Annotated in this window: 785 protein-coding genes, 2 tRNA genes, 3 rRNA genes, 22 pseudogenes, 2 CRISPR repeat arrays and 4 riboswitches (3 of these 818 cut by a window edge); of the genes and pseudogenes, 407 read left to right on the forward strand and 405 right to left on the reverse strand. The window is 71.2% G+C overall.

The features are described from left to right. Positions 1 to 1102: the 3' portion of an argininosuccinate synthase gene (locus O7610_RS05310; protein WP_281554623.1), read on the forward strand. It extends 137 nt beyond the left edge of the window; only the last 1102 of its 1239 coding nucleotides appear in the window; its start codon lies beyond the left edge, outside the window; its stop codon occupies positions 1100 to 1102. A gap of 8 nt (positions 1103 to 1110) precedes the next feature. Continuing rightward, positions 1111 to 2574 (forward strand): argininosuccinate lyase, encoded by a 1464-nt coding sequence (gene argH / locus O7610_RS05315; RefSeq protein WP_281554624.1) that lies wholly within the window; start codon positions 1111 to 1113, stop codon positions 2572 to 2574. A 23-nt stretch (positions 2575 to 2597) separates the two neighbouring features. Here argH and O7610_RS05320 read toward each other — a convergent pair whose 3' ends face one another. Continuing rightward, positions 2598 to 2933, reverse strand: a complete 336-nt coding sequence (locus O7610_RS05320; RefSeq protein WP_281554625.1) for an antibiotic biosynthesis monooxygenase family protein — start codon at positions 2931 to 2933, stop codon at positions 2598 to 2600. Positions 2934 to 2986: 53 nt separating this feature from the next. On the opposite strand from O7610_RS05320, the gene O7610_RS05325 reads away from it, so the two are divergent. Further along, positions 2987 to 3640 carry a DNA-3-methyladenine glycosylase gene (locus O7610_RS05325; protein WP_281554626.1) on the forward strand — a complete coding sequence of 218 codons (654 nt, stop codon included), beginning with the start codon at positions 2987 to 2989 and terminating at the stop codon, positions 3638 to 3640. A gap of 26 nt (positions 3641 to 3666) precedes the next feature. On the opposite strand, the gene O7610_RS05330 is transcribed toward O7610_RS05325, so the two are convergent. Further along, positions 3667 to 3933 carry a helix-turn-helix domain-containing protein gene (locus O7610_RS05330; protein WP_281554627.1) on the reverse strand — a complete coding sequence of 89 codons (267 nt, stop codon included), beginning with the start codon at positions 3931 to 3933 and terminating at the stop codon, positions 3667 to 3669. 266 nt (positions 3934 to 4199) lie between these two features. On the opposite strand from O7610_RS05330, the gene O7610_RS05335 reads away from it, so the two are divergent. Then, entirely contained in the window at positions 4200 to 5522 is a 1323-nt protein-coding gene (locus O7610_RS05335; RefSeq protein ID WP_281554628.1) for a tetratricopeptide repeat protein, read from the forward strand. On the opposite strand, the gene O7610_RS05340 is transcribed toward O7610_RS05335, so the two are convergent. Next, on the reverse strand, positions 5498 to 6328 hold the full coding sequence (locus tag O7610_RS05340) for a sulfotransferase family protein (protein ID WP_281554629.1): 831 nt from the start codon (positions 6326 to 6328) through the stop codon (positions 5498 to 5500). The two genes, O7610_RS05335 and O7610_RS05340, sit on opposite strands and share 25 nt — an antisense overlap. 215 nt (positions 6329 to 6543) lie before the next feature. Between O7610_RS05340 and O7610_RS05345 the strand changes: the two genes are divergently transcribed. Next, positions 6544 to 8019, forward strand: a complete 1476-nt coding sequence (locus O7610_RS05345; protein ID WP_289213567.1) for a hemolysin family protein — start codon at positions 6544 to 6546, stop codon at positions 8017 to 8019. Here the strand turns inward: O7610_RS05345 and O7610_RS05350 are convergent. The 3 genes from O7610_RS05350 to O7610_RS05360 all read right to left on the reverse strand — a co-directional run bounded on the left by O7610_RS05350 (position 7928) and on the right by O7610_RS05360 (position 10170). Beyond that, positions 7928 to 8584, reverse strand: coding sequence for a TRM11 family SAM-dependent methyltransferase (locus tag O7610_RS05350; protein WP_281554630.1), 657 nt, complete (start codon positions 8582 to 8584; stop codon positions 7928 to 7930). The genes O7610_RS05345 and O7610_RS05350 overlap by 92 nt on opposite strands. Positions 8585 to 8665: 81 nt before the next feature. After that, a complete protein-coding gene (locus tag O7610_RS05355) occupies positions 8666 to 9247 on the reverse strand; it encodes a hypothetical protein (protein ID WP_281554631.1) in 582 nt (193 codons plus the stop codon). Between the two features lie 122 nt (positions 9248 to 9369). Then, complete coding sequence (locus tag O7610_RS05360; protein WP_281554632.1) at positions 9370 to 10170, reverse strand: hypothetical protein; 801 nt, start codon at positions 10168 to 10170, stop codon at positions 9370 to 9372. Positions 10171 to 10187: 17 nt separating this feature from the next. Here O7610_RS05360 and O7610_RS05365 point away from each other — a divergent pair, with 17 nt between their 5' ends. Continuing rightward, on the forward strand, positions 10188 to 10361 hold the full coding sequence (locus O7610_RS05365) for a hypothetical protein (protein WP_281554633.1): 174 nt from the start codon (positions 10188 to 10190) through the stop codon (positions 10359 to 10361). Between the two features lie 37 nt (positions 10362 to 10398). Here O7610_RS05365 and O7610_RS05370 read toward each other — a convergent pair whose 3' ends face one another. Both O7610_RS05370 and O7610_RS05375 read right to left on the reverse strand, forming a co-directional pair. Then, complete coding sequence (locus tag O7610_RS05370; protein ID WP_281554634.1) at positions 10399 to 11433, reverse strand: App1 family protein phosphatidate phosphatase; 1035 nt, start codon at positions 11431 to 11433, stop codon at positions 10399 to 10401. 124 nt (positions 11434 to 11557) lie between these two features. After that, positions 11558 to 12061 carry an OsmC family protein gene (locus tag O7610_RS05375; protein WP_281554635.1) on the reverse strand — a complete coding sequence of 168 codons (504 nt, stop codon included), beginning with the start codon at positions 12059 to 12061 and terminating at the stop codon, positions 11558 to 11560. Between the two features lie 227 nt (positions 12062 to 12288). Between O7610_RS05375 and tyrS the strand changes: the two genes are divergently transcribed. From tyrS to rrf, 4 genes are all read left to right on the forward strand, one after another. Beyond that, positions 12289 to 13572, forward strand: a complete 1284-nt coding sequence (tyrS, locus tag O7610_RS05380; RefSeq protein ID WP_281554636.1) for a tyrosine--tRNA ligase — start codon at positions 12289 to 12291, stop codon at positions 13570 to 13572. A 662-nt stretch (positions 13573 to 14234) separates the two neighbouring features. Beyond that, a 16S ribosomal RNA gene (locus O7610_RS05385) occupies positions 14235 to 15751 on the forward strand. A 356-nt stretch (positions 15752 to 16107) separates the two neighbouring features. Continuing rightward, positions 16108 to 19213 (forward strand): 23S ribosomal RNA (locus O7610_RS05390). 71 nt (positions 19214 to 19284) lie between these two features. Next, a 5S ribosomal RNA gene (gene rrf / locus O7610_RS05395) occupies positions 19285 to 19401 on the forward strand. The 16S, 23S and 5S rRNA genes sit together here, the layout of an rRNA operon. 503 nt (positions 19402 to 19904) lie before the next feature. On the opposite strand, the gene O7610_RS05400 is transcribed toward rrf, so the two are convergent. Continuing rightward, the gene (locus O7610_RS05400) at positions 19905 to 20591 is read right to left on the reverse strand and encodes a hypothetical protein (protein WP_281554637.1); all 687 of its coding nucleotides are present in this window, start codon (positions 20589 to 20591) and stop codon (positions 19905 to 19907) included. A 51-nt stretch (positions 20592 to 20642) separates the two neighbouring features. On the opposite strand from O7610_RS05400, the pseudogene O7610_RS05405 reads away from it, so the two are divergent. Beyond that, a pseudogene (locus tag O7610_RS05405) lies at positions 20643 to 21311 on the forward strand (tetratricopeptide repeat protein); the annotation flags it as partial. Positions 21312 to 21313: 2 nt separating this feature from the next. Further along, positions 21314 to 22354 (forward strand): HAD-IIA family hydrolase, encoded by a 1041-nt coding sequence (locus O7610_RS05410; protein ID WP_281554638.1) that lies wholly within the window; start codon positions 21314 to 21316, stop codon positions 22352 to 22354. 104 nt (positions 22355 to 22458) lie between these two features. On the opposite strand, the gene O7610_RS05415 is transcribed toward O7610_RS05410, so the two are convergent. Beyond that, positions 22459 to 22797, reverse strand: a complete 339-nt coding sequence (locus O7610_RS05415) for an SCP2 sterol-binding domain-containing protein (RefSeq protein ID WP_281554639.1) — start codon at positions 22795 to 22797, stop codon at positions 22459 to 22461. A gap of 145 nt (positions 22798 to 22942) precedes the next feature. On the opposite strand from O7610_RS05415, the gene O7610_RS05420 reads away from it, so the two are divergent. The 13 genes and pseudogenes from O7610_RS05420 to O7610_RS05480 all read left to right on the forward strand — a co-directional run bounded on the left by O7610_RS05420 (position 22943) and on the right by O7610_RS05480 (position 37898). Further along, positions 22943 to 23431: a phasin family protein gene (locus tag O7610_RS05420; protein WP_281554640.1), complete on the forward strand. Its 489-nt coding sequence runs from the start codon at positions 22943 to 22945 to the stop codon at positions 23429 to 23431. After that, complete coding sequence (locus tag O7610_RS05425) at positions 23428 to 23685, forward strand: hypothetical protein (RefSeq protein WP_281554641.1); 258 nt, start codon at positions 23428 to 23430, stop codon at positions 23683 to 23685. Before O7610_RS05420 ends, O7610_RS05425 begins: the two co-directional genes overlap by 4 nt. A 26-nt stretch (positions 23686 to 23711) precedes the next feature. After that, positions 23712 to 24530, forward strand: coding sequence for a TlyA family RNA methyltransferase (locus O7610_RS05430; protein ID WP_281554642.1), 819 nt, complete (start codon positions 23712 to 23714; stop codon positions 24528 to 24530). Beyond that, positions 24527 to 25456 (forward strand): NAD kinase, encoded by a 930-nt coding sequence (locus tag O7610_RS05435; RefSeq protein ID WP_370461427.1) that lies wholly within the window; start codon positions 24527 to 24529, stop codon positions 25454 to 25456. Before O7610_RS05430 ends, O7610_RS05435 begins: the two co-directional genes overlap by 4 nt. Positions 25457 to 25503: 47 nt before the next feature. Continuing rightward, positions 25504 to 27261, forward strand: a complete 1758-nt coding sequence (gene recN / locus O7610_RS05440; RefSeq protein WP_281555565.1) for a DNA repair protein RecN — start codon at positions 25504 to 25506, stop codon at positions 27259 to 27261. Positions 27262 to 27357: 96 nt separating this feature from the next. Continuing rightward, positions 27358 to 28536 (forward strand): putative cytokinetic ring protein SteA, encoded by a 1179-nt coding sequence (steA, locus tag O7610_RS05445; protein WP_281554643.1) that lies wholly within the window; start codon positions 27358 to 27360, stop codon positions 28534 to 28536. Between the two features lie 50 nt (positions 28537 to 28586). After that, complete coding sequence (locus O7610_RS05450) at positions 28587 to 29522, forward strand: copper transporter (RefSeq protein WP_281554644.1); 936 nt, start codon at positions 28587 to 28589, stop codon at positions 29520 to 29522. A 26-nt stretch (positions 29523 to 29548) separates the two neighbouring features. Then, complete coding sequence (locus O7610_RS05455; RefSeq protein WP_281554645.1) at positions 29549 to 30406, forward strand: hypothetical protein; 858 nt, start codon at positions 29549 to 29551, stop codon at positions 30404 to 30406. 13 nt (positions 30407 to 30419) lie between these two features. Then, entirely contained in the window at positions 30420 to 32069 is a 1650-nt protein-coding gene (gene murJ, locus O7610_RS05460) for a murein biosynthesis integral membrane protein MurJ (protein WP_281554646.1), read from the forward strand. Beyond that, the gene (locus O7610_RS05465; RefSeq protein ID WP_281554647.1) at positions 32066 to 33259 is read left to right on the forward strand and encodes a glycosyltransferase family 4 protein; all 1194 of its coding nucleotides are present in this window, start codon (positions 32066 to 32068) and stop codon (positions 33257 to 33259) included. The genes murJ and O7610_RS05465 overlap by 4 nt, the downstream gene beginning before the upstream one ends. Next, a pseudogene (locus O7610_RS05470) lies at positions 33259 to 35391 on the forward strand (hypothetical protein); the annotation flags it as partial. The gene O7610_RS05465 and the pseudogene O7610_RS05470, both read left to right, overlap by 1 nt. 153 nt (positions 35392 to 35544) lie before the next feature. Continuing rightward, positions 35545 to 37245: a CTP synthase gene (gene pyrG / locus O7610_RS05475; RefSeq protein ID WP_281554649.1), complete on the forward strand. Its 1701-nt coding sequence runs from the start codon at positions 35545 to 35547 to the stop codon at positions 37243 to 37245. Then, positions 37245 to 37898 (forward strand): NUDIX domain-containing protein, encoded by a 654-nt coding sequence (locus O7610_RS05480; RefSeq protein WP_281554650.1) that lies wholly within the window; start codon positions 37245 to 37247, stop codon positions 37896 to 37898. Before pyrG ends, O7610_RS05480 begins: the two co-directional genes overlap by 1 nt. 115 nt (positions 37899 to 38013) lie before the next feature. Here the strand turns inward: O7610_RS05480 and O7610_RS05485 are convergent, their stop codons facing one another. After that, entirely contained in the window at positions 38014 to 38265 is a 252-nt protein-coding gene (locus O7610_RS05485; protein ID WP_278168812.1) for a TM2 domain-containing protein, read from the reverse strand. A 259-nt stretch (positions 38266 to 38524) separates the two neighbouring features. Between O7610_RS05485 and ald the strand changes: the two genes are divergently transcribed. From ald to O7610_RS05585, 21 genes and pseudogenes are all read left to right on the forward strand, one after another. After that, positions 38525 to 39640 (forward strand): alanine dehydrogenase, encoded by a 1116-nt coding sequence (gene ald, locus O7610_RS05490; protein WP_281554651.1) that lies wholly within the window; start codon positions 38525 to 38527, stop codon positions 39638 to 39640. After that, the gene (locus O7610_RS05495) at positions 39637 to 40617 is read left to right on the forward strand and encodes a site-specific tyrosine recombinase XerD (protein ID WP_475051275.1); all 981 of its coding nucleotides are present in this window, start codon (positions 39637 to 39639) and stop codon (positions 40615 to 40617) included. Before ald ends, O7610_RS05495 begins: the two co-directional genes overlap by 4 nt. 240 nt (positions 40618 to 40857) lie before the next feature. Then, on the forward strand, positions 40858 to 41787 hold the full coding sequence (locus O7610_RS05500; protein ID WP_281554653.1) for a ParA family protein: 930 nt from the start codon (positions 40858 to 40860) through the stop codon (positions 41785 to 41787). Positions 41788 to 41904: 117 nt separating this feature from the next. Then, positions 41905 to 42783, forward strand: coding sequence for a segregation and condensation protein A (locus O7610_RS05505; RefSeq protein WP_289213568.1), 879 nt, complete (start codon positions 41905 to 41907; stop codon positions 42781 to 42783). After that, positions 42780 to 43598: an SMC-Scp complex subunit ScpB gene (scpB, locus tag O7610_RS05510; RefSeq protein ID WP_289212748.1), complete on the forward strand. Its 819-nt coding sequence runs from the start codon at positions 42780 to 42782 to the stop codon at positions 43596 to 43598. The genes O7610_RS05505 and scpB overlap by 4 nt, the downstream gene beginning before the upstream one ends. Beyond that, positions 43585 to 44325, forward strand: a complete 741-nt coding sequence (locus tag O7610_RS05515; protein WP_281554655.1) for a pseudouridine synthase — start codon at positions 43585 to 43587, stop codon at positions 44323 to 44325. Before scpB ends, O7610_RS05515 begins: the two co-directional genes overlap by 14 nt. Positions 44326 to 44424: 99 nt before the next feature. Beyond that, positions 44425 to 45105, forward strand: coding sequence for a (d)CMP kinase (gene cmk, locus O7610_RS05520; protein WP_281554656.1), 681 nt, complete (start codon positions 44425 to 44427; stop codon positions 45103 to 45105). Further along, on the forward strand, positions 45102 to 46487 hold the full coding sequence (gene der / locus O7610_RS05525) for a ribosome biogenesis GTPase Der (RefSeq protein WP_281554657.1): 1386 nt from the start codon (positions 45102 to 45104) through the stop codon (positions 46485 to 46487). The genes cmk and der overlap by 4 nt, the downstream gene beginning before the upstream one ends. Before the next feature lie 108 nt (positions 46488 to 46595). Then, a tRNA-Pro gene (locus O7610_RS05530) sits at positions 46596 to 46669 on the forward strand. A 626-nt stretch (positions 46670 to 47295) separates the two neighbouring features. Further along, positions 47296 to 47535 carry an ATP-binding cassette domain-containing protein gene (locus O7610_RS05535; protein ID WP_281554658.1) on the forward strand — a complete coding sequence of 80 codons (240 nt, stop codon included), beginning with the start codon at positions 47296 to 47298 and terminating at the stop codon, positions 47533 to 47535. 49 nt (positions 47536 to 47584) lie between these two features. Further along, positions 47585 to 48694, forward strand: coding sequence for an LLM class flavin-dependent oxidoreductase (locus tag O7610_RS05540; RefSeq protein WP_289212749.1), 1110 nt, complete (start codon positions 47585 to 47587; stop codon positions 48692 to 48694). Beyond that, positions 48691 to 49413 carry an NADPH-dependent F420 reductase gene (locus O7610_RS05545; protein WP_289212750.1) on the forward strand — a complete coding sequence of 241 codons (723 nt, stop codon included), beginning with the start codon at positions 48691 to 48693 and terminating at the stop codon, positions 49411 to 49413. The genes O7610_RS05540 and O7610_RS05545 overlap by 4 nt, the downstream gene beginning before the upstream one ends. After that, positions 49386 to 50242: pseudogene (gene glsA, locus O7610_RS05550) on the forward strand (glutaminase A); the annotation flags it as partial. The gene O7610_RS05545 and the pseudogene glsA, both read left to right, overlap by 28 nt. Positions 50243 to 50302: 60 nt before the next feature. Beyond that, positions 50303 to 50671, forward strand: a complete 369-nt coding sequence (locus tag O7610_RS05555) for an STAS domain-containing protein (RefSeq protein ID WP_289213569.1) — start codon at positions 50303 to 50305, stop codon at positions 50669 to 50671. After that, positions 50668 to 51393 (forward strand): flavodoxin family protein, encoded by a 726-nt coding sequence (locus O7610_RS05560; protein WP_281554662.1) that lies wholly within the window; start codon positions 50668 to 50670, stop codon positions 51391 to 51393. Before O7610_RS05555 ends, O7610_RS05560 begins: the two co-directional genes overlap by 4 nt. A gap of 47 nt (positions 51394 to 51440) precedes the next feature. Further along, positions 51441 to 52382, forward strand: a complete 942-nt coding sequence (locus O7610_RS05565; RefSeq protein ID WP_289212751.1) for a DUF5996 family protein — start codon at positions 51441 to 51443, stop codon at positions 52380 to 52382. A 206-nt stretch (positions 52383 to 52588) separates the two neighbouring features. Continuing rightward, positions 52589 to 52885, forward strand: a complete 297-nt coding sequence (locus O7610_RS05570; protein WP_281554664.1) for a GNAT family N-acetyltransferase — start codon at positions 52589 to 52591, stop codon at positions 52883 to 52885. Positions 52886 to 52917: 32 nt separating this feature from the next. After that, entirely contained in the window at positions 52918 to 53211 is a 294-nt protein-coding gene (locus tag O7610_RS05575) for a (4Fe-4S)-binding protein (protein WP_281554665.1), read from the forward strand. Then, on the forward strand, positions 53201 to 53338 hold the full coding sequence (locus tag O7610_RS30560) for a CDGSH iron-sulfur domain-containing protein (RefSeq protein ID WP_353850332.1): 138 nt from the start codon (positions 53201 to 53203) through the stop codon (positions 53336 to 53338). The genes O7610_RS05575 and O7610_RS30560 overlap by 11 nt, the downstream gene beginning before the upstream one ends. Before the next feature lie 94 nt (positions 53339 to 53432). Further along, on the forward strand, positions 53433 to 53744 hold the full coding sequence (locus O7610_RS05580; RefSeq protein ID WP_281554666.1) for a MoaF-related domain-containing protein: 312 nt from the start codon (positions 53433 to 53435) through the stop codon (positions 53742 to 53744). Positions 53745 to 53746: 2 nt separating this feature from the next. Beyond that, positions 53747 to 54136, forward strand: a complete 390-nt coding sequence (locus O7610_RS05585; RefSeq protein WP_281554667.1) for a nuclear transport factor 2 family protein — start codon at positions 53747 to 53749, stop codon at positions 54134 to 54136. Between the two features lie 276 nt (positions 54137 to 54412). Here O7610_RS05585 and O7610_RS05590 read toward each other — a convergent pair whose 3' ends face one another. Further along, positions 54413 to 54790 (reverse strand): SRPBCC domain-containing protein, encoded by a 378-nt coding sequence (locus tag O7610_RS05590; RefSeq protein ID WP_281554668.1) that lies wholly within the window; start codon positions 54788 to 54790, stop codon positions 54413 to 54415. 209 nt (positions 54791 to 54999) lie between these two features. Between O7610_RS05590 and O7610_RS05595 the strand changes: the two genes are divergently transcribed. The 4 genes from O7610_RS05595 to ltrA all read left to right on the forward strand — a co-directional run bounded on the left by O7610_RS05595 (position 55000) and on the right by ltrA (position 59715). Continuing rightward, positions 55000 to 55572 (forward strand): ISAs1 family transposase, encoded by a 573-nt coding sequence (locus O7610_RS05595; protein ID WP_289212752.1) that lies wholly within the window; start codon positions 55000 to 55002, stop codon positions 55570 to 55572. Between the two features lie 192 nt (positions 55573 to 55764). Further along, positions 55765 to 57084, forward strand: coding sequence for an IS110 family RNA-guided transposase (locus tag O7610_RS05600; RefSeq protein WP_289212753.1), 1320 nt, complete (start codon positions 55765 to 55767; stop codon positions 57082 to 57084). 143 nt (positions 57085 to 57227) lie between these two features. Further along, the gene (locus O7610_RS05605) at positions 57228 to 57848 is read left to right on the forward strand and encodes an ISAs1 family transposase (protein ID WP_289213570.1); all 621 of its coding nucleotides are present in this window, start codon (positions 57228 to 57230) and stop codon (positions 57846 to 57848) included. 430 nt (positions 57849 to 58278) lie between these two features. Beyond that, on the forward strand, positions 58279 to 59715 hold the full coding sequence (ltrA, locus tag O7610_RS05610; RefSeq protein WP_281551635.1) for a group II intron reverse transcriptase/maturase: 1437 nt from the start codon (positions 58279 to 58281) through the stop codon (positions 59713 to 59715). A gap of 382 nt (positions 59716 to 60097) precedes the next feature. Here the strand turns inward: ltrA and O7610_RS05615 are convergent, their stop codons facing one another. Then, on the reverse strand, positions 60098 to 62866 hold the full coding sequence (locus tag O7610_RS05615; protein WP_289212754.1) for an ATP-binding protein: 2769 nt from the start codon (positions 62864 to 62866) through the stop codon (positions 60098 to 60100). A gap of 194 nt (positions 62867 to 63060) precedes the next feature. Then, positions 63061 to 63875, reverse strand: a pseudogene (locus O7610_RS05620) (IS701 family transposase); the annotation flags it as partial. A gap of 607 nt (positions 63876 to 64482) precedes the next feature. On the opposite strand from O7610_RS05620, the gene O7610_RS05625 reads away from it, so the two are divergent. Genes O7610_RS05625 through O7610_RS05635 form a run of 3 tightly spaced genes read left to right on the forward strand, consistent with a single transcriptional unit; the run spans position 64483 to position 67169 of the window. Continuing rightward, on the forward strand, positions 64483 to 65322 hold the full coding sequence (locus tag O7610_RS05625) for an alpha/beta fold hydrolase (RefSeq protein WP_281554672.1): 840 nt from the start codon (positions 64483 to 64485) through the stop codon (positions 65320 to 65322). A gap of 48 nt (positions 65323 to 65370) precedes the next feature. Further along, a complete protein-coding gene (locus O7610_RS05630) occupies positions 65371 to 66066 on the forward strand; it encodes a GOLPH3/VPS74 family protein (RefSeq protein WP_289212756.1) in 696 nt (231 codons plus the stop codon). A gap of 26 nt (positions 66067 to 66092) precedes the next feature. Then, positions 66093 to 67169 carry an extracellular catalytic domain type 1 short-chain-length polyhydroxyalkanoate depolymerase gene (locus O7610_RS05635; protein WP_281554673.1) on the forward strand — a complete coding sequence of 359 codons (1077 nt, stop codon included), beginning with the start codon at positions 66093 to 66095 and terminating at the stop codon, positions 67167 to 67169. On the opposite strand, the gene O7610_RS05640 is transcribed toward O7610_RS05635, so the two are convergent. Continuing rightward, the gene (locus tag O7610_RS05640; protein ID WP_353850371.1) at positions 67158 to 67619 is read right to left on the reverse strand and encodes a reverse transcriptase domain-containing protein; all 462 of its coding nucleotides are present in this window, start codon (positions 67617 to 67619) and stop codon (positions 67158 to 67160) included. The two genes, O7610_RS05635 and O7610_RS05640, sit on opposite strands and share 12 nt — an antisense overlap. Positions 67620 to 67767: 148 nt before the next feature. Then, positions 67768 to 69156: an IS1380 family transposase gene (locus O7610_RS05645; protein ID WP_281550639.1), complete on the reverse strand. Its 1389-nt coding sequence runs from the start codon at positions 69154 to 69156 to the stop codon at positions 67768 to 67770. Positions 69157 to 69747: 591 nt separating this feature from the next. Between O7610_RS05645 and O7610_RS05650 the strand changes: the two genes are divergently transcribed. Beyond that, the gene (locus O7610_RS05650; RefSeq protein WP_289212757.1) at positions 69748 to 71172 is read left to right on the forward strand and encodes an IS1380 family transposase; all 1425 of its coding nucleotides are present in this window, start codon (positions 69748 to 69750) and stop codon (positions 71170 to 71172) included. A gap of 122 nt (positions 71173 to 71294) precedes the next feature. Here the strand turns inward: O7610_RS05650 and O7610_RS30565 are convergent, their stop codons facing one another. Beyond that, the gene (locus O7610_RS30565) at positions 71295 to 71753 is read right to left on the reverse strand and encodes a reverse transcriptase domain-containing protein (RefSeq protein ID WP_353850333.1); all 459 of its coding nucleotides are present in this window, start codon (positions 71751 to 71753) and stop codon (positions 71295 to 71297) included. 122 nt (positions 71754 to 71875) lie between these two features. Here O7610_RS30565 and O7610_RS05660 point away from each other — a divergent pair, with 122 nt between their 5' ends. Together O7610_RS05660 and tnpC (O7610_RS05665) are read left to right on the forward strand one after the other, a co-directional pair. Then, positions 71876 to 72712 carry a transposase family protein gene (locus tag O7610_RS05660; protein ID WP_502959079.1) on the forward strand — a complete coding sequence of 279 codons (837 nt, stop codon included), beginning with the start codon at positions 71876 to 71878 and terminating at the stop codon, positions 72710 to 72712. Positions 72713 to 72784: 72 nt separating this feature from the next. After that, a complete protein-coding gene (tnpC, locus tag O7610_RS05665) occupies positions 72785 to 74281 on the forward strand; it encodes an IS66 family transposase (RefSeq protein ID WP_289212758.1) in 1497 nt (498 codons plus the stop codon). 634 nt (positions 74282 to 74915) lie between these two features. Here the strand turns inward: tnpC (O7610_RS05665) and O7610_RS05670 are convergent. Then, the gene (locus tag O7610_RS05670; RefSeq protein WP_289213573.1) at positions 74916 to 75803 is read right to left on the reverse strand and encodes a LacI family DNA-binding transcriptional regulator; all 888 of its coding nucleotides are present in this window, start codon (positions 75801 to 75803) and stop codon (positions 74916 to 74918) included. Between O7610_RS05670 and O7610_RS05675 the strand changes: the two genes are divergently transcribed. Then, entirely contained in the window at positions 75702 to 76490 is a 789-nt protein-coding gene (locus O7610_RS05675; protein ID WP_289212759.1) for a transposase, read from the forward strand. The two genes, O7610_RS05670 and O7610_RS05675, sit on opposite strands and share 102 nt — an antisense overlap. Positions 76491 to 76523: 33 nt before the next feature. Here the strand turns inward: O7610_RS05675 and O7610_RS05680 are convergent, their stop codons facing one another. Further along, on the reverse strand, positions 76524 to 77513 hold the full coding sequence (locus tag O7610_RS05680; protein ID WP_281554681.1) for a M20/M25/M40 family metallo-hydrolase: 990 nt from the start codon (positions 77511 to 77513) through the stop codon (positions 76524 to 76526). 309 nt (positions 77514 to 77822) lie between these two features. Between O7610_RS05680 and O7610_RS05685 the strand changes: the two genes are divergently transcribed. The 3 genes from O7610_RS05685 (at position 77823) to O7610_RS05695 (ending at position 81089) form a co-directional block, all read left to right on the forward strand. Beyond that, positions 77823 to 78497 carry a cellulose-binding domain-containing protein gene (locus tag O7610_RS05685; RefSeq protein WP_348650081.1) on the forward strand — a complete coding sequence of 225 codons (675 nt, stop codon included), beginning with the start codon at positions 77823 to 77825 and terminating at the stop codon, positions 78495 to 78497. Positions 78498 to 78626: 129 nt separating this feature from the next. Beyond that, entirely contained in the window at positions 78627 to 79568 is a 942-nt protein-coding gene (locus O7610_RS05690; RefSeq protein WP_289212760.1) for a hypothetical protein, read from the forward strand. Between the two features lie 258 nt (positions 79569 to 79826). Beyond that, positions 79827 to 81089: an MFS transporter gene (locus tag O7610_RS05695; protein WP_281554683.1), complete on the forward strand. Its 1263-nt coding sequence runs from the start codon at positions 79827 to 79829 to the stop codon at positions 81087 to 81089. A 22-nt stretch (positions 81090 to 81111) separates the two neighbouring features. Here O7610_RS05695 and O7610_RS05700 read toward each other — a convergent pair whose 3' ends face one another. After that, positions 81112 to 81795, reverse strand: a complete 684-nt coding sequence (locus O7610_RS05700; protein ID WP_281554684.1) for a nucleoside/nucleotide kinase family protein — start codon at positions 81793 to 81795, stop codon at positions 81112 to 81114. A gap of 303 nt (positions 81796 to 82098) precedes the next feature. On the opposite strand from O7610_RS05700, the gene O7610_RS05705 reads away from it, so the two are divergent. Together O7610_RS05705 and O7610_RS05710 are read left to right on the forward strand one after the other, a co-directional pair. Beyond that, positions 82099 to 83553 (forward strand): glycoside hydrolase family 43 protein, encoded by a 1455-nt coding sequence (locus tag O7610_RS05705; protein ID WP_289212761.1) that lies wholly within the window; start codon positions 82099 to 82101, stop codon positions 83551 to 83553. An 81-nt stretch (positions 83554 to 83634) separates the two neighbouring features. After that, on the forward strand, positions 83635 to 84639 hold the full coding sequence (locus O7610_RS05710; protein ID WP_289212762.1) for a diacylglycerol/lipid kinase family protein: 1005 nt from the start codon (positions 83635 to 83637) through the stop codon (positions 84637 to 84639). A gap of 27 nt (positions 84640 to 84666) precedes the next feature. Here O7610_RS05710 and O7610_RS05715 read toward each other — a convergent pair whose 3' ends face one another. The 3 genes from O7610_RS05715 to O7610_RS05725 all read right to left on the reverse strand — a co-directional run bounded on the left by O7610_RS05715 (position 84667) and on the right by O7610_RS05725 (position 88261). Further along, a complete protein-coding gene (locus O7610_RS05715) occupies positions 84667 to 86754 on the reverse strand; it encodes an amylo-alpha-1,6-glucosidase (protein ID WP_289212763.1) in 2088 nt (695 codons plus the stop codon). Continuing rightward, positions 86702 to 87139, reverse strand: coding sequence for an SCP2 sterol-binding domain-containing protein (locus O7610_RS05720; protein WP_281554688.1), 438 nt, complete (start codon positions 87137 to 87139; stop codon positions 86702 to 86704). Before O7610_RS05720 ends, O7610_RS05715 begins: the two co-directional genes overlap by 53 nt. Positions 87140 to 87286: 147 nt before the next feature. Beyond that, entirely contained in the window at positions 87287 to 88261 is a 975-nt protein-coding gene (locus O7610_RS05725; RefSeq protein WP_281554689.1) for a threo-3-hydroxy-L-aspartate ammonia-lyase, read from the reverse strand. Positions 88262 to 88658: 397 nt separating this feature from the next. Here O7610_RS05725 and O7610_RS05730 point away from each other — a divergent pair, with 397 nt between their 5' ends. The 3 genes from O7610_RS05730 to O7610_RS05740 all read left to right on the forward strand — a co-directional run bounded on the left by O7610_RS05730 (position 88659) and on the right by O7610_RS05740 (position 94933). After that, positions 88659 to 90095: a glycoside hydrolase family 10 protein gene (locus O7610_RS05730; protein ID WP_475053811.1), complete on the forward strand. Its 1437-nt coding sequence runs from the start codon at positions 88659 to 88661 to the stop codon at positions 90093 to 90095. Between the two features lie 256 nt (positions 90096 to 90351). After that, positions 90352 to 92409 (forward strand): DNA gyrase/topoisomerase IV subunit B, encoded by a 2058-nt coding sequence (locus O7610_RS05735; protein ID WP_289212764.1) that lies wholly within the window; start codon positions 90352 to 90354, stop codon positions 92407 to 92409. A 40-nt stretch (positions 92410 to 92449) separates the two neighbouring features. Next, a complete protein-coding gene (locus O7610_RS05740; protein WP_281554691.1) occupies positions 92450 to 94933 on the forward strand; it encodes a DNA gyrase/topoisomerase IV subunit A in 2484 nt (827 codons plus the stop codon). A gap of 79 nt (positions 94934 to 95012) precedes the next feature. Here O7610_RS05740 and O7610_RS05745 read toward each other — a convergent pair whose 3' ends face one another. The 5 genes from O7610_RS05745 to O7610_RS05765 form a co-directional block, all read right to left on the reverse strand. Then, the gene (locus O7610_RS05745; protein ID WP_281554692.1) at positions 95013 to 95930 is read right to left on the reverse strand and encodes an aldo/keto reductase; all 918 of its coding nucleotides are present in this window, start codon (positions 95928 to 95930) and stop codon (positions 95013 to 95015) included. 125 nt (positions 95931 to 96055) lie between these two features. Further along, positions 96056 to 97279: a glycosyltransferase 87 family protein gene (locus O7610_RS05750; protein WP_281554693.1), complete on the reverse strand. Its 1224-nt coding sequence runs from the start codon at positions 97277 to 97279 to the stop codon at positions 96056 to 96058. Between the two features lie 41 nt (positions 97280 to 97320). Then, complete coding sequence (locus tag O7610_RS05755) at positions 97321 to 97956, reverse strand: class I SAM-dependent methyltransferase (protein ID WP_281554694.1); 636 nt, start codon at positions 97954 to 97956, stop codon at positions 97321 to 97323. Beyond that, positions 97956 to 98666 (reverse strand): polysaccharide deacetylase family protein, encoded by a 711-nt coding sequence (locus O7610_RS05760; protein WP_281554695.1) that lies wholly within the window; start codon positions 98664 to 98666, stop codon positions 97956 to 97958. The genes O7610_RS05755 and O7610_RS05760 overlap by 1 nt, the downstream gene beginning before the upstream one ends. Next, complete coding sequence (locus O7610_RS05765) at positions 98663 to 99673, reverse strand: glycosyltransferase family 2 protein (protein WP_348650122.1); 1011 nt, start codon at positions 99671 to 99673, stop codon at positions 98663 to 98665. Before O7610_RS05765 ends, O7610_RS05760 begins: the two co-directional genes overlap by 4 nt. 318 nt (positions 99674 to 99991) lie before the next feature. Here O7610_RS05765 and O7610_RS05770 point away from each other — a divergent pair, with 318 nt between their 5' ends. The 8 genes from O7610_RS05770 to O7610_RS05805 are packed head-to-tail and all read left to right on the forward strand — an operon-like array spanning position 99992 to position 108721. Continuing rightward, on the forward strand, positions 99992 to 101308 hold the full coding sequence (locus O7610_RS05770) for an aspartate aminotransferase family protein (RefSeq protein ID WP_289213574.1): 1317 nt from the start codon (positions 99992 to 99994) through the stop codon (positions 101306 to 101308). Then, on the forward strand, positions 101302 to 102345 hold the full coding sequence (locus O7610_RS05775) for an NAD-dependent epimerase/dehydratase family protein (RefSeq protein ID WP_289212765.1): 1044 nt from the start codon (positions 101302 to 101304) through the stop codon (positions 102343 to 102345). Before O7610_RS05770 ends, O7610_RS05775 begins: the two co-directional genes overlap by 7 nt. Positions 102346 to 102358: 13 nt before the next feature. Then, positions 102359 to 103369: a UbiA prenyltransferase family protein gene (locus tag O7610_RS05780; RefSeq protein ID WP_281554698.1), complete on the forward strand. Its 1011-nt coding sequence runs from the start codon at positions 102359 to 102361 to the stop codon at positions 103367 to 103369. A gap of 29 nt (positions 103370 to 103398) precedes the next feature. Next, on the forward strand, positions 103399 to 104409 hold the full coding sequence (locus tag O7610_RS05785; RefSeq protein WP_281554699.1) for a glycosyltransferase family 2 protein: 1011 nt from the start codon (positions 103399 to 103401) through the stop codon (positions 104407 to 104409). 1 nt (position 104410) lies between these two features. Continuing rightward, entirely contained in the window at positions 104411 to 105430 is a 1020-nt protein-coding gene (locus O7610_RS05790; RefSeq protein ID WP_281554700.1) for a glycosyltransferase family 2 protein, read from the forward strand. Then, a complete protein-coding gene (locus O7610_RS05795) occupies positions 105427 to 106611 on the forward strand; it encodes an endonuclease/exonuclease/phosphatase family protein (RefSeq protein WP_281554701.1) in 1185 nt (394 codons plus the stop codon). Before O7610_RS05790 ends, O7610_RS05795 begins: the two co-directional genes overlap by 4 nt. 23 nt (positions 106612 to 106634) lie before the next feature. Continuing rightward, positions 106635 to 107681: a glycosyltransferase family 2 protein gene (locus tag O7610_RS05800; RefSeq protein WP_281554702.1), complete on the forward strand. Its 1047-nt coding sequence runs from the start codon at positions 106635 to 106637 to the stop codon at positions 107679 to 107681. Beyond that, positions 107678 to 108721 (forward strand): lysylphosphatidylglycerol synthase domain-containing protein, encoded by a 1044-nt coding sequence (locus tag O7610_RS05805; RefSeq protein WP_281554703.1) that lies wholly within the window; start codon positions 107678 to 107680, stop codon positions 108719 to 108721. Before O7610_RS05800 ends, O7610_RS05805 begins: the two co-directional genes overlap by 4 nt. On the opposite strand, the gene O7610_RS30570 is transcribed toward O7610_RS05805, so the two are convergent. The 3 genes and pseudogenes from O7610_RS30570 to O7610_RS05815 form a co-directional block, all read right to left on the reverse strand. After that, a complete protein-coding gene (locus O7610_RS30570) occupies positions 108696 to 109883 on the reverse strand; it encodes a tetratricopeptide repeat protein (RefSeq protein ID WP_502959103.1) in 1188 nt (395 codons plus the stop codon). The two genes, O7610_RS05805 and O7610_RS30570, sit on opposite strands and share 26 nt — an antisense overlap. Positions 109884 to 109892: 9 nt before the next feature. Then, positions 109893 to 111755, reverse strand: a pseudogene (locus tag O7610_RS30575) (AfsR/SARP family transcriptional regulator); the annotation flags it as partial. A gap of 289 nt (positions 111756 to 112044) precedes the next feature. Further along, positions 112045 to 113001: a sporulation protein gene (locus tag O7610_RS05815; RefSeq protein WP_281554705.1), complete on the reverse strand. Its 957-nt coding sequence runs from the start codon at positions 112999 to 113001 to the stop codon at positions 112045 to 112047. A 188-nt stretch (positions 113002 to 113189) separates the two neighbouring features. Here O7610_RS05815 and O7610_RS05820 point away from each other — a divergent pair, with 188 nt between their 5' ends. Continuing rightward, positions 113190 to 114233 (forward strand): sodium:calcium antiporter, encoded by a 1044-nt coding sequence (locus O7610_RS05820; RefSeq protein ID WP_281554706.1) that lies wholly within the window; start codon positions 113190 to 113192, stop codon positions 114231 to 114233. Positions 114234 to 114296: 63 nt separating this feature from the next. Here O7610_RS05820 and O7610_RS05825 read toward each other — a convergent pair. Then, positions 114297 to 114761, reverse strand: a pseudogene (locus tag O7610_RS05825) (ATP-binding protein); the annotation flags it as partial. Next, positions 114715 to 115587 (reverse strand): MEDS and STAS domain-containing protein, encoded by an 873-nt coding sequence (locus O7610_RS05830; protein ID WP_289212766.1) that lies wholly within the window; start codon positions 115585 to 115587, stop codon positions 114715 to 114717. The gene O7610_RS05830 and the pseudogene O7610_RS05825, both read right to left, overlap by 47 nt. 127 nt (positions 115588 to 115714) lie before the next feature. Here O7610_RS05830 and O7610_RS05835 point away from each other — a divergent pair, with 127 nt between their 5' ends. Continuing rightward, positions 115715 to 116737 carry a serine hydrolase gene (locus O7610_RS05835; RefSeq protein ID WP_289212767.1) on the forward strand — a complete coding sequence of 341 codons (1023 nt, stop codon included), beginning with the start codon at positions 115715 to 115717 and terminating at the stop codon, positions 116735 to 116737. 31 nt (positions 116738 to 116768) lie between these two features. On the opposite strand, the gene O7610_RS05840 is transcribed toward O7610_RS05835, so the two are convergent. Next, positions 116769 to 117128, reverse strand: coding sequence for a hypothetical protein (locus O7610_RS05840; RefSeq protein ID WP_281554709.1), 360 nt, complete (start codon positions 117126 to 117128; stop codon positions 116769 to 116771). Positions 117129 to 117472: 344 nt separating this feature from the next. On the opposite strand from O7610_RS05840, the gene sthA reads away from it, so the two are divergent. The 4 genes from sthA (at position 117473) to O7610_RS05860 (ending at position 120224) form a co-directional block, all read left to right on the forward strand. Continuing rightward, positions 117473 to 118876 carry a Si-specific NAD(P)(+) transhydrogenase gene (gene sthA, locus O7610_RS05845; protein WP_289212768.1) on the forward strand — a complete coding sequence of 468 codons (1404 nt, stop codon included), beginning with the start codon at positions 117473 to 117475 and terminating at the stop codon, positions 118874 to 118876. Positions 118877 to 119087: 211 nt separating this feature from the next. Continuing rightward, positions 119088 to 119339 carry a hypothetical protein gene (locus O7610_RS05850; RefSeq protein ID WP_289212769.1) on the forward strand — a complete coding sequence of 84 codons (252 nt, stop codon included), beginning with the start codon at positions 119088 to 119090 and terminating at the stop codon, positions 119337 to 119339. Next, on the forward strand, positions 119336 to 119650 hold the full coding sequence (locus O7610_RS05855) for a type II toxin-antitoxin system PemK/MazF family toxin (RefSeq protein WP_278168906.1): 315 nt from the start codon (positions 119336 to 119338) through the stop codon (positions 119648 to 119650). The genes O7610_RS05850 and O7610_RS05855 overlap by 4 nt, the downstream gene beginning before the upstream one ends. 82 nt (positions 119651 to 119732) lie before the next feature. Further along, positions 119733 to 120224, forward strand: a complete 492-nt coding sequence (locus O7610_RS05860; RefSeq protein ID WP_289212770.1) for a molybdopterin-dependent oxidoreductase — start codon at positions 119733 to 119735, stop codon at positions 120222 to 120224. Positions 120225 to 120448: 224 nt separating this feature from the next. Here O7610_RS05860 and O7610_RS05865 read toward each other — a convergent pair whose 3' ends face one another. Together O7610_RS05865 and O7610_RS05870 are read right to left on the reverse strand one after the other, a co-directional pair. Further along, the gene (locus O7610_RS05865) at positions 120449 to 121219 is read right to left on the reverse strand and encodes an aminotransferase class IV family protein (protein WP_281554716.1); all 771 of its coding nucleotides are present in this window, start codon (positions 121217 to 121219) and stop codon (positions 120449 to 120451) included. 175 nt (positions 121220 to 121394) lie between these two features. Next, positions 121395 to 121919, reverse strand: coding sequence for a GNAT family N-acetyltransferase (locus tag O7610_RS05870; RefSeq protein WP_281554717.1), 525 nt, complete (start codon positions 121917 to 121919; stop codon positions 121395 to 121397). 153 nt (positions 121920 to 122072) lie between these two features. Here O7610_RS05870 and O7610_RS05875 point away from each other — a divergent pair. From O7610_RS05875 to O7610_RS05885, 3 genes and pseudogenes are all read left to right on the forward strand, one after another. After that, positions 122073 to 122486: pseudogene (locus tag O7610_RS05875) on the forward strand (ASCH domain-containing protein); the annotation flags it as partial. A 48-nt stretch (positions 122487 to 122534) separates the two neighbouring features. After that, positions 122535 to 123218: pseudogene (locus tag O7610_RS05880) on the forward strand (maleylpyruvate isomerase N-terminal domain-containing protein); the annotation flags it as partial. A 183-nt stretch (positions 123219 to 123401) separates the two neighbouring features. Further along, entirely contained in the window at positions 123402 to 123998 is a 597-nt protein-coding gene (locus O7610_RS05885; protein ID WP_289212771.1) for a helix-hairpin-helix domain-containing protein, read from the forward strand. A gap of 325 nt (positions 123999 to 124323) precedes the next feature. On the opposite strand, the gene O7610_RS05890 is transcribed toward O7610_RS05885, so the two are convergent. Continuing rightward, a complete protein-coding gene (locus tag O7610_RS05890; protein ID WP_289212772.1) occupies positions 124324 to 124644 on the reverse strand; it encodes a hypothetical protein in 321 nt (106 codons plus the stop codon). A 140-nt stretch (positions 124645 to 124784) separates the two neighbouring features. Between O7610_RS05890 and O7610_RS05895 the strand changes: the two genes are divergently transcribed. After that, positions 124785 to 125408, forward strand: a complete 624-nt coding sequence (locus tag O7610_RS05895; protein WP_289212773.1) for a hypothetical protein — start codon at positions 124785 to 124787, stop codon at positions 125406 to 125408. Positions 125409 to 125679: 271 nt separating this feature from the next. On the opposite strand, the gene O7610_RS05900 is transcribed toward O7610_RS05895, so the two are convergent. Genes O7610_RS05900 through O7610_RS05910 form a run of 3 tightly spaced genes read right to left on the reverse strand, consistent with a single transcriptional unit; the run spans position 125680 to position 127045 of the window. Beyond that, complete coding sequence (locus O7610_RS05900; protein ID WP_289212774.1) at positions 125680 to 126021, reverse strand: hypothetical protein; 342 nt, start codon at positions 126019 to 126021, stop codon at positions 125680 to 125682. 47 nt (positions 126022 to 126068) lie between these two features. Next, positions 126069 to 126827 (reverse strand): CbtA family protein, encoded by a 759-nt coding sequence (locus tag O7610_RS05905; protein ID WP_289212775.1) that lies wholly within the window; start codon positions 126825 to 126827, stop codon positions 126069 to 126071. Positions 126828 to 126844: 17 nt separating this feature from the next. Next, positions 126845 to 127045: a CbtB-domain containing protein gene (locus tag O7610_RS05910; protein WP_281554722.1), complete on the reverse strand. Its 201-nt coding sequence runs from the start codon at positions 127043 to 127045 to the stop codon at positions 126845 to 126847. A gap of 32 nt (positions 127046 to 127077) precedes the next feature. Further along, positions 127078 to 127251, reverse strand: a riboswitch (cobalamin riboswitch). A gap of 111 nt (positions 127252 to 127362) precedes the next feature. Further along, positions 127363 to 127490: riboswitch (cobalamin riboswitch) on the forward strand. A gap of 80 nt (positions 127491 to 127570) precedes the next feature. Here O7610_RS05910 and O7610_RS05915 point away from each other — a divergent pair. From O7610_RS05915 to O7610_RS05925, 3 genes are read left to right on the forward strand one after another with little or no spacing between them, the layout of a single operon-like run. Continuing rightward, positions 127571 to 129559: a VWA domain-containing protein gene (locus O7610_RS05915; RefSeq protein ID WP_281554723.1), complete on the forward strand. Its 1989-nt coding sequence runs from the start codon at positions 127571 to 127573 to the stop codon at positions 129557 to 129559. Then, positions 129559 to 130161, forward strand: coding sequence for a cob(I)yrinic acid a,c-diamide adenosyltransferase (gene cobO / locus O7610_RS05920; protein WP_289212776.1), 603 nt, complete (start codon positions 129559 to 129561; stop codon positions 130159 to 130161). The genes O7610_RS05915 and cobO overlap by 1 nt, the downstream gene beginning before the upstream one ends. After that, positions 130155 to 131579, forward strand: coding sequence for a cobyrinic acid a,c-diamide synthase CobB (locus tag O7610_RS05925; RefSeq protein ID WP_281554725.1), 1425 nt, complete (start codon positions 130155 to 130157; stop codon positions 131577 to 131579). The genes cobO and O7610_RS05925 overlap by 7 nt, the downstream gene beginning before the upstream one ends. Positions 131580 to 131593: 14 nt before the next feature. On the opposite strand, the gene O7610_RS05930 is transcribed toward O7610_RS05925, so the two are convergent. After that, entirely contained in the window at positions 131594 to 132154 is a 561-nt protein-coding gene (locus O7610_RS05930; protein WP_281554726.1) for a TetR/AcrR family transcriptional regulator, read from the reverse strand. A gap of 116 nt (positions 132155 to 132270) precedes the next feature. Here O7610_RS05930 and O7610_RS05935 point away from each other — a divergent pair, with 116 nt between their 5' ends. Then, positions 132271 to 132489: a DUF2277 domain-containing protein gene (locus tag O7610_RS05935; RefSeq protein WP_281554727.1), complete on the forward strand. Its 219-nt coding sequence runs from the start codon at positions 132271 to 132273 to the stop codon at positions 132487 to 132489. A gap of 144 nt (positions 132490 to 132633) precedes the next feature. Beyond that, positions 132634 to 133260, forward strand: a complete 627-nt coding sequence (locus tag O7610_RS05940; RefSeq protein WP_289212777.1) for an SCO2207 family protein — start codon at positions 132634 to 132636, stop codon at positions 133258 to 133260. Here the strand turns inward: O7610_RS05940 and O7610_RS05945 are convergent. Next, positions 133226 to 133972 carry a DUF2306 domain-containing protein gene (locus O7610_RS05945; protein ID WP_281554729.1) on the reverse strand — a complete coding sequence of 249 codons (747 nt, stop codon included), beginning with the start codon at positions 133970 to 133972 and terminating at the stop codon, positions 133226 to 133228. The genes O7610_RS05940 and O7610_RS05945 overlap by 35 nt on opposite strands. 131 nt (positions 133973 to 134103) lie before the next feature. Between O7610_RS05945 and O7610_RS05950 the strand changes: the two genes are divergently transcribed. From O7610_RS05950 to O7610_RS05960, 3 genes are read left to right on the forward strand one after another with little or no spacing between them, the layout of a single operon-like run. Continuing rightward, positions 134104 to 135270, forward strand: a complete 1167-nt coding sequence (locus O7610_RS05950; protein ID WP_281554730.1) for a sensor histidine kinase — start codon at positions 134104 to 134106, stop codon at positions 135268 to 135270. Then, entirely contained in the window at positions 135267 to 135941 is a 675-nt protein-coding gene (locus O7610_RS05955; protein ID WP_289212778.1) for a response regulator transcription factor, read from the forward strand. The genes O7610_RS05950 and O7610_RS05955 overlap by 4 nt, the downstream gene beginning before the upstream one ends. A 41-nt stretch (positions 135942 to 135982) precedes the next feature. Then, positions 135983 to 136822 (forward strand): sugar nucleotide-binding protein, encoded by an 840-nt coding sequence (locus O7610_RS05960; protein WP_289212779.1) that lies wholly within the window; start codon positions 135983 to 135985, stop codon positions 136820 to 136822. A gap of 142 nt (positions 136823 to 136964) precedes the next feature. On the opposite strand, the gene O7610_RS05965 is transcribed toward O7610_RS05960, so the two are convergent. The 5 genes and pseudogenes from O7610_RS05965 to cobN form a co-directional block, all read right to left on the reverse strand. Further along, positions 136965 to 138881, reverse strand: coding sequence for a family 10 glycosylhydrolase (locus tag O7610_RS05965; RefSeq protein ID WP_289212780.1), 1917 nt, complete (start codon positions 138879 to 138881; stop codon positions 136965 to 136967). Positions 138882 to 139096: 215 nt separating this feature from the next. Further along, positions 139097 to 139405 (reverse strand): annotated as a pseudogene (locus O7610_RS05970) (MFS transporter); the annotation flags it as partial. A gap of 22 nt (positions 139406 to 139427) precedes the next feature. Continuing rightward, entirely contained in the window at positions 139428 to 140189 is a 762-nt protein-coding gene (locus O7610_RS05975; RefSeq protein ID WP_289212782.1) for a lytic polysaccharide monooxygenase, read from the reverse strand. A 137-nt stretch (positions 140190 to 140326) separates the two neighbouring features. Further along, the gene (locus tag O7610_RS05980; RefSeq protein ID WP_289212783.1) at positions 140327 to 141301 is read right to left on the reverse strand and encodes a pirin family protein; all 975 of its coding nucleotides are present in this window, start codon (positions 141299 to 141301) and stop codon (positions 140327 to 140329) included. 48 nt (positions 141302 to 141349) lie between these two features. Then, positions 141350 to 144967 (reverse strand): cobaltochelatase subunit CobN, encoded by a 3618-nt coding sequence (cobN, locus tag O7610_RS05985; protein WP_289212784.1) that lies wholly within the window; start codon positions 144965 to 144967, stop codon positions 141350 to 141352. 57 nt (positions 144968 to 145024) lie between these two features. Further along, a riboswitch (cobalamin riboswitch) is annotated at positions 145025 to 145151 on the reverse strand. Positions 145152 to 145268: 117 nt separating this feature from the next. Here cobN and O7610_RS05990 point away from each other — a divergent pair. From O7610_RS05990 to O7610_RS06000, 3 genes are read left to right on the forward strand one after another with little or no spacing between them, the layout of a single operon-like run. Next, a complete protein-coding gene (locus O7610_RS05990) occupies positions 145269 to 146534 on the forward strand; it encodes a ferredoxin-like domain-containing protein (RefSeq protein WP_289212785.1) in 1266 nt (421 codons plus the stop codon). Next, entirely contained in the window at positions 146534 to 147169 is a 636-nt protein-coding gene (locus O7610_RS05995; RefSeq protein ID WP_289212786.1) for a precorrin-8X methylmutase, read from the forward strand. Before O7610_RS05990 ends, O7610_RS05995 begins: the two co-directional genes overlap by 1 nt. Continuing rightward, a complete protein-coding gene (locus tag O7610_RS06000) occupies positions 147166 to 148689 on the forward strand; it encodes a precorrin-2 C(20)-methyltransferase (RefSeq protein ID WP_289212787.1) in 1524 nt (507 codons plus the stop codon). Before O7610_RS05995 ends, O7610_RS06000 begins: the two co-directional genes overlap by 4 nt. Here the strand turns inward: O7610_RS06000 and O7610_RS06005 are convergent. Then, positions 148677 to 149474, reverse strand: a complete 798-nt coding sequence (locus O7610_RS06005; protein ID WP_281554742.1) for a cobalt-precorrin-6A reductase — start codon at positions 149472 to 149474, stop codon at positions 148677 to 148679. The two genes, O7610_RS06000 and O7610_RS06005, sit on opposite strands and share 13 nt — an antisense overlap. A gap of 256 nt (positions 149475 to 149730) precedes the next feature. Here O7610_RS06005 and O7610_RS06010 point away from each other — a divergent pair, with 256 nt between their 5' ends. Continuing rightward, positions 149731 to 150963, forward strand: a complete 1233-nt coding sequence (locus O7610_RS06010; RefSeq protein WP_289212788.1) for an IS110 family RNA-guided transposase — start codon at positions 149731 to 149733, stop codon at positions 150961 to 150963. Between the two features lie 61 nt (positions 150964 to 151024). On the opposite strand, the gene cobM is transcribed toward O7610_RS06010, so the two are convergent. From cobM to O7610_RS06025, 3 genes are all read right to left on the reverse strand, one after another. Further along, complete coding sequence (gene cobM / locus O7610_RS06015) at positions 151025 to 151768, reverse strand: precorrin-4 C(11)-methyltransferase (RefSeq protein ID WP_281554743.1); 744 nt, start codon at positions 151766 to 151768, stop codon at positions 151025 to 151027. Continuing rightward, entirely contained in the window at positions 151765 to 152994 is a 1230-nt protein-coding gene (gene cbiE, locus O7610_RS06020; protein ID WP_281554744.1) for a precorrin-6y C5,15-methyltransferase (decarboxylating) subunit CbiE, read from the reverse strand. The genes cobM and cbiE overlap by 4 nt, the downstream gene beginning before the upstream one ends. 76 nt (positions 152995 to 153070) lie before the next feature. Beyond that, positions 153071 to 153478 (reverse strand): pyridoxamine 5'-phosphate oxidase family protein, encoded by a 408-nt coding sequence (locus O7610_RS06025; protein WP_281554745.1) that lies wholly within the window; start codon positions 153476 to 153478, stop codon positions 153071 to 153073. Positions 153479 to 154058: 580 nt separating this feature from the next. Between O7610_RS06025 and O7610_RS06030 the strand changes: the two genes are divergently transcribed. The 4 genes from O7610_RS06030 (at position 154059) to O7610_RS06045 (ending at position 158651) form a co-directional block, all read left to right on the forward strand. Continuing rightward, positions 154059 to 154514, forward strand: a complete 456-nt coding sequence (locus O7610_RS06030; protein WP_281554746.1) for a hypothetical protein — start codon at positions 154059 to 154061, stop codon at positions 154512 to 154514. Positions 154515 to 154902: 388 nt separating this feature from the next. Continuing rightward, positions 154903 to 156522 (forward strand): hypothetical protein, encoded by a 1620-nt coding sequence (locus O7610_RS06035; protein ID WP_289212789.1) that lies wholly within the window; start codon positions 154903 to 154905, stop codon positions 156520 to 156522. After that, positions 156519 to 157997 (forward strand): NADH-quinone oxidoreductase subunit NuoF family protein, encoded by a 1479-nt coding sequence (locus O7610_RS06040; RefSeq protein ID WP_281554748.1) that lies wholly within the window; start codon positions 156519 to 156521, stop codon positions 157995 to 157997. Before O7610_RS06035 ends, O7610_RS06040 begins: the two co-directional genes overlap by 4 nt. 108 nt (positions 157998 to 158105) lie before the next feature. Then, positions 158106 to 158651, forward strand: coding sequence for a hypothetical protein (locus O7610_RS06045; RefSeq protein WP_281554749.1), 546 nt, complete (start codon positions 158106 to 158108; stop codon positions 158649 to 158651). A gap of 17 nt (positions 158652 to 158668) precedes the next feature. Here the strand turns inward: O7610_RS06045 and O7610_RS06050 are convergent, their stop codons facing one another. Continuing rightward, positions 158669 to 163222 carry an HAD-IC family P-type ATPase gene (locus O7610_RS06050; RefSeq protein WP_289212790.1) on the reverse strand — a complete coding sequence of 1518 codons (4554 nt, stop codon included), beginning with the start codon at positions 163220 to 163222 and terminating at the stop codon, positions 158669 to 158671. Positions 163223 to 163460: 238 nt separating this feature from the next. Here O7610_RS06050 and O7610_RS06055 point away from each other — a divergent pair, with 238 nt between their 5' ends. Together O7610_RS06055 and O7610_RS06060 are read left to right on the forward strand one after the other, a co-directional pair. Continuing rightward, a complete protein-coding gene (locus tag O7610_RS06055; protein WP_281554751.1) occupies positions 163461 to 165299 on the forward strand; it encodes a S8 family peptidase in 1839 nt (612 codons plus the stop codon). A 26-nt stretch (positions 165300 to 165325) separates the two neighbouring features. Further along, complete coding sequence (locus tag O7610_RS06060) at positions 165326 to 166825, forward strand: hypothetical protein (protein ID WP_289212791.1); 1500 nt, start codon at positions 165326 to 165328, stop codon at positions 166823 to 166825. Between the two features lie 12 nt (positions 166826 to 166837). Here the strand turns inward: O7610_RS06060 and O7610_RS06065 are convergent, their stop codons facing one another. Both O7610_RS06065 and O7610_RS06070 read right to left on the reverse strand, forming a co-directional pair. Beyond that, a complete protein-coding gene (locus O7610_RS06065; RefSeq protein WP_289212792.1) occupies positions 166838 to 167551 on the reverse strand; it encodes a methyltransferase domain-containing protein in 714 nt (237 codons plus the stop codon). Positions 167552 to 167621: 70 nt separating this feature from the next. After that, complete coding sequence (locus O7610_RS06070) at positions 167622 to 167810, reverse strand: DUF2795 domain-containing protein (protein ID WP_281554754.1); 189 nt, start codon at positions 167808 to 167810, stop codon at positions 167622 to 167624. A 195-nt stretch (positions 167811 to 168005) separates the two neighbouring features. On the opposite strand from O7610_RS06070, the gene dnaK reads away from it, so the two are divergent. Then, positions 168006 to 169790 (forward strand): molecular chaperone DnaK, encoded by a 1785-nt coding sequence (gene dnaK, locus O7610_RS06075; protein ID WP_289212793.1) that lies wholly within the window; start codon positions 168006 to 168008, stop codon positions 169788 to 169790. 37 nt (positions 169791 to 169827) lie between these two features. Here the strand turns inward: dnaK and O7610_RS06080 are convergent, their stop codons facing one another. Genes O7610_RS06080 through O7610_RS06090 form a run of 3 tightly spaced genes read right to left on the reverse strand, consistent with a single transcriptional unit; the run spans position 169828 to position 174596 of the window. Further along, positions 169828 to 171108 carry a mechanosensitive ion channel family protein gene (locus O7610_RS06080; RefSeq protein ID WP_289212794.1) on the reverse strand — a complete coding sequence of 427 codons (1281 nt, stop codon included), beginning with the start codon at positions 171106 to 171108 and terminating at the stop codon, positions 169828 to 169830. A gap of 28 nt (positions 171109 to 171136) precedes the next feature. Continuing rightward, positions 171137 to 171817: a BON domain-containing protein gene (locus tag O7610_RS06085; protein ID WP_281554757.1), complete on the reverse strand. Its 681-nt coding sequence runs from the start codon at positions 171815 to 171817 to the stop codon at positions 171137 to 171139. 43 nt (positions 171818 to 171860) lie between these two features. Further along, entirely contained in the window at positions 171861 to 174596 is a 2736-nt protein-coding gene (locus O7610_RS06090) for a winged helix-turn-helix domain-containing protein (RefSeq protein ID WP_281554758.1), read from the reverse strand. A 287-nt stretch (positions 174597 to 174883) separates the two neighbouring features. Between O7610_RS06090 and O7610_RS06095 the strand changes: the two genes are divergently transcribed. The 4 genes from O7610_RS06095 (at position 174884) to O7610_RS06110 (ending at position 181814) form a co-directional block, all read left to right on the forward strand. Continuing rightward, a complete protein-coding gene (locus O7610_RS06095) occupies positions 174884 to 175978 on the forward strand; it encodes a glycosyltransferase family 4 protein (protein ID WP_281555573.1) in 1095 nt (364 codons plus the stop codon). 184 nt (positions 175979 to 176162) lie between these two features. Continuing rightward, positions 176163 to 177941, forward strand: coding sequence for a SpoIIE family protein phosphatase (locus O7610_RS06100; RefSeq protein WP_289212795.1), 1779 nt, complete (start codon positions 176163 to 176165; stop codon positions 177939 to 177941). Further along, on the forward strand, positions 177941 to 178978 hold the full coding sequence (locus tag O7610_RS06105; protein WP_289212796.1) for a cobalamin B12-binding domain-containing protein: 1038 nt from the start codon (positions 177941 to 177943) through the stop codon (positions 178976 to 178978). Before O7610_RS06100 ends, O7610_RS06105 begins: the two co-directional genes overlap by 1 nt. A gap of 301 nt (positions 178979 to 179279) precedes the next feature. Then, positions 179280 to 181814, forward strand: a complete 2535-nt coding sequence (locus tag O7610_RS06110; RefSeq protein WP_281554761.1) for a putative bifunctional diguanylate cyclase/phosphodiesterase — start codon at positions 179280 to 179282, stop codon at positions 181812 to 181814. A gap of 110 nt (positions 181815 to 181924) precedes the next feature. Here the strand turns inward: O7610_RS06110 and O7610_RS06115 are convergent. After that, positions 181925 to 182323: pseudogene (locus O7610_RS06115) on the reverse strand (OsmC family protein); the annotation flags it as partial. A 370-nt stretch (positions 182324 to 182693) separates the two neighbouring features. On the opposite strand from O7610_RS06115, the gene O7610_RS06120 reads away from it, so the two are divergent. The 5 genes from O7610_RS06120 to O7610_RS06140 all read left to right on the forward strand — a co-directional run bounded on the left by O7610_RS06120 (position 182694) and on the right by O7610_RS06140 (position 190636). Beyond that, the gene (locus O7610_RS06120; RefSeq protein WP_502959080.1) at positions 182694 to 185078 is read left to right on the forward strand and encodes a HelD family protein; all 2385 of its coding nucleotides are present in this window, start codon (positions 182694 to 182696) and stop codon (positions 185076 to 185078) included. Between the two features lie 368 nt (positions 185079 to 185446). Next, the gene (locus O7610_RS06125; protein ID WP_289213722.1) at positions 185447 to 185605 is read left to right on the forward strand and encodes a hypothetical protein; all 159 of its coding nucleotides are present in this window, start codon (positions 185447 to 185449) and stop codon (positions 185603 to 185605) included. Between the two features lie 14 nt (positions 185606 to 185619). Continuing rightward, on the forward strand, positions 185620 to 187062 hold the full coding sequence (locus tag O7610_RS06130; protein ID WP_289212797.1) for a class I SAM-dependent methyltransferase: 1443 nt from the start codon (positions 185620 to 185622) through the stop codon (positions 187060 to 187062). Beyond that, positions 187055 to 189190, forward strand: coding sequence for a sulfatase-like hydrolase/transferase (locus O7610_RS06135; RefSeq protein ID WP_475049655.1), 2136 nt, complete (start codon positions 187055 to 187057; stop codon positions 189188 to 189190). The genes O7610_RS06130 and O7610_RS06135 overlap by 8 nt, the downstream gene beginning before the upstream one ends. Before the next feature lie 162 nt (positions 189191 to 189352). Next, positions 189353 to 190636 (forward strand): citrate synthase, encoded by a 1284-nt coding sequence (locus O7610_RS06140; RefSeq protein WP_281554764.1) that lies wholly within the window; start codon positions 189353 to 189355, stop codon positions 190634 to 190636. A gap of 57 nt (positions 190637 to 190693) precedes the next feature. On the opposite strand, the gene glgB is transcribed toward O7610_RS06140, so the two are convergent. The 4 genes from glgB to O7610_RS06160 form a co-directional block, all read right to left on the reverse strand. Further along, positions 190694 to 192637, reverse strand: coding sequence for a 1,4-alpha-glucan branching protein GlgB (gene glgB / locus O7610_RS06145; protein WP_289212798.1), 1944 nt, complete (start codon positions 192635 to 192637; stop codon positions 190694 to 190696). Continuing rightward, positions 192634 to 194043 carry a glycosyltransferase family 4 protein gene (locus O7610_RS06150; RefSeq protein ID WP_289212799.1) on the reverse strand — a complete coding sequence of 470 codons (1410 nt, stop codon included), beginning with the start codon at positions 194041 to 194043 and terminating at the stop codon, positions 192634 to 192636. The genes glgB and O7610_RS06150 overlap by 4 nt, the downstream gene beginning before the upstream one ends. Positions 194044 to 194355: 312 nt before the next feature. Next, positions 194356 to 195267, reverse strand: a complete 912-nt coding sequence (locus O7610_RS06155) for a DMT family transporter (RefSeq protein ID WP_289212800.1) — start codon at positions 195265 to 195267, stop codon at positions 194356 to 194358. Between the two features lie 179 nt (positions 195268 to 195446). Further along, entirely contained in the window at positions 195447 to 195995 is a 549-nt protein-coding gene (locus O7610_RS06160; protein ID WP_281554768.1) for a hypothetical protein, read from the reverse strand. A 153-nt stretch (positions 195996 to 196148) separates the two neighbouring features. Between O7610_RS06160 and O7610_RS06165 the strand changes: the two genes are divergently transcribed. The 3 genes from O7610_RS06165 (at position 196149) to O7610_RS06175 (ending at position 198853) form a co-directional block, all read left to right on the forward strand. After that, positions 196149 to 197255, forward strand: coding sequence for a baeRF2 domain-containing protein (locus O7610_RS06165; protein WP_281554769.1), 1107 nt, complete (start codon positions 196149 to 196151; stop codon positions 197253 to 197255). 188 nt (positions 197256 to 197443) lie between these two features. Continuing rightward, entirely contained in the window at positions 197444 to 198592 is a 1149-nt protein-coding gene (locus O7610_RS06170; protein WP_281554770.1) for a SigB/SigF/SigG family RNA polymerase sigma factor, read from the forward strand. A gap of 36 nt (positions 198593 to 198628) precedes the next feature. Continuing rightward, positions 198629 to 198853 carry a hypothetical protein gene (locus tag O7610_RS06175; protein ID WP_281554771.1) on the forward strand — a complete coding sequence of 75 codons (225 nt, stop codon included), beginning with the start codon at positions 198629 to 198631 and terminating at the stop codon, positions 198851 to 198853. A 28-nt stretch (positions 198854 to 198881) separates the two neighbouring features. On the opposite strand, the gene O7610_RS06180 is transcribed toward O7610_RS06175, so the two are convergent. Continuing rightward, on the reverse strand, positions 198882 to 199898 hold the full coding sequence (locus O7610_RS06180) for a glucosyl-3-phosphoglycerate synthase (protein WP_281554772.1): 1017 nt from the start codon (positions 199896 to 199898) through the stop codon (positions 198882 to 198884). A gap of 151 nt (positions 199899 to 200049) precedes the next feature. Here O7610_RS06180 and secA2 point away from each other — a divergent pair, with 151 nt between their 5' ends. The 3 genes from secA2 (at position 200050) to O7610_RS06195 (ending at position 203676) form a co-directional block, all read left to right on the forward strand. Then, positions 200050 to 202347 (forward strand): accessory Sec system translocase SecA2, encoded by a 2298-nt coding sequence (gene secA2, locus O7610_RS06185; RefSeq protein ID WP_281554773.1) that lies wholly within the window; start codon positions 200050 to 200052, stop codon positions 202345 to 202347. Continuing rightward, a complete protein-coding gene (locus O7610_RS06190; RefSeq protein ID WP_475054008.1) occupies positions 202313 to 203110 on the forward strand; it encodes a GAF and ANTAR domain-containing protein in 798 nt (265 codons plus the stop codon). The genes secA2 and O7610_RS06190 overlap by 35 nt, the downstream gene beginning before the upstream one ends. Before the next feature lie 83 nt (positions 203111 to 203193). Beyond that, positions 203194 to 203676: a DUF2231 domain-containing protein gene (locus O7610_RS06195; protein ID WP_281554774.1), complete on the forward strand. Its 483-nt coding sequence runs from the start codon at positions 203194 to 203196 to the stop codon at positions 203674 to 203676. 60 nt (positions 203677 to 203736) lie between these two features. On the opposite strand, the gene O7610_RS06200 is transcribed toward O7610_RS06195, so the two are convergent. Further along, positions 203737 to 204426, reverse strand: coding sequence for a DUF305 domain-containing protein (locus O7610_RS06200; protein ID WP_281554775.1), 690 nt, complete (start codon positions 204424 to 204426; stop codon positions 203737 to 203739). Positions 204427 to 204559: 133 nt separating this feature from the next. Between O7610_RS06200 and O7610_RS06205 the strand changes: the two genes are divergently transcribed. Beyond that, positions 204560 to 206065, forward strand: coding sequence for an LVIVD repeat-containing protein (locus O7610_RS06205; protein ID WP_289212801.1), 1506 nt, complete (start codon positions 204560 to 204562; stop codon positions 206063 to 206065). Positions 206066 to 206300: 235 nt separating this feature from the next. Beyond that, positions 206301 to 206852, forward strand: a pseudogene (locus tag O7610_RS06210) (patatin-like phospholipase family protein); the annotation flags it as partial. 276 nt (positions 206853 to 207128) lie between these two features. Here O7610_RS06210 and O7610_RS06215 read toward each other — a convergent pair. After that, positions 207129 to 208052: an AEC family transporter gene (locus tag O7610_RS06215; protein WP_281554777.1), complete on the reverse strand. Its 924-nt coding sequence runs from the start codon at positions 208050 to 208052 to the stop codon at positions 207129 to 207131. Between the two features lie 277 nt (positions 208053 to 208329). Between O7610_RS06215 and O7610_RS06220 the strand changes: the two genes are divergently transcribed. The 3 genes from O7610_RS06220 to O7610_RS06230 all read left to right on the forward strand — a co-directional run bounded on the left by O7610_RS06220 (position 208330) and on the right by O7610_RS06230 (position 210112). After that, on the forward strand, positions 208330 to 209007 hold the full coding sequence (locus tag O7610_RS06220) for a winged helix-turn-helix domain-containing protein (protein WP_281554778.1): 678 nt from the start codon (positions 208330 to 208332) through the stop codon (positions 209005 to 209007). A gap of 194 nt (positions 209008 to 209201) precedes the next feature. Beyond that, on the forward strand, positions 209202 to 209612 hold the full coding sequence (locus O7610_RS06225) for a TraR/DksA family transcriptional regulator (RefSeq protein ID WP_281554779.1): 411 nt from the start codon (positions 209202 to 209204) through the stop codon (positions 209610 to 209612). A gap of 68 nt (positions 209613 to 209680) precedes the next feature. Beyond that, positions 209681 to 210112 carry a DUF2267 domain-containing protein gene (locus O7610_RS06230; protein ID WP_281554780.1) on the forward strand — a complete coding sequence of 144 codons (432 nt, stop codon included), beginning with the start codon at positions 209681 to 209683 and terminating at the stop codon, positions 210110 to 210112. A 38-nt stretch (positions 210113 to 210150) separates the two neighbouring features. Here the strand turns inward: O7610_RS06230 and O7610_RS06235 are convergent, their stop codons facing one another. Next, positions 210151 to 212562 (reverse strand): beta-xylosidase/alpha-l-arabinosidase, encoded by a 2412-nt coding sequence (locus O7610_RS06235; protein ID WP_281554781.1) that lies wholly within the window; start codon positions 212560 to 212562, stop codon positions 210151 to 210153. 394 nt (positions 212563 to 212956) lie between these two features. On the opposite strand from O7610_RS06235, the gene O7610_RS06240 reads away from it, so the two are divergent. From O7610_RS06240 to O7610_RS06250, 3 genes are all read left to right on the forward strand, one after another. Further along, entirely contained in the window at positions 212957 to 213979 is a 1023-nt protein-coding gene (locus tag O7610_RS06240) for a LacI family DNA-binding transcriptional regulator (protein WP_281554782.1), read from the forward strand. 114 nt (positions 213980 to 214093) lie between these two features. Further along, a complete protein-coding gene (locus tag O7610_RS06245; RefSeq protein ID WP_289212802.1) occupies positions 214094 to 214372 on the forward strand; it encodes a BatC protein in 279 nt (92 codons plus the stop codon). A gap of 68 nt (positions 214373 to 214440) precedes the next feature. Then, positions 214441 to 215703, forward strand: coding sequence for a cupin domain-containing protein (locus O7610_RS06250; RefSeq protein ID WP_281555577.1), 1263 nt, complete (start codon positions 214441 to 214443; stop codon positions 215701 to 215703). Positions 215704 to 215724: 21 nt separating this feature from the next. On the opposite strand, the gene O7610_RS06255 is transcribed toward O7610_RS06250, so the two are convergent. The 5 genes from O7610_RS06255 to O7610_RS06275 all read right to left on the reverse strand — a co-directional run bounded on the left by O7610_RS06255 (position 215725) and on the right by O7610_RS06275 (position 220868). Continuing rightward, positions 215725 to 216390 (reverse strand): hypothetical protein, encoded by a 666-nt coding sequence (locus O7610_RS06255; RefSeq protein ID WP_289212803.1) that lies wholly within the window; start codon positions 216388 to 216390, stop codon positions 215725 to 215727. Then, entirely contained in the window at positions 216390 to 219080 is a 2691-nt protein-coding gene (locus O7610_RS06260) for an FtsK/SpoIIIE domain-containing protein (protein WP_281554785.1), read from the reverse strand. The genes O7610_RS06255 and O7610_RS06260 overlap by 1 nt, the downstream gene beginning before the upstream one ends. Continuing rightward, complete coding sequence (locus tag O7610_RS06265; protein ID WP_289212804.1) at positions 219073 to 220020, reverse strand: hypothetical protein; 948 nt, start codon at positions 220018 to 220020, stop codon at positions 219073 to 219075. The genes O7610_RS06260 and O7610_RS06265 overlap by 8 nt, the downstream gene beginning before the upstream one ends. Before the next feature lie 6 nt (positions 220021 to 220026). After that, positions 220027 to 220287: a hypothetical protein gene (locus tag O7610_RS06270; RefSeq protein WP_278168988.1), complete on the reverse strand. Its 261-nt coding sequence runs from the start codon at positions 220285 to 220287 to the stop codon at positions 220027 to 220029. A gap of 182 nt (positions 220288 to 220469) precedes the next feature. Then, positions 220470 to 220868, reverse strand: a complete 399-nt coding sequence (locus tag O7610_RS06275; RefSeq protein ID WP_281554787.1) for a PIN domain-containing protein — start codon at positions 220866 to 220868, stop codon at positions 220470 to 220472. 190 nt (positions 220869 to 221058) lie between these two features. Here O7610_RS06275 and O7610_RS06280 point away from each other — a divergent pair, with 190 nt between their 5' ends. The 3 genes from O7610_RS06280 to O7610_RS06290 all read left to right on the forward strand — a co-directional run bounded on the left by O7610_RS06280 (position 221059) and on the right by O7610_RS06290 (position 224246). Continuing rightward, positions 221059 to 223602 carry an ATP-dependent Clp protease ATP-binding subunit gene (locus O7610_RS06280; protein ID WP_281554788.1) on the forward strand — a complete coding sequence of 848 codons (2544 nt, stop codon included), beginning with the start codon at positions 221059 to 221061 and terminating at the stop codon, positions 223600 to 223602. Between the two features lie 66 nt (positions 223603 to 223668). Beyond that, positions 223669 to 223860, forward strand: a complete 192-nt coding sequence (locus O7610_RS06285) for a hypothetical protein (RefSeq protein WP_281554789.1) — start codon at positions 223669 to 223671, stop codon at positions 223858 to 223860. Between the two features lie 23 nt (positions 223861 to 223883). Next, positions 223884 to 224246 carry a DUF3140 domain-containing protein gene (locus O7610_RS06290; protein ID WP_281554790.1) on the forward strand — a complete coding sequence of 121 codons (363 nt, stop codon included), beginning with the start codon at positions 223884 to 223886 and terminating at the stop codon, positions 224244 to 224246. 136 nt (positions 224247 to 224382) lie between these two features. Here O7610_RS06290 and O7610_RS06295 read toward each other — a convergent pair whose 3' ends face one another. The 3 genes from O7610_RS06295 to O7610_RS06305 form a co-directional block, all read right to left on the reverse strand. After that, positions 224383 to 225882 carry a S1 family peptidase gene (locus O7610_RS06295; RefSeq protein ID WP_281554791.1) on the reverse strand — a complete coding sequence of 500 codons (1500 nt, stop codon included), beginning with the start codon at positions 225880 to 225882 and terminating at the stop codon, positions 224383 to 224385. Between the two features lie 293 nt (positions 225883 to 226175). Next, positions 226176 to 227162 (reverse strand): LysR family transcriptional regulator, encoded by a 987-nt coding sequence (locus O7610_RS06300; RefSeq protein ID WP_281554792.1) that lies wholly within the window; start codon positions 227160 to 227162, stop codon positions 226176 to 226178. A gap of 100 nt (positions 227163 to 227262) precedes the next feature. Next, positions 227263 to 227895 (reverse strand): hemerythrin domain-containing protein, encoded by a 633-nt coding sequence (locus tag O7610_RS06305; RefSeq protein WP_281554793.1) that lies wholly within the window; start codon positions 227893 to 227895, stop codon positions 227263 to 227265. Between the two features lie 140 nt (positions 227896 to 228035). On the opposite strand from O7610_RS06305, the gene O7610_RS06310 reads away from it, so the two are divergent. Further along, on the forward strand, positions 228036 to 229358 hold the full coding sequence (locus tag O7610_RS06310) for a M20/M25/M40 family metallo-hydrolase (RefSeq protein ID WP_281554794.1): 1323 nt from the start codon (positions 228036 to 228038) through the stop codon (positions 229356 to 229358). Between the two features lie 40 nt (positions 229359 to 229398). Continuing rightward, positions 229399 to 230073, forward strand: coding sequence for a hypothetical protein (locus O7610_RS06315; RefSeq protein ID WP_281554795.1), 675 nt, complete (start codon positions 229399 to 229401; stop codon positions 230071 to 230073). Positions 230074 to 230082: 9 nt separating this feature from the next. Here O7610_RS06315 and O7610_RS06320 read toward each other — a convergent pair whose 3' ends face one another. Together O7610_RS06320 and O7610_RS06325 are read right to left on the reverse strand one after the other, a co-directional pair. Next, positions 230083 to 230274, reverse strand: coding sequence for a DUF5703 family protein (locus O7610_RS06320; protein WP_281554796.1), 192 nt, complete (start codon positions 230272 to 230274; stop codon positions 230083 to 230085). A 91-nt stretch (positions 230275 to 230365) separates the two neighbouring features. Next, positions 230366 to 231337 (reverse strand): aldo/keto reductase, encoded by a 972-nt coding sequence (locus O7610_RS06325; protein ID WP_281554797.1) that lies wholly within the window; start codon positions 231335 to 231337, stop codon positions 230366 to 230368. A 207-nt stretch (positions 231338 to 231544) separates the two neighbouring features. On the opposite strand from O7610_RS06325, the gene O7610_RS06330 reads away from it, so the two are divergent. The 6 genes from O7610_RS06330 (at position 231545) to mshC (ending at position 236990) form a co-directional block, all read left to right on the forward strand. After that, entirely contained in the window at positions 231545 to 232597 is a 1053-nt protein-coding gene (locus O7610_RS06330) for an LLM class F420-dependent oxidoreductase (RefSeq protein ID WP_281554798.1), read from the forward strand. Beyond that, positions 232594 to 233421, forward strand: a complete 828-nt coding sequence (locus O7610_RS06335) for an undecaprenyl-diphosphate phosphatase (RefSeq protein ID WP_281554799.1) — start codon at positions 232594 to 232596, stop codon at positions 233419 to 233421. The genes O7610_RS06330 and O7610_RS06335 overlap by 4 nt, the downstream gene beginning before the upstream one ends. A gap of 71 nt (positions 233422 to 233492) precedes the next feature. Next, positions 233493 to 234215 carry an MSMEG_4193 family putative phosphomutase gene (locus tag O7610_RS06340; protein ID WP_281554800.1) on the forward strand — a complete coding sequence of 241 codons (723 nt, stop codon included), beginning with the start codon at positions 233493 to 233495 and terminating at the stop codon, positions 234213 to 234215. 64 nt (positions 234216 to 234279) lie between these two features. Further along, positions 234280 to 234873: a DUF3090 domain-containing protein gene (locus O7610_RS06345; RefSeq protein ID WP_289212805.1), complete on the forward strand. Its 594-nt coding sequence runs from the start codon at positions 234280 to 234282 to the stop codon at positions 234871 to 234873. A 4-nt stretch (positions 234874 to 234877) separates the two neighbouring features. Next, on the forward strand, positions 234878 to 235696 hold the full coding sequence (locus O7610_RS06350; protein WP_281555578.1) for an SCO1664 family protein: 819 nt from the start codon (positions 234878 to 234880) through the stop codon (positions 235694 to 235696). Positions 235697 to 235745: 49 nt separating this feature from the next. Continuing rightward, positions 235746 to 236990, forward strand: coding sequence for a cysteine--1-D-myo-inosityl 2-amino-2-deoxy-alpha-D-glucopyranoside ligase (gene mshC / locus O7610_RS06355; RefSeq protein ID WP_281554802.1), 1245 nt, complete (start codon positions 235746 to 235748; stop codon positions 236988 to 236990). A 71-nt stretch (positions 236991 to 237061) separates the two neighbouring features. On the opposite strand, the gene O7610_RS06360 is transcribed toward mshC, so the two are convergent. The 4 genes from O7610_RS06360 to O7610_RS06375 all read right to left on the reverse strand — a co-directional run bounded on the left by O7610_RS06360 (position 237062) and on the right by O7610_RS06375 (position 241229). Continuing rightward, a complete protein-coding gene (locus O7610_RS06360; RefSeq protein ID WP_289212806.1) occupies positions 237062 to 238108 on the reverse strand; it encodes a lytic polysaccharide monooxygenase auxiliary activity family 9 protein in 1047 nt (348 codons plus the stop codon). Positions 238109 to 238305: 197 nt separating this feature from the next. Next, positions 238306 to 239097, reverse strand: a complete 792-nt coding sequence (locus tag O7610_RS06365; protein WP_281554804.1) for a GntR family transcriptional regulator — start codon at positions 239095 to 239097, stop codon at positions 238306 to 238308. Between the two features lie 155 nt (positions 239098 to 239252). Next, complete coding sequence (locus O7610_RS06370; RefSeq protein WP_281554805.1) at positions 239253 to 240275, reverse strand: methyltransferase; 1023 nt, start codon at positions 240273 to 240275, stop codon at positions 239253 to 239255. An 84-nt stretch (positions 240276 to 240359) separates the two neighbouring features. Further along, complete coding sequence (locus O7610_RS06375; protein ID WP_123601502.1) at positions 240360 to 241229, reverse strand: PAC2 family protein; 870 nt, start codon at positions 241227 to 241229, stop codon at positions 240360 to 240362. A 256-nt stretch (positions 241230 to 241485) separates the two neighbouring features. Between O7610_RS06375 and O7610_RS06380 the strand changes: the two genes are divergently transcribed. Both O7610_RS06380 and O7610_RS06385 read left to right on the forward strand, forming a co-directional pair. Beyond that, on the forward strand, positions 241486 to 242244 hold the full coding sequence (locus O7610_RS06380; protein WP_281554806.1) for a neutral zinc metallopeptidase: 759 nt from the start codon (positions 241486 to 241488) through the stop codon (positions 242242 to 242244). 144 nt (positions 242245 to 242388) lie between these two features. Then, entirely contained in the window at positions 242389 to 243045 is a 657-nt protein-coding gene (locus tag O7610_RS06385; RefSeq protein WP_475052813.1) for an HAD family hydrolase, read from the forward strand. Positions 243046 to 243087: 42 nt separating this feature from the next. Here O7610_RS06385 and O7610_RS06390 read toward each other — a convergent pair whose 3' ends face one another. From O7610_RS06390 to O7610_RS06410, 5 genes are all read right to left on the reverse strand, one after another. Next, positions 243088 to 245634, reverse strand: a complete 2547-nt coding sequence (locus tag O7610_RS06390) for an ABC transporter permease (RefSeq protein WP_281554807.1) — start codon at positions 245632 to 245634, stop codon at positions 243088 to 243090. Beyond that, positions 245634 to 246401, reverse strand: coding sequence for an ABC transporter ATP-binding protein (locus tag O7610_RS06395; RefSeq protein WP_289212807.1), 768 nt, complete (start codon positions 246399 to 246401; stop codon positions 245634 to 245636). Before O7610_RS06395 ends, O7610_RS06390 begins: the two co-directional genes overlap by 1 nt. Positions 246402 to 246599: 198 nt before the next feature. Continuing rightward, positions 246600 to 247298: a response regulator gene (locus O7610_RS06400; protein ID WP_281554809.1), complete on the reverse strand. Its 699-nt coding sequence runs from the start codon at positions 247296 to 247298 to the stop codon at positions 246600 to 246602. After that, on the reverse strand, positions 247295 to 248593 hold the full coding sequence (locus tag O7610_RS06405) for a sensor histidine kinase (RefSeq protein ID WP_289212808.1): 1299 nt from the start codon (positions 248591 to 248593) through the stop codon (positions 247295 to 247297). Before O7610_RS06405 ends, O7610_RS06400 begins: the two co-directional genes overlap by 4 nt. Before the next feature lie 65 nt (positions 248594 to 248658). After that, positions 248659 to 249543 (reverse strand): RecB family exonuclease, encoded by an 885-nt coding sequence (locus O7610_RS06410; protein ID WP_353850335.1) that lies wholly within the window; start codon positions 249541 to 249543, stop codon positions 248659 to 248661. 161 nt (positions 249544 to 249704) lie between these two features. Here O7610_RS06410 and O7610_RS06415 point away from each other — a divergent pair, with 161 nt between their 5' ends. Genes O7610_RS06415 through O7610_RS06425 form a run of 3 tightly spaced genes read left to right on the forward strand, consistent with a single transcriptional unit; the run spans position 249705 to position 252387 of the window. After that, positions 249705 to 250811 carry a site-2 protease family protein gene (locus tag O7610_RS06415; protein ID WP_475054811.1) on the forward strand — a complete coding sequence of 369 codons (1107 nt, stop codon included), beginning with the start codon at positions 249705 to 249707 and terminating at the stop codon, positions 250809 to 250811. Next, the gene (locus tag O7610_RS06420; RefSeq protein WP_502959081.1) at positions 250808 to 251824 is read left to right on the forward strand and encodes a tRNA (adenine-N1)-methyltransferase; all 1017 of its coding nucleotides are present in this window, start codon (positions 250808 to 250810) and stop codon (positions 251822 to 251824) included. Before O7610_RS06415 ends, O7610_RS06420 begins: the two co-directional genes overlap by 4 nt. After that, entirely contained in the window at positions 251821 to 252387 is a 567-nt protein-coding gene (locus O7610_RS06425) for a hypothetical protein (protein ID WP_281554812.1), read from the forward strand. Before O7610_RS06420 ends, O7610_RS06425 begins: the two co-directional genes overlap by 4 nt. Positions 252388 to 252455: 68 nt before the next feature. On the opposite strand, the gene O7610_RS06430 is transcribed toward O7610_RS06425, so the two are convergent. Beyond that, the gene (locus O7610_RS06430; RefSeq protein ID WP_416555873.1) at positions 252456 to 252722 is read right to left on the reverse strand and encodes a ferredoxin; all 267 of its coding nucleotides are present in this window, start codon (positions 252720 to 252722) and stop codon (positions 252456 to 252458) included. 268 nt (positions 252723 to 252990) lie between these two features. Between O7610_RS06430 and arc the strand changes: the two genes are divergently transcribed. The 5 genes from arc to prcA all read left to right on the forward strand — a co-directional run bounded on the left by arc (position 252991) and on the right by prcA (position 258689). Beyond that, on the forward strand, positions 252991 to 254772 hold the full coding sequence (arc, locus tag O7610_RS06435) for a proteasome ATPase (RefSeq protein WP_281554813.1): 1782 nt from the start codon (positions 252991 to 252993) through the stop codon (positions 254770 to 254772). Between the two features lie 189 nt (positions 254773 to 254961). Next, positions 254962 to 256479 carry a depupylase/deamidase Dop gene (gene dop, locus O7610_RS06440; protein ID WP_348650078.1) on the forward strand — a complete coding sequence of 506 codons (1518 nt, stop codon included), beginning with the start codon at positions 254962 to 254964 and terminating at the stop codon, positions 256477 to 256479. 101 nt (positions 256480 to 256580) lie between these two features. After that, positions 256581 to 256796, forward strand: coding sequence for a ubiquitin-like protein Pup (locus O7610_RS06445; protein WP_123601515.1), 216 nt, complete (start codon positions 256581 to 256583; stop codon positions 256794 to 256796). Positions 256797 to 256927: 131 nt separating this feature from the next. Further along, positions 256928 to 257767, forward strand: a complete 840-nt coding sequence (gene prcB / locus O7610_RS06450) for a proteasome subunit beta (RefSeq protein ID WP_278169020.1) — start codon at positions 256928 to 256930, stop codon at positions 257765 to 257767. Between the two features lie 67 nt (positions 257768 to 257834). Further along, entirely contained in the window at positions 257835 to 258689 is an 855-nt protein-coding gene (prcA, locus tag O7610_RS06455; protein ID WP_281554814.1) for a proteasome subunit alpha, read from the forward strand. Positions 258690 to 258734: 45 nt separating this feature from the next. On the opposite strand, the gene O7610_RS06460 is transcribed toward prcA, so the two are convergent. The 3 genes from O7610_RS06460 to rfbB form a co-directional block, all read right to left on the reverse strand. Beyond that, positions 258735 to 259781: a glycosyltransferase family 2 protein gene (locus O7610_RS06460; RefSeq protein WP_281554815.1), complete on the reverse strand. Its 1047-nt coding sequence runs from the start codon at positions 259779 to 259781 to the stop codon at positions 258735 to 258737. An 86-nt stretch (positions 259782 to 259867) separates the two neighbouring features. Next, a complete protein-coding gene (gene rfbD / locus O7610_RS06465) occupies positions 259868 to 260752 on the reverse strand; it encodes a dTDP-4-dehydrorhamnose reductase (protein WP_289212810.1) in 885 nt (294 codons plus the stop codon). Next, positions 260749 to 261735, reverse strand: coding sequence for a dTDP-glucose 4,6-dehydratase (gene rfbB / locus O7610_RS06470; RefSeq protein WP_281554817.1), 987 nt, complete (start codon positions 261733 to 261735; stop codon positions 260749 to 260751). Before rfbB ends, rfbD begins: the two co-directional genes overlap by 4 nt. Before the next feature lie 207 nt (positions 261736 to 261942). On the opposite strand from rfbB, the gene rfbA reads away from it, so the two are divergent. The 4 genes from rfbA (at position 261943) to O7610_RS06490 (ending at position 265162) form a co-directional block, all read left to right on the forward strand. Beyond that, positions 261943 to 262851, forward strand: a complete 909-nt coding sequence (gene rfbA / locus O7610_RS06475) for a glucose-1-phosphate thymidylyltransferase RfbA (RefSeq protein WP_281554818.1) — start codon at positions 261943 to 261945, stop codon at positions 262849 to 262851. Continuing rightward, entirely contained in the window at positions 262851 to 263474 is a 624-nt protein-coding gene (locus O7610_RS06480; RefSeq protein WP_281554819.1) for a dTDP-4-dehydrorhamnose 3,5-epimerase family protein, read from the forward strand. The genes rfbA and O7610_RS06480 overlap by 1 nt, the downstream gene beginning before the upstream one ends. A 90-nt stretch (positions 263475 to 263564) precedes the next feature. Next, positions 263565 to 264923 (forward strand): Pup--protein ligase, encoded by a 1359-nt coding sequence (pafA, locus tag O7610_RS06485; protein WP_123601522.1) that lies wholly within the window; start codon positions 263565 to 263567, stop codon positions 264921 to 264923. Between the two features lie 17 nt (positions 264924 to 264940). Beyond that, positions 264941 to 265162 carry a hypothetical protein gene (locus O7610_RS06490; protein ID WP_289212811.1) on the forward strand — a complete coding sequence of 74 codons (222 nt, stop codon included), beginning with the start codon at positions 264941 to 264943 and terminating at the stop codon, positions 265160 to 265162. A gap of 46 nt (positions 265163 to 265208) precedes the next feature. Here O7610_RS06490 and O7610_RS06495 read toward each other — a convergent pair whose 3' ends face one another. Further along, the gene (locus O7610_RS06495) at positions 265209 to 266306 is read right to left on the reverse strand and encodes a DUF3866 family protein (RefSeq protein ID WP_289212812.1); all 1098 of its coding nucleotides are present in this window, start codon (positions 266304 to 266306) and stop codon (positions 265209 to 265211) included. 80 nt (positions 266307 to 266386) lie between these two features. Between O7610_RS06495 and O7610_RS06500 the strand changes: the two genes are divergently transcribed. From O7610_RS06500 to O7610_RS06525, 6 genes are all read left to right on the forward strand, one after another. Beyond that, a complete protein-coding gene (locus O7610_RS06500) occupies positions 266387 to 267382 on the forward strand; it encodes a helix-turn-helix transcriptional regulator (protein ID WP_289212813.1) in 996 nt (331 codons plus the stop codon). Further along, on the forward strand, positions 267379 to 268386 hold the full coding sequence (locus O7610_RS06505; protein WP_289212814.1) for a helix-turn-helix transcriptional regulator: 1008 nt from the start codon (positions 267379 to 267381) through the stop codon (positions 268384 to 268386). Before O7610_RS06500 ends, O7610_RS06505 begins: the two co-directional genes overlap by 4 nt. 9 nt (positions 268387 to 268395) lie before the next feature. Beyond that, the gene (locus tag O7610_RS06510; RefSeq protein ID WP_281554824.1) at positions 268396 to 268647 is read left to right on the forward strand and encodes a hypothetical protein; all 252 of its coding nucleotides are present in this window, start codon (positions 268396 to 268398) and stop codon (positions 268645 to 268647) included. 206 nt (positions 268648 to 268853) lie between these two features. Next, positions 268854 to 269156, forward strand: a complete 303-nt coding sequence (tatA, locus tag O7610_RS06515; protein ID WP_123601527.1) for a Sec-independent protein translocase subunit TatA — start codon at positions 268854 to 268856, stop codon at positions 269154 to 269156. A gap of 18 nt (positions 269157 to 269174) precedes the next feature. Continuing rightward, positions 269175 to 270134 (forward strand): twin-arginine translocase subunit TatC, encoded by a 960-nt coding sequence (gene tatC, locus O7610_RS06520; RefSeq protein ID WP_289212815.1) that lies wholly within the window; start codon positions 269175 to 269177, stop codon positions 270132 to 270134. Continuing rightward, positions 270131 to 271060: a diacylglycerol kinase family protein gene (locus O7610_RS06525; RefSeq protein ID WP_289212816.1), complete on the forward strand. Its 930-nt coding sequence runs from the start codon at positions 270131 to 270133 to the stop codon at positions 271058 to 271060. Before tatC ends, O7610_RS06525 begins: the two co-directional genes overlap by 4 nt. On the opposite strand, the gene O7610_RS06530 is transcribed toward O7610_RS06525, so the two are convergent. After that, complete coding sequence (locus O7610_RS06530; RefSeq protein ID WP_289212817.1) at positions 271061 to 271840, reverse strand: HAD family hydrolase; 780 nt, start codon at positions 271838 to 271840, stop codon at positions 271061 to 271063. A 143-nt stretch (positions 271841 to 271983) separates the two neighbouring features. Here O7610_RS06530 and O7610_RS06535 point away from each other — a divergent pair, with 143 nt between their 5' ends. Next, positions 271984 to 274767 carry a DEAD/DEAH box helicase gene (locus O7610_RS06535; protein WP_289212818.1) on the forward strand — a complete coding sequence of 928 codons (2784 nt, stop codon included), beginning with the start codon at positions 271984 to 271986 and terminating at the stop codon, positions 274765 to 274767. Between the two features lie 169 nt (positions 274768 to 274936). Continuing rightward, a complete protein-coding gene (locus tag O7610_RS06540; protein ID WP_289212819.1) occupies positions 274937 to 275836 on the forward strand; it encodes an MHYT domain-containing protein in 900 nt (299 codons plus the stop codon). On the opposite strand, the gene O7610_RS06545 is transcribed toward O7610_RS06540, so the two are convergent. After that, entirely contained in the window at positions 275807 to 276784 is a 978-nt protein-coding gene (locus tag O7610_RS06545; RefSeq protein ID WP_281554830.1) for a 5'-3' exonuclease, read from the reverse strand. The two genes, O7610_RS06540 and O7610_RS06545, sit on opposite strands and share 30 nt — an antisense overlap. 60 nt (positions 276785 to 276844) lie before the next feature. On the opposite strand from O7610_RS06545, the gene O7610_RS06550 reads away from it, so the two are divergent. The 4 genes from O7610_RS06550 to O7610_RS06565 all read left to right on the forward strand — a co-directional run bounded on the left by O7610_RS06550 (position 276845) and on the right by O7610_RS06565 (position 280101). Next, the gene (locus O7610_RS06550; protein WP_281554831.1) at positions 276845 to 278002 is read left to right on the forward strand and encodes a DUF4037 domain-containing protein; all 1158 of its coding nucleotides are present in this window, start codon (positions 276845 to 276847) and stop codon (positions 278000 to 278002) included. Positions 278003 to 278084: 82 nt separating this feature from the next. Continuing rightward, a complete protein-coding gene (locus O7610_RS06555) occupies positions 278085 to 279224 on the forward strand; it encodes an acyl-CoA dehydrogenase family protein (RefSeq protein ID WP_281554832.1) in 1140 nt (379 codons plus the stop codon). Positions 279225 to 279240: 16 nt separating this feature from the next. Further along, on the forward strand, positions 279241 to 279684 hold the full coding sequence (locus tag O7610_RS06560; RefSeq protein ID WP_281554833.1) for an Lrp/AsnC family transcriptional regulator: 444 nt from the start codon (positions 279241 to 279243) through the stop codon (positions 279682 to 279684). 228 nt (positions 279685 to 279912) lie between these two features. Then, positions 279913 to 280101 (forward strand): CsbD family protein, encoded by a 189-nt coding sequence (locus O7610_RS06565; RefSeq protein WP_475053674.1) that lies wholly within the window; start codon positions 279913 to 279915, stop codon positions 280099 to 280101. Between the two features lie 16 nt (positions 280102 to 280117). Here the strand turns inward: O7610_RS06565 and O7610_RS06570 are convergent, their stop codons facing one another. Beyond that, positions 280118 to 281509 carry a KamA family radical SAM protein gene (locus tag O7610_RS06570; RefSeq protein ID WP_289212821.1) on the reverse strand — a complete coding sequence of 464 codons (1392 nt, stop codon included), beginning with the start codon at positions 281507 to 281509 and terminating at the stop codon, positions 280118 to 280120. 182 nt (positions 281510 to 281691) lie between these two features. On the opposite strand from O7610_RS06570, the gene O7610_RS06575 reads away from it, so the two are divergent. The 4 genes from O7610_RS06575 to O7610_RS06590 all read left to right on the forward strand — a co-directional run bounded on the left by O7610_RS06575 (position 281692) and on the right by O7610_RS06590 (position 286892). Then, positions 281692 to 283314 carry an amidohydrolase gene (locus O7610_RS06575; protein WP_289212822.1) on the forward strand — a complete coding sequence of 541 codons (1623 nt, stop codon included), beginning with the start codon at positions 281692 to 281694 and terminating at the stop codon, positions 283312 to 283314. Between the two features lie 568 nt (positions 283315 to 283882). Further along, a complete protein-coding gene (gene lnt / locus O7610_RS06580; protein ID WP_281555582.1) occupies positions 283883 to 285490 on the forward strand; it encodes an apolipoprotein N-acyltransferase in 1608 nt (535 codons plus the stop codon). Beyond that, on the forward strand, positions 285487 to 286290 hold the full coding sequence (locus O7610_RS06585) for a polyprenol monophosphomannose synthase (protein ID WP_278169043.1): 804 nt from the start codon (positions 285487 to 285489) through the stop codon (positions 286288 to 286290). The genes lnt and O7610_RS06585 overlap by 4 nt, the downstream gene beginning before the upstream one ends. 56 nt (positions 286291 to 286346) lie before the next feature. Then, on the forward strand, positions 286347 to 286892 hold the full coding sequence (locus O7610_RS06590) for an FxsA family protein (protein ID WP_289212823.1): 546 nt from the start codon (positions 286347 to 286349) through the stop codon (positions 286890 to 286892). A gap of 104 nt (positions 286893 to 286996) precedes the next feature. Here O7610_RS06590 and O7610_RS06595 read toward each other — a convergent pair whose 3' ends face one another. Together O7610_RS06595 and O7610_RS06600 are read right to left on the reverse strand one after the other, a co-directional pair. Next, the gene (locus tag O7610_RS06595; protein ID WP_123601539.1) at positions 286997 to 287338 is read right to left on the reverse strand and encodes an RNA polymerase-binding protein RbpA; all 342 of its coding nucleotides are present in this window, start codon (positions 287336 to 287338) and stop codon (positions 286997 to 286999) included. A 244-nt stretch (positions 287339 to 287582) separates the two neighbouring features. Then, a complete protein-coding gene (locus O7610_RS06600; protein ID WP_289212824.1) occupies positions 287583 to 288722 on the reverse strand; it encodes a serine/threonine protein kinase in 1140 nt (379 codons plus the stop codon). 139 nt (positions 288723 to 288861) lie between these two features. Here O7610_RS06600 and O7610_RS06605 point away from each other — a divergent pair, with 139 nt between their 5' ends. Next, positions 288862 to 289431: a sugar O-acetyltransferase gene (locus O7610_RS06605; RefSeq protein ID WP_289212825.1), complete on the forward strand. Its 570-nt coding sequence runs from the start codon at positions 288862 to 288864 to the stop codon at positions 289429 to 289431. 8 nt (positions 289432 to 289439) lie between these two features. Here the strand turns inward: O7610_RS06605 and O7610_RS06610 are convergent, their stop codons facing one another. After that, positions 289440 to 290300 (reverse strand): ATP-grasp domain-containing protein, encoded by an 861-nt coding sequence (locus tag O7610_RS06610; protein ID WP_281554839.1) that lies wholly within the window; start codon positions 290298 to 290300, stop codon positions 289440 to 289442. 37 nt (positions 290301 to 290337) lie between these two features. Next, positions 290338 to 290667, reverse strand: a complete 330-nt coding sequence (locus O7610_RS06615; RefSeq protein WP_281554840.1) for a nucleoside triphosphate pyrophosphohydrolase family protein — start codon at positions 290665 to 290667, stop codon at positions 290338 to 290340. Positions 290668 to 290938: 271 nt separating this feature from the next. On the opposite strand from O7610_RS06615, the gene O7610_RS06620 reads away from it, so the two are divergent. After that, positions 290939 to 291718, forward strand: a complete 780-nt coding sequence (locus tag O7610_RS06620; RefSeq protein WP_281554841.1) for a class I SAM-dependent methyltransferase — start codon at positions 290939 to 290941, stop codon at positions 291716 to 291718. Positions 291719 to 291770: 52 nt separating this feature from the next. On the opposite strand, the gene O7610_RS06625 is transcribed toward O7610_RS06620, so the two are convergent. Next, complete coding sequence (locus O7610_RS06625) at positions 291771 to 292220, reverse strand: hypothetical protein (protein WP_281554842.1); 450 nt, start codon at positions 292218 to 292220, stop codon at positions 291771 to 291773. Further along, entirely contained in the window at positions 292217 to 293002 is a 786-nt protein-coding gene (locus tag O7610_RS06630) for a MerR family transcriptional regulator (protein WP_281554843.1), read from the reverse strand. Before O7610_RS06630 ends, O7610_RS06625 begins: the two co-directional genes overlap by 4 nt. Before the next feature lie 86 nt (positions 293003 to 293088). Here O7610_RS06630 and O7610_RS06635 point away from each other — a divergent pair, with 86 nt between their 5' ends. Beyond that, on the forward strand, positions 293089 to 293559 hold the full coding sequence (locus tag O7610_RS06635; RefSeq protein ID WP_281554844.1) for a DUF6194 family protein: 471 nt from the start codon (positions 293089 to 293091) through the stop codon (positions 293557 to 293559). 25 nt (positions 293560 to 293584) lie between these two features. On the opposite strand, the gene O7610_RS06640 is transcribed toward O7610_RS06635, so the two are convergent. After that, positions 293585 to 294751, reverse strand: a complete 1167-nt coding sequence (locus tag O7610_RS06640) for an erythromycin esterase family protein (RefSeq protein WP_281554845.1) — start codon at positions 294749 to 294751, stop codon at positions 293585 to 293587. Between the two features lie 90 nt (positions 294752 to 294841). Between O7610_RS06640 and O7610_RS06645 the strand changes: the two genes are divergently transcribed. Beyond that, complete coding sequence (locus O7610_RS06645) at positions 294842 to 295558, forward strand: MerR family transcriptional regulator (RefSeq protein ID WP_475053688.1); 717 nt, start codon at positions 294842 to 294844, stop codon at positions 295556 to 295558. 43 nt (positions 295559 to 295601) lie between these two features. Beyond that, a complete protein-coding gene (locus tag O7610_RS06650; protein WP_281554847.1) occupies positions 295602 to 295928 on the forward strand; it encodes a hypothetical protein in 327 nt (108 codons plus the stop codon). Here the strand turns inward: O7610_RS06650 and O7610_RS06655 are convergent. After that, positions 295925 to 297157, reverse strand: a complete 1233-nt coding sequence (locus tag O7610_RS06655; protein ID WP_289212826.1) for an RNA-guided endonuclease InsQ/TnpB family protein — start codon at positions 297155 to 297157, stop codon at positions 295925 to 295927. The two genes, O7610_RS06650 and O7610_RS06655, sit on opposite strands and share 4 nt — an antisense overlap. Positions 297158 to 297182: 25 nt before the next feature. On the opposite strand from O7610_RS06655, the gene tnpA reads away from it, so the two are divergent. After that, positions 297183 to 297599: an IS200/IS605 family transposase gene (gene tnpA, locus O7610_RS06660; protein WP_289212827.1), complete on the forward strand. Its 417-nt coding sequence runs from the start codon at positions 297183 to 297185 to the stop codon at positions 297597 to 297599. Between the two features lie 40 nt (positions 297600 to 297639). On the opposite strand, the gene O7610_RS06665 is transcribed toward tnpA, so the two are convergent. Beyond that, positions 297640 to 298122 carry a phosphotransferase gene (locus tag O7610_RS06665; RefSeq protein ID WP_281554850.1) on the reverse strand — a complete coding sequence of 161 codons (483 nt, stop codon included), beginning with the start codon at positions 298120 to 298122 and terminating at the stop codon, positions 297640 to 297642. A gap of 159 nt (positions 298123 to 298281) precedes the next feature. Between O7610_RS06665 and O7610_RS06670 the strand changes: the two genes are divergently transcribed. From O7610_RS06670 to O7610_RS06680, 3 genes are all read left to right on the forward strand, one after another. Then, on the forward strand, positions 298282 to 298707 hold the full coding sequence (locus O7610_RS06670) for an Hsp20/alpha crystallin family protein (protein WP_281554851.1): 426 nt from the start codon (positions 298282 to 298284) through the stop codon (positions 298705 to 298707). A gap of 120 nt (positions 298708 to 298827) precedes the next feature. After that, entirely contained in the window at positions 298828 to 299652 is an 825-nt protein-coding gene (locus O7610_RS06675) for an SDR family NAD(P)-dependent oxidoreductase (RefSeq protein ID WP_281567350.1), read from the forward strand. A gap of 121 nt (positions 299653 to 299773) precedes the next feature. Then, entirely contained in the window at positions 299774 to 300787 is a 1014-nt protein-coding gene (locus tag O7610_RS06680) for a tyrosine-type recombinase/integrase (RefSeq protein WP_281554853.1), read from the forward strand. Between the two features lie 22 nt (positions 300788 to 300809). Here O7610_RS06680 and O7610_RS06685 read toward each other — a convergent pair whose 3' ends face one another. Both O7610_RS06685 and O7610_RS06690 read right to left on the reverse strand, forming a co-directional pair. After that, a complete protein-coding gene (locus O7610_RS06685; protein ID WP_281554854.1) occupies positions 300810 to 301814 on the reverse strand; it encodes a TerC/Alx family metal homeostasis membrane protein in 1005 nt (334 codons plus the stop codon). Between the two features lie 157 nt (positions 301815 to 301971). Further along, a complete protein-coding gene (locus O7610_RS06690; protein ID WP_289212828.1) occupies positions 301972 to 303771 on the reverse strand; it encodes an acyl-CoA dehydrogenase family protein in 1800 nt (599 codons plus the stop codon). Between the two features lie 116 nt (positions 303772 to 303887). Between O7610_RS06690 and O7610_RS06695 the strand changes: the two genes are divergently transcribed. Further along, positions 303888 to 304898 (forward strand): Rossmann-fold NAD(P)-binding domain-containing protein, encoded by a 1011-nt coding sequence (locus O7610_RS06695; RefSeq protein ID WP_281554856.1) that lies wholly within the window; start codon positions 303888 to 303890, stop codon positions 304896 to 304898. A gap of 9 nt (positions 304899 to 304907) precedes the next feature. On the opposite strand, the gene O7610_RS06700 is transcribed toward O7610_RS06695, so the two are convergent. Then, on the reverse strand, positions 304908 to 305552 hold the full coding sequence (locus tag O7610_RS06700; RefSeq protein ID WP_281555584.1) for a thymidine kinase: 645 nt from the start codon (positions 305550 to 305552) through the stop codon (positions 304908 to 304910). 185 nt (positions 305553 to 305737) lie between these two features. Between O7610_RS06700 and O7610_RS06705 the strand changes: the two genes are divergently transcribed. Both O7610_RS06705 and O7610_RS06710 read left to right on the forward strand, forming a co-directional pair. Then, on the forward strand, positions 305738 to 306148 hold the full coding sequence (locus tag O7610_RS06705) for a YunG family protein (RefSeq protein ID WP_289212829.1): 411 nt from the start codon (positions 305738 to 305740) through the stop codon (positions 306146 to 306148). A 57-nt stretch (positions 306149 to 306205) separates the two neighbouring features. Continuing rightward, the gene (locus O7610_RS06710) at positions 306206 to 308929 is read left to right on the forward strand and encodes a hsp70 family protein (protein ID WP_289212830.1); all 2724 of its coding nucleotides are present in this window, start codon (positions 306206 to 306208) and stop codon (positions 308927 to 308929) included. A 35-nt stretch (positions 308930 to 308964) separates the two neighbouring features. Here the strand turns inward: O7610_RS06710 and O7610_RS06715 are convergent, their stop codons facing one another. Beyond that, entirely contained in the window at positions 308965 to 310011 is a 1047-nt protein-coding gene (locus O7610_RS06715; RefSeq protein WP_281554859.1) for a S1 family peptidase, read from the reverse strand. Between the two features lie 182 nt (positions 310012 to 310193). Here O7610_RS06715 and O7610_RS06720 point away from each other — a divergent pair, with 182 nt between their 5' ends. Together O7610_RS06720 and O7610_RS06725 are read left to right on the forward strand one after the other, a co-directional pair. Then, entirely contained in the window at positions 310194 to 310514 is a 321-nt protein-coding gene (locus tag O7610_RS06720) for a hypothetical protein (RefSeq protein ID WP_289212831.1), read from the forward strand. Positions 310515 to 310573: 59 nt separating this feature from the next. Beyond that, entirely contained in the window at positions 310574 to 311557 is a 984-nt protein-coding gene (locus O7610_RS06725) for a threonine/serine dehydratase family protein (protein ID WP_289212832.1), read from the forward strand. Between the two features lie 31 nt (positions 311558 to 311588). Here O7610_RS06725 and O7610_RS06730 read toward each other — a convergent pair whose 3' ends face one another. Together O7610_RS06730 and O7610_RS06735 are read right to left on the reverse strand one after the other, a co-directional pair. Then, on the reverse strand, positions 311589 to 312287 hold the full coding sequence (locus O7610_RS06730; RefSeq protein ID WP_289212833.1) for a S1 family peptidase: 699 nt from the start codon (positions 312285 to 312287) through the stop codon (positions 311589 to 311591). A gap of 84 nt (positions 312288 to 312371) precedes the next feature. Further along, positions 312372 to 312977, reverse strand: a complete 606-nt coding sequence (locus O7610_RS06735; protein WP_289212834.1) for a TetR/AcrR family transcriptional regulator — start codon at positions 312975 to 312977, stop codon at positions 312372 to 312374. 131 nt (positions 312978 to 313108) lie between these two features. On the opposite strand from O7610_RS06735, the gene O7610_RS06740 reads away from it, so the two are divergent. Next, positions 313109 to 313525 carry an FBP domain-containing protein gene (locus tag O7610_RS06740; RefSeq protein ID WP_289212835.1) on the forward strand — a complete coding sequence of 139 codons (417 nt, stop codon included), beginning with the start codon at positions 313109 to 313111 and terminating at the stop codon, positions 313523 to 313525. A 6-nt stretch (positions 313526 to 313531) separates the two neighbouring features. Here O7610_RS06740 and O7610_RS06745 read toward each other — a convergent pair whose 3' ends face one another. Then, positions 313532 to 314611 carry a cation diffusion facilitator family transporter gene (locus O7610_RS06745; RefSeq protein ID WP_289212836.1) on the reverse strand — a complete coding sequence of 360 codons (1080 nt, stop codon included), beginning with the start codon at positions 314609 to 314611 and terminating at the stop codon, positions 313532 to 313534. Here O7610_RS06745 and O7610_RS06750 point away from each other — a divergent pair. From O7610_RS06750 to O7610_RS06775, 6 genes are all read left to right on the forward strand, one after another. Then, entirely contained in the window at positions 314610 to 314966 is a 357-nt protein-coding gene (locus O7610_RS06750; protein WP_289212837.1) for an ArsR/SmtB family transcription factor, read from the forward strand. The genes O7610_RS06745 and O7610_RS06750 overlap by 2 nt on opposite strands. 75 nt (positions 314967 to 315041) lie before the next feature. Beyond that, positions 315042 to 315656, forward strand: a complete 615-nt coding sequence (locus O7610_RS06755; protein ID WP_289212838.1) for a hypothetical protein — start codon at positions 315042 to 315044, stop codon at positions 315654 to 315656. 218 nt (positions 315657 to 315874) lie between these two features. Continuing rightward, positions 315875 to 317356 (forward strand): rifampin monooxygenase, encoded by a 1482-nt coding sequence (gene rox, locus O7610_RS06760; RefSeq protein WP_281554867.1) that lies wholly within the window; start codon positions 315875 to 315877, stop codon positions 317354 to 317356. A 39-nt stretch (positions 317357 to 317395) separates the two neighbouring features. Continuing rightward, a complete protein-coding gene (locus tag O7610_RS06765) occupies positions 317396 to 317755 on the forward strand; it encodes a hypothetical protein (RefSeq protein ID WP_281554868.1) in 360 nt (119 codons plus the stop codon). After that, the gene (locus O7610_RS06770) at positions 317752 to 318414 is read left to right on the forward strand and encodes a nucleotidyl transferase AbiEii/AbiGii toxin family protein (protein WP_281554869.1); all 663 of its coding nucleotides are present in this window, start codon (positions 317752 to 317754) and stop codon (positions 318412 to 318414) included. Before O7610_RS06765 ends, O7610_RS06770 begins: the two co-directional genes overlap by 4 nt. Before the next feature lie 112 nt (positions 318415 to 318526). Beyond that, the gene (locus tag O7610_RS06775) at positions 318527 to 319186 is read left to right on the forward strand and encodes a flavodoxin family protein (RefSeq protein WP_281554870.1); all 660 of its coding nucleotides are present in this window, start codon (positions 318527 to 318529) and stop codon (positions 319184 to 319186) included. Here O7610_RS06775 and O7610_RS06780 read toward each other — a convergent pair. The 7 genes from O7610_RS06780 to O7610_RS06810 form a co-directional block, all read right to left on the reverse strand. Continuing rightward, positions 319126 to 319665 carry a hypothetical protein gene (locus O7610_RS06780; protein WP_281554871.1) on the reverse strand — a complete coding sequence of 180 codons (540 nt, stop codon included), beginning with the start codon at positions 319663 to 319665 and terminating at the stop codon, positions 319126 to 319128. The genes O7610_RS06775 and O7610_RS06780 overlap by 61 nt on opposite strands. Beyond that, positions 319655 to 320047, reverse strand: a complete 393-nt coding sequence (locus tag O7610_RS06785; RefSeq protein WP_281554872.1) for a carboxymuconolactone decarboxylase family protein — start codon at positions 320045 to 320047, stop codon at positions 319655 to 319657. Before O7610_RS06785 ends, O7610_RS06780 begins: the two co-directional genes overlap by 11 nt. A gap of 4 nt (positions 320048 to 320051) precedes the next feature. Beyond that, a complete protein-coding gene (locus tag O7610_RS06790) occupies positions 320052 to 321281 on the reverse strand; it encodes an MFS transporter (RefSeq protein WP_281554873.1) in 1230 nt (409 codons plus the stop codon). Positions 321282 to 321288: 7 nt separating this feature from the next. Beyond that, a complete protein-coding gene (locus O7610_RS06795) occupies positions 321289 to 321801 on the reverse strand; it encodes an aromatic-ring-hydroxylating dioxygenase subunit beta (RefSeq protein ID WP_281555586.1) in 513 nt (170 codons plus the stop codon). A 5-nt stretch (positions 321802 to 321806) separates the two neighbouring features. Continuing rightward, positions 321807 to 323072: an aromatic ring-hydroxylating oxygenase subunit alpha gene (locus O7610_RS06800; RefSeq protein WP_289212839.1), complete on the reverse strand. Its 1266-nt coding sequence runs from the start codon at positions 323070 to 323072 to the stop codon at positions 321807 to 321809. Beyond that, complete coding sequence (locus O7610_RS06805) at positions 323069 to 324235, reverse strand: glycosyltransferase (protein ID WP_281554875.1); 1167 nt, start codon at positions 324233 to 324235, stop codon at positions 323069 to 323071. Before O7610_RS06805 ends, O7610_RS06800 begins: the two co-directional genes overlap by 4 nt. A 90-nt stretch (positions 324236 to 324325) precedes the next feature. Then, complete coding sequence (locus O7610_RS06810) at positions 324326 to 324760, reverse strand: hypothetical protein (protein ID WP_281554876.1); 435 nt, start codon at positions 324758 to 324760, stop codon at positions 324326 to 324328. A gap of 121 nt (positions 324761 to 324881) precedes the next feature. Here O7610_RS06810 and O7610_RS06815 point away from each other — a divergent pair, with 121 nt between their 5' ends. Both O7610_RS06815 and lepB read left to right on the forward strand, forming a co-directional pair. Next, entirely contained in the window at positions 324882 to 325241 is a 360-nt protein-coding gene (locus O7610_RS06815) for a PadR family transcriptional regulator (RefSeq protein WP_281554877.1), read from the forward strand. Positions 325242 to 325243: 2 nt separating this feature from the next. Beyond that, positions 325244 to 325798 (forward strand): signal peptidase I, encoded by a 555-nt coding sequence (lepB, locus tag O7610_RS06820; protein WP_281554878.1) that lies wholly within the window; start codon positions 325244 to 325246, stop codon positions 325796 to 325798. A 56-nt stretch (positions 325799 to 325854) separates the two neighbouring features. Here lepB and O7610_RS06825 read toward each other — a convergent pair whose 3' ends face one another. The 3 genes from O7610_RS06825 to O7610_RS06835 are packed head-to-tail and all read right to left on the reverse strand — an operon-like array spanning position 325855 to position 328436. Continuing rightward, positions 325855 to 326820: an aminoglycoside phosphotransferase family protein gene (locus O7610_RS06825; RefSeq protein ID WP_281554879.1), complete on the reverse strand. Its 966-nt coding sequence runs from the start codon at positions 326818 to 326820 to the stop codon at positions 325855 to 325857. Next, positions 326792 to 327814, reverse strand: coding sequence for a prolyl aminopeptidase (gene pip, locus O7610_RS06830; RefSeq protein ID WP_281554880.1), 1023 nt, complete (start codon positions 327812 to 327814; stop codon positions 326792 to 326794). Before pip ends, O7610_RS06825 begins: the two co-directional genes overlap by 29 nt. 10 nt (positions 327815 to 327824) lie before the next feature. Beyond that, positions 327825 to 328436 carry a TetR/AcrR family transcriptional regulator gene (locus tag O7610_RS06835; protein WP_281554881.1) on the reverse strand — a complete coding sequence of 204 codons (612 nt, stop codon included), beginning with the start codon at positions 328434 to 328436 and terminating at the stop codon, positions 327825 to 327827. Positions 328437 to 328558: 122 nt separating this feature from the next. On the opposite strand from O7610_RS06835, the gene O7610_RS06840 reads away from it, so the two are divergent. The 3 genes from O7610_RS06840 (at position 328559) to O7610_RS06850 (ending at position 331311) form a co-directional block, all read left to right on the forward strand. Further along, positions 328559 to 329806: a macrolide family glycosyltransferase gene (locus O7610_RS06840; RefSeq protein WP_475049242.1), complete on the forward strand. Its 1248-nt coding sequence runs from the start codon at positions 328559 to 328561 to the stop codon at positions 329804 to 329806. Between the two features lie 10 nt (positions 329807 to 329816). Continuing rightward, a complete protein-coding gene (locus tag O7610_RS06845; RefSeq protein ID WP_289212840.1) occupies positions 329817 to 330656 on the forward strand; it encodes an AraC family transcriptional regulator in 840 nt (279 codons plus the stop codon). A 64-nt stretch (positions 330657 to 330720) separates the two neighbouring features. Continuing rightward, positions 330721 to 331311: a dihydrofolate reductase family protein gene (locus O7610_RS06850; protein WP_281554884.1), complete on the forward strand. Its 591-nt coding sequence runs from the start codon at positions 330721 to 330723 to the stop codon at positions 331309 to 331311. Between the two features lie 13 nt (positions 331312 to 331324). Here O7610_RS06850 and O7610_RS06855 read toward each other — a convergent pair whose 3' ends face one another. The 16 genes and pseudogenes from O7610_RS06855 to O7610_RS06925 all read right to left on the reverse strand — a co-directional run bounded on the left by O7610_RS06855 (position 331325) and on the right by O7610_RS06925 (position 347920). Continuing rightward, entirely contained in the window at positions 331325 to 332023 is a 699-nt protein-coding gene (locus O7610_RS06855) for a histidine phosphatase family protein (protein WP_281554885.1), read from the reverse strand. 76 nt (positions 332024 to 332099) lie between these two features. Next, positions 332100 to 332813, reverse strand: a complete 714-nt coding sequence (locus O7610_RS06860) for a D-Ala-D-Ala carboxypeptidase family metallohydrolase (protein WP_289212841.1) — start codon at positions 332811 to 332813, stop codon at positions 332100 to 332102. 591 nt (positions 332814 to 333404) lie between these two features. Then, positions 333405 to 333665: pseudogene (locus O7610_RS30835) on the reverse strand (transposase); the annotation flags it as partial. Positions 333666 to 333740: 75 nt separating this feature from the next. Then, positions 333741 to 333920 (reverse strand): annotated as a pseudogene (locus O7610_RS30840) (transposase); the annotation flags it as partial. 86 nt (positions 333921 to 334006) lie between these two features. Next, positions 334007 to 334582 carry a cob(I)yrinic acid a,c-diamide adenosyltransferase gene (locus O7610_RS06870; protein ID WP_281554888.1) on the reverse strand — a complete coding sequence of 192 codons (576 nt, stop codon included), beginning with the start codon at positions 334580 to 334582 and terminating at the stop codon, positions 334007 to 334009. After that, positions 334570 to 335502: a phosphotransferase family protein gene (locus tag O7610_RS06875; RefSeq protein WP_281554889.1), complete on the reverse strand. Its 933-nt coding sequence runs from the start codon at positions 335500 to 335502 to the stop codon at positions 334570 to 334572. The genes O7610_RS06870 and O7610_RS06875 overlap by 13 nt, the downstream gene beginning before the upstream one ends. A gap of 8 nt (positions 335503 to 335510) precedes the next feature. Further along, positions 335511 to 336704 carry an MFS transporter gene (locus O7610_RS06880; protein ID WP_281554890.1) on the reverse strand — a complete coding sequence of 398 codons (1194 nt, stop codon included), beginning with the start codon at positions 336702 to 336704 and terminating at the stop codon, positions 335511 to 335513. A 14-nt stretch (positions 336705 to 336718) separates the two neighbouring features. Continuing rightward, positions 336719 to 339271, reverse strand: a complete 2553-nt coding sequence (locus O7610_RS06885; protein WP_289212843.1) for a lantibiotic dehydratase — start codon at positions 339269 to 339271, stop codon at positions 336719 to 336721. Continuing rightward, entirely contained in the window at positions 339268 to 340203 is a 936-nt protein-coding gene (locus tag O7610_RS06890) for a PHP domain-containing protein (protein ID WP_281554892.1), read from the reverse strand. Before O7610_RS06890 ends, O7610_RS06885 begins: the two co-directional genes overlap by 4 nt. Beyond that, a complete protein-coding gene (locus O7610_RS06895; RefSeq protein ID WP_289212844.1) occupies positions 340200 to 341249 on the reverse strand; it encodes a hypothetical protein in 1050 nt (349 codons plus the stop codon). The genes O7610_RS06890 and O7610_RS06895 overlap by 4 nt, the downstream gene beginning before the upstream one ends. Beyond that, positions 341246 to 342331 carry an agmatinase family protein gene (locus O7610_RS06900; protein WP_281554894.1) on the reverse strand — a complete coding sequence of 362 codons (1086 nt, stop codon included), beginning with the start codon at positions 342329 to 342331 and terminating at the stop codon, positions 341246 to 341248. Before O7610_RS06900 ends, O7610_RS06895 begins: the two co-directional genes overlap by 4 nt. Continuing rightward, a complete protein-coding gene (locus O7610_RS06905) occupies positions 342328 to 343674 on the reverse strand; it encodes a B12-binding domain-containing radical SAM protein (protein ID WP_281554895.1) in 1347 nt (448 codons plus the stop codon). The genes O7610_RS06900 and O7610_RS06905 overlap by 4 nt, the downstream gene beginning before the upstream one ends. Positions 343675 to 343695: 21 nt before the next feature. Further along, the gene (locus O7610_RS06910; RefSeq protein WP_289212845.1) at positions 343696 to 346230 is read right to left on the reverse strand and encodes a lantibiotic dehydratase; all 2535 of its coding nucleotides are present in this window, start codon (positions 346228 to 346230) and stop codon (positions 343696 to 343698) included. A gap of 206 nt (positions 346231 to 346436) precedes the next feature. Then, the gene (locus O7610_RS06915; RefSeq protein WP_353850373.1) at positions 346437 to 346697 is read right to left on the reverse strand and encodes a DUF6879 family protein; all 261 of its coding nucleotides are present in this window, start codon (positions 346695 to 346697) and stop codon (positions 346437 to 346439) included. Positions 346698 to 346860: 163 nt separating this feature from the next. Then, the gene (locus tag O7610_RS06920) at positions 346861 to 347043 is read right to left on the reverse strand and encodes a DUF397 domain-containing protein (RefSeq protein ID WP_289212847.1); all 183 of its coding nucleotides are present in this window, start codon (positions 347041 to 347043) and stop codon (positions 346861 to 346863) included. After that, complete coding sequence (locus tag O7610_RS06925; protein WP_289212848.1) at positions 347033 to 347920, reverse strand: helix-turn-helix domain-containing protein; 888 nt, start codon at positions 347918 to 347920, stop codon at positions 347033 to 347035. The genes O7610_RS06920 and O7610_RS06925 overlap by 11 nt, the downstream gene beginning before the upstream one ends. A gap of 456 nt (positions 347921 to 348376) precedes the next feature. Here O7610_RS06925 and O7610_RS06930 point away from each other — a divergent pair, with 456 nt between their 5' ends. Beyond that, positions 348377 to 348658 carry a flavin reductase gene (locus tag O7610_RS06930; protein ID WP_289212849.1) on the forward strand — a complete coding sequence of 94 codons (282 nt, stop codon included), beginning with the start codon at positions 348377 to 348379 and terminating at the stop codon, positions 348656 to 348658. Here O7610_RS06930 and O7610_RS06935 read toward each other — a convergent pair. The 4 genes from O7610_RS06935 to O7610_RS06950 all read right to left on the reverse strand — a co-directional run bounded on the left by O7610_RS06935 (position 348621) and on the right by O7610_RS06950 (position 353724). Further along, positions 348621 to 350675 (reverse strand): tetratricopeptide repeat protein, encoded by a 2055-nt coding sequence (locus tag O7610_RS06935; RefSeq protein ID WP_289212850.1) that lies wholly within the window; start codon positions 350673 to 350675, stop codon positions 348621 to 348623. The two genes, O7610_RS06930 and O7610_RS06935, sit on opposite strands and share 38 nt — an antisense overlap. Beyond that, positions 350672 to 351097: a hypothetical protein gene (locus O7610_RS06940; protein WP_281554903.1), complete on the reverse strand. Its 426-nt coding sequence runs from the start codon at positions 351095 to 351097 to the stop codon at positions 350672 to 350674. Before O7610_RS06940 ends, O7610_RS06935 begins: the two co-directional genes overlap by 4 nt. Positions 351098 to 351234: 137 nt before the next feature. Next, positions 351235 to 352026 (reverse strand): pentapeptide repeat-containing protein, encoded by a 792-nt coding sequence (locus O7610_RS06945; protein ID WP_289212851.1) that lies wholly within the window; start codon positions 352024 to 352026, stop codon positions 351235 to 351237. A gap of 483 nt (positions 352027 to 352509) precedes the next feature. Then, positions 352510 to 353724, reverse strand: a complete 1215-nt coding sequence (locus O7610_RS06950; protein ID WP_281554905.1) for a PP2C family protein-serine/threonine phosphatase — start codon at positions 353722 to 353724, stop codon at positions 352510 to 352512. 75 nt (positions 353725 to 353799) lie between these two features. Here O7610_RS06950 and O7610_RS06955 point away from each other — a divergent pair, with 75 nt between their 5' ends. Together O7610_RS06955 and O7610_RS06960 are read left to right on the forward strand one after the other, a co-directional pair. Continuing rightward, on the forward strand, positions 353800 to 354189 hold the full coding sequence (locus tag O7610_RS06955) for a DUF1304 domain-containing protein (protein WP_281554906.1): 390 nt from the start codon (positions 353800 to 353802) through the stop codon (positions 354187 to 354189). A gap of 277 nt (positions 354190 to 354466) precedes the next feature. Continuing rightward, the gene (locus O7610_RS06960) at positions 354467 to 355291 is read left to right on the forward strand and encodes a poly-gamma-glutamate hydrolase family protein (protein ID WP_289212852.1); all 825 of its coding nucleotides are present in this window, start codon (positions 354467 to 354469) and stop codon (positions 355289 to 355291) included. A 32-nt stretch (positions 355292 to 355323) separates the two neighbouring features. Here the strand turns inward: O7610_RS06960 and O7610_RS06965 are convergent, their stop codons facing one another. Next, complete coding sequence (locus O7610_RS06965; protein ID WP_289212853.1) at positions 355324 to 356754, reverse strand: MFS transporter; 1431 nt, start codon at positions 356752 to 356754, stop codon at positions 355324 to 355326. An 18-nt stretch (positions 356755 to 356772) separates the two neighbouring features. Beyond that, positions 356773 to 357708, reverse strand: coding sequence for a glycerophosphodiester phosphodiesterase family protein (locus tag O7610_RS06970; protein WP_289212854.1), 936 nt, complete (start codon positions 357706 to 357708; stop codon positions 356773 to 356775). Here O7610_RS06970 and O7610_RS06975 point away from each other — a divergent pair. From O7610_RS06975 to O7610_RS06990, 4 genes are all read left to right on the forward strand, one after another. Continuing rightward, positions 357692 to 358987 (forward strand): Hsp70 family protein, encoded by a 1296-nt coding sequence (locus O7610_RS06975; RefSeq protein WP_281554910.1) that lies wholly within the window; start codon positions 357692 to 357694, stop codon positions 358985 to 358987. The two genes, O7610_RS06970 and O7610_RS06975, sit on opposite strands and share 17 nt — an antisense overlap. A gap of 65 nt (positions 358988 to 359052) precedes the next feature. After that, positions 359053 to 359496, forward strand: coding sequence for a hypothetical protein (locus O7610_RS06980; protein WP_289212855.1), 444 nt, complete (start codon positions 359053 to 359055; stop codon positions 359494 to 359496). After that, positions 359493 to 360476, forward strand: coding sequence for an MFS transporter permease (locus tag O7610_RS06985; protein ID WP_289212856.1), 984 nt, complete (start codon positions 359493 to 359495; stop codon positions 360474 to 360476). The genes O7610_RS06980 and O7610_RS06985 overlap by 4 nt, the downstream gene beginning before the upstream one ends. 4 nt (positions 360477 to 360480) lie before the next feature. Next, on the forward strand, positions 360481 to 360891 hold the full coding sequence (locus tag O7610_RS06990; protein ID WP_289212857.1) for a thiol-disulfide oxidoreductase DCC family protein: 411 nt from the start codon (positions 360481 to 360483) through the stop codon (positions 360889 to 360891). Positions 360892 to 360953: 62 nt separating this feature from the next. On the opposite strand, the gene O7610_RS06995 is transcribed toward O7610_RS06990, so the two are convergent. From O7610_RS06995 to O7610_RS07005, 3 genes are read right to left on the reverse strand one after another with little or no spacing between them, the layout of a single operon-like run. Beyond that, positions 360954 to 361601 carry a hypothetical protein gene (locus tag O7610_RS06995; protein WP_289212858.1) on the reverse strand — a complete coding sequence of 216 codons (648 nt, stop codon included), beginning with the start codon at positions 361599 to 361601 and terminating at the stop codon, positions 360954 to 360956. Continuing rightward, a complete protein-coding gene (locus tag O7610_RS07000) occupies positions 361598 to 363448 on the reverse strand; it encodes a dynamin family protein (protein WP_289212859.1) in 1851 nt (616 codons plus the stop codon). Before O7610_RS07000 ends, O7610_RS06995 begins: the two co-directional genes overlap by 4 nt. Then, positions 363445 to 364998, reverse strand: a complete 1554-nt coding sequence (locus tag O7610_RS07005) for a dynamin family protein (protein WP_281554917.1) — start codon at positions 364996 to 364998, stop codon at positions 363445 to 363447. Before O7610_RS07005 ends, O7610_RS07000 begins: the two co-directional genes overlap by 4 nt. 213 nt (positions 364999 to 365211) lie before the next feature. Between O7610_RS07005 and O7610_RS07010 the strand changes: the two genes are divergently transcribed. Both O7610_RS07010 and O7610_RS07015 read left to right on the forward strand, forming a co-directional pair. Then, the gene (locus O7610_RS07010) at positions 365212 to 367821 is read left to right on the forward strand and encodes a helix-turn-helix transcriptional regulator (protein ID WP_289212860.1); all 2610 of its coding nucleotides are present in this window, start codon (positions 365212 to 365214) and stop codon (positions 367819 to 367821) included. Beyond that, positions 367818 to 368348, forward strand: a complete 531-nt coding sequence (locus O7610_RS07015) for a LuxR family transcriptional regulator (RefSeq protein ID WP_289212861.1) — start codon at positions 367818 to 367820, stop codon at positions 368346 to 368348. Before O7610_RS07010 ends, O7610_RS07015 begins: the two co-directional genes overlap by 4 nt. A 37-nt stretch (positions 368349 to 368385) precedes the next feature. Here the strand turns inward: O7610_RS07015 and O7610_RS07020 are convergent, their stop codons facing one another. Next, the gene (locus O7610_RS07020; RefSeq protein WP_281554920.1) at positions 368386 to 369249 is read right to left on the reverse strand and encodes a lysophospholipid acyltransferase family protein; all 864 of its coding nucleotides are present in this window, start codon (positions 369247 to 369249) and stop codon (positions 368386 to 368388) included. A gap of 147 nt (positions 369250 to 369396) precedes the next feature. Between O7610_RS07020 and O7610_RS07025 the strand changes: the two genes are divergently transcribed. Beyond that, positions 369397 to 370815, forward strand: a complete 1419-nt coding sequence (locus O7610_RS07025; RefSeq protein WP_123601600.1) for a cytochrome ubiquinol oxidase subunit I — start codon at positions 369397 to 369399, stop codon at positions 370813 to 370815. A 20-nt stretch (positions 370816 to 370835) separates the two neighbouring features. Next, a complete protein-coding gene (gene cydB / locus O7610_RS07030) occupies positions 370836 to 371834 on the forward strand; it encodes a cytochrome d ubiquinol oxidase subunit II (RefSeq protein ID WP_289212862.1) in 999 nt (332 codons plus the stop codon). Between the two features lie 101 nt (positions 371835 to 371935). Here the strand turns inward: cydB and O7610_RS07035 are convergent, their stop codons facing one another. Together O7610_RS07035 and O7610_RS07040 are read right to left on the reverse strand one after the other, a co-directional pair. Then, the gene (locus tag O7610_RS07035; protein WP_281554922.1) at positions 371936 to 372643 is read right to left on the reverse strand and encodes a hypothetical protein; all 708 of its coding nucleotides are present in this window, start codon (positions 372641 to 372643) and stop codon (positions 371936 to 371938) included. 85 nt (positions 372644 to 372728) lie between these two features. Continuing rightward, positions 372729 to 373574 (reverse strand): patatin-like phospholipase family protein, encoded by an 846-nt coding sequence (locus O7610_RS07040; protein WP_281554923.1) that lies wholly within the window; start codon positions 373572 to 373574, stop codon positions 372729 to 372731. Positions 373575 to 373660: 86 nt separating this feature from the next. Between O7610_RS07040 and O7610_RS07045 the strand changes: the two genes are divergently transcribed. After that, a complete protein-coding gene (locus O7610_RS07045; protein ID WP_281554924.1) occupies positions 373661 to 374389 on the forward strand; it encodes an SDR family NAD(P)-dependent oxidoreductase in 729 nt (242 codons plus the stop codon). Between the two features lie 352 nt (positions 374390 to 374741). Further along, positions 374742 to 375740, forward strand: coding sequence for a tyrosine-type recombinase/integrase (locus O7610_RS07050; protein ID WP_281554925.1), 999 nt, complete (start codon positions 374742 to 374744; stop codon positions 375738 to 375740). A gap of 57 nt (positions 375741 to 375797) precedes the next feature. On the opposite strand, the gene O7610_RS07055 is transcribed toward O7610_RS07050, so the two are convergent. Then, the gene (locus O7610_RS07055) at positions 375798 to 376592 is read right to left on the reverse strand and encodes an endonuclease/exonuclease/phosphatase family protein (RefSeq protein ID WP_281554926.1); all 795 of its coding nucleotides are present in this window, start codon (positions 376590 to 376592) and stop codon (positions 375798 to 375800) included. Between O7610_RS07055 and O7610_RS07060 the strand changes: the two genes are divergently transcribed. The 4 genes from O7610_RS07060 to O7610_RS07075 are packed head-to-tail and all read left to right on the forward strand — an operon-like array spanning position 376585 to position 381328. After that, positions 376585 to 376725, forward strand: a complete 141-nt coding sequence (locus tag O7610_RS07060; protein ID WP_281554927.1) for a hypothetical protein — start codon at positions 376585 to 376587, stop codon at positions 376723 to 376725. The two genes, O7610_RS07055 and O7610_RS07060, sit on opposite strands and share 8 nt — an antisense overlap. A 51-nt stretch (positions 376726 to 376776) precedes the next feature. Further along, positions 376777 to 378408 carry an IucA/IucC family protein gene (locus tag O7610_RS07065; RefSeq protein WP_289212863.1) on the forward strand — a complete coding sequence of 544 codons (1632 nt, stop codon included), beginning with the start codon at positions 376777 to 376779 and terminating at the stop codon, positions 378406 to 378408. Then, positions 378405 to 380150, forward strand: coding sequence for an IucA/IucC family protein (locus O7610_RS07070; protein WP_289212864.1), 1746 nt, complete (start codon positions 378405 to 378407; stop codon positions 380148 to 380150). The genes O7610_RS07065 and O7610_RS07070 overlap by 4 nt, the downstream gene beginning before the upstream one ends. Continuing rightward, entirely contained in the window at positions 380147 to 381328 is a 1182-nt protein-coding gene (locus O7610_RS07075; RefSeq protein ID WP_281554930.1) for an alanine racemase, read from the forward strand. The genes O7610_RS07070 and O7610_RS07075 overlap by 4 nt, the downstream gene beginning before the upstream one ends. 48 nt (positions 381329 to 381376) lie before the next feature. On the opposite strand, the gene O7610_RS07080 is transcribed toward O7610_RS07075, so the two are convergent. Beyond that, the gene (locus O7610_RS07080; protein ID WP_281554931.1) at positions 381377 to 381892 is read right to left on the reverse strand and encodes a peptide deformylase; all 516 of its coding nucleotides are present in this window, start codon (positions 381890 to 381892) and stop codon (positions 381377 to 381379) included. Positions 381893 to 382167: 275 nt separating this feature from the next. On the opposite strand from O7610_RS07080, the gene O7610_RS07085 reads away from it, so the two are divergent. Next, positions 382168 to 382368 (forward strand): DUF5999 family protein, encoded by a 201-nt coding sequence (locus O7610_RS07085; RefSeq protein ID WP_278174506.1) that lies wholly within the window; start codon positions 382168 to 382170, stop codon positions 382366 to 382368. Between the two features lie 48 nt (positions 382369 to 382416). Here the strand turns inward: O7610_RS07085 and gcvP are convergent, their stop codons facing one another. The 11 genes from gcvP to O7610_RS07140 all read right to left on the reverse strand — a co-directional run bounded on the left by gcvP (position 382417) and on the right by O7610_RS07140 (position 392018). After that, complete coding sequence (gene gcvP / locus O7610_RS07090; RefSeq protein WP_289212865.1) at positions 382417 to 385245, reverse strand: aminomethyl-transferring glycine dehydrogenase; 2829 nt, start codon at positions 385243 to 385245, stop codon at positions 382417 to 382419. A 68-nt stretch (positions 385246 to 385313) separates the two neighbouring features. Beyond that, positions 385314 to 385411, reverse strand: a riboswitch (glycine riboswitch). Positions 385412 to 385514: 103 nt separating this feature from the next. Continuing rightward, the gene (locus O7610_RS07095) at positions 385515 to 386084 is read right to left on the reverse strand and encodes a MerR family transcriptional regulator (protein ID WP_281554933.1); all 570 of its coding nucleotides are present in this window, start codon (positions 386082 to 386084) and stop codon (positions 385515 to 385517) included. A gap of 158 nt (positions 386085 to 386242) precedes the next feature. Further along, positions 386243 to 386707 carry a bifunctional nuclease family protein gene (locus O7610_RS07100; RefSeq protein ID WP_123604662.1) on the reverse strand — a complete coding sequence of 155 codons (465 nt, stop codon included), beginning with the start codon at positions 386705 to 386707 and terminating at the stop codon, positions 386243 to 386245. Positions 386708 to 386799: 92 nt separating this feature from the next. Next, on the reverse strand, positions 386800 to 387501 hold the full coding sequence (ftsR, locus tag O7610_RS07105) for a transcriptional regulator FtsR (RefSeq protein ID WP_281555587.1): 702 nt from the start codon (positions 387499 to 387501) through the stop codon (positions 386800 to 386802). 123 nt (positions 387502 to 387624) lie between these two features. Beyond that, positions 387625 to 388077 carry an oxoglutarate dehydrogenase inhibitor Odhl gene (odhI, locus tag O7610_RS07110; protein WP_123601610.1) on the reverse strand — a complete coding sequence of 151 codons (453 nt, stop codon included), beginning with the start codon at positions 388075 to 388077 and terminating at the stop codon, positions 387625 to 387627. 218 nt (positions 388078 to 388295) lie between these two features. Then, entirely contained in the window at positions 388296 to 388676 is a 381-nt protein-coding gene (gene gcvH, locus O7610_RS07115; RefSeq protein WP_281554934.1) for a glycine cleavage system protein GcvH, read from the reverse strand. A 69-nt stretch (positions 388677 to 388745) separates the two neighbouring features. Continuing rightward, on the reverse strand, positions 388746 to 389627 hold the full coding sequence (locus O7610_RS07120; protein ID WP_475053248.1) for a DUF881 domain-containing protein: 882 nt from the start codon (positions 389625 to 389627) through the stop codon (positions 388746 to 388748). Between the two features lie 10 nt (positions 389628 to 389637). After that, a complete protein-coding gene (locus O7610_RS07125; protein ID WP_123601612.1) occupies positions 389638 to 389970 on the reverse strand; it encodes a small basic family protein in 333 nt (110 codons plus the stop codon). Then, positions 389967 to 390893 carry a DUF881 domain-containing protein gene (locus O7610_RS07130; protein WP_281554936.1) on the reverse strand — a complete coding sequence of 309 codons (927 nt, stop codon included), beginning with the start codon at positions 390891 to 390893 and terminating at the stop codon, positions 389967 to 389969. Before O7610_RS07130 ends, O7610_RS07125 begins: the two co-directional genes overlap by 4 nt. Further along, positions 390890 to 391522, reverse strand: a complete 633-nt coding sequence (clsA, locus tag O7610_RS07135; RefSeq protein WP_281554937.1) for a cardiolipin synthase ClsA — start codon at positions 391520 to 391522, stop codon at positions 390890 to 390892. Before clsA ends, O7610_RS07130 begins: the two co-directional genes overlap by 4 nt. Before the next feature lie 118 nt (positions 391523 to 391640). Further along, entirely contained in the window at positions 391641 to 392018 is a 378-nt protein-coding gene (locus O7610_RS07140; protein WP_281567346.1) for a hypothetical protein, read from the reverse strand. 129 nt (positions 392019 to 392147) lie between these two features. Here O7610_RS07140 and O7610_RS07145 point away from each other — a divergent pair, with 129 nt between their 5' ends. The 4 genes from O7610_RS07145 to O7610_RS07160 all read left to right on the forward strand — a co-directional run bounded on the left by O7610_RS07145 (position 392148) and on the right by O7610_RS07160 (position 396376). Then, complete coding sequence (locus O7610_RS07145; RefSeq protein WP_281554939.1) at positions 392148 to 392708, forward strand: hypothetical protein; 561 nt, start codon at positions 392148 to 392150, stop codon at positions 392706 to 392708. Between the two features lie 225 nt (positions 392709 to 392933). Continuing rightward, a complete protein-coding gene (locus tag O7610_RS07150; RefSeq protein WP_289212866.1) occupies positions 392934 to 394142 on the forward strand; it encodes a cytochrome P450 in 1209 nt (402 codons plus the stop codon). Positions 394143 to 394247: 105 nt separating this feature from the next. Continuing rightward, positions 394248 to 394475 carry a ferredoxin gene (locus tag O7610_RS07155; RefSeq protein WP_281554941.1) on the forward strand — a complete coding sequence of 76 codons (228 nt, stop codon included), beginning with the start codon at positions 394248 to 394250 and terminating at the stop codon, positions 394473 to 394475. 311 nt (positions 394476 to 394786) lie between these two features. Next, complete coding sequence (locus tag O7610_RS07160; protein WP_289213579.1) at positions 394787 to 396376, forward strand: copper resistance CopC/CopD family protein; 1590 nt, start codon at positions 394787 to 394789, stop codon at positions 396374 to 396376. A gap of 51 nt (positions 396377 to 396427) precedes the next feature. Here O7610_RS07160 and O7610_RS07165 read toward each other — a convergent pair whose 3' ends face one another. From O7610_RS07165 to O7610_RS07175, 3 genes are read right to left on the reverse strand one after another with little or no spacing between them, the layout of a single operon-like run. Beyond that, positions 396428 to 397306 (reverse strand): DUF1775 domain-containing protein, encoded by an 879-nt coding sequence (locus O7610_RS07165; RefSeq protein ID WP_281554943.1) that lies wholly within the window; start codon positions 397304 to 397306, stop codon positions 396428 to 396430. Between the two features lie 33 nt (positions 397307 to 397339). Next, a complete protein-coding gene (locus tag O7610_RS07170; protein ID WP_281554944.1) occupies positions 397340 to 397852 on the reverse strand; it encodes an MSMEG_6728 family protein in 513 nt (170 codons plus the stop codon). 25 nt (positions 397853 to 397877) lie between these two features. Beyond that, complete coding sequence (locus O7610_RS07175; RefSeq protein WP_281554945.1) at positions 397878 to 398081, reverse strand: hypothetical protein; 204 nt, start codon at positions 398079 to 398081, stop codon at positions 397878 to 397880. 204 nt (positions 398082 to 398285) lie between these two features. On the opposite strand from O7610_RS07175, the gene O7610_RS07180 reads away from it, so the two are divergent. Both O7610_RS07180 and O7610_RS07185 read left to right on the forward strand, forming a co-directional pair. Beyond that, positions 398286 to 398948 (forward strand): DUF4142 domain-containing protein, encoded by a 663-nt coding sequence (locus O7610_RS07180; RefSeq protein WP_281554946.1) that lies wholly within the window; start codon positions 398286 to 398288, stop codon positions 398946 to 398948. A gap of 248 nt (positions 398949 to 399196) precedes the next feature. After that, positions 399197 to 399547 (forward strand): STAS domain-containing protein, encoded by a 351-nt coding sequence (locus O7610_RS07185; protein WP_233605831.1) that lies wholly within the window; start codon positions 399197 to 399199, stop codon positions 399545 to 399547. Positions 399548 to 399555: 8 nt separating this feature from the next. On the opposite strand, the gene O7610_RS07190 is transcribed toward O7610_RS07185, so the two are convergent. Further along, positions 399556 to 400107, reverse strand: coding sequence for a hypothetical protein (locus O7610_RS07190; protein ID WP_281554947.1), 552 nt, complete (start codon positions 400105 to 400107; stop codon positions 399556 to 399558). Between the two features lie 319 nt (positions 400108 to 400426). On the opposite strand from O7610_RS07190, the gene O7610_RS07195 reads away from it, so the two are divergent. From O7610_RS07195 to O7610_RS07205, 3 genes are read left to right on the forward strand one after another with little or no spacing between them, the layout of a single operon-like run. Beyond that, positions 400427 to 402211, forward strand: a complete 1785-nt coding sequence (locus O7610_RS07195; RefSeq protein WP_289212867.1) for an N-acetylglutaminylglutamine amidotransferase — start codon at positions 400427 to 400429, stop codon at positions 402209 to 402211. A 49-nt stretch (positions 402212 to 402260) separates the two neighbouring features. Continuing rightward, entirely contained in the window at positions 402261 to 404009 is a 1749-nt protein-coding gene (ngg, locus tag O7610_RS07200; protein ID WP_475054858.1) for an N-acetylglutaminylglutamine synthetase, read from the forward strand. Positions 404010 to 404031: 22 nt separating this feature from the next. Next, entirely contained in the window at positions 404032 to 405222 is a 1191-nt protein-coding gene (locus O7610_RS07205; RefSeq protein ID WP_281554950.1) for an osmoprotectant NAGGN system M42 family peptidase, read from the forward strand. A 22-nt stretch (positions 405223 to 405244) separates the two neighbouring features. Here the strand turns inward: O7610_RS07205 and O7610_RS07210 are convergent, their stop codons facing one another. Continuing rightward, positions 405245 to 406000 (reverse strand): enoyl-CoA hydratase, encoded by a 756-nt coding sequence (locus O7610_RS07210; protein WP_281554951.1) that lies wholly within the window; start codon positions 405998 to 406000, stop codon positions 405245 to 405247. Continuing rightward, the gene (locus O7610_RS07215; RefSeq protein ID WP_289212868.1) at positions 405949 to 406674 is read right to left on the reverse strand and encodes an acyl-CoA dehydrogenase family protein; all 726 of its coding nucleotides are present in this window, start codon (positions 406672 to 406674) and stop codon (positions 405949 to 405951) included. Before O7610_RS07215 ends, O7610_RS07210 begins: the two co-directional genes overlap by 52 nt. Here O7610_RS07215 and O7610_RS30580 point away from each other — a divergent pair. The 5 genes and pseudogenes from O7610_RS30580 to O7610_RS07235 all read left to right on the forward strand — a co-directional run. Beyond that, a pseudogene (locus O7610_RS30580) lies at positions 406648 to 406764 on the forward strand (hypothetical protein); the annotation flags it as partial. The gene O7610_RS07215 and the pseudogene O7610_RS30580 sit on opposite strands and share 27 nt — an antisense overlap. Before the next feature lie 223 nt (positions 406765 to 406987). Beyond that, complete coding sequence (locus tag O7610_RS30585) at positions 406988 to 407230, forward strand: transketolase C-terminal domain-containing protein (RefSeq protein ID WP_353850376.1); 243 nt, start codon at positions 406988 to 406990, stop codon at positions 407228 to 407230. Continuing rightward, positions 407166 to 407300, forward strand: coding sequence for a lipoyl domain-containing protein (locus O7610_RS07225; RefSeq protein WP_353850377.1), 135 nt, complete (start codon positions 407166 to 407168; stop codon positions 407298 to 407300). The genes O7610_RS30585 and O7610_RS07225 overlap by 65 nt, the downstream gene beginning before the upstream one ends. A gap of 108 nt (positions 407301 to 407408) precedes the next feature. Next, positions 407409 to 408494, forward strand: a complete 1086-nt coding sequence (locus tag O7610_RS07230; RefSeq protein ID WP_289212870.1) for an S-(hydroxymethyl)mycothiol dehydrogenase — start codon at positions 407409 to 407411, stop codon at positions 408492 to 408494. Further along, a complete protein-coding gene (locus O7610_RS07235) occupies positions 408494 to 409123 on the forward strand; it encodes an MBL fold metallo-hydrolase (protein WP_281554955.1) in 630 nt (209 codons plus the stop codon). Before O7610_RS07230 ends, O7610_RS07235 begins: the two co-directional genes overlap by 1 nt. 25 nt (positions 409124 to 409148) lie before the next feature. Here O7610_RS07235 and O7610_RS07240 read toward each other — a convergent pair whose 3' ends face one another. The 10 genes from O7610_RS07240 to O7610_RS07285 are packed head-to-tail and all read right to left on the reverse strand — an operon-like array spanning position 409149 to position 413378. After that, positions 409149 to 409778, reverse strand: coding sequence for an oligopeptide/dipeptide ABC transporter ATP-binding protein (locus O7610_RS07240; protein ID WP_281554956.1), 630 nt, complete (start codon positions 409776 to 409778; stop codon positions 409149 to 409151). Then, complete coding sequence (locus tag O7610_RS07245; RefSeq protein WP_281554957.1) at positions 409771 to 410274, reverse strand: oligopeptide/dipeptide ABC transporter ATP-binding protein; 504 nt, start codon at positions 410272 to 410274, stop codon at positions 409771 to 409773. Before O7610_RS07245 ends, O7610_RS07240 begins: the two co-directional genes overlap by 8 nt. Further along, the gene (locus tag O7610_RS07250; protein WP_281554958.1) at positions 410213 to 410470 is read right to left on the reverse strand and encodes a hypothetical protein; all 258 of its coding nucleotides are present in this window, start codon (positions 410468 to 410470) and stop codon (positions 410213 to 410215) included. Before O7610_RS07250 ends, O7610_RS07245 begins: the two co-directional genes overlap by 62 nt. Further along, entirely contained in the window at positions 410467 to 410817 is a 351-nt protein-coding gene (locus tag O7610_RS07255) for an ATP-binding cassette domain-containing protein (protein ID WP_281554959.1), read from the reverse strand. The genes O7610_RS07250 and O7610_RS07255 overlap by 4 nt, the downstream gene beginning before the upstream one ends. After that, positions 410814 to 411290: an ABC transporter permease gene (locus O7610_RS07260; RefSeq protein ID WP_289213580.1), complete on the reverse strand. Its 477-nt coding sequence runs from the start codon at positions 411288 to 411290 to the stop codon at positions 410814 to 410816. Before O7610_RS07260 ends, O7610_RS07255 begins: the two co-directional genes overlap by 4 nt. Further along, a complete protein-coding gene (locus O7610_RS07265; protein ID WP_281554960.1) occupies positions 411290 to 411502 on the reverse strand; it encodes a hypothetical protein in 213 nt (70 codons plus the stop codon). Before O7610_RS07265 ends, O7610_RS07260 begins: the two co-directional genes overlap by 1 nt. Beyond that, entirely contained in the window at positions 411439 to 411753 is a 315-nt protein-coding gene (locus O7610_RS07270; protein WP_281554961.1) for an ABC transporter permease family protein, read from the reverse strand. The genes O7610_RS07265 and O7610_RS07270 overlap by 64 nt, the downstream gene beginning before the upstream one ends. Continuing rightward, positions 411750 to 412157 (reverse strand): periplasmic substrate-binding domain-containing protein, encoded by a 408-nt coding sequence (locus O7610_RS07275; protein ID WP_281554962.1) that lies wholly within the window; start codon positions 412155 to 412157, stop codon positions 411750 to 411752. The genes O7610_RS07270 and O7610_RS07275 overlap by 4 nt, the downstream gene beginning before the upstream one ends. A 39-nt stretch (positions 412158 to 412196) precedes the next feature. Next, positions 412197 to 412790 carry an ABC transporter substrate-binding protein gene (locus tag O7610_RS07280; protein WP_281554963.1) on the reverse strand — a complete coding sequence of 198 codons (594 nt, stop codon included), beginning with the start codon at positions 412788 to 412790 and terminating at the stop codon, positions 412197 to 412199. A 6-nt stretch (positions 412791 to 412796) separates the two neighbouring features. Beyond that, a complete protein-coding gene (locus O7610_RS07285) occupies positions 412797 to 413378 on the reverse strand; it encodes a sigma-70 family RNA polymerase sigma factor (protein ID WP_281554964.1) in 582 nt (193 codons plus the stop codon). 126 nt (positions 413379 to 413504) lie between these two features. On the opposite strand from O7610_RS07285, the gene O7610_RS07290 reads away from it, so the two are divergent. The 4 genes from O7610_RS07290 to O7610_RS07305 all read left to right on the forward strand — a co-directional run bounded on the left by O7610_RS07290 (position 413505) and on the right by O7610_RS07305 (position 416847). Further along, on the forward strand, positions 413505 to 414257 hold the full coding sequence (locus O7610_RS07290) for a zf-HC2 domain-containing protein (protein ID WP_281554965.1): 753 nt from the start codon (positions 413505 to 413507) through the stop codon (positions 414255 to 414257). A 149-nt stretch (positions 414258 to 414406) separates the two neighbouring features. Then, on the forward strand, positions 414407 to 414658 hold the full coding sequence (locus O7610_RS07295; RefSeq protein ID WP_281554966.1) for a helix-turn-helix domain-containing protein: 252 nt from the start codon (positions 414407 to 414409) through the stop codon (positions 414656 to 414658). A 209-nt stretch (positions 414659 to 414867) separates the two neighbouring features. Further along, complete coding sequence (locus tag O7610_RS07300) at positions 414868 to 415455, forward strand: TetR/AcrR family transcriptional regulator (RefSeq protein WP_281554967.1); 588 nt, start codon at positions 414868 to 414870, stop codon at positions 415453 to 415455. A 1140-nt stretch (positions 415456 to 416595) separates the two neighbouring features. Then, a complete protein-coding gene (locus O7610_RS07305) occupies positions 416596 to 416847 on the forward strand; it encodes a hypothetical protein (protein WP_289212871.1) in 252 nt (83 codons plus the stop codon). Here O7610_RS07305 and O7610_RS07310 read toward each other — a convergent pair. Continuing rightward, positions 416838 to 417053, reverse strand: coding sequence for a hypothetical protein (locus O7610_RS07310; RefSeq protein WP_281554969.1), 216 nt, complete (start codon positions 417051 to 417053; stop codon positions 416838 to 416840). The two genes, O7610_RS07305 and O7610_RS07310, sit on opposite strands and share 10 nt — an antisense overlap. A gap of 220 nt (positions 417054 to 417273) precedes the next feature. After that, positions 417274 to 417786 (reverse strand): DUF1707 SHOCT-like domain-containing protein, encoded by a 513-nt coding sequence (locus tag O7610_RS07315; protein ID WP_289212872.1) that lies wholly within the window; start codon positions 417784 to 417786, stop codon positions 417274 to 417276. 129 nt (positions 417787 to 417915) lie between these two features. Here O7610_RS07315 and O7610_RS07320 point away from each other — a divergent pair, with 129 nt between their 5' ends. Further along, positions 417916 to 419643 carry a hypothetical protein gene (locus tag O7610_RS07320; RefSeq protein ID WP_289212873.1) on the forward strand — a complete coding sequence of 576 codons (1728 nt, stop codon included), beginning with the start codon at positions 417916 to 417918 and terminating at the stop codon, positions 419641 to 419643. Between the two features lie 54 nt (positions 419644 to 419697). Here the strand turns inward: O7610_RS07320 and O7610_RS07325 are convergent, their stop codons facing one another. Then, positions 419698 to 420684 carry a GNAT family N-acetyltransferase gene (locus O7610_RS07325; RefSeq protein WP_281554972.1) on the reverse strand — a complete coding sequence of 329 codons (987 nt, stop codon included), beginning with the start codon at positions 420682 to 420684 and terminating at the stop codon, positions 419698 to 419700. A gap of 144 nt (positions 420685 to 420828) precedes the next feature. Between O7610_RS07325 and O7610_RS07330 the strand changes: the two genes are divergently transcribed. Continuing rightward, a complete protein-coding gene (locus tag O7610_RS07330; protein ID WP_281554973.1) occupies positions 420829 to 422091 on the forward strand; it encodes a nucleotide sugar dehydrogenase in 1263 nt (420 codons plus the stop codon). Between the two features lie 70 nt (positions 422092 to 422161). Here O7610_RS07330 and O7610_RS07335 read toward each other — a convergent pair whose 3' ends face one another. From O7610_RS07335 to O7610_RS07350, 4 genes are read right to left on the reverse strand one after another with little or no spacing between them, the layout of a single operon-like run. After that, entirely contained in the window at positions 422162 to 423430 is a 1269-nt protein-coding gene (locus O7610_RS07335) for a glycosyltransferase (protein WP_281554974.1), read from the reverse strand. Positions 423431 to 423488: 58 nt separating this feature from the next. After that, positions 423489 to 424742, reverse strand: coding sequence for a glycosyltransferase family 4 protein (locus tag O7610_RS07340; protein WP_281554975.1), 1254 nt, complete (start codon positions 424740 to 424742; stop codon positions 423489 to 423491). Then, entirely contained in the window at positions 424739 to 425401 is a 663-nt protein-coding gene (locus O7610_RS07345) for a NeuD/PglB/VioB family sugar acetyltransferase (RefSeq protein ID WP_281554976.1), read from the reverse strand. The genes O7610_RS07340 and O7610_RS07345 overlap by 4 nt, the downstream gene beginning before the upstream one ends. Beyond that, positions 425398 to 426552, reverse strand: a complete 1155-nt coding sequence (locus tag O7610_RS07350; protein ID WP_281554977.1) for a DegT/DnrJ/EryC1/StrS family aminotransferase — start codon at positions 426550 to 426552, stop codon at positions 425398 to 425400. Before O7610_RS07350 ends, O7610_RS07345 begins: the two co-directional genes overlap by 4 nt. A gap of 129 nt (positions 426553 to 426681) precedes the next feature. Here O7610_RS07350 and O7610_RS07355 point away from each other — a divergent pair, with 129 nt between their 5' ends. Further along, positions 426682 to 427272, forward strand: coding sequence for an arsenate reductase/protein-tyrosine-phosphatase family protein (locus tag O7610_RS07355; protein WP_281554978.1), 591 nt, complete (start codon positions 426682 to 426684; stop codon positions 427270 to 427272). On the opposite strand, the gene O7610_RS07360 is transcribed toward O7610_RS07355, so the two are convergent. After that, positions 427259 to 428731: a tyrosine-protein kinase domain-containing protein gene (locus tag O7610_RS07360; protein WP_281554979.1), complete on the reverse strand. Its 1473-nt coding sequence runs from the start codon at positions 428729 to 428731 to the stop codon at positions 427259 to 427261. The genes O7610_RS07355 and O7610_RS07360 overlap by 14 nt on opposite strands. A gap of 184 nt (positions 428732 to 428915) precedes the next feature. On the opposite strand from O7610_RS07360, the gene O7610_RS07365 reads away from it, so the two are divergent. Further along, positions 428916 to 430871, forward strand: coding sequence for a polysaccharide biosynthesis protein (locus O7610_RS07365; RefSeq protein ID WP_289212874.1), 1956 nt, complete (start codon positions 428916 to 428918; stop codon positions 430869 to 430871). Between the two features lie 15 nt (positions 430872 to 430886). Here the strand turns inward: O7610_RS07365 and O7610_RS07370 are convergent, their stop codons facing one another. The 15 genes from O7610_RS07370 to O7610_RS07440 all read right to left on the reverse strand — a co-directional run bounded on the left by O7610_RS07370 (position 430887) and on the right by O7610_RS07440 (position 443519). Beyond that, a complete protein-coding gene (locus tag O7610_RS07370; protein ID WP_289212875.1) occupies positions 430887 to 431180 on the reverse strand; it encodes a superoxide dismutase in 294 nt (97 codons plus the stop codon). After that, on the reverse strand, positions 431177 to 431689 hold the full coding sequence (locus O7610_RS07375; RefSeq protein ID WP_289212876.1) for a superoxide dismutase: 513 nt from the start codon (positions 431687 to 431689) through the stop codon (positions 431177 to 431179). The genes O7610_RS07370 and O7610_RS07375 overlap by 4 nt, the downstream gene beginning before the upstream one ends. Positions 431690 to 431781: 92 nt before the next feature. Next, positions 431782 to 432942 carry an alanine racemase gene (locus O7610_RS07380; protein ID WP_289212877.1) on the reverse strand — a complete coding sequence of 387 codons (1161 nt, stop codon included), beginning with the start codon at positions 432940 to 432942 and terminating at the stop codon, positions 431782 to 431784. 203 nt (positions 432943 to 433145) lie between these two features. Beyond that, the gene (locus O7610_RS07385) at positions 433146 to 433562 is read right to left on the reverse strand and encodes a RidA family protein (RefSeq protein ID WP_289212878.1); all 417 of its coding nucleotides are present in this window, start codon (positions 433560 to 433562) and stop codon (positions 433146 to 433148) included. Beyond that, positions 433559 to 434362 carry a 2-keto-4-pentenoate hydratase gene (locus O7610_RS07390; protein WP_289212879.1) on the reverse strand — a complete coding sequence of 268 codons (804 nt, stop codon included), beginning with the start codon at positions 434360 to 434362 and terminating at the stop codon, positions 433559 to 433561. The genes O7610_RS07385 and O7610_RS07390 overlap by 4 nt, the downstream gene beginning before the upstream one ends. Beyond that, positions 434359 to 435372: a 4-hydroxy-2-oxovalerate aldolase gene (gene dmpG / locus O7610_RS07395; RefSeq protein ID WP_289212880.1), complete on the reverse strand. Its 1014-nt coding sequence runs from the start codon at positions 435370 to 435372 to the stop codon at positions 434359 to 434361. The genes O7610_RS07390 and dmpG overlap by 4 nt, the downstream gene beginning before the upstream one ends. After that, positions 435369 to 436295, reverse strand: a complete 927-nt coding sequence (locus tag O7610_RS07400) for an acetaldehyde dehydrogenase (acetylating) (protein ID WP_289212881.1) — start codon at positions 436293 to 436295, stop codon at positions 435369 to 435371. Before O7610_RS07400 ends, dmpG begins: the two co-directional genes overlap by 4 nt. After that, positions 436295 to 437098, reverse strand: a complete 804-nt coding sequence (locus O7610_RS07405) for a 2-keto-4-pentenoate hydratase (RefSeq protein ID WP_502959104.1) — start codon at positions 437096 to 437098, stop codon at positions 436295 to 436297. Before O7610_RS07405 ends, O7610_RS07400 begins: the two co-directional genes overlap by 1 nt. Before the next feature lie 8 nt (positions 437099 to 437106). Then, positions 437107 to 438639, reverse strand: coding sequence for a 2-hydroxymuconic semialdehyde dehydrogenase (locus O7610_RS07410; RefSeq protein WP_289212883.1), 1533 nt, complete (start codon positions 438637 to 438639; stop codon positions 437107 to 437109). Positions 438640 to 438678: 39 nt separating this feature from the next. Then, entirely contained in the window at positions 438679 to 438939 is a 261-nt protein-coding gene (locus O7610_RS07415) for a EutN/CcmL family microcompartment protein (RefSeq protein WP_281554990.1), read from the reverse strand. Then, a complete protein-coding gene (locus tag O7610_RS07420) occupies positions 438939 to 439265 on the reverse strand; it encodes a BMC domain-containing protein (protein ID WP_281554991.1) in 327 nt (108 codons plus the stop codon). The genes O7610_RS07415 and O7610_RS07420 overlap by 1 nt, the downstream gene beginning before the upstream one ends. 39 nt (positions 439266 to 439304) lie before the next feature. Then, a complete protein-coding gene (locus tag O7610_RS07425) occupies positions 439305 to 439598 on the reverse strand; it encodes a BMC domain-containing protein (protein ID WP_278169253.1) in 294 nt (97 codons plus the stop codon). A gap of 75 nt (positions 439599 to 439673) precedes the next feature. Next, positions 439674 to 440510 (reverse strand): DODA-type extradiol aromatic ring-opening family dioxygenase, encoded by an 837-nt coding sequence (locus tag O7610_RS07430; RefSeq protein ID WP_281554992.1) that lies wholly within the window; start codon positions 440508 to 440510, stop codon positions 439674 to 439676. Next, the gene (locus tag O7610_RS07435; RefSeq protein ID WP_281554993.1) at positions 440503 to 441492 is read right to left on the reverse strand and encodes a DODA-type extradiol aromatic ring-opening family dioxygenase; all 990 of its coding nucleotides are present in this window, start codon (positions 441490 to 441492) and stop codon (positions 440503 to 440505) included. Before O7610_RS07435 ends, O7610_RS07430 begins: the two co-directional genes overlap by 8 nt. Next, positions 441489 to 443519 carry a hydantoinase B/oxoprolinase family protein gene (locus O7610_RS07440; RefSeq protein ID WP_289212884.1) on the reverse strand — a complete coding sequence of 677 codons (2031 nt, stop codon included), beginning with the start codon at positions 443517 to 443519 and terminating at the stop codon, positions 441489 to 441491. The genes O7610_RS07435 and O7610_RS07440 overlap by 4 nt, the downstream gene beginning before the upstream one ends. A gap of 134 nt (positions 443520 to 443653) precedes the next feature. Between O7610_RS07440 and O7610_RS07445 the strand changes: the two genes are divergently transcribed. Continuing rightward, the gene (locus tag O7610_RS07445) at positions 443654 to 444460 is read left to right on the forward strand and encodes an IclR family transcriptional regulator (RefSeq protein WP_289212885.1); all 807 of its coding nucleotides are present in this window, start codon (positions 443654 to 443656) and stop codon (positions 444458 to 444460) included. Positions 444461 to 444472: 12 nt separating this feature from the next. Here O7610_RS07445 and O7610_RS07450 read toward each other — a convergent pair whose 3' ends face one another. The 8 genes from O7610_RS07450 to O7610_RS07485 all read right to left on the reverse strand — a co-directional run bounded on the left by O7610_RS07450 (position 444473) and on the right by O7610_RS07485 (position 454532). Then, a complete protein-coding gene (locus tag O7610_RS07450) occupies positions 444473 to 446113 on the reverse strand; it encodes a thiamine pyrophosphate-binding protein (protein ID WP_281554996.1) in 1641 nt (546 codons plus the stop codon). Beyond that, on the reverse strand, positions 446110 to 446871 hold the full coding sequence (locus tag O7610_RS07455) for an enoyl-CoA hydratase/isomerase family protein (RefSeq protein WP_281554997.1): 762 nt from the start codon (positions 446869 to 446871) through the stop codon (positions 446110 to 446112). The genes O7610_RS07450 and O7610_RS07455 overlap by 4 nt, the downstream gene beginning before the upstream one ends. Then, on the reverse strand, positions 446868 to 448226 hold the full coding sequence (gene purB / locus O7610_RS07460) for an adenylosuccinate lyase (protein ID WP_281554998.1): 1359 nt from the start codon (positions 448224 to 448226) through the stop codon (positions 446868 to 446870). Before purB ends, O7610_RS07455 begins: the two co-directional genes overlap by 4 nt. Further along, positions 448223 to 449788, reverse strand: coding sequence for a class I adenylate-forming enzyme family protein (locus tag O7610_RS07465; protein WP_281554999.1), 1566 nt, complete (start codon positions 449786 to 449788; stop codon positions 448223 to 448225). Before O7610_RS07465 ends, purB begins: the two co-directional genes overlap by 4 nt. Continuing rightward, on the reverse strand, positions 449788 to 451806 hold the full coding sequence (locus O7610_RS07470; RefSeq protein ID WP_289212886.1) for a hydantoinase/oxoprolinase family protein: 2019 nt from the start codon (positions 451804 to 451806) through the stop codon (positions 449788 to 449790). The genes O7610_RS07465 and O7610_RS07470 overlap by 1 nt, the downstream gene beginning before the upstream one ends. A gap of 82 nt (positions 451807 to 451888) precedes the next feature. Continuing rightward, positions 451889 to 452713: an ABC transporter permease gene (locus O7610_RS07475; protein ID WP_281555001.1), complete on the reverse strand. Its 825-nt coding sequence runs from the start codon at positions 452711 to 452713 to the stop codon at positions 451889 to 451891. Continuing rightward, positions 452713 to 453576, reverse strand: a complete 864-nt coding sequence (locus tag O7610_RS07480; RefSeq protein ID WP_281555002.1) for an ABC transporter ATP-binding protein — start codon at positions 453574 to 453576, stop codon at positions 452713 to 452715. Before O7610_RS07480 ends, O7610_RS07475 begins: the two co-directional genes overlap by 1 nt. Beyond that, on the reverse strand, positions 453573 to 454532 hold the full coding sequence (locus tag O7610_RS07485; protein WP_289212887.1) for an ABC transporter substrate-binding protein: 960 nt from the start codon (positions 454530 to 454532) through the stop codon (positions 453573 to 453575). Before O7610_RS07485 ends, O7610_RS07480 begins: the two co-directional genes overlap by 4 nt. 321 nt (positions 454533 to 454853) lie before the next feature. Here O7610_RS07485 and O7610_RS07490 point away from each other — a divergent pair, with 321 nt between their 5' ends. Further along, positions 454854 to 455768, forward strand: coding sequence for an ABC transporter ATP-binding protein (locus O7610_RS07490; RefSeq protein ID WP_281555004.1), 915 nt, complete (start codon positions 454854 to 454856; stop codon positions 455766 to 455768). A 61-nt stretch (positions 455769 to 455829) separates the two neighbouring features. Beyond that, a complete protein-coding gene (locus O7610_RS07495; protein WP_281555005.1) occupies positions 455830 to 456336 on the forward strand; it encodes a roadblock/LC7 domain-containing protein in 507 nt (168 codons plus the stop codon). A 54-nt stretch (positions 456337 to 456390) separates the two neighbouring features. Here the strand turns inward: O7610_RS07495 and O7610_RS07500 are convergent, their stop codons facing one another. The 5 genes from O7610_RS07500 to O7610_RS07520 form a co-directional block, all read right to left on the reverse strand. Beyond that, positions 456391 to 457191 (reverse strand): hypothetical protein, encoded by an 801-nt coding sequence (locus tag O7610_RS07500; protein ID WP_289212888.1) that lies wholly within the window; start codon positions 457189 to 457191, stop codon positions 456391 to 456393. 53 nt (positions 457192 to 457244) lie between these two features. After that, positions 457245 to 458579, reverse strand: a complete 1335-nt coding sequence (gene tnpB, locus O7610_RS07505) for an IS607 family element RNA-guided endonuclease TnpB (RefSeq protein WP_289212889.1) — start codon at positions 458577 to 458579, stop codon at positions 457245 to 457247. Then, entirely contained in the window at positions 458576 to 459157 is a 582-nt protein-coding gene (locus tag O7610_RS07510; protein WP_281555008.1) for an IS607 family transposase, read from the reverse strand. Before O7610_RS07510 ends, tnpB begins: the two co-directional genes overlap by 4 nt. Positions 459158 to 459383: 226 nt before the next feature. Beyond that, positions 459384 to 460598 (reverse strand): D-arabinono-1,4-lactone oxidase, encoded by a 1215-nt coding sequence (locus O7610_RS07515; RefSeq protein ID WP_281555009.1) that lies wholly within the window; start codon positions 460596 to 460598, stop codon positions 459384 to 459386. After that, complete coding sequence (locus O7610_RS07520; RefSeq protein ID WP_281555010.1) at positions 460595 to 463078, reverse strand: glycogen debranching N-terminal domain-containing protein; 2484 nt, start codon at positions 463076 to 463078, stop codon at positions 460595 to 460597. The genes O7610_RS07515 and O7610_RS07520 overlap by 4 nt, the downstream gene beginning before the upstream one ends. A 208-nt stretch (positions 463079 to 463286) precedes the next feature. On the opposite strand from O7610_RS07520, the gene O7610_RS07525 reads away from it, so the two are divergent. Beyond that, positions 463287 to 464078 carry an alpha/beta fold hydrolase gene (locus O7610_RS07525; protein WP_289212890.1) on the forward strand — a complete coding sequence of 264 codons (792 nt, stop codon included), beginning with the start codon at positions 463287 to 463289 and terminating at the stop codon, positions 464076 to 464078. On the opposite strand, the gene O7610_RS07530 is transcribed toward O7610_RS07525, so the two are convergent. After that, entirely contained in the window at positions 464045 to 464953 is a 909-nt protein-coding gene (locus O7610_RS07530) for an NAD-dependent epimerase/dehydratase family protein (protein WP_289212891.1), read from the reverse strand. The two genes, O7610_RS07525 and O7610_RS07530, sit on opposite strands and share 34 nt — an antisense overlap. Then, positions 464950 to 465732 carry a sugar transferase gene (locus O7610_RS07535; protein ID WP_281555013.1) on the reverse strand — a complete coding sequence of 261 codons (783 nt, stop codon included), beginning with the start codon at positions 465730 to 465732 and terminating at the stop codon, positions 464950 to 464952. Before O7610_RS07535 ends, O7610_RS07530 begins: the two co-directional genes overlap by 4 nt. Positions 465733 to 465925: 193 nt before the next feature. On the opposite strand from O7610_RS07535, the gene O7610_RS07540 reads away from it, so the two are divergent. From O7610_RS07540 to O7610_RS07600, 13 genes are all read left to right on the forward strand, one after another. Continuing rightward, entirely contained in the window at positions 465926 to 466909 is a 984-nt protein-coding gene (locus tag O7610_RS07540) for an AraC family transcriptional regulator (protein ID WP_289212892.1), read from the forward strand. A 59-nt stretch (positions 466910 to 466968) separates the two neighbouring features. Further along, positions 466969 to 467682: an alpha/beta fold hydrolase gene (locus O7610_RS07545; RefSeq protein ID WP_281555015.1), complete on the forward strand. Its 714-nt coding sequence runs from the start codon at positions 466969 to 466971 to the stop codon at positions 467680 to 467682. Positions 467683 to 467721: 39 nt separating this feature from the next. Then, complete coding sequence (locus tag O7610_RS07550) at positions 467722 to 469167, forward strand: amidase (RefSeq protein WP_281555016.1); 1446 nt, start codon at positions 467722 to 467724, stop codon at positions 469165 to 469167. Between the two features lie 298 nt (positions 469168 to 469465). Further along, complete coding sequence (locus tag O7610_RS07555; RefSeq protein WP_281555017.1) at positions 469466 to 470227, forward strand: DeoR/GlpR family DNA-binding transcription regulator; 762 nt, start codon at positions 469466 to 469468, stop codon at positions 470225 to 470227. After that, complete coding sequence (pfkB, locus tag O7610_RS07560; RefSeq protein WP_281555018.1) at positions 470224 to 471168, forward strand: 1-phosphofructokinase; 945 nt, start codon at positions 470224 to 470226, stop codon at positions 471166 to 471168. The genes O7610_RS07555 and pfkB overlap by 4 nt, the downstream gene beginning before the upstream one ends. A 68-nt stretch (positions 471169 to 471236) precedes the next feature. After that, complete coding sequence (gene mtlA / locus O7610_RS07565; protein WP_281555019.1) at positions 471237 to 472409, forward strand: mannitol-specific PTS transporter subunit IIC; 1173 nt, start codon at positions 471237 to 471239, stop codon at positions 472407 to 472409. A gap of 2 nt (positions 472410 to 472411) precedes the next feature. Then, positions 472412 to 472720, forward strand: a complete 309-nt coding sequence (locus tag O7610_RS07570) for a PTS sugar transporter subunit IIBC family protein (RefSeq protein ID WP_281555020.1) — start codon at positions 472412 to 472414, stop codon at positions 472718 to 472720. Beyond that, positions 472713 to 473180: a PTS mannitol transporter subunit IIA gene (locus O7610_RS07575; protein ID WP_281555021.1), complete on the forward strand. Its 468-nt coding sequence runs from the start codon at positions 472713 to 472715 to the stop codon at positions 473178 to 473180. Before O7610_RS07570 ends, O7610_RS07575 begins: the two co-directional genes overlap by 8 nt. Further along, complete coding sequence (locus tag O7610_RS07580) at positions 473177 to 474217, forward strand: zinc-dependent dehydrogenase (RefSeq protein WP_281555022.1); 1041 nt, start codon at positions 473177 to 473179, stop codon at positions 474215 to 474217. Before O7610_RS07575 ends, O7610_RS07580 begins: the two co-directional genes overlap by 4 nt. Before the next feature lie 74 nt (positions 474218 to 474291). Continuing rightward, entirely contained in the window at positions 474292 to 474603 is a 312-nt protein-coding gene (locus tag O7610_RS07585; protein WP_123601684.1) for an HPr family phosphocarrier protein, read from the forward strand. After that, a complete protein-coding gene (gene ptsP, locus O7610_RS07590; RefSeq protein WP_281555024.1) occupies positions 474596 to 476245 on the forward strand; it encodes a phosphoenolpyruvate--protein phosphotransferase in 1650 nt (549 codons plus the stop codon). The genes O7610_RS07585 and ptsP overlap by 8 nt, the downstream gene beginning before the upstream one ends. Positions 476246 to 476293: 48 nt before the next feature. After that, entirely contained in the window at positions 476294 to 477040 is a 747-nt protein-coding gene (locus O7610_RS07595; protein WP_281555025.1) for an SDR family NAD(P)-dependent oxidoreductase, read from the forward strand. Between the two features lie 106 nt (positions 477041 to 477146). Continuing rightward, a complete protein-coding gene (locus O7610_RS07600; RefSeq protein WP_281555026.1) occupies positions 477147 to 478970 on the forward strand; it encodes a metallophosphoesterase family protein in 1824 nt (607 codons plus the stop codon). On the opposite strand, the gene O7610_RS07605 is transcribed toward O7610_RS07600, so the two are convergent. Continuing rightward, positions 478907 to 479482, reverse strand: a complete 576-nt coding sequence (locus tag O7610_RS07605; protein WP_289212893.1) for a snapalysin family zinc-dependent metalloprotease — start codon at positions 479480 to 479482, stop codon at positions 478907 to 478909. The two genes, O7610_RS07600 and O7610_RS07605, sit on opposite strands and share 64 nt — an antisense overlap. Before the next feature lie 221 nt (positions 479483 to 479703). On the opposite strand from O7610_RS07605, the gene O7610_RS07610 reads away from it, so the two are divergent. Beyond that, positions 479704 to 480057: an ArsR/SmtB family transcription factor gene (locus O7610_RS07610; protein ID WP_281555028.1), complete on the forward strand. Its 354-nt coding sequence runs from the start codon at positions 479704 to 479706 to the stop codon at positions 480055 to 480057. After that, positions 480054 to 481700, forward strand: coding sequence for a SulP family inorganic anion transporter (locus tag O7610_RS07615; protein WP_281555029.1), 1647 nt, complete (start codon positions 480054 to 480056; stop codon positions 481698 to 481700). The genes O7610_RS07610 and O7610_RS07615 overlap by 4 nt, the downstream gene beginning before the upstream one ends. Positions 481701 to 482025: 325 nt before the next feature. On the opposite strand, the gene O7610_RS07620 is transcribed toward O7610_RS07615, so the two are convergent. Beyond that, positions 482026 to 482379: an ABC transporter permease family protein gene (locus O7610_RS07620; protein WP_289212894.1), complete on the reverse strand. Its 354-nt coding sequence runs from the start codon at positions 482377 to 482379 to the stop codon at positions 482026 to 482028. 337 nt (positions 482380 to 482716) lie between these two features. On the opposite strand from O7610_RS07620, the gene O7610_RS07625 reads away from it, so the two are divergent. The 7 genes from O7610_RS07625 to meaB all read left to right on the forward strand — a co-directional run bounded on the left by O7610_RS07625 (position 482717) and on the right by meaB (position 491149). After that, positions 482717 to 483184, forward strand: a complete 468-nt coding sequence (locus O7610_RS07625) for a helix-turn-helix domain-containing protein (RefSeq protein ID WP_281555031.1) — start codon at positions 482717 to 482719, stop codon at positions 483182 to 483184. A 47-nt stretch (positions 483185 to 483231) separates the two neighbouring features. Continuing rightward, positions 483232 to 483786: a M48 family metalloprotease gene (locus O7610_RS07630; RefSeq protein WP_281555032.1), complete on the forward strand. Its 555-nt coding sequence runs from the start codon at positions 483232 to 483234 to the stop codon at positions 483784 to 483786. A 6-nt stretch (positions 483787 to 483792) separates the two neighbouring features. Then, on the forward strand, positions 483793 to 485022 hold the full coding sequence (locus O7610_RS07635) for an MAB_1171c family putative transporter (protein WP_289212895.1): 1230 nt from the start codon (positions 483793 to 483795) through the stop codon (positions 485020 to 485022). Between the two features lie 11 nt (positions 485023 to 485033). Further along, positions 485034 to 485915 carry an oxygenase MpaB family protein gene (locus O7610_RS07640; protein WP_289212896.1) on the forward strand — a complete coding sequence of 294 codons (882 nt, stop codon included), beginning with the start codon at positions 485034 to 485036 and terminating at the stop codon, positions 485913 to 485915. A gap of 97 nt (positions 485916 to 486012) precedes the next feature. Then, entirely contained in the window at positions 486013 to 487905 is a 1893-nt protein-coding gene (locus tag O7610_RS07645) for a methylmalonyl-CoA mutase subunit beta (RefSeq protein ID WP_281555035.1), read from the forward strand. Then, positions 487902 to 490106: a methylmalonyl-CoA mutase gene (gene scpA, locus O7610_RS07650; protein ID WP_289212897.1), complete on the forward strand. Its 2205-nt coding sequence runs from the start codon at positions 487902 to 487904 to the stop codon at positions 490104 to 490106. The genes O7610_RS07645 and scpA overlap by 4 nt, the downstream gene beginning before the upstream one ends. Continuing rightward, the gene (meaB, locus tag O7610_RS07655) at positions 490103 to 491149 is read left to right on the forward strand and encodes a methylmalonyl Co-A mutase-associated GTPase MeaB (protein ID WP_281555037.1); all 1047 of its coding nucleotides are present in this window, start codon (positions 490103 to 490105) and stop codon (positions 491147 to 491149) included. The genes scpA and meaB overlap by 4 nt, the downstream gene beginning before the upstream one ends. Here the strand turns inward: meaB and O7610_RS07660 are convergent, their stop codons facing one another. From O7610_RS07660 to O7610_RS07680, 5 genes are all read right to left on the reverse strand, one after another. Then, entirely contained in the window at positions 491150 to 492016 is an 867-nt protein-coding gene (locus tag O7610_RS07660; RefSeq protein ID WP_475052534.1) for a metallophosphoesterase family protein, read from the reverse strand. It lies immediately after the preceding gene. A 122-nt stretch (positions 492017 to 492138) separates the two neighbouring features. Continuing rightward, a complete protein-coding gene (locus O7610_RS07665; RefSeq protein ID WP_281567343.1) occupies positions 492139 to 494100 on the reverse strand; it encodes an AMP-binding protein in 1962 nt (653 codons plus the stop codon). Positions 494101 to 494387: 287 nt separating this feature from the next. Continuing rightward, complete coding sequence (locus O7610_RS07670) at positions 494388 to 495779, reverse strand: cellulase family glycosylhydrolase (RefSeq protein ID WP_289212899.1); 1392 nt, start codon at positions 495777 to 495779, stop codon at positions 494388 to 494390. 46 nt (positions 495780 to 495825) lie between these two features. Then, entirely contained in the window at positions 495826 to 497625 is a 1800-nt protein-coding gene (locus O7610_RS07675; RefSeq protein WP_289212900.1) for an ABC transporter ATP-binding protein, read from the reverse strand. Next, positions 497622 to 499364 carry an ABC transporter transmembrane domain-containing protein gene (locus tag O7610_RS07680; protein WP_289212901.1) on the reverse strand — a complete coding sequence of 581 codons (1743 nt, stop codon included), beginning with the start codon at positions 499362 to 499364 and terminating at the stop codon, positions 497622 to 497624. The genes O7610_RS07675 and O7610_RS07680 overlap by 4 nt, the downstream gene beginning before the upstream one ends. Before the next feature lie 219 nt (positions 499365 to 499583). Here O7610_RS07680 and O7610_RS07685 point away from each other — a divergent pair, with 219 nt between their 5' ends. Genes O7610_RS07685 through O7610_RS07700 form a run of 4 tightly spaced genes read left to right on the forward strand, consistent with a single transcriptional unit; the run spans position 499584 to position 503698 of the window. Continuing rightward, positions 499584 to 500402 carry an NUDIX hydrolase gene (locus O7610_RS07685; protein WP_281555042.1) on the forward strand — a complete coding sequence of 273 codons (819 nt, stop codon included), beginning with the start codon at positions 499584 to 499586 and terminating at the stop codon, positions 500400 to 500402. Beyond that, entirely contained in the window at positions 500399 to 501409 is a 1011-nt protein-coding gene (locus tag O7610_RS07690; RefSeq protein WP_281555043.1) for a serine/threonine protein kinase, read from the forward strand. Before O7610_RS07685 ends, O7610_RS07690 begins: the two co-directional genes overlap by 4 nt. 28 nt (positions 501410 to 501437) lie before the next feature. Continuing rightward, on the forward strand, positions 501438 to 502406 hold the full coding sequence (locus tag O7610_RS07695) for a hypothetical protein (RefSeq protein ID WP_289212902.1): 969 nt from the start codon (positions 501438 to 501440) through the stop codon (positions 502404 to 502406). A 17-nt stretch (positions 502407 to 502423) separates the two neighbouring features. Then, entirely contained in the window at positions 502424 to 503698 is a 1275-nt protein-coding gene (locus O7610_RS07700) for an adenylosuccinate synthetase (protein ID WP_289213581.1), read from the forward strand. Here the strand turns inward: O7610_RS07700 and O7610_RS07705 are convergent. Both O7610_RS07705 and O7610_RS07710 read right to left on the reverse strand, forming a co-directional pair. Next, entirely contained in the window at positions 503676 to 504641 is a 966-nt protein-coding gene (locus O7610_RS07705) for a hypothetical protein (RefSeq protein WP_289212903.1), read from the reverse strand. The genes O7610_RS07700 and O7610_RS07705 overlap by 23 nt on opposite strands. Positions 504642 to 504765: 124 nt before the next feature. Continuing rightward, a complete protein-coding gene (locus O7610_RS07710) occupies positions 504766 to 505716 on the reverse strand; it encodes a hypothetical protein (RefSeq protein ID WP_289212904.1) in 951 nt (316 codons plus the stop codon). Between the two features lie 264 nt (positions 505717 to 505980). Between O7610_RS07710 and O7610_RS07715 the strand changes: the two genes are divergently transcribed. After that, complete coding sequence (locus tag O7610_RS07715) at positions 505981 to 507408, forward strand: Nramp family divalent metal transporter (RefSeq protein WP_289212905.1); 1428 nt, start codon at positions 505981 to 505983, stop codon at positions 507406 to 507408. 968 nt (positions 507409 to 508376) lie between these two features. On the opposite strand, the gene O7610_RS07720 is transcribed toward O7610_RS07715, so the two are convergent. Further along, on the reverse strand, positions 508377 to 508583 hold the full coding sequence (locus O7610_RS07720; protein ID WP_289212906.1) for a hypothetical protein: 207 nt from the start codon (positions 508581 to 508583) through the stop codon (positions 508377 to 508379). Between the two features lie 172 nt (positions 508584 to 508755). Between O7610_RS07720 and O7610_RS07725 the strand changes: the two genes are divergently transcribed. Then, positions 508756 to 510135: a helix-turn-helix domain-containing protein gene (locus O7610_RS07725; RefSeq protein ID WP_289212907.1), complete on the forward strand. Its 1380-nt coding sequence runs from the start codon at positions 508756 to 508758 to the stop codon at positions 510133 to 510135. Positions 510136 to 510728: 593 nt separating this feature from the next. Here O7610_RS07725 and tnpC (O7610_RS07730) read toward each other — a convergent pair. Further along, the gene (tnpC, locus tag O7610_RS07730) at positions 510729 to 512384 is read right to left on the reverse strand and encodes an IS66 family transposase (RefSeq protein WP_289212436.1); all 1656 of its coding nucleotides are present in this window, start codon (positions 512382 to 512384) and stop codon (positions 510729 to 510731) included. A 168-nt stretch (positions 512385 to 512552) separates the two neighbouring features. On the opposite strand from tnpC (O7610_RS07730), the gene O7610_RS07735 reads away from it, so the two are divergent. Next, positions 512553 to 513173, forward strand: coding sequence for a transposase family protein (locus tag O7610_RS07735; protein WP_289212908.1), 621 nt, complete (start codon positions 512553 to 512555; stop codon positions 513171 to 513173). An 8-nt stretch (positions 513174 to 513181) separates the two neighbouring features. Here O7610_RS07735 and O7610_RS07740 read toward each other — a convergent pair whose 3' ends face one another. The 5 genes from O7610_RS07740 to O7610_RS07760 form a co-directional block, all read right to left on the reverse strand. Beyond that, on the reverse strand, positions 513182 to 513568 hold the full coding sequence (locus tag O7610_RS07740; protein ID WP_289212909.1) for a hypothetical protein: 387 nt from the start codon (positions 513566 to 513568) through the stop codon (positions 513182 to 513184). Between the two features lie 2 nt (positions 513569 to 513570). Next, entirely contained in the window at positions 513571 to 513891 is a 321-nt protein-coding gene (locus tag O7610_RS07745) for a hypothetical protein (protein ID WP_289212910.1), read from the reverse strand. Then, the gene (locus tag O7610_RS07750) at positions 513806 to 515029 is read right to left on the reverse strand and encodes an RNA-guided endonuclease InsQ/TnpB family protein (protein ID WP_289213582.1); all 1224 of its coding nucleotides are present in this window, start codon (positions 515027 to 515029) and stop codon (positions 513806 to 513808) included. The genes O7610_RS07745 and O7610_RS07750 overlap by 86 nt, the downstream gene beginning before the upstream one ends. Before the next feature lie 3 nt (positions 515030 to 515032). Next, positions 515033 to 515167 (reverse strand): helix-turn-helix domain-containing protein, encoded by a 135-nt coding sequence (locus O7610_RS07755; protein WP_289212911.1) that lies wholly within the window; start codon positions 515165 to 515167, stop codon positions 515033 to 515035. A gap of 124 nt (positions 515168 to 515291) precedes the next feature. Next, on the reverse strand, positions 515292 to 515561 hold the full coding sequence (locus tag O7610_RS07760; RefSeq protein WP_289212912.1) for a hypothetical protein: 270 nt from the start codon (positions 515559 to 515561) through the stop codon (positions 515292 to 515294). Positions 515562 to 516014: 453 nt separating this feature from the next. On the opposite strand from O7610_RS07760, the gene tnpC (O7610_RS07765) reads away from it, so the two are divergent. From tnpC (O7610_RS07765) to O7610_RS07790, 6 genes are all read left to right on the forward strand, one after another. Next, a complete protein-coding gene (gene tnpC, locus O7610_RS07765; protein WP_281550504.1) occupies positions 516015 to 517511 on the forward strand; it encodes an IS66 family transposase in 1497 nt (498 codons plus the stop codon). 116 nt (positions 517512 to 517627) lie between these two features. Further along, positions 517628 to 517972: a helix-turn-helix domain-containing protein gene (locus O7610_RS07770; RefSeq protein WP_289212913.1), complete on the forward strand. Its 345-nt coding sequence runs from the start codon at positions 517628 to 517630 to the stop codon at positions 517970 to 517972. Positions 517973 to 518050: 78 nt separating this feature from the next. Beyond that, positions 518051 to 518884 carry a transposase family protein gene (locus tag O7610_RS07775; RefSeq protein ID WP_281551645.1) on the forward strand — a complete coding sequence of 278 codons (834 nt, stop codon included), beginning with the start codon at positions 518051 to 518053 and terminating at the stop codon, positions 518882 to 518884. Positions 518885 to 518927: 43 nt separating this feature from the next. After that, positions 518928 to 520111 (forward strand): IS3 family transposase gene (locus tag O7610_RS07780; protein WP_289211211.1). Its coding sequence is split into 2 segments (ribosomal slippage): positions 518928 to 519195 and positions 519195 to 520111, totalling 1185 coding nucleotides; the frame shifts between segments, so codons are not numbered across the junction. Between the two features lie 43 nt (positions 520112 to 520154). Next, the gene (locus O7610_RS07785; RefSeq protein ID WP_289213583.1) at positions 520155 to 520601 is read left to right on the forward strand and encodes a DUF5753 domain-containing protein; all 447 of its coding nucleotides are present in this window, start codon (positions 520155 to 520157) and stop codon (positions 520599 to 520601) included. Continuing rightward, positions 520598 to 520777 (forward strand): DUF397 domain-containing protein, encoded by a 180-nt coding sequence (locus O7610_RS07790; RefSeq protein WP_289212914.1) that lies wholly within the window; start codon positions 520598 to 520600, stop codon positions 520775 to 520777. The genes O7610_RS07785 and O7610_RS07790 overlap by 4 nt, the downstream gene beginning before the upstream one ends. A 117-nt stretch (positions 520778 to 520894) precedes the next feature. Here the strand turns inward: O7610_RS07790 and O7610_RS07795 are convergent, their stop codons facing one another. Further along, positions 520895 to 521494, reverse strand: a complete 600-nt coding sequence (locus O7610_RS07795) for a DUF5134 domain-containing protein (RefSeq protein WP_289212915.1) — start codon at positions 521492 to 521494, stop codon at positions 520895 to 520897. A 65-nt stretch (positions 521495 to 521559) separates the two neighbouring features. Between O7610_RS07795 and O7610_RS07800 the strand changes: the two genes are divergently transcribed. Continuing rightward, a complete protein-coding gene (locus O7610_RS07800; RefSeq protein WP_289212916.1) occupies positions 521560 to 523008 on the forward strand; it encodes a PepSY-associated TM helix domain-containing protein in 1449 nt (482 codons plus the stop codon). A 107-nt stretch (positions 523009 to 523115) separates the two neighbouring features. Here O7610_RS07800 and O7610_RS07805 read toward each other — a convergent pair whose 3' ends face one another. Further along, on the reverse strand, positions 523116 to 526484 hold the full coding sequence (locus O7610_RS07805; RefSeq protein WP_289212917.1) for a S8 family peptidase: 3369 nt from the start codon (positions 526482 to 526484) through the stop codon (positions 523116 to 523118). Between the two features lie 307 nt (positions 526485 to 526791). Between O7610_RS07805 and O7610_RS07810 the strand changes: the two genes are divergently transcribed. The 3 genes from O7610_RS07810 (at position 526792) to O7610_RS07820 (ending at position 530591) form a co-directional block, all read left to right on the forward strand. Then, positions 526792 to 528624, forward strand: coding sequence for a hypothetical protein (locus tag O7610_RS07810; protein WP_475049868.1), 1833 nt, complete (start codon positions 526792 to 526794; stop codon positions 528622 to 528624). Positions 528625 to 528679: 55 nt separating this feature from the next. After that, a complete protein-coding gene (locus tag O7610_RS07815; RefSeq protein WP_348650118.1) occupies positions 528680 to 529672 on the forward strand; it encodes a glycosyltransferase family 2 protein in 993 nt (330 codons plus the stop codon). Between the two features lie 334 nt (positions 529673 to 530006). After that, positions 530007 to 530591 carry a hypothetical protein gene (locus O7610_RS07820; protein ID WP_289213584.1) on the forward strand — a complete coding sequence of 195 codons (585 nt, stop codon included), beginning with the start codon at positions 530007 to 530009 and terminating at the stop codon, positions 530589 to 530591. Between the two features lie 71 nt (positions 530592 to 530662). Here O7610_RS07820 and alc read toward each other — a convergent pair whose 3' ends face one another. From alc to uraH, 7 genes are read right to left on the reverse strand one after another with little or no spacing between them, the layout of a single operon-like run. Beyond that, positions 530663 to 531766, reverse strand: a complete 1104-nt coding sequence (gene alc / locus O7610_RS07825; RefSeq protein ID WP_289212918.1) for an allantoicase — start codon at positions 531764 to 531766, stop codon at positions 530663 to 530665. Beyond that, positions 531756 to 533081 (reverse strand): allantoinase AllB, encoded by a 1326-nt coding sequence (gene allB, locus O7610_RS07830; RefSeq protein ID WP_289212919.1) that lies wholly within the window; start codon positions 533079 to 533081, stop codon positions 531756 to 531758. Before allB ends, alc begins: the two co-directional genes overlap by 11 nt. Beyond that, positions 533071 to 534357 carry a DUF6986 family protein gene (locus tag O7610_RS07835; protein ID WP_289212920.1) on the reverse strand — a complete coding sequence of 429 codons (1287 nt, stop codon included), beginning with the start codon at positions 534355 to 534357 and terminating at the stop codon, positions 533071 to 533073. The genes allB and O7610_RS07835 overlap by 11 nt, the downstream gene beginning before the upstream one ends. Further along, on the reverse strand, positions 534357 to 535943 hold the full coding sequence (aceB, locus tag O7610_RS07840; protein ID WP_289212921.1) for a malate synthase A: 1587 nt from the start codon (positions 535941 to 535943) through the stop codon (positions 534357 to 534359). Before aceB ends, O7610_RS07835 begins: the two co-directional genes overlap by 1 nt. After that, positions 535940 to 537343: an 8-oxoguanine deaminase gene (locus tag O7610_RS07845; RefSeq protein ID WP_281555083.1), complete on the reverse strand. Its 1404-nt coding sequence runs from the start codon at positions 537341 to 537343 to the stop codon at positions 535940 to 535942. Before O7610_RS07845 ends, aceB begins: the two co-directional genes overlap by 4 nt. Beyond that, the gene (gene pucL / locus O7610_RS07850; RefSeq protein WP_289212922.1) at positions 537337 to 538197 is read right to left on the reverse strand and encodes a factor-independent urate hydroxylase; all 861 of its coding nucleotides are present in this window, start codon (positions 538195 to 538197) and stop codon (positions 537337 to 537339) included. The genes O7610_RS07845 and pucL overlap by 7 nt, the downstream gene beginning before the upstream one ends. A gap of 4 nt (positions 538198 to 538201) precedes the next feature. Beyond that, positions 538202 to 539089, reverse strand: a complete 888-nt coding sequence (uraH, locus tag O7610_RS07855; protein ID WP_289212923.1) for a hydroxyisourate hydrolase — start codon at positions 539087 to 539089, stop codon at positions 538202 to 538204. A 140-nt stretch (positions 539090 to 539229) separates the two neighbouring features. On the opposite strand from uraH, the gene O7610_RS07860 reads away from it, so the two are divergent. Further along, complete coding sequence (locus O7610_RS07860) at positions 539230 to 540783, forward strand: PucR family transcriptional regulator (RefSeq protein ID WP_289212924.1); 1554 nt, start codon at positions 539230 to 539232, stop codon at positions 540781 to 540783. Between the two features lie 34 nt (positions 540784 to 540817). On the opposite strand, the gene O7610_RS07865 is transcribed toward O7610_RS07860, so the two are convergent. Both O7610_RS07865 and O7610_RS07870 read right to left on the reverse strand, forming a co-directional pair. After that, a complete protein-coding gene (locus tag O7610_RS07865; RefSeq protein WP_289212925.1) occupies positions 540818 to 541915 on the reverse strand; it encodes an XdhC family protein in 1098 nt (365 codons plus the stop codon). After that, a complete protein-coding gene (locus O7610_RS07870) occupies positions 541912 to 542565 on the reverse strand; it encodes a nucleotidyltransferase family protein (protein ID WP_289212926.1) in 654 nt (217 codons plus the stop codon). Before O7610_RS07870 ends, O7610_RS07865 begins: the two co-directional genes overlap by 4 nt. 147 nt (positions 542566 to 542712) lie before the next feature. Here O7610_RS07870 and O7610_RS07875 point away from each other — a divergent pair, with 147 nt between their 5' ends. The 5 genes from O7610_RS07875 to O7610_RS07895 all read left to right on the forward strand — a co-directional run bounded on the left by O7610_RS07875 (position 542713) and on the right by O7610_RS07895 (position 549291). Next, positions 542713 to 543549, forward strand: a complete 837-nt coding sequence (locus tag O7610_RS07875; RefSeq protein ID WP_289212927.1) for an FAD binding domain-containing protein — start codon at positions 542713 to 542715, stop codon at positions 543547 to 543549. After that, positions 543546 to 546293, forward strand: a complete 2748-nt coding sequence (locus O7610_RS07880) for a molybdopterin-dependent oxidoreductase (protein ID WP_289212928.1) — start codon at positions 543546 to 543548, stop codon at positions 546291 to 546293. Before O7610_RS07875 ends, O7610_RS07880 begins: the two co-directional genes overlap by 4 nt. Before the next feature lie 37 nt (positions 546294 to 546330). Further along, positions 546331 to 547434 carry an adenosine deaminase gene (locus tag O7610_RS07885; protein WP_281555090.1) on the forward strand — a complete coding sequence of 368 codons (1104 nt, stop codon included), beginning with the start codon at positions 546331 to 546333 and terminating at the stop codon, positions 547432 to 547434. Further along, positions 547424 to 548119: a hypothetical protein gene (locus O7610_RS07890; RefSeq protein WP_281555091.1), complete on the forward strand. Its 696-nt coding sequence runs from the start codon at positions 547424 to 547426 to the stop codon at positions 548117 to 548119. Before O7610_RS07885 ends, O7610_RS07890 begins: the two co-directional genes overlap by 11 nt. Before the next feature lie 116 nt (positions 548120 to 548235). Further along, positions 548236 to 549291, forward strand: coding sequence for a hypothetical protein (locus O7610_RS07895; protein ID WP_289212929.1), 1056 nt, complete (start codon positions 548236 to 548238; stop codon positions 549289 to 549291). A gap of 19 nt (positions 549292 to 549310) precedes the next feature. Here the strand turns inward: O7610_RS07895 and O7610_RS07900 are convergent, their stop codons facing one another. The 3 genes from O7610_RS07900 to O7610_RS07910 all read right to left on the reverse strand — a co-directional run bounded on the left by O7610_RS07900 (position 549311) and on the right by O7610_RS07910 (position 553053). Continuing rightward, positions 549311 to 550402 (reverse strand): glycosyltransferase, encoded by a 1092-nt coding sequence (locus O7610_RS07900; RefSeq protein ID WP_281555093.1) that lies wholly within the window; start codon positions 550400 to 550402, stop codon positions 549311 to 549313. A gap of 45 nt (positions 550403 to 550447) precedes the next feature. Further along, positions 550448 to 551755, reverse strand: a complete 1308-nt coding sequence (locus O7610_RS07905) for a sugar transferase (protein ID WP_475053382.1) — start codon at positions 551753 to 551755, stop codon at positions 550448 to 550450. A 191-nt stretch (positions 551756 to 551946) separates the two neighbouring features. Next, positions 551947 to 553053 carry an LCP family protein gene (locus O7610_RS07910; RefSeq protein ID WP_281555095.1) on the reverse strand — a complete coding sequence of 369 codons (1107 nt, stop codon included), beginning with the start codon at positions 553051 to 553053 and terminating at the stop codon, positions 551947 to 551949. Positions 553054 to 553336: 283 nt separating this feature from the next. On the opposite strand from O7610_RS07910, the gene O7610_RS07915 reads away from it, so the two are divergent. The 6 genes from O7610_RS07915 (at position 553337) to O7610_RS07940 (ending at position 560950) form a co-directional block, all read left to right on the forward strand. Next, on the forward strand, positions 553337 to 556027 hold the full coding sequence (locus O7610_RS07915; protein WP_281555594.1) for a type 1 periplasmic-binding domain-containing protein: 2691 nt from the start codon (positions 553337 to 553339) through the stop codon (positions 556025 to 556027). Positions 556028 to 556082: 55 nt separating this feature from the next. Beyond that, on the forward strand, positions 556083 to 556640 hold the full coding sequence (locus O7610_RS07920; protein ID WP_281555096.1) for an RNA polymerase sigma factor: 558 nt from the start codon (positions 556083 to 556085) through the stop codon (positions 556638 to 556640). Beyond that, the gene (locus tag O7610_RS07925; protein ID WP_281555097.1) at positions 556633 to 557805 is read left to right on the forward strand and encodes a WD40/YVTN/BNR-like repeat-containing protein; all 1173 of its coding nucleotides are present in this window, start codon (positions 556633 to 556635) and stop codon (positions 557803 to 557805) included. Before O7610_RS07920 ends, O7610_RS07925 begins: the two co-directional genes overlap by 8 nt. A 111-nt stretch (positions 557806 to 557916) precedes the next feature. After that, complete coding sequence (locus O7610_RS07930) at positions 557917 to 558222, forward strand: hypothetical protein (protein WP_281555098.1); 306 nt, start codon at positions 557917 to 557919, stop codon at positions 558220 to 558222. A gap of 14 nt (positions 558223 to 558236) precedes the next feature. Continuing rightward, a complete protein-coding gene (locus O7610_RS07935) occupies positions 558237 to 559925 on the forward strand; it encodes an amidase (RefSeq protein ID WP_289212930.1) in 1689 nt (562 codons plus the stop codon). A 230-nt stretch (positions 559926 to 560155) separates the two neighbouring features. Beyond that, positions 560156 to 560950 carry a siderophore-interacting protein gene (locus tag O7610_RS07940; RefSeq protein WP_289212931.1) on the forward strand — a complete coding sequence of 265 codons (795 nt, stop codon included), beginning with the start codon at positions 560156 to 560158 and terminating at the stop codon, positions 560948 to 560950. 66 nt (positions 560951 to 561016) lie between these two features. Here O7610_RS07940 and O7610_RS07945 read toward each other — a convergent pair whose 3' ends face one another. Beyond that, entirely contained in the window at positions 561017 to 562132 is a 1116-nt protein-coding gene (locus O7610_RS07945) for a hypothetical protein (protein WP_289212932.1), read from the reverse strand. 300 nt (positions 562133 to 562432) lie between these two features. Here O7610_RS07945 and O7610_RS07950 point away from each other — a divergent pair, with 300 nt between their 5' ends. Continuing rightward, entirely contained in the window at positions 562433 to 564130 is a 1698-nt protein-coding gene (locus O7610_RS07950) for a S8 family serine peptidase (protein ID WP_281555102.1), read from the forward strand. A gap of 33 nt (positions 564131 to 564163) precedes the next feature. On the opposite strand, the gene O7610_RS07955 is transcribed toward O7610_RS07950, so the two are convergent. The 4 genes from O7610_RS07955 to O7610_RS07970 all read right to left on the reverse strand — a co-directional run bounded on the left by O7610_RS07955 (position 564164) and on the right by O7610_RS07970 (position 565909). Then, a complete protein-coding gene (locus tag O7610_RS07955; protein WP_289212933.1) occupies positions 564164 to 564355 on the reverse strand; it encodes a hypothetical protein in 192 nt (63 codons plus the stop codon). Between the two features lie 77 nt (positions 564356 to 564432). After that, a complete protein-coding gene (locus O7610_RS07960) occupies positions 564433 to 564993 on the reverse strand; it encodes a hypothetical protein (protein ID WP_289212934.1) in 561 nt (186 codons plus the stop codon). Next, positions 564990 to 565763 carry a CHAT domain-containing protein gene (locus O7610_RS07965; RefSeq protein WP_289212935.1) on the reverse strand — a complete coding sequence of 258 codons (774 nt, stop codon included), beginning with the start codon at positions 565761 to 565763 and terminating at the stop codon, positions 564990 to 564992. Before O7610_RS07965 ends, O7610_RS07960 begins: the two co-directional genes overlap by 4 nt. After that, on the reverse strand, positions 565760 to 565909 hold the full coding sequence (locus tag O7610_RS07970) for a hypothetical protein (protein ID WP_281555106.1): 150 nt from the start codon (positions 565907 to 565909) through the stop codon (positions 565760 to 565762). Before O7610_RS07970 ends, O7610_RS07965 begins: the two co-directional genes overlap by 4 nt. A gap of 65 nt (positions 565910 to 565974) precedes the next feature. Here O7610_RS07970 and O7610_RS07975 point away from each other — a divergent pair, with 65 nt between their 5' ends. The 7 genes from O7610_RS07975 (at position 565975) to O7610_RS08000 (ending at position 572086) form a co-directional block, all read left to right on the forward strand. Beyond that, positions 565975 to 566139, forward strand: a complete 165-nt coding sequence (locus O7610_RS07975; RefSeq protein ID WP_289212936.1) for a hypothetical protein — start codon at positions 565975 to 565977, stop codon at positions 566137 to 566139. A gap of 70 nt (positions 566140 to 566209) precedes the next feature. After that, on the forward strand, positions 566210 to 567517 hold the full coding sequence (locus O7610_RS07980; protein ID WP_289212937.1) for a cytochrome P450: 1308 nt from the start codon (positions 566210 to 566212) through the stop codon (positions 567515 to 567517). Between the two features lie 762 nt (positions 567518 to 568279). Continuing rightward, the gene (locus tag O7610_RS30590; RefSeq protein ID WP_353850337.1) at positions 568280 to 568513 is read left to right on the forward strand and encodes a hypothetical protein; all 234 of its coding nucleotides are present in this window, start codon (positions 568280 to 568282) and stop codon (positions 568511 to 568513) included. Further along, positions 568513 to 568683: a PaaX family transcriptional regulator C-terminal domain-containing protein gene (locus O7610_RS30595; protein WP_348650071.1), complete on the forward strand. Its 171-nt coding sequence runs from the start codon at positions 568513 to 568515 to the stop codon at positions 568681 to 568683. Before O7610_RS30590 ends, O7610_RS30595 begins: the two co-directional genes overlap by 1 nt. A 49-nt stretch (positions 568684 to 568732) precedes the next feature. Then, positions 568733 to 569854, forward strand: coding sequence for an effector-associated domain 2-containing protein (locus tag O7610_RS07990; protein WP_289213585.1), 1122 nt, complete (start codon positions 568733 to 568735; stop codon positions 569852 to 569854). Between the two features lie 70 nt (positions 569855 to 569924). Further along, positions 569925 to 570188 carry a hypothetical protein gene (locus O7610_RS07995; protein WP_281555111.1) on the forward strand — a complete coding sequence of 88 codons (264 nt, stop codon included), beginning with the start codon at positions 569925 to 569927 and terminating at the stop codon, positions 570186 to 570188. Beyond that, positions 570185 to 572086 (forward strand): HEXXH motif domain-containing protein, encoded by a 1902-nt coding sequence (locus tag O7610_RS08000; protein ID WP_281555112.1) that lies wholly within the window; start codon positions 570185 to 570187, stop codon positions 572084 to 572086. The genes O7610_RS07995 and O7610_RS08000 overlap by 4 nt, the downstream gene beginning before the upstream one ends. Before the next feature lie 46 nt (positions 572087 to 572132). On the opposite strand, the gene fxsT (O7610_RS08005) is transcribed toward O7610_RS08000, so the two are convergent. The 3 genes from fxsT (O7610_RS08005) to O7610_RS08015 are packed head-to-tail and all read right to left on the reverse strand — an operon-like array spanning position 572133 to position 578208. Next, positions 572133 to 576062, reverse strand: a complete 3930-nt coding sequence (gene fxsT / locus O7610_RS08005) for an FxSxx-COOH system tetratricopeptide repeat protein (RefSeq protein ID WP_289212938.1) — start codon at positions 576060 to 576062, stop codon at positions 572133 to 572135. 55 nt (positions 576063 to 576117) lie between these two features. Continuing rightward, positions 576118 to 577728, reverse strand: coding sequence for a VMAP-C domain-containing protein (locus O7610_RS08010; RefSeq protein WP_289212939.1), 1611 nt, complete (start codon positions 577726 to 577728; stop codon positions 576118 to 576120). A gap of 42 nt (positions 577729 to 577770) precedes the next feature. Continuing rightward, positions 577771 to 578208 carry a hypothetical protein gene (locus tag O7610_RS08015; RefSeq protein ID WP_281555115.1) on the reverse strand — a complete coding sequence of 146 codons (438 nt, stop codon included), beginning with the start codon at positions 578206 to 578208 and terminating at the stop codon, positions 577771 to 577773. 124 nt (positions 578209 to 578332) lie between these two features. On the opposite strand from O7610_RS08015, the gene O7610_RS08020 reads away from it, so the two are divergent. From O7610_RS08020 to O7610_RS08035, 4 genes are all read left to right on the forward strand, one after another. Then, on the forward strand, positions 578333 to 578833 hold the full coding sequence (locus O7610_RS08020; RefSeq protein WP_281555116.1) for a hypothetical protein: 501 nt from the start codon (positions 578333 to 578335) through the stop codon (positions 578831 to 578833). A 50-nt stretch (positions 578834 to 578883) separates the two neighbouring features. Then, positions 578884 to 579987, forward strand: coding sequence for a hypothetical protein (locus O7610_RS08025; RefSeq protein ID WP_289212940.1), 1104 nt, complete (start codon positions 578884 to 578886; stop codon positions 579985 to 579987). A 34-nt stretch (positions 579988 to 580021) separates the two neighbouring features. Continuing rightward, positions 580022 to 580708 (forward strand): hypothetical protein, encoded by a 687-nt coding sequence (locus O7610_RS08030; protein ID WP_289212941.1) that lies wholly within the window; start codon positions 580022 to 580024, stop codon positions 580706 to 580708. A 103-nt stretch (positions 580709 to 580811) separates the two neighbouring features. After that, positions 580812 to 581207 (forward strand): hypothetical protein, encoded by a 396-nt coding sequence (locus tag O7610_RS08035; protein ID WP_281555119.1) that lies wholly within the window; start codon positions 580812 to 580814, stop codon positions 581205 to 581207. A 56-nt stretch (positions 581208 to 581263) separates the two neighbouring features. On the opposite strand, the gene O7610_RS08040 is transcribed toward O7610_RS08035, so the two are convergent. The 8 genes from O7610_RS08040 to cas3 all read right to left on the reverse strand — a co-directional run bounded on the left by O7610_RS08040 (position 581264) and on the right by cas3 (position 591016). Beyond that, on the reverse strand, positions 581264 to 581824 hold the full coding sequence (locus O7610_RS08040) for a hypothetical protein (RefSeq protein ID WP_281555120.1): 561 nt from the start codon (positions 581822 to 581824) through the stop codon (positions 581264 to 581266). A 162-nt stretch (positions 581825 to 581986) separates the two neighbouring features. Continuing rightward, positions 581987 to 583295: a CRISPR direct-repeat array (repeat unit 37 nt; unit sequence GTTGCGATCCTCACCGGGTCCGGGGACCCGGTGCAGC). Between the two features lie 124 nt (positions 583296 to 583419). After that, on the reverse strand, positions 583420 to 583710 hold the full coding sequence (cas2, locus tag O7610_RS08045) for a CRISPR-associated endonuclease Cas2 (protein WP_289212942.1): 291 nt from the start codon (positions 583708 to 583710) through the stop codon (positions 583420 to 583422). Between the two features lies 1 nt (position 583711). Continuing rightward, positions 583712 to 584749 (reverse strand): type I-C CRISPR-associated endonuclease Cas1c, encoded by a 1038-nt coding sequence (gene cas1c, locus O7610_RS08050; RefSeq protein ID WP_289212943.1) that lies wholly within the window; start codon positions 584747 to 584749, stop codon positions 583712 to 583714. Then, positions 584742 to 585386, reverse strand: coding sequence for a CRISPR-associated protein Cas4 (gene cas4, locus O7610_RS08055; RefSeq protein ID WP_289212944.1), 645 nt, complete (start codon positions 585384 to 585386; stop codon positions 584742 to 584744). The genes cas1c and cas4 overlap by 8 nt, the downstream gene beginning before the upstream one ends. After that, positions 585383 to 586246, reverse strand: a complete 864-nt coding sequence (gene cas7c, locus O7610_RS08060; RefSeq protein ID WP_281555123.1) for a type I-C CRISPR-associated protein Cas7/Csd2 — start codon at positions 586244 to 586246, stop codon at positions 585383 to 585385. Before cas7c ends, cas4 begins: the two co-directional genes overlap by 4 nt. Next, the gene (gene cas8c, locus O7610_RS08065; protein WP_289212945.1) at positions 586243 to 588084 is read right to left on the reverse strand and encodes a type I-C CRISPR-associated protein Cas8c/Csd1; all 1842 of its coding nucleotides are present in this window, start codon (positions 588082 to 588084) and stop codon (positions 586243 to 586245) included. The genes cas7c and cas8c overlap by 4 nt, the downstream gene beginning before the upstream one ends. Then, positions 588084 to 588785, reverse strand: coding sequence for a type I-C CRISPR-associated protein Cas5c (cas5c, locus tag O7610_RS08070; RefSeq protein WP_289212946.1), 702 nt, complete (start codon positions 588783 to 588785; stop codon positions 588084 to 588086). The genes cas8c and cas5c overlap by 1 nt, the downstream gene beginning before the upstream one ends. Next, the gene (gene cas3, locus O7610_RS08075; RefSeq protein WP_281555126.1) at positions 588782 to 591016 is read right to left on the reverse strand and encodes a CRISPR-associated helicase Cas3'; all 2235 of its coding nucleotides are present in this window, start codon (positions 591014 to 591016) and stop codon (positions 588782 to 588784) included. Before cas3 ends, cas5c begins: the two co-directional genes overlap by 4 nt. Positions 591017 to 591477: 461 nt before the next feature. On the opposite strand from cas3, the gene O7610_RS08080 reads away from it, so the two are divergent. Both O7610_RS08080 and fxsT (O7610_RS08085) read left to right on the forward strand, forming a co-directional pair. Continuing rightward, complete coding sequence (locus O7610_RS08080; RefSeq protein ID WP_475052568.1) at positions 591478 to 592389, forward strand: Rossmann-like and DUF2520 domain-containing protein; 912 nt, start codon at positions 591478 to 591480, stop codon at positions 592387 to 592389. 25 nt (positions 592390 to 592414) lie between these two features. Continuing rightward, entirely contained in the window at positions 592415 to 594157 is a 1743-nt protein-coding gene (fxsT, locus tag O7610_RS08085) for an FxSxx-COOH system tetratricopeptide repeat protein (RefSeq protein WP_289212947.1), read from the forward strand. Here the strand turns inward: fxsT (O7610_RS08085) and O7610_RS08090 are convergent. Further along, on the reverse strand, positions 594126 to 595019 hold the full coding sequence (locus tag O7610_RS08090) for an IS982 family transposase (RefSeq protein WP_281553035.1): 894 nt from the start codon (positions 595017 to 595019) through the stop codon (positions 594126 to 594128). The two genes, fxsT (O7610_RS08085) and O7610_RS08090, sit on opposite strands and share 32 nt — an antisense overlap. Before the next feature lie 13 nt (positions 595020 to 595032). On the opposite strand from O7610_RS08090, the gene O7610_RS08095 reads away from it, so the two are divergent. Beyond that, positions 595033 to 595878 (forward strand): tetratricopeptide repeat protein, encoded by an 846-nt coding sequence (locus tag O7610_RS08095; protein ID WP_289212948.1) that lies wholly within the window; start codon positions 595033 to 595035, stop codon positions 595876 to 595878. Positions 595879 to 596199: 321 nt separating this feature from the next. Here O7610_RS08095 and O7610_RS08100 read toward each other — a convergent pair whose 3' ends face one another. Next, positions 596200 to 596964: an SDR family NAD(P)-dependent oxidoreductase gene (locus O7610_RS08100; protein WP_289212949.1), complete on the reverse strand. Its 765-nt coding sequence runs from the start codon at positions 596962 to 596964 to the stop codon at positions 596200 to 596202. 20 nt (positions 596965 to 596984) lie between these two features. Here O7610_RS08100 and O7610_RS08105 point away from each other — a divergent pair, with 20 nt between their 5' ends. Next, entirely contained in the window at positions 596985 to 597389 is a 405-nt protein-coding gene (locus O7610_RS08105) for an ArsR/SmtB family transcription factor (RefSeq protein WP_289212950.1), read from the forward strand. A 103-nt stretch (positions 597390 to 597492) separates the two neighbouring features. Then, a CRISPR array of direct repeats spans positions 597493 to 599522; the repeat unit is 37 nt; unit sequence GTTGCGATCCTCGCCGGACCCGGAGGTCCGGCGCAGC. A 200-nt stretch (positions 599523 to 599722) separates the two neighbouring features. On the opposite strand, the gene O7610_RS08110 is transcribed toward O7610_RS08105, so the two are convergent. Continuing rightward, on the reverse strand, positions 599723 to 599920 hold the full coding sequence (locus O7610_RS08110) for a DUF397 domain-containing protein (protein ID WP_289212951.1): 198 nt from the start codon (positions 599918 to 599920) through the stop codon (positions 599723 to 599725). Continuing rightward, positions 599883 to 600830, reverse strand: coding sequence for a helix-turn-helix domain-containing protein (locus O7610_RS08115; RefSeq protein WP_289212952.1), 948 nt, complete (start codon positions 600828 to 600830; stop codon positions 599883 to 599885). Before O7610_RS08115 ends, O7610_RS08110 begins: the two co-directional genes overlap by 38 nt. A gap of 289 nt (positions 600831 to 601119) precedes the next feature. Between O7610_RS08115 and O7610_RS08120 the strand changes: the two genes are divergently transcribed. Next, positions 601120 to 601341: a hypothetical protein gene (locus O7610_RS08120; RefSeq protein ID WP_281555132.1), complete on the forward strand. Its 222-nt coding sequence runs from the start codon at positions 601120 to 601122 to the stop codon at positions 601339 to 601341. Positions 601342 to 601352: 11 nt separating this feature from the next. Continuing rightward, positions 601353 to 602318, forward strand: coding sequence for a hypothetical protein (locus O7610_RS08125; protein WP_289212953.1), 966 nt, complete (start codon positions 601353 to 601355; stop codon positions 602316 to 602318). On the opposite strand, the gene O7610_RS08130 is transcribed toward O7610_RS08125, so the two are convergent. Then, entirely contained in the window at positions 602296 to 603435 is a 1140-nt protein-coding gene (locus tag O7610_RS08130; protein WP_289212954.1) for an AbfB domain-containing protein, read from the reverse strand. The genes O7610_RS08125 and O7610_RS08130 overlap by 23 nt on opposite strands. Before the next feature lie 427 nt (positions 603436 to 603862). Here O7610_RS08130 and O7610_RS08135 point away from each other — a divergent pair, with 427 nt between their 5' ends. The 3 genes from O7610_RS08135 (at position 603863) to O7610_RS30600 (ending at position 608507) form a co-directional block, all read left to right on the forward strand. Next, entirely contained in the window at positions 603863 to 606859 is a 2997-nt protein-coding gene (locus O7610_RS08135) for a hypothetical protein (RefSeq protein ID WP_289212955.1), read from the forward strand. A gap of 231 nt (positions 606860 to 607090) precedes the next feature. Continuing rightward, positions 607091 to 607480, forward strand: coding sequence for a hypothetical protein (locus O7610_RS08140; protein ID WP_282230977.1), 390 nt, complete (start codon positions 607091 to 607093; stop codon positions 607478 to 607480). Further along, positions 607467 to 608507 carry a T3SS (YopN, CesT) and YbjN peptide-binding chaperone 1 gene (locus O7610_RS30600; protein WP_353850338.1) on the forward strand — a complete coding sequence of 347 codons (1041 nt, stop codon included), beginning with the start codon at positions 607467 to 607469 and terminating at the stop codon, positions 608505 to 608507. Before O7610_RS08140 ends, O7610_RS30600 begins: the two co-directional genes overlap by 14 nt. A 73-nt stretch (positions 608508 to 608580) precedes the next feature. Here O7610_RS30600 and O7610_RS08150 read toward each other — a convergent pair whose 3' ends face one another. The 6 genes from O7610_RS08150 to O7610_RS08175 all read right to left on the reverse strand — a co-directional run bounded on the left by O7610_RS08150 (position 608581) and on the right by O7610_RS08175 (position 615020). Then, complete coding sequence (locus O7610_RS08150; RefSeq protein WP_289212956.1) at positions 608581 to 609171, reverse strand: copper resistance CopC family protein; 591 nt, start codon at positions 609169 to 609171, stop codon at positions 608581 to 608583. Continuing rightward, positions 609156 to 609770, reverse strand: coding sequence for a hypothetical protein (locus tag O7610_RS08155; RefSeq protein ID WP_289212957.1), 615 nt, complete (start codon positions 609768 to 609770; stop codon positions 609156 to 609158). Before O7610_RS08155 ends, O7610_RS08150 begins: the two co-directional genes overlap by 16 nt. A 155-nt stretch (positions 609771 to 609925) precedes the next feature. Then, the gene (locus O7610_RS08160; RefSeq protein WP_281567341.1) at positions 609926 to 611080 is read right to left on the reverse strand and encodes a mechanosensitive ion channel family protein; all 1155 of its coding nucleotides are present in this window, start codon (positions 611078 to 611080) and stop codon (positions 609926 to 609928) included. Between the two features lie 32 nt (positions 611081 to 611112). After that, positions 611113 to 612192 carry a potassium channel family protein gene (locus O7610_RS08165; protein ID WP_289212958.1) on the reverse strand — a complete coding sequence of 360 codons (1080 nt, stop codon included), beginning with the start codon at positions 612190 to 612192 and terminating at the stop codon, positions 611113 to 611115. 19 nt (positions 612193 to 612211) lie between these two features. After that, positions 612212 to 612526, reverse strand: coding sequence for an antibiotic biosynthesis monooxygenase family protein (locus tag O7610_RS08170; RefSeq protein WP_289212959.1), 315 nt, complete (start codon positions 612524 to 612526; stop codon positions 612212 to 612214). Between the two features lie 28 nt (positions 612527 to 612554). Next, positions 612555 to 615020 carry a phosphoketolase family protein gene (locus O7610_RS08175; RefSeq protein WP_502959082.1) on the reverse strand — a complete coding sequence of 822 codons (2466 nt, stop codon included), beginning with the start codon at positions 615018 to 615020 and terminating at the stop codon, positions 612555 to 612557. Positions 615021 to 615371: 351 nt separating this feature from the next. Here O7610_RS08175 and O7610_RS08180 point away from each other — a divergent pair, with 351 nt between their 5' ends. The 4 genes from O7610_RS08180 (at position 615372) to O7610_RS08195 (ending at position 616580) form a co-directional block, all read left to right on the forward strand. Next, the gene (locus O7610_RS08180; RefSeq protein WP_289212960.1) at positions 615372 to 615668 is read left to right on the forward strand and encodes a hypothetical protein; all 297 of its coding nucleotides are present in this window, start codon (positions 615372 to 615374) and stop codon (positions 615666 to 615668) included. 160 nt (positions 615669 to 615828) lie between these two features. Continuing rightward, positions 615829 to 616080, forward strand: coding sequence for a helix-turn-helix domain-containing protein (locus O7610_RS08185; RefSeq protein WP_281555597.1), 252 nt, complete (start codon positions 615829 to 615831; stop codon positions 616078 to 616080). Next, positions 616077 to 616340 carry a hypothetical protein gene (locus tag O7610_RS08190; protein WP_281555141.1) on the forward strand — a complete coding sequence of 88 codons (264 nt, stop codon included), beginning with the start codon at positions 616077 to 616079 and terminating at the stop codon, positions 616338 to 616340. Before O7610_RS08185 ends, O7610_RS08190 begins: the two co-directional genes overlap by 4 nt. A gap of 156 nt (positions 616341 to 616496) precedes the next feature. Then, positions 616497 to 616580: transfer RNA gene (locus O7610_RS08195), tRNA-Leu, on the forward strand. Positions 616581 to 616907: 327 nt separating this feature from the next. On the opposite strand, the gene O7610_RS08200 is transcribed toward O7610_RS08195, so the two are convergent. From O7610_RS08200 to O7610_RS08240, 9 genes are all read right to left on the reverse strand, one after another. After that, positions 616908 to 617435, reverse strand: coding sequence for a flavin reductase family protein (locus tag O7610_RS08200; RefSeq protein ID WP_281555142.1), 528 nt, complete (start codon positions 617433 to 617435; stop codon positions 616908 to 616910). After that, positions 617428 to 617841: a Fur family transcriptional regulator gene (locus tag O7610_RS08205; protein WP_289212961.1), complete on the reverse strand. Its 414-nt coding sequence runs from the start codon at positions 617839 to 617841 to the stop codon at positions 617428 to 617430. Before O7610_RS08205 ends, O7610_RS08200 begins: the two co-directional genes overlap by 8 nt. A 125-nt stretch (positions 617842 to 617966) precedes the next feature. Continuing rightward, the gene (locus O7610_RS08210; protein WP_289212962.1) at positions 617967 to 619526 is read right to left on the reverse strand and encodes an MFS transporter; all 1560 of its coding nucleotides are present in this window, start codon (positions 619524 to 619526) and stop codon (positions 617967 to 617969) included. Further along, complete coding sequence (locus O7610_RS08215) at positions 619513 to 620244, reverse strand: methyltransferase domain-containing protein (RefSeq protein WP_281555144.1); 732 nt, start codon at positions 620242 to 620244, stop codon at positions 619513 to 619515. The genes O7610_RS08210 and O7610_RS08215 overlap by 14 nt, the downstream gene beginning before the upstream one ends. Before the next feature lie 54 nt (positions 620245 to 620298). After that, the gene (locus O7610_RS08220) at positions 620299 to 621084 is read right to left on the reverse strand and encodes a thioesterase II family protein (protein ID WP_289212963.1); all 786 of its coding nucleotides are present in this window, start codon (positions 621082 to 621084) and stop codon (positions 620299 to 620301) included. Continuing rightward, entirely contained in the window at positions 621081 to 622298 is a 1218-nt protein-coding gene (locus O7610_RS08225) for a cytochrome P450 (RefSeq protein WP_289212964.1), read from the reverse strand. The genes O7610_RS08220 and O7610_RS08225 overlap by 4 nt, the downstream gene beginning before the upstream one ends. Further along, positions 622295 to 624157, reverse strand: coding sequence for a Gfo/Idh/MocA family oxidoreductase (locus O7610_RS08230; RefSeq protein WP_289212965.1), 1863 nt, complete (start codon positions 624155 to 624157; stop codon positions 622295 to 622297). The genes O7610_RS08225 and O7610_RS08230 overlap by 4 nt, the downstream gene beginning before the upstream one ends. Further along, on the reverse strand, positions 624154 to 625290 hold the full coding sequence (locus O7610_RS08235; RefSeq protein WP_289212966.1) for a saccharopine dehydrogenase NADP-binding domain-containing protein: 1137 nt from the start codon (positions 625288 to 625290) through the stop codon (positions 624154 to 624156). The genes O7610_RS08230 and O7610_RS08235 overlap by 4 nt, the downstream gene beginning before the upstream one ends. Further along, complete coding sequence (locus O7610_RS08240; RefSeq protein WP_289212967.1) at positions 625287 to 630818, reverse strand: non-ribosomal peptide synthetase; 5532 nt, start codon at positions 630816 to 630818, stop codon at positions 625287 to 625289. The genes O7610_RS08235 and O7610_RS08240 overlap by 4 nt, the downstream gene beginning before the upstream one ends. A 125-nt stretch (positions 630819 to 630943) precedes the next feature. Here O7610_RS08240 and O7610_RS08245 point away from each other — a divergent pair, with 125 nt between their 5' ends. Next, positions 630944 to 632650: a (2,3-dihydroxybenzoyl)adenylate synthase gene (locus O7610_RS08245; protein ID WP_289212968.1), complete on the forward strand. Its 1707-nt coding sequence runs from the start codon at positions 630944 to 630946 to the stop codon at positions 632648 to 632650. Here the strand turns inward: O7610_RS08245 and solA are convergent. Beyond that, a complete protein-coding gene (gene solA / locus O7610_RS08250) occupies positions 632628 to 633776 on the reverse strand; it encodes an N-methyl-L-tryptophan oxidase (protein WP_289212969.1) in 1149 nt (382 codons plus the stop codon). The genes O7610_RS08245 and solA overlap by 23 nt on opposite strands. Next, positions 633757 to 634899: an LLM class flavin-dependent oxidoreductase gene (locus tag O7610_RS08255; protein WP_289212970.1), complete on the reverse strand. Its 1143-nt coding sequence runs from the start codon at positions 634897 to 634899 to the stop codon at positions 633757 to 633759. The genes solA and O7610_RS08255 overlap by 20 nt, the downstream gene beginning before the upstream one ends. Before the next feature lie 246 nt (positions 634900 to 635145). On the opposite strand from O7610_RS08255, the gene O7610_RS08260 reads away from it, so the two are divergent. Genes O7610_RS08260 through O7610_RS08280 form a run of 5 tightly spaced genes read left to right on the forward strand, consistent with a single transcriptional unit; the run spans position 635146 to position 647000 of the window. Further along, positions 635146 to 636432: a DegT/DnrJ/EryC1/StrS family aminotransferase gene (locus tag O7610_RS08260; protein ID WP_289212971.1), complete on the forward strand. Its 1287-nt coding sequence runs from the start codon at positions 635146 to 635148 to the stop codon at positions 636430 to 636432. Between the two features lie 32 nt (positions 636433 to 636464). Then, the gene (locus O7610_RS08265) at positions 636465 to 636716 is read left to right on the forward strand and encodes a tautomerase family protein (protein WP_289212972.1); all 252 of its coding nucleotides are present in this window, start codon (positions 636465 to 636467) and stop codon (positions 636714 to 636716) included. Next, positions 636713 to 643519 (forward strand): non-ribosomal peptide synthetase, encoded by a 6807-nt coding sequence (locus tag O7610_RS08270; RefSeq protein ID WP_289212973.1) that lies wholly within the window; start codon positions 636713 to 636715, stop codon positions 643517 to 643519. Before O7610_RS08265 ends, O7610_RS08270 begins: the two co-directional genes overlap by 4 nt. Then, complete coding sequence (locus tag O7610_RS08275) at positions 643516 to 645276, forward strand: ABC transporter ATP-binding protein (RefSeq protein WP_289212974.1); 1761 nt, start codon at positions 643516 to 643518, stop codon at positions 645274 to 645276. Before O7610_RS08270 ends, O7610_RS08275 begins: the two co-directional genes overlap by 4 nt. Beyond that, positions 645273 to 647000 (forward strand): ABC transporter ATP-binding protein, encoded by a 1728-nt coding sequence (locus O7610_RS08280; protein WP_289212975.1) that lies wholly within the window; start codon positions 645273 to 645275, stop codon positions 646998 to 647000. Before O7610_RS08275 ends, O7610_RS08280 begins: the two co-directional genes overlap by 4 nt. 149 nt (positions 647001 to 647149) lie before the next feature. Here the strand turns inward: O7610_RS08280 and rpsN are convergent, their stop codons facing one another. From rpsN to rpmB, 3 genes are read right to left on the reverse strand one after another with little or no spacing between them, the layout of a single operon-like run. After that, positions 647150 to 647455 (reverse strand): 30S ribosomal protein S14, encoded by a 306-nt coding sequence (rpsN, locus tag O7610_RS08285; protein WP_289212976.1) that lies wholly within the window; start codon positions 647453 to 647455, stop codon positions 647150 to 647152. Beyond that, positions 647455 to 647622 (reverse strand): 50S ribosomal protein L33, encoded by a 168-nt coding sequence (gene rpmG, locus O7610_RS08290; RefSeq protein ID WP_289212977.1) that lies wholly within the window; start codon positions 647620 to 647622, stop codon positions 647455 to 647457. The genes rpsN and rpmG overlap by 1 nt, the downstream gene beginning before the upstream one ends. Further along, positions 647622 to 647855 (reverse strand): 50S ribosomal protein L28, encoded by a 234-nt coding sequence (rpmB, locus tag O7610_RS08295; RefSeq protein WP_289212978.1) that lies wholly within the window; start codon positions 647853 to 647855, stop codon positions 647622 to 647624. Before rpmB ends, rpmG begins: the two co-directional genes overlap by 1 nt. Positions 647856 to 647899: 44 nt before the next feature. Here rpmB and O7610_RS08300 point away from each other — a divergent pair, with 44 nt between their 5' ends. Continuing rightward, entirely contained in the window at positions 647900 to 649204 is a 1305-nt protein-coding gene (locus O7610_RS08300; RefSeq protein ID WP_289212979.1) for a CobW family GTP-binding protein, read from the forward strand. A gap of 23 nt (positions 649205 to 649227) precedes the next feature. On the opposite strand, the gene O7610_RS08305 is transcribed toward O7610_RS08300, so the two are convergent. From O7610_RS08305 to O7610_RS08325, 5 genes are all read right to left on the reverse strand, one after another. Beyond that, positions 649228 to 650739, reverse strand: a complete 1512-nt coding sequence (locus tag O7610_RS08305; RefSeq protein ID WP_289212980.1) for an ABC transporter ATP-binding protein — start codon at positions 650737 to 650739, stop codon at positions 649228 to 649230. Continuing rightward, a complete protein-coding gene (locus O7610_RS08310; RefSeq protein WP_281555147.1) occupies positions 650736 to 651572 on the reverse strand; it encodes an ABC transporter permease in 837 nt (278 codons plus the stop codon). The genes O7610_RS08305 and O7610_RS08310 overlap by 4 nt, the downstream gene beginning before the upstream one ends. Then, a complete protein-coding gene (locus O7610_RS08315) occupies positions 651569 to 652531 on the reverse strand; it encodes an ABC transporter permease (protein WP_289212981.1) in 963 nt (320 codons plus the stop codon). Before O7610_RS08315 ends, O7610_RS08310 begins: the two co-directional genes overlap by 4 nt. After that, on the reverse strand, positions 652528 to 654111 hold the full coding sequence (locus O7610_RS08320; RefSeq protein WP_289212982.1) for an ABC transporter substrate-binding protein: 1584 nt from the start codon (positions 654109 to 654111) through the stop codon (positions 652528 to 652530). Before O7610_RS08320 ends, O7610_RS08315 begins: the two co-directional genes overlap by 4 nt. 83 nt (positions 654112 to 654194) lie before the next feature. Then, the gene (locus O7610_RS08325) at positions 654195 to 654404 is read right to left on the reverse strand and encodes a ferredoxin (RefSeq protein ID WP_289212983.1); all 210 of its coding nucleotides are present in this window, start codon (positions 654402 to 654404) and stop codon (positions 654195 to 654197) included. A gap of 485 nt (positions 654405 to 654889) precedes the next feature. On the opposite strand from O7610_RS08325, the gene O7610_RS08330 reads away from it, so the two are divergent. After that, entirely contained in the window at positions 654890 to 657988 is a 3099-nt protein-coding gene (locus tag O7610_RS08330; RefSeq protein ID WP_281555151.1) for a choice-of-anchor M domain-containing protein, read from the forward strand. 125 nt (positions 657989 to 658113) lie between these two features. Here O7610_RS08330 and O7610_RS08335 read toward each other — a convergent pair whose 3' ends face one another. The 4 genes from O7610_RS08335 to O7610_RS08350 form a co-directional block, all read right to left on the reverse strand. Further along, positions 658114 to 658653, reverse strand: coding sequence for a hypothetical protein (locus O7610_RS08335; RefSeq protein WP_289212984.1), 540 nt, complete (start codon positions 658651 to 658653; stop codon positions 658114 to 658116). A gap of 233 nt (positions 658654 to 658886) precedes the next feature. Then, a complete protein-coding gene (locus O7610_RS08340; RefSeq protein ID WP_289212985.1) occupies positions 658887 to 661601 on the reverse strand; it encodes a choice-of-anchor M domain-containing protein in 2715 nt (904 codons plus the stop codon). Further along, positions 661493 to 662284, reverse strand: a complete 792-nt coding sequence (locus tag O7610_RS08345) for a hypothetical protein (protein ID WP_289212986.1) — start codon at positions 662282 to 662284, stop codon at positions 661493 to 661495. Before O7610_RS08345 ends, O7610_RS08340 begins: the two co-directional genes overlap by 109 nt. A gap of 300 nt (positions 662285 to 662584) precedes the next feature. Then, positions 662585 to 663007, reverse strand: coding sequence for a hypothetical protein (locus tag O7610_RS08350; RefSeq protein WP_289212987.1), 423 nt, complete (start codon positions 663005 to 663007; stop codon positions 662585 to 662587). Here O7610_RS08350 and O7610_RS08355 point away from each other — a divergent pair. The 6 genes from O7610_RS08355 to O7610_RS08380 all read left to right on the forward strand — a co-directional run bounded on the left by O7610_RS08355 (position 663000) and on the right by O7610_RS08380 (position 669559). After that, a complete protein-coding gene (locus tag O7610_RS08355; RefSeq protein WP_289212988.1) occupies positions 663000 to 663122 on the forward strand; it encodes a hypothetical protein in 123 nt (40 codons plus the stop codon). The genes O7610_RS08350 and O7610_RS08355 overlap by 8 nt on opposite strands. A gap of 459 nt (positions 663123 to 663581) precedes the next feature. Continuing rightward, complete coding sequence (locus O7610_RS08360) at positions 663582 to 664214, forward strand: TetR/AcrR family transcriptional regulator (RefSeq protein WP_289212989.1); 633 nt, start codon at positions 663582 to 663584, stop codon at positions 664212 to 664214. Positions 664215 to 664408: 194 nt separating this feature from the next. Beyond that, positions 664409 to 666220 carry an ABC transporter ATP-binding protein gene (locus O7610_RS08365; RefSeq protein ID WP_289212990.1) on the forward strand — a complete coding sequence of 604 codons (1812 nt, stop codon included), beginning with the start codon at positions 664409 to 664411 and terminating at the stop codon, positions 666218 to 666220. Continuing rightward, the gene (locus O7610_RS08370) at positions 666217 to 667959 is read left to right on the forward strand and encodes an ABC transporter ATP-binding protein (protein WP_289212991.1); all 1743 of its coding nucleotides are present in this window, start codon (positions 666217 to 666219) and stop codon (positions 667957 to 667959) included. Before O7610_RS08365 ends, O7610_RS08370 begins: the two co-directional genes overlap by 4 nt. A gap of 15 nt (positions 667960 to 667974) precedes the next feature. Continuing rightward, the gene (locus tag O7610_RS08375) at positions 667975 to 668310 is read left to right on the forward strand and encodes a hypothetical protein (RefSeq protein ID WP_289212992.1); all 336 of its coding nucleotides are present in this window, start codon (positions 667975 to 667977) and stop codon (positions 668308 to 668310) included. 19 nt (positions 668311 to 668329) lie between these two features. Next, positions 668330 to 669559, forward strand: a complete 1230-nt coding sequence (locus O7610_RS08380) for an MFS transporter (RefSeq protein ID WP_289212993.1) — start codon at positions 668330 to 668332, stop codon at positions 669557 to 669559. 141 nt (positions 669560 to 669700) lie between these two features. Here the strand turns inward: O7610_RS08380 and O7610_RS08385 are convergent, their stop codons facing one another. Next, entirely contained in the window at positions 669701 to 669898 is a 198-nt protein-coding gene (locus O7610_RS08385; protein ID WP_289213723.1) for a hypothetical protein, read from the reverse strand. A gap of 427 nt (positions 669899 to 670325) precedes the next feature. Between O7610_RS08385 and O7610_RS30605 the strand changes: the two are divergent. Further along, positions 670326 to 671303: pseudogene (locus tag O7610_RS30605) on the forward strand (AMP-binding protein); the annotation flags it as partial. A gap of 54 nt (positions 671304 to 671357) precedes the next feature. On the opposite strand, the pseudogene O7610_RS30610 reads toward O7610_RS30605, so the two are convergent. The 5 genes and pseudogenes from O7610_RS30610 to O7610_RS08410 all read right to left on the reverse strand — a co-directional run. Continuing rightward, positions 671358 to 671867: pseudogene (locus tag O7610_RS30610) on the reverse strand (biliverdin-producing heme oxygenase); the annotation flags it as partial. Positions 671868 to 672430: 563 nt separating this feature from the next. Next, positions 672431 to 673165: a DUF981 family protein gene (locus O7610_RS08395; RefSeq protein WP_289212995.1), complete on the reverse strand. Its 735-nt coding sequence runs from the start codon at positions 673163 to 673165 to the stop codon at positions 672431 to 672433. Positions 673166 to 674418: 1253 nt separating this feature from the next. Beyond that, positions 674419 to 674598 carry a hypothetical protein gene (locus tag O7610_RS08400; RefSeq protein ID WP_289212996.1) on the reverse strand — a complete coding sequence of 60 codons (180 nt, stop codon included), beginning with the start codon at positions 674596 to 674598 and terminating at the stop codon, positions 674419 to 674421. Positions 674599 to 674621: 23 nt separating this feature from the next. Continuing rightward, positions 674622 to 675377, reverse strand: coding sequence for a Gfo/Idh/MocA family protein (locus tag O7610_RS08405; protein ID WP_289212997.1), 756 nt, complete (start codon positions 675375 to 675377; stop codon positions 674622 to 674624). Next, positions 675374 to 675613, reverse strand: a complete 240-nt coding sequence (locus tag O7610_RS08410) for a hypothetical protein (protein WP_289212998.1) — start codon at positions 675611 to 675613, stop codon at positions 675374 to 675376. The genes O7610_RS08405 and O7610_RS08410 overlap by 4 nt, the downstream gene beginning before the upstream one ends. 300 nt (positions 675614 to 675913) lie before the next feature. Between O7610_RS08410 and O7610_RS08415 the strand changes: the two genes are divergently transcribed. From O7610_RS08415 to O7610_RS08475, 13 genes are all read left to right on the forward strand, one after another. Continuing rightward, positions 675914 to 678394 (forward strand): ATP-binding protein, encoded by a 2481-nt coding sequence (locus O7610_RS08415; protein WP_289212999.1) that lies wholly within the window; start codon positions 675914 to 675916, stop codon positions 678392 to 678394. Between the two features lie 608 nt (positions 678395 to 679002). Continuing rightward, positions 679003 to 680994, forward strand: coding sequence for an AfsR/SARP family transcriptional regulator (locus O7610_RS08420; RefSeq protein WP_289213000.1), 1992 nt, complete (start codon positions 679003 to 679005; stop codon positions 680992 to 680994). A 135-nt stretch (positions 680995 to 681129) separates the two neighbouring features. After that, the gene (locus tag O7610_RS08425; RefSeq protein WP_289213001.1) at positions 681130 to 682977 is read left to right on the forward strand and encodes a glycosyltransferase; all 1848 of its coding nucleotides are present in this window, start codon (positions 681130 to 681132) and stop codon (positions 682975 to 682977) included. Positions 682978 to 683053: 76 nt separating this feature from the next. Beyond that, positions 683054 to 684364 carry an aspartate aminotransferase family protein gene (locus tag O7610_RS08430; protein ID WP_281555599.1) on the forward strand — a complete coding sequence of 437 codons (1311 nt, stop codon included), beginning with the start codon at positions 683054 to 683056 and terminating at the stop codon, positions 684362 to 684364. After that, positions 684358 to 685392 (forward strand): NAD-dependent epimerase/dehydratase family protein, encoded by a 1035-nt coding sequence (locus O7610_RS08435; protein ID WP_281555165.1) that lies wholly within the window; start codon positions 684358 to 684360, stop codon positions 685390 to 685392. Before O7610_RS08430 ends, O7610_RS08435 begins: the two co-directional genes overlap by 7 nt. Further along, positions 685361 to 686263, forward strand: a complete 903-nt coding sequence (locus O7610_RS08440) for a UbiA prenyltransferase family protein (protein WP_281555166.1) — start codon at positions 685361 to 685363, stop codon at positions 686261 to 686263. Before O7610_RS08435 ends, O7610_RS08440 begins: the two co-directional genes overlap by 32 nt. Beyond that, positions 686256 to 687257: a glycosyltransferase family 2 protein gene (locus O7610_RS08445; RefSeq protein ID WP_281555167.1), complete on the forward strand. Its 1002-nt coding sequence runs from the start codon at positions 686256 to 686258 to the stop codon at positions 687255 to 687257. Before O7610_RS08440 ends, O7610_RS08445 begins: the two co-directional genes overlap by 8 nt. Next, positions 687254 to 688453, forward strand: a complete 1200-nt coding sequence (locus O7610_RS08450) for an endonuclease/exonuclease/phosphatase family protein (RefSeq protein WP_281555168.1) — start codon at positions 687254 to 687256, stop codon at positions 688451 to 688453. The genes O7610_RS08445 and O7610_RS08450 overlap by 4 nt, the downstream gene beginning before the upstream one ends. Positions 688454 to 688654: 201 nt before the next feature. Next, the gene (locus tag O7610_RS08455; RefSeq protein ID WP_289213002.1) at positions 688655 to 689962 is read left to right on the forward strand and encodes an MFS transporter; all 1308 of its coding nucleotides are present in this window, start codon (positions 688655 to 688657) and stop codon (positions 689960 to 689962) included. Continuing rightward, positions 689959 to 699141: a non-ribosomal peptide synthetase/type I polyketide synthase gene (locus O7610_RS08460; RefSeq protein WP_289213003.1), complete on the forward strand. Its 9183-nt coding sequence runs from the start codon at positions 689959 to 689961 to the stop codon at positions 699139 to 699141. Before O7610_RS08455 ends, O7610_RS08460 begins: the two co-directional genes overlap by 4 nt. Then, positions 699138 to 700625: a condensation domain-containing protein gene (locus O7610_RS08465; RefSeq protein WP_289213004.1), complete on the forward strand. Its 1488-nt coding sequence runs from the start codon at positions 699138 to 699140 to the stop codon at positions 700623 to 700625. Before O7610_RS08460 ends, O7610_RS08465 begins: the two co-directional genes overlap by 4 nt. A gap of 366 nt (positions 700626 to 700991) precedes the next feature. Then, complete coding sequence (locus O7610_RS08470) at positions 700992 to 702452, forward strand: RICIN domain-containing protein (protein ID WP_289213005.1); 1461 nt, start codon at positions 700992 to 700994, stop codon at positions 702450 to 702452. A 20-nt stretch (positions 702453 to 702472) separates the two neighbouring features. After that, on the forward strand, positions 702473 to 703258 hold the full coding sequence (locus O7610_RS08475; protein ID WP_289213006.1) for a spermidine synthase: 786 nt from the start codon (positions 702473 to 702475) through the stop codon (positions 703256 to 703258). Between the two features lie 691 nt (positions 703259 to 703949). Here O7610_RS08475 and O7610_RS08480 read toward each other — a convergent pair. From O7610_RS08480 to O7610_RS08525, 10 genes are all read right to left on the reverse strand, one after another. Further along, positions 703950 to 704285 carry a VOC family protein gene (locus tag O7610_RS08480; protein ID WP_281555174.1) on the reverse strand — a complete coding sequence of 112 codons (336 nt, stop codon included), beginning with the start codon at positions 704283 to 704285 and terminating at the stop codon, positions 703950 to 703952. After that, positions 704282 to 705265, reverse strand: coding sequence for an LLM class flavin-dependent oxidoreductase (locus O7610_RS08485; RefSeq protein WP_281555175.1), 984 nt, complete (start codon positions 705263 to 705265; stop codon positions 704282 to 704284). Before O7610_RS08485 ends, O7610_RS08480 begins: the two co-directional genes overlap by 4 nt. 8 nt (positions 705266 to 705273) lie before the next feature. After that, positions 705274 to 706245 (reverse strand): enoyl-CoA hydratase/isomerase family protein, encoded by a 972-nt coding sequence (locus tag O7610_RS08490; protein ID WP_281555176.1) that lies wholly within the window; start codon positions 706243 to 706245, stop codon positions 705274 to 705276. Positions 706246 to 706260: 15 nt separating this feature from the next. After that, positions 706261 to 707238 carry an LLM class flavin-dependent oxidoreductase gene (locus O7610_RS08495; protein WP_281555177.1) on the reverse strand — a complete coding sequence of 326 codons (978 nt, stop codon included), beginning with the start codon at positions 707236 to 707238 and terminating at the stop codon, positions 706261 to 706263. A gap of 11 nt (positions 707239 to 707249) precedes the next feature. Continuing rightward, entirely contained in the window at positions 707250 to 708854 is a 1605-nt protein-coding gene (locus O7610_RS08500) for a class I adenylate-forming enzyme family protein (RefSeq protein WP_289213007.1), read from the reverse strand. After that, positions 708851 to 709870, reverse strand: a complete 1020-nt coding sequence (locus tag O7610_RS08505) for an LLM class flavin-dependent oxidoreductase (RefSeq protein WP_281555179.1) — start codon at positions 709868 to 709870, stop codon at positions 708851 to 708853. The genes O7610_RS08500 and O7610_RS08505 overlap by 4 nt, the downstream gene beginning before the upstream one ends. Continuing rightward, positions 709867 to 710994, reverse strand: a complete 1128-nt coding sequence (locus O7610_RS08510; RefSeq protein ID WP_281555180.1) for an LLM class flavin-dependent oxidoreductase — start codon at positions 710992 to 710994, stop codon at positions 709867 to 709869. Before O7610_RS08510 ends, O7610_RS08505 begins: the two co-directional genes overlap by 4 nt. A gap of 80 nt (positions 710995 to 711074) precedes the next feature. Next, positions 711075 to 712136, reverse strand: coding sequence for an acyl-CoA dehydrogenase family protein (locus tag O7610_RS08515; RefSeq protein ID WP_281555181.1), 1062 nt, complete (start codon positions 712134 to 712136; stop codon positions 711075 to 711077). A gap of 13 nt (positions 712137 to 712149) precedes the next feature. Next, the gene (locus O7610_RS08520; protein WP_281555182.1) at positions 712150 to 713301 is read right to left on the reverse strand and encodes an acyl-CoA dehydrogenase family protein; all 1152 of its coding nucleotides are present in this window, start codon (positions 713299 to 713301) and stop codon (positions 712150 to 712152) included. Positions 713302 to 713340: 39 nt separating this feature from the next. Continuing rightward, complete coding sequence (locus tag O7610_RS08525; protein ID WP_289213008.1) at positions 713341 to 714891, reverse strand: AMP-binding protein; 1551 nt, start codon at positions 714889 to 714891, stop codon at positions 713341 to 713343. A gap of 69 nt (positions 714892 to 714960) precedes the next feature. On the opposite strand from O7610_RS08525, the gene O7610_RS08530 reads away from it, so the two are divergent. Beyond that, a complete protein-coding gene (locus O7610_RS08530) occupies positions 714961 to 715950 on the forward strand; it encodes an MBL fold metallo-hydrolase (protein ID WP_281555184.1) in 990 nt (329 codons plus the stop codon). A gap of 3 nt (positions 715951 to 715953) precedes the next feature. On the opposite strand, the gene O7610_RS08535 is transcribed toward O7610_RS08530, so the two are convergent. Genes O7610_RS08535 through O7610_RS08585 form a run of 11 tightly spaced genes read right to left on the reverse strand, consistent with a single transcriptional unit; the run spans position 715954 to position 728045 of the window. Further along, positions 715954 to 717525 carry a class I adenylate-forming enzyme family protein gene (locus O7610_RS08535; protein WP_289213009.1) on the reverse strand — a complete coding sequence of 524 codons (1572 nt, stop codon included), beginning with the start codon at positions 717523 to 717525 and terminating at the stop codon, positions 715954 to 715956. Beyond that, positions 717522 to 719045, reverse strand: a complete 1524-nt coding sequence (locus tag O7610_RS08540; protein ID WP_289213010.1) for a class I adenylate-forming enzyme family protein — start codon at positions 719043 to 719045, stop codon at positions 717522 to 717524. Before O7610_RS08540 ends, O7610_RS08535 begins: the two co-directional genes overlap by 4 nt. Continuing rightward, positions 719045 to 719539 carry a VOC family protein gene (locus O7610_RS08545; protein WP_281555187.1) on the reverse strand — a complete coding sequence of 165 codons (495 nt, stop codon included), beginning with the start codon at positions 719537 to 719539 and terminating at the stop codon, positions 719045 to 719047. Before O7610_RS08545 ends, O7610_RS08540 begins: the two co-directional genes overlap by 1 nt. 22 nt (positions 719540 to 719561) lie before the next feature. Then, complete coding sequence (locus O7610_RS08550) at positions 719562 to 720482, reverse strand: SDR family NAD(P)-dependent oxidoreductase (protein WP_281555188.1); 921 nt, start codon at positions 720480 to 720482, stop codon at positions 719562 to 719564. Continuing rightward, positions 720479 to 721663, reverse strand: coding sequence for an acetyl-CoA acetyltransferase (locus tag O7610_RS08555; RefSeq protein WP_281555189.1), 1185 nt, complete (start codon positions 721661 to 721663; stop codon positions 720479 to 720481). Before O7610_RS08555 ends, O7610_RS08550 begins: the two co-directional genes overlap by 4 nt. After that, positions 721653 to 723053: a zinc ribbon domain-containing protein gene (locus O7610_RS08560; RefSeq protein WP_281555190.1), complete on the reverse strand. Its 1401-nt coding sequence runs from the start codon at positions 723051 to 723053 to the stop codon at positions 721653 to 721655. Before O7610_RS08560 ends, O7610_RS08555 begins: the two co-directional genes overlap by 11 nt. 16 nt (positions 723054 to 723069) lie before the next feature. Further along, positions 723070 to 723861 carry an ABC transporter ATP-binding protein gene (locus O7610_RS08565; protein WP_281555191.1) on the reverse strand — a complete coding sequence of 264 codons (792 nt, stop codon included), beginning with the start codon at positions 723859 to 723861 and terminating at the stop codon, positions 723070 to 723072. Next, the gene (locus O7610_RS08570; RefSeq protein WP_281555192.1) at positions 723858 to 724748 is read right to left on the reverse strand and encodes an ABC transporter permease; all 891 of its coding nucleotides are present in this window, start codon (positions 724746 to 724748) and stop codon (positions 723858 to 723860) included. The genes O7610_RS08565 and O7610_RS08570 overlap by 4 nt, the downstream gene beginning before the upstream one ends. 5 nt (positions 724749 to 724753) lie before the next feature. Beyond that, positions 724754 to 725677, reverse strand: coding sequence for an ABC transporter permease (locus tag O7610_RS08575; protein ID WP_281555193.1), 924 nt, complete (start codon positions 725675 to 725677; stop codon positions 724754 to 724756). Next, the gene (locus tag O7610_RS08580) at positions 725674 to 726519 is read right to left on the reverse strand and encodes an ABC transporter ATP-binding protein (protein WP_281555194.1); all 846 of its coding nucleotides are present in this window, start codon (positions 726517 to 726519) and stop codon (positions 725674 to 725676) included. The genes O7610_RS08575 and O7610_RS08580 overlap by 4 nt, the downstream gene beginning before the upstream one ends. A 2-nt stretch (positions 726520 to 726521) precedes the next feature. Next, entirely contained in the window at positions 726522 to 728045 is a 1524-nt protein-coding gene (locus O7610_RS08585; RefSeq protein WP_281555195.1) for an ABC transporter substrate-binding protein, read from the reverse strand. Between the two features lie 192 nt (positions 728046 to 728237). On the opposite strand from O7610_RS08585, the gene O7610_RS08590 reads away from it, so the two are divergent. From O7610_RS08590 to O7610_RS08600, 3 genes are read left to right on the forward strand one after another with little or no spacing between them, the layout of a single operon-like run. Beyond that, on the forward strand, positions 728238 to 728975 hold the full coding sequence (locus O7610_RS08590) for an enoyl-CoA hydratase/isomerase family protein (RefSeq protein WP_281555196.1): 738 nt from the start codon (positions 728238 to 728240) through the stop codon (positions 728973 to 728975). After that, complete coding sequence (locus tag O7610_RS08595; RefSeq protein WP_281555197.1) at positions 728972 to 729781, forward strand: VOC family protein; 810 nt, start codon at positions 728972 to 728974, stop codon at positions 729779 to 729781. Before O7610_RS08590 ends, O7610_RS08595 begins: the two co-directional genes overlap by 4 nt. Positions 729782 to 729787: 6 nt before the next feature. Further along, positions 729788 to 730303, forward strand: coding sequence for a flavin reductase family protein (locus tag O7610_RS08600; RefSeq protein WP_281555198.1), 516 nt, complete (start codon positions 729788 to 729790; stop codon positions 730301 to 730303). 38 nt (positions 730304 to 730341) lie between these two features. On the opposite strand, the gene O7610_RS08605 is transcribed toward O7610_RS08600, so the two are convergent. Beyond that, positions 730342 to 730827 (reverse strand): MaoC family dehydratase, encoded by a 486-nt coding sequence (locus tag O7610_RS08605; protein WP_289213011.1) that lies wholly within the window; start codon positions 730825 to 730827, stop codon positions 730342 to 730344. 93 nt (positions 730828 to 730920) lie between these two features. On the opposite strand from O7610_RS08605, the gene O7610_RS08610 reads away from it, so the two are divergent. Continuing rightward, positions 730921 to 732069, forward strand: a complete 1149-nt coding sequence (locus O7610_RS08610; RefSeq protein WP_281555600.1) for an acyl-CoA dehydrogenase family protein — start codon at positions 730921 to 730923, stop codon at positions 732067 to 732069. 15 nt (positions 732070 to 732084) lie between these two features. On the opposite strand, the gene O7610_RS08615 is transcribed toward O7610_RS08610, so the two are convergent. The 4 genes from O7610_RS08615 to O7610_RS08630 all read right to left on the reverse strand — a co-directional run bounded on the left by O7610_RS08615 (position 732085) and on the right by O7610_RS08630 (position 742159). Beyond that, complete coding sequence (locus O7610_RS08615) at positions 732085 to 732720, reverse strand: TetR/AcrR family transcriptional regulator (protein ID WP_281555200.1); 636 nt, start codon at positions 732718 to 732720, stop codon at positions 732085 to 732087. A 67-nt stretch (positions 732721 to 732787) separates the two neighbouring features. Beyond that, complete coding sequence (locus O7610_RS08620; protein WP_289213012.1) at positions 732788 to 738256, reverse strand: ATP-binding protein; 5469 nt, start codon at positions 738254 to 738256, stop codon at positions 732788 to 732790. Between the two features lie 168 nt (positions 738257 to 738424). After that, positions 738425 to 738883: an ABC transporter substrate-binding protein gene (locus O7610_RS08625; RefSeq protein ID WP_289213013.1), complete on the reverse strand. Its 459-nt coding sequence runs from the start codon at positions 738881 to 738883 to the stop codon at positions 738425 to 738427. 285 nt (positions 738884 to 739168) lie between these two features. Continuing rightward, on the reverse strand, positions 739169 to 742159 hold the full coding sequence (locus tag O7610_RS08630; RefSeq protein WP_289213014.1) for a 3-keto-alpha-glucoside-1,2-lyase-like domain-containing protein: 2991 nt from the start codon (positions 742157 to 742159) through the stop codon (positions 739169 to 739171). Between the two features lie 309 nt (positions 742160 to 742468). On the opposite strand from O7610_RS08630, the gene O7610_RS08635 reads away from it, so the two are divergent. Further along, positions 742469 to 743221, forward strand: coding sequence for a polyamine aminopropyltransferase (locus O7610_RS08635; RefSeq protein ID WP_281555204.1), 753 nt, complete (start codon positions 742469 to 742471; stop codon positions 743219 to 743221). On the opposite strand, the gene O7610_RS08640 is transcribed toward O7610_RS08635, so the two are convergent. Then, positions 743203 to 744141, reverse strand: coding sequence for a DUF2690 domain-containing protein (locus O7610_RS08640; protein ID WP_281555205.1), 939 nt, complete (start codon positions 744139 to 744141; stop codon positions 743203 to 743205). The genes O7610_RS08635 and O7610_RS08640 overlap by 19 nt on opposite strands. Before the next feature lie 262 nt (positions 744142 to 744403). Between O7610_RS08640 and O7610_RS08645 the strand changes: the two genes are divergently transcribed. Both O7610_RS08645 and O7610_RS08650 read left to right on the forward strand, forming a co-directional pair. Next, on the forward strand, positions 744404 to 745222 hold the full coding sequence (locus tag O7610_RS08645; RefSeq protein WP_281555206.1) for a hypothetical protein: 819 nt from the start codon (positions 744404 to 744406) through the stop codon (positions 745220 to 745222). A 166-nt stretch (positions 745223 to 745388) separates the two neighbouring features. After that, entirely contained in the window at positions 745389 to 746153 is a 765-nt protein-coding gene (locus O7610_RS08650; protein WP_289213015.1) for a transglycosylase SLT domain-containing protein, read from the forward strand. A 99-nt stretch (positions 746154 to 746252) separates the two neighbouring features. Here O7610_RS08650 and O7610_RS08655 read toward each other — a convergent pair whose 3' ends face one another. Continuing rightward, positions 746253 to 747752, reverse strand: coding sequence for a SulP family inorganic anion transporter (locus O7610_RS08655; protein ID WP_289213016.1), 1500 nt, complete (start codon positions 747750 to 747752; stop codon positions 746253 to 746255). Between the two features lie 225 nt (positions 747753 to 747977). Here O7610_RS08655 and O7610_RS08660 point away from each other — a divergent pair, with 225 nt between their 5' ends. Then, positions 747978 to 749585: a peptide chain release factor 3 gene (locus O7610_RS08660; protein ID WP_281555209.1), complete on the forward strand. Its 1608-nt coding sequence runs from the start codon at positions 747978 to 747980 to the stop codon at positions 749583 to 749585. Between the two features lie 736 nt (positions 749586 to 750321). Here the strand turns inward: O7610_RS08660 and O7610_RS30845 are convergent. Together O7610_RS30845 and O7610_RS08670 are read right to left on the reverse strand one after the other, a co-directional pair. After that, positions 750322 to 750453 (reverse strand): annotated as a pseudogene (locus O7610_RS30845) (MbtH family NRPS accessory protein); the annotation flags it as partial. Positions 750454 to 750536: 83 nt separating this feature from the next. Beyond that, on the reverse strand, positions 750537 to 751793 hold the full coding sequence (locus O7610_RS08670; protein ID WP_289213017.1) for a glycosyltransferase family 4 protein: 1257 nt from the start codon (positions 751791 to 751793) through the stop codon (positions 750537 to 750539). Between the two features lie 230 nt (positions 751794 to 752023). Here O7610_RS08670 and O7610_RS08675 point away from each other — a divergent pair, with 230 nt between their 5' ends. From O7610_RS08675 to O7610_RS08685, 3 genes are all read left to right on the forward strand, one after another. Further along, on the forward strand, positions 752024 to 753082 hold the full coding sequence (locus tag O7610_RS08675; RefSeq protein ID WP_281567339.1) for a polysaccharide biosynthesis protein: 1059 nt from the start codon (positions 752024 to 752026) through the stop codon (positions 753080 to 753082). Beyond that, positions 753079 to 754065 carry a dTDP-4-dehydrorhamnose reductase family protein gene (locus tag O7610_RS08680; RefSeq protein WP_281567338.1) on the forward strand — a complete coding sequence of 329 codons (987 nt, stop codon included), beginning with the start codon at positions 753079 to 753081 and terminating at the stop codon, positions 754063 to 754065. The genes O7610_RS08675 and O7610_RS08680 overlap by 4 nt, the downstream gene beginning before the upstream one ends. 65 nt (positions 754066 to 754130) lie before the next feature. Beyond that, a complete protein-coding gene (locus tag O7610_RS08685) occupies positions 754131 to 755621 on the forward strand; it encodes an O-antigen ligase family protein (RefSeq protein ID WP_289213018.1) in 1491 nt (496 codons plus the stop codon). A 3-nt stretch (positions 755622 to 755624) separates the two neighbouring features. Here the strand turns inward: O7610_RS08685 and O7610_RS08690 are convergent, their stop codons facing one another. The 4 genes from O7610_RS08690 to O7610_RS08705 are packed head-to-tail and all read right to left on the reverse strand — an operon-like array spanning position 755625 to position 760507. Further along, positions 755625 to 756881: a glycosyltransferase family 4 protein gene (locus O7610_RS08690; protein WP_289213019.1), complete on the reverse strand. Its 1257-nt coding sequence runs from the start codon at positions 756879 to 756881 to the stop codon at positions 755625 to 755627. Continuing rightward, entirely contained in the window at positions 756881 to 758116 is a 1236-nt protein-coding gene (locus tag O7610_RS08695; RefSeq protein WP_281555215.1) for a glycosyltransferase, read from the reverse strand. Before O7610_RS08695 ends, O7610_RS08690 begins: the two co-directional genes overlap by 1 nt. Further along, positions 758097 to 759596: a lipopolysaccharide biosynthesis protein gene (locus O7610_RS08700; RefSeq protein WP_348651194.1), complete on the reverse strand. Its 1500-nt coding sequence runs from the start codon at positions 759594 to 759596 to the stop codon at positions 758097 to 758099. The genes O7610_RS08695 and O7610_RS08700 overlap by 20 nt, the downstream gene beginning before the upstream one ends. Then, a complete protein-coding gene (locus tag O7610_RS08705; RefSeq protein WP_281555217.1) occupies positions 759551 to 760507 on the reverse strand; it encodes an NAD-dependent epimerase/dehydratase family protein in 957 nt (318 codons plus the stop codon). Before O7610_RS08705 ends, O7610_RS08700 begins: the two co-directional genes overlap by 46 nt. A gap of 231 nt (positions 760508 to 760738) precedes the next feature. Between O7610_RS08705 and O7610_RS08710 the strand changes: the two genes are divergently transcribed. Then, entirely contained in the window at positions 760739 to 762766 is a 2028-nt protein-coding gene (locus tag O7610_RS08710) for a hypothetical protein (RefSeq protein WP_289213020.1), read from the forward strand. Here the strand turns inward: O7610_RS08710 and O7610_RS08715 are convergent, their stop codons facing one another. The 3 genes from O7610_RS08715 to wecB form a co-directional block, all read right to left on the reverse strand. Then, positions 762767 to 763273, reverse strand: a complete 507-nt coding sequence (locus O7610_RS08715; RefSeq protein WP_281555219.1) for an acyltransferase — start codon at positions 763271 to 763273, stop codon at positions 762767 to 762769. It abuts the gene before it with no gap. Positions 763274 to 763347: 74 nt separating this feature from the next. Then, complete coding sequence (locus O7610_RS08720) at positions 763348 to 764571, reverse strand: glycosyltransferase family 4 protein (protein WP_289213021.1); 1224 nt, start codon at positions 764569 to 764571, stop codon at positions 763348 to 763350. 36 nt (positions 764572 to 764607) lie between these two features. Further along, a complete protein-coding gene (wecB, locus tag O7610_RS08725) occupies positions 764608 to 765732 on the reverse strand; it encodes a non-hydrolyzing UDP-N-acetylglucosamine 2-epimerase (RefSeq protein ID WP_289213022.1) in 1125 nt (374 codons plus the stop codon). Between wecB and O7610_RS08730 the strand changes: the two genes are divergently transcribed. The 7 genes from O7610_RS08730 to O7610_RS08760 all read left to right on the forward strand — a co-directional run bounded on the left by O7610_RS08730 (position 765643) and on the right by O7610_RS08760 (position 778729). Then, positions 765643 to 766692 carry a serine hydrolase domain-containing protein gene (locus tag O7610_RS08730; RefSeq protein ID WP_289213023.1) on the forward strand — a complete coding sequence of 350 codons (1050 nt, stop codon included), beginning with the start codon at positions 765643 to 765645 and terminating at the stop codon, positions 766690 to 766692. The genes wecB and O7610_RS08730 overlap by 90 nt on opposite strands. 136 nt (positions 766693 to 766828) lie before the next feature. After that, positions 766829 to 767644, forward strand: coding sequence for an ABC transporter ATP-binding protein (locus O7610_RS08735; RefSeq protein WP_289213024.1), 816 nt, complete (start codon positions 766829 to 766831; stop codon positions 767642 to 767644). Between the two features lie 30 nt (positions 767645 to 767674). Next, complete coding sequence (locus O7610_RS08740; protein WP_289213025.1) at positions 767675 to 768703, forward strand: ABC transporter substrate-binding protein; 1029 nt, start codon at positions 767675 to 767677, stop codon at positions 768701 to 768703. 23 nt (positions 768704 to 768726) lie between these two features. Next, positions 768727 to 770835 (forward strand): iron ABC transporter permease, encoded by a 2109-nt coding sequence (locus O7610_RS08745; protein ID WP_281555225.1) that lies wholly within the window; start codon positions 768727 to 768729, stop codon positions 770833 to 770835. 579 nt (positions 770836 to 771414) lie between these two features. After that, positions 771415 to 773388: an OmpL47-type beta-barrel domain-containing protein gene (locus O7610_RS08750; protein WP_289213026.1), complete on the forward strand. Its 1974-nt coding sequence runs from the start codon at positions 771415 to 771417 to the stop codon at positions 773386 to 773388. A gap of 148 nt (positions 773389 to 773536) precedes the next feature. Continuing rightward, complete coding sequence (locus O7610_RS08755) at positions 773537 to 774691, forward strand: multicopper oxidase domain-containing protein (RefSeq protein WP_281567332.1); 1155 nt, start codon at positions 773537 to 773539, stop codon at positions 774689 to 774691. Positions 774692 to 774748: 57 nt separating this feature from the next. Continuing rightward, positions 774749 to 778729 (forward strand): ThuA domain-containing protein, encoded by a 3981-nt coding sequence (locus tag O7610_RS08760; RefSeq protein ID WP_289213027.1) that lies wholly within the window; start codon positions 774749 to 774751, stop codon positions 778727 to 778729. A gap of 44 nt (positions 778730 to 778773) precedes the next feature. On the opposite strand, the gene O7610_RS08765 is transcribed toward O7610_RS08760, so the two are convergent. The 4 genes from O7610_RS08765 to O7610_RS08780 form a co-directional block, all read right to left on the reverse strand. Then, positions 778774 to 779022 carry a hypothetical protein gene (locus tag O7610_RS08765; RefSeq protein ID WP_281555229.1) on the reverse strand — a complete coding sequence of 83 codons (249 nt, stop codon included), beginning with the start codon at positions 779020 to 779022 and terminating at the stop codon, positions 778774 to 778776. A 122-nt stretch (positions 779023 to 779144) separates the two neighbouring features. Beyond that, on the reverse strand, positions 779145 to 779768 hold the full coding sequence (locus tag O7610_RS08770) for a transposase (RefSeq protein WP_281555230.1): 624 nt from the start codon (positions 779766 to 779768) through the stop codon (positions 779145 to 779147). Continuing rightward, positions 779768 to 780310: a transposase gene (locus O7610_RS08775; protein WP_289213028.1), complete on the reverse strand. Its 543-nt coding sequence runs from the start codon at positions 780308 to 780310 to the stop codon at positions 779768 to 779770. Before O7610_RS08775 ends, O7610_RS08770 begins: the two co-directional genes overlap by 1 nt. Continuing rightward, the gene (locus tag O7610_RS08780; RefSeq protein WP_289213029.1) at positions 780297 to 781193 is read right to left on the reverse strand and encodes a glycosyltransferase family protein; all 897 of its coding nucleotides are present in this window, start codon (positions 781191 to 781193) and stop codon (positions 780297 to 780299) included. The genes O7610_RS08775 and O7610_RS08780 overlap by 14 nt, the downstream gene beginning before the upstream one ends. A gap of 100 nt (positions 781194 to 781293) precedes the next feature. Between O7610_RS08780 and O7610_RS08785 the strand changes: the two genes are divergently transcribed. After that, positions 781294 to 782430: a hypothetical protein gene (locus tag O7610_RS08785; protein ID WP_281555232.1), complete on the forward strand. Its 1137-nt coding sequence runs from the start codon at positions 781294 to 781296 to the stop codon at positions 782428 to 782430. A 188-nt stretch (positions 782431 to 782618) separates the two neighbouring features. Continuing rightward, the gene (locus tag O7610_RS08790) at positions 782619 to 785075 is read left to right on the forward strand and encodes a M14 family metallopeptidase (protein ID WP_281555233.1); all 2457 of its coding nucleotides are present in this window, start codon (positions 782619 to 782621) and stop codon (positions 785073 to 785075) included. 19 nt (positions 785076 to 785094) lie between these two features. Here O7610_RS08790 and O7610_RS08795 read toward each other — a convergent pair whose 3' ends face one another. Further along, positions 785095 to 785304 (reverse strand): hypothetical protein, encoded by a 210-nt coding sequence (locus O7610_RS08795; RefSeq protein ID WP_289213030.1) that lies wholly within the window; start codon positions 785302 to 785304, stop codon positions 785095 to 785097. A gap of 131 nt (positions 785305 to 785435) precedes the next feature. Here O7610_RS08795 and O7610_RS08800 point away from each other — a divergent pair, with 131 nt between their 5' ends. The 3 genes from O7610_RS08800 to O7610_RS08810 all read left to right on the forward strand — a co-directional run bounded on the left by O7610_RS08800 (position 785436) and on the right by O7610_RS08810 (position 790761). Next, positions 785436 to 786089 carry a M23 family metallopeptidase gene (locus O7610_RS08800; RefSeq protein ID WP_289213031.1) on the forward strand — a complete coding sequence of 218 codons (654 nt, stop codon included), beginning with the start codon at positions 785436 to 785438 and terminating at the stop codon, positions 786087 to 786089. Between the two features lie 131 nt (positions 786090 to 786220). Further along, complete coding sequence (locus O7610_RS08805; RefSeq protein WP_289213032.1) at positions 786221 to 790030, forward strand: endo-1,4-beta-xylanase; 3810 nt, start codon at positions 786221 to 786223, stop codon at positions 790028 to 790030. Between the two features lie 62 nt (positions 790031 to 790092). Next, positions 790093 to 790761 carry a cysteine hydrolase family protein gene (locus O7610_RS08810; protein ID WP_289213033.1) on the forward strand — a complete coding sequence of 223 codons (669 nt, stop codon included), beginning with the start codon at positions 790093 to 790095 and terminating at the stop codon, positions 790759 to 790761. Between the two features lie 133 nt (positions 790762 to 790894). Here O7610_RS08810 and O7610_RS08815 read toward each other — a convergent pair whose 3' ends face one another. The 3 genes from O7610_RS08815 to O7610_RS08825 form a co-directional block, all read right to left on the reverse strand. Next, complete coding sequence (locus O7610_RS08815; protein ID WP_289213034.1) at positions 790895 to 791059, reverse strand: hypothetical protein; 165 nt, start codon at positions 791057 to 791059, stop codon at positions 790895 to 790897. 111 nt (positions 791060 to 791170) lie between these two features. Beyond that, positions 791171 to 793372 (reverse strand): putative bifunctional diguanylate cyclase/phosphodiesterase, encoded by a 2202-nt coding sequence (locus O7610_RS08820; RefSeq protein ID WP_289213035.1) that lies wholly within the window; start codon positions 793370 to 793372, stop codon positions 791171 to 791173. 120 nt (positions 793373 to 793492) lie between these two features. Next, positions 793493 to 793852 (reverse strand): SDR family oxidoreductase, encoded by a 360-nt coding sequence (locus O7610_RS08825; protein ID WP_289213036.1) that lies wholly within the window; start codon positions 793850 to 793852, stop codon positions 793493 to 793495. A gap of 434 nt (positions 793853 to 794286) precedes the next feature. Between O7610_RS08825 and O7610_RS08830 the strand changes: the two genes are divergently transcribed. Further along, positions 794287 to 794904 carry a TetR/AcrR family transcriptional regulator gene (locus O7610_RS08830; protein WP_289213037.1) on the forward strand — a complete coding sequence of 206 codons (618 nt, stop codon included), beginning with the start codon at positions 794287 to 794289 and terminating at the stop codon, positions 794902 to 794904. A 12-nt stretch (positions 794905 to 794916) separates the two neighbouring features. On the opposite strand, the gene O7610_RS08835 is transcribed toward O7610_RS08830, so the two are convergent. The 12 genes from O7610_RS08835 to O7610_RS08890 all read right to left on the reverse strand — a co-directional run bounded on the left by O7610_RS08835 (position 794917) and on the right by O7610_RS08890 (position 805933). Next, positions 794917 to 795342: a hypothetical protein gene (locus tag O7610_RS08835; protein ID WP_289213038.1), complete on the reverse strand. Its 426-nt coding sequence runs from the start codon at positions 795340 to 795342 to the stop codon at positions 794917 to 794919. 179 nt (positions 795343 to 795521) lie between these two features. After that, positions 795522 to 797126, reverse strand: coding sequence for a polyamine aminopropyltransferase (locus O7610_RS08840; RefSeq protein ID WP_289213039.1), 1605 nt, complete (start codon positions 797124 to 797126; stop codon positions 795522 to 795524). A 33-nt stretch (positions 797127 to 797159) separates the two neighbouring features. Continuing rightward, positions 797160 to 797585, reverse strand: coding sequence for a DUF350 domain-containing protein (locus O7610_RS08845; protein WP_123602248.1), 426 nt, complete (start codon positions 797583 to 797585; stop codon positions 797160 to 797162). Between the two features lie 31 nt (positions 797586 to 797616). After that, positions 797617 to 798042 carry a DUF4247 domain-containing protein gene (locus tag O7610_RS08850; protein ID WP_123602249.1) on the reverse strand — a complete coding sequence of 142 codons (426 nt, stop codon included), beginning with the start codon at positions 798040 to 798042 and terminating at the stop codon, positions 797617 to 797619. Then, complete coding sequence (locus O7610_RS08855; RefSeq protein WP_281555286.1) at positions 798039 to 798590, reverse strand: DUF2617 family protein; 552 nt, start codon at positions 798588 to 798590, stop codon at positions 798039 to 798041. The genes O7610_RS08850 and O7610_RS08855 overlap by 4 nt, the downstream gene beginning before the upstream one ends. Before the next feature lies 1 nt (position 798591). Next, a complete protein-coding gene (locus O7610_RS08860) occupies positions 798592 to 799257 on the reverse strand; it encodes a DUF4178 domain-containing protein (protein ID WP_289213588.1) in 666 nt (221 codons plus the stop codon). A 111-nt stretch (positions 799258 to 799368) separates the two neighbouring features. Further along, positions 799369 to 800016: a dienelactone hydrolase family protein gene (locus O7610_RS08865; protein WP_281555287.1), complete on the reverse strand. Its 648-nt coding sequence runs from the start codon at positions 800014 to 800016 to the stop codon at positions 799369 to 799371. 99 nt (positions 800017 to 800115) lie between these two features. Continuing rightward, on the reverse strand, positions 800116 to 802263 hold the full coding sequence (pabB, locus tag O7610_RS08870; RefSeq protein ID WP_281555288.1) for an aminodeoxychorismate synthase component I: 2148 nt from the start codon (positions 802261 to 802263) through the stop codon (positions 800116 to 800118). A 105-nt stretch (positions 802264 to 802368) separates the two neighbouring features. Next, positions 802369 to 802623: a hypothetical protein gene (locus O7610_RS08875; RefSeq protein WP_281555289.1), complete on the reverse strand. Its 255-nt coding sequence runs from the start codon at positions 802621 to 802623 to the stop codon at positions 802369 to 802371. A gap of 68 nt (positions 802624 to 802691) precedes the next feature. Beyond that, entirely contained in the window at positions 802692 to 803642 is a 951-nt protein-coding gene (locus tag O7610_RS08880; RefSeq protein ID WP_289213040.1) for a DUF8832 domain-containing protein, read from the reverse strand. Continuing rightward, on the reverse strand, positions 803642 to 804979 hold the full coding sequence (locus O7610_RS08885; protein WP_289213041.1) for a choice-of-anchor B family protein: 1338 nt from the start codon (positions 804977 to 804979) through the stop codon (positions 803642 to 803644). Before O7610_RS08885 ends, O7610_RS08880 begins: the two co-directional genes overlap by 1 nt. 165 nt (positions 804980 to 805144) lie before the next feature. Beyond that, the gene (locus O7610_RS08890; RefSeq protein WP_281555292.1) at positions 805145 to 805933 is read right to left on the reverse strand and encodes an SAM-dependent methyltransferase; all 789 of its coding nucleotides are present in this window, start codon (positions 805931 to 805933) and stop codon (positions 805145 to 805147) included. Positions 805934 to 806318: 385 nt separating this feature from the next. Between O7610_RS08890 and O7610_RS08895 the strand changes: the two genes are divergently transcribed. Both O7610_RS08895 and O7610_RS08900 read left to right on the forward strand, forming a co-directional pair. Continuing rightward, positions 806319 to 806477: a hypothetical protein gene (locus O7610_RS08895; RefSeq protein ID WP_289213042.1), complete on the forward strand. Its 159-nt coding sequence runs from the start codon at positions 806319 to 806321 to the stop codon at positions 806475 to 806477. A 25-nt stretch (positions 806478 to 806502) separates the two neighbouring features. Further along, complete coding sequence (locus O7610_RS08900; RefSeq protein WP_281555294.1) at positions 806503 to 807429, forward strand: low temperature requirement protein A; 927 nt, start codon at positions 806503 to 806505, stop codon at positions 807427 to 807429. Here O7610_RS08900 and O7610_RS08905 read toward each other — a convergent pair. Beyond that, positions 807335 to 808534: a PucR-like N-terminal domain-containing protein gene (locus O7610_RS08905; protein ID WP_281555295.1), complete on the reverse strand. Its 1200-nt coding sequence runs from the start codon at positions 808532 to 808534 to the stop codon at positions 807335 to 807337. The genes O7610_RS08900 and O7610_RS08905 overlap by 95 nt on opposite strands. 203 nt (positions 808535 to 808737) lie before the next feature. Here O7610_RS08905 and O7610_RS08910 point away from each other — a divergent pair, with 203 nt between their 5' ends. The 5 genes and pseudogenes from O7610_RS08910 to O7610_RS08930 all read left to right on the forward strand — a co-directional run. Continuing rightward, on the forward strand, positions 808738 to 811002 hold the full coding sequence (locus O7610_RS08910; protein ID WP_281555296.1) for an aminotransferase class III-fold pyridoxal phosphate-dependent enzyme: 2265 nt from the start codon (positions 808738 to 808740) through the stop codon (positions 811000 to 811002). Positions 811003 to 811006: 4 nt separating this feature from the next. Continuing rightward, entirely contained in the window at positions 811007 to 812623 is a 1617-nt protein-coding gene (locus O7610_RS08915) for a xylulokinase (RefSeq protein ID WP_281555297.1), read from the forward strand. 4 nt (positions 812624 to 812627) lie between these two features. After that, positions 812628 to 813995, forward strand: a complete 1368-nt coding sequence (locus tag O7610_RS08920) for an NAD(P)/FAD-dependent oxidoreductase (RefSeq protein WP_289213043.1) — start codon at positions 812628 to 812630, stop codon at positions 813993 to 813995. Positions 813996 to 814337: 342 nt separating this feature from the next. Beyond that, positions 814338 to 814583, forward strand: coding sequence for a hypothetical protein (locus O7610_RS08925; protein WP_289213044.1), 246 nt, complete (start codon positions 814338 to 814340; stop codon positions 814581 to 814583). Positions 814584 to 814615: 32 nt separating this feature from the next. After that, positions 814616 to 815038, forward strand: a pseudogene (locus O7610_RS08930) (GNAT family N-acetyltransferase); the annotation flags it as partial. 3 nt (positions 815039 to 815041) lie between these two features. Here the strand turns inward: O7610_RS08930 and O7610_RS08935 are convergent. Next, entirely contained in the window at positions 815042 to 816424 is a 1383-nt protein-coding gene (locus O7610_RS08935) for an MFS transporter (protein ID WP_289213045.1), read from the reverse strand. Between the two features lie 265 nt (positions 816425 to 816689). Between O7610_RS08935 and O7610_RS08940 the strand changes: the two genes are divergently transcribed. From O7610_RS08940 to O7610_RS08965, 6 genes and pseudogenes are all read left to right on the forward strand, one after another. Beyond that, positions 816690 to 818204: a pyridoxal phosphate-dependent decarboxylase family protein gene (locus tag O7610_RS08940; protein WP_289213046.1), complete on the forward strand. Its 1515-nt coding sequence runs from the start codon at positions 816690 to 816692 to the stop codon at positions 818202 to 818204. Beyond that, a pseudogene (locus tag O7610_RS08945) lies at positions 818191 to 819474 on the forward strand (lysine N(6)-hydroxylase/L-ornithine N(5)-oxygenase family protein); the annotation flags it as partial. The gene O7610_RS08940 and the pseudogene O7610_RS08945, both read left to right, overlap by 14 nt. A gap of 143 nt (positions 819475 to 819617) precedes the next feature. Further along, positions 819618 to 821957 carry a GNAT family N-acetyltransferase gene (locus O7610_RS08950; protein WP_281555602.1) on the forward strand — a complete coding sequence of 780 codons (2340 nt, stop codon included), beginning with the start codon at positions 819618 to 819620 and terminating at the stop codon, positions 821955 to 821957. 59 nt (positions 821958 to 822016) lie between these two features. Beyond that, positions 822017 to 824014: pseudogene (locus O7610_RS08955) on the forward strand (penicillin acylase family protein); the annotation flags it as partial. Positions 824015 to 824029: 15 nt separating this feature from the next. Beyond that, entirely contained in the window at positions 824030 to 824644 is a 615-nt protein-coding gene (locus O7610_RS08960) for a GNAT family N-acetyltransferase (RefSeq protein WP_475048700.1), read from the forward strand. Next, on the forward strand, positions 824641 to 825444 hold the full coding sequence (locus O7610_RS08965; RefSeq protein ID WP_475048676.1) for an FkbM family methyltransferase: 804 nt from the start codon (positions 824641 to 824643) through the stop codon (positions 825442 to 825444). Before O7610_RS08960 ends, O7610_RS08965 begins: the two co-directional genes overlap by 4 nt. Here the strand turns inward: O7610_RS08965 and O7610_RS08970 are convergent. The 3 genes from O7610_RS08970 to ctaD form a co-directional block, all read right to left on the reverse strand. Next, positions 825433 to 826182, reverse strand: a complete 750-nt coding sequence (locus O7610_RS08970; protein WP_281555304.1) for a CDP-alcohol phosphatidyltransferase family protein — start codon at positions 826180 to 826182, stop codon at positions 825433 to 825435. The two genes, O7610_RS08965 and O7610_RS08970, sit on opposite strands and share 12 nt — an antisense overlap. 160 nt (positions 826183 to 826342) lie before the next feature. Next, positions 826343 to 826849 carry a hypothetical protein gene (locus O7610_RS08975; protein ID WP_281555305.1) on the reverse strand — a complete coding sequence of 169 codons (507 nt, stop codon included), beginning with the start codon at positions 826847 to 826849 and terminating at the stop codon, positions 826343 to 826345. A gap of 125 nt (positions 826850 to 826974) precedes the next feature. After that, a complete protein-coding gene (gene ctaD, locus O7610_RS08980; protein ID WP_348650069.1) occupies positions 826975 to 828972 on the reverse strand; it encodes an aa3-type cytochrome oxidase subunit I in 1998 nt (665 codons plus the stop codon). 86 nt (positions 828973 to 829058) lie between these two features. On the opposite strand from ctaD, the gene O7610_RS08985 reads away from it, so the two are divergent. After that, entirely contained in the window at positions 829059 to 829205 is a 147-nt protein-coding gene (locus tag O7610_RS08985; RefSeq protein WP_281567331.1) for a hypothetical protein, read from the forward strand. Positions 829206 to 829248: 43 nt separating this feature from the next. Here the strand turns inward: O7610_RS08985 and O7610_RS08990 are convergent, their stop codons facing one another. The 9 genes from O7610_RS08990 to O7610_RS09030 all read right to left on the reverse strand — a co-directional run bounded on the left by O7610_RS08990 (position 829249) and on the right by O7610_RS09030 (position 849317). Continuing rightward, the gene (locus O7610_RS08990; protein WP_281555307.1) at positions 829249 to 830085 is read right to left on the reverse strand and encodes an ABC transporter permease; all 837 of its coding nucleotides are present in this window, start codon (positions 830083 to 830085) and stop codon (positions 829249 to 829251) included. Continuing rightward, positions 830082 to 831332, reverse strand: a complete 1251-nt coding sequence (locus tag O7610_RS08995; RefSeq protein ID WP_289213047.1) for an ABC transporter ATP-binding protein — start codon at positions 831330 to 831332, stop codon at positions 830082 to 830084. The genes O7610_RS08990 and O7610_RS08995 overlap by 4 nt, the downstream gene beginning before the upstream one ends. Positions 831333 to 831344: 12 nt before the next feature. After that, positions 831345 to 832352: a CE1 family esterase gene (locus O7610_RS09000; RefSeq protein WP_281555309.1), complete on the reverse strand. Its 1008-nt coding sequence runs from the start codon at positions 832350 to 832352 to the stop codon at positions 831345 to 831347. A 16-nt stretch (positions 832353 to 832368) separates the two neighbouring features. Then, complete coding sequence (locus O7610_RS09005) at positions 832369 to 834237, reverse strand: hypothetical protein (protein WP_281555310.1); 1869 nt, start codon at positions 834235 to 834237, stop codon at positions 832369 to 832371. A gap of 50 nt (positions 834238 to 834287) precedes the next feature. Beyond that, a complete protein-coding gene (locus O7610_RS09010) occupies positions 834288 to 835250 on the reverse strand; it encodes a sulfotransferase domain-containing protein (RefSeq protein WP_281555311.1) in 963 nt (320 codons plus the stop codon). Between the two features lie 27 nt (positions 835251 to 835277). Next, on the reverse strand, positions 835278 to 836162 hold the full coding sequence (locus tag O7610_RS09015) for an alpha/beta fold hydrolase (protein ID WP_281555605.1): 885 nt from the start codon (positions 836160 to 836162) through the stop codon (positions 835278 to 835280). A gap of 2 nt (positions 836163 to 836164) precedes the next feature. Then, positions 836165 to 836479 (reverse strand): acyl carrier protein, encoded by a 315-nt coding sequence (locus tag O7610_RS09020; RefSeq protein WP_281555312.1) that lies wholly within the window; start codon positions 836477 to 836479, stop codon positions 836165 to 836167. Positions 836480 to 836547: 68 nt separating this feature from the next. Beyond that, positions 836548 to 841326 carry a type I polyketide synthase gene (locus tag O7610_RS09025; RefSeq protein WP_289213048.1) on the reverse strand — a complete coding sequence of 1593 codons (4779 nt, stop codon included), beginning with the start codon at positions 841324 to 841326 and terminating at the stop codon, positions 836548 to 836550. Between the two features lie 5 nt (positions 841327 to 841331). Further along, on the reverse strand, positions 841332 to 849317 hold the full coding sequence (locus O7610_RS09030) for a type I polyketide synthase (protein WP_289213049.1): 7986 nt from the start codon (positions 849315 to 849317) through the stop codon (positions 841332 to 841334). Between the two features lie 368 nt (positions 849318 to 849685). On the opposite strand from O7610_RS09030, the gene O7610_RS09035 reads away from it, so the two are divergent. The 7 genes from O7610_RS09035 (at position 849686) to O7610_RS09065 (ending at position 860150) form a co-directional block, all read left to right on the forward strand. Then, positions 849686 to 850750, forward strand: coding sequence for a fibronectin type III domain-containing protein (locus O7610_RS09035; protein WP_502959083.1), 1065 nt, complete (start codon positions 849686 to 849688; stop codon positions 850748 to 850750). Positions 850751 to 851091: 341 nt separating this feature from the next. Continuing rightward, complete coding sequence (locus O7610_RS09040; protein ID WP_289213050.1) at positions 851092 to 853722, forward strand: fibronectin type III domain-containing protein; 2631 nt, start codon at positions 851092 to 851094, stop codon at positions 853720 to 853722. Positions 853723 to 853774: 52 nt separating this feature from the next. After that, positions 853775 to 854770, forward strand: coding sequence for an AAA family ATPase (locus O7610_RS09045; protein ID WP_281555316.1), 996 nt, complete (start codon positions 853775 to 853777; stop codon positions 854768 to 854770). A gap of 12 nt (positions 854771 to 854782) precedes the next feature. Next, positions 854783 to 855982 carry a DUF58 domain-containing protein gene (locus O7610_RS09050; protein WP_281555317.1) on the forward strand — a complete coding sequence of 400 codons (1200 nt, stop codon included), beginning with the start codon at positions 854783 to 854785 and terminating at the stop codon, positions 855980 to 855982. Beyond that, positions 855979 to 858348 carry a transglutaminase-like domain-containing protein gene (locus O7610_RS09055; protein WP_289213051.1) on the forward strand — a complete coding sequence of 790 codons (2370 nt, stop codon included), beginning with the start codon at positions 855979 to 855981 and terminating at the stop codon, positions 858346 to 858348. The genes O7610_RS09050 and O7610_RS09055 overlap by 4 nt, the downstream gene beginning before the upstream one ends. A 32-nt stretch (positions 858349 to 858380) precedes the next feature. Continuing rightward, complete coding sequence (locus O7610_RS09060) at positions 858381 to 859037, forward strand: DUF3159 domain-containing protein (RefSeq protein ID WP_281555319.1); 657 nt, start codon at positions 858381 to 858383, stop codon at positions 859035 to 859037. 93 nt (positions 859038 to 859130) lie between these two features. Next, positions 859131 to 860150 (forward strand): hypothetical protein, encoded by a 1020-nt coding sequence (locus tag O7610_RS09065; protein WP_289213052.1) that lies wholly within the window; start codon positions 859131 to 859133, stop codon positions 860148 to 860150. Positions 860151 to 860389: 239 nt separating this feature from the next. Here the strand turns inward: O7610_RS09065 and O7610_RS09070 are convergent, their stop codons facing one another. Continuing rightward, positions 860390 to 863299 (reverse strand): glycoside hydrolase family 48 protein, encoded by a 2910-nt coding sequence (locus tag O7610_RS09070; protein ID WP_281555321.1) that lies wholly within the window; start codon positions 863297 to 863299, stop codon positions 860390 to 860392. Between the two features lie 917 nt (positions 863300 to 864216). Here O7610_RS09070 and O7610_RS09075 point away from each other — a divergent pair. Continuing rightward, a complete protein-coding gene (locus O7610_RS09075) occupies positions 864217 to 865782 on the forward strand; it encodes a GH1 family beta-glucosidase (protein WP_281555322.1) in 1566 nt (521 codons plus the stop codon). A 124-nt stretch (positions 865783 to 865906) separates the two neighbouring features. Further along, entirely contained in the window at positions 865907 to 867421 is a 1515-nt protein-coding gene (locus tag O7610_RS09080; protein WP_281555323.1) for a serine/threonine-protein kinase, read from the forward strand. Positions 867422 to 867425: 4 nt separating this feature from the next. Here O7610_RS09080 and O7610_RS09085 read toward each other — a convergent pair whose 3' ends face one another. The 3 genes from O7610_RS09085 to O7610_RS09095 form a co-directional block, all read right to left on the reverse strand. Then, positions 867426 to 867848 carry a roadblock/LC7 domain-containing protein gene (locus O7610_RS09085; RefSeq protein ID WP_281555324.1) on the reverse strand — a complete coding sequence of 141 codons (423 nt, stop codon included), beginning with the start codon at positions 867846 to 867848 and terminating at the stop codon, positions 867426 to 867428. Continuing rightward, a complete protein-coding gene (locus O7610_RS09090) occupies positions 867845 to 870580 on the reverse strand; it encodes a sensor histidine kinase (RefSeq protein ID WP_289213053.1) in 2736 nt (911 codons plus the stop codon). Before O7610_RS09090 ends, O7610_RS09085 begins: the two co-directional genes overlap by 4 nt. A gap of 101 nt (positions 870581 to 870681) precedes the next feature. After that, positions 870682 to 872097, reverse strand: coding sequence for an FGGY family carbohydrate kinase (locus tag O7610_RS09095; RefSeq protein WP_289213054.1), 1416 nt, complete (start codon positions 872095 to 872097; stop codon positions 870682 to 870684). Between the two features lie 198 nt (positions 872098 to 872295). Here O7610_RS09095 and O7610_RS09100 point away from each other — a divergent pair, with 198 nt between their 5' ends. Then, the gene (locus O7610_RS09100) at positions 872296 to 874353 is read left to right on the forward strand and encodes an anthranilate synthase family protein (protein ID WP_281555327.1); all 2058 of its coding nucleotides are present in this window, start codon (positions 872296 to 872298) and stop codon (positions 874351 to 874353) included. Here O7610_RS09100 and wrbA read toward each other — a convergent pair. Then, positions 874328 to 874948 (reverse strand): NAD(P)H:quinone oxidoreductase, encoded by a 621-nt coding sequence (gene wrbA, locus O7610_RS09105; RefSeq protein WP_281555328.1) that lies wholly within the window; start codon positions 874946 to 874948, stop codon positions 874328 to 874330. The two genes, O7610_RS09100 and wrbA, sit on opposite strands and share 26 nt — an antisense overlap. Before the next feature lie 308 nt (positions 874949 to 875256). On the opposite strand from wrbA, the gene O7610_RS09110 reads away from it, so the two are divergent. Further along, complete coding sequence (locus O7610_RS09110) at positions 875257 to 875691, forward strand: hypothetical protein (protein ID WP_289213591.1); 435 nt, start codon at positions 875257 to 875259, stop codon at positions 875689 to 875691. A gap of 16 nt (positions 875692 to 875707) precedes the next feature. Here O7610_RS09110 and O7610_RS09115 read toward each other — a convergent pair whose 3' ends face one another. From O7610_RS09115 to O7610_RS09125, 3 genes are all read right to left on the reverse strand, one after another. Beyond that, positions 875708 to 876694 (reverse strand): FAD-dependent oxidoreductase, encoded by a 987-nt coding sequence (locus O7610_RS09115; protein ID WP_289213055.1) that lies wholly within the window; start codon positions 876692 to 876694, stop codon positions 875708 to 875710. Positions 876695 to 876879: 185 nt separating this feature from the next. Then, entirely contained in the window at positions 876880 to 877572 is a 693-nt protein-coding gene (locus tag O7610_RS09120) for an AMIN-like domain-containing (lipo)protein (protein WP_281555330.1), read from the reverse strand. A gap of 69 nt (positions 877573 to 877641) precedes the next feature. Then, complete coding sequence (locus O7610_RS09125) at positions 877642 to 878187, reverse strand: thioredoxin family protein (protein WP_281555331.1); 546 nt, start codon at positions 878185 to 878187, stop codon at positions 877642 to 877644. Positions 878188 to 878288: 101 nt separating this feature from the next. Here O7610_RS09125 and O7610_RS09130 point away from each other — a divergent pair, with 101 nt between their 5' ends. Then, positions 878289 to 879167 (forward strand): CPBP family intramembrane glutamic endopeptidase, encoded by an 879-nt coding sequence (locus O7610_RS09130; protein WP_289213056.1) that lies wholly within the window; start codon positions 878289 to 878291, stop codon positions 879165 to 879167. Between the two features lie 99 nt (positions 879168 to 879266). Next, positions 879267 to 880532, forward strand: coding sequence for an FAD-dependent oxidoreductase (locus O7610_RS09135; protein ID WP_281555333.1), 1266 nt, complete (start codon positions 879267 to 879269; stop codon positions 880530 to 880532). Here the strand turns inward: O7610_RS09135 and O7610_RS09140 are convergent. Continuing rightward, positions 880520 to 883192, reverse strand: coding sequence for an MGH1-like glycoside hydrolase domain-containing protein (locus tag O7610_RS09140; protein ID WP_289213057.1), 2673 nt, complete (start codon positions 883190 to 883192; stop codon positions 880520 to 880522). The genes O7610_RS09135 and O7610_RS09140 overlap by 13 nt on opposite strands. A gap of 177 nt (positions 883193 to 883369) precedes the next feature. Here O7610_RS09140 and O7610_RS09145 point away from each other — a divergent pair, with 177 nt between their 5' ends. The 5 genes and pseudogenes from O7610_RS09145 (at position 883370) to O7610_RS09165 (ending at position 889564) form a co-directional block, all read left to right on the forward strand. Then, positions 883370 to 885301 (forward strand): amylo-alpha-1,6-glucosidase, encoded by a 1932-nt coding sequence (locus O7610_RS09145; RefSeq protein WP_281555335.1) that lies wholly within the window; start codon positions 883370 to 883372, stop codon positions 885299 to 885301. 150 nt (positions 885302 to 885451) lie between these two features. Then, a complete protein-coding gene (locus O7610_RS09150) occupies positions 885452 to 886786 on the forward strand; it encodes a glycosyltransferase family 4 protein (protein ID WP_281555336.1) in 1335 nt (444 codons plus the stop codon). Between the two features lie 247 nt (positions 886787 to 887033). Further along, a pseudogene (locus O7610_RS09155) lies at positions 887034 to 887771 on the forward strand (serine/threonine-protein kinase); the annotation flags it as partial. A 136-nt stretch (positions 887772 to 887907) separates the two neighbouring features. Continuing rightward, entirely contained in the window at positions 887908 to 888675 is a 768-nt protein-coding gene (locus O7610_RS09160; RefSeq protein WP_289213058.1) for a TIGR03089 family protein, read from the forward strand. Between the two features lie 82 nt (positions 888676 to 888757). Then, complete coding sequence (locus O7610_RS09165; protein ID WP_281555338.1) at positions 888758 to 889564, forward strand: metal-dependent hydrolase; 807 nt, start codon at positions 888758 to 888760, stop codon at positions 889562 to 889564. A 9-nt stretch (positions 889565 to 889573) separates the two neighbouring features. On the opposite strand, the gene O7610_RS09170 is transcribed toward O7610_RS09165, so the two are convergent. After that, positions 889574 to 890167 (reverse strand): nucleotidyltransferase family protein, encoded by a 594-nt coding sequence (locus O7610_RS09170; RefSeq protein ID WP_289213592.1) that lies wholly within the window; start codon positions 890165 to 890167, stop codon positions 889574 to 889576. A gap of 134 nt (positions 890168 to 890301) precedes the next feature. Continuing rightward, positions 890302 to 891969: a bifunctional 3'-5' exonuclease/DNA polymerase gene (locus O7610_RS09175; protein WP_281555339.1), complete on the reverse strand. Its 1668-nt coding sequence runs from the start codon at positions 891967 to 891969 to the stop codon at positions 890302 to 890304. Positions 891970 to 892276: 307 nt separating this feature from the next. Between O7610_RS09175 and O7610_RS09180 the strand changes: the two genes are divergently transcribed. Continuing rightward, positions 892277 to 892525 carry a hypothetical protein gene (locus O7610_RS09180; RefSeq protein ID WP_281555340.1) on the forward strand — a complete coding sequence of 83 codons (249 nt, stop codon included), beginning with the start codon at positions 892277 to 892279 and terminating at the stop codon, positions 892523 to 892525. Between the two features lie 27 nt (positions 892526 to 892552). Here O7610_RS09180 and O7610_RS09185 read toward each other — a convergent pair whose 3' ends face one another. The 4 genes from O7610_RS09185 to O7610_RS09200 are packed head-to-tail and all read right to left on the reverse strand — an operon-like array spanning position 892553 to position 896937. Next, the gene (locus tag O7610_RS09185; protein WP_475055079.1) at positions 892553 to 893527 is read right to left on the reverse strand and encodes a carbohydrate ABC transporter permease; all 975 of its coding nucleotides are present in this window, start codon (positions 893525 to 893527) and stop codon (positions 892553 to 892555) included. Positions 893528 to 893540: 13 nt separating this feature from the next. Next, positions 893541 to 894482, reverse strand: a complete 942-nt coding sequence (locus O7610_RS09190) for a carbohydrate ABC transporter permease (RefSeq protein WP_281555341.1) — start codon at positions 894480 to 894482, stop codon at positions 893541 to 893543. A gap of 43 nt (positions 894483 to 894525) precedes the next feature. Continuing rightward, on the reverse strand, positions 894526 to 895974 hold the full coding sequence (gene ngcE, locus O7610_RS09195) for an N-acetylglucosamine/diacetylchitobiose ABC transporter substrate-binding protein (protein WP_289213059.1): 1449 nt from the start codon (positions 895972 to 895974) through the stop codon (positions 894526 to 894528). 12 nt (positions 895975 to 895986) lie between these two features. Then, complete coding sequence (locus tag O7610_RS09200; protein ID WP_282231169.1) at positions 895987 to 896937, reverse strand: MurR/RpiR family transcriptional regulator; 951 nt, start codon at positions 896935 to 896937, stop codon at positions 895987 to 895989. 180 nt (positions 896938 to 897117) lie between these two features. Here O7610_RS09200 and O7610_RS09205 point away from each other — a divergent pair, with 180 nt between their 5' ends. From O7610_RS09205 to O7610_RS09215, 3 genes are all read left to right on the forward strand, one after another. Continuing rightward, positions 897118 to 898290: an alpha/beta hydrolase gene (locus O7610_RS09205; RefSeq protein WP_281555344.1), complete on the forward strand. Its 1173-nt coding sequence runs from the start codon at positions 897118 to 897120 to the stop codon at positions 898288 to 898290. A 258-nt stretch (positions 898291 to 898548) separates the two neighbouring features. Further along, positions 898549 to 899376, forward strand: a complete 828-nt coding sequence (locus tag O7610_RS09210) for a DUF5753 domain-containing protein (protein ID WP_289213060.1) — start codon at positions 898549 to 898551, stop codon at positions 899374 to 899376. After that, positions 899373 to 899567: a DUF397 domain-containing protein gene (locus O7610_RS09215; RefSeq protein ID WP_289213061.1), complete on the forward strand. Its 195-nt coding sequence runs from the start codon at positions 899373 to 899375 to the stop codon at positions 899565 to 899567. Before O7610_RS09210 ends, O7610_RS09215 begins: the two co-directional genes overlap by 4 nt. A gap of 406 nt (positions 899568 to 899973) precedes the next feature. Here the strand turns inward: O7610_RS09215 and O7610_RS09220 are convergent, their stop codons facing one another. From O7610_RS09220 to murD, 7 genes are all read right to left on the reverse strand, one after another. Next, complete coding sequence (locus O7610_RS09220; protein WP_281555347.1) at positions 899974 to 900288, reverse strand: hypothetical protein; 315 nt, start codon at positions 900286 to 900288, stop codon at positions 899974 to 899976. 187 nt (positions 900289 to 900475) lie between these two features. After that, positions 900476 to 901042: a Uma2 family endonuclease gene (locus O7610_RS09225; protein ID WP_289213062.1), complete on the reverse strand. Its 567-nt coding sequence runs from the start codon at positions 901040 to 901042 to the stop codon at positions 900476 to 900478. Between the two features lie 73 nt (positions 901043 to 901115). Continuing rightward, positions 901116 to 902618, reverse strand: a complete 1503-nt coding sequence (locus O7610_RS09230) for a CoA-acylating methylmalonate-semialdehyde dehydrogenase (RefSeq protein ID WP_289213063.1) — start codon at positions 902616 to 902618, stop codon at positions 901116 to 901118. Next, a complete protein-coding gene (locus O7610_RS09235) occupies positions 902615 to 903931 on the reverse strand; it encodes an aspartate aminotransferase family protein (RefSeq protein WP_289213064.1) in 1317 nt (438 codons plus the stop codon). The genes O7610_RS09230 and O7610_RS09235 overlap by 4 nt, the downstream gene beginning before the upstream one ends. Before the next feature lie 143 nt (positions 903932 to 904074). After that, positions 904075 to 904314 carry a hypothetical protein gene (locus O7610_RS09240; protein ID WP_289213065.1) on the reverse strand — a complete coding sequence of 80 codons (240 nt, stop codon included), beginning with the start codon at positions 904312 to 904314 and terminating at the stop codon, positions 904075 to 904077. A gap of 75 nt (positions 904315 to 904389) precedes the next feature. Next, on the reverse strand, positions 904390 to 904539 hold the full coding sequence (locus O7610_RS09245; protein ID WP_281555352.1) for a hypothetical protein: 150 nt from the start codon (positions 904537 to 904539) through the stop codon (positions 904390 to 904392). Next, a complete protein-coding gene (murD, locus tag O7610_RS09250) occupies positions 904536 to 905897 on the reverse strand; it encodes a UDP-N-acetylmuramoyl-L-alanine--D-glutamate ligase (RefSeq protein ID WP_289213066.1) in 1362 nt (453 codons plus the stop codon). The genes O7610_RS09245 and murD overlap by 4 nt, the downstream gene beginning before the upstream one ends. 98 nt (positions 905898 to 905995) lie before the next feature. Here murD and O7610_RS09255 point away from each other — a divergent pair, with 98 nt between their 5' ends. Continuing rightward, on the forward strand, positions 905996 to 907351 hold the full coding sequence (locus O7610_RS09255) for a MurL-like N-terminal domain-containing (protein WP_289213067.1): 1356 nt from the start codon (positions 905996 to 905998) through the stop codon (positions 907349 to 907351). Positions 907352 to 907415: 64 nt separating this feature from the next. Here O7610_RS09255 and O7610_RS09260 read toward each other — a convergent pair whose 3' ends face one another. From O7610_RS09260 to O7610_RS09270, 3 genes are read right to left on the reverse strand one after another with little or no spacing between them, the layout of a single operon-like run. Further along, the gene (locus tag O7610_RS09260; protein ID WP_289213068.1) at positions 907416 to 909191 is read right to left on the reverse strand and encodes a SulP family inorganic anion transporter; all 1776 of its coding nucleotides are present in this window, start codon (positions 909189 to 909191) and stop codon (positions 907416 to 907418) included. Next, on the reverse strand, positions 909188 to 909775 hold the full coding sequence (locus O7610_RS09265; protein WP_281555356.1) for a rhodanese-like domain-containing protein: 588 nt from the start codon (positions 909773 to 909775) through the stop codon (positions 909188 to 909190). The genes O7610_RS09260 and O7610_RS09265 overlap by 4 nt, the downstream gene beginning before the upstream one ends. 40 nt (positions 909776 to 909815) lie before the next feature. Further along, positions 909816 to 911144, reverse strand: coding sequence for an MBL fold metallo-hydrolase (locus tag O7610_RS09270; protein WP_289213069.1), 1329 nt, complete (start codon positions 911142 to 911144; stop codon positions 909816 to 909818). Between the two features lie 161 nt (positions 911145 to 911305). Between O7610_RS09270 and O7610_RS09275 the strand changes: the two genes are divergently transcribed. Next, positions 911306 to 911575, forward strand: a complete 270-nt coding sequence (locus O7610_RS09275) for a metal-sensitive transcriptional regulator (RefSeq protein WP_281555358.1) — start codon at positions 911306 to 911308, stop codon at positions 911573 to 911575. Between the two features lie 104 nt (positions 911576 to 911679). On the opposite strand, the gene O7610_RS09280 is transcribed toward O7610_RS09275, so the two are convergent. The 3 genes and pseudogenes from O7610_RS09280 to O7610_RS09290 all read right to left on the reverse strand — a co-directional run bounded on the left by O7610_RS09280 (position 911680) and on the right by O7610_RS09290 (position 915135). After that, positions 911680 to 912339 (reverse strand): peroxiredoxin, encoded by a 660-nt coding sequence (locus tag O7610_RS09280; RefSeq protein WP_281555359.1) that lies wholly within the window; start codon positions 912337 to 912339, stop codon positions 911680 to 911682. A 50-nt stretch (positions 912340 to 912389) separates the two neighbouring features. After that, positions 912390 to 913205: pseudogene (locus O7610_RS09285) on the reverse strand (MBL fold metallo-hydrolase); the annotation flags it as partial. A gap of 181 nt (positions 913206 to 913386) precedes the next feature. Further along, positions 913387 to 915135: a PucR family transcriptional regulator gene (locus O7610_RS09290; protein WP_289213071.1), complete on the reverse strand. Its 1749-nt coding sequence runs from the start codon at positions 915133 to 915135 to the stop codon at positions 913387 to 913389. A gap of 57 nt (positions 915136 to 915192) precedes the next feature. On the opposite strand from O7610_RS09290, the gene O7610_RS09295 reads away from it, so the two are divergent. Then, the gene (locus tag O7610_RS09295) at positions 915193 to 915981 is read left to right on the forward strand and encodes a TrmH family RNA methyltransferase (protein ID WP_281567478.1); all 789 of its coding nucleotides are present in this window, start codon (positions 915193 to 915195) and stop codon (positions 915979 to 915981) included. On the opposite strand, the gene O7610_RS09300 is transcribed toward O7610_RS09295, so the two are convergent. From O7610_RS09300 to O7610_RS09310, 3 genes are all read right to left on the reverse strand, one after another. Beyond that, entirely contained in the window at positions 915978 to 916736 is a 759-nt protein-coding gene (locus tag O7610_RS09300) for a hypothetical protein (protein WP_281555363.1), read from the reverse strand. The two genes, O7610_RS09295 and O7610_RS09300, sit on opposite strands and share 4 nt — an antisense overlap. A gap of 178 nt (positions 916737 to 916914) precedes the next feature. Then, the gene (locus tag O7610_RS09305) at positions 916915 to 918054 is read right to left on the reverse strand and encodes an SPFH domain-containing protein (protein ID WP_281555365.1); all 1140 of its coding nucleotides are present in this window, start codon (positions 918052 to 918054) and stop codon (positions 916915 to 916917) included. 47 nt (positions 918055 to 918101) lie between these two features. Continuing rightward, complete coding sequence (locus O7610_RS09310; RefSeq protein ID WP_281555366.1) at positions 918102 to 918560, reverse strand: NfeD family protein; 459 nt, start codon at positions 918558 to 918560, stop codon at positions 918102 to 918104. Between the two features lie 171 nt (positions 918561 to 918731). On the opposite strand from O7610_RS09310, the gene O7610_RS09315 reads away from it, so the two are divergent. Next, entirely contained in the window at positions 918732 to 920030 is a 1299-nt protein-coding gene (locus O7610_RS09315; RefSeq protein WP_281567477.1) for a serine hydrolase domain-containing protein, read from the forward strand. Between the two features lie 102 nt (positions 920031 to 920132). On the opposite strand, the gene O7610_RS09320 is transcribed toward O7610_RS09315, so the two are convergent. Further along, the gene (locus tag O7610_RS09320) at positions 920133 to 920957 is read right to left on the reverse strand and encodes a DUF3097 domain-containing protein (RefSeq protein ID WP_281555367.1); all 825 of its coding nucleotides are present in this window, start codon (positions 920955 to 920957) and stop codon (positions 920133 to 920135) included. A 120-nt stretch (positions 920958 to 921077) separates the two neighbouring features. Here O7610_RS09320 and O7610_RS09325 point away from each other — a divergent pair, with 120 nt between their 5' ends. Next, positions 921078 to 921869 (forward strand): Rv1486c family protein, encoded by a 792-nt coding sequence (locus O7610_RS09325; RefSeq protein ID WP_123602363.1) that lies wholly within the window; start codon positions 921078 to 921080, stop codon positions 921867 to 921869. Positions 921870 to 921911: 42 nt separating this feature from the next. Here O7610_RS09325 and O7610_RS09330 read toward each other — a convergent pair whose 3' ends face one another. Next, a protein-coding gene (locus O7610_RS09330) for an HAD-IIA family hydrolase (protein ID WP_475049614.1) crosses the window boundary here: on the reverse strand, positions 921912 to 922746 show its 3' portion. The gene runs 2 nt beyond the window's last position; the window shows 835 of its 837 coding nt (coding positions 3–837); only part of the start codon is in view: it crosses the right edge, with 1 base visible at position 922746; its stop codon occupies positions 921912 to 921914. Then, positions 922688 to 922746, reverse strand: the 3' end of a protein-coding gene (locus tag O7610_RS09335; protein WP_281555369.1) for a ferrochelatase. The gene runs 982 nt beyond the window's last position; only the last 59 of its 1041 coding nucleotides appear in the window; its start codon lies off the right edge, out of view; its stop codon occupies positions 922688 to 922690. Before O7610_RS09335 ends, O7610_RS09330 begins: the two co-directional genes overlap by 61 nt.

Below are 922746 nucleotides of genomic sequence, written 5' to 3' on the forward strand. Positions count from 1 at the left end.
CATCCGGCAGCGGGCGCTGGACTGCGGCGCCGTCGAATCCGAGGTGGTCGACGCCCGCGACGAGTTCGCCGCCGACTTCTGCCTGCCGGCGCTGCGGGCGAACGCCCTCTACATGGACCGCTACCCGCTGGTGTCGGCGCTGAGCCGGCCGCTGATCGTCAAGCATCTGGTCGCGGCGGCCCGTGAGCACGGTGGCACCGTGGTGTCGCACGGCTGCACCGGCAAGGGCAACGACCAGGTCCGCTTCGAGGTCGGAATCGGCGCGCTCGCGCCGGAGCTGAAGGTGGTCGCCCCGGCCCGGGACTTCGCCTGGACCCGGGACAAGGCGATCGCGCTGGCCGAGGAGAAGGGGCTGCCGATCGACGTGTCACACAAGTCGCCGTACTCGATCGACCAGAACCTGTGGGGCCGGGCGGTGGAGACCGGGTTCCTGGAGGACATCTGGAACGCCCCGATCGAGGACCTGTACTCCTACACCGCCGACCCGGCCGCGCCGCGCGACGCCGACGAGGTGACCATCACCTTCGACGCCGGCGTGCCGGTGGCGGTCGACGGCGAGACGGTCACCCCGTACCAGGCGGTGGTGGAGCTCAACCGGCGGGCCGGCGCGCAGGGCATCGGGCGGCTGGACATGGTCGAGGACCGGCTCGTCGGGATCAAGAGCCGCGAGGTGTACGAGGCACCGGGCGCGATCGCGCTGATCACCGCCCACCAGGAGCTGGAGAACGTCACCGTGGAGCGCGAGGTGGCCAGGTTCAAGCGGACCGTGGACCAGCGCTGGGGCGAGCTGGTCTACGACGGCCTGTGGTTCTCCCCGCTCAAGCAGGCCCTCGACGCGTTCATCGACGAGACCCAGCGGCACGTCACCGGCGAGGTCCGGATGGTGCTGCACGGCGGGCGGCCGGTCGTCGTCGGCCGGCGTTCCGAGGCCAGCCTGTACGACTTCAACCTGGCCACCTACGACACCGGTGACACCTTCGACCAGAGCCAGGCGAAGGGCTTCGTGCAGCTGTGGGGGCTGTCCAGCCGGCTGGCCACCGCCCGCGACACGCGGCTCGCCGGCCCCGGCGGGCAAACCCGGCTGCCCGGCTCGCAGGCCTGACCCCGACAATGGTCGCTGTGGACGACAAGAGCCTGACCGAGAACACCGCCAGCCCGAACCGCACCAGCCTGTGGGGTGGCCGCTTCGCCGGCGGGCCGGCCGAGGCGCTGGCCCGGTTGTCGGTCAGCGTCCAGTTCGACTGGCGGCTGGCCCCGTACGACATCGCCGGCTCCCGGGCACACGCCCGGGTGTTGGCCGCCGCCGGCCTGCTCGATCCGGACGAACTGGGTCGAATGCTGGCCGCGTTGGACGACCTGGAGGCGGCCTGCGCCTCCGGGTCGTTCCGGCCGACCGTGGACGACGAGGATGTGCACACCGCGCTGGAACGCGGCCTGCTGGAGCGGCTCGGCTCGCTCGGCGGCAAGCTGCGCGCCGGCCGGTCCCGCAACGACCAGGTCGCCACCGATCTGCGGCTGTATCTGCGGGACCACGCCCGTGGCCTGGCCGCACAGCTGGTCGAGCTGGCCGCTGCTCTGGTCGAGCAGGCCGAGCGGCACCTGGAGACTCCGGCACCAGGGATGACCCACGTGCAGCACGCCCAGCCGGTGACGTTCGGGCACTGGCTGCTGGCCCACGTCCATCCACTACTGCGTGACCTGGACCGGTTGCGCGACTGGGACGCGCGTACCGCCGTGTCACCGTTGGGTGCCGGCGCGCTGGCCGGCTCCGGCCTTCCGCTGGATCCGGTAGCGGTCGCCAAGGAGCTGGGGTTCCGGACCTCGTTCGCCAACTCGATGGACGCGGTCGCCGACCGGGACTTCGCCGCCGAGTTCCTCTTCGCCACCGCGATGGTCGGGGTGCACCTGTCCCGACTGGGGGAGGAGGTGGTGCTCTGGACCTCGCAGGAGTTCGGCTGGGTGGAGCTCGACGACGCCTTCGCCACCGGGTCGTCGATCATGCCGCAGAAGAAGAACGCTGACATCGCCGAGCTGGCCCGGGGCAAGTCCGGCCGCCTCGTCGGCGGGCTGGTGGCGGTGTTGACCATGCTCAAGGGGCTGCCGCTGACCTACGACCGGGACATGCAGGAGGACAAGGAGCCGGCGTTCGACGCCGTCGACACCCTGCAACTGCTGCTCCCGGCCCTGGCCGGGATGATCTCTACCATGACGGTACGGGTGGACCGGCTCGCAGCCGCCGCCCCGGCCGGGTTCACCCTGGCCACCGAGGTGGCGGACTGGCTGGTCCGCAAGGGTGTGCCGTTCCGGGACGCGCACGAGGTCACCGGCAAGCTGGTGGCGCTCTGCTCGGCCCGTGAGTGCGCGCTCGACGAGGTCTCCGACGACGATCTGCGGCTGGTCAGCGAGCACCTTGACGCCGGTGTCCGGGACGTGCTCTCGGTACGGTCGGCGCTCGCGGTGCGGACCACGCCGGGCTCGACCGGCCCCGGTCCGGTGTCCGACCAGTTGGCCGCCGTCACGGAGCAGCTGTCCGGGTGGCGCCGGTGGGCGGCGGAGTCGGTGGTGCCCCGCTGACCCAACCGGCGGCCGGGTCCGGGTCACCGGGTGGGCGGCGGGAACCGGTAGGCCCGTTCCACCCGGGCCACGTGCACCGCGAAGCTGGCGTACCACCGGGCCCTGCCGTCGGCCTGGGCGATCAGGTGCTCGACGTGTCGACGCCAGGCGGCGATCGACTCCTCGTCACGCCAGTAGGAGACGGTGATGCCGACCCCGTCGGGGTCCCGGGCGCTGTCCACGCCCAGGAAGCCCGGCTGCGTGGCGGCGAGCTCCACCATCCGGCGGGCGGTGGCCGCGTAGCCGTGGTCGTCGTCGGTGCGGGTGGAGGCGAAGACCACCAGGTAGTACGGCGGTGGCGGGGTGTCGGCGGGACTCATCGGTCGCTCCCGGGCGGTGATGGTGTGCTGGGTCGCTGTGCTGTGCTGGCACCATGAGACCACCCGCGCCGGTCGGCGATCTCGCGACGGTGCTCGCCGGACCGGTCGACGCCGCGGCCCGCGCGTTGCTGGGCTGCCGGGTCGCCGTCAGCGACGTCGAGGTCCGGCTCACCGAGGTCGAGGCGTACGCCGGGGTCGGCACCGACCCCGCCTCGCACGCCCACCGGGGCCGTACGCCGCGTAACGCCCCGATGTTCGGGCCGTCCGGTCACCTGTACGTCTACTTCAGCTACGGAATGCACTGGTGCGGCAACGTGGTCACCGGCCCGCCGGGACAGGCGGCGGCGGTGCTGCTGCGGGCCGGCGAGATCGTCGCGGGTCACGGGTCGGCCCGGCGGCGGCGTGGCCTGTGGGTGTCGGACCGGGACCTGGCCCGTGGTCCGGCCCGGCTGATGGCCGCGCTCGGGCTGGACGGCACGGCGAACGGTACGTCGCTGCTCGACGGCGTCGGTCCGGTGTCGCTGACGCCACCGCCGGTGCCCGTCCCGGCCGGAGCTGTCCGTACCGGTCCCCGGGTGGGGGTGGGCGCGGCCCCGCACACGCCGTGGCGCTTCTGGTTGGCCGGCGAGCCGACGGTCAGCGCGTACCGTCGGGCCGCTCCCCGGCCGCGCGGCGGCCGGACCGGGGCGCCGACCGCGACCGGATGACGGGCGATCGGTGCGGCAGCAGGTCGTCAGCCGGCGCGACGCGACGGCTGCTCCGTCCACGACAGCAGGCCGTCCTCGACCGCCCTCCGGGCAAGCTCCAGTTTCGTCTGCGCGGGGCGGCCGGCGGCGGCGTACTTGCGCTTGACCCGCTCGAGGTACTGCTTGGCGGTGCCGAGACCGACGCCGACGCGGCGGGCGGCGGCGACCATGGTCAGCCCGGACAGGTAGGCGACCAGCACTGCGGTCTCCTGCTGGGAGAGCCGTGGACCGGGGTGGTACGAGGGCTCGGACACAGGCGACCTCCGGAGCGGTTGACTCCGGAAGAGTAGGCAGTTGACTGTCAGGCAGTCAATGAGTTGACAGGATCTGGTGTTCGATTCCGCAGCAGGACGGCCAGCCGCGCGGACCCGACCGACCCGGACAGCGCACCCGGTCCCGCCGTGCCGCCGACCCCGGCCAACACGGCGACGAACGCGACGGCGAACGCCAAGCGGAACAACTTAATCGACACTCCTCGACGGTGGTATAAACCTCCGTGTAGTAGATGAGGGGGCTGGACATGAGTCAACAAGTTCACCCGGACTTCCCCCGACGGCTGCGAGCCCTGCGGGTCGCGCGCAACATGACCCAGCGGGAGCTGGCCCGGGGGAGCCTGTCGGTCAGCTACATATCGTTACTCGAAGCCGGGCGCCGGTCGCCCAAGCCGGAGGTGCTACGCCAGCTGGCGCAGACCCTCGGCTGCTCGGTGGCCGAGCTCGCCGGGGAAGCGGACGCGGTCGCCACCAGGCCCGCCGCACTGACCCTGTCGTACGGTCGGCTCGCCATCGAAGCCGGAGACCCGACCGAGGCGGAACGGCAGTTCAGCAGCGTCCTGGCCACCGCCGCGCCGGACCCGCTGACCCGGACCGAGGCGCAGCTCGGCCTGGCCCGCGCGTTGGCCGAGCAGGGCCGACTGGTCGAAGCCGCCCAGCAGTACGAGTCGTTGCTGCGCGACAACCCCGACGGCCCGGCGTTCGTCGCCTCGCTCGGCATGGTGATCAGCTGGATCCGGTGCCTCTACGAGCTCGGCGAACTGCAGCGGGTGATCGAGGTCGGGATGGGCACCCTGGACCGCGTCGACCGCCTCGGTGCCTGGGAGTCCGAGGACGCCGTCCGGCTGCTCGCCACGGTCGCAGCCGCCCACTGCGAGCTGGGCGACCTGAGACAGGCCGAACGGCTGCTCCACGAAGGCCTGCAGCGCGCCGACCGGATCGGCTCACCCCGGGCCCGGGCCGCGGTGCTCTGGAACGCCAGCCAGGTCGCCTGCGAACAGGGCAGCTACCGCGAGGCACTGGAACTCGCCGAGGAGGCGCTGGCCTTCTTCCGCCAGGACCGGGACCGACGCAGCGCCGCCCGGCTGCTCACCGCGTACGGCTGCATCCTGCTCAGCCACACGCCACCCCGCATCGACGAGGCCCGCACGACGTTCGAACGGGCGCTGCGCGAGCTCACCGAGGTCGGCGGCGGGATCGACCGCGGCTACGTACTGACCGAACTGTCGCGTACCTTGCTACTGGACGGCGACGCGGCCGGCGCGGTGCGCAGCGCCCGGCGGTCGCTGGCCGAACTCGGCGGGCAGGCACATCTGGAGCGGGCCCGGGCGCAGACCGCCCTCGCCGCCGCGCTGGCGGCCGCCGGCGACATCACCGGTTCCCGGGAGATGTTCGCCGGCGCCGCCGCGACCCTCGGCGGGCTGCGCGCCTCGCGGCAGGCGTCCCGGGCCTGGGCCGAACTCGGTGACGTGCTGGCCGACACTGGCGATCCGGTCGGCGCCGTCGAGGCGTTCCGCAAGGCCACCGCCGCGGTGCACCTCGGCCTTCAGTCGTCCCGGCGGGCCGGGTAGCCCCAGCTCTGGGCCACCTCGAACAGCGGAGCCGGCAGCGCCACGTCGGCCGGCAGTTCCCGGGGCGGCTGGACCGTTCCGGTACGGATCCGTCCGGTCCAGTCACCCAGCCCGGCCTTGATCCGGCCATGGTCGAATCGGCCGTACTCCACCATGTCCGGCTCCCACTCCAGACCGAGGAACTCGCAGATGCGCCGGGTCTCGGTCGTCGGATCGTCGGCCAGATCCTCGTAGCGGACCGTGTGTCCGGGAAGCACCCGGCGTGCCTCGGCTAGTTTGGTCAGGTACCGGCCGACGCTTTCAACTGCCTCCTGCGGCGTCTGCTGGGGTCGGGCCCTGGTCCACGAGTCGATGATCGCGGCCGGGTGGCGTAGCAGGAACACGAACCGCGCGTCCGGCCACACCTGGGCGATCCGGGGCCAGATGAACACGTTGTGCGGAGTCTTCTCGACCAGGACCTGTTTCCCGCTGCGCTGCAACGCCGCGTCCAACACCCGGTCCCACAGCAGGTGGGTGACCTCCTGGGCGTCCCAGCCCAACTCGCCCATGCTGTCCGTGATGTAGTGGTCACTGAACTCCACCCGCAACTTGCTCAGATGCAGCTCGTGCGGAGCGTATAGCGAGGAGTGGCTGTTCAGCATCATTCGCAGCAGTGTCGACCCCGACCGGACCGACGACAGAATGAAGACCGGCTGGCGTAGCAGCCGGTGTGGGCGGCGGACGAAGGCGGGACGGCCGCCCCGGCGGGTGATCTGCATTCCGGTCGACCGGGCGATCCGTACGGCAAGGTGATGCTTCCAGCTCATACGACCCGACACTACGAAATCTTCCTGAGAAAATGCTAGGGGTCTTCGCCCACCGGCCGGGCACAGCGACGCCGGATGCCAGGTGACCGGCGGGCCGAGCGGCCCGGAAACCCAGACGGATGGCAGGATTCGCATTCGGCCCAGGTGGGCAAAGCAGGCCGCAGCACACCGGCGACGGAATCCGGGTCACGACGGCGGCGATGGAAGGTGCGTACGTGCAGGGGTACGGAACACAACTCGCGCTGGTCGGGATCCTGGTGGTGCTGAACGCGGTCTTCGCCGGTAGCGAGATCGCCCTGGTGTCACTGCGCGACAGCCAGCTGCAACGGCTGGAACGGTCCCGTCGGACAGGCCGGGTCCTGGCCAAGCTTGCCAAGGACCCGAACCGGTTCCTTGCGACCATCCAGATCGGCATCACCCTGGCCGGGTTTCTGGCCTCGGCCACCGCTGCGGTGTCGCTGGCGCAGCCGCTGGTGCCAGCGCTGGACGTGCTCGGCCGGGCCGCGGAGCCGGCGGCGATCGTGCTGATCACCCTGGTGCTCACCTTCGTCACACTGGTCTTCGGTGAACTGGCCCCGAAGCGGGTGGCCATGCAGCGGGCCGAGCGGTGGGCCCTGGCGGTGGCCCGACCCCTCGACATGATGGCCAGCCTGGCCCGGCCGGCGGTCTGGGCGCTCGGCGCCACCAGTGACATCGTGGTCCGCCTCGCTGGCGGCGACCCGAAGGCGACCCGCGATGAGATCAGCCCGGACGAACTGCGCGACATCGTGGCCGGTCACCGGGCGTTCAGCGCCGAGCAGCAAACCATCATCTCCGGGGCACTGGAGATCGCCGACCGGCGGCTGCGCGCCGTGCTGGTGCCCCGGCTGGAGGTCTTCACCCTGGACAGCGGGACATCCGCCGAGGCGGCCCGAATCGTGCTGGCCACCTCAGGTCACTCCCGTGCGCCGGTAGTCCGCAACGGGATGCTGGACGACACCGTCGGTGTGATCCACCTGCGCGACCTGGTCGGCGTACCCGACGACCGGCCGGTCGACGCGGTCGCCCGCCCGCCCATGCTGCTGCCCGAGTCGCTGCCGGTGGTCGACGCATTGCGCCGGTTCAAGACCCACCGCCAGCACATCGCGCTGGTCGTCGACGAACGCGGTGCCGTCGACGGCATCGTCACCCTGGAGGACGTGCTGGAGGAGATCGTCGGTGAGATCTACGATGAAACCGACCGAGACATCCGCGCGGTACGCACCGAGCCGGACGGCACCATGCTGGTCCCCGGGACCTTCCCCGTACACGACCTGCGGGACATCGGGGTCGATTTGCCCGGCCGGCCGGACGGCGACTACACCACCGTGGCTGGTCTGGTGCTGGCCCGGCTCGGCCACATCCCCACCGACGTGGGCGAGTCGGTCCGGGTCGACGGCTGGGCACTCACCGTCGCTTCCGTCGACCACCACGCCATCAGCGGCGTACGGCTGCGCCGATCCTCGCAGGACGACGGCGACCACACCGACGGCGACCACACCGACGGCGACCACACCGACGGCGACCACACCGACGGCGACCACACCGACGGCGACCACACCGACGTCGAGAACCGCCCGCTCAGCTCGGCCGTTGAAAAACCAGACAGTAGTCGCCGGTCAGCCAGTCGGGCTGGTGGTCCCAACACAGGAACGACTCCTGGAGCAGAGTGAGATGGGCGCGGATCACCCGACCCACGTCCCAGGCGAGGGTGGTCACCCGACCGTCGACCCGCATGTTCGCCACATTGACCACGGCGTGGCCGCCCGGCCGCAGCAACTGGGCGACCTGACCGAAGACCTCACCGATCTCGTCGAGATAGCTGGTGTAGTCACCGTCGAGGGTCTCGTAGGCGTTGAGCGGATTCTCCGGATGGTCCGTCGCGTCCATGTAGGGCGGTGAGGTCAGGCAGAGGTCGAACGGCCCGTCGACCAGGCCGATCAGCTTCCGGGCGTCACCGTCGACGATCTCGGCACCGGCCGCTCCGGCGAGCCGCTGCCGGATCAGCGCGACCCGGTCGGGCAGCAGTTCCACGCCGGTCGCCCGTCGACCCATCCGCGCCGCGGTCACCAGTGTGGTGCCGTAGCCGGCGAACGGGTCGAGCACCGCCTGCCCGGCCGTGGTGTACTCGTCGATCACCGCCTCGACCAGAGCCTCCGGGAAGTGCACCTGCTGGTCCTCGCCTGCCGGGAGTTGGGCGATCAGGTCAGCGCTGGTCAGCTGCAGCCACGGTCTCACCCGACCATTGTCCCTCGCTGCAGTCGCGGCGGCCGGCCGCCCGGGCGTCGGCGGCTGCCGGACTACTCCGACGGTGCCGGACTACTCCGACGCCGCGTCGTCGTGCTGCCCGGACTGGCGACGGTTGCGCAGCGCCACCCAGGTGGCACCGAACACGATCGCTCCGGCCAGACAGACCGCGACCACGTGACCGCTGCCAGTCCAGCCGAACCAGTCCTGCAGCAGCATCCGGGAGCGGGACGTGGGATCCACCAACGTGATCGCCACGAACGCGGCGACCAGCACGCCGGCGCCGAGGGCGAACGCGGTCGCCCACGGCCCGCTCGGCCCGAACCGGCCGTGCAGCACCAGCACAGCGCGCACGATCCGCCGGGCCCGGACCAGCCGCAAGGTGCCTACCGTGTAGATCAAGCGGAACACCTGCAGCGGCCCCAACGCCAGGATGGTGACCGGGACCACGATCAGGGTCAGCGTCACCAGTCCGCGGTTGCGCCGCAGCCAGGCCAGCCGGTCGGCGGAGAAGGCCAGCAGTACGGCGGTCTCGGCGACCAGCACCGCTCCGCTCGCCCAGTGCAGGACCTCACCAACCGTTGCCAGCGCCCCGCCAGCGAGGGTGAGGAACACCGCCGGAACCGAGGCCAGCGCCGCGACCAGCACCGGCACCGCCAGTCGCTGTTCCCACCGGGCGGACCGGTCCCGGCCGGACGCGTCAGCCGGCTGATCGCTCGCAGGTTGGCCGGACGCGTCAGCCGGTTGATCGCTCGCAGGTTGGTCGTCGGCGCCGGTCATCCCGATGCGTCGGCGGCCCGCCGTCCGACTGTCGCCGGCGGAACCCGGACCGCGATCTCCACACCGAGCTGCGCACCGTCGCTCAGCCGGAGTCGGTCACCGCTCCAGAACCGGCCCGGGTCGTACCAGTTGGTGCGCCGGCCCGTTGGCAGCAGCCCCATCGCCTCGTAGGTCACCGCGACCACCTCGGCGCAGTAGACACTTTCCAGATCCGTCCGGCCGGCGGCACTGTCAGCCGACAGTTCGGCGCCGCCCGACACCTCGGCTGCCTCGGCTGCTTCGGCACCGGCCGTGCCCCGACCAACCGGCGGCAACCAGGTGGCCAACCGTTCGCGTACCGCGCCGGCCAGCGGCGCCCGCCGTACCGACGGGGCACGACCCCGCAGCCACCGCCAGGCCAGCGCGGCGGTGGAGGGGAACGGGGTGCCGTCCAACCGGGCGACGGTCCGTAGCACGGCATCCTCCATCGCGCTGTCGGCGGGCGGCTCCAACTGCCGCAGCCAGGCCCGCTGACCGTAGCGCCGTGCCCAGACCGTGACCGCCTCGCGCAGGTCGTGCAGCTGCACACCTCTGTGGTGGGTGCCCGACCACATGTCCGGCAGTGACCGCCCGAGCTCGGCGTGCCACAGCAGCGGCGGGAGATCTTCGATCACCACCGCCATCCCCACATGGTTCACCGGGCTGTTCGTGGTCATCTGGATCGCCCGGTCGGGCATCGTTCGCCCGCGGAACAGCCACAGGTCACCGGTGCGGGTCAGTTCGACCGCCGCGTCGAGGGAGAGTGGTTCGCCGGTCACTCGACTACCCTAGGCGGATGCGTTGGTGGAAGGTAGTGGGCCTGGCCGCGTTCGTCGGGGTCGCCGCGACCGGAGCGGTCGTCGTCCGGGCCGAACGACGCCGTCGGGCCTACACGGCGGAACAGATCCGTGACCGGCTCCGACAGCGGCTCGTCGAGGCCGGGCCAGCGGACGCCCCGCCCTCAACCTGAGTGACCGGTCAGCCGAGCCGACGGCTCGGCTGACCGGTCACAGCAGTCGCGCCTCGCGCAGCAGGTGCGCCAGGCCGGCGCCGTCGGGCGCGGACAACCACCGCCGGCCACCCGGCCCGGCCGCCCTGGAGGTCTCACCGGCCGGTGCCGGCAGATTGCCGGCCAGGACCGCCTGCGTCGGCGAGAGCCGACGGATCGCCACCGCCGCCAGACTGTCCGGATGCTGCGCCGCGAACTCGGCGTAGATCTCCGGGTCGTGCTGCCCGTCGTCGCCCACCAGCAGCCAGCGGATCTGCGGGAACTCCTCCGCCAACCGGGCCAGGCTGGCGCGCTTGTGGTCCCGACCGCTGCGGAACCACCGTTCGGTGGTCGGACCCCAGTCCGTCAGCAGCAGCGGGCCGGCCGGGTAGAGATGCCGGGACAGGAACCGGCGCAAAGTCGGCGCGACGTTCCAGGCACCGGTGGACAGGTAGAGCACCGGCGCACCCGGATGCGCGGTGACCAGGCGTTCGTACAGCACCGCCATTCCGGCGACCGAGGCTCGGGCGTGCTCGTCCAACACGAACGTGTTCCACGCCGCCAACATCGGCCGGGGCAGCGCGGTCACCATGACCGTGTCATCGATGTCGGAGATGATGCCGAACCGGACCTGCGGGTCGACGATGCGTACCGGCGCGTCGACCGGCTCGGAGTCACCGCTGTGCAGCCGTACCGATGTCCAGCCGGGCTCCAGATCGGCCGGCACGACGGTGTCCACGAACCCGCCCCGGTCAGCCTGGACCTCGTGCCGCTTGCCGCCGGCCTCGATCACCACCGGCGCGTCCTTGACCGGCAGGGTGGCGAAACTGCGCCAGCCCCGTACCTTCTTCGCCCGCCGATGCGGGGGATCCGGCCGACCCAGCAGCACCCGCGCCATCACCCGGACCCAGCCCGGCGCCCCGTAGCCGGTGTACGGAATGAGCGTGAGATCCCAACCTCGTCGCCGCAGCCGGCGTTCCAACAGGGCGTGGATGGCATCCTCGAGCCGGACGGCTCGGTGGGCGCCACGCGCCGCCGGGCTCACGGGTGTCATCGCCACGGTGCCACCCTGCCACAGCCGCCCGTTGCGGGCACGGCGTGGTGATCGACCACGCGAAACCCGCTCAGCCGGCCGGTGTCGCCGCCGACACCGGCCGATCCGGCGTCCTCGCCTCAGGTCAGGTAGCGGCCAGTTCGATCTCCACCTCGGGTGGGTCGAGCAAACTGTTGTGCACCGTGCAGTGCGCGGCGACGGCCCGTAGCGCCGCCCGGCGTCCGGCCGGCAGTTCGTCCGGAACGCTCAGCTCGATCCGCACCGCGGCCACCCGGGCCGGCCGGTCGGCCGCCATCACGTACCGGGCACCGACGGCGAGCCCGTCCCGGGACAGCCCGTGCCGGACCAGGTAGCGGCCGGCGTAGTACGCCACACACGACGCGAGCGCGGCGACGAACAATTCGACCGGCGTCGGTGCGCTGTCCGAGCCGCCGCCGCTGACCGGCTGGTCGACCATGATCTGGTGGCCACGGACCTGCACCGCGTACCGCTCGCCGTCGACGTGCCGTACGGTCAGCCCGGGCTGCTTCGCCGGCTGACCAATCGATCCGGTCGGCTCGACCGGGACCGGGACCGGGACCGGCTGCCGGCTGTCGCGCTGCTCGGTCGTCGACTCGATGGTGTTCACCGTCAGCTCCCTCTGCCGGCGCTCGACCGCCCTGCCGGCACTCTCATTGCACCCCGTCCGGCGGTCGGCCGGTCAGAGCCGGGCGGCCCTGCCCGGCGGGCCGGACGCCCTGCCCGGCCAACGCCGGTCAACGACATGTCCCGATGGGCTCGCGGGCTCGGTCCGACCTGCGCCGCAGGTCGGAAACCGGATGTCCGTGCTGGTCCGCGATGAGGGACAATCGCGCCGTGACGGACGAACAAGACCCGGCCGGTACGCCCGACGTGCTGGACGAGCTGCGTTGGCGAGGCCTGATCCAGGATGCCACGGATGTGACCGAACTGGGCCGGCAGCTGCGCGACCCGACCACCTTCTACGTCGGCTTCGATCCGACGGCCCCCAGCCTGCATGTGGGCCACCTGGTTCAGGTGCTCACCGCCCGTCGGCTGCAACTTGCCGGACACCGGCCGCTGCTGCTGGTCGGTGGGGCCACCGGGCAGATCGGGGACCCGAAGGAGGGCGGTGAGCGTAACCTGAATCCGCCCGAGGTGGTGGCGGGCTGGGTCGACCGGATCCGCGACCAGCTCGCGCCGTTCGTCTCGTTCACCGGGCCGGTCGCGGCGCAGGCGGTCAACAACCTGGACTGGACCGGGCCGATGTCGGTCGTCGAGTTCCTCCGGGACGTGGGCAAGCACTTTCCGGTCAACCGGATGCTCGCCCGTGAGGTGGTCCGGGCCCGGTTGGACAGCGGCATCAGCTTCACCGAGTTCAGCTACCAGCTGCTGCAGGCGAACGACTTCTTTGAGCTGCACCGGCGGCACGGTTGCCTGCTGCAGTTCGGCGGCTCCGATCAGTGGGGCAACATCACCGCAGGGGTCGACTACGTGCGCCGGCGTGGAGCCGGCCCGGTGCACGCTTTCACGACGCCGCTGGTCACCCGGTCGGACGGCACCAAGTTCGGCAAGACCGAGGGTGGCGCGGTCTGGTTGGACGCCGCGCTGACCAGCCCGTACGCCTTCTACCAGTTCTGGGTCAACGTCGACGACCGCGACGTCGGGCGCTACCTGCGCTACTTCAGCTTCCGGGATCGCGAGACGATAGCCGAACTGGAGCGGGAGTCGGCGGCCCGGCCGGCTTCGCGGATCGCCCAACGGGCGTTGGCCGAGGAGCTCACCGCGCTGGTGCACGGTCCGGCGGAGGCAGCCCAGGCGGTGGCCGCGAGCCAGGCCTTGTTCGGCCGAGGGTCGCTGGACGAACTGGCTCCGGAGACCTTGCACGCCGCATTGCGGGAGGCAGGCCTGCTGACGGTGACCGGCGAGATGCCGGCGGTGGCAGCGTTGTTGAAGGAGTCGGGACTTGTCGGCAGTCTCAACGAGGCACGTCGGGCGATCGCCGAAGGTGGCGCCTACCTCAACAATCAGCGGGTGTCGGACGTCGAGGCGGTGGTCCAGGCCGAGACGCTGCTGCACGGCCGGTTCCTGGTGCTGCGGCGCGGCAAGCGCACGTTTGCCGGGGTTGAGCTGGTCAGATAGGCGTCAATCGACGTTGTGACGTGGGACGCGTTCGCTCGATTTGACGACTGATCGGGCGGGCGCGTAACTTTCTCTCTGCCCGCAGGGGAACGGACGGAAACACCGGAGCCGCAAACGCAGCCGAGGTGACCGGCCGGAACTGTGGGACAACCTCCAGGTCCGGGTGTTCGCACCGAGCGGAGCTGGCGGGCGGGGCCGCGAGGATCGCACCGGCAGGGCCGGGGCCGATTTGGAGCGGCGGGACCGACCGGCTAGGGTTGATGACCGCAGGGCACCGGGCGAGCCGACGGAGACGTCGCGGCCGGCCTGCAAAACCAGGTTCGAACGCACGGGTAACACGGCGCGCTCGACCAGGTGGTCAAACCGGCACGAAGCACCACGATCCGGAAAAACCCGGGTTGACGGGGCGAAAGAGTCGGAGTAAGGTAGTAAAAGTGCCCGGCGGAAGTCGGGTGGGACGGATGGCCCTGGTGGGGTTGCCTGCTTGGTGTGGGTGGTTCTGCTGGTGTGTGTTTGTTCTTTGAGAACTCAACAGGGTGCTTGATAAGCCAGTGCCAAAGTTTGTTTGGTTCCCGGCTGGTTGACTGCTGCGTTTGTGGTGGTTTTCTGGTTGGTGATTCCTTGGCATTTTATAATGCCGGGTTTGATTTCTTCACAAGTTTTTGTTGGAGAGTTTGATCCTGGCTCAGGACGAACGCTGGCGGCGTGCTTAACACATGCAAGTCGAGCGGAAAGGCCCTTCGGGGTACTCGAGCGGCGAACGGGTGAGTAACACGTGAGCAACCTGCCCCAGGCTTTGGGATAACCCCGGGAAACCGGGGCTAATACCGGATATTACATGCTGCCGCATGGTGGTGTGTGGAAAGTTTTTCGGCTTGGGATGGGCTCGCGGCCTATCAGCTTGTTGGTGGGGTGATGGCCTACCAAGGCGACGACGGGTAGCCGGCCTGAGAGGGCGACCGGCCACACTGGGACTGAGACACGGCCCAGACTCCTACGGGAGGCAGCAGTGGGGAATATTGCACAATGGGCGGAAGCCTGATGCAGCGACGCCGCGTGAGGGATGACGGCCTTCGGGTTGTAAACCTCTTTCAGCAGGGACGAAGCGTAAGTGACGGTACCTGCAGAAGAAGCGCCGGCCAACTACGTGCCAGCAGCCGCGGTAAGACGTAGGGCGCGAGCGTTGTCCGGATTTATTGGGCGTAAAGAGCTCGTAGGCGGCTTGTCGCGTCGACTGTGAAAACCCACAGCTCAACTATGGGCTTGCAGTCGATACGGGCAGGCTAGAGTTCGGTAGGGGAGACTGGAATTCCTGGTGTAGCGGTGAAATGCGCAGATATCAGGAGGAACACCGGTGGCGAAGGCGGGTCTCTGGGCCGATACTGACGCTGAGGAGCGAAAGCGTGGGGAGCGAACAGGATTAGATACCCTGGTAGTCCACGCTGTAAACGTTGGGCGCTAGGTGTGGGGGGCCTCTCCGGTTCTCTGTGCCGCAGCTAACGCATTAAGCGCCCCGCCTGGGGAGTACGGCCGCAAGGCTAAAACTCAAAGGAATTGACGGGGGCCCGCACAAGCGGCGGAGCATGCGGATTAATTCGATGCAACGCGAAGAACCTTACCTGGGTTTGACATGGCCGCAAAACCTGCAGAGATGTGGGGTCCTTCGGGGGCGGTCACAGGTGGTGCATGGCTGTCGTCAGCTCGTGTCGTGAGATGTTGGGTTAAGTCCCGCAACGAGCGCAACCCTTGTTCGATGTTGCCAGCGCGTTATGGCGGGGACTCATCGAAGACTGCCGGGGTCAACTCGGAGGAAGGTGGGGATGACGTCAAGTCATCATGCCCCTTATGTCCAGGGCTTCACGCATGCTACAATGGCCGGTACAATGGGCTGCGATACCGTGAGGTGGAGCGAATCCCAAAAAGCCGGTCTCAGTTCGGATCGGGGTCTGCAACTCGACCCCGTGAAGTCGGAGTCGCTAGTAATCGCAGATCAGCAACGCTGCGGTGAATACGTTCCCGGGCCTTGTACACACCGCCCGTCACGTCACGAAAGTCGGCAACACCCGAAGCCGGTGGCCCAACCCCTTGTGGGAGGGAGCTGTCGAAGGTGGGGCTGGCGATTGGGACGAAGTCGTAACAAGGTAGCCGTACCGGAAGGTGCGGCTGGATCACCTCCTTTCTAAGGAGCGCTCTCCCGGCGAAGGTCGGGTAGGGAGCCTGCCGCCTCCGAGTGTGGGGTGGGGGTGCTCATTTGGCGGAGACACTGGTGAGTTCGTGTCGGCAACGGCTGATGCTGCTAGTACTGCTTCTGCTTTCGGGTGGGGGTGTGGAGGGTGGTGTTGGTGCGGCTGGTGTGGATGGTGGGCATCCTGTTGGGTCCTGAGGGAACAGGCCACGTGGTGGGTTGTTGTCTCTGGTGCCAGGCGCGGCCTGGTCTTGCATACCGGCCATCGTGTGTGGTGGTGCTGGTGTGGGGCTGGGGGTTGCGGGTTGGTCGTTTGTTGAGAATTACACAGTGGACGCGAGCATCTTTGTGGTCAAGTTGTCAAGGGCGAACGGTGGATGCCTTGGCACTAGGAGCCGATGAAGGACGTGGGAGGCCGCGATAGGCCTGGGGGAGCTGTCAACCGAGCTGTGATCCCAGGGTGTCCGAATGGGGAAACCTGGCATCAGTCATGTGGTGTCACCTGCACCTGAACTCATAGGGTGTGTGGAGGGAACGCGGGGAAGTGAAACATCTCAGTACCCGCAGGAAGAGAAAACAATAGTGATTCCGTGAGTAGTGGCGAGCGAAAGCGGATGAGGCTAAACCGGCTGCGTGTGATACCTGTCAGGGGTTGCGTGGTCGGGGTTGTGGGACTCTGCTGATCGGACTGACATTCGGTCGAGAAGTGATAAAGCCAGTTGTTAGCTGAATGGTGTGGAAAAGCCAGCCGTAGACGGTGATAGTCCGGTAGGTGAAAACTTCTGGTCTTCTGTGGATGTTCCCGAGTAGCGGCGGACCCCTGAAATCTGCCGTGAATCTGCCAGGACCACCTGGTAAGCCTAAATACTTCCTAGTGACCGATAGCGGACGAGTACCGTGAGGGAATGGTGAAAAGTACCCCGGGAGGGGAGTGAAATAGTACCTGAAACCGTTCGCCTACAATCCGTCGGAGCCTTTCGGGGTGACGGCGTGCCTTTTGAAGAATGAGCCTGCGAGTTAGTGGCATGTGGCGAGGTTAACCCGTGTGGGGTAGCCGTAGCGAAAGCGAGTCTGAAGAGGGCGTTTGAGTCGCATGTTCTAGACCCGAAGCGGAGTGATCTAGCCATGGGCAGGCTGAAGCGCGGGTAAGACCGCGTGGAGGGCCGAACCCACCAACGTTGAAAAGTTGGGGGATGACCTGTGGTTAGGGGTGAAAGGCCAATCAAACTCCGTGATAGCTGGTTCTCCCCGAAATGCATTTAGGTGCAGCGTCGCGTGTTTCTTGCCGGAGGTAGAGCACTGGATGGTCTAGGGGGCCTACAAGCTTACCGAAATCAGCTAAACTCCGAATGCCGGTAAGTGAGAGCGCGGCAGTGAGACTGCGGGGGATAAGCTTCGTAGTCGAGAGGGAAACAGCCCAGATCACCAGCTAAGGCCCCTAAGCGTGTGCTAAGTGGAAAAGGATGTGGGGTCGCTTAGACAACCAGGAGGTTGGCTTAGAAGCAGCCACCCTTTAAAGAGTGCGTAATAGCTCACTGGTCAAGTGGTTCCGCGCCGACAATGTAGCGGGGCTCAAGCACACCGCCGAAGCTGTGGCATTCACGCGTGTACTTCGCTGATCCTTTTTTGGGTTGGTGCAGGTGTGTGGATGGGTAGGGGAGCGTCGTGCCGGGGGTGAAGCAGCGGGGTGACCCAGCTGTGGACGCGGCACGAGTGAGAATGCAGGCATGAGTAGCGAAAGAAGGGTGAGAAACCCTTCCGCCGGATGACCAAGGGTTCCAGGGCCAGGCTAATCCGCCCTGGGTGAGTCGGGACCTAAGGCGAGGCCGAGAGGCGTAGTCGATGGACAACGGGTTGATATTCCCGTACCCGCGAAGGAGCGCCCATGATGAACCTCGTTGTGCTAACTGCCCGAACTTGGTGAGGTTTTCGGACTGATCTGAGGGAGCGCGGGAACCTGGCGGGTAGTAGTCAAGCGATGGGGTGACGCAGGAAGGTAGCTGATCCCGGCCGGTGGTTGTGCCGGGGTAAGCGTGTAGGCTGCATCATAGGTAAATCCGTGGTGCGTGAGGCTGAGACGTGATGCCGAGCCGATTCAGGTGAAGTCAGTGATCCTATGCTGCCGAGAAAAGCCTCTAGCGAGCTTCTAGCGGCCCGTACCCCAAACCGACACAGGTGGTCAGGTAGAGAATACCGAGGCGATCGGGCGAACTGTGGTTAAGGAACTCGGCAAATTGCCCCCGTAACTTAGGGAGAAGGGGGGCCGGAGACGTGAAGCTCTTTTCGGGTGGAGCGTTGTATGGCCGCAGAGACCAGGGGAAAGCGACTGTTTACTAAAAACACAGGTCCATGCGAAGAAGTAATTCGATGTATATGGACTGACGCCTGCCCGGTGCTGGAACGTTAAGGGGACCGGTTAGCTCTTCGGGGCGAAGCTGAGAACTTAAGCGCCAGTAAACGGCGGTGGTAACTATAACCATCCTAAGGTAGCGAAATTCCTTGTCGGGTAAGTTCCGACCTGCACGAATGGCGTAACGACTTTCCTACTGTCTCAACCACAGGCCCGGCGAAATTGCATTACGAGTAAAGATGCTCGTTACGCGCGGCAGGACGGAAAGACCCCGGGACCTTTACTATAGCTTGACATTGGTACTCGAATTAGCTTGTGTAGGATAGGTGGGAGACTGTGAAGCTGGTACGCCAGTATCGGTGGAGTCGTTGTTGAAATACCACTCTGGTTGATTTGGGTTTCTAACTTCGGACCGTGATCCGGTTCAGGGACAGTGTCTGGTGGGTAGTTTAACTGGGGCGGTTGCCTCCTAAAGGGTAACGGAGGCGCCCAAAGGTTCCCTCATCCTGGTTGGCAATCAGGTGTTGAGTGTAAGTGCACAAGGGAGCTTGACTGTGAGACTGACAGGTCGAGCAGGGACGAAAGTCGGGACTAGTGATCCGGCACTTGCGTGTGGAAGCGGTGTCGCTCAACGGATAAAAGGTACCCCGGGGATAACAGGCTGATCTTCCCCAAGAGTCCATATCGACGGGATGGTTTGGCACCTCGATGTCGGCTCGTCGCATCCTGGGGCTGTAGCAGGTCCCAAGGGTTGGGCTGTTCGCCCATTAAAGCGGTACGCGAGCTGGGTTTAGAACGTCGTGAGACAGTTCGGTCCCTATCCGCCGCGCGCGTAGGATACTTGAGAAGGGCTGTCCCTAGTACGAGAGGACCGGGACGGACGAACCTCTGGTGTGCCAGTTGTCCCGCCAGGGGCACGGCTGGTTGGCTACGTTCGGAAGGGATAACCGCTGAAAGCATCTAAGCGGGAAGCTCGCTTCAAGATGAGGTGTCCCACCCACTTTGTGGGGTAAGGCTCCCAGTAGATGACTGGGTTGATAGGCCGGAGATGTAAGCCAGGTAACTGGTTCAGTTGACCGGTACTAATAGGCCGAGGACTTGACTTCGAAGATGTACGCGTCCACTGTGTGATTCTGGGCAAACGAACACTTGTGTGTGTTTGGTTTGTTGTTAGGGTTACGGCGGTTATGGCGGAGGGGAAACGCCCGGTTACATTCCGAACCCGGTAGCTAAGCTCTCCAGCGCCGATGGTACTGCACTCGTGAGGGTGTGGGAGAGTAGGTCACCGCCGGACATCTTTACAGTTGAGGGCCGCTCCCTGCGGGGAGCGGCCCTCAACTGTGTCTGCCCGCCGTACTTCGGTTGGGCGGCATCAGGGAGGATGGAGTCGTGAACCCAACTGGGCAGGATGGCGACCGACCTCGGCGCGCCGACGAACGATCCGGTCGTGCCGGCGGCTCCAGCCGCGGCTACGGCGGCAGCCGAGCCGACCGTGGCGACCAGACCCCGCGCCGGGACGGCCACGACACCGGGCGGCGCGGTGGTGAGCGCGGTGCGGGGCAGTTCCGTTCCGACCGCCGGCAACCGTTCCCCGACGAGCGTCGAAGTGGTGCCACCGGTAACGACGGTGACCGCCGCCGGGGCGGTTGGGACAGTGACCGCCGACAGCCCGACGACCGCAGGGCCGGCGGCCGTGACCGTGGCTACGTGCGCCGCGACGAGTCCGGCTCAGGCCGCGAACCGTCCGGTTTCCGCCGCCGCGACGATGGCGGTTTCCGGCGACGCGATGACAGCGCATCACGGGCGCCGCACCGGGACCGACGCGGCGACTGGGAGCCGGCCAGCCGCCGTGACGACGACCGCCGGGGCGGCCGAGGGGAACCCGGTGGCGCTGCGGGGGACCGAACCGGCGGTTTCCGCGGCGACCGTGGGCACCGGGCCGACGACGGCCGCCGCAGCGGGCCCCGCGACGACCGCGGCTTCCGCGGCGACCGCCGGACCACGGGTGGGGACGGTGGCGACCGTCGGCCCGACCGTGGCGGGTTCCGGGCCGGGGGACCTCGCGCACAGCATGCCGACGGTGAGCGTCGCTTCGATGCTGGGCGGGGACGGGATGAGCGGCGCTTCGAGCAGCGGGGCGGTGACCGACGCGCCGGGCAGGGAGACGAGCGGCGCGACCGTTCCTACGGTGATCGCCGGTCGGGCAGCTTTTCGACCCCCGGCCGACCGGTTGACCGGCGAAGCCCCCGCTCCGAGGAACGGCGCCCCCGATTCGGTGACGCCGGCCGGTCCCGTGACGACGGCGCGCCGGGGCAGTTCCGTAGGCGTACGGACGGTCCGACCGACCGGCCCTTCCGACGGGACCGTTCCCCGGAGGCCTCCGCCGCGCCGTACCGTCGGCGCGACGAGGACGGTGCCGACCGCGCGGCCGAACGGACGCCGCCGCCGGAGTTGTCCGACGACATCCTCGCCACCGATCTGCACACCGAGATCCGGGCCGAACTGCTCGGGCTGGCCCGACCAGTGGCCGACACGGTGGCCCGGCACCTCGTCGCCACCGGCCAGCTGCTCGACGAGGAGCCGGAGACGGCGCTCGCCCACGCCCTGGCGGCACGTCGGCTCGCCGCCCGCATCGCGGCGGTACGGGAAGCGGTCGGGCTGGCCGCCTACCGGGCCGGGCAGTGGCAGACCGCCGTGGCTGAGCTCCGGACCTACCACCGGATGACCGGACGTCAGACGCACCTCGCCGTACTGGCCGACTGCGAACGCGCCCTCGGCCGGCCGGAGCGGGCGATCGACATCTACCGTGGCGCGGATCGCGCCGGCTTGGACCCCGCTGCCGCCGTCGAGCTGCTGATGGTGGCTGCAGGTGCCCGCAGCGATCTTGGCCAGCCGGCTGCAGCGGTGGCGATGCTGCAGGTCCGGGAGCTGGCCGTGGAGTCCGCCGACCCCTGGGTCTGCCGGCTCCGCTACGCGTACGCCGACGCGCTGCTCAGCGCCGGGCGTAAGGACGAGGCCCGGGAGTGGTTCGCCCGAGCGGCCGAGGCCGACGCGGAGGCAGCAACCGACGCGACCGAGCGCCTTCTGGAGATCGACGGCGTGCTGCTAACCGAGGACGAGTCCGACGATGAGTCCGACGACGAGCCGGCCGCCACGTCGCACCCCAGCAGCTCACCTCCCCTGAGCGCGGAAGAAGAGCGGCCCTGATGACCCGAACCGACGACGCCACCGCTCCGCGCTGTGGGCTGTCCGCCGCATACGATCTGGTGATCTTTGATCTCGACGGGGTGATCTACCTGATCGACCGGCCCATCCCCGGGGCGGTCGAGGCAGTGGATCGGCTGCGGCAGGCCGGCCTGCCGGTCGCGTACGCGACGAACAACGCCTCCAGACGTTCGACCGACGTCGCCGCGTTGCTCAGTGGCATGGGAGTGTCGGCAACTGCCGACGAGGTGGTGACCTCGGCCGGTGCGACCGCCGCGCTGTTGGCACAGCAGTACGGTCCAGGTGCCAAGGCGCTGGTGGTGGGCGCGGACGCGCTGCGTGACGAGCTCACCGAAGCCGGGTTGGCCCTGGTCGCGTCGGCCGATGACAAGCCTGCGGTGGTGGTTCAGGGGTATGGCCCCGGGATCGGGTGGGCCGACCTGGCAGAGGCATCGGTGGCGATCAGGGGCGGTGCCGACTGGGTGGCGACGAACACCGACCGGACCCTGCCCAGTGCCCGGGGACCACTGCCCGGTAACGGCTCACTGGTCGCCGCGCTGCGCACGGCGCTGAACCGGGAGCCTGACCAGGTCGTCGGCAAACCCGAACCGGGTTTGTTCGTCGGTACCGCTCGGCGTGCTGGTGCCGAACGGCCGCTGGTGGTCGGTGACCGGCTGGATACCGACATCGAAGGGGCGAACCGCGCCGGCATGGCGAGTCTGCTCGTGTTGACCGGGATCAGCGACGCTCGGGAACTGCTGGCCGCCCCGCCGGCACGCCGGCCGACGTACCTGGCGGCGGACCTCGCCGGCCTGTTCGCGGCCGATGCCGCCCGGCCAATCGACGACGACCCGACGGACGGTGCCGGGTGGCAGGCCTACCGCCACGGCCCGGCGGTGCTCGTCCTCGACGGCACCGGCGATGACAGCGCGCAGGCGCTGCGGATACTCTGCCGGCACGCCTGGCAGGGTGACCCGGTGACCGAGGTGCGATCCGGGTCCGCCGTAGCCGAATCGGCGCTGCGTGACCTGGCGCTGGCGTGACCCGACGCGCTGAGGTGATTCGCCGCGGGACGCGGCCTACGCTGACCGGGGACCGGGTCGGCGGGTGAGCCGGGCCGGCGGACCTGGCCACGGAGCGGGGCGGTTCACAGCAGCTTCCTGAGCTTCAGCAGGTCGAACGGGCTGGCGCTGACCGACAGTTGTCGGGCCGCCAACGCGCGACCTACGTCGAGGTCGCCACGGACCAGCGCGAGTAGGTCGTCACTGCCGATGCTCATTGCGATCTTGGCCTTCGGGTCGTCCCCGTCGGCGAGGTCGACAAGACGACCATCGGTCAGCCGTCCGTGGAACGCGGTGCCGAGATCGGTGATCCGGCAGGCGAGGGTACGGTCAAGGTTGACTCGTTCGCGCACCTGGTCGGCGTTGCCGTCGAGCCGGGTGGCGAGCTCCCGCAGTGCCTGCCGACATTCGTCGACGCTGGCCACAATCGCACCTCCCGGGCTTCGTGTGGGTCGCGGCGGCCCGGCCGGACACCGCCGACCGGTGTTGCGCACAGGCACCGTACCGCACTGCGGCGTCGCGTCCCGGTAGCGTGTCAACCGAACATTTCCGCGGTGAAGGAGTCGGACCATGCGTGACGCCTGGCGGGCGTACCTGGAACTGGCCCTCGGCCTGACCGAGGCGTCCCGGAAGAAGGCCGAGCAGACCGCGCGGTCGTTGGTCGGCAAGGGCGGGGCGACCGCCGCCCAGCTACAGGCGGTGGCGGAGGACCTGCTGTCGGCCGGCACCGCGAACCGTGAGTCACTCACCCGGCTGGTGCGGGTGGAGGTGGACCGGGCACTCGGTGTGGTGGGACTGGTCAAGGCCGAGGAGGTCGTGGCGCTGCGGGACCGGATCGACCGGCTGGAGGCCGAGATGGAACAGGCCCGGAGCCGGGTGGCTGCAGCTTCGGCCGCCGCCGCAACGGCCGAGGCGGCGGTTCCGCCGTCGGCCGAACCAGCCGTGGCCAGTAAGCCGGTGGCGAAGAAGACCGTGGCCAAGAAAGCCGTGGCGAAGAAGGCTGCGGCCAGCAAGACGGTGGGCCGCAGGTCCGCGGACGGCCCGGCAGGTGGGCAGTGACCGGCCCAGTACCGGGGCCACCACCCGGCGTCCGGGTCGTACCGGCGCCACCCGTCGCGACCATCGCGCTAGCGGACGGCACAGTCGACGGCACCGACGGCAGTGCCGACACCCGGACCGGGCACCCGGCGGTCGACGCGGTCATCGAGGCGGTCCGTAATGCCGCTGGTCTGCCGCCCGCCGACCAGATCGCCCAGTTCGAAGCAGCGCACGGAACCCTGCAGGAAGCCCTCGCCACCATCGACCAGGCCTGACCGGCCGAGATCCTCCCCGGAGTCGCATGGCACGCCGTAACCGCCTCGATGTGGAGCTGGTCCGCCGCGGGCTCGCGCGGTCCCGCGAACAGGCCGCAGAGTTGATTTCGGCCGGGCGGGTGGAAGTGCGCGGAGTCGCCGCCGTGAAGGCCGCTGCGATGGTCGACCCGGCGGAGGCCGTCCGGCTGCTCGGTGAGAACCCGGCGGACGGTTACGTCTCCCGGGGTGCGCACAAGCTGATCGGCGCCCTGACCGGGACCGCAGTCACGGTCACCGGCCGGCGTTGCCTGGACGCCGGGGCCTCGACCGGCGGCTTCACCGACGTGCTGCTGCGGCGAGGCGCGGCCGAGGTGGTCGCGGTGGACGTCGGCTACGGACAGCTGGCCTGGTCGCTGCGGGGCGATCCACGGGTACGCGTCCACGAGCGAACCAACGTCCGTACCCTCACCGCCGACCGGATCGGCGGCCCGGCCGGGTTGACCGTGGCGGATCTGTCGTTCATCTCGTTGCGGCTGGTCCTTCCCTCGTTGGTTGCCTGCACCGAGCCGGACGGCGATCTGCTGCTGATGGTCAAGCCACAGTTCGAGGTCGGCCGGGAGCGGGTCGGTTCCGGTGGGGTGGTGCGCGATCCGCAGTTGCGGGCCGAGGCGGTGCTCGCCGTCGCGCAGGCCGGTGCCCAACTCGGCCTCGGCGTGTCTGCGGTGGTCGCCAGTCCACTACCCGGTCCGCGGGGAAATGTGGAATTCTTCGTCTGGTTCCGGGCCGACGCGCCGCCCGTCGACCCGCTCCGGGTGAGGGCTATCGTCGACGCCGGTCCGGCCACGGAAGAAGGTGGAGCGCGGTGAACGCGACAGTCCCGACCGGCGGGGCGCCGGTGGCACCCCGCGGTGCCAGAGCGGCGCTGCTGGTCACCCACACCGGTCGGCGGCGCAGCACCGATCATGCCCGGACCGTCGCCGCCGACCTGATCGAGGCGGGTTTCGAGGTACGGGTGGTCGCCGAGGAGGCCGACGATCTGGATCTGCCCGGGGTGCACCCGGTCGGTGGTCCGGCGGCTGCCGACGGGGTGGAGATCGTATTTGCGCTCGGCGGTGACGGTACCTTCCTACGCGCCGCAGAGCTGGCTCGCCCGGCGAAGGCCCCGCTGCTCGGGATCAACCTCGGCAAGGTCGGGTTCCTGGCCGAGGCGGAGATCGGTGATCTGGACCGGGCGGTCCGGCAGGTGGTGGCCCGGGACTACACGGTGGACGAACGGTTGACCCTGGATGTGCGGGCCGAGTTGGAGTACGGCGTCACCATCGACTCGTGGGCGTTGAACGAGATCAGTGTCGAAAAGGGGCAGCGCGCCCAGATGCTGGAGCTGATGGTCGACGTGGACGGCCGACCGTTGTCGCGCTACGGCGCGGACGGGGTGGTCTGCGCCACGCCGACCGGGTCGACCGCGTACGCGTTCTCGGCCGGCGGTCCGGTGGTGTGGCCCGAGGTCGAGGCGCTGCTGCTGGTGCCGATCAGCGCGCACGCGCTGTTCAGCCGGCCGCTGGTGACCGCGCCGAGCTCCACCTTCGTCATCACCGTCGATCCGTACACCACGTTCGCGGTGCTCTGCTGCGACGGTCGGCGGGTCTATGACCTGCCGCCCGGCGCGCGGGTGACAGTCCAACGGGGCGACCTGCCGGTGCGGGTGGTCCGGCTGCATCCGCGACCGTTCAGTGACCGCTTGGTCGCCAAGTTCGATCTGCCGGTCAACGGTTGGCGGGGTAACCGGCGCTGACCGCCCCGGGTAGTCAACGTCGCGGCCCGCTACTACTGTCGGTGGCTGTGCTGGAAGAGCTGCGCATCACCGGGCTGGGCGTCATCGAGGACACCACGCTGCCGTTGACCGGCGGCATGAACGTGATCACCGGTGAAACCGGGGCCGGCAAGACGATGGTGGTTACCGGGCTCGGGTTGCTGCTCGGTGGCCGAGCCGACGCCGGGCGGGTCCGAGCGGATCCTGGCCGGGCGGTCGTCGAGGGCCGGCTGCGGCTGGTTGGTGCCAGCGGAGCCGTGGTGCGTGAGCGGGTCGTCGACGCCGGAGGCGAGCCTGACGAGGACGATGTTCTGCTGCTCAGCCGAACGGTGACCGCCGAAGGTCGGTCCCGGGCGCACATCGGCGGCCGCAGTATGCCAGTGTCGGTGCTGAGCGAGATCGGTGCTCAGGTGGTCGCCGTGCACGGGCAGTCCGACCAGTTGCGGCTGCTGCGCCCGGCTGAGCAGCGGGCGTCGCTGGACCGGTTCGCCGGGGCCGACCACGACAAGCTGCTCGCGGCCATGCGGGAGACGTACGGCCGGTGGCGCCAGATCAGCGACGACCTGGCCGACCGGCGGCGCAACGCCCGTGAGCGTAACCAGGAAGCGGACCTGCTCCGGCTGGGTCTCGACGAGATCACCCGGGTCGATCCGCAGCCGGGCGAGGAGGACGCACTCAAGGCCGAGGCGCAACGGCTGGAACACGCCGAAGGGCTGCGTACCGCCGCCCAGCTCGCCGCCCTCGCTCTCGCCGGCGGTACCGAACCGGCCGACGACACGCCGGACGCGACCGGTCTGCTCGGTACCGCCCGCCGGTCGTTGGAGGCACAGGCCGCCGTGGATCCGGCGCTCGGTGAGCTGGCGGCCCGGCTGACCGAGGCGGCGACCCTGGTCGGCGACGTGGCGGCGGAGTTGTCCGGGTACCTGGCGGCACTGGACGCCGACCCGCAGCGGCTGCAGGTGGTCTACGAGCGGCGGATGGCGCTGCGTGGGCTGACCCGCAAGTACGCCGACGACGTGGACGGGGTGATCAGCTGGGCGGAGCGGGCCCGGTCCCGGTTGGCCGAGTTGGACACCTCCGACGAGCTGCTGGACGAGCTGGACCGGGAACGTGCCCGACTGGCCGACGAGGTGGCGGAGCTGGCGGCCCGGGTGTCGGCGGCCCGCCGACAGGCGGCGGCGCGTTTCGCCGAGTTGGTGAGCGTGGAGCTGGCCGGGCTGGCCATGCCGCACGCACGGATCGAGGTCGCGGTGCTCGCCCGGCCGGCGGGCCGGGGCGAGCCGACGCTGACCGTCGACGGTGTCGACGCCGGCGTCGGCCCGGATGGCGCCGACGAGGTCGAGTTGCGGTTGCTGGCGCATCCGGGTGCGCCGCCGCTGCCGTTGCAGCGGGGGGCCAGCGGCGGTGAGCTCTCCCGGGTGATGCTTGCCATCGAGGTGGTGTTCGCCGGCGCCGGAGGCCCGCCGACGTTGGTGTTCGACGAGGTCGACGCCGGGGTGGGTGGGCAGGCGGCGGTGGAGATCGGTCGTCGGCTGGCCCGGCTGGCCCGTAGCCATCAGGTGCTGGTGGTGACGCATCTGCCGCAGGTGGCGGCGTTCGCCGACCGGCATCTCGTGGTGGCGAAGGACACCGGGGGGGCGGTGACGACCAGCGGTGTGCGGATGGTCGAGGACACCGACCGGGCGCGGGAACTCGCCCGGATGCTCGCCGGGCTACCCGACTCGGATCTGGGTCTCGCGCACGCGGAGGAGCTGCTCGCGGTCGCCGCTCGCGATCGACGGGGTTGACCTGTCGGGGTCGGCCCGGTGTGTCTGACCTGCCGGTAGTGGCACAGCGGGCATGTCGTGTCGGTGTTCACCGCCCAACATGCCAGGATGGTAGGGATGCGTTTACCCACCTTGCGCCGGGCTCGTAATCCCGAGCCTGGAACGATCTCCGGCACGGCACGGCTCGATCGCCGGACGAAGCGCCTTGTCGGTCGGCTCCGGCCGGGTGACATCGCGGTCATCGACCACGTGGACCTGGACCGGGTCGCGGCCGACTCGTTGGTCGCCGTCGGCGTGGCCGCGGTCCTCAACGCCAAGCCGTCGGTTTCCGGCCGGTACCCGAACCTCGGTCCGGAGGTGCTGATCCAGGCCGGTATCCCGTTGGTCGACGGCCTCGGTGAGGACGCGTTCGAGAAGATCCGCGAGGGCGACACGGTGCGGGTCGACGGTGCCGAGGTCTTCGTCGGCGACGACCAGGTGACGTCCGGGGTACGCCAGGACGCAGATTCGGTCGCCCGGGCGATGGCCGAGGCCAGGGAAGGACTCTCGGTCCAGTTGGAGGCGTTCGCCGCCAACACGATGGAGTACCTCAAACAGGAACGGGACCTGTTGCTGGACGGGGTCGGCGTACCGGACATCGAGACCAGGATCGCCCGCCGGCACTGCCTGATCGTGGTCCGGGGCTACGACTACAAGGCAGACCTGGACGTGCTGCGGCCGTACATCCGCGAGTTCAAGCCGGTCCTGATCGGCGTGGACGGGGGAGCGGACGCGCTGGTCGAGGCCGGCTACACCCCCGATATGATCATCGGGGACATGGACTCGGTCACCGACGACGTGCTGCGCTGCGGCGCCGAGGTGGTCGTCCACGCCTACCGCGACGGCCGGGCGCCGGGCATGGACCGGGTCCGCGAACTCGGGGTGGAGTCGTTGACCTTCCCGGCGGCGGCTACCAGCGAGGATCTCGCCATGCTGCTCGCCGACGAGAAGGGCGCGTCGTTGATCGTCGCGGTCGGTACCCACGCCACCCTTGTCGAGTTCCTCGACAAGGGGCGGGGCGGGATGGCCTCCACTTTTCTGACCCGGTTGAAGGTTGGCGGTAAGCTGGTCGATGCCAAAGGGGTGAGCCGGCTGTACCGGCAGAGCATTTCCGGCTCGTCGCTGCTGCTGTTGGTGCTCTCCGCGATCGCCGCGATGGCGTCCGCCGTGGCGGTTTCCACGGTCGGTAAGGCCTATCTCGGGGTGGCATCCGAGTGGTGGGACAATTTCGTCTTCCAGTTGGGTCAGCTCTTCTAGCGCGGCCGAAACTTCTGGTCAGCGCAGACGGATCGGAGAAGGCGGCAAGTGTGATCAACTTCCGTTACCACGTGGTGTCGCTCACCGCGGTGTTCCTCGCCCTGGCGATCGGCCTCGTGGTCGGCACCGCTGCGCTGAACGGCCCGGTTGCCGATTCTCTGAGCGACAACGTGAATGCGCTCCGCAAGGACAACACGCAGTTGCGGGAGACAGTCAATTCGCTGCGCGAGGAGGTCAACCGCGAGGAGGACTTCGTCGCCGAGGCCGCGCCGATCCTGCTCGCCGACAAGCTGGCCGGCCGCCGGCTGCTGGTGATCTGCCTGCCCAGCGGTCGGGACCACGCTGAAGGCGTGATGGCCGCGCTCGACCTCGCCGGAGCGACGCTGACCGGCCGGATCGACGTGCAGGACAAGTTCGTCAACCCCGACAACAGCGTGGAGCTGCTGGAGCTCGCCACGGCGGCGGCCCGCCCCACCATCCCCACCACCGGGTTGCCCGGCAACAGCGACGGGGTGGAGACCTCCAGCGCTCTGCTGGCCAGCGCGCTGGTCGACCGGGAGGAGCCGCCGGCGGTCGAACCGGCGGACCTCGCGGCGCTGCTCGACGCGTACGGCGACGCCGGCTACATCACCGTCGAGCAGGAGGTCACCGGACCGGCCGAAGCGGTCGTCGTGGTCAGCGGGCAGCCGTACGTCGACCGGGACGCCGCCAAGAAGGACGCCGCGGTGGTCACCATGGTGGTGCAGTTCGACCGGGTCAGCCAGGTCGTGGTGGCTGGCACCGGCTCCAGCGACGGGAACCTGATCTCCGCGGTCCGCAACGACCCCACGCTGACCCAGTCGATCTCGACCGTGGACAACGGCAACACGACCGCCGGCCAGGCGGTGACGGCGCTCGCCGTGGCCGAGCAGTTCACGCTCGACCAGGCCGGGCATTACGGGCTCGGCGCGGGTGCCACGTCGTTGATGCCGAAACGTCCTGAATAGCGCCCTGTCGACGGAGTGAGCCCCTGATGTCGAACCGTGGCCCGCTGAGCCTGTTACTGCTCGGTGCCGCCGGCACCGTCGCAGCCCGCGTCGCACTGCGCACCGCCAAGCGGGTCGCACCCCGTGGCGCACTGGAGCGCACCAACTTCCGGGGCCGCTCGGTGAGCCTCGCCGGCGGACCGGCGCTCGCCGCCGCCGCGTCGACCGCCGCCGCGTTCGGAGCCGCGAGCCCGCCCGCCGCAGCGGCGGCGCTGGTCGCCGGTGCCGGTTCCGGAGCGGTCGGGCTCTACGACGACATCGTCGGCGCCCGACCGGACCAGCGGGCGGCCAAGGGCTTCGCCGGGCATCTCTCGGCGCTGCGGTCGGGCCGGGTGACCAGCGGGCTGGTCAAGATCGTGGGGGTCGGCGCCGCCGCCACCGTCGCGGCCGCGCTGCTCGCCGTGGACCGCCGGGACACCGCCCGCCGACCGGTCCTCCGGGCGGCCGACACACTACTCGGCGCCGGCGTGATCGCCGGCACCGCCAACCTGGTCAACCTGTTGGACCTGCGGCCCGGGCGAGCGGCGAAGGCCGGGCTGCTGATCGCCGCCCCGTTGCTGGCCGGCCTGACGGCGGGCACCGCCGCAGGGACCAGCGGTGCGGTTCTCGGGCTGCTCCGCGACGATCTCGACGAGCAGGTGATGCTCGGCGACTGCGGCGCCAATGCGCTCGGTGCCCTGCTCGGGGTCGCCGTCGCGCAGCGTACCGGGCCGGTCGGCCGCGCGGTCGTGCTCGCCGGGCTCGCCGGGCTGACGGCGGCGAGCGAGCGGGTCAGCTTCACCCAGGTGATCGCACGCACCCCCGGCCTGCGTGAGTTCGACGCCCTCGGCCGCCGGACACCCTGACCAGGACGCGGCAATGACCAATTCGGCGGTCGGCACCCGGGTCGCCGGTGCCGCGGCGCTGATCGCGGTGCTCACCGTGGCGAGCCGGCTGGCCGGGGTCGGCCGTACCGCGGTTTTCGCCTGGTCGGTGGGGCCGACCGCGCTGGGTGACATCTACACTGCCGCCAACACGATTCCCAACATCATCTTCGAGATCGTCGCCGGGGGAGCGCTGGCCAGCCTCGTGGTGCCGCTGCTCGCCGGTGCGGTGGCCGCCGGTGACCGTACCGCCGTGTCCGCGACCACGTCAGCGCTGCTCACCTGGACGCTCGGCCTGCTGATCCCGCTCGCGGTGCTGCTCGCGTTCGCGGCCGGGCCGATCGTGCGGCTGCTCGCCGCCGACGCCGGTGCCGCGCAGATCGACGCCGGCACGCTGATGCTGCGGCTGTTCGCCCCGCAACTTCCGCTGTACGGGATCGCCGTGGTGCTCACCGGAGTGCTGCAGGCACACCACCGGTTCGCCTGGCCGGTGATCGCCCCGCTGCTGTCCAGCGTCACGGTGATCGGCACCTACCTGACCTTCGCCGCCACCGAGGGACGGCTGGCCGACCTGCCCGGGGTGGGTACGTCAGGCCAGCTGCTGCTGGCCGCCGGCACCACCGGTGGGGTGGCCGTGCTGTCGCTGTGCCTGTTCGTGCCGCTGCGCCCACTGGGTCTGCGGCTGCGACCCGGCCTCCGGTTCGTCGGCGCGGCCCGCGACGCAGTCGGCGGGCTGGCGGCGGCCGGCGCGGTCACCGTCGGCGCGCAGCAGGTCGCCGTGCTGGTCGCGGTCTGGCTCTGCTTCGCCGGTGGCGCGCCGCAGGGCAGCGTCGTGCTGTTCATGCTGGCCCAGACGGTGTTCCTACTGCCCTGGTCGGTGCTCGCGGTGCCGCTGGCGACCGCCGCCTACCCGACCCTGGCCGCAGCCCACAGCCACGGGAACATCGCCGGGTACCGGTCCAACCTCGGTCCGGCCCTGCGCGGCGTGGTCCTGCTCTGCTGTCTCGGCGCGGCCGTCCTGGTCTCCGTCTGCGTCCCGGCTGCGGCCTTTCTGGTCCCGGCCGGGCAGGCCGGGACGCTGGCCGCCGGCGTCGCCGGCTTCGCTCCGGGCCTGATCGGCTACGGTATGTTCGCGATCGGCTCCAGGGCGCTGTACGCGGCCGGCCGCCCGGCACCTGCCACCGCAGCGGTGGCCGCCGGCTGGAGCTGCGTGATGGTCGCCGCCCCGGTGCTGTCACTGGTGCTGCCCGACCGCGACCGGGTCTTCGCCTTGGCGCTGGCCAACGCGCTCGGCATGTCGGTGATGGGGCTGCTGCTGGTCGCGGCCCTGCGCCGGGTCGCCGGTGGCGCCGCGCTGACCGGGCTCGGCCGGGCGGTGGCGACCGGTCTGGTAGCCGGCGTCGTCGCGGCGGCTGCGGGCGCCGGCGTGGCGTACCTGACCGGGCCGGGGTCGACCACCCCGAGCGTGCCCGGCGTGCTGCTGCAGGGCATGCTGTCCGGGGCGACCGGGTTGGCGGTCTTTCTCGCGGTGTCCCTGCCTGCGGACCGCCACGATCTGCGGCCGATGGTCGTTGGCGCGGTGCGCCGGACCCGGCGGCTGGCGGCCGGCCGGCGACGGGACGGGAAGGGGACGGAGTCGCGGTGAGTGATCCGACGGACGATCGCTGGGCCGGTACGGTCCTGCTGCTGATCGGCTCCAGCACGGGCGGTATCGGCCAGCACGTCGCATCCCTGAGCCGGGGCCTGGTGTCTGGCGGGGCGCGGGTGATTGTGTGCGGTCCGCTCGCCGTCGAACAGCAGTTCCGGTTCACCGCGTCCGGTGCCCGGTTCGTCCCGGTGGAGATCCCGGCCAACCCGACCCTGGCCGACGCCCGCGCGGTGACCGCGGTCCGCCGCGTCCTCGCCGACGGGGTCGACGTGGTGCACGCGCACGGACTACGCGCCGGGTTCGTCGCGGCGCTCGCCCGACCGTCCGCGCCGATCGTGGTGACCTGGCACAACAGCATCCTCGTCGGCGGGCTGCGGGGTCGACTGGCGCGGCTGGTCGAGCGGCGGGTGGCGCGGGCCGCCCGGGTGACCCTCGGTGCCTCGGCCGACCTAGTCGAGCGGGCGGTGGCGCTCGGCGCGCCTGACGCCAGGCTCGGCCCGGTTGCGGCGCCGGAGTTGCCCGCGCCGAGACGCAGCCGTGCCGCAGTGCGCGCGGAATTCGGTGTCGGCGCCCATCAACCGCTGGTGCTCTCGGTCGGCCGGCTGCACCCGCAGAAGCGCTACGACCTGCTGGTCGACGCCGCCGCCGGATGGCGCGAACTGACTCCACCGGCGCAGGTGGTGATCGCCGGCACCGGGCCGAGCTACCTGTCCCTGGCGGCGCAGATCTCGGCGGTACGGGCACCGGTCACCCTACTCGGCCACCGTCATGACGTGTCCGACCTGCTGCTCGGCGCCGACCTGGCGGTCGTCTGCAGCGACTGGGAGGCTCGACAGTTGTTCGCCCAGGAGGCGTTGCGGGCCGGCGTACCGTTGGTGGCGACCGCGGTCGGCGGGCTGCCCGAACTGGTCGGCGACGCCTGCCGGTTGATTCCACCCGGCGACCTGGCCGCGCTGGACGGCGCCGTGCGCGAGTTGCTGAGCGACCATCAGCAGCGGGCCGACCTGGCCGACCGTGGACCCCGGCGAGCCGCCGGCTGGCCAAGCGACGCGGACAGTCTCGACCTGGTCCGCGCTGTCTACCGGGAGCTGACCGGCGGGCGGGAGGTAGCCGGCGGGCAGTCGGTGCCGGGCCGCCGTGCCGGGCCGACCGACCGCGACGACCGACCGGTGGACGGGAGCGGCTGATGCGTCACCGGATCGTGCCGCTGCTGCTGACGTCGATGCTGCTGGCCGCCGGCGTGGCGGCACTGGCCGACCGGCCGGCGGTGGGTACCTCCGGTCGCAGCGCGGACTACGTGGTCATTGTCGGAGTGCCGGGCCTGCGCTGGGACGACGTCGACCGGCGGACGACGCCGACGCTGTGGCGGCTGGCGGAGCAGGGCTCGATCGCCGCACTGGCGGTGCGGTCCGCGCAGCGGCCGACCTGTCCGGCCGACGGGTGGGTCACCCTCGGTGCCGGCAACTACGCGGCGTACGACGGGATCACCGGCACCACCGGCGACGGCACCTGCCCGCTGGCGCAGATCGCCGTCGAGCAACCTGACGGCATCGGTGGATACCTGACCTCGCAGCCCGCGACGGTGCGCCTCAATCAGGAACGTCTCACCTGGGGTGCGGTGCCCGGCGCGTTGGCCGAGTCGGTGCGGTGCACGGTGGCCATCGGGCCGGGTGCCGCGCTGACCGCCGCCCGGCCTTTCGGCCGGGTCGACCGCTACGAGCCGCAGCTCCCGCCGGACCCGGCGGACCTGCTCGCCTCCTGCGTGTTGAGCGTCGTTGACGCCGGAGTGGTTGCCGGTTCCGACCCGACCGAACGGGCAGCCGCCGCACGGCGGGCCGACGAGACGCTGGCGCGGGTTCTGGCGGCTCGCCCGCAGCGCTCACTCGTGCTGGTCGCCGGGCTGGCCGACACCGGCGCACCGACCCGGCTGCACGTGGCGGTCGCCGACGGTCCCGGCTGGGAGACGGGTTGGATGACGTCGCCGACCACCGGCCGGGACGGCTACCTGCAGTTGGTGGACCTGGCACCGACCGCGCTGCACGTGCTCGACCGGGATCAACCCGACGGGCTGTTCATCGGCCAGCCGGCGAGTTCGGCACCTGGCCGGCCGGAGGACCTCGCGACGGCGATCGCGTACCCGGCCGACGCGGACCGGGAGGCCCGCGCCCAGCGGCGCGCCGCGGTCTGGTTCTTCGGCCTGCTCGCCGGGTTCCACACCGCACTCGCCGTGGCCGTCGTACCGTTGCTGCGCCGGGTGCGCCGCACCGCAGGGCGGCCTGGCCCGGACCCGGTCACTCGGCGGGCCAACGCCGTCATGGAGGTCCTGCTGATCGCGGCCGCGCTCGCCATCCCGGCGGCGCTGCTCGCCGAGGTGGTGCCCTGGTGGCGCAGCGGCCGGCCCGGCCCCGCGTTGGCCGTGGCGACGGTGCTGGTGGTCGCCGCCGCGACGGCGGCGGTCCGGATCAGCCGTTCCTACCGACGCACGCTCGCCCCGATGACGCTGGTCGCCACGATCGCGGCGGCGGTCGTCGCCGCCGACGTGCTGACCGGCGCCAGGCTGCAACTCAACGGCGTAGCCGGATACTCCGCCTCCGAAGGCGGTCGCTACGCCGGGCTCGGCACGGTGGGACTGGGGGTGCTGATCGCCGGCACCCTGCTGGCCGCCGGCTGTCTGGCCCAGCGGGTCCGGCGTGGTTGCCGGGTGACGGTGGTGGTCACCATCGGTGGTGCCGCGGTGATCCTGGTCGGCAGCCCCTACCTGGGTGCCGACCCGGTCGGAGCGATCGCGTTGACCGCCGGAGTGGCGGTCACGGCGGCGATCAGCACCGGGGGTTGGCTGAGTGTGCCCAGAGTGGCGTGGGCGACGGTCGCGAGTCTGCTGGTGACCGCCGGCTTCGCACTGCTCGATTTGCAGCGGCCGGAGACTGAACGGGGCAGCTTGGGACGGTTCCTCACCGCACTGGCCGACGGCACCGGCGGGCTCACCCTGCACCGTTCCTCGGCGGCCAACATGTCGGCCCTGCTGAGCAGCCCGTTGACGGTGCTGACGCTGGTCGCGGCGGTACTCGTGTGGTTCGCCCTGCTGCAGCCGTGGGGCGGGCTGAAACGGCTGTTCGGCATCTATCCGGCGGTGCGGGCGGCGATGGCCGGCATCGCCGTGTCGTCGGTGATCGGCGGCGGTCTTGCGGGTTCTGCGCTGGACGTGGCCGGTGCGGCGGCGGCGGTGACCGTGCCGTTGGCCGCGTTGGTGGCGTTGCGGGTGCTCGGGCACTCGGCGGACCGGACCAGACCGTCCACCGGCCAGACGGGCCCGCCCGGCCCGGCCGAGCAGAGCCCGGCAAAGGCACCCGACGAGGTCAGCGGGTCCGCTGTTTCGGCAGGTGTTACCGTGGAGTCCCGTGGATCGCGCCAGCAGCTTCATCAGTGACGCGCCGGTCTGCACGACCAGTCAGACGACCCACGGGAGCACGCCTTGGCCCCTTCGACACAGACGGTACGGCACATTTTCGTCACCGGGGGCGTCGCGTCCTCACTCGGCAAGGGGTTGACCGCATCCAGTCTGGGCAACCTGCTCAGCGCTCGCGGACTCCGAGTGGTGATGCAGAAGCTCGACCCGTACCTCAACGTCGACCCCGGCACGATGAACCCCTTCCAGCACGGTGAGGTGTTCGTCACCGACGACGGCGCCGAAACCGATCTCGACGTGGGGCACTACGAACGGTTCCTCGACCGTGACCTGTCCTGCAAGGCCAACGTGACCACCGGTCAGATCTACTCCGAGGTCATCGCCAAGGAACGCCGGGGCGAGTACCTCGGCGACACGGTGCAGGTGATTCCGCACATCACCAACGAGATCAAAGCCAGGATCCGGGCGATGGGAGAGCCCGACGAGCACGGGTTGATCCCGGACGTGGTGATCACCGAGGTGGGCGGCACCGTCGGCGACATCGAGTCGTTGCCGTTCCTGGAGGCGATCCGCCAGGTCCGTCACGACGTCGGCCGGGACCGCTGCTTCTACCTGCACGTGTCGCTGGTTCCCTACCTGGTGCCGTCCGGCGAGCTCAAGACGAAGCCGACGCAGCACTCGGTCGCCGCGCTGCGCAGCATCGGTATCCAGCCGGACGCGATCGTGTGCCGCTCCGACCGGGAGATCCCGGACAAGTTGAAGCACAAGCTGTCGCTCTACTGTGACGTGGACCGGGAAGCGGTCATCGCCGCCCCCGACGCGCCGAGCATCTACGACATCCCGAAGGTGCTGCACCGGGAGGGCCTCGACGCCTACGTGGTGCGCCGGCTGGGTCTGTCCTTCCGCGACGTCGACTGGACCAGCTGGGACGACCTGCTGGAGCGGGTGCACCATCCGCGGCACACCGTCACCGTGGCGCTGGTCGGCAAGTACGTCGACCTGCCGGACGCGTACCTGTCGGTGACCGAGGCGATCCGGGCGGCGGGTTTCGGGCACCGGGCGCGGGTGCAGATCCGGTGGGTGCCCAGCGACGAGTGTGTCAGCCCGAACGGTGCCGCCGCCGCGCTCAGCGGGGTCGACGGGATCGTGATCCCGGGCGGATTCGGGGTGCGGGGCATCGAGGGCAAGATCGGCGCGGCCCGGTACGGGCGGGAGAACGGCGTCCCGGTGCTCGGGCTCTGCCTCGGCCTGCAGTGCATGGCGATCGAGGTGGCCCGCAACGGTGCCGGTCTGGCCGGTGCCAACTCCGCCGAGTTCGACGAGGAGGTTGAACACCCGATCATCGCGACCATGGCGGACCAGGAGCAGATCGTCGCCGGCAAGGGGGACATGGGCGGCACGATGCGCCTCGGCGGGTACCGGGCGCTGCTGGCTGAAGGCTCGATCGTCGCGCAGGCGTACGGGGCGACCGAGGTCAGTGAACGGCACCGGCACCGCTACGAGGTGAACAACGCGTACCGGGAGGTGTTGGAGAAAGCCGGGTTGCGGATCTCGGGCACCTCGCCGGACGGCCGGCTGGTCGAGTTCGTCGAGCTGGACCGGGCTGAGCACCCGTTCTTCGTCGCCACTCAGGCCCACCCGGAGCTGAAGAGCCGCCCGACCCGGCCGCATCCGCTGTTCCATGCCTTCGTCGGTGCGGTGATCACGTATTCGGAGGCCGACCAGTTGCCGGTGGATCTGGCGCCGGCCCCCGGAGGCCAGGCCTGATGCGGGAGCACGGGCCGGACGCCGAAGACGGCTCGGGCGGTCACGTCTACCGGGTGCTGTCGCGGACCGACCGGTTCTCCGGCCCAATCTTCTCGGTGGTCAGCGACGAGGTGACGATGCCGGCTGGCGGTGTGGCCAGGCGGGACTACGTACGGCATGTCGGCGCGGTCGCAGTGGTCGCGCTCGACGAGGCCGGACGGGTGGTGCTGGTCCGTCAGTACCGCCATCCGGTCGGCCGGCAGCTGTGGGAACTTCCCGCCGGCCTGATCGACGTCGCCGGGGAGGAACTGCCCGCCACCGCCCACCGGGAGCTCGTCGAGGAGGCCGACCTGACCGCCGGTCGACTCGATCTGCTCGTCGATGTGCACCCGTCGCCGGGATTTTCGGACGAGACGGTCCGGATCTTCCTCGCCCGGGACCTCACCCCGGTGCCGGAGCAGGACCGGCACCATCGCCACGACGAGGAGGCGGAGCTGCAGGTCCACCTCGTCGACCTCGACGAGGCGGTCCGGATGGTACTGGGCGGCGAGATCACCAACGGTCCGGCGGTAGCCGGTCTGCTGGCTGCGGCCTGCGCCCGGCAGACGGGGTGGGCGGCGTTGCGTGCCGTCACCGAACCTGCCCCGCGCCCGCCCGGCGGCGCGGCGCGCTGACCCGGCGGCCGGCGAACGGCGGCCGGCGCGGATGTCGTCCGCCCGACCGCCGTTCGGCTTGTCGCTATCTCCGCTCGGCCACCGGTTACGCGGTGGTCGCCGAGCGGTCGGGTGGTCAGTCGCGTAGCGGCCGACCCTGGGCGTCGGTGCCGCCGTTGACCAGGACGAGAATCCCGTCGATCAGGCCCCAGAGCGAACCGAGGCCGCAGGTGACGACGCTGACGACCAACTGGAGTACGGCGATCTTGGTGTGGCCTGTGTAGAACCGGCCGACGCCGAAGCCGCCCAGCAGGATGCCGAGGACCCCGGCGATGATCTTGCTCTTGTCGGAGACGCCACCGGCGCCAGGATGCTGAGGAAAGGTCATGGAGCGGCAATGTAGTGACCTTGGTCCAGGTCGTCGCAGCGAAGGTCCGGATCCTGGGAAAACCGCGGACCGCGCTCACCTGGTGGTCCCTGGCCTTCACTCCATGTGATCGCCTGGGCGGTGGTCGCTCGGAATGACACACCGTCAAGCCGTGCCGTCATCGACTGTCAACGTGCCGGCTGTCGGACCTGTCGACCGGATCTAGACTTCGCCGGGAGACAAGTTCGGGCAGCGTGGCCCGCGGAAAGGTGACGGCGACGTGAAGGTTGGCATTCCCCGCGAGGTCAAGAACCACGAGTACCGGGTGGCGATCACCCCGGCCGGGGTGCACGAGTTCACCCGGGCCGGTCACCAGGTGACGGTGGAGACCGGCGCCGGCGTCGGATCCGCCATCACCGACGACGAGTTCGCCGCCGCCGGGGCGAGCATCGCCCCGAGCGCCGACGACGTCTGGGCGAGTGCCGACCTGGTCCTCAAGGTGAAGGAGCCAGTCGCCGAGGAACACCACCGGATGCGACCCGGCCAGGTCCTCTTCACCTACCTGCACCTCGCGGCGTCGCGAGAGTGCACCGACGCCCTGCTGCGCCAACGGGTCACCGGAATCGCGTACGAAACGGTGGAGAACGCCGACCGTTCCCTCCCGCTGCTCGCACCGATGTCCGAGGTCGCCGGTCGGCTGGCCGCACAGGTCGGCGCGTACCACCTGATGCGTCCCGGCGGTGGCCGCGGCGTGCTGATGGGCGGGGTCCCCGGCGTCTACCCGGCGAAGGTGGTGGTCATCGGGGCCGGGGTGTCCGGGATGAACGCGGCCGTGATCGCGGCCGGGATGCACGCCGACGTCCTGCTGCTCGACCGGGACATCAGCAAGCTGCGTCAGGCGGACGCGATCCACCAGGGGCGGATGAAGACGGTCGCGTCGAACACCTACGAGGTCGAGCGGGCGGTGATCGACGCGGACCTGGTGATCGGCGCGGTCCTGGTGCCCGGAGCGAAGGCACCCAGGATCGTCACCAACGAACTGGTGTCCCGGATGAAGCCCGGCAGTGTGCTCGTCGACATCTCGATCGACCAGGGCGGGTGTTTCGAGGACTCCCGGCCCACCACCCACGCCGAACCCGTCTACCCGGTCCACGACTCGGTCTTCTACTGCGTGGCGAACATGCCCGGCGCCGTCCCGCACACCAGCACGTACGCGTTGACCAACGTCACCCTGCCGTACGCCCTCGAACTCGCCAACCGGGGCTGGCGCGACGCGCTGCGTCACGATCGGGCTCTCGCCGCCGGTCTGAACACCCACGACGGCGAGATCACCTCCGGTCCGGTGGCCGAGGCACATGGCCTGAGCAGCCGGTCGTTGGCCGAGGTGCTGGGCTGACCGGCGACGCGCCGCCGCAGACGGTGCCGCCGGCCCCTGCGCTGCGGCACGCGGTCCGCAGCTACCTGGACCACCTGACCGTCGAACGCGGGCTGTCCCAGCACACCCTCCGGTCCTACCGGCGCGACCTGGACCGCTACCTCGGCACGCTGGCGCACCTGGGGATCGCTGAACTTGCCGAGGTGGGGCCGGTGCAGATCACCGGGCACCTCGCCGCGCTGCGGGCCGGCGCCGACGGGCAGCCGCCGCTGTCGGCCGCGTCCACCGCCCGGGCCGCCAGTGCCATCCGCGGGCTGCACCGGTTCGCCGTCCGGGAGGGACACGCCGACTCCGACGCCGGCCGCGACGTCCGTCCCGCCGTCCCGCCGCGCCGGCTGCCCCGGGCGCTCGACGTCGACCAGGTCGAACGGTTGCTGACCGCCGCCGGCGCGGTGGACGGTCCGGTGCCGCCGCTGGCCGTACGCGACCGGGCACTGCTGGAGTTCCTCTACGGCACCGGGGCGCGGATCTCCGAGGCGGTCGGTGCCGCCGTCGACGACCTCGACCTGGACACCGGGACGGTCCTGCTCCGTGGCAAGGGCGGCCGGCAGCGGGTGGTCCCGGTCGGCGGGTACGCGGCCGACGCGCTGCGGGCCTATCTGACCCGGGTGCGGCCGGCACTCGTGGCGGCGGGCCGGGGCAGCCCGGCCGTCTTCCTCAACGCGCGGGGCGGGCAGCTGTCCCGGCAGAGCGCGTGGACGGTGCTGCGGCGCGCCGCTGAGCGCGCCGGGTTGCCGGTGAGCGGGGCACATCCGGTTTCCCCGCACACCCTGCGGCACTCGTACGCCACCCATCTGCTCGACGGCGGCGCGGACGTACGGGTGGTCCAGGAACTGCTCGGCCACGCGTCGGTGACCACCACTCAGGTCTACACGCTGGTGACCGTCGACCGGCTCCGCGAGGTCTACGCCACCGCGCATCCGCGGGCCCGTGGTTGACCCGTTCCGCGAGCCTGCGGTCGATCCGTAGGCGGATGCGGGTGCGGGCGTCGGGCGTACCCGGGTCATGCCGGGTCGACACGCCGGACCGGTGTCCGCCGCACCCCGGCCGGGTGGCGTACAGTCGGGCAACGGCGCGGCTTTCGTACGGCGGCAGGCGAAGGCCCCGCAGCGGCGACGCCGCTGCAGACGCCGGTCGGCTCCGGCGCCGAGCAGTCGTCGGGAGGGGGCGCACAGGACATGGCGGGCAACAGTGACCGTGCCGAGGCGTGGACCTCGACGCTCCGCGAACAACAGGCAGGGCTCGATCTGAGCGCGGAGCTCGGTCCCGCCGATCCGACCGCCTACACCATGCGCAAGCCGATCCCCGAGCCGATGCCGACCGACCGGCACGGCCCGGCGCGGGTCATCGCGATGGCCAACCAGAAGGGCGGCGTCGGCAAGACCACCACGACGATCAACCTCGGTGCCGCGTTGGCCGAGTACGGTCGCCGGGTGCTGCTGGTCGACTTCGACCCGCAGGGCGCGCTGTCGGTCGGGCTCGGGGTCAACCCGCACAACCTCGATCTGTCGGTCTACAACCTGCTGATGCAGGACGACGTCACTGCCGAGGACGTGCTGATCAAGACCGACGTCGCCGGTCTGCACCTGCTGCCGGCCAACATCGACCTGTCGGCCGCGGAGATCCAGCTGGTCAACGAGGTTGCCCGGGAGATGGCCCTGGCCCGGGTGCTCAAGTCGATCCGCAAGGAGTACGACTTCGTTCTGATCGACTGCCAGCCCTCGCTCGGTCTGCTGGCGATCAACGCGCTCACCGTGGCACACGGTGTGCTGATCCCCCTGGAATGCGAGTTCTTCAGCCTGCGTGGGGTGGCGCTGCTGCTGGACACCATCGACAAGGTCCGCGAGCGGCTCAACTTCGACCTGGAGCTCGAAGGCATCCTCGCCACGATGTACGACAGCCGCACCACCCACTGCCGGCAGGTGCTGCAGCGGGTGGTCGAGGCGTTCGGCGACAAGGTCTACCAGACGGTCATCACCAAGACAGTGAAGTTCCCCGAGTCGACGGTGGCCGGCGCACCGATCACCAGTCTCGACCCGGCCTCGTCCGGCGCCCGCAACTACCGGCAGCTGGCCCGCGAGGTCATCGCGCACCAGGCGGAGCGCTAACCTGCGGTGCAGCTCGTCGAGCAGGTGGACTACGGTCGACGGGTGAGCGCTCCGACGGTCGACGTGACAGCTGGGCAGGTTGCCGGGACGGCACCCGGCTCCGGCGACGCCGCCGGGGTGGTCCTGCCCGGCGAGAGCACCGGATTCACCGTCCGGCTGGACAACTTCATCGGACCGTTCGACCTGCTGCTGCAGCTCATCGGTAAACACAAGCTGGACGTCACCGAAGTGGCGTTGCACCAGGTCACCGACGAGTTCATCGCCTACATCCGGGCGATGGGCGACGACTGGGACCTGGACGAGGCCAGTGAGTTCCTGGTCGTCGCGGCGACCCTGCTCGACCTCAAGGCCGCCCGGCTGCTGCCCGCCGCCCAGGTCGAGGACGAAGAGGACCTGGCTCTGCTGGAGGCCAGGGACCTGCTGTTCGCCCGGCTGTTGCAGTACAAGGCGTTCAAGGAGGCCGCGGCGCACATCGCCGAGCTGGAGACCGCTGGGGCCCGCCGCTATCCCCGCTCGGTCACCATGGAGGAGCGGTACGCGCAGGCGCTGCCCGAGCTGGTGCTCGGTATCGGTCCGGAGCGGCTCGCGAAGCTCGCGATCAGGGCGATGACGCCACGCGTCGCACCGGTCGTCTCCATCGACCACGTGCACCAGATCCGGGTGAGCGTGCGGGAGCACGCCACTCTGTTGCGTGACCGGCTGCGCCGGATGGGCACCGCGACGTTCCAGACGCTGTGCCTGGACTGCGAGTCCACCCTGGAGGTCGTCGCACGCTTCCTCGCGCTGCTGGAGCTCTACCGGGAGGGTCTGGTCGGCTTCAGCCAGGAGCAGGCCCTGGGGGATCTGACCGTACGCTGGACCGGAGGCGCCGACGGCGGCGGGGAGCTCACCATTGACGAGTACGCCGGCCACCCGGAGGAACGGGACGCCGCCGCGGCACCGGTCACCCAGCTGAAGGCCGTGCAGCCGGACGCCGTGCAGGAGGAGACCCCGTGAGCACCGACGAGCAGTCCGACTCGCTCGCCGAGCAGGCGGCCGCCTGGGTGCCACCGTGGGCGCGGGCCCCCGTACCAGCGGAACATGCCACCGCGCCCGAACCGCAGCCGCCGCCGACCCCCGAGCCTGAACCGGTCCCGGCGGCGGAGCCGGCCCCCGAGCCGCCGCCGGCGCCCGAGCCGGTGCCAGCCGCTGAACCGCCGCCTACAGCCGGGCCGACACCGGTGGTCGGGCCGTCGCCGGTCCGACCGGAGGCGCTGGCGCTGCTCGACGACGCCGAGTTGCGCGCCGCGCTCGAAGCGATCCTGCTCGTGGTCGACGAACCCGTCGCCGAGGTGGTCCTGGCCCAGGTGCTGGAGCAGCCCACCGACCGGATCGCCGCAGTCCTCGCCGACCTCTCCGCCGGCTACACAGCGGCCGGTCACGGCTTCGACCTGCGTCGGGTGGCTGGCGGCTGGCGGCTCTACACCCGTCCGGAGTACGCGCCGTACGTGGAGCGGTTCGTACTCGACGGGCAGTCGGCACGGCTGACCCAGGCCGCGCTGGAGACCCTCGCCGTGGTCGCCTACAAGCAGCCGGTGACGCGTGGCCGGGTCTCCGCGATCCGGGGTGTCAACTGCGACGGGGTGATCCGTACCCTGTTGTCCCGTGGCCTGATCGAGGAGTGCGGCAGCGAGCCGGAGTCCGGCGCCTACCTCTACCGCACCTCGACGCTGTTCCTGGAGAAACTGGGGTTGGACAGCGTCGAGGAGCTACCCTCGCTCGCGCCGTTCCTGCCCGACGACGTGGAAGAGATTGCCGATGCCCAGCGATGACGACAGCGGTGTACAGCGTCTGCAGAAGGTGCTCGCCACCGCCGGAGTCGGCTCGCGGCGGGCCTGCGAGGATCTGATCTTCCGACGCCGGGTGACGGTCGACGGACGCATCGCTCAACTCGGCGACAAGGTCGACCCGCGTACGGCGGTCATCCACGTCGACGGCGAACGGGTCGTCGCCGACCACCGGCTCGCCTATCTGGCGATGAACAAGCCCCGCGGCGTGGTTTCCACCATGGCAGACGAAAAGGGTCGTACCGCGTTGTCGGACCTGCTCGACCGGGTTGACCAGCGGGTCTACCACGTCGGCCGACTGGATGCGGACAGTGAGGGACTGTTGCTGCTGACTAACGACGGCACGCTGGCCCACCGCCTGATGCATCCGTCGTACGGGGTGCCGAAGACGTACCTGTGTGAGATTGCCGGCCCGGTGCCCCGGGCGGTCGGCCGCCGGCTGCTCGCCGGTGTCGATCTCGACGACGGGCCGGCCAAAGTGGACAAGTATGCGCTGCTGGACACCCTGGGTCGCACCGCGCAGGTCGAGGTGGTGCTGCACGAGGGGCGCAACCACATCGTGCGTCGGCTGTTCGACGAGGTGGGGCACCCGGTCTCGCGACTGGTGCGGACCGCCATCGGGCCGATCCGGCTCGGTGACCTGCGGCCGGGGCGGACCCGGCGGCTGAACAACGCGGAGGTCGCCGCCCTCTTCTCGGCCGTCAGCGACTAACCAGGCATGATGGACCCGGAAAGCGGGCACTCGGCAGGTGCCCTCGTGGATGCTCCCGGGACTGCCGGGGCCGGTGGTACGGAAGAGAGGAAACCGACGGTGGCTGAGCAGGCACGGACCGGGCACTTCGTGGTGGCGGTGGATGGTCCGTCCGGATCCGGCAAATCCACCGTTTCCCGGCGACTGGCCGCCGCGACAGGCGCCCGCTACCTGGACACCGGCGCGATGTACCGGGCAATCACCTGGGCAGTGCTCCGGTCTGGCGTCGACCCGCACGACACGCCCGGGGTCGTCAAGGTCGCGTCGGACGTCACCTTGACCGTCGGCACCGATCCGGCGGCACCGCACATCAGCGCGGATGGCGTCGCGGTGGACGTCGAGATCCGCAGCCAGGAGGTCACCTCCGCAGTGTCCGCGGTGGCGGCCGTGCCGGCGGTACGTGAACGGCTGGTCGCCGAGCAGCGCGCGTTGATCGATCAGCCGTCCCCGATCGTCGTCGAGGGCCGTGACATCGGCTCCGTCGTCGCACCCGATGCTGACCTCAAGGTCTACCTCACCGCGTCGGCCGAGGCCAGGGCGATGCGGCGCAGCGCCGAGACCGCCGCCGACGTAGCGGCGACAGCCGCGGCGCTGGCCCGCCGCGACCGGCTCGACTCGACCCGGGCCGCCGACCCGTTGCAGCAGTCCGCCGACGCGGTCGAGCTGGACACCACCGGGATGGGCATCGACGAGGTCGTCGACCAGCTCCGCGAGCTGCTCGTAGCCCGGACGACCCGGTGAGCGCCGAGGCAGTCCCGGACGAGCGGACCGGGCCGGCCGCCCCGGTCCCGGTGGTCGCCGTCGTCGGGCGCCCCAACGTCGGCAAGTCCACACTGGTCAACCGGATCATCGGCCGCCGGCAGGCGGTGGTGGAGGACACCCCGGGCGTGACCCGGGACCGGGTGCCGTACGACGCCAACTGGTCCGGTCGGCAGTTCGTCGTCGTCGACACCGGCGGCTGGGAGCCGGACGCCCGCGACCGCGCCGCCGCGATCGCCGCCCAGGCCGAAGCCGCGGTGGCCACCGCGGACGTCATCCTGTTCGTCGTCGACGCCACGGTCGGCTCGACCGATGTCGACGAGGCCGCGGTCAAGATGCTGCGACGCAGCGCCAAACCGGTCCTGCTGGTCGCCAACAAGGCCGACAACATGTCCGTCGAGTTGGAGTCGGCCGCCCTGTGGTCACTCGGCCTGGGCGAGCCGTACCCGGTCTCGGCGCTGCACGGTCGCGGGTCCGGCGACCTGCTCGACGCGGTCCTCGACGCGTTGCCTGATCCGCCGCCGGTCACCGAGCCGGGTGGGCCGCGCGGCCCTCGCCGGGTTGCCCTGGTCGGCCGGCCGAACGTCGGCAAGTCGAGTCTGCTCAACCGGCTCGCCCGGGAGGAGCGGGCCGTCGTCGACTCCGTCGCGGGCACCACCGTCGACCCGGTGGACAGCATCGTCGAGATCGGCGGTGAACCGTGGCAGTTCGTCGACACCGCCGGGCTGCGCAAGCGCGCCAACCGGGCCAGCGGCACAGAGTACTACGCCAGCCTGCGCACCGCCGGCGCGATCGAAGCGGCCGAGGTGGCGGTCGTCCTGCTCGACGCCAGCGAAGTCCTGAGCGAGCAGGACCAGCGGGTGCTGTCGATGGTCGTCGAAGCCGGCCGGGCCCTGGTGATCGCGTTCAACAAGTGGGATCTGGTCGACGCCGACCGACGGTACTACCTGGAGAAGGAGATCGAGCGGGACCTCCGGCGCATTCCGTGGGCGATCCGGGTGAACATCTCCGCCCGGACCGGCCGGTCGGTGGAGCGGCTCGCCCCGGCGCTGCGGACCGCCCTGGCCAGCTGGGAGACCCGTATCCCGACCGGCCAGCTCAACCAGTGGATCACCGCCCTGGTGCAGGCCACCCCGCACCCGGTACGCGGCGGCCGCGCACCGCGCATCCTCTTCGCCACCCAGGCCGGCGTGGCGCCGCCCCGGTTCGTGCTGTTCACCACCGGCCCGCTCGACGCCGGCTACCAGCGGTTCGTCGAGCGCAAGCTGCGGGAGGAGTTCGGCTTCGAAGGCACCCCGATCGAGGTCACGGTGCGCCCACGCAAGCAGGTGGGTCCCGGCGGGCGGGGCAAGGCCCACGGCTGAGGCCCGTCGCCGGTATGGCTGCCGTATCTCCCCGGTGGGGGCCGCGGTGTCCTGGCCGACCGGTGCGCTACGCTGTACCGGCTGCCGCCGGCGCTGTGCCGGCTGGAGCGGGACGTGGCGCAGCTTGGTAGCGCACTTGACTGGGGGTCAAGGGGTCGTCGGTTCGAATCCGGCCGTCCCGACAGCGTGAGGGTTTCCGCAGGTCAGCGACTTGCGGGAGCCCTCTTTTCATTGCTTGGCATGGATGCCCGGTCTGGCGTGCCGCTGTTGGACCACAAAACTCGGGCAGGTTGCCATGGCACTGTTGGATCTTCAGAAGCTGACCGTAGGACTGTCCCGGACCTGGGCCGGGTCCCTGCGGGACTGGGACCGGTCGCTGCGTTCGGGGAACTATCCGGAGACGACCCGGTACAACTGTCTCCTCGCGGCGGCGCAGCTGGCGCGGTACCTGGGGGAGCACTCGCCCGACCCGGACGCCGACGACGGCGCCGCCGACCCATGCGTGGTCTGTCTTTCACTTCCACCCGAGGTTGGGATGAGGTCCGACAGGGGCGGAGTAGGTAGTTGTCACCCGTGATCTCCACGCGGAGCGGTTGATGAAACGGATGCCGTAGGTCGAGACAGGCCCGAGCGCGCGGCTTCCATCACTGGTCAACCCGCGTCCCGGCTGCCACGCCGGCTTGCTCGCACCGCCCGTGACCAGCTCGCTTGCGAATCGGTGCGCTGAAGGTGAGGGCTAAGGCGTTTATACCGACGCGAAGGCGCCGCCGAGGACGGAAGTCTTGTGCCGAGACGAGAGGGAGCCGCGATGCCCGTCAGCCCAGTCATCGAAGCCGCCCAATTGAGCGTTACCTACGGCAAGTTCGACCCCGTCGAGGAGATCTCAACCCATGTCGCGCTCTGGGAGCTCTACGCCCTCCTCGGCACCAACGGGGCAGGCAAGACCTCGACGATCGAGGTCATCGAGGGTCGTCGGACGGTGTCGGCGGGCACGGTGCGCGACTTCGGCGAAAGCCCCACGGCCCGGCGAACGGTGGCCGTCACCTAGGTGCTCGGCGGCAACGCCTGCGCGCTGAGCATCACCACATCTGGACCAGATGTCGGAGGCAGCCGAGACATTGAAGGAGTCACCCACGGTGGATGCATCGCAGATCGAGTTCGGTATCGACAGTTTCGGTGACCGCCCTCGTGATGACCGGGGGGAAATCGTCTCGCACGCGAAGGCGATCCGCGCGGCAGTGGCCGAGGCCGTCCTGGCCGACCAGATCGGCATCGACGTGGTCGCATTGGGCGAGCACCACCGGCCGGAGTACGCGATCTCCAGTCCGGAGACTGTGCTCGCCGGCATCGCGACCGCCACGCAGCGGATCCGGCTCGCGTCGGGAGTGACGGTGCTGTCCTCGGATGATCCGGTGCGGGTGTTCCAGCGCTTCGCCACGATCGATGCGCTATCCAGCGGTCGCGCCGAGGTGATCCTCGGGCGAGGGTCGTTCACCGAGTCGTTCCCGTTGTTTGGGTACGACCTGAAGGACTACGAGGTGCTGTTCGAGGAGAAGATCGACCTGTTTCACCGACTGCTGGACGAGAAGCCGGTGACCTGGGAAGGCACCATTCGCGCCGCCCTGCAGAACGCGGACGTCTATCCGAAGACGGAATCGGGACGTCTGAGCACCTGGGTGGGAGTGGGCGGTACGCCGCAGTCGGTGCTCCGCACCGCGCGCTACGGATTCCGGCTCATGCTCGCCATCATCGGTGGCGTACCCGATCGCTTTGCTGCGTACGTGGACCTGTATCGACGGGCGCACCAGCAGCTCGGCACGACCGCTGCGCCGGTCGGGGTGCACTCGCCTGGCTTCGTCGCCGCGACCGACGAGGAGGCCAAGGAGCTGTTCTACCCCGGATACCGGGAGATCCGCGATCGGATCGGCACGTTGCGCGGTTGGCCGCCGCTCCAGCGGCGGGAGTTCGATGCCGACGTGGCGCACGGCTCGCTGTACGTCGGGTCGGTCGAGACCGTCGCGGCGAAGATCGCCCGCGCGGTCCGGATGTTGGACGTGGGCCGTTTCGACATGATCTACTCCGCCGCGGGGACAGTCTCCGCCGCGGCGCGGATGCGGTCGGTCGAGCTGTACGGCACGCAGGTCATTCCGCGGGTGCGTGAGCTTCTGGCTGAGCAGTCCGCAGCCACGGCGCGGGTTGCACGATGACTTCTCGTGTCACAACCGTCGGTATTCTGGGTGCCGGGAAGGTCGGCACCGTCCTGGCCCGTCTGGCCGTCGCCGCCGGCTATCGCGTCCTCATGGCCGGCTCCGGAGATCCTGAGAGGATCGCACTGACCACCGAGGTGCTGACACCCGGCGCCACTGCCGGGTGGCCGACCGAGGTCGCGGCGACCGCGGACGTGGTGATCCTCGCACTCCCACTCAGCAGGCACCGCAACCTCCCGGTAGACGAATTGAAGGGGAAGCTCGTCGTGGATGCGATGAACCACTGGTGGGAGTCTGACGGCCTCCGCGACACGATCGTCCCGCCCGGCGTGTCATCGAGCGATGCCGTGCAGCGGTTCCTGCCGGGCGCGCGGGTCGTCAAGGCGCTGAACCACATGGGCTATCACGACCTCGAAGAGGAGGCTCGTCCCGCAGGGCGGTCCGGGCGCAAGGCGATCGCGGTCGCCGGAGACTCTCCCGAGGACGTGGCTGTGGTGTCACAACTCATCAACGCGTTCGGATTCGACGCCGTGGCGATCGGCTCCCTCTCGGCCGGTGCCCGCGTCGAGCCCGGGACTGCTGCGTTCGGAGCGAATGTCGAGGCCGCCGAGCTGCGAACCCTCACCACAGCCTGCCGGGCCGTTCGGGCGCGGCCCTGCAAACAGCTTCCGCGAGAACCTGAGGAGGACAGATGCGGTCAGTCGTTCCCGACTATCTGACTGACGTACTCGCAGATGTCGAATCGGACACCTCCGGGGAGCCGGCGGGGTACATCCCCGAGCTCGCGGCGGCTGATCCTGAGCGTCTGGCAGCGGTCTTCGCCACGGTCGACGGCACGGTCCATGGTGCCGGCGACCCTGACGTCGCGTTCACGATCCAGTCGATCTCGAAGCCTTTCGTGTACGCGATGGCGCTCTCCGATCGCGGCTTTGATCGAGTGCTCGCCAAGGTCGGGGTCGAGCCATCCGGGGAGGCGTTCAACGAGATCTCCTTGGAGAACGACACGGGGCGCCCTCGTAATCCGATGATCAACGCCGGCGCGATCACCGCTCACTCACTTACCGGTCCGGAAAACGTGACGCCCGTCGAGCGGGTCGACCGCGTCGTCCAGGGGCTTTCGGCGTTCGCTGGCCGTCAGCTGACAGTCGACGAGACGGTGTGCGCATCCGAGATGGAGAACGCGCACCGCAACCTTGCCATCGCGTACATGCTCCGCAGCCACGGCATCCTCACCGAGGACCCAGGGCCGTCGTCGATGGCTACATCCGTCAGTGCTCGGTCCTCGTGACCACCCGGGATCTGGCGATGATGGCGGCGACGCTGGCCAACCGCGGGGTGAATCCCCTGTCGGACGAGCAGGTGGTGGACGGGGCGGTGGTGCGTCAGGTCCTGAGCGTCATGGCCACCTGCGGGATGTACGACGCCGCCGGCGACTGGGCCACGCAGGTCGGCATTCCAGCGAAGAGCGGTGTGGCCGGGGGACTGATCGGTGCACTCCCCGGTCAGCTCGGCATAGCCACTTTCTCGCCACGACTGGACAGGCACGGCAACAGTGTTCGCGGAGTGTCGCTGTTCGAGCGGTTCTCGGCAGACATGGGACTGCATGTGATGGAGGTCCCGCCTGCGGCGCGCGCGGTCGTGCGTTCCAATCGGGTACGGGGTGACGGAGCGGACGCGACCCGGGTTCTCCGGCTGCAGGGCGGAATCCACTTTGCGGGAGCAGAACGGATCGTGCGCGAGGTCGTGGAGAGCGCGCCTTCGGAGCCCCGAGTGGTCCTCGACGTCTCCCTGGTGCACTCTATCGACGACGTGTCCCGACGAATGCTCCTGGAAGTCGCGCGTCGGCTCCGCCTGAACGGTCACGAAGTCTATCTCGTAGATCCGGAGATGATGATCCCGGACCCCGACCCTGGCGACGGGGTCCGGCTCGCGGTCATCGATGTCATTGCTCAATTGCGACCAGGAAGGACATCATGACCGCGAGGATCATCGAGAAGCCCGACTTTACCGGGCTGCATGCGATGTATATCAACTGCACCCTCAACCGTTCCCCCGGCCGGAGCCACACCCAGGGGTTGATCGACCGCAGTGTGGCGATCATGGCGGCGAACGGGGTCAGCGTGGACCAGATTCGCGCCGTCGACCACGACATCGCCACCGGCGTGCGACCGGACATGACCGAGTACGGGTGGGACACCGACGAATGGCCCGCGTTGCTGACCCGGGTGCTGGCAGCCGACATCCTGGTCATCGCCGGTCCGATCTGGCTCGGCGACAACAGTTCGGTGACCCGCCGGGTGATCGAGCGGCTCTACGGCTACTCCGGTGTACTCAACGAGCAGGGTCAGTACGCCTACTACGGGCGGGTCGGTGGCTGCCTGCTCACCGGCAACGAGGACGGCCTGAAGCACTGCGCCATGAATATCCTCTACAGCTTGCAGCACATCGGCTTCACCATCCCGCCGCAGGCCGATGCGGGTTGGCTCGGCGAGGTCGGTCCCGGCCCGTCCTACCTCGACGCGGGTTCTGGCGGGCCGGAGAACGACTTCACCAACCGCAATACCGCGTTCATGACCTACAACCTGCTCCACCTCGCGTCGATGATCCGTCGTGCCGGCGGGTTCCCGGCCTACGGCAACCAACGCACTGTCTGGGACGCAGGAGTCTATCCGGACACGGCCAATCCCGAGTACCGCTGACCCGACGACCGTCACCTCTCGTGACAGCGCCAAGGATGTGAGTAGCGATGACCATTTCGGCAACGACGAGCTGGCCGAGCCTGCGGGTCTCGGACTGGACCGACACGCGTGACACCCTGCACATGTGGACCCAGATCGTGGGCAAGATCCGCATGGCGCACGCTCCGTTGGTCAATCACTGGTGGCAGGTGACCCTGTACGTGAGCCCACGCGGGTTGACGACGTCCGCCATCCCGTACGGCACGGGAGCCTTTGAGATCGAGTTCGACTTCATCGGCCATCGGCTCGACGTGCGCACCAGCAACGGCGGCGTGCGGAGTCTTCCGCTCCGGCCGATGCCGGTCGCCGAGTTCTACTCGCGGGTCATGGCCATGCTCGACGAACTCGGGATCGAGGCGCCGATCCGGCCGCATCCCAACGAGGTCGACCCGGCGATCCCGTTCGCCGAGGACCACCACCACGCCTCCTACGACGGTGAGGCCGCCGCCCTGTTCTGGCGGCAGCTGTTGCAGGCGAACCGGGTGATCGGCGAGTTCCGGTCGCATTTCGTGGGCAAGGTCAGCCCGGTGCACTTCTTCTGGGGCGGGATGGACCTCGCCTGCACCCGCTTCTCCGGCCGGTCGGCCCCGCCGCACCCCGGCGGAGTGCCGAACTGCGGAGACTGGGTCATGGTCGAGGGCTACTCCCGCGAGCTGTCCAGCTGCGGGTTCTGGCCCGGCGGCGGTGAGGAAGGCGCCTTCTACTCGTACGCCTATCCCGCACCCGACGGGTTCGCCGAGCAGCCGATCGGACCCGACGGCGCGTACTTCAGCGCTGAGTTCCAGCAGTTCCTGCTGCCGTACGAGGCTGCCCGCGCCGCACCGAATCCGGACCGCGCGGTCGCTGAGTTCCTCCGCAGCACCTACGTGGCCGCCGCAGACCTCGGGGGCTGGGACCGCTCCGCCCTGGAGGACGACCCGTTTCGTTGGCACCGAACCTCTGCTCGGTGAAGACCACCAAGGTGATCGCACGACCGCCGCGTTACCCCTGCGAACACGACTGGCGGCAACCGGTGGTACGGCCGGCGGTCGAGCCGTATGACGCCTCTGGGAGACAGATGCTCGCCGGAGACGGCGGAAGCGACCTCTGACCTGGCCGCCGCGCCGGTCCGCCCGTATCAGAGATGAGAGCTGATGGAGGACACATGGTAGTTAATGTGAAGGATGTCCCCGAAGCCAAGCAGTACGAGGCTCGGGTCGAGGGAGAGTCCAAGGTTGCGGGTATCGCGCAGTACATCCGGACCAAGGAACTCATCGCGTTCGTGCACACCGAGGTCCCGCCGGAGTACGAGGGCAGGGGAGTGGGGACGGCCCTTGCCCGCGCCGGCCTCGACGAGGCCCGCGCCGCAGGCCTGCTGGTCCTGGCCACCTGCCCGTTCTTCGCGGGGTGGATCGCGCGGCACCCCGAGTACCAGGACCTGGTGTACCAGTCCCGCAGCAGAGTCACCGACTGAACAGCAGGGCGCGGCAACGATGGAGAGGCGACATGAGCAGCGGAACCGCGAAGAAGGCGTACGAGGGTCAGTCGATCACCGTGACCTTTGAGGCCAGGCGTTGCCTGCACGCTGCCGAGTGGGTTCGCGGCTTGCCGGAGGTCTTTGATCCGGGTCAGCGCCCGTGGAGCCGGCCCGACGGTGCCGAGGCCGAGCGCTTGGCCGAAGGGCTCCGACGCTGTCCCTCCGGAGCGTTGCGGTACGAACTCGTATCCGGCGGGGCGGAGGCCCCTGATCGGCCCACGTGGGTCACGCGACTCCACCGGACAGTTGATCGTGCGCGGTGAGTTGAGTGTGGCCACATCGCGAGGTGCGAGCGCTGAGATCAGGGCCGTCCTATGTGGCTGCGGGCAGAGCCGCCTGCAGCCGTACTGCGATCACACCGGGCCTTGCGGTCAGACCCCGCTTGGATGACCCGACACCCGGTCGGTCGATTCCCAGCATGAGCCAAGGAGCGAGCAGGTGGTCTGCAGAGTGCACACCGACCGGCTGAAGATGAAAGGATGTTATGACTGAGCAGGTTATCGGCAGAAGCTACCGGTTCAACCTGGGTGAACTGACGGTCCGGTTCACCTTTGATTCGCAGACACAGGGAAGCTTCGTCGTCGAGAGCGGTGGCGGGCTTGCGCCCGATGGTCACGCGGAGACCGTGAAGCTCGACCTGCGGGAGATTCGCGACGGCGTCTACTTGAATTCGTGGACGGAGGCCAGCGGCGCCACCGTCACCCACGTCGAGGGCTTCGCCAACGCGACGCTGTATTCCAATGTGACTGTCGGCGGCACTCTCTACAACTTCGTCGGGACTATCGAGGAGGCATGACCATGGCCGCGAACACAGCGACTGGCCAGGCTCAACGCAACACCGAAATCGTACTGACCGCCATGCGGGAACTCTTCGTTGAGAAGGACATCACGGCGCTCGACCGGTACTGGTCTGAGCCCTACGTCCAGCACAGTCCTCAGTTGGCCAATGGTCTGGGCACGCTACGCGCTGTGGTGCCGGGCCTGGAGGGCTTCTCATGGGAGCCGAAGCGGATCGCCGCGCAGGGTGACCTCGTGTTCACCCACAGCGTCGTCCATGGGTGGGCGCCGAATCCGGTCGTCATCGTTGACATCTTCCGGCTCGATAACGGACGTATCGTCGAACATTGGGATGTCATTCAGGACCTCACCTCCCCTGAGGCGACCGTCAGCGGTAACCCGATGATCTGACACTCTGAAGGCGGGAGTGGGCGGCATATCGGCTCAGGGAAAACCTAACCACCCCCGGCTGCTGCAACAGGCCTGAGCGCCTCGCGTGGCGTTCCTGGTACAAACGAGCTCACCGCCTGACCGTGGCCTCGGATCGTCCTGATTCGATGGACTACCTGTCAGTCAGGGAGCAGCTGAACCGGGCGGGGCTCATTTCACATACCGACCCGGCGGGCTCGTCGCGGTCGGCGAGCCACTGCCGGGAGTCACCCAGACGCCGGGCTGCGCACACGGCCGTCATGCCTCTGCCCGCGCGGCGAGAGCCGTGTTCATCGTAGCGAAGCCTGACTCGGCCGAGCGCAACAAGCCGGGCAGCATCATCACGAACAATCCAGAGAAGCGTTCGGACTGGGTGAACCGGGTCGATTTGGGAGTGAGCGGTTCGATGTCGAAGGAGTGCGCGCCGTCGAAGATCCCCGGGATGAGCACACGGCCGAGCCACGCGAGCTGCCGCTCGGGCTCGGCGGTGGTGACGGTGGGAGTGAAGCGGCGCGGCTTAGCCCCGGGAAGAGCGATAGTGACCGCCACATGAGAGCCACGGGTCAGGCTGCCGTCAAGCTTCGTGATGAACGGGTTCCATTCCGGGTAACAGCGGTCTCGGTGAGAATCGTCCACACAGGATCCGCAGGCGCGGCGATGTCGATCGTATGGTTGATGGTAGGCATGGTCGTCCGCTCCTGGTCCAGGGCCGTTGCGTAGTCGGTTGAGGGCTGGCTGAGCTGGGAGTTTGGGAGGAATCCGGGGGTCTATGCAGGACGGGCACGGCCCGTTGGTGATCATGAAGTTGCGAAGCCGCATGATCCCGAGGAAGACCGCACCCGCCGATGCCATCATCACCCACCGAGATTCTGCTGCCGCACCGACCCACCGATACGCCTCTCCCGGTAGCGGTCACTGACAGCGAGCAGCTCAGTCTGTTCGTCGCGTTGAGGGCGGTACCCGATCCGCGTGACCCGCGTGGCCGCCGCTACCCCCTGGTCAGCGTGCTCGCGGTCGCGGTGTGCGCGGTGCTGGCCGGGGCGTGCACGTTCGCCGCGATCGCCGACTGGGTACGCGACCTCGACCGCGCCGCGTGGGCGAGGCTCGGGTTCACCGATCGGGTCCCCGCCGCGACCACGGTGTGGCGACTGTTGATCCGCATCGACGCGCAAACGCTGTCGGCGGTACTGGCCCGCTGGCTGCGGGCACGCACCACACCGGACGGCGGGACCGGACGGCGGTGGCGCATCGTCATCGCCGTCGACGGCAAGGTCGTACGCGGTGCCCGGCTCCCCGACGGACGTCAGGTCCATCTGCTGTCGGCCTACGACACCAGCACCGGCATCGTGCTCGCCCAGGTCCAGATCGCCACGAAATCGAACGAGTCACCCTGTGCCGAGCACGCCGCTATGGCGTGAAAAACTGCGGTACGGTCGCCCGCCGACGCCGATGGGATCTTGGCACTTGAAGCCGTTAACGAGTCTGGCGCGGGGCCCGACCTCGATGGGTCGCACACTGTTGCTTCGAGCACGCCGGTCAGATTTCTTGGTTCCCGACCGTGGCCCACGGGCGACCTCCCACCCCCTTCTGCCCGTATGGAGCCCGGTGGCATGTCACGAGAACCTGAAGAGATCCACGACCCCGACCATGAGATCCGGTTGAGCCGGGTCGCGGCCATCGACGTCGCGAAGGCATCCGGCAAGGTCTGTACCCGGCTACCGCATCCGACTCAGCCTCACCGCAGGGTGACGCTGGTCTGGGACGTCGTGTCCACCAACGAGCTCTGCGCCTTGGCCCAGCGGTTGGTCACCGATCAGATCGAACGTGTCGTTCTGGAGTCGACCGGCGACTACTGGCGACCGTTCTACTACATCCTGGAAGCCCACGGGGTGACCGTGTGGCTGGTCAACGCCAACGACGTCAAGCAGGTCCCGGGCCGACCCAAGACCGACAAGCTCGACGCGGTCTGGCTGGCCAAGCTCAACGAGCGTGGGATGCTGCGGCCCTCGTTCGTGCCGCCGAAGGCGATCCGGGACATCCGCGACTACACCCGGCTGCGCCACGACCTCGTCGCGGACCGGACCCGCTACAAGCTGCGCTTGGACAAGCTGCTGGAAGACGCTTTGATCAAGCTGTCCACGGTGGCTACCAACTTCCTCGGGCTGTCCGGAAGAGCGATGATCGACGCTCTCGTCGCGGGTGAACGCGATCCCCGCCGACTGGCCGAGCTGGCCCTGGGCAAGCTACGGGTCAAACGTCCCGCTCTGGTTGAGGCGTTGACCGGCCGTTTCGACGACCATCACGCCACGATCGCTGCCGTCCTGCTGCAGCAGATCGATGCCCTTGACGTCGAGATCGACAAGCTCACCGTGATCATCGACCAGCTAATCGCCGCACTGCCTCCGACGGGTACTGGTGAGGACTGTCCTCCTGCGGCCCATCAGCCTTCGGTCTTGGAGCGGCTCGACGAGATCCCTGGTGTCGGACCTCGGGTCGCTCAGATCATCATCGCGGAGACCGGCGGGAACATGGCCCAGTTCCCCACCGCTGGCCACCTGGTGTCCTGGACGAAACTGTCCCCACGCACCATGCAGTCCGGGTCAAAGACCCGCCGCGGACCCACCGGCCGTGGCAGCCCCTACCTTAAAAGTGTGCTCGGTGACGCCGCCGCGGCAGCCGCCCGCACCGACACCTTCCTCGGCGAACGCTACCGGCGCCTGGTCAAACGCCGAGGCAAAGCCAGAGCCCTGGTCGCGATCGCCAGATCCATCCTGACGATCGTCTGGCACATCCTGGCCGACCCGACCGCTAGCTTCATCGATCTCGGCCCGGACCACTACGCCACCCATATCAACAAGCACCGCAAGACCCGTAGCCTCATCCGCCAGCTCGAAGCCCTCGGCCACACCGTTCAGCTCAACCCGGCCTGACCAGCACCACACCCAACGGACAAATTCAGAACCTCGTCGGGGCTGCGCCCCGACGCTGCCGCCTGCCCACTCACGGTTGTTTTTCCGGTCAGATCCCCGCGTTCACGCCCCTGCTACGCCTGGTCGCCGCCCAGCTGGGATCGCTGACCGACGTCCTGGTCGTCGCGGACGCCCTGCACGCCCAGACCGGACACGCCGAGTACCTGGCCGCCGCCGGCGGACATCTGATGGTCACGGTAAAAGCCAACCAGCCGACCACATTCGCCCAGCTCAAGACGCTGCCCTGGGCGCAGGTCCCGGTCGGAGCGCGGACCCGCGAGACCGGACACGGCCGCACGGAGACCCGCACCGTCAAGGCCGTCACCGTGGCGACCCCCGGCGGGCTCGGCTTCCCCCACGCCCAGCAGGCCGTCCGGATCACCCGGACCCGCACGGTCAAGGGCAGGACCAGCCGCGAAACGGCGTATCTGACCGTGTCCCTTCCCGCCGGAGCAGCCCAACCCGCCGACCTCGGCGCCTGGGCGCGAGCGGAGTGGCATATCGAGAACCGCCTGCACTACGTCCGCGACGTGACGTTACGTGAGGATGCCCATCGAGCCCGGACCGGCAACGGTCCCGCCGTCTTCGCCACACTCCGTAACACCGCGGTTGGCTACCACCGTGCCAACGGCGAACCCAACATCGCCCGCGCCACCCGACGCGCGAACCGACGCTCCACAGACCTCATCGACGCCGTGACCAGCAGTAATCCGACTACGCAATAGCGTGTGCCACGAACGAGGAATGGTGATCGCGATGTAGGAGCGATGTCAGGAATCGATGCTGTGCAGGAGATGAAGGTTTGGCCCTTCGGAGTCGCCTTTCGGGAGGAGGCTTCAAACCACCACATGCTGCGTTGGCTGAAGACCGTCGTGGTGAGCGATGTGGAAAAGGCGCCGTGAGAGGTGTCAGGTAGGGACCAGGAAGATGAGTGAAACCGAACCGCTGTTGACGTGTCGTTACGTTTTAGGTGGCATCAGAACCGTGGTCCTTGCTGTTGGCTGCGGGATGAGTCTGGCGGGTGCCCGATGACTGGCCAGGCGGTGCTCGGCATGGAGGCGGCATGAGCCTGGTCTGCGGCTTCTGCATGGAACGTGGGAAGGCGTGTCTCGATACCGCCCCGGGTAGCCGGGCGAGAGGGAGTAGCCGAGCGGGATGTGCCCGCGAGGTGTGAGTACCGATGCGAGACGCGCTGGCGGACCGGCCCGTAGTAGTGACGAAGCCCTGGTAATCGGGGTGGAGCGAAGGGGCCGGGCCATCCGCAGTTGGTTCGTCTGGTCAACCAGAACGCATAACGGTCTGGGAGGAACTGTGAGGAGCGAGCTGACATTGTCAGAGAAACCGTTAGAGATTTCAAAGTGGGAAGTCTGGGAAGCGTACGAAAGAGTCAAGGCGAACAAGGGAGCACCCGGAGTCGACGACGTCAGCTTGGGGGAGTTCGAGAAGGATCTGAAAGGAAATCTGTACAAGATCTGGAATCGGATGTCCTCGGGCAGTTACTTCCCGCCTCCGGTGAAAGCGGTGCGGATACCGAAACCGCAGGGTGGGGTCAGAACACTCGGTGTGCCCACTGTGGGTGACCGGGTGGCGCAGACCGTGGTGGCCCGCAGGATCGAGGAGAAGGTCGAACCGATCTTCCACCCCGACTCCTACGGCTACCGGCCGCGACGGTCGGCGCTGGACGCGGTAGCGGCATGCCGGCAACGGTGCTGGCGCTACGACTGGGTCGTCGATCTGGACGTCCAGGCGTTCTTCGACAGCGTCGACCACGACCTCATGATCAAAGCGGTGGAGGCGAACACCGACCTGCCGTGGGTACTGCTGTACGTCAAACGGTGGCTCATCGCCCCGATGCAGCAGCCCGACGGTAGCCTGCAACCCCGAGACCGGGGAACCCCGCAAGGGTCCGCGGTCTCACCCGTGCTGGCGAACCTGTTCCTGCACTACGCGTTCGACACCTGGATGGCCCGGACGTTCCCGTCCGTGCCGTTCGAACGCTACGCCGACGACGCGGTGGTGCACTGCGCCAGCGAACGCCAGGCGTACCTGGTGCGCCAGGCGATCGAGGACAGGATGGTCGAGGTCGGGCTGCGCCTGCACCCGGACAAGACCAGGATCGTGTACTGCAAGGACACCAACCGGCGAGGCGCCCATCCGGACACCTCGTTCACGTTCCTCGGGTACACGTTCCGTCCTCGCGGGGCCAAAGATCGTCGAGGGGACGTGTTCACCGCGTTCCTCCCGGCGGTCAGCAAGGACGCTCTCAAAAGACTCAGCCGTACCGTCCGGCGATGGCAGATCCACCGCCGGTTGGACCTCAGCTGGGCCGAACTCGCCGAGATGATCAACCCCGTCGTACGCGGGTGGATGAGCTACTACGGGCGGTTCTACCGCTCCGAGCTCAACACTCTCCTGGCGCGCATCAACTCCTACCTGGTGCGTTGGATCCGCAAGAAGTACCGGCGGCTACGACCCCGACGCAAGGCCCGAGTCGTGTGGGAACGCATCATCGCGCAACACCCGCGCTACTTCGCGCACTGGGCCTGGGTCCGTAACCCTCTGATGATGGCCAGGGTGGTACGAGCGGAGTGACGGGAGACTGTCACGCTCCGTTCCGTGGGAGCCCGGAGGTGAGATCCCTCCGGGCGACCCGACCCTGGCTCCTGGTTCGGCCTGAGGGCGACTCGGCGGCCAAATCGGTTGTGCGGCATGGTGTCGCAGGTTTCCAGGTCATGTCGGGATGAGGTCTTGCGATCCGAACCGCCGTCGGTCATCGGCGTATCGCCAGCCTCGCATCCGTGGCGACGGTTCGCGTCGGTGGAAGGTGCGGAGGCCCCGATCGGTCGCACCGTGCTGGCGCGGCGTATTAGCCCGGCGGACGCTGTCAAAGCAGCCGAACGCAGCTGGTGGATCGAGCACCGACGCCTGGCTGCCCGGCCTTCCCAGGTCTTCTGGCCGTGGTGTGCGCGGCTGGTCAGCGCAGCGGTAGTTCCTTGAGCTGCCGGCGGGAGGTGATCCCGAGCTTACGGAAGATGCTGCGCAGGTGGGCTTCGATCGTGCGAGGGCTCAGGAACAACTGTGCGCCAATCTCCCGGGAGGTGGCCCCGGTGGCGACCAATCGGGCGATGTGCAGCTCGTGGGTGGTGAGGGCGTGGGCCGGCTGGGTGGTGCGTTTGCGCGGGTGCTCACCGGTGGCGCGTAGCTCGCGGGCCGCTCGCTCGGCGAACGCTTCCACACCCATCTCCGACAGCAGTTGGTGGGCGGTGCGGAGTCTCTTGCGCGCGTCCTGGCGGCGGCCTTCGCGGCGCAGCCACTCGCCGTAGACGAGGTGAGCACGAGCCGTGTCGCTGGCCATCCGGGACTTTTCGAGCCGTTCGATCGCCTCGCGGTAGTTCTTCTCGGCATCGGGCCCGGTGCTGGCCAGCGCTCGTGAGCGCGCGGCCAGGCCGAGCGCCCATGAGGTGCCGTACGCATCCGCGCGTGAACTGAGCTGCTCCAGTGCGAGCGCCGCTCGTTCCGGTTCGCCGGCACGGACAGAAGCCTCGATGAGCTCGGGTAGGCCCGCGCTGCTGATCGACTGTTCGTCGGACCTGCACGCCCTCGCCGCAGCTTCCTGCGCGACCGAATAGTTGCCTAAGCCGTTGTGGAGCACCGCCATCGCGTACCGGGCGAGGGAGACCTCCACGCCCTCGTCGGGGTAGGTGCCATCGCTGGCTATGATGGCGTTGAGCGCGGTGGTCTCGGCCTGGTCGCCACGCCAGGCGTTGAGAATGACGCGACCATGGCGCAACGGCACGCCCCCGGTCGCCTGTGTGATCACTGTGGCCTCGGCCGCCAGCTCGTCAGCGTGGGCGAGATCGCCCATCAGGACCAACGTGATGGACAGGAAGTTCAGTGCGGCGGGGAGCGTCGCCAGCGCGCCGGCCTCACGAGCGAGCTGGACGTTGCGGCTGGCCAGCACATAGAGCAGCTCGTCGTCGAGGACCGTCACGGCGTTGCGGCCGGCCAGCCACAGCCAACGGTCGCTCTGGCTGGACTGCACAGATTCCGCCTGCGGGCAGTCGCGGAACGCTGCCAGTGCGAGCTGCAGCCGGGGCGCTCCTGCCGGATGTCCCCTTGTCAGGGTCGTCGCGAGCCCGTCGAGGAGTAGGTCTACCGGTCGCGGCGGCACCTCGGGCGCCGGGGCGGCCAGGGCCGCTTCGGCGATGCGTACCGCGTCGCCCCCGCCATTGATGATCGCCGCGTCCAGCGCATGTAGGTAGGTCTCGCGGGACAACGCGGCGTCCAACGGGGCGAACGCCTTGGCAGCATCCATCAGCATGTCCGGCACCTCGGTGCCGCGGTTCAGGTGGAACACGATCTGGGCTCGCAGCAGGTCGAGATGCGCGCGTTGCAGGGGAGCCAGCGGCCCGAGTGGCGCCGTCGTGAGCAGTTCCAGCGCGCTTTCGGAGGCGCCGGCTTCGTGCTTGGCGCGGGCGGCTTCCAGCGCCCGCCGGGCTCGGGTGGCGTGATCGGGAGTGAGGGTTGCCGCGTGCTGCAGGAACGCGGCTGCGGCGGCCAGCCCACCGCGGGCCCGCGCCCGGTCGGCTGATTGCTCAAGTTCGGCAGCGGCGTCCTCGTCGGTGCCCAAGATCGATTGTGCGCGGTGCCAGGCGCGCCGGTCCGGGTCGGTCTGCGGGTCGATGGCGGCGGCCAGAGCGCCGTGGGCGCGGCGGTGGTCGGGTGGCGTGGCGGCCCGGTAGACCGCCGAACGCGCCAACGGATGACAGAACCGCACCCGGATATCGATCTCGAGTAGCCCGACGGCTTCGGCTGCCTCGACCGCTTCGAGGGCGATGCCTAGCTCGGCGGCGGCGCGCCACAGCAGCGCCACGTCGCCGGTTGGCTCGGTGGCGGCGACCAGCAGTAGCAGCTGGGTGTCGGGGGGCAAGCTGCCGCTGCGGCGCCGGAATGCGTCCTCGACGCGGTGCGGAACGCTGAGGGTGTCGGGCAGCTCGAACCCGCCGGCCAGCTGTGTGGGACGGGTACTGCGGGGCAGCTCCAGCAGCGCCAGCGGGTTGCCGCGTGCCTCGGCGATGATCCGGTCGCGTACTCCAGCGTCGAGCGGTGCGTGGACGGCGGAGGCCAGCAGCGCTCCGGCGTCGGTGTCGTTGAGGCCGTCCAGCCGTAGCTCCGGCAGCTCGGCGAACGTGGTGACAGCGCTGTCGCCGACATCGCGCAGCGCGAAGAGTAAGGCGATTCGTTCGGCGGCGACTCGGCGTGCCACGAACGCCAGGATCTGCGCGGAGGCCTCGTCCAGCCATTGAGCGTCGTCGACGAGGCACAGCAGCGGCTGTTCCTCGGCGATCTCGGCCAGCAGGTTGAGGGTGGCCAGCCCGACCAGGAACCGGTCCGGTGCCGCTCCGGCGCGTAAGCCGAACGCTACGCCGAGGGCAGCCTGCTGCGGCTCGGGCAGCGCATCCGCGTGGTCCAGCAGCGGCGCGCACAGCTGGTGCAGACCGGCGAACGCGAACTGGTTCTCGGACTCCGCTCCGACCGAGTGTTCGACCCGGAACCCCGACGGAGATGCGGTATCGCGGGCGTGCTCCAGGATCGCGGTCTTTCCGATGCCCGCTTCCCCGCGCACCACGAGCGCCCCGCTGCGTCCGGCCTGTGCCTGGGCGAGTAGGTGTTCGACGGCGACGCGGTCTGCGCGCCGGCCCAGAAGGTTCGCCAGTTCGTTCTCACCTGAGTCCGTCGGCACCCGTACAACCAACTTAGAACGTAGGCGATTATCACCGATGCGTACCGCAGCCGCCAGTGTGGGGTCTCAACCGTGGCCGGCACGTCCGCCGACGCCGTTGTTGGTCCCGGTACGCCGCGGGCAGCGACCATCGACCTCGCGCACGGTGACGACCGGCGAAGGCATCAGGGGCTACTACGGCAGCCCGCCAGTTGCTAGTTGACCAGGGCGTATTCGCGGTTGAGGCGGGCGAGTTGGTGGTGCCAGCAGGTGCGGGTCTGGTGGCGTCGTCGCCAGGTGAACCAGTCGATGGCGTGGTCGGGTGGTTGTGGGTGGTGGAGGGTGCGGGCCTGGCACTGGTCCAGGCCGAGGTGGTCCTTGCCCAACTCGAAGCATTTCTCGACCGGCCACCGCAGGCCGGCGGCGCGGACCAGCCGCGACACGACCGCCGGCTGCTCTCGGGCACGTGGCAGTAGTGCATCGCCAGTTCCCCGGTGGCCAGGTGACGGCGCACGAGGAGGTGGTGCCGGGGTGAGGCGGTGGCGATCCACGCCCACGCGTACCAGCGATGTCCCTTCGACCCGGCGTCGGCCGAGCGGACATGCCAGCCGCGGCCGGACCCCGCCGCCAGTTCCGTGACGGCTTGCGCGCTGGTCAGCCGGTCACCGGACGGCATCTGGATCATGAAGGTCGAGGCGACCCGCAGCACGTACGCCTGTCCACGGGATTCGAGGAACCCCCGCGGCTCGGTGCAGTTGCCGTACACCTCGTCACCGCAGATCACGTCGAAGGTCAGCTCGTCGGCGTACGCGTGGGTGCACAGGTCGATCGCGAGTTGGCCCTTCGTGCGGAACTCCAGCCCTGGGGTCAGCCCCGTCCGCGCGGCGGTGGCCGGGTCGGTGATCTGCTCGGTGGGGATCCACTGCCGCGCGGCGATCAGGGCGTGGCCGGTCCGTTCCCGCACATAGGCCAGGTGCACTGTGTTGATGCCGTTGAAGACCCGACCGGCGCAGCCCATGTACTGCCGTTCACCCCGACCGTCGCCACGCCTTATGCCGAGTCGACGGTAATGCCGTGGTCGGTGCGGGATGGTCCACCTGCGGCGGCCGTTGCCGGTCGGGTCCAGGCTCATCAACGCCATGTACACGCACTTGAGTGCGGCCTGCTCGGACGGTGACAGCTAAGGGGCTTGTACCGACGCGAAGGCGTCGACGGTAGCGGGAGCCTGGTGTCAAGACGAAAGGAATCGCGATGTCAGCCAGACCCGTCATCGAAATCGACGAGCTGAGCATCAGGTACGGCGAATTCCACGCCGTCAGGAAACTCGCGTTCCAGATCGAGCGGGGAGTTCTACGCCCTCCTCCGTACCAACAGGGCGGGCAAGACCTCGATGCTCGAGGTCATCGAGGGCCAGCGGACGTCGTCAGCGGGCACGGCCGAGCACCCGCCTGGAACAGCGGAGTTTCACTCGCCGACTCCGTGCTCCTACTGGCTCCGACCTCGGCCTGGGCGGCGGTGGCGATCGTGTTGGCCGCGCGGATGGTCCGCTGGGAGCCCCGTGGACAAGCGCCGCACCACAACAACACCTCCAGCGCGGACGCCACCACGAAGTATCCGACGACAGAAGGGAAACGACGATGGGTCTCATCACCGTCGGGAAAGAGAACAGCACCCCGATCGAGCTGTACTACGAGGATCAGGGCGCAGGCCAGCCGGTTGTCCTCATCCACGGATATCCGCTCAACGGCCACAGTTGGGAGCTTCAGACGCGCGAGCTGCTTGCTGCCGGGTACCGGGTGATCACCTACGACCGACGCGGCTTCGGGAGCTCCTCGAAGGTTGGTTCCGGCTACGACTACGACACGTTCGCCGCTGACCTAAACACCGTGTTGGAGACGCTGGACCTGCGCGACGTCGTCCTGGTCGGCTTCTCGATGGGCACCGGTGAGCTGGCCCGCTACGTCTCGCGGTACGGCCACCAGCGGGTGACGAAGCTGGCGTTCCTCGCCTCGCTCGAACCGTTCCTGGTCGCCCGTGACGACAACCCAGAGGGCTTGCCGCAGAAGGTGTTTGACGGGATCGAGGCTGCGGCGAAAGGTGACCGATACGCCTGGTACATGCAGTTCTTCTCGGACTTCTACAACCTCGACGAGAACCTCGGCAGCCGGATCAGCCAGGAGACCGTCACCGGTAGTTGGAACGTAGCCGTCTCCAGCGCGCCGGTGGCGGCTTACGCCGTCGTGTCCTCCTGGATCGAGGACTTCCGCGAAGACGTCGAGGCGGTTCGTGCCAGTGGCAAACCGGCCCTGATCCTGCACGGCACCGCCGACAACATCCTCCCCATCGACGCCACCGCCCGGCGGTTCCGCCGGGCACTTCCCGACGCCGAGTACGTCGAGATCGAAGGCGCCCCACACGGGCTGCTCTGGACCCACGCCGAGGAGGTAAACGCCGTCCTGCGCACCTTTCTCGGCTGAGCGCACGGGCGAGTGACAACGCGCAAAGAGGACAGGGAAGGAACACCTATGGGCGAAAAGCCGATGTCGGCACGTAACGACCTACTCATCGTCGACGACCTTATGCTGCTCCTAATGGACGACGACGGCGCGTCGATCCAGTCGGCGGGCACCCTGTACTACACGCTTGGGGGCGCGGTGCTCACCGAGCTCGCGCTGCTCAATCGGATTCAGACTGACGACTCCGGGGGGTTGAACGGCCCGCGGGTCACCCCGGCTGGTGAGGGTCCGCTGCCCGACCCGCTGCTGCAGTCGGCCTACGACACCATCGCCGAGAAGACGCAGCGGGTGCAGCCGTTGCTCGTCACGCTCGGCGCCGACCTGTGGCAGGTGGTGGTCGACCGGCTCGTGGCCCGCGGCCTCCTGCGGCGTGAGGAGACGCGGGTGCTGCGCGTGTTCCGCTCCACCAGGTGGCCCGCGGCCGACGGGGAGCACGAGGCGCGGCTGCGAGCGCGGATCCGTCGGATCCTGGAGGCCGGCGAAGCTCCCGATCCCCGCACCGCTGCGATCATCGGGCTGCTCTTCGCCAGCGGCGCCATGCCCTCGCTGCGGCCCCCGTTGCCCTGGACGTCGACGACGGTGACCCGGGCCAGCGAGATCGCCTGCGGCCATTGGGGACCCGAGGCGGTCGCCATCGCGGTGACGCGCACCGCGGCGGCGATCGTCGCAGCCAGTGCTGCCGGCATGGCCACTACCAACAGGTGAGCACCGGTTGGCGAAAGGAGCACGAAATGCCCGCACTGGACCAGGCGCTCGAGTCCGATCAGCTGCGGTCCGACCGGCTTCGGCGGCGGCGATGGCCCTGGATCGCCTCCTGCGTCGCGCTGGTGCTCGCGGTCGGTGTCGGTGTCGGTGTCGCGGTCTTCCAGTTCGGCCTGCCATGGTGGATGGGGGAGGGAGATCGCAATCACAAGTACGAAAGCGACGTCGGCTCCCAGCGTTACCAGGTCCACCTACCGCCACAGTACGACGGCACCACCCGGTTGCCGGTGATCATGGCGATTCACGGGTGCGGGATGTCCGGGTACGGGTGGAACTCGATGAAGTTCACGACGCAGTTTAACAATTTGGCCGACCGCGAGGGCTTCATCGTGGTCTATCCCACGCAACGCCTGTTCCGCAACGCGGTCAACTGCTGGAACTCGGCTGATCCGCGGGAGCAGCACCGCTACGACGGAGAACCCGCGCTGCTCGCAGGCGTGGCTCGGCAGGTGGTCGAAGAGTACAACGCGGATCCGGACCACGTGCACGTCGCCGGCGCGTCCTCCGGGGCGGGGACCGCCGTCATCCTCGCGGCGACCTACCCCGACGTCTTCGCGACCGCGACGTCGGTCGCCGGTGGCGAGTATGGGCTGAACCAGGTGGACCCGGACGACCCCGGTGCCACACCGCCGGACTACACCGCACGTCAGGCGTGGTCCCAGATGGGCGACCGGGCGCGGCAGGTGCCGCTGCTCGTCATCCAGGGCGAGGAGGATGACGTCGTCCCACCAATCGTCGCAACTCGCCTCGTCGAGCACTGGATCGCGGTAAGTGACCTCATTGACGACGGTCTGCTAAACGAGAGTTTGGACCTTGTCGAAGAGACGGCGACGGTGCCTGCGGAACCGGGCAGGCATGCGTACACGCGCACCACCATCAGCACGCCCGACGGCACGTCTGTCGTCGAGTCGTACCTCGTCCGCAGTATGGGGCACGTCTGGCCAGGCCCTGCCGGTGACGGCCTCTTCACCGATGGCGCCGGCCCGGACGCCAGCGCCATCGTCTGGGACTTCGTCCGACGCCACCCGAGAGGATCACCGGCGTAAGTCCCAGGACCTGCCAACCGCCGTCGCGTCGGCGGGACCGCTGGGGATCCGGGCGAAGTGCTCGTCCAGGACCGACAAGGCCACGTTGCTCAGCAGCGGCGAAAGGATCGATCCCCGCGGGGTGCCGGTGTCGGTGGCTCGCGGCTGGCCGTCCTCACCGAGGATGCCAGCTTTGAGCAACGCCTTGACCAGGGCCAGGACGCGTCTGTCCGCGATCCGATCGCGCACCCGGTCCATCAGGGCCGTGTGGTCGATCTCGTCGAAGCACGCCGTGATGTCGCCTTCCACGATCCATTCGTAGCTCTTGGACGTGAGTAGACGGGTCTTGGCGATCGCGTCATGAGCCCGGCGCATCGGGCGGAACCCGTAGGAGCGCCGGTGGAATGGAGTCGGACCGGGGCGCGGTGCCGCCTTCTCAGCCTCGATCCACCGACGCGGTTGCCGCTGAATGTTGGTTGATCATTTCTGTATTGGGTGGTGCGGCGGGCGTGAGGGAGTCGCCGATCACGTGATCGGCTTGCTCCGAGGGTGAGTGTTCGGGGTGGAACGGGATTGTGGCCTGTGGTCGGGCCGCCTGGTTTCGGCTGGTGGGGTGTGGTCAGCCGGGTGCCGGCTGGACGGCGGTGAACAGGTTGTCGAACGCCGCCTGCCAGGGCCAGTACTCGGGCAGGTGTAGGTGGATGGTGCGGGCCCGGTGGGCGAGGCGGGCTGCGACGGTGATGATCCGGGTCCGGATGGTGGCGGGTCTGGCGGTCGACCAGGTGCCCGCGGCGAGGTGTCCGGCGGCGCGGGTGAGGTTGTGCGTGATCGCGGCGCAGGTCAGCCAGGCGTCGTTGGCGCTGAAGTGTCCGGAGGGCAGGTGGGCGAGGGGGCCGGCGATCAGGTCGGCGTTGACCTGCTCGATGATCGCGTGTTGCCGGTGCTGGGCTTCGGCCTGTACGAGGGTGTACGGGCTGTCGGTGAACACGGCGTGGTACCGGTAGGTCGGTAGGAGTTCGTCCTGGCCGGGGATCTGTTGCGGGTCGTCGCGGCGGACGCGGCGCACGATCAGCCGGGCGGTCGCCTCGTGTCGGGTGCCGGCGAACGCGGTGTACGTGGTTTCGGCGATCTGCGCGTCGGAGATCCACCGGCCGGCGTCTTCGTCCCGGACGGCCTGCGGATAGGTGATGTCGACCCACTGGTCGGCGGCGATGCCGTCGCACGCGGCGCGGATCTTCGGGTCGATGCGGCAGGTGACCGAGAACCGCACGCCACGACGCCGGCAGCCGCTGATCACCGTCTTGGCGTAGAACGCCGAGTCCGCTCGCACCATGATCTCCCCCGAAGCGCCGCATGCCCGGGCGGTCGTGATGGCCTCGGCGATCATGGTGGCGGCGCCCCGGGACGAGCCGGCGTTACCCGACCGCAGCCTCGTGGCGGCGATCACCGGCGCGGACAGCGGGGTGGACAGCGTCGCGACCAGGGGGTTGTAGCCGCGCAGGTAGACGTTGTAGCCGCCGACCTTGGCGTGGCCGAACCCGATGCCCTGCTTCTGCTTGCCGTACACCCGCCGCAGCATGGAGTCGATGTCCACGAAGCACAGGGTGTCGGCGCCGGTCAGGATCGGTGCCCGGCCGGTCAGACCGATCAGGGTGTCGCGGGCGGCGGCCTGTAACTGCCGTACGTGCCCGTGGGTGAACGTACGCAGGAACGACCCGAGCGTCGACGGCGCGTACACGCTGCCGAACAGCGACCGCATGCCACCGTGCCGGGCGATGTCGAGGTCGTCGATGCTGTCCGCGCCCGCGAGCATCCCCGCCACGACCGTGGCGACCTTCCCGGCGGGGTTCGCGCCCTTGTCCGTCGGCAGCCGCACCCGGTCGGCGACCGCGTCATGCAGACCGGCCTGCTCGGCCAGGCGCATCACCGGAACGAGACCGGCACACGACACCAGATTCGGATCGTCGAACGTCGCGCGCACCACCGGCGCGTCCTGGCGTATTCTCACCTGCGAGGTGCCCTCTCGAACCGAGCGATAGAAGCGTCAGAACTCCTATCCTTCCAGTTCAGAGGGCACTTTCTATAGCCGGGGTCCTGCCGGTCCGACCTTCATCGGTGGATCGAGGCTCAGACGGTCCGTTTCCCCAACCCGCTCCCCGAACCCAGCGTGCCGGTCGTCCCGGCACCGGGCTCTCCACAGGTGTACGGATGGGCGAGTTACGCCGATGCAGTTGCCGCATCCCACGGCGTGGGGATGTTCGACCCGCGATAGCGATATCGGGTGACCTGGACCTTGCGTTTCGTGGCCTCGAAGTTAGCCTCCGACAGAAGGTGTAGGCGCAGGCGGGCTTGCCTTCACGCGGCCGACGCTGGATGCGGAGGCCGAGAAAGTCGAAACCGCTGTCCACGTGGGTGATGTGCGTCTTCGCCTCCGACAGCCGCAGTCCCTGACCATCCAGGATCTTCGCGGTGTCGGCTTTGACCTCCCCCGTTCAGAGGGGAATTGGTTGATCGAGGGTGATGAAGGAAAGGTGCACCTGACCTGCGAGGATGTGATTGTCTAGATCAAGTCCAGAGCAGAAGCGGGTGCACCTTTCCGGTGAGTAAGAGTAACGGTTGGGATCAACGGCTGGTCGTGGCCTCGGGCGGGAAGGGTTTGGTCGGTCACGCGGGTGCGGTCCTGCTGCGCCGGTGTGCGGACCGGACCGGGTTGACCGGTGGGTTGAACAAGGTGCTGCCGCGGGGGAAGGGGCCGGGCTGGTGGGATCGGGGCACGGTCCTGGTCTGCCTGGCGGTCGCGATCGTGCTCGGCGCGACGAGCATGTCCGACATCGGGCTGCTGGCGCATCAGTCTCTGGTGTTCGCCGAGCCGCCGTCGCAGGCCACTGTGCGTCGCGCCCCGGCGGGGCTGGACGAGGCCGGGCTGCGCCGCGTCGCCAAGGCACGGGCGAAGGTCCGGGCCCGGGTCTGGGATCTGCTCGCCGGTCGGCCGCAGGGTTTCCCCTGGCTTGCCGTGGCGGGCAAACTGCTGTCGGGGTGGGTGGTCATCGACCTGGACGCCACTTTGATCACCGCCCACAGCGACAAGCAGAGCGCGGCCGCGACGTTCAAGCGCGGGTTCGGGTTCCACCCGTTGGGGGCATGGTGCGCGAACACCGGCGAGAGCCTGGCCATGTTGCTGCGCCCGGGTAACGCCGGATCGAACACCATCACCGACCATATCCGGGTCCTCGGTGAGGCGATCGTCCAACTCCCCGTGAAGTACCGGCGCAGGATCCTCGTGCGGGTCGACGGCGCTGGAGCCACCCACGACCTGCTACACCACCTGGAGCAGATGAACCGGCTGTGGCGCACGGTGCGCTTCACCGTCGGATGGACAATCACCGACGCCGACGAGATCGCGATCGCCGCCCTGCCCGAGCGGGCCTGGGACAGCAGCCTGCGTCAGGACGGGACCGCCACCGACACCGCGCAGGTCGCCGAACTGACCGGCCTCAACACCCGCCTCGGCGGCTGGCCCGCCGGGCTGCGGCTGCTCGCGCGGCGCACCCGCCCGGCCGCCCGGCACGCCAAGAAACTCACCGACCTGGAGAAGAAGACCGGCTGGCGGTACGCGATCGTGGCCACCAACATCGGTCGGATCGGCGGCGTGCCCGGCTCGCACCACCCGCAGTGGCTCGACGCCCCGCACCGCTCCCACGCCGGCGTGGAAGACCAGGTACGAACGAACAAGGCCATGGGCCTGCGGAACTTGCCCAGCAAGTCCTGGACCGTCAACCGCGGCTGGATCCTCGCCGCGAACATCGCCGCCGACCTGGCCGCCTGGACCCGGCTACTCGGCCTGCACGACCAACCCGATCTCGCCCACGCCGAACCCGACACCCTGCGCTACCGGCTACTGCACCTACCCGCGAAACTCACCACCCACGCCCGCCGCCGAACACTGTCCATCCCCGACACCTGGCCCTGGGCCGACGCGTTCCTGATCTGCTGGCAACGCCTGCACCTGCCGCTGACCACCTGACCCACCCAACCTGCCCCTACCAGCAGAAAGGCAAGCCCCGGGACCGGAGACCCGGCGCGCCCGCAGCGAGACGCGGCCGGCCCGTACACCCACAAGAGGACAAAACAGTCAAGCCGAAACGGTCAGGCAGGGACCAAACCCCTCTGACGAATCGAGGCTGAGGGCCTCCGTCTGCTCTCGGGTTGCATGCACCATGACCACGAAGTCATCCGAGTACCAAATGAGTCGATAGGTGGCGATCCCCTTCGAGTGCAGGTAGGAGCGCTGTGCGGTATTTCGACGTTGCCGCCCAGGCTGCCTGGATCGGCTCGTCCAGAGCGGACAACGCCAAGGTTGGCGAACAGCGGGCTGTTTGCACCACCCTGCGGCGTGCCGGACACCCGTCGTTCGAGTCGTCCCAGATCGGTAAGCAAACCAGCCTTGAGAAACACCTTGCACAGATTGATCACCTTGCGATCGGCGACGCGTCGACGGATGCGTTCGATCACGGCGCTGTGCCGAATTTCGTCGAAGCAGCCTTCGATGTCGCCCTCGACCAACCACGAGTAGCCGTTGTTGATGTAGTGAGCTGATCTCAGCAACGCAAAAGGTTTGATTGGTGCGACACGGACGAAGCCGGTGAAGCCGGACAGTGCTGGAGAAGGGCGTGGGGCCCTCGGTAGGTAGTTCTCACCACAAGATCACCCACCGGTGAGGACCCCACGTGATCGCATATCGTGCCATGGTCGACGTCCCCAGGGAACTCGTGCAGTACGTCAGCCGGCTGCTCGCCGCCGAACGCCGGACGCGCGGAACCCGTACCGGCGCCCGTGCCCTGACCTGCTTCCGCCAGGCGCTGATGGTGCTCGTCTGGTTCCGCAAGGGCGAGGACGTCGCGCTGCTCGGCGCCGGCTTCGGCATCTCACGGGCGACCGCCTACCGGTACCTCGCCGAGGGCATCACGGTCCTCACCACACAGGCCGAGGATCTCCACACCGCCCTGCGCCGGGTCGCCGACGACGGCTGGTCCCACGTCATCCTCGACGGCAAACTGTTCGACTGCGACCGGCTCACCGAGACCACCCTGTCCGTCAAAGGCGAAACGATCGACGCCTGGTACTCCGGAAAGCACCGCGACTTCGGCGCGAACATCCAGGCGGTCGCCCGCCCGGACGGACTGCCGATCTGGACCTCACCGGCGATGCCCGGACACCTGCACGACCTGACCTGCGCCCAGACCCTCGGTGTCACCGCAGCCCTGAACTGGGCCGCCACCGAACTGGACCTGCCCACCCTGGCCGACTCCGGCTACGAAGGCGCAGGCCAGGGCATCAAGACCCCGGTCAAGCAAAACACCGACGGCAGCCGACTCGCCCCCGACAACCGCTTCTACAACCGGCTGCTACGCAGCCTGCGCTGGCAGGGCGAACGCGGCTTCGCCATCCTGATCGGACGCTGGAGGACGCTCCGTCACACCACCGCCAGCCCACGCAGAATCGGCGACATCGTCACCGCAGCACTACACCTGACCGTAAACATTCAGGTGGTGCGCGAAGAGTGACGGTCAGCGCGGGTTGAGTGACGGGGTTCGACCGGCTCGACGCCGTTCTGTCCGTTGTGGTTTGATCTTGGCGTGTCGGTGTCGGAGGATCTGTCTCGTGAAGAGTTGATCTCGCTGGCACGGACGCAGGACGCTCGGATTGCTGAGCAGGACGCGCAGATCGCGGAGTTGACGGCGGCGTACGAGGCGCTCGCGGTGCGGCTGGCGCGGGTCGAGCATCTGTTGTCGCGGAACTCGTCGAACTCGTCGTCTCCGCCGTCGAAGGATGATGATCCGGGGCGTACGCCACCTGCGGCGAGGAAGAAGCGGGACACCCCGGCGGGTACGCGGGGTAGGCAGCGGGGTGCGCCGGGGTCGAACCTGGCCTGGTCGGATGCTCCTGATCAGCGGCGGGACCGGTTCCCCGAGGGTAGTTGCGGGTGCGGCGCGGAGTTGGTGGACGCGCGGGATCTGGGTGTGGTGGACCGGTATCAGCAGGTCGAGGTTCCGTTGATGACCGCGACGCTGACCCAGTACGACCAGCATGCGGTGCGGTGTGGGTGCGGGAAGCTGCACACCGCGGCCCGGCCGGAAGGCGCGGGGGCCGGTCCGGTGGGGTACGGCCCGAACCTGCAGGCGTGGGCGGTCTATCTGATGGTCGTGCATTTCATCCCGGTGCAGCGGTGTGTACAGATGCTTCGGTCGCTGACCGGTGCGACACCGTCGCCGGGGTTCGTGCACGGCGTGCTGACCCGGGTCGCGGCGCTGACCAGCGAGGTCGACAAACGGATCCGCATGTTGATCACCCTGGCGTACGCGGTGTGCTGTGACGAGACGCCGCTGCGGGTCGGGCCAAAGAAACCGAGGCCGGGCCGGAAGAAGGCCGAGAAGTACCTGCTCGTGGCGTGTACCGAGTTGTGGACTCACTACCAGGTCGGTGACCGGGACCTGGCCACGTTCACGGCGTTCGTGGTCAAGGACCTGACCGGCTCGGTGGTCGTGCACGACCGGTACCAGAACTACGACTCGGCCGAGTTGGGCACGCTGGTCCACCAACTGTGTTGCGCTCACCTGTTACGTGATCTTGACGGTGCGGCCGAGGTGTACCCCGACGCGGTCTGGCCGAAGCAGATCTCCGACGCGCTGCGCGCGCTGATCCACGAGACGAACACGGCCCGTGAGCAGAACCGGCCGGGCATCGACCCCACAGTGAAGGCCGAGTTGCTGTACCGGCTGCACCACGGCGTGCTGGTCGGACTGTCCGACACCAGCACCATCGGCAACCGGCCGGGTGAGCGTAAAGCCCGCCTGCTGTTGGAAGTCTTCCGGGACCGACGTGCCGACGTGCTGCGCTTCGTTGACGACCTGTTGGTGCCGCCGACGTCGAACCAGGCCGAACGGGACCTGCGACCGGCGAAGATCCAGCAGAAGATCTCCGGGCGGCTCACCAGCGAGCAACGCACCAAGGATCGGTACAAGATCCTCGGCTACGTCTCCAGCGCGGCGAAGAACGGCCTCGACAAAATGGCCGTCCTGCGCGACGCCATCCTCGGACGACCCTGGATGCCGAACCTACCCGCACCCACCTGACCCCCACCCCACCCAGGTCAACATCAGCCGGCGGCCACCAACCAACCGGCCATCACGCTATGCCACCACGCGGAATCCCAGCGCGCACCACCTGAATGTTTGCGTTCACCGGCCACCGTTGGGTGGGTCGGGATCGAGCTTCTCCCCGGTAACATCACCACGAGTACGCCGCAGGCCTTCCCTCGTGGTCTCCCTTACCGCGCGGACTGGACGGCCAGGAAGCGGGCGGGCCACCGACTGGAGCCCGCCCAGCACTGCATCGACCCACATCCGCCAGGTTTCGGGTCGTTTTGGAATCACGGGGGATCAGACACTCGTCCGCGATCGCTATCCCTTTCCGCCTCGCTAGGCGGCGTAGCTTGCCGTTCGTCTTGGGGATCATGCGCTCGCGCACCGGGATCGGACGGAAACTGCGGTCCTTGACCTGCGACCGTAGTTCGTCGAGGAAGTCCTCGACGCCTCGCACGTTCTCGATGTAGGAGACGGTGCGTCCGTCCACGCCGGGCGTGCGCGCACCCTTGTTGTCCCGCACCTGCATCCATGGTTGCGTCAACCCTGCCCCCCGCCCGTGAACTGTGTTAGCCCGTTGCCTGCGGAGTCCCTGCCGCCCCAACCGGCTGGCCTGATTCGCTGATCATGCCGAGTCGCGTAGCACCAACTTCGTGGGCAGGATGATGGACAGGGGTTCGTGCCCCGCGATGAGCTCGACGAGCATCCGGGTCATTTCTTTGCCCAGAGCTTGGACCGACTGGTGAACGGTGGTCAACGGCGGATCGGTTCGTTCGGCTATTCCGAGGTTGTCGAAGCCCACCACTGCCACGTCGCCTGGAACCGACCGGCCAGCGTCGATGAGGACACGTAGAGCGCCTGCTGCGGCGTTGTCGCTGGCGGCGAAGACGGCGTCGAGGTCGGGGTGGCTGTCGAGCAGTGATCTCATCGCTGCGGCACCGCCGGTCTCGGTGAAGTCACCTTCCGCCGCCGCGTACGGGGTCAGCCCAGCCATGATCATTGCCTCCTCGTAGCCGCGGTGGCGAGCGAGGCCGACATCGGTGGACCTGGGGCCGGTTATGGTGACGATCCGGGTGCGGCCGAGGCCGATGAGATGTTCGGTGGCCAGTCGGGCGCCGCCGAGGTTGTCGGAGTCGACGTACCACTGTGGTTCGAAGTTTAACGGCCGGCCGCCGTACACCGCGGGCAGGCCGGCCCGCCGCACGATGTGCGTCAGCGGATCGTCGCCGTGCAGCGCCATCAGCATGATGCCGTCGACGCCGCGCGTGTGCAGCAGGTTGGTCAACCGGGACCGGCCCCGCCCGGAGCTGGCAAGGCACAGCAGCAGGTGAAGGTCGGTCTCCTCGAGCGCTGCGGACACGCCGACGATGATTTGGGCAAAGAACGGGTCGGCGAACAGTTCGGGATCGTCATGGGAGACCGCCAGCGCGACGAACTCGACCAGGCCCGCTCCCTGGCCGCCGGGATGCTGCTGTTGGCCGACCGTAACTACGCCGCCGCCGACCTCATCCAGACACTCGCCGCCACCAGGGCCGACCTGCTGATCCGCTGCAAGAACGGCCGCCGCCCGCCGGTGATCCGCCGGTACCACGACGGATCCTGGCTGTCGACCATCGGCACGGTACGGGTGCGGGTCGTGGACGCTGAGATCAGCGTCCAGACCATCGACGGCGTCCGCACGGGCGGCTACCGGCTGATCACCACCCTGCTCGACCCACGCACCCACCCGGCCGGCGGACTGATGAAGCTGTACCACCGCCGGTGGGAGGTCGAAACCGCCTACCTGGAGATCAAATCCAGCATCCTCGGCGGCCGGGTCCTGCGCGCGCGTACTCCCGACGGCATCGACCAGGAGGTCTACGCCCTGCTGGTCGTCTACCAGATCCTGCGTACCGCCATGACCGACGCCACCGACAGCCGGCCCGGCACCGGCCCTGACCGGGCCAGCTTCACCACCGCCCTGAACGCCGCCCGCGACCAGGTCACCCACGCCGCCGGCGTCCTCGCCGACACCGTCATCGACCTGGCCGGCGCCATCGGTCGTGCGGTTCTGGCCCACCTGCTACCTGAGCGTCGGATCCGGGTGAAGACCCGCATGATCAAACGCTCGAACTCCAAGTACCAAGCCCGCGGACCCAACGTAGACCGACGCAGCCACAAAGCCACCATAGCCATCGATATAATCACAAACACTTGCTAACCATCCACCCGCCCTAACCGAGCGGCGTTGCGACTAGTCGAGCCGCTCCGCCAGGATCTCCACGGCCAGGGCGGTGGCTGCGACCACGTCCGCCACCTGCTGCATGCTCACCGTGTCGGGGAGATCGCCGGCCCGGTGGTAGTGCGGGTTACGGAAGTTGGCCGTGTCGGTGATCTGGACCGCGGGTAGACCGGCGTCCCAGAACGGCAGATGGTCGCTGCGCGCGAAGTGCTGGGTGAACGGCACGAAGCGGCCGAGCAGCGGCCCCAGCACCGGCAGGTCGGTGGGTGCACGGAGCAGGACGGTGCCGGTCGGGCCGTTCAGCTGGGTCAGCGCGGCCGCGAACAGGGCCGCCATCGTCCGGCTGGACCGCTGGTAGAGCACTGCGGCGAAGTCCGCTCGCTGCCCGTTGCGCCGGATCCGGCGGATCTGCCCGGGATAGAGCAGGTCGAGCCCGCGCGGCAAATGTTGGCTGCCCGGCTCGGTGCTGGCGAATCCGAGCATCTCGAACACGTAGGCACCGACCACCTTCCGCCTGGCGACCGACATCTGCCGCACCAGGTGACGGGCACCGTGAAAGCCGAGCTCCTCGTGGTCGACCGCGACGAGTAGCACCGTCCGGCGGAATCGCGCCGCACCCAGCAGGCGGGCCAGCTCCAGCAGCCCGACCACGCCGGTGCCGTTGTCGTCGGCGCCGCCGGTGCCCGGGACCGTGTCGTGGTGGGCGAGGACCAGGACCGCGTCGGAGAGCACGCCCTCCTTGACGGCGACGATGTTGACGCCGTCGATGTCGGTGCCGGTCAGGACATCCTCGTACCGCCCACTCGGCCCCCACTGGGCGACACCCCGCGCGTGGAAGTGATCGAGCCGCGCCGTCCATCCCGCCGCCGTGAAACGGTTCCGCAGGTCGATGTCCAGTGCGGCACAGATATCCGGGGTGAGTGCCCGTACCCGGGGCGCCGGAAGGGCTCTGAGCTCGCGGCCGAGGGCGTCGTCGTCGATAGCGGCGCGCAGCTTGCCCACGCGTTCGGTCTGCGCGGGACCGAGAACGGGTAGGCGAGGTTCGGCAGCTCCAAAGATGATCAAGCCTACATCGATTGGCGCCAGTGCATCCAGTTGACAGGGGGTGCACCGGGCGTAACATTTATGAACATCTATTGATGGTGCGTTCGCTGTCTTCCCTTCGGGCGATCCACCACGCCGCGCTGCCCGGTGCCACCCGTGCCGCGCCACACCGGGACACCTCGCGCTCCAGGCCGCCCGGGGTGGTCGACCGTAGGTGACAGCGCGCCCTGTCGATCCGTCCGCACGTCAGTGGAGGAGAGCCAGCACATGCGCTTACACCGGTACCGGTCCCGGCTGTGGTCAGCCGCGACCGTGACAGCCGTCATCGCCGGAAGCGGAGTGGCCGTCACGGCCGCGTACGCTGCCGTCGGATGCGGCGTCACCTACTCCGTCGCCTCGCAGTGGCCGGGTGGCTTCACCGCCAACGTGGCCGTCACCAACCTCGGCGACCCAGTCAGCTCGTGGACGCTGACCTGGAGCTACGGCAACGGTCAGCAGATCACCCAGGCGTGGAACGCCACGGTGTCGCAGAGCGGTGGACAGGTCACCGCCCGCAACGCCAGCTACAACGGCAGCATCGCCACCGGGGCGACCACCTCGTTCGGCTTCAACGGGTCGTGGAACGGCAGCAACACCGCGCCGACCAGCTTCGCGCTCAACGGCACCACCTGCACCGGATCGCCGGCCGACCCCACCACCCCACCGTCCACGACCGCACCGCCGTCCAGTCCACCGCCGACCACCGCACCGCCGACGATGCCACCCGGCGACCCGACCTGGGGTACGGCGTTGCCGCCGGCGAGCGCGCCCAGGAGCCGGGCGTACGAACTGATCGCCACCGCCAACGAGAAGGGCTACCTGCCGCGGGCCGGGGAGTGCTCGGTCGAGATCCACGCCCGGTACTGGACCTACGGCCCCGACGGCAAGGTCTACCCGACCTAGCACCCGACCCGGGACCCGAGCGGCTGCTACTTCGGTCACGAACACGGTGACGATCCGCGGGCCTCGGACCTGTACGGCACCGCCGGCTGGCCCGCCTTCGGCTACACCAGCGAGGTCATGCTGGACAACATGCCCGACCACAGTCACCGCCACGAGGACCACGTCGGGCACAAGGTGCTGGTGGTGAACAACAGCAATGTCATCCAGGGCGACAACGGCACCAGCTTCTTCCCGCCGCAGGGGCCCACGATCGCCGTCTGCGACGTTCTGCTGAAATTCCACCAGGGCACCCACTCGCCGGACGCGTTCACCAACAACGTCCACGAGCTGCTGTTCAACCAGCGCTGCGTCGGGAGCAACGGCGGCCCGGTCACCGAGGCCCGGTACAACGCGATGATCCCGCTCGGTCGACCCGGCGGCTTCAGCCCCAGCGAATGCCCCGGCTTCGGCCGCCCGTTCATCAATGTCGCACCTCCGGTGCCGGCGGACTCGCCGTCGGACACCCGATCGTTGGGCCGGCTGATCGCCGAGACCGGCTGTATCGACGCGATCCGGGAGGGCCGTACCCACTTCGACCCGCTCTACCCCAACCCGGTGCCGTTCACGGTTTCCGACATGGACGACTTCTGGTTCTCCGACGTGCAGGTGACAGGCTCCGGGCTGGACTTTCACCTCGCGCCGCTGTTCTACGTCGTCAACCCGTCCCGGTACTACGACCCGAGCCTGCCGAACAGGATGGGCCGGATCGTGGACCTGTGCTACACGGACCTGGCCGGTGGCGACTATTGCGCCGAGGCTCGGCAGGTGACTCAGCAGACCGGCCAACAGGTCGGCTGGAACGATCCGCGCTCACCGTTCAAGGGCACCCTGCGCGAGTACCGGCCCGGCACCTTCTCGGTGCGCAACAGCGGTCCATCCACGGTCTACACCGACGTGTACGGACGCAACGCCTCCACCATGCCGTTCCCCGGCTCCATCGAACAGTACTCCACCGGTAACACGGGCAGCGAGATGTACGTTCGGGGATCCATCAAGGACTACGCGGCGACCGGAGTCCACGCCCCGAACTGACACCTCTGACCCGGGCACTTCCGGCTGCGGTACGCCGTGAGCCGGCCGGCACCGCGCAGGGCGGGCCATCGGCGACCCCGATGGCCCGCCCGTCGTCTGCGCCCGACACGTCGGCCCGGGCAACGCCGGAGAAGCCCCGCAGCCGCCAGCCGTAAAGAATCTTGACAACGTCCCGCGACAGCCGGCGTCTCGCAGAAGAGGTCAACGCATGTCTGTGCCAGCGCCCAGGGGCATCGTCGTCGAGAGCCCCGGCTGACCATGGTGCCCGCAGCGGTCGAGGCCCGCCGGACCCGGCACCGTCCGATGGTCGCGTTGTTCACCGGCGCGGCGGTGACCCACGTGTCGATGGTCGGTGCGAGCACGGTGAGCACCCTCGTCGGGGCGCAGTTGCTCAGCCCGCTGTGGAGCGGCATACCGAACGCGGCCGGGATCGTCGGCTCCGCCGTCGGCACCCTGACGCTGGCCGCTGTGCTGGCCAGACGTGGCAGCCGTGCCGCGCTCGTGCTGGGCTACCTGGTCGCGGTCATCGGTGCGGTCGTCGCGGGCGGTGCCGTGCTGGCCGACGCGGCGGGCCCGCTGATGGTCGGCATGCTGCTGCTCGGTGTCGGCAACGGCGCAGCGCAGCTGTCCCGGTACTGCGCGGCGGACCTGTACCCGCCCGACCGCAAGGGTTTCGCGGTCGGCGTCGTCGTCTGGGCGGGTACGGTCGGTGCGTTGGCCGGGCCGAACCTGATCGCGCCACTCGCGCGGTTCTCTACGGGGCTGGGGCTGCCGCCGCTCGCCGGGCCGTACTTCCTGGCGTTGGTCGGTGCGGGTGCCGCGGTAGCGGCGTCGGCGACCCTGCCGACCACCCGGGCCGGCACGCGGCGTGGTGACCCGGGGCCCGGTGCCGTGTCGGCCGGAGTGTGGCGACGGCCGGTGGTCCGTACGGCGGTGGTGTCGATGACCGCCGGCCAGGTGTCGATGGTCGCCGTGATGACGATGACGCCGTTGCACATGGACATGCACGGTCACGGCCTCGGCGCGGTAGGTGCGGTGGTCAGCGCACACCTGCTCGGCATGTTCCTGCTGGCGCCGCTGTCCGGGCACATCGTCGACCGATTCGGGGCACGGACGGCGATCCTCGCCGGCATCGGGTTGATCGCCCTGTCCACGATGGTCGCGTTGGTGCCGGCGGCGGCGAGCGCGCAGCTGTACGTCGCACTGTTCCTGCTCGGTTCCGGCTGGAACCTCACCTTCGTCGGCGGCAGCGGCCTGCTCGCCCAGTCGTTGACACTCGCCGATCGCCAGCACGTCCAAGGCGGCGTGGACGCGGTCGCCTGGGGTGCCTCGGCGGTGGCCAGTGTCGGTGCCGGAATGGTGCTCGGCACCGTCGGGTATCCGGTCTTGGCGGTCAGCGCCGGTGCGGCGGTGCTGCTCCCGTTGTTTCTGCTGGCCCGGGCGGACGTCCCGGCGGCCGTCCCGTCCTCCGGCAGAGCCGAGGACCCGCCGGACCGGCGCGGCGGGCAGCCGTGCTGCTAGAGCGCGGCGGTCGGCCGTGCTGCTAGCGCCCGCCGGTCCGGGGCCGGTCAACCGGGCGCGGAGTGTTGCCGTCGGCCGGCCCCAATGTGGTCATGTCGACGACGAGGTCGGCTCGGTCCCGGCCGGCCCCGATCAACCGGGCGTTCGGGTCGTCGACGGTGGCCACCCAGGCGCGGGCGGCGGCGGGTGACTTGCCGAATTCGACGTGCCGGCGGGTGAGACGGTCCCGCCGTACGTCGTCGTCGAGTTGGCAGAACCACACCTCGGCCAGCAGCGCACGTACCGCCGGCCAAGGCTCTGTGTCCGCGAGCAGGTAGTTTCCTTCGGTGACGACCAGCCGCACCGGTGGGTCCACCGCGATTGTGCCGGCCACCGGTTGTTCGAGGTCGCGTTCGAAACCCGGCGCCCAGACGGTCCGGTGTCGTTCGGTCCGCAGCCGGTGCAGCAGGGCGAGGTAACCGTCGCCGTCGAAGGTGTCGATGGCACCCTTGCGGTCGCGTCGGCCGAGCCGGTCCAGTGCCGCGTCGGACAGGTGGAAGCCGTCCATCGGCACCAGCGCCGCCGGGACCCCGACCTGCCGCAGCCCGGCGACCAGCAGCGCCGCCAGCGTCGACTTGCCCGCCGCCGGGCAGCCGGTGATGCCGAGGAGGAGCCGGCCGTCGCGGGGGACAAGCCGGTGGGCGCGTGCGACGAGTTCATCGAGCATGCACCAGCTTAAGCAGCGCCGGGGAGCCGTTGGCCGACTCAGCGGCGGACACGGGTATCCGCCGCCGGCCCTCGACCCATTGACATCGAGACTGCAGGTAGTTAACACTGTCGATTCAATCCGGCAATCGCGCGGCAATCGTGCCGGGTGCCGTGTTAGCGCTAACACCAGAGGAGCTGGATACCTGCCGGCTGCGGCGTCGCTGCCGTCCGGTGCCCGGCAGCGCCACGTCGTGCGCCAGCACGTAGGCGGCGGACCGCCGGCACTGGCCGGACCCGACCAACTCCAACTGAAGGAGACCCGATGCCGAGGACCCTTGCCCGGCTCAGCGCCGTCCTTGCCGCCGCCTGCCTGCTGCTCACCTCGTGGTCGGTGGCTGCGGCGAGACCGGCTGCCGCGCTCGACCCGTTCGCCGGGTACCTGATGGCCCACTTCACCGGTGAGTCGGCCAACGGCGAGCAGATCTATCTGGCGCGCAGCACCGACGGGCTGCACTGGACCGACCTCAACAACGGCAGCCCGGTTCTGCTATCCACAGTGGGCACCCGTGGCGTACGGGATCCGGTCCTGGTCCGCTCACCGGCCGGCGACCGGTACTGGATCATCGCCACCGATCTGCGGATCGCCAGCGGCACGTCCTGGAACGACGCCGCCAACCGGGGCAGCACCTCGATCGTCGTCTGGGAGTCCACCGACCTGGTCAACTGGTCGGCGCCGTGGCTGCTCAACGTCGCTGGCGGTATCGCGGGCGCCGGCAACGCCTGGGCCCCGGAGGCGATCTACAACCCGGCGACCGGGGACTACGTCGTCTACTGGGCGACCAACTCGGCCCGCAACGGGGTCACCAAGCATCGCATCTGGTACGCGCGGACCAGCGACTTCCGCACCATCGGTGCTCCGCAGCTGTACATCGACCGGGGCAGCGGCCAGGGCATCATCGACACCCAGATCATCGAGGTCCCGAACAGCGTCGGCGGCTACCGCTACTACCGGGCGTCCGCCGACGGTCACATCACGATCGAGGCGAGCAACTCGATCCTGGGCAGCTGGACGACCCTCGGCAACCTGTCGCACCTGGGCATCTCGAACGGCGCCGGCGGCGGCAACGTGGTCGAGGGCCCGATGTGGGCCCAGTTCAACGGCCGTGACGAGTGGGTGCTCTGGCTGGACCAGTACGCGACCGGCCGCGGCTATCTGCCGGTCACCTCGACCAACCTGGGCAGCACGGGCAACTTCCGGACCCGGTCGGACTACAGCATGGGCGGCAGCCGTAAACGGCACGGATCGATCCTCAACCTGACCGCGGCCGAGCAGTCCCGGGTGCTTGCCCGCTGGGGCGCGACCACCCCGGTGAACCGGATTCAGTCGTACAACTACCCGGACCGCTACGTGCGGCACGCCGACTTCGACGTGCGCATCGACGCCAACGTCAGCCCGGCGCAGGACGCGCAGTTCCGGCTGGTGCCCGGCCTGACCGGCGGCTCGGGCTACGTCTCGATCGAGTCGGTCAACTACCCGGGCCACTACCTGCGGCACTACGCGTACGACTTCGAGTTGGCGCCCGACGACGGCTCGGCGGTCTTCGCCGCCGACGCCACCTTCCGCCGGGTCGCCGGCCTGGCAGACGCCGGATGGTCGTCGTTCCAGTCCTACAACTTCCCGGACCGCTACATCCGGCACTACGGCTACCAACTGCGCCTCGACCCGATCGCCGACGCGCAGGCACGCGCCGACGGCACCTTCCGCGTCACCGGCTGACCCGGTGGGCGGTGTCGCCGCCGACGGAGACACCGCCCACCGACGGCGCGGACCGGCGTCGACTGGTCCGCGAGGGCTCCGATGGCCCACACTGAGCCGGTGCAGAAGCAGACAGCGCCGGTACGGTCCGCCGTGGTGGTCAACCCGACGAAGGTCACTGACCTCGACGGCCTGCGAGCGGCAGTCGACGCGAGCCTGGCCGAAGCCGGCTGGGCGGCACCGATCTGGCTGGAGACGACGGTCGCCGAACCAGGGCGGACGCAGGCCCGGGACGCGGTCGCGGCCGGGGTCGACGTCGTGTTCGCCTGCGGCGGCGACGGCACCGTGATGTCGTGTGTCGCCGGTCTGGTCGGCACCGACGTGGCGCTCGCCATCCTGCCGGCCGGCACCGGTAACCTGCTCGCCGCGAACCTCGGGCTGTCGACCGACCTCGCGGCCGGGCTGGAGGTCGCGGTGGAACGGCAGACCCGCCGGCTCGACGTCGGTCGGCTCGACGACGAGCGCTGCTTCGTGGTGATGGCCGGCATGGGATTCGACGCGAGCATGCTGGCCGCTACCTCCGAGCAGGCCAAGGCGCGGATCGGCTGGCCGGCGTACGTTGCCGGCGCTGTGCGGCACCTGCGGGACCGGCCGGTGCCGGTGCGGGTCCAGATCGACGACCAGCCGCTGGTACGGACCCGGGCCCGCACCGTGCTGGTGGCCAACGTCGGCCGGCTGCAGGGCGGGATGCCCCTGCTGGCCGACGCCGAACCCGACGACGGTCTGCTAGACGTCGCCGTGCTGACGCCACGGACGCTGCGGCACTGGCTCGCGCTGGCCTGGGCACTGGTACGGGGTCGGCGACGGGTGCCGCGGATGCAGGTGTACCGGGGGCGTGAGGTGTCGGTGGTCAGTGACCGCGACCAACCCCGCGAGCTCGACGGCGACCTGATCGAACCCGGCGCCACGCTGCGGGTGACGGTCCAGCCGGCGGCGTTGCTGCTGTGCGTGCCGCGTCCGGCGGATGACCCGGACCTGTCGGTGGACGCGGGTGCGGCCGCGCGGCGCGGTGCGGCGCTCGTCGAACGTACCCGTCACCCCAGATGACCCGTCCCGGGGCGTGACCGCCCCGAATCAGCCGTTGTCGGTGCGTCCGAGTCGGGCGAGCAGCCCGGTGTGCTGCCGCTGATGACTCTCGGCCCGCCGGCCGAGCGCGTCCGCCCGGCCCCACCGGCCGGGTACGTCGAGCAGTTCGATCCGAGGTATCGACGGCGGGAGATGCGGGTCGACGCCCAGATGGTCCTGGTACGGGGTGAGATCCAGCATGGTACGCAGCAGCAGCAGGACCGCGCCCGCCGACCAGCCCTGTGGGCTGCACGCCGTCGGGTACTCGACCGGGTATCCGGTCAACTCGCGCCGGTAGCCGGCGAAGGCCTCCGGCAGCCGTCCGTCGAAGAACCCGGACGCCTCGATCATCCCTTCGGCGATCCGGGCGGCCTCCTCCCGGAACCCGTACCGGCGCAGCCCCCACGCGATGATCGAGTTGTCGAACGGCCAGACCGACCCCACGTGATAGCCGACCGGGTTGTACCGTGCCTCGGTCTCGGCCAACGTCCGTACCCCCCAGCCGGAGAACATCGCCGGTCCGAGCAGGTGTTCGGCCACCTTGCCGGCCCGGTCCGGCTCGACGATGCCGCTCCACAGCAGGTGCCCCATGTTCGACGCCAGCGCGTCGACCGGGGTACCGTCCGGGTCGAGCGCGAGCGCGTAGTATTCGCCGTCGGCCACCCAGAAGTCGCGGTTGAACCGCTGCTTCAGGTCGGCGGCCTCCCGCTCCAGCCGGTCGGCGTACGCCGGGTCGTTCCAGAACTGGCGGGCCAGCCGGGCGCCACGGATCTTGGCGTCGTAGGCGTAGCCCTGCAGCTCGCAGGTTGCCCTCGGCAGCGCGGACAGCCGTCCGTCGCGGTAGGAGATCGCGTCCCAGGAGTCCTTCCAGCACTGGTTCTCCAGGCCGTTGCGGGTATTGCGGCGCCAGTAGGAGACGTAGCCGTTGCCGACCAGGTCGCCGTACTCGTCGATCCAGTGCAGCGCGGCGCGGGCCTGGCGTTCGAGCCCGCGGACCAGTTCGGTGTCGCCGCTCCACCGTTCGTACTCGTCGAGCAGGATCACGAACAGTGGGGTGGAGTCGGCCGAGCCGTAGTACGGGGTGTGCGGCTGCTCCTCGAACGCCGCCGACTCGCCGTACCGGAATTCGTGCAGGATCTTGCCGGGCTCCTCCTCCCGCAGGTCGTCGAGGCTGCCGCCCTGCAACGAGCCGAGCAGCCGTAGCACCGGGGGAGTCAGCCGGGGCAGGAACGGCATGGTCTGCAGACTGATGAAGATGCTGTCCCGGCCGAACAGCGTCATGAACCAGGGCAGTCCGGCGGTCGGGATCGGGCCCGTGGCGGTCAGCGAGGCGTACCGCATGGCAGCGAGGTCGATCAGGCTCCGCTCGTACGCCGTGGTGAGGTTGGGGTTGTCGGCGAGCAGTTGCGGTGCCCGGTCGATCCAGTGCTCCAGCTCCTGGCGCACCTGCGGTCGGGCCCGGCGTCGGTAGGCCCCCCAGATGGTCGGCGACGCGGTGTCACCGCCGTTGATCACCGGTTCCACCCGGATCTCGGTCTGCCACTGACCGCGCGGCTCCAGGGTGACGTCGAACGTCATGCCGTCGTCGTCGATCCGGGCCGGGAGCGTGCTGGAGATGACGGTGTCCCGCTGAAAGGTTTCCCGCCGGTAGCTGTATCGCAGCCGACCGTCGTCGTGGTGGACCGACTTCGTGCCGCGCTTGTGCTGGACGTCCTTGATCTCGAACAGGTCCGCGAAGTCGGTGTCCATGTCGACTCGCAGGGTCAGGGTTACCGGCGCGATGTCGTGGTTGAGCACGGTGAGCCGCTCGACGAACGCCGCGCCGATCGACTGCTCCCGGATGACGGACAGCTTGGCGTCGATGTAGTGGGTGGGCCGGCCCGGTACGAGGAAGAACCGGGTCTCGAAGAAGTGCAGGTCGTCCTGGGACAGAGCGTTCAACCGGTGGCCGTCGATCCGGAGCACCCAGGTGGACAGGAAGCGCGTGTCGAACGAGAACAGGCCGGTCGGCAGGTCCGGTGAGGCGGTCACGTCACCGCGCTCGTCAGTCACCACGAAGGTGTTCCCGTCCAGGATGCTGACTGTCTTCTCGTTCATTCTCGGCGGCCTCCCTCCGAGTGAAGTCCCTTGGATGCAGCCCGGCCGGGACACTGCCGAAAAGGACCCGGCAGAGCTGGTCCGCGAGCCCCAGGTCTCCCTCGACGACGACCGCGTTGCGGAACAGCAGGGGGATGAACCGGTCCTCGCCCCGGGCCAACCGGTCGAAGCGGACCCGTTCGCTGCGGACGATCGAATCCGGCTCGGCCCCCGTCGACGACACCCGGACCTTCCCCGTTCCCAGGGTGACAAACCAGTGCGTCGTCCTGGTCTCCTCCTGTACGTCGAAGCGAACGGTGCCACGCAGCCTGGGTGGCAGCCGGTCCAGGACGGAGCTTGCGTCGCGGGCCAGCCGCTCCAGCGCATCTTCGACCGTGTCGACCATCCGGCCCCGCCTCCTCACGCCGTGTGACGTCCTGGGTGCACGGTAGGTCGGGTCGGAACCGGCCCGCATCACCCGCGTCGGGTGAGCTCACCGGCGGCCGGTTGCCGGCCGTGCTGGTTCACGGCCTGGGGATCAGCCAGCCTGGGATCAACCGGCGGTGGACAGCAGGTCGATGAAGCGCCGGGTGTCGACATTGCCGCCGGAGACGATCACACCGACCCGTCGGGGAGCCGGGACCGGCCGACCTGCCAGCAGAGCTGCCAGCCCGGTCGCGCCGCTGGGCTCGACGACGATCCGCATCCGGTCGAACGCGAACCGCATCGCCGCCCGGATCTCGTCGTCGTCGACGAGGACGACGTCGTCGAGCAGCCGCTGGTTCACCGAGAAGGTCAGCTCGCCGGGCGTCTCGGCGGCCTGGCCGTCGGCGATCGTGCGCGGCACCGGGATGGTGATCCGCCGGCCGGCGGCCAGCGATCGCAACGTGTCGTCGCCGGCCGACGGTTCGACGCCGACCACCCGGATCCGGGGCAGCAGTCCTTTCGCCGCGACCGCGGTGCCCGCCGCCAGCCCGCCGCCACCGACGGGCACCAGCAGCGCGTCGAGCGGTCCAACCTCCTCGACCAGCTCGAGGGCTGCGGTGCCCTGCCCGGCGATGACGTGCGGGTGATCGTACGGCGGGACCAGGGTCAGCCCGCGTTCGGCGGCCAACGCCGCACCGATGGCGACCCGGTCACCGGTGTACCGGTCGTAGGTGATTATCTCGGCCCCGTAGCCGCGGACCGCTGCCGTCTTGGCCGCCGGCGTGTCCTGCGGCATGACGATCACTGCGGTGCTGCCCAACTCCCTGGCGGCTAGCGCGACGGCCTGCGCGTGGTTGCCGGACGAGTACGCGGCGATGCCCCGGGCCAGCTGGGCCGGGGACAGTCGCGCGATCGTGTTGTAGGCGCCACGGAACTTGAACGCACCGACGCGTTGCAGATTCTCGCACTTGACGAAGACCTCGGCGCCGACCATGGCGTCCAGAGTGCGCGAGCGCAGCACGGGGGTGCGGTGCGCGGCACCGGCTATCCGTGCGGCCGCGTCGCGGACGTCGGGCAAGGTGACCGGTGTCGAGTCTGTCAAGGTGCTTCCTCCCAGGGCGCTCATCTGACAGAGTTCCATACAGCGGCCGGGCGAGTCGCAGCCGGCCGGCTGGTGTCCATGCCGCATTGTCCGGGCGCGGCCGACACCGCCGACCCCGTAGCGCGACTGTGCCGCTGACAGGGTTGCGCGTGGTGTCCGGGTCTGTCCCGGATCTTCTCCGAAAGTTTCGGTACTCTGGCCTTGCCGTCGAGTGCCGAACTGGGTGCTGCCGTGTTTCGGATTAGCTGGTCGAGCAGCGGGTTGCCCGGTATCGGCCTTGGTCATTGAGCTACCGGAAGTTCTCCGTTAGCATCGCTCAACAGCACTTCGATTGAAGTCGATGTGTGGTCGAGGTTCACCTGTCGACCACACTCCGCACCGAGAGGCAACCATCACCATGACCCATCTATCCGACAGCAGACCGAGGAGAAGGGGACCGCGGGCCGCGTTGGCCTCCGCCGCGGTGGTCGCCCTTGCCGCCGGTACCGCGATGCTGTACGCGACCTCCGCCAGCGCCGCCGAGTCCACGCTCGGTGCGGCCGCGGAGCAGTCCGGCCGGTACTTCGGTGCCGCCGTCGCGGCCAACAAGCTCAGCGACTCGACGTACGTGAACATCCTCAACCGGGAGTTCAACAGCGTCACCGCCGAGAACGAGATGAAACTCGACGCCACCGAGCCGCAGCAGGGCCAGTTCAACTTCAGCAACGGCGACCGGATCGTCAACCACGCCATCTCCCGCGGCATGGCCGTCCGCGGTCACACCCTCGCCTGGCACTCCCAGCAACCCGGCTGGATGCAGCAGATGGAAGGTGCTCCGCTGCGCCAGGCCATGCTCAACCACGTCACCCAGGTCGCCTCCTACTACCGGGGCAAGATCCACTCCTGGGACGTGGTGAACGAGGCCTTCGCCGACGGCGGTAGCGGTGCCCGACGCGACTCCAACCTGCAGCGCACCGGCAACGACTGGATCGAGGCGGCGTTCCGGGCCGCCCGCGCCGCCGACCCCGGTGCCAAGCTCTGCTACAACGACTACAACATCGACAACTGGTCCTGGGCCAAGACCCAGGCCGCGTACAACCTGGTGCGCGACTTCAAGCAGCGCGGCGTGCCGATCGACTGCGTCGGCCTGCAGTCGCACTTCAACAGCGGCTCGCCGTACCCGTCGAACTACCGCACCACGCTGTCCAGCTTCGCCGCCCTCGGCGTCGACGTGCAGATCACCGAACTCGACATCGAAGGCTCCGGCAGCAGCCAGGCCAACACCTACCGCAACGTGGTGCAGGACTGCCTCGCGGTGTCCCGCTGCACCGGCATCACCACCTGGGGCATCCGGGACTGCGACTCGTGGCGCAGCGGCGGCACCCCGCTGCTGTTCGAGTGCAACGGCAACAAGAAGCAGGCGTACGACTCGACCCTCGCCGCGCTGAACGCCGGCGGCACCCCGCCGCCCACCACGGCCCCGCCGCCGACCACGGCCCCGCCGCCGACCACGGCCCCGCCGCCCACGACGGCCCCGCCGACTTCGCAGCCGCCGGGCGGGGGCGACTGCTCGGCCTCGGTGATCTCGCTCGACCAGTGGCCAGGTGGCTTCGTGGCGAACGTGCGGGTGACCGCCGGGTCCGCCTCGACCAGCAGTTGGACGGTCACCATGACCCTGCCGTCCGGGGCGGCGGTCACCAACGCCTGGAACTCGCAGGCCAGCGGGAGCAGCGGCACGGTGCGCTTCAGCAACGCGCCGTGGAACGGCCAGATCGGTGCCGGACAGTCGACCCAGTTCGGCTTCCAGGGCACCGGCACCGGCAGCGGGATGACCCCGACCTGCAGCGCCGGCTGACGGCTACCACCCCCACGACGGGGCCGGTACGCGGGACACCCGGCGTACCGGCCCCGTCCGGCGTGTGCGGGCCGGCGCGCAGGGTGCGGCCGGGCCGGTACCGGCGACACCCCGGTACCGGCCCGGCGCGGCGCTGTCGGTGGCTGCGGTTACGCTCGTCGGACGGTGGCCCGCAGGCCACCGTCGTTGCCCTGCCGGTCGGTCCTGCCCGCCGGCGAGGTGGGGCACCGTTGGCCGGCACCGGGAGTTCGACGCGTTGACTGCACAACCTGAGACGCTGTACGGAGCAGACGACCTCACCCACCTGGAAGGGCTGGAGGCCGTCCGCAAGCGGCCCGGCATGTACATCGGCTCAACCGACAGCCGGGGTGTCGGCCATCTGCTCAACGAGATCCTCGACAACTCCACCGACGAGGGCGTCGCCGGTCACGCCAGCCGGGTCGAGGTGACCCTGCACGCCGACGGCTCGGTGCAGGTCGATGACGACGGCCGGGGCATCCCGACCGACGTGCACACCCGGTCCGGGCTGTCCGGGGTCGAGCTGGTGCTGACCCGGCTGCACGCCGGCGGCAAGTTCGGCGGCTCCGGTTACAAGGCGTCCGGCGGCCTGCACGGGGTCGGCGCGTCGGCGGTGAACGCGCTCTCGCTACGGTTCGACGTGCGGGTCAAGCGGGCCGGTCGGGTGTCGGAGATGTCGTTCCAGCGGGGCGTCCCGGGGGCCTTCGACGGCCCCGGCCCGGCCGCCGGTTTCACAGAGCAGTCGGGGCTGCGGGCGGTCGGCCGGATGAAGCGCGGTGAGGCTACCGGCACCTCCATCCGCTACTGGTACGACGCCCGCTACTTCGACGCCGGCGCCGCACTCGACGTGACGGCCGTGCGGACCCGACTGCGCAACACCGCCTTCCTGGTGCCCGGGGTCACCTACGTGCTGCGCGACGCCACCTCCGATGAACTGGTCGAGGAGGTGTACCACCATCCCCGTGGCCTGGTCGAGATGGTGGAGTTCCTCACCCCGAGCGGGGACCGACCGGTCAGCGGCACGCTGTTCATCACCGGCACCGGCACCTACAAGGAGAACGCCGCCGACGCCAACGGCGTGATGCAGTCCGACGTCGAGCGTCGGGCCGAGGTGGAGGTCGCCCTCGGCTGGGGCACCGGCTACGAGCGGACCGTCGAGTGCTTCACCAACACCATCCGCAACGTGCACGGCGGCACCCACCGGCGGGGTTTCGAGCGCGGGGTGACCCGGGCCGTCGTCGACGCGGTACGCAACAGCCGGGGCCTGCTCAAGCCCAAGGAGGATCCGCCGACCGTCGACGACGTGCTCGAAGGCATGACGGCCGTGGTGCACGTGCGGATCCCGGAGCCCCAGTTCACTTCGCAGACCAAGGACGAGCTTTCCACCGCCGGCATCACCCGGGTGGTGCAGACGGTGGTGGAGCGGCACATCAAGTCCTGGGTGGAGGACCGCCGGACCCGTACCGAGGCCCGGACCGTGCTGCAGAAGGTGGTCGACGCGGCCCGGGTCCGGCTCACCCAGAAGCAGCAGAAGGACGCCGCCCGGCGCAAGACCGCCCTGGAAGGGGCGTCCATGCCGCCGAAGCTGGTCGACTGCCGGTCGACCGGCCTGCAGCGCAGCGAGCTGTTCATCGTGGAGGGCGACAGTGCGCTCGGCTCGGCCCGGATGGCCCGGGTCGCCGAGTACCAGGCCCTGCTGCCGATCCGGGGCAAGATCCTCAACGTGCAGAAGGCCAACCTGGCCGACACGTTGCGCAACGCCGAGGTGGCGGCGATCGTCCAGGTCCTCGGCGCCGGCACCGGGCGCACCTTCGACCTGGCCGCCATGCGGTACGGCCGGGTGATCCTGATGGCCGACGCGGACGTCGACGGCTCGCACATCCGGACCCTGCTGATCACCCTGTTCGCCAAGTACCTACGTCCGGTGATCGAGGCCGGCCGGCTGTACGCGGCGATGCCCCCGCTCCACAAGATCACCACCAAGGGCCGGAACGCGGAGACCATCTTCACCTTCACCGAGGCCGAGATGGAGCAGACCGTACGGCGACTGGAACGGGCCGGGCGACAGGTCGTCACCCCGGTTCCCCGGTTCAAGGGCCTCGGCGAAATGGACGCAGACGAGCTGTGGGAGACGACCATGAATCCGGCGACCCGCTCGGTACGCCGGATCACCCTGGCCGACGTGGAGGTCGCCGACCGCACCCTGGAGTTGCTGATGGGGGAGAAGGTCGAGCCGCGCCGCAACTGGTTGATCGACTCGGCCGGCCGGGTCGACCAGGAGAGTATCGACGCCTGAGCATGACCCGCTCGATCGAGGAAGCGCTGGAAACGTAGAGATGGCACGCAGCAAGAGCAAGCAGTCCGGGGTCGACCTGTCCGCGTTCGACCAGGCCGGCGCCCGGATCATGGACAACCCGCTGGAGACCGAGATCCAGGACTCCTACCTGGAGTACGCCTACTCGGTCATCTACGCCCGGGCCCTGCCCGACGCCCGGGACGGGCTCAAACCGGTGCACCGACGCATTCTCTACTCGATGAGCGAGCAGGGTCACCGCCCGGACCGGGGCTACGTCAAGTCGGCTCGGGTGGTGGGCGACGTGATGGGCAAGTTCCATCCGCACGGCGACACCGCGATCTATGACGCGATGGTCCGGATGGCACAGCACTTCTCGCTCAACGTGCCGCTGGTCGACGGGCACGGCAACTTCGGCTCCCCCGACGACGGTCCGGCGGCCAGCCGCTACACCGAGGCGCGGATGTCCCGCCCGGCGATGCTGCTCGTCGGCGAGCTCGACGAGGAGACCGTCGACTTCAAGCCCAACTACGACGGCTCGCTGACCGAGCCGAAGGTGTTGCCGGCGGCCTTCCCGAATCTGCTGGTCAACGGGGCGTCCGGGATCGCCGTCGGGATGGCGACCAACATGATCCCGCACAATCTCGGTGAGGTCGTCGCGGCCACCCGCTGGCTGATCCGCCATCCCGACGCGAGTCTCGACAAGCTGATGGAGTTCGTCCCCGGCCCGGATCTGCCGACCGGTGGTCTGCTGCTCGGCCTCGACGAGGTGCGGCGTGCGTTCGCCACCGGGCGTGGGGTGGTGCGGATGCGCGCCAAGGTGCAGATCGGTCTGCTCGAGGGCAGCCGTGGGCGGCAGGCGATCACGGTGACCGAGCTGCCCTACGGGGTCGGCACCGAGCGGATCATCGAGAAGATCACCGAAGAGGTCAACAAGACCAAACGGCTGCAGGGCATCGCCGACGTCAAGGACCTGACCGACCGGGAGAACGGCACCCGCCTGGTCATCGAATGCAAGATCGGGGTGAACCCACAGGCGTTGCTCGCCGATCTCTACCGGCTGACCCCGATGGAGCAGTCGTTCGGCGTCAACAACCTGGTGCTGGTCGACGGGCAGCCACGTACGCTCGGGCTGAAGGAGCTGCTGGAAGCCTTCCTGGCCCACCGGTACGACGTCGTCACCCGACGCAGCCTCTACCGACGGAGCCGTCGCCAGGACCGACTGCATCTGGTCGACGGTCTGCTGATCGCGCTGCTTGACATCGACCGGGTGGTGCGGCTGATCCGCGGCAGCGACGATGCGCAGGCGGCGCGGGACGCGCTGATGGCCGAGTTCGGGCTGACCGCCGTGCAGGCCGGCTACATTCTGGACACCCCACTGCGTCGGCTGACCCGGTTTGACCGGATCGAGCTGGAGGCCGAGCAGGATCGGCTACGTGGCGAGATCGCTGAGCTGTCGCGGATCCTCGACGACCCCGCGGCGCTGCGCAAGCTGGTATCCGACGAGCTGGCCAAGGTGGCCAAGCAGTTCGCCACCCCCCGGCGGACCACCCTCGTCGACGGTGACCTCAAGGAGGTGCTGGCCGCCTCGGTCCCGGCCGGCCCGCTGGAGGTCGCCGACGACCCCTGCCAGGTGATCCTGTCCGCCACCGGGCTGGTCGCCCGCACCGTCGCCGAGAGCGAGGAGTCGGTCGAGGACGCCCGGCGCAACAGCCGGGCCAGGCACGACGCGGTACAGGCCGTGGTGCCGGCCACCGCCCGTGGCCAGGTGCTGCTGATCACCAGCACCGGCCGGGCGGTCCGTACCGATGTCCTGCCACTGCCGGTGCTGCCGCAACGGTCCGGAACGGTATCGCTGTCCGGCGGGATGCCGGTTGCCGAACTGCTGCCGTTGAGCGCGGGTGAGCAGGTCGTCGGCCTGGCTCCGGCCGCCCAACGGGATACGCCGGGACTCGCGCTCGGCACCCGCCACGGCGTGGTGAAGGTGTGCGCGCCGGACTGGCCGGTACGCGCCGACGAGTTCGAGGTGATCGGTCTGCGCGACGGCGACGAAGTCGTCGGGGCCAGTTGGCTGACCGACGGCACCGAGAGCCTGGTGTTCGTCACCACCGACGCGTCGCTGCTGCGGTTCGCCGCGAAGCTGGTCCGTCCGCAGGGGCTCAAGGGGGGCGGCATGGCCGGGATCAACCTCGCTGCCGACGCCCGGGTGCTGTTCTTCGCCGCCGTGCGGACCGACGACCCGGTACACGGCGAGCCGATGGTGGTCACCTCCACCGGGAACAACGTCAAGGTCACACCGTTCGCCGAGTATCCCGCGAAGGGTCGGGCCACCGGTGGGGTCCGGGTGCAGCGGTTCCTCAAGGGCGAGTCGGGGCTGGAGCTGGCCTGGGTGGGTTCCCGCCCGGTCGGTGCCACCCCGTCCGGGGAGTCGGTGGCGCTGCCGCAGCTCGATCCGCGCCGGGACAGTTCGGGCACCCCGGTGATGCTGGCCCCGCAGGTCGTCGGTCACCTGCTGGAACGCGGCTGACCACCGACCGCAGGTCCGGCGTTGGCGGCCGACCCCGCTCCGACCGGGACCCCGGCCGGGGGACCCGACCGGGACCGAGTCACCAGTCCAGTGGGGTGGCGGCCAGCCGGCGGTCGTACCAGGCGCGGATCGCGGCGACGGTGTCCGCCGGCAGTGGGCCGTCGGCGGCACCGGCGATGCTGCTGGTGAGCTGGGCGACCGACCTGGTTCCCGGGATCACTGTCGACACCGCGTCGTAGCTGAGCAGGAAGCGCAGCGCGCCGGCGAGCACCCCGACACCGGCCGGCAGCAGCGACCGGAACTCGTCGACCAGGCCGGCGCGCACCGCGACGTCCTCTCGCGACCAGCGGTCCCGTACCCCGGCGAAGACGCTGTCGGCGTGGTACCGGCCGGAGAGCCAGCCGGACTCCAGCGGCACCTTGACGATCGTGCCGGCACCCCGGTCGCGGGCCCGGCCCACCGCCGGCCACGGCTCCTGGTAGAGCGCTGACAGCCGGACTTCGAACGCGGTGGAGTCACTGGTGGACAGCACGAGGTCCAGATCGGCGCTCCAGTCCACCGAAGCGCCGTACGACCGGATGACGCCCTTGTCCCGCAGCCGGTGCAGCACCTCGTAGTGGTCGCTGCGGCTGCCGTCGAGGATCTCTGGTGGCGGGTTGTGTAGCACCACGATGTCGACGTGGTCGACGTTCATCCGGCGGGCGCTGCGCTCGACCGACGCCTCAATTTCGCTGGCCGACCAGTTTTCGGTGCCGTCGGGAAGATAGCCAAACTTGGTGCAGATCACTACCTCGTCCCGTCGCCGGCCGGCGAGGGCCCGGCCGATGTTGGGTTCGCTGCGGCCGTCCGCGTAGCCCGGCGCGGTGTCGATGAAGGAGACGCCGTGGTCGAGCGCGGTGTGCACGATGCGGACCGCCTCGGCCTCGTCCGGCCCGTCCGGCCAGTGCGACGATCGGCCCAGCTGCCAGGCGCCGAGACCGATAGCGCTGACCCGCATTCCGGTGGAACCAAATGGTCGTGTCTGCACAGGCGAACCCTTCACGTCGGAGCACCGTTGACTGTTCGACAGCGTATCGACATCGGTGCGTTCACGCGGCCCCGGCGCAGCTGTCCCGGCCGGCCCTATGACCGCCGCCCGGGTCCGGTCCGGCCCGGCCGTACCCGCCAGCCCAGCAGCCCGAGCCCACCGAGCGCCAGCAGCACGTACAGGTTGCTGTAGACCAGCCCCGGCCCGGAGAAGTGCAGGTCCCACCCGCCCGGACTGGCCAGCACCCAGCTCGTGCTGCCCACCAGGACCAGCCAGCCGGCGGCGGACGCGAGGATCGCCCACCGGCGGCCGGACCACCGTTGGTCACCGGCGAGGACCAGCAGCGCCGGCACCCACCAAACCCAGTGGTGGTGCCAGGAGACAGGGGAGACCAGCAGTCCGGTGGCCGCGCAGGCGAGCACCGCCAGCAGTTCGTCGCCGGCACGTGCGCAGCGGACCGCGACCGTCATCCCGGCCGCGCCGACTAGCACCGCGAGCACCAGCCACGGCAGACCGGGCCGTGGTTCGTCCAGCGCCCGGGTCACCGCACCGGACAACGACTGGTTCAGGATGGTCCGGGGATCCCCGGTGACCCGGTCGGTGTCCAGCAGCCCGCCGGTCCAGAACCAGGTCGAGTCGGTCGGCCGCCAGGCGAAGCCGACGCCGATCGTGGCGGCGAACGCGACGGTCGCGGTGGCGGCGGCCCGCAGCCGCCCGGTCAGCACCAGGTAGCCGATGAAGATCAGCGGCGTGAGTTTGATCCCGGCGGCGACACCCACCCCGAGCCCGTGCCACCGGCCGCCCCGGCCGGCGACCAGGTCGACCAGCACCAGCCAGGTCAGCAGCAGACCCACCTGGCCGACCTGCAGGTGACCGGTCACCGCGAAGATCGGCAACGCGCCGACCAGCGCACCAGCCGTCCACAGCGGCCCCAGCCGGGCGGGCGGCCCGATCCACCGCAGGGTCAGCCGGATGATCGCGACCAGCATCACCACACTTGCCGCCGTCCAGCCCGCGACAGCGACCGGCATCGCGACCACGGCCAGCGGCTGCATCAGCAGCGCGGCGAACGGCGGGTAGGTGAAGCCGAGCGCGATGCCGTCAGGGGTATGGTGGACCGCCTGGTACAACTGCCCGTCACCGCTGGCGGCCGCGACCGCACCCGCCCGGTACGCGGCCAGGTCACCCCAGAACAGGCCGGTGGTGTGGTGCAGCACGCCGGCGGCGACGCCCAGCACGGCGGCGAACGCCCCGCCGAGCAGCCAGCTGCGTACTGCCGGCCGTCGCCCGCCCACCGGCGCGGCCCTTACGCGGGCCACATCCGACGGTAGGGCATCCGACGGTAGGGCATCGCGGGCGGTCACGACCGGCCACTGCACGCCGGATCGGCGGCACCCAGCACCAGCACGCTGCCCACGCCGTCCGCCCCGCCGACAAGCTCATCGTGCACCGGCAGCCCGCAGCTACGGGCCCGGGACAGCAGCTCGCGGCCGGTGTCGGTGGTCCCGTCGTACACCCAGACCAGCACCCGGCCACCCGGTCTTAGCAGGTCGGCCGCGCGGTGCAGCAGACCGACCGCGTCGTCGACGCTGAAGTAGTAGAGCACCTCGCGGAACAGAACCACGTCATAGCGCTCATCGGTCCGGTACGTCAGCAGGTCCGCGTCCTCGAAGGAGGTGTCCGGCCGGCGCAGCGCGCGGGCCCGGCGGATCGCCGCCCGGCTGATGTCGACACCGTGGTAGTGCCGGTACCCGCCGGGCGGCAGCGCCAGATTGACGGTCGTACCGCAGCCCAGGTCCAGGATGCGTGGTCGCGACGTGACCCGTTGAGCGAGTTCCAGCGGGACGCGGTCACGCCCCTGGTCGAGATATCGCCACAACCCCAGCGCGTACTGCAGGTCCCACAACACGGCGTTCACCCGGGGGTACGGGCGGACCAGCACCGTCAGCGGCCAGTTGAGCGCCCGAGCGGCGATCCGGAACAACGGGTGGGCCATCACGCCTCCTCGGCGGCGGTAGGGCGGTCAGGGACCGGGACGAACCGCAGCCCGCGGTACAGCAGCCGGGGGATCACGGTGCCCAGCGCGGCGATGGTCTGCGACCGGTCACCGCCGCCGTCGTGGCAGAGCAGCACGTGACCGGAGCCGGCGCGCGACAGGGTACGGGTGATGTGCCCGACGCCGGGTTCCTTCCAGTCGCTGGAGTTGACCGTCCAGTCGACCGGGGTCAGCCCGGCGTCAACGGTGGCCGCCAGCACCCGCGTCGACCATCCGCCGCTGGGTGCCCGGAACAACCGGGCGGTGACTCCGGTAGCGTCGTGAATTCGTTGCTGGGCATGGTTGATCTCGCGGTGCAACCGGTCGGCGTCGAGCGCCGCGAACGGCATCGGGTGGCGCAGCGAATGGTTGCCGATCCGGTGGCCGGCGGCCACGATCCGTCGGGCCAGCTCCGGGTGTTCGGCTACCCGGTCGCCGATCAGAAAGAAGGTCGCCGGCACCCGGTGCCGGGCGAGGAGATCCAGCAGCGCGGGGGTCCAGCGGGGGTCCGGGCCGTCGTCGACGGTGAGCGCGACCGCGCCGGCTCCGACCCGGAACACCGGCCAGCTGCGCCGCGCCGACGGGGTCACCGGCCGTAGCCGGTGAAAGGTCCGTACGCCGAGGAAACCGGCCTCCAGCGCTTTCGCCCGCAGTGTCGGCAGCTGGTTCACCGGCTCGTCCCTGGGGCCAGTCGACGGGTCGGGCCGAAGTCCGAGTCCAGCAGGAACCGCACCCCGCCGACGGTGCCGCCGCAGACGATGGCCAGGTGGACCAGGAAGTGCAGGCAGAGGAACAGGGCGAGGAACGCGGTGCCCCGCTCCCGGCGAACGAAGCCGACCAGCCCGGGGTCGGCGACGACGAACCAGGCCAGGGCGAGCCCCGGCAGGACCAGCAGCACCGGGGTCAGCACGGCCAACGGCAGGGTGCCGAGCACTGCGGCGGCGGCCAGCACGCCGCCCGGCCGGTTGGCCCGCAGCCCGGCGGGGCCCCGTTCCCGTACCGCCACCGGCACCAGCATCTGCGAGCGGCCGAACTGCTTGCGCAGCATCGGCCAGAGCCGGCTGTCGTCGTCGTGTCGGCAGGTCACGTCGGCGGACAGCCAGATGCCGTGCCGGTCGGCCATCCGATCGCTCAACTCGACGTCCTCGGAGGCGCGGAGCCGTTCGTCGAAGAACCCGACGTCGTCGAAGACCGAACGGCGGACCGCGCACAGCGCGAAGATCGCGGTGCGTACCCGGCCGGTGTTGCGGATCCGCCAGTAGTGGGCGTGCAGCAGCCGGTACGCCTCGACCGGGCCGTCGTCGTACAACGGCTGGGTGAGGTACACGCCGTGGACACAGTCGATGTCCGGCTCGTCGGCCATGATCCGCAGCGCGGTGGCGATTGCGGTCGGTGTCGGTGCGCAGTCGGCGTCGACGAAGAAGACCACGTCGCCGGTGCTCGCCTTGATCCCGCGGTTGCGGGCGGCGGCCGGGCCGCTGTTGACCAGGGTCTGCAGCAGCCGTACCGGGAACCGCCGGGCGATCTCCCGGGTCCGGTCGGTGCTCGCGTCGTCGACGACGATCACCTCCACCGGAGGGTGTGTCTGCCCGTACACGGCGCCCAGACAGGCATGGAGGGTCCGTTCGCTGTTGTAGGCGGGAATGACGACCGATACGTGCGGGGGCACGGACACCACCTTGTCGAATGTCGGGACCGCCGGGAAGTGCGTCACCGTGACTGGCCGAGACGATAGTCGTAGTGACGGTCACGGTCAATCTTCTGGATACCGTGCTCCAGTGCCGATCCAGTCGTCTTACAGTCGTCATTCAGTACCCGTCGGCACAATTGCAGGGGCTCCCGGCGGTGCTCCGCGTTCCTCTGGAGTCGCCGCCAGTTCTGGAGAAAGGCTCGATAGGTGTCTGATCTGTTCACCGTCGATGATTGCGACGAGCTCTCCGTCAAACAGGTGCACGATCTGTACCGGCGGTACGTCAACCGGAGCCAGGTCGGTCTGATGACGTCCTTCGGTTTCGGTCGGGAGTTGGTCGACCGCGCCGAAGGCGCCTACCTGTACCTAGGGGACGGCCGTCGCATCCTCGACTTCACCGGCGGGGTCGGCGTACTCAACCATGGACACAACCATCCCCGCATCCTGGCGGCGCGCCGCCGGTTCGCCGAGCGGCAGCGGATGGAGGTGCACAAGACCTACTTCTCGCCGTACGTCGCCGCGCTGGCCCACAACCTGGCCGAGGTGCTGCCCGGTGACCTGAACATGTCCTTCTTGCCAAACTCGGGCGCCGAGGCGGTCGAGGGCGCGGTCAAGCTGGCCTACAAGGTCCATGGCGGGCGACGGAACACCATCCTGCGTGCCGACATCAGCTTCCACGGCAAGCTTCTCGGCTCCGGCAGCCTGACTGGCGGAGCGCAGAACCATTTCAAGTTTCCCGGCATTTCCGGTGTCGTGACATTCGGTTACGACGATCTCGAATCGGTACGCGCCGCGGTCGCAGCGCATCCCGACGACGTCTACGCGATCCTGATCGAGCCGTTCAGTGCCTCCACCATGCGCTGGTGCTCGGAGGAGTTCCTGCGTGGCCTTCGTGACCTGTGCACCGAGCACAAGATCGTGCTCATCTTCGACGAGATCTACACCGGCTGGGGAAAGACCGGCAGCCTGTTCTACTTCATGCGCTATCCCGGACTCCTGCCGGACGTGCTGACCACCTCGAAGTCGTTCGGCGGCGGCAAGTCGTCCATCTCGGCGTACGTCGCCCGGGAAGGAATTTTCCGCAAGGCGTACGACAACCCGATGGACGCGCTGATGCATTCGACCTCGACCACCTACTACGGGTTCGGTGAGGAATGCGCCACCGCGATCGAAGCGGTCAACATCGCCGTCGAGGACGACTACCCGGGCCAGGCCCGCCGAATCGAGCAACTGCTGGCACCCGGCCTGCGGCGGATCGCCAAGCAGCATCCGGACGCGGTCGCCGACGTCGCCGGATCGGGCGCGCTCTGGGGGGTGTTCATCGACGGCGGTCCGAAGGTGCTGGACCTGGCCGCGAAGCTGGCACCCGCCGGCCTGGCCCGGGATCCGCAGCTGCGGACCAAGGTGGTCACCTGCGCGGTGATCAACGCGCTCTACCGCGACCATGACATCTACTCCTACTACACCCTCAACGGCGCCAGCCCGCTCGTGGTCGGCCCGCCGCTGGTCGCCTCCGACGACGACGTCGAGTACTTCCTGGACAGTCTGGACAAGGTCCTCGACCAGGGCCTCAACCGGCTGCTGACCCGGTTCGTGGCGCAGAAGGTCGGCTCGCTGTGGTGATCGCCGTGACCGGTGCCGCCGGCATGCTCGGCTCGTCGGTGGTGGCAAGGCTGGTTGCTGACGGCGTCGAGGTGGTCGGACTCGACCTGCGGGAACCCGCACCGGGCACCGCCCCGCCCGACTACCGGCACCTGATCGGCGACGTGCGGGATTCGGCCGCGCTGAGGCAGGCGCTGACCGGAGCCGACGCGGTCGTGCACTGCGCCGCCGCGCTGCCCAGCTACCCGGCGGCGCAGATCCGCTCCATCGTGGTCGACGGCAGCCGGGCGGTGCTCGACGCGGTGCGTGCCGCACGGGTGCCCCGGCTGGTCTACATCTCCTCCACCGCGGTCTACGGGCTGCCCCGACAGGTGCCGACGCCGGAGGAGCACCCGTACGCGCCGGTCGACCCCTACAGCACCGCCAAGGCGGACGCCGAACGGCTGGCGGTCGGCTACCGTGGCGCCGACCTGGTGCTGCCGGTGCTGCGGCCGAAGACGTTCCTCGGCCCCGGCCGGATGGGGCTGTTCTCGATGCTGTTCCAGTGGGCCCAGGAGGGACGCAACTTCCCGGTGCTCGGCGACGGCCAGGTCCGGATCCAGATGCTGCACGTCGCCGACCTGGTCGAAGCGGTGGTCACCGTGCTGCGGGCACCGGCCGAGGTCGCCAACGACACGTACAACATCGGCGCCGCCGAGTTCGGCACGCTGCGCGAGGACTTTCAGGCGGTGCTGGACGCCGCCGGGCACGGCAAGCGGGTGGTCGCACTGCCGGCCCGGCCCGCCCTCGCCGCCCTCGGCCTGCTGGAACGCACCAAGTTGTCCCCGGTGTACGGCCGGCTGCTGCACAAGCTGATGGACGACTCCTACGTCGATATCGGTCGGGCCCGGCGGCGACTCGGGTTCAGCCCTCGGTACAGCAACCGGGACGCGGTGCTGGAGACGTTCCGGTGGTGGCAGGGGCAGCGGACGAGCGGTACGCCGGCCGGTGCCAGCGGCCGTACCAGCCGCGACCCGTGGCGGCAGGGCGTGCTCGCCGCCGCCAAGGTCTTCTTCTAGCCAGGAGGTGCCGATGCCCGCTGTCGAGGTCGCGGCCGAGCCGACATCGGTGTCCGCGACACCGGTGGCACCGCCGGATGCCCGCCCGTCCCGGACCGGACGGTCCGGGTGGACGGCGCGCGGCGTGGCCGCCCGGATGGTGCGGACCACCGTCGACCTTGCCGCGCTGACCCGGCCGCAGCAGTGGCCGAAGAACCTGCTCGCCGTTCCGATCGCGCTGCTGGACGCCCCGGTCTGGACCGCCGCCACGCTCGGCCGGGTCGGCTGGGCGGTGCTGCTGTTCACCCTGGCGTCGTCGCTGGTGTACGTGGTCAACGACGTCGCCGACCGGCGATTGGACGCCGGTCACCCGTCGAAGCGGTCCCGACCGGTGGCCAGCGGCAGGATCCCGCCAGCCACCGCCTGGCTGTTCGGTGCCGCGCTCGCCGCCGCACTGGCGGCCGGCGTCGTCGCCGGACCTGCCCTGGCCTGGTGGCCGGTCGCCGGCTACCTCGTGCTCAACCTGGCGTACAGCCGGTGGCTCAAACACGTCCCGCTGGTCGACATCTGCGTGGTCGCCGCCGGCTTCGTGCTACGGGTGCTGCTCGGCTACGCGGCGACCGCCGGCCCGGTCTCGGCCTGGCTGCTGACCACCGTCTTCGCCACCTGTCTGCTGCTGATCCTTGGCAAACGCCGGCAGGAGCTCGCCGTCGACGGTGCCGCGCACCGCCCGGCGCTGCGCGGCTACAACCTCAACCTCGCCGACCAACTGCTCACCGTGAACGCCACCGTCGCGGTCATCGGCTTCCTGCTCTACCTGCACTCGGACGCGCCGGTCGGTGTGTACCGCAACGCCCTGCTGCTGAGCGCCGTACCGCTCGTGCTGTTCGGGATCTCCCGCTACCTGCAGGCGGTGCTGGTCCGTCGGGGCGGCGGCGACCCGGTCCGGACCGTACTGCGGGACCGCCTGATCGTCGTCGCCGCCGCGCTGCTCGCCGCCAGCGTCGGTATCGCCCTGCTCGCCGCCCAGTACCCGTCGTCCTAGCGAATCCTTTCCGAAAGTGGTCTCTTCCTATGCCTGACCCGCTCGTGTCGGTCATCGTGCCGAACTACAACTACGCCCGGGCGCTGGGGCTGTGTCTGTCCGCGCTGCGCGCCCAGACGTACCCCCACCTGGAGATCATCGTCGTCGACGACCGCAGCACCGACGACTCGGTGGTGGTGGCCGAGTCGTACGGCGTTCGGGTCGTGCAGACCCCGGTCAACGGCGGTCCCTCGGTGGCCCGCAACCTCGGCGCGGCCAACGCCAACGGGGAGATCCTGTTCTTCGTCGACTCGGACGTGGCCGCCAAACCCGACGCGGTGGCCAACGCGGTGGCGCTGCTCACCGAACGGCCGGAGATCGGTGCGGTGTGCGGCAACTACGACCCGGTGCCGCTGATCCGCGACAGCCTGGTCGAGGAGTACCGCTGCATGCAGCAGTCCTACTGGCTGATCGCCGACGAGGGGCGCATCCACACCATGTACACCGCGCTGCTGGCGATGCGTGCCGAGGTGTTCACCGAGATCGGGCCGTTCAACCCGCGCCTGCGCGAGACCGAGAACGCTGACTACGGGTTCCGACTGGCCAGCCGGTACGAGATCTGGCTGACTCCGGCGGTGCGCGGCGTGCACGACCACGACCACGAACTGCGGGTGATGATCCGTAAGGTCTTCACCCGCACGATGTTGCACATCCCGATGTACGCCCAAAATCCCACCTTCCCCGGCGGGCTGCGCAGCGGCCCCCGGGCGTGGAGCAGCGTCGCCGCACTGCTCACCGTGCTGACCGCCGTCCTGCCGCTGCTGCTCGGTCCCTGGTGGAGCCTGCTACCGGTGGCCGCGTTGGCTGGCTTCGTTGCCTGCGACTGGCCGATGTACCGGTTCGTCGCGGCCCGCCGCAACCCGCTGTTCGTCGGCTACTTCGTCGCCATGCACTTCCTGATGAACGTGGTGATGGGCGTCGCCGCGGCCGTCGGCTTCGCCAGCTACCTCACGTCGCGGGCGTTCCGGCGGCTCTACGACAAGCCGGCCGAGGCGGTGTGACATGTCGACTCCACTGGTCTCGGTGATCGTGCCGAGTTACAACTACGCCGACTCGCTGGCGGTGTGCCTGCAGGCGATCGCCGACCAGAGCTACCCGGCGATCGAGGTGCTGGTTGTCGACGACCGCAGCACCGACGATTCGGTGGCGGTCGCCGAGGCGCAGGGCGTACGGGTGATCGCGTTGGCCGACAACGGCGGCTGCGGCCGGGCCCGCAACATCGGCGTCGCCAGCACCAGCGGCGAGATCCTGTTCTTCGTCGACGCCGACGTGGCGATGGCCCCCGACGCGGTTGCCGAGGCGGTCGCCATTCTGCAGGCTGAGCCGGAGGTCGGCGCGGTCTGCGGCATCGAGGACCCGGAGCCGCTGCTGCACGACACCGCTGTCGCCCGCTACCGAGGGCTGCAGTACCACCACTGGTCGGCCAGCGGCGAGGGCAACGTCACCTTCCTGTTCCCGGCGATGTGCGCCATCCGACGCCGCGTCTACCAGGAGGTGGGGCCGTTCAACCCGGCGCTGAAGCAGACCGAGGAGGTCGACTACGGTTACCGGCTGTCCCGCCGTCACCAGCTCCGGTTGACCTCCCGGGTCCGCGGCCGGCACGATCACGACCACCAGCTGGTGCCGTTGCTGCGCAAGCTCTTTCACCGGGCCCGGCTGCGAATCCCGCTGTACGCCCGGGCCCGCCGGTTCGCCACCGGATTCGAGACGGCGTCGCGAGCCTGGGGCAGCCTGGCGGCGGCCGCCGCAGTGCCGGCGGTGGCGCTGCCGGCGCTGCTCGGTCCGCTGTGGTCGGTGGTGCCCCTCGGGTTGTTCATCGCTTCGGTCGCCGCCGACCGGCCGATGTACGCTCTGGCGCACCGGCTGCGCGGAGTCCCGTTCCTGATCTTCTTCGTCGCAGTGCACTTTGTGGTCAATGTGACTATCACGGCGGGAGTGGCGGTCGGTACGCTGCAGTGGCTGGTGTCCCGGCCGTTCCGACAGCTCTACGACAGCACCTTCCCCGCGGAGGCCACCGTATGACCGCTCAGGCCGCTGCCGCCGGTGACGTCGCACCGGCCGAGGCCGGCCCGGTCGACATGACGCCGGGCACCGGCGACGGTCCGGCCGAGGCGACGCCCACCGGCGGCGGCTCAGCAGGGCTGGGACCGTGGGGACGGTGGTGGCGCCGCTGGCTCGGCCGGGTGTTCCTGACCGGCTCGGCGGCCTGGCTGGCGTACGTGCTGGCCCACCGGCTGCTCAGCGGGCGCGTCTGGTGGTGGGTACTCGCCGAGCTGATGCCGCCGGTGATGTTCGTCGCCGTACCGCTGCTGTTCGTCGCGGCGGCGGCCGGCTGTCGGCGGACCCGGCGCCCGGCGGCGCTGATGTGCGCCGTGTCGCTGCTGGCCGGCGCCGGACTGGCCGGAATCAACCTGCCCGGTCCGCTGCGGTCGACGCCGCAGGTGCCGCCGGACGCGTTACGGGTGCTCTCCTGGAACACCGGGTACTGGCACACCACCGACCGGGCCGACGACTTCTACCGAATGTTGCGCGACCAGCGGGCCGACGTATACCTGCTGCAGGAGTACATCGCCGAGGTCGACGGCGTGATCGTGCCGGTCGACGACCTCGACCGGCTGCGCCGGGAGATGCCGGGCTTCCAGGTGGCGGTCATCGGTGAGCTCGTCACCCTGTCCCGGTACCCGATCGTCGCCCAGACGCCGCTGGAGGCCGACGGACTTCCCCCGGCCCCGGATGCTTTCACCGACTTCTGGCGCTACCAGGTGCTCCGCACCGACGTGCGGGTCGGTGACCGGGTGCTGTCCACCTACAACGCGCACCTGCCGGTGCCGTTGTGGGCCGGCGGCCCCAGCCTGTTCAGCGAGGAGTTCCACCGGACGGTCCGGGAACAGCACCAGCGTCGGATACCGCAGTTCCGGGCGCTGGCCGCGGACGTGGCGGGCAACGACAACCCGGTGGTGCTGGCCGGGGACCTGAACACCAGCCCCGCTATGGGTGACCTGCGCCGCCTGCCGACCGGCTTGCGCGACGCCGAGTCGGCCAGCCGGTCCGTCTACCTCGCGTCGTGGCCCACCGAACAGGTGTCGTCCTGGAGACTGGACTGGGCGCTGGTCTCCGCCGGAGTCACCGTGCACCGGTACGAGTTCGGCGACGCCCGGGGCATGTCCGACCACCGGCCGCAGACGCTGTGGGTGTCATGGTGACCGGGTACCCGACAGTGTCGGTGGTGATCCCGACATACAACAAGGCAAAGACCCTGGCCGACTGTGTCCGCGCCGTGTACCGCCAGACCTGCCAGCCGGTCGAGGTGATCGTGGTCGACGACGCCAGCACCGACGGATCCCGGGAGATCGCCGCCGGGCTGCCCTGCCGGTTGATCTGCCTGCCCACCAACCAGGGGGTGTCCGCCGCACGCAACGCCGGTGCGGCGGCGGCCGTCGGTGAAGTGCTGTTCTTCGTCGACTCCGACATCGCGCTTGCGCCGGACGCGGTCGGCAACGCCCTGAGGGTGCTCCGGGAGCATCCCGGGTGCGCGGTCGTGCAGGGCATCTACGACGCGGAGCCGCTGGCCGCCGACGGCCCGGTGGAGATCTACAAGACCCTGTTCGAACACTACTGGCGGCGGCAGCGTGACGGCGTCGCGGATGCCACGTTGTTCGCGTTGACCGCGATTCGGCGGCAGGCGTTCGACGACGTGGGCGGCTTCGACGAGCGGCTGCGGGACGCGGAGGACATCGAGTTCGGCACCCGACTGCCCGCCCGGTACGAGATCCGGATGAGCGCCGACGTGGTGGGCCGGCACGATGACGTCGACCGGCTGCTGCCGTTCCTGGCCGAACACGTCCGCCGAGCGGTCGGCTACGGGGCGTTGCTGGTCGGCGTGCTCGCTGCTGACGACCGACATCGGGTGCACCGCGCCGGTGGGCACCGGCCCGACACCACGCGTCCCGCTTCAGGCGTCGACGTCGCTGCAGTGACCGCGATGCTGTGCTGCGCGGCGACGGCCGTGACCCTGCCGCTGGCCGTCGTCGCCGGCTGGCTGTTGGCGGTGCCGGCGGCCACCTTCACCGTCTTCGTCCTGGTGGACGGGGCTCTGTTCCGCTTCGTCCGGCGCCGGAAGGGAAACCGGTTCCTGGTGTTCTTCGTCGCGATGCACTTCCTGATGCACACCACCCAACTGGCGGGGATGACCGTCGGATTCGCCGCCGGGCTGGTGCGCTCGACCCGTCGCCGACCGGCCCGGTCGGCGACGGCACCGGAGACGGGCCGGTGACCGCCCGTGTCGACGAGGCCGGCGCTACGGTGCCGGGCCGTCCGCAGAGCGCCGTGACGTCGTCCGGCCGGTGGGGTCGTTGGTTGCGGGTGTTGAACCGGGTGCTCGTCGTCGTGTTCATCGCCCTGCTGGTGGTCGGACTGGTCACTGTGCTGCGGACCCAGGACTGGGCACCGGTTCGTGAGCTGGCCGGGTCCCTCGACCCGGTCGCCGTCTACCTCACCGTCGGCGGTGCCTTCGCGGTCAACTGCGTCGGACTGGTCTTCGGGGTGCTGTCCTGGCGGGCGCTCTTCGTCGACCTGGGCGCCCGGGTCGACACCTGGACCGCGGCCCGGATCTTCTTCGTCGGCTTCCTCGTCAAGTTCGTGCCCGGGCGCTTCGTCGCGTTGCCGGTGCTGGTCCGGATGGGCAAGGCGGTCGACGTCGGTCCGGTCCGCCTGGCCTCGGTGTTCGTACTCAGCTGGAGCATCGTCGCGCTCACCGGGCTCACCGTGGGAATTGCCGCCGGCCCCTCCGTCGCCGGCGGCGGGATGTGGTGGATAGCCGCCGCCGCGCTGCCGGTTGCCGTCCTGCTGATCCGGCCCGACCTGCTCGATCGCGGTATCCGGCTGGCCGCCCGGGTGCTGCGCCGGCCCGAGCCGCAGGTCCGGGCCTCAGCCGGTGGGGTGCGTCGGTCCATCCTGGCGCAGTCGCTGTCGTGGATCATCTCTGGCCATCACCTGTGGCTGCTGGCGGTCGTCGCCGGGGCACCGGCCGGCCGGTCGTACCTGATCTGCGTCGCGGGGTTCGCGCTGGCCACCGTCACCGGATTGCTGGTGATGGTGGCGCCGGACGGCATCGGCGTGCGCGAAGCGGTGCTCGCGTTGGCCCTCGCGTCGGTGATGCCGTTGCCGCTGGCCGGAACCGTGGTATTGGCCAGTCGGTTGGTCTGCGTGCTCAGCGACGTCGCGGTCGGAGCCGGCGGGCTGCTGCTCGCCCAGTACCTGCACCGGCGACGGAGGGCGGGCGCCGTGCTCAGCGACCCGGTGCCGGTGCGCTGAACGCGACCTGGGCGCCTGAGGCGCTACCGGGCTCGGCGTCGGCCCGCTCACGGTCCGCGGCGCTCAGCCGGGCCCGAATCTGCTCGGCCTCGGGAGCGCCGATCGCGCTGAAGTGGGCCAGCGCGTGGCACCAGTGGTCCCATACCTCGTCGGGGGTGGTGCGACCGTGGTCGGCGTCGGCCAACCGCTGCCCGGCACGGGCCAGTCCGGCGTGCGCCCGGGCCTGCTGCGCCCGGTCGCCGATCTGCGCGGAGAGCGACAGCGCCTGCTGGTAGTGGTCGCGGGCCGCGGTGGCGTGGCCGACCTCCATCAGCGCGTTCGCGAGTCCGACCAGCGCGGACGCCGCACCCATCGGCTGACTGGTGTCCCGGTAGATCTCCAGGGCCTGCCCGTGGTGGTCGGCGGCGGCCCGGAAGCTGCCCAGTCGGGCGTGCAGCTGGCCCAGCGAGTCCAGCGCGAACGCCATCCCCACCCGGTGCCCGATCCGTCGGCACAGGGCGATCGCGTCGGACAGGTGCTCGGCCGCCTCGGCGTAACGGCCCTGTAAAACGGCGATCCAGCCGAGGTTGCCCAGCGCCATCGCCTCACCGTGCGCCTCACCAGCTCCCCGGAGCAGGCCGAGCGCCTCCCTCAGATGGGCGGTGGCCTGGTCGTACTGGCCCTGCTGGCCATGGAAGACGCCGAGGTTACCCAGCGCGCGGGCCTTCCCCGCGCGTTCGCCGGTTTGCCGGTAGAGCACCAGCGCCCGCTGCAGGTGGTCGGCGACCAACTGCCGGTGCCCCTGCATCCCGTACAACACGGCGATGTTCGTCATCATGTGCGCCTGCGAGTCCCGGTCACCGATGATCTCGGCCGCGAGTAGACCGTGGTGGTGCACGGTGACCGCTTCCGGGTAGTGGCCGGCGCCCTCCAGGTAGCGGAAGATGGTGAGCACGAGCCGCCGGGCATGTTCCGGCCAGCCGTTCCCGGCGGTGTGCACGACGGCGCCGACCAGGTTGGCCCGTTCCTGCTCCAGCCAGGCCCGGGCCGCAGCGGCGTCGAGCAGCGGCCGCGCGGCGACGCTCGGGCCGGTCACCGCCGGCCGCCGGTGGCGCTCGGCGGGGAAGAGCAGGTCCATGGCAGCTGCGGCGGTGTGCAGGTAGTGGTCGAACAGGATGGTCATCGCCCGGTGCCGGTCGACCGGTGAATCCTGCTGGCCGGCGAGGTCCACGGCGTACGCCCGGAGCAGGTCGTGCATCCCGTAGCGGTGGCCGGGCCCACGTTCGATCAGGTGGGCGCGGGCGAGCAGCTCGAGCAACCGCCGGGCGTCGGGCACCGAGGTGGCGGTGATCGCAGCGGCGGCGTGCGGCTCCAGAGCAGGCCCGGGATGTAGCCCCAGCAGCCGGAACGCGCGGGCGGCGTCGGCCGGCAGGTGCAGGTAGGACCAGGAGAACACCGCGCGTACGCCGGTGCGTCGGTCGCCACCGGCATCGAGCAGATCGAGGCGCCGGTGCTGATCGGCGAGTTCACGGACCAGCTCGACCAGAGGCGCGGTGGGGCGGGTGGCCGCCAGTTCCGCGGCCACCCGCAGGGCCAGCGGGAGACGGGCACAGTGCGCGGCGAGGACCGCGGCGGCGGTGTGTTCCACGGTGGCCCGGGCACCGATCAGTCGGTGGATGAGCGCCACCGCCTCGGCCAGCGGCAGCGGATCGAGGCCGACCCGGCGGGCACCGTGCCGGGCGACCAGCCCGGCGAGCGAGTCCCGGCTGGTGACCAGGACGAGACAGGACGGCGAGCCGGGCAGCAGCGGCCGGACCTGCTCTGCCGACGCCGCGTTGTCGAGCACCACCAGCATCCGCCGTCCGTCGGCCAGGCTGCGGTAGCAGGCTGCCCGTTCGTCGAGGTCCAGCGGCAGGTCCGGACCAGCGACGCCGAGGGCCCGCAGGAAGCCGGCGAGCGCCTGGTTCGGGGAGACGGGCTGCTCGGCGTCGTAGCCCTGCAGATCGACGTAGAGCTGGCCGTCGGGGAACCGGTGCCGGATCCGGTGCGCCCAGCGGACGGCGAGTGCGGTCTTGCCGACGCCAGCGGTTCCGGACACCGCGACGACGGTCACCCCTGACGACCGGTCCGCGTCGTCGTCGGTCCACCCCCGGGCGGCGTCGAGCAACTGGTCGAGCTCGGCCAGCTCGGTGACCCGGCCGGTGAAGTCCGGGATGTCGGCCGGCAGCTGTGCCGGTGCCGGTTGGGGCGTTGCGCGGCCGGGTTCGCCGCCCGAGCGTCGGGCATCTGGGGCCGCGGTCACTTCCTCGTCGTGCAGCAGCGCGGTGTGTGCGGCGGTCAGCTCCGGCCCGGGATCGACGCCGAGCTCGTCGGTCAGGTGCCGGCGCACCCGGTGGTACGCGTGGAACGCCCGGGCACGGTGACCTGCGGCGTGGTACCCCCGGATCAGTCGGGCCTGTGCCGCCTCGTCCAGCGGCTGTGCGGCGGCGGCCTCCTCCAGAGCGGTCACCGCCTCGGCGGCCCGCCCGGCGGCGATCATGATGTCTCCGTACCGTGCCAGGGCGGTGTGCCGCTCCTCGAGCAACGCGACGACCCGGGGATGCTCGGCCAGCGCCGGGATGTCGGCCATCGGCGGGCCGAGCCACAGCCCGAGGGCCTGTTCGAGTTCGTCTGCCGCACGACTCAGCTCGCCGTTGCGCTGCAGACCGGCCGCAGCGGCGAGCCGGTGGCGGAAGACCTCCGCGTCGATCTCCGAAGCGGGTAGCCGCAGCGCGTAGCCGTCACCGACCTGGGGGAGCACCGTGCTCGGAGCGCGGGGCGGCCGGTGGGGCTCGAGTCGTCGCCGGAGGTGTTTGATGTGGGTCTGGATCACGTTCCGGGCGGTCGGTGGCGGCTGCCGCTCGGCCCACACCGCAGCCGAGATCTCTGCCGCTCGCACTGGTTGTCCGGCCGCGATCGCGAGCAGTCCCAGGATGGCCCGTTGAGCCGTTGGTCCGAGATCCAGTTGTTCACCGTCGCGCCAGGCGCAGACCTGACCGAGGACCCGGATACGCAAAGTCGTCACCCTCGCCGGTCGTACCGAATGCCGCCGCTCGGAACGGGGTGGCCGTGTACGTCGGTCGGCTGACCACAACCTACGTCTGTGTCGCTCAGCATTGCAACGCCAGCTGTCGAAAGACCCAGTCGAATTGCCGAACCACCGGTGATCAGATGTCTGCAGTGGATAACCAGGGGGTGCCGGCCGGTTCTCTCTCCATCGTGTGCCGGGCACCGCGGTGACCTGGTGGCATCGCCAGGTCGCCGGGAGTTGGCGCGCCGGTCGGGCGCCAACTCCCGGCGGATGGTCACTCCTCTTCGAACTCCTCACCCGAGTCGTCGTCCCCGCCGAACGAGTCGAGGACCTCGCCGGCGATCATCCCGCCAGCGAAGCCGAGCGCGGCGCCGCCGACCGCGCCGGCGACGACCCCACCCATTCCCGACCCACCGTGATGCCCAACGGGCGCGCCGTACCCGCCAATCAGCGACTGGCGCTGGGAGAGTGCCTGGCGTACCCAGGTGTCGACCTGGGCGGTCCAGTCCACCTGGTCGGCGTCTGCGTGACTGACCCGGTAGCGGCCGTACGAGTCGTGTCCCGGGCGGAAAAGACCGCCGCGCTTGTCGAACTCCAGTACGACGTCGACGCCGTACTCGCTGGCCACGAAGGTCAGCTCGACCTCGTTGATGCCGCCGGCGTACTGGGGTGCGGCGTAGTATTCGATCTCCTGGTAGAACGGCAGGGTCTGGGGCACGCCGTGCAGCCGGCCGTACTCCAGGTCGGCGCCCTTGAAGGCGAAGCCGAGCCGGGCGAACGCCTCCAGGATCCGCTCCTGCAACGGCAGCGGGTAGATGTGCACCGCGTCGAGGTCGCCCCGGTCGATCGCCCCCGGGATGGCGACCTCGGTCCGCAGACCCATGGTCATGCCGTGCAGGCGCTGCCCGTAGAGATCGGTCACCGGGGTCTCCCACGGCACCGGGAACTGGAAGGGCAACGACAACTGCTGGCCTTCGCGCAGGTGGATGCCGCCGGACACGGGGAACCGGTGGAACTCAGCCAGGGCGTTGTGGTCCTCGCCGCCGGCCTCCACCTCCACCCGGGTGACCAAGCTGACGGTGATCTGGTCCAGCTGTACGTCGTGGCTGCCGCCAGTGATGTTCACCTGCCCGGTGAGGGCCAGGCCCGGCCGGGCGTTGGGGTTCTGCAGCACCGTGTCGACGCTGGGAGCGCCGATTCCCAGAGCACCCAGCATCTTCTTGAATACCACGTACGTTCCTCTCGTTCTTGATTGACAGACCCTTGTCCTGCCGGCGTCGGCACATCGGACATCCAGTGTGGAAGTTGTGGGTAGTGTTCAGTTTATCCTGATCGATGGTGACCGGTTGTCGTGGGCGGTCGTCACGTGGTCCGGTGATATTGCATGTGACGGCCGGACAATATGAAAAAATACGTCTTATGCCGAATTTCGTGGCGACGGCGGACTGGCCTGTCACCTGGTCGATAGCCGCGTTCGCGATCGCCGGGGTGGTGACGGTGGTCGGTGGGATCCGGCTCGTCGCCGTGGGTGACGCGCTCGCCGACCGGACCGGCTGGGGAGAGGCGGTCTTCGGCGCGGTCTTCTTCGGACTGGCGACCTCGCTGTCCGGGATCGTGATGACCGCGGTGACGGCGGTCAGCGATGCTCCGCAACTGGCCTACAGCAACGCCGTCGGCGGTATCGCTGCGCAGACCACCGCAGTCGCGGTGGCCGACCTGTTCTACCGGCGAGTCAACCTCGAACACGCTGCCGCTTCGCTGTCCAACCTGCTCTTCGGCTGCCTGCTGCTGGCGCTGCTGGCCCTGGCGCTGCTGGCTACCTACACCCCGGACGGCGCGGTGGTGGGGGTCCACCCGGTTTCGGTGATCATGGTCGGCTGCTACCTCGGCGGCGTCATGATCGTCCACTCCACCGACGTTACGCCCTACTGGCAAGCCGTCGACACCAACGAGACCCGCCAGGATCTGCCGCAGAGCCACGGACTCCTCGACGACCGTCCGCTGCGCCGGCTGTGGGTGCGGTTCGCTCTCGTCGGGCTGGTCGTCGCCGCCAGCGGCTGGCTGACCGCCCTCGCCGCCGAGAGCCTGGTGCAGGCGACCGGGCTACGGGCCGGATTCGTCGGCGGGGTGCTCATGGGCCTGGTCAACGCGTTGCCGGAGACGATCACCGCGATCGCCGCGGTACGGCGCGGCGCGGTGACCCTCGCGGTCGCCGCCATCCTCGGTGGCAACTGCCTCGACGCGCTGAACCTGGTGATCGCTGACATCTTCTACCGCACCGGGTCGATCTACCATGCGGCCGGTCCCGACGAACTGTTCCTCACCTCTGCCGCGCTACTGATGACCACCGTGCTGCTCGGTGGGCTGCTGGCCCGGCAGGTCCGCGGCTGGGGCCGGCTGGGCTTCGAGGGCACCCTGCTGTTCGGCGGCTACCTCGCCGTGGTCGCGGTCCTGGCCTTCTGATGCCAGCACCAGTATCACCGGACCGTCGCCCACCGAGCCGGCCGGCCGCGCCAGGCTGATCACCGCGGTGACCACCGCCCCCGACCCAGGTTCGGCACGGTCGATGATCAACTCGGTGCACAGTTGCCGGCAGATCCAGACACCCCGACCACCGGTCTGCGCCTGGTCCGGTGGAACAGTCCCCACCTGCGGGTCGCGCATCCCCGGCCCGTTGTCGCTGACCTGGCAGTACAGGACATCGTCGCGGCGCCACAACCGGAGCCGGCCGCTGCCGCCGCCGTGGCGTATCGCATTGGTGGCGAGCTCCCCGGCGACGATGAGCAGATGCTCGGTCTGCTCGGCCGAGATGTCCAGCCCGGGAGCGTGTGCGCTGAGCGTGGCCCGCAGGCCGTACAGACCGTCCCGGTCGAACGGCTGGTCGACGGCGCCGGCCGGGGACGCAGTATCCGGCGGCCGTCCCCCGATGCCGAGCGAGGTCGGATCAGGGCTGCTCATGGCGCCTCTGTACCCGGAGTTGAGCGACGTCATCCGCCCCGACCAGGGACAGCACGGTACCGACCAGCCGTCGGCAGGACACCGTCATCCGGCGCGACCTCGGCAACGCCCGTGCGGCAGCCAGGATGATCCCGGCGCAGGCGCCGTCGATGTAGTCCAGCCCGGTCAAGTTGATGTGCAGGTGGCGGTCGATCCGTACCGACTCGGCCAGCGCCAGCTCGAGCACATCCTTGTGCCGGTAGTCCAGCTCACCGGCGATGCGCAGGCCGGTCGGGCTGTACTGCCGGCAGATCCGCAGCAGTGGATGCTCCAGGTAGACCTGAGCCGCGACGGTCCTGGGATGGGCCCGGGCGGCGAAAGCCAGCGTGACAGCGTCGAAGCGCTCCCGGTCGTACTGACAGATCAGACAGAGCTGGCCGTGTGCGAACAGGTCGGCGACCAGCGTCTCGAACTCGACCAGTTGATCGGCTGCGGCGGACGGGCGGGTCGCCCAGCACATGTCGGCGGTCACCCGCAGGCCGGCGTAGCCCTCGTCGCTGGCCTGTCGCGCCTCCCGCGCGAGCGTCCGCACCATCGCCCCGGCGTCGGCCGGTGCCCCGCCGAGCAGTGACGCGGCGGCCGAGGCGATGCGCAGCTGGCCCCGGCGCAGGGCCGAGCCAGGCCGTACCGCGCGGTCGTGCAGCTCACCGGTGAGCTCCTCCGGGCTCACCGAGTCGGTCCAGCAGACCACCTTCTGCCCGGCCCGCAGCCCGCCACGCACGAAGGCCGCCACCAGGTCCAGTCGCTCCTCCCGGTCGGAGAAGGTGAGACAGGCATGGTCGCCGACGCCGAGCGTGCCAACCGCAGCCGTGTCCGCCATCGTCGATCCGCCTTGTCCATCATCGGGAGGATGCCCGCCACCTTATGCGTTGCACCCGGTCGCACCCGGACACGCCCCCCGTTGAGCCGTCGATTTGAACGTCCGCCGTGCGCTGCCCGTACCACCGGTGGCAGAACAGACGGCCCCGGATCTGGTGGGAGCGCACGTGATCATCGGAGCAGGCCCGGTCAGCGGTCGCGTCGTAGATCGGGCCCGTCGACGCGCCCACTACCGTGGCGGCACACCCCGTCGGTCGCTGCTCGGTCTCGGCCTGCTCGCCGCCGGTGGCCTCGGCTACGGGTGGCGGGCTGCCGCCGATTCACCGGTGGCCGGCGGTCGGGTGGCTGCGGGCGGGCCGGGTACGGTTGCGGCCGTGCCGACCTCTGCGGTGCCGACCCCGGACGTCGTGGCGGACCAGCGCCGCCGGGCTGCGCTGGCGGCCCGACAGGTACGCGGGTACGCCGCCGGGCTGCCTGGCCAGTTCAGCTTCGCGGTAGTCGAGCGAGGCACCGGGGCCGGGTTCCGTACCGGCGACGAGCTCCAGTTCCAGACAGCGAGCATCGTCAAGGTGGAGATTCTCACGGCCCTGCTACTGGACCGGGACGGGACCCCGTTGAGCGCCGCGCAACGCGACCGGGTCGAGGCCATGATCACAGCTAGTGACAACGCGGCGGCCAGTGAACTCTTCGCCGCCATCGGTGGCGTCCCCGGACTGAACCGGGTCAACACCGCGCTGGGCCTGACCCAGACCCGACCGAGGTCGGCCTGGGGAACGACCGTCACCACCTCGGCCGACCAGGTCCGGCTGCTCCGTGCGCTGGTCGACGAGGAGAGCCTGCTGCGACCGGCGGACCGGGGCCTGGTGCTGGACCTGATGGGTCGGGTGGTCGTCGGCCAGCGGTGGGGGGTGCCGGCCGGTGCCGGCACGGCCGGCTCCCGAACCTGGGTGAAGAACGGCTGGGACACCGTCGGTGATCATGACGGACGTTGGCTGGTCAACAGCATCGGGCGGATCGTCGAGGACGACCACGACTGGCTCGTGGCGGTGCTGTCCGACCACCACGGCTCCTTGGACGCTGGCATCGCGGCGGTGGAACAGGCGGTGCGCATCGCCTTCGACACGTGGCGCCGTCCGGCGCCGTCCGGCTGAGCCCTCGGCCGGACGGCACCGTACCGGCCGGTCAGGCCGGGCCGAAAGCCCGGTCGCAGGCCTCGCGCAGGTCGACCTGCGCGGCCGAGATCGTCAGGTTGCCCTCGATCGGCTCCTGATCTGCGGCGGCCCGGGCGGCATCCACCAGGTCTTTTCCGCGAGCGGCCAGCGTGGCATCGGTCGACGCCTGCGCCTGCCGGCCGATCTCCCGATTCACGTCGTGGGCAAGCTCGGCCGCGCTGATCTCACGCAGGTCCTGGCATGCCTGCCAGCCTTCGGTGTCGGCCGGTGGGGTCTGCGATGTGCTTTCGCCGACTGTCGGCGTCGGCGTCGCCTGCGACTGCTCACCCCTGGTCAGCGCGCCGATCCCGATGACAAGGACGGCCAGCACGACCGGTGCGGTGATCCACAGCCAGACCGGCCGGCGGCGGGGGCGGCGGGAGGGGGAGAATCCAGAGTGGTCAGCTGGGGTTCGGTACGGGTGGCTCACGGTGATGCCTCTCAGATCCGTCTGTGGCGAGGGGCCCGTCTGGGGCGAGGGAAGCAACGGCCTACGGCATAGCGGACATTGATGCCCGTGCCATCATATATTCATATATGTCGCGTTCGCATGGCGCACATCGTCCCATGGTAGGCCTTTCGCTGCGGAAGGCAACCCGTCTATCTTCCCAGTTCGTCCGGATGGCCGGGGGTGGCCGTAAGCAGCTGGAAACCCGAGCCTGTCAGACTGGGCCGGTGTATGACGTCGACGTGCTCGTGATCGGATCCGGCCCCAGTGGACAGAAGGCGGCGATCGCCGCGGCGAAGCTCGACCGGAGCGTCATGGTCGTCGAGCGCGCGCACATGCTCGGCGGTGTATGCATCAACACCGGCACCATCCCGTCCAAGACCCTGCGCGAGGCCGTCCTCTACCTGACCGGCCTCAACCAGCGCGAGGTCTACGGTCAGAGCTACCGGGTCAAGGATCACATCACGGTCAGTGACCTGGCTGCCCGGACCCAGCACGTGATCGGGCGCGAGATCGACGTGACCCGCAGCCAATTGACCCGCAACCGGGTACGGATCATGACCGGCACGGCGCGGTTCGACGACGCGCACACGGTAGTGGTGACCGATGCCACCGGCCACGGCAACAAGGTCACCGCAGAGAAGATCGTGATCGCCGCCGGCACCCGCCCGGCCCGCCCGGCCAGCGTCGACTTCGACGAGCGGACCATCATCGACTCCGACGGCATCATCAACCTCGAACAGGTGCCGCAGTCGATGCTGGTGATCGGAGCCGGGGTGATCGGCATCGAGTACGCCTCGATGTTCGCCGCGCTCGGCACCGAGGTCACCGTGGTGGAGCGGCGGGACCGGATGCTCGAGTTCTGCGACCTGGAGATCGTCGAAGCGCTCAAGTATCACCTGCGCGACCTTGCGGTCACCTTCCGCTTCGGTGAGGAGGTGGCGTCGGTGCAGCGCCACCAGCGCGGCGCGGTCGCGGTGCTGGAGAGCGGCAAGCGGATCGCCGCCGACACCGTGATGTACTCCGCCGGGCGCCAGGGCGTAGCCGGTGACCTCGACCTGGATCGGGCCAGCCTGACCGCCGACGCCCGGGGCCGGATCCAGGTCAACGAGAACTTCCAGACCGCGGCCGGGCACATCTACGCGGTGGGGGACATCATCGGCTTTCCCGCCTTGGCCTCCACCTCGATGGAGCAGGGCCGGCTCGCTGCCCACCACGCCTGCGGTGAGCCAGCCCGTGGCATGCCGCAGCTACAGCCGATCGGGATCTACACCATCCCGGAAATCAGCTTCATCGGCAGCACCGAGGACGAGCTCACCGATAACCGGGTGCCCTTCGAGGTGGGCGTCGCCCGCTACCGGGAGCTCGCCCGCGGGCAGATCGTCGGCGACTCGTACGGGATGCTGAAACTGCTGGTTGCCCCGGACAGCCGGCAGCTGCTCGGCGTGCACATCTTCGGCACCGGGGCCACCGAGCTGGTGCACATCGGGCAGGCGGTGATGGGCTGCAACGGCACCGTCGACTACTTCGTCGACGCCGTGTTCAACTACCCGACCCTCGCCGAGGCGTACAAGGTCGCCGCGCTGGATGCGATGAACAAGATGCGGCATCTCGCCCAGCTGCACGACTGACAGTCGGCCGTCCGTCCGACGGACCACAGGGTCAGCCGGGCCCGCCGGTGCCGCCCGTGTGTCCTGGGCCACAGGAAGCGCTTGTCGATGCAGCTCGGGAGCCAGTTGCATGCGCCAATGGCCGGCTTGAACGTCACGATTGCGCGACATGCCGGCCGCCCCGGGCCGGGCCGGGGCGGCACACCGGCCGACCGGGTCGTACCATCGCGGCATGGCAGAGATGGTCACCCTGCGGCTGAGCCCGCAGACCCTGGCCAGGGCGCGGGCCGCTGCCGAACGGGACGGGATGACACTCTCCGACTGGATCGACCGTGCCGCCCGCCGGGAAGTCCGCCGCGACGCCGCCCGGGCACACGAGGAGTGGCTGGCCGCCAACCCGGAGGTCCGCGACGAACTGGACGGCTTCGACGAACTCGCCGACACGCTGGAGTCCGGCTGGTCCGACCTGTCTGACGCGGCGTGAACCGCGGCGAGATCTGGACCGTCGGCGAGCGCTCCGACCTGCGCTACCGGGTGGTGGTGCTGTCCGGCGACACGCACAACGAGCGACCCAGGGCAGCCCCGTACTGCGCGCCGATCGTCCGCCAGCGCGGTGCCACCAGCCTGCCGCCGTTCGTGGTGCCGCTGGCCGAGACCGATCCGCTGTCCGGCGTCGTCGTGGTCAACCGGATGCGCCGCATCTCCGGCAGATCCGGGGCGGAGCGGGTCGGCATGGTCACCGGCGCCAGCATGGCCCGCCTGGAAGAGGCGATGCGGGACCTGTTCGACCTCTGAGGGGTCGTGGCCCGGCACCTCGGACGGGTGCAATCCCCACCGATGCTGGCGGGAGCGCCCGGCCAGATGGTACGACGGTCCGATGGGTATCGTGTCGCCCGGCTTGCAGGGCCGTCCACGTTCTTCCGGCGCTGTCACCCTGCCGCCGGGTCAGTATCTGACCGATGACTTTCCGGTGCTGCTCGACCTGCCCAGTGAGGACATCACCGTCGACCTGCACTGCGTGACCAAGTGGTCCAAGCTCGGCACCCGCTGGCACGGCGTCTCCCTCGACACCCTGCTGGCCGACATCGACACCAGCGCCGACTACGCCCTTGCCCACTCGTATGGCGGTTACACCACAAACCTTCCGCTGGCCGACCTGCTCGACGGGCAGGCATGGATCGCCTACCGCTACGACGACGCCGACCTGAGCCCGGAGCACGGTGGCCCGGCCCGGCTGCTGGTGCCACACCTGAATCTGTTGACGTCGTCGGTGAGTTGCCGGCGGGTCAGGCCCAGGCGTTCGCGTGCTGCGGTGAGCGGATGGTTCTGCATGATACCCCCGAAGTGGCGCACGATCGATGTGTGGTAGCGCGAACTGCTTATGGTGGAAATCGAGTTTGGACAGTATCCCGCCTGGCGAATGCCGCCTTGAATCATCTGCGTCGAACAATTCCTGACCCGGCCGGGGACTTACGTCAACGAGGAAATGTCAAGAGGGGAGGCAGGGGATGGTTCCCGCAAAGGGAAGGATCCCTTCCGGTAGCGGGTGCGCGGAACTGCCGGGGCCAGGTGTATGTACCTACCTGCAGCGCATCAGAGCGGCTCGCCGGGGATGGCACTGTAGTCCTTGCGGATCTGCTCGACCAGCGGCGTCATGCCGGACCATCGGATGGCGTCGATCGCGGTGACAGCCCGGACTCCAACCGTGGCGTTGGTGGCGAACGCTGCGGTGTAGCGGTCCAGCTCCGCCACGTTGACGCGGCGCTCATGCCCTGGGCGCTCTTGACGGATCAACGCCATCGCGACTCCCGGCAACACCGGTGCCTGCGGCCACACGATGTCGTCCCCTTCGATCAGGCCGACGTTCCAGGTCGCCCCTTCGGAGATGAAACCCTCCCTGTCTACGAACAGCACGTCATCGAAGCCAGCGAGTTGGGCCTGTCGGCGATGGAACACCGTCGCGAACAGGCCGAGGTGCTTGACACCTGGTACGTCCCGCTCGTAGCAGCGAGTGGTGAGCACCAGCGGTTGTGGTGGGACCGACGACACCGCTCGCGCCGTGACGAGCACCTGCGGGCTTGATGCGCTGGCGGGATGCCCCAGGTCGAGATCTGGGTCGAACACCGTTACCCTGGCGACGGTCGACTCGGCGGAACCCACCACGTGACGGACATAGCTGCGCACCTTGTGCTGATCGAGTTCCGCGCCGAAGAGTGCACGGCAGTCCCTTGTCAGCCGATCGAGGTGAAGCGCGAGTCCGCGTACCCGGCCGGCGTCCACTCGCATCGACGTGAAGTGACCGTAGTTGGTAAGACCCAGGATCTTCAGATGATCCAGATCGACGGGCTGCCCGTTCAGAAGCATGATGTCAGTCTCCGGTCAGCGGGCTGGCAGGGTGGACGCGCGCAGCTCGGCCAGCTCGATCCCCGCCTCCAGCTGGGCTGTGGTGGGGTGGTCTGCAGTTTCGGGTGGGCCGCCCGCCACCCGCCGAATCTCGTTAAGTCCGGCATCGATTTCCCGCAGCGGTACGCCGGTTTCGCTATACCGACTCCTGTGGCACGATACCGATCGGCTTGACCATCTGCTGGGCGGTGACGGTGAATCCGGTCGACTCGTACAGCCGACGGGCCACCAGGTTGTCCCCGAAGACGTTCAACCCGAGCAGGGTGACTCCGCGTGTGGCCAGCACCGGCTCGACAGCGGCCAGGATGGCACGCCCGTACCCGTTGCCGCGCTGGGCGGCGTCCACCTCGATGTTGTAGATCCAGGCCGGCCGGTCCGATTCGGCGGAGTCCGGTAGCCCGATCCAGATCCAGCCGACCGGGCGCGCGTCGTCGACATCCGCCGGCCGCGCCACCAGGAACAGCATCCGCTCGGTGGCCAGCCCGTCGGGCAGTAACTCGGCGTGCTGGCGGCGGGACTCGGTCAGCGCCGTCGCGGTGGTGGCGCGCCCGGACCGCAGCAGGTTGTCGGCATAGCCCGCCACCAGCGCGGGAATGCGTACGTCGTACTCGGCCTGGGTCATCGGGTGCAGCGCCACGGCGCGCCGATCTGACGTCGTCACCGGCCCATCGTGGCCTACCTGGTCGTGGCCAGTCACGTCAATTGCGCGACGGTCGTTGGCGGGCAGCACACGATCGTGGACGGGACCAGGCGGCACCGCAGCCAGTACACTGCGGCTGTGGCGACCGAGGCGGACCGTGATGCCGGGCAGGACGTGCCGCACCGCGTCGACCATGAACCGAAGGCCGAGTTCGCTTTTCCCGGTCCGCTGCGCGACCGGCTGGTCGCGGCGATCCTCACCGGCGAAAAGACGGCCACGTCCGGGCTGCTGCGCGAGTACGAGCTCGACAACGAGCCGCTGCCGGTCGTGGGGGCCCGGTCGGTTCTGGTGGATTCGGCGGACCGGCCCTGCGCGGTACTGGAAACTACCGGGGTACGGGTGGTTTCACTGGCGGAGGTGGACCTCGCCCACGCCGTCGACGAAGGCGAAGGGTTCGTTGACGTCGCCGGGTGGCGCCGCGCCCACGTCGACTTCTGGCACTCGACGCCGATGCGGGCTGCTCTCGGTGACGAGACGTTCACTGTCGACGACCGGACGATGTTGGTGGCCGAACGGTTCCGTGTCGTGCAGCGGATCTGGCGGTCCGACGAGGTGGCCATCGCCTACGCTGCGGAGAGCCGGGCCGCGGTCGACGCGCTACGGGCCGTACCGGGTGCGGACTTCGACCGCCCGACCAGATGCGCCCCGTGGACGGTCAAGGAACTGCTTGCACACACCGTGATCGCGCTGTCCCGTACCGTCGAGATGCTCGACGACGGCGCACCCGCCGCCGGTCCGGACGGTCCGGTGGACGCGGTCGGCTACTACGCGCCCGACGCCCGGTTCCGTCCCGACGCGGACGGCGGGCGGATCGCCGACGCTCAGCGGTGGGCGGCGGCCCGGACGGTCACCGCCGCTGTCGACGAACTGGCGGCGCGGGCAGCGACCGCCGCCGCCCGGGTCACCGCGCAGCCGCCGGACCGAATGGTCGTCACCCGGCACGGTGACCTGATGACGTTGACCGACTTCCAGGCCACCCGGGTCGTCGAGCTCGCCGTCCACGGTGTTGACCTGGCCGACGGCCTCAACATGGCGTCGTGGCTGACTGCGCCGGCGGCGGACCTGGTGGTGGCGCTGTCGGCGGGCACCACACTGGCACCGCTGCGGGCGGCGCGTGGATGGGACCGGCCGACGTTGGTACGCGCGGTCACCGGGCGGGTCGAGTCAGGTGACGTGGACCCGGCTGAACTGCACCCGCGGGGAGTGCGCTCCCCGTTCTTCGGTGGCACGCACCGTCCCACTGTGGTTGGCGAAGAGTAGCGGGACCGACCTGCCCTCGAAGCGCCTTGCGACTGCCCGTAGGTTGACAGCGACAAGGCCACAACGAGACCCTTTCGCGATTCTGACTTTTGGTGCTGGAGGTTTGCCGTGGACTGGTCCCTCGGAAACATACTGATTCTGCTGGTCGTGGTGTTGCTCGGTGCAGTCGCGGGGTGGCTCGTGATGAGCCGCCGGTCCGCCGCCGGCAAGGACGCCCCGGTGAAGCCTGAGGCGGCTGCCGCCGTCGAGCCGCCGACCACCACCTCGGAGGAGCCGTCGCCGGCCGACCCGGCCCGTCCGGAACCCGCATCGCCGGCCGACCCGGTCAAGACCGAGCCCGCCACCGAGACTCCCGTCGAGCCCGCTGCGGATGACACGGCCGAGCCGGTCAGTGTTGAGCCGGTCAGTGTCGAGCCGGCCAGTGTCGAGCCGGCCACTACCGCCGATGCGGCCAGCCCTGAGCAGGTGCCGGCCGTCGACCCGCCCGCCGTCGACCCGCCCGCCGTCGACCCGCCCGCCGCCGTCGAGCCGTCTACCGCTGAGTCGCCCGCCGCCCCCGAGGCTGGGCCGGCGGACGACTTCCGGCGCATCGAGGGCATCGGGCCGAAGATGGCCGCCGCCCTGCAGTCCGCCGGGATCCGCACGTACGAGCAGTTGGGTGCGACCGACGAGGCGGCGCTGCGCGCGGCGGTCCGCGCCGCCGGGGTACGGGCCACTGCCAGCCTGCCGACCTGGCCGGCCAAGGCCCGGGAGTTGGCGGCGGCGCGCTCCACAAGCTGACCGGAAAGTCAAGCGGCCACAGTGGATCGATCGTCGGCTGACCTAGGTCCCGGCGATCGGGCACGTACGGCGGCAGCGACCGATCACCGTACCGGGTGACGATGAGGTCGCGCACCGGCGGCGGGGTGCCGCCGGTGCCGACCGAACGAGGTGATCGGCATGGCCGCAGTGCGCACCGGCCAACCTGCGGATGCCGATGCTCAACGACATGCAGCAGATCATGCGCACCGCGTACTACGGCACCGCCGGTCGCTGATCGTCCCCGGTCCGGCTGTGGCACGCTGCCGCAGCCGGACCTGTCCCGCCTGCCCGACGGCCCCGGCGGTCACTGTTCCTCGGGGAACGCCACACAGTTGGCGCAGCCCGGACTCGGCACGGGCAGTTCCGTCTGATCATCGAAGGTGATCATTTTGACGACCAGCGGGTGGTCGACCGGGATCGGTCGGGCGGCCACCGTGCCGTCCGGCTCACCGACGAGTTCGACGCAGGCCAGGCGGACCTGCTCCGAGCGCATCAGACAGACGCCCCGGTTCGCCGGTGGCACCCCGCCCGGAAACACGATCCGCACCGGTGAGGCGTCGGTCGGGTGGTACGGCACCAACTGGGAGCGGAAGACGAAGGCCGGCCTGTCATCGGGGCGGAACACCGCGACCCCGAACCGGTAGTTGTCCGTGTAGGTGGTGCAGAGCGCCGCCTCGCCCGGGCAGCACCGTACCGAGGTCGGGGTCCGCCACGAGGCCGCTCAACTGGCCGGTGGCGCAGCCAGCCGGAGTCCACCAGTCCGTGATGGTCGGATCGCTGGTGGGGATCGGCGAAGCCGCCCATGACGGCGTCGGCGTACCTGCGGCCACCGGCGTGGCGGACACGCCGCTTGCCGACAGTCACGCCAGGGTAGCTGCCACGAGGATCATAGCGGCTGTGGTCGTCGATGGTGGGCGGCCGCTGCAGAACCCGGACCCGGATACCCCTGTCCAGCTGGCTGCGGTCCAGCGGAATCGCCTCCGCCGAGGCCGCCGCGCTGATCACTTCGGTGTTGATGGTCAGATGTTCGTGCCGTTCGGCGGCGACCAGCCGCCGCACCCGGTCGCGGGCGGCGGCCCGGCTGCCCAGGCTGCGTACCGCCGGATCGTCCGGGCCGGGCAGGTCGATGCCGTGCACGGTACGGAAATGCTGGCGCCAGACGTCCTGTCGCCGTACCGGCTGCGCTGGCCGGCGAAGCCGCGCGATGACCGGACCGGCTGGCAACGGCCGCCAGCCGGCGGCGGTCGGCACGGCCGCCGTCAGGCCGTTCAGTTCGTCGAGTGCGACCTTGACGCGTTTGCGGGTCAGCCCCAGCTCGTGGGCGAACTGACCGCTGCTGCGGGCACCGAGCATGGTCAGCGCCCGGTAGACCAGATCGGCATCGGGTGAGGCGCCCCACCGGGTCAGTGGTGCAACCGCAGTCGGGCCGTGCGTCCTGATGCTCCCCGTTCCCCGTGTCACAGCCGTCAGCTCAGCACAGTAACAACGCCGTAGGGGAGAAGCCACGGCACCGGACGGTTGCACGATTGTGCAATCGGTTCGCGCCGTACCTTGTCGAACGTGCGCCAATGGGTGACCGTGATCCGGGCAGGCGCGCGTTCGGGGGCGTCGCTTGTCGGCCGCCGGAACGCGGTGGCCGGCAAGCGACGGCACTACGCGGTCAGGACGTCGGGGCGGACTTTCCCCAGCGGGGGGCGGCGAAGCGCAGCCCGGCGAGCCGGTCCGGCGGTGCGGCCAGGCCCGGCCCGCCGGTGGCGATCCAGTCGACGACGCTCGACAGTGCCGTCTCGTCGTGCACCCCGCCGAGCCACACCGGGCGGGCACCCAGTCGGCGGGCCAACACCGCTGGCTGCACCACCACCACATTGGACCGGTCACAGGCGTTGAGGCAGTCGGACACCCGTACCGGCGCGGCCGCGCGCAGTAGGTCGAGCTGCCGGTCGTGGTCGACGTCCGGGTGTTTGCGGCGGGTGCCGCAGCAGCAGCCCCGGCAGACGGTCACCCGGGCGGGGTGCCCGGGTGCCGGTCCCGCCGGGCCAAGCTCCGCCGTCACGCGACGTTGGCGAGCGTGGGCCGCCGGTCACCGGTCCGGGCCGGGGTGAGCAGCAGTCCGAACACCACCCCGAAAACCGTCCACATCGTGGCGAGCTGCGCCAGCGAGGCGAGCCGGAACTCCCACAGCAGCGCCGCCGGGATATCGGCGGGCACGTCGACCCCGGTTGCCGGCGAGAACGCCAGCAGCAGGGCGTACCCGACGACGGCCAGCGCCGCCGCGACCACCGTCCGGTAGGGAGCCGGCCGCGCCCAGCCGGTCAGCCGCCGGTGGGTCAGCAGCGCCAGCCAGGTGACGGCGGCCGCGGCGATGATGAACGACAGATACTGCCCGGTGCGCTGGTTGACGGTGTCCGGGTCGCCGACGCCCGGCGGGTTGGCCGGGAAGTGGATCGCCGGTAGCAGCGCCACCACGACGAAGCCGAGCCCGGCGAGCAGCCCCACGCGGCGGAAGTCGTCGCGGCCGGGCAGCAGGTGCCGGGTCGCCGCGAAGACCACGGCGACGATCAACGCCAGGCACAGCGCCACCGCGACGGTGGCGACCAGCCCGCCGAGGACCTGCATGGCCCGACCGACCAACTCCTCGTCGTGGCTGTGTCCGGCCGTCCCGGTCGCAGCGCGGGCCTCCTCGACGACCAGCGCCGACTCGATCTGCGGTTCGACGATCAGCAGGGCCGCCACCGCACCTGCCGCGCCGGCGGCCGTACCGGCGAGCAGTCCGCGGCCCAGCACCGCGCGGAACGGGTAGGTAGTCATCGGAGCTTGGCCGCCGCTCAGTGGCACGGTACGCCGAGGGCGTGCCGGCCGTCGTGGGTGAACTCGTGCATGAACTCGGCGGCACCGGCCAGCACCAGCCCGTTGTCCTGCGCGACCAGGTAGATGACGACCGCCGCGACGGCGGCCAGCAACCAACCGGCGAGCGGTACGCGGATGGCGGTGGTGGTGACCTCTCCGCCGACAGAAGGTGCAGTCATGCCAGGAAATCCCCTCGTCCATGCCTCGTGGCGATGCGGTGCGTGCCACGGCCGGTCTCCTGGCTCCCGGATCGTCGCAGCCGTCCCGCCTTCCCGGACCGTCGTCGGCCCAGTGGCATGGTGGATCGGACACTTCCCGGTCACAGTGGCGAGGACCACGCCGGACTCACACCGGCTTCCCGAACACCGTGGCATGCGCAGCGTACCGCCGTCGTGACCGGCCGGGCAATGGCTGTGGCCGTGGCCGGCAACGGGACCGGCGCCACATTGACGGTGGACCGCGGGTGGGGGAGCATGACCGGCACGAGCGGTGCGCGGAGGAACCCGGTGCGAATCCGGGGCGGTCCCGCCACTGTGACCGGTGAGTCGCGTCCCCCTGAGACAGCCACTGCCCCGATGGCGGGAAGGCTCGGGACGCGACGTCGATCCGGCAGCCAGGAGACTCCGGCCGCTCGCTGGTCCACCGGTACGCGGGCGTGGACACCCGCGGGAGGGATTCACCATGCACACCTGTCGGCCCCTGCCATGACGCCGTACCCGTTCACCGCCGTCGTCGGCCTGCCCGACCTGCGGCAGGCCCTGCTGCTCGCCGCGGTGCACCCCGGCATCGGCGGAGTGCTCATCCGGGGTGAGAAGGGCACCGCAAAGTCGACGGTCGTCCGCGCGCTGGCCGGGCTGCTACCGGAGGTCGACCGGGTGCTCGGCTGCCGGTTCGCCTGCGACCCGGCGGCCCCGGACCCGGCCTGCCCGGACGGGCCGCACACCGCGCCGGTGACCGCGCGTGGCGGCCCGGCCGCACTGGTCGAGTTGCCGGTCGGCGCCACTGAGGACCGGGTGGTCGGCACCCTCGACATCCAGCGGGTGCTCAGCGCCGGCGTGAAGGCGTACGAGCCGGGGCTGCTCGCCGCCGCGCACCGGGGCCTGCTCTACGTCGACGAGGTCAACCTGTTGCCGGACCATCTGGTGGACCTGCTGCTGGACGCGGCGGCGATGGGCCGGGCCCACGTCGAACGCGACGGGGTGTCGGTCAGCCACGCCGCCCGGTTCCTGCTGGTCGGCACGATGAACCCGGAGGAGGGCGAGCCGCGTCCACAGTTGCTGGACCGCTTCGGGCTGATGGTGTCGGTGGCCGCACCGACCCTGGTGGCGGACCGGGCCGAGGTGGTGCGCCGTCGGCTCGCGTACGAGACCGACCCGGTGGCGTTCGCGGACCGCTGGCAGTCCGCCGACAACCAGCTCGCACTGCGGGTACGCGATGCGCGGGCGGCCCTGCCTGCGGTCACGCTGCCCGATGCCGAGATCGACCGGATCGCCCGGATCTGCCTGGCGTACCAGGTGGACGGTATGCGGGCCGACATCGTGATGGCCCGCGCCGCCGTCGCGCTGGCCGCCTGGCGGGGCCAACCGGCGGTCACCGCCGCCGAGGTCGCCGAGGCAGCCCGGCTGGCGCTGCCGCACCGGCGGCGCCGTGACCCGCTCGACCCGCCCGGCGCCGACGAGCAGCGCCTCGACGAGGTGCTGCGTGACGAGTGCGGCGACGATCCCGATCCTCCTCCGCCGCCGGGTCCGCCACTACCGGACGGTGGGCCGCCACCCGGCCCGCCCGACTCGGACGGTGGGCCGCCACCCGGCGCGCCCGACTCGGACGCCGGCCGGCATCCTGAGCCAGCTACGGCAGACGCCGACGGTCCGGCGGTCGGTGCCGAGCAGCCGGACGGCGTACCGCCGGGCGGTCCGGCTCCGGCGGCGGCCGGGCCCGCGTACCGGCCCCGGACACTGCGGCTCCCCGGGCTCGGTGCGGGCGCGACGCCCGGCCGACGTTCGGCGGCCCACGCCGACCGGGGCCGGGTAGTCGGCGCCGGGTCGCCGACCGGACGGCCGTCGACGGTGCATCTACCGGCAACGGTGCGCGCCGCCGCGTCCCGGGGTGCCCGCCGGATCACCCCCGCCGACCTGCGCCAGGCCCGCTACGTCGGCCAGGAGGCGAACCTGATCCTGTTCGTGGTCGACGCCTCTGGGTCGATGGCGGCCCGGCAGCGAATGACGGTGGTCAAGACCGCCGTGCTGTCGCTGCTGCGCGACGCCTACCACCGGCGGGACCGGATCGGGATGATCACCTTTCGGGGTGCCGCCGCCGACGTGGTGCTGCCGCCGACCAGCAGCCACGAGGTGGCCGTCGCCAAGCTGGCGCAGCTGCGCACCGGTGGCCGTACCCCGATCGCCGCCGGGCTGCGCGTCGCCGCGGCCACCGTCGCCGCCGAGCACCGCCGGGACCCGCGCCGTCGGCCGCTGGTCCTGCTGGTCACCGACGGGCGGGCGACCGCCGGACCGGACCCGACGACGCTGGCACCGGTGCTCGCCGGTACGCCGATGGTGGTGCTCGACTGCGAGGCCGGCCCGGTGCGGCTCGGTCTGGCCCGCCGGCTCGCGGCCGGCTTCACCGCGCAGTGGCTGCCGCTGGCCGCGTTGGCGGCGTCGGGTCCGGATGTCCACGACCGGCTGAGGGCGGCCTGATGCCACAGGGAAGACCGGAACACGTTCCCGACGATGGGCTGACCACCCGGGCCCGGCGTCGCCAGCCGGTGCTCGCGGTGCACACCGGCCCCGGTAAGGGCAAGTCGACGGCGGCGTTCGGGATGGCGCTGCGGGCCTGGTCGACCGGCTGGCCGGTGGTCGTCTACCAGTTCGTCAAGTCTCCGAAGTGGAAGGTGGGTGAGGAGGCGGCCCTACGTACCCTCGGTGAGTCGGGCCGAGGGGCGCCGGTGACCTGGCACAAGATGGGGGAGGGCTGGTCCTGGATCCAGCGCCCCGGCACCGAACGCGACCACGCCGCCGAGGCCGCCGAAGGTTGGGCGCAGATCCGTCGGGACCTGGCCGCCGAGGCGTACCGGTTCTACGTGCTGGACGAGTTCACCTACCCGATCAAGTGGGGCTGGATCGACGTCGCCGAGGTGGTGTCGGTGCTACGCGACCGGCCGGGCAGCCAGCATGTGGTGATCACCGGCCGCGACGCCGCGCCGGAGCTGATCGACCTCGCCGACCTGGTGACCGAGATGACCAAGGTCAAGCATCCGATGGATGCCGGACGCAAGGGTCAGCAGGGCATCGAGTGGTAGCCGTACCCCGGGTGGTGATCGCCGCACCCGGCTCCGGCCACGGCAAGACCACGGTGGCCACCGGCCTGCTCGCCGCCTTCGCCGAACGTGGGGTCCGGGTCGCCGGGTTCAAGGTCGGCCCGGACTACATCGATCCCGGCTACCACGCGCTCGCCGCCGGTCGGCCGGGCCGCAACCTGGACCCGGTGCTGGTCGGCGAGGACCTGGTCGCGCCGCTGTTCGCGCACGGTGTCGCCGGCGTCGATCTGGCCGTGATCGAGGGCGTGATGGGTCTCTACGACGGCCGGGTGGGTGCCGGTGACGTCGGTTCCACCGCGCACGTCGCGGCGCTGCTGGCCGCGCCCGTGCTGCTGGTCGTCGACGCGGCCGGGCAGAGCCGGTCGGTGGCTGCCCTGGTGCACGGCTTCCGGTCGTTCGGTCAGGTCCACATCGCCGGGGTGATTCTCAACCGGGTCGGCTCCGACCGGCACGCACAGGTGCTGCGGGACGCCTGCGCGGAGGTCGGCACCCCGGTGCTCGGGGTGCTACGTCGACAGCCGTCGGTCGACACCCCCTCGCGGCACCTGGGTCTGGTGCCGGCGGTCGAACGCACCGCCGAGGCCCGCGCCTCGGTCGAGGCGTTGGCGGCGCTGGTCGCCGCGTCGGTCGACCTGGACGCCGTGGCGGCGGTGGCGCGCACGGCGGCCGTGATGACGGTCGAACGGTGGTCTCCGGCGGCTGCCGTCCACGATGCCCCCGACCTCGGTGCCGGGGTGGGCGCCGGCGGGCAGCCAGGACCGGCCGACGGCCGACCGGTCGTCGCGGTCGCCGCCGGCCCGGCGTTCAGCTTCGGCTACCCGGAGACCGTGGAGCTGTTGACGGCGGCCGGGGCCGAGGTGCGTACCGTCGATCCGGTCCGTGACGAGCAGCTGCCGGTCGGCACGGCGGCGCTCGTCGTCGGCGGCGGCTTCCCCGAGGTGTACGCCGGTGAGCTGAGCGCCAACGTCGGGTTGCGCTCGCAGGTGGCGGCGGTCGCCGCCACCGGAGCGCCGGTCGTCGCCGAGTGTGCCGGCCTGCTGTGGCTGTGCCGCACCCTCGACGGGGCCCCGATGTGCGGGGTGCTGCCGGCGGACGCCCGGATGACGTCCCGGTTGACCCTCGGCTACCGCGACGCGGTGGCGCTGAACGACAGCGTGGCGCTGCCGACCGGCAGCCGGTTGACCGGGCACGAGTTCCACCGCACGGAGGTGTCGCCGCGCGCTGGCGCGGCACCGGCCTGGGGGTGGCGGGGGGCCGCGCCGGAGGGTTTCGTCGCCGCCGGGGTGCACGCGTCGTACCTGCATCTGCACTGGGCGGCACGGCCGCGGATCGCGGCCCGGCTGGTCGCCGCCGCGCGCCGGCGGTTACCCGGCCCGCGTCACCCCCCGGTCGGGCCCTGACGGTCGGGCCCTGATCAGTCGCGCGGCATGCTGGTGACGACCATCGCGATGAGCCGGTCGTACGTCTGCTCCAGGTCCTCGGGCAGGCCGAAGCCGCCGGCGACCTCCAACGCGACGAAGCCGTGTACGGTCGCCCGTAGACAGCGGGTGGCGTGGACGGCTGCGGCCGGGTCCAGCCCGTAGCCGCGCAGTACAGCCAGGAACACCTCCAGCAGCCGGGTGCCGGCGGCGGCCGTGGCCGGCTCGCGCAGCGGGTCGGCGGGCATCGCCGCCCAACGGGCCGGATACCGACGTACGTAGCCGCGGCTGGCGCGCATCAGCGCGGCGACGGCGGCGTCGCGGCTCAGCCCGAGGGTGTGCCGGGTGAGTTCGTCGGCGACCTCGTCGAGCACCCGTACGGCGACGAGGGTGCGCAGTTCGGTGAGTCCGCCGCCGACGTGCTTGTAGAGCGACGGGGCGGCGACGCCGACCCGGCCGGCTAGTGCGCTGAGCGTCAGCGCGTCGAGGCCGTGCTCGTCGATGAGGGCGATCGCGGCGTCCACCAGGGCGTCCGGGGTGAGTCCGACCCTAGGCACACCGGCCGCCGAGACAAGGCGGTATGCTAACTTGCATAGCCATAAGGCTATTTATGCTAGCTAGTGATGTCAACTCGGGTTCCCGTGACGACGCCGGGTCAGGCACGATGGAGCCCATGTGCCGAAGCATCAAGACACTGCGTGAGCCGTACACCCCGGACGTGACCGACGCCGACATCGAGGCCGCCGCCCTACAGTACGTACGGAAGATCTCCGGGTTCCGGCAGCCGGCCGCACACAACGCCGAAGCGTTCGACGCGGCCGTCGCCGCCGTCGCCGCCGCCAGCCGTGACCTGCTGGACCGCCTGGTGGTGCGGACCCCGGCCGCCCGGTAGGTCGCCGTCCGCTGGGCATCACCGTTGCCTCTGTGAGGATTCTTAAGCAAAACTTCAGCCCTGCGGTAGATCCACTCGTCCTCGCCGCCCGTACCGGTCGGTGGGCTGCGTCCTGCGCAGCGGTGAGACGAGAGGAGCGGACGCATGTACGGGTGGGACGTCAGAAGTGGACGGGCACGCAAGGTGTTCATCGGGGTGGCGGCCGCCGCCCTGCTCGGCGGTGGACTGGCGGTCGGCACCGGGCTGGGCAACGCGGGGGAGAACTGCGCCGGGCTGGACACCGCGCTGCGTAACAATCTCAGCTTCATCGCCGACCAGCGCGCCAACCCGGACGCCCTGTCCGCCGACCGGATCGCCAACCGGCAGGCCGTCGTCGACCTGATCCAGCAGCGGCGGGCCGCCGCCGGCTGCACGGCCGACGTACAGGTCGACGTCCCCGTCGCGGCCCCGGCGACGCCGCAGCCGGCACCCACCGGCGGTACGGGCACCGGTGCCGCGCCGGACACCGGTGCGCCCGCAACCGGTGAGGTCGTCTGCGCGGGATCGACGGTCACCCTGTTCAACGAGGACGCCGCGCCGGCCGCCTCCAGCGGCACCTTCCCCATCGGCACCGTGCTCAAGGTGACCAACCTCGACAACGACCGGAGCATCACCGTCATGGTGACCAGCCCGTCGGCCAGCTGCGTGCTGCTCAACGACGCCGCCTTCGAACAGGTCCGGGAACCGGGCAAGTTCGTCATCCGGCGGGTCGTGGTCGAGCGGATCCGCTGACCCGTACCGTGTCGCGCCGCCGGCGAGAGCCGGCGGCGCGCCGCCGGATCACCCACTCCGCCACCACCACGTTGATCAGCCACCCGGCGGCCATGGTGCCGGTCCGGCCCGACGCCGTCACCGGGCCGACCACGGCCAGCCAGGCCAGCTGGGTGAAGAACTGGGTGCCCGCGCCCATCCCGATCGCGTAACCCCGGATCATCCAGGCCCGGTGCGCGGCGAAGTCACGGCGTCGGACCGCGACGAAGCCGACCACGACGCACGCCGCCATCGCCACGCTCACCACCACCCGGATGGCGACCAGCAGCTCGCTGTCGACCGCCGCCGGCGGCAGGAACAGGGTCAGCCACAGACCGGTCCCGGCGGTGAGCAACCCACAGACCACCAGGACTCGCCCGGCGGCCCGGTGCCAGGCCCGGCGGCGTCGCCGCAGACCCGGCGCGAACTGGAACGCCCCGACGAGGCTGAAGATGGTGACACCGACGATGTGCGTCACCAGCGCCACCGGGGCCGAGGTGACCCGGTCGCCGTCGGGCACGATGGGCGGCCCACCGACCAGCTCGGCCAGTCGCAGGCTGCCGGCGACCACCGGTACGACGGCGAGCAGCACCAGCCCGGTGGGGATCAGCCAGTTGGCGGGAGAGGACCGGCCGGCGACGGTGCGGGCGGTGGACCGGGGCATCGACCGTGGATTCGGTACGGCTGTTGGCATGGATCGATCGTCGCGGCGGCGCGGCGAGCGGTCATCGCCGCGTGGGCCGGCGTCGTCCCCGCCGTTGGACGGGGCAGCTCGTCGTACTTCTGGCCGGTACGCCGTGAACGCCCGCTGCGTACGATCGCGGTGTGCGTGCGCTGCTGCGGTCGGTGTGGGCCGAGCCCGCCGTCGCCGACCCACCGACGCGGGTCTGGCGGGACTGGCTGCTGCTCGGCGCGGTCTGGGTCGCGGCGACCCTCGAAGGGCTGCTGCGCACCGACCTGGTGTCGCCCGCGTACTCGTTGATCGTCGCCCTGGTGTTGGCGCCGACGCTGTGGTGGCGGCGGACCAGGCCGCTGCTGATGGTCGCCGTGGCCTTCCCGGTCACCGCCGTGGCCGCGCTGCTGGCCGGCCACGAACCGGAGCTGGTCACCGGCGTCTACCTGCTGATCCTGCCGTACGCGCTGTACCGCTGGGGTTCCGGCCGGCAGATCATCGCCGGAACGGCGGTCATCCTGGCCAAGATGGGCCTGTCGGCGGCGGTCGGCCACCTCGACCTCGCCGACCTGGTCGGCGGGACGGTGGTGGTGTCCGCCGCGATGGCCGTGGCCACCGCTCTGCGGTACCGGGCCACGCTGTGGGCCCGCGAACTCGACCAGGCCAAGCTGGCCGAACGCGAACGACTCGCCCGCGACCTGCACGACACGGTGGCCCACCACGTGTCGGCGATGGCGATCCGCGCCCAGGCGGGCATCGCGGTGGCACCGACCCGACCGGCGGCGGCCCTCGACGCGCTGGCCGTGATCGAGGCCGAGGCGACCCGCGCCCTGGCCGAGATGCGACTGATGGTGCGCGGCCTGCGCCACGGCGAACCCGCCGGACGCCTGGCCCCGGCGGACCTCACCCCGAACCCCGGCATCGGCGACGTCGCGAGACTCGCCAGTCGGGCGCAGCCCGGACCGGTCGTCGACGTCACCCTGCACGGCGACGTCGACGACGTCCCGTCGACCGTCGCCACCGCGGTCTACCGGCTGGCCCAGGAGTCGGTGACCAACGCCCGACGGCACGCCCGGCACGCCACCCGGATCGAGGTCCGCGTCGACGTCGACGCCGACGCGGTACGGCTGCGGGTCAGCGACGACGGCGACACCAGCGCGGCCCGGCCCGCCGCTACCGGCGGCTTCGGCATCGTCGGCATGACCGAGCGGGCGGCTCTGCTCGGCGGCACCTGCGACGCCGGACCGGACCGCGACCGGGGCTGGACCGTCGCCGTGGCCCTGCCCCGCCAGGCTCCGACCGGTCGGGCCGGGACGTGACCGTCCGGGTGGTCGTCGCCGACGACCAGGAGATCGTGCGGACCGGGCTGACGATGATTCTCGACGCCCAGCCGGGCATCGAGGTCGTCGGCGCTGCGGCCGACGGCAGACGGGCGGTCGACCTCGCCCACCGGTTGCGCCCCGACGTGTGCCTGTTCGACATCCGGATGCCCGACGTGGACGGTATCGAGGCCACCCGCCGCCTCGCTGGTCCCGGCGTCGTCGATCCGCTCGCTGTGGTCGTCATCACCACCTTTGACCTCGACGAGTACGTCTACGCAGCGCTGCGCGCGGGTGCCCGGGGTTTCCTGCTCAAGGACGCCGGCACGGCGCTGCTCACCCAGGCCGTCCGGGCCGCCGCCGCCGGTGACGCACTCATCGCGCCGGCCGTCACCACCCGCCTGCTCAGCGCCTTCGCCGCCGCCGGTCCGGTGGCACCGGTCCGCCAGCCGCTCGATCCGTTGACCGACCGCGAGGAGCAGGTGCTGGTCGCCGTCGCCCGTGGCCGCACCAACACCGAGATCGCCGGCGAACTGCACATCAGCCTCAGCACGGTCAAGAGCCACCTGGCCGCCCTGATGACCAAGCTCGGCGTCCGCAATCGCGTCGAGGTCGCGATCTGGGCGTACGAGACCGGCCGGGTGCGCGTCGGCCTCGACCGGTCGACGTAGCGTGCGACGCGCGGGCGGACCGCCGGGCCTACCGTGGTCGCGTGAGGCTTCTCGTGGTGGGTGGCAGTGGGTTCCTCGGCCGGGAGATCGTTCGTCAGACGCGGTGTGCCGGGCACCGGGTGGCCGCGACCTTCCACCGCCGTCCGCCCAGCGATGATCTCGGCGCCGGAGTCGACTGGCACGCGCTCGACATCCGCATCCGTGACGATGTCGCCCGTGTCGCCGCCACGGCCCGGCCCGACGTGATCGTCAACGCCGCCTACCGCCAGAGCGACTGGGCGAGCACCGCCGACGGCGGTGCTCACGTCGCCCTCGCCGCTGCGGCGGTGGCGGCCCGGCTCGTCCACGTCTCCAGCGACGCGGTCTTCGCCGGTGCGGCGGTCGCCTACGACGAGACGTGCCCACCGGACCCGACGACGCCGTACGGTGCGGCCAAGGCCGCGGCTGAGACGGCGGTCGCGGCGATCACCCCCGACGCCGTCATTGCCCGGACGTCACTGATCATCGGGTACGGCGAGTCCGTCCACGAGCGACACGTGCACGCTCTGGCTGCCGGCGTCGGCACCGGTGTGCTGTTCACCGACGACGTGCGGTGCCCGGTGCACGTCGCCGACCTCGCCGCTGCGCTGCGCGAACTCGCCGGGTCGCCGTACTCCGGGATCCACCACGTCGCCGGTCCGGACGCGATCAGCCGGCATCGCCTGGGGGTGCTCATCGCCCGCCGAGACGGCCTCGACCCCACGGCGTTGCCCACCGGCCGACGTGCCGCCAGCGGCGTCCCCGGACCGGCCGAGCTGCGGCTGGACTGCGCCCGGACCCGTGCCCGGCTGACCACCCGGCTACGCGGTGCCCACGAGTTCCTCGCCGCCGCGCGGACCTGACCGCTGCGCGAGCAGGTCCGCCTCGGTCAGCCGGCCGGACAAGCGACCGGCCCCGTGGACGTCGTCCACACTCATCTGCGCCACGAGACCGTGGGCCTCGTGGATGCCTGCCATGCTACGGCGGGCAGTGTAGGACCCCGTGTCAGCCGACCCGGGTCAGGCGTACCGCGTCGGCGACGATGTGGCCGCCGGCCGGTGCCCACCGGCTCACCCCGACCACCGGCCGCCGCCCCGCCGCCAGCGCGAAGACACCCAGCTCCCGCCACCGGCCGCCGCCGGTGCGTTGATCCACCGGCCGGCTGACCAGCCCGGTGGTGGTCTGCACCAGGTGCGGCGCGGCCGGGTGGTAGCCCGACGCCGCCGGATGCCACACGTCGACCCGGTAGCTGCCGGCCGCCGGCACGGTGACGGTGAACCAGGCCGGGTCGCTGACCGGCTGCGGGCTGGTGAACCGGTAGTCGGTGCCGTACCGTCCGGCCGACCAGCTCGACGTGCCCCAGGCGGCGCTGGCGGTGAACCCGTGCGGCGTGCGGTTGTCGACGATCACACTGAACGCGTCGCTGCCGGCGGCCAGCACCCGCGCCGGCCCCGCCGGGCTCTCCCGGTGCTGGCGGTCCAGTGCGGTGACCAGATAGGTGTACGCCGATCCGGGCGCCGCCGTCGCGTCGGTGAAGGAGCCACCAGTGCCGGTGGACCGTACCGTCGCCAGCAGGTGGCGGGCGTCGTCGAACGCGGTCGGGTCGGCCGCGTCGGTGCCGGGGCAGCGGTAGAGCGCGTACGCCGTCGGGACGGCGGCGCCGGTGGCGGCGAGCCAGCCCAGCCTTACCCCGGTCGGGGTGCGGGTCGCGGCGGTGATCGCCGGCGGCGGCGGTGTGCTGCCCGGGGCCGGTACGCCGCCGCGCCCGGCCGCGACCGGCACCAGCGCGGGCCGGGCGTAGTGGTCGGCGACCAGCCGGCTGACCCCGCCGAGCCGGTCGGCGCGCACGTCCTTGCCGCTGAACTGCAGGTCGCCGTGGACCTGCGGGTAGCTGTGGTGCAGCGTCAGGTGCCGGCTCAGCTCGGCCGGGTCCTGCCAGGCCGGGTCCTGCCCGGCGACGCCGACCCGGTAGGTCGACTGCCCGACGAGCAACTCCACACTGGTACCCGAGACCGTCGCCGACCACCAGCGGACCAGCTCGGCGTAGTCGGCGGCCGGGTGGCCGAGGTGCCAGTACAGCTGCGGCGCGATGTAGTCGATCCACTGTTCCCGCACCCAGCGGCGGCTGTCGGCGTGGATCGCGTCGTAGGACTGCAACCCGTTCGTCCGCGAACCGAGCGGGTCGGTGGCGGCGTTGCGCCAGATGCCGAACGGGCTGATACCGAAGCGCACCCACGGCTTGACCGCCCGCAGCCGGTCGCTCGTCTGCGCGACGAGCAGGTCGACGTTGTGCCGGCGCCACGCGGCGAGGCTGTCGAAGCCGGCCCCGTACGCGGCGAAGCTGGCCTGGTCGGCGAAGGTCTGTCCGTCGACCGGGTACGGGTAGAAGTAGTCGTCCCAGTGCAGCGCGTCGATGTCGTAGCGGGCGACCGCGTCGATCATCGCGTCCTGGACGAAGGACCGCACCGCCGGCTGGCCCGGGTCGAAGTAGAGCCGGCCGGCGTACGTGATGACCCATTCCGGGTGGCGGCGGGCCGGGTGGTCGGCGACCAGCCGCGTCGGGTCGGCGTGGTTGGCGACCCGGTACGGGTTGCACCAGGCGTGCAGTTCCAGGTTGCGGGCGTGCGCCTCGGCGACGAGCACGCCCAGCGGGTCGTAGCCGGGGTGCCTACCCTGCTGCCCGGTAAGCACCGCCGACCACGGCTCGTACGGCGACGGCCAGAGCGCGTCGGCGCTTGGACGTATCTGCACCACGACGGCGTTGCACCGTAGCCGCCGGGCCAGGACGAGCCAGTCGCGCAGCTCCGCCTGCTGGGCGTCCGGCGCCAGTCCGGGCCGGCTCGGCCAGTCCAGGTTGGCGACCGTGGCCAGCCACAGGCCCCGGAACTGACGCTTCGGTATCGCCGTCGACGGAGTGCTCATGAGCGAGATGGTGGTTTTGTCAGATGAGTCAGACAAGCAATGATCTGACACGCCCGTGTCGCACCCCGCACTGGAGTGGCATCAGGCGCCGAGAAGCCGGGTCAGGCCGGCCGGGCTGACGGCACGTCGCCCCGGGTGGCCAGCCACCAGCCGGCAGTCGCGACGACGGCGACCAGCCCGGCGAAGCCGAACGGGGCGGCCAGCCCGACCCCGGCGACGAGGGCGATGGTGGCGGTGCCGGTGGCCACCGTCGCCACCAGGGCCACCAGCAGCAGGGCGCGTACCGTGTCGGCGGCGGCGAGCAGCGTACGCGGCGCGACCCGGTCGGCAAGCGTGCCGGCGGCCAGCCCGGCGACGAGCCACGGCAGGGTCTGCGCGGTGGCGACGACGGCCAGCCCGAGCGGGTCCCCGGTCAGCGACAGGGCCAGCAGCGGGAGGGCGGCGAGGCGGATCCCGTCACCGTTGTTGGCGAGGGTGGCGGCGCTCCAGAACCGCCAGAACGGTCGACCGAGCGGTTGCGACATGTGTACATCATGCACCGACCGGTCAGAGCCGTTGCCACAGTGCCGGCACGTTCGGCGGTTCCCAGCCGACGAGGGCGGTGTGTGCCTGCCGGCACCGGTAGTCGACGCCGGCGTAGCTGACGACGGCACCGACCTGGTACGCAGTGCCGGCGGCCCAGGTGCCACCGGGCTGACCGGGTGACGCGGTGGGCGTTGGCGTCGGGGGCGCGGTGGTCGGCGGCGGTGGCGTCGGAGTGGGTGACGGCGGGGGTGGGGTCGGCGACGGGCCCGGACCTCCACCGATCTGGACGTCCACGCAGGAGTAGAAGGCGTTCGTGGTGTCGGCGACATTCCAGATCGCCAGCACTTTGTGCCGGCCGGTGCGGCCACCGAGGTGCACGGTGTGCGACACGGTGGCGTTGGGCTGCCGGCCGCCGTCGTCGAACACGGCGATCCGGGTGCTGCCGACGAAGTACTCCCAGGTGCTGGTGGCATGCCGGGCGGTCAGCGTCCAGGTGAAGGTGGCCGCCCCGCCGACCGTGGTGGCCGGCCAGTTGACGCTGTCGTCGTCGAGAATGGCGAACCGGCTCACCCCGCCGTGGCAGGTGCGCTGCCCCTTGGGGCCTTCGACGCTCTGCGGCTCCCACACGATCGGGCCGCAGCTGGCGACCCGGCCCTGCGCGCACATCGCCTGTCGGCTGGGCGGGTAGGAGACGTAGCCGTGGGCGCTGGCCGGCGTGGCGACCAGCAGGGTGCCGAGGATGGTGCCGGTGGCGAGCAGGGGCAGGAGAAGTCGTCGTTGCATGGGGGCGCTCCGCACGTCGTGGGTGGCGGTGGGGGCGGCCGGCCGTTGCCGACGAAGTTAGCGTAAAGACAGTTAACAGTAAAGATTGTGAACGAAGAATTTCGATACGTCGACGCCCGTGAGTCGCCGTGCGACGGTCAGCCGACGGTGCGACCGTGCCGGTCGCGGGCCTTGATCCGGGTGATCGGCATCTCCGGTGCCGGTAGCGGGGCGTCCACACAACCGGTCACCGTGCCGAACCGGTGGCCGGCCGCCCAGTCGTCGCGGGCCGCCACCAGCTCCTCGTGGCTGCGGGCGACGAAATTCCACCACATGACGAGCGGCTCCTCGAACGGCTCACCGCCGAGCAGGAACAGCCGGGCATCACCGTCGGCGGCGGTCACTGTCGACGCCGACCGACCCTCACCCAGATAGAGCAGCCCACCCTGGGCCAGCTCCACCCCGTCGACCCGGGCCGTGCCGGACATCGCCAGCAGGGCGTACTCGAAATCGTCGCGCAGCGTCAGCTCGACGGGCGCGGGGCTGCCGATGTCGATCTGTGCTCCGACGATCGGGCTGGCCATCCGGGCCGGGGACCGGACGCCGGCGTACTCGCCGACCACCACGGTGATCCCCGCGTCGCCGGCACCGACCCGCGGCAGCGCGGCGTGGTGCTCGAACCGCGGCTCCCCGTGCCTGGCCGACTCCGGCAACGCCACCCACAGCTGCAGCCCGTGCATCACCGGCGGATGGGCCGGCGGCGACTGCTCCGAGTGGGCGATCCCGTGTCCGGCGGTCATCAGGTTGAGCTGCCCCGGCACGATCGACTGCATACTGCCCAGGCTGTCCCGGTGCAGGATCTCCCCGTCGACCAGCCAGGTCACCGTCTGCAGCCCGGTGTGCGGGTGCGGCGGAATCTGCATGCCGGGCCGCCCGGCCACGTCGTCCGGCCCGAAGTGGTCCACGAAACACCAGGCACCGACCATGCGCCGGGGTCGCTGCGGCAGCAGCCGCCGGACCGTCGTGTAGCGGCCCAACGGTACATCGTGGCCGGGTAGCAGGACGCTCTCCGGCTGCGCACCGGCGACCGTGGTCCCGTCGTACCGGATGCTTCCCGACGCCGCCGCACTCATGCCTCGACCCTACGCGGGATGCCGCCGGTCCGCCGCCGGGATGCGCGGTCACCCGGCGCGGTCCTCCAGGTCGCCCTCGGTCCGCAGGAACACCTCCCGCAGCCCGTCCAGCACCGCCGGGTCGGGGTACTCCCACAGTTTGCGGTCGGCCGCCTCCAGCAGCCGCTCGGTGATGCCGTGCAACGCCCACGGGTTCGACTCGGTCAGGAACCGCTGATTGACCTCGTCGAGCACGTACGTCTCGGCCAGTTTGTCGTACATCCAGTCGGCCACCACCCCGGCGGTGGCGTCGTAGCCGAACAGGTAGTCGACGGTGGCGGCCAGCTCGAACGCCCCCTTGTAGCCGTGCCGGCGCATCGCCGCCAGCCAGCGCGGGTTCACCACCCGGGCCCGGAAGATGCGAGCGGTCTCCTCGTGCAGGGCGCGGGTGCGCACCGCCTCCGGCCGGGTGCTGTCGCCGACGTAGGCAGCCGGGGCCGACCCGGTCAGCGCCCGGACGGTGGCGATCATCCCGCCGTGGTACTGGAAGTAGTCGTCGGAGTCGGCGATGTCGTGTTCGCGGGTGTCGATGTTCTTCGCCGCCACCGCGATCCGCCGGTACGCCGACTCCATCTGGTCGCGGGCCGGCGCGCCGTCGAGGTCCCGGCCGTAGGCGTAGCCGCCCCACACCGCGTACACCTCGGCCAGGTCGGCGTCGTCGCGCCAGTTGCGGCTGTCGATCAGCTGCAGCAGCCCGGCACCGTAGGTGCCCGGCTTGGAGCCGAAGATCCGCATGGTGGCCCGCCGGGTGTCGCCGTGGGCGGCCAGGTCGGCGCGGGCGTGCGCGGCGACGAAGTTCACCTCGTCGGGCTCGTCGAGGGCCGCGACCAGTCGGACCGCGTCGTCCAACATGGCCACCACATGCGGGAACGCGTCGCGGAAGAAGCCCGAGATCCGCACCGTCACGTCGATGCGCGGCCGGCCCAGCTCCTCGGCCGGGACCACCGTGACGCCGGTCACCCGCCGCGACGCCTCGTCCCACACCGGCCGGACGCCGAGCAGCGCCAGCACTTCGGCGATGTCGTCACCGGCGGTCCGCATCGCAGACGTGCCCCACACCGACAGTCCCACCGAGCGAGGCCAGTCGCCGGCGTCGGCCCGGTAGCGGGCCAGCAGCGACTCCGCCATCGCCTGCCCGGTCTCCCAGGCCAGCCGGCTCGGCACCGCCTTCGGGTCCACCGAGTAGAAGTTGCGCCCGGTCGGTAGCACGTTGATCAATCCACGCAACGGCGACCCGCTCGGCCCGGCCGGCACGTACCCGCCGGCCAGCGCGTGCGCGACGTGGGCCAGCTCGTCGGTGGTGCGGGCCAGCCGGGGGACCACCTCGGTCGCCGCGAAGTCCAGAATCCGGGTGACCAGCGCGGCCCGTCCGTCGGCGCCGAGCACGCGCTTGGCGACCTCGGCGACGGCGTCCGACCGCCAGCCGTGCTCCTCCATCGCCGCGACCAGCTCCCGGGCGGTCGCCTCGGCCGCGTCGGTGTCGTCACGGTCGGTGCCGGACTCGTCCAGGCCCAGCGCCTCCCGCAGGCCGGGCAGCGCGGCCACCTGCCCGGCCCACATCTGCCGGGCCCGCAGCATCGCCAGCACCAGGTCGACCCGGGCCGCGCCGACCGGCGCCGACCCGAGCACGTGCAGCCCGTCACGGATCTGCACGTCCTTGATCTCGCAGAGCCAGCCGTCGACGTGCAGCAGGAAGTCGTCGAACTCGGCGTCGTGCGGCCGGTCGTTCAGACCGAGGTCGTGGTCGAGCCGGGCGGCCTGGATCAGCGTCCAGATCTGCGCCCGGATCGCCGGCAGTTTGGCCGGGTCCAGTGTGGCGATGTTCGCGTGCTCGTCGAGCAGCTGCTCCAGCCGGGCGATGTCGCCGTAACTGTCCGCCCGGGCCATCGGCGGCACCAGGTGGTCGATCAGGGTGGCGTGTGCCCGGCGTTTGGCCTGGGTGCCCTCGCCGGGGTCGTTGACCAGGAACGGGTAGATCAGCGGCAGGTCGCCGAGGGCGGCGTCCGGCCCGCAGTCGGCGCTGAGTCCGACCGTCTTGCCCGGTAGCCACTCCAGGTTGCCGTGCTTGCCGACGTGCACCACGGCGTGCGCGCCGAAGCTGTGCTCCAGCCACCGGTACGCGGCCAGGTAGTGGTGACTCGGCGGCAGGTCCGGGTCGTGGTAGATGGCCACCGGGTTGGCCCCGAAGCCGCGCGGCGGCTGCACCAGCAGCACGATGTTGCCGGTACGCAGCGCGGCCAGCACGATCTCGCCGTCCGGATCCCGGGACCGGTCGACGTACAGCTCGCCCGGCGGCGGACCCCAGTGCCGTTCGACCTGTTCCCGTAGCTCGGTCGGGAACTCGGCGTACCAGCGACGGTAGTCGGCGGCCGGGATGCGCACCGGGTTGCCGGCCAGCTGCTCCTCGGTGAGCCAGTCCGGGTCCTGCCCGCCGGCGGCGATCAGCGCGTGCATCAACGCGTCGCCGTCGCCGTCGGCCAGCCCCGGCAGCGCGTCGGGGCCGTCGGGCGGCCCCACGTCGTAGCCGGCGTCGCGCAACGTCGACAGCAGCGCCAGCACACTGGCGGGGGTGTCGAGCCCGACCGCGTTGCCGATCCGGGCGTGCTTGGTCGGGTACGCCGACAGCAGCACCGCGATCCGTTTGTCGCCCGCCGCGATGTGCCGCAGCGCGCCGTGGCGGACGGCGATCCCGGCCACCCGGGCGGCCCGCTGCGGGTCGGCGACGTAGACCGACAGCCCGTCGGCGTCGATCTCCTTGAACGAGAACGGCACGGTGATCAGCCGGCCGTCGAACTCGGGGATGGCCACCTGGGTGGCGGCGTCCAACGGGGACAACCCGTCGTCGGTGGCCGCCCAGGTCTGGCGGGAGCTGGTCAGGCAGAGTCCCTGCAGGATCGGCACGTCCAGTTCGGCGAGCGCGCCGACGTCCCAGGCGTCGTCGTCGCCCCCGGCGGAGGCGGTCGCCGGCCGGGTTCCGCCAGCGGCCAGCACCGTCACCACCAGGGCGTCGGCCTGGCGCAGGGTGGCCAGCAGCTGCGGGTCGGGCGAGCGCAGCGAGGCGCAGTAGACCGGCAGCGCCCGACCGCCGGCGGCGTCGACCGCGTCGCACAGGGCGTGCACGAAGCCGGTGTTGCCGGCCAGGTGGTGGGCCCGGTAGTAGAGCACCGCCACGGTCGGCTGGCCCGGTCCGGTCGGCACGTTCGGGCGTTCCAGTACGCCCCACTCCGGGGCCGGCCGCGGCGCGGCGAAGCCGTGCCCGGTGAGCAGCACCGTGTCGGACAGGAATCGGTGCAGTTCGGCCAGATTGGCCGGGCCGCCGTGGGCCAGATAGGCGTGGGCCTCGGCGGCCACCCCGGCCGGTACGGTGGACAGCTCCATCAGGGCGGCGTCGGGTGCCTGTTCGCCGCTGAGTACCACCACTGGGCGTCCGTCGGTCAGCAGCGCGTCCAGTCCGTCCGGCCAGGCCCGGCGGCCGCCGAGCAGCCGGACCACCACGAGGTCGACGTCGGCAAGCAGGGGCGTGAGGTCGTCGACCGACAGCCGGGCCGGGTTCGCCAGGCGCCAGTCGGCACCGCTGGCCCGTCCACTCAGCAGATCAGTATCTGAAGTGGACAGAAGTAGCATCATCGGACGCCTGGTCCTCCCTCGGGGTCCGCGCCCCGGGTCGTCGGTCGCGGCGACCGGAGTCTCCTGGCTCCCGGATCGAGGCTCGCCCCGGCCTTCCCGCCCCGTGGATCGGGGCCGTGGCCGTCGGTGGGGTCCGCTCCCCGGTGACAGTGGCGGGACCGCGCCGGAATCACACCGGCTTCCTCCACTTGCCGCCGCAGTTGGCTACCGACCACTGTCACGACCCGGGGACGTTTCGTCAAGGTGTGATCTATTCGCCGCGAGGGCGTCGCCTCCCGTGGCAGCCCGTAGTATCCGCCGCGTGTCCGCCTCGCCGCTGCCGCCCGTCCGGGGCGGCCCCGATGCCTGCCCCGGCACGCTGGCGCTGCATCCGGCCGCCGACGGGCACCTCGCCCGGGTCCGCTGCCCCGGTGGGCTGCTAGCCGCCGGCCAGCTGACCGTACTGGCCGCCGCCGCCCGTGACCTCGGTGACGGACACCTGGAGCTGACCAGCCGGGCCAACGTACAACTGCGGGGGGTGGCCGCCGACGCCGCCGGGGTGCTCGCCGGCCGGCTGAGCGCGGCCGGGCTGCTGCCCGCACCCGGACACGACCGGGCCCGCAACATCCTCGGCTCCCCACTGGCCGGTGTGGACAGTGTGCCTCGGTGGGACGTCGCGGCGCAGGTCCGCGCCCTCGACGCGGCGATCTGCGCACAGCCACAGCTGACCCGCCTCTCCGGCCGGTTCCTGTTCGCCGTCGACGACGGTCGGGGCGCCACCGTCGCGGCGCGCCCCGACGTGGGCCTGCTGCCCGGGTCGGACGGCCGGGTCGGTATCCGGCTCGCCGGGGTCGACCACGGCCTACGGACCACGCCGACCGACGCGGTCCGGGTGGCGGTCGCCGCCGCCCGGATCTTCCTCGCCGACGAACGTGCCGTGGCCGGCACCATCTGGCGCATCGGCGACCTCGCCGCCGCCGAACTGGCACGGTTCGTCGCGGCGCTCGCCACCACGCCGGGCGTCCACCGGGTCGCGGCCGACCCGCCGACCGCACCGCGACGGTCCGGCGTACCGCCGGTGGGCGTGCTGCGCCGCCCCGACGGCGACCAGGCACTCGTGCTCGCCGTACCGCTGGGTCAGCTCACCGCCGCGCAGGCCGACCTGCTCGCCGCCGCCGCACCGCAGGCGCGGATCACCCCGTGGCGGACCGTGGTGCTGCCTCGGCTCACCGACGCACCCGGCTGGGCGCGCCGGCTGCACCGTGCGGGTCTCGACACCGACCCCGGGTCGCCGTGGCTCGGCGTCACCGCCTGCGCGGGCCGTCCCGGCTGTGCCCGGTCGCGGGCCGACGTACGGGCCGACGCGGCGGCGACGCACGCCGGCCGGCCGGCCGCGGCCAGTGGGGCGCACTTGCCGGTGCACTGGATCGGCTGTGAGCGCGGCTGCGGCACCCCAGCGGGACCGGCGCTGCGGGTCCTCGCCACCGGCGACGGCTACCAGGTGAGCGCGCCCGGCCGCCCCACCGTCCACGTCCTACCAGGGGCGGCGCTGGCCGCCGCCGTCCGCACCGCACGCGAGGAGCCGTGATGGACCACGTCCGCGACGGGGCCGAGATCTACCGGCAGTCGTTCGCCACCATCCGCGCCGAGGCCGACCTGAGCCGGCTCACCGCCGAACAGGCCCGGGTCGCCGTCCGGATGATCCACGCCTGCGGGATGGTCGACCTGGTCGACGACCTGGTCTTCTCGCCGCAGGTGGTGGTGGCGGCCCGGGCCGCGCTGCGCGCCGGCGCGCCGATCCTCTGCGACGCCACGATGGTGGCCGCCGGGGTCACCCGACGCCGGCTGCCGGCCGCCAACCCGGTGCTGTGCACCCTGTCCGATCCCCGGGTGCCTGAGCTGGCCGATCGGCTGGGCACCACCCGCAGCGCTGCGGCCGTCGAACTGTGGGGCGACCGCCTCGACGGCGCGGTGGTCGCCGTCGGCAACGCACCGACCGCGTTGTTCCGACTGTTGGAGCTGGTCGACGTCGGTGCCGGCCGGCCGGCGGCGGTGCTCGGCGTACCGGTCGGCTTCATCGGCGCCGCCGAGTCCAAGCAGGCTTTGATCGACCATGGCGGACTGGAACACCTGGCGGTCCGGGGACGACGCGGCGGCAGCGCGATGGCCGCCGCCGCACTCAACGCGATCGCCAGCGACGACGAGGGACAGGTGGGCAGATGAACGCGCGTCGCGGCGGCCCGGGTCGGCTGTACGGCGTCGGCCTCGGCCCCGGTGACCCGGAACTGGTCACCGTGAAGGCGGCCCGGCTGATCACCGCCGCCGATGTGATCGTGCACCACAGTGCCCGGCACGGCCGCAGCGTCGCCCGGTCCATCGCTGAGCCGTACCTGCGCGCCGGACAGATCGAGGAGGCGCTGGTCTACCCGGTGACCACCGAACGCAGCACCCACCCCGGCGGCTACCGGGCGGCAATGGACGAGTTCTACGCCGACTGCGCGCGACGGCTGGCCGCCCACCTCGACGCCGGTCGGACCGTGGTCGTGCTCGCCGAGGGCGATCCGCTGTTCTACGGCTCCTACATGCACCTGCACAAGCGGTTGGCGCACCGCTACCCGACCGAGGTGGTGCCCGGGGTCACCTCGATGAGCGGGGCAGCCGCCGCACTCGGCCGGCCGCTGGTCGAGGCCGACGAGGTGCTGACCGTCCTGCCCGGCACCCTGTCCGGTGCGGAGCTGACCCGACGGTTGGCCGACACCGACGCCGCCGCCGTACTCAAGCTGGGTCGGACCTTCCCGGCCGTCCGCGACGCGTTGACCGTCGCCGGCCGCCTCGACGACGCCTGGTACGTCGAGCGGGCCAGCACCGTCGGGCAACGCGTCGCGCCGCTGGCCGACGTCGACCCGGCGACCGCGCCGTACTTCTCTCTGGCGTTACTGGCCAGCCGTCGCGGTGGCACTGTCGCGGCGAGCGCCGCCGACCCTGCTCGGTCCGGCGGGGGAGAGGTGGTGGTGGTCGGCCTCGGCCCGGCCGGCCGGGACTGGATCACCCCGCAGGCGCAGGCCGCCCTCGCGGCCGCCGACGACCTGGTCGGCTACGGACCGTACCTGGACCGGGTGCCGGCCAACCCCCGGCAACGCCGGCACCCGTCGGACAACCAGGTCGAGGCGCAGCGCGCCGCCCACGCGCTGCGGTTGGCGGCCGACGGAGCCCGGGTCGCGGTGGTCTCCTCCGGTGATCCCGGGGTGTTCGCGATGGCCACGGCGGTGCTGGAGGTCGCCGCCGAGCCCCGCTGGAAGGACGTGCCGGTCCGGGTGCTGCCCGGGGTGACCGCCGCCCAGGCGGTGGCCAGCCGGGTGGGGGCACCACTCGGGCACGACTACTGCGTGCTGTCCCTGTCGGACCGGCTCAAGCCCTGGCCGGTGATCGAACGGCGGCTGCGCGCCGCCGCCCGCGCCGACCTGGTGATCGCGATCTACAACCCGGCGTCGCGCAGCCGGACCTGGCAGCTGGCCAGGGCCCGGGACCTGCTGCTGGAGCACCGGTCGGCACACACCCCGGTGGTGGTGGGCCGCGACGTCGGCGGTCCGGGTGAACGCGTCGACGTGGTGGCGTTGGCCGACCTGGATCCGGCCATGGTCGACATGCGGACCCTGCTGATCGTCGGCTCGTCGGCGACCCAGGTCAGCCACGACGGCGCCGGGCCGCCGGTGGTGTTCACCCCACGGCGCTACCCGGGCTGAGCGCCCGCCGCCGCGCCCAGCCCGATCAGCCAGGTAAGGGCGGCGCCGACGTCGTTGACCGTCGGCACGGGTGGCGCGGCGGCCCGGTCGACCATCAGCACCGGGAGTCCGAGCTCGCGCGCGGCGACCAGTTTGGCGGACGTCTCGTCGCCGCCGCTGTCCTTGGTCACCAGCACGTCGATGGCGTGCGCGCGCATCAGCGCCCGCTCGCCGTCCACGGTGTACGGGCCGCGGTCGAGCAGCAGCACCCGGTCGGCGGGCAGCGGCGGCTGCGGTGGGTCCACCGTACGGATCAGGAAGAAGATCCCGGCCAGCGGCGCGAAAGCGGCCAGACTCTGCCGACCGGTGGTGAGCATCGCCCGGGTGCCCAACCGGGGCAGGGCGGCGGCGGCCGCGCCCAGGTCCGGCACCCGGTGCCAGACGTCGCCCGCACCGGCGACCCAGCCGGGCCGGCGCAGCACCAGCAGCGGCGTACCGGCCAGCGCGCAGGCCCGCACCGCCGAGGCGGAGATCCGGGTGGCGAACGGGTGGGTGGCGTCGACCACCGCGCCGATGCGCTCGTCCCGCAGCCAGCTAGCCAGCCCGTCCGGTCCGCCGAAACCACCGACGCGGGTCTCGCCGTGCGGCAGCCGGGGCCGGGCCACCCGGCCGGCAAGCGAGGTGACCACCCGCGCCGCCGGGTCGGCCGCCAACGCGGCGGCGAGCTGACGAGCCTGGGCGGTGCCGCCGAGAATGAGCACCCGTGGTCCGCCGTCCGGGCTGGGGCCGGTGCGGTCACCGGTCATCGGATTCCTAATGAGTTCTGGGAGTGAGCCATCCGGCAAACTCCTGGTGGGTAGGTAGCCGCCAGCCGGTGAGCACTCCGGGTTCCTGGACGTCGAGTCCTGACGAAAGATCGTGCCCCGGCTGGTCGGTGTGGAGAGTTGATCGCTGATGGGATGTCGTGCCCGCCCGGTCGCGGCGTGAGCACTGCTTCATTAGGTCGCTGATGGTTCTCCTCCTGGCTACCAGCGGTGATCGACTCAATAGGCGGGAGAGACGTTGCTGTTCATAGGAGATGACTGGGCGGAGGACCACCACGACGTCGAGCTCATGGACGCCTCCGGCCGCAGGCTGGCCAAGGCGAGGCTGCCCGAGGGCATCGCCGGCATCACCAGGCTCCACGCGATGATCGGCACGGCGCTCGGCGACGACATCGACGCCGACGCTGCTGCTGCTCAGGTGAAGATCGGTATCGAGACCGATCGGGGCCCGTGGGTGCAGGCGCTGGTCGCCGCCGGGTACACGGTGTACCCGGTCAACCCGTTGCAGGCGGCCCGCTACCGGGAACGTCTGGCGGTGTCCCGGGCCAAGAGCGACGCCGCCGACGCGCACATGCTGGCCGACATGGTGCGCACCGACTCGCACCAACTGAGCCCGATGGCCGGAGACTCGGCGGACGCCGAGGCGGTCAAGGTCGTCACCCGGATGCACAAGACGCTGATCTGGGAACGCACCCGTGCTGTGCAGCGGCTGCGGCACGCGCTGCGGGAGTACTTCCCTGCGGCGTTGGAGGCGTTCGAGGACCTCGACGCCGCTGACACCCTGCAACTCCTCGCGAAGGCCCCTGATCCGGCCAGCGCCGCCCGGCTGAGTATCAGCCAGATCAGCGCCGCTCTCAAACGGGCCCGGCGCCGTGACGTCGCGGCCAAGGCCGCGTCGATCCAGGCGGTGCTGCGTGCCGAGCACCTCGGCCAGCCGGCCGTGGTCACCACCGCCTACGCCGCGTCGGTGCGCGCCCTGGTCGCCCTGCTGGTCACTCTCAACGAGCAGGTCAAGGCCCTGCAAGGGCAGGTGGAGGACCATTTTGGCCGGCACCCGGACGCTGAGATCATCCTGTCCCAGCCCGGACTGGGTGCCGTCCTCGGCGCCCGGGTGCTCGCCGAGTTCGGTGACGACCACGACCGCTACGCCACCGCGAAGGCCCGGAAGAACTACGCCGCGACCAGCCCGATCACCCGCGCGTCCGGGAAGAAGAGGACCGTCGCGGCCCGGTTCGTCCACAACGACCGGCTCATCGACGCCCTGATGACCCAGGCGTTCTCCGCGTTGAAGGCCTCGCCGGGTGCCCGCGCCTACTACGACCGGCGACGTGCCCGCGGCGCCAGCTACAACGCCGCGCTGCGCCAACTCGCCAACCGGCTCGTCGGCATCCTGCACGGATGCCTGAAGACCGGCACCGTCTACGACGAGGCGACCGCGTGGTCGCATCACCTCAGCAAGGCTGCTGCTTGACATTCAAGCTCCTGGGATGTCTTTCGTGGATACTCCGGCCTTCTTCAGGCGGGGAGGATTGTCAATGCCGGCACCGGTCGGCGCTGTACAGATGGCTGTCGGGGAAATTTTCCGCGCCGAGCACCGCGCCGACGATGATCACTGCGGTACGCCGTACGCCGGCGGCGTGCACCTGGTCGGCGATGTCGGCCAGCGTGCCCCGCAGCGCCACCTCATCGGGCCGGCTGGCCCGGGCCACCACCGCCACCGGACAGTCCGCGCCATAGTGCGGTACCAGGTCGGCGACGACGGCGTCGATCCGTTGCACCGCCAGGTGCAGCACCAAGGTGGTCCGGCTGGCACCGAGGGCGGCCAGCTCCTCACCGGGGGGCATCGGGGTCGACCGGTCCGATACCCGGGTCAGGATCACCGTCTGTCCGACCTCGGGGACGGTCAACTCCCGCCCGAGCGCGGCGGCTGCGGCGGCGAAGGCGGGCACGCCGGGCACGATCTGGTACGGCACCCCGGCGGCGTCCAACCGACGGATCTGCTCGGCGACGGCGCTGAACAGCGAGGGGTCGCCGGAGTGCAGCCGGGCGACGTCGTGCCCGGCGGCGTGCGCGTCGACCATCTCTGCGACGATCTCGTCCAGGGTCAGCCGGGCGGTGTCGACCAGCCGGGCCCCGGGCGGGCAGTGGGCGAGCAGCTCGGTCGGGACCAGACTGCCGGCGTACAGGCAGACCGGGCTGCTCGCGATGACCTCGCGGCCACGGATGGTGATCAGGTCGGCGGCACCGGGGCCGGCCCCGACGAAGTGGACGGTCACCGGCGGTGCACCACCCACTGGGTGACCGGCATGGCCGGCCGCCAGCCGGTGAAGCCGCCGACCGGCGCTGCCCGACTGATCGCGATCCGGGTCAGGTCGCCGCCGTGGCGGGCATACCAGTCGGCGAGGAGCACCTCGGACTCCATGGTCACCGCGTTGGCCACCAGCCGGCCGCCGGGCCGCAGCGCCGACCAGGCGGCGTCCAGCAGCCCGGTGGTGGTGACCCCGCCGCCGACGAAGATCGCGTCCGGGGGGTCCAGGCCGACCAGTGCCTGCGGGGCCGCCGCGGCGACCACCGTGATGCCCGGTACGCCGAGCGTCTCCGCGTTCGCCGCGATCCGTTGAGCCCGCCGCGGGTCGTGCTCTACGGCGATGGCCCGGCACTGCGGGTGGGCGCGGGACCACTCGATGGCGATGCTGCCCGATCCGGCCCCGATGTCCCAGAGCAGCTGCCCGGGCAGGGGACCCAGCCGGGCCAGGGTGACCGCCCGGATCTCCCGTTTGGTCAGCTGGCCGTCGTGCTGGTAGACGTCGTCGGGCAGCCCCGGTATCCGGGGCAGCGGCGGGGTGTCCGGCTCGGCCCGGCACTGCACCGCGACGACGTTGAGCGGGTCGACGTCGAGGCCGCCCCAGTCCTGGGCGGTTGCCGTCCGCAGCCGTTCCCGGGCGCCGCCGAGTTGTTCCAGCAGGGTCAGCGGGCTGGGTCCGTAGCCCCGTGCGGTGAGCAGGTCGGCTACCTCACCCGGGGTGGCCGTGCCGGCGCTGAGCACCAGCAGCCGGCGCCCGGGGTGGACCAGGGGGTGCAGCAGCTGTACCGGGCGGCCGACGGCGCTGACCACGTCGACCTCTTCGACCGGCCAGCCGAGCCGGGCGCAGGCCAACGAGACCACCGACGGGTGAGGCACCGCCCGTACCCGCTCGGGGCCGAGCAGCCGGACCAGGGTGCCGCCGATGCCGTAGTGCATCGGGTCGCCACTGGCCAGCACAGCGAGGTGCTGCCCGCGGTGTTCGTCGAGCAGTCGGGGCAGGTGGGCGAGCAGCGGGGTGGGCCAGGTGCCGGTGGTCGCCGGCCGCTCGGGCGGTGGGATCAGCTCGATCTGCCGGCGGCTGCCCAACAGCGCGGTCGCGGCGCGCAGCGCCGACCGGCCGGCGCCGGACAGCCCGTCCCATCCATCGGCGCCGATACCGATGACGGTGACCACAGCCGGTCCGGATCTGGGGGGCATCGTCCGACGGTAACGGTTCGCCGCGTCGCTCGACATGGCCACCCCGCCGGTGGTGATCCGCGTGACGCCGCCCGGATCAGACGTTGCCGAGCCGACGGGTGACCGTGATGACGAGCACCACCCGATCCGGGTTGGGGCGTGGTACCCGGTACCGCAGGGCGTAGCGCTGCTCCGCATCCCGGACCGTTGGCGGATCGTCGTGCAGCCGGGCCAGGCCTTCCAGCGTCGACCATCGCTTCCCGTCGACCTGGCAGACGGCCACCCGGGCCCCGGTCACGCCGGCGGCCCGCACGTGTGCGGCCTTGCGGGACCGGCCGGAGGTGATCACCCGGGCGACGCCGCCGTCCGGGTCGAAGGTCACTCCCACCGGAACCACGTGCGGGCTTGCGTCCGGGCGCAGCGTGGTCAGCGTGCACAGGTGCCGTTCGCGCCAGAAGTCGCGCAGCGCGTCGCTGACCTTCGGCCCGGAAGCAGATGTCGTCACCCGTCGTATTCTGGCACCGTGGGCGCCGGGCGGCGGTCCCGACGCGCCCGTGTGGGGCTGGCCGGCCGGTCCCGGTGCGGTCGGTGCCGAATCGGCTGCGTTGAGTCGTGGCTCAGCAATGGGGTGCCGTGCTGGCCGTCGAACCAAGCAATTGCTAGTCCGCTACAGCGCGTCCAGCAATCGTTCTCGCAGGGTGCGCGAGTAGTGTGTCTCGGCGGGGCGGCGCGCCTTAACGTCGGTCTCCCGCAAGAGTCGGCTGCGTCGCCCCACCTTCGAAATCGGCCATCGGCGGCGGCCCGGTGGGTGCCCGTCCCGGTGCTGTCGACCCCGCCCCGTCGACGCGGTGCCCGTCGGTCTAACGATCTGTAGACCCGGTTGAACCGTCCCCGTCGGACCGCCGTATGCATGGTCGAGACACCGGCGGAGACCGCCGACGCCTCACCGAACATCCTCCGACAGTGTCTGGCGGCCCCACGCTCGGGGCGTCGCCGGACACGGGCCGTGCGGCCCACCGGGATGCCGTCGATCGAGCGGCGCGGCTACCGGCAACTGTCCCCAGAAGGGTTAGGTTGTCAGTCCCATGTACTCGCGTTCTCCCCGGCGGAGGGTCGACCACCCGGTCGGTCCCTCGCCGTTGAACTCCCGGCGGTGGAAGGTGGCCGGCACGGTCGGCTTGGCGGCTGTGATCATGGGGGCCGGTCTCGGTCTCGCGGCGGCGGACACCTCTGCCGCCAACGATGTCGGGGTGATCGTCTGTCCGAGCGTGGTGGACCGGTTGCCGGCGGTGCCGGCGGCGGCGCAGGCCGAGGTGGACCGGAATCTGCAGGCGCTGGAGACGCAGCTTGCCGAGGCCAACGCGCGGTTGGTGAGCAGTCAGGGTCAGGGTGGTCCCAACTTCGTGGACAACGCGATTCTTGGTCCGTTGGCGAGTAAGCGGGCGGCGGCGATCGAGCGGATCGCGATCTCGATCGGTCGGCAGGGGCAGCACCCGGCCGGTCTGGACCAGCTCGCCACCTGTGAGCTGCGGGAGGACTGACTCCGGCCGACACAGACAGGTTCCCGCCGCTCACCCGGGAACCCGCCCCTCCGGCGCCGCCCTCCTCGCGGTCGCCGGAGGGGCATCTTAATTTCGGCTTAGAATCTATTGTGATCATACGGTGACTTTGTGTGTCGTCAGGTACGTTTTTGCACGTGGATTGAGTGGTAGGTAGCGGGATGATTCCGGCAGCCTGGTGACCTGACAATCAAATCCGCGTGCCGTTCATCCGTCGACGCCTCAACTACGTAGATGCTGAGGGACGGCACTGGAGCGGGCGAAACGACCGGGAAGCGGTACGGTTTCTCCGGCGCCAAGCCAAGGGCAGGGCACTCGCGGTGGACCGGGCGGATCGGTCCGGCCGGTGCGGGTGTGTGGATGGCACCGAGTGGAGATCGAGGAGCAGATGGCGCGGACGAACCAGAACCAGCGACCCGCCGGCCCCAGGGCAGAACTCTCCGGCGGGCGACAGCCGTCCCGCCTTTCGGTCCTGATTCTCTCGGCGTCGGTGCTGGCGGCCTTCTGGGCCCTGGCGATGCTCACGTCGGCAGGCCGGGTCGGGTACGTCTACGCGTTCTTCTTCCTGGATTTCTTCGGTGGCGTCTTCGCCCTGGTCGCGCTCAGCATCACGGTGATGGTCGGTCTGCTGGCGACCGACCGGATCGTGCTGCTGCCCCGGCACCGGGTGCTGCTGCAGTCGGCGCACCGCACCACCGGGATCATGGCGATCACCTTCCTGGTGCTGCACGTCATCACGCAGATCACCACCGGTGCGGTCTCCGCTGTCGGGGCGTTCATCCCGTTCCTCGGCGGCGGTCAGGCGATCTACGTGGGTATGGGCACCCTCGCGGCGTACCTCATGTTCGCCATTATGTGGACCGGTCTGGCGCGGGCCCGGTGGGTCGGTGTGGGCCCGCCGTGGCTGTGGCGAGCGCTGCACAGCGGCGCCTACGTCGCATGGCCGATCGGGATCACGCACGGACTCGGCACCGGCCGACCTCCGGCGACCTGGGTGACGCTCAGCTACGTGATCTGCGTCGTGCTGGTGGTGATCGCTCTACTGGTCCGGTTCGCCACCGGCGTGGGCAAGAAGAAGCCGTTCGTGTCGCAGGCCACCGGCACCTCGATGAAGCCGGTCGGCAGGATGGCCGACGACTCCCGGTCCGGATCCGGATCGTCGCGCCGCCGGGGCAGCCGGGACGACGGGATCAGCCTGGAACCGGCGACCGCCCGCTTCGGGTCGTTCGGCGACAGTGGTGTGGACATGATCGATTCATGGGCGCCGGCCGGTGCCGGGCGCGGCACGTCCACCCGGTCCGCCGACCGGTACCGGGTACCCGAGGTGGGACGACCCGCACCGCGGTCGCGTCCGGCCGCGACCGAGGACTCCCGGGAGTACCGCCGGTCCGACTCCGGCCGCGGTCGCTACGCCGAGGAGGAGACTGGCCGGGGCCGGTACGCCGAGGACGACACCGGCCGGGGCCGGTACGCCGAGGACGACACCGGCGCACGCCGGCGCTACACCGAGGAGCCGGACCAGCGGCGCTACGCCGAGCCGGCCGGCGGCCGGCGGCGCCAGGTCGCCGACGACGGTGGTTACGAGCCTCGCGAGTCACGGCGTTCGGTGGCGGAGACCATCGGCTCCCGGGGCCGCTACGCTGATGACCGTCCGGTCTCGGGCACCGGTGCCCGTAGCCGGTTCGCCGACGACCGTCCGGTTTCCGGGGCCGGCCCGCGCGGCCGGTTCGACGACCGTCCGGTCTCCGCCGAGCCGGCCCGCGGTCGGGCGTCGCGCTACCGGGCCGACCCCGATCCGGCACCGGTGGACCGGGAGCTGGATGACTACCTGCCGGCCGACGACACCCCGACGCTGGTCGATCTGGCCTCCCGGCGGGCCCAGCGGGCGGCTGCGGCGGAGTCCGCGGGCAGCCGGCGGTCCCGGCGACGTCGGGACGCGGAGGATTCCGACGACGAGTACTGGACGCAGCTTCGAGGAGAGGCGAATTGAGCACGGCATCGGTCCCGCCGGTCGCCACCGTCGGCCCGCCCCGGTTGACCGCCGGGTTCGAGGAGTTCGGTCGGCTCGATCTGCGGGCGCACGAACAGGTGCACGGCGGGGTCGGACCACTGTCGGTCGACGACCTGATGCGCTTGGCCGAAGCGATCGACCTGCGGGGACGGGGCGGCGCCGGGTTTCCGTTCCACCGCAAGGTCAAGGCGGTCGTCGAGTCAGCCGACAAGCAGGACAAACCGGTTGTCGTCGTGGTCAACGCCACCGAGGGGGAGCCAGCCAGCTGGAAGGACAAGGTGCTGCTCACCCGAGCCCCGCACCTGATCCTGGACGGCGCCGCGTTGGCGGCGTACGCGCTGGAGGCCGACGAGATCGTCATCGGTGTCGCCGACGACGGCGTCGGCGGCGCGTCGCTGTCGGCGGCGCTGGCCGAACGCCGGATGCCGGTGCCGGCCAGCATCGTCACCGTCCCGCACCGGTTCATCTCCGGCGAGGGCGGGGCGCTGGTCCGGGGCATCAACGGTCTCCCGCACATCCCACCCGGCGTCAAGGTCCGGGCCAGTGACTCCGGGGTGTCCGGCCTGCCGACGCTGCTGTCCAACGCGGAGACGTACTCCCAGCTCGCCATCGCCGCCCGGCTCGGCCCCTACGAGTACGGCGCGGTCGGCCTGGCCGACGAACCGGGGACGGTGCTGCTGACCATCGGCGGGTCCGCCGCCCGTCCGGCCGTGGTGGAGTGCCCCACCGGGACCCCGCTGCGGGACATTCTGGAACTGTGCGAGGCACCGGTCGGACCGGGGCTGCTGATCGGTGGCTTCCACGGCAAGTGGATCACCCCTGAGGCGGTGTCCGTGGTCGACGTGTCCCGGAAAGGTTTCACCAAGGTCGGTGGCACGATTGGCGCCGGCATCACGATCCCGCTCGGCGACAGCACCTGTCCGATGGGCGAGGTCGCCCGGGTGGTGCACTATCTCGCCGGTGAGTCGGCCGGGCAGTGCGGGCCCTGTCGGCTCGGCCTGCCGGACCTGGCCCGCACCGTCGACTCCCTGGTCATCGGCAGCGCGGCGGTCGACATGGTCCGGGCTGCGGCGAGTGTGGTGAAGGGCCGGGGTGCCTGCAGCCATCCGGACGGTACGTCCCGGTTCGCCATCTCGGCGCTGGAGGTGTTCACCGAGGACCTGGCCGCCCACGCCCAGGGCGACGGCTGCGGCAAGCCGGTCAAGGGTGTCCTCCCGTTGCCGGCTGACGCGCCGTCCGGCGGCACCAAGCGGCTGAGTGTGGACTGGACCCGGTGCGACGGGCACGGCCTGTGCGCACACGTGGTTCCGGAGTTCATCCGTCTCGACGCGAACGGCTATCCGGCCTTCCCGCCGTCCCCGGTTCCGGTGTGGTTGGAACCGGGTGCCCGCAAGGCGGTCAACATGTGTCCGGCGCTGGCGTTGCGGTTCGGCGAGGGCAAGGGCGGCCACTGACCGCAGCCGCCGGCCGTCCCGCTTCGCAAACCGGCACGTCGGCGGCTTCCCTTCCCGACCGGCTGCTGAGACACTGCTGTGGTGTTGAAATATGTCAATCTGCCTCGGGTGTCGCGCCGACGCGTCGCGGCGTGGTGGCTGGTACCGGAGCTGCTGGTGCTGATACTGCTCGCGGGTGGCTTGCACTACTCGACCGCGGCGACCGCGCCGGTGCTGACCGAGGCGCAACTGCGCGACGACGCCGCGCTGCGGATCGCGACCACCATCGAGCAGTCCACTGCGGACGAGCACGCCGCGCACGGCCACGAGGTCAACCCGGACGAACGGATGCTGTGCACTGCGGAGGTCTGGCGGCTGGACCCGGCCACCGTCCGATCCGACGACGTGGGCACGGCCTACGGCTACTACCTGTGCGCGACAGGTACGCCGGGCACGCCGTACCTGCTGTCCCGGATGAACGCCGGCCCGATCGTGGCCCGGCTCACCGATCCGCCTGAGTTGACCGTCGCCCAGCTCGACCAGGACTTTCGGACCCAGGTCGAGGCGATGATCCCGGCGGAGTTCGTCGATCAGGCGTTCAAGGGTTTCACCGACCCGCAACGGGCGGACGGTTTACGGCAGCGCTTCGAACGCCAGATCAGCGCGGCGGCGTAGGCCGCCGACTCCGGGTGTCAGACCGGGACCGGGGCGTCGGTGCCGGTAGGCCGCAGCCGGCGCACCGGGCGGACGGCCCGGCGTACCCGGTGACCGGCGCCCCGGTGAGCGACATCCGTTGTCAACCGGCCCAGGCGGGTCCGGCGGAGCCGTTCGATCCGTTCCAGCGGCAGCAGCCCGAGCCCTGCCGCGGCGACCGCCGAACCGCCGACGATCGACCAGCCGACCGGTCCCAGTGGACGGCAGCCGAAGAACTGACTGACCACCGGCGTCTGCACCACCCCGAACAACGCCCCGAGCGACACCCCGGCGGCCGCCAGTACCGTCGGATCACCCTTCGCGGCGACCGCGGTCTGCGCCAACTGGGCGGCCACCAGCGCGGCGAGCGCCACGCTGCCGGCACGGGCGGGGGTGCCGGTGAACCGGGCGGTCAGCCAACCTCCGGTGGTGGCCAGCGCGGTCGCCGCCGCCCGCCGGGCGACCTGCTGGTTGAGACTGGCGCCGAGCGACGACTCCGGTCCCTCGCGGGCGAGTTCGTCGGCGCTGATTCCCCGTGGTGGGCGGGACGCCACGGCGATCGCCGGCAGCAGGTCGGTCATCAGGTTGACGAACAGGATCTGCCGGGGGTTGAGTGCCTGCTGGCCGGCGATGAGCGAGCTGCCGACCGAGAAGAGGATCTCCCCCAGGTTGCCGCCGAGCAGCAGGGCGAGGGCCTCACGCACCGACACCCACATCGCCCGCCCTTCGGCCACACCCTCGGCGATGCTCTCGATCCGGCCGTCGACCACGATCATGTCCGCCGCCTGGCGGGCGGCGCTGGTGCCGTGATCGCCGAGGGCGATTCCGACGTCGGCGAGTTGGATCGCCGGTGCGTCGTTGGCGCCGTCACCGGTCACCGCGACGACCCGGCCCGCCTGGCGCAGCGCCCGGACCACGGCGACCTTGTGGGCCGGACTGACCCGGGCGAAGACCGCTGTCCGGGACACCAGTTCGGGCAGCTGGTCCGGTCCGGCGGCGTCGAGGTCCGCCCCGGTGACTACCGCGCTGCCGTCGAGCAGGCCGAGTTGCGAGCCGATGGACTCGGCGGTGCTCGGATGGTCACCGGTCAGCATCACCACGGTGATCCCGGCGCGGCGCAGCCGCCGGACGGCGTCGGCGGCGGTGTCGCGTGGCGGGTCGGCCAGGCCGAGCAACCCGTGCAGCTCCAACCGGTCGATCCGGTCGTCGTCGAGGTCCCGGCGACCGGACGCGACCCGACCGGCGACGGCGAGTACCCGCAAACCGTTGCGGGCCAGCCCGTCGATGGCCAGGTCGATCTCGCGGCGGCCGGCGTCGTCCAGCGGCACCACCCCGTCGGTGCGGCGCCAGGTCGCGCACCGCGGCAGCACCGTCTCCGGGGCGCCCTTGACGCTGATGACGGCACCACCCGGGCAGGTACCGAGCACCGCGTGGAAGCCCCGGCCCGGCTCGAACGGCAGCTCGGCGAGGGGTTCCCAGCCTTCGGCGCCTTCGCGGATGCCCACCCCGGCCGAGTACCCGCCGTCGACCACCGCCTGGTCGGTCGGGTGAGGCAGTTTCTGATCGCCGTCCGGAACCGGGGTGGCCCGCAGCGCCGCCGACAGAATCCGTCGCAGGTCGGAGCCCAGCGCGTCGACCGGCTCGGTTCGGCGGCCGTCGCAGACACTCTGCAGCCGGATCGATCCCTGGGTTAGGGTGCCGGTCTTGTCGAAGCAGATCACGTCGACCCGGCCGAGCGCCTCCATCGCCCGGGGATCCCGGATCAGCACGTTGTGCCGGGACAGCCGTCTGCTCGCACTGAGCTGGGCGGCGGTGGCGACGAACGGCAGCCCTTCGGGGATGGCGGCGACGGCGAGGGCCACCGAGGACCCGACCGATTCGGCCAGCCGGCCCCGCAACAGCCCGCTGCCGAGGGTCGCCGCGGCGGCGGCGAGCGCGGTCGGTACCGACGCCGAGGTGATCTGACGCAGCCTGGCCTGCACCCCGCCCCGGGGGGACTCGTCCTGCACCTGGTCGACGGAGCTGCCAGCCTCGGTCGATCGACCGGTCGCCACCACGACGGCGGTTGCCGTGCCGGCGGCCACGGTACTGCCCGCGTACACCATGCTGGTGCGGTCGGCGACCGCGTCGGCTCCGGTGCCGTCGACGGTCTTCGCTACCGGCACCGACTCACCGGTGAGGCTGGACTCGTCCATCTCCAGCCCGTTCGCGGTGACCAGCCGGCAGTCGGCGGGCACCGAGTCGCCGGCTTCCAGGCAGATGAGGTCGCCGGCCACCAGGTCCTCCGCCGGTCGGACGTGCTGTTCCCCGTCGCGCTGCAGCCGTACCCGCAGGGCCCCGGCACTGAGCAGCCGGCGCAGCGCCCGCCCGGCCGCCATCTCCTGGGCACCGGCGAGCAGCGCGTTTGCCATGATCACCGAGAGCACCATGACGGCGTCGACGGTCGATCCGGTCATCGCCGACACCCCGGCACCGGCGGCCAGTGGACCGGTCAGCGGGGTGTCCAACTCGGCTGCGGTGGCCTGCCACAGGCCCCGGGCCGGTCCGTCGTCGGATTGACCACCGGACTGTTCAGCCTGTCGCTGTCGGGCCTGTACGTCGCTGAGCCCTTCGGTCGAGGAGCCGAGCCGGGTGAGTACCTCGTCGACCGGCATGGCGTGCCAGGGCGCCCGGCTTCGCGGCGCGGGTGTCGGCCGTCCACGCAGCCCTCGGGCCGCCCGGTGCCCGATCGCCAGGTTGACCAGGCCAGCCACGTTGTCGATCAGCAACGACCGCGAGCCGCCACGGGGGCTACCGTCGAGCACGCCGAGCGCGGCGGCGGCGACGGAGCCGAGCATGGCACGCCGGGCGCTGTCGGTGCTCACCGAACGGGCCAACGCCGTCGCCTCCAGTACCAGCCAGGCGGTCTCCAACCCGGGCGCGCAGATCAGGTGAGCACCCCAGGGCGGGCGCCGGGCGGCGGCCCGGATCACCCCGATTCCGCAGTCTGCGGCGGCCAGGGCGACGTCGTTACGGGCGGCGATCAGGGTGACCCCGTGACCGGCCTGCTGCAACGTCCGTACGGAGGCGGCCAGTTTCGATCCCCCGGCCACCGTCCCCGCCGCCTGGCAGCGGCTGGCGAGCATGCTGCCGGTCGGGCCGGTCGCCGGACTGCGGCCGGCCCGGCTGCGGCCCGCGATGAGCAGCTGGCCTACCCGGCGGGCTGCCGTGGTGAGCGCCTCCGCCAGCGGGTCCAGCTCGGCCTCGGCGCGTACCAGGGCCATCGGCTCTCCGTGGTGGGTGAGCACCAGCAGGTCGCCGCCAGGAGTCCCGGCCCGGGCGCCGTTCGGCGGAGCACTGCTGCCGAGCCGGTCCAGCAGGTCGGCTGGCAACGCATGGGTGAGCCGGTGCGGGGCAGTCAACGCCCAGCCGTCGGTGGCTTCGCCGGCGTCTGCTCTGCCGGGGGGCGGCTGGGGCTGGTCGCGGCCGTCCCCCGGGTCGGTGGCGGGATCGACCAGTCGGGCCGCGACCCGGCGGGCCTGCTCCTCTGTTGCGCTGATCGGGACCACCGCGGTGACCAGGGTGCGGCCGGTGAGTAGAACCGAGGCGTCGACGATCACCGTGTCGACCCGGTCCAGCCGGCGCAGCGCGGCGGCTTCCCGCACCACCACGCCCCGCCGGGCGAGGATCCGGCCGAGCTCCCCGCAGTAGGCGTCGCGGCCGGTCCGGGCGCTGCGCGGGGACGCGACCGCGGTGACTCGGGCGGCACGCTGCCGGCCGCCCGGCAGCATGGTGAGCATTCCGGCGGCGACCAGGGTCAGCGTGCTCATCCGTTGGGCGTACCGCTCGATCGGGCCGTCCGGCAACGGTCGAGGGCGGTCCGGCGCCGGCAGCGCCGGTGCGCGACTGCTGTCCGGGTCGGGATGCAGTTCGTGGGCCCGGGCGGCCCACACCTTGTGGTAGGCGGAATCCTCGGCGATCAGCGCGACCCGCAGTACGGCGTCGGTGAGGCTGGTCAGCGGGCGTTGTGAGGCCGCTGCCACGGCGGTGCTGAACAACGCCTGACCGAGGTCGGCGCCGACCGGGCCGAGAGTACGGCGCAACCAGGAACGCAGCTGCGGCACGTGCTCGAAGGCGGCGGGCAGTGCGGCGAGTTCGTTGGGTAGTGCGGGCAGCCGGAGTACCTTGCCTACAGCTCCGACACCGGCGCCGATCAGATCACCGGCCAGTGACACGGCGTTACCGAGGCCGGCGTCGACGTGGGTGGTGCCGGTCGCTCGCGGGGCGAGGCGCCGCTCCGCGTCGGCGAGCGCGGCGACGAGCCGGGAGTTGCCGAGCACCTCCGGGTCGAACCGGATCACCATCCGGCCCAGCGCGCCGTTCCAGGCCGCCCAGTGCACCCCGTCGACCTCGTGCAGAGCCTGCTCCAGCCGCTGCACGTCGGCGATCGCCCGACCATGGTCGTCCGTGCTGACCTCGAGATGGGCGTGGCCGTCGTAGGCCCAGGCGTGCCGGGCGTGGGCCATCCGGCGGTGCCGTACCGAGCTGATAGTGGCTGCCGGACGCTCCAGCACGGGCGTCACCTCCCTGGCGTCGGTCCGCCCCGGGGGATGACGGTCTGTGATGGCTCTCGTCTCCTCACCGTAGAGCCGGGCGATGCGTAGCTGAGCAGGTTTCCTGTTTTCGGGGCCGGTGGCGGTCCGGAAGTGAGGTCGATTGCTCACTTCAAGTAGTTGTCTCGTCGCTCTATGCTTGAGGTGGCCGCTGCGGTCGTCGATCGGCCGTTCGCGGCGCTGGTGGGAGGGGACCGCCGTGACGCAGCCGGATGACTGGGACAGCCGTACGCTGATCGCGCTCGCCGGCCGCCCCCGGGCCGCCCCCGGGCTCGCTGCGGTGCTGCGCGAGGTGGCCTTCCGGTACGGTGACCGGCTCGGCGACGCCGAGCGTGCCGACCGCGACGGCGAACCGCAGTGGCACCACCGGGTCCGGCAGGCGTTGGACCGGCTGCGCGCCGCCAACCTGGTCACCGGTGGCCGGACCTGGTCGTTGACCGACGCCGGTCGGGCGCGGGCTACGCTGCTGGCCGGCCACCGGGCATCGGCTGTGCCGGCACCCGACGGGCCGCCCGCCACCGTCGGCAACGGCGCGCCCGGTCCGGACAGTCCAGCACCGCTCGCCGCGCCCGGGGTGATCACCGATCCGTTGCGGGCGGTAACCGGGCGGCAGCGCCTCGGCTTCCCACTCGGCCCGGACGAGCCGGTGCCGGTGCTGGTCGCGGTCAACCTGCACTTCGCTGGCGGACCGCAGCGCGCCACCGAGCAGTTGGCCGGACTCTGGTTCCGGGTCACCGCGGGTCGGCACCCCCGGCCACTGGCCGGCGAGTACGTCGTCGGTGAACTCAGCGTCAACCAGATGAAGCGGCTGGTAGCGGCGGACACCGTGATCGGCGATCCGCATCAGCGCAGCGTGCACCGGATCTGGCCGGACTTCCCGGTCCGGCCTCAGATCGACGTCTCGGCGGCCACCATCAAGGCGGACGCGGCCCGGCGGACCTTCAACGCCACCGGCGAACGGATCGTCTGGGCGGTGGTCGACTCGGGCATCGACGCGCGGCACCCGCACTTCGCCAGCTACGCGACGCTCAGCGCACCCGAGGTTCGCGACCTGCACCGCAGCTTCCCGCCCGGGGCGCGGCCCCGGTCACATGACGCGCTGACCGACGACAGCGGCCACGGTACCCACGTCGCGGGGATCATCGCCGGCGGCGTGGACGACTGGGTGCGTCGGCATCCGCAGCGGACGGTACGGGTGATCGAGCACCGCTACGACATCGACGATCCGGCCGTCCCGGTCCCGGTGTCACGCCCGGTGGTCGATCCGGCCTCGATGGTGGGTGTCGCGCCGCTGGCCAGGTTGGTCAGCCTGAAGGTGCTGCACGGCGGGGGTGATCTCACCGAACGGGTGTCCCGGGTGATCGCCGCGCTGGCCTACGTGCGCGAGGTCAACGCGCGCAGCGACCGGGTGATGCGCATCCACGGGGTCAACCTCAGCGTCGGGTACGAGTTCGATCCGGAGTGGTTCGCATGTGGCCAGTCCCCACTCTGCCGCGAGGTGGACAAACTGGTCCGGTCCGGGGTGGTCGTGGTGACCGCCGCCGGGAACTCCGGGTACGGCGCGGTGGGCGCGCCGTTCGGCGTACCGTCGCAATTCACGCTGGGCGCGACGATCAACGATCCGGGCAACGCCGAACGCGCGATCACGGTCGGGTCGACGCACCGCGACATGCCGCACACCTACGGGGTGTCCTACTTCTCCTCGAAGGGGCCGACCGGCGACGGCCGCCGTAAGCCCGACCTGGTCGCTCCCGGCGAGCGGATCGTCTCCTGCGCGGCGGGTGCCCGGCTGGCCACCACCCAGGCCGGCGGCCCGGACCCGCGCACGGCGGTCTACCTGGAGGAGTCCGGTACGAGTGTGGCGGCACCACATGTTTCCGGTGCGGTCGCTGCGTTCCTGTCGGTGCGTCGTGAGTTCATCGGCCAGCCTGAGCGGATCAAGCAGATCCTGCTCGACACCGCCGTGCCGCTCGGCCGCGACCGGCGCTACCAGGGCCACGGGCTGGTGGACCTGATGCGGGCACTGCAGTCGGTGTGACCACCGGTTGCGGCGGGAGGGGCCCGATGATGGACCGACGGATCGGCGGTCTTCCATGGTGGGAGCTGCGCTTCGACGCCGGAGGGGATCCGGACCCGGTGTCGGTGGCCGCGCTGCTGTCCGGTGCCCGCGCCCGTGGCGTCACCGATCTGGTGGTGCTCGCGCACGGCTGGAACAACGATCGGGATGTCGCTTACGCGCTCTACGCCGCCTTCTTCAACCTGCTCGCCGGCCAGGCCCGGCGGGCGGGACCGTGGGCCGAGAGTCTGGGGCTGGTCGGCGTGCACTGGCCGGCGCGCCGGTGGCCCGACGAGCCGGCACCGGACTTCGAGCCGGTCGGCGCGACCTGGCCCGGTCCCGGCCCGGCCGGGCTCGCCGGTGCCCGTGCCGGGGCAGGTCCGGTCGGCCGTCGCGGCACGGGCCGTCCCCGATCGGCGGTTCTGGACGACGAGACGCTGAACGTGCTGCGGGCCACCTTCCCTGCTGGCGCGCCGGCCCTGGACCGGATGGCGCACCTGCTGCGCACCTCGCCTACCCAGGCCCGGGTGCGGGCCTTCGCCAACGAACTCCGCCAGTTCGCGACGGTGACCGACGACGGTTGCGGCGACGACGGTTGCGGCGACGACGGCGACGCGGTACCGACCAGCCCGGTCCGGGCGAGGGCCGGGAGACCTGTGGACGGTCCGGCTCCGGCCGGACCCGCATCGGCGCTGCCCGCGATGCTCGACGTGGACCCGGTCACCTTGTACGCCCGCTTCCTCGACGAGCTGCGGCGCTGCCACACCCCACTGGACGCGGCGGTCGGCGGCGCGGCCGGGCTGGTGGACCCGCTGCGCGGAATCTGGTACGGGGCCAAGGAGGCGCTGCGGCAACTGACCTACTGGCAGATGAAGGGCCGGGCCGGCCGGATCGGGCGGGCCGGCCTGGGGCCGGTGCTGACCCGGCTCGCCACGATGGCGCCGTCCGTGCGGATCCACCTGGTCGGGCACAGCTTCGGGGCTCGGCTGGTCAGCTTCGCCGCCGACGCGGCGCAGCCGGCAGCCGGCGGAGCGGTTCGCCCGGTACGGTCGTTGACCCTGCTGCAAGGGGCGTTCTCCAGGTTCGCCTTCGCCCCGGCGCTGCCGTTCGATCCGGTCCGGTCCGGTGCTCTGGCCGGGCTGCCGGCCCGGATCGACGGGCCGGTCTCGGTCTGCTTCTCGACCAACGACTCGGCCCTGGGCGTGTTCTATCCGCTCGCCTCGCTGGCCGCTGGGGACGACGCCGCAGCGACCCCGGCGCTCGCCGAGCGGTGGGGGGCACTCGGCTTCCACGGTGCCACCGCCGTCGGTGCCCGGTCGTTGCCACTGGCGGCAACAGGCCACGGCGGTTACCGACTGGAGCATCGCCGGGTCCACAACGTGAACGCCACCGCCGTCGTGCGCCGCGGAGGGCCACCGGCCGGCGCGCACAGCGACATCGTCCATCCGGAACTCACCTGGCTGGTCCTGGTGGCCGGCGGACTGGTGCCGCCGCCGGCCGGGGCCTGACCCGGCCGGCGACTAGTCGAAGAACCGGGCGAGGTGGCCGGGTGACGGCTCGGGATCGTTCGGACGGGCGGCGACCAGGTCGGCGAAGACTGTGGCCCCGTCGCAGGAGGCGTGCTGGGGATACCAGCGTCCGGCGGCCCCGGGCTGCTGACAGATGCCCTTGATCGTCTGCAGGTCGAAGAACCGCAGGTGGGTCGGGTCCGCGACCGCGTTGACATGCCGCCACCACGGGGAGAGCACATGCAGCACACCGCCGGGCCGCAGCACCCGGTGGCACTCGTCTATCAGGCGCAGGTAGTCGGTCAGGTGCTCCAGCACGTGCACCGCGAAGATCTGATCCGCCGCGTCGTCGCGCATCGGCAGGCCGTCACGCAGATCGGCGACGACCGCCACCGCCTTGCCCGGTCGCTGGTCCAGGCCGATGTTGCCGGGGTACTGCGGGCCGTCGCCGCAGCCGATGTCGAGGATCACCGGCTCGGCGCCGGCGATCCGGACGCGGTCCCAGACCCCGTGCACCCCCGCCAACCGTCCGATCGCCTCGCGGACCCGCCGCAGTGCCGCCTCGTCGGCGACGTCGCCCGTCACATGCGCGACGCCGCCGTCGAACCGGACCTCGACGTCGAGGTCGCGCAGTCGGGGATCGGCGGCCAGCAGATCGCTGGCGGTGGTGGTCAGGTAACCGTCGTGCAACCGGTGCCGGGTACTGGAGAACTCCGCGTAGAACACCCGACGCCGGTACCCGGCGTCAACCGGACGAAACGCGGTACGTGCACACCGTCCGTCGTGGGTCGGGGGTTCAGCCGGGTGGGCCGATCTCGGCCAGCAACTGCTCGGCGTTGACGAACCGTTCGGCGGGCAGCGCCCGTAGCGCCTGCAGCAACGCGGTGTCCGCGCCGAGTTCCTGTGCCCGCCGGACCAAGTCCTCACGGGAGAGCGGGAAGTCCAGGCCGTCGACGTAGTCGGGGAGCCGCGGTGCGTCGGTCATGGCGGCAGCGGTACCCGGCCCCGGGCCGGTCTACGCCTTCCCGGCGGGCGTCAGATGACCCACGTCCGGTCGCACGCCCGGCCGTCACCCACCCGAGCTCACTCCGCCCGGGTGACGCGGCGTCATCCGGGCGGCTGCCACGATCACGACAGCTCAACCGGCCCGCGCCGGACGCCGGTACGAGGGGGGACGGTCATGCCGCGCGCAGTGGGAATCGACCTGGGCACCACCAACTCGGTCATCGCCGCGGTCTCGGGGGGCCGGCCCACGGTCGTACCGAACCTGACCGGGTCGCGGACCACTCCCTCCGTGGTGGCGTTCACCGAGGCCGGCGCCCTGCTGGTGGGCGACGCCGCCTGCCGGCAGGCGGTGCTCAACCCGCAGGGGACCGTCCACTCCGCCAAACGTTTCGCCGGACGGCGTTACGACGAGGTCGGTCGGGAAGCGGCCGAAGTGGCCTTTGGCGTGGTCGGTGACGGCGGTCTGGCCCGGTTCGACGTCAACGGCCGCCGGTACGCTCCGGAGGAGATCAGCGCGCTGGTGCTACGCAACCTCGTCGACGAGGCGGCCAGGACGCTCGGTGAACGGATCGACCGGGCGGTGGTCACCGTACCGGCGCACTTCGACGACGCCCAGCGCACCGCGACCCGCGAGGCCGGCCGACTCGTCGGCCTGGAGATCCTGCGGCTGATCAACGAACCGACGGCTGCCGCGCTGGCCTACGGGCTGCACCTGCGCCAGCGACAGACGATCCTGGTGGTCGATCTCGGCGGCGGGACCTTCGACGTCAGCGTACTGACCGCCGGTGACGGCACCGTCGAGGTCCGCGCCGCGGCCGGCGACACGCACCTGGGCGGTGACGACTTCGACCACCGCCTGGTGGAGCACCTGGTCGCCGAGTTCCACCGGGACCACGGCATCGACCTGGCGGCGGACCCGCAGACCCGGCGGCGGGTCGTTGAGGCGGCTCGGCGGGCCAAGGAGGAACTGTCCGCGGTCACCGAGGCGGAGGTCAACCTGCCGTTCGTCGCGTCGGACGCCGCAGGTCCCAAACACCTGCGGACCCTGATCGACCGGCCGTCGTTCGACGAACTCACCGGTGACCTGGTGGAACGCTGTCGCAATCCGGTGGAGCAGGCGATGCGGGACGCGCGGGTCACCCCGGCGGACCTCGACCGGGTGCTGATGGTCGGTGGCGCGACCCGGATCCCCGCGGTGCGTGACCTGCTGCGCCGGCTGGCCGACGGTCAGGAGCCGCAGTTGCTGATCAACGCCGACGAGGTGGTGGCGCTCGGCGCCGCAGTGCAGGCCGGGCTGCTCATCGGTACGGGTGGACCGGCCCGGTTGCGGGACGTCACCCCGCTCGCCCTCGGACTGCAGGTACACGACGGGACGATGGCGGCGATCATCGAGCGCAACACCGCCATCCCGGTCCGTCGGACCCAGGTCTTCTCCACCGCGGAGGACGGCCAGACCAGCGTCGACGTCGTCGTCCGGCAGGGCCAGCGCCGACAGGCTGCGGACAACCGGGTCCTCGGGCGGTTCCGGTTGTCCGGAATCCGACCGGCGCCGCGTGGGGTGCCCCGGATCGAGGTCACCATAGACACGGACGCCGACGGAATGGTGACGATCTCGGCGCGCGACGCCGACGGCGGCAGCCGTCAGTCGATCGTGGTGACCGAGATCGTCGAGCCACGGTCGTCGGTGGGTCACGCCGGGCCGGTGGCCGCCGCCACCGACCCTGCCGGGGATCTGGAGTCACTGATCGAGCTGGTCGAGCGGGAGCTGTCCGGACCGGCCACCGGAGCACCCGCCCACGAGCGCGCCCGGGCCCGGATGCTTCTCGACGACGCCGGGGGCGCGTTGCGTGAGCACGCCCCGGTGGAGCGGCTGCGGACGCTCGCCGCGGAGCTGCGACAAGTCGCCGCCGTGTTCGTCCCGGCGATTCCCGGTGCAGTTGGTCGCACCGAGCGCGACTAACTGACGTCCGGCCCGGCGTCGGTTGCCGGCCCGGCGTCTAGTCGCCGGGGCGCGGCGAATCAGCCGCGGCCGAATCGATCGTCCGTTGCCGGCGGTTCGCCGCAGCACTGCCGAACTGCCGGGTGCCGGCGGCGCGGGCCGCTCTTCCGCGCGGTCCGGTGCCGCGGCTGCTTCCCGGATCCGGTCCGCCGGCACCGGGTCGTCCCAACCGGGTCGTGCCCGTGCGGCCGGTCGGCGGGCCGGCGGCTGTGTGCCGGGCCGGCGGCAGTGCTTCCTCTTCGACCGGAGCGGCCAGCTCGCTGCGGGCCCTGGGCAGCCAGTCGGGATGGTGCCGGCGGAGGAACGCGAAGATGCCCTCGCGTAGCTCGCACCGCAGGTCCCACGAGCTTGGCGCGTCGGCGGCCGAGGCGAGCAGCCGTATGCAGATGGTCGTCTCGGTCGCGTCCACCACCTGCATCACCCATTCCCGACGGTCCCACAGCGCGGAGGCGTCGACGATGCGGTGCGCCTCGGCCCGCAGCACGTCGATGTCGGCGGTGAAGTCCAGGTGCAGGATCACGCTGCCCAGCACCTGCGCCTCGTTGCGGGTCCAGTTCTGGAACGGGGTGGTGGTGAAGTAGGACGTCGGCAGAATCAGCCGGCGCTGGTCCCAGACCCGTACCACGACATAGGTGAGCCGGATCTCCTCGACCCGGCCCCACTCCTCGTCGACCACCACGACGTCGTCGAGGCGCAGTTCGTCGCTGAAGGCGAGCTGCAGCCCGGCGAACACGTGGCCGAGCACCGACTGGGCGGCCAGGCCGGCCACCACCCCGGCCACGCCGGCCGAGGCGAGCAGAGACGCCCCCAACGCCCGGAGCTGCGAGAACGTCATCAGCGTCGCAGCCAGCGCGACGATACTGATGATGACCGCGGTGAGCCGGCGGAGCAGACCGATCTGGGTACGGGCGCGTCGCCGCCGTCGGTTGTCCGCCATGTCCACTGGCAGCCGGCGGAACGCGGTGTCCTCGAAGACGAACAGGATCCGGATCACCAGCCAGGCGCCGGCGTAGATCAGCGCGAGCAGCAGGGTGTGCAGTGCCTCGTCTCGGACCTCGCCGGTGATGCCGCTGAACGGCACCGCGAGCAGCAATCCGGTGACCAGCAGCGTCGCGCTCCATGGCCGGTGGCATTCGCGGTGCAGGGTGCTGAGGAACGGTGCGACCCGGCCGCGTGCCGCCTGCCGGACCACCTTGCCGGAGAGCCAGGCCAGGGCCAGCGAGCCACCGACCGCGACGACCACCGTCGCCACCGCCCGGCCCAACTGCTCGTCCCACACCGCCCGGTGACCTCCGCCCGCCGCCCGGTCAGCTACCGGGTTCCACGGTGATCCGGTTCTCCACCGCGGTGACTCCTGGCGCCGACCAGGCGATCCGCTCCGCCTCCTCGCGCTCCAGCCAGGAGCGGACCATCCCCTTGACGATGACCCGGCCACCGTCGGTGTCGACGGTGACCTGCCGGGCGTCGGTGGCGGCGCTGCGCACCAGCGCGTCCTCGATGCTGCGTCGCAGCTCCGGTGCCGAAGGGTTGATCCGGGGGCGGACGGCGATCAGATTGGTCACCCCGCGTACCCCGGACAGCCGACGTACCGCCCGCTCCGCCGCTCGTCGCTGAAACTCCCATTCGACCTCACCCTTGAGCGTGACCCACCCGTGGGCGACGGTCACCTCGAGCCGTTCGATCGGAACGAAAGCGTCCCACTCCAACGCCCGGGTGGCGGCGCCGGCGACATCGGCGTCGGTCCGCTCCGCCGAACTGGGCAGTCGTACCTCGATGTCGTTGGCGACCGCGGTCACCCCGCGTACCCGGTGGGTGGTGCGTTCCGCCGCCCACTTCTTGCCGTAGTTGTCGACCCAGCCCAGCAGCGTCACCACGCCCTCCAGGACGGTCACGCCGATCTCGTTGGGCTGGACCCGGGCGTCCCATTTGAGCTCCTCGAGGACGTCACGCTGGATCTCCTCGTCCGTACGCACGGTCGCGGCGGTCAATGTTCCTCCAACGAATGTCGTCGTGCCGGGGCTGCCGGTGGGCTCAGAGCAGACGCAGTTCACGTGCCCGGCGTACGGCTTCCCGGCGGCGGGGGGCACCGAGCTTCTGGTAGATGTTGCGGACGTGGGTCTTGACTGTGTTCACCGACAGGAACAGCTCGGCGGCGATCTCCCCGTTGGACAGCGTGCCCTGCAGGTACCGCAGTACGGTCAGTTCCCGGTCGGTGAGCGGTTCGGTCAGCGCTGGCGCCGGACGGTGCCGGTCGGCGTGCCGCCGACCGGCACCGTCGACGAGATCATTGACCAGGTTCCGGTGCCGGGTCGGTGAGTCGAGGTGCTCGACCAGCAGCTCCCGCGCGGGAGATCCGGCGTGGTTGAACACCAGCCGGTGACCGTCCGGGGCGGCCAGGTCAAGCACCTGTTCGAGCAGCTCGCGGGCTTGACGCCGGTCGCCCATCCGGTGGGTGGCGACGGCCGCGACCAGCCCGGCGTTCAACCGTTCGAGCAGGGTCATCGGCTGGCGTTGCGTCTGGATCACCAGCGGGTCCGCCGGTGGTTCACCGTCCGGTGCCGACCACTGGGGGAGCACCGCCAGAGCATCGGCCGGTCCGTCGGCGAGCAGATGCAGCCGGGCCAGTGCGATCGTCACCGCCGGTGAGCGGTCGTCGTGGATCTCGTTCGACAGCAGTTCCCGGGCCCCGTCGAGGTCGCCGCAGGCCATTCGGGCCTCAGCGAGAGCCAGCCGGCGCAGCCGGCTGTGCTGACCGTCGGGCGGGTCCCGGTCCACCGGTGCCGTCGCGAGCAGATCGGCGACTGCGGCGAAGTCCCCCTCCGCCTGTCGAAGCGCGGCCCGGACCACCGGGAGCAGCCCGGTGACCGTCCCCGGTGTCCCGGGCACGACCAGCGCTGCGGCCAGATCCAGCTGCCGGGTCGCGGCGGGCAGTTCGTCGCGGCACAGGGCGACCATGGCGAGCGCAAGATGAGCGGCGGCGGCGTGGCCGGCACACCGACGTCCCGGGCAGGCCGCAGTGACCAGGGTCTGCTGGGCGATGCGGTGAGCGGCCGTCAGCTCGCCCCGCCGGGCATGCAACAGCGCCAGTTGACCGGCGGCGTACCGGGTCGGGCAACCGTACCCGTCGGTTGACGGAGCGGTGACCAGGCCATTCAGCATCGCCTCGGCGCCGACCAGGTCGCCGTGCGCGAACCGGACGGTTCCGAGCATCGCCGTCGCCACCGCGCGTGCCCGCTCACCCAGGGTCTCCGTGCCCCCGGCCGGTGCACCTGCGGTCGTCGTGGCCAGGCCGCTGGTGGCGAACAACTCGTCGGCGTAGCTCAGCGTCTCGTCGTGATATCTCCCGTCGATCGCGTCCACGAGCCGGGTGGCGATGCTGGTCGGTTCCTGGCCGAAGGTGTCCGGCGGCGGCCCGGCCGGCGCCTGGCCGGCGGTCTCCAACCGGTCGACGGCGGCAGCCAGCGCCAGGCCCGAATGGCCAAGGTCCCGGCCGGTGGGCACCGGGGTGTGTCGGGCGTCCTCGTGACCGCAGAGCAGCAGTTCGGGCCAGTGCTCGTCAACCAGTTGGCCGGCACCGAGCAGGTCACCGCAGGCCAGTCCGTGCCGGACCGCCGCCAGTGGCCGGCCGTGAGCGCGATGCCACCGGTACGCCCGCTCGTGCAACTGCGGGATCTCGTCAGGGAACCGGCTGGTCAACTCGGCGTACAGCACGTCGCTGAGCATCCGGTGACAGCGGTACCAGGCCGGGTCGCCGCCCGCAGCGACGATGAAGCCGCCGGCGTCGCGGGCGGCCGCGGCCAGTTGCTCCTCGCCGTCGTCGCGCCCGGTCAGTTCGTCGGCCAGCGGCCCGCAGACCCGGTCCAGCACCGAGGTGCGGACGAGTGTCTGGTGTGTCAGCGCAGCCTGCCCGGCGAGCACTTCAGCGGACAGGTAGTCGGCGGCCGGGTCAGGATCGGCACCGACGTACTCCCGTACCGTTGCGGGTCTCTCGCCAGCCTGCAACGCCAGGCCAGCCAGCCGCACCCCGGCCGGCCACCCCTCGGCCCGGTGGTGCAGCTCGCGGATCTGGTCGTTGGCCGGGCCGAGACCCTGCGCGCCGACCAGACGGGCGCTCTCGGTCAAGGTCAGCGCGAGCTCGGCGGCCCGGATCTCGGTCAGCTCACCGGTCAGCCGGTACCGGTGCAGTGCGAGTGCCGGTTCGGCGCGGCCGGCCGCCACCAGACGCAGCCGCCCACGGCAGTGCCGCAGCAGGAACTCGATTCCCCGGACCACCTCGGGATCGGTGATGGTGTGCGCGTCGTCCAGCACCAGCAGGACCGGCTCCGGCTGGGCGGCGATCACCGACGCGAACCGGGGCAGGAAAAGCTCGGGATCGGCACGGCCGGGAGCGGGCGGCGCGGGCCGGTCCGGGTGCCGGCGGGCCGTCTCGGCGGCGAGCGCTGCGTGCAGGTACGACCAGAACCGGTCGCCGCGGTCGGCGGGCTCGAGAGTCAGCCAGATCGCACTGCCCCTGGCCCGTCGGTCGACGAACCAGCCGGCCAGCAGCGCGGTCTTGCCCCATCCGGCCGGTGCGACCAGCAGTGTCAACGGGCCACGCGTACCGATCTCCAACCGGGCGGTCAGCCGTGGCCGGTCGAGCAGGCCGGCCGGTGGAGCAGGCGGGGCGGTTTTCGATCCGAGCAGCGGCACCGGATCGAGGTTCGTCGGGGCGGTCGGCCGGAGCGCGCGATGGTGTCCCGCCACGGTTTCCTGTCCGGCTGTGCGCATCCGCCACTCCCGTCGCCGTGCCGGCGGTGCTGGCTGCGCGCCTGCCGGCCCTGACTGTGTGTCGCGGGTGGCGTTCCCCGACCTGTCCGGTTCTAACGCGCCATCGTCGCAGCGGACCATTCCGGTTGAGTTACCTTGGCCCGTCCGGCGCTGACATATCAGTTTTTATCCCTCCCTACCGGGTACCCGGTGAACATCCGGCCGTGGTGTCGGCTCAGCGCAGGGGGTGCGCCGTGAACGACGTTCCGTCCACGCACACCGAGCAGCACAAGCCGCTGCGGATTGCCATGATCGTGCCGCCTTACTACGAGCTACCTCCGCCCGGCTACGGCGGCGTCGAACAGGTCTGCGCCGCTCTGGTCGACGCGTTGGTCGCCCGGGGCAACGAAGTGACGCTTTTTGGAGCCGGCAGTCGGACCGGGACCGCCGCGAACTTCGTCAGTACCGTCCGGGAGTTGCAGTCCGACCGGCTCGGTCACTCACTGCCGGAACTCGTGCACCTGGCTCGGGTGGACCGGCTGATCGAGGACGACACCTTCGACGTCGTGCACGACCACACCACAGTCGGTCCGCTCGCCGCCGCCCGCCGACGGGTACCGACGGTGGTCACCGTGCACAATTCGCCGGACGGCGAGCTAGGTGAGTATCTGCGTGGTATAGATCGATCCGTCGCATTGGTGGCGATTTCCTACGCGCAGCGTCGAGTGGGTAGCGGCCTGCCGTGGGCAGCGACTGTGCACAACGGATTGGCCGCCGAGGTTCGGCCCAAGCCGGTGCCGGCCGACGGCCCGGTGCTGTGGCTCGGACGTTTCGCCGCGGACAAGGGCCCGGACCTGGCGATCGAAGCCTGCCGCAAGGCCGGAGTGCCGCTCGTTCTCGCCGGCAAGGCGACTGAGCCGTCCGAGCGGCGCTATCTCGAGGACGTCGTCCAGCCGATGCTCGGCCCCGACGTCGAACTGCTGGTCAACCCCGACCGACAGCGGTGTTGGCAGCTACTCACCGAGGCCCGGTGCCTGCTCATGCCGATCCGCTGGGAGGAACCGTTCGGGATGGTGATGCTGGAGGCGATGGCCTGCGGCACCCCGGTCGTCGCCCTCAACCGGGGTGCGGTGCCGGAGGTGGTGCGACACGGCGAGACGGGGATGGTCTGCACCGACCCGGCCGAGCTACCGGAGGCCATCGAGCAGGCCGGGGAACTGGACCCGCAGGTGTGCGCGGAGCACGTACGGCTGTCGTTCTCGCCGGATCTGATGGCGTCCCGGTACGAGCGGATCTACCACCGGTGGAAGTACGCAATGTCGCTCGCGGTGCCGTCCGACGGCGAACCGGAGCTGGCGCGGCGACCGGAGCGCGACCTGTTGCCGCTGGTGGTCGACGGTTGAGCCAGTTGGTGCGGGCGGCTGGCCGTCGCCCGCACCAACTGCGGAGGCGGGCGGCCCACGGCCAGCCGACTGCGCAACTACCGGGTGGCGATTCGCGACCAGCCGCGTAGGGTGGAGCACGAGCAACGGTCCCGGTGCGCCTGTCCGGGCCGGTCGACCGGGACAAGGGAGTGAGGCCTGGCTGGTGAGCACCGCCGAAGTCACGGACCGGGAACCGGGCGATGGGCGGGTCTGTACACCCGAGTCGACGGCGACGGCGCCTTCCGGAGCTGTCCCGTTCGGTGCCACGGCTGACCCGCGACTGCGGCACGGGGAGCCGTCCACCGCGACCCCCGGTGGACCGCCCGGTCAGGCCACCGTCGACAACTTCCGCGAAGGGCTGCTGATCTGCGACGGTGCCGGGGTGGTCCGGCAGCTGGACGCCACCGCCCGACGGCTGCTGCCGGAGCTGGTTCTTGGGCAGGCGGCCTCCGCCAGCGGCATCGCCGGGCTGGACCTGGCTACCTTCGACACCTCCTCTACCGCTGAGCTGACTCACCACGGGCATCGGCTGCGGTTGCGCCGGGTTCCCCTGGCGCACGACCGGATCGCCTGGTATGTCGATGATACGACCGAGCGCACCGCGCGCGCCGACGCTTTGCTCGCCGAGCGGGCCCGCTGGATGTTCCTGGCCAACGCGAGCCAGCAACTCGGCAACCCACTGCATGAGGACCGGGCGGCTCGGGCCGCCGTGCGGCTCGCGGTGCCAACGCTCGGACAGTTCGCGGTGCTGGTGGTCGCACCTCACCGTGGTCGCGCCAGTTGGTGGCGGGCCAGCGACCCGGGTACCGGTGGGAAACCACCGGTCGACGGCGGCACGATCGCGGTGGACGAGTTGCCACCGGCGTTCACCGAGGCGTTGCGTGGCGTCGAGGTGACGTCCCTGGACTGGCTTGCCGAGCAACTCGTCGACCTGGGTTGGCTGTTCCCGCCGCCGGGCCGGGATTTCGCCGTACGGGTCGCCGCCCTGCCGGGCAGCACGCATCCGACCGGTGTGCTGCTGGTCGCCCGACCTGGTCCGGTCGGGTTCGACGACGCCGACCTGCACCTGTTGCGGGGGTTTGCCGCCCGCGCCGGCTCCGCCCTCGACGCCGCGGTGCTCTACCGCCACCAGTCGGAAGTCGCGGAGACCCTGCAGGCTAGCCTGTTGCCGGCGGTGCCCCGACGGGTGCCGGGTGTGCAGTGGGGCACCGCGTACCGGCCGGCCCCGTCGTCGCTGCGTATCGGCGGCGACTTCTACGGCGCATTCGACCTGCCCGAGCGCGGGGTGCTGTTCTTTCTCGGCGACGTCTCCGGGAAGGGCGTTGAAGCGGCGGTGTTCACCGGCCAGGTACGCCAGGCGCTGCAGGCGCTGCGTAGTGTCGAGACCGATCCGAGACGACTGCTCCGGCTGCTCAACGAGTCGGTCCTGGAGACGACTCAGGCCCAGGGGCAGGGCCGGTTCGCGACGATGGTGCTCGGGTCGGCCCGTCCGGCCCGCGACGGTGGTCTGACGCTCACCCTGGCCGGCGGTGGTCACCTTCCGCCGTTGGTGCTGCGCGGCGACGCGACGGTGCAGACGGTGCCGCTCAGCGGCATGCTGATCGGCGTGGTCCCGCAGCCGAGGATCGGCCAGTTGACCGTCGACCTCGCGCCCGGTGAGACGTGCCTGCTCTACAGCGACGGGGTCACCGAGGCCCGTGGCGGGCGGTACGGTACCGAGCAGTACGGTCTCGACCGGCTCACGCAGGCGCTGCAGGGGTGTCATCAGATGCCGGCGCCGGCACTCGCCGAACGGGTGGAGCAGTTGGCGGGGGACTGGCTGGCCGGCCGCGAGCACGACGACATCGCCGTGCTCGCGGTGCGTGCCGATCCGCCTGGCCACCGGCAGCGGGACCGGCATGTGCCCGTGGCGCCCGACCCACGGCGGGAGAACCGACGGTAGTGGCCGAACCGACACCTGTCGAGGTAGGTGGCGCGTACCGGGCACTGCTGGCCTGTCTGGCGGCCGCGGACGAGGTCGCTGCGCTGGCGTTGGCCGACGAATTGCTGGCGGCCGGGGTACCGGCCGAATCGGTGCTGCTGGATCTGATCGCGCCGGCTCAGGTCCAGGTCGGCCGATGGTGGCAGCGCAACGAGTGGTCGGTGGCCCAGGAGCATGCAGCGACGCACATCAGTGAGTTGATGGTCGCCGCGGTCACTACCCGGGCCGCGCCCCGGCCACACCGGGGCAGGGTGATCGTGGCCTGCATGGACGGGGAGTGGCACGCGTTGCCTCCCCGACTGGTCGCCGAGGTCCTGCGGCTGCGTGGCTGGCAGGTCACCTTCCTGGGCGCAAGTGTGCCGGCCGTGCACCTGATGACCTATCTGCACCGGCACGACCCGGTGGCGGTGGCACTGGCCTGCGCGTTGCCGATGCGTCTACCGCAGGCGCATCGCACCGTCCAGGCCTGCCAGCGGGCCGACGTGCCGGTCCTGGTCGGCGGCCGGGGCTTCGGACCCGACGGCCGGTGGGCCCGGGCAATGGGGGTTGCGTGGGCTCCGGACGCCCGTGCCGCGGCGGACCTGCTCGCCGACTCCGACGGTGACCTGGCCCGGACCGTCCGGGCGACCAGCCGGCTCGGCGGTGAGGAGTACGCCGGGCTGGTGAGCCGGCGCGCCGAGATCATCGACGTCGCGCTGGACGATCTGCGGCACCGGGAACCGTCGACGGCCGGCTACACCACCGGGCAGTGGGACGCGACGATCGTCGATCTCGGTCACCTGGTGGACTTCCTCTCCGCCGCGGTCTACATGGACGACTCCACGCTGTTCGTCGATGCCGTCGACTGGACGGCCGAGATACTCGGGTCCCGCGGCGTCCCGGTGATCGGGGTACGACGTACTCTGAGTGCATTCGCGAGTACATTGCGCGACTTTCCTCGGGCCTATCAATTTCTGCTCGACGGCCGGCGAGCCCTTGACCCCTGCGATCCAAGCTGATTTCACTGGCGGGGTCGGCGGATTCGGTGGCTGGCAGTTGATCGGTCTGTCCCCTTTGCGGGGCACTAGTCGCGAACGTGTTCACCGACTGTTCCCAAAAACGGGCGCAAAGTAATTAACGCAATAATAATCGCGTACTGGCGCAAAAGACATTTAGCTATACCAAGCGCAACTTATCTTCCCTATCCTTCGGGTGTATCCCAGGGGACTGAGGGGGTGGCGACATGCGTGACAACGATTGGCTGTGATCCCGGACCTGTTCGATGGACGGTGAGTTATGAGACGCTGACGCGAGGCTCATGTGGATGAAGCTGTCCAGGCGGGAAGTGAGGCGACGGCAACGGTGCGTGGCGACGGGGTGGATCGGCGGCTGACGCCGCTCGTCGGGCTCATCGTCTGCTGTGGTCTGGTGGCGATGGCATGGGCGGTGTCCGGGATCGGCGCACCGCCCAGCCTCCCCGCCCTCTACTACCCCCTGGTGCTCACCAGCCTCGTCGCTGTCGCGAGTGGCTGCACCGTACCGATCCGGATCCGAACCCCGCAGGGCATCTCGCCGACCAGCGCCGCGGTGCTGGTGTCGGTCGCGGTGCTGCCGGCGCACTGGGTCGTCGTGTGCACGGCCGTAGGCGTGGCCGTCGGGCGTTCCGTCGCCCGGTCCACGCCGGTCAAGGTGGCGTTTGCCACGGCTAAGGAATCGATCGGCGCGCTGGCCGCGGCGGCAGCCGCGATGTGGGCCGGTCTCGTGCCGGTGCTGGGCGGCACCAGCCACCTCACCCGCTCCTGGACGGTCACCGTCGTCTCGCTCTGCGTCGCGGCGCTGGCCTACGCGGTGGTCGACGAGACGCTGCCGGTGCCGGTGGTCGCGCTTGCCGACCGGACGTCCTGGCGGCGGGTGGTGCGCCGGGGCGCTCGGATGCGGGCCGGTGTGAAGGTCGCCACGTTGCTGCTCGCCCTGGCCACGGTGGTGGTGGTGGCGGTCGACGCACGCCTGCTGGTGGCCACCCCGTTGGCGGTCCTGCTGCTGCACTCGAGCTTTCGACGGCGGCTGCATCTGGCTGAGGAACGGTCTGCCTGGCGGCAGTTGGCCGAGACCACCGACGCCCTCAACAGTGTGGACCTCGACGCGGTACTGCGCACCGCGTCGTCCGGAGCCGCGCGGCTCTTCTCGGCCCGAACCGTCGAGATCGAGTTCCAGCACGGCCCGCAGCGACGCCTGGTGCGGGGCGATGAGCACGGCCTACGGTACGACGGTCCGGCCGATCATGCGGTGCCCGGTGTCGGTGGTGACCTGGTGACGGTGCCGCTCGGCGCCACCGGTGGCACCGAGTGGGCCGCCGGTGCGCTGCGGCTCGCCCTCGCCGGCGCGGGTCTGTCCGACCGCGAGCGCTACACGTTGCGTACCTTCGGCGCGGCGCTGACCACCGCGATCCGCAACGCCATCGCCTACGCACAGGTGATCGACCTTGCGGCCCGGCACGAGCACGACGCCACCCATGATCCGCTGACCGGCCTGGCCAACCGTCGACACCTGCGGGAACGACTCACCGCCACCTTGGCCGACCGGCACAGCCTGCCGCGTACCGCCCTGACGCTGATCGATCTCGATCATTTCAAAGAGGTCAACGACACGCTCGGGCACTCCGCTGGCGACCAGGTTCTGGTGGAGGTCGCCCGACGACTGGACCGGGCGGCCGCCGGTAACCTTGTGGCCCGGCTGGGTGGCGACGAGTTCGCCATTCTGCTCACCGGACACGCGGCACCGGCCCGCGCCGAGCACCAAGCGGCACGGATCCTGCAGGTGCTGCATGACCCGATGGATCTCAACGGGATCCGGATCAGCCTTCGGGCCAGCGCCGGACTGGCCACGGCGGACGGCAACGCCAGCACCGAGGAACTGTTGCGGCGGGCGGACGTCGCGATGTACCAGGCCAAGGAGAGCGGCCGCGGGCTGACCAGGTACGACCGTAGTCGGGACACCGCTGACCCGGACCGGCTGGCCCTGCGCGGGGAGCTCCCCGCCGCGCTGGCCGGTCACCACTACGCGGTCGGCTTCGACCCGATCGTCGATCTCGGCAGCGGGTCGGCGGTCGCCGCCGAGGCGGTGGTGCGGTGGGGCAACGCCGACCTCGGTGACCAGCCGGCGGCCGGGATACTCGCGCTGGTCGAGCGCTCCGGCTGGCTCGCCGAGTTCACCCGGGGGATGTTCGACCGGACGCTCGCCGCCACCCGGCTGCTACGGGACGCCGGCTTCGAGCTCCCCGTGTCCATCGGCATCTCCGCGCGGAGCCTGCTGGATACCGGGTTCCCCGCCGACGTGCGGCACCAGTTGGATGCGCACCGCGTGCCAGCCGACCAGCTGATCGTCGAACTCACCGAGACGACCGGGATCAGCTGCCCGGACATGGCGCTGAGTGCCCTGCACCAGTTGCATGACGACGGGGTGCGGATCGCGTTCGCCGGATTCGGCACCTCCGACGCGCCGCTCTCCGCGCTGCTCCGCATTCCAGTGCACCTGGTGAAGGTCGACCACCGGCTGCTCGCCGTACCGGAGAACTCGCCTGCCGCGCTGCGGTCACTGGTCGGCCTGGGCCGCGACCTCGCACACACCGTGGTCGCCAACGGGGTGTCCACCACGGGACAGCGACGGACGCTGTGGGAGCTGGGCTGCGCCGCAGGTCAGGGCAGTCTGTTCGGTCCGGCCGCCGCCAACGTCGACGAACTGGTCGCGATGCTGCGCCTTGGCCGAGACGGGGTCGTTGGCGCGCTCGCCCCGAGCCTGCATCCGGGAGCGAACATCGTCCGGATGCCGCGGCTGCGTCGGGCCGGATCAGGGTGACGGTGAGTCGGATCTGGTCAACGCGGCGGCGTCCGGACCGGGTTGCCGCCACTGCCGACTGGATGGTGGTGCTCTGCTGCGGCGCGGTCGTCGTCCGCTCTGGCGGCGACGACGTCGACGGTGTGCCGCGCGCCGTCCTGTCCGGAGAACGGCCAGAGTAGGTCGGCCCGTCGGGCCAGGGCGGAAAGCTGCTCGACGGTCAGCCCGCAGGAGGCGACGCTGGCCCGCACGTCGGCGCGGTACCGGCCGTCGGGGTCGCGTCGTAGCCGGGTCTCGGCGTGCACCTCGACGGTGTGCGACTCGTCGGTGATCTCGGAGGCCGCCTCGACCGCCGCGTGGTGCAGGCAGGACGCGAACGCTGCAGCCAGCAACTGCTCCGGGGTGAGGCCGCCGCCGTGCGGCGCCAAAGGGGAGGCGAGCCGGCTGGAGAACTCGCCGTCGTCGGTGCGGACCCGACCCGCCTCGGCGGTTGCCGAAGCCTGGTGAACCCAGGGTTCCGAAGCACCCATCACGCCTCCTCCGCGTCCTGCCCGGCGGGTGCGTACCCGTGGGTGAACCGGCGAAACACGGGCGGTCGCCTGGCGAACCGGTCGGCAGCACCGAGATCGGGCCGGCGGCGAGGCCAGGCAAGCGAGGAAGACGGTGGCGACGACCAGCGGCTATCGTTGACGTTCCGCCAACGAAGGTGCTCTCGTCAGCGAGATGTCTTCGTCAGCGACGTGGTTCCGTCAGCGATGCGTCCTCGTCGGCGATGTGCTTCGTCAACGCATCCTCACAAGAAAGAAGACGCCTCTGCGGCGTCTGACAATCGCGGCTAACAACAAGGGGGCACACTTGTCAAGTGCGGTGCAGGCACCCGGGCGTGACAACATCAACGGTGTGGATCAGACCGTCACCGACACCGACCGGCCCGAGGAACTGGACCGGGCCGCCGATCTCGCCGCGGAGCAGCAGTACGTCACCATGCTGCATGAACAGCTGGACTCTCTGCGGGGGATGGCGCAACGGCGGCTCGCGACCGCGCTCCGGCAGACCGGTGGCACGCCGCAGGCGCGCTCCGAACGCGAGGCCACGGTAGCACTGCACACCGAACGGATAGCGCAGTACAGCGCAGTGGAGAACGGACTGTGTTTCGGTCGGCTCGATCTGACCGACGAGGGACACCGCTACATCGGCCGGATCGGGCTCTTCGACGAACAGGGCGATTATGAGCCGTTGTTGATCGACTGGCGGGCCCCGGCCGCCCGACCCTTCTACCTGGCGACCGCCGCGGCGCCGGACGGTGTCCGCCGCCGGAGGCACATCCGCAGCCGGCTGCGGACCGTCACCGCGATCGACGACGAGCTGCTCGATCTGGAACTCGCCCGGGACCACCGGACGAGCACGCTGACCGGTGAGGCGGCGCTGTTCGCCGCGATCACCGCGGGTCGGACCGGGCGGATGAAGGACATCGTCCAGACCATCCAGGCCGAACAGGATGAGATCATTCGGGCACCGGTGGACGGGGCGCTGGTGGTCCAGGGAGGCCCGGGTACCGGTAAGACCGCCGTCGCGCTGCACCGCGCCGCGTACCTGCTCTACACCCACCGCCGAGAGCTGTCCAGCCGGGGTGTGCTGGTGGTCGGGCCGAACGCGACCTTCCTGCGGTACATCGCTCAGGTCCTGCCGTCGTTGGCCGAGACCGGGGTGCTGTTGCGTACCCTCGGAGAGCTGTATCCCGGGGTGCGTGCGACCCGGACCGAACCGGACCGGGTCGCGGAGATCAAGGGTCGGGCGGCGATGGCGGAAGTGGTGGCGGCCGCGATCCGGGACCGGCAGGAGGTGCCGGACGAGCCGGTGCTGGTCGACGTGGACGGCCACCAGCTGCGGATCACCGCGCAGATCTGCGCCGACGCGCGCGAACGTACCCGCCGGTCGGGACGGCTGCACAACCTGGCCCGCCCACTGTTCGACACCGAGATCGTGCACGCGTTGGCTGACCAGATCGCCGACCAGATCGGCATCGACCCGTACGCGGACGATCCGCTCGGTGGCGACGACGCTCCCGGTGATCCGCAGGTGCTGGCCGAGGCGGACCTCGCGGAGATCCGACGGGAACTGCGCGCCGACCCGGCGCTGCGGTCGGTCCTGGACCGGTTCTGGCCGGTGCTGACCCCGCAGCGACTGCTCACCGACCTCTTCGCCTCGCCCGAGCGGCTCGCGGCCGCCGCCCCCGACCTCGGTTCCGCCGAACGCGACGCGCTCCGGCGCGCCCCCGGCGGTGGCTGGTCGCCGGCGGACGTACCGCTGCTCGACGAGGCAGCCGAGTTGCTCGGTGTCGACGACAGCGCCCAGCAGGCGCTCGCCGAGGCTCAGCGCCGCCAGCGGCTCGAGTACGCCGAGGGAGCGTTGGACGTGCTGCGCGGGTCGGAGTCCATCGACGTGGAGGACGAGGCGGAGCCGGAGATCCTCGGCGCGACCGACCTGCTCGACGCCGAGGCGCTGGCGACCCGGCAGGTGGCTGGTGACCACCGGACGGCTGCCGAACGGGCGGCGGCGGACCGTACCTGGACCTTCGGCCACGTCGTCGTCGACGAGGCCCAGGAACTGTCCGCCATGGCGTGGCGCCTGCTGATGCGCCGCTGCCCGAACCGGTCGATGACAATCGTCGGGGATGTGGCCCAGACCGGGGCGTTGGCCGGCGCGGAGTCCTGGGCGCAGCTGCTGCGGCCGTACGTGGCGGACCGCTGGAGGCTGGCCGAGCTGACGGTGAGCTACCGCACTCCGGCCGAGATCCTGGCGGTGGCTGGTCGGGTGCTCGGCGCCATCGATCCCGCCGCCTCGGTGCCCCGGGCGGTCCGCGAGTCGGGCGTGCCGGTTCGGTGGGAGCGGGTGCCCCGGGCCGGCCAGCTCGTCGACGGGCTGGTCGAGCTGATCCGGGCGGAACTGTCCACAGTCGGCGACGGGCGGCTCGGGGTGATCGTGCCGGCCGGCCGGCACGACGGGTTGGTGGAGCAGGTACGGGGGGCAGTTGACCGGGTCGCGTCCGGTGAGCAGCCCGACCTCGAGTCGCCCGTGGTGGTGTTGACCGTCGCGCAGGTCAAAGGGTTGGAGTTCGACTCGGTCGTGGTGGTGGATCCCGCCGCGATCGTCGCTGACTCGCCACGGGGCCGCAACGATCTGTACGTGGCGCTGACCCGGGCTACCGCGCGGCTGGCGGTGCTGTACCCCGGGGAGCTCCCGTCGATTCTCGGCGCGGTCGGCTCCGGCGGCGCTGGCGAGTAGATCGGCTAGCAGGCCGGCTGTGGCGCGGTCCCGGGCGCTGTCCGGTGGAGGGGGAGAGCGACCGCGGCCGTTGCTGAACCGTTATCTGACCCGGGCGGTGCGTCCGGCTTGTCCACCAGCTGTGGACGAGCCGGACGCGCCGTTGGTCATAGGAGCGACAAATATCGCCAAAACCAGACAACCTCGGGTCCGTTTCCGATCGTCGGGGGGCGGGGTGCCGGTGGGGCTGGCGGTGTCCACGGGGTCGGCCGCGTAGGGTGTACGGCAGCTGTCCGTAAGATGGCGTGTCAGACAACCTTCGGTGACGTCGGCCCCTGTCCGGGCCGCAGTTGACAGACGCACCGCACGAAACTCGACACAGTTGGGAGGTGGCCGGCGTGGATTACCTGGCCTACCTGGATGCCGGTTCTGGCAGCCTGATCGTTCAAGCGGTGGTGGCTGGCGCCGCCGGCATGGTCGTCGCGACCAAGCTCTACTGGCGCCGGCTGGTCAGCCGGTTCCGTAAGCAGCCCACCAAGAAGGACTGAGCGGCCCGGCACCGATGATCTCCGAATCGACCACCTCGACCCTCCGTGACGAGCCCGGCTCGTTCCGGGACCCGGACAACCAAGTCTTCTACGCCGACGGCGCGGTGCTCCGCGGCCTGGGACCCCAGGCTGCGAGTGACTGGGCGGCAGTCCGGGACAGCGCCTTCCTGGCGCCGCTGATGGCTGCCGGCAAGGTCGTCGCCACCAAGGCCGTCGAGCCGGGAGACCTGCCCGCAACGGTCGCCGACCGGTGGACGACGGTGCTGCGACACGAGCGGGTGCCGTTCGTGTCCTACCCCTACGAGTGGTCCTTCGCCCAACTGCGCGACGCCGCCCGGCTGCATCTGGAAGTGCTGGAGGCGGCGCTCGCCGACGGGGTCACCATGACCGACGGCTCGGCGTACAACCTGCAGTGGCGCGGCGCCGACCCGGTCTTCATCGACGTGGGCTCGTTCCAGCCGGCCGCCACTGGCGAACCCTGGGCCGGCTACCGGCAGTTCTGCCAGACCATGCTCTACCCGTTGATGCTGCAGGCGCATCTGGGCCTGGACTTCCAACCGTTGCTGCGGTCGCGCATCGACGGCATCGAGTCGGGTCAGATGCGGCGGCTGTTCCGCGGTGCCCGGCGGTGGCGGGCCGGTGTTCTCAAGCACGTCCACCTGCACGACGCGATGCAGACCCGGCACGCCTCGGCCAGTACCGGATCGGTGCGGGCGGAGATCCGCGACGCCGGCTTCTCCACCGAGCTCGTCCGGGCCACGGTCCGGGCCGTCGCCAAGCTGGTGGACCGCCTGGACTGGGCGCCGCCGGGCAGTCACTGGGTCGACTACCAGCAGACCTGTACCTACTCCGACGCCGACCGCACGGCGAAGACCACCTTCGTCGACGCCGAACTCGCCGCACACCGCCCGGGGACAGTGTTCGACCTCGGTGCCAACGACGGCACGTACTCCCGGATCGCCGCCGCCCACGCCGAGCAGGTGGTGGCCGTGGAAAGCGACCCGGCGGTCGTCGACCACCTGTACCGGCGGCTGCGCGCCGACGGGCAGCGGCGGATCCTGCCGATCCTGATGGACCTCGCCGACCCGTCGCCCGGCGGTGGCTGGGCCGGCAACGAGCGTACGTCGTTTACCGCCCGGGCCCGGGCGGACACGGTGCTTGCCCTGGCGGTCATCCACCACCTGGCGATCGGGCGCAACGTGCCGCTGCCAAGGGTCTTGGACTGGCTGACCGGTCTGCTGCCGGCCGGCGGCGGCACCGGCCAGATGATCATCGAGTTCGTCCACCCGGACGACCCGATGGCCCGGCAACTGCTTGCCAACAAGCCCGCCGGGCTCTTCCCCGACTACCACCGGGCGGAGTTCGAGCGGCTGCTCGCCGAACGGTACGAGATCACCCGGCGGGAGGAACTCCCGTCCGGCACCCGGACGTTGTACGCCGGGATCCAGCGTGGCTGACTCGGAGCCCGGTACCGCTGCGGCGGTACCGGCCCCGGCCGGCCCGCCGTCCGCCGATTCCCGTCCGTTGTCAGCCGACCCGGCCCCGCCTACCCGCAGGTCGACGGAGCTGCGTCGGCTGCTCGAGATCGTCGCACTGTGCGGCCTGGTCGTTGCGCAGCCGTTGCTGGATGTCGTCGGGCGCAGCCCGGACTTTTTCCTCTTCCACGGTGCCGGGACGGCCGAGATCCTGCTGCTGGTGGCGTTCTACGTGGTCGTACCGCCGCTGGTGTGCTGGTTGCCCGGCGCGCTGATCGGGCTGGCCGGTCCGTCGGTCCGCCGGACCGTTCACCTGGTGACGGTCGGGCTGCTGCTGGTAGCCCTGGCGGTACAGGTCGGCAAGCACCTGTTGCCGGTCCGAGGCCTGCCGCTGCTGGCCGCCGCGCTGCTGACCGGCGTGGCCGTGACCTGGGCCTACCGGCGCTGGCTTGGGCTGGGACAGCTGCTGCGGCTGGCTGCTGTCGGACCAGCGGTCTTCGTGGTGCTGTTCGTGTTCACCTCGCCGGCCTCGGCGGTAGTGCTCGGCAGCGAGCAGACCAGCGCCGGGCCTGGCACGGCCACCGGCGACGGCAGACACCCGCCGGTGGTGGTGCTGATCCTCGACGAGCTGCCGCTGTTGTCGCTGCTCGGCCCAGACGGGCGGATCGACGCCGAACGCTACCCGCACTTCGCCGAGCTGGCCGCCGGTTCGACCTGGTACCGCAACGCCACCGCGGTCAGTGGCTGGACCCCGTACGCGCTGCCGGCGATGCTGTCCGGCCGGTACCCCGAACGCGAAGTGGCACCGCACTACTCCCAGCATCCGGACAACCTGTTCAGCGCGCTCGGCGGTACCTACCAGATACGGGCGCAGGAGAGCATTACCGAGCTCTGCGCGCCGAGTCGCTGCGAGGCGGAGCCCACCACGGCGGCCCTGCCGGTGCTGTTCCAGGAGACCGCCGCCCTGCTCGGCCAGATCCTGTCGCCGGTGGAGAGCCATGACGACCCGACGGCGAGTTTCCGCGAGCCGACCCGCCGCGACGCCGGGCTCACCGGCGCGGCCCTGGTCGGCGCCGACGCCCCGACCGACCCCAGATTCCGGTTCGACGCCCTCGACGACAACCAACCAGCCCGGTTCACCACGTTCCTCGACGGCCTGGCCACCCCGGACCAGGGGCCAACGCTGCATTTTCTCCACCTGCTGATGCCGCACGCACCGTGGAGCTACCTGCCGTCCGGTGTCCGCTACGAGGCTCCCGAGGACTTCCCGAACGAAGGCGCCGGCTGGGTGGAGCTGGCCCGTCAGCGGCACCTGGCCCAGCTCGGCTACACCGACGGCCTGATCGGGCAGACCCTGGCGGCGTTGCGGTCGAGCGGCCGCTACGACGACGCGCTGCTGGTCGTCACCGCCGACCACGGGGTGAGCTTCACCCTTGGGGAGCAGGGGCGGGGCATGGGTGCGGTGCGGGCCGCACCGGCCGAGGTGCTGTGGGTGCCGACCTTCGTCAAGGAGCCGGGCCAGCAGACGGGTCGGGTCGACGACCGCAACTGGGAGCACGTCGACCTGCTGCCGACCATCGCGGCGCACGCGGGCATCGACCTGCCGTTCGAGGTCGACGGCCGATGCGGCACCTGCCCGCCCCGGGAACGGGTGGACAAGCAGTTCCGGGACGTTCCGGGTGAGCCGGTGACGGTGCCGGGCCCGGCGACGTACACCGCCCTGACCACCGGCCAGGCCGGTCCGCCGTTACCCGCGCCGCTGGTGCCGGAGCTGGTCGGTCGCCCGGTCGTCGAGCTGCCGGTCACCGACGACGGCATTCGCGCCACCGTCAGCAACGCGAGCAGTTACACCGACGTCGACCCGGCAAGCGGCAACCTGCCTGCGCTGGCGTACGGCGAGCTGCCCGACCAGGTGGCGACCGGCGCTCCGCTCGCGGTGGCGGTGAACGGGCGGATCGCCACTGTGGTGCCGGCACTGGCCCCCGACGCCGAGGGGCGGCGGTTCGCCGCACTGATCACCGACGAGTCGCTGTGGCGCTCCGGCGACAACCGGGTGGAGATCTTCGAGGTGGTCGATGCCGGTACCGAGCTGCGGCGGCGCACTGACTGACTGGTGCTTTCATCCGTTTCTGGAGTATTTCGTGGTGTCCGACCACCGGATCGGGTGACGCATCCCTCACCCTCACCTGCTCGCTGCGGCAGCGCACCACCGCAGGATTACGGTAAGAAATGAGGCACTCGACGAAGATCTGCCGGCGAAGTGAGGGACCATATGACGGATGTGAAGCTGGACCATCCCGGTGGCCAACTGTCGATGCCGGTGCAGCCGGCCATCGAAGGTCCGCCCGGGATCGAGGTCGGGGCGCTGCTGAAGGAGACCGGTCACGTCACGTTCGACCCGGGCTACGTCAACACCGCCTCCTGTGCGTCGGCGATCACCTACATCGACGGCGATGCCGGGATTCTGCGCTACCGGGGCTACCCCATCGACCAACTGGCCGGCAAGGCGTCCTTCCTTGAGGTCAGCTACCTGCTCATCTACGGTGAGTTGCCGACCAGTGATGAGCTGGCTGCTTTCAGTGAGCAGATTCGGCTGCACACGCTGCTGCACGAGGAGATGCGTCGGTTCTTCGACGGCTTTCCCCGCGACGCGCACCCGATGGCGGTGCTCTCCTCTGCGGTGAGCGCCCTGTCAACCTTCTACCAGGACAGCCTGGACCCGTTCGACACCGACCACGTCGAAATTTCCACGGTGCGGTTGATGGCCAAGGTGCCGACCATCGCCTCGTACGCGTACAAGAAGTCGATCGGCCAGCCGCTGCTCTACCCGGACAACGCGCTCGGCTACGTGGAGAACTTCCTGCGGATGACGTTCGGTGTGCCGGCCACCGAGTACCAGGCCGACCCGGTCATCGCGCAGGTGCTGGACATGTTGTTCGTGCTGCACGCCGATCACGAGCAGAACTGCTCGACGTCAACGGTGCGGCTGGTCGGCTCCAGCAACGCCAACCTGTTCGCCTCGGTCTCGGCCGGGGTCAACGCGTTGTTCGGCCCGCTGCATGGCGGTGCGAACCAGGCGGTGCTGGAGATGCTGCAGGAGATCCACGCCTCCGGCGGCGACGTGCAGGACTTCGTCCGGCGGGTCAAGAACAAGGAGGCCGGCGTCAAGCTGATGGGCTTCGGCCATCGGGTCTACAAGAACTACGACCCGCGGGCGGCCATCGTCAAGCAGGCGGCGCAGGACGTGCTGGGCCGGCTGGACAAACCGGACCCGTTGCTGGACATCGCGATGCGGCTGGAGGAGATCGCGCTCGCCGACGACTTCTTTGTCTCCCGCAGGCTCTACCCGAACGTGGACTTCTACACCGGGCTGATCTACAAGGCGATGGGTTTCCCACCGAAGATGTTCACCGTGCTGTTCGCCCTGGGCCGACTGCCCGGTTGGATCGCACAGTGGCGGGAGATGATCGCCGACCCGACCAACAAGATCGGCCGGCCCCGACAGCTCTACGTCGGTCCGCAGGAGCGTCAGTTCGTCCCGGTCGGCCAGCGCTGAACCTCGTCGGCGGGGGCGCCTGCGCTCGCAGGCGCCCCCGCCGACGGCGTCGGACTGTCAGCCGGCGCGCGTCTCGGCCGTCTCGGTCGCTGGTCGGCCGCCACCGCCGTCGGTCCGCGCCACCGGGTCCGGGCGCAGCCAGACCGTGGCGAACGGCCCGACCTGCAGCCCAGCGGACACCGGCTGACCGTGCAGTGGCGCACCGTCAGCCACGACGGCCCCGAGGTTGCCGACGTTCGATCCGCCATACCACTCGGCATCGGTGTTGATCGTCTCCTGCCAGCGGCCGGGCTGCGGCAGTCCGATCCGGTATCCGTGCCGGGGCACCCCGGAGAAATTGACCACGCAGGCCAGGACGCTACCGTCGCGGGCGCGCCGGAGGAACGAGACGACGTTGGCCTGCCGGTCGGTGTGGTCGATCCACCCGAATCCGCCCGGTGTCACGTCCAGCTCCCACAACGCCGGGCACTGCCGGTAGACCGCGTTCAGGTCCCGGAGCAGATTGAGAACCCCGCCGGCCGCCGGGTCTGCGGCCAGTGACCAGTCGAGCCCGCGCTGCTCGCTCCACTCCTGCTCGTCGGCCAGTTCACTGCCCATGAACAGCAGTTGCTTGCCGGGGAACGCCCACATGTAGGCAAGCAGCCCGCGTAGCCCGGCCAGCCGCTGCCACCGGTCGCCGGGCAGCTTCGCGGTCAGTGAGCCCTTGCCATGCACCACCTCGTCGTGACTGATCGGCAGCAGGAACTGCTCGGTGTGTGCGTACGCCGCCGGCCAGGTCATCTCGTCGTGGTGGTGGCTGCGGTGCACCGGATCGCGGGCGAGGTAGCTCAGCGTGTCGTGCATCCAGCCCATGTTCCACTTGAGCCCGAAGCCGAGCCCGCCCCAGTCGGTGGGTCTGGTGACCCCCGGCCAGGCGGTGGACTCCTCCGCGATCATCACGACGCCCGGATTGAGCCGGTACGCGGTCGCGTTGAGCTCCTTGAGCAACTCGATCGCCTCGGTGTGGGCGTTGCCGCCGGAGTCGTTGGGCAGCCACTGGCCCGGCCCCCGCGAATAGTCCAGGTACAGCATCGAGGCGACCGCGTCGACCCGCAGCCCGTCAACGTGGAACTCCTCCAGCCAGTACAGGGCGTTGGCGACGAGGAAGTTGCGTACCTCCCGCCGGCCATAGTCGAAGATCAGGCTGCCCCAGTCAGGGTGCTCGCCACGGCGCGGATCCGGATGTTCGTACAGCGCGGTGCCGTCGAACCGGGCCAGGGCCCAGGCATCGCGGGGGAAGTGCGCCGGCACCCAGTCCAGCAGGACTCCGATACCCGCGCCGTGCAGCCGGTCGACCAGATGCCGGAAGTCATCCGGGGTGCCGAACCGGGAGGTCGGCGCGTAGTAGCCGGTCACCTGGTACCCCCAGGAGCCGCCGAACGGATGCTCCATCACCGGCATCAACTCGACGTGGGTGAAGCCCAGGTCCGACACGTAGGAGACCAGTTGGTCGGCCAGTTCCCGGTAGCTGAGCCCGGGGCGCCACGAGCCGAGGTGCACCTCGTAGACGGACATCGGCCGGGCGTGGTGGTCACCCCGCCGGTTGCGCAACCAGTCCGCGTCCTGCCAGACGTACCCGGACTGGTACACCACCGAGGCCGTCCGGGGCGGCACCTCGGTGGCCTGCGCCATCGGGTCGGCCCGGTCCGCCCAGGAGCCGTCGCACCCCTGGACGCGGTACTTGTAGCGCTGTCCGGCGACGACGCCCGGCACGAAACCGGCCCACACGCCACCGGATTCGAGCCGGTCCAACTCCTGGCCGTCGTACGGGCCCCAGCCGGGACCGTCGCCGATCACCCGGACCCGGCGGGCGTTCGGCGCCCACACCGCGAACCGGCATCCGCCGGGCTGCGGGTGGGCGCCGAGCATCCGCCACAGTTGTTCGTGGCGTCCTTCGGCGAACAGGTGCAGGTCGATGTCGCCGATCGTCTCGGTCAGGGCAGCCTCCCGGGTAGCGGTCATCTGCTCCCCGCGCCGGCGAGGAGGTTTCCGTCCGGGATGACGATAGTGGCCTGTCCCTGCGCCATTCGGGCGGCTGCCCGTTCGGTGGCGAACGCCGAGGACTGGACGATCGCGGCGGAGTAGGTCACCGCGGTGCGGTGCGCGATCGCAGCCCAGCCGTACTGGTCGTGGACCATCCGGCGGGCCCGCCGGGCAACCTGCCGGGCCAGCGTCGTGTCGGCCAGCAGGGCGCCGACGGCGTCGGCCAGTCCGTCCGGGTCCTTCGGCTGGAAGGTCATTCCGGTGACCCCGGGTTCGACGATCTCGGCGAGCCCGCCGGTGGCCGACACAGCCAGCGGCGCGCCGGCTGCAGCGCCCTCCAACGCCACCATGCCGAATGGCTCGTAGACGCTGGGCACCGCGAAGCAGTCCGACGCCGCCATCAGGGCCGGCAGGTCGGTGCCGCCGAGGAAGCCGGGCAGCGTGACGGCGTCGCATAGCCCGAGCCGGTCGATGTCGGCCTCCAGTTCGGAGCGGTACGGTCCGTCGCCAGCGATCACCAGCCGCAGGTTGGGGTGCTGACGGCGCAGCCGGGGCAGCGCGGCGATCAGGTGCTGGACGCCCTTCTCGTAGACCAGCCGGCCGACGAACGACACCAGCGGCCCGTCGCCGGCGAACCGTGCCCGGGCGGCGGTGACCGCGTCCGTCGGCACCTGCCAGCGGCGGGCGTCCACTCCGTTGGCGACCACGTCGACCCGGTCCGGGCGCACCCCGAACAGGCTCAGCACCTCGTCGCGCATGTACGCCGAGCAGGTGATCACCCGGCACGACTCGTGGCCGAGCCAGTGTTCGATGGAGTGGATGGACTTGTTCATCTCGTCGGGGAGCCAGCCCTGGTGGCGGCCGGCCTCGGTGGCGTGGATGGTGGCGACGAGGGGGATGTCGAGGTGTTCCTTGAGGGTGACGGCGGTGTGGGTGACGAGCCAGTCGTGGGCGTGGATGACGTCGTATTCGGCGGTCTGGGTGGCGCGGAGTGCGGCGCGGGTGAGGGTGTGGTTGAAGGCCATGGTCCAGGCGAGGAGGCTGGGGGTGGCCAGGGGGAACAGGGGTGGGTCCTCGGTGGCGCGGATGATGCGGACGCCGTCGGCGTATTCCTCGAGGGGGGCGCCGGTGGCGTGGCGGGTGACGACGGTGACCTCGTGGCCGGCGTTGGCCAGGGCGACGGAGAGGGCGTGCACGTGCCGGCCCAGTCCGCCCACCAGCACCGGCGGGTACTCCCAGGACAGCATCAGGATCCGTCGGCGTCCGTCGGCGGCGTCACCGCCGGCCGGCAGCGGGGGGTGCGGTCGGGACGTCGGGACCGGACGGCACAGGCCGTCCTGAGTGACCAGTGCGTTGGCGAACTGGTCGCCGACCCGCAGGGGCATCGCGATCTTCTCCATTCATTCGAACAGGTGCGGGTGCGCCGGCGCCGGTGACGGCAGGACAGGCGGTGAGAGGGTGTTGCGGCGGTGATCTGGTGCTGCGCGACGAGGTCGAGCGGTGGCCGATGGCCGTGGCGCGGTTGAGAAGAGGTGGCCGACGGCCGGTGGCGGGTGGGCTGCCACGCTGCGGTGCGTGGTGCCGCCATACTCAAGGAAACGACATCCCGACCGGATTCGCATCCTGTAGGTACCGGAGGTGACCGAAGACACTCGACCTCGGGTCGCCGGTGCCCCTGATGCCCGGCCGGCCGGCGGTCAGCGGCGGCAGAGCGCCAGCGGACGCGGCCGGTCGGAGACCGGGTCCATCGGGTCGGCGATGTCGGTCGCTGCGGTCGGCGGTGCCAGCAGCAGGATCCCGACACCGGCGGTGCCGCAGGCGCTCACCAGCAGCACCATAGCGAGCGGCCCGTCAGCGAAGCGTTCCCCGAACAGCGCCACCCCGATCACCGCTGACGCGACCGGGTTGGCCAGGGTGACCGTGGCCAGCGGCGCGCCAAGGCCGCCGCCGCGGTAGGCGAGCTGTGACAGCAGCACCCCGGCGATGGCCATCGCGGCGATGGCCGGCACGGTCGGGCCGATCAGGGCGGCCACTGAGTGCTCGGCGTACTCGCGGGTCACCGCGTGGGTCAGCGCGGATGCGACGGCGAACGCGACGCCGGCGCCGGTGGCGTAGAGCAGGCTGCGGGGCACCGGGCGCCGCAGCGCCGCAGTGCCGGCGATCATCGCGGTGAGCACGACGGCGCTGGCCACGATCAGGACGGTGCCGTCCGCTGCGGTCATCCCGTCGCCGCTGCCCGGCACTGTCAGGGTGAGTAGCAGGAGCAGACCGAGCACGGTCGCCGCAGCCCCCACCCACTGCCGGGCGGCGACCCGCCGGGCGGTGAACGCGGCGCCGATCGGCAGGGCCAGCACGAGGGTCAGGACACCGAGCGGCTGTACCACCGACAGCGGGCCGTACGCGAGCGCCGCAACGTGCAGCAGCGCGCCGGCAGCGTTCAGCGCCACCGACAGCCACCAGCGCCGGGCCCGGAGTAGCGCCCGGACGATCGCCCGCCAGGGGGTCTGGGCCCCGAGCCGGACGGCGAGCCGTTCCTGGACCACGGCGCCGAGGGCGTACGCGCCGGCGGAGGCGACAGCGAAGGCCACGGAGATCAGTAAGTCGGTCACGACCGGGCCCGTCGGCACCCTTGGCGCGTCATCGTCCCATGATCCCTCACCCGACGCCCGTCACCCTCACCCCGTCGGGGGGCAGTTGTCTCCGTCTCACGAAGTACCCCGGTGCCGGGGTTCCTCCGTCAGGCGGAGGACGGAACCGGAGTGGATCTCCGGGTGGTGGCCACAAACGGTCAGGCCAGTATGACGACCAGCCCGGCGAGTGCGACCAGGAAGAGGAGCCCGAGGACCGCCTGGAACAGCAGCGCCGGACCGAGGTGCGACCAGACGGTCGGGGTCCGTGGGGTGAGGAACTGGCCGGTGGTGAGGTTGACGATGCGTTCCACCCTGGGTGGCAGCTCGGGGTCCTTCTGTCGGCGTACCGTCACCTGCACGTGGTCGGCCGGGTCAAGGGCGCTCTGCGGCACATGTCCGTGGATCTCCATCTCGCACAGCACCCCGGTGGTGTCCCGGATGTGCAGGGGGGTCACCAGGAACTCCGGCCCGTTGCGCAGTTCCTTCCACTTGCGGCGAGCGGCGGTGGAGCCGCTTCCGGCCAGGCGGACCGAGGCGAGCGCCGCCCCGAGTGCTCGGATCACCCCGGCCGCCGCGAGTACTCCGATCAGGACGGGCTGACCGATTTTGATCGGCCGGGAGTAGCCGCCGACCAGACGGACCACGTGTCCGGTGATGATCGGCCCGGGCCGGTGGACGGCTCGCTCAGGGAACAGTTCGGGATCCATCCATCACCACCCAATGTTTGTGTTTGTTCACGCATTGTATCGAGATAGTCGAGTGAATGCCGTGAATGAATGGGTTCATGGGGGAGGTGGTGGTTGATTTGAGGTGATTAGTCGAGCTGTCCGGGTATGCCGGTGGAGAGAGGGGGGTACGTCATGGATCTGTCCTTCCTGCGGCCGCTCTACGCCCGGCCCGGACCGTGGGCGTCGGTATACCTGGACGCCTCACACGACACCGAGGACGCGGTGGACGCGCTCGAACTGCGCTGGCGGGCGCTGCGTGATCAGTTGGACCAGCAGGGCGCCGATCCGGCGTCGGTCGCGGCGCTCGGCGCGGCGGTGACCCGGCATGTGCCCCGCACCGGTGAGTACGGTCTCGCGCTCAGCGCCGCCAGCGGCGAGGTGGTGCTGCACAACTATCTGCCGGCACCGCCCCAGCGTGACCTCGCCACGGTCGGCCCGCTGCCGCACGCGATGCCGCTGGTCGCTCAGCGGGGCGAGGAGATCAGTTGGCTGCGGGTACTGGTTAGTCGCACCGGGGCCGAAATCGACGCGGTCAGCGCCGGCGGGCTGCCCCGGCAGGCCGGCGTCGACGGCCCGGCCGCCCACCCGATCCGCAAGGTGAAACCAGGGGCCTGGTCCCAGGCCCGGTTCCAGCGGGCGGCCGAGGTGTCGTGGCGGCGCAACGCCGGTGCCAGCGCCGCGGCGACGGCAGCGCTGGCCGACCAGATCGGGGCCGAGGCGCTGGTGGTCGCCGGCGACCCGGACGCACGCCAACTTCTGGTCGGCCAACTACCGAGACGCTGGCAGTCGCGTACGGTGCAGACCGATGCCGGGTCGCGCGCGGTGGGTGCCGATCCCGAGCCGTTGACCGAGGCCACCATCCAGGCCATCGCCGCGGTGGCCGCCGAGCACACCGACCGGGCACTGGACCGCTACGGCGCGCAACAGGGCCGGGGCGATGGTCTGCCCGCCGTGGTCGACGCGCTGCAGCGGGCTCAGGTCGACACGCTGCTGCTGGTCGATGACCCCTCCTCGACCCAGCGGGTCTGGATCGGTCCGGAGCCGACCCAGATCGCCCTGGATCCGGCCGACCTGGCCGTCATGGCGGTGGACGAGCCCTGCGAGGTCCGCGCCGACGCGGCGCTGCTGCGCGCACTGGCGGCCACCGACGCCGATCTGGTGCTGGTCGGGCCCGGTGACGCTGATCTGGATGGCGGGGTCGGCGCCGTGCTGCGGTATTCCGATCCGGTCACCAGTTGAACGCACGGCCGGTGCGTCGGACGCCGTCCTCGGCGTGGAATTTTCATGGCATTCGGATCGGGTGGCGTCGTCACTGCCAGTAGGGTCCGGCTTAGTGAGGGCGTCGAGTCCGGTGCCGCACCGGACTCGCGACCCGATCAATGTGCCGGAATGCGGAGCTCAGGGCCGGATCACCGGGGAGGGGCGAAATGTCCGGACAAAGGCGTACGGTAACTCGTTCGGAACACGCGCTGGAGGACCTCGACGGAGCAGCTCTGTCCTACGCGGCCCGGTTCGCCGACCAGGCTGAGAGCCGGCGCCGGGACCTGCGGGAGGAGCTCGTCCAACTGGCCCTGCCGTTCGCCGGTCGGCTGGCCCGACGCTACCGCGGCCGCGGCGAGCCGCTGGAGGATCTCGAGCAGGTCGCCCGGCTCGGGCTGGTCAAGGCGGTGGACCGCTACGACCCGGACCGCGGCTCGTTCACCGCCTACGCGGCGGTGACCATCACCGGAGAGATCAAACGCCACTTCCGGGACCGGACCTGGGGTGTGCACGTGCCCCGCCGGCTGCAGGACCTCACCATCGAGGTGAGCCAGGCGACCGCGGTGCTGACCAGCGAGCTGTCCCGGTCGCCGACCGTCGCCGAACTCGCCGAGCGGCTGGACACCTCCGAAGAGGACATCCTCGCGGCCCTGGAATCCGCCGCCGGCTACACGCCCGCGTCGCTGAACGGGCCGGTCGGCGACGACGGACCCGCCGAGCTGGGCGACATGTTCGGCGCCCTCGACGCCGACCTGGAGTCCGTCGACGACCGGCTCACGGTCAGCGGGCTGCTCTACCGGCTGCCGGCTCGGGAACGCCGGATCCTCGCCATGCGCTTCTACGGCAACTACACCCAGTCGGACATCGCCGCCGAGTTCGGCATCTCCCAGATGCATGTCTCCCGGCTGCTGTCCCGGACCTTGACCTGGCTGCGCCAGGCGATGCTGACCGACGCCCCGCCCCGGTGGGAGTCCGGGATCGCCCAGCCGGAGCCGACCGACGCCGCGCTCACCATCTCCGTGCACCGCGTTGACGGCCGAACCGAGATCGGCCTGACCGGCGAACTCGACCGGGAGGCAGCCGAACGGGTCCGCGCCGGACTGGTCGACGCGGTGCGGGCCGCCGGCAGCGACGCCGAGGTCCTGGTCGACCTGGACGGCGTCGGCTTTGTCGACGCCGCCGGCATCGCCGCGTTGCTGGCCAGCCACGAGGCCGCCCGCCGCGCGGCGGTACGGCTACGGTTCGTCCGGCCGCAGCCCTACGTGCGACGCAGCCTGACCGTGGCCGGCCTGGCACCGCTGTTCGCCGTGGCCTGAGCCGCGTCCCGCTGGTCACCTCGATCGGGGGAACCCGTGCCGGCCGGTGCCGGCGGCGTCACCGGCGCCGATAGCGTGCCGACCGTGAAGCAACGTGGAAACCGCCTGGTCGCAGCGATCGTCGCAGGCGCGGGAACGTTCGCCTTCGGCCTCTCCGGAGCCGGGGACGACACATCGAACTCCGGTGCCATCGCACTGGTCGGGTTGGTGGTCGGTCTGATCGTGTTCCACGCCACCAAGCCGAGCGCGGGAAGCAAATAGCCGGTCGGCGGTCCGGCCGGGCTCGGCGTCAGCCGGCAGCCGCGGTTGCCAGCGCCCGCCGGTGCTGGCCCAGCGGGGGCCGTTCCTGGACCGACACGTCGCTGACGACGACCTCGCGTTCCAGATTGCTCAGTGCCTCGGCCTCGCCGCGGCGGAACTGGGTGAGTAGACCGCCGGGCGGACGTTCCGAGATCACCCAGCCCTTGCGGTAGAGCCGCGACCAGGCGGTCAACAGGATCTGGGCGGACATCCGTCCCAACGCCTCGGTGCTCTGGTGCCGGTGCCGCCGCTCGCCGAGGTCGACCTGGGCCAGGGAGTCCAGCCCACAGACGTCGAGCAGGTCGATCAGCATCGCGGTCTCCACCCCGTAGCCGGAGACGAACGGGATCTGCTCCAGCACGTCGCGTCGGCCGGCGTATTCGCCGGCCAACGGCTGGACGAATCCCGACAGGTCCGGCCAGAAGAGATTGAACAGCGGTCGGGCCATGATCTCCGTGACCCGGCCACCGGCATCCGCCTCGACGTCGCTCGACCGGACCAGCGGCCGGTGGTAGAAACCCTTGACGAAGCTGACCGACTCGTCGGTGAGCAGCGGGCCGAGCAGCCCGGTCACGAAGGCAGGCTGAAACTCCCGCAGGTCGGCGTCGACGAAGGCGATCAGATCCCCGTCGGCGGCGGCCAGCCCGGCCCAGAGCGCGTCGCCCTTGCCCTCCAGCCGCGGCAGGCCCCGGGTCATCTCGTCCTGGCCGACGACTCGGGCGCCGGCGGCCGCGGCCACGGCCGCCGTACTGTCGTCGGACCGGGAGTCGACCACCAACACGTCGTCGACCAGCGGCACCCGGTCCACCAGGTTCCCGACGATCGACTCGACGATGGCGCCGACGGTGGCCTCCTCGTTGCGGGCCGGCAGTACGACGCTCACCCGTCGGCCGGACCTGGCCTTGGCCATGGCCAGTTCCCAGGGCGTCCACCGGCCCGCCGACCCGGTGCGACGGGCGGTCCAGTCCGCAACCGTGGGAGCGACGGCCGTTCGCGCGTACCCCATGATCCACCCCCGTGACGACACTCGATCAGCTGCTGGCTACCCCACCCGGCGGGCGGTATGCGTCGTCCGATCGGGGTTCGGCCGCCACGGCTGAGCGTCCTGGGGCGGGTGGGGCACCGCGAGCCGGACGCGTCGCGTAGCGTTGACGGTCATGGGTGTGTCGCAGCGTCTGAAGAGTCGGTTCCGGCGTTTCCTCCAGCGGCCGGGCAGCACGGTCGACCTCGCTCCGTTGGCGAAACTGCTCCCCGACATCGCCGGCCGGGAGGACGACCTGCGGGCGCTCGACGACGCCGAGTTGACCGCCGAGGCCGGCCGGGCCAGCGAGTTCGTCGACCTCTGCGCAGTCGGCCGGGAGGCTGCCCGGCGGGCCATCGGCGAGCGGCCGTTCGACGAGCAACTGCTCGGCGCGATGTCCCTGCTGGCCGGCAAGGTCGCGGAGATGGCCACCGGTGAGGGCAAGACCCTGACCGCCACGATCGCCGCCTACGGGCACGTGCGGCGGGGCAACGGCCCGGTGCACGTGCTGACGGTCAACGACTACCTCGCCCGCCGCGACGCCGAGTGGATGGCGCCGGTCTACCAGTTGCTCGGGCTGACCGTCGGCTGGGTCACCGAGGCCAGCAGCCCCGAGCAGCGGCGCACCGCGTACCAGCGGGACGTCACCTACGTCTCGGTGAGCGAGGCCGGCTTCGACTTCCTGCGTGACCAGCTGGTCACCGACATCGCCGACCGGGTCCAGCCGCCGCTGTCCACGGCGATCGTCGACGAGGCCGACTCGATCCTCATCGACGAGGCCCGGGTGCCGATGGTGCTGGCCGGGGCGGTCGTCGGTGAACAGGACCCGGTGCACACCGCCGCCGCGCTGGTACGCGGGCTGCGCGCCGGCCGGGACTACGAGGTCGCCGACGACGGCCGCAGCGTCGCGTTCACCTCCGCCGGGCTGGCCGCGGTCGAGGCCAAGCTGGACGGCGTCGACCTGTACGCCGACGACAACGTCGGGCAGCTGTCCGCGATCCACGTCGCCCTGCACGCCCACGCGTTGCTGCACCGCGACGTCGACTACATCGTCCGCGACGGCGCCGTGGAGCTGGTGGACGAGATGCGCGGTCGGGTGGCGCAGCGCCGCCGGTGGCCGGACGGGCTGCAGGCGGCGGTCGAGGCCAAGGAGGGTCTCAACGCCACGGCCGAGGGTGAGGTGCTCGGCACCATCACCGTGCAGGCGTTCGTCGCGGCGTACCGCACCCTGTGCGGGATGACCGCGACGGCGGTCCTCGTCGGCGACCAGCTCCGCGAGTTCTTCAAGCTGGAGGTGGCGGTGATCCCGCCACACACCCCGTGCGTACGGACCGACGAGTCGGACCGGATCTACGCCACCCGCGCGGAGAAGGACGAGGCGCTGGTCGCCGAGATCAGCTCGGCCCACGCCACCGGGCGTCCGGTGCTGATCGGCACCCTCGACGTCAAGGAGTCGGAGAGCCTGGCTGCGTCGCTGGGGGAGGCCGGTGTGCCCTGCGTGGTACTCAACGCCAAGAACGACGACGAGGAAGCCGCGATCATCGCCGAGGCCGGCGCGCTGGGTGCGGTGACGGTGTCCACCCAGATGGCCGGGCGCGGCGTGGACATCCGCCTCGGCGGCAGCGACCAGTCCGACCGGGACCAGGTCGCGGAGCTGGGTGGGCTGTACGTGATCGGCAGCGGTCGGCACGACAGCCGGCGGGTGGACAACCAGTTGCGCGGCCGGGCCGGTCGCCAGGGCGACCCGGGTGGTTCGGTGTTCTTCGTCAGCCTGGAGGACGACCTGGTCGTCCGGCACGCCCCGGACGCGATCCCACCCTCGCCCCGGATGACGCCCGACGGCATCGTCCAGGACGAGCAGGTGGATTTCGCCATCGAACACGCCCAGCGGATCGCCGAGGGTGTCGACTACGAGATCCACCGGAACACCTGGCGCTACAGCGTGGTGATCGAACAGCAGCGCAAGGCGCTCGCTGAGCGGCGGGAGCGGCTGCTGACCACCGAAGTCGCCGCGCTGATGCTGATGGACCGGTTCCCGCAGCGGTGCGCCGAGATGGACGAGGACCTGCTGTCGCGGGCGGCCCGTTCGATCGCCCTCTACCACCTGGACCGGCTCTGGACCGAACACCTCGCCGAACTGTCCGAGGTGCGCGAGGGTGTGCATCTGCGGGCGCTCGGCCGGCTCGATCCACTCGACGAGTTCCACCGGGCTGCCGTGCCCGCGTTCAACCAGCTGATCCCGGAGATCGAGGCCCGCACCGTCGCGACGTTCGAGCAGACCGAGTTCGACGAGGACTGGCAGCCTGACGAGGCCCAGCTGGTACGGCCCAGTGCGACCTGGACCTACCTGGTACACGACAACCCGTTCGGCTCCGAACTGGACCGGCTGATCTCCTCCGTTGGCCGCCGGCTCAGTGGCAGCGGCCGCCGCTGAGCGCGGCCAGGGCGCGATCACGTTGACCCAGGCCGACTCGGCGGACAGCAGGCTGGCCGTACTGGAGACCGCCGCCCTGCTGCGGGAGCTGACCGCCGGCATGATCCGGTGCACCGATTTCGACCAGGCGGTGGAGCATCTCGCCCGCACCACCCGATCCGCGCTGCCCGGGGTGACGTATGCGAGCGTCTGCTTTCTCCGGGCCGGCCGGCCCGCTTCGGTGGCGGCGTCCGATCCACTGGTCAAGGATCTGGATGAGCTTCAGTACGCCTCCGACGGACCGGCGATGACCGCGATCCGGGACCGCGAGATCGTGCTGGCCGATCCGGGTGCCGACTCGCCGCGCTGGCCGCAGTGGAGCCGGGCGGCGGTCGACCGGGGGATCCGTTCCGTGCTCTGCGCGCCGGTGGACGTCGACGACGAGGCGATCGGTGCGATCAACCTGTACGCGGAGCGGGTCGGGGCGCTCGGTGTCGGCGAGCAGTTGACCGCCCTGCTCCTCGCCGAGCACGCCGGACTGCTCCTCGCAGCGGTGCGGGACCGGCGTCGCGGCGGGGCGGCGGGCGGGGCCGACGCCGACCGTCCGGAGTACGGCGACGTGATCGGCCCGGCGATCGGCATCGTGATGACCCAGCGGCGGTGCCCGGCCGCGGAGGCGCTCGCGGTGCTGCGCGAGGCGGCCGAGGCGACCGCGATGCCGTTGCCGGAGGTCGCCGAGCGGCTGGTGGCGTCGGTGCTGCGGGCCGACAGCCAGCAGCGGTGAATGGCGGGTGGGTTCGCGGCGGGAGATACTCGGGTAGCACCGGCGGTGTGACCGGTGCGACCAGTGGGAAGGGCGTGAGGGCGATGCAGGCGCAATTCCGCGTGCCCGGCCAGCCGATCCAGCCGATGCTGGTGACCCTGCCGTTCGGACTGTTCGTCTGTGCGGCCCTGTTCGACATCTCGGTGGTGGCCGGGGCACCCGACCTGTTCGGTGAGGTCGGCTACTGGACGTTGGTCGCCGGGCTGGCCGCCATGGCGCTGACCGTGGCGGTGGGTCTGGTCGATCTCTGGGACGAGCCGTCCGGTCCGGTCCGCTCCTCGCTGGTCCGGTTCAACCTGATCAGTACGGCGATGGGTGGGCTGTTCCTGCTCGCCGGCTTGATCCGTACCTCCGGTCCGACGTCGTTGGCCGGCGTCCCGTTGTTGATCGTGGAGCTGGTCGGCCTCGGCGTGGGGGTGGCGGGCCTGCGTCACGGCACGGCTCTGCTGCGCCACGTCGGGGAGGTGGCGGCCGCCGATGAGGGCATTCGCCGGTCGGACGGGTTGGACGCGCTGGCCCGCCGCTAGCTCGCCGCACAGCGGCCGGTCCCGCGTGACCCGGTCCCGCGCGATGCGGTGGGTGCCGGTTCAGCTGTCCAGCAGGTCCCGCATCCGGTTGATCTCGACGGCCTGTTCGGCCGCGATCGAGGTGGCGAGTTCCTCGACGGTCACGTCGCTGCCGCCGGTGAGCACCCGGTCGGACATTTCGACGGCACCTTGGTGGTGGTCGGTCATCATCGCCACGAAGAGCCGGTCGAACTCGGCTCCCCGGGCGGCCGCCAGTTCCCGGACGGCCTGCTCGGTCTGCATCCCGGGCATCGTGTCGTGGTCGTGTTCACCGGCGGGTAGCCGCCGGTCCTGCAGCCATTGCCGGAGTACGGCGATCTCGGCGGCCTGCCCAGCCCGGATGCGGTCGGCGAACGCCCGTACCCCTGGGTCGGCACTGCGGTCGGCGGCGAGCGCTGCCATCTGCACGGCCTGGGTGTGGTGCGGGATCATCATCTGGACGTACCAGGTGTCCAGCGCGTTGTACTGCGGTGGATCGATGGTCACGTCCGCACCGGGGCGCAGCTCGGCCGGCTCGCCGGGCCGGCCGGGAAGGATCACCGGCGGTGCGTCCGTGCCGGTGGACGTTCCCGCCGACCCGGTCGCTGCGTCGTTGGTGGTGGCCGAGGTCGTTGCGGTGGTCCGTAGCACGACCACCGCGACGACGACCACGGCCGGGATCAGGGCGAGTGCCAGTAGCCGCCGGTGCCGGCCGAGTGACAGTCGGGACATCGGACCTCCCGAGGTGGACGGTCGCGATGCTATCCGGCTAACTCCATGTATCGATGTGATTACTGTCACATCGATGTCGGGAACTCGGCGGTATCGTCGCAGCATCATCAATCCCTTTCGAAGGGTGCCGCACATGATCAGACGTTCCCCACGAGGGCCGCGGCAGCTCCGGACGGTGGCAGTGGCGGCGATCGCCGTCCTGTTCGGCAGCACCGCGTTGGCGACACCGAGTCATGCAGGGACCCCGTTCGACGTCGAGTGCGCCGACGCCACCGACGCGCTGGCGGTCGAGTTGTGCCTGGCCCAGGCGTCGGCGGCGGGCACCGACGACCCCGGACTCGGCGTCGACGAGATCGACAGCAGTCGGAACCTGCGCCAGATCGCCAGCCTGCCCAAGCCCGCGCCGTTCGACACCGAGTCCTCGTTGAACTCGGACCTCGCCTTCCAGGGCAGGTACGCCTTCGTCGGCAACTACAACGGTTTCGTGATCTACGACATCGCCAACCCGCGGCGGCCGCGGCTGGTGTCGCAGGTGGTCTGCCCGGGTGGGCAGAACGACGTGTCGGTCCACGGTGACCTGTTGTTCCTGTCCACAGACTCGTCGCGCAGTGACGACTCCTGCGCCAGCACCTCCCAGTCCGCGTCGGTGAAGGAGTCCTGGGAGGGCATCAAGATCTTCGATATCCGGGACAAGAAGAACCCCCGGTACGTCAAGTCCGTCGAGACGAACTGCGGCTCACACACCCACACCCTGGTGCCGGCGAAGAGCCGTGCGTTCGTGTACCTCTACGTGTCGTCGTACAGTCCGTCGACGAATTTCCCGGACTGCCAGCCACCGCACGACCTGATCTCGATCGTCAAGGTGCCGTTGAAGAAGCCGACCGACGCGGCCGTGGTGGCCACCCCGGCGATCTTCCCGGACGGCGGCAACCCGGGTGGCAACGGCAGTTCCACCACCACCGGCTGCCACGACATCACCGCGTACCCGCAGAAGGACCTCGCGGCGGGCGCCTGCATGGGCGACGGCGTGCTGCTGGACATCTCCGACCGGGAGGCGCCCCGGGTCATCCACCAGGTCCGGGACACCACCAACTTCGCCTTCTGGCACTCGGCGACGTTCAACAACTCGGGCACCAAGGTGGTCTTCACCGACGAACTCGGCGGCGGCGGGGCGGCGACCTGCAACCCGACCATCGGTCCGGACCGGGGAGCCAACGCCATCTACGACATCACCGGTACGGGTGACGCGCGGACGCTGGTCTTCCGCAGCTACTTCAAGATCCCCCGGACCAACGGGTCGACCGAGAACTGTGTGGCCCACAACGGTTCGCTGATCCCGGTCCTGGGCCGCGACATCATGGTCCAGGCCTGGTACCAGGGCGGCATCTCGGTCTGGGACTTCACCAACTCGGCCAGGCCGCAGGAGATCGCCTACTGGGAGCGGGGACCGGTCTCGGACACCCGGATGGTCACCGGCGGACCATGGTCGACGTACTACTACAACGGCTACATCTACTCCAGTGACATCCAGAAGGGCCTGGATGTGCTGGACCTCAAGGACTGGCGGACGGCGAGCGCCAAGCTGGTCCGGTTCCCGGAGCTGAACGTGCAGACCCAGCCCTGGTACCTCAGCTGGTGACACCGCCCTTTTGAGACCGAGCGGGCGGTGGGTGGTCGGACTGCGGTCCGACCACCCACCGCGCCTGACCGACCTGGCTGGTTGTCCGGATGTTCATCCATAGGTAGCCGGGCGTTCGGCTTCGGCGCGTTGCGCTCGGTGGCGGTGCCGCCGGCAGGGCTGGAGTGGTTGGACGGACGGCGGTCCCGTCGTCGAGGTCGACGCGTCGGAGGTGGCGGTGACGGGACGAGCTGTGGTGTTCGGCGCTGGCGGGGACGGCTGGGCCGGCTGGCAGTTGGGGATGCTCGTCGGACTCGATCGGGCTGGCGCCGGACTGCGCACGCCGGACCTGGTGGTAGGGACGTCGACCGGCGCCCTGGTGGCGGCGCTGGTCTACGGCGACGCTGGTCCTGCCGCGGCCGTGCGGACCGTACGGCGGGTCGGGACCTGGCCGGTGACAGCCCGGCAGACCGACTACGAACTGGTCGACGAGACCCGCCGGAGCCTGCGTGCCGGCGGTGCCACGTCGTCGCAGGCCCGGGCGCAGCTTGGGCGGCTGGCACTCGCCGCCGACCCGTCGGACGCCGCCGTGGGTGCCGTTGCGGACCTGCTGCGGGACCACCGCTGGCCCAGCGCGCCCCGGCTGCTGGTCACCGCGGTCGACGCGGACAGCGGTCAGCTGGTGGCGTGGGACTCGACGTCCGGCATCGCCCTGCCACGGGCAGTCGCGGCCAGTTGCGCGCTGCCGGGGGTGACCGGGCCGGTGGTGGTGGACGGCCGCCGCTACATCAGCGGCGCAGTCCGTTCGACGAGCAACCCGGACCTGGCGGCCGGCGCGGCGACGGTGCTGGTTCTGGCCGACGGCGGGCCGGCGGAGGCCGAGGCGGCGGCCGAGGCGGCGGCCTGGCGAGATCGTCCCGCCGAGGGTTGTCCCGCCACGCCCATGTTCCTGACGCCGGATGCGACAGCACGGGCGGCGCTCACCGGTGACCCGGATGATGCTGTCGTGTTCGCGGCGGCGCTCGCCGCCGGTGAGCGTCAGTCGTCGGGGTACGCCGGCCAGGTTCGCGCCCACTGGGGGACGTCAGCCGAGCACGGCGGCGATCAGCATCAGGGTGACGGCGGTGGCGACCGTGGAGAGCACCACCGAGTCCCGGGCGAGGCGTTGACCGCGCTGGTACCGGGTGGCGAAGATGAAGACGTTCTGCGCCGTCGGTAGCGCGGCGGTGACCACTGCGGCGAGCAACGCGGTGCCGCTGAGGCCGAGACCGTGTCGGGCGATCAGGTAGGCCGCCGCCGGCTGGCCGAGCACCTTGAGGGCGACGGCGGTGTAGCGTTCCCGGGCCTGCGGGTCGGCCGCCAGCGGCCGGCTTCCGGGCAGGGACATTCCGAGGGCCAGCAGAGCCAGCGGTACGGCGGCCGCACCAAGCAGTTCGGCGGGGCGCAGCAGCTCGGCGGGTGGCTGCCACCGGCTGATCGCCAGTGCCAGGCCCGCCGCCGAGGCGATCATGATCGGGTTGCGGGCCGGCAGGGACAGCAGCCGACGGACGGACGGGCGGCGGTCGCCGGCGGTGAAGTCCAGGACGGCGAAGGCCACCGGTGCCGCGACGAGCACCTGGAACAGCAGCACCGGCGCGACGACCGAAACGTCGTCGAGCACGTACGCCGCTACCGGGATGCCGAGGTTGGCTGCGTTCACATAGGAGGCGCCGAGCGCGCCGATGGTGACATCGCCGGCCGGCCGCTGCCACAGCCAACCGGCGAGCGCCAGGTAGGCGGCCGCCACCACCACGGTGCTCGCCAGGTAGGCGAGGAACGCGGGGGTGAACACCTCGGTCGGGGACGTGCCCGCCAAGGTGGTGAACAACAGCGCCGGCGTCGCGATGAAGAAGGCCAGCCGGGCCAGGACGGCGGTGCCATCCGGGCCGAGCAGCTCGAAACGGCCGATCAGGTACCCGATCAGGGTCACCGACCAGATCGCGGCGAACCCGGCGACGATGGCGCGCATGTGATCATCCTGCCGGTTCGGCAATAGCACCGAGGTCGGGTATCCAGAGCGAGCAATCGATTACGGTGCGCTTGTCAATCATCACATTCCTGCAACGCCGTCCGGTATTGACCCGGGAGCGTGGGAGCGGCAGCATCGGTTCGTGCGCAGCCGCCGGCGCACCGGGTCGTCCCCTGTGTCCGGTGCTGGCTGCCGCGTCCCAGCCGGCTGCCGTTGCGTACGGACACCAGCCGGCGGCCGGGATACACGCTTCCGGCCGGAACTGTCTAGGAGGACCATGTCGGTCAGCCCTGCCTCGCCGCGCGCCGGCTGGTCCGGTTTGCCACCGTCTGGTGCGGCCCGTCCGCCCGCCGCGCCGCGGCGGGGGACCGGCCCGGCGATGGCGACCGTGACCGTCACCGTGTCGATTCCGCTCACCGCCGGCGAGGAGGCGCTCTCGTCGTCCGCCCGCCGGTTGTTGGAGGCCGCCCGGGAGCTGGTGGAACGGGGTGAGGCGACGGTGGAGATGCCGACGGTCGACGCGACCCGGGCGCAGCCCGGCGCGGCGCTCGACCAGATCGGCGCCGGCCGCGACGCGCCGGGTCCGACGTCGGCGGCCGGTGGGGTGTTCACCGACCCCGCCACCCGGTCACGGCGGACCACCACGGTCGCCGTGCCGGCACTGCACGTCATGGTCGCGTCGCGGACCGTTCTGTTGGACGGCGAGCCGCTGCTGCTGACCCGACTCGAGTTCGATCTCCTGCTGCACCTGGTGGAGAACCCTCGCCGGGTCTTCACCCGGTTGCAGTTGCTCGCCGCGGTATGGGGCTACGAGCACACCGGGGTGCGTACCGTGGACGTGCACATCCGCCGGCTCCGCGGCAAGGTGGGCAACTCGCCCCTGATCACCACCGTGTACGGCGTCGGCTACCGGCTCGCCGACGACGTCCGGATCAGCATCGACACCGCCGGCTGACCGCACTGCCGGGACCGCACTGCCGGCGGCCCCGATCGACGTCGGCGAGGCCCGGAGGCCGCGTGGCTGGCCAGGGGTTGGACGGGGTTTGCCGGCCGTCGGCGACGGGTAAGTGGCGGATCTTCGCGGCGACCCGGTGCCGGAGTCCGAGCCGGTCATGGCTCGCCGTAACCGATCTGAAGGGGGATGGGCGCATGCTGACGCATGACGTGAACCGGCGACCGGGACTCGGCGTACCGGGAACCATCGACAGTGATCGTATCCGCACCGCGCTGACCAGCCGGTACCAGGAGTTGACGGCTGAGTACGAGCAGGCGATGACGCAGAGCCAGGTGCTGCGGCTGGTCGAAGGGGGCGACACCGCCGGCGACGACCAGGCCGACAGCGGCACGAAGACCGCCGAGCGGGACGCGGCCCAGTCTTTGATCCGTACCATCCTGGAGCGTCGCACCCAGTTCGAGCATGCCCTGGCCCGTCTCGCCGCCGGCGACTACGGGCGTTGCGAGGGCTGCGCCGTAGCCATTCCGGTGGAGCGGCTGGAGATCTACCCCTCGGCCACCACCTGCGTCACCTGCAAGCAGTCCCGGGAACGGCGGGCGGCCTGACCGGGACCGTGCGGATCACGAGCGCCCCCCGGATCACCGGCACCACGAACCGACGAGGGAGCACGAAGATGACGACTGCCCAGCTGACTGCCATTGACGCCACCGTGGACAAGACCAACCGGTTGCTCAGCGAGATCGAGCACGAACTCGGCTGGCCGGCGCAGCGCCGCCAACAGTCCTATTCGGCGCTCGCCGCCGTGCTGCACACGTTGCGCGACCGGCTACCACTGGCCGAGGTGGTGCAGCTCGCGGCGCAACTGCCGCTGCTGGTCCGCGGGCTGTACTACGAGGGCTGGGACGCCACCTCGGCTCCGACGAAGCTGGACCGTGCCGAGTTCGTCGCCCGGGTGCGCCGGGACTTCCCGTTCGACGTCGAGGGCGGCGCCGAGCAGGTGATCCGGACGGTCAGCCGGGTGCTTCGACGGCACGTCAGCTCCGGCGAGTGGGACGACGTGCTGGCCACCGTACCGGTCGAACTGCGTGACCTGCTGAGCGACTGACGCCGCTGCCCGCACCGCAGCGGGCAGCGGCACCCCCGTCACCGTACGGTCACCTCGGTGGCCAGCCGGCGTCGGTGGTCGACCTGCCGCTGGGCGCCGACCAGCCGGACCGCGACCCGGTGGCGGACGTCGGTGCTCGACGCGGCCAGCCGCAGCTCCAGATCGCCGGGCTCGACGACCCGGCGCCCGTCCCGCCCGGTGAAACACGACAGGTCGGCGGAGAAGTCGAACTCGACCCAGCGCGCCTGGCCAGCCTGCAACAGCACCCGGGCGTACCCGACCAGCCGGATCACCGGTCGGGTGACCTGCGCCACCGGGTCGTGCAGGTACAGCTGGACGATCTCGCTGCCCGCGCGGTCACCGGTGTTGCGTACCCGCAGTCGGATCCGCAGCGTGCCGTCGGTGCCGATCTGCGCCGGAGCCGCACCCCGGTCGTGCTCGACCCCGTCGACCAGCGGCGTCGACCACTCGAACGAGGTGTACGACAGGCCATGACCGAACGGGTACAGCGGACCGGGATCGACATTGCTCACCTCGGTCCGGTGTCCCAGCAGCGGGCTGAGATAGCTGGTCGGCTGGCCGCCGGCCTGCCGAGGAACCCCGATCGGCAACCTGCCGGACGGGCAGACCCGGCCGCTGAGCACACCGGCGACCGCGCGGCCCCCCTCGGCACCGGGGAAGAACGCCTGCACCACCCCGGCCAGCCGGTCGGCGTACCGGCCGAGCGCGTACGGGCGTCCGGTCAGCAGCACCAGTACCACCGGGGTGCCGGTGGCGACCAACGCCTCGATCAACTCACCCTGCCGTCCGGGCAGTTCCAGGTCGGTGGCGTCGCAGCCCTCGCCGGAGGTTCCGGCGCCGAACAGCCCGGCCCGGTCCCCAACCACCGCGACACAGACGTCGGCCCGCGCCGCAGCGTCTGCGGCCACCACGATGCCCGGAGTGTCCTGCCCGTCCACCGGGCCGGTGGTGACGTGCTCGATGGCCGCTGCAGGCAGCTCGGCCCGCAGCGCGGCCAGGACGGTCCCCATCGGGAGTTGGTCACCGGCGTCGGCCGGGACGGTACCGACGTGGCTGGGGAACGTGTAGCAGCCCAGCAGCCCGTTGACTGAGTCGGCCAGCGGTCCGACCACCGCTACCCGCCCCTGCTCGGGCAGCGGGAGGACGGTGTCGTTGGCCAGCAGGACCACCGATTCCTCGGCCAGCCGCCGGGCCAGGTCCCGATTCACCGGCGGGTCCAGGTCGATACCCGGCCCAGCGGACGGCCCGCCCGCCTCGCTCGGGTGGTCCGCCCCGGCCAGTGCCGGTGGCACCGGATCCCAGTCCGGGTCGAGCAACCCCAGCTCACATTTCTGCCGCAGGACGCGGGTGACGGCCCGATCGACCACCGACTCCGGCACGGCACCCTGCCGGACTGCCTCGACAAGCGGGGCTCCGTAGCACCGTACCGCCGGCAGTTCGACGTCGACCCCGGCGCTGAGCGCCAGAGCGGCGGCGGTGGTGGGACCGTCGGCCACCCGGTGCAGCAGCTCCAGGAACGACACACCGAAGTAGTCCGCGACCACGGTGCCGGTGAACCCCCAGCGGCCACGGAGCAGATCGGTGAGCAGACCGCCGTCTGCCGCCGCCGGTACGCCGTCCACCTCCGCGTACGAGTGCATCACCGATCGAGCGCCACCGTCGCGGACGGCCATCTCGAACGGTGGGAGCAGGACGTCGGCGAACTCTCGCGGGCCGACCGACACCGGCGCGAAGTTGCGCCCGGCCCGGGAGGCCGAGTAACCGGCGAAGTGCTTGAGGGTGGCCACCACCCCGGCCGATTCGAGCCCACGCACGTATGCGGTGCCGATCGTGGCGACCAGGTACGGATCCTCGCCGATAGTCTCCTCGGTACGACCCCAACGGGGGTCCCTGACCACGTCGAGCACCGGGGCGAGTCCCTGGTGCACCCCGACCGACCGCATGTCCTGCCCGATCCGACGCGCCATCTGTGTCACCAGGTCAGGGTCGAAGCTGGCACCCCAGGCCAGTGGGGTCGGGTACACGGTGGCGCCCCAGGTCATGAACCCGGTCAGGCACTCTTCGTGGATCAGCGCGGGAATACCGAAGCGGTTGCCGGCGACGATCTCGGCCTGCAGCCGGTGCAGCGCCCGGGCACCGTCGGCCGGAGTCACCGCCGTGGTGCCGAACGGGCGGGTCAACTGCCCCAAGCCGGTGTGCAGCAGGTCGGCCCAGTCAACTGACTCGTCGACCAGATCATGCTGCAGCGGGGCCATGTCGTCGATCGAGGCATTGGCGCCCCGCCAGTAGCTGTACAGCTGTGCGATCTTCTCCGTCAGCGACATCCGACTAAGCAGGTCGAACACCCGTTCCTCCACCGGTAGGGTGAGATCGCGCCACGGCGCTGACCGATCGAGGGCCTCGTCCAGGGCATGGTTCGTGCCGCTCACCGGCAGCCTCCTGTCGATCGCGCCGCGCCAGTCCAGTACCGGCGTCGCCGGACCGTCGCGCCTGTTCTCCGACATGTTTCCGGAAACTTGCGGCTTCGTCGAGATCTGGCAGTCCACAGTTTGCTGGCAGTGTCCGGGTATGCTCCCGCATCGTGGCAGCCGGATGTGTCCCGTCCGGCCGCCGTTCAGGCAACCGCCGCCCGGGCGGTTCCGGAAAGTTCCGGTCGGTGGCGCGGCCGACTCGGTCGCCGGCATGTGCGACACACTGCCGGCCGGGTCGATGCCAAGCGTTTTCCAACTGCGGCAAGATGGGGCCCGGACTCGGCGTTCGGAGCCGGACCGACTGGCGGAAGGTTCGGCCGTACGCTGAAGCCTCGACGAAGGAGTTGCTGCCGTGACGGTCGATGAAGGACGCAGGATCACGATCACCGCGATCGCCCAGGAAGCCGGTGTCTCCGTGCCGACCGTGTCACGGGTGCTCAACGGGCGCAACGACGTCGCCCCGCAGACCCGTGAACGGGTCGAGGAGCTCCTGCGTCGGCACGGCTACCGACGGCGGGCGACCCGGTCCCGCGCCGGTGCCAGCCTGATCGACCTGGTCTTCAACGATCTGGACAGCCCGTGGGCCGTGGAGATAATCCGCGGCGTGGAGGATGTCGCGCACGCCGCCGGGGTCGGAACCGTCGTCTCCGCCATCCACCGTCGGTCCGCGGCGACCCGGCAGTGGCTGCAGAACCTGCGGACCCGGGCCACTGACGGTGTAATCCTGGTCACCAGTGAACTCGCTCCGCCATTACACACCGAGCTGCGACGGCTGAACGTACCGATGGTACTGGTCGACCCGGCCGGCGTGCCGAGCCTGGACATCCCCACTATCGGGGCGACCAACTGGGCCGGCGGACTGCGAGCGACGGAACACCTCATCTCCCTGGGACACCGCAGGATCGGCTTCATCGCCGGTCCGCCCCGGCTGCTGTGCAGCCGGGCCCGGCTCGACGGCTACCGGGCCGCGTTGGAGGCGGCTGAGATCCCGCTGCGCCCCGAGTACGTCGTCCCCGGCGACTTCTACCACGAGTCGGGCTTCGCTGGCGCGGCCGCGTTGTTCGACCTCGACGAACCACCGAGTGCGATCTTCGCGTCCAGCGACCAGATGGCCCTCGGCGCATTCGAAGCCCTGCGGCAACGCGGCCTGCGGGTTCCGGACGACGTCAGCGTGGTCGGCTTCGACGACCTGCCCGAGGTGCAGTGGTCGTCGCCACCGCTGACCACGGTGCGCCAGCCGCTGGCCGAGATGGGGCTGCTGGCGGCGCGGACAGTACTGCGTCTGGCGCAAGGGGAAGCGCTGGAGACGCCGCGGGTGGAGCTCGCCACCGAGCTGGTCGTGCGGGACAGCTGCGCGCCGTACCAGGAGCTGTAACCCGGCCGGCCCCGCGTTTACCCGAGGTTAGTGACGATCCGCCTCGGGTACCACCCGCAGGCAGGAGCGCGCCGGCGCCGCCGGCGCGTGCCGACCGACCCGCAGGGGGCAGTCATGACACTTGACGACGACGACATCCGCAGCACCGGGCCCGCGACGGGTCACGGCCCGGCTGATGGTGGGGCGAATCCGGCTGGGCGCGACGGTGGTGCCGACGGCGGCGCTGGTCCGAAGGCGCAGGAGGGCCCGGCTGATGGTGGGGCGAATCCGGCTGGGCGCGACGGTGGTGCCGACGGCGGCGCTGGTCCGAAGGCGCAGGAGGGCCCGGCTGATGGTGGGGCGAATCCGGCTGGGCGCGACGGTGGTGCCGACGGCGGGGCGAACCGGCGTTGACTCGGCTGCCCACCGCGACACGTGGTGCCGGCTGCACCGGCGGGCACGGACTTACCGACCCGCCGCAGATCGCCGCGTCACCGGGCTCGCCGGGCGGTGCGGGCGCGTCCCGCCGCCCGGCGGCGCTGACCCGGTGCGTTGCGGTGGATCCGACGACGTTCGCCGATGTCTACTGGGGGCGTAGACCGCTGCTGTCGCGCGCTGTCGACCTGGCCGGCCCCGCCGGCTTCACCGATCTGCTCGACGGCCCCGCAGCCGACCAGCTGCTGAGCCAGCACGGCCTGCGTACGCCGTTCCTCCGGGTGGCCCGGGACGGTGAGGTCTTCGCGGAACGGACCTACACCGGCAGCGCCGGCGCCGGCGCCGAGATCGACGACCAGGTGCTCGACGAGCGGGTGTTGGATCTGTATGCGGACGGTGCCACCCTGGTCCTGCAGGGCCTGCACCGGCTCTGGCCACCGATCATCTCGTTCATCGGCGAGCTGTCCACCACACTGGGCCAGCCGTTGCAGACGAACGCCTACCTCACACCGGCTGGCAGCCGTGGATTCGCCACCCACTACGACACCCACGACGTGTTCGTGCTGCAGACCGAGGGTCGCAAGCGGTGGCGGGTGCACGAACCGGTACTGACCGATCCGCTGCCCCAGCAGACCTGGTCGGGTCGGGCCGATGAGGTGGTTGCCCGGTCCGAGGCCGCACCTGCGCTGGACGTCGTGCTCGGCCCCGGCGATGCCCTCTACCTGCCTCGAGGCTGGCTGCACAGTGCCACCGCGCAGCAGGAGAGCTCGATCCACCTCACCGTCGGGATTCGCGCGTTCACCCGGTACTCGCTGGTCGAGGCGCTGCTCGAGCTCGCCGTCACCGAGCCGCAGCTGCGCACGTCGCTGCCGTTCGGCGCCGACCCGTGCGAACCCGCCGGGATCACCTCGGAGCTGACCGCGACGGTGGCGGTACTGCGTGACTGGTTGGCCTCTGTCGAGCCGGACCAGGTCGCGGCGCCTATGCGCCGCCGGGCCTGGTCGGCGGTGCGCCCGGCCCCATTGCCACCACTGCAGCAGGCGGACCGGATCCGGACGCTGACCGTCGACGACGTCATCCGCCGCCGACCCGGATTGCGCTGGCGGCTCACCTCGCAGTCGGACGAGCGGGTCACCCTGCAGATCTTCGACCGTACGGTGAACTTTCCGGGCAGGTGCGTCCCCGCCCTGCGGGCGGTGCTGGACACCGCCGGTGTCCGGGTCGGCGACCTGCCAGGACTGGACACCACCGCCGACCAACTGGTGCTGGCCCGCCGTCTGCTGCGCGAAGCGGTCGCGGTCGTCGGCTGATCCACCATCGGCCCGGTCGGGTCAGCCCAGCCCCGTCAGCAGGACGGCGGTCGCCGCCAGGCCGGCGACCAGGACGATCGACACGGTACGCAGGTCGAGCTCGGCATGCCGGCGGTCGGCCAGCGCCTTCGCCGGAACCAGCCCGAGTAGCGGACCGACCAGGGTGACGACGAGCGCGATCACCGGCATCCCGACCGCCAGGTCGCCGCCGTAGCGCTGCCCGGCCCACCGCGCGGCAGTGGACAACCCGAACGCGGCGACGGCTCCGGCGGCGCCGAACAGCGCCAGCACCGGATATGCCGCTCGGGACAGGGGACCCACGTCGTTGGACCGCTCGACCAGGGCGCGGGCGGCCGCCAGCCAGTGCTCCGGATCGTCGTCAACGGCGGTACCAGGGGGCGGCGGCAGTGGTGCCGGAAGGCCACCAAGCCGTCCGGCCAACGGCCCGAACCGGTGACCGACCTCGGTCCAGATGTCGGCGGCCGCCCGGTCGACGTCCGCCAGCTCCCGGCTTGCCTGCTCGTGGAGTTGGTGCAGCTCCGCCAGGTCGGTCTCCACCTCGGCCACCGCGGCCTGCGCGCCGTCGCACCGTTGCGCGTACCACTGCTGCGCTTCGTTCCGGCGGTTCTGCAGCGCGGCGGCGAGTTCGGCGAGCCGGCGCATCAGCTCGGGGTAGGAGGCATCCATCAGGTCAGCCCGTACGGGATGATGACCTCGGCGCTGCGGTGCACGGCCCGGTCGAAGAACAGCGCCCGCCACGGCCGGGGATACCACGCCGGGCCGCCGGCCCGGGGGTACAGCGGCGGTCCGAGGTCGGAGCCGTGCACGTCCAACGCCACCCAGGCGCCGATCTGGTCGGTCCGTGAGCCAATCCCGCCGAGGTCGTCACGCATCCGCGCCACACCGCGCCACCAGCCCAGCACATGGGTGTGTCGCTCGGGCCCGAGGTGCAGCACCCGGCGGAGCCGGTCCAGGCCGGAGCGGCCGGCGAACTTCGCCGCCAGCCGTCCGGCGGCGGCGTCGACCGCGTACAGCACCAGGAAGTGTGGGCGGACCGGACCGTCCAGCACGTCACCGGAGAGCCGGTCAGCGGTGTCCGCGAGCAGCCCGCCGACGGTATCCAAGTCGTACAGTCCGGTGCCGGCCGGTAACGCCGCGTGTAGCCGGCGGGCGGCGGCTTCCGCGTCCGGGTCCAGACAGGCGATGTCGAACCGCGCCGCGCCGGGCGGGTACTGCCGGGCCAGGGACCGGGCACCCGCGTCGAGCAGGGCGCACGCCTCGTCCACCCGGGTGCCCAGTACCGCGAGATTGCGTCCGGGCGCCCGGGCCAGGCCGAGCCGGGCGGAGCGGGCCAGCACGTCGATCGTCTCGCCGAGCAACGCCACCGGTACCCGCGGTCCGTCGCTGTCGGCGATGAGCGCCTGGTAGTCCGGCGCCTCGGCCAGCCGGGGTACCACGTCGCCGTCGAACAGCCGCGGCGGGGGCAGGTCGGCGGACCGTCGTCGCCACAGTCGGTGTTGCAGTTCCTGCCAGGTGTCCCGGTCGCTGGCGGGCGGAACCCGGACGACCTGGTTGGCCTCCATCGCCCCGGACTCGGCGTTGACCACGGCGTGGTGGCGGGGCAGTGACTCCGCCGCGGTGTTGGTCTCCGGCAGGACGCGGCGCGCCTTCGGTAGCGCGATCCGTAGTGCGAACTGGGCGATCAGCGCGGTACGCCCCCATAACGCCTGGATACCGGAGACGTCCTGGGACGCCAGGATCAGGTGGATGCCCTGTGACCGGCCACGCCGGGCCAGGTCCTCCAGCAACGTCGCGGCCTCGGTGGCCAGTGCGTCGTTGCCGGCGAGCAGCACCTGGAACTCGTCGATCACCGCCACGATGCGCGGCCACCGGCCCTGTGGGTCCTCGGCGCGCAACTCCGCCAGCTTCGTCACCTCGTGGCGTTTGGCGGCGTCGGCCCGCTGCCGCAGTTGCGCACCCAGGAAGTGCAGCATCGCCAGGCCGAACTCCCGGTCGGTGTTGACGTTCACCCCGACCAGCCGGACATGTGGCAGGAAGCTCGGATCCCGCCGGCCCGGCGCGAACCGGGCGAAGGACACCCCCTCCTTGAAATCCAGCAGGTAGAACTCCAGCTCGGTCGGGGAGTAGCGGGCGGCCAGGGCACCGATCCAGGCGTAGATCAGGTTGGTCTTGCCGGTGCCGGATGGCCCACCGATCAGCGCGTGCGGCGGATAGTCGCTCAGCGTCACCGTCACCGGCCGACCCTGTGGGCTGTCGCCGACCGGCGCGGTCAGCCCGGCGGTGGCGTCCTCGGTCCATTCCTGTTCGGGCAGCAGATCGCTGAACACCGCCGGGACCGGGCCGGCGGCGACCGCGGCGGCGATCTCCCGGCAGGTACGGGTGACCAACTCAGCCGGCGGTGGCGGGTCGATCCGTACCGGCAACTGCGGATAGCCGCTGACCCGGGCCGTGCCGCCGGAGACCGACACGGTGGTCACGGTGGGCGCGGCGCTGAGCCCGACACCGCGGACGATCAGATGGACGCCGCAGGCGGCACCGGCGCGGGTGATCCGGTCCAGCTGAGCCCGTTCGTGCCGGGACAGCTCCTCCCCGGGCCCGCCCAGCAGGACGGCGATCCGCCACGGCTCGGGCCGTCGGCCGGTGGCTGTCGCCAGTTCGCTCAGCGTCCGGAACTCTCCGGCCAGCACCGTCTCGTTGATCCGGCGGATGTGGTCGACCAGGTCGTCCAGGTGCCGGCTCAGCCCACCGGGGCCGGCGAAGGTGAGCAGGCCGGGTCCGGCCAGCGGGGCGAAACCGGCGAGGCCGCCACCGAGCTGTTCCGGGTCGTAGCCGGTCAGTCGGACGGCGCCGGGCGCGGTACGGCCGAGGATCCGCAGCAGTAGCGCGGACAGCACGGCGTCACACCCCGCTCGGTCGGCGCCGTCCAGCGCCACGTGGCCGTGGTCCAGGACCGCGACGAGCGCGGGTACGGCGGCACCCCCGGCCAGCCCGGCCAGCCCGGTCAGGCCGATCCGGCACGATCCCGGTGATTCCGTGCGTGCCGCCGGGGCGGGATGCCACCGGGCCCAGTCGGCGGCGGCGGCTCCCGGTGCCGCCCGGTCCACTGCCGCGACGGCTCCCCGGGTGACGACCGTTATCTGGTCGCGGTACTGCTCGGCGAGGTCGGCGAGCCGGCGGTCGCGGTGCACTGCGGCTCGGTGCGGCACCTGCTCGGCTGCCAGTCGTACCCGGTTGAGCTGTTGTTGCGCCGCGGCGATGTCCTGTTCGACGTCGTCAAGTCGGTTGCGGGCCGCCGCCCGGGCATGCCCGAGCGCCCGGCGGACCGCGGCTACCAGATCGGCCCGCGCGTCAGGCATCGCGCCCCCGCAGCGGTCGGGGCTGCTCCGGGCGCAGCGTCTGCGGCTCGCGGTCGAGCAGCCGCAGCAGTACGCCGGTGAGTACCGCGCCGGCGACGGCCGAGTCGGCCGGATGCGGCGGATCCGGGGGCTGCCCGGCCTGGTCACCGTCGGCCCGGCGACCGTCGTCGCGCCGCTCGTCGGCCGGCACCCGGCAGATCCGGGCGAGCAGGGTCTGCAGCACCGGATCCGGCATGCCGGGGAGCAGCTCGCGTACCCGTCGGGTGGTGGCGGAGGCGAGCTGACGCAGGTCCTCGGCCTGCGGCTCGTGGTCCAGCAGGTCTCCGGCGAGGCGGTGCAGCAGCGGTGGGGTGATCGCGGCGAGATTCAGCCCGGTCGGCGCGGCCACTGCGGCGAGGTCGCGGTGCAGTCCGGCCCGGTCCTCCCGACGGACCGCCGTCGCGACCCTGCGCAGCAGTTCGGGGGTGTCGGTGGCGGCGGCCGGCCGGGTCGTGTCGGTGGCGGCGTCCGGCCCTGGCCAGACCCCGGCGGACTCCCGGTCGGTCAGCTCCGCGACCCGGGCGGCCCACCAGTTGCCGAGCTCGGGCGCGGCGGGCGCACCCGCCCGCCCGCCCGGTGCCGCCGTCGGTTCCTGGTCGCCGTCCAGTGCCGCCCGCCACCCGCTGTCGCCCCCCGCCGCCGGGCCGGCGCCGAAGCCGATCGCAGCCAGGTAGTCGTCCACCGACTGCGCAGCCACCCGCATCGCGTGGCCGGCCTGCTCCGCGTGTTCGGTCGCGCCGGTGAGCTGCGGCACCGCCAGCGGGTCCGCCGACTCCTGGCGGACCCAGATGAGCAACTCGGTCGCGGCGCGCAGCCGCTGCACCGCGACCGCGAGCTGGCCCACCGGCAGGTCGTCGGCGGCCGCCCGGACCCGGGCGGCGAGATTCTCGGCGAGGGACATTGGTGACTACAGCGTCGCGGAGTACGTCTGCGCCTGTTCGACGGCGGCGAGCGTGGCGGCGAGGCACTCCTCGAGCTCGGAGCTGGCCTGGAACAGCGCGGCCTGGGCCGCTCCGACCGCCTCGTGGCCGCTGCCTTCGAAGGCCGCCGCCAAGCTCTGCTGCGCCTCGGCGATCTTTTCGCTGGCTGCCTGGACGGCAGCCTGGCCCTCCGACACCTGCATGATCGCGGCTTCGATGGCGGACTTGACCTCGGCGACACTCGCCACGGGTGAAACCTCCTCAAGGGGCTGGAAGGTTCTATTAGAGCTTACCGCTGGTGGGTGATTGCTGCCCGGCTGTCCGGTCCCGCAGATGGGCTGGTCCGCGACGGACGCGCGGTCATCGGTGCTTGACCGGTGCGACCTGGGCAACTGCCGGCAGCGGATCAGGTATTCAGTCTGAATACCGGTCAGAATTCCGACACCGGACCGGTCAGCTGCCTGGTCAGCCATCGAGGCCCGCGAACCTGCGCGCCCACGTCGGTGACTCGGTCCCGCAATCGGCGGTCGGCCGTGACGACCACCACCCGCCGGTCTGGTCCGCCCTCGGCGGCGATCTCGACGATCAGATCGTCTCCCGACCCGAGAGCCGCGCCGATCCGTACCCCGCCGGCCGGCGGCAGACCGCGGGCCGCCCCCTCGACCACCAGGACCACCTCCAGCGGGCCGGTCAGCTCGGGCAGCCCCCGGCCGGCGACGTCGACCAGCTGATCGCGCAGCCGGACGGCCGCCGCCATCCGGTCGCGCCACCAGCCGTCGGGTCGGGAGCCGACCACGTTCGCGCCGTCCACGATCAGCAAAGTCCGCATCCGCCCAAGCCTGCCAGCATCCGCGGCCGTGGACCCGGCACCGGTTGAGCGCGCCTGTCCCGACCCACGCGCCGGTACCTCAAACGCGGTGCGGTGGTGGTCCCGGACGGCGGGGACGTTTGGCCCGGGGCGGCCCGGGTAGCCACAGTCCGGTTCACAGCCGGCGGGGCGTAACGGCGAGGGGGCGCAGATGAGTGACGGACCGTACGGCCCGGGAGGGCTCGGCACCGATCCCTGGGAGGACCTGCTGGCCCGGTTTCTCACCGGCGGTGAGCCCCGGCTGCCGGTGCACCGGGTCGACATCACCCGGCTGATGAGCGGCGACGCCCGTGACCTGCTGACCGCCGCCGCCCGCCGGGCGGCCCAGGCCGGCACCAGTGACCTGGACACCGATCACCTGCTCTGGGCGGCGTTGCAGCGTCAACCGCTACGGGAGTTGGTCCGCCGGGCCGGGGCCGACCCGAACGGGCTGCTCGCTGAGCTGGGCGGACCGGCGGCCGGCCGGGGCGAGGTGCCGGCGAACCTCTCGCTGACCCCGGCGGCGAAACGTGCCCTGCTGGACGCGCATCAGCTTTCCCGGGCCACCGGCGCGACCTACATCGGACCCGAGCACGTGCTGATGGCGCTGGCGGTCAATCCGGAGTCTGCCGCTGGCCGGATGCTGGCGGCCGGCCACGTCGAACCCCGGTCGCTGCAGAACGCCAGCGCGGAACGCGGCGGTGCGGCCAAACCGCGGACGGCCCGTGGGACCCCGACCCTCGACCAGTACGGGCAGGATCTGACCGAACTCGCCGCCCAGGGCGCGATCGACCCGGTCGTCGGCCGGGGTGAGGAGATCGAGCAGGCGGTGGAGATCCTGTCCCGGCGAACCAAGAACAACCCGGTGCTGATCGGGGAGGCCGGGGTCGGCAAGACTGCGATCGTTGAGGGACTGGCGCAGCGCATTGTCGACGGGGACGTACCACAGACGCTGATCGGCAAGCGGGTGGTGCAGCTGGACCTCGCCGGGCTGGTCGCCGGTACCCGGTACCGCGGCGACTTCGAGGAACGGCTGAAGAAGGTCATTGACGAGATCCGTAGCCACGGCGACGACCTCATCGTCTTCCTCGACGAGCTGCACACCCTGGTCGGGGCGGGCGGCGGCGGCGCCGAAGGGTCGATGGACGCCAGCAACATGCTGAAACCCGCGTTGTCCCGGGGTCAGTTGCGGGTGGTCGGTGCGACTACTTTGGACGAGTACCGGCGCAACATCGAAAAGGACGCCGCATTGGCCCGGCGGTTCCAGCCGGTCCTGGTGCCCGAGCCGACCGTGGCGGACACCATCGCGATCCTGCACGGTCTGCGGGACCGCTACGAGGCGCATCACCAGGTGCGGTTCACCGACGACGCGTTGCTGTCGGCGGCGGAACTCGCCGACCGCTACATCAGCGACCGGTTCCTGCCGGACAAGGCGATCGACCTGATCGACCAGGCCGGGGCCCGGGTCCGGCTGCGCACCCGCACACCGGCGGCCGACGTTCGGGACCTGGAACGGCAGCTCGAGCAGCTGCACCGGGACAAGGCCCAGGCGGTCGCCGACGAACAGTACGAACGGGCGTCCGACCTGCGGGACCAGCTGACGCAGGTGCAACGGCTGATCGAGACGGCCCGCAGCCCGGACAGCGCCGGGGTTCCCCAGGTCAGCATCGAGGAGATCGCCGAGGTGGTCTCCCGGGCCACCGGCATCCCGGTCAGTCAGCTCACCGAGGAGGAGCGGGACCGGTTGCTGCGGCTGGAGGGCGAACTGCACCAACGGGTGGTCGGTCAGGACGATGCGGTCACCGCGGTCGCCGAGGCGGTCCGGCGCTCGCGGGCCGGGCTGGGCGACCCGGACCGGCCGGTCGGCAGTTTCCTGTTCCTCGGACCCACCGGCGTCGGCAAGACCGAGTTGGCCCGGGCCCTCGCGGCGGCCCTGTTCGGTGACGCTGACCGGATGGTCCGCCTCGACATGAGTGAATTCCAGGAACGGCACACCGTCAGTCGGCTGGTCGGGGCACCGCCCGGGTACGTCGGCTACGAGGAGGCGGGCCAGCTCACCGAGGCGGTTCGCCGACGACCGTACGCGGTGGTGCTGCTCGACGAGATCGAGAAGGCGCACGCCGACGTGTTCAACGTCCTGCTGCAGCTGATCGACGACGGCCGGCTGACCGACAGTCAGGGCCGGACTGTCAACTTCCGCAACGTGGTTCTGATCATGACGAGCAACCTCGGCTCGGAGCTGATCACCGGCGGCGGCCGCAGTGTCGGCTTCGGTGGGGTGGACGGCGACAGTCCCGACGACGACCTGCGCGAGCGCCTGCTGCGCCGGCTGCAGGAGGACTTCCGTCCGGAGTTCCTCAACCGGATCGACGAGATCATCATCTTCCGGCAACTGGCCTCGCAGCAGCTGCGCCAGATCACCGACCTGCTGCTGGAGGAGACCCGCCGGCGGCTGCACGCCCAGGACATCGCGGTGGAGGTCACCGACGCGGCGGCCGACTGGATAGCCGGAGCCGGATACCAGCCGGAGTTCGGCGCGCGGCCGATGCGTCGGACGATCCAGCGGGAGGTCGACAACCAACTGTCCCGGTTGCTGCTCGACGGCACGTTGGCGGCGGGGCAACGGGTCACCGTCGACGCGCGGGACGGTGGCCTGCGGTTCGACGTCGACAGCGCCGCCGACCGGGATCCGGCGCCGGCCGGCGCCGGCTGGTGAACCCACCGGGTGGGTGCCGATCCGACCGGGCCCCCGCCGCTCGGCAGACGAACGGAGATGACGACGATGAGCCAACCTGAGGAACAGCGTGAGAAGTCCGCGAAGACCGACGAACTGCTGGCCCGCAACAGCCCTCTCGACACTGGGACCGGACCCGGCGCCGTCCTGGCGGACACCGATGTGCGTCCGGAACCGGCCGGTACGCAGACCCGGGCCGACCGCGACGACCCGGTGAGTAGCACCGAGCCCCCCGACTGACCGTCGTAGTGAGGAGGTTGTCGATGGCGGCGCACCGTCGAACCGACACCGGCACTGATCAGTTGTGGAACGAGTTCCACGCGTACGTGAACATTAGTTCGGAACAGTTGCGTGACTGGCTGCTGACCGAGGCGTCCGGTGAACGGGCGTTCGTCGGCCCCGGCGTCGACCTACCCCAGCCCGGTGGTGCCGTACTGGCGGTGCTGGGCAAACGGCGGGTGGATCTGACCGAACCGGACCGGCAGGTGATGGCGCAGGTCGTCGAGGGGATCCGGGACCTGCTCGCCCGCCGCCCGCCGACGGGCGCGGCGGACGACCGGTGGCGGCGGGCGCTGCTGGATCTGGGGCACGATCCGCTGCGGGCCGACGCGGACACGGCCGGTTGACCGGTCACCACCTGCACCCGTGCGGGACGACACGACCCGCCCCGGCGGCGGGTACCGGGAATCGGTACCCGCCGCCGGTCGCGGACCTGGCAGCCTCAGTCTCCCGGCCCGACCGGCCCGGCCGGGAGACAAACGGCTACGGCCGGGTGATGCCGAGCGAGTAGCTGCCCGAACCGCTGTACGCGTGGACCACGTACCGGTAGTAGCCGGCGGAGCCACTGTAGGTCAGCGTCTCGTCCGGACCGGGGCTGGTGCCGCTGGCCACGCTCACCCACCCGCTGCCGCTCCAGCGCTGCAGGTAGAGGTCGAAGTCACGGCTGGTCGGCCCGTCCAGGCAGGCCCGGTGGGTGCCGGAGCCGGCGGTGAAGTAGCTGCCGTTGGGCTGGATCTGGGTGCCGCCGGAGGAGAGCGACCCGGTGTAGGTGTTCTGGTACCCGCTGCAGGTACCGCTGCCCGGCGGCGGGGTGGTCGGCGGCGGGTTGCCGCCACCGCTGGTGCGCAGCGTCAGGCCGTACACCGAGAGGATCTCGTTGACCGGCTGGAAGTAGGTGGTGCCGCCGGTCGAGCAGTTGCCCGAGCCGCCGGAGGTGACACCCTGGGCCTGCTGGCCGGACAGCCATGAGCCGCCGGAGTCACCGGGCTCGGCGCAGGCGTTGGTCCGGGTCAGGCCGGACACCCGCCCCTGCGGGTAGTTCACCGTCGAGTTCTTGGCCTGGATGGTGCCGCAGCGCCAGCCGGTGGTGGACCCGGACCGGCAGATCGACGCGCCGACCGCCGCCTCGGCCGAGCCGGCGACCGTGACGTTGCCGCCGCTGTAGTTGTTCACCCACGGCTGCGGCGTCCAGTTCGAGTTGGTCTGCACCCAGGCGTAGTCGTTGCCGGGGAACGACGACCCGCGGAAGGTGCCCTGCGACACCTGGTTGTAGCCCTGGGTGGCGGTGCCCACGCTGCCGCAGTGCCCGGCGGTGACGAACCCGCCGGTCACCGAGAAGCCGACCGAGCAGCGGCCGCCCATGTAGTAGGCGTCGCCGCCCCGGACGTCGTACAGGGTGGTCGGGGTCTCGTCGGTGCGCACGATCCGTACCGCGTCCGCTGCGGCGCCGCTGCCGGCGACGAAGCTCTCGGCGACCGTGGCGTTGCCGCGGGCCAGCACCACCACGGTGTTGGTGGCCACGTCGACGTACCAGCCGGCGACGGCGGTCGCCGGCGCCTTCGCCGCAGTGCGGTCGAGCTTGGCCTTGACCCGGTCGAGTTCGGCCGCGCTGCGGTCGACCAGCTTGGCCTTCGCCCCGGCTGCGGTCACCGCTTCGGCCTGGGCCGGGTCGGTGACAGCCACGGTCAGGGTGCCGCCGTCGGGGGACAGCCATGCCCCACCGAAGTCGGCGCCGAGGGTGGCGCGCAGCATCGCTTCCTTCTTGTTGGCGCTGGCTTCCTTGGCGATCCGGGTCCGCGCCTGGTCCGCGGTCAGCCCCAGGTCGCGCTGCATCGCGGCAAGCATCCCGGGTGCGGCCGCGTCGGCGGCCGGCTGGGTGACCGGACCGGCGCTGGGTGCTGCCATCGCGGGCATCGCGGCCAGACCGGCCGCGCCCAGTGGCAGGATAGCGGCCGCGGTGGCCGCGATCAGTGCTCGTCTCATTTGCTCCCCTGACGATCGAACGGAAGTGACTCCGGTGGGCGGCCAGGGATCGCCTGGCTGAGCCGGCCGGAGGCACATGGCAACCCGACGTTTCCGACGCCGACGGGCCGGGCCCGGATGGTCCGCCGGTCGTGGTGTGCCGTCGGGACCCGGATGTCGGTGATCGGGGGAACGTCGAGCTGCTGTCAACTTAATGGCGGTCTATGTCAGCAGGCAGATACCAGCTGGCTCATACCGTCACAGCGACCGGTAGGGCGGAGCGGGGCCGGCAGGGGCGGGGCTGGTCGGCCCGGTCAGCCGTCCGCGACCGGGATCCCGGCCAGGCTCTGCGCCCCGAAACCGGGGTTGTCTGCGAGCCAGCCGAGATACTGCGGGTTACGCGCCAGGGAGTCGGTGTACGCCGTGGTGGCGTGGGTGAACACCCGGTCGGCGAGGGCGGCGGCGGTCGCGTCCGGGTGCCAGCCCAGCAGCAGCCGCCACCGCAGCGGCGCACCGGCCAGCGGTCGGGTCACCAGCCCACTGATCGGCCGGAACGTCGCCTGGCACAGGGCGATCGCCTCGCCAGACTCGACCAGGTCGACGCAGCCGCGGATGTCGGTCTCGTACATTTTGCGGGGAGTGAACCCGGACCGGGCACAGGCGGCGGCGAAGCAGTCGCCGAAGCATCCGTCGCCGGGCGCAGCGACCCACTGTTCGTCGGCGAGCATGCCGAGCTCGATCTCCTGACGGTGCGCCAGCGGGTGGGACTCCGGCAACAAGACGAAGATCGCGTCGACGGCGACCGCCCGCCACGCCAGTCCGAACTCGGCCGACGGGGTGGCGTCGCCGCACACCCCGGTGAGCGCGTAGTCCAGCCGGCCGCTGAGCACCATCCGGGCGAGCTCGTCGACGTACCAGGAGGCGTAGGTGCTGATCTGCGCCTGCGGCTGGTCGGCGGCGAGCCGGTGCACCAGGCCACCCAGGATCGGGCTGTTGACCCCGCCGAGCCGGAACCTGCTCATCACGCTGCCTGTGCCGGCCAGTCGGGCTGCTTCGTCCTGCAGCCCTTTCATCGCCGGCAGCAGCACCCGGGCCCGGGCCAGGACCAGTTCGCCCAGCGCGGTCGGTCGGGCACCCCGCCGGTCGCGCTCGAACAAGGGCCCGCCGAGGGTCCGTTCGATCCGTTGTAGTTGCGCGGTGAGCGCGGGCTGCGCCAACCCCAACATGGAGGCCGCCTTGGTGACGCTTCCCGTCTCCGCGATGGCGCAGACCACCCGCAGGTGCCGCAGCTCCAGGTTCATAACGTGACGGTAGGACCAGAACGGGATCGACGGGAAGACCTTCGATGGGGGAAACGTTCTCCGACATCAATATGAAACAGAACTGAACGGATATTACGGACTAGCTATCGCGATCGACCGGCGTCGTCGTCAGATCCTCGGGATAGGTAGTACGGCCGGACAGCAGATCCCAGGCCTTGTCCAGCACCCCCAGCGCCGGGTCCACCACCCGATTCCACGGCGGCCGCTGCGGGGCGTCGGGATGCGGCCGGGTCGGGGCGGCCTCCTCGGCTGTCTCCGCGCGGTTGCCCAGCCGGATGAGCTCCTCGTCGGTCGCCGCCGCCCGTAGCCGTGGCAGCAGCTCCTGCTCGACGACCGTACGGTGGTGCCGCCAGGCGGAGGCGATCCCGGCCGGTACCCCGGCCGCCGCCACGTCGGATGAGCTGAGCACGTTCCGCAGCGGGCGGTCCGTCGCGATGCCCCGGTCGGCCAGCGGGTCTCCGTCGGGCAGGGCGGTCCGCACAGCCGGGTACAGGTACTGCTCCTCGGCCGACAGATGCCGGCTCACCACGGCGACCAGCACGTCCGCGATCTGGCGCCGCCGGTCCGGGTCGGCCGCCGCGTCGAGCCGCTCGCAGAGCTGCTCGATCCGGCGGTGCTCCTCGACGAGCAGCATGGTGAGCCGAGGTCCGCCCGGGTCGTGCGGCAGGTGGTCGTCGCCGAGTTCGGGGATGGGGGGAAGGCCTACCGACACGGTCGTCTCCTTCGGTGGCGGGCCGGGGACGTCGTACTGCCCGGCGGATGCGGCGATACCCACCACACCGTCGCCCGAAACCGTGAGGCGTGTCGCGGCAGGGCTGGGGCAGCGGCCGGACGGCTGGTAAGAAGAACCGCATGACTGCACCCTCCCCGCCGCCGGCACCGACTGACGAGGTCGTGCGGATCTGCCGCGACCTGCTGCGGATCGACACCACCAACACCGGTGACCCGCTGACCAGCGTCGGTGAACGGGTCGCCGCGGAGTACGTCGCCGACCAGCTCGCCGAGGTCGGCGTCACTAGCACGATCGTGGAGTCCGCGCCCGGCCGGGCCAGCCTGGTGGCCCGGCTCGGTGGCACCGACCCGTCCCGCGGGGCGTTGCTCGTGCACGGCCACCTCGACGTGGTCCCAGCCGACGCCTCCGAATGGTCGGTCCCACCGTTCGCCGGTGAGTTGCGCGACGGCTACCTGTGGGGCCGCGGGGCGATCGACATGAAGGACTTCGACGCGATGGTGCTCGCCGTGGTCCGTGACTGGCAGCGCAGCGGGACCCGGCCACCTCGCGACATCGTGCTGACCTTCACCGCCGACGAGGAGGCCGGCGGCCGGTACGGCGCTCACCACCTGGTGCAGCGGCACCCCGGGCTGTTCGACGGCTGCACCGAGGCGATCGGCGAGGTCGGCGGCTTTTCCTACACGGTCAGTGACGACCTGCGGCTGTATCTGATCGAGACGGCGGAGAAGGGCATCAACTGGCTGCGGCTGCACACCCGGGGCCGTCCCGGACACGGCTCGATGATGCACGACGACAACGCGGTCACGGCGTTGTGCGAGGCGGTGGCGAGGCTCGGCCGGCACCGTTTCCCGATCGTCGTCACCCCGACCGTGCGGGACTTCCTGGCTGAGGTCTCCGACCTGCTCGGTATCGAGTTCGACCCGGACGACCCGGAGACGACGATCGCCAAGCTGGGCCCGATCGCGAACATCATCGGTGCCACGGTCCGCAACACCGCCAACCCGACCCGGCTGGACGCCGGCTACAAGGAGAACGTCATCCCCGGTCGGGCCAGCGCCACCATCGACTGCCGGGTGCTGCCCGGCCAGGAAACCCAGTTCCTGACCGAGCTCCGCCAGCTGATCGGCCCGGACGTGGAGATCGAACACGTTGAGCGGCAGCCGGCGATCGAGACGACCTTCGACGGTGCACTGGTCGACGCGATGGCCGCCGCGCTGCGCCACGCCGACCCCGGTGCCCGGACCGTGCCGTACATGCTCTCCGGCGGCACCGACGCCAAGGCATTCCGTCAACTCGGCATCCGATGCTTCGGGTTCACCCCGCTGCGGCTGCCGGCGGAGTTGAACTTCTCTGCGCTGTTCCATGGCATCGACGAGCGGGTCCCGGTCGAGGGGCTACAGTTCGGCGTGCATGTGCTCGACCGCTTCCTGCGCCAGAGCTGACCGCCGGCGCCCCATCGACGGTGAAGGGAATTCCACCCGTATGACCGACCAGCACACCGACCTCGACGCCGCGCTGGAGCAGGTGTTCCAGGCGGCCCGGGCACATCTGGCCACGGTCAAGGCCGCCGACGGCCGGATCGACGACGACGCCGTCTGGCAGGCGTACGTGACGCTCAACAACGCGTCGTACGCCTACGACGAGCAACTGTTGGACGCCTTCGGTGAGGTGACACCCTGGGACGTCGAGTCGATCGATCCGCAGGAGGCGGACGAACGGTTCGGCGTCGGCGTCGGCGGCGTCGACGGCGCCGAACTGGCCGACCCGCACCCGCAGGTCGTCTCGGTACGCCAGCGTCGGGACTACCGGGTGCCGTCGGTCGCCGCGCTGGTCCGCATCGCCGACGCGGCCCGCCGCCAGGGCAGCCCGTCCGCCGAGGCGGCCGAGCCGGTCGGTGGTGTCGGAGAGGCGGTGCTCGAGCTGCTGCAGGCCGGCGACGGCTCACTCGGCGCGCTGGACATCCCGGAGCTGGAACCGCTCGACGGCGTGGTCATGGTGCACGAGGTCACCACACCGCTGGATCCGGAGGCGTTCAGCGACGGCGATGTCGACGGACCGTTCCGGTCGGTTCCCGGCGACGAGATCGTCGGCCGACTCGACGAGCACGCCTACCTGCCGGACGATGACGACGAGGCCCCGGGCGGCGACCCGCGCTGATCGTACCGACTACGTACTGAGCCCGGGTTGCGGCTGCCGGGCGATTCTGCGCCGGAGCACCACCTGGCGCGTGCCGTCACGGAACAGCCGCACCCGGGCGAGCTCCCAGCCGGAGAACTCGGCCTGGATCGCCAACTGCGCGGCTGCGGTCACCCGGTCGACGTTCGGCGGTAACCGCAGCGGCGCGTACTCGTAGTCCATGACCACCATCCTGCCGTCGGCCCCCGAGCTGTGTCACCCGTCGGCCTCCTTCGGAGGCTCAGTCACCCGTCGGCCTCCTTCGGAGGCTCAGTCACCCGTCGCGTTCCGGGTAGCCGACGGGCGGCGCCGACACGTCGTCGAGTGCCCGGGTGATCTCCGTGGGCAGCGTCATCCGTTCAACCTGCAGCGCCCCGAGCAGCTGCCCCGCCGTGCGTGCCCCGAGGATCGGCGCAGTGACCCCGGGGCGGTCCCGGACCCAGGCCAGCGCGACCTCCAGCGGCGCCACCCCCAGGCCGGCGGCGGCCGTCGAGACCGCCTCGACGATGCTGGAGCAGCGCGGCTCCAGGTAGGTCGCGACGAACAGCTCCAGATGCGGCGACGCGGCCCGGGAGTCGACCGGGCGGCCGTGCCGGTACTTACCCGTGAGCACGCCGCGGCCGAGCGGTGACCAGGGCAGTACACCCAGCCCCAACGCGGCGCAGGCGGGCAGCACCTCCCGTTCGATCCCACGTTGCAGCAAGGAGTACTCGACCTGAGCGGCGACCACGGCGGCCCGGCCGGGCACCGCGGCCTGCCAGGCCGCCGCCCGGGCGGTCTGCCAGCCGCTGAAGTTCGACACCCCGACGTACCGGACCCGTCCGCTGGTCACCGCCGTGTCCAACGCGCCGAGGGTCTCCTCCATCGGGGTGTCCGGGTCGTATCCGTGTACCTGCCACAGGTCGATGTAGTCGGTGCCGAGCCGCCGCAACGAGGCGTCGAGGGTACGCAGCAGATGCCAACGGGAGGTGTCGCGCCGCCGTGGCCCGCCCGGCCGTAGCCCGGCCTTGGTCGCGATGACCAGATCCTCGCGGGGCACCATGCTGTCCAGCAGCGAACCAATGACCGCCTCGGCGTCGCCGTCGCCGTACACGTCGGCGGTGTCGATCAGATTGCCCCCGGCGTCCAGGTAACTCTTCAGTTGCGCCGCGGCGTCGTCGGCGTCGGTGTCCCGGCCCCAGGTCATGGTGCCGAGCGCGAGCCGGGAGACCGCCAGCCCGCTGCGGCCGAGCGGTCGCTGCTGCATGGATGCACCTTAAGCAGATCCTGGCGGTACGGACATCCTCACTCCCGCCGTCGTCCGCTGCCGACCGGCACCGAGCCGGTCGGCGAGTCACCCGGCCGGTTGTCTAATGGCGGCGGACGATTGCGTACCCTGGTGCGGCTTGGCCACGGCCGCTGCCCGGCAGCGCCGTCGACGCCCCGCCTGGCGGGGGATGGGGGATGACTGGGAGTGCGACTCGGACTCAATCTCGGCTACCTCACGGGCGCTGGCTCGCCGGCCGACCAACTGGCGCTCGTCCAGGAGGCGGAGCGGCTCGGCTACACGGTGGTCTGGGCCGCCGAGGCGTACGGGTCCGACTCGCCGAGTCTGCTCGCCTGGCTGGCCGGCCAGACCAGCCGGATCGACGTGGGTTCGGCGGTGATGCAGATCCCGGCCCGGACCCCGGCGTCGACCGCGATGACCGCCGCCACCATCGACACGTTGTCCGGTGGCCGGTTCCGGCTCGGCCTGGGGGTCTCCGGTCCGCAGGTCTCCGAGGGCTGGCACGGTGTACGGTTCGGTCAGCCGTTGGCCAGGACCCGCGAGTACGTGGAGATCGTCCGGCTCGCGGTCGGACGCCAGCGGGTCGAGTATGCGGGCACGCACTACACCCTGCCGCTGCCCGATGGCCCGGGCAAGGTCTTGAAGCTCAACTTCCGCCCGCCCCGGCCGCGGATTCCCGTGTATCTGGCCGCGGTCGGCCCCCGCAACCTCGAACTGGCCGGCGAGATCGCCGACGGCTGGCTGGCGGTCTTCTTCTCGCCCAGCACCGCCGCCGACCAGTTGGCGTTGATCGCCGCCGGCCGGGCCCGCACCGGTCGCGACCTCACCGGCTTCGACGTGGTGCCGGCCGTGCCGGTGGTGGTCGGCGACGACGTCGCCGCCTGCGCCGACCTGCTGCGCGGGTACGCCGCGCTGTACGTCGGCGGGATGGGCAGCCGGACGCAGAACTTCTACCACCAGTTGGCCACCCGGATGGGCTTCGGGGCCGCCGCAGACGAGGTGCAGGACCATTATCTGGCCGGCCGGCTGCGGGAGGCTGCAGCCGCCGTACCGCTGGAATTCATCGATCAGACCGCGCTGCTGGGCCCGCCGGACCGGATCGCGCAGCGCATCGGCGAGTATGCCGCCGCGGGCGTGACCACCCTGTCGGTCAGCCTGTTCGACGCCGACACCGAGGCGCGGTTGGCGACGCTGCGGACTGTGGCGCGGGCCCTCGACGTGGCCGGGGTGGGGCGGTGAGCTGGGTCGAGGTCATCGTGCTCGGCGTGGTGCAGGGGCTCACCGAGTTCCTGCCGATCAGCTCGTCGGCGCATCTGCGGATCACCTCGGCGCTGTTCTTCGAGGCGGACGCGGGGGCCTCCTTCACCGCCGTGACCCAGTTGGGCACCGAGGCTGCGGTGCTGCTCTATTTCGCCAAGGACATCTGGCGGATCACCCGGACCTGGGTCGTTGGTATCTGGGATCCCTCGGTACGCGGCGAGCCGGACTACCGGATGGGCTGGTACGTCATCGTCGGGTCGATCCCGATCGGGGTGATCGGCCTGCTGTTCAAGGATCAGATCCGCGACGGTCTGCGGAACCTGTGGATCACGGCGACCGTGCTGATTGTGTTCGCGCTGGTCCTCGCCGTCGCGGAGTACCTCGGCCGGCAGACCCGTACCCTGGAGCGGTTGACCCTGCGGGACGGCGTGGTCATGGGTTTCGCCCAGGCGATGGCGCTCATCCCGGGCGTCTCCCGGTCCGGTGGCACACTGACCGCCGGACTGTTGCTGAACCTCACCCGGGAGGCGGCCGCGCGGTTCTCCTTCCTGCTGGCCATTCCCGCGGTGGTGATGTCCGGGCTGTTCAGCCTGCCCGACGTGTTCGACCCGCAGGGCCGGGCACCCACGGCGGCCCAGATGGTGGTGGCGACCGCCATCGCGTTCGTGGTCGGCTACGCGGCGATCGCCTGGTTGCTGCGCTATGTCGCGCATCACACCCTGTACGCCTTCGTGCTCTATCGGGTGGCGCTCGGTTCCCTCGTGATGGCGCTGCTGGTCACCGGCACCATTTCCGCCACCTGAGGGACCCGACCCGACTGCTGACCGGGTCGGTCGCCGGCCCGGCACGCAGCCGCCCCCCGTAGGCTGGTTTGGTGGCGACGTTGGTACTTCTGCGACATGGTCGGACGACCGCCAACGCTGCGGGCGGTCTGGCCGGCCGGCAGCCGGTCGAGCTCGACGAGACCGGCCAGGAGCAGGCCCGGGCGGTCGGCGCCCGGCTGGCCGGGCTGCCCTGGGCACAGGTGGTCAGCAGCCCGCTGGTCCGATGCCGGCAGACCCTGGCGCTGACCGTTCCCGAGGCGACCCCGGCGATCGACGACGGCCTGATCGAGTGCGGGTACGGCGAGTGGGAGGGCCAGTCTCTGCGGTCACTGGTGAAACAGCCGCTGTGGCGGGTCGTGCAGGAGCATCCGAGTGCCGCGGTGTTCCCCGGCGGGGAGGCGCTGGCCGCGGTCGCAGCCCGCGCGGTGGCTGCGGTACGGCACTGGAACGGTGTGGTGGACGCCGAACGGGGGCCCGACGCTCTCTGGCTGGCCTGCACCCACGGCGATGTGATCAAGGCCATCGTGGCCGATGCGCTCGGCCTGCACCTGGACCTGTTCCAGCGGATCGTGGCCGATCCCGCCTCGTTGACGGTAATCCGGTACACGGCGACCCGGCCGTTCCTGGTGCGGCTCAACGACACCGGCGGTGACCTGGCCGGGTTGGTGCCGGCGAAACAGCGTCGGCCGAGGCGACGGGGTGGGTCGGCCGATTCCGATTCCGATGCCGCTGTCGGCGGCGGCGCCGGTGCCGGCGGACGTGACCGGCAGTGAGCGTACCGGTCAATCGGGTCGGTGCGTTACCGGATCGACCCGGACGCCCGATAGGGTCGATGACATGACCCACCAGGTGCATGCCTTCGAGCCGCCGGAGCGGTTCGTCGCGGGGACCGTCGGGCCGCCGGGGGAGCGGATGTTCTTCCTGCAGGCCCGGGGTGGCGGTCGCGTGGTCAGCGTGGCCCTGGAGAAGGTCCAGGTGTCGCTGCTGGCCGAGAAGCTCGAGGAGCTGCTGGCCGAGGCGCAGCGGCGGTTCGGTGTCGACGTGCCGGAACTACCGACCGGGCAGTCGGACAACGAACCGCTGGAGACGCCGGTCGACGAGGAGTTCCGGGTCGGCACGCTCGGCCTGGCCTTCGACGTGGACACCACCACCGTCGTCATCGAGGCCATCGCCGCCGGCGAGCCGGAAGCCGGGCTCGAAACCGGCGACGACGACGGCCTGCTCGACGACGATGACGACGACGACACCGAGGACGAGGTCGACGCCAGCCTGGACCGGCTCCGGGTCCGGCTGACCCCGGCGGCGGCCCGCGGCTTCATAGATCGGGCACGCCGGGTGGTGGCCGCCGGCCGTCCACCCTGTCCGCTCTGTGGTCAGCCGCTGGACCCGCGCGGCCACCTCTGTCCACGGCACAACGGCTACCACCGCTGAGGTGATGGAGACGGGCCGGCAGCCGGCGGTGGACCGGGACGCCACCGTGCTGCGATTGCTCCGTACCGGCGAGATGCGGCTCGAAGGCCAGTTGATCGACGCATCGAACACGACGTTGCGGGCTGTCATCGAGGCCGACGGGACAGCGATCCGGTGCGTGTACAAGCCAGTCCGCGGCGAGCGTCCACTGTGGGATTTTCCGGACGGCACGTTGGCCGGCCGGGAGGTCGCCGCCCACCTGGTGGCACAGGCGCTCGGGTGGCCGTTGGTACCGCCGACGGTGTTGCGGGACGGTCCGATCGGTCCGGGTGCCTGCCAGCTGTGGATCGACGAGCCGGACGGATCGGTGCCGCTGGTCGACTTCGTCGCGGCCGACCAGGTGCCGACCGACTGGCTGCCGGTGGCGGCGGCCCGGGACACCGACGGCAGGCCGTACGCCTTGGCGCATGCCGACGATCCGCGGCTGGCCCGACTCGCGGTGTTCGACGTCCTGGTCAACAACGCCGACCGCAAGGGCGGGCACGTGCTGGCCGGGACGGACAACCAGGTGTACGGCGTCGACCACGGGCTGTGCTTCCATGTCGACGACAAGCTGCGTACGGTCTTGTGGGGCTGGTCCGGCCGTCCGTTGCCACCGGAGGCCGGGTCGGCGTTGCGTCAGCTGCGTACGGCGGTCGACGCGAAGCTGGGCGGGCAGCTGGCGTCGCTGCTCACCCAGGCCGAGGTCACCCAGCTGGGCGGGCGGGTCGACGCACTGATCGAGGCCGGGTGCTTTCCGCCGCCGCCGGCGACGCGTAGCGCTATTCCCTGGCCGCCGATGTGATTCGTCTGCCGTTCTCCGGTGCCGCCGGCACCCTGGATAGGGTGGCGGCATGGACTCCTGGACCGGTCATGAGGTGCCCCGGCTGCCCGGCACGGGTGTGCCGTTGGCGCTGTTCGACTCTGCTCGGCGGGCGGTGGCACCGACCCGGCCGGTCGACCCTGCGACGATGTACGTATGCGGGATCACCCCGTATGACGCCACCCACCTGGGGCACGCCGCGACCATGCTCGCGTTCGATCTGGTGCAGCGGATGTGGCGGGACGCCGGGCACCGGGTGCGGTACGTGCAGAACGTCACCGATGTCGATGATCCGCTGCTGGAGCGGGCGGCCCGCGACGGGGAGGACTGGATTGTTCTCGCGATGCGGGAGACCGCGCTGTTCCGGGAGGACATGGAGGCGTTGCGGATCATCCCGCCGGACCACTACGTGGGTGCGGTGGAATCGATCCCGGCCATCGCCGAGCGGGTCGGCGCCCTTCTTGACCGCGGTGCCGGCTACCGGCTGGCCGACGGCACCGGTGACGTGTACTTCGACGTGGCCGCCGCGCCGCGGTTCGGCTACGAGTCGAATCTGTCCCGGGAGCAAATGTTGACCTTCGCCGCTGAGCGGGGTGGCGATCCGCAGCGTCCGGGTAAACGTGACCCGCTGGACCCGCTGCTGTGGCGCGGTGCCCGCGACGGTGAACCGGCCTGGGACGGCGGTGCGCTGGGCCCCGGCCGACCGGGCTGGCACATCGAGTGCGCGGTGATCGCACTGGGTCTGCTGGGTGACCGGATCGACGTCCAGGGCGGCGGCAACGACCTGCTGTTCCCCCATCACGAGTGTTCCGCCGCGCACGCGGAGGTGCTGACCGGCACCGGCCCGTTCGCCGCCCACTACGCGCACGCCGGCATGATCGGCCTCAACGGGGAGAAGATGTCCAAGTCCCGGGGCAACCTGGTCTTCGTCTCCCGGCTGCGGGGCGACGGGGTGCCACCGATGGCTCTGCGGCTGGCGCTGATCTCCGGGCACTACCGGGCTGATCGCCAGTGGACCGACGACACCCTCAAAAGCGGTCAGCAGCGGTGGCACCGGTGGCGCGAGGCCGCCCGGTGTGACGCTGGGCCGTCCGGCGCGGAGCTGCTCGCCGGGGTCCGCGGCCGGCTGGCCGACGATCTCGACACCCCTGGCGCGTTGGCCCTGATCGACGAGTGGGCCGACCACGCGCTCGCCGGCACCGGTGCGGATCCGCAGGCACCGACGCTGATGGCCGAGACCTGCGACGCCCTGCTCGGTGTGCGCCTGCACGACTGACTCGGTTGACCGTACCGGTGTCCGGTCGGGTCCTGCAGCGGCGCCGGACCCGACCGGACTTCGTGGACAGGTCAGTTCGGCGTGCAGGTCAGGGTCGGTGCCACCGGCGTGCCGGTGGCCGAGCCGAGCAGGCCGAAGCTGGTGGACGCTCCGGACCCGATGCTGCCGTTGTAGCTGACGTTGGTGGCGGTGACGGCCGAACCGTTGCTGCTGACCGTGGCGTTCCACGCCTGGGTGACCTGCTGTCCGGTGGGATTGGTCCAGTTCAACGTCCAGCGGCTGATCGGCGTACCGCCGGCAGTCACCCGCACTTCGGCCTGGAAGCCGCCCTGCCAGGTGGCGACGATGGAGAAGGTTGCGGTACAGCCGCCCGGCGCCGGGGTGGTGGGTGGTGCGGTGGTCGGGGCCGGGGTCCCGCCGAAGTTCACGTCGCTGCAGAAGTAGTAGGTCTGGTCGGCGTGGCTGGCCTTCCAGATCAGGTAGACGATGTGCCGGCCGGTCCTGCCGGGCGCGCTGACTGGGATGTCGACCGACACGCCGTTGAGGTTCGGGTTGCTGGTCCGGGTGCCCTCACCGGGGTCCGCGCCGTCGGTGGTCCACACCAGCTCCAGATCGCTCCAGCGCAGTCGCTGGGTGAGTGGGTTGAAACCCTGCCGGGTGACGTACACCAGGTGGTAGTCGGCACCGTGCAGCGCCTGGTCGTGGTACGTGAGCGTGAAGTTCGTGCCGACGTTGGCGGCACGCCAGTTGCCGGGTTGGTCCAGTGCGGCATACCGGACACCGCCGGTGTTGCCGGCGCTGCACAGCTGACCGTCGGGGATGTGTGCCTGGTGCTGGCCGTTGACCCCGTCGATGTAAAGACTGTTCCAGTTCCACATGGCGGTGGAGTCTGCCTGCCAGGCCTGCCAGCACATCGGGTCCTCGGTGGCCATCCGGGGGTTCTGAAAGTCGCTGGCCCAGCGTTCGTAGCACCCGTAGTTGCGTGACGGTGGGGCGATCGATGAGCCGTGTGCGGCGGCTACGTCGGCCAGCGCGGTGGTGAACAGCAACGCGGCGACAGCCGCAACGGTGAGTACCCGGCGCAGGGGTGCCCACGGGGTGACGGTGAGGGAAGGCATGTCTGCTCCCGGACAAGGTTGGACGGCGGTGGCGGGGTTTGCCGGGACACAGGCGTTCCCGCCGGATCGGACGGCGGGTAGCCCGGTCCCGCCGTGCCGCGCGGCCCTCGCGACAGTCCCGTGCCGAGATTCACATGCCTCGATTTTCAAGTCAATAGTTTGAATGGAAAACAAAGTAAGCCGCAAGAAGTACCTGGTCAGCCGAGTACGAGACCGGGATCTGGGTCCGGATCCGGCATGGGTGCCGGGACCCGGTACTCTTCGGTCAAGGTGGTCACCGGGCCGGGCCAGGTCGCCTGGGCCACCTCGATCGGTCGCCGGTCGCCGTCGTAGGCCACGTGCAGCAGATGTAGCACCGGGGTGTCCGGACGAATTCGGAGCAGCTGCGCCTCCTGTCGGCTGGGCTGACGGGCGCTGAGCACGTCGCGCGCCCAGACGTATCGTCGGCCCGTCACCTCCTCGGCCTCCTGGTAGGTGGGTCGGCCGAACGGCTCGGCCCGCTCCAGGCTGGTGCCGGCGGCGTCGGCCACTCGGAACCAGGAGGCTCCCACCTCGACCGGGGAGTCCTCGGTGCGCACCAGGTGCCGGCGGACGATCAGCTCGGTGCCGTCAGTGACGCCGAACGCGTCGGCCACCTCGGGTACCGCCGGAGCGCGGCCGACCTCGGTCAGCTGCTGCCGGTAGCGCGCCGCCAGGTCGGCGTGGTATCCGCGGTGTCCGCCGTACCGGCCACGGGCGAGCCTGTTGAGTCGGCGTCGGGTGCCCCGGACGAACGTGCCGGAGCCCGGCTTGGTGATCAACAGTCCTTCGACGCGGAGCTGATCGACGGTACGCTGGGCGGTCTGCTTGGCCACACCGTACATTTCGGCGAGGGCGGGGATGGCGGGCAGCCGTTCGCCGGGTGCCCACTCGCCGCGGCGGATCCGTTCTCGAATCAGGTCGGCGATCTGGCGGTGTGGAACCTCGGCGGCTCCAGGATTGACCTGCATCTCTACGGACCGACCACCCTTCAACCGATATACCTAGCATCCTAGGATAACAGAGGGAGTGTGTCCAGCCCGACCACCGCCAGACAACACCCATCGGCGTGACCAGTAACCGGACGCACCAGCCCGACCACTCGTCAATCAGCGTCCGACGACGGTCACCGCTTGCGGGCGATCAGTGCGCCGTTCGCCCCGGGGGCGTCGAAGACCACGGTACGGATGGAGCCGAACCCGGCGTCGGCCAACCAATCGGCGTACTCGGTCTCCGAGTAGTTGCGCCCGCCCTCCGTCTCCACCAGCATGTTCATCCCCATGAGGGCGGCCTCGGGTGGACCGGTGCGTTCGGGGTTGAGCAGCAACTCGCAGACGACGATCGTGCCGCCTGACGGCAGCGCGTCGTGGCAGCGGGTCAGCAGCGCCCGGTTGGTCGGTTCATCCCAGTCGTGCAGGATCATGCTGAGCAGGATGACGTCATGTCCCTGCGGCAGCTTCTCGTCGACGAAGAAGTCACCGGTGACCGTGTCGATCCGGTCGGCCAGACCGGCGGCGGCGGCCTTCTCCGCAGCGACCGGCACGACATGTAGCAGGTCGTAGACGCTCGCCCGCAGATGCGGGTACCGCCGGCACAACTCGATGGGGTACGCGCCCGACCCGCCGCCCAGATCGAGTAGCCGGTGATGGGCGCTGAAGTCGTAGGCCTCACCCAGCGCGCGGGCGGTGAAGATCGACGCGGCGTACATAGCCTCCAGAAACAGGTTCAGGATCCGCGGATCCACGTCGGCGAAGAGCGACTCCTGGGTGTCCGGGTCCCAGGTCAGTGGCCGGTCGGTACGCAACGCCTCACCGATGCGATGCCACGGTAGGTAGGTACGTTCGTCGCAGTAGCGAACCTGACCGCCGAAGTAGTAGGGGCGGCCGGCTACCAGGAACTCCTCGGCGATCGGCGCGTTGCGGTAGCTGTCGGAGCCGGGTTGCTTGGTGAGCAGTCCGAGCGAGGCGCAGGCGGCGAGCAGAGTGCCCGCTGGGCGCTCAGCCAGCCCGTACTCGTCGCACAGCTGCCCGACGGTGATGGTCCGTCCGCCGGCGAGCCTGGTGAACAGGTTCAGCTCGACGGCGGCGGCCAGGGTCTTGAAGCTCCAGAAACCGGTCACCAGACGCATAAGAGGGGTGGGGGTTAGCATCCGGACATTTTCCGGTAAAGGGCCGCCCGACTGACGGAGCTGTCAGTTAGCCGATAGATCCGGGTCGGGTATCCGTCCGGCCGGTCACCACGAACCGGCTGTCGGGCCGGCCGACCCACCCCTGCGGCGCAGGTACTTCTCGAACTCCTGGGCGATCTCGTCACCGGTCAGCGGCTGGATACCAGCGTCGCCGACCCGTTCCTCCAACTCGCGGACATACTCGCCCAGCTCGGCGTCCTGCTCGGCGGTGGTCCGTACCCGGGCCTCCCACTTGGCCGCCTCCTCGGCCATGTCGGCCATCGGAACCGGCAGGTCGAGAACGTCCTCCACCCGGTGCAGCAGCGCCAGTGTCGCCTTCGGGCAGGGGGGGTTGTTGGCGTAGTGCGGCACGTGTACCCAGAACGAGACCGCGTCCACCTCCGCGCGGGCGCAGGCGTCCTGCAGCACTCCGACGATCCCGGTGGGACCGTCGTACCGGGTGGGGACGAGCTGGAGCCGCTGTGCCGCCTCCTTCTCCGACGCGGTCCCGCTGATCGGCAACGGCCGGGTGTACGGCACGTCGGCGAGCAGAGCGCCGAGCAGCACCACCCGGTTGACCTCCAGACTGTGGCACAGCTCCAGGACCTGTTCGCAGAAGGTACGCCAGCGCATGCTCGGTTCGATCCCGTGGATCAGCACCACGTCCCGGTCGGTGCCTTCCGGGCTGGCCACCATGAACCGGGTCGTCGGCCACTCGATACGGCGCGCGTCGCCGCTGGAGCCGGTAATGGTCGGCCGGCTGACCTGGAAGTCGTAGAAGTCCTCCGGGTCTAGCGCGGCGATCTCCCGGGCCTGCCAGACCTCCTGCAGGTGCTCGACGGCCGCGGTGGAGGCGTCCGCGGCGTCGTTCCAGCCTTCGAACGCGGCGATAGCCACCGGTGACCGCAGCACCGGCAGACCGTCGAACTCGGTCACCGGGCCTCCTCGCCGTCATACCGACCTGGCAGCATGCTCGCGGTCGTTGCGACTACTCGTCGACGTCTGGGTGCGGGGTAGTTGTCGTGCCTCACCCTGTCAGCCTACGTGCCGGCCGACGACCCGGCCCGGTGGCCGCGCCGGCTCCACCGTCGGCCTGATCCGCATACCGACGCCGTACGTATTGCGCAACTGGGGCAGCATGGACCGCAGACGGCCACGCGTCGCCGTCCGACAACTGAGCGAGGAGGCCGGTATGCGTCAGCCCGGCGACCGTGTCCGCAGCCGGTTTCAGCTGGTGGCGTTGTGTGCCGCCGTCGTCGCGGCGGCGGCCTGCGCCGCGGTGCCGCTGCCCGACGCCGGGCCGGGTGAACCCAACCAGCCGGCGGTGCCCGGGGGCGGTGCCACCGGGGCGGCCGACGGGTCACTCGACGGCACCGACACGGTCGAGGAGTTCGAGCAGGACATCGCGGGGGCCGAAGCTCTCGCCGACCAGTACTGGTCGCAGCGGTTCGCCGGGTTCGGCGCGGCGTTCGAGCCGATCGGGCAGGCGATCGCCTACCAACGCGACGGCGAACTGAGCTGCGGCGACCAGCTCATTCCGCGCAACAACGCGGTCTACTGCCTGACCAGCGGGTCCGAGTTCATCGCCTACGATGCGAACTGGGCATTCGATGTCTTCCAGACGGTCGGCGACTCGTTCCTGTTCTACCTCATCGGCCATGAATACGCGCACGGCATCCAGGTGCGGCTGGATCTGGAGTACCGGTTCAGCATCCAGCGGGAGCTGGCCGCCGACTGTCTGGCCGGGGCCTATCTCGGTGACTCGGTACGCGACGGCACGCTGCAGCTCGACGACGGTGACCTGGAGGAGTTCCAACGCGGTCTGGCGAGCGTGGCGGACGATCCCGACCAACCGTGGTTCGAGGAGGGCTCGCACGGCACCGCCGACCAGCGGAGCGCAGCCTTCTTCAACGGGTATGACCGGTCGCTGGCCGGGTGTGACCTGACCTGACTCACGCCGGCCGGCGACCTGCGCCGTCGCCGTCGCCGGCTGGGCGACAGCGCTGTGATCAGGCAGGATCGTGGGACAACCCGTCGTTCCCGGACCAGGGAGGTTCCGCTGAATACCCCGCCACCCGCCGCCGTCCTGTTCGACATGGACGGAACGTTGATCGACAGCGAGAAGCTCTGGGACGTGGCCCTGCGGGAGCTGGCCGTGCACTACGGCGGGCAACTGTCCGCCGAGGCGCGGTTGGCGATGGTGGGTTCGGACATGGCCACCACGATGGGGCTGCTGCATGAGGACCTGGACCAGCCGTGGCGGGACCCGGCGGCCGGCGCAGCCTGGCTGACCCGTCGGGTCACCGCCCTGTTCAGCGTCGGCCTACCGGCCCGGCCGGGCGCCTTCGAGCTGGTCCGGGCCGTCCGGGCGGCCGGCATCCGTACCGCGCTGGTCACCTCGACCGAACGTGCCCTGGTCGACGTGGCGCTGCACACCATCGGGCGGCACAACTTCGACGTGGTGTGCTGCGGCGACGAGGTGCCGGCGACCAAACCCGATCCGGCCCCGTACCTGGCCGCTGCAGCCGCCCTCGGCGTGTCGGCGACGGACTGCGTGGCGGTCGAGGATTCCCCGGCTGGGGTGGCCAGCGCGCACGCCGCCGGGGCGGCGGTGCTCGCGGTGCCGGCCGAGGCGGCGTTCCCGGTGCCGGACCGGGTCCAGGTACGGGCCAGTCTGTGCGACGTGACGGTGGCCGATCTGACCGCGCTGCTCGCCGCGTACCGGGCCGATCTGCCCGTGGCGGCCGGTTGACGGGCAGCCCGGTTCGGGCTGCCCGTCAACCGGCCTGGTCGGTCACTCGTGCGAGATCGCCTGCAGTACGTTCAACCGGGACGCCCGCCAGGCCGGCCACCAGGCAGCGACCACGCCGGCCAGCGCGGCGGCGACGACGAACCCGACGAGTTGGCCGACCGGCACGCTGACCACCGACAGCACGTCCTGGCTGCGCATTGCGAACGACGCGGCCAGTCCGAGCGCCACGCCCAACGCCACACCGAGCAGGCAGCCGAAGACCGCCATCAGCAGTGATTCGACGCGGACCATCCGGCGGACCTGGCGTCGGCTCATCCCTACCGCGCGTAGCAGCCCGAGTTCCCGGGTGCGTTCGTAGATGCTCAGCACCAGGGTGTTGACGATTCCGATGAAGGCCACCAGCACTGCGAGGGCCAGCAGTACGTAGAAGATGCTGAGCAGGATGTCGACCAGCTGGTTCTGCTGCTCGACGAAGCTGCTGCGGTCGCCGACCGTCACCAACGGGTAGTCGGCCATCAGCGCCTCGGTCTCGGCGACGATCCGCTGCACGTCGGCGTCCGGGGTGGTGGCGACGAACCCCTGGTAGGCCAGCGGCCCGGCGAGGTACTGCACCTGGGACTCGGGCAGGATCAGCCCGGCGGTGAGCGCGGTGCGGTAGACGCCGACGAGTTCGTAGGCCCGTTCGCCGCCACGCGGCATGTCGATGACGATGTCGTCGCCGACCGTCCATCCGTTGGATTGCGCGGTGTTCACGTCGACCACCGTCTCGCCGTCGCCGGCGTCGAGGCGGCCCTGTACGGTCTCGAGAGCGAACATCGGGCCGGCCTGTGACAGGTCGGTGGCGGAGATGAGCTGGTTGGGGCGGCCGTCGGCGGTCAGTATCGCGATGTGGTACGCGACGGTGCCGGTCACACCGTCGATCTCGGCTACCTGGTCGAGGCGTGCGGGATCGAAACCCTCCCGCCCGGTCGGCAGTTGCTGGCCGTTGGTCAAGATGATGATCTCGGCCCCGAGGCCGTTCTCCACCAGGTCGGTGGTGGTTGCCTTCAACGACGACCCGATCACCGCGATGGTGCTGACCAGGGTCACCCCGATCATCAGGGCAGCGGCGGTGACAGCGGTACGCCGCGGGTTGCGCAGCGTGTTGCGTCGGCCGAGACCGGTCGCCGTACCCCAGCTGACCAGGCGACCGACGGTGCCGGCCACCGGACGGGTGAGGGCGGGCGACAGCAGCGCCACGCCGATGATCGACAGCAGCACGCCACCGCCGAGCGCGACGGCGGTCAGCCCGGAGACACCGATCAGACCCACGGCCAGCAGCCCCGCGCCGAGCGCGGTGACCACCCCGCCGGTAGTGGTGAGCCCGGTCAGCGGCCGGTCCGGGCGGACCACGTCGCGCATCGCGGCCACCGGCGGAACCGCCGAGGCGCGGATCGCCGGAATCAACGCCGCGACCATGGTCATCAGTACACCGACCAGGTAGGACGCCAGGATCGCGACCGGTGAGACGATCAACCCGCCAGCGGGCAGCGACAGCGCTTCGACCGCCAGGAACTGCAGGCCGGCGGCGACGCCGATGCCGGCGGCCAGGCCGAGGGTGGCCGCGATCACGCCGACGACCAGCGCCTCGATCAGCACCGCCGAGGTGACCTGGGCCCAGCTGGCACCCAGTGCCCGGAGCAGGGCCAGCTCGCGGGACCGCTGCGCGACCAGGATGTTGAACGTGTTGAAGATCAGGAACATGCCGACCAGCAACGCGATCAGCGCGAACCCGAGGAAGAACCAGTTGACGAAGGTCAGCAGCTGGGTGAACTGGGACGCCTGCTCGTCGGCGAGCTCTGCGCCGGTCACCGCCTCGAACCCGGCGGGCAGCTCGTCGGCCACCAGCCGCTTGAGCTCGTCGTCGGTGACACCGGGGTCGGCGGTCAACTGTGCCGTGCCGAACACCCCGGCCTCGCCGTAGAACAACTGCTGTGCCTGTGGTACGGTGAAGGCGACCAGTGTCTCGCCACCGAGGGTGGACCTGCCCCCGCTGTACTCCAGCAGGCCCACCACGTCGTACTCGCTGGCCTGGTAGGCGCTGGAGACGTACACCCGGAGCTGGTCGCCGACCGTGACGCCGGCCTGCTCGGCGGTCAACCGGGTCACCGCGACCTCGTCGTCGGCGCTGGGCGTGCGTCCCTCGGCGATTTGGAGCAGCGCGTCGTCGTCGCCGGCGGCGGTCAGGCCGATGCCCAGCTGCGGTGCCTGGCTCGGCACCGCCTTGCCGTCGGCGGCCCGGAACGGGATCACCCCGGTAGAGCTGGCGTCACCGGTCACCGACGCCACCCCGTTGACAGCGGCGATGCGATTCAGGTCAGCGTCGGTCAGCAGCGGCGGCTCCGCTTGCTGACCGGCCGTGTCGGCCGCCTGCACCTGTACGGCGACGTCCGCGTTGACGGTCTGGAAGAGCCGTTCGAAGCGGCTGCTCAAGCTGTCGGTGAGCACCGTGGCGCTGGAAACGAACAGCACCCCGAGGACGATCGCCACTGCGGACAGCACCAGCCGCAGTTTGCGGGAGAGCAGACTCTTCAACGTGGCGCGCAGCATCAAACCTGCTCCTGCTCGATCGCCGCGACGTCGAGGCCCTTCAGCCGGTCGAGGACCGCCTCGGCGGTCGGCTGCTGTAGCTCGTCGACGATACGGCCGTCGGAGAGGAAGACGACGCGGTCGGAGTAGGAGGCGGCGACCGGGTCGTGGGTGACCATGACGATGGTCTGCTGGTGGTCGCGTACCGAGTTGCGTAGGAAGCCGAGGACGTCGGCGCCGGCGCGGGAGTCGAGGTTGCCGGTCGGTTCGTCGGCGAAGACGACGTCGGGGCGGGCGACGAGGGCGCGGGCACAGGCGACCCGCTGCTGCTGGCCGCCGGACAGTTGGGTGGGTCGGTGGTGCAGGCGGTCACGCAGGCCGACGGTGTCGATGACGGTGTCGAACCAGGCGGGGTCGGGTTTGCGGCCGGCGATCGCCATGGGCAGCAGGATGTTCTCCTCGGCGGTGAGCGTGGGGAGGAGGTTGAACTGCTGGAAGATGAAGCCGAGCTTGTCCCGGCGGAGTCTGGTCAGCCCGGTGTCGTTGAGTCCGGTGACAGTGGTGTCGCCGATGGTGATGGTGCCGCGGGTGACGGTGTCGAGCCCGGCGAGGCAGTGCATCAAAGTGGACTTGCCCGAGCCGGACGGCCCCATGATGGCGGTGAACCGGGCGGGTTCCAGGTCGAGGGTGACGCCGTGCAGGGCGATCACCTGGGCTTCGCCGGTGCCGTACACCTTCCACACGTCGGCTGCCCGGGCGGCTGGTCCGGTCGCTGTCGTCGTTGTCACGTCGGAGACTCCTACCGTTGTTGTCTGCCGCCAACGGTATGTTCCGGTCGCCCTGCCCGGGTCCTGCCCGGGAACGGTTCACCACTCCGCCCGTGACGGGGGCGCTCCTCCGACCTGAGAATGATCCCGGCGGGCCGGACTCATCCGCCAGGGCAGGCTCGGGCCGGACTCATCCGCCAGGGCAGGCTCGGGCCGGACTCATCCGCCAGGGCGGACCAGGCCGGACTCGTACGCCAGCACCACGGCCTGGACCCGGTCCCGCAGTCGGAGTTTGGTCAGCACGTGTCCGACGTGGGTCTTGATGGTGGTTTCGCTGACCGACAGGGTGCTGGCGATCTCGGCGTTGGACAGTCCTCGGGCCATCTGAATGAGCACTTCACGTTCCCGTTCGGTGAGCACGTCCAGCGCCTTCGGCGGCGCCGCGTCCGGATCGGGCAGGGTGAGCGCGAACTTGTCCAACAGCCGGCGCAGGATCCGGGGAGCCACCACGGCCTCACCGACCGCTACTGTCCGGATGGCGGCCACCAGGTCCTCGGCGGGCACGTCCTTGGCCAGGAAGCCGCTGGCACCGGCGCGCAGCGCCCCCACCACGTACTCGTCGAGGTCGAAAGTGGTGAGGATGAGGACCCGGACCGGCAGCCGGGCGTCGACGATCGCCCGGGTCGCCGCCACCCCGTCCATCCGGGGCATCCGGATGTCCATCAGCACGACGTCGGGCAGGAGCCGGCGGGCCAGGTCGACGGCTTCCGCCCCGTCCGCCGCCTCGCCGACGATGTCCAGGTCGTCCTCGGCGCCGAGGACCATCCGGAATCCGGTGCGCAGCAGCGGTTGATCGTCGGCGAGCAGGATCCGGACCGGACGGGTGGTGGACGGCGCGGCGATGCCGGGTTCGGTCACGGTGCTCCTTGTCGGGTAGCCGCCCCCAGCTGCTCCATCGGCAGCTTGGCGTAGATGCGGAAGCCGCCGCCCGGGCGCGGGCCGGTCCGCAGCGTGCCACCGTACAGGGCCACCCGCTCCCGCATTCCGACCAGACCGTGCCCGACCCGGCCGCGGTCCGGACCGGGACCGCGGCCGGTGTCGAACACCTCGACGATCAGCCAGTAGACGCCGAAGCTGAGCCGCACCTCGGCGGTTGCCGCTCCGGCGTGCTTGAGCGCGTTGGTGAGCGCCTCCTGGACGATCCGGTAGAGGGTCAGCGTCACGCCGGGATCCAGGTCCCCGGGTACCCCGTCGATCCGCAGGGTCACCGGCAGACCCGCCTCGCGGATCTGCTCGACCAGGGACTCGATGCCGCCGAGCCCTGGCTGCGGGGTGAGCTCGGCGTCGGCCGGTTCGGCGTCGGTGCGCAGGACGTCGAGCAGCCGACGCATCTCCCGTAGCGTGCTGCGGCTGGTGTCGGCGATGGTGCCGAGCGCCTCGTCGGCGGCGGCCGGGTCGCGGTGCAGCACCCGACGGGCACCGGTGGCCAGCACCCCCATGACGCTGACGTGGTGGGCCACGACGTCGTGCAGCTCCCGGGCGATCCGCCGCCGTTCGTCGGCGACCGCCTGGTCCGCGGCCGCCCGCTGGTTCTCCTCGGCCACCCGGGCGCGTTCGGCCAGCGTCCGCGTCGCCGACCGACGGGCGTGCACGGTCCGCCCGATGAAGAAGGCGACCAGCATGGTCAGTCCGTTGACGAACAGCAGGTACAACCGGGAGATTCCCGGCATTTCGGCACCCTGTGGCAGCGCCGCGTTGACGGTCAGCACCGGCAGCCACAGTACGGCGGTGGCGACGACCGCCGGGCGCAGCGCCAGCCAGCAGGCCGCGGTGTAGGTCAGGATCATCAGGGCGAGCGCCATGCTCACCGGTTCGTGGCCGGTCAGCAGCGGGACGGCCACCATCGCGGCGCTGGCCAGCACGGCCGGCCAGACGACGACCCGGCGTGCCGCGATCGGCGCCGCCGCGATCAGGCTCCAGCCGACGACGGCCGGCCAGCCGAGGTTCGGGCCGGGCTGACCGGTCGGCCCGAGCGCCTGGAGGGCCAGATCGACCCCGACGACCGTGGCGGCGAGCAGGCCGTCGCGGGCCAGCACCGGCGGCACCGGTCCGGTCGTGCCGGCGCCCCGGGCCGTACGCCACCACCGCCACCACCACCGCCACCACCGCGACCCGTGCGGTCCGGTGGACCGGTCCGGCTCGGTGGGCTCCATGTCGCGACGGTATCCGGTACGGCGGTGGCGTCGCGCCCACCACGGTGCGAACCTGGTCTCCTCCCTCAGGAGGAGACCAGGTCCTGCGCCAGGTCGGGAAAGGGCGGCGGGGTCCCGCCATACACCGGGCAGTACGCCTGGTAGCTGCACCAGTCGCAGAGCCGGCTCTGTTTGGGGCGGAAGTCCCGGCTCTCGGTGGCCTGCAGGATCGCCCGCCACAGCGCCAGGACGGTGCGTTCGAACCGCTGCAGCTCCTCGGCGTCCGGCGTGTAGTCGCAGATCTCGGCGTCGCGCAGGTACAGCAGCCGGAGCACCCGGGGGACGACGCCACGGGTACGCCACAGCACCAGAGCGTAGAACTTGAGCTGGAACAGCGCCCGGGACTCGAACGCCTCTCGGGGGGCACCGCCGGTCTTGTAGTCGACCACCCGCAGGTCCCCGGCGGGGGAGACGTCCAGCCGGTCGATGTAGCCGCGGATCAGCAGCTGCCCGTCGACCACCGCGTTGACCAGGCTCTCCCGTTCGGCCGGTTCCAGCCGGCGGGGATCCTCGACGGTGAAGTAACCGTCGAGCAGGTGTCGGGCGGCGGCCAGGAACTCGTCCAGCTCCGGGCGGCCCGCCTGCTCGTCCGGCGTCGGCTCCGCCGGCCCGGTGGTGACGACGTCGGCCAGCGTCGGGTCGGTGTCCAGCAGCCGTTGCCACTGCGGGGCGACCAGGTCGGCGGCCGCCGCCGGGGTGCGCTGGTCGGCCGGCAGATCGAACAGACGCTCCAGGACGGCGTGGACCAGGGTGCCCCGGGCCTGGTCGACGGTGGTTCGCTCGGGCAGCCGGTCGATGCTGCGGAACCGGTACAGCAGCGGGCAGGTCTTGAAATCGGCCGCCCGCGACGGCGACAACGTGGCCAGCCGGGGTGGTTCGACGTCGGGCGCGATGTCCGGGCCGATTGTCATGCACGCAGGGTATGGCACCGCTGTGACAGTCCGGCCGGCGGCGCGGCGACAAACCGTGCGCGCCGGCCGGTACGGCGTTCCGTAGCATCAACCCGATGGAGGACACCGCGAAACGCCCCGACCGGCGCCCTGACCGGCGGCCGGGGATCAGCCTCGGCCGGGTGCTCGGCTTCCCGGTGCACCTCCACACCTCGGTGCTGTTCCTGGCGATCCTGGTCACCGTGCTGTACGGCGAGTTCGTCCGCACCCAGTTGGACGTGCCGCAGCCGGCCCGCTACGCGGTCGGCCTGGGCTTCGTGGTCTGCCTGCTCGGTTCGGTGCTGCTGCACGAGCTGGGGCACGCGTTGACCGCCCGCCGCTACGGCATCGGGGTCCGCGGGATCACCCTGGAGATGCTCGGCGGCTACACCGAGATGGACCGGGACGCCCCGACCCCCAAGGTCGACCTGCTGGTGTCGCTGGCGGGTCCGGCGGTGTCGCTGGTCCTGGGCCTGGTCTCGGTGGTGGCGACCGTGCTGCTGCCGGACCGTACGTTGATCAACCAGTTGGCGTTCCAGTTGGCGGCGGCGAACCTGCTGGTGGCGGTGTTCAACGCGTTGCCGGGGCTGCCCCTAGACGGCGGGCGCGCGCTGCGTGCCGCGGTCTGGGCGGTGACCAGGGACCGCCACGTCGGCACCGAGGCCGCCGGTTGGGTCGGTCGGGCCGTTGCGGCGGGCACCGCCGGCCTGGTGGTGCTGCTCACGCTGGCCGGTATCCTGTCCCCGTTCGGGCTGATCTTCATGCTGCTGGTGGCGTTCACCCTCTGGCAGGGTGCCGGCCAGTCGATCCGGGTCGCGCGCATCGGCCGCCGGTTCCCACTGGTCGACCTGGCGGCGCTCGCCCGGCCGGTCTTTCCGGTGCCGAGCGGGACGCCGTTGGCTGAGGCGCAGCGCCGGGTCGCCGGCGCCCACCCGGCGCAACCGGGTGGGCGGGAGCCGGCCATGGCGGTGACGAACTCGTTCGGCCGGTTGGTGGCGCTGGTGGACCGGGCTGCGGCCGCTGCGGTTCCGCCGGAGCGCCGTCCGTGGGTGGCGGTCGACACCGTCGCGCGCGGTATCGACGGGGTCCGCCGGATCCCGGTCGACCTCACCGGCGAGCAGGTGGTCCGTACCGTGCAGGAACATCCGGGCGCGCAGTACCTGGTGACCCGGGGCGAGGACGTGATCGGCGTGCTGCACGTCGCCGATCTGGCGCAGTTGTTGGAACCGACCCGAAAGATGAGCCAGTGACCCCTCCGCCGACCGCCGTGGCATCCGGCGATGTCAGTACCACGCCGATCTCCACCCGGCGTGGCCCCTTCCAGCCGGGCGACCGGGTGCAGTTGACCGACCCGAAGGGGCGTATGCACACCGTCACGCTCGCTGCCGGTCGGTCGTTCCACACCCATCGCGGTGCCCTGTCGCACGACGAGTTGATCGGCCTGCCCGAAGGCAGCGTGGTGACGTCGGCCGGCGGTACCGCGTACCTCGCGCTGCGGCCGCTGCTGGCCGACTACGTGCTGAGCATGCCGCGCGGGGCTCAGGTGATCTATCCGAAGGACGCCGCTCAGATCGTGGCGATGGGTGATGTGTTCCCGGGGGCCCGGGTGCTGGAGGCCGGTGCCGGGTCGGGCGCGCTGACCTGTTCGCTGCTGCGCGCCGTCGGCACCGACGGTGAGGTGCACTCGTACGAGGCCCGGGCGGACTTCGCCGAGGTGGCCCGGGCGAACGTGCAGGCGTTCTTCGGCGGCCCGCACCCGGCCTGGCGGCTGCACGTCGGTGACGTCGCGTCCTGCCCGGAGGTCGGCTTCGACCGGATCATCCTGGACATGCTGACGCCGTGGGAGGTGCTGGACCTGGTGGCCCGGGCGTTGCTGCCCGGCGGGGTCTTCGTCGGCTACGTCGCCACCACGCCGCAGCTGAGCGAACTGGTCGAGGCGTTGCGCGCCGCCGGCGGGTTCACCGAGCCTCGGGCGTGGGAGTCGTTGGTGCGGGACTGGCATGTCGACGGGTTGGCGGTGCGGCCCGACCACCGGATGATCGGGCATACCGCGTTTCTGGTGTCGGCCCGCCGGTTGGCACCGGGGGTCAGCGCGCCGCCGCGGCGGCGCAAGCCGAGCAAGGGAGCGGAGGCGTACGCGGCGCGCCGCCGGGACCAGACCGGTGCGCCGGTGCCGCCCGACGCCGCCGGTCCGGCGTCACCCGACCGGGCCGAAGGGCCGGCCCCGTCGCTGGGCACGGTGGCCGGGACGGGGCCGGCATGAGCCGGCCCGCGTTCGGTGGTGGCGAGTTGCCGGCGGTCTTCCCCGACTGGTCGCCCTATCCGGACCTGGACGCGGCCAGCCGGGCGTACCTGCGGGACCCGGACGTCGCGCTGGAGGCGCTCGGTGGCGTACTGGCGGGCGCCGAGGTTCTCGCCTTCACCCTCGAGCGGTTCGTCAACGAGGTCAACGGGGTCTGGCAGGAGGTGGCGATCTGCGACGGCAGCCGGATGGTCCTGTGGCACGGTGAGGACGTCCCGCCGGGGGACGGGCCGGTCGGGTCGATGACGTCGTCGTTACGGGTGGTGCCGTTGTCCACGGTCACCGAGGTCGGCTGCCGCCGTCGGCTGACCCGTACGCCGAACGGGCAGATCCGGGTGGACAGCGTCGACGTCTACCTGCTGCTCAGTTCGCAGGACGAGACGCAACCCGAGGAGCATCTCGGCCCCCGGCACGACGCGCTGCGGTTCGGCAAGACGCTCGACGACGGTGGTTCGGGGCAGATCGCGCGGCTCGAGGAGTTCGCCCGGGTGGTCGCCTCGGTGGCGGGCCGGCCGCTGCTGTGATGTGGGTCACCCATCGCAGGTAGGTGGCCGTACCGGCGGGCAGCGAGCCGTACCGGTAGACCGGGTGGCTAGCCGGCGTCCGGTCCGGACACCTCGGTCTGGTCGTCCGCGCGGACCACGTGGATGCACTCGCCGGGGCAGTCCTTGGCCGCGTCGATCACGTCGAGCCGCAGCCGTTCGGGGACGGCGACCCGGGCGCCCTCGGCGACCTGCAGTTCCCCGGAGGCGTCCTTGACGTAGGCGAGCCCGTCGATGTCGAACTCGAAGACGTCCCGGGCGTACTGCACGCACAGCCCGTCTCCGGTGCAGAGGTCCTGGTCGACCCAGACCTGCAGCTCCGTGTCGGTTGATGCCGTTTCGCCCGGCTCTCCGGGGGACCGGGTCTCGGTCGGGGTCGTCACCGCGCACCTCCCTGGGTCGTGCCCGTCCTCGCGTCCCGACGGTACCCGACACGCCGTGGGACCGGCCGGCCAGGCGTCCGTCGGCCGCTTGTGACGTGCCCGAGCGATCAAGGTTGTGGGACGACTGTGTTGCGTGGGTTCGAAACGTCCGGCAAACGGCTAGTGTTAGGGCAGTACGTTTTAGCCCCCGGGGAGGTGGGACGTGGCACGCAGCGACGACGCGGATTCGCGCGCCGCACGGTGGGAGAAGGAGGCCCACGATCTCTCCACCCAGGTCGCGTTTCTTCAAGAGGAACTCGCTCTGGTGCGGCGCAAGTTGACCGAAAGCCCCCGACACGTGCGGCAGCTCGAGGAACGGCTGGCGGCAGCGCAGGCGCAGCTGGCCCGACTGACCGAGAACAACGAACGGCTCGTGGCGACCCTCAAGGAAGCCAGGGCCCAGATCGTCACGCTCAAGGAGGAGATCGACCGGCTGGCGCAACCGCCCAGCGGGTACGGCGTCTTCCTGGCCCGACACGCGGACGGCACGGTGGACGTCTTCACCGGTGGCCGGAAGCTACGGGTGGCGCTCTCTCCCTCGTTGGACGCCGACGAGCTCCAACGCGGCCAGGAGGTCCTGCTCAACGACGCGCTCAACGTGGTCGACGCGTTCGGCTACGAGCGGGTCGGTGAGGTGGTGATGCTCAAGGAACTCCTCGACAATCCGACCGGCGAGCCGAGTGACCGTGCCCTGGTCATCTCGCACGCCGACGAGGAGCGGGTGGTGCATCTGGCGCAGACGCTGGTCGGCAGCGCGCTGCGGGCTGGCGACTCGCTGATGATCGAGCCGCGGTCGGCGTACGCCTACGAGCGGATACCGAAGAGCGAGGTCGAGGAGCTGGTGCTGGAGGAGGTGCCGGACGTCGACTACACCGACATCGGCGGCCTGCACGCCCAGATCGAGCAGATCAGGGACGCGGTCGAGCTGCCGTTCCTGCACGCGGAGCTGTTCCGTGAGCACCATCTGCGTCCACCGAAGGGCATCCTGCTCTACGGTCCGCCCGGGTGCGGCAAGACGCTGATCGCCAAGGCGGTGGCCAACTCGCTGGCCAAGAAGATCGCCGAGCGGCGGGGTGAGGAGAAGCACACCAGCTTCTTCCTCAACATCAAGGGCCCGGAGCTGCTCAACAAGTACGTCGGTGAGACCGAGCGGCACATCCGGCTGATTTTCCAGCGGGCCCGGGAGAAGGCCGGCGAAGGTACCCCGGTGATCGTGTTCTTCGACGAGATGGACTCGGTCTTCCGGACCCGGGGCTCCGGTGTCTCCTCGGACGTGGAGAACACCATCGTTCCGCAGCTGCTGAGCGAGATCGACGGGGTCGAGGGCCTGGAGAACGTGATCGTGATCGGTGCCTCCAACCGGGAGGACATGATCGATCCCGCGATCCTGCGGCCCGGCCGGCTGGACGTCAAGATCAAGATCGAGCGTCCGGACGCCGAGGCGGCCAAGGACATCTTCTCCAAGTACATCCTCACCGGGCTGCCGCTGCACCCGGACGACCTCACCGAGCACGGCGACGATCCGCAGGCCACCGTGGCAGCCATGATCGACGCCGTGGTGCTGCGGATGTACTCGGAGACCGACGAGAACCGGTTCCTCGAGGTGACCTACGCCAACGGGGACAAGGAGGTCCTGTACTTCAAGGACTTCAACTCCGGCGCGATGATCCAGAACATCGTCGACCGGGGCAAGAAGATGGCGATCAAGGAGTTCCTCACCTCCGGGCGCAAGGGTCTGCGGCTGCAGCACCTGCTCGACGCGTGCGTCGACGAGTTCCGGGAGAACGAGGACCTGCCGAACACCACCAACCCGGACGACTGGGCCCGGATCTCCGGTAAGAAGGGGGAACGGATCGTCTACATCCGTACCCTTGTCTCCGGCGGCAAGGGCGCGGAGGCCGGCCGGTCGATCGAGACGGCCAGCAACACCGGGCAGTACCTCTGACCACGGTCCGGTGTCCCGCACCCCGTTTCGGGGTGCGGGACACCGGTTACGCGGCGCGACTCGACCGCGCCGCGGGACCGGTGTCCGACGCGCCCCGCGTGACCACGCGGACACGCCAACGTCCGGTTCCGTCGGTGCGCGGACTACGCTCGACATGACGGGCGCCGACGGAAGCGATGAGGTAACGGCATGAGTGTGCGGCGGATCATGGGCACCGAGGTGGAGTACGGCATCTCCGTGCCCGGCCAGCCCGGAGCCAACCCGATGGTCACCTCCTCACAGGTGGTCAACGCCTACGGTGCCCGACCCGAACTGAACCGGGGCGGCCGGGCCCGGTGGGACTACGAGGAGGAATCGCCGCTACGTGACGCCCGCGGCTTCACCTACTCGGGGGCCGCCTACGACCCGGCGGAGGCCCTCGCCGACGAGGATCTCGGCCTGGCCAACGTGATCCTCACCAACGGTGCCCGGCTCTACGTCGACCACGCCCACCCCGAGTACTCCACCCCCGAGGTCACCAACCCGCTGGACCTGGTCCGGTGGGACAAGGCGGGGGAGCGGGTCATGGCGGAGGCGGCCCGCCGCGCGGCGACCATCCCCGGTTCGCACCCCATCCAGCTGTACAAGAACAACACCGACAACAAGGGCGCCAGCTACGGCTCCCACGAGAACTACCTGATGCGTCGGCAGACACCGTTCGCCGACATCGTGGCGTACCTGACGCCGTTCTTCGTCACCCGGCAGATCGTCTGCGGGGCGGGTCGGGTCGGCATCGGCCAGGACGGCTCCCAGACCGGGTTCCAGATCTCCCAGCGGGCCGACTTCTTCGAGGTCGAGGTCGGCCTGGAAACCACGCTGAAGCGGCCGATCATCAACACCCGGGACGAACCGCACGCCGACGCCGACAAGTACCGCCGGCTGCACGTGATCATCGGCGACGCCAACCTTTCGGAGATCTCCACCTACCTGAAGGTCGGCACCACCTCGTTGATCCTGACCATGATCGAGGAGAAGGCGCTCGGCGCCGATCTCGGCATCGCCGACCCGGTGGCCGAGCTCAAGGCGGTGAGCCACGACCCGTCCCTGGCGCATCTGATGCGGCTGCGCGACGGCCGCCGGCTCACTGCGCTCGACCTGCAGTGGGCGTTCTACGAACGGGCCAGGGCGTTCGTCGACGACCGGTACGGTACCGACCTCGACGAGGCCACGGCCGACGTGCTGGACCGCTGGGAGGACGTGCTCGACCGGCTGGGACGGGATGTGATGTCCTGCGCGCAGGAGCTGGACTGGGTCGCGAAGCTGCGGCTGCTCGACGGCTACCGGGAGCGGGAAGGGCTCACCTGGGCCTCGCCGAAACTGCAGCTGGTCGACCTGCAGTACGCCGACGTGAGGCCGGAGAAGGGCCTCTACCACCGCCTGGTGGGTCGGGGAGCGATGCGTACCCTGCTCGACGACAGCGCCACCCGCGCCGCGATGGTCGAGCCGCCACCGGACACCCGGGCCTACTTCCGGGGCCGGTGCCTGGCGCAGTACGCCTCCGAGGTGGTCGCCGCCAGCTGGGACTCGGTCATCTTCGACGTGGGCCGGGAGTCGCTGGTCCGGGTGCCGATGATGGAGCCGGAGCGGGGGACTCAGGTCCACGTGGGCGACCTGTTCGACCGGTGCGCCAGCGCGAAGGACCTGCTGGAGGTGCTCACCGGAGGCTGAGCCGGCCAGGTTCGCTTGGCGCGAACGTGGCCGACGCCGGCCGGTTCCGTCGCCACCGCGAGGTAAGTTTCACCTAGGCGATCGTGTGGAGGAGGCACCTGATGGCTACCCGTGACAGCGGCGGTCAGTCCCAGTCCGGCAAGTCCCGCCGGGCCGAGGAAGTCGACGAGACGGTCACCGAGACGGATCCGGAGGCCGCGCAGCGGCACGCCGAGATCACCGAGGACGTCGATGACCTGCTCGACGAGATCGACTCGGTGCTCGAAGAGAACGCCGAGGAGTTCGTCCGCGGCTACGTACAGAAGGGCGGCGAGTAGCTCGCCGGCGGTGAAGATCGCACCCACCGGGTGCGCACGCTAGTCTGCTTCAACACACCGGTGGCCTCGACCGGCGCCGTGCCGGCACGGGCGGCCCGGTCAGGCGATCACGTTATGCAGAGAGGGACCACGTGGCAGCGGGATTCGATCCATCCGGACGCCTTCCGGACGTGTTCACCAACGCGGGAACGTCCTCCTTCACCCAGTTCCTGGCGTCGGCCGCACCGGATCTGCTGCCGGGGCGCCGCCCACTGCCGCCCGGGCTGTCCGCGGACGTCGGCCCGCACGCCACGACGATCGTCACGCTCGTCACCGCCGAAGGCGTGGTGATGGCCGGTGACCGCCGGGCGACAATGGGCAACCTGATCGCCAACCGGGACATCGAGAAGGTGCACCCCGCTGACGCCTACTCGCTGATCGGCATCGCCGGCACCGCCGGCATCGGCATCGAGCTGATGCGGCTGTTCCAGGTCGAGCTGGAGCACTACGAGAAGATGGAGGGCGCCGTCCTCTCCCTGGACGGCAAAGCGAACCGCCTCGCGTCGATGATCCGCAACAACCTCGGTGCCGCGCTGCAAGGGCTGGCCGTGGTGCCGCTGTTCGCCGGGTTCGACCTGGCCGCGACCGATCCGGCCGAGGCCGGCCGGATCTTCAGCTTCGACGTCACCGGCGGTCCGTACGAGACCACCGGTTTCGACGCGATCGGCTCCGGGTCGCTGTTCGCGAAGGCGGCTCTGAAGAAGCGGTACCGTTCCGGGCTGAGTAGCGCCGACGCGGTCCGTCTCGCGGTGGAGGCGCTGTACGACGCCGCCGACGACGACACCGCCACCGGCGGCCCGGATCTGACCCGCCGGATCTTCCCGGTGGTGATGACCGCGACGGCGGCCGGCACCCACCGGCTCACCGACGCCGAGTCGGCCCAGATCGCCGAGGCGGTCGTCGCCGCGCGTACCGAGAATCCGGGCGGCTGAACCCGCGAGCGCCGACTTGTCTCGTCCGCTGTAGTCGTTACCACCTGGTCGAAGGAGAGCCGCCGCCGTGGCAATGCAGTTTTACGCCTCGCCCGAGCAGATCATGCGGGACCGTTCCGAGCTCGCCCGCAAGGGCATCGCCCGGGGCCGTAGCGCGCTGGTGCTGAGCTTCGAGGGCGGTGTGCTGTTCGTCGCCGAGAATCTGTCCAGCGCCCTGCACAAGGTGAGCGAGATCTACGACCGGATCGGGTTCGCCGCCGTCGGCCGATACAACGAGTTCGAGAATCTGCGCCGGGCCGGGGTGCGGATGGCCGACCTGAACGGCCTCAGCTACGACCGTCGCGACGTGACCGGGCGGGCGCTGGCCAACGCGTACGCGCAGACCCTCGGGTCGATCTTCACCGAGCAGTCGAAGCCGTTCGAGGTGGAGATCTGCGTTGCTGAGGTCGGGCTGGAGCCGGCTGCTGACGAGATCTACCGGCTGACCTACGACGGCTCGGTCACCGACGAGCCGGGGTGGATGGCGATGGGCGGTCATGCCGAGACGATCGCCGGTGTGTTGCGAACCGACCATCGGGCCGACATGTCGCTGTCCGACGCCGTCGGGCTGGCGGTGCGGGCCCTCGCCGAAGTGGGCGGTGAGAACGGCGCGACCCGCAGCATCGCCGCCAACCAGTTGGAGGTGGCGGTGCTCGACCGCCGCCGCCGTGGCCGGACCTTCCGCCGGATCGCCGGCGCCGCGTTGACCGCGCTGCTCGACGGGGGTGCCGCCACCTCGGCGGACGAGCCCTCGTCGGCAGAAGCAGGCAGGTCCGGCGGTCCCCGGGTGCCCGAGTCGACGCCGGGAAAGCCGACTTCCTCGGCCGCCTCCGCCGACCTGGAGGATGCCGCCGGCGATTCGGGCCCCACCGAACAGGACTGACCGGGCGCGGTGTGCCGCGCCAGGGCGGCGCTTCGGCCTGGTGCGTCACACCCAGTGTCGTACCGTCCGCCAGTACGCCGCCAGCATCGCGTTGAGTACCTTCCTGCCCGGCGGGTCGATCAGCGGGGTGTCCAGCCGATCGGCGAGGACTCGCATCCACACCCGGTCCGGGACGGTCCGCTCGGCCTGCAGCTGTGCCCGGCGCTGGCGCAGGTGACTGCGGTGCTGCCACAGCCACCGGTAGCCGCGGAGCTTGTCGGGCAGCCAGCCCTGTCGGGCGGCCAGCACCAGCACCGCCAACTCCAGAGCCAGCAGTGGCGGGCCGAGCAGCACCAGCGACCGCCCTCCCCACACCGTGGCCACGAACATCACTCGGTTGCGTTCGACAAGGTAGAACTTGAAGCTGTTGCGGCTGAACTCGTAGCGGTGCAGCGCCACCGCGTCCGGCACGTTGACCACTCGCAGCCCGACCCGCCAGGTTCTGATCGACAGGTCCGCGTCCTCGTGGTACGCGAAGTAGTGCGGGTCGAAGCCCCCCAGCCGGTCCCAGTGCGCCCGGCGGGTCATCAGGCAGGCACCCATCGCACCGGCGGTCTCGGTCGGTTCGGTGCGGGTCTCCCGCTCCCGGAATCCGCCGATCCAACTCAACCCGAGCACGTGCACCTCGTTGCCGCGAGAATTGAGCAGGTCCGGCTCGTCGGCCAGGCGGACCGCGCCGGCGGCGATGCCGACGCTCGGGTCCGCGAGCTCCTCCACCAGCCGGGCGACGGTGGTCGGCTCGACCACCGCGTCGCCGTTGACCAATGCCACGTACTCGCCGACGGCGGCGGCCACGCCGACGTTGCAGCCGGCGGAGAAGCCGACGTTGCGGCCGTCGCCGACCACCGTGACGCCGGGAACCTCACGCAGCACGGTGACATCGTCGGTGGTGCACCCGTTGTCGACCAACACCACGTCGACGTCGACCTTGACCGAGGCGAGCAGGGCTTCCACCGATCGGCGCAGCAGCGGTTCCGCGCCCCAGGCCAGCACGACGGCACTGACCCGGGGCAGGCCGGACGGCGTACGGAATTCACTACTATTTTCCGACATGTCGGTTTCTCTCCTGGGCCGGGGGAATCCGGGCGCCTCTGACGCGGCGTGCCTGTCCTGCCGGCTGGACCGGCGGCCCGGACAGGTCAGCCGCCGAACGCCGGGTCGCGCAACGCGGTGGAGAGCATGCTCCGCCAGTCTGCCATGACCGGTAGGCCGGCGCGCGCCCAACGTTGATGTCCGAGCACCGAGTACGTCGGTCGGGCGGCGGGCCGACGGAAGTTGGCACTGGTGGTGGGACGGATCCGCGTCGGGTCGAGGCCGCGCAGCGCGAACGCCTCCCGGGCCAGCCCACACCAGGTCGTCTGCCCGCTCGCCGTTCCGTGGTAAAACCCGGCGCTCGCCGTGCCGGCGACCGCCGCCGCGGCGAGCGCGACCAGCTGGTTGGCCAGGGCGTACGACCAGGTCGGCTGACCATGCTGGTCATCGACGACCTCGAGGTGCTCCCGCTCGCCGGCCAGCCGCAGCATGGTCGCGACGAAGTTGGGTCCGTGTGCCCCGTAGAGCCACGCGGTCCGGACCACGTAGCCGCGCTCCGGCAGCAGCCGGGCGACGGCCTGTTCACCGACGAGCTTGCTGCGACCGTACGCGTTGACAGGTGAGGTCGGGGCATCCTCCGGGTACGGGGAGGTGCCGTCGCCGGCGAACACGTAATCGGTGGAGACGTGCACCAGGTGCGCCCCACGGTCGGCGCAAGCCTGGGCCAGATGCGCCACGGCGGTGCCGTTGACGGCGGTGGCGGCTTCCTCAGCCGCCTCCGCGCCGTCCACGTCGGTCCACGCTGCGGCGTTGATCACTACCTGATGCCCGTCGACGGCGGCAGCGACCGCCGCCGGGTTGGTGATGTCCAAATCGGTACGGGTCAGCGCGGTCACCGACCGGGTGTCCGGGTGGTCGGCCAACGCGGCCAGCAGGTCCCGCCCCAGCATCCCACCGGCACCGGTGACCAGCCACCGGTCTGCGGCGGTCACGACGACGCCACAGGCTTCTTCAGCGGCTCCCACCAGGGCCGGTTCTCCCGGTACCAGCGGACCGTGTCGGCCAGTCCTTCGTCCAGCGTGACACTCGGGGTGTAGCCCAGCTCGTGGGAGATCTTGCTGATGTCCAGCGAGTAGCGCCGGTCGTGTCCCTTACGGTCGGTGACCGGGACGACCCGTTCCCACCCCACCCCACAGGCGTCCAGTAGCCGGGCGGTGAGCTCCTTGTTGGTCAGTTCGGTCCCGCCGCCGATGTGGTAGACCTCGCCGGCGCGCCCGCCGGCGGCGACCAGCGTGATGCCCACGCAGTGGTCCCGCACGTGCAGCCAGTCCCGGACGTTGCCGCCGTCGCCGTACAGCGGCACCGTACCGCCGTCCAGCAGGTTGGTGACGAACAGCGGGATGACCTTCTCCGGGAACTGGTACGGCCCGTAGTTGTTGGAGCAGCGAGTCACCACGACGTCCATGCCGTGTGTCCGGTGGTAGGCCAGGGCCACCAAGTCGGAGCCGGCCTTGGACGCGGAGTACGGTGAGTTCGGCGACAACGGCCAGTCCTCGGTCCACGACCCTTCGTCGATCGACCCGTACACCTCGTCGGTCGAGACGTGCACGAACCGGTCCGTCCCGTGGCGCAGCGCCGCGTCGAGCAGAGTCTGGGTGCCCACCACGTTGGTGGTCACGAACTCCGCGGCACCGGTGATCGACCGGTCAACGTGCGACTCGGCGGCGAAGTGCACCACCATGTCGTGTCCGGCGAGTGCTCGGTCGACGGCGGCGGCGTCGCAGATGTCCGCTTGGACGAAGGCAAACCGTGGGTCGTCACGGACCGGGGCCAGGTTGGCGAGATTGCCGGAGTAGGTCAGATTGTCCAGCACGGTCACCGTAGCCGGACTGACCGGGGCGTTCGGATCGGTGAGCAGCATCCGGACGAATTCGGATCCGATGAAGCCGGCACCGCCGGTGACGAGGACTCTCACAGGTCCGGGAGTCTACGGGACACCGGCGCCGTCGGCCCAGGGGATCGCCGGTGACGGCTTTCCGACGATGTCCTCGCCGGTCCCGGCAATGGACTGGTGCACGACCGGCCGAGCGGATGTCGGACGAAGGGCCCGACATCCGTGACCGGCCCGTAGAGGGAGCCCGTTGACGGTTGCTGTGGGTGGTTAGGCCGGTAGGCTCCCGCCGTGCGTGGAATCCTACTCGCTGGCGGTACCGGATCTCGGCTCTGGCCGATCACTCGCGCCGTGTCGAAACAGCTCATGCCGGTCTTCGACAAGCCGATGATCTACTACCCGCTCGCCACCCTGATCATGTCCGGCATCCAGGAGATCCTGGTCGTGACCACACCGGAGGATCAACCGCAGTTCCGACGACTGCTCGGCGACGGAGCGCAGTTCGGGCTGAGGCTGAGCTACCGGGCGCAGCCCCGGCCGGAAGGCATCGCCCAGGCATTCGTGCTCGGCGCGGACTTCATCGGCGATGAGTCCGTCGCGTTGATCCTTGGCGACAACATCTTCCACGGCATCGGTCTGGGCCGGAAGCTGTCCGACCACGCCGACCTCACCGGCGGCCTGATCTTCGCCTACCCGGTGGCCAACCCCGAGGCGTACGGCGTGGTCGACTTCGACGCCGCCGGCCGGGTCCTGTCGATCGAGGAAAAGCCGAAGCGGCCGCGGTCGCGCTATGCGGTGCCCGGCTTGTACTTCTACGACAACCAGGTGGTGGAGATCGCCGCAGGGCTGAAACCGAGCGACCGCGGCGAGCTGGAGATCACGGCGGTCAACGAGGCGTACCGCCGGGCCGGTCAGCTGTCGGTGACCGTGCTGGACCGGGGAACGGCCTGGCTGGACACCGGCACGTTCAATTCGATGATGCAGGCCGCCGAGTTCGTCCGGGTGATCGAGGAACGCCAGGGCATGAAGATCGGCTGCGTCGAGGAGTCCGCCTGGCGCGCCGGCCTGATCGACGACGATCAGCTGTGCGCCCTCGCCGAGCCGCTGACCAAAAGCGGTTACGGCAGCTACCTGCTGAGCCTGATCGAGGAGCGCAACGACCACCGGTTGTCCGAAGCCGGTCCGGCCGAGGAGGCCTGATGAAGATCCGGGAGCTCGAGATCGAGGGCGCCTGGGAGGTCACCCCGCAGCAGCACGGTGACCCGCGCGGGCTGTTCATGGAGTGGTACCGCTTCGACCACCTGGCCGGGGCGGTCGGGCATCCGCTGCGGCTGGCCCAGGGCAACCTGTCGGTCTCGGCGTATGGCGTGGTCCGGGGCATCCACTTCGCCGACGTGCCGCCTGGCCAGGCCAAGTACATCAGCTGCGTACGGGGCGCGGTGGTCGACGTGATCGTGGACCTGCGGGTCGGTTCACCGACGTTCGGCCGGTGGACGGCGGTGCGGCTCGACGACGTGGACCGCCGCGCGGTCTACCTCAGCGAAGGACTCGGGCACGGGTTCTGCGCGATGTCCGACGACGCCACCCTGAACTATTTCTGTTCGACCACCTACAACCCGCGCGCGGAGCACGGCGTACATCCTCTCGACGCCGACCTGGCCATCGACTGGCCGGTCGCCGCGCCGCAGCTGTCCGCCCGCGACGATGCGGCCCCGACACTGGCCCAGGCCCGCGCCGACGGCCTGCTGCCGGACTACGGCCGCTGTCGGGAGTTCGCTGCCCGGCTCTCCGCCGGCGAGTCGCCGTACGCGCCTGGCCAATAACTCTGCGCGAAAGCGACCTGTCGGGCGTCGTTCGCCCGACAGGTCGCCCGAGACTGACCACGGAGCCCTCGGGGCGGCTAATGTCTGGTCATGGAACGGCGAATCTTCGGGCTCGAAACCGAGTACGGTGTCACCTGCACCTACCGCGGCCAGCGGCGGCTGTCGCCGGACGAGGTGGCGCGCTACCTGTTCCGCCGGGTGGTCTCCTGGGGGCGGTCCAGCAACGTCTTCCTCCGCAACGGGGCCCGGCTCTACCTCGACGTCGGATCCCACCCGGAGTACGCCACCCCGGAGTGTGACTCGGTCACCGACCTGGTGGCGCACGACCGGGCCGGCGAGCGGATCCTCGAAGGGCTGCTGGTGGACGCCGAGAAGCGGCTGCACGACGAGGGCATCGCCGGCGAGATCTACCTGTTCAAGAACAACACCGACTCGGCCGGCAACTCGTACGGCTGCCACGAGAACTACCTCGTGTCCCGGCACGGCGAGTTCGGTCGGCTGGCCGACGTGCTGATCCCGTTCCTGGTCACCCGGCAGCTCATCTGCGGCGCCGGCAAGGTCCTGCAGACGCCGCGCGGGGCGGTCTACTGCCTTTCCCAGCGGGCCGAGCACATCTGGGAGGGCGTCTCCTCGGCGACCACCCGGTCCCGGCCGATCATCAACACCCGCGACGAACCGCACGCCGACGCCGAGCGGTACCGCCGGCTGCACGTCATCGTCGGCGACTCCAACATGAACGAAGTGACCACGCTGCTCAAGGTCGGTAGCGCGGACATCGTGCTGCGGATGATCGAAGCCGGCGTCGTCATGCGGGACCTGTCGTTGGAGAACCCGATCCGGGCGATCCGCGAGGTCTCCCACGACATCACCGGCCGGCGCAAGATCCGCCTCGCCTCCAACAAGGAGGTCAGCGCGCTGGAGATCCAGCAGGAGTACCTGGCCCGGGCGACCGAGTTCGTCGAACGCCGGGGCGGCGACCAGACCGCCAAACGGGTCGTCGAGCTGTGGGGCCGGGCACTGCGGGCGGTCGAGACCGGCGACCTGGACCCGGTCGCCCGGGAAATCGACTGGGTGACCAAGTTGAAGCTGATCGAGCGCTACCAGCGCAAGCACGATCTGCCGCTGTCCCATCCGCGGGTCGCCCAGATGGATCTGGCGTACCACGACCTGCGCCGCGGCCGCGGGCTGTACGCGTTGCTGGAGCGGCGCGGCCAGGTCGACCGGGTGGCCACCGACCCGGAGATCTTCGAGGCGAAGGAGACACCGCCGCAGACCACCCGGGCCCGGCTGCGCGGGGAGTTCATCCGGCACGCCCAGGAGAAGCGGCGGGACTTCACCGTCGACTGGGTCCACCTCAAGCTGAACGACCAGGCCCAGCGCACCGTGCTGTGCAAGGACCCGTTCCGGGCCTACGACGAGCGGGTGGAGCGGCTGATCGCGAGCATGTGACGGTAGGCTCACGGACGATGGTTGACCCCACCCGCGACGATCCCGCGCCGCCGACGACCGCCCCCGGCCGGCCGAGTCCGTTTCCCCGGACCGAGACCTGGCTCGAGCGACGGCGCAACAAGATCGCCGCAGAGATCGCCCGCAACCGCCGCGGTGACTACACCGTGCCGACCTGGGTGCTCGCCACGGCGTTGGCGCTCATCCTGGGTGCCTGGGCGGTCCTGATCATCGTCAGCTGAGCCGGTGCCGCCGGGTCGGCCGTCGCCGCCGGCCAGTGCTGTCGGGTCAGCCGTCGCCGCCGGCGAGCGTCGCCGCGTGCCGGCCGGCGACCGCGCAGGCCAGGAAGTACGCGTGGTCGCCAGCCAGGTCCCGGCCCATCGTGCGCAGCGGCACCGGGCTGGCCCGCAACGCCGCGTCGAGACCGTCGGTGGCGACTCGTACCGCACGGTGCCGGCCGGCAGGGGTGACCAGCTGACGCAGCGCGGCCGTGACCTCGTCGGAGATCTCCGCCGGCAGGTCCGCCGGGACCACCAGGTCCGCCGGGGCGAGCGCCACCCGGCCGTACGCGGTGCTGCTGTGGTGCGACAGGCCGCGGTGGCGCGGCCGAGGGTCGGCGGCGGAGATGCGCAGCGCGCCGACCGGTCGTCCACCGAGTACGGCGGCGGCGTTGACCGCCTCGCCGACCCCGACGCCGGAGAAACCCCACCTGGTGCCGGTGCCGAGGTTGCCCGGACCCTGGCAGACCACCGTCACGTCAGCGGCCAGCACGTGCCGGGCCGCCAGCAGCCCGCTGTGCACGGTGGTGGCCTCCAGATCGCCGCCGAAGCACTGGCCCACGGTCACTGTGCCGGCGAGCGTGCCGGACAGCCCGTCGAGGGTCCGGGAGAAGCCGGCGGGCAGTGCCCCGCCGTCGGTCATCACGTACCCGACCCGCAGCCGGGGGCGGTCGGCGAGGACGCCGGCGACGATTGCCGGCAGCGCCGAGTGCAGGTCGGCGGTGACCACCGGCATCCCGGCCAGGTCCTCGGCGTCGGCCAGCACCTGTCGGTGCGGTGACGCCTCCTCGTCGACCCCGCACACGATCGCCTGCAGCGGGGTGTAGCGGGCCTTCACCAGATGCCCGTCGGAGCGGTCCCGCCCGCCCGGCGGGTCCGGCGGCAGCCGGTCCGGCACCGCCACCACCAGGGCGTACCCGCCGGTGCCGAGCCCCATCAGCAGCGCCGAGACGTTCAGCAGCACCCGGTCGCCGGGTTCGGGCTCGCCGACCAGCTCCGGGTAGGCCACCGCGCGTACCGGCTCCCCGTCGACGGCGACGTCCAGTTCGACCGCCCCCCGCCACCGCCGCCGGACCGCGGTGACCCTGCCGTCACGCCATCGCACCATGCCGGGCACGCTAACCTGCGCCCCCGTGCAGCGGCCGGGCGGGGCGGTCGCTGCACCGCCGACACTGCTAGCGTCGTGCCGTGTCCCGCAACCGGACCGAACGCCTGGTCAATCTCGTGATCTGCCTGTTGTCGACGCGGCGCTTCCTGACCGCCGCGCAGATCGCCGCGACCGTACCCGGCTACGAACACGATCCGTCCGACGTCCGTGACCACGAGGCGTTCCAGCGCAAGTTCGAGCGGGACAAGGCGGAGCTGCGGGACCTCGGCGTGCCGCTGGAGACCGGCGCGGCCAGCGCCTTCGACAGCGAACCGGGCTACCGGATCGCCCACCGCGAGTACGCGCTGCCGGAGATCCCGCTGGAGCCGGAGGAGGCCGCCGCGGTCGGCATCGCCGCCCGGCTGTGGCAGCACGCCGGGCTGGCCGCCGCCGCCTCGTCCGGGCTGGCCAAGTTGCGGGCCGCCGGCATCGACGTGGATCCGCAGGCCACCCTCGGGGTGGAACCGGTGGTCACGGTCGACCCGGCATTCGCCGCGTTGACCGCCGCGGCCCGCGACCGGCGTCCGGTGACCTTCGACTATCGGGTGCCCAGCGGCGACACCCCCACCCGGCGACGGCTGCAGCCCTGGGGGGTGGTCTGCTGGCGGGGCCGCTGGTACGTGGTCGGCCACGACCAGGACCGTGCGGCCACCCGCTGCTTCCGACTGTCCCGGGTGGTGGGCGCGGTGCGGCTCACCGGTCGGGTCGGCAGTTTCTCCCCGCCGACCGACGTCGACCTGATCAGTCACGTCGCCCGTTGGTCGGACCCGGTCGAACGTACCGGGGTGGCCACCGTGCTGACCGGGCCGGGCCGGGCCGCCGGCCTGCGGCGCGGCGCGGAGTCCTGCGTCCCGGGCCCCGATGGGGACCGGCTGACACTGCGCTACGCCGAGCCGGAGGCGCTCGCCGGCCAGCTGGCCAGGTACGGCGCCGACGTGCGGGTGCTCGATCCGCCGGAGCTGCGCGAGCTGGTGATCCAGCGGCTGAAGGAGATCGTGGTGGCGCACCAGCCGGCCGGTGCGGAGGTGCGAGGGTGACCACGTCCCGACCGACCGGCTCGCGGGCCTCCGCCGACCGGCTCGCCCGGCTGCTCAACCTGGTGCCCTACCTGCTGGCCCGGCCGGGCGTGGAGATCGCCCAGGCCGCCGCCGACCTGGGCACCACCGCGCGTCAACTGCGGGAGGACCTGGAGCTGCTGTGGGTCTGCGGGCTGCCCGGCTACGGTCCGGGCGACCTGATCGACATGGCGTTCGACGGCGACCGGGTGACGATCACCTACGACGCCGGCATCGACCGACCGTTGCGGCTGACGCCGGACGAGGCTCTGGCCCTGGTGGTGGCGCTGCGGATGCTGGCCGAGACGCCGGGGCTGGCCAACCGGGACGCCGTCGAGCGGGCACTGGCCAAGATCGAGGACGCGGCGGGCGAGTCGGCCGGCGCCCCGGTCGCGGTACGCCTGCCCGGAGACACGGCCCGGCTGGACCGGCTGCGGTCGGCGGCACAGAGCGGCCGGGCGGTACGGATCACCTACTACACGGCGGCCCGCGACGAGACCACCGACCGGGTCGTCGACCCGATCCGGGTGCTCATGATCGGCGGTCGGGGCTATCTGGAGGCCTGGTGCCGGCGGGCCGAGGCGGTCCGGCTGTTCCGGGCCGACCGGGTCGACGCCCTGGTCGAGCTCGACCAGCCGGCCGCCGTACCGCCGCAGGCCGGTCGGCACGAACCCCGGGAGGCCGCGTTCCAGCCGACGCCGGGCCTGCCGTCGGTGGTCCTGCGGGTCGGCCGGTGCGGTCGGTGGATCACCGAGTACTACCCGTGCGAGGACGTCCGGGTCGAACCGAACGGCGAGTGGCTGGTCACCATGCGGGTCACCGATCTGGCCTGGGCCCGCCGGTTCGTCCTCGGGCTGGGCCCGGACGTGACGGTGGTCGCTCCGGTGCAGCTGGTCGCGCAGGTGCACGCGGCCGCGTCCGCCGCGCTTGCTGCGTACGCCGTTCCCGGTGGTGCACCGGCTGCGGACCTGTCCGCTAGCGGCTAGTCTGCTCAGGTGCTGACCTGGATCGTTCTCGCCGTGCTGGGATGCGCGCTGTTGGTGCTCGTCGCGGCGGTCCGTCCGGTGCTGACCCGGTTGCCCGCGCTGCGCCGTGCCGCGCTCGCCCTGCAGCGCCGCCAGGGCGAAGCCGAGGCGTTGGCGGCGCAGGCCGAGCGGTTGCAGCTGCGGCTGGCGGAGATGGAGCAGAGCCTGGCGGCCACCACCCGGCCCGGACGGCCCGGGGACCGGCCGGACAACCCCGGCTGACCAGCCGGTCACGCCGGCCTGGCCTGTTCGGCCAGTGCCTGCGAAGCGCCGGTCAGCGTTGTGCCGTCCGTGGTTGACGGGTCGGTTGATCGTGGTTGAGACTTCACCGACCAGGCCAGATTGACCCGGTCTGGCAGGTGGCGGACCCCGCGAACGCACGTACGATAGGGCTCGTCACCACCCGACGCACCGACTGGAGCTATGCCATGCATGCCCTGAAGCCGTGGCACATCGCCGTACTTGTGGTCGTGCTGATCCTGCTCTTCGGCGCCAAGCGGCTGCCGGACGCGGCGCGGTCACTCGGCCGATCCCTGCGGATCATCAAGGCCGAGACGAAGAGCCTCGCCGACGACGACAAGGACCTCGCCGAGAAGGCCGACGCCCAGCACGGCCGCGCGCCGTACCAGGCCGAGCCGGTGATCGAGCCGACCAGCGTGCATCAGCCGGGCTACCAGCCACCGCCGGCCCCGGCGGCCGATCAGCCGCAGCGCGTCCGCGACGCCAACTGACCGGAAAGGTCTCCTGCCGTGGGCTTCGCCCTGCGTCGGCGCGGTCCGAGCAAGTTCGACCGTGCCTCCGACGGCTCGATGACCCTGATCGAGCACTTTCGTGAGCTGCGTACCCGACTGTTCTGGGCCTCGCTGGCGATCGTCGTCGGGCTGATCGTCGGATTCTTCCTCGCCGAACCGGCGTTCCAACTGCTCAAGCAGCCGTACTGCCAGCTGCCCGGCACTGGCGAGACGACCGCAGACGGCACCTGCCGGGAGTTCCTGCAGCTGTCTCCGGCTGACGGCTTCGTCCTGAAGCTGAAGCTGGCGCTCTGGATCGGCCTGATCGTCGGCGGCCCGGTCTGGCTCTACCAGCTCTGGGCGTTCATCGCTCCCGGCCTGCACCGGCACGAACGCAGATGGGCGTACGTCTTCGTCTCCATCGCGGCACCGCTGTTCCTGGCCGGCGCCATGCTTGCCTACTTCGTCGTCGACAAAGGGCTGGCGTTCCTGCTCGAATCCGGCGTCACCGGCCTGTCTACCCAGCTCGAGGTCACCCGGTACATCTCGTTCGTGACCACGATGATCCTGCTGTTCGGGGTCGCGTTCGAGTTCCCGCTGGTGCTGTTGATGCTCAACTTCACCGGCGTGGTCAGCGCACGCCGCCTGCTCAGCTGGTGGCGCGCGGTGGTCTTCGTCTGCTTCGCCTTCGCAGCGGTCGCCACCCCGGACCCCGGCCCCTTCGGGATGACCCTGCTGGCGGCGTGTCTGGCGCTGTTGTACTTCGTCGCGGTCGGGGTGGCGTTCCTCAACGACAAGCGCCGTGGTCGCGGCAAGGAGGTGTACGCCGGGTTGGACGACGACGAGGCGTCGCCGCTGGACGACGACCCGCAGCCGGTCGCGGTCGCCGAGCGGACCGAGACGGTCACCCCGGTCGTGCCGACCCAGCCGGTGCCGAAGCCGTTGCCGATCGAGCGTCGCTACGACGACATGACGTGACCGGGCCGGCCGGCGGTCCGTCCGCCGTCGTGCCCGGCTCGGTGGCGGTGCTGGCGAACCCGAATGCCGGCCGCAGCCGGCACTCGGCCGTCCTGCCGCTGGTCCGCGAGGCGCTGGCGGCGACCGGTCGGCCGGTGCGGCTGCTGACCGCCGCCACCGCCGACCGGGCGGCGAGCGCCTGCCGGGCCGCGGTGGACGGCGGTGCGGCCGCGGTGGTGACCCTCGGCGGCGACGGCACCGTGCACCTTGCCCTGCAGGCGCTCGCCGGCACCGACGTCCCGCTGGGTCCGGTGCCGACCGGCACCGGCAACGACTTCGCCGCCTGCACCGGTTTTCCGGCCGATCCGGCCCGCGCGGCGGCGGTGATCGCCGCCGCTCTGGCCGTCGGCCGGAGCCGGCCCGTCGACCTGGCCCGGGTGTCCGCACCGGGCCGACCGGACCGGTGGTTCGGCGCGGTGCTGGCGGCCGGGTTCGACGCGGTCGTCAACGAGCGGGCCAATCGGATGCGCTGGCCGGCCGGGCCGCGCCGGTACGATCTGGCGGTCCCGGTCGAGCTGGCCCGGCTGCGGCCGCGCCGTTACCGGATGGTGTGCGACGGCGAGCCGGACGAGTTCGACGCGGTGTTGGTCGCGGTCGGCAACTGCGCCAGCTACGGCGGCGGGATGCGGATCTGCCCAGCGGCTGACCCGACCGACGGCCTGCTCGACGTGGTGGTGGCCGGGCCGGTCACCCGCCGTACGCTGATCCGGATCAAGCCGCAGGTCCGTCGGGGCGGCCACGTCGACCACCCGATGGTGCGCAGTCTCCGGGCCCGCCAGGTGACGATCGACGCGCCGGACCTGGTCTGCTACGCCGACGGTGAACGGCTCGGGCCGCTGCCGGTGACCGTCACCGCCGTGCCGGGAGCACTGCGGCTGCTGTGGTGATCACCGGTCCGGTTCCCCGGTGGCCAGGTCGAGCACGGCGGCGAGTCCGTTGGCCCGGCCCGGGTCGGCCGCCGGCAGCACCAGCGCCGCGCAGCCGGCCCGTACGGCGCCCGCGTCGGCCGGGGTGTCGCCCACCATCAGCGTCCGCTCCGGGTCGACCCGCAGCATCCCGCAGGCCCGCAGGAAGATCGCCGGGTCGGGTTTGCAGCGGCCCACCTCGTAGGACAACGCCCAGGCGTCGATCAGGTCGGCCAGGCCCCAGGCGGCGAAGTGCGGGCGGATGTCGAAGCCGATGTTGCTGACCACGGCGACCGGCACCCCGGCGGCGTGCAGGGCCCGTAGCGTCGCGGCGGTGTCCGCGTACGGCAGCCACCCGTCCGGTCCGAGCAGCCGCTGATAGAGGGCGTCGGCCAGCCCGTCCACCCCGCTGTCGACCGTCGCGGCCAGCCCGGTGTACGCGGCCCGGTGCGCCTGCGGGTACAGGTCGCGGTCGGCCCACACCTCGGCAAGCTGCGCGGGCACCCGGGTGGGCAGCGGCCCGCCGGCCCGGCCGGCGGTCAGCAGCCGGTCGGCGAGGACGGTCGCCCGCCCCCGGTCCAGGGTCACCCCGCACGCCTCGGCACCCTGGACGACCCAGCGGACCGGGTCCTCGACCTGGGCGAGGGTGCCGTGGAAGTCGAACAGGACCGCCTCGACCGGGCGGCGTCGCGGCCGGGCGGCCGGTTCGTACCCGGGACCGGCGGATACGTCGTCGCGGGGGCGTTCGGGATGATCCGGCACGCCTGCACCCTATCGAGCCGGCTCGGCGGCCCGGTAGGTTGCCCTAACCCGAGTGACTGCCGCCGCTGCTCGACCCTCGGCGCCCAGGAGTGACGAGACCCCTGACCGGGACGCCACCGGCCGGCTGCGATTAATCTTGCGGTATGTCGAGCCCCGCCGAGCGGTACGCCGCAGCGCGCCGCCGGGCCGCGCAGGCCGCCGCCTTTCCCTCGCTCGGGGAGTTCACCCTCGATCTCGGTTTCGACCTGGACGACTTTCAACGGGCCGCCTGCCAGGCCCTGGAACGGGGCAGCGGGGTGCTGGTCTGCGCGCCGACCGGGGCGGGCAAGACGGTGGTCGGCGAGTTCGCGGTCCACCTGGCGCTGCGCGCCGGTACCACGCCGGCCGGTGGTCCGCCGCGCAAGTGCTTCTACACCACCCCGATCAAGGCACTGTCCAACCAGAAGTACCACGACCTGGTCGGCCGGTACGGTGCTGCCCAGGTGGGGCTGCTGACCGGGGACAACGCGATCAACGGCGACGCGCCGGTGGTGGTGATGACCACCGAGGTGCTGCGCAACATGCTGTACGCCGGCTCGGCCACTCTGGACGGACTGGCGTACGTGGTGATGGACGAGGTGCACTACCTCGCCGACCGGTTCCGGGGAGCGGTCTGGGAGGAGGTGATCATCCACCTGCCGTCGTCGGTCACCCTGGTGTCGCTGTCCGCGACGGTGTCCAACGCCGAGGAGTTCGCCGACTGGCTGGTCACCGTCCGTGGCGAGACCGAGGTGGTGGTCAGCGAGCACCGCCCTGTCCCGCTGTGGCAGCACATGCTGGTGGGGCGGCGGATGTTCGACCTGTTCCACGACGCCGACGCGGCCCGCAAGCATGACGTGCATCCCGAGTTGCTGCGCTACAGCCGGGAGATGCTGCGCCGGCTGGAACTCGGTGACGGCCGTACCCACGGGCCGGGATGGGGCCGGTCCGGTGGTCGCGGCCCGCGCTGGCGTCCCCCGCTGCGGGCGGACGTGATCGAACGCCTCGAGCGGGAAGGTCTGCTGCCGGCGATCCTGTTCGTGTTCAGCCGGGCCGGGTGCGACGCCGCCGTCGCCCAGTGCCTGGCCGCCGGTCTGCGGCTGACCACCCCGGACGAGCGCGCCGAGATCCGTCGGCTGGTGGAGTCGCGGCTGTCCAGCCTGCCGGCCGAGGACCTGTCGGTGCTCGGCTACTGGGGCTGGCTGGACGGGCTGGAACGCGGTCTCGCCGCGCACCACGCCGGCATGCTGCCGGCCTTCAAAGAGGTCGTCGAGGACCTGTTCGTCCGAGGCCTGATCAAGGCCGTGTTCGCCACCGAGACGCTGGCGTTGGGGATCAACATGCCGGCCCGCTGCGTGGTGCTGGAGCGGCTGGTCAAGTTCAACGGGGAGGCGCACGTCGACCTGACCCCGGGCGAGTACACCCAGCTGACCGGGCGGGCCGGCCGGCGCGGCATCGACGTGGAGGGCCACGCGGTGGTGGTCTGGTCGCCGGAGGTCGATCCGCGGCACGTCGCCGGGCTCGCCTCGACCCGGACCTACCCGCTGCGGTCGAGTTTCCGACCGTCCTACAACATGGCGGTCAACCTGGTCGGCACCGTCGGTTTCGACGCTGCCCGGGAGCTGCTCGAGTCGTCCTTCGCCCAGTTCCAGGCGGACCGGTCGGTGGTCGGCCTGGCCCGGCAGGCGCAGCGCAACACCGAGACCATCGAGGCGTACGGCGTCGAGGTGCGCTGTGACCTCGGCGACTTCGACGCGTACTTCGATCTGCGGGTGGCGATTGCCGACCGGGAGCGGGAGCTGGCCCGGCAGGGTCAGCAGCAGCGGCGCACCGCGGCGGTCGACTCGCTGGAGCGGCTGCGGGTCGGTGACGTCATCCGGGTGCCGTCGGGTCGACGGGCCGGGTTGGCTGTGGTACTGGATCCTGGAGCGGGCGGGTTCGGCGAGCCCCGCCCGCTGGTGCTGACCCAGGACCGGTGGGCGGGCAGGGTGTCGGTCGGCGACTTCACCGTGCCGGCGGAGGTGCTGACCCGGATCCGGGTGCCGAAGCACTTCAACCACCGGTCACCGGCGGCCCGGCGGGATCTGGCGGCGGCGGTGGCCGGCACGGGCCTGGGTCGCCACGGCGCCCGCCGCCGGGGGCGGGCGCGCGGTGACCGGGACGACGACCGGGTGACCCAGTTGCGCGCCGAGTTGCGTCGGCACCCCTGCCACAGCTGTCCGGACCGGGAGGAGCACGCCCGTTGGGCGGAACGCCGGCACCGGCTGGCCCGCGACACCGACGAGCTGCGGGCCCGGGTGGCGGGCCGGACCGGGTCGTTGACCCGGACCTTTGACCGGGTCTGCGGTCTGCTGACCGACCGCGGCTACCTGACACCGGACGGTACGGTGACCGACGCCGGGTGGATGCTGGCTCGGATCTGGACAGAGACCGACCTGCTGGTCGCCGAGTGCCTGCGCCGAAGTGTCTGGGACGGTCTGGCGCCGGCGGAGCTGGCCGCCGCGGTGTCGGTGGTGGTCTACGAGGCCCGCCGCGACGTCGACGAGCGGGCGGCGCTGCCGCGGGGGGCGGTCACCGCCGCGGTGGACGCCACCACCGCGATCTGGGCCAGCCTGGAGGCCGACGAGGCGGCCGCCGGCCTGGAGCCGACCCGGGAGCCGGATCTCGGCTTTGTCTGGCCGATCTACCGGTGGGCCCGGGGCGAGCCGCTGGCCAAGGTGCTGGCCAGCGGGGACAGCCTGGACGGGGAGATGCCGGCCGGGGACTTCGTCCGGTGGGCCCGGCAGGTCGCCGACATGCTCGGACAGCTGGCCCAGGCCCGGGGTGCGTCGCCGCAGCTGGCGCGGACCGCCGCGCAGGCGGTGTCCGCGCTGCAGCGCGGCGTGCTGGCGTACCAGACGACGGGGTGACTGCCGGTCGACGGTCGAACAGCGCACCGTAGTCGCCGGAACCGGTGGTGCGTCACAATGTCGACACGGCCCGGCAAAACAACCGAACGCTCGCTTGCGAAGACCGTTTCCGCTGCTCACCATCGGTCCGGGGAGTACCAGCCTGTGGTTCGGGTCGAAGGGGGCGGACGTGGCAGATATCAATCATTTTGAATACGGCTTCATTACGCCAACGCTGAGTTACGCGTTGTCGGTGCTCGGTTCGTTTCTCGGACTGATCTGCGCCGTGCGGGTCCGAGAGTCGGACACCCCGGGCCGGCGGGCCTGGTGGCTGTCGCTGTCGGCTTTCGCGATCGGCGGCACCGCCATCTGGACCATGCACTTCATGGCGATGCTCGGCTTCAGCGTGGCCGGCACCCAGATCCGCTACGACATCGCGATCACCATCGCCAGCGCGGTGATCGCGATCGCCGCAGTCGCGTTCGGGCTGTTCCTGGTCGGCTTCGGCCGGCCGTCGCTGGTGAAGATCCTGCTCGGCGGGGTCATCACCGGCTTGGGCGTGGCCGCGATGCACTACACCGGGATGGCCGCGATGCGGCTCAACGGCGACATCGACTACGCGCCGGGACGGGTGACCATCTCCGTGGTGATCGCGGTGATCGCGGCAACGGTGGCGCTGTGGCTGGCGGTCACGGTCCGCCGGCCGCTGGCGATGACCGGATCCGCGCTGCTGATGGGTGTCGCGGTCAACGGCATGCATTTCACCGGCATGACGGCGATGTCGGTACACCTGCACGAGCCGACCGGAGTGCTCAACGGGGCGACCGCGGCAACCCTGCTGGTACCGATCGGCGTGGCGGTGCTGCTCGTGGTGATCGGCCTGGTGTACGCGGTCCTGTCCGCCCCGACCGAGGAGGACCGGGCGGCGGCGGCGTACCTCGACGCGCGGATCGCCGAGCGGCGTAGCACCCCACAGCCACCGACCCCGGCCCGGCCGAACGGGTTCACCCCGCTACGCAGCGGCTCGAACACCGGCGGTGAACAGAACGCGTCGAGCCGGTCAGGCGGGTTCAACGGGTTCAACGCCTGACCCGCTAGCGTCCGCACCGCCGGACCCGCCGGCGCCCCGTGCCATCGCGTCGACCAGCCGCCGGCAGGAACCCGCGAGGTTCCACCGGTCCGCCAGCTCCATCAACCGGTCGGGGTCGGTCGGTGCGGCGGGCAGCCGCACCGGTTCGACCGCCAGATCGAGGTCCCTGGCCACCCGTACCACGGTCGGCGCGACCGCCAGGTAGTCGCGGGCGGCCGCCAGCCGGGCCCGCAGACCGGGAGCGAACCCGGACCGTGGGTCGTCCAGTGCCGTGACCAGCCCGGCAAGATCGCCGTACCGCTGCAGCAGCCGCGCGGCGGTCTTGGCGCCGACGCCCGGCACTCCCGGCAGGCCGTCGCTCGGGTCGCCGCGCAGTGCGGCGAAGTCGGCGTACCCGGCGGGCGGTACGCCGAAGCGCTGCTCGACGGCCGCGCCGTCGCAGTCCTCCAGCTTGGCCACCCCCCGACCGACGTAGAGCAGCCGGACCGGGTGGTCGTCGTCGACCAGCTGAAACAGGTCCCGGTCGCCGGAGACCACCTCGACCGGGCCGGCCTGGCGGGTGGCGAGCGTGCCGAGCACGTCGTCGGCCTCATAGCCGGCCACGCCGACCGCCGGCACCCCCAGCGCGGACAGCACGTCCAGCAGTACCGGCAGCTGCGGCACCAGGGTGTCCGGGACGATCTCCCCGCCGGTGGGTGCCACCCGGTGTGCCTTGTACGACGGCAGCAACCGCACCCGCCAGGCGGGCCGCCAGTCGTGGTCGAGGGCGCAGATCAGCCGCGCCGGCCGCCGCCGGGTGATCAGCGCGGCAAGCATGTCGAGGAAGCCGCGTACGGCGTTGACCGGTTCGCCGTCGGCGGTGCGGGCGGCGGACTCGGGTACCCCGAAGTACGCCCGGAAGTACAGGCTCGGGGCGTCGACGGCCAGCAGGGGGTCGGGTGGGTTCACGCGCTACAGCCTCGCACAGCCCGGTGACACCGCTGGTTGTCCGGCACGACCGTCGGGCTGGTGCGGCAGGCTGCCGACATGAGCTTCCTGCCCGGCCTGGAGCTGAGCCGCCGGTTTCACCACGCGGTGGTGGCGCCGGCGATCGCCGCCCGGTTCCCCCGGCTGCGCTACGCCGCGGCCCGGATGGACACCGGTTCGGAGCTGTTCGGGTTCGACACGGAACGCTCCCGCGACCATGACTGGGGTCCGCGGGTGCAGGTGTTCCTCGACTGCACAGATGCCGGCCTGGCCGACCAGGTGTGCGCCGCCGTCACCGAGGACCTGCCAGCGACCTTTCTGGGCTTCCCGACCAGGTTCGCGCCAGACGCCGACCGCACTCTGGGCGTGCCGGCGCTCGACGGCGCCCGGCACGGGGTGACGGTGACGGACGTGTCTGCCTGGTGCCAGCGGGTGCTGGGCTTCGATCCGGCCGACGGGCCGGGCCGGCTGGACTGGCTCGCCACCCCGACTCAGCGGCTCGCCGAGTTCACCGCCGGGGACGTGTTCCACGACGCCCTGCCGGACGTGGTGGCCCGGTCGGCCGGACCGACCGGTGGGCTTACCGGTCGCCGCGCGGTTCTCGCCTGGTACCCACCGGACATCTGGCGGTACGTGCTGGCCGCGGCCTGGGCCCGGGTGGCCGGCGAGGAGCCGTTCGTCGGCCGGTGCGGTGAGGTCGGCGACGAGATCGGCGGCGCGGTGGTGACCGCCCGGATCGTGCGGGACCTGATGCGGCTGGCGCTGCTGGTCGGCCGCTGCTACCCGCCGTACCACAAGTGGCTGGGCAGCGCGTTCGCCCGGCTTCCGGACGACGACGGGCTGTGCGCGACGTTGGCTGCGGCGTTGTCGGCGACCGGGTGGAGCGTGCGGCAGCGGCGGCTGTGTCAGGCGTACGAGCTACTGGCGGTGCGGACCAACCAGCTCGCGCTGGCCGCGCCGGTGGAGCCGACGGTACGGCCGTTCCGGGACCGGCCGTACCTGGTGCTCGACGCGGACAGGTTCGCCCGGGCCCTGTGGTCGGCTATCGGTGACCGCGAGCTGCGGGCTTTGCCGGTGCTGGGGGCGGTGGATCAGGTCGTCGACCACACCGCGCTGCTCACCGATGTCGCGCGGACCCGAATGGTGATGGGTCGCGTCTTGGGACTGGACCACGACGGGACGCGGCCAAACGAACGTTAAGCTTGCTGGGTGTCGATCGATACCGCCGGCCCGCCACCGTGGGCCGGCGCCGGCCCGCTCACCATCCTGGAGCGCACCCACCATGACCGTCGAACGAGTCCTGCCCACGCCCGAGGCGTACGACCTGATCGAGTTGGCCACCGAGCTCGCCGACCGGGAGTTGGCCGGCCGGGCCGCCGACTTCGAGGCACGGGCCGAGTTCCCCCGGGAGGTGGTCCGCACTCTCGGCCGGGCCGGCCTGCTCGGCCTGCCGTTCGCGGAGTCCGACGGCGGCGCGGGCCAGCCCTACGAGGTGTATCTGCAGGTGCTGGAGGTGCTGGCCAGCCGTTGGTTGGCGGTCGCCGAGGCGGTCAGCGTGCACACGTTGTCGTGTTATCCGGTGGCCGAGTACGGCACCGACCAGCAACGGAAGCTGTTGCCGGAGATGCTCGGCGGTGAGCTGCTGGGTGCGTACTGCCTCAGCGAGCCGCAGGGCGGGTCGGACGCGGCGGCGCTGACCACCCGGGCGGTTCGCGACGGCGACGACTACGTGGTGACGGGGACGAAGGCGTGGATCACCCATGCCGCGGTGGCCGACTTCTACAACGTCTTCTGCCGCACCGGCGGACCGGGCACGCGGGGCATCTCGTGTCTGTTCGTCCCGGCCGGCACTGCCGGCGTGCTGGCGCAGCCGGCGGAGCGGACCATGGGTCTGCGTTCCTCCCCGGTCGCCCAGCTGGTGTTCGACCAGGCCCGGGTGCCGGCGGACCACCTGGTCGGTGCCGCGGGTACCGGCTTCGGTGTGGCGATGTCCGCACTGGCCGCCGGCCGGCTGGGGATCGCCGCCTGCGCGGTCGGGCTGGCCCAGGCCGCGCTCGACCACGCGGTCGGCTACGCCCGGCAGCGGGAGCAGTTCGGCCGGCCGATCATCGACCTGCAGGGCCTGGGGTTCCTGCTGGCGGACATGGCCACCCAGGTGGCGGCAGCCCGGGCGGTGACCCTGGCCGCGGCCCGGTTACGCGACGCCGGTCGGGCGTACGCCGTCGAGGCGGCCAAGGCGAAACTGTTCGCCACCGATGTCGCGATGAAGGTCACCGTCGACGCGGTCCAGGTGCTCGGTGGGTACGGTTACGTGGCTGACCATCCGGTGGAGCGGTACCTGCGCGAGGCGAAGGTGCTGCAGATCGTGGAGGGGACGAACCAGATCCAGCGGGTGGTGATCTCCCGGGCACTGGCCCGGTGACGGTAGGTTTCTCGCCGTGGAAGAGACTGATCGGGCTATCGTCGCCGCGCTGACCACCGACGGCCGGGTGTCGTACACCGAGCTGGCCGAGCGGGTGGGCCTGTCGGTGTCGGCGGTTCATCAGCGGGTGCGCAGGCTGGAGCAGCGCGGGGTGGTCAACGGCTACACCGCCCGGGTGTCGTACGAGGCGGTGGGGCTGCCGTTGAGCGCGTTCGTCGCGATCCGGCCGTTCGACCCTTCCCAGCCGGACGACGCCCCGGAACGGCTGTCGCATCTGGCGGAGATCGACTCCTGCTACTCGGTGGCGGGGGAGGACTTCTACCTGCTGCTGGTCCGGGTGGGGAGTCCGGCGGACCTGGAACGGCTGCTGCAGGAGATCCGTACGGCCGCGAACGTCACCACCCGGACGACGGTGGTGCTGTCCACCCCGTACGAGTCGCGTCCACCAAAGTTGGTCTGAGTCTGAACGGGTCCTGACTCTGCTGCCGCTTGTCCCCTGCCAGGACTGCGAGACCCAGCCCTTTCCTATCATCCTAGGACGCGCTAGACGCTGTGCCCAGCATCCTCCTACACAGCCGCAGGCACGCACCAACCCCCGTACCGTTTGAAGCCCACCACGCCGGGCATGCAGGAAGCACGGACGGAAACCGTCCGGTCAGTACCGCGATAGGAGTGATCGACCATGGGCATGACCGACAAGGCACGCAACAAGGCCGAGGAGCTCAAGGGCCAGGCGAAGGAGCGCTACGGCGCGGCGACCGACAACGAGCAGATGCGGGCCGAGGGCGCTGCCGAGGCGAGCAAGGCCCGGACCAAGGACGCGGGGGAGCATGCGAAGGACGCCGGCCGCGACGTACGGGACGCGTTCGGCGGCTGACGAGCAGCGGGCCGGATCAGCCGGTGGTGGTCGTCCGTTGCCGGGACCACCACCGCTGTCCGGACTCCGGCAGCGTGTCGATGGGGTCGTAGTACGGGTACCGCCGCCCCAGGTCGTCGTCGGTGCCGTCGAGCGAGGTGCGGTAGTTCTTGGTCCAGTACGAGATGCCGTGCTCCCGGTCGTACTCGGTCAGCATGTGCACCCAGCGCTTGCCGACCAGCGGCACATCGCACACGATCCGTGGGGTGGCGTAGCCGGGCAGGTAGCCCATCAGGTCGTGCTGCAACTGTTGCGCGGTCCAGACCGGGACCCGCCAGTGCTCGGCGTTGGGGATCATGTCGCAGAGGTAGAAGTAGTACGGCAGGATGCCGGCTTCGCCCTGGAGCGCGAAGCACAGATCGAGCAGGCTGTGCAGGTCGGCGTTGACGCCGCGCATCAGCACCCCCTGGTTGCGGACGTCGCGGATGCCAACGTCGAGCGCGGTCTGGGCGGCCCGGGCGACCAGCGGGGTGAGTGACTGCACGTGGTTGACGTGGGTGTGGATGGCGAGGTTGACGCCGCGGCTGGCGGCAGTGCGGGCAACGCGTTCCAGGCCGGCCACGACATCGGGCTGCAGCCAGTGCTGGGGTAGGCCCATGAGTGCCTTGGTGGCCAGCCGGATGTCCCGGATGCTGTCTATCTCCAGCAGGCTCTGCAGGTAGCTTTCGAGGTGCCGCCAGGGGAGGTTCGCCACGTCGCCGCCGGAGACGACGACGTCGCGAACTCCGGGGTGCCCGCACAGGTAGTCGAGGTGCGCCTGGTAGCGGTTGGTGGGCTTGAGGGTCAGGCGGAGTTTGTCGATGGTCGGGGTGGAGTTGCCGACCAGGTCCATCCGGGTGCAGTGGCCGCAGTACTGCGGGCAGGTGGCGAGGAGTTCGGCGAGGACCTTGGTCGGGTAGCGGTGGGTCAGTCCTTCCGCCACCCACATGTCGTGTTCGTGCAGGGAGTCGCGGCTGGCGTACGGGTGGGACGGCCAGTCGGTCCGGCGGTCGCTGGCCAGCGGGAGCATGTAGCGCCGGATGGGGTCGGCCCGCAGGGAGTCGCCGTCGGGTGCGCCGCCCGGCACCATCGTGTTGATCATTTGCGGGGTGACCAGCATGGACATGGTGGCGTGACGGCTCTGATCGGCGCCGAGTTCGGCGTAGAAGTCGTCGTCGACGAGGTCGCCGAGGACGGCGTGCAGTTGGGCGACGGTCTTGACGCAGTGGGCCCGTTGCCACTGGGCGGACTGCCACTGTTCGGGGGTGACCTCGCGCCAGCCGGGTAGTCGGGTCCAGTCGGGTTCGACGAGTTCGCGGCGCTGGTATTCGTACGGCTGGGGCAGCGTCGGGGTGGTTCCGGGGCTGTTCGCCGAGGTGGGTTGCGGCATCGGTCCTCCTGGCTCGGTGCGTCCGGTGGGGCGTACCGCACTCCTGGATAATTTCCTGTGTGTTGACTAGTCTGCCGTAAGTCTTCCGGTCCTGCTAGGTGCTAGGTGGTGATTCGGTTGTCGATCGGTGGCTCCGGTGGGCAGCTGTCGTCTCCCGCGCAGGTGGGGAGCAGACTGAGCAGATGACGACTCGTACGGTGAGTTCGGAGGCCGGTCTGCCCGTGGTCCTGTACCGGGGCGGCAGGTTGTACTGCCCGGCGGTGCCGGGAGCGACGGCGTTGCTGGTGCGCGACGGCCGGATCGGCTGGTTGGGCGCGGACGCGGACGCGCCCACGGCGGACGTCGTGGTCGACCTGGCCGGCGCGCTGGTGACTCCGGCCTTCGTCGACGCGCATGTGCACGCGACCGACACCGGCCTGGTGCTGTCCGGCCTGGATCTGTCGTCGGTGCGTTCCCCGGCCGAGCTGGTCGACCGGGTGGCCGGCTTCGCGGCGGGGCTGCCGGCTGACGCGGTGGTGCTGGGGCACGGGTGGGACGAGTCGACGTGGCAGCGGCCGGTGCCGCCGGACGCGCGGCAGTTGTCGGCGGCGTCGGGCGGTCGGCGGGTGTACCTGTCTCAGGCGTCGATCCATTCGGCGCTGGTGTCGTCGGAGATGCTGGCGGCGGTGCCGGGTCTGGCGGAACGCTCCGATCCGCCGGGGTGGGTGCGGGAGGACGACCATCACGCGGTGCGGGCGGTGGCGTTCGGGTCGTTGACACCGGCGCAGCGTGCGGCGGCGCAGCGGGCCGCGTTGGCTGCGGCGGCCGGCGCGGGTATCGCGGCGGTGCACGAGTGCGGCGGTCCGCAGACGTCGTCGGAGTCCGACTTCGTCTCCGTGCTGGCGATGTCGGGCGACGGCCTGCCGGAGGTGTACGGGTACTGGGGGGAGTTTCTGGGCGCGGCCCGGGCCCGGGAGTTGGGTGCGGTGGCCGCCGGTGGTGACCTGTACGCCGACGGCGCGTTGGGGTCGCGGACGGCGTACCTGTCGCAGCCGTACGTCGACGGCGGCGGCTGTGGCAGTTGTTTCCTGGACGCCGATCAGGTCGCGGCGCATCTGGTGGATTGTGTCCGGTCGGGGGTGCAGGGCGGGTTCCACGCGATCGGTGACGCGGCGGTGGCGGCGGTCGTGGACGGTTTCGCGGTGGCGGCCGGCGAGGTCGGGATGGAGCGGCTGCGGGCCGGCCGGCACCGGGTGGAGCACGTCGAGTTGGTCGACAAGCGGGTGATCGGGGCGTTCGTCGAGTTCGGGGTGGTGGCCAGCGTGCAGCCGGCGTTCGACCGGTTGTGGGGTGGTGAGGGTCAGATGTACGCGGCGCGGCTGGGCGTGGACCGGGCGTTGGCGTCGAATCCGTTCGGGGCGTTGCACGGGGTGGGTGTCACGTTGGCATTCGGTTCGGACTCGCCGGTGACGCCGCTGGATCCGTGGGGTGGGGTGCGGGCTGCGGTTTCGCACTTCAATCCGGCGTCACGGTTGGCGGTTCGGTCGGCGTTCGCCGCGCACACCAGGGGCGGTTGGCGAGCGTTGCCGCCGGGTGTGGTGCAGACCGCGCAGGAGGGGGCGTTGGCGCTGGGGGCGGCGGCGACGTTCGCGGTGTGGGAGACGCCGGCGGGTGTGTCGGCGGACGGCCTGCCGGTCCTGGTGGCGGAGGATCCTGCGCTGCGCGGGCCGGCGGATCCGACGCCGTTGCCGCGGTGTCTGCGGACGGTGCTGCGGGGGCGGGAGATCTTCGTGGCGGCGGATCGGGCGGCGGCCGGTGTGGGGTGAGCGGGGGCGGCCGGTGACACGCCGGTGATGACACGCCGGTGGCGGTGGTCGATGTTCCTGGGCCGGGTTGACAGCACCGGGGGTGGCCCGCGTACCGTCTTTGAGTCCTACCACGGGAAGCGGCTGTTGTTCGCTTCGTTTCTTCGTCCGCTGGCCGAGCGACTGTTGTCGCAGTGTGGTTGTGCCGCTCGTGGATTGCCACGGGTGGTGTCCGCATCGGCCAGGTCCAGTGGGCGAGGGTCGGCGAGGCGGCGCGAACCGGCCGCGACTTTCCGGTGTACGGGCAGGTGGTCGTGCGGGGCCAGTAGACAACGGTCCGTCGGGGGCAGCCAGTTCCCGGTTGGCCGGTCCGAAGGTCGCCGTACGGTCGTCCTGCCGCATCGGCGGGGGAGGGGCCTGGGAGCGCGGGGCGCGGCCGGATCGGCCGCGCCCCGATTTCTCGTTCGGTGGGCGGTGCGTCGCCGGCTGTGGCTGTCGTCGTCGGTCGGGCGGGCTTGCCGGTAGCCTTCGTCGGATGGATCGGTGGCTGCCGCGGGTGGTGGCCTGGCGGGTGGGGCTCGACGTGGCGATGGTGGATGCGGCGGTGACGCCGGTGCGGTCGGGGCCGGCGGCGGTCGCGGCGGCGGGTGGCCCGTTGGGGTTGCCGTGGGCGATCGGTCTGGCGGTGTTGTCGGGCGCGGCGCTGCTGGTGGCTTTTCCGCCGTACGGCTGGTGGTGGGCGGCCCCGGTGGGGGTGGCGGTGTTGTCGGTGGCGGTGCATCGGCGTCGGTTGCGGGCGGGTGCGGGTCTGGGGTTCGTGGCCGGGGTGGTGTTCTTCGCGCCGTTGCTGAGTTGGACGAATCTGCACACGGGCAGTTTGCCGTGGGTGTTGCTGTCGGGGTTGCAGGCCGGTTACCTGGCGTTGCTGGGTGCGGTGGCGGCGTTCGTGTCGCCGGTGGTGGATCGTCGCCGGGTGGTGCTGTGGCCGGTGGTGACCGGGTTGTTGTGGGTGGGGCAGGAGGCGTTGCGGGGTCGGACGCCGTTCGGTGGGTTCCCGTGGGGGCGGTTGGCGTTCAGTCAGGGTGATTCGCCGGTGTTGTCGTGGGCGGCGGTGGGTGGGGCGCCGTTGGTGACGTTCGTGGTGGCGGTGGCCGGTGGGGTGTTGGCTGCGGGGGTGTGGCGTTCCTGGCGTTCGTTGCGAGGTTTGGCGCCGGTGGCCGGGGGTGTCGGTGCGGCGGTGCTGGTGCTGCTGGTGGGTGGCTTGGTGCCGGTGGGGGGCGGATCGTCGGGTTCGGTGGTGGTAGCGCTCGTGCAGGGCAACGTGCCGCGGATGGGGTTGGATTTCAACGCCCAGCGCCGGGCTGTGTTGGACAACCATGTGCAGGGCACGGTCCGGTTGGCGCGGCAGGTGGCGGCCGGTGAGGTGCCGGCGCCGGATCTGGTGGTGTGGCCGGAGAACGCCAGCGACGTGGATCCGACGCGTGACCCGCGGGCGGCGGCGAGTATCGATGAGGCGGCGGCGGCTATCGGGGTGCCGATCCTGGTGGGTGCGTTGGCGTACGGGCCCGGTGCCGGGGAGGTGCGCAACGTGAGCCTGGTGTGGGAGCCGGGTTCCGGTGGCGACGTGGAGCAGGTGTACGTGAAGCGGCATCCGGTGCCGTTCGCTGAGTATGTGCCGTTTCGGCGGTTGGCGCGGATGGTCACCGATCAGGTGGATCTGGTCCGGGCGGATTTCGTGGCCGGCTCGCAGCCGGGTGTGCTGCGGGTGGGTCCGGTGGCGGTCAGCGGCATTATCTGTTTCGAGGTGGCCTACGACGGGTTGGTCCGTGACACGGTGACCGGTGGTGCACAGGTGTTGGCGGTGCAGACGAACAACGCGACGTTCAATGAGGCCGAGGCGGCGCAGCAGTTGGCGATGGTGCGGTTGCGGGCGGTGGAGCATGGTCGGGCCGGGTTGATGGCGTCGACCGTTGGCATATCAGCGTTTGTCGATCAGAATGGGCGGGTGTCGCAGCCGACCCGGTTCAACACGGCGGCCGCCGTGGTGAGTGAGCTCGAGCTCGGGGCGACGCGTACTCTTGCGACTCGGATGGGTTTCTGGCCCGAGGCGGTGCTGGTGGTGTTCGCCGGCGCGGTGCTGGTCGCCGCGGTGTGGCTGCGGCGGCGGGTGGTCAGTTCGGATACGGAGGTACGGTGAGCGAGGCGGTGTCGGCGGGCGGTGGCCCGGAGGGCTACCCGGGTGTCGGTCGGGTGCTGGTGGTCGTTCCCACCTACAACGAGGCGGAGAACGTACGTCTGATCACCGCCCGGATCCGCGACGCTGTGCCCCAGGTCGACGTGCTGATCGCCGACGACAACTCGCCGGACGGTACCGGGGCGGTCGCCGATGAGCTGGCTGCGGCCGACGGCCAGGTGCATGTGCTGCACCGGCCGGGGAAACAGGGTCTCGGCGCGGCCTACGTCGCCGGGTTCGGCTGGGCGCGGGAGCGTGGCTACGACGCGGTGGTCGAGATGGACGCTGACGGTTCGCATGCTCCGGAGCAGTTGCCGCAGCTGCTGGACGCGGCGCGGGACGCCGACGTGGTGATCGGTTCCCGGTGGGTGCCGGGCGGTGAGGTGGTGAACTGGCCGCGGCACCGGTGGGTGCTGTCGCAGGGGGCGAACCTGTACACGCGGTTGGCGCTGGGTATGCCGGTGCGGGACGCGACCGGTGGTTACCGGGTGTACCGGATCGCGGTGCTCGACAAGATCGACTACGCGAGTGTGTCGTCGCAGGGCTACTCGTTCCAGGTGGAGTTGACCTGGCGGGCGCACCGTGAGGGGTTCCGCATCGTCGAGGTGCCGATCACGTTCGCGGAGCGGGAGCAGGGCGCGAGCAAGATGAGCGCGTCGATCGTGCGGGAGGCGTTGTGGCGGGTGACCGTCTGGGGGGTTCGGGCCCGCCGGGACGGGTTGACCGGCCGGCGTCGCGACACGGCGTCGGCGCGCTGGCCGTGACGACGGCGCGTGCCATGCTGGACAGGTGACGTGACGCCACGTTCGCAGGAGGTGACATGCGCCGGGGAGTGCGGTTGATCCCGTTGGCGTTGGCGGCCGGTCTGGTGCTGGAGGTCGCCGTTTTCCTGCTGATCGCCCATCAGATCGGCTACGGGTGGGCGTTGCTGTTGGTGCTGGCCGCTTCCCTGGCAGGTATGGCGCTGCTGCGTCGGGAAGGGACGCGCGCCTGGCGGAGTTTCCGGGCGGCGGCGCAGTCCGGTCGCCCACCCGGCGAGCAGGTCAGTGATGGTCTGCTCGGGTTGGTCGCTGGTGTGTTGTTGGCGTCGCCGGGGCTGGTCAGTGGCGTGTTCGGTGGTGTGTTGGCGGTGCCGCAGGTGCGGCGGGTGGTGCGGCGGCGGGTTCAGGTCGCTGCGGAGCGGTGGATGTCGTCGGCGGCGGCGGGGGAGATGTTCGGGCCGCGCCGGGTGCGGGTGTATCCGCCGCCGCCGGCGTCGCCGTCGGCGTCCGGTTCGCCGCCGGCGGGGTCTGTGGACGGTTCCGCGCAGCAAACCGCCGCGGGTGGTCCGACGATCGAAGGGGAGATCGTCGACCCGCCGCGGTGAGCGGGCAACGCGGGGCGGGAGCGTGACGATGCCCCTGACGCCGGCGTACGGCATCAGGGGCGTCGGGTGTCTGGTCTGCCCGCCGGTCGGCGGGGGCGGGTGGGTCAGACGCCGCCGCGCCGGTTGCGGACCTCCTGCAGACGTTCGGCCAGGATGTCTTCCAGTTCGGCGATCGACCGCCGTTCAAGGAGCATGTCCCAGTGGGTGCGTGGCGGCTTGGCCTTCTTCTGCTCCGGTTCGCTGCCGTCGACCAGCCGGGCGACGCTGCCGTCGAACTTGCATTCCCAGGTCACCGGCACCTCCGCGTCGACGGCGAACGGGACCTCGAACTGGTGGCCTTTGGCGCAGAGGTACTCGCGGGTCTGGCGCGGCGCGAGTTCCGTGTTGCGGTCGGACTCGTAGCTGACTGCTCCCAGACGGCTTCCGCGCAGCATGCGCTCGCCCATGATCGGCTATCCCCTCGGTCGTGGTGCTGGTCTTCAGGTGTAACGATGTGCCCGGGGCGGGCGATTCCCGCTGTCAGCGGACGCTGCCTGGTAGCGGCAGGGCCCGCGGCCCGGACGTGTGCGAGCGTATCCGGCCGATGCTCGTTGCTGCCGTGTCACTGGTGCGCGGACGCCGTCGCCGCCGGGGTGAAACACGGCGTTAACGAAGTCTGGCACATCGGTGACGATGTTGATGCGATGTAGGTCACTGTGCCGGCGCCGCCGGTGGCTTGTCGACCGGCCGCTGGGCGGTGCTGAGCGCTGCCAGCGCCGTGGCGAGGTCGCTGACCTGACGGGACAGTTCCGTGACCCGGTTCTGGGCGTTGTCACGTTCGGCCCGGGCGGTGTCGAGCGTGGCGGCGAGTTCCGTCGCGGTGTGTCGGGCCTGTTCGGCGCGGGCGACGGCGGCTGCGGTCTCCGCCCGGGCGGTGTCGGCGTCAACGCGGGCGGTGTCGGCATGGTGTCGCGCCGCATCGGCGCGCCGCTGCCACTGGTCGATGTCGGCGCGGGCCCGGTGCAGCTCTTCACCCGCGGCGGCGGCTTCTGTGCGCGCCTGAGCGGCGTCGGCCCGGGCAGCTTCGGCTTGCGCGCCCGCCCGGTCGGCGCGGATGTCGGCCTGCCGGCGGTGGTCGTCGGCGGTGCGTGCGGCTTCGCTGGCGTCGGCCGCTGCGGCGGTGGCGGCTGCCGCCTCCCGGGTGAGTTCGTCGATGACGCGCCGGTCGTCGTCGTGTTGCCGGGTCAGTTGTTGCAGTTGTTCACGGACGGTGTCGCGGTCGTGTTCGGCCTGCCGCAGCAGTGCGGCGGCGGCAGCAGCCCGCTGCTGCGCGGCGGCCTGTTCCGTCCGTGCCTGCGCGGCCTGCTGGCGGGCCGCCGCGGCTTCGACGGTCGCGGTTCCGGCGCGTGCCTCGGCGGTTTCGGCGCGGGCGGCGGCCTGCGCGGCGGCCTGTTGTGCCTGGGTGGCGGCTGTCGTGGCGGCTTCGGCGAGCTGCCGCGCGTCGTCGCGTTCGGCCTGGGCGGCGGCGAGGGTGGCGGCGGCTTCGGCCCGGACTTCGGCGACGCGACGGTCGACGCCGGCTGGGGAGAGTTCGGCGTGCAGTGTCTCGGTGAGGGTGCCGACCATCTGGTCGAGGCGGTCGACGAGTTCCCAGCTGCGGGCGATCTGGCCGGCGAGACCAGGGGCGTCGCGGCGGCGCATCCGGTTGGCGCGGGAGGCGCGTTGGCAGGCTCCGTCGTTGTCGCGGCAGTACCGGAAGGGGCGGCCGGCGGCTGCCCGTTGCGGTACGGGTGCGCCGCAGTGTGCGCAGGGCCGGGTTGCGGTATCGGTGTCCGGCGGCGGGGTGTCCATCGCCGCCGAAGTGTAGTTGCCGGTCTGACGCGTACCGCCGTCGTGGTGGCCGCAGGTCTGACTTCGGCTGCTTCGCGGGGTGTGTTCCGGCTGTGCGGCGTACGGTCGGCTGGTGGGTTCTGGCGGTGTTGGGCGGTCGATGCGGGAACGGATGGTCGCTGGTGACCTGTACCGTGCCGACGATCCGGAGCTGGTCGAGATGTCGCTGCGGGCGATGGATCTGACTGAGGAGTACAACCGCACGTCGGCGCGTGACGGTGAGCGGCGCCGGGCACTGCTCGTCGAACTGTTCGCCGAGGTGGGGGAGGATACCGAGGTACGGCCTCCGCTGTGGGTCGACTACGGCGTTCACATCAGCGTCGGGTCCCGTACCTTCGTCAACTTCGGGCTGGTGGCGTTGGATGCGGCGGCCATCAGCGTCGGTGACGATGTGCAGATCGGCTGCAACGTGCAGGTGTTGACGCCGACTCATCCGCTCGCGGCCGGTGCACGCCGGGACAAGTGGGAGTCCGCGGAGCCGGTCCGGATCGGCGACAACGTGTGGCTGGGCGGCGGGGTGATCGTGCTGCCCGGGGTGGAGATCGGCAGGGACACGGTGGTCGGTGCGGGGTCGGTGGTGACCCGGAGCCTGCCGGCCGGGGTGCTCGCGGTCGGCAACCCGGCGCGGGTGGTGCGGGATCTGCCGGGCGACCGGACCGGCGGAGGGTGACGCGGGCGTCAGTCGGCCTGCAGGGCGTCGACGAGACGCTCGAGCGCGGCCGGTGTGGTCTGGGGCAGGAACAGGGAGGGCTCCACCAGTTCCAGTTCCAGCACGCACGGCTGGCCGTGGTCGTCGCGGACGAGGTCGACCCGGGCGTAGAGCGGGACGCCGAACGAGTCGGTGACGGTGTCGACGGCTTTGCGCGCTACGGCGATCAGTTCCGGGTCGGCGACATGTGGCGTGCTGGTTTCCGGCGCGAACAGGTCGTCGATCGGGTCGGTGTGGGGCAACAGGACCCGTTTGTTCGCGGCGTGGCTGAACCTGCCGGTGAAGAAGACGAGGGGCCATTCTCCGTCGTCGGCCACCGAGGTGAGTCGTGGCTGGACCAGCACGCTGGTGCCGGCGGCGTGCAGTCTGCGGACGTGGGCGTACGCCTCGTCGTGCTGTGCCGGCCGGTACGAGGCGACGTGCCGGCTTCCCGCGCCGACGGCCGGTTTCACCACGAAGTCGCCGGCGGGGAAGTGTGGACGGTGCCCCGGCTCCACGAACGTGGTCGGTGTGACGGGTACCCCGGCCCGGTCGAGGTCAGCGAGGTAGTGCTTGTCCAGGTTCCACCGCAGCATCGGTAGCGGATTACGCAGATCCGTCACCTGTTCGACGGTTTCCAGCCAGGTGAGGAACTGTCCGAGCCGTTGCGGGTAGTCCCAGGTCGAGCGCAGGACGGCCCGGTCGTAGTCGGCCCACCGCACCGCAGGGTCGTTCCACACCACCACGTCGACGGCGAGGCCGGCCTGCCGTAGCGCCGGCAGGGCCAGCGGTTCGTCCTCGTCGTGTCCGCGTGCCTCGTGGGCGGAGACCCATGCCAGCCGGGTGACCATGCGTTGATCGTACGGCCCGGACGGTGGACGGGCCGGGTCAGCGGTTGTCGCCGCTGCCACCGAGTACGCCACGGTTCTGGCGGCTGGCCAGCTTGGCCAGGTTGCCGGTCGCGATGTCGTTGAGTGACAGGTCGAGGTAGGCGGCGAGGGTCGCCACGTACCACAGGACGTCGCCGAGTTCCTTGGCGATGTCGGCCCGGTCGAGTCTGGACTCGTCGCTGTCGTGGTCTCGGACCCATTTCTTGAACTTCTCGGCGATTTCGCCGGACTCGCCGACGAGTCCGAGTACCAGGTGGAGCAGTTCGTTGTTCTTGTCGCGTGGCGTGGCGGTGCGCAGGGCGCCGCGCTGGTAGTCGTCCAGGTCCATGGCGGACCAGTATGGCGGTTCACGCTCGCCCGCGCCGCTCCGCACCCTGTCGCCGGATTATCGGATTATCGGAAACGGCTATCCAATAATCCAAGCGGAGCCTCGGGCGCCGACAAGCACTACACCATAATGACAGTTATGTGGTGCCCGGACGTTTCTGGTCTGGCGTCAGCTCGTGTGGCGGGCGCCCGTCGGTCAGAATCGGCACGTCGGCGACGGTCTCGGCGAGGGTGGTGCGGTGGCAGGCGCGGATCGACGTGGCCTCGGTCAAGTGTTCAACGAGGTGCCGGAGCTGTACGACAGGGTCCGGCCGGGGTACCCCGCCCCGTTGTTCGCCGACCTCGTCACCATCACCGGCCTAGGTGAGAGGTCGCCTGTGCTTGAGGTGGGCTGCGGTACCGGTCAGGCGACGCGTTCGCTGGCGGCGCTCGGGTGTTCGGTGACCGCCATCGAGCCGGGCGCGGGTATGGCCGCGCTTGCTCGCCGACGGCTCGCTACCTTCGGCAACGTCACCGTCGAGTCGTCGACGTTCGAGGAGTGGGACGACCGCGGTCGACGCTTCGACCTCCTCGTGGCAGCTTCAGCGTGGCACTGGGTCGATCCTGCGATCGGTTGGCGGCGAGCACGCGAGGTGCTCCACCCCGGGGGCTGGATGGCGCTGCTCGGCCACGTCGTCATCCGCCGGCCCGGCGAGCCGGAGGTGTACGCCGAGACCGCCGATCTCCACGAACTGTTCTCCCCCGGCAATCCCGACTGGGGCCGTCCGCCGATTGAGGGCGACGTGCGCAGCACCGACGAGGGCTGGGGACTGGTCGACGATCCCGGCAGCCTGTTCGGCCCCACGATCGTGCGCTGGTACCCCACCGTCCAGTGGTTCGACGGCGACGGGTTCGCCGACCTCCTGCGCTCGCAGTCGCCGTACCGCAGGCTCGACCACGACGTCCGCGAGCCGCTGCTCGACGCCATCGCCGAGCGCATCCGTAGCCGCATGGGCGACCGAGCGGCACGCCGGTACCTGAGTGTCCTGCGTATCGGTCAGCGCGCGGAGTGATTTCAACGGTAATCCGGTCACGTTCTTCGATGGCGTCCGTAAGCTGGTGCTCCTACCCGGACGCCAGCAGCTGCGTCAGCTGGTCCAGGCCGGCTCTGATCAGCCGGGCGTACTCGTCGTCACCCAGGGCGTCGACGCCCGCCTGCGCGTACCGCAGGTGTTCCCGGGCCCGGTCGAGGTCACCGAGCTTGCGGTGACACTCGCCGAGGTTGAGGTGCAGCGACGGGTACAGGCCGGCCACCCCGGCCTGCGCCACCCGGGTGTCGGTGAGCAGGTCGGCCGCAGCCAGGGCCCGCTGGTCCCAGCGCAGTTCCTGGTGCACGTCGTCCTGCACGTCGGCCATCGCGTGGGCGAGGACGCAGACGTGCAGCGGATCCCCGTCCTGCCCGCCGATCTCGTCCCAGATCCGCGCGAACAGGTCACGGGCGGCGTCCCGTTGACTGCGCTGGTGGTGCAGCTGCACCCCGTCGTTGATGCGGGCGAGCGTGGCGTCGACGGTCATCGGCTGCTCCCGGAACGTGCATGTCGCGGCGACACCGATGGTAGTCGGCCGGCCGGACCCGACCGGTCGACCGACGGGGCGTGGTCCGGGGCGGCGGTGAGCGCGAGCACGGTGGCCAGTGCGGCGGCGGCGTCGAGCAGGGCCCGGGACCGGCCGGTGAGGTCGGCGTCGCGGACCGCCAACGCGGCGGTGATGTCGGCCGACCGCCCGGCGGAGCGCAGTCGCGGCATCAGGGCCCGTAGCGGCGCGACCCGGTAGCCGGCCTGACGCAGCTGGTGCGCGACGCGGGCGTCGCGGACCTGGGCCGGAGTGTACCGGCGGGGTCCGCCCGCCCGGTCGCGGTCGGGCACGACGAGGCCTTCGGCGTGCCAGTGCCGCAGCGTCGACGGGCGTACGCCGAGCGCCGTGGCCAGCTCGGAGATGCTCATCGCGTCGCAGCCGCGTACGTCGTCGATGGGTTCGGCGGTGATGGCCCGGGCCGCCAGCTGGGCCTGTCGCAGGTCGGCGCGTTCGGTGTGCAGCCGGGAGTGGGCGGCGTCGAGCAGGGCGAGCATCCCGTCGGCCGGGCGGCGGTGGGCGGCCTGGACGATCCTGCGGGCCTCGGCCGGTCCGGTCGCCGCAGCCAGGGCCCGGTAGGCCAGCGCCGACTGCAGGTGCAGTTCCCCGAAGACCCGGTGTCCGGTGGCGGTACGGGCCGCCGGCGGCAGGATGCCGTCGCGTTCCAGGTTTCGGATCTGCTGAACGCCGTACCCGGCCCGCCGGGCGACGTCGACGGTGCGCATTCGAGTCGAGTGGAGACCTTCCGTTTCGGATACCTGTGCTCGGGATCGTGAAGTCTCCATAAGCACTGCAATGTAACGCTTCAGGTATGACCCAGGACGAGATCATCGCGTTCGTCGCCGGCCTCGGCGACGTACTGACCCTCAGACCGGCGTCCGGCGACGGGACACCGCCGATCAGCTGGGGCGACACGTTCTTCTACGTCTCGCCCGACGGCACGGTCCCGACCCGGCGGCAGCCGTTCGCCACGATCGTCACCAAGGACTACCCGGGCGACGCGACGTCGCGCCTGGACCGGCCGGGTGTGTTCCGGCTCAACGTCGCCGTCGGACGCGACGATTTTCTGCGGCACGCCGGGCACGAGGCTCGCGGGGCCGCCCCGGCCGGGGTCGATCCGGCCGCCGCCGACACCGTGTTCGCCCATCCCGTGTACGGTGCCGGCGGCTGGCTGGCGGTGGTCGACCCCGGTCCACGCACCGACGCCGTGGTGCGTGACCTGCTGCGCGCGGCACACCGTCGCGCCGGCGCACACCACCGACGACGGGACGGCAGGAGTTAGCGGGTGGGCGTGCGCCCACCCGCTGTCACCGCGGTGTGCCCGGTCGCGGGACGTGGTTGACGAACACGACGCTGTCGACCGTGTCGAGCTGCGCCGGGTCCAGCGGGAAGTAGGCGAAGTCGGGGCTGACCCGTGGGACGGCTGCGGTGAGGGTCCGGGCCAGTCGGCGGGCGTCGACGAGGCAAGTGTCCCACGGCAGCGTGGCGAGGGCACCTTCGACGGTGTCCGGCGGTGGTGTGTCGTCGCCGAGGGTGCCGAGGGCGGAGGCCAGGTAGGCGTACCGGTCGCCGAGGCGGGCCGCGGTGATCGCACCCGCGCTCCACATCCGCAGCTGCTGGTCGCCGAGCGACATGACGCTGCGGTTGCGCTGCAGGTGCAGGTTGTGGGCGAAGACCAGAGCGGGGCCGTGGTCGGCGACGGCCCGCAGGTTGGCGGCCATCATCGCGTCCCGTAGCGCCGACAGCCGGGCGATTCGGGCGGGGGACGGGTCGGCCATCGCGTGGTGGTAGCGGAGCAGGCCGACGGCGGTACGCCCGTACAGTTCGGCCCGTTCGCGGTCGGCGGGGTCCAGCTGCGGCGCCTGGGTGTCGAGCAGCGCCAGCAGGTCGTCGGTGATCAGCCGGAGCTGCTGGGCGTCGGCGGACCGGCCGATCGACCGGGACGGGTCGGTGACGGTGGCCGGGTCGGACCAGCGGTCGTCCGGGCCGAGCAGCGAGTCGAGGGTGTCGCGGGTGCCGGGCGGCGGGTCGTCGAGCAGGTCGTGCAGGCCGGTGAGTGCCTGGCGTGGGCTGGCCGCCCAGTACTCCAGGGGGCCGTCGAAGCCGTGGAACCGTAGTTTGTCGTCGTGGTCGGTGTTGTAGGCCCGCATCCAGCTGACCAGGTCTCGGTTGGCCGGTGAGGTGCCGAACTGGTGGCTGAAGCCGTGGCGCATGACGTCGTCGAGGGTGCCGGTGCCCGCCGTGACGTACTCGTCGACCACGAGGCCCATCAGGCAGTCGCTTTCGACGGCGATCGACCGGTAGCCCTCGTGTGCGACGAGGTGTCGGAAGATGTCGTTGCGCAGCTGGCCCAGTTCCTCCACGAAGTGCCGGGCCTCGCCGAGGCCGAGCAGCAGGGGTCGGGCGGGCAGCGACCGCAGGAATGCCGAGATGCCCGCAGCGTCGGCTGGACGGGCGGTGTCCGTGATATCCATTCCTTCAACGGTATCGTTGAAACAACGGTGTAAGGTTTGTGTGCGTTTGGCGCTGGGATGCCTCGTCAACTTTCAAACAGTGAGGTAGCTGTGCGGCCGGTGGACCTGGCGCGGGAGCATGGTCTGTCCCCTCAGGCGGTGCGCAACTACGAGCAGGCCGGTGTCCTGCCGGCGGCTGCGCGGACCGCCGCGGGTTACCGGGTCTACACGCCGGTGCACGCGCAGGCGCTGCGGGCGTTCCTCGCGTTGGTCGCCGGGCACGGTCACGCCACGGCGACATCGATCATGCGGGCGGTGAACCGGGGTGCCGTCGACGACGCGCTGCGGCTCGTCGACGACAGCCACTGCCAGTTGGTCGACGACCGGCGTACCGTGCAGGCGGTCGAGGCAGCGCTGCGTGATCTGGCGCCGGTCGCGCCCGAGCGTGGCGGGACGTTCATCGGCCCGTTGGCGGCCCGGCTCGGTCTGCGCCCGGCCACCCTACGCGCCTGGGAGGCCGCCAATCTGGTCCGGCCGGGCCGGGACCGGCGGACCGGGTACCGGGTCTACGACGCCGCCGACGTGCGCGACGTGATGCTGATCCACCAGTTGCGCCGGGGTGGCCATCTGCTGGCGCAGATCGCGCCGTTGATCACACAGGTCCGTACCGCTGGTGGCGTCGCCCCGCTGGAGTCGACGCTGCGTGTCTGGCGGGACCGGTTGTCCGCGCGGGGTCGGGCGATGCTCGCCGGCGCCGCCGAACTGGACGCCTTTCTGCGTGTCCGGGCGGCGGCGTCAGCCGGGTCGGCTGCGGGTGGGCCGGACTGATTCTCGGTGGCCCGGGTCGCCCGGTGCGGGTCAGACTCGTCCGGTGTCGACGTTCGACGAGCTGATCGCCGAGGCTTCGGCGGTGCCGGTGGCGGGCTGGGACTTCTCCTGGTTCGCCGGCCGGGCCACCGAGCAGCGGCCGTCCTGGGGGTACGCGCGGTTGCTGGGCCGTCAGATGGCCATCGCCCGGCGGGCGGTGGATGTGCAGACCGGCGGCGGCGAGGTACTGGCCGAGGTTCCGACGCCGCCGCCGCTGCTGGTGGCGACGGAGGCCGCAGTGGTGGGTGGTGCCGAACCAGGCGCCGGAGACACCCGCGTACGGGGCGACCACGGTGATGCCGGCACCGTATTGACATCCTCGCCGCCCTAAACGGCGGCGATTCCAGCCACGCCGCGCGTGACACGCGCAGCGTTCTGGCGGGTTACCGTTTCACCGCGCGGTGCCGGGACGGGTCCCGGTCCTACCCGCGCTCCACGGTCGTTGACGTCCGCCTGCCCGGCGGCCGTGATGTTGATCGCCGCGTTGACGTCCCGGTCGTGGTGACCGCCACACGGACACACCCACGACCGCACGTTCAACGCCATCCTGTCGTTGACGCGCCCGCAGTCCGAGCACATCCGGGTGGACGGGAGCCACCGGTCCACCCGGGCGAACGTACGCCCGTATCTCGCCGCCTTGTACTCCAGCATGGCGACGAACGACGACCATCCGGCGTCGTGCACCGACTTCGCCAGCCGGGTCCGGCCGAGACCGACGACACACAGGTCCTCGACGTACACCGCTTGATTCTCGCGGATGATCGTCGTGGACAGCTTGTGCTGCCAGTCCCGCCGGGTGTCGGCCACCCGGGCGTGCGCCCTGGCGACCTTCACGACAGCCTTCCCACGGCGGTTGCTGCCCCGCTGTTTACGCGACAGGGCCTGTTGCAGCCGTTTGAGCTTGCGGGCCGCGCGGCGCAGGAACCTCGGCGCGGCCACCTTCGTGCCGTCCGACATGACCGCGAAGTGCGTCAGCCCCAGATCGATCCCCACCTCGGCGTCCACCTCGGGCAGCGGCTCGTCCTCGCTGGTCCGCACGACGAACGAGGCGAAGTACCGCCCGGCGGCGTCCCGGATGACCGTCACGGACGACGGGTCCGACGGCAGTATCCGGGACCAGCGGACCGTGAGGTCGCCGATCCTCGGCAGCCGCAGACGACCGTTGTCCAGGACCGTGAACCGGGAGTTGCGGGTGAAACGGATCGCCTGCCGGTTGTCCTTACGGGACCGGAACCTCGGCGGTGCCACCATGCTGCCTTTACGCCTGCCCGACACGGAGTGGAAGAAGTTGCGGTAGGCGGTGTTGAGGTCCGCGAGGGCCTGCTGCAACACCACGGCCGACACCTCACCCAGCCACGCCCGTTCCGGTGTCGCCTTGGCCCGCGTGATGACCCGCTTGGACAGTTCGGCGTCCGAGATGTACGGCAGGCCCTGCTCGTGGGCGGTCCGCCGGGCGCGCAGCCCGTCGTTGAACACCACCCGGGCGCATCCGAACGCCTTCGCCAGCGCGATCTGCTGGCCGGGTGTCGGGTAGACCCGGAACTGGTACCGGAGCTGCACGAACCACACGATATCATGTTGGTCTATGGCAGAAGGTGAGGGTATCCGTACCGGCAGGCACTGTGTCTTCGCGATGCATGTTCATTTGGTTCTCGTGACGAAGTTCCGGCACACGGTGTTCGCCGACCGGCACCTGACCCGGATGGAACAGATCATGCGGGACGTGTGCCGCGACTTCGAGGCCGAGCTGGTCGAGTTCAACGGCGAGGACAACCACGTCCACCTGCTGGTCGACCACCCACCCAAAGTCGCCGTTTCCCGCCTGGTCAACTCACTCAAGGGCGTCCCGTCGCGCCACCCGCGGCAGGAGTTCCCCGACCTCGCACGCCACTACCACCGGGCCAACAAGCTCTGGTCGGGCTCGTACTTCGCCGGCTCCGTCGGCGGCGCGCCGCTGAGCATCGTGACGCAGTACATCGAGCAGCAGAACCGGCCAGGTTAGAGCACTGCTCGGGCCCTGGCGGCCCTCCCAGCGCGGGCCTTCACCCCCGGCCTGAAGGCCGGAGCACTGGCCCGCATTCCGGTAGCCGGCGGGCGGCGTCGGGGCGCTGCCAGGCGGGGTCGGCGGTCAGCGGCACGAACGCCTTGGCCGCGTAGGCGAGGTCCCACAGCCGGGTGCCCGGCGCGGCGGTGTCCCAGTCGATGAAGGCCCAGCGGTCGCCGACGACCAGGTTCCAGGGCGCGAGGTCGTGGTGGAGGACCAGATCGGTGCCGTCGGGTGGGATGAGCCGCCGCCAGACGGCACCCGGTGGTGGGGTGAAGCTGGCGGCCGCGTCGTGCAGGTCGCGTACGAGGCGGCCGACCCGGCGCAGGGCCGCGTCTGGGCCGAGCAGGTCGAACCGGTCCGGCCAGGGGACCGTTCCGGGCAGGTAGGTCAGCACCTCGCGGCCGGCGGCGTCGACGCCGAGCGGTCGGGGTGCGCCGCCGAACCCGGCGTCGTGCAGGTGGGCGAGGAAGGCGTGCACAGCGGGGGTCCACGCGCCAGCGGGTCCGGTCGACCGGTTTGTCCCGCGTACGGGACGACTTGACGCTCTCAGGGTTGCGCGCTATAGCTATAAGTAAGTTGAGTCTGCGGGGCTCAACTTGAGGGAGTGAGAAGCCCGCACCCGTGAGGAGGTCCGACAATGTTGATGCGCACCGACCCGTTCCGGGAGATCGACCGGATCGCCGAGCAGTTCTTCGGCACCACCACCCGTCCGGCCGTCATGCACCTGGACGCCTACCGTGACGGCGACTGGTTCTACGCCGCGTTCGACCTGCCCGGCGTCGACCCGGACAGCATCGAGTGCACCGTGGAACGCAACGTCCTGACGGTGCGTGCCCAGCGCCACCGCCCCACCGGCGACAAGATCGAACTCGTCGCCGCCGAGCGGCCGATGGGCACCTTCACCCGGCAACTGTTCCTCGGCGACACCCTCGACACCGACAAGCTGGAGGCCGGCTACGAGGCCGGCGTGCTGACCCTGCGGATCCCGGTGGCGGAGCGCGCCAAGCCGCGCCGGGTCTCGATCAGTGTCGGCGACGACGGCCGCCGGCAGCTCAGCAACTGAAACCCACCACCGGGTCCCCGCCCGGCGCCGGAGCGCACCGGGCGGGGACTCGTCATGTCCGGCGGGGGACAAGCCGGCAAACGCCTCGCGCCGGTGTCGCCGGCCGGGCATCCTGGGAAGATGATCGACCCCCGGTTGACCGGGCACGTCGCGATCGTGACCGGCGCGAACCAGGGCATCGGCGCGGCGATCGCGCTCGCCCTGGCCACCCAGGGCGCCGCGGTGCTCGCCGCGTACCTGCGGATGGACCCGTCCTCCTACGCCGACGATCCGTCGTTTCCCGCCCAGTACGGGCAGGTCCGTGCCCAGGACGCACGCAGCGTCGTCGACCGGATCGTCGCCGCCGGCGGCAAAGCGGTGGCCGTGGAGGCCGACCTGGCGGACCCGGCCACCCCGGCTCGGCTGTTCGACGAGGCGGCGGCCTCGTTCGGCCCGGTCGACATCCTGGTCAACAACGCCAGCGGCTGGCTCAGCGACACGTTCCGGCCGGACAGCCGGGACCGGTTCGGCCGGCCGTTGACCCACGTCGACGCCGGCACCTTCGACCGCCAGTTCGCCGTCGACGCCCGCGCCCCGGCGCTGCTGATCGCCGAGTTCGCCCGCCGGCACCTGGCCCGCAAGGCCAGCTGGGGGCGGATCGTCGGATTGACCTCCGGCGGCCCGCACGGCTTTCCCGAGGAGGTGTCGTACGGGGCGGCCAAGGCCGCACAGGAGAACTACACCATGTCGGCCGCCGCCGAACTCGCCCCGTACGGAGTGACCGCGAACATTGTGCAGCCGCCGGTCACCGACACCGGCTGGGTGACGCCGGAGGTGGAGAAGCAGATCACCGGTTCGAGTCCGCTGAGCCGTATCGCCCGCCCGGAGGACGTCGCCGAGGTCGTCACCCTGCTGGCCTCGCACCAGGCCCGTTACGTGACCGGCCAGATCGTCCGGATGTCCTGACCGCGCCGCACCGCAGGTCGCGGCCGCCGTTGGCCGGCCGGCCGAGGTCACGAACAGCGCGGAAAGATCACGTACGGCGTTTCGGCGTCGTCGGTGACGCCGGCTTTGGCATCCTGCTGCGATGCGTCGCCCCACCACCCCCGGTCTCGTCCCCCGGCCGGCCGACCGCGGCCTGCCCGCCGCCACCGCCCCGGTCGACTTCACCGAGGCGTGGCTGCGTAACCGTCGGCTGTCCGAGCACACCCGGGCCGCCTACCGCCGGGACGTGACCGGCTGGTTGTCGTGGTGCACCGCCACCGGGCTCGACCCGCTGCAGGCGTCGTTCCTGGACGTCAACGCCTACGCCCGGACGTTGGAGGCCACCGTCGATCCGCGCAGCGGCCGGCTGCTGACCCCGGCGACGGTGGCCCGCAAACTGTCCGCCATGTCCAGCTGGTACGCGTTCCTGGTGCGGCTGCGGGCGGTACCGGCCAACCCGGTGACCGACGCGGACCGGCCGCGGATCGACCGGGACCATTCGGCGACCGTCGGGTTGAGCCCCGACCAGGTCGACGCGTTGTTCGCGGCGGCCCGCGCCGACACCGGGGCGAGCGGTGCGCGCAACCTCGCCGTGCTGGCGTTGCTGGCCGACCTGGGGCTGCGTGTCGGTGAACTGGTCAGCCTCGACGTCGCCGACGTCGGCGACGAGCGGGGGCACCGCAGCGTCCGGTTCGTCGGCAAGGGCGGCCGGGCCCGCCGCCGGGCGCTGGCGCCGGACACGGCGGCGGTGCTCGACGCGTACCTGGCAGTCCGGGCCCGCGCCGCCGGTGTCGCGGCCGATGCGCTCGACGGCCCGCTGCTGGCCACCGCCAGCGGCGCGCGGCTGGACCGGCACGCCGTGTTCCGGCTGGTCCGGCGGCTGGCCCGGGCCGCCGGTCTGCCGGCGTGGGACCGGCTGTCGCCGCACTCGCTGCGGCATGCGTTCGCCACCACCGCCCGCGCCGAAGGGGTGCCGCTGGAGGACGTGCAGGACGCGATGGGTCACGCCGATCCGCGGACCACCCGTCGGTACGACCGGGACCGGTACAACCTGGACCGGGACCCGGCGTACCGGATCGCGGCGGCGCGGGCGGCCCGCGTCGCCAGGTCCGGCTGAGCGTCTCACCGGATCCTGCAGGTCACCGTTGCCGCTGCTGGTCGTCGTGGCCGCGCAGCGAACCGGCGTGGGCGCGGGCGGTCGGGTCGCGGTGGACCTTGACCAGGCTGGCGACGACGGTGACGGTGAGGATCACCAGGATCAGCCCCAGCGACACCGGGGTCTGCACCTCGGGGACCCGGTCGTCGAGGGTGTGGCCCCAGTGCAGCACCAGCTTGACGCCGATCAGCGCCAGTACCAGCGCCAACCCGGTGGACAGGTAGACCAGCCGGTCCAGCAGGCCTTTCACCAGGAAGAACAGGGCCCGCAGCCCGATCAGGGCGAAGGCGTTGGCGACGAAGACGATGTACGGCTGCTGGGTGACACCGAACACGGCGGGGATCGAGTCGAGGGCGAACAGCAGGTCGGTGCTGCCGATCGCGACCAGCACGATGAACAGTGGGGTGACGACACGGCGACCGTCGAGGCGGGTGACGAGCCGCCCGTCGACGTAGTCAGGTGTCACCGGCAGCACCCGGCGGGTGGCGCGGACCAGCACGTTGTCGTCGACCTGCGGGTCCTCGTTGCGGTGCCGGAACAGCTGCACGGCGGTGAAGATCAGCAGCAGGCCGAAGACCAGGAACATGAAGGAAAACAGGTTCAGCAGGGTGGCGCCGGCGGCGATGAAGATCGCCCGCATGACCAGCGCGGCGATGATGCCGAAGGTGAGCACCTTGTGCTGGTGCTCCTCGGGAACGGCGAAGGTGCTGATGATGATGACGAAGACGAACAGGTTGTCGACGGACAGGCTCTTCTCCACCAGGTAGCCGGCGAAGTACTCGGTGCCGTAGTCGCCGCCGGCCCAGGCCATGAACACCAGGCCGAACACGACGGCGACCGCGACGTAGAACACCGACCAGGCGACCGCCTCTCCGAAGCCGACGGCGTGCGGTCGGATCGCCGCTACCGCCAGGTCGAGGGCGAGCAACGCGATGATGACGACGAGCGTGACGGCCCACACGCCCGGGCCGATCTCCAGCGAACCCATGTCAGAGATCGTGCACCCTGTCGGCGGCGTCGCGCGCGCCGACACACGACATTGGTGGACAATCCGGGACGTTGCGCTACGATGCCCGGCCGCCGGGTGATGCGCGGACGCGCAGGCTCGGTTGCTCATGGCCGCCGGCCCGCCCGGGCGACGGGACTCAGGTCCGGCTGAGCAGTTCCAGGTGCCGGTGGGCGTCGGCGGCGATGTCGGCACCGACCAGCCAGCGTCGGGCCCACAGCCGGGCCGCCACCTGGGCGGCGTCGGTCTCGTCGGAACCCGCCGCGTCAGTGCCGCGACCGGATCCCCCGACACCGGGCTCGTCGGCCAGGTCGACGAGCAGCGCGGCGGCCAACGTGTACGCCGTCCGCAGCGCCAGCGGGCGCGCGCCGGCTGCCGTGTCGGCCCCACCCGGGTCGGCCGCGACCCGGGCCAGGTCCGTACGCAGCCGCCCGGCGGCGTCGGTGAGCGCCGCGGCCACCTCGGGGTCGGCGGCGGTGGCGGCCGCCCGGTCGACCCGGGCCAGCAGCGGCCCGGCGGCCTTTTCGCGGGTCACCGCCCGCAGCGCGTCCAACGCCAACACCGTGGTGGTGCCCTCCCAGATCGGCAGCACCTGGGCGTCACGCAGCAGCCGGGGCACGCCGGTGTCCTCGACGTAACCAGCGCCGCCGAAACATTCGACGTACTCGCTGGCGGCGGCGACCGCGAGCCGGCCGGTGGCGAGCTTCGCCAGCGGTGCGGCCAGCCGCAGTTCGGCCGCCGGGTCCACCTCGGCGGTGGCGTCCGGTCCGCCGGGTGTCGACCGGCCGGCGACGCCGGCCTCGACCTGTCCGAGCAGGTCGAACACGTGGCCGGCGAGGACGAACGCGCCGGCGGCGTCGACGGCGAGGGTGCCGAGCAGGCCACGGTGCGCCGGGGAGTCGACCAGCCGGCCGCCGGCGACCCGGCGGGCGGTGGCGTAGGCGTGCGCGTACGCCAGACCGCGGCGCATCCCGCTGGCCGCAGCGGAGGCGTTGTGCAGCCGGGTCACCACCACCAGGGTCATCGCCCGGGCCAGGCCGGGCCGTGCGGGGTCGCCCAGCGGCAGCGCGTACGCGTCGCGCAGGCCGACCTCGGCGGTGGGCAGCGCCCGGGTGCCGAGCTTGTCCTTGAGCCGGTGCACCCGCACGCCGGGGGCGGGTGCGTGCGGGTCGGTGCCGGCGGCGGCCAGCGGCGAGTCGGCGGCGTAGCGGGGCACCAGGAACGGCACGAGCGTGCGGCTGCCGCCGACGGCGCCGACCGGGCGGGCCAGGGCGACCGCGACCGCCGAGTCGATCGCGGAGCAGAACCACTTCTCGCCGGTCAGCCGCCAACCGTCGCCGCCGTCGTCGTCGGGGCGCGCCACGGTGGTCGACCCGGACAGGTCGGAGCCGCCCTGGGCTTCGGTCATCCACTGGCCGCTGGTGATCGCGGCGGCGGGGTCGGTGGCGGTGAGCCGGGGCAGCCAGGTGTCGCGGACCGCCGGGTCGACGTCGGGGTGGCGCAGCAGCGCGGCGGCCCCGTCGGCCATCGCCACCGGGCAGGAGAACGTCGCCGACTCCGGCGCGTACAGGTGCAGCAGGGCGTGCTGCACCACCCGGGCGTCCGGGCCGAAGGCGGCGCGGGTGTCGGCGCGGTACGGCAGCGCGACCAGGGCGTGCCGGGCGGCGGCGGCCCGTAGCCGCTGCCAGCCGGCACAGGTGTCGACCCGGTCGACGCGCCGGCCCCACGGGTCGTAGCGGACCAGCCGGGGCGGGTGCTGCTCGGCGTCGGTGTGCGCGGCCCGCAGCGGGCCGGTGACGTCGGCGGCGAGGGCGGCCAGCCGGGGCCGGGCGGCGGTGTGCGCGGCCGGGTCGATCCGGCGGCGCAGCCACCGGTCGAGCAGCCAGTCGGTGCGGTACGGGTCGCCGGGGGCGGGCACAGGTTGGACGTACCGGTCCACGATGATCGATCCTCCTCGCCACGCACAGCCGTTACTACCCGACGGTAACCTGTGGTGGGTTTCGCTGGCAGCGTGACGGTCTTCCGCGTCGTCGGGCCGGACGGCACAGTGGTGGTATGCGACTGCTGATGCTGGGCGGCACCGGGTTCGTCGGCCGGTGCGTCGTCGAGGACGCGCTGGCCCGCGGCTGGGCGGTCACCCTGCTGCACCGCGGCCACCGGCCGGCGCCGGCCGGCGCGCAGGTGCTCGTCGGCGACCGGACGGTCGCCGACGGTCTCGCCGCGCTGCGCACCGGTGACTGGGACCTGGCCGTCGACACCTGGGCCGGCGCGCCGTCGGTGGTCCGCGACGCGGCCCGGCTGCTACGCGACCGGGTCGGGCACTACACGTACGTGTCGAGCCGCTCGGTGTACGCGTACCCGCCGCCGGCCGGGCTCGACGAGACCGGGCCGCTGGTCGACGCCGACGCCGACGACGGCGGCGACGTCACCTACGCCCGCGCCAAACGCGGCGGTGAACTCGCCGCGGTCGCCGCCTTCGGTGACCGGACGCTGCTGGCCCGGGCCGGGCTGATCCTCGGCCCGTACGAGGACGTCGGTCGGCTGCCGTGGTGGCTGCACCGCGTCGCCCGGGGCGGCGACGTGCCCGCCCCCGGGCCGCCCGACCTGCCGCTGCAGTACGTCGACGCCCGGGACCTGGCGGCCTGGCTGCTCGACGCGGCCGCCGCCGGTGTCGGCGGGCCGGTCAACGTGGTCAGCCCGCGCGGCCACACCACGATGGGCGAGCTGCTGACCCACTGCGTCGACGTGACCGGGGCGTCCACCCGGCTACGCTGGGTCGACCCGGCGGTGGTGGCCGCCGCCGGTGTCGCGCCCTGGACGGAGCTGCCGATCTGGCTGCCCCCGGGTGAGCTGCACGACGCGCTGCACCACGGCGACGTGTCCCGGGCACTGGCCACCGGGCTGCGCTGCCGGCCGGCGGCCGAGACGGTGGCCGACACCTGGGCCTGGCTGGCCGGCGTGGACCATCGTCCGGCGCTGCGGACCGACCTGCCGCCGCTGGGGCTCGACACAGGTCAGGAGGCCGCGCTGCTCGCCGCCGCCGAACCGGATCCGTCCGCCAGTTGACGGGGTCGGCTAGCCGGGGCCGAGGTCGCCGGTGCGGTGGTGCCGCCGGCACAGCACCTGGTACCGCACCTCGGAGTGGTCGACGGTGTCACCGATCACCACCTGCTCGCCGTGGCGGGCCACCACACCGTCGACCACGCGGGCGTTGAGCAGGCCCTGCCGGCCGCACCAGCAGAGCACCTCGACCTGGATACGGCACACCTCGTCGGCGATCTCGAACAGCCGCTGCGCGGCCGGGAACAGCACCGACCGGAAGTCACTGGCCAGCCCGAAAGCGAACACGTCGACGTCGTAGCCGTCGACCAGGTCGGCCATCTGCCCGACCTGGTCGACGGTGTAGAAACACGCCTCGTCGCAGATCAGATAGTCGACCCGGGTGCCGTCCGCCCACCGGCCGCGCACCAGCGCCACCAGGTCCAGGTCGTCGGTGACCTCGATCGCCGAGTGGGCCAACCCGATCCGGGTGGTCACCTGCGGCCCCATCGACCGGTCGTTGCGGGTCAGCACCAGACCCCGGCGGCCCTGCCGGGCGTGGTTGTGGTCCATCTGCAGGGCCAGCGTCGACTTGCCGCAGTCCATCGGACCCCAGAAGAACTTCAACGCCGCCCCGTGCCGCAGCCGTCCGTCACCGGCGGCCAGGCAGGCGGTCGCCAACGCGGACTGGTCGCCGCCGGCCGGCCCGGCCGTCCTCGGCTGACTGTCGTCGGTCACGACCGGGCAGCTTACTAGCCGTTACCGCCGGCACCGGCGGCCCGGGTCGCGATGTCGGGTCAGGCGGTGTTGCCGGGTCGACCCGGGCCGGGCGGCGATGTCGGACCACTGTGGCAGGATCTGCCGCCATGTTCCCCCGCACCTGGACCCTCACCCACATCGAACGTGTCATCCGTACCGCATGGTCCGCCGACACCTGCGATCCGGTCGACCTGGCGGACTGGCACGCCGGCAACCCGGCCCGCGGCCAGTGCGGCGTCACCGCGCTGGTGCTGCACGACCTGCTCGGCGGTGAGCTGCTGGTCGGGGAGGTCAGCACCGGTGGGCGGCGGACCGGCCGGCACTGGTGGAACCGGCTCGGCGTGGTCGAGATCGACCTGACCCGCGACCAGTTCGGCCCGCACGAGCGGATCAGCAGCGGTACGGTCGTCGACCGGCCGGACGGTCCGCCGCGCCGCTGCCGCGAACAGTACGAGACGCTGCGTACCCGGGTGTTGAAGCAGCTCGGCGCCGACACGACGGTGGCGGCCGGCCGATAGCATCCCCGCCGGCGGCGTACGCACGCCGGCGCAATCCCGGGAGAGGACATCAGGACCGTGAACGGACCGGTACGGCTCGCCGTCGACCTGGGCACCACACACACCGTCGCGGTGGTCCGCCGTGGCGACGAGCCACCCCGGCCGCTGCTGTTCGACGGCACTCCGCTGCTGGCCTCCGGGGTCTGTATCGACGCCGCCGGTGGCGTCCACAGCGGACGTGACGCGCAGCGGTTGGCCGCCGGGGAGCCGCACCGGTTCGAGCCGCACCCGAAACGGCGCGTCGACGACGGCTCGGTGCTGCTGGGTGACCGGGAGCTGCCGGTCACCCAGCTGCTGGCGGTGACCCTGCGCCGGGTCGCCGCCGAGGCCGCGACCGCCGGTGTGCATCCGGCCTGCGGCACCGTGCTGACCTGCCCCGCCGACTGGGGCGCCCCGCGTCGGGACCTGCTGCGCGCGGCCGCCACGGCGGCAGGGCTGGGCCCGGTGCGGCTGCTCGACGAGCCGATCGCGGCCGCCACCTACTGTGTCCGGGTGCTGGGCCGGCAGGTACCGCCGGGTGGCACGCTGGCCGTGTTCGACTTCGGCGGCGGCACCCTCGACGTGGCGGTGGTCCGCAACGAGCCTGCGGTAGGTGGAGCCGGCGGGCTGCGGGTGCTGGCCACCGGCGGGCTTGACGACCTCGGCGGGCTCGACATCGACGAGGCGCTGGTCGCCCACCTTGGCCACCTGGTCGCGGTCCGCGACCCGCAGCTGTGGCAGCGGCTCAGCCGGCCGGTGACCGGCGCCGACCGCCGTGACCGGCTCGCTTTCTGGTCCGAGGTGCGGGCCGCGAAGGAGATGCTGTCGCGGGCCTCGGCGGCGCCGGTGGCGGTGCCCGGGCGCGACGATCCGATGCATCTGACCCGGGAGGAGCTGGACCGCGTCGCCGGGCCGCTGGTCGACCGGGCGGTCGACGAGACCCGCCGGGTGCTGCAGCTGGCCGGGGTCGACCCGGCGCGGCTGGCCGCGCTGCTGCTGGTCGGTGGGGCCAGCCGGATGCCGCTGGTCGCCAGCCGGTTGCACGCCCGACTCGGGGTCGCCCCGTCGGTGCCGGAGCAGCCGGAGCTGCCGGTGGCGTACGGTGCGCTGCACCACACGCCGTCGACGGATGTCGCGGCGCCGTCGACCGCCGCTCCGACCGGGCCGGGCCCGACCGCGCCGTACCTTGCGCAGCCAGGCCCACCGGTGCCCGGACCCACCACACCGGCGGCTGGCGGCGATCTGCCGTCGCCGCCAGCACGTCGGCGGCGTCGCGGCCGGGTGGTCGCGGCGGTCGCCGGCGCCGTGGCGGTGACGCTGGCCGCCGGGATCGGCCTGACCAACGGTTGGCTGCTCGACCAGTTCACCGGCGACGGTAGCGGGCCCCGTGACACCAACCTGTTCGGTGGCCTGCTCGGCGACGACGACGACGGCGGCGGGACGGGGGACACCGCGGGCGGCCTGACCGAGATCCACCAGGTGACGTTGCCCGCCGGCACCGGCGGGTCGACGGTCACCGTCGCCGGTGACCTCGCCGTGTACGCGGCGGTCGCCGTCGGCGGCACCACCGTCACCGCGGTACCGGCCGGCGGCGGCGACCCGGCCTGGACCGCCACGGTGGACGTCGAACCGACGCAGGTGCGGCTCACCGCCGCCGGTGGGCTGCTCATCGTCGACGCCGCAGACTCGGCGACCGACGGCGGCGACGACATGCGGGTCGTGCTCGACGCCGCCGACGGCACGGTGCGGTGGAAACGCAGCTGGCAGGACCTTACCGACGTGGTCCGGCTGGGCACCGACGTGATCGTCGAGATCAAGGACGGCATTTTTGACAACGCGGTCGCCCGGATCGACCTGACCACTGGGGAGCAGCGGTGGCGACGCGAGGCCCCCGACGATGACCTGCTGGTCCTCGACGCGTCCCGGATCCGGGCGGCGACCCGGTGGACCGGCACGGAAGGTGTCGAGGACGCCGGGGTGCTGCCGCCCGCCGGGTACGGGCTGCGGGACAACCGGTACGCCGAGCCGGGCCGTTTCGTCGAGCTGAGTGAGGGCAGCGGCCGGGGGTTCGTGCTGGACACCGGCGACGGCGACCCGATCGCCAGCGGCGACCTGCCGCTGGACCACGACGCGTGGACCGTCTACGAAGGACTCGCGATCGGCCGGCTGTCCGACGGCGCGTCGCCGGGACGGGCTGTGCTGGCCGCGTACGACCTCGACGGTTTCACCCGCGCGTGGGAGGTGCCGCTGCCGGCCGGTGACACCATCGAACTGGTCAAACCGTGCGGGGAGCGACTGGTGTGCGCGGCGGTCGACGGCGGCACGTACCGCACGATCGCCGTCGACATCGGCACCGGCGACGAGAAGTGGAACCGCACAAGTGAGTTCGGATTCGAGGACAACTGGTACGCGGCGCCGGCCGGGCTCGTCTTCGGTGACCAGACGTTCGACACAGTTGACGACTTCTGCCTGCTCGACGAGGACGGCGGGGAGATCACCGCCGCCGACGACACCCGGTCGGCGGCGGCGGTGGCCGACGGCTGGGTGGTGGTGCTGGGCCACCGCATCGACACGGCGTCGAGGACCGCCGTGCCGCAGGTGTCCGTGTGGGACGCGGCGACCGGTCGACGGACCGCACCGGTCGACGTCGGCACTGACCTGGTGGACAACCGGGTGACACACGCGATGGTCAGCGGCGACACCGTCGCGGTGGTCACCGCCGACCATCAGGTGCGGGTGCTGTCCGTGACCGGGCTCGGCTGAGTGGGCGGCCGTCGGGCCGCCCACTCAGGCCACGGTCAGTAGACGTTGACCCCGTACGCCGACAGCGCCTCGGCCACCGGCTGGTGGTAGGCCCGGCACTCGGCCCGGTTGCTGCCCGAGTGCAGACCCAGTGCGGTGCTGCCGGCGAACACCGCGCCGCCGCTGTCGCCCTTGTCCGCGCACAGGCTGGTCTGGAACAGCCCGGTCACCGGACCCGCCGAGTAGTTGACGGTGACGTTGATTGCGACGACCGGGCCGGTGGTGACCCCGGTGGTACTGCCGCTCTTGCTGACCGTCTGCCCCACATACGGGTTCCCGGCGCCGGTGATGTCCCGCAGCGTCCCGTCGTACAGATTGACCGCCCCGGGCCGGTTGACGGTGGTGTCGACCCAGCGGACCAGGCCGAAGTCGTCACCGGGGAAGCTACTGGCGACCGTGGTGCCGGCGTTGGTGACCCCGTCGACCATCCACTGCGTACGCGACTCGGTGCAGTGCCCGGCGGTGAGGAATCCCGGCCGGCCGGCGCTGTCGTACACGTTGAACCCGAGCGAGCAGCGGCCGTTGGAGTAGACCGGGTCGCCGCCGGCGGCGGTGGTCTCCACCGTGCCGGCGACGCGTTCGACGCGGACCGCGTCGCCGAAGCGGGCCGCGACCGCCTCGACCAGCGCCAGCCGGGTACCGGTGACGGTCGCGTCGACGGACACCACGACCTGGTTGCTGACCGGGTCGGCGTACCAACTGCTCCCCGGCACAGCCGCCGACCGAGACAGGGCACCAGTGACCCGGGCCAGATCATCGGCACCACGCTCGACGGTCCGGGCCACCCCACCCGCGGCGCGCACCACCCGGGCGGCCGTCTCATCGGTCACGGTCACCACCAGGTCACCGGTGACCTCGTCCCGGTACGCCCCGGCGGACCGGTCACCCAGCCGGTCGGCCAGCGCCAGGGCGGCCTCACCGCCGAGTTCGGGGGCGGGCCCGGCGGCAGCGGCCGCCGGACTCGCCAGCAGACCACCGACCAGTACGGCGGTGGCGGCCAGCGCGGAGCCGATCTGTCTGATCGGCGTGGATAGATCCCTCACACAGTCCTCCTGCGATCTGGTGAACGTGAGATGTCCGGTCAGGACGGCGATCATCATCGCCGCTGGCGGCGGCGCTGCACACCGTGCCATTGCCCATTTGTGGGCGACTTCCGGCCACGTGCCCGACGCTGACCGGTGCCGCCTCCCCGGGCCGTGGCGAGTGGACCTGCCACAATGGCGACATGGCGCGACCGGACCGGGACTCGTTGTTCGCCGCCGGGGCGGCCGTGGTCGTGGCCGTCGCGGTCGGACTCACCGTGTTCGCCGTCGCGCGGCAGTTGAACATGGGACAGCGGTGGACCGCGCTGGTGGTCATGGGGCTGGGCGCCACCTCGATCGCTGTGGTGCTGTGGGGGGCGTTGTCGACGCCGCAACGGCGTCGCCGGGAGGCGGACGACGGTGGTGACATCCGGTCCCGCCTGGCCGGGCATGTCCCGTTGCTCGGCTCGACGGCGCTGTTGACCGCCGCCGTGGTGCTGAACGAGGTGGCCCGGCGCGGGTGAACGGGTCGCCGTACCGGTGGGCATACTGGTAGCGCTGCTGACCAGTGCACCCGGAGGGCATGATGATCATTGACGTCGCGCAGATCGAGGCGGCGGCGCGGCGGATCGCCGACCATGTGGTGCGGACGCCGACGGTGCCCAGCCCCGGCCTGTCCGGGCTGCTCGGCGTACCGGTGACGGCGAAGCTGGAGCTGCTGCAGCGTACCGGGTCGTTCAAGGCGCGGGGCGCGGCGGCGAAGCTGCTGACCCTCGACGACGGGCAGCGGGCGGCCGGCGTGGTGGCGGTCAGCGGCGGCAACCACGGCATCGCGGTGGCGGTGATGGCGCAGGCCCTGGACGTGAAGGCGACGGTGGTGATGCCGCGTTCCGCGCCGGAGCGGGCGGTGGAGGTCGCCACCGCCGCCGGGGCGACGGTGCGGGTGGTCGACACCATGGACGAGGCGTTCGACCTGACGTCGCGGTTGCGGGCCGAAGGGCTGGCCATGGTGCATCCCTTTGACGACCCCGTGGTGGTCGCCGGGCAGGGCACCGTCGGTCTGGAGTTCGCCGCTGACGCGTTCGCCGACGACCGGACGGCACCGACGGACGTGCTGGTCAGCGTCGGCGGCGGCGCGTTGATCTCCGGGGTGGCGGCCGCGCTGCGCGCCCGCCGGCCCGGCGTCCGTGTCTGGGGGGTGGAGACCGACGGCGCGTCGGCGATGGCGCAGGCCTGCGGGCACGGCGGCCCCGTGCCGGTGGAACTGTCGTCGATCGTGTCGACGTTGAGCGCGCCGACGGTGTCGCAGCTGACCTACGACCACGTCACCGAGCTGGTCAGCGACGTGCTGGTGGTGTCGGACGCGGAGGCGGTGCGCGGCAGCCTGGACCTGGCCGAGCACGCCAAGGTGTGGGCAGAGCCGGCGGCCGGGTGTCTGCTGCCGGCCGCGCGCCGGGTGGTCGACCAGGTTGGCCCGGACGTCCGGCTCGGCCTGGTGGTCTGCGGCGGCAACGTCACCGTCGCCGATCTGACCGGTTGGGCCCGTCGGTTCAACCTGACCGGCTGATCCGACGGGCCGGGCCCGTCACCGGTGCCGGTCAGTACACCCGGGCGTTGTACGCCGCGAGCACCTCGGTCACCGGCTGGTGGAAGGAGATGCACGCGCCGACAACTCCGCCGGAGTGCAGGCCCAGGGCTGTGTTGTGGGCGAACACCGCGCCGCCGCTGTCACCACCGGCGGTGCACAGGTTGGTCCGGAACAGCCCGTTCACCGCGCCGGCCGAGTAGTTCGCCGTGACGTTCACAGCGTTCACCGACCCCCGGGTCAGCCCGGTGGTACTGCCGCTGGCACCGACCGCCTGCCCGACGTACGGGTTGCCGGCCCGACTGATGTCACGGGTGCTGCCGTTGTACATGTTGACCGCGCCGGGCCGGTTGGCGTTGGGGTTGTCCCAGCGGACCATGCCGTAGTCGTTGCCGGGGAAGCTGCTGGCCACCGTGGTGCCGGCGTTGGCGACTCCGTCGACGGTCCGGGGCACCCGACCCGCGGCCCGGACCACCCGGGCGGCCGTCTCATCGGTCACGGTCACCACCAGGTCACCCGTGACCTCGTCCCGGTACGCCCCGGCGGACCGGTCACCCAGCCGGTCGGCCAGCGCCAGGGCGGCCTCACCGCCGAGCTCGGGGGCGGGCCCGGCGGCAGCGGCCGCCGGACTCGCCAGCAGACCACCGACCAGTACGGTGCCGGCCGCGAACGCCGCGCCGATCCGGCGGATCGACAGGGGTGGCACGATCATGCGTCCTCCTGCGGGAATCGATTCGTCCGATCTGGATGGATCGATCCTCGTGTCAGCCGGGTTGCTAATACACCAGGCGGTTGCCTACACATCGACATCCGTCGGCGCGCCGGGCCAGTGGCGCAGCGACGCGTCGAGTGCGTCCAGGATGCGGGGCCAGCTGTCCTGCGGGTCTGGGTCGCTGTGGCTGAACCCGCCGGCGGCCGCCAGGTCGAGGTAGCCGTGGATGGTGGCGCCGATCAGCCGTACCGCGTGGGTCTGTTCCTGTTCGGGCATCCGGTAGCCGTGCAGCACGGCGCGCAGCAGCCGGGTGTGCCGGCCGCCGGCGCTGGCTGCGGCGGTGGCCGGGTCGAGCCGCAGCCGGGCGGCGGCGTAGCGGCCGGGGTGCTCGCGGGCGTAGTCGCGGTAGGCGTCGGCGAGCCCGGCCAGCGCGTCCCTGCCGGACCGGCCGGCGACGGCGTCGGCGGCCCGGTCGGCGAGCTCGGCCAGGGCGAGCAGGGCGATCCGGGTCCTCAGGTCGTCGGAGCCGCGGACGTGCGCGTACAGGCTGGCCACGGCGACGCCGACGCGGCGGGCCAGCGCGGAGACGGTCACCTGGTCGAAGCCGATCTCGTCGGCCAGCTCCGCGCCGGCCGTGGTCAACCGCTGCGCGTTCAGTCCGGCCCGCGCCATCCGTATCGCCTCCTCCATCGAACCGACACTGATTATGCGTTTGCCTAATACCTTTAGGCAACTAGCCTGGCCGGTATGACACCACTGACCGAGCAGGAGATCCGCGCCGCGTTCGTCAACTGCACAAGGGGGAGACGAAACGCCTGTACGTGCCGCGTGACCTCGCCGGCCGGCCGTGGGACGACCTGGACTTCCTCGGCTGGCGCGACCCGCAGTCGCCGGCCCGTGCCTACCTGGTCACCGAGCTGGCGGGCCGTCCGGCGGCGGTCGCGTTGCGCTGCCCCGATCCGGCCGCCCGCCACCTGCGGCGCTCCATGTGCTCGATCTGCCTGACCGCGCCGCAGGCCGGGGTGTCGTTCATGGTCGCGCCGAAGGCGGGCCGGGCCGGCCAGCAGGGCAACTCGGTCGGCACCTACCTGTGCGGCGACCTCGCCTGCTCGCTGTACGTGCGCGGCAGGAAGGACCCGGGGCCGGGCGCCAGGCTGCCGGAATCACTGACCCTGCAAGAAAAGACCGCCCGGACCCGGGCCGCCGTCGCCGCGTTCGTCGCCAAGGTGACCGGCTGACAGCTTCTACCGCAGCGTCGCGGCCCGGCGGCGGTGCGACAACGTGACGTGGTGGTGCGCCCCGGCGTGCCCGGCCGGGTCGGTGTGCACGGTCGCCGACACCAGCCGGGGTACGGCGTGGGTGAGCTGGTGTTCGGCGTCGGCGGCCACCTCGTGCGCGGCGAGCAGGCTCAGGTCGGCGTCGACGACGAGGTCGGCTTCGGCGTGCAGCCGGTGGCCGATCCAGCGCAGCCGTACCGCTGTCACGTCGCGGACGCCGGGCACCGCGCGCAGGGTCGTTTCGGCGATGTCGACCAGGGCCGGGTCGACGGCGTCCATCAGCCGCCGGTACACCTCGCGGGCGGCGTCACGCAGCACGTACCCGATCGCGACGGTGATCGCGAGGCCGACCAGCGGGTCGGCCCACTGCCAGCCGGCCGCCGCGCCCCCGGCTGCGGCGACGACGGCCAGTGAGGTGAATCCGTCGGTACGGGCGTGCAGCCCGTCGGCGACCAGCGCGGCCGAGCCGATGCGCCGGCCGACCCGGATCCGGTAGCGGGCGACGATCTCGTTGCCGGCGAAGCCGACGACCCCGGCGGCGGCCACCCACGGCACGTGGGTCATCGACGTCGGGTGGATCAGCCGGTCGACGGCGGTCCAGCCTGCGGCGATCGCCGAGCCGGCGATGACGACCACGATGACGACGCCGGCGAGGTCCTCGGCGCGGCCGAACCCGTACGTGTAGGCGCGGGTGGCGGCGCGCCGGCCGATCAGGAACGCGATCGCCAGGGGTACGGCGGTCAGCGCGTCGGTGACGTTGTGCAGGGTGTCGCCGAGCAGCGCAACCGAGCCGGAGGCGGCGACGATGACCGCCTGGGCGGCGGCGGTGGCGGCGAGGACCGCCAGGGAGATCCACAGGGCGCGGAGTCCGTCGCGGGACGCTTCGAGGGAGTCGTCGACCTTGGCGGCGGTGTCGTGGGTGTGCGGGGTGAGCCGGTGCAGCGCCCGTCGCCACCAGGCCCGCCGCACCGGATGCCGGTGACCGTGCGGGTGGTGGTCGTGACGGTGGTGGTCGTGGTCCATGGCGATGGCAGAATACGTGCTCATGTACGCACGCGACAACGCTGCAGGTGCCACGGATGGGCAGCAGCAACCGACCGGCGCGCAGGTCGACACGGCGGTGACCGCGTTGAAGATGCTGGCCGACCCGACCCGGCTACGCCTGCTGTGGCAGCTGCGCGACGGCGAACACGACGTCGGCACCCTCGCGGCGGCGGTCGGCGCCGCGAGGCCCGCCGTGTCGCAGCACCTGGCGAAACTGCTGCTCGCCGGCCTGGTCGCCAGCCGCCGTGACGGCCGCCGGGTGCTCTACCGGGCACGCGGCGGCCACGTCCGCCGCCTGGTCACCGAGGCCCTGTACGCCGCCGACCATTACCTGACCGGAACCCCCGACCACGACTGATCCCACATTGCCGGCTGGCCCGGCCGGCTAGAACGAGTGTCGGCCGACGTCGACGGCTGACTAGCATCACCGGCCGTGGATGACAGACGGTGGCGGGATCCGCAGTGGTTGGCCTGGGTGCGGGACTGGATCGACGGCCGGCTCGCCGCGGTGCAGCTCGACCTGGCCGACGACGTCGACGACCTGCTCGCCCTCGGCGTGCCCGACCGGCGGCTGGCCACCCTGCCGCAGGCGTACGCACGGATCATCGACGTCGTCGGCGCCGAGCGACGGTTCCGCGACGCGGCACCGATGGTGGCCGACCTGTGCGCCGAGCTCGCGCAGTACGGGCTGCCGGAGCTGCTGCAGCACGACGACCTGCACGACGCGCAGGTCTTCGTCCGCGACGGCCGCCACCTCATCATGGACTGGGGCGACGCCTGCGTGTCGCACCCGTTCCTCACCCTGTCGGTCACCCTCGACGGTGGGCTGGCGTGGGGGCTCGACGACGTGCGGGACTCGGTCGACACCTCGCCGTTCCGGGACGCCTACCTGGCGCCGTACGCCGAACGGTTCACCGGCGACCTGGTGGCCGCGACCCGGGTGGCATCGCGCCTGGGCTGGGTGTGCCGCGCGGTCAACGGGCACCTGCCCGGCGACGACAAGCAGACCCTGACCCGACTGCGGATGTTCCTCGACGGCCGACCGTAGCCCTCCGTACGACACGCGAGGCCGACTGAATACGGCAAGGAAGCAACCGTTCCTCGCCGTATTCAACGTATATCGCATAGGGGGCCTTGCGGCAAGACCCGGGTCGCGGCGCAGAATGTGCGACCGAAGCCGTCAGCTGCGAAAACGCGCGGATTCACGTACGTGTGTCCGCTGATCGACGCTGCCCGGATGGCTGATCGCAGAAATGGGGGAACCGAATGTTCGACGTCATCATTGCCGGCAGTGGGCCGACCGGTGTGATGCTGGCCAGCGAGTTACGGCTGCACGGCGTGTCCGTACTCGTCGTGGAAAAGGACACGGAGCCGACCAGCCACGTCCGCGCGGGCGGCCTGCATGTGCGCAGCATCGAGATCATGGACCAGCGTGGCCTGCTGGACCGGTTCCTCGCGTACGGCCAGCGGTATCCGTTCGGCGGCTTCGCCGGCATCGACAAACCCGCGCCGGACCGGCTGGACACCGCGCACGGGTACGTGCTCGCCATCCCGCAACCCGTCACCGACCGCCTGCTGACCGAACGCGCCACCGAACTCGGTGCCGAGATCCGGCGCGGCTGCGAACTGGTCGGCCTGCGCCAAGACGACGGTCAGGTGACCGCGGAACTGGCCGACGGGACCCGGCTGCGTTCGCGCTACCTGGTCGGCTGCGACGGCGGCCGCAGCACGGTGCGCAACCTGCTCGGCGTCGCCTTTCCCGGCGAACCGACCCGGGTCGACACCCTGCTGGGCGAGATGACGGTGGCCGTAGCGCCGGAGACCGTCGCCGCCGTGGTCGCCGAGGTCCGCGTCACCGAGAAGCGGTTCGGGGCCGCGCCGCTGGGCGACGGCGTGTACCGGCTGGTGGTGCCCGCCGCAGGGGTGGCCGCCGACCGTAGCGTCGCACCGACCATCGAGGAGTTCGCCCGGCAACTGCGGGTGACCGCCGGCACCGACTTCGGCGTGCACTCACCGCGCTGGCTGTCCCGGTTCGGTGACGCCACCCGGCTTGCGCAGCGCTACCGGGTCGGCCGGGTCCTGCTGGCCGGCGACGCCGCGCACATCCATCCGCCACTCGGCGGCCAGGGCCTCAACCTCGGCATCCAGGACGCGCTCAACCTCGGCTGGAAACTCGCGGCCGAGGTCGCCGGCTGGGCGCCCGGCGGGCTGCTCGACAGCTACCACACCGAACGGCGCCCGGTGGCGGCCGCCGTGCTGGACAACACCCGGGCGCAGATGGAACTGCTGTCCACCGAGCCGGGCCCGCAGGCGGTGCGCCGGCTGCTCGCCGAGCTGATGGACATCGAGGAGGTCAACCGCCGCCTGATCGAGAAGGTCACCGCCATCGGGATCCGCTACGACGTCGGCGGCGAGGACGGCGACGGCGGTGGCGGCTCAGCCCACGACCTGCTCGGCCGGCGGCTGCGCGACGTAGCGCTGACCGGCGGCCGCCGCCTGTACGAGCTGACGCGTGGCGGCCGTGGACTGCTGCTCGACCAGACCGGCCGGTTGTCGGTCACCGGCTGGGTGGACCGGGTCGACCACGTCGTCGACGCCAGCGACGACCTGGACGTAGCCGCCGTCCTGCTGCGTCCCGACGGCCATGTGGCCTGGGTCGGCGACGACCAGCAGGATCTGCTCCACCACCTGCCCCGCTGGTTCGGCGTAGCCGACAACCGGCTCAGGCCCGCCGCGTCGACACCGTAGGGCCAGCTCGCGACGGGATCGCCCGCTACCCTGTATGACGTGAGACGCAGCGAAGCCGAGGGTGGCATCGTGCCGTACCTGGCTCGGCCGGGTCGTCGCGCGGCAGTCGTTGCTGACCTCGCGCAGCTGCGCGGACCAGTCAGTGGCGTCGTCGAGTTGCCGCATCGGCTGCACTGGCAGCCCGACCGCCGGGTCAACCTCGACAACCCCGCACTGCTGCGGTGGATGTACGAAACCGTCCTGGTCGAGGCGGTCACCCCGGTCGAGCTGGTCACCTGGCTGCACGGCCCGACGCTGGTCCGGCTCTGGCCGGACCTGTGGGTTCCACGTGGCGTCAGACAGGCCTGGGAGCAACGGCACCCGCAGCTGCGCAGCGCCCACCAGCCCGCCGCCGCGTGACATCAGAGGAGTTCCAGGCCGAGGTGGCACGGCTGGCGCTCGCCGTGGCCCAGCGACACGGCTTCGCGTTAGCAGGCGGACACGCGCTGATCGCATACGGCGTGGTGGACCGGCCGACCGAAGACGTCGACCTGTTCACGGACCAGTCCGGTGGGGTCACCGCGGCTGCCGACCTGGTGATGTCGACCCTGAGTCGTGCTGGACTGCACGTCGAGGCGGTCACGGATTCAGCCGACCTCGGCGACGTCTTCGACGGTTTCGAGCATGATCTCGTCGAGTGCGAGGTGCGTCGCGGGGACCAGACGGTGCGGCTGCAGATGGTGCGGTTCGACCGGCACCACCAGCCGGTCATGATGCAGATCGGGCCGGTGCTGCACCTTGATGACGTGGTTGCCTCAAAGGTGGTGGCACTCGCTACCCGGGCTGCCCCTCGCGATTACATCGATACTGCCGCCGCCCTAGCCCGCTACTCCAGAAATCGGCTGATCCAGCTCGCCCGGCAGGCGGATTCTGGTCTGACCGAGGAGGACTTCACCGATGCCATGCAGCGGCTGGACCGGATGGACGACGCCGTCTTCCGCGAGATCTATGGGCTGACCGCGACACAGGTCAACGAGATTCGCCACTGCTTCTCCACCTGGCCGAGGTTTGCGCCCTGACCCAAGCGGGCAGGCGGCCCGGTAGGTTGGGGCTGTCTCGGTGAGCGGCCACGTACGCATGGTCAGGTGGCCGGTCCACCGTGGCGCTGAGCGGACAGGGGAGGCCCCTCGGGTGAAGATCATCGCGTTGTCCTGCACACAGAAGCGTCTGCCGTCGCTGACCGACGCGCTGCTCGAGGCGGCGATCAGCGGTGTCGTCCGGGAGGTCAGCGACGCGCGGATCCAGCGGATCCGGTTGATCGACCATCGCATCGCGATGTGCGAGGGCGAGGACACCTGCCTGGACCCCGAGGTGGGTCGGTGCACACTCGACGACGACTTCGCGCAGGTCGTCGACCTGGCCGAGGGCGCGCAGGCGATGCTGCTCGCCATGCCCGTGTACGCGGGCAACGTACCGGCGGTGTTGAAGATCTTCCAGGAGCGGTTGAAGAGTTTCATGAACGCCGGGCAGCGCCCGTTCGGCAACCTGCTGGTGGGGACGATCGTGCATTCGCGCACGATGCTGACCGAGCCCGCGCTGGGTTCGTTGTTCCCGTGGTACCTGCGGCTACGGAACAGGAACGTGGCGTCGGCGTGCGTCGCCCAGGGCGAGCATCAGGACCTGACCCGTACCGCGGCGGTCGACCTGTGTGTGGCGGTGGGCCGGCAGCTCGCCATGACACTCGACGTCAGCCGGTCACCGGCGGACGCGCGGACGGCGTTGCCGGTGGTTCAACCGCCGGTCCGGCCCCGCTGCGGCGACCCGGCCGCGTCGTCGCCTTCCGGCGGGTGAGCGGACTCCGCGCGCCAGGTGCACCCGTCGCCGGCCTGGTCGCACGACACCGTGACGTCCGGTTCCACGTAGCGGGCGGCGATCGCCGTGTTGAGTTTCTGGCAGTACGGGCACGGCGACGAGAACGTCAGCACGACGCCGGCGCGGGCGGCCCGTCTGCGGTACCGAAGGATCCCGCAGTCGGCGTTGCGCAGGACGGTGCCCGAGGGTTGTGGCTCGCGGGTCACCGCCGAGTCGTACAGCAACAGTTGACGCTGCAGCCGGGTCATGAAGTGGTCGGTGGCGGACACTCCGGCGGGCCGTTGCGCCCGCAGCAGTTCCGCGGTGATGCGCGAGTTTGCCTGGATCCACGCGGCCAGGCCTTCCTCGCCGTGTTCTCCCAGGATGAACTCCTCTGCGGCCGCCTGGGCCTCGAAGAACCGTTGGCGCCACAGGTCGACCTTCTCGGCCGGGTCGAGTGCGGACGGTTCACTGGTCATCGTCCGGGTCCTTCCCGGTGACGCCGTCCAGCTCGGCGAAGACCTCCTGGGCGACGCGCAACCCGTTGTTGGCGACCGGCCAGCCACCGTAGTAGGCGAGCTGAATAATGACTTCGACGATTTTCTCCCGCGACATCCCGAGGTGCATGGCGGCACCGATGTGGCCGCGCAGCTCCCAGTCGGTGCGCGCCAGCGTGACCGCGGTCAACGCGACCAGTTCGCGTTCCTCGACGCTCAGGTGCGGGCGGGTCCAGATCTCGCCGAACAGGTGGTCGACGGTGATCTGCAGGAACTCCGGGTAGGAACCGGGGCGCGGTTCGCGGCCGAAGACCTGCTGGAACATGGCCTCGCCCCGGTCACGTCGGGCAGCCGGCCGGTCCATGTGATCAACTCCTTCGGGTCGGTGGGACAGCGGTCGTCGGTCGAACCGTGGTCAACGTCCACGCCGCCGCGAAGGCGACGACCAGCAGCGCGGCGCCGCTGCCGAAGGCGGCCGCAGCGCCCGCCTGCTCGGCGACGAGCCCGACGACGACCGGGCCGACGACGGCGCCGACGTCGGTGCACATCGAGAAGACGGCGACGCCGCTGCCGGCCCGGCCGGCGACGACGTCACCGATCAGCGCGGCCGGCGCGGCGTTGAGCAGAGCTGATCCCGCCGCGTACGCGCAGAGTCCGACGACGAGCCAGGGGTAGGTGTCCACGAACACCAGGGCGGTGATCGCCGTCGCGGCCACCCCGGTGCCGGCGATCATGGCGGGGCGCCGCCCGGCCCGGTCGACGACCCGGCCGGCCGGGACGATCAGCAACGCCTGGACGACGGCGGAGATGGTGAACGCCCACCCGACCCAGGCCACGTCGTGTCCCCACGCGACGACCACCGTGGGCACCAGCGCGCTGCGTAGTCCGAAAAGGACCCAGCCCTGCGCCAGCGCCGCCGTACAGGCCACCAGGTAGCGCCGGTCCCGCAGCAGGACCGGCAGCCGGACTGCGGCACGGCCCGGGTCCGTGCCGTGGCGCGCGTCGGTCCGCAGCACCGCCAGGGTCAGCACCGTGGCGGCCAGCAGCAGCGCGGCGTACACCAGGAACGGCGCGGACAGGGCGATGAGCGCGAGCAGCCCGCCGAGCGCGGGCCCGCAGATGCCGCCGAGCAGGAAGCCGGCCTCGAACACGGCGCTGGCCCGGCCCCGCTGGTCGGCGGGGGCGACCGCCAGCAGTGTCGCCAGCGCGGACACCGAGAACAGCACCGAGCCGACGCCGCCGAGGCCGCGGAACACGAGCAGCTGCCCGTACGATCCGGCGAACGCCGCCAGGGCCGAGCAGACCGCGCACAGCAGCAGGCCGGCGACCAGGACCCGCCGTTCGCCGAACCAAGCTGCGAGCCGGCCGCAGAACGGGCTGGTGGCCAGCCGCATCAACGCGAACAGGGCGACGAGCGCGCCGATCTGGGCGGGCCCGGCCCCGAACGTCGCCGCGTACACCGGGAGCACCGGCAGCACCAGTCCCAGGCCCAGCATGACGCAGCCACCGACGACGCTGAGGACGTACACCTCGCGGGGCAGACCCGGCGGCCCGAAGGCGGCGACGGGTGGGGCGCCGCCCGGGGTGGCCGCCGTCACTGGCCGGTCACAGGATGATGCTGAGCTTGCCGTGCTCGTACAGCGTCTCGTGGTCGAGCACGACGAGCCGGCGGCGGACCCGGAACATCCCGCCGTCGACGACGAGTTCGAACCGGTACTTGCCGACGTACGCGTCGGAGCGTCCGTGCCCGAACCGGTGCACGACGACGTTCGCCGCCACGTCGAGGTGGGTGCCCCGGTCGGCCAGGATCTCCACGTTTGTGATCATCCGGTTGGTCCGCGACCGGGGGTTCTCGCACCACACCTCGCCGTTGAGTAGCTGTTCGATGCGCTGGCGCAGCCGGGCGGCGTCGTCGTCGATGAGCCCGAGCGCGTCGGCCGTGTCGCCCCGCACGTCGGTGGCCGGCACCGAGTAGCGGATGTCGGCGGTCAGTATCTCGTCGTACCACTGGCGCAGCCGCCACTCGTCGAGCAGCCGCGCCTCCCGGAAGAGGAACTGGCTCACCCGGTGCCACAGCCGCACCTGGGCCTCGTCGTCGACCGTCAGCTCGGTGATCATCGTCGTCACGCCCCTTGCATCAGCCGGTCCCACTGCCGCCAGAACTCGCGGGCGGGAAGCTCGTCGGTGGTCTCCGGGACCGCCTTGTTCATGCCGCGCGACAGGTCCGAGTAGCGGACCGCGCGGTTGAGGTACCCCCGCTGGCACGACTCGATGATCTCGATGTCGTCGGGGGTGGCGAAGCCGGCGGGACCGAGGAACGTCAGATAGTGGCTCTTGCGCAGTTCCCGGATGTCGGGGTCCTCGTCTCGGGGGGCCAGGGCGACCGAGGTGATCGCCATCTGGTCCGCGCCGACCGGGTCGATCTTGCGGATGGTGATCGCGATCGCGTCGATGATCATGAGGTTGGGGAAGATCAGCAACGCGCGGTTGGTGCCGGTGATCCGTTCGGCGCGTTGCGCACCGAACCGGTCGACGAACCGGGCGGCCGTCGCCTCGATCCGGGGCCGCACCTCGGCGCCGAACATCGGCGTCCAGTAGGCGAGCGGGCGGGCCGCCGCCGGTGGCAGCTCGTTGGCCCCGTGCCCCAGCCCGAGGGCGCGGCCGAAGCCGCCCCGGCGTCGCGGTGGCACCGACCCCAGCGACTCCATGTAGCTGACGTACCGCTTGTGCAGGGCCCGGAAGTGGTAGATGTCGACGCTGTTCTCCATCATCAGCTTCCAGTTGGCCCGGGCGCCGTGCAGCTGCGCACCCTGGATCACCTCCATCCCGACCTCCGACTGGTCGTCGATCAGGTCGAGGTACTCCGTGGCACCCGCCAGGTACTCGGTCAGGGTGCGCGGCTGCTCCGGGTTGAAGGTGACGAACACGAAACCCCGGTAACTGTCGCTGCGGTGCCGCGCCAGGCCGAAGTCCGCCTTACGGAAACCTGGCCCGTACCCGTCCGGGATCGGCACGCCGACCAGGTCGCCCTGAGTGGAGAACGTCCAGTCGTGGTAAGGACACCGGAACGACCGGGCCTGCCCGGCCGGCTGTGAGCAGATCAGCGCCCCGCGGTGGGTGCAGCTGTTCGCGAACACCCGGACCACTCCGTCGGAGCCGCGTGTCATCACGACTGGGCGCCCGCCGACGTCGCGTGCCACGTACGAGCCCGGCCCGGGCACCTCCGACTCGTGCCCGACGTACAACCAGCAGCGATCGAAGATCCTGGTCGTCTCCTGCGCTGCCAGGTCGTCGTCGGTGTAGGCGCGACGGTCCACCTGGAACGAGAGCCGTTCGAGATCGTCCACCACGATCGGGTCGACCACCGGCCGCTGCAGTTCGATCGTCACCGTTGCCCCTCCCGTTGAAGCGTCTCGATCGTGCCGATGACCAGCTCGGCGGTGCGCGCGGCGGAGTCGCCGCACTGCGGCCGCGCCGCGCGCAGCCGGGCCCGGTAGTCCCGGGCGGGGTCGAGCAGATCAGTGACCGCGTCAGTGACCGCCTGCTCGGTGACGCCCGCCGGCTCCAACGCCGTGCCGAAGCCCGCGCTGTCCACGAAGTACGCCTGGATGGGCTGGTCAACGGCCAGCGGGATCACCAGCATCGGGGTCTGCGCACGGATCGACTCCGCCACCGAGTTGTATCCGCCGTGGGTGATGAACACGTCGGCGCGTTCGAGCACCTCGCGTTGCGGCAGGTACGGGGCGGTGAGCACGTCGTCGGGCAGCGCCAGCTCCTCGGTGAGGTCGCCGACCGACGCGATCACCTGCGCCCCGGTCGCCGCCGCTCCGGTGATCACCGTACGCAGCAGGTCCGGCCGTCGGTAGAAGATCGTGCCGAAGGAGACGTACACCAGCGGACGGTCGGGGTCGATCCGGTCCAGGCGGGGGAAGGTGACCTCGTCGCCGCGGGCGCCCGCCGCACCGGGCAGGCCGACCAGCTGCACCCCGTCGTCGGTGACCGCGTCGTCGCCGACCAGGGCGGGGATCGTCGGCATCAGATTGAGAATCGGTGAACGCGCCGAATGGGTACGCATCGACCACATCACCCCGTGCCTGGTCAGATAGTTACCGACTTGTTCGTCGTACAGCCAGCGACCGCGCCGATGGGCAGCGGGGCACACCCCACCCAGATTGGCCCAGATCATCCCGTACGGCACGCCGGACGCATGTGTGCCGACCATGGCCGACGCGGTGACCGGCAGCGAGTCGACGAGCACGAAATCCGGTGCCGTCGCGCGCAGTACGTCGGCTGTCTGCTCGGCCACCGGCGACAACTGCAGCATCGGGCCGATCTTCGCCGGATCGTCGCTCCACGGTGCCATCTCGACCTGCCCGACCGCGTGCACCTCCGCCTTGCCCAGGGCCTGGCCGCGCTGCTCGTCGAGCACGCCACCGTCGGCCGACAACAGCAGCAACGCGACGTCACTGCCGGCGGACTGAAGCGCATTGACCACGGGAATGTACGGATTCAGGTGGCCGTGTTGAGTGGTGGTGAGCAGGGCGACACGCATCGAATCTCTACGCATTTCCACCATCGCTGAGGAGGAATATCGACTGCCATCAGGCGGTTTCGCAAAGCCTGCCGCGATGCGCGATCGATGTCAATACCTAGCAACCGGTCGCCATCGACGGCAGCCCGCCGGGGAGACTCTCATAGCCGCGCAGCACGTCCTCGTGACGAGGCGTCCCTCCGTCGCCCCGTCCCTTGCCTGGTCAACGCCTTCATGCGGGACCGACCTGCCGGGATCCTGGGCCGCGACCAGGCACAGCAGAGGCGCAAGGTCGGAGCGAAAGGCGAGATAGACGCCGGAACGGACAACCGCCGGCCTGGTCGGAAAACCGCCGATCTCGACCGGATCCACATGCAGGGTGACGGTCACCCAAAAATCGCGGAATGCGTCGAAAACGCCGGCCATCCGTTTAGTCGAGCAGGCGGGCGGGATAGTCGACAGGTCACTGATCGCCGCCATCACCGCGTATGTTCCGGCCACGATGCGATCGGGAGAAATCGGCAGCGGCCGAGCGGCGCCGGTCATGGGTCCCTCGATGACGGGTGATGAGCCGTCCCGATCGGCTTGGCGTCGTTGCCGTCGACCGGCGGAAGATCCACGCGGGACAGGGCTGGACCTGCTTAGTCGATATATGTAGAGTTTGGCCATGCCGCGCCGACCGAACAGCTCACCGCAGACCCTGCGGATCTTCGCCTGCTTCCTGGCCGCGCCCGACGACTGGCGCTACGGCTACCAGCTCAGTAAGGAAACCGGCCTGGCCAGCGGGTCGCTCTATCCGATCCTGATGCGCCTGACCGAGCAGCACCTGCTGGAGGCGCAGTGGCGGGAACCAGCCAGCCCTGGCCGGCCACCCCGGCACGTGTACCGGCTCACCACCGACGGCGCGGCTCTCGCGCGGACCCGGCTGGCTGAAGCCCAGCACAACGAAGCCGCCAACGCCCAGTCCCGCCGCCGCGCCACCGGCCACGCCGCGCCCGCGCCCCGCCCGACCATCCAGGAGGCTTGACGATGCCCAGCTCCAAGCCGGCCCCGCCGCTGACCCCGACGGCCGCCGGCCACAACCCCGTTCGACGGGCCGCTCGGGCAGTTCTGCGCTGGGCGGTACGGCGCGCCACGGCCGGCGTGCTCGTCGTGGCATTGCTCGCCGCCGTGGCACAACAGTGGGTGCTGACCGTCGTGTACGTACCGTCGTGGTCGATGTCGCCGACGATCGATGCGGGGCAGCGGATGCTGGTCGACCGGGTGGCGTACCGGGTCACCGGCGTGGACGTCGGCGACGTCGTCGTGCTCGACCCGGTCGACCGGGCCCGGACCATGCGGGTGATCGGCCTACCCGGCGACGAGCTGACCTGCCGCGACGGCCTGGTGTACCGCAACGGTGCCGCGCTGGACGAGCCGTACCTGCCGGCCGGCACCTACACCGAATGCACGCCGGTGACCGTGCCCGCCGGCCAGGTGTTCCTGCTCGGCGACCACCGAGACGGCGCATTTGATTCGCGGCACGATGGACCGTGGCGCCTCGACGACGTCACCGGCCGGATGGTGGCCCGGCTACCGAACTGAGGACCTGCGCCACTGGTCGGCTGGGCGAGAGCGCCGGGGCCAGGCGTCGGCCGCCGTCACGGGCGAGTCTCGGTGACAACGTTGGCCGTGAATTCGGAGCAGATTCCGGCGAGGATACGGTGCGCGTTCGCGAGTTCTTCTGCCTTCTCGGGATCTGCCGAGGCATTGGAGCAGCTGGCGAGGGTTTTCCAGAGTGCCCAGCCTCGTCCGCGTGCCCACGTCGCGTCATCCACCGCCAGCCGCGCGCGGAATGCGTGCCGGCTGTCGCTGGTCAGCAAGGTCCAGGCAATCGCCAGGTCGCAGGCCGGGTCGCCGACGCCGCAGGTGCCGAAGTCGATGACGGCCGCCAACTGTCCGTCAACAAGGAGGAGGTTTCCCGGGGCGATGTCTCCGTGGAACCAACGGTCGACACCGTCCCAGCGGGCGTCGATCGCCGCTGCCCAGACCTCGCGCACCAGTTCAGCGTCGACGTGGTCGCCCAACTCGGCGAGCGCGTGCTCAACCTCCTGGTCGTACGTGCGTAGGGTGCCGCCCCGGAACCAGTTGTGGAGACCCGGCTGCGGGCCGCCAGCGGCGTCGACGCCCTGCAAGGCTGCCAGGAACTCGGCCAGGTCGTTCGCGAATCGCGTCGGGTCGGCGATGCGGTCCGCCCTCGCCGACTCGCCGTCGAGCCACCGGTAGATCGACCACGGGTACGGATAGCCCGCAGTTGGCTCGCCCTTCGCCATTGGGGTGGGAACGGGCAGCGGCAGCCGAGCGGCGAGGTCCGGCAGCCACCGATGTTCCTTGTCGACCGCCAGGGCGTACTCGGCGGCGCTGGGCAGCCGTACCAGCAGGTCGGGGCCGAGGTGGAAGGTCCAGTTGTCCCAGCCGCCGTTGGCCACAGGCTCAATCGGGAGGTTCGCCAGGTGCGGAAACTGGTCGGTGATGAGCTGACGTACCTGCTCCGCGTCGACGGTGATGCGCTGCGGCAGGGGCCCGAGGTCTGGAACGTCATTCACTGAACCGCCCCGTCCGACCATCGAGATCGAGCGCGATGTGGCATGGCCGCGTGCGGGCCATCGTGTCGGCGGCGTCGGCCAGGACGCGCCGCATCGTGGCGGTGCCGGTGTGGCCGGCGTCGCCGATGATGTGCAGCCGCGCGTCGGGCCAGACCTGCGCGATCTCCCACGGGGTGATCGCCGGACCGCTGACATCGGTGCGCCCGTGGATCAGCACCCCCGGGATCCCGGCCAGTCTCGGCACGTTGCGCAGGATTTCGCCGTCGGCGAGGAACGCGCCGTTGCCGAAGTAGTGCGCGCAGATCCGGGTCATCGTGAGCCGCTGCCGCAGCTCCCGGTCGGAGTACGCGCCCGGGTTGCCGTTGTGCTCCTCGGAGATCAGCGCGTCCTCCCAGGCGCACCACTCGTCGGCGGCCCGCTGGCGTACCGCCGGGTCGGGGTGGGCGAGCACTTGGCCGTAGCGCAGCAGCACCGGCTCGATCGGCGGCTCGGTGTCGGTCGGCAGCCGGTAGCCGGGCAGGCCGGCGTGGGCGATGAACCGCTGCCACGCTTCGGGGAAGAAGCGGCCGGCACCCCGGTACAGCCAGTCGACCTCGCAGCGGCGGGTCATGGTGACCGCGACGAGGATCATGCCGCGTACCCGGTCGGGGTGGTTCGTCGCGTACGCCAGGGCCAGCGTCGCGCCCCAGGAGTCGCCGTACACGACCCAGCGGTCGATGCCGAGGTGCTCACGCAGCCGTTCGATGTCGGCGACGAGGTGGGCGGTGGTGTTGGTGCTCAGATCGGTGGCGGGGTCGGCGGCCGACGGGGTGCTGCGTCCGCAGTTGCGCTGGTCGAACACTACGAGCCGGAACCGTTCGGGGTCGAGCGTCCGGCGGTGCCGGGGCGTGCATCCGCTGCCCGGCCCGCCGTGCAACACGACGACGGGTACGCCGTCGGGGTTGCCGCAGACCTCCCAGTAGAGCTGGTGGCCGTCGCCGACGTCGAGCACCCCGGTGTCGTACGGCTCGGTCATTGCGTGCTCCTCAGCGGGTGCTGGCAGCGGTGCCGGTGGAGGCACCGGCGGGGGTGACGGCGGCGACGACGAGGTCGACGATGCTGTCGGCGTACTCGTCGGTCAGCGGGCCGGTGCGCAGCAGCCAACGATGGTAGAGCGGGCCGAACAACAGCTCCACGACCTGGTCCAGGGGGGCGTCGGGGCGGACCTGGCCGGCGTCGCGGGCGGCCTCCAGCCGAGTGCGGACCATGTCCAGTTGGGGGCGGAGCAGCCGGTCGCGCGCCTGGTCGGCCAGTTCCTCGTCGGCGAGTGTCTCGATGGTGATGGCGCGGGTGGTGGCGGACAGTCGTGGATCGGCGAACTCGGCGACGGTGGCCCGGAGCACCTGACGCAGGTCGGCCCGCAGGTCGCCGGTGTCGGGCAGGGCGAGGACCTCCGGCAGGTTGTCGGCGAGCGCGTCCAGGATGACCGCCCCCTTGCCGCGCCACCAGCGGTAGATGGTCTGCTTGCCGACCCCGGCCCGGGCGGCGATGGCCTCGACGGTGACGGCGGGGTAGCCCTGCTCGGTCAGTAGCGCCAGGGCGGCGGCGAGGATCGCGCGGCGGGACTGCTCGCTGCGACGGGCGGGCTGTGGGGTCACCACGACAGCCTACTGCGAGACGGTACGTCTCGTCTTGACGCGCTCGGGACACCATGCTTCGCTGTTGACGAGACGAAACGTCTCGTCTCCAAGCTCCGGAGGTCCCCGTGCCGCACATCGCCATGGTCAGCATCCCGTTCCACGGCCACGTCAACCCGAGCCTGGAGATCATCCGTACCCTCGTGCAGCGCGGCCACCGGGTCACCTACGCCAACGACCCCGCCTTCGCCGACGTCATCGAGCGCACCGGTGCCGAGCTGAAGCCGTACGAAACGACGCTGCCCGGCGACGGTGGATCCGGGACCGAGGACCCGATCGAGCAGCTCACGCTCTTCCTCGACGACGCCATCGCCATGCTGCCGCAACTGCGGGCCGCCTACGCCGACGACCGGCCGGACCTGTTCCTCTACGACATCGCCGGCGCACCGGCCCGGCTGCTCGGCGAGCAGTGGGGCATTCCGGCCGTCCAGCTGTCGTCGACGTTCGTGGCCTGGGACGGCTACGAACAGGAGATGGCGTCGGTCGTCGAGGCGATGCGGGCCGATCCGCGCGGCGCCGACTACTACCGGCGGTTCGAGCAGTGGCTGGCCTCGGAGGGTTCGTCGGTCACCGACAGCATGGCGTTCCAGGGCCGGCCGATGCGCAGCCTCGTGCTGCCCCCGGAGGCGCTCCAGCCGCACGCCGACCGGGTGGACCGGTCCGTCTACAGTTTCGTCGGCCCGGTCCTGGGTGACCGCTCCCACCAGGGGACCTGGGTCCGACCGGACGGCGTCGACAACGTACTGCTGGTCTCCCTCGGCTCCGCCTTCACCCGGCAGGCCGAGTTCTACCGCCGGTGCGTCGCCGCCTTCGGTGACCTGCCCGGCTGGCACACCGTGCTGCAGATCGGCAGCCACGTCGACCCCGCCGAGCTCGGTCCTGTTCCGGACAGCGTCGAGGTCCACCCGTGGGTGCCGCAGCTCGCCGTACTGGAGCAGGCCGACGGCTTCGTCACTCACGCCGGCATGGGCGGCAGCAGCGAAGGCCTCTACTGCGGGACCCCGATGATCGCCGTACCGCAGGCGGCCGACCAGTTCGCGAACGCCGAGCAGCTGGCCAGCCTGGGCGTCGCCCGGATCGTCGACTCGGCCACCGTCACCGCGGCGGAGCTACGTGGGACGCTGCTCGCCCTCACAGCGGACCCCGACGTGGCGGCCCGTAGCGCCGACCTGAAGCGGCAGGCCCGGTCGGCGGGCGGCGCCGACCGGGCCGCTGATCTGATCGAGGCCGAACTCGCCGCTGCTGGCGGACATCACGCCACCGGACCAGGCGCTGCTTCCATTTTGGGTCAGTGCGGTGTGGCCGACGTTGAACTGTGGGGGCGTCGGTGATGCTGTGGGCATGGAGTACGTGTCGAGAGTGCCGCGACCACCGCTGGACGGGCTAATCGACGACCTCTACTACCTGGAAGGTACGCCGCCGTACGCCCGGTTGACGCTGCTGCCGACGCCGGCGGCGTTGCTCATCGTCAACCTCGGGGCACCGTTTCGCATCCGCGCCGGCACCGACATCGAGACGGCCGAATACGCCGACGGCTGCGTGGTCACCACGCCCACCCGCGCGTACGACTTCAGCTACCCGGTCCGGACCCGGTCGGTTGGCGTGCACGTCAAACCGTGGGGGCTGGCCCCGTTCCTGCCGATGCCGGCCGCCGAGCTGTGTGACCGGCCGGTGACGATCGAACAGGTGTGGGGTCGGGCCGCCGTCGCCGAGCTGCGAGACCGGCTGGCTGCGGCGGACACGCCGCAGCAGATGCTGACGCTGCTTGAGGAGGAGCTGACGCGACGGCTGCGCGCGACCGCCGGTCTGGGACTGGTCCGCCACACGAGCGGCGTCATCACGGCGACCCGGGGGGCGGTCGCGATCGGCGACCTGGGCACGGCGGCCGGTGTCAGCAGCACCCATCTGGCGCGGCGGTTCAAGGAGCTCGTCGGCGTCACGCCGAAGCGGCTGGCCCGCACGTACCGCTTCGCCGCCACCGTGTTCGCGATCGACCCGGCCGGACCGGTCGACTGGGCCGAGCTCGCCAGCGGCGCGGGTTACTTCGACCAGGCGCATTTCGGCCACGAGTTCCGGGCGTTCACCGGGCTCACGCCGACCCGGTACGTCGAGGTCCGGCGGCGGTTCCTACGTGAGCATCCCGGCCATGTGCTGGACCGCTGGCCGCTAGCGGCGGATTGATTCTCTACAAGAACACCAGCTCACGGCACGCTAACTTGAGGCATCCGGACGCAGAGGAGAGCCCGTGGGCACGGTGGTCATGTACAGCTCGGTGTCGGTGGACGGCTTCATCGCCGACGTCAAGGACCAGCCCGGACCGCTGTTCGACTGGCTGTCCAGCGGTGACGTCCCGTTGGACGACAGCGGCGGCCTGACGGTGTCGCAGATCTCCTACGACTACATCCGGCCGTACTGGGACCAGATCGGGGTGACGATCGTCGGCCGGCACGTCTTCGACATGACGGACGGCTGGGGCGGCACGCCTCCGGCCGGGGTCGAGCATGTGGTCGTCGTGACACACCGGCCGGCCCCGGAGGGCTGGGACCCGGAGGCGCCGTTCCACTTCGTCGACGGCGTCGAGGCGGCCGTTGCCACGGCGCAGGAGCTCGCCGGCGACCGTCTGGTCGAGGTCGCCGCAGGCGACGTCGGCGGCCAGGCGCTCGCCGCAGGCCTGGTCGACGAGGTACGCATGGACGTCGTACCCGTCGTGTTCGGGTCCGGCAAACGCTTCTTCGGGTCGGTCGACACACAGCACCTCCTGGACGATCCTGACGTGATCATTCAGGGCAACCGGGTCCTTCACCTGCGCTATCGGCTGCGCCGCCCGTCAGCCTGAGTGGCAGTAGAAGTCACGGCGGCAGGTGGGCGGTGGTGGCGAACTCGACCAGTTCGAGGCCGTCACCGGTGGCGACGTAGCGGGTGATCGACGCGTTGGCGACCGGCGTGGTCGCGATGATCGCGTCAAGTTCGGTGAACGGCAGGCCGTCGAGGATGTGCCGGGCCGCGATGACCACCGCGTCGTGGGCGACGACCAGGACACGCCGGCCGGCGTGATCACGCTCCAGCCCGGCCAGGACGGCCTTGACGCGCGCGACGACGTCGCCGAACGTCTCACCGCCGGGCGGGCGGTAGGCGTACGGCCCGTCTGCGGCGAGCCGGGCGGCCTCGGCCGGAAACCGCTGGGTGATCATCAGCGGGGTGAACAGTTCGAGGTCACCCATCAGCCGGTCGCACAACCGCGCGTCGACGACCGCCTCCGGGCACGGTACGCCGAGCGCGGCGGCGGTGCCGGCCACGCGGGTCCAGGTCTGACGGGCCCGCAGGTACGGGGAGCAGACAACCACGTCGGGCCGCTGGTCGGCGGGTCGGGTGGCGAGCCAGCGACCGAGGTGGGTGGCCTGCTGCCAGCCGAGCGCGGTCAGCTCGATGTCGGCGTCGCGGCCGGTGAGGCCGTGGTCGGCCAGACCTCGGGCGTGGGCGTCGGCGAAGGCCGCGTTCGCGGTGCTCTGCCCGTGGCGGACGATGGTCAGCTGCGCGACGGTGTCCATCTGTTCATTGTGTCCGGTAGGCGCGTGATCCAGGGTCCCGGCACCGGGTGGCCGGCCCTGACCGCCGGTGATCCCCTCAGATGCCGCAGCTCGACGCGGACCAGGACCGGCTCGGCGTGGCGCCCAGGTGGGTGTGGTCGCTGTGGCCGGGGTAGCCGGGGCCGAGAATGTTGCTGAAGCCGTGGTAGCGGGCCTGCTGGGCGATCCGACAGAACGAGGGCGAGCCGACCAGGTCAACGCCGTCGCCGTACAGGTGCCGGCTGTTGGAGGCGCCGCCGACCGCGCTGTTGCAGGAGTAGCTGCGGAAGCCGCTGCTGACATAGAGCGGTACGTTGCCGAGCGCACGCCGCATGGCCTGCAGTTTCCACATCGACACGAGGGCGTTGAACTTGGCGGTGCTGGCGGACACCGCGCCACCGGACCAGCTGCTGTTGCAGTTGTTCAGCTCGGCGTAGCTGAAGTTGGCCGGCGTGCAGTCGTTGTCCTGGAGCTGGTAGATCTTGTTGAAGGTCCGCGGGCCGGCGACGCCGTCGGCGGCGAGGCCGTCGGCCTGCTGGAAGCGGATCACCGCAGACCGGGTGGCCGGGCCGTACGCCCCGTCGAGGGCGAGCACCGCGCCGTAGCCCGGGTAGCCCGAGACGCGGATCTGCAGCTGCTTGACGTCATTACCGGACATCCCCTGGGAGAGGGTGCGTCCCCACGTGTAGCAGCCGTCTGCGTGGGCCGCGCCACCTGTTACGACAACGCCCGCGAGGGCGGTGGCGGCGACGAGGGCGCAGGCGGCGAGCATCCGGCCAAGCCGGCGGATAACAGTCCCCAGGGTCTTCTCATCGACATATGACGATCGGCCGGCATGGGTAGATCATTCCGGTCGATCACCTGATGATCAAGACTCACTACTCTCTGTCATTCGCAACTTGGCGCGGTGGTGTGCTTCCCATGCCAGGGCAGCCTTGGCCATACCGTTCTTCCAGGGGTTCGGGTCGGCGGCGGCGATCTGCGCCCACATCCGGGCGAGGGCGGACGCGAAGACATCGACAGTCCGGGTCGGGGCACTGGTCCAGGCCGAAGCTGGGCTCATGCACGCTTCGGCCTGCTCCGGGCTGTGGCCGGCAAAGATCAGGCGCACGATCAGACAGCTCGGGTCGATGAACCCAGCGCCGAGCGTCGGCCATGCCCAGTCGATCAGGCGGGCCGCGTCCCCGTCGATGAGCACGTTGTCCGGGCTGCAGTCGGTGTGCAGGAGGGTGTCACCGCGCAGCAGGGGCAGATCGGCCGGCTCGACGTACGCCGCCCATCGCCGCTCGGCCCGTTTGAGCTGAGGCAGTTCGGGACACCAGAGCAGCGCCAGGCGCTGCATCGTGTCGACGACCTTGGGCAGGTCGGCGTACGCGTGAGTGCACAGGTCGATCGCGAGTTGGCCCTTCGTGCGGAACTCCGCGTGCGGGGCAGCCCGGTCCGCGCGGCGGTATCCGGGTCGGTGACTTGCTCGGCGGGGATCCACTGCCGGGCGGTGATCCGGGCGTGGCCGGTCCGTTCCCGCGCGTAGGCCAGGTAGACCGTGTTGATGCCTTTTGGAGACCCGACCGGCGCAGCCCATGTACTGCCGTTTCACCCCGGACATCGCCGTACCCTGCGGGGCCGGCCCGAGTCGTTGCCGGGCCTGCCGTAACGCGCTGCCACTGGGGCCGGCGTCGCCGCTGGTGGTGCCCGGCCGCCCTCCGGTGTCGGTCTCGGCCTGCTTCACCCAGACCCGCAACGCCTCGGGATGGGCCCCGAGCTGGTCAGCGATCCGCCGGATCGCGCCCACCGCGGACGCCGGGTCCCGGCGGGCCTCGACCGCCAACCGGGTCGCGCGCTCACGCAGCTCGTCGGAGTACTTCTTCGGTGCGGGCATCGCTGGTGCTCCTTCCAGGTTTCGATGTCTCCATCAAACCCGGTGCGTGACACCCTGTTCACACGTTCGTTAGCAACGCCCCTACCTCAGCGGTTGGCGCCCGGCTTCCACAGGATGTCGCCCTGGTCCCGGTTGGCGTGGCGAGCCAGGATGAACAGCAGGTCCGAAAGCCGGTTAAGGTACTGGGCCGTGTCGCGGTTCATTGTGCCGGGGTACTCGGACAGGGCCTGCCAGGTGGAGCGTTCGGCGCGGCGGGCCACGGTACGGGCCTGGTGCAGGAACGCGGCGCCAGGTGTCCCGCCGGGCAGAACGAAGCTGCGCAGCTTGGTCAGGGCCTCGTTGTAGTGATCACACTGCCCTTCGAGGAAGGTAACGTACCCGACGTTGACGCGCAGCTGTGGCATCGCGGGGTCGGGCGGGGAGGTCGGCGTGCACAGGTCGGCACCGACGTCGAACAGGTCGTTCTGGATGCGTTCCAGGAGGGTCCGCACGTCGGCGTCGAGGCCACCGACGGCGATCGCTACGCCGATGACCGAGTTCGTCTCGTCCACGTCGGCGTAGGCCTGCAAGCGGCTGTCGGTCTTGCCGACCCGGCTCATGTCGCCGAGAGCGGTCGTACCGGTGTCACCGGTCTTGGTGTAGATGCGGGTCAGGTTGACCATGGGTGCTCCTGTAGGGAGAGAGAGGCGGCGAACCGTTCGCCGAGTTCGCGGGCGTGGTCGGCGGCGGCCGGGCCACGCAGCGGATCCGGCGCTTCGGAGAGGAAGACCAGGGCGAGCATCAGGGCGGCGTCGAGGCGGCAGGCCAGCGTCGCCGGGTCGTCGTCGGGCGGGAGTGGGCTGGTGCGGACGTAGCCGTCGCGGATGTCGGCCAGGTCGAGTTCGTTTTCCGGGTAGCGGGCGTACTCGATGAGCCGGCCGAACTCCACGGTGGCGTCGCCCAGCAGGGTGTTGGACCAGTCCAGCAGCGCCTCGACGCGGCCGTTGCACCGCCGGACGTTGGCGCTGCGCACGTCGAGGTGGACCAGCCCGGCCGTGCCGATCCGGTCGAGTGCCGCGCTCAGCGCGGACGCGGCCGGCGGTGCGGGCCAGTCACTGATCAGGCATCCTACCTCGGCCCAGCGGCGCAGGACACGGGCGGTGAGCACCTGGGGAGTGCCGGTTTCCTCCGCTGCCACCGGAGTCAGCGGCGGTGGCGGGAGACGGTGCAGCCGGGCCAGGGTAGATCCGAGCAGGCGACCGTCGAGTCGGCTGCCGTCGTCGGGGACGTACCGCGCCATGAGCATGTCGGGTTCACCGTCGTGGTCGGACAGGTGCAACTCGATCGGCTCGGCCACCGCGAACCCGGCTGCGGCCAGATGCCGAGTGATCCGGTACTCCTGGATCAGCAAGTTCCGGACGTCCACGTGCGGATCGTTGACGTTCGAGGAGAAGCGCTGCCCGGCCAGCCGCAGAGCGACCGGGCAGCCGTCGGGCGCCACTGCTCGGAAGACGGTGAACTCCAGGCCCTGGCCGACCAGTTGCAGATCGTCGAGCTTCCAGCGGGAGGTGAGGTGAGCGCGCAGGACATCGTGTTCGGTCATCGGTTTCCTCAGCGGGTACGGGGGTCGCGCCGTAGCACGGGAACGACGGCCAGGCAGAGCACCAGTAGCAGCGCCCCGCCGGTAAGGAAGGCCGCGCGCGGGCCGGCGGCGTCACCGATCGCGCCCAGTGCGAGCGCGCCCACCGGCATCATGCCCCACGCGACCAGCCGGTATGCGCCCGTGGTGCGGCCTAACAGGTGGTCGGGGATCACGCCCTGGCGCAACGACACAGCTATGACATTCCACATCATAACCCCCATACCCGATGCGGCGTACGCCAGCGCCACCACGATCACCTCACGGGTGGCCGCCACTCCAACCCCGGCGAGGCCGATCAGTGCCAGGCTGGCGCCGAGTGTTGACGCACGGCCGAACCGCCGGGCGGCCCGCGCCGCGACCACACCGCCGAGTACCCCACCGAGCGCGCCGCCGGCCACCAGCGCGCCGTACGCCGCCGACGGCAGGTCCAGAACGTCGCGGACGAGTAAGACAAACACCGCGACTTGGCCGAGGTAAACCGCGTTGATGAGTCCGGCGGACACCGTGATCAGGCGCAGCAGCCGATCCCGGAGCAGAAATTCGATGCCCTGGCGGATCTCGGCCACCAGATCGGGCTTCGTCCTAGAGCCCGGATCCGGCCGGGCGTCCGGCAGCCCGCGCAGCACCAGCGCGGACCCGGCAAACGACACCGCGTCCAGTACGAAGGGCACCGTCCGGCCGACCGCGAACAGCACCCCACCGAGTAGATGGCCCAGCAGGTCGCGGCCGATCGTCTGCACAGCGAACAGCCGGCCGTTGGCCGTCTCCAGATCCTCGGCAGCCACCACTCGCGGCAGGTAGGCGAACGAGGCGCAGTCAAAGACCACCTCACCGATACCGAGCAGCAGCGCCACCCCCACCAGCGGCCAGAACGACATCCATCCCGCGATCAGCAGCAGCACCGCGGCGCTCATCGTCGCCATGCGCAGCACGTCGGCCAGTACCATCAGCCGGCGTCGCTCGACACGGTCGGCGTACACGCCCGCCGGCAGTCCGAACAGCAGCCAGGGAACGGTGGTGGCCGCAGTGACCACGGCCACCTGGAATCCGTCGTCGAGCACCGCAGCGGCCAGCAGCGGCAGCGCAGCGAACCGGACGCCGTCACCGACCCCGGAGACGCCAACCGCGGCCACCAGTCGCCGGTACGCCGTCCGCGACCTCATCGGGGCACCGGTCGTCACCCGTGCCACCCGGCCGAAAACAGCGCGCACCGAAGCTCGGTCGTGTACCGGACGCCGCCGGTCTCGAACCACCGCTCGTCCGGGGACGGCAGCATCTCGGACACCTCCAAAAGCCCCGCGCCGCGACGGGCGATCCGGCACAGCTGGCGTACCAGCAGCGGCGCCTCCCAGTCGACGTAGACGGGTTTGGGCTCACCGGGCGCCTTGACGAAGACGTGACGCGGCAGGCCCAACTCGGCGCGCAGCCGGCACGCCGCGAGATATTCCGCAGCGTCATCGGCGGCGATCCGGTCGCCGGAGAGGGTCACACCACGCAGCCGCTCGGACGGCACCCGCCAGGTCTCCCGTTGCAGGATCACCCGCCCGCACCGGATACGGGGCACGTGCGTCAGGGAGGCGGCCCGCAATGCCACGCCGCCGAAATGGCGCGGAAAGGCGAACGGTGACAGCGGATCCTGAAGGATGCTTGGGCCTCCGGCTGGCGGCGCCATCAGCCGCAACCGTCCCTCGACGTGGTGGGCCCGCAGTTCCAGGCGCCCGCCATTGATGATCAGGTACAGCTGGGTGGGCTGCAGAACCAGGTCGCGATCCTGCGCCGAACGCCCGAACACTTCGAGATCGTGGCAGGGGTAGACCAGCTGGGTGGAGGACTTGTCCGGGTGCCCGCGGGACAGGTTGACCAGGATCTCGTCGCCGTCGAGCAGCGACTGGTACCCCCGGTACACCTCCGGCAGCAGGCGCGGGTCGAGCTCCTGCACCAGGGGACCGAAGCTGGTGTGCGTGATTACTTCACGGACCGCATGGCAGTCGCCGATCACGGCGGTGAACGCGCCGCGCGCCAACGCGGCCTGGCTCGGGGCGGCGAACAGGACATCGGGGTTGCACAACGCGGGCGGGTCGGCCGGGTGCGCCGCGATGATCCCCTCCAGTACGTCCCGGGGAACCACCACCTCCGGGCGGTCGGTGTCCGGCCCGATCAGCGCGTGCAGGATCACCTCGTCCAGCTCGACCAGTTCCGCCTCGATCGGCGCGCAGTCGCGGGCCAGCCGATCCAGGTCGGCGAACGAGCAGGCGTACAGGCGGTCAAGTGGCACCTCCACGCCGGTGCCGAACGTGTCGCGCACCCACCGGGTGAGCACCTCGCGTTCACGCCGCATCCGCAGGCGCGGCCCAGCCAGCACGAGCTCATAGACGACGGCGAGCTCGGTGGTGAGAAAGTCGGCCACGTCGGGTCCGATGGTCAGCCCGCGCAGCCGGCTGTGCGCCTCCTCGAACAGGATGCTGCGGTCGGCGTAGTGCAGGCCACTGTTGCGGTTGCCGGGCACCCCGGTCAGCTCCTCGAAACGCCGCTTGGCTGCGGTTAGCACGGCGGGGCGCTGGGCCGGGGGCGCGGCCGAGAAATGCAGCAGGTCCTGTTCGAACGCGTCGACGGCGGCCAGCATCGGCGCGGCGTGCGCGGCGTCGTGAGGCAGCAGCTCCCGCAGGCGGCGCAGCGGCGCGGCGTCGCCGACCGGCACCTCGAACTCGGCCGTGAGCCACTTATCGTCCACGGCACGCCGCAAGACCTCCTCGAAAGGTTCCGGGAATGGCCATTCCGCGCGCAGGTCGGCGACGGTACGAGCGCCCACGGCGCGTTCCCACAGCCACTGTTCACCGGGTGTCACGTCCCAGTCGCCTTGCTGTCGAAAGTGCCACTCGGCGTCCAGACCGTCGCGGGTAGTGAAGGCGTACGCCTCGATGCGACCGTCACGTAGGAACGTGAGTGGTCGCCGGCGGGGCCGGACGTGGTCGAGCATGCCGGGCATCTCCCCGGCGGCGAGCGCGAGCCGTTCGGCCGCCCAGTGGGTGAAGAACGCTGTGCGCCGCAGCGGCCCTTCCCCCGTCCAGGTGATGCCGGGCGTCGTGCCGACCCGGCCCACCGTGAACGGGCCGAAATGCGAGTGTGTCTCGTTCTTGGTGGTGATCCGTTGCAGATACATGGTGAGTAGGTCGGTCATCTTGCGGGTGTGCCGTCCCGGCTCGCCGTGGTAGCCGTCCAGCCAGGCCGCAAGAGTGGGATAGGCGGCGTCGTTGGACAGCAGCAGCACCTGGCGCAGAGAGTCCTCGATGAAGGCCCGCGCCACCGCGTCGCCGGCGGCGTCAAGCCGTTCCCGGTGCTGGTCGCGGAACACCTGCCAGTCGGTGTGCAGCGCGGCGGCCGCGTCCCGGTACGCGCGTAACGGACCGCTCTCGGTGTCGGGCAGGGCGTCGAGTACCGGGGCGAGGTCCTCGGTGGTGATCGGGCGGAGCTGCCCGATCTCGGAGGCGAGTCGCTGCGTGCCAGCCTTACGGTGCCGGCGGAGCACCGCCTTGGCGGTGGCGGCCAGTTCGGCCAGACGCTCACGGCGTTCGGTCAGCGAGACCGCCCGAGACGCCTGTTCGGCGTCGACAAGCGGATCGAGCATCTCCAGCGGATATCCCGCCTGCCGCAGCACGACGGTCGGCACCAGATGCCAGGCGTGGTCGGGCGCGTTCATCTCGACGCTTGCCGGATGTGTGTCAGTGGTCATGTGCCTGCCTTGGTCACGCGGGCGGTCCGGCGCTCGTGCAGGGCGTCAACGATCGCCATTGGGTCGGGGCCCACGACCGGGACCCGACCCGGCGTGGGCACCCAGGGTTTGAGCCGTGGGCCGTGATAGTCGGAGCCGGTCGTGGCGAGCAGGCCCACGGCCGCGCTGAGCTGTGCCAGCCGGGCACTGTCGGCCGGCCGGTGCCAGCTGGTCCACACTTCGATTCCGGCCAGGCCGGCGTCGGCCCAGGTGTCCAGCAGGACACGGCACGCGGCGTCGTCGCGTGCGGACAGCAGGGCCGCCGGGTGGGCCAGGACCGCCACGGCGCCGGCTTCGCCGATCCACGACAGGACCTCGGTCAGTGCGGGCCGCCAGGGCGCGGGCACGTGCAGTGGCTGGCCCGGGCGGCACCAGTCCCGCGCGATGGCGCCGTACGTGCCGGGCCCGTAGATGGCGAACCGCGGGTCGTCGCCAGCGGTGCGGGCCAGCAGCGCCAGGTAGTCGCCCACGTAGGCGACCCGGTCGTCGCCGAGTGCGGCGTCGACGTCTTCCTCGGTGAGCGGCACCCCGATCGCCTGCACCCGCTCAATCCAGGCTCGCCACCAGGTGGCCTCGGCGTCGTGTACCGAGCGCACCCGCCGGGCGAAGGCGGCGTCGGCGGGGTCGACGAAGTATGCGAGGCAGTGCACCTCCTCACCCTCCCAATCGGCGGTGATCTCGCAGCCGGCCACGACGGTCGCCGCGCCACCCACCGCCGCGCTGAACGGCGCGATGCCGCTCATCGTGTTGTGGTCGGCCACCGCCACCACACGCAGGTCGGCAGCCAGGCAGTACGCCGCAGCCTGTGCTGGTGCGTCGTCACCGTCGGAACGCGAGGTGTGCACGTGCAGGTCGACCGGAGTGGCGACGGCCGACGGGACGCCACGGGTCACGACGGCATCGGTAGCGAACGCCGCCAGGCCGCGGACAGCCAGCGCTCGTACTCGGTACCCTCGGGCTTGTCGACCACCATGCACAGTGGTTCGAGGACGCGACCGGGCCCGCCCCGCAACCCACCGTGAATCATGGTTAGGTTGTGGCCGATCAGCAGGTCACAGTGTTCACCGGGGGCGGCGACCTCCCAGCGCTCGCGCAGCTCGCTCCACGTCGAACCGGTCGCCGACAGCATCATGTGGCAGAACAGGCGCGCGGCGTCGCCCTCGCATCGCCCGCACGCACAGCGCCGTGACAGCGGCACGGCGGCCGGGAAGCGCTCGGCGTCCGCCGAACTCAGCGGGCTCTCGCTATGGTGGAAGGACAGGCCGTGCCACATCGTCTCGCCCAACCCCAGCATCGCGCCATAGGAGGGGTAGGGGCAGCCGTGCTCCGGCTGGCGCAGCACGGCCGTACGCAGGTTCTCCCCCAGCCACCGGGCGGCCGTGACCGTGTCGTCGGCGTCCTTGATGCCCCGTGCGCCCAGCACCTCGTGCACGATCGAGATCCAGTCGTAGTACGTGGTGACGCTCAAGCCCTCGCCGGGGTCGGCCAGGAAGATCCCCTGGTACATCTTGTGCGCCGGGGTCGTGGTGTATCCGGTGGTCCCGAACTCACGCATGGCCGGGTCCCACTCGGGCATGTCCAGCCGGCTGGGCGTCAGGTAGGAGCAGTGCTGGCCGTCGTGGTGGGGTAGCAGGGTGCGGGTGAAGAATCCGGCCGGCACGTAGGTGCTCTGGGGCTTATCCACCTCCAGCCGCATGTCTGCGGGAGCACCGCGGAAAATCAGTGTCCGGCGGATCCGCTGTGCCAGATCCAGGGCGATCCGTCGGCTCTCATCGACGCCCAGCCGCAGCCGTCCGATCCGGAACACCGCGAACCCGATGTCGTGCAGCAGGTCGACGGCCCGGCCGCTGAGCCGGTCGGCGAGGTCCGGACGTTCCCGCTCGGCGGCCGACGGCAGGTCGGAGCAGTCGATGAATGCGGCGGCGGGGGCGAATCTCATCGTTGCTCCTGAGTACTGCCGGGGGTCCAGGGTGCAAGTCCGGAGGGTTGCGAGTCGGTGCGGAACAGGAAGTTGAACAGCAGGTGCGCGGCGATCTGGGCGGTGCTGCCCGACGGGTCGTAGCGGGGGGAGACCTCGGCGATGTCGAGCGCGACGACGGGCAATGCGCGCAGTTCCTCGTACACGTCTAGCAGTTCGCCGACGCTGATGCCGCCCATGGTCACGTGCCCGGTGCCGGTGGCCGACGCGCTGTCGAGCACGTCGATGTCGAGCGAGATGTACACGGTATCGCATTGTTCTCCGAGCCGCGCGATCACCGGGGCAAGCGCGGCCGCCGCGCCGTCGCGGCGGATCTGGGCGCCGGGCACCACGTGGAAGCCCCGGTCGAGCAGGCTGCGGAACTGGTCGTACTTGGTGACATCACCGACGCCGACGAATGCGATGTCTTCGGGCCGGATGCCGGGAATCTCGCTGATCCGGCGGGAGTTCGACCCGTGGTAGAGCGGCCCGTGCAGCACATTTACGTTGCCGAAGTCGAAGTGGTGGTCGATGTTGATGAATCCGAACCGCTTCGGGCCGTTGTCGAGCCGGCCGGCCCGGAACCCGGCGAACGTCGGGAACGTGCAGGAATGGTCGCCGTTGAGGAAGATAACGTGCGGGGCGGCGGCGCTGACCCGGCGTGCCTCGGCGGCGACCGCCTGGAACGTCTTGACCGTGTTGGTGGGGTAGGTGTGCAGGTCGCCCACGTCGGCGATCCGGGGTGCCCGGTAGCGAAAGGTGTCGCCGCGGCGGGTGTCCAGCATCTGCCACTCGCCGAGGCTGTTCAGGTAGCTGGCGAAGACCAGGCTTGCCTGGCGGATTGCCCGGGGGCCCTCGGCCGCGCCGGGTCGGGAGCTGGCCGTGCCGTCGAACGGTATGCCGGCCACGGCCCAGCCTTCCCCGCCGAGATCGGGGGTGGCGCCACGGGCGTCGGGCGCGCCGAACAGCGTACCCAGTCCCGCCCAGCCGGGCAGCGGGTCCTGTTCGAAGTCGTCAGGTTTGACGCTGTTCTGTAGGGCCTCAAAATCTGGTAGCTCGCTCATCGCGCCTCCGAATCGCTGGTTGCGGCGAGGGCACCTGCCAACCCGCCGCGGACGATGCGGTGGGCGGTGGCGACCTTTTCGTGGAACAGTTCCCAGCTGCGCTGCGGGGTCAGGTACGCCGGGCGGTAGACGACCGGCGCGTCTTCGCGCCAGTTGGCGAAGTCCCAGTCGAAGATCCGGCCGCGCAGCCGGGGGAAGTCCGGTACCAGGGGGTACGGGACGAAGTTGTAAAGGTTGAACAGCCACAGCCGGTCGCGGTTCTCGTCGAGCCAGTCCAGCGTCACCCGGTGCGACTCCTCGGTCTCCTCGTCGAGGCCGCCCATCAGATTAAGCACCACTTTGAAGCCCGCGTCGCTGAGCTCGCGGATCCGGCCGGTGTAGTGGTCGAGTCCGCGCGACAGCTTGCCCAGCCGCTTGAGCATCCCCGAGTCCGCCGATTCGAAGCCGAGTTCCACCGCCACCACGCCCAGTTCCTGCATCTGGTCGAGGACCTGCTGCTTCACCTGCAGGACATGGGTCTGCACGATGAACCGGTAGCCGGGTCGGTCACAGAACACGTCGATGAGGTTGCGCACTGCCTCACGGGACTGGCCGAACGTCTTGTCGCCGATGTAGATCAGCCGGGTATCCGGGAATCGGGTGGCGAGATCGTCGACCTCGGCCTCCAGGGCCTTGCGATCCACCAAGGTAAGGCTCTTACTCCACGCGTCACCGCAGAAAGCGCACTCGTATAGGCAGCCGTGGCTGGCGTTGAGGCGCAGCAGCGGCACCTGGCCCCGATAGCCGCCGAGGTGCCGGTAGTCGGGCATCCAGGTGATGCGCTCCTCCGACAGGCCCTTGACGAAGGGTTTCTCGCTGGCCCTGCGGCTGTAGTCGAGGGCAACGAGCCGCCGGACGAACCTGGTGTCGAGCTGTCCTCGGTGCACCAGGTGTACCGAGCCTTCCGGAGCCAGCGGGGCCATGTTTCCGCCGAGGACCACCCGGCGGCCGGCGGCCTCCAGGTGGCCGGCGACCTCTAGGGCGAGCCGGAAATTCTGCGCCAGCGGGGAGCACAGCACCAGGTCGCCGGGTTTGGTCGCGGCCATCAGTGGCTCGGTGCAGGCGGCGGCGTCGGCGGGGATCCGCGACAGGTCCTGAAACGTGGAGTCGATGCCGGCGGTGTCCAGTAGAGCCGTCAGGTGGGCGACCCAGAGTGGCATCTCCCACAAGCCGTCGGCTGGGATGAAGTACTCGGGAAGGAACGACCGGAACGCCTGGTCGTAGGCGAGGTAGTAGTCGGACAGGCGGCTGTCGGGCGCCGCGGTGGATGGGAAGGGCAGTTGGACCACACAGCCGCGCAGCAAAGTTCCTCCAGTGGGTGCGTGTCAGGGGAGCTGCGCGCCGGTACCCCGGGAGAAGAGAGCACAGCGCAGCTCGCTCGTGTATCGCTTGCCGTCGAGGTCGAGCCAGAGGTCCGTACGGGCGGGGAACATCTCGCTGAAGTCCACGGGGCGTCCGGTTCGACGCGCCAGCCGGCACACCTGCCGCACCAATAGCGGCGACCTCCAGTCGACGAAGATGGGTTTGGGCTCCCCGGGGATCTTCACGAAGCCGGTGTCGGGCATGCCCCGGCGGCGTCGCAGATCGCGAGCGGCCAGAAACTCGGCTGCATCGCCTGAGGCCGGGTGCACGCCCGGGCTCCAGCCACGCAGCGCGGTCGCTGGCAGCCGCCATCGGGCCCGGTGCAGCACGACTCGGCCGCAGCGAATCCGGGGCAGGTGTTCGCGGTCATCGGTGTGCAGGCCGATCCCGCCGAAGTGCCGGGGGAACGCGAACGGTGACAGGGGGTCCTGGCGGATGCTGGGTCCGCCCGCGAGCGGGGCGAGTAGCCTCAGCCGCCGGTCGACTCCGTGCGCACGCAGTTCGGGCCGGCCGTCGCGGACGGTCAGAAACAGCTGTCCGGGGTGCAGGACCTCGCCGGGCCCCTTGGGCGATCGACCATAGACCTCCAGGTCGGGGCATGGATAGGTCAGTTGCGCGCCGGTCTTGTCCGGGTGGGAGCGGGACAGGTCGACCAGGAGTTCGTCGTCGTCGAGCAGCTCCTGGTAGCGCCGCACCACCTCGTCGAGGATGTCCGGCGCCTCGGCTGCGATCAGCGGCGCGAAACTCGAGTGGGTCAGTGCCTCGCGGACGCCGTGGCAGTCGCCGACGACCGCGAGGAACTCGCCGCGGCCGATCGCGGCGGCGTTGGGTGCGGCGATCATTACGTCGGGGTTGCATACCGCCGGTTCCGGCACGGCGAGCGCGGCCAGGGTCTGCTCCAGCCGGCTCCGGTCGGTGACCGCCTCAGCGTCGCCGAGGCGCCAGTCCTCCAGCAGGGTCGCCAGGATGGTGCGCCCGGCTGCCGCGATCTCCTCGTCGACCTGCTCGCATTGGCGGGCGAGGGCGTCGGCATCGACGTAGAACGCGGCGTAGAAACGGTCGAGCCCGACGTTCGTCCCCGCACCGAACCGGTTGGTCATCCACTCGCCGAGCAGCCGGCGCTCGCGGTGGACGCGGATTCGGGGTCCGGTCAGGGCCAGGTCGTAGACGATCCGCAGCTCCTCGGCGATCAGCGCGGCCATGTCGCCGCCGAGGCGCAGATCCTTGACTGGGCCGTACGCCTCCTCGTAGAAGATTGCGCGGTCGGCGTAGTGGGCACCACCGGCACGGTTGGGCACGGTGCCGGTGACGGCGGCGAAGTCCTCCTTGAGCCGGGCCAGCAGCGGCGCCCGGTGTTCGGCGGGGGCGGCGGCGAACCTGTCGAGTTGCTCGCGGAAGGACGCCACGGACCGGGCGTCGTCGTCGGTGTCGGGCAGCAGTCCCGCCAGAGCCCGCAGGGGATCCGCGGTGCCGATCGGGATTTCCCAGCGGTCGATCAGCAGGTCGGCCCGGACCAGGCTGTCGAGCACGTCGTCCAGGTGGGTTTGCCGGTCGCCCCAAGCCGCCCGTAGCTCGCCGATCGTGCGTGTGCCGTCGCAGTGCTGCCACAGCCACCGCTGGTCCTCGTCGAGCGGTGTGGTGGAGACGGCCTCGAACCGCCAGCCGTCAGGCATCCCGGTGGTGGCGCGGAAGGCGTACCGGACGAGGCTTCCGTCGTCGAGAAACGCCAACGGCCGTCGGCGGGGCCGCACCAACTCGTGGTTGCCTGGCCGTCCGCTGAACGTCTCGGCGAGCCGTTCACCGGCCCAGTGCGAGAGATGCGCGACGCGGCGCAGCGGACCGGCACGCCATGAGACACCGGTCGCGGCGGGGATCACCCGAGCCACCGCCAGCGGCCCGAAGTGTGAGTGGGTCTCGTTCTTGGTCGTGACTCGCTGCACATACATGGTAAGCAAGTCGGTCATCCGTCGGATGTGGCCGGACGAGCCGGTGGCGCCTCGCTCGAGCCAGGCGATGAACTCGGCGTACCGGGCGTCGTTGGACAGCAGGAGTACCTGCTGGAAGTCCGGTTCCGCGGCAATCCGGATCACCTCGCGGCGGTTCCGGTCGATCGCGGCCGTAAGCCGTGAGATCCAGGCGGTCCAGGCGGTGTCGAGGTCGGTCGCCGCTTGCTGGTATGCCGTCGCGGCACCGGCCACCGCGCCGGGATGGTCGCGCAGCAGCCGGTCGAGATCAGTCGCGTGGAAAGGGCGCAGCATGCCGACGCCGGACGCGAGATCGCCGCGCCACCCGGCCCTCGCTGCACGCAGGGCAACTTTGAGGCGCTGGGCAAGGCGCCACGTGGTGTCGCGCTGATCGAGCACATCATCGGCGTAGCCAGCGCAGTCCGGGTCGAGAAGGCCGTCGGCCAGGGCAAGAGGAAAGCCCGCCTGCCGTAGCAGCACGACCGGGGCGAGCGACCATCGGCCGATGGTCGCTGCGCGCGCAGCGATGCTCATATTCCCCCGTTACCTGATAGCCATTGCCAGACGGCTGTCAAATCCGCGACACACGTGCGGCGTCGCTCGATCGAGGACAGTGAGGTCCAGTAAACCCAAGACGAAGATCGGAGTCAATGGGATTACGAGTGTTGTACGACCGATGCCGGCAAGGTCCAGGACTGGCGCTGCGTCGGCCGCCTCAGCGTCGGATTGCCCGGCTGGGATCAAGCGTCGGGCCGCAGATGTAGTCGAGCCGTTCGTCCATCCACCCCGGGCAGCAGCAGGTCGGCGGTGCGTCGCCGTGGCAGCCATCGGACCTGCTCGCCAGCGGCGATGTTGGTGCAGGTCCCGTCGTACTCGTAACGGATGTAGGGGCTGATCGGCTCGGAGATGATTCGAGCCCGTCGCAGCACCATGCCGCGTCGGGTGGCCTCAGCCTCGACGTCCAGCCACGGCCGCCACCATGAGGCACGGACAGCCCACAGGTGATGCCGCCGGCATCAACTTTCCCTACGTGGGGCGTGATGTTGGCGGCATCGCGGGGTGAGGAACCTTCGGATGCTGCCGCCGAACGGCGCGAAGCCCTGGTCCGACGCTCCGTCATTGCCGGCGGACCAGGGCTTCGTCGTTGGTCGGGAGTGGTGCGGGTCAGTGTGGGGTCTTCACCGTGTCGACGAAGTGCTGCCAGGCGGCGGTGTCGAAGGTGAGGACCGGGCCGGTCTGGTCCTTGCTGTCGCGGACTGCGACGCGGTACGGGTGGCCGGCCACCTCGACACAGTCACCGTCGGCACCGGACCGGGTGGACTTACGCCAGACGCCGTCAGCCTTCATCGTCGTACTCCTTGGCGATCCGGGTGATGAACTCGGTCGATTCTAGCGGGGTGAGGCAGTGTTGCTTGAGTGACGACCAGATGCCCTCATAGGTCTCGATCTCGGTGGGTTTGTCGAGGTAGACGGCACCACACGGGCCGTCGGAGTAGACGGTGGTCGGCTCGGGCGGGCGGACGCTGACCTTGGGGAAGGTCAGGATGGAGAACGACCCGACCTCTGGCCTGCTGGGAAGTCCGGCGGCGAAGGGGAGGACCCGGACGGTCACGTTGTGGCGTTGGGTGGCGACGGCGGCGAGGTGCCGCAGTTGGCGCGCCATCGCGGCCCGATCCTTCGTCGGACAGTGAAGGGCTGCCTCGCCGATCACCACGTCGAGGTCGGGGGCCTGTGGGACGACGCGGGCGAGCAGCTTCTGCCGCTTGGACCGCACTTCGATGCGTGCCTGCTGCTGGGCCTGGCTCAGGTCGGGGTTTCCGGTGGTGATGATCTCCGTCATGTACTCCAGGGACTGGAGCAGACCGGGGATGACATTCGGCTCGTACTTGCGGATCGTCGAAGCGGCGGCTTCGAGGCCGACGTACAGCTTGAACCATTCTGTGATGGCGTGGTCGTAGGCGTGGTACCAGCCGCGTGACTTGGTCTCGCGGGCCAAATTGCGCATCGTCGTGATCGTTTCCGGGGGCGCGCCGTAGAGCCGGCACATCGCCTCGGCGTCGTTCGGGTGGATCGGCACCTGGCCGCCCTCGTAGCGCCAGATGCGCGGCGGCGACCATTCGAGTGCCTTGGCCGCTGCGGCGACCGTGACATGTGCGTCTTCGCGAAGCTCTCTCAGATATCGACCCAGTTGCCTGCGCGGGACAGTGCTGCCGGCGTCGTCCACGAAACCCCGTCCTCTCGTGTCGCGTAATGGTGGGTGGATGTTGGGTCCGAACCTACCGGTGCGAGATTGCGCTGAGCCAGATGGCGAATAAGCATGATGTGAAGGAAGAGTTCAGTGATCATGGGAAATGTGTTGCGAGAAGGGTTGACAAATGCGGTTGAGGTCCACACGCGACGGCGCGATACGGTTCGCACCGCGACACGCCCGGAACTGGCGGCGACTCGGCCGGTACTGCCGCTGCGGAATACGCTGGCCATGCCCCGACAAGTACCTGCCGTCGACCATCGCCCCGTACCTGCACAACACGCCGGTCCCGCGTCCGAAGCCGACGGATCGGCCGCCAAACCAGTCGCCGCAGTGGGATCGCGGCCCCCGATGGAACCAACCCACCGCGTACGTGTGGGTCGCCGGCCTGTTGACGCGCGGACAGCGTGCCCGAGTGAACGGGGCACACTGATGCACATCGCGTCCCGCCCCCACTGGAATTGTCGCGAGTGCGGTACGGAATGGCCGTGCGAAAGCGCCAAGATCGAGATCACCGCCGACTGGGCGAACGACCGGGTCGGGATGTGCGTCTACCTCGCCACCCTGATGTGTGAGGCGATCGACGACCTGCTGGAATGCGACGCCGAGCAGCTCAGCCCACCGGACCTGTACCGCCGGTTCCTCCGCTGGCCGGACCAGGTCGCCGAGTCCGAAGCTATTGCTCGGCTGTCAGCGCGTCCCGGCGAGCCCTGACCGCTATTGCCTCGTCCCCGCGACCAAGCCCGTCGAGTACGTCCGCCAACGTCCCCAACGCCCCGACCAGGTCCCCGACGTACGCCATTGGGATTTGCTGGTACAGCTTCTCGTAGCGCTCGACCGACTCGGTCGCGGCGGTCAACGCCTCAGGCAGTTCGTACTGGTGGGCTGTCCGTACCCAGGCTTCGGTCCAGAGCGACATGGCGAGGTCGGGTTCGTAGGCGGCGGGTTTGACCTGGGCGAGCCGGCGGCGGATCGTGACGGCTTCGGCGGTGGCGGTCATGGCCTCATCCTGCCGCCCCAGGTCCGACAGCATCACGCCGAGGTTGTTCAGCGACATGGCGAGGTCGGGTTCGTAGGCGGCGGGGTTGGCCTGGGCGAGCCGGCGGTAGACGTCGGCGGCTTCGGTGGTGGCGGTCAACGCTTCGTCGCGCCGGCCCGCCTCCGACAGCCGATTCCCGAGCGATCCGAGTAGACGTGCCGTAGTCGGCTCATCGGCGGTAGCGAGCCGGTGCGTTGTGAGGCGTCTGGTGATAGCTGCTTTGGCGACGGCCAAGCCGACGTGCAGTTCCTGCGGCAGATGCGGCTCAATCGCCTCGAGCGCGCTGATGTCGAGCGTGTCGACGTCGGCTATCCGGGCCAGGATGGTGCCGCCAGCGGCGACCGCCAACTCGGGGCGCTGACGCAACAGCGGGGAGAGCAGCCGGGACGCGACGTGCGGCCAGCGGATCGCGGCCTCGACCAGCACCGTCAACGCCGCTGCCGACCAGGGCGGCTGGCCGGCGCTATCCGATTCAGTGCCGGTGATCAGCCGGGTGATCGCCCGGCCGGACCACGGATCGGCCGGGGAGCCAGCCACCCCGTGACCGGGCAGCCGCAGCGCGATGAAGTCCTCGCCGAGCCGGTCGGGATACAACGGCTCCAGCACCTTGTCCGGCTCGGTCGGCGGGTAGCAGACGGCATGGTCGGCCAGCATCTGGTCGGCAGCGTCCGGCGCGCACACTCCTGCCGTCGTCAACGCGGCCAGGCCGTCGTCGTAGTCGAGCGGCCGGGTCAACGTCGCGGTGCAGACCGTACGGCTCAGCAGCTGCGAGATCGTGACGAAGCCGGCGCGCTGTTCGTACAGCTTGTGCCAGTGGTCGACCTCGCGGCGCAGCAGATAGGCCGACAGGTCCCGATCGCCGGTCGGTGCGGTCCGCTGGCGCGCGGCGGCGTCGACCGCGACCAGCGCCGCCATGTGGATCACCAGGATCTGCCGGTACGCCTCCCCGGTGGCCAGATCGGCCGGCGGATGGATCGAGCCGCCGTCGATGCCGTACGCGTAGGCGAACCGGTCGGCTGCTTCGGTGAAGATCCGCTGCCGGTTCGCGGGTCTGTCGGCGGCCGGGGTCAGCGCGGTGACGTCGGCCGCGTACCCGAGCGTGGCCAGGTCATGCTGGTACGGCCACAACGTCGACTCGGGTCGGGCGAGCAGCAGAAGCCGGGTCGGCACACCCTGGCGCAGCAGCCGGTCCTTGAACATGTCCCGCAGGTCTTCGGCGGGCCAGCGTTCGGCATAGTCGATGATCACCAGCAAGCCACGCCCGGTTGCCTCGGTGGCCTCGGGCGGGTCGTCGGCGGCGAGTTGGCTGCGGTGCCGGGCGACCGCGACCGCCCAGCCGGCGGCGATGCTGTCCGCGCCGAACTGGGCCGCGAGCCGGGTCTTGCCCTGCCCGCCCGGCCCGTGCAGCAGCCGCACAGCGACCCCGCGCGCCGGGTCGTCGCGCCAGGCGGCCAACTCGGCGCGGTCGGCGTCGCGCAGGGCGGTGAACGGCACCACCTGATTGTTGGCGGCGAGCAACATGCTCGGCTGGTCGACCAACGTACGCGGGTCCGGTGGCCGCTGCGGCTGCCACCGCTCCACCCGGTACGCCGGCCGCTGCTCGTAGATGGTGATGTGCTGGTCACCGGCGGCCTGGAACACCTGCCCGTGGCCGCTGGCCTCGCCGTGCAGGTGGATGTCCGGGTTGGTCACTTCTCGTTGATGTGCTGGTCGCGGGCGGCCTGGTAGACGCGGGCGTTGTCTTTGGCGTTGGCGGTCATCGTGATGCTGCCGACCTGCTGCTGGTCGGCGGGCGGCAGCAGGGGAGTGAGGGTGTCGTCGAGCAGGCGACGCAGCTCGGCGGCGAACGCCGGATCCTGGCGGATCAGCCGCTGCAGTTTGCGTTGCCAGTCGTCTACCAGGCCCCGCTCGGCGTCAGTGTCACCGTCGCGGCGAGCGGCCATGACCTCCTCGCGTACCTCGGCCAGCTCGGCGGCGACGGCGTCGGCCTGCTGCGGGCGTACCCGCCGCCACAGCGCGACCGCCCCGTCACGAGCCTTCTCCCACGCGTCCGTCGCGATCGCCTGGATCAACGCGGCACCGGTCGCCGCCGCGACCGGGTCGATGTCCACCATGCCAGCCACTCCGTCCGTCCGAGGTGGCAACCACAGTAGACCCATACCGCCAGCCAGTCGGACCGCCTCGCTGTCGGATCCGCTACAGCAGGGGTGATCGTGGCGCGCTGAACCACCTGTACGAGTGACGGCTGCCGTCACTCCGACTCCGCGTCCCCTTCTGTCTCCTCCTCCACCGGTACGCGCACCACCCGCCGCGTGTCGAGATCGACCCGCCACCCCGCCGGCCACATATCGCTGTCACGATTGCCGTCCCCGATGCGGGCATCAATGAAATCGATCTTTTCTTGGTACATCGCTCCGTCGAACCAGGCAATGCCGATGAATGTCGCTTCAGCGAAGCGGGCGGTGCCGGCGAACGTCACCCCGACGAACCGGGCGTCGTTCAGATGGCAGTTACTGAAGTCGGTGTCGAGGAGGGTGGCCTCGGTCAGGTCGAGAGTCATGCCATTCCAGTAGGCCTGGCTCGGGGTGCCGTTCGGCGTCGTCGGCCGCAGGTGACGGGCGAGGATGCGCTGTGCGGCCAGCCGTACCTGGCGCTCCTCCCGGGGGTCAGGCTGCTTCGGGGCACCCGGTTCCTGGCCGGTATCGGGTTCGGCGGTGTTCTGATCTGCCTGCTCCTCGGTCCGCGGGGTGTACGGCATGCGCAGGTAGGCGCAGATCACCTCGACGATGCTCTGCCGGTGCACCGGGTTGTCCTGGGCGAGGCGTTCCAGGGCGTAGAGGCCGGCCAGGCGTACCGGTGCCTTGTCGGAGCCGAGCTGTTCGGCGGCCTTGACATACAGCTCGGTGACCCGTTTCTCGCCCGCGTCGTACTCGGTGGCCTGCTGGGTCCGTTCGGTGACCTGCTGGCGGCGTAACGCCAGCAGCAGCGCGGCGGCGGCACCGAAACCCGCGCCGACCGATAAGCCGGTGCGGATCGTTTCCACCTGAAGCTGCGCCTGCTCCAGCGGCGTCCCGACACCGGCGAACCGTGGACTGTAGGCCCCACACCGCCGCCCAGGTGATAGCGACGACGGCCAGGAAGCCGATCCCGAGAATCCAGGTCGGCAGTGGACGTAGTGGACGCTGCGGCGGTACGGGTGCCGCCGACGATTCGCCCGCCCGCCGCGCCCGCCGCCACAGCACCCCGCCGACTGCCAACCCAGTCACGCCGGCCACGGCAAGCAGCAGCACCAGCCAGTGGCCGACGATCAGCCGCCCCAGCATCGTCCACAGCCGACCCGGCAGCAGCAGTACGGCGGCGGCGAGCAGGGCCACCGCACCTGCGGCCGCTGGCGTCGCCGCCTTCCAGTGTTTGATCACCCGGGTGTCCCGCCGTCCGCCGAAAGCCATCCTCGGGGCACCACAGTAGATCCGTACCGCCAGAAGGGTCGGACCGGCGCGGTGTCGGATGCCTTACGGCGGAGGTGTCACAGCGGGGTGGGCAGGACACGGACGGCTGCGGTGCGGGACCACTCGGCCAGCAGCAGGGTGGCGTCGTCGTCCGGTGCGCCGCCCCGGTGCTCAGCGACGGCGCGGGCCAGTCGGCGTACCGCCTCGGGGGCCGGCAGCCCGGTGGCGGCCTGCCGTTCGGCGAAGTCGACCAGGCGGCGCAGACCGAACGGCTCACCGGTGCGCACCCCGGCCTCCGGCACCCCGTCGGTGAACAGCAGCAGCTGGTCGCCGGGTTCGAGGATCTCCTCGCCGACGCGGGCGGCGGTGTCAGGGATGCCCAGCGGCAGTCGGCGGCCGGCGCGCAGCTCCCGGACCATTTTGCCGCCGCGCAGCAGCAGCGGCCTCGGGTGCCCGGCGTTGACATACCGCAGCAGACCGGTCTCCAGGTCCAGATCGGCGAGGAACGCGGTGACGAACCGGGCGTCGGTGAACTGGTCGGTCAGCGACGCGTCGGCGGTGCGGCCCTGGGTGACCAGGTCGTGGCCGCAGCGGCGGGCCGACCGGACGGCGGCGATCACCGTCGTGCAGGCCAGGCCGGCTTTCAGGCTGTGTCCGACGGCGTCGAAGATCGCCAGGAAGGCGTGGTCGCCGTCGATGGCGTAGTCGAAGCCGTCGCCGCCGACGTCGTAGCAGGGTTCGAGGACGGCGCTGACGGTGATCCGCTGCGTGGCGGCGGTCAGCGGCGGCAGCACCTGCGACAGCAGTTCCCCGGCGACGGTCGCCGGCCGGGACCGGCCGACCAGCCGCAGATGGTCACCTTTCGGCCGGGTGACGGTGATCAGGTGCCCGACCAGTCCGGCGACGGTCTCGCAACGGCGGCGGGTGTGCCGGCCGTCGGCGTCAGCCGCATCGTCGAAGACGTACTCGATGACGCCGAGCCGGTCGGTGCCGTCGACCATCGGAATCCACCACGCGGGCGCGTTCAACGCCGGGATCGACTCGACCAGGGTGAACGAGCGTCCGGCGACGGACCCTTCGACCGGTTGCGGCTGCGGGTCGGCCCGCCCCGGCACCGGTACGGGCCGCAACGTGTGCTGCTCCTCGTCGGCCAGGTAGATGGTGGCGTGCACACCGAGAGTGGCCATCACGTCGGCGAACGCGCCGCCCAGCTCGTCGGGCTGGAACAGGTGGGAGCGCAGCAGCACGTCGCTGAGCGCGTCGAGCCACTGTCGTTCCGGCGTACGTTCCATGGCCGCCACCCTACGGCGTGGCCGGTCCGATAGATTTCGTCCGGTCGGTACACGACTCGTGGGAGCGGGGACACCGTGGTTGTCGCAGGTCTGGTCCTCGCCGGTGCGGCGGCGCTGATCCACGGCTACATCTTCTACCTCGAATCGGTGGTGTGGACCGCGCCGCGTACCCGAGCGGTGTTCGGCATCCGCAGCGAGCAGGACGCGCTCACCACCCAGGCCCTCGCCTTCAACCAGGGCTTCTACAACCTGTTCCTGGCCGTCGCGGTCGTCGCCGGCATCGTCGTGGTCGCGGCCGGGGCCACCGCCGTCGGCGCGACCCTGGTGTTCACCGGCGCCGGCACGATGCTCGCCGCCAGCCTGGTCCTGGTGGTCTCCCGGCCGGCGATGCTGCGTGCCGCGCTCATCCAGGGGTTGCCGCCGCTGCTGGGTGTGGTCGCCCTGGCGGTCGGGCTCGCCGGCTGACCGGACCCGGCTCACTGTCTGAACCGCTCCGTACGGCAAGGCCAGTCGCTGATTGGTGGCCTGCCGTCGATGTCGGGTCACCAACACCCCAGACGTCGCTGATCCGACGATTCTTCGGTGCAAATGGCGCCGTACCGCTGCATTTTTCAGCCGGACAGGGCCTGCGCGGACGGAAACCCGGTCGGCAAATGGTTAGCGGTGCCGTCGGCGGCCGTGACACGGTGTGCCTCGCCCGACACCGGAGGGCGAACCGCAACCACACCGCAGGAGACACCTCGTGAACACCAGCAGAAGGACGGTCCTCGGCCTGCTCGCCACCGCGGCGGTCGCCGGACCCCTGGCGACGCTGCCGGCCACCCCGGCGGCCGCCGCCGACATCTACACCTCGAACACCGACCTGTACTCGGATCCGAACCTGGCCGAAGGGGTCGACTACGCCCGCCGCTACCGCCGGCATCCGCTGCTCGACAACTCCGACGCCACCGCGACGCCGTTTCCGCGTACCGCGATCATCGCCCCGCACGGCGGCGGCATCGAAGGCGGCACCTCGGAGCTGTGCCTGGCGATCGCCGGCTACCACCCGGCGGACCTGGCGGCGACCCCGCCGGCCGGCCCGACGTACGACTACTGGATGTTCGAAGGCATCCGCTCGTCCGGCAACGCCGAACTGCACGTCACCGCCAGCCACTGCGACGACGTCCCGGCGTTGTCGGTGGCGGCCGGCGCGCTGAACGTCGTCACCCTGCACGGCTGCACCCCGGGCACCGCCGGGCTGCCGTCGAACGCGCAGGCCGTCGCCGTCGGCGGACGCAACGCGGCGTTGCGGGCCGCGCTGATCTCCGCCTACACCACGGCCGGGATCACCGCGTTCGACGCCACCGGCATCCCAGCGATCGCCGGCACCGCCACCGACAACATCGTCAACCGGACGCTGCTCGGCATGGGCGCCCAGCTGGAGCTGACCACGCCGCTGCGGGCGGCGATGTTCGGCACCAACACCCGCTCCCAGCGCAAGAACACCACCAACACCCTGTTCTGGGATTTCGTGGCGGCCACCCGCACCGCCATCACGCAGATCGAGGCGACGCAGCCGATCCTGTGACGCTCACCGCGGCACCCCGCCCCGCTCCCGGGTCACAGCACCCGGGGCGGGGTGTTGCCGGCGGCGACGATCGCCCGGCGCATCGGCACCGCCAGCAGCAGCACGAACCCGACCACAAAGAAGATCAACAACGAGACCAGACCCACCCGGTACGAGTTCGTCAGCTGGAACACCAGCCCGAACGCCAGCGGCCCCAGCCAGCTGGTGCCCTTGTCGCTGATCTCGTAGAAGCCGTAGTACTCGCCTTCCTTACCGGCCGGGATCAGCTGGCTGAACAGTGACCGGCTCAGCGCCTGGGAGCCGCCGAGCACCAGGCCGATCGCCGCGCCGAGCGCCATGAACTGCGCCGGCGCCTCGGCCGGCAGCCGGAACGCCGCCACGATCACCCCGGTCCACAGCACCAGGCTGCCCAGCACCGTCTTCCACGCGCCGATGCGTTGCGCGACCGCCCCGAGCAGCAGCGCCCCACCGAACGCCAGGAACTGCACCAGCAGGATCGTCACGATCAGCGTCGACTGGCCCAGCCGCAGCTCCTCGGTGCCGTACTGGCTGGCCAACGCGATCACCGTCTGGATGCCGTCGTTGTAGACCAGGAACGCCAGCAGGAAGAACAACGTCAACGGGTACGTCTTCAGCCCGCGCACCGTACGGCCCAGCTGTTTGAACCCGTCGGTGAGCACGTTGCCGCCCGGCCGGGCGTCGACCGCCGGGTGTTCCCGCAGCCAGGCCAGCGGCACCAGGGTGAACACCGCCCACCACACGCCGGCCGACACGATCGACCAGCGGGCCAGGTCCAGGGTGCGCTGCGCGTCGCCGTCGACGCTGAACGACTGCACCACCACCAGGTTGACGGCCAGCAGCAGCCCACCACCGAGGTAGCCGAGCGCCCAGCCCCGGCTGGAGATCCGGTCCCGGTCGTCGGGGCCGCCCAGCTGCGGCAGGAACGAGTTGTACACCACCACGCTGGCACCGAACGCGATGTTGGCCAGGACGAACAGCCCGCCGCCGAGCAGGTAGCGGTCCCCGGTGACGAACACCATCGCGACGGTCGCCCCGGCGCCGACGAACGCCGACACCGCCAGCAGCCGCTTCTTGTGCATCGACCGGTCGGCCAGCGCACCCATCACCGGCAGCACCAGCACCGTCAACGCCACCGACAGCGACACCAGGTACGGGAAGTACGCCCCCGGCGCCACCTCGATACCGAGCGGGTACACGGACCCGGCGCACTCGTCGGCGTCGGCCGCGCAGCCGGCGGCCTGTTTGGTGACCGTGGTCAGGAACGGCCCCAGGAACACGGTGATGACGGTGGTGGAGAACGCCGACATCGCCCAGTCGTAGAAGTACCAGCCGGTGCGTTCCCGCCGGGTGCTCGACGGCGCGGCACCGGGCGACGCCGACGGCGGCGGTACGGGCGCGGGCCCGGTAGGTGGCCCGCTGGTTGGCTCGGTGGGGTCGGCCATCGGATCCTTCACTGTCGGTCAACGGGCGGCGCGGTCCACGTCGACCCGCCGGTCGGGCGGCCAGTGGCCGCGGGCGAGATACACGTCACGCAACACCTCGACGTGATCGGTCATGATGCCATCCACCCCGAGGTCCAGTAACTCGTGCATCTGGGCGGGTTCGTCGATCGTCCAGACATGCACCTGCAACCCCAGCCGGTGGCAGTACGCCACGAACCGGGCGTCGACCACCCGTACCCGGTTGAACCGCACCGGCACCTGCGCGGCCACCACCGACGGCGGCAGCCGCAGCCGCCGGCCGGTCAACGACCCGACCCGCAGCCGGGTCACCGCCTGCATGCCCAGCGACGTCGCGACCCGACCGCCGGTCGACGTCCGCAGCCGGTGCAGCCGCCGGTCGGAGAACGACGCCAGCAGCACCCGGTCGGCGGCGGCGCACCGGTCGACCGCCGCCAGCGTCGGCTCCACCCCGCCGTCGGCCTTCACGTCGATGTTGAACCGCACCTGCGGCCAGCTGTCGAGCACGTCGTCGAGCCGCGGCACCACCGACGCGCCGCCGACCCGCACCGTGGCCAGGTCCGCCCAGCGCAGCCGCGCGATGCTGCCCTTGTCGCCGGTCACCCGGTCCAGCGTCGGATCGTGGAACACCACTGCCACCTGATCGGCGGTGCCGTGCACGTCGGTCTCCACGTACCGGTAGCCGAGCCCGACGGCACGGCCGAACGCCTCGGCGGTGTTCTCGTCACCGCGGGCCGCGCCGCCCCGGTGCGCGAACGCGATCGGAGCCGGCGAGTCCAGGTACGCGAACCGGTGCGACACGCAGCGCAGTATGCCCGCCGCCGGCAACCTGCGGGCGTACGGCAGGTTGCGCGACGCCGACCGGTCACCGGCCGGTGACCGGTGCGGGCCGCCGCACCGCCGGCAGTAGGGTGCCCCCATGCGGGCACTCGGCATCGACTTCGGCACCTCGAACACGGTGGCGGTGGTACGCGGCGGCGACGGCCGGGTACGGCCGCTGCTGTTCGACGGCACCCCGCTGTTGCCGTCGGCGGTGTACCGCGACGCCGACGGGCGGCTGCTCGTCGGCGCGGACGCGCACCGCCGCGCCCGCATCGACCCGTCCGGGTTCGAGCCCAACCCGAAACGCCGCGTCGATGACGGCACGGTGCTGCTCGGCGACGCCGACGTCGCGGTGTCGCAGCTGGTCGCCGCCCTGCTGCGCCACGTCGCCACCGAGGCCCGCCGCCAGCTCGGCGGCGTCGACGAGGTCCGGCTGACCCATCCGGTGCGGTGGGGGGAGCGGCGGCGGATGGTCCTCATCCAGGCCGCGTACGCCGCCGGGCTGCCCCGGCCGACGCTGATCGCCGAACCGGTCGCCGCCGCCTCCTACTACACGTCCGCGCTGGGCACGGCGATACCGCCCGGGCGGGCGTTGGCCGTCTACGACCTGGGCGGCGGCACGTTCGACGCCGCCGTGGTCCGGCGTACCGCCACCGGGTTCGACGTGCTCGCCGAGCAGGGCCTGGCCGAACTCGGCGGACTCGACTTCGACCAGGCGCTGGTCGAGCATCTCGGTGGCGTCTACTCGCCCAGCCGCACGAGCGTGTGGAACGGTCTGGTCGCGCCGGCCGACACCGGGTCGCGGCGGGCCCGCGCCCTGCTCTACGACGACGTCCGCGGCGCGAAGGAGATGCTGTCCCGTACGGTCAGCGCCGACGTGCACCTGCCGGCGTTGGACATCGCCGCCCACGTCACCCGCGACGAACTGGAGTCGCTGATCCGCGACCACCTGGCCCGTACCGTGACGTGTCTGGCGCAGACGGTCGCCGCCGCCGGCCTTACCCCGGCCGACCTGGTCGGCGTGTTCCTGGTCGGCGGTTCCAGCCGGATCCCGCTCGCCGCGCAGCTGATCCACACCGAACTGGGGGTTGCACCGACCACCTTGGAGCAGCCGGAGACCGTCGTCGCCGACGGCGCGCTGCGCCTCGGTGCCGCCGCCCGCGCCGGCCTGCCCGGCCCGCGTCCACCGGCGCCGGTGCACCCGACCCCGATGTCGCCGGCGCCGATGCCGACGCCGGTCTCACCGCACCTGGCGCCGATGTCGCCGTATCCGGTGTCTGCCGCGCCGGGCCGCCCCTGGTACGACGAACACGGCCCGGTCCTGGTGGCCGCACTGGCCACCATGGTCGGCATCGCCGCCGTGGTCGTGGTCGTGCTGCTGCTGTCGGGCTGACCGGACATCCCGACACCCCGCCCGCACGGCCCCGACCGCCCCGGCCGGTCCGGTACAGTGCGCCGGTGCAGACCGACACCCTGACGGCGGCCGGCCGTCTGGTCCGTGCGTCGGCCGCCGTCGTGGTGTTCGCACTGCTGACCGCAGGCACATTGTGGGGCACCGACGACCATTTCCCGTTCGGACCGTTCAGCATGTACGCCGGCGTCAACGGCCCGAACGACCCGGCGCCGGACACCCGGGTCGAAGGCGTCGACGTCACCGGACGGACCCTGGTGCTCAACGAACACAACGCCGGGGTGCGCCGCGCGGAGGTCGAAGGACTCGAATCGGCCTACGTCGACGACCCGGGACGGCTCGAACTGATCGCCGACAGCTACGCGCGGATGAACCCGGACGCGCCGCCGATCGTACGGGTAACCGTGATCGTGCGGCTGCACGAGATCCGCAACAGTTCCCTCACCGGGCGGTGGCACGACGAGACCCGCGCCGAATGGGATCGGCCGTGATCAGCCGCTGGTTGTTCGCCGCCGTCCCGCTCGGGCGGGTCGCCGCGCTGCGGACCGTCACCTACCTGTTCATTGTGTTCGACCTGCTGGTCTACATGTCGTGGGTGCGTGCCCGCGGTGACGTGCCGGCCGAACTGTACGAGCCGCTGGCGTTCGCCCGGGTCCTGCACCTGCCGGCACCGACAGGTGTCGTCGTCGATCTCATCTGGTGGTCGTTGCTGCTGCTGGCGCCCCTGGCGGCGACCGGCCGGTTCCCGCGGGCACTCGGCTGGTCGGTGTTCACGTTCTACTTCGCGTGGCTGATCGTCGCGATGAGCTACGGCAAGGTCGACCACGACAAGTTCGCGTTCCTGCTCGCGCTCGCCGTGCTGCCCACCGTCGGCGCCGCCCGGCACGGCGACGACCGGCCCAGCCAGGCCGCCGGCTGGTCACTGCGGATGATCCAGATCGCCGTGGTGTGCACCTACTTCCTCGCCGCGTACGCGAAGATCCGCTTCGGTGGCTGGGGCTGGATGACCGGCAGCGTCCTGGCCCGCGCGTTCCTGCGGCGCGGCTCGGAGTTCGCCGACCTGATCGCCGCCGTGCCGTACGCCCTGATCGCCGCCCAGATCGGCATCGTCGTGTTCGAGGCGCTCAGCCCGCTGGTCTTCCTGACCCGGGGTCGGCTGCGGTACGCGGTCGTCGGCTTCTTCTACTCGTTCCATCTGCTGTCGTTCGCGACGATCTCCATCTCGTTCGCCCCGCACCTGGTGGCGATGGGCGCGTTCCTGCCGCTGGAGAAGGTCCGGCCGGTCGTGTGGGCGCGGCGGCTGGCCGGCCGCCACCGCAGCGCCGACCCGGACCGGCCCGACGGTGACGGCGGCCACGATCCCGGGCCGGGCGGTGAACCGCCGCGCCTCGCCGGCCCCGGCGCCGACACGTCGGCTGTGCGGGATCGGACACATCCGGTGGCACCGGCTGGCGCCGACGCGGGACAATGATCGTATGAGTGACGCCAGCGCACCCTCGGGCACCTTCGTCTACGACGGCGACTGCGCGTTCTGCACCATGTGCGTCCGGTTCATCGAACGCCGGGTGCCCAACGACGCCACCGTCGCGCCGTGGCAGTGGACCGACCTGGCCGCCCTGGGCCTGACCCGCGACCAGGCGGTGACCGCCGTGCAGTGGGTGCCGGCCGACCGGGCCGGCTCCGCCGCAGGGCCGGCGGCGATCGCCGCGCTGCTGCGCACCAGCAACCCGCTGTGGCGGGCCGCCGGCGCCGTCCTCGGGCTGCGGCCGGTCACCGCCCTGGCCTGGCCGGTGTACCGGTGGGTCGCCGACAACCGGCACCGGCTGCCCGGCGGCACCGCCGCCTGCGCCGTACCGCCCGCTGCGGCACCGACCCCGACGCACTGACCACCCGACCCGCTGCCTGCCCGGTCGGCTGACCGACCGGGCCGGGCCCTGATCCCGGCCGGTCAGCTCCCGGACCAGAACCGGGCCAGCGTGCCCGTCGCCGGGTCGTCGCTGGCCAGCAGCGCCGCCCACAGGTCACCGCCGGCGGCGGCGTCCGCCCCCGCGTAGCCGGCCAGGTCGACCGGGTCGACCGGGTCGACCGGCGTGACGTGCGGCACGGCGGCACCGACCGGGCCGCCGTCGCCGAGCAGCTGCGGATCCGCCCACGGCCAGCCGTCCACCGGCGTCGGCACCCCCGCCGGATCCAGTGGCGGCGGGAACTGCGCCTCCGGCCACCCGTCGGCGCCCGCCGGTGCGTCCGGGTCGACGCCGGGCGGCGGGTCCGCCGCACCGAAACCCTGCTCCGCCGCCGGCTCCGCACCGAACCCGGCGTCCACCGGCTCCGCCGGGTCCGCGCCGGACAGGTCGTCGCCGTAGCCCAACGCCGGCACCGCGTCACCCCCGCCGTACCCGCCGCCGGTGGTGTCGTCGCCGGACAGGTCGTCGTCGACCGGCGGATCGGCGGCCCCGAACCCCTCCACCGGGTCGGCCGCGCCGAACCCTTCCACGGCCGGGTCACCCGACCCGTCGACCGGGCCGCCAAGGTCGGCGGTGTCGGCGTCGTCACCAACCGGGTCGTCCCCGGTCCAGTCACCGAACTCGCTGGTCATCGCGGCACCGCCTCCGCTGTCGGGGTCAACACCCGGGCCCGGGCCAGCACCTCGTCGACCTGCTTCACCCGCGCCCGGACGGCGTCGCGGCGGGCCTGCGCGGCCGACCGTCGCCGCGCCCGGTCCGCCTTGTCCCGCGCCAACGCCGCGTCGATGTCGGCGATGTGCGCGTCCAACTGCGCCAACCGCCGCTCCACGGCGTCGTCCAACGCCACCGTCAACGCGTACTGCAGGTCGGTGAACCGCTGCGCCAACTCGTCGGTCAACGCCGCCCGTGCCTCCCCGAGCACCTCCCGAAGCCACACCCGGGCCTGCTGCCGGTCGCTGGCGACCCGCCGCCGGAACAGGATGAACGCGCCGGCGGCCAACCCCAGACCGAGACCGGCGACCGGGATCAGCAGGCCACCGCCGACCAACGCCCCGGCACCCAACGCCGACGCGCCCGCCGCGACCCCCCGGCCGGCCATGAACGCCATCCCGCCGGCCGACAACGCCACCATCACGTTGTCACCGCCGCCACCGTCACGCCGTGGCCGGGTCGCCAACGCGTGCCGCAACGTGCCGTTGATCCGCTGCAGCACGAACTGCAACTCGGCCGGCGCGAACACCTGCGCCAACGTCCGCTCGGCGACCTTGTGGAACCGGAACCGCAGATCGTAGGACAACTGCAGCGACAGCGCGTGCAACGCCCGGTCCACCTCGGCCGGCAGGTTCTTCAACGTCTCACCGCGGGCCGCGTCGATCCGGGTCAGGAACTGCTCCTGCAACCCGCCGACCGCGGTCCGCAGCCGCCCCGTCGCCTCCACCCGGGCCCGCTGCGTCTCCGTGTTCAACGCCAACGACCACTGCCGCGCCTCGGTCCGTTTCCGCGCCGCCAACCCGGCCCGGTCCCGTTTCGCCCGCTCCACCTCGGCCGGATCCGGGTCACAGGCGGCGACCCGCTCACCGGCGGCCAGATCCAGCCGGACCAGTTCGCTGCGCACCGTCCGCAGCACGTTCGCCTGGGCCAGCAGATGCCCGTTGCCGGCCAACCCCACCAACGCGTGCTGCAGCGGCGCCACCCGCGACTCACCGACCAGCTCACCGGCGGCCTCCGCCGGCAGCGTCAACGCCAACTCGGCCAGCCGCGCCGACACCGGGAACCAGGCGGCGGACGCGAACCTCGGCGCGTGCGCCTGCAGCTGCGCCCGGTTGTCGGCCAGGATCGTCCGCCACCCCGGATAGGCGTCGACCTTCGTCAACGCGAACACCACCACGTCGACCCGTTTACTCGCCTCGATGAGGAAGTCCAGCTCCGGCCGGGTCAACGGCGTCGACGCGTCCACCACGAACAGCAGAGCCGCCGCCCGTGACACCGCGTCCAACGCGATCTCGGTGTGCGCCGGATCCAGCCCGCCGGCACCGGGGGTGTCCACCAGCGTCAGATACTGCAGCAGCGGCGCCGGGCAGGTCACCGCGATCCGCCGGGGCGGGCGCATCCCGTCCGGCAGCGCCGCCACCGTCGCCCAGTCCGCCAGCCGGTCCACCGGCACCGGCACCGGCTCGTCGTGGCCCGGCGCGTACGCCTGCGCCGACGTCATCGCCCCGTGACCGAACTCCAGGTACGCCGACGTCGCCACCGCCGCGTCCACCGGCGACAGGCCGGTCACCCCGATCAACGCGTTCACCAGTGAACTCTTGCCGCGCTTCGTCTCACCGACGACCACCACCGACGGCCGGGTCACCTCCCGGCGCCGCTGCGCGTCGATCTCCGCCGCCGCGTCCGCGTCGACGGTGCGGACGAACCCGAGACACGTGTCGACCGCCCCGGACAGCAGCGCACCCAACGCCGCCGGGCCGCCGCTCACCGCGACACCGCCCGCGCCTGCTGCGACAGCAGATGAAACCCCCGGTGGGCGACCAACGCCACCCGCGACTGCGTCGGCGACGCCCCGGCGACCGCGAACACCCGCCACCGGGTCGCCGCCTCCACCGCCGCCGCCGACAACTCCTGCGCCGACGCCGACGGCAGCTCCAGCACCCAGCGCGGATCCGCCGACAACGCCAACCGGGTCAACTCCCGCTCCATCGGCTCCGGCAGCTCCACCGCGCCCGTCGTCACCTGCTGCGCCACCTCCAGCAGCCGCAGCCGGTGGTACTCCGGCTGGTGCAGCAGCCGCTCGACCGCGTCGCGCAGCAGCTCCCGGTCACCCGGATGCGCCGTGTGGCTGGCCACCTTCTCCAGGCACGACAACGCCCACCCGGCCTTGATCGCGTCGGTACGCCACCGGAACGCCTCGTCCAACGTGTGCCGCAGCCGCGCGAACCCCGACGCCGCGTACAACGCCCGCACCAGATCCCCCGACGCCAACTGCGGTGACGCCTGCAGCTGCGCCACCGCGAACCCCACCCCGTACAGGTCCAGCAACGCCAGCAGCCGCTCACGCTGCCGGCGCGGCACCGGAGCCTCCCGCGACACGAACAGGTCGACCGACGCCAGCAGCACCGCCCGCTGCGCCGCCGGCAACCCGGCCAACGTCCGCAGCGCCTCACAGTCGGCCGCCGTCAACCGGCCCGCCTCGGTCGTCTCCGCCAACAGCCCCACCGTCGGCACCACATCGGACACCACCCGCCGCAGCACCCGGGTCTGGTCGGCCGACAACGGCGCCGCCACCGGCCACGGATCCGCCCCACCGGCCACCAACTTGTCGACCTTGTTGAACAGGCCCACCGAGTTGATCGGACTGCTCGACAGCCGCGCCGACACCGACCGGAACGCCTCCAACGCCCGCACGTCGTCGTCGCGGACCGCCTGGGTGAACACGTACACGATCGCCTCGGCCCCGGACACCGCCCCGACCGAGTCACCGTCGATGCCGGCGTCGAACGGCGCCGTGTCGTCCACCACCGGGCCGCCGCCACCGCCCGGCGCACCGGCCTGCCCGGCGAACAGGAACTGCCGCGCCGACTCGCTCACCCCGGCGCTGGTCGACGACAACCCCGGCGTGTCGATCACCGTCATTTCCCGCAGCCGGTCACTGGTCAACGTGACGTCGACGAACGCGACCTGCGCCCGCGGCACCCCCAGCCGCTGCGGAATCACCCCCGTCGCGTCCAGCGGCAGGCTCACCCGGGTGCCGTCCCGGCGTACCACGTCGACCCGGTCGGCCGTGCCGTACCGGAACTGGGTCACCACCCGGGTGCACTCACCCACCTCGGTCGGCGCCACCCGCCGCCCGATCAACGCGTTCACCAGCGTCGACTTACCGGCCTTCAATCGGCCGGCGATCGCCACCCGCAGCGGCTCGTCCAGCCGCCGCCGCACCCGCAGCACCTCACCGCCGACGGCCGCGCTCACCCGGGGACCCACTTCGTCACACAACGCGGCGACCCGGCCACTCAACGGACCGGCGTTCATGGCCGACCCCCCGCCGCCCGGTCAACGGCGACGACGGGCATCCGACGGCGGCACACACTCATCTCGCTGGTCGTCCTCCCGACAGCACGGCATCCGGTGGTGCGCCCACCACCGGCATCCACCGTACGAATATCCTCACCGGCGCAGGATCCCATGTTCGTGCCAACCTCGCCCGGCGGGGCCACGAGCCGTAGCAGCGGGGGAGGAGGACAAGTGCGGCACCCAGCCGGCGGACACCCCGCCCGCACCCGACCCGACGGCATCACCGCCGGCGGCAGCGTCCCCACCGGGACCGTCGCCGACGCCGTGACCGCCGCCACGCAACGGCTGACCCGCCCCGGGATCGTCGTCCTGACCGGGCCACCCGGCTGCGGACGCAGCACCCTGCTGCGCCGGGTCGCCGCCGCCGCCACCGGGCCCGTCCACACCGGCGGCGGCCTCGCCGCCCTCAGCCACGTCCCGGCGTTCCCCCTCAGCCACGCCCTGCGGGTACGGCTGCCCGGCCACGACACCGCGCTGCTCGCCGAAGCCGTCCGCTCCCGGGTCCGCCACGGCCTGCTCGTCCTCGACGACCTGCAGTGGGCCGACCCGGCGACCGTCGCCGCCCTGCCCGGCATCGCCCGGCACTGCCGGGTCGTCGCCGCCCTGCGCACCCCGCACCAACTGCCCGACGCCGCGCTCGACCCGCTGCGCGGCGACACCGGCCTGTGGCTGACCGTGCCGGCACCCGACCCGGACACCCTCGCCGACCTGATCCGACGCACCGCACCCGCACTCGACCCGACCACCGTCGCCGCGGTGGCCCGCCACGCCGGCGGCAACCCGCTCGCCGCCACCGCCCTGGCCCGCCACGCCGCCCGTACCGGCACCCCACCCACCGCCGGCGTCCCCGGCGGCGACCTCGATCAGGTCGGCTACGCCGTCGCCGCCGCACTGGCCGCCCTCACCCGCCCCGCCCGCACCGCACTGGCCGCCCTCGGCCTGCTCGGCCACGGCGCCCCGGCGGCCCTGCTCGGCGACGGCGTCACCGAACTCGCCGCCGCCGCCCTGGTCCACACCGCCGCCGACGACCTGGTCACCCCGACCTCGCCGTACCAGGCCGCCGTCGCCGCCGGTCTGCTCGACGACCCGGCCCGCCGCGCCCTGCACCGCCGCCTCGCCGACCTCGTCACCGACCCGCTGGCCGCCGCCCGGCACCTCGCCGCCGCCGGTGACACCACCACCGCCTACCGGCGGGCGGTCACCGCCGCCGACACCGCCGCTACCGGCGGCGCCCGCGCCGAGCTGCTGCTGTTCGCCAGCGCACAACCCGACGCCACCGAACCGGTCCGCCGCGCCGCCGCTTCGGCCGCGCTGACCGCCGGGCGGCCCCGCCGCGCCGCCGACCTGCTCACCGGTGGCGCCCTGCCCACCCCCGACACCGCCGTGCTGCGCGCCGAGGCACTACTGCAGGCCGGCAAACCGACCGCCGCCCGCGCCGCCGCCGCGCCGGTGCCCGACGACGCCCCACCACCGGTGGTCGCCGCCCGCGACCGGGTCCTGCTGCTCGCCGACCTGGCCACCGACCCCACCTCCGCCGCCGCCCGCGCCACCACGATCACCCGCCGGCACGGACCCGAACCGGCCCACCTGGGGCTACGTGCCGCACTCGCCGCCACCGCCGCCGCCGGACGCCGACCCGGCTGGGAGTACGCCCTCGCCGGCACCGCAGCGGCCGCCGGCGCCGCCGGTGACCTGCTCACCGCCCGGTGGACCGCCTGGCATCTGGTGCAGGCCCTCGCCGGTGACGGGCGACTCACCGAGGCCGCGCAGGCGGCGCAGGCGGCGGCCGCCGCCTGCGCCGCCGACCTCGCCTACAGCTGGCAGGTCCGGTTCACCGCCGCCCGGCTGTGGTGCCTCGCCCTGCGCGGCGGCCCGCCCCCGAGCCCGACCGCCGACGGCACCGGTCCAGCCGTCGCCCCGCAGCCCGGAGACGATGCCGGGCTGCCACCGGCGGTCGGCGACGACCTGCTGCGCGCCGCCGTCGACCTGACCGACCGCACCCTGCCGGCCGCCGCCCGCGACTACGCCGTCGCCGCCGCCGGCCTACTCGAAGCCGACGGCGGCCTGCTCGCCCCGGCCCGCGCCCGGCTCACCGGTGCCCCCGGCATCCCCAGCACCACCACCGCCGTGCTGGACTGGGTGGCCCGGGAAGCCGCCTGGCTCGACGGCCAACCGGACCAGGCCACCACCGGGGCACCCCACGCCCCCGTACCGCCGCTGGTCGACGGGCTGCGGCGGATCACCGCCCACTGGGCCGCGCACGACGGCGCCGGACCCGCCACCCCGCCGGACGGCACTCCGGCGGCGGCGTTTCCGCCGCCGGCCGCCGCCACCGTCACCGCGTGGACCGCCGGCGACCCACGGCAGTTCGCCCACGCCGCCGACACCTGGCGCGACGTCGCCGTCCGCGAGCAGGTCCGCTGCCTGCTCGCCCATGGCCTGCACGAACCCGACCCCGCTCAGGCGGTGCCCGCCCTGCTGGCCGCCGAGTCCCTCGCCGACCACGCCGGACTGGTCGTCCTGCTCGGCCGGGTCCGCCGCGCCCTGCGCCGGCACGCGGTACGCCGCGACGAACGCGGCCCCCGCAGCGGCGACCTGCTCACCGTGCGGGAACGCGACGTGCTGCGGCTGGTCGCCCAAGGCGAACCCACCCGCCGGATCGCCAACCAACTCGGCATCTCCACCGAAACCGTGGAAACCCACGTCCGCGCCGGAATGCGTAAACTCGGTGCCCGCACCCGTACCGAGGCCGCGGCCCTGGCCATGGAGCCCGACCGATGAGCGACCCGCCGCGCTACGTCCTCGACAGCGCCGCCGACGCCACCACGGTGCTGCGCCGACTGGCCCGCGACGGCTGGACCACCCGGGAAGGGTTCGCCGTCACCGACCCGACCTGGGACCTCACCACCGCCCGGCTCGCCCTGTACGGGCGGGTCCCGGACACCGACACCGTCGCCCTGGTGGTCCTCGCCGCCGCCCGGGGCACCGCCGTCGTCGCCATCTGCGACCCGGCCGGTGACCTCGGCCGCGCCCTGGTCGACGACCTGTCCCGCCTCGGCCCGGTGCTGCGCCACGCCGAGGCCGACCCGCCGGATGCGGCAGCCACCGACACCGTCACCCTCGTACCCGAGCAGCGGGCCCTGCTGGAACGGCTCGCCAACGGCGAGACCATCGCCGCCGCCGCAGCGGCCGAGTTCCTGTCGCTGCGTACCGCGAACCGGCGCATCGCCCAGGCCCGCGCCGCCCTCGGGGTCCGCACCACCCGCGAGGCCGTCCTCGCCTACCTGCGGCAACGACCGGCACCCTGAGCCGGAGCGGGGCGCTCACGCCCGGTCACATCCGCCGTCAGGTCGCGTCCGGAGCCGGGTCGGCCTGGTCGGCGTCGTCGGCGGCCAGCACGTCGGCGGTCGCCGCGTCCGGTACCACGGCGCCCCGGCCGCGCCGGTGCCGCCGGCTCAGGTCCACCGGCCGGGTGGGGTCGACATGCCGGGGCGTCGCCGGCTCGTCGGGCCGCAACCCGGCCAGGGTGTCGGTGATCGCGTCCACGATCCGCACCGTCGCCCGCTGCGCGGCACCCGGGCGGGCCGGGTCGATCCCGGACAGGTCCACCGGCGGCCCGAACCGGACCGTGACCACCGGACGGCGCAGCATCGACCGCAGCACCGCCCGGACCAGGCCGCGGGGCGCCGCCCACGGCAGCACCACGTGCGCCCCCCACTGCGCCACCGGCACCACCACCGCGCCGCTGGCCAACGCGAGCCGGGCGGTACCGGACTTGCCGCGCTCCGGCCACATCTGCGGGTCCAGCCCGATGCGTCCCTCCGGGTACACCAGGACCACCGAACCGTCGGCCACCGCCCGCGCGGCCGACCCCAACGCCTCGGCGACCGTACTGGTTCGCCGGTCCACCCGGATGTGCCCGGCCCGGCGCATCACCGGACCGACCAGCGGCGCCCGGAACAACCCGCCGGTGGCCAGCACCCGGGGTGCGACCCGCCGCACCTGGCAGGCGGCGGCCAGCACAACCGGGTCGAACGGGCTGATGTGGTTGGCGGCCAGGATCAACGGGCCGTCGCGTACCTCGTCGGGCACGTCGCCGCTGACCCGTAGCCGGGCGACCAGCGCGACGACCAGCCGGGCGGTGACCTGCAGCACCCGCCACAGCAGCGGGGCCCGCCAGCGGGGCGGCGGGGCGGCGGTGTCGTCCATCGACCGTCGATCGTCGCACAGCCGGGCCGGTCGGTGGATCCCGCCGCCGGGACGGACGTCCCGGGGGAGAGGGGACCTCCGGCCCTGGCCGCCAGAACGACAGGTTGTAGTATGTACTACGCTTCGTAGTATCTAGATGGGGGAGCCGTGGACGCGCTCGACATAGCCCGCTGGCAGTTCGGTGTCACCACCGTCTACCACTTCCTGTTCGTCCCACTCACCATCGGACTCAGCCTCCTCGTCGCCATCCTGCAGACCGCCTGGCACCGCACCGGCGACGACCGCTACCTCAAACTCACCAAGTTCTACGGAAAACTCTTCCTCATCAACTTCGCCATGGGCATCGTCACCGGCATCGTGCAGGAATTCCAGTTCGGCATGAACTGGAGCGACTACTCCCGCTTCGTCGGCGACATCTTCGGCGTACCACTCGCCATCGAAGCCCTCCTCGCCTTCTTCCTCGAATCCACCTTCCTCGGACTCTGGATATTCGGCTGGGGGAGACTCCCCAAGGCACTGCACCTCGCCACCATCTGGCTCGCCTCATTCGGCAGCATCATCAGCGCCTGGTTCATCCTCGCCGCCAACTCCTGGATGCAGAACCCCGTCGGCTACCGCATCAACCCCGACACCGGCCGCGCCGAACTCACCGACTTCATCGCCGTACTCACCAACAAGGTCACCCTCATCACCTTCCCGCACACCCTCGCCGGCTGCTTCATGGTCGCCGGCGCCCTCGTCCTGGCCGTCGCCCTCTGGCACCTCGTCCGCCACCCCGACGGCCCCGACACCCCCGCCTTCCGCACCGCCACCAAACTCGGCGCCTGGACCACCATCCTCGCCACCGCCGCCGTCATCGGCACCGGCGACATCCAAGGCAAGATCATGACCCAGGTCCAACCCATGAAAATGGCCGCCGCCGAAGCCCTCTACACCACCGAAAGCCCCGCGTCCTTCTCCATCGTCACCGTCGGCACCCTCGACGGCAGCCGCGAAATCTGGACCCTCAAAATCCCGTACCTGCTGTCCTGGCTGTCCACCGGCGACCCCACCGGCGAAGTCCAGGGCATCAACGACCTGCAGGCCCAGTACGCCGCCCAGTACGGCCCCGGCAGCTACACCCCGATCATCCCCGTCACCTACTGGAGCTTCCGCTTCATGATCGGATTCGGCCTCGCCACCGCCGCCATCGCCCTCTGGGCCCTCTGGACCACCCGCCGCGGCCGCACCCCCACCAGCCGCTGGCTGCTGCGCGCCGGCCTCACCCTGCCCGTCCTGCCCCTGCTCGCCAACACCTTCGGCTGGATCTTCACCGAAATGGGCCGCCAACCCTGGATCGTCTTCGGCGAAATGCTCACCCGCGACGGCGTCAGCCGCAGCGTCTCCCTCACCGAAGTCGTCACCTCTTTCACCGCCTTCACCCTCATCTACGCCACCCTCGCCGTCATCGAAGTCAAACTCCTCATCCGCTACGCCCGCAACGGCCTACCCGACCTCACCGACCCGCCACCACCGGACGACACCGACGACACCACCACCGACCGGCCCCTCGCCGCCACCCACTGACCACCAACCGGAGACCCCTCGTGGAACTCACCACCGTCTGGTTCGGGCTCATCGCCGTCCTGTTCACCGGATACTTCATCCTCGAAGGATTCGACTTCGGCGTCGGCGTCCTCGCCCGCCTCATCGGCCGCACCGAAACCGAACGACGCGCCGCGCTGAGCACCATCGGACCCGTCTGGGACGGCAACGAGGTCTGGCTCATCACCGCAGGCGGCGCCATGTTCGCCGCCTTCCCCGAGTGGTACGCCACCCTGTTCTCCGGCTTCTACCTACCGCTGCTGCTCATCCTCATCGCCCTCATCCTGCGCGGCGTCGCCCTCGAATACCGTGACAAACGCCCCGAAACCCACTGGCGGACCCGCTGGGACAACACCATCCTCGCCGGCTCCGTCATCCCCGCCGCGCTCTGGGGCGTCGCCTTCGCCAACATCGTCGCCGGCGTACCACTGGACGCCGACCACGAATACACCGGCACCCTGCTCGCCCTGCTCAACCCGTACGCCCTGCTCGGCGGCGCCACCACCACCGCGTTGTTCATCACCCACGGCGCCGTCTTCCTCGCCCTCAAGACCACCGATCACCTGCGCCACCGCGCCCGCCGCGTCGCCAGCTGGACCGGCCTGGCCGCCGTCGCCCTCGCCGGCACCTTCCTCACCTGGACCCTCACCATCCGCGCCAACCCCACCGCCGTCGCCCTCGCCGTCACCGCGGCGCTCGCCCTCGTCGCCGGGCTGGCCGCCAATCAGGTACGCCGCGAAGGATGGGCCTTCACCGGCACCGCCACCGCCATCGGCCTCGCCGTCGCCGCCCTGTTCGCCACCCTGTTCCCGACCGTCCTACCGTCCACCACCGACCCCGCCGGCACCCTCACCACCACCAACGCCGCGTCCACCCCCTACACCCTGACCATCATGACCTGGGTCGCCGCCGCGCTCACCCCCGTCGTTCTGCTCTACCAGGGCTGGACCTACTGGATCTTCCGCCGCCGCGTCAGCGTCACCGACCAGCCCAGCCACTGACCCGCGCCACGTCGACCTGTCGCTGGCGAAGCCGTCGCGCACCGTCGATGCCTGCTGGACCATCCGCCGTGTCGAGCGGACACCGACGGTGCGCGACGACGTCAACCGACCTCCGGCAACTCCGCCAACCGTGCCTCCACCTCAGCCAGCTCCGCCCGCAACTTCTCCGCCTGCCGCTGTGCCTCGGCCCGCTCCGCCGCCAGGATCTGCTCCACAGCCTCATGGACTCCCGGCACGTCCACCAACGCCACCATCTTCAACGCCTCGGCCGGCCGGACCACGTACGGCTTCGCCAACGCCTTCGCCCCCTGCGTCGCCGCCACCGTCCACTCGCCGTCGGTGTACGCCAACGTCACCGTCAACCCGGCCGGCGCCTTCGGCTTGGCAGCCTTCGCCGCCCGCCGCACCGGCTTGTCCGTACCAGCATCCACCGTGGACCCCTCCGTGTCCTCCCGACGCGCCACCGGTGGCACCGGCGGCGGCTCACCCAACTTGAACTCCGGCTCCGCCACCGGCTCCACCGGCTCCGGCTCCGGTTTCGACTCCGCCCGCCGACCCGCCGCGCCCCGCGGCGCCACCACCAGATCAGCGGGGGAGAACGGCAACTCGTCACGACCGAACCGCACCACCACCCACTCGTCGGACACCGCCGGGTCACCCAGACCCACCACCTGACCGACCTGACCGGCGATCTGCCCCGCCGACTCGGTGAACATCACCTTCGGCTTACGGCCGGCGGACACCGCCTCCCGGATCACCCCCAGCTCCTCATCCGACAACCCACCCGCAACAGCACCCGCGGCAGCCATGACACCCTTTCCGTACACCTGTTTGAGTGCTGACCTTCCTACCAGCCGCCGCCGACACCGTCGACCGCGACCCCACCACCCACGATCACCCCGGCCCGGCAGCACCACCCCACACCCCACGCACCCGGTCAGCCACGAACAGACCCTGCCGGTACCCGGCCCGCGCCGCCCCCGGCCGCCGTGCCGGATCCAGCAGCCGCCGCCCGATCGCCCGCCGCGCCCACCGGTCCGGCGACACCACCACCACATCCGCCGACAGCGCCGCCACCTGGCGCGACACCGGCCGCAGATGACCCAGCCCCCAACTGATCGGCGCCAGCACCACCACCGACGAGAACCCGGCGGCCAGATCCGCGTTCGTCGCCGACCGCATCCCACCGTCGACGAACCGCCGACCACCGATACGCACCGGCGGCCACACCCCCGGCACCGCACAACTCGCCGACACCGCATCCACCAGATCCGCCCCGCACCCCGGACCGCCGAACACCACGAGTTCCCCCGAGTCCGCGTCCACCGCCGTCACCCACAACCGCCGCCGCGGCCACGACCACGACGGCAACGCCTCCTCGAACACCGGCCGCCGTGACACCCCCGACCTGGCCGCCGACACCGCGTACCGGCCGATCCTCACCCGCGCCCGGCGGCCGTCCCGGGCAGCCACCGCCGACCACAGCAGACACGACACCGCACCTGGCCCCATCCGGTCCGGCGACGACTCACCCGGCACCAGTTGCCCCGCGTACAGCCGCGCCAGATCCACGCCGGAACACAGCTGCGCGCCCACCACCGCACCGGCCGACGTCCCGATCACCAGATCGGCCCCGCCCAGCTCGACCCCGGCGCGCGCCAGCCCGGACAACACCCCGAGCTGCCAGGCCACCCCGGTCACCCCGCCGCTGCCCAGCACCAACGCCCGCGTACCCGCCACGCCATGTCTATTGCCCGCCACCGCCGCCGGTAACGTCACCGGCGGGCCCAGACCCGACACGGACAGCAGGGGAGAGGAGTGCCGGGATGACACCGGTCACCGTGGTCACCGGCGGCAGCCGGGGGATCGGCGCCGCGACCGTACGCCGGCTCGCCGCCGCCGGACACGACCTCGTCATCGGCTACCGGACCGACGCCGGCGCCGCCGAAACGGTACGTGACGACGTCGAAGCGCTCGGCCGGCGCGCCGTCACCGTCGCCGTCGACACCACCGACCCCGACGCGGTGACGAGCCTGTTCGACGACGCCGCCGAACTCGGACCGGTCACCGGACTGGTCAACAACGCCGGCGTCACCAGCCGGATCGGCCCGTTCGTCGACCTCACCGTCGCCGACCTGCGCCGGGTCGTCGACGTCAACCTGGTCGGCTACGTCCTGTGTGCCCAGCAGGCCGCCCGTCGGATGTCCGCCGGCGGCGCCATCGTCAACGTGTCGTCGGCCGCCGCCACCCTCGGCAGCCCCGGCGAGTACGTGCACTACGCCGCGGTCAAGGCCGCCACCGACGCGTTGACCGTCGGTCTGGCCAAGGAACTCGGCCCCCGTGGCATCCGGGTCAACGGCGTCGCGCCGGGCACGGTGCTGACCGGCATCCACGCTCTGTCCGGCGAACCGGACCGGCCGGCCCGGGTGGCGCCGGTAGTGCCGCTGCGCCGGGCGGGCCGGCCCGAGGAGATCGCCGGCGCCGTCGCCTGGCTGCTCAGCGACGAGGCGTCGTACACCACCGGGACGGTACTGCGGGTCGCCGGCGGACTGTGAGACCCCGTCGGGGGCTCACAGTCCGCCGCGCGCGACGGGGTCTCCGGGACACCGCCGATATCAGGTCGATAATATACATTATGTCAACTTGAAGACGTGGGTCGAGGTGACCGACCGGCTCTGACGGCGTGGACCCGGCGGATCACGGGCTTTCCCGTGTCCGTCACTTCCCAGCGAGCCCCAGCGTCGCCGGTGACCCGCCGAACTTCCGGCATCGCGTCCCGAGGCGCATCGCCGGCCCTTCGGTGCGGCCACCGCGACACATGTTGGGACGCGGCCACCCCCCGGCCGGGGCTCGCGGGTCCTCGGCCGGATCTGGTGGCACACCGAGAAGACATGCATAATATGCGTTATGCACCAATTTGTGGATCTGGTGGCGGTACGGCTCGTCGAGGACTTCCTCGCCGACCGCGCCTCCCGCAAACCCTCCCCGCACACCCTGGACGCCTACCGCCGCGACCTCGTCGCCGTCCTACGCCTGATCGGCGACTCCACCGAACCGACTCCCCTGCCCTGGACCGACGTACCACTGGAGGCGCTCGACCAACGACGGCTCCGCGCCGCGTTCGCCCGGTTCGCGGCCCCCCGCTCCCCCGCGTCTGTGCACCGGGCCTGGTCGACGTGGAACTCGTGGTTCAACTTCCTGGTCGCCGACGGCATCGCCGCCGGAAACCCGATGCCCGCAGTGGGCCGCCCGCGGGCCCCGGCAGCACTACCGAAGCCGCTGCGAGGCGAGGAGACCCCGGAGACGCTGCTGGCCGCCGCCGCGCGGAGCGACCCCCGCCAGCGCGACCCGTGGCCGGAGCGTGACCTGCTGGTGGTCGCTCTGGCGTTGTGCGCCGGTCTGCGACTCGGCGAGCTGCTGGGGCTGCGGGTCGGCTCGGTCGCGGGACGTCCCGGTGAACGCCGGATCGAGCTGACCGGCAAGGGCGGCCGGCTGCGGACCGTCCCGGTGGAGGCCGCCGTCGACGTCGTCGTCGACGGCTACCTGGCCAGCCGCCGACGACGGTTCGGCCCCCGGTCGGTACGCCCCGGAGGTCCGCTGTTGGTCGACCGGCGCGGTGCCGCCCTGCGGCGCGGCGGCCTGCAGTACCTGGTGCGGTCGTGTTTCCGGCGGGCCGGGATCACCGAGCGGGTGCCGCGGGGTGCGCAGCTGCACGCGCTGCGACACACGTTCGCCACCCGGTTGGCCGAGGACGGGGCGAACGCCGCCGAGATCATGCGGCTGCTGGGGCATGCGAGCCTCACGGCAAGCCAGAACTACATCGAGGTGACGGCCGACCAGCAGCGGGCGGCGGCACGGGCAAACCGGTCGAACCGGTCGCTGCGTCGAGTCGTCGGGCCTGCCTGAACTGGGGCTGGTTGGGGTGGTGACGGCGCTGGCCCCGCCCGGTCGGGGCCAGCGCGGCTACCGGGTGCCGGTCGAGACGGTGACGGTCAGTGGGCGGTGGTCGGAGACGGCGACGTCCGGGGCGGCGACGGCGGTCACGGCGGTCAGCGCGGGCGGCGCGTCACGCGGGTCGAGCAGGATGTGGTCGAGTTGGATGCGGGGTCGGGCGGCCGGGTAGGTGGGCAGCCGGCCCAGCGGCCGCCAGCCGGTGGCCGCTGCGGCCACCCCGGCCGGCATGTTGAGGTCGCCGAGGAGCAGCCGCGGTGGCGGCATGGCCCGCAGGGCGCGGGTGACGATCCGTAGCTGGCGCAGGTTCCAGCCGGGGACGAACGACAGGTGGGTGGCGGCGACGGTGACCGGGCCGTGTGGGGTGTCGAGGACGGCGGCGAGCAGCACCCGTGGTTCGTCGCGTAGGAGCAGCAGCCGGGGGCCGGGTCCGCCGACGGCGACCGGTGCGGGTACGGGGGCGGGGGCGAGCCGGACGGTCCGCCAGTGCCGGGCCGGGTACCGGCTGATCAGACTCACCCCGTAGCGGGGTTCGTCGTGTCCGTCGTGGTCGTGACGGGGCACCCGGTAGGTGGTGCCGGGGGTGCCGACGAGGGCGGCGGCGAACCGGTGGGTGCCGGCGGTGAGCGCGGCGGCGGCCAGCGCGGTCAGGTCGAGGTGCCCGCTGCGGGGTTGGGCGTGGTCGACTTCCTGCAGGGCGCAGATGTCGGCGTCGAGGTCGGCGATGGTGGCGGTGATCCGGTCGGGGTCGATGCGCCCGTCGTGGGGTGAGCGCCCGTGCAGCAGGTTGTAGGTGGCCATGCGCACACGGGCACCTTACGGGGTGCGGGTGGTGTGGCAGGGTGGCGGGATGGTGGTGAAGGCGTTGTGCTGTAGCGCGCTGGTGTTCCTGGTGGTGGGCTGGTGCGGGGTGTGGCTGCGGCGGCGTCGGGGACGGTGAGGCGTGCCGGTGGTGTGTCGGTTGCCTGGTGGGTGGCGCAGGTCGAGGTCCGTGGGAGGTGTGGTGTCGTCGGTGGAGTGTCCGGACGTGGCGGCGACGGTGGCGACGGTGCGGCGGTGCCGGCCGGAGCTGGTGGACGCGGTGGCAGCGGCGGTGCCGGGGGCGCGGGCGGCGGTGCTGGCGCGGTTGTGGGGTGCGTTGGGGCGTGAACCGGTGCCGGAGGTGACGGACCGTCGGGTGGTTGACGGCCGCCTGGTGCTGGGGTTGGTTGACGGGCGGCGGGTGGTGGGGCCGGTGGCGGCGGCGGAGTTGTTCGCGGCGGCGGGCCCGGGGCTGCGGGTGTCGGTGGAGGACCCGGCGGGTGGCCGGGCGGTGGCGGATCCGGCGGAGTTGTTGTCGGTGCTGGGGTTGCCCGGTTGTGGGGCGGTCGCCGGTGAGCTGGCGAACAGTGTGGCGAATCTGGCGTTGGCGCGGGGTGCGCGGGCGGTGGCGGGTGGCGGTGGGGGTCTGGTCCGGTCGGCGCTCGGGTGGGAGCAGGTGGTGGTGGACGGGCATCCGGTGCATCCGGGGTGCCGGACCCGGGTGGGGATGTCGACGGAGGAGGTGCTGGCGTACGCGCCGGAGCATCGGCCGGTGGTGGAGTTGGAGTTGGTGGCGGTGCCGGGTGACCGGTGGGTGAGTTCGGGTGCGGGGTTGCCGCCGTTGCTGCCGGTGCATCCGTGGCAGCGGGATCATGTGCTGGGCGGGTTCGGGTGGTTGCGGCGTACCGGCCGGGTGGTGCGGGTGCGGCCGTTGTTGTCGTTGCGGACGGTGGCGTCGGGCGGGGGTTGGCAGTGGAAGACGGCGGTGGATGTGCAGATGACCAGTGCGGTGCGGACGGTGTCGGAGGCGGCGGTGCGCAATGGTCCGGTGGTGACGGCGTTGGTGGCGCGGTTGGCGCGGCGGGTGCCGGGGTTGTGGGTGTTGCCGGAGGTGGCTGCCGGGGCGGTGGTGGTCGACGGGGGGTTGTGCCGGTCGTTGGCTGTGGTGCGTCGGCGGGTGCCGCGGGTGGGACCGGGGGTGCAGGTGATGCCGGTGGCGGCGTTGGCGGCGCCGGTGGGGGTGCCGGGTGGTCCGTCGGTGGTGGCGGGGCTGGTGCGGGCGGGGTACGGCGGTGATCCGGTGGCGTTCGTGTCGCGGTTGGCGCGGGTGGTGCTGGGGCCGGTGGTGGAGTTGCTGGGTCGGGGGGTGGGGCTGGAGGCGCACGGGCAGAACGTCCTGCTGGTGTGGCGCGGTGGGCGGCTGGTGCGGGTGTGGTACCGGGACGTGGGTGGGGTGCGGTTGGATGTGCGGCGGCTGGCTGGGGCGGGTGTGGCGGTGCCGGTGGTGCACGGCGATGTGGTGGCCGAGGATCCGGCGGAGGTGGCGGTGACGGCGGTGGCGGCGGTGGGGACGGCGTTGGGTGAGCCGGTGGCGGTGCTGGCCCGGGAGTTCGGGGTGGAGCCGCAGGTGTTGTGGCGGGCGGTGGCGGTGGTGGCGCGGGATGTGGTGGCGGGGTTGCCGGCGGCGGTGCGGGGGTTGGTGGCGGCGGCGGTGCTGGGTGGTCGGTGGCCGGTGAAGGCGACGTTGTCGATGCGGTTGGCGTCGGATCCGTTGATGCCGCGGTGGGCGTGGGTGACGAGTCCGTTGGCGGGTGCGTGGTGAGCGGGGCCGGGTCGGCGGTGGGGGTGCTGTCCGGGGGCCGGTCGTGTGGTTGCGGGTTGGGTGTGGTCGGGGTGGATGCGGCGGTGGCGTCGGCGGTGGCCGGGTTGGGGCGGGTGGCGCCGAACCTGGTGGTGGGGTTCCGGGAGGCGGTGCCGTGGGCGGCGGGGGTGGTCGGTGGGCGGTTGGTGGATGCGTTGTGCCGGGAGGATGTGGGTGGGGTGCGCCGGGTGTGGCGGGGCGCGGGTCGGTGGCACGGGTTCGACCGCTTCGTGGCCGATGCGGGGTCGGTGCCGGATCCGGTGGCGGTGTTGCCGGTGTCGGTGTTGGCGAGGCGGCGGGGGTGGGCGTTGGCGGTGGAGTTGACCGACGCGGTGGTGAATCTGGCGGTGGCGGCGGCGCGGCCTGGTCCGGCGTGGGGTCCGGATGATCCGGACGGGTGGGGGGTGTGGGCTGAGCGGCTGGCGGTGGCGGGGCACAACCTGCATCCGTGTGGGCGGACCCGGTTGGGGTGGTCGGTGGCGGATGTGGTGGCGCATGATGTGGAGTCGCCGGTGACGGGGGTCGGGTTCGTGGCGGTGCGCCGGGATCTGCATGTGGGTGAGGATGTGACGGCGGAGTTGGCGCGCTGGTATCCGCAGGTGCCGGTGGCGCCGCCGGGCTGGGTGGTGCAGCCGGTGCATGTGTGGCAGCGGTCGGTGGTGTCGTCGCGGTACGCGGATCTGCTGGATCGGGGGGTGGTGCGGTTGTTGCCGGGGGTGGTGCCGGCGGTGCCGACGGCGGCGGTGCGTACGGTGCTGCTGCCGGCGGGGCGCGACGGTGCGCGGCGGTATCTGAAGGTGTCGGTGGACATTCAGGTGACGTCGACGCGGCGGACGATCTCGGTGGCGAGTGTGCGTAACGGTCCGGCGTTGTCGACGGTGTTGGCGTCGTTGGTGGCGGCCGATGAGGTGGCGGCGCGGCGGCTGGTGCTGTTGCCGGAGGTGGCGGGTGCGGCGGTGCGGGTGGGGTCGGGGCGGGACATGTCGGTGATCGTGCGGGACGGGTTGGCGGGGCGGTTGGTGCCGGGTGAGGTGGCGGTGCCGGGGGTGGCGTTGGTGACGGCGGCGCAGTTGGGGCGGCGGGTGGCGGATTTCGGTGGGGTGCGGGGGTTGGTGGGGGCGGCGGCCGGGTTGGGGTTCCTGGGGGCGTACGCGCGGGTGGTGTTGCCGCCGTTGCTGCGGTTGGCGAGCCGGTTCGGGGTGGCGTTGGAGGCGCATCTGCAGAACTGTCTGCCGACGTTCCGTGGCGGGGTGCCGTTCCGGTTGGTGGTGCGGGACTTCGCGGGTCTGCGGTTGTTGTTGCCGCGGTTGGCGCAGGCGGGGGTCGAGGTGGGGTTGGCGGCGGGTTCGGTGGTGGGTACCAACGACGCGGCGGTGATGCGGGCGAAGTTGGGGTACACGGCGTTGCAGGCGCATCTGGGTGAGGTGGTGCTGGGGTTGGTGTCCGGGTGGGGGGTCGACGAGGCGGCGGCGTGGCGGGTGGTGCGGGAGGTGGTGGATGAGGTGTATGACGGGCTGCGGTCGGCTGGTGGGGTCGCCGCGGGGTGGGCGGCCGATGATCATCGGGCGTGGACGGCGCCGATGGTGGCGCACAAGGCGTTGGTGCGGATGCGGTTGACCGGTGCCGGGGACGTGTACGTGCCGGTGCGTAACCCGTTGGGTGACGCCGGGTTCGACGACGGTCCGCCGGTGGGGGCGCGGTGACGGGTGTGGTGGTGCCGCCGCGGGTGGCGGCGGTGGTGGCGGAGTTGGCGGCCGGTGACGAGCCGGTGTGTGCCTATGTGTACGACCGGGCGGTGCTGCGGGCGATGGCGGCGCGGCTGCGGGCGGCGTTGCCGGCGGGGTCGGTGCTGTTGTACGCGATGAAGGCGAACGGGCATCCGGCGGTGGTGGCGGAGTTGGCGGCGGCGGTGGACGGGGTGGAGGTGGCGTCGGGTGGCGAGTTGGCGGCGGCGGTGGCGGCGGGTGCCGGTCAGCTGGTGTTCGGTGGGCCGGCGAAGACGGACGGGCAGTTGGCGGCGGCGGTGGCGGCGGGTGCGGTGGTGAACGTGGAGAGTGTGTTGGAGTTGCGGCGGCTGGATCTGGTGGCGCGGGCGGCGGGGGTGTCGGCGGTGGCGGCGCTGCGGGTGAACCGGCCGGGTGGCGGGTTGGTGGGCAGTCACCGGATGGCGGGCGCGGCGACGCAGTTCGGGGTGGATGAGGCGGAGTTGGGTGCGGTGGTGGAGGTGGCGGCGGGGTTGCCGGGGGTGCGGCTGGTGGGGTTCAGTTTGCACGCGGTGTCGAACAACGTGGACGCGGTGGCGCATGCGGGGTTCGTGGTGGATGCGGTGGGCTGGGCGGTGGCGGCGGCGCGGCGGTTGGGGGTGGGGTTGGAGTACGTGAACGTGGGCGGCGGGTTCGGGGTGGACTACCGGGGTGGGCGGCGGTTCGACGTGGCGGCGCTGCGGGCCGGGTTGGCGGGGTTGGCGGTGCCGTCGGGGGTGCGGCTGGTGTTCGAGCCGGGTCGGCTGCTGGTGGCGGACGCCGGCTGGTATGTGACGCAGGTGGTGGATCTGAAACGGACGCAGGGCCGGTGGTTCGCGGTGGTGCGGGGCGGTACGCACCATTTCCGGTTGCCGGCGGCGTGGGGGTACGACCATCCGTTCGGGGTGGTGCCGGTGGACCGGTGGCCGTACCCGTTCGCCCGGCCGCAGGTGGCGCAGGTGGCGGTGGATGTGGCCGGTGAGTTGTGTACGCCGCGCGATGTGCTGTGCCGGGGGCAGGTGGTGGGGCGGCTGCGGGTGGGCGACGTGGTGGTGTTCGGCCGGGCCGGCGCGTACGGGTGGGACATTTCGCATCATGATTTCCTGCGGCATCCGTACCCGCGGATGGTGGTGGTGTGACGGTGCCGGCCGCCCACGGTCGAGCCGGCGCCGGGGTCGGGCCGGGGGTCAGCGGCGGGCCCAGTGGGCGGCGCGGATCTCACGCAGCGCCCGGCGGCGGGTGTCGCCGCGCAGGGTGTCGACGTAGAGGCGGCCGTCGAGGTGGTCGGTTTCGTGTTGCAGGGCGCGGGCGAGGAATCCGCTGCCGGTGACGGTGACGGGTTGGCCGTGCTGGTCGACGCCGTGGACGGTGGCGTGGCGGGCGCGGGTGGTCGGGAAGTACAGGCCGGGGATGGACAGGCAGCCTTCGTCGTCGGTGTCGGTGTCGTCGGGTGACAGGGCGCCGGCGGGTGGTTCGAGCCGGGGGTTGACGACGTGGCCGCGGTGGCCGTCGGCGTCGTAGACGAACACGCGGGCGCTGACGCCGATCTGCGGGGCGGCGACGCCGGCGCGACCGGGGGCGCCGAGCAGGGTGTCCATCAGGTCGGTGACCAGTGCGCGCAGGGTGTCGTCGAAGTCGGTGACCGGTTCGGCGGGGGTGCGCAGCACGGCGTCGCCGATGATCCGGATCGGGCGCATGGTCATGGCGGTCAGGCTACCCGGGGCGTGGCGCGGGTGGCGGGCGGCGGGCCGGGTGTGCGGATGGTGGAGTTCGTCGGAGCCGGCGGCGGGTGGCGGCCGGGGCCTAGGATGTGTGGGAGCGTTTCCACGCCGACCGGTCGGACATGCATCGGCCGAAGGGAGGATTCTTGGTCCCGCAGGCCGTCACCTGCCCGGAACGGTGTCGTTCGGCTTGGTAACGTTCATCACTGGTCATGTGAACCATGACACAGCACCCCCCACAGTTCCCGGAGATCCCGATGTGCCAGCACCAACCGATCTGTCCCTCGGCTGACGCCGTCGACCGGGAAGCGGCCCGCGTCGTCGCCTGCTTCCGCGAACAGGGCTGGAGCCTGCTCTGCAACGGTGTCATCGTTTTCGAGGACACCGGCGAGCTGCTTCCCGACGGCAGCAGCATCGCCCCGCACCGCGGCCCCGCCCGGCACGCCCTCGCCGCCTGACCGGCCGGGGCCACCGCAGGCTCACCGTCGAGCCGACCCGACCCGTACTCAGCCGGCGGCGAACGCCTCCGGCGGAGGACACGCGCACACCAGATTCCGGTCACCGTAGGCGCTGTCGACCCGCCGCACCGGCGGCCAGTACTTCCCGGCCCGCTGCCCCGGCCCCGCCGGGTACGCCGCCACCGACCGCGGGTACGGCAGCACCCACTCGTCGGCGGTGACCAGCGCCGCCGAGTGCGGTGCCTGCCGCAACGGGCTGTCCGCCACCGGCCACCGGCCCGCCGCGACGTCGTCGATCTCCGACCGGATCGCGATCATCGCGTCGCAGAACCGGTCCAGCTCGGCCAGGTCCTCACTCTCGGTCGGCTCCACCATCAGCGTGCCGGACACCGGGAACGACATCGTCGGCGCGTGGAACCCGTAGTCGATCAACCGTTTCGCCACGTCCTCGACGGTCACCCCGGTTGCCCGGGTCAACGCCCGCAGGTCCAGCACACACTCGTGCGCCACCAGGCCCTTGTTGCCGGCGTACAGGACCGGGAAATGCGGCCGCAGCCGCGCCGCCACATAGTTGGCCGCCAGCACCGCCGCCCCGGTGGCCCGCACCAGCCCGTCGGCACCCATCAGCCGCAGATACGCCCACGGGATCGGCAGAATCCCGGCCGAACCGTACCGGGCGCCCGACACCACCGGCCGGTCGGCATCGTCGCCGCCGACCGGATCACCCGGCAGGAACGGCGCCAGATGCGCCCGCACCGCGACCGGCCCCACCCCCGGCCCGCCGCCGCCGTGCGGAATGCAGAACGTCTTGTGCAGGTTCAGGTGCGACACGTCCGCCCCGAACCGGCCCGGCCGGGCGAACCCCAGCAACGCGTTCAGGTTCGCCCCGTCGACGTACACCTGCCCGCCGGCGTCGTGCACCCGGGCACACAACTCGGCGATGCCGTCCTCGTACACGCCGTGCGTCGACGGATACGTCACCATCATCGCCGCCAGGTCGTCCCGGTGTACGGCGATCAGCCGCGCCGCGTCGTCGACATCGACGTTGCCGTCGGCGTCGCAGCCGACCACCACCACCCGCATGCCCGCCATCACCGCGCTCGCCGCGTTCGTGCCGTGCGCCGACGACGGAATCAGGCACACGACCCGGCGCGCCTGCCCCCGCGACCGGTGGAAGCCGCGGATCGCCAACAGCCCGGCCAGCTCCCCCTGCGACCCGGCGTTGGGCTGCACACTGACCGCGTCGTAGCCGGTCACCTCCGCCAGCCAACGCTCCAACTCGCCGATCAACCGCCGGTACCCGGCCGTCTGCCCGGCCGGCGCCAGCGGGTGCACGTCGGCGAACCCCGGCCAACTGACCGGCTCCATCTGCACCGCCGCGTTCAACTTCATCGTGCACGACCCCAACGGGATCATCCCCCGGTCCAGGGCGTAGTCGAGGTCCGCGAGCCGCCGCAGATACCGCAGCATCGCCGTCTCGCTGCGGTACGCGTGGAACACCTCATGGGTGAGGAACTCACCGGTGCGCCGCCACTCGGCCGGAAGCAGCGCCGGCGTCTCCCCCGCGTACCCGGCCACCCCGAACGCCGCCCACACCACCGCCAGATGCTCCTCGGTGGTGGTCTCGTCACACGCCACCGCCACCGTGTCGGCGTCCACCAGCCGCAGGTTCACCCCCCGGTCCGCCGCCCGCGCCACCACCGCAGCGGCCCCACCCGGCACCGCCGCGGTCACCGTGTCGAACAACGGCCCGTCCGCCACCGTGACCCCGCCGTCGGCCAGACCGGCCCGCAACCGGGCCGCCATCGCATGGGTACGCTGCGCGATCGCCGTCAACCCCTGCGGGCCGTGGTACACCGCGTACATGGCGGCCATGACCGCCAGCAGCACCTGCGCCGTGCAGATGTTGCTGGTCGCCCGCTCCCGGCGGATGTGCTGTTCCCGGGTCTGCAACGCCAGCCGGTACGCCCGGTCACCGGCCACGTCCCGGGACACCCCGACCAGCCGTCCCGGCAGCATCCGTTCCAGACCGGAACGCACCGCCAGGTAGCCGGCGTGCGGACCGCCGAAGCCCATCGGCACCCCGAACCGTTGCGTGGTGCCGACCGCCACGTCCGCACCGTACGCCCCCGGCGGGCGCAGCAGCGTCAACGCCAACAGGTCCGCCGCCACCGTCACCAGCGCCCCGGCGGCGTGCGCCGCCGCCACCACCGGGGCGTCGTCACGCAGCCGCCCCGACACGCCCGGGAACTGCAGGTGCAGCCCGAAGAACTCGTCCGGCAGGCCGGCCTGCACGTCACACACCCGGACCTGCACGCCCAGCGGCTCCGCCCGGGTCCGCAGCACCGCCACCGTCTGCGGCAACGTGTCGGCGTCCACCACGTACACGTCGCTACGTGCCTTCGACGCCCGCCGCGCCAACGTCATCGCCTCCGCCGCAGCGGTCGCCTCATCGAGCATCGACGCGTTCGCCGTGGCCAGCCCGGTCAGATCCGACACCATCGTCTGGAACGTCAGCAGCGCCTGCAACCGGCCCTGGCTGATCTCCGGCTGGTACGGGGTGTAGGCGGTGTACCAGGCGGGATTCTCCAGCACGTTGCGGCGAATCACCGCCGGCGTGTGGGTGCCGTGGTAGCCGGCGCCGATCATCGACACCGCCGCCGTGTTCGCGTCGGCCAGCCGCCGCAACGCGGCCGTCACCTCCGGCTCGCTGGCCGGTTCCGGCAGGTCCAGCCGGCCCCGCCAGCGGATCACCTCGGGAATGGCGGCGTCCATCAGGTCAGCGATGCTGGCGTACCCGACGACATCCAGCATCCGCTGCTGGGCGACCGGATCGATGCCGACGTGGCGGTCGACGAACAAGGACGAGGCACTCACCAGGCGGCTCCCGGGACGAGGTCGGCAGGCAACCTCCCCCTCTGTCGGCGCCGCCGCCTCCAGAGTCGCCAACCCGCGTGGTCCTTCTGCCTGAGAGGTTCCGGGGAGGATTTGCCCCTTCGGCGCCGCCCACCGGGTAGCGGACGGTCTCTCCCACACGGGATGTACGGCGGTCTCCACGCTACCGGCAGCACCCGCCCTACGGGGCGGGGCGGTGACGTCGATCACGAAGCCCGCCCCGACCGCTGCCGCTGCACCGCCGCGCGGGTTCAGCCGGCGCGTCGCCGCGCCCGCCGCGCCGCCAACTCGTCGCCCCCGGCCACCGGAGCCACCACCTCCGGCTCGGAAGTTACCGCCGGCTCCGCCGGAAGCTGCGACAACGACCCCTGAATCTCCTTGAACGCCCCGCCGATCGCGATGCCGAACACACCCTGGCCGCCCTGCAACAGGTCGACGACCTCCTCAGGGGAACGGCACTCGTACACCGTCGTCCCGTCCGATATCAGGGTGATCCCCGCCAGGTCCCCGACCCCGCGCGACCGCAACGTCTCGATCGCCTTGCGGATGTTCTGCAGCGACACACCGGCGTCCAGCAGCCGCTTGACCACCTTCAACACCACCAGATCGCGGAACGAGTACAGCCGCTGCGAACCCGAACCTGACGCGTCACGCACGCTCGGCACCACCAGCGTCGTCCGCGCCCAATAGTCCAACTGCCGGTAACTGATCCCCACCGCGTGGCAGGCGGTCACTCCGCGATAGCCGACGGCGTCGGCGTCCGAACCGGCCCCGTCCACATCATCAGACGACCCCGGCTCCGGCTCTCGCTGTGCGGGCATACGGAAACCTCCCCGTCAGTGCGGCCCACACCAGGACGGAACATGAGCCGATCGACAGGACCAGCGTAACGCCGGCAGAGGGCCGTACCAGGCAACCCGGGCCGCGACACGCCGCGTGCGGGCGACCACGCCACGGGCATGACACCCGCTGGCGGCGGTCAGCCCGCGAAATCCTCCGGACGCACCTGATCCAGGAACTCCCGGAACTTCTCGACCTCGTCCTCCTGCTCATCCGGAATCAGGATGCCCGCCTCGGACAGCACCTGCTCAGCACAACGAATCGGAGCACCGACCCGCAACGCCAACGCGATCGAATCGCTCGGCCGCGCCGAAACCCGCACACTGTCACCGATGACCAGGTCCGCGTAGAAGACGTTGTCCTTCAACTCGGTGATCTCCACCGCCTGCAGCGGTGCCCGCACTGCGGCCAACACGTCCCGCAACAGATCATGCGTCAACGGCCGCGCCGGCTTCACGCCCTGCTGCTCGTACGCGATCGCCGTGGCCTCCACCGCACCGATCCAGATCGGCAGGTAGCGGTCCCCGTCCACCTCACGCAGCAGCACGATCGGCTGGTTGGTGGGCAACTCCACCCGCACCCCGACCACGCTCAGCTCACGCACCGCCGCCTCCGTGTCGTCGTCACCAAACCCGCTCCGGCCCTCCCTGCACGGTACACGGACCACAGCGCCACCGTCCGGTCCCGCCAGTCACCTCACCGGCCGAGCGCCTCCCGCAGACCCGCCCGCACCAGCGCCGCGTGAAGCTGCTGCGACAACCCGATCAGCTCCCGCGCCGTCTCCGCCGCCCGAGCCCGGGCAGCCGGATCACTCTGCCGCGCCAACGGCGCCACCAGCTGGGCGAACAAACCCGACTCGCGGTCCGCAGCCGCCCGCACCGCCCGCAGATGGCGCACCTCGAGGCCATGCCTCAGCAGCCCCGCCACCGCCGTGGCGATCACCAGCGCATCCGCGTCGTACCAGCCAGGCGCCACCGCGACCACCAGCCCCAGCCGCTCCACCTCAGCCAACGTCGCCGACTCGAGACCACTTCGGGACAGCAGGTCCGTACGGCTCAGCCGGGACTGCGCCGGCTGAGCCTGCGCCGGCACCGGCGACCGGCCCGGCACCTCACCGGACGGACCGACCGCCACCAACGTCGGACGCGACCGGCCCGCCGCCGACTCGGCGTCCCGCGCCGCCAACTGCTCACGGATCACCCGCAGCGGAAGATACTGGTCCCGCTGCGCCGTCAGGACGAAACGCAACCGGTCCAGATCGTCCCAGCTGTACTTGCGGTAACCCGACGGCGTCCGCTGCGGCTCCACCAGGCCCTCGGCCTCCAGGAACCGCAACTTCGAAATCGTCGTGTCCGGAAACTCCGGGCGAAGCTGGGCCAGCACCTCGCCGATACTCATCAACGACGAACCGGCCACGTCCTCCCGGGCCGCCGCCTGCTCACTCACCACGACACCCCCGGCTCACCGACCGGCGTCAGCCACACACCGCGCACGAAGCCACCTCCGTCCGCGCCCCGGACCTCAACCGCGGCCGGCCTCCTCGTCCGGCCGCGGACCGGCGATGAAGACCAGCCGGAACTTCCCGATCTGGACCTCGTCACCGTTGCTCAGGGTCGCCGCCTCCACCCGCTCACGATTGACATAGGTGCCGTTCAGGCTACCCACATCGCGCACCGTGAAGGTACCGCCGTCCCGGTGGAACTCCGCATGCCGCCGCGACACCGTCACGTCGTCCAGGAAAATGTCACTGTCCGGATGCCGGCCGCTCGTCGTCACATCGTGGTCCAGCAGGAACCGGGCCCCCGCGTTCGGGCCCCGCCGCACCACCAGCAACGCCATCCCCGGCGGCAACGAACCCGACATCCGGCTCGGCACCACGTCGGCGTCCGGCCCCTCCAGCACTTCGTCGAGCGAACCGAGGTTCAACGTCGACGTGACGTCGAGCGGGGGGAACTCGTCGTCTGGGCGAGTCATGGACCACCTCACGGATCTGTTCGGTCGGCGTCGGGTGTGTCGGGTCGGCCACCAGACCTTGAACGATCGCAAGGCGCAAGCTCCCCCGTGCCAGGACGGCAATCTCCGCAACGCTCAACTGTTGTTGGCTTCTCGGTCGACTGGGCGAGCCTAGCCAGCGCCGAAAACAAGGGTCAACAAGACTCGCGGGCACACGATACCTCGCCGCCCCCGCCGGGTCAGCGCTCGGTGAGCTCCCGGTACGCCGCGGCGTCGAGCAACCCGCTCACCGCCTGCGGATCAGCCGGTGCCAACTGCACCAGCCAACCGGCACCGTACGGGTCGGCATTGACCGTCTCCGGTGCGTCCACCAGCGTCTCGTTACGGGCCACCACCGTGCCGGTCAACGGCGCGTAGATCTCCGACACGCTCTTCGTCGACTCGATCTCACCGCACGGCTCACCCGCCGTCACCTCGGCACCGACCGCAGGCAACTCGACGAACACGATGTCACCCAACGCCTCCTGCGCGAAATGGGTCACACCCACCCGCACAGGACCAGCGGCGTCGCCCGCCACCCACTCATGCTCCGCGGTATACCGCAGATCCTCTGGAATCACGGCCGGTCCTTCGGTCTGTGCACCACTCACCACCACTGACGCCCCACCCGCCGACAACATCCCGTCCGATCAGGAGACCGGGCGGGCGTACCGCAGCTGGCTCGGATCGCTCAAGGCCGACACCTCGACCACGTCGCGCTCCTCGACGATCACCGTACCGCCGTCACCGGACACCGAAGCCACCACCCCACCCGGAATGTTCAACGCCGTCCGCATCGTCGACGGCTCCCCGATCACCAGCACCTCGTACGGGCCGGTCAACCGCACAGCGTCCACCTCCACGCCGCCGTCGACGTCCAGCAGGTAGCTGCTCGCCACGATCCGCACCGACCGACCGTCCCCGCCGCTGATCTGCATCACCTCGGCGCCCGCACCCCGCAGCTCCTGCACCGCGTCCAGCAGATCCGACGCCCGGATCGGCTCCCGACCGGCGACGAACCGCACCCGCAGGCCCGGCCCCTGCGCCGGCAGACTGCCACCCAGCACCCCCAGCTCGTCCGCCCGACGCGACGCCTCCTCCAACGCCGCCGCCCGGCCCTCGGCACCCGAGGTCAACTGCCGCTGACTCGCCTCCAGCTCCGCGATGTCCTGCCGCAGCCGCTCCTCCCGGGCCTCCAGATCCGACAGGATCCGCACCAGATCCTCCTGGCGGGCCGCCGCCAACGTCGGGTCCGTCGACGTGCTGCGGACCTGAACGGCGAGGGTGAACCCGAGCAGCACCAGCAGACCCACGATCATCAGCCCGGCCGTGGACACCCGCCGGGAACCCCGACCCGCGCCGGCACCCGCCGGCCCGTCACCGCCGACCGCGGCGTCGGGACCGTCCACCGGCGGTACCCCGGCGGCGTCCGCCCGTTCCTCGGACCCTGCCGGCACCCGCCCACCCGCACCCGGCGACCGCGCCGGACCCTCAACCGGCCAGCCCGTACCGGTACTCCTACGTTCCACCATCAGCCACGCCTCACGCCCGGAACAGATGACGTCGAATCGCCGCCACGTTGCCGAAGATCCGCACCCCGAGCACCACCACGACGCCGGTGGACAACTGCCCGCCCACCCCCAACTGATCGCCCAGATACACGATCAGACCCGCCACCAGAACGTTCGAGATGAATGAGATCACGAACTGCTTGTCGTCGAAGATCCCGTCCAACTTCGCCCGGACCCCGCCGAACACCGCGTCCAACGCCGCCACCACCGCGATCGGCAGGTACGGCTGCAGCACCGCCGGCACCACCGGGTCGAAATAGATCCCCAGCAGCATTCCGGCGAGCAGCGCCAACACGGCGATCATCGAGGGCCTCCTCCCGAGGCGGTCACGGACGGGTCGGCGCCTCCCGTCCCGGACGGGCTGGACGACGCCGACGCCGACGGTGCACGGGCGTACCGCAGCTGCGGCTCGCTCGCCGCCGGCAACATCAGATCATCAGCCGAACGGACCCCGAACGACAACCCGTGATCGGCCGAGACCGCCCGTAGCACCGCGGCCGCCTGGCTGGTCCGAAACGCCTCGACCATCGACGGCGGGCCGATCGCCGTCACCTCGTACGGGCCGGTCACCGGCCGGAAATCGACCAGGATGGCGCTGCCCGCCGCCCGGATCGTCGAGGTCGCGGTCAGCCGTCTCCCGTTGACCGCGACCGCCTCGGCGCCGACGCTCCACAGGGCGTTGGCCACGTCCTGAAGATCCCGGTCCAACACCCGACCCAACTCACTGACCGACCCCTCACCGGTCACCGGATCCACCACCTCCGGCGCATCCGCCAACTCGACGACCACCCCGTCCCCGGTGACCCGGGCCAGCCCGGCGGCGGCTTCCAGGTCGCGCAGGTCCGCCGCCCGGGCCCCGTCCAGCACCGTGTCGCGCTCCCGGGCCACCTCGTCCCGCAATGTGTCCACGCGGTTCTGCAGCTCGTCGGTCTCCGTCTGGCGCTGGGTAACCTGCTCCACCAGGCCGGCCCGTGCCTGCGACCTGCTTGGCTCCTCCGCCACCGTCTTCTGGTAGGCGAGCACCACCAGGAAGCCGACCGCGGCCATCGACACGGCCATCGCCGCCCGTGCCGTCACCCGACGCCAACCCTGCGGTGGTCCTACCACCGAACGGCGGGCCGCCGCGTCCGTGTAGCCGGGATCCAGCGGTGCCCGGAACAGTTCGGTCAGAAAGTCCGGCGCGTACCCACGGTGCGGGCCGGAACCGCTGCGGTCCGCCTCGCTCATGCCCGCTCCGTTTCTGCTCCGGCGGCCCGGACCAACGCCATGGTCTGCCGTACGTACAACAGGCCGGCGATCCAGTACAGCGCCAGACCCCACCAGGCCAGACCCCACCCGACCGCGGCCACCACCGTCGCCGTCGGGGTGAATCCCAGCACTGCGGACAGCAACAGAATAGGAAACGCCGCCAAAAGTACGAAAGTCGCAGTCTTTCCTACATAGTGCACCTGTGGTGGTCCGTAGCCAAATCGGCGTAACACGACGAGGCAGCCGGCCAGCAGCACCTCACGACTGAGCAACGCCACCGTGAACTGCCACGGCATCACCTCGCGGGCCGTGAACGCCAGCAACGTGGCCAGGATGTACAGCCGGTCGGCGAGTGGGTCCAGTAGTTCGCCGAGCCGGGACACCTGACGGATCCGGCGCGCGACGAACCCGTCCACCCAGTCACTGGTCCCGCCGACGGCCAGCACCAGCAACGCCGCGACGTCCGCACGGTGCACCAGAAACAGGTACAGAAACAGTGGTACACCTAGCAAACGGACAAGACTGATCAGATTAGGAATGGTGAAGACCTGACTCGCCACATCGGTCCGCGTCGACGCGGACTGCGCGGACGGACGCGACACCGACACTTCCTCTCCCCCGCCCCGACCGGCCTGTCCCACCGGACCGGAAACGAGCGGCGGCGAACGAGCCCGACGGTCCCCCAAGGGGCACTGTCACCTGGCGAGCGCCACTATAACGCGCCCCTCACCCACCACCTTCCGACTCACCGTGGCCGTCGCCGCCGACGGCCACCCGCCGGCGCATGAACGACTGCCAGTAACCGACCATCCGCTCCACCCCGTCCACCCCGGCCACCAGTTCAGCCAGCCACCGGGCCTGCTCCGGGCTCCACAGACCGTCGCTGACGATCCAACCCTGTCCACCCAGTTCGTTGAGCACCTCCAGCCGTCGACCGGTCAGCACCCGACACCGGTGCCCCGCGCCGTCAGCGACCACGGTGACCGTCGGCCCGGCAGCCGGCCGCTTACCCCCTTCGGCAGGTGCCACCGTCTGCACGAAGTACAGGTACCCGTACTCCCACCGTTCGTCGAGCGGCGACCCGACGCCCGCCGTCGGTGCCACCGTCTGCCGCTCCTCGGCCACCCGGCGCGGCTACCCGCACGGGTTGCCGGCAAACTCCGCCCCCCCCCGGTTCCGACATCCCCGCTACCTGCGACCCCTTGCCATCGGACGGCGGTCGATCATGCTTGGATGGTGGGCATGCCGGCCCACCTTGAACCAGACGCCCGGCGTGACCGGTCCGCGGCCGACGCCTCACCCGGCGACATCTCCCGCCGTCGTACCCAGCGGACCCGGTGGTATCCGGTCGACCAGCTCAGCCCGCTCGCCCGAGCGCTGCTCAGCGACGACCTCGGCGGCCGCGACGTGGTGCCACAGCACGTCGCCGACCGGGTCAACGCGGAGGCTGACCAGTGGGCCAGCCACGGATTCACCGAGCAGACCGTACGTCCCTGGCGGGACCTGCCCCCGGCGGCCGCCGGGCACCTCGCCGGTCGGCAGGTCAACCCGAGAGTGCTCGATCTGCCCGTCGCCGTCGTCGCCGGAACCCCGCCCGTGCCGCTCCGGATCGCGATCGTCACCGGTCGGCTGCCCGCCGAACGGGCCTACGAACTGCTGGTACTCACCGGTGAACACCAGCCGGCGGAGTCCGGGGCGGGCAACCCACCGACCCCCGAGCCTTCCCGGGCCCGGCCGGTGACCCCGGTGCTGTTCTCCCACGCCCAGCCCGACGATGCCGCCGGCCGGAGCTGACCCCAGAGGTACTGCCGAGCCTCCGATTCGATGGAGTTTGGTTCTCCGTGCGCTATGTTGACACACCTCGTAGAGCAGGCTAGGACGCTAGGTTGAGGGAACCGAAGACGCCACCGGGCTGCGATCAATCGAGAGACCTCTCTAGTATCAGAGCGTCACGTGCCGGTCACGCAGGCTGGGCGTCACTACCGGTACGCGACCGTCCCCCCCGTCAGGAGGTGAACCATGCCCGAACTCCGTGCCGCCGAACCCCGCAGCTACCCCTTCACCGCGCCTGACCGTCTCAACCTCGACGACACCTACCGGCAACTGCAGCAGGACCGGACGCTGGTACGGGTCCAGTTGCCGTTTGGGGAACCGGCCTGGCTGGCCACCCGGCACGCCGACGTCCGGTTCGTCCTCGGCGACGCCCGGTTCTCCCGCGCCGCCAGCGTCGGCCGTGACGAACCACGGATCACCCCCCGACAGATCGAGGGCGGAATCCTGTCGATGGATCCGCCGGAACACACCCGGCTCCGACGCCTGGTCGCCAAGGCGTTCACCGGCCGGCGGGTCGAACAGCTCCGACCACAGACCCGGCAGTTCGCCGACGAACTGCTGACCGGCATGATCGGCGACGGGCCGCCAGCCGACCTCGTCGAACGGTTCGCCACCCCGCTGCCGGTCCGGGTCATCTGCGAACTGCTCGGCGTCCCCTACGCCGACCGGGAACACTTCCACACTTGGAGCGAAGCGGTCGTGTCCACCACCTCGCTCTCCCCCGAGCAGGTAGCGGGGTATCTCGAGAACCTGCACGGCTACATCGCCGGACTGGTGGAACAGCGCCGCCGGCACCCGACCGACGACCTGCTCGGCGCCATGGTCCACGCCCGGGACACCGACGCGAGCCGGCTCACCGAGACCGAACTCGTGCAGCTCGCCGCCGGACTGCTGGCCGCCGGCCACGAGACCACCGTGACCCAGATCCCCAACTTCGTCTACGTCCTGCTCACCCAGCCGGACCAGTTCGCCGCCCTGCGCGCCGACCCGGCCCTGGTGCCGGGCGCCGTCGAGGAACTGACCCGGTACGTTCCGCTCGGCGCCGCCTCCTCGTTCGCCCGGTACGCCACCGTCGACGTCGAGGTCGGCGGAGTACTCGTCCGGGCCGGTGAACCGGTCATCGGATCGTTGTCGGCGGCCAACCGCGACCCCGAGGTCTTCACCGACCCGGACCGGCTGGACCTGACCCGGACCGTCAACCCGCACGTCGGCTTCGGCCACGGCGTACACCATTGTCTCGGCGCCCAACTGGCCAGGATGGAGCTGCAGGTGGCGGTGGAGGCGGTGGTGCGGCGGCTGCCGCAGCTACGGCTGGCCGTACCCGAGGATCAGCTGGTGTGGAAGACCGGCCTGCTGGTCCGCGGGTTGAACGCGATGCCGGTGACCTGGGGTTGATCCTCCTCCGCCGGGCCCGACGCGCGGCCCGGACCATGCCGGCCATCGGACGTGAACCGTTCCAGTCCCCCACGGCCGGTGCCGTGGGTAACCCCGGAGGTGGCGATGAACCAGCGGTCCTGGCAGGTCAGCGTCGACGAGCAACGGTGCGTCGGGTCCGGCATCTGCGCCGGTACCGCGCCGGGGCACTTCAGCCTGGTCGACGGGGTGTCCCAGGGGCCCGCGTCCGACATCGATCCGGCCGAAACAGTCATCGACGCTGCTGAATCATGCCCGGTCGAGGCAATTCTGGTCCGCGACGCCGACGGCACCCCGCTGGCACCGCTGCCCTGACCCGGCGGGTCGGGGCCGACCGACGGCCATCCGGATCTGACCGGAGGCGGACCGGACCACCACCGACGGTCGACTTGCTCACGGCCGCCCCGGTCGACCACGATTCCTCCCGGCACGCATGCGTCCGGTCCCGGCGCTCGGCCCACGAGACGACCGACTCACCTGCGGTCGGTACCTCCCTGACCCGCCCGGAGTCGATCGCGATGAACCGTTGCCCCGTCCGCACCGAACTACCAGGGGTGAAACAACGACGAGCCGCCCGGTGGGCCCGGCACGCCGCAGCCGGTGCCGCGGCACTGCTCCTCGGCGGCATGCTGGTAATCGTCGCCCCCGCCGGCCCGGCGGCCGCACACGCGGTGCTGGTGACGGCGGAGCCCGCCCCCGGATCGGTGCTGGGCAACTCGCCCCGGGAAGTGGTGCTGACCTTCAGCGAACCGGTGCGCCCGGTCACCGGGCGCCTGCAGGTACTGGCGCCGGACGGGAAACGGATCGACGACGGAACACCACGAACCGACGGGACCACCGTCACCCTCCCGGTCCGGGTCGCCGACCGCCCGCTCGGCACCTACCTGGTCAGCTACCGGGTGATCTCGGCGGACAGCCACCCGGTGGGCAGCGGCTACACGTACTCGGTAGGAGCGCCGTCCGCGACGGTGCCCGAGCCGCGCGACGGCGGGCAGCGGCTGCCGGTGGCGGTCGCCGTGACCACCGCGAAGTACGTCGGCTACGCCGGGGTGGTACTCGCCGTCGGCCCCGCGCTGCTGCTGGCGCTGCTGTGGCCGCCCCGGCTGGGCCGCCGGCCCGGCAAGGTCATGGTCGGCACCGGGCTCGGGCTGATCGGCCTGGCCACGGTGGCCGGCCTGTACCTGCAGGCGCCGTACTCGACCGGCAGTGGCCTGCTGGAGGTCTCCGCCGGGGACCTGGCCGCCGTCGTCGACAGCGGGTACGGGCTTGCGCTGCTCGGCCGGCTGGTGGTCCTGGCCGCGGTGGCGGCGCTGGTGTCCCCGGCCCTCGCCGGGGTCGGCGGCACCCGTCGCGGGCTGGCCCTCGTCGGGCTGGGCGTGGCCGGGCTGGTCACCTGGCCGCTGACCGGTCACGCGGTGGCGGCGCCGGTACCGCCGGTCAGTATCGCCGCCGACACCGTGCACATCGCCGCGGTCGGGGTGTGGATCGGCGGGCTGGTGACCCTCGGCGCGGTCCTGCTGCGCCGCACCCACCCCCGTGTCCTGGGCCGGATCCTGCCGGTCTGGTCCCGGTGGGCGACGGTGGCGGTCTGTTGGCTGCTGCTCGCCGGTGCCGTCCAGGCGCTGATGGAGACCGGCGGCCCGACCGCACTGGCCACCACCGGGTACGGGCGGTTGGTGCTGGTGAAGATCGCGCTGGTGGCGGTGCTGCTGTTGACCGCCGGGTACGCGCGACGGCTGGTCGGGCGGTGGCGGGCGTCGCACGTACGGCGACTCACCGGCCTGGTCGGTGTCGAGGTCGCGGTGGCGGTGGCGGCTCTCGGGGCCAGCGCGGTACTGGTGCAGACGACTCCGGCCCGTACCGCCGTCGTCGAGGCTCAGGCCCTCGGGCAGGACACCTTCGCTCAGACGCTGACCAGCTCGCTGTACACCCTCCAGTTCGACATCTACCCGGTGCAGCTCGGCGAACACAACACGGTGCACGCCTACGTGTACACGCCGGAGGGCGCGCCGGTACAGGTGGAGGAGTGGACGATGACCACTTCGCTGCCGGCACAGGACGTCGAGCCGGTAACGACTCTGCTGCTGGGCGTGGACGACAACCACGCGGTCGGCGCGGTCGCGTTTCCCGTGCCGGGCGAGTGGGAGCTGCGCTTCACCATCCGGTTGTCCGACGTCGACCAGGCGACGGTCCGTACCACCGTGCCGGTCCGCTGAACCGGCTGGCGGGCCGGTCTGCGGCAAGGAGACCTGGTCAGGCGACAGCGGTCACTGTTCGGTGAGCCGCCAGTGGGTGGTGCCGCCGGAGCCGACCAGTTCGCCCTCGTCGTCGGCGGGCCCGGCCCCGGTCGGGTCCGCCGGGACGGCGCGGTGGCGGCGGCTGCGCCACCAGACGACGGCCGCGCCGATCGCCGCTCCGCCGGCCAGGCCGGCCAGCAGCAGTCCCATCCCGGTGCCGGCGTTGCCGTCCGAGCCCGCTGCGGCGGCCTGCGCCGGCGGGTCCTGGGCGGCTGCCGGTGCCGGGTCGCCGTGGTGGGCTCCGTGACCGGCGGCCGTCGGGTCGGCCGGTCCGAGGGTCAGCACCGGGCCGGGCCGCGGCGCGTTCGGGCCGCCCCAGTGGACCACGGTGCCGTCGGAGTAGGTCTGGGTCACCGCGAATTCGATCCGGTCCGTGTCCGGCAGCGGGCCGACCGAAACGGTCAGCAGCACCGGCGCCGGTTCGTCGGCGGGTGGAGAGACCAGCTGCCAGGTGATGCTCTCGGTGGCCTCGGTCATCAGGCCTCCGTGCAGGCCGGGCAGCGGCTCCGGCAGGGCCCGGTTGATGATCCTGGGTGCCCAGTCGTCGACCGACATCGGGTAGACCTCGGCGATGGGCAGGTCCGCCGGCAGATCGAGGCGCACCTCGGCGGTGTGTGCGTCCGGCCGTTCCTGCGGAAGTTCGAAGGTCAGCTGAATGCCGGCCCCACGAGGTGCCTGGGTCGGTTCCAGGCCGATGTTGGCCGCAGCCACCGCCGACCCGGACAGCACGACCGCCAGCACCGAACCGGACAGCACCGCGCCGATCCGGACGGCGTTCGCGCGCAGACAGTTGACCATGAGCCTCGCCTCCCGTACGTCAGCGGCCGCTGCCGCCGGAACCTGATCCACCGGTAAGGAGTTCGGCGGACGGGGCCGAACGGTTCAATCCGACCACGGACCTTTTTCGCCGGGTGGGGCGGGGGAGATCGGCGGCGGCACCGCGGGTGGGCATGGCCACACGTACGGTACGGGGGCGAGGTCGCCGAAGCGGGGGCGGTAGTGGTCGGGGTCCTTGTGTACCAGTGCGGCGCGGTGCGACAGGTGCAGGTCGGCGCGGCCGAGCCAGGCCGGTAGTGCGCAGGCGGCGCCGAGTTCGGCCTGGTCGCGGATCAGGGTGCGGCCGGTCGCGGCGGTGAATTCGCGGCGCAGGGTGTCGGCGACGGTGTCGGCCCGGCCGGGCCGGGTCCATTCGGCGCAGACCGTCAGGCCGTACCGGACCAGCGCCTCGGGGTGGCCGCGCCACATCCGGACCGCCGGGTGGTGACGCCAGCCGTACCCGGGCACGGTCAGGCCGCGTAGCACCTGCAACGCTTCGACGCGCTGCTTGCCGAGGCGTCGGGCGTCGAGCGCGGCGGCGCTGGCCGTGAAGTCGGGGTACGGCAGGAACGTCTGCATGGGTGCCGTGGGCCGGCCGAGGTGGTCAGTCCGGCCGGTCTTCGGGTTCGCTGTCGTCGTCGGCGACCGGCGGATGGGGACCGTACGGTGAGGCCTGGCCGGCCGGGACGGGACGGTCGCCGCCGCCGCGACGCCCGGGTCGGCGGTCGGCTCCGTCGGGATCCTTGCTCTCCTGGACCAGCGGGTTGTCCCCGCTGCGACGCATTTCCGGTTGCTGGATGTTGGTCACGATCCCTCCCGGTGATCTGGTCGGTCGTCATCCGGCTACCCGGTACCGGCGGTGACATGCCGGCGGGGGGGTCGGGCTAGCCCGACCGAGGGTGGCTGGTCATCCGCCCGCCGGCCGGCGGCGCTCATCCCGGCCGGCGGGCATGGCGTCCGGGGTGCCGGGTATCTCGGTGCCCCGACGAGCGCTGAGCGAGGAGGAACCACGATGAGAAGGACCGTAGTGACCCGGCTGGGGCTGTTGGCCGGGCTGACCGCCGTCGCGTTGATCCCGGCGACCGCGCACGCGACAGCACCGTCCGAGCAGGACAGCGAATACCTGCGTACGATCCACCAGGTCAATCTGGCCGCTGTGCAGATCGGGCAGTTGGCGCAGGACAAGCAGGATGCCGACCAGGCGGTGAAGGACCTGGGTGGTGACATGGTGGCCGACCACACCCGGCTGGACGAGGAGGTCGCCCGGGTGGCCGGTGAGGTCGACGTCGCCCTGCCCGACTCACCCACCCAGGAGCAGCAGGACGTGGTCACCCAGCTGAACGGGTTGTCCGGTGCCGAGTTCGACACGGCGTTCGTGGAGAGCCAGTTGGCGGGCTACGCCAAGGCGATCGAGGTGAACAACGCCGAGATCTCGCAGGGCTCCGACGAGCGGGTGGTGAACCTGGCGCAGGAGGCCGGACCGGTGCTTGAGGACCTGTACGCGGCGTTGCAGGGCCTCGCCGCACAGCTCGGGCTGCCGACCTCGCCGAGTCCCGGGGTGAGCCCCACGGTTGACCCGACCGCGCCGGGCACGACGACGCCCGAGCCGACGGTCAGCCCGACCCTGCCGTCGCCGACGGTCGACCCGCAGACGCCGCTGCCGGCGCAGAGCTGACCTGCGGGCCGCGGTTCCGCGCCGGTGCGGTCGGCCCGGACCGACCGCACCGGCGCGGAACCGGACGAGATGATCGCTCACAGTGGTCGACCGGGGTGGTGCACAGTCCGAAACGGGGCTGGCACATCGACCGCACATACCGTAACGTGACGGCTCACACACCGCGCGCATCAGCGGATATCGGCTCATGCGAATGCCTCAGCATCCTCCCTCCCCGGCGTCCGTCGCCACCCGACCGGAGGTTCGACGTGGATTTCGTCATCACCAGGAGCTACCAGGGCACCACGGTACGACTCGCCTTGCACGGTGAACTTGACCTCGCCACAGCCGGCGAGGTCCGCGACGCGGTCACCGCGTTGCTCGCCCGGTCCGCACCCGAGCGGATCGTGCTGGACCTCACGTGCGTCAGCTTCATCGACTCGACCGGGATCGGCAGCCTGGTCGCCTGTCACCAGGCTGCCGGGGTCAGCGGCAGCCGCCTCGAGCTGGAGAACATCAGCAGCTTCACCCGACGGCAGCTGTGGGCGACCGGGCTACTCGGACTGTTCGGCTTCCCCGCCGACCACGCGACGCCGACCGACCTGCCGGTGGGGCGCTGACCGTACGGTCACAGCACCCGGCCCAGTTGGGTGTGCCGGCTGCGCCGCGACTGCCGACTGGCCCACCGGGCCTCCACGACCCGCAGGTAGCAGGCGGTCAGCGGACCCGGGTGGTACGTGGTGGCGGCGAAACCCCACTGGGAGGCCAGGCTCTCCCCCCGACGGAGGAGGTTGTCCACATCGTGCAGGGTGAGCCGCAACCGCCGTACCGCCGTACCGATCACCGCACGGCGCACCGGCACGGCACGCCGGGCCTCGATGTCGGCGACGTCGACGTGCTCGCCGAACTGGTAGCCGACGATGCGGATCACCTCATCGGCGGAGACCGGTTCGCGGCCGGCGGCGGTCAGGCGTACCGCGGTGTCGGCGAAGCAGCGCAGCTCGGTCAGCGGGAACCCGCTACGACTCAACTGGTCGACAACCGTCACGAAGGCCCCCTCGACCACCCCGAACAGGGCGATCGGGTCCAGGCCGGCGCCCCGGCGCTCCAACCGGTGGATGAGCCAGGACTGGCCGAGGACGCAGGCCCGCAGGTGGTGTCCCTCAAGCGTGGTCAGCAACTAGCCCTCCCCGGTCGGCATCCGTCCCGAATCCGGACGGAGCGCCCACGCCAGCCGGGTGATGGAGCTATCCACCGTCCGGCCACCAAAACCGACCAAACGTTACCGCGTACCGTACGTCGAGCCGAACTCCGGGGCGACGACGGCACCTACCAACTGTTTGATTGATTAGTCACGCAACTGCCCTGTCGCCGGGTCAGCGTAGCGAGACCCGGCACGGGGCACCGAGCGGGATCGGACGACTCAGGAGCACTGGTCGGGACACCGGATCCGGCCGTCAACTGGGCGATGCCGCAACGGTCTGGCAGGATGGGTACGCATGTGCGGACTTGCGGGTGAGCTGCGCCGCGACGGTTCCCGCGCCGACATCGGCGCGGTGGAGCGGATGGCGGCTACAATGAGTGACCGGGGGCCCGACGACGGAGGCTCCTGGTCACACGGAAGTGTGGCCTTCGGACACCGGCGCCTGAAGATCATCGACCTGTCGGCGGCCAGCAACCAGCCGATCGTCGACTCCGCCGCCGGCCTGACCGGCGTCTTCAACGGCTGCATCTACAACTACCGGGAGCTGCGCGAGCAACTGCAGGCACGGGGCCACAGGTTCTTCTCGTCGGGCGACAGCGAGGTCGTCGTCAAAGCCTACGCCGAGTGGGGCGTCGACTTCGTCGACCATCTGGTCGGCATGTTCGCTGTCGCGATCACCGAGCGCGACAGCGGCCGGTTGGTCCTGGCCCGCGACCGGCTCGGCATCAAGCCGCTGTACGTCGACGAGCGCTCCGGCGTGGTCCGGTTCGCCAGCACCCTGCCGGCGCTGCTGGCCGGCGGCGGGGTGGACACCGGCATCGATCCGGTGGCACTCGCCCACTACCTCAGCTTCCACAGTGTTGTCCCCGCGCCGCGGACGATCCTCAACGGCATCCGCAAGCTGCCACCGGCCACCGTCCGGGTCTACCAGCCCGACGGCCGGGTGGACGAGCGCCGCTACTGGGATCCGCCGTTCGGCCGGGACCCCCGCCGCGCCGACTGGTCGGAGCAGGACTGGCAGGACGCTCTGCTCGAATCGTTGACCACCGCGGTGCAGCGCCGGATGGTCGCCGACGTGCCGGTCGGCGTCCTGCTCTCCGGTGGGCTCGACTCCTCGCTGGTCGTGGCACTGCTGGCCGAGCAGGGTCAGCGTGGTCTGGCCACCTTCTCGATCGGCTTCGACGCAGTCGGTGGGCGGGAAGGCGACGAGTTCGTCTACTCCGACCTGGTGGCGCAGCGGTTCGACACCGACCATCATCAGATCCGGGTGGCCGCCCGGGACCTGGTGCCGCCGCTGGAGGCCGCCGTCGCGGCGATGAGCGAACCCATGGTCAGTCACGACTGCGTCGCGTTCTACCTACTCAGTCAGGAAGTCGCCAAACACCTCAAGGTGGTGCAGTCCGGCCAGGGTGCCGACGAGATCCTCGGCGGGTACCACTGGTACCCGCCGCTGGCCCGCGTCGGCCGTGACCAGGCGCTGGACACCTACGCCACGGCCTTTTTCGACCGCGACGCCGCCGGTCTCGCCCAGGTGCTGAACCCGGAGTACCTCGCCGTCGGTGATCCCGCCCGTGAGTTCGCCGCCGCCCACCTGGGCCGCGCCGGCGCGCAGGACGCGGTCGACGCGGGGTTGCGGATCGACACCACGGTGATGCTCGTGGACGATCCGGTGAAGCGGGTCGACAACATGACCATGGCGCACGGCCTGGAGGCCCGCGTGCCCTTCCTCGACCACGAGTTCGTCGAGCTCGCCGCCACCTGCCCGCCCGAGCTCAAGCTGGCCCAGGGCGGCAAGGGGGTACTCAAGGAGATCGGCCGTCGGGTGCTGCCCTGGGAGGTGATCGACCGGCCGAAGGGGTACTTCCCGGTACCCGGGCTGACCCACCTGGAGGGCAAGCTGCTCGACCGGGTCCGCGACGCCCTGCACGCGCCGCCGGCCCGTCAACGCGGGCTGTTCCGCGACGGGTACGTCGACGGGCTGCTGCGCGACCCGAACGCCGAACTCACCCCGCTGCGGGGCAACAAGTTGTGGCAACTCGGACTGCTGGAGATGTGGCTGCAGAACCATGGCATTGACTGACGACACGAGCGCCCCCCGCCCCGACTCCCCCGCCCCCCGGCGGGAACGGATCGGCCCTGGAGGCGACCCGGTCGTCCCGGGCGATCCGCCGGCCAAGCCCACCGACAGCGCCGACGTCATCCTGGAGTGCGGCTGGGGCCGGCTGGTCTTCGGTCAGACGTTCGCCGACCCCTCCGACGTCGCCGACGTGCTGCGTTCGGAAGCCGCCGGGTCCCGCGACATCTGCATCTACCTGCCCGACCCGCACGTGCTGGTGTCGCGGCTGCCGGACGAGCTGTTCATCGACCCGTCGCTGACCTTCCGGCTGGACCTCACCCAGGTGCGCGAACCACAGCCACCGGAGCCGGGGCTGCGGATCCGGCCGCTACGCGACGATTCCGACGCCGACGCGGTCAACCGGATATACGCCCACAACGGGATGGTCACCGCCCCGGTCGACATTCTGGTCGACAACGCCACGACCGAACGCTTCGTGCACCTGGTCGCCGAAAACGTCACCGGTCAGGTCGTCGGCACCATCACCGGCATCGACCATGTGGCGGTCTTCGACGACCCGGACAACGGCTCCAGCCTATGGTGCCTGACCGTTGACCCGCTGCACGCGCCACCCGGCACCGGCCAGGCGCTGCTGCTGGAGCTCGCCGGCCGGCTCGCCGACCGCGGCCGGGTCTACGTCGACCTGTCCGTGCTGGCGGAGAACGACGGCGCGATCCGCCTCTACGAACGGCTCGGATTCGAACGCACACCGACGCTGTGCGTCAAACGCAAGAACCCGATCAACGAACGGCTTTTCCTGGCCAGCATGCCGGACGGCTACGACGAGCTGAACCCGTACGCCCGGATCGTCGCCGACGAGGCGATGCGCCGCGGCATCCGGGTCGAGGTCATCGACGCGTCCTGGGGCGAGCTGCGGCTGACCAACGGCGCCCGCAGCATCGTCACCCGCGAGTCGCTGTCCGAGCTGACCTCGGCGGTGGCGATGAGCCGGTGCGACGACAAGCGGGTGACCCGGCGGGTGCTGCTCGACGCCGGGTTGGCCGTACCGCACGGCCGAACCGCCACCGGCGACGCCGACGACGAGGCGTTCCTCGCCAAGGTCGGTGAGGTGGTGGTCAAACCGGCCCGCGGCGAACAGGGCACCGGGATCACCGTCGGCGTCACCGACCCGACCGCCTTACGGGCCGCCGTCGACCTGGCCCGCAGGCACTGCCCGCAGGTGCTGATCGAACAGCGGCACCAGGGGGAGGACCTGCGGGTCCTGGTGATCGACCACGAGGTGGTGGCCGCTGCGGTCCGCCGCCCGGCGGCGGTGACCGGCGACGGCGTACACACGGTGGCCGAGCTGATCCGGCGACACAGCCGGCGGCGGGCCGCGGCCACCGGCGGCGAGTCGAAGATCCCGCTGGACGACCTGACCCGTGAAGTGGTCACCGAGGCCGGGCACGCGATGGACGACGTGCTGCCGACCGGCGAGGTGCTGACCGTGCGGCGGACCGCGAACCTGCACACCGGCGGGACGATCCACGACGTCACCGACCGGCTGCACGCCGAGCTGGCCGCGGCGTGCGTGGCCGCCACCCGGGCGCTGGCCATTCCGGTGGCCGGGATGGACCTGCTGGTGACCGCTCCTGATCAGCCCGACCATGTCTTCATCGAAGCCAACGAACGGCCCGGACTGGCCAACCACGAGCCGCAGCCGACCGCGGAACGCTTCATCGACCTGCTGTTCCCCGGCACCAGCGCGCAGCAGCGGCGGTGGAGCCCGCCCGGACCCGGCGGGGCGCCGGCAACGCCGTGATCGGCGGCGGTACGGTCTTGGCATGCCGGCCGACCCGAACCTCCCCGCCCCCCTGAAACTGGACCTCGACTACCTGCAGCAGGTGATGCTGGAGCTGCTGGACATCCCCAGCCCGTCCGGCCGCACCGACCACGTGCAGCAGTACGTCGGGGAACGGCTGTCCGCTCTCGGCATCCCGTTCACGGTCACCCGGCGGGGCGCGCTCAGCGCCTCGCTGTGCGGGCCGCGGACCACCGGCGCGGACCGGGCGATCGTGGTGCACACCGACACGATCGGCGGCATGGTCAAACGGTTGAAGGAGAACGGCCGGCTGGAGCTCAAGCAGATCGGCACCCACAGCGCCCGGTTCGCCGAAGGCGCCCACGTGCGGGTATACACCGACAGCCTGGACCGGGTGATCACCGGCCAGGTGCTGCCGTTGAAGGCCAGCGGCCACCGCTACAACGACGGCGTCGACCTGCAGGGTGTCGGCTGGGAGCAGGTCGAGGTGCGGGTCGACGAACCGGTCACCGACATCGCCGGGCTCCGCGCGCTCGGCATCGACGTCGGCGACTTCGTGGCGATGCTGCCGGCACCGACGATCACGCCCAGCGGCTACGTCAAGTCCCGCCATCTGGATGACAAGGCGGGGGTGGCGGCGGTGCTGACCGCGGTGAAGGCGATGGTTGACGCCGGCCAGCAGCCGCCGGTCACCGCCCACCTGCTGATCACCTGCACCGAAGAGGTCGGGCACGGCGCCAGCCACGGGCTCGACCCGGACGTGGCCGAGATCGTCTCGGTCGACGCCGCAGTGGTGGCCCCCGGCCAGCAGTCCCGGGAGGACGCCGCGACCCTGGCGATGGGCGACGGTGTCGGCCCGTTCGACTACCACCTGACGCGCAAGCTGGCCGGCCTGGCCGTCGATCACGACGTGGACCTGGTCCGCGACGTGTTCGACTACTACCGGTCGGACGTGGCGGCGGCGGTCGAGGCCGGCGCGCACGCCCGGGTGGCGCTGCTCGGCTTCGGGGTGGACGCCACCCACGGTCACGAACGCACCCACCTGGAGGGGCTGCGGCACCTCACCCAACTGCTCTGCCTCTATCTGCAGAGTGAGCTGGTGTTCCCGGAGTGGGACGCCGAACCGGACGGTGACCTGGCCGACTTCCCGTCGCTGGCGGTGCAGCCGGCGCAGGAGGAGGGGCCCCGGGAAGGGCCGATCGGGGTGGCCTGACACCCCCGGGCGGCGAGCGGCCTCAGCGCCGGTCGCCAAGCAGGGTGGCCAGCACCGCCGGGTCGCTGGCCGACGCGGCCTGGGCCCACGCCTCGTACTGCACCGAGGCGTCCAGGCCGGACGAGGCGGCGACCCGGACGCTCTGCTTGACGTGGCGTACCAAATGCGGATCCAGGTCGGCGTAGCGGTGCGCGGCGGCCAACGCGGCGGCCAGCGGATCGTCGACCACGTCGAGCACCAGGCCGAGCTCGTGGGCCCGGGCGGCGTCGAGCATCGCGCCGTCCAGCAGGATCTGCATGGCCCGCTGCGGGCCGAGCGCGTCGACCAGGAAATAGGTGCAGCCGCCGCCGGGGTGCAGGCCGATCCGGGTGAACGTCGCCCCGAACCGGGCGCGGGGGCCGGCGATCCGCTGGTCGCAGCACATCGCCAGGTTGAGGCCGGCACCCACCGCAGGTCCCTGCACTGCGGCGATGGTCACCAGGTCCAGGTCGCGCACCGCGAGGAAGCTGCGGTAGATGTCCTCCAGGTCGCGGCGGGTCTGGCTGACCGGCCGGACCGGGCCGCCGAAGATCTCGTCGAGGTGGGCACCCGAACAGAACGCGGTGCCGGCGCCGGTGACGACCAGGACCCGGGCGTCGCGGTCAGCGGCGACGCGCGACACCGCCTCGGCCAGCTCCCGCTTCATCACGGCGCCGATCGCGTTGCGCCGGTCGGTATCGTCGAGGGTCAGCACCCGCACGCCCGGATGGTCGGCGGTACGCAACGATACGGTCTGCATGTCAACTCCCGATCCGGTCGGTCACGGTCCACCGCCACAGGTCGCCGCCGTCGGCGACCACCATGCCCAGGGTATGGGACGCCACGCGGGTGGCGACCGGCTCGTCGCGCCAGGCGAGCAACCGGCCGGTGCAGCGGGTGTTCCCGGGTGACGCCCACCGCGCCGTGCAGTTGGTGCGCCAGCCGGGCCACCGTGGTGGCGGCCCGGCCGAGGACCACCCGGGCGGCGGCGACCCGGCTCGCCGCGTAGTCGCCGCCCCAGGCGGCCAAGGCGCCGCGCAGCGCCGCCCGGCTCTGCTCCCGCTCCCCCGCCATGGTCGCCACCGCGTGCGCCACCGCCTGCTGGGCCAGCAGCGGCCGACCGAACTGGGTGCAGACCCGGACGTGTTCGATCGTCAACTGACAGGTCCGTTCGACGGCGCCGAACAGCGCGGCGGCCCGCAGCAGCGACTCCCGGCACCGCACGTCGGCGACGTGCGGTGCGGTCATCGCCACCCGTAGCGGTACGCAGCCCCGCAGGGCGACCCAGTCCCGGGGTTCGCCGGTGAGGTTGGTACCCGGGGTGACGTGCAGCCCGTCGGCGCCCGGGTCGACCCGGGCCAGCACCGGCCGCCGGCCGGCCGTCGTCGGCCGCGCCGCCTGCCGGTGGTGTACCGGCAGGCGCTCTACTACCACGGCGGCACCGCCGCCCACCACGGCGACCGCCCCTACCCGATGTGCATGAACGTCCCCGGGCTGAAGATCATCGTGCCCAGCAACGGACCGGACCTCAAGGGCCTGCTCAGGACAGCCATCCGCGACGACAACCCGGTGCTGTGCTTCGAGGACGCCAACCTGTGGGCCCGCCGCGGCCGGGGGCCGGCACCGGCCGACGACGAGCACCTGGTCCCGTTCGGCGTCACGGCGATTCCCCGGGCCGGCTCCGACGTGGCCGTGATCGGCATCGGCGGCGGCCCTCGATGCCGCCGACCAGCTCGCCGCCGACGGCATCTCCGTCGAGGTCGTCGACCCACGCACCCTGGTCCCGATGGACTGGCCGACCATCGTCGCGTCGGTGGCCAGGACCGGCCGCGCCGTCGTCGTCGACCCGGCCAACCGCACCTGCAGCGCGGCCAGCGAGATCGCCGCACGCTCGGAGAGAGGTGAGCATGGAGACCGAGGTGCGTCTGCCGCAGTTCGGCATGGGCATGTCCGAAGCCGAGGTGATGCAGTGGTACGCCGCCGACGGTGACCGGGTCGAGGAGGGCGCCGACCTGGTCGAGGTGGAGGCGGAGGTCGAATCGGCCGCCGACCAGCGGTAGACGTCACCACCACCAGGGGATACGGCCGGCGGGACGGTTCCCCGCCGGCCCGCCCGGCGGTAGGTTCGGACCGGACCTGTGTGACGACGATGTTCCAGGAGGGTTCCGATGAGCCAACACGTCCGGGGTGTGATCTCCCGGAGCACCGGTACGCCGGTCGAGGTCGCCACGATCGTCGTACCGGACCCCGGCCCGGGCGAGGCGGTGGTGCGGGTACAGGCCTGCGGTGTCTGCCACACCGACCTGCACTACCGTGACGGCGGCATCAGCGACGACTACCCGTTCCTGCTCGGCCACGAGGCGGCCGGCACCGTCGAACAGGTCGGCGACGGGGTGACCGACGTCGCCCCCGGCGACTTCGTGGTGCTGAACTGGCGTGCCGTCTGCGGCACCTGCCGGGCCTGCGTCCGGGGCCGACCCTGGTACTGCTTCGCCACCCACAACGCCACCCGGAAGATGACACTGACCGACGGCACCGTGCTCTCCCCCGCGCTGGGCATCGGCGCCTTCGCCGAGAAGACCCTGGTACACGCCGGCCAGTGCACCAAGGTGGACCCGGCGGCCCGGCCGGCCGCCGTCGGCCTGCTCGGCTGCGGAGTGATGGCCGGGCTGGGAGCCGCGATCAACACCGGCGGCGTCGGCCGCGGCGACTCCGTCGCGGTCATCGGTTGCGGCGGCGTCGGCGACGGCGCGATCGCCGGGGCCGCCCTGGCCGGTGCGACGACCATCATCGCCGTCGACACCGACCCCCGGAAACTGGACTGGGCGCGCGGCTTCGGCGCCACCCACACTGTGGACGCCCGGCAGACCGACGTGGTGGAACGGATCCAGGAGCTCACCGGCGGGTTCGGCGCCGACGTCGTCATCGACGCGGTCGGCCGCCCGGAAACCTGGAAACAGGCGTTCTACGCCCGGGACCTGGCCGGCACCGTCGTCCTGGTCGGCGTACCGACCCCGCAGATGCGCGTCGAACTGCCGCTGCTGGACGTGTTCGGTCGCGGCGGCGCGCTCAAATCCAGCTGGTACGGCGACTGCCTGCCGTCGCGCGACTTCCCGATGCTGACCGAACTGTACCGGCAGGGCCGCCTCGACCTCGACGCCTTCGTCACCGAGGAGATCCCGCTCGACCAGGTCGAGCAAGCCTTCGACAAGATGCACCACGGTGACGTGCTCCGCTCGGTGGTGGTGTTCTGATGTCCACCCGGATCGACCACACCGTCACATCCGGGACGTTCTCCCTGGACGGGCAGACCTTCGATGTCGACAACAACGTCTGGGTGGTCGGCGACGGCACCGAATGCGTGGTGATCGACGCCCCGCACGAGGTCGAGGCGATCCGCGCCGTCGTCGGCGCGCGTACCGTCCGGGCGATCGTCGCCACCCATGCCCACGACGACCACATACGGGTCGCGGCGCGCCTGGCCGACGAGACCGGCGCGCCGGTGCTACTGCACCCGGCCGACCAGGTGCTCTGGGACCAGGTCCACCCGCGGCGGCCGCCGGACGCCGCGCTGGCCGACGGGCAGCAGCTCACCGTCGGCGGCACCACGCTGCGGGTCCTGCACACCCCCGGGCACAGCCCCGGTGCCTGCTGCCTGTCCGCGCCCGAGCTGGGCGTGGTGTTCACCGGCGACACGCTGTTCGCTGGCGGACCGGGAGCCACCGGCCGCTCCTACAGCGACTTCGGCACGATCATCGCGTCCATCCGCGACCGGCTGTTCACCCTGCCGGACGACACGATCGTGCACACCGGACACGGCGACAGCACCACGATCGGCGCCGAACGGCCGCACCTCGACGAGTGGATCGCCCGCGGCCATTGACCGGCATTTCGCGACCGGTGCCGCGTCACCCGGCCGCCGTCGCGGGTCCGACGCCGGCCGCCAGCGACGCCGGCAGCGGCCGGCCGCCGAGCGCCGGACCGTTGGTCTGCAGGTGACACGAGACGTGACCGCCGTCGTCCACCGGCACCGCCGCCGGCATCTCGACCCGGCAGCGGTCCAGCACCAGCGGGCAGCGGGTATGGAACGGGCAGTCGGACGGCGGCGCGACCGGGCTGGGCAGCTCACCGACCGGCGACGCGGCCCGCACGCCGCGCTGGCGGCGCCGGGCCGCGCCCGGCACGGCGGCGAGCAACGCCCGGGTGTACGGGTGGGCCGGTGCGGCGAACACCCGCGCGGTCGGCCCGGTCTCCACCACCCGGCCCAGGTACATGACCGCCACCCGGGCCGCGACATGCCGTACGGCGAGCAGGTTGTGGCTGATGAACAGCAGGGCCACCCCCCGTTCCCGCTGCAACACCCGCAACAGCATGAGGATCTGGTTCTGGGTCGACACGTCCAGTGCGCTGACCGTCTCGCCCGGCGCCACTGTCAGGTCCACGCCGCGTACCGCCTGCACCGGCGCGGCCCGGCGGCCGAACAGCGACCGGCCCGGGAACGTGACGTGCAGGTCGGAAAGGCGCAGTAGTTCACTCATCGGTCATCGCCTCCGGGTCGAGCAGGCAACGGCTCGCGTGTCCGTCGGCCGTGCGACGCAGCACGATCGGTCCGCTGCGACAGGCGTCGCGGGCGTACCGGCAGCGCGGCTGGAACCGGCAGCCGGACGGCAGTTCGTCCGGGCCGGGCGGGGCACCGGGGATCCAGGTCAGTTCGCCGTCGACGGCGGCGTCCGGCGCGGCGGCCAGCAGTGCCCGGCTGTACGGATGGCGGGAACCGGCGAGGAAGGTGTCGATGTCGCACTCCTCGACGACCTGGCCGGCGTACATCACCACCACCCGATCGCACACTTCGGCGACCACCCCGAGGTCGTGGGTGACCAGCAGGACGGCCAGCCCGAACCGGTCGCGCATCTCGTGCAGCAGATCCAGGATCTGCGCCTGTACGGTGACGTCCAGGGCCGTCGTCGGTTCGTCAGCGACCAGCAGTTTCGGCTCGCAGGCCAGCGCGATGGCGATCAGGACCCGCTGCAGCATGCCGCCGGAGAAACTCGTGCGGGTACGCCCGGGCCCGGGACCGGGCGTCCGGCACGCCGACCAGGTCGAGCAGTTCGACCGCCCGGTCGGCGGCCGCCCGGCGGGACAGCCCCCGGTGCCGGCGTACCGACTCGGCGATCTGCTCGCCGACGGTGAACGCCGGGTGCAGGCTGGACATCGGCTCCTGGAAGATCATGGAGATCTGGTCGCCGCGGACGTCCTCCCAGCCCCGACGGGACAACCGGTACAGGTCGGTCCCGTCGAGCCGGACCGTGCCGCCCCGACCCGCAGGTCCCGGGGCGGCAGCAGCCCCATCAACGCCAGCGCGGTGGTGCTCTTGCCGCAGCCCGACTCCCCGACCAGCCCCACGGTCTCACCTGCGGCCACCTCGAACGGCACTTTGTGAACGAGGTCGGTCCAGCCGCCGGCGGCGGCGCTACCCACCGCGACGGTGAGGTCGGTGACCTGCAGCACCGCGCCGGTGACCGGCGCCGGTTGAGCGGTGCTCCTGGCAGATTCGGTGCTCCTGGCGGGTGTGGTCAACGCGGGCTCCTGGATTCGCGGCCGAGCGAGTCACCGACGCCGTCGGCGAGCACGTTCGTGGCCGGCACGGTCGAGGTGATCACCGCGCCGGGGGCGACCGCCAGCCACCAGGCGGTGTCGACGTACGGCAGCGCTCGGCCGAGCAGCGCGCCCCAGCTCGCGTCCGGCGGCTGGACACCGAGCCCGAGGAAGCTCAGACCGGCCTCAGCGAGCATGGCGAACCCACTGGCCACCGCCACCTGCACGACGACCGGGCCGGTGATGTTCGGCAGCACGTGCCAGCGGACCAGCCGACCCAGCGGGGTGCCGATGACCCGCGAGGCGTCGATGTACGTCTCGTGGTAGACCTGCAGGACACTGGTGCGGATCAGCCGGGCGAACCGCGGCACGAACACCACGCCGACGGCGATCATCGCCTGGCTGAGCCCTGGGCCGAGCACGCCGATCGCCAGCAGCAGCGGCGGAAAGGCCATCACCCGTCTACGATCCGCATCAGCAGCCCACCGGGCAACGCCGGCAGCAGCACCGCGAGCAGCCCGATCGGCACTCCGAAGCCGACCCCGACCGCGAGGGACTGCAGCACGGCCAGCAGCAACGGCCGGGCGCCGACGATGAGCCGGCTCAGCAGGTCCCGGCCCAGGTCGTCGGTGCCGAGCAGGTGTCCGCCGGTGGGTGGCTGCAGCACCGCGTTGAAGATTGAGTTGCCGAGATCGCCCGGACCGCGTCGGTGAGCCACCGCCAGTACCGCACCGGCCACGGCTCGTCGAGGTTGAGCCGGTCCCGGGTGAGAGCGATCTGTTCGGCGGTGGCGTTCTCCCCGGCGATCCGGACCGCCGGGTCGCCGGCGACGAAGATCGCGATGCCGTGCACCACGAGTGTGACGAACAGCAGCAGCGGCACCATGGTCAACAGGCGCCGGCCGACGAGTCCGATCATGTCCTCACCATGCCTGATCGTCGTCGTGCCGACGCCGGGGAACTCCAGCTTGCCGGCGAGCCAGTTCTCCAGGCCACCACCTTGTCGCTGTACGCGACGTTGCTGTACGGGAAGTCGAGGACGACGTCGAGGGCGTCGGTGATGATCCGGGCCGACAGTTGCCGGGCCAGTTCCTGCCGATGCGTCTCGTCCGTGGTGGCCTGCAGGTCCTGGTAGAGGGCGGTCACCTCGGGCGTGGTCACTTTGCCCGGGTCGGCGAAACCGTTCTCGGCGATGACCAGCCCGACGGTCTGTGACGGATCCGGCCGGCCGGTCCAGTTGATCGCTCCGGCGTCGCCCTGGCCTTCGACGTAGAAGGAGTTGGCGAAGTTGACCGTCTGGGTGATCTCGACATTGAGACCCACCTCCGCCAGCTGTGCCTGCAGCGCCTCGGTCAGCTGGGTCTACGCGGGGGCGTTCTGGTTGATGAACTCCAGGGTGTGGCCCTCGGGTACGCCGGCCTCGTCGAGCAGCTGCCGGGCCCGCTGTGGATCGTAGGGGTACAGGTCGGCGACGGACTCGTCGTGGGCGAAGTACCCGCTCGGGAACGGCTGGACCGCCGGCTCGCCGAGGTCGAACAGCAGGCCGCTGACCAGGTCCTCACGGTTGATCGCATGGTTGATTGCCCGCCGTACCCGCACGTCGTCGAGGTACTCGCGGGACAGGTTGAGCTGCAGGTGGTAGAACTGCAGCACCGGGGCGGAGTCCACCACCAGACCGGCCGACTCGGCCGCGGCGACGTTCGCCGCGTCCAGGATGGTGGCGTCGATCGAGTCGGTCCGCAGCGCGTTGAGCCGCTGCTGGGAGTCGGTGATACTGGTGAACTCCATCCGAGCGGCGGCGGCCGCATCCGGGTCCCAGTAGTCGGGGTTGCGCTCGTATGTCGCGCTGGAGCTCGGCTGGTACTCGGTGACCCGGTACATCCCGGTGCCCACCGGATTGCGGGCCAGGTCGGCGTCGAACGCCGCCGCCGACTCTGTCCCGCGGGACAGGGGCACGAGAGATCAGCTGATCGCTCGTAGCTGCCGGCCGGACTGCCGCCCCGACTCCGTCATTGCGGCGACCAGGTCCTCGCGGGCCCGAGCGACCCGGGACCGGATCGTCCCGACCGGGCAGCCGCAGACCTCGGCGGCCTCGGCGTAGCTCAACCCGAGCACCTGGGTCGCCACGAACGCCTCCCGGCGGTCGGCGGCCAGGCCGGCCAGCAGCTGACGCAGCGCCACGGCTTCTTCGAAGCGTGGGCCGACGACCACGGCCTCGGCCACCGCCTGCCAGTCGGCCAGATCGGCGACCCGGGGCCGCACCACGACGGCGCGGATATGGTCGACGGCGACCCGCCGGGCGATGGACAGCAGCCAGGTACGCGCGCTGGAGCGTCCAGCGAAGCGCGGCAACGACCGCATCGCCCGCAGGAACGTCTCCTGGGCGAGGTCCTCCGCCTCGGTGCTGTCCACCAGATGGGTGAGGAACCTCTGCACCTGACTTTGGGTGGCCTGGACGAACGACGTGGCGGCCGCCCGGTCACCGTCGCGGGCCGCGAGGGCCCAACGGGTGATCTGGGCGTCGTCCGGTGCGGCGTGCGGCATGACTGGAAGGGTATCCGGCAAGCCTCCCCCGCCATAGTCCACCCGCCCGGTGGCGTCTTCCCGGCCGGGCGCCACCCCGGTGGGAACCGTCCCGGCGGGCAGGCCGACTATTGACATGTGGGGTGCGTGGACTTTCGTGAGCTGTTGTCGGCCGAACTCGACGGGGAGACCGACGTCGCCGAGTCGGCTGCGGCGCGGGACCACCTGACCGGCTGTGCCGGTTGCCGGGACTGGTACGCCGATGCCGCCGTGGTCACCAGTCTCGCCCGGCGGACCGGCCCGGAACCGGTCGGTGCCATCGACGAGTCGGTGCTCGACGCACTCGCGCCGCCCCGACGGCTGGCCGCCGCCCGGGTCGCCCTGCTGCTGCGGTACGCCCTCGGCGTCCTCGGAATCGCGCAGTTCCTGCTCGGCGCGGCCCAGATCGGCGGCGTCGCCGACGGCCATCTGCATGTTCCCGATCCGGTCGGTGGGACCGCACCCAACCACCTGTGGCACGAGTCCGCGGCCTGGAACGTCGCCCTCGGCGCCGGCTTCGTGTGGATCGCCGTCCGGCGCACCCGGCCGGCCGGGATGCTGCCGACCCTGACCGCGTTCGTCGCGGTGCTGGCGCTGCTGTCGGTCAACGACGTGATCACCGGGCGGGTCGACTACCCACGGCTGCTCAGCCACGGCCTGGTCGTCGCCGGGTACCTGCTCATCCTGGCGCTGCGCAGACGCGGTGGCGACCCAGACACGTCACCGGGCGACGCTGGCCGCACGCGGTCACGCTGGCGCGTCGAACTCGACGAGGAACCACCGGCGGCCAACCCGACACCGTTGCGGGTGGTCCGGGGCGGCGTGGCCAGCATCCGCCACCGCCGGGACCGGGCGGCCTGACCCGTCGTCCCGGGTGCCGTTGATCTGACAACCCGGCCGGACAACCTCCGCTCCCCCTGACGGGACATGGTGACGACGGACCAGCCTCCGGCTTCGTCCGGCAGACATCCGCAACGACACCACCGTCCCGTCACGGCCAGGGAGCAGTCATGCCGGCCACCACGCCCGACGAGCGTCCGACGAGCGCCCAGATCGTCAGCAGGTACCTCGCCGGAGCGCCGATCCGGCGCATCGCTGCCGAGCTCGGCGTGTCGTACAGCTACGTGCACCGGCGACTGCACTACTCGGGTGTGCCTATCCGCAGTCGCGGCGGACGCCGCCCGGATCCGACCGTCCATGCTGACCGTACACCTGAGCCTGAGCACAGCGCAGGGAGCGCCGATCAGGACACACTGGACTAGATCGCGCCGCGTACGGTTAATCGTCTTGCCTGGGTCCTAGACTGACGGACGTACCTCCTCCGCCCCTCGTGATGACCACCCGGTCACCGATCACATTGGTCAGAGAGCCGCCATGGTTGACTGCCGAATCCGGCTGTATCCGCCGGGCCGGCTCGTCGCGGAAGGTGCCAAGCAAGTGTCCGCTTCACCGCTACACGACCAGGGAGACAATGGTGACTTCCCGCAGCCGACGAGAGCACATACTCCACCGGGCTGGCGCGCTGTTCGCCAGCCGGGGCGTCGCCGGCACGACCGTCCGCGAGATCGCCGACGACGTGGGCATCCTCTCCGGTAGCCTCTACCACCACTTCGAGTCCAAAGAAGCGATGGTCGACGAGATCATTTCCAGCTACCTCGCCGACCTGCGCGCCCGCTACCAGCAGATCCTCGACGGGCCGGAAGGGCCGGACGACCAACTGCGGCAACTCATCCGGGCCTCGCTCGAGTGTGCCGCCAGCCACCCGCACGCCACCGAGATCTATCAGAACGACGCGAACTACCTGCGTGGTCTACCCCGGTTCGGCTACCTGAAGGGCGTGGCCAAGGAGGTGGAGAGCGTCTGGCTCACCGTCATCGACGCCGGCCGCCGGGACGGCACTCTGCGCTCCGACATCGACCCGAAGACCTTCTACCGGCTCACCCGCGATGCAGTGTGGCTCACCGTGCGATGGTTCAGGCCGGGCGGCAAGTACTCGCTCAACCGGCTGATCAACGACTGCACCACCCTCTTCCTGGACGGCATCGCCGCACGCCGCTGATCAGCGGCGCTCCGGCCGGCCCGGCGATGCGCCGCAGTCCACTGGATGGTTGAGCAACGCTCCCACCCGCCGCTGCAGCTTTGACGCCGGTCGGCCGATCCAGCTCTCGCGCTCCACTGCAGACACTTGCCCTGCTGAGTATCTGATGGACATTTGAGGTCCGTCGGGGGCAACTGGTGGCACAGCCCCTGGTGCTTCCTAGGAAGCTGGGTTGGTCTCCCTTGCCTGCCGGTGCCGCACGCGCCCGCCTCCCCTTGACGTCTGTCGGTCAGCGGGCTCTCGACCGACAGACGTCGGCCACCCGCGTGAACACTACGGAGAGTTGGCAGACCGCTTCGCCAAGGCGGCGGTAGCCGTCCGATCGACCATCGGGCCGGTACGTCCACGCATGCCAGCGGCGAGGCCGCAGCGGTACGGGAAACCCGACAGCGCATGGTCCTCGAAAACGTGTTCACGCCGAGTCATGTCAAACGGTCCTCGGCAACGCGGCAGGAACCGCACGATATCCGGCGGAGCACCCGACCATCTTTCCTGATCGTCGGGAAGACGGCACGACTCGGCCTCCCCACCCCCTGGTCCGCAATATCCGAATAGGCACCAGGCATCGACCCCTGCCGCACCCGGTCATCGAGGAAGTATCGTCGGCCGGGCAACGTAACGACTTTGTCCCGGCGATCAGAGGCAGTTCCCAATAATGCGGTACGAGTTCCGGTGAGCGGCACGGGCCGCAGCTCGCGCCTGCCGCCAGCCGGTACGGCGCACACCGTGACGGCGTACCGGCGAGGTGATCCGATCTGGATCCACCGTAGCGGGGCTTGGCGGCCCGGAGTGGTGCTCAACCTGTCCGACACCGCGGTCACCGTCCGGTACCGAGTCACCGGCGCAGAGGGCACCGGCGTGGACACCGTGGTGCTCGGCCGCCCCGAACTAGCGCCCCGCGCCGACCGGCGGCCACCACCCGAACCCGTGCGTACCGCCCGGCCGGCGAGGCCCGCGACCACGCCGGGCCCACCCGCCGGACGCACCACGACAGCGACCTGCCGCCCGGAGCGCGATCCGCCCCGGCGTCCCCAACGCCAGCCGGCAGCACGCGACCGGCCTGCGCCGGCCGGTCGACCTGCCCCGCCGGGCAGCGGTCCCATGGTCGATCGACGGGTCTCCGACGGCGTGGTCGAGCTGCGGGTCCTGGTCCGCTCGCCGGGTGGCCGGGCCGCCGAGCTGCCGCTGCGCTGTGCCGTGGACCGGCGTACCGGCACGGTCGCGCTGCGGATGCCCGACGGCCGCACCGGACAGTTCGACCTCACCCTGGCTCGGGCAGCCAGCATGATCCTGCACGAAGCGGTACTTGCCTGCCTCGACCCACAGGAACTGCGTCTCTGGATTCAGCGGTGACCACGACCGGCATCCGCGCCGGTGTGCTGGTCCGCAGAGATGACCAGCTGTGCCCGACCCGGGTCCGCCGAGGTCACCGTCACGGTCAGCGGACCGACCCCCGCCGTCTGCCCGACCGGGATGTAATAGGGCTGTCCGGCGTAGACCACGGTCACCGATCCGGCGACGAGATCGCGGAATTCCATCTGGTGGTCGAGAATCTCCACGCTTGCAGTTTCGGTTGTCTTGACGGCGACCGTACAACTGTTGTTGCGGCATTTCGCGCTGGTCGCGGCGCAGGCGGTCAGACACAGCAGTAGAACAAGGATGACCCCGGCATGTCGGGCCGTTCGTGACGGGCACATGCCATCGACGATCGCACCTGTCCGCGACGGCCGGGCCCGGCCGGTCCGTAGATGGCACTTTACCGGGAGACGGCCGGGCGTCTCAGCCGACGACGAGTAGCAGGACGATACTCAGCACGGACCCGACCACGCCGACCAATCCGACCACGGTCGCTGCCAGCGCCATGGCCCGCTGACCTGGAACCCGTCGGCCCGGACCCGCCAGGACGATCGCCGCGACAGCGGGTACCGCGCCGACGCCGTAGCAGGCGGCGAACGGCAACGACGCGACGGCGATGATCAACGCGGCAGTGGTGCGCCGGATTCGGGCCCGGTCGGCGACCGACGACCCGACGACCGGCGTACGAGGGTCCCAGTGGAACCGCCGCGGCAGATCGGTCAGTTGCACGACGAGCTCCCCCGACGTTGTCGCCGCAGTCGCCTCAACCAGCCGCCGCTCGTACTCGGCGAGGTCAAGGTAGCCCTCACCGAGTGCCCGGGCGAGCAACTCGACGACGTGGTTGCGCTGCGCGTCACCGACCCGCTCACCACCGGCGCGCTCGGCACCGGCGCGCTCGGCACCGGCCCGCTTGTTGACCCCGTAGTCGCCTTCCACAGTGTTTCCGAGGCTACTCCACCTGACGGTCGCCGCAGGTCGCGCTGGACCAGCGGGACGGAATCCCCCATCATGTCTACGTTCGGTACATGGTCCGGCACGGATGGCTATATGCGGGGGTCTGTCGGCATGACGCCCAGGTGTGGCAGGACATGGCCCCTGCTGGTGGTCGCGGTCGCACTCGCCGCGCTCGGTGCGGCAACCGGCGGGATACTGGCCCTGGCGTACCGTCCCATCGGGCTGGCGTACCTGGACGTGCTGACCCGTTGCCCGCCCTCCGCCGGCGACCAGGCGATGTGCCTGACCGAGGCGACCTGGGCCGTCGGTGCCCTGATGGCCTCCGGGGCAGCGATCGCGCTCGGCAGTGGGCTGGCCGGGACGCTGGTCACGACGGTGTGCGCCCAACGCCGGATCGCCCGGCTGCCCCCGGCCCATCCGATGGCCGAGGCGCGCTTCGAGGAACTCTGCCGGCAGCACCGGTTGGTCGGTTCCGACCGACCCCGGTTGCGTATCGGCGGCCGCAGGACGGACAGCACCGCCGGTCCAGGCCAGCGGCCGGCGGTCGTGCTACCGGCGGCGGCGGCCCGACTGCCGTTGGTTCCGGTGGTGTTCGACCCGCTCGTGCGCGCCGAGCTGGACCGGATCGCCTCGGGCCAGAGCGCTCGCCGCGCCGTGCTGCGCGGCTGGCCGTGGCTACTGGCCTCGGCGAGCGCCGCGCTGGCCGCCGGTGCCGCGTTCACCGGCCCGGGGCAGGGCACGCCTGCCGGGTCGATGAGCCGCGTGCTGCTGCTGGCCGTCGCCGTCGCCAGCCTGACCGTCGGACTACGCTGCGGACCGGGTGGTGCCCGGACGGTAACCTGGTACGCCGTGCCAGCCGCCGGGGTGATCGCCGGTGCGGGGGGCCAAGCCGGGGCGTCCGTCCTGTGGCACCTGGCACCGGCCGTTGGAGATCAGCTGGTCGCCGGTGCTGCACTGGCACCCGCCCTGCTGGTCCTGGCCGGTCTGCTGCCGGTGCTGACCGCCGGGCGGACCGGTTCGCCCGGCGCGGCGGCCGTCCCGGCGACGTTGGCCGGAGTCGTCGCCGGGCTGCTCGCCTTTCCGGTGGGCACCGCGGCCGCGCCGGACCTCGCCGCGCCGCTGCTGATCCGGCCGTCGCCCACCGTCCCGGACAGCGGATCCGGCCCGCGCGGCGGGCCCGACCCGGACCACGCCCACCGGGCTCCGGACACGCCGAGAAGCGCCGGTCCGGTTCCGATCGACACGGCTGCGGCGAACCGGGCCGCCCGGGCCGTCGAGCCCGTGCTCGGCCCGGCGTGGCGGGCGGATCCGCTTCCGGCACCGCCACCGGCGGGGAGTCGACCGGCCGGCTGCCAGCCGTCGATCGTTGACGACTATCTGCGCCGCGCCGCCGCTGGACGGACCGGCCGGGGCGTGGCGCGCTACGCGACGCGGGCCGCACCCGGCGGCGCTGGGCTCGGCCGGAGCACCCTGCAGATCGACGTCGTGTCGTACCGGCCGGACGCGATGTCCTCGGCAAGGCCGGTGGAGATGGTCTTCGCCGCGGTCGAACGGGCCGGTGCGGCCTGTCGGGAGTTCACCGACGGACGGTCCGGACTACGGGTACAGTCGCTGCCCCGCGTGGCACCGGCCATCGGCGACCGCGTCTGGCGGATGGACGTGGTCCGGACGCTGGGCCGCGGTGCCGGACGGGTCACGGCGACGACCGCGCTGGCTGTCGTACAGGTCGACACCACGCTGATCGTGGTGTCGATGACCGCGTCACTGGCCGTCGTCGACGGGGAGCTGTTCGAGCAGGTTATCCGGCGGACGGTGGCCGGGCTCGCGGCCGAGCGGTGAGCCGGTCCGGCTTGTCATCGCCGTCCAGTCTGTCGGGTCGGGCACCTCACCGGGTCAGGGCGTCACCGGGACGGTCCGTCGCCAGGCATCGATGATCTGGACCGGCCGCATGCCCTCGGCGAGGTACAGGCGCAGCGCCGGCCGGCGGGGGTCGGTGTCGACGTGCAGGAATGTGCCCCGCCGCCGGTCGGCGGCGTCGGCGGCGAACGCCCGGCGAAGCAGCAGACGACCCAGGCCACGCCCCTGCCATTGAGGTCGGACCGCGAGTAGCCGTACGTAGCCGCTCTGCTCGTCGGCCACGAAGGCATGCGACCGTAGCACCATCGCGGCCGGGACGCCGTCCAGGTACGCGACCTCGCCCAGCGACCAGTCGTGGTCACTGTGTGACTCGAGCTGCCTGACCCAGTCGGGGTAGGCCTTGGCCACGAAACCGAAGTGGTCGGCGAAGGCGGCCTGGTGCACGGTCCATGCCTGGTGACGGGCCTCGGGATCGTCACCGGTGCTGCTGATCCGCACACCCTCGGGTGCCCCGGGGTCGGCCCTCGGGCTCGCCGGATCGTGCGGGACGAACAGCCGGTTGTACACGGTCGCCACCGAGAAGCCGAAGTTGGCCAGTCGGCCGGCCGTCGCGGTGTCCTCCCGGTAGCAGCCGACGTCCAGCACGGCCCGGGAGTGGCCCAGTTCGGCGGCGATCGCGACGGCGCGGCGTTGGGCACGGTGCCAGAGCCAGTCGCCGACCACCGGTTCGGAGTCGAGGTGGTAGGCCTCGACGTCGATGTTGTCGCTGCTCCCCTTGCGGCACGCCCAACCCCAGCCGACCGCCACGCCACCCGGGTCGCGCACCAGCCAACCGTCCCGCGTCGGGTCGAAGTCCGGGTCGGCGAGTTCGTCGGCGACCTCGTCAAGGGTGTAGTCGGGCCGGCCGATGACCGCGGTGTTGCAGGTGGCGATCAGCTGGAAGACGGTGGATGCATCATCGGGCCCGGCGGGCCGCTGGGTGTACCCAGCAGGAAGTGACGGAGCCTCGGTGGTCGCTGTCATCCGGCGATTGTCTGGCAGGCCGCCACACCGGCACGAACGATTTTTCAGCAGACCTGACAAACCAGATTCGGGCACATGATAGACGGTTACGGTGCTTAAAATACCTATGCCGGTTATCGGGCTTTCATCCGGAAAGTGGGAGACATGGCGAACGCACCGGTGGTGATCGTCGGTCAGGGGTACGTCGGCTTGCCCGTGGCGATGCGCGCCGTAGAGGTCGGGCACCGGGTGGTCGGTCTGGACACCGACACCGAGCGGATCCGGATGCTGCGCGCGGGCACCTCGTACGTCCAGGATGTCACCGACGCCGAGCTACACGCCGCGTTGGGCAGCGGCCGCTACACCGCGACCACCGACTACGCCGCCGCAGCGGGATTCGACACCGCGGTGATCACCGTGCCGACGCCGTTGCGTGACGGCGCACCCGACCTGCGCTACATCGAGCAGGCGGCCCGCTCGCTCGCCGAGCAGCTCACTCCCGGCGCGACCGTGATCCTGGAGTCAACGACCTACCCGGGCACCACCGACGAGTTTCTCCGGCCGCTGTTGGAGAAGGGCAGCGGTCTGCAGGCCGGGCTCGACTTCCACCTCGGGTACAGCCCGGAGCGCATCGACCCGGGCAACCACGAATGGAACTTCGTCAACACCCCGAAGGTGGTCTCCGGGATCACCCCCGAGTCGTTGCGGTCGGTGCGAGCGTTCTACGACGGTCTGGTGGACCGGACCGTGCCGGTCACCGGCACCCGGGAGGCCGAGACCACCAAACTGCTGGAGAACACCTTCCGACACGTCAACATCGCCCTGGTCAATGAGCTGGCGGTGTACGCCCACATGCTCGGCATCGACATCTGGGACGCGATCGACGCCGCCAGCACCAAGCCGTTCGGCTTCCTGCGGTTCACCCCCGGCCCGGGCGTGGGTGGGCACTGCCTGCCCGTGGACCCGTCCTACCTGTCCTGGGAGGTCAAGCGGACCCTCGGCCGCAACTTCCGGTTCGTCGAACTCGCCAACGACGTGAACAACTACATGCCGATGTACGTCGTGGAACGGTTGACCAGCGCGATGAACCGGCGCAGTCGGGCGCTACGGGGCGCGCGGGTGCTGCTCATCGGGCTGGCGTACAAGCGCAACAGTGGCGACTGTCGCGAGTCCCCGGCGGTCCGCGTCGCCGAACTGCTGCACCTGGCCGGCGCCCAGTTGCACGTCGTCGACCCACACCTGCGCCCGGAGCAGATGCCGGCCTTCGTACAGGCGGTGCCGCTCACCGTCGACCAGGTCGAAGCCGCTGACGCGGTGGTCGTGCTGACCGACCACGACGGCATCGACTACTCCCTGCTCAGTGCTGCGCCACTGGTGCTGGACACCCGCCGGAGGCTGGCCGCCACCGCCGGCACGGAACTGCTGTGACCCGTCCCCGCCGCCTACCTGGGCAGCGGGATCGCTGACGCGGCAAGTAGGCGGCGGGGCGCTGACGCGGTCAGCTCGTCGGGGCGTGTTCCCGCCCCCGGGCTGCCGGTGCCACCGGCGTCGGGCGACCGGCCATCCGGACGGCACGGTAGAACATCGCCCGTCGGGGTGCCACGAGCTCGGTGCGGTAGGCGCGGGACCGGACCAGACCGGCCGCCGCCACCTCGACCATCCGCTGCGGCCGGGTCAGCAGCCGCCGGACCGCCTCGGCCAGCGCCGCCGGACCGCCGGTGGTGACCAGACAGTCCGCCTCGATCAGGTCCGGCGGGCCCACCGCCCCGACGGCGACCACCGGCAGGCCCCGGGCCATCGCCTCGACCACTACCGGAGAGTGCACACCGGCGGAACCCGGCGACACGAACACGTCGGCGGCGTCCAACCAGGACCGGATCTCGGTGGCGGGACGGTCACCGGCGATGACGAGCCGGTCGGTCAGTCCCAGCCGGGCCGCGCGGTGTTCTAGCCGCGGCCGGGACCGGCCGTCGCCCAGGTACACCAGGTCCGCCAAGACGCCGTCGTCAGCCAGCCGACGCATCGCCGCAAGGACGACGTCGACGCCGTGCCGGGAGTGGTCGAGCGTCCCGGCCGAGATCAGCGTCACCGGGCCGCCGGGCGCCGACGGTTCACGGGGCTCGCAGACGAACGCGTCGGCCCGCAGGTCGACGTCCGGGTAGTCGGTGGCGACGGTGTTCGGCCCGGGCGGACAGCGCAGCCGCAGCGATGTGCCGGTGCCGGTGGTGTAGGCCACGGCGGTGGCGTCCCGACACTGCTCCCGCAGCTGGCGCGCCGCCCGGTGCACGCGCCAGCGGCGCACCGGGTCGATCGTCACCGGACCGTCGAACATGTCCTGCGGGTCTGCGACGACCTCAACCGCGTAGCCACGGTGCCAACGACGCAGGATCGGTACGAGCAGGCCGGCGGCCGGTGACGGGCTGCGCAGGATGACGGCATCGACGTCGTCGACCCCGTACCGCAACGACCGGCGCAGCCCTGCACGGCCCGGCGGCAGGCCGAGCGGTCCGCGCCGGTACGGCAGCGGCCAGACCTCCACCCCCGCGCCGTCCACCCGGGATGCGCCGGACGGCGGTTGCGGTTCCTCGGTGACCTCGGCGAGCAGTCGGACCCGGTCGAAGGCCGACAGGTACCGGGTCCAGAAGGCGTGCGCCGGCCCGTTCACCGTCCACACGGCGCCGTCCGGTGTGCGTTGGAACCGAGTCTGGGTACTGACCGCGACGGTGCCCATCGCGGAACCCAACGAGTTCTCCACTGTACTCCCCATCAGCCGGTAGTCAGAGTCAGGTGCCGGCACGGCGGCCGGCGACAGCGATCCGCGCAGATCAGCCGACCGGCGCGGCGGCCGGCCGACGGCGTGGCGCCGGCTGGCGCCCGCCGGTCGTCTCGATGAGGTCGGCCACCGCCCGGGCGCAGTCACCGCTGTCGAACCGCTGCTCGATGTGTTCCCGTGCGGCCAGCGAACGCCGGGCGAGCCGACCGGACCGGAACTCCGCGTGTGCGCCGCGCAGCGCGGCTGCGAGCGCCTCGACGTCACCGGTCGGGGCCACCCAGCCGCTGTCCCCGTTGACTGTCTCCGGCAGGCCGCCGGCGTCGGACACGACGGAGGGCACCCCGCAGGCCCCGGCTTCCAGCGCCGCGCCGTGGTTCTCCGAGCGCGACGGGCTGACGCTGACGTCCGCCGCTGCGTAGTACTGCCGCACGTCGATGACGCCGGCGAACCAGTCGACGGTCGGATCGGCCGCCACGTCGAACCGTCGCATCAGCTCCCGCCGGTGCTCCTCACCGGCCGCGTCCCAGCCCCCACCCACCAGGATCAGGCGGGAGCGGGGACAGTCGCGGGTGAACGACCGCCACGCCGCCAGCAGGACGTCGTGCCCTTTGATGCCGGTCCCCCGGTGCACCATCGCCTTCGGCGCGTACACGTACGCCACCATGACCACCACAAAGACGTCGGCGGGTAGACCCAGCCGCCGACGTGCGGCGGCCCGGGTGGCGGCGTCCGCCGGGCGGAACAGCCGGGTGTCCACGCCGTACGGCACCACCGCCAGCGCGTCGGCACGACGGCCCAGGGACCGGTACCGGTCGGCGGTGTGCGCGCTGCCGGCGATGACGAGATCGTCCAGCCGGGCCAGGAAGCGCTCCGCGGTGCGGATCGGCGTCGACTCCAGAAAGAGCGGGCCGGGCACCATGAAGATCCTGACCATGTCGAGCCCGGACAGGCTCAGCCGGACCGCCAGCGCCGCGTGATAGTGGTGGTAGTGCACCACGTCGGGGCGCAGCCGACGCAGCAGCCGACGCAGCGACCACAGCTGCGCGGCCGTCGTCGGCGTCGGGCGGAACCGGAACTGGAACGGCGAGTCGACCATCGGTACCCCGGCCCGGCGCAACTGTTCGCGTAACCGGCCCGGGCCGGCGGGCAGCACCACGATGACCTCGTTGCCACGCCGGCACAGCTCCTCGACCTGGGGCACGATCCACCGGCCGCCCTCGGCCGTTTTCAGCATCACGACCACCCGCATGCCCGACGCCTCCCTCGACACCGGCGACACCCGCCACGGCCACCAACGGACCTTCATCGCGCGGGCACCCCCTTGACCACCGCGCCGGGCGGCACATCACGTACCACGCACGCCCCAGCGCCGACCGTCGCCCCGGCACCGACGCGACGGCCCTGCAGGATCGCCGCAGTCGTCCCCACCAGGACTGCCTCGTCCAACGCGCAGGATCCGGAAACGGCCGCCAGTGGTCCCACCGAGCCGTAGTCCGCCACCGTCGTGTCGTGACCGACCACGCCGTTCTGGTTGATGTGCACGTGCCGACCGAGCGTCACGTCGGTGGTCACCCTGGCCCCGGCGAACAGCACCGAGCCCGCGCCGATCCGGCTGTCCGGACCGACCGTGGCGCTCGGGTGGATCAGCGTGGCGGCGACCAGCGGGGCCGCCGCCGGCCGGGCGGCGTCGATCCGCCAACCGACCGCACGACGGTACGCCGGCAGGCCGATCCCGATCACGTAAGCGGGCGGGTCGCTCTGCCCGGTCAGCCAGTTCACCGCGCCGAGCAGCGCGGCACCGAGCCGGTCGAGGCGTTCCTTGTTGGCTGGGCTGGGATCGTCGTCGACGAAGCCGACCACCCGCCACGCCGGTGCCGGACCGGCCCGGTTGACGGCGTCGACGATGCCGAACATTTCACGGCCGTGCCCGCCGCAGCCGACGATCACCAGGTCCTGGACGCTCATCGGCCGCTCCGGTCGCCGTCAAGGAACGCTCCGATCGCCGCGAGTACCCGGCCGATCTGCTCGTCGGTCAACGACGAGCCGCTGGGCAGCGCCAGTCCGGTCGCGAAGAGCCGGTCCGCCGCTCCAGTGAGCAGCCGCGGCGCGGCGGCGAAGACCGGCTGCCGGTGCATCGGTTTCCAGACCGGCCGGGTCTCGATCCGCCGGTCAGTCAGGTAACGGCCCAGTTCGGCGGCGTCCCAGCCGGACTCGACCGGGTCGACGACGATCACCGTGAGCCAGGCGTTGCCGCCGAGGTCCGCCTCGTCACCGAGGTCGCCGAGCAGGCGCACCCCCGGGACACCGGCGAAGGTCTTCGCGTACCGCTGACGGATCTCCCGGCGGTGGGTGACCATCGAGTCGAGACGGTGCAGCTGCGCCCGGCCCAGCGCGGCGAGCAGATTGCTCAGCCGGTAGTTGTAGCCGATGTCGGTGTGTTCGTAGTGCGCCACCGGCTGGCGCGCCTGGCTGGCCAGGTAGCGGCACTGGTGGGCGATCGCCGCGTCGTCGGTGACCACCATCCCGCCCCCCGAGGTCGTCATGATCTTGTTTCCGTTGAAGGAGAAGACCCCGGCCCGGCCGAAGCTGCCGGCGGGACGACCGCGCAGGCAGGCGCCGAGCGCCTCCGCCGCGTCTTCAACGACCGGCAGGCCGTACGCCGCGCACAACGGGACGATCTCGTCGTAGTCGGCGCAGCGGCCGAACATGTCGACCGGCACCACCGCGCGTACCGGCGGCTGACCGTGCTCCCGCCGGGTGAGCGCCTCGGCCAGCAGATCGACATCGACGTTGCCGGTCCGTGGGTCGCAGTCGACGAAGACCGGCTGGGCGCCGGTGTAGACGATGGCGTTGGCGGTGGCGACGAAGGTCAGGGTGGGTACCGCCACTGCCTGTCCCGGCCCCACTCCGAGCGCCAGCAGGGCCAGGTGCAGGCCGGCGGTCGCCGAGTTGACCGCGACCGCGTGAGGGACGCCGACCCGCCGGGCCATCTCCTGTTCGAAGGCGTCCACCTCCGGGCCGGACGGGGCCACCCAGCCGGAGCGCAGCGTCCGAACCAGGAACTCCTCCTCGAGCGGGCCGACGTCCGGCGGGGACAGGTAGATCTGCCGGGTCACCGCGCGGCTCCGGCGAAATGTCCTGCTCGCGGGCTAGGCTGACCTGGTCGTGGTCGGGTCGGCGGCCACGACCGATCGGCCGGCGCAGTCCGACGGCCGGTCGCCGACGCACCGGATTGGCTGGCGTTGATGACCACTGATCGGTTCACCATCCTGTTCGTCTGCCGGGCGAACATCTGCCGCTCACCGCTGGCGGAACGGCTGACCCGGTACGCCGTGCAGACCCGGCTGGGCACGGACTCCGACGGGGTCGTCGTGGACAGCGCCGGCACCGAAGCGCTGACCGGCCAGCCGATGCACCCGCACACCGAGCAGGTCCTGCGGGAACGCCAGGCCGATCCGGACGGGTTCGTCAGTCGGCAGGTGGACGCCGCCATGCTGACCGGGGCGGACCTGGTGCTCACCGCCAGCCGCCGGCACCGGGCGTACTGCGTCGCGCTGGCCCCGGCCGCGCTGACCCGCACCTTCACCGTTCGCCAGTTCGGGCGGCTCGCCCAGGCCGCGGCCCTGCCGTCGGCGGCCTCGCCGCCCGGCGCCGCGGGCCGGGCCAGGTCGCTGGTGGCCGCCGCGGCGGCGGCCCGTAGCCGGGTCCAGCCGGTCTCCGCCGAACAGGACGACCTCGCCGACCCGGTGCTGCGGCCGGTGGAGGACTTCCGCGGGTGCGCCAGCCAGATCGACCAGACCGTCGACATCCTGCTGGACATCATCACGAAGTCTTGACCGGTACGCCGACGTCCGCCGTTGCCTGCTCCTCGGCGGTCGCCGTGGTGTCGGGCTCCGCGACTGCCTGACGCTGCCGGGTCGGGCCCGCCGCGTTCGCGGACCGACGTCGACGGCCGTGCTCGTGGTAGTAGTAGTTGTAGGCACCACCGCGGTGCGGTGTCATGTTCAACACGCAGCCGAGCAGCCGGGCGTCCACCGCGCGCAGCGCGGCGACCGCCGCCCGCAGGTGCGTCTCGCTGGTCTTGGCGCACCGTCCCACCACGATCACGCCGTCCACCTGGGCGGCGATCGGCGCCGCGTCGGTGACCGGCACCAGCGGCGCGGTGTCCACGATAACCACGTCGAAGCGGGCGCGCAGCGTCGCGAGCAGGTCCGCCATCTGTTGTGAGCCGAGCAGCTCGCTCGGATTCGGCGGAACGAAGCCACTGGGTAGCAGTGTCATGCCGCTGGCCCCCCAGGGTTGCAGAACGTCGTCGAGCTCGGCCTGGCCGGCGAGCACGTTCGTCAGTCCGACCGCACCCTCCATGTTCAGGTAGGAGGCCGCCTGAGGGCGGCGCAGATCTGCCTCTACCAGCAGCACCGAGCTGCCCGCTTCAGCGAAGCTCAACGCCAGGTTCGTCGCGGTGGTGGTCTTGCCTTCCTCGGGCATGGCGCTGGTCACCACCAGGCTGTGCACCGGCTTGTCGACATCGGCGAACTGCAGGTTGGTCCGCAACTGGCGGAACGCCTCCGCCCGTGGCGAGTGCGCCTGCCGGCCGATGATCAACGGCTCCCGGCGGGCAGCGTTGTCCAACGGGATGGTGCCGAGCACCCCGGCCGCAGTGACGTCACGCATCTGATCGACGGTGCGTACGGTGTTGTCGAGCACCCCGCGCAACAGCGCTAGGCCGACCCCGCTGAGCAGCCCGAGGAACAGCGCCAGGCTGATGTTGCGCACCGGTTGCGGCTCGACCGGCGCCGGATTGAGCAGCGGGCCCGCGATCACCTCGACCTTGATCGCCGGTTGATCGGCACCCGGGGAGGTCTCCAACTGCTCGACCAGGCGGACGAACTCGGCGACGATCGCCTCGGCGATCTGCTCCGAACGGTTCGGTGAGCTGTCGGTCACCGTCGCCTGCAACAGGACCGTGTCGGGAACCGGCCGCGCGCTGACCCGCGACTGCACCTCACCGGCGGTCAGGCCGAGGCTGTGCCGGTCGACCACGGTCTCGGCGAGCCGGCTGCTGGTGAGCAGTCCGCTGTAGGACTTGACCCGCTGCTGGGAGAAGAGCCCGCCCTGGTATGCGTCGGTCACCCCCTGGCTGCTTGAGGTGGAGACGAAGAAGGTGACCGAGGTGGCGTACTGCGGGGCGGTCCGGACATTGATCAGCACGGCGGCGGCGACCGCGACGGTCACAGCGGCGAGTACCCAGAGCCATCGTTTCCGCACCGCGTCGAAGTAGTCACGCAGTTCCATCGGTACGGCCTCCAAAAACACTGCTCCGTCATGGTCAGCACCATCTTGTACCAATCTGCACTAGCTAAGGAGGTTTTCTGGTCAAATAGTGGCATTACCGCAGTCTCCACACCGAATGGACGAGACCGCAGGCACCGCCGGCTGTACCCGGCGGTTGCCCGTACGCCGACTGAACGGGGCTGGAATGCAGACATCGACCCGACCTGCGGACATCACCACCCGCCGCAACCGGGAACGCGCCGTCGCACCGATGTGGCTGGTGGACCTCGGCGCCTGGTGCGCCGGCCTGGTCGTCGCCGTCTGGACCCGCTACGAATTCGCCCTCGCCGGGGCACACCTCAACGGTCTGGTCCTGGTCATGCTGGCCGCGATCGTGCTGCACACGGTGGCCGGTCACCTCAGTTACCTGTACCGGGACCGGTACCGGCTGGGCAGCTTCGACGAGGTGTGGGTGGTGTCCCGGTGCGTGCTGGCCACCATGCTCCTGCTACTGCTGCTCGATCTCGCCGCACCGCAACGGCCGGTGCCGGCCAGCGCACCGCTGGTCGGTGGCTGCCTGGCGCTCGTCCAGATGCTCGGCGTCCGGTACCTGCGCCGGCTGCACCGGCAACGCCGCCGCCGGCCCGCTGGCCGGGACATCCAGCGGGTGCTGCTGTTCGGTGCCGGTGCCGCCGGGCAGTCGCTGCTCCGGGCGATGCTGGACGAGCCGAGCGGGCGGTACCTGCCGGTGGGCCTGCTCGACGACGACCCGGCGAAGCGGCAGCTACGGCTCAGCGGGGTGCCGGTGCTGGGTAGCCGGCAGGACATCCCGGCCGTCGCCGCCCGTACCGGTGCCACCACTGTCGTCGCCGCGGTCGCCAACGCCGACGCTGCGCTGATCCGAGAAGTACGCCACCTCGCGAACCAGGCCGGTGCCCGGTTCAAGGTGGTCCCGTCGGTCGGCGAACTGCTTGAGAACGAGCCAGCCGTCACCGACCTGCGCGACCCCGACTTCAGTGACCTGCTCGGCCGACACCAGATTGAGACCGACCTCGACTCGATCGCCGGCTATCTGACCGGCAAGCGGGTGCTGGTCACCGGGGCCGGCGGCTCGATCGGCTCCGAACTGTGCCGGCAGATTCAGCGGTTCCAGCCCGGTGAGCTGATGATGCTCGACCGCGACGAGTCAGCGCTGCACGCCGTACAACTGTCGTTGCGCGGCCGGGCACTGCTGGACAGCCCGGACCTGATCCTCGCCGATCTGCGCGACAGCGACACGATCCGGCAGATCATGTGCGCCCGTCGCCCCGAAGTGGTCTTCCACGCCGCTGCACTCAAACACCTCACGCTGCTGGAGCGCCACCCGGGTGAGGCCGTCAAGACCAATGTGTGGGGCACTCAGACCCTGTTGGAGGCGGCATCCGGTGTGGAGCGTTTTGTCAACATCTCCACCGACAAGGCCGCCGACCCGACCAGCGTGCTCGGTTACTCCAAGCGGATCACCGAACGGCTCACGGCCTTCGCGGCTGGGACCAACCAGGGCACGTTCCTCAGTGTCCGGTTTGGCAACGTACTCGGCAGCCGCGGCTCGGTGCTGCACACGTTCCTTGCCCAAGCGGCAGCCGGCAAACCGATCACCGTCACCGACCCGGACGTGACCCGGTACTTCATGACCATCCAGGAGGCGGTGCAACTGGTCATCCAGGCAGCCGCGGTCGGCCGCGACGGCGAGTCGCTGGTGCTCGACATGGGCGAACCGGTGCGGATCGCCGACGTCGCCCGCAGCATCGCCGAGCAGGACGACAACCCGGTCAGGATCATCTACACCGGGCTGCGCCCCGGCGAGAAGCTGCACGAGGACCTGCTCGGCGCCGGAGAGCCGGACTGTCGGCCGCTGCACCCCCTGATCTCTCAGGTCCCGGTGCCGGCGCTGGATCCGGTGCACGTGCACCTGCTCGACCCGTACGGCCGACCGGACGATCTGGTCGACGACCTTGCCGCGCTCTGCACGCCGCTCCGGCCGCCGGTCGGAGCGCGGCGGCAGCGGGGCGCTCTACGAACCGGTGCCGTCGGTCCGGCAGGCGGTGCTGGTCTCCCGGCCCCGGACGACCCGAGCGGCACACCGATCGCGAGCCAGAACGGGTCCACCGGGGCGGCCTGACCGATCAGCGACCGGTCAGGCCGCTGCCGGCGGCTCGGACGGCGGGTCGGCCAGCATGGCAGCCATCTGCAGGGACAGCTCCTGCACCAGGTCGTCCATGCTCTGCCCGGTCTGTGCCCGGACCAACGCGAGCGCCAACTCGGCGAGTACGCAGAAGCCGCGGGTCCGGGCCGCCTCGTCGGGGAACTCCGCCAGCAGCACGGCCGCGCCGTCGTGGTCTCCGCGCTGGCGGGCGGCGATGAACCCGGCGGCGCGCTGCGCGGCGACGAACGCCGACTCGGTGGATACCCGGCTGTCGTCGCCGCTCATGGCGCGACGATCGGGCTGCCTGCTGAGCTGGCGGCGGTGAAGCGGGCAGCGACGTCGCTCCAGTCGACCAATTCCCACAGACGGTCGACGTAGTCCGGACGAACATTGCGGTACTGCAGGTAGTAGGCGTGTTCCCAGGCGTCGAAGACCAGAATCGGAGTGGTGGCCTGACCTACGTTGCCGTGGTGGTCGTAGACCTGCTCGACGATCAGCCGACGGCTCATCGGCTCCCAGGCGAGCACTCCCCAGCCGGAGCCCTGCACCCCTTTGGTGGCGGTGGACAACTGCCCGGCGAACGCCTCGTACGAGCCGAAGTGCTCGTCGATCGCGGCAGACAGCTCGCCGTCCGGGGACAGGTTGTTCCAGAAGATCGAGTGCAGTACGTGGCCGGAAAGGTTGAACGCGAAGGTCTTCTCCAGGCCGAACAACGTCGAGAAGTCACCCTTGTCGCGCGCCTCGGCGAGGGCACCGTAGTCGTACGGCATGTCGGGCAAGGTGTAGACGGGCATCGTCCACCCTCCGGTCGCGGGCTCAGCGGTCCCGACCAGTATGCTCTATTGCAAGTACTTCGCAACTACACACTGTCTGCATCTACCTCTGGTCACCTCGACGCGCCCGGCCCGATCGTCGACCAGACCGCCTCCACCTCGCCGCCGCGCACCGCTGTCACCTCGCCGAGACCGGCGAACACCATGCAGACATGATTCGGAACGACCTGCACCCGCTGCCCGATCGTGAGCGCACTCGGCTGACCCGGCCCGACCCACCGCAGCCAGCCGTGCTCCTCGGAAAGCCGGTCGATCCGCCATCCGGGCAACCCCACCAGCAGGCCGTGACCACCGTAGGCGTCGACATGCGCCGACGCCGGCAGACCGTCCTGGCCGAACGTCTTCGACCCCGCGTCGATACAGGCACGGTGCGGCTCCGGATGACTGACCACGGTGGCGAGGACGCGGACCGCACAGGTCGCCACGGTGGCGTTGCCGAGCGCGATCTGCCCCAGGTCGTTGAAGGCGTAGATACCGGGCCGGATCTCGGTCACTCCGGGCTCGGCCACCACAATCCGCGCCGAAGCGGAAGCACCGAGCGACACCGTCGACAGGGTCAGCCCGGCCGACCGGATCGCCGCAGCGGTGTCCACCATGGCACCGGCCACCGCCCGCGAACGTCGGATCAGATCCGCCCGGTCGGTCGCCGCGTACACCGAGCCCTCGTACGTCATCACCCCGGTCAACCGGACGCCGGGCAGCTCGGCGATGTCCCAGGCGACCCGTACGGCTTCCGCCGGAGCCACCCCGCACCGGCCCAGGCCGCTGTCGACGATCAGTAGCACGTCCAACAGCCGCCCGGCCGCCGCGAACGCCTCCCCGAGCGTCCGGGCGCCGGTGACACTGTCCGCGCCGACGGTCAGTTCACAGCGCTGCGCCAACCGCACCGCGTGTTCGGCCTTGTCGCGGCCGACCAGCGGATATGCCACCGTCATACGGGCCACCCCGGCCGCCGCGAACGCTTCGGCCTCACCGAGCTTCGCCACACAGATCCCATCTGCCCCGTGATCCAGCTGCATCGATGCGATGCGGGGGATCCGGTGGGTCTTGGCGTGCGGCCGCAACCCCACCTGATGCAGCTGGCACAGACCGGCCATCTCGTCGAGGTTGCGCTCCAGCACATCGAGGTCGAGCAGCAGGGTGGGAGTCTCCAGGCCGGCCGGTACGGCGAACCGGTCCGGCGTTGCGGTCTGCGGGTGGATGTCGGTGGTCACGGCGTCTCCGGCAGTCGTCGTCACGGGTACAGGCGTCTCCGTCGCCCATCCTGCCGTACCGCGATGGTCATGCGACGACCCCGCAACCTGGTGTCGCGCTCACCCACGTCGCAGCGCACCCGATCCACAGGTTGTCGCCGACTGTGCCACCGGCGAGCACGGTCGCGGTGTCGCCGAGCCACGGCACCGGCTACGCCGAAGCCTCACCGTCGTGCCGGTGCCACGGCGATGGCCTGGATCTCGATGAGCAAATGTGGGTGGGGTAGTTGGTGGACGGCGACGGTGGTGCGGGTGGGTCCGGTGTGGTCGAAGTGTTCGGCCCAGACCTGGTTGTAGCCGCCGAAGTCGTTCATGTTGACCAGGTACGTGGTGACCGAGACCAGATCGGTCAGGCCGGCGCCGGCGGCGGCGAGCAGGTCGGCGATGTTGGCGATCACCGCGCGGGTCTGCTCGCGGATGTCGAGTGTGGTGGTGCCGTATTCGTCGACGGTGGCGCCGGCGATGGTGTTGTCGGGGCGGCGGCTGGAGGTGCCGGAGACGAAGATGAACCCGCCGGCGACCTTGAGGTGCGGGAACTTGCCGCGTGGGGTGGCTTTGCCCGCGACCAGGTGCGCGGTCATCGCGTACCGCCGGTGGTGGTGAGGGGCGTACCGCCGGTGGTGGTGAAGGCGGCGGTGCCGAGCCCTTGGACGGTGGCCCGCACGTGGACGCCGGGGGCGAGCGGCACCGCGGCGGTGGCCGCGCCGGCCAGGAAGATCCACCCGGCCCGCAGGTCCGGGCCGTGCCGGTCGGCCAGGGCGACGCCGGCGGCGAGGGCCCGGCGGGGGTCGCCGAGGATGGCCGCCGTCGACCCGGTCTGCACGGTGTGTCCGTCGATGTCCAGCAGTACGCCGAGGTTGTCGAGGCCGTCCGGGACCGGCTGCCACGGGCCGACGGTGAACAGGGCGGCGGAGGTGTTGTCGGCGATCACGTCGGGCAGCGAGAAGGTGAAGTTGGCGTACCGGGAGTCGATGACCTCCAGCGCGGGGGCGACGGCCCGCACCGCGTCGGTGAACGGCGTCCCGGGTGTCGGTGGGCGGTCCAGCAGGAAGGCGATCTCCGGTTCGACCCGGGGGTGGATCAGTCCGGAGATGTCGACGCTGCCGCCGTCGGGCACCTGCGTGGTGTCGGTGAGTTGGCCGAGGATCGGCTCATCGACGCCGACCTGGACCATCTTGGCCTGGCTGGTCAGGCCCATCTTGGCGCCGGCGAGGCGTTCGCCCCGGTCGGTGCGGCGGGCGAGAAGGGCCTGCTGCACCGCGTAGGCGGCGTCGACGTCGACCCGGTGGGTGTCGGCGAGCTGCGGAATCGGGGTGCCGGTGACGGCCGCGTCGTCGAGCCGGGCGGCGAGGTCGGCGGTGTCGATGCTGGTGGCGGTCACGGGCGCTCTCCGTTGGCGAGGTCGAGGGCGACGTCGGTGATCATGTCTTCCTGGCCGCCGACCATCCTGCGGCGGCCGAGTTCGATCAGGATGGACCGCACGTCGAGGCCGTAGCGGTCGGCGGCGCGTTCGGCGTGGCGCAGGAAGCTGGAGTAGACGCCGGCGTAGCCGAGCGACAGGGTTTCCCGGTCGACACGGACCGGCCGGTCCTGCAGCGGCCGGACCAGGTCCTCGGCGGCGTCCATCAGCGCGAACGTGTCGCAGCCGTGTTTCCAGCCGTGCAGGTCGGCGACGGCGGTGAACACCTCCAGGGGGGCGTTGCCGGCCCCGGCGCCCATCCCGGCGAGGGAGGCGTCGACCCTGGTGGTGCCGTGCTGCACGGCGATCACACTGTTGGCCACGCCCAACGACAGGTTGTGGTGGGCGTGGATACCGATCTGCGTGCCCGGGTCCAGCACCTGCTGGTAGGCGTCGACCCGGGCGGCGACGTCGTCCATCAGCAGCCGGCCACCGGAGTCGGTGACGTAGACGCAGTGCGCCCCGTACGACTCCATCAGCTTGGCCTGCCCGGCGAGCCCTTCGGGGGTGTTCATGTGCGACATCATCAGGAACCCGGCGACGTCCATACCCTGGTCGCGGGCCCATGAGATGTGCTGGGCGGCGACGTCGGCCTCGGTGCAGTGGGTGGCGATCCGGACGCTGGTGACGCCGAGGTCGCGGGCGGCCCGCAGGTCGTCGATGGTGCCGATGCCGGGCAGCAGCAGCGTGGTCAACGTCGCCCGGCTGATCGACTCGGCGGCAGCACGGATCCAGTCGGCGTCCGACGCGGCGCCGTGGCCGTAGGTGACGGACGAGCCGGCCAGGCCGTCGCCGTGGGCGACCTCGATCGCGTCGACGCCGGCCGCGTCCAACGCGGCGGCGATCGCCCTCACCTGGTCGACGCCGTACCGGTGCCCGATGGCGTGCATGCCGTCGCGCAACGTGACGTCCTGGACGTACAGCCGGGTCATGACCGCGCCTCCGCTCGGACAGCGACCAGACGTTCCGCTGTGCGCAGCGCCGCCGAGGTCATGATGTCGAGGTTGCCGGCGTACGCGGGCAGGTAGTGCCCGGCACCGGACACTTCGAGGAACACCGACACCTGGATGCCGGTGAAATGGCTGCCCAGCGCCGGCACGTACGCGTCGACCGGATCGAACTGCACCCGCTGTTTGAGCCGGTAGCCGGGCACGTACCCGGCGACCGACGCCACCATGGCCGCCACCGAGTCGGCCACCGCCTCCCGATCGACGCCGGCCGGGGTCAGGCAGTAGACGGTGTCACGCATCAGCAGCGGCGGATCCGCCGGGTTCAGCACGATGACCGCCTTGCCCTTGCCGGCGCCGCCGACGACTTCCAGGGCGCGGGCGGTGGTCCGGGTGAACTCGTCGATGTTCGCCCGGGTGCCCGGACCGGCCGAGCGGGACGCGATCGACGCGACGATCTCCGCGTACGCCACCGGGGCCACCGCCGCGACGGCGGCGACGACCGGCACCGTCGCCTGCCCACCGCAGGTCACCATGTTGACGTTCGACTCGGCCAAATGGGCGTCCAGATTCACCGGCGGCACCACGTACGGGCCGACCGCGGCCGGGGTCAGATCGACCACCGTCCGCCCGTAAGCCTGCAGGATCTCGTTGTTGCGCCGGTGCGCGCCCGCCGACGTGGCGTCGAACACCAACCCGACGTCGGCGAACTCGGGCATCGCGACCAGGCCGTCGACCCCATCACTCGTGGTCGCCACGCCGAGGCGGCGGGCGCGGGCCAGCCCGTCGGATTCCGGGTCGATGCCGACCATCGCCACCATGTCCAGCGACTCCGACAACCGCAGCACTTTGATCATCAGGTCGGTGCCGATGTTGCCCGACCCGATCACCGCCACCCCGACACCCACTACCGTCCCTCCCCTGACTTGGCGCTGAATCTGGTCCGCACACTGCCGAGCCCGGCGATCCGCGCCTCGTACGCCGCCCCCGGGGTGACCGGCACCATCGGGCCGAGCGCACCGGAGAGCACGACGTCGCCGGCCCGCAGCGGATCCCCGGCGGCGGCCAGGGTCGACGCCAGCCAGGCGACAGCGTGCACCGGGTTACCGAGGCAGGCCGCCCCGGCACCGACCGACACCGGCACACCGGCCGATTCCAGCACCATGCCGCACCCCCGCAGGTCCACCGAGGCGGGCGGCACCGGCCGGTCGCCGAGCACGAACAGCCCCGACGAGGCGTTGTCCGCCACCGTGTCCACGATCGAGATGTCCCAGTCGGTGATCCGCGAGTCGACGATCTCGACCGCCGGCAGCAGGAAGTCGGTCGCCCGCAGCACATCGACCACGGTCGCCGGCCCGTCCGGCAGGTCGGCGCCGAGCACGAACGCCACCTCCGCCTCCACCCTGGGCTGGATCAGCCCGCCCAGGTCGACCTCGTCGCCGTCGCAGACCGCCATGTCGGCGAAGAGCACCCCGAAGTCGGGCTGGTAGACGCCGAACGCGGCCTGCACCGCCGGCGACGTCAGGCCGATCTTCGCCCCCACCCGACGCCGCCCGGCCCTTGTCCAACCGGCCACCAACTCCCGCTGCACCGCGTACGCGGCCGCCACGTCACCGACCGGCAGCAGCCGGTCCCGCAACGGCGCACACGGCACCCCGGAGTCGTACGCCCCGGCCAGCGCCGCGACAGCCGCCTCGACATCAACATCCACAGTCACGCTCATGTCAGATCCACACAGACGTTTGTCAACTCGGAGTAGAAGTCCAGCGAGTGCACGCCGCCCTCCCGGCCCACCCCGGAGGCCTTCACCCCACCGAACGGGGTCCGCAGGTCCCGCAGGAACCACGTGTTCACCCACACGATGCCCGCGTCCAACCGGGCACCGGCCCGGTGCGCCCGCCCCACATCACGGGTCCACACCGTCGCCGCGAGGCCGTAGTCGGAGTCGTTGGCCAGCGCGAACGCCTCCTCCTCGGTGTCGAACGGGGCGATGTGGCAGATCGGGCCGAACACCTCCTCCCGCACCAGCCGCGCAGACTGACCGAGCCCGGTCAACACTGTCGGCTGCACGTACGCGCCACCATCACGGGCGTCACCGAAGGCCGGCACGCCACCACCGGCAAGGATCTGCCCGCCTTCGGCGCGGGCCAGGTCGTAGAAACCGAGCACCTTCTCCCGATGCGCCCGCGAGATCAGCGGCATCGTCGAGATCGTCTCGTCGGCGGGCCAGCCGTACCGGGCGTCACGGGCGGCAGCCGCCAACCGGTCCACGAACTCGTCGAACACCGGCCGCTGCACATACAGCCGCTCCGTGCACAGACACACCTGACCGCCGTTGGTGAACGACGACCGCACCGAACCGGCGACCGCCGCGTCCAGGTCGGCGTCGGCGAACACCAGGCCGGCGTTCTTGCCGCCCAACTCGAACGACACCGCCTTCACCCCGTCAGCCGCCGCCCGCATGATCGCCGACCCGGTCGCCGACTCACCGGTGAACGTGATCGCGTCCACCCCCGGATGGGTGGTCAGCCACTCCCCCGCCGCACCCGGCCCGAAGCCGTGCACCAGGTTGAACACCCCGTCGGGCACGCCGGCCGCCGCCATCACCTCCGCCAACAACGTCGCCGACGCCGGCGTCTCCTCCGACGGCTTCACCACGACAGCGTTGCCGCACGCCAGCGCCGGAGCCACCTTCCACGTCAGCAGCAGCAGCGGCAGATTCCACGGCACGATCACCGCGACCACGCCGACAGGCTTACGGACCGCGTAGTTCAACGCCCGACCACCCGACGACGTGACCGTCGTGAACGACTCCGTCGGCGCCGTCGCAGCGATCTCCGCGAACGCCCGAAAATTCGCCGCCCCACGCGGAATGTCCAACGTCCGGGCCTGACCGACCGGCTTACCGGTATCCGCCACCTCAGCAGCCACCAGATCATCGAACCGGCGGTCCAACTCGTCGGCCACCGCCCGCAGCACCACCGCCCGGTCCCGCTCAGCCATGCCGCCCCACGGCCCGCGCAACGCCGACCGCGCCGCCGCCACCGCCGCGTCGACCGTCGCAGAATCGGCCTCCGCCACCTCGAACACCGTCTCCCCGGACACCGGCGACACCTTCGCAAACCACTTCCCCGCATCGACGAACCGGCCGTCGACGAAACTACGCAACAGGCCGGGACCGTCGGCGGCGGGCCGACCGACGTACAGGTCGGGGTGCCACAGAGCGGGCGACGTCGGTGCGATGGCTGCCATGTTCAACCTTCCGTTGCCGGTACGGGGATGTGTCGGGGGTCAGTCCTTGGTGGCGACGCCGCTGCCCTGGTCAGCGACCAGGGCCACGACGGCAGCGTCGACTGTCGCTTCACCGGTCGCGGCGGCGGCCGCCTCGTCGGTGGCGACCAGGACGGTGCTGCCGGTGCCGGCGTTCATCAGGTCGACGGCGACCCGCTGCGGCCCGTCCGGATGCTCGCGAATCAACACCAGGCGGCGACCCTGAAGGGTCGCGACGATCCGGTCGGGCCAGACCTTGCCGAGCACTTCCGCGAGGATCATCAGCTGTCACCTTGCAGCGACGCCATGACAACCCGGATCCGGGTCGACTCGCCCTCCTCCAGCAGTGCCGAGGTGGCCGGATGCGGCTTGGGGTAGATCTGCGAGCTGCGCAGGTCACCGTGTTGACGGATGGCGGCCTCGCCGGCTGACACTGCCTGCCGTACGGCCGCCAGGGTGCCCTGCACAGCAGCGGCGAGATAGCCGCTAGTGACCCGTTCGACGGCGATACACCGTACGTCCGCGGTCTTGATCATGGCTTCGATCCCTGCGGAGAGGGCGACGATGCCCCGGGTCTCCACGATTCCGATCGCCTTCTCTGAGGACATGGCACTTCTCCTTCTGGCTGTGTCGCCGGCCGGGCCGGCTCAGTTGCCGACGAGTCCGGGGTCGATGGCCAGCGCGGTGACCGCGTCGCATGGGCTGGCGAAGACGATCGACCGGACCGGGCGACCGGTCTTGGCTCGGGCAGTCTCCTCGCCGATGTCGACGGCTTCCTCCACTGTGGCGAGGTCGCCGCGGACCGCCACGGCGACGATTCCGCCGCCGAGGCGTACGACTCCGGTTACTTCGACCTCGGTCGCCTTGACCATGGCGTCCACCGCGTCGAAGATCGGAATGAATCCCTCGGCTTCGACGAAGCCCGCAGCGGCGTTACGCATCGGGTTCCTCCTGTCGTTGGTGTTTCGGGTGCCCGCTGGTCGGGCTGTCGGTCATGCGGTGCGGGCCGGCGCCGTTCACGCGGGTGCCGGCAGATTCCAGGACAGGACGGCAGCGCCGGTGCCCCACAGTGCTCCGTAGCTGTGCAGTTGCCCCGGGGTTGCGGCGACTCCGGTGCCGGCGAGGAAGGCGAAAGCCCGGAACTGGCTGTCGGCCTGGGCCTGGCGGGCGTAGTCTTCGCGGACCGCGAGGACTTGGTCGGTGTCGCCGGCGGTCAGCATCTGCAAGATTCGTTCGTTCCACCGGTCGTGTGCCGGCTCGGCGATGCGGTCCTGGTCCGGCTCGATCCACTGCTGGATGAGCCCGGAGGACAGTCCGCTGACCACCACCACCGCCGCTCGGACACCGGCGTCACGGGCCGCCTCGGCGCCGGCCCGGCCGACCTGGGCGAGGGTGTCGGCGTCGGCGTACAGGTTGCACGACACCTGCGCCCAGCGCAGGGTGCGCTGCGGGTCGAGCAGCGTGGAGGTGACGATGGTCCCGGTATCGATCGGGAAGCCCTGGTAGCGGGTGCGGCGTGCCTGCATGCCGTCGGCGTCCACCCGGGCCGCCCAGCGTTCGGTGAACTCTACGTCGAAGCGCAGGTCGTAGCTGAGGTGGCCGTAGTCGTAGGCGTACCAGTTCTCGTCGGTGTGCGCCCCACGCGGGTTCGGGTCGCACTGGAACTGGTGGCCGAGCACGGTGAACCACTGGGTGGACAGCAGCAGGACGACGTCCGGCTCGATGGCGCGCAGCCGGTCGCCGACCGTACGGGCGGAGTCGGCCAGCGCCGCCCAACTGGTGGCGGGCTTGTCGGCGAGCAGATGCGGCATGCCGGGCAGCAGTACGCCGGCCTGGATTCCACGGTCAGTCATCGACGTTCTCCGGTGTCCACTCGACCACCGCGTTGCCGGTTCCGATGATCGTGCCGTAGCCGAGCACGTCGCCGGCGATGTCCGGCCAGCCGAGCGCGGACAGCAGCCAGGTGAGGCTGCCGGCCTTCGTCTCGGAGGCGGTGGCTTCGATGTGCTCGGGGATGAGTTCGCGTAACCGGCTGGTCGGCCCCTGGCGAATCGTTTCCAGCAGCTTCATGTCCCAGCGGTACTGGTGGTTGTTGTACGGGTGCTCGCGTTCCATGTCCTCGGGCAGCTGGGGTTCCTCGTGCCAGTGCAGGTGGGACAGGGAGTTGGAGGCGAGTAGCACGGCGCGTCGGCCGGTGTTCTCGATCGCCCGGCGGGTCGCTTCGCCGAGCACCTCCATCTGGCCGAGGGACGCGTCGGAGTAGAAGTACGGGTTGTTGTTGGCCGACAGCGACACCACCGGGATGTCCCAGTCGGGGTTGACCATGTGTAGTGCGCCGATGGTGGCGTAGTCGACCCGTACCCCGGGGTCGTGCAGCTTGCTGGTGACCAGGCCGAGGTCGGCGGCTTCGTCGGCGATGGCCTCGGCGAGTGGTACGTCGGTGTGGAAGTCGTAGTGGTAGCGGAACAGATGCGGGAAGATCGGCTCTACGGAGATGCCGCGCGGGTTGGGTACACAGTTGACGTGGTGGCCGACCATGGTGATCCAGTGCGGGGCATGCACGATCAGCACGTCGGGCCGGTGCACCTCGCGAATCCGGCGGCGGAGTCGATGGTACGCCCAGCGCAGCACTTCCCAACCGCCTTGTGACCGGGGTTCGTTCTGCGGCGGGTTCTCGCCGTAGATCAGGTGCGGCGGGTGCGGGCTGAGGTAACCGGCGACGATACCGGGTCGGCGGCCTGCCGGGGCGGGGCGGGCGGCGTCAGCGGAGTCCGGTCGCCGGGTGCGGGTCGTGGTGCCCCGGGTCGGTGCGGGTAGTCGGAACACCTTGCTCATCGCGGTCCTCCTGTCCGGGCCGGGGCGTCGCGCAGGACCCGCAGCAGGCAGCGGTCACCGGGCTGGGCGCCGAGGATCCGCAGCCCGTCGTCGTCGAGCGCGGCCTGGTGCCGGGCGACGCCGGGGTCGTGGCGCACCCAGGCACGCAGCGGTGCGGGGTGGGCGCCGTGCAGTTCGATCAGCGTGTCGGCGGGCAGACCGTCGGCGGGGTTGGTGTAGACGAGGCGACGGCGGCCCCGCTGCCCGGTGTAGGCCGGCCCGGTACTGGTGGTGACCTGGTACCAGTGGCGAGCGGCGCGGGCCTGGTCGCGGGCGCCGCCGGTGGCCGCTTCGTCGAGGAGACCGGTGTCGTCGCAGACCACGCCGTAGCGGTCGAGGGCCTGGTCGGTGGTGAGGTAGCCGGCTGCGACGTCGGCGGCCACCAGGTCGGGGTCGCGGGTGAGCGGGTCGCCCCAGCCGCCGCCGCCGGCTGACTCCATCACCAGGACGTCGCCTTCGCGCATCCGGTGCCCGGCGACCTTGCCGGGGGTGTCGAAGTCGATCCGCCGGCCGGTGCGGCGCAGGTAGGTGGCGGTGGGGGCGCCGGGCGCGCCGGTGGAGAGTCCGTACGGCGCGACGGTGGTGCGGTCGGTCTGTACCGAGTAGGCACCGCTGGTGGCCAGCAGCCGGGTGGCCCGTCGGGCACCGAGGCCGCCGCGGTGCCGGCCGGCGCCGCCGGAGCCGGTACGCAGCTCACACGCTTCGACGAGGATCGGGATCTCGGTTTCCAGCCGTTCGACGGACTGGATGGTGGAGATGTCGCCGAGATCGACGGGGTTCATCGCGCTCGGGCCGTCGGACCCGAGGAATCCTCCGTTACCGCCGGCCGGGTAATCGTAGTAGAGGTACGGCTGGCCGGTGCGTTCGTCGATGCCGCCGATCAGGTTCTGGAAGGTCGTACCGAACTGGTCGGCGGCGATCAGGTCCGGAGCGACCTGGCTGAGGGCGGCCATCACCGCGGAGATGACCCGTTTGCGGACCTCGCTGTGCGCGTTGGCCGGTGCCGGGTAGGTGACGTGTACGACGGTTCCCGGGTCGGTGTGCACGGTCAGTGGCCGGAAGGCGCCGTGGTTGACCAGCCCGCCAGGGTCCAACGCGGACTTGACGGCGATGAAGACCCCGGCGGTGGTCATTGCGAGCGACGAGTTGACGACGGCGGCGACCTGCGGCGACGAGCCGCGGAAGTCGGCGACGAGTTGGTCACCGGTGATGGTCAACGCGCAGCGCACCAGGGCGGCGTCGTACTCGCCGTCGGTGTAGAGATCGAGGTAGTCCTCGTAGTGGTAGGTGCCGTCCGGCAGGTCGCGGATCTGGTCGCGTAGTCGCCGCTCGGTGCGGTCCATGTTGGCCTCGACGCAGCCGAGGATCAGGTCGCGGCCGTACCGGTCGACGAGTTCGCGTAGCCGGCGCTGCGCGGTGTGGCAGGCGGCGATGCTGGACTCCAGGTCTCCCTGACGTTCGTCGGCCATCCGGACGTTGGCGAAGAGGATCCGCGTCGCGGCGATGTTGGGCTGGCCCGCGTCGACCAGTCGGATCGGTGGAACCCGCAGCCCTTCCTGCAGGATCTCGGTGGCCTTCCCGGAGACGCTGCCGGGTGTCATGCCGCCGATGTCGGCCCAGTGCATGCGTACGCAGGGGAACAGGAACAGCTCTCCGTCGACGAACACCGGGCTGATCAGCGTGACGTCGTTGAGGTGGCTGCCGCCGCGGTACGGGTCGTTGACCAGGTAGATGTCACCGGGCCGGAACTCGTCACGGTAGTCGGCGAAGATCTCCTTCACCGATGCCGGCATCGCGATGACGTGGCCGGGCATGTCGCGGCCCTGAGCGACCATCTCGCCGTCCGCGTTGAACAACGCGCACGAGAAGTCCTGCGCGTCGGCGATCACCGGGGAGTGCGCCGTGCGGAAGATCGTCTGGCGCATCTCCCGCACGATCGAGATCAGCCCTTCGGTGACGATCTCGAGATCGATCGGGTTCAGGGGCATGCGGGCCTCGCAATGCTGACAGGGACGGGCACCTACCGGACGGACCACAACCGGATGGACCACCACCGATTGGACCATGATGTGAGCCTTGTGTTATATTATGAACCTATCAACTTCAGGGATGGGAAGGCAAGATGTCGTCTGTCACCGACCCCGGTCGCGAGTCCGGCACCCAGGCACTCGATCGCGCGCTGGCCGTGCTGCTTGCGTTCCGGCGCGACACCCCCGAACGCAAGGTCAGTGACGTCAGCCGGGAGCTCGGGCTGCACAAGTCGACCGCCAGCCGGTTGTTCCGGGCGCTCGCCGACGCCGGCTTCCTGCAGCGCAACGAGGAGACCGGCGCGTACCGGCTGGGAGTCACCGTGTTCGACCTCGGCGCCCGCTTCCTGGCCGGGCTCGACATGCACGCCATCGCCCGACCGTTGCTGCACCAGCTGGCCGAGGAGCAGGGCGAGTCGGTCAACCTCGCCATCCGCGACGGCCTGGACGCGATCTCGATCGACCTGGTGACCGGGTCGCACAGCCTGCAGCTGGTCTCCCGGCTGGGCCGACGCATTCCGTTGTGGTGCAGCGCGGCCGGCAAGGCGCTGTTGATCGACATGGACGACGACCAGGTCCGCGAGCTGCTGGCCGGGGCAGGCTGGGCCCGGCTGACCCGACGCACGATCACCGACATCGACGTCTTCCTGGCCGATCTCGCCGGGGTGCGGGAACGCGGCTGGGCGCTCAACGACGAGGAGAGCGAGGACGGCCTGCGGGTCGTCGGCGCACCGGTGCGGGACCGGCTCGGCGCGGTGACCGCGTCGATCAGCGTCTCCGGCCCGATCTTCCGGCTGGACAGCCCGCAACAGGTCGCCACGCTCGCCACCGCCGCGGTCCGCACCGCCGACGAGCTGTCCCGCCAGCTGGGCCACGGCGTCGGACAGATCTGGGGCAGCTGACCGGCGACCGGCTCAGAAGTGCTGCTGCACGACATCCGGATCTACCTTCACGTGCAGCAGCACCGGCCCGGTCAGTGGCAGCAGCGCGTCGAACGCCGCCGAAACGGAGGCCTCGTCATGCGCCCGGTACGCGGTGACACCGAGCGCGCCGGCCACCGCGGCCAGGTCCCGGTACGGGAAGCGGGCGATGCCCGGGTCAGCACCGGCCGGTCGCAGCTTGCGCACCTCCGCCCCGTACGCGCCGTCGTCCAGCACGATCACCAGCACCGGAGCGCCGACCCGGGCCAGGGTGTCCAGCTCACCCAACGCGGTCAGCAGACTGCCGTCGCCCTCGAACGCCACCACCGGGCGGTCCGGGCGGCCGAGCGCGGCACCGATCGCGTACGCCACACCGACGCCGATACTGCCGAACTCCCACGGCGCGACCAGCGAGCGGTCCACGGCCGGCGAGTCCAGGTAGAGGTTGGGCCAGCCGCCGAAGTGGCCGACGCCGACTACCGTCGTGCGGGGCAGCGGCAACCGACGGGCGCAGATCGCCATCAGCCGGCGGGGGTCGATGTGCCGGGCACCGGTGGGCTCCGGGCCGAGTCCGGCGAACGGGTCGGCGTCGCGGATCGCCCGGGCCAGCTGCGGCGTACGCCAGCCGTCCGGCTCCGACCCGGGCCGCGCCGACTCCAGTGCCCCGGTCAACGCCCGGGCGGCCAGCGCCGCGTCGCCGACCAGCCCACCGTGCACCGGCCAGCGGGCACCGATCGCCGCCGGATCCCGGTCGACGCTGTACACCTGCGCGGCGCCGAACAGCTGTCCGTGATCGGCCGTCCACCGGTTCAGGCAGGCACCGAACGTCACGACGAGATCCGCCTCGCGCAGCACGTCCCGGGTCAGCGGGCGGGCCAGCCCACCGGCAACGCCGAGGGCGTACGGATGGCCCGCGAACAGGCCGGCGGCCATCAGGCTGGTGACCAGCACGGCTCCGGCGCGGTCGGCCAACGCGGTCAGCTCGGGTCCGGCGTGCACCGCGCCTCGGCCGGCGAGGATCACCGGGTGCCGGGCCCGACGCAGTCGGTCCGCCAACCCGGCGACCGCCATCGGGTCGGGTGCCAGCGGTAGTGGTCCGGCCGGCGCGACAGCGGCCCCGAGCGGTACGGCCGGCCGGTCCCCGGCCGGTTCATCCTGCAGGTCCAACCCAATGTCGAGCACCACCGGCCCCGGTCGCCCGACGGCCTCGCGGACCCCGGCTGCGACGTCGCGCGACACCGTCGACACGCCGGTCATCGGCACGAAGGCACCGGCGGTGGCCAGGGCGAAGGGCTGCTGAGGAAAGTTCTGCACGTGCAGCGGGTCACTCGCCGGGGTGTCCCCGGCGAGCAGCAGCAGCGGTGTGCCCGCCTGCCGGGCGATGGTCAACGCCGGGCCGGCAGCGGCCAGACCCGGACCCTGGGTGACCGTGGCCACCGCGCACCGGCCGGTGACCCGCGCCCACCCGTCGGCCATCATCACCGCAGCGTTCTCGTTGCGGGCCGCCACGAACCGGACCCCGTGCCGGGCGACCAGATCGGCCACCAGGAACATGTTCGCATCGCCGAGCAGGCCGAACACGGTGTCCACCCGGTGATCGACCAACGCGTCCGCGATCGCCTGGTAGACCTTCACCGGTCCACCGCCGGATGCCGGTCCGCCGCTGGGCGGCGGTACGGGCCGGCAGGCCGCAGCGCGACGCTCAGCGCACCCAGATAGGAGTCGGTGGCCACCGCGTCGAAGCGCGGGCCGGCCAGCCGGGCGGTCCGCTTGGTCATCGACCGGCCCAGCGCCGGCACCGCCAGCAGCCGGTGGGCCAGTTCGGTGCCGGCATCGGCCACCCGGTCGGGCGGCACCAACTCGGTCACCAGTTCCAGCTGGTGCAGCCGGGCCGCGTCGATCCGCTCGCCGAGCAGCAGCCAGCGTTTGGCCCGGTCGGCACCGACCAGGTCGGCGAGGATCGCCATGCCGCCCCAGGTCAAGGGGATGCCGAAGCCCACCTCGGGGAACGTGAAGAAGCAGGTGTCGGCGGCGAGGCGCAGGTCGCTGGCCAGCCCGAGGATCGCACCGGAGCCGATCGCCGGACCGTTGAACGCGGTCACGGTGGTCTGCTCCAGGCGGTACCAGCGCTCGACCAGCTCGGCGGTGCGCCGCTGCACGCCCATGGTGGTGGCGGCGTCAAGAGTCGCCAGTTCGGTCAGGTCGGTGCCGGCGCAGAACGCGGTGCCGGCACCGGTCAGCAGCACTACCTCGACAGTGTCGTCGCGGCCGAGCTCGTGCAGCACCTGCTCGAACTGCCCGAGCATGGCCAGGTCGAAGCTGTTGCGCCGACCGGTACGGTCCAGTGTCACCACCGCAAGCCGCTCCGCACGGTGCAGGTGTACCGACGTCACGTCGCCTCCGATTGCAGTAGGGCGCGGTCGACCAGGGCCGCCGCGTGTCCGACGTAGCTGAGTGGATCGAGCAGCCGGGTCAGCTCCGCGTCCAACAGGGCCGCCCTGACCTGCGGGTCGGCGCGCAGCAGCTCGGCGAACGGCCGACCGTGGTCGAGGCTGTCCCGCACGATTCGCATCACCAGGTGGTGCGCCTGTTCCCGGCCCAGCGGACCGGCCAGGCGCAGCATCAGCGCCTCCGACAGCACCAGGCCGCCGGTGGCGGACAGGTTGACGCGCATCCGGGCGGCGTCGACCCGGAGCCCAGCGAAGACCTCGTTGAGGCGCTGCAGCGCACCGCCGACGAGGATGAAACACTCCGGCACCAGCTTCCACAGCGCCATCCCGACGCCCATGTCCCGGTCGTCCTGGGACACCATCGTCTGCATCGCCAGCGGCACCTGTGCACGGACCGTGCCGGCCGCGGCGATGACCGCTTCGCAGCGGATCGGGTTGCGCTTGTGCGGCATCGTGCTGCTGCCGACCTGGGTATCGCGCTGCGGCTCGTGTGCCTCGCCGATCTCGGTACGGCCGAGGAAGTACACCTCGCGGGCCAGCTTCTCGGCCGTGGAGGCGATCAGCCCGAGCAGGGTGAGGCACTCCACCACCCGGTCCGGGGTGGCGTGCCAGGGGGTCGGGGCAACGCCCAGCCCAAGCCGGTCGGCGACGGCGCGTTCGATGTCGAAGGCCCGTGGCCCGTAGCCGGCCATGGTGCCGGCTGCCCCGCCCATGCTGACCACCAGCAGTCGGGGCCGGAGCTGGGCCAGCCGCTCCCGGTGGCGCTGCAGTTCGCTCTGCCAGACCGCGCAGCGCAATCCGAACGTGGTCGGCAGGGCCTGCTGCCCGTGGGTGCGGGCGGCCATCGCCGTGTCCCGGTGCCGCAGGGCGAGCCGGCGCAGTACGCGGACCAGTTCGTCGATCTGCCGGCTGACGATGTCCAGTCCGGCTCGGGCGCGCAGCACGAACCCGGTGTCCATGACGTCCTGGGTGGTGGCGCCGAGATGGACGTAGCGGCCGCCGTCGCCGGCCGCCCTGGTCAGGGCCCGTACCAGTGGCACCAGCGGATGCACGGTGTCGGCGGCGTCGGCGGCCACCGCGGCCAGGTCCAGCGACTCGACCCGGGCGGCGGCGGCGATCTGCGCCGCCGCACCGGCCGGGATGACGCCCGTGTCGGCCTGGGCGCCAGCGAGTGCCGCTTCCACGTCGAGCCACGCCTGCATCAGCTGCCGGTCGTTGAACACCCCACGCATCTCGGCGTTGCCGAAGAAGCTGGTCACCGTCAACGAGTCGAGGAAGCAGGAACTGATTGGATTCACCGTGCCGCTCCGTCGATCATCGCGGTGACCGCCCGCCGGTCCACCTTGCCCGACGGCAGCAGCGGCAGTTCGGTCACGAGGTGCCAGTCGGTCGGCACTTTGTGCCGGGACAGGCTGCCGGCGGCAGCCGCGGCGAGTTCGGCGCGGCGCGGGGTCGCCCCGGGGGCGGCGACCACCACCGCGACCACCTCCTCGCCCCAGCGTGGGGACGCGACCCCGACGACGCACGCCTGCGCGACGCCCTCGCAGGTCAGCAGGACCGCCTCGACCTCGGCCGGGCTGACGTTCTCCCCGCCCCGGATGATCAGGTCCTTCACCCGGCCGGTCAGGGTCAGGGTGCCGTCGGCGGCGAGCCGGGCCAGGTCGCCGGTGCGCAGCCAGCCCTGCGGGTCGTACGCCGTCCGGTTCGCCGCCGGATCGTCGAGATAGCCGGGGCTCACCGACTCGCCACGGACCTGCAGTTCACCCTCTGCTCCGGCGGGCAGCGGCCGGGGCGACCCGTCGGCGTCCACCGCGACGATCCGGGCCTGCAACCCGGGGAGTACCCGTCCGACGGTGGAGCCGTCCGGCGGGCAACTGCCGTCGTCGGGGTCGACGCTGATGGTCGGACCGGCCTCGGTCTGCCCGTAGACGACCGCCAACCGCCGCAGCCGCAGCGTGTCGCGTACCCGCGTGCGCAGGGCCGGTGGGCAGTTGGCACCGCCGAGGAAGCCCAGGCGCAGCGCGGCCAGGTCCCACCGCCCCGGCTGTTCGTCGAGTCGTTCGGCGAGCATGGTCGCCATCGTTGGCACCAGTTGCACGACCGTGCACCGGTGCCGGTGCACGACGTCGAGCACGTCGTCGGGACGAAACCGCGGCACCGGGAACAGCTGCGCCCCGGTGACCGCCGCCAGCACCACGCCGCTGCTGAGGCCGGCCGCGTGGGCGAACGGTAGCGGACAGCAGATCCGATCGGCGGAGCCGATCCCGGCGGCCTGGGCCGTCCAGGTCGCGTTGCGGACCAGATTCCGCCCGGTCAGGACGACCATCTTCGGGGTGCCTGTCGATCCCGAGGTGAACTGGACGTTCAGCGGGGAGTCGGGGTCGCTGACCGGATCCGGCGGGGGTCCGGCCCAACCGGGCAGGCCGGCGAGGGCGTCGCCGGCCTGGTCCGCCGGCAGAAAGGTGACCGGCCCGGTCGCTGCGCGCCGGGCGCACGACGTCACGTCGCGGTCCCGGATTTCTCGCGCGGCGAACAGCCGGACCGGCCGGGTCCGACGCAATGCGGCGGCTAGCTCCGATTCCGTCGCGGCGGGGTGCAGGGTGACCAGGGCCGCTCCGCGCCACGCCGCGGCGGCGAGCAGCACCAGCCAGGCGATGCTGTTCTCGGCCCAGACGGCGATCCGGTCGCCGCGGCCGACACCGGCTGCGGCGAGCACGCCGGCGGTCCGGCCGGCGAGCGCCGCGTACTCGCCGGCGGTGACGACGGGCCGGCCGGCGACGGCGAACAGCGGCCGGTCCGGCTGGTGCCGGGCCTGACGCAGCAGTACGGCGTCGTACGCCGGCGGATCGACGAGGGCCATCAGGCGCGCTCCAGCAGCAGGTTCCCGTGCGGATCCACCCGCCCCCACCAGCCGGCGCCGACCACTGTGGTACTTCCGCTTTCCCGGACGACCGCCGGCCCGCTGATCCGTACGCTGGCGGTCAGCTCGCCCCGCTGCCAGACGGCGGCGTCGGTCCAGCCGTCCGGCCCCCACACTGGCACGGTGGTGGGCTCGGGTGCCGGGCCGTCAGGTGGGGCGGCGAAGGTGACGGCGGGCTGTGGCCCGAACGCGGTGAGCCGGCAGTTCACGATCTCGGCCGGGTGCTCCGAACGAAGGTAGGCGTACCGCTCCTGGTAGGCGGCGTGGAAGGCGCGGATCAGATCGGCGGGTTCGTCGGGCAGCTCGTCCATCGGCACGGCCAGGTCGAAGCTCTGGCCACGGAAACGCATCCCCAGCGACAGCCGGAAGGTGACCTGGTCGGCCTCCACCGCGTCCTCGGCCTTGAGCTGGTCGCGGGCGGCCGCCTTCAGCTCATCGACCAGCGCGCGGGCACTCGCCAGGCCGGCGGAGTCGGCGGGGACCAGCGCGGTACGGACGTAGTCGTGACGGGCCCGGGCGGCGACGAAGCCGAGCGCCGAGAAGTTCCCCGGTACCGGTGGGACCAGTACCCGCGGGATACCCAGCTCGTCGGCGAGTGCGGTGGCGTGCATCGGTCCGGCGCCGCCGAACGGCATCAGCACGAACTCCCGCGGGTCGTGGCCGCGGGCCACCGAGATCTCCTTGATCGCGCTGGTCATCTTGACCGTGGCCAGGCGAAGGATGCCGTACGCGAGTTCGGTCTCGGTCAGGCCGTCGCCGAGTTCGGCGGCCAGCCGCCCGAGTGCGGCACGAGCCTCGTCGAGCCGCGGGGTGACCTCGCCGCCCAGCCGCCCGTGCGGGTCGAGATGGCCGACCACCAGGTGGGCGTCGGTGGTCGTCGGTTCCGCGCCGCCCCGGCCGTAGCAGGCCGGACCGGGATCGGAGCCGGCGCTGCGCGGGCCGACGCGCAGCTCGCCACCCCGGTCACGCCAGGCGATCGAGCCACCACCGGCACCGATCGTGTTGATCTCGATCTGGAAGGTCCGGTTCGGGTGCCCGGCGATGGTGCCGTGGTTGGTCATCAGCGGCACGCCGCCCTTGATCAGGCAGACGTCCGTACTCGTACCGCCGATGTCGCAGGTGATGACGTTGTCGAAGCCGGCCAGCCCGGCGACGTACGCGCTGGCCGCCACGCCGCCGGCCGGACCGGACAGCGCGAGGTTGATCGGCAGCCGGCCGGCCTGGTCGGTGGAGACCACGCCGCCGCTGCTGGTCATGATCGCCAACGGGTGGCGGTAGCCGCTGCCCGCGAGGGTCGAGCCGAGGCCCGACAGGTACTCGCTGACCGGGCCTCGGACGCTGGCGTTGAGCACAGTGGTGGCGAACCGCTCGTACTCGCCGTGTTCCGGGACCACCTCGGCGGAGATGCTGCACGACAGGTGCGGGTGCCGACGGCTGATCCGGTCGGCGGCGGCCCGCTCGTGCCCCGGGTTGCGGTACGAGTGCAGGAAGCAGATCGCCACCGCGGTGGCCCCACCGGCGGCCAGCCGGTCGGTCACCTCGTCGAGTCCGGCCAGGTCCAGCGGGACGGCGACGTCGCCGGCGGCGGTCACCCGTTCCCGGACGGTGTGCCGCATCCGACGTGGGGTGAGCGCCGGGCGGGCGGTCTCCTTGACGCTGTACAGGCGGGGACGGTGGCCCAAACCCATTTCCAGTACGTCCCGGAAGCCTTCGGTGGTGAGTACCGCGACCGGTTCGCCGTCACCTTCCAGCAGGGCGTTGGTGACCCTGGTGGTGCCGTGTACGAACCGCTCGACGTCCGACAGTCGGACGTCGAGCTTGGTCAGGCCGTCGAGGATCGCCGCCGCCGGGTCCGCCGGGGTGGACAGTGTCTTGGCCTCGGCGAGCCGGCCGGTGGCCGGTTCGTACACGATGACATCGGTGAACGTTCCGCCGATGTCGACGCCGATGCACAGCATGAGGGAACCTTTCGGTCAGATGGGGTCACGTCACCGGTACGGGGTGCTGATTGCGTCGACCAGTGCCGGGAGCCCGAACCGGTCAGAAGGTGACGCCGTAGCGGCGCAGGCTGGCGCGGGCGACTGTGCGCAGCACCCAGTCGAACAGGTAGCCGAGCAGGCCGAGAGCGATGATGCCGACGAACACCCATTCGGTCTTGGCGTAGTTGCGGGCGGTCCAGATCAGCGAACCGAGGCCGCTCTGCGCCGCGACGATCTCCGCGGAGACGATGGTGAGGAACGAGTTGCCCATCGCCAGCCGGGCGCCGGTGACGGCGTACGGCACCGTGGCCGGCAGGATCACCGAGGCCAGGGTGCGGACCGGCCCGGCGCCCAGCGCCCGCGCCGCCCGCAGTTTCAACTCGTCGACGGCGAGCACCCCCGCCAGGGTGTTCAGCGCAACGATGAAGACCGTGGTGTAGAAGATCAACGCGATCTTCGAGGCCTCACCCGGACCGAGCCAGATGATCGCCAGGGTGACGAAGGCGATCGGCGGCACGAACCGGAAGAACTGGATGTACGGGTCGAGCATCAGCCGCAGTAGCCGGCTGCGGCCCATCAGCAACCCGACCGGCACCCCGATCAGTACGCCCAGCCCCCAGCCACTGAGGATGCGCTGGCTGGACGCCCAGACGGAGTCCCACAGCGTCCCGTTGGTCGCCAGCTCCACCGCCCCCTGCCAGGTCAACCGGGGTGAGGGCAGGAAGAACGCGGTGTAGTTGCGGCTGACCAGGTCCCAGATGAGCAGGCCGAGCAGCACCGACAGCACCGACAGCACGACACGGGTGTGTCGACGCCGGCCAGCGAAGCGGCGTGGGCGAAACCCGGCCGCCCGGGCGGCCGGTGGACGTTGCACGTCGACGGCCATCAGCCGCCACCTCCGTTCAGACCGTGCCCGTCGTCCAGACCCTGGGCGCGCAGAGTCTGGGCGACCTCGGTGCCGATGTCCTCGCGCAGTTCGCGGAACAGCCCGGCGGCGGCCGGATCGGTCAGTTCCCGCGGCCGTGGCAGGTCCACCGGGTACACCTGCTTGATCCGGGCCGCCGGGCCAGCGGTCATGGTGACGATCCGGTCGGCGAGCAGGATCGCTTCGCCGATGTCGTGGGTGACGAACAGGATGGTGGGCCGGGACTGGCGCCAGATGCGGTCGAGTTCGGCCTGCATGACCAGCCGGGTCTGGGCGTCCAGCGCGCCGAACGGCTCGTCCATCAACACCACCGACGGCTCGTTGGCCAGCACCCGGGCGAGCTGGGCCCGCTGACGCATGCCGCCGGAGAGTTGGCTGGGGAATCGGTCGCCGCTGTGGCTGAGGCCGACCATGGTCAGGTAGCGGTCGACGATCCCGGCCCGCTGGCCACGCGGCACACCCCGCATCCGGGGGCCGAACGCGACGTTCTGGCGTACGGTCAGCCACGGGAACAAGGCCTCTGCGCTTTGGAACACCACGCCCCGGCTGACGTCCGGGCCGGTGACCGGCTCGCCCGCGCACAGCACCTGCCCGGCGGCCGGCCGGACGAACCCGGCGATTGCATTCAACAGGGTCGATTTGCCGCAGCCGCTGGGGCCGAGCAGGCAGACGAACTCCCCACCGGCGATGTCGAGCGTCGCCCCGGCGACCGCCTCGAAGTCGTCGAAGCGGATGTCGACGTCGCGGACCTGCACCGGGGAGCCCGCCGGACGGGGGCCGGAATCCGGTCCCCGTCCGGCGGAGGTGGCGGTCCGCCCGGTCACGCCACGCCCCGGATCATCACCTCGGCCGGGTCGGCCGGGTCGGACACGATGCCGCTGTCCTGCTGGAACTGGGCGATCTCGGCGTAGCGCTGCAGGTCCTCGTCGGTGAAGTCACGGACCTGGCACTGCACGCCGTCGAGCAGGTCGACAGCCTCAGCCGCGGGCACCTCGATGGCGTTCTCGGTCGCGGTACCGGCGACCTGCGGATCTGCGGTGATCTGCTCACATGCCTCGCCGATGGTGTCCACCAGAGTGGCGGCGGCCTCCTGGTTGGCCTCGTACCAGGCTCCGTCCACCCCGATGATCAGGTTGTAGACGTAGCCGACGTCACCGCTGGTGAGCAGGATCTTGCCGCCGCCATCGACACCGCGCGAGGGCCACGGCTCCCACATGATGAAGCCGTCGATGTCACCGCGCTGCAGCAGTGCCGGCATCTCCGCCGGCGAGGAGGTGACGAATTCGACGGCGTCCCGGCTGATGTCGTAGCTGTCGAGAATCTTGTTCGTGGTGTACTCGTTGACCGTTCCGGTCACCACGCCGTAGCGGGAGATGTCCGCGACCTCGCCGATCTCGTCGCGGACCACGAGCTTGATGAAGTCCGGCGACTGGGAGAAGACCGCGATGCCCTTCACGTCTCCCCGGGTGGCCCGGTTGAGCAGGCTCGATTCGGTACTCGCGGTGACCTGACCCTCGCGGGCGAGGATCGCGTCGAGGCCACCGGTGCCTTCCTGGTACTGCGTCACGGTGACGTCGAGCCCGGCCTCGGCGAACAGGTCCTGCTGATCGGCCAGGTAGATCGGCGAGTACGCGGGATCGACGCCGACCCCGAAGTCGATGGTCGTCGTCTCGGCCGGTGTGCCAGGTTCACCGCCCGGGTCCTGGTTCTCCGCACAGGCCGCGGCGACGGCAGTGATCAGCAGCGCGGCGCCGACCACCCGCAAGGTACGCAATCTCATGGCTGTCCCCAGTTCATTGCGACTCATAATGTGGTTCTAGGTTCTTATTCTGAGACGCTACTGGGCACCACGAGAGGGAGTCAAGGGTGCGGCCAAGCCAGCGAACGGAGCTCGTCGACCAACGAAGGTCACCTCGAGTAGTCGAAAACCGGAAACAGATGCCAGTTCAGGCCATTGCACGTCACGGAAACTCGACGGGCCACTACCGAGAGTACCTAGCCGGCGGAGACTCGACACCAGGCCTTGATGTGGAACCGGAGCTTCGGTAAGGCTACCCTTCATGAAACGCGGGACGCGCCGACCGACGCCGAGGAGCAACCCATGACCAACCTCGCAGAACTGCCGGTGACTGCGTCCGGACCCGGACCGCGGGACACCCGACCTACCGGGAACTCACCCCGGCTACGGGCCCGGGCGCTGCGGCTCGGGTACGGCCACCAGGTGGTTGTCCCGCAGCTGGACCTGGACATCGTCGACGGATCGGTCACCGCGATCGTCGGGCCGAACGGCTGCGGCAAATCGACCCTGCTCCGCGCCCTCGGCCGGCTGCTGCGGCCCACCGCCGGGGAGGTACTCCTCGACGGCGAGCGGATCCAGCGGTTGCCGACCCGGGAGGTCGCCCGCCGACTCGGCATCCTGCCGCAGGCTCCGACCGCGCCGGACGGGCTCACCGTGGCCGATCTGGTCGCACGCGGCCGCCAGCCGCATCAGACCTGGCTGCGCCAGTGGTCCCGGGCCGATGAAGAGGTCGTCGCCCAGGCACTGGCCTGGACCGACCTCACCGATCTGGCCGAACGTCCGGTGGACACGCTCTCCGGCGGTCAGCGGCAACGGGCCTGGATCTCGATGGCACTCGCCCAGGGCACCGACATCCTGCTGCTCGACGAGCCGACCACCTATCTCGACCTGGCACACCAGATCGACGTACTCGAACTGGTGGACCGACTGCACCGGGAGGGTGGCCGCACCGTGGTGATGGTGCTGCACGATCTCAACCTCGCCGCGCGCTACGCCCGGCACCTGGTCGCGATGAAGGACGGACAGGTGCTGGCCAGCGGGGCCCCGGCAGAGATCCTGACTCCCGAACTGGTCCGGGAGGTGTTCGGGCTGCGGGTGCTGGTCATCGAGGATCCGGTGAGCGGCACCCCGCTCGTCGTCCCACTCGCCGCAGGCGCTGCCCGCGCCTCCACCGTGGATCAGAAATCTATTCCGGTGATTCGTGCCGTTACGCACTGACGGGTCGGGCCGAGGGTACTGTTTGGCCGGCAACGCGCACCGACCGAAAGAGAGACCCTCCATGGCATACCCCGTGGTCACCACTGGTGACGTCTCCCGGCTGCTGGACGACCTGGTGGACCGGGTGCCGCAGGCGCAACAGGCGGTGGCACTCTCCCCCGACGGAATCCTCCTGGCCTGGTCCAAAGGGGTCGACCACGAGCTGGGCGAGCAGTTGTCCGGCCTGGTGGCGGGTCTACGCGCCCTCGCCGTCGCGGTCGGTCAGCATGCCGACACCGGCCGGGTCCGGCAGATCGTCGTCCAGATGGGTACGGCGTTCCTGTTCATCGCCGCGACACCCGGCGGTGCGATCATCGCGGCCGTCTTCGACGCCGGCTCCGACATGGACTCGGTAGCCTACGAGGTGGCGCTGTTCGCCGGCCGGGCCGACCGGCACCTGCCGGCGTTCCCCGCGCCGGAGGAGGCCCCCGAGGCCGCCGTCCGCACCGCTGAGGCGCTCCTGCACGGCGGCGCACCGACGCTCGGCGCGCATGCCGCGGAGCGACAGGACCTTCCGACGCGGCGCTGAGCCGGTCAGCACCACCCACCGACTCGGCGCCGCGGTGAACGTCACAGCAACTGGTTACCGTCGGGTCACCGTGAGGTCGGCGACCCCGGCGACGGCATCGACATCGTAGCGGTCGGTGGCCTCCTCCCAGTCCGTCGAGGCCACCGTCTCGCCGCCGGCGACCCCGTCGCTCCGCTCGCCGTCCAGGTCGACGCTGCCCGCCCCGGAGCCCAGCCGGATCCGCACCGGCGTTTGCTGCGGCAACTCGATCCGCCAGGTACTGACCCCGCCGGACATCCGGACGTCGACCGTGCCGGACGGCTCCGGCAGCGCCAGGTCCAATGCGCTGGCACCGCCCGCGACGTCCACGTGGGAGACTCGGGCTCCGGTCAGATCGACCCGGGTGCGGGTTGCCCCGCCCGCCACCCGGACCGACCAGAGCAGATCGCTGTGGACGGTGACGCGCAGCTCGCCGGAACCGTTGTACCCGGTATCGGTCAGTCCGACCCGGACCACGCCGTCGGAGGTGGTCACCTCCGGCGCCGCCGCACCGCCGACCGGAGTCTCCGCCCGCAGCAGCTGATCACCGAGATCAGCGGCCACCACCCGAATCTCTGGCGCACCGTCGGGAATCTCCAGCCGCGCCTCGGACCGCCCCTCGCGTGGTGTCTGCACCGTCCACGCCACGTCGCCGTCGGTAACCGGGCGTGAGCCCACTGCGTTCACCACCACCGCCACGATCGTCGCCGCCACCAGCAGGGCGGCGACGACGGCGACGGCGATCAACGCCCGGCGCGACGTCCCCGGTGGCGTGCCGTCCGGCACGTCCGCCGGCCGGTCGGTGGACGGTTCGTTGCTGGCTACGGTCGGTTGCACGGCTCCGTTACCTCTCAGTGGGCTTTAGTGAGCGCACGGTTGGTAGTCCTGCCTTACGGTAGGACGGTCCCGGTCTGATCCGCTTGAGCGGTGCCGGGTTCACGCTTCACGGCCACCTGCCCGCGTGTGCGGGTCTTCTGGTCGGCTCCACGTGCTGCCACCGGGCCACTCCCGGCGGTTGCCGCCGCAAGGGCGGCCAGGTTCACAGCGGCGTTGCGGTCACGGTCGATGACTAGACCGCACGCCTCACACCGGTATTCACGCTCGGACAGGGCCAGCTTGGTTTTCACCGTGCCACAGCCCGAGCAGGTCTTACTGGACGGGTACCAGCGGTCGGCCACCACAAGCCGGCCGCCGTTCCGTCCGGTCCTGTACGCCAACTGGCGGCGGATCTCCGCGAATCCGGCGTCGGCGACGTGCCGGGCCAACCGCCGGTTGCGCAGCATGCCGGTGACGTTGAGGTCTTCCACCACAACGGTGCCGTACGTCGTGGCGAGTCGGGTGGTGAGCTTGTGCAGCCCGTCACGGCGCAGATGAGCGACCCGGGCGTGAGCGCGACCGAGCCGGCTCGCGGCCCGTTCCCACCGCTTCGAGGGACGTCGTCCGGTACGCCGGTCCGGGCCCTGCTTGCGCGACAGCGTCCGGCCGAGCGCATGCATCCGTTGCCGCGCGGCCACGAGGTGGCGCGGGTTGTCGACCAACTCGCCGGTGGACAGCACCGCGAGATGCCGGATACCGACGTCCACACCAACCACCGAGCCGGGTCGGGCCGGGCTGCGTTCGGCGCGTTCGACCTCGACGGTGAACGACACATGCCACCGTCCGCCATCACGACGCACTGTCGCGGACATGATCCGGGCGGTGCCGGCTTCAATACGGCGGGCGAGCTTGCGGGCGGACTCGTGCAACTTCAACCGGCCCAGCCGGGGTAGCACCACGTGCATCCGGTCCGGTTCGACCCGGATCGCCCCGGTGGTGAACCGTACGCTGGGCGTGGTACGGCGGCGGGACTTGAACCGGGGGAAACCCGACGGCCGACCGGCGCGTTTCCCGCTGCGGGAGTCAGTCCAGTTCTTCAACCCGCGAGCGAGCGCGTCGAGGCCGGTGTTGAACGCCTCCTTCGACACCTCACCCCACCACGGCGCGACTTCGGGCTTCGCGGCGTTCCATGCCTTCCGAAGACCGGCCAGCGACCAGGACAGTGACGGCGTCAGCAACTCGTCTGGTACGCCGTAGGAGCGTTCGGCGATGCGCTGGTCCATGACCGCCTTGACCTTCGCGAGCGCCCAGTTGTGGGCGAGCCGGGCGGCCCCAGCGTGTGCAAGGACGTCGCGTTCCTGGCGCGAGGTGAGGTCGAGGGCGAACCGGTACGCCTGGATCGTTTTCACGCCGGGCCACTCTCGGTGGCGGCTTCGACCGCCCGGCGGGCACGGTTCGCGCCAGCGCGACGCCCGTACAGGCGGGCGCACAACGACGTCAGGATCTCCGTCACGTCGCGGACCAGATCATCGTCGACCTCAGCCGGGTCGACCACCAGCAGTCGGCGGCCCTGCGCGGCCAGCGCCGCCTCAACGTACTCGGCCCCGAACCGGGCGAACCGGTCCCGATGCTCAACCACGATCGTTGCCACCTTCGGGTCGCGCAGCAGCGCGAGGAACTTCTTGCGGTGCCCGTTCAACGCGGATCCAACCTCGGTCACCACCCGGTCGACGCCGAGTTTCCGCCCGGTGGCCCACACGGTGACCCGGGCGACTTGCCGGTCCAGGTCGGATTTCTGATCGGCTGAGGACACCCGGGCGTACACCACGGTCTGCCCCGTCTCGGCCGACGTGCCGGTGACCGGCTCACCGACCATGATCAGTCGACCGATCCGGTAGGTGGGAACAGGCAGCGTCCCGGCTGCGTACTGTCGCCGAGCGGTGATGTACGCGATGCCGGTCGACGCTGCCCACTCCTTGAGGTTCACGCGAGCATCATAGCAGCTTCAAGAGCGCCATAGATGCCCGGAGCGCCAACAGTCAGCTACCCCACTCCAGTTCCTGCCCGCCCGTGGCGCGGCGGGTTTGTGGCCCGTCGATGCGGCGGACGGTGCCCCTGCTACCCGGTTGCGGGACGGGGCAATCTTAGGCCCGCCGGATGGGGCCGGACCTGCGAGCCCGGTCACCGGCCCCACCAGCAGCCGAGCAGCTCGGTCACAGGCTCAGCAGCCGACGCAGGTAGTCGGTGAGGAACCGCCCGTCGGGATCGAGTCGCTCACGGACGGCGAGGAACCGGTCCGCCTGCGGGTAGCGGGCAAGCAGGTCCCGGCCTTCCAGCCCGTGGATCTTCGCCCAGTGCGGCCGCCCATCATGGGCCAGGAAGATCGGTTCCATGTCGGCGAAGAACTCGCGGTACGGCAGCGTCGCGTTCTGGTGCACCGAGATGGTGATGCTGTCCCGACCGTACGCCGGGCTGAGGAACGCCTGGTCGGCGGCCACATAGCGGTAGAGGACCCGCCAGGCGGCGTGCTGCCGGTGCCGGGTCCGGATCCGGTGCCGGACCTCTCGGAAGCAGGCCGGACCGGCCGCGGCCGGAACGAAGTACTCGATCTCGTGGAAACGCAGGGACCGCCGCTTGATCAGCGCGGCGTCGCTGGAGCCGGTCCGTTCCTCGGTGCAGCCGCTGCCGGGCAGCGTGTCCGGGCCGGGATCGTCGGTAATCGGGTTCACCGTCCGCAGGTGCGCGTCGTCACGCCGCGGATACCAGTAGAAGTCGACGTTGCGGTTGACCTTCAGCAGCTCGTCGAACGTGGTCAGGCACGCCTCCACCGGCAGGCCCCACTCCCGCCGCCGGGCCTGGAACGCGGGGACCAGCCGGGTCCGCAACGCGGTGAACACACCCAGCACGCCGAGCGACACCTGGGCAGCCGGCAACAGGTCGGGGTCGCCGTCGGCGTCGATCTGCACCGGTTGTCCGGCCGCGGTGACCAGTCGGACCCCGGTCACCTGGGCGGACAAGTTCGGCAGGCCGAGGCCGCTGCCGTGGGTGCCGGTCGAGACGGCACCGGCGAACGCCTGGGTGTCGACGTCGCCGAGGTTCGGCATCGCGAGTCCGTGGTGGCGCAGCTGACGGCCCAGGTCGTGCAGCCGGGTGCCGGCACCGACCCAGATCTGCCGGTTGTGCGGCGGTTCGAGTACCCCGGCGGGCAGCCGGTCCAGGCTCAGCAGGATGTCCCCGGTCTGCACGAGCGGCGCGGACGAATGCCCGGCGCCAACCGGCCGTACCGTCACCGCCTGCTCGGCGGCGGCGCGCAGGACGCGGCACAGCGCGGCGACCGACTCCGGCCGGGCCACCGTGGCCGGCTCGAAGGTCAACCCACCGGACCAGTTGCGCCAAGTCGTGGTAGCGGTGACAGACGGCGAGGTCACAGCGCCGCCCGCAGCGGGTCACCGGGGCGGCGGGTGCGGCGACGCGGCCGGGCGAGGTCCCGCCGGCCCCGGCCCAGCGCATCCAGCATCCCCCAGCATCCCGGGATGTCGTGCAGCTCGATGTGGCCCATCCCCTCCGGAACGGCCGGGTCGATGATCAGATCCCCGTCGTAGGGGTCGAGACCGAGCAGCACCCGCAGGAACAGCAGCGTCGCGCCGGCCGAGGTGGCATGCGGGCTGCCCGCGGCGGAGTACGGGACGGGGTACTTGGTCAACGACCGGTCGTAGCCGGCGAAGCACTCGGGCAGCCGGGCCCCGAAGTACTGCGACGCCTCCAGCACCGCCCCGGCCACCCGGGCCGCCTCCTCCCGGTAGCCGTACCGCCACAGTCCCCAGGCGATCAGGGAGTTGTCGAACGGCCAGACCGAACCGGTGTGGTAGCCGACCGGGTTGAACCGCCGCGCCCCAGTGGCGAGGGTGCGGATCCCCCAGCCGCCGAACAGTTGCGGACCCATCAGGTGCCGCACGACCGACCGCGCCTTGGTGGGTTCGGCGATGCCGCTCCACAGTAGGTGCCCGATGTTGGAGGTGAGCGCGTCGACCGGACTGCCGTCGGCCTGCAGCGCGTGGGCGTAGTAGCCGCGGTCGGCAAGCCAGAAATCCCGGTTGAACCGGTCTCGCAGCTCGGTCGCCTGCTTCTCGAGCTGGTCGGCGAAGGCGTGGTCGCCCCAGCAGATCCTGGCCAGCCGGGCACCACGCATCCGCGCGTCGTACACGTAGCCCTGAATCTCGCAGGTCGCCTGCGGGAAGGTTGCCTCCCGCCCATCGTGGAAGCTGATCGCACCGGGTGAGCACTTCCAGCTCTGGTTCAACAGCCCGGTCCGGGTCGGCCGGGGCCCATACCAGACGTAGCCGGTGCCGACGAGGTCTGCGTGCCGGTCGATCCAGTCCAGTGCCGCGCGGGCCTGAAACTCCATGTCGCGCACCAGTGCGGTGTCACCGGTCCACCGTTCGTACTCGTCGAGAAGCACAATGAACAGGGGTGTGGTGTCCGCGGCGGAGAAGTCGGCGGCGTGCGAGACCTCGTTGAACAGCGCGGACTCGGCGTACCGGCTCTCCTGGGGGATCTTGCCGGGCTGTTCGGCCCGGAACGGATCCTCGCGGGTACCCTGTGCCAGCGCCATGATCGCCAACGCGGGAATCGTGGTGGTGGGCAGGAACGGTAGCGTCTGCAGGCAGCTGATCAGGCTGTCCCGGCCGAAAAACGTCATGAACCAGGGCATGCCCGCCGCCGGCAGCATGTCACGGAAGTTGACCCCCTTGTAGCGCAGCGCCGCCAGGTCGACGACGCTCTGCTGGTACGCCTCCCGTAACGGTTCATGGTCACAGGTCAGTTTCGGCGCACTGGCCATCCACTGGTCGAGTTCCCGTTGCACCTCGGGCTTGGGCCGCTCGGCGTAGCTGCGCAGACTCTCGCGCAGATCGCGGTTTCCGGCCCCACGGACGAAGGTCTTCACCGTCAGATCGGTGTACCAGGTGTCGTGGGCGTCGAGGGCCAGCTCGAAGGTCAAGCCACCGGGATCGATGCGGGCCGGCACGCTGCTGGACAGGATCGTCTCACGGAAATAGGTGCCCCGCTCGTAGCGGAACCGCAGCGCGTCCGGCTCGGCCGTAACCGCGATCTCGCGTTCGGTGTGGTAACCCTCCTTGACCTCCAGCACCTCGGCGAAGTCGGCCGCCGCGTCGATGCGCAGGCTCAGCTGGACGGGCTCCTCCCGGTGGTTGAACACGGCTATCTGCTCGGTTAACGCGTCGCCGATCCAGCGGTGCCGGAACACCGAGATGGTGGCGTCCACGTAGTGCGTCGGCTCTCCCGGCACCTGGAAGAACCGCGACTCGAAGTACTGCAGGTCGTCGATGGACAGCGTGTTCATCCGTTGCCCGTCGACGGTCAGCCGCCAGTAGGACAGGAAGCGGGTGTCGTAGAAGAACAAGCCGAACGGTGCGGATGGCACCGGTTCGATGTCGCCCCGCCGGTCGCTGACCATGAACATGTTTCCGTAGAGGATGCTGACCGGCTTCGCGGTGGCCGACCGAGCGCCGACCGGCTCGGCGACCGGCCGGGCCCTCGACTCCGCCCCGGCGCTGTCCGCGTGCAGCGGCAGCAGGCGGCGGAAGGTCAGGAACAGCGGCAGATCGCCCCGGACCGACACGCCGTTGCGCAGCAGCAACGAGATGGTGTTCTCCCGGCCGTCGATCAGTGCCTGGAAGGTCTCCACCGAGGTGTCGATGGTGCAGTCGACCCGCTTCGGGTCACGCTCGAGCACGGCATGCCCGTCATGATAGGTAACCGACCAGCTGCGGACACCGCCGTCCGGGGTGGTGAGGTTGAACCGGATCGTGCCACTGGCCGGGGGCGGCAGTCGACCGTCGCCGCGCGTCTGGAGACCGTCGAAGAACCGACCGATCACGTCGGTCATCGCCGCTCCCCTCAGTCGTCCTCGGTCGGTCCACCTGGGTGCCAGCATGACCCGTCTACCACCCGCAGGGGATCACCCAGTGCGGGTGATCCGTGACCGACAGGAGACGGGCCGTAGACCACGGATGCCGAAAGTAACCAGATGAGGCACAATGATTACAGGCCGTATCGAGGGCGCGGCATGTGCCGAAGCGAAGGAGGCCAACGACATGAGTCACGACCGCACGGCCGCCGGGATGCGCTACTGGCAGACCGGCCGCGGCCGACAGGATGTACTGCTCGTGCATGGGTGGTGCTGCAACCACCGGTTCATGAAGCCCCTCGCCGCCCGTCTGGCCAGCTGGCGGCGACGGATCATCTCGGTGGACATGCGGGGACACGGCGCGAGCCCGGCCGGGGACCGCGGCTTCAGTGTTCCCGAGCTCGGTGCGGACCTGCGGGACCTGATGATCGAGCTCGAGATGGACGACGTCGTGCTGATCGGGCACAGCATGGGCGGGGTCTGGTCGTTGGCCGCAGCCGCGCAGGCGAGCGACCGGGTCGCGGCGCTGCTGCTGTTAGACGCGTCGGTGGCCGTGCCGCCCGGCACGACGGAGCAGGTGGCCGCGCTGGCGGAGTCCATCCGCGGCGAGGACCCGCGCCAGGCCCGGATCGACATCATCCGGTCGTTCTTCATTCCCGAGTCGGACCCTCGGCTGATCGACTGGGCGATCGACCAGATGCTACGGCCGAGTGACACCGTCGCCGCCGCCACCCTCGACGGTCTCGCCGACTTCGTCGAGGCCGGTGGCGACGCCGCGCTGACCGCGTGGGGACGCCGGCTGCTGTACATCGGTGGCCCGGCACCGTTCGCCGACTACGGACGGTTGCGGGAGCTGGTACCCGAGGCGGTGATCGGGCAGGTGGTGGGTTCCGGCCACTTCTTCCAGTTCGAGGTGCCGCGGCAGACCAACTCGATGGTGAGTCGCTACCTACGGCTGTGGGGGCCACCATCGTGGTAATCCGCCAGCAGCGCTTTTACCGAGTCCGTCAGGTCGTAGCTGGGTGACCAGCCGAGCACCTGCCGGGCGCGGCTGATGTCGGCGCACATCCAGGGAACGGCGGCGGACCGGCTCACCGTCGGGGAGAACTCCCCCAAACCGAGTTCACCGCTGTGACCAGCTGCCCGGGCCAGACAGGTGACCGCGTCCCGGACCCCGACCGGCCGCCCGCCGCCCACGTTGAACAGTCGGTAGGGCAGGTGGGTGGCGAGCGCGGCGGCGCGGACCGCAGCGGCGATGTCACGTAGGTCGACGAAGTCGCGCACAGTGTCCAGCAGCCGCATCGCCAGCGGTGACCGTCCGCCGACGCGCAGCAGATCAGCCGCCCGCCCCAGCGCGCTGTCCACCGGCAGACCCGGACCAACCGGGTTGAACACCCGCAACGTGACGACCTCGACCCGTTCGTCGGTGCTGACCAGCTCGCCGAACTGGGTGGCGGCCAGGTGGCTGAACCCGTACGCGCTCACCGGGTTGGCCGGGTCGTCCTCGCGCACCGGGCGGCCACTGGGCACGACGCCGTACTCGGCGGCGGAACCGAGCCGTACCAGCCGGGTGCCCGGCACGACGTCGACCATCGCCTCGGCGAGCGCGGCCACGGCCAGTAGGTGGATCCGGAGTAGCTCGGCATTGTCACCAACGGTGCGGCCGGCGCAGTTGACCACGACGTCCGGCCGGACGGCCGCGAGCAGCCGGGCGAGTTCGGTCACGCTCGCCGTGGCGAGATCGCAGTCGGCCCGGGTCGGTGCGGTCACCGCCGCGTCCGCCATCAGCGCAGCGTGGATCTGCCGACCCAGCAGTCCGGTGGAGCCGAAGAGCAGGATCCTGGTCCGGCTCAACTGCGGCACCGGCCGGCCAGGTCACCGCGGGGTCGACGGAAGGTGGCTGCCGAGCCGTCGGGTGCCGTGGCCAGGACCGGGTCGGCCGGGACGGTGCTGGCCCCGACGGGGTCCGGCGGCGTCGGGGTCCCGGTGAACTCGTGCCAGGTGACCGACCCTGGCGCGGCGATCCCTTCCCGGCGCAGCACCACCCGGACGGTCTCGACCATGATCCGCAGGTCGAGCCGGAGGCTGCGGTTGTCCACGTACTCGATGTCGTAGGCGAACTTGTCCTCCCAGGCCAGCTCGTTGCGGCCGCGGACCTGGGCGAGGCCGGTGATACCGGGTCGCACCTCATGCCGTCGGGCCTGCGAGGGTGTGTATATCTCCAGGTACTTCACCAGATGGGGACGCGGGCCGACCAGGCTCATCTCACCGCGCAGTACGTTCCACAACTCGGGCAGTTCGTCGAGGCTGGTGGCGCGCAGCCAGCGGCCGACCGGCGTTAGCCGGTCGGCGTCGGTGACCAGGCCGCGGGCCGGATCCACCTCGAGCATGGTGCGAAACTTGACCATCTCGAAGAGCTCGCCGTCCCGGCCGGGCCGCACCTGCCGGAAGAACACCGGCCGGCCCAGCGTGACGAGGATGAGCAGGGCGACCCCGGCCAGCAGCGGCGCGCCGACGACCAGGGCGGTCGCCGCGCCCACCACGTCGAGCACCCGCTTGACCCGGTCATAGCGGCGGGGACGACTGGTCGGCATCGTCGGTTCGGCTGCGAGGCAGGCCGCTGGCGAGGTCATGGACGGGCCTCCGGAAGTAGCTGCTCAACTGACAAAAGCTTTGTAACAGAATGAATAAGACTAAGCGTGTCGTTCGCCGTAAATCGGAACATCGGTTGAGCCGCTGCCGTCGGCTCGGGTGACGACGGGACCCGGACCAGTACGCTGATCGGCAGGTCAGCAGCACCGACCAGGCCGGCCGAGGGAGGGACGCGTGCCGCTGCGACGCCAGGGTTTCGACGGGCCGGCCGGGCTGCACGAGTTCAACTCCGCGCTGCGACACACCTTGGTGCAACAGACCGTCACGATCCGCGATCCAAGCCGATTCCGCGCCCGCATCACCGAGGTACCACTGGGATCCTTGCGGCTCATCTCCGCCGCGGTCGGCGCGCTGCACTCCTCCCGCCGACCGCACGACACCACCGACCCCAACGCCGCCGATGCGGTGTTCCTGCTGCTCGGCCAGCGGGCCACCGGCACCATCACGCACCGGGGTGGCACCGACCCGATCGGCCCGGACCGGCTGGTCGTCGTCCCCGGCCCGGAGACGTTCGACGTCGACTACCCAGCACCGGCCCACGTACTGTTCGTGGCCCTGCCCCGCGCACTCGTCACGGCCCGCTACCCCGGCCTCGACGGACCGGTGCGCTCCGCGATGTTGGGTCCGGTGGGCCGGGCGTTGTGTCGGCAGTTGCCACACCTGATGACCGCAGCCGCGGCCGCCGGGGCCGGGCAGCGAGCGGAGGTCGCGACCATGGTCGACACCGTCATCACCGCCACGCTGTTCGGTGCCGGCGTCGCCGTCGACGCCGACCCGTTGGCCGCGCTGCGCACCGCGGCCGAGCGGCTGATCGAGCACTCGCTGGCCGAACCGGCGTTGTCGGTGCCGTGGCTGGCCCGCCGGCTGGCGGTGTCCCCCCGGCAGCTGCACCGGGCGTTCGCCGCCGGCGGCACCACCCCGTACCGATGGATCCGGCAGCGTCGGCTGCACGCCTGCGCTGTCGCGCTAGCCGGGTCCGACGTCCCGGTCGCGCAGCTAGCCCACCGATACGGCTTCGCGTCGGCGTCGCATCTCGGAGCGCTCTTCCGCGCCCGGTACGGCGCACCACCCGCACAGTGGCGCAGCGAACACCGCGCCGACGGGCCGGCCGGCCAGCGCGGGCAGGATCCCGACAGCGATCCGGCGCGCCGGCGATAACCCTGCGTACGCAGGCCGGCCTACCGTCAGGCCCACCGACCGCGACGGAGGCACCCGAGATGCGTTTCGTTCTCGTCCACGGATCCTGGCACGACGGCAGCTGCTGGGACGGCGTCCGGCAGGTACTCACCGCCGCCGGACACGAGGTCCACACACCCACCCTGCCGGGCAACGGCACCAACGCCGACCCTACGGTGACCTTCGCCCGGACCGCCGGTGCCGTCACCGACCTGATCCGGCGGTCCGACCTGCGCGACGTGGTGCTTGTCGGGCACAGCCTCGGCGGCGCGGTCGTACAGGCCGTCGCGGTGGCCGTACCGGACCGGCTCCGCCGGCTGGTGTTCCACAACGCGTACGTCCTCGCCGACGGCGACACCGTCTTCCAGCATGTGCCACCGTCGGCCGCCGCCGCCTTCACCAGCCTGGCTACTCCGGAAGGCACCCTGATGCTGCCGTACGGGGCGTTCCGCTCGTTCATCAGCGACGCCGACGAGCAGACCGCCCGGGTCGCCTACGCGCGGCTGACCCCGGAGCCGCTGGCCCGGGCCGCGGAACCGGTCGCGCTGCCCGGATTCGCCGACCTGCCGGTCCCCCGTTCCTACCTGTACGCCGTCGACGACGTCGCGTTCCCGCCGGACGAGTTCCGTTGGCATCCCGGCCAGTCGCAGCGGCTCGGCGAATTCCGGCTGGTCGAGATGCCGGGTTCGCACGAGGTGCTGTTCACCGATCCGCAGTTGCTGGCGGCGAAGCTGATCGAGGCGGCAGCGGACTGACCACCCGTCGACCGGGTGGCAACCGAGCGGGAGGCGGGCATGGAACTGCTGGACGGGTCGATCACCGAGCTGACTGCCGCCGTACGGTCCGGTCAGGTGCCCGCTCGAGAGGTCGTCGACGCAGCGGTACGCCGCATCGAGGAGCGTGACGCCGGGCTCAACGCGGTGGTGGCGGTCGACTCCGGGCCGGCGTTGCGTCGCCTGGCCGCCGCCGGTGGCCGACCGGTCGGGCCGCTGGCCGGGCTGCCGTACCTGGTCAAGGATCTGCACGCCGAGGTCGCCGGCTTTCCGTTGACCCGGGGCAGCCGGCTGGCCGTCGGCCTGGCACCGGCCGGCACGAGCACGTTGCTGCGCCGGCTGGAACAGGCCGGAGCGCTGATCATCGGACGGACCAACTCGCCGGAGTTCGGGCTGAACATCACCACAGAACCGGTGCTGCACGGGCCGACCCGCAATCCGTGGCGGCCGGACCGGTCCGCCGGTGGTTCCAGCGGCGGCGCGGCGGTAGCGGTGGCCGCAGGGATGGTGCCGGCGGCGCACGCCAGCGACAGTGGCGGGTCCATCCGGATCCCGTCGGCCTGGTGCGGCACCATCGGCTTCAAGCCGACGCGGGGCCGCAACCCTGCCGGCCCGTACCGGATGGACGACTGGTCGGGGCTCAGCCACGAACACGCCATCACCCGCACCGTCGCGGACTCCGCGTTGTTGCTGTCGGTCAGCAGCGGGATGGCCGCTGGCGAGCCGTACCCGGTGGACGGTGTCCAGTGGACCGGTCCGGCTGGTTCGGGCCCCGGCCGGGTCCTACGGGTCGGACTGCTCACCGAGGCACCCGGCGGCGCCCCGGTGCATCCGGCGTACCGGGCTGCCGCCGAGTCCGTCGCCGCCGAGCTGGCCGCCGCCGGTCACCGGGTGGTCCCGATCGGGCCGGTGGAGCCGGCCGGCCGGCTCGGGCCGGTGCTCGGTGCGGTCATCGCCGGTCATCTGGCCGCCGCGGTCGACGATATCTGCGCCGCCACCGGACGGTACGCCGGGCCGGACACCCTGGAACCGGCGGTGCTCGACCTGGTGCAGCGGGGACGGCGGGCCGACGCCCGTACCCAGGTCCGGGCGACCACGGCACTGCGCCGACTCGCCGGTGAGTTGGCTGCCGTCCTCGACGGCGTGGACCTGCTGCTCAGCCCGACCACCGCGCAACCGGCGCCACCGCTCGGGCAGCTGCACACCGACCGGCCGGGCAGCGAGCTGTTCCGGGAGATCTTCGCGATCTCCCCGTTCGTGGGGATGTTCAACGTGACCGGCGGACCGGCGATCAGTCTGCCCTGGGGGCGTGACAACCTCGGGATGCCGATCGGGGTGCAGCTCGGCGGACGGCCGGGCGACGACCTCGCCGTCCTCGCCGTGGCGGCAGCGTTGGAGGCGACCCGACCCGACCTGGTCAGGCCCGGCCCGGCAGCGGCGGCCCCGGGTCACGGCGTCCCGGCCTGACCCTTGGTCAGGCCCGGCCCCGCCGGGCTGACCCTGGCCGGCCTGCGTCGGCGGGCCGACCTACCCCATTCGCTGCGGTCGGCGCAGCCAGGCAGACAGCCATGTTCGGGTGGGCGACCGGCGGACGGCCGGTGGATGAGCGGATCCCCGTCCGCGGCCTGCCAACCCAGTTGCGGCACCGCCGGTTCCGCAGGTCAACCGACAGGTCAAGATCCGAATTCGTTCGACACCCCTCTTGACATCCAACAGAGCCGGGCGTAAACAAACCTGAAGCAAAACGAAACGGCGGTGAAACCACATGTACGCCGAGGAACGGCAGCAGGAGATCGTCCGGCTGGCCCGGGCCGACGGGCGAGTCGACGTGACCGCGCTTGCCGAGTCACTCAACGTGACCGCCGAGACGATCCGGCGCGATCTCACCACCCTCGAGCGGGCCGGCGTGCTGCGTCGGGTGCACGGCGGTGCGATCCCGGTCGAACGGATCGGCTTCGAGCCCGCGCTCGCAGCCCGGGACGCGGTGCTGACCACCGAGAAGGAACGGATCGCCAAGGCCGCGCTGGCCGAGCTGCCCCACGAGGGCGCGATCATCCTGGACGCCGGCACCACCACCGCCCGGCTGGCCGCGATCCTGCCGGCCGACCGGGAACTCACCGTCGTGATCAACTCCCCGGCGCTGGCCACCGTCCTCGGTGCCCGCAGCAACCTCAACGTCCTGTTGCTGGGCGGTCGGGTACGCGGTCGCACGATGGCCACCGTCGACGACTGGGCCCTTCGCCCGCTCGCCGACGTCTACGTCGACGTGGCCTTCATCGGTACCAACGGTTGCTCCGTCGAACGTGGCCTGACCACACCCGACCCGGCCGAGGCGGCGGTCAAGCGGGCGATGATCGGCGCCGCCCGCCGGTCGGTCGTGCTGGCCGACCACACCAAGATCGGCAACGACTACCTTGCCCGGTTCGGCCGGCTCGCCGACATCGACACGCTGATCACCGACAACGGCCTCAACGCGGACCTCGTCGCCGAGGTGGAGTCGGCCGGGCCACGGGTGGTGCGGGCATGATCCTCACGCTCACCCTCAACCCCAGCCTGGACCGCGCCGTCGAGATCGACGACCTGGTCCGCGGCGAGGTCATCCGGGCCACCGGCGCCCGCCTCGACCCCGGTGGCAAGGGCGTCAACGTGTCCCGGGCGCTACTGGCCAACGGCGTACCGTCGGTCGCCGTGCTGCCCTGCGGCGGCGACGAGGGCGGTCAACTCGTCCGGCTGCTGGCCGCCGAGGGGGTCGAGGTGGTCGCCGTGCCAATCGCCGGGCAAACCCGGTCCAACATCACCCTCGCCGAGCCGGACGGCACCGTCACCAAGGTCAACGAGCCCGGTCCGACCCTGAGCCGGGACGAATTCGACGCGATCACCGCCCGGCTGCTGGACACCGCGCACCAGGCCGACTGGGTGGTGGTCTGCGGCAGTCTGCCACCCGGGCTGCCGGTGGACGGGTTCACCGCGCTGTGCCGGCAGTTGCTCGACGCCGGGCTCCGGCTCGCCGTCGACACCAGCGGCCCACCGCTGCGGGCCGCCGCCGAGGCCGGAGCCGATCTGGTCAAACCCAACCAGGAGGAGCTGGCCGAGGCCGTCGGGCGGCCGCTGGACGCCCTCGGCGACGTGGTCGACGCCGCCCGACAGGTCCGCGCATGGGGTGCCGGCACCGTGCTGGCCAGCCTCGGGGCGCAGGGTGCCGTGCTGGTCGACACCGACGGGGTACGCACCGGCGACTCCCCCGTCGACCAGCCGCGCAGCACGGTCGGCGCCGGTGACGCGCTGCTCGCCGGTTTCCTCGCCGCCGGTGCCAGCGGGCCGGACGCCCTCGCCGAAGGGCTGGCCTGGGGGGCGGCGGCGGTCAGCCTGCCGGGCAGCCGGATGCCGGGGCCGGCCGACCTGCGCCGGCACACCGTACGACTGCACCCCCGACCGGATGACCTGCAACAACTCGTCACCCAAGGATGACCCGTCACCTCGATACCCCAGACCGATCGCCTACTCCCTACCCCCGCACATAGAAGGAGCAGCAGACCATGGCCACCGACTACACACCCCAGGTGCAGGGCACCGGGGTAAAGGCCACGATCCAGAGAATCGGCGGCTACCTCGCCGGCATGGTGATGCCCAACATCGGCGCGTTCATCGCCTGGGGTCTGATCACCGCGCTGTTCATCCCCACCGGATGGATCCCCAACGCGACCATGGCCGAACTGGTCGGGCCGATGATCTCGACGCTGCTGCCGATCCTGATCGGCTACACCGGCGGCCGGCTCGTGCACGGCCAGCGCGGCGCGGTGGTCGGCGCGGTCGCCACGGTCGGCATCATCGTCGGTGCCGACGTACCGATGTTCCTCGGTGCGATGATCATCGGCCCGCTGACCGCGTACCTGCTGAAGCTCTTCGACGGCCTGGTCGAGGACAAGATTCCGGCCGGCTTCGAGATGCTGATCAACAACTTCTCCGCCGGCATCATCGGCGGTGGCATGGCACTGGTCGGTATCTGGGTGATCGGCCCGGTGGTGCAGGCCGTCACCGACGCCGCCGGCTCCGCAGTGGACTGGATGGTCGGCCACAGCCTGCTGCCGTTCGTGTCGATCCTGGTCGAGCCGGCCAAGGTGCTGTTTCTCAACAACGCGATCAACCACGGCGTGTTCGGACCGCTGGGCGTCGCCGAGGCCGCCGAAGACGGTAAGTCCATCCTGTTCATGATCGAGTCGAACCCCGGGCCGGGTCTCGGCCTGCTGGTCGCCTTCCTCCTGTTCGGGCCCCGGCTGCTGCGCGCCAGCACCCCGGCGGCGATCATCATCCACTTCCTCGGCGGCATCCACGAGATCTATTTCCCGTACGTGCTGATGAAGCCGCGGCTGATCCTCGCCATGATTGCCGGTGGCGCGGCCGGTGTCTGGACCTTCATGGTCACCGGTGCCGGTCTGGTTGCCACCCCGTCGCCGGGCAGCATCTTCGCCTACCTGGCGGTCACCCCGCGAGGGGGCTGGTTCCCGGTCCTGCTCGGCGTGATCATCTCGGCGGCGGTCTCCTTCGCGGTCGCCTCGGTGCTGCTCGGCTTCGGTCGGGGCGAGGGCAAGGAACCGGTAGAGGAGAACACCGGTCCGCAGGCCGCCACCCCGGACACGCCCGCCGCCGCGCACGCGTACCACGCCACCCCGACCGCCGGTACCCACCGGCCGACCGCCACGGAGGCATGACGATGGCCACCATCGATGCCCAGAGCATCCACAAGGTCGTCGTCGCCTGCGACGCCGGCATGGGCAGCAGCGTCATGCTCGCCAGCCAGCTGCGCAAGCAGCTCAAGAAGCAGCAGGTGACCGTCGAGCACACCCCGGTCAACTCCATTCCGGCCGACGCCGACGTCATCGTCTGCCACCAGGGGCTCGCCGACCGGGCCCGCGTCAGCGCGCCCGGCAAGGTGGTCGTCCCGGTGCAGATCTTTCTCGGCGACCCGGCCGTCGCCCGGCTGGTGGCCGTGGTGCAGCAGGGCGGCCAACTCGATGGTTGAACCGCAATCGGACCCCGGCGCTCTGCTCGAGCGCCGGGCCGTCCGGCTGAACGAACATGCCGGCGACCGGGTCGCCGCCGTGCGCCGCTGCGGCGAGGTGCTGGTCGAGCTCGGTGCGGTCACCGAGGAGTACGTCGCCGCGATGCTGCAGCGCGAGCAGTCCATCTCCACCTATGTCGGGGAAGGTGTGGCGATCCCGCACGGCACCCTGGCCGGCAAGGAGGCGGTACGCCGCGACGCGCTCGCCGTGCTGCGCTTCCCCGACGGGGTGGACTGGGCCGGATCCCCGGTCACCGTCTGCGTGGCGATCGCGGCGCGCGGCGACGGCCACGTGGAGTTGCTTGCCGCCCTCGCCCAGATCCTGCTCGACCCGGAACAGGCCCGCGAGCTGCGTGAGGCCACCGAGATCGACGACGTGCTCCGGCTGCTCGCGCCGGTAGGAGAGGAGAGCTCCACATGAAGGTCGTCCGGTTCCACTCCCCCGGCGACGTCCGGATCGAGGCGGCACCGCAGCCGCAGCCCGGCCCCGGCGACGTGTTGATCCGCGTCCGGGCCTGTTCGACCTGCGGCACCGACGTCAAGATCCGCAACTACGGTCACCACCACCTCGCCCCGCCCCGGGTGATGGGCCACGAGATTGCCGGCGAGGTCGTCGAGGTCGGCGCCGAGGTCGCCGGGTGGCACGCCGGCGACCGGATCCAGGTGATCGCGGCCATCCCGTGCGGCACCTGCGGCGAGTGCCGGCGCGGCCGGATGACGGTCTGCCCCAACCAGGAGTCGATGGGCTACCACTACGACGGTGGGTTCGCCGAGCACATGGTGGTCCCGGCCAAGGTGCTCGCCGTCGACGGGCTCAACCGCATCCCGGACGGGGTCGGCTACGCCGAGGCGTCGGTGGCCGAGCCGCTCGCCTGCGTACTCAACGGGCAGAACCTGGCCCGGGTCGGCCCGGGCGACGACGTCGTCATCATGGGCTCCGGCCCGATCGGCTGCCTGCACGTACGGCTGGCCCGCTCGCGCGGCGCCGCCCGGGTCTTCCTGGTCGATGTCAACCGTGAGCGGCTCGATCTGGCCGCCGCGCTGGTGCATCCCGACGCCACCGTCTGCGGTGCCGAAACCGACGTGATCGACGAGATCAAGAAGTTGACCGACGGACGCGGCGCCGATGTGGTGATCACCGCGACCGCCGCCGGCGTCGCCCAGGAACAGGCGCTGCAGATGACCGCCCGGCAGGGCCGGATCAGCTTCTTCGGCGGTCTACCCAAGGACAAGCCGGTCATCGCCTGCGACTCCAACCTGGTGCACTACCGGGAGCTGACCATCGTCGGTGCCAACGGCTCCAGCCCGTCGCACAACGCCGAGGCGCTCGCCCTGATCGCCAGCGGCGCGGTTCCGGTCGCCGATCTGATCACCCACCGGCTGCCGTTGGACCGTGCCCTCGACGCCTTCGACGTGGTCGCCCGCGGCGAAGCCATCAAAGTCACCATCGAGCCCTGACCCGGGAACCCAACGAACCCGTGACCCGGGAACCCAACGAACCCTGACCCCCACCAGGGACAAAGGAGGCAGACATGCCTACCCGTACCGTCACCGTCGGCTCCGCCAGCGGCCTGCACGCCCGGCCCGCCGCGTTGTTCGTCGCCGCCGCCGCAACCGCACCGGTGCCGGTGATGATCAGCACCGCCGGCCGACCGGCGGTGCCGGCCCGCAGCATGCTCTCGGTGCTCTCCCTCGGCGCGAAGCAGGGCACCGAGGTAACCCTGGAGGCCGACGGTGACGGCGCCGACGCCGCGCTCGACGAGCTTGCCGCGTTGCTCGCCCGCGACCTCGACGCCGAGCCCGGCGGTGACGGCGCCGGTGCCACGGCGGCCGGTCGTGGCTGAGCTGCACACCGGGCTCGGCGTCAGCACCGGGCTGGCCGCCGGCCCGATCCACCGGGTGGCCAAGGCACCCAGGCTGCCCGCGCCGGTGCCGGTCGACGACCCAGCAGCCGAGGCGGACCGGGCGGTCGCCGCCCTGGTGGCGGTCGCCACCGAGCTGGGCCGGCGGGCCAGCACCGCGACCGACCCGACGGCGGCGGAGATCCTGCGGGCGCAGGTGATGATGGCTGAGGACCCGGTGCTGCACGAGGCGGCACGTGCCCGCGTGGCCGCCGGTGCCGGCGCGCCGCACGCCATCGACGCCGCGCTCGCCGAGCACCGGGCGGCGTTCGCGGCCGCCGGCGGGTACCTCGCCGAACGGGTCGCCGACCTGGACGACCTGCGCGACCGGGCGGTCGCGGTCTGCCTGGGCGAACCGATGCCCGGCGTGCCCGACCCGGGCGTGCCGTTCATCCTCAGCGCCCAGGACCTGGCCCCGGCCGACACCGCCGGGCTCGACCCGGCCCGGGTGCTCGCCCTGGTCACCGCAGCCGGCGGGCCGACCAGCCACACCACCATCGTGGCCCGCGCGCTCGGGTTGCCGGCGATCGTACGGTGCCCGGGCATTCTCGACGTGCCGGACGGCACCCTGGTCACCGTGGACGGCACCACCGGCGACGTCACCGCCGGAGTCGACGACGACACCGTCGCCGAGACCCGCCGACGGGAACAGCACCGCCGGGCGGAACTGGCCGCCACCAGCGGCCCGGGACGCACTGCCGACGGACATTCGGTGGCCCTGCTGGCCAACGTCGGCTCCGCCGCCGACCTCATCGACGATGTGGAAGGCGTCGGCCTGTTCCGCACCGAACTGCTCTACCTGGACCGGGCCGAGCCGCCCGGCCACGACGAGCAGGTCACCGCGTACGCGAAGGTGTTCACCGCCGCCGGTGACCGCAAGGTGGTGCTGCGGACCCTGGACGCCGGTGCGGACAAGCCGTTGCCGTTCCTGCACGCCGGCGAAGAGCCGAACCCGGCGCTCGGCGTACGCGGGCTACGGACCGCCCAGCGCCGCCCCGAGGTGCTGCGCACCCAGCTCGACGCGATCGCACAGGCCGCCGGGGCCACCGGAACCGAGGTGTGGGTGATGGCACCGATGGTGACCACGCCGGCGGAGGCGGCCGAGTTCGTCGAGCTGGCCCGCGCCGTCGGGCTACCCACGGTAGGCGTGATGGTGGAGGTGCCGGCTGCCGCGCTGCGGGCCGGGGCGCTGCTGCAGCACGTCGACTTCCTCAGCATCGGGACCAACGACCTGAGCCAGTACGCATTCGCCGCCGACCGGCTCTGCGGCGACCTGGCCGACCTGCTCGACCCGTGGCAGCCGGTCCTGCTGGAGCTGATCGCCACCTGCGCGCAGGCCGGCGCGGCCGCCGGCAAACCGGTCGGGGTCTGCGGTGAGGCGGCCGCTGACCCGGCCCTGGCTGTGGTGCTGACCGGGCTCGGGGTGTCCAGCCTGTCGATGTCGGCCCGGTCGGTGCCGGCAGTGCGGGCCGCGCTCGCCGCGCACACCCTGGACGACTGTCAGCGCCTGGCCCGGGCCGCGCTGGCCGCGCCGGACGCGGCGGCCGCCCGCGCGGCGGTCTCAGCCGGCCCGGCCGCCGGCTGACCGCCGGTCGACGTTGACGCGGCCGCGGACCGGCCGCAGGATCAGTGCATGAGTCGGACGATCCTGGTCACCGGGGCGCGACGCGGCATCGGCGCGGCCCTCGCGACCGGTCTCGCCACACCCGGGACAGCCCTGGTGCTGCACCACCTGGCCGCCGCCGACGAGGCAGAGACCGTCGCCGCACGGTGCCGGGCGGCCGGCGCGCACGCCCGGATCGTCGAGGCGGACCTGTCGGTCCCCGCCGAGGTGCTGGCCTTGGCCGAGGCGGCTGGGCCGGTCGACGTACTGGTCAACAACGCGGCGCGGGCGTCCAACGTCTGGATCGACGAGTTGCCGCTGGCCGAATGGGAGGCGACGTTCGCGGTCAACGTCACCGCCCCGATGCTGCTCAGCCAGGCCTTGGCGGCGGGGATGCGGGCCCGTGGCGGCGGCCGGATCATCAACGTCACCTCGGCCACGGTCCGCCTGGGCGGCCCGTCCGGGCCGTCGTACGTGTCGAGCAAGGCAGCACTGGTCGGTCTCACCCGTTCGCTGGCCCGCGCGTTCGGACCCGACGGCACGACGGTCAACGCGATCTCGCCGGGCGCGATCCGAACCGAGGGCGAACGAGAACTCGCCGGGAACGCCCCGGTCGACGAGGCCGCGGTCGACGCCGCGATCCTGCACCGGCAGGCGGTGCAGCGCCGGCTCGACCCCGACGACATGGTCTCCACCGCCCGCTTCCTCGCCAGCCCCGACTCCGGTGCGGTCACCGGCCAGGTGATCGAGGTCGGTGGCGGGCTGGTACACCGCTGACCCGCCGGGTACAGGCGTTCATCCGCTGGTCAGCGTCGCTCGACGGTGCTGTTCACCTGTGCCGAGGATGCTGCGGCTCGTCTGATCCCCGCAGCGTGGAGGCATCGTGTCCAGACCGATCTGGCAGTTCACCGCGATCGTCGCGGTCCTGACCCTACTGATGGGCGCGGCGGCGCCGTCCGGGGCGAGCGCCGGCGCTGGTGCCGACCCGGTCCTGCTCACCGAACCGTTCCTGCAGTCCCCGGCGAAGAACTCCGTCCGGGTTGTCTGGCTGACTGAGTTCGCCGGTCGGCACCACGTCGTGGTGGTCGGTGACCGGGCCGACGAGCTCAACCGGGCCGAGCTACGGGCCGCGGCCACCGGCGGCAAGATCCGGGGCGTACGGGTGTTCCGGGCCCGGACCGGCGAGTTGTCCCGGGTGGCGGAGGACGCCGCCTCGCAGATCCCGGACCCGCCGACGCAGATCACCCGGCGGCACATCTGGCGGCACGAGGCGACCGTACGCGGCCTCGGCGTGGGCAGCCGGACGCCGTACCGGGTGGTGTCAATCGAGCGTGGTGCGATGGTCGCTTCCGACACCTACACCCTGGCGCCCGCCGCCGCCCCCGGCCAGCCGCAGAAGATCCTGCTGACCAGCGACCACCAGTCGATGCCGAACACCCCGGCCAACCTGCAGAAAGCGGTCGAGACGGTCGGCCGGGTCGACGCGGTGTTCCTCGCCGGGGACCTGGTCAACATCCCGGACCGGGCCTCGGAGTGGTTCGACGACCAGCGCGGCGGGGCGTTCTTCCCGGCGCTGCAGGGCCGGGCGTCGCGTACGGTCGGCGGGGTCACCTGGACCGGCGGTGAGATCCTGCAGCACGCGCCGATCTTCCCGGCGATCGGCAACCACGAGGTGCAGGGCCGCAGTGGGCTGCCGACGCTGAACGAGTCGTTCAACGCGCCGGTGCCGCGTGAGGTGGCCGAGGCGGCATACCGCAAGGTCGCCAGGCAGGTGAACCCGCGGAACAACCGCAAGATCAAGGAACGCTGGATCCTGGAGAACTCGTTCAACACCGAGACCTACGAGGAGATTTTCTCCCTGCCGACCAGCGGGCCGGGCGGGGAGCGCTGGTACGCGACGACCGTCGGCGACGTCCGGTTGATCTCGCTGTACGCCACCCGGATCTGGCGGGGCACCGGTATCGCCGCCGACCCGGCGAACTGGCAGCGGACCCGGTACACCGAGGCACCGGCGAGCACCGACGACCTGCTCGCCCAGGGCTGGGGTTCGCACATCTTCGAGGAAATCGGCGTCGGCAGCCGGCAGTACCGGTGGTTGCAGCGTGAGGTGGCCAGCCGGCAGTTCCGGGACGCGAAGTACACGGTGGTGATGCTGCACGAGGGCCCACACGGGCTGGGCGACAACGTCAACCCGCCGTTCACCGACCCGGTGCGCACCGAGCAGACCGACACCGACGGCAACCCCCTGGTCCGGTACGACTACCCACAGGCGGACAACGTGCTGACCCGTGACGTCGCCCCGCTGCTGGAGTCCGCCGGGGTGAACCTGGTGCTCAACGGCCACTCACACCTGTGGAACCGGTTCACTGCCGAGTCCGGCACCCACTACCTGGAGACCTCTAACGTGGGCAACTCGTACGGTGCGTTCCACCCGCTGTCGGGCCGGTCCCGGCCGGTCCCGCCGGCGCCGTGGAACCCGGACAACTACCTGGCCCAGGGCAACCCGGGCGGGTTGGAGCCGCAGGTGCCGACGGTCGCGCCGCTGACCGACCCGGCCGGTACGCCGTTGCCGTTCGTGCAGAGCAACGACTACTCGGTGTTCAGCGTCCTGGACACCGGCACCGGCGAGGTGACCAGCTACCGCTACGACATGCGTACCCCCGATGTCGCACCGGTCGTGCTGGACCGGTTCCCGCTCGGCGCCTGATCGGTGACTGTCGCGGCGGCGCGGGCGAACAGTTGGTCGACCCGGGCCGCCTCGGCGGCGCTCGGGTAGGCGTTGCGGCAGGACACCGGCGCGCTGCTGCCGGACATCAGGTCGGAGCAGAGCCCGGTACGCCGGTCCGGCAGCCCGAGGATGTGTCCCCACTCGTGGGTGGCGATCCGGGTCCGGTCGTAGCCCTGGTCCACTGCCTGGGTACCCATGTAGATGCGGCCGGCGCCCAGCCGGGTGACGTACGCCCGGGGCCAGCCGCTGTCGACGTAGATGACGACCGACGCCGGGCTGCCCGGCTGCAGCCGGACGTTGTCCACGCTGCTGTTCCAGATCTGCGCGGCCTGGGCGAAGTTGGTCGCGAACTGGCCGGCGCGGCTCGCGTCGTAGTAGATCGTGGTCACTGCGGCCGAGGCCGGCGCGGTGGCCACGACCTGGACACCGATCAGCGACAGGATGACGGTGACCGTCGCGAGGATCGCCCGGACGGTGCGTTGTCTCAACATGGCGTGCCTCCTTGGAAACGGGCCGCGATACCGGCTGGCATCGACTGACATCGCTCACCGTAGACCGGCTTAATCGACACACACCTATCCCATTTCGCTCATAGCGCATCCCGCTGGTTGAGCCTCGCGGCGCACCCGGCAGGCCGGACTCGACGTGACGACTCGCACAGCACGGACCCCCGGCGGCGAATGACTACTTGAAGAAGTCTTCAATTGCACACATGCCAGTGCCGCTCTACCAGAAGAAGGCCGAGTTCTTCCGTATGCTCGGGCACCCGGTGCGGATCCGGGTGCTCGAACTGCTCGGCGAGCGCCCCCGCCAGGTCCGCGAACTGCTCGCCGAGATCGACGTCGAGACGTCCAACCTGTCCCAACAGCTCGCGGTGCTGCGCCGGGCCGGCATCGTGGTCTCCAGCCGGGACGGCTCCGCCGTGACCTACGCCCTGGCCGGGCCGGACGTCGCGGACCTGATGCGGGCGGCCCGGCGGATCCTCACCGAGATGCTGGTCGACCAGACCGAGTTGCTGGCCGAACTGCGGGACGCGTCGGCCCATGCCCCGTCAGGACGCGGATGAACGCCGTCGCCGGGGGGCGCCGGCTGCTGCCGCAGGCCACCGACTGGCGGGCGGTCCGCCGGCAACCGGGCCGGGACCTGCTCGCCGGGCTCACCGTGGCGGTCGTGGCCCTCCCGCTCGCCCTCGGCTTCGGTGTCGCCTCCGGGTTGGGCGCCACCGCCGGGCTGGTCACCGCTGTGGTCGCCGGTGCCCTCGCGGCGGTCTTCGGCGGGTCGAACCTGCAGGTCTCCGGGCCCACCGGGGCGATGACGGTGGTGCTGGTGCCGATCGTGGCGCAGTTCGGTCCGGGCGGTGTGCTCACCGTCGGGCTGCTGGCCGGGGTGATCCTGATCCTGCTGGCACTGGTCCGGGCGGGTCAGGTCGCCCGGTACATGCCGGCCCCGGTGATCGAGGGCTTCACCGCCGGCATCGCGGGGGTGATCCTGCTGCAGCAGATCCCGACGGCGCTCGGCGTGGACGTCCACGGCGACCGGGTGCTGCCGCTGGTCGGGCAGGCGGTGGCGGCGTTCGTCCGGCAGCCGCAGTGGCCGTCGTTGCTGATCGCCCTCGCCGTCGCCGCCGCGATGCTGACCGGGGCGCGGTGGCGGCCAACTGTGCCGTTCTCGCTGCTCGCGGTTGCCGCAGCGACCGTCACGACGATGCTGTCCGGATTGCCGGTGCCGACCATCGGCGCACTGCCGGCCACCCTGCCGGCACCGTCGCTGGCGTTCCTGGACCTGGCGGCGGTGCCGGCACTGGCGACCGCGGCGATCGCGGTCGCCGCCCTGGCCGCGTTGGAGAGCCTGCTGTCGGCCACAGTGGCGGACGGCATGTCGGTCGGGCAGCGGCACGATCCCGACCGGGAACTGTTCGGCCAGGGCGTGGCCAACCTGGTGACACCGCTGTTCGGCGGGGTCCCGGCCACCGCGGCGATCGCCCGGACGGCGGTCAACGTCCGGGCTGGTGCCGCCTCCCGACTGGCCGCGCTGTCGCACGCGCTGATCCTCGCGCTGCTCATGTTCGTGGCGGCTCCGCTGGTCAGCCGAATCCCGTTGGCCGCGCTGGCCGGGGTGCTGATCGCCACCGCCATCCGGATGGTCGAGGTGAGCGCGCTGGCCGCACTGGCCCGAGCCTCGCGTTCCGACGGGCTGGTGATGGCGCTCACCGCAGCGACCACCGTCCTGCTGGACCTGGTCACCGCCGTGCTGGTGGGCCTGGTCGTGGCCGGCGGGCTGGCGCTGCGCAGGATCGCCCAGGCGGTACGGCTGGATCGGGTGCCGCTGGACACCGGCGACCACCACGCCGAGGAGCAGGCGCTGCTGGCCGAGCACATCGTGGCGTACCGGCTGGACGGGCCGTTGTTCTTCGCCGCCGCCCACCGGTTCCTGCTGGAGCTGTCCGACGTCGCCGAGGTACGGGTGGTGATCCTACGGATGTCTCGCGTGTCCACCATCGATGCCTCCGGCGCCTTGGTGCTGCGCGACGTGGTGCAGCGGCTGGAGCGACGGGGCATCACCGTCTATCTGTCCGGGATCCGGGACGGACACCACAAGGCGCTCACCGCGTTCGGGCTGCTCCCCCGGCTGAGCGGACTCAACCGGGTCTTTCCCGACACTCCGGAGGCGATCGCCGCCGCCCGGCAGATCATCGGGGCGGACCGATAGCTCCGCATGACAGTCGAGCTGGCCGCGCAGGTGGGCGCCGGGCGTCCGCTGCGTGATCAGGCGGCTTCCACGCGGAGACCGGCCGGAAATTATTCAGACCCGTACACAACCTCGCAAAAGTGTGGTGCATGTGCAGTGGCACGTGCAGGTGCACTTGCATCTCCTCGCCCACGCATGCATGATTCCCCTATGTCGATCTCACGTTCACGACACGTGACGAGCCGCGATCAGCGACCGGGACTTTGGGCAGACCTCGCTGACCGTCTTGAGGCGTACTGGTGAAAGCCAGCAGCCTGACGGCCCGCGCGTGCAGCACTCCATAGGCTCACCCGTAGTGGCACCGCTGCTGGGAATCGAACTGCTTCTGGTCGGGTTCTCCATCGGTGACGATGACGAACACGATGAGCACCGGGATCGCGGTCAACGACGCCGCCGACAGCTGCACGTTCCACATCGGCCCGCCGTACGCGTCGACGAGCTGGGTCAACGCCTGCGGCAGGGTGAGCTTCTCCGGGGTGGACAGGAACACGATCGGCTCCAGGTAGAGGTTCCAGCCGTGCAGGAAGGTGAAGATCGCCACCGCGCCGAACGCCGGGCAAGCCAACGGCAGCGCGATCCGCCAGAAGAACATCACCGAGTCGTCGTACGCCCGTTGCCCGGCGTACCCGACTACCGCCACTCGGCGGCACCGGCATTCGGCACCGACCGCGGCCGGTGGTACATGCCCTGCGAGGCCGGCCAGCGGGGCAGCACCAGGGTCGCGGTGGACGGGGCGATCTGACAGGACGTCCAGGGCGACCGCTGGCTGGTGGGGTGAGGGGCGCCCCCGTTCCGCGCCCCTCACCGCACCAGCGGCATCAAGGTCGGCCACTGCAACGGGTTGGTCAACCTCAAGTCGTGATCGTATACTGACTCGGCGTACGGTCGTCAACCGATATTAACCGACAACGCTAACGTGACTAATCTTAGCTGTAGTTCCGGACCAGATCTTAGCTGCACATCCGACGGAGGTAGCCGTGACGGGCGGCACCACCCCCCCTGGCGGATCGGGATCCAGCCTCGCCGACAAGCTCAACCTGCTTTTCGAGACGGTCCGGCCGGCCCGCCGCGACCCGTACACCTCACGGGAGGTGGCCGACGCCATCCGCGACCGGGGCGGTTCCATCTCCGACGTGTACATCTGGCAGCTGCGCACCGGTCGACGGACCAACCCGACCAAGGAGCATCTGGAGGCGCTCGCCGACTTCTTCGACGTGGACCCGGCGTACTTCTTCGACCGGCGTCGCTCCGGCGAAATCGAACGGGACCTGCATGCGCTGCAGGCGATGCGCAACCTCAAGGTGCGCGCGGTCGCGACCCGGCTGAGTACGCTGCCCGAGGCGCAACTCGACGCGGTCGGCGAGATCCTCGACCGGGTGGTCCAGGCGCTTCAGACCCGCCACGCCGAGGGCGGCCCCGGTGCCGAAGGACGGCAGGACCCGTGATCGTCCTGCAGTGGCGAAGGACGGACCAAGCTGAGGGAAGCACGGATATGAAGTCATCCCCGCTGCGCCGGACCTGCCGCAGTCGGCTGCGTCAGCTCGAGGAACAGGGCCTGCGGACGCCCCGGCCGTTCGATGCGCCACAACTGTGCCAGCGGGTCGGTGCGGTGCTCGGCCAGCAGATCACCCTGGTCGGCGTGCCAATGCCCGCCGGTGCGCCGTTCGGCCTGACCTTCTTCACCGACGCCGGTCATGTCGTCGCCTACGAGGAACGCACCAGCCGGGTGCACCGGGACCACATCATCGCCCACGAGATCGGCCACATCCTACTCGGCCACCGTGCCCTCGCCCTCGACGACCAGGAGGCCAGCCAACTGCTGATGCCGGCACTGCGCCCCACCCTGGTGCACCGGGTACTCGCCCGGACCGGGGTGTACAGCCGGAGCGAGGAACAGGAGGCCGAGATGATGGCGACCATCCTGCTGGAGGCCGCCGCCCGCGAGACCGACCTCGGATCGGCTCCCGCCCACGACGAAGCCGGGCCGGTCACCGACGCCGCGTTGGCGGCCCGGCTGCGGCACGGGCTCGAACCACCGCCCCGGTGAGCGCCGATGGACACCCCACTGTACGCGGTCTGCGCGGCCGCCGGCTGGCTCGCCTTCGGCTACAAACTGCGTGACCTGCGGCGGGACCGCGACAACCGGGTGCTGAGGGCGATGGTGTACGCCTTCTGTTCGTTCGCCGCCGGTGTGACCGTCGCCGTCCGGCCGGTCGCCGAGGCGGTGGACCGGATCACCGGGCTGCCGAACCTGGCCAAGCTGCTGGCGCACGCCGGGGTGATGGGGGTCGCGGCCAACTCCGAGATCCTGCTGCTGTTCCTGGCCCTGCCGCCGACGGTCGCGGCCCGCCGGGTCCGGCGTCGGGTGATCGCCTCGGTGACCGCGTCCGGACTGCTCACCGCACTCTGGGCGTCCACGTTGACCGGTGCCGCACCGGTCCGGTTGGTGGTCGAGGACGCCGCTCATCCGGCGGTCGCCGGCTACCTGGTCGTCTACCTGGTCGTCTTCGTCTGCTACGCCACCGACCTGGCCCGGCTCTGCTGGCGCTTCTCCCTGGTCACGCCACGTCGGTGGCTCCGTCGTGGACTGCGGATCACCGCCTTCGGCGCGGCCGCCGCACTACTGTACTGCGCCACCAAGGCCGGCTACCTGATCGCCTACCGGATCGGCCGGGAACCGGCCGGCGAACCGCAGATCGCGGCGGTCCTGGTGACCGTCGGTGCGCTCGCCATGCTGATCGGGCTCACCCTGCCGACCTGGGGTCCCATGGTGGACACCGGGCGGGCCTGGTTGCGGCGGCACCGGTCGTGGCACCGATTGGCGCCACTGTGGCGGGCGGTCAGCGCGGCGCAACCGCACCTGGTCCTCGACGACCGGGCCCACCACCGGCGGGTGGCCCTACGCGACATCGACTACGCGCTGCACCGCCGGATCACCGAGATCCGGGACGGCCGGTTGGCACTGCGCCCGTACATTGACTGTCGGATCGCGCCGACGGCCGACCGGCTGGCCGCGGCGGCCGGCCTGGCCGGCACCGACCGCGCGGCGCTGGTCGAGGCGGCGATGATCGCCGCCGGGACGCGGCAGGCCGCCACCGGCGGGCCGGTGCGGGAGCCGGACTTCTCCGAGCCGCACGATCCGCCGAACGGCTATTCTGGCGAGGTCGCCTGGTTGAGTCGGGTGGCCGAGTGGTTCAGCCGCTCTCCGCTGGTCGGCCAGGTGCTGGCCGCCGATGCGTCGTCGCCCGAGCTATGGCCCGCGCCGCCGCCATACCGATCCTGAACGGGGTCTTCGTGCAGCCGCACCGCTACGCCGACCTCCGGCGGATCCGTATCCTCGACCCGCAGCACGACTACCTCGAGATCTATCAGACGATGGTGCGATACGAGTTCCCGTGGGACAGCAAACTCGGCCTGAACCTGGCGTTCAACCGCTCCTTCTCGCTGCCCCGGGTCGCCGCCGTGCACGTGCGCACCGGTGAGCTGCTGCACCACACGCGCAAGCGGATCGACGACACCGGATTGCTGATGTACGAAGTGATGCTGCACGGTTTCGACGCCCCGCGCGGTCGCGACGCGATCCGGCGGACCAATCAGATCCACCGCCACTACGACATTGCCGACGACGACTACCGCTACGTCCTCGGCTGTCTGGTGGTCGTCCCGATCCGCTGGCTGGAGCGGTACGGCTGGCGGCGGCCCTGCTGCCATGAACGGACCGCCGCCTACCACTACTACCAGGAGCTAGGCCGAAGGATGGGCATCCGGGACATTCCGGGCTCCTTCCGCGAGTTCGCCACCTGGTTCGACGACCGCGACCGGACGCATCTGCGCTACAACGACGACGCCGCCTCGATCGAGCGGGCCACCCGGGCGCTGCTGCGCGGCAAGATTCCGCGACCGCTCGCGCCGGTCGGTGACGCGCTGGTCGCCGCCATGTACGACGAACGGCTGCGGGCCGCGACCGGGGTAGCCACGCCGAGCCCGGCGGTGCGCGCGGGCCTGCACGTCGGGCTGCGGCTACGCGCCGCGATGCTGCGCTGGGCCGGCCGACCTCGGCAGACCCCGCTGTTCGCCGACGGAATCCACACACCTACGTATCCGGACGGATACGACATATCCCGGCTCGGCCCGGTCACGACGCAACCCGGCCATCACACCCAGGGATCGTCGTAGTCGAGCAGACACGCTAAGTCGATCACGTTCGGTGGATGTGGTCACAGTCCGGGTACGGGTCCGACCATCAGTGCGACGCACCCTTAACATCCCGTGCATGACGGTGCCATCCGAGAGCCTCGACCCGGCCGCTGGATTCCCACCGGCCACGCCGGACGACTGGCGACGGCTCGCGCTCGGCGTCCTGCGCAAGTCGGGCGCCGCCGGCCCGGACACCCCGGCCGAATCCGTGGACGAACTGCTGGCCACCACCACCTACGACGGCGTCCGGATCGCCCCGCTGCACACCCGGCAGGCGGCCCCACCGGGGGTCGGGGTGCCCGGTACGGCACCGTACGTACGCGGTGCCCAGGCCCGGCGCGACGGTGGCGGCGCGGGCGGCACCGACCCGGCCGCGACGGTTGCCGGCTGGGACGTCCGGCAGCGGTACGTCGACCCGGATCCGAAGGCGGTCCGGGAGGCGGTGCTGACCGACCTCGCCAACGGTGCCACCTCGGTCTGGATCGATCTGAGCGCGGGCGGCCTGCGCGCGAGCGACCTGCCGGAGGCGCTCGACGGGGTCCACCTCGGCCTCGCTCCGGTGGTGCTCGACGCCGGCGCGGACAGCGTCGCCGCGGCCGAGGCGTTGCTCGCGCTCGCCGACGACCGGAGCGTCGAACGCGACGCCCTGGCCGGCTGCCTGGGCGCCGACCCGCTCGGCTGGCAGGCCCGCACCGGCCAGGCCGGCGACCTCGCGCAACTCGCCGTCCTCGCCGGGTACGCCGAGCGGTCGCCGATGCTGCGTACAGTCACTGTGGACGCCACCGCGTACCACGACGCGGGCGGTGGCGACGCCCAGGAGATCGGCTGCGCCCTGGCCACCGGGCTAGCCTATCTCCGGGCCCTCACCGACGCCGGGCTCGACCTACCGGCCGCCTTCGGGCAACTGGAGTTCCGCTTCGCCGCCACCACCGACCAATTCGCCACCATCGCCAAGCTGCGCGCCGCTCGGCAGGCCTGGGCCCGGGTCGGGCAGCTCTGCGGGGTGCCCGAGGCAGGTCGGCAGCGGCAGCACGCGGTCACCTCCGCCGCGATGATGACCGCCCGGGATCCGTGGGTGAACATGCTGCGCACCACCGTCGCCTGCTTCGCGGCCGGGGCCGGCGGGGCGGACGCGGTCACTGTCGCGCCGTTCGACGCCCGACTGGGGCTGCCGGACGGCTTCGCCCGGCGGATCGCCCGCAACACCCAGTCGGTGCTGCTCGCCGAGGCGCACCTCGGCCGGGTGCTGGACCCGGCCGGCGGGTCCTGGTACATCGAACAGCTCACCGCGGACCTGGCGGCGGCCGCCTGGGACTGGTTCACCGAGATCGAGCGGGCCGGCGGGGCCGCCGCCGCGCTGTCCGCCGGGCTGATCGCCGACCGCATCGACGACACCTGGCGGCGCCGGGCCGACAACCTGGCGCGCCGGCGGGACCCGGTCACCGGGGTCAGCGAGTTCCCCAACCTGGACGAGCGACTGCCCGCCCGTACCCCGGCGCCCGTACCGCCCGGCGGCGGCCTGCCGCGACGGTTCCACGCCGGGGCGTTCGAGGCCCGGCGGGACCGGGCCGACGCGTACCTGGCGGCCACCGGTTCCCGGCCGAGCGTCTTCCTGGCCACCCTGGGCCCGCTCGCGGCGCACAGCGCCCGTGCCGGGTTCGCCGGCAACCTCTTCGCCGCCGGTGGGATCGCCACCACCCGGGGCGGCGACCCGGCCGACGATCCGGCGGCGATCGCCGCCGCGTTCGCCGCCGACCCGTCCGCCGTGGCCTGCATCTGCGGCACCGACGCCAGCTACGCGGCGGCAGCGGCGCCGCTGGCCGCCGCGCTGGCCGCTGCCGGGGCCCGGCGGGTCTGGCTGGCCGGTCGGCCCGGTGACCATGCCCAGGTAGACGGCTACCTGTACGCCGGCTGCGACGCGACGGCCGTCCTCGACGCCACGTTCGACGACCTGGAGGTCCCCCGATGATCCCGGACTTCACGCAGGCCACACTGCTGCCACCGGACGCCGCGGGCAGCGTCGGCGGGCCGGCCGCGGCACCGGGCCCGCAGCCGCCCGGGCCGAGCTGGCACACGCCGGAGGGGATCGAGGTCGCGCCGCTGTACACCGCGGCGGACACCGCCGACCTGACCTTCCTCGACACGGTGCCCGGCGTCCCGCCGTACCTGCGCGGACCGTACCCGACGATGTACACCACTCAGCCGTGGACGATTCGCCAGTACGCCGGGTTCTCCACCGCTGAGGAGTCCAACGCCTTCTACCGGCGCAACCTGGCCGCCGGACAGAAGGGCCTGTCCATCGCCTTCGACCTGGCCACCCACCGGGGGTACGACTCCGACCACCCCCGGGTCGCCGGGGACGTGGGGATGGCCGGGGTCGCGGTGGACTCCATTCACGACATGCGCCAGCTGTTCGACGGCATCCCCCTGGACCGGATGAGCGTGTCGATGACCATGAACGGCGCGGTGCTGCCGGTCCTGGCGCTGTACATCGTCGCCGCCGAGGAACAGGGCGTGCCGCCGGAGAAACTCACCGGGACGATCCAGAACGACATCCTCAAGGAGTTCATGGTCCGCAACACCTACATCTACCCGCCTGGGCCGTCGATGCGGATCATCTCCGACATCTTCGCCTACACCTCGGCACGGATGCCCCGCTTCAACTCGATCTCGATCTCCGGCTACCACATCCAGGAGGCCGGGGCGACCGCCGACCTGGAGCTGGCGTACACCCTCGCCGACGGCGTCGAATACCTGCGGGCCGGGCAGGCCGCCGGGTTGGCGGTGGACACCTTCGCGCCCCGGTTGTCGTTCTTCTGGGCGATCGGGATGAACTTCTTCATGGAGGTCGCCAAGTTGCGGGCCGCCCGGCTGCTGTGGGCCCGGCTGGTCCGCGACGCCGGCGCCACCAACCCGAAGTCGTTGAGTCTGCGCACCCACTGCCAGACCTCCGGTTGGTCACTGACCGCGCAGGACGTGTTCACCAACGTGGTCCGCACCTGTGTGGAGGCGATGGCGGCCACCCAGGGGCACACCCAGTCGCTGCACACCAACGCCCTGGACGAGGCCCTGGCGCTGCCGACCGACTTCTCCGCCCGGATCGCCCGCAACACCCAGTTGCTGCTGGCCCAGGAGTCCGGCACCAACCGGGTGATCGATCCGTGGGGTGGCAGCTACTACCTGGAACGGCTCACCCACGACCTCGCCGGGCGGGCCTGGCAGCACATCCAGGAGGTGGAGGCCGCCGGTGGGATGGCACGGGCGATCGACGAAGGGCTGCCCAAGCTGCGGATCGAGGAGGCCGCCGCCCGTACCCAGGCCCGGATCGACTCCGGCCGGCAACCGGTGATCGGGGTGAACCGGTTCCGGCCGGACGCCGACGAGCCGATCGAGGTGCTCAAGGTCGACAACACGGCGGTACGGGCCGCGCAGCTGGAGAAGCTGCGGCGGCTGCGCGCCGAGCGGGACGGGGCGGCGTGCGACGCGGCGCTGGCCGCGCTGACCCGTGCCGCCGACGCCGGGCCCGACTCCGGCGGTGAACCACTGTCCGACAACCTGCTCGGGTTGGCGGTCGACGCCGCGCGGGCCGGGGCCACCGTCGGGGAGATCTCCGCCGCGCTGGAGCGGGTGTACGGCCGGCACGCGGCGCAGATCCGTACCATCAGCGGGGTGTACCGACAGGAGGCGGGCGCGGTGGCCGGGATCGACCGGGCCCGGGCCGCAACCGACGCGTTCGCCGTCGCCGAGGGACGCCGGCCCCGGATCCTGGTGGCGAAGATGGGCCAGGACGGGCACGACCGGGGACAGAAGGTGGTCGCCACCGCATTCGCCGATCTCGGCTTCGACGTCGACGTGGGTCCGCTGTTCCAGACCCCGGCCGAGGTCGCCCGACAGGCCGTCGAGGCCGACGTGCACCTGGTCGGCGTCAACTCCCTCGCCGCCGGGCATCTGACCCTGGTGCCGGCGCTGCGCGACGAACTGGCCGCCCTCGGCGGGGACGACATCATGGTGATCGTCGGCGGGGTGGTGCCGCCGCAGGACTTCGAGGCGCTGCACGCCGCCGGTGCGGCGGCGATCTTCCCGCCCGGCACGGTGCTGGCCGACGCCGCGGTGGACCTGCTCGCCGAACTGTCCCGTCGGCTGGGGCACGACACCGCCGAGGCCGGATGACCGGCGGACGACGCGCGCCGGCGCCGGTGGCCGACTACGTCGCCGGAGTGCGTGCGGCGGCACCGGCGTGGCTGGCCCGGGCGATCACCCTGGTCGAGTCGACCCGGCCGGACCACCGGGCACACGCCCAGCAGGTGCTGGTGGCGCTGGCCCCGTACGCCGGGCAGGCCCGGCGGGTCGGGGTGACCGGCGTACCCGGGGTCGGCAAGTCCACCTTCATCGACGCGCTCGGGTCCCGGCTGACCGGCGACGGGCACCGGGTCGCGGTGCTGGCGGTCGACCCGTCGTCGGCCCGAAGTGGCGGCAGCATCCTCGGCGACAAGACCCGGATGGCCCGGCTGGCCGTTGACCCGGCCGCGTTCGTCCGCCCGTCGCCGACCGCCGGCACGCTCGGCGGGGTGGCCCGCGCCACCCGGGAGGCGATGGTGGTGGTGGAGGCAGCCGGCTACGACGTGGTGCTGGTGGAGACCGTCGGGGTCGGACAGTCCGAGACGACCGTTGCCGAGATGGTCGACACGTTTCTGCTGCTTACCCTGGCCCGCACCGGTGACCAGCTGCAGGGCATCAAGAAGGGTGTGCTGGAGCTCGCCGACGTCGTGGTGGTGAACAAGGCCGACGGCGCGCATGCGACGGAGGCCCGGTCCGCCGCACGTGAGCTGGCCGGGGCGTTACGGATGCTGCGCGGCGGGCACGACGACTGGGCCGTCCCGGTGCTCACCGCCAGCGGCCGGGACGGGACCGGGTTGGCCGAGGTGTGGCAGCAGGTGACCGCCCACCAGGACCGGCGGCGGGCCAGCGGGGAGCTGGACCGGCACCGCCGGCAGCAGCAGCTGCGCTGGGTCTGGGCGATGGTGCGCGACGGGTTGCTGGACCAGCTGCGCGGGCATCCGGCGGTGGTCGCGCTGACCCCGCAGACCGAGAAGCGGGTGCTCGCCGGGGAAATCACTCCCGCGCAGGCCGCGGCCCAGCTGCTGGCGGCGTTCACCGGGCCCGTCGACGGCGGGGGCGACCGGTCGAGCGGTCGGGGGGTGACCGGACGCTGATCAGCCCGGCTGCGGGCCGGGCAGGATCCGGCGCAGCTGGCCGGGCACCGCCAGGCGGCGACGCCACTCCCGGGGGTAGCCCACCGACACCTCCTCGAAGCGCACGCCGTCGTAGACGGTGGTGCGCGGGATGTGCAGGTGGCCGTAGACCATCACCGCCGCCCGGTACCGCAGGTGCCAGTCGGCGGTCCGGTCGGTGCCGCACCACATGGCGAACTCCGGGTAGTGCAGCACGTCCATTGGCGTGCGCACCAGCGGGTAGTGATTGACCAGGACGGTAGGCAGCTGCGGTCCCACCTCGGCGAGGCGCCGTTCGGTCTCCGCCAGCCGTTGCCAGCACCACTGCTCCCGGGTCGGGAACGGGTCCGGGTGCAGCATCGCCTCGTCGGTGCAGACGATGCCGGTGCGGTGTGCGTACGCGAGCCCTTCCGCCTTGGTGCCGGTGCCCGGTGGCAGGAAGCTGTAGTCGTACAGGGTGAACAGCGGCGCCACCGCCGCCGGTCCGCCGGCACCGGACCAGATCAGGTACGGGTCCTCCGGGGTTCGCACGTCGAGCGACCGGCAGAGGTCGACCAGGTGCGCGTAGCGCTCCACGCCGCGCAGCTGTACCGGGTCGTGCGCGGTGGTCCACAGTTCGTGGTTGCCCGGTGACCAGATCACCTCGGCGAACCGCTCGCGCAGCGTGGCCAGTGCCCACCGCACGTCGGCGATCGTCTCGGCGACGTCGCCGGCGACGATCAGCCAGTCCTGCGGCGCCGGCGCCGCCAGGTCGGCGACGATCTGGCGGTTCTCCGGGTACGCGATGTGCAGGTCGCTGATCGCCCACAGCGTCGGTGCCGTCCCCGTGGCCTCCCCGTCGCCGCCGATCTGCCGTACCGTCACCGTGGCCGCCTCCCGTCCGCGTTCCGTCTCCGGTCCACCGCCGGTATCGATCATCCGGTACGCGGCCGCCGAGCGGTAGCCCGCCCGCCGATCGACGTCGGCGGGGGTCACCCCGGTCCGAGGCCCCCACCACGACCGGCGACGCCCGCGCTGGCCGCGACCACCTCCCGGTTCTCGCCACGCCGCCGGCCCTCAGGCTCCGGCCCGGCGGCCCGGGTCACCCCGGATCGCTCGGCTGACTCGTCGCTGCTGGTCCGGCGGTCACTCCGGCCGACCAGGTGTAGCCGGCCGTCCTCGTCGAAGCGGCCCAGGTCCCCGCTGTGGTAAAGCAGCTCACCCGGGATCTCCGTGAACGGATTGGCGACGTACCCGGCAGCGGCGCGCCATGGCGTGCCGTGCCGGCCGGGGCCGACGCCGGCCCCACCGATCAGAATCGCGCCGGTGGCGCCGGGCGGCAGCAGCCGCAGCCGATGGTCGGCGACGAGCAGGTGGCAGTTGTCGACCGGCTGACCGACCGGGATGACGTCACCGTCTGTCTCGCCCACCCGGTGGTAGGCGACGGCGGCCGTCCCGACCGGACCGTACCCGGTGCTGACCTCGACCTGCGGTAGCAGGCGTCGCAGCCGGCGGGCGCTTGCCGGCCGCAGTCCCGGACCCGGCACCACGACATGCCGCAGGCTGGCAAGACGCCCGGCGACCGCAGCGTCCCGCTCAATCGCCGCCACCATCGCGTCGAGCGTGTCCGGCTCTGTTTCGATCATCGTCACCTGCTCGGCCGCGACGACGGCGACCACGGTGGACAGATCCGGCCGACCAGCGGCGGGGGGCGGCAGCACCAGCCGTCCACCGGTCGTCAACGGCCAGATAAGGTTGCCGACGGCCGGACCCGGCCCGAGGCCGCCCGGCAGCACGACCTCGCCGCCGGTGACGGCGAAGAAGCGGGTCATGAAGTGCACCCGGTCCGTCAGTGCCACATGCCGACTGACGGTGCAGCGCGGCACCCCGTCCCCGGCGGCGGTGACCAGGGCGTGCGCCGGGTCGTCAGGCGTCCCGGTCGGTTCCGGGCGCCGGGGCGACGGCGGGACCTGACCCGGCCGTACGTCGATCACGCGTGCGCCGGACAGCGCCGGGTCCCCGGGCGGCGCGGCGGCAAGCACGGGCGCACCGGGCACCGAGGCCAGCACGGTCCGTAGCCTGGCCGGGGACCAGCGCGGGTCGACGGTGACGTGGACGGCCCTGATCTTGAGCAACGCAAGACTGGCCACCGACAGCGCCGGGCCGGCGGCGAGCAGTACCGGCACCGGATCGCCGGCCCGTACACCGACCTCGGCCAGGGACGCGGCCAGTCCGTTGGCGGCGTCGTCCAGTTCACGGTAGGTCAGGCGGCCCCCCGGGCCGCTGACCGCGACCCGCCCCGGATGCCGGTCCACCGCCTGCTCGACCAGCAGGGACAGCGGACGGAACGGCCCACGGTCCACCCGACGACCGGCGTACCGGTCGAGGAGCAGGTCACGCGAGGCACCGCTGATGCCGGCGGTGCGCCAGCTGGCCTGGCCGGGTTCGTCGACCAGTTCGCGCAGCACCTCCGCGTACAGCTCGGCGACCGCCGGCAGGCAGTGCCGCCACGGGTCCCCGCCGGGGCAGCTGGCGTGGATGGTCAGGTGGTTCGCGGTGACCCGCCAGTCGATGCGGGCGGTGGGTGGGCCGGGCGGGGCCGCCACCCCGGTGGTCGCCCGCACCAGCAGGGCGTCCCGCCGCTCCGGCAGCAGGTCCACCGGGCGCAGCCGCCGGGACAGCCAGGAGCGGACCGCCGGTCCGGCCAGATGGCGCAGTTGCTCAGGGGGATCGACCAGGTCGAGGCCGAGCGTCGCCGTGGTCGACCGGATCGGCACCGGCCGGTCCAACCGGGCTGCGGTCTCCAGCGCGGCGAGCGCACCGAAAACGGCCGCCTGGGCTTCGTCGATCGACGTCCGGCCGCCGGCACAGGACGTGCGGTAGGTCGCCACAGTCGGGGCCACCCGGGTGGATGCCGCCGTCCCGTCGCTGGCCTGGACACGTTCGGATGCCATTCCGCTGTCCTCCCCTGGCGACGGCGCGCCGCCGATCGACACGACCACAAACTCACTGCGATCGGACCATCACCCAGAGAGGTTATGCCAAATAGGCGGAGGTGAAAACATCTAACTTTGCGTGACGACTATTTCCGACAACACGTACTCCCACTCCCCTACGCCACATAGTTCCTATCCGGCACATGCCGGAAAGGCGGTGGGGCGCCGTGACGACCTTCCAGTTCGGCCGACACGGCGCCACCGGCCGAACGCGAATACTCCCGCTCGGTGGCTAATGCCGGCTTTCAGCGGGTCGGAAAGTCGTCCGCACTGCGAATCCGTTCCCGAATCCAGACGCCCGCTTCCTTGAGCGGGGCGGTACCGGCGTAGGAGCCACTGCCGCACACACCGGCACGGAAGACCGCCCCGGAGCGGAAGTCGTCGGAGTAGTTCCAGTTCACCCAGCTGATCTTGCGCGATTCCAGCAGGTCGATCCACAACTGAGCGTTGACCAGATCGTTGGCTCCGTCGCCGGTGTAGGTCTGGATGCCGAACTCGGTGACGAACATCGGCAGCTGGTCCGCCGCCCGCGACAGCGCCGAGCGGTACGCGTCGTGGTGCGACCCGGCGTAGAAGTGGAAGGTGTACATGATGTTGGTCGCGGCCACCGGATTCGCGATGACCTCGGCCTCACTGCCGCCTTCCGACACGCCCAGCGACGACCAGGCCCGGGTGCCGACCAACACGACGCCGTCCGGGTCGGCCGCCCTGATCACCGGAATGACCTGCTCGGCATAGCTCTTGATCCCGGCCCAGCCGACTCCGTTCGGCTCATTGGCGATCTCGTAGAGGACGTTCGGCTTGCCGGCGTGCCGCTGGGCAATCTCGGCGAAGAAGGTCTTCGCCCGGTCCAGGTTGTAGTTGGGGTCACCCGGGGTCAGCATGTGCCAGTCGACAATGGCGTACATGCCGCGGGCGGTCGCCTCGTCGATCAGTCCGTGCACCCGGTCGGTGAAGCCGCGCGGATCGGTCTCGTAGCCGCCCTCCTGGATGTACATCGAGATCCGCAGGACGTCGGCCTGCCAGTCGGTGGCGAGCGTGTCCAGCGAGGCATCGTCAAGACACTGGGCGTACCACTGCAGTCCGTGCGTGCTCATGCCGCGCAACTGGATCGGGTGGCCGTGCTGGTTGCACAGGTTGACCCCGCAGACCCGCAACTGGCCGTTGATCGCGACCGGCGTGGTGCCGGTCGGCGGTGGGGTCGTCGGTGGAGCCGTCGTCGGCGGCGGGGTGGTCGGAGCCGGTCCGCCGGCGCAGTCGGCCCCGTTGACCGTACAGTTGCCGGGTGTGCCGCTGCCGACGACGATGAACCCGAACGTCGTGCTGCCGCCGGCCGCGATGGTGCCGTTCCAACTGGCGTTGTCGAATGTGTACCGGTTACCGACAGTGGTCGACCGCGCGTTCCACGACGAACTGATCCGGCTGCCGGCCGGCAGGTCGAAGCCCACCTGCCAGGAGGTGATGGTGCCGGCCGTGTCGTTGGTGACGGTGAACCGGCCCTCGTAGCCACTGCCCCAGTCGTTGACCTTCACGAAGGCCGCAGTGGCGGCGCTGGCCGACGGCGCGAGCAGGGCCACCGCCCCGACGACGGCCGCCGCTAGTCCTCCGACTGCGACGACAAATCTCCAACGACGCACGACGCCCTCCCTCAGGTCAGCGGGCACAACATATCGACGTGCGACGTTAAACGGGATCTTCAGTAAGGTCAACCGTCGAGGTTGGACCGCCGGTCCAGCTGTCCCACAGCCGCCGGTAGTCGCCGTCGGCGGCGATCAACTCGTCGTGCGTACCCGAGGCCACGACCCGGCCGGCGTCGAGCACCACGATCCGATCGGCCCGCCGGGCCTGGGTGAGCCGGTGCGCGACGATCAGAGTCGTCCGGCCGGCGGTCGCGGCGAACGCGGCCCGTTCCAGGTCCCGCGCCCCGGCGCTGCCCGCCTCAGCCGTCGCCTCGTCGAGGATCGCCACGTCCGGATCGGCCAGCACCAGCCGGGCCAGGGCGAGCTGCTGCGCCTGGGCGGCGGTCGGCTGGTGACCGCCCTCACCGACTACGCTGTCGATGCCGTCCGGCAATGCCCGGACCCAGCCGAGCGCGCCGACCGTGGCCAGCGCATCGGTGATCTCGTCGGTGGTGGCGTCTGCGCGGGCCAGCCGCAGATCCTCGGCCAGTGGGCCGGCGAACACGTGCACGTCCTGGCTGACCAGCGCGATCCTGCCGGCGAGCCCCGGGTGACCGGCACGGTCCGGCCCGGCGACCGGCACCCCGCCGAGCCGGACCGTGCCCGCGATCGGCCGGAGCAGGCCGGCGACCACGCCGGCCAGGGTGCTCTTGCCCGCGCCGCTGGCCCCGACCAGCGCCACCCGTTGCCCCGGCTCGACACGCAGGGTCACGTCGCGCAGCACCAGCGGGCCGTCCTCGTACCGGTGGCTGACGTCGTCGATCTCGATCCCGGTGTCGGCTGGCACGACCGGCCCGGTCGCGGCCGGCGTCGGGGGCAGGTCGGCCACCCCCACCAGTCGCGCCAGGCTGGCCCCGGCCTGCTGGACCTGGTCGAACTCGGCGACCAGTGCGCCGAGGGGATTGAACAGCCGGTGAAAGTACAGCGCAGCGGCCGTGGTAGCCCCGACCGTCACCAGGTCCGCCCGCACCAGCAGGAAGCCGACCACCAGGACCGAGGTCAGGCCGACACACTCGGCCCGGTTGAGCCGGGAGCCGAACCGGGTGAACATCCGCAGCACGGACACCGACAGGTCGCGCGACGCCGCCGAACGCTGCTCGATCTCGGCGAGATGCGCCGCCTCCAGCCGGTACGCGCGGACCGTCGCCGCGCCGCGCAACGCGCCGATCATCGCCTGGGACCGTTCCCCGGTGACGACCCGTTCCCGGGCGTAGTACGGTCCCGAGCGGGGCAGATACCAGCGCAGCGCCAGCAGGTACATCGGCACCGCGGTCAGCCCGGCCAGGCCGAGTCGCCAGTCCAGCGCGAACAGTCCGGCGACGGTGAGCCCGACGGTCAGCAGCGCGGACACCAGTACCGGCGCGGTGTCGGTGATCACCCGGGTCACCACCGACACGTCGTCACCGACCCGGGCCAGCAGGTCGCCGGTGCCGGTGCGGTCCAGCGTCTGACCGGGCAGGTGCAGAGCGCGGTCGAGCACCCGTTCGCGCAGCCGGGCGAGCACGGTCTCGCCGGTCCGGGCGACCAGCGCGGCACCGATGCCGGTCAGTACGGCGCCGACGGTGGCCGCGAGCACGATCAGCACCACCGAACGGACCACCTCGCCGGTGCCGACGCCGGCTCGGATGTCGTCGACCATGACACCGAGCGCCCAGGGTGCGACCAGCCCACTGGCGCTGGCCGCCAGGACGGTCACCAGCGCGGATCCACTCAGCACACCGGCGCGGCGCAGCTGCCCGCCGAGCACCAGCCAGGTCCGCGCGCCGGTGGCGGTCGGCAGCCGGTCGCGGGCAGGACCGGTCATCGCAGCACCGCCGCGCGGTAGGTCGGGTCAGTCCGGACGAGATCGTGGTGCGGTGCGACGCCCACCACCCGACCTGCGGCCAGGACGCAGACCCGGTCGGCCCTGCTGAGCAACGCCGGGCTGCTGGTCACCACCAGGGTGGCCGGTGCTCCGGGCTCGACTGCCGGGTTCACCGTACGGCTGTGGCGGGCCGCCCGCAGACCGGCCGCCAGTCGTTCCTCGGTTGTCGCGTCGACCGCCGTCGTCGGATCGTGCAGCACCAGGATCGGCGGGTCCGCGGCCAGCGCCCGGGCCAGCCCGATCCGCTGTCGCTGGCCACCGGAGAGGCTGGCGCCCCGGTCGGTGACCGGATGGTCGAGTCCGGCGGGATGCGCCGCGACGATGTCGTCCGCGCAGGCGGCACCGACCGCCGCCGGCAACGGATCCGCGGTCTGACCGGGTCGGATCAGCAGGTTGCTGCGCAGCGTGCCGGCGAACAGCGCCGTGTCGTGCGGTTCGACCAGGACCCGTTCGCGCAGGCCGTCGAGGGTCAGTTCGGCGACCGGTACGCCGTCCACCGCCACCGTCCCCCGATGGTCGTCGGCGGCGACGGCGCCGCGCAGCAGGTCGAGCAGCGCTTGGGCGTCGCGCGGCTCGTACGCCACCACTGCGAGCAGCTCTCCCGCCGCCAGCCGCAGGTCGACGTCGCGCAGTGAGCGGTGGCTGACCCTGGTCAGTGCCAGGCGCACCGGCTGCGGCCGGGCCACCGGACGCTGGCCGGGCAGCACGGCGGGTGGCGCGGCGAGCACCCGGGCGACCCGTTCGGCCGAGGCCCGCGCGGCGGCGGCGAGCTGGCCACAGAAGCCGAGTACACGGACCGGCTCGGCGATGAACTGAGCCAGACCAACCACGGTGATGAACTCACCGACGCCGATCCGGCCCCGGACCGCCATCGCGCCGGCCGCGCCCGCGACGCCGGCCAGGAGCAGCCCGCTGGCACCGGCGGTGATCCCCTGGTAGACGCCGGCCATGGTGGTCGCCCGCAGGGTCACCTGGAGGGTGTGCCGGCTCGACTCGCGGTAGCGCCGGGCCGCGTTGCGCTGCGCGCCGAATCCGCGCAGCGCACCCAGCCCGTTGACCAGGTCGGTGGCGAGCGCGGTGGTCGCCCCGGCGGCGGCCTGCTGCGCGCCGGTACGCCGGGTGACCACTGGGGCGAGCGCCTGCAGGGCCAGCACCAGCGCCGGCACGCCGAGCAGGACACCAAGGCCGAGCGGCACGTCGATGGTGAGCAGGACCACGGACGAGACCGCCAGCGCCGCCACGGCGGCGACGGCGACCGTGGCGGCCCGGATGATCAACGCGGTCCGTTCGGCGTCGGCGGCGGCGATGGCGAGCAGCTCGCCGGAGCGAAGCCCGGTGCGGTGCCCGCGTGGGTCGAGTGCGCGCCCGGCGACCTCCACCCGGAGCCGGTGGGTCTCCCGGTGGATCGCGGTCTCGGTCAGCCGGGCACCGAACCGCCAGGCGAAGGTAAGGACGGTGAACAGAGCGGCCAGTCCGGCCACCGAGACCGCGAGCGCTGTCCAGTCGCCGGTCGCGACGGCCTGCTCGACGATCAGTCCGATGGCCAGCGGTACCGCCGCTTCGGCCGCCTGGTGCAGGCTGAGCAGTACGACACCGGCGGTGAGCCGGCCGCGGTGCCGGCGCAGGGTGCGCCGCAGCAGCCGGGCCGTGGTCAGCGGGGCGGGTCGGGGTACGGGCACGGCAGGTCTCTCTCCGGCGGGGTCGGTGACGGTCCGGCTCACCGACCGGCTACCGGTGAGCCGAGGCTAACCTAAGCCGCGACCGGGCTCCATCGTCGATCACCGGCACCGGACATGACAGTCGCCACGTTGGGGTGACATCCGGTCCACCATGAGATAGGTTATTCTCAGATTGAGTTGTTCTTAATCAGAGACTTTCTAGTAACGAGAAGGACCGCGATGTCGGAGGCCGAGTTCCTCGCCAGCTACGACCCCCGGGCGTTCCCGCCGGTCGCCGTGACCGTCGACGTGGTGGCGCTGACCATCCGCGACGCACAGCTGCACGTGCTGCTCGTGCGGCGGGGCGCGCCGCCACACGAAGGGGCCTGGGCGCTACCCGGCGGCTTCGTCCAGCCCGACGAGGACCTGCCCACCGCCGCCGCCCGGGAGCTGGCCGAGGAGACCGGGCTGGACACCCGGCCCGGCCGGGCCGCCGCGATGGACCGGGTGCATCTGGAGCAGCTGGCCAGCTACGGCGCACCCGAGCGGGACCCGCGGATGCGGGTGGTCTCCGTGGCGTACCTCGCCTTCGCGCCCGAGCTGCCCGACCCGGCGGCCGGCAGCGACGCCGCCGCAGCGGCCTGGGTGCCGGTGGACGCGCTCGGCCTACCCGAACGGGCCGACCCGGACCGGCCGGTGCGGCAACTGCCCGGCACCAGCCGGCGACTCGCCTTCGACCACGCCCGGATCGTCGTCGACGGCCTGGACCGGGCCCGCGCCAAGCTCGAGTACACCCCACTGGCCACCCGGTTCGTCGGCGACGAGTTCACCGTCAGCGAGCTGCGCAGCGTCTACCAGACCGTCTGGGGTGTCGAACTGCACGCCGGCAACTTCCACCGCAAGGTGCTCTCCGTACCCGGCTTCCTGGAAAGCGTCGGCGCCACCACCGAACGCGGCGGCCCACGCGGCGGACCCCGGTCGCGCATCTACCGGGCCGGCGACGCCCGGCTGCTGCACCCGGCGCTGCTGCGACCCGCCCGGGAGGATGAGGTCAGGTGACCGTGACCGAGGCGATCGAACTCGTCCTGACCGCGCACCACCCGGCCGAGGTGTTCGGCACCGACCAGACGACCGGGCGCTACCACCAGCTGGCCCGGCTGCTGCACCCGGACACCGCCGGGGCGGCCACACCCGACCCGCGCGCCACCGCCGCGTTCATGCAGCTGACCGAGCTGTGGCGGGAGCACCTCGCCGACGGCCGGGACACCGTCACCATCGACACCGGCCGGCACCGGTACGTCGTGGACCGGACCGCCCGCTACACCGGCGACCTCGCCGACCTGTACCGGCACGGCGACGACCAACTGGTGAAGGTGCCCCGGGATCCGGCCAACAACGATCTGATCGCCCGGGAGGCGACCGCGCTGACCCGGCTCGCCGAGCAGGGCGACCCCCGCTACCTGCCGTACGTGCCCCGGGTGGCGGACGAGTTCCGGCACCGCGACACCGGCACCGGCGCCGTCCGGCAGGTCACCGTGCTGGGCACCGCCGCCGGGCTACGCAGCCTCGCCGAGGTACGCCGGGCGTACCCGGACGGGGTCGACGCCCGGGACGCGGCCTGGATGTGGCGGCGGCTGCTGGTCGCGCTCGGCTTCGCCCACCGCGCCGGGCTGGTCCACGGCGCGGTGCTGCCCGACCACGTCCTCATCGAGCCCGACCAGCACGGCGTGGTGCTGGTCGACTGGTGCTACGCCAGCATCGACGCCACGCCGGTGCCGGCGCTGGTCCCGGCGTACGCCGACTGGTACCCCGACGAGATCCGCCGACGCCGCAGTCCCGGGCCCGGCACCGACCTCGCGATGGCCGCCCGCTGCCTCGACTGGCTGACCGGCGGTCAGGCACCGGAACCGATGCGCCGGTTCACCGGCAGCTGCCAACTGGCATCGCTGCGGCAGCGGCCCGACGACGCGTGGCGGCTGCTCGCCGAATTCGACGACCTGCTCGAACGGCTCTGGGGCCGCCGCCGGTTCCGGCCGTTCACCATCCCCGACCGCAATCACCGTTAAGAATCACCCGCTTCGAAGGAGGCCGGACATGGGCAGTGGAGCCTGGTCGACCGACGTGTACCGCGCCGCGAGCGCCTACCGCAAGGCCACCGGCGCCAGCGCGTTCGCCTACAGCGACGGCGGCGCCCGCACCGTCCACCCGACCCTCGACCCGCGCGGCGTCACCGCCCGGGAAAGCCGCGACTCGGCCGAACACCCGCAGTCGCTGGCCGTCGCCGTCCTGTTCGACGTCACCGGATCGATGGGCGGCGTGCCCCGGACGCTGCAGCAGAAGCTGCCGCAGCTGCTCGGCCTGCTGCTGCGCAAGGGCTACGTCACCGACCCGCAGATCCTGTTCGGTGCGATCGGCGACGCGACCTGCGACCGGGTGCCGCTGCAGATCGGCCAGTTCGAGTCGGACAACCGGATGGACGACCACCTGGGCAACATCGTGCTCGAAGGCGGTGGCGGCGGGCAGATGATGGAGTCGTACGAGCTCGCCATGTACTTCATGGCCCGGCACACGTCGATCGACTGCCACGAGCGGCGCGGCAAGCGCGGCTACCTGTTCGTCATCGGCGACGAGATGGCGTACCCCAAGGTCAAGGCCCGCGAGGTTCGGAAGTTCATCGGGGACGACCTGAACGAAGACGTCCCGCAAAGCGCCGTCGTCGACGAGGTCCGTCGCCGGTGGGACACCTACTACCTGATGCCGGCCGGCAGCCACTACGCCGGCAACCGCCGCATCCTCGACTTCTGGCGGGACCTGCTCGGGCAGAACGCCGTCGAACTCGACGACCTCGACGCGGTCTGCGAGACCATCGCCACCACCGTGGCACTCGGCGAAGAGGCCTGCGACCTCGACACCGCCCTGGCCGACCTGCGCGACGTCGGTGCCGGCGACGCCGCCACCACCGTGTCGCGGGCGCTCGCCCGCATCGGCAGCAGCCGCACCCCCGCGGTACGCGGCACCCTGCCGGCCGCCTCGGGCCACGCCGACCGGGTGACCCGGCTGTGAACCCGGTGACCAGCAGCATGACCGGGGACCCGACCGGCCGGCACGTCGCCGTGGTCGACCTCGGCTACGGCGACGCCGGCAAGGGCACCGTCGTCGACTGGCTGTGCGCGAGCCGGCCGGTCGACGCGGTCATCCGGTTCAACGGGGGCGGGCAGGCCGCACACAACGTCGTCCTGCCCGACGGCCGGGCCCACACCTTCGCCCAGTTCGGCGCCGGCACCTTCCACGGCGTACCGACGCACCTGTCCCGGTTCGTGGTCGTCGACCCGCTGGCGTTGGCCGGCGAGGCGACGCACCTGGCCGGGGTCGGGCTGCCCGACGCACTGGACCGGGTGACCGTCGACCGGGAGGCGCTGCTGGCCACCCCGTACCACCGGGCCGCGAACCAGGCCCGGGAGATCGCCCGTGGGGCCGACCGGCACGGCTCCTGCGGGATGGGGGTGGGCGAGAGCATGTCGTACGCTCTCGCCCACCCCGACACCGCGCCCCGGGTCGGCGACTGCCTCGACGAAGGACTGCTGCGACACCGGTTGACCCTGCTGCGTGACCGGCTCACCGCCGAGTTGGGGCCGCTGGACGCCCCGCCGGTGGCGGACACCGTCACCGCGTTCACCGCGTTCGCGCGGCGGGTGTCGATCGTCGACCGGTCATGGACGACCCGGCTACTGCGCGCCGGAACCGTCGTCTTCGAAGGCGCTCAGGGGGTGCTGCTCGACGAGTGGCACGGCTTTCACCCGTCCACCACGTGGAGCACCACGACGTACGGCAACGTCGACGCGCTGCTGGCCGAGGCGGGCATGCCCGGTACGGTGACCCGGCTCGGGGTGCTGCGAACCCTCACCCCCCGGCACGGGCCGGGCCCGCTGGTCACCGAGGACCCGGCGCTGCGGCCGCCGGAGCGGCACAACGGCACCAACGCCTGGCAGGGGCGGTTCCGGTTCGGCCACTTCGACGCCGTCGCCCACCGGTACGCGCTCGACGTCACCGGCGGCGTCGACGCCCTCGCGTTGACCCATCTGGACCTGGTCGGCGCGCACCGGCTACGGCTGTGCGCGGCGTACGACTGGACCGACCGGTTGCCGACCGGCCCGCCCGGTGACCTCGACCGGCAGGCGGCGCTGACCGCCCGGCTGCTGACCAGCCGACCCCGGTACGCCACCGACCCGGAGCCCGACCCGGACTCCTGGGTGGCGGCGGTCGAGGCGGCGCTCGGCGTACCGGTGCGGCTGACCTCGCACGGCCCGACCACCGACGACAAGGCCGCCCGGCTCACTGCGGCGGCAGGAAGGTGACCTCGGTCGGCCCGCCGCCGGTGATCACTACCGGCGTGGCGCTGTCGAAGTCGGTGCCGCCATGCCAACTGGTGGTGCCGCCGCAGAGACACTGAATCTTGACCTGCTGCCCCAGGACGACCCGGATCCGCACCTTGGAACCGGAGCCGAGTGATCCGACGCCCACCGACTCACCGGTGGTCACGTTGCGCAGCACCACCCGATTGTCCGAGCCCGCCGGCGGGTCAGGAAAGTTGACGATGGCGGATACGCCACGCTTGACAGTGAAGTCGATGATAGGCGAATTGCCCGGTACAGCGGCCTGGATCAGATCAGCTCGTAGTCGGTTGCCGCCACCGCCGCTCCACTGGTCTGCATGGCCGGGGATCCGGAACAGCAGCGGCCACTCGTACGGGCCGAGCCAGAGAATGCTGAAACTGCCGTCGGAAGCGATCCCGGAGGCGTAGGGCTGCCAGCGGTTCTCCGGCTCCGGGGCGACGATCCCGACGGTGCCGCCCTGCCCTGGGGGCGGGATCTCCTCCGGTGCCGGGAGCTTACCCCGAATCGAGCCACGCCGATCAATGAAGATCGTCGGGGCGGTCTTGGTCTCACCTGGCACCGACGCGGTGATCAAACGAGCCGACTGTTGTGTCCCGGTGCCACCGGACGGCCCCACCCACTGTGACCCGTACATAGTGCTGGGCGGAACGAACGCGAACAGGTTGTACGACCCGGGCGCCGCCACCGGCACGTTCACCCGCCCCAGTCCGGTACTCTTCGGCCGGCACCCGTCCGGGAAGCTGAAGGTGCCTCGCGCGGGAACGGCGATGACGCAGACGCCTTTCATCGGCAGGCCGGTGTCGCGGGCGTACACCCAGGTTTTGATGTACGCCTCGGTAGACTGTGCGGCGGCGGCACGCGCCGGTGGCCCGCCGACCATGGTGACGACGAGGGTTGCGATCACGACCGCCACACCTGTCATCCGGAACCTGGTCACCCTCTGATGGTGCTGGCCATGCACCTCACCAGACGATCCCCTGCTGCTGCCTGCCATGTCGTCACTCCCTATTCAAGGACGTCTGTCCGCGCTACCGCATGTCAAGGTTGATGCCTTCGTAGTAGGCCACGGCAATCGGCGTGGCGCTGGCAAAGTCGGTCCCGCCGTACCAGCGTGTCCCGTCGGGGCAGTGGCACTCGACCTTGACCTGCTGGCCACCGACGACTCGCGCACGAGCTGCGTTCTTCCCCCCGTCGAACTCACCTACCCCCATCACGTCCCTGGTAGCGCTGTTGTAGAACACGACCCGCCCCGCCTGGCCAGTCGGCAAGCTGCTGACCTGGACTCCGAAGGCAGCTCCCCTGAACTGCAGCGTGCGGAACGTGTACCGGTCGGCCGAGCCGCCGACGACCGCGGGAACCGTCTCGGCAAGAAGTCGATTGCCAACCTGCCCGCTCCACAGTGCCCAGTCGAGCTGCGGCCGGAACAACAACGGCCACTCGTACGGCCCGACCCAGTCGATGTCGAACGTCCCGTCGACGTCAACCGGCACGGATCGCGGCTCCTGGTGCACGTCGAGCTCCGGCTGCGCGATGGAGATCAGCCCTGCGGGGTCCCCAGCCCAGTGGTCGACCACGCCGCTAATCGTGGCGCGCGGATCCAGCAGGATCTGTGCGACCCGTTTCGTCTCGCCAGCGGCGAGGGTGACCCGCCGGGCGTCCTGCTGCCTGCCGGTGCCGCCGTCCGGGCCTACCCACTGGGCACCGTACGGGCTGTCCAGCTTCGGCAGGGCGAACAGGTTGTACTGCCCCGGCCCCGGCACGTCGACGGTCACCCGACCACCACCGCCGCTGCGGGCCGGGCACGCGTTCGGCAGGCTGAACGTCGGCACCGGCATGGCCAGCACGCAGACGCCCTTGACCGGCTCGCCGGTGGCCCGGTCGAACACCCGGGTGGTGATGGCGGCACCAACGTCGGCTGGCACCGCCGCCGCGCCGCTGGTCATCACCACTGCCAGCGCTACCCCGGCCGCAACCGACAACAGCCGCCGAGTGTGGCCGGAGCGGACACCCGACCGGGCATCCGGAAACCACTGCCTACTGCTCGTCACTGCCCACCTGCCAATCCTTCCTGCACGTCGAGTAATCAAAGGCCTACCACGCGCATGGATGATCGTCGGGGACGTCGAGGGCCCGGACAGCCGGCGTGTCGACGAGTGTCCGTCATCCAGGTGTCGCCGGCCGGTGCGTGGGTAGGTCCGGAGAGGTCCGACCCTCCGCTCGAACACGACCCAGGGAAACTCACCGTGCCGACCGCCTTCCTTCTGCGCCAACAGCCCACCCCCGTCCCGGCCGGCCGGGGCCAGCTCCGGTGGTACGGGCCCGGCTTGCTGTGGATGGTGTCGTCGGTGGGTTCCGGCTCGGTGCTGTTCACCCCCCGGATCGGCGCGCGGTACGGCTACGAACTGCTGTGGCTGGCGCTGATCGTGACCGTTCTCATGTGGATCATGATCCGGGAGGCTGGCCGGTACAGCGTGGCCACCGGCCGCACCCTGCTCGACGGCTTCCGCGACGTACCGGGGCCGGCCAACTGGGCGATCTGGGTGATCTTCGTGCCGCAGATCGTCGCCGGGGTGGTCACCATCGCCGGTATCGCCGCCCTGGTCGGCAGTGCGCTCATGGTGGCGCTGCCCGGCGGACAGGCGGTCTACGCCAGCGCCGTCATCCTCGGCTCCGGGGCACTGGTGCTGGCCGGCCGTTACCGGGGCGTGGAACGGATCACCGCGGTGATGGCCCTGGTCCTGGTCGGCGCGGCCCTCACCGCGGCGGCCAGCACGGTCAGCGGCGACATCGCGACGGGCCTGGTGCCGGGCGCGCCGGACGACCTCGACCTGTACTTCGTGCTGCCCTGGGTCGGATTCATCCTGGCCGGCGCCGTCGGCATCATGTGGTTCTCCTACTGGGTGGCGGCGCGTGGCTTCGGCGGGCCGACAGGCCCGTCCTCGTCGACGGATCAGACTGATGCCGGGGCCCGCGACGATGTGCCTTCGGACGGGCAGGCCGGCCGCGACGAGCGGATCGAGCGGGTACGCGGCTGGACCCGGACGATGAGCCGGACCGCCGCGCTCGGCGTCGCCGGCGGTGGACTGGTCATCGTCTCCTTTCTGGTGCTGGGCGCCGAACTGCTCGCCCCGCAGGGGCGGGTACCCGACGGGGTCGACGTCGCCCGCGACCTGACCGCGCTGCTCGGCGACCTGTGGGGCACCTTCGGTGAGGTGCTGCTGCTGACCTGTGTGGTGGTTGCTCTCTGGGGCACCATCTTCGCCAACCAGGACGGCTGGGCGCGCACGTACGCTGACGCCACCAGACTGATCACCGCCGGCCGATCCGACGACGAGCCGGCTGATGACGGCGAACATACCGGCAGGCTGGCCCGTCTGATCCGCCACCCACGGGCGGTCTACCTGACCTATGTCGCGGTCGCCATGACTCTCGCCCCGCTGGTGCTGTTCCTGCTGGTCCGCAACCCGGTCGAGATCCTGTCGGTCGGCGGTATCATCGCCGCCGCGCACACCCCCGTCGTGGTCGGCCTCACCCTGTACGTCAACCGCCGGCTCCCCGCACCGGTACGGCCGTCGTGGACCAGCCAGGTGGCGCTCGGCACCGCCGGGTTGTTCTTCGGCGCCTTCGCCGTCGTCTACCTGCTGAGCCTGGTCGGAGTCCGGATCGGTTGACCCGGTCCGGCACCGACTCACAGGATCAGGTTCAACCAGTCCCGGTGACGGACCCGTACCGAGGCGGCCGTCGCGAAGTCCGAACCGCCGTACCAGCGGTCGCCACCCGTACAGCGGCACCGGATCTTCACGTGCTGCCCGCCGCTGACCCGCAATAAATCCCCAGGTGGCGTCGTCGCCGATCGCCACCGACCCGACATGCTCGCCGGATCCGGAGTTGTACAGGACCAGTTGCCGGCCGGCGCTCGTCGGCTCGTCGGCTCGTCGGCTCGTCGAGGATGTGAACGGTCAACTCGCCGCCGTGCCGCAGCCGGTAGGTCGCCGGGTCCGGGGTGCCGACGACCGCCGGGACGAGGTCGGCCTGGGCACGCCCGGCGACACCGACCACACCGCGGCGGGCCCCGGACTGGACCCGGGTGCCGCCGTCCGGTCCAACCCACTGCGCGCCGTACGGGCTGCCCGGAGCCGGCAACGCGAAGAGGTGGTAGGAGCCGGCCCTGCTACATCGATGGACACCCGGCCGGTACGGCCGCTGTTCGGCCGGCACTGCGCTGGAATGCTGAACACCCTGACCGGGGTCGCGAACACGCATACGCCAGCTACCCGGGCACCAGTGTTGCGGTCGCGCACCCACGTATCGATCCTGGCGGTCTCGGCACTGGCCGGGGCGGCTGCCGTCATGGACACCTGTCAACCTCATCGACCTGCCAGGGACGGCTCCGCTCGCTACATCCCCACTACGCTCAGACTTCGGTCATGCGCCGTTCGTGTCGTCCTCGCTCCGGAGATGGGCCCCGATCTCGGGCTCATGGTCGCCCCCAGCTCCGCAAGGCCATCCCACCGGCTGCTGCCGAAAAATGATCGCTTTCCGTACCGAGAGCGACGGAATGCGCATCGACCACGCGGACCGTTTCCGCCCACCGGGCAGCCCAGCAATCACCATCAGTGGTGGATCTATGACGCCCGGCTCATCCTTGACGGAGGTACTCGGCGGCGAGGCCGGCCAGCGCGGCGACTATCCCGCCGATCGCGCTCACCGCAGCCGATCGCCCGGAGCCACCGGCCACGAGCATGATGACGACAATCGCCACGACGCCGAACAGGCCCACGCCAAGTGTCCGATTGACGACAGCGACCCGGCGAAGGCCAGGTCGACCTTGATCCGACTGGTCCATTGTCTTCGCTCCTCACCCACCGTCCGGCGCCATCACCGCCGCCCTTCCAGGACAGCAGCGACCAGGTAGCGCCGACACGCCCCGTTACCGGATACGCAAGCGCTTTGCACGCGCTGGCACGTCCGTTGCACAGTGGAGGCAATACCGAGCGTGACCATGGTGGGAGACTGCGATGAGCGGCGACCGCCGGTGGGCTGGCCTTCCCGAGACACGTCGGGCGGCGGCAGCCGGCGACTACGGCAACCTGATCCGGCTGGCCCGCACGGCCGCCCGGCTGACCCTCGCGGAGGCCGGAAGACGCTGCGGCTACTCCGCGGCGAGCCTGTCGCGGATAGAACGCGGCCGCCAGCGCCTGACTGACGTGTCCGCCCTACGACGGCTCGCCGACGTGTTCGACATTCCACCGGAGCTGTTCGGCTTGACCAACTCTGGCACATCGGCCAGCCACCACGGGTCCACTTCGATCGTTAGGCTTCCCGGTAGCCGATCCTGGCCGCAGACGGGAGAGGACGTGATCCGACGGCGCGCGGTACTGAGCGGTCTGGCGGGGCTCGCCGGTGCGGCCATCCCCACGGGCCCAGGCTCTGCCGGCCACGCCACTGCCCGCCCGCCGCAGCTGGCGGCCGGACTGTCGGGCCTGCTCCTCGGCGCGGAGCCGAGCACCACCCCACCTGTCGGCCCGGTCGAGCTGCGCACCACGCTGGCCGCCGCGTCGGCGGACCTTCAGGCGTGTCGGTACGCGCGACTCGCCACCCGCCTACCGCAGCTGGTCACCGGCGCGGCGACGGTCACCGCGAACGCCGCCGATGACCGACGATGTGCCGCCACCGCCCTGGCGACCCGGGCATACCACCTCACCGCACAGGTGCTGATCAAGCTGCACGAGGACGGCATGTCCTGGTCGATCATGGACCGGGCTGGTCAGACGGCGCGAGCCTGCGGGGACCCGCTGCTGCAGGCCGAACATGCCCGGATCACCGCGATCGTGCTCCGCCGGACCCTACACCGCGACACCGCCCAGAAGGTCGTGCTCACCGGCGCGGCGACGCTCGACACCGCCACCGGGCTGCGGCAACGCGATGACGTCACCGCGTACGGGCGGCTCCTCGCCACCGCCGCCTACACGGCCGCACTCGGCGACCAGCGGGAAACCGCTCTGGATCTACTCGCCGAGGCGGACGAGGCCACCCGGCGAGCGGACCTGAAGGCCGCCTTCGGCAGCGTCGATGTCGCGTTGTACCGGATCGGAGTCTGCCGAGCGCTGGGTGACTTCGGCGCAGCGGTCGAATGCGCCCGCACCATCACCCCGCAGCAGTTGGGCACCGTGGAGCGTCGGGCCCGCTACTGGCAGGACACCGCGCTGGCGTTGCACGGCCGAGGCGCGGACACCGAGGCGTACCGGGCGTTGCTCGCCGCCGAGCAGACCGCGCCGCAGGAGGTCCGCTACCGGCCGTGGGCTCAGCGGTTGACCGTCGACCTGCTGGCGAGCGACCGCCACCGGTCTCTTCCGGACCTGCGCGCCTTCGCCACCCGCATCGGGGCCGACGCGTAATCCGATCCGCCCGAGCAAACGTCCCACCGTAGTGTCGCGTCGATGACGCGCAGTGGTCCAACAACAGCTGTTGCCGTGGCTCAGCGGGTGACGCGGCACCATCCAGGTCGAACCGGTAGTGCAGGTCCGCTGAGCCACCCGGGAAGTCCCCGCCAGATGCTGCACCACGTCGACACGGGCGTCTCCAATGCGGTGAGCGCTGACAAATCCGTGGTGTAGGTGTACTCGGAGGCTTATTCAGCAGGGTCCAGTAACCCACAGTGGACCCCCCGATGAATGAGACGGCCCGCCCTCCCATAGGATGGAGTTTCCACACAACAACCAAAGAAAGCGGACCGCCGAGCATGTATCATACCACCGGCTTCACGACCGATCAGATTCGCGACCTCTGCGTGCTGGTCCGCGCCGAATGCCGGAACCTGGGCATGGAACCGTGGCCCCCGGTCCTCGGCCTCTACCGTGCCCTCGTGGTCGCGTTGACCGTAAGTAGTCCCAAGTCTCGTGGGGTTGGGCGACGCGGTTTGTGGGCATGCTGATGGTCGGCGTGGCCGGGTGTGGCGTCGCCGTCGCCGTCGCGGTGGTCGGTGTGGGTGTCAGCCGGTCGGGGGTGGCTGGGCCCAGGTGTGCAGGTCGGCGGGGGACGCGGTCCAGGGCAGGAATCGTTGGAGGTCGGGGCCGGTCAGGGGTCTGCCGCCGTTGCGACCGCAGGCGTCGAGGTAGGCGGTGAGGTAGGTCAGGACGTTGAGGCCGGCCTGTTCGGCGGTGGCGGTGACGGTCCAGACGGTCGCGGCGAGGCGCGCGGCGTCGTCGGTGCGGGAGCCGTAGGCGTTCTTGCGGGTGATGACGGGCCGTCGCAGTGCCCGCTCGGACGTGTTGTTGTCCAGGCTGATCATCGGGTAGTCGCGGTGCGCGGTCAGGCCGTCCCACTCGCGGTCCAGGGTGGCCAGGGCCTTCTTCGCGGGTTGTTGCAGGCCGGGGCTGGCCATCTGGGCCTGCCGGGCGGTGTCGATCGCCTGCAGGGCGGTGTCCCAGGCGGTGTACGCGTCGTCCAGCCGGGTCGCCGCCGTCCCTGCGGCGGCCGTGGATGCGTTCCACGCGTCGGTCAGCTCGTCGTGGGCGTGGTACAGGGCCTTGATCCGGTCCAGCCAGTCTCGGGTCCAACACGCCAGTTGGGTCGGGTTCGCGTCCCCGGCGCGCACGAAGTACCGGCGGACATGGGCCCAGCAGTACAGGTTGGTCAGGCCGTCGGTCCTACGCCCGGCCGAGGCGTAGACGGTGTAGAAGTCGCTGGAGACGACCAGCCGCCGTGGCCCACCATCAGCGTGCGGGGTCAGCTGTCCGGTGGCGGTGTCGATCCCGGCGTGGCGGGCCAGAACAGCGCCGGCGCGGGTCGGGTCCATCACGAAACAGGTGGTGTCCGCGCCGATGAACACCCACAGCCACCAGCGGGCCGGCCCGTCACCACCATCGGGGGTGAACACGTGCCACGACGTCTCGTCGGCGTGCGGATGCCACGAATCACGGGACCGGGCGACAATCCGCTCCTCCAACGGCGCCAGCAACGTCCCGGCGGCCGCGCAGGTCCCGACCAACGTCGAGGAGCTGACCTCGGCGCCCTGGCGTGCCAGCCCGGCGATCAGGGAGTTCCGGGAGCGCCCGGCCACGAACCGTTCGACCAGCAGCATCGCGATGAACCCGTTACTGAACCGGCCCTTGCCGACCGCTTTCGGCGGGCCCGGCGCGGTCACCGTCCTCGCCCCGGCACACCGGCACCGCCGCCGGTACCGGCGCCGACGGTGCACCACCACCCGCACCGTCACCCGCCAATCGACCTGCTCGAAGGCGTGATCGTCGAACGCCTCGAACCGCGACGAACAGTCCGGGCAGCAGTACCCGCCCCCGGCGAAGTCCCACACCACCTCCACCCGCGGCAGATGCGAGTAATCCCTGCGACCGGCCCGCCCTCCCGGCCCCCGCCGCGGTGCCCTCTCCCGCTCACGCTCGCCAGGCTCACCGCCATACCCACCCTGGCCGTCACCGTCGCCCGCCGTCGGCTGCGGCCGAACCCGCTCCGACGAACGCCCGAACACCAACCGCTGCAACACCGCCAACTCCGCCGACACCCGCTCCAACTCGGCCTCACGCCGCACATCACGTTCCCGCAACCGCTCGTTCTCCACCCGCAGCGCCGCGTTCTCCTCCCGCAACTGCCCGGCCAACCGCTCCCACCGCTCGTTGGCCTCCACCACCCGAGCCAGCGCAGACCTCAACCCCGCGTCAGCATCCGCCTCCACCGAAGCACCAACCGAGACCGTCACGGCCGCAAATCAACACCACCACGGCTGCCGGAGCACGCACCAACTGTCCGACTACACAAAGTCACCCACGGGAACTGGGACTACTTACCGTTGACCTACATGCGTCGTAACCGTGTCCAAGCGGAGATCGCCGAGGCGCACGGCGTCTCCCAGTCGACGATCTCACGGGCGGTCACCGCCATCACCCCGGTCCTCGACCGCGTGCTGGCGGGGTTCGTGCCGACCGCCGACGAGCTCGACCCGACCGCCCAGTACATCGTCGACGGCACTCTGTTCCCCTGCTGGTCATGGCGCACGGACCGCTGTCTGTACTCCGGCAAGCACAAGACCACGGGCATGAGCGTCCAGGTCGCCTGTACCCTCGACGGCGCGCTCGCCTGGGTCTCCGATCCCGTCACCGGCAACCACCACGACTCGTACGCGATCAACGACACCGGTGTTCTCGTCAGCCTGAATCCCGGAGACTGGATCGGCGACAAGGGCTACGTCGGCAACGGCATGATCACTCCGTACAAGAAGCCCAAGGGCGGCGAGCTCACAGAGTGGCAGAAGGAATACAACAGGCAGGTCAACAAGATCCGCTGGGTCGTCGAACAGGTCATCGCAAACCTGAAGACCTGGAGAATCCTGCACACCGACTACCGCAGACCGCTCGCGACCTTCACGGAAACGATCTCCTGTGTCATCGGGCTGCACTTCTACAGGATCGCCTGTGAATAGACCTCTCGCTAACCCCATTGATCAGCCATGACGCCGGCCCCGCTGGTGAACAGTTCGTTGGCGTACCGGCCACCGGGTGGCCCGGTGCGTTCCGTGGGCGGGAAGGCCGCGTCCAGCTCGTCCATGGCCAGGCTGAACCAGTCGACGGAGTCCTCGACCCGGACCTGTGCACTGCTGGCGGCCACGGTCCGGGCGGAAACGGAACGCAGTTCGACGTCGAGTGTCACAGCGTCGGGTCGCAGCAGCTGGCGCAGCGACACCACCGCTGCCCGCGTACGGTCGAGTGCGGCCTCGAGCCGGTGCAGGTGACCCGCCATGAGCTCGGCGCGTTGATACGGATCGTCGGTCGCGATGAAGTCGGTGCCGGCACCGCGCCGGCCGTGCCGGCTTCTCACTGCTACGGGTCGGTCCCGTTGCCGGCGCGCGGGGCTTCCCGCACCCCGGGGTGGGTCAACGACCGTTTGTAGACGGCGATCGCCACCATCCGGCCGTCGCGTCCACCGCCGACGATCGTGGCGAGGATGCCGATCACCGGCGACTCGTCGCTGTCGTGGCCGTACCGGATGTCGGAGACTCGCACCCGCATCGAGCAGTCGCCGTACACCCAGTCGGCTTTGCCCAGGTGCAGCGTCTCACCGACCCGCAGCGGCTGGCAGACATCGTCGTCGTCCTTCCCGTGCGGGTAGCCGTCCGGCATCAGCCCGGACAGCTGCAGCACCGCCCGCACCCGGCGGGCCTTGCCCGGGTCCCACCGGTCGAGGTTGACTTCCTCCCCGCCCTGAAGGAACGGGGATTCCCTGGGTCGCCCCAGGGGGTTCCTGCTTCACCGACGACCGCCCCGTCCGAGAGGAGGACTCCCGGTGAGGTCTCACACCGCCTCCACAGGCAATCACGGAGAGCCCCTCCGCGAGAATGTTCCGGGCCGCGTTCACGTCCCGGTCGTGGGCCTGCCCGCACCGGCAGGTCCACGACCGGACCGCCAACGGCAGGTGTTCAGCCAGTACGCCACACGCGGAGCACAGTCGGGTCGACGGGAACCAGCGGTCCACGACCACCAGATCCCGGCCGTACCAGTCGGTTCTGTACCCCAGCATGCTGCGGAACTGCCGCCAGGCCGCGTCGGAGACGGCGCGGGCCAGGCTGTGGTTGGCCATCATGTTGCGGACGGTCAGGTCCTCGATCACGATCGTCTGGGTTTCACGAACGAGCCGGGTGGTCAACTTGTGCAGGTGGTCGCGGCGGCGGTCGGCGATCCGGGCGTGGATGCGGGCCACCGCCAGCCGGGCCTTGGCCCGGTTCGCGGAGCCTTTGGCCTTGCGTGCGAGGTTCCGCTGGGCGCGGGCCAGCCGCCGCCGGTCACGGCGTTCATGTCTCGGGTTGGGGATCTTCTCCCCGGTGGAGAGAGTGAACAGGCTGTCGAGGCCGGCGTCGACCCCCACCACAGCGGCGGTGGTGGCCGGGGCCGGGTCGATCCGGTCGTCGCAGAGCAGGGAGACGAACCAGCGGCCCGCCGGGTCCTGCGACACGGTCACCGTCGACGGCGCCGCGCCCTGCGGGAGCGGTCGGGACCAGACGATGTCCAACGGTTCGGTCATCTTCGCGAGGGTGAGCCGGCCGTCGCGCCAGCGGAACGCGCTGGCGGTGTACTCCGCCGACCGCCGCGACCTCTTCCTCGACTTGAACGTCGGGTACCGGGCCCGTTTGGCGAAGAAGTTGGCGAACGCGGTCTGCAGGTGCCGCAACGCCTGCTGCAGAGGGACGCAGGAGACGTCGTTGAGGAACGCCAGTTCGTCGGTCTTCTTCCACCCGGTGAGCATCGCCGACGTGGCGTTGTAGGTGACCCGTTCCCGACGCAGGGTTCACGCCTCGGTGCGGGCGGCCAGCGCCTTGTTGTAGACCAGCCGGACACAGCCGAACGTCCGGGCGAGCTCGGTGGCCTGCCCGGGGGTGGGGTGGAAGCGGTACCTGAACGCCCGCTTCACGGTCCTGGACACAGTCGACAGTCTAGCGATTCGGTCGTGAGCCGTGGGGTCGCGTGTGGGGTGGACGCCGGTCCGCCCCGGCGGCGGATCGGCTTTCCCTGCCCTGCTCCGCAGGAGTTCCGTTTCCTCCCCGGCCTCAAGGCCGGAGTATCCACGGAAGGACTCTGATGACCAGCGACCGCAGCATCGGCCGGCACGGCGCGGCGACGTCACAGGTGCGGCATTCGCCGAGCCGCGCCGACGGCAGATGCTCGGCGATGTCGAGCCGCGCCTGGCGCACCGCCTGCGCCACGACGGTGTCACCGGGGTCAAGCGCGGCGTCGATCGCACTGGCCGGGGCGGGGTCGACCGCGCGGGCGGCGGTCAGCCGGCGCGTCCCGCCGATCCCGTCATTCCTGTACACCACCAGGATCCTCCTTGGATAGCCGAATCAGTTGCGACATCCCACCCTGGACTCCGATTCACGGTTAGCGGAACCCGAGCGGTGACCCCGTGCACGCCGGGAGTCCCATGACGCGGACCTCGACCACCGCGAGGGGAACTGAGGGATGCGAAAGCCTTGCAGCGTCAAGTGTCCATCTGATAGATGCTCGAAGATCAATCACTCAACCTGATCTTGCAGTTATCCGCAGGACCGAGATCCATGCTGGACGCCTTTGCATTCGTCAAGGAAGATGGTTGGCGACTTCACGCAACGGGGACGCCTTTCGGCGATGCCTCCGCCGCGTGGGCACGAGGGAATCCGAGGGATGCGAGGGTAAACATTCAGGTGGTGCGCGAAGAGTGACGGTCAGCGCGGGTTGAGTGACGGGGTTCGACCGGCTCGACGCCGTTCTGTCCGTTGTGGTTTGATCTTGGCGTGTCGGTGTCGGAGGATCTGTCTCGTGAAGAGTTGATCTCGCTGGCACGGACGCAGGACGCTCGGATTGCTGAGCAGGACGCGCAGATCGCGGAGTTGACGGCGGCGTACGAGGCGCTCGCGGTGCGGCTGGCGCGGGTCGAGCATCTGTTGTCGCGGAACTCGTCGAACTCGTCGTCTCCGCCGTCGAAGGATGATGATCCGGGGCGTACGCCACCTGCGGCGAGGAAGAAGCGGGACACCCCGGCGGGTACGCGGGGTAGGCAGCGGGGTGCGCCGGGGTCGAACCTGGCCTGGTCGGATGCTCCTGATCAGCGGCGGGACCGGTTCCCCGAGGGTAGTTGCGGGTGCGGCGCGGAGTTGGTGGACGCGCGGGATCTGGGTGTGGTGGACCGGTATCAGCAGGTCGAGGTTCCGTTGATGACCGCGACGCTGACCCAGTACGACCAGCATGCGGTGCGGTGTGGGTGCGGGAAGCTGCACACCGCGGCCCGGCCGGAAGGCGCGGGGGCCGGTCCGGTGGGGTACGGCCCGAACCTGCAGGCGTGGGCGGTCTATCTGATGGTCGTGCATTTCATCCCGGTGCAGCGGTGTGTACAGATGCTTCGGTCGCTGACCGGTGCGACACCGTCGCCGGGGTTCGTGCACGGCGTGCTGACCCGGGTCGCGGCGCTGACCAGCGAGGTCGACAAACGGATCCGCATGTTGATCACCCTGGCGTACGCGGTGTGCTGTGACGAGACGCCGCTGCGGGTCGGGCCAAAGAAACCGAGGCCGGGCCGGAAGAAGGCCGAGAAGTACCTGCTCGTGGCGTGTACCGAGTTGTGGACTCACTACCAGGTCGGTGACCGGGACCTGGCCACGTTCACGGCGTTCGTGGTCAAGGACCTGACCGGCTCGGTGGTCGTGCACGACCGGTACCGGAACTACGACTCGGCCGAGTTGGGCACGCTGGTCCACCAACTGTGTTGCGCTCACCTGTTACGTGATCTTGACGGTGCGGCCGAGGTGTACCCCGACGCGGTCTGGCCGAAGCAGATCTCCGACGCGCTGCGCGCGCTGATCCACGAGACGAACACGGCCCGTGAGCAGAACCGGCCGGGCATCGACCCCACAGTGAAGGCCGAGTTGCTGTACCGGCTGCACCACGGCGTGCTGGTCGGACTGTCCGACACCAGCACCATCGGCAACCGGCCGGGTGAGCGTAAAGCCCGCCTGCTGTTGGAAGTCTTCCGGGACCGACGTGCCGACGTGCTGCGCTTCGTTGACGACCTGTTGGTGCCGCCGACGTCGAACCAGGCCGAACGGGACCTGCGACCGGCGAAGATCCAGCAGAAGATCTCCGGGCGGCTCACCAGCGAGCAACGCACCAAGGATCGGTACAAGATCCTCGGCTACGTCTCCAGCGCGGCGAAGAACGGCCTCGACAAAATGGCCGTCCTGCGCGACGCCATCCTCGGACGACCCTGGATGCCGAACCTACCCGCACCCACCTGACCCCCACCCCACCCAGGTCAACATCAGCCGGCGGCCACCAACCAACCGGCCATCACGCTATGCCACCACGCGGAATCCCAGCGCGCACCACCTGAATGTTTGCATGCGAGGGGCTTGTGAGCGGCAGCGAGTATCTGATATCGGAGCTACGGCGGGTGCGCGAGTCGATGGGCCTCACCCAGGAGTCCTGGGGTGAGCGCGTCCACTTCTCGGCAAAGCACGTCGGCTCGATCGAGCGCGGCGAACGCCCCGCCCTGCCCAACTACCTGGGCATGGTCGACAAGGTGTTCGGCACCGCCTTCATGAAGTTCTACCGCGAGTTCGTCATCGGCGAACACGCCCCCGTGTGGCTACGGCCGTTCATCGAACACGAGCAGCAGGCCAGCTTGCTCCGTGTCTTCCAACCACTCGCAGTCCCTGGCCTACTGCAAACCGAGGCGTACGCGAGAACCATCATCTGAGGTGCCCCGAGGATTCCGGACAGGGAGCCAATAAGGAGGCTTATTCAGCAGGGCCCAGTAACCCACAGTGGACCCCCGATGAATGAGACGGCCCGCCCTCCCATAGGATGGAGTTTCCACACAACAACCAAAGAAAGCGGACCGCCGAGCATGTATCATACCACCGGCTTCACGACCGATCAGATCCGCGACCTCTGCGTGCTGGTCCGCGCCGAATGCCGGAACCTGGGCATGGAACCGTGGCCCCCGGTCCTCGGCCTCTACCGTGCCCTCGTGGTCGCGTTGACCTACATGCGTCGTAACCGTGTCCAAGCGGAGATCGCCGAGGCGCACGGCGTCTCCCAGTCGACGATCTCACGGGCGGTCACCGCCATCACCCCGGTCCTCGACCGCGTGCTGGCGGGGTTCGTGCCGACCGCCGACGAGCTCGACCCGACCGCCCAGTACATCGTCGACGGCACTCTGTTCCCCTGCTGGTCATGGCGCACGGACCGCTGTCTGTACTCCGGCAAGCACAAGACCACGGGCATGAGCGTCCAGGTCGCCTGTACCCTCGACGGCGCGCTCGCCTGGGTCTCCGATCCCGTCACCGGCAACCACCACGACTCGTACGCGATCAACGACACCGGTGTTCTCGTCAGCCTGAATCCCGGAGACTGGATCGGCGACAAGGGCTACGTCGGCAACGGCATGATCACTCCGTACAAGAAGCCCAAGGGCGGCGAGCTCACAGAGTGGCAGAAGGAATACAACAGGCAGGTCAACAAGATCCGCTGGGTCGTCGAACAGGTCATCGCAAACCTGAAGACCTGGAGAATCCTGCACACCGACTACCGCAGACCGCTCGCGACCTTCACGGAAACGATCTCCTGTGTCATCGGGCTGCACTTCTACAGGATTGCCTGTGAATAGACCTCAAGGTTACCCTGTAAGGAAAATCGAGGGAAGAAGCGCGATGGCACGCATAAGCTCATACACCCCAGAGTTCCGTGAAGAAGCAGTGCAACTCGTTCTACAGTCGAACAAGCCAGTGTCGCAGGTTGCCCGGGAGATCGACGTTCACCCGGAGACGCTCCGTTCCTGGGTCCGCCAGTACCGGCGGGAAAACAGCGGCGCCCAGGACAGCCCACCGATCGGCGTCGACGAGCGCGCTCGACTGAAGGAACTCGAACGTCGCAACCGGGAACTCGAAATGGAGAACAGCTTCCTGAAAAAAGCCGCGGCGTACTTCGCGAAGGACCCTCGGTAACGAGCTTGTACGAGTTCATCGAGACGATGCGACTCGACACCGCGAAGTACGCCTACCCCGTCGACTTCATGTGCGAACAACTCGGCGTGTCCAGGTCCGGATACTACGAATGGCGAACCCGCCCCGACTCCGCGACCGCCACCCGCCGCGCCCACCTTCGATCGACCATCGAGGAGGTGTTCGCCGCGTCCGACGGCACCTACGGGCATCGACGTGTCCACGCGCAACTGCGGCGCCAGGGCGTGTCCGCCGGGCCGGAACTCGTCCGCCAGCTGATGCGCGAGCTCGGGCTCGTGCCGTGCCAGCCCCGCCCGAGGCGGTGGGGTCTCACCCAGTCGTCGTCCGGCACGGTGCCTGACCTCGTCGGCCGGGAGTTCACCGCCGACGCGCCTGGCGAGAAGCTCGTCGGCGACATCACGTACATCCCGACCGGCGAGGGGTGGCTGTATCTGGCGACCGTCATCGACTGCTGCACGAAGGAAGTCATCGGATACGCGATGGACGACCACTACCAGACGCCGTTGATATCCCGCGCCATCCGTAACGCCGCCCGGAATCGCGAACTCAGGAAGAACGCCATCTTTCATTCGGACCGGGGCAGCAACTACATGTCGGACGACTACGGCAGAACGCTTCGGGATCTGAGGTTGCGGCGATCTGCTGGCCGGACCGGAATTTGTTTCGACAATGCGATGGCGGAATCGTTCTTCGGTGCGCTGAAGAACGAACGCGTGTCGCGTGTGAAGTATCCCACTCGTGAGGCGGCACGCCGGGACGTTACTGCCTACATCGAATTCTGGTACAATCGTCAGCGTCTGCATTCAGCGGTGGGCTACCGACCTCCCCGGGAAGTCCACGCAGAGTTCGAGAACCTTCAAATCGCGGCGTGAAAGAACCGGCCGAACCACTGTCCGGAAAACGCGAGGCCCCTCAATCACCGCCTACGGCGCAAGGGAGGAAGACTTGGAAGCCGCGCTCGGCACGCGACTCACCCGGCAGGAGATTCTGCGCCGCAAACCCGACCCCTGCCAGCTCGTTGCGGTGATGGACGAGTGGATGCTTCATCGGGAGATCGGCGGGCCGGAGGTCATGCGGGAACAGCTACTCGCGATCGTCGCCGCAAGCGAGTTGCCCAGCATCCGGGTGCACATCGTTCCGACCAGCGCGGGTGCCTACCTCGGGATGGATGGCCCGTTCACGCTCGCGACAGTCGAGGGCAGATCAGTCGGCTACCTTGAAGGCCACCTCAAGGGTCGCGTCGTGGAGGGCTCTGAGGACACCGCCGACCTCGAACGGACCTGGGAGGCCGTGCGGGAGTACGCTCTGCCGGGGAATCAGAGCCGCGACGTGATCATGAGGATGGCGGAGAAGTGGACATGACCGGCGCACGCTGGCACAAGAGCACGCACAGCGACACGAGCGGCTGTGTCGAGGTGGCCGAGAATCTTCCTGGTCGGGTGTTCGTCCGGGACACCAAGGACCGCGATGGCGGCACCCTCGCCTTCGCCCCGGCTGCCTGGCGGTCGTTCATCGCCAACATCACCGTCACCCGCTGATTACCGGCCAGCCGGAAGCTGACCGGCCCGGCTGCCACGCACCGCAGCCTCGGTCCGGTCCGGTCCGGTCCGCGATGAGGACCGGACCGAGGGCTGATCCGTACCCGCCAGCTATTCTCACACGTTCATCAGCAGCAGCATCGTCGCCATGCCTGCGCTCATGACGCCGTAGCTGAGCAGATGCAGCCGATGGCCGGACGTCGTCGCGGCGCGGTAGAGCCACCACAGCGCCCCAGCCGTACTCAGGGCCACGAAGACGACGTTCGTCATGTCCGCCCACGCCGGGGTGGGGGTCGGTTCCGCCCCGGCGGCGGCTACGCCATGCGCGTGCCCGGAGCCGCCGCCGACCCCCAACTCCGACATCAGGGTCGGCATCGCCGCGAGCATCCAGATCATCGCCAGGTTCTGCGTGACGTGGCCCAGCACGTCGACGCGCTCCGACGTGCCACGCGCCCGCCCGTACCCGGGCAGCAACGCGAGCACCAGGATGCCGAAGATCGCGACCTGCGCCCAGGCGACCGGGCCGTCCACCATCAGCCAGGCCATCAGAATCATCGCGACACTCATCACGCAGTGATTGATGTCGACCAGCTCCGCGTCGGAGAACGCCTGGTCGCGTGGCACGCCACGGCGACGGATGACCAGGTCACCGACACAGACGAGCCCTGTCAGCAGGAAAACGATCGTCAGGACGGGAACCCAGGGTGTCTCCAGCACGACTCTAGCTAGTACCACAGGTTCCACCGACGAACAACGTGACGATCAGGGGAAGGGCCACCGCGATGACCACCGTAGAAGCCGAGACTCCGCCTCCCGGGGAGACGCCGCCCGAGGACGCACCCTCGTCCCCGGCCCGACCGCGGAAGACCAACTGGTTCGCCGCGTTCTGGCGCTGGCACTTCTACGGGTCGGTCCTCGTCATACCCGTACTCTTCTGCCTAGCCGTCAGTGGCATGACGTACATGTTCCGGGCAGAGGTGGACTCCCTGGCCCACCCCGGGGTACTGCAGGTGCCGGTGGCCGACGGCGCGCAGCGGGCCGAGCTGTCCGCCCAGGAAGCTGCCGTCCGCGCGGAGTTCCCGGACCGTCCCATCCTGTCCGTGCAGGACGGCACCGGCGACCGGGCGACCCTGTTCGTCGCCGGTCTGGACGACGGTGGCAGCACCAACATCTACGTCGACCCCTACACCGCCACCGTCACCGGCGAGCTCAGCCAGGACCAACTCATCTCCACCTGGGCCGAGCGCATCCACGGCGACCTGCTCATCGGCGACGGCGGATTCGGCGACCGCATCGTCGAACTCGGTGCGTCCTGGGCCATCGTGCTGACGATCACCGGGTTCATCATCTTCTTCCTCGGCCGCCGTGCGCGCAGTGGCGCCGAAGCCAAGGGCAAGCGCGGTGCCCGGCTGCGCAGCTACCACGCCCTCGTCGGGCTCCCCGTCGGCCTCGGCATCCTGCTGCTGGTCGTCTCCGGGCTGCCCTGGACCGGTGTGTGGGGTGCTCAGGCCCAGCAGATCGCTGTCGACTCCGGCTCCGGGCTGTGGGGCGCGGACCCAGGTGCCGAGTCGACCATCAGACAGCAGATCGAGGACGCCGACGGTCAGTCAGCACCCGCCGGGTGGGCCTCCGGCAACGCCCCGCAGGGCAGCAGCACCGGCAGCGGCACCCCGATCTCGATCGACCGCGCGATCGACGCGGCCCGGGCGCTGGGTGCCCCCGAGCCGTACCTCGTCCTGTACCCGGAGGGCGAGACCGGGGTGTTCAGCGTGATGAGCAGCCAGTGGTACGACGTCGGCAACCCCGCCGAATCCGACGTGACCCAGGAGACGACGATCCACGTCGACCAGTACAGCGGCGACGTGGTCGGCCAGTACGGCTACGACGACTACAGCGCGATGGCGAAGGTCGTCTCGCAGGGCATCGCCCTGCACGAAGGGCGCCGCCTCGGCACCTTCAACACGATCATGTCCACGCTCTTCTGCCTCGCCGTGATCTTCATGTGCGTCACCGGACCGATGATGTGGTGGACCCGTCGGGCCACGGCCTCCGGCCTCGCCGCGCCGCGGGCGAAACTCCCCGTCTGGGGCAACTGGGTACTGCTCGCCTCGATGGTCGTACTCGGCGTCTTCCTGCCCCTGTTCGGCCTTTCCCTGCTGGTCGTCCTGGCGCTGGACCAGTTCCTCATCCGCAGGGTGCCCGCGCTGAAGTCCTTCTTCGGCACGGTCTGAGCCGAACCGGCACCCCTCAGATCGATCCGGCGCCCCAGCTGGTGCGGCCCCGGTCGCCGCCCACCCGTACTCGGGTCACGGCCACCGGGGTCCCGGGGCGAGGAACGCTAGTCGGCGGAGGCCAGCCGGTAGGCGTGGATCACCGTCTGGGTGAGCGTGTTGCCCTTGCGGTCCTCGGCACCGAACCGCAGCGACACGTAGCCGTCGCTGTCCGGATGCTGGACCGTGGCCACCCAGTTGCGGCCGTCGGCTCGCACCGGCGCCGGCAGCCAGGTGGTGCCGTCGTCGTAGGAGACCTCGACCGACAACGCGTCCAGATTGACCGTGACCCCGGTCTGCCGGCGGACGGTCACCGGAATGTCGACCTGGTCGCCGGCCGGGGCGGCGCCGGCCTCGTTGACCGGCGGCGCCGGCCGGGCCACCATGACCGGCAGCCGCCGCCACTGATCGCCGTTGACCCGACCCGACTCGAAGGTCCAGGCCAGGCTCACCTCGGTGGCCAGGTCACCGGCGTCACGGGTTGCCGACGTCTCCAGCCGGTAGTCGGCCTGGCCGGGTGGCACGACGAAATAGCCGAAGCCACCGGTCTCCCACTCCTCGACCAGCTCGCCCGCACGGTAGAGCGCGGTGCGCTCAGTCAGTGCGACCGAACCGCCGGCGTGCCCGGCGGCGTCACCGAACAGCGGCACCTCCATAAGGATCTCGTCGCCGAGTCGGCTGGCCCAGCCGGTCGGCGACGACGTCGCCGGCATCGCCGGGCCGAACGGCGGCAGGTTCCAGATGTCGGTGCGCCGGGCACCGGCGGGGTAGGCGCGGGCCGGTGCGTACAGGAACGACACCGGTTCCAGCCAGTCGTCCTCCACCGAGTAGTTGGAGAAGTACAGGTCGGAGAACCAGGCCACCCGGTCGGTGCTGTACCACTCGATCCGTTCGCCTGGAACGCGCACCTCGGTCAGCTCGGTGAGCGCGCCCAACTTCGGGTCGTCGAACTCGGCGACGAGCAGCCGGTCGGAGACGTCACCGGTCGGGATGCCCCGGAAGTCCTGCCGGACCCGGGCCAGGTCACCCGCGGCGTAGTCGCGCTGGTACCCGGTGGGCAGCCGGCCGTCGAAGACCTCACTCAGCGCGTAGGCGAACGGGCTGTTCGCGTACCCGCCGTCGGGGTCCGGCTTGAACCACTGGTGGGAGATGGACGAGCTGAACCCGGGCGCCGGGTCGTCGCCGCCGAGCTGCTTCGACGACACCCCGTCGAATCCGGGGTACGCGGCACCGACGCCCGCCGGACCGCCGACGGTGTCGAAGCCGACGGTCACGTCGACGATCGCGGCCCGCGCGGCCGGTTGCGGCACGGTGGCCCGCACCGGTGCGGCCTGCCGGGCGTCCAGGGTGACAGTGGCCTCCGCAGCGACGGTGAGGCGCGGCTGGGCGAGGACGGCATTGCTGGTCGGCTCGCCCTCCTCGTCGAATTCATCGATCGTGGCGAACAGACCGTACTCGCCCTTGGGTAGTCGGGTCACCACGGTGCCGTCCTCGTGGTACGGGAAGTCGAAGTGCGAGTTGTCCAGACCGACCAGTGCGGTCCAGTACGACTGGGCTGGTCCGCCGTCGACGTCGATGTGCGACACGGCCACGTCGTAGCTCTCGACCTCGCGGTGCACCCCGACGGGGGTGACGACCCGGGTCTGCCCGGCGGTGGCGACCAGGTGTCCACTGTAGTAGCCGTCGACCGCGTCGGCGCTGGTGTCGGCGGTGGCGTCGACGCTGGCCGTACCGCCGGCAGGCACCTCGACCCGCGCGGCGCTGGTGGCGAACATGCCGGCCGGCACTGACGCGCCCGCCGGTCCGGTGATCTCCCAGGCCAGGTCGAGGGTGACCGGCTCGGTGCCGGTGTTGCGGTAGGTCACGGTCCGGCTGACCGGCTCGTCGTCCTGGTGCGGCCAGAGGGCGCGGCCGTAGGAGATGCTGGCCGGCGTGGCGGTCACCGTCTGGGTGACGGCGCGGGCGACGTCGACCAGGCCGGCGCCCTGCTGGTACGCGCCGGTGCCGGGGTGTGGCGCGGCGGACCCCATCAGGGTGGACTTGAACTGCTGCGCGGTCCACTGGTGCTGTTGTTGGGCGAGCAGCGCGACGGCACCGGTGATGTGCGGCGCCGACATCGAGGTGCCCGGCGCGGAAACATGGTGCTCGTCGATCGGGACGTCGAGGGTGGTGCCCTCGGCGCGGGCGGCGACGATGTCGACACCGGGTGCGGTGATGTCGGGTTTGACAGCGTCGTCGCCGACCCGCGGGCCACGGCTGGAGAAGTCGGCCAGCGAGCCGTCGCGGTCGACCGCGCCGACGGTCAGTGCCGCGTCGGCGCTGCCGGGTGACCCGACGGTACGGTCGGCGCCGGCGTTGCCGGCGGAGATGACGAACAGGGTGCCGGTCTGCTCGGTGAGGGTGTTGACCGCCTCCTCGAGGGGGTCGATCTCGGGTCCGTCGCCGCCGCCGATGCTGATGTTGACCACCGGGACCTGTTTGTCCACGGCGAACCAGTGCATCGCGTCGATCATCGCCGAGTCGTCGCACCAGGCCGCCGGACAGACCTTCGCGGAGATGATCTTCGCGTCCGGGGCGACGCCCCGGTACCTGCCGCCGGACGCGGCGCCGCTGCCGGCGATGATCGAAGCGACATGGGTGCCGTGGCCGGTGGTGTCGCCGTCCTCCGGCGCGTCGGTGAAGTTGCGCGTCTCGATGACGACGTCGGCCAGGTCGGGGTGTCCGGTGTCGACGCCGCTGTCCATGACGCCGACGGTGACGCCGGCGCCGGTGAATCCGGCCCGGTGGGCGGCGGGTGCACCGATCTGTGCGACGCTGCGGTCCAGCAGCATCTGCCGTTTTCCGTCCAGCCAGATCCGCTCGATACCGGTGTCGGTGCCACGGGCGGCCGGGCCGGCGGACACCGTGGTCCACAGATCGGCGATGGTGGACTTGTCGGCGGTCACCGCCGCGCCGTCGATCGCCGGCAGGTCGCGCTGCACGTCGAGGCCGTCAACGGCGAGCACGGCGGCGCCACGGGCGGCGACGTCGCCCCGCGCGGCGGTGACGATCAGCGGCAGGGTGTCCCGCGCGGCGTCGTGGTAGCCCCACTCGATCAACTTGGTGACGTTGAACAGTCGGCGGTCCAGCGTGCGGCGTTGAACCAGCTCGGCGGCGTCGCGTGGGACGACGTGCAGCTCCCCGTCGATCCGGTAGGTGCGGAACTGCATGCCGTCGCGACCCTCGCCCGGGCGCAGTGCAGCGGCGCCGGAACCGGTGACGGTGACCTGGTCGCCGGTGAGCAGGGTGACCGTGGCGCGCTGACCGGCCGGCGCCTGTCCGGCAGAGGTCCGACTGGCGCTGTCTCCGTCCGTCGGCGTGGCCCGGCCAGGTTGCCCCGGCCCGATCACGAGTACGGCGGCCAGTCCGGCCGCCACGAGTCTTCTCGAACGTGTCACCAATACCTCCCCATTGGACGTCTGTCAGGACGTCGGGCAGATGCGAAACGTCAGCGTTACACACCCGACGCTCAGGACAACAGGCCTGAAGATGGCTTTCTGGGTCAATCCCGGGCAATCGGCTCATTGTGCAACGGATCCGCGGTCACCCGGTCTGCCCGGCGACCAGTTCCGGTGCGATCTGCGTTCCGGCACGACCTGCGCTCCGGCACGGACCCCGCCACAGCCGCTGGGGCCGACGTCAGCGACAACGAAACCTGGTTCTCGCAGGTCCGGCCGGGCTTGCGCGGGGTCACCGGAAGCGACGATGATCGGCGGACCAGATCCGGCCCGGCAAGTGACGGGCGGGTTCGACAGCCCACGTCCTGATTTGAGATCATCGATTCTCGTGGAGACCGCTCAAGACCGCCCGTCCGCCCCCCGGCCCCCGCTGTGGCGGTTCCTGCGGCACGAATGGACCTTGGCCGTGCTCGGCGGACTGCTCCTCGCGGTGGTGCTGACCTGGCCCACCCTGCGACATCCCGCCAGCACCATCCCCGGCGACATCGCCGACCCCACCCTGCAGGCCTGGCAGGTGGCCTGGGGCGGGCACGCGCTGTCGACCGACCCGACCGGGCTCTGGCACTCCAACACGTTCTTCCCCGAGCGTTACACCTACGCGTACAGCGACACACTCCTCGGCTACGCACCGGCCGGGATGATCGGCTCCGGCTTCGAAGCCGCGCTGATCCGCTACAACATCCTGTACGTGCTGCTGTACGCGTTGGCGTTCATCGGCGCGTACGCCCTGATCCGACAGCTCGGCGCGGGCCGGATGGGCGCGGCGGTGGCCGGGGTCGCGTGGGCCTTCGCCCCCTGGCGGCTGGCCCACTCCGGGCACATGAACATCCTCTCCACTGGTGGGATCGCGCTGTGTCTGGCGATGCTCGCCCGTGGCCACGGCTGGTCGTTGCGGCACGGCTACCGCCCCGAACGGCGCAGACCGGGCTGGGCCCTCGCCGGCTGGCTGGTGGCCGCCTGGCAGATCAGCCTCGGCTTCGGCATCGGACTGCCACTGGTCTACTTCCTGCTCGCCGCCGGGATCGTCGCCGCCGGCGGCTACGGGATCTCCTGGTGGCGACACCGCCGCCGCCCACCGTTCGGCCGGCGGCTACTCGTCGCCGACGCCGTCGGCGGGGTGATCTTCGGCGCGGTCACCCTCGCGATCGCGGCGGCCTACTTCCGCGTCGTCGAGCTCAACCCGCAGGCGGAGCGGAGCCTGGCCTGGACCGAGATGTTCTCCCCGCCGGTGGTCGGCCTGATCACCGCACCCGCCGAGTCCTGGCTGTGGGGAGAACGGCACGCCGGCACCCGGGAGCAGATCTTCTGGCCGCCGGAGATGACGCTGCTGCCCGGGGTGACGCTGATCGCCCTGGCCGCCGCCGGCCTGATCGTCTCGTCGTTGCGGATCCGGCACCGGGTGGCGCTCGCCGCCGGAGTCATCGGCACAGCGCTGCTCGCCCTCGGCGCCACGCTCGGCGGCGACGGCGACCCCGGCTACCTGACGCTGTCCAAGCACCTGCCGGGCTGGGACGCGCTGCGTACCCCGGGACGGATGATGATCTGGACCAGCCTGCTCCTCGCAGTGCTGGCCGCCGGAACCCTCACGGCCGCAGCCGCCGCGCTGCGCCGGGCCACCACCGGATGGTCGCAGTGGTCCCGGCGGGCCGCCGGTGCCGTCCTGGCGATCCCCCTGGCGCTGGTGGTGGTCGAGGGGATGAACCGGACCGCTCACCCGCAGGTGCCCACCCCACCGGCTGCCTGGGACCAGCTCACCGGGCCGGTACTGGTGCTGCCCAGCGACGCCGGCGCGTTCGAGTTGAACGTAATGCTGTGGACCACCGAGGGAGATTTCCCGCAGGTTGCCAACGGCCTGGCCGGTTTCGTCCCGGCCAGCCAGGAGCAGACCCGGGCGGTCACCGCGTTCTTTCCCGACCCGGCGAGCGTCGGATACCTGCGCGACCTGGGGGTGCGTACGGTGCTGGTGATGCCGGACCGGCTGGTCGGGACGCCGTGGGACGGTGTCGCCCAACGTCCGGTCGACGGGCTGGGCATCGCCCGTGAGGAGATCGACGGTGTCCTCGTCTACCGGCTCGACTGAGCGTCCCGGGCCGGCCGGACCACAGGCCGAACCACCCGCGCCGGGCGGTCGGCCGCTGCGGCTGTCGGTCGTGGTGCCCTGCTTCAACGAGGACGCCTCGCTGACCCGGCTGCACACGGCGGTGACCGCCGCGGTGACCGCGCTCGACGACGTCGAGGTCGAGTACGTCTACGTCGACGACGGCAGCACCGACGGCACCTTGGCCGAGTTGCGCCGGCTGGCGGCAGCCGACCCGGCCGTCCGATATCTCGCGCTGAGCCGCAACTTCGGCAAGGAGTCGGCGATGCTCGCCGGGTTGGACCGGGCCAGCGGGGACGCCGTCATCGTGATGGACGCCGACCTGCAACACCCTCCACGCCTGCTGCCCGATATGGTCGCCCTGTACCGGCAGGGGTACGACCAGGTCATCGCGTGCCGCGACCGACGGGGTGACCGGTTCGTCCGTACCGTCGCGTCGCGGACGTTCTACCGGTTGATGAACCGCTGGGTGGACGTGCAACTGCTCGACGGTGCGGGCGACTTCCGGCTGCTGTCCCGCCGGGCGGTCGACGCGCTTCGGGCCATGCCCGAGTACAACAGGTTCTCCAAGGGCCTCTACTCGTGGATCGGGTTCAACACCGTGGTGTTCGCGTACCCGAACGAGGCCCGCGCCGGTGGTGGCAGCCGCTGGAGTTTCCGGTCCCTGTTGAACTACGCGTTCGACGGGCTGCTGTCGTTCAACGACCGGCCGCTGCGGTCGGCGATCTACGCCGGTATGGGGCTCACGTTCATCGCCGTGGCGTATGCGGCCTGGGTGGTCGCGGCCGCGCTGATCCGGGGGATCGACGCCCCCGGCTACACCACGATCATCGTCAGCGTCATCGGTCTCGGCGGTATCCAGATGATGATCCTCGGCGTGATCGGCGAGTACATCGGCCGGATCTACTACGAGACGAAGCGCCGACCCCGTTACCTGGTCATGGAGTCCGACGGGGCCGGTGGTACGCCGCAGGTGCCGACTCCCCGGCGGGAGACGACCATCCCCGGCCCGGCGGCCGACGCGGAATGATCCGGCGGGCGGGGTCGTTGTGCATGGTCGCGCCACGCACTCCGGCCCGCAGCCGCCGGGCGGCAGTCAGGCTCCGGGCCCGGCCGGGCAGCCCCGGTCGGTGGACCAGGTCGGGAATCGTCGGCGGGCCGGCGTGGTTGTACATGGTCACGGCGCGCAGCGGCGCACCCGCACCCCCCCTTTCGGGGCGTGCCGGAGCCGCCCACGAGCCGACGTCGCACGTCTGAGATCCCGTACCACCCGGATGACCGTTTACCGCGCACCCGCCCGTGACGGGTGCGCCCCCTCGGCAGACGGAAGGTGGACCCCCATGACCACGATCATCACCCGCACCCTGCGTACCAGCCTGCGCACCACCGCCCTCGGCATCGCCGGGCTCACCCTCGCCGGCGGCGCGGTCGCCGCCCCCGCCCTGGCCGCCGACCACGCCCCCACCGCCCTGGCCGCACCCGCGGCCGCCGCCGCCAGCGGCGTGGACGCCGGCAAGCTCACCCCGCACGGCGTGCAGGGCGAACAGTCCCGCATCAGCCTGTCCGGCGAGCAGACCGACAACGTCAAGGGCATCATCGCCGCCACGAAGAAGGCCGGCATGCACGAGCGGGCCGCCGTGGTCGCCATCGCCACCGCCCTGCAGGAGTCAAAGCTGGAGAACCTCGGCCACCTCGGTGACCGCAACGACCACGACTCGCAGGGCCTGTTCCAGCAGCGCCCGTCGTCGGGCTGGGGCACCGTCGAGCAGATCACCGACGTGGAGTACTCCACCACCGCGTTCCTGAACGGGCTCAGGGCCGTCGACGGCTGGCAGGACATGCCGCTGACCCAGGCCGCGCAGACCGTGCAGGTGTCGGCGTACCCGGACCACTACGCCCAGTGGGAGACCCAGGCCGCCGAACTCGTCGCCCAGCACTGGAACAGCTGACCGCAGACACAGCGTCGAAGGGCCGGACCCCGGGTGCGGGGTCCGGCCCTTCGACGTATGCCCAGGCGAGGTCAGCCGGCCGCAGCCGCCGTCCGGTACCGGGCGGCGAGGTCGGTAGCGCCGACGGTGGTGAGCCGGCCGAAGAGCCGCAGCCGGGCCATCCCGCCGTCGGGATGGATGTCCAGCCGGACGTGGCTGACCGGGCGGGGCCGGTCCAGCCGGAAACGGTGCCGGGTGTCCGGTTGCAACGGGGTCAACGGCAGCAGCTCCGGCCAGTCGGTGGAGTCAACGCCGGAGCCGCCGTCGAGGGCCGGATCGGTGCCGGTGAGGTCGGTGCCGATCAGCCGGGCCGCCGCCGGGGCGTTGCCCTTGAAGTGGCTGGTGTCCAGCTCGACGAACTCGACGACGCCGACGGCACAGAGCCGGACCTGGACCCAGTCGTTGCCGTCGTCGCGGCGGCGGGCGGTCTCCCAGCCCTCGCCCATCGTGCGGGCCGGCCCGGGTAGCAGCAGCTGCTGCGGGGATCCGTAGAACCGGTCGCTGCATGCCTCGACCCGGCCACCGTGCTCGACCGCGGCAAGGTCGAGCACCTCGGTCAGCAGATCCGGGTCGGGCACCGGTTCGCCGTACACCCGCAGCCGGGCGACCCCGCCGTCGGGAAAGATCGTCAACCGTACGTGGGTCTGCCGTGCCGGCAGGTCGACCGGGACGATCAGCTGGCTGTCCCCGGCCAGCGCGGTGCGCGGCACCAGTGGGGTCCACCGCGCCGCGGCGAGTTCCTGCGGGCCGGGATAGCCGTCGAGTGAGCAACCGTCCACCGCCGCGTACGGCGGGTAGTTGCCGGTGAAGTGCGCGGTGTCGATCAGCACGGCCCGGACCACGCCCGGGGCACCGAGCCGGACGACGGCGTGGTCCGCGCCGGGCTGGCGGCGGCGGCGGGTCTCCCAACCGTCGTACACCTGGCCCTTCGCCCCGAAGGTGCCGGCGGCGAAGACCGGCGGGTGCGGGTCGACCAGGTTGTCGGCGGCGGCGAAGAACTCGTCGTTGGCGGCGACCACTCCCCCGCCGAGGGCACGGGACGCCAGGTCGGGCAGTCGGGTCGGGTCGGGCAGTCGGGTCGGGTCGGGCCCGTCCGGCGGACCGGGCGGTGGCGTGGATGCGTGGCTACCGGTCAACGGTCCCCTCTCGCGACAATAGGCGGCCGCGCGGCGCATCCGGGGTGACCGGTGCGCCGCGCAGCCAGGTGGCCCGGACGATGCCGGTCAGGCGTCGTCCGGCGTACGGGGTGATGGGATGCCGTTGCCGCAGCCGGCCGGGATCGACGTGGTAGCTCGGCGCCGGGTCGAAGGCGACCAGGTCAGCGTCGGCGCCGACCGTGAGCCGGCCCTTGGCGGGCAGCCCCACCAGGTCGGCCGGGCCCTGGCACATCCACCGGACCACGTCACCGAGACCGAATCCACGCCGACGGGCCTCGGTCCAGACCGCCGGCAGCCCCATCTGCACCGAGGCGATGCCTCCCCAGGCGGCGGCGAAGTCCCCGGTGTCGGGTGCCTTCAGCGCGGGCAGGCAGGGGGAATGGTCGGAGACCACGCACGAGATGGTGCCGTCGGCCAGGGCTGCCCACAGCGCGTCCTGGTTGTCGCGCTGCCGGATTGGCGGACAGCATTTGAACTCGGTGGCGCCGTCCGGGATCTCCTCGGCGGCCAGGGTCAGGTAGTGCGGGCAGGTCTCGGCGCTGACCGGTACCCCGGCCCGGCGGGCAGCGGCCAGCACCGGCACCGCGCCGGCGGCGGACAGGTGCAGGATGTGCAGCCGGGCACCGACCCGACGGGCGACGTCGATGGCGGCGGTGACCGCCTCGATCTCGGCGGCCGGCGGCCGGCTGGCGAGGAAGTCCCGGTAGCGGGTCGAGGAGGCGGCGGCCATGAGCTGGTCGGGTTGTTCGGCGTGCACCACGAACAGGGCGGGTACGGCAGCCAACGCGGCGGCGAGCTGACCGGTGTCCAGTGGGGGGAACTCCGGCACCCCGGAGTCGGCAAGGAACGCCTTGAACCCGAAGACCCCGGCGGCGTACAGGTCGGGCATCACCTGCTGGTTGCCGGGGACCGCGCCGCCCCAGAAGCCGACGTCGACATGGCACTGCCCGGCGGCGGCCCGCCGTTTGACGGCCAGCGCGGCCGGGTCGACGGTCGGCGGAAGGCTGTTCAACGGCATGTCGACGATGGTGGTGACGCCGCCGGAGGCGGCGGCCAGCGTGGCGGTGGCGAACCCTTCCCATTCGGTACGGCCGGGTTCGTTGACGTGCACGTGGGTGTCGACGAGTCCGGGCAGCAGCGCGACGTTGCCGAGGTCGCTGTCGACCGTCGCCGGCACGTGTTCCCGGTAGTCGGCGACGGCGACGATCCGACCGTCCCCGACGGCGATGGCGGCCGGACGCTCGCCGTCGGGGAGCACCGTGCGGCGGGACCGCAGTACCAGATCAACGGGCATGGTCGGTGGGCTCCTCACCGGACGCGGTCGGCAGGTGGGCGGTCGGCCCGGCATCGCGGTCGGCGGCCGGAGCGGCCTCGGCGGAGCCCGGACCGGCCAGGGTGGTCAGTACGGTGCGGTCGAAACCGGCGTCGGCCGGGTCGACGGCGCCGCAGTCCAGCCCGCGCAGCAGGAACCGGGCCAGCGCCCGGGCGGTCGCCGGCTCGTCGAGGATCCCGCCGGACCGGCGGGCGAGGTAGGCGTCGAGCCGCCGGACGGTTTGCTCCCGGCCGGCGCGGTAGAACGCGTAGGTCGCGGCGAACCGGGTCGGCAACTGGTGCGGGTGCAGGTCCCAGCCCTGGTAGAAGCCGCGTTCCAGGGATCTGCGGACCAGGCCGGCGTGGCGCTGCCAGGCGGAGCGCACCGTCTCGGTGTCGCCGACCGGCAGGATGTTGGTGGAGCCGTCGCTGAGCGGTACACCGGTGCCGGCGGCGGCCACCTGCATGACGGCCTTCGCGTGGTCGGAACTTGGATGGTCCATACTCAGGTAATCGGCGGCGATGCCGCAGGCGGTTCCGTAGTCGTAGGTGCCGAAGTGGAGTCCGGCACACCGTCCGGCTGACTCATCGATCAGCCGGGCGACGGTCGCGGTGCCGTCGGGAGCGAGGATCGCCGCCGGAGTCTCGATCTGGATCTCGAACCGCAGCGCCCCGTCCACCAGCCCGTACGCCTGCTCCAGCCGGCCGCAGACGTCGACCATCGCGGCGACCTGGGCCGGGTGGCTCACCTTCGGCAGGGTGACCACGAAGCCGTCGGGCGGCCCAGCGCAGGCGTCCAGAAAAAGGTCGAGGCTGCGGACCGCCCGCCGCCGGGTGGCCGCCTCCAGACACTTGATCCGCACCCCGACGCGGGGTGGGCCCACGCCGGCGGCCCGTGCCTCGGTCAACGCACGTGCCGCGGCCCGCAGGTCGGCGTCCTCGATGGCGTCGTCGCGTACGCCGTACCCGTCCTCGACGTCGATGCGCAGGTCCTCGACCGGCTCGCGGGCCAGTTTGGCGCGTACCCGCCGGTCCAGCTCGACCGGGTACGGTGCCGGCGGATGGGCGTCCAGCGCGGCCAACGCCGCCGCACCCCAGGTCGGCACCAGGTCGGCGGTGACCCGGTCGGCGGGCACGTACACGGTGTGCACCGGCTGGCGCCCGGACGCCTCGCCCGGATAGCGGGCCCGCAGCGCGGCGTCGACGTCGGCGAGCAGGTCGTCCAACGCGGCGTACACCGCCGGATCGAGCCGGGCCATCAGTCGATCAACCGGTACGCCGGCAGGGTCAGGAAGTCGACGTAGTCGGGACCAAGGGCGACCTCCTCGAACAACGCCCGGGCCTGCGGGAACCGGCTCGCCGTCCAGTCCGGTTCGGACAGCACGGCGCGGATCGCGGCGAGTTCGGCGTCACCGATGGTCCGGACCAGATCGGCGGTCACCAGGGTGCCATCGGGCAGCCGTACCTCATTGCGGATCCACTGCCAGATCTGGGACCGAGAGATCTCGGCGGTGGCCGCGTCCTCCATCAGGTTGTCGATCGCCACCGCACCGTTGCCGCGCAGCCAGGCCTCCAGGTAGCGCACCGCGACGGCGACGTTCGCGCGCAGCCCGGCCTCGGTGACGGCACCGCCGGTGGCGGCGACGTCCAGCAGCTGCGCGGCGGTGACCGACACGTCCGGGCGCTGCCGGTCGAGCTGGTTGGGCCGGTCGCCGAGGACCTCGTCGAACACCTCGCGGCAGACCGGCACCAGGTCGGGGTGGGCGACCCAGGACCCGTCGAAGCCGTCGGCGGCCTCCCGCCTCTTGTCGGCCCGGACCTGGTCGACGGCGCGGGCGGTGACGTCGGCGTCCCGCCGGTTCGGGATGAACGCCGACATCCCGCCGATCGCCATCGCGCCGCGCCGGTGGCAGGTGGCGACCAGCAGCTCGGTGTAGGCCCGCATGAACGGCGCGGTCATGGTCACCGCCGCCCGGTCCGGCAGCACGAACCGCCCACCGGCGTCGCGGAAGTTCTTGATGAGGCTGAACAGGTAGTCCCACCGGCCGGCGTTGAGCCCGGCGGCGTACGGGCCGAGTGCCCACAGGATCTCGTCCATCTCGAACGCCGCGGTGATCGTCTCGATCAGCACGGTGGCCCGGATGCTCCCGGCCGGCAGGCCGAGCGTCTGCTCGACATGGACGAACACGTCATGCCACAGCGCGGCCTCCTCGTGGCTTTCCGTCTTGGCCAGGTAGAGGTAGGGGCCACTGCCCCGACGCAGCAGCTCGGCGGCGTTGTGGAACAGGTACAGGCCGGCGTCGACCAGCGCGCCGACGGCCGGCGCGCCGTCGAAGACGAGGTGCCGCTCGTCGAGGTGCCAGCCACGGGGCCGGACCACGATCGTCGGGTACGGCCCGGGGCCGAGCCGGTACGTCTTCGTCTCGGTCCGCAGCTCGATGGTGCGTCGCACGGCGTCGGCGAGGTTGCGTTGCCCGTCGACCACGTTCACCCAGTGCGGGGTGTTCGCATCCTCCAGGTCGGCCAGCCACACCCGGGCACCGGAGTTCAATGCGTTGACGGTCATCTTGCGGTCGGTGGGCCCGGTGATCTCCACCCGCCGGTCGGCCAGGTCGGGCGGGGGCGGCGGCACCGTCCAGCTGCCGGCCCGCACCTGCGCGGTGTCGGCCCGGAAGTCCAGCCGGCCGGTGCGGGCGATGTCGGCCCGGCGGCGGCTCCGGGCGGCGAGCAGCTCGGTCCGCCGGCCGGCGAACCGACGGTGCAGTCCGCCGAGGAACGCCACCGCGTCGCCGGTCAGCACGTCGCCGGTAGGTGGCAGCGGGTCGACCTGGCTGCGGGGTATCAAAGGTCACTCCTGTTCGACGGGGCCGGGGACATCAGGGCCCGGTGCGCGCGGGCGGCCCGGCGGGCCAGGTCGGCGGCGTCGGCGGTGCGCAGCTCGGCGCGTTCGACGACCGGCCGGCCGCCGACCAGGAGCAGCTCCACCGGTGCGGGTGGGCCGAGCACCAGTGCGGCGACCGGGTCGTCGATGCCGGCGTGGCCGAGCCCGTCGACCCGCCACAGCGCGACGTCGGCGAGCTTGGCCACCTCAAGCGAGCCGATCTCGGCTGCCCGGCCCAGGCAGCGCGCGCCGCCGATGGTGCCCAACGCGAGGGCGTCGCGGGCGGTCAGCGCCGCCGGCCCGCCGCGCAGCCGGGCCGCGTACAGCGACTGGCGCAGCTCCGCGCCGAGGTGGCCGACCTCCTGGCTGGCGGCGCCGTCGACGCCCAGGCCGACCGGTACGCCGGCGGCGAGCAGATCGGTCACCCGGGCGGTGCCGGCGCCGAGCCGGGCGTTCGAGCTGGGACAGTGCGCGACGCCGGTGCCGGTGGCGCCGAGCCGGGCCACCGCCGCGTCGTCGAGGTGGACGCCGTGTGCCAGCCACACGTCGTCGCCGAGCCAGCCGAGCTGTTCGGCGTACTGCACCGGGGTGCAGCCGTGCGTGGTCCGGCAGTACTCCTCCTCCTCGACGGTTTCGGCGAGGTGGGTGTGCAGCCGGACCCCCCGGCGGCGGGCCAGTTCGGCCGACTCGCGCATCAGCCGGGGGGTGACCGAGAACGGCGAGCAGGGGGCCACGGCGACCCGCAGCATCGACTCCGGCGCCGGGTCGTGCCAGCGGTCGATCGCCGCCTCAGTCGCGGCCAGCGCGGCGTCGGTGTCCTCCACGGTGGAGTCCGGGGGCAGCCCACCGGCCGAGCGGCCGAGGTCCATCGAACCCCGGCAGGGATGGAACCGCAGCCCGATCCGGCGCGCGGCGTCGATCTCGGCGGCGAACAGGTCACCGCCGTCGCGGGGGAAGACGTAGTGGTGGTCGGTGCTGGTGGTGCAGCCGGACAGCGCCAGCCAGCCGAGGTTGGCCGCGGCTGCGTCATGCACCGTGTCGGCGTCCATCCGCGACCAGACCGGGTAGAGGGTGGTCAGCCAGCCGAACAGGTTCTGCTGCTGGGCCAGGCCACGGGTGGCCCACTGGTAGAGGTGGTGATGGGTGTTGACCAGGCCGGGGGTGGCCAGGCAGCCGGTGCCGTCGACCCGGCGTACCCGGCGCTGGTCCCCGCCGGTGAGCGTGTCGAGCAGGCCGGCGGGCACGTCGCCGGGGCCGACGGCGGCGATGTGGCCGTCGTCGCCGACGACGAGATGCCCGTCGCGGTGCTCGGTGCCGGCGGCGTCGACCGTGGCGACGGCGGCGCCGGTGACGACGATCACCACTGCCCCAGCTCCGGCGGCGCGTCGTCGCGGGTGACGGTGCCCTCGATCAGCCCGTACGGCCGGTCGGCGGCGACGAACACGCTGTTCGGGTTGTCCAGGCCGAACGGGCTCAGGTCGACCAGCAGGTGGTGCTTGTTCGGCAGGGCCAGCCGCACCTCCACCACGTCGGGCCGGTCGGTCAGCACCCGCTCACCCATCGCGTACAGGGTCTGCTGCAGGGACCGGCTGTAGGTGCCGACGAACGCGTCGACCAGCGCCTGCCGTACGGCCGCGTGGGCGGCGTCGAAGCCGCCGGGCGGCGCGGTGCCGGCGTAGCGCCACCGGGCGTCCACGGCGGTGGCGAGGATCCGGTCGTCGGCCTCCGGCAGGGTGGTGTACGGGTCGACGACGTAGCCCCGGAACTCCGAGTCGGTGGAGTTGAGCAGGACCAGGTCGGACAGGCCGGCGATCACCTCCGCCCGGTCGCCGTCGTAGCGGACCGTGACGGTACGGGTGGAGCCGCCGTCGCGTTCGAACGAGTGCGGCCCCAGCCGTCGCCAGTCGTACTGCTCGATGTCGACGCGGGCCCGGCTGATGCCGGGCTGGCTGTCCACGAAGTGCCGGGCCAGCAGCAGGCCGAACTCCTCGGCGCTGGCGACGCCGTGACGACGGGCGAACGCGTACACCGTGTTCTTCTGCGTGTCGGTCGGCAGCACCTGGCTGTTGTCGCCGGTGAGGTGAGTGGCGGCGAGGTCACCGGCGAGCGCGACGGAGACGTTGAGGTCGCGCAGGGTGTGCCGGTCGCCGTCCCGGTCCACCCGGACCACCCGGGTCTGCGCCTTGCCGTACCGGTTCGGCCCCAGAACGATTCCCATCCGGTCAGCTCCCTCGGTAAGTGGTGTAGCCGTACGGGCTCAGCAGCAGCGGCACGTGATGGTGGCGGGCGGCGTCGCGGACGGTGAACACCACCGGGATCTCGGTGTAGAAGGCATCCACCCCGAGCCGGTCGGCCACGTCGAACACCAGCCGGTAGGTGCCGGCGGCCCAGCCGGCGCCCGGCACCCAGTCACGCAGCCGGCCGTCGGCGTCGGTGTGTCCGGTGGCGACGGTGCGCCAGCCGCCCCCCGGGTCGGCAGCGTCGAGTCGCACGGTGATACCGGTCGCCGGGGTGCCGGTGGTGGTGTCCAGCACGTGGCTGGACAGCGGCGCCGGCCCGGCGAGGTCGTCGACGAGTCGGCGCAGGCGCAGGGCGGCGATGTCGCCGAGCTCGGTGCGGACCACGCCCTGCTCGGTGTCCGGGTCGTGGTGCAGCCGCTGCCGGGCGGCGGCCACCAGTTCCGCGGCGCCACGGCCGTTCGCGAAGATCAGGAAGCGGTACCCGAACCGCTGCTCGTAGGCGTCGTTGACCTCAGCCAGTTCGGTCGCGACGCCGGGGCCGGAAGCGACGGTGCCGGGGCCGGGGCCGGAAGCGACCGTGCCGGAAGCGGCCGTAGCCGCCGCCTGCTCGCGACGGGACCACTGGGCGTCCCGGCCGGTGCCGGTGGGCGGCCGACCGATCCGCGGGTGGACGGCGACCGCGTCGGCCACCTCCGGCCAGGGCAGCGCACCGACCTGCGCCCGCGCGGCGGCGGTCAGCGCCGCCCGGTCGGCGTACGGCCGGCCGGCCGTCACGGCGGCGGCCCAGCCGGGCGCGGCGCAGCAGCTGAGCAGCAGTTCCCGCACGTCATCGGCGGGCAGCGTGTTGAACACGTCGAGTCCGCGGTCCAATCCGGTCCCCTTTCGCTGGACAGCAGCAGTCAAGCAGTTGCGGCGAGCCGGCCGATAGCGGCGCAGGAACCAAAGACGAAACATCGTCACCGTACGGTTTTTGGAGATTCATCCAATCACCGTGACCGGAGGCGACCCCCGTGCTGCTGGCCGACGTGCTCGACAAGGCCCACCTGAAGCTGGTGCCGCTGACCGGCGACGACGGTCGGGACCGCACCGTCGGCCGGGTCAACGTCATCGACCTGCCCGACCCGGGCCGCTACGTGGCCACCGCAGATCTGGTGCTCACCGGCCTGATGTGGCACCAGGGGCCGGACGACTCCGAGGTCTTCGTCGCGGCGCTGGCCGCCGCCGGGGTGACCGCGCTGGGCGCGGGTGAGGCGCTGCACGGCAGCGTGCCCCGCGACCTGGTCGCCGCCTGTCGCCGGCACCGGCTACCGCTGTTCGAGGTGCCCGCCGACGTGTCGTTTCGCGACATCATCGACGACGTCCATCCGACCCTGTGGGCGCAGCGGGCCAGCTCACTGGCGGCGGTGCTGGGCCGCCAGCGCGGACTGGTCGCCGCGATGGCCGCCGGTGCCCGGCTGACCGATCTGCTGCCGACAGTGGCCGCTGCGGTCGAGACCGACTGCTGGACGTTGACCACCAGCGGCCGGGTGGTAGCCGGCACGGCCGAGCTGGCCGATCCGGTCGCCGAGGCGCTGAGCCGTGCTTTCCTGACCGCGCAGCGGCTGCCCGCGACGGTGACGGTCGACGGCGCGCGGTTCTCCGTGTTCGGGGTTCCCGGCCGAGCCGAGCACCGGCTGGCAGCCTGGTTGGTGGCCTGCCGGGGCGCGCTCGACACACTGCCCGGCACGGTCGACGAACTGACCAGCGTGGTGGCGCTCGAACGGGCGCACCTGGACGAGGCCGCCCGGGTGGAGGCGCGGCTGGCCGGCCAACTGCGAACGGCGCTGCGGGCGCCGGGGGACCTCGCCGGGCTGCGGGCCGCGCTGCTGGCCGCCCGGCTCGACCCGGATGCCACGTTCGTCGCGGTCGCCGCCACGCTGGACGAGATGCGCGCACCGGCGACGCTGACCGTCGCCGTGGTCGACGAGTTCCTCAGCCGGCTGGCACCCGACCGGGCGGTCACCGTCCTCGAACCCGACCTGCCCTGCGGAGCGCTCGCCGTGCTGGCGCTGGCTCCGCAGGCCGCCGGCACCATAGGGTCGGCACTGGTCGCCGCCGCCGACCGGATGGTGCCGGGACTGCGCGGCGGCCGGCTCGTCCTGGGCGTCTCCGCCGCCAGCGTGGGTGCCGCCGGGCTGGGCGGAGCGGTCGAAGAGGCGTTGCACGCGCACCGTTCCGCCACCAGCACCGCGACCGGTCCGGTCAGTGTGGTGGCCGCCGGTGAGTTGGCGTCGCATTCACTGCTGCTGGCCGGGGTGCCGGCCGGCACCCGGCAGGGGTTCCGCAGTCGGCTGCTCGGGCCGGTCGAGGAGTACGACCGGGCGCACCATGCCGACCTGCTGCGTACGCTGTCGGTCTTTCTCGACTGTGACGGATCGTGGAGCCGCTGCGCGCAACGGCTCCACGTCCATGTCAACACGTTGCGGTACCGGATCGGCCGGATCGAGCAGTTGACCGGCCGGGACCTCGGCCGGTTCGAGGACCGGGTGGACTTCTTCCTGGCGTTGCGGCTCACCGCCGACTGAGACCCGTGTGCCGCAGGCCCGGGTGCCGCAGGCCCTACACCGCGGCGTGGATCGAGCCCCGGCCTGCGGTCAGCCGTCCGCCGTCGCGGCCGCTGCGGGCCGCCACGATCTCGGCGGCGATGCTGACCGCGGTCTCCTCCGGGGTCACCGCCCCCAGGTCCAGCCCGATCGGCGCGCAGAGCCGAGCCAACGCGGCCGGCGGCACCCCGACGGCACCTAGCCGGGCCGCCCGGTCGGCGGCGCTGCGCCGTGACCCCATCGCCCCGATGTAGGCCAGCGGCAGGTCGAGGGCGGTCCGCAGCAGCGGTACGTCGAACTTCGGGTCGTGGGTGAGTACGCAGAGCACCGTACGCGGGTCGATCCGACCGGCGGCGGCCTCGGCCCTCAGGTAGCGGTGCGGCCAGTCGACGACCACGTCGTCGGCGTCCGGAAACCTCTGCCGGGTGGTGAAGACCGCTCGGGCGTCGCAGATCGTCACCCGGTAGCCGAGGAACCGGCCCTGCCGGGCGAGCGCGGCGGTGAAATCGGTCGCCCCGCAAATGATCATCCGGGGCGGCGGCAGGATGCCGCGGACCAGCAGGGTGGTGCCGGCGGCGGGCTGGGCGAGCGTGGTCCGCCCGGTGTCCAGCGCCGGGCGGGCGACCCGGACCGCAGCCGCGTCCAGCGTCGGCCCGCCGAGCGAACCCCACTGACCTTCGGCGTCGACCAGCAGCCAACGACCCTGGCTGGCTGGCGGCCCGGTGAGGCAGGTGACCACCGCGACCGGGCGGGCAGCCCGGGTCGCCGCATGCAGCCGCTCCAGCTGCGGCACGCTGTCGCGGTCCACCCGCTGCACGTACACCTCGATGGTGCCGCCGCAGGTCAGCCCGGGCTCGACGAGCTCGTCGCCAGGGTCGCCGAAGCGCGCCAGCCGCCCCTCGCCGGTGTCCAGCACGGTACGACACAGCTGGTAGATGGCGGCCTCGACGCAACCGGCCGAGACGCTTCCGGTGACCGTGCCGTCCGGGGCCACGAGCATACTCGTGCCCGGTGGCCGGGGTGCGCTGCCGGCGGTGGCGGTCACCGTCGCGACGGCCGCCTGCTCACCGGCGTACCACCAGCGCATCGCCTCGTCGAGGACCGGCCCGTTCATCCGGTCGCCGCCGTCCGGGCCGAGGCGCCGCCTCCCGCGCGGAGCCGGTCGGGGTCGCGGAGCCAGTGGGGGTAGGCGAGCTGGTCCAGGTCGCCGGGCCGGTCCAGGTCGGTCGGGTCGCCCACGTCGCCGCAGGGCACCAGACGCAGCTGGTCGGGGTGGGCCCGCAGATAGTCGCGGGCGCCGGTGTCACCGGTCGCCGACGCCGCCACCGCCGTCCAGTGTTCCCGACCCAGCACCACGGGATGCCCTGGCCGCCCGTCGACGTAGCTGGCCGCGGCCAGCGTCCGCCGGTCGGCGCCGGCCGCCACCCGGCGGACCGCCGCTGGACCAATCCCCGGCATGTCGACCAGCAGGACAGCCGCGGCGTCCGCCGGGCTGGTGCCCACCGCCGCCAGGCCGACCCGCAACGACGAGCCCATCCCGGTGGCCCAGTCAGGGTTGACCGCCGGCACGGCGCCGGCCAGGTCGGCACTCGCACGCACCGCGTCGGCCGCCGCTCCGAGCACCACGATCACCGGCCGGCAGCCGGCCGAGCGCAGCGTCTCGACGGCCCGGGACACCAACGGGGTCCCGTTGAGACGGACCAGCGCCTTGGGCCGACCGTAGCGGCGGCCGGCGCCGGCGGCGAGGACGATTCCGGCAAGCACCCGTCAACGATGGGCAGCGGCTGATCACCCGGTCAAGGCGCCCCGGTACGCCTTGTAGCTTCGTCCAACCACCTGCCTGATTGGCGGGTCGGGATTGTGTTCCGCCGTCATTGTCCGGGCCGGCGGCGGCATCGGACGATGCGGACTGTGGATCTGCATACCGTCTCCGACGTGATCGCCGCCGACGGCGACGCCTGGCGCCCCGGCGACCGCTGGCTCGCCGGCGGCAGCTACCTGTTCTCGCAACCTCAGCCCGGGGTGCACCGGCTGCGTGACCTGACCCGGCTGCGCTGGCCGTCGATCCGGGTCGACGACGACGGGCTGGAGATCGCCGCCACGTGCACCGTCGCCGAACTCGCCCGGTTCGCCCCGCCGCCCGGTTGGAATCGGGTGACGGAGCTGGCCGCAGGCTGCTGCGACGCGTTCCTCGCCTCCCGCAAGATCTGGAACGTGGCGACCGTCGGCGGCAACATCTGCGCGGCGCTGCCGGCCGGTCCGATGACATCACTTGCGGTGGCGACCCGGGTCGAGTACCTGCTCACCGATCTGGCCGGCGGGCAGCGCCGGGTGCCCGCCGACGGGTTCATCCGCGACGTCGGTACGACGGTGCTGGACACCGGCGAGTTCCTGCGCGGCATCCGGCTACCGGCAGCGGCCGCCCGGGCCCGGTACGCGATGCGCCGGGCGTCGCTGTTCCGGCACGGCCGGTCGGCGGCGCTGGTCATCGGCTCGGTCGACCAGGACACCGGCGGGTGGACGATGTCGGTGACCGCGGCCACCCGCCGCCCGGTGGTGCTGTCGCTGCCGGCGGCGCCGACCGGGTCCGAGTTGCTGGACCGGGTGGACGCCGGATGCGCGGCGGCCGGCTGGGTCGACGACGTGCACGGCCTGCCGCACTGGCGGCGGCACCGCACGCTGCGGATGGCCGACCAGGTCCGGGTCGAACTGGCCGCGGCCGGCACCGACGGAGAGTGCAGCCGGTGAGCGTCGTGGTGAACGGCACCGCCGCCGCCGGGGAGCCGGCCGCCGGCCAGTGCCTGCGCACGTTCCTACGCGAGCAGGGCTGGTACGGCGTGAAGAAGGGCTGCGACGCCGGGGACTGCGGAGCGTGCACCGTGCACGTCGACGGAGTCCCCGTACACAGCTGTGTCTACCCTGCGGTACGGGCCGAGGGCCGGTCGGTGACCACGGTCGAAGGACTGGCCGACGGCGACACGCTGCACCCGGTGCAGCAGCGGTTCCTCGACGCGCAGGGATTCCAGTGCGGGTTCTGCACCGCCGGGCTGGTGATGACGGTCGCCGCGCTCGACGAGACCCAGCGCGCCGACCTGCCGCGCGCGCTGAAGGGCAACCTGTGCCGGTGCACCGGCTACCGGGCGATCCGCGACGCGCTCGACGGGGTACGGCACGTGAGCGGCACCGCCGACGGCACCCCCGGCGGTGGCCCTGGCTGCCCGGCGGTCGGCGGCAACGTGGCCGCCCCGGCCGCCCGGCAGATCGTCACCGGCACCGCCCGGTTCACCTTCGACGTCGACGTTCCCGGGCTGACCCATCTGAAGCTGGTCCGCTCGACGGTGCCGCATGCACGGATCGTCGACATCGACACCGACGACGCGATGCGGGTCCCCGGGGTCCTGGCGGTACTCACCCACCACGACTGCCCCGACCTGCGGTACTCCACCGCCCAGCACGAGAACCCGCGCGAGGACCCGGCTGACACCCGGCTCCTTGATGACGTGGTCCGCTTCGTCGGGCAGCGGGTGGCGGCGGTGGTCGCCGAGACCGAGGCGGCCGCCGAGACGGCCGCCGACCTGGTTCGGGTCAGCTACCAGCCGCTGCCGGCAGTGTTCGACCCAGCGGCGGCGATGCTCCCGGGCGCGCCTGTCCTGCACGACGTGGATCCGGCGGTCAGCGGCATCGCCCGGCCGGCGGACAACGTGGCCGGTGAGGTGCACGGTGAGATCGGCGACGTCGACCGGGCGCTGGCCGACGCCGACGAGGTCTACACAGCGACGTTTCGCACCCAGCGGGTGCAGCACGCTCACCTGGAGACGCACGGGGCGATCGCCTGGCCGGAGCTGGACGGCGGGCTGACCGTGCGGTCCAGCACCCAGACGCCGTACCTGACCCGACGGGCGCTGGCCCGGCTGTTCGGCCTGCCGGCCGAGAAGGTCCGGGTGGTCGCCGGCCGGGTCGGCGGCGGGTTCGGCGGCAAGCAGGAGATGCTCGTCGAGGACGTGGCGGCGCTGGCCGCGCTGCGCACCGGACGACCGGTGAAACTGGAGTTCACCAGGGCCGAACAGTTCACTGCGGCGACCACTCGGCATCCGTTCGACACCCGGGTGACGGTGGCGGGGCGCCGCGACGGTACGCTGACCGCGATCCGGCTGCACGTGGTCGCGGACACCGGCGCGTACGGCAACCACGGCCCGGCGGTGCTGGCGCACGGCTGCAGCGAGTCGGTGGCCCTCTACCGGTGCCCGAACAAGCAGGTCGACGGTTGGTCGGTCTACACCAACACGGTTCCGGCCGGCGCGTTCCGCGGCTACGGACTGGGTCAGGTGTCGTTCGCGGTGGAGTCCGCCGTGGACGAGCTGGCCCGCCGGCTCGGGTTCGATCCGGTCGCGTTCCGGGCCCGCAACGTGATCGGCCCGCAGGATCCGCTGGTCACCCCGGTCGGGCACGACGACACCGTACGGGTGCACAGCTACGGCCTGGACCAGTGCCTGGAGCTGATCCAGCGGGCCCGGACCGAGACCTGGCAGGAGGACGTTGCAGCCGGCTGGCTGGTCGGCGACGGCATGGCGGTGGCGATGATCGCCACCGGACCACCGGGCGGTCACCACGGCCGGGCCCGGGTCACCCTCGACGCCGACGGCGGCTACCAGCTGGATATCGGGATGGCCGAGTTCGGCAACGGGTCGACCACCGTGCACCGGCAGTTGGTCGCCGACGCGCTGACCAGCACCGTGGATCGGGTACGGATCCGGCAGTCGGACACCGCACTGGTCGGTCACGACACGGGCGCGTTCGCCTCGACCGGCACCGTGGTGGCTGGCACCGCCGCGCACCGCGCCGCGGTCGCACTGCGGGAGGTGCTGGTCGACGCCGCCGCACGGGCGACCGGCGTCGACCGGCGGGACTGCCGGGTGGACGGGACGACGGTGCGGTGCGCCGGCCGGCTGGTCGATCTGGTCGACCTGGCCCGGGTCGCGTCGGCGGCGGGCCGGCCGCTCACCGCCGACGGACACGCCGACGGGGCGCACCGCTCGGTGGCCTTCGACGCGCACTGGTTCCGGGTGGCGGTCGACCCGGACACCGGGGAGATCCAGATTCTGCGCAGCGTGCACAGCGCGGACGCCGGGACCGTCCTCAACCCGATGCAGTGCCGGGGGCAGGTCGAGGGCGGGGTGGCTCAGGCGCTCGGTGCCGCCCTCACCGAACATGTTGACATCGACGACCAGGGTCGGGTGGTCACCGACGACTTCCGCAGCTACCACCTGCCGACCTACGCCGACGTGCCGCTGACCGAGGTGCTGTTCGCCCGCACCAGCGACCCGCTCGGGCCGGCGGGCGCGAAGTCGATGAGTGAGAGCCCGTTCAACCCGGTGGCCGCCGCACTGGCGAACGCGCTGCGGGACGCGACCGGAGTCCGCTTCACCGACCTGCCGTTCACCTCCGACCGGGTGTGGAACCGGCTGCAGCACGACCGGGCCGACGGCGAGTAACGACATCGGCGAGTAACGACTGAAGGAAGAATAGATCATGGTGGCTGTTTCGTTGGCGGAGATTGTTCGGGCGCCGAAGGTGTTGCTGCATGACCATCTGGATGGTGGGTTGCGGCCGGCGACGGTGGTGGAGTTGGCGGACGAGGTGGGTCATGTGCTGCCGGTGACGGATCCGTCGGAGTTGGGTCGGTGGTTCGTGTCGGCGGCTGATTCGGGGTCGTTGGAGCGGTATCTGGAGACGTTCGCGCACACGGTGGCGGTGATGCAGACGGAGGCGGGGTTGTTCCGGGTGGCGGCGGAGTGTGCGGTGGATCTGGCGGCGGACGGGGTGGTGTACGCGGAGGTGCGGTTCGCGCCGGAGCAGCATCTGTCGCGGGGGTTGGGGTTGGGTCAGGTGGTGGAGGCGGTGTTGGCGGGGTTCGCGGCGGGGTGTGCGGAGGCGGCGGAGGCGGGTCGGGTGATCCGGGTGGGGACGTTGTTGACGGCGATGCGGCATGCGGCGCGGTCGCAGGAGATCGCGGAGTTGGCGGTGCGGTACCGGGATGTGGGGGTGGTGGGGTTCGACATCGCGGGTGCGGAGGCGGGTTTTCCGCCGACGCGGCATTTGGACGCGTTCGAGTTTTTGCAGCGGGAAAATTTTCATTTCACGATTCATGCGGGTGAGGCGTTCGGGTTGCCGTCGATCTGGCAGGCGATTCAGTGGTGTGGTGCGGATCGGTTGGGGCATGGGGTGCGGATCGTGGATGACATCGAGGTGGGTGGGGGTGGGGTGCGGTTGGGGCGGTTGGCGTCGTATGTGCGGGACAAGCGGATTCCGTTGGAGTTGTGTCCGTCGTCGAATGTGCAGACGGGTGCGGTGGGTTCGATTGGTGAGCATCCGGTGGGGTTGTTGCGTGATCTGCGGTTCCGGGTGACGGTGAACACGGACAACCGGTTGATGAGTGGGACGTCGATGTCGCGGGAGATGTGGTTGTTGGTGGAGGCGTTCGGGTGGGGGTGGTCGGAGTTGCGGTGGTTGACGGTGAACGCGATGAAGAGTGCGTTCATCCCGTTCGACGAGCGGCTGGCGGTCATCGACGACGTCATCAAGCCCGCGTACCGGTCCCTCGTCGAGGTCGAGGTGGCCGACCGTGTCGGTTGACGCCCAACCCCGCAGATGCGGCGGTGCGACCGCCGGCCGGTGGGGTGCCATCCCGCACCGCAGGCTGCTCGACGCGGTCGCCGCAGCGGTCCCGGCCGACCGGCTGCCCAGAGTGGAGACCGCCACCGTGACCCATCTGCTGCGGCCGGTGCCCTGGCAGCGGCGCTCCGGCCTGGTCAGTCTGGTCAGCACCGCCTACCCGGCGCTCGCCCACCGGATCGCCACCGTGGTCGACGGCGAGTTCCCCTGGGTGCGGATCGCCACCACCGCCCGGATGAGCGGACGCGACGACCGGGACCGGTTCGACGTACTCGTCCCCAGCGGCCGGGCCGACGAGGTGCTCAGCTGGCTCGCGCGGCTGTGGCAGACGGCGGCTGAGCAGGTCGGCCCGCACGCCCGGCCGGATCTGCGTACGCCGGCCGCCCGGACGATGTGGCGGGCGGCGCTGCTGGTCGCCAACGGCTCCCGCCGCCGCAGCCAGGTCCGGGTGCGGGTGCCGGATCCGGCTGCGTTGACCGCGCTGGCCCAGGCGGGTGACGCGCTCGGCCTGGCCGTGCACCAGCATGTGCGGCGGGGCAACTCCTACTTCGTCACGGTGGACGATCCGGCCCAGTCGGTCCAGTTGCTCCGGATCGTCGGCGCCGGGCCGCACGCCGAGGCATGGGTACGCGACACCGCTGCCTGACCGGTTGACCACGCGGACCGGTCCGCAGAGCCTCCGGACCGCGTTGCTCACTCATAGCAGTCATGTAGTCACCCCGAGTCGCTATGATCCCGGCAAAGCGCAGGGCGGGAGGCCGAATGCAACCGGTAGATCCGTACCAGCTCGTCGAGATGCTGGGATCATGTCCGGCGGGCAGCGTCTGGTCGGCTGTGGAACCCCACGGCGAGCAGATCACCGTGGCGATACTCGACGCCGACGCGGCCGCCGACGAACGGTGGCGGGAGGCCTTCTCCTCGGCCGCCGAGGCGCTGGCCGACCCGACGGCGGGAGCGCCGACCTTCCGCTACGCGAACTTCACCGCCCGGATCCCCTGGGTCACCTGCGGTGCCGGGCCCGGTGAAGGGGCAGAGCGGGTCTTCCTCACCCTCGGCCAGGACTATCGACCGGCTTACCCTCCGGTGCCCCGGTTCGCCGTGTCCGGACCACCGCGCCGACGCGTTCCGCGCCCGCTGCTGGCCGGGGCGGCGGTCGTGGCGGTCCTGCTCGCCGGCGCCGCCGCCGTCATCCGGTGGCCGGACCGTTCCGACGACTCCCCACCGGTGGCCGGGCCGAGCGCAACGCCGAGCCGGGCGGGCGCCACCCCGCCGCCGGCCACCCCGGACCAGCCCGGGCTGGAGCCACCGGCGCCGAGCTCCTGGCGGACCGACTGGCCCCGGTTCACCCCGGAGGACACGGTCCGCACCTACACCGACCTGGCCGACGTTGGTCTGGTCCTCAAGGTGCCGTGGAGCTGGGACTGCTCTCCCGTCCCGGACGACCGGGACCCACAGACCCGCCGGCTGCGGTGCGGCGGCACGTTCGGCGATCAGCAGCAGGACGAGGTCGGTGGCGAGGTCGTGGTCCGACCCTGTCCACAGCGGTGCACCCCGCATCGGCAGGCGACAATGCGTCAGGCCGAGGAGGCATGGAGTCAGCGATGGCTGCAGGCAGGCATCGCGACCGCGTACGCCGAGATCAGCACCCTGCAGATCGACGGTGAGCGGCGGCACGGGCTGGTGATGGTCGCCTACTGGCGCGGTGGGCAGGACGGGTCGATCGACCGGCAGTTGGTGCTACGGATGACCGGCCCGGCCGACGGGGCCAGCCCGCTGCGCATGATCGCGAACTATCTCCGCACTTCACTGCTGCTGTAGTCGGCTGACGGCGGTGCCGTCAACCACACTCGGCTTCGATCCAGTCGGCGAGTTTCGCGGCGAACTCAGCCGCCGCGAACGACTTGGCATGTGCCTCGATACCGGCGGTGTCGAGCTGGTCGAGCCGACGCAGCAGTGGGACGTAGTCGTCGGCCCGGGTCGAGTCGACGAGGTGTCCGGTAGCACCGTCGACGACGGTCTCCAGCAGCCCGCCACGACGCAGCCCGAGGACCGGCGTACCGCAGGCCTGGGCCTCGACCGGGATGATGCCGAAGTCCTCGTGTACCGGGAAGAGCAGCGCCCGGGCGCCCCGGTAGAGCTGCCGCAGCCGGGCCCGGTCCGGACGTACCTCGAAGGTCACTTCGGCGCCGACCAGATCGGCGTGCCGGCGCAGATAGGCCTCCTGAGGCCCGGAGCCGGCAATGACCACCGGCATCCGGGCGGCCGCGGCGATCGAGATGATCAGATCGAAGTTCTTGTACGGGATCCAGCGCCCCACCCCGAGCAGGTAGTCGCGTTGCGCGACGGGGTCGTCCGGCTGTGCCGTGGCGAAGTAGTCGACGTCGACCGGCGGATGGATGACCACCGCGTCGCGGTGCCAGAACCGCCGGATCCTGTCCCGCACCTCACGGGAGTTCGCGGCGTAGCTGGCCACGTGCCGGCTCAGCCGCACGTCCACGGTCTGCAGGACGCGCCGGGGCAGGGCGAGCAACCGGCCGGAGCCGCGGCCGTCGTGGTCGGGACTCCACACGTAGCGGGCCGGCGAATGGACGTAGCTCAGATGCCGGGTCCGCCCCGGCACACCGAGCCGTACGGTGTGCGCGAAGGCGTGGCTGGACGACAGAACCACGTCGAAGTGCTCCCGGCTGAGGGTCCGCCACACCAGCGGCATCAGCGGCAGGGCGAGGGTCTTGCTGCGGCGCAGCGGTGTCCGGGCCAGCCAGGATTCCCGCAGGCCCTGGTCGGTCACCCCGGGGTCGGACCACAACACGAACCGTTGGGCGTGCGGGACGAGGTCGGCGATCCGCCGGAACACCTGCTCCGACCCGCCAGTTTCGCCGAACCACTCATGGACGAGGGCGACCGAACGGCCGGCAAGTGGTGTCGTCAACTCGGCGAGCTCCCCTCGTGGGCGTCGGTGCGCCGGTCGGCTGGATCAGCGCCCGCGACCACGGAGCACCTCGGCGACGGTACGCAGCACCACCTTGATGTCCAGCCACAGTGACCAGTGCTCGATGTAGAAGTTGTCGAACCGGGCCCGGTCGGAGATCGGTGTGTCTCCCCGCAGGCCACTGACCTGGGCCAGCCCGGTGAGGCCCACCGGGACCCGGTGACGCATCGCGTAGCCGGGCAGCTCGGCGGAGAACTTCGCCACGAAGTACGGACGTTCCGGCCGGGGACCGACCACGGTCATGTCGCCGCGCAGAATGTTCCACAGCTGTGGCAGCTCGTCGAGCGACGTACGTCGCATGAACCGTCCGATCAGGCTGACCCGGCGGTCGTCGGCGATCGACCAGGTGGTCCGGGCCTCCTGGTCGGTTCCGGGGCGCAGCGACCGGTACTTGATCACGTTGAAGGTCCGGCCGTGCTGGCCGATGCGCTCCTGCCGGAAGAAGATCCCCCGGCCGCCGTCGATGAAGGTCGCCACTGCGCACAGGGCGAGCACCGGGCTGAGCAGGACCAGCGCCACCGAGGCGAGTGCCACGTCGGAGGCCCGTTTGACCATCCAGCGCGGACCGGACAGCGCGATGTGCCGTACGTGGACCAGCGGGATCGCGCCGATGTGGTCGGGTTGCCGACCGTACGATCCCGACCCCCACAGTCTGGCCACCGCCCAGAGGTCCTGGCTGGCGCACTCGGGTCGGCGCAGCAGATCCATCAGCCCGGCTTCGGGGCAGTCCGGATCGGCGATGATGAGCACCTCGGACTCGACCATGTCGATCAGCCGGCCGAGGTCGTCGAAGGTCCCGACCAGCGGCAACGACGCGCCGTCGGTCTGCCGGGTGACCGAGTCCACGCAGCCGGCGAACCGCAGGCCGTAGCTGGGGTAGCGGCGCATCAGCCGGGCCAGCTCGGCCGCGACCGGACCGCTGCCCAGGATCAGGGCGTTGTGTTCGACCCAGCGGCGACGGCGGGCGAACACCACCACCGCCCGGGTGACCGAGCGTCCGATGATCAGCAGCACGGCCGACACGGCGATCCCCCGCATCAGGTCGGCCACGTACTCCACCGAGTCGTGCCGCAACCCGGCGATTATCGCGACGGTGCCGGACGCGGTGAGCAGGCGTCCGCACAGTGTCGGCAGTTCGTCGAGGAAGCTGACATGGCGTCTGGCCCGGTAGAGCCCGCTGAACGCGAAGACTGCGATGGTCAACGCCGCCATGAACAGGGTGCCACGCCAGTAACGGTCGGAGATCAGCAGCGGAGCGAGCAACGCGGCGAGGTCCACCGGCGCGGCGATCATCCAGGCCCGTAGCGGCCGAGTGCGGCTCGATGCCCGCGAACCAGCGTACGGCAGGACCGCGGTGGCGCCAGCCGACGGGTCCGGCCCCTCGTCCGGCCGTGGCCGGGGCACCAGCGGCAGCAACGGGGCTTCCACGACTTGGCCATGCCTTCCCGGTTCGATGGCTCGGGGCTGGTGGTCGGTACCGGAGGTCACTGCGCCGCGGCGAGAATCTCGTCGACCGCGTCGCGACGGACCGCGTCGTAGAAGGAGTCGGCCGCCTCGGTGTCGGCGAACACCACGCTCTCGTCACCGACCCGCCCGGTGCCCTCGGTCGGGCTGGTGACAAAGGTGAGGTCGTCGCCGCGCAGGTGTCGCAGATCCATGCCGAAGTCGATCAGGGACAACGTCTCGTCGACCGCCACCGCGTCGGCGGTGGCCCGGACGAACGAGTTCAGCGTGGCCGGGCTGGACAGCACCCCACCGGATGCCGCCTTCTCCAGGATGGCCTTGATGACCTGCTGCTGGTGGCGGATCCGGGCGAAGTCACCATCGGCGAAGGCGTACCGCTCGCGGGCGTAGTCGAGGGCCGCCGCGCCGTCCATCGTCTGAGGGCCGGCGGCGAACGACCGTCGGTTGTCAGGGTTGAGGGAATGGTTGGAGGTGAACGCCTCCTCGACGTCGATCTCGACCCCGCCGAGCGCGTCGACGATCTCCCGGAATCCGGCGAAGTCCACCAGGGCGACGTTGTCCACCCGCACTCCGGTGAACTCCTCGACGGTCTGCACCATCAGTGGAATACCACCCCAGGCGTACGCGGCGTTGATCTTCGCTTCCCGTCCACCGCGTGTTCCTTCCTGGTTTTCCGGCACGAAGACCCAGGTGTCCCGGGGAATGGAGATCAACTGGGCACTCTGCCGGTCCGCCGCGATGTGCGCCAGGATGATCGTGTCGCTGCGGGAGCCCGACGTGCTCTGCGGGTCCCGGGTATCGCTGCCGAGGATGAGAATGTTCGTGGCGGTGGTCACCTTTTCCGGCCGGAACTCCTCCGGCACGTCCACGAACGCCTCCACCCGCTCGATCCCGGACTCGATCGACCGCAGGTAGAGCCCACCGGCGAGCAGCCCACCGCCACCGAGTAGCGCCAGGACCACGAGCACCGTCAGAACGACCCGCAACCCGCGGCGACGGCGACGCGGTGGCGCGGCGGCGGAGTCCACTACCGATCCGGGATCCTGCGTCCCCGGCCGCACCCCGTCGGCCACCCCGCCCAGTTCCTGGGCGGCCGTCGGGTCCGCGAGCTGTTCTCGACGTGACATGTCAGTGATAGTACTGGCGGAGATTTCCGGATGATGTCCGCCCGGGACAGTCGAAGATCCACCTTAATCATCCACGCCGGTCTTATCCGCATTCACCTTCCTACCGGGCGCGGCCCGGGACAGCGGATCATCGTTCCTAACTGGCCGGCGGACCTGACAGATTCCCGTCAGACCGCCGGGCATTCTGCCCTAATCGTCCGGTCCGCAGAATCGGCGGGTGGCAGCCTGACCGACACTGGATGGACCGTCCGCTCAACTGCAGGATCGGAGTGCCGAGGTGACCATGGAGGCCGGTGCTGACCGGGCACGTGACCGGCTCGTCTCCCGGGGCGTGGCCGAGTTGCTGACCCTCGTCGGCCGGCTGCTGCGCCGGCCCCGGCGCGGCGAGCACGACCTGCCGGTCGTCGTGGCCGTTGGCGCCGCCGGGTCCGAGGTGCACGCCGGGGTGCTGCGCCGGCTGCGCCGGCCGGCCCGCCGTCGAGTGCCGCACGTCGACGTCGACGCCGCCGAATTCCCCGACGCAGCCGGGATCCGCCCGATACTCGACGCGATGCACCACCAGCTCGCTCTCGACGCGTTCGGCGGTGAGCCGTTCACCTTCCGCCACTATCCGCTGGCCCGTTGGCTGATGGACCAGCGGCTGGCCGACGTCGAGGTCTCCGAACGCCGGGCCCGGCTCACCCAGATGCTGCGCGACTGGCGCCGCCGGCCCGCCACCGAGAACCTGAGCGGCGCCTCGGACGCCGAGACCATGTTCGCCACCGCGTACCGGCTGCTGCTCTGGCTGGTCCTGCGGGCGGTCCCGGACGTGGTCTTCCGGGCCGCGTTGTCCGGGCGGCTACCGGTGATCGGCGGCCGGTACCGCTGGTTCATGCGCCAGCAGTACCTCGCGCCACGACAGAGCGGCACCTTCGTCGGCTTCGCCGAACGACTCACCACCGACCTGCGTACCGGGGAACAGCCCGGGCAGGTGCGCAAGCTGCTGGTGCACGCCTTCCTGGAGGACCTGCGCGCCGGACACCTGCGCCGCGTCTGGTCACCGAACGGCTGGCAGCGCACCGCCTACCCGGTGCTGCTGCTGCGCGACGTCGCCCCGGACAACGCCGGGCACGCCCTGCTGCGGCTGGTCAACGATGTCCGCAACGAGACCGGCCGGTGGGACCCCCTGCTGATCCTGGCCACCGCGGCCGAAGGCTACACACCGGTACCCGGTGCCGCGACCCCGATCCGGCTGACCGAGGTGGACATCGGACTCGACGAGTGGCGCGAGGCCCTGCCGGAGCAGCGGCGGCTGCGCCGCGCCGACGCGTGGATGCTGCCGCTGGCGGCGACCGCCGACCCCGACGACCGGTACGGACACCCGACCGCCACCGATCTGGCACCGCCCGCGCCACCGTGGTGGGCCCGGCGTACCGTCGCCGCCGCCGTGGTCCTGGCCCTGCTCGCCGGTGGGCTGTTCTGGGCCGGCGGGCGGTGGGGTCCCGGTTGTCTGCCGCACCCGGGGCAGGGCGAGATCTCGCTGCGACTGATCGACGGGGAGTGCATCGGCTACAGCGACAATCCGGCGTACGTGTTCAACCACGACCCGGGCCAGGAGGCGCTGCGCGGGGTACAGGAACGCATTTTCCGGCAGAACGAGGAGGTCATGCAGGTCTGGCGGAGCAGCCAGCGCCGACGCCCGCTGATGACGCTGGTCTATCTGGGCATCATGACCGGCCAGCGGACCGGTCCCCGGGAGGTTTCCTACGTCTCCGAACGCGAAGAGCTGGAAGGGATGGCGGTCGCCCAGTATGCCCGGATGAAGGCGTCGGCGAGCACCGACGGCCAAGCGCTGCTGCGCATCGTGGTGGCCAACGGTGGCAAGCAGATGCGACACGCGGAGCGGACGGTGGAGCTGCTGGCCGGGCTGGCCCGCCGGGATCCGACGGTGGTCGGCGTGGTCGGCCTGGTGGAGAGCCGCACCACCACGGCACGGGCGCTGCGGCGACTCAACGAGGTGGGGCTGCCGGCGGTCGCTCCGACGCTGTCCGCCGACGGGCTGCACCGCAACTCGCGGCTGTACCTGCAGATGGTCCCGCCCAACGCCGACCAGGCCGAGCTGGTGTCGGCGTACGCCACCCGGGTGCTCGACCTGTCCGAGGCGCACATCTACTACACCACCGGCGACAACAGCCCACTCGCCGACGACCTGTACGTCAACACGCTGGTCACCGGCCTGACCGACCGGCTCGGCGAGCAGGCCACCGCGCGGCCGTTCCGGGTCGGCGACTCGCTCGGTCACGAATGCGGCTACCCCGGTTTGCTCTTCTTCGCCGGCCGGTACTCGGAGTTCGACGAGTTCCTGGAGGCGCTACGGGGCTGCCGGAACAATCCCCCGCTGCACCTGGTGGCCGACGACTCGGTCAACCGGTACCTGGCCAATCACCAGCTGCGGGCGAACGCGCCGGGCAACCTGCCGGTGACGTACGTGTCGAAGGCCGCGTTGGCGATGTGCACCAGGCTGGTGGCCGACGCGGTCGCCGACGAGTCACGCCGCCGGTTCCTCGACCTGATCCGCCGCGACGACCTGCTCGGCGAGCGGCGGTGCGTGGACGGCTCCGGTCCGCCGGTCGGCGAACGGGTGGCGCTGGCCTACGACGCGACGATGATGCTGATCGCGGCGGTGGAGCAGCTCGCGGCCCGGCTGAACGTCGGCTCCCGGCCGTGGGACGCGCGGGCGGTCAGCCCGGTCGCGGTCTTCACCGAGGTACTGCGGCAGAATGCCGCGGCGGCGTACCCGGGGGTGACCGGGCCGACCCGGTTCTCGGCCGACACCGGCGAGCCGGTGGAGAAGCGACTGTCGCTGATGTACGTGGCCAGCGTGCCGCAGGTCGACCGGGAACCGCATGAGGTCTTCTACTGCGGCCGGGCGCAGCCGGAGGACCCGCCCGGCTGCCATCCGGCACCGGCGGCCCCGAGCGGTGACACCGGCTGACCGCCCACCGGGCGACCAATGGAACCTTCCGGACCGCCGGGGAGTCGGGCACTGCATGGGAGAATCCCCGCCGGACGCCGACGGCGGCGGCCCGGCGCGCCCTGACGACGTCATCGGCCAGGTGTACGCCGGCAGCTACCGGCGGCTCGTCGTGCAGCTGTACGCCGTCACCGGCGACCTGGGCGAGGCACAGGAGACAGTGCAGGAGGCGTTCGTCCGCGCCCTGCTCGCTCCGCACCGCTTCGCGGAGCTGGACAACCCGGAGGCGTGGCTACGCCGGGTGGCGGTCAACGTCGCCCGCAGCCGGCACCGCCGCCGGGCCGTTCTCGCCCGGCTGCTGCCCCGGCTGGCCGCCCCGGTCGACACTGAACGGTTGATCGCCGACAGCTCGGCCGAGCACGTCGCGCTGATGCGGGCGCTACGCCAACTGCCGGCTGGTCAACGACACGCGATCGCCCTGCACTACCTGGCCGACCTGCCGGTCGCCGAGGTCGCCGACGCGCTCGGCGTGACTGAAGGCACCGTCAAGTCCCGACTATCCCGGGGCCGGACGGCCCTCGCCGGCCTGCTCGTCGACACGTCGACCAGTCACACCCGGAGCAGCCATGCCTGACCTGCGGCTGACCATTTTCGACCGGGAGCGAATCAGCGAAGCGGTGATCCAGCCGGCGCTGGACCGGCTCCGGGCGCGGGCCCGACGCCGGCGGCGGACCATGATCGTCGCCGCCGCGCTCGGCCTGCTGCTGGTGGCGCTGGTCGCGCCGGGCCTGGCCGCGACGGTGGGCCGCCACCGGTCCGACAGCCCTGTGCCGTCCGGCCCGCTGCGGATCACCGTGTGGGACGACCGGACCGTGGTGGGTGTCGACGGCCCCGGCGACGACTGCCGGTTCCGGTTCACTCGCAGTGACGACGCCGGATCGACGTGGCTGCCGCTGAACGGACCGGACACCACGGCGGACTGCCTGCACGACGCGGCCAGCCACCCGGTGTCCCGGGCGGTGGCGTTCAGCCTCACCCCGGACGTCTTCCTGGTCGGCGTCGGCGTCACCGATCACGTGTCCATCGACGCCGGCCGGACCTGGCGGGACGCCACCGCGACGACCCGCACCGTCACCGCGTTCCCACCCGGAGCGCAGCCGGTCGACTGTCTGACCCCCTGCGCCGACCTGCGCCCGCCGGTCGCGGTCGACCCGGTCGACGGCACGGTGTACCGGCTGGCCGACCCGCCCACGGTCGGCGGGCGGGTGTACGTGGCCCCAGACGGGGCGATCTGGACCGCCGGGCAGGCCGGAACCGGGCCGGGCACCGTGACCGCGGTCAGCACCGACCGAGGCGCCAGCTGGCGGACCACCGCCGGACCGGCCGGCGCCCTGGTCGCCGGCCTCGCGGCCCGCGACGCCCGGCAGGCGTTCGTCCTGTTCGACCCGATCGACGCGGGCGGGACCGGCTCGTCGGCCGCCCGGCCGGTGCTGTGGCGTACCACCGACGGTGCACGCAGCTGGCAGGACCTGGCCGCCCCGCTGCCCCGGCTGGGCCAGAGCGCGCTCACCGTCGGCGACGACGGCCGGCTGCTGGTGGGCGGCATCGGCCGGCACACGGCGCCGACGTGGACCAGCGACGACGACGGCACGACCTTCACGGCCGGCACCGCCGGCCCGTACGGCGAGCTCGGTGCCCTGCCGGGGCTGCTGTGGGTCTCCGCCGGGCAGCCCGGCGCGCCCGGCTCGGTCACCGTCGACGGAATCAGCTGGCGATCCGTACCACGGCCGACCCAATGACCTGCCACCTGGCCTGAGCTGCACGGATTCATGATCACGTGACAGCTGCGTCACGGTGCCGACATCAACCGGCCGGAGATTGTGGCCACCGCTTCACCGCCAGGAGGTTCCATGGCCCCCACCCCTCCGACCGACGACGAGTTGAACACGTTCATCGTCGCCCAACTCGCCTCGCTCGGCATCGACCTCGACCAGCTGCCGGCCGGCACCACCGCCGACCCGGTCACCGGCTCTCCCGGCCGCGACTCGGTCCTCGCCTCGCTGCGGTCCTTCATGCGCAGTACGGTGCCGACCCTCGCCGCGTACCAGATGCCGACCCCGGACGCCGACGACCCGGCGACCGCCATGGCGCTGTCCCAGCAGCCCGCACCGGTCCTCTACCCGTCGATCAGCACCGAATGGCGCAAGCCCCGATGACAACAGAGGACGCCATGACAGACTCATCCACAGACGTACAACTGCCGCTCGACCGGCTCCTCGACCGCCGCGCGTTCCTGGCCCGCACCGCCGCGCTTGCCGCCACCGCCACCGTCGGCACCGTGGCGCTGCCCGGCCTGGCCGGGCTCGCCTCGGCCGCGCCGAGCGGCACCAGCGCCCCGGCCGTGAAATTCAACCCGGAGCTGGACCGGGGGGCCGCGTACAACAAACCACGCGAGTCGGCCATGTCCGACCCGACCGAATGGACCATCTCGGAAGCCGCCTGGATGATCCGGCACAACAAGATCGTGCCGGTCGAGCTGGTGCAGGCCTATCTGGACCGGATCACCGCGTACGACTCGACGTACCAGGCGTTCAACGTGGTGCTCGCGGAGGCGGCGGTCAAGGCCGCCCGGCAGTGGGCCAACCGACCGCACCGGGGGCCGTTGCACGGCATCCCGCTGGCCATCAAGGACAACTACTTCACCGAGGGCGTGCCCACCACCGCGAACTCGTACCTGTTCCAGGACTTCGTCCCACCGTACGACGCCACCTCGGTCGCCAAGCTGGTCGTGCAGGGCGGCATCGTGCTCGGCAAGACCCAGATGGGTCCGCTGGCCACCACCCGGGCGACCCTGCCCAATGGTCAGGTCACCACCGTCAACGCCTGGACGCCGACGAACCCGTCGACCAACCCGGGCGGATCGTCGACCGGCACCGCGACCGCCGTCGCCGGCCGGCTGGCGAGCTCGGGGATCGGCACCCAGACCGGTGGCTCGATCACCTCGCCGTCCAACGCCCAGAACCTCACCGGCATCAAACCGACGATGGGCCGGGTGTCGCTGGCCGGGATCGTCCCGCTCACCTACACCCGTGACCACCCCGGCCCGCTCGCCCGGGATGCCAAGGACGCGGCGATCATGCTGATGGCGATGGCCGGGCCGGACCCGGCCGACCCGCGCAGCCAGGGCCTGCCGCCGGTGCCGAACCTGATCAACGCGGCGACGCCCCGCTACGACGGCGACAACCTTCGGATGCGGTGGAAGACCCGGATCGGGGTGCTGCCTGGCTACGCCGACGGCAGCTCGGAGACGGCGGCCGCCCGCCGCGCGTTCCTCGCCGAGATGGCCGCCATCCCGGAGTGCGAGCTGGTTGAGGTGCCGTTGCCGGACGAGTGGAGCCTGCTCACCGGAGGCGCGTTCAACAACGTACGGCTGCCGGAGCGCAGCGAGCCGTTCATGCCGTACCTGCGCACCGACCTGCGTGGCTTCGGGGTGTCGGTGACCAGTTGGCTGCAGGGTGCGCTGCTGGGCGCCAACGGCTGGGTCACCGGCCAGCGCGCCAAGCTGCTGCTGCTGGACCGAATCCTGGACCAGATCTTCAGCAGCTGCGACGTGGTGGTGCAGACCAGCCCGGTGCCGTTCGACATCGTCGGGCTGCCGGAGATCGCGTTCCCGATCGGCTTCTCCGGTGGCGGGGTGCCGATCGGCACCATCCTCGGCGGGCAGCCGTACGCCGAGGACCGTCTGCTGTCGGTGGCCGCCGCGTACCAGGCGGTCACCGACTGGCACTGGCGGCGACCGGCCGACCCACCGGCGGTCGCCCCGGCACCGGCCGGGGCGGCCAGCGCCGCCCGGTCCACGGCGGCGACGCCGTCGCGGGGTCGGCTGACCGCCGAGGAGGTCGCCGAGCTCACCCAGTGACCGACGCGCTTCGGCGTGGTGCGGGCCGTTCACCCGGTGGGTGGGCGGCCCGCAGTTCGCCACCCGGCGGAACACGGTGCCCCGACGCTCGCTGCGGGTCGGCCTTCCGGACACCAGCACCACCAACTAAGGTTAGCCAAACCTGACCACTCCGGGAGTCCGTGGCCACGCCAGCTGCACCGGCCGCTGCCGCTCGGCCGGGCGCGCTCCCGCGCGACTTATGGAGAGCGATGAGCTTCAAGGACGCCAAGAAGCACACCACGCTGTGTGTGGTGAACGTCGTCGGCACCGAACGGATCAGCCCGAACTTCATCCGGGTCACCCTCGGCGGCGACCAGTTGCAGCGCCTGCCCGACCACGGCTTCGACCACTGGTTCCGGCTTTTCCTGCCGCAGGAACACGGTGAGACCACCTTCGACCTGCCCAACCGGGCCGACACCATCGGCTACCTGAAGTACCTGCGGATCCCGTCGGCGACCCGCCCACACCTGCGCAACTACACGGTCCGCGCGTTCCGGCCGCAGGCCCGCGAACTCGACATCGACTTCGTCGTACACGGCGACGAAGGGGTCGCCAGCCGGTGGGTGCAACGCACCAGGGCCGGTGACACGGTCGCTCTGCTCGACCAGGGCCGCGGCTACGAATTCGCCCCCGACACCACGTTCCACCTGCTGGCCGGCGACGAGACCGCGCTGCCGGCGATCGTCGGCATCCTGCGGGATCTACCACGCGACGCCACCGGTCTGGCCGTGGTCGAGATCCCCGACCCCGCTGACACCCAGCCGGTCGACGCGCCCGCCGGGTTCGAGGTCCGTTGGTTGCCCCGCCCGACCGAGGCCCGGCCGGGCAGCCTCGCGCTCGCCGCGGTGCAGGCCTGGACGACCGACAGTCCGACCACCGTGTCCGCCTACTTCGCCGGCGAACAGGCCCTGCCCGCCGGGGCCCGCCGTCATCTGGTGGAAATCGGTGTCCCGAAGCGCCGGATCAGCTTCACCGGCTACTGGCGACTCGGCAAGACGCACTGAACCGGCGCTGCTCCGGCGCGACGACGAGGCCACCCGCGGTGCCCGCAGAGGTAGGTCGCCCGGGCCTCACCGGTCCGCCCAGACCGTGACGTCGACCACCATCCGGGGTCGGGGCGGAGTCGGCGGTTCGACGACCTGGATCAGCGCGGTACGCCGCTCGTCGGTCAGCACGCACAGCTGGTCGCCGCGGCGGATCTCGCTGTGCCAGATCGTGGCCACCAACCGGCCCGGTCGCTGCTGAAACGTCCGGCACGCCTGGTAGCCGCCCGGCCGGCCAGCCCGCACGAGCGCGAACGAGGGCGTGTCCGACGCGCTGCGGATCCGGTGGCACTCGACGATGAGGTCGGCCAGGCCACCATCGCGGACCGGGCCGACCAGCCGCCCGGTGCTGCCATGGCCAGGCTCGCCGGTGTCGGCGTCGATCTTGTCGCGATAGTTGGTGATCACGTCCGTCGTCGCTCGCAGGACACAGCCGGTGCGGTGCAGCGCGACCGGCACGGGGGCTTCGACCGGCCGGTGGGCGGCCACCGCGTCACACGCGACGGTGGGCGTGGTCCGGGTCGGACCGGCGGTGGCTCCGACCGCGCCCGCGGTCACCACCAGGGCGCAGCCGGCCGTCATGGCCACCCACCATCGACGGCGCCCGTCACGGCGTACGGGCTCGGGATGCTCGTTCTCCCAGCGGTGGGCCAGACGCTCCCGCAGCAACCGGTGCCGAAACTCGTACACACCGCCCACCCGACGTAGTCCCTTGTGTCGTGACTCGTACGCCTGATCGAGGAAACGTGTCAGTTGCCACGGCAGCGGGCTGCGCGCAGCCAGCCAGATACGTGCGATCGTGAAGTGCAGCCAGGCCGCTCGGGCACCTCGCACGATCGCCGCACCGACGCCGAGCGTGAAGGCCGTGGCCATTACGGGCGGATTGTCGGCGGGTCTGACCACGAGCTTGAGCACGAGCCCGGCGAGCACGCCGGTCACGATCGCGCTGAACGCCATGCTCACCAGTGCGGCCCTGCGGTCGTTGCGCAGCACCCCGGACGGCCGGTCCCCCTGCGTCGTGTCCGTCATGACCTGGCCCTGCATCAGCAGCATGACCGCGCCGGCCGGCACCGCGATCAGGTAGCCGGCCGGTGCCATGTGCCAGGCCGGGTCGCGGCCGAACATCACCATCAGAATCGCCACGAACAGTGTGGCTCCGGCGGCCCCGAACGCCGCGCCCCTTGTCGACTCTTCGATCAGGATCCGCGGCCGCGAGCCGAGCCGCCAGGGTTAGGACAAGCAGTTTGTTCGAGCCACTGTAGACTGGAAAGGCGTGGCGGCGCACCTCCCCCCTGGTGTCCAGCGAGGATCCAGCAGAGCACTCCGGACCGAACTGGCGGTCCGCCTCGAGATCAACCGGCGGTACAGTACCTCCCAGGACCGCGAAGAGTCGCCGTCCAACTGCATTGTGAAACCGGCACACTCCAAGAAAGGGATGATGTGGTGAGCAGACGCTTCACCGCCGGCGCCGTCGCGACCGCGACCGCGCTGGCCCTGCTGGGCGCCGTACCGGCCAGACCGGCCGCCGCCGCCCCCGACGCCGCAGGTGACGTCACCGAGTACACGGTGGTCGCTGAGGCCGGCACCGGCGCCGCCGAGGCGATGGCGGCCATCGAGACTGCCGGCGGCACCGTCACCGGCAGCACCGCCGACGTGGGCATGTACCAGGTCGTCACCGACGACGCCGAGTTCGCCGCCAAGGTCGCCGCCGCTCCCGCGCTGCTCGGCGCCGCAGAGAAGCGGGCCATCGGGTACGCGCCACGCCAGCGCTTCGACGCGGTGGAGCAGGAGCACCGCATCGCCGGCGCGGCATCCGCCGGGGCGGCCGGGCGGCGCGGCACCCGGATGGACCCGCTGGACGACAAGCTGTGGGGCCTGCCGATGATGCGGGCGGACAAGTCACGCCGGGTCGAGCCGGGCGACCGGCGGGTCACCGTCGGCATCCTGGACACCGGCGTCGACGGGCAGCACCCGGACCTCAAGCCCAACTTCAGCTACTCGCTGTCGCGCAACTTCGCCCCCGACATCCCCGACATCGACGGCCCGTGTGAGGTGGAGTCCTGCCTGGACCCGGTCGATCGGGACGACAGCGGCCACGGCACCCACGTCGCCGGCACCATCGGCGCCGCCGCCAACCGCTTCGGCCTGTCCGGCGTCGCCCCCAACGTCACGCTGGTGGCACTCAAGGGCGGCCAGGACTCCGGCTACTTCTTCCTCGACTCGGTGGTCAACGCCCTGGTCTACGCCGGTGACGCCGGCATCGACGTGGTCAACATGTCGTTCTACATCGACCCGTGGCTGTACAACTGCCTGGACAACCCGGCCGACTCCGCCGAGGAGCAGGCGTCGCAGCGAGCCACCATCGAGGCGGTCAACCGGGCACTGCGGTACGCGCACAAGCGGGGCGTCACCCTGGTCGGCTCGCTCGGCAACAACCACGAGGACCTGGGCGACCCCCGCCCGGACTCGTCCAGCCCCAACTACGGCGGCACCCCCCGGCTGCGCACCATCGACAACGACACCTGCTGGGACCTGCCGGTCGAAGGCGCGCACGTGATCGGTGTGTCGGCGCTCGGCCCGTCAAAGGCCAAGGCGGACTACTCCAACTACGGCACTGAGGAGATCTCGGTCGCCGCGCCCGGTGGCTGGTTCCGCGACGGCTACGGCACGCCGACCCACCGGACCTACGACAACACCATCCTGTCGTCGTACCCGCTGCACGTGCTGCAGGAAGAGGGCGCGGTCGACGCCGACGGCAACATCGTGCCGGACGCCGAGTCGTACGTGTTCAAGGAGTGCACGTCGGCCGGGGTGTGCGGCTACTACACGTACCTGCAGGGCACCTCGATGGCGTCGCCGCACGTCTCCGGGGTGGCCGCGCTGATCGTCAGCCGGTACGGCAAGCGCGACGGCCACCGGGGCGGGCTGACCCTGGACCCGGACAAGGTGGAACGGCACCTGTACCGGACCGCGGCCGACACGGCCTGCCCCGAGCCGCGCCTGGTCTCCTACGCCAATGAGGGCCGGTCCCCCGAATGGGACGCCTACTGCGACGGCAGCACCAGCTTCAACGGCTTCTACGGCCACGGCATCGTCGACGCCTTCGCCGCGGTCACCCGGCCACTGCACCACCACCACTGAGGACACCGCCGGCCGGCGGCCGGGGTGGGCTGATCACCGCCCATCCCGGTCGCCGGCCGAAGCCAAGCCGGCGCCGGCCGCCGCCAACCGGTCGGCCAGCGCCGGATGGGCCTGCCGCAGCCGACGCGCGGCGGACCGGTCGTCGAGCAACTGCCCCCACAGCACACCTCGAGCCTGGTCGAGCAACACGACGCCGGCACCCGGATCGCCGCCGTCCACCGCCACCGCCGCCGCGTCGGCGCCGAGCAGTTGCCAACGCGCCAGCGCGTCCTCCTGGCCGCTGCGGCTGCGCCCACGCCAGCTCAGCCGGGGAGCTGGTCCAGAGCCAGCCGGTAGCCGTCGGCGGCGGCCAGCTCACCCCGCCCGGCATGCAGGCCGGCCAACTCCACGGCGGAGCTGACCAGCAGGTCGACCGGCGACGACGGGTCCTGTAGCACCTGCCGCCAGGCGGCCGATTCCGGGCCCACCCACGAGTCCGGGTCGAGGCCGCGCCGCTGCCGGTAACGGTCCCGCAGGGCCAGCGACAGGCCGTACCGCAGCCAGGCTGCCGACACGGCGGACGCGGCTTCCGACGGCATCCGCGCCAGCACCCGCGTTCCGCGCTCCCCCGCCTCGACCGCCCGGTCGAGGTCGGCGGCGTCACCGTCCTGGCGCCAGCGACGACGGTAGATGCTGACAAGGTTGTTCAACCAGATGACCAGGTCGGCAGCTGCGCCGACATCGGCGGCCCGCACGGCGGCCTCGCCGAGCCCGACCGCTTCGTCGATGCGGCCGACCGACTTCAACCGCAGCGCGTGCATGGTTAGCGCCGCCGGCCGGTCCCGGTGCCAGTGCGGCAATTCGGCCAGCAGCCGGATGCTCACCTCCAGCGCGGTGTCCCGGGCATGCTCGTCACGGAACGCATTCCACCGGTCGGCCGCGAGCGAACTCGCCCTGGTGCTGCTGCTGGCTGAGGTCGGTGACGGTGAGCGCGCCGTCGTGCAGCAGCAGATTGCCGTCGGGAGGGCCGCTGCAGGTTCTGGTCGCCGTGGCAGGCGAAGTGCGCCCAGCTGTGCCCGGGCAGCTGGTCGAGCACGACCTGTTCCCGGGCAACGTTGCGCAGCGGCGGCTGGCCGGGGGTGTGTGGCAGCCCGACGACCAGCATCCGGGGGTCGGTCGGACCGTCCCGGCGGGCCTCGACTGCTTCCCGCAGCACCCGCAGCGTCGGCGTGTAGGAGGAGACCACCCGGTCGATGACCGTACGCGGGGGCGTGCCGGTCAACGGACCACCGGCGGCGCGGTGGTGGCCGGCGGCGTGCAGCGGCAGCAGCGCCAGCGGCCCGGTCGGGCACCACCATATCCGCGGCCACGACGTGCCGGCCGGTGGCGTGTCGGCCAGGCCGAGCGCGTCGAGCACCGGCCCGGCCACGTCGTCCCAGAGCCATTCGAGCACGTCGCCGAGGGTATCGTCGTCGGCCAGCGCCGGCACGGTGTCGAACTCCCGGGCGGCGCGTTCGGCGACGCCGAGGCTGGTCAGGTAGGCGTCCGCCCGCTCGGCCACGGTCCGTGCGGTGAGCCGGGGCAGCTCGACCACCCGTACACCGGCGGGTTCGACGATCAGCGCGTCGCACCGCCACCGGCTGACGTTGATCACCGCGGTCCGCTGCCGGTTGTCGGCAGCAAGGTGGACAACCGGGGCGGCAGCAGGAAGTCCTCGAAGCCGGGCAGTCTGCGGACCTGGGCGACGGTGTCGTCCCATTCCCGGGCCGCCGCCATCCGCCGGTCGACTTCGCGTGACACCGCCAGATCCGTCGGACCCTCCTCGTCAGACTCTGCCACATTCCTGTCGGACAGACAGTTACGCCGTGACGGCGTTGTGTGCGGCGTCCTCAGGTGACACGATCAAGAAGCATCTACTCAATCCGATCGAGGAGGTGGACATGCGGACGTTGCGGCACCTGGCAGCCCGACTGGTGGGCAAGAGGCGGATCAGCGTCCGGTACGACTGGTGGTACTACCACCAGGCGTAGAGCCCGTCGGACACCGGGAGCAAAGGCAGGACCTCGGCAGCGGGGTCCTGCACGCGGTTAGGAGCCGCAGATGGCACCACTGCAGCAGGGCGACCGACCACCGGGGCCGCGCGGGCACTGGCTCACCGGCAACACCCCGGCCTACGAGGCCGACCGGATCGGCTTCATCCAGCGCAATCATCGCGAGTACGGCGATGTGTTCACCTTCGACGAGCGCACCGTGTTCGTGATCGACCCGGAACTGGCCAACGATGTGCTCACCCGGCCGGGCAACGCGTTCCTGCCCGAGCTGGCCCCGTTCGACGCCCGGCCCGATCTCGACCGGGCCGCCGAGCGGGCCGAGGCCTGGATGCCGGCGCGTCGGGCCGCGTGGGCCGGTCTCGACCGACAGGCCAGCGCCGCCTTCGACGGGCGTACCGTCGAGATCCTCGACGCGGCCCTCGACGCGGCCGCCGGCCGGGAGACCGACGTGCTGGCGATGATGCGACGGTACGCCGCCGCGACGATCGCCGATTACTGCTTTGGCGTGGACGCCACAGGGTTCCCGGAGCTGCTCGCCGAGGGCGTCGCCGCCACCGCGCCGTTCGAGACCGCGAAGTACGGGTTCGCGGCCTGGCTGCCGGTGCGCCGCAACCGTCGGTTCTTCCGCGCGCACCGCGCGTTCACCGACGCCCTGCTATCGGTGGTGCGACGCCGTCGGGCCGGCACGTCCAGCAAGGCCGGCACGTCCACACCGGACCTGCTGGACGTGCTGCTGGCCGCCCGGCCGGCCATGCCGGACCGGGCGGTCGTGTCGACGCTGCGCCCGGTCCTGCTCGGCGGACACGGCGTGCCGGCCGCCGCGCTGACCTCGCTGGTCTGGGAACTCGCCGGCCGACCGGAGCTTGTCGCCGCGCTGCGGGCGGAGGCGGGCGGGCCGGCCGGGTCCGGCGACCCGCCGCCGGCGGCCCGGCTACCGCTGGCCGAGGCCGTGGTCAACGAGGCGCTGCGGCTGTATCCGCCGGCGTGGCTGATGACGCGGACCGCCCGTACGACCACCGGGTTGGGTCCGTGGACGCTGCGGCCCGGCGACGAGGTGCTGATCGGCGCCTACCTCATCCACCGGGATCCACGGTGGTGGCAGCGGCCCGACGAGTTCGACCCCGGCCGGTGGGCGGCCGGTCGGCCGGCACCGGGGGCGGCGTTCCTGCCCTTCGGCGCCGGGCCCCGGGTCTGCATCGGTACGGCGTTGACCATGCGCCAGCTCACCCTCACCGTCTCCCGGCTGGCCCAGCGCGGTTCGGTGGAGTCGTCGAACGCCGCCGCCATCCGGCTGCGGTTCGCCGGCCGGCTCGCACCGGCCGGCCTGCTGGCGCGTTTTGTCGACGGAAAGTCGTGATCACATTCCGTTGCGTACATAGATCCGGTGTGCAAAGGTCGTAAGAATCACTCACCTCGATTGAGCGAGGAGGTAGCCATGCGGACACTGCGCCACCTGGCCGCCCGACTGGCCGGCAGGAAGCGGGTCAGCGGCCGGTACATGTACTGGCCCTACCACTACGAGTAAACCGACCCGGCGGACGACGTCGACGACTGCAGGACAGGGTCCCGGGGCCCCGCCGATCGGCCGGGCCCCGGGACCCTCCTGTCTGACCGCCCGGACCGGTGGTTCAGCCGCTGGCCAGCTGATTGTGCAGGCGGCACCGTTGATGGCGCTGGAGCCGGTGTTGGTGATCCGGAAGTCGACCGCCTGCTGCGGCAACGAGTACGGCACCAGGGTGTCGGTTCCGCCCGGGCTGCTACCGAAGTTGGTCACCTGGACCATCGACGTCCGGGTGGTAACCGGCAACCCAGGTCACCTGCGCAAATCGGAATCACGCCGTCTACAGTCGGTACCGCTGCCCCCGAGCCACGCCGGAGCGCTCTTGACGAGCCTGTTCAGCATCGAGGAGATCTATCCGGAGGAGGCGGGCCGGCCGGTGCGGCTGCCCCGACGGCAGACCGGCAACTCGCCGCAGTGCCTCGCGGTGACCCTGCTGGCCGACTACACCCTGCGGACCCGCGCCTGGCTGCCGTCGGCCGCCATCGTCGCGCTACTCGTCGAATCCGGCATCACCCCCGCCGGGCCCGGACCGCCATCAGCCGGCTCGCCCGCAATGAGGTGCTCGAGGGCAGTCGACGCGGTCGGCACAGCTCGTACCGGCTCGCCCACGCCGCCGCCAGCCTGGCGATCGGCGGACACTGGATCCTCACCGCCACCGCGACGGCCCGGCCGTGGGACGGCCAGTGGGCCCTGGTCGCGTTCACCTTGCCGCAGGAGCACAGCGCGCAACGGCGGGCGCTGCGCGGCCAGCTCCGGTGGCTGGGGTTCGCGCCGCTGCACGACCCGAAGTGATGGACACCTTCCGGCGGTTCCCCACCCTCGATCCACAGCTGCCGGTCGAGCTGCTGCCGGCCAACTGGCTACGGGATCCCGCCCGGGAGGTCTTCGCCGCCGTCTACGACAAGTCTCGCCGACGTCGCCCAACGACATGTCCGGGCAGTCGTCACCCGCTCCGCCGGTGACGCGGCCCCAGACGACGCAAGCCGGGTCGGCGACCCGTACCGTCGGACGGTGACCACGACCGGGCCGCAGCGCCCCGACGTCCGCGTGGTCGCCGTCGGCGTCGGCGCCTACCAGGCCGGCGACGGCTGGACCCTGACCGGGCCGGTCGACGACGCCGTCCGGATCGCACGGTTCTTCGTCGCCCACGGCGTACCCACCGGAAACGTGGACCTGCTCACCGACCCGGCACCCCCGGCCGACGACCTGCCGGCTGGGGTACGGCGGCGACCCGCCGACCGCGCCACCGTCCGCCAACTGCTGCTGCGCGAGCTGCCTGCCAGCTCCGCGCGGGAACTGTACGTCTACTGGGGCGGCCACGGCTTCGTCGACCCGCGTCGGCGACGCCGGCTGTACTACGCCGACGCCACCGACGCCGACGCCGTCAACCTCGACCTGGACTCGCTGCTGGCGACGTACGCCTCGGACCTCGTCGCGGTGCTGAACCGGCAGCTGTGGCTGGTCGATGTCTGCCAGACGCACGGCCCGGCCCGGCCGCGCCGGATCGACGGGCACGAGACCTTCCCGAGCGGCGACCCGGTCGCCGGACGCAGCCAGGACGTGCTGTTCGCCGCCGCCGTCGGTCAGCCCGCCGCCAACCTGGACCGGCAGCGGACCGGACTGTTCAGCCGGGAGCTGCTGCGGTTGATGGACGCCGACGGCCTCACGGCGCTGGCCGACCCGCAACGGCTCGCGGAGCGGCTGCGGGCCCGGTTCACCACGCTACGGGCCGACGGTCTGACCGGGCAGACCCCCACCTACCTGTGGTACCGCGACGCGTCCGGCGACGAAGGTCTGCTGCTGGCGGCGGACCCGGGCGGGTCGCGCAAGCCCGTCGAGAGGCCGGTGCGGCCGTCGACGGCGGCGATCGGCGCGGTGGTGGACGCGCTGTTGGATATCGCGGAGTTCCGCCGGCCGAACGACCGCGAGGAAATTCTGTCTCTGCTGCCCCCGTCGGTGTACGCCTCGATCCGGCGCAACCCGGCGACCCGGATCGACGCCGTCAGCACCGTCCGAGGCTGCCTGCACCACGCCACCGGACTGTCCGAACTCGTCGCCGCCGTACGCTTCTTCACCAGCGACGACGCTGCCGTCGACCACCTCGCCGAGACGGTCCGGCGGCTCGCCGGGTAGCTACCGCCGGTCGACGTCGGCGCTGTGACGCATGCGCCCCGGCGCTTCCGTTGCCGTGCGGGGATAAGCGATGATGAGGACATCGACCGTCACCTTTCGTGAAGGGCTACCGCTGATGGACAGCACCCCGGCCGGTATCGAGTCCGAGATGCTCGATCTGTCGACGGTGGACGTGGCGACGCTGCGCGGCGTCGACGACTCCGACATGACCGCCGCGATGGTCCGGGTACGGCAGCGGATCGCCGACGCCGAGGGCAGCATCAGCGGCTACAGCGGATCGTTCGCCAGTCGGGCCACCGGAGCCGACCCCCTGGCGGAAGACCGGATCGGTTGACGGGCCGGGCGGCGGTACCCACCCACGCAATCGCCGTCGACGACTTCCGGCAGCTGGCCACCACCGGCGGCGACGAACGGACCGCAGCAGCCCTGCGCGGCTCCGAACGTAGCTGGCGGCTGACCGCGCTGCGCGCACTGGTGGACGCCGTCGCGCGCCGTACCGACGCCGCCGGCCCGCTGTCCGGTGTCGACACTGCGTGGCAACTGCTGGTCCGTGCCGACCGCGCCGACCCGGACGCCACCGAGGAGGTCGTCGCCCAACCGCAGGTCGGCATCTGGGTGGCGCACACCCTGCGCCGGCTCACCTCGGCAAGGTCCGGCGATCCGCCGCTCTGGGTCGACGTCGGCTACCTGCACTCGCTGGCCGCCGCCGCTGCGGTCCGCGCCGGGCTCAGCTTCGACCTGGTGGTCCCGGCCCGCCACGGCCACCTCGCGCTGCCCACCGTCGCCGCCGTGGAACTCCCCCCGCGGATCGAGCGGGTACAGGTGGTCGCAGCCGCCGGCACGGTCACGGTCACCGCGGGCGGCGGCGACCCGGTCGGCCCCGGCGACCCCCACTGGCATCCGCCGGTCCGGCTGGTCGCCACCGCTGGCGGGATCGACCTGCGGGTGGAACTACTCGATCGGGACGTCTACCGGGACCTGCGCGGACCCGCAGCGCCGGCACCGCTGAGCACCGACCAGGTACGCCGCTGGCAGGCCCAGCTCCAGCAGGCCTGGGAGCTGCTGGTACGGCAGCAGCCGCAGCGCGCCCGGACGGTCGCGGCGATCCTGCGGACCGTCGCGCCGTTGCCGGCCCGGGAACGGTTCCGCCAACTGTCCGCCTCCGGCGCGGAAGCCTTCGGCACCATCCTGCTGTCCGAACCGGACGACGCCACCCAGCTGGCGATGACGCTGGTACACGAGATCCAGCACCACAAACTGGGCGCGCTGGCCCATCTGCTGACCCTGGTGAACGACGATCCCGACCGGCGGTTCTACGCACCATGGCGCGACGACCCGCGCCCCGTCGCCGGGCTGCTGCAGGGGGTGTACGCGTTCGCCGGGATCACCGACTTCTGGCGAGTGCACCGGCGGCACGCCCCGGCCGGGCAGGTCGCGTTGGCCAACTTCGAGTTCGCGCTCTGGCGTCGCCAGACCCGGCACGCGGTGCGGTCACTGCTCGACTCGGGCCGGCTGACCGGGCACGGCACCCGGTTCGTCGAAATCCTGCACGACACGGTCGCCACGTTCGGGACCGAGCAGGTACCGGCCGGCCCGCAACGGTTGGCCGACCGGATGGCCGTCGACCACCGGGCGCTGTGGCGGGCGCACAACCTGCGGCTCGACGCCGCCGCCCGGACCGAGCTGGCCGCCGCCTGGGCCGGCCGACGGCCGTTGCCGGCCTGCCTGGCGGACGCCCGGGACGGCCGGCCGGCCACGCTGACCCGCCCCGACCGGGCCTGGTTCGACGCCCGCGCGGTGCTGACCCGCCACCGGCTGACCGACCCGGCCGGCTTCGACCGACTGACCGCCGCCCCCGACACCGTAACCGGCCTGGTCACCGGCGCGACCGCCGCCGACGTCGCACTGGTCGGCGGCGACGCCGACCGGGCCCGCGCCGGCTACCTGCGGCAGCTGGCAGCCGATCTGGCGGCCGGGACAACGGCGGCGCACAGCTGGATCGGGCTGGGACTGACCTGGCCGGACGGGTCGACGCATCCGGCGGTGCGGGCCCTGCTGCACCGGCCGGAACTGGTGATGGAGACGCTGCGGCAGGCCGCCCGCCGGGGCGCCCCGGTCGACGTACCCGATCCGGTCGAGCTGGCGGCCTGGGTCGGTGCCGGACTGCCCGCCGACGCGCACCGGCCGGCGGATCCGGCCGGCTGGCTGCTTCTGAACCGGACCCGCCACTGAATCCGGGCCCGGCCGTACAGTTCCGGAGCGAATTCGCCGGGGCAGGTCACAGCGGCAGCGGATCGATGTCGCAGTTGGCCCGCACCCCGGCCGCCGCTGCCGCCGTCGCCGGATGCAGCTCACCGAACGTCGACCGGAACCGGTCGACGATGTCGTCGAACAGCAGACTCGCCTGGGAATCCTGGCCCAGCCCGCGCAGATCCATCGCGAGGTTGACCCCGCAGGCCAAGGTGATCGGATGGCCCGGACCGAGCTGCTCCGTACAGCTGTCGAACGTCTCGGCGTCGAGCGCCCGCGCCGTCTCGTACTCACCAAGTTCGTACAAGGCGCTGGCCAGGTTGACCCGGGCGGCGAACACCAGGGCGTGGCTGCCCCCGAGCCGCTGAGTGAGCCGGCGCAAGCCCTCATCGGCCATCTCGCGGGCCTGCTCGTGCTCACCGAGCAGGCGCAACGTCACCGCCAGGTCGACCTGCGCCCCCGCGGTGTGCGGGTGGTCCTCGCCGTAGAGCGCCCGCAGACCCTGCACTGCGGCCTCACCGGCCTGCCGCGCAGCCCGCAGGTCGCCGGTGACCCGCAGGTCGATCGAGACGGTCAGGTTGGCCAGCACACTGTCCGGGTGGTCGTCGCCGTAGCGGATGCGGAACCGCCGCAGCGCGTCGGTGGACAGGTCCAGCGCCTCATGGTGCTGGCCGGCCTTACGCCGGAAGCCGGCCAGCTGGTGACTCTGCCGGACCAGGTCCGGATGGTCGTCGTACTTGAGCACCCGGCGGGCGTCGGCGACCAGGTTCTCCTGGCTGGCGTGTGCCGTCACGTAGTCCCCCAGCTCACGCCGGTCCAGGTTGATACCGCCGAGGGTGTTCAGGCTGACCGGGTGGTCGGTGCCGTAGATGTGCACCAACTGTTCGTAGGTCTGCTCGTCGAGCTGCAGCGCCCGACCGAACAGCCCGGACAGCCGCATGCTGACCGCGAGGTTGTGCGCGGCCCGCAGCGTGAACGGCTCCTCGTCACCGAAGTTGCGCTTGGACTGCTCGTAGACGGTGATCGACCGCTCCAACGCCCCGTCGAAGTCACCGGCGACGCGATGGTCGGCGGCGACCGCACCGAGCGCGTCGAGCGTCTCCTCCTCAATGTCGCCGACCGTCTGCCGGTACAGCTGCAACGTCCGGGCGTTCAACTTCGCGGCGGCGGCGTAGTCGCCGACGACGAAGTACATGAACCCGAGCCAGGTCGCCATCCGCAGACTGTCCGGGTCGGTGTCGTCACCCCGGTCGATCCACGACCGGTACGCCCGCTGGGCGAGGTCGCGGGCACCGATGTGGTCGCCCCAACGCCACAGGTACTTCGCCTCGTTGAGCACCATGTCCCGGACCAGCTCGTTACGGCAGGTCTCCGCGCCGGACGCGACGATGTGCGGGTACAGCTCGGCGTAGCGGGGCCAGTGGTCGGCGTCGTCCGGCTCGTCCGGGTCGTTGCCGGCGAGCAGCAGGTGGGCGCTGTGCCGCAGGTCCTTGCGGTCCTGCTCGCTCATCTGGTGGATCAGCACCCGCTGGACCAGCCGGTGCATCTGCAACGAGTTGGTCCGGTGGTCGATGCGGGCCAACGACAACCGGCCGATGGTCCGGATCGCCTGCTTGAGCCGGATCGGGCTGCGCACCAGCGGATCCAGGTCGGGGTGGATCTGCAACCGGGGCTTGGACAGCAGCGACCGACCGATCGGCTCGGACGCGAAGAACGCGCAGACCTGCAGCAGACGCAGCGCCGACGGGTCCCGCTCCCGCAGCCCGTTGAGGGAGATGTGCCAGGCGGCAGCGACCAGCGGCGGGTAGTCCTGCTCCACCTCGGTCACGTCGTCGACGTCGGGTTGGCTGTCGTGCAGCAGCTGCAGGTACTCGTCGGCGGTCATCGTCGTCTCCGCGCGCCAGGCCGCTGCCTGCTCGATGGCCAGCGGCAGGTCACCCAGCGCGGCGGCGAGCCGCTCCGCGTCGCTGACCAGAAGGTCCGGGCCACGGCGGCGGAGCAGCTCGATGCTCTCCTGCCGGTCGAACACGTCGACCGGCAGGCCGCTGGCGATCTGGCCCCACCGGGGGTCGCGCGAGGTGACCACGATGCTGCCCGGCCCACCCCGGGGAAAGAACCGTTCCACGTCGTCGGGGTCCTCGGCGTTGTCGAACACCAGCAGCCAGTTGGCGTACGGGCGTCCGATGCGCAGCGCGTCGAGCACCGCCGGCACGGCGGTGTTCGCTGTCGCCGGCACCTGCAGGTCGAGCCGGCTGGCGAGCTCGGCGAGTGCGGACTGGATCTGCGCCGGACGCTCGGCGGAGATCCACCAGATCAGGTCGAAGTCCTGCTGGTGCTGGTAGACGTACTCGACGACCAGTTGGGACTTGCCGACGCCGCCGGCACCGTGCACCGCCTCGGGCAGCACCGCGGTGGTGCCGGCGCGCAGCCGCTGGTGCAGCGTGTCGAGCAGCGCCCGCCGGCCGGTGAAGTTGGCGTTGCGCGGCGGCAGGTTGCCGACGACGGCCGGCTGCTGGTCGCGTCGCTGGGTGCGCAGGACAGCGGTGGTCGGCGGGACGACACTGCCGGTCGGAGACACCGCACTCCCTTCTGGGTCGGGTCCGGGGTGGGGCGTCTGCTGCCGGGCGCCGAACGGGAAGGGCGCTCCCGGCGACGCCATTATGTCAGACATCGTCGGCTCCATACCTGTATGACTCGCTTGCGGATTTGTCGCCGGATTGCGGGATCTGCGGGCCCGGACCGGCGAACCCAACGCCCAACCGAGCCGTTCGGCGGCGACCAGGTTCGGGCCGCCCAAGGCCACGTGCACCGCCAGCTCGACCCGCAGAAACGGCTCGGACGCCGGGGTCACCCGGGGGTACGTGGCCTGGCGGGGGCTGCGGACCCGACGGGTCAGGTTCCGCACCGCCTCGATGTCCCGGCCAAGCTCACTCTCCACCGTGTACTGCACCTCGATGATACGGTCCCGGTAGCTCGACGCCAGCAACTGGTCACGAACCCCGTGGCGGAACTCGTACCGCAGCCGGGTGTCATCGCCGGACGTGCCACCGCCGTGTCGGACCGGCCGCATCAGGTCACTGGTCAGCACCTCGGTGAGATGCGCCGGGTCGAGCCGCCCGGCGGTCCGCTGCACCGCCCGGATGATCCGCGAGGTCAGCGGAGCGGCGGCGAGCCGGGTCGCCAACGCGAACGCCCGGGGCGACGCCTTGGCCCGGAACCGGGCGACCAGCTCGCTCGCCCGCAGCGTCGACCGCGACCAACGCGGTACCCGCCCCGATCCCGCAACCCGATCCGACAAACTCACCAGCAGCGCCGGCATCCGCACTGTGCCGGCCGTCGCCCCGGCCAGCAGCCGAGCCCACCGCGACAGCCAGTCGCCGCCGCGCTCGATCACCGGCACCGCGGTCCGCTCCGGCCCGCCGGGCTCCGCCGCCGACCACGGGTCCGGCACGCTGATCCGCCATGGACGCTCGGCGGTCGGTAGCCGGGCGCTGGCCGGGGTCCACAGCACTTCGGCGGTGTCCATTCCCCGGTCGTACCAGTGCTGCTGCGGCAGCACGTTGACCACGGCCAACGCCGCCAACGCCGCCCAGCCGACCAGCACCGGGAAGATCAGCCCGGTGGTCCAGGCCGGCGACCGGCCGTGCGTCACCAGGAAGACCACCGGCGGCCCGCCGTCACCCGACGGCACGGTCAGCGGGGCGTGCGGGGCGTCACGCCAGCGCACCGCGCCGTCGGCGACCACCACGGACCGGACCGACACCGAGGCGAAGCACTCCTGCTCGCGCAGCATCGCCAGGAAGTCGGCGAACTCGTCGGACCAGAACTCCATCACCGGATCGTCGTCGATGACGACGAGGACCTCACGACGACCGGCGATCTCCAACTGCCGGGCCGGCTCGGGCAGGGTCGGACGGACCGCAAAGGCCGACCCACGCGACGACAACGAATCCATCATGGAGCACCACCGGGGCGGATGGTGCCGCCGACCGTCCCCCGGTGACCGTCTCCGCTCATTCGCGGGCCTCTCCCAAGTCGTCGCCGGCTGAGCCAGGCTGTCCGGGCTGCCGCAGCGGATCGTCCCACAAGATCACAAAGCCGTGCCCGACGTGCCGGCCCGAAGCAGACGGATCCTCACCCCAGGCCGACTTCCTCAACTTTGCGACATGCATGGGCAGCTGCGCCATCCCCCCGGCGAACCCATTCGCCGACTCGACCATCGATCGCAGCACCCGGCACAGCTCAACGGCCAACACCGGATCGCGGTGCCAGACGATGGCTGGGACACCGGACCGTACGCCGACAAGCAGTTGCCGCTCGGCCGCGCTGTCCGGCAACGGAGAATCGCTCAACACCAGAACGACCGCCGCCTCGTCACCCGTCAGCAACGCCTCCAGTTGGGCGTCGACCTGATCAGGCGCGGCGCAGAATATCCGAGAAGACCCGCCGTCCGCAGCAACGCCACGCCAGCGCACCCGCCACCGCCGATGCCACTCGGGGGAACGCAGCCGCTCCAACGAGCGGATCACCAGTGGATACTCCACCACCAACGGGCTCGGCACCGGCGACCGAAGTTCCTTGCGCCAGGTGTCGACCGGCTCGTTGAGCAACTGCCACGGCAGGACGATCTCGATCGTCACCGGCCCCGCCTGGTGCGCCCAGCGCCGCTCCGTCTCCGACAGCACCTCGTCGACCGCAGCCTCCAGGTCGCCGTAGCGCACTCGGCGATGCTCACCCCGCACCGGTGCCCAGGTCGGCGACGCCCACTGATACCAGTGGGACATGATGAACGTGTCGTCGTCACCGCCGTACTTCTCGAACTGGATGACCAGGTAAGCCGTCGCGGGGCCGACGGCACCGTCCGCCACGGCTGCGGTGGCTGCGGCGGTGGCGGCGGTGGCGGCGGGGGCGACCGCCGCGACGGGCGACCGGCCGAAGCGGGTCCCACCCACCCCGACGAGGGCGTCCTCCGGCACGTCCCACTCATCGGCCAGGGTTCGAATCAGCTGGCGCAGCCGCTGCCGCGCCTCGGCCGGCACACTGTCGTCGAGCCGACCGAGCAGCCGCAACCAGTGCGGCACCCCGCCAAACCCCGTCCCGTCGCCCGCCAAACCAGCACTCGACGGCGCCACCGCCAGATGGGCGAACAGATGCCACAGCGAGGTGCAGTGCTCCGGCGGCGGCTCCTGCCGGCACTCGACCACGAACCGACGCCACCGCGCCGTCACCCGCAACTGGGACAGGTCACCCCGCAGCCAACCCAGATCGTGATCGGCGAACTGCTCGAACACCTGCCACTCGTCGGACAGCTGGAGCAAGGTCAGGGTCCGCGCGCCGGCCGGCTCCAGTAGGTCGAGACACTCGGCGAGCAGCCGCAGCCCGCCGGTACGGTCGATGCAGGCCGTCACCAGGTCCACCAACTGCGGCCGTAACACCGCCAGGTCACGCAGCCGCAGCGGCCCGCCGAACGCCTCCTCGACCAGCCGCAGCAGCACCTGGCGGCTGCTCGGATCCCGGACCACGTCCGACTCCTCGAGCAGACCGGCTACCTCGGCGATGATCCGGCGACGCTCCGCCCCCTGCGGGGACGGCACACGCCGCTCGACGTCACTCGGGTCCAACATCGGGCCGGCCGTTCCGCCTGCACCGGGCCGACCCGCCCCGGATCAATCGAGCCGTCCCGGCCCGAACGGGTCCAATGTCTCCAGCGCACGGACCACGTCGTCGGCGTCGCCGGCCAGCTCCGCCCGCCGCCGCTGACCGTCCTGCTCAAACACGGCGATCACCCGCAGCGGGCCGGAGCGGCTGCGCAGCAGCGACTGGATCGCGTACCAGCCGGCCGACGACGCGATGCCGACCGCGATCTGCAGCAACGTGTCGGCAACCGGGCCCCGGGTGGACACGATCTCGAACTCCGCCGCCGGATGCCAGGTACGCGCGGTGACCCCCTGCGCGGTCAACTGGTCGACCAACTGGGTCGTGTGCGCCGGGTAGACCGGTGTGCCGTGGTCGAACCCCTGCGGCAGAAGGACCACGTCGGTGCCGGCCACCGGCCCCGGACCGGCATCCGCGGGCACGGTGACGACGGATTCCTCGGAGAGCATATGTCGATGGTATGTGGACCACGCGAACCAGCCGACCCCGGACCGATCCAGTGGAGCGGCACTGCTACAACAGATCGCATAAACATGACCGTCACTGTTTGCAACGATCGAGCGGAGGGCCGCGATGCCCGACCCGACCGAGCCAGACTGGCGGCCGGACTACACCGGCGACAACAGCCTCGGTGATGTCGGTGCCGGTCGACGCCTCGGAGCGCACCTGTACTACCTGTACCGGGCCGGCCGGAACGAGCTTCCGGAGATTGCCTCTGTCTACGCCAGGCTGACGAGGCGGATGCACAGCATCGTCGACGGGTTGGAGACGCAGTTCGATCGACCGGGGCTCGGAATGCATCCGGCGCACCTGCGGTTGATGGAGTTGCGGGACGAGGCGCACGACGTGTTCCGTCAGACCTGCCTGCGCATGCAGGAGGTCGGTGCGGCGCTCGTGGACATCGCCGACTCGTACGCCGCCACCGACGAGCTGGCCGCAGACGAATTCTCCCGGCTGCTGCACGACAACGCCGAGGAGTACGGCACCTCGCCGCCGCACATCCCTGAACTACCCGGGGTGCACGATCCCCCGCCGAGCAGACCGACCCATGACGGACGAATCGGTGGTATTTGAGATGACCGAGCCCTGCTCCGACCCCTACTCGCGATCGTGACGGAGGTTTGATGAGCGAGCCTTCGATCACCTACGACCCGCAGGAGTTCTACCGCACGCTCTCGGAAATCCAGGGCTACTTCGCCGAACTCCGCTACATCGACACCGCGATGGCCTTCCTGGAGGAAGAGAAAGCCAGCTGGTGGCATCAGACACCGGTCGGCCCCGGCACGCACTACATCGAAGTCCGTTTCGGGCCCACGTTCCCCTTCACGAAGATTTACCACGTACCGGCGGACTACGTACGCATGCCATGGCACGACAGCCGCAAGGATGAGGTCGAGGAACATCTTCGGACGTTGGCCCGTGAGGCTGCGACGTGGGCGGCCACCGAGGTCGATGCCATCACCACCCGGGTCAAGCCGTATACCTGGCCTGCTGGCGCCTGGTACGAGAGCCAGTGCATCGAGCCGATCCTGAGCGCGCACGACGCGCTGGCAGACGAGGTCAGCGCCGACTTCGGCAAGCTGAGCCACAGCCTCGGAAACTGGGAGGGTGAGGCGGCCGACAACTTCGCCACCAACTTCTACAACCCGTTCGAGCACATTCTGCGTAGTCAGAAGCAGCTACTCACCGCGCTCGCCGCTGGCGTCACCGCCGCCAAGGCCATCGCCGAGTCCACTCAGCACAGCCTCATGAACGTGGTGCACTACACCGGTGAGGCGCTACGTGAACAGCTGGAACTTGCCCAGAGCATGGCGGAGCTGGCGCGGCAGGAGTCGCTACGCAACATTCTGATCATCGCCGGCGGTGCAGCGACCGTATTCGGCGGGATCCTCGGTGGCGCGACGGCGACCGTCGGTGGCCTGTGGGTGGCGAGTTCGGGCGTTGTCGCGGGTGGCGTGAGCATCGCCGCGACCACCATCCCAGATGGCGGCTGGGCGGCGCTGAATCTGCAGGGCAGCACCGCCGCTGACCTGCTCGACTCGGTCTCGGACGCGATCGGGCAGATCGTCGAGAATGACAGCGATCAGCACGCGGCCCTGCAGGAAGTGACCCAGGAAGCGCTCGACCGCGTCGACTCGCTCCGAATCGGCGACGGGGATGGCAGGCTCATCCCGGTCGAGCCCAACATCGTGTCCGGCGTCGACGGCAACGATTTCTACCTACCCTGACGGCATTTCGACACGACGGCCCTGGAGGACTGCCATGCGTCTACATACCGGTCGGCTCCGGCGCGGCATCGTCGCAGTGGCGCTCGTGGTCGTCGCTGCCGGATGCGGTGCTGGCGGCCCGACACCACCGCCTGAATCGAACCCACGGTACGGGCAGATCCCTGAGGACCTGTGCTCCCGGCTGCAATTCGAGGCGGTGTTCGGTCGGTTTGCTCTGGACCTCGCCCGTTCCCATGAGGACGGCTCGGACTATCGCACGGAACGCACCTACTGGCGGGAGCGATGCGACTTCGGCGCCATCGCACCCGACGAGCACTTCGCCACCGCACTCGGCGAGTTCCAGCCGTCCGGCGCGATACAGGTCCGCGTCTACCACGGCGTGGCGGGCGCGGTGCAGGCCTACGATCAGGAAGTCGCGAACTACATTGATCTACCAGAGGAGACCGGGCCGGACCCCGCCACCGCCGATCTGACCGGTTGGTGGGGCGACAGCGGTAAATCGCTCCAGACGGCACTGGTGCTGGATCCCGATGACTTCACCCTCGGCGACTTCGCCGCCTCGCAGCTCGACGTCACCCACCTCATCCGCCACGAAAACCTGGTGCTAATGGTGTACGCGGGCGCGGTAGCCCCCACCGGGGAAACCGCAGAGGCGGTCACGCTCCTACACGACCTGGCGGACGCGCTGATCGACGAGACAGCCAGCCATCTCGACCGCTGAGCAGAGACACCTGCTGGCCGAGGACGACACGCCCTGCCATGATCACGGCAAGCAGAGGCGGCACGAGCACGATGGCCAGCAACGCCAACCACGGTACGTACCAATGAAGCTCGGCGCTGAAACCAATGTAAGCCGCCGCCGGGCCGATCCCGGAAAGCAGGCCGAGCACGGTGCCGACCCAGACAATAAGCCACGCCTGAGCTGTCGTGATGCGTCGGCGGACGCGGAGAGCCGCGCCGACCGCAGCCATGGTCGCCAAGTCCGGCCGCAGCTCCACCGACGCCAGTCCGACCGCCACCTGCTCGCCACGACGGTGACCGGCGACTCCGCAGGTTCGGCGGCGGTGAGCTGCGCCGCGAGCAGGATCGAGTTCGCCGCAGCCAGCTCCTGCTCATCCGGCATCTGCGTCGTGTCCACCACAACGAGCCGGACCCTGGTGTCCAGGCCGATCCGCTGCGGGGTCTCCGGCGCGATCACCAGGCCGAGAAGCCTCGTGTAGTACTCCGATCGGCTGGCAACAACGGCTGGCAACAACGTGAGCCCTTGGCCATCCGACTACAGCGCGACACGGCCATCGGGCGTCACCAGTGTGTCGTTGAACGCGACCGCGTCACCTCGGTCGAGCGCCTCCTGCTCGGTTCGGGTGGCGGGCCGGCCGGTCACCAACCGGATGACCTCCGCCCCGCCGACGGCCACGTCCCGCTGCCCGGCGGCGACGGACACCGTCGCGGTCGGGCCGGCCTGCAGGTCCGTAGCGGTGACTACCCTGACCGTGGCCCGGCTCGGCAGGGCACCGGCGACCCGTCGCAGACCGTCCGGCCCCAGCTTCTCCGCCGCGTCCATTGGGACCAGCACCTGGCCGGGACGGGCGTCGAGTCGGCTCGGGGTCACTTCGCCGCGAGCCGCGCCCGCCAGGGCAAGTGCGACGCTGCCGGCGACCGCGGCGGTCACCGGGGCAACAGCCGCAGCCGTACGGAGCCGATGCCGGGCAGCATGGCGCAACGCCAGCCGTGACGGCGTGGGAAGCAGACCAGCGACTCGACCGCTCATCCGCACCAGCGCCGGCGTGCTGGCGACGACGCCGAGCAACAGCGCAACGCCGCCAGCGGCAAGCATCTGCGGCCGCCCTTGTGGGTTGCCGGCAACGCCACCACCCCCACGACAAGGAGCGCCAACCCAGCCACCGCGCCGAGGCCATCGACCTTCGACGTGCCCCGCTGGCCGCCGAGGGCACCACGGACCGAGCCTTGCCGGACGGCGCGGGCCGGCAGCAGCGTGGCCAGCATCCTCACCGGGTCCGGGGACCCGGTGCAGCCGTGAGCAGCGAACCAATCCGGGCGGCGGACCCACGTTGCGATCCTCACCGGGTCCTGGAACCCGGTGCAGCTCGGTCAGCAGCCGCCTCCGGCCGATGTGCAGGTGCGCGTTGCGATCCTCACCGGGTCCGGGGACCCGGTGCAGCCACCCCACCGGGTGAACGGCCCGCACCACGCCGAAGCGCGTCGGTCGTTGCGATCCTCACCGGGTCCGGGGACCCGGTGCAGCACTCGCGGATTCCTCGGCTTCGTCGTCGACAACCAAGAGTTGCGATCCTCACCGGGTCCGGGGACCCGGTGCAGCGGGCAGACCCTGTACGGCATGCCGTTCCGATCGCTGTTGCGATCCTCACCGGGTCCGGGGACCCGGTGCAGCGCCACCACAGCGACGACCCGGGCCTCTTGATCGCCCCGTTGCGATCCTCACCGGGTCCGGGGACCCGGTGCAGCGGTCGGGCGGGCAGGTCCGCTGGTAGTCGCCCCACCGGTTGCGATCCTCACCGGGTCCGGGGACCCGGTGCAGCGGTCGGGCGGGCAGGTCCGCTGGTAGTCGCCCCACCGGTTGCGATCCTCACCGGGTCCGGGGACCCGGTGCAGCCCTGCGTACCACCCGGGGCGGTAGCCGCCGCCAGGAAGGTTGCGATCCTCACCGGGTCCGGGGACCCGGTGCAGCCGCTGACCATCACCTACAGCCTCGACACCTACGAGGGCGTTGCGATCCTCACCGGGTCCGGGGACCCGGTGCAGCCACCGGTCGGTGCCGTCGTGGTGTCGACCGGCACGGCCAGGTTGCGATCCTCACCGGGTCCGGGGACCCGGTGCAGCCTCGATGCCCTCGTCCTCCAACATCCGACCGGGCAGCTCGTTGCGATCCTCACCGGGTCCGGGGACCCGGTGCAGCGCGCACCGCGATGCGGCAGATGGTCGGCGTGTTCGCGGTTGCGATCCTCACCGGGTCCGGGGACCCGGTGCAGCAGGGCGGCTTGCACCACCGCACCGTGTTCGGGCTGGAGTTGCGATCCTCACCGGGTCCGGGGACCCGGTGCAGCCCGCCGCCCGAACCATCCGCACCATCCCGAATCCCAAGGTTGCGATCCTCACCGGGTCCGGGGACCCGGTGCAGCGAGGTTCCACTCGACCAGTGCATCGGCGAATCCCTCGTTGCGATCCTCACAGGGTCCGGGGACCCGGTGCAGCGACACCGACCGCGCCACGGTCGACCGCCTCAACCCTGGTTGCGATCCTCACCGGGTCCGGGGACCCGGTGCAGCGGCTCGCGAGCTGCGAAAATAGGAGTAAATCGCTTGACTTCCGATTAGCAGGCGAGCCGATACGGGCATTTTGCCCGATGTACTGGTTCGGAACCTCCTGGGATTTCGTGCTCACCGGAGGTTCCTAGATCACGAACGGGCCGCGTGGATCGAGCCCACGGGGACGTCCGAGATGTTCGACGTCGTCGAGCGCCATCGCGGGAAGGCGGTAGATCCGTACGCTGTCGCGGGTCGGGTCGATGACCGCCTCGATGGCCGCGACCAGCTTGACCTTGTCCGCGTCCCGGCACACTACTTCGAACACCGACTTTTGGACGCGGTGCCCGTACCCCTCGCAGATCTTCGCCACCTTGCGCAGCCGGCGGGCACCAGCCGGGGTGGTGGTCTCGACGTCGTACGTCACGAGCAGGTCCATTTCAGGCGACCGTCCACGGCTGGTACGCGGCCAGGTCGCCGCGAAGGTGCCGGGCGAGCAGCCGCGCCTGTACGAGCGGCAGCAGTGCGCCTTCGACGTCACGCCGCAGGTACGCGTGCGGCCAGGCCCGCTGCCGGCTCTTCTCCCAGGCGGTGAACACCTTCTTGCGCCCATCGTCGGTCAGTTGGTACGCGCCGTTCGGCAGGTGATCGAAGTCCTTGTCGCTCAGTTCGCGCCGGTTGAGCAGGGTGAAGACCAGCCGGTCCACGAGCAGGGGACGGAACTCTTCCATCAGGTCGAGCGCGAGTGCCGGCTTGCCGGACCGTACGCCGTGCAGAAGCCCGATGTACGGGTCGAGCCCGACCTGCTCGAGCGCTCCGTGCACGGCGCCGCGCAGCATCCCGTAGAGGAAGGAGAGTAGGCAGTTGACCGGGTCGGTGGGCGGACGTTTGTTGCGGCCGGCGACCTTCCATTCTTTGCTTCTGGTGACCAGGTGCGGCATGGCGGCGAAGTAGTCCCGGGCGGTGATCCCTTCGACGCCGAACACTTCGTCGATGGTGGTGGCGTCGCGCAGCAGGTTCAGCCGTTCGGCGATCAGGTCGGCACTGGCGCGCAGCGCGGTCTGACGGAACCCGGAGCTGTCCCGGGCGGTACGCAGCAGCACCTGCCGGCTGTTGTGAATCTTCCCGGCGATCATGGCCTTTGAGATCGACACCCGCTGTTGAGTGTCGTCGGCGGCGCGGTGCTGGGCTTGCCGCAGCAGCGGGTTGCCGGTGGCCGGCCCGACCGTACGCATCAGGAACCGCCCATTGCCGGTGAGGTAGGTGACGGACCGGCCGTCAGCGGCGCAGCGCAGCTGCAGTTCCTGGCTGATGTTGACTCCGCCGAAGGCGACGAGGTGGTCGAGGCGGACGAGTGGCACCCGTCTGGGCGGGGTCTTCGGCTCGTCGTCGGGGTGGAAGGCCCGCAGGGTGTCGCCGTCGAAGTGCAGGCTCGTGCCCGGCCTCTGGATGTACAAAGTGTTCAGCAGTTCAGTCACGCCAGGTTCCGAGTGGTCGCGGGGTGAACAGGTCGAGTAGTGGCCGGCTGTGCCCGTCGGTGGCTTCGGGCAGGCAGGCGTCGCGCAGGGAGCACCGCCGGCAGCGTTTGTCGTTGCGGGCGAGCGGGAGTTTCGACGTGCCGAGGATTTGCCGTACCGCCCCGGCGGCTTCGATGACCTGCTCGATCAGTGTGTCGTCGATGGTGACCGGGTGGCGGCGGCGTTCGGCGACGGAGTAGATGTAGCCGAGCGGCACTTCGAACCCGGCGTCGATGAGGCACAGCGCCTGCCCGCCGAGTTGCAGCTCGGCTGGTCCCCCGGCCTGGTACCGGCCGACTTTGTATTCGACCGGTGTGGCGACCTGTCCGGTGAACTCGACGACGTCGCAGACTCCGCGCAGCCCGTACGTCTGGCTGCCGACCGGCAGTGACCGTACGACGGTTGCGCCGGCCCGGCGGGTGACGCCGGGCAGGTCGACGGCGGTGTGGCTGAGGTCTCCGCGTACCGTTTCCGCGCTCTCGTCCCACACCTGTTCGACGTGGATGAGCGCGGTCTGCCGGTGACAGTAGGCATAGTGCTCAAGGGCGGACAGCGGGACCTCGCGGATCCCGCTGTCGCTCTCGACCGGGTCGGTCACAGCCAGAGGTCCACCTCGGTGGTGACCTGGACGCCATCGGGCAGCGGGGTGTCGGCGATGGTCCGCTGGTAGTCGAGATGTTGGCGGGCCGGCTTGTCGGGGTTGGTCCGGCTGACCTGGATCCGCTTGGTGAGGCTGGCCGCGGGGGCGACGCCCAGCGCGTCGGGGTGGCTGAAGATCCACAGCCCGCAGAGCTTCATCTCGCCTCGGGTGGCGGACCGGTCGTGGTCGAACATCATGGCGATGGCCCGCCAGAGCGCGGTGAGGTCGTCGGGGGTGACGCCGGTCTTCGCGGCGCGCGGCGCGGAGTAGAAGGCGTGTGCGCGGTAGAGACCGTACGGGACGGTCCACTTCGAGCCCATCTCGGTGCGTTCGCCTTTGTCGATGTCTTCCTGGCGGGTCTGGGTGACCCGGGTGATGGCGTGGTCGGCCGGCAGGATCGGGTCGATGCTGCGGGCGAAGCCGACCTGTAGTGGACCGCGTACCTGCCCGGCGCCGCCTTTGGCGCCGGTGCTGAGCACCGCGCCGAACATGCGGATGTCGAAGTAGTGCTCGCAGAGCCACTGCTGCGCCTGGTCCGCCCGCCCTGGTGCGGCGGCGAGCCCTTCCTCGATGCGCGTGTTCAGGGCGTGGCCGGCTTCGACGAAGATGCCGTACCGGGGGTCGTCGCCGCGCATCAGGGCCACCGTGTCCCGGATCTTGCGCTTGATGGCGACGTCGGTGACGAGACCCTGGCCGGTTTCGTCGTCGGTGCGGGGCTGGTTGCCGCCGTCGGGGTCGCCGTTGGGGTTGCCGTCGGTTACATCGAAGAACATCACGACGTCGTGACGGCGGGCGGGGTCGAGGTGGGCGGCACTCATGCGGCATCTCCTTCAGGTGCGTCAGCTGCCGGCGTCCCGTCCGCACCGGGCGGCAGGTCGGCGGGTGGCAGGTCGGTGTTCTTCTTGCTGGCGGCGGCTTCGATCCGTTCGGCTCGCATCGCGGCGCGCTGGTGGTGGTAGCCGAGGACGAACGCGGCTTTCTGCGTCAGCATGGCGGAGCTGGGGATCGAGGTGTCGGCGTCGATCTGCGCGAAGATGTCGTCGAGTCGGTTGGCGTACGCGCCGGCCCAGGCCGGTTTGCCGAGCGGGCCGCGCAGCCGTCGCAGCCAGGCGGTTGCGGAGCGACGGCCGTTGACCAGCACCGCCTGCGGGTTGGTGATCGCCCGGCCCATGTAGCGTTCGGCGAAGGTGGTGTTGAGCTGCTGGTTCGCGGCGCGGTAGACGGCCTGTTGCAGGTCGTCGAGCACGGCGAAGGCGCGACCGGACAGGTATGCGGGGTCGCGGTTGGCGTCGTTCAACGTCGGGGTCAGCCTTTCTGCGTGGTACGGAGGAAGCCCGGGGCGGCGCAGGACGGCGAGTCGGATCAGGGCGACCCGGGCGGCGTCGACGCGGCCGTCGGTGCGGATGCGGTCGATGACGTGAGCGAGGATCTTGGGTGGCAGTGGCGCACCGAAGACCGCTGACCGCCACAGCGCGTGGTAGAGGCCGCCGGGGCGGTCCTCGCCTCGGGCGCCGAGTTTGGTCCAGCTGCCGGGGCCGCTGCCCCGGCCGGGCTGCCACCGGCCGGCGACCCGGGTGAGCTGGACGAGCTTGACGAGGGTCGGCTTGCCGTCCCAGCCGGCGATCTTGTGGTCGTCGATCCAGCGACGGAGGTTGGCTTTCACCGCCGGCAGCGGCATTTCGACCCAGTCGCGGACGACGACGCGGGCGACGTTGCCGGAGACGGTGACCGAGCAGAATTTCGACAGGTCGTCGACGGTGGCTTCGGTGCCGCGTGTCGGGCTGACGATCATGTCCAGCGCGGACTTCTCGTCCTCCTGGTCGAGCGGCCCCATCGGGTCGAACGACGCCCCGCCGATCACCCACCAGGTCAGCCGGGCGTTCTGGCCGGGCAGGCTCGCATGGTGGTCGGTGTCGCTGAGCAGCACGGTCAGCGACGACATGAACGTCAGTCCACAGGTGACGCAGATCGGGGTGTTGCCGAGAAACTTGGTCAGCTCGTAGCCGTGCACCGCTTCGTTGACGCTGACCAGCGACGCTCCCTGCGTGGCGCCGGGCAGCAGCCGCTGCGGGATCTGCTGCGGGATGGTCTTGAGCAGGTCACGCACCTCGCCGCAGACGAGGCACCGGCCGGCCCGGCCGAGCCCTTTGCGGCCGGCGGCGACGGTCGCCCAGTAGCGACGCGCGCTGTCGTGCTCGAAGGCGAACTCTCCGCCGACCCGGATGCCGACCATGTCGGCCCGGCCCCACTTGTCCGGCTGCTGCACCTTGTGGTGCTGGCGGCGGCGGTAGAAGGCGGCGACCGCCGGGCCGGGTCCGTCGGGTTCGGCTTCGGCCCAGTCGCGGATGAGTTCGACGAACGCGTCGTGCTGTTTGCCGATCCGGTCGGCTTTGCCGCCGTCGGCGACCCAGCCGAGCGCGTATTCGACGTTGTCGACGGCGAGGGTGGGGGCGATCCCGACGGTACGGGTGACGGCCGGCACGCTCCGTTCGATGCCGATCCGGGCACCGGCGGCGTCGCTGGCGGTGTCGGTCTGCCCCCGGTAGCCGCCGTCCCGGTCGATGTCGACGATCAGCCGTACGGGTTTGCGGCCGTAGAAGGGCGGAAGCACGTCGTCGCTGGTGGCGGCGAATTCGACGAGGCGTTGCAGCAGCATCAGGCGGCTCCGCCAGCGGACGGCAGCGCCATTTCCATACCGCGTGGCGGGACGTGCAGGACGCCTTCGACGACGCGGGCGGCGAACCATTCCATCCGGGGTTGGTTTTTGCCGTCGCGGTGGATGGTGTGCAGCATGATGCCGACTTCTTCGTTGACGCTGGTGTCGCGCGGGGTGTCGTCGGGCCAGCTGAAGTCGGCGCTGAATTCACGCGTACCGAGGTAGGGCTGTTGGAAGCAGGCTCCTCGGCGGACCCGGCGGCGCAGCTGGTCGCGGTAGGCGGCGGCGGGTTTGTCGGCGTGGGCGGCGGGCACCAGGTGCGCGTGGATGCGGTAGGCGACGTCGCGCAGGCAGACGGCGTTGCGCTGGTCGCGGTGGGCGACGGTGTCGACTCGGCGTTTGCCGCGGATGGCGTCGGCGAGCGGGGCGACGTCGGTGGTTTCGTTGCGGCGGATGGTGAACTGCTTGATCGGTTTCAGCACTTCGATGGCGACGATCTCGTAGCGGATCTCCGGCTTCCAGTAGATCGCTTCGAGGACACCGACGGCCGCCGTGGGGGTCATCACCGGGTACGTGACCCGTTCGACTTTCAGCTCGGGGCGGGAGAACAGGGCGGCGTCGCCGCTGACCTGGACGGCGATCGGCAGGTCGCCGTCCTTGCTGCGGCGGAAGGCCAGCCCGTTGACGACTTCCGTGGTCACAGGATGAAGTCCTCCAGTTTCGGGTCGAAGATCATGCCGGTGTGCGGGTCGTAGTCGCCGCGCCATTCGACGAGCGCGCCGACTCGGACGTCCGAGCCGAGGATCGGCTGCATCAGGGCCCGCACACCGGCGTCGCGCTGAGGCACGCCCGGGTGGACGGTGGTGGTGTAGGGCTGCAACCGGCGCAGGTCACGCATGTCGGGTACGGGTGCGGTGCGTACCCGGTGAACGAGTTCTTCGACGTGGGCGCGTTCGTCGGGCGTACCGGCGCCTTGTGGGGTGACCACCGAGATGCTGTCGGCGCTGATGATGCGGAAGGCGCGCTTGCGGTCACGGTGTCCGCTGTCGTCGAGCGGCCCGTCGGCGACGGTCTCATACGCCCAGGCGGCCCGGGACCGCTGGATCTGCTGGCCGATGTGCTGCGGGTCGTTGAGGTTGAGCGTGCTGTAGATGGAGCGGTAGTAGGCGGCGAGTGCGTCAGGGTCGTCGGGGTCGGCGCGGCCGGGTCCGAAGTGGGTGGTCGCGGCGCCGACGAGCCGTTTGTACGTCTCCGGAGCGCCGCCGTCGGCGGGCGCGAAGATGACGACGCGGCCGTGGTCGAGGCGGCCTTCCCGGTTGGCCCGGCCGGCGGCCTGCAGCAGCGAGTCGGCGGGGGCCATCGCCCGGTAGACGGTCGGGAAGTCGACGTCGACGCCGGCTTCGATGAGCTGGGTGGAGACCAGCAGGACCGGCTCGTCGTTCGTCAGCCGGTCACGGACGTCTTCGAGTACGCGCTGCCGGTGCGCCGGGCACATCCGGGTGGACAGGTGCCGGGCGTGGTCGAGGTCGCCGCTGTCGCGCCAGGTGTCGAAGACGGCCTGGGCGTTGGCGGTGGTGTTGACGACGACCATCGCTGCGGGCGGCCGGCCGGCGGGGGTGGTGACGTCGTCGGCGGCCTGGTCGGCGATGTCGGCGAGGGTCGGGGCGGGGTCGAGCCGCCATTCGTAGCGGACCCGTTTGAGCTGGTTGGCGACGGCGGGTACGTCGGTCAGCACGTCGGTGTAGTCGACGCCGTTCATGGTCGGCAGCGACCAGAACTCGGGCTGGGTGGCCGAGGAGAGCAGCACGGTGGTGCCGAAGTGCCGCACCAGCAGCCGCAGCCCGTCGAGGATCGGGACGAGCATGTCGTGCGGCAGGGCCTGCACCTCGTCGAGGACGATGACCGATCCGGCGAGCCGGTGCACCCGGCGCATCGCGGACGGCCGGCGGCCGAACAGCGACTCGAAGAGGCGGACGAAGGTGGTCACGACGAACGGTGCGTCCCAGTTCTCGGCGGCGAGTCGGCCCCACCGGCCGGCGGCGGCGTCCTCGAAGTTGACCTGGCTGTGGTGTTCCAGGACGACCGGCTCGGCGCCGGGCTCGTCGAGCATGCCACGGTAGACGGCGGCGTTCTGCCCAGTGATGGTCAGAAACGGAACAGCGACGATGACGCGTCGTTGCTGGTTCTTCTCGGCGTGCCGCAGCGCGAACCCAGCGGCGCAGAGCGTCTTGCCGGCCCCGGTCGGCGCGGGCAGCCGGTAGATCCCCGGCGGCTGGTCGGCGAAGCTGACGCACTGGGCGTAGACCTGCTCGCGCAGGTCGTCCACGGGCGACGGCTTGCCGGCGGCGAGCATGGTGGCTCGACGATGCTCAAGCATGGCGGCGCGGCGCTGCTCGAACAGCTTGTACAGGTGGCCGAAGTCGGCATCGGTGCGGACCCGGGGCGCGGCCAGTCCGTCGAAGTGCGCGCCGGTGTCGAGACCGTCGGCGTCGACCAGGGCGCTGTAGCACAGCCGCAGCGCCATCTCCCCCACAAGATGGTCCTGCAGCCACGCGTCGGGGATGGTCTGCCGCAGGTCGGGTGGCAGGTCGGGCAGCAGCCGGGGCAGCTCGGCCTCGGCAGAGGTGACGTCCTGCGCCCGGCTGAATCCCTGCTTGAGGGCCTTCCCCAACGAGTTGGTGTCGATCAACCCGCCGTGGTGGCCGAAGATCGCCCCTGAATAGCCGCCGAGCCCGCGCTCATACGCGATCCGGGTCCCCAACGACTTGTGATCGATGCCGACCCGCTGACCGGAGTTGGCGACATTCTTCAATTTATCCTGCCAGGCGCAGGACGCTTTCCCGACATCATGGAGCGCACCCAGCCAGTACGCCAACTCGCCACCACCGAACGGCGACGCGAAACGCCTGGCCAGCTCGGCGGTCCCCCGCAAATGATCTTCAAGTCGATGCCAGCGACCGCTGTTCCTACCCGGACTGTGCGCCCACAGCGACCGCTCCCCAGACATGAACAGATCTCTCACATTCCGCCCGAACAAAAAGGACCGGTCTATGAAGCCACCGCAGCAATCCACTGTCAAGACCCGGTTTCCGGTTTCAGCGAACAACTGCCGGGGTGGTGGGTGAGTGTCAGCCACTCACCCACCATGCCCGGCCGTTCAGTGGACTCGCTGCAGCCCATCGCGCTGTTCCAGTCTGACGCCACAAGTAGGCCGCGCTCACGAGTCGAGGTTTCGGCGGTGCGGGATGGATCTTCAGCATCCCGCACCGCCGGCGCCTGATCCGAGCGCCCCACCTGCGGTCGCTGACGCACCCTACCGACGTCCGGTACGGTGTTGCCGAATGTAACTCGGGGGCTACTCGCCGCCGATCATGAACTCGGTCGAAGCGAGGGATGCAAGTGCCGACGATGATGGACCGGCCGGTCGGTGTCATCGGTGCCGGTCGGGTCGGCACCGCTCTCGGACTGGCGCTGGTCCGCGCCGGATACGAGCTCGTCGGGGTCAACGCGAGGTCCGAGGCGTCCCGCCAGCGGGCAGCCGACGTCCTTCCTGGCACCCCGCTGCGGGACGTGCCCACGCTTGCCAAGAGCGCCGGCATACTCCTGCTCTCCGTCACCGACGACGCTATCGGATCGGTCGCCGCCGAATTGGCGGATGGCGGCCTGCTCCAACCGGGGCAGATCGTGCTGCATGTCAGCGGTGCGTGCGGTTTGGCGGTTCTCGCACCGGCGACCGAGGCCGGTGCCGTGCCGCTCGCCGTCCACCCGGCGATGACCTTTCCTGGCCTCCCGACCGATGCCGACAATCTGGCCGGTCTGGCGTACGCGGTCACCACCCGACCGCATGACCGGCCGCTCGCCGAGGAACTGGTGCGCGATGTGGGGGGCGTTCCGGTGTGGATCGCCGACGAGGACCGTACCCTCTACCACGCCGCGCTGGTCCTCGGTGCGAACAACCTCATCACCCTGCTGGCCGCGGCGATGGAGGCACTGATGGCAGCCGGCGTGCCGGACCCCGGGTTTGTGCTGGCCCCGCTGGTGCGTGCCTCGATGGAAAACGCCCTGCGGCACGGCGACCAGGCGTTGACCGGGCCGGTACGCCGTGCGGACGTCGGAACGATCGAGGCTCACCTGCGGGCGCTGCGCGATCGTGCGCCCCACCTACTGCCGGCGTACCTCGATTTCGGACTCAACACCGCGCGTCGATCCCGGCGGGCCGCGCTGAACGAGGCGGGCCGGCTCGACGAGGTTATCGCGTTACTGGAAGCAAGATCGGCCGAGGCCCGCGACGATATCGACCGGTGAACGGCCCGCTGCGGTGGGCGGCACGATGAGACGCCGTCGTTGGAGCGTCCGCCCGGGGCGGCGGCTCGACCCGCAGCTGTCGGCATCCGGGATCGTCTGCGTCGTAGCGGCGATCGCAGCCGGCGGGGTGGAGATGCTCGGCGTCCGCATCCCGGTTGTCGACTCGCCGGTACGCCAGTTGCTGCTCGCGGGGTTGGGGCTCGCGCTCGTGGTGGCGTCGGCGTTCGTGACGACACGCGACATTGCAGCGGAGGAGATGACGATGGCGACCGACCGGGTACCGCTTCCGCCCAGCACGCCACGACCGAAGCTCACCCCTCGGTTCACCGGCCGGGCCGGGCTTCTCACTGAGATGCACGAGTCGCTGACCGAGCAGCGACGGTTGGCCCTAGCCGGGCTCGGCGGAGTCGGCAAGACCCAACTCGCCCTCGCGTACGTGGAGAACTACCGGTCCGAGTACCCGGTCGTCTGGTGGCTACGGGCGGAGAACCGTGTCACGCTCGACGACGACTTTCTCGGGCTGGCCGGCGCGCACGGATTGCCGGTCGATCCGGCGAGTCCGCAGCCCCAGCAGGTCGACGTCATCCGGCACTGGTTGGAGGAGCGCGACAGCTGGCTGCTGGTCTTCGACAACGCCGAAGCAGAGGAACTGGTCGACGACTACCTGCCACAGCGGCGGTCCGGGCACGTCCTCGTGACCACGAGGAACCAGCACTGGCGCAACGCCGCCGTCATCATCGTGCCGCCGTGGAAGCGGTCGGAATCCGTCGCGTTTCTGGCGCCGCCGGCCGGCCAGCGCAACGACGCCGACGCGCTCGCCGCCTTCCTCGGCGATCTGCCGCTGGCCCTCGACCAGGCATCGTCTTACATGCAGGAGACCTCGACGTCGATCCGTGACTACCTGGATCTGCTGCGTTCACGCACCGCCGACGTACTGGCTCTCGGCTCGCTGTCCAACTATCCGCGCACGGTGGCGTCCACTTGGCTGACGGCAGTGGCGACGATCCGCAAGGAGTTGCCGATCGCGCAGGAGTTGCTGAACCTCTGCGCTTTCCTGAGCCCGGAGGGTATCCCGCACACCATGCTGCGGTGGTCGCCGGACCATCCACGCCGGCTGCGTCCCCTGCATGACGACCGGATCGTCTACAACCAGGCGGTCAGCATCCTCAGCCGGTACTCGCTGCTACAGGCGAGCCCGGACGGCCTGACCGTACACCGGCTGGTGCAGACGTTGGCCCGGCAGTCGCTGACTGCCGCTGACCGTCGGCGCTGCGCGGGCATCGCAGCGATCTATGCCGAACACGCGCTGCCACTCGATGTCACGGCAGCTGATAACTGGCCGGTCTGTGACACTGTCGTCCCGCACGCGCTCGCCGCCGCCAGACACGCCGCCGAGCACAATGTCGCGCTCCGCCAGGTGGTCTCGCTGTACGCCCGGGTCGGCGAGTATCTCCGAATCCAGGGGCAGTACGCGCAGGCCCTCGGCGTCCTGGGCGCGGCCACGGACATTCTGCGCCGGCCGCACGACTTCGCCGCTCCCGACCTGCCGGAGATCCTGACCCGCACCGGAATGGCGCTACGGGCGAGCGGACGACTTCCGGAAGCGCTCGCCGCGCTCGATGAAGCCATCCAGTTGGGGGAAGCCAACCGCGGCCAGGATCATCCCCGGTTGGCGGTCACCCTCAACGCCGCCGGTACGGTCCTGCGGGGCCTAGACGAGTTGTTCCGAAGTCCCGTCAGTGGTCGTAGGCGATCAGGGACCGGGTGACGGGTGCGCCGGTCTTGTTGTTGTGCCAGATCGCGGCGGCCATCGCGAGGAGTCGCTGGGCCACCCGTACGGCGACGCCGACGAAGGTCCGCCCACCGTGTTCCTCAAGATCAAGCTGGCCCTTGAGGGTGTCGTTGACCGACTCGATCAGCTGCCGGACCTTCTTGAGCATCGGTTCGCCGTAGCGGGCCTTCTCCCGCTTGCGTGACGGGCGTAGCAGGGTGATGCCCTGGTCGGCGAGTTCCCGCTCGAGTGGTCCGGACGCGAAGCCCTTGTCGCTGATCAACAGGATGCCGTCGTGTTCGGCGACGACACCGGCCTCGACCTCCAGCATCGCGGCGAGGACCTCCCGCTCGCCGATCTTCGGGTTCGCCAGGGCCCACAGGATCGGCATCCCGGTCGGGGTGCAGACCAGGTACAGGCGCAGTCCCCAGAAGAACCGGGAGTGGGAGGCGCAGTAGCCGTATCCGGCCCAGCCGGCCAGGTCCGAACGTTGCACGGTGGGGCGGGACATGCCGCACGGCACCGGGGTGGAGTCGACGATCCAGTGGTTGTCGAACCAGAAGTCGCTGTCGCGGGCCAGGTTCCGGATCGTCTTCTTGATCAGCGGGAGGGCGGCGCGGAGCCGTTTGTTGTAGCCGGGCCGCTGCGGTAGGTAGGGGAACATGCCGGCCAGGTGGACCCGGGCGTAGCGGATCCAGTGGGCTTCGGAACGGGCGCCGAGCAGGACCTGCGCCACGGCCAGGCAGACCAGTTCGGAGTCGGTCAGCAGTGGTGGTCTGCCGCGCCACCGGGGCGTGCGGATGCTGTCGTCGATCTTCACGTACAGTGCGGTCAAGAGGGTGTCCAGGTCTTGCGTCACAACATGATCTTGGATGCCCTCTCCTCATGCCCGGACATCGACCCCTGACTTCGGAACTACTCGTCTAGGTTCGCTCAGCAAGGCGCGGGACTACCACCTCCGGGCGCTGACGATCCTGGAGCGCGCGCTCGGCGGGGATCACCCCGCCTGCGCGACGACGCTGAACAACCTCGGCAACGTGGAACGGCAGGCCGGCGACGCTGACGGCGCAGTTCACGCGCACGAACGCGCTGTCGACATCCGGCGGGCCCATTTCGGGGTCAGCCACCCCGACGTCGCCACCTCGCTGAACAACCTGTCGAACGCGTACGCCGACGCGGGGAACTTCGCTGCTGCCCGCCGCTGCGCCGAACAGGCAGTCGAGATCGACACCGAGACTCTGGGCACCCGGCATCCTGCCCTGGCCGCCGACCTGATCAACCACGGTGTGATCCTGCACGAACTGGGCAGGTCAGAGGAGGCAAGCCAGGTGCTGGAGCAGTCACTTGGCATCTACGAAAAGGCGTTCGGTGCCGCCCACCCGGACGTTGCCGTGATCCTCAACGACCTCGCCGCCGTCCGCCAAGCGTTGGGCGAGCCGGAACAGGCAAAGGACCTACTCGCTCGCGCGGCTTCCATCCTGGACACGGCAGCCGTCGCCGACCCCAGCCTCGCAGCAGTGCTACACAACCTGAGCAGAGCGTGCGCAGCGGTCGGCGACAGCGCCGGCGCTGCGGACGCCCTCCGACGCAGCCAGATCATCCGAGCCAAGCCAGCGGTCGCCGACCCACCTGCCGGTGCCGGGGTGATCGGCGCGTCCTGGCTGCTGCGGCTCGACAAGGATGTCGCCACCGTCGAGTTCGACTTCGACCTGCAGTAGACCCGCCGAACGCCACGCGCTCGCCGGAACCAGCCGGCAGAGTGAGCCCCACGAGCTATGAGGAACTGCGTCGGCGGGTGGCTGATGAGGGCGGGGTCATCGGTACGACTGCACAGGTGCTGCGGGACATCGAGGGCGCTGGGCGACTCGGCTCGACTGTACGTGCCGAGATCAGTCAGAAGCTTGAAGCGTACGGACTGCGGTTGACGGGCTCACGTCCGGCGTTGCGATCCTCGCCGGACCCGGAGGCCCAGCGCAGTGTCCACACTAATCAACGCATTCGACGAGCACTTGCGCGGGTCACCGGCGCTGGTCCGGGTGTCAGGTGAGTTCGAGGCCACCGTCGATGGTGAGGATCTGTCCGGTCAGCCAGGTGGCGACGGGGTCAGCCAGGCGGAGGACCCATGTGGCGACCTCGTCGGGCTCTCCCCGACGGCCGAGCGGGATCCGTCCGGCCTCGTCTTGCTTGATCTGGTTGAGCACCGGTTCGGGGAGGCCGGCGGCGGTCAGGGCCTCGCTCTCGGTGGGGCCGGGGGCCAGGGCGTTGACTCGGATTCCTGTGGCTGCTAGTTCCAGTGCCCAGCATCGGGTGAGCTGTTCCAGGGCGGCCTTGGAGGCGGCGTAGTGGGCGATGCCGGGTGCCGGGCGGTGCCCGTACGTGCTGGAAAGGTTGATGATCGACCCCTGGGTCTGCTGCAGGTAGGGCAGGGCCGCGCGAGCGAGCAGGCTGGGCGCGGTGACGTGAAGATCAAATAGGTTGGCGATGCCGTGCGTAGTTGCGTCGGCCAGCGGCATGATCGTCGTGGCACCGGCGTTGTTGACCAGTACGTCGACCCGATCCCATCGGTCAACGGCGGCGTCGATGACTGCCTGGGGTGCGTGTGCGGCGCGGATATCGGCGGGGAGCACGGCGATGCGTGGGTGCTGCTGCGCGGTGGTGTTCAGCGCGTCTTGACGGCGCCCGACGCCGAGGACGTGCGCGCCGGCCTCGGCGAATGCGATCGCGGTCGCGCGACCGATTCCTGATCCCGCTCCGGTAACGATGGCAACACGGTCCGCAAACTTTCCGCTGACATTGGATTCCATCAGCACACACCCTTCATTCGATGTTCGTAGAACGTCGAACAAGCTACCATGTCGTGGTGAAGGAAGCGCGGCACCCGGATCCCGGGGAGATGGTTCTCACTGAGGTGATGGCGGCACTGAGTGACCCGATCCGGGTTGGGCTGGTCCGGTTGCTATCCGACGGCCAGGAACGCGGCTGGGGAGCGCTGCGAGTCCCGGTCTCCAAGTCGACGTTGAGCCACCACCTACGGGTGCTGCGGGACGCAGGGCTTACCCGTACCCGGCAGGAAGGCACTCGGTGTTACGTCGTCCTGCGCAGCGAGGACCTGCACACCCGCTTCCCCGGCCTCCTGGACGCCGTACTAGCCGCTGCGGACAGTGAGGACGTAGGCAGCCAGGTAGGTCTAGCGACCGACGGCAGCCGAGTAAGGCAACCGCGCAGGTAGACCCTGACCAGGGCTCGGCGCGAAGCGCAGGCCACGTCGATGAGTGTCGCGTTGGACACGCTACGCAGCCTCCGCGCAGGATGATTCAGCGCTAATGCGCGTAGTTGCGATCCCCGCCGGACCCGGAGGTCCGGCGCAGCGGGTGGCGTACCGCTGCTGTTCGGCCGCGACGCGGGGTTGCGATCCTCGCCGGACCCGGAGGTCCGGCGCAGCGACATCCGTGCTCGACGGGATTCAGGCGATCGCGCCCGTTGCGATCCTCGCCGGACCCGGAGGTCCGGCGCAGCTTGGAGTAGTGCACCGATCCGCCGCCCGGAGCGGTGTTGCGATCCTCGCCGGACCCGGAGGTCCGGCGCAGCCCGCCCGCGTCCAGCTGGCGGAGGCGTATGCCGGCGTTGCGATCCTCGCCGGACCCGGAGGTCCGGCGCAGCACCCACTGACTGGATCATGCTAGGTGCTGGTTGCATGTGTTGCGATCCCCGCCGGACCCGGAGGTCCGGCGCAGCTCATCGGACCGGAGACATGGACGCATCTGATTACCCGGTTGCGATCCTCGCCGGACCCGGAGGTCCGGCGCAGCGCCGGCCACCCCGTACGGGGAGTCGCGCCGGCTGGCGTTGCGATCCTCGCCGGACCCGGAGGTCCGGCGCAGCGACCACGGTCGCGGCGACGCACCCCCACCGAGGGCCGGTTGCGATCCTCGCCGGACCCGGAGGTCCGGCGCAGCATCCAAATCGTCCGATCCATTCTGTGCGACTTGGAGACGGTTGCGATCCTCGCCGGACCCGGAGGTCCGGCGCAGCCAGGGAGGAGGGCATGTCCGGCGGCGATGACTGCCCCGTTGCGATCCTCGCCGGACCCGGAGGTCCGGCGCAGCTCGCTCGATCCCGACTCGGATGGCGTGCTCTCGATCGTCGTTGCGATCCTCGCCGGACCCGGAGGTCCGGCGCAGCGGTCTCTGAAGCCCTAAAGGCCCCCCATCGCACCATGGTTGCGATCCTCGCCGGACCCGGAGGTCCGGCGCAGCACGCCGCTGGCCTTCATCGCCTGCTGGGCGGCGCCGACGTTGCGATCCTCGCCGGACCCGGAGGTCCGGCGCAGCCGGGATGGGCTCTCGCCCTCGTGCCACAGCCGCAGGTTGCGATCCTCGCCGGACCCGGAGGTCCGGCGCAGCGCTGAGCCGGCCGGCCTCCGTGTCGGTGGCGGTGGTGTTGCGATCCTCGCCGGACCCGGAGGTCCGGCGCAGCTCAGGTGGTTCTCTAGCTTCGGCCACGCCTTGGCTAGGTTGCGATCCTCGCCGGACCCGGAGGTCCGGCGCAGCAACCACACCCGCCAACATGAGCTCCGCCGCCTGACGGTTGCGATCCTCGCCGGACCCGGAGGTCCGGCGCAGCGATGGCGAGCACGTTGACCTTCGCGCTTCGGCCCATGTTGCGATCCTCGCCGGACCCGGAGGTCCGGCGCAGCAGGCGGTGACCACGTCGTCCAGGTCGTACGTGGAGATGTTGCGATCCTCGCCGGACCCGGAGGTCCGGCGCAGCCAGGATCAGCACCACGGCCAGCAGCACCAGCACGATGTTGCGATCCTCGCCGGACCCGGAGGTCCGGCGCAGCCTGGTGTTCGAGGTCGACGCCGGCCATGGGCTGACGTCGTTGCGATCCTCGCCGGACCCGGAGGTCCGGCGCAGCGGCCTCGGCAACGGCGGCAAGTCGTACGACTACGCGGTTGCGATCCTCGCCGGACCCGGAGGTCCGGCGCAGCAGCCACGTCGGCCCGTTCGTGGTGTGCGACCCGGACCGGTTGCGATCCTCGCCGGACCCGGAGGTCCGGCGCAGCAGCAGCCGGACCTGGCTGCCCTTGACGGCGTTCGCGCCGTTGCGATCCTCGCCGGACCCGGAGGTCCGGCGCAGCGCTACGCTGTGCCGTAGCACCCGGGGCCCCTTGGGTGGTTGCGATCCTCGCCGGACCCGGAGGTCCGGCGCAGCACCAACGCGATCGGCAGTCCTACGACCAGCAGCAACACGTTGCGATCCTCGCCGGACCCGGAGGTCCGGCGCAGCAGTTGCCGGTGGAAGACCGGGCCGCCGACGTGTGGGTTGCGATCCTCGCCGGACCCGGAGGTCCGGCGCAGCGGCTCGCGAGCTGCAAGTATTCACCAATCACGATTGGCTTCGCGGTGCTCACGAGCAGTTTATGTCCCAATCGTAGAGGTTTGGCGGTTCGGAACCCCCCGCTTGGAGCGTGGTCACCGGAGGTTCCTAGATCAACTTCAGACGCCAGACTGCACGTTTGGTGACGGCTGGCCGGGTACAGCCAGCCGCCCCCAACAGTCTCAGCGGGCGTCAGGCGTGGGCAGGTGGGTGGTGAAGGTGGCCCACTGGGCGGGGGCGAAGGTCAGGACCGGGCCGGTCGTGTCCTTGCTGTCCCGTACGGCGATGACGTCGGGCAGGTTCGTCGCTACTTCGACACAGTTGCCCACGTTGCCGCTACGACTACTCTTGCGCCACGTGGCGCTGGCCAGGTCGACCACTGGAAAATGCCTCCAATGCTTCCTTGATCATCTCCCTCGACGAGGCTTCGTCAAGGGCTCGCCGGTCGAGATCCGCCCAGACCGTCTCGTAGGCGTGAATCTCGTCGGGCTTGTTCAGATAGAGCGCGCCGGTCAGGGTGTCGACGTACGCGATGGGCGGCTCGACAGGATCTCGGCTCAGTGGTGCGTTGGGAAAGGTCAGGATGCTGAAGGCGGAGTTCATCCCGCTGTGCGCACCGGTCGAGTAGGGCAGAACACGCACCGATACCGAGAAGCGCGCCGTGACGTCGAGCATGTGCTGCAACTGCTCGACCATCACGTCAACACCACCGACTGGCCGGCGCAGGACCGCCTCGTTGAGGATCACACGGAGATGCGGTGGACGTGGTGCTGATAGGAGTGCCTGCCGTTCGAGTCGGACGCTCACTCGACGCTCGATTTCCTCGTCACTGATAACGCCCTCCGGCATGCGCGTGATCGCCTCCGCGTAGGCACGCGTTTGCAGAAGCCCGGGAACGGCTTCCTGCTCGTACTGCCGGATCATGGCGGCGCTGTCTTCGAGGGAGACGTAGAGGCCGAACCAGGCGGGTAGGGCCGATTCGGTGTAGTCGTGCCACCAGGCACGCCTCGGGGCGTCGCGGGTCTCCCTGGTCATGGTGAGCAGGCGGTGGCGGGTCTCCGGGGAGACCCGGTAGAGGGTGCACATGGCGTCGACGTCGACGTCGCGGAAGCGGATCCGCGAGTCGCCGGCCTCGATGCGCCAGATGGTGGAGGAGCCGCGTTGCAGTGCTTGAGCTGCGGCGTCCTGGCTGATGCCGGCAGCCTCCCGCAACACGGTGAGCCAGCGGCCGATGTGTCGGCGGAGCAGGGTTGTGCCGATGGAGCCGGACAAATCGCTCGCCCCCTTCATCCTCTGTGGTGAGTGTAGTCACCAACGTGGCGGACAATCAACTGACGAGCGCCTTCATAATCGTGAAGGCGCTCGGCACTGAAATGATTGACCTCGACAAGGGGTTGCCCACGACGATAAGGGCGCATCGCGCCTTGTCTTATGCATGCGGTCCAACTTAGATAACTGATGCCGGTGCTGTCCATAGTCACCCGCCGCAGTCGGGAAACCCCCGTGACCGGCTGCGGCGGGCCTGGCGCATGCACTCCTGCCCGCACGATTAATTGATCTTCGCCCGGGAGGAAATGGAATGTCCACCGCCCTCGCGTTCATTGCCGCCGGCTTTGTGCTCGGCATTCCGCCGGGTCTGCTGCTGTGCCGGCTGCGGCGGCGCTGGTGCCCGGCCTGCGGGCAGACACTGCGCTGCCCCGACTGCGGCTCCCGGCAGTTCGTCACCTTCGACATCCGGCCGACGACCGGGCGGCGCTGGTCGCCCCGGGCGCGGTCGGCGACCCGGGCCGCCGGCCGGTGACCGTCGAGCACGTGGCGGCACGGCCGTCGTGGCGCTGCCGGGTGTGCCGGGCACCGTGGCCGTGTCAGCCGGCGAAGGCGCAACTCGTCGCCGCGTACGACCGGATCGGTCTGTGTATGTACGTGGCCGAGCGGTCCGCGGAGGCCGCCCTCGACCTGCCGGGGCTGACCCCGGCGGCGGCGTACGCCCGGTTCCTCGGCTGGGCGCGGGCCGCCACCCGTTCCGAACCTACTGGAGAGACCACGATGGAATCCGAGATGACCGTCCGGGACGCCGACGTCACCGACATCGCCGAGCTGTCGGCGCTGCTCGCCGAGGCGTTCGTGACCAACCCGGTGGCCGGCTGGCTGATCGCCGACGTGTCCAACCGGTACACCACGTTCCTGCGGCTGTTCGACGTCGAGTTGACACACGGGCTGACCCACGGCGTCGTGCACGTCGCCGGCAACCGGGAAGGGGTGGCCATTTGGCAGCCGTACCCGATGCGGTTGACGACGGTGACCGACCACGAGCGGGAGGTGCTCGGCGCGGCCGGCATCTACCGGCGGCGGGTCGCGCACCTGCGGGCGGTGCGTGACGAGCACCGGGCGGCGGCGTTGCGGCTGCCGGTCGGCCCGTCGGCCGGGCTGTCGGCGCGGTCGCCGGTGCGGTCGGCCGGGCCGACTGTCGGGCCGGCCGACGGGTCCGCGCCGGAGCCGGTGGTCGGCCACGAGCTGGTGTACCTGGCGGCGGCGCCGTGGCTGCGCCGCCGCCGCATCGGCGCGGCGCTGCTCGACCACCATCAGCGCACGTTGGACGCCGCCGGGTTGGTCGGGCACACCGTCACCGACGAGGAGTACGCCCGTGACCTGCTGGCGGTGCGCGGTTGGCGTACGCCCGGCCCTCGGCACCTCTCCCCCGGCGGGCCGCCGCTGTGGTCGATGCGCCGCGACCCCGGCACCCGGCCGATTCCGCCTACAACGGGGTACGGACGATGAAGGTGGCGTAGGACGCGTTGGCGCCTCTGCCGATCTCGGAGAGTTTCAGGTATCTGCCGTCGTGGTGCAGGTAGCGGTCCGGGTAGTTGTAGGAGCGCAGTGAGGTGTGCTGTCCGGTCAGTCCGGCGACCGGGCAGAAGGTGGCGTCGGCCCGGAACAGGGCGCTGCCGTCGATCCGGTGCAGGTAGAAGCGGAAGTTCTGGTGGCGCAGGTAGTAGCCGGGAAAGTTGACCGACTCCAGGGAGATGCAGCTCGACTTGGCCAGGCCGCGACGGACCACGAACGCGGCGTCGGCCTTGCCGCGCTGGTCGACGACGTCGACGCGGCCTTCGAACTCGAAGTGCCGCACCCGGCGGCCGGGCAGGTTGACCGGCTCCAGCCCGTACGTCCCGCCGACGGTCAGGGTGAGGTGCGCGGGGGCGGTCGGTTTCGGGTCCGGCTGGGGGTTGGTGGCCGGTGCGGCCGGGGTCGGCCCGCCGCCGGGTGCGTCGGTGTCGGGCGTGGCCGTGTGTACGCCGTCGCCGACCGGGCGAACCTGCTCAGCCCGGTCGGTCGGCTCTTCGCTCGGCTCACTGATCGGCTCGCCGCTCGGCTCTTCGGCCGGCGGTGCGGCGGATGTGCTGGCGCTCGGGGCTCCGGCGACGAACTCGCCCCGGATCGGCTCCTGCTGGGCACCCCGGTTGGTGGCCACGGTCGCGGCGATGACAGCGGCGGTGAGGACCGCGACGGCGCCGATGGCGGTACGCCGCGGCGGTCCCGTCGAGCGGTCGGCGTGGCTGACCGGCGCGGCGGGTAGGGCGTGGGTGCCGGGCGCCCTGCCGCCCGATGCCCTGCCGCCCGGGGCAGGGCGGTCGGCGGCAGGGCGGTCGGCGGCAGGGCGGTCGGCGGCCGATGTGCCGTCGGTGACTTCGCCGTCGATCGTCGAGGACGCCGACCAGCTGACCTGGCCGAGCCGGGCGGTGGCCAGAGTGAGTGGACTGTCCGCCGGTGGCCGTGGCCAACGCGGGGCGGAGCCGGCCCGGCGGGGCAGCTCGCCGCCGGACGTCGGCTGGCCCTCGGGCGACGCGAGCCAGCGCCCGACGCGCGGCGGATCCTGCTGGGTGTCCTCGTCGGACATCGGTCATCCCACCTCCGGCTCACAGCCCGTCCTGGCCCTGTCACTGCGTCGCGGCGCATACATTCTCATTTCGCCCGCATGGTGCGCCAGTACCCGGAGCCACCGAGTTGTGTCACTTCGACAAGGCACCAGACCCCAACCACCACAGTTGCCACTCTTGGTAGTCGACTTATGACACACGGTCGCGACCGGTCGAGCTTCCCGCCGTCGACGGCCGCTCAGACCCTCCCGGAAACCTCACTCGATATGACTGAATGTAGGCATTGACCCCGACGGTGCAGTTCTTCAAGGAATACGACATCCACACTGTCACGGATCTGCCAGAAAACCATTTCTCACAATTGTTTGCTTGACAGCTTCTCGAGGTGCCTGAACCATCGAGATCTGGTGAGTCCACTGTCACCAACCCCACAGGGAGAGGAACTCGATGAGTCCCGGCACCAACGGATCGGCGACCCCGACCAGCACCACCTCCACGGTTTCACCGACCACACTCGATGGGCCGACCCCGAAGGACCTGTTGCCCGCCAGCGGCGACCATCCGGTGGAGATCGTGCAGTACCAGACCGTCGTACTGACCGACATTCCGGGCGCGAAACAGTACCCGGAGTTGGCCGGCGCGATCGACCTCGGGGAGGAGAATCTCCCGCTCTACGATCGCCCGGCACAAGGCATGATCGTCACCACCGAGCAGTCGTGGTCCGTGAAGGGCGTGACACTCGGCCGGCTCCTGCACAGCCTCGCGCTGGCACCCGGCGAGAGCACGAAGGTCGCGGTCATCGACTGGGAGCGCCGCACAGTCGGGACCGGCGCGGAGAAAACGACCGAAAGCGACGTACTGACCAGCGCGACCGACCAGAACCGGTCGATCAGCGAGCTGGCCAGCAGCATCGCCCTGGAGGAACAGCACGGATCGTCCAGCATGTCCCAGTCCAGCTCGTCGACGAGCGCGGGAATCAACGCGGGCATCGCGTTCTTCGGCGCCGGCATCGGTGCCTCGCTGAGCCACTCGACGAACAAGGGGGTCGCCACGTCGGTGGCCCGCTCGACCGGGCAGCGGGAGGTCGCCGCCGAGGCCGCCCAGCGGATCGACGCGCGGACCCAGCAGCTGGCGACCGCAGCACGCAGCCGGAACATGACCGTGGTACGGGAGACCTCACAGTCGGAGAAGGAGCAGGTCCTCACCCGGGTGGTCACCAACTACAACCACATGCACGCGATGTCGGTGCAGTACTACGAAGTCGTCCAGATCTACCAGGTGACCACCAAGCCGACCAAGCTGGAACGGTGTCTGTTCATCCCCCTCAAGGAGCTGCACTTCACGCAGAGCATCCTGAAGCGGTACTCGGACGCGCTGGCCGCAGCGGCACCCGAGGAATGGGCCAAGAAGATCCGCGGCGCGAACCCGTTCAGCGCCGCGGTCCGCAAACTCGACGGCTGCCCGGCCGCCAAGGCACCGACCACCCCGGCCACCCAGGGCGTGGAGTTGATCGACATAGCCGAGTCGAGCATGGGCGTCTACGGCGTACGCAAGTCCGACAGCGCACCGGTCCGGTACAACCCGGGCACCAAGAAGTGGGACGCAATGCCGACCAACGGGCTGGCCAGTGGCCGGTTGAAGGCAATCGCGCCGGGCAGGAGCGTGGTCTGGGCGATACAGGTGGAGAACGACTACTCCGTGGTGTTCGACGGAACGACCTGGAAGGTTCACCAGCCAAATTCCTCCGCGCACCACATCGCCTGCGGGCCGGACGACAGCGCGTACATGCTGGGCACCGACGACACGACCTACCGCCTTTCCGGGCCTGGCACCCTGACCGACCAGTTCAGGGTCAGTGGGATGAAGGACATCGTGGTGCTCGGCGCAAACAAACTCTGGGGCCGATTTCCGGACGGCAGGACGGAGGAACTCACCGACGAACCCGGCAGTCAGGGCTGGCAGAAGCGCACGCCCGCCACCAGCAGGTTGGCCCGGATGGTCGCGGCACCGGACGGTGCTATCTGGGGCGTCACGGAGGACAACACGCTGCTCGTCGTCAAGCCCGGCACGTCGACCTGGACGACGCCGCAGACGGCCAACGGTGCCCCGGTCGACCGGTTGCCCGCCGGTCTGCTGCACGCCCACCGCGGCATCCGGTACACCGTCGACGACCAGCCCAAAGCCGAGGCGGGCTCGGCCACCAGGATCGACGTCTGGTGGGACAGCGCCGGCATTCAGGCCGTCTCACTCAGCACGCCCGGCCAGACCTTCCGCTGCGGCGACACGCGTGGCTCCGGAAGCGCCGACAAGACCCACACCTTCGCCGCCGGCGACAAGCTGCTGTCGGTGAGCTACTGGACCGACAGCGCGGGCGGCAGCGGCTGCCTCACCGGGATGCGGCTGACCATGCAGTCCGGCGTGGTCGACTTCGGATCGGCGGTCGGCTCGACCACCCCGGCGGACTACACCGAGGACACCGGCGGTGCCATCCTGTGCGGCCTGCACGGGTCGACGCTGGTCACCCAGCCGTCGGAGGCGGCCGGCGCCACCCGCACCTACCTCACGGCGCTCGGGTTCCACGTACGCGGCGGAATGGTGTCGCAGGACGTCCTCGACCACCTCAACGACAACCGCCGGCACTACAGCCAGGCGGTCTGGGCCAACGCCGACGAGTTGACGCTCAGCCGCATCCTGGCCAACTACACGTACACCCCGCCGGGAGGCAAGGCCGACACGGTGCCGCTCGGGGTGCGGCTCGATCCAAAACCGGTCGCGGTGACCGGCAACTACCTCGGTTTCCGGTGGAACTTCGCCACCGAGGAGGAGCGCCTGGACTGGGTCAGCGCCCGCCGGGCGGCCAACCGGCCACACCCCTGCAGTCTCGGCCCCGAGGTGACGAGTGTCGTCGGCATCGCCACCAACGGCGTCTTCGCCGAGGCGGTCCTGGGCCGGTCCAACTCCGCCGAGAAGATCGACCTCACCCGGTTCTGGAACTGGAAGGACTCGCCGATCCCGATCCTGCCCACCGACATCGCCCCCGTCGCCACCGGCGGTCGGGCGCGGGACGTCGACGTCAAGGTGGCGGCCCTGGCCCCGAGCGAGGCCAAGCTCCAGGTGGTGCCGGCGTTGCCCGCCCCCACCGGAATGGACGCGACGCTGCGGACCATTTCATCCGCCAACCTGTTCCGCGACATGAGCGGGATGTCCGAGATCAGCCAACTTCTCAGCAAGGGCCTGGAGTTGGCGGGCGGCAACGACCAGGCCGCCGCCCAACGCGCCAGCGACGCGATGAAGACGGCAACCGAGCACATGCAGAAGATGGCGCAGATCGCCGTCGAAGCCATCTCGAAGGCCGTGCCCGCCGGTCAGGTCGCCGACAGCGTCAGCGCTCTCGGCGGACTGCTGAACCAGGGTCCGAAGAGCACCAGCGACGCCGACGACTGACCGACGCCGTGCACAGACAGCGGTAACGGGGCGGCCGGGCCAACTGGCTCGGCCGCCGCGGCGTCCGGTGCCGGCAGCACCGCACGTACATCGGCGGCCGGATCGATGTTCGCCGGGTTCGTTGCCCGGCTCGGTTACCGTTGCGAGAGTGACCGGTCGACTCACGGTAGCGAGGTCGATCAGGTCGGTCCCCGCACGTGAACGGGCGACCACGATCAGTAGAGTGGGGACGTGCCTCTGTGGATCGCAGCGACGTGGGGACTGGTCGGCAGCGTGGTCGCCGAAGCGCTCAATCTCTACGCCATGATGCGCCCGACCACCGAGTCGAAGGGGCGTTGGCAGTGGCCGTGGCGTACCCGGGCGGACCAGCCCATCATCATCTTCGCCGTCACGTTGCGGGCCGTCGCGGGCACCGGGCTGGCCGCCGCAGCGGCGGCCGGTGGGGTGGCCACCACCGCGTTCGCGACGTTCGTCTTCGGCGTCGCCGCGCCGCTGTTCATCGCGCGGATGTTCGACCAGGTCCGGGTGGTGGACCGGGGCACGCCGCCGCCGTCGATCACGCACCGCCCCGCCGCCGACCTGGATTCACCTGTACGGGAGCCTGGCGATGAATGCCCGTGACGGTTTCCTGTCCCGGCTGGTCGCGGCGCTGGCCGCCCGTCCGGCCGAGACCACCACGTCGGTGCCGCTGCCGGCGCGGACCCGGCTGGCGGCGGCGCTCGCCGCCCGGCCGGTGGTCGGGCAGCCGGTCGACCCGCCCGCCGACGGTGCCGTCACCGGGGCTGCGGCCGGCGCGGTGTCCGCCGGGGACAAGCTGACCGGCCAGGTCAAGCTGGTCGTCGCGGAGCTGCTGAGGACCACCGTGGACCAGTTGCAGCTGGACTCCGACGGCGACATCGGCATCCGCGCCGGTTCGGCGATGATCCTGGTACGCGCGCAGGAGGACCCACCGCTGGTGGAGGTCTTCTCGCCGCTGCTGACCGGGGTGCAGCCGTCCGAGGCGCTGCTGCGGCGGTTGACCGAGCTGACCGTGACGATGCCGGTCGGCCGGATCTACTGCACCGGCGACACGGTGTGGGCGTCGATCCCGGTCTTCGGTGTCGACTTCCAGCCCACCCAGCTGCTGCTGGCGATCCGGGCGATGCTCCGCCTCGCCGACGACCTCGACGACCAGCTGCAGCGGGAGTTCGGTGGCAGCCGGGCGGCCGGACCGGAGTCACCGGGCATGGAGGCGTTGCCCGACCCGACCGGATACCTGCGGGACCTGGCGGCGGCCGGTGAGTCGCCGGCCGGGCGCATTCTGGTCGATCTGCTCGCCGACCGGGGGCATTTGGACCAGCTGCGGACCCTGGCGGCCAGCGGCGACTGGCATGCGGCGTCGCGGCTGGCGACCCTGCTGTACGCCCAGGGTGAGCAGGCCGAGGCGGAGCACTTCTGGCGGCTGGCGGCGGACAAGGGCGAGCCGTCGGCTCGGACCGAGCTGGCGACGGTGCTTGCCGGGCGGGGCGACGTCAACGAGGCGATCGCGTTGCTGCAGGCCGGGGTGGGCGCCGACGACTGGCACGGGGTGGGTCTGTTGGTGACCCTGCTGGCTCGGCAGGGTCGCGCCGACGAGGCGGTGGCGCTGCTGCGCGACCGCACGGGCTGAGCCCGGCTGGCAGGCGTCACCCGTAGCCCGGCAGGCCGGGCTGGGGCCGGCCGGCTACGGGTGACGTCGTCGGTCAGCCTGCCGGGCGTCGCTCGGCCCGGCGGCGGAGCAGCCAGCCGGCGAGCAGCATGACGAGCAGTCCGCTGCCGCCTGCCGCGACCCCGATCAGCACGGCCTGCAGCTGCCCGACGCCTCGGTCAGCCTGCCCGGAGCCGGCCGGCTCGGCCGCCGCAGCACCCGGTGCGGGCAGCACCGCTCGGGCACACTCGGCCGGGTCGGCGCTGTCGGTGCCGCCGGCGACGACCTCGAAGTAGAACTTGCCGCTGATCGCGTGCCCGTCGGCCGACGTCGCCTGGTAGTCGAGCGCGTGTACGCCGGTGGTCAGCGGGTCGACGGCGGCGCACAGGGTCTTCGCGTTGACCACGACCGCCTCCCCCACCGCGACAGCGGTGTCGTCGGGGCCGGTGACGGTGATCCGCCGTTCGCCGGTGCCGGACAGCGGGCCGAACGTCAACGCGATGGTCGCCACACCGGGGGCGACCTCGTCGCCCGGCCCGGGGGCGGCGGAGACCAGCTCGGTGTGCGCCCACGCGGGAGCGGCGAACGTGACCGCCGCCACCCCCGCGCAGGCCAGGGCCGTGGCGTGGCTCAGAAGTCGGCGCATGCCAGGCGGTTGTCCATGGTCTCCATCGGGTGGATGACCACCGACTTGGCGGCGTCGCCGACCTGCTGCTCGTTGGTGACGGTCGCGGTGCCGGTGCCGTCGGCGGCGGCGGTGAAGCCGAGGTGGACCTCGTTGGGCGGGGTCTCCGGGCCGCTCTCGTCGAACTTGAAGTGCGGTCCGCCGTTGTCGGCGGCGCACTCCTGGGCGTGCAGGTGGCCCATGTACTGTGCGCCGGGTTCCAGCCCGGTCATGGTGACGGTGACTGTCGTACCGTCGTCGGTCTGCGCCAGCCAGGCGGTCCCGGCAGCGTCGTCGGTGCCCGGTGGCCGGGTGTCGAGTAGGGCGAATGGGGCCTCCACGGCACCGTCGATCTGATCGGCCGGCGTGGCGGACGGGTCGTTCATCATCATCCCGTCCATCCCGTCCATCCCGTCCATCCCGTCGGACATCGCGGAGGCAGACGCCGACGGCTCCGTGGACGTGTCGGCGGCGTCGGTGGAGCTGGACGAGTCGTCGCCGCAGCCGGCGAGGACGCCGACCGCCGCGAAGCCGACCACCGCGAAAGCGGTACGCCAGCGGTCCGATCCGTTGATGTTCACGTGTCGTGTTCTCCCTGTTCGGATACGAAGGGTGGGCCGGCTACCGGGGCCACCCGGTAGCGGCGCTTGTCTCCCCGTTCGGGGTCTTCCGATAGTTGAGTCGGACATGGCGGCGCGGAAGTTCCCACCGGTTCGACCCCGTGGCGTAGGTGCTGCTAACGGTGGTCGGCGGACGAGTTCTGGTCACCGACGCCGGGGGTGGTCTCGACCGCAGCGGGGTCGGACAGGTTGACCCGCTGCAGCGGGGCCGCCGGGTGCGACGTACCACCGTCGTGGCCGCCGACCTCGGCGCGGACTCGGGGCCGCGACTGCGGATGCTGTTCCTGCACCCAGGCCACCAGTTGCTCTCTGACCAGGCACCGCAGGTCCCACAAGGCGGACGAGTTCGCCGCCGACACGAGCGCGCGGGTCCGGATGTTGCCGTCGGTGGCCCCGGTCACCTGCAGCCCGCAGACCCGGCCGTCCCACAGCGGCGCGGCTGCCTCCGACTCGACGATGCGGCGCAGTTCCTGACGCATCGACTCGACCGGCAGGCTCCAGTCGACGTCGATCTCGGCGGTGCCGAGCACCGACGACGCGGTCCGGGTCCAGTTCTGGAACGGCGTGGTGGTGAAGTAGTTCGACGGCAGGATCAGCCGGCGCTCGTCCCAGATCTTCACCACCACGTAGCCGAGAGTCATCTCCTCGATGCGGCCCCACTCGCCCTCGACGACGACCACGTCGTCGAGGCGCAGCGCGTCGCCGAAGGCGAGCTGCAGACCGGCGAAGATGTTGCCGAGGGTGCTCTGCGCGGCGAGCGCGGCAACCACACCGACCAGACCGGCGGAGGCCAGCACGCTGGCGCCGGCGGCTCGGGCCCCGGGGAAGGTGATCAGCATCGCGCCGACGGTGAGCACGCCGACGACGGCGAAGGCGACCCGGCGGATCACGGTGATCTGGGTGTGCGCGCGGCGGGCGGCGAGGTTGTCGTTGACGTCGATCGGGAATCGGCGCAGCGCGGTGTCGGCGGCCAGGCCGAGCAGGGTGGCAACCAGCCAGCCGCCGGTGGCGATGGTCGCCAGCAGGATCGCGTGCTGCACCGGCTCGTGCCAGCCGTTGGTGGTGGCGATCGGGATGGTGAAGCGGGCGGCGAGCAGCGCGGCGATGATCGCCGTCGGCCAGAAGGCGCGCCGGGAGATGTCGGTGAGCAGCGTGGAGCGGCGGCCCGCGAAGCGGAGGATGCGGTAGACGACGGTGACGGCGAGGGCCGCCGCAGCCGCCGATCCGATCACGATCGCGGCGCTGACCAGGGCGTCGGACACGTCCGACATCTCCTTCCCATCGGTTTGTCGGCAGCGGCCAGCTAATCACATTGACCGGTGCCGGCCGAGGACCGGTCGACGTCGCGCAGCGTCACCAACGGGGCGGACCAGCCCCGCAGACCGGCCAGGAACGGTACGGACCGGGCCAACACCACCCCGACCAGCCCGTCCCGGCTCGTCTTCTGGTCGTACCGGTCACCCAGCTCGGCGGCGAGCCGCGACTGCAGGCGCCGCAGCATCTGGTCGGCGTCGTCGTCGACGTCCAGGACCGTGTCGTTCAGGTAGCGGCGGGCAATTGTGTCCTGGGCGCGCAGCAACGCGTACGCCAGCTCTTCGGCCCGTGGTCCGAGACCACGCCAGGTGGCGCAGCGGGCGGTGAGCAGCGCGGCGACGGTCGCCTCGACGACATGTTCCAGAGCCGGTTCGAGGTCGTAGTCCGGCCGCCGCGGCCGGTAGGTGAGCGCCACCAACGGGTACCGCCGGACGGTGTCGTCGATCGCGCGCAGGTCGGCCGCCCAGTCCGCGCAGCGCTGCCGGGCGGCGTCGACCCCTTCGGCGGTCAGGCTGCGCACGATCAGCCCGACGCCGTCGCTGCCGCGGACCTGGTCGTGCACGGCGAGCGCGAACCGGTTCCGCACCGTCAACCCGGTGATCAGTTCGATCAGGTACGTCGCCAGCGCGGCGAACAACGCGAAGCCGAGCGCCGCGACGCACACCGCGAGCAGCTTCTGCGCCGAGGTGTCCGGGGTGAGGTCGCCGTAGCCGAGCACCGTGAGGGTGCCGGCGGAAAAGTACAGAGCGTCGTCGAAACCGGCCGGGCCGTAACCGGCGACCCGGTGGTAGCCGTCCAGGTGCGGCCACACCACCAACGCGACCCCGAACACCAGCGGCACGATCCAGGCCAGGAAGGTGCCGGTCACCAGCACCGGCCCGGCCCAGACCAGCAACGTACGCTCGGGTCGGCGACGCCGGTTCGCGGCGAACGACGACAGCCGCCACACCGACCGCCGGACCGCGCCGGCGAGCGGGCCCTCCGCGTCCGGGTGCAGGATCGTCAACCAGACGTCGACCACCACCACGGCGATCAACGCGCCACCCGGTACCGCCCACAGCCACATCATGTGGGCAGCTATACCCCGTTTACCGGGTTGTCGACTGCACGACCTCGAACTCGAGCAGGCTGGCGCCGGTCGCCACCGGCGGGCGGGGCCGTTCGCCGTCCCCGGCGGCGTGGGCCTGCCGGGCCGGGCCGGCCGCCCACGCCTGGTAGGCCTCCTCACTCTCCCAGCGGGTGTAGACGAAGTAGCGGCCCTCCCCCGCGACCGGGCGCAGCAGCTCGAACGCCAGGAACCCGGGCGCGTTCTCCACCGCCCCCTGGCGAGCGGCGAACCGCCGCTCCAGCTCGTCGCCGGCGCCGTCGGGGACCTCGATCGCGTTGATCTTCACCACTGCCATGTGGACAGCCTAGTCGGGGTACCCGCGCTCAGCCCTGGTTGGCCCAGTCACCGAGCGACCAGTCCCGCACCTCGGGCATGTCCTCCAGGTGCTCCACCACGTACGCCTCGTGCCGGGCCAGTTGCTGCTCGCACCAGACTTTCAGGTCGGCGGCACCGCGTGGCAGCCGCCGGGCGTTGTTGATCGCGTCCATCACCAGGTGGTAGCGCGACGCCCGGTTGCGGACCGTCATGTCGAACGGCGTGGTGGTGGTGCCCTCCTCGATGAAGCCCCGCACCCGGAACCGGTCGGCGTCCGGCCGGCCGTGCACCAGCTGGTGGATGGCCCCCGGGTAGCCGTGGAAGGCGAACACCACGTCGACCGAGTCGGTGAACAGCTCGGTGAACATCGTCTCGCTCATGCCGTGCGGGTGGTCCTTGGGCCGGGGCAGCCGCATCAGGTTGACCACGTTGACCACCCGGACCTTCATGCCGGGCAGCCGCTCCCGCAGGATCTGCGCGGCGGCGACCGTCTCCATGGTGACCACGTCACCGGCGCAGGCCAGCACGATGTCCGGCTCCGAGCTGCCGTCGTCGGTGCCGGCCCACTCCCAGATGTCCGCACCCTTGGCGCAGTGCTCGACCGCCTCGTCAATGGTCAGCCACTGCAGCTGCGGCTGCTTGTCGATGACGATCAGGTTCACGTACGACCTGGACCGCAGGCAGTGGTCGGCGACCGACAGCAGGCAGTTGGCGTCCGGCGGCAGGTAGACCCGCGACACGGTGCCCCGCTGGTTGAGCACCACCTGAATCAGCCCGGGCCCCTGGTGGGAGAAGCCGTTGTGGTCGTTACGCCAGGCCGTCGAGGTCAGCAGGATGTTCAGGCTCGGCACCTTGGCCCGCCACGGCAGGTGCGCCGCCTCCTGCAACCACTTGCCGTGCTGCACCGTCTGCGACGCGCTGACCATGGCGAACGCCTCGTAGGTGGCGAACATGCCGTGGCGGCCGGTCAGGTTGTAGCCCTCCAGCCAGCCGTGGCAGTTGTGCTCGGACAGCACCTCCATCACCCGGCCGTCACGGCTGATCGCCGTGTCTGTCGGATACACCTCCTCCATGAAGCCGCGGTCGGAGACCTCGAAGACGGCACCGAGCCGGTTGCTGTTCGTCTCGTCCGGGCAGAACAGCCGGAACCGGTCCGGGTTGCGGGTGTAGATGTCACGCATCAGCTCGCCGAGCTTGCGGGTCGACTCGGCGCGCAGCCGCGCCGGCTGCGGCACGTCGACCGCGTACTCGCGGAAGTCGGGCATGTCCAGGTCGCGGGTCAGCAGGCCGCCGTTGGCGTGCGGGCTGGCGCTCATCCGCAGGTCGCCGTCGGGGTTGACGCCGGTCACCGTCGCGGTCGGCGCGCCGTCGGCGCCGAACAGTTCCTCCGGGCGGTACGAGCGCAGCCAGGTTTCCAGGATCGCCAGGTGGTCGGCGTTGTCCCGGACGCCGGACAGCGGCACCTGGTGCGACCGCCAGGTGCCGGTGACGGTGACGCCGTCAACCTGCTCCGGGCCGGTCCAGCCCTTCGGCGACCGCAGGATGATCATCGGCCAGCGGGGGCGGGAGCCGTCCCAGTCGCCGCAGCGCGCGGCCTCCTGAATCCGGCGGATCCTGCCCCAGGCGTCGGCGAGGGCGGCGGCGAACCGCACGTGCATGCCGGGCAGGTCGTCGCCCTCGACCTCGATGACCTCGTACCCGTGGCCTTCCAGCAGCGAACGGACCTCGCCGCGGTCCTTGCGCCCCAGCACCGTCGGCCCGGCGATTTTAGCGCCGTTGAGATGCAGGATCGGCAATACGGCGCCATCGTGGGCCGGGTTGATGAACGAGACACCCTTCCAGGAGCCCTCCAGCGGACCGGTCTCCGCCTCGCCGTCACCGACCACGGCGATGGCCAGCAGGTCCGGGTTGTCCATCACCGCGCCGAAGGCGTGCACCAGGACATAGCCCAGCTCGCCGCCCTCATGGATGGAGCCGGGGGTGGTGACCGAGACGTGGCTGGGGATGCCGCCGGGGCTGGAAAACTGCCGGAACAGCCGCAGCATGCCGGCCTCGTCGCGGGTGACGTCCGGGTAGATCTCGGTGTATGTGCCCTCCAGGTAGCCGGCGGCCACCAGCGCCGGGCCGCCGTGGCCGGGGCCGGTGAGGTAGATCGCCTGCTGGCCGGTGTGCCGGATCAACCGGGACACGTGGGCGTAGATCAACGAAAGGCCGGGGCTGGTCCCCCAGTGGCCGAGCAGCCGCGGCTTGATGTGCTCCGGGGCGAGTGGCTCGCGCAGCAGCGGGTTGCCCCGCAGGTAGATCTGCCCGACGGTCAGGTAGTTGGCGGCCCGCCACCAGGCGTCCAACTGCGCCAGCTCGGCGTCGTCGGGCGCGGCGAGCACCCGCAGCAGCCCGTCGTCCGCGCCGGCGCGGCCGGCCCAGGTCGGGGTGCGCTGATCGGTCACGGCAGTCACGAGCGGATTCCTCCTCATCAGGGGGTACGTCCACGACCGATCGTAGGGGGGCCGCTGCGGTTTTTCCCGGGCTCCAGTGCCTGTCAGGCAGGGGCACAACGACCCTTGACATGCTCTGACCTGCCCCTGGCCGGCCGTTGACGCCGACACGGTGGACCGGCAAGGCGGCCGGCATATCGACGTACGACAGTGTGATTTGTGCATCCACAGCCAACTCCACCCGGTCCACGGTGCCGACACTTCTCTTGTCAGCAGAGTTTTCGAGCAGGAAGTGATCTGCAGTGCGTACCCTCTACGACACCGGTTCGGTCCACCCCCCTGGACCGCTACGAGTACTACCGAACCGAAGCGACGGCCGAGGTCGCGCCGGTGGAGATCCGTGGCCGTTCGTCGCTGTCCCTGACCGCCGCGATTCGGATCGCCCAGGTCGGCCAATATGAGGTCGAGGCGACGAGCTGGCTGTCCGACACCGAAGGCGTGGCCCTCCGGACGCAACGGCTGATCCGGGCCAGTGATCCGGAGTCCTACCGGGTCTGCGTCCTCGTCAGCGGCGAGCTCCGGGTCGAGCAGAACGGCAACCAGGGACGCTACGCCCACGGGACATCGCGCTCTATGACACGTCACGCCCCTGGGATGCCCGGCACGTGCCCGGGCGTACCCCCATGAGGCTGGCAATGGTGACCTTCCCCCGGGCTCTCGTGCCAGCGCCCGAGGCGGCGGTACGCCCACTCGTCGGCTCGATCCTACCGAGACGGATGCCGGGACGCGGGCTCGTCGCGGCGTTCCTGGTCGGAATCGCCGGAGCCGCCAGCATCTCGCCCGCTACCTGTACAGGATTCTCGAAGACACCGGGACGACACCGATGCAACTCGTCAAGAAACTGCGGCTGACGGAATGCCGCCGCAGCCTGCGCGACCCGGAACTGTCGTCGACCGCCATCAACGAGATCGTTTCCGCGCACGGCTACTCCCGTCCGGACCAGTTCGCCCGAGACTTCAGGCACCTGTTCGGCATGTCGGCTACCGAGGCACGTCAGTCGATCCGGGACCGGTCGGCCGGACATCGGAATCGGTCATGACGACCGGACGACGGTCGGTCGGAGGCCAAGGCCGACGCGGACCAGGTCACCGCGCGGACGCCGGCGGCGATGGCAGCGTCGGAGCAAGCCAGGCGGCCCGGCCCCTGCCGCCGGTCGAGTTCCATGTCACCGTCCGGGTCGTGTTGCGCCGCCGAGGAGCCTGGCTACTGCTCGGTGTGGCGATCTGCCGGCTCGCGGACGCCCCGCTCGACGCGGTGACCGCAGTGGCCGGCACCATCCAGATGCTCCTGTCCGGTTAGCTGCCGTGCCTGCCGGCAACGCCCGTCGGCACGGTTGTGCATGATCCACTCCGTTCGTGTACAGTCTTGCCCCGTGCGGCCCTCAGCCGCCGACCCCACGGTGTCGACGTCCGGCTGTCGGCCTACCGAATGGGGGCGGTAGAGTGGTCCGGGTAGGTCCGGGTGGCGGAATGGCAGACGCGCTAGCTTGAGGTGCTAGTGCCCGTATAGGGCGTGGGGGTTCAAGTCCCCCCTCGGACACAAACTGGTACCTGATCCATCAGGGTTGGCCTCCGCTTCGATGATGCGGGGGCCTGGTTTGTACGTGAGCTTGAGTCCGAGCTGCTGGTAGACCTGGGCCTTGTCGACGGGGTCGGCGGTGCGTAGGACGTCAGCGATGCCGGAGAGCGCCTCGACCGCGGTGTTGATCTCGGCGAGGGTCATGGCCGGCGAGCTGGCGTAGCTCAGCCTTTATGGTGACTTCTACGCTTGAACCTCAGGTGGTCCGTGGCGGGCCAGGGGCGCAACCTGTGCACGTCGTACTCGGCCGATAATCCGGCGTTCAGCTACGCCGCCGGGGACTGGCGATCAGCCGGACCGTACCTGTCGGTCGCCGCTGCGGGCATCGGTGACGGTGCCGAAGGTGCGATGGAAGAAGATCAGCGGTTGGTGGTCGCGAAGGCTCTCAGCGGAGCGGATTTCCGCGACAACGAGCGTGTGGTCGCCGGCCGGGTGCTCGACGACCGGTACACATTCCAGATGTGCGAGCACGCCTGGGAGGACCGGGACACCGGCACTGGACGGCCGCCACGGCACTCCGGCCAGGCGTTGCGGGCCGGGTGCGGCGAGCGTTCTGCCGAGGTCCTGCTGGTCGGCCGCGAGAATGCCGATCCCGAACCGGGCCGCCTGTCGGATGTCCGGCCAGGTCGTGGACTGCTCCCCCACGCAGAACCCGACCAGCGCCGGCCGCAGCGAAATGGAGAGGAAGGAGCCGACCAGCAGGGCGCGGGGGCCTCGGTCGGTGGCGGCGGTCACCCCGACGACGCCGGTCGGATAGGCGCGCATCACCTCGCGGAACCGGCCCGCCGTCACCGTCGGGCCCGATCGTTCAGTCATCGCCGCGCCGGGCGCAGTTGATGCAGACCCCGAAGAGCTCGAGCATGTAGTTCACGTCGGTGAAGCCGTGTTCATCGGCGACCTGACCGATCCACTCCTGGGTGGGTGGCCCGGCCACCTCGACGGTACGGGCGCAGAGCCGGCACACCAGGTGATGATGCTCGGTCTGGCTGCACCGGCGGTACAGCTGCTCGCCACCCGCGCCGTGCATCACGTCGACCTGACCGGCATTCGCGAACACCTGCAGGGTCCGGTAGACGGTGGTCAGGCCAACGGTCGAGCCCTGGGCACGTAGCTCTGCGTACAGCTGTTGAGCACTGCGGAACTCGGCGGTCGCGTCCAGCAGGGTGAGGATCTCGTTGCGCTGCCGGGTGGATCGGCCGGGCTCCGCAGGCGACTGCTTCACGACACCAACCCCCTTGTACATAACGATTCCCATTATCATAATGGTGGCGAGGAGGATCGGTGGTGATGTGGGTGCCGGGCACCGGTGGCACGATGACCGGTACCCACATCGCCCGACTTCCGTGATCAGTCGCCGCCGTCCGGTCGCCGTACGTCGGCCCTCGCCGGTGTCCGCGCGACGGCGACGTCCGGCTTGTCACGTCGGGACGGAACCGTCGCCAGCGCGACCGCCACTCCGACGGCCGCCGCCCCGGCCGCCACCCAGGAGACCGTGGCCAGGCCCTCGGCGAACGCGACTCGGGCCAGCACCTCCACCTCAGGCGGCAGGTCGGTGAACCGCCCGGCCGACGTCAGATCCCGCAGCCGCTGGGCCGTCGGCCCGGCCGCCCCGGCAGTCCGTATCGCGTCGTCAGACAACCCCGAGCCGACCCGGCCGGCGAGCACCGCGCCGAAGACGGCGGCACCGACCGCCGTGCCGAGTGGGAAGAACGCGTTCGCCGTACCGCTGGCCATCCCCGCCCGCTGCGGCGGTACCACCGACACCGAGATGCCCATCAGCGGCGCGAACAGCAGTCCCATGCCGGCGCCGATCAGTACCAGGCCCGGCAATGCGACCAGCCATGTCGAGTCGGCGCCGACCCGGGCGACGAGCAGGTAGCCCACACAGATGACGACGAAACCGGTGACCACGACCGTACGGTTGCCGTACCGGTGCTGCAGCCGCGCCACCACGAGGCTGCCGGCCACGATCGCCGCCGACAACGCGGACAGTTGCAGCCCGGCCTGCAGCGGCGAGTAACCGAGCATGCCCTGCAGCCACAGCACCAGGTACGGCATCGTGCCGAACCCGACCGCCCGGGTCAGGAAGCTCAGCACGCTCACCCCGGTGAAGGCCCTGATCCGAAACAACGCCAGTTGCAGCATCGGATCAGCGACCCGCCGCTCGGTGGCGACGAACAGCACGAGGGTGACCAGCGCGACGCCGGCGGCGACCAGCGTGACCGGACGCGTCCATCCGTCGTCGGCGCCGGAGATGACCGCCAGGTTGACCGCCCCGAGCAGCAGCACCCCGAGGACCGCCCCAGCGAGGTCGGGCCGACGGCCCCGCTGCCGACCGGCGGCCGGCAGCCAGCGCAGCGCGCCGAACAGCACGAACGCGCCGGGCAGCAGGTTCACCAGGAAGATGGCCCGCCAACCGAGACTCGACACCAGCGCACCGCCGACCAGCGGCGCGATGGCCGCGGAGACGGCGGCGGTCGCGCTGAACACTCCCATCGCGGCGTTGCGCCGCTCCCCCGGGTAGGCCGCCGCCAGCAACGGCAACGCGGGCGCGAAGATCAGCGCGCCACCGATGCCCTGCACCGCCCGGCCGGCGATCAACACCCCCGGGTCAGGCGCAACGCCGCACAGCAGCGAACCGACGGTGAACAGCATCACGCCGGCGACGAAGATCCGCCGCCGACCGAGCCGGTCCGACACCGATCCGCCGACGAGCAGCAAGGCCGCGAACAGCAGCGGGTACGCGTTGACCGTCCACTGCAGCTGCGGGAGAGTAGCCGACAGATCAGCGGCGACCGCCGCCAACGCGACGTTGACGATGGTGATGTCCATCGTGGTGATGGCGGCGGCGACGCTGACCGTGACCAGGGTGCGGCGGGCGGCCGTAGTCGAATCATGCGGTGGCAAGGACGACCACCTCTGGGGCTCCGGCGCCGGTGACGGCGGCGGCGGGCCGGCTGACCATGCCGGACTCGCGGGCGAGCTGGTCGCCGTCGATGGTGTGCCAGTCGTAGCTGTCGGTCACCTCACGCACCAACCGACCGGAGCGGTACACCCGCCAGGTGGTGGTGAACCGCATCAGGTCACCGCCGGCCGGGCTACCGGCGACCCACCACTCGTAGTCGTGCCGGCCGATCGAATCGCGGATCGACAGCGCCGACGGGATCTCCCGCGGCTGCCGTACGCCCATCAGCTCGACCACCACCACACCGCCGGGCGCGAGCCGGCTCCGTAGCAGCCGCCACAGTCGGATCCGCGCTGCTTCGTCGAGGTGACCGGCGACGCCGAACACCACGGCGGCGCAGATGGTGGCGGGCAGCGGCAGGTCCGGTGCGGCGGCGTCGACCACGGTGACCCGTTGCCGCAGCCCGTCGTCGGCCGCGACCCGGCTGGTCAGCACCGCCCGCATCGCGGTGGACGGCTCGACCGCCACGATCCGCGCGCTCGGCAGCGCCGCGGCGATGATCTCGGTGACCCGACCGGTACCGGCACCGATCTCGACGACCGGCCCGGCTGACGGGTCGACACCGGTGAGCGCGGCGGCCAGGGCCGGTCCGCTGCTGGTCGCCTGTCGGGCGGCGACCATCTCGTAGAACTCGGCCACCGGCGAGTAGTAGTCACGCACCGGCTCTCCTCCGATCGGACGGGTTGGCATTGACGGTCGAAACGCGGGTAGCGGTCACGGCATGCTGGGCCAGGCCACCGGGGTGCGGGTCAGCACCGGATCGATTTTGCTCAGGATGGCGGAGATGACGGCGCGCCGCTGCGGCACCAGGTAGAAGTGGTCGCCGGGGAACGTCCGCACGTCGAACCGGCCACTGGTCAGCTGGCCCCAGCTGTACGCCTGCCCGTCGTCGAGCTCCGGATCGGCATCGCCCCGCAGCACCATGACCGGGCAGTCCAGCGGCGCCGCCGGCGCCGGCAGGTACGTCTCGATGAGACGGTAGTCGTTGCGGACGTAGCCCAGCACCGCCCGGCGCAGCTCCGGATCGGCCAGCACCTCGTCGTGGGTGCCGCCGAGCCGGTTCAGCTCGGCGCAGAGTCCGTCGTCGTCACGCCGGTGCACCTCGCCGCCGACCACCTCGCCCGGAGCGGGGCGGCCGGAGACGAACAGCCACTGTGGCTGCCGGGCGCCGAGGCGGCGCAGCCGCTGAACCGTCTCGTACGCCACCGCCGTACCCATGCTGTGACCGAAGACCAGGTAGGGCCGGTCGGCGAGGCGCGCCACGGCGTCGGCGACCGGCGCCGTCAGCGCGTCCATGTCGTCGACAAGCGGATCGGCGAACCGGTCCTCCCGTCCCGGATACTGCACGCAGACCAGCTCGACCGAGGGAGGCAGCAGCGCGTCCCATGCGCGGAAGCTGCCGGCACCGCCGCCAGCGTGCGGGAAGCAGATCAGCCGTACGGCGGCCGCCGGACGCCGCTGGTAGCAGCGCAGCCACGGGCCGTGGATCGCGGTGTTCACCAGGTCACCTGCATCGCCTGGATGCCGAACGTCGCCGCGTCGTTGTTGAACTCGAGATCGTCGAACTCGCCGGCCAGCCGTAGATTCGGGATGCGCCGGATCAGGGTGCCGATGGCGATCTCCAGCTCCAGCCGGGCCAGATTCTGACCGATGCACTGGTGCACCCCGTAGCCGAAGGCGACGTGGTGCCGGTTGGTCCGGTCGAAATCCAGCCGCTGCGGGTCCGGGAACACCTCCGGGTCGTGGTCGGCGGCGGCGAGCAGGGCGATGATGCCGTCGCCCGCCTGGATGTGCGTCCCGTCGAGGTTGATGTCGGCGGCGGCGACGCGCAGCGGGATCGAGTCGGCGACGGACAGGAGACGCAGCAGCTCCTCGACGGCCGCCGGCATCAGCTCGGGCTCGGCGCGCAGCCGGGCCAGCTGCTCGGGGTGGCGCAGCAGCAGCAGAGTGCCGAGCGCGATCATGCTGGTGGTGGTCTCCCTTCCGGCGACGATGGTGATCCCGATCGCGGAGAGCAGCTCGTGCCGGGTCACCACACCGGCCCGCAGGTGGTCGACGACCAGCTTGGACAACAGGTCGTCGCCGGGTGCCTGCTCCCGGGCGGTGATCAGCCCGTCCAGCATCCGGAACATGCTGGCGAGGGCGGCGCTGACTTCCTCGGCGCTGCTGGTGCGTCCACCGGAGATGCGGGTCACGTCGCGGAAGAACTCGATGTCGTCGGTGGGCGCGCCGAACAGGCCCAGTACGGTCGTCGTGGAGACCGCGTTGGCAAACGCGGTGACCAGATCCACCGGCGAACCGCTGTCCAGCATGTCGTCGATGAGCCCGTCGACGGTGTGCTGGATCGTCGGACGCATGTCCCGGATCCGTTTGACGGTGAACTCGGCCTGGAGCATCCGGCGGAAGCGGGTGTGCTCCGGCGGGTCGGTGCGGATGAACGGCCGCGATTTCGCACCGGCCTCCTGCTCACCGATGCCCATCGCCGGAAAGTTCGGATGCCGGATGTCGGCGCTGACCCGGGGGTCGGCCAGCAACGCCCGCACGTCGGCGTAACGAGTGACGATCCACGGCTGTTTGCCGGTGGGCAGGGTCACCCGGGACACCGGTTCGGCGGCGCGTAGTGCGGCGTAGCGCTCCGGCGGAGCGAAGGGGCACTCCCTCGGTACCGGAAACGCCGGCGGTGTCTGGGTCTCGGCGGGAAGAGCCTTGGTCATCGGGACGTTCCTTCCTGGTCGGTAGAGGTCCGGGGTGCCGGCACGAGCACGCCGATCGGCGGTCCGCCGGTGCCGGCCTGTGGAATGTCGTGCAGCGGCATATCGGACTCGGCGGCGATGTCAGCGAGGGTGAGGGTGTACCAGTGGTAGTGGTCGGCGACCTCGCGCACGGCCGTACCGTCCTCGGTCGACACCCGCCATGTCGTGCGCAGGCGCATCCGGTCCGGGCCGTCGGGTTCACCGGAGAACCACCACTCGTAGCGCTGAGCGCCGACCTCGACGCGGGACAGCCGGGTGGGGTCGAGCACGAGCGGCCGGTCGATGGCCATCAGTTCGACGACGATCCGTCCGCCGGGGGCCAACCGTTCGGCGAGCCGCCGCCACAGGCGTACCCGGTCGGGCTGGTCGAGGTGGCCGGCGACTCCGCAGACGACGGCACCGCTGATGGTGTCCGGCAGATCAAGGTCCGGGGCGGGTTCGGCGCAGACGGTGATCCGGCGGCGCAGGTCGGGATCCCGGTAGATCCGGCTGGTCAGCACGGCGCGCATGCCGGTGGCCGGTTCGTGGGCGAGGATCTCCAGGTCCGGGAAGGCCCGGGCGAGGGCGACGGTGACCAGGCCGGTCCCGGCACCGATCTCGACCACCGGGCCGGCGGCGGTGTCGGTCCCGGCCAGTGCCGCGACGACCGCGGGAGCGCTGCCGGTCGCGACGTGCGCGGCAGCGGCGAGGTCGAAGAACTCGGCGGTCGGCGAGTACGGCTCCGCCGCGTCGCTGCCGTCGGTCGGCTCAGCGGCTCCCTCGGTGGGCTCGGTGAGATCGGCGATGGTGATCCGCGACGGGGTCGCCGGTCGCACCACGTCCGGTGGGCCGAGCCGGGCCGCCAGCTCCGACCAGATCCGGCAGGCGGTGATGTCGTACTGGGCGGACCGCAGCGGATCGCCACTACGACGCACGGCGTCCGCGAACCCCCGTAGCGCGCGCCGCACCGCCTCCGGCCAGAGCCGGTCGAAGACGTCGCGCTGGCTGCCGGCGGCGGTGCCCGGCAGCGGCGCGCTGCCCAGCTGGTCGAGCTGCCCGCCGGTGAAGACCAGCCGACCGTCGGTGTCCCGGTCGGCGTGCAGCGTCGGTGTCCACAGCACCGGTCCATGGGTGTCGGCCAGGGTCAGCACCCCGGCCCGGGTGCCGAGACTGATCCGGTGCCAGAACAGGGCATGGTTGTCGCGGTCGGCCGGGTCGAGCTCGTGGTGCACCCGCAAGGTCAGCGGCACACCGCCGACCTGGCCGGTGACCGACCGCAGCGGACCGCCGGCGACCGCCTCGTCGACGCGCCACGGACGCAGACCGCCGAGCGCGGCACCCAGCACGTCCACGAACGGATGCAGCACGTGCACCGGGCTCGCGGCGTCGACGAACACCAGCTTCTCGCGGGAGCGGAGCCGGGCCGCTGCGGCGAGGAACCGACGGACCGGTTCGACGTGCCGGTAGTGGGCGTTGACCCGGTACTGCACGCCGTGGCGGCGCGCGGCCCGCAGGCAGTCGACAAGTTCGTCGTGGTGCACCGGGTGCTCCTGCAGCACGTGCACGCCCCGGGCCAGTAACGCCCGGGCGAGGTCGGTGCCCGCTCCGCCGGAGATGGTGGAGCCGACGACGACGCAGGCGATGTCGATCTCGTCGGCGTCGACCGTGTCCAGGTTGTCGTGGTGGGGCACCCCGTACTCGTCGGCCAGTGCCCGGGAGGCGGTCCCGCCCCGGCTGAGCACGCCGGCGAGGACCAGGTCGGGTGCGAGGTCGGCGACCGCGCGCAGGTAGAACCGGCCGAAGTTGGTGCCGCAGACCAGCACCCGCAGCGGTGTACTCACAGCGTGCCCTCCTCGGTGTCGTCGGCGGTGTCGCCGTCGACCAGCCGCACGGTGAGCGGCTCCCCCGACCCGCGCAGCGCGGCGACCGCGGCCGCCGGGTCCAGCACGTCGGCGGCGAAGTGCACTCCGGGTGGTACGTCGCCGTCGAGTACCGCCACGGCGGCCAGCGCACCGACCAGCCCGGTGAGGCGGTAGCTGCTGGTGGCCCGCAGCACGGCGGTCCGCTCGACGGGGACGCCGCCGCGCGTACCGCCCATCGTGAAGACCATCTGGTAGTAGGGGCAGCGGCCGGCGAGGTCCAGCTCAGCGGCGCGGATCATCCGCCGGGCGAGGTCCGCCTCGTCGGCCCCGACGCTGGCGGCGGCCGGCAGCGCGGCCAGCAGCGTCCGCACCTGGGGCCCCGGGTAGACGTTGAGCCAGTCGACGTCGCGCAGCCGCAGCGCACGGGCCAGTCGGCGGGTCTCGGCGCTGAGGAACGGTTGCACCGCGACGGATCCGGTGAACTGCGGCACGGTCGCTTCCTCGGCCGGACGCAGCGCCCGGGACCGTACCGCCCCGCCCCGCCAGGCGGCGTTGGCCTCGCCGTACGCCGCACCGGCGGCACCACCGGAGCGCAGCGACAGCATCATGTCGATGGCGACCACCGGGGAACAGTGTTCGACACCACCGACCCAGGCGGTCAGCGTGCCGACGTCGTCGAACTCGGTGCTGGCGAGCCAGCGCGGCAGCAGGCTGGACAGGCCGGGCAGGGTGCCGGCGGACAGCACCACCGTACGGCCGCTGTCGGGGACACCGCCGCCGGTCAGGGCCTCGTGGACCGGGTCGTCACCGGCCACGTCGACACAGTGCGCGTCGGCCGCCAGCGCCGCCGCCGCGACCGCCTCCTTCAGCTCGTACGTCGGCCCGGCACAGTTGACCACCAGGGAGGTGCCGGTGCAGAAGTCCGCCAGAGCGGCCGGATCCCGTACGTCGACCTGGACCGTTTCGATCTTGGCACCGGGTAGATCGGCGGCGACGCGCCGCAGTGGATCGCCGCTGCGGGCGCCGAGGCGCAGCGGCCCGACGCCGAGGCGGTGCAGGTGCGCAACGGCGCCCTGACCGACCGATCCGGAGGCCCCCAGTACACCGATCATCGGGTCACCGCCCCGTCGGTGATCTCGCTGAGCAGTTTGACGACGCCCGGGGCGTGCGCCACGTCGATGCAGCTGAAATGGTCGCCGGGGACGTCGACGATGCGCAGGTCGCCCAGGCACAGCTCGGCCCAGTGCTGGGTGACCGCGTCCCGGCTGCCCGGGAACGGGTAGGCACCGCTGTGGCGCAGGAAGGTGATGTCGCCGGCGTACGGCTCCGGTTCGTAGCGGGTGATGGCGAACACGCTCTGCCGGAAGGTGCGGAACAGCCGCATCATGTGGTCCGGCTCGTACATCCCGGCCGAGGCGGGAACCGCCTCGCACATCCGGGCGACCCGCTGCTCGCGGGGCAGTGCGGCGAGCGCCCGGAAGGCGGCGGCGACGTCGGCGTGCTCGCCGGTCAGTTCGACGAAGCCGCCGTCACGCAGCACACCGGGGCTACCGGCCAGGACCGCGTCGGCTGCACGGGCCACCGCGAGTTCGTCGGCGGGGAACCCGATATCGGCGGGCGCGATGCCCATCATCACGGCGAACGAGTACTCCGACAACAGTTCGTCGTCGAGCCGGAACCGGGGGCTGTGGCTGCTGATCGCGGTCAGGGTCGCGACGTTGGCGCCGCGCTCGCTGAGGCCACGGGCGATCTCGGTGGCGATCAGACCGCCGAGGCAGTAGCCGACGACGTGCAGTTCACGGGCACCGAGCTCACCGATCTCGGTCGCGTAGTCGGCCGCGATCCGGTCGATCAGGCCGGCCGGGTCGGCCTCCAGGAAGGTCGGCAGATGCGGTACCTCGACACCGATGACCGAGCTGGTGCCGGCGGAGCGGCGGCGGATCTCGGTGATGATCGCCCGGTACGGCATGATCGTGCCGGTGCCGGCGTGCACGAGTACGGTGAGCGGATCGGTGCCGGCGCCGTGCAGTCGGACCACCGGTGAGGTGCGGACGGCACCGTCGCCTGGTGCCGACGTCTGCGGTGTGGTGACCGTACGCAGGTAGGCGGCGAGTGCGGCGACGGTCGGTTGGCGCAGCATGTGTCGCAGCACCACCTCCCACTCGAGGGCTACCACGTCGGGGACGCGTTCCCGCAGCAGGCCGACGAGGCGGGCGACGAGCAGCGAGTCGCCGCCGAGGGCGAAGAAGTCGTCGTGGCGGCCGACGTACTCGCGGTCGAGCAGTTCCGCCCAGATGCCGGCGAGGTGGCGTTCCAGCGCGTCCACCGGATCGGCGGCCACCGCCGCGGTCTGCTGGCCCTGGTCGGTGCCGGGCAGCCAGGTCCGCAGCCGGTTGCGGTCGACCTTTCCGTTGCTGGTACGAGGCAACCCGTCGACCAGCTGCCACACCGTCGGCACCATGTAGTCGGGCAGTCGGGCGGTGGTGTGCCGGACAAGGTCGGCGGTGGTCACCGGCGTCCGGTCGGTCTTGACCCGGGCGAGGAACAGCTGCTGACCGGTGGGGTGCAGCGGCTCGCCGGCCGCCGGCAGATGGGTGACCAGCTCGGCTCCGGCCGCGCCGAGCAGCTCACGCCACTGTGGCCCGGTGAGGAACGACTGGCCGGCGGCAGCGCGCACGTCGGTGAACGGGCCCGCGGCGGCCTCCAGGAACTCCATGGACACCAGCAGCGCCGGGTCGTCGTCGCGGGTCTGTTCCATGATCACGAGCCAGCCGCCGGGGGCGAGCAGGCCGGTGAGCCGCTCGATCGCGGCGGCGGCGTCCGGTGCGGTGTGCAGATGGTTCGCGGCGATGACCACGTCGACGCTGTTCGGGGTCAGCCCTTGGGCGCGAGGGTCGTCGCGCAGGTCGAAGCGGGCGTAGCGGATCCACGGGTGGTGGGCGAACTGGTCCCGGGCTTCGTTGAGGAAGAACGTCGACGGGTCGGTGAACAGGTAGTCGGGGCGGTACTCGGCCAGGGCGGGGGCGAGCAGACTGGTGGTGCCGGCGACGCCACCGCCGACCTCCAGCACCCGCAGCGCTCCGTCGCCGTCGTGCCGCTCGGCGATGTGCCGCAGCGCCGCGACGATCGCCTGGTGCAGGTGGGCGACGGCGAGGTTGTCGCGGTAGGCAGCGGCCATCGCGTCGGCGCGGGCACCGGGGAACAGCAACGCGCGGATGTCGGTGCTGCCGGCGATCAGCGCTGGCAGGTGGTCGGTGCAGGTGCGGACCGCGTCGATCAGGTCGGTGCTGTAGTCGAGCCGACGATCGGCTTCGGTGAGTCGCAGCCAAGCGCCGTCGAGTTCGTCGGGCGCCGGTACGGCGAGATCGCCGTAGCGGGCGGCGTCGGTGACGCGGAGCCGCCCTGCGCGGGTCAACGCGGCGAGCCACCGGCGTACGATCGGCGCGGTCACCGCGGTGGCGTCCAACGCCTGGCAGACCTCGTCGGCGCTGTGCCAGGTGTCACCGGTGGCGACGTCGGCGTCGGCGAGGGTGGCGGCCATCGCGGTCAGTGCGACCTCGGCCAGCGCGGCCTGGAAGTCGGCGAGGGCCTGCGGGTCGACCCCGGTCTGCGCGGCCCGCGACGCCGCCGCCGCGACGGCACCGGTCCCGGCGGCGGCGGCCCCGGCGGCAGAGTCGGGCGTGGTGACGGCGGGTTCGACGAACGCGGCGAGCCGCTTGCCGCCGGGGTGGGCGGCGTCGACCAGCACGGCAGCGCCGGCGACACCGGGGTGGGCCTGCACGGCGGTCTCGACCTCGGCCAGTTCGATCCGGTAGCCCCGGATCTTGACCTGGTCGTCCTGGCGACCGAGGAACTCGATGGTCCCGTCGGGCCAGTAGCGGCCCAGGTCACCGGTGCGGTAGAGCCGTTCGCCGGTGCTCGGATGCCGCAGGAACCGGTCGGTGGTGCGCTGCGGGTCGTGGTAGTAGCCCAGGGCCACGCCGGCACCACCGATGTAGAGCTCGCCAGCGATCCAGTCGGGACGGTCCCGCAGCTGGGCGTCGAGCACGTGGAACGTCTGATTGGTCAGCGGCACCCCGTACGGGATGCTGGGCCGGTTGTGGTCGACGACGTCGATGGGATGCCAGATCGACCAGATCGATCCCTCGGTGGCGCCACCGAGGCTGACCACCCGCAGTCGCGGCAGCAGCTCGCGGACCGCGTCCGGCAGGGCGACCGGAATCCAGTCGCCGGAGAGCATGGCCAGCCGTAGCCCCGCTGGACGCAGATCCGGCACCGCCCGCAGGTAGTCGTGCAGCATCTGCAACTGGCCGGGCACCGAGTTCCAGATCGTGACGGCGTGGCGGTCGGCGAGGTCGGCCCAGTGCGACGGGTCACCCCGGCGGTCCGCGTCGGGCAGCACCAGCCGGCCGCCGACGGCGAGCGGGCCGAACACGTCGTAGACCGACAGGTCGAAACCGAGGCTGGCCAGGCCGAGCACGGAGTCGTCCGCGCCGACGGCGAACCGGCGGTTGATGTCGTCGATGGTGTTGCGCGCCGCCCGGTGGCTGATCATGACGCCCTTGGGTGTTCCGGTGGACCCGGAGGTGTAGATGACATACGCCAGGTCGTCGGGGCCAGGACGGGCGACGGCCGGGGGCCGGTTCCCGGATGCCGGTCCGGTCCGCGCCGACGGCCCGCCAGCGGCCACCGTGTCGGCAGCCACGATGTCGACCGCGACGGCGGTGACCGAGTCGGGCAGGGCCGCGGCGTCGAGCAGCCAGGACTGGGTCAGTACGGTACGCACCTGCGCGTCGGTGAGGATGGCGTTGCGCCGGGCGGCCGGTTGCGTGACGTCGACCGGCAGGTACGCCCCACCGGCGAGCAGGGCGCCGAGGACCGCGACGATCTGCTCCCAGCCCTTGTCCATCAGCACCGCGACCGGTTCGGCGGGACGTAGCCCGGCGCCGGCGAGCAGGTCGGCGACGGCGGTGGCGCGGTCGAGCAGGTCGCGGTAGGTCAGCTCGTGTCCGTCAGCGACGACCGCCACCCGTTCGGGGGTGCGGCGCGCCTGGGCGACGACGTCGTCGTGCAGCAGCCCGTCGGGGAGCGGACCGTCGGTGGCGTTGACCTGCCGGCGGCGCTCGCGCTGCGCGGCGGGCAACGCGACCGGGGACGGATCCCGCCACGGGCCGTCGTCGTCGGCCAGACGCTCGACGGCATCGACCCACGCGCCGAAGGCGTCGTCGGCCAGGTCGGCCGGCAGTACGTTGTCGCGCACATCCCAGGACAGGGCCAGTCCGTCACCGCGCGGCATGACCTGGCAGTCGATCCAGACCTGCGGTGTCTGGCTGATCGCGTACCCGACCTGGCCCCGGGCCGGCGACGGTGCGGGCGTGTCGAGGGTGCTGGTGAACACGACCGGGAGCAGCTGCCGGGTGCCGGTGCGTCGGCTCAGCTCGGCGAGGACCTCGCTGCCGGTGAACAGGCCGTGCGACAGGTCCTCCAGGAGTTGGCCGGCGACCGCCGTGGCGCGCTCGGCGAAAGGAAGTGGCGTGGTGAGGTCCACGGCGAGTGGCTCGACCACGGTGAAGTCGCCGACCAGCGACTCAACGGCGGGGTGCAGCGGCAGCCGCTGGAAGGTCGGGATGTTGAGCGTGAATCTCGGATTGCGACTCCACCTGCCGATGACCTCGGCGTAGGCGGTGAGCAGCACGGTCGAGACGCTCACCTGGTGGCGGGCCGCGCGCTCGCGCAGTGCGGTCCACAGCGGGCCGGGCAGCTGGCGTTCCCGCCGACGGAACCGGACGGGCCCGTCGGCACCGGCGTCGCCAGCGTCTGCGGCGGGTAGTTCGGGGGCGCCGGGCAGGTCGTCGAGGCGGCGCAGCCAGTACTCGCGGTCGCGGCGGTACGCCGGAGTGTCGGTGATCCTACGGCGGCTGATCAGGTAGTCACGGTAGGTGACGTCGATGGGATCGAGAGTGGCGTGCGGGTCGGTGTAGAGCTGGTCGAACTCGGTGACGAGTCGCTGCACGCTGGCGTAGTCCACGATGAGCAGGTCGAGGGACAGGTGCAGGACCGCCCGGTCGTCGGTACGGGTCACGTGCAGGGCGAACAGCGGCCAGCGGTCGGTCGGGGCGACCCGGTGCGACAGCCTGTCGCGCAGCTGGCGCAGGTGGTCGTCAATCTCGGTCGCCGCACGTCCACGTAGGTCGGTGACGCTGATCGGACAGGCCGGTGGCTGGGCGAGGACGACCTGGTAGCCGTCGCTGTGCACCACGGCGCGCAACATGTCGTGCCGGGCGACGAGCCGGTCCCAGGTGCGCTGCACCCGGGCCGGGTCCAGGTCGGGGTAGTCGTACTCGACGTAGGCATGGCAGGCGACGCCGCCGTACTCGTAGTGGGTGCCCCGGCCGACCAGGTAGGCGGCCTGCAGGTCGGACAGCGGGAAGGGTTCGTGCCGGCCGGCCGGGTCGGCGGTGAACTGCGCGGGTGCGGCCTGCCGCAGGTGTGCGCGGATGGCCTCGCGGTGCCGGCGGACGGCGGCCCGCCGCTCGTCGGTGAAGGCGCCCTTGCGGGCGCGGAACCGCAGCTCGTCGCCTTCGAGCCACAGGGTCACGCCGTCGGCGTCCAGCTCGGTGATCAGTTCGTCGACATCCATCGGGCTCCGCCTCGTAGTCACGGTCTGTTCGGGTCACTCCACCCAACGACTTGTTGAAAATGACATTCAACTGCGATAGACGTATCTAAGCACAGTCCTGATCAGCGGACCAGAAGGGACCCGGCATGAACCCCGACCACGAGGACCGGCCCGGTCCCGGTACGATCGTCGACCCGGGCTGGGTAGCCTGGCCGGAGTCCGACGCACGGCGCTACCGCGCCGCCGGCTTCTGGGCCGGTGAAACCTTCGACCACCTGCTCCGACGCTGGGCGCAGCAGCACGATGGACGGACCGCCCTGGTCGACGGAGCTCGACGGTGGACCTACCGGCAGCTGGACGACGCGGCGGACCGGATCAGCGCCGGTCTGCGCCGGCTCGGGCTGCGTCGCGGCGACCGGGTCATCCTGCAACTGCCCAACCGGGCCGAGTTCGTCGAGATCTGGTTCGGTCTGCAACGGCTCGGTGCGGTCCCCGTACACGCCATGCCCGGACACCGCCGCGCGGAGATCGCCCACCTGGCGGCGCTGTCAGGCGCGGCCGGCTACGTCGTCGCCGACCGGCACGCCCGGTTCGACTACCGCACCCTGGCCACCCAGGTGCACGCCGAACGCCGCACCGCCGACGAACCGTTGCGCCACGTCGTGGTGCTCGGCGACCCGGCGGACTCCGGCTTCACCAGCTACGCCGACCTGCACGACGGCCCGCCCGAACAGCCCGCGACCGCCGACGACGGCCCTCGGCCGACCGCCGCCGACCTGGCGCTGCTGCTGCTCTCCGGCGGCACCACCGGGCTGCCCAAGCTCATCCCCCGCAGCCACGACGACTACGCCTACAACGCCCGCAGCGGCGCCGGGATCTGCCGGCTCGGACCGGACGACGTCTACCTGGCCGTGCTGCCGATCGGCTTCAACTTCACCTTCGCCTGCCCCGGCGTGCTCGGCACCCTGATGGCCGGCGGCACCGTCGTCATCGCCCCCAACCCGAGCCCGGCCACCGCCTTCCGGCTGATCGAACAGGAGCGGGTCACCTGCACCGCGCTCAACCCACCGCTGGTGCCATACTGGTTCGCCGAGTACGCCGACAGCCGGCCCGACCTGTCCAGCCTGCGGTTCGTGCAGGTCGGCAGCGCCCGACTGGCCGACGAGCTGGCACGGCGGTTCACCCCCACCCTCGGGGTGCCGCTGCAGCAGGTGTACGGCATGGCCGAAGGCCTGATCAACTACACCCGACTCGACGACCCCGACGAGCTGGTCTGCACCACGCAGGGCCGCCCCGGCTCCCCCGCCGACGAGATCCGCGTGGTCGATCCCGTCAACGGGCGGCCGGTACCGGCCGGCGAGCCCGGCGAGCTGCACACCCGTGGGCCGTACACGCTGCGCGGCTACTACCGGGCCGACGCCCCGGCGGCCGCCTCCTTCACACCCGACGGCTTCTACCGCACCGGTGACCTGGTCCGGGAACTGCCCACCGGGCACCTCACCGTGGTCGGCCGGGTCAAGGACCAAATCAACCGGGGCGGCGAGAAGATCGCCGCGACGGAGGTGGAGGGTCACCTGCTCGCCCACCCGGCCGTCCGGCAGGCCGCGCTCGTCGGCGTACCGGACGAGCAGTGGGGTGAGGCGCCGGCGGCCGTCCTGGTCTGCGCCGGACCGCCGCCGACGGCCGCCGAGGTGGTGGCGTTCCTGCGCGGACGCGGGCTGGCCGCGTACAAGCTGCCGGACCGCGTCGAGTATGTCGACGCGATGCCGCTGACCGCCGTCGGCAAGATCGACAAGAAGGTGCTCGCACAACGTCTGGCGACGGCCACGGTCACCACCGGTCCGGATGCATGAACGCCACCGGCACCGGCGGCGTCGTGCCGCGGACCAGGTCGGCCACCACCTCACCGACACCGGTGGCGTGTTTGAACCCGTGCCCGCTGTCGCCCCCGGCGACGATCAGCCGAGTGTCATCGCCCGGGCTGCCGAGCACGAACTGCCGGTCCGGGGTCATCGGGTACATGCAGACCGCGGCCCGCGACGGCACCGGTTGCAGACCGGGCAGTGCGACGTCGAGGCGGCGCACCAGCGGCTCCCAGTCGGCGGCGGCGACCTGGCGGTCGTCGCTGTCGGGATGCATCTCGCGCAGCAGACCGCCGTGGTCCTCCAGGCCGAGCTTCAGCTCGCCGCCGGAGTGCACCCCGTGCCCCCACACGCAGGTGCCGTCGTCCAGTTGCCGAATGAACACCGGCACGTCGGCCAGCCCGTACCGGTCGGCATCGGCTGGGTCGCCCGGCCGGAACCAGGTGATCGGCACCCGCAGCACCCGCAGCGGGACCCCGGGCAGCAGGGCCGGCAGCCACGCCCCGGCGGCGACCACGACCCGCCTGGCCCGCAACGCACCGCCGTCGGCGGTGTGCACCAGCGCACCGCCGGCGACCAGCTCGATCCGGGTCACCCGGGTGCCGGTCAGCGCCCGCGCGCCAAGCCCGACCGCGACGCGCACCGCTGCCCGGACCGCCGCCTCCGCGGCGATCAGGCCGGCGGCCGGCTCCCACACCGCGGCGTGGTGGTCGCCGATCCCGGCGTGCCGGGGCAGCCGGTCGCGCACCTCGGCGGCGTTCCAGACCTCGACGTCGAGCCCGTGGCGACGGGCGGCGGCGACGGTGCCGGCGATCACGTGCCCGGCTCGGGGCCCGATGAGCACCCCGCCGGTCGGCTCGAACAGGTTCTCGCCAGCGGCCAGCGCCAGTCCCTGCCAGAGCTGGCCGGACCGGCGGGCCAGTGGCACCAGGTCCGGGTGTTCCAGGCAGGCGGTACGGAACATCCTGGTCCCGCCGTGCGACGAGCCGAAGCCGTGGCCCGGGGTGAACTGGTCGACGCCGATCGCTTCGACGCCGGCCGCCGCCAGTCGCCACAACGCGGCGGCACCGAACACCCCGAGACCGACGACGACGACCTCAGCGTCCGGCGAGCGCACGGCTGGCCTCGACGGAACCGTCCGATGCCTGTTCGGCACCGGGATCGTCCGGTGCCACCGGGTCGGCGTCGGCGAAGTGTGGCGCCACCTGTTCGGCGAACAGCCGCAGCGTCCGCTGCGCGTCCGCCGCAGCGGTCGCTCCCGGGTTCACCTGCAGGCACACGGTCACATCAGGGCCGAACCATTCGGCGATCGTGGCCAGCTGGTCGCGTACCTGGCCGGGGGTGCCGGCGAGGACCTTGTTGTCGGCGTGCGACCGGTCGAAGTCGTACTGCCGGACCTTGTCGATGAGCTGCTCGTACCCGGGATAGTCGGCGCTGCGCACCGTCGACCAGGCGGCGATCGCGGTGGTCATCCTGTCGATGTAGTTGAGCTCCCACCGGCGGGCGGCGGCCAGCGCGGCGGCACCGTCCTGTGCGAGATAGCAGGTGTACTTGATCTGCACCCGCCCCGGGCCGGGGTGGCCGGCGGCGGCCCGGGCCTGGCGGTAGGCAGCGAGCATCTCTTGCAGCCCGTCGCGGCTGGTCACCGTCGGCACGACCTGCAGGTGGTATCCGGCCCGGCCGGCCTCGGCGCAGGACGCGGGACTGGTGGTGGAGGCCACGAAGATCGGCGGGTGCGGCCGCTGGTACGGCCGGGGCAGCATCGTCACCGGGCCGAAGGTGACCCAGTCACCGGACCAGGAAACGTCAGTCTCCGTCCACAGTCGGCGGCAGATCTCGATCCCTTCGGCGAACCGGGCGCGGCTTGCGCTCATCGGCACCTCGAAGGCGGCGAACTCCTCCGGCAGGAACGCCCGGCCGAAGCCGACGTCGAGCCGCCCGTGGGACAGGTTGTCCAACATGGCCAGTTTGCCGGCGAGCTTGATCGGATGGGTGAAGGCTGGCACCACGGCGCCGGTCGTCACCCGGATCCGACGGGTCCGGGCGGCGACCGCCGCCAGGAACGTCACCGGGTCCGGGCTGTACCCGCCGTAGGCGGAGAAGTAGTGCTCCACCACCTGGACGTGCTCGTAGCCGAGTTCGTCGGCGAGTTCCGCCAGCGCCAGGCTCTCGTCGTACCAGTCGACCGCGCTCTTCTCGTCCGGCGACAGGACCGGGAAAAAACCCACACCGAATTGCATAAGTGCCCTCCGTGGCGAATAGCCGGTAGCGCGTACCAGTGAAGTCGACCAGCACATCGGATGTCAACAAGGAGGAGTTGGAAGAGTCTTTCTGATCACACTCGGGAGCATTTTTCGGCGCGTCCGTCAATGCTCATTCCAGCCTGCCCATAAACAAATCAGATCAAGCTATCAACACTTTTGCACAGCCGACTCGGCATGCTAGTTTCCCGTCCACCCATCGCCATCGCAGGAGCTGCGGAACCAATGGACGATCAGGACTACCAGGTTTCCTTTCCGACGCGCGGCAGCGTGCTCGACGCCGCAGAACTCGCCGCGATCACCAAGCTGGTCGACTCCGGACAGACCCTGTCGGCCGGCGCATGTCGGACGGCCTTCGAACGACGGTTCGCCGCCCACGTAGGCACTCGACACGCGCTGTCGGTGACCAGCGGGACCGTGGCGCTCGAACTGGCGATCCACCTCGCCGACCTCCGCCCGGGAGACGAGGTGCTCACCACGCCGCAGACCTTCTCCGCGACGATCCACCCGCTGCTGGCGCACGACGTGCGGGTGCGTTTCTGCGACGTCGACCCGGTGTCACTCAACATCGACCCGGCTGCGGTGGAGGCGGCGGTGAACGACCGCACCGCGGCAGTGATCCTGGTCCACTACGGCGGGTATCCGGCCGACATGGGCCGCATCGTCGCAGCCGCCCACCGGTACGGTGCCGTGGTCATCGAAGACTGCGCCCACGCGATCGGTGCGACCTGGCACGGACGCCGCCCCGGGGCACTAGGTGACATCGGATGCTTCAGCTTCCACAACTCGAAGAACATCACCACCCTGGGCGAGGGCGGAATGCTCACTTTCGACCGCGACGAATGGGTCGAGCGAATCGACCGCATCCGGTCGAACCAGCCCGATGTCGAACTTGGTCCGGCCCGCTTCCCGGAACCGCCGCCCACTCCCCTGCTGCCCTGGATGCGATTCTCCGAGGAGGTCTACGGACGCGACTATGCACGCGTCAGAAGACCCGGTACGAACGCCACCATGTCCGAGGCCGCCGCTGCGGTGGGAATCGTGCAGCTCGACCGCATGGCGCGACTCGCCGCCCGCCGCCGCTACATCGCCGAACGACTCGACGAGTGCATCGGCCGCTACCCGCAGGTCCGGCTGCACCGACCGCCGCCGGGGATCGGTCACGCCTACCACCTGTACACCTTCTTCGTCGAGGCCGGCCGGGCGACGCGTGAGTACCTGGTCCGGGAACTGGACCGCCGCGGGGTGGAGGTCCAACTGCGCTACTTCCCACTGCATCTGACCCCCGAGTGGCGGGCCCGCGGCCACCGTCGAGGTGAGTCCCCGGTCGCCGAGCGGCTCTGGTTCGACGAGCAGATCAACCTGCCGTGCCATCCGGGAATCACCGATGCCCAGCTCGACTACCTGATCGAGGCGGTCACCGCAGCTCTCGACACGACGCCGTCGCCGGCCGGACCGCCACCCGCGGACATCGCCGTCCCGCTGCCCGACCACACCGTGACGTCGGCCTGAGTCCGGTAACCCGACACCGAAACGGAGATCTCATGCCCTTCATCGACGTCCGCATCTTCGAGGAACGGCTCACCCCGGCCGTGCAGGAAGCGCTCGTCACCCGGCTGTCCGACGCCGTCGGCGAGGTACTCGGCGAGGACGCGCGGGCGCAGACCTGGGTGGTACTGACGGCCGCACCCGCCGACCGCTGGGGCATCGGCGGCGTACCGGCACAGCCGCCGGCACCAGTGACCGACCAGGACAACGGCCGTCGGCCGACGGACAGCGAAGGCCAGGCGCGATGACCATCTCGTCCCCGCACACCGCCGACCAGGCAGCCGCCGACGGGAGCACCACTTCAGCGGGTGTGCCGCCGTCGGACGTCGACCCGGTGCGGGCGGCGGTCGCCGCGGCCCTCAACGTCGAGTACGCCGAGCTGACCGCCGACGCGGACCTGTTCACGCTCGGACTGGACTCGCTCACCCTGATCCGGCTGGTCTCCGGGTGGCGCCGGGCCGGACACCCGGTCACCTTCGAGCAGCTGGCCGAGGCACCGACGCTGGCCGACTGGGCAGCCGCGCTCGCCGCCGCCCCGGCCGGGGACCGTACCGACACCCCGACCGGCAGCCCCGGTGGGGGCACCGACGACGCCGATGGCGGGCCGGGCACGACACCGACCGACGACGTCACCGGACCGGTCGACCCAACGGCACCCCTCGAACTGGCGACCATGCAGTACGCGTACTGGATCGGCCGGCAGGACAACCAGCCGTACGGCGGGGTCGCCGCCCACTTCTACGTCGAGTTCGACGGCCACGGCGTCGACCCGCAGGCCCTGAACCGTGCGCTGGCCGCGCTGTCGGCCCGCCACGGGATGCTGCGCGCCCGCTTCGACGACACCGGGCGGCAACGGATCGTCGCCGAGGGTGGACCGGCGTTGACCGTGCACGACCTGCGGACGCAGGCACCGCAGGAGGTGGAGCGGCGGTTGGCCGAGCTGCGGCAGCGGTACACCCACCAGCGGATGGACGTCGAACACGGCGAGGTCCTCGCCGTCGCGGTGAGTCTGCTGCCCGACGGTGCCACCCGGCTGCACGTCGACCTCGACATGCTGGTCGCGGACGCGCTGAGCATGCGGATCCTGCTGAACGACCTGCGCCGGCTGTACCAGCAGCCGGCGGAACCGCTGCCGGCGGTCACCTCGAGCTTCCCCGACTACCTGGCCGCGCACCGGCGGGCGGCGGCGACCGATCGGGACCGGGCCTGCGACTGGTGGCGGGACCGCCTCAACGACCTGCCCGGCGGCCCGCAGCTACCACTGCGTCCGGACGCCGGCCGGCCGGGTGCCGCCGTGCGCAGCGAACGGCTGCACCACTGGCTCGACCCGCAACGCAAACAGACGCTGCTGGAGCGGGCGGCCCGACACCAGGTGACGCCGGCGGCCGCGCTGGCGACCGCCTTCGCCGAGGTGCTCGGAGCGTTCAGCAACGACCGCCGGTTCCTGCTCAACCTTCCACTGTTCGCCCGGGAGCCATTGGTGTCCGGGGTGGACCTACTGGTCGGTGACTTCTCCAGCTCGGTGCTGCTCGGCGTCGACACCGGCGGGGTGCTGCCGTTCACGGACCGGGCCCGCCGGGTGCAGTCGGATCTGCACGCCGCCGTCGACCACGGCGCGTACGCCGGGGTGGAGGTACTGCGTGACCTGTCCCGCCAGACGGGGCAGCCGGTGCTCGCCCCGGTCGTCTACACCAGCGCGTTGGGCCTCGGTGAGATCTACGACACGGCATTGCAGGACACCTTCGGTGCGCCGTCGTGGATCATCTCGCAGGGCCCGCAGGTGTGGCTCGACGCCCAGGTCACCGAGCTCGACGGCGGACTGCTGCTGAACTGGGACGTGCGGCTCGACGTCCTGGCCGACGGGGTGGCGACGGCGGCCTTCGCCGCGTACCGGGAGCTGGTGGAGTCGCTGGTCGGCACCGACGATGCCTGGCTGCGCCCGGTGGGGTCGATGCTGCCGGCCGGGCAGGCGGCGGTCCGTGAGACGGTCAACGCGACAGTGGTCGACCGGCCGGCGCGCTGTCTGCACGACGGCTTCCTGCGGCAGGCCGCCGAACAGCCACTTCAGCCCGCCATCATCGACGACGCACGCACGGTCAGCTACGCCGAGCTGGCCGACGCCGCCGCGCGCGTCCACACGCTCCTCGCCGGGCACGGGGTGCGCCCCGGTGACCCGGTCGGCGTCACCCTGCCCAAGGGGACCGATCAGATCGTGGCGGTGCTCGGTGTGCTCGCCGCCGGGGCCTGCTACGTGCCGGTCGGCATCGACCAGCCGGCACACCGTCGGGCCCGGGTGCACACCCTCGGCGGGGTGCGGGTGGTGCTCACCGACCGGGACCACCGCGAGCGGGTGTCGGCCGCCGGGGCCCGACCGGTGCTGGTCGGCGACGCGGCGACGCGGGCACCGTCGCCGCCCACGCCGGTCGATCCGCAGTCACTCGGGTACGTGCTGTTCACCTCCGGATCCACAGGGGATCCGAAGGGGGTGGAGGTGACCCACGCGGCGGCGATGAACACCGTCGACGCGCTGAACGCCCGGCTCGACCTCGGCCCCGACGACCGGGTGCTGACCCTGTCGGGGCTGGAGTTCGACCTGTCGGTGTACGACGTCTTCGGCCTGCTCACCGTCGGCGGCGCCCTGGTGGTCGTCGGTGAGGACCAGCGGCGCGACGCTGCCAGCTGGTGGCGGCTGGTGACCCGGCACCGGGTCAGCGTGTGGAACACCGTACCGGCGCTGCTCGACATGCTGCTGGTCGCCGCCACGGACCGGCCAGCGGCCGACTCGGCGGACCCCCAGCCGGCGACGGCGCTGCGGGCCGTCCTGCTCGGCGGCGACGTGATCGGGCCTGACCTGCCGGGCCGGCTGCGGACCGTCGCCCCGGCCTGCCGGTTCCTCGCCCTCGGCGGCATGACGGAGGCGGCGATCCACTCCACCGTCTTCGAGGTGCCGCCCACCAGCCCGCAGGAGATGTCGATGCCCTGGGGGGTGCCGCTGGACAACGTGGTCTGCCGGGTGGCCGACGCCGACGACCGGGACCGGCCCGACTGGGTGCCCGGTGAGCTGTGGGTCGGCGGCGCCAGCCTCGCCCGTGGCTACCGGGGCGACCCGCAGCGCACCGCCGACAGGTTCGTCACGTACGCCGGACGGCGCTGGTACCGCAGCGGTGACCTGGCCCGCTACCGGCCGGACGGCACCCTGGAATTCCTCGGCCGGGCCGACCACCAGGTCAAGATCCGGGGGCACCGAATCGAGCTCGGCGAGGTCGAGGCGGCGCTCGTCGCCCATCCGGCGATCGATCTGGCGGTCGCCGTGGTGACCGGCGAGGGTCCGGCCCGCCGGCTGGCCGCAGCCGTCACGATGTCGTCCGCCGGAACGGACGCCGGCCCGCCGGACGATCTGGACGGTTGGCTCGCCGACCGGCTGCCGGAGCACATGCGGTGTGACAGCGTCACGGTGTGGCCGCGACTGCCGTTGACCGGCAACGGCAAGGTGGACCGGTCCGCCGTACGGTCGGCGTTGACCGCCGACGCCGAGCTGCGGCGCGGCGGTGAGCGGCCGGCGCAGCCACCGCAGGGCGCGCTGGAGACGCTGGTCGCCGAGGTCTGGTCCGAACTGCTCGGCGTGGCCCGGGTGAGCCGGGACGATTCGTTCTTCGCCCTCGGTGGTGACTCGCTGCTCGCCACCGGCCTGCTGGTCCGGCTGCGCGGCAGCGGCGTGCGGGGGGCCCGGCTGGCCGCCCTGTTCGCCAACCCCCGGCTGGCGGACTTCGCCGCCGGTCTGACACTGGACGACGCCGCGTCCCGGCCCGGTACGCCGGCCGCCGACCCGAGCCAGATCGCCGAACCGGTGGTGGTCGCCGACCTGGCGCACCGGCACGAACCATTCCCGCCGACGGACGTGCAGCGCGCCTACTTCGTGGGCCGCGACCCCCGACTGCCGCTCGGCGGGGTCGGCACCTGGCAGTACATCGAGTTCGACGGGCTCGACGTCGACCTCGATCGGCTGCGACACGCCTGGCAACGGCTGGTCGACCGGCACGAGATGCTGCGGGCCGTGTTCGACGGCGACGGCAACCAGCGGATCCTGCCCGAGGTGCCGCCGGTCCGGATCGACCTGGTCGACCTGATCGACGCGGGCGACGCGGGCGACGCCGATCCGGCCACCGCGCTGGAGCAGCTCCGGACGATCCGGTCGCACCTGCTGACCGACCTGGCCCGCTGGCCGCTGTTCGACGTGGCGGCGGTGCGCTACCGCGAGGCCGGACAGGTCCGTACCAGGGTCGCGGTCGGACTCGACTACATCGTCTTCGACGCTCTGTCGATCATGACCCTCTACACCGAGCTCGACCTGCTCTATCGGCAGCCGGACGCCGACCTGCCGCCGATCGAGGTGTCGTTCCGCGACTACCTGCTGCAGGTCCGCCCGGATCCCGAGGTCGTCGAGCAGGACCAGCGGTACTGGACGCGACGCCTCGCCGGCCTTCCGCCCGCGCCGCAGTTGCCGACCACCCGCCACCCGGCCGAGGTGACCCGACCTCGGTTCACCCGCCGGCAGCACCACCTGGCACCGCAGGCGTGGGCGGCGGTCCGGGACCGGGCCCGCCGGCACGGGCTCACCCCGTCGACGGTGCTGCTCGCCGCGTACGCCGAGGTGCTCGGTGCCTGGAGCGGCCGGCGTGACCTGACCGTCACCCTGACGTTGTTCAACCGGCGCGACGCGCATCCGCACATCTACCGGGTACTCGGCGACTTCACCACCTTGTCGCTGGCCGACTACCGGCCGACCGTCGGCGGCACCTTCCTGGCCGACGCCACCGCGCTGCACCGGCGGATGGGTGAAGACCTGGACCACCGCGAGGTCAGCCCGTCCTGGCTGCTGCGGGAACTGGCCCGGGTCACCGGCAGCATGGAGGCGATGCCGGTCGTGTTCACCAGCGCGATCGGCGTCGGCGACGGGGTGTCCATGGACCGCTCGGAGCCGTTCCCGCAACCGGTCTGGGGCATCTCCCAGTCACCCCAGGTGTGTCTGGACAACCAGGTGCTGGAGTCGCACGACGGGTTGCTGGTGACCTGGGACAGCGTCGACGAGCTGTTCCTGCCCGGTGTACTGGACGCGATGTTCGAGGCCTACCTGGGCCTGCTCGACCATCTCGCTGGTGCCGACTGGGACACGCCGGTACCAGCGCTGCTGCCGACCGGGCAGCGGACGGTCCGGGAGCGGATCAACGCCACCGACGCGCCGATCCCCCGGCAGTCGCTGCACGGCCGCGCCTTCGCCGCCGCCCACTGCGCGCCGGAGCACCCGGCGCTCATCTGGCACGACAGCGGCGGCGGTCCGGCCACGATGACCTACACCGAGCTGGCCGAGCGGGCGCTGCGGATCGCCGGCGCGCTGGTCACCGCCGGGGTACGCCGTGGCGATCCGGTGGCGATCACTCTGCCGAAGGGCCCGGACCAGGTGGTGGCGGCCCTCGGCGTCCTCGCCGCCGGCGCGGTGTACGTACCGGTCGGGGTGGAGCAGCCCGCGCTGCGTCGCGAGCGGATCTACCGGGCCGCGGGCGTCACGGCGGTGATCACCGCCGACGACGCGGACACCGGCCCGGCTCCGGCGCTGTCGGTGGCGGTGGCGGCGGCGCTCGCGGCGACGCCGCTGGCCGCGCCGGTGCCGGTCGACCCGGACGATCCGGCGTACGTCATCTTCACCTCCGGGTCCACCGGCACCCCGAAGGGCGTCGAGGTCAGCCACGACGCGGCGGCGAACACCTGCACCGACATCAGCACCAGGTTCGGCGTCGGGCCGGACGACCGGGTACTCGCCCTGTCCGCGCTCGACTTCGATCTGTCGGTGTACGACATCTTCGGTGTCCTCGGTGCCGGTGGCACGCTGGTGCTGCCGGCCGAGGACGAGCGACGCGACGCCCGCCGCTGGCTCGCGCTGGTCGCCACGCACGGCGTGACACTGTGGAACACAGTACCGACGTTGTTGGAGATGCTGCTGGTGGCGGCCGAACCCGACGGGCTTCCGGCGAGCCTGCGGCTGGCGCTGGTGTCCGGCGACTGGGTCGGCCTGGACCTGCCCGGCCGGCTGACCGCCGCGACCGCCGGACGCGCCGGTGGGGCGTGCCGGCTGATCGCGCTCGGCGGTGCCACGGAGGCGTCGATCTGGTCAAACGCGTTCGAGGTGGCCGAGGTGCCCGACCACTGGCGGTCGGTGCCGTACGGGTTCCCGCTGGCCAACCAGGCGTACCGGGTGGTCGACGACGCGGGACGGGACCGGCCGGACTGGGTGTCCGGCGAATTGTGGATCGGCGGCCGTGGGGTGGCCCGTGGCTACCGGGGTGATCCCGCACGGACCACGGAGAAGTTCGTCACCGACCGGTCGGGCCGCTGGTACCGCACCGGCGACCTGGGTCGCTACTGGCCGGACGGCACCCTGGAGTTCCTGGGTCGCGTCGACCACCAGGTCAAGGTGGGCGGTCACCGGCTGGAGCTCGGCGAGATCGAGGCCGCCATGGAGGCACACCCGGACACCGGCCGGGCCGTCGTGGTGGTCACCGGCGGGCGTGCCGCCCGTCGGCTGCACGGGTTCGTCGAGGCCGGCGACGGATCGTCGGACATGACGGCCGCGCTGCGCCGCTTCCTCGGCGAACGGCTACCCCGGTACGCGATCCCGGCCCGGATCACCGTCGTCGACGCGCTGCCGCTGACCGGCAACGGCAAGGTGGACCGGTCCGCCCTCAGCGAGCTGGCGGCGGCGACCGAGGACGATCCGCAGGCACGGCCACCGTCCGGCGACACCGAGACGGCGGTCGCGCAGCTCTGGCAGGAGCTGCTGGGTGTGCCGGTGGCCGACCGGGAGGCGAACTTCTTCACGCTGGGTGGGGACAGTGTCAGCGCGCTGCGGATGCTCACCTCGATACGGCAGCGGTACGGCGTCGAGGTGCCGGTCCGACGGTTCCTGGCGGCGGCGACGGTGGCCGAGGTGGCAGCGGCCGTCGCGGCGGAGACCCACGACGCTAATGAAAACGAGTACGATTTCGGACTACTATGACCGACACCGACAGACCCCGACCGTTGGCAACGGTTCTCGGCCCGGTCCGCGCCCCCCTGGCCCTCGCGATGGTCCTACAGGCACTGGCCAGCGCCGCCGGCGTCGGCGTGCTCATCGCGATGGCGCGGGTCGGCGACCGGTTGCTGGGCCCCGCCCCGCCCGACACGGTGTGGCCGGTGGCCCTGGCCGGCGCGGGCGCGGCGGTGGCCGCCGTCCTGCTCGCCACGGCCGCCACCGTCGTCACCCACCTCGCCGACAGCCGGCTGCAGTTGCGGCTGCGGCGCGCCCTGGCCGACCGGCTCAGCCGGATGCCACTGACCTGGTTCACCCAGCAGGGCTCCGGCCGGGTGAAGAAGGTCGTGCACGACGACGTACAGACCATGCACTACCTGGTGGCGCACACCGTGCTCGACGTGACCGCCGTGGTCGTGACACCGCTGGTCGCGGTGGCCTACCTGACCGGCGTCGCCTGGTGGCTCGCCCTGGTCAGCCTGCTGCCGCTGGCCGCCGGGCTCGGCCTGTTCCGCCGGGCGATGGCCGGAGCGGGACCGAAGATGGCGGCATACGGTCAGGCCGCCCAAGAGATCAACAGCGCGGCGGTGGAGTTCGTCGACGGCATCGCCGTGCTGAAGACCTTCAGCCAGACCGGCGTCGCGCACCGACGGTTCCGGCAGGCCGCCGAGGCGTTCAGCGACTTCTTCGCCCGCTGGGCCGCCGGCACCACCGGGATCACCACCGCGTCACAGCTGGTGGTCACCGCACCGGTCGTCCTGCTGATCGTGCTCGGCATCGGCGTACCCGCCGCAGTCGTCGGGCAGCTCACGCCGTCGGCGCTGGTGGCGTTCGTGCTGCTGGCACCGGCGGTGGCCGCGCCGGCAGCCGGCATCGGCGGCCGAGTGCAGGCGCTGCGGACCGGCCTCGGTGCGGCGGCCGAGGTCGCCGCCCTCATCCGGCACCCCGACGACCGGGGCGGCGGCGGTACCGGCCGCCCGGACGGCACGTCGGTCCGGTTGACCGGGGTCAGCTTCTCCTACGACGGCACACGCCCAGTGCTCGACGGCGTCGATCTGGAACTCGCCCCGGGCACCGTCACCGCGCTGGTCGGGCCCTCCGGGGCCGGCAAGTCGACGGTGGCCCGGCTGATCGCCGGCTTCCACCGGCCGACCGCCGGCCAGGTCAGTGTCGGCGGGGTCGCCATCGAGGAGCTGGACCCGGCGGCGCTGCACCAGACCATCGGGTTCGTCCTGCAGGACGTGATCCTGCTGCGGGCCAGCGTCGCGGAGAACATCGCCCTGGCCCGCCCGGACGCCGGCCCCGACGAGATCGAAGCCGCCGCGCGGGCCGCGCAGATCCACGAACGGATCGTCGCCGAGCCGACCGGCTACGAGGCCGTCGTCGGCGTCGACGTCTCCTTCTCCGGCGGTGAGGCGCAACGAATCTCCATCGCCCGGGCGCTGCTCGCCGACCCGCCGGTGCTGGTACTCGACGAGGCGACCGCCTACGCCGACCCGCACGCCGAGTCCGCGATCCAGCGGGCGTTGTCCGCCCTGGCCGCCGGCCGCACCCTGCTGGTCATCGCGCACCGGCTGGCCAGCGTCCGCGCCGCCGACCAGATCGTCGTCCTCGACCAGGGACGGGTCGTCGAGCAGGGCACCCATCCCCAACTGCTCGCCCGTGACGGGCGGTACGCCCGGATGTGGCAGGCCCAGGAACCCCAGCGGCCGGCGACGGCCAGTATCGCCCAGGAGTCGGCATGATCCGCGACCTGTCCGCCGCACTCGGCCCTGCCCAGGCCGGACCGCTGCGGCGCCTGCTCGTCCTGCTGGTCGCGGCGGCCACCGCCCAGGGCGTCGCGTACGCCATGCTGGTGCCGCTGGTCCGAGGGGCGCTCGGCGAGCGGCCAGCGGCGGCGCTGCCCTGGCTGGCCGCTTTCGGCGTCGCGGTCGTCTGCTACGCGATGCTGACCTGGTCGGGGCAGTACCTCGGCTTCGCCACCGGACAGTCGGTGGCCCGGGTGCTGCACCAGCGGCTCGGCGAAAAGATCGCCCAACTACCGCTGGGCTGGTTCAGCCCGGCCCGCACCGGCGAGGTCAGTCGGCTGGCGAGCCAGAGCGTACTGCAGCTGATGAACGTGCCCGCGCACCTGATGCGGCCGATCGTGACCGCTGCGGTGACACCGTTGGTGGTGGTGCTGGCGCTGCTGGTCGTCGAGCCGCGACTCGGGATCGCCGTGGCCGTGGCCGCCCCGCTGCTGCTGCTCATCCTGCGATGGAGCAACCGGGCGGTGGCCCGTGCCGACGCCGACCGGCACCGGGTGATGGACGACGCGGCGGCCCGGATCGTCGAGTTCGCTCAGGCGCAGCCGCTGCTGCGGGCGTACGGGCGGACCGCCCGCGAGCACCGGCTGCTCGACGACGCCCTGCTGGCGCAGCGCCGCGTGGACCGGGCTCTGCTGGGCCGCGCCGTCGTCGGGCTGGTCTCCTTCGGATTCGCCGTCCGGGTCCTGCTCGGCACCGTACTGCTGCTCGGGGTGCACCTGGCGATCGGCGGCGCGCTCGACGCCGCGACGCTGACCGCCGTGCTGGTGTTGACGGTCCGCTTCACCGAGCCGCTGGCCACGGCCGCCGAACTCGGCGCGTCGCTGCGGATGGCGGCGGGGCACCTCGCCGGGGTGAACCGGGTGCTGGAGGCCGCGACGCTGCCCGAGCCGCGTCAGCCCCGGCGGCCGGACGGTGGCGAGGTCGTCTTCGACGACGTGCGGTTCGGCTACGACGGGCGGCCGGTGCTGCGCGGGGTGAGCTTCACGTTGCCGCAGCGGAGCATGACCGCGCTGGTCGGGCCGTCCGGCGCCGGCAAGACGACGGTGGCCCGCCTGCTGGCCCGGTTCTGGGACGTCGACAGCGGGGCGGTAAGCGTCGGCGGGGTCGACGTACGGGACATCACCCCGGCGGACCTGGCGTCGCGGGTGTCGTTCGTCTTCCAGGACGTGTACCTGTTCGACGGCACCCTCGCCGACAACGTCCGGCTCGGCCGACCGGAGGCCGACGACGACGAGGTACGCGAGGCCGTCGACCGGGCCGGTCTCGCCGACGTCGTCGCCGACCTGCCGGCCGGGCTGGACACCCCGGTCGGTGAGGGAGGTACGGCGTTGTCCGGCGGGCAGCGCCAGCGGGTGTCGATCGCCCGGGCGCTGCTCAAGGACGCGCCGATCGTCGTGCTCGACGAGGCGACCGCCTCCCTGGACGCCGAGGCCGACGCGGCGGTGCAGACCGCGGTGGCCGCGCTGGCCAGCCGGGCGACTCTGCTGGTCATCGCCCATCGGCTGCAGACCGTGCAGGCCGCGGACCAGATCCTGGTGCTGTCCGCCGGGCGGATCGTCGACCGGGGCACCCACGACGCACTCGTCGACCGGGACGGCCTGTACGCCTCGTTCTGGCGTGAGCGGGTCGAGACGCAGGGCTGGCGCCTCGTCGACCGTTAGGTTGACCGGTCCGCCAGGTGCGCCACCGGCAGCGCGACAACCAACAGCTCGACAAACCGGCGGCCGCCACGGGGGTGGCCGCCGGTTGTGGTGCCGGGTGTCACTCGTACCGGGCGGGCCGGTAACTTGTCCGGACAGTACCGGACGTTCTACCAGGACGCTTTGCGGATGCCGGGCAGTTCACCGCGGAGCGCCATCTCACGGAAGCGCACCCGTGACAGGCCGAACCGGCGCAGTACGCCACGGGGCCGACCGTCGATCGCGTCGCGGGTCCGGCGCCGGACCCTACTGGAGTCGCGGGGCAGTGCGGCGAGGTCGCGGACCGCATCGGCCCGTTGGTCGGGGTCCGTGCCGGGTGCCGAGATCAGTTTCTTGAGGGCGGCCCGCTGGTCGGCGTGGCGGGCGACCAGGGTCGCCCGCCGGTTCTCCCGCTCGACCAGGCTGCGGCGGGCCATCAGCGCTCCTCCCGGAACTCGACGTGTCGCCGGACAATCGGATCGTACTTGCGCAGCACCAGCCGGTCGGGGTCGTTGCGGCGGTTCTTGCGGGTGACGTAGGTGTACCCGGTGCCGGCGGTGCTGCGCAGCTTGATCACGGGCCGGATCTCGGTGCTACGAGCCATCAGATCTTCACTCCCCGGGCACGCAGGCGGGCGACGACGGCGTCAATGCCGTCGCGGTCGATGATCCGCAGGCCGGTGGTACTCACGTTGAGACGGATGGCTCGCCCGTCGGCGAGCCGGAACCGGCGGCGCTGAACGTTGGGGTTCCACCGACGACGGGTGCGGCGGTGGGAGTGGGACACCGCGTTGCCGAAGCTCGGCCTGGCACCGGTGACATCACAGATGTTCGACATGGCGACCACTTTACAACGACATTCATTTCCAACAAGATGGCGGGGTGAGTACCAACCCCACCGCCACCGCTTCCGCACCGGACCTCGACCAGCGTCCCGCCGTCACAGTCCTCACCAGTTTCTCCGAGGCGGCCGCCGCCGTCGTCGCGCGGCAGCTGCTGAGCGCCGACAAGCGACTGCTCGTGGTCTGCCACGACATCAGCGCGATTCGTTCCGGGCGGGTGCGCCGCACCGTACGCGGCGCCGAGGGGCTGATCGAGGACACCGCCGTGGAACTCGTACACGGCTGTGTGTCGTGCACGCTGCGCGAGGACATCCTGCCGACCCTGACCCGGCTGGCCGGCCAGCATCCGGCACACGGGATCGTGCTGGTGCTGCCCACCGTGGTCGAACCTGAGGCGGTCGCGGCCGCGTGCGCGCACTGCCTGGTCGACGGAGCGCCGGTGACCGACGTGGTGCGGTTCGACTCGTACGTCACGGTAGTCGACGCCGCGTCCCTGCTCGACGATCTGACCAGCACCGATGACCTGCGTGACCGGCAGTTGCACGCCGCTGACGACGACCACCGGGCCGTCGCCGAGGTGGTGGTCCGCCAAATCGAGTACGCCGACACGGTGGTCTCGTGGGAACGCTCCGGTGACCCCTTCGAGCAGGCGCGGCTGTCCGCTCTGCTTTACCGGCTCGCGCCCTGGGCCCGGCACCTAGAGATCGGCGCCAAGCACGACACGGGGCCACAAGACACCGGACAGCACGGCGATCTGGCGGCCGCGTTGCTGCGCACCGGCCGGCACGACCCGGCCGCGCCAGGCCCGCTCGGTCGCGCCCTGGAAGGCTTCCCGATCGCCGTGCACGCTCCCGACAGCGACTGCGGCGTGGTGTCGCTGCTGTTCGAGACCCGCCGCCCGTTCCACCCCCAGCGGCTGCACGACGCGTTGGAGGACCTCACCGAGGATCTGCTCCGGGGGCGGGGGCAGTTGTGGATCGCCAGCCAGCCCGACGCCGTGGTGGGCTTCGAGTTCGCCGGTGGCGGCGTCGCGATGGGCAGCCTCGGCTACTGGCTGGCGGCACTGCCGGCGGACCGGTGGGGCGAGGCCAGCGACTACCGTCGCATCGCCGCCGACCTGAGCTGGGATCCCTACTACGGTGACCGCCGCACGGCGCTGGCGTTCGTCGGCCTGCGAGTCGACGCGACGGCGCTCACCGACCTGTTGACCGCGTGCCTGCTCACCGACGACGAGATCGCCGACGGGTTCGACCGCTGGCGCGACCTGCCGGACCCGTTCGCCGGCTGCTTTCCGCTCGACGACGACACCGCACCGGCGCACTCCACGCCGGCCGAACCGTCATGAGTTCAGGCCCGGCCGATTCCTCGTCACCGGCCGCCCGCCGCATCGAGCAGGGCCCGGGTGACCTCATGCCGCGGTGAGCTGAGCACCGCCAGGGTCGGGCCGGACTCCACCGCCGTGCCGGCGTCGAGCACGACGACCGCGTCGGACCACCCGGCCACGGCGGCCAGGTCATGGGTGATCAGCACTACCGCGAGCCCCAGGTCACGACGCAGCTCGGCGAGCAGCCCCAGCACCGTACCGGCCGTCGCGACGTCGAGCGCGGACGTCACCTCGTCGCAGATCAGCACGCGGGGCCGGCAGGCCAGCGCCCGCGCGAGGTTGACCCGTTGACGCTCCCCACCGGACAGTGTGCCCGGTCGCCGATCGGCGACGCCGGCCGGCAGATGCACCCGGTTCAGCAACTCGCCCGCCGCCGCAAGGGCCGCTCGCGGGTCGAGGCCACGCAACTGCCGCAGCGGACGCAGCAGGGCGTGGCCGACGGTCTCCCGGGGGTTCAGCGCGCCCGCGCTGTCCTGGGCCACCAGCTGCAGGTCACGTCGCTGGGCGGGACTGCGTCGCCGGGTGGTCTCCGGCAGTGGCGCACCGTCGAGCAGGACGGCTCCGTCATAGGGATGCAGCCCGACCAGGCATCGCGCGAGCGTCGACTTGCCGGCACCCGAGGGGCCGACGACAGCGAGGCAACCCCCAGCAGCGACGTCGAGATCCACCCGGGCGAGCGCCGTACGCCGGCCGTGCCGGGTGCCCAACCCCCGGACCGCGAGCACCGGGTCGGCCGACCCGGTGGCGGGGCCGGGCCCGGCCGGTGCCGGCGCGGCCAGGACCCGGTCGGGCGGTCCGGTGACCGCCGGGCGACCCCCGTCCAGGACGACCACCTCGTCGCTGACCGCCCGGACCAGGTCCGGGTCATGGCTGATCAGCAAGGTGGCCCGGTGCCCGGTCAACGATCTGATCAGCTCCTGTACACCACGGGCCAGCACCGGGTCGAGGCCGGCGGTCGGCTCGTCGAGGACAAGCAGGTCCGGGTCGGCCGCGAGGGCGATGGCGAACGCGACACGCTGCGCCTGACCGCCGGAGATCTGATGCGGGTACCGGCGCAGGAAGTCCCGGTCGGCGGGCAGCCGTACGGCTTCCAGCAGGTGCGCCACCGTCGCACCACCCTGGGTCTCGCCGCGCCGTGCGGCGTCGGCGACGGCCTCGCCGAGCTGGCTGGCGAGCCGGCGGGACGGATTCAACGTGGCGGCGGCGTCCTGTGGCAGGTAGGCGACATGTCGATGGCGGACCGCCGCGGCACCGGCCGAGGTGAACGGATCGTATCGGGCGACCCGGACGGCGCCGGCCCGCAGCGCCAGTCCGGGCCGGACGTGTCCCAGCAGCGTCAGCGCCGTCGTGCTCTTGCCGGATCCGGAACGTCCCATCATCGCCACCACCTGGCCGGCCGCTATCCGTAGCCGCACCCCGTCCACGATGGGCGGCCCACCCGCAGCCGGGCCGACGACGAGGCCGTCGATCGTCGCGAGCTGCCGATCGGCGCTCACCGGTCCGCCCACCGGGCGGCGAGGTCGTCGGCGAGCAGGTTCACCGACACGGTGAAGAGCACCAGCAGCAGCGCCGGAAGCAGCACCGGCCAGACCGTCAGGTTGATCCCGGCCGCGTTCTCACTGACCATCCGGCCCCAGTTCGGGGTGGGCGGACCCGCGCCGAGGCCCAGGAAACCGGCGGTGGCGGTAAGGTGCACGGCGGCAGAGAACCGGATGCCGGCCTCGGCGAGCATGGTGCCGACGATGTTCGGGACGAGGTCGTACCGGATGATCCGCCACCGGCTGTCCCCCCGCGCCCGCGCGGTGTCGACGAACCCACGCACCGCGACCTGCCAGGTCGCCGCACGCAGGACCCGCACCGAGAACGGCAGGCTGACCAGCGCCACCCCGACGAGGACCGCGCTGTCGCTGCCCGGAAAGCCGGCCGCCAGCACCAGCAGCACCAGCAGCCCGGGCACGACCGCGACGACGTCCACCACCCGGACGACCAGTTCGCCGGTCCGTCGGTCGATCAGTCCGGCGAACACGCCGAGCAGCGCCCCGCACAGGCTGGCGAGAGCGGTCGCGCCAATAGCGAGGAGTACCACGGCACGACCGCCGTGCAGCAGGCGACTCAGCACGTCGCGACCGACCGCGTCGGTGCCGGCCGGGTACGCCCCGGTAGGGGCCTCGAAGGGCAGTCCCACCGGTGCTGTCGGTGACCTGCTGCCCAGCAGTGGGCCGGCCAGCGCGACGAGCACGACGCCGACGGCTGCGAAGCCGGCGAGCAGCAGGGTCACCCGGGAGTGGGCGACCCGCCCGACCGCCATCGCCGGCGCGGTATTGGTCATGACCGCCCCCGTGACGCGGGATTCAGCGCGAGTTGGGCGAGGTCACCGAGCAGCAGCAGGACCAGCGCGGTGGCGCAGGTCGCCAGGGCCAGCCCCTGCACCATCGGCACGTCCCGGTTGGCCACCGCCTGCTGAAGCTCGTAGCCGATCCCTGGGTAGTTGAACAAGGTCTCGACGACCACCGCGCCACCGATCAGACCGGCGAACATGACCGCGGTCACCTGTACGGCGGGTGCCACTGCGTTCGGCAGCACGTGTCGCACGGCGAGCCGGAAACCGGTCACCCCCCGCAGCCGGGCCGCTTCGATGTACGGTGCCGAAGCAATCTCCGCGACCGAGGCCCGCAGCAGCCGTGCGGCGGCGGCGAGCGCCGCGACCGCCAGCGCCGCGACCGGAAGCACCAGGATTCGGGGCTCGTCCCACGGCCGACCGCCGAGCGGCACCAGGGAAACCTCGGGTAGCAGACCGAGGCCGGCGGCGAACACCGCCACCAGCAACGCCGCGACGAGGAACTCGGGGACACCGACCGCGACCAGGGTCGCGGTGCTGAGCAGCCGGTCCGTACGCCGGCCGGCCCGCATACCGGCGACCAGGCCGACCGCGACGGCCAGCGGCACCGCGAGCGCCATCGCCAGGGTGGTCAGCAACAGGCTGTTCGGCAGCCGGTCAACCAGCACCTCGGTCACCTCGCGGCGGCCGACGTACCCGGTGCCCAGGTCGCCGCGCAGGGCGGCAGTCGCCCAATCGACGTACCGCTGCACCGGATCCACGTCGAGGCCGAGCTCCCGGCGGAGCTCTTCCCGATCGGTCGTGGTCGCGTCGGCACCGGCGACGACGCCGACCGCGTCGCCCGGCAGCACCTCGGTCACGGTGAAGATCAGCACCGACAGTACGGCGAGGACCAGCACCGCGGCGGCGGTACGCCGGGCGACCAGCGCGGCGACCCGGAGCAGACTCACGCCAGGTATGCCTGCTCGAAGCTGCTGAACGGTTCGTCGCGCACGCCGTACACGGCGGTGGTGTGCCCGTTGATCGACGGCGCGAAGACCGGGATCACCTGGTTGCCTTCCTCCCAGATCACCCGCTGCGCCTGTACCGCCGCTTCCCGCCGCTGGTCGGCGTCGACCGCCCCACGGGCCTGCGCGACGAGCTCGTCGATGTCCGGCCGATTGAAACCGAAAGTGGACGGCGAGCCGGCGGTTCGGGTCGCCGCGTAGCTGGACAGCGGCGGCACCGGCGGGGTGTAGCTGGCCGCGAACGGCAACTGGGTGTACGCGGCGAAGTCGGAGAACAGTTGTCCCGGCGGGCGCTGGTCGAGGGTGGCGTCGATGCCGACCGCCTTGAGGTTCTCGACCACCACCGTCGCGGTCTCGGCCATCCCGGCCACCTCGGGCGCGGTGGTGACGGCGACCTTGACCGTACCGACCCCGGCCTCGGAGAGCAGCGCCTTCGCCCGGTCGGGGTCGTACGGCCGCTGTTCGATCTCTTCGGCGTAGTCGGTGAAGCCGAGGGAGGGCAGGTCGTTGCCGACGAAAGCACGACCGAAGAAGACGTTACGCACGATCGCTTCGCGGTCGATCGCGTACTTGACCGCCTGCCGGACCCGGACGTCGGCGAACGGGGTGAAGGACAGATTGAGCCCGAAGGACAGCGACGTCGCGTACGGCAGGTCGGAGACGGCCACCGCGAACCGTTCGTCCTCCCCCACCGTCCGGGCGGCAACCGGCCCGATGTCGCTGACGAAGTCGACCTGTCCGCCGGTCAGCGCGTTGACCCGGGCGGCGGCGTCCGGGATGGTCCGCAGTTCGAGCCCGTCCAGGTACGGCCCGCCGTCGAGGGCGAGGCCGTAGTAGTCGTCGTGCCGGGCGAAGGCGGCGCCCTGACCAGGCTCGAACTCGACCAGCTTGAACGGCCCGCAGGTCGGCATGTCCGGGGTGAACTCGGTGGTGCCGTCCTTGAAGACCAGGCTGCTCTGACAGAGCACGAGCCGGCCGTCGGCGATCGGACGCAGCGTCGGCAGCACGAGGGTCAGGTCGTCGTCAACGCTCGCGGCGGCCAGGTCGAAGTTCTGCGACGGCGGCTTGAGGAACGGCAGCGAACCGAGGGTGACCGGGGCGTTGAGCGAATAGAGCACGTCGCGGGCGGTCAGAGTGGTTCCGTCGGTGAAGGTGACTCCGGGGCGGACCTTCACGGTGTACGTGCTCAGATCGTCGCTGATGTCGATGCGCTCCAGCACGCCGTAGCGGACGCCGTGCTCCGCTGTCGGATCGAGCACCCCGAGTGCGCCGTGCATACTGCGGGCCCGGACGTAGTCCAGACCCGTCGGCCCGAAGAGGTAGTTGAGCGTTTCAGCCGCGCCGCCGCCAACGAACGCGGCCCGCAGGGTCCCACCGGACCTGGGTGCGGGTGTGCCGGACGCCGTTGCGGCGGGGGCAGTGTCGTCGTTGGAGCAGGCCGCGAGGATGGGCGCGCCTGCGACGGCGGCCAGGGACATCGCACCGGCCCGCAACAGCGTACGTCGTTCGAATCTATGCGCCAAGGGATGCTCCTCGGTATGGGGTCGAGCACAGTAGTCGCGGGGGACCCCCGCAGACGACAGCATCACCGAGATGAAAACCATTGTCAACTTGGGGCGGCAGCCTCCCACCGCAGGGCACCCGACGGACAGAGCGCGACCACCTCCCGCAGTCCGTCGCGACCCGGGACGTCACCCCCGCCGCCCAACCACACCACGACCCCGGTACGCGGATCCTGATCGAAGAGGTCGGGCACGAGGCGGGCACAGTGACCCGCCCCCACACACAGCCGTTGATCGACGACGATGCCCGTCACGCCCGTGCCTCCATCCGCCACCGGCTCCTGCCGAGTGCCGCGCCCACCGGCCGGCGCTCCGAGCCCCACCCGGCCGGCCTCCAACCACACTGGAGCCGACCCCGGCGAGAGCGCGACCCCCAGCAGAAAATGATTCTCATTCTAACAACGCCGGGCGGTCGCCGGAACCGGCGGACACGACCCCGATCCGCAGGCACCCAGCACGCCGGTCGTCGCCCGGCTGAACCACCGACCCGCCAGACCCGCACAGTGACCTGCCCCTCCAGCTCCTATCGAGAACGGTTTTCATTTGCTACGGTCTGCGGCTGGAGGAGGAACTGATCATGACCGCGACACACTTACCCTTCCGTCCACGCCGCCTACCCAACCGGCTGACAGCCGGCGCCGTCGCCACGGCGGTAGCCGCCACTGCAGCCGCGTTCCTACTACCTACGAACCAGGCATCGGCGACCGCCGGCCCGGCACCCGAGCCGCACGAGTACCGCGTGCTCCAGGACATCCACACCGACGCCGTCTCGACGTTCCTCGACGACGACGCCCTGGTCCTGGGCACCAGGGCAGACGTGCCGGAGGGCAACGGGACCCGCTTCGCCCCCGACGAGGTCTGGTTCCACATCGACGACGACTCGGCGCAGACGTTGCCCACCGGCTTCGAGTTCATCGCCGCTGCAGGCACCGACGTGTGGATCGCCCCCGAGTCCAACCCCGGCGGCGGCCAGCTGTGGCCCGGTTTCTCGACCGAGTCGGTGCCGTCGGGCGCGATCGACGGCGACCAGACGAAGTTCACGCTGAGCGGCTTCACCGGCCCCGGCGATCTCGAACTGTTCAGGACGGGATCGTTCGGTACCCCGACCCGGCTGTGGTCCTCCGACGAGGATCACAAGGAGTTCACCGTAGGCCGTACCCACATGCACGCCAACTGGGCGTTCACGGCTCCGGGGACCTACCGGCTCACCGTCACCGCCACCGTCACCGTCGACGACGCACCGATGACCGACACCGCCACCTACACCTTTGTGGTCGGCGGCCTGCCCAGCGCCGTCGCCACCACCACCACGGTCGAGGCGTCGGCCACCGAACTCGCGATCGGCGACCCCGTCACCCTGACCGGCACAGTGACGCCTGCGGACCTCGACGGCTACCTGGAGTTCCGCAGCGACGGCACGGTGCTCGGGCACACCGCCGTCGAGGCCGGACAGGCCACCCTGGCGGTGACGGATCTGGCGCTCGGCACACACTCCCTCACCGCCTCGTTCGTGCCGGCGGTCGGCAACGTCGCCGGCACGTCGACGTCCACGCCGATCACCGTGACGGTCACCGACGAGTCCGGCGGCGAGTTTGGCATCGAGGGTATCGCCGAGTCGTACCAACCCGGCGACACGCTCCGGGCGCACGTGGTCGGGGCCACTCTCGCCGAGGGCGAGCAGTTCCGATGGAGCATCCGCCCGATCGGTTCGACCAGCAGCGCCTGGTCCTTCAACGGCACCGGCGGCGAAGCCGCACAGGGGGTCGTCGAGCAGCAGGTCGACGCGGGGTACGACGGGTACGAACTACGGGTACGCATCCGCGCTGACGGCATCTACACCGCCAGCTCCGACTGGGTGCCGATCACGGTCGACGTCACCGGCGAACCGCTGGCCGCAGGCTTCGTCCCGAGCGGCCCGGCGTACCTCGGCGACGAGGTCGTCATCGAGACGACCGGCCAGGCGCTCGCCGATGGCGAGAGCCTACGCCTCGTGCAGCGGTGGGGCTCCCCATGGTTCCCGGTGCCCAACGCCACCCAGGTTGACGCCACCACCCTGCGGGTGCTGCCGGCGTACTACGACGACAGCGGCGAATGGGCGGTACAGGTCGTCCGTGACGGCGTGGCCGTCACCCAGTCCACACCGTTTCCGGTCGACATCCGCAGGCGGGAGGTACTGGTCGAAGGTATCCAGGGCGTCTACCGGGTCGGCCAGACCCTGCGGGCGACCGCCACGGTGTACCCCGAGAAGGACGGTCTGATCTACCGCTGGATCCTGCTCGACCTCGAGACCCATGAGAGCACTGTCGTCCAGGAAGGAACGGACGCCGCAGCGAAGTCGCTGGAACTGCCGATCACCCTCGACCACGACAACCACCGCTTGACGCTGGCTGCGGTCTGGGATTTCGGGACGTTTGAGACGTACACCGGTCAGCAGGCCAGCAAGCTCAACGTGTCGGACGCCGACCCGTCCACCCAGCTGTTCTTCTTCAACGGCCTCAGCGGTCACTACCACCAGGGCGGCCCGATCAACCTCCAGCTGATCGCCGACCCGCCGCTGGCCGAGGACGACACAGTCAACTGGCAGTGGGCGTGGCCCGGCAGCGACCAGTGGCTTGCCGTACCCGCAACCTCCGGGTTGACCCACTCCATCGTCGCCGAGCAGGCGCTCGACGGGGTACAGGTCCGGGCGACCCTGACCTTCGGCGGCGGAGCGGAGCCGATGACCGCTGAGCCCGTGACGATCCACGTCGACGACCACGGTGCCCCACCTAGCCAGCAGGTCAACGTCGCCGGCGACACGGCGTACCGCGTCGGCGAGGTCGCCAGCCTGACCGCCGAGGTGTCACCCGAGACGGTTCTCACCGGCTACCAGTGGTTCGACAAGCCGGCGGGTGCCGCAGAAGCGACGCCCATCCCCGGCGCGACCGGCAAGGAGTACACCTTCACCACCGCCGCAGCCGACAACGGGCGCGAGCTCAGCGTCGCGGTCGTCCTGCCCACCGGGCAGCTCGCGTACGGCCCGTCAGAACCGGCGACATTGGAGGTACGGGACACCGGCCCGCCGTTGACCGAGCTTCGCGTCGCAGGGCTTGCGGACCGCTACCGCCCCGGCGATATGGTGACGTTGACCGCGGTGCAGGAGCCGGCGACCGAGTTCGACCACTACCAGTGGTTCACCCGGACCTCCACCGACACGCAGTGGACGGCTGTGCCGGACACCGCCACGGCGGCGTACCGCTTCACCGCGACCACCGAACACGACGGGATCGAGATCATCGCCCGGTTGTACGATGAGGCCCACCTTGTCGTCGCGGAGTCGGTACCGGTCGTCCTTGCCGTCCCCGACCCAGGCGGCGAACCCGGTGCAGCCAGCCAGGAGATCATCGCAGCGGTGCCCGAGGGCACTCTGGTGATCGGCGTCGGCCCGGACGACCAGGTGGTCATGAGCGAGTTCGCGCTCAGCGCTACGGCCGACCGTTGGGTCTCGACCGGCCAGCTACGGCCGGTCCGGGTCACCGACACCCGCGCCGCCGCGCCCGGATGGACCGCCTCCGGCCAGGTGAGTGACTTCACCTCCGGAACGGAGACCCTGTCCGGTGCGTTCCTCGGTTGGACCCCGCGGATCGTGTCGCGACCCGGCACCGCTACGGTGACCGCCGGTGCGTCTGTAGCACCCGGCTTCCCGTCCGGCCAAGGGCTGCTCGACAGCAGCCCGCTCGCGGTCGGTGCCGCCGGCGCGCGTGGGACGAGCGAACTCGGCGCCGGTCTGCGTATCGAGGCACCTACCACGCAGGCACCCGGCACCTACTCCGCCACCATCACCTTCACCGCGATCTGACGCCGCGCGCGGCGGCCAAGTCACCGACGTCGGTGACTTGGCCGCCGCGCATCGACCGGCCGATTCCAGTGCCCACCAGGTGGACGGGACGGGATCCGGGTCGCCCGAGCGTAGTCAGGCATTACTCAGGACCGCGTGGCTCGAACCACCCCGAGCTGTCCGATCTCGGTGGCAAACCCGGCCGCCGACAGATCGTCGATCAGTTGCTCCTGTGACAGGACCTGCCAGGCGTACTCGGCGGCAACGTCGCGGACCGGCTGATCCTGATCGTCCAGCACCCGATAGCGCATTCGCCAGATGACCTGGTCAGGTCCAGCTGGACGGGCGGATCCACTGCCCTGATATCGGAACCGGCCAACGCGCACGGTGGTGAACTCGAACTCGGGGACAGGCACTGCCGCATCCGGCGGCTGCAGGTTGACCACCAGCGGGGCACCGGCACGCAGTCGGGCAGCCAGGCGCTGCCAGAGCGCGCGGCGGTCGACCGGCTGCGGGTGGCCGATCATGTTGAGCACCAGTGCCGCGCTGATCGTTCTCGGCAGGGTGGCCCGCTCGGCGGTCGCGGCAACGACAGTCGTCCGGGCGGCGAGATCCGGGCGTCGACGATGCGGGAGTACAGAGCCGCGCGCTGCACCGGCGACGGCTCGATCGCGATGATCTCGCATGACGGTACGGTCTCGGCCGGAACCTGGACGCCGCGGCCGCTTCCCGCGCCCAGGTCGACAGCAGGTGCGTCGGACCGGACACCGGCGAGCGCCTGCCGGACCGGTGTCCGCAGCGTCTGCCAGGCATCAACGCTCAGCAGGTCGAGGAATTCGCCAGGTTCCTGGTACTGATCGAGCAACGAACTCTCCATTCCGCGACTGCCGACCAGAGCGGTCGGAACGCAACGGTGCCATCACGAACCGGCGCAGTCGCCGGGGTCGACGCCGGTCGGGTCGGCCTCACCGACGACGACCGCCAGAGTGAATGCGTCCGACAGCGGGACGCCGTCGGCCCGACTGCCGGCGCGTTCGAACGCGAGGCAGTAGCTGCCCTGCGCCGTGAACATCCAGTTGCCGTGCGCGTAGGTGCCCGCGCCGATCCGGGTCGAATCCGGCAGCCCGGTGGCGGAACCGAAAACGCGTACCGGCGCTCCGAACGGCCCGGTCTGGTAGACGAACACGTCACCGGGTCCGTCGACGGCCGTCAACGACCAGGACAGTCCGCCCCCGGCCAGGTCGGCCGGACGAATGGCCTGCGCAGACCAGCTCAGCCACAGCAGGCCGGGTCGTTCGGCCTGCGACAGGCCCCAGACGGGACTGCTCACCGGGCCGATGAAGCCGTAATCCGCACTTGGCGCTGCCGTCTGCGACTCCGGAAGGAGTTGGAGTACCACGTCGGAAGGCTCATGCCAGAAAGCCCCGTCGCTGTCCGGAGAATGGAAAATCCCCTTGATCGTCAGGTCCCGCTCCATGGTGCGCGGCCCGCCATCGTCGAGCATCGAGGCGATGTCCACGTATCCCCGGTTGAGGATGACCGCGCCGGATGCCGTGCGGGACCAGTTCGGGACGTCCCAGGGATCGTCGACCGGGTCCGGGTCGTCCCCGGGTAGCAGGTCCACGCATCCCTGCGGGTCGACGCCGCTAGGGTCGGCCTCGCCGACGACGACCGCCAGGGTGAAGGCGTCCGACAGCCGTGCGCCGTCGGCCCGGCTGCCGGTGCGTTCGAACGCGAGGCAGTAGCTGCCCGGCGCCGTGAACGTCCAGTTGGCGTGCACGTGCGAGCCGGCGTCGGTCCTGGTGGTGTCCGGCAGCCCGGTGGCGGACTCGAAGATGTGCACCGGTGCGCCGGACGGGCCGATCTGGTGGACGAAGACGTCACCCGGCCCACGGGCGGCGGTGAGTGTCCAGTTCAGCCCGCCGCCGGCCAGCTCGGTCGGCTGGATGGTCTGCGCAGACCACCCTGGCCAGAGCAGACCTGGTTGTTCGGTCTGCGACAGGCTCCAGATCCGGCTCCCGACCGGTCCAATGAAGGAGTACGCCTCACTCGGCACGGTCGTCGCAGACCCCGGAAGGAGTTGGAAGACGACGTCCGACATCTCATGCCAGTACGCCCCGCCGCCGACGGGTGCGTGGGACAGGCCTTCGGTCGTAGTGTCCATCACCCGGGTACGCAGTCCGCCGTCGTCCAACGTCGAAGCGATGTCGACGTGTCCGCTGTTGAGGATGACCGCGCCGGATACCGTGCGGGACCAGTTCGGAACGTTCCAAGGATCGTCAACCGGGTCGGGCTCGCCACCGGGGACGGGCACCTCCTCCGGCCGCGTCGGTCGTCCACCGTCCACGCAGGTCCTCGTCAACGTCTCGGCGTCGTGGGTGAAGAAGGCACCCGGATAGGTTCCGTCAGGGTTGGCCCGGACCGTGGGGTCGAGCGGGCCGTCAACGACGAACGTGAGCGTCCTGCGGTCCACCGCCTCATGACCTTCGGGCAGGTCGGCCGCCCATTCCAGGGTCAGGCAGTACTTCCCCGGTCGGCTGAAGGACCACCGGACGGCGCTGATCGTGTCGCCACCGCCCGCACCCGTCCACAGCCGGTGGGGCTCGGTCGGGCCGATCGCGGTGTTGAACACGAACGGCCCGCTCTGGGTAAGGCAATAGAACAACGCCACGTCACCCGGTCCGGCCACCGAGTGCAGCGACCATCGCAGGTCGCCGTGGAGTTGCTCGGGCCGGATCCCGGTGGCGTCCCAGTGGATCACCTGCATGGAGTTGCCGTACACGCCGGTGTCGAAGCCGGGCACGTTGCCGGTGCCGGCCCGGAACAACGCCGCCAGGCGGTGGAAGATCACGCTTTCCGGGTCGTGGGGTGCGCCAGGCGCGGCCAGCGTCGGGTCGAGGACCGAGAGCTGGGTATCCAGATCTCCGTCGGAGATCGTGCTCACCAGGGAGGACGCGGCCGCGCCGAGCACGAACGGCGCCGACACCGGGTCCGGTGCTGGTGCAGCGGCGGCGCGCTCGGGGTAGTCCTGTGTCCGTCCGCACGGTGTGACAGTGGACGCGTCGGTGCCGTCCCCGACCGCGAGGGTGAGCTGCTCCGCGTCGGAGACGCGCCGCCCGTCCCCGGTTTGCGCTTCGATGGTCATCGCGACGCAGTAGACGCCGGGCCGGGTGATCGACCAGTTGAAGTGGGCGTGGGTGTGCAGCGGGACCCACCGCGCCGCTGGTAGGCCGAGTTTCGTGCTGAACATCGGCAGATCGATGCGTTCCATACCGAAACCGCCCCGCTGGGGGTACCCCTCCCATAGAACGACGTCGCCGGGGGCGGGCTGGTCGCCCGGCCCGGTGACGGCGTCGACCCGCCACAACACCCTGTCCTGTCCCAACCCGGCCAGCGTCGGTGACTCGGTACTCAGTCCGGCCCACGGCGCCCCGGCCAACCGGCCCAGCGGCAGGTTCCAGTACGACGTGGCAGGCGGGACGATGAAGGACCAGTCGTCACCGGCTGCGTACCCCATGGGGGTTATCAGTTTGACGGAATTCGGCACGGCGATGACCAGATCGTCGTACTCGATCCACTCGGTCCGGGATTCACCGGGCACGTCGTACCTGGCCCGCAATGACAGCGCGTCCACTCCGTCGACCGAGTCGATCCGCGCCGCGACCGCGTCGATGTGACCGCCCGGACGAGCCAGTCGGCGACTGACGGGTCTCCCGGGTCCGTCGGGTCCGTCGGATCGGTCGGATCGGTCGGGTCACCGGGGTCGGTGTGGCCGGGGGTGTCACCGCAGTGGGCATCGGACGCGATGTCGTCGCCGACCGCCACCCGCAGCCGCACCGAGGCGTTCGCGGTCGCGCCATCCGACAGTGGTGCGCTCGTCGTCACCGTCAGGCAGTACATCCCGACCGCTGAGAAGCGGAAGCGGTCGTTGATCGTCGTACGGGGTGCCAGCTCGATTGGGGTCGACCCCTGCGGCGTGCCGTCGCGCTGGACCCCGGTGCCGAATCGGACGCCGGCCGGCGCGTTCGGTTCCGGGGACAGGAACGGTAGATCGGGAAGCTGATAGAAGGCGACGTCGCCCGGCCCGCTCACCTGCGAAAAGGCAAAGGAGATACGACCGCCGTCGGCGAGTAGATCGTCGTGATAGTCGTAGCCCGCGACTCCCCGGGTGGACAGTGACAGCTTGACCGCCGACGACCCGGTCAGCCAGCCCTCGGTCGCGTAGCCCGGCGATCCCGCCGCGCCCAGCCAGGCGTACGCCTCGGCGTCGGGCACCGGGTAGGCCGCGTGCGCCGGCAGCCGGAACCCAAGTACCACCCGTGACCTCGGTGATCTCGCCATGGTCAACGAGACCGATGACCATCCCACCGCCCTCGACCGGATACGAGGTGAACTCGTACTCGCCTGAGGAACTCTCTTCCGGCACCGTCGCGGCGGCCGACGCCGGAGTGGACAACAGTGTGGTTATGACAGCGACCACCGTCATGACCACGTACGTCGGCCTCGGCTTGCGCCGATACCGTTCAGCAGGCTTCACGGGTTTCCCTTCGAGGCAGGCGATCCTGTTCCACTCAGGGGGCCGGGGCGGCCGCGTCACGGCCGCCCCGGCCAGGATGATCAGGGAACGATCACGAACTTCGCAGCCAGCCAGTTCTGGGTGGACAGCGGTGCCGAGGCGGAGAATCCGAAGTACAGGTTGTAGGTCTGCGGCGTGGTCGCCTTCGACGGCGCGTAGAAACGCCACTCGAAGTGGGCGTGCGTCCCCGAGGCGAGGGGGTACGTCCCCGACCCGGTGCCCAGCACCTGCGAACCCGTCGAGTTGAACAGACGGACGTCACCCGGGTTCGCGCCAGCGGCACTCATCCACGCCGCGCCACTTCCAGGGCAGGAGCCTTCGAAGTTGAACCCGACCCAGGGGGCTGACGACTGTGTGGCCGAGCCGATGTCGACCGTCCAGCAGCCGGCGGTCCCGGTCGTCGGCACCCAGGTCACGGCGGTGCTCACGTCGTCATAGACGAACGCGTAGTTGTGCATGTCCACCGGGTTGATCGGCGTACCCGAACCGATCTTCGTCGTCAGGGCGAGTGTCGGGCTGGATGGGCACTCGATGTTGACGATGTCGATGTGGCCGGCGGCGACGTCGTTCGTCGCGTAGACACCCGCGTACGCGGGCGAACCACCGACCAGGGCCAGCAGGAATCCGCAGACGCTGGTAGCGATGGCGGCGATGGGTGTCGCCTCGTACCGCGCTGGACGCCTGCCCTTCTTGTTGTCCGGACAGCAGTCACGTCAGTCACGTCTCAGTCGCCCTTCACTCGCTCGGCTGGAGATCCCCGCTCGGCCCACGGTGGGCACCGGAATCCCCGCCAGGTGGATTCATGAGACTGACTCCCATCTTCACCTAACCCATCGACTACCGGCCTGTCTAGACGATCTAGTCAGAACCCGAAGCGGGACCAGCGTCCCACCGCAACGCTGCCCGGACGGCCACCACGACCCCTCGCAGCCCAGATGGCCGTCCGGCCCGGTGCACATGGAACGCAGGCTCAGGCGGAACCAGCGATGCGGATCCTCGCGGCGGCGCACGGGTCAGGGCATGGCATCGTCGGCGGCTATGGGCGACAGGGAACTGAATCGGTCGACAATCGTCGGCGCAGGAAGACGGCTCGCGCAGAGCGAGGGCGTCGGTGCGGTGTCGATGCGCAGAGTGGCGGCAGAACTGGGGTGCTCGGCGATGGCGTTGTACCGGCACGTGTCGGACAAGCGCGAGCTGTTGATCCTGGTTCTCGACGATGTGGCGTCCGGATTGCCGCTGCCGGTCGTCGACGGCCCGCCAGGCCGGCGGTTGTTCACGTTGTTCGACTCCTTGCACGGGTATCTCGGTGGGTTCCCATGGGTGGTCGATGTGCTCCGGGAGGGTGAACTCTTCGCGCCGCAGGCGTTGCGATTCACCGAGGCGGTACTGGAGGCTCTGGTCGCTGCGGGGATTCATGGCCGTGACGCATTAGCTGTGTACGCGGCGTTGTGGCAGTACACGCTGGGGCATCTGGCGTCGGCCCATCCGCCGAAGGACCCGGCCACCCGGGCCCGCCGGGACGAGTTGGTCCGCCGGGCGCCACTGGACGAGCTTCCACGGATGCGGTCGATCATGCCGCTGCTCGTCGAGTTCGACGCGGAAGCGGCCTACGCGGCGGGCCTCACCGCGCTGATCCGGGGCGCACTGCCCGCTGGCCATCCGAACGGATGACCGACCGGTCGGTCGTCCGGTCACTGTTGGGTCAGACATGGGCGCGACCTTGACGTCGGCAGTTCTTTAGGTAAGCCTATCCTCTGTTTACACCGTACGCAGCACGTGGTGATCCGGAGTGAGACCATGGCCTTTCCGAGCTTTCCCACCGACCCGTTTCCGACGCGGGGCGTCGGCATGCCCGAGATGTCGGCATGAGCACGAACGACACGGACACCGCCGAACGGGCAAGGACGTCCGATCCGAAGGCACTCGCGGCGCTGCTGGCCCCGATCCGGGTCCAACTGGTCCTCGCGGTGCTGCTACAGGTCGTCTCGGCGGTGGCGTCGCTGGTGCCGTTCATCGCGGTCGCCGAGATCGGCCGCACTCTGCTGGCGGCCGGGCCCATCGACGAGGGTCGGGTGTGGGCGGTCGTGGTCTGGGCGGCCGGTGGGCTGATGGTGCGGTTCGTGACGCTCACCGCCGCAGGTGGGATCACCCATTTCGCCGATGTGCAGTTGCAGTTGCAGATACGCCGGCGGATGGCCGCCCACCTCGCGACCGTGCCGCTGGGCTGGTTCACCGACCGGTCGGCCGGGCAGGTGAAGAAGGCAGTGCAGGACGACGTGGGCGCGATGCACCACCTGGTCGGGCACGCACTGACGGATCTGGCCGCGGCGGTGGTGACCCCACTGGTGGCCCTCGGCTACCTGCTGTGGGTCGACTGGCGGCTGGCGTTGCTGACACTGGTCACGGTGCCGCTGTTCGTGGCGGTGTACGCGGTGATGATGCGCGGCTATCCGGAGAAGATGGCCCAGTACACCGCCGCGCTGGCCCGGATCAACACAGCGGTGGTGGAGTTCGTACAGGGCATCGCGGTGATCAAGACGTTCGGGCAGGCCCGCCGGGCACACCGCAGGTTCCGGCAGGCCACCGACGACTTCGCGGACTTCTTCGGCGCCTGGGCCACCGGGATGGTCCGGGCGGAGGCGGTCGCCAGCGCGTTGGTCGCACCGCCGGTGATGCTGCTGGTGGTGCTCGGCTGGGGCACCTGGTTCACCGCGAACGGCTGGGTGCGGCCCGCCGAGGTGCTGCCGTTCGTACTGCTCGGTCTCGGCCTGACCGCGCCCGTGCTGACCCTGGGTTACGGTGCGAACGAGTTGCGACTGGCCCGGCAGGCCGCCGGCCGGGTGATCGCGCTGCTCGACACGCCGTCTATACCGGAGCCGACGGCGACCCGATCGCCCGATGGCAACCGGGTCGTCTTCGACCGGGTCGTCTTCAGTTACGACGGTCGCACCGAGGTACTCGCCGATGTCGATCTGGTGCTGGAGCCCGGTACCGTGACCGCGCTGGTCGGATCCTCCGGCTCGGGCAAGTCGACGCTGGCGTCGCTGCTGCCGCGGTTCCATGATGTCGACTCCGGGGTGATCACGCTCGGCGGCGTCGACCTGCGGCAGATCGCTGGCGCTGAGCTGTACCGGCGGGTCGGGTTCGTCTTCCAGCAGGTCCAGCTCGTCCGCGCAAGCGTGCGGGACAACATCGCGCTGGCCCGGCCGGACGCCACCGACGAGCAGATTCACGCCGCCGCGCGGGCCGCGCAGATCCACGACCGGATCCTCGCCCTGCCGGCCGGATACGACACGGTCCTCGGCGCCGACGGGCACCTCTCCGGTGGCGAGGCACAGCGCGTGTCGATCGCCCGGGCGCTCCTGGCCGACGCGCCGATCCTGGTGCTCGACGAGGCCACCGCGTTCGCCGACCCGGAATCCGAGGCCGCGATCCAGGACGCGCTGTCCACGCTGATCGCCGGGCGGACGCTGCTGGTCATCGCGCACCGGCTGTCCACTGTCGTCGACGCCGACCAGATCGTCGTGCTCGACACCGGCCGCGTCGTCGAACGCGGCCGGCACGCCGACCTGGTGGCCATCGGCGGCCGGTACAGCCAGCTGTGGCAGGCCCACGAACGCACCGGCCGGTGGGCACCGCACACCGCCACCGTCGAATCGCTGGAGGTCACGCGATGATCGGCCTGCTCAGCCGGGTCCTCGGCCCCGACTATGCCCGTCCACTCCGCCGACACCTGGCCGCGATGATCGTCTACAGCCTGCTGCAGGCAGTGGTGTTCACGCTGCTCGTTCCGGTACTGCGGGCCCTGCTGTCCGGTGACACCACGGCTGCCTGGCGGTGGCTCGGTGTCCTGGCGGTGACGGTGGCCGCCACCGCGGCCGCCTACTACGTGCAGGCGCAACTCGGCTACCGCGTCGGCATGGCGTTGTCCCGGGCCGTGCACCACCGCACCGGCGACCACCTCGCCGCGCTGCCGCTGGGTTGGTTCACCGGGGAGAAGGTGGGCCGGGTCGCCCGGCTGGCCAGCCAGGGCGTCGTCGACATCATGGGGGTTCCGGCGCACCTGCTGCAGCCGGTCGTCTCCGCCGTGGTCACCCCGGCCGCCGTGGTCGCCGTACTCGCCGTGTTCGACTGGCGGTTGGCGGCAGCCACCCTGCTCACCGTCCCCGTTCTGGTTCTCGTCTACCGGTGGACCGGCAACCTGGTCGCCGCCAGCGACCATGCCGTCGACGCGGCCGGGGCAGAGGCCGCCGCCCGGGTCGTCGAGTACGCCCAGACCCAGGCGGTGCTGCGGGCCCACGGCCGCGCCCGCGACGGCTTCGCCCAACTCGACGCGTCCCTGGCGGAACAGGCGCGCGCTGGACGGGCGCAACTCGTCCGTGCCGTTCCGGGGCTGGCGGCGTTCGTACTCACCGTGCAGGTCGCGGTCACCGCCGTCCTCGTCGTCGGTGCCGCGCTCGCCGTCGGCGGTGATGTCGACGCGGCCGAACTGATCGCACTGCTCGTCCTGGTGATCCGGTTCGCTGAGCCACTGGTGACGGCAGCCGACCTGGGCGGAGCGTTGCGGATCGCCCGGAACTCCCTCACCCGCGTCGACGAACTGCTCCGTACCGCGACCCTGCCGGAACCGGCCGGCCCCGCCGCCGGTCATCCTGACGACGGCAGCATCGAACTGGCCGGGGTCAGCTTCGGATACACCGCCGGACGGCAGGTGCTGACGGACGTGAGCCTGCGGGTGCCGCCCCGCAGCATGACCGCGCTGGTCGGTGCGTCCGGCTCCGGCAAGACCACCATCACCCGGCTCGTCGCCCGGTTCTTCGACGTCGATGCCGGCGTCGTACGGGTCGGCGGGACCGACGTACGCGAGCAGACCACCGAGCAGCTCATGGCCCAGTTGTCGCTGGTGTTCCAGGACGTCTACCTGTTCGACGCCACGATCGCCGACAACATCCGCACCGGTCGCCCCGACGCCACCGACGATGATGTCGAACGCGCCGGGCGGCTGGCCCGTGTCAACGAGATCGTCGAACGGCTGCCCGACGGGTACCGGACCCGGGTAGGTGAGGGCGGGGCCCGGCTGTCCGGCGGGGAACGTCAGCGCATCGCCATCGCCCGTGCCATCGTCAAGGACGCCCCGATCGTGCTGCTCGACGAGGCGACGGCCGCGCTCGACCCGGCCAACGAGGCCGCGGTCCAGGAAGCGCTGACCGCACTGACCGCGAACAAGACGCTCCTGGTCATCGCGCACCGCCTGCAGACGGTCCGCAACGCCGACCAGATCCTCGTGCTGGACAGCGGCATCGTCGCCGAGCAGGGCAGTCACGACGAACTGCTGGCCGCCGACGGCCGGTATGCCGCGTTCTGGCGCGAGCGCGAACGCGCCGGTGGCTGGCGGCTCGCCCCCGCCGTCTCCTGAGAGGACGCATCCACGATGCCGACCCTGCCCGTCGCGCTCGCGGTGAAAGCCACCCGCTGGTTCGGCCGTCCAGCGACCGTCACCGCCGTCGACATGCAACCCGACGATCGTGACGCCGTCACACGCCTGGTGCCCGGCCTGGACGTCCTGGACACCGGCGACGGGGCGGGCACCGCCCTCACCGCCTGGACCGACCGCATCGAGGCGGCCGCCTCCGTACGAGTCCGCGTCCTGCCGGCCGGGCACCCGCAGACCGCCCAGCGGGCCAGCGCGCTGCTGCGCACCAAGGGCCCGCGCCGCCGTGACGTCCCGGTCGATGCCTACTGGGCCACCGGGAAGATCGGCCTGTGACCACCGAAGGAGTACGGCGATGACGAGTCACACCTCAACCGGCCAGCCGACCGGCACCGGCAAGGCCGGTACCGGGGTGCTGCTGCTGGCCGTCCTGGTCGCGTTCTGTGCCCAGCAGGTGCTGCTGCCGGCACTGGCACCGTTCGCCCGCGAGACCGGGCTCACCGAGACCCAGCTCGGCCTGACCATCGGCGCCGCCGCCGCGGTGCTGGTGCTGGCCGCACCCTGGTGGGCACGCCGCTGCAGCACGTTCGGGCCACGTGCCGTCCTGGTGACGGGGTTGACCGTCGCCCTGGCCGGTCTGACCGCCTTCGGTGCCGTCGCCACCCTGGCCCTGACTGGTGACCTCGACCCGAGCCTCACCTTCATGCTCATGCTGGTGACCCGCGGGCTGCTGTTCGGGGCAGGGCTGGCCGCGGTGCCGGTCGCCGCGCTCGCCATCGTCGTCGCCGGCTCCACCGCGCAGGAGCGCACCGGCGCGGTCGGCAAGCTGGGTGCCGCCCAGGGGCTGGCGATCGTACTCGGGCCGGCGATCGGGGCTGTGGTCGCGTTCGCCGGACTGCTCGGCCCGGTGTGGGCCGCGCCTGCCGCAGTGCTGACCGCCCTGCTGCTCATGTTCGTGTTGGTGCCGCCATCAGTCACGACCGGGCCGCCGCCCGCCAGCGGCCCGGCCCGGCTGCGGCCATGGGACCCACGGATACGCTGGGTACTGCTCGTCGGGTTCCTGCTCTACACCGGACTGGGCCTGGTCCTGCTGACCATCGGCTTCGCCGTGCAGGACCGTGGTGGCCTCGACACCGACGTGGCCGCCCGGGCAACCGGCGCTGTCATCTTCGCCTGCGGCCTCGTACTCGCCGGCACGCAGGGCGTCCTCGTACCGAGACTCCGGTGGCAGCCGCGCCGGTTGATGCTGGTCGGCGCCCCGATCGCCGCAGCGGGCCTGCTGGCCATCGCGGTCGTGCCCGGCGTCTGGGGCATCGGTGCCGCCATGCTGGTCGTCGCCGCCGGCATGGGAATCGCGACGCCGGGCTACACCGCCGCCCCGTCGATGGTGGTCGAGGAACACGAACAGGCACCCGCCGCAGGACTGCTGACCGCAACCAACGGACTCGCCTTCGTCGCCGGACCGGCACTGGGCGGCGCACTGTACGCGGCCGCGTACCCGCTGCCGTTCGTCACCGCCGCGATCATGGTGCTGTTCGGGCTCGCACTGCTGCTCGTCGACCAGTCCGGCCTGGCGAGGCGCTGACTTCCAGGCTCGGGCAGCGCCCCTCAGACGGCGAAGCCGGACGGTCGGGACCACCCAGCCGAGCAGATCCACGATCAGCAGTCCCACGCCAACGCGGTCGGGCGACCAGCTGGGAACCGCGCCTGCGGCCAAGGGCTGCGCTCAGGCCCGGACCGCGCGTACGACGCCGAGTTGGCCGACTTCGGCGGTGAGACCGGCAGCTGACAGTTCGTCGAGCAGCTGGCCCTGCGACATCACGGCCTCGGCCAGGATCCGAACGCCGCGCCCGATCTCCTTGATCGGAACACCCTCGGCCCGATGCAGCCGACGGATCTCAGCCCAGTCTTCCAATGCGATCACCCCTCCAGCCTCGGAGGGGGTCAGCCCCAGTCCGCCGCTAGAGGGTCAGTCTCAGCGCGTCGTCGACACCGCCGCGTTGGTCGACTCCCAGTCGACGCGGGGCGCGGAGACCACCGACCGCGCCACCTGCGGTTACGACGACGGCAAGCGGGCCAAGGGTCGGATCCGATAGTCAGACCAAGACATGCGCACGGGAGGCCCCGGATCTGTCGACGCAGGATGGCGACCTCGTGCCGCAGTGCGAACGCCTCGGCCAGCGCGATGCTGCCGCCGCAGGACCGCTAGTCCCAGCACGGGCAGGCAGGCACCGCTGGAGACGCCGATCGGCGTCCGCTCGCGGACCCGGACACACGTGCGCAGCACCAGGCACATGCGCATCAACTGCCTACCATCACGACGGTGGTGGTCAGCCGGGATTGCTGCGACCATGGCATCGCCTGCGCAGCTGTCCAGGGGCACCGCGCCTGTGGCCATCGCTCGTCTTCCAACCTATGAGGAGTTTGACGTGACACCGTCCCAACTTCCTGCCGGCGCGCTACTCGACCGGTTCACCGAGCTGGCTGGTGAGCACCCGGAGCACCCCGCGTTCGTGGTGGCAGATCCGGACGGTGGCGAGGTCGTCTTCAGCTTCGCCGAGCTCGTCGCGTCGGCACACCGGTTCTCGGCCCACTTCAAGGATGCCGGTATCGGTCCGGGTGATGTGGTCGTCCTCGCTCCACAGAATCACCCCTGCTACCTGAGCCTGGTCCTCGGCACCTGGTGGGCTGGGGCTGCGGTCCTGCCGATCAGCCCATCATTCACTAGTGACGACAGCGCCCTGTTGCTCGATGTCGTAGCCACGCGGCTCGGCAGACCGGTGCTGGTGGACGTCAAACCGCATCCGCAGTACGGCACGCTGGTGCTCGACGCCGGACCGACTGCTGCCTTCACCCTGCACGGTGAGCTGACACCGTCCCGACGCCCCACGGTAGACGAGGGCGACTCGTACCTCTTCATGACTTCTGGTGGCACTACTGGACTACCGAAGATCATGCCTTACCCGCTCCGCTGGGTCGGAAACGAACGAACGCCTTATGCTAATGCTGGACTCGGCAACCGCACTGGAGCAGCGACGGGTTTCCGGACCCGATTGATCTGCGGCAGCCTCCACCACACCGGCAACTTCACCGTCGCGATACATGTGCTTCTCACCGGCTCCAGTGTCATCATTATGACCAGGTTCGACGCAACCCTCGCCTGTGAACTGCTACGTCGACATGAAGTCTATTCACTCGGCCTCACCCCGTACTACATGATGCTGATTCTCGGTCTTCCGGACCTGGATCGCAGCGTCTTCGACGGAGTAGCCAGGATCACTCATGGCGCCGCGCCCTGTCCGCACTGGATCAAACAGGCGTGGATTGAAAGCATGTGCCGCCTCGGCTGCAATCCGGCGCTGCTCGTCGGCGTCCCACAGCGCGTCATCCAGCATCTCGAAATACCGCTTTCGGAACTCGTCGGCATCCGGAATCGCCGCGAAATCGTACAGCTCGACGCCTGGACCGACGAGACCCTGATGCTCCGCCATCTTGTTCCGGAATACCTGGCCGCCGGCAAGGTCACCGACATACCGCACGTGGTGCTGCGCGATGTACCCCCCGGGCCATTCGGCCGCCAGCCTCCGAATCCAGGCGCAGTGCTCCTCCGTCGCCTCGTACGGCGCGATCCTGTGCATCCAATCCGGACCATGGTAGAAGGCAAGGTCGCGTTGGATCGGCCCAAGCCGCTCGAGCTCAGGAAAGAGGAACGGTGCCGCGATCGGGTCGGCGCGGACCTGCTCGGCAGTCTCCTCGAAGGCGCGGAAGATGAAGTAGCGCTGGGTAACGAACTCCCCGAAGGCCTCCACCGGCAGGTCGCCGGCGAGCAGTGCGCTGAGGAACCGCCAGCGCCCTGACCGCCGATGCACGGCAATCAGGGCGTCATGGATCATCGCTGAGAGCGGAGGGCTCGTCGTCGTCACTGGGGCAGCCGATCCTCTCGTCGACACGATACGGCCACAATCATAGGTCCGTCCACGACGGCCGGACCAGAGTCGACACCCTCACCTCGGTTGACCGAAGGTCATGTTGTCCTGAACGGTCGGCGGAGCCTACCCTGGGCCCATTCTAATCAGGTGCCGGTCCACGGCGTCGGGCCAGTCACCAGCGCCCTGGCGTGTACCACCGTCTGTATATCGTTGTCGACCATCGACTCGCTCAGGTACGGCCAGCCGGCACTACGGGCACGGGCCGCCGATCGGCTGCTACCCAACAGCCCTGCCCCGGACACGCGTAGTAGTGACATTGCCGGACCACGATTCGGCCGAACCGGTACGACAGTACCTGATCGGTCTGGGTCAGCCTCCTCATCGCAGTTGGGGAGGCTTCTCCCTGGCCGGCACGCTGAACGCAGCGGCTGTTGGTTGCCATCTGCTCGTGGTGAGACGCCGGGCTGATGCCGGCGTCTCACGGGTCGCGGCGGATTCGTTTCGTGGTCAGGCCGGATGCAGGCTGATCAGATTCGGTACTCCGTACCGAGACGGAGGTTGATATCCAGGCCGGCGTGGGTGTAGTAGTTCAAAATGCTGAACAGGGCGAAGACCAGTCCGCTGCCAAACCAGAGCCACCGCGCGGCGGTGAGCAGCCAGCCCGGACGCAGGCGGCTCAGCGGCGCCAGGATGGCACCGAGGCCGGCAGCCAGGTAGAGCAGCACGAAGAAGGTGTTCTCCACAAGTGGATAGCCGTTGAGCAGCCCGGTGACGGGTTCGGCGGCCGGCGCGCCGCCCACGATCTCGAACCGTGCGATGGCGGCGGCACAGGCAATCAGGACGCCGCCGAGTCCGATGACGACCACGGCGACCGGGGTGAGGTCCACCTGTTGCAGACCGGCGAGGTCGCCACGCAGGTGCCAGAGGTAGACCGCAGCGGCGAGCAGCAAGACGCCCAGGATCAGGCACGGCTCGCCGAAGATGAAGTTGAGCGGCGGGTTGACGGTCAACGGCCAGGTGGTCGCCATCAGCGCGCCCAGCGGCGCGAGGACCAGGCCGAGCGCGCCGAGCACCACCGCCCACAGCCGCGGGTCGAAGGTGCCACCGGCCGGTGCCACCGCCACCGGCCGGTCCTGCGCTGGATCGGGATCCGGGTTGCGGAAAGCCGGCAGGGCGGCTGCGGCCGCCCGCCGAAGCAGAAGCGACACCAGGATCAATGCCAGCCCGGCGACCACTCCCATGGACGTGTTGTAGAGAATCACGTGCCCTCCCTCATGTGGTGTCGACCCTTGCCTGGGATCGGTGCCTCGTCGGCATCCGCCCGTCACCATGACCGCGGCCGCCGCCGCCTGGGCAGCGGCACTGCACGGTCGGATCCGCCCGGTCTTGCGCAACCGCGACGGCGAGCGATTCCCTGCTGCCCGCGCGGCGGTCGCCGGCTGTCGGCGTGTCGCGGTCCGGGAGTCGCTCATCGAGTTCGGGAATCTGGCCCAGGTGGCACCGGCTGGAGCGGATCCGCGTGGCGATCCATCCGTGACCACAGTGGTCGCGGGTCCGCGTCGCATCCAACCAATGGTCAGCCGGGCTGTAACCACATAGCCACTTTACGTAGCATCACCCTGCTTACGCCAGGGCTTTGGCGAGGCCGACTTGATCATCCACAGTGACACTTGGTGGAACGCCAGGTGACCTGCCGGCGACTCGACTTCGAGACGGGCGACGGCGACGACCTTGGACGCATCGCCGCGCCGTGGTCCACCTACCGACCGACCACCGGTCCGCCCGGGCCGGGGCCGAGGCATGCTGTCCTGTCAGCACAGCCCATACCAGACGGCAAGGAGACCGCCATGCGACATCGAGCGACGGTCACTACCGACTCCGCGCTTCTGGCCGCTACTGCGACGGCCGCGACCGCGACGGCCTGAGTCAGTCCCCGGTTTCCTGGGAACTGATCGGCCACCGTTGGTCCACCCGATGCCAGCCGCCGCTTCCGTGCCTTACCGGTCCCCTCGGAGAGCACCGGGACCGCCGTGACCGCCAGCGAGACAGCCAGCATCAGTGTCAATGCCGTGGGCGACGCCTCGCCCCGCAGGTCGGCGCCGCCCACCGTCAGCACCCACGCCGCGAGCAGTACGCCGGACAGCATGGCCGGCAGGGAGGACCCCGCCGACAACCAGGCCACGGCTCGACCAGAGAGCCGTTCGCCACCCTGCCGAATGCCATGGGCGGCACTCACCAGGAACAGGGCGAGGCCGAAGTGCCCCGGGAACTCGAGCGCCTCCCGCCCTGCGGTATCCGGCCCGCCCCAGCCCACCTGTGACACCAGCACTTCGCCCAGCAGCAGGCAGCAGGTGATCTCAAGGACGATCTCCGGCTGCTTGAGCCTCCCCGCCAGTCAGCGCCCCACCGCAGCCGTAACCAGCACGCCGGCGGGCACGAGCGCCAGCGTGCCAGCTGTGAGCGCGTCCAACCGCGCCTCCCTGTCGGAGTGTCGACTGAGGTCGACCTCTTCGGTTCAGCGCCCGGGTGCGAGAGCTGACAGCCACTTCTCGGCCGGGGTCAACGGGACGGGTGTGGGGCGTTCGACCACCGTCGTCAGCTCAACCCGCCGGCCCTCTGCCGTCGACCGGAGCAGAGCGGTCATGATGTCGAGTACGTGCAGCGCCATCTCACCGCTGGCCCGTGGCGGACGCATCTCGTCGGACCGGACCAGGTCGATCAGGCCGACCTCCCCCGGGAGGCGGCGACATATCCGGCCCGCGGTTCAAGGGAACGCCAGCCGGGGCCGTCGAGCGCGAAGAGGCGAACCTCGCCGTCGAAGGTGTTCGGGTCGGGTACGGCGAGGGTGCCCTTCTCCCCCTGCACCTCGATCGGCGCGGCTGTCGTCGCGACACCGTCGAAGCTGGTCGTGAGAGTCGTCAGGGCACCGCCCGCATGTTCCAGCACACCGGTCACGTGGGTCGGCACCTCGACCGGGATCCGCTGCCCGACGCGGGGGCCCGAACCGATGACCCGGACGTCACGCAGCTGGCTGGCCGCCCCGATTACCGCACGGACCGGCCCGAGCAGGTGGACCAGCGCCGCAAGGTAGTACGGCCCCATGTCCAGCAGCGGGCCGCCACCCGGGGCGTAGTAGAAGTCGGGGTCAGGGTGCCAGCGCTCGTGTCCTGGGGTGACCATGACGGCCGACGCAAAGAGCGGGCGCCCGATCAGTCCACCGTCGATCGCCGCTCGGGCGGTCTGCGTACCGGTGCCCAGGACGGTGTCCGGCGCGCAACCGACGCGGACGCCGGCCGACGCCGCCCGCTCGATGATCGACCGTCCCTGCGGGAACGTGACGGTGAGCGGCTTCTCGACGTAGACGTTCCGGCCGGCGTCGATCGCCGCGCCGGAGATCTCGGCGTGCGCCGCTGGGACCGTGAGGTTGAGTACGGTCGTCACGTGGGGGTGATGGAGTAGTCGCTCGACGCTCACCGCCTCGGCACCGGGAATCGCGGCGGCGGCAGCGACGGCGCGGGCCGCGTCCAGGTCGGCTGCACGATGAGGTCGGTGCCGGCCAGTTCGGCGGCGTCGGCGTAGATCTGCGTCGACTCCTCGACCCGTACCGCGTATCCGCTGCGTTCGAGGAACGGGATGAACAATTCCGTCGCCTCGACCGGCCGGTGCCCTTCCCACCCGCCTCGGACGACAAGGGCTCTCCACAGCGCCACGCCCGCTCCCTCCCCCGGTCCGTCGCCTGCGGGCCTCCGCTGCCGCCAGCAGACGCCCACAGCTTCCGATCATCGACAACCGTACCCGGCCACCGTATGTCAGCCCTCGCCCGTGATGACCTGATCTGCTGGCGGTCGGCGAGCAGGAACCAGTGAAACCGACGATCATCACCAATGATGCTGGAAGATTCACGACACCTGCCCCATGTCGCGACGCCGACCTACGCTGTTTATCCCTGCGACATCAATCTGAATGACTCGCCAGACGCAGATGACTACATCAGTCGATACCATTGGTCAATGAAGTGGCGACTGCTGATCGTCGCAGTTCTGATCCTGGTGGTCGGTGTCGAGGGCGTCCTGGCATGGCTGTTCCTGCGCATCGGTCTCGGGCAGAGTGATCAGGTAGCGTCCGTGCTGAGCCTGCTGTTGGCGGTCATCACCGCCACGGCGACCGTGACCGGGGCACTGCGCCAACGGGACCGGGGCACGAACCTGGCCACCACCCCGGTCCCCGCGCAACTCGAGGCGGCCACGCGGTACTTCACCGGCCGGGCCGCCGAGGTCGCGCGGCTCGCCGGGCAGCTACGTCGATCCACCACGGCGCCCACCGTGGTACTGATCTCCGGGACCGCAGGAGTGGGTAAGACCGCGCTGGCCATGCACTGGGCTCATCGGAGCCGCGTGCATTTCCCCCACGGACAACTGCACGTGAACCTGCAGGGTTACCACCCCGATCAGGCCGTACCGCCACGCGACGCCCTGGCAGTCTTCCTCTCCGGTCTCGGTGTCGCCGGCCCGTCGATTCCGGAGGGTCTCGACGAACGCACCGCGCTGTACCGCAGTCTGGTCGCCGGCCGTCGGATACTCGTCGTGCTCGACAACGCGGCCTCGGCGGACCAGGTCCGTCCGCTGCTTCCCGGCACCGGGCCGTCCATGGTCCTGATCACCAGCCGGGACACTCTCGCCGGCCTGTCGGCCACCACCGACGTCACCCGGATCAGTCTGTCCCGGATGCCGGACACGGACTCACTGGCCCTGCTGAGCAAACTGGTCGGCACGCGAGCCGAGGCCGAGCCGGCTGCTCTTCGCGCGGTGGCCGACGGCTGCTCCGGGCTCCCGCTCGCCCTGCGCATCGCCGCGCAGCGGCTGGCGGAGAATCCAGCCGAGCCCTTGGCACAGCTTGCGCAGGAACTCGTCGAGACTACGGCGATGACCGCACTGAGCCCTACCGGGGACTCGTACGGGGCGATCCGAACGGTCTTCTCCTGGTCGTACCGCAGGCTCCCGGGCGAGGCCGAGCGACGCGCGTTGCGGATGATCGGTGTGCATCCCGGGCCCGACTTCGACGCGTACGCGGTGGCGGCGCTGACGTCCACCACGCTGGGCGAGTCGCGGCGCCTGTTGACCGAGCTCGCACGGGCGAATCTGGTCGAGCCACGGGGCGACGGGCGCTTCGCCCTGCACGACCTGCTCCGCCAGTACGCACTGGACCTCGCCGGCCAGGAGAATTCGGTGGACGAGGCACGCCGCCGGCTGTTCGACCACTACCTCGCGAGCACCTCGGTCGCCATCGGCGTGTCATACCCGTCACTACGCACCGCGCTGCCTGCGGTTGCCTCGTCCGCCGCCGAGATCCCTGAACTGCTCGGACCCGAGACCGCCCGGGCCTGGCTTCAACGAGAGATACCGGTGCTGGTGCGCGTGGTCACCACCGCTGAACGCCACCTACCCCGGCACGCTGTCGACCTGGCCAGGACTCTCAGCCGACACCTGGACACCATCGGCATGCTGCCAACATCGACCGCCGTTCACGAGGCCGCGGTACGGGCCGCGACACGCCTCGACGATCCGGCGGCGTTCGGTGCCGCGTTGCACGACCTGGCGGCCGTCGAGCTTCGACGAAGTCGGTACGGCCCGACGCGTGAGTACGGGCAACGGGCGTTGGCCGCCGCGCGCAGGGCGAACGACAGCCGCGGCCAGGCGAGTGTGCTGCTGCTGCTCGGCCTGGCCGCCTTCTGGCAGGGCGAGCGGGCGCGGGCCATGGCGGGCTACCGTGAGGCACTCGACCTGGCAGTGGCGGCAGGTGACGAGCCGCTGCAGGGAAGGATCTGGTACGGCATCGGCACTGTCCTGCACGATCAGCAGAAGCGCGCTGCGGCAGCCGACGCCTACCGGAAGGCCCTCGATCTGGCCGTTCGACACCGCGACGAGCAGGCCGAGGCGGCAGCACACTCAGGGCTGGGCAGGGTCGCCGCGGTGGAGCGACAGGCCGATGAGGCGACCGGGCACCACACGCGTGCGATCGACATGCTGAGCCGGCTGGGAGACCGGACCATGCTTGTCGGTGCGTTCTGGGAGCATGCGGACTCCTTGCGGGACCTGGACCAGCTCGGGTCGGCTCGGGACCGGTACGAGCAGGCGCTCGATCTCGCTCAGGAGTTGGGGGATCCAGGCAGTTGCGCGTTGATTCTCAACGCCCTGGCGGAGACGCTCCTGCGACAGGGTCGGCGTCTGGCCGCGCGGCGGGCATACGAGCGGGCGGCGGTGGCGGCGGCCGGCTGCCCTGACGACATCGCGCTCGCCGAGGCCTACCACGGCCTGGCGGGAATCTGCGTGACGTGCCACCGTCGGACGGCAGCGTGGCGCTACGCCACCGAGGCTCGGAGACTCTACGCTCTGCACAATCACCCTGCGGCATCGACGCTCGACGACTTCATCCAGCAGCGCCTGCGACGAACTCGCGTCACGGGTCGGGCGTCCAGGGCCGAGTCGTCCTGACCGACTCGCCGCGCTCGGTCGACCCTGCTGAGACTCACCAGCCGGGTGCTGCGGCGGTCACCGCCGCCCCCGGCCCACCCCCGACTACCCCCGGCCCAGGTCGAGGAACGGGCGGCACCACCGGCCGAGCGTGCTGCCGGAGATGAATCAGGATGCACCTGCGGCCCGACGCCATCGGACACACCAGGATGACCGCCGCTGGTAACCGGCACCACACCGTGACGACCGTCAGTCAGAAAAGATCATTTATCGATGATTGGCTGTGGATATCTCCAGAACTAATGCCACAGCACCATTCGGCACAGTACCCGGTGCCGCCTCTTCGAACACAGTCGCGCTATGGAAGCATGCGGTTACTAATGATAGACTTTCGTGAATCTTCGGGATCTTGGATTATTGCTGCAATTTCCGCTCGACGACGGTTTTGACGACCACAAGAAGAGGCGGTAACCACGATTCAGCCTCAGGGAACGACGGGTCGACGACACCGCAGACGAACCGGAGTGACTACCGGAGGTAACAGCGTGCGTGTAGAGATACTGGGGCCCCTTCGCGTCGGCCACCAGGGGCAGCGGTTTCGCGTACCGGGACGCCGCAGTCAGGTGATCATGGCGATACTGGCGCTGGAGGCCAACCGTGTCGTAACGGTGGAACGGCTCATCGACGCGGTGTGGGAGGAGAGCCCACCGTCGACCGCACGCGGCCAGGTGCAGATCTGTCTGTCGACCCTGCGCCGGACCTTCGCCGGCCGCGACCTGGCCAGCCCTTTCGAGACCCACCGCTGCGGATATCTTCTCCGGGTCGGCGACGGTCAACTCGACGTCGACGTGTTCAACCGGCTCATCGCCGAGGCACGCTCCATCATGGCCCTCGGCAATCTGGCCGCAGCCGCCGAACCGCTGCGCGCGGCTCTGGCGCTGTGGAGCGGTCCCGCCCTGGCCGGCCTGCCGGGACGGGTCATCGCAGCAGGCCGTAAACGGCTCGAGGAGTCGCGAACCGCCGCGATCGAGGAGCGGATCCGACTCGATCTGGCCCTGGGCCGCCACGAGGAGGTGATCGGTGAGCTGATCTGGCTCATCGAACGCGGCCGGCTACGCGAGCGGCTGTACGCACTTCTGATGCTGGCGTTGTACCGCTCAGGCCGGCAGGCAGAGGCGCTGGACACTTACCACGCCGCGCGGACCGCGTTCATCGACATGCTCGGCATCGAACCGGGCGACGAGCTACGCCGGCTCGAACAGGGAATTCTCCGCGGCGATACCCAACTGGAGCTGTCCACACACCACGCCACTGGCTGGCGGGGGTACCGGCCGGCCGCACCGCGCCCCACGCCGTGCCAGTTGCCGTCCGACACGGCCGACTTCATCGGCCGCGAAGCCGAGATCGCCGCCGCCTGCAACGCCCTGGCCCCGGGCCGGGCCGACGGAAGGGCAGTGCCGGTGGTCTCCGTCACCGGCCGCGCCGGCATCGGCAAATCCGCCCTGGCCCTGCACGTGGCACACCGGATGCTCCCCGACTACCCGGACGGACAGCTCTACGCGTCGCTCGACGCGACGCAGGGCAGCACGGAGCAGGTGCTGCGCCGCTTCCTTCGGGCGCTCGGCGTCGACCGGGCCGACATACCAGTGGAGATCGACGAGCAGACCCACCTGTACCGGAGCCGACTCGCGGGTCAGCGGATCCTCGTCGTGCTCGACGGCGTCACCGACGAGTCGCAGGTCCAGCCGCTGCTGCCCGGGAGCGGCACCTGTGGTGTGCTCGTCACCAGCCGGTCCGCCCTGGTTGGCCTGCCCGGCGCGCACCGTGTCCGGCCCCGGCCGCTCAGTCCCGCCGACGGGCTGCGGCTGCTCGGCAGGATCATCGGTCACCAGCGGGTGGACACCGAGGCGGACGCGGCGGACGCTCTCGTCACCTTCTGTGGCGGGCTGCCTCTCGCCCTGCGGATCGCCGGTGCCCGGCTGACCGCGCGGGAGCACTGGGGCATCGGCCAGCTCGTGGCGCGGATGCGCGACGACACGCGGTGGCTCGACGAGCTGGAGCACGGGCCGCTCAGTGTGCGGGCGAGCCTGGCGGGTAGCTACCGGGCCCTGCCCGACGGCACCCGACGGCTGCTGCGCCGGCTCGCGCTGCTGGACTGCGCCCAGCTCCCGGCCTGGGTCGCGGCGGCTCTGCTGGACGCCGAACCGACCATCGCCGAGGACCTGCTCGAACAGTTGACCGACGCGCAGCTGGTGGACGCGGAGCGCGTGCCGGGTGGTGGCCAACCGCTGTACCGGTTGCCGGCGCTGGTCCGCGTGTTCGCCGCGGAACGCGCCGAGGTCGAGGACACCGCGGTGGTACGGGAGCAGTCGCTGCGCCGGGTCTGGGCCACCTGCCTGTACCTGACCGGTACGGCGAGCCGACCGACGGACGGCGCCGGCGTGGTGCCCTCGCCGATGGTGACCGACGCGGCGGTGGACCGGCTGCGTGCCGATCCGGTCAGCTGGCTGACCGCCGAACTGCCCACCCTGATGGCCGCGGTGCACCAGGCGGCCCGGCTCGGCTGGCAGGGTCCGGCCGGTGACGACGCCTCCGGTTCGCCGCGTACCGCCACCAGGTAGCCGCCGGACCCGGTATCCGGCGACTATCGATCGGACATCGACCGCTTTCGCTGAGATATCGGCCAGCCACCGGGTCCGCCGGGCGGGACAGCGAAGCGATATTCCATCGAAGTCGGCGACTGTTTCGCTGATCGCATGGCCCTCACCGTCTCCGTAGTCATCCCCAACTACAACTACGCCAGGACCCTCGACGCCTGCCTGCGCTCGGTGTACGGGCAGACGTACCCGCCGCACGAGGTCATCGTCGTCGACGACCACAGCACGGACGGCTCGCGGGATATCGCCGCGCGGTTCCCGTGCCGGACCGTCGTCCACCCCGACAACCGGGGCGTCTCCGCCGCCCGCAACACCGGAGCCGCCCTCGCCTCCGGCGACGTGCTGTTCTTCCTCGACTCCGACGAGGCGCTGGAGCCCGACGCCATCGCCAACGCGGTGGCGATCCTGCGCGACGATCCGGACGTCGGCTGCGTGCACGGGGTGATCGCACCGGAGCCGCTCGTCGACGACGGACCGGTCGAGTGGTACCGCACGCTGCACGCGTACTGGTGGCTACGGCGGCACGCCGGCCCGGTCCGGACCGCCTTCTTCGCCCAGGCGGCGATCCGCCGCTCGATATTCGACGAGGTCGGGCCGTTCGACGAGCAACTACGTGACTCCGAGGACCTGGAGTACAGCGACCGACTCGCCCCGCGTACCCGGATCGTGCTCAGCGAGCGCGTCGTCGCCCGGCACGACGAGGTCGCCCGGCTCGGTCCGCTGCTGGCCGAGCAGTTCCGCCGGTCCCAACTGCTCGCCCGGACCGTACTGGCCGCCCGCCGCAAGGGCCGCGCCAGCGTGACCGCGAACCGCCCCACCGGAATCCTCGCCGTGGCGGGGGCGCTGGGCATGCTCCCGATGGCCGTGATCCATTCGGCCTTCGCCCTCGGTTCGGCGCTGCTGGTCGCCGTCTTCGCGGTCTGCGACCTCGGGCTGCTGCGGTTCGTCGCCCACCACCGTGGTCGCCGTTTCCTGCCGTTCTTCCTCGGGGTGCACCTGCTGCTGCACGTCGCGCTGGTCGCCGGGGCGGCGCTGGGCTGCGTACGGCTGCTGCTCGGCACCCGGCCGACGCGCTGGCTCACCCCGGTGGTGCTGGTCGCCGCCGTGGTCGCGCTCGGCTTCACGGTACGCGCCGCTGGCACCGCACCACTGGTTGCGCTGAGTCGCCCGGCCGGCCTGCCGCTGCTGCTGGCGGCGACCGCCGCGAACCTGGCCGGGTTGCTGATCGGCATGGTGGCGTGGCGGGTCCTGGTCCCAGTCCGCGGCCTCCCGGCGGCCCGGATCTTCTTCCTCGGCCAACTCGGCAAGTACTTGCCCGGACGGGTCTGGGGCGTGGTCACCCACGTGGACCTGGGCCGGCAGGCCGGGGCACCTGCCGAACGCATGATCACCGCCTACCTGGTCAGTATCGGGCTCACCATCCTCGCCGGGGCCGGGGTGGGACTGCTCGCCGCGCCGGGGCCCTGGATCCTGCTGCCCCTCGTCGGATTCGTCGCCCTGCTGGTCCGCCCGGCGCTGCTCGACCGGCCCGTCGCCCTGGTCGCCCGGCTCGTCCGACGCCCGGTCACCCCGCTTCGGCCGGCGGCGGTCCGCGCCGCGCTGGCGCTGGCACTGCTGTCCTGGCTGGTCTCCGGCCTGCACCTGTGGGCGCTGGCGGTGGCGCTCGGCGCGCCGGCCGACCGTTCGGCAGCGGTCGCTGTCGGCGCGTTCGCACTGGCCACCGTGGCCGGCAGCCTGTCAATCGTCGCACCTGACGGCTGGGGGGTACGCGAGTTCGCGCTCGCCGCCGCTCTGGCCACCGTCCTGCCCTGGGGGGTGGCCGGCACGGTCGCCCTCGCCAGCCGGCTGATCTGCGTCGTCGTCGAGATCGGTACCTCCCTCGCCGTACTCGGCCTGGCCCGTTTCCTGCACCGAGGAGAGTCGCATGTCCACGCTGTTCACCCTTGACGACGCCGAACGGCTCGACGCCGGCGAGGTCCACGACCTGTACCGACGGCACGTGAACAAGTCCCAGGTGTCGCTGATGACCTCGTTCGGGTTCGGCCGAGAACTGGTCGACCGCGCCGAGGGCGCCTACCTCTACCAACGGGACGGCCGCCGAATCCTCGACGTCACCGGCGGGGTCGGCGTGCTCAACCACGGCCACAACCACCCGCGGATCCTGGCCGCCCGACGACGGTACACCGACCGGCACCGGATGGAGGTGCACAAGACCTACTTCTCCCCGTACCTGGCGGCGCTGTCCCACAACCTCGCCCAGGTGCTCCCCGGCGACCTGAACATGTCGTTCCTGCCGAACTCCGGCGCCGAGGCGGTGGAGGGTGCGGTCAAGCTCGCGTACAAGTACCACGACGGGCGCCGCGCGACGGTGCTGCGCGCCGACATCAGCTTCCACGGCAAGCTGCTGGGCTCGGGTGGCCTGACCGGGCAGAGCCAGTACGCCTTCCCCACCATCCCCGGTATCGACACCTTCACCTACGGCGATCTGGAGTCGGTGCGCGCCGCCGTCACCCGCCACCGGGGCGACGTCTACGCCATCCTCATCGAACCGTTCAGCGCGTCGACGATCCGCTGGTGCTCGGCCGAGTTCCTCTACGGCCTACGCGAACTCTGCACCGAGCAGGACATCGTCCTGGTCTTCGACGAGATCTACACCGGCTGGGGCAAGACCGGCAGCCTCTTCTACTTCATGCGCCACGAGGGGCTGATCCCCGACGTGCTGACCACGTCGAAGTCGTTCGGTGGCGGCAAGTCGTCGATCTCCGCGTTCGTGGCCCGGGAACCGCTGTACCGCAGGGCCTACGACAACCTCGGCGACGCGTTGCTGCAGAGCACCAGCACCACCTACTACGGCTTCGGCGAGGAATGCGCCACCGCGTTGGAAGCGGTCAACGTCGCGGTCGCCGACGACTACCCGGCCCTGGCCCGCGACCTGGAACGGGTCCTGCGTCCCGGCCTGGCGCGGATCGCCAAGCAGTACCCGGACATCGTCAGCCAGGTGGCCGGCGCCGGTGCGCTGTGGGGGGTCTTCATCGACGGCGGCCCACGGATCCTCGACCTCGTGGCCAAGCTGGCACCCGGCGGCATGGCCAAGGACCCACGATTCAGGACGAAGCTGGTCACCTGCGCCGTGATCAACGCGCTCTATCACGACCACGACGTGTTCGCCTACTACACCCTCAACGGGCGCAACCCGTTGATCATCGCGCCGAGTCTGGTGACCGTGCCCGCGGACGTCGAACGCGCCGTGGACAGCCTGGACCGCACTCTCGCCCATGGGCTCGGGCGGCTGGTCACCCGGTTCGTCCGGGAGAAGGTGAGCACGCTGTGGTGAGCCGGACGGTCGTCGTCACCGGAGCCGCCGGCATGCTCGGCTCCCACCTCGCCGCCCGGCTGCGCGCCGACGGCCACCACGTCCGCGGCATCGATCTGCGCCCCGGCGTCGACGTCGCGGTGACCGGCGACGTAAGGGATCCGGCCGCGATGTCCCGGGCGGTGGCGGGCGCCGACGCCGTCGTGCACTGCGCGTCGGCGCTGCCCAGCTACCCGGTCGCCGAGATCCGGTCGATCATCGTCGACGGCGCGCGGACCGTGCTGACGGCTGCGGTCCGGGCCGGGGTGGCCCGGGTGGTGCACATCTCGTCCACCGCCGTCTACGGCCTGCCCCGGACCGTACCCACGACGGAGGAACACCCCCGGGAGCCGGTCGACCCGTACAGCGCCGCGAAGTCCGCCGCGGAGGAGTACGCCGAACGGCTGCGCGCCGACGGCGCCTGCCTGCCGATCGTGCGGCCCAAGACGTTCCTCGGCCCCGGCCGGATGGGGCTGTTCTCCATGCTGTTCGAGTGGGCCGAGGAAGGCCGCAACTTCCCGGTGATCGGCCGTGGCGACGTGCGCATCCAGATGCTCGCCCTGTCCGACCTCGTCGACGCGGTGACCACCGTGCTGGACGCGCCCGACCCGGTGGCCAACGACACGTACAACCTCGGCGCGGCCTCCTTCGGCACCCTGCGCGAGGACTTCCAGGCCGTGCTGGACGCCGCCGGGCACGGCGGACGGGTGGTGTCGGTGCCGAGCCGCCCGGCGCTCGCGCTGCTCGGCACGCTCGAACGGCTGCGGCTGTCCCCGGTGTACGGGCGCCTGCTGCACAAGCTCACCGCCGACTCGTTCGTCTGCATCGACAAGGCCCGGGACCGGCTCGGATTCACCCCCCGTATGTCCAACCAGGACGCCATCCTCGACACCTACGCCTGGTGGCGTGACCAGCGCAAGGAGCCCCGTGATGCTGCCCAGAACACCGGACGTACCAGCCGCGATCCCTGGAGACAGGGTGCTCTCGCCGCCGCCAAGGTCTTCTTCTGACCGAAGGTCTTCTTCCGACCGTCCGCGCCCCGGCCTCGCCCGCGACCTGATCGTCCTGCTGCGACCCGGACAGTGGCCGAAGAACCTGGTGGTGCTGCTCGCGCTGCTGGACCCCGCGTTGATGGACTGGCGGTCCGCCGGCCGGCTCGCCGTCGCGGTCGGCGCGTTCGTCCTCGCCGCCTCGACCGTCTACGTGCTCAACGACATCGCCGACCGCGAGCAGGACCGGGCCAGCCTGACCAAACGCCACCGCCCGATCGCGGCTGGACGGGTCACCCCCCGGACGGCGGCGCTGCTCGGGGTACTGCTGCTGGCCGCCCTCGCGGTGATCGTCGGCGACGCGCTGACCGCCTGGTGGCCGCTGCTGGTTTACCTGCCACTGAACCTCGCGTACAGCTTCGGCCTCAAGCACGTACCGCTGGTGGACCTGTTCGTCGTCGCCACCGGTTTCGTGCTGCGGCTGGTGCAGGGCTACACGACCGTCGGGGCGCGTCCGCCCGGCTGGCTCGTGCTGTGCGTGCTGTCGGTATGTCTGCTGCTCGTCCTCGGCAAACGCCGCCACGAACTGCTCGCCGACGAATCGGCCCACCGGCCGGCGCTGGCCGGCTACAACCAGCACCTGGTCGACGCGCTGCTGGTGCTGACCGCCGCCGCCACCCTCGTCACCTACCTGGCGTACGCCGCCACGGTCAGCGCCACCGGGCTGCTGACCGTCCCGTGCGCGCTGTTCGCCCTCTTCCGCTACCTGCAGGTCGTGTTCGTCGACTCGGGTGGCGGCAACCCCGTCTCGGTGCTGCTGCGCGACCGGGTGCTGCTGGTCAACGCCGCGCTGTGGCTGCTGCTGCTGGAAGGGAGTCAGTTGCATGGATGAGCCGAAGGTGTCGGTCGTCGTACCGATGTACAACGACAGCCGGACCATCGACCTGTGCCTGGCGTCGGTGTCGACCCAGACCTACCCGGCGCACGAGGTCATCGTGGTCGACGACGCCAGCACCGACGACAGCGCCGTACGTGCCGCCCGGCACGCCTGCACCCTCGTGCGGGCCGAGCGCAACGGTGGACCCGGCGCCACCCGCAACCTCGGTGTCCGGCACGCCAAGGGCGACATCGTCTTCTTCATCGACGCGGACATGGTCATGTACCCGGACGCGATCGAGAACGCGGTCGCGCTGCTGTGCGGCCCACGAGGGTACGGCGCGGTCTTCGGCGTACCGGACAAGGTGCCGCTGTTCCCCGAGGGACCGGTCGGGCAGTACCGCATCCTCCAGTACCACTACTGGCGGGTCAGCGCGCAGGGCGAGGTCAGCGGCGGCTTCTACGCGCTCGGCGCGGTAACCCGCGCGGCGTTCGACGCCGCCGGCGGGTTCAACCCGGCGCTGCGGCAGACCGAGGAGATCGACCACGCGGAGCGGCTGTCCCAGCGGTACCCGATGCTGCTCACCGCCCGCGTCAGCGGTCGGCTCTCCGACGAGAGCCACCTGATACCCCTGCTGCGCAAGGCGATTCGCCGCGCCCGGCTGCGGGTGCCGTTCTATCTGCATCGCGGCCGGGCGATGCAGGGGATGGAGACCGGTGGCCGGGCCGCCGCCTCGGTGCTGGCACTGCTCACCATGCTCAGCCTGCCGGCGGCGGTGGTCCACCCGCCGGTGCTGGTCGGCACCGCGCTGCTGCTGGCCGCGTTCGTCGCCGTCGACGCCGGCCAGTACGCGTTCGTCCGCCACGAGCGGGGCTGGCCCTTCCTGGTCTTCTTCACCGCGGTGCACCTGCTGGTCAACGCCACCGTCGCCGGTGGACTCGCCGTCGGCGTCCTCACCTGGCTCACCAGCCGACAGTTCCGTCACATGTACGAAAGGACCACGCCGTGACGATCGATGACATCGCCGGGTCCCCCGCACCGGTGCCGCCGCTCACCGACCGGACCGCGCCTCGGTGGCAGCGCGTGGCCCGGGCCCTGCGGTGTTGGTACGGCTGGCTGCTGATCGCGGCGGCGGTGCTGTGGCTGGGCTACAACGTCGTGCGCCGGGCCGCCACCGGCAGATGGCACTGGTCGATCCTGCTCGACGCGGTGCCGCCGGTGTTCCTCATCGCCGTGCCACTGCTGCTGCTCGGACTCAGCGCCGCCGCGTGCGGTCCGCGTCGGCGGTGGGCCGCCGCCCTGGCCCTGGCCGGCCTGCTGCCCGGCATCGACCAGACCGGCGTCAACCTGCACGCGCTGCGGCCCGGCGACCGGCCCGTCCCGGCCAGCGCGGTGCACGTGGTGAGCTGGAACACCAACTACTGGGGCATGAGCAACGAGGATCCGCAGGCGCAGCTCAGATTCCTGAAACGGCTCGACGCCGACGTGTACCTGCTACAGGAGCATGTGATCTGGGTGCCGGGCACCGGCGAGGTCGGCTACCACCCGATCCGGGACGACGCCAGATTGCAGGCGGAGTTCCCCGGCTACCACATCGTGCACCGCAGCGAACTCGTCACCATCTCCCGGTTCCCGGTCGTGGCCACGCCGGTCTTCGGCCCGGCCACGCAGCTGTCTCCGGACGCACCGTTCAACCAGGTGTTCAGCCGGGACAAAGTGCTGCGCACCGACCTGCGCGTGGGGGACAGCACCGTTTCGGTCTACAACGTGCACGTCACCGTGCCCACCGCCATCGACCTGAGCATCCTGCGGCCCCAGGTCGACCCGGACGCGTACTTCCGCCGCAAGTTCGACTGGCGGCAGGCTGAGGTGCAGGGTCTCGTCGACGATCTGCAGGCCAACCCGAACCCGTCGATCATCTCCGGCGACTTCAACGCCACCTCGTCCATGGGGACGCTCGACCCGTTGCGGGCGGTGGCCGAGGACGCGACCACGGCGAGCCGTCACCTGCTGCCGATGAGCTGGCGGTTCAACGCCCCGATGACCTTCCAGTGGGACAGTCCCCTCGCCGGCCTGCCGCTGCCGTTCTGGCGGATCGACTGGACGTTCACCGCAGGTCCGGTCAGGGTGCACCGGTACGAACTGGCGTCTGCGGAGTACCTGTCCGACCATCGGCCGCAGCATCTGTGGTTCTCGGTGGGCTGACGCCTCGTGCCGGCTTTCTAGGGAAAGTAGATGTTGATCAGATCGATGGCGTCCCATACTCTGACGGGCGGTAGTCATCACGTAACCGCGAGCCAATGGCGACCACCGTCCTTGGGGGCACAGCTTGCCGCACCCTTCCCGCTCTGCCGGGCACCCCCCACGACCGAGGCCGACGGCGCCTGACGTACCCGCCGGCCGATCGTGACCGTCACGGATCAGGACCCGGGCCGGACCGGCAGCGGGATGCGACACTTCCGCTCCCTGGTGGTCGGCAACGCGGTTTCGGCGTACGGCACCTATCTGGACATGATCGCGCTGAGCCTGTTCGCGTACTCGCTGACCGGCAGCGCCACCCACACCGGCCTGTTCATGGCGTTACGCCTGGCCACCAGTGTCCTCACCGGATTCGGCGCCGGCAGCCTGGTGTCCCGGCTCGACCGCAAGCGGCTGATGGTGACCTCCGACGTCAGCCAGGCGTTCGCCCTGATCGTGCTGGTCATCGCGCCAGCCACGGCCCAGGCCGGCCTGTTGTACGCCGTCGCGGTCGTCACCGGCGCCGGGGCGACCGTCACCAGTGTCGCGCTGCGCAGCAGCATCCCCGAGATCGTCGGGCAGGACCAACGGGTCCGGGCCAACGCGCTGCTGGCCACCGGCCGTTCGCTGGCGATGGTCGCCGGGTTCGCCTCGGCCGGCGTGCTCATCTCCACGGTCGGCTACACCGGTGCGTTTCTCATCGACGCCGGGGCGTTCCTCTTCTCAGCGGCGGTCCTGGCCCGGCTGCCGATCACCACCCGCAGCCGGCGGCCGGCAGGCGCGACGGACGCGGCCGAGGCGGCGGACTCCGTGCCGGGCGCCGCAGCAGACGCCGGACCGGATGACGCGCTGCGGCGGCCCGGGATTCTCGCCGCGCAGTTGACGGCCCTGCGCTATTTGCGGCTCACCCCGGTCCTGCTCGCGCTGATCAGTCTGCGCGCCGCCGACGCCTTCGGCTCGGCCTCGCACAACGTCGGCCTGCCGGTGCTGTCCACCATGCTGGACCCGCAGCATCCGGCCGCGTTCATGTCCCAGTTCTGGGCCACCTGGGCGGTCGGCAACATCATCGCGCAACGCGGCGTCGCCCGTTGGGCCAGACGCACCGGCCGGACCATCAACGAGCGCGCGTTCGCCGCCGGCGCGGCGCTCATGTCGGTGGCGTTCATCCTCACCTTCACCGCGCCGCCGCTGCCGCTGGCCGTCCTGGTCGCCACCGTCGCCGGCATCGCCGACGGCTTCACCGAGATCGCCTATACCACCCGGCTGCAGGCCACCCCGGATGATCAACGCGGCTACGTCTTCGGGTTCTCCGCGACCGCAGAGAACCTCGGCTTCGGCGTCGGCATGGTGGCCTGCTCCTTTCTGCTGGAACAGTTCAGTCCGTTGACCGTGGTCACCCTGTTCCACGGGCTGGCGGTACTGCTGGCAGTGGCTTTCCTGGCCGCGCTGTGGGCGCGTCGGCGGACGACGACATGAGTGCCCCGACGCGCGGTGGCACCGACGACCGGCGGATCGCCATCATCGGCATGGCGTTGCGGCTACCCGGCGCGGACACCCCGCAGGCGTACTGGCACAACATCCGCGACGGCGTGACCAGCGTACGCAGGTTCAGCCCCACCGAGTTAGCCCGCGCCGGCGTGCCCGAGCAGCTGCGCGAGTCACCGGACTTCGTCGCCGTCAGCGGGGTGCTCGACGACATCGACTCGTTCGACGCCGAGTTCTTCGCGATGAGCCCGCAGGAGGCGCGCACCGTCGACCCGCAGCACCGGCTGTTCCTGCAGACCTGCTACCACGCGCTGGAGAACGGCGGGTACGCGGGCGCGCGATCTGACACCAGGGTGGGCATCTTCGCAGGTGTCGGATACCACCTTTATCCGCTCAACACCTACCTGCGCAACAACCTGGCCACCGCCCGCTGGGACGGTGACTTCGCCCCGGCGTTCCAGGTGGCCGTGGGAAACTACAACGACTTCGCCGCCACCCGGGTCGCGTACCGGCTCGGCCTGACCGGTCCGGCGGCCACCGTGCAGAGTGGTTGCTCGACCGCGCTGGTGGCGGTGCACCTGGCCGGCCAGGCGTTGCTCGCCGGCGACGCCGACCTGGCCCTGGCCGGCGCGTCGGCGTTGCACACCCCGCAGATCCTGGGCTACCGCCACGTCAAGGGCACCATCCTGTCCCGGTCCGGCCGGTGCCGCGCGTTCGACGCGTCGTCCGACGGCACCGTCGGCGGCAACGGGGTCGCGGCGGTGCTGCTCAAGCGGTACGACCGGGCGGTCGCCGACGGGGACACCATCCACGCGGTGATCCTGGGTGGCGGTGTCAACAACGACGGTGCCGCGAAGACCAGCTACGCCGCGCCCAGCGCCGCCGGGCAGCGCGACGCCATCCTGCGGGCGCTCGACGTGGCCGGGGTCTCCCCGGAGACGATCGGCTACCTGGAGACCCACGGCACCGGCACCTACAAGGGCGACCCGATCGAGTTCGAGGCGATGACCTCGGCGTACCGCCGACGCACCGACCGGACCGGCTACTGCGCGATCGGCTCGGCCAAGCCGGCCATCGGACACCTGGACGCCTGCGCCGGCATGGCCAGCCTGATCAAGACGGTGCTGGTGCTGCGGCACGCGACGATTCCGCCGCTGGTCGGGTTCGAGCGCCCCAATCCGGCGTTGGACCTGGCGGCCAGCCCGTTCGTCATTCCCACCGAGGCGCGCGCCTGGCCCGATCTGTCCGGGCCGCGCCGGGCGGGGGTGACCGCGCTCGCGGTCGGTGGCACCAACGCCCACCTGATCCTGGAGGCACCGCCACCGGCACGACCGGGGCTGCCGGCGACGGCACCTCCCGGCCCCGCCCGTCACGGGGCGGAGGAGCCCGCGACGGCACCGCCCGCGACGGCGGACCCGGTGGCGGTGCCGCTGTCGGCGTACCACCCGGAGAGTCTGCGTACGCTCGCCCGCCGGCTGCGCGACCACCTGCGGGCCGACCCCGGGCTCGACCCGGCCGACCTAGCCACCACCACCGCACTCGGCCGGCCGCACCTGCCGCACCGACTCGTCGTGTCCGGCGCGACGACGACGGCGCTCGCGGACGCCCTGGACGACTACCTCGCCGCGCCGGGGCGGCAACGCCCGGGGCGGGTGGCCACCGGCACGGTGCCGGGCGCCGGCATCGCCTCCGGCGGGCCCGGCGGGGTGGCGCCGGTGGTGGTGTACGGCGGGCAGGGCACCTCGTACCCGGGCATGGCCGGGCCGCTGTACCGGTGGTACCCGCAGGTGCGGGCGGTGCTCGACGCCTGCGAGGCGTACCAGCGCCGCTGCGGCGGACCGTCGGTGCTGACGCCGCTGCTCGACGGCCTCTCCGGTGACGACCGGATCTGGCCCGCCGACGTGGCGCAGCCGGCGCTGTTCGCGTTCCAGGTCGCACTGACCGGGCTGTGGAGTTCGCTCGGGGTGGCGCCGCGCCTCGTCGCCGGCCACAGCATCGGCGAGTACGCGGCCCTGGCTGCGGCCGGCGCGCTGACGATCGAGGACGGCCTGCGGCTGACCGGGTTGCGCGGACGGCTGATGCGGGAGCACACCGCACCCGGCGGCATGGTGGCCGTCTTCGCCACCCGGGCCGCGGTCGACGAGGTGCTCGCCACCGACCGGCGGCTCGACCTCGCCGCGACCAACGCGGCCGAGCAACATGTCGTCGCCGGGCCGGTCGAGGCGCTCGACGCCGGCTGTGGCGTGCTCGACCGTCTCGGGGTGCGTTGGCACCGGCTCGCCGTCGACCGCGCCTTCCACTCGGCACTGCTCGACCCGATCCTCCCCCGGCTCGGCGAGGCGTTCGGGTCGGTCCCGTGGGCGCCGTTGGACACGCCGCTGGTCAGCAGCGTGGACGGCACCGTGCTACCGGCGGGGCACCGGCCGGACCCGGCGTACCTGGTGCGGCAGACCCGGATGCCGGTCCGGTTCGACCTGGTCGCGGCCGCGATCGCCGAGACGTCGGCCGCCGCCGGGTCGGCCGGTGTGCCGGTGCTGGAGCTCGGTCCACAACCGAGTCTGGTCGGGTTGCTGCGCGCGGCACTGCCCGGGTCGTCGGCGCTCGCCGCTCAGCGCCGGGGCGCGGAACTCGATCAGCACCTCGACACCTGTGCCCGGCTGCACGTCCACGGAGTCGATCTGGACTGGAACGCCCTGCTCGACGCCGGGCAGGCGCACGCGCGCCGGGTGCCGCTGCCCGCGTACCCGTTCCAGCGACGAGTCCACTGGACCGGACCGCCGCTGGCACGAACCGAACCTGGAGGGCTCATGGTCGACGTCGAACCCGTCCGCGACGCTGGTGCCACCGTCGCCGCCGCACCGGCCGCGCCGGACCTCGCGCCGGTAATCGAGCGGGTACGCGAAATCAGCGCCCGACATCTCGGCTGCGCCCCGGACGACATCGTCATCGACCGCCCGTTCGTCGAGATGGGTGCCGACTCACTCGCCATGATCAACGCACTACGGGAGTTCGAGGGCGAGTTCGGCGTCCGGCTCGCCATGCGCGAACTGTTCGAGGAAGCGGACACCCCGAGCAAACTGTCGCGCCTGATCCTGTCCCGTCGGACCCCGGCACCGCCAGCACCGCCAGCGCCGCTGGCACCAGCCACACCGGCACCGGCCGAACCGCCGGTGCCAACTGCGGTACCGGCAGCACCGGGCGTTGACGTGCACGGGCCCAGGGTGGTCGTGGCACCCGACAGCGGTCAGGCCGGCGCGGTCGCTACCGGCCACGGCCGAGCCCATCTGGACGACCTGCGGCGACGGTTCGTGGCGAAGACCCGGCGGTCGAAGGAGATCGCCCAGCGCCACCGTGGCGTGCTCGCCGACAGCCGGGCGGTCGTCGGCTTCCGCAGCGCCACCAAGGAGATGCTGTACCCGATCGCCGGCCAGCGTGCCAAGGGCGCATGGCTGGAGGATGTGGACGGCAACCGGTACGTCGACATCACCATGGGCTTCGGGGTACTGCTGTTCGGCCACGAACCGGACTTCGTCGCCGACGCGGTCCGGGAACACCTGTCCCGGGGCATCCGGCTCGGACCGCGCAGCGTCGACACGGGAGAGGCCGCAGTGCTGTTGAGCGAGCTGACCGGGATGCCCCGGGTGGCGTTCGCCAACTCGGGCACCGAGGCGAACTCGGCCGCGATCCGGCTCGCCCGGGCCGCCACCGGACGCGACAAGATCGTCATGTTCCACGGGTCGTACCACGGACACGCCGACAATGTGCTCGGCCGCTCGGTCGGGACGGGTGCCGACCGGACCACCGTCCCGGTCAGCACCGGCATCCCGGCCAGCGCCGTCGCGGACCTGGTCGTACTCGACTACGGCGTACCGGAGAGCCTGCAGGTGATCGAGTCACTCGGGGAGCGGTTGGCCGCCGTCGTGGTCGAGCCGGTGCAGAGCCGCCACCCGTCCCTGCAGCCGGCGGAGTTCCTGCGCCGGCTCCGGGACATCACCCGGCGGTACGGCATCGTGCTGATGTTCGACGAGATGCTGACCGGGTTCCGGCCCCATCCGCGCGGCGCACAGGGCCTGTTCAACGTGACCCCGGACCTCGTCACGTACGGCAAACTGCTCGGCGGCGGCTTCCCGATCGGGGCGATCGCCGGACGCGCCGACATCATGGACGGCGTCGACGGCGGATTCTGGCGCTACGGCGACGACAGCCGCCCGCAGCGGGAGACGACCTTCTTCGGCGGCACCTACATCCAGCATCCGGTCTCCATGGCCGCCGCGCGCGCGGTGCTGACCCGGTTGACCGAGTACAGCCCACGACTGCAGCTGGAGCTCAACGCCCGGACCGACCGGCTCGTCGGCACGCTGAACGACTTTATTGCCGAGGAGGAGTACCCGGTCCGGCTCGGCCACGTCGGCTCGCAGTTCCGCTTCGAGCACCGCGCCGACCTCGAGTTGCTCTACCACCACCTGCTGCTCAAGGGGGTGTACGTCTGGGAGTGGCGCAACTTCTTCCTCTCCACCGCACACACCGACGACGACGTCGACCTGGTGATCGACGCGGTGCGCGCCTCGCTACGCGACATGCGTGCCGGCGGGCTGCTCCCCCGTCCGGCCGGGCCCGCCGTGCCCACGGCGAAACCGGAAGACACCGCCCCGACCGGACCGGCGGTGCGCACCCTGCCTACGGCAGGAACCGGACCGGCGGTACGCACCGAACCGGCAGCGAGTACCGCAGCAGCAGGCAGCCTCGAACCGGCGGGCGGACCGGGACGACCGGCACCGGACTTCAGCGTGTACTTCTTCGGGGACTATCCGCCCGGCTCGGGGGCTGCCGACCCGTACGAGCTGATCGTCGACACGGCCCGCTTCGCCGACCAGCACGGATTCCACGCGCTGTGGATCCCCGAGCGCCACTTCCACTCCTTCGGCGGGGTGTTCCCCAACCCGGTGGTGCTGGCCGCCGCGCTGGCCCGCGAGACGAGCCGGATCCGGTTGCACGCCGGATCGGTGGTCCTGCCGCTGCACGACCCGATCCGGGTCGCCGAGGACTGGTCCATGGTCGACCGGCTGTCCGGCGGCCGAGTCGGCATCGGTTGTGCGCCCGGCTGGCACGCGGGCGACTTCGTCCTCGCCCCGGAGCACTTCGGTGCCCACCGCGACGTGATGTACCGCCACCTCGACCAGGTACGTCGGCTGTGGCGTGGCGAGGCCGTCGAACGGCGCAGCGGCACCGGCGAACCGGTTGAGATCCGCACCCTGCCCCGCCCGGTGCAGGCGATGCCGCCGATGTTCGTCGCCGTGGTCGGTAACCCGGAGTCGTACCAGCGGGCCGCCGAGCACGACCTCGGCATCGTCACGAACCTGATGAGCCAGTCGGTGGAACAGTTGGCCGACAACATCCGGCGTTACCGAAAGACCCGGGCCGCGCACGGGCTCGACCCGGACGGCGGCCGGGTGGTCGTGCTCGTGCACACCTACCTCGGTGCGGACTCGGCACGGGCGCGGGCCGAGGCGTTCGCGCCGCTGAAGGCGTACCTGCACTCCTCGCTGTCGCTGTTCGGGCAGATGACCAACAGTCTCGGATTCCAGGTGGACCTCGACACCGCCGACGCCGACGATCTGGACTACGTGTTCCAGCGCGCCTACCAACGGTACTGCGAGGCACGGGCGCTGATCGGGTCGCCGGACGACGGCATCCGGCTGATCGACGCGCTCACCGCCGCCGGCGTCGACGAGGTGGCCACGCTGGTCGACTTCGGCGCATCCCCCGACCAGGTGCGGGCCGGGTTGCCGCAGCTGGACCAGCTACGGGCCAGCTACCAGGCGGCGACCGAGACGTCACCGACCGACGCACCGCCCACCGACACGTCCCCGGTCAGGCTGACGGCGGCGACCGGCAACCCGGTGGCCGTCCGCGACGCCGGCCCGGACCGGTCCGGGCCGGCGTCGCGTGGGCAGGCGCGGATGTGGTTTCTCGAACGGCTGCACCCGGGCCAGGGCACCTACAACGAGGCGGTCAGCGTACGGCTCGACGGTCCGCTGGACGTGCCGGCGCTGCGGGCCGCACTGGAGCAGCTGGTGGCCCGGCATGGGGCGCTGCGTACCGTGTTCCGGGAACGCGACGGCGAACCGGTCCAGGTCGTCCTCGGCCGGGGCACAGTGGACCTCACCGTCGAGGAGCACGCCGGGCGGGACGAGAACGACACCGTACGGCAGGTGCTGGCCGAGGAGAGCCGGCGCGAGTTCGACCTCGCGCAGGGTCCGCTGCTGGCGACCCGGCTGCTGCGGTGGTCGGCCGAGCGGCACGTGCTGGTGCTGTCCGTGCACCACATCGTGGTCGACGCCGAGTCCGTGCGGGTGCTGGCCGGGGATCTCTCCGCGTTGTACCGGGCCGCACTCGGCAGCCGCTCCGCCGACCTGCCGGAGCTTCCGGTGGACTGCCTGGACCTGGCCCGGCGGGAGGCGGACGCCGGCAGCGATTCGCCCGCCGCGCCGGCCGGTCTGGCCTACTGGCGGGAGCGACTCGCCGGTGAACTGCCGGTGCTGGACCTGCCGACCGACCGACCACGCCCGACGGTGCGCGGTGGCACCGGCGCGTCGGTCCTGCGCGGGCTCGACCCGGAGCTGTCCGGGCTGCTGAGCCGGCTCAGTAGCGCGCACCGGGTCACGCTGTTCATGACGGTACTCGCCGGGTACGCGGCCACGCTGCGCCGGTTCACCCGCAGCGATCAGCTGGTCGTCGGCACACCGGTGTCGGTCCGGCCCACCGGCGCCGAGGCGGTGGTGGGGTTCTTCCTCAACACGGTCGCCCTGCGGCTGGACCTGTCCGGCGACCCGACCTTCGCCAACCTGCTCAAGCAGGTCCGCGACACCGCCCTGGACGCGTACGACCATGCCGACATGCCGTTCGACGCCGTCGTCGGCGCGGTGAGCCCGGACCGGGACACCAGCCGGACCCCGGTCTTCCAGACCATCGTGGAGTTCGACAACGGCGGCGACCAGCTCCCGCTCGACCTGCCCGGGGTGACCGCCCGCACCCTGGCGCACCGGGCCGAACGGGCGGTGACCGACCTGGCCCTGTACGTGACCAACCACGCCGACGGGATCGACTGCCGGTTGGAGTACGGCACCGACCTGTTCGTGGCGGACAGCGCCGAGCGGTTGCTGTCGTATCTGGTCGCGACGCTGGCCGCCGCCGTCGACCAGCCCGATACGCCGATCTCGAAGCTGGTCGGCATCCTCGACACCGACCGGGACGCGCTGGAGGGTTGGGGCGTTGGACGACAGCGCGTGCTGCCGCCCGGTGGTGTGCACGACGCGGTGCGGCAGTGGGCGCGACGCACGCCGCAGGCGGTCGCGGTGATCGGTGGCGGCACGGTGCTGACCTACCGGCAACTCGACGAGCAGGCCACCGCTCTGGCGCAGCGGCTGGTCCGGCACGGGATCGCCGCAGGCGACATCGTGGCGCTGTGGCTGCCCCGGTCACCGGAGTTCGTCGTCGCCGCCCTGGCGGTGCTGCGCGCCGGAGCCGCGTACCTGCCGTTGGATCCGTCCCTCGGCGGCCGGCAGGTGAGTTTCATGGTCTCGGACAGCGCGGCCCGGGTGGTGCTGGCCACCGGGGGTGACACCGCACCGGACCTGCCCGACGGGGTCCGTCTGCTGCACGTCGACGGGTACGGCGACACCGATCCCGTCGGCGGGTCCGACGACCCCGGCCGCGTGGCGGACGATCCGGATGCGGCGTGCTACGTCATGTACACCTCCGGTTCCACCGGCAGGCCGAAGGGTGTGGTCATCACCCACCGCAGCGTGCTGAACCTGTGCCGGTGGTACCGCGACGAGCTGGAGCTGACCGCCGACGACCGGAGTGCCGTGGTGTGCGGGCAGAGCTTCGACGCCTCGGTGCTGGAGATCTGGCCGCCGCTGCAGGTCGGTGCGAGCCTGACGATCGCCGACGACGACGTACGGCTGGACTCGATGGCGCTGGCGCGCTGGATGCGTACCGCCGGGGTGAGCGTCGCGATGCTGCCCACACCGATCGGGGAAGGGTTGCTCTCGCTGCCTGTCGCGGCCCAGCCCCGGCTGCGTCACCTCACCGTCGGCGGCCAGCAACTGCGGGTACGCCCACAGTCCGGGGTGCCGTACGTCGTACGCAACGTGTACGGACCGACCGAGACGACGGTCATCGCCACCTTTGACGTGGTGGCGCCGGCGGTGGCCGGAGCCGATGGTCCGATTCCGATCGGCCGGCCGCTGGACAACGTCCGGGTCGAGATCCGCGACGAGTGGGGCAACCTGGCTCCGGTCGGCGCCGTCGGGGAGCTGTTCATCGGCGGCGCCGGAGTGGGTCGCGGCTACCTGAACCGGCCCGAGCTGACCGCGCAGCGGTTCGTCGACGACCCGCCCGGCGGCCCCGGTTCGCGCCGCTACCGCACCGGGGACCTGGTGCGGTGGACCGCCGACGGGGTGCTGGTGTTCCTCGGCCGTACCGACGACCAGGTCAAGATCCGGGGGAACCGGGTCGAGCCAGGTGAGGCGTCGGCCGTCCTGCGCAGGCTGGATCTGGTCACCGACGGCATCGTGGTGGCCCGCCGGGACCGGCGCGACGAGGCGTACCTCGCCGGGTACGCCGTACCCGCGCCGGGCGTGGCACCCGACGGGCTGGCCGACCGGCTCGTCGCCGCGATGGCCCGCGAACTGCCCGACGTGCTGATCCCCCGGGTGTGGGCGATGCTGCCGGCGCTGCCGCAGACCGGCAACAACAAGGTCGACCGTGCCGGGCTGCCGGAGCCGACCATCCGTACCGGTGAGCCCGCGCCACCGCTGGCCCCGCCGACGACACCACAGGCAGTGGCCCTACCGGCGGCCCGGCGGGAGACCCGGAACAACGACCCGACCGGTGACTCGCTGACCCGGACGGTGCGGGCGTTGTGGGCCGCCGAACTCGACCAGGATCCGGAGCGCATCGACCACGACGCGTCCTTCTTCGCCCTCGGCGGGCATTCGATCAACGCGATGCGCCTGCTGAACCGGGTACGCGAGGCCACCGGAGCGGACTATCCGGCGTTGGAGTTCTTCCGCGCCCCGACCATCGCGGCGATGGTGGGCCGGCTGCGCGGACACGCCGCGTCCGCCGACGGCGGGCCCGTCAGCCGGGTGCGGGGCACGCTGTGACCTTCGCCGAGCTGCTGGAGTACGTCGCCGTGCACGATGTGCGGCTCACCGGCACCGGCGACACCCTGCACTACGACGCCCCGGCCGCCGCGATGGGTCCGGAGCTGGTCACGGCGCTGCGATCGCACAAGGGCGAACTGCTGCGCTGGCTGGCCGCACCGGCGCACGAGCGGGAGGTGACCCGGGCGCCGCTGTCGGCCCAGCAGGAGAGGGTGGTGGAGGTCGCCGGCCGCAGCACGCACCCCGCCAGCTGGAACGTCGGGTTGCGGCTGGAACTGGTCGGCGAACTCGATGTCGCCGCGCTAGACGCCGCGCTCGATGGTCTGGTCGCCCGGCACCATGCGCTGCGTGCCCGGCTGATCCGCGACGGTGGCACCTGGACCCAGCGGATCCTCGCCCACCGGTCGGTCCCGCTGCCCGTCGTCGAGTTGACCGCGCTGGCGCCGGACGCGGCGCGGCGGCGGGCCGAGGCCTTCTGCCGGGAGGTGGTGGCGCCGGTGTTCGCGCTGGCGGACGAGGCACCGGTGCGGTACGCGCTGATCCGGCTGGCGCCCGAGGAGTCCTGGCTGGTGCTGGTGCTGCATCACGTCGCCTGCGACGGCCGGGCGGTCACCGTACTGCTGCGCGAGCTGGCGGACGGGTACCGCACCGCCCGCGATTCAGGTACGCCGGACTTCGGCCCGCCCACCGCCCAGTGCACCGACTACGCACGCTGGCAGCAGGGCCAGTGGGATGAGCCGACCCGCCGCCGACGGCTCGCCTACTGGGCGGAGCACCTGGGCGACGGGCCGCTGGCGCTGGATCTGCCGTTCGACCGCCCCGCACCGCAGCAGCCGAGCGGGCGGGCCGCCACCTGTCGGTTCGAGATCCCGGGGCAGATTCGGCTCGCCGTCGAGGTGCTCGCCCGGGAGCTGGGTGCCACGGTGACCGCGGTCGCCGCTGCGGCGTTGGCGCTGCTGCTCGCCCGGCTCAGCGGGCAGCCCGACGTCACCCTGTCGATGCCGTACGCCAACCGGTCACCCACGGCGTACGAGGACACCGTCACCGTGCTGGCGACGGCGTTGCCGGTACGGATCCGCACGGCCGCCGCCGCGACGTTCGCCCACCTGGTCGGCCAGGCCGCCGACAGCCTGTTCGCCGGCATCGACAATCTGCTGCCCACGGCCTGGATCTACCAGCAGCTACCCGCGCCGGACAAGGGCGCGGCGTCGTCCGGAGTGACGGTGAGCTTCGCCTTTCAGAGTACGTTCGACACCCGGATCGAGCTGCCGGAGTTGGCTGTACGGGTGCACGAGGTGCCGACCGGGGTCGGGCGGGCGGCGCTGCTCATCGTCCTGATGCCCGGCCCGGACGGGATCGACGGCTATCTGGAGTACCCGGTGGACCGGCTCGACGACGACACCGTTCGCCGCTGGATGACGAGGTATGTCGACCTGCTCGCCACGGCGGCTGTCGGCCCGAACCGTCTGCTTGCCGACCTCTGACCGCCGGAGTCGTCCGCCGAGGGCCACGACGACAGACCCGGATTGAACGATCGTGTTCGATTCCTTGACACTCTAGATGCGATCGCTAACACTTGTCCGAAACACGAACGTAATGTGTCGAAGACATGGCTCCCATACTGGCAGGACAGGCATGACCTGCCCGTGTGGTCACGTCGAGCACCCGCCAGGAACGGCGCATACCTGCCGGAAGCTGCGAATCCCTCGTCCCAACGCAGGTAGCTGACGTTAACGCACACATAGCCCGTGTGACCGGAGAGACAGCGGTGCCGGCGGTAGCCGTCCGGCCCGGTGTCCGTTTCCCAGGGAGGCCAGATCTTGTCAGAGTCATCGTCCAGAACCCGGTCGTTGCGTCGATTGTCGATCACCCTGGTGGCCGTGTTGACGGCGATGGTCGGCACCGCAGTTGTCGCGTCGTCGCCGGCCACCGCCGCCACCAGCCAGTTCCGCGGCATGAACTGGGCCGTGCTGGGTGACAACTTCAGCACCGGTCCGCTCGTCGTGCACGGACTCAACTCGTCCGACAGCAACGCGACGGTGCGGGCCAAGGCCAACGCCATCTACGACGACATGGCTGCCACCATGGGCGTCGACACCGTCCGGCTGCCGATCAACACCCACACGGTCGGGACGGCATGGTGGGAGGCCTACCGAGGGGCCATCGACGCCGCCACTGAACGCGGGTTCAAGGTAATCCTGGCCTACTGGGAGGACGGTGCCGCCTCCGGCGGCCGGATCACGAACCTCGCCGCGTGGAACGCGATGTGGTCCACGGTCACCAACACCTACGGATCGAACCCCAACGTCTACTTCGAGCCGATGAACGAGCCGCACGGCTACAGCTCGGCGCAGTGGCGCGACGTCGCGGCCAACTGGCTCAGCTACCACTACTCGGCGGTGCCCGGCCGGGTGCTCATCGGCGGCACCGGCTACAGCCAGGACCTGCGGGACGTCTGCAACGACAGCCGCTTCAACTCGACGCTGTTCTCCTTCCACCACTACGCATTCTTCTACGGCGAGATGAGCTACGACGCCTTCCGCAGCCACATCCAGACCCGGCTCGGCAACTGCGCCTCCCGCGCGGTCGCCACCGAGTTCGGCGCGCCCATGGACGACGGTCGCAACTACGCCAACCCGGGCAGCACCGACAACTTCGTCCGCCACATCCGCGCCATGGCCCAGGTCATGCGCGACAACCAGATGGGCGGCACCTACTGGCCGGCCATCGGCGGCAAGACCGGCAACATCGGGTACGACTGGTACTCGATGTTCGCGCTCAGCGGCAGCGGCACCAGCCTGAACCTGACCGTCCGCAACCCGTCCGGCGCCGACCGGATCCGCTACGGCTGGGGCGACGCCGTCAGCGACGACCCCTCGACGCCGCCGACGGGGACGTTCTACCGGGTCAACGCGCGGCACAGCGGCAAGGCCATGGACGTCCAGCAGCCGAACACCGACAACGGTGCGCGGGTCGGCCAGTACGCGTACAACGGCAACGCGTGGCAGCAGTGGCAGTTCCAGGACGCCGGCAGCGGCTACTGGCGCCTGATCAGCCGGCACAGCGGAAAGTGCCTCGACGTGGTGAGCGCCTCCACCGCCGACGGGGCCGAGCTCATCCAGTACACCTGCGGCACCGGCGACAACCAGCAGTTCCAGATGGTCACCAACGGCAGCTACTTCCAGCTCCGGGCGCGGCACAGCGGAAAGTGTGTGGACGTGCCGGCCGCCTCGACCGCCGACGGCGTCGTCCTCAAACAGTGGTCGTGCCACACCGGCACCAACCAGCAGTGGTCGCGTACGCCCGTCTGAGGATCGCTAGTCTGCTGGTCATGCAGGCACCCGGCGCCCGGCTCGACCTGGCCGTCGACCCGACCAGGTCAACCGGGCGCATACTGCTCGCCGACGGGGTCGAGCAGTCGTACGTGGATGTCGCCGATCCCGCGTACCTGCGCTTCGAATACGTCCGCCGGATGGCCGCCGTAGCCGATCTCGCCGCGCCGGCCGGTGCCCCGCTGGACGTGCTGCACCTCGGCGGCGGTGCGCTGACGCTGCCACGCTACGTCGCCGCCACCCGACCCGGCTCGGCGCAGACCGTCGTCGAGCGGGATCCCGAGGTGGTCGCGCTGGTGGCGCGGGACCTGCCGCCCCGGCCGGCCGGCGTCGGGGTCATGGTCGCCGACGCGCGGGAGGCGGTCGCCGGCGCGCCAGCCGCCGCGTACGATCTGGTGCTCGCCGACATCTACCAGGCAGCCCGGATGCCGCCGCACGTCGCCACCGTCGGGTTCGCCGCCGAGGTGGCCCGGGTACTGCGACCCGACGGCATCTACCTGGTCAACGTCACCGACCTGCCGCCACTGGTCGGCACCCGGGTACAGGCTGCCACCCTGCGGGAAGTCTTCGCCGAGGTCTGTGCCGTCGCCGACCGGCGGATGCTGCGCGGCCGGCGGTACGGCAACGTGGTACTCGCTGCGACACGGGCGCCGGGCCGACTGCCGGTGGCGCAACTGGTGGTACGGGCGCTGCGCGACCCGGTACCCGGCGGTGTGCTGCACGGACCGGCGCTGGACAGGTTCGTCGCCGGAGCCCGGCCCCGCACCGATGAACCGCAACGGTGAACTCCGGCTCGGCGGGCCGGCACCCTGAGTGCCGGCCCGCCGAGCCGGTAGATCCGTCAATGGTGGTGAAAACAGGTTCCGGCGCAGGTGACGGTCGCGTCGAAGCCGCTGTTCCACCGGTCCTGCACGGTGCATGCGGCGGTGCAGGCCGGCGTGCCGCTTGAGGTAGAGCACCGCTACCCGACCGAACTCGCCGCCGTTGGGCTGGTCGTAGGTGCCACCGTGCCCGATGCTGAGGTTGCCCGTGAAGGCGGGCAACCCGGCCGGCAGCATGCCCCAGTCGTCGATGACGTTCGGGTACGCGATGTCGCTGGGCCCGCCGATGAAGTAGGCGACCGGCTCGGTCAGTCTCCTGAGCTGGTAGTCGTCGGCGTCGTTCAGCAGACCGCTACTGAAGATGCCGGTGGTGGTGACGCGCGGGTCGTGGGAGACGGCGTAGGCCTCCAGCCCGCCGCAGGAGAAGCCCGCGACGGCGACCTTTGTCGTGTCGAGCTTGTCGTAGTACTTGCTGCCCGGCCGGGCGTTCTCCGCCACGGCCAGTCGTTGGACCGGGTGAGCATCTGGGAGGTGGTGGAGCCGGGCCCGTTCGGGGCGCCGTTGGCGATGGCGACGGACGGGCGCCGGAGCTCAGCGAAGTGCCGCTTCCGCGAACGGTGCGATTGCACCCACCGGGCCGGCACCGCCTCGCCGGTCAGGTCCGTCGTTCGTAGACGACGACTGGGACGCCGCCCGGGTCGACGACCACCGACCGCCGCTCGTGCGGGCCCGACACGGGCTCCCCGACGGACGCGCCGGCCGCGGTCAACTCGGCGACGCAGCTGTCGAGGTCGTCGACCTCGACGCTGAGCAGGGTGCGGCCGGCGACGGGCTGCTGTGACCCGGCGGCCAGGCCGATGGTCACCGTCCCGTCGGTGAGCGCGACGTACCGGTCGCCGTCGCGGAACCGCACCGTCAGCCCGAGCCGGGTGTAGAAGTCGACCTGCGCGGCCAGGTCCCCGGCCGCAACGATGACGTGGCCGATCCTCACCGCCGGAACCTCGGCATCACCTCGCGGGCGAACCGTTCGACGATCTCGACGGACCGCTCGATCGGCAGTCCGAGCCACTGGGCGCGGAAGACGAAGTGGTTGAAGCCGGCGGCGGCGAAGTCGGAGATCTTCGCGGCGATGTCGTCGGGCGAGCCGAAAAAGAGCGCCTTCTCCTTGATCGCCTCCCACTGGGACTCGAAGTAGTCCATGCCGTACTGGACGTACTCGCCGTACGATCGGCGGACCGCGTCGCCCGCCATGGCGTGCGCAGCGTCGGCGGAGTCCGCGACGCACAGGTCCCGGTGGATCGGGAAGACCGCGTTGTCGTCGTCGAAACCAGCCGCGCGGCGCTGTTCCCGGTATTCGGTCAGGTTTCCGACGGCCCAGTTGCGGCGCACGTTGGACGGGGCGAGCCACGGCAGGCCCTGACGGGCGATCCGGGCGATGCCGGTCGGGCCGTTGGCACCGACCCAGACCGGCGGGTGCGGCCGCTGCCGCGGCAGTACGCTGCACCGCACCCCGTCCAGGGTGAAGTGCCGCCCCTGGTGGTGGACGGGCTCACCGGTCCACAACCGCTGCATCACCGCCAGCGCCTCGTTCATCCGCGACACCCGGGTACGCCGGTCGACGCCGAACGAGGAGAACTCGGCGTCGCGGTAGCCGGAGCCGATGCCCAGGACGAACCGGCCGCCGGACATCTGGTCGATCGTGGCGATCTCCTCGGCCCAGTGCACCGGATGTCCAAGGGGCAGGATGAGGATGCCGGTGCCGATCTGCATGCTGCCGGAGTGCTCGACGAGCCGGCTCAGCAGCGGCATCGGCTGGGGTGTGGCCAGCGACGACAAATAGTGGTGGATGCCGAACACCGAGTCGTAGCCGAGGTCGCGGATGTGCTGGACGTACTCGACCGTCTCACCGGTCCGCCGCTGCAGGTCGTCGCCGAGCTCGTACTGATGGTCGAGGAGAATGCCGAACTTCACGACCGCGCCTACTTCTCGCGCGACCGGGTGTCGCTGAGCCGGAAGTACGGTGCGACCAGCCGGTCCCGGTCGGCCAGCGCCCGGCCGATGCCCTTTTCCCGGCGCTCCTTGAGGAAGTTCCAGTCCCCGTCGTCGAAACTGACGTTGGTCGCCCAGCCGTGCCCGACCCAGCCGGTCATCGCGCCGAGGCCCTTGCCCCGGGCCTCCATGACCAACTGCATCATCGACTTGCCCATCATCAGCGAGTCCAGCGGCATGACCGCGATCGCGTCGGCGTAGTCGTCGACCCAGCGCTGCAGTTCGTCACGTTCGACCACCTTGGTGACCAGGCCCTTGCGCTCGCCCTCCTCGGCACCGATGGCCCGCATGGTCAGCATGACGTCCTTCATCGTGGTCAGGCCGACCTTCTCGATCCAGTGGTACATGTCCTGTGGGGCGGGACCGAGGTAACGGAACGCCGGATGGGTGAACCGGGCGTCAGGGCTGGCGATGACGATGTCAGCCGACAGCGCGATCTGGAAATGGCCGCCGTAGCAGTACCCCTGCACCTGGCAGATGGTCGCCTTGAGCGACTCGATGATCGGGCGGGTGAATCCGGAGCTGAGCACGTTGCGGTCGGGCAGGATGCGTTGCCGCTGCGCCGGCCGCCGCCGCGATGCCTTGTCGGTGCCGGTCCGGTAGCCGATGTAGTGCCCGAGTTCGGCGGCGTCGGCGCCGGTGCCGAAGTGTTCACCTTCGCCCTTGAACACGATGACCTTGACCCGGTCGTCGGTCTCGGCCTCGCGGACCAGGTCGCCGACGCGTTCGAAGGCGGCCACCGGAATGGCGTTGAGCCGCTCGGGACGGTCGAAGGTGATGGTGGCGACCGACCGCTGCTCGTCGACGTCGTACCGGACGTACTTCGCCAGGACCTCGGGGTCGACCTCCATGTTCTCGACGTCCCACTGTTGTTCCAGAAGTTCGGCTTCGGTCTTCTTCACGGCGAGTTCCTTAGGTCAGCTGGCACGGAAGGCGGGCATCACCTCGGCGGCGAACAGCCGCAGCGAGGCGCGCAGTTTCCCGGTCGGCATGCCGAGCCAACCGGGGCGGAAGATGACGTGGTCGAACCCCAGCTCCCGCAGGGCGGAGATCCGCTCGATGAGGAAGTCCGGTGAGCCCAGCAGCAGCGTGTTGCGGACCAGTTCGTCGAAGCGGTCCCGCTGCCAGCGCAGCGCCGGGTACTCGGCGTAGGTGGCGTACTCCCGCCGGGCGTGCGGCAGTGCCTCGGCCACGGCCTGCTCGGTGCTGGGCGCGCAGTACAGCTCGACCCCGACCGGGCGCTGCACTGTCGTCGGGTCCCGGCCGTACTCGGCCAACGCCTCCTCGTAGACGGCCCGATGCTCGGGCAGGAACCGGCGGCTCGGTGAGTTGCCCGGCGCGTACCAGGCGTCGCCGAGCCGGGCGGCCCGGCGGACCGCTTTCCTGCCGCCGGCACCGATCCAGATCGGTGGTCCGCCCGGGGTCAGCGGCGCGACGCCGATGGTCGCCTCGGTCTGCGGGTAGAACTCGCCGTCCCGGGTGACCGGCCGCCCGGTCCACAACGCGCGGATCAGCCGGATGCTCTCGTCGAAACGCCGGAACCGGGTCTGCGGGTCGATCCCGAACGCGGCGAGCTCGTTGTCCCGGTACCCGGCGCCGACGCCGAGGACCACCCGCCCACCGGAGAGGTGGTCCAGGGTCGCGAACTCCTCCGCGACGTGCACCGGGTGGAACATCGGCAGCAGCAGGATGCCGGTGCCGAGCAGCATGTCACCGGAGCGCGGAATGAGGCTGGCCAGCATCGAGATCGGCTGCGGGGTGGCCAGGTTCGACTGGAAGTGGTTGATCGTCCACACCGAGTCGTAGCCCAGTTCAGCGGCGAGTTCGACGGTGCCGAACAGCTCGGCCAGGTGCCCACCGAGGTCGTCGCCGTGCGGATACTGGTGCGAGGCCATGATGCCGAACCTCATCCGGACGCACCCGCCCGCGTCGTGGCCGGCGTCGCTCGGCTGATCTTGCCGGTGGCGCTGCGTTCCAGTGCGGCGACGAACTCGATCCGGCGGGGCGTCTTGAAGTGGGCGAGCCGGTCCCGGGCGTACGCAACGAGGCGATGGGAGAGTTCGGTGTCGGTCACCGCGTCGTCGGTCCTGCGCACCACGAGGGCGACCGGTATCTCGCCGAGCCGGTCGTCCGGTCGCCCGAGCACCCGCACGTCGCTGACCAGCGGATGCCTGCGCAGCTCGTCCTCGATCTCCTCGGGCCAGACCTGGAAGCCACCGCATTTGATCATGTCCCGTTTCCGGCCGACCAGGAACAGCACCCCGTCGTCGTCGACGTAGCCGATGTCACCGGTGTGCACCCAGCCGTCCCGGACCAGTTCGCGGGACGCGGCGTCGTCGTCGACATAGCCCTTGGTCAACGCGGAGCGGACCACCACCTCGCCTTGTCGGCCGGCTGGCAGGGCGGCACCGGTCTCGTCCCGGATCTCCAGCTCCACCCCCGGGTAGACCCGCCCGGCGGAGCCGGGTTTCCAGCGGCCGGCCTTCATGTCCCGTCCGGTCCAGCCGGCGATGTGCCCGGCTTCGGTCGATCCGTAGTTGACCAGGATCGGCACCTGGTACCGCTCCTCGAAAGCTCGGCGCAGCGACCACGAGATGGCCTGACCGGCCACCAGGACGGACTTGACCCCGTCGAAGGGCAGGTCCCGTTCGGCGTACACGATGTCGTAGACCATCGTGGGCAGGAAGAAGAAGTTGTCGAACCGGAACCGGTCCATCAGGTCGGCGAGCCGGTCGACGCCGAACCTCTCCCAGACCACCGCCGGACGACCGACGAAGAAGGCGAACAGCAGCGAGTGCTGACCGCCGCTGTGGAACAGCGGCAGGGCGATGAGGTTCGGCCTGGCCGCCGCCGGGGCGGTGCCTTCGGCGTCGGTGCCGGTGGCGACGCAGGCCAGCCGCATCAGCGAGTCGCGGGTCCCGCCGTGGGTGACGCTGACCGCCTTCGGCCGGCCGGTCGTCCCGCCGGTGAACAGCACGCAGGCCTCGGCCTGCGGGTCGACGTCGACTGCCGGCACCCGGACCTGCCGACGCCAGGGCAGCGGCTCGACGTCCGCTTCCCCGACGCCACCGGTCGCAGGGCGCAGCTGCGCGACGCGGCGGATCGCGACGCCGGCTCTGGCGCTGGCGAGTTCGGCGACCACGTCCGGGCTGCGCCCGTCGACGAGCAGCAGCCGAGGGCTGGTCTTGGCCAGCGACTCGGCGAGTTCGGCCGCGTTGTACAAACTGCTGACGGTGACCGGGACCGCGCCGAGCTTCCAGCAGCCGAAGAGGAAGAAGACGATGTCCGGGCCGTTGGTCAGGTAGCAGGCCACCCGGTCGCCGGCGCTCACGCCCTCGGCCCGCAGTGCCACGGCCACCCCACCGGCGAGCAGGTCGATCTCGTCGAACGTCCACGACCGACCGTCCTCGCCGTACAGGCCGACGACGTCGGTGCGGTCGGCGCGACGCCGTTCCAACACGCGGGCCAGATTGTCGGCGTCCGGTGGGGCCATCACTGGGTCGGTGCTCATCGGGCGACCTCCGGCGCGGCTGGCGACGCGGGTCGTGGCCCGGCGAGTCGGGGGACGACCTCCGCACCGAAGCGGGCGAGCTGCTCCATCGCCTCGGCCTGGCTGGCGCCGACGAACTGGTGCCGCAGCGAGACCTCGGTGATGCCGAGTTCGGCCTCCCAACGCCGCAGCTTGTCGACGATCTCGTCCGCAGAACCGACCAGGCAGTCCTGCGCCAGATACCGGTCGATGTCCAGGGACTGGGCGCCGTCCCAGGACCGGTATCCGGCGTACTGGCGCTGCAGATGCGGTCGGACGGCCTTGACCGCGGCGGGGTAACTGTCGCCGATGAACGCCTCCCGGCTCATCGGGTACTCACGGTCGAGGGTGAAGCCGCGGTCGACGAGTTCGCCCCGGTAGACGCCGAGCAGTCGGGCGAGCTCCGCGTCAGTGCCCTTGGGGCCGATGAGCCACGGCGCGTCCAGTCGGGCGGCGCGGCGGACCGCCGGCTCGGCGAACGCACCGATCCACAGCGGCGGGCCGCCGGGCTGCACCGGGCGCAGCGCCAGCGACGCGCCGGGGACTTCGCCCCAGCTGCCGGCGATGTCGATCGTCTCGCCGTTCCACAGCGCCCGCAGGATCGGAACGTACTCGCGTAGTCGGCGCAGCCGGTCGGTCCATTCCACGCCGAACGCGGCGGTCTCCCGTTTGCGGTAGCCGGCACCGACGCCGACGGTCAACCGTCCCCGGCAGAGCACGTCGAGGGAGGCGAGGTCCTCGGCGAGCGCGACCGGGTTCAGCAGCGGTGCGAGCAGCACCCCGAAGCCGATGCGTACCCGGGTGGTCGCCCGCGCGAGGTAGCCGGCCAGCGGCACCGGCTGGACGAACGCGGACCTGGCGAGGAAGTGGTGGCCGAGGTAGACGGCGTGGAAGCCGGCCGCCTCGGCGGCGGTGGCCTGGTCCAGTACCTGGTCGATACCGTCGGAGGCGCTGGTCGACGGATCGAACTGGGCACTGAGGAAACAGCTGACCTTCATCCGATGACCGCCTGGGCGGCGGAGGTCGTCAAGACGTCATCGGCCGGGTCGTGGCCGTCGGTCCGGCGGCCCGTCTGGTCCGCCGCGCGAAAGTGCGGGATCACCTTGGTGGCGAACTCCTCCATGGACTTCAGCGCGCTCCGCCGGTCGAGCGACGGGATGCGCAGCCAGCCGATGTAGTGGTTGATGCCGAGCTGCTCGCGCAGCATCTCGATGGTCTCGATGACGCGCTGCGCCGAGCCGAAGTTGCCGCCGTGGGTCAGGGTCTGCTCCAGAGTCAGCAGTTCGATGTTCTTGGCGACCGCCGCGTAGTAGGACCGCTCCTGCTCGATCGCCTCCTCCGAACCCGGGATCACCTTGCCGACGGACTTGTAGTAGTTCATCGCCGCCGAGGCGGCTTCACGCAGGCCGTCCTCGCCGTCACCGCACCACACCTGTTGCATGAAGGGCAGTTCGTAGGTGGTGACATCGAAACCGTTGGCCTGCATGCTCTGCCGGTAGAGGCTGAAGTTCTTCTGCATGATGCCCAACGGCGTGAAGTTCGGTGAGGTGATGATCGGCTCGCCGACCGCGCCGCGCTCCCGGAAGCTGTCCGGGGATACCGTGCCCTGCAGGATCGGCGGACCGCCGGGGGTGAACGGCCGGGGGTAGGTCGTGACGTCGTCGAAGTGGTAGATCTCGCCGTGGTAGGAGAACTTCTCCTGGGTCAGCGCCAACCGCAGCACCTCCAGGGTCTCCTGGTAGCGCTGCTTCGACTCGGCCAGGGCGATCCCGAAGCCGGCGAACTCGGCCGGCTGGTAGCCACGGCCGACCCCGATGGTGACCCGACCACCACTGAGCACGTCGAGCGCCGCGATGTCCTCGGCCAGCCGCAGCGGGTGGTGCAGTGGAAGCACCAGCACGGCGGTGCCGATCGTGATCCGGCTGGTCCGCTCGGCGACGGCCATGCCGAAGTTGACCGGGCTGCCGAGGATGCCGTACTTCGAGAAGTGGTGCTCGGCCAACCAGATCGAGTCGAAGCCGAGCTCGTCGGCCAGCTGGATCTCGTCGAGAGTCTCCCGTAGCACCTGATGGTCCGATGCCCCGTCGGCCACCGGGAACAGGTTCATGATTCCGAACTTCACGACCACTCCTCGTTTATTCCGACCAGCCGGTATGTTACCGCTGCGCTTCTGTCACTGCAAGGTCTGCGCAGGTCAGCGCACTAGTCCGTACGGTGCCCCGAACCCACCCGGCGCGCCTCGACCCGCAGCGCGCCGGCCCGGTGCCGGTGCCATCGGCCACGGCCGGCCCGGGCGTCGAGCACCAACGCCCGACGCAGGAACAGATGCGGATCCGCTTCCATGGTGATACCCATCCCGCCGTGCACCTGGATTCCCCGCTCGGCGGCGAAGACCGCGGCCTTCCCCGCCGCCGCCTTGGCGGCGTGCACCTGGATCCCGGCGTCCGGACGATGGTTGTCGACCGCCCAGGCGGCGTAGAGCGTCAGGTCCCACGCTGCCTTGCGCGCGGTGGCGGCCTCAGCCAGCTGGAACGCCACCCCCTGGAACGACCCGATCACCCGGCCGAACTGCATCCGGGTGCGGGCCTGCTCGGCGGCCAGTTCGATCGCGCCCTGCGCGACGCCGCACAACTCGGCGGCGACCACCAGGGTCGCCCGCCACAACCCGGTGCCGACCGGATCGAGCCGTTGCGGCATGGACAGCGACACGTCCGACAGCGGTACCGACGGGTCGAACGACCGCCGTTCGGTGACCTCGGCCCGCTCGGCGACCGTGGCGGCGCCGGCGACCCAGACCCCGTCGGGACCGGCGACGACGAACCCGTCCGCCTGAGCGGCGTACGGCACCAGGGTCCGCACCAGCGGATCCGGCACCGACCGGTCCGGCCAACCAGGCGTGGACGGCACGTCGACCGCCGGAGTGAGCACCCGGCGGCCGTCGAGGATCTCGTCGGGCAGCGGCACCGACCGTCGGTCGTCGCCGCAGAGCAGCTGTACGGCACCCGCGTGGGCCGCGAACCGACTCGGGACCAGGTGCTCACCGAGCACCTCTACGGCGACCAGCAGGTCGATCAGCGCCGATCCGACACCACCGGCCGACTCCGGCACGCCGAGCAGCCCGAAGTCGCGCAGCAGCGGTCCGTCCGCGGCGCAGGGCTGCCAACCGGCCGACAGCGCGGCTCGCGCCGCGCCGGTCTGCGCCTTGGCGAGGGCCGCGACGGTCTCGCCGATCTCCTGCTGTTCCTGGGTGAATGTCGCGTGCACGCGGCCACTCCGCTCAACGTGAACGGGGCAGGTTCAGCACCCGCTCCGCGAGAATCGACTTCTGGACTTCCTCCGTGCCGCCCTCGATCGTGTGGGCGCGGGCACGCAGGTAGCGGTGCATCCGGGCGGCGGCACCGGCACCGTCGAGCAGCACACCGCCAGCCTCGTCGAGCTGCACCGCGAGCCGGTTCGCGTTCTGCACCACGCCGGCCCACAGACTCTTCAGCGCCGACGTCTCCGGGCCGGGGACGCCACCGGCACGGCTCTCCGCCAGCATCCGCATCGACCCGATCCGGACCGCCTCGGCGTCGCACTGCAGCGCGCCGATCGTGTCGACGACGGTGCTGTCGTCGGCCAGTCCCCGCGCGATCGCCAGATCGACGACCCGGTCCACCGCCTGGCGGGCCCACACCCACAGGTTCAGCGCCATGCTGCCGCGTTCGAAGGCGAGCGTGGTGAGCGCGACCTTCCAGCCGTTGCCGACCCCGCCGAGCACGTCGGAGTCGGGGACGAACACGTCGTCGAGGAACATCTCGTTGAACTCGGTGTCCCCGTTGATCATCACCAGTGGTCGGACGGTGAACCGGTCCATCGGGGCCAGGAAGTAGGTGATGCCCCGGTGCCGGGTCTCCTCGGGGTCGGTCCGCGCCAGCAGCAGACACCGGGAGGCGTTGTGCGCGTTGGAGGTCCAGATCTTGGTGCCGTTGATCAGCCAGCCGCCGTCGACCCGGGTCGCGGCGGTACGCAGACTCGCCAGGTCGGAGCCGGAGCCTGGCTCGCTGAAGCCCTGGCACCAGTACTCCTCGCCGCGCAGGATTCCCGGCAGGTACCGGGCCTGCTGCTCGTCGCTGCCGTGCGCGATGATCGTCGGACCGGCCAGCATCATGCCAACGCCGTTGAGCGGGTACGGCGCGCCCCGGACCGCCGCCTCCTCGTTGAAGACCGCCTGCGCCAGCGAGTCCATCCCCCGGCCGCCGTGCCCGACCGGCCAGGACAACCCGGCCCAGTTGCCGGCGCAGAGCCGCTCCTGCCACACCCGTGACCAGTGCTCACGCTCGGTCTGGGACAGCTCCTCCTGATCGGGCACGTCGCGCAGCGCGTCGTCGAGCCAACTGCCGGCCTCGCGCCGGAACGCGAGGTCGCTGTCACTGTCATCGAAGTCCACGGCAGGCTCCCCTGTCGTCGGACACCTCACACGTCGTGGTCACGCCGACACCTCCGGGGTACGGTTGAGCCGCGCCTTGTAGAGCTTGCCGTTGGGATCGCGAGGCAACGCCGCGCAGACGACGTACGAATGCGGACGTTTCGGCTTGGCCAACCGTTCGGCTAGGTAGGTGCGGATCCGCGCGAGCGCCGTTTCGGCGTCGGGTGCGCTCTCGGTCAGCACGACGTGGGCCTGCGGCACCTCGCCGAACTCCGGATCGGGTACGCCGACGACTCCGGCGTCGGCGATCCAGTCGTGACCGAGCAACGCGGCCTCGATCTCGGCCGGGTAGACGTTGACCCCGCCGACCAGGATCAGTTCGGCGGCCCGGCCGGTGATGTACAGGAAACCGTCGGCGTCGACGTGGCCCACGTCCCAGACGGTCATCAGCCCGTCGCGGCGGGCGCCGTCGGTCTTGCCGGGGTCGTTGTGGTACTCGACCCGGTCGGAGCCCTGACGCATGTACACGATGCCGGTCTGGCCGGCCGGCACCTCGTTGCCGGCCTCGTCGAGGATCCGCAGCGTCGAGATGGACGCCGGGCGACCGACCGTGCCCGGGTGGGCGAGCCACTCGTGCGGGCGGGCGATGGTGGTGCCGACCTCGGTCGAGCCGTAGTACTCGTAGACCACCGGGCCGAACCAGTCGAGGATGCGCTGCTTGACCTCGCGCGGGCACGGCGCGGCGCCGTGCAGGACATAGCGCAGCGAGGAGATGTCGTAGCTGTCGCGCACCGGTTGGGGCAGTTGCAGCAGCCGGTAGAAGTGGGTCGGCACCATGCTCGTCCCGGTGACCCGCTGGTCGTGGACCCGACGTAGGAAACCCTCCGGCGTCCAGCCGTCCATCAGGACCATCGTGCCGCCGGCGTGCAGTGCGCCCATCGCGGGGGTGATGTTCGCCGAGTGGTACAGCGGAGCCGAGACGAGCCAGGATCCGAACGCTGGGCGTTCCATCCCGAACTCCTGGAACAACCACCGGTAGGTCGACGCACCCGTGTCGGCGTCGACTCCGGCCAGTGGTCGTTTCACCCCCTTCGGGCGGCCGGTGGTGCCCGAGGTGTACATCATCAGCGACCCGGCCGGGGTCTGCTCCGGGCTCACGGTCGGCATGCCGTCGGTGAGCTGCGACAGCGGGCGGACGCGACCGGTGGTGGGGGATCCGTCGACGTACACCTGCACCCCGGGCACACCGGCGAGGGCCGCAGCGGCGACGACCGGCTCCACCCGCGCGGAGCAGACGACCACCTTGGCGCCGCTGTCGGCGAGGATGTAGGCGATCTCGGGCTCGGTCAGGTGGTAGTTGAGCGTCACCAGGTAGAGCCCTGACTGCATCGCGGCCAGGTAGAGCGCGACCATGCCGGCGCTGTTGGTCATCACCGCCGCGACCGTGTCACCGGCACGCAGGCCCGCACGGGTGCGCAGGCCGTGCGAGATCCGGTTCACCTCGGCGTACATCTCGCCGTAGGAGATCTGCCGATCATCGGCAGTCACGATCGCGCACAGCTCCGGCTCGGCGGCTGCCCAGAGCCGGAAGCCGGTCCGCTCGTCGCTCATCGGACTCCTTGAGTTAGATTCCGACCATCCGGTATGTTGTTGTTTCCACAGTAAGGGAGGCATCTGGCGATGTCCAGACCCGTGAACGACGCGCACGCCGCCAGCTATCACGCCCGGCGGATGCCGACTCCGACCGAGGTCACCGACGGGGTCTGGGCGATCCCGGTCCCGCTGCGCGGCAGCGCGCTGCGCTACGTCACCGTCTTCCTGATCGACACCGGTGACGGCAGTGTCCTGATCGACGCCGGCTACGACCACCCGAGCTGCTGGGAGTCGTTCACCGGGTCGGTCACCGCGATCGGCCACCGGGTCGAGACGATCTCCACCGTCCTGCTCACCCACAACCACCCGGACCACATCGGCTTCGCCGCCCGGATCCGGGCGCTGTCCGGCGCCTCGGTGGTCATGGGGCAGGCCGACGACTTCGCCACCATGCGCCGGAGCAGGGGCGGTTTCCTCACCCAACTGCGCACCGCCCTCACGACGACCGGCGCCCCACCCGACGTCGTCGAGGCGATGTACGCCGACGCGGTGGCGGTCACCGCGCACCACGAGGACCTGCGGATCGACCTTGCCGTGGCCGACGAGACCGAGTTCCGGTTCGGCGACGTGACCATCCGCGCCGTGCCGGCCCCGGGGCACACCTACGGGCACACCGTCTACGTCGACACCCGCGGCCTGGTCTTCACCGGCGACACGATGATGTCCGAGGGGCCCACCCAGCTCGCGATCGTCAGCCGCGCCGACGACGACCCGACGGCGGACCTGTTCCGGACGCTGCAGCGCATCCGCGACCTCGGCGCGACGATCGCCTGCCCGGCCCACCAGTTCCCGTACCGCGACGTCGCGGCCCGCGCCGACGAGCTGGCCGCGCTGCACCGCGCCGAGGTCGCCGCCGTCAGCGCTCTGGCCGGGGCCGACGGGCAGGCCACCGCCTGGGACGTCGCCCGGCGGATGCGGTGGCGTAAGCCCTGGGACGAACTCGGCCGGGGCACCCAACGGTTCTCCCTCGTCCATGCCCAGGCCCTGCTGCGGCACACCGCGGGCGTCCACCGGTAGTCGTCAGTCCCGTCGCGACCGGTCGTACGTCCAGTCCGGCTGCGCCGACGACCGCAGCTCCCGCAGGCTCCGCTTCAGCACCTTGCCGGACGGATTCGTCGGAAACTCGTCCACGACGTAGATCTCCTTCGGGACTTTGAAACCACCGAGGCGCTGCCGGGCGTGCGCGATCAGCGACTCGGGTTCCAGGCCGGGTCGACCGATCACGAACGCCACCGGGACCTCCAGCCACACCGGATGCGGCGCAGCCACCACCGACGCGGCCAACACCAGCGGGTGGTCGGCCAGCACGTTCTCGATCTCGGCGCTGGACATGTTCTCCCCACCGCTGCGGATCATGTCCTTGAGCCGGTCGCGGATGTACAGGTAGCCGTCGGCGTCGAACCGACCGATGTCGCCGGTGTGGAACCACCCGTCGCGCCAGGCCGCCCTGGTCGCCTGCGGATCGTCGAGGTAGCCGGGGCTCACCTTCGGGCCGCGCGCAATCACCTCCCCGTCGTCGCCGACCAGCACGTCGTTGCCGTCCGCGTCGACCACCCGCACCCGGACCCACGGCACGGGCAGGCCGACCGACCCCTGCTTGGACCGCATGTGCGCCTCGTCCAGGTACGTCAGAGCGCCGCACGTCTCGGTGAGACCGTAACCCTCGATCAGCCGCGCGTCCGGAAAAAGCTCCCGCGCCACGGCGAACAACGCCGACGTGACCTGCGAGTAGATGACCCACCGCAATGAGGTCAGATCGACGGCGGCATCGGCCGCACGGCGGACCATGTCGAGCATCGTCGCCGCCATCACCATGCCGGTGATCCGCTCGGTCTCGATCGCCCGCAGCACCGCCGCCGGCTCGAACCGCCGTTGCAGCACCATCGTGCCGCCGACATGCCAGATGCCGAAGCCCGGCAGGTCGGTGCCGCCGACGTGGTACAGCGGTGCGAAGTTGAGGATCCGGTCGCTCGGCCGCAGCCCGAGCTCGACGATCTGGGCGTGCATGTTCATGTTCACGTTGCCGTGGGTGAGCAGCACGCCCTTGGGCAGCCCGGTCGTGCCGGAGGTGTAGACGATCCGGTGCAGGGCCGCGTCGTCGAGATCGACGTCCGCGACCCGGGCACCCCGGTGGGTCCAGATCAGCGCGCGCACGTCTACCCAGCCGTCGTCGTCGATCGGCTCCAGCGCGAACCGGCGCACGTCGGCCACGGGCTCACTCGATCCGGTGTCGGTCAACGCCGCGTCGGTCAACGCGGCGAACTCCGGGACCGTCGCGACCGCCCGGACCCGCGCGTGCCGCAGCAGCTGGGCCAGCTCGGCGGCGGTGAGCCGGTAGTTCAGTGGCACGAAGACCGCGCCGAGCTTCGACAACGCCAGCGACAGCAGCAGGAACTCGGGCACGTTGTTCGAGATGATCGCCACCCGGACGTCGCGGCGGATCCCCTCGGCGGCCAGCCCTGCGGCCAGGGCCTCGACGTCGACGGCGAGCTGGCGGTGGGTCCACCGCCGGCCCTCGAAGACCAACGCGTCGACGTCGGCGAACCTCCTGGCGTTGCCGGCCAGCATCGCGGCGACGTTCGCCGTACTCATCCGGTCACCGCCGTCTCGCGCAGCTGCTTCTTGAGCACCTTGCCGGAGTCGTTGCGCGGCAGCGACGTCACGATCTGCACGTACTTCGGCACCTTGTACCGGGCCAGCTCGGCCCGGCAGTGCTCGCGGATCTCCTCCGCCGTGGTGGTCGCGTCGGCGCGCAGGATCACGTACGCCTTCGGGACCTCGTCCCAGGTCTGGTCCGGCACCCCGATGACGGCGACCTCGCTGACGTCGGGATGCCCGGCGATGACCCGTTCGACCTCGGCGCTGGCGATGTTCTCCCCACCGGACTTGATCAGGTCGGCGCGGCGGTCGACGAACCACAGGTAGCCGTCGGCGTCGATCCGCCCGACGTCTCCGGTCAGGAACCAACCGTCCCGGCGGGTCCGCCGGTTGGCCTCGTCGTCGTTCCAGTAGCCGGGTGAGATCTTCTCGCCCCGGATGATGATCTCTCCTTCCACGCCGGGCGGCACCAGCTGGAAGTGCTCGTCGACGATCCGGATGTGCACCCCGGGAAACGGCGCGCCGAGCGCGCCGACCTTGCACTGTTCGTGGGCGGCATCCAGGTAGCAGACGCCGTTGCACAGCTCGGTCATGCCAAAGGTGTCCACCAGCCGGACGTGCGGCAGCCGACGTTTCACCTCGCGCCGCACGCTGGGCGCGACCCCGGCGAAGAGCAGGTAACGCAGCGACCCGAGATCCGACTGGTCGTCGCGGTCGAGTAGGCCGAAGAGGATCTGCGCGGCCAGGACCATGCCGGTGATCCGCTCCCGGGCCACGGTCCGGGCGATGTCCGCAGGCTTGAACGTCGGGGTCAGCACCATCGTCGCGCCCGCCACGAACGTCGCCAGGCCCGGCGCCTCCAGCCCACTGACGTGGAACAGCGGAGCGGAGACGAGGATCCGGTCGGCTGCGGTCAGCTCCAGTTCGAGCACCTGCGCCAGGTGGTTGGCGGTGAGGTTCCCGCAGGTGTGGATGACGCCCTTCGGCCGTGCGGTGGTGCCGGAGGTGTAGAGCAGCCGGTGTACGTCGGCAGCGGTCTTCTCGGCGTCCGGCACCCGTACCCCGGGCGGCGCCGCAGCGAGCAGATCGGCCAGCCGACGGGCGTCAACGACGACCCGGGCCCCGTTGGCCACGACCGTCCGCAGCCCGGTCGTGGCCGCCAGGGTGGCGGCGACGTCGGCGAAGTCGTCGTCGTAGATCAGCCCGGTGACACCGGCCTGGTCGAGGACGTACGCCTGCTCGTGGGGGTGCAGCCGCCAGTTGAGCGGAACCGAGATCGCACCGAGGCGGCTCAGCGCCAGCAGTTCGATGACGTAGGTGGCGGTGTTGCGCCCGAGCACCCCGACCAGGTCGCCGTCGACGATGCCGGCGTCGCGCAGTGCCGCAGCGTGCCGGTCGACGTCGGCGTCCAGTTCGGCATAGGTCCAGCGGGAATCCCCGTCGACCAGTGCCTCCCGCTCGGCGCGGCGCAGCGCCTGCCGGCGCAGCGTTTCGGTGAAGTTGCTGGTCGCCATCAGCTGCCGCCCTCCCGCCGCCGGGCCAGGATCTCCTCCCGGGACGGCAGCGCCACGAACTCCAGCAGGTTGCCGTCGAGGTCACGGGCCGCGAACGCGGTGATCAGCCCGTAGTTGTCGAGCATGACCTCATTCGGCGGGCTCAGACACTGCGCGCCCAGCTCGACCAGTCGTGCGTGCAGCTCGTCCATCTCCGCCAGCGGCACCGCGAAGCTGAGCAGGAAGGTGCCCAGCTCCAGATGTCCACCGGTCGCCGTCCGGGTCGCGGGGCCGTTCCACTCGATCAGCTCCAGCTGACCGATGCGGCTCGGCCCCTGCAGGTACTGGACCCGGCCGGTGGTGCCAGCGGGCAGTCCCAGCGACACCTCGATGCCGGGGCCGGCCACGTCGGCCCGCAGCGTCCGGCGGTAGCCCAGCGCCTTCTCGTAGAAATCCGCAGCCCGGTCGACGTCGGAAACGGTCACGGCCACATGGTGTACCTCGCTCACCGGCATGGTGGCTCCCTTCCTTGACGGCTCAGGCGGTTGGGCCGGCGGGTTTGGACAGGGCCCGCTGGATCAGCGTGACCTCGTCGGCGCCACTGTCGGGGACGATGAAGTCGTCGAGCCGGCAGATGTCGTCGATCGACGCGCTGATGTCGTCGGGCGAGACCGGCTCGGCCCCGCCGTACCAGCCGGGGGTGACGCCGATGAAGATTCGCCCGACCCGGCCACCGCCGACGGTGAGGATGTGCCGGTTCAGCTGGCACTGCCCGGAGGCGAGAAAGGTCGCCACCGCAGCGACGTGCTGCGGGTCGAACCGGTCGGCCAGCTCACCGAGGAGGTTCTCGGTCATCCGGGTCGCGGCGGTCGGTGCGATCGCGTTAACCAGGATGCCCCGGCGGGCACCCTCCAGCGCGAGCACGTTCATCAGACCGATCAGGCCGGCCTTGGCCGCCCCGTAGTTGGCCTGGCCGAAGTTGCCGAACAACCCGGACGACGAGCTGGTCAGCACGATTCGCCCGTACCCCCGATCGGCCATCTGCCCCCACGCGGGCCGCAACACGTGGAACGCACCGGCGAGATGCACGTCGAGGACCGCGGCGACGTCCTCCTCGCGCATCTTGGCCAGCGTGCCGTCCCGCAGGATGCCGGCGTTGTGGATCACCGCGTCGATCCGGCCGAACTCCTGCAGGGCCCGTGCGACGAGGTCGGCGCCACCCGCTGCGGTGGCGATCGAGTCCGTCGACGCGACCCCGACGCCGCCCGCGGCGCGGATCTCGTCGACCACCCGCTGCGCCGCACCGGAGGAACCCGAACCGTCCACCGCCCCGCCGAGATCGTTGACAACCACGCGGGCACCGCGTTCGGCCAGCAGCAGGGCGTGCGCCCGGCCGATCCCGTTGCCGGCGCCGGTGACGATCACGACCTGCCCGTCGAGGCGCACCTGGGCGTTCACCGCTGACTCCCCAGCACCGCGACGAACGCCACGCAGGAACCCGGCTGCCCACCGAGGTTCTGGGCGAGGGCCAACCGGGCGTCGGGCACCTGGCGGGCACCGGCCGCACCCCGCAGCTGGGTGAAGCACTCGAACACCATCCGTAGCCCGGTGGCGCCGATCGGGTGGCCGAACGACTTGAGACCTCCGTCGGTGTTCACCGGCAACGCGCCGCCGCGGTCGTACCGGCCGTCGAGGATGTCCCGCCAGGCCTTGCCCCGCTCGGAGAATCCCAGGTCCTCCATCAGCACCACCTCCGTCGGAGTGAAACAGTCGTGCACCTCGGCCAGCGAGATCTGTGTCGCCGGGTCGGTGACACCCGCCTGGTCGTAGGCCTGTCGCGCCGCCTGCACCACCTCCGGGAAGGTGGTGAAGTCGTAGCCGTCGGTGGCCAGACCCGAGCCCGAGCCCGCGACGAACCCCATCCCCCGCAGGAACACCGGCTTGTCGGTGTAACGGTAGGCGTCCTCGGCTCGGACCAGGATGGCCGCGGCGGCGCCGTCGGAGACGCCCGAGCAGTCCAGTACGCCGAGCTGCCCGGCGACGCGCGGCGCGTTCTCAACGGCCTCGGCGGAGACAGCCCTACGGAACTGGGCGCGCTCGTTCAACGCGCCGTTCTCGTGGTTCTTCGTCGCGACCTTGGTGAGCGCATCGCGCATGTCCCGCGCGCCGACGCCGTACGCCTGCTGATAGGCGGGGGCGAGCAGGGAGAATCCGGCGGGTGCGGTCCAGTCGACGTCGGTGCCGTCGGCGGGTGGGTAGACGGCGGCCAGACCGGAGTACGCCGAATCCTTCAGCTTCTCCACCCCGGTCGCCATGACCATGTCGTACGCCCCGGACGCGACCGCGAACGCCGCGTTGCGCAGCGACTCCGAGCCGGTGGCGCAGTAGTTCTCCACCCGGGTTACCGGCTTGCCGACCAGGCGCAACGGCCGGGCAAGAGTCTGCCCGGACATGCCGGAGCCCTGGGTACCCACCCAGAACGCGTCGATGTCGTCGAGGGTGGCACCGGGCAGCGACCCGACGCACTCGTGCACCGCGTCGACCAGCAGATCGTCGGCGGACCGGTGCCAGTGGTCGCGGAACGGGGTACAGCCCATCGCGACGATCGCGACGTCGTGGGCCATCCGCCTACTGGCCATCGGTGGTCTCCTTCCGTGGCCGGAGTTTCCAGAAGTAGTTGGGGATCGAATCGGTGGTCCACAGCCGCCGGAACGTCGGCGTCATCACCATGCCCACGGCCACGTCGCCCGGCGCGACGTCGGTCGCGTACGCGCTGAGTCGGCCGCCGCCGTCGATGTCGGCGACGACGACCGCGACCTCCGGTTCCGGCATGGTGGTCAGATGGTCCCTGGTCACCGAGACGACCCGGGCGCTCTTGTCCCGCAGCGGGACCGTCGCTGGCGTCTGTCCCGACGCGGCGCTGCCGCAGGAGGCGCAGACCCGGGCCGGCGGTGTGGTGACCTTCGCACAGGCGTCGCACCGGCTGCCCTCCAGGCGGAACTTCCAGCCGGACCGGCGGAACATCGGCGGCGACGCCGGTGCCGGCGACGCGGGCCGGGCCGGGCCCTGCACGTCCAGCAGTCCGCGCCAGCGCAGGTAGCGGCCGTAGCCGACGGGTTGCCGGGCGGCAAGCTGCTGCCGTACGGCCGGGCCGCCGCGCGCCTCCCGTACCCCGTCGCCGACCCGCCAGACGAAGGCGTCGGCGCCCTCGGTCGCCGACAGCAGCAGGATCGTCCGGCCGGGCCGCGCCTCGTCGAACGCGGCGGCGAGCAGCAGCGCGGGGTGGGCGGCACCGGTGAAACCGGTGGCCCGTTCGACCTTCGCGTCGGCCCCCGATCCGCCCAGCGTGCGCCGCAGCGCCGCGGCGGCGCGGGTATTCGACGACGACACGACGACCTCGTCGACGGCGTCCAGGCCGGCGAGGGCGAACGCGCGGCGGGCCGCGTCGAGGCCGGCGGTGACGAGGACGTCGGCGGTGAACCGTTCGTCCCAGACGCGGTCGTGCCGTTCCCCGGGCAGCCGCCACCGTTCCAGGATCTCGGTGGTGTGTCCGGCGCGGGCGAGCAGCGTCGCGGCGCGGGTGCCGCCGCCGACGAACGCCGCGGCGCCGTCGCCCTGGGCGAGCTCGTCCGGTGCCCCCGGTCGGGTGGTCCGCAGGTCGGCCAGCACCGCCGCGTCGCCGGAGCACGCGACGAGGTTGAGGGCGGTCGCGCCGCAGCGGTGCCCGCGCAGATCGACCGCGCTGACGGCCGGATCGAGCCCGAGCGCGGCGTGCACGACCCCGGCCGAGGTCTTCGCCTCGTACGGCGCACTGGTGGTGGCGAGCAGCAGCTGCCGACCGGCGTGGTCGGCGGCGGTGAGGTGCCGCATCGCTTCGACGGCCATGGTGACGGCGTCCTCGTCGAAGGCGGCGACGCCGCGCACCGGACCGCCCGGCCTGGGTGGTCCGGTCGCGTCGAGCCTGTTGTCGTGCAGGGCGTACGCCGGCAGGTGTACCGCGTAGCCGTCGATGCCGGGCTGATCGGGCATGTGTCGCGGTTCTCCTTCAACTCCACGAGGGGATGGCGGCGAGCAGTCGCCGGGTGTACTCCTGTTGCGGCTCGTCCAACACCTGCTTGGCCGCACCCTGCTCGACGACCCGGCCGCTGCTCATCACCGCGATCCGGTCACAGAGGTCGCTGGCGAGCATCAGGTCGTGGGTGACGAAGAGCAGGCCGATGCCGAGTTCGTCGACCAGGGTGCGGAACAGCTCGACGACCTTGGTCTGGGTGGTGACATCGAGGGCGGTGGTGCACTCGTCTGCGATCACCAGCGCCGGACGGGTGACGACGGCCAGCCCGATGGCGACCCGCTGGCGCAGCCCGCCGGAGAGCTGGTGCGGGTAGCTGCCCAGCACCCGGGCCGGGTCGGTGATGCGCATCTGCGCCAGCACCTCCACCGAGCGGCGCTCGACCTCGGCCCGGGTGATGCCCCGGACGTGGCGGCGCAGCACCTCGACGAGCTGTGTGCCGATCTTCATCAGCGGGTTCAACGACCGGGAGGCGTCCTGGAAGACCATGCCCACGGCGCTGCCCCGGACCCGGTCGGTGCGGTCCACGCCGGGGGCCACCACCTCGTCGCCGGCGAGGGTGACCCGGCCCTGTTCGACATCGACGTTGCGTTCGAGCAGCCCGACGACGGTGCGGGCCAGGGTGGTCTTGCCACTGCCGGACTCGCCGACGACGCCGACGATGCGGCCCCGTTCCACGTCGAGGTCGACGTCGTCGAGCAGTCGCAGGTCGCCGTCGGCGAGTCGGGCGACGACGGACAGGCCGCAGACGCTCAGCAGCGCGGTCATCGGCGCCTCTTCCGTGGGTCGTGGTGGGTGAGCAGCGCGTCGCCCAACAGGTTGACCAGCAGCACCAGCAGGGTGATGGCGAGCCCGGGGAACAGCGCGATCCACCAGGCCTGGCTCAGCTCGTCCTGGCCGGAGGCCAGCATCGACCCCCAGCTGACGCTCGGTGGCGGTACGCCGAGGCCGAGGAAGCTCAGCGCGCTCTCGATCAGGATCGCCGTGCCGACCTGGAGGGTGCCGAGCGCGACGACCGTGCCGGCGAGGTTGGGCAGGACGTGTCGGAAGACGATCCGCGCCTCCGACGCGCCGGCCGCCCGCAGGCCGGTGACGAACTGCCGCTCGCGGATCGCCAGGGTCGCCGACCGGGTGACCCGGGCGCAGACCGCCCACCCGGTCAGCGCCAGCACCAGGAACAGCACCGGCAGCGAACTGCCCCGGTTCGAGATGATCGCGAGGGCGACCAGGATGAACGGCAGGGCCAGCTGAGCGTCGATGAGCACCGAGATGACCCGGTCGACCCAGCCGCGGAAGTAGCCGGCCAGCACGCCGAGCAGGGTGCCGGGGCCGATCGCGACCAGCGCGCCGACCAGGCCGATCAGAATGGTCAGCCGGCCGGCGGAGACGAACTGTGTGAGGACGTCCTGGCCGAGCTTGTCGGTGCCGAGCGGGTGCGCCCAGGTTCCGCCGTCGAGGAAGGCGGGCGGTCGCCGGGTCGCCGCCAGGTCCTGCCCGGTGTCGGGCAGCAGTCCGGTCAGCGGCAACACCAGCACCAGGCCGGCGACGACCACCAGCGGCAGGGACAGCCAGAACACCGAGGTACGGGACCGCCGTGCCGGGCGTCGTGGCGGTTGCGCCGCCGGCGGCGCCGGGTGCAGATCGGATCGGCTCACGGCCGTCACCTCACCCTCGGGTCGACGACCGAATGGATCACGTCGACGAGCAGGTTCAGCAGGACGAACGTCAACGCGCCGAAGACGACGATCGCCTGGACGAGCGGGAAGTCACGGAACTGGATGGCCTGCAGCGCCAGCTGGCCGAGGCCGGGCCAGGAATAGACGTACTCGATCGCGACTGCGCCGGAGAGCAGGATCCCGGTCTGCAGCACGACGATGGTCAGGATCGGCATCATCGAGTTCTTGAACGCGTGCCGCCACACGACCCGCCGGCCGCGCAGCCCGCGGGCCCGGGCGGAGTCGATGTACGGCTCGGCCAACGTCTCGCTCATCGACGCCCGGGTGAGCCGGGCGATCTGCGCCATCGGGTACACCGCCATGGTGACGGCGGGAAGGACCAGATGCTGCGGGGTGCCGGACTGCCCGGCGGGCAGCCAGCCGAGGTTCACGGCGAACAGCGCCACCAGCATCATGCCGAACCAGAAGACGGGCACCGATTGGCCGAGCAGGGCGACGGTGGAGGCGGCGCGGTCCCACCAGGTGCCCTCGCGGGTCGCGGCCAGCACCCCGAGCGGCACTCCGACGAGTACGGCGAGTGCCATGCCGGCGGCGACCAGTTGCAGGGTGAACGGCAGTCGGTCGGCGATCAGGGTGGTGTTGGCCTGGTAGAACTGCAGCGACTGGCCAAGGTCACCGGTGAGGATGCCCTTCAGGTACTCGAGGTACTGGACGACCAGCGGCAGGTCGAGGCCGAGTTCGTGCCGCAGAGCGTCCCGCTGCTCCGGGGTGGCCATCGGTCCGAGGATGGCCACGGTCGGATCACCGGAAAGCCGGCCGAGCGCGAACGCCAGGCTCAGCGCGATGAGCAGGGACGCCAGCAGCGACGCCAGGCGGCTGCCGACCCGTCGGACGGTGCTGGCCTTCATCGGCGGGACCTCCAGCGGGCGCCGGGCATCGCGGCGAGCAGTTCGCGGGTGTAGTCGTCGCGGGGGGTGACGAAGACCGCCTCGCACGGCCCCGACTCGACCACCCGGCCCTGGTACATGACGTGTACGACATCGCAGATCGAGCGGACGACGGCGAGGTCGTGGCTGATCATCAGCAGGGCCGCGCCGGTGCTCTGCCGGATCTGGGTCAGCAGCGCCAGCACGTCGGCCTGCACCGACACGTCGAGACCGGAGGTCGGTTCGTCCGCCACGATCAGCCGCGGCCGCATCAGCAGGGCGCGGGCGATGCAGACCCGCTGGGCCTGGCCGCCGGAGAGCTGGTGCGGGTAGCGGTCCAGGATCTGCGGTGCCAGCCGGACCCGGTCGAGCAGTTCGGTGTCGCTGATCCAGGAGGTGCGCTCGGGTTGCAGCCGACGCAGTTCGCGCAGCCCGGAGCGGACCGACTGCCGGGGGTCGAGCGATCCGTGCGGATCCTGGAAGACCACCTGCACCTCGGGGCGCAGCCGCCGCAGCCGTGCCCGACTGATCGCGGAGAGCTGGTGCCCGAGCAGCCGGATTGCCCCGTCGCCACGGGTGCCCAGCCCGGTGGCCGCCATGGCGAGCGTCGTCTTGCCGGACCCCGACTCGCCGACGACGGCGACGCTCTCGCCGGCGCCGATACGCAGCGACACGTGGTCGACCGCGCGCAGCACCGCCCCCGTGCTCCGGTCGCGGTGCTCGACGACCAGATCGTCGACCACCAGCACGGCGGTGTCGGTGTCCGAGGTGCGGGGGTGCCCGGCGAGGTCGCCGGGCACCCCCGTCTGCGCTGCTCCGGTCATCGTCAGAGGGTCGTCTTCGTGAAGTCCACGGTATTCAGCGGACCGAACTCGACACCGGTGACACCGGGACCGGTCGCGTAGTTGAAGATCTGCCGGTAGAGCGGCACGTAGCAGTGCTTCTCGACCACTCCGATGGTGTTGAGCTGCTCGTAGATCGGGGCGGCCTGCTCGGCGCTGTCCTGTTCGAGCGCCTGCTGGGCGAGCTGGTCGATCTGCGGGTCAGGGCAGTTGCCGGTCAACGACGCGGTCTTCATGAAGCCGCTGACGAAGTAGTCCGGCACGGCGACGTTGGGCACTCCGGCGAAGATGGCGACACCGGGGACCTGGCGGCCGATGATCCGCTGAACCAGGGTGCCGTAGTCGAGCGGCTCGTAGCTGACCGTGAAGCCGGCCTGTTCGAGGCTGCCGCCCACCGCCTGGGCGACCTCTTCGATGTTGGTGTACTGCGCCGCCGGATAGGTGATCTGTACGGCCGGGGTGGCGTCACCGACGAGTTGCGCGGCCTTCGCCGGGTCGGCGGTGACACTGTCCTGCGGTTGCTGGCCGGGCCGGACGTTGAGCAGTCCGGCGTCGGCAGCGGCCTGGCCGTCGAAGATGCCGCTGACGATCGCGTCCCGGTCGATGGCCAGGGCCGCGGCCTCACGCAGCTGCGGGTCGTCGAACGGCGCCTTGGTCGAGTCGAGGAAGGCGATGATCTTTATGGCGGTCTCGGTGCGTACCACGTCGACCCCGGCCGCTTCGGCCGCCTGCGCCTGGGCCGGCGGTAGGTCGAAGGAGACGTCGACGGTCCCGCTCTGGATCAACGCGAGCCGCTGCGCGGCCTCGTTTGCCCAGGTGAAGGTCACACCGTCGTTCGTCGGTTCGTCGCCCCAGTAGTCGGGGTTCTTGGTGACCGAGATGTCACGACCGGCGTTGGCGCCGGCCCACACGTACGGGCCGGTGCCGACCGGGGCCGCAGCGAAGCCTTCGGACCCCTGCTCCTGGTAGTAGGCCGGTGGGACCAGATAGACCGTGGTGAGCAGGTCGGGAATGTTGTACTGCGGCGTGCCGGTGGTGACCACGACGGTGGCGTCGTCGGTGGCCTCGATCGAGGTGACGTTGCCGAAGTAGGACTTCAGCGGTGACCCCTCAGTGTCGCGGGTGAGCGTGATGGTGTTCGCGACGGCGGCGGCGTCGGCAGCTTCCCCGTTGCTGAAGGTGATGTCGGGGCGGACGGTGAACGTCCAGGTCGTGGCGTCGGTACGGGTCCAGTTGGTGATGAGACCGGTGTCGGTGGGCGCGAGGTCGTCGCCGGTGTCGATCAGCGGTTCGAGCATCGTCGCCCAGACGACCTGGGCGGAGCGCGCACCGACGATTGGATCGAGGGTGGCGGGCTGGGCCGCGAGCAGCGCACGGATGACAGTCGGGCCGGACGAACCGGTGTCGTCGGGTTCGGTGCCACCGCAGGCGGTCAGGCCGACGCTGGCGACAGTGATGGCGGCGGCGGCCACGAGGGGCCGCCGGGAACGCAGGATTTTCATGATCATCAGGGGTGTCCTTCACAGCGATGGACCCGTTCACGTCGCCGCGTTGCGCGCCGGTGACGCTCGCCACAAAGTACCGACCAGCCGGTATCAAGTCAACGGTTCAAGCAGGTATCTCGACTATGACATTCGCGTGACAAAGGCCAGCCAACCAGCGGCGTTGTGAACATACCGACCGGTATGTATGATACCCCGGTGGCCCCTACCCTCACCCCTCGGCACGACGGACGCCTCATCCGGGTGCGCTATGACAACGCGGCCCGCGGCAACTGCTTCGACGACACCGCGCTGCATGAACTCGTCCACGCACTGGAGACCGCTGCGGCCATCGACAGCTGCGCGGTCGTCGAGCTCGAGATGGCCGGCCGGAACTTCTGCGGCGGCTGGGACACCACGGCGTTCACCGAGCTGGCCGGCAGTTCGTCGGAGACGGTGGCGGACAGTCTGCGCGCCAGCGACGCCGCACTGCGGCGGATCCGGCGACTCCCGGTGCCGGTGGTCGCCGCGGTACGGGGCCGGGTGATCGGCTTCGGTGCCGGCCTGCTCGACGCCGTGCACCTGCCGATCGCCGCGACCAGTGCCCGCCTGTCGTTACCCGAGGCCCGGTTCGGTTTCGCCCCCGCCGGAGTCGGCTACGCGATCGCCCGGGCGCTACCCCGCCCGCAGGCCTACCACCTGCTGACCGGGGCCACGACCGCGTCCGCCGATCAGATGCTCGCCTGGGGCCTGGTCGCCGAGGTCGTCGCCGACGACGACCTCGACCGCGCGGCCGGGGCTCTGGTCGAGACGCTGCTCGCCGTACCCGGCCGCACGCTGCGAGCGGTGGTCGAGGTGGTCGAGTCGAGCCGGGCCACCGGACGGCCGGATCATGTCTACGACGTCTCGGCGCGCACCATCGTCGCCGGTGTCACCGCGCGCGGAGCGGACCGATGAGCGGTCGGTTCCAGGCTGGCGAGGCCGTCTGGGTGGAGCTGGCCACCCCCGATCCGGACCAGGTCGAACCTTTCTACCGGGCACTACTCGGCTGGACGGTGCGTGCCGAACGGCTCGGTGCCACCACCTACCGGATGTGTGGCATCGACGGACGCGATGTGGCCGGCATCTCCGACGCCGCCGCGCTGCACGCCGGCCGGCCCCGGGGGTGGATCGTCTACTTCGCGGTCGACGACGTGAGTCGGAGCGCCTCCCGGGCGGTCCAGCTCGGCGGCGAGCTGGTCACCCCACCGCGATATCTGCCGGCCGCCGGAACCGGCGCCGTCGTCATCGACCCGTTCGGTGCCGCGTTCGGCCTCTACCAGGGCGAGTCACGCACCGGTGCGCAACTGCTCAACTCGGTCGGCGCACTGTGCTGGAACGAACTGAACACCGGGGAGCCCGCCGCCTCGGTGAGCTACTACCGGTCCCTGTTCGGCTACGCCACCCGGCGGACGGCAGACACGCCCACCGCCCGCCCGTACACCCTGCTGATGCTCGGCGACGTCGCGGTCGCCGGTGTGCTGGCACTCGACAACGAATGGCCGAACCTGATCCCGGCGAAGTGGATCACCTACTTCGCTGTGGACTGCCTGGACGACGCGCTGCGGCGGGTCTGCGCGCTCGGCGGGACGCCGACCGTCGGCCCGGTCCGGAGCCCGTACGGACGCCTTCACCTGGTGAAGGATCCCGGCGGCCATTCACTTTGCCTCATCCAGCTCGACGGCGGTCTGCGCCCCGGGCACGACTCCTCCCCCAGGTGGTGACCTCCCTTGACGGCCGAGCCGCTGTTCGATTCGACGGAGTTCCGTCAGGTGTGTGGTCACTTCCCCACCGGCGTCACCGCGATCACCGCGATCACCGCCCAGAGCGGCGTCGCCGCGCTGACCGTGAACTCGTTCACCTCGGTCTCGCTGCAGCCAGCGAAGGTGTTGTTCTGCGTGACCAGTTCCTCGTCCAGCTTCCCGACTTTGGTCGGATCCAGACGGATCGCCATCCACATCCTCAGCCGGGACCAGGAGGACGTGGCCCGCCGGTTCGCCACATCCGGGCTGACCGGCGCGGAGAAACTCGCCGGGGTGTCCTGGCTGCCCGGCCCCGACGGGGTTCCGCTGCTGCCCGGCACACCGGCGGTGCTCGCCGGACGACGTGACGAGGTGATCACCAGCGGCGACCACGTCATCTTCCTGCTCGACATCGACCACGTGCACCTGAAGCCGACGAACGTGCCGGCGTTGTCGTTCTACCGGGGGCGGTTCGTCAGTCCGTCGGCCACCACGACCGAGTGAGCGGGTGACGCCCCGCCGTCGCCGATCGTCGACGTGGATCAGCTGTAGTACCGGAACAGGATCTCGGCCACGCAGCAGGGCGTCGGCCCATCGGCGAACTCCACCGTCACCGAAGCCTTGGCCTGCACACCGTCCCCGGTACCAGGGACGGCGGTGATCGGCTGGGCCGACACCAACGTCGCGGTGCCCTGGATCGGCACACCGGGCGGCAAGGGTCGGACGAACCGGACCCGATCCAGCCCGTAGTTGATACCCATGGCGAAGGTCTGCACCTCGAGGATGTCCGCGAGCAGGCGCGGGACGAGTGCCAAGGTCAGGAATCCGTGCACGACGGTGGTACCGAACGGGCCGGTCCGCGCCCGCTCGACGTCGACGTGGATCCATTGGTGGTCCCCGGTGACGTCGGCGAACTGGTCGATCTGCCGCTGAGTCACCACCTGTGGTGCGCTGGCCCCCAGCTCCGCGCCGACCAGGTCGAGCAGGTCACCCGGGTTACGCACGATCGTCCGTGATGCGGTTCGCATGGTCACTCCAACGGAGAACGGCCATCGGCGGCCTTCTTCATTCCGACCGGATGGTATCATCAGCTTCGGATAACTGAGCAGGGAGGTTCCGTGGTGTTCGAGGCGTACCAGCTGCCCGAGGAGCACGCAGCAGTGCGGCAGGCCGTACGAGAGGTGTGCGACGACAAGGTCGCGCCACATGCGGCGGCCGCCGACGAGAACGCCGAGTTTCCGCAGGCCTCCTACGATGCGCTGCGCGCCGCCGACTTCCACGCCCCGCACATCCCCGTCGAGTACGGCGGTGCCGGCGCGGACGCCCTCGCCACCGCGATCGTCATCGAGGAGGTGGCACGGGCATGTGCCACCTCCTCGCTGATCCCGGCTGGCAACAAGCTCGGCACCATGCCGCTACTGCTCGCTGCCGGCGGGCACCTCAAGCAGCGGTATCTACCACCGGTCGCCCGGGGCGAGGCGATGTTCTCGTACTGCCTGTCCGAGCCCGACGCCGGCAGCGACGCGGCCGGCATGCGGACCCGCGCCGAACGCGACGGCGACGTCTGGGTACTAAACGGGGTCAAGCGCTGGATCACCAACGCCGGACTGAGCGACTACTACACGGTCTTCGCCGTCACCGACCCGGCGGCACGCACGCGCGGCATCTCCGCCTTCGTGGTGGAAAGGTCCGATCCCGGCGTCAGCTTCGGCGCACCGGAGCGCAAACTCGGCATCAAGGGATCCCCGACCCGCGAGGTGTACCTCGACAACGTCCGCGTCCCGGCGGACCGGATCATCGGTGCGCCGGGAACCGGCTTCGCGACGGCGATGCGGACACTGGATCACACCCGCGTCACCATCGCCGCTCAGGCCCTGGGCATCGCCCAGGGCGCGCTGGACTACGCCCTGGGTTACGTACGGCAACGACAACAGTTCGGCCGGGCCATCGCCGACTTCCAAGGCGTCCAGTTCCTCCTAGCGGACATGGGCATGACCCTGGAGGCGGCACGGCAGCTCACCTACGCGGCCGCCGGCAGGTCCGAGCGGGGCGGGCCGGACCTGACCTACTTCGGCGCGGCGGCGAAGTGCTTCGCCTCAGATGCGGCGATGAGGATCACCACCGATGCCGTCCAGCTGCTCGGCGGCTACGGGTACACCCGTGACTTCCCGGTGGAACGGATGATGCGCGACGCCAAGATCACCCAGATCTACGAGGGCACCAACCAGGTGCAACGCGTCGTCATGGCCCGCCAACTGCTCGCCGGCTGACCGGCCCCGCACGGTTCAGCGGAGCCCTTCGAGCACCATCGCGCTGAACTGGCGCGCCACCTCGTCGATGCTGAGCGGACCGTCGACGTTGAGCCACTGGTACGCCCAGGCACACATGCCCACCAGCCCGAAGGTGACGATCCGCGGGTCCATGTCCGTGCGGAGGACACCACGGGCGATACCGTCGGAGATCATGCCGGCGAAGGCCGCCTCCACCGCGTCACGCTTGCGCGTCACCTCGGCGAACATGTCTCCGGCGAGGTACCGCCGCTCCTGGTAGAAGATCGTCACGTGTGCCCGGTACTCGGCCACGCTGGTCAGGCTGAACCGGATGAGCTCCGCCACCCGCACCGCCGGGTCGTCGCTGCCGGACTCGATCTGCTGGATTGCGGCCAGTTGCGCTTCCAGGTACTCCTCCTGGATGTGCCGCAGCAGGTCGTCCTTGCTCTCGAAGTGGTGGTAGAAGGCACCCTTGGTCAGCCCGGCCTGGTCGGCGATCTCCTGCACCGACGTCCGGTCGAAACCCCGACGCCCGAACAGTTCCAGCGCGCTGGCGATCAACGACTTGCGGGTGTTCTCCGGGTCGTATCCGTCGGCCCAGCGTTGCCTGCGCCGGGTCGCCGCCGGGCGGTTCGACGTCGCACGAGCCATCGGTGGCCTCCACTTCCCGCTCCACTCAGAGCCCGACAATCCTACCGCCCGGTCGGAAGGTTCGCTGTCACCGCCCCTCCCGCAGCCGGGATTCGATGGTGGCGATGATCCGCGGGCGCAGCTCGGCTGCGCTGATGACGGCATCCACCGAGCCGACCTCGACGGCGCGCCGGATGTCGTGGATCCGGTCGAACTCGGTGGCCACCTCGCCCAGCTTCTCCGCCCGTACCGACGACCGCAGCTCGTCGAGCTCGGCGGCCAACGCGGCGCGATCGGTGCCCGACGACGCGGCCACCCGGCCCTCCAGTTCTCGGATCCGCGAATCGCGCGCGGTACGGGCGTCCACCTCGCCGGAGAACACCACTGCAGCGGCGGGAGCGCCACCGAGTACCGAGGCGAACGAACCTTCCAGCGCGAGCACCGTCATGGCGGGGTTCAACGCCTTCGAGAAGACCACGAACGCGCCACCGTGGTACCGCGAGATCACACAGAACACGATCGGCCCACGGAAGTTCACGATCGCCCGGCCGATCTCGGCGCCGTACTCCAGCTGCAGCTTGCGCATCGACTCGGGCGAGCCGTCAAAGCCCGACAGGTTGGCCAGCACCACCAGCGGCCGGTTGCCGCTGGCCGCGTTGATCGCCCGCGCGGCCTTCTTCGACGACTGCGGGAACAGCGTGCCCGCGGTGTAGGTGTCCGGGCCGTCGGTGGGCGGGAAACCACGCCGCGGCACGGTCCGCGACTCGATACCGAGCAGGCATGCGGGGATGCCGCCGAGGTGCACGTCCTGCACCACGGCGGTGTCGGCGTCGGCCATGCCCGCCCAGCGTTCCAGCATCGGGTGGTCCTGGTCGGCCAGCGCCTGCATCACGGTCCGGATGTCGAACGGCTTCTTGCGGTCCGGATTGGCCTCGGCCGAGAAAATCTCCCCTACGGTGGTGAAGTCACTGCCAGCCAGCGTGTGCGGGAAGGTGGAGACGTCGCGGTCGGTTGGGTCGGTGGTGGCCGCCCGGCGCGGTCCGGTCTCTCCCGGTACGACGTACGTGTGGTCGTAGTGGGCCAGCAGCACGTCCCGCGCGGCGGTCAGGCTCGGCGCCCAGTACTGCGCCTGCCCGTTCGGACCCATCACCCGGTCGTAGCCGCCGATGCCGAAATTGTCCTCGGCGGACACCCCGCCGGAGAAGTCCAGCGACTGCTTGCCGGTGAGCACCATCGCCGAGTCCGGCGTCATCACCAGGATGCCCTTGGTGTGCATGAGCATCGTCGCCTCGGCGTTCCAGTACGGCTGCGCGCCGACGTTGATGCCCGCGACCACGATGTTGATCTCACCGCCGGCCTGGGTGAACTCGACGATCCGTTTGAGCGCGGCGGCCACCCAGTCCATGTTCTCGGTGCCCGACTCCATGGAGATCCGGGCTCCGGCGGACAACGCGTACCACTCCACCGGCACCCGCATCCGCTCGGCCAGGTCCAGGGCCGCGATGATCCGGCGGCACTCCGGCTCGGACAGTGCGCCGAGCGACTTCGTCGGATCGCCGAACAGCGCGACCCGGGTGACCCCCTCGGGGTGGCGGGGGGTGACCGTGCTGACCACACCGGCGACGATTGCCGCGCGGTTGCTCCCCTTCGGCCGGTCGACCGGCGCCAACGCGTTGTGTTCGTCGAGGTCGTGCTCGACGAAGTCGCCGAGCCGGCCGGTGAGTTCGTACGGGTACACCGTGTTGCGGCTGCTCGCCCGCAGCACCTTCAGTCGGTAGTCGTCCAACGGCTCGACCGGCTCGGCCGGCGGCTCGCCGACGACCAGTTCGGCCCCGCCGGTGGCGTCGAAGGCGATCCGTACGGCCATCTTCGTCAGCTCGCCGGTCACCCGGTCGCGTCGGCGCCCGATGAACAGGATCTCCTCCAACCCGGCACCCGCAGTCGTCGGGCGCATCCGCCCGGCGATCATCTCCATCTCCTGGCGGGTGAGGTCGTTCGGCGGCCAGACGTAGATCACGATCCGGTTGGTGGTGAAGCGGGTCTTCGACGGTCTGCGCGACTGTGCCCGGCGGATCGAGTCGAGGCAGGCCGCGACGGTGTCCTCGGTGGTCGGCAGCGACACCAGGCGTCCATCATGGTCACGCAGCCGGGTCAGGTCACGTACCTGCGCGAACGCGACGAGACGCTGGTCGGACGGGTTCTCCCGGGCGACGCACTGGAACAGGTAGACCTCCTCGTCCAGCGAGGGCAGCCGGGTCAGGTCGAACTTGCGCAGCCGCTCCAGCTGCATGCGCTGCGCGATGTACGGGTGCAGGCCGCGGATCAGCCGCTCCTCGACCATTCCCCCGCTCGACGGGCGGAACGTGAAATGGTGGTGCATCACCGCGCCAGCGCGGCCCGCGATGGTGGTGGTCACCCGGCGGACCTGGGGCGGCAGCGGATGCGCGGCGACGACGTCGAGCAGCGCCGCCGCCATGGCGTCGAAGTCCTCCGGCTGGTTCTCCCAGGCGAGATAGACGTCGGCGTCGATGGACTCCCGGCCACCGGCCAGCTCTGCGAGCCCGCCGAGGGCGGACCCCAGGGCGTCGATGGCCACGGCGGTGGTGACCACGCTCGAGTCCGCCCGCTCGGCGACCACGAAGGTGCAGCCGGCGACCTGGTGGGCGTGGACCGCGGTGAGTCCCTTGTTGCCGTAGTACCGGCGGGTCAGCACCTCCAGCATGACCGCGTTGTCGAGGTGGTCACGGACGATCCGCTGGCCTAGCAGCCGGACCAGCGGTTCGGTGCTGCGGACCATGTCGGCGATCCGCTCGGCGCGCTCCGGCGTCTCCGGATGGGCGTCCAGGTGACGCAGGTGCGCGCGGACCCGGGCGTAGACGGTGGCCCGGTTGCGGCGCAGCAACGGCTGCGCGAACCAGGCGAACACCACACCTCGGGCGAGGTCGGCGATCACCGGGAAGCGGACCTGGGTGGCGGCGACCAGTCGCTCCAGGGCGAGACCGGCGGGCTCGTGCAACGACTGGCCGGGTGGCGGCTCCCGCAGCCACGCGCGAAGCAGTGTCGCGACGACGGTGGCGTCGGCGGCGGCACGCTGCAGAGCGAGGAAGATCCGGAAGACGGCGGCTTCGAGATCGGCGGAGCGCTCCAGATCGGTGACGCCGTAGTGACTGAGCGCCTTGGCGAGCTTGGTCTGGAAGGCGTCCGGCAGGCCGGCCCGTTCGACATCGAGGCTCTGCAGGTAGGTGTGGAAGTACTCGCGGTCGCTGTGCACGTGCCCGTCGCCGTCGGCGTCGGTCGGTCGGTTGCGGCTCAGCTCGGCGAGGTCGGCGAAGACCTCGATGAGATCGATCTCAGCGGCCAACGGCCGGTCGCCGTCCTCGGCAGCGGCCCGGCGCGCGACGAGATAGTCGTCGAGGACGCGGCGGTCGTCGTGCGGGTCGACGTCGAAGCCGAGGAGCAGTCCGCGCAGGCCTTCCTGACCCTGTCGGCACCGTTCGGCCGGCGGGAGCGCCCCGGACGCGGCGGGCATCTCCAGCTCGACGGGCGCGACCGGGCCGGACGCCGGGCCGGCGGCGGCGTCGTCCGCGACCGGTTCCAGCCTCAGCAGCGGTGCGCCCGCCTCGACCTGGTTCCCGACCGACACGCCGGATTCCTTCAGCCGGGCCTTGAACGGTGCCCGCAGCACCGTTTCCATCTTCATGGCCTCGAGCACCAGCACCGGTGCTCCCGCCTCCACCTCGGCACCGACCGGCACCGGGGTAGCGACGATCAGGGCGGGCATCGGCGCGCGGAGCACGCCGCCCTCGTCGCGGCTGACCCGGTGGGTCACCCCGTCGACCTCGACCAGGTGGACCGGCCCGTGCGTTGCGGTGACCAGACGATGGCGGCTGCCGTTGACGACGATCTGCCCGGTGTGCCGGTCGAAGCGGTCCAACTCGACGTCGGCGCTGTGCACGACGTCTGCCACCTCAATGCCGACGCGGAACCGGTACGCCCCGGTCCGCGCCACCCGTACCCGGTAGCCGACGCCCCGCAGCTTGAGGTCCACCGGGCGGCCGCTGGCGTGCTGCACCTGCGGGCGGCCGCCGGACGCGGTGGACAGCAGTCGCTGCCGTTCGACGCGCTCGTCGGCCTCGTAGCCCTCGATCGCGGCCGCGGCGAGGGCGACGGCGACGTGCCGGTGGGCGACGAGCCGGCCCGCACCGCGGACCCGGTCGATCCACCCGGTGTCCGCGCTGGCGTCGATCACCTCGGGTTGATCGAGCAGGTCGATCACGAAACTCTTGTTCGTCGCGCCACCCTCGATGATCACGGTGGTGTTCGCCATCGCCCGGCGCAGCCGGCCGAGCGCCTCCTGACGGTCCCGTCCGTACGCGATGATCTTGGCGATCATGGAGTCGAAGGCGGCGGGGATGGTGTCGCCCTCGCTGACCCCGGTGTCCACCCGGATCCCGGGCCCGGAGGGCAGGTCCAGCCGGGCGATCCAACCGGGCGACGGCGCGAAGTCGCGGTCCGGATCCTCGGCGTTGAGCCGGGCCTCGACGGCGTGCCCGCGCTCGGACGGCGGCGCGCCCTCCAGCCGCCCGCCCGACGCCACGTGCAGCTGCGCCTTGACTAGATCGAACCCGGTGGTGGACTCGGTGATCGGGTGCTCCACCTGCAGCCGGGTGTTGACCTCGAGGAACGCGAACATGCGGTCACCCGGGTGATAGAGAAACTCGACGGTCGCCGCGCCCCGGTAGCCGACCGCGACGGCGAGCCGTTCGGCCGCGGCCTTGAGGTCGGCGGCCTGCGCCGGGCTGAGCACCGGCGACGCCGACTCCTCGATCACCTTTTGGTTACGCCGCTGCACTGAGCAGTCACGCACGCCGAGTGCCCAGGCGGTGCCCTGGCCGTCGGCGATCACCTGGACCTCGACGTGCCGGGCACCGGTGACCAGCCGTTCCAGGAACACGACGCCGCTACCGAACGCGCGGGCGGCTTCCTGACTGGTGCGTTCGTACGCGTCGACGAGCTCGGCCTCGTTGGTGATCACCCGGATGCCGCGCCCGCCGCCACCGGCGGTCGCCTTCAACATCAGCGGGTAGCCGATGCCGCTCGCCGCCGCCACGGCGGCCTCCAGGGTCTCGACCGCGCCCCGGCTCCACGGGGCGACCGGTACGCCGACCTCCTCGGCAATCAGCTTTGCGCCGATCTTGTCGCCGAGCTGACGCATCGCGTGCGCGCTCGGTCCGACGAAGGTGACGCCGGTCTTCTCGCACAGCTCCGCGAACGCCGGGGACTCGGCGACGAAGCCCCAGCCGACCCACGCCGCGTCGGCGCCGGTGGCCACCAGGGCGCGTTCCAGGACCGTCAGATCGAGGTACGGCCGGGCGGACGCCGGCCCGAGGTCGTAGGCGATGTCCGCCTCACGGACGAACGTCGCGGTACGGTCGACGTCGGTGTACAGGGCGACGGTCTCGATCCGCGCCCCGGTCTCGGCGGCCAGCTCCCGGGCGGCGTGGATGAGCCGCATCGCGGCCTCACCACGGTTGACGATGGCAATGCGGCTGAACACCCGATCGGCCCTCCGGTACGCCTACGATCCACGCGTCGCTGATGCGACTCCGACAGGATCACCCTTACGCCTGCCGGCTGGAAACACCATAGGGCGTCCGACTAAGTAACGACCATGTCACTCGATGCGGTTGCCGCCACCGGTGCCGGTCGGCTCTCGCCGGATTCCTCAGGCCAGCGTGCTCGGCGCGCCGGTAGGTGCCGGCGCGATAGGTCCGACCTGGGCGGATGCCGGTACCATGACCGCCTGGTAGGGCTCGACGACGACGGCGTCGCCGCAGTCGCGCAGCTGGGTGACGAACGGCTCCGGCACCCACGCCGCCTCGATGTTGCCGGCTTCGAGCTGGGCCGGGACGTCGGGGAAGGCGACCTCGCCGAACGGCTGACCGATGGCGAAGTCGATGTCTCCGTTGATCAGGGCGGGGATGGCCTGGGCGCCACCCTGTGCGGGCAGCACCTCCACCTCGATCCCCCGCTCGGCGAAGATGCCGGCTCCGATGCCGCCCCACAGGGCGGCGGTTTCCGTACTCGGCAGCGCCGCGACCCTGACCTGACGCAGCTCGCCGTCCGTCCGGTCGTCGGTCGGGGTCGCGTCCGAGTCGGTGCAGGCGGTAAGGGCGAACGCCATGGTGGCAATCAGCCCGAAGGTAAGTGTCTTCTTCGCTGACGAGGCCTTCCGGAGCGGAGGTCGTGGGGTGCGTCGATCCCGGCAGTAGGCCCACCCCGCGAAAATGCGAACTGATGTGAGCGGAGTCACCCTGCCGTGGTGGCCATGCTCGACTACGAGGTCGCCAGATATCAACAAAGGTCTGACGAACGTCACGGAAAAGCTGAGTATCGCTGCCTGACCGGTGGCACCACGAAGGCCGCGCCGGACCGGGATTCCCGGTCCGGCGCGGCCTTCGTACCTGGCTCAGCTCAGCGGCTCGACCCAGATGTTGCGGTACTGCACGGTGTTCTGGTGGTCCTGCAGCCGGATCGATCCGGTCGCCGGCCCCTCGGGGATGTTCCCGCCGGTCGGGCCGGTGATGGCGACGTCGTCGTGCACCGTCACGCCGTTCCAGACCAGGGTGACCCTGGCGTCGGAGGTCTTCTCACCGGCGCTGTCGTAGCGGGCCGCAAGGTAGGTGATGTCGTAGGTCTGCCAGGTCTCCGGCGGCCTCGCGACGTTGACATCCGGTGCCTTCTGCAGATAGATCGCACCCGCCTCGTTGTTGTCGAGGGTCGGGTCCCCGTACGAGTCGAGGATCTGGATCTCGTACCGCTCCTGCAGGTAGACGCCGCTGTTGCCGCGGTTCTGCCCGGTGACCTCCGGCGGCAGCTGCGGCACTTTGAACTCGACGTGCAGCCGGAAGTCGCCGAACGCCTGCCGGGTGCGCAGATCGCCGCAGCAGGCCTCCATCGCCCCGTCACCGACCACCGGCCAGCTCGCCGAGCGCCCGTCGGTGTGCTGCCACTCCGACAGGTTGCCGCCGTCGAACAGCACGATCCGTTCACCCGGCTTACGGACGGTGACCAGGTCCAGGTTGACGTGACCGGTGTCGGTGGCATCCACCCGGTACTGGATCGCGTTGGTGCCCCGACGCAGGGTGAGCAGTTCGGTCTTGGTGGCCCATTCCTGCCAGGTGACGGTGCTGGGCAGGACGGTCTGCCGGACCTTCTCGCCGTTGACATAGATGCTGACCGTCTTGTCCCCTTGGAACGGGTTCGGACCGTTGCTGTAGCGCAGCCCCACCTCGTACTCGCCGTTGCGCTTCACCTCGACGTGCACGGTGTTGGCGGCGTTCAACTCGCCGAACCCGGCCACAAAGCCGACGCCCGAGTGGCCGGCGTGCTCGGTGTCGTACCGGGCACTGCCCTGCTGGTAGCCCTCCTCGGCCTCATAGAAGATCCGGTCCGGCTGGGCACCGGGAATGGCGTTGAGGGTGTACCAGGCCTCGGTGCTCCACAGCTCCTCGCCGTTGGAGGCGGTGAACGAGCGCGGCGAGCGCAGGTGCACCACCCGGCCCTGCTGCAGGCCGTCGACCATCAACCGGACGGTACGCCGGTCGTTGGAGACGATGACCTCGCGGACGGTCAGCGTCTCCTCGTCGACCTTCGGTCCGCCGTACGTGGGGGTCGGCGCGTAGCGCCACTGCTTGATCTGGAAGCGCTCGGCGATGTCCTGGATGGTGTCAGTTGACAGCGGCCGGGTGTATTCGATCTTGAAGCCGTTCGGGGTGGCGCTCATCGACTTCATGTCGAACGTCCGGTTGCCGTTCGGCGTCAGCTTCTGCAGTCCGTACCGCAGCTTGCCGGCCTGACCCCAGTTGCCGTCGGCACCGAGCCCACCCACGTAGATCGACCCGTCCGGGCCGATCGAGACCTCGTTGACGCCGGCCTCCAGCCCCTGGGTGTGCCGGAACACCGCGCCCTGGTACTCGCCGTGCACCTCCTCCAGGTACGCGCGCTGCAGGCCACCGTAGGTGACGTCACCGATCAGGAACTGGTCCCGGTACGGGCCCTTCTTGATCCGCACCGGGGTGCTCGGCGAGTTGGCGATCTCGTTCTGCGGCAGCCAGAGCGCCGGTTGGCTGACCGGGTTGGCGTCGAACGGACCGTCCGGGTTGGTGTAGTGGTTGAAGAACCGGTCCTGCTCGATGTGCACCAGCTTGGAGGCGGGCAGCCAGCCACCCTGGTTGTCGGTGACGAAGAGCTCCTGGTCCCGGCCCCAACCGATGCCGTTCGGGGTCCGCAGACCACCGGCGATGTAGCTGACCTCGCCGGTGCGCCGGTTCACCTTGATGCTGGTGCCCCGGTTGCCGATCGGCTGCGGGTCGGTGGTGGCGCCGCCGTAGTCGATCGCCACCGAGAGGTTGAGGTAGAAGTGGCCGCCCCGGTAGAGCAGGCCAAAGGCGAACTCGTGGAAGTTGCCCCCGTACGGCCAGCTGGCCACCGTCCGGTACTCGTCGGCGACCTCGTCGCCGTCGATGTCGTGCAGCTCGGTCAGCTCGTGCTTCTGTGCGACGTAGATGGTGCCGTCGACCACCGCCAGGCCCATCGGCTCCCGCAGGCCGCTGGCGACCTTCTTGTACGTGACCTGTTCGGCACTGGTCGGCCCGGTGACGTTCTCGACGATGTAGACCTCGCCGAGAACTTCCTCACTGCCGCCCCAGGTGGCGATGACCAGTCGACCGTCCTCGGTCCAGTCCATACCCGAGACCTGCGGCTCGAACCCGTCCGGCCGTAGGTCGGTCAGGGTGTAGTCGGGGTGCACCGCGTCCAGCGGAAGCCCGTCGCCGGGGGTGTCGGTGACCCCCTGGCATGCCTTGCGGCCGGGCGCGGTCACCCGGACCACGCCGGCGGCGGTACTCAGTACGGAGTTGGGCACGACGGCGAACTCCTCGGCGCCCGGCGGTTGCCAGGACAGGGTGAGCTCCTGCCCACCGCCGGCCTCGAAGTACTCGACCCGCAACGCGTGGTAACCCTCGGTCAGGGTCACCGCGCCGTCCATCAAGGTCGCCCCGTGCAGCCCGTCGTGGTCGATGACCACCGCGTCGTCGATGTAGAGACGGGAGCCGTCGTCGCTGACCAGCCGGAACGTGTACGTGCCTGCGGCGGCGACGTGCAGGTTCGCGAGGGCGTGCGTGACGAAGTTGTCCTCCTGCCCGAAGTCGTCCGCCGTGGACCAGTCGACGATCGGCATCAACTTGTCGACGTTCGGGGTCTGCCCGGGTTTGAGGGTGCAGATCTCGGTCAGCGGTACGCCGATGTCATACGTACGCAGGGTGACACCCGGCTCCTGCGGCGGCAGGTCAGCGACCTGGGCAGCGGCCGGTGACGAACTGACGGCGGTCAGTGAGACGAGCAGGGCGGTGACAACGAATATTGCCGGGCCACGTGTTCTTGGCGGGCGTGGAGACATTCCTCCCCCTTCGAGGGTGCTGATGAATGCCGCGATCGCAACCATCGCCGAGGGGTTGCCTGCCCGGTGGACGAGATCATCTCGAAGCACGGCTGCGGCACATCATGGGTTACATTCGCTGAAGTGGCAAGATCTTCTGAGGAATCGGATCAAACTTTTGCTCTTGACAGACAAAAGATCCTGCAGTGGCCGCGACGTCCGTCGAAGGACCGGCCGTCAGGGCGGTCGGCGGAATGTGTGTCCACCCGGCACACCGGCACGAGACGGTAGAGTCGGCGGGCCGACCTGCGCCCATCAGAAGGAGTGCCGATGGCCGCGCGTTTCGAGGAACTTGACTGGCGGCAGACCCCGATGGGTGAGATCAGCCTGCGGCGGCGGCGGGACCCCGTCGTGGACCGCGACGTGTACGAGGTCAAACTGGGCGACGAGTACCTGATGTCGAGCCTGTTCACCGTCGCCGAGGTCGAGCTTGCCCGGCTCGCCCTGGCGGACCTGGTCGGCGAAGAACTCGACGTCGTCGTCGGTGGGCTCGGCCTTGGCTACACCGCCCACGCCGTGCTGCGGGACCCACGGGTCCGGTCGTTGATCGTCGTCGAGGCGCTGGCCGACGTCATCGGGTGGCACCAGCGGGGTCTGGTGCCGGGCGGAGAAGCGCTCGTCGGGGATCCCCGGTGCCGGCTGGTGTCCGGCGACTTCTTCGCCCTGACCGCGGCGCAGGGCCCCGACCCGGCTGCACCTGGGCGACGGTTCGACGCCGTCCTCGTCGACATCGACCACTCCCCCGGGCATCTCCTGCACCCGTCGCACGCCGCCTTCTACCGGCCGGAGGGTCTACGGCACCTGGCCGGCCATCTGCGGCCCGGCAGCGTGTTCGCGCTGTGGTCCGACGACCCACCGGAAGCCGGGTTCACCGCAGCGCTCGGACGGGTGTTCCCACAGGTCCGCACTGAAGTGGTGACGTTTCGCAACCCGCTGCTCGGCACCGACTCGGCCAACACCGTGTACCTGGCGCAGACCCAGGCAGGGCAGCCGGGGGACCCGGGTCAGCCTCCGTCCGGCTGAGCGGCGACCGGCGGAGCCGCCACCGGAACACGCAGGTCGCGAATCTGCAGCGCGGTTGGTGTGCCGACCGGGTCGGGACGGGCACACGGGGTCGCCGCGGTGGCCAACGCGGATCGGTCGTCCGCGCTGCTGATCTCGACGGCCACCTCGACGCACCCCTCGGTGGTCCGCAGGACGTTGCCGTACACGCTGTACACCTGGCTCGGCACCAGGTAGGGATAGTCGAACCGACTGACGGCCCCGTCGGACGGGCGGCTGATGGACAGCCGGATGGTGACCCCGGTCGGCACCCGCTCGGTGGAGACGAAGAGTGGCCAGGCCGCCTGGCATCGCTGGGAGTAGCGCAGGGTGAGGCTGCCGTAGGGCGGCTGGGCCGGATCCCGGTCGGGAACCTGCACGGTGTGGGTGCTCACCGCGTCGAGGTGGCACTGTTCCTGCTGCGGATCCGCGCCGTCCGCCGCCGGTGACACGGCGGCCGAGGTAGCCACGGGTTCCTGCGCCGCGCCGCCGAGCCGGTCGAGTACCGACGTCGGCACCAGGATAACCGCGGCGACGACAGCCGCGATCCCCCCGGTCGCCGCCAGCGCCCGGCGGGAGACGTGCGGCTCCCGTACGGCGGTCCGGTCGGCCGGTTGCGCGGCACCGTTGACGAGTGCGTCGACCTGGCCCCACCGCTGCCGCCAGGTGTCCTCGTCGCCGTCACAGGCACGGACGAACGCCAAGGTCAGCTCCAGAGAGGGCAGCCGGGTTCCGGACAGCACGCTGGACAGCGCGGTGTGCGAGTAGTGGGCCCGCTCCGCCATCTTGCGCAACGAGGGCTGCCCGGCGTCGCGTCGAAGCTGTTCGAGATCGGCGACGAAGGCACCGATCGGGCCGGCGGCGGAACCACGAGCGCCGGCGTGTCCATTTTCATCCGTCATGGCCTCTCCTGAACGCGTAAACCTGGTGTCAACAGCGGTCAAGCCAGTGCTTTACGAGCAGGTCCGCGCCAGTATCAGCCTCGACGCAGCTGCCCGTTGGATAGACGCCAGCGAACAGCGTCTCACAGTCCGTACTGGACCACGTACGCGTCCGCATCCTGACCGGCCGGCGCATTCGGGCGACGAGAGCCGCCCGCAACGTCGTCCGGCATGGACGCGGTATCGGGTGGACGGGCAGTCCGCTCTACGACAGGAGGACCACGTGCACCACCTCAAGGAATCCGAACCCGCCCACCGACCGGTGTCCAGAACTTTCCACCGGCTCGTACGGGGCGTCCTGGCGTCCCTCGCCGCGCTGGTGATGGTGCTGGTCGGAGCCACCGCACCGGCGATCGCCGGGATCACCGGCTACCGGATTACCGGCACCGGTGGCGCCGGGCTGATCGTGCGGACCAACCCGCACGATGCCTCGGCACCGGCGGTCACCGTCCTCGCCGACGGCACGTACTTCACCGCCGAGTGCGCGGTACGCGGCCGCAACATCTACGGCAACAACGTCTGGCACCAGATCAGCGCGCCGGTGAACGGCTGGATCAGCGACTACTACACCACCACGCCCGGCTTCAACCAGTACCTGCCGGGCGAGCCGGAGTGCGGCTCCGGCACCCCGCCGCCGACCGGCACCCGGGAGCAGCGCGCCCTCGCCTGGGCCCGGTCGGTCCTCGGACACACGCACACCAACGGCGACCTCGGCGACAGCAACCATCCGTGGGACGGCTGGTGCGACAACTTCGTCGGGCACGCGTACGGACGCGCCGCCAGTGGCTACGCCACCGCACTGGTCCACTACAACGCGTTGTACCAGCGCGGCCTCATCCACACCACCGGCACGCCGCCGCCCGGCGCCCTGGTCTTCTTCGCCGGAGCGCAGATCAACGGCTACGCCGGTCACGTGATGCTCTCCGAGGGCAACGGCAGTTACATCACCACCGCCCCCACTATCCGGCGTGTCTCGCTCAGTTGGCCCGGCGCGCCGTACCTCGGCTGGTCGTACGCGGACCCGGAGTGGCCGGGACGTTGACCACCGCGTCACCCGACCTCCGCTTCACCCGTCGTAACTCAGTCACTGCTCGTCGTTTCCAGGAAGGAACGTGATGGATCCCGATCGTCTCCCGCCCGCCTCCGACAGCCGCCGTCGGCGCCGTCCCCGACTTACGCTGGGCCTCGCCCTGCTTTCCGTCGTCGGCGTGCTCGCTCTCGCGGTGCCCGGCACGGCCAGCGCCGCACCGGCCAGCGGTGCCGTCGACGGAGCCGTCCCGGCCAGCGTCGGCGAGCCGGCCGCCACGCCGGCACCGGACACCGTCAACGTCAACGCCGTCGGTATCGACCTGTGCGCCCAGGTGGGGTACGCCGCCGGGTTCCGGGGCAGCCCACTGGTCACTGCGGTCGCGGTGGCCATGGCGGAGTCCTCGTGCAACCCGTCGGCGGTCGGCAGCAACGGCCCCACCGCCGGATGTCCCAATGGATCACTGGACCGCGGACTCTGGCAGATCAACAACTGTTACCACCCCACCGTGACCGACACCTGCGCCTACGACGCCCAGTGCAACGCGAACGCCGCGTACAACATCTCCAGCGGCGGCAGCAACTGGCAGCCGTGGTCGACCTACAACAGCGGCGTGTACGCCAACCACCTGTCCGCCGCGCAGGCGGCGGTGAACCGGCTCGGTGGCGGCGGGACGCCGGGCGGCGTGACCGGGACGATCCTGGCCAGCCCGTGGCTCAACGTCCGGGCCGGTCCCAGCACCACGTCCGCCGTCGTCGGATACACCTACTACGGCAGTACGGTGACCATCTCCTGCTACACCTTCGGTGAGTACGTCGGCGGCGGATACTGGCCGTCATCGACGTGGGACCGGATCACCGATCCGGCCACCGGTGTCACCGGATTCGCCGCAGACACCTGGATCAACACGACCCACGACGTCAAGAGCATGGTCCCGTCCTGCTGATCCGCGTCGGCGGAGGGCAGCGGTGATGACCTGGCGTGCTGTCCCGTGCCAGGGGCACGGGACAGCACGGCGGCCGGCATCTGTGGAACGCCGGTGTGTCTAGTGCCCGACCTTGAGCTGCCCGGCGAGGGTGCCGTGGATCCGGGCGCTGGGCTGGTTCAGCTCGATGATCTCGACGCTCTTGCCGCGGCTGGCGTACTTGGTGGTGATGGCGTCGAGCGCGGCCACCGACGAGGCGTCCCAGATGTGCGCATGCGTCATGTCGATGATCACCCGGTCCGGGTCGCCGGCGTAGTCGAACTGGTAGACGAGGTCGTTGCTGGAGGCGAAGAACAGTTCGCCGTGCACCGAGTAGATCCGGGTGCTGCCGTCGGGGTCGAGCACGCTGGTGACCTCCACCATGTGTGCGACCCGGCGGGCGAAGATCACCATGGCGGCCAGGACACCGATGATCACGCCGATGGCCAGGTTGTGGGTGATCAGCACCGCGGCGACGGTGGAAACCATCACTGCGAGTTCCCCCCACGGCATCCGCTTCACGGTGGCGGGGGCGACGCTGTGCCAGTCGAACGTCGACACCGCGACGATGATCATCACGGCGACCAGGGCGGCCATCGGGATCCGGGCGACGACGTCGCCCAGGGAGACGACCAGGATCAGCAGGAACACCCCGGACAGGAAGGTCGACAGCCGGGTACGGGCACCGGCCACCTTGACGTTGATCATCGTCTGGCCGATCATCGCGCAGCCGCCCATGCCGCCGAAGAAGCCGGTGACGATGTTCGCCACGCCCTGACCCCACGACTCGCGGGTCTTGTTCGAGTGGGTGTCGGTGATGTCGTCGACCAGCTTGGCGGTCATCAACGACTCCATCAACCCGACCAGCGCGATCCCGACCGCGTACGGTGCGATCACCTGCAGGGTCGCCCAGGTGTACGGGATCTGCGGCACACCGAGCACGGGCAGGCTGTCCGGCAGGGATCCCTGGTCACCGACGGTCGGCACGGCGAAGCCGGCGACGACCGTGACGACGGTCAGCACGACGATCGCGACCAGCGGTGCCGGCACCGCCTTCGTCAGCCGGGGCAGCCCGACAATGATCACCAGCGCGACGACGACCATCGGATAGACCAGCCACGGCACCCCGATCAGGTAGGGCACCTGCGCGGCGAAGATCAGGATCGCGAGGGCGTTGACGAAGCCGACCATCACACTGCGCGGGACGAACCGCATCAGTCGGGCGACGCCGAGCACGGCGAGCAGCACCTGCAGCACCCCGCCGAGGATCACCGCCGCCAGCAGATAGCCGAGCCCGTGGTCGCGGGCCAACGGGGCGACGATCAACGCGATCGCGCCGGTCGCTGCGGAGATCATCGCCGGCCGGCCACCGCAGACCGCGATGGTCACCGCCATGGTGAACGACGCGAACAGCCCGACCCGTGGGTCGACCCCGGCGAGGATGGAGAACGAGATCGCCTCCGGGATCAACGCGAGCGCGACCACCAGGCCGGCGAGGACCTCGGTACGGAACACCTTCGGGGACAACCACGACGGGCGGGACAGACGCGGCCGCAACACCGCAGGCGAGAACGACGACATACAGCCTTTTCCGATCAGGGCGCGCGGCAACGCGCAGGGTCTCGCGGACGTGCCTCGGAGACAGTACCGTCGCGCGAGGGTAGACACGGGTGGTAAGTGTTCATCGTCACGACCCGACGGTTGACGTGGGCTGACACCGCACCGACCGAGAAACAAGCGCCTCGCACGTTAGAGTTCGGTCGTCGACCTGCTGCTGGGCAACGGGTGGCGAGAGGAGGACCTCAGGTGCCAGGAGTAGTGGAAGTCATACAACAAGTCACCACGGAGGCGGCACGACGGCGTACCTTCGCGGTGATCTCCCACCCGGACGCCGGCAAGTCCACCATCACCGAGGCCCTCGCGTTGCACGCTCGGGCGATCAACTCCGCCGGTGCCGTGCACGGCAAGGGCGACCGCCGTGGCGTGGTCTCCGACTGGATGGCCCTGGAGCAGCAGCGCGGCATCTCGATCACCTCGGCGGCACTGCAGTTCACCTACCGCGACACGGTGGTGAACCTGCTCGACACGCCAGGGCACGCGGACTTCTCCGAGGACACCTACCGGGTGCTGACCGCCGTCGACTGCGCGGTGATGCTGCTCGACGCCGCCAAGGGACTGGAACCGCAGACGCTGAAGCTGTTCGAGGTGTGTCGCCACCGCCGGGTGCCGGTGATCACCTTCATCAACAAGTGGGACCGCCCTGGGCTGGAGCCGCTCGAACTGCTCGACGAGATCGAGCAACGGATCGGGCTGCGGTGCACCCCACTGACCTGGCCGGTCGGTGTCGCGGGGCAGTTCCACGGGGTGGCCGACCGGCGCAGCGGCGGCATGGTCGCGTTCACCCGTACCCCTGGCGGAGCCACCGCCGTCATCGAGGAACCACTCACCGCCGCCGAGGCCGCCCGACGCTACGGCGCCGACTGGACTCAGGCGATCGAGGAGCTGGACCTGCTCGCCGCCACCGGCGCCGAGCACGAACAGGCCGGCTTCGTCGCTGCGACCACCACACCCGTGCTGTTCGGCGCCGCAGTCACCAACGCTGGCGTACGCCAGCTCCTCGACGTGCTGGTGGACACCGCCCCCGCGCCGACGGCCCGACCGGACACCACCGGCACCCTCCGCGAGCTGGACGCTCCGTTCGCCGGATTCGTCTTCAAGACCCAGGCGAACATGAACCCGGCCCACCGCGACCAGGTGGCGTTCGTCCGGGTCTGCTCCGGCCGGTTCGAACGCGGCATGGTCGTCACCCATGCCGGCACCGGCCGCCCGTTCGCCACCAAGTACGCCCAGCAGGTCTTCGGCCGCGACCGGGACACCATCGACGAGGCGTACCCGGGCGACGTGGTCGGCCTGGTCAACGCCACCGCGCTGAGCATCGGCGACAGCCTCTACGCGCCCGGGCCGGCGGTGACGTTCCCGCCACTGCCGTCGTTCGCCCCCGAACACTTCGTCGCCGTCCGAGCCACCGACGCGTCGAAGTTCAAACGGTTCCGCCGCGGCGTCGAACAACTCGACGGCGAAGGCGTGGTCCAGGTACTGCGATCGGACCGCCGGGGCGAGCAGTCCCCGGTGCTCGCCGCCGTCGGGCCGATGCAGTTCGAGGTCGCCACCCACCGGCTGGCGACCGAGTTCGGGGTACCGACCGCGGTCGACCATCTGCCGTACACCCTGGCCCGGCGCACCGACGCGGCGAGTGTGGCCGGGTTGAACGCGGCACCCGGGGTCGAGGTGATGACCCGGGTGCGCGACGGTGAACTGCTCGCCCTGTTCCCCGACAAGTGGCGACTGTCCACCGTGCGCAATCGCGACCCCGACCTGGTGCTGGAACCGTTGCTCGCCGATGCCGAGGGCTGACCTCCCGTGTCGCGTCAAGCGGCGGGCCGGGCCATGGACCGTCGCGCGGGGACCAGGTACGTGCGGACCTCGGGGTAGCCGAGTGGCGCGGGGTTGAACTCGCACCCGAAGCCCTGGGACGCGAGGACAGCGAGCGGTGAGGTTCACCGGTCGGTACTGCTCGGCCACGTCCCAGTCAGGGCGTCTGCGGGCCACCACCGCCTTCTGGAGTTCCTTGTCCTCCGGATACCGGGTGGAGTTTCCCGGCATGTTCGGATAGTGCACAAAACTGGCGTTGCCAGCGGGCTGGTCGCCGAGGGCCTGCTGGATGACGGTAACGTCGGTCAGCTGGTGCCGCGCGATGTTGCGGCGCAGGTAGTCAGCGGTAGGGGGCACCGGTTCAAGGGCCCGGACCGTCGCGTCGGGTCAGCGTCGTTTGGTGAACAACGTGAACAGGCCGATGTTCGCGCCGATGTCGAAGACGCAGGGCCGGGCCGGCAGGACGAACAGAGGGCCGGCCGGTGGCCGGGCGACGGCCGCCGGTATCGGACCGTCGAAATTGTCCTGTCAACGACTTCCGGAGATGCCCTGGAAACCTCCGGAACCCGTGGGCCCAACCCCGTACCGCTGGTATTGGCTGTTCTCCGCCAGTCGGTGGGTGCGAACGAGCCGGATGTCAAGAACCGGGGTGGGTGCCGCCGCGCCGCTGGCGACCGGGATGATCGAGCAGGTTTCCGGAGATCTCTCGGACCGCTGCTCAGCCAATGCCCGGTCGACGCAGCCCGGCGACGCTCGTTGGCCGCTGGTCGGTCCACTCCCGCTCGACCCAGGCCAGAGCGTCGGCGTGGCCGACGGGCCCCTGCACGACACGCCAACCGGAGGGCACGGCGAAGAACTCCGGTCACAGCGAATGCTGGCCCCTGTCGTTGATCAGGACCACGAAGCAGCCACTCTCGTCGTCGAGAGGATTCGTCATCGGGCTCCTCCTCGGCGCGGCCGACAGCCTTCCACCGTCACTCGCAGCGCCTGCTCGACCCGCTCGGCACCGACCGCGACCGAGAACACCTTGTCGTAATAGGACCGGCCAGCCTGCCCGAGCAGCTCGAGCTTCTCGCGGCCCAGGTCGCACACTTCGCGCAGCGCGGTTCCGATCGATTCCGGGTCGCCCGCCCGGGCGACGAAGCCCGCGCCGCTGTCCAAGGCGACCGTCGCGGCGTCGCCCTCGGCCGCGACGAGCAGCGCCCGACCTGCCGCAAGGATCGCCTGCACCTTGCTCGGCATCGTGTACGCCGACATCCCACCGGGGCGCAGGCTCACGTAGTGCACGTCGGCCGCGGCCATCAGTGCGGGCATCCGGTCGCGGGGCAGTCGGCCGAGAAACCGGACGTTGGTGGCACCTGCCCGCGCCGCGCGGACACGCAGCCGGTCCTCGGTAGTGCCCGACCCGGCGATGAGACAGACCAGCCTCGGATCGTCGATCCGGACGCACGCGTCGATCAACGGGTCGAGGCCCTGTGCCTCACCGAGCGCGCCGGCGTACGACAGCACCACCTGATCGGGACGGATCCCGAGCTCGGCGCGCAGATCGGGGCGGCGGACCGGCACCGCCTCGTCGGCCCACATCGGAATGTGGATCAGCTTCTCCTGCGGTACGCCTCGCCCGGCGAGCAGCCCACCCGCACCGGGCGAGACGTAGGCCACCCGATCCGCGCTGCGGTACATCGCCGCGCACCAACGGGTCATCCCCCGCGCGAGACCCTGTGACAGGGGACCGTTGCCGAGGAATCCGCTCGCCACCGCACTGTCCGGCCAGATGTCCAGGACATGCAGCAGGACCGGTACCCGGTGGACGTACCGGGCATACCACATCGGAATTGCCACCGAGATCGGCGAGTTGCCGACCCAGAGTGCGTCGAGACCGCGCAGCGCGTCGGCGCCGGAGACCAGCGCCGAACCGGCGAACGAGCCGTAGTTGACCAGTCGCCGTGCGGCGGACCGGTCATGGCTGGGGTAGAGCGCCACCCGGCGGATCCGCACGTCGCCGTCCGTCTCATCGAGCCGGCGCGCCATCCGGTAGCCGGGAGCGAGCCGGCCGGTCGGATAGTTCGGGAATCCGGTGACCACCCGCACCTCGTGCCCCCGTCGAGCGAGAGCGTGAGCGAGCCGGCCAGGCAACGCGGCCGGCCCGGGCTCGGGATCGAACCACTGGGTGAGCAGACCGATCAGCATGCAATACAACTACCAGTCGCTACGGGCTGTTTTGCCCCTTTTGCGGTTAATGACGACTTTGCGGTTAATGACGACTCGGCCCGGGATCGCGGGCCACCGGATCATCCGAGCCTTCCTCACCTTGCCGGAAAATGACCTCTACGCCAGTTATGTGACTATATCGTCACGTACGACGACATCCACCGTCCCCCGGGGGGTGGCCCGACGGGAGAAGCAAGACAGGGGCAGATGTGGTTTCCTCGCTATCGGACCGGCGCTTCTTGATCACCGGTGGCACTGGGTCCTTCGGCCAGACGATGGTTTCCCGGTTGCTGGACGCCGGCGCCCAGGAGGTCCGGGTATTCAGCCGCGACGAGTCCAAGCAGGACGCCATGCGGCACCGACTCGCCGACGAGCGCGTCCGCTACTACGTCGGCGACATCCGGGACTACGACAGTGTGCTCAAAGCCGTACGGGGCATGGATTTCGTCTTCCACGCCGCCGCGCTCAAGCAGGTGCCGTCGTGCGAGTTCTTCCCACTCGAAGCGGTCCGGACCAACGTCCTCGGCAGCGCCCACCTGGTGGACGCGTGTGAACGGGTCGGGGTCGAGGCGCTGGTGCTGTTGAGCACCGACAAAGCCGTCTATCCGGTCAACGCGATGGGCATGACCAAGGCGTTGATGGAGAAGGTGGCACAGGCACACGCCCGGGACAACCTGACAGCCCGGACCCGGGTCTGCTGCGTGCGGTACGGCAACGTCATGTACTCGCGCGGCTCGGTCATCCCGCTGTTCATCGACCAGATCCGCCAGGGCAGCCTGCCGACCGTCACCGAGCCGTCGATGACCCGGTTCCTGATGTCCCTCGCCCAGTCGGTCGACCTGGTGGAACATGCGTTCCACCACGGCCGGCAGGGCGACGTCTTCATCCGTAAGGCCGACGCCTGCACCATCGGCGACCTTGCCACCGCGTTGTGCAACCTGTTCGGCGTACCGGCCAAGTTCGACGTGCTCGGCATCCGGCACGGCGAGAAGATGTACGAGACGTTGGCCAGCCGCGAGGAGTTGTCCCACGCCGAAGACCTGGGTGAGTTCCTCCGGGTCCCGGTGGACAGCCGCGATCTCAACTACGCCCTCTACGTCGACGAGGGCGACGTCGACAGCGGCGGGCTCACCGACTTCAATTCGCACAATGCCCGGCGGCTGACCGTGCCGCAGGTCGAGTCGCTGCTGCTCACCCTGCCGGAGGTGCGGGCACACCTCGATGCCGCCGCGAGCCCGGTCGACGCGAGCCTGGTCGGCGCGGCATGAGCGCCCTCGCCGACGCTGGCGGGCACCTGGATCGGGTGCCGCGGCGGCGGACCGACCGACCGGGTCCCGCTCGACAGCGGGTCCTCGTCGCCGGAGCCACCGGGATGCTCGGTCACACCCTGTTGCGGGAACTCAGCGCCGACCCGACGCTCGACGTTCACGGCACCGCCCGCGACCTGGCCGACCGCGCACCCCACTTCCCCGCGCCACTGGTCGGGCGGATCGCCAGCGACATCGACGCCTCCCGGTTCGACCAGGTCCGCCGGATCGTCGACGAGCTCCGGCCGGACGTGGTCGTCAACTGTGTCGGGGTGATCAAGCAACGCCCCGACGTGCAGGACGCCACGCACACCGTCACCCTGAACGCTCTCTTCCCGCATATGTTGGCGCAGACCTGCGGCCAGATCGGCAGCCGGCTGGTCCACGTCAGCACCGACTGTGTCTTCTCCGGACGCCAGGGCGGCTACGTCGAGGAGGACCTGCCCGACCCACCGGACCTCTACGGACGGTCCAAGCTGCTGGGCGAGGTCACCGGCGAAGGAACGCTCACACTGCGTACCTCGATCATCGGTCACGAGCTGACCAGCAACCGGTCGTTGGTGGACTGGTTTCTGTCTCGCCCCGGTGGCGTCAAGGGCTGGACCAGGGCGATCTACACCGGCGTGACGACCGTCGAGTTCGCCCGGCTGCTGCGGACCGTGGTGCTGCCCCGGACCGATCTCACCGGGTTGTACCACCTGGCCGCCGAGCCGATCTCAAAGTACGACCTGCTCCGGTTGATCGCCGAGGTGTACCGGTGGCCAGGTGACATCGTGCCGGACGACGGGTTCGCCTGTGACCGGTCGATGCGCGCCGACCGGCTGGCCGACGTCACCGGGTACCGTCCGCCCTCCTGGCCGGAGATGGTCCGGTCGCTGTACGCCGCCCGGGCCCGCTGGGCCGGCGCCCCGGCCGAGGTGGACCGGCGACACCTCGTGGTCTGACGTGCCGGACCGACAGACAGACCGCTCGGGTTCACCCCGGCCCACCGCAAGCCGAAGGACGACACGTGGTAGACCGAATGAGCCGGCTGACCGTGCTGGTCGGCGCGGCGGCCCTGCTGGGGGTCACGACCATTCTTGCGGTACGGAATCCGCTGGTCGCCTCGGCCGCCGTCGCGCTGCTCGTCATGCTCATCTGCGCATCCCAGATGGACGGCTGGCGATGGCTCCTGGCGCTGACGATGGCGCTGCTGATCGGCGCGTCGTCCGATGTCGAGACGCTGGCCGACGCCAGCTTCTATCCACGGTACGTGGCCGTCGGCGGCCTGGTCGTCTGGGCGCTGTGCCAGCGCCGACCCGCCGCTGCCGCGCCGACGAGTCCGGCTACCGGTGTCCTGATCGGGTCGCTCTGGGTACTCGCCGGTCTCGCCACGCTCAGCGCGGTCTGGTCGATCGCTCCGTTCGAGTCCTTCCAACGTGGTCTGGCCCTGCTGCTGCTGGCCGGGCTGGTCCACGGGTTGGCTCGGCGGCGGTGGCCGGACCGGGCGGTCATGATGGCCGACCTGCGGGTGGTCTACCTGGTGCTGGCCGTATCCGTCGTGGTCAGCATCGGCTACGGAGCGGCCAACGGCACGTTGGCCCCCGCGTTGTCCGGCAGTTCCCGGTTCCAAGGGCTGTTCAGCAACCCCAACATGCTCGGCATGGTCTGTGCGTTGGCCGTGCCGCTCGGCTGGGCGGTCTACCGGGAGACCGGGCGACGTGCCGAACTGCTCGGCATCCTGCCGGTGGCTGGCGCCCTCGTGTTGTCCCAGTCCCGCACCGGACTGGGCGCCGTGCTCGTCGGGGTGCTCTGGGTGATGCTACGACATGGGATCGGTACCCTGACCCGGGTCGCCGTCGGCGCGACCGCGGCCCTGCTGGCCGGGTACCTGTCCGGCCTGTTGCCGTCCGTCTTCGCCGCGTCCTGGATGCAGCAGTTCGTCAGCCGGTTCACTCAGAGCGACCTGTCCAACGGCCGGATCCGGCTGTGGCACATGACGGTCGACCTGTGGTGGGAGAACCATCCGGCGCTCGGTTACGGGTACGCGTCCCGCGACCACCTCTACGAACTGGCCAACTACGACGAACTGCGCGGCTTCAACGTCGGGCTGGTGCACAACAGCTACCTGCAGATGATGCTGGAGCTCGGGCTGGTGGCCGCGGTGCCGCTGCTGCTCACCGTGCTCGCCGCCGGATGGGCCGCTGTCCGGGCTCCGGTGAACGGGGCGAACTCGGGTCTGGTCTGGCTCATCGTCACCGGCCTGCTGATCCAGGTCACCGAGTCGGCGATGTTCGGTACCGGGCAGACGTACCCGTACGTGTTCTGGCTCGCTGTGGTCGCCGTCCTGCTGCACCTGCCCGCCCGACGACGGGCCGGACACCACCGGGCGGCGGCGGACGTCCCACCGCCGTCGCCCCGACCGGACGCGTCGCCACAGCCAGCTGCCTCGCCGCAGCCAGCACCGTCGGCCGAGCCGGGCAGGTCGCCCAACCGGGGGCGGACCCCGGTCCTGCGGTAGTCGTCAGTTCCGGCCCTCGGCCGGGACGACGAACGTACTGACCCGCTGCGACCAGGCCCGGTGGTCAAACGAACGGCGGGCCCGCGACCGGGCCGCCTGGCTCATCGCCGTCCACTGCTCGTCGCGCAGCCGCAACGCGCGCTGCACCGCCCGGCGGACGTCGTCCGGACCGCTGCCGTCGAGCACCAGCCCTTCGGTACCGTCACGCACGTATTCGGCCAGGTCACTGGTGTGGTTGAGCAGCACCGGGCACCCCGCGGCGAGACTCTCCGGCACCTTGGACGGAAAGCCGTTCGCCGCGTAGCCGCCGGTGGGCCGCACCAGCATGGCGAAGTGCGACTCGGCCAGCAGTTCCAACACGGTCTCCCGGGGTACCCGGCCGAGGAACACCACCTCGGCGTGGACGGACTCGAGCACCGCCGGGTCCAGGTCGGACAGGTTCGCCGCGTCGTCGCGGGTGATCCCGGCGATGGTCAGCCGGACCCGCCGCTGGTCCTGCGGTGCCAGTCGGCCGATCCCCGCGACGATCACGTGAAGCAGGTCCTTGCGCCCCGGCGTGCCCGCGTACAGCAGACGCAGACCGGCGTCGAGCGACGGCGGCCCTGGCGGCGCGAACTCGTCGCAGTCCACCTGCGGAGGCACCACCAGCACGGCCCCGCCGCGGCGCTCGAAGTACCCGGCCAGGGTGGTGGACACCGCGGTGAACCGGTCGACGAGCCTGGTCGCCAGAAACGTCGACCACCGGTGGCGCAGGAAGTAGGGGTCGGACCAGCCACGCCGGAACTGTCGCCGGTCGTGGCGTTCGCTGGCGTCGACCACGACCGGGCAGCGCAGCCCGAGACGCAGCACCGCCCAGTTGCCGAACGTCATCATCGCCATCGGCAGCAGGACCACGGAGACGTCGCCGCGGCCGACGCCACGGCGCCGCAACGCCCGCAGCACGCGGACCGGACGGGCCAGACGGGCCGACATCCGGCTGACGTGGTTGGCTCCCCGGATCCGCAAGGTGATCAGTTCGACGCCGCTGGCCCGTGGCCCGTCCGGCGGAAACGGCAGTTCGCAAGGCCAGTCGTTGACCACCAGCGTCGGCCCGCCCTCACCGGCGGCGCAGCGGGCGAGTTGCAGCAGCCGGTTCGAGGTGGCGTCACCGTGCGGAAACGCGTACGCGCCGATCAGCAGCGGCCGTGGCCGACGCTGCCGGTCTGCCGGCCGGTGACCGGCTCGTGGTCCAACCTCGACTGTCGTGGTCTGCTCGGTCATCAGACTCCTTCGGTGCAGGTCCGGACGCGGCCCGGACGCCGCCGGTAGATCGCCAGATGGGTTTCGGCCGCAGCATCGATCGCGAACGGGCTGTGGGCGAATCGATCGCTCGCGGCCGAGGGGGTGGTCGCGGCGGTGTACGCGGCCGCGACGAGCGCAGCCTCCGCCCAGTCCGCCGCCGACGCCCCGGGATCGACGATCACGACGCCGGGTAGCCGCTCGTCGATGAACCGCACGCCGGGCAGGTCGCAGGCCACCGTGCCGATACCCAGCGCGACCGGTTCCAGCACCCCGCCGGGCAACCCTTCCAGGCTGGACGGGTGGACGACCAGGTCGGCCTGTGCCAGCAGGCCGCCCACGTCGCCTCGGGGGCCGAGCAGATGCACCCGGCCGGTCACCCCGACGGCGTCCGCCGCGGCACGCACCCGGGCGTCGTCGGCAGGATCACCCGGCCCGACGAGTACGGCATGCGCGGTGACCCCCCGGTCACGCAACGCGGCCAGGATCGGCGGCAGCAGCCAGCGGCGCTTCTCCGGCGAGGCCCGTCCCACGCTGACGCAGACGAGATCGGCGACGCCCGCTCCGATCATCGCCCGCAGGTCATCGACAGACGGTTGACGCAGGCGGTCCAGGTCGAGCCCGTTGAGCACCACCTGGCAGCGTGGATCGTCCCGCCAGGCCCGGTGGAAGCCGAAGGTGAGCGAGCCGGGCGACACGCCCAGGACGTCGGTGGCGAAGGTCCGCAGCAGCCGCCCGCCGAGCCACCGGAGGATCCGACGGCGCGGGCTCCTCGGCGCGTTGTCGTCCCCTCGGAAGTGCGCGACGCGGCCGGGCACCCCGGCGACCGCAGCGAGGGCGAGCAGCACGCCGGAAAAGTTGGCGCAGTCGACGTGCACCACGTCGGGCCGCAGCTGGCGCAGCAGACGGTGGAACCGGACCGGAAACCGCGCACCGAGCGGTACGGCGGTCACCGAGCCACCGTACCGCTCGACCGTCCCGGCCAGCGGTCCCGGTCCAACGTGGTCGCTGAGAGTGAGCAGATGTATCACGGTGCCGCCACGGACGAGCCGTGGCAGCAGTTCCGCGGTACGCGTCTCGGTGCCGCCGTAGTTCAGTTCGCCCACCACCCGCAGGACACGGCGACGGGCCCCGCCCGGCGGTGGGGCGGTCGCCCCACCGCCGGGCGGGGCCGGATGGTCACGGACGTCGTCCGGGTCAACCGCCAACTCGGACACCGGTCCCCCTTCCGTCGACTGTCGGCCGGACCGCCGTGCCACCGCCAGCGCCCGGGTCGGGCGCTGCATTGTCGGGCGCTGCGGGAGACGGGCCGGCGCCGTGGCCGGCCCGGTCCATTGCCTGCCGGTAGCCGATCACCGCAGCGGGCCAGATGGTGAGCAGGTAAGCCACGCAGGCCGCCAACGGCACGGCCACCAGACCGAGATGGTGCAGGCCCCAGATCTTCAGGCCGGTCGCCAGGACCAGGAACGCGGCCCAGCCGACGGCCTGCGGCCGGAGCAGCCCGGCGCTGTTCTGCACCAGGATCAGCGGCGAGCTGACGGCGACCAGCAAGCTCCAGCAGGCGAGTCCGGCGAGGACCGGGACCGGCACCACGGCAGGGTCGATGCCGCCGACCCACAACTCGATCAACGGGTGCCCCCAGCCGGCCAGCGCCGCGCCCGCCACCCCGACCACCGCCCCGTAGAGCAACACCAACCGTCGGGTGTGCCGGCGTACCCAGGCCACCTCGCCACGGGCCAACGCCGCACCGTTCACGGGCCAGACCGCCATGCCGACCAGGCCGACGAAGATGGACAGCACACCGAAGAGCTTCACCACGACGGCGTAGTGCGCCGCCACGGCGAGTCCGAGGATGTTCGCCACCAGCGGGCTGTCGACGTTGACAGCGATCGACGACATCACGGTGAGCGCGAAGAACCGCAGGCCGAGCCGGAGCAGGCCGGCCGCAGTCGCCCGGTCGACCAACCTGGGGCCGGGGCGCTTGGCCGGCTGCTGCACGCCGAAGTAGACCACGGTGTTGACCAGGTTGACGGCGGGCACCGCCAGTACCGCACAAGCGATCACCGCCAGCGGGTCCCATCCACCGACGATGGCGCACAGCACCGCCACCATGGCGGCCAGCGAGCCGGCCGACTGCCAGACGCTGCTCTGCACGACCTGACCGTCGGCGTACTGGATCCGTTGGATCAGCGACAGCGGGATGTTGACGGCGAACGCTCCGAACGACAGCAGGACCACCGTCGACGTCTCGGCGGCGATGTGCGGATCGGTCACCCCGAACAGTCGTTCCCAGGGCACCAGCGGATTGATCGCGAACAGGCCGCAGAGCAGGGCGACGGCGACCGTGCCGACCGTGGCGAACGCGCTGGAGATCTCCCTGGCCTGCTGCCCGACGTCGGTACCGAGCCGGCTGAGCCGGGTCAGCAGTCCGTTGCCCAGCCCCAGGTCGGCGAACCAGGCCATCCCGGTGAGCGCGGTGACCGCCATCCACAGCCCGTACCGCTGGTCACCGAGGTACTGGAAGCAGGCCGGGGTGATGACCAGCGGGGCCGCCATGCCGGTCGCCTTCGCCGCCATTGCCGCAGCGATGCCGGACCGTACGGCACGGTCACGGTCACGGCCGTCCGGTCCGGTCCGGTCGGCGGCCCCTGTCACCGGCTCGCGACGGGCTCGACGGCCAGCCGACGGGCCATCCACTCGACGGTCGCCCGCAGGCCGTCCCGACGGTCGACCGGGCTGATGCCAGGGAAGAGCGCCTGCAACGTGGCGGTGTCGGCGAGGGAGTGCGCGACGTCGCCGGGACGCGGCGGCGCGTGCTCGCGGTCGACGCGCCGGCCAAGCAGTCCGGCGAGGTCGTCGAGGACCTCCAGCAGGCTGGCCCGGGCGCCGAAGGCAAGGTTGACCGGGTGCGGGTGGTGCACGCGGCGCCGCAGCGCGTCCAGAATGACCGCGCACACCGTACCGACGTAGGTGAAGTCCCGGGACTGGGTGCCGTCGCCGTGCACCAGGGCCGGCTCGCCCCGCAGCGCGGCGTGGACGAACCGGGGGATGACCGCAGCGTAGGCGTGGTCGTGCCGTTGCCCGGGGCCGTACACGTTGAAGAACCGCAACGCCAGCGTGGGCAGCCCGAACGACGCCTGGTGGGCCAGGGCGTACGCCTCGGTGGCGAGCTTGCTCGCCGCGTACGGGCTCATCGGCCGGGTCCAGGTCAGCTCGGTCTTCGGCAGCGTCGGGTTCATGCCGTACACCGACGAGGAGGAGGCGACCAGCAGGTGGGCAACGTCGTGCCGGCGGGCCGCCTCCAGCACCAGCAGGGTTCCGGTCGCGTTCGCGTGATGGGAGGCCACCGGGTCGCGTAGCGACCGGGGCACACTGGGCAGGGCGGCGAGGTGGACCACGGCCTCCCGGCCGGCCATCGCGGCGTCCAGTGCGGCCGGATCCAGGATCGACCCCTCGACCACCTCGACGTCCAGCCGGGTGAGGTTGTCGCGCAGTCCGACCGACAGGTCGTCCAGGACGGTGACCTCCTTCACCGCCGGCTCGACCAGTGCGGCACGGGCCAGGTTGGAGCCGATGAAGCCGGCTCCGCCGGTGATCAGAATGCGCATGGGACAACTCCTCGCAGTGCCGCCCGGTCACCTGTACATCGAGCCGACCGAGGAGCGGGTAACGGGTTCATAACATCTTTTGTCAGAGATATCGCCTCACATTGTCTATACCGCCCGCAAGGATCGCCGAACGGCCGGCAGCGTTGTCATGTCACCGACCGAAAACCGTCCTGAACTGCGAAAAGGCGCACAGTGACAGCAGGTCGCGCGGCTCGCCATGGAGGTGCCGAGATGCCTGGACTGACGGTCTACCGGTCGAACGCCCTGATGTCGATCAGGTCAAGGTTCGACGGCACCCGGGACCTGGTGATGCCGGCCAACCTGGCCTACGCCGAGTCCATGGTCGGCATGTGGCACGCGGGCCTGCCCCAGGTCACCCTCGTGCCGTCGACCGCCACCGACGCCCAGGTCTGGCCGGTCATGTCGGCGGTGGGCACCCGGATCCACGACACCTCGGACGACAACTGCCCGATCCACACCGGCTGGTCGTACATCGGCGGCAACCACGGCTACAACATCGGCACCCAGGTCGCGCTCACCAACCACGGTAAGACCACCGCCGACCTGGGCTCCCGGTGGACCGACGGAATCCGGACCTTCACCCTGCTCGCCGTGCCGAACGGCAACAGCCTGCTGTTCGGCAACCCGTACACGATCGTCGACGGGGTCACCCAGGGCGTGCGGGTGCGGCCGGCGGCGGCACTCACCCACGTCGCCGGGGCGACGAACCGGACCTCGGTACCGATCACCTGGTTGACCCCGGACGTCCAGATCCGCCCGGCCACCCACTCGCACACCGTGGTCGTCGACCTCGACGGCCGGCCGGTGCCCGACGGCCGGTCCACCGGTGAGCAGCTGCGGATCCGGGAGTCCTACGTGATCCCCTCGTACCGGGGGATGATCGACACCGCCCAGGCCAACATCGGCACACCGCTCGCCACCATCATGACCCGGATCCCGCCGATGTGTCGCATCGACAACGACTACCGCTGGTCGCCGGGGGGCCTGCTGGTCACCCAGCGGGTGACCGCCATGGACCGGTTCACCCTGAGTACCGGGGTCACCCAGTGCTCGGCGCTGACCGTGCCGGCGGGCGGCAGCCGCCTGCAGTTCATGCCGAACGTCGAGGCGGCCGGGACACTGAACTGGTCGTCCTGGGCGCGGATCGACACGATCACCGCGATCACCGATATCACCCCGGCGAGTCTGCGGGACCCGACTATGCCGGCGACCGGCATGACCCAGTGGGCGGTCAGCGGCGGCGGGGTCCAGCTGTGGGGAATCGCCGCCGGTCTGCTGCCGGTCGACGACGGAGAGCCGGCGACCAGGGTGCGGCACACCACAGCGAAGAGCTGGTTCGTCTCGTCCAGCCTGAAGAAGAACTACCCGCAGCTGGTGTGGGGTCGCGAGCTCTGGCCGGGACAGACGGTCACCGGTACCGCGTACCGACGCTATCTGGCACCGCCGTCGGCCGCGACCGAGCTGGTCGTCTCGGACGGCAGCAGCGACTTCGTGATCATCGAGCGGGTGGGTACCGTCGCCGCCGCCCGGATGGCCGTGTCGGAACTGTTCCACCGCCGGCTGGTCCCGGTCGGACCGACGAACCTCGCCGTCGCGGAGCGGGTCGCGGCCGAAGGCATCGCCTACCAGGTGCCGGTCTCCCCCGGGTACGGCATGTGGCGGGCGGACCCCGACCAGGCCAGCCCGCAGCCGCTGCCCGGAGCCACCTCCGGGATCGGCAGCTACTTCCTGCCGTTGGCCGGCCCTACCGGGACCACCACCTGCACCGACGCGTTCCAGCGGCTGCTGCTGCACCCGATGTACCTGGCCGAGGCCACCCGGGTCGACCGGGTGTGTGTGGAGATTACGGCGACCGGTAGCGGCTGGTTGCGCCATGGCGTGTACGCCCACGACCCGACGACCGGTCGACCGGCGTCGCAGGGACCGATCGCCGACTTCGGCGCGCTCAGTGTGGCCACCGCCGGTATCCGGGAGTACGTGCTGACCACGCCGGTGACGCTGCCCGCCAGCTGGCACTGGTACGCCGTCGTGTGGCAGGGCTCCGCCACCACCCCGCCCACCCTGCGGACCAGCCAGGTCGGCGGTGCCACGGCGTTGAACATCGGTTCCGGCCCGGCGGCGATGACCGGTAACCGATTCGGCTACCAGATGTCCGGCGTGGCCGGCCTGCTCGGGCCGGTCGCGGTCGCCGGTGTGCACCAGTTCCCGCCGCCGCGGATCGCCTACCGCCGGGCCTGATCACCGCGCCGGTACGCCGTAGATCCGCTTCATCTCCGCATGCTTGGCGGCCACCGGAAGGTGGCCGATACCCAGCGACTTGGCCTGCAGACTGCGCAGATAGTCGTCGGTCGTGCGCAGCGGTCGGGCCGGCACCCCCGCAGCCACCGTGTTGTCCGGGATGTCGCGGGTGACGACCGAACCCGCGCCGATGACGCACCGGTTGCCGATGGTCACCCCGGCCAGGATCATCGCCCGCATCCCGATGTAGACGTCGTCACCGATGACGATCGGAGCCGTCCAGTCCAGTTCGGGATGCTCCTTGCGGAGGATCAGGGTTCCCCCGTCGTGGGTGACGAACTGCACCCCGGAGGTGATGTAGACGTTGTCGCCGATCGTGATCAGCCACGGTTCCGAGCCGAACATCGCCCGGTTCACGCCGTAGAAGCGCACCCGGCCGGTCAGGTTGACTCCCAACGATCTGACGAACGCCTCGGGATCCCGGCTGGCCGCCAGATGGTCCCGCACCCGCCGGACGATCGTACGAAGACGACTGGACACACCCAGTCCAACGAGCCTGGCAGCACACCGGTGACGGCGGGTCACCGGCAGAAGTGGCGGGCGTGGTCGAGGACGTTGAGTTCGCGCGCCTGCCGCCGCCATAGCCGGTACCGCCGCCCCGCCGTCACCTTCGCCGCGGCCCGCTCACCCGCCGACCGGCCAGCCAGCTCGTTCACCGCCTCGGCCAGCGCCGACACCGTCAGCGGCCGGACCACCACCCCGCCGGCGCTGGAGATCAACTCACTGAACGGGGTCCGGTCGGAACAGACGACCGGGCAGCCGGCCGCCAGGCTCTCCAGGATGACGTGTCCGAAGTTCTCGCCCAGCGTCGGGAACAGGAATGCGTCGTACCGGGCGAAGGTCGACAGCACCTCGGCGGCCGGCAGTTCGCCGTGGTACCGCACCCGGACATGGCCGGGCACCGTCGCGATGAGCTGACCGCACCGCGCCCAGTACGGCTCGTCCTCATCGGGCCCGAAGATGTCGAAGTCGACCGGCCGGGTTGCCTGGGCCACCGCTGCCAACGCCGTGTCCAGGTTCTTCATCGGTGAGATCCGGCCGATGAAGACCAGCCGCAACGGACCGTCGTGCGCCACGACCGGTGGCGGCGGACGATCCGGGATCGGACACTCGTTGCCGTTGACCATCACCCGTGCCCAGGGCAGCGCCGCCGCGATCTGATCCGCCTCCAGCTGGCTGCACGCCTGCCACCGCACACCGAGGCGACGCAGCACCGGTGCCCACACCGCAAGGAAGAGCCGCTTCTTGCCGCCCTTGATGGCCAGAGCGGCGGGGGCCAGTTCGCCGCGTGGGGCGATCATGATCGCCGGTATCCGCAGCAGCCGCAGGGCCACCGCCAGGATCGGGACCACCGAGTACATCGACCACAGGCTGTTGACGTACAGCAGATCAACCGGCCGCGACCGGATCTGCCGCAGCAGCCGCAGCCACTGCCGGGGGCGCACCGGGTCGAGATAGAACACCGCGCAGCGGCGGTCGCGGTGGACCAGTTCGCCGGACAGCCCCGGGTACCGGTCGCTCGCGTGCAGGTCCCGGTCGCGGGTGACCAGGGTGACGTCGAGGTCGTCAGGCAGGGTGTCCAGGATGAAGCGCAGCGACCGGATCGGGCCGCCGCCACGGAACCCCGGCTCAAACACCGCAGCGGTGGCGAGGATCCGGAAGGTCCCGGTCGCCGCGTCGGCGGTGGTCTGCCGGGTCGCCACCCCGCCGGCGGCGGGTCGGACCCGGGTCGTCGTTTCACACACTGTCGGCTCAGCCTTCGATTCGTACGGTTGCCGCGCTCAGCGACGCAGCCCGGCCCACTCGTGGTGGCGCCGCACGGTGGACAGGATGAAGTCGACGACCCGCCGTGAGGTGTCGGGCACCTGGTAGTCCGCCGGGCAGGGTACCCCGGCCGAGGCGACCTGCTCGACGGTTGCCCGGACGGCTTCCACCACGCCGGCCGGGTCCAGCCCGGTCATGATGATGCCACCGACGTCCAAGGCCTCCGGCCGTTCGATCGACTCCCGCAGCGTCACCGCTGGAAAGCCCAGGATCGCCGCTTCCTCGCTGATCGTGCCGCTGTCCGACAGCGTGCAGCGGGCGGCGCACTGCAGGCGTACGTAGTCGAACAGCCCGAACGGCTCGTGGAAGGTGATCCGGTCGAGGCTGGTCGGGTCGGTGGCCAGCACCTCCAGCCGTTTGCGGGTACGCGGATGGGTGGAGACCAGCACCGGTAGCGCCCACTCGTCGCGTACCGCCCGCAGACAGTCGAGCAGCTGGTGCAGCCGGTCCGGCCGGTCGACGTTCTCCTCACGGTGGGCGCTGACCACGAAGTACCCGCCGGCGGTCAGCCCGAGTTGGTCGAGCACGGTGGACCTGGCGATATCCGCCCGATGGTGCTCCAGCACCTCCCGCATCGGTGAGCCGGTGTGCAGGATGCGGCGCGGATGGAGGCCTTCGGCGATCAGGTTGCGGCGGGCGTGCTCGCTGTAGACGAGATTGAAGTCGGAGACGTGGTCGACCAGGCGCCGGTTGGTCTCCTCGGGCACGTTCAGGTCGAAGCACCGGTTGCCGGCCTCCATGTGGTAGACCGGCACCCGCATCCGGCGGGCCATCAGGGCGGCGATGGCACTGTTGGTGTCCCCGAGCACCAGCAGGGCGTCCGGCCGGCAGTCGTCGAGGGCGGCCTCGATGCCGACCAGGACGCCGCCGAGCACCCGACCGAGCGAGGTGGTGTCCACGCCCAGCGACCGGTCCGGCGGGCGCAGCCGCAGCTCGGTGAAGAAGACCTCGGAGAGGACCGGATCCCAGTTCTGCCCGGTGTGTACCAGGACATGGTCGACGGTGCGGTCCAGCCGGTCCATCACCCGGGACAGCCGGATGATCTCCGGCCGGGTGCCGACAACCGTCATCACGCGGGTCATGACCGACTCCTTCATTGCCGATTCGGGACGCCTGGGGCACCACCACCCACGCAAAGCGGGCAATCTCCTCATATACCAACGAAGCATCGCACTACCGGTAACGACAGCGTTGATCGGTCAGCCGGACCATCGAGAGGAGCAGCAAACCATGAGATCCGAATCCGTACGCGGCACGGGAAGCCGCGTACTCGCCGCTCTGGTGATCGCGGCGACACGGTGGAGCAGGTGGCCAGCAACCGTGCCTGTGTGCGGCACTACGCGGGCACGGAGGCCGACGACGGCGCCGACCCGGACGACGTCGCGCAGTGGCAGGCCGAGGACACCGATCTCGGCACCACCTGGTACGCCAACGCCACCGCGGCCGCGGCCGAGTTCTGGGACTCCGACCTGGTCTGCTCGATCGGTGACCCGCACTACAGCACCCACGGCTACACCATCCTGGGCGCGGCGTTGGAGGGCGCGACCGGCACCCCGGTGGGCGAGCTGACCGAATCGGAGCTGACTGCCGCGTTCAACCTGGGCACCCTGCGGCCCGAGAACCTGTCGGACACCTCGGTGCGGCGCAGCACCTTCTACGACGGCGCCAACGACGAGTACGGCGGCGACGAGGTGAGCTGGAAGGTCCTCGGCGGCGGGATGGAGTCCTCGGTCGCCGACCTGGCCCGCTTCGGCGACAAGCTGATCGGCGGCGAGATCGTCGGCCCGGACTCGCTCGACCCCATGTGGGTCGACACCGGGTGGAGCTACGCGTACGGGTGGTCGATCAGCACCGAGGACGGGCACCGCCGGATCGGCAAGACCGGTGGCGCCGACGGTTCCACCGCGTATCTACAGATGTACCCGGACGACGGGATCGTGGTGGCGGTACTGATGAACCGGGCCGACGGGGTGGCCGGCGAGAACCGGGCCGGTGTGCTCGGCTCCGAGATCGGCACGCTGGTGCTGAACACCCTGCCCTGACCGGTGCCGGATCCCCGGTCCGCGGGATGCCCGAGCGGCGTCCTGCGGCCGGGGATCCGGCGTCGCCGCCGGTACGCCGGGCGGCCGGTGCCCGGCGACTTTGCCTCGATCAACGTTTAGGGTAGCCTCACCTAACATGATCGCGACGGCGTTGCACGGCGACGACCTGGTGCTCGGATACCAGCGCACCACGGTCGTCCACGGCGTGTCCGTCGCCATCCACCCCGGCGTGGTGACCGCCCTGATCGGCCCCAACGGCAGTGGCAAGTCCACCGTGCTGCGTTCGCTCGCCCGACTGCACCGGGCATCGTCCGGCCGGATCATGCTCAGCAGCGGCAACGGCGACCTCGAGGACGCGGCACCGCTGTCCGCCCGCGACTTCGCCCGCCGGGTGACCCTGCTGTCCCAGTCGCGACCGCACCCGTCCGGCCTGCGGGTCCGCGACGTCGTCGCCTTCGGGCGCCACCCGCACCGGCGCCGGTTCAGCCCGCTCACCGACACCGACCAGGCGATGGTCGACCACGCCATGGAGCTGACCGGGACCACGCCGATGGCCCACCGCGCGGTCGACCAGCTCTCCGGCGGTGAGCTGCAACGGGTGTGGCTGGCCGCCTGTCTCGCCCAGGACACCGGCGTGCTGCTGCTCGACGAGCCGACCAACCATCTCGACCTGCGCTACCAGGTCGAGATCCTCGACCTGGTCCGTGACCTCGCGGACCGGCACCAGACGGCGCTCGGCGTCGTCCTGCACGACCTGAACCAGGCCGCCGACGTGGCCGACCAGATCGTGCTGCTGAGCCAGGGCCGGGTGCGGGCCGCCGGCCCGGCGGCCGAGGTACTGACCACGGAGCACCTCTCCGAGGTCTACGGGTTGCCGATCGACACCACCGTGGACCCGGCCACCGGTCTGGTGCGGGTCGAGCCCCGAGGGCGACACCACCGGCGCCGCTGATCGCCCGGTCAACCAACGAGTGAGGAACCCATGAGAACCCGATCGATGACGGCTGCCCTGGCCGCCGTCCTGTTTATCCCGTCGGCGCTGGCCGCCTGCGGCACCAGCGACCCGCAGACCGCAGACGAGACGCCCACGGCCAACGCCTCCGGTGATTGCGCCGACGACACCACCGTGACCTCTACCGGACCGGTGGAGGTCACCGACGCGCTCGGGCGCACCGTGACGTTGGACGAGCCGGCACAGCGGGTGGCCGTACTGGAATGGCAGCAGATCGAGGACGTCCTCACCCTGTGCCTCACCCCGGTGGCGGTGGCCGACCCGGACGGCTACCGCACCTGGGACACCGCCGAGGAGCTGCCGGACGGCGTCGCCGACGTGGGACTGCGCGGCGAGCCCAACCTCGACGCGCTGTTCGCCGCCGACCCGGACCTGGTGATCGTCGAGGCCACCGCCGAGGACGACCCGGTCATCGCGCAGCTCGCCGAGTACGACGTCCCGGTGCTGGCCACCCGGGGGGCGGATGCCGCCGACCCGGTCCAGAACATGCTGGACACCTTCGCGATGATCGCCGAGACCCTCGGCCGCTCCGATCGGGCCGACCTCGTCGCCGACGAGTTCCAGGCCAGCCTGGACGAGGCGAAGCAGCAGATCGCCGGCGCTGAGCTCACGAGCACCGAGTTCGTCTACTTCGACGGCTGGGTCCAGGGCGGCAACGTCGCTATCCGGCCGTTCGGCCAGGGATCGCTGGTCGGTGAACTCGGCGAGGCGATCGGCCTGACGAACGCCTGGACCGGCGAGGTCGACCCGGCGTACGGCCTTGGTCAGACCGACATCGAGGGGATGACCACCGTCGGCGACGCCACCCTGTTGTACACCGGCACCACCGACCCCGCCGGCAGCGTCCTGACCGAGCTGGAGAAGAACGAGATCTGGGCGTCGCTGCCGGCGGTCGAGCAGGGGCGGGCGTACGCCTTCCCGGCCGGCATCTGGACCTTCGGCGGCCCCCGCTCGTCGCAGCAGGTGCTCGACGCCTACGTCGACGTCCTGGCCAGCTGACCATCGTGAACGACGGTCCACGGGTGCCCACGGGGCTCCGTCCGACGCCGGGCACCGTCGCCACCAGACCGGTGGCGGCGTCCGGTGCGGACCGCCGGGCCGTGGTCGGCGGGTTGGGCACCCTGCTGTCGCTCGGGCTGGCCCTGGTGGTCGCCGCCGGCTGGCACCTGACCCAGGGCACCTCGGGGGTGGGGCTCGCCGACCTGCTCGCGGCGGCGGGCGGCGGGGACACAGGTGCCGACGAGGCGGTCCGGGAGATCCTGCTCGGCTCCCGGCTCCCGCGGCTGGCGGCCGGAATCGCGGTCGGCTTCGCCCTCGGCGTCGCCGGCGCGCTGTTCCAGTCGCTGGCCCGCAACACACTCGCCTCACCGGACACCCTCGCGGTGACCGCGGGGGCGTACTTCGCCGTCAGTGCGGTCGCGGCGTTCGGCCTCGGTGTGCCGCTCTGGGCGTCGGGCGTCGTCGCCTTCGTCGGCGGGCTGCTGGCCGCCGGTCTCGTTCTGGGTCTCGCCGGCGGCGCGGGCAGCTCGACGACTCGTCTCGTGCTGGCCGGCTCCGTCGTCGCGATGGCGTTGCAGTCGGCCACGGCCGCGGTGCTGATCGGCTTCCAGCAGGAAACGACCGGGCTGTTCGCCTGGGGCAGCGGATCGCTGAGCCAGCTCGGGCTGACCGCCTTCGGGCAGGCCGCGCCGGTCGTGGTCGGCGCCACGGCTGTGGCCGGGCTGCTGGCCCGCCGACTCGACCTGCTGGGTCTCGGCGACGACACGGCCGGGGCGCTGGGCGTACCGGTCCGGGCGACCCGGGCGGTCGGGACGGTGCTCGCGGTGCTGCTCACCGCGGCGGCGGTGACCCTGGCCGGCCCGATCGGGTTCGTCGGTCTCTGCGCGCCGGCGGTGACCCGGATGTCGGCACGGTTCGTACCGGCGCTGCACCGGCACGCCGTACTGGTGCCGGCGGCGGGTCTGGTCGGCGCGCTGACGGTCGTCCTGGCCGACGGGGTGATCCGCGCCCTGCTCGGCGCGGACCGGGCCGGTCAGGTGCCGACCGGGGTGGCCACCACCCTGGTCGGTGCCGTCCTGCTCATCGTGCTGGCCCGCCGGGTACGCGACTTCGGCCCGACCCGGCAACCGCCGGGCAGCCGGATGGGGCCCCGGAGCCGCCGCCGGTACCGGACGGTCCTGGCGGTCGTCAGCGCGACCGCCGCCGGCGCCGGGCTGCTCGGCCTGCTCGCCGGCAACACCTGGCTGCTCACCGGCGACATCGCGCTCTGGCTGTCCGGTGAAGGACCGCCCGTCATCCGCTTCGCACTGGACGAACGGGCACCACGGGTGGCGGCGGCGCTGGCCGCCGGGGGTGCCCTCGCGTTGTCCGGTTCCCTGGTCCAGGCGACCTGCCGCAATCCGCTCGCCGAGCCGGGAATCCTCGGCATCACCGGTGGGGCCGGGCTGGCCGCAGTGATCGTGGTGACCGGCGGCGTCGGCGGCAACGCGACGATGATCGCCGCCGCCACCGGCGCCGCGCTGGCCGCCTTCGGTCTGGTCTACTCCGTGGCCTGGCGGGGCGGGCTGCACACCGACCGGCTGGTCCTGATCGGTGTCGGGGTCTGGTACGCGGCGACCGCCCTGACGACCTATCTGCTGGTGCGGTCGAATCCGTGGGACACGCCGAAGATCTACACGTGGCTGTCCGGCACGACGTACGGCCGCAGTTGGACCCAGGTGGTCCCGGTGGTGGTCGCCCTGCTGGTGGCGCTGCCGGTCGCCCTGGCCGCCCACCGCGAGCTGGACCTGATCGCGATCGACGAGGACTCGCCCCGGATCGTCGGTGTCGGTCTGGAACGGATCCGTCTCCTGGTGCTGGCGGTCGCCGCCGTGCTGGCCGCGTTGAGCGTGACCGCGATCGGTGTCGTCGGCTTCGTCGGACTGGTCGCGCCGCACGCCGCACGGGCGCTCGTCGGCGGCCGGCACGCGCGGATCATCCCGGTCGCGGTGCTGCTCGGTGCGGTCCTGCTCGGACTGGCCGACACCGTGGGCCGTACCGTCGTCGCGCCGGCCCAACTGCCGGCCGGCCTGGCGGTGGCGTTGATCGGTGCCCCGTACTTCGTCTACCTACTGGCCCGGTCCCGGGCCTGATCCCGGCGGCTCCGGACAGCTTCAGCCAACACTGTGGTCACTGCTCGTGACCTAACGCCCTTCCACACCTTCTGTCGACACTGGCGAAAGTCTGGGATGAACCACCGAAAGATGTAGACACCTCGATCCCAAGTCCGATAGCCTCCAGATCACCGAGGCATTCGGTTAGGTAACCAAACAGTTTGGCTGCCCCGACCGGACGCCGTCGGGCGGGCACGGCACCCGCCCGACGGCGACGACCTCGCCGGGGCCGTGGCACCCCCCGGAAACACTGGACGCATCCGATCGGCGCGGCGGCGCGCGCCCGCACCCCCGTCGCCCTACTCATTCCCTGGCCGCCAGGGCAGTCGTCACCTGTCGGACCCGCCCAACGTTTCCCGTCACCTACCTACCCGCACACCCGGTATCACCACCGCACCCGCCCGGCGTCGGCCGCCTGCCCCGGGTGCCGGTGAAGCGTGGCCGCACCCGTGCCCCCACTGGTGCAGTTTCCGCGCGCCCGGATCACCCCCGGCCGGTGGCCGACCATGCACCGAGTCTGTCCGAAACGGACCGGCCTGTGATGAAAGGTACGCTGAGATGGCAGTCAACCCTGACCAACACGGCGGAGCTGTCCGCCCGAGCAGAGCACCGACCCGACCGCGACGGTCGCTGACCGCGCTGGCGGCCGTGGTCGGCATGGTCCTCACCACCACATTGGCCGCGGCGCCGGTCAACGCCCGCCCGACCCACGGCGGTCCACCGGAGTACCGGGCCGCCCAGGTACTGACCTGGACCACGGGCAACGACGTCACCGCGTACACCTCGGCGCCGACCACCGCCGAGCCCGGCCCGGCGACGCTGGTCTTCGAGAACAGCGCAGCGACCGGCAACACCAGCGGCATGCAGCACACGCTCACCTTCGAGACCGCTGACCCGACCTACAACCAGGACGTGAACGTCAACATCCTGGCCGACCCGTACGACGCCAACGGCGGCCTGTGGACCGTCGACGTGGTACTCACTCCGGGGACGTACCGGTACTTCTGCGCCATCCCCGGCCACGGTCTGATGAACGGGCTACTGGTGGTCAGCGACGACAACACCGAAGACACCACCGCGCCCCAGGTGACCGCGGCGCTGGCCGGGCCGCGCGACGACGACGGGGGCTACCTCGGTGCCGCCACCGTCACCCTCACCGCCACCGACGACATGTCCGGTGTCGACACCATCGAACACTCCCTCGACGGCGACGAGTTCAGCGAGTACACCGCCCCGGTCACCGTCAACGAGCCGGGCCAGCACACGCTGACCTACCGGGCGACCGACATCGCCGGAAACACCTCGGACCCGCGGTCGGTCACCTTCACCGTCACCACGCCCCCGGACCCGGACACCACCGCACCCACGGTGACCTCGTCCGTCTCCGGTGCCCGGACGCCGGACGGCGGCTACCTCGACACCGCGACGGTGACCCTGATCGCGACCGACGACGACTCCGGGGTCGCCAGTGTCGAGTACTCCCTCGACAGCGGTGCCTACACCGGCTACACCGCCCCGGTCACGGTGAACAGCCCGGGTACGCACACGGTCAGCTACCGCGCCACCGACGAAGCCGGCAACACCTCCGATCCCGGATCGGTCACCTTCACCGTGGTCGCCGGCGGCGGCGATCCGCAGTGCCCGGTGCTGGACACCCGCCCGACGGTCTGGCTGGGCACCCGCAACAGTGCGGTGCCCAACCGGCAGGTGGGTCCCGGCTGCACCATCAACAACCTGATCGCCAGCGAACGGATCTGGCGTAACCACAACGAGTTCATGCAGCACGTCCGCGCGGTGGTCAAGAACCTGCGCGAACAGGGTGTCATCAGCCAGGCCGAGCGGGTCACCCTGATCGACACGGCCAAGCTGTCGGCAGTCGGCAAGTCGGACGCCCACACCGGCTACCAGCCGATCCTCAACCGGTCGGGCGCGTCGTTCGATCAGTGGGAGCAGGTCGGCGCGGGCGGGTTCACCCGCAACGCCGACGGTTCGATCACCAGCCGGCCGGTCGCCGGACTCGGCCTGCTCTGGTTCCCGATCCGCAGCTACGGCGACTTCTCGGTGAAGCTGCAGTGGCGCGACGACGCCCCGGGTGACGCCCGGGCCAACAGCGGCGTCTTCGTCCGGTTTCCCGGCGTGCACCAGCATCCGCAGGAGCCCCGGCCGGAATGGGTGGCCATCAAGTACGGCCACGAGGTGCAGATCTTCGACGGCCCGGTCGGCGACCGCTACAAGACCGGTTCGGTGTACGGGTTCGACGGCGTCGACGTTGACGCCGCCGGGGTCACCCCGAAGGGCACCTGGAACGACTACGAGATCCGGGTGGTCGGGCAGCACTACTCGATCTTCCGCAACGGGGAGCTGGTCAACGAGTTCGTCAACACCCCTGACCTGGTGTTCGACCCGCCTCGGGCCGACGACCCGGGCGGTGCCGGTCGGCAGCGGACCGAAGGTTACCTCGGCCTGCAGGTGCACGGCGCGGACGACATCGTCAGCTTCCGCAACGTCCGGATCGCCCCGCTGACGCCGTGAGCGGCCCGGGACCCCGACGGACAGACCACCACCCCCGACCGGCGATGACCGACGCGACGAACAGGAACGGACGTTGAACGAGACGACAGAGTTGAGCACCGGCCCGATCGACCGATCGGCCAGACCGGGTGGCCCGCCTGATAACGGCGTGGGCCGGGCCCTGGTGGTCCTGGCGGTCCTGGCGGTCACCTTCGCCAGCGCGGGTGCCGCGTACGCGGTCAACCACCGCGCCACCGACCCGGTGGCCGCAGTCGAACCAGCCGACGGCGTGGTGCCCGGGGGCTGCGTGGCTCCGGACCGGGAGCTGCAGCTGTACGCCGTGGAGCTGCCCCGCGACCCGGTGACCAACCAGATCCGGCTGGGCTACGGCCTGACCCCGCAGACCGCCTCCTACCCGGGCCCGACGATGGAGATGATCGAAGGCGAGTGCCTGGCGATCACCCTGCACAACCAGGTGACCGCCGAGACGCTGGGTCAACTGCGGACCGATCCGGAGCACCCGCTCGGCGTCTCGTTGCACGCACACGGGGTGAAGTACACCCAGGACTCCGACGGGACCGTACACAGTGGCTCCTATGTCGGGCCGGGTGAGTCCCGGACCTACACCTGGTACGCGAAGCCGCGCAGTTCCCGGACCGGCTCGCCGGGCACCGCCGGCTACTGGTGGTACCACGACCACGTGGTCGGCGGCCCGCACGGCACCCAGGGCATCGGCTCGGGCCTGTTCGGCGGCCTGGTGGTACGCCGGCAGGGCGACCCCCGGCCGGACCGGACCTACGTGACGGTCTTCGGCGACCGCCAGTCGATCAACCTGCGTCGCGGGGCCGCGACCGACGACTGCGACCTGGACAACCCGGTGCCCGGCCCGGCCTGCTTCGTCGCGAAGGTCGGCGAGCGGGTCGAGTTCATCGTGGTCGGCACCGGCGACGACATGCACACCTGGCACGTCCACGGCCACTCCTGGGCGGACACCCGCACCGGCGTGGTCGCCGGCGACAACAAGGCGATCGTCGACTCCATCCCGGTTATCGACAACAAGACCCTCGGTCCCGGTGACTCGTTCGGCGTGACCATCGTCGCCGGCGACTCGGTCGGACCGGGCCACTGGATGCTGCACTGCCACATGCAGTTCCACTCCGACCTGGGCATGGCCACCACCCTGCACGTCCTCGACGAGAACGGACAGATGCCGCCCGGCGGTCACCAGCACCGTGCGGTGCTCGCCCAGTCGGGTGTCGACGTCGGCGGCGAGCCGGCCGCCGACATCCAGGCCGGTGCCGGACACGACGGCCACCAGAACTGAACCGTCCCAGCCACCCCACCCCGGCGCATCCCGCGCCGGCCGCTGTAAGGAGCAGGAATGGCCGACAGACGCCATTTCAGATTCCCCCGACTGCGCCACCGATCAGCCGCCGCGGCCGCGGCCGTCACCCTGCTGGGCGGTCTGCTGACCGCGCCGGTCTCCCCCGCCCAGGCTGACCCCACGCCACCCACCTGGGGCAACCGGGTCGTCAACGTGCTGGTCTTCCACGGCCCCGAGGCCGAACAGAGCGACCCGGTCCGCCGGGCCACCAACGTCATCCGGCGGCTCGGCAACGAGCACGGCTTCTATGTGCACTCGTCCGACGATCCGAGCGTGTTCAACCCCGACAACCTGGCCCGCTACCGCAGCGTGGTCTTCCTCTCCACTGCCGGCGTCACCCTCGACGACGCGCAGGAGGCGGCGTTCCAGGCGTACGTCAAGGGCGGCGGCGGCTTCGTCGGCGTGCACGACGCGGCGTACACCCAGCCCGGATCGGAATGGTTCACCGGTCTGCTCGGCACCCGGCCGGCACCCACCCTGCCGCCGGCGGAGACGGTGGTCGAGTCGAGCGCCAGCGGCAACAACCCGCCGAACGAGACCGCCAGCCACGCGTTCGACCGCGCCACCGGCACCAAGTGGCTGACCCGCTCCCCGACCGGCTGGCTGGCCGGTGAGCTGGCTGAGCCGACCGTGGTCAACCGGTACGCGCTCACCTCGGCCAACGACTTCCCCGGCCGCGACCCGCGGGACTGGACGCTGCAGGGGTCCAACGACGGCGAGAACTGGACCGATCTGGACCGCCGGACCGGGCAGAGCTTCCCACAGCGGTTCCTCACCCGGCAGTTCGCGTTCGACAACACCGAGGCCTACCGGCACTACCGGCTGGACATCACCGCGAACAGCGGCGAGCCGCTGACCCAGCTCGCCGAGCTCTGGCTGATCGGTGCCGACGCCGGCGCGGCACCGGAGACCCAGATCCAGCAGGCAGAGGTCGACGTCACCGACCGCAACCACCCGGCGACCCGCGACCTGCCGATGAACTGGACCCGCGACGACCAGTGGATCAGCTGGGACCCGAACCCGGTTGGTCGGGTGCACGTCGTCGCCCAGGTCGACGAGACCAGCTACGACGCAGGGCTCAGCGGCAACGGACCGTTCCACCCGGTGGCCTGGTGCCACGACTACGACGGTGGCCGGTCGTTCTACACCGGAATGGGCCGCACCGAGGCAAGCTGGGCCAAGGACCTCCAGTTCCGCGACCACATCCTCGGCGCGATCCAGTGGACCGCCGGCACGGTACGCGGTGACTGCCAGGCGACGATAGCCGCCAACTACCGGATCGAGCGGCTCACCGGCACCAACCAGCAGGGTGAACTGGATCAGGTCGGTGAGCCGCACGGCCTGACCATCGCGCCGGACGGCACGGTCTTCTACATCGGCCGCGCCGCCTGCCCCTCCGGGGCGATCCCCGACTGGTCGAACCCGGACATCGGCAAGGGCTGCGGCACCATCCACCAGTGGGATCCGCGGACTCGGGAGGTGAAGCTGCTCACCACTCTGGAGGTGATGGGCAACCGGGGCAGCGGCAGCGAGCTGGTCAAGAGCGAGGAGGGTCTGCTGGGCATGACCCTGGATCCGGCGTTTACCGACAACGGCTGGTTCTACGTGTACTGGATGCCCCACGAGTCGATTGACCGGGAGAACCGGATCGGCCAGCGGACCGTGTCCCGGTTCACCTACGACCACGACAACGCCAGCATCGACCAGGCCACCCGTGAAGACCTGCTCAGCTGGGACACCCAGATCCACAGCTGCTGCCACGCCGGGGGTGGGATGACCTTCGACGACGCGGGCAACCTGTACGTCAGCACCGGTGACGCCAACTCGTCCGGTGGCTCCAGCGGCTACTCCGGCAACAACTGGACCCAGGAGTACGCCGGCGTCTCGTTCCAGGACGCCCGCCGTACCGCCGGCAATACCAACAACCTCAACGGCAAGATCCTGCGGATCACACCGAAACCGGACGGCACGTACAGCATCCCGGACGGCAACCTGTTCACCGGCGAGGAGGAAGGCGGCGGCAAGACCCGCCCGGAGATCTACGTCATGGGGGTACGCAACCCGTCGCGCATCGCCTGGGACCCGGTCAACGACTGGCTGACCGCTGCCTGGGTCGGCCCGGACGCCACCAACCCGGATCCGGAACTCGGTCCGGCGAAGTACGAACACGCCACGATCATCACCTCCGCCGGTAACCAGGGCTGGCCGTACTGCATGGGCAACCGGCAGCCGTACCGGGACCGCAGCAACACCGACGCGTCGGTACTGACCGGCTGGTACGACTGCGACAATCCGCGAAACACCTCGCCGCGGAACACCGGGCTGGTGAATCTGCCGCCGGTGCGCGACAACATGATCTGGTACTCGCCGCAGGGCGGCGGCCCGGTCTTCCCGACCCGTGCCGGTGGCAGCGGGTTGCCCACGTACGAGCCGGGCGAAGAGACCTTCACCCGGCCCTACCTGCGCGGTGGCGGCCAGGCCGTGATGAACGGCCCGACGTACCACCGCTCACAGGTCGACACCGACAGCGGTGTGGCCTGGCCGGTGCACTGGGACGGCAAGTGGTTCATCGGTGACCAGTCCAACGCGGACAACCGGGTGGCGGTCACCGTCGACCCGGCGGTGGTGCCCGACCAGGGCGCCCCCGCCTACGCGGAGGACCTTCGGGCGATCATTCCCGGTGGCAACGGCGGCACCCAGTTGCAGCACTGGATGGACGCCAAGTTCGGCCCGGACGGCGCGCTCTACCTGCTGGACTACGGCGGCGGATTCTTCACCCTGCACGGCAATCAGAAGCTGATCCGGATCGTCTACGACGGCGGCGCGCCGACCCCGGGACCGGAGTACGCCTCGGCCCGGGTCCCGGATCCGAGCGACCCGCGTACGGTGACCTTCTCCAGCCACCGGGTGGGCGGGGTGGCCTGGGAGTGGACCTTCGGTGAGGGCAACCGGGTGTCGCACCTGCCGCACCCGACCCACACCTACCGCAAGCACGGGCGGTTCGAGGCGACGGTGAAGGTGACCTACGCCGACGGCGAGGTGGCCGAGCACACCATCGTGGTCGACACCGGCTGCGACGCACCGGACGCCCGGGAGACGGTCTGGCTGCTGGACACCGACACCGGGGTGACGAACCACGACGCCGGTGCCGGGTGCACGGTCAACGACCTGATCGACGATGAACGGCAGTGGCCGAACCAGGGCTCGTTCACCAGCCACCTCGACGAGGTGCTGGCGCAGCTCACCGACGCCGAGGTGCTCGACGAGCAGGAGGCGACGACGCTGCGGGCCGCCCGTGCCGACTCCCCCGTCGGTCGGACCGCCGGCTACCGGACGCTGTTCGACGGCACCAGCCATTCGCTGTCAGGGTGGCGGCAGGCCCCCGGAGGCACGTTCCGGCTGCTACCGGATGGGTCGATCAGCAGCTCCGGCGGGCTGGGCATGCTCTGGTACGGCGAGGAGGAGTTCGCCGACTACTCGCTACGGCTGCGGTTCAAGGACGTGTCACCGGGTGACACCCGGGCCAACAGCGGGGTGTTCGTCCGGTTCCCGGATCCACGAGTGCCGGTGGACGAGCGGCCGGAGGGCAGCTGTGGCACGGTCGGCTCCGCCCGCAGTTCCCAGGCCTGGGTGGCGATCTTCTGCGGCCATGAGATCCAACTCTACGACGGAACGGGCGGAGAACCGCAGAAGACCGGGTCGATCTACAATTTCCAGCCCAACGACCTGGACCAGGCGCTGCCCGCACCGAAGGGCGAGTGGAACGACTACGAGATCCGGGTAGTCGGACAGCACTACACGATCATCCGTAACGGGGTGACGATCAGCGAGTTCGACAACGTGCCGGGCAAGCAGTCGTCCCGGGCGGGTGACCCGCCCACCGATCTGCGCCAGTTCGTCAGCGGATTCATCGGTCTGCAAAACCACGGTAACAGCGACGTGATGGAGTTCCGCGACGTACGACTACGGACTCTCTGACCGGTGACGTGCCGGGCCCGGACAATGCGTCCGGGCCCGGCACGTCAGGTCGTCCGGCCGGCGACCTTCGCCCACAGCTCAGTGACGACGACCCGCCGCAACGACGGCACCAGCACCGTGTAGCCCGACCAGATCAGGCCGATCGCGCTGCATGAGGCGGCTGTGTGGAGCAGTCCGTCCCCGGCCAGCGCCCAACCGACGACGGCCGTGGCTGCCACCGCTGGCGCCAGCAGCGACAGCAGCCGGACCAGTTGGCGCAGCAGCTGCAGCGACAACGCCGAGCCGACCAGCATCACGAGGCTGGCGACCGTCGCGGCGACACCGATGGTGACCGGACCCCAGTAGCGCCACTTGACAATCCTCCCCGCCCTGAAGGACTCCGTTGGGGAACGGCCAAGACATGATGTACCGCCTGTCAGCCGGCGAGGTCGAGTTGGGTGAGGTGACTGGTTCTGGTGCGGCCGAGGGGCGTGTCGGTGAGCCATGCGTCGATGCGGATGACGTTGACGGCGGTCGCGGCGAGGAGGTGACCGAGGTGTGTCTTGTCCATGCCGAGGTAGCGGGTGCGTCGGATGCCGGTGCGTCGGGTCGTCTGGGAGATGGTGGCCTCGACACCAGCGCGGATGTGGTAGCTCTGTTGCCAGGCTTCGGTGGTCTGTTCGCGACGTCGGCTGTCCAGGATCTGCTGCTGGGCTGCGGGAAGCAGGGTGAGACTGCGTCCCCGTTCGCTGTTGACCGCGGCAGTGGTGCAGGCCGCGCGGACGGGGCAGCCGGTGCAGTCGGTGGCGGCGAAGTGGACCCGGGCCAGCTCGGTGCCGCTGTTCTTGCGCTGGGTGGACCAGCTGATGCTGGCCTTGCCCTGCGGACAGGTCACGGTCCTGGCCTGCCAGTCGACGCGGAACGCCGACTGCGGGAGACGTTCACCCTGGTGGGTATCGGGCCCGACGGGTCCGAGCAGGTCAACCCGGTGCTCATCGCGGGCGGTCAGAACATGCGCGGCGGTGACGTAGCCCGCATCGACCACATGCTGTTCGGGCATCAGCCTGCGCGTCGCCAGGTTCTGGTGTAGGAGTCGACCCGGGCGCCGTAGCGTTCGACCCGGCCGGCGTCGATCAGCGGCGTCAGCCACCCCGGTACGGTTGCGGCCAGGACCTCCAGGGCCGCCCGCAGGGTCTCCCCGACGAACTCCATCCGGTTCAGCGTGCGCACCGCCGCGAGGACATGCGTGGAGTCCGTCCGCTGTCGACCGCCAGCGCGCAGCAGTCCCTGCCGCGCGCACCGGTCCAGGACCACATCCAGTATCTTCTCCTCGATGCCGTGCTTGACCAGCCGGGCACGGAAGTCGCTGAGCACCGTGAAGTCGAACCCGGGATCGTCGAGTTCCAGGCCGAGCAGATACTTCCAGTCCATCCTCGCCCGGACCTGGTCGGCGGCCTGACGGTCGCTGAGCCCTTCGGCGTACCGCAGCACCGACACCAGCGCCAACGCCCCCGGCGACGCCGCCGGACGGCCTCCCGCCGGGAACGCCTCCGCGAACATGTCATCGGTGAACACCGGGCCCAGCGCGTCACGGATCCGCATGGCCAGGGTGCCCTTCGGGAACGACGCCCTGACCACCCGCGCGGTCCACTCCGGCACCCCACGGTCGTCCCACGACTGCAGCGACATACTGAATCCTTTCCACCCGATCAACCCGGTAATCATGCCAACGGACAAATCCAACGGGTTTGGCCGTTCCCCAACGGAGTCCTGAAGGCCGGAGTATCCACAGAAGGAATCCGATGACCGCCGGACGGCGCTCGGCCGCCGGGCGGCTGCCCCGCTGGAACACCGTGGTGTCGGCAACGTTCTCCAATAGCTCGATCCGGGAGAAACCGGATGATGCCAGGTGTACGCGTACCGCGTCACTGGTCGCGATCGCCACCACGTCGGGCCGGACGGCGAGGTCGCGCTCGCCGTTCGCCACGGCCCCCGGGTCGACGCCGGGGAATCTGGCCAGCAGGTCGACGCAGTGGTAGACGACCACGTCCGCCGCGGCCTCGAGGCCGTAGGTCACCGGGGTGAAGGTCCACAGCACCCGCGGCCGGTCACTGGTGAGCCAGGTCGCCGTCGCCCGGCGCAGGACGGCCCGGTTCAATGGTCGCGTCGGTGCCCGGTGCACCGGTACCACCAGCGGCGAGACGATCGTGGTGTTCGCCGGCCTCGCTCTGGCCGGCTGGCGGGTGGACGGACCGGCCGACGCGCCGAAGGCCCGCCGGACGCGGCCGACCATCCGGGCGAGGTCGTCGGGACGCAGTGTCGGTCGACGTAGACCGAGCGACTCCACGAAGGTGACCTGCGCACCGACCGCCAACTCACGGGTGACGTAGTGCTGGTTGGTGGCGACAGCCGAATCCCATTCGGCCGTGCCCAGGATCAGCACGCTGACCGCGGATTCTGTCGCACCGCCCAGTGTACTCAGCATCGTCCATCCCAACGAGTCCGCCGGGCAGAGGAATCGACAGTTACTCGACCCACTGACGGCCTTCGTCGCACCACGGCCCGCCGACTGCGACAATCGCGCCATGGGTGACAGCGATGAGAGCCTCGACCGTGCCTCGGCGAGCGCGGACTTCCTGGAATGGAGCTTCTCCCTGAAAGGAGGAAGTTCCCCGTGGTCGGTAGAGCAGAGCATGACCCAGTTACTCGCCCACGAGAGCGCCGAAGGGATCAGCCTGCCACTCGCCGACGCCGTACAGGCCGACGCCGCGGTCATTCACGAACTTGGCCGGCGGCGGACCCCGACGGCGGTCGCCGCGCTACGCGGTCTCCAGGCGATGAGCACCATCGACACCCAACGGGAACTCGCCCGGCTCAACGCCGACCGGCTCGTCGGGCACGGGCTGCCGGAACCGCCCTGGACCGGCAGCATCGGCCGGGTCGACGTCGACTGCTGCCGGTGGGCGCACGACCCGTACGGTGAGACGGCGGTGCTGCTCTGCGGCTTCTCCTACGGCGGCACCGACGAACACGGCATCCTCACCGTGATCGACCAGGCGATCGGCGGTGGACGGATCCGGGAGATCCTGCTCGGCACCCGGGTCGACTCGCTGCGGCAACTGCTCGACCGGACACACGGGGGCGAGGACGGTTTCGTGACCGAACCGCTCGATCCGGCGCTGGCCCGACGGCTGATCGAGGACGCCGTCGCCACGTCGGACGAGCTGATGGAGAACCCGGAGTACAAACTGCGACCGATGCCCGACGCGTACCGGAAGATGCGGGCGTTGACGCTGGCCCGGGCCCGCGCGCTCAGTGACGTCGCGGCCCCGCCGGATCCGTTTCCGACCACCGTGGAGATCGAGCTGCTGAAGCGGGCGTTCCTGGCCTCCGAGGCGGCGGCCGGGTTCCCGACCGACGGCACCGCCAGCCGCGCGGTCGACCTGCTCGTCGAGCAGTTCGTCGAGCAGGCCGCCTGCCATCCGCTGCAGCTGGGTCCACGCCGGGTGCTCGCCGTGCTCGGCCTGCCGGCGCTCGCCGCCGAAGCCGGTGCCGATCCGGTGGCCGGACCGGTGCTTCCCGACGTCGCCGCCGCCTGGGTCGGCTGGACCGCCACCGAGCGCGGATTGAGCCCCGACGCGAGTGAGCGACTCACGCGTACGGCGGACCAGGCCTGCGCTCAGCTGCGGTCGGCGATCGCCGGCGGCAATCCGCCGGTCTGACCGCCGGCGCGCCGCACCGGCAGGTCGTTGACAGAGCACACCGCTGCCGGCCAGGATGATCGAATCCGTACTGGTCGATCCTTCTCGCCTACCCGTGGCGGTGCCGTACGGTGCGTCGTCGCGGGTCGTTCCGGCCGTCGCCCTGCTCCCACCCATGGATCAGCGGCACCGCGAGTGAAAGGTCCCACATGGTTCCCTCACCTGCATCCCAGTGGCGACGGCAACTCGCGGCGGCCGTGGCCGCCGCCGGTGCCGTCGTCCTGTTGGCCGGGCCGGCCACCGCCGTGCCGGCCACTGCGCCGTCCGTCGACCGTCCGCAGGCTACCGAGCGGCCGCGGATCCAGGCCCCGCTCGAACGGCTGGCCGACGAGCAGGCCAGCGTCGTAGAGGTCGTCGTGACCGACCGCGACGAGCTCGACGCTCTCGTCGCCACCGGAGTCGACCTGGATCACCACGTGTCGCAGACCGCCGCCGGGATCGTCGTCCACGCCGTCGTCACCCCGACCGAGATCGACGCTTTGCGGGCCGGTGGCTTCCGGATCGGCAAACTGCTACACGAGCCGGCCGACGCCCGGGCACGCGTCGCCGAGCGGGAGGCGACGATAGCCCGCCACCGCGCCGACAACCAGACGTTCACCGCGCGGGTGCGGCAGGACGCCGCGGTGGCCGACATCAGGATCATCCGGGCCGACTACTACACCTCCGGCACCGACCAGGTGCTGTCGGTGGAGGCGAAGTGGGCCCAGGGGCAGAGCTCACCGAGCACGTTGACCGTGTCCCGGGACAGCGGCCCGGGCACCGCCATGGGTTCCGGTGGCACACAGGTCATCACACGGTTCGTCGACGCCGGCGTCTATCTCTACCACCGGGGCGCCGGCACAGTCGGCGTACGGCCGGACCGGATCCAGATCGTCAGCCCGACCGGCGACGTGGCGGTGGCCGAGGTCGAGCAGTGGCTGCCGATCCCGGACGACTCCCCCGAGGGACCCGGATACCAAAAGGACTTCGTCACCAGCTACCTCACCCCGACCGAACTGTACGACCGGATCCAGCGGCTGGCCGACGAGTTCCCCCACCTCGCCGAGGTCGTCGAACTGCCGTACCGGACCAACGGGTACCGGCGCAAGGCACAGGTCGTGCTGGGTGACACCACGGCGAGCCGGGTCGCCGTCGACTCGCACGCGTGGGGGCACCAGGGCGGCAACGACATCACCGTCGAACTGGTCGACCCCGGTGCCGGCGACCGGCCCCTGTCGGTCACCGTCGACGGCAGCGCCATCCGGGTCGACCTGGGCACCGACGGTGGCGGCACGGTGGTCAGCACCGCCGCGCAGGTCACCGCCGCGATCAATGCCTCGGCGGGCGACCTGGTCAGCGCCTACACCTACCGGGGCGGCGCTGGCGACGGCGTGGTCACCCCGGCCCCGGTGACCCCGTTGAGCGACAACCTGACCGCGCCGGCCACCGTCTCCCGCGACCCGCACCCGGTGTACGCGCTGCGGATCGGCAAATACCGGGACGGCTCGCGCACCGGGGTGCTCGCCTACGCGCAGGAGCACGCCCGCGAATGGGTTCCCCCGCTGGTCGCGATCGAGACCGCCGAACGCCTGCTCCGCAACCACCGTGCCGACGAGAACACCAAGCAGCTGCTCCGTACGCTGGACATCTGGATCGCACCGTCGATCAACCCCGACGGCGGCCACTACTCCTTCTACGATTACGGATTCCAGCGCCGCAACATGACGAACCACTGCGCCGCCGGTGGGGCGACCGACGCGCTGGCCCGCAACTCGTGGGGTGTGGACAACAACCGCAACTACACCGAGTACAGCCTTTTCGACGGGTACTCCGGCGCGTCAACCAGCTGCACCAGCGACGTGTACGCCGGCCCGAGCGAACTGTCCGAGCCGGAGAACCGGAACCTGGACTGGCTGGCCAGCCGGCCGAACATCAAGTTCTCGATGAACCTGCACTCGTCGGGCAACTACTTCATGTGGTCGCCGGGTGCATACGTCACCCCGGGCCGGGTCACCGCACCACGGCCGACCCTGGCGGAGGAGTCCTTTTTCTGGGGCGCGTCGTCGCGAATCCTCACCGCGATCAAGCGGCACCGCAACCTGGCGGTGACCCCGGCCAGGACCGGTCCCATCTCCGACGTGCTCTACTCCGCTGCCGGCAACTCCGGCGACATGCTGTGGTACAGGTACGGCATCTACGCGTGGAACTTCGAGGTCGGTACCTCGTTCCAGCCGGCCTGGGACGAGGCACACCAGCAGACCATGGAGTACGCCAACGGTCTCGTGGAGCTGATGCGGGTGGCCCGTGACCACGACAAGGACCGCAGACGGCCGACGAGTTCCCTGGTCACCTCGCCCGGTCCGGACGACACCCTGGTCGACGTCCGGTTCGAGGTCAGCGAACCGGCGGCGATCTTCTACACGTTGGACGGTAGTCAGCCGACCTTCGGGTCGACGCTCTACACCGCTGGCGGCGTACGGGAGGGCGGCGAGACCCTGACCGTGCCGTACGGGACGAAGGTCTTCTGGTTCTCGGTGGACGCGGCGGGCAACATCGAGAACAACTACAAGCCGGACACCGACGCCAAGAACTGGCGGCGTGGGTTCGCCACCGTTTCCGACAGTTGACCTGCCCGGCCGGCGGCGGTCACCAGCGCTTGCGCCGGTAGTGGCGGTGGTAGCCGTGGTGACCGCTGCCGTAGTGACCGTAGTGACCACCACGGTGCCGGCGGTTGAGCCGGTGGTCGACCTCACGGAGCAGGCTGTCGACCGGCGAGCCGTGCCCCCGCCGCCGGGCGTGCCGGCTCAGCTTCGACGCGAGCATCGACAGCAGAGAACGTTTGACGAAGCTGCTCATCGTAGGCTCCTCCAGCCCTGGGTCCCGACGCCCGCCACGGTAGCTCGCGGTGTCCAGCTCCACCTGGACGAAAGCTGACGGTCAACTGGCAGTACGACGGCCCACCTCCTGGCACGGTGCCGACGTCTGCCATGCTCGCAAGTGTGACCACCGGGTTTCCTACCGGCCGGCGTCGCGGCCGACGTCGCGGCCGGACCCTGCGTACCCTGCTGATCCTCGTCGCCGTCGCGACGGTACCGGCCGTCGTCGCGCTGGGTGTGGTCGTGGTGCCGTGGCTGCGGGAGCCGGGGCCGCGGCCGTTGTTCCAGCTCCCGGTCGCCTGCGGCGAGACCTGGCAGCTGGGCACCTACCCCGGCCACGACGACTACGACGTCGACCTGTTCCCGACCGAGGGCGACCCGTGGGGTAGGCCGGTGCTCGCCTCCTACGACGGTGTCGTCACCGTGGCCGGCGTCAACGGCTCGGTCGGCGGTCGTAACCCGGAGGATCCGGACGGGCCCCGGGGGCGCGGTGGCGGCTACTGGGTCAAGATCGACCACGGCGGCCGTTGGGAGACGCAGTACCTGCATCTACTCGAACCGCCGATGGTCCGGGAAGGTCAGCGGGTGGCGCGCGGCGAGCAGATCGGGCTGCTCGGCAGCACCGGCAACTCGGGCGCGCCACACCTGCACTACGAGCAACGGCGCGGCTGGCAGAAGGTGGAGACCTACTTCGACGGCCTGCCGTCGGGCATCACCCACGACGACTACGAGTACACCGTACGGCTGACCAGCAACAACTGCTGACCCCCACACGGCCCGGCGAGCCGGGCCCTCGACGTACCCGCTCCGCCCGGCTAACATTTCCGCCGTCTGGATCTGCTGGCGCGATTCACCAGGCACCGACCACACGTACGTACGTCCGTGCAGGAGCCTTCATGCGCCTCAGATACCACCCACCCCGTCCACCTGCGCGACTGGCCGCCCTCGCCGCGGCCGTCGCGACCGCGCTGGTCGCCACGATCGCGACCGCCCCGTCCGCGACGGCGGACACCACGCTGCTCGCCAATGATTTCGAGTCCGGCTCGTACGCACCGTGGGGCCCCCGCGGTGACGTGACGTTGGCAATCGCCGAGGAAGGCCGGGACAGCGCGGCAAGCCTGTCGGTCACCGGCCGTACCGCCGACTGGCAGGGCCCCGCGACCAGCGCGACCGACCTGTTCTCGCCCGGCGTCGTCCACTCGGTCACCGGCTGGGTGAAGCTGCCGGCCGGCACAGAGGGCGCGGCCGGTGTCCACTTCACCGTCGCAGCCACCCCGGCCGACGGCGGCGACGACACCTACACCTGGATCGGCGACGCCGCCGAGACCACCGCCGACACCTGGGTCCAGATCGGCGGTGAGTACACCATGCCGACGGGCCTGACCTCGGCGACGCTGTACGTCGAAGCCGCCGGAACCACTCCCTTCCTGCTCGACGACGTCCTCGTCACCAGCCCCGACGAGACACCCGGCGTAGTCACGGTGAGCGCGGTCGACTTCGAGGACGGCACCACCGGCACCTGGTCCGCCAGCGGTGGACCCACCCTGACCGTCGTGGACACCGAGAACGGCCGGGCGCTGCGGGTCAGCGACCGTGTCGAAGGGTTCGACGGGCTGCAGAGCCCGGCCGGAATCTTCACCGCCGGCGTCACCCACACGTTCTCGGCGCGCGTCCGGCTGGCCCCGGACGGGCCGGCGTCGTCCGGATTCCGGTTCGTCATGAAGCCGGACTACAACTGGATCGGCAACACCACGGTCACCGCCGACGACTGGACCACGGTGACCGGCGAGTTCACCGTGCCGACCGACGCCGACCCGGCCACACACCAGGTCTACCTGGAAGCCGCCGAGGCCACCGCCACGTACCTGGTCGACGACATCCTGATCACCGCGCCGGACACCGGACCCGGCGGGCCGCCGCCGGGCACCGTCGTCATCGACAGCGACTTCGAGGACGGCCTCGACGGATGGGGGCCGCGCGACGGTGGCCCGGGAGCACCGACGGTCGAGCTGACCGACGTCGCGCACGGCGGCGAGGCGGCCGCGCTCGTCACCGACCGGGTCAACCAGGGCGCCGGGATCGGACGCGACGTCACCACCGCGTTCGAGCCGGGCGTCGGCTACGAACTGTCCGGGTGGCTGCGGTTCGCGCAGGGTCAGCCGACCGACGCCATCTGGTTGAGCATCGCCGCCACCACCGCCGACGGCAGCGAGTCGTTCAGCACCCTCGCCCAGTTCGACACCGTCACCGACGACGGGTGGACCGAGGTGACCGCGAGCTTCACCGCACCGACCTTCGTCAGCGCGTTCCTCTACTTCGAGACCAGCTGGCAGGGCGCGGACGTCACCGGCAACACCAGCGACTTCCTGCTCGACGACGTCGTGGTGCGGGTGCCCGAGCCACCGGTCGTCGAGGACCTCACCGGGATACACGAGACCACTGACTTCCCGGTCGGCGTCGCGATCGACAGCCGGGAGACCGTCGGGTCCGCCGCCGAACTGCTGACCCGGCACTTCACCAACATCACGCCGGAGAACCACATGAAGCCGGAGGCGTGGTACGACCCGGACCGCAACTTCCGGCCGCACGAGCAGGCGATCGCAATGATGGACTTCGCGCAGACCAACGAGCTCGGCGTGTACGGGCACGTGCTGGTCTGGCACAGTCAGACCCCCGACTGGATGTTCCAGGACGCCGACGGCGAGCCGTTGAGTTCGTCGGCCGCCGACCAGCAGGTGCTGCGCGACCGGCTGCGCGGGCACATCTTCGCGGTGGCCGAGTCGCTGAGCGACCGGTACGGCCGGTTCGGCTCCGACACCAACCCACTGGACGCGTTCGACGTGGTCAACGAGGTGGTCAACGACAGCGGCGAGTACTCCGACGGCCTGCGCCGCAGCGAGTGGTACCGGATCCTCGGCGAGGAGTTCATCGACCTGTCGTTCCAGTACGCCGACGAGGCGTTCAACGACATGTACGCGGTGGCGGACACCGATCCGGTCGCCTTGTTCATCAACGACTACAACACCGAACAGAGCGGCAAGCAGGCGCGCTACCACGCGCTCGTGGAGCGGCTGCTCGACCGGGGGGTGCCGCTGGACGGGGTGGGACACCAGTTCCACGTGTCGCTGTCGACACCGGTCGGCAGCCTCGAAACCACGTTGGAGAGGTTCGCCGGTCTGCCGGTGGTCCAGGCGGTCACCGAGCTCGACGTCACGATCGGGACCCCGGTGACCCAGGCCAACCTGATCGAGCAGGGCTACTTCCTGCGGGACGCGTTCCGGATCTTCCGGGCGTACAGCGAGGAGCTGGCCGTCGTCACCGTGTGGGGGCTGACCGACGGCCGGTCGTGGCGATCCGACAGCGGCGCCCCGCTGCTGTTCAACGACGGGTACCAGGCCAAGCCGGCGTACTACGGCGCGGTCGACGCGGAGCTGCCGGCCCGGCTGCGCACCGCGAACGTCTTCGCCGGCGACGTCGCGTTGTCCGCCGGGGTCACCTCGGATCTCACCTGGCGCAAGCTGCCCCTGCATCAGGTGGAGGAGACGGCGGGGTTCCAGCTGCGCTGGTCGGCCGACCGGCTGACCGCGTACGTCTCGGTCACCGACGCTGACCCGTCGTCGGACGACCGGGTCGAGTTCGTGCTCGACGGCGAGACGTACCCGGTGTTCCGGGACGGATCGGGGGACGTACCGGCGGTGGCGGCCGAGCGGGACGGCGGTTACGCCGTCGTCGCGCAGCTGCCGCTGTCCGACCCGGCCGAAGGTGGCACCGTCCCCTTCGACGTGCGGGTCACCGACGACGGAGGCACCACCGGCTGGGCCACGGCCGGCACCGTCGGCACCCTCACCCTGGTCGAGGAGCTGTCCTACCTGGAGGTGGTACGGACGCCGAGCGCACCGGCCATCGACGGTACGGTCGACCCGGGCTGGTCGCACGCGAACCAGGTCACCACCGCCAAGCAGGTGTCCGGCACCGACGGAGCGGTGGCCACCGTCCGGACCCTGTGGCAGGACCAGACGTTGTACGTGCTGGCCGAGGTGGCCGACCCGGTGGTCGACGTCACCGGCTCCGATCCGTGGACGCAGGACTCGGTGGAGATCTACGTCGACGCCGGCAACGCGAAGAACGGCCCCTACCGCTACGACGACACACAGATCCGGATCAACGCCGACAACGTCGTCTCGTTCGGCACCGGGGACGAGGCGTTCCAGGCCGGCCGGTTGACCAGCGCGGTGGTGCGTACCGACACGGGCTACACCGTCGAGGCGGCGATCAGTCTGCTCGAGTACGGCGGCCTGGGCACCTTCCACGGGCTGGACTTCCAGGTCAATGACGCCGCCGATGGTGCCCGTACGGCGATCCGCAACTGGGCCGAGCAGAACGGTGTCGGCTACCAGACGACCGCGCGGTGGGGGGTCGGCCGGCTGGTCGACGGCACCAACGTCGACGTGGCGTTCGAGCCGATCACGCAGTGGAACTCGGACGGCGGCGGCGGGTACTGCACGGAGATCGTCGCCAGCAACGCCACCGATCAGCCGGTCGGCTGGCGGGCGGCGGTCGAGCTGCCCGGCGACATCTACACCGCGTGGAACTTCGAGCGGGAGTCGTTCGGCGACGGGACCTGGCGGATCACCGGCGTGGACTGGAACCGGACGTTGAAGCCGGGTGCCCGGACGTTCAGCGTCGGGTACTGCGCCACCTGGTGACCACCGCCCGGGGGTGCGCCTACGGTCGTCGGCGCACCCCCGGGTCGCCCCCCGGAGCTCCGATGGCCCGCAGCTACCTCGGTCACGTCCTACCCGACCGCCTCGACCTGAAGATCGAACCGACCCGGACGGCGCTGCTCGTCGTGGACATGCAGAACGACTTCGTGCACGACGACGGATACTGCGCGAAGGCCTTCGGCACGGCGATGGTGGCCGGCTTTCAGAGCGTGGTGACGCCGATCGCCCGGCTCGCCGCCGCAGCCCGCACCGCCGGCGTCGCGGTGCTCTACTGCCGGGTGGTGCAGCATCCCGACGGGTCGCTGGCCTCGCCGGTCTGGCTCGCCGACAACCTGCGGCACGGCTTCGAACCGCTGCACTGCATGCGTGGCACCTGGGGTTGGGAGATCGTGGACGAGCTCGCCCCGCAGCCGGGCGAGGTGGTGTTCGAAAAGCTGCGGCGCAGCGCGTTCGTCGGCACCCAGCTGGAGAACCTGCTCCGCAGCCGGGACATCCGCAGCCTGGTGGTGGCCGGTGTCGCCGGCACCGGATGTGTCGAGTCCACCGTCCGCGACGCGATCGAACGGGACTACTTCACCGTCGTGCCGGCCGACTGCGTCGCCAACAACAACGCCGAGCTCACCGCCGCCTGCGAACCGGCGTTCCGGGCCCTGCTCGCCTCGGAGGACTGGACCACCAGCGATCAGGTCGTCGCGGTCTGGACCGGCTCCTGACCCCGCCGTACGGGGACCGTCGTCGGTCTCGCACCGGACGCCGACGCCTGCTGATTCGCACCGGCTCCACCGGTGACGTTACGCACCGACCGGCGAACGCAGCATCACTGTCGCGAGACGGGGCACCGGCCGGTCAGCCGAATTGGTTCGCGGCGTCGGCCCGCAACCGGGCCTTGTCCGCCTTGCCGCCCGTGCGCATTACCAGATGACCGCCGCCGTGTGGATCCGCGGCATCCTGGCCGAACACCACGGGCTGCCGGTCGACGCGGTCAGCTACCGCACCGGCGGTCTGCACCACGCCGCCGGCGGGAGAAGCTGCTGGACCCGGCGGAACTGTTCGCCCCGGAGACCCTCGCCGACACCCTCGTCTGAACCCGACACCCGACATGCTGGCCTCAGTCCGGGCCGGCTACGACACGGCGGACCGGCGCAGCAGGGCCCGCAGGGCCGGCTCCTCCACCGGCCGGGACAGGCCGAACCCCTGCCCGAACTCGCAGCCCATAGCGGTCAGCTCGGCCCGCTGGTCGTCGTTCTCAATCCCCTCGGCCACCGTGCTGAGCCGTAGCCCTCGACTCATCGCCAGGATGGCCTGGACCACCGGCAGGCAGGTCGGATCCTCGGCGCCGATCCGGCTCACGAAAATCTTGTCGATCTTCAACTCGTCGATCGGATAGCGGTGCAGGTGGCCGAGGGAGCTGAATCCGGTGCCGAAGTCGTCGAGTGCGATCCGCACGCCGAGTCGACGCAGCGCGGACAGCTGCGACTCGATCGCGTCGTGCTCGGTGGCCAGGACGCTCTCGGTCATCTCCAGGGTCAGCGTGGCCGGCGGCAGGCCGGAGCGTTCCAACGCGGCGAGCACGTCCGCGACCACGTCGCCCAGCATGAACTGGCGCACACTGACATTGACGTTGATCTGCAGCGGTCGGCCGCTGAGCCGCTGCCATCCAGCACCGGTGACACAGGCCTCGCGGAGAATCCAGCGGCCTAGTGAAACGATCAGCCCACTGCCCTCGACCAGCGGGATGAACTGGTCCGGCCGGACCATGCCGCGCTGCGGGTGACGCCATCGGACCAGCGCCTCCACGCCGCGTACCGCACCGTCGGACAGCGCGTGGATCGGCTGGTAGTGCAGGACGAACTCGCGCCGCGACAACGCGTCCTGCGCCTCCACCTGCAGGCGCACCCGGTCGACCGCAGCCTGGTGCAGTTCGGTGCGGTACCGCACCCGACGGGCCCGGGGCGCGGCCTTGGCGATCTGCAACGCGATGTCGGCCTCGCGCATCAGCCGGTCGGCGTCGGCGTCGCCGTCGCTGACCGCGATGCCGACCCGGGCGCCGATCAGCCGCAGGTGGCCGGCCACCTCGATCGGCCGGTCGAAGACCGCCAACAGGTCGTCGGCGATCCGCTCGGTGTCGCGGGCAGCGGCCCGCTCGGCAGTCAGCAGCACCGCGAACTCGTCACCGCCGAGGGCGGCCAGCAGGTCGGTGGCCGCCAACCGGCGCCGCAGCAAGCCGGCGACCTCGACCAGCAGGTCGTCACCGGCCTGGTGGCCGAGAGCGTCATTGACCACCTTGAACGAGTCGATGTCGACCAGCAGCAGCGCGACGTCGGTGGTGCTGCCGAGCGCTGTGGCCAGGCGTTCCCGCAGCAGGGCCCGGTTGGCCAGGCCGGTCAGCGGATCATGGTACGCCTGATGGCGCAGCCGCTCGGTGAGCCGCACCCGCTCGGTGACGTCACGGACGGCGAACAACAGCCCGTGGACGTTCGGATCGTGCAGCAGGTTCTGCCCGCTGATCTCGACGGTGGCCGGCTCCTCGGCCTCCGGGGTCAAGACCCGGCACTGCAGGGCCTCCGCCGCGCCGGCGTCGCCGAGCAACCGCGAAATCCAGGCGTCGGCCGCCGGCCGGTCCGCCGGGACGATCCAGGACAGCAGCCGGTCGCCGGGCAGCCCGTCGGCGAGCCGGAACACGTCCGCCGCCGCCGGGCTCAGGTAGCTGACCGTGGTATCCCGGTCGGTCAGCACGATCACGTCGCGCGACGACCGGACGACCGCCTCGAACCGGGCCGCCGTGCCGGCCTCGTACCGGCGGACCGCGAGCAGCACCAGGCGCAGCGCCAACGACGACAGCAGCAGGCCGGGGCCGTACTGGCCGAGCTGCACCTCAGCCAGGGTGCCACCAGCGGCGAGCACGCCGGTGGTCATCGCCGCGAGGGTGAACCCGACCGACAGCAGAGCGGCGGGCAGGCCGCCGTAGAGTGCGCGCAGCGCGGTGCCGACGAACAGCACCCCGCCGGCCGGTAGCGCCCCGACCCCCCAGATCACCACGCCGACGGCGACGGCGGCGAGCAGGTCATGGCCGATCGTCGGTTGTTCCCGCCGGTACAGCCGCACGGCGAGCACCGCCAGGACGGCGACGGCCGGCAGCACCGGCCAGGACCGGCTCGGCTCGACCACAGGCGAGATTAGCCACTGTGGAACTACCGTAGCCAGGCATGCCAGCAGGAACGCCAGGAAGGCCCGGCGTACCACCGGCAGCAACGGCTGGTTCGTCCCGACCTTCACCCAGGAGCGCAGCGCGGTCAGCCACTGCCGGCGGCGTCCAGGGGCCATGTCCGCCAGACTACGGCCTGCGATCATGGCCCGGGGGGCCGACACTCCAGCGTTCGGTGTCCCTGGTGGACTGTTCGGTGGATAGCGTGGGCCGGGCCGCCGGTGGTAGCGCCCGGTACGTCACAACAAGTTGGACCGGTGGAATCCGCCATCGACCGGGACCATCGCCCCGGACAGGTACGACGAGTCCGGGGTCCGGTTGGGAAACGGCGCGTTGCCGACGACGATCCCGTTCGACGAGATCCCGTGAGACCCGTACTCCTTGGCGATCGAGGCGACCAGGGCACCCATTCCGGCCTTTGGCGGCCGCGTAGGCCGCACCGTTGACCTGGCCGTTGGTGCCGGAATCGAGCCGATGCCGACGATGTGCCCGCGCCCGGCGGCCAGCATGCCGGGCAGTACGGCCCGGGCGCAGAGGAACACCGAGGTGAGGTTGAACGCGAGGAATCCGCTCCAGTCCTCGATGCTGGCGTCGGCCACCGTCGCCCAGGCGGCTCCGGGCAGTGCTCCATCGGCGTTTGTTGACCAGGATGTCGGCTGGGCCGTACCGGTCGACCACCTCGGCGACCAGGGCGGCCACCTGGTCGGCCGAGGTGACGTCGCCGAGGTCACCGGCGGGTACCAGCTCGGCCCGACCGGGTCTCGGCGATGCTGTCGGGATTGATGTCGTTGACGACAACCCTCGCTGATTCGGCGGCAAACCGCAGCGCGGTGGCCCGGCCGGTCCCCGGCCGGCGCCGGTGACCAGAGCAACCTTTCCGGTGAATCTCCCGGGCATCGCGTCAGCCTTCCCGAAACTCGACCTGGGGCGACCCAGCCCCGCACCGACACCCGTCACACCGTCGCACCAAGCGCTTGATCGGCTCTGCTACGCTGGCGGCCGCTCGTTGGACCGCAGACCCGAAAGAGGCACCGTGGCAGAGTCGCTGGATCGACGACAGCAGATCATCGCCTGCGCGGCGGCCTTCTTCGCCAGTCGCGGCGTGGCCGCCACCACGGTCCGGCAGATCGCCGACGAGGTAGGCATCCTGTCTGGCAGCCTGTACCACCATTTCGACTCGAAGGAAGCGATCATCGAGGCCATCCTCGGCCCCTACCTGGAGGATCTGCGCCACCGGTACGCCGAGGTGCTGGCCGGAGAGAACGACCCGGCGACCCGGCTGCGCGAGCTGGTCCGCGCCTCGCTTGACACCGCCGCGGCCCACCCGCACGCCACCGAGATCTACCAGAACGACGTCAACTACCTGCGTGTCCTGGCCCGGTTCCACTACCTCAAGGACGTCGCCCGCGAGGTGCAGAGCGCCTGGCTCGGGGTGATCGAAGCGGGCGTCAGCAGCGGAGCGTTCCGCCCCGACATCGACACTCGGGTGTTCTACCGCTTCATCCGCGACGCGGTCTGGCTGTCGGTCCGGTGGTTCCAACCGAGCCCCGACAATCCCACCAGCCGGCTCGCCGACCAGTGCACCGCGATCTTCCTCGACGGCCTGGCCGCGCGCCCGACCGATGCGGGCACGCCGGCCCCGGCCGGCTGACCGGCTGGCTGCTCACCCGGCGGCCAACGAGCGCCCGCTCAGATATCCGTACCTCATTGCGGCGGCGAGCGTCGTACCGGCACCCGGATAGCCCGGTCCGAACGGGCTGGCCGCCATGTTCCCGCAGGCATTCAGCCCGCCGATCAGCCCACCGTCGACGTCACGCACGCCGCCCATCCGGTGCGTCGCCACCCGGCCCTGCTCGGCCAGCAGATCGAGATGCAACGCCGTATCGTTGACCGCTAGCATCCGGTGGTACGGCGGCCGATCGTCGAGCGTGCGGCGTCGCGTCCAGGGCAGGGTCCGCGCCACCAGGTACGCGGTCCACGCGCCGGCACCGACCGCGGCCGCCATCTCGGCCAACCGGTCCCGGTGATGGGCCAGCAGTTCGTCCGCCCGTCGATGGACGCTGTCACCCACCGGCCCGTGCGCCGGCACCGGTACACCCGTCCGCGACCGGGTGTGCCCCCGGCGTCATCCAGTCCGACCCCGTCGCCATCGGGCACCCCCTCGTGCTGACCAACCAGCCACCGACCATACCGGTCGCTTGCTTGGCTACCGGTGGTGCCGCTCACCCGTCGCCGGTGATCGTCCACACACCCAGCGGACACGGTGGATCAGTAGCCGCGCCACGCCGCCCGACTGTAGGTGAGCACCCGGGGGTCCAGCAGCGTCGACGGCTCGACCGGCACCGGGCCCCGGTCCGGTGGAAAGACCTGCGCCGCCCGCAGCACCTCGGGGTCCAGGAAGCGCAGCGTGGGCGCCTCCGCAGGTACCCGCGGCGTCGGCACCGGGCCGTCCCCCTCGCCGTCGGCGACCGCGAGCAGGAAGCCCCAGTCACCGAACGACGGGACATCGACGTGGTACGGCCGGGTCGTCCAGCCCGCATGCCGCACCGACGCCTCGATGCACCAGAAGGCACGCGGCGCGAAGTACGGGGACCCGGCCTGCACCACCATCCGGCCCTGCGGGCCGAGCGCCTGCCGGACCAGCGAGTAGAACTCCACTGAGTAGAGCTTCGCCGTCGCGGTCTGGTCCGGGTCCGGCAGATCGACGACGACCGCGTCGAAGACCCCCGGTGCGCCGCGCAGCCAGGCGAACGCGTCGGCGTGCACCAGGCGTACCCGTGGATCGTCGAAGGCCGCGCCGTTGAGCGCCCGGATGTCCGGCTCGGCCCGGGCCAACGCGACCACCGCCGGGTCCAGCTCGACGACCGTCACCGAGGCGACATCGGGGTAGCGCAGCACCTCGCGCAGGGCCAGCCCGTCCCCGCCGCCGAGCAGCAGCACCCGGTCCCGCCGACCGGCCAGCGCCGGATGGACCAACGCCTCGTGGTAGCGGTACTCGTCCACCGAGCTGAACTGCAGATCCCCGTCGAGGTACAGCCGCAGATCGGAGCCGTCGGCGACCGGCGACACCGCCCGGGTCAGGACGATCTCCTGGTAGCGGCTGCGTTCGGCGTGCACCACCGGATCCCGGTAGAGCTGCTGGCGCGCGGTCACCTCGAAGTCCGCCGCCACCAGATAGGCACCGGCCAGCGTCGCCATCACCACGGTGGCGGCCAGGACGACCCCGGCCCGGCCGCGCCGGCCGAGATCACCCCGGAAGACCGTGCCGACCAGCAGGATTCCGGCCAGCGCGTTCACCGCGCCGACCAGCAGCGCCCCACGCAACTGGCCGAAGAACGGGATCAGCAGGAACGGGAAGGCCAGACCGCCCAGCAGGGCACCGACGTAGTCGGCCGCGAACAGGTCGGCGACCGCGCTACCGGCCGACTGCGCCCGGATCCGCTGCAGCAGGACCATCAGCAGCGGAATCTCCGCCCCGATCAGCAGCCCCAGCACGAACGCGGTCGCCACCAGCGCGGGCGCGTAGAGGTCCAGCCAGGCAAAGGCGGCGTACAGGCCCAGCACCGACAACCCGCCGAGCAGCGCCAGGGTGAGCTCGACCGCGGCGAAGGCGACCACCGCGCGGTGCTGCAGCGGCTTGGCCGCCAACGCGCCGACGCCCATCGCGAAGACCATCACGCCCAGCACGATCGACGCCTGGCCGACAGTGTCACCGATCAGGTAGCTGCCGAGGGCGACCAGCGCCAACTCGTACACCAGGCCGCAGGCCGCGCAGACGAAGACCGCGGCCAGGACCGCCGGGCGGGCCAGCCGGGCGTACCGGGTGACGGGGCCGGCACCGTCACCCGGCGCCGGCACCACGACCGCCGACATCAACCGACCACCGACGACAGCTGCTCGCCGACATCAGCTGATCGCCGCCGCCACGATGGCACCGGTGGCAAGGTGGATGGTCGCGCTGACCCAGACCGCCGGGTGCGGCTCCCGGTCCACCAGAATGTCCCCGAGGCGGCCCGGGGTGACCGCGTCCAGCAGCACGAACGACACCGCCATCACGAGCAGGCCGAGCAGCCCGTACCCGGCGGTGCCGACCAGGCCGGTGACGAAGCTGTTCTCCCCGGCGGCGATCGCGGCCACGACGATGGTGCCCACCGCGAACAGGTTCGAGGCGAGCAGCACGGTCGCGTTGCGGTTGCGCTGCGCCCAGATGAGTTCGTGCAGCTTGCCCGGGGTGACCAGGTCGACCAGCAGGTAGCCGAGCGCCATCAGGACCAGACCCACCCCGGCGTACGCCAGGGTGAGCAGCAGATCGACGAACAGAGTGCGGAACATGTGCCAACTCCAGGTGGTGGGATGGGGGTGGTTACTTGCCGGTGCCGGGACCGCCGCCCCGGATCGTGCTGCCGCGCTGCCAGTTCCACGAGTTGCCGACGACGGAGCGGTACCGGGGGTACGCGGTCGTCATGCGTTCCAGCAGGATCAGCGAGCCGGCGGCGATCGGCAGGATGACCACCGAGTCGTCGCCGTAGCGCAGGTAGTGACGGTCACCGACGGTGTACTGGTCGGCCGGGCTGAACGCCCGGGTGAGCTGCTGCGCCACCTGGCGCGGTGGCAGGTCGGAGCGGTACCCCTCGGCGTCGGAGCCGATGTCGTCGACCACCGAGCGGGCGTAGCTGCGCTCGACGTAGCCGCGGGCGGAGAAGGTGCCGGCGGCCAGCCCGCAGCACGACACGATCACGCCCACCAGAGCGAGGACCACGCCACCGACGATCCACTTGCGGGAAGTCACCGTACTGTCACCACCGTCTCGGTCTCGACCAACTCGGCTGTCTGCGGGTACGCATGCCAGGTGCGCCAACTGATCCGTGCACCATCGATCCGGGCGTGCAGCGCGGTGAGTGCGTCGGGGCTGCCCGGGAAGACGCCGACCAGGGCATGCGGGTCGCCGGTCAGCTGCCGGCGGAGGTGGTCGGCCCGCCCGGCGAGCTCGCCGGCCGACAGCCGAAGCGCCCGCGCGGCGAACCGGTAGCCGTCATCGGCGTCCACCACCGCCGGCAGGTCGGGCGGGTGACCGGGCAGGCAGGCGAGCGTCTCGACCAGGTCATGGCCGGCGGTACGCAGCACGACCTGGTGCGAGGCCCCGAGTAACCGCAGGCGCAGCAGCCCTGCCGGCTGCGAACCGGGCGGCTGCGAACCGGAGCTGGAGCGGGCACCGCCGCCGGCGCCCGGCAGCGGCAGCTCGAGCACGTGCAGGGCGGGTCGCTCGGCCAGACCCAGCGCGAAGCTGAGCTCCGCCGCGCTGGTGTCGACGTACGGTGCGTCCAGGGCGACCAGCATGTCAGGCCTTCCCGACGGTAGGTGCCTGACCGGCGGAGGGGTAGATCATCACCTCGGCGCGGTGCAGCACCTCGCCGAAGCCGACCTCCCACCGGCCCGAGTCGCCAAAGCCTTCGAAGGACAGCCGGGCGTTGTCCGGGGCGGTGTAGTCGAAGTAGCGCACGAAGCCGCTGGGGGCCAGCCCGGTCGCCCCGACGCTGGTGAACCGGGCCTGGCCGGACTCGTCAAGCCGGTACCGGCGCCCGGCGACGTCCACCGCAGCCGGGCCGGGCTGCAGGTGTTGCAGGTCGGGCCCGGCCGCCCGCCACAACACCAGCTCCAGGTCGGGATCGGACTCGACGGAGAGCCACAGCTTGTCGCCCCGCGCGTCGTCGAGGAAGTGCTCGCTCCAGGTCCAGCTGCCCTCGGCGAAGTGCAGGCTGCCGCGGACCGCGTACGACTGTGCCCGGATCTCCACGATGTCGCCGGGGCCGAGGCGACGCGGATCGCCACGCAGCGCGTCGGTGTCCCCGGTGTGGAACGGGTCGACCGGTCCCCCACCGGACCTTTTTCGAGAGCTGCCGCCGCGGGTCCGGGTCTGCCACACGGCGATCGCCGCCACCACCACACCAGCCGTCGCGATCAGGCATCCCAGCCCGGTCACCAGGTAAGCAATGGTCCCGTTCATCATCGCCGCCGTCCTCCGCACGTCGCACCGGTCGACGACCGTAACAAGTGCGCGCACGTCACTCACCGGTAGCGCGACTAAGTGACGGGTCAGCTACAGAAAGCAGCGACTTCAGTGCAGGTGTGTGTCGAACCATCCGGCGGCGTCGGCGGCGACCCGGTCCAGCGCGCCCGGCTCGGCGAACAGGTGACCGGCGCCTGGCACCACCCGCAGGTCGTGCGGAGCCCGCAGGGCAGCCGCAGCCGCCGCGTTGAGCTCTGCGACCTGCGGATCAAGCTCCCCGACCAGCAGCAGGGTCGGTGCCCGCACCTCGGCCAGGACGTTCCCGGCCAGGTCCGGCCGACCGCCCCGCGACACCACGGCACCGACCCGTTCCGGCCGGGACGCGGCGGCACTCAGCGCCGCCGCCGCGCCGGTGCTGGCGCCGAACAGCCCTACCGGTAGGCCGTCGAGCTCCGGCTGTTCGACGGCCCAGTCCACCACCGCGGTCAGCCGCCGGCTGAGCAGGGCGATGTCGAAGCGCAGTTGGGCGGTGGTCGCGTCGATCTGCTCCTCTTCCTTGGTCAGCAGATCGGCCAGGACGGTCGCGAGGCCGGTCGCGTGCAGCCGGCCGGCCACCATCCGGTTGCGTGGACTGAGCCGGGAGCTGCCGCTGCCGTGGGCGAACAGCACCACCGCGCGGGTGCGGGCGGGCACCACCACGTCAGCGTCGAGCGCGACGTCGACGGCGGGGACGCGGGTCGCGGTGTCCTGGGCCACCTGGGCCGGATACCCGGCCGGCGACCGGTCATGCCTGCGACTTGACGATCAACCGTTGGCCGGCGGATCGCCCTGGCTGCCGGTGTCCAGCTCACCCCGTTACTGGACCGACCTGGTGGCCGACCGGTACGCGACGAGCAGTGCCCGTGCCTTGAGCATCGTCTCGTCGTACTCGTCGGCCGGGTCGGAGTCCAGCACGATGGCACCGCCGGTGCCGACGGTGAATCCGTCGCCGGTCAGCACCGCGGTACGGATCACGATGCTGAGATCGGCACCACCGCCAAGGCCGAAGTAGCCGAGGGCACCGGAGTAGATCCCCCGGGCCCGCTGCTCCAGCCGGTCGATGATCTCCATGGTGCGCAGCTTCGGCGCACCAGTCATTGACCCGCCGGGGAAACACGACCGTACGCAGTCGACCGCGCCTACCGACGGACGCAGCCGCCCTTCGACGGTGGACACCAGTTGGTGCAGGGTGGAATAGGTCTCGGTGGCCAGGAACCGGGGAACGCGCACCGAGCCGACCTCGCAGACCCGGCCGAGATCGTTGCGGAGCAGGTCGACGATCATCAGGTTCTCGGCCCGGGTCTTGGGCGAGCTGGCCAGCGTACGACGTAGACGGTCGTCCTCGTCGGCGTCGTCCGCGCGGGCCGAGGTGCCCTTCACCGGGCTACTGTCGACCCGGCCGTCCGGGCGGATGCGCAGGAACCGTTCCGGTGAGGAGCTGGCCACGGCGATGTCGTCCAGCCGCAGGTAGGCGGCGTAGGGCGCGGGGTTGGTCCGGCGCAGCGTCTGGTAGTAGGCCAGCGGATCCGCGACCGGTGGCAGCCGCAACTGGTTGGTCAGGCAGATCTCGTAGCTCTCGCCGCGGCGCAGCTGAGTGCGGGCCGCGTCGACGTCAGCGAGGTAGTGGCTGCGGTCGCGGGCGGACGTCACCCACCGCCGCAGGTCCGTCCCGGCGGGCGGTGCCGCCGACTTGCCGGACGGCCCGGGCCGCGCCGACGACGGCACCACCCGCAGCCGGGTCGCCGTCGCCGCCAGCCAGTCCCGGGCGGCGCGCTGCCCGGCGTCGTCGACGCTCAGCGCCACCAGGTAGGTGCGCCGGTGTAAATGGTCGACGGCCACCAGCCGGTCGGCGAAGATCCAGACCGCGTCGGGGGTGTCGGCCCGGCGGGCGGTGGTGGGCGCGCAGTCGGCCTTCATTTCGTAGCCGAGATAGCCGACGTAGCCGCCGGCGAAGTCGAACGGCAGCTCGGCTGGGGGCATCCGCCGCCGCGCCAACCGCTGGCGCAGCACGTCGAGTATGCCGCCGGGCTCCTGCTCGACCGGACGGGCCGGCCGGCGCACCTCGACCCGGCCGCTGCCGACCCGGTAGCTGAGCACCTCGGCCAGCGGTCCGTCGGCGTCACCGAGGAAGGAGAACCGGGAACGCCCGGCCGCGACGTCGGCGCCGTCGAGCCAGTACGCGTACTGTGCGTCGGCGTACAGCTCCAGGAAGGCCGCCTCGGTGTCGATCTCCGTGTCGACGACCGTCACGTCGCACCGCCAGCCGGGGTCGGCAGCCGCAGGGTCAGGGGCCGGCTGCCGGGTTGTCACCGACGCGGTGGCGGCGCGGCGCGGCCCGGCCGTCACCGGACGGACGGTGGCGGTATCAGTGGCGGTGGCTGGCCCGACGGCCCGCGCCAGGGCCAGGAAGTTGCCGACCAACCGGGCGCCGTGTTCGGTGCCGATCGACTCCGGATGGAACTGCACACCCCAGCGGGGCAACCGACGGTGCGTCACCGCCATCACCGTGCCGTCGGCGGCCCTCGCGCTCACCATGAGGTCCGCCGGCACCGGTTCGGTCACCTGCAGCGAGTGGTACCGGACCGCCGCGAAACCCTGGGGTATGCCGGCGAACAGTCCGGTGCCGGTGTGCCGCACCCGGTCGACCTGGCCGTGCCGGGCCCGTCGCTGGTCGACCCGCGCGCCGGCGTGCAACGCGATCGCCTGGTGACCGAGGCACACCCCGAGCACCGGCAGATCACGCCGACGGTCGAGCAATTCCCACCCCCAGCCGAGGTCGGTCACCCGGTGCGGCCGACCTGGGCCGGGCGAGATCACCACGCACTGCGCGGCGATCTGGTCGACGGCGGCGAGCCGGGGGTCGTCGTTGGCCAGCACGGTCGGCTCGCTGCCGGCGACCGCCGCGAGCAGCTGGAAGAGGTTGTACGTGTAGGAGTCGTAGTTGTCGACCAGCAGGATCCGCACCCGCCACCTCCCACCGCGTCACGGCACCGGCCGATTGTCCACCATCCGCCGGAGCGTGTTCTCGCGGTCGCCGACGGCGCCGGCGCCGGCAGGTACCGGAACGGCTCACCTGTCGGCCTCCGGGGCGGTCTCACCGACCAGTCGTTCGACGGTCGCCGGCGCGTACACCCGGGCACGGCCTACCAGCGCGACGATGAGCGGAGCGAGGACCGCGGCGAGGCCGAGGACCGCGGCCTGTTGTGCCTCGGTGAGCGGCAGGCCGAACGCGGTCACCACGCCCAGCAGCGCGGTGACTGCGGCGGTGATGCCGCCCACCGACCACAGCGGTTCGGAACTGCCCGGATTAGGGGTGACGGTCACGGGAAACCTCCTGGTCGAGCGGACACCGCCAAGACGCGGGACCGGGCCGGGAGGTTGACCGGTGCTGGTCAGATCGCGGTGACACTGAACTCTGCGGTCCGCACCACCTGACCGTGCTGGAATTCGAAGAACAGCTGGTAGGTGCCGGCCGACGGGACCTGGACGGCGAACGCCACCACCGAGCTCGGGTTGGTCGCCGGGGCCGGATGCACGTGCAGGTAGCCGAGGTCGCCGTGGCGCAGCGCGACGAGGTGGCCGAACGAGCCGAGATACGGCTCCAGGTCCGGCACCGGCTCGCCGTCGCGGCCGAGCCAGACCAGTACCTGGGAGGCCTCACCTGGACGCAGTCCGCCGTCCAGGGTGACTGTGTAGCCGTCGACCAGGACGGTCGCTTCGTCCACCGGGGCAGCCGGGCGGATCGTGTACCCGCCGGTGACCAGCAGGTCCGCGCCGAGCGTCAACGACGTGTCGGCACCGGCCGGGACGAAGTCGGCGATCATCCGGTAGGCGCCGCCGCCGGGCAGGGTGATGCCCACCCGCCAGGTGCCGGCCGGGTCCCGCTGCGGGTGCAGGTGCTGGTAGCCGGCGAAGTCCCGGCCGACCACGACCAGGTGCAGATCCCGCTCGTGGTTACGCCGGTAGCCGGTCAACGGTGCACCGTCCGGGCCGAGGATCCGAAAGGCCAGCTCGGCGGCGGCCTCGGCGGTGGTCGGAGCATCCAGCAGATCCAGCCGGTATCCGTCCTGGCTGACACCGAGACCGCCGACCACATGTCCGGCGTGGGCGGCGGTGGACCCGCCGACCGCCGACGTACCGGCAGCCGGGCCGGTCGCCCGGCCGGCGACGAACCCGGCGGCGGCGACCAGCAGGGTCAGCGTCGCGGCCGTGACGATCCGGCTGGTCGGTCGGCGGCCGGTCGGTGCCGGGGCAGCACCCGGCGACCCTGGCGGGGCGGCAGCCGGCGACCCCGCCGGCGCGGCAGCCGGCGGGGTCGTGTGTCGGGTGGTGGAGGTCGTCATCAGACCGGAATCCGGCGGTCGACGGTCACCGGCCGGTCTGCGGCCGACGTGACAGCGGGCAGGTTCGGCCGGAGCACGAACAGCCCTTGCTCGATGCCGCTGACCACCACCGTTCCGCTGGCGAAGTACGGGTACACACTCCATGCCCCGTTCATCGAGGCGGAGTCGCTCGACGGGTAGACGTCGAAGTACCCAGCTTCGGTCAGCGTCCCGGCGGCGATGCCGCTCAGGTCGAGGATGCGCAGTCCGGCCCGGTAGTTGGCCTGGTAGCTGTAGTTGCCCTTGACGTACTGGTTGTGGTCGGTGGCCGCCGCCGAGGAGGTATGGGTACCGATGTGCCGGGGCGCGTCAAGGTCGTACAGGTCGAAGACGAAGGTCCTCGTCCCGCCACCGGCGCGGGTCTCGTCCAGCTCGTCGTCGAGGACGAAGTACCGGTGGTTGTCGGTGAGCCAGCCCTGATGGGTGTACTGCCGGCCGGAGTACGCGGCCCGGACGATCTGCCGAGGACTGGCCTTGCTGGTCACGTCGACGATGGTTACGGTGTCCTCGTTGGAGCTGACGCAGATCTCCCGGCCGGTGTAGGCGCTGTCCGGGCCCTGGTAGACGACGCACTGGGTGTCGTGGGTGTAGCCGTCCTGGTTGACGCATCCGGCGTAGGCCGGAGATGTGGGCGTCCTGATGTCGATCATGTGCAGGCCGCCCCGGCAGGTGTTCGATCCCACCGCGTACGCGTATCCGGTCTGCTCGTTGATCGCGATGTTGTGCGAGTTGCCGAACCGGTTGTAGTGCGCGTCCGCAGTGAAGGTCTGCGGGCTACCCACGCCGCGCAGCCGGGTCAGGTCGAACACCTGCATTCCGTGGCCACGGACGTCGGCGACGACGAAGGCGTGGTTGCGGTGGACCTTTATGTCGCGCCAGATCGCGGTCCGGTTCTGGTAGGCCGGCAGGTTGCCGAGGTACACCGGCGCGGTGGCATCGGTGACATCGACAAACGAGGTGCCGTTGCGGCGCCCGACGATCGCGTACTCGCGGCCGGTGCCCGGATCCGTCCAGCCCCAGATGTCGTTGGCCTGGCTGCCGCCGATCTGGCTCAGTGGCAGGAAGGCCATCAGGTCCACGTTGCGGCATGGGTAGCCGCCGGCCTGGCCGTTGCTGCAGTTCACCTGCGCCAGCGCGGTGAGCTGCTGGGTTGGCTCCCGCTGGGCCATGAAGGCCACGGCCGAGGACCGGCCGGCGGGTGTGTCGGGGTCGTGAGCCGACGACGCCCCGGGTAGTCTGGCGAGCAGCCCGCCGACCAGGGCCAGTGTGACAGCGGCTGTCGTCCATCGGGTTCGCATCCGGGCCTCCCCTGCCGTCGCTGCGATCGCCGCCGCCGGCTGCCCGTCAGGCGGCTCCCGACCGACCTTCGGACGCCGTCGCGTCGGCTCCTGCGCCAGGCGTGCGACGTCCGAAGTGTCCGGTCAAGAGCCGGGGAGGATACCGAACCGCTCATACCGGATCGGTTATCCGACGCGGGCCATCCCGCCGTAGCCGAGCTGCCGGGACGGAGTCTGTGCGTCCACGTCGAGACCCGGGTCGGGCCGCCAGTCCGCCATCAGGGTCACGCCGGGCTCGACCAACTCCATCCCGTCGAACCAGGAGGTGATGGTGGCCTTGTCCCGGACGTAGAGGTTCGCGCCGACGCCGGCCCGGTAGGCGGCGACCATCCGGTCCACCTGCCCACGGGTCTCCTCGTCCGCGGTGTCCGCGCTGAGGTGCGACATCGCGATGTAGCTGCCCGGTGCAAGCGCGTCCCGGTAGGCCGCGACGAGCCCGGCCGGATCCTCGTCGTCCTGCACGAAGACGAGCAGCCCGCCGAGGACGATGCCGACCGGCTGCGACAGGTCGATCAGCTCGCGGACCGCCGGATGCGACCACACCTGGTCGGGGTACTTGCCATCGACCTCAGCCATCGCCACCAGCGGTTCCGTGGCGAGGATGTCGTCACCATGGACGACAGCCGAATGGTCGTTGTCCACGTAGATCACCCGGGCCTGCGGATCCAGGGCGTGCGCCACCTCGTGCGTGTTGCCGACCGTCGGCAGTCCTGAGGCGATGTCGATGAGCTGCCGCACGCCCCGGCCGACCAGGTAGCGCACCGAACGGCGCAGCCAGTCGCGGTTGCTCCGGGCGAGCAGGTCGACGCTGGGCAGCATCAGCTTGATGCGTTCGGCCCGCTCACGGTCGATCGCGAAGTTGTACAGTCCACCAAGGTAATAGTCGTAGATTCGGGCGATGTTGGCGTTTTCCACATCGGCTCGTACATCGCCCGACTGTCCGATAGTTGCCGTCATTTGCACGACCCTTCAGCGAGATGACGGACACACCGGACAGGCGCGCCCGCGAACACGAATGCTGGCACGGCAACTGTAAGTGGGATCATCGAGTCCAGACAGTGCCACGGGATGATCGCACTGGTGCACAGCGACGAGATCCATCGGGCCATTTCCGGGTTTTCCAGTCCGTATCAGCTGTCGGCCGGCCCGGGCCGACGGCGGCCCGACCACTGCCCGGCGTCGATTTTCGGTCCGCCACCCGTCAACGAACTACGATCACCGTAGGTGAACAAGCGCACACCGACGGGTCTGGGTCGGTACGTCCGGACGCAGGTACCGCGAGGCCGCTGCGGAGGCAGGCATGGACGAGACCCGGCCGACGCGCGGCGGGCTGCGCTCGGTCCGTCCCGGCGCCCGGGTCGACCGGCTGGAGATCTTCTTCGACCTGGTCTTCGTCTTCGCGTTCTACAACATCGCCCGGGTGACCTCACCGGCCAGGGTCTCGTCGCCGGGATGCTGATCCTGGCGCTGCTGTGGTGGGCGTGGTGTTCACACCTGATGCTCGCCAACCGAATCCGGCTCGGGAGGGCATCGCCCCGCTGGTGATGTTCGCGGCGATGGCAGCGGTCTTCACCGCCGCGCTGACCATCCCGCAGGCGTTCACCGACAAGCCGAGCGGCCTGCCCGGTCCGCTGCTGATGGCCGGCTGCTACCTGGTCGTCCGGGGCCTGCACCTGCTGCCGTACCTGGGTCTGTCGTCGAACGTCGTGTTCGCGTTGCAGGTCGGCTGTTGGCTGGCCGCGCTGACGGTCGAGTACGCCGCCGGATACCTGCTGACCACCTGGGGATGGGCGGTGCGGGCGGCCAACCACTGGGTGGAGCGGTTCGAACTCATCCTGATGATCGCGCTGGCCGAACTGATCGTGTCGGTCGGCGTCGGCAGCGACCTGATCGCCCGGCCGGTCACCTGGCCGGCGGGTGGCGGCGCGACCTTCGCGGTGGCGGTCGCCGCCGCCCTGTGGTGGTCACACTTCGACCTGGTCGCGCCGGCCGCGCTGCAGGCGTTCCACGCCACGTTGTTCTTTGTCGCCCAGGTGGGGTTCCAGGCCCGGATGCTCGGCACGGTCACCGTCACCCGGGTCGCGGTCGTCGGTGTGCTGGTCGGGCTCGTTCCGGTCGCCGCCCGGGCGCCGGCGCTGGCTGGTACCGCGCTGCTGGCCGTGGTGTGCGTCGGCCTGGTCCTGGCCGAGCTGGTGCTGCTGCGGAAGTCCCGCCGGCGGCTGCGGGAGGCGTCGATGCACGAGCGGCTGACCCACGAGGCCCGCGAGTCGGCGTGGCGGCAGCGCCGCTACCACCGACCGGCCGGCGCAGGACCGGTCAGCGGGGGTCAGCGGCGGCGAGCACCACCAGCAGCTCGAACCGTCGGTCCGGGTCGTCCAGGTCGCCGCCGAGCAGCGTCCGCAGCCGCCTGAGCCGGTAGCTGACGGTCTGGGGATGGATGAACAGGTCGGCGGCGACCGCCGACCTGGACCCCCAGTGCCGCAGCCAGCTGTGCAGCGTACGCAGCAGTCCGTCGCGCTGGGCGGGCGGCAGCGCGGCGAAGGGCGCCAGCCGGCGGCCGGTCAGCACCGCCAGCGCGTCGGGCTGGCCGTGCAGCGCCAGCACGGTGAGGTGGTCCTCGGCGAAGACGGCGGTACGGTCGACGGGACCGCCCTGGTCGGCTCCGCCGGTCCGGACGACGGTCGCCGCGAGCTCGGCAAGTCGTACCGCCTGGGGCACCTGCGGCCAGGGCAACGCCGGGCCCACCGTGGCCCGCCAGCCGCGCAGTGCGTCGGCCAGCGCCGGTCGGGTGGTCCGGGGGCCGGCGCGCAGCAGCAGTACGGCGTCGCGGCCCCGGTCGACCACGATCCCGTCGGTACCGAACCGGAACCGTGCGTCGCGGGCCTGCCGGGCCGGCAGCACGACCGGCAGCACGGTGGCCAGGTCCCGCCAGCCGGCCCGGGCGGCGGCCGCCGCGACGGTGGCGGCGCCGGCTCCGCCGACCAGCAGCAGTTCGCCGAGCTGCCGGCGGGCCCGGTCGCCCTCACCGGACTGTTCGCGCAGCTGGCGGGCGAACCCGTCGGTGCCGGCCGCAGCCAAATCGTCGACGAAGCCGGTGACCGCGTCGGCGCAGTCGGCAAGGGCCTCGGCGTCGACCGGTCGCACCGTGGCGAGCGCCTGACCGACCTGACGCAGCAGCAGTCGGCCGGCCACCCGCAGGGCGGCGAGCAGTGCCTGGGGGCCACGGTCCTCCCGGGCCTCGGCCGCGCCGAGCGCGACGAAGACCTCCCGCACCCGGGGCGGCAACGCCGGCTCGGTGGTGCCGACCAGATCCAGGAAACGCTGGAGGGCCACGTCGACCGCGGTCCGGACGTCGGCCTGGAGTTTCGGGTCGTCGATCCCGACGAACTCAGGGGTCAGTTCGGTCACCGCGGCGGCCACCGTGTCGACCACCGCCGCCAGCCGGGGCCGCATTGCCGGGGCCAGCTCGACGGGTAGCCGCTGCCAGGGGGTGACGGTCACCGGACGGACGGGCACCCCGCCATCCTGTCACGTGGCGACAATCCGGTCGGGGAATCCGGCCCAGAGCAGCGGGTAGACGGCAGCGTACGCAGGCGAGGATTGTCACATGGTGACAATCCGGTCGCTGTTTTCCGCTGCCGGCGGGACGGTGTCCCAGCGCCGGCCGGCAGCGAGGATAGGTTCTTCGCCGCGTACCCCGGAGGACCGGAGGACCCGCCATGGACCACCACACTTCCCGCCGACACGTCGTCGAGATGTGTCGAACCATGCTGGACCGGGGCTATCTGAAGGCCACCGAGGGCAACGTGTCGGTCCGGGTTCCGGGGCACCGGCTGTACGCCGTCACGCCGAGCAACTACGACTACGACCGGATGCGGATCGAGGACGTCTGCCTGGTCGACTTCGACGGTACGCACGTACCCGACGGCACCGGTAGTGACCTCGCGCCATCGATCGAGGCCGGGATGCACGCCAACATCTACCGGCAGCGGCCCGACGTCAACGCGATCGTGCACACCCACCAGCCGTACGCCTCGGCCCTGGCGTTCCTGCGCCGTCCGATCCCTGCGCTCACCGACGAGCAGGTGCGCTTCCTCGGCCGCGAGGTGGCGATCGTCGACTACGCCCCGTCCGGCACCGGGATGCTGGCCCGCAACGTGCAGAAGAAGGTGGCTAGCGGCGACAACGCGTTCATCATCGCCAACCACGGGGTCGTCGCGCTGGGGACCGAACCGGACCGCGCGGTGTTCAACATGGCACTGCTGGAGAAAGTGTCGATCGCCTATCTCCTGGCGTTGACCAGCGAAGCCGGCAAGGTCTACACCATCCCGACCGCGGTCCGGGAGGTCGCGTTCACCAAGCTGCGCGCCGATGAGAAGCGGATCGCCGCGCAGATCACCGAGGCGGTTCCGCCGGTGCGGGTGCCCGCAGATGAGCAACTGCCCAGTGCGGACGCGGTGGCGGCGGCGATCGCCGCCGCCGGGCCGCCGGTCGCCGACACCACCACCGTGCAGACCCCGGGCAGCGAGTCCGCGCGACTCGGCTACGCGATCACCGAGTACCTCGACGTCGACGACACGATGCGCCGGCTCAAGGCCCTGGTCGCTCAGCCGGTACGCGGGTTGCGTCACGACGCGATGCTCGACGTGCTCGGCTACTTCAACGACCGGTGCCGGGCCAGCAAGGAGATCACCGAACGGGCAAAACGCCGCATCCCGGGCGGGGTGCAGCACAACCTGGCCTTCAACTACCCGTTCCCGTTGGCGATTGACGCGGCCGACGGCGCCTACCTGACCGACCGCGACGGCAACACCTACATCGACTTCCTGCAGGCCGGTGGCCCGACGATCCTGGGCAGCAACTACGGCCCGGTCAACGAGCAGGTTGCCGCGGTGGTGAAGGAGTCGGGGCCGGTGACCGGGCTGTTCCACGAGTACGAGCTGAAGCTCGCCGAGATCATCCACCGGTACCTGCCGCACATCGAGATGTACCGGTCGCTCGGCTCCGGCACCGAGGCGGTGATGGCGGCGGTCCGGGGTGCCCGCGCCTTCACCGGCAAGCACATGGTGATCAAGGTCGGCGGCGCCTACCACGGCTGGTCCGACACGATGGTGTACGGGCTGCGAGTGCCCGGCACGTACCGGATGAACGCCAAGGGCATCCCGTTCGGCGCCACCGCCAACACCCGGGAGGCGTTCCCGCACGATCTCGGCGCGTTGCGCCGCAAACTGATCGAGAACCGGGTCCGCGGCGGCACCGCCGCGGTGATCGTCGAGCCGCTCGGCCCCGAGTCCGGCACCCGACCGGTGCCACGTGACTTCAACGCCCGGGTCCGCGCGTTGTGCGACGAGTTCGGCGCGCTGCTGATCTTCGACGAGGTGGTCACCGGGTTCCGGGTCGGGCTCGGCGGGGCGGCCGGCTACTTCGGCGTCATCCCCGACCTGACCGTGTTCGGCAAGGCGGTCTCCGGCGGCTACCCGATGGCCGGCGGCGTCGGCGGGCGGGCCGAGGTGATGGCCGTCTTCGGCGCCGGGCTCGACGGGCGCGGCGGGACGCACATCCAGGTCGGCGGCACCCTGTCGGCGAACCCACTGTCCTGCGCGGCCGGCTACTTCGCCATCGCCGAGATGGCCCGGACGAACGCCCCGGTGATCGCCGGTCGGGCCGGGGACCGGCTCACCCGGGGGCTGCAGCGGCTGATCGACCGGTACGGTCTGCCGTACGTGGCCTACAACCAGGGGTCGATCGTGCATCTGGAGTGCAGTGGCGTCATGCTGCTCGACATGCGCAACCCGATCAAGCTGCTCAGGGAGAACAAGTCCCGCAAGCGGCTGATGGAGCAGATGGGTGCGGCGTACACGGCGCACGGTGTCGTCACCCTGGCCGGCTCCCGGATGTACACCTCGATGGCCGACACCGACGAGGTGATCGACTCCGCGCTGGACCGTTTCGACCGGGTGTTCGCGCAGGTGGAAGGGGTCTGACCCGGTGCCGGCCACGCCCCCGCAGGTTCTCGCGATCGACCTGGGCACCTCCGGGATGAAGGCGGCGCTGGTCGCAGTGGACGGCACGGTGACCGGCTGGGCTCAGCGGCCGGTGCCGCTGGTGGTGCTGCCCGGCGGCGGTGCCGAGCAGGACCCGCACGACTGGTGGCGGGCGCTCGCCGAGGTGGTCGCCGAACTCGGCCGGGCTCATCCGGAACACCTGCGGGCGGTCACCACCGTCTGCTCGTCCGCGCAGGGTGAGGGGACCATCGCGGTGGACGCCGCCGGTGAACCCCTCACCCGCTGTATCACCTGGTTGGACATGCGCGGTGCGGCGCACCTGCGTCGGCAGTTCGGCGGCTTTCCGGCGTACGGCGGAATGTCGGTCCGCCGGATCGTCCGCTGGCTGCGGCTGACCGGCGGGATGCCGTCCGCCACCGGTAAGGACCCGGCCGCACACATGCTGCTGGTCCGCGACACCATGCCGCAGGTGTACGCGCGGACCGCGACCTTCCTCAACGCGCTGGACTGGATCAACCTCAAGCTGACCGGCCGTACGGTGGCCACGGTCGACTCGATCCTCACCTCGTGGGTGACGGACAACCGCCGACCCGACCGGGTCCGCTACTCCCCCGCCCTGGTCGCCGACTGCGGCATCGACGCGGACAAACTGCCGCCGATCGTGGCCTGCACCGAGGTGATCGGCACGCTGTGCCCGGACGCCGCCGCCCACCTCGGTCTGCCGCCGACCGTCCAGGTGGTGGCCGGGGCGATCGACACCACGGCGGCGGCGATCGGCGCCGGCACCACCGCCGACGACGACCCGCACCTGTACCTGGGTACCTCGTCGTGGATCGCGGCGCACGTGCGGCGCAAGAAGACCGACCCGGTCGCGCAGATCGCCGCCGTGCCGTGCGCGATCGGCGACCGGTACCTGATGACCGCGCTGCAGGCCACCGCCGGGGCGAACCTGACCTGGCTGAAGGACAAGATCGTCGAGTACGACGATCCGCTGGTCGGTGCCGGCCGCCTCGCCACCGACGAGACGTCGATCTTCGACGCGTTCGACGCGATCCTGCCGACCGTGCCGGCCGGCGCGAACGGGGTGCTCTACCTGCCGTGGCTGTACGGCGAACGCGCCCCGGTCGACGATCCGGACCTGCGTGCCGCGTTTGTCAACATCTCGCTCGACACCAACCGCTCGGATCTGTTGCGGGCCGTCTTCGAAGGCGTCGCGTTGAACACCCGGTGGCTGTCGGCGGCGGTCGACCGGTTCCTCGGCACCCCGGTGACCTCGTTGACGGTCACCGGTGGCGGTGCCCGGTCGACGGCCTGGTGCCAGATCTTCGCCGACGTGCTCGGCGTCGAGGTGCGTCGGGACCCGGACCCGGTCGCGGTCAACGCCCGTGGCGCCGGCTGGATCGGCGCGGTCGGCACCGGGCAGCTGACGTTCGGGCAGATCCCGGCGTTGCTGCGGACCGACCAGGTGTTCGCCCCGACGGCGGCGCACCGCGTCCGCTACGACGAACTCTTCGACGTCTACCGGGAGCTGCACCGCCGACTCGCCCCGGTGTACCGGCGGATGCCCGGTGGTGCACATCGGACCGATCGACGAAGATAGCGGCATGGTCCGATCCGTTCCCGCCACCCGGCACGCGGTCGTCATCGGCGGCAGTCTCGCCGGGCTGTGCGCGGCCCGCGCCCTCGCCGAACACGTCGACCGGGTGACCGTCGTCGACCGCGACCGGTTCCCCGACACGCCGCAGGTCCGCGCCGGCGTCCCGCAGGCGCACCATCTGCACGTGCTGATCACCGCCGGGCAGCGCGCGCTCGATCAGCTCTTCCCCGGTCTGATCGCCGAACTGCACGCCGCCGGCGCGGTCCGGGTCGACGCGCCGACCGACGTCCTGTACCTCACAGCGACCGGCTGGCGGGAACGGTTCCCGGCGACCCACCAGCTGGTCGGGACCAGCCGGGAACTGCTCGACTGGACGGTGCGTCAGCGGCTGGCCGTCGATCCACGCATCCGGTTCGAGCCGGCCCACGACGTGGTCGGGCTGCTCGGCGCCGACGGCCGCGACGCGGTCACCGGCGTACGGATGCGTCCCCGCGCGGCGGGTGCCGCCGAGCGGAACCTGCCGGCCGACCTGGTGGTGGACGCCAGCGGCCGCGGCTCACACGTGCCGGACTGGTTGGCCGAGCTCGGCTACGGCCGCCCCGACGAGACCCGGGTCGACTCCGGACTCGGCTACGCGAGCCGGCGCTACCTGCTGCCGCCGGGCGCCAGTAACGGGTGGAAGAACATCGTGGTGATGCCGCAGCCGCCACGCTCTGGTCGGGGCGGGGTGATCTACCCGATCGAGAACGGACGGTGGATGGTGACCCTCGGCGGACTCGGCGGGGACCACCCGCCGACCGATGAGGCCGGTTTCCTGGAGTTCGCCCGCGGGCTGCGCAGCCCGCTGATTCACCAGGCGATCCGCGACGCCACGCCCGACTCACCGATTCACGGGTTCCGCAACACCGCCAACCATCGCCGCCGGTACGAGGCGATGCCACGCTGGCCGGACGGGTTCGCGGTGGTCGGCGACGCCTCGTGCACCTTCAACCCGGTCTACGGCCAGGGAATGGCCGTGGCTGCCCGGACGGCGGTGGTGCTGGCCGAGCAGCTGCGCGACAGCGGTGGCACGCTGGGCCGCGCGGCGCAGGCCCGGGTGGCCGACTGCAGCGAGACCGCCTGGCTGATCGCCACCGGCGCCGACCTGCGGTACCCGACGACCGTCGGGCCACGGCCACGGCGCGGCGGTGGACTGTCCCGCTGGTACCTGGACCGGGCAGCCGACGTGGCCAACCGCGATCCGTACGTGCAGCGCGCCCTGACCGACGTGTTCCACCTGGTCGCACCGTTGTCCGCAGTGGTCCGCCCGGCCGTCGCGCTGCGGGTGCTGCGCGGTCGGCCCGGCCCGCAGCTGGTCGCACCGCCGTCGAGCTGACGCTGCCGACGCGGATGAGACTCCTACGGAGCCGGTGGGCGGCGCCGGCCACGGTCCTGGTGTGGCTGATCACCCGGGCCGCGCTGATGGCGGTCTACGCACAGCTCGTTCCCGGGTTGGACGCCGGTGAGGTGTTCGCCGACGTCGACCTGTACCGACGGTGGAGCGGGCAGCTGCGCGACGGCCGGGTGCCGGGCGCCGACCCGATGTGGCAGTACCCGCCGGGCGCGGCGGCGTTGTTCGTCGCGGTCGGCTGGCTCGCCGAGTCGACGCGGACCGGCTACGCCACGGTCTCTGACCCGCCGGGACACCACACAACGGGCACCGGCCCTGCTGATCGTCGTGGCGACCGTACTGACCAGTGCCTACTTCCCGTGGTTCTATCCGGACGTGATCGGCACGCCGGGCTGGCCGGGGGTCGTGCTGCTGGCCGCCCGCAACGCGGTCCTGGTCGCCGCGACCGGGATCGGTCTGCACCGGCTGCTGGTCGGGCACCGGGTCGTGCCGGACGCGGCCCCGGCGATGGCCGGGCACCGGCCGCCGGTCGCCGGGACCGTCGGCCTTGGCAGAACCCGGGCATACAGTTAGGTTAGGCTCACCTCATCACTGAAGGGAGTGGGATGGGCCTCGAACGTACGACGGAGACCGGTACCGGCCGCCACCGGGTGGTGCTCACCGACCAGGTACAGATCGATGCTCTCGCGAAGGTCTACCGCCAGGTGCACGCCAAGGACCTGCACCTGACCGACCACACCGAGCCGTCGGTGGAGCAACGGCTGGAGTGGACGGCGCAGGCACCCGGATTCGCCGCCACCGTCGGCTACGTCGGCGACCAGCTGGTCGGGACGGTGATGGGGTGTCCGCTGCCGCCGGAGACGCTCTGGTGGCGCGACCTGAGGTCGGGTGCCGACCCGGACCTTGCCCGGGAGTGGCCGGGGCGGACCTTCGCCGTCTGCGAGGCGTTCGTGCTGCCCGAGTTCCAACGTCAGCAGGTCGGCGTGCCGCTGTTCTCCCAACTGCTGGCCAGCCGCACCGAGGAACGGGTGTCACTGGCGGTCGCCGATTCCAACTCCCGGGTGCTGCGCAGCATGCGGGTGCTGGGCTGGCAGCACGTCGGCGACCTGGTGCCCTTCCTCGGCTGGCGCCGGCACGCCATGTTCGTCCGACCGTTGCCCTGGTGATCCGGTCGGTCCCGGGAACGGCGCCGGACCGGTCGCGGGCCGGTACCGGCGCTGGTGGCGGACGCCGACGGCGACTCCGGCGAGGACCAGCACGATCGCGGCCACCGCGACCGCCGGGTAGCCGACCCGGGCCGCCGCCGTCAGGCCGAGCGCCGCAGCCAGGTAGGAGCAGACCAGCCCGAACGACGACAGCACAGTGAAGTCGGTACCCCCGGTGCCCGGCCGGGAGTAGTCCATGTTCACCGTGTACAGCGCGACGTTCGCCACCGTGTACGCGGCCATGAAGCAGCACAACGCGACCGTGGTGAAGCCGCCGGCGGCCCGTCCGGTGAGCATCGGCAGCAGCAGCACGGTGGCGACGGCCAGCGACCCGCCGCCGGCCACCAGCACTCCGGCCCGCCCGATCCGGTCGACCAGGCCACCGGCCACCAGCCCGGCGACGACGGCCGGGACACTGGTGACGATCCCGGTCACGAAGCCGATCCGCTGCAACGACCAGCCGGCGTCGACCAGGGCCGGCGACACCAGGCCGTAGGCCGCCCCGGCTCCCATGTAGAGCAGGGGCACCACGCCGAGCGCCCAGCGGCGGCAGCCGGGCTGGCCGAGGACGGACAGCAGCGCACCGTACGCCTGACGCGCCCCGGCCGGCCGGGCGATCCGCTCGGGCTCGCGGAACCGCCACACCACCAGCAGCCCGGTCGCGGTGAGCGCGGCGAGCAGGCCGACCGCCGCCTGCCAGCCGAGCCGGTCGTAGACCACCACGCAGACGCCGCCGCCCAGAATGCTGCCGAGGTAGCTCGCCGACACCTGGATCCCGTTGCCGGTACCCCGGACCGAGTCGGCCAGCATCCGCACCGCGACCGCGTCGGCGGCAATGTCCTGGGTGGCGGACAGAAAGACGAACAGCGCGCAGATCAGCACCACCGGGCCGATCCGCCCGGTGGCCGGGTCGGCCGCGAGCAGGGCCAGCAGGGCCAGCACCATGCCGCTCTGCAGCACCAGCAGCCAGGAGCGGTAGTGGCCGCCGCGCCGTGGGCCGTACCGGTCCAGGACCGGTGCCCAGAGGAACTTCACCGGCCAGATCAGGCCGATCAGGTTGAGCAACGCGAGCGTGTCCAGCGAGGTGCCGCCGGCGCGCAGGATGCTGGCCAGCCCGACGGTGATGAACCCGAATCCCAGGTACTGGGTGACGTACAGCGCGGTCAGGGTCGACATGGTCCGCCCGCGGGCGGCGACGGCAGCGGTCATCCGGCCGCCCTCCCGCCGACGCCGAGCGGCCGCCCCGGAATCCACTGGGTAATCCACCTGGTGGGATGCAGGTCACAAGCACTCGCTCGGCCTCCGCTGACGGCATGAATCCGCTGGTCACGACGTACGACAGCGGTCCCGCCGAGGGGTGTGGGACGCACCCGCCGGCCCCGTACCCCGTGGAGAAGGGGTCCTGCCCAGTTCCGTTTCACCGGCCCTCCCAGTAGCCTCGCCTAAGTTAGGTTAGGTTACCCTTATGGAGGCGGTGTTGGAGAGGCCAATGTACCCGCATCTGTTCGGCCGGCACACGCTGGACACCTATGTGTCCAGCATCGACCGGACCGCAGCGGTTCTCGCCGACCGCGTACGGGCGGTCCGCCAGCCGTACTCCGGCGGCGCCGTGGCACCACTGCAGGCCAAGGTCGACGGCGTCGACCTGGACGCACCGCTCGGCACCACCGACGCCGCGCTGGACGAGGTCGCCGGCCTGTACCTGGACCACGCGGTGTGGTTCCACGAACCCACCTACCTGGCCCACCTGAACTGCCCGGTGGCGATCCCCGCGCTCAACGCCGAACTGCTGCTCGCCGCCGTCAACACCTCGGTCGACACCTGGGACCAGAGCACCACCGGCACGCTCATCGAGCGACGGCTGATCGCCTGGACGGCCGAGCGGATCGGGTTCGGCCCGACCGCCGACGGCGTCTTCACCAGCGGTGGCACCCAGTCGAACCTGCACGGTCTGCTACTGGCCCGGGAGGACCGCCTGGTCCGCGCCGACGCCGACCGGGACACGATGCTGCCCCGGCTGCGGGTCCTGGCCACGGCGGAGAGCCACTTCAGCGTCGGCAAGTCCGCCGGTCTGCTCGGGCTCGCCGCCGACGCGGTCGTCCCGGTCGCCACCGACGGCGCCGGCCGGATGGACCCGGTGGCGCTCGACGCCGAGATCGACCGGCTGCTCGACCAGGACCTGGTGCCGATGGCGGTCGTCGCCACCGCCGGCACCACCGACCGCGGCTGTGTCGACCCGCTCGCCGCGATCGGCACCGTCTGCCGCGACCGGGCGGTGTGGCTGCACGTCGACGCGGCGTACGGCTGCGGCCTGCTGGTCTCCACCCGCCACCGGCACCTGCTCGACGGCATCGCCGCCGCCGACTCGGTCACCGTCGACTTCCACAAGAGCTTCTTCCAGCCGATCAGCTCCAGCGCCATAATCGTCCGGAACGCGCCGACCATGCGGCGGGTCGCGGTGCACGCCGACTACCTGAACCCACGAACCGCGACCGTGCCGAACCAGGTCGACAAGAGCCTGCAGACCACCCGCCGGCTGGACGCCCTGAAGTTGTGGATGACGTTGCGGGCGATCGGCGCCGACCAGCTCGGCGAGATGTTCGACCAGGTCGTCGACCTGGCTCAGCAGGCCTACGGTCTGCTCCGCGAGTGCGACGACTTCGAGCTGGTCATGCGACCGGTGCTGAGCACCGTGCTGTTCCGGTACCGACCGGACTGGCTACCGGTGCAGGACTGCGACCGGCTGCTGCCCCGGCTGCGGGCCCGGCTGTTCGCCGACGGCACCGCGATCATCGCCGGCACCGTCGTCGACGGGCACTACTGGCTCAAGTTCACGCTGCTCAACCCGAACACCACCGTCGAGGACCTGCGTACCGTGATCGAGCTGATCCGCCGCACCGGCCAGGAGCTGCTCGACGCCGAATGGGATCCGGCGCTGATCGCCCCGGAGCCGGTCACCCCGGAGGTGTGCGCCAATGCGAACGTATGACTTCGTCGCCGTCGGGCTCGGGCCGTTCAACCTCGGTCTGGCCTGCCTGACCGCGCCGCTCGACGACCTGGACGGGGTGTTCCTGGAGCAGCGCGACGAGTTCGCCTGGCACCCCGGGCTGATGATCGAGGGAGTCACCATCCAGGTGCCGTTCCTGGCCGACCTGGTGACGATGGCCGACCCGACGTCGCCGTACTCGTTCCTCAACTATCTGAAGCAGACCGGTCGGCTCTACCGCTTCTACATCCGGGAGAACTTCTACCCGCTGCGCGCCGAGTACGACGCGTACTGCCGCTGGGCGGCGGCCCAGTTGCCCAACGTCCGGTTCGGCAGCCGGGTCGACCGGGTCGAGCACGACGCCGCCACCGGCGACTACCTGGTACGGGTCACCCGGGCCGACACCGGGGCGACCACGACGCTACGGACCCGGCGGCTGGTGCTCGGCATCGGCACCGTGCCGTACCGCCCGGCGGTGGTCCGGGACCTGCCCGGCCCTGCCGTGCACAGCGCCGACTACCTGGCGAACAAGGCCCGGCTGCAGAGCCTCGGGTCGGTCACCGTGGTCGGCAGCGGGCAGAGCGCCGCAGAGATCTACCTCGACCTACTGGAGGAGATCGACGCCCACGACTACCAGCTCAACTGGGTCACCCGGTCGCCCCGGTTCTTCCCGATGGAGTACACCAAGCTCACCCTGGAGATGACCTCACCGGAGTACGTCCGCTACTTCCACGCCCTGCCTGCGGCCAGCCGGGACCGACTCAACCGGGACCAGCGCAGCCTCTACAAGGGCATCAGCGGCGACCTGGTGGACAGCATCTTCGACACGCTCTACCGCAAGGACGTCGCCGGCCCGGTACCGACCACCCTGCTCACCGGCACCGCGCTGACCGGCGCGCACTGGGACACCGACGCCGGACGGTACCGGCTCGGCCTGCACCACCAGGAACAGGACCGAGGCTTCACCCTGGACACCGAGGGTCTGGTGCTGGCCACCGGCTACCGGCCGGCTGTGCCGACGTTCCTGGACCCGGTCCGCGACCGGATCCGGTGGGACGAACGGGGCCGGTTCGACGTGGCGCTCGGCTACACCGTCGACCACGGCGACCGGGAGATCTTCGTACAGAACGCCGAGGAGCACACCCACAGCCTCACCGCACCCGACCTGGGCATGGGGCCCTACCGCAACTCGGTGATCATCGCCAACATGCTCGGCCACGAGGTCTACCCGATCGAGCGGAAGATCGCCTTCCAGCACTTCGGCGCACCGTCGGACAGCGCCACACCGTCGGACAAGGCCGCACCGTCGGACAAGGCCGCACCGCCGAACAGTTCGGCCCCGCAGCGGCAGGAGGCGCTCATCCGGTGACTGCCGCCACGACGACCAGGTTCACCCTCGACGACCCGCTCGGCCGGATGACCATCGAACCGCTCGACGTCGCCGGTCACGCCGGCCTGCTGCACGCCTGGATCACCCACCCCCGGTCGGTGTTCTGGGGAATGCCCGACGCCGACCTCGACACCGTACGGCGCGAGTACCAGCTCATCGACGCCAATCCGCATCATCACGCGTGGCTCGGCCGGCTCGACGGCGTACCGCTGTTCCTCACCGAGACCTACGAACCGGCGCACAGCGAACTCGCCGGCCACTACCCCGTACAGCCCGGCGACGTCGGGATGCACGTGCTGGTCGCACCGCCGGACGGCGAGCCCCGGCACGGGGTCACGTCGGCGGTGATGCGCACGGTGATGACCTTCGTCTTCGCCGACCCGGCGCACCACCGGGTCGTCGTCGAACCCGATGTGCGCAACGAGGCGATCGCCGCGAAGAACGCCGAAGCCGGCTTCGTCGTCGACCGGCTGATCCAACTGTCCGACAAGCAGGCCCGGCTCAGCTTCTGTTCCCGGTCCGCGTTCCGCGTCAGCCGGCTGGGCGGTGCCGACGGATCCGCTGCGGAGAGCCCGATGACACCCCCCGCCCACCTCGCGCCGGGCCCGATCGCGGCCGCCCACCGCCAGCTGGTCGCCAAGGCCATCGCCGAGTTCAGCCACGAGCGGCTGATCCAGCCCCTACCCGACGACACGCTCCCGGCCGGCCCCGGCGGCGACGGGTACCGGCTGACGACCGACGACCGGGTCGCGTACCTGTTCCGGGCCCGCCGGTACGCCCTCGACCACTGGCTGATCGACGCCGCGTCACTGACCCGCCAGGTCGACGGCACCCCGGCGGAGCTGAACGCCCTCGACCTGGTCGTCGAACTGCGGGAGACGTTGGGCATCCCACCCAAGCTGCTCGGCACCTACCTGGAGGAGATCAGCGCCACCCTGGCCGGTGCCGCCTGGAAGCACCATCACCGCCGGGAACGCGCCGCCGACCTGGTGCAGGCCGACTTCCAGACCATCGAATCGGCGATGACCGAAGGCCACCCGCTGTTCGTCGCCAACAACGGCCGGATCGGCTTCGGCCTGACCGACCACGAGGCGTACGCGCCGGAGGCCGGCGCCCCGGTGCGGCTGGTCTGGCTGGCGGTACGCCGTGACCTGAGCACCTTCACCGCCGGCCACGGCGTCGACGAGCAGAGCCACTACCTCGACGAACTGGGTGCCGAGACGCTGCACCGGTTCGCCGACCAGCTCCGCGGGCTCGGCCTCGACCCGGGCGGCTACCGGTACCTGCCGGTGCACCCGTGGCAGTGGGAACACAAGGTCGGCGTCACGTTCGCCGCCGACGTGGCGTCCCGGGCGATCGTCCCGGTCGGGACGAGTCCGGACCGGTACCGGGCGCAGCAGTCAATCCGCACCTTCTTCAACGTCGACCACCCGCACCGGCACTACGTCAAGACCGCGCTGTCCATCCAGAACATGGGCTTCATGCGCGGGCTGTCCCCGGCGTACATGCGGGCCACCCCGCCGATCAACGACTGGGTCGCAGACCTGGTCGCCGCCGACGACACACTGCGCGACTGCGGGTTCGAGGTGCTGCGGGAGCTGGCGTCGGTCGGTTACACCGGGGACGCGTACCACCGCAGCGGAGCGCCGGTCTCGGCGTACCAGCGGATGCTCGCCGCGTTGTGGCGGGAGAGCCCGGTGCCCCGGATCGCGCCCGGTCAGCGGCTGGCCACCATGGCCAGCCTGCTGCACCGCGACCGCGACGGCGCGCACCTGGCCACCGCGCTGATCGCGGCGTCCGGCCTGCCGGCCGCCGACTGGCTGGCCCGGTACCTGCGGGCCTACCTGCGCCCGCTGCTGCACTGCCTGCTCGGCCACGACCTGGCGTTCATGCCGCACGGGGAGAACCTGATCCTCGTGCTGGCGGACCACGTACCGGTCCGGGTGTTCATGAAGGACATCGGCGAGGAGGTCGTCGCCATGCACGACCGCGAACTGCCGGCCACGGTCGAACGGATCCGGATGCCGGTCGACGACGACTTCCGGGTCCTGGCCGTGTTCACCGACGTCTTCGACGGTTTCCTGCGTTTCCTGGCCGCGATCCTGGACGCCGACGGTGTGCTGCCGGCGGACCGGTTCTGGCAGCTGGTCGCCGAGTGCGTCCGCCGGCACGGCGACGACCACCCGCAGCTGCGGGACAGGTTGGACTTCTTCGCGCCCACCTTCCGGCACTCCTGCCTGAACCGGTTGCAGCTGCGGAACACGCTGCAGATGGTCGACCTGACCGACCAGGCCGGGTCGTTGATCTTCGTCGGGGCGCAGGACAATCCGATCGCCACCGTCGCGGCCCCGGCCCCGGCCCCGTGACGGCCCCATCCGGCACCGGCCCCGAAACGGCCCGCTACGCCGCCAGCCGGTCCGGGCGGGTGCACCGGGACGGGTACGGCGTACCGCACCTGTGGGCGGCCGACGTCGACGACCTCGCCTACCTGCAGGGGCACACCGCCGCCAACGACCGGGCCTGGCAGATCGAGGTCGAACGGTGGCGCGCGGAGGGCGCGCTGGCCAGCCGGCTCGGCCGGGCCGAGGTCGGCTGGGACCGGTTCGCCCGCCGGGCCCGCCTCGACGACACCGCCGAACGCTGCTTCCACCGGCTGGACCCGGCGACCCGCCGCTGGGTGGGCGCGTACGTCGACGGCGTCAACGACGGCCTCGCCCAGGGCGCCGTCGCGGCACCCGAGTTCGCCGCCACCGGCACCACCGCCGGCACCTGGCGGCCATGGACCCCACTCGGCGTGTTCCTGGTGCAGCACGTGCTGTTCGGCACCTTCGGCAACAAGCTGTGGCGGGCGCACGTCACCGCGACCCTCGGTCCGGCGGCGGTCGACCTGTTCGCCATGGAGCCGCCCGCGTCGTCGGGCAGCAACGCCTGGGCGGTGACCGGACGGAACAGCAACACCGGATTCCCGGTCATCGCCGGCGACCCGCACCGGATTCTGGAGCTGCCCAACGTCTACCAGCAGGTGCAGCTGACCTGCCCCGAGTTCGACGTCTTCGGGTTCGCCTTCCCCGGCGTGCCAGGGCTGCCGCACTTCGGCCACGCCGGCGACGTCGCCTGGGCGATCACCAACGCCATGGCCGACTACCAGGACCTGTACCGCGAACAGCTGCGCCGGGTCGACGGACGGGTGCTGGTCCGCCAGGTCGACGGCTGGGCCCCGGTGCCGGCGCACACCGAACTGATCGAGGTACGCGACGCCGACCCGGTGCCGGTCGAGGTGGTCGAAACCCCGCGCGGACCGGTGATCGACGTGGACCTACGCACCGGTGAGGCGATCAGCCTGCGTACGCCGAGCCGGGTCGGCGGGGCGCTGGGCTTCGACGCGCTGCTGCCGCTGCTGCGGGCCCGCCGGGTCGGCGACGTCGAACGGGCGCTGCGGCACTGGGTGGAGCCGGTCAACAGTGTGCTGGTCGCGGACCGCTCCGGCGCGGTGCGCCGGCTGGTCGCCGGCCGGGTGCCGATGCGCGACGACCGGTGCCGGCAGGTGCCGGTGCCCGGCTGGGAACCCCGGTACGCCTGGCGACCCGGGTACGCCGCCCTGCCCGCCGCCGAGGTGTCCGATGTGGTAGTCAACGCCAACGACCGGCGCGGCGGCGACACCGCGGACCTCGGCGTCGACTTCGCCGCACCGCACCGGGCCCGACGGATCCGCCAGCTGGTCGACGGCGGGGCCGCACCCGAGTTGGTGCACATGGACTCCCAGGTGCCGCTGGCCGGGCTACGCCGGCTGCTGCGCGGCCTGGACCTGACCGACCAGCCCGTGCCGGTGCGCCGGCTGCGCGAGACGCTGCTCGACTGGGACGGCCGGATGGCGGCCGGCAGCGCCGACGCCGGACTGTTCGCCGCCTGGCGGGCCGCGCTGGTCCACCGGCTGTCCGCCGAGCCCTGCCTACGGCCGCTGCACAGCGAACCCGGCTTCGACGAACTGTTCGCCCCGTGGACCGACCCGGTGGGCCGGATCGGGCTGGCGCTGGACCGGCTGGTCGACGGGCTGCCCCGGCTGGGTGGCGACCCGGGCCGCTGTGCGGTAGCCGCGCTGGTCGAGGTGACCGACGGACCGCCGCCGGGTCCGTGGGGCGACCGGCACCTGCTGCACCCGGTACGGGTGCTGCCCGGCGCCGCCGATCCGGCCACCGGCGCGCTGGGCGATCCGGTCCCGCTCGACGGCGACACCGGCAGTGTCCTGGCCACCTCCAGCGTGCCCGGTGTCTCCGACGTGTGCTGGCGCGGACCGGTGGCCCGCTACGTCTGGGACCTCGCCGACCCGGCGGCGAGCCGCTGGGTGGTGCCGTTCGGTGCCTCGGGAAGGCCCGGTGACCGGCACTTCGCCGACCAGTTGCCCCGGTGGGCGGCGGGCGAGCTGGTCCCGGTCGCGCCGGTGCGCTGGACCGCCGGTCCCGGCGGGACGGCACGGCCGGCCGTCTACGTCGAGCAACTGCCCGGCATCGGCCGGTTCCGTCTGGTGGTGCTGGACCCCACCGAGGACCTCGACCTGCTGTACGGCTGGGTCACCGAGCCACGGGCCCGGTTCTGGGGGATGACCGGGCACACCCGGGATCAGGTGGGCGACGTCTACCGGTTCCTCGACGGTCTGGACTCGCACCACGCGTACCTGATGACCGTCGACGACGAACCGGTCGGCATCTTCCAGACCTACCTGCCGGCCGAGGACCCGCTCGGCGAGCACTACCCGGTACGCGACGGTGACATCGGGATCCATCTGTTCCTCGCCCCGGCCCGGCGGCCGGTCGCCGGGTTCACCGGCGCGGTGGCGGACGCGTTCACCCGCTACCTGTTCAGTGATCCTGGCCGGCGCCGGATCGTCATCGAGCCGGACGTCCGCAACGACCGGGCGCTGCGCCGCTGGAAGCGACTGGGCTTCGAGTTCGACGGGGAGCTGGCGTTGGCCGACAAGCGCGCCCGGCTGGCGTTCCTGACCCGGGAGGCGTTCACCGCCAGGCAGCCCACCGGCGGCGTACCATCGTCCCGGTGACCGCCGCTGACCAGCCACGCACCGCCGTGCCGTCCCGGGTGCTGGCCGCCGATCCGCAGCTCGCCGGTTTGCGCCGGTCGCTGGAGTTCTACTACGGCGATCCGGACCGGGACACCGCGATGGATCTGCTCTACCGGCGGTTCGTCGCACCGGGCGATCTGGTCTTCGACATCGGCGCGCACGTCGGCGACCGGGTGGGCAGCTTCCGGCGGTTAGGCGCACGGGTGGTGGCGGTGGAGCCGCAGCCGTTGTGCGCCCGCGCGGTGCGGCTCGTCTACGCGGACGATCCGGCGGTCACCGTACTGCCGGCGGCGTGCGGGGACACCGCCGGCCCGGTGCGGATGTACATCAACTCGGTTAATCCCACGGTCTCCACCGCGTCGGCCGACTTCGTCGGCGCTGCCGACGGTGCCGACGGCTGGTCGGACCAGGTCTGGGACGGCGAGATCGAGGTGCCGGCGACGACCCTCGACCAGTTGATCGCCGAGTACGGCCGGCCGACGTTCGTCAAGATCGACGTCGAGGGGTTCGAGGAGGCCGTGCTCGCCGGACTGTCCCGGCCGCTGCCGGCACTGTCCTTCGAGTTCACCACGATCCAGCGGGACACGGCGCTGCGCTGTCTGACTCGGCTGGCCAAGCTCGGCGACTACCGGTTCGACGTCGCGCTGGGTGAGAGCCAGCAGCTGACCTTCGACCGGTGGGTGCCGCAAGCGGAGATGGCCGCGCATCTGCGGGCACTGCCGCACGCGGCCAACTCGGGCGACGTCTACGCGGTGCTGCCGGGCGGGTCAGCCGGCTAGCTCCGCCCGCCACCGGTCGACCTGCGGCACGCGGCCGCGCCACAGCCAGTGCACGTCCCGCCCGAACGACCAGAGCAGCGCGGCCAGCACGCCGGCGACCAGCGCGGTGACCAGCGCCGGCGACGCGATCCCGGCAGCCGCCAGCACCAGCACGGCACCCTGGGTGGCGGCCACCGTCTTGCGGCTGAACCGGGGCGGCAGCGGCGCCCGCAGCCAGGGCAGCAACCGGGCGGCGGCACCGAACACGTAGCGGAACACCCCGATCGCCAGCACCCACCAGCCGACCGACGCGGCCACGAACACGCTGAGTACCAGGACCAGCGCCGAGTCGGTCTCCATGTCGAACCGGGCGCCCAGCCGCGAACAGGTGCCGGTCCGGCGGGCCACCTGACCGTCGACGCCGTCGAGCAGCAGGGCCACCGCGGCCAGGGTCACCAGCAACGCGACCGGGACCGGCCCGACGAACGAGTCGGCCACCAGCGCGGTCACCGCGCCGACCAGGGTGCCCCGGGCCAGGGTGACGCTGTCCGCCGGACCCCAGCCGGCCACCTCGGGATGCTGCATCGCCCGGATGAGCAGCGCCCAGGTCACCAGGCCGTAGACCAGTCCGGCCGACCAGCCGGCCACGCCGAGGCCACTGGTCGCCGCCAGGATCAGCAGGACCGTGATCTGGGCGAGCAGCCCGATACTCGGCGCGTGTACCGACCCAACAGTTTCACTACGTGCACTTACCGTCACTTCTCCTCCGTCACCGAATGGCCACCGGCGTAGTACGCCCCGGTGCCCATATCCCCACCAACGGCGATTCGGTGCGAAGAGTTCACTGGCCGGGCCGGAATTTCAAGTCGGCACCCGGACACCGTGACGGCCGACGCAGCCAACCAGCACTTGGTGACGATCAGTAGCCGGTCCAGACGGCTTTTGCTCCCGAATCGCCGGCCCGCACCACGAAGTAGAGGCTTACCCCGGCCGCGACGACGACCAAACCCTTCACCACCAGAACCAGCAGCCCGTTGCCACGCGCCCCGGCGGCGGCCGCGCCGTGCGCGGCGGCTGCCCGGGGACCGACCAGGTACACCAGGGCCAGGGTGGCGAGCGCCAGCACGATCGAGGCGAGCAGCGTCAGGTTCCCCAACTGTTCGTGCTCCTCGATCACCGGCCGGAAGCTCTCGGTGATCCGACCGGCCGTGTCCATCCGGTTGAGGAACGCGTCGCCGGACAGCTTGGTGACCAGCGCGGCGATCGGCGTGACAACGGCCAGCACGGCCAGCACCCACCGGGTGTGCGCCCGGATGAACGGGACCAGGGCGTACCCGACCGCCAGCAGCGCCAGCAGCGGGACGAAGACCACCGCCGCATGCAGCAGCAGTGGATGGGCGGGGATTCCCGCGACTTCCTCGAACATGTCTACGCCTCCTCGGCGGTTCCACGGCAGTCATGGCGACCAGGGATCGGAGGCTAACCCACCAGGAACCGGTACGGCAGCAGCCACCCGGCGACCGCCGGGCGGCGCGCGTACCGCAGAGTCGGTCAGGAGTCTTCGTCCTCGTCCGCGGACGGAAGCCGCCACCGTCGTTCCTGCGGACCACGTTGGGCGCCGAGGGTGTTCTCCGGTTCGGTGGTGTGCTCGAAACTGGGCCGACGGACCTGTTCCGGCCGGGGCACCTGGACGGCCCGGGCACCGGACACCGGGTCCGGTACGAAGGTGGCGACGTCGGTGGGACCCTGCGCCGGACCGCGCGGGACGATCCGGTGGGCGGCCGGATCACGGTGCAGTTCGTCGACGAAGTGCTGCGGCGGCTCGGTGTCCCGCTGCGGCAGGTCGCGACCGAGATCCGCGACGAACAGACCGTACTTGGCCTCGAAGGCCGGACGTTCGGACCTGATCCGGGGCAACCGGTCGAAGTTGCGCAGCGGCGGCGGGCAGGTAGTCGCCCACTCGAGCGAGTTGCCGAACCCCCACGGGTCGTGCACGCTCACCTGCTCGCCGAACCGGTACGACTTCCACACGTTCCAGATGAAGAACAGCGTGGACGCCCCCAGGATGAACGATCCGATGGTGGCGATGGTGTTCAGGACGGTGAAGCCGTCGGTCGGCAGATAGTCGGCGTACCGGCGGGGAAAACCCTCGTTGCCGAGCCAGTGCTGGACCAGGAAGGTGGCGTGGAAGCCGATGAACATCGTCCAGAAGTGCGCCTTGCCGAGCGCTTCGTCGAGCAGTCGGCCGGTCATCTTCGGGAACCAGAAATAGATGCCGGCGAACGCCGCGAAGACGATTGTACCGAACAGCACGTAGTGAAAGTGGGCCACGACGAAGTAGCTGTCGGTGACGTGGAAGTCGACCGGTGGGCTGGCCAGCAGCACGCCGGTCAGCCCGCCGAGCAAGAAGGTCACCAGGAAGCCGACCGCGAACAGCATCGGCGTCTCGAAGGTCAACTGCCCCTTCCACATGGTGCCGATCCAGTTGAAGAACTTGATTCCAGTGGGCACCGCGATCAGGAAGCTGAGCATGGCGAAGAACGGCAGCAGCACCTGCCCGGTGCCGAACATGTGGTGGGCCCAGACACTCATCGACAGCGCGGCGATCGCAATCGTCGCGGCCACCAGGCCCTTGTAGCCGAAGATCGGCTTGCGGGCGAAGACCGGGATGACCTCGCTGATGATGCCGAAGAACGGCAGCGCGACGATGTAGACCTCGGGATGGCCGAAGAACCAGAACAGATGCTGCCAGAGCATCGGGCCGCCGGTCTGCGGCGCGTACACGTGCGCGCCGAGCAGCCGGTCCGCCAGCAGCGCCAGCAGCGCCGCCGCCAGCAGCGGGAAGACCAGGACCACCAGCAGCGCGGTGATCAGGATGTTCCAGGTGAAGATCGGCATCCGGAACATGGTCATGCCCGGCGCACGCAGGGTGATGATGGTGGCGATCAGGTTGACCGAGCCGAGGATGGTGCCCAGGCCGGAGACGACCAGGCCGACGATCCACATGTTGGCGCCGACGCCCGGGGTGTGCTCCATCCGGCTCAACGGGGTGTAGGCGAACCAGCCGAAGTCGGGAGCGCCGCCGGGCGTCAGGAATCCCCCCATGACCAGCAGCCCACCTAGCAGATAGAGCCAGTACGCCAGCGCGTTGAGCCGGGGAAACGACACGTCCGGGGCACCGATCTGCAACGGCACCAGATAGTTGGCGAACCCGAACACCAGCGGGGTGGCGAACAGCAGCATCATGATCGTGCCGTGCATGGTGAACAGTTGGTTGTACTGCTCGGGCGAGAGAATCTGCATTCCGGGCCGGGCCAACTCGGCCCGCATCAGCAGGGCCATGACGCCGCCCGCCACGAAGTAGCCGAAGGACGTGCCGAGGTACAACAGTCCAATCTGCTTGGCGTCGGTGGTCCGCAGCAGCCGGGTCAGCGAGTTGCCCGGTACCGCGGAGCGGACCGGGCCAGGGTTGGCACCGCCGGCTCCCAGCTCCACCGGCCGCGGCGGGGCCGTCTGTGCCGTACCCACCGCCGTGGTCTGCTCCGTCATGGCCGCCTCCCGCCCAGCACGTCAACCGACGGTAACTTGATAAATCATCGGTTGAGGCGGTAAATCCGGATCAGTCGGGTCAAAGCTTGGCCGACCTCGAGGCCGGCCGGGCCGACACGGACGCCGAGGTCGACTGGGTCGAACAGCTCGCCGCCGGATGGCCGATGCTCCGGGCGGTGGTGGCCCACGTGCCGCTGGAGCGGGCCGCCCGGCGGGTCTACCGGATCGGCTGACCGCAGACCGCCAGGCGGGAGGCCGCCGACGCGTGGCGTGACGTCACCGCACGGCGCGTCGGGCGAAGGCACGCAACGCGGCGGCGGTGGCCGCTGCCGCGACCCCTGACAGGACCAGCAGGCACAGACCCGCCGGCAGGTGGGTCACGTGCGGTGCCATCGCCGCGCGGAGCGCCTCCGCCGCGTACGTCATCGGGTTCGCCGCAGTCGCCACCTGGAACCATGGCATCTCGGCCAGCCGCTGCCACGGATAGTGCACACACCCGGTCCAGATGATCGGGGTGACGAACAGCGAGAAGGTGGCCTGGATGCGCTGCAACGGCAGCACCGTCGCCAGGGTCATGCCCAGGGCCGCGCCGACCCAGCCGGCCAGCAGCACCACCACCAGGGACAGTGGCAACGCCGACCAGCCGCCCGGTGCGGACCCGACGACCAGCGCGCCGAGCGGATAGACAACCGCCGCTGCAAACAGACCACGAAGCGTGGCGACCATCAGTTTGCCAACCGCCACCAGCGCCGTCGGTAGCGGCGACAGCAGCCGGTCCTCGATCTCCCGGGTGAAGCCGAACTCCTTGACCAGTGGCACCGCCACGCTCTGCAGCGCGGTGGTGAAGGTGGCGAGGGCGACCGTACCGGGCAGCAGGATGTCGGCGAACCCGGCGCCGACGATGCCCTGCATGGTCAGCACCTGGGTGAAGATGAACAGCATGAACAGCGGGGTCATCAGCACCTGCGCGAGGACGAACCAGATGTCCTTGCCGGCGACGAACAGGTCCCGCCACAGGATCGCGCCGAAGGCCCGCGCCACCGGTGGTCGCGGCGGCGCGGCCGGCACGGTGGTCTCCGACGACGGTACGGGGGTGACCTCGGCCAGGCTCAACGGATCTCCTTACCGGTCAGGCTCAGGAAGATGTCCTCCAGGCCGGGCTTGCCGATGTGCACGTCGGTCAGCTGGGCCGCGCGGCCGGTCAACACCGTCAACGCCGGACCGAGCACGGCGGCGGGGTCGGCGTCGAGGTGCAGCCGCAGCCGGATCTCGCCCGCCGATCCGCCGGCCGCAGCGGCCGGTGCGGCGGCGAACAACGCGGCGAACCGTGGATCGTTGCGGGCCGCGGCGAGCTTCGCGGCCTTGCGCGGATCGGCCTTGGCCGCGGCGATCCGGGCCGCGATCCGCGGATCGGCGGCCAGCCCGGCGAGCCCCGGACCGCCGCGACCCGCCGGGGCGGGGACAGCCGCGCCGCCGGTGGTGACCTCCCCGGTACGGACCCCGTCGAGCGCGGTGAGCGCGGCGACCAGATCAGTCGCACCGTCACCCGGCCCGGGGCGCAGGGCAAGGTCCAGCACCGCCCGACCGGCGACGCCGCGTACCAGGTTGGCCGGGGTGTCCAGGGTGAGCAACCGGCCGTGGTCGACGATCGCCACCCGGTCGGCCAGCTCCGCCACCTCGGTCATCTCGTGGCTGGTCAGCACGACGGTCACCCCACGCTCGCGCAGCTGCCGGATCCGGGTCCGGATCAGCAGCCGGGCCTGCGGCTCCAGCCCATTGGTCGGCTCGTCGAGGAAGACCACCCGGGGGTCGTGCATCAGCGCCCGGGCGATCATCAGGCGCTGGGCCATCCCGCCGGAGAAGAAGTCGACCCGCGAGTCGGCCTGCTTGTCCAGCCCGAACTCGGTCAGCAGCCGGTCGGCCCGGCGGCGCCGCTCGGCCCGGGGCACCCCGTGGTACGCGGCGTGGCTGAGCAGGTTCTGCCGGGGAGTCAACGCCCGGTCCAGGTTGTTGTACTGCGGTACCACGGCAAACCGGGTCCGGGCCGCCACCGGGTGCCGGACGACGTCGACGCCGTCCACCCGCGCCGTGCCCGAGCTGGCCCGGATCGTCGTGGTGAGCACGCCCACCGTGGTCGACTTGCCGGCACCGTTGGGCCCGAGCAGGCCGAAGACCTCGCCGGGTCGGACCGCGAACGACAGCGAGTCGATGGCGTTGCGGTCCTGGCCCGGATACCGCTTGACCAGATCGACGACCTCGACCGCCGGGCCGGAGCCGGGCTGGACGGCCGGTCCCGGGGCGGCTGATGCCGCATTGGCGGCCGGATCGTCGACCAACGGGTGGGTGCCGGTACTGGACATCTGCTCTCCTGCTCAGGCGGGTCTGGGATGCGAGGCGAAGAACTGCCAGCTGGTCGCGGTGGCGTCCAGTGCGGTGGAGGGCTGGTCCAGGCCGAGCAGCCGGCCCGCCGCGGTCATCTCGGAGCCGGGCCACTGATGCCCAGCGCCGTCGATGGTGATCAGGGTGACGCCCCGGCCGGCCGGACAGTCCGCCACCGAGGTGGTGACACTCCCCTCAGTGGCGGTCCGCGCGGCACCGCACTCGTCGACCTGGCGCCACCGGCCGACCAGGTCCGGCACGGCGGGGCCGTCGACCTTGTCCGGCACCCGGCCGTTGCCGGCACCGTCGCGGCGCCCCGGCCCGCCGGTGTACGGGATCGTCTCGTCGCCGGTGCCGTGGATGTGCAGCACGGAGATCGGCTCCGGGGCCGGGCAGTCGCCGAGCATGGTCGTCGCCACCCCGGTCACCGCAGCGAACGTCGAACTGTCGCAGGCGATCCGGTACGCCAGCATGCCGCCGTTGGACAGGCCGGCGAGGTAGTGACGGTCGGGGTCGAAGGCGAGCCGCTGACCCAGCGACTCCACCAGGGTGAGGACGAAACCCACGTCGTCGACACCGTCGCGGGCCGAGGCACCACAGCACTCCTCGGTCACCGCCCACGCCCGGTTACGGGAGTCCGGGTAGATCACGACGAAGCCGTGCTGGTCGGCGACGGCGTTCCAGCCGTACCAGGATTCGGCCTGCCGGCCGCTGCCGAGCAGGCCGTGCAGCATGACGACGACCGGCACCGGCGTCTTCTCGGCGACGTCGGCCGGGCGGTACACCCGGTAGGTCCGTTCCTGCCCGTCGACGGTGATCGACCCGGCCGACGAGCCGACCGGCGGGGTGTCGACCGGAGCGACCACCCCGCCGTCCGTGGCCGGCGGGGTGGTGCCCGATGTCGGCGGTGCCGGGTCCGGCGCCGACGTGCAGCCTGCGACGAGTGTCCCGAGGACCCCCGTGACGACCAGAACCGCCGACCGGCGCCGGAACCGCGACATCGCTCACCTGCTTCTCTTAGTGGTGGTGGTGTTTCGGAGTCAACTTGAGTAACTCCCAGCCGCCCTCGGGGACGTCATCTGTCGGATCTGTCCGCAGATTCATCGGGTTGGCCATACCGAGGTATACCGTGGACCCGGCCACCACCATGCTACGGACGCCGTAATTGAGGTAGTTCCCGAGCCCGGCGTTGTCCACCATCTTGGCCGGCCGGTGTGGCGACTCGAAGACCCAGAGATCGGCGCCGAAGGCCAGCTCCTCCTCCTCATCGTCGTCACCACCACGGGCGACGTCGGCCGGCGGCACCGGCTCCTCCTGCTGCAGCTCCTTCGCCAGGTAGCTCCAGTCCATCGTGCCGACGTAGAGCCGACCACCGGCGACGACCATCCTCCAGGTGTAGTTGAGCGTCGGGTTGTCGAACCCGGACGCCCCGTAGAGCGGGGTGTACCCGGTCGACGTGCTGGCCCAGACGCCGGCCACCGGGTCGTAGGCCGGTAGCTCACTGGCGCCGTAGAGCAGGTCGACCCGGTCGCCGTGGCCGCCACCGCCCTGGCCCTGGCCGTGGTGATGACGGTGGCCGAAGCTGCCCCGGAAGATGCCGATGGCACGCTGGGTGTTGCGCACCGAGTCCCGTACCCCCTGCTCGTCGGTCGGCGGGTACGCCGCCAGGTGCACCGTCGTCGCTTTGAAGGGCACGTGCATGGTCCCCCAGTAGAGGTAGCCACCGTAGGACGCGAGCCCACCCAGCCCGTAGGTACGGGCGATGATCGGATCCGGCTCGTACTCCAGCACGCTCCACACCCGGGTCCACCCGTCGGCGTCGCGGCCGTCCAGGCCCGGCCCGTTGTCAGACAGTTTCGGGCTCATCCAGACCCCGGCGACATTCGGCGGGCTCGGATCGTCAGCCGTCGGCATGTCGGCGATGTCCGCGGTGGGTGACGCCGGACCGGGCATCGTGGCAACGTCGGCCTCCACACCGACCCAGGTGGTGACAAAGATTCGGCCCTGGTGGACGGTCAGGTCCACCGCCTGTGCCGGCAGGTTCGCCACCTCGGTGAAACTGAACGGGTCCGACTTGCTGCCCGTCCAGCGCAGCACGAGGCCGCGTTCACCGCCGTTGGGCCCCACCCCGACGCCGGTGTAGAGCTCGCCGTCGGCGACAAGGAAATGCCGGATGTTGCCGTACTCGGTGAAGTTGCGCGAGCCGAGGAATGTGCCCGTGTCGGCGTCGAACGCAAACAGGTTGAGCGTGGCACCGAGCGCGGGACCGCCGAGCAGCACCACGCCGCGGTGGTTTCCGGCCGCCCGGATACCGGCGGTCGTGGTCAACCGGTTCGCGTCGTCCGCTGAGGCGGCGCGGACCGCATCGGTGCGTTCGGTCATCTGTCGGCTCTTCGTGTCATACGTGTAGAGCCGGGGGGTGCGGTGGTCGCCGAGGGTCGGTGGCAGCTGCGGGTTGCGGCGGGCAATCTCGCTCTGACCGTACTCGCAAACCCAGTCGTCGTTGCGTGTCGGCTCCGTGTTGCGCAAGTTGTTGCCGCTGGTCATACAGTTGATGTTGGCCCCAGTGCCGAACCACAGCCGGTGCTTGTAGCGGGTGAGCCCCCAGACGTACGACTGGTTGACCTTGGGCTGGCCGGCCTCACACGGCGGGCCGGCCGGGTAGTCGACACCGATGTCGACGAAACACTCGTCGGCCGGTGCCTTGGCCAACAGGGTGCTCTGGTAGCGGGTCCCGCCGTGGTGTCCACCGTGCCTGCCGTCGGTGGTGGCTGCCGACTCGGTACCGGCCACCGGTGCGGCGGCGGCCGGACCGGCGGCCAGAAGCAGCCCGGCGAGCACGGCGGCGGCGACCGACCGGCTCGCGGATGGGCGCAACCTACGCATCAAACACTCTCTCCCTCTACTGTGATTGGCTGGTGCGGGATGTCTCCGGGTCACACGGTGGCGGTCTGCCGTACCGCGCCACCCTTGCCCACCCGGCCGGCGACCTGTCGGGCCCAGCCGGACGGGTCGTCGAACTCCAGGAACTCACCGAGCCGGGCCAGCTGCGGCTCCGGGTCGGCGACCAGGTCCTCGTAGGTCATGGTGAGCAGGTGCGCCGGCGGATTGTCGGCGAGCGCCTGCTCGGCCTGCGCCGCCATGAACGCACAGAGCCCGAGGTAGCGGGTGCTGTCCTCGCCCCGCTCGCGAAGCAGGTCGGCGGTGATCCGGCCGGGCAGCAGGTGCTCGAGCTCCGCCGGCACCTGCTGGTCCGGACCCATCCGAAACGGGTCCACGCCGCACCGGGAGACGAACTCCAGCCGCAGCTGGATCAGCTGGAACGACGAGTGCCGGCTCATCGACCGCGCGGTGTCCGCCCAGTTGCGGGTCAGATAGACGATCCGGGTGTCCGGGAACGACCGCAGCAGATGCGGGGCGATCTGGCTGGACCCGCCGGACCGCTCCACCCAGCGTTGCTTGCCGGTCAACCGGGTGAGCAGGTCCAGGAACATCCGGTGGTGGTCGACGAACGGCTGCTCCGGGAAATCCGGCACCTGGCCGGCGAGCTGGTCGAACAGGCCGTCCGGATCGTCGGTGAGCTTCGGCAGGGTGATCGCCAGCAACTGCGGCAGCTCGGTCAGGTTGCCGGCCCACCTGCCGTCCGCCGGATAGCGCACCTCCTTCGGCGGCAGGCCGATGGCGAACAGCGTGGCAAGCTCCGGCTTCGGGCTGCTCAGCACCTGCCAGTACGCCGCCCCGGTGATCGGCTCGCCGGCCTTCGCCCACGACGGGGTGGCCATGAAGAACTCCTGGACGGACAGGGTCGCCGGCTCCTCGACGATCAGGTCGGACAGCAGGGTGGAACCACACCGCCCGCTGCTGATGATGATCGCCCGTCCGGGCGCCTCGAACTGCATCGAAACCTCCTGGTGAAAACGACGACGTCAGCCGTGCAGGGCGGGCTGACCGGTGTCGGCGATTTGCCGGGCAAGCCAGGGCAACACCTGGCGCCGGACCTGGTCGCGGGCGGTGACCAGCACCGCGTGCCGGTGCCCGGGGACCACCACCAGCTCGGTCTGCGGCAGCAGTTCGACCAGTGCCGGCGCCAGATCGGCGGCGGACGAGTCGCCACCGAAGACGCCGAGCACCGGGCAGGTGATCGCCCGTACCGCGGCCGGGTCGGCGGGTGTGCTGGCCGGCAGGTCCCGGCCGGCGGTGGTGGTGGCGACGAGCCGGCGGACCGCCGCCGTGTAGCGGGCGCCCCGCTCACCCCCACGGGTGGCCAACAGCGAATCACCGTCGCCGTCGGGCTGCGCGGCCCGGACCAGTTGCCGGCCCACCCGGGCGAGCCACTGGGCGGTGGCCGGGGCCGACTCCACCGCGACCAGCGAGGCGACCCGGTCCGGATGCCGGGCCGCGTACCCGAAGGCGATGGATCCGCCCAGCGAGTTGCCCAGCAGATGCACCGGTGTGTCGACACCGAGCCGGTCCAGCAGCGCGGCCAGGTCCTCGACCAGGTCGTCCATCCGGTAGCCGGTCGGCGGCCGCTCGGTCCGTCCATGGCCCCGCAGGTCGTACATGATCACCCGGAAGCCGGCGTCGGCCAGTGGATGCGCCAGGCTGAGATACCAGCTGGCCAGGCTGTCCGGCCCGATACCGTGAACCAGGACCGCGACCGGCCGGCCGGCCGTAGCTTCGGCTGCCGGACCGGCCGCCGGACCGCCACCCGGACCGGCCGCCGCTGCTGCGGCCACTCCCCCGGCGGCAGCGTCGGCAGCCACCGGTGGGAGTTCCTGGACATGCGTCACCAGGCCGTTGACCTGGATCATCGTCACTGGCCGGCCACCTGCGCCACGCTGGCCGGCGGGCCGTCCAGCGCGGCGGAGATGTGCTCGACCAGCTCGCCGACCCGCAACGCGCGCAGCGAGTCCACGTCGAGCCCCGCGACGAACTGGGCGAAGTTGACCGAGTCGCCGTACCGGGCCTGCAGCCGCCCGGCGAGCGAGATGACGTCGATGCTCTCCATCTCCAGGTCGTCACGGAAGCTGGTGTCCATCGTGATCTCCTCGTCCGGATCGATGCCGGGCAGCACCGCGCGCAGCATCTGCGAGATCTCCGTCAGGATGGTGTCGTGGTCGGCTGGCATGATGCGGGTCTCCTTGTCAGGACGTCGATCGGCTTTCTCGGCAGGTCAATCGGGGCCGGATTCGCCGCTTACCGGGCGGGTTCCGGGCCCCAGGTCCACCCCACGACGTAGCGCCGCTGCGGCAGGTCGGGCGGGTTCTCCAGGCTCCGGCAGGTGACCCGGTAGGACCTGCCGGAGGGGACCTCGACCAGCAGGGTGCCGGCGTCGACGGCGACCACCCGTAGCCGGCGGGGCGCTCCATCCAGCCCGGTCCCCTCTGCCTTACCGGCAGCCTCCTTGGCCGCCCAGAAACAGGCGAACCAGAACCGCCGGTCACCGCCGGCGCTGACCTGGTCGAGCAACGCGGCCTCCGCACCGGACAGGGCGTAGTCGACCGTGCTGTCCGGCCGGTCGGTCACCTCGACGATGTCGATACCGACGCCGGGGCCGTCCGGCGTCGACCGGGCCGGGCCGGCGATCGCCACGGCGGCTTCGGCGCAGTGTGCCAGGGACAGGTCGCATTCCCGCAGATCCCGGTCGGGACGCAGATCGGCACGTGGCCGACCGTTCGGGTCGTTGGCGATGGTCAACTCGATCGGGTACACGTCGGTGTGCCCGGCGTCCCACTGCCGGAACCGCACCGCGTCCTTCGCCGCGATCCGACCGAGCAGCCACTGCTTGCGGATCTTCCCCGGCTGCCGCTCGTAGTCGACTGACGCGGCGGTGCCGAGGATGCCCCGGGCGGCCATCGACTGGGTGACCAGGTCGGTCCAGCAGTCGAACACCGCGGTCCACCCTTCCGGCTGACGCACCGACATCGGGTGACGTTCCGGGAACCGTTCAGCCGGCCGTGCCTGCGGATGGCTGTCGAACCGGCGGTCGACCGCGCCGTCGATCTGCGCCCAGACCCGGCCGTCGACGGACAGCTGGGTGTCCGCGACCAGTTGAGCGTCGTCGATCGACCGAACCCGGGCGACGCACTCGAACGCCGTGCCGGGCGCGGGCGGCGGGCCGAAGAACCGGACGTGGCCGAGACCCACCGGCAGCGCCACGGTGCGCATCGGCTGGGTGGTGATGAGCCAGTTCCCGATCAGCTGCAGGGCATTGTCCAGCAGGGCGCCCGGCGGGACGGGCGCGGTGACCACGCCGCGTACGTGCATCTCGCCGAGGGCGTGCACCGTGGTCACCCCGTGGAACTGGGGGCCGTGGAACATCAGCCGCTCCGCGTACATCTCCTCGGCGCTGATCCGGGGAGCGGTCTCGGTGGCCGGGTCGTGGGTCCACGGTGCGCTCACCGGGGCCGGATAGTCGGCGGCGACGTCGACCGTCGCCCGGGCGAAGCTGCCGAAGTTCACCGCGTACGAGTCCGGGCCGGCAGACCGGACGACGATCTCGACGTCCTGCGCCGGTGCCGCGATGGTCCACCGGTTGAACCGGGCGTCGCGCACGCCGACCACCCGCAGACCGGGGACGGCCTGCGCGACGGCGTCCATCATGTGCTGTACGACGGTCGTCGCCGGCACCACCGGCCACCGGTCCTCCGGGTTCGGCCAGTCGTCCGGCTGCACGAAGAAGCAGTGGTCGAGCAGGTACGGCATGGTCTGCACGGAGACCCGCAACGTGGTCCGGGCGATCTCGGTGCGGGGCGGCGGGACGGCCTTCGGCGTCGGCGCCGCCGTGGTCGGCCCGACTACGGCCGGTACGGTGACCGGCCGGACGTCAGCTGGCGGTGCGGCGACCGGCCGGGCCGGCGCGGCCGGGGACACCGGAGCCGGGCTGGCGGGTCGAGTGGCGGCGTCCAGCACGGTCACCGCGCCGTCCGCGGTGTCCCGCAGCAGCGCGGCGAGCTCGGCGGCGGCCTTGGACCGGCCGGCGAGCCGGTGCAACGCGGTGAGCGGCCCGGCCGACTGCTCGGATTCTGCCGACGATTCGGCGTGAGCCGGCGGCCGGGGCCCAGCCGGTGGCCGGGGTGCAGCAGGCGGTCGGGGCTCAGCCGGCGGTGCGGATGTGTCCTGCGCCGCCGCGGCAGCCGACGGTTGGGCCTCGGCGACCGGCGTACCGGACGGCCGGTGTGACGACAGGTCGGCCAGGCCGAGCAAAGTGTCGGCACCCGGCCCGAGGCGCACCAACGGGCCACCCAGGTCCAGCTGGATCTTCGGCCCCCGGCGCGGTGGTGCCGCCGGGGCAGCCGGTGCCGGCGCGGCCGGCGCGGCCGCAGCGGGTGATCGCAGCGCCCGCAGGCCCGGTGCCGCGCCCTCCACCCACAGCGCGGTGGCCACCCGGCGCAACTGGTCGAGACCGGTACGGTGACCCACGTTGACCGGCATGGCGAGATGATCCCGCCCGCGCAGGTTGTCGCTGACCAACGACGCCAACTGTCCCGCGCCGACCTGTAGGAAGACCCGGAACCCGGCGTCGTACATCGCGGCGGTCAACTGCCGGAACCAGACCGGCTCCATCATGTGCCGGACGAAGATCTGGTTGACCTGCTGCTCGTCGGTGGGGAACGGCGCCGCCAGGGTCGCCGACCAGACCGGCACCGTGGTCGGATGCACCCGCCAGGACTGCAGGGCGACCCCGATCGACCTCAGTCCGTCGGCGAACGCCGGAGTGTGGAAGGCCGACCGGAACGGCAGCTTCTGGCACAGCACGTTGCGCCGACGTAGCTCGTCGACCAAGCGGTCGACCTGCTCCTCCGGGCCGTTGACCACCGACTGCGCGGGCGCGTTGTCGTGGGACAGGACCACTCCCGGATAGCCGCCGAGCGCCGGCGTCACCTGGTCGGCACCGGCACCGACGGCGGCGAAGACATAGCCGGACACCGCCACCGAGTCGGCGTCGAACAACTTGAGGAAACCGTCCATGTCGGTGGTGCTGACCTGCCCGCTCACCGCCGCAGCGGACCACTCACCGATGCTGTGCCCGGCGACCGCGTCCGGCCGGATGCCGATCCGGCCGAGCACCTCGTCGAGGAACTTGCCCACTTCGATCAGACCGGCACCGTGCCGGCCCAGATCGGCGGCGGACCACTCCCGGTCCACCAGCCCGAAGTGCGCGGCCAGGTCCCTGGTACGCGGCGTGAACTCGGCCTCCAGCCCGGGGAACACGAACGCCAGCTTCCCGCCGGCGGTCAGCAGCGGGGCCGTGGTGAACCAGATGTCCCGGGCACCCCGCCAGGGCTCCCCCCGACTCACCGCGCGGCGGGCGGTGGCCAGCCGCTTGTCGGTCGGATCCACCACCCCGATCCGGCACGGCGGCGCGGCGTGCGCATGCGGGCCGTCGGCGAACGCGGTGCCCTCGCGCCGTACCAGCGAATCGTCGCGGTCCAGCAGCGCGGCGAGACCGGCCGGGTCGTCGGCAGCCAGCCACAGCACCTGGTCCGGTTCCTCGACCTCGACGCTGGCCGAGCGGGCCGACTGCCCGGCCGCGCCGTTCGGCACGGCAGCCCAGGCGGACGGAGCGGAGGGCGGCTGTTCGATGATCACGTGGGCGTTGATCCCACCGAAGCCGAACGCGTTAACCCCGGCCCGGCGTGGTCCGTCGCTCTCCCACGGCTGGGCGGCGGCGATCGGCGCGAACCGGGTCGCGGCCATCTCCTCGCGGGGCTGCCCGCAGTGCAGGGTGGGTGGCAGAACGCCCCGGTGCACGGCGAGGGTCGCCTTGATCAGGCCGGCGATCCCGGCCGCCGGCATGGTGTGCCCGATCATCGACTTGACCGAGCCGATCACCGGCCGTGGGCCGCCCTGGTAAGCGCCGAACACCTCGGCGACAGTGACCAGTTCGGCGGCGTCCCCGGTCGGCGTGCCGGTGCCGTGCGCCTCCAGCAGGCCGAGCGCGTCCGGCGCCGTCGGATCCAGCCCGGCGGACTGCCAGGCCCGCCGGATGGCCAGCGACTGTCCGCTGCTCGCCGGGTTGAACATGCTCGCCGAGCGGCCGTCGCTGGACACGCCGCTGCCGCTGATCACCGCGTACACCCGGTCACCGGCGTCCAGCGCGTCGGCCAGGCGCTTCAACACCACGATCCCGGTGCCCTCGCCGATCAGCAGACCGTCCGCCGACGAGTCGAACGGACGGATCTCACCCTGCCGGGACAGCGCCCGGAGCTGGCTGAACACCGACCAGAAGCTGATGTCGTGTACGTGGTGCACACCGCCGGCGAGCACCGCGTCCAACCGGCCGGCCCGCAGTTCGGTCATGCCCTGGTCGACCGCGATCAGCGACGAGGCACACGCGGCGTCGATGGTGTACGACGGACCCCGCAGGTTCAACCGGTTCGCCACCCGGGAAGCGGCGAGGTTGGGCACCAATCCGATCGTGCCCTCGGGCTGCTGCGGCCCGAGCCGTTCATCGAACTTGCGCCGGACCCGGTCGAGGCTCTCCGGCGGCAACTCCGGGATGAGCTCCTTGAGGATGCCGATGACCTGGCTGGACATCCGGACCCGCTGGGCGTAGCGGGCCTGGGCCGGACTCAGGATTCCGCCCCGGCCGAGCAGGACGCCGATCCGGTCCCGGTCCGGCAGCCGGTCCTGGCCACCGGCGTCGTCGATGGCGGCGGCCGCCACCTGCAGCGTGATCAACTGGTCGGGTTCGATGTCACCGATCGAGGTCGGCATGATGCCGAAACGCAGCGGCTCGAAGCTCGCGTGGTCGTCGACGAACCCACCACGCCGGCAGTACATCCGATCGGGGCGGTGCGCCTCGTCGGGGTCGTAGAACTCCTCGTCCCAGCGGTGCGCCGGCACGTCGGTGATGGCGTCGACGCCGTCGACCAGGTTGCGCCAGTAGGCGTCCAGGTCGGGAGCTCCGGGCATCAACGCCGCCATGCCGACGATGGCGATCGTCTGGTGCGGGTCAGTCAGGTCCGACATCTGGTTCACCATCCCGAGGCGGTGTAGACCACCGAGGTGACCGCCGGGTCGCCCCAGGCCAGCTCGCGTAGCAGGCTCAGCGCGCCCTCCTCGGGATCGATCAGGTCGATGCCCCGGCGGGCGTACTCCCGGCTCAGTTCCGCGCTGACCATCCCGCCGTGCACCGAGCCTGGCGCCCACGGCCCCCAGTGCACGGTCACGCAGCGCACCCCGGTGCCGGCCGCCCAGCGGCCACCGATCCGGTCGAGCGCGTCGTTGGCGGCGGCGTAGTCGCTCTGACCCCGGTTGCCGTACGCGGCCGCGATGCTGCCGAACAGCACCACGAAGCGTGGATCGGCGCCGTCGCGCAGCGCGTCGAGCACCGTCACCGCACCCTGCACCTTTGTCTGGAACACCCGGTCGAAAGACGCCGGATCCTTCTCCGCGATCAGCTTGTCCTCGATCCGGCCGGCCGCGTAGACCAGACCGTCGATCCGGCCGTGCTCGCCGTGGATCTCCTTGAGCAGTTGCCGGGTGGCGTCGGCGTCGGTGACGTCGAGGCTGTGGTAGCGCACCTGGCTGCCGAGTTCCCGCAGCTCCTCCAGGGTCGCGCGAACCTCGCGTGCGGCCAGGATCGCGGTGGCCGTACGGTCGATCTCCGCCGGTGCGCGCATCCCCTGGGCGACCAGGGCGGCCCGCAACGCCGGCTTGTCCACCGCGGCGGCCAGCGCCGGGGACTCCGCCTCCTGCGACAGTGGGGTACGGCCGACCAGCTCGATGCGGCATCGGCTGGCGGCGGCCAGGGTACGGGCGAACCATGGGGTGATGCCCCGGGCACCACCGACGAGCACCACGACCGAGTCCTGGTCCAGACCGATCGCCTGGGTCTCCGCGACGCCGTCACCGGCCGGTCCGGCACCGCCCGCAGCGAGCGGGCCGAGATCGACCGCGGCCAAGTCGACGGTCTGCCGGCCGGTCGCCGACCAGGTGACGATCGGGGTCTGTCCGCCACTGAGCAGTTCGGTGACCAGGCCGGTGGCAAGCTGATTGTGGTCGGCGCCTGCCGGTACCTCCAGATAGGTCACCGAGACCTGCGGGTACTCGCGTTGGATGGTCCGGAACAGGCCGGCGAATCCGTCGGTACGCGCACCGGCGGTGCCGGCGGCGATCAGCCACCGCACACCCGCCGCAAGGGCCTGCTTGATGAACGGGAAGATGCCGGGCAGCAGCGGTCCGCCGCTGTCACTCAGCCCGTCCAGGATGATCACGCCGTCGTAGCCGGCCGTCTGGTCCGACTCACCGGAGTGGATCGAGCCGGTGGCGCCTGCCGCGCCGTGCTGGGCGAGCTGCTCGGCCAGCGGTGCCAGGGCGGGCGACCCGCCGGTGATCAGGAACCGGGCACCGGCGAGCGCCTCCGGCGCGACGACCGCGCCGGTGGCGGGAACCGGCCGGGCGACGAGTCGACGTGGGGCCGTACCGTTGTCCGGGCCGGACCCAGCCCGCTGCGCCGCAGGAGCCGCGGGCGCCGCCTCGGGTGTCTGATCAGCCGCCATCTTCTCGGCCAACCACGCCACCATCGTGCGCACCGTCCGCGCCCGAACCAGCTCCTCCAACTCCGACTCGTCACCATCCACCGACAACCGCAACCGGGTCGCCACCTCACCAGCAACCTCAGCCCGCTTGATCGAATCGATACTCAGATCCGCCTCAAGATCCAGATCCAACTCGATCAGATCCACCGGATACCCGGTCCGCTCACTCAACACCTCCAGGATCGCCTCCTGGAACTGCGCCACCCCCACCGATCCGGCAGCCGGAGACGACACCGACGCCGCAGACACCGACGCGGACGCCGCAGACGCCGTGACGGCAGGCACCGGGCTCGGTGCGGTCACCGACGCGGCCGGTTCGGCAGTCGCGGGTACGGCCGCCATCTTCTCGGCCAACCACGCCACCATCGTGCGCACCGTCCGCGCCCGAACCAGCTCCTCCAACTCCGACTCGTCACCATCCACCGACAACCGCAACCGGGTCGCCACCTCACCAGCAACCTCAGCCCGCTTAATCGAATCGATACTCAGATCCGCCTCAAGATCCAGATCCAACTCGATCAGATCCACCGGATACCCGGTCCGCTCACTCAACACCTCCAGGATCGCCTCCTGGAACTGCGCCACCCCCACCGATCCGGCAGCCGGGGACGACGCGGGCACAGCAAACGTCGCAGCAGCAGGCGCGGACGCCGCGGTCGCCGTGACGGCAGGCACCGGGCTCGGTGCGGTCACCGACGCGGCCGGTTCGGCAGTCGCGGGTACGGCCGCCATCTTCTCGGCCAACCACGCCACCATCGTGCGCACCGTCCGCGCCCGAACCAACTCCTCCAACTCCGACTCGTCACCATCCACCGACAACCGCAACCGGGTCGCCACCTCACCAGCAACCTCAGCCCGCTTGATCGAATCGATACTCAGATCCGCCTCAAGATCCAGATCCAACTCGATCAGATCCACCGGATACCCGGTCCGCTCACTCAACACCTCCAGGATCGCCTCCTGGAACTGCGCCACCCCCACCGACGCCGCCGGCCGCACCGCGACCGTCGCGGTCACCTTCGCCTTCGGCGCAGGCTCCGTCGGGGCCGTCACCGGCGCGGTGACGGCTTCGCGGACCGCCGGCTCCGCTGGCGCGTACTCGCGCACCACCGGGGTGGACTGGACAGCGGGTGCCGCCGGAGCAGCCTGTAGGGCGGGTGCCGCAGGAGCCGTCGTCTCGGCAGGCGACGCCGGGATGGCCGCAACGTCGGTCGCCGGGGGCGTGCTGGTCGGCACGACCACCTCGGGGTAGCTACTCGGCGCGGCGATCGCCGGCTGGGCCATCATCGACGGGTACGCCGCGGCCTCGGCCCACCCGTTGCCGGCTGGCGGCCGCTCCCCGAAGTACGCCAGCATCACGTCCCGCTGAGAGGCGATCAGTTCCCGGCTCGTCCGTAGGAATTCGCTGATCAGTTCGTCGCGCCCGTCCCGGTAGCCTGCTGTGGGCACGTGCCGGGCACCGGCAGACGTAAGAGGGCTGATCCCGTTGCCGTTGCCATGTCCGTTGCCGTTGCCGGACACATGCGCGACCCCGTTGCCGTTACCGGACACATGCGCCACGTCGTTGCCGGGATCGTTTCCGGACACGTTGCCGAGACCACGACCGTTTCCGGCCTCGGTGGATGCACTCATCGACAGCTCCTTGATTTGTCGGGGAGGCGTCATGCCGCCGGGCAGCGGCCGGCCATGCTGGTCGCGAACCAGCTGACCGTCGACCGTCCAGACCGGACGGGGAGACGGCGGAGCGGGTGCGATCTCGGCGACTCGCCGGCCGCGGTAGAGCCAGTCGGTCTGCACCGGAACCCCGGCGCAGGCCAGTTCGGCGACGGCGCAGAGAAAACCACGCAGTCCGTCCGCCCGCCGACCGTCGCAGGCGACCGCCACGTGCGGGCGCTCACCCAGGACGGCGTCGACCAGGCGGGTGAGTACCTGGCCAGGGCCGGCTTCGACGAAGACGCGGGCCCCGGCGGCGTACATCGCTTCGATCTGGTCGACGAACCGCACCGGGGCACCGATCTGCGCGGCGAGTTCGTCGCGGATCTGGTCCGCACCACCCGGGTAGGGCTGGGCGGTCCTGTTCGACCAGACGGGAACGGTGGGTGCGGCCACCGGATGCCCGTCGAGGGTGGATCTGAAGGCGGTGACCCCGTCGGCGACCACCGGGCTGTGGAAGGCACAGGCCACCGCGATCGGCCGGGCGGACAGACCCTTCTCCTTGAGTACGGACACCGCGCGTCGCACCGCCGGGGTAGGGCCGGAGATCACCACCTGCTGCGGGCCGTTGTGGTTGGCGAGCACCACCTCACCGGCCAGCCCGGCGCCGGACAGCACCTCACCGATCTGCTCGGCGGTGGCCGCCACCGCGGCCATCGTGCCGGGATCGGCGCCGGCGGCCGCCAGGATGGCGTCGGCGCGCTCGCGGCTCAGCTCGAGCAGTGTCCGGTCCTCGAAGGCACCGGCGACGCACAGCGCCACCAGTTCGCCGTAGCTGTGCCCGCCGGCCAGGTCCGGCCGAACGTTCAGCCGACCGAGCAGGTGATGCACGGCGAGCCCACCGATGCCGAGCACCGGCTGGGCGATCCGGGTGTCCCGGACCCGGTCCTGTTGACCCCGGTCGTACTCGGGGTCGAACGCGGCCGGGGGGAAGAGCGGTTCGACGTAGTCGCGGCCGATGTCCAGGAACCGCCGCAGCTCGGGAAAGCTGACGAACAGGTCGGCCAGTGCGCCCGGGCGCTGGCTGCCCTGGCCCGGGAAGAGGAAGGCGACCTTGCCGCCCGCGCCCGGTGGCTCAGCCGGCTGGAACAGCCCGCGCGCCGGATCGTGCTCACCGGCGATCGCCCGGTGCAGCAGTCCGGCCAGGTCGTCGAGGTCGCTGGCGACGATGGCGACCTGCACCGGGCCGGACCGGTTCTCAGCCTGGCGGGACTGGGCCGCGGCGAGGTCACGCAACCGCCAACGTCGGCCCAGCGCGTCGCGGGTGTCGATGGTGCCCAGCAGCGCCCGCATCGCCTGGTGCGAGCCGGCCCGGTCGCCGGCCCGGAAGCAGAACAGCTCGGCCGGCCACTCGTCGCGGGCGTGTCGCGGTTCGGGTGCGTCGGCGTAGGCGCTGAGCACCGCGTGGAAGTTGGTGCCACCGAACCCGAAGGCGCTGACCCCGGCGACGCGTTCGCTGGCCGGTGCCGCCCACGGCCGTGCCGAGGTCTCGAAGGCGAACGGGCTCCGGTCGGGGTGCCAGGCCGGGTTGGGTCGGGTCACGTGCAGGGTCGGTGGCCGGACCCCGGTGTACAGCGCGAGGGTCGCCTTGATCAGACCGGCCAGACCGGCGACGCACTTGGTGTGCCCGATCTGCGACTTGACCGACCCGAGAGTGCAGCTGCCGGGCGTGGCACCCGCCTCGCTGAACACCGTGGTCAGCGTCTCCAGCTCGGTACGGTCGCCGACCACCGTGCCGGTGCCGTGTGCTTCGATCAGGCCGACCTGCGCCGGCGACACCCCGGCCTGCCGGTACGCGCGGTCCAGGGCCCGCCGCTGGCCGGCTGCCCGGGGCGCGGTCAGGCCCAGGGCCCGTCCGTCGCTGGACCCGCCGAGCCCTTTGATCACCGCGTAGACGCGGTCACCGTCGCGCTGCGCGTCGGACAGTCGCTTGAGCACGACGGCGGCGACGCCCTCGCCGAGCGCGATGCCGTCACCGGCGCTGTCGAACGAACGGCACCGCCCGGTCGGAGACAGCGCGTGCGCCGAGGTGAACATGAGGTAGTCGTTGATGCCGTTGTGCAGGTCGGCGCCACCGCAGATCATCAGGTCGCTGCCGCCGCTGGCGAGTTCCTTGCAGGCGGCGTCCATGGCCGCCAGCGACGAGGCGCAGGCCGCGTCGACGGTGTAGTTGGGGCCGCCCAGGTCGAGCCGGTTGGCGACCCGACCGGCGATGACGTTGGCCAGGATGCCGGGGAACGAGTCCTCGGTGACGGTCGGCAGTTGCTCGTCCAGCTCTCCGGGAACCTCCGGCAGGTAGGCCGGCAGCATGGTCCGCAGCGTCTGCGCGTGCCCCATGTCGCTGCCGGCCTCGGCTCCGAAGATCACCCCGGTGCGGGAGTGGTCCACCCCGTCGCGGCCCGGCGTGTAGCCGGCGTCGACGAGGGCCCGCTGGGAGACCTCCAGGGCCAGCAGCTGGGTGGGGTCGATGCTGGCCAGGGCGGACGGTGGAATCCCGTACCCGATGGCGTCGAACGGCACCTCGGCGAGGAACCCGCCCCACTTCGAGACGCTGTACCGGCCGGTCTGACCGGGACCGACCTCGGGCGCGTAGTAGATGTCCGGGTTCCACCGGTGCGGTGGCACCTCGGTGACGGCATCGGCGCCGTCCAGCACGGTACGCCAGAACGCGGCGAGGTCCGGCGATTTCGGCAGCATGCAGGCCATGCCGACGATGGCGATGTCCAGCGGCTCCGCCGACTCCGCCGGCTCGGCCGGGGTCCAGTCGGCCCGCAGCCGCTCGGACCGGGCGGTGTGGAAGGCGACCGCCTGGTCGGTGACCGTACCGTGCAGCGCCGCGACGGTGGTCTCCTGTTCCCGCAGCACCGCGACCTGACCGGCCATGAACATGCCCTCGCTGAGCTGGGCCGCCTCGTCGACGTCCACCAGCGCGTCGCCGTCGCGTCGCTTGCCCTTGCTGGCGATCCGCAGCCGGCCCACGTTGAGCAGCTCGAGGTGCTCCCACACCTGGCGGTTCTCCAGGCCGGCGGACTCGAGCTCGACCCGCAGCGCATGGAAGTCGTCCACGAAGTCGCTCTGCAGGCACCGGGTCACGTGCCCGGGTGCGGTCTCCAGCAACGCGGTCCGGGTCGCTTCCCGGGCCATCCGGGCGAAGGTGGGTTGGATCGCGCCGTGCGCGACGGCCTCGGCGGTGAACAGGTAGGCGGTGCCCATCAGCACCCCTACCCGCACGCCTCGCCGGGTCAGCGGGGCGACCATCGCGGCGATCATGGCCGCCGACCGGTCGTCGTGGATGCCGCCGGCGAAGAAGACCTGGATCTCGGCCGCCTCTTCCGGCGTCGCGCCGGCCAGGTGCTCGGCCAGTACGGCGAGCTGCGCCTCCCACAGCGGAAAACTGGCCCGGGGGCCGATGTGGCCGCCGCACTCGGCGCCTTCGAAGATGAACCGGCGGGCACCGGAGCGCAGGAACTGGCGCAGCAGCCCCGGTGACGGCACGTGCAGGAAGGTCCGGATCCCTTCCCGTTCCAGTTCCTTGGCCTGTGGTGGGCGGCCGCCGGCGATGATGGCGAAGTCCGGGCGGATCCGCCGGATCACGTCGAGCTGGGCGGCACGGATCTCCTCGGGCGCGAAGCCGAGCACACCGACGCCCCAGGGCCGTCCGTCGATACGGGCGGCGGTGTCGGTGAGCATCTCCTCGGTGCGTTCGGCGGTGGCCAGTGCCAGCGCGATGAACGGCAGCGCCCCGTCGGCGGCGACCGCGGCGGCGAAGCCGGCCTCGTCGCTGACCCGGGTCATCGGGCCCTGCGCGACCGGCACCCGCAGTCCGAGGTCCCGGGCCAACGGACCGCCGGGGCGCAGTACCTCGGCCGCCGCGCCGTCGGTCGCCGCGTCGACGATCGCCTCGCGGATGCCACGGACCGCGGCCGCGGTGTCGGACCAGCGGCCGGCGAACTCGGCGGCCAGCCAGCCGTCCTGGCCGACCGGCAGCAGGTCGGCGCGGGCGGGGACACCGGCCGCGCCCGGCCGGCGCGGAGCCCGTGGGATCCCCCGGTAGCCGTCGACCAGGACGCTCTCCGAGCCGTCCATCCGCCGGATCGCGGCCAGTACGTCGGCCGGCAGGTCCGACTCGGGCATCAGGGCGAGCTGGTTGTCCAGCACCACGCCAGCGGCACCGCCCAGCACGCAGGCGGCCGCCGTGTAGGGCCCGATCCCACCCAGCGCCCAGACCGGTACGCCCAGGTCGGCGGCGGTGAGTTGCTGGACGAGGACGAAGGTGCTCAGCTCGCCGACCTCACCACCGGACTCCATGCCGCAGGCGATCAGCCCGTGCACACCCGCCGCCGCCGCGGTCCGGGCCGCGGCGAGGCTGGTCACCTCGGCGAGTACGCGGTAACGGGTCACCAGTCCGGACAGGTCCCACGGCAGCTCGCCAGTGACGACCACCAGCTCCATCTGGCCGGGGGCGAGCCGTTCGACGTCGTCCACCGAGGCCGGACAGCTCGCCGGGACGCGGACCGCGATGGGTCCGTCCGACCAGGCGGCCAGCTGCTCCACTGCGCGCAGGACCTGTGGCCGGGTTCCGGCCAGGTCGAGCACGCCGGTGCCGCCGCCCCGGCGGACCGCGCTGGCGATGCGTGGGCTCGACTCGACCTCGCCGCAGGGGGTGTAGGCGATCACCAGGTCACGCATGTCGACTGCAGTACTCATCAGACTCCCGCTTCGTGAGCAGTGGTCCCGGATTCGATGCTGACCGCCGGAGGATCCACCGTTGCGGCAGCTCAGAGCGAATATTCCGCATCAATCGATGTCACTCTTCGGAGAAACTTAGCGGCGATCAGTTACGACCGTGTGAACTCTGTCGACCAATAACGCCAACCCGGTGCGGGCAGAACCAGGGCAACTGCCCGGCTTCCGACGGCAACCGGCAACATGGCCAGATCCGCCGAAACAATCCGGTGACTCAGGTCACATCGGACGGACAGACAGTAGATCCGTGGACTTGGATCCAGACTCCCGATGTTGCCGTTCGGTACCCCGGGGCAGGGTGGACCGGCGGCACCCGGCAGCATGGCGAGGTGGCCCAGCCTTCCCTCCTCGTCGGTGTCCGCGACAACGCGGCCGCCATGCGTGCCGGCGGCGACCTCGCCGGCGCGTGCGGATACCTGCTGCGGGCGCTGGACTCGGCCCGTGACGCCTTCGGTGCGGACGAACCGGAGGTTCTGTGGACTGCGCACCTACTGGCCCGTCTCCGACGTGAGGCCGGCGCCCCGGCAGCCGCCCGGCGGTTGTTGGAGGAGTCGCTGGCAGCAGGCGAACTACGGTTGGGTGACCGGGAGCCGGTCATGCTGGCCATCGCGTACGAGCTCGCGACGCTCGCCGAAGAACTGGGCAACCGGCATGAGGCCCGCCGCAACTTCTCCCGGGTCGCCGCCGCCGGCCCGGCGCAGCTCGGCGACGACCACTGGCAGGTCCGGGCCGCCCGGGAGTACCTAACCGGCTCACCGGTCGCCCCGGTCGATTCGGCTCCCACCGCTGCGCAGCGCGAGCCAGACCTGCTGACCCGGCCGGTACCGCCCAGCCATCCGACACCCCCGGCACCGGCGCCACCGGTTTCCGACCGGAAGGTAGCGACCGCCGCCGATCGGCCGCCGCCGTCGTCCACCGCCGTGACTGGACCGGCCGCAGGCGTTGCGGCACCGTCGCGGTCCCTACCGGTCGTCGTCGCGGTCGGCGCCGCGGCCGCCGCGGTCATCGCCGCCGTTGTCGTGGTCATCGTGGGCGTCACCGTCCTGCTCGACGGGCGGACCACCACACCGACCGGGCCGGGGCGTCCGGGGTCGGACCGCACCGCGGCCGGTGACCCGCCGACCGCCCTGCGGCTGACCGACGACACCACGGCCGTGACGCTGGCCTGGTCCGACCCGACCGCGGGAACGGTGCCGTTCATCGTCGCAAGTGGCCGCAGCGGACAACAACTCGGCGCACTTGCCACGGTCAATCCCGGCCAGACCGTATTCACCGTCAACGGGTTGAATCCCGAACTCGACTACTGTTTCGCGGTGCTCGCCGTCTACTCCGCCGACGAGTACGTCCCCTCGGACCAGGTCTGCACCGACCGTCGGACAGCCGACCCGGACTAGTCGAAAAACTCCATGTTGATCAGCGGAAACATGAATTTCCGAGCAGTTCTTCGGTAATCCCGTCCGACGTTGTCCACAGGGGCTGCCAGAGCGGTTTCCGGTCAGCGTGACGGCCCCTTAGGATGGCCTCCGGCCCAGCGTCGGGAGCGGCCCCGGGCCGGCGACGACCGACTATACGGGCGACGGACACCATACGACCGACGGGCGGAAGGCGACCTACTGTGGTCACCACGGGCGACGGCACCACGGGCGACGGCAACACAGCCGGCGGCACAGCCGGCGGCGGCACACGGCGGGGCCCCAGCCCTGACGGCCGACGACGCCGCGGCCGCGGCACGCTGGTGACCGTCGGCACGGTCACCGCGCTCGTCGTCGGCATGGGGCTCACCGTGCTCGGGCTCGGCGCGGCCGACCACGCGGCGGCCGGCTACGACGCGAGCTCCTGGTTGTGGAGCTCCGCCCGCAGCGAGCTGGCCAGGGTCAACGGGCTCACCGGGCGGGTCGACACCCGGGTCGAGGTCGCCGACGCACAGGGCCGCCAAACTCAGGTGCTGCAGACGGACCAGTTCCTGATCCTGCGCGAACTGGCCACCGGCAAGGTCAGCTCGCTCGATCTCGCCACGTTGCAGGTCGGCGCGACCGTCCAGAGCACGACCGGGTTCGGGGTGAGCGTGGCGATGCAGGGCGACGCGGCCTTCGTCATCGACGCCGTCCAGGGCGTGGTTCGCCAGATCGACCCCAGGTCACTGCGGCCCGTCGGCGACCCGGTGCGCTACCCGCCGGGGATCGCCGGTGGACATTTCGACGGCGCCGGTCGGCTGTGGATCGCAGTGCCGAGCGAGGGCACCGTCTCGGCGATCACCGCAGCGCCGCTGCCGAGCGACCCGACGCAGGGCTCGGCGGAGGGCTCGGCGGAGGCCGTCTTCGACTCGTCGATCCCCCAGCCGGCCGCCGCCGGGCAGGATGCGGACGCCACCGACGAAACCGCCGGGCCGACCCGGATCCGGACCGTGGCGGTCGCCCCGCCCAGCAACGAGTTGGCCATCTCCGCGCTCGACGACGGCGTCGCGGTGCTCAACCGGACGGCCGGCGCGCTGACCCTGTTGCGCGGCGGGGACCGCCACGAGGTGCCGCTCGACCTGGACGGTCCGGGCGTCCTGCCGGCCCGCACGACCGGCAGCCTGGTCGCGGTCACCGTGCCCGAACGGCGACGCATCGTCCTGGTCGACGACGACGGGGTCCGGCAGCTGTCGGTGCCGGGCAGCGGATCCGCGCTCCGTCCCGCCGTCAGCTGGGCGGGCCGGGTCTACTGCGCCGACGAACGCAGCCGGGAGATCCTCGCGTTCGACGGGGCGGGGGCGCTGCTTGCGTCGATCGACGTCACCGAGACCGCCGGCCCGCTCGACCTGGAGGTCCGGGAGAACCACCTGTTCATCAACGCGCCCGACGCGGCCACCGCCCGGGTCGTCACCGACGCCCACGAGGTCCGGCAGGTCGACAAGTACGCCAACGACATCCTCGGCGGTGACCCACCGCCGGAGCCACCGCCACCGCCACCACCGCCGAAGCCGACGGTCGGCCGGCCGGGTGCGCCCCGCGCGGTCAGCGCGGCAGCCGGCGACACCACCGTGCGGGTGAGCTGGCAGCCGGCGGCCGACAACGGCGCGAGCATCCAGCGGTACGTGGTCACCGGCGACGGCCGCAGCTTCGAGGTCGGGGCCAACCAACGGTCGTTCGAGGTCACCGGGCTGGTCAACGGCGAGACGTACCGGTTCTCGGTCCACGCGGTCAACGCCGAGGGCGCGGGGCCCGAGCGGGAGTCCAACCCGGTCGTTCCCACCGCTGAGGTGCCCGACGCCCCGGTGAACGTCACCGCGCAGGCCCGCGCGGACGGCTCGGTCGCGGTGAGCTGGCCGGCCGCCGACGGCCAGGGCAACGTCATCGCCGGCTACACGGTCACCGCCGTATCGGCCGAGGCCACCGCCCCGGTCGGCGACGTCTCCGGCACCGAGCTGGTCCTCCCGCCCGGCTCGCTCGACTACGGCACGCAGTACGCGTTCACCGTCGTCGCGGTCAGCGACCAGGGAGCCAACTCGACAGCGTCGCCGTTGAGCAACTCGGTGGTGCCCTACACGGCCCCCGGCGAGCCGGCGGCGGTCGAGGCGACCACCGTGGCCGACCAGCGGGGTGCCCTGCGGGTCGGCTGGTCGCCGGCACCGGACAACGGGCGTCCGGTCACCGGGTACGTGGTGACCGCCGGCGACCAGCGCACCGAGGTTGCCGACGGCACCGTCGTCACCCTGACCGGGCTGGGCGACGGGGCCGATGTGACGGTCTCGGTGCATGCGGTCAACGAGGCCGGTGCCGGCCCGTCGGTGAGTACGACGGCCCGTACCGTCGCCGCGCCGAAGGTCACCGTCACCGGTGCCACCGCCGGCACCAACGCGGTCACCCTGAGCTTCTCGGTGGACGCCGGTGGCGGGAACGTCAGCTGCAGCGCGGCGGCCGACGGCGCGGCGGCCGTCACCGGCAGCTGCAACAGCATCCGGGTCGGCGGACTCTACCCGGGACGGTCCTACCGGTTCACCGTCCGGGCCAGCAACGCGGCCGGCACCGGCACCGCCACCCACAGCCGGGCGACCGCGGACCTGTACGGCATCGCGACCTGCGTCAACGGTCCGGACGGCGGGCAACGCACCTACTGCGACGACGACGTTCCCGGTCGCAACGGCAACGAGATCTTCGCCGTGCCGGAGCAGGACAACAGCCGCCAGGTCGGCTGGGTGCCCGACGGCACCCGACTGACCGCGCTGTGCCGCCGCCAGGGCGGGCACGTCGACGCCTGGATCTACAACGGCGGTAAGGCCAGCACCTGGTGGATCCGGGTGGAGTACAGCGGGAAGAACTACATCCCGTGGGCCTGGCTGAACCTGGCCGGCGGCGACGACCTGAACCAGCTGCCCACCTGCTGACCCCGCCCACCTGGGCAGCCACCGATCCACCCCGGCGAGGAGACCAGCCGCAGTGACCACGACCACCCAGCTGACGCCCCACGAGGTGACCGGCTTCGCCTCGACCGCCGCTCGACTGGCCGGTGAGATCTCCACCGTGGTGCTGGGCAAACCGCAGGTGGTGCGACTGACCCTGACGGCCCTGTTCGCGCAGGGCCACGTCCTGCTGGAGGACGTGCCGGGGGTGGGTAAGACCACCCTGGCACGGGCCGTCGCCGCCACGGTGCACGGCCACTGGCGTCGGATCCAGTTCACCCCCGACCTGTTGCCCGCCGACGTGTCCGGGGTGACCATCTTCAACCAGTCCACCCAGGGGTTCGAGTTCCATCCCGGCCCGGTGTTCGCCAACATCGTCATCGCCGACGAGATCAACCGCGCCTCACCCAAGACCCAGTCGGCGCTGCTGGAGGTGATGGAGGAACGCACGGTCACAGTGGACGGGGTCCGGCATCCGGTGCCCCGGCCGTTTCTGGTGGTGGCCACCCAGAACCCGGTCGAGATGGACGGCACCTACCGGCTTCCGGAGGCCCAGCTGGATCGGTTCCTGGTCCGGTTGTCGGTCGGCTACCCCGATGAGCAGACCGAGATCGAGGTGCTGCGCGGGGCGACCCTGCGGTCCCCTGAGGCACTCGAGCCGGTGACCGACACGGCCACCGTCGGCCGGCTCATCCAACTGGCGCAACGGGTGCACATCGCCGACCCGTTGTACGGGTACGCGGTGCGGCTGGCGGCCGCGACCAGGACACACCCGCAGATCCGGGTCGGGGTCAGTCCACGCGGGGTGATCGCGCTGACCCGGGCGGCCTGCGCGTACGCGCTGATCGGCGGCCGGGGGTTCGTGCTGCCCGAGGATCTGAAGGCCCTGCTGGAGCCGGTCTTCGCGCACCGGCTGCTACTCACCGCGGACGCCCAACTGCGCGGCGTCACGGCAGCCGAGGTGCTCGCCGACGTGGTCCGGTCGGTCCCGGTGCCGCTGCCGGCCGGCCAGCCGGCAGCGGCCGGGGTCTGAGCCGACCGGCCCATGAACGTCACCGCCCGTTGTCTCGGCCTCGGCGTCACCGCCGCGCTGCTCACCGCCGTCGGGTCCGTGCTCGGCTATCCGGAGCTCGCGCTGCTCGGCACCGCCGGTCTGACGGTGGTCGGCTATGCGGCCGGCTACGCGCTGTGGCAGCCCCGGCTGTCGGTACGCCGTACCGTCGAACCCGACCGGGTGAACCGCGGCGACGTGTGCACCGTGACGCTGCAGGTCGGCAACCTTCGGCGCTGGGGCGCGGCGAGCGTCCTCGCCGAGGAACGGTGCGGCCGGCGGTGGATTCCGGTGCCGCTGGCCCGATTGCGCTCCGGCGCCACGACCACGGTGCGCTATCCGGTACCCACCGATCGCCGGGGCGTGCTCCCGGTCGGCCCGTTGCGGGTGCTCCGGCGCGACCCGTTCGGCCTGGTCGCCGTCGCACGCGCGGACGGCGAACCGGTCCGGGTATGGGTCCGGCCGCAGATGCATCCACTGCGCGCGGTGCCGGCCGGGATCGCCCGCAGCCTGGACGGCCGGATCGACCGGGTACCGCACGGCAGCATCACCTTCGACTCCTTACGGGAGTACGTCGTCGGCGACGAACTACGCCGGGTGCACTGGCGGACCAGCGCCCGGATCGGCCAGCTAATGGTGCGGGAACACGTCGACACCAGTATGCCCCGGCTGGTGGTGCTGCTGGACAACCGGACGGTCGCGTACCACGACCACGCCGACGGGGCGTCGGCGACGTTCGAGTCGGCCTGTGAGGCGGCGGCGTCGGTGGTCGACGCGGCGACCCGGGCCGACCTTCCGGTGCTGCTGCGGATGGTCGTCGACCAGCCGCCGCCGGACGGCACGCCGAGTCGGCACCCGCTGGACCGGCTGGCCGAGGTCACGCTGGCCGGGACCGACCGGCTGACCGGCGAGGACCCGGTCCGACAGGTCTGCGACCAGCTGCGCCAGCAACGGCCCGGCGACACGCTGGTCTATCTGGCCGGCACCGGTGATCCGGATGCCGTCGCCCGCATCGGTGCGCTGCGCGCAGTCTTCGCGATCATTCTGGTCGGCCGGATCACCGGCGCCGTCGACCCGTCGGCAGGCGGGGCACCGGCGCTGGGTGCCCCGACCGGGCTGGCCGGAGTGCTGTTCGTCGAGGCGGCCGACGGTGTCAGCTTCGCCGCCGGCTGGGATGCGGCAGGTGACCGGTGACCGGTGACCGGACGACCGGGCTGGCGCGTCTCGGTGCGGTGGCGGCGGCGCTGATCGCGATGACCGGGTCAGCCGCGGTCCTGCTCGGCCGAATCTACGACGGGGCGGCGGCCAGCTGGCTGATCGCCGGTGCCGGCGCGGCGGCGGTGCTGGTCGGCACGTGCGCCCGGCGGCTGCCGAACTGGCAGGTGGCTCCACTGTCCGTCCTGCTGATGGGTGGCTACCTGCTGGCCGCCGGATGGTGGGCGGCGGACCGGGCGGAGCTGGCCGGCCCGGTGACCCGGCTGCTCGCCGACGCCGCCGCGAACGGGGTTCCCCGGCTGCTGACCGCGATGATCCCGATGGAGGCGGTGCCGGACACGGTGGTGGTTCCGGTCGTGGCCAGCTGGCTCGCCGGCTTCACCGCGACCGAGCTCGCGGTGCGGGCCCGGCGCATGCTGCTCGGCTGCCTGCCGCCGTTGCTGCTGTTCGGCGCGGCGGCGTTCGTGGTCGGGCCGAACGCCGAGCCGGCCCGGTGGCCGGCGCTGCTGTTCGTCGCGGCGGCGGCGGTCGGGCTGCTGGTCACCGCGGCGCCGGCACCCGCTGCCCGGCGGAGCGGGTCGGCGGCAACGGTCAACCAGCCGTCCGGGCCGCGCAGCGGTGGCGGTGGTGGCGCGCTGACGACGGTACGGCTGCGGACGGCGGCGGTGTCGTTCGCCGGCGCGGCCACCGTACTGCTGCTGGTGGCGGTGAGCGCCCCGTGGGTGGTGGCCCGGATCGCGACGACCGACGTCGACCCACGCCGCTACGTCGCACCACCGCAGGTGGAAATCCTCGACGAGAATCCCCTGATCAGGATCTCCGGTTGGGCACTCAATCCCGATCAGCCGCTGTTCGACCTGCGGGTCGGCGCGTCACCGCCTCCGGCCGTGGACGGGCCGCAAGCCTCCGGGGCCGGCCCGCGTCCGACCGCAGACGGTGCGCTACGGCTGACTCTGGCCGTGCTGCACGACTACGACGGCGTCACCTGGCGGGTCGGCGGGACCTATCGCAACGCCGGCCGGGTGCTGCCGCCGGTCGAGGACGCTGCGGCGTCGCGAACCGACGCCTCGTCGACAGACGCAGTACGCCAGGAGATCACCGTGGCCGAGCTGTCCGGCCGGCTGCTGCCCGCGATCACCGCCCCGGTACGGGTCGACGGCGTCCGGGTGGCCTACGACCGGGCCAGCAGCACCTTGCTGCACCCCGAGGGTCTCACTCCCGGCGTCACGTACGCCGTCGACTCGGTGCCGCGTCGACCACCGCTGAACGCGCTGACCACCGCAGACGTGCCGGCCGGGGAGTCGGTGGCCCGGACCCTGCGGGTGGCTGACGGGGTGCCGGCGGAGATCCGTCGGCTCGCCCAGCAGCTCGCCCGGGACAACGGTGCGCCGTACCAGCGGGCGCTGGCCGTCGAGCAGTTCCTCGCCGACCACTACCAGCTTGTCGCCGACGCGCCGAGCGGGCACGCGTACCCGAATCTGGGTTTCTTCCTCTTCGGGCCGCGCGACGCCGGCGGCCAGCAGGGCACCTCCGAGCAGTTCGCCGCTGCCTACGCGCTGCTCAGCCGGCTGATGGGGCTACCCACCCGGGTGGTCGTCGGGTTCGTGGTGCCGTCCGGTGACGCGACGGTGCACGGCAGGCACGCGGTGGCCTGGCCGGAGGTGCTCTTCTCCGGTGTCGGTTGGGTGCCGTTCGATCCGCTGCCCCGACCGGACAGTACGCCGCGCCCGATCGAGGAGGAGTTCCGGCCGGCACCGGACGAGCCGACGCCGTCTGTGGCGCCGTCCGTGCTACCGACGGTCGACCCGACGCCGTCGACACCGCCCTCGGCGGCCTCCGCACCGCCGGGCGGTCGGCCGTCCGGCTGGCTGCTCGGCGTCGTCGCGGCGACGGTGGCCGGGGCCGGCGCGGCCGGATGGGCCGGCGTCGTCCTGCTGCTGCGTCGCCGGCTACGCGACCGGCGACTCGACAGCGGCCTGCCCGCGCACCGGGTCTGCGGGGCCTGGCTCGAGGTGGTCGACGCGCTCCGGCTGGCTGGTCACCCGGCCGGGGGGCACATGTCCGCCAGCGAGGTGGCCGGACACGGTCGGGAGTTGCCGGACGGTGCGGCACTGCCCCGGCTCGACCCGCTGGCCGAGCTGGTCAACCTCGCCAGCTTCGCACCGGGGCAGACCGACGACGAGCAGGCCCGGCGCGCCGGTGGCTACGCCACCGTCTGGGTGGCGGCGCTGCGTGCCCGGCGGCCGTGGTGGCAGCGGGTGATCTGGTCGCTGGACCCCGGTCCACTGCGCTGGGAGCGTCGCCGACGTACAGCCGCCACCGCGAACACCGCAGTAAACGGTTAGCCTTACCTAAGGACGGCGGCGGAAGGCGGACGGTGACCGGTACATCGGACGACACCCAGGCGGAGTCACTGGCGCAACTGCTCGGTGGGCGACGAGGCGCCATCGACGCCACGCTGCCAGCAGTGGCGTTCGGCGTCGGATGGGTGGCCGGCGGAGAGTCGATCTGGGTCGGCGTGTGCTGCGCGGTCACGGTCGGCGTGGTGATCGCCGGGGTACGCCTACGGCGTGGTGATCGACCCCGGTCGGTGCTGATCGGGCTGCTCGCCGTCTGCGTCGCCGCGGTGATCGCGCTACGCACCGGGCGGGCGTCCGACTTCTTCCTGGTGCAGCTGCTGTCGAACGCGGCGAGCGCACTGGCCTGGGCGTTCAGCATCGTCGTCCGGCGGCCGCTGCTCGGCGTGGTAGTGGGAGCGGTGCTGGGTCAACGGACCGGGTGGCGCCGGGATCCGGCGCTGCTGCGGGCGTACGGCCGGGCCAGCTGGGTCTGGGTCGGGCAGTACGTGACCCGGGTGGCCGTCTTCGTCCCGCTCTATCTCGCCGACCAGGCGATGGCGCTGGCAGCCTTACGGGTCGCGCTAGCCTGGCCGCTGGTCGCCGCCTGCCTGGCGGTGAGCTGGTGGGTGCTCCGCCGGTCGCTTCCGGCCGGGCACCCGGGGATACGCCGTCCGGTACCGGCCGACCTACGGTGACGAATCGGCCTCCCGTACGACCCGGGCCGGTGCTGATGTGACTAGAGTGACACGCTGTCCCGACCGCATCCGCACAAGGAGGCAGGCGTTCCCGTGGCCGAGAAACCTGCTGACTCCGCTCGCGGCGCCAGACGCAGCGACTCCGCTGCGGACGGTGCCCTCACGCAGCCGACCGTCGAGCTGAAGGCCCTGCCTGGCGGTCGGCCGCCGGGCCCGGCGGTTCCGGACGCACCGACGGTCGAGCAGCCAACGGTCGAGCAGCCAATCGTCCAGCTATCGGCCGACGCGAACCGCTCGGCCGACGCGTTCGACGAACCGACGGTCGAGCAGCCGGTGGTACGCCCCGCAGCCGTCCGACCCGCGGCCGCCGCTGTCGCGGGCCTGACCGCCGCCCCGGCACAACCACCGACGGGACCGGCCGGCACCGCATCTGGACCGGCAGCGACCGCGCCGGCACCGTCCCGGAGCGCGCCACCGGACGAGCCGGACCGGTTCATCGCGCTGGCCCGCCGGTACGGCTGGGTGGTGGCCGCCGGTTCGGTCGCCGCAGTGGCGCTGCTGTGCTCGGCGCCGTTCGTCTCCGGAAACGGACTGTTGTGGAACCCGGCGAGTTCGACAGGCTCGCCGACCACCCCCACCGCGACCCCGGAAAGCGCCCCTACCGCGACGGTCACGGCCGAGGTCACCGACACCTCGCCGGCCGCCGGCGACAACGGGGAGTCACCCGAGGTGCGCCAGGCCGACCCGCCGGCCGTGCCCCCCGAGCAGCCCGCGTCGGACCCGGCTCCTCCCCCGCCCCCATCGGACGACCCGCCGGCGTCCAGCGCCGCACCGCCGGGCGGCGGCGAGCCGGTGCTGCTCGGCCCGGACAACAGCGACGATCTCCGTGGCATGCTGGACAGTTACTGCAAGCAGGAGCACGGCGGCGGGTGGATGGCGTGGCCGCGCGAGTGGCCGGGCAACGGCACCGAATGGGAGTGCGTCCGGCCGTGGACCCCTCATGACCGAGACCTCGACGTCCGACGCGCCTGCGCCAGTCGATACGGCGAGCCGGTCGTCGCCGAGGCCGGCAGTCGTCGGGACGCGTACAGCTGGCGGTGCTACCGGGGCTGACGTCAGCCGACGAACACAAGGATGTGGTGGGCCGACCGGGATCGCTGCGTTGGCCAATCCCGGCCGACCCACCACGGGCGGGCCTGACCGTGGGTATCAGGCCGTCTGCGGAGGTTCGGCGCCGTCAGGCGGTGCCGGACCGTTTGGTGGGGCGGCGGTACGTAGGTGTTGGTTCAGGTGATGGATCGCGGTGGAGGTGTCCGGGTGGGCGGGGCCGGCCGCCCACCCGGACACCGGTCTCAGTTGTTCGGGAACAGGTGACCGAAGTCGGCGTAGGCCATCGCCAGGTCAGCCTGTGCCCAGAACCGGTGGTAGCGGAACTCCGGCTCCGGCCCACCGTTGAGGTACGCCTCAACCTTCGGCCAGTCCGGGTCGTCCAGGTAGAACGACCTGATGTCCAGGAAGCTCGCGCCCGGCTCGATCGTGTCGCCGTTGGGCATGGTGCCCGACCAGCCGTTCGGGATGTACAGACCCTGCCCGGTGGAGGCGTTGTAGACGTCGTCGAAGCGACGGTAGTCACCTCTCGTCTCCACGGTGGAGGAGCCCTGCGCGTCGGCGTTGGCGTACAACGCGTCCAGCAGGCCCTTGGCGGTGTCGCGGGCCTCGGTGTCGCCGGAGGCGGCCGCGTACCACATCAGGGTCCGGGCGTAGGCCGAGGCCACGCCGACATCCTGACCGGTACCGACGACCTCGACGTGCAGGTTGTTGTTGGCACCGGGGTTGCTCGGGTTCCAGGTGTCCGGCGCGCCGGTCCACTCCATGGTCGACGGGATCGCAAAGTCCCCGCCGGTGCCGATCTCGGTGTGCGAGATGGCCCACGGCACCCACTTGTCGAGGATCTGCTTGGCCCGGGCGTCGCCGGTCACGTAGTAGACCTCGGCCACCCGCTGCAGCGACCAGACCTGCATGCCGAACCACTCGTTGCTGCCCGGGTCGTGGTAGACCGGGTGCTCCGTGTAGTACATGCCGTAGAAGGTCGGGGTGCCCGACGGAGGCTGGGCGTAGGAGCCGTTCCAGCTGTTGGTGGCACCGCCGGCGATGGCACCTTCAGCGGACTGCAGCCACTGGTAGAACTCCATCTGCCGGTCGAAGCTCTCGGTCCAGTCCTGCACCGCGGTGGCGCCGCGCGGCCGCAGCTCCGGCACGTTGGTCAGCGCCCAGGCGGCGAACGGGTTCTGGTAGCCGAAGTGGTTGTGGCTGGAGCCGATCCGCCACGACCAGGCCGCCGAGGTGTCGGTGGCGCCACCCCAGGCGTAGTACCAGGACATCAGGTAGTGCGCGGAGTCCTTACCGGTACCGGCCGGGCAGCTGGATGGGCCGACACAGTTGCCGATCCGCTTGAAGTACTTGTCGAACATCGCGTAGCGCAGGTAGTCGCCCATCCGGGCGGCTTTCGCGACGGTGGCCGCGACCGCGCTCTCGTTGCCCTGCTCCTCGGCCCAGACCAGCGCCCAGTAGGCCGCCTGAATGGCGCGGGCGTCGGCATCCGGGGCGTTGGTGTACTTCCACTGCGACGCCGGGGCGTTGTCCTCGGCGATGAACAGGTCCAGGTAGCCGTTCGGGCCGCCGTGCGCTTTGGTGTCGCAGGATGGCTGCGGGACGGTCTCCCAGACCGACTCCTGCGGGCCGCGCTGGAAGGTGTTGATGTACGCGGGTCGGGTGGTGCCGTCACCGCAGCGGCCGTAGCCGTAGACGTTGTCCACGTCGAGCAGCCAGTGCATGCCGTAGATCTCGCCGGTGCCGTACGCCGACTGCAGCTCGTTGCGCAGCGGATCGGTGCCGACCGGAACGTTCTGGTTCAGCCGCGACGGGTACTGGTCGGGGCGCAGGTACTCCGCAGCGTACTGCGGGGTGCCGGGGACACCCGCGGTCGGCTGGTCGGCGGTGCCCGGGATGATGTACCGCTCCATCACGGTCCACGCGTTGTTGAACGGCGCCCAGTTCTCGGTGACCCGGCCGTAGTTGGCCTCCAGCCAGATCCAGAAGCTGAAAGCTTCGGAGGTGGTTTCGTGGCCGTGGTCCGGGGCCTCGACGATCAGTGTCTCAATGGAGTGGTAGGGCACGCCCTCGGGGCTGAAGTAACCCGAGTTCTTGATCTTTCCGTACTGCTCCAGGAAGCGCTCGATGTACTCGTTGTCGCCGCCGGGCGAGTCGTTGTCGATCTCGGTGACCACGATGGCCAGTGGCGCCAGGCCACTCGCCGTGGCGGTGATCGTGGCCGTGCCGCTGACCGTGTCGCTGTCCTCGGCGGCCGACACGGTGACCGTCGCCCCGGTGTTCCAGTTGCTCGGGGTGAGGGTGACCGACGACGGCGACCGGGTGATGCTGTTGTCGCCGGAGATCGCAAGGCTGACCGGCAGATTACCGCTCGGCGCCGAGCTCAACCGCAGGTTGAAGCTGCTGCTGCCGCCCTCGTTGACACTCACCGACGACGGGGTGGCGATCAGACTCGGTCCAGAGGCCGGACTGACGGTGAACGCCCGCTCGGCGGTGGCGCTGGCGCCGGCGTTGTCGTACGCCCGGGCCTGCACGGTGTAGCTGCCTGCGGGCAGGTCCTCCATGACGTACTGGTACGGGCTGGTCGTGTCGGTGTTGACCAGCAGCCCGTTGCGGTAGAACTCGACCCGGTCGACGGTGCCGTCGGCGTCGCTGGCGGTCGCGGTCAGCGGGACGTCGGCCGGCGCGATGAACGGCCCCGACGGCACCGTCAAACCGACCGTGGGCGGTTGGTTCTCCGACGCGCCGTTACAGGTCACACCGTTGATGGAGAACGAGGTCGGCCGGGGGTTGGAGCCGGTGTGCGAGCCGTTGAAGCCGATGTTGGTTGACTGACCGGTGGCCAGATTGCCGTTCCAGGCGGCGTTGGTCGCGGTCACCACGTTGCCGGACTGGGTCCAGTTGGCCGACCAGCCCTGGGTGACCCGCTGGCCGCCCGGGAACGTGAAGCGCAGGGTCCACCCGGTGAGCGGATCACCGAGGTTCTCGATGGTCACGTTGGCGGTGAAGCCGTTGTTCCAGTCGTTGGTCGAATAGACGACGTCGCAGGCGGTGGCCGCGTTGGCGACGCCGGGGACGGCGGCGACACCTCCGACGACCATCACGCCAGCGGCGAGCATTGCCAGCCGCTGTCTCGTCGCGGTCAATCTCATGTGCGGGGTTCTCCTCGCGAACCAGGCCGAGGCAGTGAGGTACACCTCGGCTTGGCGCCTTGGGCGCGGTGGGCGATGTCGTGGAGCAGCGCGTCGGACGCCAGGCGCCGGATGGGTGTGACCCGTCCCGGACCGGGGTCTGCATACGACGGAGAGCGCCGGACCGGCGGCTCCGGTTCACTGCGTGGCGCCGTACCGACACGGGGTCGGATGCCCTCGGCTGCCGCTGTCGCGTGGTCTGTTGGCTCCCACCTGCGATGGTCGACAGTGTTACATGGGAGCGCTCCCGCAGCAAGTGGCAACCTTTGACAACCCACCGGAGAACCCAGACGAACCCGCATTGAGCAGGGAATTCATCAGCGATGGTCGGGCGCGGCCGGACTCACTCACGCCACCAACATGTTTCGATCTCGTTTTGGGTCTTTCACAAACCCGTGACGGAGACTACAGTCCAGAACCAACGTCGATGGGAGCGCTTCCATCGATGGATGTTGCAACACGTGAGAGTACACCGTACCTGCCGTGCCCCGCCGCCCCGGTGGAGCACACCACTACCGGTCGTACAGCTGGTGGCGGGCCAGCCCGGACTCCGCCGGCAGCTGCAGACACCACCCGGGAGAGGAGGTGGATCCAGAGCCACTCGCGTGGCCCGGCTCCCGCGCGTCACGCACGACCTGGACGCCAAACCGCTCGTGCGTGAAAGCAACTGATGGTGGGGACGGGGGTTGCCCTCCCCGTCCCCACACTACTTCCCCACACCCGGCAGGAAATCGGTCGACCCGGCACCCCGTCCGGCCGTCCGGCCGACGTGACCCGGTTCCACCACCGCCGATCCCCCCATCCGCGCCACCTGACCGGCGCATCCGCGCGCCCGTGCCGCACCGCAGTGGATCGGACACCACTGTCAGGAGAGCCCGATGGCCGTACTGTCCCGCCGGCACCTGCACCGCCGGGCCGAGCGTTCCGCCGTCCGCGCCGCGAGCGGCGATCCGAGCGGCGATCCAGGCCGCGCCGCCGGCACCGGCCGCATCACCGGCACCGACCCCGGCCGAGCCATCGCCGACGCGACCGAAGCCGGCCCCGTCGACGCGACCGGGCCCGACCCGGCAGGCGATGGTTCCGCGACCCCGGCCATCCGCCACCGCGGCGATCCCGAACGTCCGATCGGTCTGCACTTTCCTAACAACTTCCGCTGGGGCGCGGCGACCTCCGCGTACCAGATCGAAGGTGCCGCCAAAGAGGACGGCCGAGGCGAATCGGTGTGGGACACCTTCAGCCACACCCCCGGTCGGACCCGCGGCGGCGATACCGGCGACGTCGCGGCCGACCACTACCATCGGTACGGCCACGACCTGGACCTGATGCGTGAGCTCGGACTGCACAGCTACCGGTTCTCCATCTCCTGGCCGCGGATCCAGCCCGACGGCACCGGTCAGCCCAACCGGCGCGGGCTGGACTTCTACCGCCGACTGGTCGCCGGGCTGCTCGAGCGGGGCATCGAGCCGATGGCCACCCTGTTCCACTGGGACCTGCCACAGGCCCTGCAGGACCTCGGCGGGTGGGAGCAGCGCGACGTGGCGTACCGCTTCGCCGAGTACGCCCAGATCCTGTTCCACGCCCTCGGCAGCGAGGTGCCGGTCTGGCTGACGATCAACGAGCCGAAGACCGTGGTACAGAACGGCTACCTCAGCGGGCATCACGCCCCGGGCCGGCCGGACGCGGACGCAGCGTACCTGGTGGCCCACCACCTCCAACTCGCGCACGGTCTGGCCGTACAGGCGCTACGCGCGGAGCGGGCCGCGTGCCGGATCGGACCGGCGCTCAACCTGCATCCCTGCTACCCAGCCGACGCGAGCCCGGCAGCCGCCGCTGCGGCCCGGCTGTACGACGGCTACGAGAACCGGCTGTACCTGGACCCGATCTTCCTCGCCAGCTACCCGGCGGACGTCCTCGCCGATCTCGGCCCGGCCAGCCGGCTGGCCGGTGGGATACACGACGGTGACCTCGATGTCATCGCCGAGCCGATCGACCTGCTGGCCGTCCAGTACTACACCCCGTTCTACGTCGCCGCAGACGGCAGCACGGTCCGCCGCTGGCCGACCTCGGAGGCGGGCTGGCAGCAGATCCACCCGGACGGCATGTTCGACGCCCTCACCCGGGTACACCGGGAGTACGGCACCGTGCCGATCACGATCACCGAGAACGGCCTGCCCACCCCGGACCGGTTGGCGACGGACGGTTCGGTGGACGATCCCGGCCGGGTCGCCTTCCTCCGGGATCACCTCGCCGCCGTGCACCGGGCGATCAGCACCGGTGTCAACGTGGAGAGCTACCATGTCTGGTCGCTGCTGGACAACTTCGAATGGGCCGAGGGATACCAGCAGCGCTGGGGGCTCATCTACGTCGACTACCCGACGCAACGGCGGATCTTCAAGCGAAGCGCGCACTGGTACCGGCGGGTGATCGCGGAGAACGCCATCTGACAGCGATGATGTTCCACGGCCGGGCCGCGCGGAAGACGACCGGGATTACATCCTCCGGAGGAACTCGCCCTCGGTAACCAGAAAACCGCACCACGCCGCGTACGCGCCAGGACAGACTGTGCCCATGGGGTTCGGTCCTGGGTTGCGTCTCGACCGGAGATACGTACTGGTCGAACGGATCGGGCTGGGTGGGATGTCCGAGGTGTGGCGGGCCAGCGACGAACTGCTCGACCGACCGGTCGCGGTGAAGGCGCTCACGCCGCCGATCGCGCCAGCGGTCCGGGCCGCTTGTCGGCAGGAGGCCCGGGCCGCGGCCCGGATCACTCATCCGCATGTCACCCAGGTGTACGACTACGGCGAGGCGGCGATCACCGAGACCGATGTGGTGCCGTTTCTGGTCCTCGAACTGGTCGACGGGGAGAACCTCGCTGCCCGCCTGGCCGGTGGGCCGCTGCCCTGGCAGGCTGCGGTCTGGCTGACCGCACAGGTGGCCAGCGGCCTGGCCGCCGCCCACCGGATCGGGGTGGTGCATCGGGACATCAAGCCGGGCAACGTCATGCTCACCGCCAGTGGCGCCAAGATCCTGGACTTCGGCATCGCCGCGTTGACCGACGGCCGACCCGCGCCCGATGCCGGCTGGTTGCTCGGCACTCCGGCGTACGCCGCACCGGAACGGCTGCTTCACTGGCCGGCCCATCCGGCGGCCGACGTCTACGCCCTCGGCGCGCTCTGCTACGAGATGCTGACCGGGTCACCACCCATACCGGCCGGCAGTTGGCGGGAGGCGGCCGTCCGGCTACAGCGACCGGACCCGCCGGCCCGACCCCGCGCCGACGGACTGCCCGCCCCCGCCGCCGATCTCTGCCTCGCCTGCCTGAGCCGGGATCCGGCGCAGCGGCCGGCCGCCGGTGAGATCGCCGACGCCCTGCACGCGGTGCTCGGCGTGATGGTCGAGTTCCCGTTGCCCGGACCGCGCCCGGTCGGCGCTTCGCCCGGCGGCCGGACCTTGGTGGACCGGCTACCGCCGGCCCGGCAGGCCGGGCCGATGCTGCGGCGGGCCGCGATGGTGGCCCAGTCGGACCAACCGGCACCGCGCCGGGCCGCGATGGCGGCGCGGCCGGCTGTCCCGCCGGACGCGCGACCACCCGCCGGCCGGGCCCGGATGTCCTCGACGGCGGTCGGTCTTGCCGGGGCCGGCGCGGCGGCGCTACTGGCCTTCGCGGTCGTGGCGGCCGCGGTACTCGGCGCGCCTCTGCCGGCCGCCGAACACGCGGCGGCCCCCTCGCCGATAGCGACCGCGCCGGTCGCCGGGGCGGCCAGGCCCCCGACCGGGCCGGACGACACACCGCCGGAGCTGCTGGCCACGGCGGCGCGGGTGGTGGAGCAGTTCGATCTGCTCGTGGCCGACGGCTCCACTGACGGGCGGATCAGGGCGGATGCCGCAGCTGACCTACGCGACGCGGCCGACCAGTTTCGCGTCTCGGTGGCGGAAGGCGCCACGCCTGAGCAGCTACGGCACCGGGCCGGCGAGCTAAGGTCGAGACTCGCCGCACACCGACAAGAGGGCACAGTGGGCACCGATATTTCAATCCAGCTCGACCTCATGCTCGCCACGCTCCTGGTGGAGGTCGCCGACTGAGAGCTCAGCGCGGCAGCGCCTGCTGCAGTTCGGCGCGCAGCGCCGGAGTCAGCATCTCACCGGCCTGCTTGGCCAACCGCGCCATCTCATAGCCGACCACACCGATGTCCGCATCGCCAGCAGCGAGGGTGGCGAGGATCGAACCGTCCCGGATATTCATGATCAGGAAGTAGCCGCGGCCCATCTCGACCACGGTCTGCTTCACCACGTCGTTGTCGAACATCTGGGCCGCACCACTGGTGATGCTCATCAGCCCGGAGGTCACCGCCGATAGCTTGTCGGCGTGGTCCCGGGGCAGATGTTCCGACACCGCGACCAGCAGACCGTCCGAAGACACCACGATGGCATGCGCGACACCCGGCACGCGCTCCGCGAACGCGCTCACCAACCAGCTGAGGTCGCGGGCCTCCTTGCTCAAAGTCTTCACTCTTGCTCCTCCTCACCACGGCGGCCGGCCGGCGCCAGGGTCATCTCGCTGGTGTCCTCGGACTCAGCCCGCCGCACACCGCCGTAGAAGCGGGACAGCACGCTACTGACCGCATCCGGATCCGGCTCGTCGACCGGCGCCGGAACGGGAGCTGCGGGAGATTCGGCGGGAACGGGCAACGAAGCCATCGGCACCCGTACCGGTAGTCCCTTGCTGCTGGTCCCGGCGGTTACCGGAACCACCGGCGGCGCTGGGGCGGGTGGCAGCGGAGCGACCGGTCCACGTTGACGTTCCCACCAGACGCTGCCGCCACCGGCCGCGGCACCGCCGGCCGCAGCACCGCCGGCCGCAGCGCCACCGGCGGAGGCGAGGATGGCCTCGGCCCGCGCCGGGGTGGGTCGGCGACCGCCGCGCCGGACCGCCACGGTCCGGTCACCGGCGGCCGGTCCGGCCGGCAGCGCGGTCACCGGACGCAACGCCGGTACCGCACTCGGCTGCTCGACCACAGCTGGTTGCGCAGGCACCACCGGAACCGGTTCGTCCGCCGGGATCGACGGACGAGCGGCCGGCGGGGCGAACGCCGGCCCACGACCACCCAACACAGCCGGTGGCCGGCCGGCCACCGGGTCACCGGCGCTGGCCCGCACCGCCGCGCCGACGGCACGCATCTCCCTGGTCGGGTAGTCGGTCGGGCTACGGCCGACCGACGCGACGTACGGCGAGTCCTCGTCCGGCGCCGCGAGCACCGTGCCGGGCAGCCACACGTTGGCCACCAGCCCCCGTTCGGCCGGCCGCAACTGCACCCGTACCCCTAGCCGGGCGGCCAGGTGGCTGACGACGAACAGCCCCATCCGCTCGGAGGCGGCGACGTCGGCGTCGGGCGGTTCGGCCAGGGTCGCGTTGGCCTGCTCGATCGCCTCGGCGGACATCCCCATCCCCTCGTCGGTGATCTCGATGAGAACCGACTGGGGCGCGTACTCGTGTCCGGTGACGTGCACGTTGGTGTACGGCGGGGAGAAGGCGGTGGCGTTCTCCAGCAGCTCTGCGAGCAGGTGCACCAGGTCGCCGACGGCGTGCCCGACGATGTGCAGCTTGTCCTCGACGTCGTGGCGGATCCGCGGGTACTGCTCAATCTCGGCAGCGGCGGCCAGAGTCACCGCCGACAGCGCCACCGGACGGCTCCACCGCCGGCTAGCCTCGGTCCCGGCCAGCACCAACAGGCTCTCGTCGTTGCGGCGCATCCGGGCAGCCAGGTGGTCGAGCTTGAACAGGTTGTCCAGCTGGTCCGGGTCGCCCTCGTCGCGTTCCAGCTCGTCGAGCAGCTCCAGTTGCCGTTCGACCAGCACCTGGCTGCGGCGGGCCAGGTTGACGAACATCGCATTGACGTTGCGGCGCATCACCGCCTGCTCCACCGCGACGGTCACCGCGCTACGGTGCACCGCGACGAACGCCTCGGCGACCTCACCGACCTCGTCGCGGGTGCGTACCGCCGCCGGAGGAATCTCGATCTGCGGGACCCCGGACTCCACCGAACGGAGCCGTTGCAGGGTGTCCGGCAGGTCGAGCTGGGCGACCTGCAACGCCTGGCTCCGCAGGACCCGCAGCGATCGGGCGATCGACCGCCCGATCGCCACCGAGGTGAACAACGCGATGAACAGCACCCCGAGCACCGCCCCGGCGACCAGCACTGTCCGTTGCAGCTGCTGGTCGCTGCGGGCATCGGCGAGGCTCACCGCGCTGCCCAGCACGCCCGACTCGACCTGACGCAGCAGCTGGTGGCGGTCCTGGCTGGCGGCCCACCAGGCGTCCGGTTCCAGCACCGCCGGGCTGGCGGCGCCACCGACGATGGTGGTTTCCTCCAGGTCCACCGCGGCGACGAACCGGGGGTCGGCGGCGGCCTGGCCGTACCGGGCGATCTGGTTGCCGGTCGCGGTCACCCGAAACTCGGCGAGCGCGGTCAGTTGCTGCGCCCGTAGGTCGGTCAGACTGACCTGGTCCTCGGGTCCGTACCGGCCGGCCCGGGCGGCGGCGTACAGCTGCGCCCGGACCCGGGAGCCGAGCTCCTTCACCCGGGCCAGCTGGACGCTGCGCAGCACCGCCTGGGTCAGCTCCGGCCGGTCCTGACCCGGCGACGGTTCGGCGAGCAGCTCCAGCAGAGTGTCGATGGCCCGGGTGTAGTTGCCGAACACGGTGTCGGCTCCGACCGCGCCGCCGGAGATGGACTCACGCAGCGGTGGCAGCTGGTCCAGCGATTCGAGCACCCGGCTGTAGGCGGTCTGCCAGGCCGCGTCCCCGCCGGCCTGTGGGCCGGCGGCGGCCAGGAAGTCGGCGATCCGGCGGTCGACGGCGTCGTAGTGCGGCTGCAGCGCCTCGACGCTGCGCTCCGGGTCGTACCCGGTGCCGCTCTGTCGGGCGGCGAGTTCGCCGGCGGTCCGGTCGCGTTCCTGCTGCAACTCGTGTACCAGCGCGGTGACCTGCTCGCCGATCTGGACCTGCCGGGCGAACTCGTTGAGTGCCGTCGCCTGGCCGACCAGTGAGCCGGTCTGCACCGAGGCGACCACCAGGAACGCCACCGACGGGACGACCAGCACCGCGGCGAGTTTCGCGCCCATCCGCCAGTCCCGTGGACGCAGCCGGAGCCGACGACGGTGTGGCGTCACACCGTCACCATTGGTCACGCGGCGGCGGGGGTACGGCACCGCGTTGTCGTACGGGCCACCGGGAGCAACCACCACGCCTCCTCGCCGTTTTCCCCGACACCGGCCAAGCCGAGGAGCGGGGTCCATCCAACCAGGCCACGTTCCGCTGTCAATGCGGCGACCTGCGGGAAGGCTCACGAAGGATACAGTGGCTGACTGGCGGGTAGCTTACCCGCCGACTCACCATCATCCGTCCGGCCGATGTCGCGTGCCGGCCCCGGCCCGTCGAACCGGCCGAGAGCGACCAGCGCGGCCCCAGTGGCACCGACCTCGGGCTCGGCCATGTAGCGCACCTGACGCGGGGCGAGTGCCGCACCGAACGCCCTGCGCCACCAATCGGATGCGGAGAGTGCGCCGCCGCCGAGAACGACCTCGGTCACGGGGCCGTCCATCGTCGATTCGATCTCGTCCAGGTCACCTGCCACCTGCCGGCAGACGCCCTCCATCAGCCCGGCGAAGATGTCGACCGCTGTGGTGCCGAACCCCAGTCCGCGCAGCTCGCCGGAGCCGGCCGGGGCACGGCCCGGCGGGCGGTCGCCACCGAACCGGGGATCCGCAGGAACGCCCTCACCCGGCTCGATCAGATCCAGCGCCCGGTTCAGCTCGGCTCCCTGCGGCAGGCGCAGTTCCCGGTTCGCCCAGCTGTAGAGGTTGCCGCCGGCGGAGTAGGCCCGGCCGGTGACGATCCGGGTGTGGTCGACACGATAGCGCCACAGCTGTGCCGGCAATGGCGGCAACGGCACGCCCGGCGCAGCCAACTGGACCACCCGTACCGCAGCTGAGGTGCCGACCGTGACCGCAGCCCGGCTGGGGTCCAGGCATCCGGAGCCGATGTTGGAGGCGGCGCCGTCGCCGATCGTCGGGGTCCACGGCACGCCGGCCAACGCCGGCCAACGCCGGGCGAACTCGGCCCGCAGCTGCCCGCGCCAGTCCGCCGGGGCCAGCTCCGGAAGCTCACCAGGACGTACCGTGGCCAGCTGCACGGCCTCGGGGTCCCACTGCATGGTCACCAGGTCGAGCATGCCGGTGCCGGACGCCTGGGACACCGACATCGGTGCATGCCCGAGCAGACCGGCCAGCACGTACTCCGGCAGGCCGACGAAGCGCGCCGGCCGGCCGCCGCAGTGGCGGCGCAGCCACGGTAGTCGCACCGTCCAGTAGAAGCGGTGCCACCAGGTGCCGGTGCGCTGGTGGAAGTCGGCTTCGTCGGCCGGCGCGGCCGCACCGGGCAACGTGGCCGGTCGGGTGTCCAGCCAGGTCATCAGCGGGCCGATCGGGGCACCAGCGGGATCCAGCGGCAGCACCGAGTGCCACTGGGCCGCCGAGGCGACCAGGCCGACACCGTCGAGCCGGCCGGCCGAGTCGAGCTCGTCGATGCAGTCGATCAGAGCGGCCAGGTAGTCGGCCGGGTCAAGGGTGGCGGCGCCGTCCCGGTCGACCGCCAACGCCACCTTGCGGCGGGCCAACGCGTCCTGCTGCGGCACGGCCGCGTTGTCGAGGATCAGGCCGCGCACCGACGAGGTGCCGAGATCGAGGGCGAGGATGCTCATCGTCGATCACCGTACCCAGCCACGGTCCCGGACCGGTATGCTGGCGCCATGCTCGCGCTCACTCGCTGCTGGTGGCCCGCCGACCTGGCGGCCCCGCCGCGCGTCTAGCGCGAAACCATCCGGCCGCCCGTCGAGGCGGCCACCGGGACCCCACCCGGGCAGTTCCTCGCCGGGCCGCCCGAAGCCCGAGGGGACCCGATGACCGACCACCTGTCCAGCCTGCTGCGCGCCGTGCACGACGGCGTCGACCCAGGTCCGTTCGCGCTGCTGCGGCGCGACGGCGCCGACGTCATCGAACTGCTCCGTGGCACACCGCACCGCGCCGACCGGCTGGCGGACATCCCGCTGCCGGCCGGACCGACGAACCAGCCGGCGACGCTGGCGGTGGTCCCGTACCGGCAGATCGCCGAACGCGGGTTCGCCCACGTCGACGACGGGCTTCCGCTGGAGTGCATCCGGGTGTCGACCTACCGTCAGGTACCGGTCGCGGCGGCGGTCCGCGACCTGCCCGGCACGCCGGTGGCGACCGACGGCGGCGGCTTCGACATCGCCGACGACGAGTACGCCGACCTGGTGGCCCGGGTGCTGCGGGACGAGATCGGCAACGGTGCCGGCGCCAACTTCGTACTGCACCGCACCTACCGGGCCCGGCTGGTGGCACCGGGCGGGTCCGCCGCCGACCGGATGGGCCGCTCGGCGGCGCTGGTCGCCGGGCTGAGCGCGCTCCGCCGGCTGCTGTGCGACGAACTCGGCGCCTACTGGACGTTCCTGGTCTACACCGGCGAGCGGGTGCTGGTCGGCGCGACGCCGGAACGCCACGTCAGCGTGAGCGACGGACTGGCCATGATGAACCCGATCAGCGGCACCCTGCGGCATCCGCAGGGTGAGCCGGATCTCGCCACCGTGCTGTCGTTCCTCGACGATCCCAAAGAGGTCGAGGAGCTCTACATGGTGCTCGACGAGGAGCTCAAGATGATGGCGACGGTCGCCGAGCACGGCGGCCAGGTGATCGGCCCCTACCTGAAGCGGATGTCCCGGCTGAGCCACACCGAGTACCTGCTCGCCGGACGCAACTGCCACGACGTGCGGGAGGTGCTCCGGCAGACGATGTTCGCGCCGACCGTCACCGGCAGCCCGATCGAGAGCGCCTGCCGGGTGATCGCCCGGTACAGCCCCGGTGGACGCCGCTACTACGCCGGGGTGCTCGCACTGCTCGGCCACGACCTGGCCGGCGCGCAGACACTCGACGCCCCGATCCTGATCCGGGCCGCCGAGATCGATCTGACCGGGGAGATCCGCGTGCCGGTCGGCGCGACCCTGGTGCGTCACTCCACACCGTCCGGTGAGGTGGCCGAGACGCACGCGAAGGCGTCGGCGGTCCTCGCGTCGCTCGGGCTCGCCTCCGGTCCGGCCTCCACGCCCTTCTCCGGTCCGGACTCCGCACCGGCGGCGCCTTCGGACCGGCCGGCGGCCGACCGGGCCGTGACCTGCGGAATCGGGCTGCCGGCCGGGACTGCCGGCACCGGCGTCGCCGCCGCGCTCGCCCACCCCGAACACCCCACCGTGGTACGCGCGTTGGCCGCCCGCAACGACCGGCTGGCCCGCTTCTGGCTGGAGCAGCGGGTTTCCGGTGCGGTGGCCGAGTCCCGGTTGACCGATCTGGACGTGTTGGTCCTGGACGCCGAGGACAGCTTCACCGGCATGCTCGCCCACCTGCTGCGGGCGCTCGGCGCGGCGGTCCGGCAGGTCCGCTGGGACCGGATCGCGACGGTAGACCTGGCAACCGCGGACGTCCTGGTCGCCGGGCCCGGCCCGGGTGACCCGACCGATCCGGCGCAGCCCCGGATGGCGGTGCTGCGCCGGGTCGTGGAGGCCGCGCTGCACCGTGGGCAGCCGCTGCTCGGCATCTGTCTGGGCCACCAGGTGCTGGCCGACCGGCTCGGCCTGGCGGTGACCCGGCGGCCACTGCCCAGCCAGGGACTGCAGCGGGAGATCGACCTTCTCGGTGTCCCGCGCCGGGTCGGCTTCTACTCAAGTTTCACCGCCAGCAGCGCCACCGCGAGCCTGCCCACTCCGTACGGGCAGGTCCGGCTGTGCCGGGACGAGACCGACGGCGCGGTGCACGCGCTGGTCGGCCCGCGTTTCGCCGGGGTGCAGTTCCATCCCGAGTCGGTACTCAGCCCGGACGGCTTGGACGTACTGCGGGACCTGCTGGTCGATCTGGTCGCGGTCAACCGGCGGCCAGACCGCGTTTGACCGCCGCGGCGATGTCGACCACCCGCCGGGCGGTCAGGGCGGTCGCGGTCAGCGCCGCCTCGTCCGGCGGGATCTCGCCGTTGTTGCTGGTGTGGGAGGCGCCGTACGGATTGCCGCCGACGAACTGGCTCGGCTCCACGTAGCCGGGGGTGACCACGATGCCGCCCCAGTGGTAGACGACGTTGTACAGCGACAACAGCGTCGCCTCCTGTCCGCCGTGCGCGGTGGCGGTCGAGCAGAACCCGGAGAACACCTTGTTGACCAGGACCCCCTTGGCCCACAGCGGCCCGCTGCCGTCGATGAACTGCTTCAGCTGCGCGGCCATCACCCCGTACCGGGTCGGGGTGCCGAAGATGACCGCGTCCGACCAGGCCAGATCGTCGATCTCGGCCTCCATCACGTCCTCGGCTTCCAACCGGTGCGCGTGCCAGCCGGAGTTGGACCGGATCGCCTCCTCGGGGGCGAGCTCGCGGGCCTTGCGCAGCCGCACCTGCGCCCCGGCCTTCTCCGCAGCCTCCACGGCGGCCTGCGCCATCTGGTACGTGGTCCCCGTGGCGCTGTAGTAGATCACCGACAGGTTGATCGGGTCGTCCATCGATAGCTCCTTCGGCTCGGGTCTGCCCCCGGTACCGCGCTACCCGTTCGTTGCGCCGGCAAACACCGGTGCCGGCATCGGCCCGGACGGTGCCCGCCGATCCGTCCGGTGCCGGGAGCGCGGCGCCCGCGCAGCCGGTCCGTTCACAACGCTGGATCCGGGATCGTGAACGAACGGACCCTGGGCGACGCGTGAACAGGGTAGGTAGTTTTCGTTACGACTCGGTCGCCGCCGCCGACCCGCTCTTCCCGCCGGTACGCCCGCCGACCGTCCGGCGCACCCCGCCGTCGATCTTTGAGGAGGTCCTGATGCGTGACCGTCAGGCGCTCGCGTTGGCGTTCGATGTCCCGGGCCTGCCACCACTGAAGAATCAGACACTGTCCATCTTCACCGCCGGTAATCGGCAGGCGGCGCGGGTCCGTACCCTGCTGACCGCAGCGTGCGACGCGGCGCAGCGCAGCGGCTGGACGCCGCTGGCCGATCCGGTTGCGCTGGAGGTCGTGGTACGCCGCCCGAGCGGGCACCAGTTCGGCTATGCGACGAACTTCCTCGGCGGCATCGGCGACGTGCTACAGGACAAGCGCCACGAGCCGGCCGGTACCGTCGCGCACCTCGGCGTCCTCGTCGACGTGGCGCTGTTCGTCACCGACCGGCAGATCCAGCGGATCTGCTACCGCGAGGAGTACGCCGACGAGCCGTCGTACCAGGTGACGGTCGCCGCGCTCGACCAGCCCGACGGCTGAAGGCGGCCCGGCGCCGTCACGCAGGCTCGACCGCGAGCGACGCCACCTCGTCGGCGCAGCCCCAGCTCAGCGTCACGCCGGCACCGCCGTGGCCGTAGCAGTGGATCAGCTGGGTGACCCCGGCCGGCGGCGCCGGATCGGCCTCCACCCGGGCACCGCCGTGCCGCCCGGGCCGCAGCCCGACCCGCTGGGCGAGGACCGCCGCACCGGCCAGCTCGGGAACGAGGGCGGCGCAGCGGGCCCGGATCGCCCGGCTCGTCGCCGGGTCGGGCAGTTCGCCGTCGACGCCCGGCTCGAACGTGCCGCCGAGCACGACGTCGCGCCGCCGGGGGTGCACGTACGTGGCGCCGTCGGGGTGGTGTTCGTCGCGTACCGAGGTGGCGATGCCGGGATTGGCCACCAGCACCACCTGGCCGCGGATCGGATGCACCGCCGGATCGGCGGCCAACCGACCGGCGGCCAGGCCGGTGGCGTTCACCACCACCGGCGCCAGCTGGCCCGCCTCGGCCAGATTGCACAGGTCACGCTGGCGCAGGACGCCGCCAGCGGAGACGAACCGTCGGGTGAGCCAGTCCAGGTACGGTCGCATCTCCACGGTGGGCACCGTGCACCGCCACTCGGCAACCACCTCACCGGCCGGACCGGCGCCGGTGGCCGGCACCACCGGGGTGACCGGGCAGTAACGCAGGTCGGGAACGGCCGCCGCCCACCACGGTGGATCGTCGACCGGGGTACGCAGCAGCATCCGGGTCGGTCGCATCACCACCCCCGGGACCGGCTGCCGGGCCTGGTCGGCCAGTTCGTCGAAGGTGCGACGGGCCCAGTCGAGCACCCGGGACGTGCCGTCGGTCCGGGTCGGGTACCAGACCGCGGCGGCCACCGCCGACACGGTCTGCTCGACGGGGTGGGCGGTGACCACGGTCACCCGTAGTCCCCGTTGCTGCAGCCGGACGGCACAGCTGAGCCCGATGATGCCGGCTCCGACCACCACCGCGTCAGACACCGTCTCTCCTGTCTGTCCCGTCCGCCCGGTCGGTCCGCTCCGGGCGGTACCCGTACCCGCCGGGCCACATCCTGCCGGACCGGGTCACGGTCCGTACGACGGCCCCAGCCGCAGCGGCCCCGCGACAGCCTCAACCCGCAGCGGCCCCGTGACAGCCCCAGCCGGAAGCGGTCAGCGGTCAGCGGTCAGTACCCGACGTCGACGGCGACGATGAACCGGCCGTCGAGGCCGACCTCGGCGACCCGTACCGGCGGCGGCTGGTCGGGCCCGTCGGCCGGGTCGAGACCCAGACCGTAGGTGACCCGGCCCTCGTAGTCGCCGGCGAACCCGTAGCCACGCAGGCTGCCCAGCCGCAGCTGGGTGCCGGGCGATCGGCGGACCGACGTCCGGCCGTACGCGTCGTGTGCCTGCGCGGTGACGAACCGAATCTGCAGAAAGCAGTCGCCGGGCAGGTCGACCGGCTCACCCGTGCCGTCGAAGACGATCCGTGGCTGGTAACCGACCTCGTAGGACGGAAATCCGGACCGGAACACGAACGAGATCCGGCTGTACGCCGGGTCGGCGTCGGCGTGGTCGGTGGCTTCGACCTCCACCAGGTACGGCAGCGGCGGAGCCGGCCGGGGTGCGACCGGCGGATGGACGCCGTTGCGGATCACGACGGTCTGCGACGGCACCGACCAGCCGTACCGCACCCGGCGCTCGCCCGGGCCGGGGCCGTTGGTTCCGTCCGGTCCCCCCGGTCCGCTCCAGCCTGGGTCCACCACCACGGGTGACTCCCGCTGGCCGACGCCGGCTCCCGTCGGGTCGGCCGCGGTGCAGCCGGCGGCGGCCAGCAGTGCGGCGAGGCTGAGGATCAGCGGTACGCGCAGATGGGTCATACCGGACTGACGCGCGGCCGCCGATCGGGGTTTACCAGGGGCCGGAAGCCGCCCGCACCGACGGTCCGGTCAGGATCGCCACTTGATCGAGCAGCCCATGCTGGGCTGGTGCGGCTCGGGTACCGGCTGCCCGGCCAGCACCAGTTCGATCGCGGCCCGCAGCGCCGCCCCGGTGACCGGCTTGCCATTGCCCGGGGTGGAGTCGTCGAACGCGCCCCGGTAGGCCAGGGTGCGGTCGGCGCCGTACAGGAAGAAGTCCGGTGTGCACACCGCCTGGTAGGCGCGCCCGATCTGCTGGGTGGCGTCGACGAGGTACGGGAACGTCCAGCCGGCCCGCTGGGCCTGCGCGGCGAGTTGCGCGGGGGCGTCATCGGGGTAGGCGTCGACGTCGTTGGTGCAGATGCCGACGACTGCCAGGTTCGGGAACTCGGCGAGCACCTTGGCGAGTCCGACCTCGACATGCTTCACGTAGGGACAGTGGTTGCAGACAAAGGCGACGAGCAGCGCCGGGGCGTCGGCGAAGTCGTCGCGGCGGACCACGTGACCGGAGACGTCCGCCAGCGCGAAGTCGGGCGCGGGGGTGCCCAACGGCACCATCTCTGAGGTGACAGCCATGCCCGCCACCCTACCCGTGCGGTCGGCCAGGGCAGCGACAGTGCCATCTCGAGGCGGTACGCGCATACGTCGGGATGCGACCGCTGGCTACCCTCGGCGCCATGCCGTCACGCGTCGTCGCACCGGACCGGCTGTTGACCGGGTTCGGCCTGACGATGATCGGCGGCGCACCGCTGTGGCTACTCGCCACCGAGCGTAGCGAATTGACGACCTCGGCGGACGTCGAGGCGTCCCCGGTGACGGTCGCCGCGGTGGTGGTGCCGTTGGTCGCCGGGATGCTGCTGGCCAGGCTGGTGCCGCCGCGACTGCCGGTGTTGCGCCCGGCGGTTGCCGACGCGCGGGCGGCCCTCACCCGGCAGGTGGTCGGCCTGGGCGCGGTCGCGGTGGCGTTCGCCACGCTGGCGTTGCCCCTCGGGCCGGGAAGCGTCTGGTACGGCCCGGTGAAGGTCGTACTGCTGCTCGGCGGCGCATGGTGGGTGCTGCGGACCTGGCCGGCAGCACCGCCCGGCGGTCGGGAGCATCGACGGGCGCTCCCGGGGCGCTGGTACTGGCTGGGCCCAGTGCCGGCGGTCGTCGGCTGGGCCTGGTTGGCGTACCACAGCCCGCTGGCCGGACCGTCCGACCTGTCCGGCTACCGGGCGTACGACCCGATGGTCCTGCTCGCGGCAATGCTGCTGACCTTCCTGACCGCGAGTGTGCTGGAGGAGGTCTTCTACCGGCTGCTGCTGCAGACGCGGTTGGAGGCGCTGCTCGGCCGCTGGCCGGCGATCACCGCGACCGCGCTGCTGTACGCGGCGATGCACACCCATCGGGTCGGCACCGGCCCGCTGGCCGACACGGTCGCGGTGGTGCTGATGTTCAATGGCGGTCTCGGCCTGTTCCTCGGCTACCTGTGGTCGAGGTACCGCAACGTGTGGGCGATCGTCGCCGTGCACGGTGCGGTCAATTCGCTCACTCTGCTGCCGCTGCTCGTCGGCTGACCCGCCCGCGTTCAGTCGATCGGTGTCGTTGCCCACACCCGGTCCGATGAGTCGGACGGATTGCCGTGGTCGCGCTATCGTCGATTTATTCAACGCCTGATGAAATCGATGGAGGTGGTCGCGTTGGACACTGACACCGCCGACTGTGTGGTCTCCGGTGGTGGACCGGCCGGCATGATGCTCGGCCTGCTGCTGGCCCGAGCCGGGGTACGGGTCGTCGTCTGCGAGAAGCACGAGGACTTCCTGCGGGACTTCCGCGGCGACACCGTGCACCCGTCGACGTTGCGGCTGCTCGACGAGCTCGGCCTCGGCGACGAGTTCGCCGCCCTGCCACAGAGCCGGATCCACGAGGTCGCCTTTCCAACCGGCGACGGCCGGCGGATCGTCATCGGAGATCTACGCCGGTTGCACACCCCGCACCCGTACATCGCGATGGTGCCGCAGTGGGACCTGCTCAACCTGCTGGCCAGGGCGGCGTCGGCCGAGCCGACCTTCACCCTGCGGATGGGGACCGAGGTGACCGGCCTGCTGCACGACGGTAACCGGGTCGCCGGGGTGCGCTACCGGACCACGGACGGCGCGACCGGCGAGATCCGGGCCGCGCTGACCGTGGCCTGCGACGGACGCTGGTCGACCCTACGGCGGGCGGCCGGGCTGCGGCCCCGCGAGTTTCCGGTGCCGATCGACGTCTGGTGGTTCCGGCTGCCCCAGCGGGACACCGACGACCTGTCGGGCCTGGTACCGGCCGCCGGCCACGGCGCGATGGTCGTGGTGTTCCCCCGGGAGAGCCACCTGCAGGTCGCCTATATCGCCCGCAAGGGGACCGACGCCGAGCTGCGCAGCCGCGGGCTGGCGGCGTTCCAGCGTCAGGTGGCCACCGTCGCGCCCCGGCTCGCCGACCGGCTCGACGCGCTGACCAGCATGGACGACGTCAAACATCTGGACGTACGGGTGAACCGGCTACGCCGCTGGCACCGCGACGGCCTGCTCTGCATCGGTGACGCCGCCCACGCCATGAGCCCGGTGGGCGGGGTCGGGATCAACCTCGCCGTCGCCGACGCCGTCGCGGCGGCGACCCGGCTGGCCGGGCCGCTGCGCCGGGGCCGGATCACCCCGGCGGAGCTGGCCACGGTACGGGCCCGCCGGGCCCTGCCGACCGTCGTGGTGCAGACCCTGCAGCAGGTGATGCACCGCACCGTGGTGCGGCCGATCCTGGAGGGTCGACGGGGCGGCCCTCCGGCACCGCTGCTGGCCCTGATGCGCCGGTTCCCACCGGCGTCGCTACTGCCCGCCTACCTGATCGGCATCGGACCGCGTCCCGAGCACGCACCCGGGTACGCCCACCGGCGGGTTCAGCCCGGCTGAGCCCCCCGATCGGCCCGCACCGTCAGGATCAGGTCGGCGACCAGCGCCGTCCAGCCGGTCTGGTGCCAGGCGCCCAGGCCGGCGCCGTTGTCGCCGTGGAAGTACTCCGGGAAGGCGATCAGGTCCCGCCAGTCGGGGTGCTGCTGGAACGTCTCGGCGGCGCCGTAGATCGGCCGCCGGCCGTACCCGTCGCGCAGGAACAGCGAGATCAGCCGGTGCGACAGGTCGTCGGCGATCGCGTTGAGGGTGCGCTTGGAGCCGGACCGGGTCGGGTACTCGATCAGCAGGTCGTCGCCGAAGAAGGTGGCGAAGTCGCGCAACGCGCAGACCAGCAGGTAGTTGGTGGGCATCCAGATCGGGCCCCGCCAGTTGGAGTTGCCGCCGAACAGCCCGCTGGCCGACTCGGCCGGCTCGTAGCCGACGGTGAAGTCCTGTCCGCCGAGGGAGACGGTGAACGGCTCGTCGAGGTGCCGCCGGGACAGGGTACGCAGCCCGTACGGGGAGAGGAACTCCTCCTCGTCGAGCATCGGGGCGAGGATCCGCACGATCTGCTCCGGGCCGACCATCGACAGCAGCCGGTGCTGCCGGCCGTCGCCGGCCAGCCGGCGGGCGCCGATCACGTCGGCGTACTCCGGTTTGTTGGTCAGGAACCAACGCAGCCGGGCCGCCAGCTCCGGCAGCCGGGCCAGGGTGCCGGAGTGCAGCGTGGTGGTGGCGGCCAGCGGCAGCAGGCCGACCACGGACCGTACCTTCAGCGGCAGGGTGTCGCCGTCGGGCAGCCGCAGCTGGTCGTAGAAGAACGAGTCCTCCTCGTCCCACAGCCCCTGGTCGTACGCGGCGGCGGCGATGTAGGCGAAGTGTTCCAGGAACTTGGTGGCGATGTCGGTGTAGGTGTGGTCGTGCACCGCCAGGGTCAACGCCATGTCCAGCATGTTCAGCGCGTACGTCGCCATCCAGCCGGTGCCGTCGGACTGCTCCAGCACCCCGGCCACCGGCAGCGCGGCGGACCGGTCGAACGGCCCGACGTTGTCCAGCCCGAGGAAGCCGCCCTCGAAGACGTTGTTGCCGTTGATGTCCTTGCGGTTGACCCACCAGGTGAAGTTGAGCAGCAGCTTGTGCATGATCCGGGCGAGGAACTCGAAGTCGCGCCGGCCGTCGATGTCGAACACCCGCAGCGCCGCCCAGGCGTGCACCGGTGGGTTGACGTCGGCAAAAGCCCACTCGTACGCCGGGATCTGCCCGTTGGGGTGCATGTACCACTCGCGCAGCAGCAACAGCAGTTGGTCCTTGGCGAACTGCGGGTCGACCCGGGCCAGCGTCGAGCAGTGGAACGCCAGATCCCAGGCGGCGTACCAGGGATACTCCCAGGGGTCCGGCATGGAGATGACGTCGAAGCTGTTCATGTGCCACCAGGCGGCGTTGCGGCCGTGGCCGCGCCCGTCCGGCGGCGGCGGGCTGGCCGGGTCGCCGGCCAGCCACTGGGCGACGTCGAAGTGGTAGAACTGCTTGCCCCAGAGCACACCGGCGAATGCCCGGCGGGCGACGAGACGTTCGTCGTCAGTGGCGGCGGCCGGAATGACGGTGTCGTAGTAGCGGTCCGCCTCGGCGTGCCGGGCGGCCAGCGTCGCGGCGTGCCCGGCACCGAGGTTGAGCCGGGGCGGCGGGTTGTTGCCCGGCGGCGGCGCGGTCAACGTCAGCCGCAGCCGGATCCGGTCCTCGCCGCCGGCCGGCACGTCGAGGACGTAGTGCAGTGCGCCCTTGGTGCCGGTCAGCTCCGGGTTGACCGTGTCGGCGCCGTCGACGACGTGGTCGTTGATGCCGTCCTTCGGGTACGGGGTACGCGACGGCTGGCCCCAGAGCCGCTCGGCGTTGCTGTCGTTGTCGCACAGCAGCGGGGTGGGGTCGCCGTCGCCCTGCAGCACCAGCTGCCCGAGCACCCAGTGGTGGCCGACCAGGCGGTCGCCGTCGCCGGTGAGCACCGGGATCTGGTCGCGGCCGGGCAGCCCCCACCCCCAGGTGTTGCGGAACCACAGGCTGGGCAGGACGTGCAGTCGGGCATCGGTGTCGCCCCGGTTGGCCACGGTGATCTCGATGCACATGTCGGTCGGCCCCGCCTTGGCGTAGTCGACGGTTACCGCCCAGTACCGGTCGTCGTCGAAGATGCCGGTGTCGACCAGTTCATACTCGGTCTCGTCGCGGCCGCGCATACCGTTGACCGCGACGAGATCGTCGTACGGAAAGGCGGCCTGCGGATAGTGGTAGCGCCAACGCATCCAGGAGTGGGTGGGCGTGGAATCCTCGTACCACCAGTAGTCCTTCGCGTCCTCGCCGTGGTTGCCGCCGTCGCCACCCAGGCCGAACATACGCTCCTTGAGGATCGGGTCCTCGCCGTTCCACAGCGCCAGGCCGAAGCAGAACGTCTGCCGGTCGTCACAGACGCCGGCCATGCCATCCTCGTTCCAGCGGTACGCCCGGGATCGGGCATGATCATGCGGAAAGTAGTCCCACGCCGTACCGTGCTCGCTGTAGTCCTCCCGTACCGTTCCCCATGCCCGCTCTGACACGTAGGGCCCCCATGCCCGCCACGGTTGCTCACCCGCGTCGGCTTCCGCCAATCGGGTGCGCTCCGGATCACGATACGTCCGCCTGGAGTTGACCATGTCGGTCATTCTTCCTGGGACGTGTTTCCGGCACTTGTCGGACCGTCACCTTGCCGGCACACCAGCGCCGTTTCGCCGGCCCGACCGCCCAGCACCGCCCGCCGTACCACCGCCCCAGCCCTGTCCCGCCACCGGCCCGCAGCCCGCTCGCGCCGGTCGACCAGCCATGGAGGAACATTGCTCGACATCAGCTTCGGCCCGCAGGTCTGCGGCGACCTGGCCGCCGGAGCCAGCCGGGAGTGGCTGGTCACCGACGGCCGGGGCGGCTACGCGATGGGCACGGTCAGTGGCCTGCGCACCCGGCGTTACCACGGCCTGCTGGTGGTCGCCGGCACCACCCCGGCGGCCCGGCGGATCGGACTGGTCAGCCTCGACCCGGCGGTCACCCTGCCGTCCGGCGCGCAGGTCCGCCTCGGCGTACACGAATGGTCGTCCGGCGTGGTCGACCCGCCCGGTCACACCCTGCTGGAGCGGTTCGACCTGACCGACGGGGTGCCGCGCTGGCGGTGGCGGATCGGCGACGTGGTGATCGAACGGGAGATCGCGATGACGCACGGCTCGCCGTGCGTGGCGGTCACCCACCGGCTGGTCAGCGGCGGACCGGTCACCCTCACCCTGGCTGCGGTGACCACCTGGCGGGACGCGCACGGCGAACGGGACGGGCAGGCTCCCCCGCCGAGGATGGACAACGTCGACGGCGGGACGGTGGTCGAGGGCGCGTTCCGGCTACACGGACCGGACTGGGTGCCGGCGGGAACCTGGTGGGACGGCGTGTACCACCGTGAGGAGGCGACGCGCGGGCTGCGGGCCGAGGAGGACCTGTGGTACGCGGGCAGCTTCACCGCCACCCTCGACGGTCCCGGCGCGGTGGCCGAGGTGACCGCGTGGGCGGAGCAGCTGGAGCAGTCCCCGGCACCAGCGGCCGAGATCGTCGCCGCCGCCCGGGCCCGGAACCGGGCGGTGGTGGCGGCCGCGAAACCCGCCGACGCCGTCGGTGCCACCCTGGCCCTGGCCGCCGACGCGTTCGTGGTGCGCACCGGCACCGGGCCGGACGTGGTGGCCGGCTACCCGTGGTTCGGGGCGTGGTCGCGGGACACGATGACCTCGTACGAGGGCCTGTTCCTGGCGACCGGGCGGGCCGACGAGGGACGTGAGCTGCTGCGCGGCTACGCGGCGACGCTGTCCGAGGGGATGCTGGCGAACACCGCCGACACCGGGCACGTGGAGTACAACACCGTCGACGGCACCCTGTGGTTTCTGCACGCGGTGGACCGGCACGTCACCGCGACCAGCGACATCGACCTGGCGGCCGAGCTGCTGCCGGCGCTGCGCGAGGTGGTCGCCGCGCACCTGCGCGGCACCCGGTTCGGCATCCGGGTCGACGAGGCCGACGGGCTGCTCACCGGCGGCACCGGCGGCGAGGCTCTGACCTGGATGGACGCCCGGGTGTACGGGGTGCCGATCACCTCCCGGGAAGGCAAGCCGGTCGAGGTGAACGCCCTGTGGGTCAACGGGCTGGCGGCGGTGAGCGAACTGGCGCAGCTGGTGGACGGCGACCCGGGGGCGGCGGCGAGCCTGTACCCGAAGGCGCAGGAGTCGTTCCGGGCCCGCTACCCGGCCCCGTCGGGCTGGCTCTACGACGTGCTGGACACCCCGGCGCAGTACCCGCTGGGCGGGGATCCGCACGCAGACGACGACGCGCTGCGCCCGAACCAGCTGCTCGCCTGGTCGCTGCCGTACGCCCCGTTGGAGCCGGACCCGGCACCGCTGCGGGCGATCGGCGCTGCGCTGCTGACCCCGCTGGGTCTGCGCAGCCTGGCGCCGGACTCAGCCGGCTACCTCGGGCAGCACCGGGGCGGTCCTGCCCGCCGTGACGGTGCCTACCACCAGGGCACGGTATGGCCGTGGCTGATCGGCCCGTACGTGTCGGCGGCCCGGCGGTCCGGTCTGGACGTCTCCGACGTGTTCCTCGGGCTGACCGCCCACCTGAGCGAGTACGGGCTCGGCTCGGTCAGCGAAACGGCCGACGGGGATCCGCCACACGGCGCCACCGGCTGCCCGTTCCAGGCGTGGTCGGTAGCCGAACTACTGCGGGTCCGACAAGTCTGATCAGTTCCTGTTACATCAGCGCAACGCGAATGTCTTCCCTGGTTATCCCGTTGCCGGCAGTATCGTCGGCAACCCAAAGACGCGTCAGCACCCGCAATAGGTGTCTGGTCGCGCATGTCCGCGCCGATTTGAATTGAGGGGGGTCTGTCGATGTCACCTGCCGCCGACGTGATCGACATCCGCGCACCACGATCGCAGCGGATTCTGATGCTGTCCTGGGAGTACCCACCTGTCGTGGTGGGCGGACTGGGCCGGCACGTGCACGCCCTCTCCGTCGCCCTGGCCAACGCCGGCCACGAGGTCACCGTCGTCACCCGCCACGCCACCGGCGCCCCCCTCGAGGAATACGCCGACGGCGTCCGCATCATCCGCGCCGCCGAGGACCCACCCCTGTTCCCCCTGGCCACCCCCAGCCTCCTCGCCTGGACCATGGCCTTCAACCACACCCTCACCCGCGCCGCACTCCGCGCCACCCAGACCGCCGAATACGACGTCATCCACGCCCACGACTGGCTCGTCACCCACACCGCCGTCACCCTCAAGGAACACCTCGACATCCCCCTCGTCGCCACCATCCACGCCACCGAGGCCGGCCGCCACCAGGGCTGGCTCCCCGACGAGATGAACAAGTCCATCCACTCCATCGAACACTGGCTCGGCCACGAGTCGTGCCGGGTGATCGCCTGCTCCGGCTACATGCGCTGGGAGGTCAGCCACTTGCTGGAGCTGCCGGCGTCGCGGGTGGACGTGATCGCCAACGGGGTGAACGACCGGGTGTGGCGCTCGTCGACGCGGGCGGTGGCGGCGGCCCGGGAGCGGTACGCCGCCGATGGGCCACTGATCGGTTTCGCCGGCCGGCTGGTCTACGAAAAGGGCGTCCAGCACCTGATCGCGGCGCTGCCCTGGCTGCGCCAGCGCCATCCCGGGCTGCGGGTGATCGTCGCCGGTGACGGGCCGTACCGGGGTGAGCTGCAGGCGCAGGCCGCGCGGCTCGGCGTCGCCGATCTGATCTATTTCGCCGGGTTCATGACCGAGTCGCAGCTGCCGGCGGTGCTGGGCGCCACCGACGCGACCGTGGTGCCGAGCCTCTACGAGCCGTTCGGCATGGTGGCGTTGGAGGCGGCGGCGGCCGGCGCGCCACTGGCGGTGTCGGCCACCGGCGGGCTCGCCGAGATCGTCGAACCCGGCGTGACCGGTACGACGTTCCGGCCGCAGGATCCGCACGGGCTGGCCCAGGCAGTGCACACGCTGCTCTCCGACGAGCTGTTCGCCCGGCGGGTGGCCCGGTCGGCCCGGCAACTGGTGACCCGGCGGTACGGCTGGGCGACGATCGCGGCGCAGACCGCCGCCACGTACGCCGCCGCGGTCCGCGAGGCGCCGGGCTTCAACACCCGGCGGGCGGCCGCTCAGCTGGCCGGCGGCGCGGCCAAACTCGTCGTGCCGGACGGCAACCTGCTCGCGGCGGTCGGAGGTGCCGTCTCGTAGGCGTACCCGGCGGCTCGTCGACACACTCAGCTACTCGTCGACGGACTCGGCTGCTCGGTGGCCACTCGGCTGTTAGGTCACCCGGCGCAGCGAAACGGCTGATGGTCGCCACTTCTCCAGCTGATCCGGCATCGTCAGCCCACAACTACTGTATGCAGTCGTGAGCTGACGATGGGAGACGGTGATCGTGCGACCGCAGCTGATCGCGGACCGCTACCGGCTCGTGCGTCCGGTCGGCAGCGGCGGGATGGGACGTGTCTGGCTGGCCCGCGACGAGGTCCTGCACCGCGACGTCGCGGTCAAGGAGGTGCTGCCCCCGGACTGGATGAACGACACCGAACGCGAGGCGCTGCGCCGCCGTACGCTGCGGGAGGCGCGCAGCGCCGCCCGGCTCAACCACCCCAACGTGGTCCGCATCTACGACGTACGGCACGTCGCCGGCTGCCCGCTGATCGTGATGGAGTACGTCCGGTCCCGCTCGCTGCACCAGGTCGTCGCAGAGGACGGCCCGCTGCCGCCGGTACGGGTCGCGGCGATCGGCCGGCGGGTGCTGGCCGCGCTGCGGGCCGCGCACGGCCACGGGGTCCTGCACCGCGACGTCAAGCCGCACAACGTGCTGATCGGCGACCGGGGCCGGGTGGTACTGACTGATTTCGGACTCGCCACCCTGGACGGCGACGGCTCGATCACCCGGACCGGGATGGTGATCGGCTCGCCGCAGTACATCTCGCCGGAACGCGCCCGGGACGGGGCGTCCACCGTGGCAGCCGACCTGTGGTCGCTCGGCGCCACGCTGTACGCCGCCGTCCAGGGCCGTCCCCCGTACGCCCGGTCCACTCCGATGGCGACGCTGACCGCGCTGGCCACCGCGCCACCGGACCCGGCGACCCGGGCCGGGCCGCTGCGGCCGGTGCTCGCCGGTCTGCTGCGCCGCGACCCGAGACGACGGCCCGACGTGGACGAGACCGACCGGATGCTGCGCCGGGTGACCTCCGGCGCCCCGCCCGGTACCACCGCCGTGACCTGGCCCCGGCTGCGCGACGTGGCCGCGCGGTTACGGGTCCCCGGCGCCCTGACCCGGTAGGGTCGGCCGCGACGATCATTCACACCCTGGAGTACGCATGGACGCCTCCGCCCTCGCCAGCGCGCCCGGCCTGGGCATCTACCCGGGCGACCCGAAAACGCCCCTGCTGACCTGCTATGACGACGCCACCGGCGAGCGGACCGAACTCTCCGCGACCGCCCTTGGTGCCTGGGCGGCCCGGACCGCGGCGGTGCTGCGCGACGGCTGCGGGCTGGTCACCGGCGACCGGGCGGCGATCCTCCTGCCGCCGCACTGGCAGACCGCCGCCGTTCTGCTGGGTGCCTGGTCGATCGGGGTGTCGGTGTCGATCCGGCTGGCCGCCACCGCCGGCCTGCCGGTGATCGAGCCGGGTGGCGACGAAGCGTTGGACGCGGTGTTCGCCGCCCGCGGCCGGATCGACGACTGGTTGGAGGACGTGCCCGGGGCGCGGCACCGGTTCATGCTCGACATCGGTGCCCGGGCCGCAGCGGGCACCCCGCCACCGGAGGGCTACCGGGACTTCCTCGCCGAGGCGTGCCGGTACCCCGGTCAGCCACCGGCGTACGGGCTGGTCCGGCCGGGTGATCTGGCCAGCGTGGACGGGATCAGCTACGCCGAGTGGGGTTCGCTGGCGCTGGAGATCGCCGCGCAGCAGGACGTCACCGCCGGCGACCGGGTGCTGGTCGACGGCGGCCAGCACGAACACCCGCTGTTCTGGCTGCTCGCGCCGCTCGCCGTCGGCGCGAGTGTGGTGCTCTGCGTCAACCTGGACCCGGACCGGCTCGACCCCAGGGTGGACAGCGAAGGCGTCACCCGGGTGCTCTGACCGCGGTACCGGTGTGGACGGTGCCCCGACCATCTGACAGAGTTGCCTCCGCCGAGAAGTTGACCTTGGAGGAAGCTCGACCATGATGGGTCCGTCCCACGCGCTGTCCGGTGCCACCGTGTGGCTCGCCGGTTCCTGGGCGCTCGACCAGTTCGCCGGCTACGAGCAGTCGCCACTGATGATCGCGGTCGGCACCGCCGTCTGCGCCGGCGGCGCGCTCTTCCCGGACCTGGACCTGTCCGGCAAGGTCACCCGCAACCAGGGCGGCGCCACCGTCGCCCGGACCTTCGGGGTGGCGTCGCTGTTCGTCGCCGAGGTCATCGAGAAGATCTCCCTCGGCGTCTACCACGCGACGAAGCTCAGCAAGGATCCGAACCGCAAGAACGGGCACCGGACCCTCACCCACACCATTCCATTCACCGTGCTGGTCGGTTGGGGCACCACCGCGCTGTGCGCCGCGTACGGCAAGTGGGCGGTGATCGCCATCCTGTTCTTCATGATCGGCCTGGCGTTGCGGGGGCTGTTCGACGAGTGGGCCAAACGCGCCGGCTGGGTGATCGTCACCCTGCTGTCGCTCGGCGCCGCCTACTTCACCTACCTGCACCTGCCCGGTGACCGGGGCTACCCGATGCTCGGCCTGGCGATGGGGGTCGGCTGCTTCGTGCACATCCTCGGTGACCTGATCACCCGGGCCGGCGTACCGATCCTGTGGCCGATCCCGATCGGCCGGCGCATGTGGCGGATGTTCGGCCCGCCGGACCGGTACTCCATCAGGGCCGGCAGCAAGTTCGAAGTGGTCGTGCTCCGCGGTGTGTTCAGCGTCGTGTCGGTGCTGGCCATCATCGGGCTGGCCATCCCGGCGGTGCACCGGCACTTCACCGCCAGCTGAGCCCTCGGGTCACGCCGGGGTGCGCTGCACCGGCACCGCCAGCCCCCACGCCGCCACCGACTCCGGGGTGTCCACCAACCCACCTTCGGCGACCCCGTCGCAGGAGATGTCGATCACCTCGCCGGTGTGCGCCAGCAGGTACGGCCGGGCACCGCCGTCGGCGTTGGCCAGGGTCGCGATCGCCGCCCAGTGCCGTCGGCCGAACACCATCGGGTAGCTGCGCGTGCCGGCATAGGTGGCGCAGACCAGCACCTCCGGGTACGGCAGCGCGGTCACCCGGCGCAGCGCGTCAGCGGTGATCCCCGGCATGTTGACCGGGAACACCACCACCGCCTCCGCGTCGCTGTCCTTCAGCGCGTCCAGCCCGACCCGCAGCGACGAGCCGAGCCCGGTCCCCCAGGCCCGGTTGACCACCACGGTGGCGCCGGTCAGGTCGGCGGTGTCGCGCACCTGGTCGGCGGCGGCGCCGAGGACCACCACGACCGGATCACAGCCGGTCTCCCCCACGATCCGCAACGCCCGCTCGACCAGCAGTTGGTCGCCGCGGTACAGCAGGGCCTCCGGCCCGCCGATCCGCCGACCCCCGCCAGCCGCGATGATCATCCCCGCGATCCGACTCAGCTGAGCCACCCCCGCAACGTCTGCCCGGCCGGTCCAGCCCGGCCGGCGGTCACAGCGCCCGCCAAACGCTGCCCGATCCGATGGAACGCACAACGGGCCCAACGATCAGGTGGCGATCAGGTGGCGTCCGCGTAGCAGGTGACGGTGGACACCTCGAGCGGCACCCGGACCGGGGTGTCGCCGAACAGCACCGTGGTGGCCCGGCCGGCGCATTCCCGCACGGCGTCGGCGACCGCCGCCGCCTGCGTCGCCGGGCAGTGCACCACCACCTCATCGTGTTGGAAGAAGACCAGCTCGGCGGCGGTACCGGCGATCGCCTGGCGGACGGTGGCCAGCAGGACCAGTGCCCACTCGGCGGCGGTCGCCTGGGCGACGAAGTTGCGGGTGAACCGCCCCCGGGCCGGGGTGCCGACGTCGGACGGTGGACAGGTCCGGCCGAGCCAGGAACGCACCAGACCACCGGTCTCCCCGGTCCGGGCCGCCGCCTCCAGGTACTCGAATGCGACCGGGTAGCTGCGGCGCAGCACGGCGAGGGCCGGCACGGCGGCACCGCCGGTCTGCCCGTACATGGCACCGAGCAACGCGACCTTCGCCCGGGCCCGGTCACCGCCGAACGAGTCGCGGGCCAGCGCGGCGTACAGGTCACCGGCGCCGCCAGCCGCGGCCAACCGGCGGTCACCGGACATCGCGGCGAGCACGCGGGGCTCCAGCTGGGCGGCGTCGGCCACCACGAAGCACCAGCCGGGATCGGCGACCACCGCCCGGCGGACCGCCTTGGGGATCTGCAACGCCCCGCCGCCCCGGGTGGCCCACCGGCCGGACACCACCCCGCCCGGCACGTACTCGGGGCGGAACCGGCCGTCGCGGACCCAGGCCTGCCGCCACGCCCAGCCGTGCGCGGTCCAGATCCGGTGCAGTTCCTTGTACTCGATGAGCAGCGGGACGGCGGGGTGGTCCACGCCGCGCAGCACCCAGGCCCGGGTGTTCGGCAGGCTGATCCCGACCCGGGCGAAGGCCCGCAGCACCTCGGCCGGTGAGTCGGCGTGCAGTTGCCGGACTCCGAACGCGGCGGCGATCCGAACGGCGAGGTCGGCCAGCCGGCGCGGCGGCCCGCCGACCGGCGACGGTGCGCCGAGCAGCTCGGTGAGCAGTGCGTCGTGCAGGTCGGCCCGTAACGGCAGCCCGGCGGCACCCATTTCGGCGGCGACCAACGCGCCGGCCGACTCGGCGGCGACCAGCAACCGGAACCGGTCCGGCCGGGCGGTGCCCGCGATGCGGCGCTGCTGGTCGGCGTACACCCGGGTGAGCGCGTCGATCGGGTCGGCGACCGTCGTCGGGGCCGGCACGCCGTCGAACAGCGCGGTCTGACCGTGCCCGGGTGGCGCGGCACCCGGCGCGGGCGGGTCGGGTGGCACCGGTGCGCCGGTCAGCCGGGCGTACGCGGCGGCGAGTGACCGGGGCTCGCCCCAGCGTCCGTCGTAGCCGAGCAACAGCGCCTCGGTCAGCTCGACGTCATGGCACCGATCGATCCGTACGCCGACCCGCAGCATGGCCGGGTAGATCGCCGCAGTGGTCGCCCACAGCCAGCGCGGCTCGGGCACCGGACGCGCCGCCGGTGCCTGCGATGGCGACGGCCCGGCCGCCGGATGCTGCGACGGTGGTGGCCGGTCGGCGGCCGCCGCCAGGTCGGGCACGGCCTCGACCGGGCCGGCGGGTCGCCCGTCGGCGTGCAGCAGCCGCCGCGCGCCGCCGCCGCCCGGACCCGCCGCCACCGCCACCAGCACCCGACCATTGTTGCCCCGGCGTACGACAACATCGGCCCTGGTCGTGGGTGCGACGGCCGCCGGCCCGGCAGTCCCCGCGCCTGCCGGGCCGGAGGCAGGTGCTCTCCAGGTCTGATGCATGTGTGGCATCGCAATGCCACACATGCATCAGACCCGCGAACCCCAGGTGGGCAACCGTGCCGGCGGGCAATGGTCAGGATCACGTCAAGAACGCAGAAATGCGTATGTCGAGAACCTAGTGAAACATTTTTCAGGGTCAATCAGCCGGTTAGATTCGAGATCCGCCTCAATCACCGGGAGGACGATTATGAAAGCACTACGCCGTACCCTCGTCGCGTTCAGCGCAATCATCGCCGTCATGTTGCCGGCGAATGCCGCCGAGGCGGCGGTGAGCAACTACATGTGCAACCCGATCGGCGGGGTCCTGTACCAGACGAACTGGTGGTATGCCAGCAGCTGGACGTTCTACTTCGCGGTGCCCGCGTCGACCACCTATCTGTTGTCGCCGCCGCGCACCGGGGGCGCGCACATGGTCGACGTCATATACGTGCACTGACCACCACCGGCGGCCTGGAGACGTCGCCTACTTGGAGACGCTGCCGGTGAGGCCGGACTGCACCTGCCGCTGGAAGACGATGTAGACCAGCAGCACCGGCAGCATCGCCATGGTCACCCCGGCGAACAGGCCCGACCAGTCGGACTTGTAGCCCTGGTTCACCGACAGGTCGATCAGGCCCTGGGCGATCACCTGGTTCTTCGCCTCGCCGCCGTTGGGCTGCATCAGCAGGTACGGCAGGTACCACTGGTTCCACTGGCCGATCACGTTGAAGATGCCGATGCTGATCAGCCCGGGTTTCGACATCGGCAACATCACCCGGAAGAACAGTGTGCTGTGCGAGGCGCCGTCCACCATCGCCGCCTCGGCGACCGTGGTCGGCAGCGTCTTGAAGAACGAGTGCATGAAGAAGACCGTGAACGCCAGCGACCAGGCCACGTAGACGAGGATCAGCATCACGTGGCTGTTGGGGCCGAGCAGTGGGATGAACACGCCGGTGTTGTAGACACCCTTGTACAACGGCACCGCGGCCATGAACACCGGCAGGGTCAGCCCGGACAGGAACATGTAGTAGATGACCCGGTTGCCGGGGAACTCGTACCGGGCCAGCACGTAGGCGGCCATCGAACCGAGCAGCATGGTCAGGAAGACCCCGCCGCCGACGATGAGGATGGTGTTGACGAAGAAGTCGCCGATGCCGCCGTCGACCCAGGCCCGGGCGAAGTTCTCCCAGTGCAGCTGGTCCGGGATCAGCGACAGCGGCTCCCGGATGATCTGCGCGTCGTCCTTGAACGACGACATCACCACCCACAGCAGCGGCAGCACCACCATCGCGCCCCAGATCAGCAGGAACAGGTGGGAGAAGCCGTTGAAGAAGGAGTCGCTGACCGCGCCGGCCCGCCGGGGCGGCCGCGCCCGGGCGGTACGCCGACCGTCGGCGGTCTTCGACGGCGGTGGCGGCGGGCCGGCCGCGCTGGTCGGTGGGTTGGTGACAGTACTCATCGCGCGGCCCTCCCTAGAATTCGATCCGCTCACGGCGGGTGATCCGCAACTGCATCGCGGCGAGCAGCAGCGTGAAGATGGCCAGCGCGACACCGATCGCGCAGGCGTAGCCGAACTGGCCCTTGTTGAAGGCGGTGAAGTTGATGACCGACGCGAACACCTCACTGGCGTGGTCGGGGCCGCCCTGGTTGGGGGTCATCACGAAGACCAGCGCGTACATGTCCAGGGCGATGAAGCCGAGGTAGACCCAGGCGACCGAGATGCTGTCGCGCAGCAGCGGCAGGGTGATCCGCAGGAAGCTGGTCACCCGGCTGGCCCCGTCGAGCATCGCCGCCTCGAAGATGTCCTTCGGGATCGACTGCATGGCGGCGGAGAACAGCACCATGTAGAAGCCGACCCCGCCCCAGACGGCGATCAGCAGCAGCCACCACAGCACCGCCGGTACGCCGAGGAACGGCGTCGGGTCGGAGACGAACTTCAGCGGCTGCTCCGCGTCGACCAGACCGATCCTGATCAGGATGCCGTTGAGCAGCCCCTGGCTGTCGCCCCGGTAGATGGCGCCCCACATGATGGCGACCAGCACCAGGGACAGCACCTGCGGGAAGAAGAAGATCACCTTGTAGACGCCGGAGCCGCGGACGCCCCGCACGCCGGCCCTGTCCCCACGCCCGCCCACGTTGAGCAGGAAAGCAAGGAACAGGGCCAGCGCGATGGTGAACAACGGCAGGGTGACCAGGAAGAAGACGTTGTGCCAGAACGCCGTACGGATCAGCTCGTCGCCGAACATCTGGACGTAGTTGGCCAGCCCGACGAACTCCTGGGTGTCGGAGTAGCCGCCCCAGTTGGTCAGCGAGTAGCCGGCCGCCTGGGCGTACGGCCAGACGACGTAGAACACGTACAGCGCCACCGGCAGTGCCAGGAAGCCCGTCACGAACCGGGCCTTTCCGTGCTGCATCGTCAGGTCACCTTCTGCTCGGTCGGGTCAGCGGAGCGACGACTCAGGAGCGGGTGAACTTGTTCACCGCGTCGTCCGCCGCGATCTCGTCGGCCGCCTGCTGCAGGGTGTCCTGGAACTCCTTGGCGGTCATCCGACCGGCCATCAGCTCACCGATCGCGTTCTGCTCCACCTTGTCCAGGTCGGCGTACCAGTCGGGGTGACGAAACGACACCAGGTCGCCGGGGGCGTTGCTCATCAGCTCGTTGGCCGAGGTCAGCGCGGTGGAGGTGGTGACGTTGTCACCGGAGCCCTTCACCGAGGCGAGCGAGCTGGTCAGCTCGGCGAACTTGCCGGCGCCCTCCTTGGAGAGCATGGCCCGCAGGAACTCCATGCCGCCGGGGGCGTTGGCGGCCTTCTTCGGCACGATCCAGCCTTCGCCGGAGCCGGCCTGCACGGTGCCGTACGGGGCGGCGTCGGCAGCGCCGACACTCCACACCGGGGCGATCTTCATCTGGAAGCCGCTGGGGATGGTGGCCCGCATCTCGTTCTCCAGCCAGGTGCCGCAGGGCAGGAACGCCGCCTTGCCGTCCAGCCAGGCCTGCTGCGACTCGGTGTGGGTCAGGGTGTCGCTGCCGGTGAGGGTGTAGCCGTCGGCGACCATCTTCTCGACGGCGCTCATCGCGGCGGTGACCGCGTCGGTCTGCCAGGCACCTTCGGTCAGGTTGTCGATGTCGACGACCGCCTGCCGGCCACCGGCCAGCCAGATCCAGGTCATGATCGGCCAGCGCATGTAGTACGGGTACTTGCCGGCGAAGGCGAACGGCGCGACACCGGCCGCCTTGATCTTCGGGGCGAGGGTGAAGAACTCGTCGAAGCTGGTCGGCACCGCCCATCCGTTGCGGTCGAACAAGGCCTGGTCGAACCACAGACCGAACACCGTGTACGCGTAGTTGAGCTGGAAGAACTCGCCGTCGAACGTACCGTCGTCGACGGTGCCGGGCAGCAGCGTGTCGCGCACCTTGACGGCCGGGTCGTCCCAGCTCGGCGCGTCCAGCAGCGGGGTCAGCTCGGTCAGCGCGCCCTCGTTGATCAGGGTGTCGATCGCCATCAGGTCGGCGCCCGAGTTGTTGATCAGGTCGGCCGGGGTGGTGGAGAACTTCGGCTGCTGCTCGGTCTTGATCTTCTGGGTGGAGCTGAGGTTCACCGTGACGCTGTCGTGCTTGGCCACGAACAGCGTCTTGTCGAACTCGGGGTACTCGTCGCCGAGGCCGCCGTTGAACACGACGACGTCGACGCTGCTGTCGTCGGCGACACCGAACGGGTTGTCGGCGCTCTTGGCGCCGGTCTCCGTACCCGTGCCGGGGTCGCTGCCGGCACAGGCGGAGAGCAGGCCGGCCGCCGGGCCGGCCAGCAGCCCGGCGGCGGCCGCGCGGCGCAGCAGGGTCCGCCGGCGCACCGAGGCACCGGCGACGGCGGACGGGATCCGCACGGAATCGGGGTAAAGCGACATGATGCGTGCTCCTCAGCTGGGGGTTTCGGCGGGGCGGATCGTGCTCCGGTCGACGGCCTTGTGGCCGTCGACGGCTCGGGCGGTGCGGCGGAACGCCGCGTGCGCGCGGTCGTGGGTGCGCTGCGCGACGGCGACGTAGAGCAGGTCGAGGACGACGAGTTGCGGGTGGCGGGCGGAGAGCGCGTCCGGCCGGAAGGTGGTCGCCTGGGGGGCGGTGAGCAGGACGATGTCGGCCAGGTCGGCCAGGGTGGAGCGGGGGAAACTGGTCAGCGCGACGGTGGTCGCGCCGTGGCTGCCGGCCTCGGCGACCATCTCGATGGTCTCCCGGGTCTGGCCGGTGTGCGAGATGCCGAGTGCCACGTCGCCGTCGCGCATCAGCGCCGCGCTGGCCAGGCCGTTGTGCAGGTCGGTCCAGGCCCAGGCCGGTACGCCGATGCGGTGCAGACTGAACTGCATCTCCTCACCGACCAGGGCGCTGCCGCTGGCGCCGAAGATGTTGACCCGGCTGGCGGCGGCGACCGCGTCGGCGGCCTGCTCGACCTGGATGAGGTCGAGCAGGGCGGCGGTGTCGTGCATGGCCTGGGTGTCGGCGGCCATGATCTGGCCGAGCACCCGGTCGAGCGGGTCACCGGGCTGGATCTCCCGGCCGATGTCGACGGTCCAGCCGGCGGCGCGGGCCCGGCCGGTCTCGGCGGCGATGCCGAGCCGCAGGTCGGCGTAGCCGTCGAAGCCGAGTGCCCGGCAGAACCGGGTGACCGTCGCCGGCGACGTACCGCTGCGTTCGGCCAGCTCGACGATGGTGGCGCGGGCGGCTGCGGCCGGGTCGGTGAGCACCTGGTCGGCGACCCGGCGCAGCGCACCGGTGAACTCGGTGAGCCGGATCCGGGCGAGCACCGTGTCGGCCGGCCCCGGGGCGTCGACCACCGCGGTCCCCGCGGGGATCTCCACCTCGCTGTCAGCCATCGGCGCCAACCTTTCGGGAAGGACTGTTAACTGTTAGTGGTAAAAGTTCTTACTAACACCCCCTCCGTGTCAAGACCGTGGGTGAAGTTTTCAAACCGTTACCGGCTGGGAGCGCTACTACCTGGTCAAACCCCTCGATCACGATCAGGACCGCGGCATCGATGCCGCTATGCTCCGGCGGTGGCACACGCACGACTCCGCTTCGGCCAGTACGAGTTGGACCTGGAACACAGGCAACTACGCCACCGGGGCCAGCAGATCCTGTTGGAGCCGCGAGCCGTCGAGTTGCTGTGTCACCTCGCCGCTCACCGGGACCGGCTGGTCACCAGGCAGGAACTGCTGGACACGCTCTGGTCCGGCCAGCACGTCACCGAGTCCGTCTTCGCCTCGACCCTGCGCGCCGTCCGTCACTCGGTCCGCGAGACCGGCGGCCATCAGGAGGTCATCCGCACCGTCCACCGGCGCGGCTACCAGTTCGTCGCCGACGTCACCCCGGTCGCCGCCCCCAAGGACTACGACACGGTCCGGTTTTGCCAGACCAGGGACGGCGCCCGGCTCGCCTACACCGTCAGAGGCGCCGGTCCCCCGCTGATCTCCACCGCCAACTGGCTGACCCACCTCGGCCTGGACCGACGCGATCCGATGTGGATACACTGGTACCGGGACCTGATGCGCGACAGCCGGCGAGGGCTACGCTACGACGAGCGGGGCTGCGGGCTGTCCGACTGGTGCCCGCCGTCGGCCTCACCGCAGGTGTGGGTCGAGGACCTCGACACCGTCGCCGACGCCGCCGGATATGACACCTTCGCGATCATCGGTACGGCCCAGGCCGCCGCCACCGCGATCGCCTACGCGGCGCTGCGCCCGGACCGGGTCACCCGGATGGTCCTGATCAGCAGCCACGCCCGGGGCCGGCTGGCCCGCGCCCGCACCGAGCTGGACCGCCGGGTCGCCGACGTCGACCTGGACCTGGCCACGGTCGCCTGGCAGTCCGCCGACCCGAGCTTCCTGCGCGCCTACGCCGCCCAGTTCCTGCCCAACGCCACCCCGGCCGAGTTGGACGCGTACATCGCCTTCACCCGACGCACCACGTCACTGGAGAACCTGGTCCGCTTCTTCCAGATGATCACTACAATGGACGTGTTCCCGCTGGCGGGGCAGGTCCGCTGCCCCACGCTGATCCTGCACGCCCGCAACGACCCCCGGGTCCCCGCCTCGGACGCCACGGAACTCGCCGCGCTGATCGACGACAGCCGGTTGGTTCTGCTCGACAGCGCCAACCACCTGTTCACCGCGGCCGAACCCGCCTGGGCCGAGCTGATCCGCCACGTCGACGACTTCCTCGACGGCTGATCCTCACCCGCCCGACGCCCGGGCGGTACACGCCCGCTTCCAACCCGGCCAGCCGAGTCAGCAGAACGGCCGCCAGCCGTCCGCCCCGGTCCACCCTGGTGGCGGACCACATCCTCCGCCCGCTTACGGCAAACTCGATGGTGGACGCCGACCCGTGACGGCTCTGACGTGCGAGTTCGGCGGCTAACCCGGCCCGGTGTTTCATTTTGAAACATCGGCATGGGTGGTGTGTGTGTCGGATGAGAGGAAGGTGAAGCGATGCCGGTCACCGGACCGACTGTGGTGCGCCGTCAGCTGGGGCGACGGCTGCGCCGACTGCGGGAGGAGTCGTCCCGCACCGAGCAGGAGGTGGAGCGGGCGAAGGTCTGTTCGCGTACGACGTTGTGGCGCATCGAGAACGGCAAGTTCCCGGTCAAGATGAACACGGTACGGGGTCTGTGCTGGTTCTACGGTGCGGACCCGGAGACGACGGACGCGTTGACCCGGCTCGCCGCCGCGTGTGACGAGCACGGCTGGTGGGAGTCACACGGCGACGCCGTACCGGACTGGTTTCAGCTGTATGTCGGCCTCGAAGCCGCCGCCACCGAGATCCACAACTACAACCCGGAGTTGGTCCACGGTCTCTTGCAGACGCCGGACTACATGCGGGCGGTGTTCCGTGCCGCTGATCCGCAGGCGTCCGAGCGGCAGATCGAGCGGCTGGTGTCGCTGCGGCTGGACCGGCAGATTTCCTACTACGACCGCGAGGAACCGGCCCGGATCGTCGCCGTCCTCGGTGAGGGCGCCCTCGCCCGCGAGGTCGGCGGACCGGCGGTGATGGCCGAGCAGCGCGCCCACCTGGCCAGCGTGGGTCGACGGGTCCGGGTTGAGATCCGGGTTCTCCCCTGGTCCGCCGGCGCCCACGCCGCGTTCGCTGGTGCTTTCACGGTTCTCGACTTCGCCGACCCCGACGACCCGGACGTGGTCTACGTCGAGTCCCATATGGGCGCTCGATACCTGGAGCGTCCAGTAGAGCTGGCGGAGTACCGTCGAGTTTTCCGACTGATCCGCCAACAGTCGGTCCCGATCGAGGAGCACCTGCCATGAAGCCCGACACCCCCTGGTTCACCTCCAGCCGCAGCGCCGGCAACGGTGGCGAGTGCGTCGAGGCCCGCCGGCACGCCGGCCGCGCCGAGGTACGCGACAGCAAGGACCGCACCGGTCCCACCTTGACGTTCAGCACCGCCCAGTGGGGCACCTTCACCACCGCCCTACAGACCGGCACCCTCCCCCACTGACCCACCTCACGGCGGTGGGGGGCACCTCGGTACCCGAGGTGCCCCCCACCGCCGTGCCCCCGCCTCAACGAAGGACAGCCCCCGAGGGAGCTGCGACATCACCCCGGTGGTCGGCGGGCGTGTCCAGGTCCTCGCCGCCTCAATGAAGGGGCAGCTCCCGAGGGAGCTGCGACTGGGTCGAAGTTCTACCCCTTCTGACCTGCGGCGGAGCCACCGGTCCGCGAAGGGTCCGTCAACGGAGAGCTTCAGGATGCCCCCAGGGCCGCCTTCGTCCACTACAGAACAGGTATCAAGTAGGGGAAACAGGTCCGCGAAAGGGTCCGCGCTCACGGCCGTCACGACGGAGCCTTCGCGGCTGGGCTACGGAATCGCCAGTCCGTGGTCAACGATCGGCAGCCACCGCCGATCACATCGAGACCGGCTGGCGCTTCCACGGAGCGTACCGGGGTGGCCGGACCCGAAGGATTCCGTACCCTGGTTGATCATGCTCGGTCAGTGCGGCCAGCAGCCGCACGGTCGCCGCCAGACAGGTTCCCGCGCGACCCGACGTCACTACCGATCGACGCAGGGCCAGGACGACCCCCTCGACCGCCGTCAGCTGACCACGCTGCGGGGCGTCGCGCCAGTCCCGGGCGACGCTGAGCCGGGCCGCGACGTCGCGGACGGCCGTTCCCGGGTCGGGATACCGCTGCTGTACGGCCAGCGGCAGTGGGTCGATCATGGTGAGTGGGTCGCCGTCGTCGACCGGATCGGATGGTCTCCGATGGGCGGCGCAATCGGCAGCACCGCTGCCAGCCACGCGACGCCTTCGGCGACCGTGCGCGCCCCGCTGGCAGCCATCCGAATCGCCCTTCACATCAGGCTCATGATGACCTCATGCTATCGACCATAGTCAAGAAATTTGATCTTCAAAGCTGGCCGAGATCGACCTCGACGGAGAAGGGCGCGGTCAGCTTCACGAGGCCGGTAAAGATCTCGTCGTCGCGATAGCGGCCCGTTGCCGGGTCGAGCACGTACGTGTAAACGATGGGCGCGCCAGTGACTGCCTGTTCTACACGCCAGTAGAACTGAATACCAGCCTGTGCGCACTGACTTGCCTTGACGATCCGGTCGGTTGTCTCCGATCCGGGAGAGACCACCTCGACCACGAGAAGCACATGCTCGGGTCGGGTCGGCGTGACGTCGATGGTGTCCGCTCGGTAGACCGTCACATCCGGGCGGCGGTTGTTCAGCGGCACGTCCTGTAGCCGGAGATCAAAGTCAGTATCCGCGTTCCAATCAGGCCCTGCCGCGACGTCCAAAGCGTTCGCCATAAGCCTGGCGAGGCGGTTGTGCCGCTTGGAGGCGCTCGGACTCACGAGGACCATCCCATCCACGATCTCGATACCCGCGCACTGCTCTTCTGTCCACGTCGCGTATTGCTCGGCCGTGACCTGCTCATGCATCCAGTCCGGCGCGACCATTTCTACAGTCATACACACCTCCTGAATGACGATCGGCTACCAGCACCAAGATACCGTGGCTCCGGACAACTCACCGAACGACCGGTCAGGTCTGGGTGGGGAAGCCCAGGTTGACGCCGCCGTGGCGGGGGTCGAGCCAGCGGCTGGTCACCACCTTGCCCCGGGTGAAGAAGTGCACCCCGTCGCGGCCGTGGGCGTGGCTGTCGCCGAACAGCGACGACTTCCAGCCGCCGAACGAGTAGTACGCCATCGGCACCGGGATCGGCACGTTGATACCGACCATCCCGACCTCCACCTCGTGCTGGAAGCGCCGGGCGGCACCGCCGTCGTTGGTGAAGATCGCCGTACCGTTGCCGTAGGGGTTGGCGTTGACCAGCTGCAACGCGGCGTCGTACGAGTCGACCCGTAGCACCGACAGCACCGGGCCGAAGATCTCGTCGGTGTAGACCGACATCTGCGGCGTCAGCTGGTCCAGCAGGGTCGGGCCGAGCCAGAAACCGGCGGCGTCGCCGTCGACCGGCACGCCCCGGCCGTCGACGACGATCTTCGCTCCGTCTGCGGCACCGGCGGCCACGTACCCGGCGACCCGGTCCCGGTGCGCGGCGGTGATCAGCGGACCCATGTCGCAGCCGGGCCGGCGGCCGTCCCCGGTACGGATCTTGCCGAGCCGTTCGACGATCCGGGCCACCAGGTCGTCGCCGACCGGTTCCACCGCCACCAGGGCGGAGATCGCCATGCACCGCTCCCCCGCCGAGCCGAAGCCGGCGTTGACCGCCGCGTCGGCGGCCAGGTCGAGGTCGGCGTCGGGCAGCACCACCATGTGGTTCTTCGCCCCGCCGAGGGCCTGGACCCGTTTGCCGGCGGCGGTGCCCCGGGTGTAGACGTGCCGGGCCACCGGGGTGGAGCCGACGAACGACACCGCCCGTACGCCCGGATGGTCCAGCAACGCGTCGACGGCCTCACGGTCGCCGTGCACCACGTTGCAGACCCCGGGCGGCAGGCCCGCCTCGGTGAACCACTGCGCGAGCAGCACCGCCGCCGACGGGTCCTTCTCGGACGGTTTGACCACGACCGCGTTGCCGCAGGCGACGGCGATCGGCACGAACCACAGCGGCACCATCGCCGGGAAGTTGAACGGTGAGATGACCGCGACCACGCCGAGCGGCTGACGCAGACTGTACGAGTCGACCTCGGTGGAGACGTTCTCGCTGAAGCCGCCGGTCAGCAGCGATGGGATGCCGCAGGCGTACTCGACGACCTCCAGGCCGCGTTGCACCTCGCCGGCGGCGTCGGCGAGGACCTTGCCGTGTTCGGCGGTGATCACGGCGGCCAGTTCGTCGCGCCGGGCGTTGATGATCTCCCGGAAGGCGAACAGCACGCTGGTGCGCCGCGACAGCGACACGTCCCGCCAGTCGCGGGCGGCCCGCGCCGCGACCTGCACGACGTCGTCGACCTGCGCTGCCGTGGCGAACCCGACGGTGGCGGCGACCTGCCCGGTCGCCGGGTCGAACACCTCACCGTGCCGTCCGTCGCCGCCGGCTTCCCCAGTGGTACGGGCACCGTCGACGAAATGCGGGATCCGGTTCACGCCGCAGCTCCTTCCACAACCGAGGCCGACACCGACGCGATCGCGTCGACCAGGATCGCCAGCCCTTCCCGGGCCTCGTCGTCGGTGAGCGTCAACGGTGGGCCCATCCGCAGCACGTTGCCGTACAGGCCGCCCTTGCCGACCAGCAGGCCGCCCGCACGGCAGGCCTCGAACACCGCGGTGGTCGCCGCCGGGTCCGGGTCGCGGGTGCCGGGGCGGACGAACTCGACGGCCAGCATCAGGCCCTTGCCGCGCACCTCGCCGACGATCGGATGCGCGGCGGCCGCCCCGGTCAGCCCGGTACGCAGCAGCTCACCGGTGCGGGCGGCGTTGGTCTGCAGGTCATGGTCGCGCAGGTAGTCGAGGACGGCGACCCCGGCGGCCGTACTGACCGGGTTGCCGCCGAAGGTCGAGAACGAGATCGCCGGTACGGCGTCCATGACGTCGGCGCGGCCGACGACGCCGGCCAGGGCGAAGCCGTTGCCGATGCCCTTGGCGAAGGTGAGCAGGTCCGGCACGACGCCGTGCGCCTGGTAGCCCCAGAAGTGTTCGCCGGTGCGCCCCCAGCCGGTCTGCACCTCGTCGGAGATCAGCAGGATGCCGGACTCGTCGAGGACCTTCTTCCATTCGCCAAGCAGCCCGTCGGGGCCGTGCACGAAGCCGCCGACGCCCTGGATCGGTTCGGCGATCAGGCAGGCGACGTCACCGGCGGTCTGGGTGGCCAGCACCTCGCGCAGGTCCTCGACGGCGGCGTCGAGCTGGGCGTCGGGGCCGAGCCGGGCCAGCAGGCCGCGCAGCCGGTCACCGGAGTGCAGCCAGGCGACCTGCAGCGGGTTGAGTGCGCTCGCCGACCAGCTGCGGTGCCCGGTGATGCCCATCGTGGCGTACGACCGGCCGTGGTAGCTGTTGCGCACGGCCAGGATCTGATGCGACCGGCGGTAGTTTGTGGCGGCCAGCAGGGCCGCCTCGTTGGCTTCGGTGCCGGAGTTGGTGAAGAAGACCCGGGCGTCGGCGATGCCGGACAGCGCGGCGATCCGTTCGGCCAGCTCCACCTGGTGGCGGATCAGGTAGAGGGTGGAGGTGTGCACCACGCCGGTGGCGAGCTGACGCTGCACCGCTTCGCGGATCTCCGGAATGTCGTAGCCGATCATGTTGGTCAGCACGCCGCCGAAGAAATCGAGGTAGCTGCGGCCGTCGGCGGTGGTGACCCGTCGGCCGGAGCCGGCGACGATTTCCAGTGGTTCGGCGTAGTAGAGCGGCATCCAGTCGGGCATCACGGCCCGGTGCCGGGTGAGCAGGTCGTCGGCGGTCATCTGCGGCACCACGCTCCCTGGGTCGTCGATGGGAGCACCTTCCCACCGGGACCGGACAAGGAGCAACTGCCATCGTGTAGCGGCCGGCCCGGCTCGGCCTGACACTGCGTCGCCCGACGGCCCCGGACGGCCTGCGCGGGTTGTCAGTCGTCCGAGGTGGTCGCTCCCGTCTCCGCCCCCGCCTGCGCCTGCGGGTCGCCGGAGCGTTGCCGCGACGAGCGCACCCACAGCCACACACCGGTCAGGCCACTCGTCACCGCAGCGACGGCGACCACCGCCTCCACCACCAACGGGAAGTCGCTGAACGGGGACATCCGCTGCATCACCAGCCCGGCGAAGGCGACGGCGAACAGCAGACAGGCGATTACCCGGTCACGAATCATGCCGTCCTATATAGCACCCGACGCGAAATTCAGCCGGTCCGGCCCACCTGTTACCAGGGAATGCACCGGTTGGCTTCAGCCGTTGCGGGCCGCGGCCGCCAGGAACTCGGCCACCGCCCCGTCGGTCAGGTCGTCGCGCAGCAGCTCGTCGGCCAGCGCCGGACCGATGGTGAACGACGGCACGCCGGCCGCTGCCAGCCGTACCGGCGCGTGCCGCTGCCTCACCCGGCCGGATGAGGAGCGGGGACCGGGGCGGTGTCACACACGGCGGCGGCGAAGACTTCCGAGCGGTGTTCGAAGTTGCGGAAGTGTCCGTAGCTGGGCGCGGCCGGGGACAGCAGCACCACCCCGCCGTCGGGGGTCAGCTCGCGGGCCAGCGCGACCGCCGTCGGGAGGTCGTCGGCCCGTGCGGTCCGCACCCCGGGCAGCCCGGCCAGGGTGTCGAGGATCCGGGGACCGCTGTCCGGTACGCCGATCACCGTCAACTTACACTCGGCGAGGTGCTCGCGCAGCGGCGTGTAGTCCAGCCCTCGGTCGGTGCCGCCGACGATCACGGTCAACGGGCGGCCGGCGTACGCGTCGATCGCGTGCATCGCCGAGTACGGGCTGGTGGAGATGCTGTCGTCGACGAAGGTCAGCCCGGAGGGGTCGGCGATCTCGGCGAGCCGGTGCGGCAGGCCGGCGAAGCCGGCGACCGCGTCGGCGACCGCGTCCCGGTCGGCGACGCAGTCGACGCCGAGTGCTTCGAGCACCGCCAACGCCACGCAGAGGTTGCTCTCGTTGTGCCGGCCGGCCAGCGGCAGCACCGCTCGGGCGAACAGCGGCTCGGCCCGCCGGTGCAGGTACGGCCGACCGTCCGGGCCGGGTGCGACGTGGTAGCCGTCGGGCAGTCCGGCGGCGGTCGCCTCCTCGTTGAGCAGCCGCCGGGTCAGCCTCGGATCCGTACCGTTGTAAATGATCGTTTCCGGACCGTGCGCGATGATGTTGAGCTTGTCGGAGTAGTAGCGTTCCTCGCTGCCGTGCGAGTCCAGGTGCTCGGGGAACAGCGAGGTCAGCACGGCGGTCCGGGGCGAGTCGGTCAGGTCGCTGCACTGGTACGAGGAGAGCTCCAGCACGTACAGGTCGGCCTCGGGCATCGCCAGTAGCGGTACGCCGATGTTGCCGCCGAACGCGTTGCGCCGACCCAGCGCGGTCAGCAGGTGGCTGATCAGGCTGGACGTGGTGGACTTGCCCTTGCTGCCGGTGACACCGACGGTCCGGGCGGCGTGATCGGCCATCCACAGCGCGGTGCCGCCGGTGATCGGCACACCGCGTCGGCGCAGCTCGATCACCCACGGGTGGGTCTGCGGCACACCCGGTGAGCGGACCACGACGTCGGCGGCGGCCAGCCGGGCGAAGCCGTCCTCGCCGGTGAACAGCGGCGCGCTGCCGCTGTCCCAGTCCGCCGGGGCGGCCGTCGCGCTGTCGTCGACGGCGACCAGCGTCGCCGGGGACTGGGCGGTGATCGCGGTCACCGCGGCCCGTCCCTCGCGGCCGGTTCCCCACACCGCGACGGTACGGCCGCGCAGGTCAGCCAGGCGCACCGGTCATCTCCTCCACGAGCCAGCATGTCATCGGGCGCCGGGTCAGGGGCCCGAACCGGGACTAGTATGTCTGGTCGGTGATCAGTGAGGAGGCACGGGTGACCCGTGACGAGCTAGGACGATTCACCACGTTCACCTTTCCCACGCTGGAGTTCGACCCGGCGATCGGAGTAGCCGAGCTGGGCTACGCACTCACCGGCGACGACGGCGCGGAGCTGACCTTCGTCGAGCGGATCACCTTCCCGATGCCCGACGGCGCCCCGCCGCCGAGCGGACCCGGGTCGACGGTGCGCCGGGTCCTGGAGTTGCTGCACCTGGTCGCCGGGGTCAGCTACTACAAGGCGGCGGCACCGGCGCGGCTGGTGGTGCCGGCGCCGCTGGGGCCGGAGGCGGTCGCGCTGGTCACCGCCGTCTACACCAAGGGCCTGGCCGAGTACGCGTACCGCAACGCCCTGCCGCACGTGCTCGACCTCGCCCCGGTCGCGCCGGACGGGGTGCCGAGCGCGCCGACGCCGGTGGACACCGCCGACCGGCGGCCGTTGTCGGCGGTCGGCGGCGGCAAGGATTCGATCGTCACCCTGGAGGCGCTGCGCCGGGCGGGCTTCGATCCGGTGCCGTTCTCGGTCAACCCCAACCCGGTGATCGTCGCGGTCAACGCGGCCTCCGGGTTGCCGGCGCTGGCCGCCCGCCGGGCGTTGGACCCGCGGCTGTTCGACCTCAACGCGGCCGGGGCGTACAACGGCCACATCCCGGTGACCGCGATCAACTCGCTGATCGCGGTCGGTACGGCGGTCCTGCACGGCCTCGGCCCGGTGGTGATGTCCAACGAACGCTCCGCGTCCGACCCGAACCTGATCTGGAACGGACACGAGATCAACCATCAGTGGTCCAAGGGTGTCGAGGCCGAAGGGCTGCTGCGGGCCGCCCTGCAGGGCCACGCCGGGCTGACCGAGCCGTACTTCTCGCTGCTGCGGACCCTGTCCGAGCTGCACATCGCGAAGCTGTACGCCCGCTCGACCGGCTACGACCCGGTGGTGACCAGCTGCAACGCGGCGTTCAAGTTGCGGGACCGCAGTGAACGCTGGTGCGGGGCGTGCCCGAAGTGCCGGTTCGTGTTCCTGGCGTTCGCACCGTTCATGGCGCGTGACCGACTGGTCGGCATCTTCGGCGTCGACCTGCTCGCCGACCCGGCCCAGCTGGCCGGCTACCGGGAGCTGCTCGGCCTCGACGGGCACAAGCCGTTCGAGTGTGTCGGTGAGATCGAGGAGTCCCTCGTCGCGTTGCGGATGCTCGCCGGGTCGCCGCAGTGGCGCGACGCCCCGCTGGTACGGGAGCTGATGGCGGCGGTGCCGGAACAGGCCTGGCCGGCGGTCGACGCCTCCGACGTACTGCTGCCCGGTGGGCCGCACCACGTGCCGGCGGCGTACGCGAAGGTCCCCAGCGCGTTGGCCTGAGATCCGGTTCGGGGCGGAGCCGGACGTGCGATGGACAATCGCTCCCGGAACATGGTCCGGCACGTCAGTACACCTCCTGCGGCAGGCGGGGCGTTGAGCCGGTGTCCGCGGTCCCGTCACCGCCGGTCGCCCCGCCTTCGCCGGTGGCGACGTCGACCGCGTCGGCCACCTCCGGATGCAGCTGCCCGGCCTCCCGCATCGTTGGCCACAGGCCGGAGCGGGTGAGCAGATCCCGCACCGGTCCCCGGACGGTGGCCAGGTGCAGCGCCACGCCCCGGCTGGCCAGCCGCTCCCGGGCCTGGGCCAGGGCGTGCGCGCCGTCGGCGTCGGCGTCGCCGATCGCGCTGGCGTCGACCACCACCGCTCGTAGGGATGTGCGGGTCTCGGCCAGCGTCAGCAGCCGGTCGGCGAGGTACTGCGCGTTGGCGAAGTACAGTGGCCCGTCGATGCGCAGCACCACCACCTGCGGATCGGTGACCAAACCCTGATAGCGGGCCACGTTGCGGAAGGTCGCGGTGCCGGGCACCCGGCCCAGCTCGGCGGTGTGCGGGCGGGCCGAACGGCGCAGGAACACCGCGAGGCTGAACACCACCCCGGCGGCCAGGCCCGGTTCCACCCCGGCGACCAGGGTGACCGCGAAGGTCAGCGCCAGGGTCAGCCCGTCGACCCGCCGGATCCGCCAGGCAGTCCAGGCGCCCCGGTAGTCGACCAGCCCGAGCACGGCGACCACGACGATCGCCCCGAGCACCGCCTTGGGCAGGTGGTGGAAGGCCGGGGTGAGCAGCAGCGCGGTCAGCCCCACCACGACGGCGGTGACCACCGACGCGACCGGGGTGCGGGCCCCGGCGGAGAAGTTGACCGCGCTGCGGGAGAACCCGCCGGCCACCGGAAACGCGTGGAAGGCACCGGCGGCGGCGTTCGCCGCGCCGACCGCGACGAGTTCGGCGTTCGGGTCGACGTGCTGGCGGGACCGGGCGGCCAGCGACTTCGCCACCGCGATGCCCTCCATGTAGCCGACCAGGGCGATCGCGATCGCGGCCGGCAGCAGGGCCCGCAGGTCGGCCAGGGCGACCGCCGGCAGGTCCGGGATGGGCAGCCCGCTCGGCACGTCCCGCAGGATCGGTACGCCCCGCCCGCCGAGCGCCAGGACGGCGCTGACCGTCGTGACGGCGGCGACGACCAGCAGCGCGCCGGGCACCTTCGGGGCGTACCGGCGCAGCAGGACCAGCCCGGCGATGCTGGCCGCGGCGACCGCCACGGTCAGCGGATGGATCGTGGCGGCGCCGTGCCACAGGCTGGCCACGATGCCGGGCAGGTTCTCGGCGCGTTCGACGCGCATCCCGAGCAGGTCCTTGACCTGACTGGCGGCGATGACCAGCGCGGCGGCCGAGGTGAACCCGGACAGCACCGAGTGGGACAGGAAGTTCACCAGCGCGCCGAGGCGCAGCACCCCCATCAGGATCTGGATGGCGCCGACCAGCAGGGCCAGCAGGCCGGCGAGGGCGGCGTACCGCCCGGGGTCGCCGTCGGCGAGAGGGGCGAGCGCGGTGGCGGTCATCAGCGCGGTGATGGCGACCGGGCCGACGGCGAGCGAGCCGGAGGTGCCGAGCAGGGCGTACACCAGCACCGGCACGATCGCGGCGTACAGCCCGGTGACCGGTGGCATGCCGGCGAGGGCGGCGTACGCCATGCTCTGTGGCACCAGCATCACCGCGACGGTGAGGCCGGCGATCAGGTCGTGCCGCAGTGTGTGCCGGTCGTAGCCGCGCCGCCAGCCGAGGATGGGCAGGACCCGCGCCGGGCCGGTGCGCTCCTGGCGGGGGTACGCGGTGGCGGTCATCTCGCCGCGCCGGCCCGGCTGATCCGGGTCAGCGAGGCGTCGACGTCACATCCGGCGCCCTGGTTGTACGGCAGGCGGGCCAGCAGCATGCCCATCGCGCAGGTGTTGGTCAGCGCCGCGAAGGTCAGCCCGGCGCCGATGAGTCCGGCGACGTACCGGGCCGGTGGGTACCAGATGCTGGCCAGCACCGAGACCAGCACGATCCCGCCGGCGACCAGCCGCACCTGACGTTCCAGGCTCCACCGCTGGCGGCCCCGGTTCACCGGGGCACCGGCGGAGATCCAGGCGTTCATCCCGCCGTCGAGCACGGTCGCGCCGTCCAGGCCGGCGTCGGCGAGTTTCGCGCAGGCCTGGTTGGCCCGGTTGCCGGACTGGCAGATCAGCAGGATCCGCCCGCCGGCGTCGGCGACGATCCGGTTGAGGTGGGCGTCGACCTGGTCCAGTGGCAGGTTGATCGCCCCGTCGATGTGAGCGGTCTCGAACTCGGCCGGGGTACGCACATCGACGACCAGGGTGTCGGGGTTGCCGGCCAGCAGTGCGCGGGCGGCGGGCACCTGGATGCTCGGGTTGGTGGTGGGGGGCATGTCGTTCCTCCGTGCGGTGGTCGGGGTCGTGCGGTGGTGGTCAGGATTCGGTGGTCAGGTCGGCGACGCCGGCGCCGCTGAGTACGGCGGGCCGGTGGCCGGCGCGGACCAGCAGGCTGGCGGCGATGGCGGCCCGTCGGCCGCTGCCGCAGGCGACCAGGACCGGTCGCTGCGGGTCGAGCTCGGCGGGGATGCCGTCGGTGACCAGGTCGGCGAGGAAGCGCTCGACCGCCCCCGGCCAGCTGGCCTGGGCCCGCTCGTTGGGCATCCGTACGTCGAGCAGTTGCGCGTCGGGCTGGGCCAGGCGCTGGCGGAAGTTGTCCAGGTCGAGCAGTTCGTAGCCGGGGCCGAGCTGGTCGGCGGGGGCCGGCCGGTGGACGCCCTGGACGGTGTCGAGACCGATGCGGGCCAGTTGGACGACGGCTTCGGTGACGTCCTGGTCGGGTTCGGCGACCAGCACGACGGGTGCGCCGTACGGCAGCAGCCAGCCGGCCCAGCTGCCGAAGTCGTCGGTGAGCTCGATGCCGACGGAGCCGGGCAGCAGGCCGGCGGCCCGGGCGGGCCGGGGCCGGATGTCCAGCAACTGGGTGTCGTCGGTGGTCGGCAGATCGGCGGCGGTGATCTCCGGGATCTCGACGGCCGGCATCGGCTCGCCGCCGCGCAGATTGGCCGGGCCCATGTACTGGTAGAAGGCCGGGATCGGCATCGGCTCGGCGAGCAGCCGGTCGGCGAACGTCTCCGGGTCGCCGATGCCGAGCAGCGGGTTGGTGTCGACCTCGTCGCCGATGGTGGAGGTGAACCGGCCGGCGCCGGTGGCGGTGCAGAATGAACCTTCACCGTGGGTCGGGTAGAGCTCGACGGCCCGGGGCAGACCGGCGAGGCGGTGCAGCGAGCCGTGTTGCAGCCGGGCCAGGGTGCGGGCCCGCTCGGGGCCGAGCAGATCGGGTCGGCCGGCGGAGGCGACGAGCAGGCTACCGCCGGAGAAGACGGCGACCGGCTCGCCGTCGATCAGCACCAGGTAGCTGGTGTGTTCCGGGGTGTGACCGGGGGTGTGGACGGGGCGCAGGGTGAGGTTGTCGGCCTTGATGTCCTCGAGGTGGAAGGCGGGGGTGTGCCGGTAGGTCGGTGCCGCGCCGGCCGGGAGGACCAGTTCGGCGCCGGTCCGTCGGGCGATCTGCGGTCCGCCGGAGACGTAGTCGTTGTGCAGGTGGGTCTCCAGGACGAACCGCAGGTCGACGTCACGTTCGGCGGCGGCGTCGAGGAAGCGGTCGATGTCGCGCTGCGGGTCGACGAGCACCCCCTTGCCCTCGTGGACCAGCAGGTAGGACTGGTCGCCGAGGCCGGGGGTACGGAATGAGATGAGTTCCACGGGTGCTCCTCCGCTCTCGCGTATACCCCTGGGGGTATCTACAGACCCAGTATGTTCGAATGAACGGACATCTGCAAGTGATACCCCCGGGTGTATCGTGTAAACCCAGCTGGGCAGGCCCGAAGCACCAGCGGGAGACCCCGAACCAGGAGGAACTCGCCATGCAGGTCGAGGAGAACACCACGGCGGACGTGGTGAAGCGGCTACGGCGGGCCGAAGGCCAGATCCGCGGCATCATCGCGATGCTGGAGTCCGGCCGGGACTGCGCCGAGGTGGTCACCCAGCTCGCCGCCGTCTCCCGGGCGCTCGACCGGGCCGGCTTCAAGGTCATCGCCAGTGGACTCGAACAGTGCATGGGCCCCGACGCCGACGTCACCGAGCGCAAGGCCAACCTGGAGCAGATGGAGAAGCTGTTCCTCTCCCTGGCCTGACACCGGAGCCCGACGGACCGGCCTGACGCCGGAGCCCGACGATCGCCGGAGCCCGACGATCGCCGGGGCCCGGTGGGTCGCCGGGCCCCGGGCAGGTCGCCGGGTCAGCCCCGGTCCGGCCGGGTGGCCAGGTACCAGTCGGTCAGCTTGACCGTGTCGTCGGTCAGCCGCGCGTCCAGGTCGGCCTCGGTACGCGGCGCACCGAGCACCACGTCGTCACCGGATCGCCAGTTCGCCGGGCAGGACACCCCGTCGCGATCCGCGGTCTGCAGCGCGTCGATCAGCCGCAGGATCTCCGGAATCATCCGGCCGGCGTTCATCGGGTAGTACAGCACCGCCCGGACGATCTGCTCGGCGTCGATGACGAACACGGCCCGTACCGCCGCCGTGCCGGACGTGTTCGGGTGCAGCATCCCGTACGCGTGCGACACCGCCATGTCCAGGTCGGCGATGATCGGGAACGGGATCCGCACGCCGAGCTTGTCGTGGATCGACCGGGTCCAGGCCAGGTGGCTGAAGACCGAGTCCACCGAGTTGCCCAGCAGCGCCACGTCGCGGGCGGCGAACTCGTCGGCCAGTTCGGCGAAGCCGACGAACTCGGTGGTGCAGACCGGGGTGAAGTCGGCCGGGTGGCTGAACAGCACCAGCCAGCGGCCGGCGTAGTCGGCCAGCCGGACCGGGCCGTGGGTGCTCTCCGCCGCGAAGTCGGGTGCCCGGTCACCGATCAGCGGCAGCCGCGCAGCCGGGGTGGCAGTCTCGCTCATGGTTGTCGATACTCCTCAACTGGTAGGTGGGGATGGTCGCAGGCTCAGGCGGCGCCGACGGCCTGCCGGGCGGCGAACTCCGCCGGGCTCAGCGGCGTGGGTGCGGCGGTGACGTCGAACAGGGCGTGGTCGCGGCGGTTGAGCACCGCGTCGTAGCCGAAGTACGCCGGGGCGGCCGGCTGGCCGGCGGTGACGATCGCCAGGAACTGTTCGGTGTCCATCGGGGCGCAGGCGTAGTTGGTGGCCCGCTGCTCGCCGATGGTCGACGAGCGTTCCGTGGACAGGTTCTTGCCGCAGGCCGATCCGGCGCCGTGGGCCGGGAAGACCCGCACCGGGTCGGGCAGCGCCATCAGCTTGTGCTGCACGCTGTCGTAGAGCATCCGGCCGAGTTCGTCGGCGGTGACGCCGAGCGAGGCGAGCAGGTCCGGCCGGCCGACGTCGCCGATGAACAGTGCGTCGCCGGTGAGTACGCCGTACGCGACCGGGTCGTCGGCGTGCTCGTAGACCAGGATGCTGATCGACTCCGGGGTGTGCCCGGGGGTCTCCATGATCTCCAGGGTCACGTCGCCGAGGCTGATCCGTTCCCCGTCGGCCAGCTTGCGGATCGGGTAGTCGGCCTCGGCCCGCCGGCCGTAGCCGATCCACACGCCGGTGCGCGCGGCCAGTTCGAGGTGGCCGGCGATGAAGTCGGCGTGGAAGTGGGTGTTGACGACACCTTCGATGGTGAGGCCGTGCGCCTGCGCGTCGGCCAGGTACTCGGTCACGTCGCGGCGCGGGTCGACCACGACGGCGCGCTTCGTGGTCTCGTCGGCGATCAGATAGGACGCCTGGGACAGGCAGTCCAGGTAGTACTGGGCGAAGAACATGCCCGGGACCTCCTTCGGCGGGTGGTTCGTGGCTGCCGGATTCAGATCCCAACATACCCCAGGGGGTATGTACCGGCAGCGACTCAAGGGTCCCGAAGATTCAGGACCTTCGACCCGGTACGGCGCCGGACCTCCCGACCCGGCGGGGGTCTGGCCAGCGGGCGGTCAGGCCGGTGAGCGGTCAGGCCGGTGGGCGGGCCCGTACCTCGTCCAGCGCCAGCACCGCGACGTGCAGCGACAGGCACGCCTGCACCGAGTCCAGGTCGACGCCGAGAATCCGCCCCAGCCTGGTCAACCGCTCGTAGAACGCCGGCCGGGACAGGTGCACCGCCGCGGCCGCCGCCGACTTGTTGCGGCCGTGCTCCAGGTACGCCCGCAACGTCGCCAGCATCCGCTCCCGGGGATGACGGGCCTCGTACGCCAGCAGCGCGCCCAGCTCACGCTCGACGAACACCTGCAACCGGGGTTCCTCCCGCAGCAGGTGCAGCAGCCCGGCCAGGCCGACGTCCGGCAGCCGCAGCACCTGGTCGGCGCGGCGGTCCCGGCGGCCGGCCTCGGCCACCTGACGGGCCTCGACCAGGGTCCGCCGGGCCTCCCGGACGCTGTCCACCCCGCTGCCGGCGGCGACCACCACCGGCACCGGCTCGGACCGGCGCAACCGGTGCAGCGCGGCCAGCAGACCGTCCAGCGCCGGGTCCGCCGCCGTGGCGTCCCGGACCGCCAGCAGTACGCCGACCGCGTGCTCGTCCAACGGGCTGGCCAGACCGGTCAGCCCGGCTTCCCGCAACGCCAGGCCGACCGTCTCGGCCAGGTCGCGCAGCCGGGCCTGGACCGCCTCGGCGCTGTCCGCCGCCGGCACCGATCCGGCCCCGCCGGCATCGGTGGCCGCACCGGGCTCGGCACCGGAACCTGCGTCGCGGAACCGGACCGCAACGCCGACCAGGTGCCGACGGTCCAGGCCGACGCCGAGCGCCCGTGCCCGCACCGCCACCTCGTCGACCGGCTGCGACCCGTCCAGCAGCGCGGTCAGCAGCGTCCGGTGAATCTGCCGCTCCAGCCCTTCGGCGTCGCGGCGGATCAGCCGGCCGAGCGCCAGGGTCGACGCGGCCCGTTCGAGCAGGATCGACCACCGCAGCAGCGGACCGCCCGACCCGGTGGACCCGTCGGAGACACCCGAGCCGCAGGAGACACCCGAGCCGCTGAGACCGGCTGCCGGGCAGCGCAGCAGCAGCCGACCCCAGTCCTGGCCCCGGGCACCGACCATGGTCACCAGCCAACCGGTGTCCGCGTGGTACGCGGTACGCCCGGTCGGCTGGATCCGGCGCGAATGCTGCTCCCAGCCGTCCAGCAGCAGCCGGGGATTCTCCCCGACGCTGTGGTAGGCCAGCACCCGACGGGACAGGTTCTCCAGCACCACCGGCGCGCCGGCCAACTCGGCCGCCTGGCGTACCACCTCGGTGGCCTCCGCGCCCTCCACGGACAGCTCGGTGAACCGCTGATGGATCTCCTCGGTCGCCCGCAGCTCGGCCAGCTGGGCGTCCACGATCAGGGCGTGCACCGCCTCGGTGATCAACACGAACCGGGTCTCCCGGCGCAGCTCCACCAGCGGCAGCCCGCGCCGGTGCGCGGCCGCGACCATCACCTTCGGCACCCCGCCGTGGTAGCGGCGGCCGAGCTCCACCACCAGGCCGGCGACGCCGACCTCGGCCAGGTCGGCGATGAAGGCCCGCACGCCGGCGTCGTCGACGGGCAGCCCGATCCCGGTGGTCAGCACCAGCTCACCGCCGCGCAGCAGGCTGGCGATGTCCGGCACCTCGGTAACGTGTACCCAGCGCACCGGTCGGTCCAGACCCTCCTCGGCGGCGACCACCCGGGGTCCGCCGTTCCGCACCGGGTCGAGCGCCAGCACCTCACGGACGGTCGGGAACACCCGCAGAACGCTACCCCGGCGACCGGCACAATGCCCGGTGTGCCAACAACGGAGATCATGGACCCGGACGACGAGCGGATCGCCGACTACCGGGCGCTGACCGACGTCGAGCTGCGGACCCGGTGGGAGCCGCCGAACGGCCTGTTCATCGCCGAGGGCGAGCTGGTCATCGGGCGGGCCCTGCGGGCCGGCTACCGGCTGCGGTCGGTGCTGGTCGACGCCAAGCGGGTCGACCAGCTCGCCGACCTGCCGCCGGACGCGACGGTCTACGCGGCAACCCCGGCGGTGCTGGAGTCAATCACCGGATTCCACGTGCACCGGGGCGTGCTCGCCTCGTTCCACCGCCGGGCCCTGCCCAGCCTGGACGAGGTGCTCGACCGGGCCCGCCGGCTGGTCGTCTGCGAAGGGATCAACACGCACACCAATCTGGGTGCGCTGTTCCGCAGCGCGGCGGCACTCGGCATGGACGCCGTGGTCCTCTCCCCCACCTGCGCGGATCCGCTGTACCGGCGGTCGGTGCGGGTCAGCATGGGCGAGGTGTTCGCGGTGCCGTACGCCCGGGCTGCGGCCTGGCCGGCGGCGCTGGCCACCGTCCGTACCGCCGGGTTCCGGCTGCTCGCGATGACCCCGGCACCGGACGCGGTGCCGGTCCAGCGGCTGGACTCCGCGGCCCGGGCCCGGCCGGCGCTGCTGCTCGGCGCGGAAGGGCCGGGGCTGAGCACTGCGGCGGTCCAGGCCGCCGACGTACGGGTGGCCGTGCCGATGCGACGCGGCGTCGACTCGCTCAACGTGGCGACGGCGGCGGCGGTCGCCTTCTGGGAGCTGTGCCGCGACGACCCGGCTTAACGCGAGCTGGCCGGGGCGGTCGCCGGCACCTGGATGCTGGGCACCATCCGGCCGGCGGACCAGGCCAGGCCGATCCCGGCGGTCAGGGTGAGGACCGCGCCGACGGTCTGCAGCGGCCCGGAGAGCAGCCCGACGAGCCCGAGCAGCGGGGACGCGACGATCAGCAGCCAGCCGTCGAGCCGGTTGAACAGCTCCGAACGCAGCACCGCGGCACCGGCGAGCAGCCAGCCGAAGCTGTACAGTGCGGCACCGACCAGGGCGATCGACCGGGCCGACGTACCGTAGACGGTCGTGCCGTCGGGCAGCCCGACGAACGGCACCGTCAGTGCCGTACCTGCCAGGCCGACCAGCAGCGCCGAGACGGCGGTGCCCCGGCTGCGGGCGGCGGCGTGGATCCCAGCGATCGCGACCAGCGCGACCAGCCCCAGCCAGCTGGCGATCACCCAGGAGGCCAGGTACGCCGGCCGGCCGTCGACCAGGTCGGGTGCCGGGCCGCCGCCGCGCACTCCGCTCAGGCCGCCGATGCCGAACGCGATCGCGTACAGCGGCAACGTCCAGATGGCGACCCGGCTGAACCGGCGGATCGACCACGCCCAGGCGGCGTTGGTTGCCGGGCCGGCCGGGGTGTTCTCGGGTGCGGCGGCGGCTACCACGGCGACACCGGCGTCGCTGCGGGAGACCACCCGTACCGGGCCGGACCGGCCGGCGTTGGACGCGGTGGTCCGGGGTCGGGTGTTCCTGACGGCACGCGTCACGGTGTCGCCTCCCCGCGCTGCGGGGCCCGCACCGGGCCCCGTCGGCTGTGCTCACTGACCGACCGATCGTGACAGCCGCCGACAGCGGTACGCGCGGGTTCCTCGGATTTCAGCCGGTCGGGTCAGCCGGCCCGGCCAGCGCCGGCCGGGCCGGATCGGGTCCTGCCCCGGCTACAGGTCAGCCGCGTTCGGCCTGCGGGCGCTGCTGCTCGGAGTTCAGCTCGCCGAGCAGCTCGGACGCGGGCACCGGCTCGGGCGCCGGCAGCCCGGCCGGCCGGGCCTTGGCGCCGCCGGCCGCCGTACCGCCGCTGGTGACCTGCTCGGCGGCCCGCACCTCGTCGTTGACCCGCTGCGCCTCGGCGGCGGCGGCCTCGGCGGCCTCGGCCGCCTCCCGCTCCACGGCGCTGGAGTCGACCTGCTGCGACGGCGCGTCACCGACCATCTGGCTGAGCCCACCGAGCGCCCCGCCCAGACCTTCGAGGGCCTTGGTCAGCTCGGCCGGGACGATCCACATCTTGTTGGACTGGCCGTTGGCGATCTGCGGCAGCGCCTGCAGGTACTGGTAGGCGAGCACCTTCTGGCTCGGGTTGGCCTGGTGGATGGCGTCGAAGACGGTCCGGATCGCCTTCGCCTGGCCTTCGGCCTGCAGGATCCGGGCCTGCCGGTCACCGTCGGCGCGCAGCACGGCGGCCTGCTTCTCGCCCTCGGCACCGAGAATCTGCGACTGCTTGTGCCCCTCGGCGGTGAGGATCGCGGCGCGGCGGTCCCGCTCGGCGCGCATCTGCTTCTCCATCGAGTCGCGGATGCTCGGCGGCGGCTCGATCGCCTTGATCTCCACCCGGGTCACCTTGATGCCCCACCGGCCGGTGGTTTCGTCCAGCACGCCGGACAGGTGCTGGTTGATCTCCTCACGGCTGGTCAGCGCGCGCTCCAGGTCGAGCGAGCCGATGACGTTACGCAACGTGGTGACGGTGAGCTGCTCGATCGCCTGCAGAAAGTTGGCGATCTCGTAGGTGGCGGCCCGGGGATCGACGACCTTGAAGTACAAGACGGTGTCGATCGACACCACCAGGTTGTCCGAGGTGATCACCGGTTGGGGCGGGAAGCTGACCACCTGTTCCCGCATGTCGACCTTGGCCCGTACGGTGTCGACGAACGGGACGAGCAGGTTGAGACCGGGCGTCAGGGTGCGCTGGTACCGGCCGAGCCGTTCGACCAGGTCCATCCGCTGCTGCGGGACGATCCGCACCGCCCGGATCAGGGTTATCACTGTGATCAGAGCGACCGCCCCGACCAGCACCGCGATCACTAAGTCCATCGTCGTTCACCTTCTCGGCTCGGGAAATTCATGCCGGCTCGGGGTGTTCATGCCGGTCCGCCGCCGGTGACGTCGTCCCGCCAGACCAGCGCGGTGACGCCCTTGACCTGGATCACCTGTACCCGTTCGCCAGGGGCGAAGACCTGGATGCCGTCATACGAGCGGGCGCTCCACAGCTCGCCGTCGATCTTGACCTGGCCGCCGTCGGCATCCACCCGCTCCAGCACCAGCGCCGAGGCGCCCTCGATCGCCTGCACGCCGAACGGCTCCTCGCCACCGCTGAGCGCGGACTGCCGGTGCCGCTGGATGGCCGGCCGGACGGCGACCACGGTCAGCGCCGACACTGCGGCGAAGACCAGCGCCTGGGCGGCCACCGGGGCACCGAGAGCGGCGGCGAACGCCGCGGCGAACGCGCCGGCGGCGAACATGACGAGGAACAGCGTCGCGGTGAATAATTCCGCGACCGCCAGTACGACGCCCAATACGATCCACAGGACGGGTTCCACACACCGATCGTGACATGTATGCGCACCACCGGCGACCCTCGGACCGACAAATCGGGCAGCCATTAGTGAGTCGGACCAATACGGCCACCCTAAGTCACGATCCAACCCACCTGAGTCACGAGCAAGGAGCATGTAGGCGTGTCCGCACCCCTGTCCCCCGACACCATCAGCATGATCGACACTGCGGTCGCCGAGACCCAGTCGAACGGCCGGGCACCCTCCGTCGTCCTCGGCGTGCTCCGGGACCGGCGGCTGGTGCACATCGCGTCCGCCGGTGACCACCCGTCACCCCACCCCGACCTGCAGTACCGGATCGGCTCGATCACCAAGACCTTCACCGCCACCCTGGTGCTGCGGCTACGCGACGCCGGCCGGCTCGACCTCGACGACCGGCTCCGCGACCACCTGCCCGACGCCCCGTTCGAACGGATCACCCTGCGCCAACTCCTCGGCCACGCCGCCGGCCTGCAACGCGAACCGGACAGCGACACCTGGTGGGAACGCAGCACCGGCACCGACGTCGCCACTCTGCTGGCCGGGCTCGGACCGGACAAGATGGCCTTCCCGCCGCACCGCACGTACCACTACTCGAACCTGGCGTACGGGCTGCTCGGCGCCGCCCTGCACCGGATCACCGGCACGCCGTGGAGCGACCTGGTCGCCACCGACATCCTCGGACCACTCGGCATGACCCGCACCACCTACCACCCCACCGCCCCGTACGCCGCCGGCTACGTGGTGCACCCGTGGCACGGCACGCTGCGCGAGGAGCCGCGTACCGACACCCGGGCGATGGCCCCCGCCGGCCAGCTCTGGTCCACCGTCGCCGACCTCAGCCGGTGGGCGGCGTTCCTCGCCGACCCGGACCCGGCGGTGCTGGACCCCGACACGATGGCGGAGATGTGCCTGCCGGTGGCGATCAACGACCCGCAGCGGTGGACCGGCGGCCACGGGCTCGGCCCCGAGCTCTACCGGGTCGGGGAGCGGGTCTTCGCCGGCCACGGCGGCTCGATGCCCGGCTACGTCGCGCTGCTCGCCGTGCACCGTGGCACCGGCACCGCCGTGGTGGCCTTCGCCAACTCGTACGGCTTCGCCCGGGGTACCATCCGCGAACTGGGGCTACGGGTACTGGCCGGGGTGCTGGACCGGGAACCGGTCGCGCCGCGTCCCTGGCGACCGGGCACCCTGCCGCCGCCGGAGATCGACGCTGTCTGCGGCCGGTGGTGGTGGATGGGACGGGAGATGCAGGTTTCCTGGGACGCCGACGCCGCCGAGCTGGTCCTCACCCTGCTCGGGCCGGTCCAGCCGGTGACGTCGCGGTTCGCCGCGCTGGGCGCGGACCGCTGGCAGGGCCGCAGCGGCGCCCAGCAGGGCGAGATCCTCACCGTACGGCGTGGACCGACCGGCACCCCGACAGCGCTGGACCTGGCCACCTTCGTCCTTACCCGCGACCCGGACGACCTCGGCTGACCGGACGACCTCGGCTGACCGGACGACCCCGGCTGACCGGACGACCCCGGCTGACCGGACGACCCCGGCTGACCGGACGACCTCGGCTGACCGGCCGCCGGCTCACTGCGGCGGTACGGTGACGAAGTCGATCAGCCGCTCCATCGCGTTGATCAGCGGCGTCTCCACGTCCTGGTAGCTGTCCACACTGGACAGGATTCGACGCCACAGCTGCGCCGGATCGGCCACGCCGACAGCCGCACAGACGCCTTCCTTCCACGGCTGTCCGGGTGGGATCCGGGGCCACTGCCGCAATCCGATCCGGTCCGGTCTGACCGCCTGCCACACGTCCACGTACGGATGCCCGGTCACCAGGACGTACGGCGAGGTGACCGCGGCGACGACCCGGCTCTCCTTGGACCCGGGGACCAAATGGTCGACCAGCACGCCAAGCCGGCGCTGCGGTCCGGGCGCGAAACCGGCCACCGCAGCGGCCAGCCCGTCGATGCCGTCCAGCGGTTCGACGACGACGCCCTCGACCCGCAGGTCGTCACCCCAGATCCGCTCGACGAGCGCGGCGTCGTGCACACCCTCCACCCAGATCCGACTGGCCTGGGCCACCCGGGCCGGTCGGTGGCCGACCGCGACCGAACCGGAAGCGGTGCGCTGCCGCTGCCGGGGCGCGGCGGGTGCCCGGGGCGGCCGGCGCAGCGTCACCGGCTGGCCGTCCAGCAGGAAACCGGCCGGTGCCAGCGGAAAGTGCCGTCGGCGACCGTGCCGGTCCTCCAGTGTCACCGCGCCGGATTCGAAACCGACGACCGCGCCGCAGAAACCGGAGTCGGCGTCCTCCACCACGAGGTCCGGCTCGGCGTCGACCTCCGGCACCACCCGACGGCGGCGCCAGTTGCCCGCCAACACGTCGTCGCCGTACCGCTGGTCACCACCCACGTCCGGCAGGCTAACCGCACCGGGCGACGGTGGCCCGCCGACGCGCCGACCGGACACCCCGACGGGGACCTGCCGCCCGGTGTCGAGACAACCGACAGCGCGGCACGTACCCTAGCGTGCATGTCCCCCGCAGCAGGCGCGGCGACCCTCGCGACGCGCCGCTCCAGCCGCTTCGTGGCCTGGGTGCGCGCATGGCGCGCCGGCCTGGTGCCGTACGACGAGATCGCCGACGAGATCGCCGGCGACGAGGAGCATCTGGTCGCCGACGCACCCGGTGCCTGGACCGACCTGCCGTTGCGCGACGCGCTGTCCTGCTTCGCGAAGCTGCCACCGGACGAGATCCGGCTGGCGTTGCCGGCCCCCGGCGACCCACGCGGTCTGCCCGGTCCAGGTGAGTTCACCGGCGCCGCGCTGCTGGCCGGCGAGGCGGTGGTGGCCCGTGGGCTGGGCGTCATCCCCGAGGTGCGCTCACACACGTCCGGTTCCGGGGTCACCTTCGAGACGGTGCTGTGGCGGATCTACCCGCTGCCGCAGGAGCTACCCGCCGCCGGGCACGCCGGGCCGAGCGCCGCCGAAGCCGAGGCCGAGCTGTCCACCGCACTGGCCGAGACGACCACGGCGCTGACCCGGCTGGACGTCGCGCACTGGCGGCCGGAGCTGGCCGGGGCGCTGGCCGCGCTGCGCCGCCCGGACGGCGGGATGGACCTGCCACCCGGCTTCGATCCGCGGGCTCGCCGGCTGTTCGCCCGGGCCAGCGTGCTGGACCAGGTGCTGGCGCTCGCCGAGCACGTCGCCCCCGGCGGCGCCGTCAACGGCTACGAGGCCCAGCAGCGCGACGCCGCGCTGCGGCCGCTGACCACTGCCTGCCGCCGGGCGCTGGTCGCCGCCTGCAACGCCCCGCTGCGGCCCTGACTGCCGAGCGCGGCCGGACGCCCCGACCAGATCTCGTCTCGATCAGATCTCGTCGATCAGGTCGGCCACCGACGCGACGATCCGCGACGGCCGGTACGGGTAGCGGTCGATGTCGGTACGGCTGCTGATCCCGGTGAGCACCAGGATCGTCTGCAGCCCCGCCTCCAGCCCGCACAGCACGTCGGTGTCCATCCGGTCACCGATCATCGCGGTGCTCTCCGAGTGCGCGTCGATCGTGTTCAACGCCGACCGCATCATCATCGGGTTCGGCTTGCCGACGAAGTACGGCTCCACCCCGGTCGCCTTCGAGATCATCGCCGCGACCGAGCCGGCCGCCGGCAACGCGCCCTCGGTCGACGGCCCGGTCGGGTCCGGGTTGGTGCAGATGAACCGGGCACCGCCGTTGATCAGCCGGACCGCTTTGGTGATCGCTTCGAAGCTGTAGGTGCGGGTCTCCCCCAGCACCACGTAGTCCGGGGCGTAGTCGGACAGGATGTAGCCGACCGCGTGCATCGCCGTGGTCAGCCCGGCCTCACCGATGACGTACGCGGTGCCACCCGGCCGCTGGTCGGCGAGAAACTGCGCGGTAGCCAGCGCCGCTGTCCAGATCGCCTGCTCCGGCACGTCGAAACCCATCCGGGTGAGCCGGGCCTGCAGATCGCGGGGGGTGTAGATGGAGTTGTTGGTCAGCACCAGGAACGGTTTACCGGAAGCGCGCAACCGGTTGATGAACTCCGGCGCACCGGGGACCGGTTGGCCCTCGTGCACCAGCACACCGTCCATGTCGGTCAGCCAACTCTCGACGGGCTTACGGTCGGTCACGAGGATCTCCGGGGGGTGGAAGAGGCAATGCAGCAGTTCACCGGGCAGGTGTCCC

It is taken from the genome of Solwaraspora sp. WMMA2065 (assembly GCF_030345075.1).
Classification (GTDB): domain Bacteria; phylum Actinomycetota; class Actinomycetes; order Mycobacteriales; family Micromonosporaceae; genus Micromonospora_E.

Bases quoted from the DNA above. Each gene is read 5' to 3' on its own strand.
- O7610_RS07865 (WP_289212925.1), bottom strand. From the start codon at position 541,915: ATGAACGGGCCGGTCCTCGACGAGGCGATGCGCTGGTGGTACGCCGGT.
- O7610_RS07555 (WP_281555017.1), top strand. From the start codon at position 469,466: ATGTACGCCGAGGAACGGCAGCAGGAGATCGTCCGGCTGGCCCGGGCC.
- O7610_RS08860 (WP_289213588.1), bottom strand. From the start codon at position 799,257: ATGAACGGGACCATTGCTTACCTGGTGACCGGGCTGGGATGCCTGATC.
- O7610_RS08190 (WP_281555141.1), top strand. From the start codon at position 616,077: ATGACGACCGGACGACGGTCGGTCGGAGGCCAAGGCCGACGCGGACCA.
- O7610_RS07345 (WP_281554976.1), bottom strand. From the start codon at position 425,401: ATGAGCGTCCAGGACCTGGTGATCGTCGGCTGCGGCGGGCACGGCCGT.
- O7610_RS06405 (WP_289212808.1), bottom strand. From the start codon at position 248,593: ATGGAGCCCACCGAGCCGGACCGGTCCACCGGACCGCACGGGTCGCGG.
- O7610_RS07355 (WP_281554978.1), top strand. From the start codon at position 426,682: ATGACCACTGATCGGTTCACCATCCTGTTCGTCTGCCGGGCGAACATC.
- O7610_RS07320 (WP_289212873.1), top strand. From the start codon at position 417,916: ATGACGCCCAGGTGTGGCAGGACATGGCCCCTGCTGGTGGTCGCGGTC.
- O7610_RS07300 (WP_281554967.1), top strand. From the start codon at position 414,868: ATGGTGACTTCCCGCAGCCGACGAGAGCACATACTCCACCGGGCTGGC.
- O7610_RS06220 (WP_281554778.1), top strand. From the start codon at position 208,330: ATGTCGGTCAGCCCTGCCTCGCCGCGCGCCGGCTGGTCCGGTTTGCCA.
- O7610_RS08750 (WP_289213026.1), top strand. From the start codon at position 771,415: ATGGCAGTCAACCCTGACCAACACGGCGGAGCTGTCCGCCCGAGCAGA.
- O7610_RS05365 (WP_281554633.1), top strand. From the start codon at position 10,188: ATGCGTTGGTGGAAGGTAGTGGGCCTGGCCGCGTTCGTCGGGGTCGCC.
- O7610_RS08025 (WP_289212940.1), top strand. From the start codon at position 578,884: ATGAGCGAGCCTTCGATCACCTACGACCCGCAGGAGTTCTACCGCACG.
- O7610_RS05780 (WP_281554698.1), top strand. From the start codon at position 102,359: ATGCCCGCTGTCGAGGTCGCGGCCGAGCCGACATCGGTGTCCGCGACA.
- O7610_RS08035 (WP_281555119.1), top strand. From the start codon at position 580,812: ATGAAGCTCGGCGCTGAAACCAATGTAAGCCGCCGCCGGGCCGATCCC.
- O7610_RS07365 (WP_289212874.1), top strand. From the start codon at position 428,916: ATGCAGACATCGACCCGACCTGCGGACATCACCACCCGCCGCAACCGG.
- O7610_RS05630 (WP_289212756.1), top strand. From the start codon at position 65,371: ATGGGCGAAAAGCCGATGTCGGCACGTAACGACCTACTCATCGTCGAC.
- O7610_RS09075 (WP_281555322.1), top strand. From the start codon at position 864,217: ATGGCCGTACTGTCCCGCCGGCACCTGCACCGCCGGGCCGAGCGTTCC.
- O7610_RS07285 (WP_281554964.1), bottom strand. From the start codon at position 413,378: ATGCCGCACGCCGCACCGGACGACGCCCAGATCACCCGTTGGGCCCTC.
- ltrA (WP_281551635.1), top strand. From the start codon at position 58,279: ATGTGCCCGCGAGGTGTGAGTACCGATGCGAGACGCGCTGGCGGACCG.
- O7610_RS05635 (WP_281554673.1), top strand. From the start codon at position 66,093: ATGCCCGCACTGGACCAGGCGCTCGAGTCCGATCAGCTGCGGTCCGAC.
- O7610_RS07495 (WP_281555005.1), top strand. From the start codon at position 455,830: ATGGCATACCCCGTGGTCACCACTGGTGACGTCTCCCGGCTGCTGGAC.
- O7610_RS08705 (WP_281555217.1), bottom strand. From the start codon at position 760,507: ATGCGCATTCTGATCACCGGCGGAGCCGGCTTCATCGGCTCCAACCTG.
- O7610_RS07630 (WP_281555032.1), top strand. From the start codon at position 483,232: ATGAAGTCATCCCCGCTGCGCCGGACCTGCCGCAGTCGGCTGCGTCAG.
- O7610_RS06225 (WP_281554779.1), top strand. From the start codon at position 209,202: ATGCTGACGCATGACGTGAACCGGCGACCGGGACTCGGCGTACCGGGA.
- O7610_RS08540 (WP_289213010.1), bottom strand. From the start codon at position 719,045: ATGGCGACCAGCAACTTCACCGAAACGCTGCGCCGGCAGGCGCTGCGC.
- O7610_RS06875 (WP_281554889.1), bottom strand. From the start codon at position 335,502: ATGACCGAACACGATGTCCTGCGCGCTCACCTCACCTCCCGCTGGAAG.
- meaB (WP_281555037.1), top strand. From the start codon at position 490,103: ATGACCGGCGGACGACGCGCGCCGGCGCCGGTGGCCGACTACGTCGCC.
- O7610_RS08030 (WP_289212941.1), top strand. From the start codon at position 580,022: ATGCGTCTACATACCGGTCGGCTCCGGCGCGGCATCGTCGCAGTGGCG.
- ctaD (WP_348650069.1), bottom strand. From the start codon at position 828,972: ATGACGGAGCAGACCACGGCGGTGGGTACGGCACAGACGGCCCCGCCG.
- O7610_RS06630 (WP_281554843.1), bottom strand. From the start codon at position 293,002: ATGCGCACCGTCGACGTCGCCCGGCGGGCCGGGTACGGCGTTCAGCAG.
- O7610_RS07005 (WP_281554917.1), bottom strand. From the start codon at position 364,998: ATGAACGCCGGTCCGTTGAGTGGCCGGGTCGCCGCGTTGTGTGACGAA.
- O7610_RS06990 (WP_289212857.1), top strand. From the start codon at position 360,481: ATGAGTGACGCCAGCGCACCCTCGGGCACCTTCGTCTACGACGGCGAC.
- O7610_RS08910 (WP_281555296.1), top strand. From the start codon at position 808,738: ATGGACCACCACACTTCCCGCCGACACGTCGTCGAGATGTGTCGAACC.
- allB (WP_289212919.1), bottom strand. From the start codon at position 533,081: ATGCCCGTTGATCTGGTACTGCGGTCCCGCCGCACGGTGCTCCCCGAC.
- O7610_RS05595 (WP_289212752.1), top strand. From the start codon at position 55,000: ATGCCATCATCACCCACCGAGATTCTGCTGCCGCACCGACCCACCGAT.
- O7610_RS07020 (WP_281554920.1), bottom strand. From the start codon at position 369,249: ATGGACGACACCGCCGCCCCGCCGCCCCGCTGGCGGGCCCCGCTGCTG.
- O7610_RS06380 (WP_281554806.1), top strand. From the start codon at position 241,486: ATGCGTCAGCCCGGCGACCGTGTCCGCAGCCGGTTTCAGCTGGTGGCG.
- O7610_RS08280 (WP_289212975.1), top strand. From the start codon at position 645,273: ATGATCCGCGACCTGTCCGCCGCACTCGGCCCTGCCCAGGCCGGACCG.
- O7610_RS07340 (WP_281554975.1), bottom strand. From the start codon at position 424,742: ATGAAGGTCCGTTGGTGGCCGTGGCGGGTGTCGCCGGTGTCGAGGGAG.
- O7610_RS06640 (WP_281554845.1), bottom strand. From the start codon at position 294,751: ATGGATATCACGGACACCGCCCGTCCAGCCGACGCTGCGGGCATCTCG.
- O7610_RS07305 (WP_289212871.1), top strand. From the start codon at position 416,596: ATGGTCGATCGACGGGTCTCCGACGGCGTGGTCGAGCTGCGGGTCCTG.
- O7610_RS08775 (WP_289213028.1), bottom strand. From the start codon at position 780,310: ATGCGGATCCGTGACGCGCTGGGCCCGGTGTTCACCGATGACATGTTC.
- O7610_RS05790 (WP_281554700.1), top strand. From the start codon at position 104,411: ATGTCGACTCCACTGGTCTCGGTGATCGTGCCGAGTTACAACTACGCC.
- O7610_RS07520 (WP_281555010.1), bottom strand. From the start codon at position 463,078: ATGACCGACGTGATCGGTCGGTTCTTCGACGGTCTCCAGACGCGCGGC.
- O7610_RS05695 (WP_281554683.1), top strand. From the start codon at position 79,827: ATGGTGCCCGCAGCGGTCGAGGCCCGCCGGACCCGGCACCGTCCGATG.
- O7610_RS05715 (WP_289212763.1), bottom strand. From the start codon at position 86,754: ATGAACGAGAAGACAGTCAGCATCCTGGACGGGAACACCTTCGTGGTG.
- O7610_RS06165 (WP_281554769.1), top strand. From the start codon at position 196,149: ATGGATCTGTCCTTCCTGCGGCCGCTCTACGCCCGGCCCGGACCGTGG.
- O7610_RS06260 (WP_281554785.1), bottom strand. From the start codon at position 219,080: ATGCCTGACGCGCGGGCCGATCTGGTAGCCGCGGTCCGCCGGGCGCTC.
- O7610_RS30600 (WP_353850338.1), top strand. From the start codon at position 607,467: ATGAATGCCCGTGACGGTTTCCTGTCCCGGCTGGTCGCGGCGCTGGCC.
- fxsT (WP_289212947.1), top strand. From the start codon at position 592,415: ATGAGACGCCGTCGTTGGAGCGTCCGCCCGGGGCGGCGGCTCGACCCG.
- O7610_RS08135 (WP_289212955.1), top strand. From the start codon at position 603,863: ATGAGTCCCGGCACCAACGGATCGGCGACCCCGACCAGCACCACCTCC.
- O7610_RS08615 (WP_281555200.1), bottom strand. From the start codon at position 732,720: ATGGCTCGTGCGACGTCGAACCGCCCGGCGGCGACCCGGCGCAGGCAA.
- O7610_RS05785 (WP_281554699.1), top strand. From the start codon at position 103,399: ATGCCTGACCCGCTCGTGTCGGTCATCGTGCCGAACTACAACTACGCC.
- O7610_RS05730 (WP_475053811.1), top strand. From the start codon at position 88,659: ATGACCCATCTATCCGACAGCAGACCGAGGAGAAGGGGACCGCGGGCC.
- O7610_RS06675 (WP_281567350.1), top strand. From the start codon at position 298,828: ATGATCGACCCCCGGTTGACCGGGCACGTCGCGATCGTGACCGGCGCG.
- O7610_RS09210 (WP_289213060.1), top strand. From the start codon at position 898,549: ATGCCGGTCACCGGACCGACTGTGGTGCGCCGTCAGCTGGGGCGACGG.
- O7610_RS07360 (WP_281554979.1), bottom strand. From the start codon at position 428,731: ATGGAACTGCGTGACTACTTCGACGCGGTGCGGAAACGATGGCTCTGG.
- O7610_RS05740 (WP_281554691.1), top strand. From the start codon at position 92,450: ATGGCACGCAGCAAGAGCAAGCAGTCCGGGGTCGACCTGTCCGCGTTC.
- O7610_RS06795 (WP_281555586.1), bottom strand. From the start codon at position 321,801: ATGATCACCGAGCTGACGGTCGACGACGAGGCCCAGGTGCGGCTGTGG.
- O7610_RS06170 (WP_281554770.1), top strand. From the start codon at position 197,444: ATGTCCGGACAAAGGCGTACGGTAACTCGTTCGGAACACGCGCTGGAG.
- O7610_RS06605 (WP_289212825.1), top strand. From the start codon at position 288,862: ATGCGGGAACGGATGGTCGCTGGTGACCTGTACCGTGCCGACGATCCG.
- O7610_RS07645 (WP_281555035.1), top strand. From the start codon at position 486,013: ATGACGGTGCCATCCGAGAGCCTCGACCCGGCCGCTGGATTCCCACCG.
- O7610_RS08855 (WP_281555286.1), bottom strand. From the start codon at position 798,590: ATGCTGGTCGCCCTGGACGCACCGTACGTCGACACCAGCGCGGCGGAG.
- O7610_RS07125 (WP_123601612.1), bottom strand. From the start codon at position 389,970: ATGATCGCCGTGTTGGCGCTGCTCGCCGGAATGCTGCTGGGGATCTAT.
- O7610_RS06870 (WP_281554888.1), bottom strand. From the start codon at position 334,582: ATGGTCAACCTGACCCGCATCTACACCAAGACCGGTGACACCGGTACG.
- O7610_RS06005 (WP_281554742.1), bottom strand. From the start codon at position 149,474: ATGACCGGTGACCGCACCGGCCCCAGCCCGGACGGCGGACCACGGGTG.
- O7610_RS08630 (WP_289213014.1), bottom strand. From the start codon at position 742,159: ATGTCTCCACGCCCGCCAAGAACACGTGGCCCGGCAATATTCGTTGTC.
- O7610_RS05895 (WP_289212773.1), top strand. From the start codon at position 124,785: ATGGTCGGATCGCTGGTGGGGATCGGCGAAGCCGCCCATGACGGCGTC.
- O7610_RS06785 (WP_281554872.1), bottom strand. From the start codon at position 320,047: ATGGACCGGCCGGCTGCCCGACGTGACCGGGGCGAGGCCATGTTCCAG.
- O7610_RS06490 (WP_289212811.1), top strand. From the start codon at position 264,941: ATGGTTGACCCCACCCGCGACGATCCCGCGCCGCCGACGACCGCCCCC.
- O7610_RS06095 (WP_281555573.1), top strand. From the start codon at position 174,884: ATGATCGTGCCGCCTTACTACGAGCTACCTCCGCCCGGCTACGGCGGC.
- pip (WP_281554880.1), bottom strand. From the start codon at position 327,814: ATGACCGAGCCGTACGACACCGGGGTGCTCGACGTCGGCGACGGCCAC.
- O7610_RS09030 (WP_289213049.1), bottom strand. From the start codon at position 849,317: ATGAGTACTGCAGTCGACATGCGTGACCTGGTGATCGCCTACACCCCC.
- O7610_RS09275 (WP_281555358.1), top strand. From the start codon at position 911,306: ATGCAGGTCGAGGAGAACACCACGGCGGACGTGGTGAAGCGGCTACGG.
- O7610_RS05995 (WP_289212786.1), top strand. From the start codon at position 146,534: ATGGACCACGTCCGCGACGGGGCCGAGATCTACCGGCAGTCGTTCGCC.
- O7610_RS06060 (WP_289212791.1), top strand. From the start codon at position 165,326: ATGATGGACCGACGGATCGGCGGTCTTCCATGGTGGGAGCTGCGCTTC.
- O7610_RS08880 (WP_289213040.1), bottom strand. From the start codon at position 803,642: ATGACGACCTCCACCACCCGACACACGACCCCGCCGGCTGCCGCGCCG.
- O7610_RS08255 (WP_289212970.1), bottom strand. From the start codon at position 634,899: ATGCAATTCGGTGTGGGTTTTTTCCCGGTCCTGTCGCCGGACGAGAAG.
- O7610_RS07080 (WP_281554931.1), bottom strand. From the start codon at position 381,892: ATGACCATGCGCCCGATCCGGATCATCGGCGACGCCGTGCTGCGCACC.
- O7610_RS06635 (WP_281554844.1), top strand. From the start codon at position 293,089: ATGACCCAGGACGAGATCATCGCGTTCGTCGCCGGCCTCGGCGACGTA.
- O7610_RS06685 (WP_281554854.1), bottom strand. From the start codon at position 301,814: ATGGGTTCGCTGGAGATCGGCCCGGGCGTGTGGGCCGTCACGCTCGTC.
- O7610_RS07790 (WP_289212914.1), top strand. From the start codon at position 520,598: ATGACCGGCGCACGCTGGCACAAGAGCACGCACAGCGACACGAGCGGC.
- O7610_RS06315 (WP_281554795.1), top strand. From the start codon at position 229,399: ATGACCGACCAGCACACCGACCTCGACGCCGCGCTGGAGCAGGTGTTC.
- O7610_RS08270 (WP_289212973.1), top strand. From the start codon at position 636,713: ATGACCATCTCGTCCCCGCACACCGCCGACCAGGCAGCCGCCGACGGG.
- O7610_RS07685 (WP_281555042.1), top strand. From the start codon at position 499,584: ATGTCGGAGGCCGAGTTCCTCGCCAGCTACGACCCCCGGGCGTTCCCG.
- secA2 (WP_281554773.1), top strand. From the start codon at position 200,050: ATGGGTGTGTCGCAGCGTCTGAAGAGTCGGTTCCGGCGTTTCCTCCAG.
- O7610_RS05905 (WP_289212775.1), bottom strand. From the start codon at position 126,827: ATGACTACCTACCCGTTCCGCGCGGTGCTGGGCCGCGGACTGCTCGCC.
- O7610_RS08120 (WP_281555132.1), top strand. From the start codon at position 601,120: ATGTCCACCGCCCTCGCGTTCATTGCCGCCGGCTTTGTGCTCGGCATT.
- O7610_RS07050 (WP_281554925.1), top strand. From the start codon at position 374,742: ATGCACCAATTTGTGGATCTGGTGGCGGTACGGCTCGTCGAGGACTTC.
- O7610_RS06090 (WP_281554758.1), bottom strand. From the start codon at position 174,596: ATGCGCACAGCCGGACAGGAAACCGTGGCGGGACACCATCGCGCGCTC.
- O7610_RS08770 (WP_281555230.1), bottom strand. From the start codon at position 779,768: ATGCCCGAACAGCATGTGGTCGATGCGGGCTACGTCACCGCCGCGCAT.
- O7610_RS06940 (WP_281554903.1), bottom strand. From the start codon at position 351,097: ATGGTGGACATCGACCCGGTCGCGGCGGCGACCGGTGCCGCGTTGATC.
- O7610_RS07425 (WP_278169253.1), bottom strand. From the start codon at position 439,598: ATGCGTAACGCCGCTGCGGGCTTCGTCGAAGCCGAGGGATTCATTCCG.
- O7610_RS06245 (WP_289212802.1), top strand. From the start codon at position 214,094: ATGACACTTGACGACGACGACATCCGCAGCACCGGGCCCGCGACGGGT.
- O7610_RS05455 (WP_281554645.1), top strand. From the start codon at position 29,549: ATGTCGAACCGTGGCCCGCTGAGCCTGTTACTGCTCGGTGCCGCCGGC.
- O7610_RS08800 (WP_289213031.1), top strand. From the start codon at position 785,436: ATGCTCGCAAGTGTGACCACCGGGTTTCCTACCGGCCGGCGTCGCGGC.
- rpmB (WP_289212978.1), bottom strand. From the start codon at position 647,855: ATGTCGAACATCTGTGATGTCACCGGTGCCAGGCCGAGCTTCGGCAAC.
- O7610_RS05770 (WP_289213574.1), top strand. From the start codon at position 99,992: ATGACGTCCTTCGGTTTCGGTCGGGAGTTGGTCGACCGCGCCGAAGGC.
- O7610_RS06600 (WP_289212824.1), bottom strand. From the start codon at position 288,722: ATGGACACCCCGCCGCCGGACACCGATACCGCAACCCGGCCCTGCGCA.
- O7610_RS05420 (WP_281554640.1), top strand. From the start codon at position 22,943: ATGCGTGACGCCTGGCGGGCGTACCTGGAACTGGCCCTCGGCCTGACC.
- O7610_RS06805 (WP_281554875.1), bottom strand. From the start codon at position 324,235: ATGCGTGTCGCCCTGCTCACCACCACTCAACACGGCCACCTGAATCCG.
- O7610_RS09050 (WP_281555317.1), top strand. From the start codon at position 854,783: ATGAACGTCACCGCCCGTTGTCTCGGCCTCGGCGTCACCGCCGCGCTG.
- O7610_RS05975 (WP_289212782.1), bottom strand. From the start codon at position 140,189: ATGCAACGACGACTTCTCCTGCCCCTGCTCGCCACCGGCACCATCCTC.
- O7610_RS08080 (WP_475052568.1), top strand. From the start codon at position 591,478: ATGCAAGTGCCGACGATGATGGACCGGCCGGTCGGTGTCATCGGTGCC.
- O7610_RS09020 (WP_281555312.1), bottom strand. From the start codon at position 836,479: ATGCCAGCCGACCACGACACCATCCTGACGGAGATCTCGCAGATGCTG.
- lnt (WP_281555582.1), top strand. From the start codon at position 283,883: ATGGTGGATGCGGCGGTGACGCCGGTGCGGTCGGGGCCGGCGGCGGTC.
- O7610_RS09225 (WP_289213062.1), bottom strand. From the start codon at position 901,042: ATGACTGTAGAAATGGTCGCGCCGGACTGGATGCATGAGCAGGTCACG.
- O7610_RS07810 (WP_475049868.1), top strand. From the start codon at position 526,792: ATGATCGGCGGACCAGATCCGGCCCGGCAAGTGACGGGCGGGTTCGAC.
- O7610_RS06975 (WP_281554910.1), top strand. From the start codon at position 357,692: ATGCGGGCACTCGGCATCGACTTCGGCACCTCGAACACGGTGGCGGTG.
- O7610_RS05340 (WP_281554629.1), bottom strand. From the start codon at position 6,328: ATGAGCTGGAAGCATCACCTTGCCGTACGGATCGCCCGGTCGACCGGA.
- O7610_RS07210 (WP_281554951.1), bottom strand. From the start codon at position 406,000: ATGCAGACCGTATCGTTGCGTACCGCCGACCATCCGGGCGTGCGGGTG.
- O7610_RS06290 (WP_281554790.1), top strand. From the start codon at position 223,884: ATGGCGGCGCACCGTCGAACCGACACCGGCACTGATCAGTTGTGGAAC.
- O7610_RS07430 (WP_281554992.1), bottom strand. From the start codon at position 440,510: ATGACTGACCGTGGAATCCAGGCCGGCGTACTGCTGCCCGGCATGCCG.
- O7610_RS06230 (WP_281554780.1), top strand. From the start codon at position 209,681: ATGACGACTGCCCAGCTGACTGCCATTGACGCCACCGTGGACAAGACC.
- O7610_RS08845 (WP_123602248.1), bottom strand. From the start codon at position 797,585: ATGTTCCGCACTCTGTTCGTCGATCTGCTGCTCACCCTGGCGTACGCC.
- O7610_RS06900 (WP_281554894.1), bottom strand. From the start codon at position 342,331: ATGAGCGAGCTACCAGATTTTGAGGCCCTACAGAACAGCGTCAAACCT.
- O7610_RS08235 (WP_289212966.1), bottom strand. From the start codon at position 625,290: ATGATCGGTGTACTGGGGGCCTCCGGATCGGTCGGTCAGGGCGCCGTT.
- rpsN (WP_289212976.1), bottom strand. From the start codon at position 647,455: ATGGCCCGCCGCAGCCTGGTCGAGCGGGAGAACCGGCGGGCGACCCTG.
- O7610_RS07980 (WP_289212937.1), top strand. From the start codon at position 566,210: ATGGCACCACTGCAGCAGGGCGACCGACCACCGGGGCCGCGCGGGCAC.
- murJ (WP_281554646.1), top strand. From the start codon at position 30,420: ATGACCAATTCGGCGGTCGGCACCCGGGTCGCCGGTGCCGCGGCGCTG.
- O7610_RS09095 (WP_289213054.1), bottom strand. From the start codon at position 872,097: ATGAGCATCCTCGCCCTCGATCTCGGCACCTCGTCGGTGCGCGGCCTG.
- O7610_RS08200 (WP_281555142.1), bottom strand. From the start codon at position 617,435: ATGACTGAACGATCGGGCCCGACGGTGACGGCGGGCCGGTTCCGCGAG.
- O7610_RS09070 (WP_281555321.1), bottom strand. From the start codon at position 863,299: ATGAGATTGACCGCGACGAGACAGCGGCTGGCAATGCTCGCCGCTGGC.
- O7610_RS08265 (WP_289212972.1), top strand. From the start codon at position 636,465: ATGCCCTTCATCGACGTCCGCATCTTCGAGGAACGGCTCACCCCGGCC.
- O7610_RS07270 (WP_281554961.1), bottom strand. From the start codon at position 411,753: ATGATCGGACTCGTCGGCCGGCGCCTGTTGACCATGGTGCCGCTGCTG.
- O7610_RS07470 (WP_289212886.1), bottom strand. From the start codon at position 451,806: ATGCTGTGCATCGGCGTCGACATCGGCGGAACGTTCACCGATGTCATC.
- O7610_RS05555 (WP_289213569.1), top strand. From the start codon at position 50,303: ATGGAGGTCCCGCCTGCGGCGCGCGCGGTCGTGCGTTCCAATCGGGTA.
- O7610_RS09265 (WP_281555356.1), bottom strand. From the start codon at position 909,775: ATGCCCCCCACCACCAACCCGAGCATCCAGGTGCCCGCCGCCCGCGCA.
- O7610_RS06280 (WP_281554788.1), top strand. From the start codon at position 221,059: ATGAGTGACGGACCGTACGGCCCGGGAGGGCTCGGCACCGATCCCTGG.
- steA (WP_281554643.1), top strand. From the start codon at position 27,358: ATGCGTTTACCCACCTTGCGCCGGGCTCGTAATCCCGAGCCTGGAACG.
- dmpG (WP_289212880.1), bottom strand. From the start codon at position 435,372: ATGACCCGGCTGTACGTCCAGGACGTCACGTTGCGCGACGGCATGCAC.
- O7610_RS08975 (WP_281555305.1), bottom strand. From the start codon at position 826,849: ATGTTCGAGGAAGTCGCGGGAATCCCCGCCCATCCACTGCTGCTGCAT.
- O7610_RS05860 (WP_289212770.1), top strand. From the start codon at position 119,733: ATGGGTATCGTGTCGCCCGGCTTGCAGGGCCGTCCACGTTCTTCCGGC.
- O7610_RS06070 (WP_281554754.1), bottom strand. From the start codon at position 167,810: ATGACCGACGCACCGCGGCTCCCCGACTACGTCGACGGCCTGGACTTC.
- O7610_RS09080 (WP_281555323.1), top strand. From the start codon at position 865,907: ATGGGGTTCGGTCCTGGGTTGCGTCTCGACCGGAGATACGTACTGGTC.
- O7610_RS09005 (WP_281555310.1), bottom strand. From the start codon at position 834,237: ATGCGTAGGTTGCGCCCATCCGCGAGCCGGTCGGTCGCCGCCGCCGTG.
- O7610_RS07045 (WP_281554924.1), top strand. From the start codon at position 373,661: ATGACACCGGTCACCGTGGTCACCGGCGGCAGCCGGGGGATCGGCGCC.
- O7610_RS05865 (WP_281554716.1), bottom strand. From the start codon at position 121,219: ATGCTTCTGAACGGGCAGCCCGTCGATCTGGATCATCTGAAGATCCTG.
- O7610_RS06255 (WP_289212803.1), bottom strand. From the start codon at position 216,390: ATGGATGCCTCCTACCCCGAGCTGATGCGCCGGCTCGCCGAACTCGCC.
- pafA (WP_123601522.1), top strand. From the start codon at position 263,565: ATGGAACGGCGAATCTTCGGGCTCGAAACCGAGTACGGTGTCACCTGC.
- O7610_RS08790 (WP_281555233.1), top strand. From the start codon at position 782,619: ATGGTTCCCTCACCTGCATCCCAGTGGCGACGGCAACTCGCGGCGGCC.
- lepB (WP_281554878.1), top strand. From the start codon at position 325,244: ATGCCCAGCTCCAAGCCGGCCCCGCCGCTGACCCCGACGGCCGCCGGC.
- O7610_RS08365 (WP_289212990.1), top strand. From the start codon at position 664,409: ATGAGCACGAACGACACGGACACCGCCGAACGGGCAAGGACGTCCGAT.
- tatA (WP_123601527.1), top strand. From the start codon at position 268,854: ATGCATGCCCTGAAGCCGTGGCACATCGCCGTACTTGTGGTCGTGCTG.
- O7610_RS08805 (WP_289213032.1), top strand. From the start codon at position 786,221: ATGCGCCTCAGATACCACCCACCCCGTCCACCTGCGCGACTGGCCGCC.
- O7610_RS06750 (WP_289212837.1), top strand. From the start codon at position 314,610: ATGTACGCACGCGACAACGCTGCAGGTGCCACGGATGGGCAGCAGCAA.
- O7610_RS07095 (WP_281554933.1), bottom strand. From the start codon at position 386,084: ATGCCCGCACAGCGAGAGCCGGAGCCGGGGTCGTCTGATGATGTGGAC.
- O7610_RS07545 (WP_281555015.1), top strand. From the start codon at position 466,969: ATGCGTTTCGTTCTCGTCCACGGATCCTGGCACGACGGCAGCTGCTGG.
- O7610_RS08505 (WP_281555179.1), bottom strand. From the start codon at position 709,870: ATGAAGGTCAGCTGTTTCCTCAGTGCCCAGTTCGATCCGTCGACCAGC.
- O7610_RS06720 (WP_289212831.1), top strand. From the start codon at position 310,194: ATGGCGCGACCGGACCGGGACTCGTTGTTCGCCGCCGGGGCGGCCGTG.
- O7610_RS06195 (WP_281554774.1), top strand. From the start codon at position 203,194: ATGCAGGCGCAATTCCGCGTGCCCGGCCAGCCGATCCAGCCGATGCTG.
- O7610_RS05940 (WP_289212777.1), top strand. From the start codon at position 132,634: ATGTACGGGTGGGACGTCAGAAGTGGACGGGCACGCAAGGTGTTCATC.
- O7610_RS08680 (WP_281567338.1), top strand. From the start codon at position 753,079: ATGAGCGCCCTCGCCGACGCTGGCGGGCACCTGGATCGGGTGCCGCGG.
- O7610_RS08840 (WP_289213039.1), bottom strand. From the start codon at position 797,126: ATGTCGGCGGTCGTGGTGCCGGCGCCGGGTGACGGTGCCGGCCCCGTC.
- O7610_RS05710 (WP_289212762.1), top strand. From the start codon at position 83,635: ATGGCCCACACTGAGCCGGTGCAGAAGCAGACAGCGCCGGTACGGTCC.
- O7610_RS05585 (WP_281554667.1), top strand. From the start codon at position 53,747: ATGGCCGCGAACACAGCGACTGGCCAGGCTCAACGCAACACCGAAATC.
- O7610_RS08100 (WP_289212949.1), bottom strand. From the start codon at position 596,964: ATGGAATCCAATGTCAGCGGAAAGTTTGCGGACCGTGTTGCCATCGTT.
- O7610_RS08130 (WP_289212954.1), bottom strand. From the start codon at position 603,435: ATGTCCGACGAGGACACCCAGCAGGATCCGCCGCGCGTCGGGCGCTGG.
- O7610_RS09000 (WP_281555309.1), bottom strand. From the start codon at position 832,352: ATGTCGCGGTTCCGGCGCCGGTCGGCGGTTCTGGTCGTCACGGGGGTC.
- O7610_RS06970 (WP_289212854.1), bottom strand. From the start codon at position 357,708: ATGCCGAGTGCCCGCATGGGGGCACCCTACTGCCGGCGGTGCGGCGGC.
- O7610_RS05500 (WP_281554653.1), top strand. From the start codon at position 40,858: ATGGCGGGCAACAGTGACCGTGCCGAGGCGTGGACCTCGACGCTCCGC.
- O7610_RS08275 (WP_289212974.1), top strand. From the start codon at position 643,516: ATGACCGACACCGACAGACCCCGACCGTTGGCAACGGTTCTCGGCCCG.
- dnaK (WP_289212793.1), top strand. From the start codon at position 168,006: ATGCCGCGCGCAGTGGGAATCGACCTGGGCACCACCAACTCGGTCATC.
- O7610_RS09240 (WP_289213065.1), bottom strand. From the start codon at position 904,314: ATGATTCGTGACCGGGTAATCGCCTGTCTGCTGTTCGCCGTCGCCTTC.
- O7610_RS09100 (WP_281555327.1), top strand. From the start codon at position 872,296: ATGACCGACCACCTGTCCAGCCTGCTGCGCGCCGTGCACGACGGCGTC.
- O7610_RS07085 (WP_278174506.1), top strand. From the start codon at position 382,168: ATGTGCCAGCACCAACCGATCTGTCCCTCGGCTGACGCCGTCGACCGG.
- O7610_RS07420 (WP_281554991.1), bottom strand. From the start codon at position 439,265: ATGTCCTCAGAGAAGGCGATCGGAATCGTGGAGACCCGGGGCATCGTC.
- O7610_RS06825 (WP_281554879.1), bottom strand. From the start codon at position 326,820: ATGGTCGGACGGGGCGGTTCAGTGAATGACGTTCCAGACCTCGGGCCC.
- O7610_RS06780 (WP_281554871.1), bottom strand. From the start codon at position 319,665: ATGACCAGTGAACCGTCCGCACTCGACCCGGCCGAGAAGGTCGACCTG.
- O7610_RS07260 (WP_289213580.1), bottom strand. From the start codon at position 411,290: ATGGCCTTTCCGCCGCTGCTGCTGGCGATCGGCGTGCTCGGCCCAGGG.
- O7610_RS06320 (WP_281554796.1), bottom strand. From the start codon at position 230,274: ATGGACTACGAGTACGCGCCGCTGCGGTTACCGCCGAACGTCGACCGG.
- O7610_RS09190 (WP_281555341.1), bottom strand. From the start codon at position 894,482: ATGCAGCACGGAAAGGCCCGGTTCGTGACGGGCTTCCTGGCACTGCCG.
- O7610_RS05980 (WP_289212783.1), bottom strand. From the start codon at position 141,301: ATGAGTGCGGCGGCGTCGGGAAGCATCCGGTACGACGGGACCACGGTC.
- O7610_RS09010 (WP_281555311.1), bottom strand. From the start codon at position 835,250: ATGCAGTTCGAGGCGCCCGGACGGGCGATCATCATCAGCAGCGGGCGG.
- O7610_RS06425 (WP_281554812.1), top strand. From the start codon at position 251,821: ATGAGCCGGCCCGCGTTCGGTGGTGGCGAGTTGCCGGCGGTCTTCCCC.
- O7610_RS09295 (WP_281567478.1), top strand. From the start codon at position 915,193: ATGGACCCGGACGACGAGCGGATCGCCGACTACCGGGCGCTGACCGAC.
- O7610_RS08565 (WP_281555191.1), bottom strand. From the start codon at position 723,861: ATGACCGCGCTGCTGAGCGTCTGCGGCCTGTCCGTCGTCGCCCGACTC.
- O7610_RS05745 (WP_281554692.1), bottom strand. From the start codon at position 95,930: ATGCGGGTCAGCGCTATCGGTCTCGGCGCCTGGCAGCTGGGCCGATCG.
- O7610_RS06200 (WP_281554775.1), bottom strand. From the start codon at position 204,426: ATGTCCCGACTGTCACTCGGCCGGCACCGGCGGCTACTGGCACTCGCC.
- cbiE (WP_281554744.1), bottom strand. From the start codon at position 152,994: ATGCCCCCCAGATCCGGACCGGCTGTGGTCACCGTCATCGGTATCGGC.
- O7610_RS06180 (WP_281554772.1), bottom strand. From the start codon at position 199,898: ATGGGGTACGCGCGAACGGCCGTCGCTCCCACGGTTGCGGACTGGACC.
- O7610_RS08175 (WP_502959082.1), bottom strand. From the start codon at position 615,020: ATGAGGAGGAATCCGCTCGTGACTGCCGTGACCGATCAGCGCACCCCG.
- O7610_RS08225 (WP_289212964.1), bottom strand. From the start codon at position 622,298: ATGACCAAGGCTCTTCCCGCCGAGACCCAGACACCGCCGGCGTTTCCG.
- O7610_RS08310 (WP_281555147.1), bottom strand. From the start codon at position 651,572: ATGACCAATACCGCGCCGGCGATGGCGGTCGGGCGGGTCGCCCACTCC.
- cas8c (WP_289212945.1), bottom strand. From the start codon at position 588,084: ATGCTGCTGCAACGCCTCGTCGAATTCGCCGCCACCAGCGACGACGTG.
- O7610_RS07995 (WP_281555111.1), top strand. From the start codon at position 569,925: ATGATGAGGACATCGACCGTCACCTTTCGTGAAGGGCTACCGCTGATG.
- O7610_RS05515 (WP_281554655.1), top strand. From the start codon at position 43,585: ATGCCCAGCGATGACGACAGCGGTGTACAGCGTCTGCAGAAGGTGCTC.
- O7610_RS06285 (WP_281554789.1), top strand. From the start codon at position 223,669: ATGAGCCAACCTGAGGAACAGCGTGAGAAGTCCGCGAAGACCGACGAA.
- O7610_RS06730 (WP_289212833.1), bottom strand. From the start codon at position 312,287: ATGATCGTGCCACCCCTGTCGATCCGCCGGATCGGCGCGGCGTTCGCG.
- O7610_RS08740 (WP_289213025.1), top strand. From the start codon at position 767,675: ATGAGAACCCGATCGATGACGGCTGCCCTGGCCGCCGTCCTGTTTATC.
- O7610_RS07665 (WP_281567343.1), bottom strand. From the start codon at position 494,100: ATGGCATCCGAACGTGTCCAGGCCAGCGACGGGACGGCGGCATCCACC.
- O7610_RS08525 (WP_289213008.1), bottom strand. From the start codon at position 714,891: ATGAGCGACGAGCGGACCGGCTTCCGGCTCTGGGCAGCCGCCGAGCCG.
- O7610_RS05410 (WP_281554638.1), top strand. From the start codon at position 21,314: ATGACCCGAACCGACGACGCCACCGCTCCGCGCTGTGGGCTGTCCGCC.
- O7610_RS08640 (WP_281555205.1), bottom strand. From the start codon at position 744,141: ATGACGGATGAAAATGGACACGCCGGCGCTCGTGGTTCCGCCGCCGGC.
- O7610_RS05705 (WP_289212761.1), top strand. From the start codon at position 82,099: ATGCCGAGGACCCTTGCCCGGCTCAGCGCCGTCCTTGCCGCCGCCTGC.
- O7610_RS06360 (WP_289212806.1), bottom strand. From the start codon at position 238,108: ATGCCTTCCCTCACCGTCACCCCGTGGGCACCCCTGCGCCGGGTACTC.
- O7610_RS07940 (WP_289212931.1), top strand. From the start codon at position 560,156: ATGAGCTTCAAGGACGCCAAGAAGCACACCACGCTGTGTGTGGTGAAC.
- O7610_RS08595 (WP_281555197.1), top strand. From the start codon at position 728,972: ATGAGCGGTCGGTTCCAGGCTGGCGAGGCCGTCTGGGTGGAGCTGGCC.
- O7610_RS07610 (WP_281555028.1), top strand. From the start codon at position 479,704: ATGCCAGTGCCGCTCTACCAGAAGAAGGCCGAGTTCTTCCGTATGCTC.
- O7610_RS07775 (WP_281551645.1), top strand. From the start codon at position 518,051: ATGAATGAGACGGCCCGCCCTCCCATAGGATGGAGTTTCCACACAACA.
- O7610_RS08530 (WP_281555184.1), top strand. From the start codon at position 714,961: ATGTCCAGACCCGTGAACGACGCGCACGCCGCCAGCTATCACGCCCGG.
- O7610_RS08635 (WP_281555204.1), top strand. From the start codon at position 742,469: ATGGCCGCGCGTTTCGAGGAACTTGACTGGCGGCAGACCCCGATGGGT.
- O7610_RS08335 (WP_289212984.1), bottom strand. From the start codon at position 658,653: ATGCGAGATCATCGCGATCGAGCCGTCGCCGGTGCAGCGCGCGGCTCT.
- O7610_RS08935 (WP_289213045.1), bottom strand. From the start codon at position 816,424: ATGACCGCTGCCGTCGCCGCCCGCGGGCGGACCATGTCGACCCTGACC.
- O7610_RS08780 (WP_289213029.1), bottom strand. From the start codon at position 781,193: ATGCTGAGTACACTGGGCGGTGCGACAGAATCCGCGGTCAGCGTGCTG.
- O7610_RS09315 (WP_281567477.1), top strand. From the start codon at position 918,732: ATGATCGACACTGCGGTCGCCGAGACCCAGTCGAACGGCCGGGCACCC.
- O7610_RS05485 (WP_278168812.1), bottom strand. From the start codon at position 38,265: ATGACCTTTCCTCAGCATCCTGGCGCCGGTGGCGTCTCCGACAAGAGC.
- O7610_RS08015 (WP_281555115.1), bottom strand. From the start codon at position 578,208: ATGCTCTCCGAGGAATCCGTCGTCACCGTGCCCGCGGATGCCGGTCCG.
- O7610_RS09170 (WP_289213592.1), bottom strand. From the start codon at position 890,167: ATGATCATCGCGGCTGGCGGGGGTCGGCGGATCGGCGGGCCGGAGGCC.
- O7610_RS07195 (WP_289212867.1), top strand. From the start codon at position 400,427: ATGTGCGGACTTGCGGGTGAGCTGCGCCGCGACGGTTCCCGCGCCGAC.
- O7610_RS08165 (WP_289212958.1), bottom strand. From the start codon at position 612,192: ATGATGTGGCTGTGGGCGGTACCGGGTGGCGCGTTGATCGCCGTGGTG.
- O7610_RS07490 (WP_281555004.1), top strand. From the start codon at position 454,854: ATGACCAACCTCGCAGAACTGCCGGTGACTGCGTCCGGACCCGGACCG.
- O7610_RS05480 (WP_281554650.1), top strand. From the start codon at position 37,245: ATGCGGGAGCACGGGCCGGACGCCGAAGACGGCTCGGGCGGTCACGTC.
- O7610_RS09160 (WP_289213058.1), top strand. From the start codon at position 887,908: ATGGACGCCTCCGCCCTCGCCAGCGCGCCCGGCCTGGGCATCTACCCG.
- O7610_RS07475 (WP_281555001.1), bottom strand. From the start codon at position 452,713: ATGGCCGTCGACGTGCAACGTCCACCGGCCGCCCGGGCGGCCGGGTTT.
- O7610_RS06570 (WP_289212821.1), bottom strand. From the start codon at position 281,509: ATGCCGCAACCCACCTCGGCGAACAGCCCCGGAACCACCCCGACGCTG.
- O7610_RS09165 (WP_281555338.1), top strand. From the start codon at position 888,758: ATGATGGGTCCGTCCCACGCGCTGTCCGGTGCCACCGTGTGGCTCGCC.
- O7610_RS09325 (WP_123602363.1), top strand. From the start codon at position 921,078: ATGTCCCCCGCAGCAGGCGCGGCGACCCTCGCGACGCGCCGCTCCAGC.
- O7610_RS07910 (WP_281555095.1), bottom strand. From the start codon at position 553,053: ATGTCACGTCGAGAACAGCTCGCGGACCCGACGGCCGCCCAGGAACTG.
- O7610_RS07535 (WP_281555013.1), bottom strand. From the start codon at position 465,732: ATGACCTCGCCAGCGGCCTGCCTCGCAGCCGAACCGACGATGCCGACC.
- O7610_RS07120 (WP_475053248.1), bottom strand. From the start codon at position 389,627: ATGGTGGAACGTAGGAGTACCGGTACGGGCTGGCCGGTTGAGGGTCCG.
- O7610_RS06555 (WP_281554832.1), top strand. From the start codon at position 278,085: ATGACCGTCGAACGAGTCCTGCCCACGCCCGAGGCGTACGACCTGATC.
- O7610_RS05580 (WP_281554666.1), top strand. From the start codon at position 53,433: ATGACTGAGCAGGTTATCGGCAGAAGCTACCGGTTCAACCTGGGTGAA.
- O7610_RS07725 (WP_289212907.1), top strand. From the start codon at position 508,756: ATGAGCGGCGACCGCCGGTGGGCTGGCCTTCCCGAGACACGTCGGGCG.
- O7610_RS07445 (WP_289212885.1), top strand. From the start codon at position 443,654: ATGTCGTCTGTCACCGACCCCGGTCGCGAGTCCGGCACCCAGGCACTC.
- O7610_RS07465 (WP_281554999.1), bottom strand. From the start codon at position 449,788: ATGGCCCTCGTCGATCCGCCGGCGTACGACGCCGTACTGCTGCGTCAG.
- O7610_RS05600 (WP_289212753.1), top strand. From the start codon at position 55,765: ATGTCACGAGAACCTGAAGAGATCCACGACCCCGACCATGAGATCCGG.
- O7610_RS08170 (WP_289212959.1), bottom strand. From the start codon at position 612,526: ATGGCAGTGGTGAAGATCAACGCGATCGAGGTCCCCGACGGCGCCGGC.
- O7610_RS05945 (WP_281554729.1), bottom strand. From the start codon at position 133,972: ATGCCAACAGCCGTACCGAATCCACGGTCGATGCCCCGGTCCACCGCC.
- O7610_RS06840 (WP_475049242.1), top strand. From the start codon at position 328,559: ATGGTCAGCATCCCGTTCCACGGCCACGTCAACCCGAGCCTGGAGATC.
- O7610_RS07245 (WP_281554957.1), bottom strand. From the start codon at position 410,274: ATGCTGCAGCGGGTCCTGATCGCCATCGCGCTGGCCTGCGAGCCGAAA.
- O7610_RS08810 (WP_289213033.1), top strand. From the start codon at position 790,093: ATGGCCCGCAGCTACCTCGGTCACGTCCTACCCGACCGCCTCGACCTG.
- O7610_RS06930 (WP_289212849.1), top strand. From the start codon at position 348,377: ATGCACATCGCGTCCCGCCCCCACTGGAATTGTCGCGAGTGCGGTACG.
- O7610_RS08375 (WP_289212992.1), top strand. From the start codon at position 667,975: ATGCCGACCCTGCCCGTCGCGCTCGCGGTGAAAGCCACCCGCTGGTTC.
- O7610_RS06725 (WP_289212832.1), top strand. From the start codon at position 310,574: ATGATGATCATTGACGTCGCGCAGATCGAGGCGGCGGCGCGGCGGATC.
- O7610_RS05370 (WP_281554634.1), bottom strand. From the start codon at position 11,433: ATGACACCCGTGAGCCCGGCGGCGCGTGGCGCCCACCGAGCCGTCCGG.
- O7610_RS06695 (WP_281554856.1), top strand. From the start codon at position 303,888: ATGCGACTGCTGATGCTGGGCGGCACCGGGTTCGTCGGCCGGTGCGTC.
- O7610_RS05535 (WP_281554658.1), top strand. From the start codon at position 47,296: ATGCCCGTCAGCCCAGTCATCGAAGCCGCCCAATTGAGCGTTACCTAC.
- O7610_RS06130 (WP_289212797.1), top strand. From the start codon at position 185,620: ATGATCTCCGAATCGACCACCTCGACCCTCCGTGACGAGCCCGGCTCG.
- O7610_RS08160 (WP_281567341.1), bottom strand. From the start codon at position 611,080: ATGTCGGACGTGTCCGACGCCCTGGTCAGCGCCGCGATCGTGATCGGA.
- O7610_RS08495 (WP_281555177.1), bottom strand. From the start codon at position 707,238: ATGGCCTCGCACCAGTATCCGCACGGCGACGACCTCGGTGGGCACCTG.
- O7610_RS06460 (WP_281554815.1), bottom strand. From the start codon at position 259,781: ATGTCGGAAAATAGTAGTGAATTCCGTACGCCGTCCGGCCTGCCCCGG.
- O7610_RS08500 (WP_289213007.1), bottom strand. From the start codon at position 708,854: ATGAGCACCGACCCAGTGATGGCCCCACCGGACGCCGACAATCTGGCC.
- O7610_RS06295 (WP_281554791.1), bottom strand. From the start codon at position 225,882: ATGAGACGAGCACTGATCGCGGCCACCGCGGCCGCTATCCTGCCACTG.
- O7610_RS06310 (WP_281554794.1), top strand. From the start codon at position 228,036: ATGACTGCACCCTCCCCGCCGCCGGCACCGACTGACGAGGTCGTGCGG.
- O7610_RS07885 (WP_281555090.1), top strand. From the start codon at position 546,331: ATGGTGGCTGTTTCGTTGGCGGAGATTGTTCGGGCGCCGAAGGTGTTG.
- O7610_RS08765 (WP_281555229.1), bottom strand. From the start codon at position 779,022: ATGCTGGTCGGCTCGGCGTTGTCGCTGCAGCTGCTGCGCCAACTGGTC.
- O7610_RS09025 (WP_289213048.1), bottom strand. From the start codon at position 841,326: ATGTCGGACCTGACTGACCCGCACCAGACGATCGCCATCGTCGGCATG.
- O7610_RS07240 (WP_281554956.1), bottom strand. From the start codon at position 409,778: ATGAGTGAACTACTGCGCCTTTCCGACCTGCACGTCACGTTCCCGGGC.
- O7610_RS08655 (WP_289213016.1), bottom strand. From the start codon at position 747,752: ATGTCGTCGTTCTCGCCTGCGGTGTTGCGGCCGCGTCTGTCCCGCCCG.
- dop (WP_348650078.1), top strand. From the start codon at position 254,962: ATGAGTGTGCGGCGGATCATGGGCACCGAGGTGGAGTACGGCATCTCC.
- O7610_RS08885 (WP_289213041.1), bottom strand. From the start codon at position 804,979: ATGCGAACCCGATGGACGACAGCCGCTGTCACACTGGCCCTGGTCGGC.
- pfkB (WP_281555018.1), top strand. From the start codon at position 470,224: ATGATCCTCACGCTCACCCTCAACCCCAGCCTGGACCGCGCCGTCGAG.
- O7610_RS07250 (WP_281554958.1), bottom strand. From the start codon at position 410,470: ATGATCTTCCAGGAGCCGATGTCCAGCCTGCACCCGGCGTTCACCGTC.
- O7610_RS07130 (WP_281554936.1), bottom strand. From the start codon at position 390,893: ATGAGCGAGGCGGACCGCAGCGGTTCCGGCCCGCACCGTGGGTACGCG.
- O7610_RS07015 (WP_289212861.1), top strand. From the start codon at position 367,818: ATGAGCGACCCGCCGCGCTACGTCCTCGACAGCGCCGCCGACGCCACC.
- O7610_RS05325 (WP_281554626.1), top strand. From the start codon at position 2,987: ATGAGACCACCCGCGCCGGTCGGCGATCTCGCGACGGTGCTCGCCGGA.
- O7610_RS07155 (WP_281554941.1), top strand. From the start codon at position 394,248: ATGAACCAGCGGTCCTGGCAGGTCAGCGTCGACGAGCAACGGTGCGTC.
- O7610_RS07905 (WP_475053382.1), bottom strand. From the start codon at position 551,755: ATGATCGCCGCGCCGGTGGACCTCGCCGCGTTGCTCGCTCCGCTGCTG.
- O7610_RS05910 (WP_281554722.1), bottom strand. From the start codon at position 127,045: ATGACTGCACCTTCTGTCGGCGGAGAGGTCACCACCACCGCCATCCGC.
- O7610_RS08950 (WP_281555602.1), top strand. From the start codon at position 819,618: ATGACCATCGAACCGCTCGACGTCGCCGGTCACGCCGGCCTGCTGCAC.
- O7610_RS08760 (WP_289213027.1), top strand. From the start codon at position 774,749: ATGGCCGACAGACGCCATTTCAGATTCCCCCGACTGCGCCACCGATCA.
- O7610_RS08545 (WP_281555187.1), bottom strand. From the start codon at position 719,539: ATGCCGGTGAGCGAGGTACACCATGTGGCCGTGACCGTTTCCGACGTC.
- O7610_RS05685 (WP_348650081.1), top strand. From the start codon at position 77,823: ATGCGCTTACACCGGTACCGGTCCCGGCTGTGGTCAGCCGCGACCGTG.
- O7610_RS06735 (WP_289212834.1), bottom strand. From the start codon at position 312,977: ATGGAGGAGGCGATACGGATGGCGCGGGCCGGACTGAACGCGCAGCGG.
- O7610_RS09305 (WP_281555365.1), bottom strand. From the start codon at position 918,054: ATGGACTTAGTGATCGCGGTGCTGGTCGGGGCGGTCGCTCTGATCACA.
- O7610_RS08040 (WP_281555120.1), bottom strand. From the start codon at position 581,824: ATGCTTGCCGCTGGCGGCGTTGCGCTGTTGCTCGGCGTCGTCGCCAGC.
- O7610_RS06885 (WP_289212843.1), bottom strand. From the start codon at position 339,271: ATGACCACTGACACACATCCGGCAAGCGTCGAGATGAACGCGCCCGAC.
- O7610_RS08430 (WP_281555599.1), top strand. From the start codon at position 683,054: ATGACCTCGTTCGGGTTCGGCCGAGAACTGGTCGACCGCGCCGAGGGC.
- O7610_RS09135 (WP_281555333.1), top strand. From the start codon at position 879,267: ATGAAATCGATGGAGGTGGTCGCGTTGGACACTGACACCGCCGACTGT.
- O7610_RS07550 (WP_281555016.1), top strand. From the start codon at position 467,722: ATGGAACTGCTGGACGGGTCGATCACCGAGCTGACTGCCGCCGTACGG.
- O7610_RS05885 (WP_289212771.1), top strand. From the start codon at position 123,402: ATGAGCCGCCGGTCCGCCGCCGGCAAGGACGCCCCGGTGAAGCCTGAG.
- O7610_RS06950 (WP_281554905.1), bottom strand. From the start codon at position 353,724: ATGGAACGTACGCCGGAACGACAGTGGCTCGACGCGCTCAGCGACGTG.
- O7610_RS06565 (WP_475053674.1), top strand. From the start codon at position 279,913: ATGACCGACAAGGCACGCAACAAGGCCGAGGAGCTCAAGGGCCAGGCG.
- O7610_RS08460 (WP_289213003.1), top strand. From the start codon at position 689,959: ATGAGTGCCCCGACGCGCGGTGGCACCGACGACCGGCGGATCGCCATC.
- O7610_RS07615 (WP_281555029.1), top strand. From the start codon at position 480,054: ATGAACGCCGTCGCCGGGGGGCGCCGGCTGCTGCCGCAGGCCACCGAC.
- O7610_RS08785 (WP_281555232.1), top strand. From the start codon at position 781,294: ATGGGTGACAGCGATGAGAGCCTCGACCGTGCCTCGGCGAGCGCGGAC.
- O7610_RS07335 (WP_281554974.1), bottom strand. From the start codon at position 423,430: ATGGGGAGTACAGTGGAGAACTCGTTGGGTTCCGCGATGGGCACCGTC.
- O7610_RS09180 (WP_281555340.1), top strand. From the start codon at position 892,277: ATGAAAGCACTACGCCGTACCCTCGTCGCGTTCAGCGCAATCATCGCC.
- O7610_RS08420 (WP_289213000.1), top strand. From the start codon at position 679,003: ATGGCGATACTGGCGCTGGAGGCCAACCGTGTCGTAACGGTGGAACGG.
- O7610_RS09185 (WP_475055079.1), bottom strand. From the start codon at position 893,527: ATGAGTACTGTCACCAACCCACCGACCAGCGCGGCCGGCCCGCCGCCA.
- O7610_RS06350 (WP_281555578.1), top strand. From the start codon at position 234,878: ATGGAGACGGGCCGGCAGCCGGCGGTGGACCGGGACGCCACCGTGCTG.
- O7610_RS07525 (WP_289212890.1), top strand. From the start codon at position 463,287: ATGAGTCACGACCGCACGGCCGCCGGGATGCGCTACTGGCAGACCGGC.
- O7610_RS08820 (WP_289213035.1), bottom strand. From the start codon at position 793,372: ATGGCCCCTGGACGCCGCCGGCAGTGGCTGACCGCGCTGCGCTCCTGG.
- O7610_RS07375 (WP_289212876.1), bottom strand. From the start codon at position 431,689: ATGCCCGTCTACACCTTGCCCGACATGCCGTACGACTACGGTGCCCTC.
- O7610_RS05690 (WP_289212760.1), top strand. From the start codon at position 78,627: ATGCCCGACCACAGTCACCGCCACGAGGACCACGTCGGGCACAAGGTG.
- O7610_RS09015 (WP_281555605.1), bottom strand. From the start codon at position 836,162: ATGATCCAGGTCAACGGCCTGGTGACGCATGTCCAGGAACTCCCACCG.
- O7610_RS06845 (WP_289212840.1), top strand. From the start codon at position 329,817: ATGGAGTACGTGTCGAGAGTGCCGCGACCACCGCTGGACGGGCTAATC.
- O7610_RS06815 (WP_281554877.1), top strand. From the start codon at position 324,882: ATGCCGCGCCGACCGAACAGCTCACCGCAGACCCTGCGGATCTTCGCC.
- O7610_RS07735 (WP_289212908.1), top strand. From the start codon at position 512,553: ATGCGTCGTAACCGTGTCCAAGCGGAGATCGCCGAGGCGCACGGCGTC.
- O7610_RS05430 (WP_281554642.1), top strand. From the start codon at position 23,712: ATGGCACGCCGTAACCGCCTCGATGTGGAGCTGGTCCGCCGCGGGCTC.
- O7610_RS07895 (WP_289212929.1), top strand. From the start codon at position 548,236: ATGCAACCGGTAGATCCGTACCAGCTCGTCGAGATGCTGGGATCATGT.
- O7610_RS07145 (WP_281554939.1), top strand. From the start codon at position 392,148: ATGGTGGGCATGCCGGCCCACCTTGAACCAGACGCCCGGCGTGACCGG.
- O7610_RS08920 (WP_289213043.1), top strand. From the start codon at position 812,628: ATGGTCCGATCCGTTCCCGCCACCCGGCACGCGGTCGTCATCGGCGGC.
- O7610_RS06680 (WP_281554853.1), top strand. From the start codon at position 299,774: ATGCGTCGCCCCACCACCCCCGGTCTCGTCCCCCGGCCGGCCGACCGC.
- O7610_RS07585 (WP_123601684.1), top strand. From the start codon at position 474,292: ATGCCTACCCGTACCGTCACCGTCGGCTCCGCCAGCGGCCTGCACGCC.
- O7610_RS06410 (WP_353850335.1), bottom strand. From the start codon at position 249,543: ATGACAATCGGCCCGGACATCGCGCCCGACGTCGAACCACCCCGGCTG.
- O7610_RS06365 (WP_281554804.1), bottom strand. From the start codon at position 239,097: ATGCAGGTCAATCCTGGAGCCGCCGAGGTTCCACACCGCCAGATCGCC.
- cas2 (WP_289212942.1), bottom strand. From the start codon at position 583,710: ATGGACCTGCTCGTGACGTACGACGTCGAGACCACCACCCCGGCTGGT.
- O7610_RS06610 (WP_281554839.1), bottom strand. From the start codon at position 290,300: ATGGTCACCCGGCTGGCATGGGTCTCCGCCCACGAGGCACGCGGACAC.
- O7610_RS07570 (WP_281555020.1), top strand. From the start codon at position 472,412: ATGGCCACCATCGATGCCCAGAGCATCCACAAGGTCGTCGTCGCCTGC.
- O7610_RS07235 (WP_281554955.1), top strand. From the start codon at position 408,494: ATGTCCACCCGGATCGACCACACCGTCACATCCGGGACGTTCTCCCTG.
- O7610_RS08795 (WP_289213030.1), bottom strand. From the start codon at position 785,304: ATGAGCAGCTTCGTCAAACGTTCTCTGCTGTCGATGCTCGCGTCGAAG.
- O7610_RS06745 (WP_289212836.1), bottom strand. From the start codon at position 314,611: ATGAGCACGTATTCTGCCATCGCCATGGACCACGACCACCACCGTCAC.
- O7610_RS07410 (WP_289212883.1), bottom strand. From the start codon at position 438,639: ATGGCAGCCATCGCACCGACGTCGCCCGCTCTGTGGCACCCCGACCTG.
- O7610_RS05675 (WP_289212759.1), top strand. From the start codon at position 75,702: ATGGGAGACCGCCAGCGCGACGAACTCGACCAGGCCCGCTCCCTGGCC.
- pucL (WP_289212922.1), bottom strand. From the start codon at position 538,197: ATGGGAATCGTTCTGGGGCCGAACCGGTACGGCAAGGCGCAGACCCGG.
- O7610_RS08735 (WP_289213024.1), top strand. From the start codon at position 766,829: ATGATCGCGACGGCGTTGCACGGCGACGACCTGGTGCTCGGATACCAG.
- O7610_RS06000 (WP_289212787.1), top strand. From the start codon at position 147,166: ATGAACGCGCGTCGCGGCGGCCCGGGTCGGCTGTACGGCGTCGGCCTC.
- O7610_RS06345 (WP_289212805.1), top strand. From the start codon at position 234,280: ATGACCCACCAGGTGCATGCCTTCGAGCCGCCGGAGCGGTTCGTCGCG.
- O7610_RS07205 (WP_281554950.1), top strand. From the start codon at position 404,032: ATGCCGGCCGACCCGAACCTCCCCGCCCCCCTGAAACTGGACCTCGAC.
- O7610_RS08355 (WP_289212988.1), top strand. From the start codon at position 663,000: ATGTCCACCGGGTTGATCGGCGTACCCGAACCGATCTTCGTCGTCAGG.
- O7610_RS06810 (WP_281554876.1), bottom strand. From the start codon at position 324,760: ATGACCGGCGCCGCTCGGCCGCTGCCGATTTCTCCCGATCGCATCGTG.
- O7610_RS05540 (WP_289212749.1), top strand. From the start codon at position 47,585: ATGTCGGAGGCAGCCGAGACATTGAAGGAGTCACCCACGGTGGATGCA.
- O7610_RS09280 (WP_281555359.1), bottom strand. From the start codon at position 912,339: ATGAGCGAGACTGCCACCCCGGCTGCGCGGCTGCCGCTGATCGGTGAC.
- O7610_RS05565 (WP_289212751.1), top strand. From the start codon at position 51,441: ATGACCATTTCGGCAACGACGAGCTGGCCGAGCCTGCGGGTCTCGGAC.
- O7610_RS05915 (WP_281554723.1), top strand. From the start codon at position 127,571: ATGACGCCGTACCCGTTCACCGCCGTCGTCGGCCTGCCCGACCTGCGG.
- O7610_RS08560 (WP_281555190.1), bottom strand. From the start codon at position 723,053: ATGCCCGATCAGCCCGGCATCGACGGCTACGCGGTACACCTGCCGGCG.
- O7610_RS08995 (WP_289213047.1), bottom strand. From the start codon at position 831,332: ATGTCCAGTACCGGCACCCACCCGTTGGTCGACGATCCGGCCGCCAAT.
- O7610_RS06590 (WP_289212823.1), top strand. From the start codon at position 286,347: ATGCGCCGGGGAGTGCGGTTGATCCCGTTGGCGTTGGCGGCCGGTCTG.
- O7610_RS08360 (WP_289212989.1), top strand. From the start codon at position 663,582: ATGGGCGACAGGGAACTGAATCGGTCGACAATCGTCGGCGCAGGAAGA.
- O7610_RS07415 (WP_281554990.1), bottom strand. From the start codon at position 438,939: ATGATCCTCGCGGAAGTGCTCGGCAAGGTCTGGCCCGACCGGATCGTC.
- O7610_RS05830 (WP_289212766.1), bottom strand. From the start codon at position 115,587: ATGGCGGACACGGCTGCGGTTGGCACGCTCGGCGTCGGCGACCATGCC.
- scpA (WP_289212897.1), top strand. From the start codon at position 487,902: ATGATCCCGGACTTCACGCAGGCCACACTGCTGCCACCGGACGCCGCG.
- O7610_RS07675 (WP_289212900.1), bottom strand. From the start codon at position 497,625: ATGACCGGTCCTGCCCGCGACCGGCTGCCGACCGCCACCGGCGCGCGG.
- fxsT (WP_289212938.1), bottom strand. From the start codon at position 576,062: ATGATGGATTCGTTGTCGTCGCGTGGGTCGGCCTTTGCGGTCCGTCCG.
- O7610_RS08425 (WP_289213001.1), top strand. From the start codon at position 681,130: ATGGCCCTCACCGTCTCCGTAGTCATCCCCAACTACAACTACGCCAGG.
- O7610_RS06895 (WP_289212844.1), bottom strand. From the start codon at position 341,249: ATGAGATTCGCCCCCGCCGCCGCATTCATCGACTGCTCCGACCTGCCG.
- O7610_RS05320 (WP_281554625.1), bottom strand. From the start codon at position 2,933: ATGAGTCCCGCCGACACCCCGCCACCGCCGTACTACCTGGTGGTCTTC.
- O7610_RS09140 (WP_289213057.1), bottom strand. From the start codon at position 883,192: ATGGTCAACTCCAGGCGGACGTATCGTGATCCGGAGCGCACCCGATTG.
- O7610_RS08240 (WP_289212967.1), bottom strand. From the start codon at position 630,818: ATGGATGTCGACGAACTGATCACCGAGCTGGACGCCGACGGCGTGACC.
- O7610_RS05545 (WP_289212750.1), top strand. From the start codon at position 48,691: ATGACTTCTCGTGTCACAACCGTCGGTATTCTGGGTGCCGGGAAGGTC.
- cobO (WP_289212776.1), top strand. From the start codon at position 129,559: ATGCCACAGGGAAGACCGGAACACGTTCCCGACGATGGGCTGACCACC.
- O7610_RS09130 (WP_289213056.1), top strand. From the start codon at position 878,289: ATGCCGTCACGCGTCGTCGCACCGGACCGGCTGTTGACCGGGTTCGGC.
- O7610_RS09150 (WP_281555336.1), top strand. From the start codon at position 885,452: ATGTCACCTGCCGCCGACGTGATCGACATCCGCGCACCACGATCGCAG.
- O7610_RS07930 (WP_281555098.1), top strand. From the start codon at position 557,917: ATGGCCCCCACCCCTCCGACCGACGACGAGTTGAACACGTTCATCGTC.
- O7610_RS07595 (WP_281555025.1), top strand. From the start codon at position 476,294: ATGAGTCGGACGATCCTGGTCACCGGGGCGCGACGCGGCATCGGCGCG.
- O7610_RS07835 (WP_289212920.1), bottom strand. From the start codon at position 534,357: ATGGCCCGGCTCGATCCGGCGGTGTACGCCGCGTTGGACGACCTGCTC.
- O7610_RS07635 (WP_289212895.1), top strand. From the start codon at position 483,793: ATGGACACCCCACTGTACGCGGTCTGCGCGGCCGCCGGCTGGCTCGCC.
- odhI (WP_123601610.1), bottom strand. From the start codon at position 388,077: ATGACTCGCCCAGACGACGAGTTCCCCCCGCTCGACGTCACGTCGACG.
- O7610_RS08245 (WP_289212968.1), top strand. From the start codon at position 630,944: ATGAACCCCGACCACGAGGACCGGCCCGGTCCCGGTACGATCGTCGAC.
- mshC (WP_281554802.1), top strand. From the start codon at position 235,746: ATGGACTCCTGGACCGGTCATGAGGTGCCCCGGCTGCCCGGCACGGGT.
- O7610_RS07580 (WP_281555022.1), top strand. From the start codon at position 473,177: ATGAAGGTCGTCCGGTTCCACTCCCCCGGCGACGTCCGGATCGAGGCG.
- ftsR (WP_281555587.1), bottom strand. From the start codon at position 387,501: ATGAGTATCGGCGAGGTGCTGGCCCAGCTTCGCCCGGAGTTTCCGGAC.
- O7610_RS06880 (WP_281554890.1), bottom strand. From the start codon at position 336,704: ATGAGGTCGCGGACGGCGTACCGGCGACTGGTGGCCGCGGTTGGCGTC.
- O7610_RS05560 (WP_281554662.1), top strand. From the start codon at position 50,668: ATGACCGCGAGGATCATCGAGAAGCCCGACTTTACCGGGCTGCATGCG.
- O7610_RS06140 (WP_281554764.1), top strand. From the start codon at position 189,353: ATGACGGATGTGAAGCTGGACCATCCCGGTGGCCAACTGTCGATGCCG.
- O7610_RS08105 (WP_289212950.1), top strand. From the start codon at position 596,985: ATGTTCGTAGAACGTCGAACAAGCTACCATGTCGTGGTGAAGGAAGCG.
- O7610_RS09120 (WP_281555330.1), bottom strand. From the start codon at position 877,572: ATGACCCATCTGCGCGTACCGCTGATCCTCAGCCTCGCCGCACTGCTG.
- glgB (WP_289212798.1), bottom strand. From the start codon at position 192,637: ATGACCGCTACCCGGGAGGCTGCCCTGACCGAGACGATCGGCGACATC.
- O7610_RS06275 (WP_281554787.1), bottom strand. From the start codon at position 220,868: ATGCGGACTTTGCTGATCGTGGACGGCGCGAACGTGGTCGGCTCCCGA.
- O7610_RS07935 (WP_289212930.1), top strand. From the start codon at position 558,237: ATGACAGACTCATCCACAGACGTACAACTGCCGCTCGACCGGCTCCTC.
- O7610_RS08010 (WP_289212939.1), bottom strand. From the start codon at position 577,728: ATGTTGGACCCGAGTGACGTCGAGCGGCGTGTGCCGTCCCCGCAGGGG.
- O7610_RS06370 (WP_281554805.1), bottom strand. From the start codon at position 240,275: ATGCTAACCCCCACCCCTCTTATGCGTCTGGTGACCGGTTTCTGGAGC.
- tnpA (WP_289212827.1), top strand. From the start codon at position 297,183: ATGGCAGAAGGTGAGGGTATCCGTACCGGCAGGCACTGTGTCTTCGCG.
- O7610_RS06390 (WP_281554807.1), bottom strand. From the start codon at position 245,634: ATGCTGCGCGCCACGTTGAAGAGTCTGCTCTCCCGCAAACTGCGGCTG.
- O7610_RS09125 (WP_281555331.1), bottom strand. From the start codon at position 878,187: ATGGCTGTCACCTCAGAGATGGTGCCGTTGGGCACCCCCGCGCCCGAC.
- O7610_RS09200 (WP_282231169.1), bottom strand. From the start codon at position 896,937: ATGGCTGACAGCGAGGTGGAGATCCCCGCGGGGACCGCGGTGGTCGAC.
- O7610_RS05850 (WP_289212769.1), top strand. From the start codon at position 119,088: ATGGCAGAGATGGTCACCCTGCGGCTGAGCCCGCAGACCCTGGCCAGG.
- O7610_RS30570 (WP_502959103.1), bottom strand. From the start codon at position 109,883: ATGACCATCCTGTTCGACCACTACCTGCACACCGCCGCAGCTGCCATG.
- O7610_RS06325 (WP_281554797.1), bottom strand. From the start codon at position 231,337: ATGCAGCAGCGACCGCTCGGCCGCAGCGGGCTGGCGGTCTCCCGGCTC.
- O7610_RS08535 (WP_289213009.1), bottom strand. From the start codon at position 717,525: ATGAGTACGGCGAACGTCGCCGCGATGCTGGCCGGCAACGCCAGGAGG.
- O7610_RS07170 (WP_281554944.1), bottom strand. From the start codon at position 397,852: ATGCAGACGTTCCTGCCGTACCCCGACTTCACGGCCAGCGCCGCCGCG.
- O7610_RS08475 (WP_289213006.1), top strand. From the start codon at position 702,473: ATGCAGGCACCCGGCGCCCGGCTCGACCTGGCCGTCGACCCGACCAGG.
- O7610_RS07925 (WP_281555097.1), top strand. From the start codon at position 556,633: ATGCCTGACCTGCGGCTGACCATTTTCGACCGGGAGCGAATCAGCGAA.
- O7610_RS06535 (WP_289212818.1), top strand. From the start codon at position 271,984: ATGTCGAGCCCCGCCGAGCGGTACGCCGCAGCGCGCCGCCGGGCCGCG.
- O7610_RS05755 (WP_281554694.1), bottom strand. From the start codon at position 97,956: ATGGCCCACCCGTTGTTCCGGATCGCCGCTCGGGCGCTCAACTGGCCG.
- rox (WP_281554867.1), top strand. From the start codon at position 315,875: ATGTTCGACGTCATCATTGCCGGCAGTGGGCCGACCGGTGTGATGCTG.
- O7610_RS07150 (WP_289212866.1), top strand. From the start codon at position 392,934: ATGCCCGAACTCCGTGCCGCCGAACCCCGCAGCTACCCCTTCACCGCG.
- O7610_RS05625 (WP_281554672.1), top strand. From the start codon at position 64,483: ATGGGTCTCATCACCGTCGGGAAAGAGAACAGCACCCCGATCGAGCTG.
- O7610_RS08260 (WP_289212971.1), top strand. From the start codon at position 635,146: ATGGACGATCAGGACTACCAGGTTTCCTTTCCGACGCGCGGCAGCGTG.
- O7610_RS08625 (WP_289213013.1), bottom strand. From the start codon at position 738,883: ATGGCGTTCGCCCTTACCGCCTGCACCGACTCGGACGCGACCCCGACC.
- O7610_RS08095 (WP_289212948.1), top strand. From the start codon at position 595,033: ATGCCCTCTCCTCATGCCCGGACATCGACCCCTGACTTCGGAACTACT.
- O7610_RS06265 (WP_289212804.1), bottom strand. From the start codon at position 220,020: ATGTCCCTCGCCGAGAATCTCGCCGCCCGGGTCCGGGCGGCCGCCGAC.
- O7610_RS07915 (WP_281555594.1), top strand. From the start codon at position 553,337: ATGGAGGCCGGTGCTGACCGGGCACGTGACCGGCTCGTCTCCCGGGGC.
- O7610_RS09260 (WP_289213068.1), bottom strand. From the start codon at position 909,191: ATGACCGCCACCGCGTACCCCCGCCAGGAGCGCACCGGCCCGGCGCGG.
- O7610_RS07575 (WP_281555021.1), top strand. From the start codon at position 472,713: ATGGTTGAACCGCAATCGGACCCCGGCGCTCTGCTCGAGCGCCGGGCC.
- O7610_RS06030 (WP_281554746.1), top strand. From the start codon at position 154,059: ATGTACTCGCGTTCTCCCCGGCGGAGGGTCGACCACCCGGTCGGTCCC.
- O7610_RS09235 (WP_289213064.1), bottom strand. From the start codon at position 903,931: ATGACCGCCGACGACCTGCTCACCCGGCACCGGGCCGTGATGCCCGAC.
- O7610_RS07440 (WP_289212884.1), bottom strand. From the start codon at position 443,519: ATGCCCCTGAACCCGATCGATCTCGAGATCGTCACCGAAGGGCTGATC.
- O7610_RS06445 (WP_123601515.1), top strand. From the start codon at position 256,581: ATGGCTACCCGTGACAGCGGCGGTCAGTCCCAGTCCGGCAAGTCCCGC.
- O7610_RS08580 (WP_281555194.1), bottom strand. From the start codon at position 726,519: ATGACCGGAGCAGCGCAGACGGGGGTGCCCGGCGACCTCGCCGGGCAC.
- O7610_RS07035 (WP_281554922.1), bottom strand. From the start codon at position 372,643: ATGGCTGCCGCGGGTGCTGTTGCGGGTGGGTTGTCGGATGAGGAGCTG.
- O7610_RS05700 (WP_281554684.1), bottom strand. From the start codon at position 81,795: ATGCTCGATGAACTCGTCGCACGCGCCCACCGGCTTGTCCCCCGCGAC.
- O7610_RS07920 (WP_281555096.1), top strand. From the start codon at position 556,083: ATGGGAGAATCCCCGCCGGACGCCGACGGCGGCGGCCCGGCGCGCCCT.
- O7610_RS05935 (WP_281554727.1), top strand. From the start codon at position 132,271: ATGTGCCGAAGCATCAAGACACTGCGTGAGCCGTACACCCCGGACGTG.
- O7610_RS07370 (WP_289212875.1), bottom strand. From the start codon at position 431,180: ATGAGCGGCGACGACAGCCGGGTATCCACCGAGTCGGCGTTCGTCGCC.
- O7610_RS07700 (WP_289213581.1), top strand. From the start codon at position 502,424: ATGACCGGGGACCCGACCGGCCGGCACGTCGCCGTGGTCGACCTCGGC.
- O7610_RS07605 (WP_289212893.1), bottom strand. From the start codon at position 479,482: ATGTTGAGACAACGCACCGTCCGGGCGATCCTCGCGACGGTCACCGTC.
- O7610_RS07435 (WP_281554993.1), bottom strand. From the start codon at position 441,492: ATGAGCAAGGTGTTCCGACTACCCGCACCGACCCGGGGCACCACGACC.
- O7610_RS05720 (WP_281554688.1), bottom strand. From the start codon at position 87,139: ATGGTCGACACGGTCGAAGATGCGCTGGAGCGGCTGGCCCGCGACGCA.
- O7610_RS07060 (WP_281554927.1), top strand. From the start codon at position 376,585: ATGCGCACACGGGCACCTTACGGGGTGCGGGTGGTGTGGCAGGGTGGC.
- O7610_RS06160 (WP_281554768.1), bottom strand. From the start codon at position 195,995: ATGGATCCCGAACTGTTCCCTGAGCGAGCCGTCCACCGGCCCGGGCCG.
- O7610_RS06920 (WP_289212847.1), bottom strand. From the start codon at position 347,043: ATGAAGGCTGACGGCGTCTGGCGTAAGTCCACCCGGTCCGGTGCCGAC.
- O7610_RS06300 (WP_281554792.1), bottom strand. From the start codon at position 227,162: ATGAACCTGGAGCTGCGGCACCTGCGGGTGGTCTGCGCCATCGCGGAG.
- O7610_RS08115 (WP_289212952.1), bottom strand. From the start codon at position 600,830: ATGAAGGGGGCGAGCGATTTGTCCGGCTCCATCGGCACAACCCTGCTC.
- O7610_RS07485 (WP_289212887.1), bottom strand. From the start codon at position 454,532: ATGAGATTGCGTACCTTGCGGGTGGTCGGCGCCGCGCTGCTGATCACT.
- cobN (WP_289212784.1), bottom strand. From the start codon at position 144,967: ATGATGCTACTTCTGTCCACTTCAGATACTGATCTGCTGAGTGGACGG.
- O7610_RS07720 (WP_289212906.1), bottom strand. From the start codon at position 508,583: ATGGACCAGTCGGATCAAGGTCGACCTGGCCTTCGCCGGGTCGCTGTC.
- O7610_RS07800 (WP_289212916.1), top strand. From the start codon at position 521,560: ATGACCACCGTAGAAGCCGAGACTCCGCCTCCCGGGGAGACGCCGCCC.
- O7610_RS06215 (WP_281554777.1), bottom strand. From the start codon at position 208,052: ATGCGCGCCATCGTCGCCGGGTTCGCCGCGATCTGGTCGGTGACCCTG.
- O7610_RS05795 (WP_281554701.1), top strand. From the start codon at position 105,427: ATGACCGCTCAGGCCGCTGCCGCCGGTGACGTCGCACCGGCCGAGGCC.
- O7610_RS07325 (WP_281554972.1), bottom strand. From the start codon at position 420,684: ATGACAGCGACCACCGAGGCTCCGTCACTTCCTGCTGGGTACACCCAG.
- O7610_RS07330 (WP_281554973.1), top strand. From the start codon at position 420,829: ATGGCGAACGCACCGGTGGTGATCGTCGGTCAGGGGTACGTCGGCTTG.
- O7610_RS05820 (WP_281554706.1), top strand. From the start codon at position 113,190: ATGCCGAATTTCGTGGCGACGGCGGACTGGCCTGTCACCTGGTCGATA.
- O7610_RS06625 (WP_281554842.1), bottom strand. From the start codon at position 292,220: ATGACCGTCGACGCCACGCTCGCCCGCATCAACGACGGGGTGCAGCTG.
- wrbA (WP_281555328.1), bottom strand. From the start codon at position 874,948: ATGGACGACCCGATCAACCTGTCGGTGATCTACTACAGCGCCACGGGG.
- O7610_RS05965 (WP_289212780.1), bottom strand. From the start codon at position 138,881: ATGAGCACTCCGTCGACGGCGATACCGAAGCGTCAGTTCCGGGGCCTG.
- O7610_RS06910 (WP_289212845.1), bottom strand. From the start codon at position 346,230: ATGAGCATCGCTGCGCGCGCAGCGACCATCGGCCGATGGTCGCTCGCC.
- O7610_RS09215 (WP_289213061.1), top strand. From the start codon at position 899,373: ATGAAGCCCGACACCCCCTGGTTCACCTCCAGCCGCAGCGCCGGCAAC.
- mtlA (WP_281555019.1), top strand. From the start codon at position 471,237: ATGGCCACCGACTACACACCCCAGGTGCAGGGCACCGGGGTAAAGGCC.
- O7610_RS06965 (WP_289212853.1), bottom strand. From the start codon at position 356,754: ATGGCCGACCCCACCGAGCCAACCAGCGGGCCACCTACCGGGCCCGCG.
- O7610_RS06150 (WP_289212799.1), bottom strand. From the start codon at position 194,043: ATGCCCCTGCGGGTCGGCGACCAGTTCGCCAACGCACTGGTCACTCAG.
- O7610_RS08415 (WP_289212999.1), top strand. From the start codon at position 675,914: ATGAAGTGGCGACTGCTGATCGTCGCAGTTCTGATCCTGGTGGTCGGT.
- O7610_RS08690 (WP_289213019.1), bottom strand. From the start codon at position 756,881: ATGACCGAGCAGACCACGACAGTCGAGGTTGGACCACGAGCCGGTCAC.
- O7610_RS08605 (WP_289213011.1), bottom strand. From the start codon at position 730,827: ATGCGAACCGCATCACGGACGATCGTGCGTAACCCGGGTGACCTGCTC.
- O7610_RS06480 (WP_281554819.1), top strand. From the start codon at position 262,851: ATGAAGATCCGGGAGCTCGAGATCGAGGGCGCCTGGGAGGTCACCCCG.
- O7610_RS06575 (WP_289212822.1), top strand. From the start codon at position 281,692: ATGACGACTCGTACGGTGAGTTCGGAGGCCGGTCTGCCCGTGGTCCTG.
- O7610_RS07230 (WP_289212870.1), top strand. From the start codon at position 407,409: ATGAGCCAACACGTCCGGGGTGTGATCTCCCGGAGCACCGGTACGCCG.
- O7610_RS05335 (WP_281554628.1), top strand. From the start codon at position 4,200: ATGAGTCAACAAGTTCACCCGGACTTCCCCCGACGGCTGCGAGCCCTG.
- O7610_RS06860 (WP_289212841.1), bottom strand. From the start codon at position 332,813: ATGCTCGCCGCCTGCGCCCTCGTCGCCGCCACCGCCCTCGCGGGCGTT.
- O7610_RS08380 (WP_289212993.1), top strand. From the start codon at position 668,330: ATGACGAGTCACACCTCAACCGGCCAGCCGACCGGCACCGGCAAGGCC.
- O7610_RS08150 (WP_289212956.1), bottom strand. From the start codon at position 609,171: ATGCGCCGACTTCTGAGCCACGCCACGGCCCTGGCCTGCGCGGGGGTG.
- O7610_RS09110 (WP_289213591.1), top strand. From the start codon at position 875,257: ATGCGTGACCGTCAGGCGCTCGCGTTGGCGTTCGATGTCCCGGGCCTG.
- O7610_RS08730 (WP_289213023.1), top strand. From the start codon at position 765,643: ATGGTCGACGGTGCGGTCCAGCCGGTCCATCACCCGGGACAGCCGGAT.
- O7610_RS06385 (WP_475052813.1), top strand. From the start codon at position 242,389: ATGGACGGAACGTTGATCGACAGCGAGAAGCTCTGGGACGTGGCCCTG.
- O7610_RS06995 (WP_289212858.1), bottom strand. From the start codon at position 361,601: ATGACCAGCGAGTTCGGTGACTGGACCGGGGACGACCCGGTTGGTGAC.
- O7610_RS07695 (WP_289212902.1), top strand. From the start codon at position 501,438: ATGGGCAGTGGAGCCTGGTCGACCGACGTGTACCGCGCCGCGAGCGCC.
- O7610_RS08400 (WP_289212996.1), bottom strand. From the start codon at position 674,598: ATGCGTCCGCCACGGGCCAGCGGTGAGATGGCGCTGCACGTACTCGAC.
- O7610_RS09220 (WP_281555347.1), bottom strand. From the start codon at position 900,288: ATGATCGACCCACTGCCGCTGGCCGTACAGCAGCGGTATCCCGACCCG.
- O7610_RS06205 (WP_289212801.1), top strand. From the start codon at position 204,560: ATGATCAGACGTTCCCCACGAGGGCCGCGGCAGCTCCGGACGGTGGCA.
- O7610_RS05575 (WP_281554665.1), top strand. From the start codon at position 52,918: ATGAGCAGCGGAACCGCGAAGAAGGCGTACGAGGGTCAGTCGATCACC.
- cas7c (WP_281555123.1), bottom strand. From the start codon at position 586,246: ATGAGTGCCGCCCACCTCGACCCCGCCCGCCGTCACGACGTCGTGATG.
- ngcE (WP_289213059.1), bottom strand. From the start codon at position 895,974: ATGTCGCTTTACCCCGATTCCGTGCGGATCCCGTCCGCCGTCGCCGGT.
- rpmG (WP_289212977.1), bottom strand. From the start codon at position 647,622: ATGGCTCGTAGCACCGAGATCCGGCCCGTGATCAAGCTGCGCAGCACC.
- O7610_RS06615 (WP_281554840.1), bottom strand. From the start codon at position 290,667: ATGGACCTGGACGACTACCAGCGCGGCGCCCTGCGCACCGCCACGCCA.
- O7610_RS08710 (WP_289213020.1), top strand. From the start codon at position 760,739: ATGCCTGGACTGACGGTCTACCGGTCGAACGCCCTGATGTCGATCAGG.
- O7610_RS07295 (WP_281554966.1), top strand. From the start codon at position 414,407: ATGCCGGCCACCACGCCCGACGAGCGTCCGACGAGCGCCCAGATCGTC.
- O7610_RS06855 (WP_281554885.1), bottom strand. From the start codon at position 332,023: ATGGACACCGTCGCGCAGCTGACCATCGTCCGCCACGGGCAGAGCACC.
- O7610_RS06670 (WP_281554851.1), top strand. From the start codon at position 298,282: ATGTTGATGCGCACCGACCCGTTCCGGGAGATCGACCGGATCGCCGAG.
- O7610_RS08020 (WP_281555116.1), top strand. From the start codon at position 578,333: ATGCCCGACCCGACCGAGCCAGACTGGCGGCCGGACTACACCGGCGAC.
- O7610_RS08445 (WP_281555167.1), top strand. From the start codon at position 686,256: ATGGATGAGCCGAAGGTGTCGGTCGTCGTACCGATGTACAACGACAGC.
- O7610_RS07180 (WP_281554946.1), top strand. From the start codon at position 398,286: ATGAGAAGGACCGTAGTGACCCGGCTGGGGCTGTTGGCCGGGCTGACC.
- O7610_RS07160 (WP_289213579.1), top strand. From the start codon at position 394,787: ATGCTGGTAATCGTCGCCCCCGCCGGCCCGGCGGCCGCACACGCGGTG.
- O7610_RS08585 (WP_281555195.1), bottom strand. From the start codon at position 728,045: ATGATCATGAAAATCCTGCGTTCCCGGCGGCCCCTCGTGGCCGCCGCC.
- O7610_RS08895 (WP_289213042.1), top strand. From the start codon at position 806,319: ATGGACGAGACCCGGCCGACGCGCGGCGGGCTGCGCTCGGTCCGTCCC.
- wecB (WP_289213022.1), bottom strand. From the start codon at position 765,732: ATGACCCGCGTGATGACGGTTGTCGGCACCCGGCCGGAGATCATCCGG.
- argH (WP_281554624.1), top strand. From the start codon at position 1,111: ATGGTCGCTGTGGACGACAAGAGCCTGACCGAGAACACCGCCAGCCCG.
- O7610_RS08555 (WP_281555189.1), bottom strand. From the start codon at position 721,663: ATGGCCAGTAGGCGGATGGCCCACGACGTCGCGATCGTCGCGATGGGC.
- O7610_RS08370 (WP_289212991.1), top strand. From the start codon at position 666,217: ATGATCGGCCTGCTCAGCCGGGTCCTCGGCCCCGACTATGCCCGTCCA.
- O7610_RS08575 (WP_281555193.1), bottom strand. From the start codon at position 725,677: ATGAAGGCCAGCACCGTCCGACGGGTCGGCAGCCGCCTGGCGTCGCTG.
- O7610_RS06595 (WP_123601539.1), bottom strand. From the start codon at position 287,338: ATGGGCGAGCGCATGCTGCGCGGAAGCCGTCTGGGAGCAGTCAGCTAC.
- O7610_RS07385 (WP_289212878.1), bottom strand. From the start codon at position 433,562: ATGACCGCGCACCTGGTCGCGGGCAAAGCCACCCCACGCGGCAAGTTC.
- O7610_RS08670 (WP_289213017.1), bottom strand. From the start codon at position 751,793: ATGCTGATCGGTCTGCTCACCCAGTGGTTCGATCCCGAGCCCGGGCCG.
- O7610_RS30595 (WP_348650071.1), top strand. From the start codon at position 568,513: ATGGACACCTTCCGGCGGTTCCCCACCCTCGATCCACAGCTGCCGGTC.
- O7610_RS06705 (WP_289212829.1), top strand. From the start codon at position 305,738: ATGTTCCCCCGCACCTGGACCCTCACCCACATCGAACGTGTCATCCGT.
- O7610_RS06495 (WP_289212812.1), bottom strand. From the start codon at position 266,306: ATGGTGCGATGGCGTGACGGCAGGGTCACCGCGGTCCGGCGGCGGTGG.